We start from the raw sequence: 760342 nt of genomic DNA, 5'->3' as shown, positions 1-760342 counted from the left end.
GAACGTAGATACCGCAGGTAAAGCACTATCTTCTTTGGCTCTCTTTACCCACTTGCGAACGAGATTGGCGTTGACGCCGTGCTCCAGAGCTAGACGCGAAACCGAAACGCCGGGCTCTAAACACGCTGCGACAAGCCGATCTCGGGAGGCAGGGTCATATCGACGGCGGCCGTCGCGGCCAACAAGCCGCACCTGCAGTTTAGGAGTATCGTCCATGATTTGGTGTCCACCTCTTTTTGGTGGACACTTCATGCATCAGAGCACTGCGCTTCAGAAGGTGCACAGAAATTCGCGCTTACTGTTGAACGAGGCCTCCTACTACGTCTCAGACAAGGATCTGTATCGGGGAAATGTGATAGGATTGCCAGTATTTGGCGGTACCGTTCGTATGCAAAGTGGCGGGATCGGATTGGTATTCAAGGAGCCCAAAGATGGGCCATCCGCCAAAGACCTTGTTGGCTTTATGCGCAGAATGGAAGGTGTAGAGTTACTCGGGAAGAGTAATAGCATTGATCTGCGTACGCTCATCCTGAAGGACCTTTTGAGTGGTGCCTCATTTATTGAGGGTCATCCCTTCACCAACGCGGGGATTTCGATACGCACGTTCGATCTGGCGAATGTCACGATCGGAACGGATAATATAGCGCGTGTTTCTCTCAATATGACGGGTTATTCGCCGAATGAAGCGCAGCCTGCGGGATCTCAGTACAGCACTCCGACGGAGGTACTGAGGTCTGCACCCCCGGAAAGCCAGCTCGGCCCTAAGATCAATGATCGGTTCGAGGAAAATGTATATTCGGGACCCATTATCACGGAGGTGTCGGATGACGAGGAGGTCAGCTATGCTGACGTAATAGATCCTCTGTTGCACTCTCCTGGCATTTCGGAGGATTCCGATAGGGCAGTTGTATCGTTTGATGATGTCTCCCAGGCATCCGCCACGCCCTCGGAGTCATTGTTGATGCCGTGGGCCCTTCTGGGTTCGCTTTTTGGGCCAGACGCCTTTGCCTCTAATCCGCAGATCGGCGAGCTGGCGGCCGCACTCGCCCCGGGTGGCAGGCTATATGGTCAACGACTGCAGGAAGTTCTCAAGCATGATGCGTTCAAGCGTATCGCTCTTCGGGAAAAGGAACTTCGCGATGACTTGGGGAAGCTCATCAAAGAGTCGCGCACAACGGAGGCGGACAAAAAGCTCAAGAAGCTGGAAGCTAAAGAGGACAAAAAGCTCAAGAAGCTGGAAGCTAAAGAGCCTGCAGTGCAATCGTCAGAGCAGCAACTTCAGGTTGTGAAGTCGAAAACCAAGCAGGGATTGGCCTCCAGGATACGTCGCACTTTCAGTGGTCAGGTTAAAATTAGTAAGGACGCCACCAACTGAATGCTGCCGAGCTGGGCGCGATATCGCCCAGTTCTGCGTGACCAGACCAGAATTTCCTCAGGCTGTGCCGCCCTTGCATTCGGTCGGCGCGGCTTTTTTGTTACTGGTTTCGGACCAAACTTCGTCCGGTCAATTCAACCCGTCCGGGCCGGAACGCGTTATGTACCAAAAATGACAGTTACGATCTCAGTGGCCGTATACCCTAAACTATCAACGTTTGAAAAGTTTGCGCAGACGGAGCGGTGAGGGGCATACAATGGCAGAAGAACACAAGCTGGTCGAAGAGCTTATTCAATCTGCCCTGCCTGAGGCGTTCGCCGCCAAACAAGTCGAAAAGGTCGAGGATGCATGGAAGATCCTGATCGGTGACCACCTCCTGACCGTCGAGGTTGAGGACCGTGTCCAGCGAATATGCCTATCCGTCCAGTCAATGCATGATGTGGGGGAGCTGACGCGGGATCGGCTGATCCTGCTGATGCAGTACTCTTCCCTGTGGCGCATGACAGATGGGGTTTACTTCGCCCTTGATGAAAACGAGCAGCCGATCATGATGTCATATTTCAACTTCGTTGAATTGAATCAGCCATCAGTCAGAAGCATCATTTTCAATTTACTCGATAAATTCAGCATTTGGTCGGATGTAATCAATTCATAAAGCAAACAATTTTTAGGGGTGGTGCTGTGTCCGGTTCAATCATCAACAAAGCCTTCGGCGTCCGCAGCGGTGATCCAGCAGATTTCTGGAACAAGGCTGCTCAGTTCGCCGATCACGAACACGGCAATCTTCTTGATCTGATTGATGGTCCGAACGGTCAGCTCATCATCACCTACAGGAAAAACGACCGCACCTGCTGGAGTCGCGTCAGGGATTTCGCGCACTGCCCCAAGAAGTCCATCGTCGAGACCAGGCTGCGGGTGACCGATCGCATCCGCGAGCGTCTGGATGAACTTCGACAGGAGACCGGTTACGTCCTGCCGCGGAAGGCTCACTCAAAGCTCTTTGGCTCGCGGAAATACCGGGACGTGACCGTTGGAGACATGCAGGACCTGGTCAGGACCATCAAAGACAACGTCAAGCTCCAGCCTGATGGCGTTGGAGCTGCCGCCTTCTCACGCGATCAATGGTCGAGGATCGTCGAAGCGACCCGGGTAATCGTCAAGGAATCCATATCCATAGCCGGCGCCCAAGAGCCGAGTGCGATGGAGAAGGTGCGGACGCACTTGAGGGGCCATCTTCCGGGATGGATGGCCAACCGGCTGATTGCCGTCCTGAACAAACTGGCCAGTTGTTCGTCATTCTTCAAGAACCCTGGCCTTCACGCTGCGGTGCTGCTGGTCAGTGTCTTTGGCATCGGAGCAAGCGCCGGAGTAGGGATAGCCGTGGTAACCGCTGTCACATCGCTCGGTCTCTATGCTGCATTTCACGTCTACCAGGCTGCCAGGCAGACCCCCGAAATGCAGGAAGCGAACTTTGTCCAGAATCTCGCCAAGGCGTGGGGCAATGAGTTCAACGAGGGGCGCATTCACCAACCCGGCGACTGCAACTGGAACCTGATGCTACTGTCGAATGGCGAGCGCTTCATCTCCGACATTCTGAGCTCCGTCTACAACCACGGTCAGCGGACGAACCGGGACGAACTGCGCAGTTACTTCCGTCTGGCCTTCAGGCAAGCCGCCGATGACTGCCGGCCGGTCAAACTCATTCATCGTGAATCCCGAGTCGCGGATCTCAAGCTGGAGCTTGGCCGCACCAAGTACAGGGAAGGCAAGAAGTATGTGGAAGACGCGGGTCACCGGACGGTGGATGGCGTGCTGTGGAGGACGTTTTCGCGGGAGACGAACAAGGATCGCAAGATCGTCGTGCGGGAATTCATCGCTCTCAGCAATGACCCGATCGAACTTCGCCTGCAGAACAACCGGGTGTGGGACAGGATCAGTTTTCTCCAGGAGACCAAGGCTCGGGGCGAGGAAGCCAAGCTTGAAACCAAGCTCAATCAATCGCTGACGGGCTACATTGGCGCGGTCAAACTGCCAAACGGCTCCGTTGCCGAAATTTATCGGGATGACAGTCGCCTGCTCAAGCTTTCGGATGTTCACCGGTGGGTTGATTGGCTGGGCGCAAATCCGAAGGTGAAGCATTTCAAATACGCGGCAGAGATCAGGGACCTTCTGGTGAGAGAGGAGGCTCAACTGAGAAACAACCTCGTCCAGACGATCGGGATCCCGGAGGAGCTCCTGACCCATGATGCGTTTCGGGTCGGCAAGCAGGGGCAGGTGCTGTTCAATCTGAGTCTGGTTGAAGAATGGGCTTCCAACACGGATTCAAAACGCCAGCTTTCAGGCCTCAACTCGAAGCGATCGTCAATGTTCAGCGATGGCTCTTTTGCCTCCACCTCGCGTGCGACGTTCGACAGCGGATATACGGGTTCAGTGCTGACGTCGTCCTCCACCACGTCCAGCAGTTCAGCGACTACCGCCGTCACGCCGACGGACGTGGATGCCAAGATGGAAGAGAAGTTGCGGAAGAAGCTTGCGGACCTGCTGAACACCAGACCCAAGGGTGACGTTCCAGAAGCGACCTTGACCAGCGCATCATCCGAGGCCGCAACCGCGGTAGCCGAGAAGACCGGCAAGAAGCGAATGTCCTTCTTCGGGAAGTCGAACCGCGCTGACGACAAGCCGGGGCAGGTCAAGGCCGACAAGGGAAGCAGGGCGGTAGATCGCACAGGCTATTTCAACCCCACAGAAGAAGCAGCGTGGTTCATCCAGACCGGCGGCAAGTTAAACAAGCCGGTCTAGATCCGGTGCAGGCGGTGAGGGGCCTTGCTCTATCTCGCAGATTCCGGATTGACAGACCAAAAGCACTGCCATTAATGTCGCCGCCATGACAACGAACATTCTTCTCGTGGTGGGTAGGCACATGGGCAAGGCGGCGTAGCCGCCAGGCATCAGCCGCTCATGTGCAAACAAAGGCTCCTTCGGGGGCCTTTTTTATTGTCGATTTGCCAGAAATGGCAGTATTAGGTCCGTGGATCAAATGGGGCAGGAAAGCAGATGAATGCACAAGCGCCAGCGCCCAAGTGGCAGGAGACAAAAATGCAAGAGATGACGGGCGCCGAGATGGTGGTACAGGCGCTGAGGGACAACGGTGTAAAGCACATTTTCGGCTACCCCGGTGGCGCCGTCCTCCCGATCTATGACGAGCTGTTTCAGCAGGAAGACATCGAGCACATCCTTGTTCGTCACGAGCAGGGCGCTGGCCATGCTGCCGAGGGTTACGCCCGGTCTACCGGAAACGTCGGCGTGATGCTCGTCACCTCCGGCCCTGGCGCCACCAATGCCGTCACGCCCCTGCAGGACGCGCTGATGGACTCCATCCCGCTCGTCTGCATCACCGGCCAGGTTCCGACTACGCTGATCGGCTCGGACGCATTCCAGGAATGCGACACCGTCGGCATCACGCGTCCCTGCACCAAGCACAACTGGCTGGTTCGCGACGTCAACGAGCTGGCGGCCATCCTGCACGAAGCTTTCCACGTTGCCAGAACGGGGCGTCCGGGACCTGTCGTCGTCGACATCCCGAAGGACATCCAGTTCTCTACGGGGACCTATACGCCGCCGCAGACCGCACCCCGCACCAGCTACCATCCGCGCGTCCATGGCGATGCGGAAGCCATCAAGGCTGCGATCGAGCTGATGAAGACGGCCAAGCGCCCGGTCATCTATTCCGGCGGTGGCGTCGTCAACGCGGGTACTGAAGCCTCGTTGCTGCTGCGCGAGCTGGTCAACCTGACGGGCTTCCCGATCACGTCTACGCTGATGGGCCTCGGCGCCTATCCGGCCTCCGGTGAGAACTGGCTCGGCATGCTGGGTATGCATGGTACTTACGAAGCCAATATGGTCATGCACGACTGCGACGTGATGCTCTGCATCGGCGCGCGGTTCGACGACCGTATCACCGGTCGTATCGACGCGTTCTCACCCAACTCGAAGAAGATCCACATCGACGTCGATCCGTCCTCGATCAACAAGAACGTCCGCGTCGATATCCCGATCATCGGCGATGCCGGCACGGTGCTCGAGGACATGGTTCGCCTTTGGCGGGCGACGGCAAAGGCCGACAAGGATGGCCTGAAACCCTGGTGGGATCAGATCAACCGGTGGCGCAGCCGCAATTCGCTGGCCTACAAGCACAGCGACGACGTGATCATGCCGCAGTACGCGATCCAGCGTCTCTACGAGCTGACCAAGGACCGCAAGACCTACATCACGACGGAAGTCGGCCAGCATCAGATGTGGGCGGCGCAGCACTTCGGCTTCGAGGAGCCGAACCGCTGGATGACTTCCGGAGGTCTCGGCACGATGGGTTACGGCCTGCCGGCGGCACTTGGCGTTCAGATAGCCCATCCGGACGCGCTGGTCATCGACGTTGCCGGTGACGCATCTGTCCAGATGACGATCCAGGAGATGAGCTCGGCCGTTCAGTACAACGCGGCTATCAAGATCTTCATCCTGAACAACCAGTACATGGGCATGGTGCGCCAGTGGCAGCAGCTGCTCCATGGCAACCGCCTGTCGCACTCCTACACGGAAGCGATGCCGGACTTCGTGAAGCTGGCTGAAGCCTACGGCTGCCATGGCATCCGTTGTGACAAGCCGAGCGAGCTCGACGCCGCCATCAAGGAGATGATCGAGACGCCGGGACCGGTGATCTTCGATTGCCGCGTGGCGAACCTCGCCAACTGCTTCCCGATGATCCCGTCGGGCAAGGCGCATAACGAGATGCTGCTGCCGGACGAGGCAACGGACGAAGCCGTCGCCAACGCCATCGACGAAAAGGGCCGGATGCTGGTTTAACATCCAGGGACCAATGGTGTCGGCCAGCGATATACCGAGGGCCGACGCCGAACGTGACACGGGGAGCGCCTGCCGCCTATCAAGCGAGCAGGGCACTCCAGGGGCAAAAGCTTTTCCGAGAGAGTAATATGAGCGCTCACCTACAACCGACCGGCTCCGCCTACTTCATTACCAAGGAAACTTCCAAGGCAGAGAAGCGTACGCTGGCCGTGCTGGTCGACAATGAGCCTGGCGTGCTTGCGCGCGTCATCGGCCTGTTCTCCGGCCGCGGCTACAACATCGACAGCCTGACTGTTTCCGAAACCGAGCACGAGCAGCACCTGTCGCGCATCACCATCGTGACGCATGGCACGCCGAACGTCATCGAGCAGATCAAGCATCAGCTCGAGCGCATCGTTCCCGTGCATCGCGTTGTGGACCTCTCCGAAGTTGCGCAGGAGCGCAATCAGGACAATCCGCTCGAGCGCGAACTTGCGATGATCAAGGTGAAAGGCAAGGGCGACGCCCGTGTGGAGGCACTGCGCCTCGCTGATGCTTTCAGGGCGCATGTCATCGACGCCAACACCGAGCACTTCATCTTCGAGATCACGGGACGAGTTTCCAAGATCGAGCAGTTCATCGCGATCATGAAGCCGCTCGGCCTCGTGGAAGTGTGCCGCACCGGTGTGGCCGCCATGAATCGCGGTCCGGAAGGCCTCTAAAGCAACAGTAGTTCCGGCGGCGACATATTCCTGCCGGAACTATTCTACATCTTCAGCGCGAACCTTCCCTCCGGGGAAGGGGAGCGTCACTAGATCATCGTTTTAACGCAATTCCGGACGGAAAACCGGCCCCACTTTTCCTGGAATTGCTCTAGTTCCAACCTGAAATTTCCCAAGGTTCCCCGTTGCAGTCCGAGACTTTCGCAGCATTGCTGGTCTTTTCGTTCGTCTCGTCGATAACGCCGGGACCGAACAACTTCATGCTGCTCGCTTCGGGAGTGAATTTCGGGTTCAAGCGCAGTATCCCGCACATGCTGGGCATCGGCATTGGCTTTGCCTCACTGCTGCTGGGGGTGGGTTTCGGGCTTGGCGCATTGCTCACCGCCTATCCAAGCATGCACTTTGGATTGAAGGTCGCCGGTGGTGCCTACCTTCTTTACCTCGCCTGGCGGATCGCCATGTCCCGCTCCATGGGCTCCGGCAAGCAAGAGAAGCAGCGGCCGATGCGCTTCATCGAAGCTGCCGCATTCCAGTGGATCAATCCGAAGGCCTGGGTGATGGCCGTCACCGCGATGGCGCTCTATACGGACCCGCAGACGCCCTTCGTGTCCGTGCTACTGGTGACGCTAGCGTTTGCACTCGTCAACCTGCCCTGCGTCTCCAGCTGGACTGCCTTCGGCATGGCGCTCCGAGGCTTCCTCTCCGATCCGGTACGTCTCAAGTGGTTCAACATCGTGATGGGTGTTTTGCTGGCGCTGACGCTCTGGCCGATGCTGGCTTAAGCGATAGCAAGTTCTTCAAAAGCAAAGCGCCGCCGTGAGGGACACGGGCGGCGCGGAAATCAGCAAATACGAGAGTAGATCAGTCGGGTACGCTGGTCTGAAGCGCAAGGGCGTGCAGTGCCCCGCCCATGTTGCCCTTCAGCGCCTCATAGATCATTTGATGCTGCTGTACCCGGCTCTTTCCACGGAAGCTCTCCGCGACGACTTCGGCGGCGTAGTGGTCACCATCGCCGGCAAGGTCGCGAATCGTCACCTTGGCATCCGGGATGCTCTCCTTGATGAGGCGTTCGATCTCTTTAGCGTCCATTGCCACCAGAAAATACTCCTTCTTTCAACGAGTCGGAGAATGCCGCGAATGGCAGGGAAAAGCAAACCAATGCAGCGGTGATTTCCCCACAGCAAAGGCGTGGGGGAGCCGTTGGATCTCAGCCTTCGCGCCAATGAAAAACGGCGGGACAGAGCCCGCCGTCGATCGAGATTTTATAAGCTGCTCGGCTAGTGCGAAGCACCATCCATGAAGGCCGGGAACCAGCCATCGTGCGAGCTCTTGAGCGCTGCAACGGAGACCGCCTTTGCGTCGCCAAGCTTCACATCCGTGCCACCGGTGACACCGATTACCTGAACGCCGACGCCATCGGTCGCGAGCTTCGCTGCCGTACCCTTCGGGGCGGTCAGGACGTAACGGCCCTGATCCTCACCGAAGAAGGCTGCGATCGGAGAGGCGTTCTGCGGCTGGTCGATCGTTGCACCGATGCCGGAGGCGATCGCCATCTCGGCAACGGCAACAGCAAGGCCACCATCGGAGATGTCGTGCGATGCCGTCACAATGCCATCAGCGATCAGCTTGCGGACGAAGTCGCCGGTCTTGCGCTCGTGCGCGAGGTCAACCTTCGGGGCAGGGCCGATCTTCTTGCCATGCAGCTCGCGCAGATAGGCAGACTGACCAAGGTGTGTGCCCCATTCCTCGGATGCGCCGACGAGCAGGATTTCTTCGCCTTCGGCGGCGAAGCGAACGCGTGCCATGCGCGACCAGTCTTTGATCAGGCCAACGCCACCGATGGTGGGCGTCGGCAGGATGCCCTGACCAAGCGTCTCGTTGTAGAGTGAGACGTTGCCGGAGACGATCGGGAAGTCGAGCGCGCGGCAGGCTTCGCCGATGCCTTTGATGGCGAAGACGAACTGGCCCATGATCTCAGGACGCTCAGGATTGCCGAAGTTCAGGTTGTCGGTCGATGCGAGCGGCAGCGCGCCGCTGGCCGTCAGATTGCGCCAGCACTCGGCCACAGCCTGCTTGCCGCCTTCGTACGGATCGGCTTCGCAGTAGAACGGGTTCACGTCGGAGGAGAAGGCCAGCGCCTTCTTCTCGCTGCCCTCGACACGGACAACACCGGCGTCGGCACCCGGAAGCTGCAGCGAGTTGCCCTGGATGAGCGTGTCGTACTGCTCCCAGACCCAGCGGCGGGACGAGAGGTTCGGCGAACCCAGTAGCTTCACCAGAGCGTCAGCCACGTCGGCCTGCGGGATGTCTGCATCGGTCAAGGCCGCGGCTGGCTTCGGCTCGACCCATGGACGGTCGTATTCCGGAGCCTCGTCGCCGAGTTCCTTGATCGGGAGGTTGGCAACTTCCTCGCCCTGATGGAAGACGCGGAAGCGCAGGTCGTCGGTGGTCTCGCCAACGATGGCGAAGTCCAGACCCCACTTGCGGAAGATGGCTTCGGCTTCTTCCTCCTGCTCCGGACGCAGCACCATGAGCATGCGCTCCTGGCTCTCCGAGAGCATCATCTCGTAGGCGGTCATGCGCTCTTCGCGTACCGGAACCTTGTCGAGGTCGAGGCGGATACCGAGGTCGCCCTTGGCGCCCATTTCCACGGCCGAGCAGGTGAGACCGGCTGCACCCATGTCCTGGATGGCGATGACGGCGCCGGAGGCCATCAGTTCAAGGCAGGCTTCCAGCAGGCACTTCTCGGTGAAGGGGTCACCAACCTGAACAGTCGGGCGCTTCTCCTCGATGGTCTCGTCGAACTCTGCCGATGCCATGGTTGCGCCGCCGACACCGTCGCGGCCGGTCTTGGCACCGAGGTAGACGACGGGGAGGCCAACGCCTTCCGCCTTGGAGTAGAAGATCTTGTCCGCGTCAGCGAGGCCTGCAGCGAAGGCATTGACGAGGATGTTGCCGTTGTAGCGCTCGTCGAACTGCACTTCACCGCCAACGGTCGGAACGCCGAAGGAATTGCCATAGCCGCCAACGCCTGCAACGACGCCGGAAACAAGGTGCCTGGTCTTTGGATGGTCAGGCTCACCAAAACGCAGCGCATTCATGGCAGCGATCGGACGCGCGCCCATGGTGAAGACGTCGCGCAGAATGCCGCCCACGCCCGTCGCCGCACCCTGATAGGGCTCGATGAAGGACGGATGGTTGTGGCTTTCCATCTTGAAGATGACCGTCTGGCCGTCACCGATATCAACGACGCCCGCGTTTTCGCCCGGGCCCTGGATGACCTGCGGACCGGAGGTCGGAAGCGTGCGCAGCCACTTCTTCGAGCTCTTGTAGGAGCAATGCTCGTTCCACATGGCCGAGAAGATGCCGAGCTCGGTGAAAGTAGGCTCCCTGCCGATCAGGTCGAGAATACGCTGATATTCGTCAGGCTTCAGCCCATGCGCGGCCACCAGCTCCGGGGTGATGGGGATCGCGTTCGGGATGCTCATTACGCTTCAACCTTTCAAAGAAATAATTCGCGCTTTTCCTGCCGGTCAGGCGACGCATGCCTGTGAGCCCGTCGACCAACGCCGGATATCCTGCTCGATACGGCTGCCGACCGGACCCTGGGTCAGGGGACCATAGGTTTCAATTTTCGCCGGGCTGCCTTGAGCCTCTACGACGAGGACCGGCAAGCCATACTGGCTATTCTTCTTCAACAGCAGCAGGCGAGGGCGCCCGTATTGCGTATCCAGTTCCGGGATCAGCCGGAGACCCGCGAAAGCCGGGTCCTTGGACCGCATCCAGCAGGTCGCCGCCTTGCTGTTGATTGCCTGAAGCGTTGCGATCGCCGCTGCCTGTCCCGTCTGAGGGGCCTCTACGGGGCTCACCTTCTCATCCCGGCACCCGGCGACAGCCAGGGCAGCCAGAAGAACGGCGGCGCAGCCAAGCAGTCCGGCCCGAACGGGAAGAGGCGATCGGCTCACGCAGCTTTTCCCAGAACGCTCTCAAACAGGCCCCGACCGTCGGAACCACCATGGGCGGCTTCGATCAGGTTCTCGGGGTGCGGCATCAGGCCAAGCACGTTGCCGTTCTCGTTCATGACGCCAGCGATGTCGTTGATCGAACCGTTCGGATTCGTGCCGTCGGCGTAGCGGAACACCACCTGGCCGTTGCCTTCGATCCGCTCAAGCGTGGCGGCATCGGCAAAGTAGTTGCCGTCGTGATGGGCTACCGGGCAGCGGATGATCTGGTTCGGCTGATAGGCGTTGGTGAAGACGGTGTTCGCGTTGGCGATCTGCAGCTTCACTTCGCGGCAGACAAACTTGAGCGATGCATTGCGCATCAGAGCGCCGGGCAGAAGGCCAGCCTCAAGCAGGATCTGGAAGCCGTTGCAGACGCCGATGACCTTGACGCCCTTGGCAGCCTTTTCGGCCACGGCCCGCATCACGGGCATGCGTGCAGCGATCGCGCCGCAGCGCAGGTAGTCGCCATAGGAGAAGCCGCCGGGGATGACGATCAGATCGACATCGGGCAGGTCGGTGTCCGTCTGCCAGACGGTGACTGGAGCCTTGCCGGAAATCTTCGTAAGCGCGGCGATCATGTCGCGGTCGCGATTGAGGCCCGGGAGCTGGATGACTGCAGATTTCATGGCATTCGTTCCAGAGTGTTTTGGGGGAGCCGGGTGTCTGGCAATCAGCCGATGCTGATGCTGAAGTCTTCGATCACCGTGTTGGCGAGAAGCTGTTCGCACATCTTGCGAAGGGCTTCCTCAGCCTTGGCCGGATCGGTTTCCTCGAGCACGACATCGAACACCTTGCCCTGACGAACACCGGCAACACCGGCAAAGCCAAGCCCGCCGAGCGCGCTTTCGATCGCCTTGCCCTGAGGGTCCAGGACGCCATTCTTCAACGTAACAATAACACGGGCCTTGGTCACTATGCCTACTCCAAAGAAGATACCGAGGCGGCTCCGGCGGCCTTGAAGAAGGCGGCCGGAGCGGCAGTCATCAGATGCTTAGTGGCGCGTCTCGCCATCGTCCGGCTTGGACGTCACCAGAACCGGGCTTGCAGGCTTGCCGTTGTCGTTCTCGTTCATGATGCCGAGACGACGGGCAACTTCCTGATAGGCTTCGACGAGGCCACCCATGTCGCGACGGAAACGGTCCTTATCCAGCTTGTCCTTGGTCGCGACGTCCCAGAGGCGGCAGGAGTCCGGAGAGATCTCGTCGGCGAGAACGATGCGCATCATCTCGCCTTCCCAGAGGCGGCCGCACTCGATCTTGAAGTCGACGAGCTGGATGCCCGCGCCAAGGAAGAGGCCGGAGAGGAAGTCGTTGATGCGGATGGCGAGCGACATGATGTCGTCGAGTTCCGGCGGGGTCGCCCAGCCGAAGGCCGTGATGTGCTCTTCCGAGACCATCGGGTCGTTCAGGGCGTCGGCCTTGTAGTAGAACTCGATGATCGAGCGCGGCAGGACAGTGCCTTCTTCGAGACCAAGGCGCGTAGCGAGCGAGCCGGCAGCGATATTGCGGACCACGACCTCGAGCGGGATGATTTCCACTTCCTTGATCAGCTGCTCACGCATGTTGAGGCGGCGGATGAAGTGGGTCGGGATGCCGATCCGGTTCAGGTTTTCGAAGATGTGCTCGGAAATACGGTTGTTGAGAACACCCTTGCCGTCAATGACCTCGTGCTTTTGCGCGTTGAACGCAGTCGCGTCGTCCTTGAAAAACTGGATGAGGGTACCAGGCTCCGGGCCTTCATAAAGAATTTTGGCCTTGCCTTCATAGATGCGGCGGCGACGGGTCATAGCGTTAACTCTGGGTTTGGGTGCCGGTCTTCAAATGGTGATCATAGCCTGACTCGGCAAGATAAATACGGCCAGTGCGGCTCTGCGGGGCTCTTAGCGCAAATGCGGTCCCATCTCAATCACCATTTGCGTTAATCAACCGTCATGCGGCAAGATGCGTACTTCACTTGACCGAAAGAGCATCTTCGGCTTCGCTGTAACTGGGGCTAACGAGTTGAGGGATACTCCCATGACCACTCTCAAGGAACGTGAGGAAGCCTTTGAACGGAAGTTCGCGCATGATGAGGAGACAAAGTTCAAGATCATCTCGCGACGCAACAAGCTCCTAGGCCTCTGGGCCGCCGCGCTGCTTAACAAAGCTGACGCGGACGCCTATGCCAAGGAAGTCATTCTGGCAGAGTTCGAGGAGGCGGGGGACGAAGATGTCTTCCGCAAGCTGCGCGCTGATTTCGACGCCGCCGGTGTTTCCGTGTCGGATGAGGAGCTTCGCACCAAGATGGTGGATCTCCTGAGAGATGCAACCCTTCAGATCAATCCTCCGGTGTGATCCATGCAGAAGCTCGCTGAACGTCTCTTACGCGGTGAAAACATCATTACCGCCTGGTCTGGCATCGCCGATGCCTCCACGGTGGAAGCGGTCGCCACGCTCGGGTTCGATGCTGTGACACTCGACATGCAGCATGGCGCTCACCACGAGGGGAGCGTTCAGCAGGCGCTTCAGCCCATCATCGCCCAGCGCAAACCTGCGCTCGTGCGGATACCCGTCGGGCGGTTCGACATGGCAAGCCGCGCTCTCGACTTTGGTGCCGAGAGCGTCATCGCTCCGATGATCAACTCGATCGAGGATGCCCGAAGGTTTGCCGCCTCGATGAAATATCCGCCCGTGGGCGAACGCTCCTGGGGACCGCATCTCGCCATGCATCGGGTGGGAAGTTCCAGTGCGCAGGAATGGCTTGAGCAGGCGAACCGCAAGACCGTTGCCTTTGCGATGGTGGAGACGCGGGAAGCCTTTGCCATCGTCGATGACATCCTGGCGGTTGATGGCATTGATGGGGTGTTCGTCGGGCCGTCTGATTTTTCGATCGCCTGGTTCCGTGGCGCGCGCATCGATCCGTTGAGCGAAGACATCATGGAGGCAATCGCGACCATTGCGGAGCGTGCAACGGCGGCGGGCAAGTTCGCCGGGATATATGTCACGGATCCCCATACCGTCGGGCGCTTCCATGGTATGGGCTACCGGCTGTTTGCGATCGGCAATGAACACGTTTATATGGCGCAGGGCGCCAACAATCTTCTCTCTGCCGCGCGCGAAAGCCTGCCCAAGGCCTGAGCGAACAACCCTACGATCGTGAAATTCATGAATGCCAGCGTCATTGCGGTCGCGTCATCGCCGCGCCACAGCTTTACGAAGCCCGTCCAGCTTTTTATCAACCTTCTGGCGGGGCTAGGGGTGGAGAGTGACGCGCATGCCGGCGAGACCGTCATGCACCGCTACGCAAAGGCCAAGGACCCGACGAAGCCTAATCTGCGGCAGGTGCATCTTGTCCATCAGGAGTTGCTGGATGAGCTGAAAGCCACCGGCTTTGAAGTCTACCCTGGCGCGATAGGTGAAAACATTACGACGCAAGGCATCCCGCTTCTTGATCTGCCGACCGGCACGATCCTGCGGATCGGCCCGGAAGCCGTGGTAGAGGTCACCGGCCTGCGCAGCCCGTGCAAGCTTCTTGAAAATTTCCAGAAGGGGCTGATGTACGCGCTGATCGACAAGGCTGCTGACGGCCGCGTCATCCGCAAGAGCGGCGTGATGGGTGTCGTCCGTCAAAGCGGTGCGGTACGGTCGGGCGATGCAATTGTCGTGGAATTGCCACCGGAGCCGCACCGCCTGCTTGAGGTGGTGTGATCAAGAGGGGCCGAGCGCCCCTTATAGCTTCGCCATGAAGTGAGCGAAGGCGAGGCTTCCCTCCGGCCACGGACCGTAGCCCGCATCGGTGTTGATGTGGCCGGCTTCGCCGGCATCCATCAATAACGCGCCCCAGGCTTCGGCCAGTTCTTCCGCCACCTCGTATGCGCCGTAATGGTCGTTCCGGCTTGCAACGAGCATGGTCGGGAAGGGCAGGCGTTCGCGCGGGTAGGGGCCGAAGGTCATGAAGTGCTTCGGCCGGATATTCGGGTCTGCCACGTCAGGTGGAGCGACCAGGAAGGCTCCGGCAATCTTCGCGGTGATGTGCGGGACGGCGTGGATGATCGTCGGAACTGCGAGCGAATGGCCGACGAGTACGAGCGGCTTTTCGGCTGCATTGGCCTCAGCAACGACCGTGGCGACCCATTCTTCCAGGACAGGCTTCAGCCAGTCGCGCTGCTCAAGCCGGCGCGCGGACGGAATGCGGTTCTGCCAGCGCGTCTGCCAGTGTTCGGGTCCGGAATTGCCGTAACCCGGTACGATGAGAATGTCTGCGTCTCTTGCTTTCATGATTTCGGCTTTACCCACCTCTGCCCGGCGGTGCAACAGCGGTATCCACACTCATTGTTTCCGGATGATGAACACGTTGTTCCGGTTGGAGGTATTGCACAACAGGGTCGACACCGACAAATGACGGTGAGAAAATCAGACGAGCGTCGCTTATCAACATACGGCCCGCTCCATTTCGGCTGGAGGCCTTATCCAAATGACAAACCTGCCTTTTGCTGCGACCACCCCGGTCAGCATCGCTGGCGTGGGGCTGAAGGCCCGCGACGCAGACGCTCTTGCTTCCTATTATCGCGAGTTGCTGGGGCTGGAAGAACTTTCCCGCAGTGTTAGCGAAACTGTACTCGGCGCTGGCGACCAGAAGCTGCTGACGATCGAGGAAGACAAGGCCCTAAAGCCGGACAATCCGCGTGACGCGGGTCTCTTCCACACGGCCTTCCTGTTTCCGGAGCGCGCAGATCTCGCCCGCTGGGTGCAACGCGCGATCCAGAAACGCCTGCCGGTTGATGGCGCGTCCGATCATCTGGTCAGCGAGGCGATCTACCTGACCGACCCCGAGGGCAACGGCATCGAGATCTACTCCGACCGTCCGGCTGACCAGTGGCAATGGGTATCCAGGGAAGTGGAGATGAAGACGCTGCCGCTGGACATCCGCAACCTTATCGAGACGCCCGGCGGCGATCAGCCCTATGACAAGGCTCCAGCGGGTACGGTCGTAGGCCACGTCCACCTGCGCGTGGGCAATCCCGCCGAGGCAGAGCGTTGGTGGAATGAGACCATGGGTTTTGACACTACAGCCCACTACGGCGTGCAGGCCGTGTTCCTCTCAACGGGCGGCTACCACCACCACATCGGCGCCAACTCCTGGCAGAGCGCTGGCGCTGGACGGCGCGACAATGGCCGTAGCGGACTGTCCTGGGTTGCGCTGAAGGGACCAGCCGAGAAGGCGGGCGAGACGCTTGAAGATCCTTGGGGCACGGTCATCAGGACCGTGTAGCCCTCACTCAACTCCGGCTACAGGACCCTCATGCTGAGCTTGTCGAAGCACGAGGGTCTTGTTTCACTGCTCCCCCCCCCTTCGTGGTTCGACAAGCTCACCATGAAGGGGTGGGGGAGACGCAACTCAGTCTTATGCTTCGCCGAAGACGCGCTTGAAGATCGTGTCGACGTGCTTGGTGTGGTAGCCGAGGTCGAACTTCTCACGGATTTCCTCTTCCGAGAGAGCTGCACGGACGTCCTTGTCTGCAAGCAGTTCCTCAAGGAAATCAGCGCCCTGTTCCCAAACCTTCATGGCGTTTCTCTGCACCAGACGGTAGGAATCCTCGCGGCTGACACCAGCCTGGGTCAGCGCCAGCAGAACGCGCTGGGAATGGACGAGACCCCGGAACTTGTTGAGGTTCTTCTCCATGTTCTCAGGGTAGATCACCAGTTTGTCGATCATACCGGTGAGGCGTGCGAGCGCGAAGTCGAGCGTCACGGTGGCGTCTGGGCCGATCATGCGCTCGACCGAGGAGTGGGAGATGTCGCGCTCGTGCCAGAGGGCAACGTTCTCCATTGCGGGCAGGGCGTAGGCGCGGACCATGCGGGCGAGACCCGTCAGGTTTTCCGAAAGAACCGGATTGCGCTTGTGCGGCATCGCCGACGAGCCCTTCTGGCCCGGCGAGAAATACTCTTCGGCTTCCAGAACCTCGGTGCGCTGCAGGTGACGCACTTCGATCGCAAGGCGCTCGATCGACGAGGCGATAACGGCCAGCGTCGCGAAGAACATGGCGTGACGGTCGCGCGGGATGACCTGCGTGGAGACCGGCTCCGGCTTCAGGCCCATCTTCTCGGCAACGTGTGCTTCAACGCGCGGATCGATGTTGGCGAAGGTGCCAACAGCGCCGGAGATGGCGCAGGTGGCGATCTCTTCGCGGGCGCGCTCAAGACGCTCCCGACCACGCGCAAATTCAGCATAGGCCTGAGCCAGCTTGATGCCGAAGGTGACCGGCTCGGCGTGGATGCCGTGGCTGCGCCCGATGGTGACGGTGTCCTTGTGCTCGAAAGCGCGCTTCTTGATCGCAGCAAGCAGGGCGTCCATGTCCTTCAGAAGGATGTCGCTCGCACGCACAAGCTGGATGCTGAGGCAGGTGTCGAGCACGTCCGACGAGGTCATGCCCTGGTGGACGAAGCGGGCTTCCGGGCCAACGATTTCGGACAGATGCGTCAGGAAGGCGATGACGTCGTGCTTGGTCTCGCGCTCGATCTCATCGATGCGGTCGATGTCGAAGGTGGCGGGTCCACCCTTTTCCCAGATGACGCGGGCGGCTTCCTTCGGCACCACGCCAAGTTCTGCGAGCGCGTCAGTGGCGTGAGCTTCGATTTCGAACCAGATCCGGAACCTGGTCTCGGGCGACCAGATTGCGGCCATTTCAGGACGCGAGTAGCGCGGGATCATTGGCTTTCCTACCGTTTGTGAGGGGTTGGCAGGGGTTTAACAGACGGGGCTGCCCTGTCAACGCGCCGGGCCTCCTAACCACAGGGCAGAACCGCAATTTGAACTGCACGATGTGATCTAAGGCAGCTTTACCGTGAAACTAGTACTTTCCGGTGACCGCGATATAGCGATGATCCGGGCCCTCGAAGCCTCCGGCGCGCACCGCAAGGATCACCGCATAGACCGGGTTTCCGCCTTCCGGATAAAATGTCTGAACACCCGCCAGCTGGTAGCCCAGCGGACAGCCGCGGCTTGATGGAACCGACTTGTCGTCGTGGAGCAGCTGTGTCTCCGCGCCTGGTTCTGTGCCGATCCGCAGGAGGCGGAAGCCGACCCGAGGGCCGAACAGCTCGCAGTTTTCCGGCGCGTCCATCACCTTCTCTTCGAGGGTGAACGCAAGCGGTGCGTCGATCGGAGGGAAGACGGGACGAGGGTTGACCGTAATGCGGTGGGGATCTGTCGACAGTTCCGTTACCGGATTTAGGCCAACCGTATAACCCTGGTTCCGCCGCAGGATATCGTCTGAAATGATTGATTGCGCTTTAGTTTTCACCTCGTCGCGAACGGCATCGATGGTTGCCTGTTCGTCATCAAGCCTCACGCGGACCGGCGTGTCGGGCAGGAACTTGTCCGTCTGCGTATCGATGTAGAAGCGATTGGCGTAGGGGAAGCCGGAGCCATCCTGCACGCCATACTCTTCGAAGGCGAAGATCTTGCCGTCCTCGCTGAAGCCAAGGATTTCCAGCGTGGCCGTGTCGCCGCTTCTGGCTGGTGTGAGGGTGAGGGCGGTCAGGGCTACGGCAATGGCAAGGCGTGCAATAGACATGGAGAACTCTCCCGTAAGTTGATCAACCTTGCCACAGGTTTGCCGAGGGGGAAATATCGGTCTAGCGCTGCTGACGGCGCTCGCTCCAGGTGGGAACGAGATCGCGTTCCTCAGGCGTGGCATGGAAGACGCCACGTGCGATGGCGCGCGCCATTGTGGCGCCTGCCGCCGCGTAAAGCTCGATATAGTCCGCCTGATCCAGAACTTTTTCGGTCCGCCCGGTCGCTAGGCTGAAGACGAGGTCACCGTCGAGCGGTGTGTGTGCCGGCCAGATTGCGCGGGTGAAGCCGTCGTGGGCCGAGATTGCGAGGCGCTTGGCTTCCGCCTTGGTGAGCTTGGCATCCGTCGCGATGATGGCGATGGTCGTGTTGGCGATCGCAGGCGTTGCCTTGCTGCGCAAAGTCTGGGCGTTGGCAGGGATCGGAGCGGGCCAGCCGAGGCCACCGAACTCCTCGCCGATCTCGAAGGGTGCGGCCCAAAAATGGTCCGTATCGCCGACAGTCACGCTGCCCAACGCATTGACGGCTACCAGGGCCCCGATGGTGATGCCGTTTGGCAGCACCGTCGAGGCGGAGCCCAAGCCCCCTTTCATGCCGACGATAGTCGCGCCGGTTCCAGCACCAATAGTGCCGAGCGGGAAAGCGCCGGTGGCTGCATTGATGGCTGCCTCGTAGCCAAGCTCGCGATAGGGGGAATAGCGGCCCCAATCCTTGTCGCCGCCGTTGGGCAGGTCGAACAGGATGGCTCCGGGAACGATCGGGACATTGTAGCCTGCTACGGTGAAGCCTAGGCCTTGCTCGCGTAGTGCCGCCTGGACGCCCGAAGGAGCGTCGAGCCCGAAGGCTGAACCACCGGAGAGCGTGATGGCATTCACAGCCTGCACCAGCGTGTGAGGTTCAAGAAGATCCGTCTCGCGGGTGCCCGGCGCGCCGCCCAGCACCTGCACGCCTGCCACCGCCGGTTCCTCACATACGACGACGGAGACGCCCGACTTCAGGCGCTGGTCCTGCGCGTTGCCGACCTTCAGGCCTGCAACATCGGTGATGAGATTGAGCGGACCGGACTTGAACATCAATTTCCCCCCTCAATGAATTCGGTGCCGTCGTAGACATAGAGCTGATACGGGTTCACAGTCAGATCGCCATTGGCGTTGAAGCGTATCTGACCGATGGCCGTGTCGAAGCTGAAATTCCGCAATTGGTCTACGACCGGCTTGCCAGCTGCTTCCGCCGCGCGGATCGCGCCAGCCGCAACATCCACCGCAGCATGGCCCAGCATCGTATAGCCTTCCGGGACGATCCCAGCCTCCTTGTACTGGTTCAGGACCTCGGGAGACGCGAGGTTCTCCCAGAGCGGTGGCCCCACCATCAGCACGCCCTCCGGCAGATGAATGGAGTCTTCCTCCGAACGCAGCGCCTCACCTCCTGCCAGCACCACGTCGTAGTTCAGCTTGCGGGCATCGCGGGCGATGATCGCCATGTCATAACGGTCGCCGCCGACGAATACATGGGTGGCGCCGGACCGGCGCAGACGGCCGACGAGGCCGATCTGGTTGTCCATCTGGGGACGGAATGTATCAAAGAGAACCGGCTCAAGCCGGGCGAGCTCTGCTTCGGCGCGCAGGTTCTCGGCCAGTTCGCGGCCATAGATGGTGCCGTCATCGATGATGGCGAAGTGCTTGTTCCGCCAGGCCTGCACAAGAAGACGCGCAACCGCCCTGGGCTCGTCATCAAGGCGGGGTCCCAAGCGCCAGATCGGCCAGCCGGTGCGGACCCGCGCATCGGTGAGACGTGGCGTACGCAATGGTGTCAAAACCGGAAGGCCGATTTTCGTAAGCTCCGGCATCGCGGCTTCGATCGCAGGCGTGCAGAGGAAGCCGATGACCATGGAGACGTCGGCCTGCGCCATCACATGGGCGGCTTGTTCGCCGCCTTCCGCGGTGCAGCCGTCATCGACTTCGATCAGCTCGATGTCGCCGTCCTTCGCCGCCATGCGCGCGCCGTTGACGAACTGTTCGCCAAGAAGCTGGAACGAGCCGGAGAGTGGCGCCGCAAGCCCGATCCTGATCTCCTGCGCATGAGCGCCCGACACCATTGCTGAAAGCAATAGCGCTGACCCCGCCCAACGCAGCGAATGATGTATGAAACTCAGCACCGTGCCGCACCCACTTAACTCTGCCTCACTGGTAAAGGCTGTAAGGCTGCGGTGCAACAACCTAGCGCTTCCACTTTCCGGTGTAACCCGCGTGAGCAGCGAAACGTCCGGCCTAGGATTAGCCCACCCGATGTGCCACGCTCCTCCACCGGAACCACGGGCGCTTGCAACAAAGCTGGCCGCACCTATCTAGATTCCGAATGAGGATTGCCTTTGCTCAAGACCAACGAAATCTCTTCCCAGCACTACCGCGATGCGATGGCACATTTCGCGGGGGCTGTTCACATCGTCACCACCGATGGCGCGGCAGGAAAGCGGGGCGTGACGGCAATCGCAGCCTGTTCTGTGTCAGACCAACCGCCCACCATTCTCGTCTGCCTGAACAGGCTCAATCCGCATAACGAGCCATTTCTCGAGAACTGCGTGTTTGCGCTCAATACGCTTTCCGCCGGCCAGCGCGAACTCTCCGATGTGTACTCCGGAATGACGGGGGTGCCCAACGAACAGCGCTTCGAGCATGGCGAATGGGAGACGCTTTCGACGGGTTCGCCTGTGTTGAAGGGATCACTCGCGGTCCTCGACTGCGAGCTTGTGGAAGCGAAGGACATGGCCACGCACCGGATCTATTTCGGACGCGTGACAGGCATTCGCATAGGCGATAAGTTGCAGCCGCTCCTTTACCATGACCGCAAATACCGCGTTCTGGCAGAATGAGGATCAGGGGTCCGGATGACGACGACAGCGGCGCGAGTGCTACCACAAAGCATAGATGAAACCCTGGAGCTGCTGGCATCCGGCGGTTACGTAGGCGACCGGGCGTTGGCCACGGTTCTTTTCCTCAGCCTCAAGATGAAGCGGCCGCTCTTCCTCGAAGGTGAGGCGGGCGTCGGCAAGACCGAGATCGCCAAGGTTCTCTCCGAAACGCTCGGACGGCGGCTGATTCGGTTGCAGTGTTACGAAGGTCTCGACATTTCCTCGGCGGTCTACGAGTGGAACTATGCCGCGCAGATGATCGAGATCCGCATGGACGAGGCGTCGGGCATCGCCGACCGAGATGCGATGGAGAAGAACGTCTTCTCCGAAAAGTATCTGATCCGCCGTCCGGTGCTGGAAGCGTTGAGCGGCCTTCCGGGCGAAGCGCCTGTATTCCTCATCGATGAACTCGACCGCACGGATGAAGCCTTCGAGGCGTTCCTGCTCGAAATCCTGTCGGACTATCAGGTGACCGTGCCGGAGCTTGGCACCATCAAGGCTGCCGAACCGCCCATCGTCATCATCACCACCAACCGAACGCGCGAGATCCACGACGCACTGAAGCGCCGCTGCCTCTATCACTGGGTCGATTATCCCAATGCTGAGCGCGAGCTGGAAATCGTCTCGGGGAAGGTTCCGGATGCCAATGCGCAACTTTCGCGCGAGGTGGTCGCCTTCGTCCAGAAACTGCGCCAGATCGATCTTTTCAAGGTGCCGGGCGTGGCCGAATCCATCGACTGGGCAACGGCGCTGACGGAACTCGACAAGCTGGCGCTCGATCCGGAAGTCGTCTCGGACACACTGGGCGTGCTGCTCAAGTATCAGGATGACATCGCGCGCATCCAGTCGGGCGAGAGCGCACGTATTCTCTCCGAGGTGAAGGCCGAGCTGGCGGACGCGGGGTGATGGCGGCCGACCCGAACGGCAAACTTGCCGACAACATCGTCTATTTCGCGCGCGCCCTGCGCAAGGCGGGGCTGCGTGTCGGTCCCGGCAGTGTGGCCGATGCGGTTTCTGCCGTGCTGGCTGCGGGGATCAGCTCTAGAGAGGACTTTTACTGGACGCTTCACGCGGTTCTGGTGAACCGCCACGAGGACCATACGGTCTTTGATTCGGCCTTCCACATGTTCTGGAAATCGCGCGGGCTTGTCGAGAAACTGCTCGCCATGCTGTCTCCAGTCGCTCCGGCAACGAAGGAGAAGGAAAAGCCTGCGGCGGGCGAGAAGCGCGCGAGTGATGCGCTGATGGGGCAGGAGGAAAACGACCGATCGAAGTGGGAAGAGATCGAGATCGACGCCCGTTTCAGTCTCTCGGCCAATGAAGTTCTACGCTCCAAGGACTTTGCGCAGATGTCGGCGGACGAGATCATTGCCGCGCAGCGCGCGATGGCCGAGCTCGTGATGCCGCGCGATATGGTGAAGACTCGCCGGTTCCGCACCGATCCACGCGGGAGCCGCATCGATCCGCGCGCCATGATGAGGACGGGCCTCAGGACTGGCGGCGACATCATCCTGCCGCGCTTCCGCTCCACCCGCGAGATCCATCCGCCGCTCGTGATTCTCGCCGATATCTCGGGCTCCATGAGCCAGTACTCGCGTATCTTCCTGCACTTCCTGCATGCGCTGGCGGAAAAGCGGCGCAGGGTGCACAGCTTCGTGTTCGGCACGCGGCTGACCAATCTCACGCGCCAGCTTCGCCACCGCGATCCTGACGAAGCGCTGGCGGATTGTGCGGCAGCGGTGCAGGACTGGTCAGGCGGAACGCGCATCGGCGAAGCAATCGGGACGTTCAACCGGCTCTGGTCGCGCCGCGTATTGGGGCAGGGCGCTGTGGTGCTGCTCATCACCGACGGGCTTGAGCGCGACGATATCGAGACACTCTCCCGCGAGATGGAGCGACTGCACAAGTCCTGTCGCAGGCTCGTCTGGCTCAATCCGCTGCTGCGCTATTCAGAGTTCCAGCCGCGCGCGCGGGGCATGCAGGCCATGCTGCCGCATGTGGATGAGCTCCGTCCCGTGCACAGTCTCAACTCGCTTGCGGATCTATGCTCCGCGCTGGGGCAGGACGCGCCCAGACCGCGCACGGTAATGCAGCCCAAGGGGTTGGCAGTTGCACATGGTCGGCATCATATTGAACCATGATGACAATGCGTCGCCATCATGTTCTAGGTCATCAGCCTGAGCTGTTGACTCCATCCCACAAGGGAGCACGCACATGAATGATCCACTGACGATTGCAGAGGAATGGATGAAGGAGGGCCGCGACGTGGCCATCGCCACGGTCGTGGAGACGTGGGGTTCTGCGCCGCGTCCGGTCGGTAGTCACCTTGTCATCGATTCGGACGGCAATTTCGAAGGCTCAGTCTCCGGCGGGTGTGTCGAGGGCGCCGTGGTCGCGGAAGCCTCGGAAGTGATCGCGGAAGGCAAGCCGCGCATGATCGAGTTTGGCGTTGCCGATGAGACCGCCTGGCAGGTGGGCCTCTCCTGCGGCGGGCGCATCAGGGTTTATGTGGAACGGTTGGGCTGAGCCGGAATGGATCCGTATTCTCTCAAGAAACTGAATGAGTATCGCCGCACAAGGCGTGCTGCCACCCTGCTCACCGATCTGGAAGATGGGCGCGACCGCGTGGTGGCTGAAGGCGATCAGGTGGCTGGCGAACTGGGCGAGCATATTGCCAAGGCCTTCCGCTCCGGCAAGTCGGGCAGTGTGGAAGCGGATGGACACAGCTACTTTCTCAATGTGCATCTGCCGCCGCCGCGCCTCGTCATCATCGGGGCGGTCCATATCAGTCAGGCGCTGGCGCCGATGGCGAAGATCGCCGGATTCGACGTCCATATCATTGATCCGCGCACGGCCTTCGCTTCCGATGATCGATTCCCGGACGTGCGGCTCGATGCCGAATGGCCGGAAGTGGTGCTGAAGGACAATCCGCTTGATCCTTACTCAGCGGTGGCTGCCGTCACGCATGATCCGAAGATCGATGATTTTCCGCTAAAGGCAGCCCTTGAGTCGGGTTGCTTCTACGTGGGTGCGCTCGGCAGCCGGAAGACCCATGCCAAGCGCGTCGAGCGGCTGACCGAGGCCGGACTGACGCCTGAGGTAATCTCCCGCATCAACGCGCCGATCGGTCTCGATATTGGTGCGGCTAGCCCGCAGGAGATTGCAGTTGCGGTGCTGGCACAGGTGATCCAGGCGCTGCGCACGCGCGGGCTGGAATCCAAGAGGGGAGAAGTGGCTTGAAATTCGGACTCTTCAGAACAGAGGAGGCTGAAGGCGCTCTTCTCGCGCATGCGGTCAATACCGGGGAACGGCGCCTCTCCAAGGCCCATCGACTGACGGCTGAGGACATTGTCTACCTGCGTTCGGCGGGTATCGAGGAAGTCTCGGCCGCGCTGCTCGATGCAGATGATCTCGATGAAGACTCAGCCGCAGCGCGTATTGCATCGGCGCTGCTGTTTGAGAACGTGGAGAAACGTCCACCGGCGACTGGTCGCGTGAACCTGCATGCGACGGAGGCCGGGATTTTTACCGTCGACCGCCATCTCATCAATGCCATCAATGGCGTTGATCCGGCCATCACCATCGCCACGCTTGAGGCGAACGCGCAGGTGGATGCGGGCCGTATGGTTGCGACCGTCAAGATCATTCCCTTTGCCGTGCCCGAACATCTGGTGGCACAGGTCGAGACAATCTGCCGTGGCCGCGAGGCCTTTTCCGTAAAACCGTTCCGACCGCGCAAGGTAGGTCTCGTGCAGACGAAGCTGCCGACGCTCAAGCCCAGCGTGCTCGACAAGACCGCCCATGTGACGGAAGGGCGGCTCGCGCGCTCCAACAGCGTAATCGTTGGCGAGCTGCGAACCGCGCACGAGGCAAGCGCCGTCGCTGAAGCGATCCGCGAGCAGGCGAAGACCTCTGACATGGTGCTCGTCTTCGGCGCTTCGGCTGTCTGTGATGACGAGGATGTCATCCCGGCTGCAATCCGTCTTGCTGGAGGGCAGGTCTCGCGCGTTGGCATGCCGGTGGATCCGGGCAACCTGCTGGTGGTGGGCAACCTTGATGGCAAGCCGGTGCTCGGCGCTCCCGGTTGCGCCAGAAGCCCCAAGCTCAACGGTTTCGATTGGGTGCTCGACCGGATCATCGCGGATATTGACGTCACGCCCGATACAATCGCGGGCATGGGCGTGGGAGGACTTCTCATGGAAATTCCGACGCGTCCGCAGTTGCGCGAGGCGAGCCCAAAAAAGCACCCCGTTCAGGTTTGGGCGATGCTGCTCGCCGCTGGTCGGTCGCGCCGGATGGGCATCGGCAACAAGCTTCTCTCCGAGTTTGACGGCGAGCGTCTGGTGCGCCGCTCCGCAGCCCGCCTGATGGAGAGCAAGGCGGCAGGATCAGTCGCTGTCCTCGGTCACCAGGCGGATGAAATTTCACCATTGCTGGACGGATTGAACATCAAGCAGGTGCGCAATCCGGATTACGTGGAGGGGCTTTCGACCTCGCTCAAGGCTGGCATCCACGTGCTGCCGCCGTCTGCCTCGGGTGCGCTCATCATGCTGGCGGACATGCCGGGTGTGACAACCGAGGATCTCGACCGGATGATCGAGGCCTTCGTGAAGTCTGGTGGCACCGCGATCGTCCGCGCGACCCATTCGGGCAAGCGCGGCAATCCCGTCATCCTTCCGCGCTCGCTCTTCTCCGAAATCGATCTTCTGGAAGGCGATACGGGCGCACGGCAGATTGTTGAAACCGCACCGCTTGAAGTGATTGACGTGGAGCTTGGACCTGCCGCCAGCATCGATGTCGACACGCCGGAAGCGCTGGCGGCGGCCGGCGGAGTGCTGCGGCCTTGAGGGCGGTAGCGCTCGCGGTTATCGCTTCTGTTTTGATCGCCGCTCCTGCGGCAGCCCTTGAGCTGGCACCCTTCAAGGACAAGCTCTTTGCCTATCCAGGCATCCTCGCCGTGGCGGACAATGGCGCTCATGTCACTGTCGATTATCGCGAACTGCGCGACATCAACGAGCGCGATGAGGTGCCGGAGCGGCGCGTGCAGCGGAGCTATGTCGATCTTGCGCCGCGCCGTGTTCAGCGCGAAGCGGCGATCGAGACGCCCTTGGGCAAGCTGAACTACGTTGCTGTGGGCAGGGAGAAGGGCGCCCGGGTCATCACCATCTACCTGCACGGGAAGGGCGGCAACCGGCAACAGGGCGTCAACGACTATACGTTCGGCGGCAACTTCAACCGCATCAAGAACCTGATGGTCCGCAATGACGGGCTTTATCTATCGCCCGATGTCGTGGACTTCGAAGCGCGGGGGCGCGCGCAGATCTCCGCGCTGATCTCACACTACCGTTCGGCTTCACCCGGTGCTGCGGTCATCCTCGCCTGCGGTTCCATGGGTGGGGCGCTCTGCTGGCAGCTGGCAGGCCAGCCTGATGTGACGGCGGGACTTGCCGGTATGCTGTTCCTGGGATCGATGTGGAACAACGACTTCCGCAAGGTGGAGGCGATCAGGCGGCGCGTGCCGATCGTGCTGGCGCATGGCAGCCGCGACAAGGTATTTCCAGTCGAGGCGCAGGAGGATTTCTATCGCAAGGTGCGCAAGGCGATGCCGGGTTACCCGCTCCGCTTCGTGCGCTTCGAGACGGGCAGCCACGGTACGCCCATCCGGATGATCGACTGGCGCGACAGCATCAACTGGCTTCTGTCTTCACGCTAGTCAGGGTGCCTGCTCATAGTCGAGCACCGTGACCGGTTCGATCTCACCGTCATAGGACGGATCAACCTCATACTTCACCAGCGAGAATTGCCCCTGACGGAAGAGCCATGTGCCGATGGAGGATGCGTCGCCGAGCCCGCGCCACTTGGAATGTGAGATGATGCTCATCGTCTGCGGATCATAATCCGAGTTCACCAGCATGTTTTCAGTCTGATAGCCGACGATGCGGATGTCCGTTGCCGCCTTTTCGCTGTCATCATCTTCGTACTGGATGTCGAGCTCGGGCGAGGCGAATGTGAGGGGGCGGATGGTGCCAGTCGCTTCGTTCGTCATCAGGTAGACGTGGATCTCGTTGTAAGCGCCGCGATAGCAGAAGAAGCGGAAGAGATGGGCAACTTCATCCGGGCTGTCTTCGGAAGCGTAGGAAGGCCGCCAGGTGAGCTGATGATGCACCGGTGCTTCCTGTTCAGCTTCCGTTACCTCGCATTCCTTGCCGTAGATCGCGACAAAGGCTTCGCGCGCTTCCTGCATCAGAAGGGCGTCGGCCTCGCGTTCCGGCTCATCGTTGTTACAGCGGGTGGGCAGCACATCTTCGAGTTCGCCTTCTGCCGGGCGGAGTTCTCCTTCCTCGACGGTGAGCGGTGTGTAGGGCGTGGTCTGCGCCGTCGGGCTTGAGAGCTTCAGCGTGTAGCAGCCTGCAAACACCCTGGACTCGCCGCTCGTACTGGTGGAGCGGATCGCCACCGGAAGCGTGTAGTGGACTGTACCGGCTCCGGCATCTTCCGCAGGCAGGCCGGTCACCAGCTCTACGCTCTCCGTGTCGGCAAAGCCTTTTTCATAATCTTCGAAAGAGGGTGACGGGGGATTGCTGAAGTAGCTGAACGCGCGGCCATATTCGTGCCGGTTGATGGCGTTGTAGAGCGAACGGATCAGCTGCCGGGGATTGGAGCGGTCGTCGAGATAGGGGGGCGCTTCCTGAGCCAGTGCGGGCGCAAGCTGCATGGGAGCAAGCATGGCCGCGGCCGCGAGCAGGTAGATGGGCTTCATGGTGCCTCCTCGATCATCCGACTACTGACAGCGTGAGGATAGCACGGGATCGGAGAAAGAGAAGGCAACCGAAGCGCGGGGTTTATGCCCGCGTGGACTTGAGATGCCGGAGCCGATTGACCCAGCGGAAGTGCAGAAGTACGGCCACGACCAGAAGACCGACGCAGAGGCCTGTCCAGATGCCGGCGCCGCCGAGATCGAAATAGAAGCCGAGAACGAGGCTCAGCGTCAGCCCGATCACCCAGTAACCGAGGCCAGCGTAGATCATGGGCAGCGTCGTGTCGTGCAGACCGCGCAGCATGCCGGCAGTCACCGCCTGCGCGCCATCGGCGATCTGGAAGATTGCCGCGAACACCAGGAAGAGCGTTGCTGTAGTCACCACGGCCTGGTTCTCCGGCGCGTTGACGTTAAGGAAGAGGCCGATCAGCGTATGCGGCACGACCAGCATCAGCGTCGCCATGAAGGCCATGAAAAGGATGCTGAGGACCAGCGTGGCCCAGCCAGCCCGCTCCACGCCAACAATGTCGCCGCGTCCTATCGCGCGTCCGACGCGAACGGTCACCGCCTGTCCGAGCCCCATGGGGAACATGAAGCTGATGGAGGCAATGGAGATCGCGATGCTGTGGGCTGCCACGGTCGCTGTGTCGAAGCGGCCCATCAGCATGCCCGCGATGTTGAAGATCGAGACCTCGAACGCCATGATCGCCGAGATCGGCAGTCCCAGCCGCAGCATGGTCTTGAAGCGCGGCCAGTCTGGCCGCCAGAAGTTGCCGAACAGCTGGAAGCGGCGGAATTGACGGTCAAGGGTGACGACCAGAACGAGCCCAACGAACAGGAGCAGGCTCGACATGCTGGTGGCGAGGCCCGCGCCGTAAAGCCCAAGCTGCGGAAAACCGAACTTGCCGAAGATCAGTGTCCATGCAGCAAGCGCGTTGAAGGCAACCGCCGTCAGCGCAATGACCAGCGCCCAGCGTGGACGCTCGAGTGCGGCGATGAATGAGCGCAGGACGATGTAGCAGAAGAACGGCAGCATCGCCCATTGCAGCGTGCGCATATATTCGCTGGCTGCCTTGCTCAGCGGCGGATTGTTGGTGACCAGGAGCAGGATGTCCTCGGTCCACCAGAGAATTGTCCACATGATCATGCAGATGGCGACAGCCAGCCACAGCGCCTGACGCACGGTGCGGCGCACGTCGCGCACCATGCGATACTTGCCGCCAATCGCACGCGCCATCATCGGCGAGGACGCGAGCACAAGGCCCATCCCGCAGATGGTGAACATGAAATAGAGGTTGTGGCCGAGGGTACCGGCAGCGAGCGCTTCCGGCGAAAGGCGGCCAAGCAGCATGACGTCGGTCGCCGTCATCGCCGTTTGGGCAAGGTTGGTCAGCACCATGGGCCAGGCCAAAGCCAAGGTGGCCTTGATTTCCGCAAACCAAGGATTCTGACGCTGCAGCCGCGTTTCCGCTTCCAGCACACTCATCGCATTGTCTCAAAAAAATGAGCGGCTGCTCCCAGCCGCTTCATAAAACTCTATCGTTGGAGACACTCTTAGGAAATTATTGCCGCAAAGGCCATCCCCTGGTGTCAGTAGCCGGTCATGGCCGGCTCAAATGGAAAAACTCGTTCCGCAGCCGCAAGAGGCAACCGCGTTGGGGTTCTCGATGTGGAAGGACTGGCCAATCAGGTCATCGACAAAATCGACGACCGAACCGCCCATATAGATGAGGGAGATCTCGTCGATAAAGAGCTGGGCGCCGTCGCGCTCGAAGACGATATCATCGGCGTTTTTCGCGTCGGTAAGCTCTATGCGATAGGAAAAACCCGAGCAGCCACCGCCATCCACGGCAACGCGCAGCGCGATCTTGTCCGGTTCTTCCGCAATGATCTGTTTGATGCGCGCGGCGGCAGACTCCGTCAACGTCACACTCTTCATGTCGGACTTCGCATCAATGCCCATGGAGATCACCTTGCATTCGCCTATCTGCCATAGGTATGAACGCGAGGGCATCAAGTCAACAAGCGGCACAATGACCATTTCTTCTTCCCTCGACAGCATCGGCTTCGGATACCGTCCCCGTGCTGCCTACGCCTGCGATCCCGCGAAGACGCGGGGACGCCTGCATCCTGAACCGGCGAGCCCGACGAGAACGCCCTATCAGCGCGACCGGGACCGGATCATCCATTCCACTGCCTTCCGGCGCTTGAAGCACAAGACGCAGGTGTTCATCGCCCATGAAGGCGATCATTTCCGCGAGCGCCTCACCCATACGATCGAGGTGGCGCAGATCGCCCGTGCGCTGGCGCGCGCGCTCTGCTGCGACGAGGACCTGGCGGAGGCCATCGCCCTTGTGCACGATTTCGGCCACACGCCATTCGGCCATACGGGTGAAGACGCGCTCAACGCCAAGATGGCGGCCTGGGGCGGGTTCGACCACAACGCGCAGTCGCTGCGGATCGTGACGAAGCTGGAACAGCGCTACGCGGAGTTCGACGGGCTCAACCTGTCGTGGGAGACGCTGGAAGGTCTGGTCAAGCACAACGGGCCGCTGACGGATGCTTTCGGCAATGGCCTGAAGGGGCCGGTTCCGGGATCGATCCTCTCCTACAACGCCTTGAACGACCTGCAGCTTGCGAGCCACGCCAGCCTTGAGGCGCAATGTGCCGCGATCGCCGACGACATCGCCTATAATGCGCATGATATTGATGATGGGCTCAGGGCAGGGTTGCTGACGCTGCCGATGCTCGAAGGGGTGTCCTTGCCGGGACGAATCCTAGCCGCGGTTCGCAACCGTTACCCGGGCCTTGATGACTCGCGCACGACCCACGAGCTCGTACGCCGGCAAATCACCATGATGGTGGAGGACGTGATCGTCACGGCCAAGGCCAAGCTGGAGCGCATTGCGCCGCAGTCGGCGGATGCCGTGCGTCAGGCTGGGGAGACGATCGTTGCCTTTTCGGACGGGATGGCGGAAGAGGAGAGGGAACTGAAGAAGTTCCTCTACAAGAATCTCTACCGGCATCCGTCCGTGGTTATAGTGCGTGCCAAGGCGGACCAGGTGGTGCGCGACCTTTTCGACGCCTTTTTCCAGGACACGAGCCTTATGCCGGAGGATTGGTGCGCGGGGCTCGACGAGGCGGAAGAAGCGGAGAAGGCAATGGCTATCGCCGATTTTCTGGCGGGGATGACCGATACCTACGCGCTGAAGGAACATCAGCGTTTGTTTGACCATACACCAGAATTGCGATAGGGCGCTGCCTGCTACCGCGTGTCTTGCGCATTCCAAGGAACTGGACCAGTACCTATGAACATCTTCGCTGACTTCTCCGCTCGGGTAAAGAAGGCCATTGAAACACTTGGCTTGCAGCCGAAGGACGGCGGTATTCTTGACGTTACCCGCGTGACCGTGGAGCCTCCGCGCGATGCGAGCCATGGCGACCTTGCCACCAACGCAGCGATGGTTCTGGCGAAGGCCGTGGGTGAGAATCCGCGCGCGCTGGCAGAGAAGCTGGCAGCTGAACTCGCCAAGGATGCAGACGTTGCCGAGACCAGCGTTGCCGGTCCCGGATTCGTCAACCTGAGGCTCGCCCAGTCCTTCTGGCATGCCCGCCTCGGCGAGATTCTCGACAGCGGTACTGAATACGGCCGCTCGACGCTCGGCGGCGGCAAGAAGATCAACGTGGAATATGTGTCGGCGAATCCGACCGGTCCGATGCACGTCGGCCATTGCCGCGGCGCGGTCGTCGGCGATGCGCTGGCCAATCTGATGGCCTTTGCCGGATACGACGTCACACGCGAATATTACATCAATGACGCAGGTGCGCAGATCGACGTTCTGGGCCGCTCCGTGTTGCTGCGCTACCGCGAGGCGCTGGGCGAGAAGATCGACGAGATCCCGGCCGGTCTCTATCCGGGCGACTATCTGGTGCCGGTGGGGCAGGCGCTTGCCAAGGAATTCGGCACGAAGCTCCTCGAAATGCCGGAGCAGGAAGCGCTTTCCATCGTCAAGGATCGAGCAATCGATGCAATGATGGCTATGATCCGCGACGATCTTGCCGCGCTCAATGTGCATCATGACGTGTTCTTCTCCGAGCGCTCGCTGCATGCAGCAAACGGCGGCGCGATCCGTTCGGCGATCAACGACCTGACGCTGAAGGGCCATGTCTACAAGGGTACGCTGCCGCCTCCGAAGGGCCAGTTGCCCGAGGACTGGGAAGATCGTGAGCAGACGCTGTTCCGCTCGACTGACGTCGGTGACGACATCGACCGTCCGTTGATCAAGTCTGACGGCAGCTTCACCTATTTCGCCGCCGACGTGGCCTACATGAAGGACAAGTACGAGCGCGGCTTCGAGCACCTCATCTACATTCTTGGCGCTGACCACGGTGGCTATGTGAAGCGTCTCGAAGCGCTCGCCCGTGCGCTGTCCGGTGGTAAGCTCGAATTAACCGTATTGCTCTGCCAGCTGGTCAAGCTGTTCCGCGCCGGCGAGCCCGTACGCATGTCGAAGCGCTCCGGCGAGTTCGTCACGCTGCGCGACGTGATCGATGAAGTCGGTCGTGATCCGGTCCGTTTCATGATGCTTTACCGTAAGAGCGACGCGCCGCTGGACTTCGATTTCCAGAAGGTCACCGAGCAGTCGAAAGATAATCCGGTATTTTATGTCCAGTATGCGTCGGCCCGCTGCCACTCGGTCTTCCGGCAGGCTAAAGAGCAGTTTGGTGATCTCGACGTTGCCCGTGACGGCCTCAAGAAAAACGCGCATCTCCTTGTAGATGAAGGAGAATTGGCGTTGATCCGGAAGCTGGTCGAGTACCCGAGAATGGTCGAGGGTGCTGCCCAGGCGATGGAGCCACACCGCGTTGCATTCTACCTTTACGACCTTGCCAGCATGCTCCATGGTCAATGGAATAGAGGCACGGATACGGAAAGCTTACGTTTTCTTAAGGTTAACGACCGAGAGTTGACGACCGCCAGGCTGGGATTGGTGCAGGCCGTGTTGGATGTATTGTCATCCGGTCTTGCATTGATTGGGGCAGAAGCACCGGCAGAAATGCGCTAATGACTGTAGCATTTACTGTCACCTTTTGCCCACATTGCATTGCTAGTGGCGATAACAATTCTAACGAGCCGGTGACCGGTCGAGGGTGATATCCATGGCTGACAGCAATCATCTGAGCGCCAGGACGGAAGATCTTGTAGATGACGATCCGTTTGCGGAACTCACGCGTATCATGGGGCAGGGTTCGGTCGTCCGTCCTCGTTCGGAAGATGATAGCGCGCAATCATTCAGCCTGGATCTCGACCTGGAGAAGGAACTTCTGGGCGATCTCGGCAGTGAAGAGGAAACAACTCCCGGCTTCTCCGAGAAGGGCGGGTCGCAGTTCAATGTCGCCGAGGCTTTCGGCGAGAAGTCTGGTGACGACCTGTTCCAGGGTACGGGGCTTGAGGATTTCGAGAGCGATCTTGAGTCCGATCCCATCTTTGCACGGGAAGAAGAAGCCGCCTTCGATCTGGGTCCAAGTTCTGAAGATCTGGCGGGATCGATTGATTCCGCGCTTTCCGATGCAGACTGGAGCCTTTCCTCCAGCAGGCCAGAACCCTTGTTCGGCAGCAGCTTCGGTTCTGCAAAGACTGACGACGAGCCGTTCTCATTCGAGCCTGAGGCGCAGCCCGCTGCCGAGACAGACGCAGATGCGCTTGATCTTTCGGATTCGATGTTCGCGCCGCGTCAGGACGCCAATGTGCTTTCGCCGCGGGTAGACGATTTCCTGGGCGGCCACTTCAACGATGAATCAGCACCGTCTCACGAGCCTGAGCCGTCATTCGATGATCTCATGGATGACGTCGAGCTCGAGGCCGATCATGCTGAACCGGCGGTCCAGTCCGACCCCTTCGATGTGGCTCTCTCGTCCGAACTGTTTGCCAAGGCATTCCAGGATCATGCTCCGGCGAGCCAGCCTGCGGATGCCGGGCGGAGCATTGAGGATGAGCTCGCAAGCGCGCTCAACTTCGACTGGGGCAGCGAGCCGACAGCCCAGACTCCTGACAACCAACCGGCCTGGGCGGAAGCAGACTTCGTGCAGCCTCAGGAGCCGGTAGAACCCGAGTGGGAGTCGACGCCCGCTGCGGAGGAGCAGGACTGGACGGCGGAACTCTCCGACGATTTTGCGGCCGAACAGTCTGGTCAGGTCGATACGTCCTGGATGGACAGCCAGGAGAACTGGAACGAGCCTGCACCGTCGCATGACTGGACGATCGATCCGGCGAGCCTGCGCAACACGGAGCAAGCTGCGGCGGCTCCGGTACACAGCTATGCAGACTACGAACAGTCGCTGCCTCAGGGCAGTGTTCAGGACGAACAGTCCTGGTCGCAGCAGGACGAATCCTATCAGTGGGAAAGCAATGCCGCTGAAGGTGACAGCTTTGACGGCGCTCCGGACATCGAGACCATCGAGATCCCCGAGAAGGCTGTCGCCGTCACCGAGGACCTCGACCTTCCGCACGTCCCCTACCATGAGGACGTGAAGCCTGCGGCACAGCTCGACGACATCGAGGAGCTGCTGTCAGGTGCTTTCGGCAGCCTCGATCAGCCCTCTCAGGAAGAGGAGGAGTGGAGCAAGCCGGATAGCGCTCAGCCCGCGCAGGCTGATGAGGCGGACAATTCCGAGTTCGACGAGTTCTTTAGTGCCGACCTGGCTGCTGCCAGTGCGGCTGCACTTGCCCGCAATGGCTATGGCCAGACTCCCCAGCTCTCCAACGAGTGGGACAGCCCGCTCGGCTATGAGCAGGCAGCGCGTCCGATGCCAGGGACTCCGCCTCCGGCTCCGTCGCGCGAGGGGCTGTTCTCGCGCCGTGGTATCCGGATTGCAGCATTGCTGGCCGGTGTTGCGGTCATTGGCGTCGGCGGCGTGCTTGCCTATAACTTCATGGGCGACGGCAGCAGCGAAACCGTGCTGATCAAGGCCGATAACTCACCGTTGAAGGAGAAGCCGGAAAATCCAGGCGGGCCTACGATCCCGAACCAGGAAAGCCAGGTCTACCGTCAGGTGGCCGGCGAGACTTCCGGCACTCCCGCAGGCGAATCCCAGCTGATCTCGGGTGCCGAAGAGCCGGTTGAGCTGCCGAGCCCGAACGACGATGCCGGAGACGACATCGGCGAGATGCTGGCAGGCGAAGAGGGCGAGGAATTCTCGCAGGAACTCGCCGCTGGCGAGCAAGCCTCCGAGGCCGGTGAGACGGAAGCTGCGACCAAGAGCGAGGAACGTCTCGTCAGCAACGACCAGCAGGAGCAGATTGCATCGCCTGGTTTCGCAACGCTGACGCCGCGCAAGGTCCGCTCCTACATCGTCCGTCCTGACGGAACGATGGTTCCGCGTGAGGTTGAAGCGCCTGCAGCGAACAGTGCCGAACCGCTTCCGGGCGTCCCCAACGACCGGATTGAAGTGGCTGCGCGCACGCCTGCCCAGCAGGAAGAAGGCCTGGTTCCGGGGCAGGAGGTTCCGCCGCTCAATGCTGGGGCGGCCCCTGCCAATGCCCCGACGAACACGGACGCTGCTGCTGGCGCCCCGGCGACGACCATGCCTGCGTCCGCACCCATTCCGGCGGCGCGCCCTGCAAGTGCTCCACGCACCGCAGCCGCTCCGGCAGCTCAGCCAGCTGAAGCTCCTGCACCTGCTGCACCAACACAGGTCGCAGCGGCACAGCCGACGGCTCCGCAGCAGACGGCAGCCGCTTCAGGCTGGTCGGTGCAGATTGCATCGCAGCCCTCGCTTGAGGCTGCCCAGCAGTCCTACCAGAGCATGGCGCAGCGCTATGGCACCATGCTGCAGGGCAAGGGCGTGAATATCGTGAAAGCCGAGGTTCCGGGGAAGGGTACCTACTACCGTGTACGCATCCCGGCCGCTTCGAAGAACGATGCAGTCGCACTCTGCGAACGCCTGAAGTCTCAGGGCGGAACCTGCTTCGTTTCGCAGTAAGGGCTGACAATTCGAGATAAGGGGCCGGCGCTTCAGGGCGCCGGCTTTTTTGTATCGCAGCGGCAGCCGCGGCAATTCCGTGCGCTGCCCGACCGAACGGGATAGATTGAGCCATGACCGAATCAAAAGCGATGATCTTGGGGGCCACGGGCAAGTGCCTGACGGCCGAAGAACTGGACCTCTACCGCAGTGAGCGTCCATGGGGATTCATTCTCTTTGCGCGCAACATTGGCGAGCCCGAACAGATCCGGGATCTTGTCGCCTCCATGCGGGATGCCGTGGGCCGGCAGGACGCGCCTGTGTTCATCGATCAGGAGGGCGGGCGCGTACAGCGACTTCGACCACCACTCGCACCGAACTATCCCACCGGGGCAGCGCTCGGGCGGATCTTCGCCGCGAATCCGGAAGCTGGCCTGCGCGCGGCATGGCTCATGTCGCGTCTGCATGCATTCGATCTGTTGAACCTTGGCATTACGGCGGACTGCCTGCCTGTGCTCGACGTACCGGTGCCGGGCTCCCATGATGTGATTGGCGATCGAGCCTACGGGCATGATGCTGATATGGTCGCGCGCATGGGTCGTGCGGCTGCCGACGGTCTGCTCGCAGCCGGCGTGCTTCCCGTGATGAAGCATATCCCGGGGCATGGGCGCGCCTTCGCCGACAGCCACAAGGAATTGCCGCGCGTCGATGCGTCGATTGAAGAGCTCAGGAACCAGGACTTCCGTCCGTTCAGGATGCTCAACGATCTGCCCATGGCGATGACTGCGCATGTTGTCTACTCGGCGCTTGATCCGGAGTATCCGGCAACGACGTCGAAGCACGTCATTTCCGAGATCATCCGCGGCGAGATCGGCTTTGACGGCCTTCTGATGAGCGATGACGTCTCGATGCATGCACTTTCTGGGGATTTCGGCGATCGGGTGGACGCAATCCTTGCGGCGGGATGCGATGTCGTACTTCACTGCAATGGCGTGATGGATGAGATGCTGGCCGTCGCCAAGAGAACGCCGGAATTGTCGGGCAAGGCGCTTGAGAGAGCCGAGGCGGCTCTTTTGGGGCTGACCGCCGGCGATAGCGCGGATGAAGCTTCGATACGCGCGGAATTTGCCGAGCATTGCGCTCTGGTAGGGTGATTGAAAAGGACGGCTGAACGTGGCCGAACTGCCAAAGGAAGCAGCAGGTAAGGGTGCCCCAGCGCCCATGGAACAGCTTTGGGCTGGCGGCGAGGTCGTCGACCGGGGCGTGGCCGAGCCTGCGCTGACCGTGGACGTGGACGGTTTCGAAGGCCCGCTCGATCTGCTTCTGCACCTGGCGCGCGCCCAGAAGGTTGATCTGGCCAAGATCTCCGTGCTGGCCCTTGCCGAGCAGTACATCGCCTTCATCAATCGCGTGCGGAAGACCAGGCTGGAGCTCGCCGCTGACTACCTGGTCATGGCGGCGTGGCTCGCCTACCTTAAGTCGCGCCTGCTTTTGCCCAAGCCGCATAACGACGATCAGCCGAGCGGCGAAGAGATGGCTGCGATCCTGCAGTTCCGCCTGAAGCGCCTTGAGGCAATGCGCGATGCAGCCTCACGGCTGGTCAATCGCAACCGTCTTGGTCGCGAGGTCTTCCCGCGCGGCATGCCGGAACCGATCCTCGTTTCAAAGAAGAACGCGTTCGAGGCGAGCCTCTATGATTTGCTGACTGCCTATGCCGCGCAACGGCAGCGCCGGGCGATCACCAATGTGCAGATTGCCAAGCGGCATGTCTGGTCGCTAAAGCAGGCGCGCGAGATCCTGACGCGGCTTGTGGGCGCCTCCCTTGACTGGACTCCGCTCGACAGGTTCCTGATCGCCTATCTGACCACGGCGGAAGAGCGGGCGACGGCGCGTGCCAGTACTTTCGCCGCATCGCTGGAACTGGTGCGTGAGGGAGCGCTGGAAATTCGACAGGTTGAACCGTTCGGGGACATTTTCCTCCGCAGCGGACCCAAGGCCGCAGATCTAGTGCGCGGATAGGTTAGATGACTGAACAAACGCCGTTTGTTGACGATGCCGAAAGGCCGGAAGCCAGCCAGTCTGCCAACGGTATGGTTTTCGTTGAGGCAAAGCGTATGGCCGAGGCGCTGGTCTTTGCCAGTGCGACGCCGGTCTCCGAAAAGCTGCTTTCCGAACGGTTGCCCGACAAGGTCGACATACGTGCGGTTATGGAAGCGCTGAAGCAGGATTATGCGCGCCGGGGCGTCAACCTCATTCGTGTTGAGGACAGCTGGGCTTTTCGGACCGCTGGCGACCTTGCGTTCCTCCTCAATCGCGATGCGCTCCAGCAGCGCAAGCTTTCGCGCGCAGCACTCGAGGTGCTCGCCATCATCGCCTATCATCAGCCGGTGACGCGCGCCGAGATCGAAGAGATTCGCGGCGTCGAGACGTCGAAGGGTACGCTTGATCTTCTGCTTGAGACCGGCTGGGTGCGCATGCGTGGTCGCCGGCGGACGCCGGGCCGGCCCGTGACCTATGGCACGACGCTGGATTTCCTCGATCACTTCGGTCTGGAAGAGCTTGGCGACCTGCCGGGAATCGATGAGCTCAAGGGTGCGGGGCTCCTGTCGCCGCGCATGCCGACAAACTTCACCGTGCCGTTGCCGTTCGGGGATGCCGAAGGTCTCACCGACGAAGAAGATCCGTTGACGGATGTCGATCTGGAAGAGCTTGGCCTGTTCTCACCAAAGGTTGATGAAGACTAGGCTTTTTCAGGACCTTTGGTTGCTTTGTCGCACCCGTCCGAACGTGGCAACGCAAGGCTTCGCGCAGATTTCCCGCCACTGTTAACCGTGTCTTCCATGCGCATGAAATTACTGGACATTTTGCTGTGGTAGAAGCTGTCCAGTTTGCTATACCCTTGAGGAAACAATTTCAGGGGGAGAGCAAAATGTGCAATATTGCGGCCAGATGCAGGATGCGCCAGGTTATATGACCATCATACTGACGCACTAATGTTTGAAACCACGCAAGAAAGCGAATAATCAGGGAAAGTCCCTGAACAAGGTAGAGACAAGACATGGGTTCCTTTTCGATCTGGCACTGGCTTATCGTACTCGTAGTGGTTCTGCTGCTCTTCGGACGCGGCAAGATTCCTGAGCTGATGGGCGACATGGCCAAAGGCATCAAGAATTTCCGCAAAGGCATGAGCGATGAAGATGCCCAGACGGAAGAGACGAAGACGGTCGAGCACCAGGCTGATGAGCCCGTGCGCACCACGACTGTAAAGAAGACCAGCAAGAGCTAAGGTCTCGTTTCGATCTCTTTCAGGTAGAATTTAGATGTTTGATCTCGGCTGGTCCGAAATCCTCGTCATTGCCATCGTGATGATCGTCGTTGTCGGTCCAAAAGACCTTCCGCGCGTGCTGCGCAGCTTTGGACGGACGACTTCGAAACTCAGGGCCATGGCAGGCGACTTCCGTCGTCAGTTTGACGATGCCCTGAAAGAGGCTGAGCTCGACGACGTCAAGACGCTGGTGGATGACGTCCGCAAGCTCGACCCGCGCAACGAGATCCGCAAGCATTTCAGTCCGCTGGAACAGGCCGGAAAGGACATCAAGTCCGGTCTGGACGAGGCGTCGCGCACCATGCCGTCGCCGACGCCGTCAACGTCGACGCTGGCCCAGCCAGCCGAGCCGCTGAAGCCCGGCCCGGCAGACATGCCCGGTGAAGCGGCGCCAGCGCCTGAGCCAGCCGCCAGCCCCGCGACCGTGGCGGCAAGCCCGGCCGCAGCCGAAGCCGCCAAGGCGGAGGCGGCAAAACCCAAGACAGCGAAAAAGACTGCAGCGAAGAAGGAGCTTGCTGAAAGCGTGGCGGGGGCTTCTGAACCCAAGCCCAAGGCAGCACCGCGCAGCAGGAAGAAGACCGGGAGCGACGCGCAGTGAGCGCCACCAACGAAGAAGACGAAGTCGAAAAGTCCGCTGCTCCACTTCTAGAACATCTGATCGAGCTGCGTACCCGGTTGATGTGGGCGATCGGTGCGTTCTTCATCGCGTTTCTGGTCTGCTTTTTCTTTGCCAAGCAGATCTTCAACCTGCTTGTGATTCCCTTCCAGTGGGCGACCGAGTGGGCCGGACTTGCGACCGATAAGGTCGACCTGATCTACACGGCGCCGCAGGAATTCTTCTTCACGCAGATCAAGCTCGCCATGTTCGGCGGCATCGTGCTGGCGTTCCCGATGATCGCCACACAGATCTACAAGTTCGTAGCGCCGGGCCTCTACCGAAACGAGCGGATGGCGTTCCTGCCGTTCCTGATCGCTTCGCCGATCCTGTTCCTGATAGGCGCAGCACTCGTCTATTTCTTCTTCACCCCGATGGTGATGTGGTTCTTCCTGAGTATGCAGCAGGTTGGACCAGACGCTGAGGTTCAGATCTCGCTCCTGCCGCGCGTCTCCGAGTACCTCAGCCTGATCATGACGCTGATCCTGTCGTTCGGTCTTGTGTTCCAGTTGCCCGTCGTCACCACGCTGCTGGCGAAGACAGGTCTGCTGACGTCCGAGGCTCTGGCGGGCAAGCGCAAAGTCGCCATCGTCGTCGCCTTCGTGGTGGCTGCCGTGCTGACGCCACCGGACCCGGTAAGCCAGATCGGTCTTGCACTTCCCACCATCCTTCTCTACGAGATCGGCATCTGGTGCGCACGCATGGTGGAGCGCAAGCGAGCGGAAGAAGCTAAGACCGCCGAAGAGGCTTCCGACGAGGTCGACGACGGCGCAGCATCCTGATTAGGGGCCTTCCACGTTTGTTCACGGCGTGTCACCCTCGAAACATCTGGAAGCTGACCTATGCTCGATATCAAGTGGATACGCGAAAATCCTGAGGCTCTCGTACAGGCTCTCACGAACCGGGGGCAGTCCGAGAGCGATTCGCAGGCGCTCGTTGCTTCCATCATCTCGGGGGACGAGGAACGCCGCGCTCATCTGACCAAGTTGCAGGAAGCGCAGGAGCGCCGCAACGCCGCCTCCAAGGAGATCGGCAAGGCGATGGGCTCCGGTGACAAGGACCTAGCCGAGCGACTGAAGGCGGAAGTCGCTGAGCTCAAGTCCTTCGTCCAGAACGGCGAGACCAGGGAACGCGAGCTTGAGGAAGCCCTCAAGGGCGCTCTCGCCGGCATTCCAAATGTTCCACTCGCCGATGTTCCGCTGGGCGCGGACGAGAAGGACAATGTCGAAGTCCGTCGTATCGGCGAGCCGGTGACCCACGACTGGTCGCGCGAACACTTCGACCTCGGCGAAGCCCTTGGCTACATGGATTTCGAGCGGGCCGCCAAGCTTGCGGGCGCGCGTTTCACCGTTCTTTCCGGTCAGCTTGCCCGTCTTGAGCGCGCGCTCGGCCAGTTCATGCTCGACCTGCACACGCAGGAGCATGGCTATACGGAAGTGCAGCCGCCGCTGATGGTGCGCGACGAAGCGCTCTACGGCACCGGTCAGTTGCCCAAGTTTGCCGAAGACCTCTTCCGTACCACCGACGATCGGTGGCTGATCCCGACCGCGGAGGTGCCGCTCACCAACCTGGTCAACGGCGAAATCCTGGAGGGCGAAAAGCTTCCGTTGCGTTTGACGGCGCTGACACCATGCTTCCGATCGGAAGCTGGATCGGCTGGCCGCGACACGCGCGGCATGCTGCGCCAGCACCAGTTCAACAAGGTTGAGCTGGTCTCAATCACTGATGCCGATTCATCCATCGCAGAGCACGAGCGCATGACCGAGTGCGCGGAAACGGTTCTGAAGAAGCTCGAACTGCCTTTCCGCACGGTTGTGCTGTGCACGGGCGACATGGGCTTCGGTTCGCAGAAGACCTACGACATTGAAGTCTGGCTGCCGGGGCAGAAGATGTACCGCGAGATATCATCGTGCTCGGTGTGCGGCGATTTCCAGGCTCGCCGCATGAACACGCGCTATCGTTCTGCCGGCGAGAAGCAGACGCGCTTCGTCCACACGCTGAACGGTTCCGGCGTTGCTGTCGGCCGCGCGCTCATCGCCGTGATGGAAAACTACCAGAACGAGGACGGAAGCATTTCCATTCCCACCGTTCTGCAGCCCTACATGGGAGGGCTCACGCGGATCGAGCGCGTGTGAGCAACTCGACGTTTAAGTGGTTCTTTGAGAAGGCGGGAAAGGGCGAGCGTTGCGTATTCTTCTGACAAACGATGACGGAATACATGCCGAGGGCCTGAAGGTCCTTGAGCGCATCGCTCGTACCCTGACTGATGATGTGTGGGTGGTTGCGCCCGAGACGGACCAGTCCGGCTTTGCCCATTCGCTTTCGCTCTCCGAGCCATTGCGCATGCGCAAGATCGATGATCGTCATTACGCGCTGCGCGGCACGCCGACGGACTGCGTCATCATGGGTGTGCGCAAGGTGATGGATCGGGCGCCGGATCTCATTCTTTCCGGCGTCAACAATGGCTCCAACATGGCCGATGACGTGACCTATTCGGGCACGATCGCCGGCGCCATGGAAGGAACGCTCCTCGGCATCCGCTCGATCGCGCTCAGCCAGGCCTATGACTACACCAACGACATGCGCTACGTGCCGTGGGATACGGTTGAGACGCTCGCTCCGGACCTGCTGAAGCGGCTCATCGATCTTGATGTGCCCAAGGGCGTGTTCCTCAACGTCAATTTCCCGAAGCTTCCGGCTGACGAGGTCAAGGGCGTGCGGGTGACCACACAGGGGCGTCTCACCCACGGGCTCTGGATCGACGAGCGCAAGGACGGACGCGGCTTCCCCTATTACTGGCTGCGCTTCGGACGGGCCGAGGTTGAGCTGCGGGAAGGCAGCGATCAGGCAGCACTTCGCGACGGCTTTGTCTCCGTCACCCCGCTGCACCTCGATCTCACAGCGCATGCGGTCCGTGATCAGCTGGCCAAGGCGCTCGCATGAACGAACGGGTAGGGGAGCGAGAGGGATTTGCAGCGTTCATGCTTCGCATGCGCGCGCGGGGCGTGATCAACAACGCATTGTTTTCCGCCATGGAGGCTACGCCGCGCGGAAGCTTCGTTCCCGTTGAATGGCATGCCTGGACATGGTCGCACCGTTCCGTTCCCATTGATTGCGGTGAATCGATCGAGGGATGCGACCTGCAGGCGGTCGTTCTCGACGCACTGAACGTGGGATCAAATCACAAGGTGCTCGAAATCGGCACCGGTTCCGGATACACGGCGGCCGTCCTGTCGCGAATCTCTTCCAAAGTCGTATCGCTTGACCGCTTCAAGCGGCTGATCGAAGATGCGCGCGTGCGCCACGATGCGCTCGGGATCAAGAACGTCATGTGCCGTCAGGGCAATGGGCTCGACCCGGTCGAGGACAGCCCGTTTGACCGCATTGTCGCGTGGGCAGCCTTCGACGAACCGCCGCGGCGTTACGCGGAAATGCTGACCAGCGGCGGCGTTCTGGTGGCCCCTGTAGGACCTGCCGAAGACGTCCAGATGATCCAGAGATTCGTTAAGACCGGCAGCCGTTTTGAGCGCACCGATATCATGCCGGTGAGGCTGCAACCCCTTGCTAAAGGTATAGCTCAAGCCATCTGATACCGTATTCTTACCCCGTCTTAACCTGCCAGTAACTTTAATACGCTTTTATAACCAAATAGAAAAAAGCGGGACGAGTGCGGGTAAGTTCATGGGTTTCAGTATCTCAGCACAGTTCAAGAGTGGTCTGGCACGGGGCGTGGCAGTAGCCGTCATGTGTGGCGCAGTCGTTGGCTGCAGTCGTGGCATGGACGGGCTGACTGACGGCCTCTCCACCAACTCTGTGGTTAGACCCCAGGTTCCGGTTGGCGGTGGGTATGGCACAATTCAGGAGGCCGCACCGCAGCAGAACTATCAGGTTCCGCCTCCGTCTTCGGTCGCGGCAGCCCCGGTCTCTCCGGTCTATTCTTCACCGGTGTCTTCGCAGCCTCTGCCGCCACCGTCCAGCTCGGCCGCACTCCCGCCGCCCGCAGCTCCGGCTCCCCAGCAGATGGCCGCCGCTTCGAACAGCGTGATGACTGCACCGGCCCCGGCAGCACCTTCCGCGCCCAGGACCTCCAGCCAGGGCAGCGGCAGTTACGTGGTCGCTCCCGGTGACACGCTCTACGGCATTGCAAGGAAGACGGGTGCAAGCGCATCCGCGATCCAGAACGCCAACGGACTGTCGAGCCCGGATTCGATCCGTATCGGCCAGCGCCTGACCATCCCGGGCGGCAGCAGCGTTCCGACGACGACGGTTGCCGCAGCACCTGCACCCGCACCAGCGCCGGTCGCAACACCTGCGGTAGCTTCAGCTCCGCAGCCAAAGCCGATCAAGGTTGCAGCCCCCGTAGATGCTCCGAAGCCTGTGAAGGCATCGCAGCCTGAGACGGTCGCCTCCTACACGCCGCCGACTGCTCCGGCATCGCAGCCGAAGCCAGCTTCCTCGACGGTCAGCGACGTGGCTCAGAAGAGTGCCGAAGTGGCAGCCCTTCCGCCTGAGGCAACCGGTGTCGGTCGCCTGCGCTGGCCGGTTCAGGGACGCGTCATTTCCCAGTTCGGCAGCGGCGGTGGAAAGTCGAACGACGGCATCGATATCGCGGTACCGGAGGGCACCTCCGTCCGTGCAGCCGAGAATGGCGTCGTGATCTATGCCGGTGACGGCCTGAAGGGCTTTGGCAACACGGTGCTCGTCCGTCACGAAGATGGCCTCGTAACGGTCTACGGCCACGCCTCGCAGCTCAAGGTGAAGCGCGGCGACCAGGTGAAGCGCGGCCAGGAAGTCGCCGTCTCCGGCATGACCGGCGACGCGGACCGTCCGAAGCTGCACTTCGAAGTGCGCAAGGGTACGAGCCCGGTCAATCCGATGACCTATCTGAACTGAGCCGCAACGGCTCAGCCTCAGGCAACAAAAAGAAGGGAGCAACTCGCCGGTTGCTCCCTTCGCTGTTTCAAAGGCTGAAAATGTTCAGTCTCAGGCCGAACCTTTCAGAGGCTTGGCTGACCTGACCGGTAAAACCGTAATTTCGGCGAAACGCGCCCATTCTTCTTCGTGATCGAGGCGCTGCTCCACCTCCCGCAGGACACGCTCAAGCTCATCGACACGGCACTCGATCTGGTCAAGATTGCCTGCAAGATCCTTTAGATCGGCAACCAGACGTTCCTTCTCGCGCCTTGCACGACGTACAGATGATCCGGGGACCGGGAGGGGCAGGTCCCGACGCCGGGCCGTATCGATCCATTCGAGGATCGCCTGCTGGGTATTGGCCAGCGCCTCTTCCGCCGTTTCGCCGTCTGACATGCATCCGGGCAAGTCGGGTACGAGGCCAACGAAGCCTCCCCCATCTTCCTCGCTAAGGGGGGCAAGGATGATTGGATAGTCCATGCTCAGTCTCCCAAACTTGCCTGTCTTCGCAATTCCAAGTGTACGTCAATCATCATAACAAGGGAACGAATGTATGGCGTCTTGATCGGACGTGCAGCCGGAATGGTCAAATGGCCCGCTATATGGGGGCTAATCGCCTTGTAGTGACTGCCTCGCGATGGCGTTTCCAGTTCTATCTGATGTTCAGTACAAAGCCTTGCAATATCATCAATGGTCCAGTCCGCTCGCGGGTTGCGGCGCATCTGTTCCAGCAAAGGAACCTTGCCTGCCACGTTGCCCCCTCCGTCCCGACGTGGAGGATCTAGTGTGGATCAGTTGTGGAGGCGATGCAACCAGTGATAGCAAAACCCGATGCGGCCTTGCGCAAGAGATGTTGATCTAATCCGTTTCTTCCATGGCAAAGCAAAGTTCTGCGAAGTCTAACCCTTCAGCTTCTGGCCCAGGCGGCCGGCGAGGTCCTGGATGAACTGCCAGGCAACGCGACCTGATCGGCTGCCGCGGGTGGTCGACCATTCGAGCGCTTCGGCGCGGAGCGTCTCCGGGTCGATCTTCAGCTCGTGGTAGCGGACGTAGCCTTCCACCATCTGCAGGTATTCATCCTGGGAGCACTTGTGGAAGCCGAGCCAGAGGCCGAAACGGTCCGACAGTGAAACCTTTTCCTCGACCGCTTCCGAAGGGTTGATGGCAGTCGAACGCTCGTTCTCCATCATGTCGCGCGGAAGCAGGTGACGGCGGTTGGAGGTCGCGTAAAAGATGACGTTGTCGGGCCGGCCTTCGATGCCGCCTTCCAGCACGGCCTTGAGCGACTTGTAGGACGTGTCGTCGTGATCGAATGACAGGTCGTCGCAGAACAGGATGAACCGGTAGGGCGCGGCCTTGAGCAGGTTCATCAGCCGGGGGAGGGTATCGATGTCTTCGCGGTGGATCTCTACGAGCTTCAGGGGTGAGGCGTCGTCTGCACGGGTGCGGTTGACCTCAGCCTGAGCCGCCTTGACGAGCGACGACTTGCCCATGCCTCGAGCGCCCCAGAGGAGCACGTTGTTGGCCGGAAGCTCTGCGGCAAAGCGTCTGGTGTTGTCGAGAAGAATGTCGCGTACCCGGTCAACGCCGGCGATAAGGCCAATGTCGACGCGGTTGACGTGGGGTACAGGCTGCAGGGTGCTGGTATCGGCAATCCACACGAAGCAATCGGCGGCCGTGAAATCCGGCTCCGGCAACGGTTTCGGCGCCATCCGACCGATCAGCTCGATCAGGCTGTCGAGCTTCTTGTTCAATGTTTCGATTGCATCTTCGGCCATTGCGATCCCCTTGCAGTACAGTACCGTACGGTACGGAGAATTCCATTCTTACTCCCGCTATGGGTTCAAAGGCAAGCAAAGCTTGTGCGCTCAAGGTTTTGTGGGTCCGGGCGCTGTTGCATTGCGGCCCTGAGTATTTATATTCCGCGCAATCTTTAGTGCGCGGAATTCCGGATTCCCGCCGTAATCTCAGGAGCATTTCATGTTTGTAACGCCAGCCTATGCACAGTCAGCCGCCGGGGGTGCACCGGATGTACTGATGAGCATCCTTCCGTTCATCCTGATTTTCGCCGTGATGTACTTCCTTATCATCCGGCCTCAGAGGACTCAGATGAAGAAGCGGGCTGAGATGCTTGCAAACGTCCGCCGTGGTGACTCCGTTGTGACCGGTGGGGGCCTCGTCGGCAAGGTGACCAAGGTCATCAACGACGCGGAAGTGGAAGTCGACCTCGGCAATGGCGTCAAGGTCACTGCGCTACGCGCGATGCTGGCAGACGTTCGCGCCAAGGGTGAGCCCGTCCCGACGGAAGCATCCAAGTAAGCTGACAGACCGCAGATTGACTGGGGCAGCATAACCTAGGCCCGCAAAGGAAACACCGCATGTTATACTTCAAGCGCTGGCAGACGATCCTTATTTGGCTGGCGGTCGCACTCAGCGTCCTTTATGCAGCGCCCAACGTTCTTCCCCAGTCGGTTCTGAACTCCTTGCCAAGCTGGGGGCCAACGCGCCCTATGACGCTTGGCCTCGATCTCCAGGGCGGTTCGCACATCCTGATGCAGGTTGAGCGGCAGGACCTGATCAACGAACGCCTGACCGCGACCCGCGACGATGTTCGCCGCGTGTTGCGCGATGCGAAAGTGGGCTACACTGGTCTCACCATTTCCGGCGGCGCCGTGCAGCTGCGCGTACGTGACGAGGGTCAGCGCGAAGCAGCCCGCACCGCTCTGAACGAGCTCACCCAGCCGATCTCCTCCGGGCTGTTTGGTTCGGGCTCGGTGCGTGAGCTCGATATGAGCGAACCTGAGCCAGGCCTTCTGCGGCTCACGCTTTCGGAAGGGGGGATCAATTACCGTCTTTCCAATGCCGTCAGCCAATCAATCGAAGTCATCAGCCGTCGCGTCAACGAACTCGGCACGACCGAACCGATCATCCAGCGCCAGGGCCTCGATCGCGTCCTCGTGCAGGTGCCGGGACTTGAAGACCCACAGCGCCTGAAGGACATTCTTGGCCAGACCGCCAAGCTTACCTTCCAGATGGTCGACACGACCACCTCACCGCAGGAAGTGGTTGCCTCCGGTGGCCGTGCCCCTGCCGGCACGACCCTGATGTACTCGACCGACAATCCGCCGGTCCCATACGTGATCGAAGATCGCGTCATCGTTTCCGGCGAAAACCTGGTCGATGCACAGCCGGGCTTCGATCAGCGCACGAATGAGCCGATCGTCTCCTTCCGCTTCGATACGCGCGGTGCAACGCGCTTCGGTCAGGCGACGCAGGAAAACGTCGGCCGCCTCTTTGCCATCATCCTCGACAATCAGGTGATCTCCGCTCCGCAGATCCGCGAGCCGATCCTTGGCGGTTCGGGCCAGATCTCCGGCAATTTCACCGTCCAGAGCGCGAACGATCTCGCCGTGCTGCTGCGCGCCGGTGCGCTCCCCGCAACGCTGACGGTCGTTGAAGAACGCACGGTTGGTCCGGGCCTCGGTCAGGACTCGATCGATGCCGGTGTCATGGCTGCGATCATTGGTTCGGTGCTGGTCATAGTCTTCATGCTTGCGGCCTATGGCTTCCTTGGCGTGATTGCCAATGTCGCGCTGATCATCAACGTGGTGATGATCATCGCCATCCTGTCAGTGCTGGGGGCGACACTTACGCTGCCAGGTATCGCCGGTATCGTGCTGACAGTCGGCATGGCGGTGGACTCCAACGTTCTCATATATGAGCGCATACGCGAGGAGCGGCGGCTTGGGCGCACTGTGCTGAAGTCGTTCGATGCCGGCTTCGAGCGGGCTCTGGCAACGATCGTTGACTCCAACCTGACGACCCTGATCGCGGCGCTCGTCCTGTTCCTGGTCGGCACCGGTCCGGTCAAGGGCTTTGCCGTGACGCTCGCCATCGGTATCGGCACGACGCTCTTCACCGCCTTTACCTTTACGCGCTGGATCGTTGCGCTGTGGCTGCGCCGCTCGAAGCCTACGGAATTGCCGAAGGGCTACGTGCAGCTCGTGCCTGAGGTGACGCGGATTCCGTTTATGAAGGTCCGCCTCCATGTCTTTGTATTGTCGATCCTTCTTAGCGTCGCATCCATCGTACTCTTGTTCACGGTCAAGCCGAACTTCGGTATCGACTTCACCGGCGGTACGCTGATCGAAGTGCGGGCGAAGGGCGGCGACGCCGACCTTGGCGACATTCGTCAGAGGCTTGCCGGAGTTGGCATCCACGAAGTTCAGGTTCAGGGTTTTGGTGAGACGAGCGACGCGTTGATCCGTCTTGGCGCTGCCGAGGACGAGGCTGCGGGCAATGCCACCGTGCAGCAGGCACAGCAGATCCTCTCGGCCGATTATGACGTTCGACGCACGGAAGTCGTCGGGCCGACTGTCTCGAACGAGCTGATGTGGTCGGCTGTTCTGGGCGTTTTGGCCGCACTCGGCGGTATCATGCTCTACGTGTGGATACGCTTCGAGTGGCAGTTCGCCATCGGCGCCATCATGTCCACCATCAACGATATCTGTCTGACCCTGGGCTTCCTTGTGGTCACGCAGATCCAGGTGGACCTGACAACCGTGGCGGCATTGCTGACGATTGTCGGCTACTCGCTCAACGATACGGTGGTGATCTACGACCGCGTCCGCGAGAACCTGCGGCGGTTCAAGAAGATGCCGCTCGGACAGCTGCTTGATCTCTCCGATAACGAGATGTTGGCGCGTACGGTGATGACGTCGGTGACGACGTTGCTCGCTCTCGTAGCCCTCTATCTCTTCGGTGGCGAAGTCATCCGCTCCTTCGTGGCGTCCATGATCTTCGGTATCGTCATCGGAACGCTGTCCTCGATCTTCATCTCGGCACCGGCGCTCATCTTCTTCAACCTGCGTTCCACCAAGGGACCGGCGATTTCCGAAGATGAGATCCGCGCAGGCGAGGCCAAGGACCTGAAGACCATCTCGAAGGAGGTCTCGGCGACCTGATGTCGAACGGGATTGAAATACGCGCGGCTCACTTTCCGGGCCGCGCGCCCATCGAAGCCTACGGCAACGGCGGGTTCCGCTTTGCCGACATGTCGCACCGCGGATCGCTGCTCTGCATCCCTTCAGGCATCTACGGCTGGGATCCTGCCGTTTTCGCTGAAATCGACGGCCCGTCGCTTGAACGGGTGATCGCGGAAGCCGCTGAAGTCAGCCTTCTTCTGGTGGGAACCGGTGACAGGCTCCAGCCGTTGCCTGCAGCGTTGCGGGCCATGATCCGCGAAGCAGGGATTTCGGTCGAGGTCATGTCCACAGGAGCCGCAGTGCGCACATACAATGTTCTGCTCGCGGAGGAACGGGCGGTCGCCGCTGCGTTTATCGCAGTTGAGTGATCTCGCTTCCGTCGATCCGGCCGACGACCTGCCTGCTTTTGTCAGGCAAACCGACCCTGACCGCTACCTCTCCATACTCTACGCACCGCAGGAAAAGCGTGAAGCGCTGCTGACGCTGCTCGCCTTCAATGTGGAGATCGCTTCCGTCCGCGAACGCGTGAGCCAGCCCATCCCGGGCGAAATGCGGTTGCAATGGTGGCGCGACGTGCTCACCGCAGGCACTGCGGAAGCTGCTGGCGGTAGCCCGCTTGCCGTGAAGCTCGTGGAGACGGTTCGTACCCATGCCCTGCCGATCGAGCCATTCCTCAATATGCTCGATGCGCGGGTTTTTGATCTCTATGACGATCCGATGCCGGCGCGGAATGATCTCGAAGGCTATTGCGGCGAAACTGCCTCGGCGCTGATCCAGTTGCAGGCTCTGGTGCTCGATCCGAAGGCGGCTGTGGGAACAGGCGAAATGGCCGGCTATGCCGGCTGCGCGCAGGCGATTGCCGGGTTGCTCCGCTCCCTGCCGATCCATCGGACACGGGGGCAATGCTACGTGCCGCAGGATATCCTGCGTTCGGCGGGCATGACTCCGGAAAGCCTCATAGCAGGTGAGGACCGCGCCGGCATTGCGCGCGTTGTTTCCGCCATGGTGGCGCTCGGCCGGGATCATCTGACGAAGTTTGAAGCGCGGGCGAAGGGATTGCCGGCCAGGGTCAGAGCGGCGTTCCTGCCGGTATCGCTGACGAAAGCCTACCTCGACAGGATTGAGGCCAAGGCCGATCGGGTTGCAGACGAGATCGTCGACATTTCCCCGATCCGCAAGCAATGGGCGGTTTTCCGCCGCGCATCTCGCGGCTGGTAGAAATTCGTGATGGTCGCAAAAGTGAAGCCGGACCAATCAATGATCCGGCTTCTTTGTTTTCGGGCTTACTCAGCCGCAGCAGCCTGAGGCAGGCCGAGCCATGCCCTGCAATCGGCAAGCGCGCGGGCTGAGGTTGCCTGCTTCTTGGCAATCGTCTTTTCCTTGCCGCGTAGACGCTTGCCTTCCGTTCTCGGGATCTCGATCGGCGGAAACAGACCGAAGTTGATGTTCATCGGCTGGAACGAGCGCTTACCCGGCTCCTCATCCGTCAGGATGTGTCCCCCGGTGATGTGGTTGATCAGGGCGCCGAAGGCGGTCGTCACTGGCGGCGGCGTCAGGTCGATGCCAAGACGCTGGGCAGCGGCAAAACGGCCGGCCATAAGGCCCATGGCAGCACTCTCCACGTAGCCTTCGCAGCCGGTAATCTGGCCGGCAAAGCGCAGGCCCGGGCGAGACTTCAACTGCAGCGTTCCGTCGAGGAGCGCAGGCGAGTTGATATAGGTGTTGCGGTGCAGGCCGCCCAGGCGGGCAAACTCAGCATTTTCCAGCCCGGGGATCATCTTGAAGATGCGGGTCTGCTCGGCATACTTCAGCTTCGTCTGGAAGCCGACCATATTGTAGAGTGTGCCGAGCGCATTGTCCTGGCGGAGCTGGACGACGGCGTAGGGCTTCACGGTCGGGTTGTGCGCGTTGGTCAAGCCCATAGGCTTCATCGGCCCGTGACGCAGCGTCTCGTGGCCGCGTTCCGCCATGACCTCGATCGGCAGGCAGCCGTCGAAATAGGGCGTACCTTCCCATTCACGGAAACCGGTCTTGTCGCCTTCGATGAGCCCGTGGACGAAGGCGTCATACTGCTCCTTCGTCATCGGGCAGTTGATGTAGTCCTTGCCCGTTCCGCCGGGCCCGACCTTGTCGTAGCGGGACTGGAACCAGCAGATGTCCATGTCGATCGAGTCAAAATAAACGATCGGCGCAATGGCGTCGAAGAAGGCCAGCGCTTCCTCGCCAGTTTCGGCCCGGATTGCCTCGGCGAGCGACGGCGCCGTCAAGGGGCCGGTCGCGATAATGGCGAGATCCCAATCCTCAGGCGGCAGGCCGGTGATTTCCTCGCGCTCTATCGTGATCAGAGGATGCGCGGCAAGCGCGGCCGTGACTGCGTCGGAGAACCCTTCGCGGTCTACGGCGAGAGCGCCGCCTGCTGGTACCTGGTTCGCATCGCCGGAGCGCATGATGACCGATCCGGCAAGGCGCATCTCGGCGTGAAGCAGGCCCACGGCATTGTTGGCCGCGTCATCAGACCGGAAGGAGTTGGAGCAGACGAGTTCCGCCAGCTTCTCGGTCTTGTGTGCTTCGGTACCGCGTACCGGGCGCATTTCATGAACGATAACGGGGACGCCAGCCTGGGCAATCTGCCAGGCAGCTTCAGAGCCGGCGAGACCGCCGCCGATAACGTGAATGGGTTTGTGTGTCATGCGTTGGAAATAGGAGGAACTGCCCGCAAATGCAACGCAAACTGTAGCTTCCTCACCGCCGGATCATCGAAGATGATGATGCCGTAGAGGTGTCAGGACGAGAGGGGTTCCTGTGCCCATAAAAAACAGCACTCGCTGGGGGAGGAGGAGCCAGCGAGTGCCGTTTTTGATGACCGGCCCTTTTGGGAGGGGAGGAGGAGTGGGCCGGTCTTATCCGTCGAGTATGGGAGGAGGAGGAGAACTCGACGAAATCTATGTAATTCTTTGCGTTCTTAGAACGAGGCCTTACGGGCAACGTAAGGGATGTCGCTGCGTGCCAGGCCGAGATCGCTAAGCTCACGGTTCGAAAGACGGCTCAGCTCGTTGACGGTCTCGCGGTAACGGCGCCAATTGCGAATGTTCTGGATCAGGCTCATCGTCGTGCTCACTTGTTCATTTGTTCGTCGCTTTGTTGCCGCGTAAATAATCACGACCTGCTCATTTTTGAAGCAACAATGGTGCATGACAGCATTGCGTTTTGTGCATTGCAACATAAACGCCCCGCCTACGCAGCAAGGCTTGCTGATCCGGGAAGCTCCGGGAATCGTCACTAAAGGAGCATGCGCAAAAATCGGGCAGATCCATCAGTCTGCACGAATGGCGGCTGTTAGCCGGCAATGGCGAAGGATGATGATGAGCAGCTTTGAAGAAGAGCGGACAGCGCAAGAAGCCGCTCTAGCGGTGGACGGTGATGCAACCTTGTCCAATGAAAGTGGTGCGGGTGGAGGGACTTGAACCCCCACGCCTCTCGGCGCCAGAACCTAAATCTGGTGCGTCTGCCAATTTCGCCACACCCGCAACGCCGTCGTCCCTAAGATAAGTCTTGCGTGTTTGCAAGCTCTCATTTAACCACTCAACTCGTGTTTGAACATATGGTCGCGGTTCTGGAAAACCACGCCTAGGTTCTAGAAGGAGTGGCAAACCCCTTTGCAACATTAAGGGAAGCGGACTAGGTAGTATCGAATTTCTGGATCCATGGCGTGAGCCAGGGGATTCGGTCCCTTTATCCGCGAAAAGCCGCCCTGAGTGTTCTTCGGCAAGGCTGGACGGTAAGGTAGCCGTTAAGAGCGGCGCATGAAACATAAAAGGTTTGATTGATGCAGGTAAGCGAGATTCTCAATTCCGGCCTGAAGCGCGAGATCAAGGTGGTCGTGCCCGCTCAGGACATGGAAAACCGCCTGGTAGAGCGGCTGCAGGATGCTTCCACGAAGGTTCGCCTCAAGGGCTTCCGTCCGGGAAAGGTGCCGCTTCAGCACCTTCGCCGCATGTACGGCAAGTCCCTCATGGCCGAGATCGTGAACGAGATCCTGTCGAACTCGACGCGCGACATCATCACCGAGCGCGGTGAAAAGGCTGCCATGCAGCCTGAAGTCAAGATGACTGAGGACGAGCAGGAAGCCGAGAAGATTCTGGCCGGCGGCGCCGACTTTGAATTCTCTCTTTCCTACGAAGTCATCCCGGCCATCGAGCTGCAGGACTTCTCCAACATCAAGATCACCCGCCAGGTCTATGACGTGACGGATGAAGAAATCGACGAGCAGGTCAAGCGCGTTGCTGACTCCACCCGCACCTATGCCGAGAAGGATGGTGCTGCGGAGAACGGCGACAAGGTCACGCTCGACTACCTCGGCAAGCTCGACGGCGAGCCCTTCGAAGGCGGTGCTGCCGAAGATTCCGACGTGGTGATCGGCCATGGCCAGTTCATCCCCGGCTTTGAAGAGCAGCTCATTGGCCTCAAGGCCGGCGACAAGAAGACCTTCAAGATCACCTTCCCGGAGAGCTATGCGGCTACGCACCTTGCCGGCAAGGAAACCGAGTTCGACGTCACCGTGAAGAAGGTGTCGGCCGGCGAAGAGATCGAGATCAACGACGCTCTGGCCGAGAAGCTTGGCCTTGAGTCCGCTGAGAAGCTGCGCGAGATCATCCGCAGCCAGCTCGAAAACCAGTTTGGTTCGGTTACCCGCCAGAAGGCAAAGCGCCAGCTGCTCGACGCTCTCGACGCTGCCTACAAGTTCGAGGCTCCGTCCAAGCTCGTAGAGGCTGAGTTCAACAACATCTGGACCCAGGTCACCCGTGAGCTGGAGCAGGCTGGCCGTACCTTCGAAGACGAAGACACCACGGAAGAGGCTGCCCGCGAAGAGTACCAGGGTCTTGCTGAGCGCCGCGTCCGCCTCGGTCTCGTGCTCGCGCAGATCGGTGAGGAAGCCGGCGTGCAGATCTCTGAAGAAGAGATGCAGCGCGCTCTGTTCGACACGATCCGCCGCTTCCCGGCTGACCAGCAGCAGCAGGTCTTCGAGTTCTACCGTCAGAATCCGCAGGCTCTCGCAAGCGTTCGCGCACCGCTCTACGAGGAGAAGGTCGTTGACCATCTGCTCACGAAGATCGATGTCACCGACAACAAGGTGAGCCGCGAAGAGCTGCTGGCTGAGGACGAGGAAGAGACGACCGAAGCTGCTGCCAAGGAAAAGCCTGCAAAGAAGGCTCCGGCCAAGAAGAAGGCTTCCAAGAAGGCTGAGGAAAAGGCTGAAGAGAAGGCCTCCGAGGAGTAATCCTCCTTCCCATCTTTTCAAAAGGGCCGCTGGCATTCGCCGGCGGCTTTTTTGTTTAGGTCACTCGGAAACTAAAGAAGTTTGGCGAGTTGCCGTCCGGCCTGGATGAACTTCAGGGGATTGAGCGCTTCGCCATTGCGGCGCACTTCGTAGTGAAGATGTGGCCCGGTTGAGCGTCCGCTGTTGCCGGCACGGGCTATGGGTGCCGCGGTAACGACGCTGTCGCCGACGTCCACCAGGATCTCGTGGAGATGGGCATAACGGGTGGTGAGGCCACCACCGTGATCCACTTCGACCATGCGCCCATAGCCGCCGTACCAACCAGCCTTGATCACACGGCCCGCGCTGGTGGCGCGGATGAGGTCGCCCTTGCGGGCGCGGAAGTCTAGACCCGCGTGGTACGCCACCTGGTGCCTGAATGGATCTTTGCGGCTGCCGAAGCGGCTGGTGATCTTTGCGCCCGGCAAAGGATTGATGATCGGGATCCGCTGAACAAGCAGTTTGACTTCGTCAAGGCGATCAAGGGCTTCGTCCAGTTCCCGCAACCTGTCGTTGAAGCCTGCCGTTTCCGTAAATTCGACGAAGGGCCCGCCTTCGCTCAAAGTGTTCTTCCTGGTCACACCCGCAAGTTCAAGAACGTCCTCGATCGTCTCGGTCGTCAGATACACCTGATTGGTCAGGGTCTCGATCTGCGCCAGCTGACGGTTCTCGACCTCGAGTAACGAATGCTCGAGTGATGGATCCTTACCCGCATCGGGCATCTCTGGTTGATCCGGCGGTCCCAACCGGAGCTCTTGTGTGTCTGATTGGAGCGGCCACGGGATGTCCAGTCTGGAACTGGGTGCGTAAGCCGAGGCGCTGACCGGTTGCGACCGCGCGTCAGACGTCCGGATCTGGAGCCGGTCGGGCCGTGGCGTCGGCGTGGGTGGGCTCGGCTTTGCTGCTGCGGGCGGCTCAACCCGCCCTGATCTACCGAGGAGCGGCTCCAGCCGATCCTGGCGCTGCGCCAGAAGCTCCTGCTTTTCGATCAGCTCGGTTACCTTGCGATGGACATCCCGCTGTTCCATAGCCGCCTCAGTGCCGATCTCGGTGATCTGGGCGCGAAGCGAGGCAATCCGGTCTTCGAACGCATAGATGCTTGGCGCAGCGGCGGTGGTGAGAAGGCCGTCCCGCAGGGCCAGGTAGGTGGCGGAGCCGATGTGAGCCACGGTACCCACCGCCAGCACCACGGCCAGGCTGTAAGCTGCCAGTGGCCGCAGTCTGATGTGCCGAACCTTCTCACCCCTTGCGAGGATGATCAGCAGGGGAGGGTTTGTCCTCCTGGCACTGTGGTCGCGGGCATCGCTCACGGCTAAAAACCATCGTTCGGTCAATTAGCCGATTAAAAGCGATTATGGTTAACAATTGCTGTTCAGGCGGGCTGGACCAGCTTCTTCAAGGACTCCAGCACGGCGTCTACATGGCCGGGGATTTTTACCTTGACCCAGGCTTCTGCGATCACACCTTCGGCATCGATCAAGAACGTGCTGCGCTCGACACCCATGTATTTGCGGCCGTACATGCTCTTTTCGACCCAGAGACCATAGGCCTGGATAACCTCCTTCTCGGTGTCGGACAGAAGATCGATCGTCAGCTCATGCTTGCACTTGAACTTGTCGTGCTTCTTCACAGAATCCGGTGATACGCCGAGGATCGTCGCACCAAGCGCCTCGAAGTCGGGCTTCCTTGTGGAGAAGTCGACGGCCTCCACCGTGCAGCCGGATGTATCGTCCTTTGGATAGAAATAGAGGACGACCGGCTTGCCACGCAGGCTTGAAAGGCGGACGCTCCCACCACCGTCCCGCGGCAGTTCGAAATCCGGAGCGAGGGCGCCTTTCTCTGGTACTGCCATTTTCTTACCTCTCTTTCTTGAAATAGGCCTGTGCGGCTCCCGGACAGGCAAGACATTTGCTTTGTTTCTGTAGGATACTCATACCTATAATCAATGGGCGGATTCGTCCAACCACGTGGAAGAGGCATTGACGGTCGAGGAAGACGAAGAGAGCGCCACCGAACACCAGAAAGTTCGCTTTGGGCGTAAAGACCGTGCGTCTCTCGGACGTATGCCTTCGGCTGTTGGGTCACCCCCTGTAAGGTCCTGGCGCCGCCGCATCTGGCGCTCCTTGCTGGGCCTCGTATTCCTCCTGGTCTTCGTCACCACAGCAGCGCTCGTCGGCATCTATGTCGTGGGTATCGATGCGATCGGCAATGAGCGGTTGCGCCACCAGGCGGCACTTGTGCTGACCCGCATGGCGGGCGAACCCATCGACGTGGATCTCGGGCAGCTGAGCCTTGATCTAGGCACCACGAGCCTGTTTGCGCTGGAGGTCAAGAACGCTACCATCAACCGGGCGGCAGACGGCGCACCTTTGGCGCGTGCCGATGAACTCAGCTTCGGCATCCGGGCCATTCCGCTCTTCTGGGGAAAGCTGGAACTCAGCCAGGTGGCCATGGAGGATGCGGAACTGTCCGCCTCCGCGATCATGCCGTTCTTTCAGGGCAGCCAGCAGACCCGCACCATCGGCGCCAATGAGCTGAAGGCAGCGATTTTCGATGGTGTCCACAGCCTCTACGCCTCCGCAGGAAGCGCCGGGCTTACCCGTCTTTCGCTCAACAATGTTTCGCTGCTGAATGACCAGAGCGACCACCTGGTGCAGCTGAACAGTCTTGAACTGAGGATTTCCGGCGAGACCACGCTGCAGGCCGAGGGCGCGGTGACAATCGCGGGTTTCCCGATCCAGTTTGGTGCAGTCGCCGATCGGGACGCAGGCGAGGGTGCGATCAAAGGGTTGAACATCGATCTGTCGGTCGATGGAACGCAGAGAAGCGGTAGCGGGATTGGTGCTCTCCGGCAGCTGGGCAGCATCAGGGCTTCGCTCCAGGGAAACGAGACCGATCCCAAGGGCTCCTGGCTCCATCTGCAGACCCAGCTTAGTGATCTGAGAGTTGCGCTTCAAAAGGATGAGGTGGAAATCGAAGAGGCCGACGTGCAGGTAGGCATGCGTGGCACTGAAAAAGCCTTTTCGGTCAGCAACTCCTCAATCGCCGTAGGCAGCAGCCGTATCAATCTAGAGGGCGAGGTGTTGCCGGATGCGGAGAACGACGGCGCCTACAGCTTCAATCTCCTCCTGCCGCAGTCGCTTGTCGCACCCGTCGACACAGCCGAGCAGCCCCTCCAGTTCATGGCCCGCACAAGTGGCAGCGTCGATCTTGCCAAGATGGAGATCGTGGCTGACCGGATTGATCTGCGCACGCCAAACGGCGGCGCATCAGCCTGGGCTGCCGTGACCTTCAGCCCTGGGCAGGCACCGGGCATTTCGTTTGAACTGGATGTCGAGCAGATCCCGACGGCTGAAGCCAAGCAGTTATGGCCGTGGTTCTCGGCGCCAGGCGCACGCCGCTGGGTGATGGACAATCTGTTCGGCGGTACTGTCAGCGATAGTTCCCTGCGACTAATGATTCCGCCCGGGCGACTGGGGAACGGCGTGCCGTTGACCGGCAATGAGGTGAGTGGCCAGTTCACCGTCAAGGGGACACGCTTCGATCTGGTGGGCGACCTGCCGCCAGTCCGCGAAAGCGACGGATGGGTGGAATTCGAGGGTACCGACGTTTTCGTCGGGCTTACCAACGGCGTCGCGTATCTGCCGAGCGGACGGGTGGTGCGCACCGGCGGCGGGACCATGGAGCTGAAGGCAGCGCACTTGCGCCCGCGCATTGGCAAGCTTGCGATCGATGTGTCGGGCGAAGCGGCAGCGGTTGCGGAATTTGCCTCGCTCAAGCCGATCAGGGCTTCCTTCCTCGATCTGAAGCCGGATGATTTCTCCGGTCAGGTGTCAGGCCATATCGCGGCGGATGTGCCGTTGCACGAGGGCATTCCGGCCGAGACACTCAATTGGGATGTCGAGCTGGCCTACGACCAACTGGCACTTGCCCGACCCGTGGAAGGGCAGGAGATCAAGGCAGCGACGGGCACGATGTTGCTCAACAAGACACGGGCCCAGCTTTCCGGAGAAGCGGAACTGAACGGCGTATCCGCCAAGCTGGAGCTCCTGGAGCCGCTCGGGCAATCCAAGGCGGAACAACGCCAACGTCACATCGAGCTCGAAGTCACCGACGCCCAGCGCGAACGCCTGTTCCCGGGCCTGGGGACGCTCGTCTCAGGCCCGATGCAGGTCAAGTACGAACAGGGAAGCACGAAGGAACGTCGGATTTCCGTGGATCTCGGAAAGTCGCAGCTGAGCGTTCCCTGGATCGGATGGCAGAAAGGCTCCGGCATTCCGGCCAAGGCTTCGTTCATCCTTACCGAGAAGGATGGTCAGACAGAGCTCGCCGATTTCAAGCTGCAGGGCGAGAGTTTTGGCCTTGCCGGCAACATCGTGCTCGCCAAAGGTCGGCTGCAGCAGGCGAAGTTCAATCAGGTCCGGTTTAACCGGGATGACGAGCTTTCCGCCACCATCAAGTCCAAGGGTTCAGGCTACGACGTAACGGTCACCGGCAATTCCTTCGATGCGCGGTCGGTCATCAAGCTTGTCACCGGCAAGGAAGTTAAGACCACCCAGGGCGGAGAGAGCGATCCTATCACCGTCAACGCGACGCTCAACACCCTGATCGGTTTCCACGGAGTGAAGCTGGAGAAATTGGAGGTCGAGTATTCGGCAGGCAACGGGCCAGACAAACTCACTATCCGTGGTGCGACGCCTGTCTATGGTTCCGTCGCCTTCGACCGCTGGACGGACGATGGACAACGCAAACTGCGGCTGACGTCGGAGAATGCCGGCGAGGTGCTCCGGTTCCTCGATTTCTATCGCTACATGGAACGTGGAAAACTCGCGCTCACGCTCTCCGGGCCCAATGACAATGCACTGCGTGGCCGTATCACCATCGATGATTTCTGGGTCGTCAATGAGCCTCGTCTTGGATCGCTGGTTGCCGCAAGCTCGAAATCGGGCAAGACCGACAAGGTTGACGTAACGCGGGCCCAATTTGGTTCGGCATTCGCGGATCTCGGCAAGGGCGATCAGCGGATCGATATCGCCAACGGTATCATCCGTGGGCCGTCGCTCGGCTTTGCCTTCCAGGGAACACTGTTCGACAAGCAGAACAATACGAACATGACCGGCACCTTCATGCCGGCCTATGGTTTGAACCGCATTTTCGGCGAGATCCCGATCATCGGGCAGATCCTTGGCAACGGCCGCGACCGTGGGCTGATCGGCATTACATTCAAGGTCGTGGGGCCGTTCGATCAGCCCCGCCTCGAGCTGAACCCGATCTCGGCCATCGCGCCCGGCATCTTCCGCCAGATCTTCGAGTATAACTAAGGGTAGGTGCTCAACGCTCGCGCTTCAGACTTAAGATGATGCGTGCTGGATATGCAAAAGTGGCAAACGCACGGCTGAAGGAGCGTAGAAGGATCGTCTTCAGGTCGGCTCGCGGTTCATTCGCGAATAGCTTTTGCCAATGTTCGTTGGAAAACATAATGGCTTCCCCGGATCACTGCCCCCTCAAGCGCTTGAACAGTACCGTCTTTGGTCGATGCTGAAAAGGCGGGTGTTCAGACATAAAAAAGCGCCAGTGACCGGGCCACTGGCGCTTCTACTTTTCGGGTTGAGCCGAGGTGGTTACTCGGGCCGAACCAGAATGTGCTTCTTGCGGCCCAGAGAGAGCTTGATCACGCCATCGGCGGTAATGTCCTTGGAGCCTACGACGTACTTGTCGTCCTGGATCGCTGCATCGTTGATGCGTACCGCGCCACCCTGGACATGGCGGCGTGCTTCGCCGTTGGAAGCAGCAAGACCAGCGCGGACGAACATCGCCAGGAGGCCAACGCCAGCTTCCAGTTCAGCGGCCGGAACCGTGATCGTCGGCAGTGTCTCGGCGAGTGCGCCTTCCTCAAACGTCTTGCGGGCGGTCTCGGCAGCCTGGTCGGCGGCCTCGCGGCCGTGCAGCATGGCGGTCACTTCATTGGCGAGGATCTTCTTGGCCTCGTTCACTTCCGCGCCCTGAAGGGATTCGAGACGGGCGATCTCGTCCATCGGGAGCGTGGTGAAGAGTTTCAGGAAGCGGCCAACGTCGGCATCCTCGGTGTTGCGCCAGTACTGCCAGAAGTCATAGGGGCTCAGAAGCTCGGGGCTCAGCCATACCGCACCGGCAGCCGTCTTGCCCATCTTCTGGCCGGAGGCTGTGGTGAGCAGCGGCGAGGTCAGCGCATAAAGCTGCGGCTTGCCAAGACGATGGCCGAGATCGATACCGTTGACGATGTTGCCCCACTGGTCGGAGCCACCCATCTGCAGACGGCAGTTGTAGAGGTCGGAGAGGACCGTGAAGTCGTAGGCCTGCAGGATCATGTAGTTGAATTCGAGGAAGGACAGCGACTGCTCGCGGTCGAGGCGCAGCTTCACCGAATCGAACGAGAGCATGCGGTTGACCGAGAAGTGCCTGCCTACGTCGCGCAGGAACTCGATGTAGTTGATCTTCAGCAGCCAGTCGGCGTTGTTCGCCATGATGGCGTCGTTCGGGCCGTCACCAAAGCGGAGGTAACGGGAGAACGACTTCTTCATGTTGTCGAGGTTGGAGTTGATGATCTCAGGCGTCATCAGCTTTCGGGCCTCGTCCTTGAAGGACGGGTCACCGATCATGCCCGTGCCGCCGCCCATCAGCGCGATCGGGCGATGGCCCGTCTGCTGGAGCCAGTGCAGCATCATGATCTGGGTCAGGTGACCGACGTGCAGGCTGCTGGCTGTCGGGTCATAGCCGATATAGGCGGTGACGATCTCCTTGCTGAAAAGGTCGTCCAGTCCCCGGTCGTCGGAGGTCTGGTGGATAAAGCCGCGCTCGGACAAAATGCGCAGGAAATCTGATTTAAATTCGGGCATTTTCTGCAAATCCCGTTCAACAAGGATGTAAGGGTGAGTGCGGCCTTTACCACCGAACAAGCGTTGCGGACAAGCACAAGCAGCGCAGCGGGAAGGCGATTTTCGCCGCAGTGCGGAAGGAGACTTGAATGACCAAGGTGACAGCTCTCGGGCTGATGAGCGGCACGTCCATGGATGGGATCGACCTTGCCGTGATCCGTACCGACGGAGAAGGTGTGGTCGAGCGCGGGCCTTCCATGGCCGTTTCCCATGATGCATCCTTCCGCAAGCGGCTTGAGGAAGCGCTGCAGGTTGCAAAGCAGATCAAGGTTCGCAACGAGCGTCCAGGTCCGCTGGCGGAGATCGAGCAGGAGCTGACCACACTCCACGCTGATGCAGTGAAGCGCTTTCTCGACCAGCATGGTGATGGATGGCGACCGGACATTGTCGGATTTCACGGTCAGACGGTGCTCCACCGGCCGCATGAGGCTCTGACGGTGCAGATCGGTGATGGTGAAGCGCTGGCGCGGAGCATCGGCATCCGCGTCGCCTACGACATGCGTGCGGAAGACATGCGACACGGCGGGCAGGGAGCTCCACTCGTGCCGGTCTACCACGTGGCGCTGGCTGCCTCGCTGCCTGATGGCGAGAAGCGGTTGCCGCTCTGCTTCGTCAATATCGGCGGGATTTCCAACATCACCTTCATCCCGGAGCAGGGTGATCCGATCGCCTTCGACAGCGGCCCCGGCAATGCGCTCATCGATCAATGGGTGTTTCAGAAGGCCGGTGTGCCGTTCGACGAGGATGGTAAGATCGCGAGCGGGGGCCAGGTTGTCCGCAGTGTGGTGGACGCATATCTGGCGAATCCATTCTTTGAAAAACCTGGGCCAAAGTCACTCGACCGCCATGATTTTGATCTTCAGCCGGTGAAGGATCTTGGGCTGGAGGATGGTGCCCGCACCCTGGCTGCGGTTACGGCGGAGGCGATCATTCGCGCGCAAGAACACCTGCCGGAGACGCCGAAGCTCTGGATCGTCTGCGGCGGTGGCCAGAAGAATCGATTCATAATCAAGCACCTGAGCGAACTTGCTGAATCAAATCATGCACTTGTTAAACCAGCGGATGAGCTGGGGCTTGATGGTGATTCCATGGAAGCGGAGGCCTGGGCCTACCTCGCAGTACGCGCTTCCAAAGGTCTGCCGCTCACCTTCCCGACGACGACTGGATGTCGGGAGCCGGTGAGTGGTGGCGTGATCGCGGAACCCGCCTGAATCAAAAAGCCCGGTCGCAAGAACCGGGCTTCATGACGTCGGATAGGGTGAGAATTAGCGCAGACGCTTCGGGCGCGCTTCCGCCAGTTCACCACGCAGACGGGCGTCGAGATACTCGGCGCACTCCTCGATCAGCGTCTCGTGCATGTTCGAATAGAAGTGGTTGGCGCCAGGCAGCGTCTTCTGCGTGATCGTGATACCCTTCTGGGTGTGCAGCTTGTCGACAAGACCCTGTACGTCCTGCGGCGGCGCCACGCGGTCGTCGCTGCCGTGGATGATCAGGCCGGACGAGGGGCAGGGCGCCAGGAACGAGAAGTCGTAGAGGTTCGGCTGCGGCGAGATCGACATGAAGCCTTCGATCTCCGGACGGCGCATCAGAAGCTGCATGCCGATCCAGGCGCCGAAGGAGTAGCCGGCGACCCAGCAGTTCTTCGAGTCGGGGTGCAGCGACTGGATCCAGTCGAGTGCTGCTGCGGCATCGGACAGTTCGCCTGCGCCATGGTCAAAGGCGCCCTGGCTGCGGCCGATACCGCGGAAGTTGAACCTCAGGGTTGTGAAGCCACGCGACTGAAACAGGTAGAAAAGATCGTAGACGATCTTGTTGTTCATCGTGCCGCCGAACTGGGGGTGCGGATGCAGGATGATGGCGATCGGGGCGTTCTTTTCCGTGGACGGCTGATAGCGGCCTTCCAGACGACCGGCGGGACCATTAAAAATGACCTCGGGCATAGTGACTCCAGCTTGGGCGAAACCTCCCTGCGTGCGATGGCAGGGCTTGACGTGACGCCAGTGCCTCCAATAGAAGCTTGTTTAGAATTGTTCAAAAGTGGTGCAACTTTTATTGCACCCCGGTAAGACGCGTAAATAGGACGTCTTGCCTTCAAAATTCAAGGAAATTAAGCGCCGTGACGACGAGCTGCGGCGCCAGGCCATGGAAAGCATGACGAGACGGCGCATCTATCTCGATTATAACGCTACTGCGCCGCTGCTTCCCGCAGCGCGGCAGGCGATGCTTGATGCGCTCGATGCCGCCAATCCCTCGTCCGTGCATGCCGAAGGCCGCGCCTCCCGGCAGATCATCGATCAGGCGCGCCGCAACGTGGCTGCTCTCTTTGACGCCAAGCCGGAGCATGTCGTGTTCACCTCCGGCGCGACGGAAGCGGCGAACATGCTGCTGACGCCGAACTGGCAGATGGGACGTTCGCCGGTGCGCTATTCACGCGCCTATGTTTCGGCGGCCGATCACCCCTGTGTGCTCTCGGGCGGCCAGTTTGCTTCCGATGCGGTTCAGCAGATTGCGGTTCGTCCAGACGGTGTGCTCGATCTCGACGCGTTGCGTGCAGCACTTGCCGCTCATGATGCTTCGGCGGGCCTGCCGCTGGTGATGCTCCACAATGCGAACAATGAGACCGGCGTGCTACAGCCCGTGGAAGACATTGCCTCCATCGTGCGTGCCGCTGGGGGCCTGATCATCTATGATGCCGTACAGGCGGCTGGGAGAATTCCGCTGGATATTTCAGCCGGTTACGCGGATTTCTTCATCGTCTCCTCGCACAAGATCGGCGGGCCAAAGGGCGCCGGCGCCATCATTGGCGCTTCCGATCTCTTGATGCCCAGGCCGCTTATCAAGGGTGGCGGGCAGGAGAAGAGCCACCGCGCTGGCACGGAAAACATTCCGGGTATCGCAGGTTTCGGCGCGGCTGCCCGCGAGGCGTTGGCGCAGCTCGACGGGATCGAGGCCATCAAAAACAAGCGCGTACGAATCGAAGCGTTGATCCATCAGCACGCTCCCGGCGCGACGATCTATGGCGAGGGAGCCGGGCGGCTTCCAAACACGGTCTTCTTCTCGATGCCGGGCGTGAAGGCGGAGACGGCACAGATCGCTTTTGATCTTGCCGGCGTGGCGCTCTCGGCTGGGTCTGCGTGCTCATCCGGCAAGGTGGGTCCGAGCCATGTGCTCAAGGCCATGGGCCATGCCGATCAGGCAGGGGCCCTGCGCATATCGATTGGCAGCGGCACGACGGACAATGATATCGAGTTCTTCGGTACCGCCCTGGAAAAATTCGTCTCGGGACGCAGGCGCGCTAGCGCCGCCTGAGGGACAATATTCCGACGATCACAGACTGGTGAAAAATTGGAGTAAAAGACACATATTTTCGGTTTTGCGGGATGAATTTAGCGTCCGGAATGACTAGATAGGCTTCATCCCGCCAGAGTTTGCAAGTTTCCGGACCTTGAATCCGGCCTATGGAGAACGTTAATGGCTGCAGTACAAGAAACCATTGATACAGTCCGCACGCTTGATGTGGACCAGTACAAGTACGGTTTCGAAACTCTCATCGAGAGCGACAAGGCCCCGAAGGGGCTCAATGAAGATATCATTCGCTTCATTTCGGCCAAGAAGGACGAGCCCGAGTGGATGCTCGAATGGCGTCTCGGTGCCTATCGTCGCTGGCTGACGATGGAAGAGCCGACCTGGGCGCGCGTCGAATATCCGAAGATCGACTTCCAGGATCTGCACTATTTTGCAGCACCGAAGGGCATCACCGGACCGACGTCGCTTGACGAGGTGGATCCGGAACTCCTGAAGACCTATGAGAAGCTTGGCATTCCGCTCCGTGAGCAGGAAATCCTTGCTGGCGTGCAGAAGCCTGCAAGCGACGAGCCGAGCGACAACGTCTATGCATCTGGCCGCGTGGCCGTTGATGCCGTCTTCGACTCCGTTTCCGTCGTCACGACCTTCAGGGAAGAGCTTGCCAAGGCGGGCGTGATCTTCTGCTCGATCTCCGAGGCGATCCGCGAGTATCCGGAACTGGTGCAGAAGTACCTCGGCTCCGTGGTTCCTGTCTCGGACAACTACTATGCGACGTTGAACTCCGCCGTGTTCACGGACGGCTCGTTCGTGTTCGTGCCGAAGGGCGTTCGCTGCCCGATGGAGCTGTCCACCTATTTCCGTATCAACGAGAAGAACACGGGCCAGTTCGAGCGCACGCTGATCATCGCGGAAGAGGGTGCCTACGTCTCCTACCTGGAAGGCTGCACGGCGCCCCAGCGCGACGAAAACCAGCTGCATGCTGCCGTTGTCGAGCTGATCGCGCTCGATGATGCCGAGATCAAGTACTCGACGGTGCAGAACTGGTACCCGGGCGACGCTGAAGGCAAGGGCGGTATCTACAACTTCGTCACCAAGCGTGGCGACTGCCGTGGCAAGAACTCCAAGATCTCCTGGACGCAGGTCGAAACCGGTTCGGCGATCACCTGGAAGTACCCGTCCTGCATCCTGCGCGGTGACAATTCGGTTGGCGAGTTCTACTCGATCGCCGTTTCCAACGGCTACCAGCAGATCGACTCCGGAACGAAGATGATCCACCTGGGCAAGAACACGTCCAGCCGCATCATCTCCAAGGGTATCTCTGCCGGCAATTCGAACAACACCTATCGCGGTCAGGTTTCGATCCATCGCAAGGCAGAGGGTGCGCGTAACTTCACCAACTGTGACTCGCTGCTGATCGGCGACCAGTGCGGTGCGCACACGGTTCCCTATATCGAGGCAAAGAACGCTTCGGCCAAGGTTGAGCACGAGGCGACCACCTCGAAGATCTCCGAGGACCAGAAGTTCTACGTCATGCAGCGCGGCATCCCGGAAGAGGAAGCGATCGCGCTGATCGTGAACGGCTTCGTCAAGGACGTCATCCAGGAACTGCCGATGGAGTTTGCCGTAGAGGCACAGAAACTCATCAGCATCTCGCTTGAAGGCTCGGTTGGCTAACAGCTGCCCCCACAGGAATTTTTAGGAAATTACACAATGCTAGAGATCAAGAACCTTCACGCTCGCATCGCCGAAGACGGCACTGAAATCCTGCGCGGCGTCAACCTGACCGTGAAGCCGGGCGAAGTCGTCGCCATCATGGGCCCGAACGGCTCGGGCAAGTCCACCCTTTCTTACGTGCTTTCCGGCCGTGACGACTACGAAGTCACCGAAGGCGACATCCTGCTCAACGGCGAGTCCATCCTGGAGATGGATCCGGCCGAGCGCGCTTCCGCAGGTGTCTTCCTCGCGTTCCAGTATCCGATGGAAATACCGGGCGTTGCTACGATGGAGTTCCTGAAGGTTGCCATGAACTCGCAGCGCAAGGCGCGCGGCGAGGAAGAGCTGAAGGTGCCGGAATTCATCAAGCGCGTGCGCACGGCTGCCGAAGAGCTCAGCATGGACATGAACATGCTGAAGCGTCCGCTCAACGTGGGCTTCTCCGGTGGTGAGAAGAAGCGTGCGGAAATCCTGCAGATGAAGCTGCTTGAGCCGAACCTCTGCGTTCTCGACGAAACGGATTCGGGCCTCGACATCGATGCGCTGCGTATCGTTGCTGAAGGCGTGAACGCCCTGCGTTCGCCTGATCGCGCTATCGTCGTGATCACCCACTACCAGCGCCTGCTCGACTACATCGTTCCGGACACCGTCCACGTCCTCTACAAGGGCCGTGTGGTGAAGTCCGGTGGCAAGGAGCTCGCTCAGGAGCTTGAGAAGACTGGTTATGCCGAAATCATCGGCGAAGCTGCCTAGGATTGGTGATGAATATTCAAACGCAGATAAAGCGAACGGCTGCCGAAGAGCTTCTGCTGGATGCCTTCGCCGCCCATGGTGAAGCACTGCCGGGTGATTCATCGGTCAAAGCCCAGCGCAAGGCTGCTGCCGAACTAATCGGCCGTGGCCTGCCGACGCGCCGCGTCGAGTCCTGGCACTACACGGACCTGCGCCGTCTCCTGTCGAACGTCGCGGCCTTCACACAGGGCCAGGGCGCTGCGGCTGAGGCTGCACTTCTCGACGGTTCGACGGTCCTCTCCGTCGTTGGCGGCAAGGCTTCGGCTTCAGCGAATGTTGATGGCCTGACTGTTGCTTCGCTGGTTAATGGTCTTGCTGACGGCAAGCTTGCCGAGCGGCTGACGCTGGCCGGCACGGATGACACCGTTGGTGCGATCAACTCGGCCTTTGTGGCCGATGGTTATGCCGTCGATATCGCCGCTGGCGCCGAGATCGCCCATCCCGTAGAGCTGCAGAACGTTCATGCGGGCGGCCAGGTCCACACCCGCTTCGTCGTGAACGCGGGCGAGGGCGCCAAGGCTGTCATCGTCGAGCGTCAGACCGGTACCGGCAGCGCATTGGTGTCGTCGGTTTCCGAACTGGACGTTGGCGAGGGTGCCGAGATCCTCTGGATCATTGTGCAGGATCAACCCGTCGAGGCGGATCATCTCGCACAGTTCAAGGCGCGGATTACAGCCAATGCCAAGCTGACGCTCTTCGTCATGAACTCCGGTGCGAAGCTTGCGCGCCAGGAAGTTCGTGTACGTATGGAAGGGGAACACTCCCAGTTCCATCTGCGTGGCGTCAATCTTCTGGCGGGCGATGCGCACTCCGATATCACCATGGTGCTCGACCATCTCGCTCCCGACACCTATTCGACCGAGACGATCCGCAACATCGTGACGGGGCGGGCGGATGGTGTGTTCCAGGGCATGATCCGCGTTGCGCAGAAGGCGCAGAAGACCGACGCGAAGATGGCTTGCAACACCCTGTTGCTGACGGACGAAGGCAGCTTCTCCACCAAGCCGGAGCTGGAAATCTTCGCGGATGACGTGGTCTGCGGCCACGGTGCGACGGTTACCGAGATCGAGAAGGCTCACCTCTTCTACCTGATGGCACGCGGTATCGAGGAAAAGTCGGCCCGCGGGCTGCTGGTGAAGGCGTTCCTGGCCGAGGTGATCGAGGAACTCGAGAACGAACAAGCCATCGAAGTGCTTGAGGACAAGCTCAACCGCTGGTTCGAAGCACACGCCTAACTGCAATACGGCTCTACCCGCACAACGCGGGTGGAGCCTCTTGAATTTCCCAGGGCGGAGACCGGATGGATCAGAAAGTGGAAAACACAGCCTATGACGTAGAGGCGGTCCGCCGCGACTTTCCCATTCTGTCCCGGCAGGTCTACGGGAAGCCGCTGGTCTACCTGGACAATGGCGCTTCGGCCCAGAAGCCGCAGGTCATGATCGATGCGGTAACCCACGCCTATACCCAGGAATATGCCAACGTTCATCGTGGCCTGCATTTCCTGTCGAACGCGGCGACCGACGCCTACGAGAAGGCTCGCGAAACCGTGCGCCGCTTCATCGGCGCGAAGTCGGTCAACGAGATCATCTTCACCAGGTCTGCGACCGAGGCCATTAACCTGGTTGCCTATGGCTACGCGATGCCCCGCATCGGCGAGGGTGACGAGATCGTGCTCTCCATCATGGAGCACCATTCCAACATCGTTCCCTGGCACTTCATCCGCGAGCGTCAGGGGGCGAAGCTGGTCTTCGCGCCGGTGCACGACGATGGCAGCTTTCACATCGAAGACCTGGAGAAGTGCCTCACCGAACGCACGAAGCTGATCGCCATCACCCACATGTCGAACATGCTGGGCACGGTGACGCCGATCAAGGACATCGTGAAGCTCGCGCATGAGCGCGGCATCAAGGTGCTGGTGGATGGCAGCCAGGCTGCGGTGCATCTGCCCGTCGACGTTCAGGACCTCGGCAGCGATTTCTACATCTGCACCGGCCACAAGCTTTACGGACCGTCGGGCATCGGTTTCCTCTACGGCAGGGAAGAGCTGCTGATGGAAACGCGGCCCTTCATGGGCGGCGGCGAGATGATCGAGACGGTGACGGAGGAAAACGTCACCTACAACGAACCGCCGCATCGCTTTGAGGCTGGTACGCCGCCCATCGTGCAGGCGATTGGGCTTGGCGCTTCACTCGAATACATCGAGCGGATCGGACGCGAGAAGATCGCGGCGCATGAGGCTGACCTCGTGAAATATGCTCATGAGCGGCTGTCTGAGATTAATACGCTCCGCATCTTCGGCAATGCGCCGGGCAAGGGCGCCATCGTCTCCTTCGAGCTCGAAGGCATCCATTCCCACGACGTTTCCATGGTGATCGACCGTGCTGGCGTGGCGGTTCGTGCGGGAACCCATTGCGCGCAGCCGTTGTTGAAGCGTTTTGGTGTGACGTCGACATGCCGTGCCTCATTCGGCATGTATAATACGCGGGCCGAGGTTGATGCCCTGGCCGAGGCGCTCTTTGAAGCGCGCAAGTTCTTTGGATAAGCCAATGACAGAGACGAACGACACAATCGGCGAAACGGAAGCGAAGCCCGCCGCCACCGCGATTCCGCCGGAAGAGCTGGATCGGCTGACGGATGACATCATCGCCGCTCTGAAGACCGTCTATGACCCGGAAATTCCGGCCGACATCTATGAGCTGGGTCTGGTCTACCGCATCGACATCGAGGATGACCGCACCGTCAAGATCGACATGACGCTGACCGCGCCGGGCTGCCCGGTAGCCGGCGAGATGCCCGGTTGGGTGCAGAACGCCGTCAGCGCCGTCGAAGGCGTTGCGGACGTTCAGGTGCAGATGGTGTTCGATCCGCCGTGGACACCCGATCGCATGTCGGAAGAGGCGCAGGTGGCCGTTGGCTGGTACTAGCCAGGGTATTTGCCCTTGCAAATCAGTCCCACGCCGACCATGTTGATTGAGAATTGAACCTTTCCGCGAGCCTTAACCTCGCTGTGAACGGAGACTTAGATGGGTCGATTTCAGGTAATCACGATTACGGACGCCGCAGCTGACCGCGTGCGCCAGATCATGAAGACGCGCGAGAATGCCAAGGGCATTCGCCTTGGCATCAAGAAGGGCGGCTGCGCGGGCATGGAATATACGGTTGATGTCGTGACCGACCCGGATCCCAAGGATGATCACGTGGAGCGCGACGGTGCGCATGTCTACGTGGCGCCGGAAGCCGCGCTGTTCCTGTTCGGAACTGAAATGGACTTCGAGGTCACGCGCATCCGCTCGGGTTTCACCTTCCACAATCCGAACCAGAGCTCGGCCTGCGGCTGTGGTGAATCAGTGGAGCTGCAGCCTGCCGATCTCAAGGCGCTGGCAGAGGCTCGCGCTACCGCCGGATAGATTCTGCTGATCATGATCACATGGCTAAACCCGCCCTTGAGGCGGGTTTTTTTTGTGGACCGTGCGGGTGTTCGGAGCAGGAATCAAAAACCCCTGGCGGGCCAGGGGTTCAGAACTTGGTTCGGTCTCAGACCTTGCCAACAATCTTCATGAAGTCGGGGATGTCATCGCCGAAGCCGACCACAGCGGGCATATCGTCGTCGCGATCACGGTAGCGCGAACGGCGATCCTCATTGCCCGAGCGGATGTTGTCACGACGGTCCTTGCGCTCCGCAGGACGCGGGGCAGGGGCGGAACGGTGGCTCTCGACCGGCTGCGTAGCTTCAGCGGCCACAGGAGCTTCCGGCTGGGCTTCTGCCTTCGGAGGCCGTGCCTCGCGCTCGCGCTTCGGCTTGCGGTCCCTGTCGTTGCGCTTGGAGCCAGCCTTGCCACGGCTTGGCTTCTCCTCGTGCTCGTCCTCGGGACCAAGCGTCGAAAGATCGCCGTCGTACCAATCGACGTCCTCGCCGATCAGCTTCTCGATCGATTGCAGATACTTCTTGTCGCTCTTGGTGACGAGCGTGAAGGCCTTGCCGCTTCGTCCGGCACGGCCGGTACGGCCGATGCGGTGGACGTAGTCATCCGCATGGATCGGAATGTCGAAGTTGAAGACGTGGCTCACGTCCGGAATATCCAGACCCCGTGCGGCGACATCCGAGGCAACGAGCAGGCGAAGCTTGCCCTTGCGGAAGTTCTCCAGCATCGTCGTGCGTGAGCGCTGATCCATGTCGCCATGTAGCGCGCCGGCATCGAATTCGTGGCGCACCAGGGAGCGGAAAAGTGTAGCCACTTCCGTCTTGCGATTGCAGAAGATGATCGCGTTCTTCAGTTCGTCGCCTTCCGCGCGGATCAGCTGGCGCAGACGATCGCGCTTGTCCCAGGGCTTGGAGCCGGACTTTACAAGCTTCTGCGTGATGCTTGCGTTGGTCGTCGCGGGCTTTGCCACTTCGATGCGGACCGGAGCCTGCAGGAACTGCTCGGTAAGCTTGGTGATCTCCGGCGGCATGGTCGCCGAGAAGAACAGCGTCTGGCGCGTGAACGGGATCAGCTTGCAGATGCGCTCGATGTCGGGGATGAAGCCCATGTCGAGCATGCGGTCTGCTTCGTCGATGACGAGGATCTCAACGCCGGTGAGCAGCAGCTTGCCGCGCTCGAAATGGTCGAGAAGGCGACCCGGCGTAGCGATCAGCACGTCTGCACCGCGCTCGAGCTTCTTCAGCTGTTCGTCAAAGGAAACGCCGCCGATCAACAAGGAAATGTTGAGCCGATGGTTCTTGCCGTATTTGACGAAGTTTTCTTCAACCTGGGCGGCGAGTTCGCGCGTCGGCTCAAGGATCAGTGTGCGCGGCATGCGCGCCCGGGCGCGGCCCTTCTCAAGGCGGGTGATCATGGGCAGCACGAAGGCCGCCGTCTTGCCCGTTCCCGTCTGGGCGATACCCAGAACGTCCTTACCCTCCAGCGCATGCGGAATAGCGCCCGCCTGGATCGGTGTGGGTTGAGTGTAACCGGCGTCGATGACAGCGGAAAGGACCTTAGGCGAAAGGCCCAGTTCTTCGAAGGTCGTAACCTGCTGCGTGATTTCCTGAACGTCTGTATCTGACACGGAGTGGCGTCTTTGCTCTCTCTCTGCAGTGCTGCGCAACAATAACGCGGTCAAAGGGGCGCTGCGTCTCCACCCCGTGCCTGCGAGGTAAGACTTAGTGTTGCAGATGTCAACACTGAGTTGCAATTACCCGCCTATACTATCACTTCTGCTGCCGAACAAGAATGTCTAGCGTGGCAGATGCGTCACGAAAGCATTGTGGTGGGCTAATACCGGAACTGCTCGGCGACGATGCGTTCTTCCCAGGGATGGCTGGCATCGAAAAGCAGGGTGGCGGTGTGGTCGACAGAGGCATGCACGCGCACCGAGAGGACGGACTTTACTTCCCGATTGTCGGCAACCGCGTTGACTGGACGCTTGGCGGGCTCAAGGATGGTGAACTCGACCGACGAGCGGTTCGGGATGAGCGCACCGCGCCAGCGACGGGGGCGGAAGGGGCTTACCGGTGTCAGCGCCAGCAAGGGCGCGTCGAGCGGCAGGATCGGCCCGTGGGCTGACAGGTTATAGGCGGTGGAGCCGGCCGGCGTCGCCACCATGATACCGTCGCAGATCAGTTCATCCACGCGCGGCTTGCCATCGATGGTGATCCGGATCTTCGCCGCCTGGAAGGACTGACGGAAGAGTGAAACCTCGTTGATGGCCAGTGCTGTGACGACATTGCCATGCTCGTCCTCGGCAATCATCTCGAGCGGCTTGATCGTCTCGGGAATGGACTCGGCGATACGCCGGGGGAGATCTTCCTCATGGTACTCGTTCATGAGAAAGCCGATGGTGCCGCGGTTCATGCCGTAGAGCATCTTGCCGGAGCCCATGGTTTCGCGCAGCGTCTGCAGCATGAAACCATCGCCGCCCAGGACGACGATCACGTCGGCATCCGCAGGAGATCGGTTGCCGTACAAATCCGACAGACGCTCCTGGGCCTTCTGAGCGTCTTCCGTATCGGCTGACACGAATGCGAGCGAGGAGAATGTCTGCGTGTTCATACGATACCAGGGGGTTCATGCAATTCCGTTATCTCAACGGTTAGCATGCACGCGCCCTGGGGCCTAGCAATTTCATGTAATTGCTCGGGAAACTGCCATCCCGAAATACGCATTCCGAGATGGTGAAGTTGGCGGACGCGTGCTTATCTGTTGCGGCCGCCTAGATGACGCAAGATCAATTGTCGGCGTCGTTGTCGACCAGACCCTGATCAATGCAATCCTGCAGGGTGATGGACGAGATATCGAAGGCTGCCTCGCCCTGGCTGCTGTTGTCAGCGTTTGAGTTACCGGCGCCGTTGCTGGCGGCGGCATTGGAATCTGCGGAAGCTGCAGCGCCGCTGCCGGCAGCTGCGCCTGCTGCATCGCCGCTGCCAGCTCCTGCACTAGCGGAAGTGTTCCCGCTGGCGGTGCTGCCGTCGTTGCCAGGCTGGTTGGTCTGCCTTTCGGGCTGCGTGGTCTCCGGCTCGTTGCTGCCGGTCGTGCCCTGCTGCGCCTGAAGCTCCGAGCAGCGGTCCTTGACCGCGCTAAGCTGGCTCTCCGGGATTGAACTGGCGCCTCCGCTGTTGTCTTGCGCGAAGGCCGAAAAGGCCGAAGCAGTGAACACCATCAGCGGAAGGATCATTTTTGCGGATTTCATCATGTGACACCTCTCTTTGGGTGCCTAACCCGCCGATCGCGCTGGTGTTCCAGCTCTTTTCCCAAAGAGCAGCAACTTCGTAGAAGAGGCCGGAGAATTCGGAATGAAGTATAATGATGAAGAAGTTAAACGACCAGGGGGGGTGAGACTAAGGCTAGACAGTACAGGAAGCCTTAGTCTCCTGCTCCAGCTAGTTCTGGATGTTCAGTCGTCTTGATGAACTTGTGGAAGGGTTCTGTTTCAGGTGCTTCCAAGGCATGAGAACGAACGCGTAACTTCCTGTTCTGAATATGATGCGTTCCCGTGTTCTGACAGAAAACACAGGTTTCAGCTTCAGCCGTCCCACGAACGGCAGATATATAGACATATGAAGACCCCAAAGCCATTTTCGGCAGAGCGAATCCGCCGTTGGTTCCCACCCGGCGAGGCGTATAGGACAACTTTTACGCGTAAACAAGGGCGTATCTTATCGGAGGGTGGCAGTGGCTTGCCTGAGCGATGTCGACCCTGTGGGGAGGGCGGCAGGACACTGCCGCCCAAATATTTAGCACATTTTTTGCTTGGAAATCCCCCAGCATTTCGCGTTCTTCTGGGATGACCGAGCCTCAATTACCCATACGGGGCCTCTCCCTCAGGGGTTGCAGAGCTTCAGGGCGACGGCAGCGGCTTTTCGCGACCGGGAACGCCAACCCGCGTCTCTCTCCAGACGATGATGAAGTTGGAGATGACGACGATTGAACCGCCAATCCAGATGGGCAGGGTGGGCCAGTCGTTCCAGATGAACCAGCCGAAGGTCGTGGTCCAGATTATGCTGCTGTAGTTGAAGACTGTGATGATATTTGCCGGTGCGTTCTTGAAGGCGATCGACAGGGCCATCTGCATGAATACGCCGCAGAGGCCAATGCCGACGATGAGCGGCAGTTCATTCCAGCTTGGGGCGGTGAATACGAAGGGCAGGGGAATTGCGGTCAGTACGGCGCCGATGCCCAGGAAGTAGAAGGTCACTGTTTCGGGACGCTCTGTCCTGCCGAGCTTGCGAAGCAGGATCTGAAGGACTGCCTGGATCATGGCCGCGCCCAGTGCGAGGGACACGCCGACCGAATTTACCACGCCAGTCGGGCGCAGCATGATGAGCACGCCCAGGAAACCCAGGGCAATGGCAGACCAGCGGAAGGGGCCAACTCTTTCGCCGAGCACGAAGAAGCCGAGCGCGGGGATGAGGAGCGACGAGGTGAACAGGAATGCGGAGGTGTCCGCCATCGGCATCGCGGCGTAAGCTGCGAAGGTGAAGATCAGCGAAACTGATCCCAGAATGGAACGCAGGAAGATGTCCCTGCGATTTCCCCGGATCTTCAGGATGTCCCGCTTGCCCATGGCAAAGACCATGAACAGGAACGGCAGGAAGCCTATTAGATTGCGGTAGAAGCCGATTTCAATGACGTGATGATGCTCCGACAGAAGCTTGGCCAGTACGTTCATGGCCGCCATCGAGAGATAGGCGAGAAGGGCTGCTGCCATGCCAACGATATAGTTATCGGCATGGATAGGCGCTGACGCTTGCGGCGATACCGCCGGTTGGGCCTGCTCGTTCGTCGCGTCAGTCACAGAGTATCGCCTCGCACGCAGGGAGGGTCTGCGAAGAGACGCCGCCACAAGATTTCGGAGCACCATAGGGGACGAGCAAGCCGCACGGCAAGCTGCCTTACGAAGACCCCAAAAGGTTGTCGATGCAAGAACCGGACCAGAGGCAACACGCTAAAGCGGCTGACCTGATCCGCCCACGATGATGCAGCGGAAATCGTTGACATTGGTGAGCGTTGGGCCGGTGACGACCTGATCGCCGAGCCGCTCGAAAAACGTATGCCCGTCGTTGTTTTCCAGGAAAGCGCGCGGATCGATGCCGATTTCCTGTGCACGGGTGAGCGTATCCGGGGCAATCACGGCACCTGCCACTTCTTCCGCGCCGTCCACGCCATCGGTATCCCCGGCAATCGCATAGGTCTCTTCCAGCCCGTTCAGCTCCACGGCGAGCGCAAGCAGGAACTCGACGTTGCGTCCGCCCCGCCCATTGCCGCGCACCGTCACGGTTGTCTCGCCGCCGGAAATCAGGGCGCAGGGCGGAGCTGCGGTTTCGCCGGTTGCCTTCGTCCGTCGGGCGATTTCGGCCAGTTCGCGCGCAAGGTCACGGGACTCACCCTCCAGCGCATCGCCGAGGATGACCGGCGTGATGCCGTGCTCCTCCGCGACCCGCGCGGCTGCTTCCAGTGATGCCTGCGGGCGGGCGATGATCGTGTGCGCATTGTCCGCGTTAGACGGAGCGCGACCAGAGCTTTCCTTCGCTGCCTGCAGATGGCGGATCACTGACACTGGTTCGGTGATGCCGTACCGTTCGAGGATCTCAAGTGCCTTTGCTGGCGTGGAAGTGTCCGGAATCGTCGGCCCCGAGGCGATGGCGGACGGGTCGTCGCCCGGCACGTCGGAAATCAGCAGCGTCACCACGCGCGCCGGATAGGCAGCTTCAGCCAGCTTGCCGCCCTTGATTGCCGACAGCTGCTTGCGCACAATGTTCATTTCGCTGATTGCAGCACCAGAGCGGAGCAGGGCGCGTGTCACCGCCTGCTTGTCGTCAAGCGTCAGGCCTTCAGCCGGAACGGAGAGCAGGGAAGAACCGCCGCCGGAAATGAGGGCGATCACAAGGTCGTCTTCGGTGAGGCCGGACACCAGCTCCAGCATCCTCTTGCCGGCAGTAACAGAGCGCTCGTCAGGTACGGGATGCGAGGCGGACAAGACCTCGATCCGGTTGCAGGCAACCTCGTGGCCATCGCGGGTGACGATGCAGCCTGAGAGCTCATGCGGCCAGTTTTCCTCCAGTGCCCTCGCCATCGCTGCGGAAGCCTTGCCACCGCCGACGACAATGGTTCTGCCCTTCGGCTTCGAAGGCAGATGCTGGGGCAGCACCAGCGCGGGCTGGGCGGCCGCTATCGCCGCGTTGAACATTTCGCGCAGGACGGTGCGATAGAACCCGGCGTCAGGCTTGCTATTGGACGACATTGCGCGGCGTTCCCTTGTGGAAAAGTTCGATGTTCTCGATGAGCTGGTCAGCGAGGACCTGGATGGCCTCGCGGCTCGACCAGGCGATATGCGGCGTCAGGATGAAGTTCGGACGATCCATGAGCCGCGTGAACGGATGGTCCGCCGGAAGCGGTTCCTTCGTCACCACGTCGAATCCGGCGCCGGATATCTGTCCTCTCTCAAGCGCATCGCAGAGCGCGTTTTCATCTACCAGGCCACCGCGCGCGGTGTTGATGAGCAGAGGCCGGCGCTCCATCAGCGCGAATTCCTCGGCCGCGATCATGTTGCGCGTTGCTGGCTTCAGCGGGCAGTGGAGCGTTATCACGTCGCTCTGGCGCAGCACTTCCTCGAAGGGCGTATAGAGCGAACCCATGCCGGTGCGGCCCTTGTGCGCGGAAAAGAGGACGCGCATGCCGAAGGCTTCGCCGAGCTTCGCCACCGCCCGCCCGAGCGTGCCGTCGCCGATGACGCCGAGCGTGGCGCCCGCCAGATTGAAAACCGGATAGTCGAAATAGCAGAACTGGCCGGACTTCTGCCATTCCCCGCGCGCCACCGACTGGTGATAGGGAAGGATGCTCCGGCGCAGCGCCAGGATGAGCGCGAACGTATGCTCAGGCAGCGTGTTCCCCGCGTAGTTGCGGATGTTTGATACGGTGATCCCGCGCTCGGTGCAGGCTGCAAGGTCGACGTTGTCATAGCCGGTGGCGGCGACCGCGATCAACTTCAGCCGTTTCGCCTGACCGATGGCGTCGCCCCTTACCGGAACCTTGTTGGTGATGACGATGTCCGCATCGGCGATCCGCGCGGCCACCTGATCAGGCGCCGTCCTCCCGTAAAGGGTCAGATCATGCGGGAAGCTCAATCCCTTGAGGCAGGTCTCGGGCGGAAGCGTCTCCCGATCAAGGAAGACAATCTGCTGAGGTCTGTCTGCTTCCGCCATGATACTCGTCCGCTGTGCAAGTGGTGGCACAATGCAGGCGGATTCTTGAGCTGCGTCAAGGGCAAGTCACCTAAACTAATATAGGCGGTCTCCGAAGCCACGATCTGCCCTCAAAATTGCACACGGCTTACCAATTCGGTCGGCTCGCAAAGTAGTTAGAACTCGAGACCGGTCGTTTTCAACTACATGTTCAGAGGGCCTGATTGCTAACCGCGATATTTCTCGTGGCCTTCAGGGAAAATAAGGAAGCCTCGCGCATCAGTGTACGGTGCAATGGAAACCTGAGTGTCCGCTGCAATACGAAAGATCCGGTCAAAATCGTCCCAACCCAGGTTCAACCTTTGCTCTATGTTGTAGCGCCCGATTTTACCGACAATTTTACGAAACGGCTTTTCCTCTCTTTCTTCTCTGGCGTAATCGCTTTCTTTGGCAGGGACGGGATAGCGCCCTCCCCAATACAGCACGTGTTTTGCGAAGATAAGCCGACCCTGATCTTCACTCTTGAGTTTTGGCAATTTGGCGGTGTGCCAGAGCTGAGGCAGATCGTGGGTTTGTGGCGGGCGATCATCTTTAAGCTCTATCGTGCCGTTCACGAGCCGTTGAGCGATGACGCCTTTGATAGCGAGTTCGAGCGCCAATGAACCCTCGCGGAGGAATGCAGCGAATAGTCTCTGATTAGTTTTGTTTCCCTCCCAAAGATAACGCGCTGCTGCCCGGGCGTCCCACGCACGATTGATAAAATGCAGCGGTGCTCGGGCCCGCAGCTGAAATATACTTTCATGCAATTTTCACACCTCCGCTTCCCCACGTGAATGATGCTGGACGCGGTGGAAGCCGTCAATCCATGGTGCATCTATGTCGCGTGGAGTAGCCGAGTCTCTCATGAACCCCTTGGAACCAAGGGAATTCATTTACAATATGACGCCACATCGACCGCCCGCCAACGGCGGAAGTTGGATTTTAGTGCGATGCTTTACTGGGAAATTCATGGTGCCCCCGGACGGACTTGAACCGCCGACCCCCTGATTACAAATCAGGTGCTCTACCAACTGAGCTACAAGGGCAAGACCAAAGAACGCGCTGTAACTGAATGAGTTTTGCGAGACTGTCAAGAGGGTGCGCCCAGCCGCGAGGAAGCTCGGGCGCGCATAGGGCGCAAGGTTAAACCGGCACAGGTGTCGTTGGTCGCGCCGGTCTGTCGCGGGCGTCCGTGGAACCGTTTGCGATAGCCAGGCTTACATCATTCCCATTCACAGAACGGGCCAAAAGCCTATAACGTAGGGGCCCATGGGCCGTGGAACTGTCCACCAAGGAGGCAAAGGCAATTGCGTCGCAGCGTTCAGGATAACAGTTTCATGGTCATGGTCGTCCTGGTGACGATCGCCTTCATCTGGCTGCTCCTGCCGTTCTATGGGGCGGTGCTGTGGGCCGCCATCCTGGCGCTCCTGTTCAATCCGCTGCAGCGCTGGCTTGTGGTGAGGCTCAAGGGACGACGGAACCTAGCGGCGGCGCTCAGCCTCGTCGCCTGTGTCTGCATCGTCGTCATCCCGGGATCGCTGATCCTTGCCTCGCTCGCCCAGGAGGCAACGGCGCTTTACAACAGGCTCAGCCGCAGCCAGGTCGATCTCGTCACCATCGTCGAGCATATCCGCGATGCGTTGCCAACCTACGTGGTCGACATGCTCGGCAATTTCCAGCTCGACAGCATCGAGCAGGTTCAGGCCCGCATCACCTCCTTCGTGGCGCAGGCCGCGCAGATGGTCGCCTCGCGGGCGCTCAGCATCGGGCAGGGAACCGCGCAGCTCTTCGTCAGCCTCGGCGTGATGCTCTACGTGCTGTTCTTCCTGTTCCGCGACGGCTCGGTCATCGCGCGCATCATCCGCCGCGCGAGCCCGCTCAGCGATTTTCATACGGACTATGTGCTGCGGAAGTTCGCGACAGTGGTGAAGGCGACGGTGAAGGGCAATGTCATCATCGCCATTCTGCAGGGCACGATCGGCGGGCTTGCCTTCTGGTTCCTCGGCATAGAGGCGCCGCTGCTCTGGGGCGTGCTGATGGCCGTCCTGTCGCTGCTGCCGGCAATCGGTTCGTTCCTCGTCTGGGCCCCCGTTGCCTTCTATCTTCTGCTCACCGGCGAATATGTGCGCGGTGGCATCCTGCTTGCTGTCGGCGTCTTCGTCATCAGCCTGATCGACAATCTCCTGCGACCGCCGCTCGTCGGCAAGGATACGCGCCTGCCGGATTACGTGGTGCTGGTGTCGACGCTGGGCGGCATTTCGCTTCTCGGCATCAATGGGTTCGTCATCGGGCCGCTGATCGCAGCGCTATTCTTTGCCGTCTGGTCGCTGTTCGCCAGCCAGGAACGCCTGCGGGAGGCGAAGCAGGAGGAACGCCGGAAGATGGATCCCATCCCCATCGAGCCAAAGCAGGTTGAACGAACAGGCCCCTGACAGGACCCGAGTCACGTGCAAATATTGCTTACCGGCGGCAAAGATATGCGCCGGCAAAGTGGTTCTATATGGCAGTGATGGAACCTCTTTATACTGTCTGCGTTCTTCTGCATTGTTGTGGGAGTGCGTACCATGGCGCCACGAGCGACGTGGAAGGGTTATATAAAGCTGGCTGAGCTGGCTCTGCCGATCTCTCTTTATGCCGGGGCGACGACCTCGAAGAGGATCTCCTTTCACATTATCAATCGAAAGACAGGCAACCGGGTCAGCCGCGAGTATATCGACGAGGATACGTCCAAGGTCGTTGATCGCGAGCACCAGGTGAAAGGCTATGAGACTGGCGAGGGCCAGTACATCATCCTGCACCCGGACGAGATCGCCGCAGCTCTCCCCAACAACGACAAGACCATCACCATCGAAGGGTTTGTGCCGGCTGAGGATGTCGACACGGTCTTCTTCGACAAGCCGTATTATCTGGCTTCCTCCGGCGGCATTCTGGGCGAGACCTTTGCAGTGCTGTGCGAGGGCATGAAACGCCAGAAGGTGGCCGCCGTCGGCAAGGCCGTGCTCTTCAAGAAGGCGCGGACATTGATCCTGCGGCCCGAAGGCGAGGGGCTCGTCGCCAACACGCTCAACTACGATTATGAGGTACGGCTCGCCGAGGAGATCTTCAAGGAACTGCCTGAGATGAAGATCGAAGGCGAGATGCTCGATCTGGCGAAGCACATCATCGAAACGAAGATGGGCAGTTTCGATCCGCGCAGCTTCGATGACCGCTACGATCAGGCGCTGGCCGATCTCATCAAGGCGAAAGCCGAGGGCAAGGAGATCAAGGTGCCGCCGCGCAAGCGCGAGGCCAAGGTCGTCAATCTGCTCGATGCCCTGCGCGAGAGCGCGAAAGCCGCCAAGGCGGTGGAGGGCAAACGCGCGGCTTCAAACAGCAAGGCAGCGTCAACACGCCGGAAAGCGAGCTAAATGGCGCTCGAGACCTATCACAGCAAACGCAATTTTGGCTCCACGCCCGAACCACGCGGCGCTTCAACACGGCGGCGCAAGAAGGCTGCAGAGCTCAGCTTCGTCATACAGAAACATGCGGCGCGGCGGCTGCACTACGATCTGCGCCTCGAGATGGACGGTGTGCTGAAAAGCTGGGCCGTCACCAAGGGGCCGAGCCTCGTGCCGGGCGAAAAGCGGCTCGCCGTCCATGTGGAAGATCACCCGCTTGAATACGGCAGCTTTGAAGGGACGATCCCGAAGGGCGAATATGGCGGCGGCACCGTCATTGTCTGGGATCGTGGCACCTGGGAGCCGGTCGGCGACCTCAAGAAGGGCTATGCCAAGGGTCATATCGACTTCCGCCTCAAGGGCGAGAAGCTGTCTGGCGAGTGGCATCTCGTCCGGATGGGTCAGAAGAAGGGCGAAAAGGAAAACTGGCTGCTGATCAAGGCGACCGACGAATTCGCCCGTGCCGAAGGCGAGCCCGATATCCTTGAGGAGCGTCCGGAGTCCGTGAAGACCGGACGGGTTGTCGAGGAAGTGGCTGACGAGAAGCCCGGCTGGTCTTCCAAAAAGGGCAAGCTCAAGACGGAAGAGACCGCGCTTCCCATCCCAGCCAAGGCCAAAAAGGCAAAGTGGCCGGGCTTCATTGAGCCCGCGCTTGCCACGCTCGCCAAGACGCCGCCATCGGGCGCGAAATGGCTCCACGAGATCAAGTTCGATGGCTATCGTATCCAGGCGCATATCCAGAAGGGTAAGGTAAAACTCTTTACCCGGAGCGGGCTCGACTGGACGGAGCGGTTCGGCAAGGATCTGGCGAATGCGTTGAAGAAGTTGCCGGTGGATGAGGCGATCCTTGACGGCGAGGTTATCGTCGAAGGCGATGGCGCGGTTGCGAGCTTTTCCAGCCTGCAGGCAGATCTTTCGGAAGGGCGCACCGACCGAATGGTCTATTATGCGTTCGACCTGCTCCACCTTGATGGCATGGACCTGCGGGGTGCACCGCTGACTGAGCGGAAGCGCACGTTGCAGGTTCTGCTGCATTCGGCAGACCCGGTACTGCGCTTCAGCGAGCATTTCGAGGAGGACGGCCAGACGGTTCTCAACCATGCCTGCAAGCTCAGCCTCGAAGGGATCATCTCGAAGACTGCCGACGCAGCCTATGGCAGCGGTCGCTCGCGCAATTGGCTGAAGATCAAGTGTTCGAAGCGGCAGGAGTTCGTGATCATCGGCTATACGCCTTCGACCACGTCCAGCACTGCCATCGGGTCGCTGGCGCTTGGCTATTATGACAAGGGCGATCTCATCTATGCCGGACGCGTTGGCACGGGCTTCACCCAGAAAACGGCCAAGGAGCTGTTCGGCAAGCTGTCGAAACTGAAGGCTGCCAAAACTCCGACAAAGAAAAAATTGACAACGCTGGAAGCCAAGAACCTCCAGTTCGTGAAGCCGGAACTCGTGGCTGAAGTTGAGTTTCAGGTCTGGACCGCCGACAATATCATCCGCCATGCGGCGTTCCAGGGTCTTCGGGAGGACAAGAGCCCGCAGGAGATCGTCCGAGAATCGGAGGGAGGACCAGTGCAGGAACCAGTCGAACTGCCGGACGTCCGGCTTACCCATCCGGATAGGGTCTACTGGGAGGATGTAGGCGTCACCAAGCAGGGGCTTGCCGAGTATTACGTCCAGGTCTGGCCGCGGATGGAAAGCTTCGTCGTGAACCGGCCGCTGGCGCTGGTGCGCTGCCCGGACGGTGCAGCAGGGCAATGCTTCTTCCAGAAACATGCATGGAAGGGGCAATCGAAGGACATCATCCTCGCCAAGGATCCGGAGGATGATGAACCGGTCATTGCCATCAAGGACCTCAAGGGGCTGATCGGGCTCGTGCAGGGCGGGACGCTCGAAATCCACCCCTGGGGTGCGAATCTGAAGAACCTCGAAAAGCCCGACTGGATCAACATGGATCTCGATCCGGGTCCCGGCGTCGAGTGGCCGGAGGTGATCGAAGCGGCGATCGAGGTTCGCGAAAGGCTCGCAGCTTGCGGCCTCAAGAGCTTCGTGAAGACCTCGGGCGGAAAGGGTCTGCACGTGGTGGCGCCGCTCAAGCCCAAGGCCCCGTGGGAAGATGTGAAAGCCTTCGCCAAGGGGATTGCCGACTCAATGGCGGAGGACGATAGTTCTCGTTACGTGGCCACGGTTTCCAAGGCCAAGCGCAAGGGCAAGATCCTGATCGATTACCTACGCAACGGGCGGGGGGCAACCGCAGTTGCGCCGTATTCGACCCGTTCGCGAGATGGAGCTCCGGTCTCGATGCCGCTGGCCTGGGACGAGCTTTCCCCCGACATTGGCCCCGCCTATTTCACCGTCGAGAATGCAGTCCAACGGCTTGCCGTCGATGATCCATGGAAAGATTTCTGGAAGGCTGCGGTGGCCCTGCCGAAGCCTAAGAAGAAGTAAGCGGATGTTCTTTATGACATCGCAGTTGCAATAGGAAAACCGGTTCCCACTTCCTGGAACTGGCTTTTCTCGCGCAGTTCCGAACGGAAAACCAGTTCCCACTTTGCCTGGAACTGACTTTTCTCGCGCAGTTCCAGACGAAAAACCGGTTCCCACTTTTCCTGGAACTGCTTTAGCGCTTGCCCTTCTTTTCCTTGTCGATCGATCGTTTCAATGCATCCATGATGCTGACGACATTGTTGGGCGTTTCAATTTCATCATCGTCGTCCTTCTTCTTCTTGGATGGCTTCTTCTTCTGGTCCTTTTCCTTAGCTGCGATGATGTCCTTGAGCTTATCCTGCACAGGATCCTGCGCCAGTGAAGGCTCCCATTTGACCGTCTTGTCCTTGATCAGGGTCTGGATGAGGGAAACCATCTCCTTCTCGCCGGACTTCTGCGGCGCCTTGCCGTAGATTTCATCGGCCTCACGGACTTCATCACCGTATCGCAGCGTCCAGAGCACAATGCCCTTGTCGCGGGGCACAAGCATCACGGCGCGCTCACGACGGGCGAGCACCAGCCGTGAGATGCCGACCGTATCAGTTGCCTTCATGGCCTCGCGGATCACCGCGAAGGCTTCTTCGGCTACATCGTCTTCGGGCAGGAGGTAGTAGGGCGAATCGTACCAGATCCAGTCGATCGAATCGGCCGGCACGAATTGCTCGATGTTGATCGTGCGGGTGCTTTCGACGGCGGCCGCCTCAATTTCATCCTCTTCCAGGATGATTTGGCGGCCTTCCTCGATCTCGTAACCCTTGGCCTGATCCTTGTCGGATACGACCTTGCCGGTCTCGGCATCCACATAGCGGCTGCGCACCCGGTTGCCGGTCTCGCTGTTGATCGTGTGGAACCGGATCTTCTCGGAAGGGGAGGTGGCGGGCGTCAGCGAGACCGCGCAGGTCACAAGCGAGAGCTTGAGATAGCCTTTCCAGTAGCGAGGAGGCGCCATTGAGTTTTCTCCAGCCTTGCCCGGAGAACCGCCCGTTTCCCCGACAGCAACAGTCCGCCTTGCCTTCGCAGGGCGGAGGATTAGCCGGGAAAACGTTCAAAGGCGTGGTTTGGTTGCGTTCCGTCGGTTCAAGCGCCAGAAAGCGTGCGTCGGGCGACGTAGAGCGCCACGGCGGTTGCGTTGGAAACGTTGAGCGAGCGGATCGCTCCCGGCATATCCAACCGCGCAAGAGCCTTCACGGTCTCACGCGTCTTCTGGCGTAGGCCCTTGCCTTCAGAGCCCAGCACAAGCGCGATTCGCTCGCCCTGCAGCGTCTCTTCGAGAATCGCAGGGCCTTCCGAATCAAGACCGGCGGTGAAGAAGCCGAGGCCATGCAGCTCTTCGATGGCTGCCGCGAGGTTGCGGACCTCGATATGGTCGATGTGTTCCAGAGCGCCGGAGGCCGCCTTTGCCAGGACGCCTGATTCTTCCGGGCTGTGGCGGGCCGTCGTGATCAGCGCACCAGCGCCGAATGCCACGGCAGAGCGCATGATGGCGCCAACATTGTGCGGATCGGTCACCTGGTCGAGGACCAGCACCAGCGGCGTATCACCCAATGCCGCCAAGGATTTGGGGCGCAAGGGTTCTGCTTCGATCAGCACGCCCTGATGGACGGCGTCGGTGCCCGTCAGAAGGTCGATCGCCTTCGGCTCTACCATTTCCACGGGGAAGGGCAGGGCGGCCGGATCGCCAAGCTCCATGCGCTGCGCGGCGTTGCGCGTGATGAACATGGAGCGGATTTTCCGCTTCGGGTTGTCCATCGCCGCGCGAACCGTGTGCAGCCCATAAAGGCGGACGAGACCTTCCGGTGCGGCAGTTCCGGGCAGTGCCGGGCGGTTGCGGCGGCGGGGTTCGCCCTTCGACTGGTTGTCGCGGTGGGCGCGCCTCAGCCGTGCATAGTGGCTGTCCTTGGGGGTGGTGTATTTCTTTTCGTCACTCATGACCTCCCTATAGCGAAGCTATGGGGCTGCGCCTATGTGAAAAGCGAAGCCCCCTGTGAAAAGAAACCCGGCTGTTGCGATTTCTGCATCACCCCCCGTTGACAGGTGCGCTTTGGATCGCCATAACGCGGCCATTCCGGACGGCGACATTGCTTCGTAACGGCAAGGTTGTTTCCAGTTAAGTACTTGTTCCGGCAAGTGCTATGGAGGGTTGTCCGAGTGGTTAAAGGAGACGGACTGTAAATCCGTTGGCTCAGCCTACGCTGGTTCGAATCCAGCACCCTCCACCATCTTCCGGACGCGGGTATAGCTCAATGGTAGAGCAGCAGCCTTCCAAGCTGAATATGCGGGTTCGATTCCCGCTACCCGCTCCAGTCTTCGATCTCCCCAATTTCTCGTCGTCCCTCTATCACGCCTCGTAGCGGACGAGTTCACCGTAGCGATCTTCCCATAGGGAATCGTCTTCCAGGTAGACGGCCACCTGCTCGCGAATCGGGAGATTAAGCGAGAATCGGGCCTGCTCCAGCGCCTCGCCCAACGGCAGTTCTTCCGACTGATCCTGATCCGTGCGCAGCCGTACCCTCGCCATTCCGCTTGGAAGAACGTGCACGACGACAATGCTGTCATCGTCCCAATGCGACAGATCCGTAAACTGAACGTATTTGCGAACGCCCATGTTGGTCCCCACCACCGTTTGCGCCATGTTCAACCCAAATTCGGTGCATGGCAATATGGATAGTAGGGGTAGTGAGCGACGTTACACGTGGGCAGGCGGTCAGCTGCAACGCAGTAGAGCAGTTCAGAGAAACTCTGAACTGCTCTACGTCTTCGTTGTCTCGCAGTGCCGTACGGAAAACCGGTTCCCACTGTTCCAGGAACTGCTCTAGCGCTCGATCTCGGACCAGGTGATCTGGAACTCGATCTCCTCTTCGCCGCCACCGCGTTCGTACGCAATGTTGTAGTGGGCGCGGGCGGGAACGTTGATGCGTTCTCCGGCGATGTCGATTTGGAAGCGCTGCCCGTTCTCGAGTGCATCGGCGAGCCGCCTCAGTTTCTCGATGAATGCGGGTAGGGGATAGTCCTTCTCGATGTCGCGGGCGGGCTTGCCCTCCGGATTGTCTTTGGCGGGCAAGTATCCGGACGGGCGGTTTTCTTCAGGGCCTTCCCAGCGGGGAAACTGATCCGTCGTGCCGGGTTTGCCGTCTCGTGGTTCGTCGGGGGACATTCATTCCTCCACAGTTGACTGTTGTACACCCAACCCAACCCGGAGCGATGCGTTCCAACTTATCTGAAGGATGCGAAGGGTTATCCTCCATTCGAAGTATGTGGCTACGCTTATGGCGAATTCGCAACACCATCGAATAAACAAATTGGGCATGTCAGACAGCTGCTTGTATGACCAATAATAATGTGGATGATTAATCATATTAATTTTTGGTGATCTGTTGAGGGGGACATGAAGAGTTTTCTAAACGGCGCAGCTGTCTGCGCGATCGTGGCATTGAGCGCTACCGCTGCACAGGCATATCAAGCGGGTGCTGGGGCTAACGATGGGGGAAGTAACACCAACGTTGCGATTGGCGACGGTTGGACTAACATTGCTCCTGGCAATGAGTGGTCGACGGCAATTGGCTACGGGGCGGAAGTAGGTCCCAATTCTTCACAGAGCACTGCCCTCGGTTTTGATGCGAAAATCGGCCAGGGAACAGGATCTGCGCGAGACAGCACCGCAATCGGAACGCGGTCCAACATAGGCAGCGGTTCGTTCAGCAGCACCGCTGTCGGGAACACCGCAATTATTGGTGCCAATTCTCAGGAATCCACCGCGATCGGTCAGGCAGCCAGAATTGGTGACGGAGCCTCTGGTTCGCTCGCTGTTGGTCATCGTGCGTCGGTTACAGACGACACCACGAATGCGGCGGCTATCGGCAGGGATTCGGTCGCTAGCCACAATAATTCGGTGGCTCTTGGCTTCCAGTCCACGACAAAGCGGGGGGCTGAAAGCAACTATAACGGTTTTGGCCTCTCGGCCACCGAGTCGAGCGTTGGCGAAGTTGCCATAGGCACGGCGACAGGTAATCGCACCATCACGGGTGTCGCCTCTGGTACGCAGGACAATGATGCGGTCAACGTGAAGCAGCTAAGGGCGGTGAGTGACTCCGCGGTCAAGTACGACACCACGGGTGGCGCAGTTGATTACACGCAGATCACGCTCGGTCAGGGCGATGTGGGCGATGCTCCCGTGCTGATCCGTAACGTGCGCGCCGGAACTGTTGCAGCGAATTCCTATGACGCAGTGAATGGTTCGCAGGTCCATGCCATTTCCAGCAGCGTCGCGTCTGCCTTCGGTGGCGGATCGACCGTGCAGCTCGACGGCACGATCTCCGCGCCATCCTATCAAATCCAGGGCACAAGCTATGACAATGTCGGCTCTGCTTTCGGCGCGGTGGACGACAGGCTGTCGCAGCTGAGCGCGGAATTTAACGGTGGGCTCGCCAACTTGAGCTCCGAGATCAACAGCCAGGCGGGCAAGGCCGGCGCTGTCGGTCTGGCAGCCTCTTCCCTCCGCTTTGATGACCGTGCTGGCAAGCTCAGCATTGCCGCTGGCGGTGGCGTGTGGAACAACTATGGCGCCATGGCCTTCGGTGCGGGATACACTTCCATGGACCAGAGGATCCGCACCAACCTCACCGGTGTAACCACTGGCGACAAGTGGGGCGTTGCTGCAGGTGTAAGCTTCACGCTGAACTAGTTTGATGGGACTTTTCAGAAACACCTTCATTGCGGGGTTCTTGATGGCCGGGGCAGCGACCGCAGCTCCGGCCGGTCCGTCTTTCGTGGTCGTCCCATCGTCAGTGCAGCCGCCTCAGGGTGTGGAACTCGGAAGTTTCCGCAGATCAATCCAACCTTTCAGGAACTGGACGCTGATCTGTGACGAGGATCTGAAGAAGAAGCAGAGGATCTGCAATGTGCGGCAGGAGATCGCGATCGAGGGGGCCGGGACAATCTTTTCCTGGGCGATGGCTGCTTCCGACACCGGCGAGCCGAAGATGTTAGCGACCCTGCCAGCCGCTGTGGGCAAAGGCGGTGAGGTCGTTCTCACCTTCGACGGGGACGCCAAATTTTCCACAACAGCCGATTGTACTCAGCGCACCTGTTCAGCCCTAATTCCGGTTGGTCCGCAGATACGCAAACATATAACCGAGAAGCTTGAGATCCGAATCTCGTTCGATGCAGAACCGGTCGGACGTATAGAATTCGCAGCCCCGATGGAGGGCTTGGGTGACGCTCTGGAAGCTGTTGGCGAGAATATCAAACAGCAGGGTTCCAGGTAAATTGCGCAGACCGACAACAGCGGTCTGCTCTGCTCTGATATGTCACTGCCCAACGCGATAGGCGCTATTTGCCCTTCTGGCGGCTGCACTGCGCCAGGTGATGCGGAGCTTGCGGGCGCCCGTCTGCGGCTTCTCGAGTTCCGCAAGGTAGCCATGCGCATGTGCAAAGGCGATCAGGCCGCGGCGGGCGTCACTCGTATGGTCTGGATTGGCTAGCGCCGAAAAGCAGGCTTCCAGTGCACTCTCAAACAGCGGACCGTCGTGAGACTGACAGCCCAGGAGAAAATCAAAGCCTTCCTTGGCGGAATGAATGCTGGTTACGGACTGATTGGCGCAGCGAATATGAACCGGGGAACCGAATGGAATTGTCTGCATTGGTTAGTCTCCTGGAGAGTGCCCCAAACGCCCGGAAACCTCAATGGTTCCACCATATAGATGAAAAAGCCGCAGGTCGCGGCTTTTTCTTCGTTCGTCATCACGCGTGCGCGGGCGTTGGCTCAATGTCAAGAATGTCGCCGCTACCTGTGTTGTCGTAGACGGACTGGTCGAGGATGCCCGCCCGCTTCGATACGATCGTGGGGACCAGCGCCTGTCCGGCGACGTTCACTGCCGTGCGCCCCATGTCGAGAATCGGATCGACGGCGAGCAGGAGGCCGACGCCCTGTAGCGGAAGGCCAAGCGTCGAGAGCGTCAGCGTCAGCATGACGACCGCACCGGTCAGTCCCGCAGTTGCAGCAGAACCGATGACGGAGACGAAGGCGATGAGAAAATAGTCCTGCAGCGCCAGCGGCACGTTGTAGAACTCGGCGATGAAGATCGCCGCGATCGCCGGATAGATGGCGGCGCAGCCATCCATCTTGGTGGTTGCACCAAGCGGCACGGCGAAAGCTGCATATTCGCGTGGAACGCCCAGCTCACGCTCGGTCACAGCCTCGGTGACGGGGAGGGTGCCGATTGAGGAGCGCGATACAAAACCGAGCTGGATTGCAGGCCATGCTCCCGCAAAATAGCGGATCGGGTTCAGCCCGTTCGCGACGAGCAGCACCGGGTAGACCACAAAGAGCACTATCGCCAGACCAATGTAGACGGCGGCAGAGAACCAGCCGAGCTGGCCCAACGTATGCCACCCGTATTGGGCGACGGCATTGCCAAGGAGACCAACGGTGCCGATCGGCGTCAGCCGGATCACCCACCAGAGGATCTTGCGGACGATCGCCAGGAACGAGCGATTGAAGTCGAGGAAGGTCTGGGCTGCCGGCCCAACACGCAGCGCTGCAATGCCCACAACGATCGAGATGATCACGATCTGCAGCACATTGAAGTTGAGCGATGTGCTCGCCGACGCGTCCTTCAACTGTGTTTTCGCTTCCAGCCCGATCATGTTGACCGGTATCAGGCCCTTGAGGAAGTCGAGCCAGGACCCGGTTGAAGCGGGTGCGCGGGCAGCGGCCTCATCGATGAGCGCGCGGGTGCCGGGCTGGATAAGCAGGCCAAGGGTGATTCCAATCGCCACGGCAATCAGCGCGGTGATCGCAAACCAGAGCAGTGTCTGCCAGACGAGGGACGCCGCGTTCGACAGTTCACGCAGGTTGCTGATCGAAGCCACGATGGCGGTGAAGATCAATGGCGGGACGAGGGCGCGCAGCAACTGCACGAAGATCGAACCCACCGTTTGCAGGGTCTGGGCAAGCCAGTTGGGCGTGCCGTCAGGTCCCGCGCCCATTTCGCGAGCGATGAAACCCAGGACGAGGCCGAGCGCCATGGCCACAAGAACCTGAAACCCGAAAGAACGATAGAACGGCTTGGCCTCCCGAGGCCGGCCGTAGGCAGTTTGACTAGACATCTGATTACCTATTGCTAAGCGGCCACCAGGCTCGCGAGCAATGCGCCAGCTCGGGTGCCAGGCTCGCGTCAGCGCGCGAGACGTACATGCTGTATCTGTCCCCAGTTTACTGGACTGCCAGAGGCGAATAGAGGAATAATTTTCGCTGCTATTGGCAAATACTTAGCAGAAAGCGCCATGGTTTTTTATGCCTGAGCAAAAAATTGCTCATACTGGCATACAGGAGCGGTGCATTGAAAAAATCGGTCGCAGACAGGCTTTCACCTGCGCGCCCGGCGGATGGAACGAACCCCCGCATAAAGCCCAAAGGGGCTTGTATTTTACCGGCAATCCCGCTATCGCCGCCGAACTACAACCCTAATAATGTCGCCTGAGGAAGTATTCGCAAATGGCTAAAGGTAAATTTGAGCGCAATAAGCCGCATGTGAACATTGGCACGATTGGTCACGTTGACCACGGCAAGACGTCGCTGACGGCGGCAATCACGAAGTACTTCGGTGACTTCCGCGCGTACGACCAGATCGACAACGCGCCGGAAGAGAAGGCTCGTGGTATCACCATCAACACGTCGCACGTCGAGTACGAGACGGCCAACCGTCACTACGCACACGTCGACTGCCCCGGCCACGCCGACTACGTGAAGAACATGATCACCGGTGCTGCCCAGATGGACGGCGCGATCCTGGTGGTTTCGGCTGCTGACGGCCCGATGCCGCAGACCCGCGAGCACATCCTGCTCGCTCGCCAGGTTGGTGTTCCGGCGCTGGTCGTGTTCCTGAACAAGTGCGACCAGGTTGACGATGCCGAGCTGCTCGAGCTCGTTGAAATGGAAGTTCGTGAGCTTCTGTCGAAGTACGAATTCCCGGGCGACGACATTCCGGTCATCAAGGGTTCGGCTCTTGCTGCTCTCGAAGACTCCAACAAGGAGCTCGGTGAAGACGCAGTTCGCGCCCTGATGGACGCTGTCGACAGCTACATCCCGACGCCTGAGCGTCCGGTTGACCTGCCGTTCCTGATGCCGATCGAAGACGTGTTCTCGATCTCGGGCCGTGGTACGGTTGTCACGGGTCGTGTTGAGCGCGGCATCATCAAGGTCGGTGAAGAAGTCGAGATCGTCGGCATCCGCCCGACCGGCAAGACGACGGTTACCGGCGTTGAAATGTTCCGCAAGCTGCTCGACCAGGGCCAGGCTGGCGACAACATCGGTGCTCTGATCCGCGGTATCGGCCGTGAGGACGTTGAGCGCGGTCAGGTTCTGTGCAAGCCGGGTTCGGTCAAGCCGCACACGAAGTTCAAGGCTGAAGCCTACATCCTGACGAAGGAAGAGGGTGGCCGTCACACGCCGTTCTTCACCAACTACCGTCCGCAGTTCTACTTCCGCACGACGGACGTGACCGGCGTTTGCGAACTGCCGGAAGGCGTCGAGATGGTCATGCCTGGTGACAACATCACCATGGACGTGACGCTGATCGTGCCGATCGCGATGGAAGAGCGCCTGCGCTTCGCTATCCGCGAGGGTGGTCGCACCGTCGGTGCAGGCATCGTAGCTTCGATCTCCGAGTAATCGGTCCCAGCTGGACTGAATGGATCAGGGCAGCCTTCGCGGCTGCCCTTTTCTTTTGCGCGGGTCTGCTTCCATACCCATTGTTGTGCGCGGATTGCGCCTGAATCGCCTGGGGATAACTTTCGGACAAAAACGCCCAGAAGGTTGTTGCGCTCTGGGGTGAAAATGGCTACATACCGGCCCGCGCAGCGAGGTGTTCGGACACAGATTCTGATCCACCGAAACCGGTGCTAAAACAGCCAATAACTGAAGAATTGGCTTGCAGCATTTTCCGTCTCGCACTAGAAGCAGGCGGCGCAATCAAAGCGCATAGGGGTATAGCTCAGTTGGTAGAGCGGCGGTCTCCAAAACCGCAGGTCGCGGGTTCGAACCCTGCTGCCCCTGCCATCTTCCACTCTACAATTTATTTACAGGGGTTGCGTTCCACGGGAATCGGAACTATGTAGGCAATCGAGATGCGCGGTGCGTGGAGCGGTAATGTTGCTTTACGCGCCTTTCTCGTGTGTCTGGAACGGTGTGATTCGTGACTTCCTTTCGAAGTCCTGTATCCTGTGCCAGGTGAGACAGGGTGGTTCTGCCTGAAGCTATTCGGGCGCTATAATAAAGATTAAGAGCGGTATATGTCGTCCAAGACCACGAATCCTTTCACGTTTCTGCAGCAGGTGCGGTCTGAAACGGCGAAGGTGACATGGCCATCGCGCCGCGAGACAGCCATCTCGACGGTGATGGTCCTGATTTTCGCTGCGATGGCTGCGCTGTTCTTTTTTGCTGCGGATCAGCTCATGTCGTGGGTGATCAATCTGATTCTCGGAATCAGCATCTGAATCTGGCGGCGAAGGGAGAATTTTTTTCATGGCAATGCGTTGGTACATTGTCCACGCTTATTCGAATTTCGAAAAGAAAGTAGCCGAGTCGATTCTGGATCAAGCGAACCAGAAGGGGCTCGCCCACCAGATCGAGCAGGTCGTCGTTCCGACCGAGAAGGTTGTCGAAGTTCGTCGTGGTCGTAAGGTGGATGCCGAGCGGAAGTTCTTCCCCGGTTACGTCCTCGTGAAGGCTCATCTGACCGACGCTGTATTCAGCCTTATCAAGAACACGCCAAAGGTTACCGGGTTCCTCGGTGACTCCAAGCCTGTTCCGATCACTGAGTCCGAGGCCAACCGCATCCTTATGCAGGTTCAGGAAGGTGTCGAGCGGCCGAAAGCCTCGATTTCTTACGAAATCGGCGAGCAGGTCCGCGTTTCCGATGGACCGTTTGCTTCGTTTAACGGTTTCGTGCAGGAAGTGGACGAAGAGCGTTCGCGCCTGAAGGTCGAAGTGTCCATCTTCGGACGTGCCGTACCCGTTGATCTAGAATTTGGTCAGGTCGAAAAGACCTGATCAAGGTTCCGGCTCAAAGCCCGGAACAATCGCGGTGGAAGGGGCGCGTCGTTTAGCCGACGACATTGGCTCCGCACCACCAAACTGCAACCGCCGGCCGTAAGGCTGGCATAAAAACAGGCAGATGAGAAATGGCTAAGAAAGTTGCAGGCCAGCTCAAGCTTCAGGTTGCCGCGGGTTCGGCCACGCCGTCGCCCCCGATCGGTCCTGCGCTTGGTCAGCGCGGCATCAACATCATGGAGTTCTGTAAGGCGTTCAACGCACAGACCCAGGATCTCGAGAAGGGTTCGCCGATCCCCGTCGTGATCACGTACTACCAGGACAAGTCCTTTACGTTCGTGATGAAGACGCCTCCGGTGTCCTACTTCCTCAAGAAGGCTGCTGGCCTGAAGTCCGGTGGTTCCACCCCGGGCAAGTCCATTGCAGGCAAGATCACGCAGGCACAGGTTCGTGAAATCGCTGAAGCGAAGATGAAGGACCTGAACGCGGCTGACGTTGAAGCTGCGATGCGCATGGTCGAAGGTTCCGCCCGTTCGATGGGCCTTGAGGTTGCGGAGTAAGATCATGGCGAAGAAGACTTCCAAGCGCATGACCAAGGCCCGCGAGGGCATCGACGCAAACCGCCTCTATTCGATCGAGGAAGCAGTCAAGATCCTGAAGGAAAAGGCTGCCGTAAAGTTCGACGAGACCGTTGAAGTCGCGATGAACCTGAACGTCGATCCGCGTCATGCTGATCAGATGGTTCGTGGCGTTGTGAATCTGCCGAATGGCACGGGCCGTGACGTTCGCGTTGCTGTCTTTGCTCGTGGCGACAAGGCTGACGAAGCGAAGGCCGCCGGTGCAGACATCGTTGGTGCAGAAGAGCTCGTTGATGCCATCCAGAAGGGTGAGATCAACTTCGACCGCTGCATCGCGACCCCGGACCTGATGCCGCTCGTCGGCCGTCTCGGCAAGGTGCTCGGCCCGCGTGGCCTGATGCCGAACCCGAAGGTCGGCACCGTGACCACCGATGTTGCCGCTGCCGTCAAGGCATCCAAGGGCGGCGCCGTTGAGTTCCGCGTCGAGAAGGCCGGTATCGTTCACGGTGGCGTTGGCAAGGTTTCCTTCACCGAGGAGGCTATTGCTGCCAACATCCGCGCGTTTGCTGATGCAGTCATCAAGGCAAAGCCGGCAGGCGCCAAGGGTATCTACCTCAAGCGCGTTGCTCTTTCGTCGACCATGGGCCCGGGCCTGAAGATCGACCTCGGCGCGCTCGCTGCGCAGTAAGTTTCGTTGGGGGAGGCAACTCCCCTGGCATATTTCGGGGCAGAAATGCCCCGGAACCGGAGGGTAACCTCCGGAAGTCCTGTCCGAGATTGCGGGTGGTTCGCCTTAATTCACAAGATGAACCTGCATGAGACGGGTGAGACCGGACAAAAGCTGGACTTGATCCAGCGGTTGAAAGGTTCGAACCATGTAAGCCTTTTGTTGACCAGCCTTGCTGATCTGCGGAAGGGGGCAGGATCCTCGAGCGCCGTTCGGGTGATCAAACGAGAACCCGGCGGCACAAGGCAACCCGGCGGCATCATATTGGTGACGCCGTCAACTGGAGAAAGGCATGGACAGAGCGGAAAAACGCGAGTTCGTCGCTGAACTGAACCAGGTGTTTCAGAGCACCGGCTCAGTTGTCGTGGCGCACTACACCGGCCTGACCGTAGCGCAGATGACCGACCTTCGGTCGCGTATGCGCGAGGTAGGCGGTACCGTTAAAGTCGCGAAGAACCGTCTTGCCAAAATCGCTCTTCAGGGTACGCAGTCCGAAAGCATGCAGTCCCTCTTCGAGGGTCAGACTGTCATCGCTTATGCGGACGATCCGGTTGCAGCTCCGAAGGTCGCAAGTGAATTCGCCAAGACCAATGACAAGCTTGTCATTCTTGGCGGAGCCATGGGACAGACCGTGCTCGACGCAGAAGGTGTCAAGGCTCTCGCCACACTGCCTTCGCTCGACGAGCTCAGGGCAAAGCTGGTTGGTATGATCCAGACGCCAGCAACCCGGATCGCACAGGTCGTCAACGCACCGGCAGGTCAGCTTGCCCGCGTGTTTGGCGCCTACGCCCGAAAAGACGAAGCGGCATAAGACCGATCTTCTTCACCTAAACATGTGTTTGAACTTTTAAAGGAATAGAAAATGGCTGATCTTGCAAAGATCGTTGAGGACCTGTCGGCCCTGACCGTCCTTGAGGCTGCTGAGCTCTCCAAGATGCTCGAAGAGAAGTGGGGCGTTTCTGCTGCTGCTCCGGTTGCTGTTGCTGCTGCTGCTGGCGGCGCTGCTGCTCCGGCTGTTGAAGAGAAGACCGAGTTCGACGTCATCCTGGCTGACGCCGGCGCAAACAAGATCAACGTGATCAAGGAAGTACGCGCGATCACCGGTCTTGGCCTGAAGGAAGCTAAGGACCTCGTCGAGGGCGCTCCGAAGGCTGTCAAGGAAGGCATTGCCAAGGACGAAGCTGAGAAGCTTAAGGCACAGCTGGAAGGCGCAGGCGCCAAGGTTGAGCTGAAGTAATACTGTTGGCCCGCGGACCTTCGGGTCTGCGGGCCGCGGTTACAGGTTGAAAAAACCCTTTTCCTGAATGCCCCAAGAGGGCCTTCAGGAAACGGGTTTTCTACTCGTTTGAAATGGCCGTTTCCGTAAGCGGCCCATTTGGCAGGTAAGCGGCAGGCAAGGAGCGACGATGGCCCAGACCCAGACATTTAACGGTCGCAGGCGCGTACGCAAGTTCTTCGGAAATATTCCGGAAGTTGCGGAGATGCCGAACCTTATTGAGGTTCAGAAAGCATCCTATGATCAGTTCCTTATGGTTGAGGAGCCCGAGGGTGGGCGTCCTGACGAGGGACTCCAGGCTGTCTTCAAGTCAGTGTTTCCGATCCAGGACTTCGCTGGCACGGCGATGCTCGAATTCGTCAAGTACGAGTTCGAGGGGCCGAAGTTTGACGTTGATGAGTGCCGGCAGCGCGATCTGACCTTCTCCGCGCCTCTCAAGGTGACGTTGCGCCTTATCGTGTTCGATGTCGATGAAGACACCGGCGCGAAGTCCATCCGCGACATCAAGGAACAGGACGTCTACATGGGCGACATGCCGCTCATGACGGACAACGGCACCTTTATCGTGAACGGCACCGAGCGCGTTATCGTTTCGCAGATGCACCGTTCGCCGGGCGTGTTCTTCGACCACGACAAGGGCAAGTCGCACTCGTCGGGCAAGCTGCTGTTTGCCTCGCGCGTGATCCCGTACCGTGGCTCGTGGCTTGATATCGAGTTCGACGCGAAGGATGTAATCTTCGCGCGTATCGACCGTCGCCGCAAGCTGCCGGTCACGACGCTGCTCATGGCCCTTGGCATGGACAGCGAAGAGATCCTGTCGACGTTCTACAACAAGCTCACCTTCCTCCGTGACGGTGAGAACTGGCGTATTCCTTACTCCGCCGAGCGTTTCCGCGGTATGAAGGCAACCGCCGACATCATCGACGCCGACACCGGCGAAGTTGTTGTTGAGGCTGGCAAGAAGCTGACCGCGCGCCAGGCCCGTCAGCTGGCCGAGAAGGGCCTCAAGGCGATCCGTGCAACCGAGGAAGATCTGCTCGGCATGTACCTCGCTGAGGACGTCGTGAACTACGCCACCGGTGAGATCTATGTCGAGGCCGGTGACGAGATCGACGAGAAGACCCTCAAGGTTCTGCTCGACACGGGCGAGGACGAGGTCAACTTCCTCGACATCGACCATGTCAACATCGGCGCCTACATCCGCAACACGCTGGTGGCAGACAAGAACGAGAGCCGTCAGGACGCTCTGTTCGACATCTACCGCGTGATGCGCCCGGGTGAGCCGCCAACACTCGACACCGCTGAAGCGATGTTCAACTCGCTGTTCTTCGACGCAGAGCGCTACGACCTTTCGGCCGTTGGTCGCGTGAAGATGAACATGCGTCTTGAGCTGGACTGCCCGGACACCGTCCGCGTCCTGCGCAAGGAAGACATCGTTGCAGTCGTGCGCACCCTCGTGGACCTGCGCGACGGCAAGGGCGAGATCGACGACATCGACAACCTCGGCAACCGCCGTGTTCGTTCGGTCGGCGAGCTGATGGAGAACCAGTACCGCGTCGGTCTCTTGCGCATGGAGCGCGCGATCAAGGAGCGCATGTCGTCGATCGATATCGACACTGTCATGCCGCAGGACCTGATCAACGCGAAGCCTGCCGCTGCTGCCGTCCGTGAGTTCTTCGGTTCGTCGCAGCTGTCGCAGTTCATGGACCAGACCAACCCGCTGTCGGAGATCACCCACAAGCGCCGCCTCTCGGCACTTGGACCGGGCGGTCTTACCCGCGAGCGTGCCGGCTTCGAAGTCCGCGACGTGCATCCGACCCACTACGGCCGTATTTGCCCGATCGAGACGCCGGAAGGCCCGAACATCGGTCTGATCAACTCGCTCGCAACCTTCGCCCGCGTCAACAAGTATGGCTTCATCGAGACGCCGTACCGCAAGATCGTGGACCACAGGGTTACGCAGGAAGTTGTCTATCTCTCCGCCATGGAAGAGGCCAAGCACTATGTCGCTCAGGCCAATGCCACGCTGAATGATGACGGCAGCTTTGCCGACGAGTTCGTCGTCTGCCGCCATGCCGGCGAAGTGATGATGACGCCGCGTGAGAACGTGGACCTGATGGACGTGTCGCCGAAGCAGCTCGTTTCGGTCGCTGCGGCTCTGATCCCGTTCCTGGAAAACGACGACGCCAACCGCGCTCTGATGGGCTCTAACATGCAGCGTCAGGCCGTGCCGCTCGTCCGCGCCGAGGCTCCGTTCGTCGGAACCGGCATGGAGCCGATCGTTGCACGTGACTCCGGTGCTGCCATTGCCGCCCGCCGTACCGGTATCGTCGACCAGGTCGACGCGACCCGCGTGGTTATCCGCGCGACGGAAGGCGTCGATGCGTCCGAGTCTGGCGTGGACATCTATCGTCTGCAGAAGTTCCAGCGTTCGAACCAGAGCACCTGCATCAACCAGCGTCCGCTGGTTCGCGTAGGCGACCGCATCCAGAAGGGTGACATCATCGCTGACGGTCCGTCGACTGATCTCGGCGATCTGGCGCTCGGCCGGAACGTGCTCGTCGCGTTCATGCCCTGGAACGGCTACAACTACGAGGACTCCATCCTCCTGTCCGAACGCATCGTTGCCGATGACGTCTTCACCTCGATCCACATCGAGGAGTTCGAAGTCATGGCCCGCGATACGAAGCTTGGACCGGAAGAAATCACGCGCGACATTCCGAACGTCTCGGAAGAAGCTCTGCGGAACCTCGACGAAGCCGGTATCGTCTACATCGGTGCTGAAGTTCAGCCGGGCGACATCCTTGTCGGCAAGATCACGCCGAAGGGCGAAAGCCCGATGACGCCGGAAGAGAAGCTTCTGCGCGCGATCTTTGGCGAGAAGGCTTCGGACGTCCGTGACACCTCCATGCGTATGCCCCCCGGGACCTACGGCACGGTTGTGGAAGTGCGCGTCTTCAACCGCCACGGCGTGGAGAAGGACGAGCGCGCCATGGCTATCGAGCGCGAGGAAATCGAGCGTCTCGCCAAGGACCGCGACGACGAGCAGTCGATCCTCGACCGCAACGTCTACGCACGTCTGTCGGACATGCTGGCCGGCAAGGAAGCGATCGCCGGACCGAAGGGCTACAAGAAGGGCACGACCCTCTCTGCGGAACTTCTGACCGAGTACCCGCGTTCCCAGTGGTGGCAGTTCGCTGTCGAGGACGAGAAGCTTCAGAGCGAACTCGAAGCTCTCCGTGGCCAGTATGACGAGTCCAAGAAGGCGCTTGAACAGCGGTTCATGGACAAGGTCGAGAAGGTCCAGCGCGGCGACGAGATGCTTCCGGGCGTGATGAAGATGGTCAAGGTCTTCGTTGCGGTGAAGCGCAAGATGCAGCCGGGCGACAAGATGGCTGGCCGTCACGGAAACAAGGGTGTGGTCTCCCGCATTCTTGCTTGCGAGGACATGCCATTCCTCGAAGACGGTACGCATGTCGACATCGTGCTGAACCCGCTGGGCGTGCCTTCGCGCATGAACGTCGGTCAGATCCTTGAGACGCACCTTGGCTGGGCTTGCGCCGGTCTTGGCAAGCAGATCGGTGAGCTTCTCGATGCTTATCAGGCGGGCGGTCAGATTGATCCGCTGCGTGTGAAGATCGAGAACCTGATCCCGGACAACGATCGCAACGAGCCTGTTCGCAACTACGACGACGAGAGCGTCGTTCGCCTTGCAGAGCAGATGCGCCGCGGTGTTTCGATTGCGACCCCCGTCTTCGACGGTGCGCATGAGGCCGAGATCAACTCGCTCCTCGAGGAAGCAGGCCTCAACTCGAGTGGTCAGGTCACACTCTATGACGGACGTACGGGTGAGCCGTTCGACCGCCAGGTGACCGTCGGCTACATCTACATGCTGAAGCTGCATCACCTTGTCGACGACAAGATTCATGCACGCTCCATCGGACCTTACTCGCTTGTCACCCAGCAGCCGCTTGGTGGTAAGGCGCAGTTCGGTGGCCAGCGCTTCGGTGAGATGGAGGTGTGGGCGCTCGAAGCTTACGGTGCTGCCTACACGCTGCAGGAAATGCTGACGGTGAAGTCGGACGACGTGGCTGGCCGTACCAAGGTCTACGAAGCGATCGTTCGCGGCGACGACACGTTCGAGGCGGGTATCCCGGAGAGCTTCAACGTTCTCGTCAAGGAAATGCGGTCGCTCGGCCTCAATGTCGAGTTGCAGAACTCAAGGACGGATGGTCCGTCACAATTGCCAGAGGCCGCCGAGTAATCGGACTGGCCTGCGCGCCGCGGCAGATGTCGCGGCGTGCAAGGGCAGGGGATGGCAGAAGAGGTTGCCAGCGCCTGCTACGACCGCAAGAGTTTTTTGGGACTGACAAGGTCCCGCAAAGGAGATCGGCATGAACCAAGAGGTCATGAACCTGTTCAACCCTCAGGCGCCGGCCCAGACGTTTGATTCTATCCGGATTTCGATTGCGAGCCCGGAGAAGATCCTGTCCTGGTCCTACGGCGAGATCAAAAAGCCGGAGACGATCAACTACCGTACGTTCAAGCCCGAGCGTGACGGTCTTTTCTGCGCGCGTATCTTTGGCCCGATCAAGGACTACGAGTGCCTGTGCGGCAAGTACAAGCGCATGAAGTACAAGGGCGTCATCTGCGAAAAGTGCGGCGTTGAAGTCACGCTGTCGCGCGTTCGCCGTGAGCGCATGGGCCACATCGAGCTCGCCGCTCCGGTCGCCCACATCTGGTTCCTGAAGTCGCTGCCGTCCCGCATCGGTACGCTGATGGACATGACGCTCAAGGATATTGAGCGCGTCCTCTACTTCGAGAACTACATTGTTACCGAGCCGGGCCTGACCGCTCTGAAGCCGAACCAGCTGCTCTCCGAAGAAGAGTACATGATGGCGGTTGACGAGTACGGTGAGGATTCCTTCACCGCCATGATCGGCGCTGAAGCGATCCACCACATGCTCGCTTCGATGGAGCTGGAGAAGATCGCAGGCGACCTGCGTTCGGAACTAGCTTCCACCACGTCCGAGCTCAAGCAGAAGAAGCTGCTCAAGCGCCTCAAGGTGGTTGAGAACTTCCTCGATTCCGGCAACAAGCCGGAGTGGATGATCCTCAAGGTCGTTCCGGTTATCCCGCCAGATCTGCGTCCGCTGGTTCCGCTGGACGGCGGCCGTTTCGCGACGTCAGATCTGAACGATCTGTACCGCCGCGTGATCAACCGTAACAACCGTCTGAAGCGCCTCATCGAGCTGAAGGCCCCTGGGATCATCATCCGGAACGAGAAGCGCATGCTTCAGGAAGCCGTTGATGCCCTGTTCGACAACGGTCGTCGTGGCCGCGTCATCACCGGCGCCAACAAGCGTCCGCTGAAGTCTCTGTCCGACATGCTCAAGGGCAAGCAGGGCCGCTTCCGTCAGAACCTGCTCGGCAAGCGCGTCGACTACTCGGGCCGTTCGGTTATCGTGACGGGTCCTGAGCTCAAGCTGCACCAGTGCGGCCTGCCGAAGAAGATGGCTCTCGAGCTCTTCAAGCCGTTCATCTATGCCCGCCTCGACGCGAAGGGTTATTCCTCGACCGTCAAGCAGGCAAAGAAGCTCGTCGAGAAGGAGCGCCCCGAGGTTTGGGATATCCTGGACGAAGTGATCCGCGAGCATCCGGTTCTTCTGAACCGCGCTCCGACGCTGCACCGTCTTGGCATCCAGGCGTTCGAGCCGATCCTGATCGAAGGCAAGGCCATCCAGCTGCACCCGCTCGTCTGTACGGCATTCAACGCCGACTTCGACGGCGACCAGATGGCTGTCCACGTTCCGCTGTCGCTGGAAGCGCAGCTGGAAGCCCGCGTGCTGATGATGTCGACCAACAACATCCTGCACCCGGCCTCCGGCGCACCGATCATCGTTCCGTCGCAGGACATGGTTCTCGGCCTCTACTACCTCTCGATCATGAACGAGAACGAGCCGGGACAGGGCATGGCTTTCGCCGACATGGGCGAGCTGCACCATGCACTGGTCAACCAGGTCGTGACGCTGCACTCCAAGATCCGGGGCCGGTTTGTTTCGGTTGATGCCGAAGGCAACACGTACTCGAAGATCTACGAGACGACCCCAGGTCGCATGCTGATCGGCGAACTGCTGCCGCGTAACGGCGCCATCAAGTTCGACATCTGCAACCAGGAGATGACCAAGAAGAACATCTCCAAGATGATCGACACGGTCTATCGTCACTGCGGTCAGAAAGAGACGGTCATCTTCTGTGACCGCATCATGCAGCTCGGCTTTGCGCATGCCTGCCGCGCCGGCATCTCCTTCGGCAAGGATGACATGGTCATTCCGGATTCGAAGGCAAAGATCGTTGCCGAGACCGAGGCACTGACCAAGGAATACGAGCAGCAGTACAACGACGGTCTGATCACCCAGGGTGAGAAGTACAACAAGGTCGTTGACGCATGGGCAAAGTGCTCGGAGCGCGTTGCCGAAGAGATGATGAAGCGCATCAAGGCGGTTGAGTTCGACGATAACGGCCGTCAGAAGAAGATGAACTCCATCTACATGATGTCGCACTCGGGTGCCCGTGGTTCGCCGGCCCAGATGCGTCAGCTTGGTGGTATGCGCGGTCTGATGGCTCGTCCGGACGGTTCGATCATCGAGACGCCGATCATCTCGAACTTCAAGGAAGGCCTGACCGTGATGGAGTACTTCAACTCCACCCACGGTGCCCGTAAGGGTCTTGCCGATACCGCTCTGAAGACCGCCAACTCGGGTTACCTGACCCGTCGTCTGGTCGACGTTGCGCAGGATTGCATCGTCACCATCCCGGATTGCGGTACGACCAACGGTCTTACGATGCAGCCGATCGTCGATGCCGGTCAGGTTGTGGCGTCCATTGGTCAGCGCGTCCTGGGCCGTACGGCTCTCGATGATGTTGTTCATCCGCAGACTGGCGAGGTCATCGTTCAGGCTGGTCGCATGATCGACGAGCAGGACGTGGAGCTGATCGAGAAGGCCAACATCCAGACGGTCCGCATCCGTTCGGCTCTGACCTGCGACGTCCGCGTGGGTGTCTGCTCGGTCTGCTATGGACGCGATCTGGCACGCGGTACGCCGGTCAACATCGGTGAAGCTGTCGGCGTTATCGCCGCTCAGTCGATCGGTGAGCCGGGTACGCAGCTAACCATGCGTACGTTCCACATGGGTGGTACGGCGCAGGTGGTTGATACCTCGTTCCTCGAAGCATCCTATGAGGGCACGGTGAAGCTGCGTAACCGCAACGTGGTTCGCAACTCCGACGGCCACCTGGTGGTGATGGGCCGCAACATGGCCGTGGTCATCATCGACGAGAGTGGTGCTGAGCGTGCTGCTCACCGCGTCGCCTACGGTTCCCGCATCTACATCGATGAGGGTGATCAGGTGAAGCGCGGTCAGCGTATCGCAGAGTGGGATCCGTACACCCGTCCGATCCTCACCGAAGTCGAAGGTGTGGTTTCGTTCGAGGATCTGGTCGAAGGCGTGTCCGTTCAGGAAGCGACCGACGAGTCGACCGGTATCACCAAGCGCGAAGTTATCGACTGGCGTTCGACGCCACGCGGTAGCGACCTGCGTCCTGCGATCACCATCATGAACGCAGACGGCAAGATCGCAAAGCTTGCGCGTGGTGGTGATGCACGGTTCCTCCTCTCGGTGGAAACGATCCTGTCGGTTGAGCCTGGTGCTCGGGTTCATCCGGGTGACGTGCTTGCACGTATCCCGATGGAAAGCGCCAAGACCAAGGACATCACCGGTGGTCTTCCGCGCGTGGCAGAGCTCTTCGAGGCACGTCGTCCGAAGGATCACGCCATCATCGCAGAGGTTGCCGGTACGGTCCGCTTCGGGCGCGACTACAAGAACAAGCGCCGCATCATCATCGAGCCGCATGACTCCTCGCTCGAGCCGATCGAGTACCTCATCCCGAAGGGCAAGCCGTTCCATCTTCAGGACGGCGACGTCATCGAGAAGGGCGACTACATCCTCGACGGCAACCCGGCACCGCACGACATCCTGGCGATCAAGGGCGTGGAGGCTCTGGCTTCCTACCTCGTCAACGAAATCCAGGAAGTCTACCGATTGCAGGGCGTGATGATCAACGACAAGCACATCGAGGTGATCGTTCGCCAGATGCTGCAGAAGGTCGAGATCACGGCCGCTGGTGGCTCCACCTACATCCCCGGAGATCACGTGGATTCGGTCGAGCTGGCAGAGGTCAACGAGCGCCTGGTCGAGGAAGGCCGCGAGCCTGCAGAGGGCCTGCCGGTTCTGCTCGGTATCACCAAGGCATCGCTGCAGACGCCGTCCTTCATCTCCGCGGCTTCGTTCCAGGAGACGACGCGCGTTCTCACCGAAGCTGCAGTGGCCGGCAAGATCGACTCGCTGCAGGGCCTCAAGGAGAACGTCATCGTCGGTCGTCTTATCCCGGCCGGTACCGGTGGCTCCATGGCCCAGATCCGCAGGATCGCCCGCTCGCGTGACGAACTCATCCTTGATGAGCGCCGCAAGCAGTCCGGTGCCGAGATGGATCGCGCGCTGATCGGTGTGTCCGAGACGCCTGCCGCAGAGTAAGCTCTGAAGGCACAAAGAAACGGAAAAGGCCGCCGAGGTGATCGGCGGCCTTTTTCATTGGGTAAAAGGTGAGGCGGAGAGTGGGAGCCTTAAAACTGTGTCCGGCGCGGGTCGGGAATACGGAATTCCTGACGGCCCACCGGCTCCCGCTTTCTCTGCAATTGCTCTAGTCTTCGGCGTCGAAGCTCACGATGGCGATCTCGCCATCTACTGCACCCTGCCAGGCGGAGCGGTGCGGCTCTTCGTCCGGTGCACCTTCAAGCTCGCCGATCTGGTCGAGTTCAGCTTCCGCGTAGCCTTCTTCCGCCAGTGCCTCGAGAGCCATGGTGACTGCCGTGTCATCATCGGGTGCGACCAGGAGGACATGCACGTTTTCAGGAGTCGAATCTCCTTCACGCCATACACGGCCCGTGATGATCATTACCCGGGGTTCTTCACCATCCGTCATTATTTTGTTCCAATCAGACTAAATTCACTAAGGAGTAAGTGGCACTATCATGCCCCAATTAATAGGGGCGGGGTGGAATTTCGTCCGGGACAGCACCATATCGACGCAGCTAGCCGGTTTTTGGCTTGATGCGGCATTCGGCAACGCAGGAATGCAAGATTATTAACGGTTCGGACTTGACGGACTCACCGGTAATGCGTATTACCCCGCTGTCTGAGCCAAATGTGAGGCGCTCATTTCGAGACGACGCGTCCCGAAGCCAGGAGCCTCAAACAGGGTTCGTTTTAACGAGCGACAGACTTCCGGAGCACGAGGCACCAAAAGTGCTTCCTCTGCGATGAATCGGGCCGGACCGCTGCCAAGCGGTTTGACGCCCGAATTTGCGTTAAGGAAGGTTGATTCGAAAGAAACGGCTCTTCGCTCAAGATGCGAGATTGAACAAGGGAAGGTTTGATGCCGACCATTAGTCAGCTGATCCGCAAGCCGCGCCAAGCGCCGGTAAAGCGCAATAAAGTTCCTGCTATGCAGGCAAACCCGCAGAAGCGGGGTGTGTGCACGCGTGTTTACACGACGTCGCCAAAGAAGCCGAACTCCGCCATGCGTAAAGTGGCCAAGATTCGGCTTGCGAACGGTTTCGAGGTTATCGGCTACATTCCTGGTGAGGGTCACAACCTTCAGGAGCACTCTGTGGTCATGATCCGCGGCGGTCGCGTTAAGGATCTTCCGGGTGTCCGCTACCACATCATCCGTGGTGTGCTTGATACCCAGGGTGTGAAGAGCCGTAAGCAGCGTCGCTCGAAGTACGGCGCGAAGCGTCCGAAGTAAGGTTTTACGGCTTTGGTGTTTGCACGCCGGGCCTTGAAGGTGAGACAAAGAAGATGTCCAGACGTCACCGTGCAGAAAAGCGCGAGATCAATCCGGATCCAAAGTTTGGTGATCTTGTTATCAGCAAGTTCATGAACGCCGTCATGTTCGACGGAAAGAAGTCCGTGGCGGAAAGTATCGTCTATGGCGCGCTGGAGCGGGTCCGTGAAAAGACCAAGCAGGAACCAGTCGCTGTATTCCATTCGGCGCTTGATAACGTCGCTCCGCACCTCGAAGTGCGCTCTCGCCGTGTTGGTGGTGCGACCTACCAGGTTCCGGTGGATGTGCGTCCGGAGCGTCGTCAGGCGCTGGCTATCCGTTGGCTCATCAACGCTGCCCGTGGACGCAACGAGCAGACCATGATCGAGCGCCTTTCCGGCGAACTGCTCGATGCCGCCAGCAACCGCGGTACTGCTGTGAAGAAGCGTGAAGACACGCATCGCATGGCCGACGCAAACCGCGCATTCTCGCATTACCGCTGGTAAGGCGAGAGGGAATTAGAGGTAAAGACGATGGCCCGCGAATATAAGCTCGAAGATTATCGTAACTTCGGTATCATGGCTCACATTGATGCCGGTAAGACGACGACGACCGAGCGTATCCTTTATTACACCGGTAAGTCGCACAAGATCGGCGAAGTCCATGACGGCGCGGCCACGATGGACTGGATGGAGCAGGAGCAGGAGCGCGGGATCACGATCACGTCTGCTGCTACGACCACCTTCTGGCAGGGTCGTGACGGCAAGAAGCGCCGCTTCAACATCATCGACACGCCTGGACACGTTGACTTCACCATCGAAGTCGAGCGTTCGCTGCGCGTTCTCGACGGTGCGATTGCGCTGCTGGACTCCAACGCAGGTGTTGAGCCGCAGACGGAAACCGTTTGGCGTCAGGCAGAAAAGTATCATGTTCCGCGCATGATCTTCTGCAACAAGATGGACAAGACGGGCGCTGACTTCTACCGCTGCCTTGAGATGATCGGTTCGCGTCTTGGTGCGACGGGTGTTGCTATCCAGCTCCCGATCGGCGCCGAGAACGAGTTCAAGGGCGTCATCGACCTCATCGAAATGAACGCGCTGGTCTGGCGCGATGAGACCCTCGGTGCTCAGTGGGATGTCGTAGAGATCCCGGCTGACCTGAAGGACAAGGCTGAAGAATACCGCGAGAAGATGATCGAGGCTGCCGTCGAAATGGACGAAGCTGCTCTCGAAGCTTATCTCGAGGGTAACGTTCCGTCGAACGACGAACTTCGCCGCCTTATCCGCAAGGGCACCATCGAAGTTAAGTTCCACCCGGTTCTTTGCGGTACCGCGTTCAAGAACAAGGGCGTACAGCCTCTGCTCGACGCTGTTGTCGATTTCCTGCCTTCGCCGGTAGATGTCCCTGCAATCAAGGGTATCGACGCGAAGACCGAGGAAGAGACGACCCGTGCATCGTCCGACGAAGCACCGCTGTCCATGCTGGCGTTCAAGATCATGAACGATCCGTTCGTTGGTTCGCTGACGTTCGCCCGCATTTACTCCGGTGTCCTCAAGAAGGGCGTTTCGGTCGAAAACACCGTCAAGGGCAAGCGCGAGCGCATCGGCCGTATGCTGCAGATGCATTCGAACTCCCGTGAGGATATCGAAGAAGCATTCGCCGGCGACATCGTTGCTCTGGCTGGCCTCAAGGAAACGACCACGGGCGATACGCTTTGTGATCCGCTGCACCCGGTTATTCTGGAGCGCATGGAGTTCCCTGATCCGGTTATCCAGATCGCGATCGAGCCGAAGACCAAGGCCGACCAGGAAAAGATGGGCCTCGCGCTCAACCGTCTGGCTGCTGAGGATCCTTCCTTCCGCGTGAAGTCTGACGAGGAAACCGGCCAGACCATCATCGCCGGCATGGGCGAACTGCACCTCGACATCATCGTCGACCGTATGCGTCGCGAATTCAAGGTCGAGGCGACTGTTGGTGCTCCGCAGGTTGCTTACCGTGAGACGATTACCCGCCAGGCGGAAATCGACTACACGCACAAGAAGCAGACCGGTGGTTCGGGTCAGTTCGCTCGCGTCAAGATCGTGTTCGAGCCAAACCCGGACGGCGAAGATTTCGTCTTCGAGAGCAAGGTCGTTGGTGGTTCGGTTCCGAAGGAATACATCCCCGGCGTTCAGAAGGGTATCGAAAGCGTTCTGTCTTCCGGTCCGATCGCTGGCTTCCCGATGCTCGGCGTCAAGGCGACCCTCATCGACGGTGCCTATCACGATGTTGACTCGTCGGTTCTCGCGTTCGAAATCGCGGCCCGCGCTGCATTCCGTGAGGGTGCGCAGAAGGCCGGTGCTCAGCTGCTCGAGCCGATCATGAAGGTCGAAGTCGTCACTCCTGAGGACTACGTCGGCAACGTCATTGGCGACCTGAATTCTCGTCGCGGTCAGATCCAGGGTCAGGAGACCCGCGGTATCGCCGTGGTGGTGAATGCCATGGTTCCGCTGGCGAACATGTTCAAGTACGTGGACAATCTGCGCTCTATGTCGCAGGGCCGTGCACAGTACACCATGCTGTTCGATCATTATGAGCCTGTGCCGACCGCTGTGGCCCAGGAAATCCAGAAGAAGTTCGCGTGATTGCCCGTCAGGGCGCAACAGAAATAAAGTCCTGTACAGGCAAAAGCTAACGGAGAAGTCACATGGCTAAAGGTAAATTTGAGCGCAATAAGCCGCATGTGAACATTGGCACGATTGGTCACGTTGACCACGGCAAGACGTCGCTGACGGCGGCGATCACGAAGTACTTCGGTGACTTCCGCGCGTACGACCAGATCGACAACGCGCCGGAAGAGAAGGCTCGTGGTATCACCATCAACACGTCGCACGTCGAGTACGAGACGGCCAACCGTCACTACGCACACGTCGACTGCCCCGGCCACGCCGACTACGTGAAGAACATGATCACCGGTGCTGCCCAGATGGACGGCGCGATCCTGGTGGTTTCGGCTGCTGACGGCCCGATGCCGCAGACCCGCGAGCACATCCTGCTCGCTCGCCAGGTTGGTGTTCCGGCGCTGGTCGTGTTCCTGAACAAGTGCGACCAGGTTGACGATGCCGAGCTGCTCGAGCTCGTTGAAATGGAAGTTCGTGAGCTTCTGTCGAAGTACGAATTCCCGGGCGACGACATTCCGGTCATCAAGGGTTCGGCTCTGGCTGCTCTCGAAGACTCCAACAAGGAGCTCGGTGAAGACGCAGTTCGCGCCCTGATGGACGCTGTCGACAGCTACATCCCGACGCCTGAGCGTCCGGTTGACCTGCCGTTCCTGATGCCGATCGAAGACGTGTTCTCGATCTCGGGCCGTGGTACGGTTGTCACGGGTCGTGTTGAGCGCGGCATCATCAAGGTTGGTGAAGAAGTCGAGATCGTCGGCATCCGCCCGACCGGCAAGACGACGGTTACCGGCGTTGAAATGTTCCGCAAGCTGCTCGACCAGGGCCAGGCTGGCGACAACATCGGTGCTCTGATCCGCGGTATCGGCCGTGAGGACGTTGAGCGCGGTCAGGTTCTGTGCAAGCCGGGTTCGGTCAAGCCGCACACGAAGTTCAAGGCTGAAGCCTACATCCTGACGAAGGAAGAGGGTGGCCGTCACACGCCGTTCTTCACCAACTACCGTCCGCAGTTCTACTTCCGCACGACGGACGTGACCGGCGTTTGCGAACTGCCGGAAGGCGTCGAGATGGTCATGCCTGGTGACAACATCACCATGGACGTGACGCTGATCGTGCCGATCGCGATGGAAGAGCGCCTGCGCTTCGCTATCCGCGAAGGCGGCCGCACCGTCGGCGCCGGTATCGTGGCAAGCATTAGCGAGTAAAGAGGCTGGATCTCGGGTTGCGGCGCGGAAGTGTCCGCGCCGCGAGCTGGATAAGGAACGAAAAAATGAGCAGGCAAAAAATCCGTATCCGCCTCAAAGGAAACGACCATCGCGTACTCGATGCTTCGACGCGCGAAATCGTTTCTACTGCGAAGCGCACGGGCGCCCAGGTCCGGGGACCGATCCCTCTGCCGACCAACATCGGTAAGTTTACAGTCAACCGGTCCCCGCACGTTGATAAGAAGAGCCGTGAGCAGTTCGAGCGGCGCACGCACAAGCGTCTTCTCGACATCGTTGATCCGACTCCCCAGACGGTGGACGCGCTGATGAAGCTCGATCTCGCCGCTGGTGTGAATGTCGAGATTAAGCTTTAAGGCGGAAGATGTTAGGACCCGCCATTGGTGAATAGCCAGCGGGTAACCTGAAAGGAAACCGAACCGATGCGTTCAGGTGTTATCGCACAGAAGATCGGGATGACGCGCGTTTATAACGATGCGGGCGAGCACATCCCCGTCACGGTTCTGCGCATGGAAAATTGCCAGGTCGTGGCACACCGCACCCAGGAAAAGAACGGCTATACGGCTGTTCAGCTTGGCGTTGGTCTTGCCAAGGTAAAGAATACGTCGAAGGCTCTGCGTGGTCATTTCGCTGTAGCCTCCGTTGAGCCGAAGGCTAAGATTGCGGAGTTCCGGGTTTCTCCGGAAAACCTCATCGAGGTGGGCGCGGAAATTACTGCTGACCACTTTGTTGCAGGCCAGAAGGTGGATGTAACCGGCACGTCAGTCGGTAAGGGCTTCCAGGGTGTCATGAAGCGCCACAACTTCGGTGGCGGCCGTGCATCCCATGGTAACTCGGTCTCGCACCGTTCGCACGGTTCGACCGGTCAGCGTCAGGATCCGGGCAAGGTCTTCAAGAACAAGAAGATGGCTGGTCACATGGGTGCAACCCGCGTAACCACCCAGAACCTTGAAGTTGTCTCGACGGATATCGAGCGTGGCCTGATTTTCGTTCGCGGCGCAGTGCCGGGATCGAAGGGAGCCTGGATCATGGTCAGCGACGCCGTCAAGGTACCGCTGCCCAAGGATGCCCCGCTTCCTGGTGCAATCCGCGTTGCTGGCAACAATAACGCCAAGGCTGTTGAAGCCGCCGCCAGCGAAGGGGCTGAATAATGGATCTTAAGGTAACAACCCTTGCGGGTGAGGATGCCGGAAAGCTGACGGTCTCTGAGGAGATCTTCGGTCTGGATCCCCGCGAAGACATTCTCCACCGCGTCGTTCGCTGGCAGCTCGCAAAGCGCCAGCAGGGCACGCACGCTGCAAAGGGCCGTGCGGACATCGCTCGCACCGGCGCCAAGATGTACCGTCAGAAGGGTACGGGCCGCGCCCGTCACTCGTCTGCTCGTGCACCTCAGTTCCGCGGCGGTGGTAAGGCTCATGGACCGGTTGCCCGGAGCCACGAGCACGACCTGCCGAAGAAGGTGAGGGCGCTTGGTCTGCGTCATGCGCTTTCCGCCAAGGCCAAGGCTGCGAACCTGATTGTTGTCGACGACCTGCTGCTCCAGGATGCCAAGACGAAGGTTCTCGTTGAGAACCTCGCAAAGCTCGGCCTGGCCAATGCTCTGGTTATCGGCGGCACCGAGATCGACGCCGGCTTCCAGCGCGCTGCTGCCAACATCCCGAACATTGATGTGCTGCCAATCCAGGGCATCAACGTTTACGACATTCTTCGCCGCGGCACGCTGGTCCTTTCCAAGGCTGCTGTTGCAGCACTCGAGGAGCGGTTCAAATGACGGATCTTCGCCATTACGACGTGATCGTGAGCCCCGCGATCACCGAAAAGTCTACGATGGCCTCGGAATTCAACCAGGTCGTCTTCAATGTGGCCCGCAAGGCTTCCAAGCCGGAAATCAAGGCGGCCGTCGAAGCGCTGTTCAACGTCAAGGTTGCGAGCGTCAATACGTTGGTCCGGAAGGGCAAGGTGAAGCGGTTCCGCGGCACCATCGGCAAGCAGAGCGACGTCAAGAAGGCGATCGTTACGCTGGCTGAAGGCCATTCCATCGACGTTGCGACCGGTCTCTAAGGCGCGAGGAAGGGAATATGGCACTTAAGCATTATAAGCCGGTTACCCCCGGTCAGCGCCAGCTGGTCATCGTTGACCGCTCCGGCCTCTACAAGGGCAAGCCCGTCAAGGGCTTGACCGTCGGCCTGACGAGCAAGGGCGGCCGCAACAACTACGGCCGCGTTACCGCCCGTTTCCAGGGTGGTGGTCACAAGCGCAGCTATCGCCTTGTTGACTTTAAGCGCAACAAGTTCGATATGGCCGCCACTGTTGAACGCCTCGAGTACGATCCGAATCGTTCGGCATTCATCGCACTCGTTCGCTACGAGGACGGTGAGGTCAGCTACATCCTGGCTCCGCAGCGTCTGGCTGCTGGTGACCGCGTCGTTTCCTCCAGCAAGGGTGCGGACGTAAAGCCCGGCAATGCAATGCCGCTTGCGTCGATCCCGGTGGGCACGATCGTTCACAACGTCGAGCTGAAACCAGGCAAGGGCGGTCAGATCGCCCGTTCCGCAGGCGCCTACGCACAGCTCGTAGGTCGTGACGGCGGAATGGCAATCCTGCGCCTGAACTCGGGCGAGCAGCGCCTCGTACCCGGCGCCTGCCTGGCGACTGTTGGTGCCGTGTCCAACCCGGACCACGCCAACATCAAGCTCGGCAAGGCTGGTCGTCAGCGCTGGCTGGGTAAGCGTCCGCATAACCGCGGCGTTACCATGAACCCGGTCGACCATCCGCACGGCGGTGGTGAAGGTCGCACTTCTGGTGGCCGTCATCCCGTTACGCCTTGGGGCAAGCCCACGAAGGGCCGCAAGACCCGCTCCAATAAGGCGACCGATAAGTTCATCATGCGCTCGCGTCATCAGCGCAAGGCATAAAGAAAGGTAAGGGAACCGTGTCCCGTTCAGTCTGGAAAGGCCCCTTCGTCGACGGCTTCATGCTCAGCAAAGCCGAGAAGGCTCGCGAGAGCGGACGTAAGGACGTTATCAAGATCTGGAGCCGTCGCTCCACTATTCTGCCCCAGTTCGTCGGGCTGACTTTCGGCGTTTACAACGGCCAGAAGCACATCCCGGTCAACGTCTCGGAAGAGATGGTGGGCCACAAGTTCGGTGAATTCGCCCCGACCCGTACGTACTACGGCCACGGCGCGGACAAGAAGGCAAAGAGGAAGTAACCATGAGCAAGGCCAAAGCGCCACGCAGGCTCAAGGACAACGAGGCCCGTGCAGTACTGCGCACGATCCGCGTCAGCCCTCAGAAGCTGAACCTTGTCGCCGCGCTTATCCGTGGCAAGAAGGTGTCGAGCGCGCTCGCTGACCTGGAATTCTCGCGCAAGCGGATTGCAGGAACCGTAAAGAAGACGCTCGAGTCGGCAATTGCCAACGCAGAAAACAACCACAACCTTGATGTGGACGCGCTGGTGGTGGCTGAGGCCTATGTCGGCAAGTCGATTGTCATGAAGCGTTTCAACGCTCGCGGTCGTGGTCGTGCGAACCGCATCGAGAAGCCCTATTCGCATCTTACCATAGTGGTGCGCGAAGTTGAGGAGGCCGCCTGATGGGTCACAAAGTTAATCCAATCGGTCTGCGCCTCGGCATCAACCGTACGTGGGACTCTCGCTGGTACGCCAACAAGGGCGAGTATTCCAAGCTGCTTCATGAAGACCTGAAGATCCGCGAATACATCGAGCGTGAGCTCAAGCAGGCTGCGATCTCCAAGGTTGTCATCGAGCGCCCGCACAAGAACTGCCGCGTCACGATCCACGCTGCCCGTCCTGGCCTGATCATCGGCAAGAAGGGTGCGGACATCGAGAAGCTGCGCAAGAAGATCGGTTCGATGACCGAGAGCGAAGTGCACCTCAACATCGTTGAAGTGCGCAAGCCCGAAGTTGATGCCAAGCTGATCGCTCAGTCGATCACCCAGCAGCTCGAGCGTCGCGTCGCTTTCCGCCGTGCGATGAAGCGTGCAGTTCAGTCTGCAATGCGTCTCGGTGCCGAGGGCATCCGTATCAACTGCGCCGGTCGTCTTGGCGGCGCGGAAATCGCTCGTACCGAGTGGTACCGTGAAGGCCGCGTGCCGCTGCACACGCTGCGCGCTGACATTGACTACGGCACGGCTGAAGCTAACACAGCTTACGGCATCTGCGGTGTGAAGGTCTGGGTTTTCAAGGGCGAGATCCTTGAGCATGACCCGTTTGCATCCGAGCGTCGCAACAGTGAAAACGATGCGACCGGCAGTGGTGGTGGTCAGCGTCGTCGCGAGAACGCCTGAGCCGGGATTTGAGGTAGAAGAAAATGCTGCAACCAAAGCGCACGAAATTCCGTAAGCAGTTCAAGGGGCGCATTCATGGCGTCTCCAAGGGCGGCACGGATCTGAACTTCGGTTCATTTGGCCTCAAAGCCCTCGAGCCAGAGCGCGTAACGGCGCGACAGATTGAAGCGGCCCGTCGTGCAATTACCCGCCAGATGAAGCGCCAGGGAAGGGTCTGGATCCGCGTATTTCCTGATGTTCCGGTCACTTCGAAGCCTACCGAAGTCCGCATGGGTAAGGGAAAAGGATCTGTTGACTTTTGGGCGTGCCGCGTTAAGCCGGGCCGCATCATGTTTGAGATCGATGGCGTTGATTTGGAAATCGCACAGGAGGCCCTTCGCCTCGGTGCCGCGAAGCTTCCGATCAAGACGCGCTTTGTGCAGCGCATCGTAGAGTAGGAGAGGGCATTATGAAGGCCGCAGATATCAGGTCCCAGACCCCTGACCAGCTCGACGAACAGCTGGCGAACCTCAAGAAAGAGCAGTTCAACCTTCGTTTCCAGAAGGCTACTGGGCAGCTCGAAAAAACCGCGCGTGTGCGAGAGATTCGTCGTGACATTGCGCGCATTCGTACAATCCTGGCCGAGAAATCGGTCGGCAGCAAAGCCTGAGGATAAAAATGCCAAAGCGCGTTCTGCAGGGCACCGTGGTGAGCGACAAGAGCGACAAGACTGTTGTCGTTCGCGTCGAGCGTCGTTTCACGCACCCGTTGCTTAAGAAGACCGTGCGCCGTTCGAAGAAGTACAAGGCGCACGACGAAAACAACGCATGCAAGATCGGTGACATCGTCTCGATCCAGGAATCTCGTCCGATTTCGAAGGACAAGAACTGGGTGGTGATTGAGAACCAGACTCAGGCTACGGCCTGATTGGGTTTAAGTTGAAGGGAAGCAGCCTGACGTGCTGCTTCTCGCCATTATTATAAGAAGGCGGCCATCATGATTCAGATGCAAACAAACCTCGACGTGGCGGATAATTCCGGCGCCCGTCGTGTCATGTGCATCAAAGTGCTTGGCGGCTCGAAGCGGAAGTATGCTTCGGTCGGAGACATCATCGTCGTCTCCGTGAAGGAAGCCATTCCGCGCGGCCGCGTAAAGAAGGGTGACGTAATGAAGGCGGTAGTCGTTCGCACCGCCAAGGACATCCGTCGTCCGGACGGGAGCGTCATCCGCTTCGATACGAACGCTGCCGTTCTTGTCGACAACAAGAAAGAACCAATCGGCACCCGTATCTTCGGACCGGTTCCGCGTGAACTTCGCGCCAAGAACCACATGAAGATCATTTCCCTGGCGCCGGAAGTGCTGTAGGAGCCGGATGGATGCAAAAGATTAAGACAGGCGACAAGGTCGTCGTGCTCACCGGTCGCGATAAGGGCCGCACGGGCGAAATCGTTAAGATGATGCCGAAGGACGACAAGGCCGTCGTTCGTGGCGTGAACCTGGTGCGTCGTCACCAGAAGCAGAGCGCCCAGACCGAAGCTGGTATCATCACCAAGGAAGCGCCAATTCACGTCTCCAACCTGGCTCTGGTTGACCCGAAGGACGGCAAGCCGACCCGCGTTGGTTTCCGCGTTCTCGAGGACGGCAAGAAGGTACGTGTGGCCAAGCGCTCAGGAGAAGTGATCGATGGCTAACACCGAATACAAGGCCCGTCTGAAGGCCCACTACGAAGACGTTGTTCGCAAAGAGCTGACCGAGGCGTTCCAGTACAAGAACGTCATGGAGCTTCCTCGCCTCGACAAGATCGTGCTGAACATGGGCGTTGGTGAAGCAACCGGCGATTCCAAGAAGCCGGCCGTTGCTGCAGAAGACCTGTCGCTGATCGCCGGCCAGAAGGCCGTCGTTACTCGTGCGCGCACGTCGATTGCAGGCTTCAAGGTTCGTGAAGGCATGCCGATCGGTGCGAAGGTAACGCTTCGTCATGACCGCATGTACGAGTTCCTGGATCGTCTGGTGAACATCGCTCTGCCTCGGGTACGCGACTTCCGTGGTCTGAACCCGAAGAGCTTCGATGGCCGTGGCAACTATGCCTTCGGTATCAAGGAGCACATTATTTTTCCGGAGATCAACTACGACAAGGTTGATCAGATCTGGGGAATGGACGTCATCGTCTGTACGACTGCTAAGACCGACGACGAGGCTCGCGCCTTGTTGAAGGCCTTTAACTTCCCGTTCCGGCAGTAACGGCAGGCGAGTAGAAGGAACGCTATAAATGGCAAAGATTAGCGCAGTCGAGAAGAACAAGGCGCGCCGGAAGCTGGTAGGCCGTTACGCTGCAAAGCGTGCCGCGCTCAAGGCTATCATCATGGACAAGAGCAAGCCGATTGAAGAGCGCTTCAAGGCGCAGCTTCAGCTTGCTGCCCTTCCGCGCAACTCGTCGAAGACTCGCATCCGCAACCGCTGTGAGGTTACGGGTCGTCCGCGTGCTTACTACCGCGAGCTTGGGATGTCGCGTATCGCGCTTCGTGAGCTTGGTAACCGTGGCCTGATCCCAGGCCTTGTCAAGTCCAGCTGGTAGGGGAGGCATCCGATGTCTGTTAATGATCCAATCGGTGATATGCTGACCCGTATCCGCAACGCACTCGGCCGTAAGAAGTCCACGGTCACGACGCCGGCTTCCAAGCTGCGCGCTCGCGTTCTGGATGTTCTGAAGGCTGAAGGCTACATTCGGGATTACAGCCAGGTCGATTATGGTAACGGCAAGTCCGAGATCAACATCGAGCTGAAGTATTTCGAAGGTGCGTCCGTTATCCGCGAGATCGTCCGCGTTTCGAAGCCTGGCCGCCGCGTTTACGTGTCGGTAAAGACCATTCCGCACGTCGGCAACGGTCTCGGTATCGCCATCCTTTCGACGCCGAAGGGCGTTATGGCGGACCATGAGGCTCGTGAGAAGAACGTCGGTGGAGAGGTTCTCTGCAAGATTTTCTAATCTAGCGGAAACGTAGAAGGAACGAGGGCATAACATGTCTCGAATTGGCAAAAAGCCGGTTCCAGTGCCGGAGAGCGTGACCGCTTCCATCGATGGTCAGACCATCACGGCTAAGGGGCCGAAGGGCGAGCTAAAGTTCGTCTTTACCGAAGAAGTACTTGTAAAGCTTGAGAATGGTGGCGTGGTTGTTACGCCGCGTGACGAAACCAAGGATGCTCGTTCGAAGTGGGGTATGACCCGCACCCAGATCTCGAACATCCTCAACGGCGTCAAGACCGGTTTCGAGCGCAAGCTTGAGATCAGCGGCGTTGGTTATCGTGCAGCGATGCAGGGCAACACGCTTGCTCTGTCGCTGGGCTTCAGCCACGAAGTCAATTATGTTGCCCCTCAGGGCATCACGATTGCTACGCCGAAGCCAACGGAAATCGTGGTTACCGGTATCGACAAGCAGGTTGTCGGCCAGGTCGCTGCGGAAATCCGCGCTTACCGTGGTCCAGAGCCTTACAAGGGCAAGGGCGTGCGGTACTCGGACGAAGTAATCGTCCGTAAGGAAGGCAAGAAGAAGTAAGGATCTAGCCATGGTGTCGAAAGTATCCGTTACGCGACGCGCAGGGCGCGTCCGTCGTAAGCTGAAGTCGGTGGCCAATGGCCGCGTCCGTCTTTCGGTTTACCGTTCTTCGAAGAACATCTATGCCCAGCTCATCGACGATGTGAAGGGTCATACGCTCGCTGCCGCTTCCACTCTCGACAAGGATCTTCGCAGCTCGCTGAAGACCGGCGCCGACGTTGATGCAGCTGCTGCTGTCGGCAAGCTCCTCGCTGAGCGCGCCAAGCAGGCGGGCGTCAGCGAGGTCGTCTTCGACCGCGGTGCCTACCTGTACCACGGCCGCGTGAAGGCTCTTGCAGACGCAGCTCGCGAAGGCGGTCTGCAGTTCTAATTGAACTTTTCATTCCTCCCGCGTTGCTGTAAGCACCGCGGGAGTATGCTTTAACAACCCGTGCTTCCGGAAAAGAACAAGGAAAAGGGCAATGGCACAACAGCAAGGACGTAAGGACGATCGCCGTCCGCGCGAAGAGCGCGACAGCGAATTCGTTGACAAGCTGGTCCACATCAACCGTGTTGCCAAGGTGGTCAAGGGCGGCCGCCGTTTTGGTTTCGCGGCACTCGTCGTCGTCGGTGACCAGAAGGGTCGCGTCGGCTTCGGTCATGGCAAGGCACGTGAAGTGCCGGAAGCTATCCGCAAGGCGACGGAAGCTGCCAAGCGCGACATGATTTTCGTTCCGCTGCGTGAGGGACGTACGCTGCACCACGACGTTAACGGCGCACACGGCGCTGGTAAGGTTCTGCTGCGCACCGCCAAGGCTGGTACCGGTATCATCGCCGGTGGTCCTATGCGCGCAGTCTTCGAGGTTCTCGGGGTTCAGGACGTTGTTTCGAAGTCTCTCGGCTCCTCCAACCCCTACAACATGGTGCGTGCCACCTTCGACGCTCTGAAGCGTCAGGCGCATCCGAAGGATGTCGCTGCACAGCGTGGTATCAAGTACTCCGTACTGCAGGCGCGCCGCGGCGCTGCCGCTGGTTCGGAAGAGTAGGGCAATCCGTGCGGCGTTGCCCAAGGGCAACCTAGCCGCTGGTAGAGGATGACGAAAATGGCAGAGAACAAGAAGGGCAAGACGGTCACCGTCGAACAGATCGGCAGCCCCATTCGCCGCCCCAAGGAACAGCGTGCGACGCTGATCGGCCTGGGGCTGAACAAGATGCACCGCCGTTCCACCCTGGAAGACACTCCTTCCGTCCGTGGTATGATCGCCAGCGTGAGCCACCTGGTTCGCGTTGTCGACGAGGCCTGAGAGATCCGGGATTAAGACTATGAAGCTCAACGAACTCAGGGATTCTGAAGGCGCTACCAAGTCCCGCAAGCGCGTCGGCCGTGGTATCGGTTCCGGCAGCGGCAAGACCGGTGGTCGCGGCGTCAAGGGACAGTCGTCCCGCTCGGGTGTCGCCATCAACGGCTTCGAAGGTGGTCAGATGCCAATCTACCGCCGCCTGCCGAAGCGCGGTTTCGTGAACATTTTCCGCGGTGACTTCGTCGAAGTGACCGTGGAGCGTATCCAGGCCGCCATCGACGCCAAGAAGCTTGACGCCGGCAAGACGATCGACGCTGCTGCTCTCGTAGAGGCCGGCGTTATCCGCCGCGCCAAGGACGGCGTTCGCGTACTCGGCAACGGCGAGCTGACCGCTAAGGTTACGCTGGACGTTGCTTACGCCACGAAGTCGGCTCTCTCGAAGATCGAGAAGGCTGGTGGTTCCGTCAAGCTGCCGGTACAGGCAGCCTGATCTGAAAAAACTTGCAAGCGATGCCCACAGGCATCGCTTGCATCTTTGCCGCTCCGGTCCTATCTCGGCATTGGCTTGCGTCGTTGGAATCGGTTTCCCCCGGGCGAGTCGTGTGTAACTGAGGGGCGGGTATCCGGTTTTTGCGCAGGTTAACTCCGGCGTATAAGCTTTACCGGCGTCCAATTATTCATCGCCGCCGTAGAGCGTGCGTGATGAAGCGGAGAGAACTGCATGGCCTCTGCAGCCGAGCAACTAGCATCCAATCTCAATTTCTCTGCTTTTGCTAAGGCAGAAGACCTGAAAAAGCGCATCTGGTTCACGCTGGGCGCACTCCTGGTCTATCGTCTCGGAACCTACATTCCGATGCCTGGCATCAACCCTGACGCATTCGCGCAGGCGTTCCAGCAACAGTCCGGCGGCGTTCTAGGCATGTTCAACATGTTCGCCGGTGGTGCCGTTGAGCGCATGGCGATCTTCGCGCTGGGCATCATGCCTTATATTTCCGCCTCCATCATCATGCAGCTGCTGACGAGCGTCGTGCCGTCCCTGGAGCAGCTGAAGAAGGAAGGCGAGCAGGGCCGCAAGGTCATCAACCAGTACACCCGCTACGGTACAGTCATTCTCGCTCTCGTACAGGCCTATGGCATTGCAGTCGGGCTTGAGGGTGGACAGAACATCGTCAGCGATCCGGGCTGGTTCTTCCGTATTTCCGCCGTCATCACGCTGCTCGGCGGCACCATGTTCCTGATGTGGCTCGGTGAGCAGATTACTGCACGCGGCATCGGCAACGGCATTTCGCTCATCATCTTTGCCGGTATCGTGGCAGGGCTTCCGTCCGCCATCGGCGGTACTCTCGAGCTCGGCCGCACTGGTGCGATGTCGACCGGCCTGATCCTCGCGATCATCGTCATCTGCATCGCCTGCATCGGTGTCATCGTCTTCTTCGAGCGTGCGCAGCGCCGCCTTCTGATCCAGTATCCGAAGCGCCAGGTTGGCAACCGCATGTTCCAGGGCGACACGTCGCATCTGCCGCTGAAGCTGAACACCGCCGGCGTCATTCCTCCGATCTTTGCTTCGTCGCTGCTGCTGCTGCCTGCAACGCTTGCCGGTTTCGCCGACACGACGCAGCTGCCCGGTTGGGCTGCAACGATCCTTGCGACGCTCGGCCACGGTCAGCCGCTCTACATGTTCCTGTATGCGGCGATGATCATGTTCTTCGCGTTCTTCTACACCGCGATTGTTTTCAACCCGAAGGACACCGCTGACCAGCTGAAGAAGCATTCGGGGTTCATTCCAGGCTATCGTCCCGGCGAGCGCACTGCTGAATACATCGACTATGTGTTGACTCGCATCACTCTCATCGGGGCGATCTACCTGGTCCTGATCTGTCTCCTTCCGGAGTTCCTGATTTCTGCGACTGGTGTGCCGTTCTACCTCGGTGGTACGTCGTTGCTGATCGTTGTGAGTGTTACGCTCGACACGGTTGCTCAAGTTCAGGGACACCTGATCGCCCATCAGTATGAGGGCCTGATCAAGAAGTCCAAGCTCCGGGGAGGGAAGAGAGGCAGATGAGATTAATTCTTCTAGGACCGCCCGGCGCGGGCAAGGGCACGCAGTCGCAGATCCTTGTCGAGAGACTGGGCATTCCGCAGCTTTCAACCGGCGACATGCTTCGTGCCGCGGTGAAGGCCGAAACGGAAATCGGGAAGCGCGCAAAGGCCGTGATGGACGCCGGTGAGCTGGTGTCCGACGAGATCGTCAACGCGATCGTTGCCGAACGCATCGACCAGGCGGATTGCGCCAACGGTTTTATTCTCGACGGTTATCCACGCACGCTCGTGCAGGCTGACGCGGTCGAGACCATGCTCTCCGAGCGCGGTATCAAGCTCGATGCAGTCATCGAGCTGGTGGTGGATGACAAGGCTCTCGTTGGCCGCATCCTCAACCGTGCGGAGGAAGCCAAGGCTGCCGGACAGCCGGTCCGCAAGGACGACAATCCGGAAGTGTTCGAGGAACGTCTTCGCGAATACTACAAGAAGACGGCGCCGCTGATCGGCTACTACTATGCCAAGGGTCAGCTTCGCTCCGTTGATGGAATGGCCTCTGTCTCAGAGGTTACTGGCGCGATCGCAGGCATTCTCGGAAAGTAACGTCAGGGTTCGGGTGAGGGCGTGCGGCGCTCACCCTTAGGGTCGTAAGGCCTGAACCTGGGCATCTGCCGAAAGAGAATGGATCCGGGAGTTGACTTTTCCGGTAGAATCCGTCAAGACCACGCCAATTCGCTGGATTTTCATGGCGGTCGGCGTCGGTCTAAGTTGACCGGGCTGGGCGCTTTTGTCTTGTTCGGTTGGATGAAATAATCCGCTGTGACAGCGGTCAAAAGAACCAAGGAGATACGACGTGGCCCGTATTGCTGGCGTCAATATTCCAACTAACAAGCGCGTTGTTATTGCGCTTCAGTACATTCACGGCATTGGCCAGAAGTTCGCTCAGGAAATCATCGAGAAGGTGAACATTCCTGCGGAAAAGCGCGTTCATCAGCTCACCGACGCTGAAGTTCTTGCTATCCGCGAGACGATCGACCGCGATTACCAGGTTGAAGGTGATCTGCGTCGTGAGACCTCGATGAACATCAAGCGTCTGATGGACCTGGGCTGCTACCGCGGTCTGCGTCATCGCCGCAGCCTGCCGGTTCGTGGTCAGCGCACGCACACCAATGCGCGTACCCGCAAGGGTCCTGCCAAGGCAATCGCCGGCAAGAAGAAGTAATTGGTGAATAGGGAATGGTGAATTGTGAATAGCAGTCCGACTGAGGACCGTTCGCCATTTACCAGGTACCATTCACCAAAGGTGTAGCCGCTGGCGTTACGGCGGCGTAGAGATCGTTGAAAGGAATACCATGGCTAAGGAAGCCGCTCGCGTTCGTCGTAGAGAACGCAAGAACATTTCGTCGGGTGTTGCGCACGTTAACTCGACTTTTAACAACACGATGATCACCATCACCGACGCGCAGGGCAATGCGATTGCCTGGTCGTCTGCTGGTGCGCAGGGCTTCAAGGGTTCGCGCAAGTCGACCCCGTTCGCTGCTCAGATCGCAGCGGAAGATTGCGCCAAGAAGGCGCAGGAGCATGGTATGCGCACGCTCGAGGTTGAGGTCTGCGGTCCTGGTTCTGGCCGTGAGTCCGCCCTCCGTGCACTCCAGGCTGCTGGCTTCACGATCACGTCGATCCGCGACGTCACGCCCATTCCGCACAATGGTTGCCGTCCGCGTAAGAAGCGCCGCGTCTAATGCCTTTTCTGCTGATGGCGCCGTCAGGCGTCATCGGTGGTTCCAGAACGCCTGCCACGATTGGATGGTGGCAGGGTAACGGAAGGATAAATCCATGATCCAGAAAAACTGGCAGGAACTGATTAAGCCGAACAAGGTTGAGTTCAGCTCCAAGGGCCGTACTCAGACGGTTCTTGTTGCCGAGCCGCTCGAGCGCGGTTTTGGTCTGACGCTGGGCAATGCGCTCCGTCGCGTTCTGCTGTCGTCGCTGCGCGGTGCTGCTGTCACCGCAGTGCAGATCGACGGCGTTCTGCACGAGTTCTCCTCGATCCCTGGCGTTCGTGAAGATGTCACCGACATCATCCTGAACATCAAGGAAATCGCTATCAAGATGGAAGGCGACGGCCCGAAGCGGATGGTTGTCCGCAAGCAGGGTCCAGGCGTCGTTACCGCTGGTGACATTCAGACGGTAGGCGATGTCGAGGTTCTGAACCCGGATCACGTGCTCTGCACGCTGGACCAGAACGCCGAAATCCGCATGGAGTTCACGGTTAACACCGGCAAGGGCTACGTGCCTGCCGATCGCAACCGCGCTGAGGATGCTCCGATCGGACTGATCCCGGTCGACAGCCTGTATTCTCCGGTGAAGAAGGTGTCGTACAAGGTTGAGAACACCCGTGAGGGCCAGGTTCTTGACTATGACAAGCTGACGCTCACGATCGATACCGACGGTTCGATCAGCGGCGAGGATGCCGTTGCTTTCGCAGCACGCATTCTGCAGGACCAGCTGTCACTGTTCGTCAACTTCGAAGAGCCGCAGAAGGAACAGCCCGTCGAGCAGGTTACCGAACTCGCGTTCAACCCTGCGCTTCTCAAGAAGGTCGACGAGCTGGAACTCTCCGTACGCTCGGCGAACTGCCTGAAGAACGACAACATCGTCTACATCGGCGACCTGATCCAGAAGACGGAAGCAGAGATGCTCCGTACGCCAAACTTCGGACGCAAGTCGCTCAACGAAATCAAGGAAGTGCTGGCATCGATGGGTCTGCACCTGGGCATGGAAGTCCAGGATTGGCCGCCGGAAAACATCGAAGAGCTCGCCAAGCGCTACGAAGACCAATATTGACCCCCGGGCTAAGCCCGAAGGGAATATTAAGGAGACAGAGCCATGCGCCACGGAAATAGCGGACGCAAGCTGAACCGAACCTCTAGCCACCGTAAGGCCATGTTCGCCAATATGGCGGCCTCGCTCATAGAGCATGAGCAGATCGTCACCACCCTGCCGAAGGCGAAGGACCTGCGTCCGATCGTCGAGAAGCTCGTCACCCTCGGCAAGCGTGGCGACCTGCATGCCCGCCGTCAGGCAATCTCTGCCATCCGTGACGAGAAGGCCGTCCGCCGTCTGTTCGAGACGCTGGCACCGCGTTACGCTTCGCGTAATGGTGGCTACCTGCGCATCATGAAGGCGGGCTTCCGCTATGGCGACAACGCACCGCTGGCCGTGATCGAGTTCGTTGAGCGCGATCCTTCCGCCAAGGGCGCTGCTGACCGCGTGCGCGTCGAAGCAGAGCGCGCAGCTGAAGAAGAAGCAGCGTAAGCTTCAAGGCTCATTGCTGATACGAAAGGCCTCGGTTTTACCGGGGCCTTTTTCTTTTTTGAGATATGATCTTGAATGAAAGCGAGCGCTAACACCCGCATGCTGAGCCTGTCGCAGTATGTCGGCGAGAGGCTTACCCCAAAGGGCCCTTGAAGATGAAGAAGGCGCCGAGGCAGATGAGGGCGAAGCCGACGAGGTGATTTATCGTCAGCTGTTCGTTCAGGTAGAAGACTGAGAACACGGCGAAGACGGCGAGGGTGATCACCTCCTGGATCGTCTTCAGTTCCGCCGCCGAATAGACAGAGTGGCCTATGCGGTTTGCGGGCACGGCGAAGCAATATTCGATAAAAGCGATGCCCCAGCTGACGAGGATGACCACGATCAGCGGCTTGCTGCCGAACTTCAGGTGCCCGTACCAGGCGAAGGTCATGAAGATGTTTGAAATGGCGAGCAGGACTATTGGCGTAACGTAGCTAAGGGCCATGGATGACCTCGGTGCGCAATGCGGCTGGGCAGGGTTGGTGAGCGATTTCGCTGTGCCTTTTGGGAAAAATCGGGGCACAGAGTTTTCCTTTTCTTATACACATTCCTATGTGACACAAGCGTTCCCTCGATGGTGTAGTCGGTACGATTGAACCGGCGCGCGTCGCTGGGTAGCGCAAAGCGAAGATTTCGCTCTATGATCCTGATTTGTGTGCATTCGCGCGTGGTTGGTGAGGCAAAGGCATAATGAACAAGCGGTTTTTGAGTCTTGTAGTGGTTGCGGTTTTGACCTCCGGTACGGCTCTGGCGCAGAGTGACGGCAAGAGCCTGCGCGATACGTTGTCGGAGTTGCTGCGCGGAGGGCAGACAACGGAGCAGAACGTGCAGCGCAAGGTGCCGTTCAGCAACGAGCAGATCCAGCTTTCCTTCGCGCCCTTGGTTGCTGAAGTCTCGCCCGCGGTGGTGAATGTCTATGCCTCGACGCGTGTGCAGGCGCGCTCGCCGTTCCAGGGCGATCCATTTTTCGAACGCTTCTTCTCGTTCCCGCAGATGCCTCCGCGCGTGCAGTCTTCGCTGGGCTCAGGCGTATTCGTCGACCAGTCCGGTATCGTGGTTACGAACTACCACGTGATCGAGGGTGCGGATGAGGTCCGCGTCGCGCTCTCCGACGGTCGGGAATATGCAAGTGAGGTCGTGCTGCAGGATGAGGCGCTCGATCTCGCCGTGCTCAAGGTTGAAGCCAGCGAGACTTTCCCAGTCGCACCGCTGGGCGATTCAGAAGCGCTTCAGGTGGGGGATCTGGTGCTCGCCATCGGCAATCCCTTTGGTGTCGGGCAGACCACGACGAGCGGCATCATTTCGGCTGTCGCCCGCTCGCTCGGCGGCATCGGTGATTTCGGCTACTTCATCCAGACCGACGCTGCGATTAACCCGGGCAACTCGGGTGGCGCACTGGTCAACATGCAGGGCGAGGTGATCGGCATCAATACGGCAATCTACAGCCGATCGGGTGGTTCGATCGGCATTGGCTTCGCCATTCCCGCCAATCTAGTGCGAGCGGTCGTGGAATCGGCCAAGGAAGGGTCTGACCATTTCGAGCGGCCCTATGTCGGCGCCAACATGGAGCGGGTGACGCCGGACGTCGCCAATGCGCTTGGCATGACAAGGCCCGCAGGAGCCTTGGTGACGAATATTGCGGCTGACAGTCCTGCGGCAGAGGCAGGCATCGAGCCGGGCGATATCGTAATCTCGGTGGACGGAAAATCGGTCGATACACCGGAGAGCCTCGATTACCGTCTCGCGACGCTTCCACTGGGCTCGGCCGCCGAAGTTGAGGTCCTGCGCAACGGCAAGCCTACCAAGCTTTCGCTGACCATCCAGAAGGCGCCTGAGGGTTCCGGTGAAAAGCTGCAGATCGGAGGACGCGGTCCATTCGCGGGTGCGACCGTGGCGGACCTGACGCCTGCCGTTCTCCAGCGGATGCGGCTTCCGGTGACGGAGACCGGCGTGGTGGTAACGGATATCGCGCGCAATTCTCCGGCGGCCCGCATGGGGCTCAAGACCGGCGACATCGTGCGCGAACTCAATGGCGAGCCCATCAAGACCGCCGCGCAATTCAAGTCCCTTGCGGAAGAGGATACGCGCCTCTGGCGCTTCGCCATCAACCGCGACGGACGCATTCTGACGCAGATCCTTCGCTTCTAGACCATGGCCGATCTTTTTAACCAGAACCCGGATGCAAGCGCGGCTGCCCTGCCAGGCAAGCCGCTTGCCGATCGCCTTCGCCCAAAGAAGCTGGATGAGGTCGTGGGGCAGGAGCATCTCACCGGTCCCGATGGGGCGCTGACCCGCATGATCCGATCTGGAACGCTGGATTCGCTCATCTTCTGGGGACCGCCCGGAACAGGCAAAACCACCGTGGCGCGGCTGCTTGCAGGCGAGACATCACTCGCGTTCGAGCAGATTTCCGCGATCTTTTCAGGTGTGGCCGATCTCAAGAAGGTTTTTGATACGGCCCGCATGCGCAGGAGCCAGGGTCGTCAGACGCTGCTCTTCGTGGATGAGATCCATCGTTTCAATCGTGCCCAGCAAGATTCGTTTCTGCCGGTCATGGAGGACGGGACGATCATCCTGATAGGCGCGACAACGGAGAATCCGTCCTTCGAGCTCAATGCGGCTCTTCTGTCCCGGGCTCGCGTGCTGATCTTCAAGCCTCATGAGGCTGACAGCCTCGAGCGATTGCTGGCACGCGCCGAGACGGAGGAGGGCAAGCCTCTGCCTATTGACGAGGAGGCCCGCGCGGTGCTCATCCGCATGGCGGACGGCGACGGGCGCGCAATCCTGACGCTTGCGGAAGAGGTCTGGCGTTCGTCCGGCGAAGGCGAAGTGTTTGATGCCGAAGGCGTGCAGAACATCGTCCAGCGCCGCGCCCCAATCTATGACAAGGGCCAGGATGGTCACTACAATCTGATCTCGGCCCTGCATAAGTCCGTGCGTGGTTCCGACCCGGATGCAGCACTTTATTACATGTGCCGGATGCTCGATGCCGGCGAGGACCCGCTCTACGTCGGTCGCCGTCTGGTGCGCATGGCTGTCGAGGATATCGGGCTTGCCGACCCACAGGCAGTCGTCATCGCCAATGCCGCCAAGGATGCCTATGAGTATCTGGGCTCGCCCGAAGGTGAACTGGCGCTCGCGCAGGCCTGCGTCTATCTGGCGACCGCGCCGAAATCGAACGGCGTCTATGTGGCCTACAAGGCTGCGATGCGGGCGGCGAAGGAAAATGGATCGTTGCTGCCGCCCCGGCACATTCTCAATGCGCCGACTAAGCTCATGAAGGAAACGGGCTACGGCGACGGCTACCAGTATGACCACGACATGCCCGACGCCTTCTCCGGTCAAGACTATTTCCCTGAAGCCATGGGGCGTCAGCGCTATTACGATCCGCCGGAACGGGGTTTTGAGCGGGAGATCCGCAAGCGTCTCGACTATTGGGCGAAGCTGAGGCGCGAGCGCGCCGCCAAGGGCTGAACAAAGGGGAAGTGACCTGTATCATTTTATGCTGGTTTGTCTTGGCGGCGGCATCGGCGCGGGGCTGCGCCATCTCACCAATCTTGGGGCCGCGCGGCTGCTTGGCATTTCCTTTCCGTGGGGTACGTTCACGGTGAACCTCGTGGGCAGTCTTGCCATGGGGTTCATCACCGGCTGGATCGCCCAGCGCGTGAGCGGTTCGCAGGAGCTTCGCCTTTTTCTCGCCACCGGCATTTTGGGCGGCTTCACCACCTTTTCCGCGTTTTCGCTCGACACAGTGACGCTCTGGGAGCGGGGAGACGTGACGACTGCTGCGACTTATGTGCTCGCCAGCGTCATAGGCGCCATTCTTTGCCTCTTTGCCGGATTGTGGCTCGCAAGAAGCGTTTTCTAGTGGTATGCCCGCCCAAATGGTGACGATATGGCTGGCATAGAACAAATTAAAGTAGATGACGGCGAAGCGGGCATGCGCCTCGATCGCTGGTTCAAGGTACATTATCCAGGGCTTGCCTTCGGGCAATTGCAAAAGCTGCTGCGCACGGGCCAGGTTCGTGTCGATGGCGGTCGGGTCAAATCCGAAACCAGGGTTCAGCCGGGACAGATGGTTCGTGTCCCGCCCCTGGGTGGCGTTGACCACAAGAGCACGCTTCCCACGACGACGCGCACCATGCGCGGTCAGGGCGACAGCGAAGTGCTCTCGCAGATGTTGATCTATGAAGATGAAAAGGTCTACGTCTTCAACAAGCCTGCGGGCCTGGCGGTGCAGGGGGGCTCCGGCCTCAATCGTCACGTCGATGGCATGCTGGAAGCCTGGCGCAACAAGAAGGGCGAGAAGCCGCGTCTTGTGCATCGTCTCGACCGTGAGACGTCGGGCGTTCTGGTTGTCGCGCGGACGCGACTTGCAGCCATGAAGCTGACCGAAGCTTTCAGGCTGCGTGAGACGAAGAAGACCTATTGGGCGCTCGTCAAGGGTGTGCCGCGCAAGCGGGAAGGGCGGATCTCGACCTGGCTCGTGCGCGAGGCGACGCCGGATGGCGACAAGATGCGCGTCGCCAAGCATGGCGAGCTCGGCGCGGATCACGCCGTATCCAACTACCGCGTCGTCGAGCAGGCAGGGCAGGCGCTCTCCTGGCTGGAGCTTGAGCCTTATACCGGCCGCATGCATCAGCTGCGCGTCCATACCGCCTATATGGGCTGCCCAATCATTGGTGATCCGAAGTACTTCGAAGCCGATCAAAACTGGGAGTTTCCCGGCGGCATGCAGAACCGTATGCACCTCCATGCCCGGCGCATCGTCATTCCGCATCCGGACAAGGGCGTGGTGGATGTGACGGCCGACCTGCCGCCGCACATGAAGCAGAGCTGGAACCTACTTGGTTTCGACGAAGCCTCTGCCGAAGAAGACAACTAACGGGAAGGTGGCAGGTCCATCACCTGCCGCCTATATGAAGCATCATGCGTGACCTTCTGAACGATCTTGAACAGGGCCAGAAGCCCGATCCCATCCGCCAGGCGCAGGAAAAGATGCGCCGGCCGCTGCCGAAGCGCTTCTACAAGGACGTTTTCGTCGTCGGAGAAGAGGGCGCGTACAAGGTGAAGCTGGACGAGCGTGCCGTGCGTACGCCGGGCGGCGCCGAACTCGTCGTTCCAACCGAGGGCGCTGCCCAGCTGGTTGCCGGTGAATATGCGGCCCAAGGCGAACACATCGATCCGATGTCGATGCCTGTCACGCGTCTCGTGAACACGGCGATTGATGGCGTGGCCACCGATCCGCAGGTCGTTCTGGAAGATGTGCTGCGCTACGCGTCATCCGACCTGATCTTCTATCGAGCAGATTCCCCTGAGCGCCTGGTGCAGAATCAGCGCGACGCGTGGGACCCGGTCCTCGAATGGATGGAAACGACCATCGGCGCGCGTTTCATGCTCGCCGAAGGGGTCATGCACGTCCAGCAGCCGAAGGAGACTTTGGCGGCTCTCGGTTCCTATCTCGTGCAGCGTCGTGAAACCTTCCGCCTTTCCGCGCTCCATGTGATGACGACACTGATGGGCTCGGCCCTGCTGGCGCTTGGAGTCGAGTCCGGCTTCCTCGAAGCTGAGGCAGGGTGGAACGCTGCCCATGTGGACGAGAACTGGAACATCAGTCAGTGGGGCGAAGACTCTGAAGCTGCGGCACGCATGGCTGCGCGCAAACGCGATATGCTGGCAGCAGTTGAGTTACTCAAGGTTCTATAAGTATTAATCGCTTACGGTTGGTCGTTGAACCTACAGTAGAACGTTAAAGTCGTCTCGGGTGTACCCTCTAGCTCTACCGGGGATCATCGCATGTCGTTTGAACAGTGGCTCGCATTTGCAGCGGCTTCAGCCGTCGTGGTGGCAATCCCCGGTCCGACGATCCTCCTCGTCGTCTCCTACGCGCTCGGACATGGGCGGAAGATGGCGGGCGCCACGATCGCTGGCGTCACCCTTGGCGACTTCACCGCCATGACCGCGTCCATGCTGGGGCTCGGTGCCTTGCTTGCCGCTTCGGCTACGCTCTTCACCCTGCTCAAGTGGGCAGGTGCGGCTTATCTCATCTATCTCGGCATCAAGCTTTGGCGAGCTCCTACTCGCACTGGATCAGCAGAGATTGGTGATGCGTCCCCGGAAAAGCCGTTCCGCATCTTCCTGCATACGTACGCAGTGACGTCGCTCAACCCGAAGACCATCGTCTTCTTCGTGGCCTTCCTGCCGCAGTTCCTCGATGCCACACAGCCGGTGGTATTCCAGATGGTCGTCTTCGAAGTGACGTTCCTGGTGATCGGCACGATCAATGCCACGCTCTATGCGCTGTTGGCTTCAGCTGTTCGCTCGAAGATCGGCAAGCCTGCCGTGCAGCAGGTTATCAACCGGGCAGGGGGATCGATGATGATCGGTGCCGGCCTGCTCGCGCTCAGCTGGAAGAAGGCCGCCATCTGACGCCAGCCACCTCTATCCCTTGGACGCTGGCTGCTGGACCATCCGTTCATGCCTGCAACTCATCCAGCTGAGCGGGATGGAGGACAGATATACCACAGTGAAGATCACCAGCGACGCACGCGGATAGGTCGCCACCACCCCCAGCAGTCCCACTGCCACCGCTATCAACCCAGCCATCGACGGCGACTTGCTTATGTGCCACCGCTTGCCGGAAAAGGTGGGGATGGTCGAAACCATCAGGAACGCGATCAGCAGGGTGTAGAGCCCCAACCATTGCATCGTCTCCGAGGTCGGCTCGAACAGGGAAACCGGCAAGAGGACCGTCACAGCCGCACTCGGCGTGGGCATGCCGGTGAAATAGGCTTTCTGCCATTCCTCCTTTACAGTCCCGGCATCGGCGTTGAAACGGGCGAGGCGGCAGGCCGAGGCGACGGCGAATGCCATCAGGCAAAAACTGACGGCTGCCGTCATCGCTTCGCCAGCCCAGAAGAACAGCAGGACGATCGGCGCCAAACCGAAGCTGAGAAAGTCGGCCAGGCTGTCGAATTCCTCGCCAAAGAGTGACGTCGTCCCGAGCATCCGCGCCAGCCGTCCATCAAGGCCGTCGAGAATGGCGGAGGCGATAATCGCCACCAGCGCATAATCGAAATGGCCTTCGATCGAAAAGCGGATGGAAAGAAGGCCGGCGCATAGCGCCAAACCCGTCACGACATTCGGTGTCATCCAGGCGAGACGGGGAGGATGTTTCCGTTCGCTCGCAAAATCTATGTACCTCATGGTGCCCCCCTTGTTCAGTGCATGATGGATTCCTTGCATGTGCGGATGTCGCCGCACACCTCGCCGAAGTCTTCAGGTGTGGTGAACCGCGCCTGTGCGCCTTGGCGTAGTTGAAGACCTCGGTCATGAAACGGTCGGTAACGGAGAGGCTTCCACTGGGCTCCACGCCCTCGGGCGAACCCAGCGCATAGGGAAAGTGCCCGCCATTTTTGTTGGCATAGATGAGGACACGGTCTCCTCGCGCCAGCTCCTCGAGAACAATTCTGACGAGTTCGTCATCAAGCTCGTGCGGGCTGATAGCACGGCCGAGCTCATGGAAGTCGTCAACCAGCAGCGCCTCGCGCGGGCGTTATCAGGTTCTGCAGTTTCCCGTACACGTCTTGAAACGTCGGTTGGGCGTCGATGAATAGGGTACGGTAGCCTGCTTCCCTGGCGTAATCCCAGATGGTTGGGCTCGTATGAACCGTCTCCACCAGGTATCGTCGGTCTGCCATGAAGCGCAGCAGCGCGTTCGACAGGTAGGAACAGTTTCCGGCCGAGACTGCCGGACCGAAATTCACCCAATGGTCGCGCAGCGACGCCAATTCTGGAGAAACCGGATTGCCTTCTTCGAGCGAGATGAAGTCTGCGCGAATGCTTTCGTCGACAACAAGAACAATTGCACGTGAAAGCGGCGTGCCGGCTGTCATGGAAACTCGTTGGCGCTCCTTGAAGGTGCCTGCCTTGATCTTGTAGGCCGCCACAGCCGAGAGCGAAATCGGAGAAAACTGCATTGGAAGAGCCTGGGAGCCCTTGCCGTCCCTCATGACGACAACACCGGCGATCAGCAGAACGGGCAGGACAGGAAGCAGAGGTGACCAGTAACGTGCCTTGAGCGTGTGTCGCAACGTTCGTGACGAGGGCGGCATGACGATGGCAACCACGAACAGAACGAATATGAACGCCGCCGATCGGATTGCGTCGGAAAAGTAGTTATAGGCATTCCCGGCATCATCCGATGACACCCAGAAATTGAGGACATCGAAGATGGTGAACTCTGCGCCCTGAACGATATAGTACCCGTATCCGGCTGCGCTTGCGATGCCCAGGGGTATGGCCCAAAGCGCCCGGACGGCGATGCCCGGCAGGAAAGCGATCACGAGCAGGGTCGCGACGGAAATCATCCAGATGAAGATGAAAATCGCCAGAGACAGCAGGCGCTGATCGCTGACAAGAACTCGCAGCCTGTCCCCAAAACCCTGGTTTGTTATGAGAACTAGGAGTAGGAGCAGCCCACACTTCAGGGTCAGAAGAATTCCTCTCTTCATTAGCGGCCCCATCCAGCTTGATCCAAACCGAGCCGTCCCCCGCGGCTTAAAGCTTGGCCGCCGCAAAGATGAATGCGAATTTTCCGACCGTACACTTGTCCGAAAGGTGACTTGGAGAAGAGGGGATCAGCCGAATGGCTACCCGGTCCGGCCAAACGCCCTGATGAGGGCATGGGTCAGGTCACTGGTAGAACAGTACAAGCAGCCAGCTGCTCACAAGCGTCAGAAATGTAAGGAGAGTGGTGGCGCTGGCGGCGTCCTTCGCCTTCTTGGCCAGCACATGCTCTTCCTTCGTCACCAGATCTACGGCCGCTTCCACCGCTGTGTTGATGAGCTCCGAGGCGAGTAGCAGGAAGCCGCTGCCAATGATGATCATGATGCGCAGGCCGTCCGTCAGGAAAAGCAGCGCACAGATGTCGGACAGGAGGACGAGGGCGAGCCATTGCCGGAAACTTGGCTCGGTGAGCCAGGTTTCATGAATACCGTCAACGGAATAACGGAATTTGCTATAGATAAGCTTGATCATGCGCCCAGGCCCCACCGACGGCTCCTGAGGCGCAGAATCGTCCTTTTGGAAGCCCTGATCAAGCTAATAGAACGGATGATGGCAGGGGCCGCCGTGGCAAAACAAAAAAGGCCGGGCGAAACACCCGGCCTTCCTGAAACTTTTATCGAGCGCTTAGCGCTTGGCGAGCGGTACGTAGTCGCGCTGCGGAGCACCGGTGTAGAGCTGGCGCGGACGGCCGATCTTCTGTGCCGGATCCTCGATCATCTCGCTCCACTGGGCGATCCAGCCTACGGTACGGGCCAAGGCGAAGAGAACCGTGAACATCGTGGTCGGGAAGCCCAGCGCCTTCAGCGTGATGCCCGAGTAGAAGTCGATGTTCGGGTAGAGCTTCTTCTCGATGAAGTACGGATCGGTCAGCGCGATGCGCTCCAGCTCCAGAGCAACCTCGAGCAGTGGATCGTCCTTAATACCGAGCTCGTTCAGAACCTCATGGCAGGTCTTCTGCATGATCTTGGCGCGCGGATCGTAGTTCTTGTAGACGCGGTGGCCGAAGCCCATGAGACGGAACGGATCGTTCTTGTCCTTGGCGCGTGCAACGAACTCGGGAATGCGGTCCACCGAACCGATCTCGGCCAGCATGTTGAGCGCTGCTTCGTTCGCACCGCCGTGAGCAGGGCCCCAGAGGCAGGCGATGCCGGCCGCGATACATGCGAACGGGTTAGCACCCGACGAACCGGCGAGACGAACGGTCGAGGTCGAAGCGTTCTGCTCGTGGTCGGCGTGAAGAATGAAGATGCGGTCCATCGCGCGGGCGAGGATCGGGTTCACCTTGTATTCCTCGCACGGCACCGAGAAGCACATGTGCAGGAAGTTCGACGAGTAGTCGAGCTGGTTCTTCGGGTACATGAAGGGCTGGCCGACATGGTACTTGTAAGCAAGCGCAGCAATCGTCGGCATCTTGGCGATCATGCGGATCGAAGCGACCATGCGCTGATGTGGATCGGAGATGTCCGTCGAGTCGTGGTAGAAGGCCGACAGGGCGCCGACGATACCGCACATGACAGCCATCGGGTGCGCGTCGCGGCGGAAGCCGGTGAAGAACTTCAACATCTGCTCATGCAGCATCGTGTGATGCGTCACGCGGTAGTCGAAGTCTTCCTTCTGTGCCTTGGTCGGCAGTTCGCCGTAGAGAAGCAGGTAGCAGGTCTCGAGGAAATCGCCCTGCTCGGCCAGCTGCTCGATCGGATAACCGCGATAGAGCAGAACGCCTTCGTCACCGTCGATGTAGGTAATCTTCGATTCGCAGCTTGCGGTCGAAGTGAAGCCTGGATCGTAGGTGAATGCTCCGGTCTTTGCATAGAGCGAGGAGATGTCGACCACGTCCGGGCCGATAGTGCCTTTTCGAGTCGGGAACTCGCTGATTTTCCCGCCAAGCTCTAATTTGGCATTCTGATCGGACATGGTGTCACCTCTTAATTATTGGCTGAACGTGAACGAAATGGACCTCCCGGCGCGGCACTTAAAACGGTCGACCGGCGAGCTTTAGCTATCGCATTGCAAGGATGTTGCCAAGGAGTGCATCGCAAATAATGCGATGCAATATATCCATATTTGACATCCCTAGAGCTGGTCGCGGATGCGGCCGAGACTTTCGTCTCGTCCCAGCACGGCAAGCACGTCGAAGATGCCCGGGGACGTCGTGCGGCCACAGAGTGCTGCGCGCAGCGGCTGTGCCACCTTGCCCAGCTTACGGCCTGATTTTTCCGCATAGGCGCGTACCACGGCGTCGGTCGATTTCGCAGTCCATTCGGTGAGCGCCTCGAAATCAGCAACCAGCTCGGACAGGATTTCACGGGCTTCATCATTGAGGAGTGCTGCTGCCTTTTCGTCGAGGACAAGCGGGCGATCAGCAAACAGGAACTGAGAGCTGTCCAGCAGCTCGACCAGCGTCTTTGCACGCTCCTTCAGCCCCGGCATGGCAGCAACAAGCTGCTCGCGGCGCGTGTCGTCGAGCTTTGCGAGGAACGCGTTGCCGCCTTCCAGGTAGGGAAGCGTGTCGAGGAAGATCTTCGTCAGCTCGCGATCATCCATCTGGCGCATGTGGACGCCGTTCAGCGCTTCCAGCTTCTGGAAATCGAAACGGGCTGCACCCTTGTTGATGTCGGTCACCTCGAACCACTCGATCATCTGCTCGATGGACATGACCTCGTCGTCGCCATGGCTCCAGCCGAGGCGGACCAGGTAGTTGAGGAGGGCGGAAGGCAGGTAGCCCATCGCGCGGTAGGCGTCGACGCCAAGCGCGCCGTGACGCTTCGACAGCTTCGCGCCATCCGCACCATGGATCAGCGGCACGTGCGCCCAGATCGGCACATCCCAGCCCATGGCTTCGTAGATCACTGACTGGCGGGCAGCATTGGTGAGATGGTCGTCACCGCGGATCACATGCGTGACGCCCATGTCGTGATCATCGACCACAACGGCGTGCATGTAGGTGGGCGTGCCATCGGAACGCAGGATGATGAAATCGTCCAGATCCTTGTTGGGGAAGCGGATGTCGCCCTGCACCTGGTCGCGCACCAGCGTGTCGCCATCAAGCGGCGCCTTGATGCGGATGACGGGCTTCACACCCTCAGGGGCCTCGGACGGATCGCGGTCACGCCAGCGACCGTCGTAGCGCGGCGGCTTGCCGGCGGCGCGGGCCTCCTCACGCATCTGGTCCAGCTCTTCAGGTGACGCATAGCAATAGTAGGCCTTGCCCAGACGCACCAGCTCCTCGGCCACCTCACGGTGACGGCCAGCGCGCTCGAACTGCGAAATCGGCTCGCCTTCCCAGGTGAGGCCCAGCCACTGCAGACCCTCAATGATCGCGGCGGTTGCTTCCGGCGTGGAGCGCTGGCGGTCGGTGTCTTCGATGCGCAGCAGCATCTTGCCGCCCGTATGGTTGGCATAGAGCCAGTTGAACAGCGCGGTTCTCGCGCCTCCGATGTGAAGGAAGCCGGTGGGCGAGGGGGCAAATCGCGTAATGACGGTCTTTGACATGACTTCTTGCTGCTTTCGCAATTTCGCGCGGCCGCGATGGCGAGGCGCGAGGGTAGAAATTGTTGGCCCGTCATGTACCATAGGTATCAGAGGGTGCAAGCCTGTCGGGCCTTGGGGGGACCGAACATGAGCATAAACCTGTCCGGTCCGGCCGTCGATGAGCGCGCTCAGTTCGCGCAGGCCGAACTATCGGAACACGCCAGCGTCCTCGTTCCACGGGCTTCGCAGGGTGTCGACCTGCCTGCTACCCGCCCATCGGTTCAACTTCGCCCCTGGGCCATAGAACGGGCCGCCAGGACACACGCCTGGCTCAAGGAACAATGTGCGACGGAACTGGCGCGCGGCGCAGGCTTTCTTTGTCTGCCGGTATTTCTTGGCGCAGGGGCCGTGCTCTACTATGCGCTGCCGGAAGAGCCCGGCGCAATTGCGCTAGTCTCGACCGCCGCATGCCTTGGCATTCTGGTCTGGCTGGCGCGGCAGCGGTCACTACTCTTCTTCGTTCTTGCTGCACTCCTGACTGTCGTTCTCGGAAGCACATCCGCCAAGATGGAGGTCTGGCGCGCGTCGACGCCCATGCTTGGGTCGGATATTGCGACGCGCATCACAGGCCGCGTCGTTCGAATCGAGCATCAGGCTACCGGGCGTGTGCGGCTGACGCTCGACGTGATGAAGACGGAGCGTCCGACGCTTCGCTATGCGCCGGAGCGAGTCCGGATAACGGCGCGCAAGATCCCGGAGAATTTGCGATCCGGTGATGTGGTGGAAGGGTTTGCGCGCCTTTTGCAGCCATCGGGGCCGGTTCGTCCCGGCGGCTATGATTTTGCCTTCGGGAATTATTTCAGCGGGCTGGGTGCAACCGGGTTTTTTCTCACCGACGTTGTTCCAGTGGCGGATGATCAGCCGCCGACAATCTTGGAGCGGCCGATGCGCACGTTGGAGTCTATCCGGGAAGCGCTGGCTGACCGCATCAGGCAGCACGTGTCAGGACCCGAAGGGGAAGTCGCCGTCGCACTCATCACCGGCTATCGCGCAGGCATTCCGGAAGAGATGAACGAGGCGCTGCGGCGGTCCGGACTTGCGCATGTGCTCTCCATCTCCGGTCTGCACATGGCGCTCGTCGCCGGAACCGTCATGCTGATGATCCGCTTCGGCTGCGCCTTGTTTCCGGTGTTTTCTTCAAGCTTCCCGGTCAAGAAGTTTGCGTCGTTGGCCGCGCTTCTCTTCTGCACGCTTTATCTGTCTCTCTCCGGGGCTGATGTGGCTGCGCAGCGGAGCTATTTCATGCTGGCCGTCATGCTTGTTGCGACCCTCTTCGACCGGGCGGCAATCTCCATGCGCAACGTTGCCATTGCAGCGACGGTCATCCTGATCGTCGCGCCGCACGAGGTTATCGGACCAAGCTTCCAGATGTCTTTTGCGGCCACGGCGGCGCTGGTTGCAGGCTATGCCGCCTGGACCGAGTGGCGCAGCAGCCGACTAGCGAACCGTACACCCCCTTCTAGCCACGTCGCCGCGAAGCTTGCTCGCTATATGCTGGCGGCCGTGGGTGGGCTTGCGCTCACATCAATCATCGCGGGAACGGCGACGGCGATCTATGGCATCTGGCATTTCCAGCGCGCGACACCTTTATCCTTGCCAAGCAATCTGGTTGCGATGCCTGCGATTTCGGCGGTGGTCATGCCTTGTGCGGTGCTGGCCATTCTTGCGCTGCCTTTTGGGCTCGAAGGCTTCTTCCTGAAAACCATGCAATGGGGCATAAGCGTCATGGTGGATGTGGCGACCTGGTTTTCCGAGAGGACGCCCGTGGATGCGGTGGGCCTGCTCCCGCTAGGCGGGATGCTGTGGTTCACGGCCGCGTTGCTCGTGCTGGTCGGGTCGACGACGCGTCTGCGGCTCCTGGCATTGCCGCTTGCAGCCTTTGGATTTGCCGCGGTGATGGAACGTAGCTTCCCGGATGTGATGATCACGGAGGATGCGCGTCTGGTGGCCATCCGTGGGGAGGGCGGCACACTGGCGGTGAACCGCCCGCGACCATCGGGCATTGCTATCGATGACTGGAAGCGGGCGCTGGCCTCCGAAACAGTGGTCACCCCGCAGAAGGGTTCTGTGGATGCCACAACAGCTTCCGATCGCTTCATCTGCGAAGAGGGTGTCTGCCTTGCACGGCACGACACGGGAGCACTCATCGTGCAGGCGCAGAAGGCAGGCTCGGTGACGCCGTATTGCACCCAGGCGGCGATTATCGTCGTGGAGGATGCGACTGTCGAACATCCTTGCGGAGACAATCAGACAGCCGTGGTGCTGACGGGGCGAGATCTGGCGCGGAGAGGATCGGCTGCCATTTATCTTTCAGAGCGGGGCAGTGGCCCCCGGCTGGTGCAGGCGATCGATGAGCCGTGGCGACCGTGGCACGAATACAGGGCGTTTTCCCGCGCCTCACGCGGACTTCCGCCGCCTGAAAAGCGTTAGGTGTTAAAATCGCTTCCATATAATCGGTTTACCTCCGGCATCGCCTTTCCGGCGCATTGTGTTTTCTGGCTCGTAGGGTAAGAGAGGCGCAAATCTCCAACTTCTTCCAACCCGGAGGACACTACATGACTGCCATCGTCGATATCATCGGCCGTGAAATTCTCGACAGCCGCGGCAACCCGACCGTAGAAGTCGATGTCGTTCTGGAGGATGGTTCCTTCGGACGTGCAGCGGTTCCGTCGGGTGCGTCCACAGGCGCACACGAAGCTGTTGAGCTGCGCGATGGCGGTCCGCGCTATCTTGGCAAGGGCGTGCAGGGCGCTGTTGATGCCGTTAACGGCGAAATTTTTGAAGCGCTGGGCGGCATGGAAGCCGAGCAGCAGCTTCACATCGACGAGACGCTGATCGAGCTCGACGGTACGCCGAACAAGAGCCGCCTTGGCGCGAATGCGATCCTCGGCGTTTCGCTCGCGGTTGCAAAGGCTGCCGCCCAGTCCGCCGGCCTGCCGCTCTACCGCTACGTTGGCGGCGCTTCGGCCCACGTTCTGCCAGTTCCGATGATGAACATCCTGAACGGCGGCGCGCATGCCGACAACCCCATCGACTTCCAGGAATTCATGATCATGCCGGTCGGCGCTGAGAGCTTCAGCGAGTCCCTGCGTGTCGGTGCGGAAGTGTTCCACACGCTGAAGTCCGCACTCAAGGCTGCCGGCCACAACACAAACGTCGGTGACGAGGGCGGTTTCGCTCCGAACCTGAAGAGTGCTGAGGAAGCCCTGGACTTCATCATGAAGTCGGTCGAGAAGGCCGGGTTCAAGCCAGGCGAAGACGTCTACATCGCACTCGATTGCGCGTCGACGGAGTTCTTCAAGAACGGTGCGTACAATTATGAAGGTGAAGGCGTTTCCCGCGACGGCGCCGCTCAGGCAGAGTACCTCGCGAAGCTGGTGGACGGTTATCCGATCATCTCCATCGAAGACGGCATGGCCGAAGATGATTTCGACGGCTGGAAGCAGCTGACGGACCTCGTCGGCTCCAAGTGCCAGCTGGTTGGTGACGACCTGTTCGTGACGAACTCCGCGCGTCTGACCGACGGCATCCGCATGGGCATCGCCAACTCGATCCTCGTGAAGGTCAACCAGATCGGCACGCTGAGCGAGACGCTTGACGCCGTTTCCATCGCGCACCGCGCGTCCTACACGGCGGTCATGTCGCACCGTTCGGGCGAGACCGAAGATTCGACGATCGCCGATCTCGCGGTTGCGACGAACTGCGGACAGATCAAGACCGGCTCGCTGGCCCGTTCGGATCGGCTCGCCAAGTACAACCAGCTGCTGCGTATCGAGCAGGAACTCGGCCGTCAGGCCCGCTTCGCAGGACGCTCGATCCTGCGCGGCTAAGCTGCTCCTAGCATTCATAAAAACGGCCCTGCAGGCATTCGCTTGCAGGGCCGTTTTGCTTTAACAGTTCGCTGGCGTGTACTGGTTGTTCTCCAGCGCGTCCATGAAGGTGTTGAGCCACCAACGTGCATCCTTCTTGCGGATGCGATCGATGAGAGCCTGCTGGCGTTCCTGCCGCTCACCAAGCGGCATCGTCAACGCATGGCATAGCGTGCGAGCCATATCATCGCTATCATAAGGGTTTACGATCAAAGCTTCACGCAATTCTTCAGCAGCGCCGGCAAACTTGGACAGCACCAGAACCCCCGGATTGTCGATAGACTGAGCTGCGACGTACTCCTTAGCGACCAGGTTCATGCCGTCGCGCAGGGGCGTCACAAAGCCCACCTGGCTTGCGCGGAAGAGCGCTGCCAGCGCATCACGCGGGACGGTGCCGTACATGTAGCGCACAGGCGTCCAGTTGAAGTCTGCGAACCGACCGTTGATCGCGCCTGAAAGCGCCTCGAGCTCCTTGCGGATCTCGACATAGGCTTCCACCTCTTCGCGCGTTGGCGTCGCGATCTGCATGAGGGCGACGTTCTTGCGCAGCTCCGGAAAGAGCTCGAGCAGACGGCCGAAGGCGCGCAGGCGGTCCGGTAGGCCCTTGGTGTAGTCGAGCCGATCGACGCCAATGATCTGTTGACGGCCCAGAACGCGGCGACGGTGCATTTCGATCTGCACCTCCTCGTTGCCCTGCTGCGCCATCTGGTTGAAGGCGTCGACGTCAATGCCGATGGGGAAGCAGCCGGCGATGACCTCGCGATCGTCGATCTTTATGCGGTTGCCATTCATCTGGTAGCCGAGCTGGTCTTCCACGTAGTGCTGCAGATTGCCGAGGTCGGTGTTTGTCTGGAAGCCGATGACGTCGAAGTCGAGCAGGGATTCAACCAGCCAGCGATGCTTCGGAACGGCAGCCATGATCTCCGGTGGCGGGAAGGGGATGTGGAGGAAGAAGCCGATCCGCTGGGTGCAGCCGCGCTGGCGCAGCTCCGAGGCAAGCGGGATCAGATGATAATCGTGGATCCAGATGACGTCATCCGGCTGCAGGACGGTGAGCAGTGCATCGGCGAACTTGCCGTTCACACGGCGATAGCCATCGAGGAAATCGGATTTATAATCAACAAGATCGAGCCGGTAGTGAAAGAGCGGCCAGAGAACGCTGTTCGAGAACCCCAGATAAAATTCTTCGTAGTCCTGCTGGGTCAGCGGGATCGTTGCCTGTGTGACCGGACCGATTTTTCGGATACGCGGTTCTGGAGGCTCTTCATACTTCAGCGTCTGCCCATCCCAGCCGAGCCAGACGCCACCGCGCTGGCGCAAGGCATCGCCCACACCGACAGCCAGGCCACCGGCCTGCGCCGAGCTTGATAGATCCGCAACGCGGTTCGAGACGATCACTAGTCTGTTCATCGAACGATCTCCCTAGGATCAGCATGATCCGACAGCCGAAATGTCATGGATGACAACCTGTTCCATCGAGCGTGACGTTCTCTGCTCTTGCTCATGAATGTCGCTTGATCTCCTATGCTTCAGGTTTTGGAAAAGTCTGGGCGAGGGCGGTTAGCCACTCGGAAAGTTCTTCCGGGCCGGACGCGCGGTACATGGCTGCGGTGGCGCCTTCGCCGATGCGCACGGTCACCCCGCCCGATTGGCGGACAATGGGAAAAGCTTCCTCGTCCGTCACATCATCTCCGACAAAGAAGGGCTGCTTTCCGGCAAAGGGCGCTTCCTGCATGAAGGCGCGGATGGCCGCTCCCTTGGAGGCGCTGCCGGCCTTTACCTCAAGCACCATCTTGCCGGGGAGCACATGCAGGTCCGGGTAAGGAGCCGTGCTCGTTGCGACCTGAGCAACGCACTCGTCAGCCAGATCCGGGCGCTGGCGGAAGTGAAGCGCGATGGAGCCGCGCTTTGGCTCAAGGATGAGGCCGGGATTGCGGATCACGAATTGTGAGAGTTGCTCGGAGACGTCCTTCAACGCTTCTTCGTTGATTGGCACCCCGTGAATTACGCCATCGGCACTTCGTCTCTCCAGCCCATGGACACCAGCAACCGGAAGCTCCAGCGGAGAGAGGAAGCGGTCGATATCATCGATGCGTCGGCCCGTGACGATCGCCAATGCGCTGGTCTTCGCCAGGCTGGCAATGGCGTTCATGGTCTGAATGGGAACTGAAACGGCGTCCGGATGTTCAACAATCGGCGCGAGCGTACCGTCAAAATCGAGAAAAAATGCTGTTCGTTCTGGATGAAAGGTAGAAAAGTCGAGTGCTGAAATAGGTTGAACTGGATCTGACATCGCGCTCTGGTTGGAAGAACCTCTGGGGAGTTAGGAGCCTTTTCACAGGCCTAACGGATCATAATGCAGCATTCCGCGTTTGGTTCCCGAGCGCGGGGAATTTTGCGTGTGGAGGCGGAGAAATGCGTAAGTTTAAGGTTGGCGCGTTGGCGATGGCTGCGCTTGTGACAGGCATCTCAATGGCAGAGGCCCAGCAGGTGCGACGGCCGGATGTTCGCAGCATGACGTGCGACCAGGCCAAAATGCTGGTCGAGCAAGAGGGCGGAATCGTGCTGACCACTGGGCCGCATACTTACGACCGCTACGTGGCGGATCAGATGTATTGCCCGACCGGCCTCGATATCAAGGATGCATGGGTCGACACCGGGGATGGCCAGTCCTGCCGCATCGGCTACACGTGCGTGGCCGAGTCGCGTTTCGAGCGCTTCGACTCCATGCGCATCCTGAGAGATTGAGCGTCAGGTTTACCCTGACGCTCGGGATGCCTTACTCAGCGGCATCGGCGCGCCTTACATAGTTCTTTGCGAAACGGCGGATACGCTCCGCAGCCGTCTTGAGCAGGTGCTCCTCCTGGCACATGGAGAAGCGCAGGTGTCCCTGCGCGGCCTCGCCGAAGCTCGTTCCCGGCAGAGCTGCGATCTGCTCTGCATCGAGCAGCGCCCAGGCGAAGGTTTCCGCATCCGGCTCGATCGCTGATACGTCGAGCATCACATACATCGCGCCTTCCGAACCACGGATGACGATGTTTTCAGCACCCTCCAGCGCGTCCATGAAAATCTTGCGGCGCGCCTTGTAGCGGTCTGCAATCTCATCCACGCCATAGCGCTTCTCGACCGCTGCCACGGCAGCGTGCGAGATGAAATCGGCCATGCCGTAGCTCGACACGATGTTGAGGTTGATCAGCTTCAGGATGACTTCCGCAGGTGCGGTGAGCCAGCCGAGACGCCAGCCCGTCATGCCGTGGCTCTTCGACAGCGAGTTCACGACCAGCGTGCGCTCCTTCATGCCGGGCAGCGACCGTGGGGAGACGTGCTCGCGGCCTGCAGCCAGTGTCCAGTAGACTTCATCGGAGAGGAGCCACAGGTCGTGCCGGCGGCAGATGTCGGCAATGGCCTCGATCATTTCGCGTGAATAGACGGCGCCCGTCGGGTTGTTGGGCGAGTTGATCATCAGCAGACGCGTCTCGGGACGGATTGCTGCTTCGATGTCCTTCGGATCGGGAGCAAAGCCAAGCTCGGGCCGCGCGGTAACTTCCGTCAGCGTCGCGCCCGCTGCCCGTATTGTGCCCGGGTAGGTGGCGTAATAGGGCGCGACGACAATCGCGTGATCGCCCACGTCCAGCGTTGCCTGGCAGGCTGCGAACAGCGCGCCCTGGCCACCCTGGGTGACGATGATCTCCTCAGCCGCCGTCTCGGTGCGGGTGCATTCTTCCGTCATCTTCGCAAGCGCGCTGCGCAGACGCGGCAGGCCCGGAAGCTGGATATAGTGATGTTTCCCGGAGCGCAGCGCATCGATGCAGGCATCCACCGTTCCTTCCGGCGTGTCGAAGTCGTGGTCGCCAACGGAAAGCATCAGGATCGGCTCGCCCGCCTGCTTACGGGTGAGGGCCGCGAAGTGGACTTCCCATCCGTCCTTTCCGGAAGGCATGATGCCGGTGATACGATTGGAAAGCTTGGGCATGATCAGATGCTCTCTTAAAACTACGCTATCTGTTGATGGGTGGCCGATAGGGCAGGTCAATGTCAAGACAAAGGCTGCCTGCGCTTACGGAGTCGTTATGCGAACTGCCTGTTATCTTACACGATTGTAATGATCTGGCCACGTCTCGGTAATGTTCGGACCGCTACAAAGGTCACATAGGGACATGACAAGCCGAACCTCTCGGCGAGACTACTTGGAGAAAGACATGCTACGCAAAATCCTCTTGTCGGCTGTAGCCATTTCCGTTGTTGCCGGCCCGCTGGCGATGGCGCAGGAACAGACTGCCCCCGCGGAGAAGCACGCAGCTGCCCAGTCCCAGAAGAGCCGTGGTTTTGGCCGGATCGATGCAGACAAGGACGGGTTCATCACGCCTGAAGAATTCGGCAAGCGTCGCATCGATGCGCTGAAGACGGCCGACGCCAATGGTGACGGTGAGCTTTCCCAGGAAGAGCTTGTGGCCTTCATCCAGAAGCGCGAGTTCGAACGTCGTGCCCGTGCAATGTCCCGCCGTCTCGACGTGGATGGTGATGGCAAGGTGACCATTGCGGAGCTGGAACGCCAGAACGAGAAGCATCTCGCCCTGCTCGACACCAATGACGACGGCAAGGTGAGCCCGGAAGAGCTGCGTCGCGCCCACCGCGTCATGGGCAAGGGCATGGGACCGGGACATATGGGACCACGCCACATGGGCGCCGACCAGAAGCATGGACGTTGGGAGGGCCGTGGTGCTCCTCACTTCGGTCAGTTCCGCGATCACCGGATGGCGCCGGATCACGTTACGACGGATGCACCGGCCGCTGAAACACCGGCAGCGCAGTAAAGCTTGTTCGGAATACTCTCCCGCTTGATATGAGGGACAAATAAAACGGTCTTGCCGCCCTTCTCGGGGGCGGCAAATGCCTGCCCGCCAAGGCTTAGTGCCAAAAAAGTGATCATCCGGGCAGGATTTTCTTTTACGTGTTTATTGTCACAGCCCGGGATGCGCCTACAATTTCCTGCATGAGGTGGATAAGTCGCGCATTTCAAGCCGTAGTGCTGACTGGTGTTTTGCTGATGCCTTCCCTGGGACAGGCTCAGGAAGAGGTCGATGTAGAGATCATTCTGGCCGTCGACGTTTCCCTTTCCATGTCGCCCACCGAACTCGAGATCCAGCGTCGCGGCTATGCCGAGGCGCTTCAGCATGAAACCGTTCTGAAGGCGATCCACGACGGAGTCTACGGTCGCATCGCGCTTGCCTATTTCGAATGGGCCGGCAGTTTCTCCCAGCGTGTTGTAGTGCCCTGGACCTCCATCAGTTCGGCGGAGGATGCAAAGAAGGTGGCTGATCGCCTGTCGGTCGATCCGTCAAACAGCGCACGACGCACGTCTATCTCCGGTGCGCTGGACTTTGCAGGCGATCTGTTCGCCGAGAGCCCCTACAAGGGGTTACGCCGCGTTCTTGATATTTCAGGTGACGGTCCGAACAACCAGGGCCGACCTGTCGCAGATGCTCGGGACAAGCTGGTGAACAATGGCATCACCATCAATGGCCTGCCTCTCATGACGTCGTCCGGCTACAGCTCCAGCTATGATGTGGAAGAGCTCGACGTCTATTACAGCGAGTGTGTTGTGGGTGGCCCGGGGGCGTTCACCATTCCAGTCAATGACTGGTCGCAGTTCGCGGAAGCGGTGCGCCGGAAGCTCGTGATCGAGCTGGCGGACAATGGGATGGATCTTGGTGAGGCGAAGGTGATCAGGATTCAGGCCAGGGCGCCTTATGATTGCCTGGTGGGCGAGAAGCGCTGGCAGGGCCGCATGCTGCAGTGGCAGCAGTAGATCACTCTCAGTGGCACATGGAAAAACGGAGCGCTGGCGAGTAGCGCTCCGTATCAGTTTGTGAATTTACAGCGAGGTCGCATTCAATCACCCTAGCACTCGTTGGCACGAGATGAGGGTGAGGACCATCTGGAGCTGGTTGGCCAGCCGATGTCCTTTTGCAGTTCTGCAGGCAAGCTGCGCAGCATCCGTTCAGTCTGCCGCTGCCGCCACCGCAGCCTGTGTCTCTCCAGAAGGTTCGTAAGTGTCAGTAGTAACATCGTTCAACTCCATCCCTTGAGGTCTGCAGCTTGACTATGCAGGCAGTTTGACGTTCAATCAAACGCAATGAACTTATGTTATCGATCAATCTTATTGAAGGTTTGATCATGAATGCACCCTTCAACCATCCGATGCCGTTGCTCGAACTGGACGTGCTGCGTACGTTCGTTGCAATCGCTGAGACCGGAAGCTTCACCACCGCGGCCAATATGGTGTTCCGCACACCCTCGGCGGTTTCCATGCAGATCAAGAAGCTGGAGGAGATCGTGGGGCGATCGGTATTCTCGCGTGATGCCCGCTCCGTGACGCTGACCGCCGATGGCGAGATCCTGCTTACCTATGCCAGGCGGCTCTTGGCACTCAACCGGGAGGCGGTGTCGAAATTCGTGCTCTCCGATATCAGCGGCGTGGTGCGGTTGGGTTCGCCCGACGACTATGGCGAGCGGGTCCTGCCGAGCGTGCTGAAGCGCTTTTCGTTGTCGCATCCTTCGATTGCGGTTGATGTGGTGATCGACGTCAGCACAAACCTGCGCAGGCGTATTGCCAGCCGGCAGCTGGACATCACGCTTCTGACCTGCACCGACGTGGCCGCGGATCCAACGGCCGAAATTCTCTTGAGTGAGCCGATCGTGTGGGCAGGGGCCAAGGGAGGCTGCGCGCATCTGCGCGATCCTCTGCCGCTATCCCTTTGGGAAGAGGGCTGCGCCTGGCGCGCCTCGGCGCTGCAATCGCTGGCGGGCACCGACCGGAAGTTCCGGATTGCCTATATGAGCGCCTTTTCGGCGGGCCAGCGGGCGGCAATCCTCGCCGACCTTGCCGTGGCTCCGCTGCCGAAATCCTTCCTCGGACCGGACATGGTCGAGCTCACGACAGACGACGGCTTGCCAGACATGGGGAATTATCAGATCGGCATGCTGGTGGCGCCAGATGCATCGGCGCCGGTGCGCGCGGTGGCCGATCATATCCGCGCAACGTTCGAGATGTTTTCGGAGACCCAGAAGGTCCAAGCGTAAAGAGCGCCACCTGGCGCTCTTTCTCATTTCTCAGCTGAAAACCATACTGGCCATGACGCCGGCGGTGCCAAATACCAGCCCCAGCATCGTGACGGAGATGACGACGGTCAGGCTCGCGGCCACCAGAACAAGGCCATCACGCTCGGCGAGCGCCAGCCCGAAGAGCGCGCAGGCAAGTGCGGGAAACCAGTTCCCGAATGGGATCGGCAGGGTCACCACCGTTCCAAGCACCAGCGCCACAAGGCCGATCACGCGCTCAGCCGTCTTGGAGTTGCCGAAGGGCCAGTAACGCGGGCGAACGAGGCTCTCGAGCCATTGCAGGCGCGGCAGCATCTTCTCGGAAAGCTTGCGGAACTGCTCGGCGGTGAGCGACTTCGACAGCAGGAAATTTGGCAGCCACACCGCCTCGCGGCCACTCACCATCTGCATGGCGACCAGCATCAGCGGCAGGCCAAGGACCAGCGTCGTGCCGGGGGGCAGGGGCAGGAGGTTCAGGAGCGCGAAGAAGAGGAGCAGCGTCGCAAAGCTGCGCTCGCCGAGTGCGTCGCGGATCTCCTGTACGCTGACGCTGTGTCCAGCGCGGGCACATAGCTCCTCAACGATGCAGGACAGGCGACGTCTCGTGTGAAAGGCTGCAACCCGCGCAGGCAGTGCCAGACCCTCAGAACTTTCGTCTAGTTTCATTCACTCATTTTCGCTTGGGTTGATGCGGTGCCATGTTTAGCGCCGATCGCTTTCAGATGGTATCGGAACATGGCGGAATTCAAGAATATCGAGTTTTGATTCACGCGCAGGCAGTGGAAATTCGATGCGCCATTCAACCTCGCCGCTGCGGAAGGCATAGCCAACCTGGTCGGTTTCGGGACCAGAGCCATAGGGGGGGGGCTTGTCGCCAGCGACGTAGAACGAGCCGAGATAGGTGAGTCGCGTATCGCTGTCGGTGAAGAAGCGCCCCATCGTCCGCTGCGAACCAGTTTCCTTCGTTAACTTCCAGCCGGAACCATCGTCAGTGATCCGGCAACGGAACCAGTCATAGATGACGAGGGAAGCGAGGCCGCCGGCCTTGATGGTGCGGCATTGCCAGGAGCCGGAGAGGTCAAGGCCGGAGAAGGGCAGCTGCTCCCTCGAGAGGATCTGCTCAAGCGTGGCGACGTCTTCGGGGTTGCCGCCCGCCCGCGCTTCATCGAGGGCGGTGGCGCGTGCAGTCTCATACTGCTCGAGCCGCGCCTTGTCGGCTTCGGTGATCAGGCTCAGAATTTCTCCGTCGGCGGCAGCCGGAACGGGTGCGAGAAGCACCAACGCCGCAATGTAACCGGAACGCATGATATTGATCATTTCGTAGGCGGGCGAGGATTCCATCGCCGCATTTTTACGTGATTGCGTCCGGTGTTAAAGCGCGAAAACGACGCGAATAAGGTCGCGTGGAAAATTCCTCGCCAGAACGTTTCCCGCTGTTCCGGACGGAAAAACGGTTCCCACTTTTCTTTAGCAGGTGAACTATTTGAGAGTGCGCGCGTTTGGACGGTATCGCTTCAAACATTCGCCAGGAGAAATATGATGATCCAGCGCCTTCTCATGCTTGTGCTCGCTGCAGGACTGGCAGCCGGTTGCTCCAACACCATTCGTGGTGCCGGCCAGGATACGGCCAATGTCGTGAATGCAACGCAATCGGCAGGTCAGAACGTGGGTAACGCTGCGGCTTACTAATTCCGCACCACGCCACAAAGAGAAGAGGGCGAGGGGGGCAGACTGCCCCACTTCGCTTACTCATACATACTGACGCTGAACGCCGCACGGCTGATACGCTCTAAGAGCAAATCTTGCTCCGGTACGCGAGACCTTATCCGGAGCAGGTGGCTCAATCAGCCGCCGTGCTCTCATTTCTAAACGCGTTGCGTTACCATCTGGTTAGCGCCGCAGAAGCTTTTGGAAATTTTCTGAAGATTGCAAAGCCGCAGGCGATGAGGCGGATGCACGAGCATCGACGCGAGAGATGCGGCTGGAGAGTTGCAGGTCAACGCTGGGGGCAACTCATGGGAAGATATGCGCGCATTTCCGTTGGACGGGATGCGAACCTGTTACATGAAGCCGAATGGACCTGCGCATCCGGCCAGTAAGCAGCAACTGGGATCCGGCTATAGGCCGGGAACGAGCGTTGCCAAGGCCAACACAACAAAAGCCGCGGTCATGATCCAGAACGGCTGTACCGGAAGCACTGGCAGGATGGAAAAGACTGCGAGCAGCGCAACAACTGCCAGAACCAATGCAACTAGAAATATTATTTGTGTGGGTGCATTTAATTTCATGGCTGCCTCTCGGCCAAAGTTGAACGAGGGGCAATCTATGAGGCGCGCGGCATTATAGGCCAATAAAGGCGCGCAACGGGTTGTGTTCTTCCAGAAGCAGTTTGGCTGCCAGCAGGATGCACATGGTGACGAGCAGCGGCTTGATCACCTTCGCGCCGCCCTTCATGGCCAGTCCCGCGCCAAGACGCGCACCAGCAAATTGTGCTGCTCCCATCACCAGTCCGATCTTCCAATGCATCGCACCCACCAGCGTGAAGGTGATGAATGCGCCGATGTTGGACGCGAAATTGAGCGTCTTCGTGTGGGCAGTTGCCTTCAGCACGCCAAATCCCGCCAGTGAAACGAAAGCCAGCATGAAGAACGAGCCGGTGCCTGGCCCGAAGGCACCGTCATAGAACCCGATCAGTGGCACCAGCGTCATGCCGAACACAAAGGGCGTCATGCGTTGCGCGCGATCAACGTCGCTCATGTTGGGCTTCACGAGGAAGTAGATGGCGATGCCGATCAGCAGCAGCGGCAGCATGAAATCGAGAACGCTGCTCGGAAGGACGGTGGCGAGCAGGGCGCCCGCTACCGATGCGAACGCGGAAGCAAGCGCCGAGGGCCATTGCTTGCGCAGATCCACATGACCCTTCGAGGCATAGGAGATGACCGCCGAGCCGGAGCCGAACAGGCTCTGCAGCTTGTTGGTGCCCAGTGCGTCAACCGGCGGCAGTCCGGCAAGAAGCAATGCGGGCACGGTGATGAGCCCTCCGCCGCCGGCAATCGCATCGATGAATCCGGCCACAAATCCTGCCATGACGAGAAGCAGGACGACTTCGACGGAGATTTCAAACATGGGAGGCTGCCAGTGATGGAGAGGAAGCCCGTTCCATCACAAGCGGCGCGGAAGCGCAAGCGGTTCAAGTGAAACCGCACGCTTTGGGAGACGCCTGTTGCCGATCAGCGATCGAGACGCGCGATAAGTGAAGAGGTATCCCAGCGGTTGCCGCCCATGCCCTGCACGTCCTTGTAGAATTGGTCGACGATTTCCGTCACCGGCAGGTTTGCTCCATTGCGGCTGGCTTCGGCGAGGCAGATGGCAAGGTCCTTGCGCATCCAATCCACGGCAAAGCCGAAGTCGAACTTGCCTTCGGACATGGTCTTGTAGCGGTTCTGCAGCTGCCACGAGCCCGCAGCTCCACCGGCGATGACTTCCATCGCCTTGTCGATGTCGAGTCCGGCCTTCTTGGCGAAGTGAACACCTTCGGCAAGACCCTGCACGAGACCGGCGATGCAGATCTGGTTCACCATCTTGGTGAGCTGGCCGGAGCCCGATGGCCCGATCAGGCGCACCGTTCTGCCAAATGCCTCGATGACAGGCTTGGCGCGTTCGAACACCGCTTCGTCACCGCCGCACATGACCGACAGCACGCCGTTTTCTGCGCCTGACTGGCCGCCGGAGACAGGCGCATCGATAAACTCGAAGCCGCGGGCTTTCGCTTCCGCTGCAAGCTCACGCGCGATCTCGGCGGAGGCGGTGGTGTTGTCGATGAAGACCGAACCCGGTTTCATGGCATGAAAGGCGCCGTTTTCGCCGAGCGTGACCTCGCGCAGATCATTGTCGTTGCCGACGCATGAGAAGACGAAATCCTTGTCGGCAGCAGCTTCGCGCGGGGTAGCGGCCATCGCGCCGCCGTGCTCTTCCACCCACTTTGCTGCCTTGGCCTGGGTGCGGTTATAGACAGTGACGTCGTGTCCGCCGCGGTTCTTCAGATGCGCGGCCATCGGGTAGCCCATTACGCCCAATCCGATAAAAGCAACCTTTGCCATTGAAATAATGTCCGTCTTTAGCGTTGGTCTTGGTGGGGCTCTCAGGCCCGCCGAATATGCCGGGTGAGGCGCTGTTCGGCCTTTTCCGTGCCGATGCGCAGCAGCTCGACCAGAGCAAGATAGATGAGCGCCGCCCAGATGTAAGTCTGAAAATCGAACGAACGCGCATAGGCGCGGCGCGTCTCGCCCATCAGGTCGAAGACGGTGATGATGGCGACGATGGCCGACCCCTTGAGGAGCAGGATAAGCTCGTTCACGTAAGGCCTGAGCGCGACCAGCATCGCCTGGGGCGCGATCACCTTGCGGATGGTGATCCAGCGCGAAAGACCGAGTGCTGCGGCTGCCTCCCACTGTCCTCGCGGGACGCTGGCAATCGCGCCGCGCAGGATTTCGGCCTGATAGGCGGCGGTATTCAGCGTGAAGGCAAGGATCGCGCAGTACCAGGCGTCGCGGAAGAACCACCAGAGCCCGATGGCATCAAGCTGCGGGCGGAAGGAGCCGAGCCCGTAGTAGATCAGGAAGGTCTGGGCGAGGAGGGGTGTTCCCCGGAAGAAGTAGACGTAGCCGTAGCTCAAGCCGCGGGCGAGCGAATTTGCGGATTTCCGCCCCATTGCCACCGGGACGGAGAGGATGGCTCCTGCGATGAACGAGATGACCACCAGCTTCACGGTTACCCAGAGGCCGGATGCGTAGTTAGGGCCATAGCGCGCGACGAGCTCCGGGTTCCAGGATGAAACCAGGAAGTAGACGATGCCGAGGGCGCAAGCGGTCCAGATCGCCAGCAGGATGAGGCCCAACACCCGGGCCTTGCTCATCCGCGATTTTTGGGGCGCTGGCGCAGGTTGGGCCGCGATGCCGTTGAATGCGGTCGTCATCGTGTCATTCCCGGAGTTTCGACACGACGTTCGATACGCTGGAACACGAAGGAAGAGAGGATCGCGAGCACGAGATAGATGAGGCAGGCGAGAGCATAGAAAAGGAAGGTTTCCTTGCTCACCCGCGCAGCAATGCCCGTCTGGCGGATGATGTCGGCGAGGCCGATGACCGAGACGAGCGACGTATCCTTGAGCAGGATCAGCCAGAGGTTCGAAAGGCCGGGAAGCGCGACCCGGATCAGCTGCGGCAGGATGACGAGCCGCATCGTATGCCTGCGGTTGAAGCCGAGTGCGGCAGCTCCCTCATACTGGCCATTGGGAATGGCGCGGAAGGCGGAAACGAAGACCTCGCTCGCATAGGCCGCAAACACGACGCCGAGCGCTGCCATGCCGGCGACAAAGGCATTGATCTCGATGCCGCCCGTCTGACCGATGAGCCGCAGGAACTGCTGCAGCGCGATCTGCGCCCCGTAGTAGACGAGGAACAGCGTGAGAAGCTCGGGCAGGCCGCGAAAGATGGTGGTGAAAATATCGGCCGAAAGTTTCAGGAAACGGTCGCCGGAGAGCTTAGCAAGCGAGATCGCAAAGCCCAGCAGCAGTCCGAAGGGCAGGGTAGCCAGCGCCAGACAGACCGTGATCAAGACTCCCGCCGCAATCTCATCGCCCCAGCCATCAGGGCCGAAGCTGAGAAATGTCAGCATGCGCTCCATGGTCCGCTCGTTCCGCTAGCAGGTCGTTTCGGCACTTCAGGCACCCAGAAGATGCGTGGCCGACCCATCGATCGGCCACTCCATACGCCCAAAATCAGGCGACGTACACTCCCTCATTCTCCGTATACGTCGACGGAGAAGTATTCGTCATTGATCGCCTTGTACTTGCCATTGTCGCGAATGGCCTTGATCGCCACGTTGAACTTCTCGCGCAGCTCGTCATTGCCCTTCTGCACCGCGACACCGATGCCCTCGCCATAGATTTGTGCCGGTGCTGGCAGGGTATCCAGAAGCTGGCAGCACTCGCCATCATCCGTGTTGAGCCACTGGTCGAGCACGATCACGTCATCGATCACGGCGTCGAGGCGGCCGTTGACCATGTCGAGCTGGTATTCCTCTGCCGTGGGGTAGAGTTGGATGGTGCTGTCCGGAAAGATCGTTTCGGCATACTGGGCATGCGTGGTCGAAGCCTGGGCTCCGATGATCTTGCCTGCGAGGTCTTCCTTGGTCACCCCGGCAATGTCGGAATCCACCGGCACGGCAACTGCCGGAGGGGTGCTATAGTACTTGTCGGAGAAATCGACCTGCTGCTTGCGCTCATCCGTGATGGACATGGAGGCGATGATGGCGTCGAACTTGCCGGCCTGCAGCCCGGGGATCATGCCGTCCCAATCCTGGGTGACGAACTCGCAGTCGGCCTGCATCTCTTCGCAGAGGGCCTTGGCTATGTCGACGTCGAACCCCTTCAGCTGGCCGTCTGAAGTCATGTAGTTGAAGGGCGCATAGGTGCCTTCCACTGCGATCTTCAGCTGCATACGGTCCTGGGAATTCGCCATTCCAATATTCAACGCCATTGCCAGCGCTGTTAGTCCGGCTATCGCGTAGTATCTCGTGCCCATCGACAAACACCTCTTTGAAGAGCTCCCACCATCCCCCTCTGGAATGGTATCCTTGAACACAATGATACTCCCACCGTTGGTGCAGTAAATGCAAGCGCGGAAGCGTCAGCGGGCGTCGGAGTTAAGGTGGAGGAATTTCAGGATGAACGCGCCGATGCCTTCCACGTCGTCGATGTGGAACTGGGGCGGGGCTGATGCAGCCTCAGGCGCTTCTGTGGCGATGGCGACGATATTGGCGATCGTGCCGAGGAGCGGCGACCGGTCTCGTGCGCCAGCGCGCCGGCATTCGATCTTGGCATGGCTATCGTTCTTGTAGCCTTCCACAAGGACCAGATCAGCCGGGCTCAGCCGCTCAAGGATCTCTGAAAGGGGCGGTTCCTGCTCCGAGCGGAGTTGGTGCATCAGTGCCCAACGGTTGGCAGATACGATGGCGGTCTCCACGGCTCCGGCCTGCCGGTGGCGGAAGGAATCGGTGCCCTTTCTGTCGATGTCGAAGGAATGATGCGCATGCTTCACGGTGGCGACCCTGAAACCCTGCGCCGTGAAGAGTGCCACAAGACGTTCGGTCAGCGTCGTCTTGCCTGAATTCTTCCAGCCGGTGATGCCAAAGACTCGTTGGTTCAACGTTCCGTCCTCACGACATTGGCGGCGATCTCAAGATCCTCCGGCGTGTTGACGTTGAAGAAGGGATCGAGTTCGCCGGCATACGAAAAGTCGACAACGACTGCCCCGTGCTCGCGTTCCGCGAAGGCTCTGACCGAAGCTGCACCCTCTCTGGCGAGGAACTCCGTCAGATCCTGTCTGAGCGAGACCGGCCAGAGGCCGAACGTCGGATGAACCCTACCGCCAGAGGATGCCAGAGCGATCGTGCCCGTTCCGGCCTCGGCAGCGATGAGGCGCCTGGCCAGGGTGTCGGGGAAAAAGGGTGTGTCTGCCGCAACCGTCAGGATGTGCGAAAAGGCTTGAGGCTGCTCAGCTGCCCACAAGAGCCCCGCTTGGATGCCGCCGAGAGGTCCAAAATCGATGATAGAGTCAGCCACGACCGGAATTCGCCAAGGGGAAAAGCGCGAAGGATCGCCGTTGGCGTTCAGCAGAAGCCCGTCAACCTGCGGGCTCAATCGTGCGATCACATGGTCGAGCAGGGGACGGCCGTCGAGCTCGCGGAGGCTCTTGTCGCCTCCGCCCATTCGGGTGGATTGCCCTCCAGCCAGGATGACGCCTGCTACTTTCACTTCGCTGTTCTCAGATATCGCCTGCCTGCTTTGCCACGCGTATCACGTAGGCCGTGGCAAGCATAGCCATCACCAGGGCTCCCCCCATCACGATCAGCAGAGGATAGACGCCGGTCTTCTCCGAGATCAGCAGGCCCGCCAGAACGGCAAAGGTCGCACCGCCGGCAACCTGGATCGATCCTCCGAGGCCCGAAGCCGATCCGGCAAGGCGAGGGCGAACGCTCACCATGCCGGTGGCGGCATTTGGCTGCGTGAGGCCGCTTCCAACGCCGAGCAGCATCATCGGGGCAAAGAGCGAGAGCGGATGATTGTAGCCTGCCAGGAACAGGCTGATGCAGATCACCATGGAAAGCAGGCCAACGCAGTTTCCGAGCTGCATCATGTTGTTGATGCCGACCTTGCGGGTAAAGCGTGCCGAGAGGAAATTGCCTGCGGCGTAGCCGAGGCTGACGGTTCCGAAATAGATGCCGTATTGCGTCGGCGACATGCCGAGAATTTCGGTGGACACGAAAGGTCCGCCACCGATGAAGGCGAAGAAGGCTCCCGACGAGCATGCGGCTGTCAGCGAATAGCCCCAGAAGCGGCGTGACTTGATCACTTCCGGGTAGGACTTCATCTGCGCGAGCATGCTCGGGGACTTGTAGAGGTTGGTCTCGCCAAGATCCTTATAGGCGATGAAGATGGCGACCGCGCCGAAGACGGCCATCATGTAAAATGACGCCTGCCAGCCATAGATTTCATCAAGAAAGCCGCCGATCATCGGTCCGATCATCGGGGCTACGGTCATGCACATCATGACGTAGCCGAGCTTGGCGGCTGCGTCGGCCGGCTCTGCCGTGTCGCGCACGATCGCGCGGGCGAGCACGATGCCGCTTGCCGCAAAGGCCTGGAGCAAGCGACAGGCGAGAAGCACCTGAACATTGGGAGCCCACAGCGCTGCAATCGTGCTGATCAGAAAGACGGTGAAGCCGAAGATCATGACCGGACGCCGCCCGAAACGGTCGGAGGCGGGGCCGATTCCCAGTTGCAGTACCGCCTGCGCTACGAGATAGAGTGATACCGCCAGCTGGATGACGCTGTAATCGGTCTTGAAATAGGTCGCCATGCTGGGCAGCGATGGCAGGAAAAGATTGGTCGACAGTGCTGCCGTTGATGCCGCGACAACCAGCGTGAACATGTGTGGCGGCGTCGACCGGTCGAGAAACTTCACCGTCCTCAGGGCCGCGCTGCTTCCTGTCTGCTGAGGTTCGACCTTAGAGTCCATCTGGAGCCATTTCCGGGCTGGTGCTTTTGACGATGGGAAGAGATCTGCTGACCTTACGTTCCCGGTAGAGCGTATAAAGGCCTGAGGCGATAACAAGCGTAGAACCAAGAATGGTGAGCTGGTCCGGAACGTCCGCAAAGACCAGGTAGCCAAACAGGGTCGCCCAAAGGAGGCCGGTATAGCGGAACGGCGCCATGAAGGAGAGTTCGCCGATCCGGAGTGCAGAAAAGATGGCCTGGTAGCCGATCATCATCGCGACGGCCGCACCCAGCATATGGCCAAGATCAGACGTTTCCATCGGCTGCCAGCTGCCGGAGGGCGCGATCGCAATGGAAACAAGGCCGAAAATGGCGAGGGCAGTCGTGGTGGTCAGCGATACCGTGGACGCGTGGAGTTCCTTCGGCACCTTGCGGGTGACGAGGTCGCGCATGGCAGCCGAAAGTACGGCGCACAGTGCCGAGATCGACCAGACGTTGAACCCTTCCAGTCCGGGCCTGACGATGATGAGCACGCCGATGAAACCGACCGAAACCGCACACCAGCGCCGCCAGCCCACCTTCTCGGAAAAGAAGAAAGCTGCGCCGATGGTGATGATGAGCGGCAATGCCTGATGGATTGAGGTGGCAAAGGCCAGCGGCAGATGCATGAGGCCCATCAGGAAGAAGAAGGTCGTTGCGATTTCACCCGATATACGCGCGATGGCCGCAGGATGCAGCAGCAGGCGAAACTGTGTCGTTTTGAAAACGCGTCCGAACAGAATGACCAGGAGCGCGGCAGTCATCAGGCTTCGGATGAAGAGGATCTGTCCGAGCGGTAGCGACTGTAGTGCTACCTTCATGAAGATGTCGTTGATGGTGTAGCCAGCCGTGGCAACGCACAACAAGAGTGCGCCACGCAAATTGGGTGACAAAGCGATGCTCCGGACAAAGTATATTAAGTAATGCTTATAGTTAGGCGCTTTACTGGGCAAGGGCGCAAGCAAAATAGCGCGAAGGTGGTGACGCGCGTCGTCCATCCGGACACGTGCGGCAGGAATGCAACGGTTTTGACGCGAGATTGGGTGCTGACAGAGCGGGTCGAGGGTTGGCCGACTACGCGTTGCCCGATGTTTACGTGACGGCGCAGTGAGTCGCGCCGTCCGATATCAGAGTCCGTCGGGCGTCATGCTTTCGCCGGTGCTTTTCATCACTGGCATTGTCTTGCTGACGCGGCGCTCGCGGTAGAGCGTATAGAGACCCGACCCGATGACGAGCGCTGAACCCAGGATGGTGAGTTCGTCCGGAATATCTGCAAAGAGCAGGTAACCGATCAGGGTCGCCCACAGCAGGCCGGTATAGCGGAAGGGTGCGATGAAGGAGACTTCGCCCTCGCGCATGGCCATGATCAGGCAGTGGTAACCCACCACCAGCGCGGCTGCGGCAGTGGTCACGACCACTCCATCCTGCAGCGATATGGGCTGCCAGCCCCCCATTGGTTCGATGATCAGGCCGCCGAAGATGGCGACGGAAAATGCCGTGCTGATGGAAAGCGCTGCGCTGCTGATTTCCTTCGGGATACGCCGGGTGCTCAGGTCCCGCATGGCGGAGAAGACCACGGAAGAAAGGGTCATGAGCGACCAGGCGCTGAAACCTTCCAGTCCCGGCCGAACTATGATGAGAACGCCAATGAAGCCAACGCTTACAGCGGTCCAGCGGCGCCAGCCAACCGGTTCCATCAGGAAGAGCGCTGCTCCGGCGGTGATAAACAGCGGAAGCGCCTGGTTGATGGCGGTAACGAAGCCGATCGAAAGGTGGATGAGCGACGTGAGGTAAAGCATCGATGCCATGAGTTCCGCGACGATCCGGAGGATCGAGGCCGGGTGGCGCAGGAGCGGCAGCTGCTTCATGTCCAGCGAACGGTGGAAGAAAACCACCAGCAGCGTGGTCGCGATCAGTCCGCGGATAAAGATGATCTGTCCGAGAGTGAGTGTGTTCAGGGCCAGCTTAACGAGGCTGTCATTGAGTGCGAAACAAGCCATGGCAATGCACAGCAGGAGTGCGCCACGCATATTGGGTGACAAGGCTGAGGCTCCGAACAGTAAGAATATTCAATGCTTAACGCTCCGCGGCAACGTAAGCAAGGGCGCAGAGATTGGCCGCAGCGGATATGCGGCTACGTGCCAATTTTACTGTCCTGGATACAGCTTATCCGCCAGTGACGCTCATGTGGCGGGCGACTGACGGGCGCTTGGTCGCACGATCGATGACGAAGTCATGGCCCTTCGGCTTGCGGCCGATCGCTTCGTCAATTGCGGCCGAGACGAGCTCATTGCCTTCCGACTCGCGCAGCGGCGTGCGCAGGTCGGCGGCGTCCTCCTGGCCGAGGCACATGTAAAGGGTGCCGGTGCAGGTGAGTCGCACGCGGTTGCAGCTTTCGCAGAAATTGTGGGTGAGGGGAGTGATGAAACCGAGCCGTCCGTCCGTCTCCTCCACCTGCACATAGCGTGCCGGGCCGCCGGTCTTGTAGGGAATGTCCGTCAGCGTGTACTGGCGCGACAGATCCGCGCGAACCTTGGAGAGCGGCAGGTACTGGTCCGTCCGGTCGCCGTCGATGTCGCCCATCGGCATGGTTTCGATGATCGTCATGTCGAAGCCGCGGCCATGCGCCCAGCGCATCATCTCCGGCAGCTCGGCCTCGTTGAAGCCCTTCAGTGCGACAGCGTTGATCTTGATATCGATGCCGGCGCGGTCGGCGGCATCGATGCCGCGCATCACCTTGTCGAGATGGCCCCAGCGCGTGACGGCATGGAATTTCTCTGCGTCCAGTGTATCGAGCGAGACGTTGATGCGGCGAACGCCACATTCGGCGAGTTCGTCGGCGAAGCGCTCGAGCTGCGAGCCGTTGGTGGTGAGCGTCAACTCTTCCAGATCACCGGACTTGATGTGGCGCGAGAGCTGGCGGACGAGATGCATGATGTTCTTGCGTACCAGCGGCTCGCCGCCGGTCAGACGCAGCTTGCGGACACCCTTTTCAATGAAGACGTCGCAGAGGCGCTCCAGCTCTTCGAGGCTCAAGAGATCCTTCTTGGGCAGAAAGGTCATGTCCTCGGCCATGCAATAGACACAGCGAAAGTCACAGCGATCGGTCACGGAGACGCGCAGGTAGGTGATTGCGCGACCGAACGGATCGATCATGTTGGCCTTCGGATCTATCATGGATACGCCTCCTCCGTTGCTGGCTCCAATGTGGCCATTGCGTTCATTTTTTCAAGCAGTAAGTAATGTCCTATCACCAGCTGGTCCGGTTTCGGACAGGAGACTTGAAGGATTGTACGATTGTGAAAACGCCGAGTGAGTTGCGGGTATCGAAGGAGCGCGACGCGCTGACGGTGACCTTTCCGGGAAACGAGCCGGTGAGGCTGTCTGCGGAGATGCTGCGCGTTCTGTCGCCCTCGGCGGAGGTGCAGGGTCATTCGCCCGACCAGCGCGTTCTTGTCGTCGGCAAGGAAAACGTCACGATCTCCAATCTCGAGCCGATCGGCCACTATGCGGTGCGTATCGTTTTCAGCGATGGCCACTCGACAGGGCTCTTCACCTGGAGCTATCTGGAGGAGCTTGCGCAGAAGAGGAATCAGCTATGGGCTGATTACCTGCGCGAGCTGCAGGAGAAGGGGTACAACCGTAAAACGTGAATGAATTCACGATGATTTTACGGGAAAGCGGAGGCGTTGGGGAATGACGCTTACTGTTCATTCACCAAACCAATGTAGTTAACGGTTTGTGACGGAGCTGCTTCGCGCATGTTCCATGCCGATCGTGAGCGCCGCCGCATAGCTTTATTCATGGGACGCAGCAGGGGCGCATTCGATGGCTAACGTTTTTCATGCACGGAACGCTGTTTCCGCGGTGGCATTGGCTGTCACACTTGTCGGTTATTCATCATCGCAAGCCGATGCTCAGTATCTCTTCGACCGGCTGTTCGGCAATCGCGTGCCGCGCCAGCAGCAGCAGGTGGTGCCGCCAACGGCCGTGCCGCGTCCGCAGGAGCCTGTTGCGCAGGCAAAGCCCGCCGCGGTCAAGAAGGTCTCCGCTCCATCCTTCTATAATTACAAGGCCGAAGGCCTGGTAAGCATCAATCTTGCGGCGCTCAAGTCAGCCCTTGAAGCAAAGCCCGGTGCGACGACTGAAGGGCAGGAGTCTTTGTTCCGCGAGGCCGTAGCCGCTACGGCAGAGCTGGAGTTGAAGGTCGAAAAGGCAATCGCTGACGCCATTGTCGCCCATTATAGCGCCAGGCCCGAATTCATCTGGCTTGACGAGAACGGCACGACGCAACGTGCGCGTGGGGTCATGGGTGTGCTGAACGGCGCGGAATCCCACGGTCTGACCGGCAGCGACTATAGCGTCAACAGCCGTTTCTTCCCGGCAGCGACCAGTGAAGAGGCGAAGCTTCACCGCGCAAAGTCAATGTTGCGCTGGGAGCTGATGATGACAGCCCGGGCGCTGCGCTATGCACGCGATGCCAATATGGGCCGTGTCGATCCGAACAAGCTCTCGGGCTTCCACGACTTCGCCCGTGCAAAGCTGGACGAAAAGCTTGTTCTCAGCGTACTGGCTTCTTCCGATGCGCCGGACCGCTATCTTGAATCGCTTCATCCGCAGAACGATGCATACGCAGCGCTGAAGGATGAGCTTGCGAAGCTGCGCGCCGAGGCTGCTGCCGACGAGGAGGTGGTCCTTGATCCGCAGCTGCTCCTGAAGCCCGGCGGCACGCACCCTGATCTGCCGAAGATCCTCAAGATCATCGACCGCAAGGCCGATTCCAGCTTCCGAGAGCAGCACGGGACGGTTCTGGCAGCTTTCGCCGGCACGGACACCTATCTCGATGAACTGGTGCCGGTCATCAAGGCCGCGCAGCGCCAGCACGACCTGAACCCGGATGGCATCATCGGACGCCGTACGGTGGGCGTTCTTGCCGGTGAGACAAAGGCCGCCAAGATCGAAAAGATCCTGCTGGCGATGGAGCGCCTGCGCTGGCATCCCTCCCACTGGGGCAACACGCGCGTGGTGCTGAATGTCCCTTCGTTCACGGCAAGCTATGTCGAGAACGGTGTGGAAAAGCTCAACATGCGCACGGTGGTGGGCACGACGACCAACCAGACCTACTTCTTCCACGACGAGATCGAATACGTTGAATTCAATCCGTATTGGGGTGTTCCGAATTCGATCATGGTCAACGAGAAGCTGCCGCAGCTGAGGCGCGATCCGGGCCTCCTGGACCGCACGGGGTATGAGGTCTACGACCGCAACGGCCGTCAGGTTTCTTCCGCGTCGATCAACTGGAACAGCGTTGGCAACAATATTCCGTACAGCGTGCGCCAGAAGCCCGGCCCCAGCAACTCGCTGGGCGAGCTGAAGATCATGTTCCCGAACAAGCATGACATCTACATGCACGACACGCCCTCCCGGAACCTGTTCAGCCGTGACGTCCGGTCATTCAGCCACGGTTGCGTCCGGCTTGAGGATCCGCGCGCCATGGCCGCTGCGATGCTGGGTATCAGCAAGGAAGAAGTCGGCAAGCACATCGCCGGCGGCAAGAACAACCGCAAGACCGTTCCGGTGAAGATCCCGGTCTACGTAAGCTACTTCACCGCCTGGCCGGACCTCGCCGGCAATGTCTCGTATTATGACGACATCTACGGGCGGGACGCTCACCTGGCGAAGGCGCTGGGTCTTGTCGACAACGCTCGTTCAGCTGGCAGCTGATTGACACTATAAAGAATGGTTAAGGAAAGCGGTCGCCTGTTTCGGGTGGCCGCTTTTTTGCTGGGCAAAGCGCGAGCGGTTCGTGGGCTGTTACCGTACCGTCTGCAAGGAGAGGGGATGGTGGGGGATACTGGGATCGAACCAGTGACCTTTCGCGTGTGAAGCGGACGCTCTCCCGCTGAGCTAATCCCCCGGCGCCTTGGTTCCAGCTTATGAGGCGGGTGAACCCTGAGGCCTGATTAACCAAATCACCGATCAATCGGGACGCATATAGTGCCTCGCTTCAGGGCGAGTCAAGGCCGCAGACGACCTATGCCCAACTGTGTCTTTCGACACACAGCAAGCGCAAGAACTAAGTATATAACAGCACAATAATAGACACCAACTCAAGGTTAAGCTAACAAAAATGTCGGGCACTAAGTTGGGGGCGCGTCTAGGCATGTACAGAAAGCGGGGTCTTTTTGACCAGGCCGTAATGTATGCGATTGTGGGGCTTGTATGGGCGGGATTTGCCTCCGCCATTCTCTACTCGAGAGCGCATGCGAATATCGCGAGCGATGTCACCGTTACGGCGAGCGTCGCTGACACCGCGATTGCGGATACAGCAAGCACGACTCAGTGAATGCATGACCTGCCGGCCTCTGGGATTGTTTCAGTGTTTCAGAGGAACGCCGAAACGATCTAAGTCTCTGTTATAACGCAGCTCCGGACGCAACCCATTTTCACTCTTCCTGGCATCGCTCCAGGGCAGGGAGCAATGAACAGAGCACTCGCCGCAGCGTTTCGGGGAGGCTTTTCTTATCGCATCTCTCAATGTATGCGTTAAACGGTTTTGCATAACCACCCATTTTGCGGTCCATAAAGGAGAGGGAAGTCTATGCGTAGTGTTCTGATTGCAGCCGTTGCTGCACTTTCATTGTCTGCCTGCACGACCACCGAGAAGGACGTCAGCGTCGGTACGGCAACCGGTGCGGTTATCGGCGGTATCGTTGGCGGTGGCCGCGGTGCACTGATCGGCGCCGGTGCAGGTGCAGTCGGCGGTCTTCTGGTGCGCAACCTGCGCAACGGCTACTGCGAATATCGCGATCGCAACGGCCGCATCTACCAGGCACGTTGCAACTAAGCAGTTTCATATTGCAGCGCGGCTTCGGTTGAAGCTGCAGCCAGCAGGGCGGCGGATCACTTCCACCGCCCTTTTGTTTGTCCGCCCCATCCGCGTTGACTAAGCTCAGCTCGGTTTCCGGGTCCGTGAAGCGGGCTTTCGGTCATTTACCTATTCCTAACCATATGACTCGATTGAGGGTTTTCTGCCTGGTTCTTGGGCGGAATAGGTCTGGAAAAATTTAGCATAAATTGTAACTAACCCTCCATCGAACATCCAATGAGGGTTCCCGTGAAACTCGTAGTAATTTCCGCCGCCGCCGTGCTGGCTTCTTCCGCTGCATTCGCTGCAGACGCTGTTTACTCCTATGACTCCGTCCCGGCTGCTCCGGCCGTCCAGGCTCAGCAGATCGACTGGACCGGCGCATATGTTGGCGTGAACGCTGGTTACGCTGGTGGCAAGGCAAAGGCTTCTGCCGAAGGCGAAAACATTCTCGGCGTGACCGGAAGCGGCTTCGTTGGCGGTGCACAGGCTGGTTACAACTTCCAGTCCGGCCAGATGGTTTACGGTGTCGAGACCGACATCCAGTACTCCAACGTCAAGGCTGAGATCGACTTTGTTGGCACCGAAGTTGGCGCGAAGCAGCGCTGGGTTGGTACGACCCGTGCGCGCGTCGGCTACACTCCGGTCGAGAAGGTCATGACCTACGCAACCGGCGGTGTCGCTTACGGCAAGACCAAGGTTTACGCCGGCGATGATTCCATCTCCAAGACCAAGGTAGGCTGGGCTGCCGGCGCTGGCGCTGAATACGCCGTCGACAGCAACGTTTCGCTGAAGACCGAGTACCTCTACACGGATCTGGGCAAGGTCAACGTTGACGTTGTTGAAGGCGGAAACGTCAAGTTCAAGACGCACACCGTCCGCGCTGGTGTGAACTACAAGTTCTAATTCAGTTTCCAGACTGAACAGAAGAAAAGCCGCAGGTCATCGATCTGCGGCTTTTTTGTTTGCTACGTAAAGGCGCTTGGGCGGTGAGACGGTCGCCTGAAGCTATGCAGTCTGCGGAAAAGCTGATTGAATGAGGCGTTCAGCGAGCTCGACCGTCAACTCGTCGAAATGCGAGATCACCTTGGACGGCTCGTACATGTGCACGGGCTGGTCGGTGTAGCCGAAGTCTACGGCCACGACCGGGATGCCGGCATTCTTCGCCGTATCGATGTCGGTTCGTGAGTCACCGACCATCACGCAACGTTCCGGATCGCCGCCCGCCATTTCGATCGTGCCAAACAGATGGCTCGGATGTGGTTTGCGCTGCGCGAACGTATCGGCGCCGCAGATGGCGCTGAAGAGATGGTCGATACCCAGGCCCTCAAGCAGCCGGCGCGACAGGCCCTCAAGCTTGTTGGTGCAGACAGCCGTCTTGTATCCGGCCTCGTGGAAAGCCTTGATGGCGTCCAGGACACCGGGGAAGGGCTCGGACTTGCCGGGCATGTTGCCCTCATAGTGCTCGAGGAAGATCTGGTAAACCGTTTCCAGCTCATCCTGCTTCAGCGGGTGGCCGTGGGCGACGCAGGCCCGCTCAATCATGATACGGCCGCCGAAGCCCACGTAACGGCGGATCTCAGCCGGATCGACTACATCCAGGTTGAGATGGCGGAGGCAGTGATTGAGGCTTTCCAGCAGGTCTGGCGCTGTCTCGACAAGCGTTCCATCCAGATCGAAGACGATAATCGGGTCGGCCATGATCACTCCTTCTGCACATCTTTAGCTGTGGAAGGCGATAGCCCCGATGGGCGAATTGAGCAACAGCATGGCGAAGCCATTTGCCCGGAGCGATGAAAAAAGCTACTGATCCAGCCATAAAAAGGGAACGGAAAGCATGGCAGCAGATCCAAAGGCTATGAAAATCGAAGCAGCACGCGCCGCGCTCGGCCATGTCGAGGACGGCATGAAGCTGGGGCTCGGAACCGGTTCTACGGCGGATGAGTTCGTGCGTCTGCTGGCGGAAAAGGTTGCTGCGGGCATGAAGGTCGTCGGCGTTCCCACGTCGGTGCGCACTGAACAACTGGCGCGCGAACTGGGCATCCCGCTCGCGACGCTTGAGGAAGAGCCGGCACTTGATCTCACCATTGACGGCGCCGACGAGATTGGCCCGGGCCTGTCGCTGATCAAGGGCGGTGGCGGCGCGCTGCTGCGTGAGAAGATCGTTGCTGCAGCCTCGAAGAAGATGATCGTCATCGCCGACGAGAGCAAAGTCGTGGAGACCCTCGGTGCGTTCCCGCTGCCGATCGAGGTAAACCAGTTCGGCCTACGCGCGACCATGATCGCGATCGAAGAGGCCGGCCGACGTTCGGCCTTGACCGGCGAGATCAAGGTGCGCGAGAAGGACGGTAAGCCTTTTGTAACGGATGGTGGGCATTTGATCGTCGATGCATCATTTGGCCGTATTCCGGCGACAAAAGCATTCGCGGATGATTTGAACATGATCCCTGGCGTGGTGGAACATGGCTTGTTTATCGGACTAGCCAGTCTCGCGCTCGTCGCTACCCCAGGTGGCGTAAAGGTGATCGATGGGAAGCACTGATTTGAACCGAGGACATGGAGTAGGATCGAAGATGACACTGGCAAAACGCGCTCGCCTCGTTGCCATTGGCGCCGTGATGGGCTTGGCGGCGCTGTCGCTGCCCTCATATGCGCAGGAATTCTCCGAAGAACATCTGAAGGCTGCCCGTGCGACGGTCGCCGCGCTCGGCGCAACGGATGAATTCGACAATGTTTTGCCGATGGCTGCACAGCAGCTGAAGGCCGAGCTGATCCAGCAGAGCCCAAATTTGGTCAACGAGATCAACTCGACGGTTGATGCGAAGGCTCTGGAGCTGGCATCGCGCCGTGCCGACCTCGAGAAGGAGGTTGCCTCGATCTACGCCCAGGCGTTCTCGATCGAAGAGCTGAACGCCATCAACACGTTCTACTCGTCAGAGGCGGGCAAGGCACTCATCTCCAAGGGTCCGCTCGTGTCCCGCGAGATGCTGGCAGCTGCCGAGATCTGGCGCAACGGCGTCATGCGCGATCTCTCCTCGCAGGTCGTGGAAGTCATCAATACATCGCTGAAAGATCAGGCTGAGCAGAAGAAATAAATTCTACTGACAGCAGCATCGCGAAGCCCGGCCATTGCGCCGGGCTTTTTCGTTTGCGCCGCAGCTTTCCCGAAGGGGAAGCGGAGCGGGTACTCGAATATCAGCGAAGGAAGAACTAGATGTTTGGAGTCGCTACAGCATTGGACCTCTGCTAGGCAGGGTCCGAGATTCTTGAGGGCTGCCCCGGCAGCCATGGTTCCTTCCGCAAATGGGGCGCAGAATGGCCGAATTTGACTATGATCTCTTTGTGATTGGCGGAGGCTCGGGCGGTGTTCGTTCCGCGCGTGTCGCAGCCTCTCTTGGCAAGCGCGTTGCAATCGCTGAGGAGTACCGGTTTGGCGGAACCTGTGTCATCCGCGGCTGTGTTCCCAAGAAGCTCTATGTCTATGCCTCGCAGTTCCCCGAACATTTTGCCGATGCGGTAGGCTATGGGTGGACCGTAGGCGAGACATCCTTCGACTGGCCGACGCTCGTTGCCAACAAGGAAAAGGAAATCACCCGTCTGGAAGGTCTCTATCGCAAGGGGCTGGATAATGCCGGCGCGCGTCTCTACGAGGGCAGGGCGGTGCTGGTCGACCGGCACACGATCCAGGTCGGATCCGAGACGGTGACCGCCGAAAAGATCGTCATTGCCGTTGGCGCTCGTCCCAATATGCATCCGGACCTGCCGGGCAACGAATATTGCATTTCCTCGAACGAAGCATTCGATCTCGATGAACTGCCGCGCTCGATCGCCATCGAGGGCGGCGGCTATATCGCGGTTGAGTTCGCCAATATCTTCCATGGCCTCGGTGTCGAGACGACGCTGATCTATCGCGGCAAGGAGATCCTCGGGCGTTTCGATGGCGACATGCGCCGCGGCCTGCACGAAGCAATGGAAGCCAAGGGCATCCGGATCGTCTGCCAGGACGTGATCATGAAGGTCGAGAAGCGGGCGGACGGCCAGCTTGACGTGCTGCTGAAGTCCGGCGAGACCTGCGTCTTCAACAAGGTGATGCTGGCGATCGGCCGTGTGCCGAACACGGAGGGTCTGGGCCTTGATGCTGCCGGCGTGGAGACGGGGCCAAGGGGCGAGATCATCGTGGATGAATTCTCCCGCACCAACGTCGACAATATCTGGGCGCTGGGCGACGTGACGGATCGGGTGCAGCTGACGCCGGTCGCGATCCACGAGGCCATGTGCTTCATCGAGACCGAGTACAAGAACAATCCGACGCCGGTCGATCACCAGGACATTGCGACGGCTGTCTTCTCGCAGCCGGAAATCGGTACCGTCGGCCTCTCGGAAGAGGAAGCCTGCAAGCGCTTCGAGGAGCTCGAAATCTATCGCGCGAGCTTCCGCCCGATGCGCAATACGCTCGCTGGTCGGGATGACAAGATGATCATGAAGCTCGTGGTGGATGCAGCAACCCGCCGGGTGGTGGGTGCGCATATCCTCGGGCCTGACGCCGGTGAAATGGCGCAGCTTCTGGGCATCACCATCAAGGGCAAGCTCACGAAGGATGATTTCGACCGCACCATGGCCGTGCATCCTTCGGCGGCGGAAGAGCTGGTGACGATGTACCAGCCGAGCTACCGCATCAAGAATGGCGAGCGGGTGGGCTAGGGTGTAGAATAACTTCACCCTCTGCTTTACGCCCCCGCACGATAAGAACTGGAATATATTGTGGGGGTCGTGTAAAGAGCCCCTGCCGTGGGGAGAGCCCACAAGATTTTCGGGTGGTAGTTATGATGAAATGGTCGCCAAACTCCTGGAGAAACAAGCCAATCCAGCAAGTTCCGGCATATCCGGATCCGGCTGTTCTTGCAGACGTTGAAGGCCGCATGGCGACCTATCCCCCGCTGGTTTTTGCCGGTGAGGCCCGCAAGCTCAAGAAGCAGCTGGCCGCAGTGGCAAATGGCGAGGCGTTTCTTCTCCAGGGTGGTGACTGCGCGGAAAGCTTTGCCGAGCATGGCGCGGATAACATCCGCGACTTCTTCCGCGTCTTCCTGCAGATGGCGGTCGTTCTGACCTATGCCGGCGCGCAGCCCGTTGTGAAGATTGGCCGCATTGCCGGTCAGTTCGCCAAGCCGCGTTCGTCGGACACGGAGTCCAAGGACGGCGTGACGCTTCCGTCCTACCGTGGCGACATCATCAATGGCATCGATTTCACGGAAGCATCGCGTCTTCCGGATCCGAACCGTCAGGAAATGGCCTACCGCCAGTCGGCGGCAACGCTGAACCTGCTGCGCGCCTTCGCGCAGGGCGGCTACGCCAACCTTGAAAACGTGCACAAGTGGATGGTTGGCTTCCTCGCCGATAGCCCCCAGGCCGAGCGCTACCGCGCCATCGCCGACCGCATCAGCGAGACGATGGATTTCATGCGCGCCATCGGCATCAATGCCGAGAGCCATCCGTCGCTGCGTGAGACCGACTTCTACACGAGCCACGAAGCACTGCTGCTCGGCTACGAGGAGGCGCTGACCCGCATCGACTCCACGTCCGGCGATTGGTACGCCACCTCCGGCCACATGATCTGGATCGGCGACCGTACCCGCCAGCCGGACCATGCCCATGTTGAATACTGCCGTGGCGTGAAGAACCCGATTGGCCTCAAGTGCGGTCCGTCGCTTGATCCGGACACGCTGCTGACGCTGCTCGACATCCTGAACCCGCAGAACGAGGCCGGCCGCATCACCCTGATCGCCCGCTTCGGCGCCGAAAAGGTTGGTGAGCACCTGCCGAAGCTCGTTCGCGCCGTAGAGCGCGAAGGCCGCAAGGTTGTGTGGTCCTGTGATCCGATGCATGGCAACACGATCTCGCTCAACAGCTACAAGACGCGTCCGTTCGACCGGATCCTCTCGGAAGTTCAGAGCTTCTTCGACGTTCACCATGCGGAAGGCACCCATCCGGGCGGCATCCACATCGAGATGACCGGCAAGAACGTTACAGAATGCACCGGCGGTGCCCGCGCGATCTCGGCAGAAGACCTGCAGGACCGTTACCACACGCACTGCGATCCGCGTCTGAACGCGGACCAGGCGCTGGAACTGGCGTTCCTCGTCGCGGAACTCATGAAGAAGAGCTCCGCCGGCAAGCCTCGCCAGCAGGTTGCTGCTGCCCTCTGATCAGGACGGCTGATCGCTCCGATCAAAACTTTTCGTTCCAACTAAGAAGCTCGCTGTGGCAGACACGGCGGGCTTTTTTGTTTGTTCCTGGGGGAATGCGATGGATGAAATCAGACATGGCCGCTGCCTTTGCGGCAACGTGCAATTCAAGATCACGGGCGACGCAGGTGGCGTAACCTTCTGCCACTGCTCCATGTGCCGCCGCCAGACGGGGCACCATTACGCGACGATCAACGTCAAACGCGAGCAAATCGAGATCGAGGGAGAGGACTCCGTCAACTGGTACCAGTCGTCCGAAAGCTCCTACCGCGGCTTCTGCGGCCGGTGCGGATCAGCCCTATTCTGGAAAAGTGATCGCTGGCCCGGCATCGCCGTACAAGCCGGCAGTCTCGATGCACCGACGGGACTGAAGGGAAAGTTCCACATTTTCGTCGCCGACAAAGGCGATTACTACGAAATTGATGATGACCTGCCACAATTTGCGCAGTCGAGTTGAAAGCAACAATGCATGTCGGCGTGAAAATGAAGTCTTATTTATTAGAGCACAATCATTCGACGAGAAAGTTATGTGAAATATAAACTAAAGTTAATAAAACAATTGTTTTATATATGATAATATCGGTGTATGGAAAACGTAGTCACTTTAGCGATTTTATACAGGTGATATTATGAAAAGCATTTTAATGGCGTTTATTGTTCTCGCTGGTATTTCATCTGCCGGTGTCGCTCCCGCCTCCGCTTGCGAAATGGGAGGTGATTCTGCCATTGCTTGTGGCATCAAGTGCTATGATCAGCCGAGTTTCATTGAACAGGCTGTATGCGAAATAATGGCTCCAAATCCGGGAGCATAAGTGTTGCGGCGGCGCCCCCAGATGGAGGCGCTGCCCATCACCATCATGCATTCAATTGCATCGTTATTCCCTGTGCGTTAAAGGTTCAACGAGACACAGGTTCTAAACCTAGCACAGAGAATCCCATGCTTCGTATTGCCATCGCGCAGCTTAATCCGACCGTCGGCGACATCGTCGGTAACCTTAAGAAGGCGCGGGAGGCGCGCGCGAAGGCGGCTGAGCTTGGGGCGGATCTGGTGCTCTTCACCGAGCTTTTCATTGCTGGTTATCCTCCGGAAGACCTGGTTCTGAAGCCAGCGTTCCTCGCTGCCTGCGAGGAGGCGGTGACGGAGTTTGCCGCGGATACTGCTGATGGCGGTCCGGGTGTCATCATCGGTACGCCCCTGAAGCGACAGAGCGGCGTGCACAATGCCATCGTGGCGCTGGACGGCGGCAAGGTCATCGCCGAGCGCTACAAGGTCGATCTGCCGAACTATGGCGAGTTTGACGAGAAGCGCGTCTTCGTTGCTGGCCCCCAGATCGGCGGACCTATCAACTACCGTGGCGTGCGCATTGGAATCCCGATCTGCGAGGATATCTGGGGCGAACTTGGCGTCTGCGAGACGCTCGCCGAGGCAGGTGCCGAAATCCTGCTCGTGCCGAACGGTTCACCCTATCATCGCGGCAAGGTGGATCGTCGCCAGCAGGTGGTGATCCGCCAGGTCATCGAGACGGAACTTCCGATCGTCTACGCCAACATGGTGGGCGGCCAGGATGAGCTTGTCTTCGACGGTGCGTCTTTCGCGATACAGGCAGACAAGACGCCCGCCTTCCAGATGCCGGAGTTCTCCGAGGATATCGCGCTGACCGTGTGGCAGCGCGACGGCGGAACGTGGGTGTGTACCGAAGGCCCAATGGCCGCCATCCCTGAGAATGAGGAGGCCGATTACACCGCCTGTGTTCTGGGCTTGCGGGACTATGTGAACAAGAACGGTTTCCCGGGTGTGACGCTCGGCATGTCCGGTGGCGTTGACTCTGCGATCTGCTGCGCGATGGCCGTCGACGCACTCGGACCGGAGCGGGTGAGGGCGGTGATGCTGCCTTACCGCTACACCGCGCAAACCTCGGTCAAAGACGCGGAGGATTGCGCCCGCGCACTCGGCTGCAAGTACGATTATCTGCCGATCTTTGAGCCGGTCGAAGGCTTTCTGAAGGCACTCGCGCCGCTGTTCGAAGGCACGGAAGCTGGCGTGACGGAGGAAAACCTTCAGAGCCGCACGCGCGGCACGCTGCTCATGGCGCTGTCGAACAAGTTCGGCTCCATGGTGCTCACCACCGGCAACAAATCCGAGATGTCGGTCGGCTATGCAACGCTTTATGGCGATATGAACGGCGGCTTCAATCCCATCAAGGACCTATACAAGATGCAGGTCTACGGCCTCTGCCGCTGGCGCAATGCCAACGTTCCGGCAGGCAGCCTTGGCCCCTCAGGCGAGGTGATTCCGGTCTCGATCATCGACAAGGCTCCGTCGGCGGAACTGCGCGAAAACCAGACGGACCAGGATTCGCTTCCGCCCTATCCGGTGCTGGATGACATCCTCGAGTGCCTGGTCGAGAACGAGATGAGCGTCGATGATATTGTCGCACGTGGTCACGACCGCGATCTGGTGCACCGCGTCGAGCATCTGCTCTACATCGCCGAATACAAGCGCCGTCAGGCCGCTCCCGGCGTGAAGATCACGCGCAAGAACTTTGGCCGCGACCGGCGCTACCCGATCACCAACAAGTTCCGCGACCGTTCCTGATCGTCCGTTTTTCCCTTGCGCGTTCAGCTGGCAACAACCGTTGCCAGCTGAACGCGCACTTGCCAAGAATTGAAGCCTCGGCTACCTCATTGCCATGACCATTACCGTTCGCTTCGCGCCTTCTCCGACAGGGCAAATCCATATCGGAAACACACGCACCGCGCTGTTCAACTGGCTGTTCGCCCTCCAGAACAACGGCCGGTTCATCCTGCGCTTCGACGATACGGACCGCGAGCGCTCGAAAACCGAATACGCTGATCAGATTGAGACCGATCTGGCGTGGCTCGGCGTCAGCCCGCATTTTGTGTGTCGTCAGTCCGACCGCTTTGCGCTCTATGAGCAGGCGGTGGAGAAGCTGAAGGCTGCTGGCGTTCTTTATCCCTGCTATGACACCGCGGAAGAGCTGGAGCGCCGCCGCAAGATCCGCCTTACGCGCCGTCTGCCGCCGGTCTATGGCCGTGAGGCGCTGAAGCTGACCGAAGAGGAGCGCAACGCTCTGGAGGCTGAAGGCCGCAAGCCGCATTGGCGCTTCCTGTTGCCCAATTTCGACACGGATCCATTCAGCCCGCAACGCACGGAAGTCCATTGGGACGATATCGTTCGCGGCCCGCAGACCGTGGATCTTGCCTCCATGTCCGATCCGGTTCTGGTGCGCGAGGACGGAAGTTTCCTCTACACGCTGCCGTCAGTCGTCGATGATATCGATCTAGGCATCACCCACGTCATTCGCGGCGACGACCATGTAACCAACACGGGCGCGCAGATCGCGCTGTTTCGTGCTCTGGGCGCGGTGCCGCCGGAATTCGGCCATCACAATCTCCTCACCACGGTTTCGGGTGAGGGGCTTTCGAAGCGCACCGGCGCTCTGTCTGTCCGTAGCTTGCGCGAAGATGGCATCGAGCCGATGGCGGTCGCTTCGCTTGCTGTTCTGATTGGCACCTCAGCGTCGGTCGAAGCCTGCCGGACGATGAATGAGCTGGCAGCCCGCTTTGATCCTTCGACCAGCTCGAAGTCGTCGGCCAAGTTCGATCCGGCCGAGCTTCTGGTGCTGAGCCGCGCGATCGTTCAGGCAAAGTCATTTGACGAGGTATCCGCGCAGCTGAAGGAGCTTGGCATCGACGGTCCGAAGGCTGAAGCCTTCTGGAATGCGGTGCGCGGAAACATCGAGCGCCTTACCGATACGGCGGTCTGGTGGACAGTCGTCGAGCAGGGACCAGTCGAAGTGGAGCTTTCCGACGACGACAGGGCTTTTGTGAAGGCGGCAGCTGACCTGCTTCCGCCCGAGCCCTGGGATCACGGAACGTGGAAGGCCTGGACCGGTGCTGTGAAGACCGCGAGTGGCCGCAAGGGCAGGGAACTCTTCCACCCGCTGCGTCAGGCGCTGACGGGTCGCGATTCTGGGCCCGAACTGGCAGAACTTCTGCCGCTGATCGGCCGCGAAGGCGCTGTGAACAGGCTCACCAGAGCTTAAACGAACGGGGCTAGTTGCTGCCCCCTTCATCTGTCGCCTTCGTCCTGGTGGGCTTTGTCAGGTCCAGCATGTCTTCCGGATCCTGCAGGAATTTCGGACCAATCGCCCGTGGTCTTACCTCTGGCTGCGCCTTGGGCAGCCGGTCGTTTTTCAGCATCTTGCGGAGGGCCGGACGGAGTTCCGCGTTGATGCCCAGGTACTCCTCCAGAACGACGGTGCGGGAAAGTTCGGTTTCCAAAGGTTTTCCGCAGCCAAGTAAATTTGACTGAACAGCATCGCGCGCGGGTATACAGGTAGAGTAGTGTAGATGGATCAAGTTCGGAACAGGCCTTTCCTGCCGCTGCTCAATGTTCGTGGGCGAGTGATGCAGTCTGTGATCTGTAATGGCGTTCAGATTGATGATTATGCTGGCAATCAAATGTATCATCGCAATATACCATACGGAAAACAGGATAGAGACTAATCCAGCAATATTTAAGGATGAGTGCATAACCAGCTTGTTATGGTGCAGTATGCTGGTGGTTTATGCTGCGAATAGTTGCGTGTGTTGATCGGGTGTCCGGGGCAGACAGCAAGCCACCTAACGGTCAAAGAACGACATCCTCTAGAATTATGGTCGGTTGAAATGTTTCGTGCTTGACCTAGGTCACATTATGAAATTCGATGGGCATGCAAGCTTGGGAATGGGAGGATCGGCAGATCAGTCGGTCGTTCCATTGATGATGGGCAAGCCCTGAATGAAAACAATAAGGGGAAAGAGAATGAAGAACTTGGTCAAGACACTCCTTGGAGCATCAATCATTGCTCTGTCTGCAATGCCAGCGAGTGCCGCTACTTTGGACGACGTCAAGAAGGCTGGCACCCTGCGCTGCGGCGTAAACACCGGACTACCCGGATTCGGCTATCAGGGTGATGACGGCGAATGGCTAGGATTTGACGTCGACTACTGCCGTGCAGTTGCTGCCGCTGTTTTCGATGGTGATGGAACCAAGGTTCAGTTCACGCCTCTTTCCGCAGTTCAGCGCTTCCCGGCGCTGCAGAACAACGAAGTTGACCTGCTGGCCCGCAACACCACCTGGACGATGAACCGCGACACGGCGCTCGGCCTCAACTTCGTTGGCGTCAACTACTACGACGGCCAGGGCTTCATGGTCCGCAAGGATCTGGACGTGACCTCCGCGCTGCAGCTTTCCGGCGCAACCGTCTGCGTGCAGAGCGGCACCACCACCGAGCTTAACCTGACCGACTATTTCCGCTCCAACAACATGGAGTTCCAGCCGGTCGTTATCGAATCGCAGAACGACGTGAACACCGCCTATGAGCAGGGTCGCTGCGACGTGCTGACCACGGATGCCTCGGGCCTCTATGCAAGCCGTCTGGAGCTCGCCAATCCGGATGAGCACGTGGTTCTGCCAGAAATCATCTCCAAGGAGCCTTTGGGCCCGCTCGTTCGCCAGGGCGATGAGCAGTGGTTCGATATCGTCAAGTGGGTGCACTTCGGCCTCTTGAATGCTGAAGAGCTTGGCGTGAACCAAGACAACGTTGACGAAATGGTCAATTCGGAGAACCCGGATGTGCGCCGCCTGCTCGGCCAGGATGGCAACTTCGGCGCCGACGTCGGCCTGACCAATGACTGGATGGTGAAGGTCATCAAGGCCGTCGGCAACTACGGCGAGATCTTCGACCGCAACATCGGACCGGACACCCCACTCAAGATCCAGCGCGGCCTGAATGCGCTGTGGACCAAAGGCGGTCTGCAGTACGCTCCGCCGGTTCGCTGAGGGAACGTCTAATCTGAGCCGCGCCGAAAGCGCGGCTCTTGTGTTTGAACAGGCGGGGGCAGTCGCTTTCCGCAAGCGTTCTGCATCCGCCGTTAAACGGCAGATCCAATGACGGTCTATAGCCAAGCTATTGGGGAACCCAGGGAGCGCGTCTCCCTGATGCGGGATCCCAAAACGCGCGGTCTGATCATCCAGATCGTGCTTATCATCGCCATCACCGCTTTTGCGGCATGGCTGATCAGCAATACCATGCAGAACCTGACGCGCTCGAAGATCGCGTCCGGTTTTGGCTTCCTCAACTATCGCGCCGGTTTCGACATCGGTCAGGTGCCGATCGATTACACCGCCAATTCCTCCTATGGCCGGGCGCTCGTTGTCGGCATCGTCAACACGATCCTGGTCTCAGGCGCAGGCATTGCGCTCGCCACAATCGTTGGCTTCATCGTCGGCATCGCGCGGTTGTCACACAACTATCTGCTGCGCGGACTGGCAACGATCTATGTGGAGACGTTCCGCAACATCCCGCCGCTGTTGGTGATCCTGTTCTGGTATTTCGGTGTGCTGACAGTGCTGCCGTTGCCGAAGGACGCCATCGAGTTCCCGCTGAGCACTTATCTCAGCAACCGCGGTCTTCAGATGCCCGCGGCACGGTTCGATGCGATCGCGATCTGGAGCGTGTTGGCCCTCATCGCCGGCATCGTGGGCGCTTGGCTTCTGTCCCGGCGCGCCCGTGCCATGCAGCTCCAGACGGGGCAGCGGCCGTCGATCCTGTGGCCGGTGCTAGGTCTGCTTATCGGACTTCCGCTTGTGGTCTTCGCTGTCACCGGATTTCCGATGACCTTCGAAATTCCGAAGGCGACGCGTTTCAACCTCTCCGGTGGCTGGCACGTGCGGCCTGAATTCCTGGCGCTCTTCCTCGCTCTCTCGTTCTATACGGCAGCCTTCATTGCCGAGATCGTCCGGGCAGGGATCATCGCCGTGTCAAAGGGGCAGACGGAAGCGGCCTCGGCGCTTGGCCTGTCACGCAGGCTCACGTTGCGGCTGGTGGTCGTGCCTCAGGCCTTCCGTGTCATCATCCCGCCGCTCACAAGCCAGTATCTGAACCTGACGAAGAACTCTTCGCTGGGCCTGGCTGTGGGCTACCCGGAGCTGGTTGCCATCGGATCGACCGTCCTCAACCAGACCGGCCAGTCCGTCGAAGTCGTTGCGATCTGGATGCTGAGCTATCTGGGCCTCAGCCTCTCCGTTGCAGCCTTCATGAACTGGTTCAACGCGCGTGCAGCGCTGGTCGAGCGATAGGAGGCGAGAATGAGCGAACACGTTTCTGCCTACGTCTCACAACGTGAACTACCAAGGTTGCCAGCGCCTCGCAGTGAAGCCGGACTAATTGCCACGCTCCGCAAGAACCTGTTTGCGACGCCCTATGACAGTGTCGTGACCATCGTTCTTGGCATCTTTGTCGTCTGGCTCGCGTGGAACCTCATTGAGTGGGGCATTCTCACAGCCGTCTTCACAGGCGCCAACCGTGAAGCCTGCGTGCCGGCCGAAGGGCAGGTGATCGGCGCTTGCTGGGCTTTCGTCAACGCCAAGATGGGCCAGTTCATCTATGGGCTTTACCCGGTCGCCGAGCGGTGGCGCATCGATCTCGTCCATCTTCTGCTGGTCGTGTTCGCGGTGCCGCTGGCCATACCGTCAGTTCCGTGGAAGCGACTGAATGCGCTGCTTCTGTTTGCTGTCTATCCGATTGTCGCTCTGGTTCTCATGACCGGCGGCGATTTCGGAATCGGCGGCGGATGGATCTCGTTCCTGTTTGCCATCGCAGCCTTCGTCGCGATCGCAGTTGCTGGAACGAGTCTCCAGGTTTCCGAACGCTACGTGCGGATTGCGACCTGGCTTGCGACGGCGGCAATTATCGTCCTCTTTGCAAGCAACATCGTGCGGTCGGAATCCTTCAGGGTACTGGGTTTCGAGTTCACGGCTTTGTCTTTGGTGTCGACCCTTCTGGCCTTTGGATCAGTCGCGGCAAGCGTTGCGGCGAGCGTGACGAACAACCAGCGTCTGAAGGTGCTGGTCGCGCCGGTCGTTATGCTTGCAGTCATCCTCTTCCTCTCGGCGGATTTCGGACTGCGCGAGGTACCGACGCATCTGTGGGGCGGCCTTTCGCTCACACTTGTCGTTGCCATCACGGGCATTGCCGCATCGCTGCCGCTCGGTATCCTGCTGGCGCTCGGGCGGCGCTCGCATCTGCCGGCCATCAAGCTGCTCTCGATCATCTTCATCGAGTTCTGGCGTGGTGTGCCGCTGATCACCGTTCTGTTCATGTCCGCCTTCATGATCCCGCTGCTGCTGCCTGACGGGGTGACCTTCAACAACCTGCTGCGCGCGCTGATCGGCGTGGCGCTGTTCTCGGCTGCTTATCTGGCCGAGGTCATTCGCGGTGGCCTGCAGGCCATCCAGAAGGGACAGTTTGAAGGGGCACAGGCGCTTGGCCTCAGCTACTGGCAGATGATGCGCTTCATCATCATGCCGCAGGCGCTGAAGCTGGTAATCCCTGGAATCGTCAACTCCTTCATCAGCATGTTCAAGGACACGAGCCTCGTCTACATCATCGGCCTTGCGGACCTTCTGGGCACGGTGCGGCGCGGTTTTGCCGACCCCGCCTGGATCACGCCATCGACTGCCGCGACCGGTTTGGTGTTTGCGGGGTTTGTCTACTGGGTCTTCTGCTTCGGCATGTCGCGGTATTCGCAGTTCATCGAGCGCAGGCTCGAAACTGGCCACCGCCGCTAAAATTGGAGAAATAAATGGTTGCGAACATAAATCCGGCGCAGGTGCCTCAAACTCGCAAGCTTGCGGTCTCCGATACCGAAGTGGCGATCGAAATCATCAACATGAACAAGTGGTATGGTGATTTCCACGTTCTGCGTGACATCAACCTGAAGGTGATGAACGGCGAACGCATCGTCGTCTGCGGCCCGTCGGGTTCGGGCAAGTCCACCATGATCCGATGCATCAACCGTCTGGAGGAACATCAGACAGGCAGGATCATGGTTGACGGCAAGGAGCTCACCAACGACCTGAAGAAGATCGACGAGGTGCGCCGGGAAGTTGGCATGGTGTTCCAGCACTTCAACCTCTTCCCGCATCTGACGATCCTCGAGAATTGCACTCTTGCGCCGATCTGGGTGCGCAAGATGCCGCGCAAGGATGCGGAAGAGATCGCGATGCAATATCTGGCGCGCGTGCGCATTCCCGAGCAGGCCCACAAGTATCCGGGCCAGCTTTCGGGCGGTCAGCAGCAGCGCGTGGCGATCGCCCGGGCGCTGTGCATGAACCCGCGCATCATGCTTTTCGACGAGCCCACTTCGGCGCTCGATCCGGAGATGATCAAGGAAGTGCTGGAGACGATGGTGGATCTGGCGGAATCCGGCATGACGATGATCTGCGTGACCCACGAGATGGGCTTTGCCCGTCAGGTGGCTAACCGCGTCATCTTCATGGATCAGGGTCAGATCATCGAGCAGAACACGCCCGTCGAGTTCTTCGAGAACCCGCAGCACGAGCGCACGAAGCTCTTCCTGTCGCAGATCCTGCACTAAACCTGGTTTTCCGTTGAGGGAACGAGTTGCCTGCCTGATACTTGATGAGAGTCGAAGGCAGGTGAAGAGCGATGCGGTTTCTGATTGACGATCCTCAAGAAAACGGTGGCAGCCAAGCGGTTGCCACCGTTTTGCTTGCGCATGGGGCAGGGGCGGCAATGGATTCGCCCGGAATGACATCCATTGCCACAGCGCTCTGCGGGCAAGGGTTCAGGATCGTCCGCTTCGAGTTTGGCTACATGGCAGCCCGGCGCGAAGGTGCGCGAAAGCCGCCGCCGAAGGCAGAACTGTTGAAACCGGAATATCTGGAGGCCATCGAACAGCTCCAGGCTGGTTTCGATGGCCCGATCATCATCGGCGGCAAGTCCATGGGCGGCCGCGTTGCATCCATGGTTGCGGACGAGCTCTATACGCAGGGAAAGATCAACGGTCTCGTCTGCTTCGGCTATCCCTTCCATCCGCCGGAAAAGCCTGAACAGCTGCGGACGGCTCATCTTCTTGATCTGAAAATTCCGACGCTCATCTGCCAGGGGACGCGCGATCCGTTCGGTACGCGGGAGGAGGTGCCGGGCTATGCGCTCTCGGAGGCAATTGAAGTCCTCTGGCTGGAGGATGGCGATCACGACCTGAAGCCGCGCAAGAAGATCTCCGGCTTTTCCGCCGCCGACCATCTGCGCACCATGGCTGAAGCCGTGGCCAGCTTTGCGAAACGCGTCGCTTGAGAATGAAGATCGCGACATTCAACATCAACAACGTCAACAAGCGGCTCGCCAATCTGCTCGAATGGCTGGAGGAGTCAGAGCCGGACGTCGTCTGTCTTCAGGAGCTGAAAGCGGCACAGAACGCCTTTCCCGAGGATGCGATAAATCAGGCAGGCTACGATGCTGTCTGGGTCGGCCAGAAGACCTGGAACGGCGTGGCCATCCTGTCGCGCATTGGTGAGCCGCTCGTCACCTGCCGGCAATTGCCGGGAGACAGTACCGACACCCAGGCGCGCTATATCGAGGCGGCTGTGCAGGGCGTGCTGATCGCCTGTATCTATGCACCCAACGGTAATCCGCAGCCGGGGCCGAAGTTCGACTACAAGCTGCAATGGCTGGAACGGCTGCGAAAGAGGGCGACAGAGCTGCGCAAGATGGGCGCGCCAGTGGTGCTCGCGGGCGATTTCAACGTGGTGCCGACCGAGTTCGACATCTATCCCACGAAGTCATGGGACAAGGATGCACTGGTGCAACCGGAAGCCCGCGCGGCCTTCCGCAAGCTGGTCGGCCGCAGCTGGACCGACGCGTTGCGCGAACTTCACCCGGACGAACGCATCTACACGTTCTGGCACTACATGCGAAACCGCTGGGAGCGGGATGCCGGGCTCAGGATCGATCACCTTTTGCTGAGCCCGAACCTGCGCGACCGTCTGATGGCCGCTGGCGTTGATCGCGAGGTGCGCGGCAGGGAGAACGCCAGCGACCACGCACCCGTCTGGATCGAACTCAGCGAATGAGCATCACGGTTTAGACCAGCAAGTGCCTCATGCTGTCATCCGGAATGACGACGAGCGTGCTGCCGTCGCGCACATGATCATAGAGGTGGATGATGTCGTGGTTGATGAGCCGGATGCAACCGGAGGAGACAGACTTGCCGATCGTCCAGGCTTCCATGCTGCCGTGGATGCGGTAGATCGTGTCCTTGCCATCCTTGTGGATGTAGAGCGCGCGGGCCCCGAGCGGGTTCTTCAGGCCCGGCGCCATGCCGCCATTGGCGATGCTGTAGGGCTCCAGCTCGGGTTGGCGCGCGACCATCTCGTCAGGCGGCGTCCAGCGCGGCCACTTGCGCTTGTAGGCAACCTTCGCACGGCCAGCCCAGGCAAATCCGTCGCGCCCGACGCCGATGCCGTATCGCGTCGCACGGCCGCCGGCATGCACGTGATAGAGGTAGCGATTGGGTGTGTCGACGATGAGCGTGCCTGGCTTCTCGTCGGTGACATAGTCGACTTCCATGCGCCAGAACGCCGGATCGAAGCGGGCCATGTCGACGGCCGGCAACGGAAATTCTTCGTTCGGAAGCGCCTGATACATGGGCGGAACAGCGGGCGGGGGCGGGGCTACGTTCAGCACGGGCACAGGTTGGGTCGACACGCAGCCCGAAACGGCCATCGTACCCAGTCCCAGCAGAAAGGTTCTGCGAAGCATCGCTGCACCCTCCTTTTGTTCCGGTGAAACGGACTGGGCACTGCGATCGGGGCCGACCATGTCATTCCTATGCTGGTTGATCCGAACATCGGTCGTAATGCTTCGGCCAGGGGAGGCGGTCCGCGTCGGGCCGTGTCCGGAGACGTTTGAAGGGAGCTTTGTGGCGGAACTCTGCCAACAAAGGGTTCGATAACTGATTGTTTATCGATGACATAATGTCGGCATTGTGGCTCGGAGGGGGTGGCAAAACGTGCATGTGTCACATCATGCGCCCGTGTGGCCAAAAAGCGACACTTCCATCAACGAGCAGAAGCGTAATGTATACATGGGTCGCGATGTCGGCTGTAATGGCTGGGATGGGGTGAGAGGCATATCGGCAACAGACACTGTAAGAATGGTCCGTACGAGCTGCACCAAAGCTCTTGCTATTATGTATACACATAAGCATTATCATTCCTGGCGAGACTGCGGAGGATGCAGTCTTGAGGTACCAGCGCGTTGGGGGAGGTTCTGGCCGCCGAAGTTTCAGCAGCTTTGAGGAGAGTTGCAGCGGAGCGTCATCAGCGCGCGGGAATAACAGCATTCATTGTCTGATCAGGGAGGAGAGATCATGCAGAGGCGCACATTCGTTACGCTTGCGGTTTCCGCAGCGCTTTTGAGTTTCACCAGCGGATTTGCCTATGCGCAGGAGGTGGTGAAGATCGGCGCCAGCGCGCCCAAGACCGGTCCGCTGGCAGGCGGTGCTGCGGTCACCCATTGGCCGAACGTCAAGATGTGGGTTGATGAGGTCAATGCGCGCGGCGGTCTCAAGATCGGCGATACGCAGCAGAAGATCGAGCTCGTCGAATACGACGACCAGACCAACCCGGAAAACGCGATCCAGAACATCCAGCGTCTGGCGACCGTGGACAAGGTCGACTTCATCGTTACCCCGTACTCGACCGGCATCAATGTCGCGACCGCTCCGATGATCGCGCAGCACGGCTATCCGCATATCACCACGAGTGCGGCGACCGACGGTGTCGAGGAATTTGCCAAGCGCTGGAACAACTCGTTCTGGATGCTGGGCACAGCTACGCAGCTTGCAAAGGGTGCGGTCGAGACGCTGGTCAAACTGCGCGACAAGGGTGACATCGGCAACAAGGTAGCGCTCGTCAATGTAACGGACGCTTTCGGCATGGAGCTTCTTGGCGCGGCAAAGCCGGCGCTGACTGACGCCGGGTTCGAGCTCGTCTATGAAGCGTCGTTCCCGCTCGGCACGCAGGATCTGGCCCCGGTCATCTCCTCTGCCAAGGCGGCATCGCCAGATGCCTTCGTTGCCTTCTCCTATCCGGGTGAAACCTTCGCCCTGACCGAGCAGGCGCAGATCCAGGGCCTTGATGTCGGCGCCTTCTACGTGGGTGTCGGCACGGCATTCCCGTCCTTCGCGGCGCGTTTTGGCAAGGCTGCCGAAGGCATCATCGGCATTGGCGGAGTCAACACGGACGATCCGAAGGTCAAGGACTACATGGAGCGCCATCAGGCGTCGGCGGGGCAGGGACCAGACTTCTGGGCCAGCGCCACGACCTACGCCGGTTTGCAGGTCCTTGAGCAGGCGATCGAACAGGCAGGCACGAAGGATCGCGCTGCCGTGGTGCAGGCCATCAAGGATGGAACCTTTGACACGGTCATTGGGCAGGTCAAGTTCCAGAACAACGTCAATCCGAACGTCTGGACCGTCGGCCAGTGGCGCGATGGCGCCTTCGTGGCGGTGGCCGCTGACGGCATCGAGATCTCGCAGGAGCCTGTGAAGAAGCAGGGCTGGGAATAACATCCTCGATCAACACGCTGGCGCGGTTCCAAGCCGCGCCGGCAGCCTATCGGTAGACGTGTTCCATGCAGATTCTTGTTACCGGCATATTGCTGAGCGGTACCTATGCGCTGATCGCGCTCGGCCTCACGCTGCAGTACGGCGTCGCGCGCATCATGAACATCGCCAATGGTGAGACGCTCGTTGCCGGCTGTTTCATCGCGTTCTGGCTCTATGTTTCCTTCACGATCAACCCGATACTGGGGCTCTTCGTCATTGCGCCGCTCGCCTTTGTGTTGAACTGGCTGATCTATGAGGTTGCCCTGCGCCCCCTCGTCAGGCGTGCGAAGAACCGTGGCCAGCTGGAGGTGGATTCCATTCTGGCAACCTTCGGCCTGATGTTCCTGCTGCAGGGCCTGATGCTTCTGGCTTTTGGCGGCGAGTACGTAAACTACCAGTTTCTGGCCGAGCGCTTCATGCTGTTCGGCTCCGCCTATGGCCTGAACCGCGTTGTAGCCTTTTGTGCTGCGGTGGTGATCGCAGGCGCGCTCTACTTCTTCCTCTACCATACACGGCAGGGCACGGCAGTCCGCGCCGTCGCGGCTGATCCCGCGTCTGCGAACCTCGTGGCAATCGATGTGGCGAAGACCTCGGCCATGGCCTTTGCGCTGGGTGGCGCCCTGACGGCCTGCGGCGGAGCGCTGCTCTCGACCTTCTACACCTTCAATGCCGCCATGGGCATTGCCTTCACCATGAAGGCGCTGATCATCGTGATCATGGGAGGCGTCGGCGATGTGCGTGGCGCGGTGCTCGCCGCCCTCATGCTGGGCGTGGCTGAAACGGCGGTCGCAAGCCTGATCGATCCGGGGCTCACCATCGCCGCGACCTATGCGCTGTTCATACTGGTCCTGCTGGTCAGGCCGCAGGGTCTCTTTGGAAGGCGCACCACATGAGTCCATTGCCTTTCAACCTGACACAAGAGGAGCTTAGGGCCGGTGCCGTAGGGGCCGCGCTTGTGATCGTAGCGGCACTTCTCCCGGTGTTCGATCAGGCCTATTACTTGGCGCTTGGCGTCAACATCATGCTCTATGCGGCGCTATGCACCGCCTGGACGCTGTTTTCCGGCCCGACGCATTACATTTCCCTCGCGTCTGCCGCCTTCTTTGGGCTCGGCACTTATTCGGTGGGTCTGGGCATCGACCATCTGCCGTTCCCGCTGCTGGTGCTGATCGGCGCCGGCTGCGGCGCTGTCCTCGCAGGCATTGTCGGCGTGGCGACGCTCCGGCTTTCCGGCGTTTATTTCGTGATCTTCACCCTCGGTCTGGCTGAGCTGGTGCGCCAGCTGGTGAGCTGGGGCCAGTCGAAGATTACGACGCGCATGGGCCTCTATGTCTTCACGGATTTTACCGAGAAGCACATCTTCTGGATGCTGCTGGCGCTGACGGTGCTGGTCTTCATCACCGGCTGGCTCATCAACCGCTCGCGGCTGGGCTTTGCCATGCAGGTGATTGGCAACGACGAGACCGTGGCGCGCCATGTCGGGATCGATACGGCGCGGGCGAAGATCATCCTCTTCATGATCTCGGGCGCCTTCATCGGCATCGCGGGGGCAATCTGCGCACCGCGCTATGCGTATATCCAGCCGAACTCCGCCTTCAACCCGACCATCTCGTTTCTCGTCGTCATCATGGCGCTGCTCGGCGGAACCAAGCGGCTGTGGGGACCGCTGGTGGGCGTCATCCCGTTCACGATCCTTATGGACTTTGTGACGGCGAAATTTCCTAACCACACATCCATCGTGATGGGCATCGCCTTCCTTGCGATCGTCTACTTCATTCCGAACGGCGTGACGGGGCTGATCGAGCAGGCGCGGACGAAGCTGCGGAGCCGCATGGGTGCGCCCGCAGTCAAGCCCGGGGAGGTGCAGCCATGAGCATGCCTGCACTTTCCGTGCGCGTGGCGCGCAAGACTTTTGGGGGCTTGGTCGCCGTCAATGACGTATCCTTCGATGTGCGGCAGGGCGAGCTTTTGGGCCTGATCGGCCCGAATGGGTCGGGCAAGACGACGCTGCTCAACCTCATTTCCGGAGCGCTGAAACCTTCAGGCGGCGAGATCCTGTTGGGCGGGCAACCCATTGGGGGGCTCGCTGCGCATCACATCGCTCAAAAGGGCGTGGCGCGGACCTTCCAGCTTGTCCGCGTCCTACCGTCGCTCGATGCCGAACAGAACGTGATGGCTGGCGCGGTGTTCGGCCATCGGCGCACCTGGGGGGCTGAAGCGCGCGCGTTGGCGCGCGAGCTGCTCCACCGTGTGGGTCTTGGCGGCCGCGAGCACGTGCCGGTGTCGGCCATGACCTACATCGACCAGAAGCGGATCGAGCTCGCCCGGGCGCTGGCGTCCGATCCGCGCGTGCTGTTGCTGGACGAGTGGCTGGCTGGCCTCAATCCCACGGAGCTCCAGGTCGGCATCAGCCTGATTGATGAGCTGCGGCGCGAGGGGCGCACGATCATCATGGTCGAGCATGTCATGGATGCGATCCGTACGCTCTGCGACCGCTGCGTGGTGATGTCGAGCGGGGTGAAGATTGCCGAGGGCAGGGTGGAAGATGCCCTGTCCGAGCCGGAAGTAGTGCGCGCTTACCTGGGGGACGAGGATGCTTGAAGTCAGTGACCTCGCCGTAAGCTACGGCCGCCATCAGGCGCTCGACGGCGTCAACCTTCGGGTGGAGAAGGGCGAGATCTGCGTCATCCTCGGCGCGAACGGCGCGGGCAAGTCGACGCTGCTCAAGGCCATCGCCGGCATGGTGCGCGCCGGGCGCGGTTCTGTGGTGATGAATGGCCGCAACATTTCCGGCATGAAGGCGCACCGGATCGTGGAAGAAGGCATCGCACTGGTGCCGGAAGGCCGCGGCATTTTCGGTGAGCTGACGGTGGCCGAAAACCTGCAGCTTGGCTCCTATGCGGCGCGTGCGCGCTCTCACGAAGCTGCCATGTTGTCAGAGGTATACCGGCTCTTTCCCCGTCTTGCCGAACGCAAGCGTCAGGTGGTTCGCACCATGTCGGGCGGTGAGCAGCAGATGGTTGCCATCGGCCGCGCGCTGATGTCGAGGCCAGAGATCCTGATGCTGGACGAGCCGTCGCTCGGCCTCTCGCCCTTGCTGACGCAGGAGCTCTTTCGCGCGCTGAAGGAAGTGGCGGAGACGGGCGTCGGCATCCTTCTGGTTGAGCAGAACGCCCGCCAAAGCCTGAAGATTTCCGATCGGGGCTACCTGATCGAGAACGGCCATGTGACGGGTGAAAGTTCCGCCGAGGCCATGATGAACAATCCTGACGTCATCAACGCCTATCTGGGTGGCGTCGGATCGAAGGATGCGGGCAAGCCCAGGCCGCAGGGCTGGATTTCGGCCACGGTCCAGGAGGGGCTTGGCGCGTTTGAACGGGCAGTCGAACAGCTCGCCATACGGGCTGGCCGGATCCAGGCGCTGTTCATCCGTGCGCTTCGGCGTGAACGTCCTATTCCTTCCGCATTCGTCGGCCTCTATGATCCTTCGAAGGAGGAGCCGCCCATGAACATCGCCGTGGAAAGGCCTGTGCCGATTGTCTCGGCAGACGCCCGTGCGCTCAGCGCCCGCGCCGGAGAATTTGCCGACCGCGCATCGCGTCGGCTGGCGCTGCACATGGCGGCTTGTCGTGGAGGGCAAAGCGCTCCCGTATCGCCGGACGCGCGTGAGATCAGCAATCGCGCCAGCGATCTTGCCCAGCAGGCGGCGGAGCGTCTTTCCGCACACATGGCAAAGCAGCGGAAGCCAGAGCTGCAAGACGCGGAAGAGCAGGATAAGTTCGAAGACGAACTCTCCAATCCGCTCATCGGCCACAACAGCCGCTTTGCCGAAGAGGAGGATGAACCCGCAGCGGAAGAGCCGAAGCCGGTGCCCAACGGCCACTGGTCGGTTGCAGATGGCATCGGGGCTCTGGTGGCTGAGCTTTCGGCGAAGCAGTCGGAGCAATGGCAGGCGCGAACCCGCAACAAAACCGCCTGGCCGGTCAGCGATGGCATCGCATCGCTCGTCGCCGAGGCTGCGGGCCAGCAGAAGGTGTCGAATGCCCTGCGGGGGAAGGATCTGACGGCCTATTCGGTGAAATCCGGGAGCTGGCCTGTGACCGGCAACATCGTGATGTTGATCGAGCAGGCGACGCACGAGCAGTCTAGTCCCGCCAAGCAGGCGGACGATGCCAAATCGAAATGAAAATGTTTCTGTGTGAGTAGCACTAGGAGGAAAAATCATGGCCCGCGTATTCGAAGGCATGTACATCGGTGGCAGCTGGTCTGCCGCCAAGAAGACATTCAAGGATCTGAACCCCGCCGACGGATCCGTCTGGGCTGAAGTGCCGGATTCCGGCCGTGCGGAAACGGCTGCGGCCATCGAGGCTGCACAGGCGGCATTCCCCGAATGGTCGAAACTGCCGTTTTCAAAGCGCGCGCACTATCTCCACAAGGCGGCCGAGATCTGGGAGCGCCGTCGTATGGAGATCGTCGACGCCATTCAGGCGGAAGGCGGCGGCTGGTTCGGCAAGGGCATGTTCGAAACAGGCTATGTGGTGGAAGTCTTCCATGCCGCCGCTGCCTCGGTCTGGCAGTCGACAGGCGAGGTGCTGCCCTCGGAATATGGCAAGGTCTCCATGGCCGTCCGCCGCCCGATGGGCGTCGTCTCCGTCATCAGCCCGTGGAACTTCCCGTGCATTCTGTCCGCGCGCGGCTTCCTCTTCCCGCTTGCAGCCGGCAACACCATCGTGCTGAAGCCCTCGGAAGAGACACCCTACCTGGGGGGGCTGCTATTTGCAGAGATCTTCGAGGAGGCGGGGCTGCCCAAGGGCGTCTTCAACGTCGTTACCTGCTCGCGCGACAACGTGATGGAGGTGGGCGACGAGCTGATCGAGCATCCCTACGTGAAGGGTATCTCCTTCACCGGCTCGACGGCCGTCGGTCGCCAGATCGCCGCCAAGGCCGGCGCGCATCTGAAGAAGTGCTGCGTCGAGCTCGGCGGCAAGGATTCGCTGATCGTGCTGGATGATGCCGAGATGGAGCGCGCAACCCAGGCGGCGAACTTCGGCTCCTTCATGCATCAGGGTCAGATCTGCATGGCGGTCGAGAAGGTGCTCGTGCACGAGAATATCTTTGACGATTTCCTCAAGCGTTTTGTGGAGCGCGCAGCCAAGCTCAAGGTGGGCGATCCGACCAAGAGCAAGGACCATATCATTGGCCCGCTCATCAACAACAAGCAGGTGGGCAAGGTCAAGGAACAGCTGGAAGACGCGATCGCCAAGGGCGCCAAGGTGGTGCTCGGCGGCAAGATCGAGGGACGTTACGTCGAGCCGACGATCCTGACGGGTGTCACCCCCGCCATGAAGATCTACCAGGAAGAGACCTTTGGACCTGTCGTCCCGGTAATCCCATTCCGCACAGACGAGGAGGCCATCCAGATCTCCAACGATACTGAGTACGGTCTGTCCGCGGGTGTGTTCTCGCAGAACGAGGCGAGGGCGCTTGCCATCGTCAACCAGCTGGACACCGGCAATTGCCACGTGAACTGCTCGTCCGTGAACGACGAGCCGCACGTGCCTTTCGGCGGCATCAAGGCTTCCGGTCTGGGCAAGCACGGCGGGCGCTGGTCGCTGGAAACGTTCACGGAGACCCGCTGGATCACACTCGATCGCGGCGGACGTCCGTTCCCGCCTGTGTTCTAAACTGCTTGCTGCAAGCAAAGGGCCGGCGCTTGGCCGGCCCATTTCTAGAGCCGCTCAGGTCCTGCCATGCAGGTGAACAGCTTTATCTCCTGATCCAGCAGCGTATCAGACGTTAGACAGCCTCAAGTGCTGCATGCCTTCCTGTGAAGGCTACCGGCGGGACTTTTTTCCGGATTTCGCGACAGCCTCGCCGGGAAGTTCCTCCTCTCCCTCGAAGCTCGCGTAGAGGTGCTCGGGAACACCTTTGGGTGCATCATACGCCTTCATGCACCACGGACAGCGGCGGGCGGCGGAAGGACGGGGCCCTGCACACGAGTGACAGAACCTGGCTAACATAGAAACCTCCACATTCAGGCGTGCCGGGTCATGCCGGTCACGGAAGAACGATCAATATATGCCGCCGGTTAGACGGCGCTCCTCTTGCGTGTGGCTGTTGCGGGACTGGTAAACCCGTCGCTGGCACACACGCTATGCAAGTCGGCTAATAAAGTGGCGAAATGATGCCTGATTGGCATAGTTACTATGGACATAATGTCCCCGCTGCCGGTTATATACAGAAGCTGTAACCGTTAATCCGCGCTCGTATTCGCTTTCAGGCCCAAATGGGATGCCAGTTCGCGCACGGCTACACCGCCGGCACGGTTGGCGCCAATGGTCGAGGCGGAAGGTCCGTAGCCTACGAGGTGTATGCGCGGATCCTTGGCGACCTGGGTGGCAAGGCGACCGGTCATGGTGATTCCGCCGTCCTCGTTGCGCAGCTGCAGGGGCGCGAGATGATCGAGCGAGCTGCGGAAGCCGGTGCACCAGAGAATGACGTCGGCCTTCATCTCGGAGCCGTCTTCCCAGCGCACGCCATGTTCGGTGATCTCGGTGAACATTGGCAGGCGGCTGAGCACGCCGCGTTCGCGCATCGCGTCGATCGCCGGTGATTTGGGTATGCCCGTCACGGAAACAACGCTGCTTGGCGGCAGACCCTGCCGCACACGCTCTTCCACCTTGGCGACGGCGGCCCGACCCAGTTCCGGTGTGAAGGACTGGTCCAGAAACTGCGGTTCACGCCGCGTCACCCAGGTGGTGGTCGTAACCCGCGAAATCTCGTCCAGCAGCTGTATCGCGGAGACGCCACCGCCGACAATGACGACGTGCTTGCCTCTAAACGCATCGGCAGTGCGATAGTCCCTGGTGTGCAGTTGCAGCCCCTGGAAACGTTCAGCGCCTGCAACTTCCGGGATGTACGGCGTTTCCCACGTGCCGGTCGCGTTTATGATGCCGCGAGCGGAAAAAAGGCCCTTGTCAGATTCGACGCGGAGCCGTTCTCCCCGGTCGCAAACCACCTGCACGTGGGCGGGACGCAGCACGCGCAGGTCGAACTTCTTCTCATAGGCGGCAAAGTAGGCCGGGACGGCGCTCGATGCCTGAACATCGGTGGAGGTGACATCGATCGCTTCCGTGAGCCCCAGGCCCGGAAGGTCGTGGATCTTGTTCACCGTGGATAGCGTGAGCGACGGCCACCGGTGCTGCCAGGCGCCGCCCGGCTGTGGCGCGTGATCGAGGACCAGAAAATCGCGCCACGGCGAAAGACCGAGCCTGCGCAGATGATACGCCGCCGACAATCCAGCCTGTCCGGCGCCGATAACGACGATGCCGATCTTCAGGAGGGTGACGGGGGCGCTATTGCTCACCTGCCTAGCTCATTGCCTTACCACGCGGATTTTGGCGGGATCACTCGTGCTCGTCGAGCGTGTTCTCGACTGCTGCGATGTTGAGCTCGAGCTGAGCGATCCGCTCCAGGCGGTTTCCGGCCGGGATCTGGCCAAGGGCAGCGGCCTCTTCGAGCAGCTTGCGCTGCTCCTCACGCATGGCGTTGGCGACTGTTTCGAGTTTCTTCTGCATGGTCTTCTCTATCGCGAAAGGCGTTGGTGCACCCTTAGAACATTTTTCCGGCGAAGGGAAACCGTCAGCGGATATGAAAATATACGGTGGGTGTTCCCGATGACTATTGCAACATCGTGAAAGCTATCGCTGCCGAATACTTGTGCGGCTGCCTATTTTCTCATCGCTCAAACCAGATTGACAGTTTTTTGGCGCGGCGACACAGTTGAAGCGGGCTGATTGAATCAAGGAGAACTTGAATGCGTAGAGGGGTTACCGCAATTGCGCTGCTGATGGCGCTTTCCGTAAACGCGTCTGCAGGCGAAGTACGCGGCAATGTTACATTCAATGGCCCGCTGGAGCCTGAGGGATCGGCCCGCGCGACGATGCAGAACCTGGTATTCGACGTGGCTTCGGCCTGGGCCAATTGCGATCGCGACGCCATGAAGAACGCGATGGCTGATGATGTTGATTTTTCCTATCCGACAAGCCGGGTGCAGGGGCTCGATGCCGTACTGGCTGATCTCGATGCCTTCTGTAATGCCGCCAAGGATACGAGCATCTATTTCCCGGCTGATGCCTTCTTCATTGATGAGGCGGCCGGGCGAGTCGCTGCCGAAGTCCAGTTCCGCACTTTTCAGCGGGGCAACAGGCAGGTCGTAAATGACGTCTGGGTCGCGCACGTAGAGGACGGCAAGATCACGGTCATCAAGGAATATCTCGACGGCCGCGTGAAGGATCTTCAGGCGCTGGGCGTTCTGGAACTCGAAGAAGATCCGGAAATGCTGACGCCATGGCCGCCGCGCACGGCAGAATGGAAGGACTGCTTCCCGATCGTGAAGGCTGCGCCGACGAACAGCTGCCCGGCGAAATAGTGCACTGGAAGAGCAGGCAGGCCGCCTTATGGGGGCCGTCTTCCAACCGAAAAAGGGACCGAAAGCTGAAGCGCTCGGTCCCTTGATATTCTTGGGTCTTACTTTTCTTCGATCAGGATATTTTCGATCGCAGCGATGTTCAGTTCCAGATAGGCGATACGCTGGAGCGCATTTCCGGCAGGTATACGGCCGCTCTCTGCTGCGTCTTCCAGCAGCCTACGCTGCTCGTCACGCATCAATTGGGCGAGGTTTTCGAGTTTGTTCTGCATGACCATTACATTCGGGCTAGATATGCTGATATCTTAAGAGCGGCTTTTGGCCTCTTGAGCAAGCCCAAACTGCCAAGCATCTCGAATCTTTCGTCAGCTAACCGCGAAAGTCTTAAGATCTGGCTTCCAGCCGCGACATTGACTTGTCAAATCATGGTCTGGCGGATGGCAGTTGGACCACTGATGCGGCTGAAAAGCCCGGGGCAGAATCACTGATCTGCTTTGACATTGGCCTTCAGAGTAAATAGGAACAGCGCAACATTTGCTGCGCGCGTCGCAGCTTTCCGCACGCTGATGTGCGAACTCCGAAAGTGAAGTTTTATGACTGATACCCATGCCGCTGTTCCTGCGCTTGCGCGAGCGTTGGCAAAACGCGGCTACGATACGCTTACCCCAGTCCAGGAAGCGATGCTCGATCCCGCGCTGATCTATTCCGATGCACTGGTTTCCGCCCAGACAGGCTCCGGCAAGACGGTGGCCTTCGGCCTCGCCATGGCGCCGACGCTGCTTGAGGAGAGTGAAGTCTTCGGCCGGGCGGCGACGCCGGATGCCGTCATCATCGCTCCGACGCGCGAGCTGGCGCTGCAGGTGAAGCGCGAACTCGAATGGCTCTATGAAGAGACGGGCGCAGTGATCGCAAGCTGCGTCGGCGGCATGGACATCCGTACCGAACGCCGTACGCTGGAACGTGGGGCCCATATTGTTGTAGGCACGCCGGGGCGTCTCTGCGACCATATCCGCCGCAATGCGCTCGATATCTCTGCGCTGAAGGTCGTTGTGCTGGACGAAGCCGACGAGATGCTCGACCTGGGCTTCCGCGAGGATCTGGAGTTCATCCTGGAGGAAGCGCCGGTTGAACGGCGCACCCTGATGTTCTCGGCTACGGTGCCTGCTGCCATCGCCAAGCTCGCCAAGCAGTACCAGCGCGATGCCATCCGCATCAAGACTGAGTCCGAGCGCAAGCAGCACGTCGACATCGAATACCGTGCGTTGATGGTTGCCGGTTCGGATCGCGAGCACGCCATCTTCAACGTTCTGCGCTACTACGAAGCGCCGACGGCAATCGTCTTCTGCTCGACCCGCGCAGCGGTGAACCATCTCACGGCGCGCTTCAACAACCGCAATGTTGCCGTTGTGGCTCTTTCCGGCGAGCTGTCGCAGACCGAGCGCAACCACGCGCTGCAGGCCATGCGCGATGGCCGCGCCCGCGTCTGTATCGCCACCGACGTCGCGGCACGCGGCATCGACCTGCCTGGCCTCGATCTGGTCATCCATGCCGACCTGCCGACGAATTCGGAAACGCTGCTTCATCGCAGCGGCCGTACGGGCCGCGCAGGGCGCAAGGGCATCAGCACGCTGATCGTGCCGACCAGCCAGCGTCGCAAGGCTGAACGCCTGTTGGGTGGCGCAGGCATCACCGCTGTGTGGGCGCATCCGCCTTCAGCGGACGAAGTACTGCGCCGTGATGACGAGCGGCTGCTCGCCGATCCGATCCTGCAGGAGGAAACCCGCGAGGAAGAACAGGCGCTTATTCAGACGCTGGTTGAGACGCACGGGGCCGACAAGCTCGCGGCTGCCTTCATCCGGCTTTACCGCACGAAGCATTCGGCGCCTGAAGAGCTCATCGAGGTGTCGCTTGGCTATCCAGACCGCAAGGCGCGCGCCGAGGGCGAAGGTGCTGCCCGCCGCGCCCCCCGCGAAAGCTTCGGACCATCCGTCTGGTTTTCGGTGTCTGTCGGTCGCAAGCAGAATGCAGAGCCGCGTTGGCTGATCCCGATGCTCTGCCGCAACGGCAATCTTTCCAAGGCCGAGATTGGCGCAATCCGCATGCAGGCGGATGAGACATTCGTCGAAATCGCTGCCGATCACGTCGATACGTTCATGCAGGCGCTCGGCAAGAACATGACGCTGGAGCGCGGCATCACCGTGCGTCAGCTTGAGGGCCCGCCGGATCTCACGCGCCGGTCAGAACCAAAGCCCTACCGGAAAAAGTTCGATGATCGCCCGTCGGACGACCGCCCGCGCGGCGAGTATCGTGGACGCGAAGAAGGCCGTGACGAGCGTCCGAGCCGCGGCTATCGCGACGATCAGGGCTCCGCGAAGCCCCGCAAGCGCGCCAGCCATGCGGATGGCCCGGCTCGGGACGATGCCGCGGCGGCCAAACCCTTCCGCAAGAAGGAAAAGCCAGGAAAGCGCGAGCGGGATACCCGCCGATAAGCACTCCAGGAAAAGCCCGCGAAAATCATCGCGGGCTTTTTTGTATGAGTGACAGTATACGGTGTCAGGCAGTACAATCCTGCTATGTCACATTGAGCACAGGTATATTGCTGGCTTTGATCTAGTAGATATCCAATATTGCTATCATCGAATTGGATATCTTCATGGACGTTCTGAATATTCAAGGATATCGGGGGAACGGTTCTCTTTCCCTGAACGCTCTTGAGACGCTGCGTGAGAAGGCGGTGAAGGGCCAGGACATCGGTTTGTTCGAGAAACTGTGGGACAAGATCAAGGATCGCTTTCTGGGAACCCATATCGGGGAGGCCAAGTCGCTGCTCTTGTCTATCCTTTCAGACAACACACCCGGTCCCGAGCGGCTGACCAACTTCCGCAAGCTCCAGCGCCTTGAGCGCCCTTGCTCCAATCCGGCGCTGGTCGAACTGGCGCAGACTGATGGCGCGTCGATCCGGATCATGGCAAGCCGCGGCGGTCATGTTGAGGCACGGCGCTCGGTTTGTCTCTATGAGTGTTTCATCCCGCTGCCGATGCAAAAGCAGGCCCTGGATCTTGAATGGGACCAGGACGCAGGCGCCTTTGTTGGTACGGGCTTGCCATGGCTCGGCTCTGCGATGGAGGACGACACGCTCTCGTTGTTCGACGGGTCATCGCTTCCAGGCACCTGTCCGGGCGAAGTGGAGCTTGCATCAGATGTGCCCAGCGCAGAGGAATATGGACCGGAGCCGCTGCGCACAGAGCTCTGGATGTCCGCACCGAATACCTCTTTTTATCGACTGCTTGAGGTCTGACGGACGAAAGCATCCGCAGGTCGCAATTTCGCGCGTAAGTTGAGTAGGCTCGGTCTGGCGACCGGGCCTCTTTCATTTTGTGCCTGAGCTTGTTTTCAGCCTGTGCCGAGCTCCAGAAGTCATGCAGTGCAGCGTTGCTTTGAAGCTCGCGGGTGTCACTTGCGCGCCAACCGCCATAGGCAACCCTCAACAAATCGAAAGGGTTACGCCCTGCCTCACGGGCGAATCAGATGTTGCCTGCCTAGTCTATCGGCGTTGGAACCTTCTTCCACTCTTTTACTGTTCCTCGTGGCCTCTTCCTAGCCGGAAATCTGTCGCTCAGTTGGGGGGATACGAGGTGGACAACCTGCGCATCTACCACAACTGGGTGTTGTGATTATAGTTAATAACTGTAATCTCAATTAACTAGAGGGGCTGCGTGGGGAGTCTACGCATGGGAACGGTGGCAGGCTTGGCCGATGCCGCGCAGCGAACTGCTGCCGGTTTTATACGAAGAGTTCTCGCGCGCAGCACCGGAGGGCCAGGTGGCTTTCTCCATTCTCTCGGTTTCATTCCCCTTTTGGCGATCGCAATCGCCCTTTTTTTCGCCTTTTGCAGCTCTGAAGTGTTGGCAGATGATCCCCCGCCGGCTCCTTCAGCCACTTCCCAGGTGGGTGCGCAAGTCACCAATCCGATAACCAACACGGCAACGACGGTCGCGGCGCTGATCGTCGATCCGGTCGGAACGCCCACAGCGGGCAATACAGCCTTCGTCAGGACCGACGACGGTTACGTGTTCCTGGTCAAAACGGTTGGTGAGAAATTCTACAATAGCGACAATCCCCCGCTTGAATTTCAAATTACCGCGATTTCAAACGGCGATGCGATTGTCGCAAATGCGCTCGCCGCTGCACCGATTTCATTTGCGCTGGGCCAGACCACGGTCGAGTTCAACAACGGCTTTGCCGGCGCCGATACGCCAGGATCCGTCACACCGCCAGAGGAGGTGGTGGGCGCCGACGGGGTCAAGCAGGTTGTTTACGGCAACAACGGTAGCAACGGCCGGGATGGCGCGTTGGTGGTGCCGCCGAACTCTGGCGGTGATGGAGCCGCTGGTCCCCTAAACGAAAAAACACTGACGCAGAACGTCAATACCAGTACAAAAATCGGGTGGGAAATCGGCAGCGTTGGGGGCAACGGTGGTAGTGGTGGCGACTCCTATTTAAGCTTCTGGGACGGGCGTGATGGCGGCGACGGAGGGGCGGGTGGCCGCGTCATCGCCACTCAAGCACAGTCCAGCACTATTCAGACCACGGGTGACAACCATCACGGCGTTTTTGCCTATAGCCGCAGCGGCAAGGCAGGTAACGGCGGCAGCGGGTTTGCCGCGCCCGGAGGTGGTACCGGAGGCCATTCTTCGGATGGTGGCCGTGTTACGGTCAATCAATATGGCGGGATATTTACAAACGGCACCAATGCTCACGGCATATACGCACTCAGCGTAAGCAACAACGGCGGCAACGGCGGGTCACAGTGGGGACTCGTCGGGCAGGCGGGAAACGGCGGCTATGGTGGTAACGGCGGTCAGGTGGACGTCAATACGTTTGCCGGCGCAGGGATACTAACCGAAGGAAGATTTTCTCACGGCATCCTGGCACAATCGATCGGCGGTACGGGCGGTTCGGCCGGAACGAGCGGTAATCTGCTGGTCTCGCTCATTGGGGCGGCTGACAATGGCGGCAACGGTGGTGCAGTCAACGTTTCGCATGGCGGCGCCATCGAAACGCGTGGTTATGCATCGCGTGGCATTGTCGCGCAGTCGATCGGCGGCGGCGGCGGCGAAGGCGGAGCGGCTGCCGGGCTTGTTGCTCTGGCGATGGGTGGTGTTGGGTCGAACGGCGGATCCGGCGGTGCAGTATCAGTCCAGATTAGCGGCACAGGATCGATCGTTACCGGAGGCAAGTTTGGCGACGGCGTCCTGGCGCAGTCGATCGGCGGTTCCGGCGGTGAGGGGGCGCAGGCATCCGGTCTGATCAGCGTCGGCGGCAACGGTTCCAAAGGTGGCGATGGTTCGACCGTATCCGTCAGCAACTTCGGTTACATCGAAACGCGAGGCGAAGCAGCACGAGGCATCGTTGCTCAGTCGATTGGCGGTGGCGGAGGTGATGGCGGTAACACGGGCGGCATGGTCGCCGTGGGAGGTAGTGGCGCAGCTGGCGGCAAGGGCTCTACAGTCAACGTAACCAACGATGGTATCATAAGGACGCGCGGCAGCGATGCGATGGGCATTCTCGCGCAGTCGATTGGCGGTGGCGGCGGCAATGGCAGTTCCGCTGGAGCGGTTGGCGCCTTTGCCGGCGTTGCAATTGGCGGCACGGGCGGTGGGGGCGGAGCCGGTGGGACGGTCAACGTCACCCTGTCCGATACCGATACCAGTTACGCTTCCCTAATTGAAACCATTGGCGATCGCTCAACCGGGGTTTTCGCGCAATCGGTTGGCGGCGGCGGCGGCAATGGTGGCGGCGCCGTCAGTGTAGCCGCAGGCGCGTTTGGCGCTGCCTCGATATCAGTCGGCGGCGAAGCGGGAGATGGCGGCGCGGGCGGCACTGTCATCCTGACAGGCCAGGGCGATGCATCCGTCCAGACCGGCGGCGAAGATGCAGCAGGCATTCTTCTCCAGTCCATCGGCGGTGGCGGTGGTAATGGTGGGTACGCAATTTCCGCGGCCGCCTCGGCAGGACCTGTAAACGCATCATTGGCCGTTGGCGTCGGTGGTTCCGGCGGCAAGGGTGGCGTCGGTGGCGAAGTGCGCGTCGGCACGTTGGACGGGAACGGCAATCTCCTGGCGCCGGGCTTCTCCGGCGACGTTCTGACAACCGGTACCCGCTCTGCCGGCATGATCTTCCAGTCGGTCGGCGGCGGTGGTGGCAATGGCGGTCTGTCCGTTGCTGCTTCTGGTGGTGGGTCTGTCCTGTTCTCCGGCAATGTTTCCGTTGGCGTCGGCGGCTCTGGCGGCGACGGCGGTCAGGGTGGTCGTGTTCGCGTCTATACCGATGCCAATGTCACCACCACGGGCAGCCATTCCGTTGGCCTCCTGGCTCAATCCGTTGGCGGCGGCGGCGGTAACGGTGGCGGCAGCATTGCCGCCGGTTTCTCTGCAGCTGCTGGCAATGCAGTCAGCATCAATGTCGGCGTCGGCGGCAGCGGGGCGGCCGGGAGTGCTGGCGGCGCTGTCGATCTGATCGCGTCAGGCGATCTCATCCGTACCACGAACCAATTCTCTACAGGTATTATTGCGCAGTCCATCGGTGGTGGTGGTGGTAATGGCGGTTACACCGTTGCCGCCGGCGGTGCCGGTGGAGGGGTGAGCGCGGGGGCCGTCAATGTAGGCGTTGGTGGTAGCGCTGGCGGTGGCGGTGCTGGCGGAGCGGTCAACGCCCGAATAAACGCGGCCGTTCTCACGGAAAAGGATGACTCCGGCGCAATACTGATTCAGTCAGTGGGTGGCGGCGGCGGTAATGGCGGCTTCTCGGTAGCAGCCGGTGCAGCCGGCGGCGGCACAGGCGCGGGCGCTGTTTCGGTAGGGCTCGGCGGCTCTGGCGGCGCCGGCGGCGCCGGAGGCGCAGTCATTGCAGCGATCAACGGCGACGTGTTGACCAAAGGCGAGCGTTCCTCCGGTGTGGTTGTTCAATCGATTGGCGGCGGTGGCGGTAACGGCGGATTCTCCGTATCGGGCACGCTGACGGGCGCGGGCTCGGCAAGCGGGGCTGTTTCAGTCGGCCTTGGTGGCTCCGGCGGCACGGGCGGAGTTGGCGGGACGGTCCTTGCAACAGTCGACGGCGATGTGACAACCGAGAAATCCGATTCAACTGCCATCCTTGCGCAGTCGGTCGGCGGTGGCGGCGGTAACGGTGGGTTCAACGTCTCCGGGACAATTAGCGGATCGGGAGCGAGCAGCGGTGCAATTAGCGTCGGCCTTGGCGGCGGCGGCGGATTTGGAGGCGACGCGGGGACCGTGACGCTCACCAACAACGGTTCTGTTTCGACATCGGGCGCTCGCTCGTCGGGTGTCGTGGCACAGTCAATCGGCGGCGGTGGCGGCAATGGCGGCTTCAATGTCTCGGGAACCATCAGCGGATCGGGCGCCAGCGCCGGCAGCATCAGCGTCGGCCTTGGCGGCAGCGGAGCCGGAGGTGGCGACGCCGGAGCGGTGAATGCAATCTCGACGGGCCGGATCCTGACCACGGGGAATTCGTCCTCTGGTTTCGTCGCGCAGTCGATTGGCGGCGGTGGCGGCAACGGTGGTTTCGATGTCAGCGCGGCCCTGTCCTTCGGGGGTGCCGGATCGGGTTCGATCGGTGTAGGCCTGGGCGGCAGTGGTGCTGGCGGAGGTGACGGCTCAACCGTTACAGCCCGCACCGAGGCCTTTGTAGAGACCCGTGGCAACGCCTCGATCGGCATCCTTGCCCAGTCGGTTGGGGGCGGCGGCGGCAGTGGCGGTTTCAATGTCACCCCAACTGTCTCCGGATCGAGCGCTGGCGCCGGCGCCATTTCTGTCGGTCTTGGTGGAAGTGGTGCTGGTGGTGGCGACGGCGGTGCCGTCGACCTGACGGTCAAAAACAGCGTGGTGACCAGGGGTGCGCAATCGGCAGCTGTCGTGGCACAGTCAATTGGCGGCGGCGGCGGCAGTGGCGGTTTCAATGTTTCCGTCGCAGGTACTGGAGCAGGAGCAGGGTCCGGCGCGATCGGCGTGGGCATCGGCGGGCGGGGTGGAACCGGAGGCAATGGCGGGACGGTCACCAGCAACGTAGCCGGCAATCTTCTGACCATTGGCGCCGACTCAACCGGTCTCCTCGTGCAATCCGTCGGTGGTGGTGGCGGTAATGGCGGGATGAATGTCTCGGCAGCCGTAGCAATGTCACAAGCCGGAGCGTTCGGCGCTTCCGTGGGCCTCGGTGGCACGGGCGGCGGTGGCGGTGACGCCGGCGACGTAGAGTCCGAGCTCGTCGGCAATGTTGCAACGGTTGGCAAGGGTTCCTCCGGCGTTGTGGTGCAGTCGCTGGGCGGCGGTGGCGGCAATGGCGGTCTCAATGTTTCCGGCACGGTGACGGCTTCCACCACGAGTTCCGGCGGCGTCTCGGTCGGTATCGGCGGCAGCGGCGGTGACGGGGGTAACGCGGGAAAGGCTGAAAGCACCATCGAAGGCAACGTGCTGACCGTTAGCGACAATTCAGGCGGTGTTCTTGTCCAGTCGGCCGGCGGTGGGGGTGGAAACGGCGGTATCAGCGTTTCCGGCGCGGTGAACCTCAGCAGCAGCGGTGGCGGTGCAATTGCGGTCGGGCTTGGCGGAAGCGGCGGCGGTGGTGGCGACGCTTCCACGGCGGTCAGCCGGATGACTGGCAATGTCATGACGATAGGCGCCGATGCATCGGCATTCACGGTGCAGTCCGTTGGCGGAGGCGGCGGCAATGGCGGTCTCAACGTCAGCGGTGCGATCAGCCTTGCTGGAACCGGTTCTGCAGCGGTGGGCGTCGGCATTGGTGGATTCGGTGGCGATGGTGGCAATGCCGCAGACGTCGAAGGTATTTTAGCCGGTGATGTCCGCACCTTTGGCGACCGTTCGAGCGGCGTCGTCGTGCAATCGCTGGGCGGCGGCGGCGGCAATGGTGGCCTTAACGTTACCGGTACAATCAGCTTTGCGGGCGAGGGCAGCGGTTCCGTCGGCTTCGGCCTCGGCGGAATGGGTGGCTCGGGCGGCAATGCTGGAACCGCGTTTGGTGACGTCAAAGGCACCATTGCGACACGGGGCGAAGATGCAACCGCGGTCCTGGTCCAGTCACTGGGCGGTGGTGGCGGCAACGGCGGTCTCAATGTCACCGGCGCGGTCAGTTTTGGCGGAAAGAAGTCGGGTGCGGCCGCGATCGGCGTCGGTGGTTTTGGTGGTGACGGTGGCTATGCCAGCGATGTAACCGGTATCTTTGCCGGCGAAGTCCTGACCACGGGCGACCGTTCGGCCGGCGTTGTGGCGCAAAGCCTTGGCGGCGGCGGCGGCAACGGCGGGATCAACATCTCAGCCGGGCTGTCGGTCGCGAAGGATTACTCGGGTGCATTGGGCCTCGGCATCGGCGGCTTTGCAGGTGGCGGCGGTGTAGCCGGATCAGTTGATCATAAGGTTGCCGGCTATGTGCAGACCGAGGGGCACGAGTCCGTCGGCATCCTCACCCAAAGCCTTGGCGGTGGTGGTGGCAACGGTGGTCTTAACGTGACCGGCGTTGTGTCCCTGGAGCGCCACACGGGTGCGGCTGTGGGACTTGGTGTTGGCGGCTTCGGTGGAGATGGCGCTGATGCGGGCGCCCTGACTGCGTCCAACGTTACCGGGGGGGTCTTTACCTTCGGGAACCGGAGTTCGGCGATCGTTACGCAGAGCCTGGGTGGCGGCGGCGGCAATGGCGGCATCAACGTTTCCGGTGCCGTAAATCTTTCCCAGGAAAACGGTGGAGCTGCCACGCTCGGCCTTGGAGGCTTCGGCGGCGGTGGCGGCAACGGCGGGGCCGTCGAAAGCATCGTTCGTGTAGCAGACGACGACAGCATCACCACGCGCGGCGACCGAAGTATGGCGGTGCTTGCGCAATCGGTCGGCGGTGGCGGCGGCACAGGCGGAGTGAACGTCAGCGGTTCCGTCAATCTTACCGGAAAGGGCGGGGCAGCTGTCGCGCTGGGAGTCGGTGGCTTCGGCGGCGCGGGCGGCGATGCCAGTTCTGTGACGCTGGATGTGATCGGCTCGGTCAATACTTTCGGCGATCGGTCCCATGGCCTCATGGCCCAGAGCCTCGGCGGCGGCGGTGGCGTCGGCGGCACCAACATTTCAGGCGCGCTCGCACTGGAAAAGCCGAGTGGATCTGAATCGATCTTCTCAATCGCTGCAGGTGTGGGCGGTTTCGGCGGCGGCGGCGGCGATGCCGGTGCGGTCAGCGTCTCCTACAGCGGTACCCTGATCGCGTTGCCGCGCACCATCGACGGCGACGAGGTCACGATCAAGCAGACCAAGGGTGCAAACGGTCTCGTCGCCCAGTCGATCGGCGGCGGCGGCGGCGAGGGTGGGCTCAACGTCAGCGCCGGCCTTGCCATCAGCAGCAAGCCGGGCGCGGGTCAAACCGAATCCAAGTCCTACGGTGTTCTGGTGGGCGTCGGTGGTTTCGGCGGGGTTGGCGGCGATGCTTCGACCGTTGATGTAGACGTCGCTGAAGGGAGCTTCATTCGGGCGCATGGCACCGGACGCTCCGGCATTCTGGCGCAGTCGGTTGGCGGCGGCGGCGGCAATGGTGGCCTGAACGTCAGCGGTGGCCTGGTCTCAGACACATCGTTGATCGTCGGCGTTGGCGGCATGGGCGGCAATGCGGGGCGTGCGGGCGACGTGACCGTCACCGCGCGCGCCGACATTGAAGTAACCACAGATCCCGCGAATCTGGTGGCTCCTGATGATGAGGAGAGCTTCGAGGAGAAGCTGCGGGATATCTTTGGTGACGCCATCATCGATGACATGGAAGAGATGGTGGAATCGAAAGGCCTGAAGACGCTTCTTGTTGATCTCGGCATGTTCAAGAGCGAGGAGATGCCCGAGACCGAGGGTTCAGCTGGCGTGCTGGCACAATCCATCGGCGGCGGCGGCGGCAATGGCGGCCTGAACGTTTCCGGCGGCGTCGCGATCAACAAGGACGGCAAGGTTCCCTCGATCACCTTCGGTATCGGCGGCTTTGGCGGCGCGGGAAGTGTGTCCGGCGACGTCATGGTTGATCACGCCGGAACCATCGTTGTCGAAGGAAACTGGAAGCACGGCATCCTTGCCCAGTCGATTGCGGGGGGCGGCGGCAATGGCGCGCTGAACGTGACCGGGCAGTTCAACTGGGGCAGTTCTGAAAGCACCGGTGGCGCAACGGATCTCAGCGTTGTCGCAGGACTTGGTGGCCACGGCGGCGTGGGCGCAGACGCAGGAGACGTCGAGGTCATTTCCACTGGCGACATCTTCACGCGAGGTTATCACGCCCGTGGCATCTTCGCCCAGTCGGTGGGCGGAGGCGGTGGTACAGGCGGCATGAACATCGCGGCTGTGGGCACCAAGGACAGCACCCCCGTGGCGATTGGAATCGGCGGGTTCGGGGTGAGCGGCGGTGATGCCGGGAACGTGCGTGTCGTTCGCGGAACTGAGCTTCAGTCTGCTGGCATGATATATACTGACGGCATCGGCGCCCATGGCATTGAGGCCAGCAGTATCGGTGGCGGTGGCGGTGATGCCGGCATCAATGCCGCTATCGGCATCAGCAAGACAACAGGATCGGGTAGCAACGGCGGTTCAAAGGACGACCGCAAGGACGTGGTGCACGACGGCGTCGACGCCAAAGTGGGCAGCAACATAACCGACAAGGTCGACAGTGTTGATTCACCAGATGACGGTGGCAGTGGTGGCGGCGACAAGAAGACGGTGAATGGCGCGGTGATCGCCATTGGTGGTTCTGCCGGCAATGCTGGGAATGGCGGTGATGTAGACGTTGAGCACTTCGGCAACATCGTTACGGTTCAAGACGGCAGTTCCGGTGTCTTTGCACAGTCGGTTGGCGGTGGCGGCGGCAACGCCGTCCTCAGCCTCGGCCTGATAGCAGCTACCGGTGATTCATCCGACAACAAGGCCTTTGGCCTGGCCATCGGCGGCGGTACGGGAGACGGGGGCAACGGCGGCAAGGTCAATCTTGCCAATGTTGGAGACGTCGTCACCCTGGGCGACGACTCTCATGGTATATTCGCGCAGTCCATCGGCGGTGGCGGCGGGAATGCCGGCTACAACTTCCTGCGGACAGGCACTGACGGCGGCAACGTCAACATCAAGATCGGCCGGGTCGGCGGGATCGGCGGGAGTGCTGGCGATGTTTTCGCCAGCAGCAACGGCGATGTCATAACGAATGGGGCACGCTCCCACGGCCTCTTTGCGCAGTCGATCGGCAACGGCGGCGGCAACTCCTCCTTGGTATCAGTGTCGCTGACAGCTGCTGCAGAGGAAGAAGGAAAAGACGGAGATACCTACGCTGTAAAAGTAGGTCTTCAAGGTGGTGAAGGTGGTTCCGCCGGGAATGTTACGGCCGAGGCCGCGGGTCTTCTCTATACGCTTGGTGATGATTCCTATGGCGTCTTCGCGCAGTCGGTCGGCGGCGGCGGCGGCAATGCCGGGCGCGTTGGCGGGACGGCAGGCACGGGAACATCTTTCTCAGTAAACATTGGCGGTGAAGGCGGAACAGGCGGAACGTCGGGTGATGTCGAAGTCACAAGTGTGGCTCGTGTCGGGACGGAAGGCGCCCGTGCGATCGGAATCTTTGCGCAGTCCGTAGGCGGTGCAGGCGGCACCGGCAGCGTGATCAAGGGCGGCACCAGTGCCCTTGTCGGTACGGTGCAGACCATCAAGGGATCGGAAACAGGCACAACAACTGACATCAATATCGGCGGTTCCGGCGGTACCGGAATGACGTCAGGTGACGTCACGGTCCATAGCGGCGGTGAAGTATCCACCCTGGGAGACAACGCCCACGGCATCCTTGCCCAGTCCATCGGCGGTGGCGGCGGTATGAGCGGGGCAATCAAGAATGTTGTCGTCAACGTTCGGTCGACTGTTGCAAGCAATTCCACGATGTCGATCGGTGGTAGCGGCGGAGAGGGAGCCGCATCCGGCGACGTCAAGGTAACCAACGATAGCTGGGTCAGCACGGCAGGGAAGCAGGCGGCCGGCATCTATGCCCAGTCGGTTGGTGGTGGTGGCGGTGACGCCCAGCAGATTGCCAATATCATCAATGGTCGCACCGCAGACAACAGCGCCCGCAATGCGCTTATGATCGGCGGTTCTGGTGGAACGGGTGGAACCGCCGGCGCCGTGGAAGTCATCAATGGTGCTGATGCAGTCATATTCACCGAGGGCGAACAGAGCCATGGCATCTTTGCCCAATCAGTGGGTGGTGGTGGCGGCAGCGGGTCTGACATTGAATCGATCATGGCGATCAGTGGGGCTGACAGTCAGGCAAACACCAAGCGTAGCCTGCAACTTGGCCTCGGTGGCTCGGGCGGTACAGGCGGCACGGGCGGGACCGTCAAGGTTCAAAACGACGGTACCATCGTAACGTTGGGAGACCGGGCGCATGGGATCATAGCGCAATCGGTCGGCGGTGGTGGCGGCAATGGCGGCCAATCCATCTTTGGGTCCACCGGCTTGAGGAATGGTAACGGTTCCGATCCCACCATGGCACTAATGATCGGCGGCGAGGGCGGATCCGGCAATGCTGCGGGCAATGTGACCGTCACCAATACCGGTATTATCGATGTCAGCGGTGCCGGATCTTACGGCATATTGGCCCAATCCGTTGGTGGCGGCGGCGGCAATGGCGGAATGGCCGCATCACTTTCCCTTGCGGGGCTGGTCGAGCAGGCAAAGGGTACGTCCTATGCCAGGCTCGCGGTAGGTGGTGCAGGTGGCGATGGCTCCAATGGTGGAGATGTAACCGTCAATCACAGCGGCACAATCTATGTCCGCGGCGAAAATGCTTACGGCATCTTCGCTCAATCCGTGGGCGGTGGAGGTGGTAATGCCGGCCTATCGATCTCGACCCCCGCGGTGATGGCGGCGGATTACACGATTTCCACTTTGCTTGGAGCTCGTGAGGGTTCCAACGGAACGGCGGGAACCGTCGAGGTCAACAGCACTGGCGACATACTCGTCACGGGCGCCGGCAGCCAGGCAATCTTCAGCCAGTCGGTGAACGGTGGTGGCGGCAATGTGGAGACGTTCCTCGACTTTGCCGCGGTGACAGATGCCCCAGGATCCGAACCCAATCGCGGCATCATCCTCACCAGCATAATGCAGCTGGGCGGTGACGCCGTGAACGGCATGTTCGGCAGTGACATCCTGCAGCAGCACACAGGCGAGATCGCAACCACTTCCGACCGCTCTTCGGGAATGATGCTGCAGAGCATTGGCGGCGGCGGCGGCAATGCAACGACGATCGTGAAGGGCAATGGTGGAACGGCGTCCATTTCGGCAATGCTGGGGGCCATCAACACCAGCGATGCGGCGGGCGGCAATCTGGCCGCGAGCCGGACTGGCGCTGTAACGACGCTCGGCCATCTGTCGAGCGGAGGAACATTCCAGTCGATCGGCGGCGGCGGTGGCCGGCTCGTTGTCGTAGGCGACCCGGAGGCGGGTGGATATAGTACCGCCAGTATTACTCTCGGCGCTGATCCCTCCTTCTTGAACGCGGGCGGCAATGTAGAGCTGGAGCTCAGTGGTGACCTCAATACCGACGGAGACCATTCCAGTGGGCAGATCGTTCAATCCATCGGCGCCGGTGGAGGAGAAAGCTATATTGTAGGGTTGGATCAGGTGACTGTTACATTGGGCGCCACTGACGGGTCGTCGGGCGATGGTGGTCACATCGCCTTGTCGAACACGGGGAACACCGCGACAAGAGGAAGGCTGTCCCACGGGTTCGTGATCCAGAGCATTGGCGGCGGCGGTGGGCTCGTTGGCACGGATTTGGATGCCTCTGCCATCGATTTAATCCTGTCCACGGACAACGCCGGTGACGGCGGTGACATCGAGTTCACCAACGAAGGCTATGTCGTCGTGACCGGCGATGATGCCGTGGGCGTGTTGGTCCAGAGCCTCGGCGGTGGCGGCGGTTCAGTTGACGCCCTCTACCGCAACACGGCGGGCGGCGATGGACGCGGCGGCAGTATTGCCCTTAACCTGACGGGTAACATTCTGGCGGTCGGCAACCGCGGCATCGCCGTCATGGCACAATCCGCTGGCTCCGGTGGTGGCGACAACATCGATATAGCGCTCGATGGGGTGATCATCGGTGGTAGTGAGGATGAGGATGATCCCAATGGAGCCGGTGCTGCCGGCAGCACGGCGGGTCCCGCTGCCATCGTGATGGATGGTGGCGCCGACAACTCACTTTCACTCTCTGCTGACAGCTTCCTCATGGCGTTCAACAACCGCATCATAAGCGGCGGGAGTGGATCCGATCATGTGTTCCTGCATGGACGGGCAGTAGGCGACATTCACCTGGGCGGCGGCGTGAACGAGATGACTGTGTCGGAGGGCGCTGCCTTTTACGCACAGGATCAGGTGGACCTGGGAGCAGAGGGCCTGCTGCACATCGATGGGCACTTGTATCTGGGTGGTGTGGCTTACCTGGCAGACAGCAGTCTGACGAAAGAAACACAGGCGTCAGAGTTTCAGGTCACCAGCAATGTCAGCCAGACGACCATGCTGAACGGGTCGATCAGCTTTGGCAGCGCCGCGACCTACACGCCGGATGTCTACTTCCTCCAAAGCGGCGCCGCCGGTGGAGACAGCGACCTCATCATTGCAACGGAAGACGCGACGATATCCGGTACAGTACGTCCCGTGCTGCACAGGCTCGATCGGGCGCTGCCTCTGGTGTTGATCGATGCGGGCGGCCTGACTGCCGATCTTGGAACGCAGGTAATCGGTACGCCGGTCATGAGCTACTCGATCGGCCTCAATGGTCCGACCGGTGATGGCAGCACGATCGATCTGGTGCCTACGGCTGACTTCCAGATGTCGGGCATGAACCGAAACCAGACCCTGGCGGCACAGCACATCAACCGTGTTCTGACCGGCCAAGGGTCTAGCGCAATGGGACCAATGTTTGCGTTGATCGCCAATATGGAGAACAGTGAGCAGGTGGTTCATGCCGTCGACCAGCTGATGTCGGAGGACTATGCGGCCACTCAGGTGGATGCGCTTTATTCAGGCTATCGGTTCACACGCACCATGGCGGATTGCGGTTACAACAATTTCGCCGCTCTGGTCGAAGACAATAGAAGCTGTCTGTGGATCAATGGCGGCGTAAGCTCGGTCGAACGCCAACCATCCTTCGAGTATCGCAGCCTGGGCACCCGTGCCGTAGCCTTCACCGGTGGCGTCCGCATGCCGATCAACGACAATCTCTATGTCGGTTTCGGCGCTCGCGTTGAAGATTTCAAGCTGACCAGTGGCGATTATTTCTCTGCGGAAGGGAAGCGGTTTGGAATGGGCGTGTCGCTGACGAAATATCAGGGGCCATGGGAGGTTTATGGTATTCTCGATGGAAGCACGGCCCACTACGAAACGCAGCGCTTTATCGACATCGCCGGCAGGTTGCCTGGTGGAGACGCTGTTATCGGCGGTTTGGCCTATGCGAAGCAGCACGTCGGCCAAGCCAATCTCCGGCTGGGCACAGCCTACCGGTTCCAGTCAGAGGACAGCCCGGCCTATCTCAAGCCTTCGCTGTATTTCGACGCCAGCTATCTCTACTCCGGTGCGGGTTCCGAAAGGAACACTGCCTACGGTCTGGATCTGTACAGAACCCGTCAGTGGATTGTGACCGCCACACCATCGCTGGAACTGGGTATCGGGATGCAGCCGACGGAGACAATCGGGTTGCAGGCGTTTGTTCGCGGTGGGGTGAGCTTTGCCAGCAAGGATGATGTTTTTGTGAACGCGTCCTTTGTTGGTACGGATTCATCAGACGGCGTCTTCCGCAACTACAGTCAGATCGGCGATATAACCGGACGGCTGAATGCTGGTCTGACACTTTTTTCCAAGGATGACACCGCGCGTCTGACCTTGGGTTACGAAGGCCAGTGGACCAAGGATACAGTGGGCCACACGGCGACTGCTAATTTCAGTCTGCGCTTTTAGGGGGAAGTGTGAAGCATGAATGAAACGAGAATGAAAACTGCTCTGGGGCTGGTGCTTGCCATATCCATGTTCAGCGGCGTGAATGCACAAGCGCAGCAAGCTCCTGCAAATGCGAGTGAAACGCCGGCGCGCCCTTTGTGGCTCATGTCTTGCTCGAACGAGCAGAAGCCTGAAGAGTTGCTGTGCGAATTCTCCCAGAGCCTGGTCATGACACAGGGCAATCAGGGGCAGAGATTGGCGACCGCATCCTTCAATCGCGTAGCCGGCAAGGCCGAGACAAAAGCAGCGTTCACCGTGCCTTATGGGGTCAGCCTTCCGGATCCGGTGCGGGTCCTCGTCGACAATGTGGAGCTTGGAACTCTGACATGGCGCAGCTGTGACCTCGGTGGCTGCTACGCCGACGCGGCAGCCGCCGGAGCTTGGCTGGACGCGATGCGAAAGGGCAAGGAGTTGGTGGCCGCGTTGAAGACGCGCGATGGGCGCGACCTTGCCTTCACCTTCAGCCTGGATGGGTTTACCAAAGCCGAGCAGATGCTGCCGTAGCCACACCTTTAAGTGCGGGAATGCAACCACAGGGACAGTCAGGACACATGGATCGCTGCAGCGTTTTCACTGATCCGCTGAAACGATCCCTGTCTCTATTGTAACGCAATGGAGGGATGGAAAGCCGGTTTCCACTTTTCCTGGAGTCGTCCAGTGTCCAAGGGTGCTGGCCCTGTGGTTTTCAGTGCTCCCGGTTTACCGTTTTGCTCGGCTGTAAACCTGGAGCGTAGCATCAAGAGGCATCAGGAGGCATCAAGAGGCATCGAGAAGCTTTTGCATGGCTGAAGCCGTATCCGGCGTCGCTGGAAAGAATGTTTCGATCGTCACTTCAGAAAGGGTCACGTCAACGGCCGTGCCAAACACCGTCGTGGTGCTGATGAAGGAGAGGGAACCTTCATCGCTCTCAATGGTCAGGGGTACGGCGATCCCGTTCCCCACTGCCGGAGCAGGCCTGGATGATTGCGCGTGAGGCGGTATCGGATAGGCCTTCAGTTCTTCCAGCAATGCCGCAAGTCGAGGTGAAGCGGAGACATCGAGCTCATGGCTGAGGCGCGCAAGAACGTGAGCCCGCCACTCCCTGAAATTGAGAATGCGCCTTGCAAGACCGTCCGGGTGCAGGCTGAGACGCAACACGTTGACCTCGCCGGCGAGGAGATGGTCCGCCACGCCCTTCAGCAGAACGCCAACAGCCTTGTTGGCCATGATAAGCGTCCAGTTGCGATCCACGGCAAGCGCGGGGTTAAGCCCATGACCATGCAGGATCTGTTCCACCGCTGCCCTTGCTGAAGCCAGTTCCGGCGCGTCGAGACTTCGCTCCCGATAGATCGGCGCAAAGCCTGCCGCTGCAAGGATCGCGTTGCGGTCGCGAAGCGGGATCGTAAGCCGCTCGGCAAGGTGCAGGATCATATCCCTGCTCGGCTGTGAGCGACCGGACTCTACGAAACTCAGGTGGCGTTGAGAGATGTCAGCTTCCACCGCAAGCGCGAGCTGGCTCAGACGCCTGCGCTGCCGCCAGACGCGCAAAAGATCGCCAGCCGATTGAGTATGTTCGTTCAGCATGGCCCAAGGCTAACAGGCCGGAGCGCTGCCAACAATTACCTCTGACGTAATCGACGCTGCACATCCAGGCTGCAAGGATTGCCCCATCCTTTGGTTCCGAGTGACCGACAACCGATGAGGCAAACGATGAACAACAGGTATTCTCAACCGATCCGGACACTTCTCGCGCTGGATGCCGCATCCTGCGCTGTCATGGGTGCGGCGCTCCTTGTCGCATCGCGTCCGATCGCGGCTCTGACACTGATCCCCGAGGCGCTGCTGACCGTAGCGGGTGCAAGCCTCCTTCCGATCGCACTGTTCATGGCCGTCTGCGCGAGGGCTCGCCGTGTCCCCCGTTGGGCGGTCCAGCTGATCATCTGGGGCAATTTCCTCTGGTCGGCGGTCAGCATTCTCCTGCCGCTCAGCGCACTGATCGAACCTAACGCGACCGGTTGGACCCTCCTGGTGGGGCAGGCCGCCATGGTCTCCGCACTCGCTGTGCTGGAGGCGAGAGCGTCTGCCAGCCCATCCCTTCAATCGTAGTAACGGAGACTTATGATGACGACCTACGCTGTAGCTCACCTTCGCAATGTCCGGATGGGACCGGAAATCATTGACTATCTGCAGAGCATTGACGGGACGTTGGCGCCCTTCAACGGCTGTTTCATCATTCACGGCGGTGAAAAGCAGGAGCTTGAGGGCGCCTTCACCGATGATCTGATCGTGCTGGCGTTCCCGGATCGCCACTCGGCCAACGCCTGGTATCGGTCGGATCCCTATCAGGCGATCCTGCCGAAACGCTGCGCCAGTTCGGAAGGTGAGGTGTTCCTGATCGACGGCGTGGATGAGGATCACCGCGCGACGGATATCTTGGCGCGGGAGATGGCTACGGATAGTTGAACTGGAGACGTGAATTCCTGGAAGGGCAGCGCCGGCAGATATGCTTGCTCCCCTTACAGTAATAGATGCGCAAATAGATCTGCCTGAAGCAATCGTGTTATTCAGCTTCGTAAATGCATAAATAGTACTCAATATTATATAATATTGCGTTCAAGTGCTCGCTCATCTAATTTATTGGCATCAGGCGCCCAAGAGATGAGGCTGTCCATGTTGCGGCGGGAGTTTATCCAGTGGTCAGCTTTTTCGCTGGGCTTGCTTGGCTGCAGACGTGATGACTATATCGCACCGGGCGATGGCGTTCCCGTCATCGATATCCATTGTCACGTATTCAACGCACCCGATCTGGCGACCACCCGGTTCCTCAAGGAGGTCGTCCTTGAGAAGTTTCCGGAGCAAGCCGCACGTCTGATGGATGTTCGGGATCCCGATGTCACGGATCGTTTGTTGCAGCTTTTTCTCCTGCTTGTGGGCGCGAACAAGGCGCCTACGGCGGATCAGGAGATCACCTATCTGAGGGGCCGTGCACAGCCCGTAAAGTCCGCCATCTCGATTACTGCGGCACGCGAGTCAGCGATCGATGACACCGCTGCGTTTCTTTTGTCCCTCGACCAGAGAAGCGGGACCAGCGCCGTGCAGTCGGCGGCGAGGCAGGCCCAGGACGAAGGAGATCGCAAGTTTCTCACATACATGCTGGGTGAGACGACGATCAGGCGTTCCTCCTCCGGCCTGGACGCGCCGACGGCGCGCAATGCCAGTGTTCGCGCCTTCTCCGGATTGGGGATGATCTCCACGTATCTCAACTGGTTCGCGCTGTTTCGAACCTACCGACACGTTCTTGTCGAACAGTTGTCATCCGACCTGCGCCGGCAAGGTTTCGAGCCCGTCATGCTCTGCCCCGCGCTGGTGGACATGGATGAGTGGCTCTATGAAGACGTCAAATCGCCCCTGTCGCGACAGGCTGAGGTGATGGGGATCATTTCGGCCCGCATGGCGCGAAAGAACGGACCTGTCGTCCATGGCTATATCGGCGTTGACCCGCTGCGCGAGGTCATGCATCGCATCAAGGGCGGCCCCAGCTCGCTGCAGATTGCCCATGACGCGCTGACCCGCCACGGGTTCATGGGCGTGAAGCTCTATCCTCCTATGGGGTTCCGCGCCTCCGGGAATCGAGGGCCTTACCCGCGGCGGGTGGTGAATTCCCTGGGTTTCGACCCCAGCGAACGTCTCGACGCAGTCTTGCGCGATCTCTACGTCATGTGCGACGAGCTTGACGCACCCATCATCGCGCACGGCTATGCCTCCAACGAAGCTGGCCCGGACTACGCCTTGCGGGCAGACCCTGCATATTGGCTTCCTGTTTTCCGCGAGTTTCCGCGCTTGCGGATCTGTCTTGCCCATTTCGGCAGGTTCGACATCAAATCGGCGGGGCGTGCCGGACGAGACTTGCCTGAAGCAAGCTGGGAATGGGTTCTCGGCGAATACATCAAGGCCAATCCGCGGCAACGCATCTTCGTGGACATCAGCTACTTCTCTGAAGCTCTGAACGACTCCCGCGAAAGCCAGGCGAGGCTCGCCGCCACATTCAAGCGGTGGATCGCCGCGTTCGATCCGTCAGCCGAGCATGTCATGTTTGGCACCGACTGGATCATGCTTGGCAAGGAACAGGGCTACGAACAATACGTGACAAGGCTGCAGGCATTCCTGCGCGACCAATGCGGCCTTTCCGATGCGCAACTGGAACGCATCTTTCGCCGCAACGCCGAGTCTTTCCTGCCCCTGCAAGCCGGAAGCGCCGGCCGCCGCCGGTTGCAGAAATTTTACCAGGAGAATGGGCTGGATGACAGCCGCTTGCCGGTCAACGGAGGCTGGTTGCAGGGGTTGTTGAGGAGAGGGTGAGGTGACTGTTGTATGGGGAGGGGAAATTCCAGTGAATTCTACGTAGCGTCATTGCAAGGTCTACATGGGGGTGGGAGGCGGAACGGCGGGTTGGGGCGGTCTGCTGTAAGAGCGGACGTCGATGATCCGGCATAGACCGGGGCGCAAGTTTACCGTCCGGTTTCTGAGCGACCAGACTACGAAATGTGCGATTCAACTATCGATCCTATTGTGACCGTAACACATCGCTGCGATGAGTGCTAAAAGCAGACTTCGATCCCAAGAGGCTCCCGTGTCCGACGATCCCGCAATCCATGTCGCTTCGACCGCCGCTGTGGCAGCTCCCGCCTCCGACGTTGCAATTCCGCTCGAGGTCATAGCGGGCAAGCCCGGCGGCACGGTTACGATCCGTCCCGGTATCACCACCCTCGTCGGGCCCAACGGCAGCGGAAAGACGCGGGCGTTGCGGTCCATCCAGCGGGCGCTTCGAAGTCGCGGCGAGGAGGCCGCCCATGTCCGGTTTCTCCCCGCAGGTCGAACCGGACCAGTCGAGCGGTACCGAGCGGCCACCGATTCTCCTGGGGTGGGATCCAATCAAGGCGAGGCTTTTTACGGAGACATAAGTTATCGGTCCCAATGGCACGAAATCGAGAGCGTTGTAGGCGACGTGATTAATCTCGATCAGCGTTCTGATTTGCGGATCAAGGTCGAAACGAGGCTGCAACAGCTTTTTGGACGGGGAATCGACTTTCAGTGGAGTCAGAGGGGGCTCGCAATGTCCTTCACCGCCATGTCAGGCATGGCTCGCTATCACTCTGGGCTCGAAGCGAGCGGGATCACTCAACTCGTTTCGTTGCTCGCCGCGATTTACGACGACACAATACGAACTCTCATCGTCGACGAGCCCGAGATTTCGCTCCACCCACAGCTCCAGGCGTTCATCCTTGAGGAGATGGAAATGGTCGCGGGCGACTGGGCCGATCCTGGCAAAAAGCGTATTCTGATCTCGACCCACTCGCCGTCGTTCCTGCCCCTCCGTTCGCTCGCCGACCTTCCCGGCATCGTCTTCTTTGGCGGCGACATCGATTGCCGCCAAATCGATCCCGCCGACGGCCTGCTCCTATCGTCGAAGCTCGGAGATTTCGTGGCGCGCATTAGCCTGTCCCACCGGCAGGCGCTGTTCGCCGAGCGTATCCTACTTGTCGAAGGACCGAGCGACGAGATCGTCGCGGCACGCACCGCCCGGCTTCTCGGCCTCAAGATCGAGGCCCGAAACACCCAGATTCTCCCTGCGCTCGGCAAGGGAGAATTTCGCGAGGCGAGGAAGCTCTTCACCGAAATCGGCATGCGGGTGACAGTGCTTGCCGATCTCGATGCCCTCGCCGACGACAACCGCCTCGTGAATGACTTCAGCGGAGCGGACGGGGCGATTGCGATCGCAAACGCTATCGGCCATCCCTCGCTGATCGACCTCGACAGCAAACTGCGATCCGAACTTGCCGGGCTCATCACCGCGAACGCCGTAGCGATCGACGGAGTGGTGGGGTCCTATCCCTACTGGTCGGACAAGCAAGACCCCGATGTGAAGCGTCGTCGCTGCACACTAGCGCAGCTCCTAACCGATCCGTCTGCTTTTACTGGTGTGCTCGGGCGTGAAATGACAGCGCTAGCCACCCGCTACGGCGTGCTGCTCCACGGGCTCGAACAGCTCGGTTGCTTCTTTCTCCGCCGCGGCGCGATCGAGAACTACTATGCCGACACGTCAAGCGGCGCGGGCAAGCCCGCGCGGGCGAGCACCGAGGCGGATCGCCTCGCAGCGTTGACGCCCGTACAATTGTCCGCCGAGTATCCCGAACTCGTCCGCGCGCTGCGCTGCGCTTCACCCGGGCGCAACATCGACGAAAGCGTACTCCTCCGAGCCAGGCTGGCAGCGGCGCTGGGGGCCATTTTCCAGTCGATGGAACCCGGCTCTACCGACGAGCAGATCGAAGCGATGGCGATTTCGGTGCTGCCCGCAATCAAAGGACTTTTTAACTTTCACAATGCCACCAATGCCACCAATGCCAACGAGCCTGCGGTGCGCGTCGAACTTCGCTCGAAAATTTTTAACCTGACCGGATTTCCCTTGACCGTTGCGAGGAAGAACAACCTCAACGACGCGGTCGGCCAGATCCAACCTGCCTGATCGTCCGCTCAATGGCGCTGATTCTCCATATCGCGGCGATAGTTCGCTCCTACTCCAAGTTGCTTGCGACGTGATTGTTGGTTACCGGCGGAGGACGGATGAGACGGGAAAACCTGATTGCTGTTCACTCTGGGCCAAGTGAACGGAAGCTCTTGGGTAAAACGTAGTACCCACCTAAAGGATCGGAGATGGGACGCACTGGCTCACCCCGTGAGCGCTCATGCATGACAGCTATTAAGAAGTTTCGCGCACGGCGGGAACGAACGAAATGGGGTCGAAACCTGATGATGGGCAACCCTGCAATTTCAATGCTCTTGCCTTTGGCCGAGCAGCTCCCGCAGCGCTTGAAGACGGATTGCCTTAATCAGATACGCCTTAGTCGGGCGTGAAAAAAACGGCCCGCAATCGGGCCGTTTTTTTATGCCAATTCATTGGGTGACTGACATCACCTCAGCCAGCAGCAGCAGCAGCGGCGCTGCAGCTAATCAGCTGCAGCCGCTCGTTGCTCCACACGTGTCGCACTTTTCGCAGGTGCCGTTGCGGACCATCGTGAAGTTCTGGCACTCGGTGCACATGGAGCCGGTGTAGCCCTGCATGATCGCCTGCTGGCGGCGCTGGGTTTCCTTCTTCTTGGCTTCAGCGGCTTCTTCCGCTGCCTTGTCCGTGAAGAGGGCGTTCACGCCTTCGCTGGCCGCGGCCTGGTAGGGGGCCGGTTCCTCGTTGAGGCTGGACACGTTCTTCAGCGCCGTCACGGTCGCGCCGCCGGCAAAGGCGTGCACGTTCGAGGCGGAAGCAGCACTCGCCGGAGCAGCCGTTGCCTCGCCCTTCGGATCGGACTTGCCGCTCACCACCTTGAAGGTGGCGCCGCGCATCAGGCCCTTGGAGAAGGGGATCGCCTTGCCTTCGTTGATGCCGCGGCCAAGCGACGTGTTGGAGAAGTCCGACATGTCGACATGGGCCAGATCGTTGCGGCCGAGGTAGGAGACCGCGAGCTCGCGGAACACGTAGTCGAGGATCGACGTCGCGTTCTTGATCGCGTCATTGCCGATGACGATGCCGGCCGGCTCGAAGCGCGTGAAGGTGAAGGCCTCCACATATTCTTCCAACGGCACGCCATACTGGAGGCCGAGCGAGATGGCGATGGCGAAGTTGTTCATCATCGCGCGGAAGGCGGCGCCTTCCTTGTGCATGTCGATGAAGATCTCGCCGATGCGGCCATCGTCGAACTCCCCCGTGCGCAGGTATACCTTGTGGCCACCGATGACAGCCTTCTGCGTGTAACCCTTGCGGCGGTTCGGCAGCTTTTCGCGCTCACGCACCACACGCTCGACAACGCGCTCGACGATCTTCTCGGTCACCTGAACGGCGCGGGCTGCGGCCGGCTGGGCGACCAGCGCCTCGACGGCTTCATCCTCATCGTCCTCGTCGGCGATCAGCGACGAGTTCAGCGGCTGCGAGAGCTTGGAGCCATCGCGGTAGAGGGCGTTCGCCTTCAGAGCCAGCTTCCACGACAGCATGTAGGCGTTCTTGCAGTCCTCCACCGTCGCATCGTTGGGCATGTTGATCGTCTTGGAGATCGCGCCGGAGATGAACGGCTGGGCAGCCGCCAGCATGCGGATGTGGCTCTCAACCGAGAGGTAGCGCTTGCCGATCTTGCCGCACGGGTTGGCGCAATCGAAGACGGGCAGGTGCTCTTCCTTGAGGTAGGGCGCGCCTTCAAGCGTCATCGCACCGCAGACGTGGATGTTGGCAGCCTCGATCTCCTTGCGGGTGAAGCCCAGTGCCGGCAGCATCTCGAACGACATGTCGTTCAGCTGCTCGTCGGTGAAGCCAAGCACCTCCTTGCAGAAGTCTTCGCCGAGCGACCACTTGTTGAAGACGAACTTGATGTCGAAGGCGCTTTTCAGCGATTCGTTCAGCGTTGCGATCTTCTCGTCGGTAAAACCCTTGGCCTTGAGCGTCGTCGGGTTGATGCCCGGCGCCTGGTTCAGGTTGCCGTGGCCGACAGCGTAAGCCTCCATCTCCGCGATCTCAGCTTCGGAGTAGCCGAGCGTGCGCAGCGCTTCAGGAACAGCGCGGTTGATGATCTTGAAGTAGCCGCCGCCGGCGAGCTTCTTGAACTTCACCAGCGCGAAGTCGGGCTCGATGCCGGTCGTGTCGCAGTCCATGACGAGGCCGATCGTGCCGGTCGGCGCGATGACGGTGGCCTGCGCGTTGCGGTAGCCGTGCTTCTCGCCGAGCTCGAGCGCCTTGTCCCAAGCTGCGCGGGCATGGGCGATCAGGTCTTCGGATGGGCAGTCCTCAGCCTGGAGCGGCACCGGGTTGACGGCCAGCTTCTCGTAGCCTTCCGTCTCGCCATGGGCGGCCCGGCGGTGGTTGCGGATGACGCGCAGCATGTGCTGCGAGTTACGCTCGTAATCGGCAAAGGCGCCGAGTTCCGAGGCCATCTCGGCCGAGGTCGCGTAGGCGACACCGGTCATGATCGCGGTCAGGGCACCACAGATCGCGCGGCCTTCCTTCGAGTCATAGGGAATGCCCGAGGTCATCAGCAGGCCGCCGATGTTGGCGTAGCCAAGGCCGAGCGTGCGGTACTGGTAGGAGAGGCGGGCGATTTCCTTGGACGGGAACTGCGCCATCATCACGGAGATTTCGAGCACCACGGTCCACAGGCGCACGGAATGCTCATAGCCCTCGATGTCGAAGTGACCATCCGCATTGCGATAGGCCAGCAGGTTGATCGAGGCGAGGTTGCAGGCCGTGTCGTCCAGGAACATGTATTCCGAGCACGGGTTGGAGGCGCGGATCGGACCGGCCGCTGGCGACGTGTGCCAGTCGTTCATGGTCGTGTTGAAGTGCAGGCCCGGATCAGCGGATGCCCAGGCGGCATAGCCGATCTTGTCCCATAGCTCGCGTGCCTTCACCGTCTTGGCCGGCTTGCCATCGGTGCGGCGGATGAGGTTCCAGTCGCCGTCATTCTCGACCGCGCGCAGGAAATCGTCCCTGAGCGAGATGGAATTGTTCGAGTTCTGGCCGGAAACCGTCAGGTAGGCCTCGGAATCCCAGTCCGTGTCATAGGTGCGGAAGTCGAGCGAGGTGTATCCCTGACGCGCGAACTGGATCACGCGCTGGACGTAGTTCTCCGGCACCGCGTTCTTCTTGGCAGCCTTGATCTCGCGCTTCAGCGCCGGGTTCTTGGCCGGGTCGTAGCAATCGTTGTTGTCGGCCTCGCAGTTGACGCAGGCGCGCATGATCGCTTCGAGGTGCTTCTTGACGATCTTGGAGCCGGTGACGAGAGAGGCAACCTTCTGCTCTTCCTGCACCTTCCAGTCGATGAAAGCTTCGACATCCGGATGGTCGATGTCGACGATGACCATCTTGGCGGCGCGGCGGGTGGTGCCGCCCGACTTGATGGCGCCAGCCGCGCGGTCACCGATCTTGAGGAAGGACATGAGGCCGGAAGACTTGCCGCCGCCCGAAAGCCGTTCGCCTTCGCCGCGAAGCTGCGAGAAGTTCGAGCCGGTGCCCGAACCGTACTTGAAGAGGCGCGCTTCGCGGACCCAAAGATCCATGATGCCTCCTTCGTTCACCAGGTCGTCGGAGACGGACTGGATGAAGCAGGCATGCGGCTGCGGATGCTCATAGGCCGAGTTGGACTTGGTGAGCTTGCCGGTGAACGGATCAACGTAATAGTGGCCCTGGCCGGGACCATCGATGCCATAGGCCCAGTGCAGGCCGGTGTTGAACCACTGCGGGCTGTTCGGCGCGACGCGCTGCGTGGCGAGCATGTAGCAGAGCTCGTCCATGAAGGTCTGGGCGTCTGCTTCGGATGCGAAATAGCCGCCCTTCCAGCCCCAGTAGGTCCAGGTGCCGGCAAGACGGGTGAAGACCTGGCGGGCGTCGGTCTCGGAGCCGTAGCGCTGATCCTCGGGGAGGGCGGCGAGCGCCTTCTCGTCGGCCACGGAGCGCCAGAGGAAGGAAGGAACTTTGTTTTCCTCAACCTTCTTCAGCCTGGCCGGGACGCCTGCCTTGCGGAAGTACTTCTGTGCCAGGATGTCGGACGCGACCTGGCTGTACTGCTCAGGTACGTCGATGTCAGCCAGGCGGAACACGATGGAGCCGTCCGGATTGCGGATCTCGCTGGTCGCCTTGCGGAACGGGATCTCCGCATATGGTGACTGGCCTTCTTTCGTGAACCGTCGTTCGAAGCGCATCTTCGTCCCTTCCGCCTTCTAGTGTCTCGATGGGGCCTCGTGCCCCGTTGTTTCCGTCAGCACAGGAACGCCGTTTGCTCGGCTGCTCCGGTACGGGTTGTTCAAAACCCTTTCCCGATCAGGGAAAGGTAGGGTGTTTCAGACGCCTGCAAAGCAGCATTGCTTACTGATGCATAATCCATGGAATCGGAAGCGTACCTGCGAGCACTAAATATAGTGTTAAACGCTGCCTTTGTCACTAGATTTAGCGCCCCGCATCGCATCCGCGTGCCAAAACACCCGAACGTATTACGCCGGGTACGGGCCAGGGGGCCCGCGAATGATGACTCGCGAAACTGAAAAAGATTTGACGTCGGCAGAACGACTGAAACGACGCATCGCCGATGGGGATATAAAAGCGCGTCTAGGACAATAACGCAAGCTGTCGATTATTATTTAGTTCAACAGACTACATCTTGTGGCTATGCGGTGTGGATTGTGTGGAAACGGCAATTCGGGGGTTGATGTTTGGGAACCCCCGAAAACGTTGGCTTCCGGGGCCCTGGAAGCCCGCCCGCTCAGCTGACGAAGGTGAGTACGTAGAAGATGGCCGCCGAAAGTGCCGCCGATACGGGCACTGTGGTGACCCAGGCAGCCACAATGGTTTGTACATGGGCGCGGCGGACGAGCTTTCGGCGGATGATCTCTTCAGCCGTGACGCGCTTTTCGACCTTTTCCGCTTCTTTCAGCTGCCCGCCATTCTTCCGCGCAAGGTAGGCCTTACGGCGCTTTGAATTCGCGGTGTACCACTCACGGAAGAAACCGACGCCGAAGATCGCGCCGACGGCCGTGTGGGTCGAGCTGATCGGGAGCCCGAACCAGGATGCGATGATGACGGTGACGGCGGCCGAAAGCGCCACGCAGAAGGCGCGCATCGGGTTGAGCTTGGTGATCTGGTCGCCCACCATCTGAATGAGCTTCGGACCGAAGAGTAGGAGGCCGAGCGAAATGCCGATCGCGCCGATGAGCATCACCCAGAGCGGAATATCAACATGAGAGGCTACGCTGTCGGACTGGGCGGTAGAAACAATGGCCGCCAGGGGGCCAACCGCATTGGCGACGTCATTGGCGCCGTGGGCAAAGGAGAGCAGGGCGGCCGAGATGACGAGCGGCAGGTTGAACAGCTTGCGCAGCGACTGATTGCGGTTTTCCATGCCTTCCGACTGCTTGCGGATATGCACATGGGAAAGTGCCCAGACGATAAAGAAGCTTGCGACAGCGACAGCCAGCAGGGTCATGCCGCTGAGACTGATGATGTGCGTTAGCCCCTTGGTAACGAGATAGGTGGTGAATGCAGCCGCCATGAAGGCGATCAGCAGCGGCAGCCAACGGCGGGCCGAGGCAATCTTGTCGTCCTGGTAGACGATCGTCGTTTTGATGAAGAGCAGCACCAGGGCTGCAGCCACACCGCCGATCGCGGGCGAAATCACCCAACTAAGCGCGATGTTGCCCATCATCGGCCAGTTTACTGCGGAAAAGCCAGCGGCAGCGATGCCGGCGCCAACCACGCCGCCCACCACGGCATGGGTGGTAGAAACCGGAGCACCAATCCAGGTCGCGAGGTTCACCCAGAGGGCGGAAGAAAGCAGCGCCGCCATCATGGCGAGAACGAAGTGGGTAGGATCTCCGACCGCTTCCGGTGCGATGATGCCCTTCGATATGGTGTCGACCACGTCGCCGCCCGCCAGAAGCGCGCCTGCGCTCTCGAAAATGGCTGCGATAACGAGTGCGCCACCCATAGTGAGCGCCTTGGCGCCCACGGCAGGTCCAACGTTGTTCGCGACGTCATTGGCGCCGATGTTTAGCGCCATGTAGGCGCCGATCGCGGCGGCTGCGATGATGATGACTGCGTTCCCACCGGCACCCACATAGAAGGAGGACCAGATGCCTGCGAAGGCGAGGAAGAGAAGGCCAAGCCCTGGCGCAATGAGGTTGCGCGAGAGAACACTCGCTGCCTCCTCGACGTGAACGATCTTGTCGAGGTCCTTGTCGAGAGTCTGTTTACGGGTGACCGGAGCTGTCTTGTTCATCGGGATTAGCTAAGCTTCATAATCGGACGCATCTGGGACGCGAGCGTTGGAGCGTGGAAATGGTCCAAGGACATTGACGCAGATCAACGTGGCTGTGGGCACTTCGGTTCAAGTCGGATTAGCGCTAGGGGGTGTTGGCCCGCGACACAAGACCGAAAATCGTGCAGTGCCTCACAATTGCAGGATCAGGATGCACTTTCTTTTGGATTACCAAAGCTCTCAATGAGCCGGGCAAGCTCGCGCTCCTCCACCAGCCTGGCCGCTTCAGGCGCCGGCAGCCAGCGCTTCTTGCGCACCTTTCTCTCCGGCCATTTCTTGACTTCTTCGAGGACCTCGAGCGGAATGACAGTAACTTCAAAGCGATGCGGCGTGCTCTTCGAGCGCTTCTTTTGGTACTGATAGCGCCCTAACTCGCTCGAAGCGGCATGACCCCGCACCCCTGCTTCTTCGAAGGCTTCCCGTTCGGCGGCGCTTGAAGGACTTTCTTCTTTCTTCACCCAACCCTTGGGCAGGATCCAGCGGCCGCGGCGGCGGCTGGTGATCAGCAGAACTTCGATCTGGCCATCCTCGGTCTTGCGCCAAGGCAGGGCCGCTACCTGCGTACGCGGCGGATTTCCACCGATCCAGCGGCGGAAATGCTCCAGCAGGCGGTAAACGATCTGGCGTTCGGGCATCGAAGTTGCATCTCTTCGACTCAGGAGGGTCAGAAGGATACTAACAGCTTCGCCGCAGATAGGATCAATCGCCGTCCGAACAATAATCGAAGATAATTGGTCAATCCGCTCGTCCGGATAGCAAAAAGGCCCCGGATGGGGCCTCAGCTGACACAAACGAAAGGAGGACTACTCCTTGTCCTTCTCCGCGATCGGGCGCTGGTAGGAGAAGCCCATGTCCCAGGGGAAGTAGATCCAGGTGTCCTGCGAGACCTCGGTGACGAAGGTATCGACCAGCGGGCGGCCCTTCGGCTTCGCATACATGGTGGCGAAATGGGCCTTGGGCACCATGGCGCGCACGATCGCAGCCGTCTTGCCGGTGTCGGTCAGGTCGTCGACGATGAGGATGTCCTTGCCCTCGTCGACGAGCAGTGCGGGGTTGATCTCCTTCAGGATCTGCAGCTCACCCTGTGAGTTATAGTCGTGGTAGGAGGCAACGCAGACCGTCTCGATCAGGCGAACGCCGAGCTCGCGGGCGATGACGGCGGCAGGCACCAGACCGCCACGCGTGATGCAGACGATGGCCTTCCAGTTGTTGTTGGTTCCGGCAAGACGCCAGGCGAGCGCCCGGGCGTCGCGATGAAATTGATCCCAGGTGACGGGAAAGGCTTTATCGGGGAGGGACATTCTGCATGCTCCAGAAGGGGGTGGCTCATAGCGCCGGAAGATGCGGGGGCAATTAGCCGAATTTGGCCGGGTCAGGCAATAGACTCGGCCAAAAATGCGGTTCAAACCGCTGAAGTAGTCTGAAAAATGTGGCTAGCGCGACATCAGGGTCGGCACTGTTATCGACTGCAACACGCTGCGCGTCATTCCGCCGAAGACGAATTCCGCCAGCCGCGAACGCCCGAATGCGCCCATGACAAGCAGGTCGGCGCCAGACTCCATGATCGCCGCATTTAGGATGTCGGCCTCGGCCATCTTGCCCGATTGCCGGGCCATGATGGTGACATCCAGGCCATGTCGGGCAAGGGCGGTTGCTATCGCTGTGCCGTCCTTTCCGCCACTGCCGCCGCCATCCGGTGCGTCAATGGTCAGGATCTCAACGCTTCCGGCCTCCTTCAGGAGCGGCAGTGCGTCGAAGGCGGCACGGGCGGATTCCTTGCTGCCGTTCCAGGCAATCACCACCTTCTGGAAGGTCGCACCGTTGCGCGTGTAGGCGTGGGGCACGAACAGCACCGGCCGCCCGCTGTGGAAGAGCAGTGTCTCCAGGTCGGCAGCGGCAATGCCTTTGGGATCATTCTGGAGTACAACCACGAGGTCGGCACTGCGGGCGCTGTCGATGCCGGAAACGGCAGAGTCGCCGGAGATGCTGTCGAAGCCGCGCCATTCCAGCGAAACACCTTCCACCCGCGCGCGCTCCTCCACCATGTCGCGCAGCCGTGCGTGGCGTTCAGCCGCTTCGTGTTCCATGTCGTTGGTGACGGCGAGGAACGGGCCTTCCATCGGCGTCGCCAGAACGACGGGGAGGGCTTCAGCATGGAGGCCGATCAGGTGGCTCTGGTGCCGGCTGGCAAAGGGCAGGGCGAAGTCCAGCAGACGGGGCGCATCACCTTCGCTATGGAAAATTGCCAAGAGAGTCCGAATGTCCACTGCAGCCTCCTCCGGTTGCTTCAATTCTGCTCAAGGGCAATCGCCTTGTGCGCAGCGTCATCCGCCATTGCCAAGACTGTCAAGCATTTCCTTGACGGCGGCAAGAGCCGCATCCCGCTGCTCGGCCGAGCGCGAGCGCACCACGATCTCGGTGTAGGGACCGGAAGTCTCGAACCTCGGATAGGAGCCGATGATCGTCTCCGGGAAAGCCTTCTGGATCTCGCCGAGCGGACCGCCAATCGTGCCTTCACCCAAAGTACAAATGAGCGAGCCCGAAAGCAGCTTGGCGCCGGTGCGCAGGGTCGGAATGACGTTATCCAGCATCGCCTGGAAAACAGACGGGATGCCGGCCATCACATAGACATTGCCGATATTGAAGCCTGGCGCGACGGAAACCGGATTGTCGATGAGGCTCGCGCCTTGCGGCGTGCGCGCCATCCGCTTTCGGGCCTCGGTGAACTCGATGCCGCGCGCCGCGTAGTGCGCTTCCAGCAGCGGGTAGGCATCCGGGTGATAGTCGCATGGGACGCCAAAGGCTGCCGCGATCGTATCCGCCGTGATGTCGTCATGGGTTGGTCCGATGCCACCGGTCGTGAACACATAGTCGAAGCGGGCGCGCAGTGCATTCACCGCCTCAACGATATCGGCCTGCTCGTCCGGCACGATTCGCACCTGCTTCAGGTCAATGCCAACGGCGGTGAGCATGTCGGCCAGGTGGCCGACGTTCTTGTCCTTGGTGCGGCCTGACAGGATCTCGTCGCCGATTACCACCATGCCCGCAGTAACAATGTCACTCATTCAAATGCCTTCCCATAGCGGATCCTGGACGCGCCAGAATACCAGCGTCGCCTGACAATGGGGCAATTATCCGCCCCGGTTGCTGTACGCATCTTCAACGCTGCCCGCGGAGTTGAGGGCTGCGTCCATAGTCTCCCGCAGATAGCTCTTCAGCCGGGCAATTTCATCTTCATTCCAGCCTGTGGGTTCGGTGACCGCCCGCCAGGCTTCGACGTAGTGCTCTGGGGCATAGAGATGCCCGAAGCCAAGCGGCGTCGTGGTGGCGAAGGCCATGTCCACAAGTAGCTGCAGCATGGTGACCACCGGATACCAGCGCAGCTCCGGCGAAATATCCGGCCCGCGGGGCTGATGCATCCAGGTCGGTTGGCGGAAGAAGCCGAGCGGGCTGAAGAAGGTGACGGAGTCGCTTGCATATTGAAGATAGAGAAGCCGGATCGGCCCCCATGGAGCGAATTCGGCACCCTCTGGATAGCCGTCCTGGTTCATGAAGCGGATGGTCGAGCCATCGCGATATTGCGGCAGCCACGCAGGCGAACCCTGGTTGCGCTCGGTCGTCACTGACCGCCAGAGGGAATTGGCGAAGGGTGGCCCGCTCCACACCGCCCCGTTGATCGGATCGCCAACGATCTTGAAGAGATCGAGCGACGCTTCCGAGTTGAGGGCTCCGAGGCTCAGGCCATGGAGATAGAGGCGAGGGCGGTTCTCCCTGGGCAGCCTTGTCCAATGGTCGTAAATGACCGTCAGGATAGCGTTCGCCGCTTCTGCTCCCCGATCCGGCTCGACGATGAGCGAGAGCGGGCTGTTGAGATAGGAGTACTGGAGCGCCACGGTCGCCACGTCGCCATGGTGGAGGTACTCCAGCGAATCCATTGCCGCCGGATCAAGCCACCCCGTTCCAGTGGGTACCGCGACCACCAGCACGGAACGGTCGAAGGCGCCGACCCGCTGCAGCTCGGCCAGCGCCAGTTTGGCCCTCTCCATCGCCGGCCTTTGGTCCTGAAGACCAACATAGACGCGGATGGGCTCCTGAGCTGGCTTGCCGGTAAACAGGCTGATCGTCTCCGCCGACGGGCCGGATGCAATGAACTCACGCCCGGCACGGCCGATGCTCTTCCAACCGATGAGCGAGGCGGCACTTCCTGTCTTGTTCGGGTCTTTCGGCTGCGGGCTTGCGGGCTCGATCAGCGCATCGAACTCGCGGAAAGAAGCATCAATGGCGTTGAAGCCGAACCGCCAGAAAACGTCCGTGGCCAACAGCCAGAAGACCACCACGGCAATCGCCACGCCGAGAACATTGGCGACCCGGCGAGGGATGTAGCGGGCGCCATAGCGGGATGAGCGGACGGCCAGAAACTTGAACCCCCGTCCGATGCACAGAAGCACGACGAAGGTCACGATGGCGATGAGCGACAGCAGGAGCGGATGGCCAGAGTCGAGCGGCTCCATGTCCATGAGCAGACGGATGGAATTCTGCCATTCGGTCGCCTGCCAGAGAAACCAGAGCGCAACCAGGATGGAAGCCGTGATCGCGACCGTATTCAGACGCCGCCGCGTGTGCTCGTTGACGGCCGGCAGTTCCAGATAGAGCCAGATCCAGCGGATGAAGACGCCGATAAGATAGCCAGAGGCGAATGCGGCACCGGCAAGGATGCCCTGGATGACGTAAGTTCTAGGAACGAGCGTGGGGGTCAGCGCTGCTGCGAAGAAGAGCACGCCAAGCACGAGGCCAATGCCGGAAAGAGACCGCATGAACCGTTCTGCGAGATCTCGCGCCATCCGCCACCTGTCTGCTCAAGTTCGAGAATATTCCACCGCCACAGGCTTACATGTTTCGGCGGCGCGGGCAAAGGTGGGCCCCGGTCCTATCCGGCAGACTATATCGCCTGCCTGACCTTGGCGACAAACTCTTCGGAACGAACGGTCATGAACTTGATCGTGCCCGTGTCGTGCTCGAACTCCAATGTTTCGGAGGCGACGCCCTTCGACGTGGTGATATTGCGGATGTTGGCCAGTGGGAACTTCCAATCAATGCCCGGGTTGCGGGCCGACTTTATCATGCGCGTCTGCGTGAACTGGATGCTGTCGGCGAGCAGTTTCAATTCTCCGCTGACCCATACGCCCTTGTTGCGCTTCAGCATCAGTGCCGTGGCTGGCAGAAGCACCCAGCGCCAGATGGGGATCTTGTAGCCTTCCGGTATGGGCTGCAGCCAGGCGACCGGATGCTTGGCGAGGATTTCCGGGGTGGTTACTGGCGACTCGTTTGACACAACAACTCCTGCTTTCCTGCGCGCTTCCGCCGAGACCTTGATCGTGGCCCTTCGCGTTTCTAGCAGAAGCAGCCTGAAAACCCATGCGGGCCGCGCTGAAAATCCATGCGGCCCGCGATATTCCGAATTACTTGGAGGTAGCTTCTTCCGGAGCTTGCGCCGGCAGTGCCTCAACGAAGGCCGAGACGACCGCAGCCGAGTTCTTGGATGCCAGGCCGAAGAAGGTGCCCATTTCGTTTTCGCCTTCACCGCCGCCGGCAAGGTCGGACAGCGAGCGGAAGGCGATGAAGGGCACGCCATTCACGTCCGCAACATGGGCGACCGCAGCCGACTCCATGTCAAGAACGGACGCTTCGAAGGTGTTGAAGGTGTAGTCCCGGAACTCGGCATTATCCATGAAGGCCTGGCCGGATACGCCGTTGCCGCCGACATGGATCTCCGGTGCATGGGTGAGGCACTTGTTCTCCTCGACGCAGTTCAGGAGATTGAGCTCGCCGGCAACCTTTTCGGCCACCTTCAGCAGCTCCGGATCGGTCTCGAACCAGAACTTTTCCTCGATCTGGCCGCCGGGACGGGCGATGTCCACCGCACGGGGGAAGATCATGCCATAGTTCGCCCACTCCGGCTTTACCCAGCTCGGGGGCACGAACTTGCCGTCAACTTCGCGTGCGAACACGGCTTCCAGATACTGACCCCAGCGGGCCGGAACGACCACATCGCCGATGTGGTAGGACGGGTTCACACCACCGGCGATGCCGGAGAAGACGATGGCGCTGATGTTGAAATTGTCGAGCGCGAGCTGCGTCGACATGGCCGCATTGACCATGCTGACGCCCGACATGAAGAGCACGACGTCCTTGCCTTCGAGTTCGCCCAGCAGGAACTTGATGCCGTTGATCTCGACTTCGTTCGTATCGGTCAGTTTTCCCTGCATCGCCGTCCATTCAGGCGCGAAGGCGGTCATCACCGCGATGCGGGTCTCGTCACCGGCGAAAGCCGCGGTGCTGATGCTGAGGCTGAGTGTGGCAAGGGCGAGAAGAGACTTCATGGGCGTGCTTTTTCATGATTGATAGGAATTAGCACGTCGTATCATTGTCATGTTGCGGTGCGCAAGCAACAGCGACGCCATTGTCCGGAAGGAACTCGGAGCTTCAAAGGCCCCACAGGAGATGAGGGACCTTTGCATAAATTAGAGGAGTGGATCAGACCTTCGCCGCGAGTTTCGGCGCCAGTGCAAAGGCGATCTTGCTGGTGAACTGGGTGAGGATGAAGGCGATCGGCCAGGCGATGATGAACTGTATCGGCCATACCGACAGCCACTGCTTGGTGGGGCCGAGTGCAATGAGGCTCATGATGCCGGACATCAGCAGGGCCATCATGAATGTCATCAGGATCTGTGCAATCAGAAGGATTTTCTTGTTCATCGTGTCTATCGCAAAGTTATGGGACGGCGAAAGACGGGATGAACCGCCAGGCACCGTCCAGGAAAAAGGAAGGTGCCGCGGGTTCGCGTGAAGCGACTTCATCCCCTTGGAGAAGGGGGGCTGGAATAACCACACCAGCCTGAAATCTTTTCGGCTTGCGATAAATACGGAGCGGTCGGACCTGGGTCAAGAATTACGTCGCGCCATGAAACCGCATGTGTTACCAGCGGTCGCGACCGCATTCAGAACAGGCTAGGTTGTTCGGGTAGCGCGGGCGGGAGCATTGTGAGAAGGCAATCGGGCAGCGTCCTTTGCAGGGTCCGCGCTTCGTCCCATGGTGCGCGAAGCCAGGTTTCGACTTCTGCGGGATCGGTAAGGATCACCGGCATCGCCTTCGGGTGGACGGCGCCGACGAGCGCGTTGGGTGCAGTGGTCAGGAACGCAAAAAGCTCATGCTTGGCAGGATCTTCGCGCGCCATCCGTTTTCCCGTCCACTGCGTCCAGAGCCCGGCGAAGAAGAAAAGCCCGCCATCCGGACGCGCAAACCACGCATCCGGCACGCGCTCCCCCGGACGCTTGCTGGCTGGGTCCGGCTCGGCAAACTTGACGAGCGGAACCAGACACCTGTGCTCGGGAGAGAGCCATCCACGCCAATGCGGAGAAGAGGTGTTGCGGATGTTCGTTACGCCATAGTCATAAGCCTTGCCTTCGAGCACCGACGGCGGCGAGGGCATGCCCCATCGGGCGCGCACCAGTTCCTGACCGTTCTCAGTGATCCTCACGATTGGCCCGAAACGGTTCGGATAGACGTCGAAGGTCTCTTCGTTCGACTGAAAGCGATCAACCAGCTCGCTCAGATAGCGCGAGAACTGGCGCATCGCCTCAGCATTGGTCGTTGAAGTGTAAAGGTTGCACACGCCAGCCGATCCTTGTTGCGCAGGCAAGAGTGGCAGGTTTTCCGTTGCGCTGACAAGATCTGAAGTAGAAGGCTTGGCCTGTTCGACGAGCGCTACCGTAGTACAAGATAGAGCTAACCGGCAAAACGTAGGGCTTTCCAGGTTAACGTGGCACAATCCTTGTCACAGTATGCCAAATATACCCGCAAATCGCGAGCGCTTTGCGCGTCCCGCTCCACGTGGTTTGCGGGTAAGTCGCTATTTATACTCAAAAAAATGAATGGTGCGGACGGCGGGGGTCGAACCCGCACGGGCAAAGCCCGAGGGATTTTAAGTCCCTTGCGTCTACCAATTTCGCCACGTCCGCGCCGGTTTTCTTTTCCCCTGCCTGCGTCGTTGCGTCAATCTGGAGGGGGCGGAATTCTGCGTTCTTCCAGCAGAAATTGACGAAGATGCAAGGAAGAGCAACAGAACCCAAGCTGTATCGTGGAGATGGCCGATCAACTGTGCCAGCCATTCTTCAGTGAAGCTTGGGCAGGCAACCTGCCCGCCAAAGAACCTCAATACCGCCGGATGAGACCCACCAGCTTGCCCTGAACCTTCACGCGGTGAGGCGGGAAGATGCGGGTTTCATAGGCGGGGTTAGCGGCTTCAAGCGCGATCGATGCGCCCTTGCGGCGGAAGCGCTTCAGCGTCGCCTCCTGGTCGTCCACCAGTGCCACCACGATCTCGCCAGGGTTAGCCGTCTGCATCTGGCGGATGATCACCGTGTCACCGTCAAAGATGCCGGCCTCGATCATCGAGTCACCCTTGACTTCCAGCGCGTAATGCTCGCCTCCGGAAATCATGTCTGGCGGAACGCTGATGCTGTGCGTGGCGTGCTGGATTGCGTCGATCGGAACACCGGCGGCGATCCGGCCCATGACGGGAATGGAGATGGCGCTGGAGTCGTTCGCGCTGCCCAGCGACGAGGCGGCAGGGGCGGGCGCCGGCTCCGGCATGCTCTGGCCGCCTTGAATGACCGACGGCGAGAACCCTTTCGCGCGGGGGAGGCCCGGCGCGATCGAGTCGGGAAGCCGTATGACTTCCAGAGCGCGGGCGCGGTTGGGCAGGCGGCGGATGAAGCCGCGTTCCTCGAGCGCGCTGATCAGGCGATGGATGCCGGATTTCGAAGCGAGGTCGAGCGCCTCCTTCATTTCATCGAACGAAGGGGGGATACCCGTCTCCTTGAGGCAGGCATGTATGAACAGCAGCAGTTCATGCTGTTTACGGGTCAGCATCGGCACCAAGCCCCTGAATCAAAGTAAAAACAAATGCAGAACAGAACGTAGACGTTCAGTGTGTGTTCTGCAACCGTAAAGTTGCGGCGGGAAGGTTGAGAAGGTGTTAACGCAGCATCAAAACCTGGCAGCGGTCGCCGATCTCGGCCGCGGGGGCGTTCGGTGCGCGAATAATGAGCGCGTTTGCTGCGGCCAGCACGCTGAGCATGGACGAATCCTGCAGCGGAAACGGCGTTGCAACCAGGCCGCGAGGACCGAGCGCCACGCTGGCGCGGACATAGTCGCGACGCGAGTCGTTTGCCGGCAGGGCGGCGCCGAGTTCCGCCGGGCGGAGGTCGGGCGCATGGATTCGGCCGGCGAGACGCCGCACGAGTGGGCTCAGGAACACGTGAGCGCAGACCATGCTGGAAACAGGATTGCCGGGGAGGCCGAGCACGGAGGTTCCGTTGAACCGCCCGAAGATCAGCGGTTTGCCGGGCCGCATCGCGATCTTCCAGAACGAGAGCGTCATGCCTTCGGCGGCAAGAACATCGCGCGTGATGTCGCGGTCGCCAACCGAAGCGCCGCCAAGCGTCACCAGAATATCCGCGCCTGCCTCGCGCGCGCGGCGGACCGCGCTGGCGAAGGCTTCGCGGTCGTCCGGCACGATGCCGAGGTCCAGTATTCGTGCGCCATCCCGCTGAGCAAGTGCTGCGATGCCGAAGTTGTTTGAGGCGACGATCTGGTTGGGGCCGGGTGCTACGCCGGGCGGGACCAGTTCATCACCGGTCGAGATGATGGCGATGAGCGGGCTGCGTACCACAGGGAGCGTCGCGTGGCCGGCGGCTGCCGCAAGCGAAAGCGCGGCAGGATCGAGGATGCGGCCCTGTTCAAGGACGATGTTGCCTTCGGCGAAATCCAGTCCCGCCCGACGGATGTGACGGCCAGCGTCTACCGCCTGCAAGGCTTCGATGCTGTCGCCATCGATGACACGGGCATTCTCCTGGATCAGGATCGTGTCAGCACCCTTGGGCAGCGGTGCGCCAGTGAAAATGCGCACGGCAGTCTGTGGGAGGACTTCGCCCTCAAAACTGCCGCCGGCCGCAGAAGTGCCGATTACACGGAGCGAGGCGGGCGCTTCCGCGATATCAGCCGCGCGGACCGCGTAACCGTCCATGGCAGAAGCATGGAAGGGCGGATGCGTCCGCAGTGCAGCGAGAGGCGAGGCGAGCACCCGGTCAGCGGCTTGCCGGAGGGGAACTGTCTCGGCGGGCAAGGGCTGTACGCCTTCCAGGATACGCTCAAGCGCCTCATCGACTGCAAGCAACGACATTATGTCTGTCCTTCGCGACTCCAGTGACCGGACTTGCCGCCCACTTTTTCAACCAGGCAGATATCGCCGATGACCATGCCCTTATCGAGCGCCTTGGCCATATCGTAGATGGTGAGGCAGGCGACGGAAACGGCCGTCAACGCCTCCATCTCGACGCCAGTCTTGCCGACGAGCCGTGCAAGCGCGCGCACGCGCAGGCCGGGAAGCGTCTCGTCCGGTTCGATATCGACGGAAACCTTGGTGAGCGCCAGTGGATGACAGAGCGGAATGAGATCGCTCGTCTTCTTGGCGGCCATGATGCCGGCGACGCGGGCGACGCCAATCACGTCTCCCTTCTTCGCATTGCCGGCAATGATGGCGGCAAGCGTTTCCGGCGCCATGCGGACGGTGCCTTCGGCAATGGCCGTGCGTTCTGTGTCTGCCTTGGCGCCGACGTCGACCATGTCGGCTTTGCCGTCAGCATCGATATGGGTGAGACGCGAATGATCGTCAGCCATGGCGTGCCGTCCTCAGGCTGCCGCGGAGAGGCCGAGCAGACTGCGCGTCGCCTCGGCCACGTTCTGCTGACGCATCAGGCTTTCGCCGACGAGGAAGCTGCGGATGCCAACCTTCTCCAGCCGCTTGCAGTCTTCATTGGTGAAGATGCCGCTTTCGCCCACGATCATGCGGTCTGAAGGCACCATCGGAGCGAGCCGTTCGGATGTGGCAAGCGTCGTCTCGAAGGTGCGCAGATTGCGGTTATTGATGCCGATCATGGGCGAGGAGAGTTTCAGCGCCCGCTCGAGCTCCTCTTCGTCGTGCACTTCGATGAGTGCATCCATGCCGAGTTCGAGGGCAGCATCTTCCAGCACCCTGGCGGTTTCATCATCGACGCTCGCCATGATGATGAGGATGGCATCGGCACCCAGATGACGAGCCTCCAGCACCTGATACGTATCGAGCATGAAATCCTTGCGGATTGCAGGCAGCGCGCAGGCTGCACGTGCCTGAACCAGGAACTCCGGAGCGCCCTGGAATGAGGGACCGTCGGTCAGCACGGAAAGGCACGCCGCGCCGCCTGCTTCATACTCTTTCGCGAGCGTAGGCGGATTGAAATCCTCGCGGATCAGGCCCTTGGAGGGACTTGCCTTCTTGATCTCAGCGATCAGGCCGAACTTGCCGTCGGCTTCCTTGGCACGAAGTGCCTTCAGGAAACCGCGCACGGGCGAAGCGTCGCGGATGCGCGCCTTCAGTTCGGATTCGGGCAGGGCAGATTTGGCGGCAGCGATCTCCTCGCGCTTGTAAGCTTCGATCTTGCGCAGAATATCCGCCATGAAAAATGCTCCTACAATTCCAATGGTGCCGCGATCTCAGGCCTTGCGGTTCGACACTTCGACGAGCTTGTCGAGCGTGGCGAGAGCTGCACCCGACGAAAGCGACTTTGCCGCAAGTGCGATGCCTTCCTCAATGGTCGCGGCCTTGTCCGCGACCACCAGTGCGCCGGCAGCGTTAAGGACGCTGATGTCGCGATATGGGTTCTGGGCGCCTTCGAGAACGGCCCGAAGCGCCTTGGCGTTTTCGACGCCGTCGCCGCCCTTGAGGGAGGCCATCTCGGCGCGGGCAAGGCCCACTGCTTCCGGCGTCAGTTCGAAGGTCGTCACTTCGCCCTTGTCGAGGCTGGCAACGAGCGTCGAACCTGTAATGGTCATCTCGTCGAGACCGTCGCCGTGGACAACCCAGGCCTTCTCCGCGCCGAGGTTCTTCAGCACGTGTGCCAGCGGCTCGACCCACTGAGGGGCAAAGACGCCGAGCAGCTGACGCTTGGCGCCCGCCGGGTTTGCGAGAGGGCCAAGCAGGTTGAAGATTGTGCGCGTGCCGAGCTCGATGCGGGTCGGGCCCACATGACGCATGGCCGAGTGATGCATGGGGGCGAACATGAAACCGATACCGGCTTCTGCGACACAGGCTGCAATCTCGTGCGGGCCAAGCTCGATATTGACGCCGAGGGCGGCAAGGGAATCCGCTGCGCCCGACTTGGAGGAGAGGGCGCGGTTGCCGTGTTTTGCCACCGGCACACCGCAGCCTGCCACGATGAAGGCCGCGCAGGTGGACACATTGTAGGAGCCGGAAGCGTCGCCGCCGGTTCCAACGATGTCGACGGCATTGTCGGGGGCCGTGACGCGCAGCATCTTCGAGCGCATCGTCTCGACGGCGCCGGTGATCTCGTCCACCGTTTCGCCGCGCACGCGGAGCGCCATCAGGAAGGCTCCCATCTGGCTCGGCGTCGCGTCACCCGACATGATGATGTCGAAGGCCTGACGGGATTCCTCGTGGCTGAGCGGGGTACCCGCTGCAACCTTCGCGATATGCGCCTTCAAGTCAGCCATGACGTACCTCAGAACAGAGTAAGTGCCTGCTGCATCGCATTGCGGTTGACGGTAACCTCAAGGTCCGACTGCAGACGGGCTGCGAGCTGGATCAGCAGGTCCTGCGTGAGCGTGTCGCCGATGGACTTGGCGACATCTGCGGGCACGGCATCCGAGGTCGCCGCTGCAGGCTGGAAGACTTCCGTCACCTGGAACAGGAACTCGCCATCGCCTGCCGGGTTCGGGAAGGAGCCAACGCCGCCCTTCTGGACCGCAAAGACAGCTCCGACACCGCCGCGTCCGAGATCCGGATCGTTCGACTCGCGCTTCAGACCGCGCTTGGTCGTCTTCTCCTGGGAGATTTCCTCGGCAACCTGGTCTAGCGTCCTGGTGCCATCGCGTACAGCCTTGGCGAATTCCTCGGCCTTGGCTTTGAGACGCTTGCTCACCTCAGCGCGCGTCCAGTCGGCGACAACGCGGTCACGAACCTCATCAAGCGTGCGCTCACGGGCCGGGATGATTTCCTCGACTTCGTAGAAGAGGTAGCCACTTGAGCCGAAGTTGAGCGGAGCGTTCTCGACGCCTTCGTCCGTTTCAAAGGCTGCGGAGAGAAGCTGCGTGGAGTTCGGCAGGGTGACCTGCTTGCCTTCCTGATCCTCACCCTTGGCGGAAACAGCCTGAATCGTCTGCACAGTTAGGCCGAGGCTATCGGCTGCTTCCTTCAGCGTCGCGCCGCCGGCACGGGCATCCTCATAGGCGTCGTAGGCGTCCTGGATCTGCCGGGTAGCATCGGCAACCGCCAGCTGCTGGCGAATCTCCTTCTCCACCTCGGCGAGCGGGGTAACCTTTTCAGGTTCGATCTTGGTGACGCGCAGGATCACCGGGCCAAAGGTGCCCTCAACCACTTCGCTAACCTGGTTCTCAGGAAGCGAGAAGGCAGCTTCCGCGATCTTCTCGTCGGCGAGCTGGGTGCGGGGCAGGTGGCCCAGATTGACGTCCTCGAGCTTCTTGCCCTGCAGCTGGACGAGATCCTCGAAGGTCACACCGGAACGCAGGCTCTCCTGCGCAGCTTGGGCAGCTTCCTCGCTGTCGAAATTGATCTGCTCGATGGTACGACGCTCGGCCACGGTGTAATTCGCACGGCCCTGCTCGTAGGCGCGCTCAATGTCTTCCTGCGCAACCGCCTCAGGCTCGGCGATGTCTTCCGGCTCAAGCTTCACATAGCTGATCGTGCGGAATTCCGGGGCGGCGTAGGCAGTCTTGTTCGCGTCGAAATAGGCCTGCAGATCCTCTGCCTTCGGCTCCTCGATCGGTTCGACGAGAGAACGGGGCAGGACGACATAGTCCACGGTGCGATCTTCGCCGCGGTACTGTGCGATGCTCTGGAGCAGCGTTGCCGGGGCGTCCACGCCTGTCGCAACCGCGTCAACGATCTGCTGGCGGCGCGCCACCTGCGTCTGGTTGCGCAGGTAGGCATCACGGGTCATGCCGATCTGCTGGAGAATGTAATCGAAGCGGGCAACGTCAAAGCGGCCGTCGAAGCCCTGGAAGGTCGGATCCTTGGCTGCGAGCTCCGCAATGCTTTCGCGCGAAACGCCAAGGCCCATCTTGCGGGAGGTCTCATCCAGGAGCGCGCCGACGGTGACTTCCGACAGGACCTGCTCCTGAACGCCGAAGGCTTCCGCCTGGGCGCGCGTCAGCTGGGTGCCGAACTGGCGGGAGAGTTCCGCCACGCGGCGGTCGAAGGCCAGCCGGTAGTCCATCACCGAGACCTCGGTCTTGCCAGCGGTCACGACAGACAGGGCAGATGGATCCGTCAGCATCTGGCCGGAGATGCCCCAGATGCCGAAGCTGAGAACCAGGATGCCAAGGAGCAGTTTTGCAACCCAGGTGTTGGCGGCTTTGCGAAGACTATCGAGCATGGTGGTTTCTTGCCAGCTTTCAGTTTTATAGATCAATTGTTGGGAATAGCGTCCTTGATCGAGACTGTCGATTGCTTTGTGGCACCTTTTTGGTAGTGAACGCTTCCTATCCCGCTTACAGATCAGGAGTGACCGCCAATGACCCCCGGAATTCGCCCGCTCATCGCCGGAAACTGGAAGATGAATGGCACGAGTGACTCGCTCGGTGAATTGCAGGCTATCGCTGCTGGGTTCGCCGATGCTTCCGGAAACGAGGCGGATGGCCTGATCTGTGTCCCTGCCACGCTCCTTGATCGCGCTGCGAAGGCTATGGCCGGTTCTCCGGTTGCATCCGGCGGTCAGGACTGCCACGCCAAGGAGAGCGGAGCCCACACCGGCGACATTTCGGCTGCCATGCTCAAGGATTGCGGCGCATCCCATGTGATCGTCGGTCACTCCGAGCGCCGCGCCGACCATGGCGAGAGCGACGCGGTCGTTGCAGCCAAGGCCAAGGCTGCGTGGCAGGCAGGACTCGTTGCTGTCATCTGCATTGGCGAGACGCGCGAAGAACGCGTGTCAGGCAAGACCCTGTCGGTTCTCTCCACGCAGATTGCGGGCTCAGTTCCGGCTGAAGCGACTGCCGCAAACACCGTGGTCGCCTACGAGCCCGTATGGGCGATCGGCACCGGTCTGATCCCGACGCTTCCGGATGTGGAAGAAGCCCATGCCCATATCCGTGCCGAGTTGAAGAGGCTGATCGGTGCAGAAGCGGACGGTGTGCGCATTCTCTATGGCGGCTCGATGAAGCCCGACAACGCGGGCGAGCTACTCTCCATCAACAACGTAGACGGTGGCCTGATCGGCGGTGCGAGCCTGAAGGCGAAGGACTTCCTGGCTATCGCAAACGCGGTCAAAGGAAAGTAAGCGCTCCTCTGCCTCAGCGCCTTGTAATGAGGTCAAGGATAGTTATGTTTTGCGCGGGACTTGGAAAAGCCTTGAAACGCGTGTATTGAGCCGCGTCCGCTTGAGGCACGTGTCCGCGACCGCCGGAAGGAACCATGCAGAATATCATCATCGTCATTCACCTCATCATTGTTGTCGCGCTCGTAGGCGCAGTTCTGCTGCAGCGCTCTGAGGGCGGCGGTCTGGGAATCGGTGGTGGTTCGGGCTTCATGACGGCCCGGGGCGCGGCCAACACGCTGACGCGCACGACTGCAATCCTTGCGGCGCTGTTCTTCATGACCTCGCTGGGGCTTTCGATCTACGCCCGTTACCAGGAGCGTCCGGCTGACATCTTCGATCAGCTGCAGCGGAATCAGCCTGCTGGCTCGCAGCAGGGCGGCAATGGCATTCTTGACCAGCTCGGCGGTCCTGCCACGCAGCCGGCAGCACCGGCCGGTGAGTCGGCTCCGAGCGACGTTCCGGCACCCGCTGAAGGTGCTGCGCCGGCAGAACCTCAGGTTCCGTCGGGACAGTAAGTCTCGCACGACCTTGATGGTTGACCGGGCGTTTAGCCCGGCCCGAGCTGGGGGGGGCTCGGTCAAAGGAGGATCGATGCTGACGGTGCAAACCGTTATGCGCAGGAAAAAGGCCAGAGCGACAATTTTGTTCTGGCCAAATTGAATCTGTCCAGATAAGCGATAACTCCCATGGCGCGATATGTTTTCATCACTGGCGGCGTGGTTTCCTCCCTTGGTAAGGGTATAGCAGCGGCAGCGCTTGGTGCGCTTCTGCAGGCGCGCGGATACCGTGTTCGCATCCGTAAGCTCGATCCCTACCTCAATGTCGATCCGGGCACGATGTCACCTTACCAGCACGGTGAGGTCTTCGTGACTGACGACGGGGCGGAGACCGACCTTGATCTTGGTCACTACGAACGTTTCACAGGACGCTCGGCCAACAAGTCGGACAACATCACCACCGGCAGGATCTACCAGAACATCATCGAGAAGGAGCGCCGTGGCGACTACCTCGGTGCGACTGTTCAGGTGATTCCGCACGTGACGGACGAGATCAAGAATTTCGTCCTCTCGGGCAACGATGAGTACGATTTCGTACTTATCGAGATCGGTGGCACGGTTGGCGACATCGAGGCGATGCCGTTCCTGGAAGCCATCCGCCAGCTCGGCAACGAGCTGCCGCGAGGTGGTGCAATCTACGTTCACCTGACGCTCATGCCGTACATTCCGGCAGCCGGCGAGCTCAAGACGAAGCCGACGCAGCACTCCGTCAAGGAGCTGCAGTCGATCGGTATTGCTCCCGACATTCTGCTGGTGCGTGCCGACCGTCCGATCCCGAGCGAGGAGCGCCGCAAGCTGTCGCTCTTCTGTAACGTGCGTGAGACGGCCGTTATCCAGGCGCTTGACGTCAAGCACATCTATGACGTGCCGATGGCCTACCACAGGGAAGGCCTGGACTCGGAAGTTCTGGCTGCCTTCGGCATTGACCCTGCACCGAAGCCGCGCCTTGACCGCTGGAAAGAGGTCGCTGACCGGATCCATAATCCGGAAGGTGAGGTCACCATTGCCGTCGTTGGCAAGTACACCGGTCTCAAGGACGCCTACAAGTCGCTGATCGAGGCGCTGTCCCATGGCGGTCTGGCCAACCGGGTGCGCGTCAACCTTGAATGGATCGAATCGGAAGTCTTCGAGAAGGAAGATCCGGCTCCGTATCTCGAGAAGGTCCACGGCATTCTCGTGCCGGGCGGCTTTGGCGAGCGCGGTTCGGAAGGCAAGATCCATGCGGCGAAGTTCGCCCGTGAGCGCAAGGTGCCTTATTTCGGCATCTGCTTCGGCATGCAGATGGCCTGCATCGAGGCTGCCCGCAACCTGGCGGATCTTCCGAAGGCATCATCGACCGAATTTGGCCCGACGTCCGAGCCGGTTGTCGGTCTGATGACCGAATGGCTGCGCGGCAACATGCTGGAGAAGCGTGCGGCTTCCGGCGATCTGGGCGGTACCATGCGTCTCGGTGCCTATGAAGCTGCGCTCACCGAAGGTTCGCGCATCGCGCAGATCTACGGCTCGACCACGATCCACGAGCGTCACCGTCACCGCTACGAGGTGAACGTTGAGTACCGCGAGCGCCTTGAATCTGCTGGCCTGGTCTTTGCAGGACTTTCGCCTGACGGCGTTCTACCAGAGACGGTGGAATATGCGGACCATCCGTGGTTCATCGGCGTTCAGTACCATCCGGAACTAAAAAGCCGGCCGTTTGAGCCGCATCCGCTGTTCGCATCGTTCATCGCTGCGGCAGTCGAGCAGTCCCGGCTGGTCTAACCACAGATGATGATCTGGCGTCAGCGCCCGATCATTGCCATATGAGCATCTTACTGGTCCAACTTGCCGGTTGGACCAGTTTTCATTTCAGCAGTTCTCAAGTTGCAGGAGATCAGGCATGCCCCCGAATTCCCGAGTTGAAGTGGGAAAAGCAGTTTTCGCCAACGATGCGCCGCTTGCCCTGATCGCCGGTCCGTGCCAGCTCGAAAGCCGCCAGCATGCCTTTGACATGGCAGGCAGCCTGAAGGAACTGACGGAAAAGCTCGGGATCGGGTTCGTCTTCAAGACCAGCTTCGACAAGGCCAACCGGACGTCGCTTTCCGGCAAGCGCGGAGCAGGGCTTGAGGCCGCGCTTCCGGTCTTCGCGGACTTGCGCAAGGAACTCGGCGTTCCGGTGCTGACCGATGTTCACACCGAGGAACAGTGCGGGATCGTGGCCGATGTGGTCGACATCCTGCAGATCCCCGCCTTCCTCTGCCGGCAGACCGACCTCTTGATCGCCGCAGCCGGGACCGGCCGCATCGTCAACGTGAAGAAGGGCCAATTTCTTGCTCCCTGGGACATGAAGAACGTGGTCGCGAAGGTCGTCGGTTCCGGCAATGCCAACGTGCTTGTCACCGAGCGCGGGACGAGCTTCGGCTACAACACGCTGGTCAACGACATGCGCGCGCTTCCGATCATGGCGGAGCAGGGCGCTCCGGTGATCTTCGACGCGACCCATTCGGTGCAGCAGCCGGGCGGACGTGGTGAGTCGAGCGGCGGCGAACGCCGATTCGTTGAGACCGTTGCCCGTGCAGCCGTGGCAGTTGGCGTCGCCGGTGTCTTCATCGAGACGCACGAGGACCCGGACAACGCACCTTCCGACGGACCGAACATGGTTCCGCTCGACAGGATGGAAGCGCTGCTTGAACGCCTCATGCGTCTGGACCAGGTGGCCAAGGGCCTTTGATTGTAGCGAGCAGAAGCTTCCCACCTCATGGTGAGCTTGTCGAACCACGAGGTGGGTAGGACATCACTGCGCACTGGACCCTCGTGCTTCGACAAGCTCAGCATGCGGGCTCTGTCGGGTAAGCTGTGACGTTCACCAGACGCGGCTCGACCTTCGTGCCTGAACGCGGCACAATCTGATTCCAAAGTGATGGGTGAAGAAGTTCATGGCAAGCGAACGTCCTCCGCGTGATCCGATCAAGCGCGCAGCGATGATGCAGGGTGAAGCGCCGGTTCCGCCGTCCGTGCCGGTGCGACGCTTCATCCACCTTCGCGTGCACTCGGCCTATTCGCTACTGGAAGGAGCGCTGCATGTGGGCAAGGTCATCGCCCATGCGCTCGCCGACAACGCCCCCGCCATCTGCATCGCCGACACCAACAACCTGTTTGGCGCACTGGAATTTTCCCAGAAAGCCTCGAAGGATGGCATTCAGCCGATTATCGGCTGCCAGCTTTCGATAGCCTTCAGCGACAGCTTCACCGAAGCGCGCAAGGGCAATCGCAAGAACGCCACGCTGGAGTATGACAGTCTCGTCCTGATCGCCTCCACTCAGGTTGGATATGACAATCTGGTGCGCCTCGTCAGTCGCGCCTACCTGGATCATGAGGCCGGAACGCCGCCCCACATCACGCAGGAATGGCTGAAGGAACTGGGCGAGGGCATCATCTGCCTCACAGGCGGGCCGAAGGGTGCCATAGGCGTTGCCTTGCAGGCTGGCCGCAAGGAGATCGCCGAACAGCGCCTCCTGTTCCTGAAGGAGGTTTTCTGCGACCGGCTCTATGTGGAGCTCGAACGCCTGCAGGATTACGACCGGGCGCTTGAGGCTGCGACCGTGGATCTTGCCTATACGCACGATCTGCCGCTGGTCGCCACTAACGAAGCTTTCTTCAAGAGCCGCGACGATTACGAGGCCCACGACGCGCTGATCGCCATTGCCGAAGGTGCGGTCGTCGCCATGGATGATCGGCGCCGTCTGACGCCGGACAATTACTTAAAGACCCAGGCGGAAATGTCTGTCTTGTTTGCAGATCTGCCTGAGGCACTCGACAATACGGTCGAGATTGCACAGCGCTGCTCATACTACGCGAAGACGAGAAATCCCATCCTGCCGCGCTTCACCGGCGACGATGCAGCAGGCGAGGAAGCCGCTCTCAAGGCAGAGGCCGACGAGCTTCGCCGACAGGCGCGTGAGGGTCTGGAGCGCCGCCTGGAGGCGCATGGGCCTTCCGCCGGTCACACTGTTGAGGAGTATCAGGAACGTCTCGACTACGAGCTCGGCATCATCGAGCGCATGAAGTTTCCGGGCTATTTCCTTATCGTTGCTGACTTTATCAAATGGGGTAAGTCGCAAGGAATTCCCGTAGGACCCGGTCGTGGATCGGGTGCAGGATCGTTGGTCGCTTACGCGCTCACCATCACCGACATCGACCCGCTTCGCTTCTCATTGCTGTTCGAACGCTTCCTCAACCCGGAACGCGTCTCGATGCCCGACTTTGACATCGATTTCTGCCAGGATCGCCGCGAAGAGGTGATCCGCTATGTCCAGCAGAAGTATGGGCGCGAGCAGGTGGGCCAGATCATCACCTTCGGTTCGCTGCAGGCCCGCGCGGTGCTGCGCGACGTCGGCCGCGTGCTGCAGATGCCCTATGGTCAGGTGGACCGTCTCTGCAAACTTGTGCCGTCAAACCCGGCCAATCCGGTGCCGCTGAAAAAGGCCGTCGAGGAAGAGCCCAAGTTCGCCGAAGAGGTCGAGAAGGAGCCCATCGTCGCGACATTGCTTGAAAACGCAATGAAGCTCGAAGGGCTCTACCGTCACGCGTCGACCCACGCTGCCGGTATCGTGATCGGTGACCGACCGCTGCACGAACTGGTGCCGATGTACCGCGATCCGCGCTCCGATATGCCGGTGACGCAGTACAACATGAAGTGGGTCGAGCAGGCGGGTCTGGTGAAGTTCGACTTCCTCGGCCTGAAGACGCTTACCGTGCTGCAGACGGCGGTGAACCTCATCAAGCGCCGCGGCATCGAGATCGATCTGTCGAAGATCCCGCTCGACGACCAGAAAACCTACCAGATGCTGTCGCGCGGCGAGACCGTCGGCGTGTTCCAGGTTGAAAGTGCCGGCATGCGCAAGGCGCTGATCGGCATGAAACCCGACTGCATCGAGGATATCATTGCGCTTGTGGCGCTCTACCGACCCGGTCCGATGGAGAACATCCCGGTCTACAATGCGCGCAAGCATGGCGAGGAAGAGATTGCCTCGATCCATCCGAAGATCGACCACCTGGTGAAGGAAACGCAGGGCGTTATCGTTTACCAGGAGCAGGTGATGCAGATCGCCCAGGAGCTCTCGGGCTACTCGCTCGGTGAAGCAGACTTGCTGCGCCGCGCCATGGGTAAGAAGATCCGCGAGGAGATGGACAAGCAGCGTGTCCGTTTCGTCGATGGCGCCAAGAAGCAGGGCGTGACCGTGACGCAGGCCAACACGATCTTCGACCTGCTTGCCAAGTTTGCCGACTACGGCTTCAACAAATCGCACGCTGCCGCCTATGCGGTTGTCTCCTACCAGACGGCCTATCTGAAGGCGCATTATCCGGTCGAGTTCCTTGCCGCGTCCATGACATATGACATGGCCAACACGGACAAGCTGAACGAATACCGCCGCGACGCGACGCGGCTCGGCATCGAGGTCGTGCCACCTTCAGTCATGACGAGCTATCGCCTGTTCGAAGTGGGCGAAAACCGCATCTACTATTCGCTGGCAGCCATCAAGGGCGTGGGCGACCATGCGGTCGAGCACATCGTCGCCAAGCGCCAGGAGAAGCCCTTCGACAGTATCGAGGATTTCTGCACCCGTGTTGACCCGCGTATCGTCGGCAAGCGTGTGCTGGAAAGCCTGATCTGCGCCGGAGCGTTCGACTGCTTCGGCCATGACCGCGCGGCTCTCTTCCAGGGCATTGATCGCCTCATGGGCCTCTCCGCACGTGCGGCTGAAGACGCGGCACTGGGGCAGGGCGATATCTTCGGCTCGGCCGCTCTGGAGCTGCAGAAGCTGCATCTGCCTGTGAGCGAACCATGGCTTCCGGCTGAACGGCTTCACCGCGAGTTCGTCGCCGTGGGCTGCTATCTCTCCGCCCATCCGCTCGATGACTATCGCGATGCGCTGGAGAAACTGCGCGTCCAGAACTGGATCGACTTCCAGGCTGCCGTGAAGCGTGGTGCGACGGCCGGTCGTCTTGCTGGCACGATCACGACCAAGCAGGAGCGCAAGACCAAGACCGGCAACAAGATGGGCATCGTCCAGTTCTCCGATTCCAGCGGCCAGTACGAGGCCGTGCTGTTCTCGGAAGCGCTGAACCACTACCGCGACATCCTTGAGCCCGGTAAATCCGTAGTGATCACGGTTCAGGCGGAGGATCGGCCCGAGGGCGTCAACCTTCGCATTCAGACTGTGCAGTCACTCGATGAAGAGGCGAGCCGCATGCAGAAGGCGCTGCGCGTCTATCTGCGCGATCCGAAGCCGCTCTCGATGATCACGTCACAGCTTACGACCCGCGGCGAGGGTCAGGTCAGCCTGATCGTCATCAAGGATGGCGGACAGGGCGAGGTCGAAGTGAGCCTTCCGGACAGATATCGCCTTTCGCCGCAGATCGCTTCAGCTATGCGTTCGGTGCCGGGCGTGGTGGAAGTGGAGCTCGTGTAGAACTTTAGCTGCTTCCATCAAAGACTTAGAAACAGCCGCTAAGTCGTTGTATTACTTTCTTTGATGGCCGAACGTATAACCCGTCTCCACGGCTGATTGACCGAATTTGTCGCGCAGGCGGTCAATCGCGCCTTCGGCCAGTGCGCGCTTCCGCGCTTGCGTATCAACCAGGTCCGGTGGATCGGCACGAGTGGGGTCGCTGAGATCACTGACGCCGATGCCGAGCAGCCGGAAATGCGTTCCGTCTACCTCGCGTCGAAGAAGGTCCAGCCCCGTCTGAAAAATGCGGTCGGCGAGCTGTGTCGGATCGGCAAGCTGCCGGTTACGCGTGCGGCTTCGGAAATCCTTCGTCTTTAGCTTGAGGACGACCGTACGTCCGGCAAGCCCAGCCTTCTTCAATCGTGCGGAGACCTTCTCGCTCTGTCGACGCAGGATCGGCACTAACTCCTCAAAGGAGGCTATGTCTTCGTTGAACGTCGTCTCAGACGAAACGCTCTTTGCCTCTCCATGCGGCTCCACCCGCCGGTCATCTTCTCCACGGGCGAGGTGATAGAGCCTGACGCCCATGGTGCCGTAGCGGCGCATGAGGTCGTTCTTTTCCATGCGCTGCAACTGGCCGATTATTTTGATTCCATCGTGCGCCAGTGTCTCGGCAAAGGCCTTGCCGACGCCCCAGATGGTTGTGACGGGCTTAGGGCCAAGAAATTCCTGCGCTTCCTCCCGTCCGATCACCGAAAACCCGCGCGGCTTGTCGAGATCCGAGGCAACCTTCGCGAGGAACTTGCAATATGAAAGCCCGACCGAAACCGTAATGCCGATGTCGCGCTCAATCTCCTTCGCAAAGCGCGCCAGGATGTGGGCGGGCGAGGCGCCGTGCAGCCGCTCCGTGCCGGTAAGATCGAGAAAGGCTTCGTCGATGGAGATCGGCTCCACCAGCGGCGTGAGCCGCAGCATCCGCTCGCGCACCTCACGTCCGACTTGCGCGTACTTCTCCATGTCCGGCTTGATGACCACCGCCTGCGGGCAGGCTTCCAGCGCCTTGAACATCGGCATGGCAGAACGCACGCCATGGATGCGCGCGATATAGCAGGCGGTGGAAACGACACCCCGCTTGCCGCCGCCAATGATCAGCGGCTTGTCGACAAGCTCCGGATTGTCCCGCTTCTCCACAGCCGCATAGAACGCATCGCAATCGATATGGGCGATGGAAAGCTGACCCAGTTCCGCATGTGCAACAAGGCGAGGGCTGCCGCAGGCGCGACAACGCCGTCCACTGTCCCTCAGGGCAGTGAAGCAGTCGCGGCAAAATCCTTGGCTACGGAGCTTGTCATTCATCTTGGTTTGTGAGAACGTAACAGGAACAGATGGTATGACAACGAAGGACGTCGCACAAGCTGGACGTGCGTCTATGCACTGGAGAATGCTGACATCCCCGGCCAAGGCGCATGGAGGCGCTTACGGCTGGTAGTCCCACTGCTCGTCGCCAAACGGCAGGCTTCGCGCGGCGGCGCTCACCATGTTCGGTCGCAGATCGGCCGCGCTGCAGAAGTCGAGGAGGGTAGGCTCATGCGCGAGAATGAACTGCAGGACGCCGGCAAGGAACCCGGGCGATTGGGCCGCCTGGCGGATCTCCGAGGCGCTTATCCCTGAAATGCCCAGGAACCGGGGCAGGAGCTCTTCGCTTCCCGCGATGTACGCCAGCGCGCTGATGGCGATGTTTTCTGCCTGTTCCCGATCCATGTCGACCACCAGATTTCTGTGATTGGAAAGGATTTGATAGGCATATGTCCTGAAAACCACAAGATCCGCCTGCATTCTCCGGCAGTGGTTCGGAACGTTGTCCGTTTGTTAACGGTGGATGCGCCATGGCATTATCGGGGGTGACAGCGTAGATGCCAATGCGTCGATACCTGTAGCCAGTGGTTCCACTTGATCTGCGTGGGACGCCGACGGGGAGTGCAATGCCCAAGAAGGTTATGATTGTCGAGGACAACGAGCTCAACATGAAGCTCTTCCGCGACCTGATTGAAGCTAACGGATACGAGACCGTTCGTACGCGCAACGGGTTGAAGGCGCTTGATCTTGCTCGGGAACACATGCCCGACCTGATCCTGATGGATATTCAGCTGCCGGAGGTGTCCGGTCTGGAAGTCACCAAATGGCTGAAAGAAGACGAGACATTGCGGTCAATTCCGGTTATCGCTGTAACCGCCTTCGCCATGAAGGGCGATGAAGAACGCATCCGTCAGGGTGGATGCGAGGCGTATATCTCGAAACCGATATCTGTCACGACTTTCATACAGACCATCAAATCCTACTTAGGAGATGCCTGATCAGCGGCATTGGTGGGCAAGCACCGGGGGGGCTTGGGAGGAATGACCGCTCGTATACTTGTGGTCGATGACGTCGCGGCCAACGTCAAGCTTCTGGAAGCGCGGCTTTCAGCAGAATACTACGATGTCGTCACGGCGCGTTCGGGTCCGGAAGCCATCGAAATCTGCGAGGACGGCAAGATCGATCTCGTTCTGCTGGACATCATGATGCCCGGCATGGACGGTTTTGAAGTGTGCCGCATCCTGAAAGGCAATCCGAAGACCGAGCATGTGCCTGTCGTCATGGTCACAGCCCTGGACCAGACAGAGCATCGCGTCATGGGCCTAGAGGCTGGCGCCGACGATTTTCTGGTGAAGCCCGTGAATGACGTGCAACTGCTGACCCGTGTGCGAACACTGACGCGTCTGAAGGCTTTGACGGACGAGCTGCGCCTGCGCGCCGAAACGACCAATGACATGGACATTGCCGAGCTGTTGCACGCCAGGAGCTCCGGCACCCAGGACAGCCCGCCGATCCTGCTGGTCGACGCCAATCAGCCCTCTCGCGATGCGGTACTCGGCATGCTGTCGGGCGAGTTCGTGGTCGATATCGCGGTGGAGGCACAGGACGCGTTGCTGCGGGCGATCGAAGGCGGCTATGAATGCATTCTGGTCGCGACCGGCAGCAGCGAATTCGATCCGCTGCGCCTTTGCGCGCAGCTCCATGCGCTTGAGCGGACGCGTTCGATACCGATCATCCTGATCGCCAGCCCGGGTGAAGAGCGTTACGTGCTGCGCGGCCTGGAACTTGCCGCCCACGACTATGTGCTGCGGCCCGTCGTGCAGATGGAGCTCATTGCGCGCATCCGCACCCAGATCCGGCGCAAGAGCTACAATGACCGGTTGCGGTCGAGCGTTGCGCGCACAGTCGAAATGGCGATCACGGACCCGCTCACGGGCGTCTACAACCGGCGATATCTCGACAGTCACCTGCAGAGCCAGTTCCATCGCGCGCAGGCCCGCAAGCGGCCGCTTTCGCTCATGATCATCGACGTAGACCGCTTCAAGTGGATCAACGATCAGCTCGGCCATGCGGCTGGCGATCAGGTGCTTCAGGAGCTGGCCCTGAGACTGCAGCGCAATCTGCGCGGCAAGGATCTGATCTGCCGTTTCGGCGGCGAGGAATTCATCGTGGTCATGCCCGATACGGAGCTCGCCGACGCTTTCAAGGTGGGCGAGCGCATCCGCGGCCAGATCGCCGACAGGCCTTTCTCGCTTGATGGCGGCAAGAGCCTGCAGGTGACCGCCAGCGTCGGTATTTCGGGCGTGAAACCCTTCGAGGACAGCCCCGAAGAGATGTTGAAACGCGCTGATGTCGCGCTCTACAAGGCAAAGGCGCAGGGCCGCAATCGGGTGGTCGCCCCTGCAGCGTGACTGGCGCGGGGCGGCAACAGCTCGGTGTTCGATTGTTTTCAGTCGGTTTGCCTTGAGCCCGTTTAACACCGGCGAAGAGGCGTTGCATCATCGTCTAGGTAACATCCGCAGGCTTGCGTGAAGATTGCGTGTGGAACCGCGCGAATTTCCGAGACTGCTTCGGACGCAGGGTACTCGATGCCCGAGTGAAGACTTTCATTCCTCGATCACAAGGAGGCGAGGGGCCCCAGCACTACGGTGCTTCAGACCTGCAGCAAAGAGCTCCGCCGCAACAAATTCCTTGTCCGCCGATTCTTCCTATTGATCTCAGGCGAGCTATGATGCATTATACAACCAGTAGTAGAAATAGCTTACGCAAGGTTGTGCGAACACCCTTCTACTCAGGTTGCCGCATCTCCTGAGCTGTTGGGGTAGGCCGGTCGGCTCTGGCGTTAAAGTGGATTCCTCGTGCCACTGCCAGAATGCCGTCCGGCCATTTTCTTGCCCTGCGTGCCAATTCCACAGTCCAGCCTCGTCCGTTTCAGCCATGGGAGGGATCGCGCGTAGGGCGCGCATCGCCTGCTGAGCGCAGCGTCTAGCTATTCGCATGCTCTGTTGGAGTGGGGAACTGAAATCCGGCGGTGCAATCCAGTGTCTGTCGCGTGCGCCGCGCAACGATGAGTGCACTGCCGTTCTCGGCCAGACTGGCACGGCTGCGGAGGCTGGTGGGCGCATAATGCTCGCGCCGCAGGCAGAATGGCGGCTTGGCATTTCCCGTTTCCGGCACCGCCACAAGGAGCCCTCGATTGGCCGCATCGCGATCACTGACGGCGTATAACGGTCAGGGCAGGTGAGGCTTCGTTGGCTTCAGCCACGACAAGACGGCAACTGGATATCGGCAGATGGCAGTTAGTTGGAGCGAGCCCGAGGCAGTGAACGCTACACCTGCCTCTCGGGGTTGCGCGTGGTGTACGACTTCGGAGGCCTGAGGCGCATGGTGCTGGCACAGGCGCAAGAATGCCGGCTTGTTACTTCCCGTTTCCGGCCACAAGGAAGCCCGCCTCGCATCTGCGGGGGAGCGCCTCACGGCCAGCGCAAGCGTGGCGTCGTTGGCTTCAGCCACGACGAGACGGCAGCTGGATGTCGGCAGATGGCAGGTAGTTGGAGCTAGCCCGAGGTAGTGAACGCTACACCGGCCTCTCGGGGTTGCGCGTGGTGTACGACTGCGGAGGCTTGGTGGGCGTATAGTGCTGGCACCAGGGCCAGAATGCGGGAGGTTAGTTCGACGTCAAGACCACGGTCCCATTCGGTTAGAGGGACGGCTGCTGATAGCTGAGCGGGCAGAGAGCGCTGGTGCGTGTCTTGCGGCTACCAGAGACGCACTGCCGTTCGATCTGTTAAGAGGCTTCGAAGTAAGAATGTTTGGGGTGTCGGCCCGGGCAACACCCACATATGTCGGCTCGCGGACGGAGCGGCAGTAGGTGGACGGAAGACCCGGTTCTCTCTTCCTCGAGTTACTCAGACCTCAGCCACGCGAGAGGCTCAGCCGCCCATCCAAGCCATTGTTTTACGCAATTGCGGAGGGAAAACCGCTTCCCACTTTTCCTGGAGTTGCTCTAACGAAAAACGGCGCCTCAAGGGCGCCGCATCCAAGAAGCAAAGCGAAGATCTTACTTGATCTTGGCTTCCTTGAAATCAACGTGCTTGCGAGCGACCGGATCGTACTTACGAACCGTCATCTTCTCGGTCATCGTGCGGCTGTTCTTCTTGGTGACGTAGAAATAGCCGGTGTCGGCCGTCGACAGAAGCTTGATCTTGATGGTCGTGGCCTTCGCCATATCATTCGTCCATATGTTCTATTGATAACGATGGGCCGGCTGGGAAAACCCAAGGCGCCGAAATTGTTGGCAGAGACATAACGATCACCGGGAAAAAGTCAAGCGATTGTCGGCGGGTTCGCATGTTCTGCGTAAGGTTGTGGCTAAAGTTCAGACAAGCTCGCGTTTAAAGCGGTTGTTGCGCATGTAATAGAAGGGGACGGGCAGTGCTCCCGGCCGCAGTTCCGGGTCAATCGCGAGTCTCTCTTCGAGGTCCGTCAGAATCGTGCGGGTGATAGGCGGGATTTCAAGCTGCTTGGCATCCTCGATGGGTAGCCAGACCTGCTCTTCAAGCTCATCGGTAGGAGGACCGTCGGGCGCGGCCATGGCCACAGCCTCCCGCCAGACGGCAAAGAAGCGGGTGTCGAAGCGGCGAACGCGTCCGGTGGGCGTGATCGCGCGGCCGACGTAACGCAGCGCGTCGAGCGCTGGCTGTACGCCATTCTCAGCAAATCCCTGCCAGCTCGGGTTTGGCGCGTTGAAGGCGCCTTTGTGGCCAATCAGCAGGCCGGCTTCCTCGTAGGTCTCTCGCACGGCTGACATTGCGACTGCGCGAACGCGTGATTCGGTCATCCGACCGACCTGCAGCTTCTTGAACTCGGCGGGATGAAGGGGGGCGGCCACCGGTATCCGTCCATCGGTTGGATCGGTCCTGCCGCCTGGAAAGACAAAGCGACCGGCCATGAACACATGCTTGCTGTGCCGGCGTCCCATCAGGACCTTGATCCTGTCAACGTTCCGGTCGAGGAGGATGAGCGTGGCGGCATCGCGCGGTCGAAGGACAGTGGCCTTGGCGAGGTCCTTCCTCTCGGTTTCGTCAAGCTGCGCCCGCGTCATGCCTTCCATATTCGCCCTCCCTGCCGATTCTTTTTTAGGCTCGTAGAGCCCCAATGTTAGCGGGGCTACTGATCCCCGTAAGCCTTCTCGAATTCTTCATGCCTGTCGCCGAAACCATGCATGCGCAGCGCCCATTGGAGGCCGACGACAGAGCCCTTGATCGGATTGATCAGTGCTATTGCCATCAGGATTGTTATCGGGATCCAGATCGCCAGATGGGTCCAGGACGACCAGTTCGTCATCCGTTCGAAGCTCAGCACCCCGCCGACGGCTATATGACCCACGATGACGATCACCAGATAGGCCGGCAGGTCGTCGGCGCGATGGTGGTGATATTCCTCACCGCACGCGGCGCAGTGATCATTGACCTTCAGAAAGGCCCGGAACAGCTTGCCCTTGCCGCAATGTGGGCAGCGGCCCAGAAAACCGCGCTTCATTGCCTCGAAAATGGGCCGTGCCGGTAGCTTGGACGACTTGGCAGCACCGCCAAAGACGTGTTCTTCCATTATTTTCTCCTGCCCCTGCGTTCGGGCATCTTGCCCCGGCGTGCGGCGCGTCCAACGTCGCGCTTCGCCTTGTGCAGGGATTTCGACGATCCTGGCAGGCCGATCGGCTCGCTCAGCATCTCAAATCGCATGGCGCCGGCAAGTGGCTGGACCTCAACGAGGCGAACCTGCACGGTGTTGCCGAGCTGAAAGCCGCGTCCTGTCCGCTGGCCAACGAGCGCGTGACGCGCTTCGTCGAAGATATAATAGTCCTCGCCCAAAGTTGAAACCGGAATGAAGCCATCTGCGCCAAAATCAGGCAGCTGGACGAAGATTCCGGCTTTGGCGATGCCGGAAATCTTTGCCGTGAACTCTTCGCCGGTGCGGCTGGAAAGATGCTCGGCGATGAGACGGTCGACGGTCTCGCGTTCAGCCGCCATGGCGCGGCGCTCGGCTGCCGAGATGAGAGCTGCCGTTTCCTCCATGCGCGCCTCGTCGTCGCGACTGAGGCCGTAGGGCCCAAGCTCCCTGGCAGTCACAAGCGCACGATGCACGATCAGATCCGCATAACGGCGGATAGGCGAGGTGAAGTGAGCGTAGCGGCGCAGATGCAGGCCGAAATGCCCGAAATTGTCGGTCGAATAGACGGCCTGGCTCTGCGACCGCAGAACAACCTCGTTCACCAGTTGCTCGTGTTCCGTGCCGGAAACGCGCGAAAGGATGTGGTTGAACTGCGAAGGCCGCAGCGCCGCGCCATGCGCCAGCGAAATGCCGAGCGAAGCGAGGAACTCGCGCAGCGATTCCTGCTTGGCGAGCGACGGTTCGTCGTGCACGCGGTAAATCAATGGCTGGCGGGCAGCTTCCAGCGTTTCGGCGGCCGCCACGTTGGCCTGGATCATGAACTCTTCGATGAGCTTGTGCGCATCAAGCCGCGGCGGGACGAAGACCCGGTCGACGGTCCCATCCTCCTTCAGCACGATCTTGCGCTCCGGCAGGTCGAGCTCCAGCGGCTCGCGCGCCTCGCGGCCCCGCTTAAGAACCGCATAGGCGGCCCAGAGCGGCTTCAGGATGGGTTCAAGGATCGGGCCGGTCTTGTCGTGCGGCTTTCCGTCGATCGCCTCCTGCGCCTCCGTGTAGGAGAGGCGTGCCGCAGACCGCATCATCACGCGATGGAACGTGTGTGAGAGCTTACGACCGTCAGAGGCAAAGCGCATGCGCACGGCAAGGGCAGGGCGGTTCTCGCCTTCACGCAGCGAGCAAAGATTGTTGGAGATGCGCTCGGGCAGCATAGGCACGACGCGGTCCGGGAAATAGACCGAGTTGCCGCGCTTCAGCGCCTCACGGTCCAATGCTGAACCGGGATGGACGTAATAGGCCACGTCGGCAATCGCCACAGTGACGATCACGCCCCCGGGATTTTTTTCCTGGTCCGGATCCGGCTCGGCATAGACCGCATCGTCGTGATCCTTGGCGTCGGCTGGATCGATGGTGATGAGCGGAAGCTTACGCCAGTCCTCACGGCCTTCCTTGAGCTGGGCGGGTTCGGCAGCTTCGGCTTCCGCCAGAACGTCTTCAGGGAAGATGTGCGGGATCTCGTGGGCATGGATGGCGATCATCGAGACCGCCTTTTCCGAGGTTAGCGATCCAACGACCTCAACGACCTTGGCTTTCGGCAATCCATAGCGGCCAACGCGGAGCGGAATGACTTCCACAAGATCGCCGTTCTTGGCACCGTTCGCATAGTCGCGATCAACGGTCAGTTCTTCCTGTCGGCGATCGACGGGTTCGATGCGCAAGGTGCCGTCGCGTCGTTCGCGCAACACGCCGAGAACCGCCTTCTTGCGCTTCTCGAACACCTTCATGATGCGGCCGACATAGGCAGGTCCGCTGTCGCCCTCGTTCAGGTGCACGCGGGCGAGCACGCGGTCGCCGACGCCGGCGGTTGCGCGCGCGCCTTTCTGGACACGGATGGAAACGAGAGGAACAGGCCCCTCCAGTTCCTCGTCCTCTTCGGACGGGCGCGCGATGAGCGCACCTTCCGCATCGCGCGAGAAGATGTCGAGCATGACAACGGGCGGAAGGTGACCGGCGCGGATGTTCTTCTTGCCGCGCACGCTGATTGCGCCTTCCGACTTGAGTTCGGCAAGAATGTCCTTCAGCCAGATGCGGTGTTCGCCCTTGATGTTGAAGGCCTTGGCGAGCTCACGCTTACCGGAACGGTCGGGGTTTTCGGTGATGTAGCGCAGGACGTCCTCTTTCGAGGGGAGGTACGCTCCGTCCGCACCCGGCGTGGCTGCCTTCTTCGCGGAGCGCTTCGTAACCCTGCTGACCAAAGACCTAACTCCCTGTCTTCTTCGATTTCGTGGCGGCAGCCTTCGTCTTGGTAGCTGTCGTCTTGGTAGCTGTAGTCTTGGCCGCAGCCTTCTTGGCTGGAGCCTTCTTTGCTGCGGCCTTCTTGGGCGCAGACTTTGAGCTGCCAGCCTTGGCGTTGATCAGCTCGATTGCCTGTTCCAGTGTCAGGCTCTGCGGATCCGTGCCCTTGGGTAGCGTCGCATTGACCTTGCCGTGGTTCACGTAAGGACCAAAGCGGCCGTCGCGTACTGTAATGGCGCCGCCGTCCGGATGTTCCCCGAGCTCCTTCAGCGCTGCAGGCTTGGAGCGTGCACCCGGGCCTCGGCTCTTCTTCTCAGCGATGACGGTGACGGCGCGGTTGATGCCCACCGTGAAAACTTCCTCGACGCTTTCCAGATTGGCGTAGCCGCCATCGTGGAGCAGGAAGGGGCCGTAGCGGCCAATGCCGGCCGAGATCATCTTGCCGGTTTCGGGATGGATGCCCACGTCGCGGGGGAGCGACAGCAGCGATAGCGCCTTCTCCAGGTCGATCGAGTCGGGCGTCCAGCCCTTGGGCAGGCCCGCGCGCTTGGCTTCCTTGCCTTCACCACGCTGGATGTAGGGACCAAAGCGACCGCTGCGCAGCGTGATTTCCTCGCCGGTCTGCGGATCGGTGCCGAGCACCTTGTTGCCGTCGGCAAGCGCGTCCGAGCCGTTGGCTTCACCCGTTTCACCGAACTGCCGTGTAAAGCCGCACTCCGGGTAGTTGGAGCAGCCGACAAAAGCGCCGTAACGGCCGAGCTTCAGCGACAGGTTGCCGGTGCCGCACTTCGGGCAGATGCGCGGGTCGCCGCCATCCTCGCGCGCCGGGAAGATGAGGGGCGCGAGTTCGTTGTTCATCACGTCGATGACATCGGTGACACGCAGTTCCTTGATGTCGTCAACTGCACCCGAAAAATCGCGCCAGAAGTCGCGCAGCACGTCCTTCCAGGAAAGCTTGCCGTCCGAAATCTGGTCGAGCTTTTCTTCGAGACCGGCGGTGAAATCGTACTCGACGTAGCGGCGGAAGAAGTTCTCGAGGAATGTCGTGACAATGCGTCCGCGCGCCTGCGGGATGAGCCGGCGGCGTTCGTTGGTGATGTAGTCGCGGTCTTCCAGCGTCTTCAGGATCGCCGCATAGGTGGACGGCCGGCCGATGCCGAGCTCTTCAAGCTTCTTGATGAGGCTTGCTTCCGTGTAACGCGGCGGCGGTTCGGTCGTGTGTGCAGTGACCTGGATCGACTCGCGCTGAACCTGCTCGTTGGCGTTGATGACTGGCAGGCGGCGATCGTCGTCATCCTCCGCGTCGTCATCCTTCACTTCCGCATAGGCAGCGAGGAAGCCGTCAAACCGGACGACCGAGCCAATGGCACGCAGGCCTGCAACGCGACCGCCACCCTTTGCCTCGATCTCGACGGTGGTGCGTTCGATCTCGGCGGGTTCCATCTGGCTCGAAATCGCACGCTTCCAGATCATCTCGTAGAGGCGTGCCTGATCGGCGTCGAGGTACTTGCGGACCTCGGCAGGTGTGCGGGAAAAGTCGGTCGGGCGAACGGCTTCGTGGGCTTCCTGGGCGTTCTTGGCCTTGGTGGAATAGAAGCGCGGCTTTTCCGGCAGGTACTTGTCACCAAAGGTCTTGGCGATAGCCGATCGTGCCTGCTCGATCGCCTCGGGCGCCATCTGCACGCCGTCGGTACGCATATAGGTGATGAGACCGGTCGTCTCGCCGCCAATGTCCACGCCTTCGTAGAGCTTCTGCGCGACCTGCATGGTGCGCGAGGCCCCGAATCCGAGCCGCGAAGATGCCGCCTGCTGCAGCGTCGAGGTGGTGAACGGTGGCCACGGATTGCGGCGGGTAGGCTTGGCCTCGACCGACAGCACGCGATAGGACGCGCCATCGAGCATGGACTTGATGTCTTCGGCCTGCTCGGCGCTCTTGATGTCGAGCTTCTGCAGCTTGCGGCCTTCGAACTCCGTCAGGCGAGCCTCGAAACTGTCGTTGCGCGGCGTCTGCAGCGTGGCGGCGATCTGCCAGTAATCTTCGCGGACAAAGCGCTCGATCTCAGCTTCGCGATCCGAGACGAGTCGCAGCGCCACCGATTGCACGCGGCCTGCCGAACGCGCGCCGGGAAGCTTGCGCCACAGAACGGGCGAAAGATTGAAGCCGACGAGATAGTCCAGCGCGCGGCGGGCGAGGTAGGCGTCCACCAGCGGTACGTCGATGTCACGCGGATTGGCCATCGCGTCGAGCACGGCCTTCTTGGTGATGGCGTTGAAGACGACGCGGCTGACCTTCTTGTCCTTCAGGACCCGCTTTTGCTTCAGCACGTCGAGCACGTGCCAGGAAATGGCTTCACCTTCGCGATCCGGGTCGGTTGCGAGAATGACGCCGTCGGCGTCCTTCACGGCCTTGGCGATGTCGGCGAGCCGCTTCGCAGACGCGCCGTCGACCTCCCAGGACATGGAGAAGTCTTCATCCGGCCTCACGGATCCGTCTTTGGCGGGAAGGTCGCGGACATGGCCGAAGGAGGCCAGGACCTTGTAGCCCGATCCAAGATATTTGTTGATTGTTTTCGCCTTGGCAGGCGATTCGACGATGACAACATCCATTGACGGACAATACCTTCTCCGGTGCCGTGGTGTTGGCACCGCCAATTTCGAAGCGAGCGAAAGCTCTGGTGACTAGGTCAAATGGCTGTGCTTTTGATCGCGGTCAAGACCCGCGATGTTTTTCACAATGCAGACGATGATGTTTCTCTAAGCCGAGCCGGCAAAATATTCGGCATTATTGGCTTATATTTCCGGCGGCTTCTAGTCCTTGCTGATCAGCTGGCGAAAGCGTCGAGATCCAAGGTTGTGATTGTCGCGCATTCGCCTCGGTGCGAGGGATAGGGGATGCCAAAGTCAAAGGATGGGAACGCCTCGCCGCCTGGGCGAGGTACGGAGACTCTCGACTATATCTGCGCGATGCTACGAGAACTGAGAGTGCTGGCGCACGGCGACCGGGCGGATATGCTCTCCTATCTCATCGAGATGGCCTATGTGGAGGCGAGCGACCTGATGCGGGAACAGGCCCAGGGCGAAAATAGCGTTCAGACGTCGAGCAGGAGTGAGACGAAGCCGCCCGAATGACGTTCGATGCGGCCAGCGAGGTCGAGTTCAAGCAGGACGAGGGCCACCTGCGAGGCCTGCAGGCCCGTGTGGCGGATGATATCATCGATCAGAACGGGGGTTGAGCCAAGCGCGTCAATCACCAGGCTGCGCTCGGTATCGTCCGGCATCGGAGCGGATGCAAGGTCTGCCGGCTCCTCAACGCTAGACACACTTATTGTTCGGCCGAGCAGGGGCGAGATCGCCTCGATGATGTCTTCCGCCTTTGTGACGAGTGTTGCGCCTTCCTTGAGGAGGCGGTTGGTGCCGCCCGCGCGCGGATCGAGGGGGAAGCCGGGCACGGCGAATACGAGGCGGCCCATCTCGTTGGCGAGGCGGGCGCTGATCAGCGAGCCGGACCGCTCCGCGGCCTCGACCACCAGCAGCCCGTAGCAAATGCCCGCGACGATGCGGTTGCGACGTGGAAAATCGATCGCGCGGGGCACCCAGCCGAACGGCATCTCGGTGAGTACAACGCCGCGGACCGCGATCTCTTCATAAAGAGAGTGATTTTCCGGTGGATAGGGTTGATCCAAGCCGCCGGCCAACACTGCTACGGTGCCGTTCTCCAGGCTGCCCCGATGGGCTGCTGTATCTATACCGCGTGCGAGACCGGACACGATGAGGAGGCCTGCGCCTGAGAGCTCCCGCGCCATTTTCTGGGCAAATTTCACGCCCGTGATAGAGGCGTTGCGGGCGCCGACAATAGCGCAGGCGGGCGTTTGCAACAGTTCAGCCCGACCCCTGATCGCGATCAGAGGCGGGGGATTGTCGATGCGCGCGAGGAGGGGTGGATAGTCGGCTTCACCGATGGCGATGAACCGCGCGCGCATGCGTTCGGCCACTTCCAGTTCGGCATCGATCTCGTTCCAGGACGCCAGCTGCACCTTGTCGCGGCCACCGCGGGCGGCGAGTTCCGGCAATGCTTCAAGGGCGGCGTCAGCGCTGCCGTAGCGGTTGATCAGCGAGCGGAAACTTGCCGGCCCGACATTGTCGGTTCGCAGAAGACGAAGCCAGCTGCGTTTCTGGCGTTCGGACAGGAGGCTCCGGCTTTGCGTCTGCGCCTCCATGCCCGGTTCTCCTAGCCTTTGGCGCCGATCCGCGTCTCTGTCCCCGCGAGGAGACGCGATATATTGGCGCGATGCTTGATGAAGATCATGATGCTGAGGGCAGCAAACAGCAGTGCCGGCAGCTTGAGCCCCAGCGCCAGGAGCGCGAGCGGTACGCAGACAGCAGCCACCAGCGCTGAGAGCGAGGAAAAGCGCGTGATGAAGGCCGTCGCGAGCCAGGCAAGAGCAAACACCAGAGCACCCTGCCAGGCAGCAGCGAGCAGGATGCCGAGGTAGGTTGCGACACCCTTGCCGCCCCTGAAGCCCAGCCACACCGGAGCGATGTGGCCGAGGAAGGCGCCGAGTCCGGCGATCAGGCCGTACTGCTCACCGAATCGACCGGCGATCAGAACGGCAGCCGTGCCCTTCAGCGCATCCAGCAGGAGCGTCAGCGCCGCGAGCTTCTTGTTGCCCGTGCGCAGGACGTTTGTCGCACCGATATTGCCCGAGCCGATCTTGCGCACGTCGCCCAGGCCGGCCATCCGCGTCAGGATGAGCCCGAAGGGTATCGACCCGATCAGGTAGCCGCACAGCAGTGCGGCTGCCATGAACGGCAGCGAAGCTTCCCAGCCTGCTGTCTCAATCATGATTTCCCTCGCCCCTAAGCTGAATACACAATGGATCCTGCAACCATAGTTTGCAAGACCCGTCCCTGCATTCGCGCATCCTCAAACGTCGTGTTCTTCGAAAGCGAGCGAATATCGCCCTTGCGGACGAGCCATGGCGCATCAAGATCCACCAAAATGAGGTCGGCAACTGCCCCGGGCTTCAGCGTTCCGCCAGGAAGACCGAAAATCTTGGCCGGGTTGGTGGAGAGCACCTCTACCAGACGCAGCAGCGGCACGTCGCCGGAGTGATACAGGCGAAGGGCGGCAGCCAACATGGTCTCAAGGCCGATTGCACCCACGGCAGCTTCCGAGAAGGGCTGACGCTTGGTGTCCACGTCCTGCGGGTCATGCGAGGAGACGATGATGTCGAGCGTACCGTTCTTCAGCGCCTCGACCATAGCAACCCGATCATCCTCGGATCGGAGTGGCGGCGAGAGACGGAAGAAGGTGCGGTATTCGCCAACATCATTCTCGTTTAGGCAGAGATTATTGATGCTGATACCGGCAGTTACAGCCAGACCCTCATCCTTCGCGCGAGCAATGGCGTCGGCTGACATTCCATTCGAAAGCTCTGCCGCGTGATAGCGGGAGCGGGTGAGGCGGGCGAGCATCAGGTCGCGCATCAGCGGAATGGCTTCCGCTTCGCGCGGGATGCCCGGCAGGCCGAGCCAGCTTGCGAGCAAGCCCTCGTTCATGACGCCGGAGCCAAGCTCCTTGTCCTGCGTGGAGTGGGAGATCACGAGCCCCATGTCGCGCGCATAGGTGAGCGCGCGGCGCATCACCGTGTTGCTGGCGATCGTGTGGCGACCTTCCGTCAGCATCACGGCTCCCGCATCGCGCAGCAGGCCGAATTCGCTGAGTTCTGCCCCTTCAAGGCCCTTGGTGATCGCAGCGGCCGGGAAAACGTTGACGCAGGCGGTCGCCGTCGCGGTGCGTCGGACAAATTCGACCAGCGCCACATCATCAATGACCGGGTGCGTATCGGGCATCATGATGAAGGACGTCACGCCGCCTGCAGCAGCCGCACGACTTGCCGAAGCGATGGTTTCGCGGTGCTCGGCGCCCGGCTCGCCGCTGAAGACGCGGGCGTCGACGAGGCCGGGCAGGATGACCTTGCCGGTCGCATCGATGACTTCCGCGCCGGCAGGCGTGCCCTGGTTGAGCGCTTCGGGACCGGCCGCGAGGATGACGCCGTTCTCGACGATCACCGTGCCGACGGCATCCAGCTGACGGGACGGATCGACGATCCGTGCATTGGTAAAGACTGTAGCCGTCATGCGGTCTCTCCTGCCTGACGGGGATCGAGCAGTGCTTCCAGCACCGCCATGCGGACGGCGACACCCATCTCAACCTGTTCCTGGATAACGCTCTGCGGACCGTCGGCCACGTCGGAGGCGATCTCTACGCCACGGTTCATCGGACCCGGGTGCATGACCAGCGCGTCTTCCTTGGCGAGCTTCAGTCGTTCGGAGTCGAGGCCGAAGAAGCGGAAGTATTCGCGCACGGACGGCACGTAGCTGCCCGACATTCTCTCGCGCTGAAGTCGGAGCATCATCACGACGTCAGCGCCTTTGAGGCCCTCTTCCATCGAGGTGAAGGGCTCGACGCTCATCTGACTGACGCCGGAAGGCATCAGCGTCGAGGGCGCAATCACGCGGACGCGTGCGCCGAGCGCATTCAGCAGGATGATGTTGGAGCGGGCGACGCGGGAGTGCAGCACGTCACCGCAGATCGCGACGGTCAGGCCGGCGATGGCGCCCTTCGCGCGGCGGATCGTCAGCGCGTCCAGCAGCGCCTGCGTCGGATGCTCGTGCGCTCCGTCGCCGGCGTTGACCACCGAGCAGCCAACCTTCTGCGCGAGCAGGGCTGCGGCACCGGCGGCGGAATGGCGGATCACCAGAATATCCGGTCGCATGGCGTTCAGCGTCGTCGCCGTGTCGAGCAGCGTCTCGCCCTTCTTGGTGGAGGAGCTGGCGACCGACATGTTCATCACGTCTGCACCCAAACGCTTGCCGGCCAGTTCGAAGGACGACTGCGTGCGGGTGGAGGCTTCGAAGAACAGGTTGATCTGGGTGCGTCCGCGCAACACGGAGCGCTTCTTTTCCGACTGACGCGACAGCGAAACCGCCGCGTCGGCGCGATCGAGGAGGGTCTCGATGTCAGAAGGCAAAAGGCCTTTGATGCCAAGCAGGTGGCGATGGGGGAAAACGGGGAAGGGGTCGGTGTTTGTCATCACGCGGCGGTATATTCCCGGGTTAACGCATCCGCAAGCATTGTGGGGCGCTTGCTTCAGGTTCTAGGCGGATAAATATGTGCTTCGGCGCAGCCCTTTACCGGCTGTTCAATTTGCGATTGTGGTCTTATGTGCTGTGCATCGTATCACGCGCGGGATATGACTGCCCACCGCTGCATTGCCCTTCCAGATCCCACGAATTTTCGTGGATGGAAGCGAAAGTGCTACAGCTGGCGTTTATAACAAAAAAACCAATATGCGAGAGTGTCTCCGCAAGGGAATCATAAAGGACAATCGAGTGGATCACGAGGTTAGCAATCAGACGCCGCCAATGGGGGCAGCGAACGCCTGGCGTGCGGATCCTCTATTGAATCAACTCGCCGACGATTTTTCGGAGCCTGTACGCAGCGAACTTGAGTCTCTGGCGCGTTTTACCCGTACGCACGAGGCGCAGGAACTGGCGCGGCTGGCAAATTCCGAGGGGCCGGTGCTGAGGACGCATGATCGTCACGGACGGCGTGCTGACATCGTCGAGTTTCACCCGTCCTACCACGCGCTGATGCGGCGCTCGATCGGAATGGGCATCCATTCCTCGATCTGGGAGGAGAGTGCAGCCGAGACCGGCAAGCGCCACCAGGTGCGCGCGGCCCGCTTCTATCTGCTGTCGCAGCTCGAGCTCGGGCATCTCTGTCCGCTGACCATGACGAGCGCTTCGCTGGCGGCCCTGATGGCTTCGCCTCAGCTCTTCCGTGACTGGGCGCCGCGCATCATTGCCCGCAAATACGATCACACCAACAAGCCCGCTTCGCAGAAGCAGGGTGTCACGATCGGCATGGGGCTGACCGAGAAGCAGGGCGGTACCGACATCCGGACGAACCAGACCAAGGCTGATCCGGCCGGTCGCGGGCTTTATCGCCTGAACGGGCACAAGTGGTTCATGTCGGCTCCCATGAGCGACGCGTTCCTGGTGGTGGCGCAGGCGAAGGAGGGTCTTTCCTGCTTCCTCGCGCCGCGCCTTCGCGACGACGGAAACGCTAACGGTTTCCATTTCCAGCGGTTGAAGGACAAGCTCGGCAATCGCTCGAATGCGTCGGCCGAGGTGGAGTTCAAGGACACGCTGGCGTTCCCGGTAGGCGATCCCGGCAACGGCATCCGCACGATCATGGACATGGTGACGCTGACGCGGCTCGACTGCGCACTGGGCTCTGCGGGCCTGATGCGGGCGGCACTCTCCGAGGCTGTTCATCACGCGCGTCACCGCACCGTCGCGGGCAACAAGCTGATCGACCAGCCGGTGATGATCCGCGTTCTGGCGGACCTCGCCCTCGACGTCACCGCTGCCGCAGCTCTATCGTTCCGGCTGGCGCGCTCCTTCGATGAAGCCGCCAACACGCGGGCCGATGCGGCCTTTGCCCGGGTGATGACGCCGGTGGTGAAATACTGGGTGACCAAGATCGCGCCGGCCATCACCTATGAGGCGATGGAATGCCTTGGCGGCAATGGCTACGTGGAAGATTTCCCGCTAGCCCGTTTCTATCGTGAAGCTCCGGTCAACGCGATCTGGGAGGGTTCCGGCAACGTGATGGCGCTCGACGTTGTCCGTGTTCTGACGCGCAATCCGAGCCTGCTCGACGAAGTGCTGTCGATGATCCACGACGATCTGGGCGAGGCGGGACCGGGCACCGTTAAGGTGCTCTCGGCCGCCATTCAACTGTGCAAGCAGGATGAGGCTGCGGCGCGTCTGCTGACGGAACAGCTGGCGCTCGCCGCCGCTGCTGCCGAGCTGCGCCGCCTGGGTTCAGGCCGCATCGCCGATGCCTTCATCGAAACGCGGCTCGCCGGTCAGTGGCGCACGACCTACGGCATGCTGGACATGCGCCACGACGCCAAAGGCATCGTGGATGTGCTCTTTCCGCCGGTCTAAAGGCGCTGTGGGTTGCGCAGGCCGCGCAGGCGGTCGAGCGCTCCCTGCAGGATGAACGAGGCGGCGGCCGAATCAATGCGGGTCGCCCGCTTGGCGCGCGAAACGTCCATCTCGAGCAGCGCACGCTCGGCTGCCACCGTGGAAAGACGCTCGTCCCAGAAAACTATGGGCAGTTCCGTCAGCGGCATCAGGTTGCGGACAAAGGCGCGGGTGGCCTGTACGCGCGGGCCGGCGCTGCCGTCCATGTTCACGGGCAGGCCGACGATCAGAGCAGCCGCGCCGTCCCTGGCGAGCAGCGAGAGCAGCGCTTCCGCATCGACGCCAAACTTCTTGCGCATGATGACCGGGCGCGGGGAGGCGAGGCTGAGGGAGGGATCGGAGACCGCGACGCCAATGGTTTTCGTGCCGAGATCGATGCCGGCGACCACGGAGCGTGGCGGCAGGGTTTCGGCCAATTCTTCAATGGTCACTACGGGCATCGCACCTTCCTTTTGACTTCGCTGGTGCTCGTCTTATCTTGCGACAACAAAACAGGCGAGAGGAACTGATTGATGAAAGTTACCTGGTATGGTCATTCGGCGTTTCGTGTCGAGGTAGAAGGGGCTGTCATTCTCATTGACCCGTTCCTGAGCGGGAACCCAACCTGGCAGGGCGGATGGGAAGGCCCGGCGGAAGGCGTCACGCACGTTCTTCTGACGCATGGCCATGGCGACCACATCGGCGACACGGCTGCGATTCTGAAGAAGACGGGCGCCACGCTCGTCGCCTGCGCCGAGATCTGCACCTACATGTCGAAGCAGGACATCGGCGAGGCCAAGACCAGCCCCGGCAACACGGGCGGCACGATCGACTGTGGCGCCTTCACCGTCACTTTCGTCAACGCACTTCACTCCTCGTCCCTGTCCGCCCCGGACGGAACGCCGATCTATCTCGGCAATCCACTGGGTCTCGTGCTGCACTTCCCGAATGACAAGACGCTCTATCATATGGGCGACACGGACATTTTCGGCGACATGGGCCTGATCAACGAACTGCATCAGCCGGAGATCGGCATCGTGCCGATTGGTGACCGCTATACCATGGGCGGCGCGGTCGCGGCTCTGGCCTGCAAGCGCTATTTCAACTTCGAGACTGTCATTCCCTGCCACTATGGTACATTCCCGGCGATCGATGCGACGGCCGAGAAGTTCATTGCCGGGCTCGACGGCGCAGGCCCGAAGGTACTGGAGCCCACCCGTGGCGAGGCGGTGGAGCTCTAAATCGTCGGTCTTGCAGGGCGCGGCACTTTTCAGCGTTGCGCCCGGGGCCTCGCATGATTATAGCGCGAGCAGCATCTCACGGCATCAATCCGGCTATCCGGAGCAGGATGCTGTAACTCTAATAGATTGAGGCTTCCTGGTTCGCGAACCGGATCAGGCGGCTTCAGACACCAACGGAAGCGAAACGATGTCCGTCGATACCGATACGGTAAAACGCGTGGCGAAACTCGCCCGAATTGCAATCGATGAAGAAGCGGCAAACCGGATGACCGGGGAGCTCAACGCCATCCTCGGCTTTGTCGAGCAATTGAATGAAGTTGACGTGACGGGTGTGGAGCCGTTGACGTCCGTGATCCCCGTGGCGATGCGCCTGCGCGTCGACGAGGTGACGGATGGTAACAAGGCTGCGGACATTGTTGCCAATGCGCCCGCACAGGCAGACAGCTTTTTCATGGTGCCCAAGGTCGTCGAATAGGCGGAGCTTCAGGCCCGGCCATTCCAACCTTGCCCTTCATTGCTGCCGGTAATCCGGCTGCCGCCGCGAACGGATGATCATGACGGAACTCACCAAACTGACCATAGCCCAGATCCGAGCCGGACTTTCGGCCAAGGATTTTACCGCTGTCGAACTCACCGACGCCTATCTTGGCGCGATCGATGCAGCGAACGGGAAGCTCAATGCCTATGTGGCCGTGACCGCCGACAAGGCGCGTGAGATGGCCAAGGCCTCCGATCAACGCATCGCGGCCGGCGAGGCTCGCGCGCTTGAAGGCGTTCCGGTCGGCGTGAAGGACCTGTTCGCCACGGAAGGCGTCCACACGCAGGCCTGCAGCCACATCCTCGACGGTTTCAAGCCGCGCTATGAATCGACCGTCACGGCGAACCTCTGGAACGACGGCGCCGTCATGCTGGGCAAGCTCAACATGGACGAGTTCGCCATGGGCTCGTCCAACGAGACGTCCTACTACGGTCCTGTGATCAACCCGTGGCGTGCCAAGGATAGCGAACGCGATCTGGTTCCCGGCGGTTCGTCCGGTGGTTCCGCTGCCGCCGTGGCCGCCTGGCTCTGCGCCGGTGCGACCGCGACGGATACCGGTGGTTCGATCCGCCAGCCTGCAGCCTTCACCGCGACCGTTGGCATCAAGCCGACCTACGGCCGTTGCTCTCGCTGGGGCACCGTGGCCTTCGCCTCGTCGCTTGATCAGGCTGGTCCGATCACCCGCGACGTGCGCGATGCGGCCATCATGCTGAAGTCCATGGCTTCCGTTGACCTCAAGGACACGACCTCCGTCGATGTGCCCGTGCCGGACTATGAGGCCGCACTCGGCCAGTCCATCAAGGGCCTGAAGATCGGTATTCCGAAAGAGTACCGCGTCGACGGCATGCCCGCCGAAATCGAGGCGCTCTGGCAGAAGGGCATCGACTGGATGCGCGATGCCGGTGCCGAGATCGTCGACATCTCGCTGCCGCACACGAAATACGCGCTGGCGACGTACTACATCGTTGCTCCGGCTGAGGCTTCGTCCAACCTCGCGCGATACGACGGCGTTCGCTACGGCCTGCGCGTTCCGGGCAAGGACATCACCGAGATGTACGAAAACACCCGCGCCGAAGGTTTCGGCCGCGAGGTGCAGCGCCGCATCATGATCGGCACCTACGTTCTCTCGGCTGGTTACTACGACGCCTATTACCTGCGCGCCCAGAAGGTCCGTTCGCTCATCAAGCGCGACTTCGACCTTGCGTTTGAAGCTGGTGTCGATGCGATCCTGACGCCTGCAACGCCTTCGGCTGCCTTTGGCATCGCGGATGAGAACCTCGCCAACGATCCGGTCAAGATGTACCTGAACGACATCTTCACGGTCACCGTGAACATGGCCGGTTTGCCGGGCATGACCGTTCCGGCCGGTCTCGACTCCAACGGCCTGCCGCTCGGTCTGCAGCTCATCGGTCGTCCGTTTGACGAGGAGACGCTGTTCCGCGCGGCTCATGTGATTGAACAGTCGGCAGGACGCTTTGAACCTTCGCGCTGGTGGTAACACCACCAGCTTCGGGGGGAGCTGATGTTTCACTACGCCTCGGCCATCTTCTGGGGCCTCCTGCAGCCGGTCAACCTGGTTGGCCTGCTGCTTCTGGCCTCGGTGGTTGCCGGGGCTTTTCGTTGGCGCATCACCGCGCTGCTGGCGTCTTCCGCCGGTCTGCTCGTCCTGGCGCTCGCCGCCTGGACCACGTTCGGCGCACTTCTCCTTCAACCACTTGAGAACCGGTTTTCCCGTCCCGATCCGCTGCCGGACGACGTAACCGGTATCATTGTGCTTGGCGGTGGGTTTGAAGGTGCGATCAATCTCGCTCGGGGCGGCTACGAGCTCAACGACAGTGGCGACCGCTTTGTCGAAGCCGCCATTCTCGCTCGCCGTTTTCCGAATGCGCGGCTGATCATCTCCGGTGGGAATGGGTCCGTCATGCTTGCAGGCGAGGGGGACGCGGATACCGCGCCGCGCCTGCTGGAAGCGCTTGGCGTCGAGCGCGGCCGCATCGAGCTTGAGGGTCAGTCCCGCGATACCTACGAAAATGCCGTGATGACTCGGCGTCTGGTGGAGCCCCGACCGGGCGACAACTGGCTGTTGGTTACCTCTGCCTTCCACATGCCGCGCTCGGTGAATCTCTTCCGCAAGGTTGGCTTCGATGTCATTCCCTGGCCGGTCGATTACAAGACTGCAGGCACGGAAAACGTTGGACTTGCCGAAGACAATGTCATCGACAACCTGAGCAACACAACCCGCGGCATCCGCGAGTGGATCGGGCTCGTGGCTTACTGGATGACAGGGCGAACCGACACGATCCTGCCGCCTGTCGACCCCATTGAGTAGGGCTGGTTATCGCCACGATCGCGCCCATCATGTTACCAACTGGTTAATTAGTTTTGCGCCATAACCACTTGATTTTAAATAAACGCATTTTCATTTCTTTACCTAGATTAGCTATCTCCGACACAATCTTGCCGCCTTGAGGCTTGCTTCCCCAAGTGAAAAGGGCTATCCGGAGTGCACTGCACCATCGGAGGTAGGGAGGTTGGTGCGGAGTGAAACAACTTCATAGGACCCAAATGGACGGATCCATTCAGAAATCCTGCTGGGGCGTTACCGCCAAGGCAGCGATTGGTTTCGCCGGCATTATTCTCCTTGCTTGGCTGTTCGTCGGAACGCACTAGATCATTTTCAGAATGATCTAAGTCTAGGTTCCATAGCAGTTTCGAACCGAAAATCGGTTTCCGCTTTTCCAGGAACTGCTGCAGTACCCGGCGCGCCCCGTTAGGCGCAAACTGCTCTACATACTGGACCTCTGGAACGCGGCTTTACAAACGGCGGCGGTCTGCTGTTTTGCTTCCAAGCCCAGCGCGGGTACAGGCCCGCTCCTTCAATTGCAAAGCGCAGCCTTCGGGTTGCGCTTTGCCGTTTCTGGCGCATGGAGGCGGGGCACAATTTCGACAGCATTGTCGCCGACATGCTATGTAGGCTGAAGCTTTGTCGCAAAGAGGTGTTGTCCTTGTTCCTTTCGGTTTTTGATCTCTTCAAGATCGGCATCGGTCCGTCGAGTTCCCACACCATGGGGCCGATGGTGGCTGCCCGACGTTTTCTCGATGAGGTAAAATCCGGCGACTGGCCGCGACCCGCAGGCACAGAAGTGGCACGCATATCGGTAAGCCTTCATGGCTCCCTTGCTTTTACCGGCACTGGGCATGCAACCGACCGGGCTGTGATCCTCGGTCTGCAGAGCTTTTCACCGGAGACCATCGATCCGGACGAGATCGAACCTGCGCTTCAGGCGATCGCTGCGCGCAAGATGGTCGCGCCGGCAGGGCATCCTCCATACAGGTTTGATCCGCAGACGGATCTCGTCTTCGACCGGAAGCACCCTTTGCCGGGTCATGCCAACGGAATGCAGTTCTGCGCTTACGACGCCGAAGACAGACTTCTCCTGCGTCGCGTCTATTATTCCATCGGTGGCGGTTTCGTGGTCTCGGAGGAAGAGCTGCAGGGCCGGAAGAGCGGTTCCGGCCAGCAGGACTTGCTCGCCGTGCCTTACCCCTTTGCCAGTGCGCGCGAGATGCTAGACATGGCGACGGCCTCAAACCTTTCAATCGCCGAGATGAAACGGGCCAATGAGCTAGCAACCCGCAGCGAGGAAGAGCTCGATACAGGGATCGAACACATCTGGCAGGCGATGAAAGCCTGTGTGGCGCGCGGTCTCTCCCAGGATGGGGAGCTGCCGGGTGGGCTCAAGGTCCAGCGCCGGGCGCGTCGGCTGTTCGAGAAGATGGAAGACGACTGGGTGAGCAACCGGCCCAATCCGCTTGCGGCCAATGACTGGCTTTCCGTCTATGCCATGGCGGTGAATGAAGAGAACGCGGCTGGTGGTCGGGTCGTCACCGCTCCCACCAATGGAGCGGCGGGCGTCATTCCGGCGGTGCTGCACTACTGGATACGATTTTATCCGGAAGCCGAAGAACGGCAGATCCACGATTTCTTCCTGACGGCGGCTGCCGTCGGCGGGCTCATCAAGCATAATGCCTCGATCTCAGGTGCTGAGATGGGGTGCCAGGGCGAGGTGGGTTCCGCTTCGGCCATGGCGGCTGCAGGTCTCGCAGCGCTCATGGGCGGAACGCCAATGCAGGTGGAAAATGCGGCTGAAATCGCGCTCGAGCATCATCTTGGCATGACCTGTGATCCTGTGGGCGGACTGGTGCAGGTGCCCTGTATCGAGCGCAACGCCTTGGGCGCGGTCAAGGCTGTCACGGCCGCCTCGCTGGCGCTGAAGGGGGACGGCAGGCATCTCGTTTCGCTCGACGCAGCAGTCGAAACCATGCGCCAGACGGGCGTCGACATGAACGAGCGCTACAAGGAAACGAGCCTCGGTGGGCTCGCGGTCAATGTGATCGAGTGTTAACTCATGACGCATTGACCTGCGGGCACATTTGCGCGAAACCGCAGCCATGGCCCTGAACATCTTAAAGCTTTGTGTCGGTTGCAGCTCGCCGGAAGAACTCGAAGCGTGGATCGATTTCACGCTGGAGGACAAGAAGCGGCGAGGGGCGCCAGCTGAACAGTATCACACCACACGCATGATCCCGAAGCGCGTGGAGGAGCTGACCGATGGTGGTTCGCTCTACTGGGTGATGAAGGGCGGTATCACATGCCGTCAGCGCCTGCTCGACGTTCGGCCCTTCCGCGACTCCGAAGGCGTCAACCGCTGCCATCTGGTTCTCGATCCTGTCGTGGTGCGCACGGAGTGGGTACCGCGCCGCCCGTTCCAGGGCTGGCGCTATCTGTCGCCTGAAGATGTCCCTGCTGACGTCGGTGCATCGGGCACGGGCGAGCTGCCGGACAGCCTGCGCCGGGAACTGGCCGAGCTGGGTCTGCTTTAAACTCACCTGAAAAACCTCTCCGCCTGACGATCAGGGCTTGTCAGGGCGATTGCTGGCCCACATCTTCAAGGCATGAGCAACAAGCAGACGCCCGTAAAGAGCAATCCTGGCGATGTCGCGGCCGCGCGATCCGACAGCAAGGCAATCGATGCCTTTGTGCGGCAGGCGCGGGCACTTGCGCCACAGGGCGGGAGTGCGGGACGGCTGATCCTCGCGCTCGATGCCACCATGAGCCGCCAACCCACCTGGGATCTCGCCTGCGAAATCCAGGCACACATGTTCGATGCTGTGGCCAAGGCGGGCGGGCTGCAGGTTCAGCTCGTCTACTACCGTGGCCTGGATGAATGCCGCGCCTCGCGCTTCGTGAGCGATACAAACGCGCTCAAAAACCTCATGACCAAGATCGACTGCCGCGGCGGGTACACGCAGATCCGCAAGGTTCTTGCCCATGCTCTCAAGGAACATGCCACAACCAAGGTCAATGCGGTCGTCTTCATTGGTGACGCAATGGAGGAGAACGTCGACGACCTCGCGGCCAAGGCTGGAGAACTCGGGCTGAAGGGCGTTCCGGTCTTCGTCTTCCAGGAAGGTAACGATCCGGTGGCAACCGGCGCATTCAAGGAGATCGCCAGGCTGTCGCGCGGCGCATGGTTCCGCTTCGACAGCTCAGCTGCTGACCATCTGGCAAAGCTGCTTTCGGCTGTCGCGGTCTACGCCACGGGTGGCCTTAAGGCGCTTGCGGCACGCGGCAAGCCCGAAGATCAACTCATGCTCGAGCATTTGAGCGGCAGGAAACCATGACCATAGCGGTACCCATTGTCCTGGCCCTGCTTCTTGCGGGCGCTTCCGTCTACGCATTCCTGCGGGCCAGTCCGGCGGCGATAGCAACGGTTCTGCGCTGGGCCGGACCCATTGTTCTGGGACTTTTCGGCCTGCTACTGTTGCTTTTTGGAAGAGCAGGCCTTGGCGGCATGCTGATTTCAGGTGCTCTGGGATGGGCAGGACGCAACCGCTACACGGCGAGGGCAAAGCCGACCCCCGGGCAGCGCTCGAGGGTTCAGTCGTCAATGCTTGAGATGGAGCTTGATCACGACAGCGGGGAGCTGGAGGGCCGGGTGCTCGCCGGACATTTTCAGGGAAGGCAACTCGCTGACCTGTCCCTCGATGATCTCATCGCCCTTCATGGTGAATGTCGGGGCGATGAGGACAGCGTTCGTCTCCTAGAGACGTATCTTGATGGCCGTTTTGCCGGATGGCGAGACCGCGTTGATGCGAACGGAAGTGCGGGGCAGGGAAGCCCGGGCCGTTCTGGCGGCATGACAGAGCAGGAGGCCTACGAGATTCTTGGTCTTGAAGCTGGTGCTTCTGCGACGCAGATCAGAGAGGCTCATCGCCGCCTTATGCAGCGAGTACATCCCGATGTTGGGGGCTCGTCTTTTCTTGCTGCTCGTATCAATGAAGCCAAGGACGTCCTCTTGTCCAAACACGGCTAGTCTCCCCAAAACGCAACGTTACCTACTATCTCGTCACTCTGCTGATCTCCGCTTCAAATCCTGGCTGGAGATCACCCGGTTCCCTGGGCCAACCCCAGGCCCGTGGTTCCGGAAACGGGGCCGACGGAACGGCCCCGCGAAGTTCTTAGTTCGCAACCACGGCGAAGCACTGGATCTTCTGCTTCTTCAGCGTCTCGCAGGCGTTCCAGGCGGAAACCTTGTCGTCGAAGCCGCCGAAGCGTGCACGGTGATACGTGCGGCCCTTGTGCTCGAAGGTCTCGGTGAACGCAGACGCCTTGGAGAGCGGGGAGCCGACCTTTTCCTTCATGTTCTCAAGGAAGCGGAGCGCTTCGGTCTTAGACGGCATGGAGGCAACCTGGATGACCCAGCCGCTCGACGGCGTAGCGGATGCGGTGTGAACCGGATCGACTTCCATGTGGGCGCTCTCGGCTACGATGCGGGCCAACGGGTCACGCTCGGAGGAGCTCTTTTCCTGGGCGTAAGCGGTGATCGGCAGGGCATCGGACGGACGCTCAACCGGAATGGGAGCGCTCGACGGAAGGATCGATGCCACGACCGCTGCCTTGGCAACATTGTCGTTCGCGGCAATCTGCTGCTGCCTGGGCTGAACGACGACCGGACCACGGGCGATCAGCTGCTGGTCGCGACCGGTTGAAGCATTCGGGAGGTAGCGCTTGATGAGGGCTGCCATCTGGTTGTCACGGGCACGGCCGCTGGAGCCACCCATCACCACCGCGACGATGCTGCGACCGTCTGCCTGAACCGACGAAACGAGGTTGTAACCTGAGGCCCGGGTGTAGCCGGTCTTGATGCCGTCAACGCCATTCACAACACCAAGCAGGTTGTTGTGGTTGCGGATCTGCTGCTTCCCGAACGCGAAGGAACGCGTCGAGAAGTACTTGTAGTGGTGCGGGAAATGCTCACGCAGCGCAATGCCGAGCTTCGCCATGTCACGTGCCGTGGTCTTCTGGGCGTCGTTCGGAAGGCCATTGGCATTGCGGAACACGGTGCGACCCATGCCAAGCTGACGAGCCTTCGTGGTCATCATGGCCGCAAAGTTCTTTTCCGAGCCGCCCAGCAGTTCGCCCAAAGCCGTGGCCGCGTCATTGGCCGACTTGGTGACCAGGCTCAGGATTGCCTGTTCGACGGTGATGCTGTTGCCTGCGCCGATGCCGAGCTTGGTAGGCGGCTCGGCGGCTGCATGCTTGGAGAAGGTAACACGCGTGCTTTTCGAGATCTTGCCCGCATCCAACGCTTCGAACGTCAGATAGAGAGTCATCATCTTCGTAAGAGACGCCGGGAAACGCGGAGCGTCCGCATTTTCCTCGTAAAGAACCTTGCCGGTCTTGGCGTCAACCACGATACCCGCGTACTTTGGATTTGCGATGGCCGGAGAGGCCAGCCCCAACATCACGGCCGCAATAATGGCAACCTTGCCGCGGCCTCGTGAGATGTTTTGAACAAAGTTACTGATACCCAACAACGCCTGACGCACCGTCACACCCACTGCTTTTTTCTGGAGTAGAGGTCATCAACCCCTTGTCTCCGACACTAGTGCGAGCAGCGTTACCAATTGGTTTATGGCAGTTATGATATTTACGGAAAATTACCGTTGTGGAGTGGCGCGTGAGCATGTCGACGCGTTGTCCGCAGGCAATGTCTCCCGCCTACCTGCGCTCAACGGGGAACGCTAGCTCGCACGGCTTTGGGGTCCCTGATGCGGGACGGATTTGTGATGATTATGGCAAAGTCGTAATTAAGTTGAACTCTGCGACAGTTCGCCCAAAGCCAACGGCGGCTCCTTCGGCTCGTTCCATCCCAGGTAGTTGTAAAGAGTGTAACGCCAGATATCGAAATGCTCCTGGAAGCCCACTTCAGCGGCAAGAAAATTGAGCCCGGTGGCGGACATGTTCGTGTGTGACGTTGTCAGGTAGGCAGCGGCCATGGGTTCAGCGATCACGCCGAAGTGTTCCAGATAGAGCAGGCTGCGCTTCATCATCGGCGCGCTCTGCAGAAGAACCACCCGTTTCGGCTTCAGGCTGTGCAGGATCTCACCAACGTGCCGGCTGCTTTCCCAGGTGTTCAGGCTCTCTTCCTCGCGAATGATCGCCTGAGTGGGGATGCCTGCCTTGATGAGGGCGCGGGCGCTCACTTCGGCTTCCGAGATGCCGTTGCCGGCGATGTCTGCACCCGCAGTGATGAAGGTGCACTTCAGCTGTCCCTGGGCGCATTGATGGTACATGTCAACGGCTGCCATCAGTGGTCCGTAGGCGAAGGCGAGGGGCTCCACATAGGTCCGATCATCGGCCGCGATCTTTTTGCGTGCCCATTCCAAATACCACGAAGGCAGTATCGTCCGTGACGGGCGATTGGAGTCGCGGGGAATAGGGCGTCTGTAGGCGCTCCATCAGGTATTCCGGGAGGGCTGAGGAAGCGATGGACAGATAACCAAGAACCGAGACCAACAACGATAGTGTCGCGATCTTGTTCAATCTGAGCGAAAGGGAAAAAATTCCGACTATGAACAATGCGAAAATCAAATTTAAAAGCATGACGATTTCTTGAAAAGGATTATTTCTATTAGCCAGATAATAAGACACGAAGCGTTTCTGGCGCGCAAGTTTCTTTGCGGATTGGGGGAGATGTGCAGTCAAGTGAACCATTTTCCGCCGACCGCGTTCAGCTTCGCGTGCCACAGCCGATCAACGTCTGATGTGGCCGGTCAGAGTGCTCGCGAAAGGTTGAGCAACGGCTTCCATCCACCCATTGCGGTCTGGCGGCAATTGTTTCAACCAATGTATTGTGTGCTGAACAGAAGGGCTTAAAATCGGTTCCGCAGCACCCTACATGTCGTGCTCAGAGTGAGCGCGACGGTTGGACAGGAAGTTGAAGATCGCGAGATGAGAATGCCAGGGGACACGTTACGGATGACGAGTGGGGATGAGGGCGGCAATGGTGTCGGCCGCAGCACCGCGGTCATTACAAAAACGCGGACGAAGACCAAGAAGCCTAGCCTCTATCGCGTATTGCTCTTGAACGACGATTACACACCAATGGAATTCGTCGTGCACGTCCTGGAGAGATTTTTCCATAAAGATCGTGAGACGGCCACAAAGATCATGTGGCATGTTCATAATCACGGCGTTGGTGAATGTGGTATCTATACGTTTGAGGTGGCTGAAACCAAGGTCTCGCAGGTCATGGATTTTGCCCGTCAGCATCAACATCCGCTTCAGTGCGTGATGGAGAAGAAATGAGGTTTTGAATGCCCGCTTTCTCACAAGGGCTGGAACGCGCGTTGCACCAGGCGCTGACCTATGCCAACGAACGCCATCATGAGTACGCCACTCTGGAGCACCTGCTGCTGGCGTTGATCGACGATCAGGACGCAGCTGCTGTCATGCGTGCCTGCAACGTTGATCTGGAAGCCCTGAGACGCAACATTGTTGAATATATCGACGGTGAGCTGGACAACCTTGTCACCGGCTATGACGAGGATTCCAAGCCGACGGCGGGTTTTCAACGTGTGATCCAGCGGGCGGTCATCCACGTGCAGTCGTCTGGCCGTGAGGAGGTTTCGGGCGCCAATGTGCTGGTGGCGATCTTCGCCGAGCGCGAAAGCCATGCCGCCTACTTCCTGCAGGAACAGCAGATGACCCGCTATGACGCGGTCAACTACATCAGCCATGGCATCGCCAAGCGTCCGGGCTCGGCCGAAACGCGCACGCCGCGTGGGGCCGACGAGGACCAGGCAAGTGCAGCCGAGGCGGATGAGGGTTCGAAGAAGAAGCAGCAGCAGGATGCGCTGACCGCCTATTGCGTGAACCTCAACCAGAAGGCACGCCAGGGCAAGATCGATCCGCTGGTTGGCCGCGAGGCCGAGATCAACCGCACGATCCAGATCCTCTGCCGCCGTTCCAAGAATAACCCGCTCTATGTGGGCGATCCCGGCGTGGGCAAGACCGCCATCGCGGAGGGGCTCGCCAAGCGCATCGTTGAAGGCGATGTGCCGGAAGTGCTGCTCGATGCCACGATCTTCGCGCTGGACATGGGCACGCTGCTCGCCGGCACCCGTTATCGCGGTGACTTCGAGGAGCGTCTGAAGCAGGTCGTCAAGGAGCTGGAAGACTATCCCGGCGCGGTTCTGTTCATTGATGAGATCCATACGGTGATCGGTGCAGGCGCGACCTCCGGAGGCGCCATGGATGCCTCGAACCTTCTGAAGCCCGCACTGTCGTCAGGTGCAATTCGTTGCATCGGATCAACGACTTACAAGGAGTTCCGCCAGTTCTTCGAGAAGGACCGGGCACTCGTCCGTCGCTTCCAGAAGATCGACGTGAACGAGCCGAGCGTGCCTGACGCGATCGAGATCATGCAGGGCCTGCGTCCGTATTTCGAGGACTTCCACAAGGTCAAGTACACCAACGACGCCATCAAGGCGGCTGTTGAGCTCTCGGCCCGCTACATCAATGACCGCAAGCTGCCTGACAAGGCGATCGACGTCATCGATGAGACCGGTGCGTCGCAGATGCTGCTGCCGGAGACCAAGCGGCGCAAGACCATAACGGTCAAGGAGATCGAGGCGACGATTGCCACCATGGCACGCATCCCGCCGAAGACCGTCTCGGCCGATGACGAGAAGGTTCTGGCAAACCTTGAGGCCGAGCTGAAGCGGGTCGTCTATGGTCAGGATCGTGCGATCGAGGCGCTTGCCTCATCGATCAAGCTGGCGCGTGCCGGCCTGCGCGAACCTGAGAAGCCGATCGGCAGCTACCTGTTCTCCGGTCCTACGGGCGTCGGCAAGACGGAAGTGGCCAAGCAGCTGGCGGCCTCGCTGGGCGTGGAACTGCTCCGCTTCGACATGTCGGAGTACATGGAGCGTCACACGGTCTCCCGCCTGATCGGTGCGCCTCCCGGCTATGTCGGCTTCGACCAGGGTGGTCTGCTCACCGACGGCGTCGACCAGCATCCGCATTGCGTGCTGCTGCTTGATGAGATCGAGAAGGCGCATCCGGACCTGTTCAACATCCTGCTGCAGGTCATGGACCACGGCAAGCTGACGGACCACAACGGCAAGAAGATCGACTTCCGCAATGTCGTCCTGATCATGACGACGAACGCGGGTGCTTCGGACATGGCCAAGCCTGCCATCGGCTTTGGTTCGTCGAAGCGGGAAGGCGATGACATGGAGGCCATCAACAGGCTCTTCACGCCGGAGTTCCGCAACAGGCTTGACGCAATCATCCCGTTCGGCGCCCTGCCTACGCCGGTTGTCCATCAGGTGGTGCAGAAGTTCGTCATGCAGCTGGAAGCTCAGCTTGCCGAGCGGAATGTCACCTTCGACCTTTCGGAAGACGCCATCGCCTGGCTCGCCGAGAAGGGTTACGACGAACGAATGGGGGCTCGCCCGCTCGGTCGCGTGATCCAGGAGCACATCAAGAAGCCGCTGGCCGAAGAGGTGCTTTTCGGCAAGCTCAAGAAGGGCGGCACCGTCAAGGTAACGGTCGAGGACAAGGAGGACGGCGCGAAGGGTCTGAAGCTCGAGTCGATTCCGGACGAAGTTCCGGTGCGGCCAAAGCGTGAGACCCCGGCCAAGCCCAAGAAGGCGACGGCTCGCAAAGCCAAGCCGAAAGCTGCTGCGGCCAAGCCGAAGGATGGGCCGGCCAAGGAGCCCCGAAAGCGGAGCCTTGTCCCGCAGCTGCCTCGCAAGAACTAACCACAAGAAAAAGAGCGTCCGGTGAAAATCGGACGCTCTTTTGCTACAGTCTCACATTATCGATTCAAGCCGTGCCTATTGAAAAATGAAACGTGGACGCAGGTTTTTCTTACCGGTGTCCCTTTCTGAGCGAGCTGGAGATCGAATGAGCGACCGTAATATTTCGTTAGAACTTGTAGACACGGTCGTACCTCCTCATAACGAACTTTCTGACCAGAGCACACGCCATCAGGGAAGGCTGTTCAGGACCCTTCTGCTGCGGCGGCACGTCGACCCCATTCTGCTGTCCGCCGGAATGGCCGCCTTTGCCGTCAAGCTCCACCTGGACATGATCGTCTTTGCCTACTTCATTGGGACTGGCGTCTATTTCCTGGCCTTCCGGCATCGTATCAGCCAGTGTGTCGATCCCGACTATCGCTTCTGGTGCCTGATCTACGTGGGTTATGCAGTGGCAGTCGGCCTGCTTCTGCATGGCAACCTGCCAAAGGAAATCCGATGGATCGGCTACCCGGTCTATCTCCTCTCCGGCATGCTGCTGATGGTGGGCTTTGCACTGGTCAAGGATCCACTTCGCCAGATCGTGCTGGGTGCGAGAATCGCGACCGTCATTGCCTTGCCGCTTGCCATCGTCGAGCTTCTGACCGGTGATATGCGGATCGGTTTTGGCGGAAACGAAGCCAATACAGCCTTCGTTCTGATCGTGATCTCTCTCCTGGCGCGCCACCGCGTTGACGCGGCGCCGAAATATCTGCCGGACAGCAGCCTCTGGTTCTACCTGGGCGCAATAGTGGTGTTCATGACCGGGACGCGTTCCGTCCTGCCGGTGGTTCTGATGGCAATCGCCTTCGACATCTTTCGGATCTTGCTAGCGCGGAAGAAGGGCCAGACGCTCCTCACCCGGCAGCACAGAAGTGCCATCATTGCCAGCGGGATCGCATTGGTGGTGGTCGGAACCATAGCTGGAGCAAAGATGAGCTCGAGCCTTGCCGACCGATTCGACTACACGGTTCTCGAGATCCAGGATGCAATGGGTGAGGTTCCCGAACAGCAGCCGATGACCGGGTTAGGGGTGCGGCTGCGGCTCTGGAAGAATGCGCTCGCAACCATTGCGGAACATCCGCTCGCGGGAGTCGGTGGTGTCGAGAGCATGCGGCAGGTCAAGTCGATGATCCCACCGCAATTCAGCGATACTTTCTCACACTTCGTCCACGTCCACAATTTCGTGCTCGATGAACTGCGCCAGCGCGGTCTCGTTGGTTTGATCCTGATGCTGGCCTTCTTCGTCGTCGTGAGCCGCAAGATCTGGAAGGGCGGCGACGCTTCCGTGCGCGAAACGCTGACGCTGATGCTGCTGTCGCTCATCTGCTACGGCTCGCTGCACGGCCTGATGCTGAGTGACAGGAACGTGCTGCTGATCTCGATCGTGCTGGCGGCCTTGCTGCTGGAGGCGCACCGGCACGGAAAGATCGGCGTTCGGACGAGGTTGATCAACCCTTGAGGGCGTAGACCGTGCGCGACAGGTAATCGACGCCGCGGAAGAAGGCGGTTGGTATGCGCAGGATGCGGGGAAACTTGGTCCCGGCATAGCTGCCGATTGTGGAGACTGCGATCTGCGCAGGGCGGATGACCGGTTCACGGGTGAGGTAGATCCGCACTCCGCCCTTCCAGCCGCGTTCAAGTGCGACGTCATAGGGCAGGAACATCGGGAGCAGGGTATCAAGTAGCCGCTGCGCTCCGTCGCGCGTCACCAGATACCCCATGGACGAGCCGAGCGGCCCGTGGATGCAGCGGCCGAGCTCGTCGCCCTCAGACGTCTTGGCCTTGGTGACAAACCCCTTGGTCCGGTGATTGAAAAGCTTCACGACATCGAACCCGAGGCCACTGTCAATGATCGCCTGCAGGCGCTTCATCGCGTCTTGTGGGATGCCGGCGTCATCCTCAAGAATGACGGCATACGGGATGTTCTGGTCAACAATCCTTTGCAGGGCATGAATATGGCTCATGTAACAGCCATATTCCGCGCCAATCGGCCGGCGCCCATGGCAGAGGTAAAATTTCCTGCGGTCGAAATTGACCCACTCTGTGTCGGGTATCGCGTTTCCGTCGACGGCCGGCACCCGCTCAAGCTGAATACCGGCTGCTTTGGCCTGGTTCTCAATGCTCTTCCATCGATCGCGACTGCGATCGAGGTTGATGACCAGGAATGGTAATTCACACGTCAAGTAGTCTGCTCCAAAGCCGCCCGCAGCTTCTCGGCGTGGCTGGCCAGCAGGTCCTTGTCGGCCATCTGTCCCGCGTGCGGACGAAGCGCCACGCCCTCGTAGCGAGGGAGGACGTGGAAATGCAGGTGGAAGACGGTCTGGCCCGACGGCGCTTCATTGTACTGGTCGATCTGCAGACCATCCGCATCAAAAGCCTTCATCGCAGCGCGACCCACCTTCTGGACCGTTGCAATCACCCTGGCGAGCGTTTCAGGCTCTGCGTCGAGAAGATTGCGTGAGGGATTCCTGGGAATGACGAGGCAATGCCCGTCAGTGCGCGGCATGATATCCATGAATGCGACCGTATCGTGGTCTTCGTAGACTTTGTAAGCGGGCAGTTCACCGCGCAGGATCATCGCGAAAGGGTTCTTGTCGTCATAAACGGGTGAGCTCATGCTACGTTCCTTCAGGCAACTGAATTCGGGCAAAGGCGATGGCAGAATCAGATCGACGCCGATGACGCCATGATAGTCATTAGCCGCTCTTGCGATACGGGGAATACTCGTTAAGCGCTTCCTCCATCAGATCAACCTCACGACGTTCGGCGTCAAGGAAATCGGCCACCGCGCTTCGGAGACCCGGATGCTCGATGTGATGGGCTGAATAGGTGGTGACGGGCAAATAGCCGCGTGCAAGCTTGTGCTCGCCCTGCGCGCCGGCTTCAACCTTGGCGAGGCCCCGCTCTATCGCGAAATCGATGGCCTGGTGGTAACAGACCTCGAAATGCAGGAACGGGTGGTGCTCGATCGCACCCCAGTTGCGGCCAAAGAGCGTATCCGATCCAATGAAGTTGATCGCGCCGGCAATGTAGCGACCGTCGCGCCGGGCCATGACCAGAAGGATGTCATCGGCCATGCGTTCGCCGATGAGCGAGAAGAAGGTGCGGTTCAGATAGGGCCGACCCCACTTGCGCGAGCCCGTGTCCATGTAGAAGGCGAAGAAGTCGTCCCAGTGGGCCTCGGTGATATCCTTGCCGGTGAGCCGCTCGATCTCGATTCCTGGCGCGACGGCCTCCCGCCTTTCCTTGCGCAGCGCCTTGCGCTTGCGGGAGGCGAGGGTATCGAGGAAATCCTCGTAGCTGCCGTAGTCTTCGTTGAAGAAGTGGAACTGGGTGTCCGTGCGAAGCAGGAAGTCTTCGCTTTCCAGCGCTGGAATGTCATCAGGCTGGGCGAAGGTCACGTGAACGGATGAAACGTCGAGTTTTCCGGCCAGCGTCTTCAGCCCCTGTGCGAGTGCCTGCCGGACTGCAGCGGCGTCAGAGCCTTCCCGGACGAGGAGGCGAGGGCCGGTCGCCGGCGTAAAGGGCACCGAGACCTGGAGCTTTGGATAGTAGCGACCGCCGGCGCGTTCGTAGGCGTCCGCCCAGCCATGGTCGAAGACATATTCTCCCTGGCTGTGCGACTTCAGATAGCAGGGTACGGCGCCGAGCAGGCTTCCATCTTCCGTCGTAAGAGCAAGGTGCTGGGCAAGCCAGCCGGTCCGGCCGATGGCACATCTGCTTTCTTCAAGTGAAAGCAGAAAATCATATGAAAGGAATGGGTTGTAAGATGATGATGAACCTTTGTGTGAGGTTCCGACCAGGTGCTCCCATTCCTCCCGGTCGAATTCCGAGAAGCTTGCGAGGACACGCAGGGTCAACGTGAGGTCATTGCTCATTGGCCATACCCGACTTGAGCGAAGGCATGAAACCTTCAAAGGTCATCTGGTCAGCGTGCTCAAAGGTGCGCCTTACATCGGCCTCATCGCGTACCGTCCAGGTGATGACCGGCATCGAAAGCTCGTTGCGGACGTGCCTGACGAAGGCATTCGGAAGGTCGGCGATGGAATAGGAGACAAACGAGATCCCGTGCCCGAGCATATGGAAATGCTGCTTGTGCTCTTCCAGCCCGCGACTCTCGGCGGTCAGGCCATAGGGAATCACTCCGGCATGGCGCTCCAGATCGCGGATGAGCTCATGCTCGAAGGACATGAGCGCCACGGGGCCAGGGTAGGCGGCAAGGCGGTGCACGACTTCTTCCACGAGGCCCTCGGCGCGCGATCCCTTCAACTCAATGACAATCGGCACGCGGCCATCAACAAGCGCAAGCATCTCTTCCAGCGTCGGGATGTGTTCCTCCGTACCGCCAATCCGCAGCGCCTGAAGCTCGGAGGCGGTTCGCTCCCAGATGCATCCGCCGGTTCCCGTGAGGCGGTCCAGTCTCTCGTCATGGAACAACATAGGCACTCGATCAGCGGAAAGGTGCACGTCGCATTCGATCGCATAGCCTTGATCGATCGCAGCCGAGAAAGCGGCGAGCGTATTTTCCCAGCGCGTGCGGTTCAGGTCGTGAAGACCCCTGTGGGCGATCGGCCTGGCGGTGAGCCATGAGAGATCAGGCATTATGGCCGTTTACTCGACTTCTAAGACGGCTTCGATTTCGACCGGAGCATTCATTGGCAGAACAGCGACTCCGACCGCGGACCGGGCATGTTCGCCGCGTTCTCCGAGCGCTGCAACCAGAAAATCGGAAGCGCCATTGGCTACCAGATGCTGCTCCGTGTACTCCTGTGTGGATGCGACAAAGACGGTGATCTTGACGATCCGCCGCAGCTGATCGAACCCACCCAACGAATTGCGTATTGCAGCGAGCACATTAACGGCGCACCATTTGGCGGCGAGCTTGCCTGCTTCCGTGCCGAGTTCACGCCCGAGCACACCCATTGCCATCAGCTTGCCGTCCTTGAATGGTAGCTGACCCGCCGTGAAGATGAACTGGCCAGCCCGCATGGTCGGCACGTAATTGGCAAGAGCTTTAGCGGGCGGGGGCAATTCCACACCAAGTTCAAGCAGGCGCTTCTCAATGGATTCTGACATGGATCACTCCTGTTGCTCCAATCATGGTTGCAGAATCAGTCCGCATTCTTCAGGACTTCGGGTCTACCGGCCGGGGGCGTCATTCATGATCAACCGTTCCAAAGCGGAGTTCTCAATGCGCGTGACGCGTCATAGCCTTCTTGCCGCCACATTGACTGTGGTGACTCTTTGTGGCGCCGTAAGGGCTGAGGCTCTGACACTATTACCACATAGGGCGGTCTATGACGTCAGTTTAGCCTCCGTCAGCGACACGTCCGACATCGAGGGGCTGTCCGGACGCTGGGTCTTCGATTTTTCCGGTTCCGCATGTCAGGGCTACACCGCTGAATCCCGGCTGGTGATGAAGTTCGAGACAAGTGAGGGGCCGCGCCTGCTCGACCGGCGGGTTCAAAGCTTCGAGACGGCTGACGGCCAGAGCTTCAAGTTCAAGAGCCAGTCCTATTCGGACCAGGAGCTTGAGGAAGAGGTGGAAGGATCGGCGGAGCGCGCCGCCGACGGCATTCAGGTGGCATACACCAAGCCTGAGAAGGCGGAGATGACGTTCGGTCCGGGCGCCATGTTCCCGAGCGGCCAGGTTTTCGAGATTCTCGAAAATGCGCGCGAAGGCTTGCGCTTCTATGAGAGCTCCGTGTTCGACGGAACCGAATTCGTTGATGACGCCACCACCGTCTCTGTCGTTATCGGCAAGGCGAAGCCGCTCAAGGCCGCAGAAACCAGAACACTCCTCGGCGATATCGGCGACGACAACTTTCTGCCGGTCACGATGGCCTATTTCGAGCCGGACACTGACCAGGAAGGCGAGCGCGTCAGCGACTATGACGTGACCTTCCAGATGCACGAGACTGGCGTCCAGACGAACATCGTGATCCGCTACGAGGAATACTCCATGGCGGCCAGCCTCGTCGAATTCACGAAGAACGACGTCGATCAGGATTGCACCAAGCAATAGCGGTCGTCCGAACGGAGAAGCGCCAGCGGCAAGCGAAAATGGCCGAAGCCGGCCTCCGGCACTTGCCTTGTCCGGTTTTACCCGATATATGCGCGCCCATCCCACACGCGGGCTTTTGGTATTTGGCAGGGAGAAATCCTGTCAACACCACCGGTGGCAACGAGAGTTGCCTTGCAGTCCGCGGAGGTTCAACCGGAAAGGAAGATAAAAGATGGCACTGCCTGATTTCAACATGCGTCAGCTGCTCGAAGCCGGCGTACACTTCGGTCACCAGACGCACCGCTGGAACCCGAAGATGAACTCGTACATCTTCGGTTCGCGCAACAACATCCACATCATCGACCTCAGCCAGACCGTGCCGCTGCTGCACCAGGCTCTCAAGGTCGTTTCCGACACCGTTGCCCGTGGTGGCCGCGTTCTGTTCGTCGGCACCAAGCGCCAGGCATCGGACATCGTTGCTGATTCCGCTCGTCGCTCCGCTCAGTACTACGTGAACTCCCGCTGGCTCGGCGGCATGCTGACCAACTGGAAGACGATCTCCAACTCGATCCAGCGTCTGCGTCGCCTTGACGACCTCCTGGCTGGCGATGCTCAGGGCTTCACCAAGAAGGAGCGTCTGAACCTCGAGCGTGAGCGTGAAAAGCTTGACCGCGCCCTTGGCGGTATCCGCGACATGGGCTCCACGCCGGACCTGATGTTCGTCGTCGACACCAACAAGGAAGCAATCGCCGTTCAGGAAGCTCGTCGTCTTGGCATTCCGGTCGTTGCAATCGTTGACTCGAACTGCGACCCAGACGTTGTTGACTTCCCGATCCCGGGTAACGACGACGCAGCGCGCGCCATTCAGCTGTACTGCGATCTGATCGCTCGCGCAGCCATCGACGGCATCGAGCGTCAGCAGGGTTCGCTCGGCTTCGACATCGGCGCTTCGGAAGAGGCTCCGATCGAGACGACGCTCGCTGACGCGCCGGCCGACGAAGCCAACGCCTGAGACCCAGCTTGTATCGGGAGGAGCAATCCTCCCGCCTAGAATTCAGGCCATGGTTCCGGGATGAAACCTCTCGGAACCATGACTAGTTTAAACAAATAGATAAAAGAGGCGATGATGAGCGTTTCAGCTGCACTAGTTAAAGAACTGCGCGAAATGACGGGCGCCGGCATGATGGACTGCAAGAACGCGCTGACGGAAACGGGCGGCGATCTTGAAGCTGCGGCCGACTGGCTGCGCAAGAAGGGCATCTCCAAGGCCGAGAAGAAGTCGGGCCGTACCGCTGCCGACGGTCTGGTTGCTGTTGCTAGCGATGCAACGAGCGCGGTTCTGGTTGAGGTCAACTCCGAGACCGACTTCGTTGCTCGCAACGGAGCCTTCCAGGAACTCGTCACCAACGTTGCACGCGTTGCTCTTACGACCGATGGCAGCCGTGATGCCGTTGCTGCTGCAGCCTACCCGGGCAGCGAGAAGAGCGTCGAGCAGTCCATCAAGGACGCCGTTGCTACGATCGGCGAGAACATGACGCTCCGCCGCTCCGCCAAGCTGTCGGTCGAGAAGGGCGCCGTTGCATCCTACGTGCACAATGTCGTTGTCGAAGGCCTCGGCAAGATCGGCGTTCTCGTTGCAGTTGAGACCGAAGGCAATGCCGACGCAGCCCGCGCATTCGGCCGCCAGGTTGCAATGCACGTTGCCGCAACGAACCCGGCCGCTCTGACCGACGCTGACGTCGATCCGGCTCTGGTTGCCCGCGAGAAGGAAATCTTCGCGGATCAGGCCCGCCAGTCGGGCAAGCCGGAAAACATCATCGAGAAGATGGTGGAAGGCCGTATGCGCAAGTTCTTCGAGGAAGTCGTTCTGCTCAAGCAGAACTTCGTTCTCAACCCGGATCTGACCGTTGAGGCTGCCCTCAAGGAAGCCGAAAAGGAAATCGGCGCTCCGGCCAAGATCGTAGCCTTCCTGCGCTACGCACTCGGCGAAGGCATCGAAAAGGAAACGACGGACTTCGCCGCTGAAGTGGCTGCCGCCGTCAAGAGCTAAGCACAGCTTTTTCCAGTTACTAAAGAAGGGCACTGCGTGACAACGCGGTGCCCTTCGTGTAGGCGACAGTAGGAAGACGGATCTCTCATGGTTCTGCACGTGGTGCGGCGCCTTGGAGCAGTTCCTGGAAAATGGGAACCGGTTTCCGGCCGGTCTGGTGCGCTGCGGGGAATTTACCTGCGAATGTTCTGATGCGTTTCCTGGTCCCGACGTATTCCGCTGTGACAGCCCAATGCTCAAAGAGGTCAGCATGGAACAAAAACCCCGATACCGCCGCGTTCTCCTAAAAGCCTCCGGCGAGGCACTGATGGGGCAGCAGGGCTTCGGCATCGATGTGAATGTCGTGGACCAGATCGCCCGTGACATTGCCGCAGCAAGGGAACTTGGGGTTGAGGTCGGTGTGGTGATCGGCGGCGGAAACATCTTCCGCGGCGTGGCCGTAGCCTCGCGCGGCGGCGACCGCGTGACCGGCGACCACATGGGAATGCTCGCCACCGTCATCAACTCGCTCGCGCTGCGCACCTCGCTCGTCAAGCTCGGCGTCGACGCGGTGGTTCTATCCGCCATCGCCATGCCTGAATTGTGCGAGAGCTTTTCCCAGCGTCAGGCTACGGCCTACATGAATGAGGGAAAGGTTGTGATCTTCGCCGGCGGAACCGGAAACCCGTTCTTCACGACGGACTCTGCTGCAGCGCTGCGCGCGGCCGAGATCGGCGCGGACGCCCTGTTCAAGGGGACGCAGGTTGACGGCATCTATTCGGCCGACCCGCGCAAGGATCCCAATGCGGTTCGCTACGAGCGCCTCAGCCACGAGCGCGTCATGCGCGAGAACCTCGCGATCATGGACGCGGCTGCGATTGCGCTTGCGCGCGAGAACAACATTCCGATAATCGTCTTCTCGATTCACGAAGAGGGTGGGTTCAAGGATATTCTCCTCGGTGCAGGTCACTGTACCATCGTCGAGAACGAACCTGCCTCAGGCAAGGCTTAATTGTAAGGAGAGGTTGGCATGGCCGACGGTATTGATTTCAAGGATCTCAGCCGACGCATGGAAGGCGCGATCTCTGCCTTTAAACAAGATCTGGCGGCGCTGCGCACCGGCCGCGCCTCTGCCAACCTGCTGGACCCGGTTGTCGTGCAGGCCTATGGCGCACCAATGCCGCTCAATCAGGTGGCCAGCGTTTCCGTGCCTGAACCGCGCATGCTTTCGGTCTCCATCTGGGACCAGACGCTGGTTGGCGCCGTCGACCGCGCGATCCGCGAGTCCAACCTGGGCTTCAATCCGATCGTCGAGGGTACGACGCTGCGCATTCCGCTGCCGGAGCTCAACGAAGAGCGCCGCAAGGAACTCGTCAAGCTCGCGCACCAGTATTCGGAATCCGCTCGCATCGCGGCCCGCCATGTTCGTCGTGACGGCATGGATGGCCTGAAGAAAGCCGAGAAGGACGGTGTCATCACCCAGGACGAATCGCGAGTGCAGTCCGACAAGGTCCAGAAGATCACCGATGAGACGATCGCGACGATCGACAAGCTTCTGAGCGAGAAAGAAGCAGAAATCATGCAGGTCTGAGGTGCGGGCGAACGGTCTGGCAACAAAGGGACTTCGTCCGTGAAGCCTTCACACGTGGCAATCATTATGGATGGTAACGGCCGCTGGGCGAAAGCCCGCGGCTTGCCCCGAACCGCTGGCCACAAGGCCGGTGTGGATGCATTGCGCCGGACCATTCGAGCTGCTGCCGATCTGCAGATCCCGTGGCTCACGCTCTATGCCTTTTCTTCGGAGAACTGGTCGCGGCCGCGCTCCGAAGTCGCTGACCTCATGGGTCTCCTTCGCCTCTTCATCCGGCGCGATCTGGCCGACCTGCACCGGAGTGGTGTGCGCGTCCAGATCATCGGCAGCCGGGAAGGGCTGGAGCCGGATATTGCCGGCTTGCTAGCCGAGGCTCAGGCACTGACAGCCAACAACAAGGCGATGAACCTTGTCATTGCCTTCAACTATGGTGCACGTGACGAGATCACCCGCGCTGTTCAGGCCATGGCCTGCAAGGTGCGCGACGGCGCGCTGTCTCCCGATGACATTACTGCCGAGCTGATCGGGAATCATCTGGACACCCGCGGTATTCCGGATCCCGATGTGATCATCCGCACGAGCGGCGAACAGCGCCTCTCCAATTTCCTGCTCTGGCAGGCGGCTTACTCCGAGTTTGTCTTCCTGCCTTGCCATTGGCCCGACTTCGGCAAGGAGCAGCTGATCGAGGCAATTGCCGAGTTCGGCAGCCGGACCCGTCGCTTTGGCGGTGTCGAGACCAAGGAAGCGGTGTGACACCGATGGCGGGGGGAACAAAGCCGCGCAGCAATCTGCAACTGCGCATCATTTCCGGGGTGATCCTGGCCGCTGCCGTGCTGGTGCTGACCTGGTGGGGCGGTTTTCCGTTCAGGCTGTTCGCTGCCGCCATGGCAGCAGCGATGTTCCACGAATGGATGACCATTCGCGGCGAGAACCACAAGGTTCACCTCGCGATCTCTCGTTTTGCCCTTGCCGCAGCCCTTGCGCTGATGCTGGTGGGCTTTGCCCCGGCCTTCGTTTTTGCCGGCCTTTTCGTTGCCGCCGCAGTGGCTGCAATCTCCGGCTTGGCGACGGGCAGGGGCCTCTGGGCTGGCTGGGGCGTCCTCTATGCGGGTCTGCCGGCAGCAACACTGATCTTCCTTCGTGGCAACGCGCCTGAAGGCCTGTGGACGATTGTTTTCCTCTTTGCCGTCGTCTGGGGCACCGACACGATTGCCTATTTCACCGGCCGCGCTTTGGGCGGGCCGAAGCTTGCACCTTCCATTTCGCCGGGAAAGACCTGGAGCGGAGCGATCGGCGGCGCCATAGGCGGCGTCATCGCGAGCCTGATCGTCGCCTATTTCGCCTGGGACAGCGTGAACCTGCTGATGGTCGCAATCGTTGCGATCCTGCTCTCGATCGCATCGCAGGCGGGCGACCTTTTCGAGTCAGCCGTCAAGCGCCGCCACGGGGTCAAGGACTCGGGAAATCTCATTCCGGGACATGGTGGTGTGATGGATCGTGTCGACGGTCTGGTGGCTGCTTCCGTGCTGCTTTTCGTGCTCTGGATCCCGTTCCTCGCCGGGATGGAATGACAGTTCCCACACTTCCTGAGTCATGCTAGAGGAAGGTCATTGATCCGCCCATTTTGGCAATTCTGCTGAGATGGCTTTGTTGATTCGTGGATGACCTGACGTGACCGACATTTCTGCCATAATCCCCGGTCTCGGAAGCTTCCTCTTCGGTACCCTCGTACCCTTCTTTTTTGTGCTGCTGGTGGTCGTCTTCGTGCATGAGATGGGCCATTTCATTGCCGGCAGACTGTGCGGCATCGGCGTACAGGCGTTCTCCATCGGTTTCGGTCCGGAAATTTTTGGCTACACGGCGAAGAACGGCACGCGCTGGCGTTTGGCGGCCATCCCGCTTGGCGGTTACGTCAAGTTCGTGGGGGACATGTCCGCAACTAGCGCCTCGGTGGATGAGCAGGCGTTGAGCAAGCTGAGCGAGGCCGAGCGGCGCGTGGCGTTCCATACGCAGCCGCTGTGGAAGCGTGCCATTACCGTCTTTGCCGGTCCCTTTGCGAATTTCGTGCTTGGTGCTGCGGTCTTTGCCGCCATGTTCGCGATCTACGGCCAGTATGTGTACCAGCCGACCGTTGCCGAGGTGCGTCCCAACAGTCCGGCCGCTGAGGCAGGCATTCTGCCCGGCGACACGTTCATCTCCGTTGATGGTGTGCGGGTTGCAAGCTTTGCCGACGTTCAGCGCATCGTCACCGGCAGGGCAGGCGATCCGCTGAAGATCGTTCTGGAGCGTGACGGCCGTGAGATCGAGACGGTGGCAACGCCGGAGGTGTCCGAGCAGCCGACGGCCTTGGGTCAGAAGGTGCGCATCGGGCTTATCGGTGTGGTCACCAACGAAGCTGTGGGTAAGCGGGATCGCATCGAGTACGGGCCGCTGCAGGCGGTTGTGGCCGGCATCCAGGAAACCGGCGACGTGATTGCCCGCACGGGCCAGTTCATGAAGCGTTTCGTTGCTGGGCGTGAAGACCGGTGTCAGCTGGGCGGACCTGTCCGGATTGCCGACATGGCGGGCCGGGCTGCGGGTCTAGGCTTTGAGTGGCTGGTGCAGCTGGTGGCGTTGCTTTCGGTGGGAATCGGTATTCTCAACCTGCTGCCGATACCACCTCTCGATGGCGGCCACCTTATGCTATATGCAGCAGAGGCTATCGTCCGCAGACCGATTCCTGCTCAGGTAACTGAAGCAGTTTACCGTGTCGGCATGTTGATGGTGCTTGCGTTCATGATGTTTGTGTTCTGGAATGACTTGTTCGGGTGCTGAAGCTGTGGAAGAAATTGCTCCACAGCCGCGACATTTCATGACGGAATAGATCGGGAGAGGGGCGATCTGGGATAATGTGGTTTGTTCAGTGTGTGTTTACCACGCCGACAAAATACCGTGACGGGAAAGCCACGTGGTCCCAAGTTCGTAAATTCAAATTTACCAGAAGCCTTGCGTGTAGAGAAAATCTGGCTATTACGGTAAGCAGCCGGTTGAACGGATTGCCGCAAGTCCGGGTTTCTCGCGTGGGGACAACGGGGATAGAAGGTTTAAAGGCCCAATGAAGGCAGCTTCAAGATTTAGGTCCGCTGTTTCGGCGGTAGCGATCACCACCAGCTTTGTTATTGCTGGAGCGACCACCGCACAGATGACGATGGTCGGTCAGGCCGAAGCCGCTTCGGTGAGCCGCATCGAGGTGAGGGGGAACCGCCGTGTCGACGCCGACTCAGTGCGCGGACAGCTTGGCATTCGCCCTGGCCAGAACTTCAACCAGTCGGATCTTGATGATGCGGTAAAGCGCCTGATCGCGACCGGTCTCTTCGCCGACGTTTCCGTCCGGCAGTCCGGCAGCACCCTGGTTGTGACGGTGATCGAAAATACGATCGTCAACCAGGTCCTGTTCCAGGGCAACAAGAAGATCAAGGACGCAAACCTCGCGCAGGCTGTCCAGCTTGCTCCGCGCAGCGCCTTCTCGCGTGAAGCGATGGATGCTGATGCCGAGGCAATCCGCGAAGCCTATCGCCGGATCGGTCGCGACGATGCGACCGTCAGCGCCAGCGTGCAGGAGCTTGAAGGTGGACGCGTAAACGTCGTCTACACCGTTCAGGAAGGCGACCGCACCAAGATCGCGGACATCAACTTCGAAGGCAACCAGGCGTTCAGCGACCGCCGTCTGCGTGAAGTTATCAACACGAAGGAATCGAACATCCTTTCGTGGCTGTCCCGCAACGACGTCTATGACGAGAATCGCATTCGCGCCGACGAGGAAGCGCTCCGCCGCTTCTACTTCAACCAGGGCTATGCGGACTTCCGCGTGCTTGATGCCTCGGCCACGCTCGTCGACAACAAGTACACGATCGTCTTCACCGTTGATGAAGGCCAGCGCTACACGTTCTCTGACGTCAGCATCGAATCGTCCGTTCCGGGCCTCGATATCAGCGCGCTCAACTCCTCGCTGAAGACGCGCTCCGGCAGCACCTACCGCGCCAAGGATGTTGAGGCGTCTGTCATCGGTCTGACCGAGCGTCTTGCTGGCAGCGGCTATGCCTTTGCCGAAGTGACGCCACGCGGCAACCGCGACTTCGAGAACCGCACGATCTCCGTCGTCTACTCGGTGGACGAGGGCGTTCGCGCCTACATCGAGCGCATCGAGATCCGCGGCAACAACCGTACGCGTGACTATGTCATTCGTCGTGAGTTTGACGTGAGCGAAGGCGATGCCTTCAACCAGGTCATGGTTTCGCGCGCCAAGCGCCGCCTGGATGCCCTCGGCTTCTTCCAGACCATCAACATCTCCACCGTGCCGGGCTCGCAGCCTGATCAGGTGGTGCTGGTTGTTGATGTCGTCGAGCAGTCTACGGGTGAGTTCTCGATCGGCGCCGGCTACTCCACCGGCCAGACGTCGAGCAGTGGCGGCGGCTTCTCGCTGGAAGGCTCGATCAGCGAGCGCAACTTCCTCGGTCGTGGTCAGGCCATCCGCTTGTCCGCATCGGGCGGGAAGGACTCGCGTGACTTCATGCTGTCCTTCACGGAGCCGTATTTCCTTGGCTACCGCGTCGCAGCCGGGTTCGACATCTATCGCAACACGCGAAAGGTGAACAACTCGAACAACGACCACATCTTCGATCGCGAGACGACGGGTGGTACGGTTCGCTTCGGTCTGCCGATCACGGAAGACCTGACGGCGCAGTTCGCCTACAACTACTCGCAGGAAAAGTACGAGCAGGTTGCTGCCGATGCCAATCTGTCCAGCGCGGTCAGACAGGCGCTCGAGCAGGGCACCTGGACCCGTTCGTCGATTTCCACAGGTCTCGTCTACAACACGATCGACGACACGAAGAACCCGCGTGACGGTATCTACGCGACGGCCTCGGTCGAGTTTGCCGGTCTGGGCGGCGACGCGAAGTACGTGAAGGTCACTGGCCGCGGCAACTACTACAAGACGCTGTCGGAAGATCTGGATGTCGTCGGTTTGGTCACGGTTGGTGGCGGTCACGTCTCCGCCTGGGGTGATGAGCCGCTGCGCATCTTCGACCACTTCAACAGCAACGACCGCATCATCCGCGGCTTCAAGTACAACGGTATCGGACCTTTCGAAACTGTTGACGGTACCAACAACCGCGATTACCTCGGTGGCAAGACCTACTTCCACGGCACGGTTGAGGCTCAGTTCCCGATCCCGGTTCTGCCTGAAAGCATCGGCCTGCGCGGTGCAGTCTTTGCCGATGCAGCAACGCTCTACGGCAACGACTACACTAGCAATCTAGTTGATGGCACCGGTATGAAATGGCGCGCATCGGTTGGCGCCAGCTTGATCTGGGCTTCGCCCTTCGGTCCGCTGCGCGTTGACTATGCCGAGCCGGTCGTCAAGGAAGATACCGACCGCATCCAGCATTGGAACTTCGGTATCTCGACCCGGTTCTAGAGCTGAATTAACCCTCCGGGCCTTATGGCCCGGACGGTTCGGATGATTGGCACCATGACGGAACCCAAGTTCTTTGTTCCCTCGCGACGCCTTGAACTGGGCGAAATCGCGACGCTGACAGGTGCCAGGCTGCTGGACGAGTCGAAGAGCGGATTGCCGATCCATCGACTCGCGGCTGCTTCCGAGGGAGGGGAAGACTCCCTCGTTTTCGTTGATGGCAAGCGCAACGCTTCCCTGCTGAGCACGGTTCGTGCGGCAGCCGTCATTTGTGATCCCGATAGCGTCAAGGACGTTCCGAAAGGGGTGGCCGTTCTGGTTTCAGAACGTCCGCAGCATGCGTTTGCTCAGATTGCGCGCCTGCTGTTTCCGAGTGGCACGCGCCCGCAGCCTATCACGGGTGAGACGGGCGTTTCTCCACGCGCCGTCATCTGCGAGGGTGTAACCCTCGAAGATGGCGTGATCATCGAGGCCGGCGCTGTTATCGGCAGGAACGTTACCATAGGGCAGGGCACCGTCATTGGACCGAATGCAGTCATTGCCGATGGCTGTACCATCGGCCGCGACTGCTTCATCGGCTCCCAGTGCACCATCCAGTTCGCCATGCTGGGGGATCGGGTGATCATTCATCCCGGCGCACAGATCGGCCAGGATGGTTTTGGCTTCCTACCGGGTCCGACAGGGCTTATGAAGAACCCGCAGATCGGCCGTGTGGTTATCCAGAACGACGTCGAGATCGGCGCGAACACGACCATCGATCGCGGTGCGTTGACGGACACCGTCATTGGTGAAGGCAGCAAGATCGACAATCTTGTGCAGGTCGCTCACAACGTAAAGATCGGCCGCTCTGTGGTCATCGCAGGCCATTGCGGTATCTCCGGTTCAGTGACCGTGGGCGATATGGTGATGATGGGTGGGCGCGTCGGTATTGCCGACCACATCACCATTGGTGACAAGGCGCAGCTCGCAGCAGGCAGCGGCGTCATGAACGACATTCCCGCTGGAGAGCGTTGGGCAGGTTTGCCGGCCCAACCCATGCGGCAGGCATTTCGCGAGATCGCAGCATTGCGCAGCCTCGTCGAAAGAAATCGGAAAGGAAAATAGAAGCGATGGTAGAGGAAGCGCCCAAGGCGTTGGACAGTGTCGATATTGCCAAGTTGTTGCGGTTGCTGCCGCACCGCTACCCGTTTCTGCTGGTTGATAAGATCATCGAGATCGATGGTGACAACTCGGCCATCGGCATTAAGAATGTGACGATCAACGAGCCGCACTTCCAGGGCCATTTTCCCGAGAAGCCTGTGATGCCTGGCGTGCTCATCATCGAGGCCATGGCGCAGACGGCAGGTGCGATCTGCATCAACAATGCCGGCGCGAACACCCCTTCGGTCGTGTATTTCATGACCATCGATGGCGCCAAGTTCCGCAAGCCGGTGCTGCCGGGTGACCGGCTCGAGCTGCACGTGAAGAAGCTCAAGCAGCGCAGCGGTATCTGGAAATTTGAATGTGAAGCGATAGTTGATGGCGCCAAGGTTGCCGAAGCGGTAATCTCGGCACTGATGACACCGAAAGAAGAGCCAGAAACGGCAGCTGCATGACCCTTATTCATCCCAGTGCAATTGTAGACAAGGGCGCGGAGCTTGGCAGCGGTGTGCGTATCGGACCGTTCTGCCATGTTACGGCGGATGTGGTTCTGGGGGATGATGTCGAGCTCATCGGTCATGTGACGATTCTTGATGGCACGCGTCTCGGCGCCGGATCCCAGGTCTACCCGAATGCCGTGCTTGGCGGCGCGCCGCAGAACTTCAAGCACAAGGGCGGACGCACGACGCTGGAGATCGGCAGCGGCAACATCATCCGCGAGGGCGTGACGATGCATTGCGGCACTGACACGAGCCGCGGCAAGACCACCATCGGCAACAATTGCCTGTTCATGGTGCAGACCCATGTCGCGCATGACTGCGACATTGGCGACAATGTCACCATGGCGAACAACTCCGTGCTGGGCGGGCATGTCGAAGTTGGCAACGGCGCGATCGTTTCGGGTGCTGCAGCGGTGCATCAATTCGTGCGTATCGGCCACCATGCATTTATTGGCGGCTGCGCGGCTGTTGCAGGAGACGTTATTCCCTTCGGCATGGCGCAGGGCGACAGAGCCCGGCTGCGCGGCCTGAATGTCGTCGGCATGAAGCGTTCAGGCATGGCGCGGGCGCAGATTTTCGCGATCCGCAAGGCCTACAAGATGCTGTTCGACCCGCAACGTCCGTTGGCGGAGAACATCCCTATCGTGCGTGAGGCCTTTTCAGAAGCCCCGGAAGTGATGGATATCGTCAATTTTCTGGCGGCGCGTGAGCATCGGCTGTTTACAGTGCCCAAGCGCGGCTCCAGCGGGATAAATGGGGATGACGGCGTCGACGAATAAGGCGTCGTTTCATCATCTGGGGCCTGAGGCCAAGGTCGCCATCATCGCCGGTAGCGGCATGCTTCCGCACAGTGTTGTCGATGCCTTGCAGGCAAGCGCCAGGCGGCCGCTCGTGGTGGCGATCGAGGGTGAAGCCACGTTCGATCCCGCACCTGATCGCTACGATCTGCTCCCGGTGAAACTTGAGCATGTCGGGCTGCTGATGCCGAGGCTGAAGCGCGAGGGCGTTACGCATCTCGTGATGGCCGGTGGCATTCGCCGCAGACCACCGCTTACCAGTCTGCGGATCCGCCCGAAGGTGCTCTTGTTTCTGCCGAAGCTTCTGTGGGCTTACGCGCGCGGTGACGACGACCTGCTGTCCACGTTGATCGGCTGGGTGGAATCGCACGGCATCATCGTCGTGGGCGCCCATGAGGTTGCGCCGGAACTGCTGGCCCCCGACCAGGTGATGACACGCGCCAAGCCTACCGCTGCGGACGAAAAGGATATTTCGGCCGCGCTGGAAGCTGCACGCGCCATCGGTCGTCTCGACATCGGACAGGCCGCCATTGCCGTTGGCGGCAGAGTGGTTGCTCTTGAAGGAATCGAGGGAACGGACGGTCTCCTCGAGCGAATGAAGGACCTTCGCTCACATGGAAGGCTCGCAGGGAAGAAGCGTGGCGTTCTGGTAAAATGCGCCAAGCCGGGGCAGGAATCGCGTGCGGACCTGCCTTCGATCGGACGGCGAACCGTGGTTGACGCTCACGCCGCCGGTCTCGCGGGTATTGCAGTGGAGGCCGGACGCAGCTTTATCTTGGAGACTGGCGAAACAGTTCGACTCGCCAATGAACTTGGTCTCTTTTTACTTGGGTATGAGGAAGGTCGCGAGCGATGAGCCAGATGCCGCCACTGCGTGTGGCTATCGTTTCGGGTGAGGAGTCAGGCGATATTCTGGCCGCCGACCTGGTGCGGGCGCTTGCGCGCCAATCGGGCCGGCAGGTGGAGCTGATCGGCGTCGGCGGCCGCAGATTGGAAGAAATGGGCCTGCGCTCGCTGTTTGATGCCTCCCAAATCGCCATCATGGGTTTCTCTGCCGTGCTGCGCGACCTGCCGCGTCTTATGTGGCGCATCCGCAAGACGGCGAAGACGATCGCAGCAGAAAAGCCCGACTGTCTCATCACCGTCGACAGCCCGGACTTCGGTTTGCGCGTCGCCAAGAAGGTGAGGGCGCTTGCGCCCGACATCCCGACGATCCACTACGTGTGCCCAAGCGTGTGGGCGTGGCGGTCGGGCCGGGCCATCGACATGCGGCCCTATGTCGACCACATCCTGTGCCTTCTGCCGTTCGAACCGACCGAGCTCGATCGGCTTGGCGGACCCGAGGGAACGTTCGTCGGCCATCGCCTCGCGAACGATCCATCGATCCGGGAATCGGCGCTCAGCCAGCTCGGCGGCGCGCGCCGGGGCGAGGTGAAGCGCCTGCTGCTGCTGCCGGGTTCGCGACGCGGAGAGGTGACCCGCCTGATGCCCGTCTTCGGGGAAACCGTGAAGCGCCTCAAGTCTGCCGGTCACAAGTTCGAACTTTTGCTCCCCACCGTTCCGCATGTGGAGGGCCTGGTGCGCGAGGCCACGGCGAACTGGCCAATTCAGCCGGAAATCATTCTTGGCGAAGAGGCAAAGTGGAAGGCATTTGCCTCTGCCGATGCAGCCCTTGCCTGTTCCGGCACGGTCGCGCTTGAACTCGCGCTTGCGCGCGTGCCCTTCATCTCGGTCTACAAGGTGGATTTCCTGGTGCGCATGCTGGCGCCTTACCTGCTCAAGGTCTGGACTGCGTCGCTGCCCAATCTCATCGCTGGTTGGCCTGTGGTTCCGGAATATTTCAACCAGTACATCAACCCGGAAATGCTGGCCCGTCTGCTGCCCCGGCTGTGGAACGAGACGCCGACGCGTTTGAGCCAGCGTCAGGGATTTTCGCATGTAGCCGACGCGCTTTCGACGCCCGTGCCATCAGGCGATCTTGCCGCCCGCGTCGTGCTGAACAAGATCCAGATCGCTCTCATGACAAAGACTGCATGAAGGCCTGCGCCGCCTGCGGCGCGCGCACCTTGCCTTCGTGTATGAAATAGACAAACACGTCGCGCGGCACGGCTTCGACCTTTGCGGCTTCGTCGGCGAGCGGAAGATCCTTCGGCACGCCACCCTTGGCCCAGGTCGCCGCGCGGTCGGCCCATTCGGCTATCTCGGCGGAAGGATAGGCCGTGGGGATGTCGTCATTCCCGCGCTGCAGGCGCGCGTAGACGAAATCCGCCGTCACGTCGGCGATCTCCGGATAGACCTCGTGATGGGCATAGCAGATCGCCGTGCCATACTTGCGGGCCAATGCCGCGAAATCGGGTGCGACGAAGCTGGCGTGACGCACCTCAAGCACCTGGCGCAGCTTCACACCCGCCCAGCGGGTGGGCAGGAGTTTGAGGAAAGCCTCGAAATCTTCCGGCTCGAACTTCTTTGTGGGTGCAAACTGCCATACGATGGGCCCGAGCTTTGGCCCCAGCTCCGTGACGCCAGTGGAGAAGAAGCGCTCCATGGACTCGCCTGCCTCGCCCAGGATCTTGCGATTGGTGACGAAGCGGTTGCCCTTTACCGAGAACACGAAGCCTTCCGGGGCCGCTGCCGCCCATTGGGCGAAGGTTTCCGGCTTCTGGCCGCGATAGTAGGTCCCGTTGATCTCTATGGTGGGAAGTTGACGGGACGCATATTCCAGCTGGCGCTTCTTCGGGAGATCGTCCGGATAGAAGGTGCCTTCCCAGGGCTCGAAGGTCCATCCGCCGATACCGGCCCGGATTGTGCCCGCTGCTGCCATGTCTGCACCTCCTCAATGCTTTGGAACCTCACCCGCACTCCCACGGGGGCGTCATCCTGTGAAGCCGGGCGATCACCGCCCAGCTTCATCCCTGATGCCGCTTAGGGCAGCTCCTCCCTGGAACACTACAGCCTTACGTCACAACGCTGAAATGCTCCTGGCCGTCGCTATTGCCGTCCCGTGTCCGCCGGTTCGCGGATACCCGGCAATTGCTGTAGCAGCGGGACGGAACTACTCCGCCGCGTCTTGCATCCTCCGGCTCACGGGCCGACGGTCCAGCAGCTCCTTCAGGAACTGGCCCGTATAGCTGCGCGGCTCGGCCATCACCTCCTCGATGGAGCCTGCGACGACCAGCTCACCACCGCCATCGCCACCTTCCGGTCCAAGGTCCAGGACCCAGTCCGATGTCTTGATGACCTCAAGGTTATGCTCGATCACGACCACCGTATTTCCCTGATCCACAAGTTCATGCAGAACTTCAAGAAGCTTGGCTACATCATGGAAATGCAGGCCAGTCGTGGGCTCATCGAGGATGTAGAGCGTTCGTCCGGTCGCCCTGCGCGACAGCTCCTTGGCGAGTTTCACGCGCTGCGCCTCGCCGCCGGAAAGCGTCGTCGCCTGCTGGCCGATCTTGATATAACCGAGACCAACGCGCGACAGCGTCACGAGCTTGTCGCGGACGGAGGGAACGGCGGAGAAGAAATCCACGCCTTCCTCGACCGTCATCTCCAGCACATCTGCGATGGACTTGCCCTTGAAGGTAACTTCCAGCGTCTCGCGGTTGTAGCGCTTGCCCTTGCAGACGTCGCAGGTGACGTAAACGTCGGGCAGGAAGTGCATCTCGATCTTGATGACGCCATCGCCCTGGCATGCTTCGCACCGTCCGCCCTTGATATTGAACGAGAAGCGGCCGGGCTGATACCCGCGCGCCTTGGCTTCCGGCAGTCCGGCAAACCAATCGCGGATGGGCGTAAAGGCCCCCGTGTAGGTCGCCGGGTTCGATCGCGGTGTGCGCCCGATCGGCGACTGATCGATGTCGATGACCTTGTCGATGAACTCCAGTCCTTCGATGCGGTCATGTTCGGCAGGATGGTCGCGCGAGCCCATGATGCGGCGCGAGGCGGCCTTGAACAGTGTCTCGATCAGGAAGGTCGACTTGCCGCCGCCAGAGACGCCCGTCACACTGGTGAAAGTGCCGAGCGGGATATCAGCGGTGACGTTTTTCAGGTTGTTGCCACGAGCGCCGACCACGCGAATCCGCCGCTTCGGCGAAATCTCGCGGCGTTCCTTCGGCATGGGAATGGCCAGTTCGCCAGTCAGATACTTGCCGGTGATCGAGTTGGGGTTGGCCATGATTTCGGCAGGGGTGCCCTTTGCCATGACCTGGCCACCGTGAATGCCAGCCGCTGGGCCGATGTCCACCACATAATCCGCCGTGGCAACCGCATCCTCATCGTGCTCGACGACGATGACCGTATTGCCAAGATCGCGCAGGTGACGCAGCGTCGCGAGCAGCCGCTCGTTGTCGCGCTGATGGAGGCCGATCGAGGGTTCGTCCAGCACATAGAGCACGCCGGTGAGGCCCGAACCGATCTGCGAGGCGAGGCGGATACGCTGGCTCTCGCCGCCGGACAGCGTGCCGGACCCGCGCGACAGGGTGAGGTAATCGAGACCCACATCAACCAGGAACGAAAGACGCTCGCGGATCTCCTTCAGGATGCGAACAGCTATCTCGTTCTGCTTGTCATTGAGCTTGGCGGGCAGCGCGGAAAACCAGTCGCTCGCCTTGCGGATCGACATCTCCGTCACTTCGCTGATGTGCAGCATGTCAATCTTGACGGCAAGCGCTTCGGGCTTCAGGCGGTAACCCTTACAGGTGGGGCAGGGGTAGGCCGACATGTAACGCTCGATCTCCTCGCGCGCCCAGGCCGAATCCGTTTCCTTCCAGCGGCGCTGGAGGTTGTTCACCACGCCTTCGAACGGTTTGGTGGCACGGTAGCTCCGCACACCATCGTCATAGTCGAAGGCGATCTGCTTGGCGCCAGTTCCGTAGAGGATTGCCTTCTGCGCGTTCTCCGGAAGCTCCTTCCAGCGGTTGCTGACCTTGAAGCCATATTCGCGGCCGAGCGCTTCCAGCGTCTGCAGGTAATAAGGCGAGGTCGATTTGGCCCATGGCGCAATCGCGCCTTCGCGCAGGATGGCGTTCTCGTCCGGAACGATGAGGTCCGGATTGATCGCGCTCTGGCTGCCGAGGCCATCGCAGGTGGGGCAGGCGCCGGCGGGATTGTTGAAGGAGAAGAGCCGCGGCTCGATCTCGGGAATGGTGAAGCCGGAGACCGGGCAGGCGAACTTTTCCGAGAAGATCAGCCGCTCGTGCGTCTCGTTCTTCGAGCGGTTTGGCTGCGCAAGCACCTCCGCCGGGAGCGGGCGATCGGCATATTCCGCCGCGCAGAGACCATCGGTGAGCCTCAGCGCCGTCTCGACGGAGTCCGCAAGGCGCGTCGCAATGTCGGGCCGCACGACGATGCGGTCCACGACCACGTCGATATAATGCGACAGCTTCTTGTCGAGCGTGGGCACATCGGCGATCTCGTAGAACTGCCCGTCCACCTTGACGCGCTGGAAACCCTTCTTCTGCAGCTCGGCGAATTCCTTGCGGTACTCGCCTTTGCGACCGATCACGATAGGCGCGACGATATAGAGGCGCGTGCCTTCTTCGAGCGCCAGGATGCGATCGACCATCTGGCTGACCGTCTGGCTCTCGATCGGCAGGCCCGTGGCCGGCGAATAGGGCACACCCACGCGCGCGAATAAAAGGCGCATGTAGTCGTAGATTTCCGTGACGGTGCCGACCGTCGAGCGCGGGTTCTTCGACGTCGTCTTCTGCTCGATCGAAATGGCGGGGGACAGGCCGTCAATCTGGTCGACGTCCGGCTTCTGCATCATCTCCAGGAACTGGCGCGCATAGGCCGACAGGCTTTCCACGTACCGCCGCTGCCCCTCGGCATAGATGGTGTCGAAGGCCAGCGAAGACTTGCCCGAACCGGACAGTCCCGTCATCACGATCAGCTTTTCCCGTGGCAGGTCAAGATCGATATTCTTCAGGTTGTGTTCGCGGGCGCCACGTATGGAAATGAATTTATGTTCGGGCATGCTTCTAGGGCCGCTCTACTCTAATCGGTGACAGTCAGTGTCCGTGCAGAAAGCCGCGTTCGAGCGACATCAGCGTCATGTAGGAACTCGACGCGAAATGTCGACGCCCGGCGGCAGCTGGCCGCACCCTAATCCAGGTTGCGCTTATCTTTTGGTGCCTTTTTCCTGCCAGCGCAAGCAAAAAGAACAAAGAACGAACGCTCTCCTGACATTTGCGACATTAGGGGGTTGACGGCGGCGGCCAATGGACGCAGAATCAATCCACCATAGTTCAGTTCAATCTGAGCGAATGGTTAGGAGCAACGAACACGGAGGGAGGCATGAATCCACCCGACCAATCGTCCGGCTCCACCGAAGAGTGGAGCCACAGCCGGTAAACGGGCTGAATTGCTCTTCTGCTGCCACGGTTAACCGAGGCAGGGGCGAAGTTGCAAAGGTGCATCTGCACCACGACCAGCAACGGGCCGGTTGATCACCTACATCGCTGGAAAATATGCTGGGCAAGCTTCAGGCTGCCCTTTAGAGATCCGAACTCGAATTCGGAAGATTCATCGTGAAATGTCGTAGCGGCCCCGTTTGCCATTGATGGCAACGGGGCGTTCGATTGTGAGCAGCAAGAAGAGGGGCTCATTTCGCGCCCTCAGGCATCACCGGGGTCGGCAAAACCAGCCGAGCACGGCGCTTACCTCATTCCTGTTCGACGACGAGCAGGCGACGGTATCGATACGTGGGAGTACATGGACGAGACGTCCGGGGCCCGCATGGCTCCGAATTGGCCATCGGAATTCGCGCCGGGTGGCACTCCCAAGCTGGTCCCCGCCAGTGCAGGTATGCCCGCGCATTGCCTGGGTGGGCCCAGCTGCATCCTCTCAACAGCAGAAACTGTGACTACACAAGGGAAAATTTCAACGGACAGTTGAACAGGATCAAAAATTGCATTAGAACAAATGAAGAACCAAATGAACTGTGGACGGCTCGGCGGATTGCCGGTTGAGGCGCGCAAGTTTCGTGCTGTTCAAATAGAATGGGCACATGAATGAGACGGGTGGCTGCGGATCGTTATCCTTGCAGCTGTCTCTCGCCAACGTAGTTGAATGGAGTTTTGCCATGGCGGGCAGCGTGAACAAGGTTATTCTGGTCGGCAACCTGGGTGCGGACCCGGAGGTACGCCGTTTGAATTCGGGTGAGCCGGTGGTGAACCTGCGGATTGCGACGTCGGAAAGCTGGCGCGACCGTAGCTCGGGTGAGCGCCGTGACCGGACGGAATGGCACTCGGTCGTCATCTTCAACGAGAACCTGGCAAAGGTTGCCGAGCAGTACCTGAAGAAGGGCGCCAAGGTCTACGTCGAAGGTCAGCTGCAGACGCGCAAGTGGCAGGACCAGAACGGCAACGACCGCTACACGACGGAAATCGTGCTGCAGAAATTCCGTGGCGAACTGCAGATGCTCGATTCGCGCGGTGAGGGCGGCGGCGGCCAGGTCGGCTACGGTGGTGGCAGCAACCGCGGCTCCGACTTCGGCCAGTCAGCCCCAATGGACAACATGGGTGGCGGCGGCGGCGGTGGCGGTTTCGGCCGCGACATGGACGACGAGATCCCGTTCTAAGGCTGAAGATTTGCGCGAATATCTTCTGGAAAGGCGCTGGTTCTACGGCGCCTTTTTTCTTCTCGAACGTTCTTGTTCGGTGTGGGGACAACATCTTCGGCTGGGCGAGCAATAGGGAGCCTGCGGGCCGCATCAATCCCGTAACTCGCACTGGATGGGATCAGCCGAACGAAATGCTTTAGATCCGGCGCCTTTTGTGATGGCGATCAGGTTTAGCGCTGATTCATCCAACCTGGGCGAGCCGCGCCATCCCGACATTGCCGCATTCGGCCGGTAAGGTGGCCAAATCTTCAGTTGCCAGTGTTTGGACGGGACGCTTGATGAGAATACTGCTTGCCGGGATCGCCTCGGTTGTTCTGGTGACTTCCGCCATCGCAGATGATGTCCCTGCAAGTACCATAGAGCATCAGCAGGTCCCGAATGGACCAACTGCCAAAGATGAGCAACCGTCGCCATCAGTGGAAGAGTTGCTCGAACTCCCGCCGGCCACTGAGGAGCCGCAGGTCGCTCCACCAGTCGCAGTTGAAGAAGATGCGACGACAATCTTCCCGGATCCACCGTCGCCATCAAGCGAAGAGTTTCTCGAACTCCCACCGGGCACTGAGGAGCCACAGGTCGCTCCGCCCGTTACAGTTGAGGAAGATCCGACCACAATCTTCCCGGATCCACCGTCGCCGTTTCCCGATCCCCCGGCCGAGCAGAGCGGTCCGCTCAGTTCCATGGTCCAGCAACTCTCGAGCGCTGCACGCACCGCTTGCGCGGGACGGGACGACTGTCTGCGGACGGCTGGAAACTTTGCGCGGTTCCTCTGGAACAACCGGGACAAGGCCGACATGCAGACCCGGGCAGCCAGCTGTCTCGGTCAATCCGCCATCAAGCGTGGCTATGTCCAGGCACCAATGGATGCGATCCGCAACGCTTCGACTGCCGAAATGATGGATCTGTCGGTTGAGGTCTGCGAGTGCGTTATCGGCTTTCTCGGCAAATTCGGCCTCTGCCGACCGGCTCTCGTTCAGGGCAAGCTCGCGCCATTGATGAGCCTGTTCAACAGGCGATAGCGCCTATGTTTTGAGAGTTGCCAAAGTGGCGGAGGGAGTGGGATTCGAACCCACGGTGACATCACTGCCACGCCGGTTTTCAAGACCGGTGCCTTAAACCGCTCGGCCATCCCTCCAGTCAGTCGGTTCGATTACCACGACTCTTGTGACGTGGGCCGTAACCGCTGCAAGTGGAGTCGGCTTATAGCAGGCTGCGATGCGGCGTCAACGTCCCACAGCACGCGTAACGTCCGGCTGCAGTGATCACTCCCGCGTAAGCGCAAGGGTGCTCGGGGTGATCCGCAACATCCATAATGCACATCAGTCAAAACAACCATAAGTTGCGCATAAGCCAAGACGGGACCTATAATACACCCCGGATGGCTGTACTTGGGGCTTGATGTTGGGTAGTGCCATCATGTCTTCGGCGCAGGATACCGCTAATTGTGCAGTTGGGAGCCGTCGCGACAACAATCATTTTGGTTGCCGTGGAACGTTTTACGCCTAGTTCAGTTTTGTGGTGTGCGATTGAGGTGAGGGCCTTGTGACTGACCAGAATGACTTTCCTTTGGCGGCTGTTGCAGACGCGCGGCTGTCGGCTATCGTTGACTCCTCCTTTGACGCCATCGTCAGCAAGGACCTGAACGGCATAATCCGCACCTGGAACGCGGCTGCCGAGCAGCTTTTCGGCTATTCCGCCGAGGAAGCTATCGGCAAGCCGGTGCTCATGCTGATCCCGCCGAACCGCTATGATGAGGAAGCCAACATCCTCGCGCGGATCAAGCTTGGCGAGCGTGTCGAGACCTTCCAGACCGTGCGCGTGCGCAAGGATGGGAGCCTTGTGCCGGTATCCCTCACCATTTCGCCGATCAAGGATGTGAGCGGCAAGATCGTCGGCGCCTCCAAGATCGCGCGCGACATTTCTGCGGCTCAGGAGAACGAGCAGCGCATCCGCATGCTGTTGCGCGAGGTGAACCATCGCGTGAAGAACCAATACGCGGTGATCCTCTCGATCATCAACGAGACCTCGCGGCGGACCGGCTCTACCCAGGAGTTTGCACAGAAGGTGCGGCAGCGGGTTATGGCGCTTGCCAGCTCCCATGATCTTCTGGTGGCCGCTGACTGGCATGGCGCCAGCGTTGCAGACCTGCTGATGGCGCAGCTGAACGTCGTCTCGCACGAAGACCTGGTGAGCATTTCCGGTCCGCTGGTGACGGTCGTTCCGGCAGCCGTCCAGCATCTCGGCATCGCGCTCCACGAGCTCACCACGAACTCGGTGAAGTATGGCGTCCTTGGTGCGGCCCGAGGCCATATCAATGTGCAATGGGGTGTCGAGAATATCGAGCCTTACGGACAGAGCTTTGTGCTTCGGTGGGAAGAAAATTCCGCAGGCATCGCAGCCGAACCGGACTCGTCGCATCTTTCCGGCGGCTTCGGCACCGTTGTGCTGACGCGACTGTCGTCGGAGATCTTTGGCGGGACGGCGACTTTCCAGACTACGGAGGCTGGCGTGATCTGGTCGCTCGTGGCCCCCGTTGCAAGTGTGCTCGCCAATCCAAATCTTGTGGTGCCGCCGCCCTCCCGGATGGAATCCGAGGCGTGAGATAAGCTGGCCGGAGGCGGGGTTCCGGCCAACATTTGCTGCAATTCCGGCCTATGCCGCTTGCAACGGGGCTTGGGAGCATCGGCGGAAGCACGGCTCCCGCTCTGGCGGAGCCGGAATGCACGAAGATTCCAGCAGAATGGCAAGTGTCGCCGCGGCGCCAGCCTCGTGGCGGCAGAGTGCTACGCTCGCCGCCCTTGGCGTCGTCTACGGGGACATCGGAACAAGCCCCATCTACGCCTTCAGGCAGGCGCTGCATGCGAGCGGAAGTTCTCTTCCGACAATAGCTCGCGAGGATGTGCCAGGCATCCTGTCGCTCATCGTCTGGGCATTGTTCATCACTGTCTCGATCAAATACGTCTGCTTCGTGCTGCGCGCCGATAACCGGGGCGAGGGCGGGATCCTGTCGCTGATGGCGCTGTCTCGGCGCATGAACCAGAAATATTCGACGGCTATTCTGGGCCTCGGAATGGTGGGGGTAGGTCTCTTCTTCGGCGACGCCATGATCACGCCGGCGATCTCTGTTCTCTCCGCCGTCGAAGGTCTGTCGATAGCGGCCCCCGGCGTCGAGCCATGGGTAGTGCCCATCACGGTGGTCATTCTGCTCGCTCTGTTCATGGGGCAGCGGTTCGGCACCCACAGGGTCGCCGCCGTCTTTGCTCCCGTGATGTTCGTCTGGTTCCTGGCGCTCGGTCTTTCGGGGCTCGTGCATATCTGGGACGACCCGCATGTGCTTTTTGCGGTGGATCCATTCCACGCAATCGGGTTTTTCGTCCGCGCGCCGGTGACAGGTTTCGTCACGCTTGGCGCCGTATTCCTGGCGGTGACGGGTGCGGAGGCGCTCTATGCTGATCTCGGCCATTTTGGCCGCAGGCCGATCATCCGCGCGTGGTTCTGGATCGTATTTCCCTGCCTGCTTGCCAATTATTTCGGGCAGGGCGCCTATGTGCTGGCCCATGACGGTAGGATCGACAATCCGTTTTTCGAAATGAATGCGGGCTGGGCATTGCTGCCATTCACGCTACTCGCGACGATTGCGACCATTATCGCGAGCCAGGCCGTGATCACCGGCGCTTTCTCGGCTGCCCGTCAGGCGGTTCAGCTCAACCTGCTGCCGCGAACGGAAATCCGACATACTTCAGAGACACAGGAGGGACAGATCTATCTGCCTGTTGCCAACTGGATCATCGCCACGGGCGTGCTGCTGCTTGTCGTCTGGTTTGGCGATTCCACGCGACTTGCCTCCGCCTACGGCATCTCGGTCACGGGCGCCATGCTGGTAACCTCGGTCCTGATGGTTGTTGTGGCCCGGCGCATTTGGCGCTGGAATCTTGCCCTTGCACTCCTGCTCTTCGGCTTCTTCGGCCTGATCGAGACAGCCTTCCTGTCTGCCAATGTCCTGAAGGTCGTGCATGGGGGATGGGTCTCGCTCGCCATCGCGGCAGTGGTCATTCTTCTCATGGTCACCTGGGTGAGGGGATCGCGCACGCTTTACGAGAAGACGAGGCGAACCGAGGTGCCGATGCAGGAGATCGTTGACCGGCTGAACAGAAACCCTCCGCCTCTGGTGCCGGGACAGGCGGTCTTCATGTCGAGCGATCCGGAAAGCACGCCGACAGCGCTGCTGCACAGCCTGAAGCACTACAAGGTGCTGCACGAGCGTAACCTGATCCTGACCGTGAAGACCATGCCAGAACCCTATGTACGAGACGATCAGCGCGTGTCCATGGAGGTGCTGAACCCGCTTTTCCGTCAGGCGATCATCCGCTTCGGCTACATGGAGAAACCGAACGTTCCCCTGGCGCTTGCCCGGCACGAGGAAGAAGGCTGGAGTTTCGAGATCATGGAAACGTCCTTCTTCCTTTCGCGTCGCACGCTCCGCCGGTCGCGGATCTCCACACTGCCCCGGATACAGGAGAAGATCTTCATCGCCATGTCAGCTTTCGCCACCAACGCAAGTGCCTATTACGCCATACCGGCAGACCGGGTCGTCGATATCGGTACACAGGTTGGTATATAGATGTTCCTGTTTTGTTTACGTGCAGTAGAGCGGAAGAAGCGATCACGACGGTGACACAATCCGCCAAATTCACAGTATGGTTAACGATCAGCCTGGCGAGCGACACTGTTGATCCGGCCAGAATAAACGTATGGAAATACTGGGGTTTAAGTAGGAAATACGTCGCCTGAAGCGCTGCTCGTGCGGTTGCTAACCAACATTTCCATCCTGTTAAAAAAGCTTATTAGGCAAAAGCTCACATTTCTGACACCTTGCGGTCACAAAGGGTTTACACCCTGATAACGAATATATGTGACTGGGGTCGTTCTTACTGCCCATTTCCACGCGCCACTACGGCTGGCTTGGACCGGGCGGGAATATTGGAGCAGATTGTTGAGGGAAGTGATAATGGGGAACGCAAAACGGCGGAATAGAGCGCTGCTGCACGCCAAACTCATCGGCACCGCACTGATCGTCGCTTCACTCTCCGCCTGTTCCGGCAGTTCCACCAAGACCAGCAGCACCCGCAGCAAGGAATATTTCCCGGAGTCAAAGTATGGCGTGAAGGCTAGTCCGCGCGTCAGCACGGCCAAAGCGAACCTTCCGCGAGGAGGGGGGCGCTATCAGGTCGGCAAGGCCTACAAGGTCAAGGGAAACTGGTTCCATCCGAAGGAAGACCCGAATTACGCGGCTGTCGGCGCGGCGTCCTGGTACGGCGATGCATTTCACGGTCGTCTCACCGCCAACGGTGAAGTCTACGACATGACGCATCTGACGGCTGCGCATCCGACGCTGCCGCTGCCGAGCTACGCCCGCGTCACCAATCTTGCCAACAACAGCTCCGTGATCGTGCGCATCAATGACCGCGGGCCGTTCGAGCGCAGCCGCCTCATCGATCTTTCGAAGCGGGCGGCTGAACTGCTCGACTATCAGCACGCCGGCACAGCCAAGGTGAAGGTTGAGTATGTCGGCCCGGCACCGCTGCATGGGCAGGACGACGCCTTCCTGATGGCATCCTACCAGCCAGGCGGTCGTGCGCCGGATCCGTCCGACGGTCTGCCAACGGGTGTTATGCTGGCGATGAATGGCCCGACACCCACGCAGGCGAATTCGCACGGCGAGGTGGATACCATCACGGCCGCGATTGCCGCCGCCTACACGGCGCCTGCGCCGAATGGCGCCGTGCAACCGTCTGATGTCGGCAGCGTCGCACTACCGTCCTTCGCACCCATCCCGGCAAGCCGTCCGGGCGAAATGTTTGCTGCGCTATCCTATGCGCCGCAGGACACGAATGCCGCAGCCGAGGTGTTCAACACGGTGCTGAACCCAGAAGCTGGTGCGCCAGGCGGTTCCGTGGTGAACCTCGGCGTCTGGCCGTCGATCAAGGCTGCTGAAGCCGTCACCCGGACATTGTCCGGCCACGGACAGATCCGCATCGAGCAGGCCGGCAGCGGACAGGTTGCCCTGTCGCTTGTGGCGCCGGAAGAGAGTGTAAATGATGCGCTTCTGGCGGCATGGGACGCCGGCGCAACAGACGCGTTCATTGTGCGGGACTGATCGCACGACTTGTTGTGCACCCTGACCTTTAGGCGTAGAATATGCGCCTTAGCCGGGCTTGGGGAGGCATGCAGTTGTACCGCATCGGCGCAGTCGTCACGGCATTCTTCATCGCATCATTTGGGGCGATCTCTGCAGGATCCGCTGCAGACCTGATCGAGACCAAAGCCAAACGCATCCATCTCCTGGATGCGGACACTGGTTTTGTGCTGCTTTCGCGTGAGGCCGACACGCCATTCCCTCCAGGATCACTTGCCAAGCTGATGACCGCCGAGGTCATGTTCCATGCCCTTGGGAAGGGGCAGGTCACGCCTGAGACGGAGTACTTCGTCTCGGAACATGCGTGGCGCACCGGCGGCGCTCCATCGCGTGCGGCAACCATGTTCGCCAAGGTGAAATCGACGGTTTCGGTGGCTGATCTTCTGCAGGGTCTGACCGTGCAGATGGCGAACGACGCGGCAATTGTCATGGCGGAGGGCATGCGCGGCTCTGAGGAGAGCTTTGCCCAGTTGATGAACGAGCGCGCCAAGGAGATTGGCCTCAAGGATTCGCACTTCGCCAATCCCACGGGATTTCCGGATGACACGCAGAAGGTGACGGCGCGCGACATGACCGCGCTCGCCACCCATCTCTGGCGCACCTATCCGGAGCAATATGCGCTGTTCTCCCAGCCGGCCTTCGAGTGGAACAAGATCTTCCAGCGCAACAAGAATCCGCTTCTGAACCTGAACATCGGTGCGGACGGGTTGATGACCGGCCTAGCGGAAGGCCATGGGCTCTCCATCGTCGCATCGGCCAGTAATGGCAGCAGGCGCGTTTTCGCGACGCTCGGGGGCTTTGAGACCGATCAGGAACGTGTCGAGGAAACCCGCAAGCTCCTGCAATGGGGTCTTGACGGCTTCGCGATGAAGGATCTCTTCGCCTCAAAAGAAGTGGTCGGGGAGGCCACGGTCTATGGCGGCACCGCGTCGATGCTTCCGCTGCGCGTGGAAGAGAAGGTCAGTGTTCTCGCACCAGTCGCAAACCCCGAAGCACTGCACGCCCGCATCGTCTACGAACGGCCGCTGCCCGCGCCGATCCGGGAAGGCGACAGGGTGGGCGAGCTGCAGATCTGGGTCAACGATACGCTGAGCCGGAAGGTCGAGCTCCACGCGGCCGAGACGGTGGAGAGCGGCACCCTTCGTCAGCGCGCCTTTGGCGCCGTGGCTGAATTGCTGGTCGGCTGGCTGCGCCAGTTCTCCTGGGCGGGGTAAAGAACCTCCGGTTGCCAAAAGTGTCCGAGCAGGACGCGCGGCAAAAATACCGCGCCTTTCGATAGACGCACGTTGCTTCAATGGGTTAAGAAGGTGCGCAATCAGGAAACCGGAAGGCGAGCTTGCGGGGATTCTTCATCACATTCGAAGGCGGCGAGGGGGCTGGTAAGTCGACCCAGATCCGTCTTCTCGAGCAGTATCTGCGAGGCCGGGGCCACACGGTTGTCGTCACGCGCGAACCGGGCGGTTCGGCAGGCGCTGAGGCCGTTCGCCACGTTCTGCTGTCCGGCGCTGCCGAGCCCTTTGGCCCCGAAATGGAAGCGGTTCTTTTCGCTGCCGCGCGCCTCGACCATGTCGAGCAGCTGATCCGGCCAGCCCTTGAAAGCGGCGCTGTCGTACTCTGCGACCGGTTCATTGATTCCACCCGCGCCTATCAGGGCACGGTGAAGGGCCTGACCAAAGCCTTCCTCAGCTCACTCGAGAAGGCGGCCGTTGGCGAAACCCGGCCCGACCTGACCATCATTCTGGATATCGATGCCGAGGTGGGCCTGCAGCGGGCTTCGGCAAGAAGAGGCGAGGGGAGCATCGACCGCTTCGAAAAGGACACGATTGCGGTTCACCAGAAGCGTCGGGATGCCTTTCTGGCAATTGCTGCGGCAGAGCCGAACCGTTGCGTGGTGATCGACGCCGACCGCGATGTCGAAGCGGTTTTTTCTTCGATCAAGGCTGCGGTTGACGCTGCCATGGAACGACGTGAATTCAAGGAGGGGCAGGCGAACAGTTTCCAGAGGGAATTGCATTGATGTTCGAACGCCTTGCACCGGAACAATACGATACGCTGACGGACATTCCCGAGCCGGTCGAGAACACGTTCCTGGCTGGTCATGAGGAAGCGCTTGATATGGTGGCGAGCGCCTATCGGGCGGGCAAGCTGCATCACGCGCTGATGGTCACCGGCCCGCGTGGCAGCGGCAAGGCCACCTTCGCCTTCCGCATCGCGCATCACCTGTTCCGCTATCCCGATCCGAAGCAGTCGCCAGAGCAAATTGCAGAGATCGACCCTGAGAACCAGGCGTATCGTCTGGCGATCCGCGGCGCGCATCCGGGCCTTCTGCATCTGACGCGGCCTTACATCGAGCGCGACAAGAAGTTCCGCAACGCCATCACCGTGGACGAGGTGAGGCGCGTCGGAAAGTTCCTTTCCATGACGCCGCCCGACGGCGGATGGCGCGTGGTGATCGTCGACAGCGCCGACGACATGAACAACAATGCCGCGAACGCGCTCCTGAAGAACCTGGAAGAGCCGCCGGCGCGCACGCTCTTCGTTCTGATCGCCCATTCGCCGGGAAGACTGCTGCCAACCATCCGCTCGCGCTGCCATGTGGTCCGCCTGAAGCCGCTCGATGGCGGCCAGCTGGAGACGGTGCTGGAACGGCTCGGCGCACCGGCGCCCGACGAACCGGAAGCCCGCCAGTTCCTGATCGAGCAGGCGGAGGGCAGCGTGCGCAATGCCATTCTGCTGACGCAATTCGGCGGTCTTGAAATAGCGACCGCAATGCAGAAGATCCTGAACTCCGACCGCTTCGACATCACGGCAACCCACAAGCTTGCCGAGGCGGTCACGGGCCGTGATGCGCAGGTTCAGTACGACCTCTTCAACCAGATGATTCTGGACCGGGCTGCCGGAATTGCCCAGCAGGCTGGAGAGACGAACAGGGTCGTTCTTGCCGAGCGGTTCGCAAAGCTTTGGGAAGAGCTCGCCCAGCGGATACGGGACACCGACACCTTCAACCTCGACCGCAAGCAGCATTCCATCAATGTGCTGAGACAGCTCCACGAGGCAATGCGCGAGCTAAAGCAGCCGGAAACCGCCTGAAACGGCTGCATGGACGCATGGCATTCTTGATCACAATGCGCTATCTGGGCGCTAAGAGTTTTATTGGACGTATTCTATGACGCGCGACTCCTTCTATCTCACCACGCCAATCTTCTATCCCAACGGCAAGCCGCACATCGGCCACGCCTACACCGTGATCGCCAGCGATACGCTGAGCCGGTTCCAGCGCCTGAACGGCAAGGAAGTCTTCTTCCTGTCCGGAACAGACGAACACGGACTGAAGATGCAGCAGACGGCGGACAAGGAGGGGATTACGCCCAAGGAGCTGGCTGACCGCAACAGCGCCGTGTTCCGCGACATGATCGAGATGCTCGGCGGCTCCAACGACGACTTCATCCGCACGACGGAAGAGCGTCACCACAAGGCCTGCCAGGAGATCTGGCGCCGCATGGCGGCCAATGGCGACATCTATCTGTCACGCTACAGTGGCTGGTATTCGGTCCGCCAGGAAGCCTATTTCGATGAGAGCGAGACGACCGTCGGTGAAGACGGCGTGCGCCGCGAGCCGCTTGGCTCGCCGGTAGAGTGGAACGAGGAGGAGAGCTACTTCTTCCGTCTTTCCGCCTATCAGGACAAGCTCATCGAGCTCTACGAGAAGAACCCGGAATTCGTCGGACCTTCCGAGCGCCGCAACGAGGTCATGAGCTTCGTGAAATCCGGCCTCAAGGACCTGTCGATCTCGCGCACCACCTTCAACTGGGGTGTGCCGGTGCCGGGCGACGAGAAGCACGTCATGTATGTGTGGGTCGACGCGCTCACCAACTACCTCACGGCTGCCGGCTTCCCCGATGAGAACGCCGAGCGCTGGAAGTTCTGGCCGGCGAATGTTCACGTCATCGGCAAGGACATCGTTCGTTTCCACGCCGTCTACTGGCCGGCCTTCCTGATGTCCGCCGGTATCGAACTGCCGAAGCGCGTGTTCGCACACGGCTTCCTGTTCAACCGCGGCGAGAAGATGTCGAAGTCGGTGGGCAACGTGGTCGATCCATTCCAGATGGTCGAGCACTACGGCCTTGATCAGGTGCGCTACTTCTTCATGCGCGAAGTGTCCTTCGGCCAGGACGGCAGCTACAGTCACGAGTCGATCGTCAACCGCATCAACGCGGATCTGGCGAACGATATCGGCAATCTGGCGCAGCGCTCGCTGTCGATGATTGCCAAGAACTGCGAGGCCAAGGTTCCCGCCTATGGCGCGTTCTCCGATGCCGACAAGGCTATCCTCGATCAGGCGGAATCTGCTCTTGCCACGGCTCGCGAGGCGATGGACCGTCAGGCGATCAACGTGGCGCTTGGCGCGATTTTCGACGTCGTCTCCGAAGCCAACCGCTATTTCGCGGGGCAGGAGCCCTGGGCGCTGCGCAAGACCGATGCGGAGCGCATGGGCACGGTGCTGTTCACCACAGCGGAAGTGTTGCGCCGCGTCGGCATCATGTGCCAGCCGTTCATCCCGGGCGCTGCCGCCAAACTGCTCGACATCCTTGCGGTGCCGGCAGACAAGCGCACCTTTGCCGAGATCGCGGGCGACCGCATGCTCGTTCCGGGAACGGATCTGCCTGCGCCGCAGCCGATCTTCCCGCGCTACGTTGAAGCCGAAGCTCCGGCTGCGGGAGCTTGAGGAACGATGCTGGTCGACAGCCATTGCCATCTGGATTTTCCGGACTTTGAGGCGGAACGGGACGCGGTCATCGACCGCGCCCGTGAAGCCGGCGTCGGGCTGATGGTCACGATCTCGACCCGCGTGCGCCAGTTCGAGCGCATCCGGGCGATCGCCGAAGCTTACGGGAACGTCTACTGCACCATCGGAACGCATCCGCATAACGCCGACGAAGAGGCTGGGATTCCGGCCGAAGAGCTGGTGAAGATTGCTGCGCATCCGAAGGTCGTGGGCATCGGCGAAGCAGGGCTCGACTACCATTACGACAAGGCGCCGCGCGATCTTCAGGCGCAGGGTTTGCGCGTCCACATTGCCGCCGCGCGCGAAACGCAGCTGCCACTTGTGATCCATGCCCGTCAGGCTGACGAGGATATGGCCGCGATCCTCGAAGACGAGATGGGGAAGGGGGCCTTCCCCTTCATCCTGCACTGCTTCTCTTCCGGTCCGGAGCTTGCCCGCAAGGGTGTGGAGCTCGGCGGCTATGTGTCGTTCTCGGGCATCCTGACCTTCAAGAACTCGCAGGAGATCCGCGACATCGCGAAGACCGTCCCGCAGGACCGGCTGCTGGTGGAGACCGACGCGCCCTATCTTGCGCCGATCCCTTACCGGGGCAAGCGCAACGAGCCGGCCTTTGTGGCCAACACGGCCGCCGTTCTGGCGGAAACGATCGGCGTTACGCAGGAAGAGATTGCGCGGATCACCACCGAAAATTTCTTCCGGCTCTTCACCAAGGTGCCGCGCGAGGCGATGAAGGAAATCTGAGACATGGCTGATCGTCTGCGGCTCACCATCCTCGGGTGCGGGTCTTCTCCCGGCGTGCCGCGCATCATGGGCGACTGGGGTGCATGTGATCCGAACAACCCGCGCAACCGGCGCCTGCGAGCGTCCGCGCTGGTGGAGCGCATCCGTGAGGATGGCGCGCGCACGCGTGTCGTTATCGACACCGGGCCGGACTTCCGCGAGCAGATGATCAGCAATGGCGTGAATACGCTTGATGCGGTGGTCTACACACATCCGCATGCCGATCATATCCATGGCATCGACGATCTGCGCGGCTATGTGCTGGTGCAGAAGAAGCGCATGGACATCTATGCCGACGACGCCACCATGGAGCGTCTACGCGACGGGTTTCTCTATTGCTTCGAGACGCCGGAAGGAAGCGACTATCCGCCGATCCTGACGCCGCACCGGATCGAGCACTATGAGCCGCTCACGATCGAGGGAGCAGGGGGCCCATTGACCTTCCTGCCCCTGCCGCAGCAGCACGGCCTGATCCACTCCCTGGCCTTCCGCGTCGGGCCGTTCGCCTATTGCTCCGACGTCAGTGAATTCTATCCGCAGTCGCTGCCGCATCTCGAAAACCTCGAGCTTCTGGTCATTGACGCGCTCCAGTACAGAACGCACCCGAACCATCTGTCGCTTGGCGAAGCGCTGGAGTGGATCGAGCGGCTGAAGCCGGAACGCGCCGTGCTGACCCACATGCATAATCCGCTCGACTACGAAGCTGTGCAGAATGAGACACCGGCGCATGTAGAACCGGCTTATGACGGCATGGTGCTGGAAACGACCATTTCGTCGGACTGACACCTGGGGGGAACCATGTCGAAGAGCATCAATCGCGTCATTGCCGCTGCCAACGCTGCGGGTCTTCCGATCGAAGTAAAGCGCATGGGCGAATCCACGCGCACGGCCGAGGAAGCTGCCCAACAATGCGGCTGTTCGGTCGACCAGATCGTGAAGTCGCTGATCTTTGCGGGCGAACAGTCCGGCAAGCTCTACCTGTTCCTTGTTCCGGGCTCCAAGAAGCTTGACCTCGACAAGGCGCAGGCGCTCGTGGGCGAACCTCTGTCGCGCGCCGATCCGCGCAAGGTCCGAGAAGAAACCGGCTTTGCGATCGGTGGTGTTTCACCGCTCGGCCATCCCGAGACCGTGAAGCGGTACGCGGATAATGGGCTGGCGAATTTCGCAAGTGTTTGGGCGGCTGCTGGCGCTCATGATGCCGTCTTTGAGGCAGAACCCGGTGCACTCATTGCGGCGGCTAATGCCGTCGTTGCTGACCTTTCATCATCATAATTATCGTAACTGGCTGAACTTTCATGAAAGCTTTGGAACTGCTGATCGAGCGGATCATCCTGTCTGCTCGCTGGATCCTGGTGGTGTTTTACATCGGCCTGGCGATTGCGCTCGGCATCTACGGCTTGTCGTTTCTTTTCAAGCTCGCAAAGGTCGCCATGCACTTTTCCGAGTACGACGATGCGGGCATGATCCTGGCGATGCTTGGCCTCATTGATGCGGCATTGGTGGCGAGCCTGATCGTCATGGTGATGATCTCGGGCTACGAAAACTTTGTCAGCCGGTTCGATGGCGCACAAGGCGATGAGATTTCGTGGCTTGGCAAACTTGATTCCGGAAGCCTCAAGATCAAGGTTGCATCATCGATCGTAGCGATTTCATCGATCCATCTGCTGCAGATCTTTCTGAACTTTCAGACCTTCACCGGTGAGCAGCTAATGTGGGCAACACTTATGCATCTTGCATTCGTGCTATCCGCGTTGATGCTTGGGTTCCTGGAAAAGGTCATGAAGGTGAAGCACTGAATCTTACTCGGGGTTGGTTTGATCCTTGGGTCAAACCGGCCTGCCATTTCGGGGGGGCACGATTCCAAACCAGATGCGCTGAGGAGTAGACGTCATGTACGGTGAACAAACCTATGCGTGGGAAGGACACTCATCCGGCTGGCCGCTCTCCATCATCTTTCTATTGCTCTTGGCGTACCTGATTGCCAGCTTCTTCATTCTCTTCTGGCCGTTTGCGAGAATATTGAAGCGCATGGGCTTTTCACCAGCTTGGGCTCTCCTGGGACTGGTTTTTCCGCTCTGGTTAATTGGTGCCTGGATTCTTGCTTATGTTCGTTGGCCGAACGACGACAACGAGCAATCGTAGCGCACCAAATCCGGTTACCTTACATCAATTAGTTCCATAATCTTCCTTATGCGATCGCCGTTTGTGACCAACCGTGCGGCCCTTTAGCTTCTCTTGCCTTGTGGTGCTCGAAGCTTCTAACTGGGAAGCAGCCCACTATTGGCTTCAGGAGGATTGGAATGCTGGAGCTTCGACCCGGTTGTGAATGTTGCGACCGTGATCTGCCGCCGGACAGCATGGAAGCACGGATCTGTACGTTCGAGTGCACGTTCTGCGCCATATGTGCAGAAGACGTTCTCCAGAACGTCTGCCCGAATTGCGGTGGCGAGCTCGTGAGACGTCCGATCCGTCCAGCCATGGCGCTGGCCAAACATCCGGCATCCAAAGTGCGCGTCTTCAAGCCGTCAGGCTGTGCCGAACGCTTTCGCCAAACCTGATAGGCTGGTCAGCCACGCCGCGCTGCATCGATCGCGGCCACGTCGATCTTGCGCATCGTCATCATGGCCTCGAACGCGCGCTTGGCTTCATCGCCGCCAGCGGTGATAGCCTCGATCAGCGTGCGTGGCATGATCTGCCACGAGATACCCCATTTGTCCTTGCACCAGCCGCAGGCGCTTTCCTGGCCGCCGTTCTGCACGATGGCATTCCAGTAGCGGTCGGTTTCTTCCTGGTCTTCTGTGGAGATCTGGAAGGAGAAAGCTTCGTTATGCTTGAAAGCCGTTCCGCCGTTAAGGCCGATGCAGGGTATCCCGGCGACAACGAAATTGACCGTCAGGACGTCGCCTGCCCTGCCCGATGGAAAATCGCTGGGCGCCCGGTGAACTGCAAGGACGCGGCTGTCCGGAAAGGTTTCCTCGTAGAAGCAGGCCGCTTCCTCCGCATCCTTGTTGAACCAAAGGCAGATGGTGTTCTTTGCAACAGCCATGGATCGATCCTTTCGCTGTTTGCCGTCTGGCGTCCGAGACATCCACTCAACGCTCGACGGATGCGTGTGATGAGCGTCCGGAGAGCATTTCCAATGCTGCTGAAGCCTATTAGATACCCTTGCGCTCAGGCTGGCAATAAGCGGCTGATCACATCAGTTTGCACAATAGGTACACCGTTTGGGGTACACTACCACTGCGAAACGGCGCTATGGCAACGTTTATGGGTGCAGGATAAAGAATATTCATAACGCGTGAAACAAATACTCGTCTGCGTACTTAGGGTAATGGAGTATACAGGGAGAGTATTATGACGAAACGATTACAGGCTCTGTTGCTGGGTGCGTGTTTATTTGTTCCAGCCACAATTCAGGCCCAAGCTCAAGTAGGTGTTTCTGTCGGCGGTAGTGATGGCATCAGCGTGGGGGTCGACGTGGATACGAGCGACGGCCTCGGGGTTGGTGTCGATGCATCTGTCGGCGGCTCACAGGGCGTAAACGCGAATGCTGACGTGGGTGTCGGCGGAAGCAGAGGCGTGGACGCCGATGTGGACGCCACCGTAGGTGGTTCAAACGGCATAGCGGCAAACGCCGATGCAAATGTCGGCAGTGAAGGCATAAACGCTGACGTTGACGCATCCATAGGCGGACCCAACGGTGTCAACGCAAACGTGGACGCTGCCATCGGTGGTGGCAATGGTATAGACGCCGGAGTTACAGCCGGTATCGGTGGCTCGGGCGGCGTAAATGCCGATGTCGGCCTTGGTATAGGCGGCGGCAATGGCGTTGATGTCGGCGTCGATGTTGGCATCGGCAACGGTGCAGGCAACAATCCGGGCGGCAATACCGGAGGCGGTCCGGGCGGAAATCCTGGCGGCGGTGGCACACCCCTCACCCCCGGCCAACAAGCTGTTCTCGATAACATGTCCGATAGCGAGCGCCAGCAGATGCTACGCCGTTGCGGCTCCATTGATGCAGCAAGCTATGACGCTGCACTCGTCAACCTCTGCAAGCTTCTGCAGGTCGCTGGCTCCCAATAATCCTGCGCCAAATCAGCACGGAAACGATCGGGACGGTGCATATCGTTGGCCGGGAGGTGACAAGCCGTCGCCTCTCGGCTAATATTTAACAGTCGTGGGCTTCGGCCCGCCTGTTTGCGGGAGAGAGCAGCATCGCTGCCGCCGAAGGGGAAGAGCCCGGAAATCTCTCAGGCAAATGAACCGTATACAGGTTAGACACTCTGGAAAGTCGGAGCTCGCCTCCGCGCCGAAGGTGTAAGAATCGACCTTTCCACCGGTCGATTCGAGTCTCTCAGGCTTCCGACAGAGGGGCACTCAACGTGTCGTCAATCTTGACGCCATGGGTGTAACTTTGGAGGCCTGATGAGCAACGTCGAACCGGGGCGGCATTTGCCCCTGGAATCCTTGCATGAATCCGCTGGTGCGCGCTTCGGCGCCTTTGCCGGCTGGAACATGCCCCTCACCTATCCCGCTGGCGTGATGAAGGAGCATCTTCACACGCGTGAGAAAGCCGGGCTTTTCGATATCTCCCACATGCAGCTCTTTGCCGTCGAGGGTGACGAGGCCGCAGCGTTCCTGTCCCATGCATGCCCGCTCGACGCGGCCGCCATCGGCATGGGAAAGTCCAAGTACACGGTTCTCCTGAATGAGAAGGCCGGCATCATTGATGACCTGATCATCACGCAGCTGTCCGCCACCCGATTCATGGTCGTGGCGAATGCTGGCAACGCGGCCAAGGACGAGGCCCATTTCCGCGCCCTCGCCGCAAACTTCTCCGTGTCGCTGGAAGCGCTTCCCCGCGTTCTGATCGCGCTGCAGGGTCCGGAGGCAGAATCGGTCCTGACCAATGCTGGACTCGACCTTTCCGCCCTCACCTTCATGACGGCGACAGAGCCGAAGCCAAACTGGTTCGCCTCGCGTTCCGGCTACACCGGCGAGGACGGCTTCGAAGTCGCGATGCCCGTCACGGAAGCTCAGGCCTTCGTAGAAAAGCTGCTGGCCGATGAACGCGTCATGTGGATCGGCCTTGCCGCCCGCGACAGCTTGCGTCTCGAAGCCGGCCTCTGCCTCCATGGCCAGGACATCGACGAAACCACCGATCCGCAGAGCGCCGGCATTCTTTGGGCCATTCCGAAGCGCGTCCGCGAAGAAGGCACGTTCGTTGGCGCCGAAGCACTGCGTGCGATCCACGCCAAGGGTTCCGACCAGAAACGCGTCGGCCTGAAGCCTGAAGGCCGCCAGCCCGTACGTGCCGGAGCTCCTGTTATCGATGCCGACGGCACTGTCGTTGGCCGCGTCACTTCCGGTGGCTTCGGTCCCTCTGCGGGTCACCCGATCGCCATGGGCTATGTCGCAAAAAATCTGGCCGAGCCCGGCACCCAGCTTTTCACCGAAGTACGCGGGAACCGCCTCGAGCTTCGCGTTGCCACCCTCCCCTTCACGCCACACCGCTACCGCAAAGGATAAACGAGCATGACCAAGACCCTCTTCACTTCCGACCATGAATGGCTTCGTATGGAAGGTGATGCGGCCGTGGTTGGCATCACCGACTACGCCCAGGAACAGCTTGGCGATCTGGTCTTCGTCGAACTGCCGGAAGTCGGCCGTCAGGTGACCAAGGGCGAGACCGTCGTTGTCGTTGAGTCCGTCAAGGCCGCATCCGACGTGTACGTCCCGGTCGATGGCGAAATCGTTGCGGTGAACGATGCGCTGTCCAGCGATCCGGCCCTCGTGAACAACGCCGCCATGGGTGATGGCTGGCTGTTCAAGATCAAGCTCAGCAACCCGTCCCAGCTCGACGAGCTGATGGATGAGGACGCCTACAAGGCCACCATTTGATTGCATCTGGTTTGCTGCGTCCGGCCAAGATACCGGGCGCAACGCAGGCCAGTGTCAGCATGGAAACAGATATGACCAATGCTTCCCTTCCCTTTAGTGCGCGTCACATCGGTCCCCGCGACGCGGACGTAAAGGCTATGCTTGCCGCCCTCGGCGTTCCTTCCATGGAAACGCTGATCTCGCAGGCTGTTCCGAAATCCATCCGCTTCGAAGGCCTTCTCGACCTTCCGGCGCCCGTGAGCGAGTCCGAGGCTTTGGCCGAGCTCGCAGCCCACATGAACAAGAACACGGTGCTGAAGAGCTTCATCGGCGCGGGCTACCACGGTTGCCATGTGCCTCCGGTGATCCAGCGCAACATGTTCGAGAACCCGGCCTGGTACACGGCCTATACGCCTTACCAGTCGGAAATCAGCCAGGGCCGCCTGGAGATGCTCTTCCACTTCCAGACGCTGGTGAGCGAGCTGACGGGCCTGCCTGTCGCCTCCGCCTCGCTGCTGGACGAAGGCACCGCCGCTGCCGAAGCCGTTGGTATCGCCTGGCGTCACCACCGCTCGAAGCGCAACCGCGTTGTTCTCGCCGGTGAACTGCACCCCCAGACCCGCGACGTGATCGACACGCGCGCCGAACCGCTCGGCATCACGATCGAGACGGGCGCGGTCGATGACGACACGTTCGCGCTCGTCGTTCCGTGGCCAGACACCTATGGCGTATTCCGCGACTATGGCGAGGTGATCGCTGCGGCAAAGGCAAAGGATGCAGTTGTCGTCTTCGTTGCCGATCCGCTCGGCCTGCTCCTGTCCGACACACCGGCGGAGCTTGGCGCAGAGGTCGCTGTTGGCTCCATGCAGCGCTACGGCGTTCCGATGGGCTTCGGTGGACCGCACGCCGCTTACTGCGCGGTTTCCGATCGTCTCACCCGTCTGATGCCGGGTCGCCTCGTCGGTCAGTCGACGGATGCTCATGGCCGCCCCGCCTACCGTCTGGCGCTGCAAACCCGCGAACAGCACATTCGCCGCGACAAGGCCACCTCCAACATCTGCACCGCACAGGCGCTGCTCGCCAACATGGCGACGGCATACGCCATCTGGCACGGACCGGAAGGCCTGACCCAGATTGCTGAGCGCGTCCACCAGCTGGCCCTGCGCCTGCAGGCTGGCGCCAAGGCAGGCGGTCTGAAGGTTGCCGGTGAAAAGATCTTCGACACCGTAACCATCACTTTCGAAACCGGCGCTAACGCACTGATCAAAAAGGCAAAGGAGCAGGGTTTCCTGCTGCGCAAGCTTGATGACAATACCGTTGGCATCAACCTTGATGAGACGACCACGGAAGCCGATCTTCAGGCCCTCGCGTCGCTCCTCGGCATCACCCTACCCGAAAGCGTGGAAGCCAATGTCACGAAGCGCGACCAGCACTTCCTGACCCAGCCGGCGTTCCACGAGAACCGCTCGGAAACGCAGATGATGCGTTTCCTGCGCAGCCTTGCTGACAAGGATCTGGCGCTCGACCGCGCGATGATCCCGCTCGGCTCCTGCACCATGAAGCTCAACGCAGCGGCCGAAATGATGCCTGTAAGCTGGCCGACCGTCGCAAACCTGCACCCGTTCGCTGCAGCTGAACACACGATCGGCTACGCCAAGCTGACGGCGGATCTGGAAGAGTGGCTGTCGACTATCACCGGCTTCGATGGTGTCTCGCTGCAGCCGAACGCGGGCAGCCAGGGCGAATACGCGGGCCTTCTCGCTATACGCGGCTATCACCGCTCGCGCGGTGAGGCTGAGCGCGACATCTGCCTGATCCCCTCCTCCGCACATGGCACCAACCCGGCGTCGGCTGCGATGGCAGGGATGCGCGTTGTCGTCGTCCGCTGCACTGAGCACGGCGACATCGACCTCGATGATCTGAAGGCCAAGGCAGAGCAGTACAGCGCCAACCTCGCAGCCCTCATGATCACCTACCCGTCTACCCACGGGGTATTCGAGGAAGGTCTGCGTGATGTCTGCGCGCTGGTGCATGCGCATGGCGGCCAGGTCTATTTCGATGGTGCTAACCTCAACGCGCTGGTGGGTCTTGCCCGTCCGGGCGAGATCGGCGCAGATGTCTGCCACATGAACCTGCACAAGACCTTCTGCATCCCGCATGGCGGCGGTGGCCCAGGCGTTGGCCCTATCGGCGTCAAGGCACACCTGAAGCCGTTCCTCCCCGGCCATGTGGCATGGGAGTCGGGCAAGGCGGTTGCGGCAGCCCCCTATGGCAGCGCCTCCATCCTCCCCATCACCTGGATGTACATCCGCATGATGGGCGGCGCTGGACTGAAGCGCGCGACGGAAATGGCGATCCTCAACGCCAACTACATCGCCGAGAAGCTGAAGGATGCTTATCCCGTGCTGTTCCGTGGCCGCAACGGCCGCGTTGCGCACGAGTGCATTCTCGACACGCGCGTGCTCAAGGAAAGCGCAGGTATTTCGGTCGAAGACATCGCCAAGCGTCTGGTCGATTTCGGCTTCCACGCGCCGACCATGTCCTGGCCGGTAGCCGGAACGCTGATGGTCGAGCCGACCGAATCCGAGCCGAAGCAGGAGCTTGATCGCTTCTGCGAAGCCATGATCGCAATCGCCCATGAGGCAGAGCGCGTGGCAAAGGGTGAGTGGAGCCGCGAGGATAATCCGCTGGTCAACGCACCGCACACCGCCGCCGAACTGATGGCCGACAAGTGGGACCACGCCTACACCCGCAACGAGGCTGCCTTCCCAGCCGGCGGAATGGTCTGGACCAACAAGTACTGGCCTCCCGTCTCCCGCGTCGACAATGTCGCCGGCGACCGAAACCTCGTCTGCGCCTGCCCGCCGGTGGAAGTGCTGGCGAGCTAAGACAGCCTGAATGACGAATGACGAGATGGCGGGCCCGAAAGGTCCGCCATTTTCATATCGGACACACCGTTTACGCCGCGACTAGCCATCCAGCCGACAACGGGCTATGCCTTGGGAAGAGTTTGGGAGGACTCAGATGCTGCAGACTGCAAGCGTGCCGGTGGATCATCGCGTTCCGGATGGCGTTCATTCATGGATTCGGTTGGCGATATGCATGCTGATCGGCACCATCGCCAATGTTGGCTTGTGGTCCATGGTGGTGGTGCTGCCAGCCGTCCAGGAGGATTTCGGCGTTCTGCGCGCTGACGTTTCTCTAGCCTTTACGCTCAACATGATTGGCTTTGGCGTCGGCAATCTCGTGATCGGCCGCTATCTCGACAAGCTTGGCATCACCCTGCCCCTGATCCTCGCCAGCCTCGTCCTCGGCAGCGGCTATATCCTTTCGTCGTTCACCCAATCCATTCTGGTCTTCTCGATCCTGCAGACGCTGGTCGGCATGGGCGCGTCCTGCTCGTTCGGGCCTGTCTTGGCCGATATCTCGCACTGGTTCGAGCGACGTCGCGGCATCGCGATCGCGTCGGTCGCAGCTGCGAACTATCTCGCCGGAGCCGTCTGGCCGAGCATCATCTCCGCTATCGTATCGGCCTACGACTGGCGCACGGCATTTCAGGTGATTGGTATCATCTGCATCCTGCTGGTCGGGCCACTCGCGATGCTGCTGCGGGCAAAGCCGCCAGCAACCCGAAGCGCTAATCTGGATCAGCCTCGCATGGTGAGCAGCCTTTCACCGCGCGCGCTGCAGACCGTCCTTGTGATCGCCGGCGTTGCCTGCTGCGTCGCCATGGCAATGCCGCAGCTTCACATCGTCGCCTATTGCGTTGACCTGGGGTTCGGCGCGGGCATCGGCGCAGAAATGCTCTCGCTGATGCTGGTGGGCGGGCTGATCAGCCGCCTCGGCTTCGGCTTGCTGGCGGACCGAATCGGGGGCGTGAAGACCGTGCTCATCAGTTCGGGACTGCAGTGCCTCTCGCTGATCCTCTACATCCCGTATGACGGACTAGTGTCGCTCTATGTCGTGTCGCTGATCTTCGGCCTGTCGCAGGGCGGGATTGTTTCGACCTACGCCATCATCGTGCGTGAATACCTGCCCGCGAAGGAAGCGGGACAACGCGTCGGTATCGTGGTGCTGGCGACCGTTGTCGGCATGGCCTTCGGCGGCTGGATGTCGGGCTGGATCTACGATCTCACCGGATCCTACCAGACCGCCTTCCTGAACGGCATCGCCTGGAACCTGGTGAACATCGCCATGATGCTGCTTATCTACTTCCGCAGCGGCAGAGCCGCACCCCAAGTCGCAGCGGCCTGAGTTCAGAGCAGGCCAAACCACCAGGTGGCAAGGCCAAGGAAGGCGAAGAAACCGACCACGTCCGTAACGGTGGTCAGAAACACCGCGGAGGCAACCGCCGGGTCTGCGCCGAACCGGTCGAGCAGCATCGGGATAAGGATGCCGGCGAGCGCCGCCGTAAACATGTTGACCACCATGGCGCAGGCAATGATGCCGCCGATGGTCGGGCTCTGGAACCACACACCCGCCACCGTGCCGATCAGTGCGGCAAAGATGACGCCATTGATCAAGCCGACGCCGATCTCACGGCGAATGACGCGAGACGCGTTGTGGAGGCCAAGGCTGCCGGTCGCTAGCGCGCGCACAGTCACGGTCATGGTCTGCGAACCGGCATTGCCGCCCATACCGGCTACGATCGGCATGAGGACGGCGAGCGCGACTACCGTTTCAATCGTATGGTCGAACAGGCTGATGATCGAAGCGGCAAAGAAAGCCGTCACCAGGTTGATGAGCAGCCAGGGAACGCGCGAACGGCTGGTGGCGAGCACGGAGTCCGACAGTTCTTCGTCACCCACACCGCCGAGACGCATCAGATCTTCCTCGGCCTCCTGCGTGATGACGTCCACCACGTCATCGATGGTGAGCACGCCGACAAGTCGCTCGTTCTCGTCTACGACGGCGGCGGACAGAAGGTCGTACTGCTCGAAGATCTGCGCCGCCTCTTCCTGGTCCATGGTGGCCGGAATGGCGTGACGCGTCTCGCGCATGATCTCTTCTATCTTCACCGCACGCTGCGTGCGCAGGATGCGGTCGAGGTCAACGGTGCCTACGAGGCGGAAGGTTGGATCAATGACGAAGATCTGGGCGAAGCTGTCGGGAAGCTCCCTCGCCTCGCGCATATAGTCGATGGTCTGGCCGACGGTCCAGAACGGCGGCACCGCCACGAACTCCGTCTGCATGCGACGGCCGGCCGTCTCTTCCGGATAGCTCAGTGACCGACGAAGGCGCACCCGTTCCGTGAACGGCAACTGGGCCAGAATCTCGTTCTGGTCCGCAGGATCGAGGTCTTCCAGAATGTAGACCGCGTCATCGGAATCGAGCTGCTGGACCGCCTGCGCGATCTGCTCGTTCGGCATCGCCTCGACGATGTCGCGGCGGATAGAGTCGTCAACCTCGGTGAGCGCGGTAAAGTCGAACGTCGCGCCCATCAGGTTCACGAGGTCGCGGCGCTGCTCCGGCTGCAGGGCCTCGAGAAGGTCACCTATTTCCGACTGGTGTAGATGACTTACATCCCTGAGCAGGGTTTCCGTGTCGCCTTCCGCAATTGCATTGGCAATATGAGACAGGAACGAGGCGTCGACAGACCCTTCCTCGTTGTAGATACCCTCAGGGGCCACCTGCCCCGCCATTGTCGTCTCATCTGCCTGCTCATGCGGATCACTCAATGGCACTCTCCCCGCTGGATGTTGGTTAGGCAGGCATTTCCCAGAAACCGCTTTTGTTAGGATGCGTACCGCCCGCTCGCATGGAGGCAGAACGCTTACTTGTTTGGCTGGTTGCAGTTACCGGACGGACAACCTTCTCGCAAGACTGGTCTAACCCGCGATCGATTTGAGATCAAAGGCGAAACGCCGCCTGCGAGAGGTCATTCACAGTCTCGTCCGGCAGAACTGACATTCCAGTTCCAAAAAAGATAGCGCCGGATCGCCCGGCGCCACCTTTGCATCCGAAGGTCAGCGCAGCTTTGCGCCGTCCAGTTATTCGACCGTCACCGACTTCGCAAGGTTGCGCGGCTGGTCAACGTCCGTACCCATGGCAACAGCCGTGTGGTAGGCGAGCAGCTGGATCGGCAGCGCGTAAACGATCGGCGTCACGAACTCAGGCACCTTCGGCATGATGATCGTTTCAATATCGCCGAGCGAAGCGCGGCTCGCGCCCTCCTCGTCGGTGATCAGGATGATCTGACCGCCGCGAGCAGCCACTTCCTGCATGTTCGACACGGTCTTCTCAAAGATGCGGTCATAGGGCGCAATTACGATGACGGGCATGTGCTTGTCGATGAGCGCGATCGGGCCGTGCTTCAGCTCGCCTGCAGCGTAGCCTTCGGCGTGGATGTAGGAAATTTCCTTGAGCTTGAGCGCACCTTCCATGGCCAGCGGATAGCTCGTATCGCGGCCGAGGTAGAGCACATGGCGAACCTCTGAGAGCTTGCGGGCGATCTTCTCGATCTTGTCTTCAAGCTTGGAAGCTTCGCGGACAAGACGCGGCACTTCGGACAGCTCGCGGATGAGCGTGCTCGCCTGGTCCTTCGTCAGCGTGCCACGATCCAGACCGGCGCGGACCGCGAGCGAAGCAAAGATCGAGAGCTGACAGGTGAATGCCTTGGTCGAGGCCACGCCAATTTCCGGGCCGGCAAGTGTCGGGAAAATGCCGTTGCTCTCGCGGGCGATGGTCGAGTCGCGCACGTTGACAATCGACGCGATCGGAACACCTTCGTTCTTGCAGTAGCGAAGCGAAGCAAGCGTGTCGGCCGTCTCACCGGACTGCGAAACGAACATTGCCGCGCTGTTCTTCGAGATCGGCATTTCGCGGTAGCGGAATTCAGACGCGATATCGATGTCGACCGGTAGACGCGCATAGCGCTCGAACCAGTACTTGCCGATCAGGCCAGCAAGATAGGCTGTGCCGCAAGCGGAGATCGAAAGACGGTCGATCCTGGCAAAGTCGATCGGCGACTCGAAGTTCTTGACGGTGACATTGGCGAAATCAACGTAGTGCGCCAGCGTGTGCGAGATGACCTCCGGCTGCTCATGGATTTCCTTTTCCATGAAGTGCCGGTGGTTGCCCTTGTCGACCATGAACGCGGTAGCTGACGACTGCTGCATCTTCCGCTCAACAGGCTTGCCATCCATGTTGAAGATGCTGACGCCGGAGCGGCGCAATACGACCCAGTCGCCGTCTTCCAGATAAGTGATGGAGTCCGTGAACGGCGCGAGCGCAATCGCGTCCGAGCCCAGGTACATTTCGCCGGTGCCATGGCCGACGGCGAGCGGCGGGCCGTTGCGTGCGCCAACAATCAGGTTGTCGTCGTTGCGGAACATGATTGCGAGTGCGAACGCACCCTGCAGACGCTTGAGGGCCGCAAAGGCAGCCTTCTCAGGCTCAAGACCATTCTTCAGCTCGCGGGCGACCAGGTGAGCGACAACTTCCGTGTCCGTCTGGGAATAGAAGGCATAGCCATCAGCGGCGAGCTCGTCGCGCAGCTCAACGAAGTTCTCGATGATGCCGTTGTGGACCACGGCAACGTCGCCGGAGAAATGCGGATGCGCATTGGTTTCGTTCGGCACGCCGTGGGTTGCCCAGCGCGTGTGGCCGATACCGATCTTGCCTGGAAGTGGCGATGCCTGGATGCAATGTTCCAGGTTCACCAGCTTGCCCTCGGCGCGGCGACGGTCGAGCCGTCCGCCTTCGATCGTAGCAACACCGGCGGAGTCGTAACCGCGATATTCAAGCCGTTTCAGCGCATCAACGATAAGAGGCGCTACGGGCTTTTGACCTACGATTCCAACGATGCCGCACATGTTCAAAAATTCCCCGTGTTGTGGTGATGCCTCTGCATATTGCAGTGCACGCCTTAGCATCACCTGAACAAGCTGACTATTCCCGCGAAATCACGAAGCGTTAGCCCCTGTCGTCAAGACTGAAACCGGCTCAATCGATGTCAGCAACCTGGCCACCGCCGCCATGTACACGCTGAGAAAGTGACGCTTTCATGAAATCATCGAGATCGCCATCGAGCACGTCCGACGGGCTCGGGCTTTCGACACCAGTGCGCAGGTCCTTCACCATCTGGTACGGCTGCAGGACGTAGGAGCGGATCTGGTGACCCCAGCCGATCTCCCCCTTCGTCGCTTCTGTTGCGTTGGCGGCGTCTTCGCGCTTCTTCAGCTCCAGCTCATAGAGACGCGAACGCAGCATCTCCCATGCCTTGGCGCGGTTCTTGTGCTGCGAGCGTTCCTGCTGGCAGGCAACCGCGATGCCGGTCGGAATGTGCGTGATGCGCACGGCCGAGTCCGTCGTGTTGACGTGCTGACCACCGGCGCCCGACGAACGGTACGTATCGATACGCACATCCGACTCAGGGATGTTGATCTCGATGCTGTCATCAATAACCGGATAAACCCAGACGCTGGCGAACGAGGTGTGACGGCGCGCGTTGCTGTCATAGGGCGAAATGCGGACCAGACGGTGCACACCAGATTCGGTCTTCAGCCAGCCATAGGCGGCATGTCCCTTGACGAGCAGCGTAGCGGACTTGATTCCTGCCTCTTCGCCGTCGTGCATTTCCAGAGTTTCGACCTTCATACCGCGGCGCTCCGCCCAGCGGATGTACATGCGCAGCAGCATCGACGCCCAGTCCTGGCTCTCCGTACCGCCGGCACCGGCATGGATTTCGACGTAGGTGTCATTGCCGTCGGCTTCGCCGGAGAGCAGCGTCTCTATCTGGCGGTCGGCAATCTGCTGACGCAGCGCCCGAATAGCTTCTTCCGCCTCACGGACGATGCTGTCGTCGCCCTCAGCTTCGCCCATCTCGATCAGCTCTACATTGTCGCTGAGAGCCTGGGCAAAGCCGTTGATGGCGTTGATGTTGTCCTCGAGCGTCTGGCGCTCGCGCATCAATTTCTGGGCTTCCTGGGGATCGTTCCAGAGGTCGCTGCCCTCGGCACGGGCATTGAGGTACTGAAGCCGCTTTACCGCTTCATCCCAGTCAAAGAAACCCCCTCAGCAGGTCGATCGCCTGCTTGATTTCTTCGACCAGATTCGCCGTTTCATTGCGCATCGTATGATCTTCTTTCCAGAGTTTCGTCTTGGCGCCCGGGGCGCTCGACGGAACAGAGTCTTCTTGAATCGGGCCGGAACATAAGTGCCGATACCGCTACTGTAAAGCAACGGATCGGCTTCTGTTTATGGCGGCGGAGAACGTTTCAGTCGGGCCAGCGCCAGGTCAGGACGGTCAGAAGAGACCGCCCGCGCCACGGTTGATGGCTTCACCGGCCTGCGGCGAGAGTTCACGCGCCCGCTCGCTGACCTGGTAGTCGCCGATGACCCAGTAGGTGTCGGCAGGGCCCGTACCCGGCTTGAAGGCTTCCATGATCACGCCCTGCTGGCCGGCTCTTGCCTGCATGCCGGTCTTGCGGTCGATGGCAATGACGTTCATGCCTTCCGGCACGCGGAAATCGACCGGGTCCTTGTCCTTCAGAACCTCAGCCATGAAGTCCTTGAAGACCGGTGCGGTGAGGCCGCTACCCGTAGCGCCCTTGCCCATAGGCTTCGGCTGATCGAAACCCATGAAGACGCCAACAACCAGATCAGGCGTGTAGCCAATGAACCAGGCGTCCTTCTCCTCGTTGGTCGTACCGGTCTTGCCTGCGATCGGATGACCGAGATCGGCGAGGATCGAGGCGGTACCGCGCTGGACCACACCTTCCATCATGGAGGTGATCTGGTAGGCCGTCATCGGATCGAGCACCTGGTCGCGCTCGTCGATCAGTTCCGGCTCTTCCTGGTTCTGCCAGACTTCCGCGTTGCAGCCGACGCACTGACGTGTGTCGTGCTTGTAGACGGTCTTGCCGTAGCGGTCCTGGATACGGTCGATGAGGGACGGTTCGATGTACTTGCCGCCGTTTGCCATCACCGAATAGGCTGAAACCATGCGCATGACGGTCGTTTCGCCGGAACCGAGCGACATGGCGAGATGGCGGGGCATCTTGTCATAGACACCGAAGCGTTCGGCGTATTCGGCAACCGTGTCCATGCCCATGTCCTGGGCAAGGCGCACCGTCATCAGGTTACGCGAGCGTTCGATACCTTCGCGCAGCGTGGACGGGCCACCAAAGCCGCCGCCGTAGTTCTTCGGCTCCCAGACCTGGTTGCCGATCGTGACCGTCAGCGGGCCGTCCATGACCACGGACGCGGGCGTATAGCCGTTGTCCAGCGCGGCAGCATAGACGATCGGCTTGAACGACGAACCGGGCTGACGCATCGCCTGAGTGGCGCGGTTGAACTGCGACTGAGCGAAGGAGAAGCCGCCGACCATCGCAAGAACGCGGCCGGTGTGCGGGTCCATCGCGACCATGGCGCCGCCGATCTTGGGCACCTGGCGAAGACGCCATTCGGTACCATCCTTCTCCTTGCGCTCGACGAAGACAACATCGCCAGGCTTCAGGACCTCGGCCGGAGAGTTGGCCTTGACCATCTTGCCGTTGACGGAATGGCGCAGCGCCCAGTCCATGTCGGCAGTCTTCACCGAGCCCTTCTGGCGCTCTTCGGAAAGCTTGCCGGCAATGTCACGGTCCGGACGGATGCCGACCGTCAAGCCGCTCTTGTCGCCGTCGAGAACCACCGCAAGCTTCCACTCGGGCACGTCGCTCAGATCAGCAACCTTGTTCAGCGCCTCGCCCCAGTCACCCGATATGTCGATCTGCGCCACAGGGCCATGGAAGCCGCGAAGCGTGTCGTACTTGATCAGGCCCTTCTGAAGGGCGGTACGCGCCTGGAGCTGCAGCTCGGGATCAAGGGTGGTGCGGACCGAGAGGCCGCCTTCATAGAGCGCATCTTCGCCATAACGCGAAATGATCTCGCGGCGGACTTCCTCGGTGAAATAGTCAGCGGCAAACAGGTAAGGTCCGCGGCCACGCGGATTGACGCCAAGCGGCTGCGACTTGGCTTGGCCCGCCTCCTCAGCCGTGATGAAGCCATTCTCGGCCATCTGGTCGATAACCCAGTTGCGGCGCTCGACAGCTCGCTCCTCGTGCCGGAACGGGTGGTAGTTCGACGGGCCCTTCGGCAGAGCGGCGAGATAGGCTGCCTCGGCGATCGTCAGGTCGTTCACCGACTTGTCGAAATAGGTCAGCGCCGCACCGGCGACACCGAAAGCTCCCAGACCAAGCCAGATCTCATTGAGATAAAGCTCAAGAATGCGATCCTTGGAGTAGGCCTGCTCGATGCGGAATGAGAGGATCATTTCCTTGAGCTTACGCTCATAGGTCTGGTCGGAGGTCAGCAGGAAGTTCTTCGCCACCTGCTGGGTAATCGTGGACGCACCCACGGGACGGCGACCGCTACCGAGGTTCTGCGCATTGGTAAGAACCGCGCGGATCAAGCCCGTAACGTCGATGCCCGGGTGATTGTAGAAGTTCTTGTCCTCAGCCGAGAGGAAGGCTGCCTTGACGCGATCCGGGATCGCCTGGATCGGCAGATAAAGGCGGCGCTCGCGAGCAAACTCGGCCATCAGCTCGCCTTCCGACGAGTGAACGCGGGTCGTGACCGGAGGCTCATAGCGGGCCAGCTTTTCGTAGTCCGGCAGATCCTGGGAGACATGGCCGATATAGAGGCCAACGCCGGCAGCTACCAAGAGCGCCAGGACTATGCCCAAGCTGAAGAAATATCCCAGTATACGTACCATGCCCACTCCAGCGTTACCGCTTCTCCGGCCCAAATGATTTCTGTTCGTTGGACCGGCCTGCTCCGCACTGGGGCATACGCCATTCCAACACCAACAACCCCAGCCCGTTGCCGAGGCTTGAGGCTACTTCAACATGATCTACTGCGCAGCCACATATAATGCGCTCGCGCAGTTGCAAACGAGAATCTGTTAGCATTTGCACTATCTAACTTACATGTGAGCAAAATACGGCACTTACCTCTTTTGAAGAGGGGAAAGTCACCAAACTGTGACCCACGTGCTTTTTATGCCACATCATGCCGACCGCAGTCGTTTTTCGAATGCCACGATCAGTTGCTCGCCCTGGCGTGGGCCGTCGCAAAGATGTCGATCGCACGCGAAATGTCACGCGCAGCACGCTCTCGCCATTTCGGATCCTTCAGCTGGTTCTCGTCTTCTGTGTTCGAGAGATAACCAAGCTCAAGCAGCACCGACGGTACGTCGTGCGCGCGCAGCACCCTGAAACCTGCCGCGCGCAGCGGATTGTTGACGAACTGGATCGTGTTCGATGTCTCGTCCACCAGGGTGCGTGCGAACTGGATCGAAAAGGAGTGCGTTTCCCGGCGCATCAGGTCTGCCAGGATGTCTGCCACATCGTTGCGCACATCGTCGGATGCTTCCAGACCGGCGAGTTCGTCGGACAGGTTTTCGCGCGCTGCGGTTGCAGCAGCTTCCGCATCTGATGCCCGCTCCGACAGTGTATAGATGGTCGAGCCCCGGAAATTCTTGATCCTGATGGCGTCTGCGTGAACGGATATCAGAAGGTTGGCCCCCTTCTCCCGCGCTACCCGTACGCGCTCGTCCAGGCGCAGGAACACGTCGCTGTCGCGGGTGAGAACGACGCGGTACTTCCCGTTCGCCTCGAGGAGCCGCTTCAGTTCCTGGCTGAATGCCAGCGTGATGTCCTTTTCCTGTGTGCCGGAAACGCCCTTGGCGCCTCCATCAATGCCGCCATGGCCGGGATCCAGCGCTATGGTGAAGCGCTGGTCCTGCGACGAATCGGCAGTGTCCGTCGCGGCTGCCTTTGCGCCTTCCGTGGCCTTGGCGGCCGCCTCCATGCGTTCGCGAATGACCTTGTCGAATTCGGCTTCCGAGGCCGCCACCAGATCGACCACCAGACGGGAACCAAGTCCGCCTCCGTTCTCTACCAGCGTCACATCTTCGATCTTGAACGGACCCTTTGCGGAGAAGATCATCCGCGACTGGGTCTCCGCCATGTTGCCGTAGCGCAGATCGGTGACCAGGCCGCGGCGCGTAACGGTATCGTCATCAATGCCGAAGTCGGTCCTGGGAAGGTCCAGCACGAGACGATGGGGCGATCGCAGGAGGAACCACGAGTAATCTGGCTTGGTGTCAAAATGCAGGATGATCCGCACCCGGCTATCGTCGCCGGCGATAAGGTACTCGCTCAGCACCACGCCCGACGCAGCTGCACCGTCCGCCCCGGCCGTGGTCGCAACAGAATCAGCGTCCTCCTCCGCGAGGACAGCGACAGGCAGGCTGCAGGAGATCAGCAGCGCTGCAGCGACGGGTATGATTTGGCGAAACCAGGGCCATCGCATTCCGGACACTTGCCTCGCTGATTTCACCATTTGTACTTTTCGCCCCATGATCCTTACATACTCACTGTCGCGCTAACCAGGCCATTAGGCTTCTTCATGGCAATTCACAGGAAATCTGCCCGAAAGCAAAATCGCGCAATTCGCGAATTTGGGTTGCCATCACGTGAGCTGCGTCATAAAAGCAGCTTGAGTTATCGTGACACCCTGCATTTGCAGATGCTTGCCCGGATTGTCCAGTAGGCTAGCGCGTTCTGTGGAACTCGGAAGTGTCGCTGGGTGATGACTCAAGGAATTTCTTCCAGGCGTCGGACCGTGTGGTCAAGGTGCCTGAGTGCGAGGAAAACGGCTGGCACCGCGGTGCATAGCTGGCTCACATGAGCATTGAAGCGGGATCGGCGTGCCGGTCCTTAGTAGCAACGGTACTGCCAGGCGGTGCAATGGCTAAGAGAGTGGTAGGAACCCCTACAATAGGCCGCAACGCAGTCGCGGCGGCTGTGTTTCCCACTGCATCCAAGCTCCTGCCGGCATACTTTCAATCATCCGGTCCATCTTTCTTGAACCGCACGGCTGTGAGGCGAAGCGCCCCTGCCCGGCGGTTGGGCTGTACCGGTAGGAACCAATTTTATGCCCAACAAAATGCTAATAGACGCCTCCCATCCGGAGGAGACCCGCGTTGTCGTCGTTCGGGGTAATAGGGTCGAAGAATTCGATTTTGAATCCCAGGACAAGAAGCAGCTCAGAGGAAACATTTATCTTGCGCGCGTAACGCGCGTCGAACCGTCGCTTCAGGCCGCGTTCGTCGAGTACGGCGGCAACAGGCATGGTTTCCTTGCGTTCAGCGAAATCCACCCGGACTACTACCAGATCCCAGTCGCCGACCGTCAGGCCCTGCTGAAGGCTGAGGCCGAGGAAAACTGGAGCGATGACGAGGACGAAAACGGCTCGAAGGCTGCTTCCTCGAACCGCAAGCGTCGCCGCAACAGCAACAAGAAGGACGGCGCTGCCGCCAAGAGTGCGGAGGCTTCCGAGGAAGCCGCTGTTGCCGAAGGCGTGGATGCCGAGGCTCCTGCTGACAATGCTGACACTGACGCAGCATCCGATCACGGCTCGGATGAGGGTACGGACAACGATGCCGACGAAAACGACGGCAACGGCGGCCCCAGCATGGCTGCGGTCATCGAAGGCGAAGTCGTTTCCGAGGACCTTTCGGTCCTGAACGACCACTCTGACGACAAGCACGATGAGGCTTCCGAAGTCGAGTCCGTCGGCGCCGGCGATGCCCTTGAGGAAATGCACGTGCGCCGCCGTCCGGTGCGTCGTCAGTACAAGATCCAGGAAGTCATCAAACGCCGCCAGATCCTTCTGGTGCAGGTGGTCAAGGAAGAGCGCGGCAACAAGGGCGCAGCTCTCACCACCTATCTGTCGCTTGCCGGTCGCTACTCTGTCCTGATGCCCAACACGGCGCGTGGCGGCGGTATTTCGCGCAAGATCACCAACCCGCAGGACCGCAAGCGTCTCAAGGACGTCGTGAAGAGCCTCGACGTGCCGGAAGGCATGGGCGTCATCCTGCGCACGGCCGGTGAGAACCGCACGAAGCCTGAGATCAAGCGCGACTACGACTACCTGATGCGCCTCTGGGAGAGCGTGCGTACGCTGACGCTGAAGTCGATCGCCCCAGCCCTCGTCTATGAGGAAGGTAGCCTGATCAAGCGTGCGGTTCGCGACCTTTATAACAAGGACATCGACCAGATCCTGGTGGCAGGCGAAGACGCATACCGCGAAGCAAAAGACTTCATGCGGATGCTGATGCCGAGCCATGCCAAGGTCGTACAACCTTATCGCGATCCGCAGCCGCTCTTTGCCAAGAACGGCATCGAGACGCAGCTCGACAAGATCCTGCAGCCGCAGGTGACGCTGAAGTCCGGCGGTTACATCATCATCAACCAGACAGAAGCCCTGGTCGCCATCGACGTGAACTCCGGTCGCTCCACCAAGGAGCACTCGATCGAAGACACGGCGCTGCAGACCAATCTCGAGGCAGCTGAAGAAGTTGCCCGCCAGCTTCGTCTGCGCGACCTTGCCGGCCTTATCGTCATCGATTTCATCGATATGGAAGAGAGCCGCAACAACCGTGCGGTGGAGAAGCGTCTCAAGGATTGCCTGAAGAACGACCGCGCCCGCATCCAGGTGGGCCGCATCTCGCACTTCGGCCTTCTGGAAATGTCGCGTCAGCGCATCCGCTCGAGCGTTCTCGAGAGCACGATGCAGCCCTGCCCGCACTGCCATGGCACCGGCCAGATCCGCTCGGATTCCTCGCTTGCGCTGCTCGTCATGCGCTCCATCGAGGATTACCTCCTCAAGGACAACCGCAACGACATCACGGTGAAGACGCCGACCTCCACGGCTCTCTATCTGCTCAACCAGAAGCGTCAGAGCCTGATCGAGCTGGAGAACCGCTTCGGTGTCACGATCACGCTCGAGACCGACGAGCATCTCGGTCATCAGCACTATGCGATCGTGAAGGGTGAGCCGTCGTCGCGTCCGGCTACCATCGCCATCCAGCCGAACCAGGTCGAGGAAGTCGAAGAGCCCGACGTTGCGGAAGAGGTCGAGGACGAGAGTGATGCTGTCGAAGCAGTTGCTCAGCCGGCCGAGGTCCAGACCCAGGCAGCTCCCGCCAATGGCGAGGAAGGTGGCAATGGCCGCAAGCGCCGGCGCAAGCGCCGCAGGCGCGGTGGCCGCGACCGCAACGGCAACAATGCTCAGGCTGGCGACGCAAACCAGTCGGATGAGCAGGGCCAGGGCGACTTTGAGGCTGACGGTGAAGGTGAAGACTCTGCCGATGAGACGGTAGAAATCGCAGCCCCTGCGATTGAAGAAGCTGTGGCACCGGAAGCTGTCGAAGCTGCAGAACCTGCCGCCGTCGAAGTTGCAGCCGCGGCCGAGGAAGCGCCTCAGGCGGAAGCTGCCGAGCGTCCGAAGCGTCAGCGTGGCAAGCGCGGTGGTCGTCGCAATCGCGCCGAGACGGAAGCAGAAGCCGTTAACGCTGAAGAGACGGTCGCCGAGGCAGCTCCAGCTGCTGAGGTTGCTGCCGAGCCAGTTGCTGAGGCTCCGGTCGAAGCACCGCAGGCCGAGGCCACTCAGGAAACACCTGTTGCGGCAGAAGCTGCCGAGGCTGCTGCAGCTCCAGAGTCTGAAGAGAAGCCGAAGCCCAAGACCCGCCGCCGTCCTCGCGTGAAGAAGGAAGCCGTCGCTGCATCCACTTCCGCCGAGGTGGTAGAGAGCAACACCCCTGAGGAGGCTCCGGCCCCCGCACCGGTGGCAGAAGCTCCAGCTGAAGCGCAGCCTGTTGCGGTCGAAACGCCCGCCCCCGCCGAAGAGCCTGCACCAGCAGAACCTGCCCAGGCAGAGGTTGAAGCCGAAGAAGCCAAGCCTGCGCGTCGTCGCCGGTCGGCGGAACCGGAGACGCCGAGTGAACCGGTTGTCTCTTCCTCCGAACCAGCCGCGGAAGCACCGCGCAAGACCGGTTGGTGGCAGCGCAAGAGCTTCTTCTAAGCTCGTCAGATGAACTCAACGAAATGGCCGGATCTGTTCCGGCCATTTTTCATATCCGGACTTGTGCTCGCCGCGGTTGGCCAAATGCAGACAAAATCACGGTTCCCAATAGCGCCTGAGTTGCACTAAGCTGCCTTTTCGTTGCCACGAAGCGTCGGTACGGATTCGGCTCATGTTGTTCCCGCAATTGCTCAAGTCGCGCCTTTCGCGTCTTGCCACTTCATTTGTTGTGACTTTTTCGCTGCTTTCGGCATCCCCTGCGCACGCGCAGCGGGTGAATGTCGTTCGTGACGCCGAAATTGAAGCACTTGTGGCTGACTATGTTCGGCCGATCCTGAAGGTGGCGGGGCTGAACCGCTCAGGCATCGAGGTCGTTCTCGTCAACGACAACAGTTTCAACGCCTTCGTCGCAGGACGCCGCATCTTCGTTCATGCCGGTGCACTGCTCCAGTCCGAAAGCCCCAACGAAATCATTGGCGTGCTCGCGCATGAGGTTGCTCACCTTGCCGGCGGCCATCAGCACCGGCTGCGGGAACAGCTGGCCCGTGCGCAGACAATGGCCGTCGTTGCCATGCTGGTCGGTGTGGGCGCTGGCGTTGCGGGAGCGGCAACCGGATCCGAAGGTTTTGGCCGCGCGGCTACCGGCCTCGCCATGGGTGGCACCGAAATGGCCCGTCGCTCTCTCCTCGGCTATCAACGGACCGAAGAGATCACCGCTGATCGCGCGGCGGTCGACTATCTCAACAAGACCAAACAGTCCGGCCGCGGCATGCTGAAGACCTTCGACCGCATGGGCCGCGATCTTGCGCTGGCGGGTGTGCGTATCGATCCCTACCAGGTGAGCCACCCGATGCCGCGCGACCGTATCGCCAACCTCGAAGAACTGGTACGCAAGAGCCCCTATTTCGAGACAAAGGATCCGGCCGGTCTGCAGCTGCGCCACGACCTGATGCGTGGGAAGCTCGCCGCCTATACGGCTGGCCCGGCAGCGGCACGACGCATCTTCAAGGATCCCTCCAGTATCGGCATGCAATACGCTGATGCGATCTCAACCTATCTTAGCGGCAATCCGCGCGACGCGCTGGCGAAGATTGATCGTCTGATCGCCAGCCAGCCGAAGAACCCCTACTTCCACGAGATGCGCGGGGAAATCCTGATCAAGGCGAACCGTCCGCAGGATGCAGCCAAGGCGTTCGGCCAGGCCGTAAAGCTTGCGCCCTCCTCCGGCCTGCTTCAGGTTGGCTACGGGCAGGCGCTGCTCGCCACCGGCGATGAAGCGCAGATCAGCAAGGCTGTCTCGGAGCTTAGCGCGGGGCTTACCCGCGAGCGCGAATACGTAAACGGCTATCGCTTCCTTGCGCAGGCCCACGGCCGTCTTGGCAACATCGGCGCGGCCGAGTTGGCTTCGGCCGAGGAACGCTACTATTCCGGCAACTACCAGGAAGCCCGTGTTTTCGCGGCGCGTGCCCAGACGAAGCTCAAGAGAGGTTCGCCTGAGTGGGTTCGTGCCCAGGACATCATCAATTCTAAACCACAGGGGCGATAGATTGCTCGCCACGTCAATCAGGATGCGGAAGGTACCGATGAAGAATACACTTCGAGCGGGAATTGCAGCAGCGATACTCGCCGCCACGAGCCTCAACTTCTCGGCCGCACTGGCAAATGATGAAAAGTCCAATTTCTCACGCGCCGAGATCGAGACGATCGTGCGGGAATATCTGATCAAGAACCCTGAGGTCATGCTGGAAGTACAGGCGTCCCTGCAGGCAAAGCAGCAGGAAGCCCAGAAGAAGGCTGCGCAGGAAGCAATTGCGCTTGTGGGTGATGAGATCTTCAACAGCGAAGCGGATGGCATCATCGGGAATCCAGAGGGCGATGTGACCATCGTGGAGTTCTTCGATTACAACTGTGGCTTCTGCAAGCGCGCCATCTCCGACATGGATAACCTAGTCAAGCAGGACCCGAACCTGCGCTTCGTTCTGAAGGAGTTCCCGATCCTGTCGGAAGATTCCCATAAGGCTGCGACCGTGTCCATGGCGGTCCACATGATCGCGCCGGACAAGTACGCCGAATTCCATCGCACGCTGTTGGGAGCCCAGGAGCGGGCAACGGAGGAGAGCGCGGTCAAGGTTGCGCTTAACCTTGGCATCGACGAGACCGCCCTGCGCAACAAGATGCAGGACCCGACGATCAATGACAGGTTCCGCAGCACCTATGCGCTTGCCGAGCAGCTGCAGATCACCGGCACCCCCGGTTATGTCGTCGGTCAGGAGATCGTTTCCGGCGCGATGGGTGAGCAGGTTCTGCGCGAGAAAATCGCCGCAGCTCGAAAGTAAATGGAATACCCACGTCCACCACTTGTGGACAGCGCCCGGAACGCGTATGCGCCCTTTTCGATGGCAGGCAAGCCGTTTATATAGGGCGCGTCTTCACTTGGAGTCGTAATGGCAAAGCTGATTTACATTCTGAACGGTCCGAACCTCAATCTGCTCGGCCAGCGTGAACCCGGTATCTACGGAACCGACACGCTTGAGACGATTGAACAGAAGTGTCGCGATCGCGCCAGCGCTCTGGGTATCGAGATCCAGTTTCGCCAGACCAATATCGAAGGCGTTCTCGTAGACTGGATCCACGAAGCGGGAGCTGCAAAGGCAGGCATCGTGATCAACCCCGGCGCTTATGGTCATACATCCATCGCGATGCATGATGCGATCAAGGGTGTCGGTGCGCCTGTCGTCGAAGTACATCTCTCGAACATTCATGCACGCGAGCCATTCCGTCATAAATCGATGATAGCCCCTGCGGCCGTCGGTATGATATGCGGATTTGGCCCCCATGGTTATGAGCTGGCTATCGAAGCGCTGGCGGCACGCCTGTAAGCGAAGGCGCGGCATCGTACAAAGAAAGACACGGTAATGAAGAAATCCGGTATTGATCAGCAGCTTATTCGCGATCTTGCAGCGATCCTCGATGAGACCAAGCTCACCGAGATCGAGGTTGAGGAAGGCGATCTGAAGATCCGCGTCGCCCGCCAGGTTCAGGCTGTACAGGCAACCGTGGCAGCTCCTGTTGCAGCAGCTGCAGCACCTGCCCCGGCGGCCGCGCCTGCTGCACCGGCTGAAGCGAAGGTTGACCTCTCCAAGAACGCCGTTCCCTCCCCTATGGTCGGCACCGCTTACCGCTCCGCTTCTCCGGGCGCTCCGGCGTTCATCGAAGTCGGTCAGTCCGTGGCCAAGGGTCAGACGTTGCTCATCATCGAAGCAATGAAGACCATGAACCAGATACCTGCACCGCGCGCGGGCGTTGTCACCGCGATCCTTGTGGAGGATGCCCAGCCTGTTGAGTTTGGCGAGCCTCTCGTCGTTATCGAATAATCTGGGACGCTGCGCACATGTTTCAAAAGATCCTCATCGCCAACCGCGGCGAGATCGCACTGCGTATCCTGCGCGCCTGCAAAGAGCTGGGCATTCGCACGGTAGCAGTGCATTCGACCGCCGATGCCGACGCCATGCATGTGCGCCTAGCAGACGAAAGCGTCTGCATTGGTCCGCCCGCGTCGCGCGACAGCTACCTCAACATGCACCAGATCGTGGCCGCCTGTGAAATCACCGGCGCCGACGCGATCCATCCGGGCTACGGCTTCCTGTCGGAAAACGCCAAGTTCGCGGATATCCTGGCTGCACACAACATCACCTTCATCGGACCTTCGGGCGATCACATCCGCCTGATGGGCGACAAGATCGAGGCTAAGCGCACCGCCAAGCGCCTTGGCATCCCTGTCGTTCCCGGTTCCGACGGCGCTGTCAGCGACGAGAAGGAAGCAAAGCGCATTGCCGCTGAAATCGGCTATCCGGTGCTGATCAAGGCCTCCGCTGGCGGTGGCGGCCGCGGCATGAAGGTTGCCCGTTCGGAGGATGAGCTGTTCGAAGCGCTGACGACCGCGCGCACCGAAGCCGGTGCAGCCTTCGGTGACGATGCCGTCTACATCGAGAAGTATCTCGAGAAGCCGCGTCACATCGAGGTGCAGCTGATGGGCGACGGTATGGGTCAGGCCATCCACCTCGGCGAACGCGACTGCTCGCTCCAGCGCCGTCACCAGAAGGTCTGGGAAGAGGCTCTCTCTCCGGCGCTCAACGCTGACCAGCGCCAGAAGATCGGTTCGATCGTCGCAAATGCCATGGCCGAGCTCGGCTACTCCGGCGCTGGCACGGTGGAGTTCCTCTACGAGAACGGCGAGTTTTACTTCATCGAGATGAACACCCGCCTTCAGGTGGAGCATCCAGTGACGGAAGCCATCACCGGCATCGACCTGGTGCACGAGCAGATCCGCGTTGCCTCCGGCGGTGGTCTCTCCCACACCCAGTCGGAGATCCGCTTCCAGGGTCACGCGATCGAGTGCCGTATCAACGCCGAGGACCCGCGCACCTTCGTGCCCTCCCCCGGCACGATCACCCATTTCCACACGCCAGGCGGTTTGGGTATTCGCGTCGATTCCGGCGTCTATTCCGGCTACAAGATCCCGCCGTACTACGACAGCCTGATCGGCAAGCTCATCGTCCATGGCCGCAACCGCGTCGAGTGCATGATGCGTCTGCGACGTGCCCTTGACGAGTTTGTGGTTGATGGCATCAATACGACATTGCCCCTGTTCAGAGATCTGGTCGGCAATGTGGACATTGCAAATGGCGACTACGACATCCATTGGCTGGAGAAGTTCCTGGCGCGCGAAGCGCAGCAGGATTGATCCGGTCTGGAAAGAGTACCTCCCCATTTCTATCTCTTCAGGTGAGATGAATTCCCGCGTCCGGCTTTCCGCTTCTGGCGGAAAGCCCAAGCCCGGTGCGCAACAGGAACGATGCGATGCAACCGTTCTCACCTCCTCTGGAAATTGATCCGGACCTTCTGCTGCGCGCCTATGCGACCGGCATCTTTCCGATGGCCGAGCACGAGGACGATCCGGAGGTTTTCTGGGTTCGACCCGAGAAGCGCGGCGTCATTCCGCTCGATACGTTCCATGTCCCCCGCAGCCTGCAGAAGTTCATGCGGCAATGTCCGTTCGACATCCGTTTTGACCATGACTTTGACGGGGTAATCGACGGTTGCGCCGAACGCACGCCGGAGCGCACCGAAACCTGGATCAATGCGCCGATCCGCGAGGCTTACACGCGACTCTTCGAGCTCGGTCATTGCCACACGGTAGAAGCATGGCGGGACGGCAAGCTCGTCGGAGGGCTCTATGGCGTCAGCCTCGGCCGCGCCTTCTTTGGCGAGAGCATGTTTTCGCGGGAGACCAACGCTTCAAAGGTGTGCCTTGTGCATCTGGTAGAGCGCCTGCGGGAAACGGGATTCGTCCTTCTCGACACCCAGTTCACCACAGAGCATCTCAAGCGCTTCGGCGCCATCGATGTCGCGCGCAAGCGTTACGAGACAATGCTCGCTATCGCGCTGGATGGCACCGCGCATTTCTAGAATACCGATTTTGGAAAATCAGTTCCCGCTTGGTGCGGGAACGTCAGATGCGTTCTTGCAGTCCTTGAGCCAGACGTCGAACACGGCGTGTTCCACGGCATTGAGGCCGGGGCTCTCGGCGAACATCCAGCCGGAGAAGACGCGGCGGATCTTGCGGTCGAGCGTGATCTCGTCGACCTCGACGAACGAATCGGTCTTGGGCTCTTCGCCCTCCTCCGACGTGTAGCAGACGCGTGGGGTAACCTGCAGCGAGCCGAACTGAACGGTTTCGTCCATGTAGACGTCAAAGTTGAAGATTCGCCCGGTGATCTTGTCGATGCCGGCGAACTCCGCGACAGGGTTCTTCACGCGTGCCTCGGCGGTCGGAACCAATCCAGCCGTACCGACAAGGGCAAGTGCAAATGCGGCTGGCAAGCAACGAAGGGACGAAATCACTTTGAGCTGAACTCCCCGACAGGATCCTTTGCCAGTCCTTCTAAGAGGCGAATGTGGCAGAAACAATCAGTTCGGCGTCCAGGCGTCGTAGTCGCCGGTCACCCGCGGACGATCTTCACCGGTCATGATCGAACCCTGCGGACGATAGGCGTCGGGCGTTCCGGTCATGTTGGGACGGTGCGGCTTCTGCCACTCGCGCGCCTGATAGGCTTCCTGTGTTGGCGGTACATCCACCTTGTGATGTATCCAGCCATGCCAGCCAGGAGGAATGGTGCTGGCTTCCGAATAGCCATTGTACATCACCCAGCGACGGGTGCGTCCTTCCGAATCCGTTCCGCCCTGATAGTAGACGTTGCCGAACTCGTCCTCACCCACCTTGGTGCCCTTGCGCCAGGTGTGGAAACGGGTGTTCAGCGTGGTGCCGTTCCACCAGGTAAAGAATTGAATCAGAAACTTCTTCATGGCCTATTCCAGATCCATTGTTGCCAGCGACCGGACCCGCCGCATGGACTGCTTATGATGCAACCGCTTCCAAGGCAAGGGTCAAGTTGCCAAGACGAGGCATGCCACGTCTATGCTCACAGGTCCCACGTTTCCAGCGATTTTTCCATTATCAACTTCGGCTCGTCGCAGTTGGCCGCGCCCCAATCCGTGCCGCGTCCCACTGCAACATAGCCCTTGCGGTTGAAGAAGGAGACGGCTTCCGTCTGCCGCTCCACCACATCAAGCCGCATCACCTGCACGCCCGGAAACGCCATCTCCACTTCGGCAAGAAGCATGGTGCCGAGCCCCTGAACCTGCTCCGTGGGTCGCACGAAAAGGTCTGAGAGCGTCGCCACGCTGTCATCGGTCTGACTTGCGAAAGCCATCCCGAGGAGCGTGCCGTCGCCGCTGTCGGCGACGACGAATTCAGAATACGGTCGCTTCAACTTCTCGCGCAGGCTGCTGATGGAGAACTGAGTCTCGATCACGGACGCAACCGTGCCCTCACCCATGACGCTGTCAAAGGTGGAATGCCAGGTCTCAGCCAGCAGGGCGTGCACCGCCTGCAGGTCTTCCTCGCGGGCGGTGCGAACCCACACTATTCTTCGATCCCGAGCTTGGCCTTGACGAGCGCGTTAACCGCCTGCGGGTTTGCCTTGCCGCCGGTTGCCTTCATCACCTGACCGACAAACCAGCCGGCAAGCGTCGGCTTCGCCTTTGCCTGTTCGGCCTTGTCCGGGTTGGCAGCAATCACGTCTTCGATGGCCTTCTCAATCGCGCCGGTGTCGGTGACCTGCTTCATGCCACGCGACTCAACGATTTCGCGCGGATCACCGCCCTCGTTCCAGACGATCTCGAAGAGGTCCTTGCCGATCTTGCCGGAGATCGTGTTCTCCTTGATCAGGTCGATAATGGCGCCGAGCTGATCGGGGCTGACCGGTGATTCCTCGATCGCCTTGCCCGCCTTGTTGAGCGCACCGAGGAGATCGTTGATCACCCAGTTTGCGGCAGCCTTGCCGTCACGGCCCTGGGCGACCTTCTCGAAGAAGTCGGCGGTCGCCTTCTCGGCCACGAGCACCGAAGCGTCGTACTCGGAAAGGCCCATGTCCTTGATGAAACGCACGCGCTTGTCGTCCGGCAGCTCCGGCAGGTCAGCCTTCAGGGCTTCCACATAGGCGTCATCGAATTCGAGCGGCAGCAGATCCGGATCGGGGAAGTAGCGATAGTCGTGCGCCTCTTCCTTGGAGCGCATGGAGCGCGTCTCGCCCTTGTTCGGATCGAACAGGCGCGTCTCCTGGTCCACCACGCCACCGTCCTCAAGGAGAGCGATCTGGCGACGGGCTTCATATTCGATGGCCTGACCGACGAAGCGGATCGAGTTGACGTTCTTGATCTCGCAACGCGTTCCGAACGGCTCGCCCGGACGGCGCACCGACACGTTCACGTCGGCGCGCATGGAGCCTTCGTCCATGTTGCCGTCACAGGTGCCGAGGTAGCGCAGGATCGACCGCAGCTTGGTCAGGAACGCCTTGGCCTCGTCGGACGAGCGGATGTCCGGCTTGGAGACGATCTCCATCAGCGCGACGCCCGATCGGTTGAGGTCCACATAGGACATGGTCGGATGCTGGTCATGCATCGACTTGCCGGCGTCCTGCTCGAGGTGAAGGCGCTCGATGCCGACGGTGATCTCCTCGAACGAGCCGTCCTTGGCGGGGCCTACGGTGACAATCACCTCGCCCTCGCCGACGATCGGCTGCTTGTACTGGGAGATCTGATAGCCCTGCGGCAGGTCCGGGTAGAAGTAGTTCTTGCGGTCGAAGACCGAGCGGTTGTTGATCTGGGCCTTGAGGCCGAGACCGGTGCGGATCGCCTGCTTGACGCATTCCTCGTTGATGACTGGCAGCATGCCGGGCATGGCAGCATCGACGAGGCTGACATTCGCATTCGGTTCGGCGCCGAACTGGGTCGAAGCGCCGGAGAACAGCTTCGAGTTGGACGTGACCTGGGCATGGATTTCCATGCCAATGATTACTTCCCAGTCGCCGGTTGCACCGGGGATCAGGCGCTTGGGATCGGGCGTACGCGTGTCAATGATCGTCATGGGCCGTCAGGATTTCCAAAACCGAATTGAAACAGAACTTGGTCTCTTCGCTAGACCAAACCTGCCCAACAGGCAAGCACACGTGCGGCTTAGACCGCACATGTGCGACATGAAGTTACCGATATCGGCAGGCAGTCGCCGTGGACGATCCCGCTGGCCAGTCACTGCTAGGCTGTTGCGATGTAGGTGCGGATTTCCTCCGCCTCGCGTTCAACCTCTTCCATGCGCCATTTCACGACGTCACCGATCGAGACGAGTCCGACGAGCTTGCCGTCCTTCGCTACCGGAAGGTGGCGGAAACGACCCTGCGTCATCACCTGCATGACCTCGTTCACCGTGGCAGACTCGTTGCAGACCTGAACCTTGGAGGTCATGAAGGCCGAGATTGGCTTTTCGAGCGCCGAGGAACCTTCCGCCGCAATCGCGCGGACAATGTCACGCTCTGAGAGAATGCCTAGAACGCCCTGCTCCGCGTTTACGAGCACAACCGCGCCAATCCGATTCTCGGACAACTGCCTGGCCGCATCGGCCAGCGTCTGTTCCGGCGCGACCGTCACTACGTCGCGGCCCTTGCGCTCCAGAATGGATCTAACAGTCATGGACAGACCTCCTCATCGCCACGTTGCCCTCCTCCACAAGAGGATGTTGCCCTGCCCCGAAACCGTTTGCAAGCTATTGGATCAATAGGGATTGCGCGCAACAGGCCTGTCAAAGAAGCGAATGAGGAAGAAGCCAGCGAGAAAGCCGCCGATGTGCGCCTCCCAGGCGATACGGGGGGCATCGGGCGTTGCGCCGAAGCCCAGACCAACCACAAGGTTGATCACAAACCAGACGACGAGGAAGGTCACCGTTATGCGCGAGCGGAAGACTTCGCCCAGCGGAAGCACCGGCCCGATGAAATAGGGTTGGCCGGAAAGACGTGCCGATCGGAAGGCGAATCGGGCTGCGGCACCCATCATACCAGAGATCGCGCCAGAGGCTCCAACCAGCGGCGCCGGGTCATAAGGGTGAAGGGCGAAGTGCAGAAGTGCGGCCGCGACGCTGGCAACAAGCCACAGAGCCAAGAAGCGCACTGCACCCAATCGATTGGCCAGCGGCGAGCCGAAGGCCGCAAGCCAGATCATGTTGACCACGAGATGCGCGGCGCCGCCGTGGAGAAAAGCATAGGTGACGGAGCTTACCAGCGCGTAGGCATCAAGCGGATAGTCGCTCGTAAATCTCAGCGGCATGAAGCCGAACTGAAGCACCACCATGAGATCCGCCGAAGGGGCGAGCAGGAAGGTGCGCGCCAAATGGATGATCACACATAGTCCAATGAGCGCGACCACAACCATCGGCATGTTGAACATCGGCTCGCGTGCGGCTCGGCCGGATCGTCCTTCGTCGGGGAGTGTGTCGCGCATGGGGCTCCTGAACTCGGAAGAGATTTGATTCCACCCTAGAGCATTTCAGCTTCCCGTTGAAACGCTGAAATCTCCCCGGCCTTGTCCGGAACCCCCGCGCGGTAGGCCTGTTCCAGTTGATCCTTAAAAACTCACCGTGGTGCCACGCAGATATAGAAAAACCGTCCAGAGTTTCCCCTGAACGGTTTTGGAGCCCCCACCCCGGTCCCAACGAAACGTTAGAATTTGTGATCTGCTGTGATCATTGCCATTAAACAGCCTGGAGATCAAGAGCCAAGACATTGTTAAACCTATTGAATTCTTCGGCATCCGAGAGGCGGAAACGGTTGGCACTATACATGCTTGCAGGTGGCAAAGGGGCACCCATAGCTGCGAAGTGTTCAATTCTGCAACACGCAATGCCGTGGGGTTATCAAAACAGTTCTAAATGCGAACAATTGCCCGATCGAGATCTAACAGCGGCACACTGCCTGGGGATGCAGCTTTGAGGTAACAAAGACACAAGAAAAACAATTAATCTGTTATTCTTTCCTGCGACCTGTGGATATCCACGATGAACCGCACGCTCCGCGGCTTCCACTCCGGGTTGTAAATCCCTTGAACAATCAAAATAATCTGTAGCGCGGCTCCACTTTGGCTGGCATGAAAGCAGATGCAAGGGGTAACGGACATGGAAGCTACAAAAGAGCGTAATGTCCTTGAAACGGTTGCCGGCGACTTTCAACGGGTGCCGGTGTCTGTCCAAGGGAGATATATGCTGGAGGATATGTCGGAACATCGCTGCCGGGTGACAGCTATGTCGCCGGGTGACGCAGTGCTGACCGCCGGCCATCCTGGTTCCCTTGGTGAACAGATAATCGCTTACATCGACCACATCGGTCGCGTCGAAGGCATGGTCCTTTCCGTAGACGCTGACAGTTTCGTGATGAGCATCAACGCTTCGGAGCGCAAGCGTGACAAGCTCGCCGCCCAGCTCACCTGGCTCGCCAACCGTCACGAACTTGATCTGGCCGATGACCGTCGGCACGATCGTCTTGTGCCGGCAAATCCTCACAGCTTCTTCGTCACGAGCGATGGCGCGCGACATCCCTGCTATATCATCGACGTCTCGGTCAGCGGTGCTGCACTCCGGTGCGAGGTCAGGCCGGATATCGGTACGGATGTTTCGCTCTCCAGCATCCCTGCTCGTGTCGCACGCCACATCCCGGAAGGTGTGGCCGTATCCTTCCTTACCCTTCAGGACCTGGCCGTAATCAACGCCGTATTCCTTCAGTAGCCGCGCACAGTTGCCAGCGTTACCAGAACGTAACCGCAGCTCTTAAGATTCTAGTGCTTCCGTTTGCGGTATCTCAAAACGCCTGTGGCATCGTCTCTTCAAAAGACGGGGAGAGACAAACTTGAGGAACAGGGCGTCACAGATTTGCCTGGCACTGGCTGTGCTCTTGGGCCACCCCATAGGCAATGCCCATGCTGCGGATTTCTTGCAGGTGGGCGGAAGGACATCACAGCCGGTCGGACACTACGAATTCTGCCTGCGTATGCCAGCCGAGTGCATGCTCCAGGAGCACGCACAATCACCCCTCCAAATGACCCGAGACCTCTGGGCACTCATCAACAGCGTCAACGACGCCGTAAACGAGGAAGTGCTGCCCCTTTCGGATCAGGAACTTTGGGGCGTGCCTGAGGTTTGGTCGTTTCCGCAGAGTTTCGGCGACTGCGAGGATTATGTGCTGGAGAAGCGCCGCCGCCTGATCGAGGCCGGCCTACCCGCAGGCTCGCTGCTGATCACGGTGGTGCGCCAGCCAAATGGAGAGGGCCACGCTGTACTCACCATCCCGACGGACAGAGGTGATTTGGTGCTCGATAACCTTGAGGGGAATATTTTACCCTGGTCCAGTACGAAATACGAATTTCTAAAGCGCCAATCGCCTAAACATGCAGGTATGTGGAATAAAATTGTTGGTGGACGGCGCACGGCTCCGGTACAAGAAGTAGCATCGACCCATTTGGAGCAAAACCGATGGTAATGGCTGACACAGTTGGAATACGTCAGCTGTCGCCACAAACGGTAAATTAACTCCGCAAGCTTCTAATGAGGCGCATAGAAATACCCGGTCGTACCCCCCCCCCCCGATCCCAACGGCCGGGTTAGGGGCCGGTCCCTCCCCAAAGGGTCCGGCCCCGCTTCACATTCAGAAGCACCTCTGATCACATCAGCCTTCCGAGGCGTCCTTCAGCCCAGCGCGAAAACGGCGCGCGTTGCGGACATACCGCTCCGCCGAACCCCTGAGTTGCTCGATTGCAGCCTCATCAAGCTGTCGCACAACCTTTGCCGGAGAGCCGACGATCAGCGATCCGTCCGGAAACACCTTGCCCTCAGTTACAAGCGCCCCTGCTCCGACCAGACAGTTCTTGCCGATCACCGCGCGGTTCAGGATGATCGCGCCCATGCCGATCAGCGAATTGTCGCCAATGGTGCAGCCATGCAGAAGGGCGCGATGGCCGATCGTGCAGCCCTCTCCCACCGTGACCGGGCAACCTGGATCAGTGTGAACGACAACATGTTCCTGCAGGTTGGAGCGATCGCCGATGGTGATCGGCTCGTTGTCCCCACGCAGCACTGCGCCGAACCAGATCCCGACATCCTTGCCAAGCGATACCTTGCCAATGACAGACGCGTCCGGCGCAATCCAACCGCTCTCCTCGTCCGCCAGCTCCGGCTTGTGGCCATCAAGTGAATAGACAGGCATTCCGATCTCCCGATTTCGATTGAGCAAGACTGTTAAGTTTACGCCTATGACGCGTAAGGCTTGCTTGCAATCCCGAACAATCCTGATTGGCGCCCAAATGCAGGTGTAAACGGCAAAGGTCTGAGTTCGGTAGCCGTGTGGTCCCAAAGCGCGATCCCAGATGCAGAAAACGCAGCTCACCGACGTCGTCCTCGCAAAAATCGGATCACGACCCGCTCTTCCAAAGGCAAGGCTTGCGGGCATTGTCATCCTGGCGCTGCTCGTTTTCGCCGGAATGAGATTCTACGGGCACCTGGCGATCGAGATCATCGCAAACCGCCACAGCTCAAGCACCGCACCGATACGCATTTCTTTAGACGGGCATCAATTGCTCGTGCCGAAGAACCTGATCAGCGACAAGCACCAGCGGCGCGGCGGAGAGTTTGCCGAACTCGACCTCTACATGCGCTGGCCGGCGCTATCCGGGTTCAGCTACGAGCATAGCGTGGACTTCAATACGCTGAACAACATCGTCCTGGTGTCCGTACGCTCGTACGCCGCGCAACTGGAACAATCGCGTTATCTGCTGCTGACGGAGCCCGGAGAGATCGGGCCTTCGGGGCTGGAGCTTCGCCCGTTCACTCGGGGCAAGGGCTTTGACGAGGAGGTTCTCGCAGTCGGCCACAGCCGGGCGTCAGATCCCGATGCGGCCGAATATCAGGAGACAGAGCCATTCGTCGCCCGGTGCTTCAGAAACGAAATGGCAGGTGCCTTGTCTGCTCCATGCGAGCGGCACCTGCCATTTGTAGGGAATCTCGTCCTCGTCTACCGTTTCCCGGCTCGATTGCTGAAGGAATGGCGGGTTCTGGACGAGAAAATTGGTGAGCGAGCCCAAGGGCTGCTTCAGGATGGCTGATCAGTCGAGGTCGATATCGAGGATGGCCATGGAGAAGTTATAGGAGAGTTCACCGTCTTCATCGTCGCGGAAGATGATGCCCAAAAATTCTTCACCTACATAGAGCTCACAGGAATCCTTCTTCTGAGGCCGCGCGCGAACCTGCAAGGTTGGATTTTGAAACGTACGCTTGAAATAGGCCTCAAGCTTCCTGATTTCTTCCGGCTTCAAAAGCTTTCTCCACTGTTGGTGAACGGGCTTGCTTCTGACACGAGCCCGTCCGCACTGTAAAGCCTTGCCAGGCGATATGAACCGAAACGCGGGGTAAACTTACGTTTCGTTGAAGAGCTGATCCATTGACCTTGACGGCTCAGCGCAACCTGCTTCGCCGACAATACGAGCCGGGACGCCGGCAACCGTCTTCTTGGGCGGCATGGAGTGGAGCACCACGGAGCCAGCCGCGATCTTCGTGCAATGGCCGATCTCGATATTGCCGAGAATCTTGGCGCCGGCGCCGATCAGAACGCCGTGACGGATCTTCGGATGGCGATCGCCCGATTCCTTGCCGGTGCCGCCGAGCGTTACGCTATGCAGGATCGAGACGTCGTCTTCGATGACCGCAGTCTCGCCAACCACGAGCCCGGTGGCGTGGTCGATGAAGATGCCCTTGCCGATCCTGGCGGCTGGATTGATATCGGTCTGGAAGATCGAGGAGGAGCGGCTCTGCAGATAGAGCGCAAAATCCTTGCGCCCCTGCCGCCAAAGCCAATTGGCCAGACGATGCGTCTGCAGCGCGTGGAACCCCTTGAAGTAGAGCACCGGCATGATGTGACGGTCGCAAGCAGGATCGCGATCGAAATAGGCCTGGACATCCACCCTGACAACTTCGCTCCAGGATGGCTCGCTCTCCCACATAGCAATGAACGTTTGCCGCAGCAGGTCTGCACCAAGATCGTTATGCTCCAGGCGCTGAGACACACGATGAATGACGGCTTCCTCAAGCGTGTCATGGTTGAGGATCGACGCGTACATGAAAGCGGCGAGCAGCGGATCGTTCTGAACGGCGGCCTCCGCCTGCATTCTTACAGCAGACCAGATCGGATCGAGCTGGTCGGAAGCGTCGCTGCGGAACGCATGTCGGACTGTCATCGGGTACTCCAGGCTCAGTGTCTTTACGTGGTCCCTATTCTAGGGTGAAGGCGATAGGTTGGGAATTCATTTTTATAAAACCTTTCATCAAGGGCACTGTTCCCTTGACTTGCCGTATTGCGGCATCTCGGTTTTCTTAAGAAATCACCTTGAAAACAGGCCGTTAGGAGCCTGAACTACAAAGAACATTCAAGCTGGTGCTCACCACGCAATGCGTGAACAGAAAAGATCTACAGAGGATGCCGGGAGAGGAACTCAACCACCTTTGCCTTGAAGGTTTTGTCGCCCACGGAAAGCATATGATCGCGACCCTCAATGGTGAAACCCTCGCCTTTGGGGATCATGCGGGCAAGGCTGTGCGCGTCGCCGCCGATGTCGTCCCGGTCCCCGACGGCAACCAGTACAGGATTTTGGATGGTAGTCATCTGTTCAGGCGTAAGCAGTTCCCGCGTCCTCGAAATGCAGGCAGCCAGCGCCTGGCGATCGCTCCCGGTCCGGTCAGCGAAGGTGCGGAACATCTTTCCACGCGCATGGGTGACACTCGCCGGATCCTCGGCAAGCAGCGCCTCAGCGATGATGACCCATTCGCCCACGCCTTCCACCATGCCGGATCCAAGCCCGCCCAGCACGACGCTGCCAACGCGTTCCGGATGCCGGATCACGGTCACGGCACTGATCCGCGCGCCCATCGAAAAGCCCATGAGGTGGGCGCGTTCGATCCCTAGATGGTCAAGCAGCGCGATCACGTCCGCTGACATCTTGTCCAGCCGATAGTCTTCCGGGTTGTGGCTCTTGGTGGACTGGCCATGGCCCCGGTTGTCGAAAGCGATGACGCGGTAGCCCGCTTCAGTCAGCGTCTTGACCCAGCCTGGAGCAACCCAGTTGACGATATGGGTGGAGGCAAAGCCGTGGATCAGGACAATCGGATCGCCCTCGCCTTCATCGATATATGCGAGATCGAACCCATCGTGAGAAAAACGCTGCATTCCGAAACCTGTCACCCGACACCATCAGATTTTCTTAATCGCAGTCCCGGACGGAAAACCGGTTCCCACTTTTCCTGGAGCTGCTCTTTTTTCCCTCGCAGTCCCGGACGTAGAACCGGTTCCCACTTTTCCTGGAACTGCTCTTTTTTTCACCGCAGTTCCGGACGGAAAACCGGTTCCCACTTTTCCTGGAACTGCTCTTTTTTCCCTCGCAGTTCCGGACGGAAAACCGGTTCCCACTTTTCCTGGAACTGCTATTGCTTCGGGATCAGAGGATGGCGGAGCTGGTTGCCTTCCTCGATTCCGAGCTTTTCCGATGTACCAGCCTTCAACTCCAGAACAAAGAGCGAGTTGACGGGCGGACCGATCGGCGCCTCCGAGAACGGTTCTCCGGGCTGGATCGACCGCACCTTGCCGTCTTCGCCGATGAAGAGAAGATCGAGCGGCATCGGCGTGTTCTTCATCCAGAACGAGCGCAGGCCGGTGCTTGGAAACACGAAGAGCATGCCGCGATTGTCCGGCATCTCGGTCCGGAACATGAGGCCTCGGGCATGCTCGTCGGGCTTGGTGGCGACTTCGATGAAGATCTGCCGGTCGCCCGCCTTCGTCTCGATAACCAGCGGCGCGGGATGAACCGGAAGCAGCATGGGCTGTTGAGCCCATGCCGCGACAGCAAGGAAAGGAATGATGAGGACTGCGAATGCAGCTACGACACAGTTACGCATTCACATCTCCGGAAGGTTAGTGAGATACTGGCAACGTCCCAATATCCGGATGAACTTCGGCGGCCATAAGGCCTTTGTCACCACGACCAAAACGAACCAGAACCACCTGACCAGGACGCAACTCAGTCACGCCAAAGCGGCGCAGGGTCTCCATATGAACGAAGATGTCCTCCGTCCCCTCCCCGCGTGTCAGGAAGCCGAAGCCCTTCGTGCGGTTGAACCATTTCACGATGGCGCGCTCCAGGCCACTCTCCGGCGCAACGACCACATGGGTACGCTGGGTCTGGTCTTCCGCCGGATGAACAGCCGTGGAATTGTCCATGGAGAGAATCTTGAAAGCCTGCATGCCCTTTTCGCCCTGGCGGATCAGGCAAACCACTCGCGCACCCGTCAGCGCGGTCTGATGACCGTCGCGCCGCAGACATGACACATGCAGGAGAATGTCTCCCGCCTCCGGATCGTCCGGAATGATGAAGCCGAAACCCTTGGCTACATCGAACCACTTGATGGAACCGGAAATCTCTACAAGATCACCGGTGTCCTCGTTGCTGCCCGCACTTCGGGCTTCAACACCAACTGCAAGCCCCCTTGAGTTCGAGGAGATATCCTCCATCCGCTTGCCTTCCCTCACTGCCATGGGAATGATTCTGTAGTACAAAGATAGCACTATCGACTCCCCCGTTAGCAACCCCCGAGGAGCCTTTTCAACAACAGTGAACGCAAGTTTTTCCAACGACTTAGCTAAGTATAACCTGCCCTGTTAAGTGTATTTCCGGACCATTCCGGCAAAGGTCAGGGAAATCAATTAGAAGACAAAGAAGAGAGAGGATAAATAAATGCGTTATTTGCATACTATGGTTCGCGTCAGCGACCTGGAACAGGCCCTGGACTTCTACTGCAATAAGCTTGGGCTGGTGGAAACTCGTCGTATCGAGAACGAAGGCGGACGTTTCACGCTCGTCTTTCTGGCCGCGCCCGACGATCTGGAGCACGCAAAGGTGAATCAGGCACCCCTGATCGAGCTCACCTACAACTGGGATCCGGAGGTCTACACGGGCGGTCGCAACTTCGGCCACCTGGCCTTCCAGGTGGATGACATCTACGATCTTTGCGACCGCCTGATGAAGAGCGGCGTGACGATCAACCGCCCGCCCCGTGACGGACACATGGCGTTCGTGCGCTCCCCTGACGGGATTTCAATCGAGCTCCTGCAGAAGGGTGAGTCGAAGCCGAAGGCCGAGCCGTGGGCTTCCATGGAGAACACCGGCAGCTGGTAAGCACCGCCGAGCCTGGAGGCCGGCATTCGGCCCTCAGGCTCTTTGCCTATCATGGCGACACCTGATTTCTGTTGCTCAAGGGCACAACCAAGTCTGCCCTGCTCAACAATCGGCGATTGACTTTTGCAATGATGCGGTGTGGTTTGCGCGCGCAAATGTCAGTGGGAGTGGAAGGACCTGATACATGGCGAGGACCGATATTGCGAGAAGGGTCTATAACCACACCTGGAAGCTGGACCCAATCGTCCGCAGCCTCCTGGATACAGACTTCTACAAGCTCCTGATGCTGCAGATGATCAGGGGCCTCTACCCTGATGTGCAGGTCACCTTTTCGCTCGTCAACCGGAACAAGGGCGTGCGCCTTGCCGAGGAAATCGACGTTGGCGAGCTGAAGGAACAGCTCGACCATGCCCGTACCCTGCGCTTCTCCAAGAAGGAAATGATCTGGCTGGCGGGTAACACGTTCTATGGGCGCAAGCAGATCTTCCAGCCGGACTTCCTCCAGTGGCTCGCGAACTTCCAGTTGCCGGAATACGAGCTGCAACAGAAGGACGGGCAGCTCGAGCTTCACTTCCACGGCTCCTGGATGGAAGCCACCATGTGGGAGATCCCGGCGCTCGCCATCATCAACGAATTGCGCTCGCGCGCCGCGATGCGGCACCTCGGTCCTTTCGCGCTCGACGTTCTCTATGCCCGCGCAAAGGCGAAGGTCTGGTCGAAGGTGGAACGCCTGCGCAAATACCCCGACCTCAGGATCTCCGACTTCGGCACGCGCCGCCGCCACTCGTTCCTGTGGCAGAGATGGTGCGTGGAAGCATTGAAGGAAGGGATCGGCAGTTCCTTCACCGGCACCTCCAACGTTCTGCTCGCCATGGACACCGACCTCGAAGCGCTTGGTACCAATGCGCACGAGCTGCCGATGGTTCTTGCGGCACTCACCAACAATGACGAAGAACTGAAGGCCTCGCCCTATCGCGTGCTGCAGGACTGGCAGCGCTACTATGGCGGAAACCTGCTGATCGTTCTGCCGGATACGTTTGGCACCGAATCCTTCCTGCGTGACGCGCCTGCCTGGGTTGCCGACTGGACCGGTTTCCGTCCCGATTCCGCGCCTCCCATCCCGGGCGGTGAGCGTATCATCTCGTTCTGGAAGGAACATGGTAAAGACCCGCACGAAAAGCTGCTGATCTTCTCGGACGGTCTCGACGTCGAAACGATCGAAGAGACCTACAATCACTTCAAGGGACGGGTCCGCATGTCGTTTGGCTGGGGCACCAACCTTACCAACGACTTCGAGGATTGCGCACCGAAGGAGATCAAGAGCCTCAAGGCCATCTCCATGGTCTGCAAGGTGAGCGAAGTGAACGGCCGGCCGGCCGTAAAGCTTTCGGACAATCCGGAGAAGGCGACAGGAACACCGGACGCGCTCCAGCACTATCTCGACATCTTCGGCAACGAAAACCGGGTGAGCAAGGTACTGTCGGTTTAGCCCTGTTCTGAGGCTCTGGCAGGGAAGTTGAGGAACCGGAGCGCCTCGCCTGCGTTGGCGCGGCATGGAGACTTTCGCACAACAGTTCTGGCACGAAACCTGGGTGCCATTCCCCGTCATCGTCGGGCGGCTGCTGCTTGCCGCCGTCCTCGGGGCTCTTGTCGGCCTTGAGCGGGAATGGCGCAGACGGCCTGCAGGTCTGCGCACCCATATCCTGATCTGTCTGTCGACCACCACGATCGCCATCCTCGCCATCGAGATCACCCATATCGACGATTTCGGCGGCGAAGAGATCCGCATCGATCCCTTGCGCCTGATCGAGGCAACCACCGCTGGCGTCGCCTTCCTTGCCGCTGGACTCATCTTCTTCGCCAAAGGCGATGTGCAGGGACTGACGACTGGCGCGGGAATGTGGCTTGCAGGGACCATGGGGCTCGCTGTCGGCCTCGGCTTCTGGCAGATCGCCGTGGTTCTGACGCTAGCGGCTGTGGTGGTCCTGGGAGCACTCCAGATGGTGCAGCAGAAAATCCGACCGCAGCTGCCAGAGGACAAGGAAACGGACAGCTCAAGCGACCCAGGCTGAGGCTTGATCCTCTTGTGCAATGCACAAAATGCAGAACTGGTTTGCACTTTTATGCATGGAAAGACTCCGCCGGCGAAGGTAGAAGAAACGCGTTGACTGTTTTTCCTCCTCCCAAACAGTCAACGACATAGATGCAGTGACCTCCTCCTCCTAATCACTGCATTTCAGATCAAGCCCGCCAACCTCCTCCCTGGCGGGCTTTTTCTTTGCCCCAAATTTGCCCGTTCCCTTCACCTTCAACCATCATCGCACTGTGCAAGGGGTGCGACAATTGTGCGCTGCACCAAATGCAATCCTGCAATGCAGTTTCAGCGCTGGTGCATCCCGGCCCGCGGCACTAGGTAGTGCGTGTTGACGGTTTTTCCTCCTCCCAAACCGTCAACGACATAGATGCAGCGAACTCCTCCTCCTAAATCGCTGCATTTCAGATCAAGCCCGCCAACCTCCTCCCTGGCGGGCTTTTTCTTTGCCCGAATTTCCTCCTGCACCCTGACGCTCGTCCACTCCGGTTGAAGCGACGTGCGACATCTTGTGCGCTGCACAAAAATGCAATCCTGCGATGCAGTTTCGGCGCTGGTGAATCGCGGCACACGGCACTAGGTAATGCGTGTTGACGGTTTTTCCTCCTCCCAAACCGTCGACGACATAGATGCAGCGAACTCCTCCTCCCAAATCGCTGCATTTCAGATCAAGCCCGCCATCCTCCTCCCTGGCGGGCTTTTTCTTTGCCTGAACTTCTGTAGCCCTCCGTCAACGATAACGCGATTGTTGTTCGCTTATCGCGAACAGGGTGTACATTGGTTGCAAGCTTTACCGTCCGTGCTGCCGCTCCGATATTGGCAGCAACGCTCAATGAGGAATAAAGCCATGCAACTCACCGGCATCCATCATCTGACGGCGATCACCGCCGATGCCCCTGGCAACAAGCATTTCTATACGGAAACCCTTGGAATGCGGCTCGTGAAGAAGACCGTCAACCAGGATGATACCAGCGCTTACCATCTGTTTTACGCGGACGGAAAGGCCACGCCGGGCACGGACCTGACCTTCTTCGACTGGCCCGTTCAGCCCGAACGCCGGGGTACCCATTCGATCAGCCGTACGGGCCTGCGCGTCGCTGGCGAAACCGCGCTCGAGTTCTGGGCCGGCCATCTGCGTGACAAGGCGCGCGTCGTGAGCGACATCCAGACGGTCGACGGTCGCGCGAGCATCGACTTCGAGGATCCGGAGGGGCAGCGCTTCCGGCTGATCGATGACGGCAGTCAGGGATCGTCCAACCCGTGGGAAAAGAGCCCGATCGCCGCAGAGCATCAGGTGCGTGGCCTTGGCCCGATCACCATCTCCGTGCCCAAGAAGGGTCCGACGGACAAGGTTCTGACCGAGCTCATGAACATGACCGAGGTCCGCGAATATCCGTCGCCAGATGGCGAGGGTACCGTCCATGTCTATCAGATGGGAGAAGGTGGACCGTCGGCTGAACTTCACGTTGCGGTCCAACCCGGCCTGCCCTTCGCGCGCCAGGGCGCAGGCGCGGTGCATCACGTCGCCTTCCGCACACCTGATCCGGCGGGCCTCTCCGCTTGGACCGAGCGGGTGTCACAGTTCCGCGTGCCGAGCTCAGGCGAAGTGGAGCGCTATTACTTCCGCTCGCTCTATTTCCGCGAGCCTGGCGGCAATCTGTTCGAGATCGCGACGGATGGGCCAGGCTTTGCCGTGGACGAGCCACTCGACACGCTCGGCGAACGGCTGGCGCTGCCGCCGTTCCTTGAAGGGCGTCGCGCTTCCATTGAAGCGGGCCTGAAGCCGCTGGACTAGGAAATCCCGCAATGAAAAAGGCGGAGGAGCGCCCTGCTCCTCCGCCTAAGAACTGCTCAAGCTTCTGATACTGAATTTCGGACTAGCCGAACCAGAGGTCGGCGATCAGCTCGAACGACCGCAGCCGCTTTCCGTGCTCGTACACGTCGGAGACGATGATCAGCTCGTCGGCACCGGTTTCCTCCACCAGCGCCTGCATGCCCGCCTTTACCGTCGCCGGTGAGCCGACGATGGCGCGCGCAAGCATCCGCTGCACCTGCGCCTTCTCCATGTCCGTCCAATATGTCTCGATGTCGTCGATCGGTGGCTGGCTCAATCCGCGCGCGCCGCGGAAGATGCTGGTGAACGACATCTGCTGGGTGGTGAAAAGTCGCTTCGCTTCTTCATCCGTATCGGCGACAACAATGTTGACGCCCACCATGGCATAGGGGCGCGGCAGCTGTTCGGATGGCTTGAAGCGGTTGCGATAGATGGAAAGCGCCGGCAACAGCATCTCGGGCGCGAAATGCGAGGCAAAGCCGTAGGGCAGCCCAAGTTCCGCCGCGAGCATTGCACCGAAATTGCTGGAGCCGAGGATCCAGAGGGGCACGTTGGTGCCAGCCGCAGGGATGGCCTGGATCCGCTGACCCGGCTCCGCCTCGGCGAAATAGGCCTGCAACTCCAGCACGTCCTGCGGGAACGTATCGCTGGCCTGCGGCGAGCGGCGCAATGCACGAAGCGTCAGCTGGTCGGTTCCGGGCGCACGGCCAAGGCCAAGATCGATGCGGCCGGGATAGAGCTGCGCCAGTGTGCCGAACTGCTCGGCGATCACATAGGGCGCGTGGTTGGGCAGCATGATGCCCCCTGCTCCGACGCGGATGGTGCTCGTGCCGGCCGCGACGTGCTGGATGGCGAGCGACGTCGCCGAACTGGCGATACCAGCCATGTTGTGGTGCTCGGCCAACCAGATGCGATTGTAGCCCCAGCGTTCGGCATGGGCGGCAACATCACGGGCATTGTCGAGAGCCTCCTTCGCGTTGGAGCCTTCGCGTATCCGCGCAAGATCGAGGATCGACAATGGAATCATGGGAGCTCTCCGCCTGGCTGATGACTAAGCCCAAATATGTATTTGCCGATAACAATACAATGGACTTGGATGGCGAGGACGACGGACCTTATCGAGCATCATCGCTCGACAGGGCTTCAGTACCGATAATATCTGGCAACAGGCAGAGGTGACATGAGCACATCTTCCCGATTTGAGGCGATCCGCGAGCCCATGGGCCTCTGGTGCATCTGGGACATTGATCGGGACGTGGTCGCCGATTTCGCAGACCACCCGTTGGTCGGCTTGGCGGATGACGAGGCAAAGTCGGCGATCCTGCTCCTGACCAACCTACCGGAGCGGTCGTCAGCACCGCGAATATTGGGAAAATCTGTGTAGCCGGGAGCGATAATCTCTTTGATACAACATCATACAGCGTTTACCCAGTATCACTATCCTGACACAATCAGATCAAGTTAACGCCTAAAAACTATCGTCTATTACTTCTTTATTGTAATATTATTGCGTGTAGATATGAGTATTTTATTGAACAAGTCTGCAATCGTTGCCGCTATCTTGATCGGCGGTGGAACATTGGTTGGGTGTAGCACCATAACGCCCCAGCAGCAGCTGATGATCGACAAGGTTCATTGCCAGGATATCGGCTTTCCGGATCGATCCGTTCCCATGGCTGAATGCGTGCAACGCTACGAGCTCGATCGCAGGGCCGATAGCCGCGCCCGTCAAGCTGCTCTGGACCGGATGCTTGATCGTCCGCGGTGGCGTGATTGGCCCCACTACCGGACCGGCTACGGCTACAGGCACCGCTCCTGGTAAGGGTGCCTGATTGTAAATGGATGGGCCGGACCGTCACGATGTGCGTGGAACCGTCAGGGTCCGGCCCCAACGTTCTCTAAAAGAACTTTGGTAGGCAACTTCGCCAAGTCCATGCCGAATCTTTGACCGTCTATCTTTAGACGCAAAGGCCAAGTTTTATGCTTGGGTTTTTAGTCAAAGATTCGAGTAAAAATGTTCATTTCAGTGAATAAAGCTGCACTTATACTACTATCATTGTTTGGATCCGCCATACTTTCCGGCTGTGCAGCTTCAGAATCCTCCAGATCCAATGTTGCGCCAAGACCCAACCCTCATTGCGGCCCGTTTGGCTTCCCCGAAGGTTCAATGGGAATGGCGAGATGCAATGGGCACCATGAGGTCGAGCGCCTGCTCCACGAGCGTTACTTCCGCACCGATCGCTAGACCAGTTCCGGAAGGGAAAACGGTCACACCCTTTCTGGAAGAGCCCACAGCGGCTGAACTTCAGAAAACCGTGGAGGCAGCACCTGTTGGACGCTGCCTTCCGTCCTTGGTCAGAAGCGGTAGCCGATGCGTACGCCCGAGGCCTCGGCGCCATTGTTCGGATCGCAAATATTTCCGTTGGAAAAATGATCCGTATAGGCCTGGATCGTGAAGTTCTCCGTCACGTCGTAGCCGATAGCAGCGCCGAGGTGGAAAGAGAGCCGACAGCCGAGCGCCTTGTAGGCAGTGGGATTCTTCAGGTTTTCGGCTGAGTTGATCGCGCCGCCCACACTGCCGGACAGATAGAACTTGTCCGTCAGCCTGAAGTCCCAGTTCAACCCGCCATAGACAAAGTGAACCGGGTCATCAGCGATCGTCGCGTCAAATCCCAGATAGGGTCGCGGCGCACCAAAGGGTTTCAGTGCCTCCGGCGCGGCAAATACCATCTCGCCATTGACGACGACACCGCTAAATACGTCGTTCGAAAACAAGCCCCGGTCATAGGCCATGACGCCAAAACGGACTTCATTGAAGTCGGCATGAACGCCTGGCCGCAAAAATTCTCCGTCCAACAAGGATTCAGCAGCCGCCGCGTTGCAACCAATGATCAGCGCAGCACTGAAGGCTATGAAAAACTTCCCCCCCAAGGACGCCTCCACATTCAAAACTTTATCGAATACCACTTTGATTCTCAACATAATCTATAGTTAACGAAAATAGAATGGAACAATAAATTGTATCAAAAGTTCTGCGAGTGGCCGATGTAACTATCTCTGCCTGGCCTCATGTCGTGCAGTGAAATCCGTTGGCCAGGAAGAGAGTGTGAATGTCAGGAACTGCACGTCAGCCAGCCACTGAAGTGAATTTATCCCGCATGGAACGAAAAGCGAAGGCGACCGACGAAGCTTTTCGTACGATCGTCGACAGCGAGGCCGCATTGCGCGACAAGAAGACCGAACGCTTGCGGACGCTGCGGCTGCAGAAGGAAGCAGCCGAGCGCGCTCAGAAGGCAACAAGTTCCGGAACGAAGAAAAAGAAGTAGCGGCGACCATTGGCGATCAGCCTCCTGACTGCCTGATGAATTCCAGAAGCGCAGGATCTTTCGCGACCAGTTCGCTCTCCTTGGCCATCGTAGCCTCGAAGGATGGCCGGTCGACTACGCGCTTCAGATACTCTTCGAAGACAGCGAGACGCGGCAGCGCCCCCAGCACATTCATCGTGTAATTGATGCCTGTACCCCAGATAACGTCGGCTAATGTGAACCGGTCACCCGCCGCGAAGGGGCGTTCGGTGAAAACCCGTTCCACATGGGCAAGCATGTCCTCGAACGTGCCGAACGGATAGTCGTTGCTGACATACTGCAGCTTGTGTGCCCGGGCGCAGATCGCCGGATCAAAGACGGAGTCGTGATAGACGAGCTGGGTGATGTAAGCCGCACGGTCGCTGTCGCCCGGTGCCGGGGCCAGCCCCTTCTCGTTGAACGTCTCGCCCAGGTAGAGTGTGATTGCGGCCCGCTCGGTGACCACCTTGCCATCATGGACGATGGCGGGCACCTTCTTGCTCGGCTGGATGGCCCGATAATCATCCGGAACGGTCCCGCGGATGTTCACGATCTCCATCTCGTAGGGAACACCCAGCTCTTCCAGCAACCAGAAAATGGCGAAAGAACGCGACCAGGGCGAGTGGTAAAACTTGAGCATAAGCACCTCCGTTGCTTCATGCCCAATATAGCAAAGAGCTACTGACAACTGATTGTCAGTAGCCTCTGAGTTACGGTGTTATCACGGTATGAGAATGGTAGTGCCCGACGTACGCCGCTGAGCCAGGTCATCCTGCGCCTTGCCCGCATCCGCCAGTTTATACTGCTGGTTGACCACAACCTTGACGATGCCCTTCCCGACCACGTCGAACAGCTCGCCTGCAGCCGTATCCAGGGCTTCGCGATCTGCGATGTAGTGGAACAGTACCGGGCGAGTTACAAAGAGGGAGCCCTTCTGCTGCAACAGGCTGACACTGAAGGGTGGCACCACGCCGGAAGACTGGCCGAAGCTCACGAACATGCCGAGCGGGCGCAAGCAATCGAGCGATCCGGGGAACGTGTCCTTGCCGACGGAATCGTAGACCACGTTGCACATCTTGCCACCGGTGATCTCGCGCACTCGCTCGACGAAGTTCTCTTCGCGGTAGTTGATCACGTGGTGGAAGCCATGGGCTTTGGCGAGCTCCATCTTCTCCGGCGAACCGGCCGTTCCAATGACCGTCGCGCCCAGATGATTGGCCCACTGGCCAAAGAGAAGCCCGACACCGCCTGCGGCCGCGTGATAGAGGATCGTGTCGCCCGGCTGGACGCGATAGGTGCGACGGAGCAGGAACCACGCCGTCAATCCCTTGAGGATCATCGCGGCAGCCTGTTCGAAGGAAATGTTGTCGGGGACGTGGACTACCTTGCCGGCATTGATCACGCGTTGCTCGGAATAGGCGCCGCCATTGCCCGCGCAATAAGCCACCCGGTCACCCGGCTTGAAGATCTCGACGCCCTCGCCCACTTCCAGCACCACGCCAGCGCCTTCACTGCCCGGCGTGAACGGCAGGTTTACCGGGTAAAGACCCGACCGCATGTAGATGTCGATGAAGTTGAGGCCGATCGCCTTCTGCTCAATCAGCACCTCCCCCGGACCCGGCTTCTGCTGTTCCACCTCAACCAGCTGCAGAACCTCCGGTCCACCGGTCTCCGTCATGCGGATTGCCTTCACCATGCTTAACTCCTCCTCCGTCCAAGTTGAGGCAGGGCTTGCAGCACCCCGCCAATGCAGAACAAGTAAATGCCCGTCGCGCCGATCCCGTAGCGCACCCAATCGTCCGCGTTCATGCCTTGAAGCAGCGCCATAATACCGAAACAGCACCAGGCGAAGAACACAGCGAGGTTGAGCGGGCGCAGCCGCACGACGCGCACAGGATGCAGGAAGTGGATCGGCAGGAACGTGAAGACCGCCGCAATCAGCACGACCGCAAAGGCTGTGTATTCACCCACGCCAATCACAAACAGGGTGAAGACCACCATGTTCCAGACGACGGGGAATCCCTTGAAGAAGTTCTCCTTGGTCTTCATGCCCGTGTCGGCATAGTAGATCGCGCTGGTCACGACAATGATGGCGGCCGACAGAAACGACAGCCCCTCTCCCATAAACCCGCTCTGATAGAGCGCAAAGGCTGGAATGAGCACGTAGGTCACGTAGTCGACGATGTTGTCGAGGAGTTCGCCGGACCAGTTCGGCAATACCTCCTTGACCTCGAGCTTACGGGCGATCGGCCCGTCAATGCCATCAACGAACAGCGCGAGCCCCAGCCACCACCACATGGCAGTCCACTGCATCTCGCTCGCCGCCACGAGCGAGGCGAAGGCCAGAAACGAGCCAGAGGCCGTCAGAAGGTGGACCGAAAAGGCCTTGGCCTGGGGAGCGGTTACCTTTTTCCTTTTCATCGGGACGCCGTTGCGATCTCTGTGCATGTTGCCTTGCGTTCTAGTCGGTACGTCTTACTCATGCCTGAATCTTCCGGCGCCATCTCTGCAGTCGCTCCGTCCATAGCATGCACTCTTGTCCCGGTCAGCCTTAGGTTCATGTGAATAAGTCTTTCCGGTGTTAATCCGCGCCCTTCCGTGCGGCTTTGACGCGTGGCTAATGTTTGAACACTGTCAACAGATTGCTATATCAGCAGTCTGAGACAATACGGGTCATATCGTGAGCGCATCAGAACACAGCACAATCGTCATTGTCGGCACAGGCCCCGCAGGCCTTGCAGCGGCACTTGCCGTAAGCCAGCTTGGACAGGCCGTCACCCTCGTCGGGCCCGAGCCCCGCCAGGATGATCGCCGGACAACGGCGCTCATGCGGCCGGCCATCGAGTTCCTGGACCGCCTCGGCGTTGGTGAAGAATTGCGCGCGATCTCCGCACCGCTCACCACAATGCGGATCGTGGACGCCACGACGCGGCTGATCCGCAGCCCCACCGTTTCCTTCCGCGCGAGCGAGATTGACGAAGAGTTCTTTGGCCTCAACATCCCGAACGCATCGCTGAATTCAATCCTCGGGGCAGATGTTGCTTCCTCGCCGCTCGTCACCTGGCACAAGCAGATGGTGAGCGACTGGAGCACCCATCCGAATCGCGTCGAGATCAGGCTCAACGACGACCGCGAAATTACCGCCGATTTTGCCGTCGCTGCCGACGGACGCAATTCGCTCGCCCGTGATGCGGCCGGCATTTCAGTGCGCACCAAGAGCCTGCCACAGAGCGCGCTGGTGCTGAACTTCGGCCATGTACGCCACCATGGTTTCGTTTCCACCGAGCTCCACACAGAAATGGGCCCCTGCACGCAGGTTCCGCTTCCGGGCGGTTACCGCTCCAGTCTTGTCTGGGTGATGCGACCAGAGGAAGCCGAGCCGCTGGCCGCACTCGATGACGAGACCCTTTCGCGGCGCCTTGAAGAGCGCCAGCAATCCTATCTCGGCAAGGTGACCGTCGAACCCGGCCGGCAGGTCTATCCGCTTACCTTCATCCAGCCGACCGCCTTTGCAGCGCGCCGCATCGCGCTTATCGGGGAGGCTGCACACGTCTTCCCGCCAATCACCGCACAGGGCCTCAACCTCGGCATGCGCGATGTGAAGGACCTGGTCGACGTCATCTCGAAATACGCGCAGGACCCAGGCAGCGACGCTGCGCTCAGCGCCTTCAACGCCAAGCGCAGACCCGACATTGTTGCTCGCTCAAGCGCCGTCAACATCGTCAACACATCGCTTCTGTCGTCTTTCCTGCCGTTGCAGCTGATGCGCAGCGCGGGACTAACCATGCTCGATTCCGTTCCGATGCTGCGGGCCTTCTTCATGCGCGAAGGTATGAGCCCCGGCAGCGGCTTTTCTGCATTTCTGCCCACCAGACTGCGCCGTGTGGTATCGTAAGTGGAGGGAATCTGGTCCGGAGTATTGTTGCTTGAGCAGTTCTAGGAAACCTGGGAAGCCTTTTTTCGTTAGATCTGTGGAATATCAAAGAAATAGATCGTTTCCTTCAACGAGGACGGAAGGGATCTGATCAAGGCTGGAACAATGAAAAACATCAAGACAGCTAAATTTTCGATCGGCGAGATTGTCCGGCACCGCATCCTGCCGTTCAGGGGGGTCATCTTCGATGTGGACCCCGAGTTCAACAACACCGAGGAGTGGTATCAGGCCATCCCGCCAGAATCTCGCCCTGCGAAGAACCAGCCCTTCTACCATCTGCTCGCGGAAAACGAAGAGACGGAGTACATCGCCTATGTCTCCGAGCAAAACCTGTTGAGTGACGATTCCGACGTTCCGCTTCGTCATCCGCAATTGTCAGAAATATTCGTCCAGACCGACGACGGCCGCTACAAGCAGCATCCGCGCCTGCGGCACTGAGCCAGCGGTCAAGCCCAAACAGTTTCGCAAAGAACTGGACATACGAAAAAGGGCCCTCGCGGGCCCTTCGATATTTTGTCTGAAGCCACCGACGCTCTTTACTGAGCCTTGGCGCGTTCCTGAGCCTGCTTCAGCTTCTGAGCGAACTCTTCGTTGTTCTTGCTCACGAACTCTTCCAGCTTCTGCTGGCGCTCGTTCAGGTCGTCCTGACGGAGCGGCTCGCCGTCATAAGCAGCGGTAAAGCCGGACAGCGTGATCTTGATCGGGTTCGGCTGATTCTGGAAATTCACGGACGTCAGCGTGAGTTCCGAGCCCTTCTTGAGCTGGGTAACCAGTTCATCCGTCAGCTGGGTTTCGGCCAGGCAGCGATCCGGCAGGCAGATCGCGTAGTCGATCTTCTTGGCCGCACCGCCGTTGATCTGCATGCCGATGCCGGGCGGAATCAGGCGGCTGGTCGGAACAACGATCTGCACCAGGCGGCGATTGACCTTGCCCTTCACCTCGATGAGGTTGACCGCGGAAAGAAGCTGGCCGGTATCCGCACGCGCCATGTACTGCACGTTGCAGATGTCAACGTCATCCTGCTTGGTGCAGGCCTTGAACCAGCCGTCCGGAAGCTGTGGTTGCTGTTGCTGTGCAACGGCCGTACCGGATCCAGCTACGGCGGCGCCAAACACGCCGAGGAGCACCATCGCCGTGCGGCGGGCATTCGTTTTCAGGCTCATCATTTCCAATCCTGTCCTACCCCAATTTCAGCCAGCAAGGCCGCGAATTGTTGCTCACTGTCTTCTGAATGCGGCGACAGCAAGGCTTAAGGCCGTTTACAATGCCTGCTGTGGCAAATCCAGTGCTCATTTGAAAAGAGCCCCGCTCTCTGTACCGAAAGCCACAAAAACACTTGCAGACGTGCTGTATTGTGGGTGAGCCTCACCCGAATCGCGTAGATGAAAGAGATAGTTAACATGCTCCGAACCGGCCTTCTGTCACTGTTGATTTCAGCGGCTGTCATTGCGCCTGTTGCAGCCGAACCCAGCCATGGCATTGCGATGAACGGGGCGCCGGAACTGCCTGCAAATTTCGATCACTTTCCCTATGCCAACCCCGATGCGCGCAAGGGCGGCGACATCAGCTATTGCGTCGTGGGCACCTTCGACAACCTGAACCCGTTCATCCTGCGCAGCATGCGCACGACCGCGCGCGGAATCATCGATACGATCTTCGGCAATCTCGTTTTTGAAACGCTGATGCGGCGCAATCAGGCCGAACCCTTCTCGCTCTACGGACATCTTGCCGCGAGCATCGACATCGATGATGACCGCACCTTCGCCGAGTTCAAGTTGAACCCGGACGCGAAATGGTCGGATGGCAAGCCGGTGACGCCTGAAGACGTGATCTTCAGTTTCGAGACTTTCGCGGCCAAGGGCCGTCCGCCCTACTCTGCCCGCATGAGCCGGATCGAGAAGATCGAGAAGACGGGCGACCGTAGCGTCCGCTTCACGTTCAATGACGATGCGGACCGGGAATTTCCGCTCATTGTCGCGCTGACGCCGATCATCCCGGCGCATGCCTTCGATGTGGAGACCTTCGATCAGACGACGCTGAAGCCCGTGGTGGGCAGCGGTCCCTATGTGATCGAAAGCGTCGATCCGGGCCGCAAGATCGTGTTCAGGAAGAACGAAAACTATTGGGGCGCGGACCTGCCTTCGATGCGCGGCTTCCATAACTATGACCGCATCACGATCGAATATTTCCTCAACGTCAACTCGCAGTTCGAGGCCTTCAAGAAGGGTCTCTGCGCCGTGCAGCTTGACCTTGACCCAGTCATGGTGGAGCGTGATTTCGACTTCCCGGCAGCCAATGACGGTCGCATCACCGTCAAGGCGTTCGAAGAACGCATTCCGCCGGCCGTCTCCGGTTTCTTCTTCAACACGCGTCGCGAAAAATTCGCCGATCCGCGCGTCCGCCGCGCCATTTCGAAGCTCTACGACTTCGCCTGGGTGAACAAGAACGTCTATGGCGGCGATTACCGCCGCACGCTGAGCTACTGGCAGGGCTCCGACCTCTCAGCCCTCGGCCGCCCGGCCGATGAGGAGGAGAAGAAGCTTCTTGCGCCCTATGCGGACCGTGTGACGCCTGACGTCATGGACGGCACGTATGGCAAGGACGAGCTGGAGGGCAAGCCGGTCGATCGCGACGACATGCGCGAGGCAATGGCGCTCCTGCAGGAAGCGGGCTTCACACTCGACGGCCAGACGCTGCTGGACCCCAAGGGCAATCCCTTCACCATGGAAGTGCTGATCGCAAGCGGAGAACAGGAACGTGTTGCGACGGCCCTGCAGCGGATGCTCGGCAGGCTCGGCATCGGTCTGCAGATCCGCCTGCTCGATGACGCGCAGCTGCAGCAGCGCAAGCAGACCTTCGATTTCGACATGATCATTGCTGCCGTCGGCTTCACCGGCACCCTGTCACCGGGCATGGAGCAGGTCTACCGCTGGGGTTCGGAGTCCGCGAAGGCTGAGGGCTCTTTCAATCTCGCTGGCGTCGCTGACCCCGCCGTGGACGCAATGATCGAGACCATGCTCAACGCCCGCGACAAGGAGAAATACGACGCAGCTGTGCGCGCCCTTGATCGCCTGCTCATTTCGGGCGCATATGTGATCCCGACGCAGTACAATCCGAAGAAGTGGGTGGCCTACTGGAGCTATGTGGAGCACCCGGAGCAGGCCCCGCTCAACGCGTATGACCTTTCGACCTGGTGGCGGAAGCAGTAACCCGGCTGACGCAGAGGATTAGGAAGCGGTCCTAGCGCACTAAAAAAAATATCGACTGTGACAAGTCGTACCCGTAAGGATGGATCATGACCACAACAACAGTTACAGTCGATGTCGTTTCCGATGTCGTATGTCCCTGGTGCTATCTGGGGATGCGCAACCTGCTTCAAGCCTGGAGCAAACTGGGCCAGGACGCCATCAGCCTTTACTGGCGGCCCTTCCAGCTTGATCCTACCGTGCCGGCAGCTGGCCTCGACCGCCAGGAATACATGCTGGGCAAGTTTGGCAGCGTGGATCGGATCAATTCCGCTCATGATCGCCTGAAGGAACTCGGCAAGGCCGTGGGCATCGCCTTCAACTTCGACGCCATCAAGATTGCGCCGAACACGCTCGACGCCCACCGGATAATCTACTGGGCCGGTACGTTGAGCCCCGAGACGCAGACCCGGCTCGTCGCCGCCCTCTTCCGCGGCTATTTCGAGGAAGGCCGCAACATCGGTGACCACGAAGTGCTGCTCGCAATCGCCAGCGAGATCGGCATGAACACGGCCCACGCCCGCGAGCTGCTGCGTACCGATACGAACCGCAAGGAAGTGCTGGAAGCCATCACCGCTGCGCAGCGCATGGGCATCTCTGGGGTACCGTGCTTCCTGATTGAGAACCGCTACGTGATCTCCGGCGCCCAGCCTCCGGAAGTATTGGAAAATGCGATCCGGCAGGTTGCGGAAGCCAAGGCAAATGGCGAGCTCGACAACGGTCAGTAGACGCCAACGATATTAAACGAGACCAGAGACCACCTGCCATCGGCAGGTGGTTTTTATTTAAGCGCAGATACTTACGCGGCTTTCTTGTCGATCAGCTTTACCAGCTGCGTCATGATCGTAGCGGAGCCGTTAAGCCGCTTTTCCGGTGTCGCCCAATCGCGAATGAAGACGATGCTCTGGTCCGGACGGATCTTGGCGGCCGGTCCCTGCTGGCCGATGAATCCGACCAGTGCGGCGGGATCGGCAAAGCTCTTGTTGCGGAACTGTATGACCACGCCTTTCGGGCCGGCGTCCAGCTTCTCGACATTGGCCTTGCGGCAAAGCGCCTTGATGAAGACGATCTTGAGCAAGTGCTCCACTTCGGTCGGCAGCGGGCCGAAGCGGTCGATGAGTTCCGCGCCAAAGCCATCGATCTCCTGCGGCGTCTCCAGTTCGCCAAGTCGGCGGTAGAGCGCGAGGCGCAGCTGCAGGTCCGGAACATAGTTCTCCGGGATCATGACGGCCGTGCCGACAGTGATCTGCGGCGACCAGCCCGTCTCAATCGCCTCGCCGGAACCGCGCAGTTCGGCAACTGCCTCTTCCAGCATCTGCTGGTAAAGCTCGAAGCCCACTTCCTTGATGTGTCCGGACTGCTCGTCACCAAGCAGGTTGCCCGCGCCACGAATATCGAGGTCGTGGCTCGCCAGCTGGAAGCCGGCACCAAGCGCCTCAAGTGACTGCAGCACCTTCAGCCGGCGCTCGGCCATGGCGGTGAGCTTGCGCTTCGCGGGCAGCGTGAAGAGCGCATAAGCGCGCACCTTCGAGCGTCCGACACGTCCACGGATCTGGTAGAGCTGCGACAGGCCGAACATATCCGCCCGATGCACGATCATCGTGTTGGCAGTCGGGATGTCGAGGCCGGATTCGATGATCGTGGTCGAGAGCAGCACGTCATACTTACCTTCATAGAAGGCATTCATGATGTCATCGAGTTCGCCGCCTGGCATCTGACCGTGGGCCGTCGCAACCTTCAGTTCCGGTACGTGTTCGGCGAGGAACCTTCGCACCTCGTCGAGGTCTGAAATGCGCGGCACGACATAGAAGCTTTGACCGCCGCGATAACGTTCGCGCAGCAGCATTTCACGGATGACCAGCGGATCGAACGGCGAAATGAAGGTGCGCACCGCCATGCGGTCGACCGGCGGCGTTGCGATAAGCGAAAGCTCGCGAACGCCGGTAAGCGCAAGCTGTAGCGTGCGCGGGATAGGTGTCGCGGAAAGCGTCAGCACGTGGACGTCTGACTTCAGCTCCTTCAGCCGCTCCTTGTGCTTCACGCCAAAGTGCTGCTCCTCGTCGATGATCAGCAATCCGATGTTCTTGAAGGTGATGGACGAACCCAGCAACGCGTGGGTACCAACAACGATGTCGACCGTACCGTCCGCAAGGCCCTTCTTGGTCTCCGCCAGTTCCTTGGCGGGCACCAGTCGCGAGGCGTGGCGAACCGTGAGGGGAAGCCCGGCAAAGCGCGTGCTGAAGGTCTTGAAGTGCTGGCGTGCGAGAAGCGTCGTCGGCACCACAACAGCCACCTGAAAGCCTTCCATGGCGGCAAGGAACGCAGCGCGCAGCGCCACTTCGGTCTTGCCGAAGCCCACGTCACCGCAGATTAGGCGATCCATCGGCGTGCCCGTGCCAAGATCTTCGATCACAGCATCAATGGCGTTCTGCTGATCCTCCGTCTCCTCATAGGGGAAGCGGGCAGCGAACTCGCCGTAGAGACCGGGCGCCGGCAGGATCTTCGGTGCAGGCCGCATCGCGCGCTCGGCAGCGATCTTAATAAGGTGGCCTGCCATATCCAGCAGGCGCTTCTTGAGCTTGGCCTTTCGGCTCTGCCACGCGCCGCCGCCCAACTTGTCGAGAACGACATCGTTGCCTTCCGAGCCGTAGCGCGACAGAAGATCGATGTTTTCGACCGGCAGGAACAGGCGATCATCGCCCGCATAGTGAATCTCGAGGCATTCGTGCGGCGCGCCGGCAGCGGTGATGGTCTTCAGGCCAATGAAGCGGCCGATGCCATGATCAGAGTGAACGACGATATCGCCCGCTGCAAGCGCACTCGCTTCTGCAATGAAATCAGAGGCTTTCCGCTTCTTCTTAGAGCGGCGCACGAGGCGATCACCCAGGATATCCTGCTCGGAAATGACAGCCATCTCAGCTGTCTCGAAGCCTGCTTCAAGTGGCAGGATGCCGACACCCGCCTGCCCCTTGCCCAGCTTCTGCAGTGCGTCCAGCGTCTCTACGCGCACGAGATTGCCAAGCTTGTGCTCGGTCAGGATCTGGACGAGACGGTCAGTCGAGCCCTCGCTCCAGCCCGCCACCAACACCTTCTTGCCGTCAGCCCGCAACTGCCCGATGTGCTTGACCGCCACTTCGAAGACGTTGACTTCGGGCTTCGCGCGTTCCTCGGCGAAATTCCGGCCTGCGGTCGCGCCAGCATGGATCATCTGGAGCCCGGCATCGGGAGCCGCGAACGGCGTAAAGCGAAGGAATATCCGCTCTTTAACAGAATTTTCTACTTCTTCAGGTGAAAGGTAGAGGCTTGCAGGCGGTACCGGTTTATACGGCACGGAGTCAGCGCCAGTGGACCCGCTGTGACGCTTGCGCGCCTCGTAGTGGTCCACGATTTGGTCGTGACGCTCGGAAATCGACTCCTGCGTCAGGTGATCGAAGACGAATGGCGCTTCCGGGAGATATTCGAAGATGGTCTCCAGCCGCTCATGGAACATCGGCAGCCAGTGCTCCATGCCAGCGAAGCGGCGACCCTCGGTGATGGAGGCGTAGAGCGCATCGTCGCGCGACGGCGCGCCGAACGCTTCGATATAGTTGCGGCGGAAGCGGCTGATCGTTTCGGGCGTGAGCGTCACCTCGCTCATCGCCTGCAGCCGGATTTCCTTCTGCTGGGTCGTGGTGCGCTGGGTGTCGACATCGAACGCACGGATGGAGTCGAGCGTATCGCCGAAGAAGTCGAGGCGCATCGCCTCGTCCCATCCCGGAGCGAAGAGATCGAGAATGCCGCCGCGTACGGCATATTGGCCGACGTCGCGTACCGTCGGTACGCGCTCGAACCCACCCATTTCCAGGTGCTGGATCAGGCTTTCCATGTCCACCTGGTTGCCGGGCTTGGCACGGAAGCCCTGCATGGCGATCTGGGACGCGGGCGGCATCCGCTGCAGAAGCGCGTTGGCCGAAACGAGGATGACCGCGCGGTGCGGCTTCTTCTGAAGCGATGCGATGGCTGAAAGCGCGTCGAGCCGGCGGGCCGCAGCATCCGTGCCGGGCGAAACGCGATCGTAAGGAAGGCAGTCCCAGGCTGGCAGTTCGAGTACGGGCAGGCCCGGATCGATGAACCGCAGCGCGTCCGCCACGGTGGGTAGCCGCTGACCGTCGCGCAGGACGAAGACTACAGGCCCGTTGGGCGCCAGTTCCCCGGCAAGACGGGTGAGAGCGAAGGCTTCATAGCCGTCGGTCACACCATCCACCAGCACGGGGCCGGAAATGTCGGCGCGCTGGCCGAGTAGCTTCGTTGGCTTGGTCATGGGAAATCGTATCAGCTTGCGAAGACGGTGTTGGAGTCGCGAATGCGGGCGAACAGTTCCGTATCGTACTCGGCCGGAATGGGCTCAGCCCCGGTGATCCAGTTCATGAGCGTGATGTCGTTGACGGTCAGCAGCTCTTCGTAGGTGTCCAGTTCGGCTTCGGTGAGGCTTGCGATATGGGCGTCGGCAAATCCGCCGAGCACCAGGTCCATCTCGCGGATGCCGCGCCGCCAGGAGCGAATGAGATTACGGCGTCGGCGCTGGTCGAGATCTGCGCTGGAGCGCGTTGTTCCGGTCATCTTCTTACCTTTCCTGGTGATAGCGCGCATATAGCGCGTGAATTCAGCAATGTCAGCCTCGTGGAAGCATTTCGTCCACGCGAGGACGAGGGTAGGATCGATGCATGCGACCAACCATTCTTGATCCACTCTTTGCACCCGTGACCAGCCTGGAAGGCGTCGGCAGCAAGATTTCATTGCTGCTGGCCAATGTCGTGCCGGCGGATCTTTCCGGAAGACCGGTACGCGTGGGCGACCTTATATTCACATTGCCGCATTCGCTGATCGACCGCTCCAACCGGCCGGAAATCGCCTATGCGCCGCAGGGCGCGATCGTGACCCTGCAGGTGACCATATCGCGGCATGAAGCCCCGCCGCGTGGAAACAGGAAGGTGCCCTACCGGGTCTATGGATTCGATGACACGGGCGAGATAGCGCTGACCTTCTTCCACGCGCAGACCGCCTATCTGGAGCGGCAGTTGCCGGTGGGCGCTGAAGTGCTCGTTTCGGGCAAGATGGATTGGTTCAACGGTCGCGCTTCCATGGTTCACCCGGACCACATGGTGCCGGTGGCCGAGGCCGACAACCTGCCGCCGTTCGAGCCGGTCTATCCGCTGACGGCGGGTCTTTCGCCGAAGCTTCTGCGCCGTTCGATCCAGCAGGCGCTGACCCGCCTTCCGGAACTGCCCGAGTGGCAGGACAAGAGCGTGTTGGCAAAACTGTCCTTCCCGGCATTTCGGAAGGCGTTTGAGACCATCCACAATCCGATGACGCCTGCGGATATCTCGCCTGAAGGTCCCGCATGGCGGCGGCTTGCCTACGACGAGCTGCTTGCAAGCCAGCTGGCGCTCGCCCTCGTCCGCGCCAAGACACGGCGTCTGTCGGGACGTCCGTTGCAGGGTGACGGCAGGATTACCGCGAAGATCCGCGAGGCCCTGCCCTATGCGCTGACGCCATCGCAGGAACGCGCGGTCAAGGAGATCCACGAGGATCTGGCGAAGCCTGAGCGCATGTTGCGGCTCCTGCAGGGTGATGTCGGCGCGGGCAAGACGGTCGTCGCCTTGCTCGCCATGGCGCGTGCAGCCGAGGCCGGAGGTCAGGCCGCAATAATGGCGCCAACTGAGCTCTTGGCACGACAGCATCTGGCAAACATCGCCCCGCTCGCCGAAAAAGCGGGCCTGAAGGCCGCAATCCTCACTGGTCGTGAAAAAGGCAGGGAGCGTCAGGCCGTGCTGGATGGTCTGGCATCGGGCGAGATTTCCTTCGTCGTCGGCACCCACGCGCTGTTCCAGGAGACGGTGGCATTCAAGGATCTCGTGCTGACGATCGTCGACGAGCAGCACCGGTTCGGCGTGCACCAGCGCCTTGCCATCAACTCCAAGGGCGACACGCCGGACATGCTGGTCATGACCGCCACACCTATCCCGCGCACGCTCGTGCTCTCGGCATTTGGCGATATGGATGTCTCGCGTCTGACGGAAAAGCCTGCCGGCCGCAAACCGATCCGCACCGTCACCATGTCTACGGACCGACTGGGCGAGTTGGTGGAACGGATGCGGAAAGCACTTGGCGAAGGCCAGAAAGCCTATTGGATCTGCCCGTTGGTGGAAGAATCCGAAGAACTTGAGCTTACTTCGGCCGAGGATCGCTTCGCCTCCCTCCAACGCGTCTTTGGCGACAAGGTTGGGCTGGTCCATGGCCGCATGGCAGCGAAGGACAAGGACGCCGCAATGCAGGCGTTCCGCTCCGGCGAGACGCGGCTGCTGGTCGGCACCACCGTGGTGGAGGTTGGCGTCGATGTTCCGGACGCGTCCATCATCGTCATCGAGCATGCCGAGCGCTTCGGCCTTGCGCAGCTGCACCAGCTGCGCGGCCGCGTCGGTCGTGGCGACACGCCTTCCTCCTGCGTTCTGCTCTACAAGCCGCCGCTTGGCGAAACCGCGCAGCGCAGGCTCGCCATCATGCGCGAGACGGAAGACGGCTTCGTCATTGCCGAGGAAGACCTGAAGCTTCGTGGCGAAGGCGATCTGCTGGGCACGCGTCAGTCGGGTACGCCGGGCTTCATGGTGGCCCGCATCGAGTTTCATCAGGACCTGCTGGAAGTCGCCCGCAACGACGCGCGGATGATCCTTCATACCGACCCGGACCTGCAATCCGAACGCGGCAAGGCGCTGCGCACCCTGCTCTATCTGTTCGGCAAGGACGACGCGATCCGGCTGTTGAGGGCCGGATGACGGATCGCAAAAGCGTCCGAGCGGAAGTCCAGAACCTCCGCTTCCAGCTGGTTCAGGAAGCGCAATTGCCGCTCCAGTTCCTCCAGCCGCCGCTCGCCCTGAAGAAGCGTTTCCGACAGGGATCGAATGCGCGTTTCCATTTCAACGCTGTTTTCGTAGTCGAGGGCTTCGAAAGCAAAGGAAGCAGAGCAGCGGGCCGCCTCGCAGCGGGCGCGCAGTCCGGCGCTCTCCTTCTCAACCCCGGCGATTTCCTTGCGGATTGCGCGGAGAATTGCCTCGAACCGAAATTCGTCCGTCGTCTCGTCCCTTTCGGGACTTCTGATCCGGAAGCTGAATCGCATGACGAACCTCCCCCTTACGGATTTCATAATACTGCCCCGCATCAGGGTCATCATTCGGCAATTGGGATGATCAGGGTACGGGCCCCTTCACACTTTCGGATGCTGCTTGGCCCTCCTGCATTGCGCCTTCGTTGAGCTTTTCCTGGAGAAGCGCCAGAAGTGCCGCGTCCTGATCATCCAGAGCGCGTTGAAACTCCACGATCCTGGCCCTGATCCCAGCCTCGTGGACGATCCGCTCCCTCTTCAGGCGCTGGAACTGCTGGATCAGGTCAGCGATCGCGAAGGTTTCAACGTTGCCGCAGAATTCCTCCAGCCCGACGGCCTTCATCACCGCAGTATTCTTGCCGGAATATTCGAGCGAGATGGCGGGCCTGCCCATCTTCAGGGCGCAGACGATGTTGTGGTAACGGGTCGCCACGACCAGATCGGTCAAGGCAATCTCATTCATCAGGTCGTGGAGCGACGAACCAGGTACCCAGATCAGCTGCCGGGCTGCCTGCTCGCCTGCCCGTTCTCCAATGATCCGGACAACATCAAGCGCTGCTTGTTCGTCCGTGTTCTGGCCGGTCAAAATGCGGATCCTGTTTCCGGTGCTGATCAGATAGACCGCGAAGTCGGCCAGCTTATCGATATAGGTGCGATAGGTCTTCTCTCGGTGACCAGTCCAGCCATGATAGTCCATCACGCCGAGGCCGACGGTGACAGTCGCCTCCTGCGGCTTACTGATCGACGGCGTGGGCAGGTTGAAGACCACGTCCGGCATGATCGGATCATGGCGCGTGTCGATGCCAAAGCGAGCCAGGTATCCCCGCGAAAGACCGTCCCTGAAGGATCGGTAGTGCGCCATTCTTGCAGCGGTGAGCATCAGGAACCGGCTGAGCCGATTGTTGATCGGCCCCGCGCCCACGCTCACATAAGCGATCCGCGTGCCGACAATCCGGGCGCTGAGGCACCAGAGGAAGATGTTGAGGGGCATCTGGTGGGGCCGTTCGGAGAAATCGTCCAGAATGCCAGTTCCCGGGATGATCATCATGTCGACGCCATGGAGCGTCAGGATCGCGTGAACGAGATCAACCGCCCGTCCCGGCAGCGTCAGGAACAGCTTGTCGAGGAAGCGCAGAAGCTTTGGTGCCCTTGAGGCAATCCTGATCCGCGTCGTGTTGATCGAATAGCGTTGGCGGATACCCTCGGCGTCATAACAGACGCACAGAAGGTCAGCGCCTGGCACCTTGCGCCGGAGCGATGACAGCACCGTTTCGAGCGAGCCGTCGTTGCCGAAATTGCCCGAGCCAAAGAGGCCAAAGAGCACGATGCGCGGGGTGCGGATGCCTTTGTCGCGGCTCATGTCCCGCCCCCCGTGGTCAGATGCAGCAGCCAGTCACCATCACCTGCACCATTCTCGCCAGGAGGCGTAATCGTTCGGCGCAGGGGCTTGAAGGGACTGCCCTGCACCTCACGCGACGTACCAGTGGTGGGGTCGATCCATTTCGCCTGCACCATCGGGCCATCGAACACATCCGGATTTAGCTGAAGCGGCTCCGGCCATCTGAAATAAAGCAGAGCCGCCGAACCATCATCTGTCAGTGCAACCGAGACATCCTCGTGGGGTGGAGCCAGCCTGTTGGAGGTATCAGGCTGCAGCCTCCACCATTCGAGGCCGCTCACGATCTTCTGCATCACCTGCATGCTGCGGGCGCCAGGACTGTCCAGTGCATCCTGCCAGCTGATCTCGATCGGGAAAATTCCCGGACCGTCGAAGTGCCAGATGGGATTGTTACCGTAGAGGTGACCGGCCGCGCCACCCAGCAACGCCTCGTAGGCCTGCACGCGCACACCGTACGCACCGGTTTCGTGCTCGTTTTCGTACTTCCCCTCGATCAGGATGAACGGCAGCGTTCCGCGCAGCTTGCGCTCAACGAGCGTCACCTGTTTCACAGAATCGTAGGTGTAGACGGTGTTGATGGTTAGCCAGCGCGCGCCTTCCCAATAGCTTTTCGCTGAAGTGCCGGGCGCCCCGTGCGCCGTGTGGACGGCATTTTCGTCGTACTCATTGATCCCCTGCACCATGGCGACGACCAGCCCGCGGTTAGGCGGATCGTAGTCGCCACCGTGCACCCAGATGATGTTGTCGAGCCCGCCATAGCGCCTGCCAAGATACTCGCCGTAGCTGCGCATGGCATCCCGCCCCGCCAGCTCCATCGACTGATACCAGCCCTCCCCGCCGCCACCGTAGCCCGCATAGGAAGGAGCAAGCAGAACCAGCATGCCCAGATCGCAGGCAAGCTTCAGCACCCGGTCGGCATGGGCGAAATAGCGTTCGTTGGGCCTGGTGTAGTCACCGCCTTCAAGAAAAGGCTTGTCTCCGGCCAGATTGGCGGGCGCCCGTGAGGCAAAGCGATGCTCCAGCAAATTGACGAGGATTGCATTGAAGCCGCGCGCCTTGCGGTCACGCAGATAGAGTTCCGCATCCTCGTAGCTGAGTTGTGCGATCAGCGACCATGCCGTATCACCGTGCAGGAAGAACGGCTTGCCCTCCGCATCCACGAGATGCAGTGCTTCCGGGGCTGACCTAATCGGGAAGCTCAGTTTATTCGGGAGATTGTCCGGGCCACCATGACCCGGACCGTTGATCTCACAGGAACCCGCGATGGCATCCTGGGAACCCACCAAAAGGAGCAGGAATGCAGCCCCGGTAATTCCGCCATGCCAGTTGCGACCCATGCCACACTCCCAGCATCGTTTCAGTCCGCACGCGTTTATTTTGCTTCTGCTACGTCTGCTTTCTCAAACAGAGACGCATGTCTGGCCTCGAACTCGCTTGAGCGGATGATCCCGTCGATGACGTTTTCGCGGCTCAGGACATCGGCGTTCAGCTGTTTGACGTAAGTGGTGAGCCCGTAGCGGTCCGGCTCTCTAAGGAGCAACACCTGGAAGACGAACCCCACAAACGCGGTGTTGCTCATCCGATGCGTCCCGTTTCGGGCGTTGAACTCGCCCGACGTGGCCAACTGCCAGAGCAGATCGTAGACGTCCATATCGTTGCTCGTCAGCCGGCGCTTCCAGCTGGCGGCGCCATGTCCATCCGGCCAGCGACCGAGCACGAGGCAATAGGAATATTCGATCTGGTGATCGATGAGCTCGCCTTCATAGGTCTTCTTGAGCTCGCAGTTGCGCGTGATCGTTGGCCTTCCCGCGGCACCCCGGATGAAGGTGCGGACCGTCTGGTAGGCTTCCTTCGGTGCACCGGTGGCCCAGCCACCGTGAACGTTGACCAGCTTTACCAGCCCCATCACACCTTCGAAGCCACCCCAGTAGGGCTCGTCGAGAAGCTCGTAGATGTGTGCGGCCTCAACCTTGTATTTCTTGCTGAGCTCCCGGATCTTGGTCATCATGTCATCAAGATCCTTGGCCTGAACCTCTTCGCCTTTCTCGCTTCCAAGCGGCGTGTTCAGTTCGGTGATCCAGATCGGCTTGCCGTAATCCTGGATGATGTCCAGAGCCCATTCGGGATCTTCGCCATAGACGTGCCAGACCGAAATATCCCAGTCGAGATTGTCGGCCTTCATCCGCTCGAAGGCGCCGACATGGCCCCAGCCCGCGGTACCAACCGCGCGCTTGATCGCCGGATTGACCGAGTGGATGCCCTCCGACATGCCTTTGAGCGCGGCGCTCACCTTGGCCCAACGTGGTCCATGATATTCAAGCGGTCCGACACCGCCGGCAGGTCCCCACTCACAGGGATACTGCGTACCGTCGTCCCGCGTCTCGCAGGGCTGGATGATGGCGAAATTCTCCATCTCGTTGCCGAGTTCGAAGACGCTGACGTCGTTGCCGAAGCGCTTGGCCATCTCAGCGGCAAAATCGAAGGCGCGCTTGTAGAGTTCGTCGGCGCTCATCTGTTCCAGATCGAGCTCGCCAGGTGTCAGGACCGGCAGGATCTCCACGCCATGTGCCTTTGCCACCTCCACGATCCTTGCCAGGTGTTCGGCCGTGTCCAGGTAGGAAATGTTCACGCGATATGACTTCATTCCGAGATCCGCCACGTAGCCGATCTGCTCCTCGATCGTGATGCCCGGATAGGCGGTAATCGGATGCCCGTTGATGCCCCAGGTGATGTCAGCCATCGCATGGGTGGTCATTCCTGCCAGCAGAACAAGCGCGTACTTCAGATGAGATTTCATGACAGCCCCCTTTTTCCGGTACCTGAAGCCGGATTCTCAAATCGAGCCTATGCGCTGAGCGGTGCCGTCGTAAGTTCTCCAATAGCGCTCCATTTTCCGTCCGCTCCTACCTCTTTCGACGGTCGACTGAGCAATTTGTCGAACCTGACAAGCAGTGCGAATTCATCGAAACAGGAGGCGGGCGACGTTTTTGGCGCAACCGAATTTTTGCTCGGGCTGCGCAATATCTATGGGGTGCTTCCGTGGAAGGGGTTCGATTTGCGCTGCTGCTCAGCACTGCGGAGCGTTATGTTGCGCTGCTGACAAATTTCATTTGTATCGTTGTTGTTTCGCGGTTGATGACGCCGGATGAAGTCGGCGTCTCGGTTGTCGGCATGGCCGTCATGGTACTTGCCCTCTCCGCCCGCGAATTTGTCAGCACGAATTACCTCATCCAGGCAAGGACCATCACCAAAGAGGATGTGCAGACCGCCTTCACCATGATGACCGTCTTCACGCTGGTGATGTCGTTCATCATCTATTTCTCGGCGCCGACCATTGCCGTCATCTATGAGAACGCAGGGCTCGTGAGCTACCTTCGGATCGTCACGCTGGCCTTTGCGATCGAAGTTTTTTCCGCGCCGGTCATGAGCCTGTTCCGGCGAGAGATGGCCTTCGGAAAGATCGCCACCATCAACATCACCAGCAATGCCGTCTCCACGGTCCTGGTCATCATTCTTGCCGAGTTCGGCTTCAGCTACATGAGTTTCGCGTGGGGATGGTTCGCAACCGCCACCCTCACCTGCGTTCTCTCACTCATCATCAGTCCACGTTTGTGGGTGTTCACGCCCTGCCTGTCGCGCTGGCGGATGATGCTCACTTTCGGCGGATACAACGGCGCGATAACCGTGATGCACCGCCTTTCCGAGCAGCTACCGTTCCTGCTGCTTGGGCGGCTGCTATCGCTCCACCACGTGGCCATCTACAGCCGTAGCCTTCTGGTCTGCCAGCTCCCAGACCGGGTGATCCTCGGGGGCGCCGGCGCCGTCATTCTACCGGCCTTTGCAGCAGAGGTGCGCAAGGGCCGCGACCTGAAAGCGCCTTATCTCATGGCACTTGAGATCGTCAGCGGCATTCTCTGGCCGGCGCTCTGCCTGCTAGCAATCCTGGCGGAGCCGGTAGTCATCATCGTGCTTGGAAATCAATGGCTGGAAGCGGTGCCGCTGGTGCGCATCATCGCCTTCGCGCTGATCTTCTCGCTTGGCTTCGACCTCAACTATCCGATCCTGGTGTCGCTCGGTGCCGTGCGCGACATGTTCCTGAGGACGCTGATCGTCGCCCCGATATCGGTGTTGATCACCTTCATGGCCGCGTTCATCGGGCTGAAAGCGGTTGCCTACAGTCTCTTCATCATCATGCCCTTCCAGGCGCTGGTCTCACTCTATTTCATCCGCAAGCACATTAACGTGCCGTGGAACGAATTGGCGAAATCGCTTCAGCCAAGCCTCGTCGTGGCGCTCTGCGGTGCTTCGGCAGCCTTCGCGATGACGCTCGCCGTGCCGCTCAATGGCATTGCAATTCTTCCGATCTTCCTCTGCATCAGCTCCGGACTGGCGGGATGGCTGTTCGGCCTTTGGCTGACGGCGCATCCGCTGACAGAGGAAATTCGTCACATTCTGGGCTGGCTTCAGCTCGCGCGCAGCAAGCAATCGGTGAGATAGAGCTTACTGGGTGGGGCTCCTACCGGGCTCCGCCCTCTCGCAGGATCTGAATCAGACGCTCCAGAGGATGGTTCATGCTGAAGAGCCAGTCGAGTGGCGGGACGAGACCTGCCAGCCCCCGACGCTTACGCGCGTATCTCATGAGTTCCGCCGCGACATCCTTGTGTCCCCGATAGTAGTGCGACAGTGATGACCAGTAGGCGTGCTTGCCGAGTTGGGTCAGGACCTGATGCTTCAGCTTTGACCGGTTCGGGAAGGCTTCGCCCTCATGAGCGAAGAAGCTCATGAAGGCTGCCTCCCGTTCATGAAAATCGCGCTGCAGCTGGGTCCGGTATTGTTGCGAGTGCTGGCCGGTGTGAATGCGGCGCAGCGCCTGGATCTCGCCCGTGTTGGCCACGTCGCCAAGCATCGCGAGCCGCAGCCAGAGTTCGAGATCATCATAATAGTGCAGCGTATCGCGGTAGTGGCCGGCAGCTTTTTGAGCACTCGTTCTGCGAACGACCGTGTTCGGCCCGACGATATCGATCGGGATCCGGCAAAGTTCCTCAATGAATTGGCGTCCCGACGAGATCGTCCAGCTTGCGTCTTCCGTGTCGCTCAAGGGTTTGGTGACAATTCCATCCGGACAATGCAACTCGATACCGTAGGTGAACACCACCTCAGGTTTCTGTTCCATGATGCGGAGGGCGCGACGCAGCGCTCCCGGCGCCAGCATGTCGTCAGCGTCCAGCAGCAGGAAATAGTCCGCCTCCGCCCAGTCGATCCCCTCGTTATAGCTAGCAGTCGCGCCTAGGTTTGTTTCATGAACAGAGACCTGGATCTCCGCATGCCGCTCCGCAAGCCCACAGGCGATCTCAGCGCTGCCATCGGTCGAGGCGTTGTCGATGATGAGGATGCGTAGCTCGTCGACACCCTGAGAGAGTACGCTTTCCACGGCGTCCGGGAGGAAATGCGCGTAGTTGTAGCAGGGAATGGCAACATCGACGCTGGGCATGGCAACAGATCCACTCTCAGTCGCTGTTATGCTCTGAAACGTGGTCGGCCGCATCCACCATCGACATCAGTTGCAGGTAGCGTTTCGCAACGCCGGCCCATGTGTATCGGCTGGCCTGTTTCCTGGCATCCTCCGACAGGCCGGCTCGCATCTTCGGCTGCGCGATCAGCATCCGCAGCGCTGCAATCCATTCGCCCGGGCTGTCGACCCCGCCATAGACCACCGCATTCTCACAGATTTCAGGGATGGCTGCGGCCCGCGATGCGATCACCGGGCACCCGTGCATCATCGCCTCCAGTGCCGGCAGGCCAAAACCTTCGATCCGCGACGGGAAAAGGAAGCAGAACGCCTTGCTGTAGGCTCTGGCGAGATCGTCGTCGCTCACGCGCCCGAGCAGGCGCAGGTTGTCGGGTACCTCGCCCAGCTTCTCGCGGATGTAATCCTCATCAATGTCACCGGCAATAGCGAGGTCAAGCCCCAGTTCTTCAAGCTCCGGCAGCAGCGCCAGCGCCAGTTGAAGGTTCTTGTAGGGCTGCGGTTGCCCCAGGCAGAGCACGTAGGGTCGACCGGTAAGACGAAGCGTGGAGGCCTCTGGCCGCCAGCGCCGGACATGGTCGCAGCCGTTGTAGACGACGCTCAGATTCTCCGGATGTGCGACGCGATAGTCCAGGATGCTTTCGCGGGAGTAACGCGAGACGGTCGCGATCCTGCGCGCCCGCCGCCCGAGGATCGGCAGCACCAGCCGGTGCGTCCAGCGGAACCCGCGCCCGTAGCTTTCCGGCATGATATAGGTGTGGAGATCATGGATACAGACGATCTGCCGCGCGATGGAAACGGGCGCGAGGTTGCACAAGCTCAAGAGCCCGCCCTCCACATGGAAGGGGAGCTGACATTGGACCCAGAACTGCGGCAACCGAGGACGTGAATATTCCGGGACAACCTTTTGAGTTATCGCGCTTAAACGGAAGTCGTCGTCCGGTTCGCAAGGGGAAACGAGTGTGAGGCTCAGGCCCTGCGTCAGCGGATGCTGCTCCCGGACGAGCTGATCCAGAGCCAGCACTGTTTCGCGAGCGTGCCGCGCCACGCCGTTCGGCTTGGAGCGCAGGAAATCGCCATTGATGGTCCAGCGGCGCTGAACATTGCCGCGCTGTCCTATCTCCGGCTGAACGGTTTCCCGGTTGATTGCAGCCGCTCCCGCCCCTGCCATCCTGCGCAGCATTGCCGTCGCGTTCATACCCCATCCTCCCCACGGGTGTGTAACAATTGACTCCAGCGCAACAGGAAGCGGTCGAACGTGAGCATATCGATCTGCCGTCGTATCTGCGCCAGACGCTGCTCGCGCTCGCTCTCCTCCATCGTGACCAGTTTCACCATCCCCTCTGAAATGGATGAAACCGAGAGCGGGTCGACAGGAACCGCCCCTTCGCCTACCGCTTCTGTCAGCGCGCTGGACTGGCTGACGAGCGGCACAAGACCGTAGGCTCCGGCCTCAAGCGCCGGCAGACCAAATCCCTCAAGCAGGCTCGGCAGCACGAAGCCCGCAGCATTCCGGTAGAGCCAGCGCAGTTCCGCATCCGGCAGATAACCGAGCAGCTGCACGCCGGGTGTTGCGTTCACGAGCTCGGTGATCTCTTTCGTTGCATTGCCGCGCGGTCCGCACAGAATGTAGGAATAGCCCTGTTCCCTGAGCCCTGACTCTACGAACGCTTCAATCGAGCGCTCAAGGTTCTTTCGGGTTTCGAGCGCAGCCACGGTCAGCAGGAAAGGCCTGTTCACGTCCTGGGGCCGGGCGTCCTCCCCGATACCCAGGTCCTTGCGCACATAAAGCGGAATGACGCGCATGAAGCGGAAGCCGCGGCCATAGAGCCGGACGAACTCCAGGAGTGAGGCATAGGACACGAAGACCATGCCGGGTCTCGCCTGCCGGATCTTGGCATAGGCGCTCTTGTAGAGGGCAACGGTGCCCGGCTCGTAGAGTTCGGGATGGGTGATCGGTCCGACGTCATGACATAGCACCACATCCGACCACTTGAGATCGTTCCCGAGCACGTAGAGCGGGTCAAGGTAGACCGTTGGGTCTTTTCCCGAATGCAATCCCCTCTTCCGCCAGCGCTCGCCCTCAGCCAGCCTGCGCAGGTCCATCAGCATTGCACGGCCAAGCAGCTTGCGAACAATCCCGTCCGGTTCGGACCTGCGGAAAAACCGCCAATAGCGGATGGCGGAGAAGTGATCGGGCAGACCACGGACGAGATCCCGGCACACGTAATACGCGCCAGTCCGGTTGATGAGCGCCAGCGAAAAATCCGCGACGTACCCGTCTGTCATGGTCCCCCCATGGTCCAGCCAAACCGGATTCCCATGCGCTCTGCGAGGGCACGGGAGACGTTGACCTGAAGTTCATCGCGAGCCGAGGGATTGATCCCATCTGGCAGAGCGATGTCCGGTATGGTGAGGGAATGCTATGGTTACGGTGCACCCGTGCCTAGAAACCAGTTGGCAGTAGGAGCCCGGCAAAGGCGTTCATGCAATAGGGGTAATACCTACCTCACATGGATAGCACATCACCACTGCGCCTGACGGCGGGCGCAGACGCCATCACCCATTGTTGCGGTGCCGCTAAATGCTTGTCTCAGCTACGCTCTTGCAAAACGGGGGATTGGGCATGCCGACAGAATGGACCATCAACGGGCGTTTCCTGAGCCAGACACTGACGGGCGTTCAGCGCTATGCGCGTGAGATCCTCATGGCGATGGATGAGCAACTCAGCGGAAGCCAGATGCTGCGCCAGCGGGTGAAGGTCGAGCTTCTGCTGCCGCCTGATGCCAAGGCGCCGCCCCTCAGATCCATCCGGGTGAAAACTGTCGGACCGCTGACAGGCCATGCGTGGGAGCAGCTGATCCTGCCGATCCACGCGCGCGGTGGGCTCATCAGCCTGTGCAACACCGGTCCGGTGCTGAAGTCGCGTCAGGTGGTCTGCGTCCATGATCTCAATACGCGAATGTTCCCCCAAAGCTATTCCCGCGCGTTCCGCCTGCTCTACCGGGTAATGACGCCACTGCTGGTGGGACGGGTCGCGCAGGTGGTCACGGTTTCCCGCTTTTCCGCCTCGCTGATGGAAACGTACGGTCTCAGGCCGCGAAAGGCTATCGCCGTCATCCCCAACGGACACGAGCACACAACTCGATGGACACCCGAACACACGGTTGCAACGGCTTCAGCCTGCGGGCCGGACACGATCGTGCTTCTGGGCAGCAACGCCCCGCACAAGAATGTCGGCCTGATCCTTGGCATGGCCGACCAACTGGCGGAAGAAGGGTTTCGCGTCGCCCTAGTCGGCTCCTGCGATCCGCGCGTATTCGCGAACAGCAGTCAGCGCGCCCTGCCCAGCAATGTCATGACGCTTGGACGGCTGTCGGATGATGCGCTCGCCGCCCTTCTTCAAAACAGCCTCTGTCTCGCCTTCCCCTCCTTCGTAGAGGGTTTCGGCCTGCCGCCGCTGGAAGCCATGAGTCTGGGCTGCCCGGTCGTTACTTCGGACAGGACGAGCTTGCCGGAAGTCTGTGGCCCGGCTGCTCTCTATTCAGATCCCGAAGATCCGGATGCGTGGATGGCTTGTTTCCGCCGACTTCGCCGCGAGGAAGGCCTGCGCCGGTCGCTGATTGCGGCGGGTCGTGAACAGGCTCTGCGCTTCAGCTGGAAGGCTTCGGCGCTTGACTACCTTGAACTGATGGCGGCGATGGATTCCGCCTCGGTCATGGCACGTCCTGCCGTGCCCGCAAAGGTCGCCTGAACCGTACGCACCGCCGCCCGTATGCCTTCATCGAAGGCTTCTTCAGAAAAGCGCTCCGCGTTCATCCGGCAGGCTTCCGGGCGGATCGCGTGGCCGCTCCGTTCAAAGTCGCCTACCGCCCGGATGATTGCTTCCTCAGTCTGATGCGCGAAGAGAACGCCGGTCGGATTGGGTTCTGAGCCAAGCGGCCGGACGATATCCACTGCGCCACCGCGCCCAAAGGCTATGAGTGGCGTTCCGCTTGCCTGGGCTTCGGCGAGCGCGATGCCGAAGTCTTCGCAGCCTGCGAACACCATGGCCTTCGCGCCTGCGATCGTATTCACGTATTCGTCACGCGCGAGGTAGCCGGTGAACTGGATGTTCGGCGCCTGCAGTTCCTTCAGCTGCGCCAGCTGCTGGCCTTCGCCAACGACAACCAACTTCAGATGCGGCATGGCGCGGAACGCCTTGATGACCAGATCCGTGCGCTTGTAAGGCGCAAGGAAGGAGGCCGTCACATAATAGTCGTCCTTCACCGGGCGGAATGGCATTTCATCCACGGCGACGGGTGGAAAGACCACGTCCGCATCGCGGCCATAGATTCGGCCGATGCGCCGGCGCACATAGTTGGAATTGGCGAGCATCAGGTCTGGGCCATGCGCAGTACGGGCATCCCACATGCGCAACCGGTGCAGCATCCAGCGCACCAGCAGCCCCTTCGGCCCAAGACCCAGCTTCGCCTGATCGAGATAGGAAAACTGCTCGTCCCACGCATAGCGCACCGGGCTATGGACGTAACTGATGTGGGGCTGGTCCGGACGGGTGAGCACGCCGCGGGAAAACGCGGCCGAGGACGAGATTACCAGGTCATAACGCGTCACATCGAACTGCTCGATCAGGAACGGGCAGAAGTGGAAAAGGTGGCGATAGTATCTGCGCACGCCCGGCAGCCGGTTGGCGACAGACGTCTCGAACCGCACGCCTGGAAAATGCTCCGCCTTGATCTCGGGCTTCAGGAAGTCGAACAGCGTAAAGACATCGGCACCCGGAAAGAGCTTGCAGAGTCTGGCGAGCACCCGCTCGCCGCCCCGGAAATCGGGGCACCAGTCATGCACGATCGCAACCCGCTTGTTCGGATCGATGACGCAGCCTGCGGCCGGTTCATGCGGATGGATTTCGGCTGCCACGCGAACAGCTTGCTGCATCAATTCCCCCCTCAAGCCATTTGCCACGCATGCCGTCGAAAAAAGAGCGTTGCCTGAGGCGGAGAGGTTCGGCTTTCGGGCCATCTAATTGCAAGCAGGCCTTGGGGCGTAGCTGCGGGGAAGCAATTGGTCGACATGCAGTCCAATGGTTGAAGGGCCTATCCCTTGGTGGAACACGGGCACCCTGGCTCCCACTAATGCGCAGGGTGAACTTGGCCAGTGACACTCCTAAAGTACCCGACAACAAATCATTCAACGACATCGGGCGGGGGCTCGTCATGAGACTGGCAGTGATCATCGCCACACTGGGGCGCAGGGAAATTGCGGGACGTTTGCTGGAGGAACTTGCCCAGCAGGACCGTCTCCCGGATCTGGTCGTTTTATCCGTTCCAGATCCATCCCATCTGCCGGATCCGAACCCATCACTGCCCTTCCCTGTCGATCATGTGATCGGACCACGTGGGTCGTCGGCGCAACGCAATGCCGGCATCGAGCACGTGCTTGGGCACTGTGACATCGTCACCTTCCTCGACGATGACTTCATCCCGGCCCGGGACTATCTCGATCTGGTCGAGGAAGCGTTCCGGAAGATGACCAACTGGGTCGTCGTCATGGGCCACGTCGTGGAAGATGGCGCCCGCAACGAGGGGCTGAGCTGGGACCAGGGCATGGCCATCGTCAACCAGCTGTCGCGTCACCTGCTTGAAGAGGGCCGGGTGAAGCGACACGTCGGCGCCTATGGATGCAACATGTCCATTCGGGCGAGCGCCATCGGTACCCTGCGCTTCGACGAGCGTCTCGTGCTCTATGGCTGGCAGGAAGATATCGATTTCACCAGCCAGCTCAGGATGCGCGGCGATGTGGTTGGCGTCGACATCATCCGCGGCGTTCATCTGGGCATCAAGGCGGGTCGCGTGAGCGGCACGCGCTTCGGCTATTCGCAGGTGATCAACCCGGTTTACCTGGTGCGCAAGGGCACCGTGCCGGCAAGGTTCCTTCTGCCGTTGATGCTGCGCAATCTTGCGGCAAACCTGCTGCACAGCATCCGCCCGGAACCCTACATCGACCGGCGCGGGAGGCTTCGGGGCAACCTGCTTGCGCTTACGCATCTGCTACGGGGGCGCATCGAGCCCGAATATGTGATCCATCTTTGAGGAGTGAACGCATGACCGTCAAACGGACGAACAGGTCTTATGCATCACTCGCAAGGACCGGGATTTCAGCACTCATCTTCGCACTCGCTTCGACCACGGCCCTCAGGGCAGAGGCCGACGATTACAGGCTCGGTCCCCAGGACAAGGTGCGCATCAAGATCTTCGAGTGGCGCGCGACGCGTGACGAAATTTTCGAATGGAAGGCGCTGAACGACGTGTTCGTCGTGGGGGCGAACGGCAACCTCTCCCTGCCCTTTGCCGGCGAAGTAACGGCAGCCGGGCAGACACCCACGGAGATTTCCGAGCAGATCGGTGACCGTCTTATGGAGCGGATGGGGCTCGGCCGCCGGCCGGATGCCTCCGTCGAGGTGGTGGAGTTCCGTCCCTTCTTCATCCTGGGCGAAATCACCCAGCCAGGCGCATTTCCGTATCGGCCTGACCTGACGATCCTGCAGGCGGTGAGCCTTGCCGGGGGGCTCAGGCGAGAGGCCGACCGTTTCATGCGCCTCGAGCGCGAGCGCATCCAGAGCCGTGGCGAGATCAGCCTCATCGGCCTGGAAAGGCTCACCCTGCTCGCCCGCCGAGCGCGACTGGAAGCGGAGATCAATGGTGCCGAGAAGATCAGCTTTCCCGAGGATCTGACGGGACTTGGCGATGATGTCGTCGCCATGCAGTCGATGACGCAGGAACGCTTCATCTTCGAGTCGCGACAGCGAGCTATCCAGACGCAGATCCAGGCGCTTGACGACCTGAACAACTTCCTCGAGGCCGAGTTGGTGGCCCTCGAAAAGCAGCTTGGCTTCCTCGACACGCAGATCGCTTCCATCGAGAAGGAACTGGCCAACGTGACCTCGCTGGTCGCCAGAGGCATCGCACCGGCCCCCCGGCAGATGGAGCTGGAACGAGCGCTGGCTGGCATGCGGAGCCAGCGGCTGACGGCGGAAACGAGCCTGTTGCGGGCCCGCCAGGAGATCAGCCGGACCGAACTGCAAAAGGTGCAACTGCGCACCAGTCACGCCAACGAAGTGGCGACCAGCCTGCGGGAAACGGAGGCTTCGCTTGCGGCTACAAACCGGAAGGCGGATACCGCACTCCATCTCCTGCACGAAAGCGAGCTTCTCGCCCCTGTCCCGTCGGAACAGGTCAAGTACACGATCCTCAGAACGGACGAGAGCGGCAATCCGGTCGTCATTCTGGCCAACGAGTCCACGCCGGTACTTCCGGGCGACACGATCAAGGTCGAGGTACTCGTCTCCATGAAGCAGGCTGCCACGACCAATGCCGACACTGTTTCGATCACCTCCTCAGTCAGGAGATGATCGGAAGGGTCTGCTGAACTCCTTTATTTCATGCAGCTCGATATGAATCAGGCCGGATAATGCCTGATGCCTGCCGTCATGACTCCGCGCTGGTCAGCATATCGCGCCTGAACGCAGGTGCTTACTGCAAGGCTCACGAAGAAGAGGATGCCCGGATCTGGCGTACCGCTGACCATCGAACTTGCGACAAGGCCTCCCAAAACGGCTGCTCGCGTTGCGGCAACGACAGCCTGGGTCTCAGGATCCGCGTTAAGGCGAAAGGCCCTGGTCTCTCGCGTGAGCATGAATACCGCCAAGGCCATCAGCATCGAACCGGCTATGCCCAGCTGGGAAACCACTGCGATCGGCCAGCTGGATGCACGCGAACTGCCGAAACCTACCCCGAGCCCGCGCGTATCGATCATCGATTGCAGGCTCTTGATGTTCCAGTACATGCGTTCCTGGCCTGAGGAGCTTTGCATCTTGTTGGTCACACTGGTGTCGAAGAGGGTCAGAAACGGATCAAAGAATCTTGGGTACGTCACCAGGATCAGGAGCACCGCGAAGAACCCCATGGCGAACAAGGCAAGGATGAGAACATCCGCAGAGGAAAGCCACTGGCGGCCGATCGAGCGCAGAAGCGACAGCATCACCGGAATGCTGAGAATAGCGAGCCCAACATATCCGGTGGACGAGGTTGAGAAGATGACGAGGATCAGAAGCACGAGCCCGAGCCGCAAAGCCAGCCGCGACCCGGTCCGACGCCAATAGACATAACAGAACGGCAGACATGCCAGCGATACGCCGGCGAACCCAGACGCCTCGGCCTGCGCACCCGCGATGCGCCAGAAACCGGACATCTGCGCCTCGGTCAGCATGGCATAGCTGGCGGTGCGGATCGGCTCAAGGATATCCCCCAGCCCAGCCATCTTGCCGGCAAGGTCGAGTACACCCATTGCGGTGTGACAGAACACCCAGGCGAAGAAGCCCTTGCGAACATCATCAATTGAAACGCCTCGCATCAACAGCAGCGAGACGGCCATGAAGGTGATGCCGCCCAGGACGAAGTAGCCGGTTTGCGAAATGTTGCCCGACACAGGCGCAAGGGCTAGCTCACTTACGCCGAGCTTGGTCGGCACGAATACACTGGTCTGCCCAGCGAAGATGCGTGGAAAGAAAACGCAGCTGATGACAGCATAGACCATCAGCAACGTTACCAGCCAGAAGGCGGGATAGTTGGTGAAGGCCCTGCCCAGGTCCTGCAGCGCAGTGCGGTGCCATACGACGCTGAGCACCAGAAGGCCGCAGAAGACCGTGTAGATCAGCGGGGAAGAACCACCGAGGCTCGGCAATGACGCGATGGCGGTTGATCCAAATGCTAGTGACGCCATGAGGGCAACCAGGATGGAGCTGCGGAAGAGCTTCGCTCCGCAGAAAAGCGCCACGCAAACGACGAACCCCATTACCGACGGTTGCATCAGGTATTCCCCCCGCATCCCTGCGTGTTGACGGCGGGACCCTCAAAGTCCACTTCACAAGCTGCCAATTCTCTGCTTTTGTCTGCGGCGCAGACTATCTGCTGCATTATCCAGTCACGACGAAGGGACTCTGCGTTGCTCCTAGGCCTAGCTGCCGCTGTCGCTATCCTTGGCTTCATGGTCGGCTTTCGCTTTCGTGCGCCGGCACTCCTGGCCCTCACACTGGTGATCGTGGTGGGAACCTTTGCCTGCGTCTGGCTGGTGGACATGACGCCAAGCGCCCTTCTCACCCGGGGCCTTCTTCTCCTCATCGCGGAACATGCCGGATACCTGGCAGGACTTGCCGCATCGGCAGCGCTGGAGCGCAGGAAGTAGGGCTGAAAGAGGAGCGGACGCCGGCGTTCCATCCTGAACTGCACTTCAGACAATTCGGCGGGCTCAGGCCGCCTCCCGGAAATTGGCGACGACCACGACAGTCTTGGCGAGAATGTAGAGGTCCTGCACCAGCGACCAGTTCTGCCAGTAGGAAACGTCGAAGGCGACGCGCCGGGCATAGTCGACGCAGCTGCGACCACTCGTCTGCCAGAGACCGGTCATGCCAGGCCGCATCGCAAGGTAGACGGCTGCCGCACTGCCATAGCGCTCCAGCTCTTCCGTCACGATCGGCCTCGGCCCCACACAGCTCATCTCGCCCTTCAGCACGTTGAAGAGCTGGGGCAGTTCGTCGATGCTCGACTTGCGCAACATCAGGCCAACGAAGGTGATGCGGGGATCCCTGCGCAGCTTGCGCGTTTCCTCCCATTCCTTCCTGGCTTCCGGATTGTCGCGCAGATAGGCCTCGAGAACCTCGTTGCCGTTGGTCACCATGGTCCGGAACTTGTAGCAGTAGAAGGGCTTACCATCGAAGCCCACGCGCCTGTGCTTGAAGAACACCGGCCCGCCCATCGTCGCCTTGATCATGGCCATGGCAATCAGCATGATCGGCAGCGAGAGAAAGAGCGCCAGAATGGCGACGAAGAGGTCAAGCATGCGCTTTCGTGCGCCGCCCATGGGCGCAGGGCGCGAGTCGCCCGACCGGTATCCGTACCCATGCAACGATGTCTGATCATTGCCTGCGACGAGCACAGTTACATCCTCCCCCGCAAATACACTCATGTTGGTCGAACCACCCAGTTCGCCACCGGCGCATGCACGTACATTCTGCTTCCGGTCCTCTGGCCGAGATATGCCGCCAAAGTCCTTCAACCCCGAGCGTTGGATATGTCTGCTCATTTTACCCACCCATGGCAGTGCTGAATCGCATTGCATCCCAGGGACAGTTTTCAATTGCAGGGGCTTTGCATCAAGGAAGGCAAAGGAGGTAGCCGCCTAGGGTGCATTGGTGAGGGATACGCCTATCAGCTACCCCGCTTACACCTACATGCAGTGGCCACTCCTACCCCTCCAAAACTCCCCTCAAAAAGAGGTGCCCGGATCATAGAGAAAGACCCACCTGCAGCCGGCAGATGGGTCTTTTCAAAACGATCGTTACAGTCAGAAATTCCTCAGCGGGCCCACCAGAACAGCCGCTTGCGGTAGCGCAGCGAAGATAGACTGCGAACCTTGGTCATGATCACGCCCGGCATAGAGACCTTGGCAGAACGCAACTCATCAACAAGCTCCGTCAGCATTTCGACGGGTGTCCTCGCCCACTCGGCAACGATCACCACCGCATCCACAAGCCCCGCCGCCTCGACAAAGGGTACATCCGAGGTAAGCGGTGGCAGGTTCACGATGATGCATTGGTAGTCCTTGCAGGAAGTCAGAGCATGCGAGCCGCCCATGATGAGCTCGTGCACCTGGATGGACGAGCTTGGCAGGAACGAGAAGCCACCCGTTTCCTGACGGCGCGCATCCTTGCCGAAATAGCGGCTCAGAACCGGCTTGTCGGAATCTGCATCAATGAGCAGAGTTCGCTTGCCGGCGCCCGCCGATATGGCCGCGAGGTTGCAGGCAACAGTGCTCTTGCCATCGGTCGGCAGTGCAGAGACGACACCAATCACCCGCACGCTGCCGGTAGGATCAGCGACCATGATCGTCCGCATCGCCTCTCGCAGGCTCCGCGTGAAGGTCGAATGCGGCTTTCTCTGCACCTCAAGGAACCGGCCGAAGCCGTGGCCGCGCAGCCGGACGACGGGCAGCTCGGCAATGGCGTCGAGCCCGAGTTCGTCCTGCACCTGCCTATGGGTGCGCAGGCTGCGGTCCGTCAGCTGTCGCGCGATCGCCAGTCCGAGACCGATCAGCAGACCCGCCGTGACGCCAAAGGCCATGGTCAGCGTCTTGCGCGGATGACTTTGCACGAGAGGCCTGGTCGCCTCGCTGATCACGCGGGCGTCGGCGATGAGATACGGCTGCTGGTTCACCGAACTGGTGAAGGCCGCCAGCAGACTTTCATACATCTTGCGGTAGGTTTCAGCCGTCACTTCCAGTTCTTCAAGGGTAGGTCCCTCCTGGGACTGCGGATCCCTGATGCTGAAGTCGTGGCGGGCGCGGAATTCCTGCGCCATCTTGGTGGCATGGTTCATCTGACCGCGAACTTCCTGGATGCGCGACTCGAGCCAGCGCAGACCTTCACTCGCGGCTTCGGTGCGTGTCTCAAGCTGTTCGCGCACGAACGCCCCGGCGGTCGCGTTGGCAATCCTGGCTGCAAGTTCAGGATCACGCGCCTGAAACCAGATGTCGATCGCATAGGACACGCCAGCGCGTGATACCGAAAGCCCGTCTTCAAAATTCCAGACGACCTCGCGGCGCTTCTCAAACTCTGGGTCAATCTCACCGTCTTTGATGACCGGCCGTTCCCCCTGCTCGCTTCCGGCCCGCAGTCTTCGCTCCCGGGCGGCACGGCGTGCCGCTTCCATTGCCTCGGTCGACCTGGTCGGCGTACTGCTCAGCCCAAGGAGGTACCAAAGCCGTTCGAAGCGCACGCTCAGTGGTGCTCCGGAGAGCGGGGTGAACCTCGAATTGTTCATGAGGTCCAGTTCATCGATCACCATGTTGGCGATCTTCTCCGAACGGAGAACGGCGATCTGGGTCTCCACCTGGGACGTATCGAGCGAGAGGTTGATCTCGGACTGCTGGTTCAGGAGCTGCGGAATCTTGGGCTCGATCAGGATCTGGGTTCGAGCCGTATAGATCGGGTCGCCGGTCACGATGTAGAACAGGCCTAGCGCCCCGCCGATTGCGGCGCAGCTGAAGATGAACGGCGCGAACCGCCACAGAAACTGCTTGATGTCTGAAAACTTGATGTAGTCCCGGTCCCGGCTGTCAGAGAAGAACCTCTGGCCCGGAATGACCTGCACCTGACTGCGCTCAAGCATTGGTAGCCTCCCCCATCAGGGTGAAGCTGTGTGATGCCTCCGGATTCAGCCAATCAACAGGAATGCCCTGCCCCGCCTTGCCGGATCGCATCGTCAGCGTCGTGCCTGACCTGATCATGACGATTCAATCCGATTGAATTCCATACCCAGGTAGAAACTACCCCTCGCCCGCCTGGCGCTGAACTTCGTCAATAGTGGTAGCGCCCACGCCCTAAAGCCGACGCGCAATTGCACGCCACTCCGCTACACTGCGGCCTGATTTGGGGCGGAGGTGCAGGATGCGGGCGCAATCCATCAGCCTTGCTATGTCCAATGGGCTCAATCGCAGGGCACACGAAATCATTCCAGGCGGAGCACACACCTATGCCAAGGGGGACGACCAGTATCCCGTCCTGGCGCCTGCCTTCATTGCGCGCGGCTCCGGCTGCCACGTCTGGGATGCGGACGGCAACGAATACATCGAGTACGGAATGGGCAACCGCGCGGTTGGCCTCGGTCACGCTTATCCGCCGGTCCTGAGGGCGGTACGCGAGGCGCTGGAACTTGGCTCCAACTTCACTCGGCCCGCTTCGATCGAGGTGGAATGTGCTGAAACCTTCCTGGATCTCTTTCCCAATGCGGAGATGGTGAAGTTCTGCAAGGACGGGTCGGATGCGACCTCGGCCGCAGTCCGTCTCTCCCGCGCCTATACGGGACGTGACCTGATCGCCATCTGCGCCGATCATCCGTTCTTCTCGACGGACGACTGGTTCATCGGGACGACGCCGATGAATGCCGGCATACCTGAGGCGATCCGGCAGCTGACCGTCACCTTCCGCTACAACGACATCCAAAGCGTGCGTGACCTCTTCCGCAAGCACCCCGGCCAGATCGCAGCCATGATCATGGAGCCGGCGCGCATGGACGAGCCGCGCGACAATTTTCTCGCGGAGGCAAGACGCATCTGTCACGAGAACGGTGCGCTCTTCATCTTCGACGAGATGATCACCGGATTCCGCTGGCACCGCCACGGTGCGCAGCACGTCTATGCCGTCGATCCGGATCTCGCCTGTTTCGGCAAGGCGATGGCAAACGGCTTTTCCGTCTCCGCGCTTGCCGGAAAGCGTGAATTCATGCGGCTCGGCGGCCTGGAGCACACGGACCGGCCGCGCGTCTTCCTGCTTTCCACCACGCACGGTGGCGAGACACATGGGCTGGCTGCGGCAATTGCCACCATGCGTATTTACCGGGACGAGCCCGTCATTGATCACCTCTATCAACAGGGTGACCTGTTGCGCGAGGGCATCGAGCAAGCGGCCCGCCGTCACGGGCTTGAGGGGCACATAAAGGTGTCCGGCCGCTCGTGCTGCATGGTCTATTCAACGCTCGACCAGGACCTGCGTCCATCCCAGGCATTCCGCTCGCTGATCCTGCAGGAGACGATCCGCCGGGGCGTGCTGATGCCTTCGCTGGTCGTGAGCTACACCCATACGGATGAGGATATCGAACGCACCATCGAGGCGGTGGATGGCGCGATGGCCGTCTACGCCCGGGCACTCGCGGACGGTGTCGAGCATCATCTTGTCGGACGTCCGTCCGACACGGTCTACCGCCGGTTCAACAAGGCAACGGAACCGGAACCTGCCCTGGAACGGCAGGCATAGAATAACTTCAGAGGGGAGCGCGACTGCAATGAAAGTGATGGTGACTGGCCATCGTGGCTACATCGGTTCGGTAATGGTCAAGATGCTGCAGGCCGAGGGCCACGAGGTCTGCGGTTATGACAGTGCCCTGTACCGTCGCTGCCTGTTCGCGCCCGGGGGGACGCCGTCGGGGATCCCGGAGTTCCGCAAGGACGTCAGGGACGCCAGGGCGAAGGATTTCGAAGGGATCGACGCGGTCATTCACCTCGCCGCCCTCTCCAACGATCCGCTCGGCAACCTCGATCCGGACCGGACCTATGACATCAACTATCGCGGCAGCGTCCATGTGGCCGCAATGGCGCGACAGGCTGGTGTGGGTCGATTCCTGTTTGCCTCGTCCTGCAGCAACTACGGTCAGGCAGGCGACGACATGGTGGACGAGGACAGCCCGCTGCAGCCAGTGACGGCCTATGGCTGGTCCAAGGTCTATGCGGAACGCGATATCGCGGAACTTGCGACGAGCTCCTTCTGTCCGGTGTTCTTCCGCCCAGCGACCGCCTACGGTCTTTCGCCGATGATCCGCTTTGACATCGTGCTCAACAATCTCGTGGCATGGGCCGTCACGGAAGGCGTGATCCTGCTCAAATCCGACGGCACGCCATGGCGTCCGATCGTACATATCGAGGATATTTCGCGTGCCTTCATGGCAGGCCTCACGGCCCCGCAGGATCAGGTGTCCAACCAGGCCTTCAATGTCGGCAAGACGGAACACAACTACCGCATCCGCGAGATTGCGGAAATCGTGGCAGATGTGGTTCCCGGTTGCCGGCTTGAATTTGCCGACGATGCAGGTCCCGACAAGCGTTCCTACCGCGTGAGCTTCGAGAAGATCAAACGCGTCCTCGGGTTCAACTCCAACTGGGATGCGCGCATGGGCGCCGAGCAGCTCTACAAGGCCTATGCGAGCTCCGGCCTCTCCAAGGACGAGTTTGAAGGTCCGCGCTACCAGCGCATCGGCCACATCCGAAAGCTGATGGCCGAAGGGCTGCTGGGGACTGACCTTCGCGTGCGGGAAGAACAGCCCCAGCACGGCTCAGTTGCTGCAACGGCCTGATAGCGCTCCATCATGAACGCTCATCCGATGGCTGAACGTCGTTTCAGAAGCAAAAGCGATACCGACGCCGCGGGCGCAAAAATCTATGCTCTCGCGGCCGAGATCTACCCGATTTGCAGGAGCATCACCGGCGATGGCGTGCGCCAGACGCTTGATATCCTGAAACGTCAGATACCGCTCGAGACCGTGGAGGTCCCGACCGGCACCCAGCTGTTCGACTGGACAGCACCGCAGGAATGGTCGATCCGCGAGGCGTGGATCAAGAACGACCAGGGCATCAAGGTCGTCGACTTCGCCGTCCATAACCTGCACATCGTCAACTACAGCATGCCGGCGCACCGGTTCATGGAGTTCGAGGAGCTCGCGGGCCACATCCACACCCTGCCCGAGCAGCCGGATCTGATCCCCTACCGCACGATCTACTATGCAGAAAACTGGGGTTTTTGCATGCGTCACCAGGATTTCGAGCAGCTGAAGCCCGGCACCTACGAGGTGTTCATCGATGCCGAGCGTTTTCCCGGCAGCCTCACCTATGGCGAGTATGTCATCAAGGGCACGACGGATCGCGAGTTTCTGCTATCGGCTCACCTGTGTCATCCGTCGCTTGCCAATGACAATTGTTCCGGCATGGCGCTTCTGACCTACCTCGCCCGCCAGATGACCGCCGGTGCTCCTCCGCGACATACCTATCGCTTCATCTTCGCGCCAGGTACCATTGGCTCGCTCGCCTGGCTGTCACGCAACGAAAGCCGGCTTGACCAGATCGACCATGGACTTGTCGTCTCCTGTATGGGTGATGGCGGCGGACCGACCTACAAGCGTAGCCGGAACGGGAAAGCCTTCATCGATCGCGCCATGGCCATCGCGCTTCGCGATCTGGCTCCGGAGGCGACGATCCTCGATTTCTCCCCCTACGGCTATGACGAGCGGCAATATTGTTCGCCGGGCTTCAACCTGCCGGTGGGGCTCTTCCAGCGGAGCCTGTTCGGCACTTTTCCCGAGTACCATACCTCGGCGGACAATCTGGATTTCATAAGACCGAAGCATCTGGCCTTGTCCTGGGAGATCATCCGCTACGTCATCGATATCGTGGAGAACGACTGGACGCCGCTCAACCTTTCACCAAAGGGCGAACCACAACTTGGACGCCGCGGGCTCTATGGTGCCATGGGTGGAGACAAGCGCACGGCTGAACAGGCAATGGCGCTGTTGTGGGTGCTGAACCTTTCCGACGGCAAGCACTCGCTCCTCGATATGGCCGAGCGTTCCGGCACTTCGTTCCAGGATATAGCGGATGCCTCCAGGCGACTCAAAGGTGCGGGCCTGCTGGTGGATGCAAGGGCGCTTGCACCGCTAGACGCGTGAGAACCATGGTGCATCTTCCGTTGGCTATCCGATCGTATGCTCTTCCGGTCCGCTCATACTCCTTTGGATAGGGGGGTGATCCGATCTGCCAAATCGGCAAGCGGTAACCGGCGCGCTAGCCTAGCCCCAATGAAGCATCTGGGGCCAATCCGCCGCCGAACCCGATCCTGGTCCGGCCGGCAAGGTGGGAGAGCGGGAATGAACTTTCAGGCTGTCGATTCCAGCAACAGTACCCGTGCGACAGTTCCACAGGCGACTTGCAGGCTCTGTGGAACCAGTCTCAAGCACACTTTCGTCGATCTGGGTATGTCGCCGCCCTGCGAGCTGTTCCTCGAGGCGCATCAGCTCGATCAGATGGAGGCCTACTATCCCCTCCATGTCCTGGTCTGCGACAGCTGCTTCCTCGTCCAGCTCAAGGAATATGTGACCCCCGAGGAGATCTTCACCGAATACGCCTATTTCTCCTCCTATTCGACAAGCTGGGTCGAGCACGCCCGCCGCTATTGCGAGATGATCCGCGACAGGCTCTCGCTCGACAGCAACAGCCTGGTCGTGGAGCTTGCCAGCAACGACGGATACCTCTTGCAGCACTTCCTGCCGATGGGGATCCCGATCCTCGGCATCGAGCCCGCGGCAAACGTTGCCATGGCAGCGGAAGACAAGGGCGTACCGACGCGCGTCGACTTCTTCGGCGTCCGCCTGGCTTATGAGCTGGTCGACAGTGGAAAGAAGGCCGATCTCATCATCGGCAACAATGTGCTGGCGCAGGTGCCGGACCTCAACGACTTCGTGGGCGGCATGGCCGTGCTGCTGAAGCACCAGGGTGTCGTGACACTGGAATTCCCGCATATCGAGAAGCTGATCGACGAAAACCAGTTCGACACGATCTATCACGAGCATTTCTCCTATTTCTCGCTCATCACGATCGAGAAACTCGCCGCGCGCCATGGCCTGAAGGTCATCGACGTGGAGGAACTGCCAACGCATGGCGGCTCGCTCCGCGTCTATCTCGCGCTGAAAGCGAGCGCGCACCAGCGCGCAGCACGCGTAGACGCTCTGCTTGAGCGTGAGATCGCAGGCGGGCTTGATCGTATCGAGACTTACCTGTCCTTCGGCGAGAAGTCGAAGAAGGTGAAGCGGGATATCCTCGCCTTCCTCATCCAAGCCAAGAATGAAGGCAAGAAGATCTGCGGCTACGGCGCACCCGGCAAGGGCAATACGCTTCTCAACTATTGCGCCATCGGCCCGGACTTCCTCGATTTCACCGTGGACCGGAATCCCTACAAGCATGGGCGTTTCACGCCGGGGCAGCACATCCCGATCCATCCCGTCGAGGCATTGGACGAGGCAAAGCCCGACTACGTCTTCATCCTGCCCTGGAACCTGAAGGACGAGATCATCCGCCAGATGAGCCATGTGGGCTCCTGGGGCGCAAAGTTCGTCATAGCGATACCGACTGTCACGATTATCGATCCCAAGGAGATGGCATCATGAAGGTCGTTCTCTTCTGCGGTGGTCTTGGAACCCGTATCCGAGAATATTCCGAAGCCGTGCCGAAGCCCATGATACCGCTCGGCCACCAGCCGATCCTACGGCACGTGATGCAGTGGTACAGTGACTACGGCCATACGGATTTCGTCCTCTGCCTCGGCTACAAGGCCAATGTCATCAAGGACTTCTTCCTCAACTATCGCCCGCATACCTTCGCCGATTGCGTCGTCACGGGCGGCGGCAAGGACGTCGAGATCCTCAATGATGACGCCCAGGCGGACATCGACTGGCGGATCACGCTGCTTGATACGGGCATCTGGCGCAACATCGGCGAGCGCCTGTGGGCTGCGCGCCATCATCTCAAAAACGAGAAGATGTTCCTCGCCAACTACAGCGACGGGCTGACGGACGTCGATTTGAACGACATGATCCAGAAGTTTGAAGCAAGCGGCAAGCTCGCCTGCTTCCTCGCGGTGCGCCCGCCCCTCACCTACCATCTGGCCGATATTGCGTCCGACGGTGATGTGAAGCGCTTCGTCACCTCCGACAGGTCGGAAATCTGGATCAATGGCGGCTATTTCATCATGCGGCCCGAGATCTTCGACTACATGCGCGAAGGCGAAGAGCTGGTCATCGAACCCTTCAGCCGCCTTATAGCCGACGGCCAGCTGATGGCCTACAAGCACGAGGGCTTCTGGCGCTCGATGGACACGCTGCGTGACTGGCAGACGCTGGAAGACATGGTCGAAAAGGGCGACATGCCGTGGGATGCCCGTACGCGGGCCGAGAGGGAGCGGCGTTCCGTCGTTCTCGCCGCGTCATGATCACACTCGACCTGAAGGACGGACAGCCGCTGTCCGTCCTCTGCCTCGGCGCCCATTCGGACGACATCGAGATCGGCGCAGGCGGGACGCTGCTGACGCTCATCGGCCAGGATCGAAAGCTCAGCATCGACTGGTGCGTGTTCAGCGCCTGCGGCAAGCGGGAGGATGAGGCCCACAATTCGGCGCGCTCGTTCCTTGCGGATGTGCCTGCGTCGAACATTCATCTCGGCCGCTTCAAGGACAGCGACTTTCCATCCCAGCGCGAGGCGATCAAGGAGTGGCTGCTTGAAATACGGGCGAATACCAAGCCGGACATCGTCTTCACCCATACGCGGCTCGACGCGCACCAGGACCACCGCGAGATCAACCAGCTGACCTGGAATCTTTTCCGCGACAGCCTGATCCTCGAATACGAGATCCCCAAGTGGGATGGCGATCTAGGCGGGCCAAACGCCTATGTAACGTTGTCGGAAGAAGCTCTCACACGGAAAATCGAGCTGCTCGACATGCATTTCGGCAGCCAGCGCTCCAAGGACTGGTTCGATGCCGAGACCTTTCGCGGCCTTGCCCGTCTGCGCGGCATGGAATGCCGTGCTCCCGAGCGCTACGCAGAAGCGTTCTACGTGCGGAAGGTGAGACTGTTCTAGCGGGTCGACGGTCTCGCAACCTCGCTTCTATATCGGCCGAAGCACGCGCATGGTGAGCTAGTGGCCGCATGAAATTGGGCCACTTCCGGTCCCACTTTTCCTGAAATTGCTCTAAAGCTGAGAGGCTACCCGCCGGCCGAGGAAAGGCCAGCGGGGGCGTTGTGACGACACCCTACTTGCTTCCCTTGAGGTAGAGCGTGAACGCTGTGATGAGGTGGTAGAAGATCGAGGCCGGAACTTCGGTCGCGATCGCCATGCCCTTTTCATCATAGCGGTCGATCCAGAGGCCTTTGGGTGCCGGGTCTATATGCCAGCGGAAGAGATGCGCCATGCGCTCCTCGATCTCTGGCTTCATATCCGGACCGGGCGTGCCGTCGAGCGCGATTGCCGCCTTCACCGCTTCCGTCTGCGGCCAGCTGCGCGAGGCCTGGTCGAGCGGTAATCCGCTTCTTGAAACAGCACCGAAGGCCAGGCCGGTCAGCCGGTTAAGGCCGTTGGCGATGGCCGAGGCGTAGAGCTTCCGTGCATAGGTGAAAAGTTCCGTGTCGCCGGTTCGATGGGCGTAGTCGACAAGCAGCGATGCCCATTCGAAATGGTGGCCGGGCTCCGTCCAGTCGCCTGCGGCATTCCTCGGTCGCGCCCAATTGTCATCGAAAAATTCGCCGAGCGTCCAGGATTCCGCTTCGAAGAAGTGCAACCGAAAAAGATCCGTAATGCCCCTCGCACGTTTCAGGTAGCATCGCTCGCCCGTGGCTTCATGCCAGGCAAGAAAAGCTTCCAGGAAGTGCATATGCGGGTTGGCGCGCCTCGGCTCGCCGCCCTCCGGGGTTTCGAGGAACCCGGCGCCGTAGGGATCGGCCAGATGTTCATCGATGAAATCAAACGTCTCACGGCCGAGCTGCAGGGCATCCGGATTGCCGGCGCGATGGGCGTGCGCCAACGCCAGGAGAACGCATGCGTGATCATAGGCATCCTCCGTTGGATCCGCCACGCTACCGTCCGGGTTCAGAACACGCACCCAACCGCCGTTCCGGGTACGCCCACGCTGAAGGAAATCGATGCCTTCAGCGATGCAGCGATCGGCTTCGTCGTGCCAGCCGTGGATGCTTGCCATGGAAAACGCGTAGATCTGGCGCGCCATGGTGCGCATGCGTTTCGGCTTCTGCAGACTGTTACCGTCGAATGCCAACGCTTCGTGAAACCCGCCATGGTCGCGGTCGATCCCCTTGTCCATCCATAGGGGCAGCGCCGCCTCGCGCAGCCATTCGACGATCCTAGATCGCCACAGCCCATCATCGAACTGCCAAGGTTCCTGAACGTCTGCACGGGTCAGAAGCGCGCCGTGCCAGACGGCAGGTGCTGCAACCCGTTGCGAGGCGTTTTCAATGACAATCGAACCCATAATACCTCCCCCAAGAATGGTATTACTGCGCGCAATGATCCAATCATGGCTCCCGTACGTACAGGAACCATGCTCGACAGGAAGGGAGGCCGCAATGCTCCCTTCATCCTCGCTAGATATTCGTTGCCCTAGTTCGGGAACATCTCACTGAGCTTATAGGCCACCTCGGTGCGATTGGTTGCCTTGAGCTTCTTCATGATGTTTCGGATATGAACCTTAACCGTGCTTTCGCGGAGGTTCAATTCGTAGGCGATGATTTTGTTTGCCTTGCCTCGCCGTAGCGCCATGATCACTTCCTGCTGACGCTGAGTGAACATGCCTGATAGAGGCGCAGGCTCGCTCTCACCGCCCTGCACGATCGCTTTCTTCATCGAAAGGATGCTCGTGGCCGGGACATAGACCCCGCCGGCCATCGCCAGATTGATCGCTTCGGCGCAGACGCTGATACGGGTGGATTCAGGGATGTATCCCTTTGCGCCGCATTCCAGAGCCTTCACCACATAGACAAGCTCTTCACTCTCGGCCAGGACCAGAACCGGGATCGGTGCAAACTCCTGTACCAGTGCTGTGAGTTCTCCCACGACAGCCGGTTCCGTGGTCTTACGGTTGCCGAGGCCATATAGGATGACGTTCTTGCGTGAAGTATCCAGTTTGAGACTGCGCAGCTCGCTTGCTGTGCTGCACGGGACGGTTTCCATTTCCAGCCCGTGTGCGACGAGACATTCGATGAGACATTCCCGCTGCAATGCCCGACTATCCAGAAGAAGTAATACGCCAGTTTCAGCATCAAGTGACTTGCTCGCCTGATCCTGGCTTTCCTTGGACAGATAGCCAAGGACTGGTGCAAAATTCTCTCTGGAATCTTTCCTCCATGTTCCCGAATGCATAACTAAGTTCCCCGTTTGAACCATCCGTTATGGCGGGATCCCAGCTGAGCGCTGTACTATTTGATAGGGAGACTTGACCCAACTTCCCCTACCGCATCTGCGGCTCATAACCCCCGCCTTACAAATATATAGTACACGCCCACTTTTTACTTCGCTTTAATGTGGATTAGTGAAAAATGAATATGATTAGCAACGAAACTAATACAAAGTGGTAACTTCACAATATACAGTGTTAGAAACTGCGAGGTCGCTTGTAAGTACTGCTTATTATTTATCTACTCTCAAAGTGGTATTTTCAAATAGTCCGGTTCGAATCCCGCCAGTCGTTCCAGCCCCACCCTATCCAGGAACCGAACCGTTTTCTGGCGGAAATCAATGAGTTCGCGCTCGCGAAGTTCGCGCAGCATGCGATTGACGTGGATGGCGGTGAGCCCCAGTGCATCGGCAAGTTCATACTGGGTGAGAGGACACCGGAAACCGTCCCGGCTTGCCGCTCCGGCAATTTCCAGGCGCTGTCCGAGTTCAAGCAGAAGATGCGCCACGCGCTCCAGCGCCTTTCGGCGTCCCAGACTGTTCAGATGCTGAACGAGTATGGATTTCTGGCGAAGCGCTGCAGCCAGGAGAAGCGACATAAGCCTCGGGTGATTGGCAACGCCCGAAATCACATTGCGCGCCGGCCCCTGCCAGATCATGAGCTCGGTCAAAGACGAAAAAGTTTCATCAACCCCGTTTTCGGAAGAGCGGCTCAGGAGGAAAAGGTCACCTGCCAGAGGGAAATCAAGTATCTGGCGATCACCGTCAGGAACATTGCTGTATAGACAGCCCCAGCCGGAATGAACAACTACGAACATGTCGTCATGCTCGGCTGTCACCGTGGTGTCGTGTGCGTAATACTTGTAAACGAAACCAAGCCTGTCGAGCTGCGCCTTGTCGTCTTCACTAAGGTTGCCGTTCTTGAAAAGCCCGGTCTCGCGCAGACTATGTGGCGCTTGCGGCATCATTCATACCATCCCCCATTCGAGTGATCTCTCACCCTTGATCCCTGTCCGGCAAATGCACGAATTGACCCCAAAATTCGCGCGCCGCCTTAATCCTCCAAACACATTCCTCTGTTAATCAGTTCCCAGGGCGGCCAGCCCAGATCCTTGTCAGAGACTTGCGTAACCGGCATAGGCCACTCCACACCCAGCGCCGGATCATCGTAGCGAATCCCGGAGGAATAGCCCGGCGCGTAAAACTCACTAATTAGATAGTTAACTGTTACATCATCTGTCAAAGCTTCAAAACCGTGTGCCATGCCTTTCGGGATGTAAAGCTGCCTGCCGTTAGCCGCTGTGAGTTCAACGCTGAAGGACTGGCGGTATGAAGGAGAGCCCGGACGCATGTCGAAGATGACGTCGAAGATGGCGCCGGAGACGCAGGAAACGAGCTTTACCTCTTCATGCGGTGCGGTCTGGAAATGCATCCCGCGCAGAGTACCGGCGCGCTTCGAGAAGGAGCGGCTATGCTGGACGAAACGGGTTTCGAGACCGTATTCGGCAAATTCGTGCTCGCAGAAGGAACGAGCAAACCAGCCCCGTTCGTCCAGATGGGGCTCAGCGTCTATCAGCCAAGCACCGTGCAATGGCGTCCGATGAAACAACATCCCCCATCCACCCCTGCAGACATTCCGAACAAGTAGTTAACCCAGATCAGCACCAACGAAACAGCCCTCCATAGGAGGTAGCATAGCCGCAAAACCACACCCGGCAAGAGAATTATCCACTTAGCACGTTAGGAGTATCATGCCGTCCATGAATTAATTAGCCGGCTTCTATTTCAATTGTGAAATTCGGCAAGACGTTTTAAATCCTGCACACTTCCAATTCTTTCCGAACGACTTTTTCAGCACTATGATCGCGCTGCATTCGCGCCGAACACACCGGGCTCACGAAAATTTTATCCATCGCGGCTCATCCCGCGGCGCAATATACAGATCTATACTTCACAACCTAATAAACATATTGCCGCCTGAAATCTAACGTTACCGGGACCATATAGAAGAGAAATAGTCCGCCTCTATATCGTCTAAATACGACAGTCACATGACAGCTCTCTGAGAGAGTGAGCTACTGGATCGCTGACAAGTGAGGCCCTCATGAGAATTGTATTTCCTGCAATCGCCTTCAGTGCCGCCTTCACGCTTCCCGCATACGCTTATCTGGATCCGGGTACTGGAAGCATGGTGCTGCAGGCAATCATAGGAGCCATTGCCGTTGGTGGCGCGGCGGTGTCCGTCTACTGGAACAAGTTCAAGTCGCTGTTCACGACCCGCAAGAAGTAATCTCACAAACGTAGCTGCAAGCTGAGGAGGAGCACAGCCCTGACCGCACCTGTTCGCCTGCCCGGTTCTTTCCGCGATCCTGCCGGCCACATCTATTCGCTTCGCGACAGGGTGTTCCGGAGCGTCTCTCATTCGGCAGCAGAGGCCTACGAGGCAGCGCGGCCGGCCTTGCGCGAACTGGCCAACGAAGGCCGTCTGGTCGAATTCCGGGAAGTTACAGCCGAGGAAGTAGGCCTCGACGAGTCGATCGCCTATGTGCTTGAGCACCCAAGGCTCAGCCCCTGGACTTACCCCTACGAGTGGTCGTTCTCGTTACTCAAGGCAGCCGCCCTGTTCCATCTGGAACTTCATCTGGATCTGCTGGACAAAGGGCTGACCCTATCGGATGCCTCGGCCTACAACGTGCAGTTTCAGGGCCCGAAACCCATCTTCATCGATCATCTGTCAGTACGGCCCTATCGCGACGGCGAGTTCTGGCTGGGTCACCGGCAGTTCTGCGAGCAATTCCTCAATCCGCTCCTCCTGCGGGCTCATCTCGATATCGCGCACAATGCCTGGTATCGGGGCAATCTCGAAGGCATCATGACGAGCGATCTCGCCCGCCTGCTGCCTATCCGCAGCCGCCTTGGCTGGCGCGTTCTCTCCAACGTCGTCCTGCCCGCCTATTTCCAGAAGAACTCGACCAGCGATCGGGAAGTGAGCTTCACGACAGAGGGAAGAAAGCTTCCTCTGGCGGGTCTCCAATCCATGCTCCGGCAGCTGCACGGCTGGATTTCATCGCTGCAGCCCGCCAACAAGGCCTCCACCACATGGGCGAACTACGCCTCGACCACCACCTATGACGACCAGGAGACAACCCGCAAGAAAGAGTTTGTCGCCGATTTTGTTCGCTCCAGCGGTGCAAGGCGCGTGATCGATCTCGGCTGCAATACCGGCGACTACAGCAAGATCTGTCTCGAAATCGGTGCTGTGGCGGTGACAGGCTTCGATTTCGATCAACAGTCTCTGGACAAGGCCTACGCCCGCGCTGTCGCAGAGAACCTGAATTTCCTTCCCCTCTTCCTCGACGCGCGCAATCCCTCACCCGCTCAGGGCTGGATGCAGGCCGAAAGGGGTGGCTTCAACGAGCGCTTCAGCGCCGATGCCATACTTGCGCTGGCGTTCGAACATCACCTGGCAATCGCCCACAACGTACCGTTGGCTCAGGTTGTCAAGTGGATCACTGCCATGGCGCCGGCCGGTGTGATCGAGTTCGTACCGAAGTCAGATCCGACCGTACGCAAGATGCTCGCGCTGCGAGAGGATATCTTCCCCGACTATACCGAGGAAGCCTTCGCTACGGCGCTAGCGCGCAGCGGCAGGATTTCCAACAGACTGCAAGTCACCGAAAGCGGTCGGACGCTGTTTTCCTACGTGAGAGAGTAGCGGTCTTAGCTTGACGTCTCGCTCCGAGCTGACCACCAATAGGAAGGTCACGAAAGCCTGGCAGTGGCTGATCTATGGGTAGGTGGGTGCCGCAGCATGAACAAGGTCCAGCGTGGCTATTCCTATTCGATCGTGAATGACGATCACTATGGTTCGGCGGGTAGTACCGAACTGGTCTTCCCCTACTGGAGCTTTTCCAAAACCGCGATCGCGCTTTGCGCGTTAAAACTTCACGAGCGGGGCGAGGTCGATCTTGATCGCCCGCTGTCAGGGCGTCGCTACAATCTTCGCCAGCTTCTGCAGCACACGGCCGGCCTCCCGGATTACGGCGGCCTGAAAGACTATCATGCAGCCGTAGCATGCGATGAAGAGCCATGGCCCGAGGAGCAGCTCATGACTGCTGCGCACGCAGACGAGTTGTTGTTCGAGCCCGGCAAGGGCTGGGCCTACTCGAACATCGGCTACATGCTGGCACGAAGGCACATCGAAGACCAAACAAACAAGAGTTTCAGCTCGCTTCTCGCTGAGCTGATCGCCCTGCCCCTTCATCTTCATTCAATCGAACTTGCAACTGCGCGTCAGCAGTTTTTGCGGGTCCATTGGCAGGCGGCGCAGCACTATCATCCCGGCTGGGTCTATCACGGTTGTCTGACCGGTACGCCTCAGGATGCGGCCCGCCTGCTCCACGCGCTTGTCACCGGCAAGCTGATCCAGGCGGAAACCTTGAGGCAAATGCTGAATGCCCGTCCACTCGGCGACCGAATCGAAGGCCGCCCCTGGATGGAATGCGGCTATGGTCTGGGCCTCATAATCGGGCGCATGGAAGGCGTCGGGCGCGTAATCGGACACTCGGGCGGCGGACCGTTTTCCGTCAACGCCATCTACCACTTTCCCGATCTCGATCAGCCGGTGACCGTCGCCGCCTTCACAGAAGGCACAAACGGCGGCGATGCTGAGTTTGAAGCGGTGAAAACAGCGCGAGAAATCGCGACCGATACTGCGTAGCTTCAATCACTTGGGATTGTGCTTACGCAGGTGAAAACTCTTGGATCTACGGGATCTTGTCCGTCGTTGGTGCGGTCGAGAAGACTCGAACTTCCACGGGTTGCCCCACAGCGACCTCAACGCTGCGCGTCTACCAATTCCGCCACGACCGCCCGCGACGCATGCCGGTAATCACCGGCAGAGCGGCATGTAGCAAATCACCTGGGGGAGCACAAGCGACATTCGAAGCTGAATGTGTGATGTTAGAAGAAATTCGTGGAGGAGTAAAAAAGACGCGCCAAACAGCAGGAAAACCTGCGTTCAGAAGCACTATGTTGTGTGAAGAAAGGGAAGGTTTTCGCGTCTGAGAGAGCGTTGGTGCGGTCGAGAAGACTCGAACTTCCACGGGTTGCCCCACAGCGACCTCAACGCTGCGCGTCTACCAATTCCGCCACGACCGCCCGCGACGCATGCCGGTAATCACCGGCAGGGCGGCATGTAGCAAATCGATTTCTGGCGCACAAGCCACCCGTCACAAAAAAGTCGAGCCTACCGCACAAGCCTGTGCAAACCCGCACTGGACCCAGCGTTTGCGGGGATGCATAAGAGGGAAACGCACACTGCCCCGCGCCTTGCGACCAAGCTTCACGAGAGCCGAAAGCGACAGCGGCAGAGGAATTCGGGTGATTCACGATTCGAGTTGGGTCGGGGTCGCCGCAGGAAAGAAGACATGACCGAGAGCCTTACAGAATCGATCCAGTTCCGCGCCGCCGAAGGCTCAAGGCCAGTCGAGTGGCGAATCGCGCCCGGCATCACCCCTTACGACCAGGCGCTGACCTTCATGGAGGAACGGGCGGCAGCGATTCGGGAAGGCACGGCGGGCGAGATGATCTGGCTGGTCGAGCATCCGCCGCTCTATACGGCCGGAACGAGCGCCAAGCCGTCAGACCTCATCGATCCGGAGCGGTTCCCCGTGTTCAACGCAGGCCGCGGCGGCGAATACACCTATCATGGCCCGGGCCAGCGTGTGGCCTATGTGATGCTCGACCTGAAGACGCGGCGCGAGGACGTGCGTGCCTTCGTGTCCGCGCTGGAAGAATGGATCATCCGCACCCTCGCCTCCTTCAATGTGAAGGGCGAGCGGCGGGACGGCCGCGTCGGGGTCTGGGTGGCCCGGCCGGACAAGCCCGCGCTTCCCGATGGCAGCCCGATGGAAGACAAGATCGCGGCCATCGGCGTGCGTCTGCGCAAGTGGGTGAGCTTTCACGGCATTGCCATCAATGTTGAGCCGGAGCTCGAGCATTTCGACGGCATCGTGCCCTGCGGCATCGCCAATTATGGCGTCACCAGCCTTGTCGATCTCGGCCTGCCCGTGACGATGAACGATGTCGACGTGGCGCTGAAGAACGCCTTTGTCGAGGTGTTCGGACCGGCCGAGGCTTCATCCTCTTAAGAATTTTGTCGGCTATCCTGTCGCGGACCATTCCATTGCCGAACTGCGTTCCTATGTGCAACGCTGGTCCCCTGGGTTGAATCGAACCCGTTCAAGCAGAGGAATACGATTTGCCGCTCACCACCATCGCAGATGAAGCGCGCATAGCCCTCGATACGGTTGCCGACCGGGCGACCGGTCTGCTTTCCCCATCGCTGCGGGTTGGTGTCACCGGCCTGTCGCGCGCCGGCAAGACGGTGTTCATCTCAGCACTGGTGCATAATCTGGTGCATGGTGGACGCCTGCCGATGTTCGAGGCGCAGTCTTCGGGCCGCATCTCCCGCGCCTTCCTGGAGCACCAGCCGGACGATGCCGTGCCGCGCTTCCAGTACGAGGACCATATCTCGGCCTTGATCGACCAGCGCATCTGGCCCGATTCCACCCGCGCAATCTCCGAACTGAGGCTCACCATAGAGTATGAATCGGCCTCTGCATGGGGACGCATGTTCTCGCGCGGCAAGCTCGCGCTCGATATTGTTGATTATCCGGGCGAATGGCTGCTTGACCTGCCGCTGATCGGCAAGGACTTTGCCACTTTCTCGCAGGAAGCATTGGAGCTCTCCAAGCTGCCGGGCCGGCAGGATGTCGCTCACGACTGGATCAGCCTTGCGCAAAGCATCGATCCCAATCAGGATGCCGACGAAGTGCTGGCGCGACGCCTGTTCGAGACCTTTGCCGCCTACCTCAAGGCGTGCAAGGAAGAGACGCGGGCACTCTCAACGCTGCCGCCCGGCCGCTTCCTGATGCCCGGCGATCTTGACGGCTCCCCTGCCCTCACCTTCGGTCCGCTGATCAATCTCACGGAAGGCAAGGTCCGCGCAGGCTCCATGCAGGCCATGATGGAACGCCGCTTCGAGGCGTACAAGACGCACGTCATAAAACCGTTCTTCCGCGAGCATATTGCGCGGCTCGATCGTCAGATCGTGCTGGTCGACGCTATGCAGGCGATCAACGCCGGGCCGGAAGCGGTGGCGGATCTTGAGCGCGCGCTGACCGAGATCCTCGAGTGCTTCCGTCCGGGCCGCACCAACTTCCTCACGAGCTTCTTCACGCGCAAGATCGACCGGATCCTCATCGCTGCGACGAAGGCCGATCACATCCACCACGAAAGCCATGACCGGCTGCAGGCGATCGTCCGCCGCCTGACGGAACGGGCTATTTCTCGCGCCGACTTCTCTGGCGCGATGGTGGACGTGGTCGCCATGGCGGCCGTCCGCGCGACCCGCGAAGGTTCTGTGACACGCGGACGCGAGACGCTGCCCGTGATCATCGGCACTCCGATGGAGGGTGAAACGATCGGCACGGACACGTTTGACGGCAAGACCGAAACGGCGATCTTCCCGGGCGATCTGCCAGAGACGCCAGCGGCGCTCTTCCGCAAGGGAGATGAAAAGCCGGAGAACGAACCGAATATCCGCTTTGTCCGCTTCCGTCCTCCGGCTCTGGAGCGCACGGCCGAGGGGGTCACGCTTTCGCTTCCGCATATCCGGCTTGATCGGGCGCTGCAGTTCCTCATGGGAGACCAGCTCGCATGAGCGACAAGCGCCGTCCCTCTTCCTTTCCGATCGAGCCTTCCGGCATCCAACAGGCCACGCACGAAAAGCAGCCGCAGGCGGTGCGCTCGCCCCGCGCCATACGTCTGGACGACAGCGTCGTCGTCGCTTCGGAGCAGATAGACGTCTTTGACGAGCAAGCGCTCGCAAACGAGTTGCCGCCTCCCATTCAGGTGAGAAAAAAGAAGTCACGCCTCGGCACGATCTTCGCCACGGCGTTCGGCCTGCTCGTGTCGCTCGGCATCGGCCTCTGGACGGACCGCCTGATCCGCGATCTTTTCACGCGCGCCGATTGGCTCGGCTGGCTGGCGCTGGCACTTGCTGGCATCGCGCTCGCTGCCTTCGTGGCGATCGTGATGCGAGAGCTCATCGCCGTTTCGAGGCTCGCGTCAGTCGAAAAGATGCGCGCGCGCGCGGACGACGCCTATGCGCGCGACGACGCGAAGCTGGCGCAAACGGTCGTCTCGGAAGTGAAGGCGCTGCTCGCAAGCCATCCGGACACGGCAGCCGGCCGCAAGAAGCTGTCAGAGCTTGAAGGCGATATCATCGACGGGCGCGATCTGCTTAACATTGCCGAACGCGAACTTCTGGCGTCGCTCGACCGCCGCGCACAGAAGATGGTTCTGGATGCTGCAAAGCGCGTATCGCTGGTGACGGCGGTGAGCCCCCGCGCGCTGGTCGACATCGGCTATGTGATCTTCGAGAACGTGCGGCTCCTGCGCCGCCTGTCGGAGCTCTACTGCGGCAGGCCGGGATTCTTCGGCTTCCTGCGTCTGGTGCGCAGCGTCATGGCGCACCTGGCCGTCACTGGCTCGATTGCGGTAGGCGACGGGCTGGTGCAGCAGATTGTGGGTTACGGCCTCGCTGCGCGACTCTCGGCCAAGCTTGGCGAAGGCGTGGTAAACGGCATGATGACGGCCCGCATCGGACTGGCGGCCATGTCGGCCATCCGCCCCCTCTCCTTCAATGCAGTGCAGCGGCCCGGCGTCGGTGATTTCATGAAGGCTCTGACCCAGTTCGCCAGCAAACAGGAGAAGGCTGGCGATGCAAAATAGCAACAATGTACGGATTGCCTTGGGCGGCGAAATCCCACATTGTTATGCTTAACAGATTACGATGATGTCGCGCTTAGAATCTGTTAACCAAAACACTTCATTCTATAGCGGTTGGCTCCAGCCTGTCAGGTCGTATCCCATGTTCCGAAACGTAGCCGTTATCTCCCTGTCTGCTTTCATGGTCCTCGGATCAGCGTCGTTGGCTGCATCGTCGGATGAGAAATTCTTCCGCCAGGTGTCCGGTCAATGGACAGGCCCCGGCGAGATCGTGGCCGGCAAGTACAAGGGCACGAAGTTTATCTGCAACTTCGCGGGCGAAAACCCGGATGGCAAGGTCGGCATGTCGCTCGACGGCGGCTGCCGCGTGGGCATGCTCACCCAGGAGATGTCGGCGAAGGTGCAGCGCTCGGGCAAGACCTATGTGGGTTCGTTCCTCGACGGCGCGGCCGGTCAGGGCCTCGATGTGGTGGGCGGCAGCGTCCGCAACAACAAGGCCGTGTTCAAGATCCTGCGCAACAAGCTCTCCGGCGCCATGAGCGCTCACATGGTGAGCCAGGACAAGATGAACGTCACGATCTCTGTTCAGGTCGAAGACGAGCTCGTGCCCGTCATCGGCATGACGCTCAAGAAGGTCAATCCCAAGCTCGCCAGCCAGTAAGCTAGCTCAGGTACCAAGGTCCGGCGGTTACAACTTTCTCCACGCCATCGGTACCGATTGCGGCCAGAAGTTCTGCGCCGCGCTTCCCATCGACCGTAATCTCCGGCGCTATTTCCAGAAGCGGGACGAGCACGAAGGCGCGTTCCGCTATGCGCGGATGCGGGATTTCCAGGTCGTCTGTCTGAACCTTCTCCTCGCCATAGACCAATACATCAATGTCGATGAGACGCGGCCCCCAACGCTCGCGTCGTTCGCGCTTCAGCTGATGCTCGACGGAAAGACAGGTTTCGAGCAGTTCATGGGGACTAAGGCTCGTCCGCACGCTGGCAACGCAGTTGAGGAAATCGGGTTGATCCACCTTGCCCCACGGTTTGGTGCGGTAAAGCGAGGAAACCTCCTCGACGGAGATGCTCGTGTTCTCACCCAGCAATTTCAGCGCGGCTGACATCGTGGAAGCGGGATCGCCGAGATTGCCGCCAAGGCCAAGATAGGCGCGTGTGGACAGGTGGTCAGGCTGTTGTTCCGGCAAAGCAATCTCCTCACATCCTCGCTTACACAATCTACAGTATTATGGGTCGACCGCTTTGTCAGATGAAACCATTCCGCCTATATGGAGCGATCACTTTGCCTTTGCGATGACCGAGCAGCAAAGTCGAGCATGGAGCCGTCATGAATCGCTTTGTCGTTGCCTTACTGTTGCTGCCCGCGCTGACCCTTCCGAGCGCCGCTGCGTCGCTCAACCGGAACTACAAGTACTACACCGTGCGCGGAACGTCGCTCGAGGAGATCGAGCGGCAGTTTCACACCAAAGGTCCGCAGATCGACAATTCGCGTGATCGCCATCCCGGCGCGACGACCATGGAGTTCACCTCCCGTGTGCGCTACCGCGAAACCGACGGCCGCTGTTCGATCGATGACGTGCATGTCCGCGTCGACGTCGAAGTCGTCCTCCCCCGCTGGAGAGACCGCAAACGGGCCGGACGCAGCCTTCAAATGATCTGGGACACGCTTTCAGGCGACATCAAACGCCATGAGGAAAGCCACATCGGCATCGCCAAGAACCATGCGCGGATGCTCGAGGACCGCATCCGCGCCCTGCCCCGGACGCGCTCCTGCGAAGCCCTGGCGGAAGCCGTGCAGGCAGCAACCGATCGCGTTCTCATCCAGCACGATGCCGAACAGGATGAATTCGACCGGATCGAGTACATCAATTTCGAGCGACGGATGGAGCGCCTGCTCGACTATCGCCTGGAGCAGATCGAATCCGGCAGGCTGAGGTATTGAGCATGGGCTGAAGCCGGCGGCCCGCTACTCGCAAAATACGAAGTATTGAACCCCTTTACTCTCTTAGATATGCCTTGGATGGGATGGGGGAGCAGTATGAGCGACCAGACTTCAACACCATCGAGTGCAGCAACCCGCGATGATCAGGCAGAGCTGCTGGAGGTAAGAAAGCAGCGCCATGTCACCCAACTCTTGCTTCAACGGGAGCAGGAAAGGACCAAAGCCTGGGCCAACTATGTCACGGCTATGGCCGCTGCGATCTTTACAGCCGCCGTCGCTACTCCGATCATCGGGCTCTTCCTCCAGAAAGAAAAGGATTGGGGCCTTACGGTTCTGATCGGGTTGATTGCTTTCGCGTTCGTAGCGATCATATATTATTGGATCGAGTATAAGATCGATGCCGCTTATGGCGGAAAGGATGTCGGCCACAATGGTGGGCTATGAACTGGTGCTGCTCGAAGTTGCGCTCCTGGCGGGCGCCGCGGCCTTCATCTATCTGACAGGACGCCGCCGCGCCTTGAAGGTCAACGCAATTTACGCGAAGTTGGCTGCACTCGATGATAAGGAGGAGAAACTCCTCATGCAAATCGATACCAAGAAGGCTTGCCGGGAGGCAGTGCGCCGCGAGAACGCAGCATCAGCGCTGGACAAGACCCTCAGGAAACTAGAGGAAGAGTTGCAGGCCAAAGAGCAGCGTTCTTCAAAGCCTCAAGCAAGATCCTGACCAGCACAGATACGGTTCAGCCCTGGCGCTCGGGTACATGGACGACGAGGCCGTCGAGTTCGTCCCGCACGCGGATCTGGCAGGAAAGGCGCGAGGTCGGACGCACATCGTAGGCGAAGTCGAGCATGTCCTCTTCCATGACTTCCGGCGAGCCGACGATTTCCGCCCACTCATCATCCACATAGATGTGGCAGGTCGCGCAGGAACAAGCGCCGCCGCACTCCGCCTCGATCCCCGGCACGTCATTGCGGATCGCGTTTTCCATCACAGTGGTGCCGTTCGCCGCCTCGACAACGAACTCTTCGCCATTGGGGCTGATAAAAGTAATCTTGGTCATCGATAGTCCTGGAAGCCGGGGCCGCCCGGATGGGCTGCCTCCCGAGAGATGAGTTGATCAATTATCAGCCGAGATAACGACTGACGCGCCCAAGTCAACCTTTTGCACGTTCTTCCGACGTTATGAGATGGACGAGATGCGGAATGAGCGAGTCGATCTGAGCCCGCATCCTGGCAAGAATCTCCGTGTCCTGCGGATCGTTGCTTACCGCCTCCACGGTCAGAGCGAGCGAGAAGGCGCCCACGGCGCGCGCCGCACCCACCAGCCGATGCGCCAAATCGCGCCGCTGGTCGCTGTTCATCGATAAAACAGCACTTCTGGCCTCCAGAAGTTGTTGATGAAACAGCGCAAGCACTTCGTTTTGAAGCGCTATGTCGTACAGTGTCTGTCCAGCAAGATGGTCGAGATCTATCAAGGGACCTTGCGCTTCATCTTGTTGGGTGGACTGGGAAACAAGGCGTTCTCCAGTTGGGTACCGTTCGAGTTTGTCTGGCATCTCTTTTTTGTGGCTGACGCGTTCGCGTTAACTTTATCTTTAAACTTTTGTAGAGCCAGCGCAAAACGTATTTCCAACATACTTCTCAAACAGTACGGTATAGTTGTCGCGTAATGGATACGGGCCGGCTCGCGTTGCGTTTCGGTACGGCCCAGGTAGAGGGACGGCGTATGGCAAGAAACAGAAAAAGAATCAGCCAGCAGGATGAGGCCTTTGATCAGCTCGAGGATGCACTGACCCTCGACACTGACGAGCTTCTCGACGCCGAGCTTGAAGACGACGTTTCCAGTTCCATCGAGGACCTGGAGGCCCAGATCTCCCTCGCCGCAGAGGAACTTGCGCGTGAAAGCCGCGAAGCCTCAGACGATCCATCTGACATGCAGGGGCCCAAAGCCGCGGGCGGCAAACGCACCGCAGACGAGGATTTCGCGATGGTTTTCGAAAGCGACATGGCGCAAGCCAAGCAGGTGGACGTCGAGACCCTGACCCCCGCCCCGGTCAAGGAACCCGTAGCCAAACGCAAGGCAGCGGCAGCGACGCCCTCGCCGAAGCCCCTGCTCGCACCTGCCAACGACGACCAGCAGCGCACCGATCGCGGACGCAGCGCCGGTGAAGTGCGCGCACCGCGCACAATCTATTGGGCGACGACAGCTCTCTCCACCATCTGGGTCGGCGGCACCCTCTTCGTCGGCCAGAGGCTCTTCGGCTCAGAACTCTTCGACACATCCGCCGTCCTTGACCTGGCAAACAAGCCTCAGCTTTTCGGCACCTGGCTCGCATCGCTGCTTCCCGTGATCCCCTTCTGGGGATTTGCCGTTATGATGCGCCGGGCGCAGGAAATGCGCGCGACCAGCCAGCAGATGGCCGAAGCGGCCCAGCGCCTGCTGGAGCCTGACAATATTGCGCATGAGCGCATCATGAACGTTGGCCAGGCCGTCCGCCGTGAAGTCCAGGCGATGGGTGAAGGCATTGAGCGCACGCTCGCCCGCGCCATCGAGCTGGAGACGCTGGTTCAGACGGAGGTCAACGAGCTCGAACGCGCCTACACCGAAAACGAATCCCGCATTCGCCTGCTGGTGGATAGCCTCGGCAGCGAGCGTGAAGGCATTATCAGCCATGCCGAGCGCGTGCGCGCGTCCATCTCCGATGCTCACGCTCTTCTCAAGGTTGAGATCGACTCCGCCGGCGACCAGATCCGCAGCAGCGTCGATTCCGCCTCCAAGCAGCTCAATTCTTCGCTTGGCAAGTCTGGCGAGCTGATCGTCGGCCGGATCAATCAGACCGGCGTCAACATCCAGGCAGCGCTTGAAGGAAAGGCGACTGCGTTCAGCGACCACCTGGCAAGCTCGACCACGAGCCTCGCCGAGCTGCTCGACGGCCGCATCTCCAATCTTTCCGAAACGGTCTCAGGCTTCCTCGGCAAGATCGAAGATTTCAGCGGCTCGATTGCAGGTTCCGTCTCCTCGAGCGGCGAGCATCTGCTGGCACGCCTCAGCGCCACGACGCAGGATCTCTCCGGCTCGATCCAGGGGCGTCTCGAAGAACTCAACACCACCGCGGAAAGCTTCGCCCAGCGTATCAACCAGGCAGGCGGTGCGGCTGCGCTCACCATCAACGAGAGCGGCGAACAGCTACTCACCCGCCTCACCTCCTCCAGCAGCAACCTTGCCGAGCTGCTCGATTCCCGCATCGCGGACATCGGCGACAATGCCGATACGTTCCTCGCCCGCCTGGATGCGGCCGCAAGCGATCTGTCGCGTTCGTTCCAGGATCGCACCTCGTCGCTTGCCGACGGACTGTTGTCGTCCGGCGAATCCGTTGCCAAGCTGCTCGACAGCCGCATCGCCGCGATGGACGAGCGTGCGGAAGGCTTCCTCAGCAAGGTCGACGCATCGACCGGCAACCTCGCCAGCGCCCTCGAGCAGAGAGCAACCGCGATCGAAGAGCGCCTTGCCGAATCCGGCGCCAACGTCGCGAGCGTTCTCTCGTCCAGTCTCTCCTCGTTCGACGAAACCACGAGCAACTTCGTCCGCCGCATCGAGACCTCGACCAGCACTGTCGCCGCCGTTCTCGACGACCGCACCGAAGCCGTCGAGAAGCGTCTCACTGCAACTGGCGAAAACGTATCCAACCTGCTGCGCGAGAGCTTTGCGACGCTCGACGAGCAATCTTCGCAGCTTGTCAGCCGCATCGACTCTGCTGCCGCCAACGTCACGACGGCGCTCGACCAGCGGACCGGCACCATCGAGAAGAAGCTTGCCGCTTCCGGCATCGGCCTTGCCCGCGCGCTCGAAACCGGAATCGCGACTCTCGACCAGCGCACCGAAGGCTTCATGGAGCGGGTCAACACCACGACCAGCGAACTCGCGGCAGCCCTCGAGAACAGCTCGAAGCAGGCCGAAGAGCGTCTTGCCAATGCAGGCACGGGCGTGGTTCGCACGATCGAAAGCGGTCTTGCGTCCATCGACGATCGTGCTGCGGGCTTTGCAAGCCGCGTAGCCTCGGCCACGACGGAACTCACCTCGACGCTCGATCAACACACGAAGGAAGTCGAAGATCGTCTGTCCAACTCCAGCACCGGCGTTGTCCGCGCTCTGGAATCCGGCCTTGCCTCGATCGACGAACGCACCGAAGGCTTTGTCAGCCGCGTAGCTGCTTCCACCGGCGAACTCACCACAGCGCTCGACCAGCACACCAAGGCCGTCGAAGATCGCCTGTCCGAATCCGGCAAGGGCGTCGCCCGCGTCCTCGAAAGCGGCCTGGCCTCGCTCGACGAGCGCACCGAGGGCTTTGTCAGCCGCGTTGCCGCTTCCACGACGGACCTGGCTGCCGCACTCGACCAGCACACGCACCAGGTTGAACAGCGTCTGTCCGCGACCGGATCCGGCGTGGTCAATGCGCTCGAACAGGGGCTGTCCTCGCTCACCGAACGGTCCGATCTCATCATCGATCGCGTATCGTCCACGGCAAATTCGCTCACGGCTGCCCTCGACGAACGCAGCGATGCAATCGCACAGCATTTGAGCAGCACCGGCTCTGGCGTCGTCAATGCGCTGGAAAAGAGCCTTTCGTCTCTCGCCGAGCGGTCGGATCTCATCATCGATCGCGTGTCGGCAACGGCGGATTCGCTCACCTCCGCGATCGACCAGCGCACGGATGCGATTGCAGATCGTCTCAACGCGTCCGGCTCGGGCCTCGTCAATGCACTCGACAAAGGTCTTTCGTCCCTCACCGAGCGGTCGGATCTCATCATTGATCGCGTTTCGGCAACGGCGCATTCGCTTACCTCGGCCATCGACGAGCGGACCGATGCGATTGCAGAGCGTCTGAACAGCTCCGGGTCGGGCATCGTCAACGCACTGGATCAGGGCCTTTCCTCCCTTACCCAGCGCTCCAGCATCATCATCGACCGCGTATCGGCCACGGCGGATACGCTTGCCGCCGCACTGGACGAGCGCACGGATGCGATCGCAGAGCGCCTCGCTGCCTCCGGCCAGCAGGTCACCTCGCAGTTTGATGAGCGCATCGCCACGATCAGCGCGCAGACGACCCAGATGGCAAGCCGTCTGGGCGATACCGCCGAAGCCGTCACGCGCGCCCTGCAGGAGCGTGCAGAGCACATGGCCAAGGGAATCGCGGTTTCCGGCCACGCCGTCACGCGCCTCATCGACGAGCGGCTGCAGGCGATCAACGCCAATGCGGACGATTTCGTCCAGCGCGTTGAAAGCACGACCGAGACGTCCGCCCGTGTACTGCAGGAGCGTACCCAGGAGCTGGCAGATAACCTGTCGACCGCTGGTTCGGTTGTGGCAGATATCATGGACAGCCGCATCAACGCGCTCACCAGCCAGGTGGACGACGCAACCCGCGTTCTGGACGACGTGTTCACGTCGCGCAGCGCATCGCTGGTCTCGTCGCTCGGTCAGACCGCCGACGACCTCACAAACCAGATCGATAGCCGGATCGGCGAAATCGACACGCGCATCACTGCCCGTGGCAGCGAATTGCTGGATGGCCTCAGCGCCCGCGCCGAGGCTCTGGACACCGGCATGCAGCGTCTCGACAGCGTGCTCGAAGCCCGCGCCCGCAGCATCACGGAATCGCTTGCAGCGCGCGCCCGCGACGTTGCCGCAACCTTCGAGAAGGGCCAGGAGGAGTTCAGCCAGGTCATCGAATCCGGCAAGGATGTCATCAGCCACGATCTGGCAAAGATCGTTGCGGCCACCGGCACCCTGCTCGACAACAAGGCAGAGGACTTCGTCCGCGCCATCGAAGAAGGCCACATCCGTCTTGGTTCCCGCCTGGAGCAGGATCTCGAGAGGTTCACGGCCGTCCACTCGCATGTGGAAGGTTCGGTCAACGAGCAGCTCAACGCCTTCGGGGAAACGCAGCGCCGCCTCTCGCAGGAGATCGACGCAGGCCTCAACCGCTTCGGCGAAATGCGTGCTTCCGTTGAAGACCGCCTTATGGAAGAAGCCGAGCGCCTGGGCAGTGCCGGCGTAGAACTGCGCGCCGCCATCGACCAGGACATCGAACGTCTCGAAGCGGAGAAGGCCCGTCTTGCTGACACCATCCGCAGCGAGATCGAGCAGGTCAACGCGACCTTCACCGACCAGATCGGTGCGATCGAGGAGCGGACCCGCACCCTCGATGGCGCACTCGCCGTCGGCGTCGACCGCGTTCGCCAGACACTGGAGAACGGCGCCGTTGCCGCTGCCGGTGCACTGCGTGAGAAGATGGTCGAGGCGACCAGCACACTCAGCCAGGAAGCTGCCCGCATGGTCGAGGTTGTCGACCAGCGCTTCGCAGCTTCGGTCGACGCCTCCTCCGTCAAGCTTGGCGAAAAGGTCGGCGAGCTGGATCAGGTTCTCAACGCAGCCGCCATGCGCGTTGCCGAGCGGACCGACGAGTTCGGCCAGCACTTCAATGACATCGACCGCCGCATCATCGAGCGCGTAGCACAGGCTGCCGAGGCTATCGAGAACCGCAGCGAGGCGATCGCGCAGGTCTTCACCAATGTCGATCAGGGCATCCGCGCTCGCACAAGCGAGACGGCCTCCCTGCTCAACTCGCAGGTCGAAGGCTTCGAACGCGCGTTCAACGAAATGGATGAGCGCATCATCGAGCGTGCCCGCCTCACCACGAGCGAACTCGATGCTCAGGCAGAAACCTCCTTCGAGCGTTTCTCGCAGCTTGAGGATCGCGTCCGCACAACGGCAGGTGCTGCATCGAGTGCGCTGGTTCATGCAACCTTCGAGGCCGAAAAGCATCTCGGCGAAACGCTCAACCGCACCACAGCTCTGATCCGGGAAGGCCTCGGCGAAACCGAGCAGCAGCTCAAGGCAACTGCGGAGCAGGCCTCAAGCATGGTCGGCGAGCAGCTCGCCCGCAGCCAGACCAACCTTATCTCCGCTGCCGACACGATCAGCCAGACCTTCATGGCGGTCAACGAGCACATCTCGAGCCGTACGGGTGAAGCCGTCCGCACTCTCGAGGAGCGCACCCACGACCTCAACATGGTTCTGGCAAATCGCAGCCTTGAAATCACGCGCATCCTCGACGAAACCGCGCGGCCTCTGGTCGAGCGCTTCGAAGCCGGCGGCGCCGAGTTCAAGCAGGCGATCGAGGAAGTCACGGAGCGCAGTGCGGAACGTCTGCAGCAGCAGAATAGCCTGCTGATCTCCGCGCTGTCCGACCGTACCGCCGACACGCTCCATGCCGTCGAACGGGCCCGCGCAAGCATTACCGGCGACGTCGAGTCGCTGCTTGAGAACCTCAGCTTCTCCAGCGGCAAGCTCAGCGATCTGGTTCAGTCCGCAACGCGCAACATGGTCGAGGTGGACGAGAAGCTGGCGGGAACGGCCATCAACTTCGCCGAAAACGCGAAGAAGGCTGCCGAGACGTTCTCCAGCTCTGCCGATCTCCTCAACACCAACTCCGGCCGTCTCACGGATTTCTCGGAGCACACCCTCTCGGCGCTAGCCGGCATCGCAAGCCGCTTCGAGAACCACAGCCGCATCCTGGAGAGCGCGTCGCAGCTGCTCGACAAGGCGCAGCAGGGCATGGCCGCCAACATCGAAGGTCGCCAGGACGCTCTGCAGGCGCTTGCCGATGGGCTGGTCGAGAAGTCGGAGCAGATCTCAAAGGTCATCAGCTCGTTCGACGGCCTTCTCGAAGGCATGGTCGAGCGCACCGAGCTTCGTTCGCGCAAGTCGGCCGAGACGATGCGCAACGCGATCGAAGAAGTGCTTGAGAACGCCACCACCCGCTTTGCCGGCGCTACGGAAGAAATCCGCCGCACCGCAACGGAGGTCCGCGAGGAGCTGGAGAAGACCCGCGCCGACGTCAAGCGTGGCATTGTCGAGCTTCCCGAGGAAGCCAAGCAGTCGACCACGGCAATGCGCCGCGCCATCACCGAGCAGATCAGCGCGCTGAAGGAGCTCTCCAGCATCGTGGCCAAGACGGGCCGCGTGCAGGAGACCGCGCCGGATCCGGTTCCGGTCATGCCTCGCGCCAGCACCCCGCCGCTCGCACCGGCGACCAAGGTGATGGAACGGCCGGCAGTCCGTCCGACCCGTTCCGTCGAGGCTCCGGCAGCACCAGCGCAGGCTCCCTCTCAGAACGGCGGCTGGATCCGCGACCTGCTGCGCAGCGCCTCGCAGGATGAGGTGCTCCCCTCGCCGCTCTCCGCGCCGAAGCCGGCAGCACCCCGGGCCGAGCCCCGCATCGGCGATGCTCTGACCTCGCTATCGCAGGAGATCGCCCGTTCGATCGATGCTGAAGCGGCTGCAGAGCTCTGGGACCGTTACCGCCGTGGCGAGCGCAACGTCTTCACGCGCAGGCTATACACGCTGAAGGGTCAGCAGACCTTCGACAGCATCCAGCAGAAGTATCGCCTCGACGGCTCCTTCCGCGGTGCGGTCGACCAGTTCTGCCGTGACTTCGAGCGCCTGCTGGCCGATGTTGGCCGGGAGGACAAGGATCACAGCGTCACGCAGACCTATCTCGCCTCCGATACGGGCAAGGTCTATACGATGCTGGCTCACGCAAGCGGTCGCCTGCGGTAAGGCTTGCGAATAGCAAAAATGACAAAGGGCGGGATCAAACCCGCCCTTTTCTTTTGAACACCGGTGTTTGAGCAGCTCAGTTCGTCAGCGTCCGGCGCACCGCGTCGTGCCAACCCGCAAGCTTTCTCGCGCGAAGGTCGCCATCCATCTGAGGCTCGAACCTTCGTTCAAGCGCCCAACTCTGCGAAAATTCTTCCCGCCCCGGCCAGACGCCCGCGTAGGAGGCGGCGAGCCAGGCAGCACCTAATGCCGTGGTCTCCAGAACCGTTGGCCGATCCACCGGGCTCGCCAGCATGTCGGCGATGCACTGCATCGTCCAGTCGCTCGCGACCATGCCGCCGTCGACGCGAAGGACCGTTTCCTCTGCCGGAGCCGAGCCTTGCCCGCCCCAGTCCCGGTGCATGGCTGTGACGAGATCATGCGTCTGGTAGGCCACCGCCTCCAGCGCAGCCTTGGCGATTTCGGCGGGGCCTGTATTGCGGACGAGGCCGAAGATCGCGCCTCTTGCCTCCGCGTCCCAGTGCGGCGCCCCCAGTCCGACGAAGGCCGGAACAAGGTAGATGTGCTGGGTGTCATCGGCCCTTGCCGCAAGCCTGCCCGACTCGGCCGCATTGGAGAGGATCTTCATTCCGTCGCGAAGCCATTGCACCGCTGCGCCCGCGATGAAAATCGAGCCCTCAAGCGCATAGGTGGTCTCGCCGTTCAGCCGATAGGCAATCGTGGAAAGCAGCCGGTGCTCTGAACGGACGAGCGTGTTCCCGGTGTTCAAAACCGCAAAGGCGCCCGTACCATAGGTGCATTTCATCATGCCCGGTGTGAAGCACGCCTGCCCTACGGTGGCGGCCTGCTGGTCTCCCGCCACGCCACGGATCGGGATTTCCGCGCCGAACAGCGAGCGGCTGGTGACGCCGAAATCGTCCGCACTGTCGAGCACCTTCGGCATCATCGCGAGCGGGATGTTCAGGATCGCCGCCAGCTCCTCGTCCCAACGGTTTCTGGCGATGTCATAGAGCAGTGTGCGCGCAGCATTGGTTGCGTCTGTCGCGTGAACCTTGCCGCCGGTCAGATGCCAGATGAGAAAGGTATCGATCGTGCCGGCGAGCAGCTTGCCCGCCTCGGCGCGGCCGCGCGCGCCTTCCACATGATCGAGGATCCAGGCGATCTTGGTGCCCGAGAAATAGGGGTCGAGCAACAAACCGGTACGCTCGGAGAAAAGCGGCTCCAGGCCTTCACTGCGCAGCCGCTCACACATGTCCCCGGTCCGGCGGTCCTGCCAGACGATTGCCGGATGGATTGGCGTGCCATCCTCGCGATCCCAGATGATCACCGTTTCCCGCTGGTTGGCGATACCGATGGCAGCCAGATCGCTCGACGCGACGCCAGCGCTCGCCATGGCCCCGCGCATGGTCGACACAGTCGTCTTCCAGATGTCTTCCGGATCATGTTCGACCCAGCCGGACTGCGGATAGGACTGCGGGAACTCCTGCTGGCCAAGCCCCACCACGCGCATGGTGCCATCAAAGATGATCGAACGCGTCGACGTGGTGCCCTGGTCGATTGCCATCACAAATTTCGTCATTCCCACTCCCATGCACTTCCTGACCCGTGCATTCCTGTGATTGCCTAATGCGGCGTGGCCACCTTCCGCCTGACGCCCTGCTTTTTCGATTTTTCACTCGGCGGCTTCAGCGGCGGGGTGCTGTTGCGGGCATGCATGAACTTCGCCACCTCGGCGCGCTCAGCCTCTGACAGATGCAGGCCAAGCTTCGTCCGCCGCCACAAGACGTCCTCGCCAGAACGCGCCCACTCCTGCGCGGCGAGATAGCAAAGCTCGCATTCGTAGAGATCCGCTCCAAAATGCCGGCCAAGATCCGCGACAGAAGACGCCGTTCCCAGAACGTCATGGGCCAACGTTCCGTAGAGCCGCACGAGCCTGCGTGCATGGGGACGATCCAGGAACGGAAATGCGCGTAGCAGGCACATGACCTTTCGGTCGTATTCCGCTGCAGGAAAATCGCCGCCAGGCAGCGGTGCATCCGCCGTCCATTCACGTCCGCGCTGCCCGATCTCGCCCGCGATCATCCCAAGGGCTGCTTCGGCAAGTCGCCGGTAAGTCGTGATCTTGCCGCCGAAGACGTTCAGCACGCGGAGCGCGCCGTGACGGTCGACCTTCAGCACATAGTCGCGCGTCGCATCCTGAGCCCGTGCCGCGCCGTCATCATAGAGCGGACGCACGCCCGCGTAGGACCAGACCACCTCTTCCAGCGTCACCGGCTCTTCGAAATAGGCACTGGCTGCCTCGCAGAGGTAACGCGTCTCGGCCTCGCTGATGGTCGCCTCGCCCGGATCTCCGGCAAAATCTTCGTCCGTGGTGCCGATCAGCGTGAAATCCTGCTCATAGGGAATGGCGAAGATGATGCGACCGTCGCGGTTCTGGAAGATGTAGGCGCGTGGGTCATCAAACTTGCGGGGAATGACGATGTGGCTGCCCTTGACCAGCCGCAGGTGATGGTCGGCCGCGTGGGCGCCAAGCAACGGAAGCATTTCGTCTGCCCAGGGTCCCGCCGCATTGACGATCATGCGCGCCCGCACGAATTCCCGCCGCCCATTGTCCATGTCCTGCAGGGTGATCGCCCAATGATCGCCCTCCTCCTCGGCGCGGATCACCTTCGTGTGCGTGCGGATCGAAGCGCCGCGCTTGGCGGCATCCATTGCATTGAAGACCACAAGCCGCGCGTCGTCGACGATACAGTCGGAATATTCGAATGCCTTGCGAAGATGCTTCTTGAGCGGCTTTCCGGCCGGATCCTTGCGAAGGTCGAGCGGGCGCGTGCGGCCGAGGGTGCTGAAACCCCCGAGCGTGTCATAGAGCAGAAGGCCAATACGGATCAGCCATGCGCTGCTCAACCCTTCGACCACGGGCAGGATGAACCGCCCGGGCCGGATGATGTGCGGCGCGTTGCGCCACAGAACCTCGCGTTCGCGCAGCGCTTCTCGCACGAGCCGAAACTCGGACTGCTTGAGATAGCGCAATCCGCCGTGCACGAGTTTGGTCGAGGCCGATGAGGTGCCGCTTGCGAGGTCACCCATTTCGGCCAATACGACGGAATAGCCGCGCCCCACGGCATCCCGCGCGATGCCGCACCCATTCACGCCACCCCCAACGATCAACAGATCGAACACGTCCTCGGTCATGAGCGCTCCGGTTGACATCAAGCAACGAACACACCGGACCAGACCGATCGTGCCCCCTCTGCGTCACATGTGCAGCTCAGACTATAATAACAAAAGCGAATTCGTACATAGTCATACCATGTACGGTTACGCGGGTGCGGACGTAGGGGGAGGAGGACGGGGCTATCAGCCCCAAGCCAAAGGGCTAAAGCGCGGGAATATCTCCGCGTTCCCAGCCTTCCTGGATCTCGGCGGAGCGGTCGGCGAAGCGTCCGGCCTCGATAGCCGTGCGGATATCCTGCATCAGGCTCTGGTAATAGGCGAGATTGTTCCACGTTAACAGCATGGCGCCGAGGAGCTCGTTCGACTTCACCAGGTGGTGGAGATAGGCGCGGCTGTAGTCGCGCGTCGCCGGGCACTCGCTCTCCTCGTCCAGCGGACGATGATCGTCCGCGTGGCGGGCGTTCTTCAGATTGATCTTGCCGTAGCGGGTGAAGGCGAGACCGTGCCGCCCTGCCCGCGTCGGCATCACGCAGTCGAACATGTCGATGCCACGCGCGACACTCTTCAGGATGTCGTCGGGCGTCCCCACGCCCATAAGGTAGCGCGGCTTGCACTCGGGCAGAACCGGACACGTGGCTTCCAGCATTTCGAGCATCACATGCTGCGGCTCACCCACGGCAAGACCGCCCACCGCGTAACCCTTGAGATCAAGCGCCTTCAGTGCTTCTGCAGAGCGCAGCCGCAGGTTGACGTTATCGCCTCCCTGCACGATCCCGAACATGGCCTTGCCCGGCTGGTCGCCGAAGGCAACCTTGCAGCGCTCGGCCCAGCGGATGGAGAGCTCCATGGCCTTTTCGATTTCCTTCAGCGTCGCCGGCAGCTTCACGCATTCGTCAAGCTGAATCTGGATGTCGGAGTCGAGTAACCCCTGGATCTCGATTGAACGTTCCGGGCTCATCTCGAAGACGCGGCCGTCCACATGCGAACGGAACTTTACGCCCTGCTCCGTGATTTTGCGCAGTCCAGAAAGCGACATGACCTGAAAGCCGCCCGAGTCTGTCAGGATCGGCCCGGACCAACGCGAAAAAGTGTGCAGGCCGCCGAGCCTCGCCACACGCTCCGCACCGGGACGCAGCATCAGGTGGTAGGTGTTGCCGAGGATGATGTCGGCGCCAAGCCCGCGCACTTGGCCCATATACATGGCCTTGACCGTACCACCCGTACCGACCGGCATGAAGGCAGGCGTGCGGATGGTGCCGCGCGGCATGGAAATTTCACCCCGGCGGGCATTGCCATCGGTGGCAAGAACGCGAAATTGGAATGTCTCAGTCACTGGTCGTTCCGGAATAAAAGCGAGGCGTCGCCGTAGGAATAGAAACGGTATTCGTTGCGGATGGCATGTTCATAGGCCGCCCTCATCCGTTCCAGCCCGCAGAAGGCCGAAACGAGCATGAAGAGCGTTGAACGCGGCAGATGAAAGTTCGTCATCAGCACGTCGACCGCGCGGAACTTGTAGCCTGGTGTAATAAAGATATCCGTCGCGCCTGACCATGCGGCGATCTCGCCCGTTTCCGCAGCCGCACTTTCGAGAAGGCGTAGCGACGTGGTGCCGACGGATACGATGCGACCACCGCGCTTGCGCACATTGTTGAGCGCCTCGGCGGTCTCGGCAGTCACGACGCCAATTTCGGAATGCATCTTGTGTTCGCTGGTCTCATCCGCCTTGACCGGCAGGAACGTTCCGGCGCCCACATGAAGCGTCACAAAATGCCGCTCGATGCCCGCGGCGTCGAGCCTTTCGAAAAGCTCGGGCGTGAAGTGCAGACCTGCCGTAGGCGCCGCGACGGCACCCTCTTCCTTGGCGTAAATCGTCTGGTAGTCGACGCGATCCTGATCGTCCTCCTCACGCTTCGACGCGATATAGGGCGGCAGCGGAATGTGACCGAGCGAAGCGATGGCCTCATCAAGGATAGGTCCGTGGAAATCGAACACCAGCAGCGCCTCGCCGCCGTCGCCTTTTTCCGCAACCGTTGCGGAGAGTGTGCCGAGCAGGCAGACGCGGCCTTCGTGCCCGAACTGGATCCGCTCGCCGACGTTCACGCGCTTGGCAGGCTTCAGGAAAGCCTTCCAGCGGTCGGGTCCGACGCGCATATGCAGCGTCGCCTCAATGGTCGCGACGGCCTCACCGCGCGTCCGCTTGCCGGATAGCCGCGCCGGAATGACCTTCGTGTCATTGAAGACGAGCGCATCTCCGAAACGCAAAAATTCCGGAAGATCCCGCACATGCCGATCCTCGAACCGGTCACCATCCACCACGAGCAGACGCGCACTGTCGCGCGGGTTTGCAGGCCGCAACGCAATGCGTTCCTCGGGCAGATCAAAGTCGAAAAGATCGACGCGCACTTAAACCTCGTTCAGCAATAGACCGGAGGGCCCAGGGGCAGGTTCAACCCGGACCGGAGCACTGGAGATAGAGCGGTTCAGGATTTCTTGCAAATCGGAACGGCTCAGGGTCCGACACAGACGAGCGGATATGCACCCACTCCGGGTACTTTCAATGTGCCAGCCAGCACATATTCATCGTTTTCGAGTGCGGAAAGAAGACGCACCTCGGCAATCACGCGCTCGACATTGGGGTCGGTGAAGTCAACCAGCCACTGGTCACCGGTCTGGAAAGCCTGCCCGGCGATGATGGCTTTGTCGCCTTCCATGCTGATAGCCCATTTCTGGTCACCCACGGATATATGGGCGCCGACTACGGCAAGGACCGGAAGCGAGCCCACTGTCAATTCGACCGAGGCTCGCCCCTGAGGATCGCTGCACTCAATGGCTCCGGTAGCGCCTGCGCTGCCGGAAGCCATCGCCAACAGAAACGTCGCTGCAGCGATCCTGTAGTTCATTACGCTACGTCGGCGGCAACGCGCATGGAAACGATCGAGTCCGGGTCACGCACCGGCTCGCCGCGCTTGATCTTGTCGATGTTGTCCATGCCTTCGATGACCTGACCCCAGACGGAGTACTGCTTGTCGAGCCACGGAGCCTTGTCGAAGCAGATGAAGAACTGCGAATTGGCCGAGTTCGGGTTCATCGAACGGGCCATCGAGCAGGTGCCGCGCTCATGCGAGGTGGCGGAGAACTCTGCCTTGAGGTCCGGCAGCTCCGAACCGCCCATGCCGGTGCCGGTCGGGTCGCCGGTCTGCGCCATGAAACCCTCGATCACGCGATGGAACACGATGCCGTCATAGAAGCCCTCGCGGGAAAGCGTCTTGATGCGCTCCACATGAGCAGGCGCTACATCCGGGAACAGCTGGATAACCACCTGGCCCTTGGTGGTCTCCATGATGATCGTGTTTTCCGGGTCCTTGATTTCCGCCATGGGAACATCCTTCCTGAACTGGGGCATGAAGCCCGACTGGTTACTGTCTTACTTGTCGCCCGCGATGCGAACACGAACCATCCGGTCCGGGTTGCTGACCGAGCCGTTCGGCCCGTCACCGCGCTTGATCTTGTCCACGTTCTCCATGCCTTGCTCGACCTCGCCCACGACCGTGTACTGGCCATTGAGGCTTGGATAAGAGGTGAACATGATGAAGAACTGGGAGTTTGCCGAGTTCGGGTTCTGCGCGCGTGCCATGCCGACCACGCCACGCTCGAACTTCACGTCGGAGAATTCGGCGGGAAGATCGGGCAGCGACGAACCGCCCATACCAGCCCTGCTCGGTTCAAAGCCATCTTCCATGTCGCCGAACTGGACGTCTCCCGTCTGCGCCATGAAGCCTTCGATCACGCGGTGGAACGCTACATTGTCATAGGCGCCGTCGCGCACGAGGGTCTTGATCTGCTCCACGTGCTTTGGCGCGAGGTCCGGCCGGAGCGCGATCGTGACTTCACCGCCGCTCGAAAGCTCGATGATCATCGTGTTTTCCGGATCCGCCGCGTTTGCAGCGAGGCTCGACACGGAAAGGGCTGCTGCAAGGCAGGCAGATGCGAGGAAGCTCGAAAATTTCATGCTTGAAGGTCTCCCAAATTTGTCCCTCAGCCGGCGACGCGTGATTTCAGCGCCGCGGCAACATTTTTCGCGACGAAGGGTGTAATGTCACCACCCATCGCAGCGATCTGCCGTACCAATGTGGCGGTAATCATACGCACACCCGGACTTGCGGGGAGAAAAATTGTCTGAATATCCGGCGCCATGGTCTGGTTCATGCCCGCCATTTGCATCTCATAGTCGAGGTCAGTGCCGTCGCGCAGACCGCGAATCATGATGGAAGCGCCGTTCTCGCGCGCCGCATTGATCACCAGGCCTCCGAAGGCCACCACCGAGATCTTCGCAGCACCCTCGCCCAGTTCCGCAGCCGCGGCCTGGGTAATCAGCTCAACGCGCTCATCAAACGTGAAGAGCGGCTTCTTGCCCGGGTGGATGCCGATACCAACAACGATGCGGTCCGCGAGCGCGAGCGCACCCTTCAACACGTCCATATGGCCGTTGGTGATTGGATCAAACGATCCCGAGTAGAAGGCAATGCGCTGAGTCATGGCAGATTAGTAGCTTCCGTGTCTTGAGAACGCAATTGTTGGCCAGAGACGTTTGGCTGCTGTCTTACTGTAAACGCCATCGGCGTCAAGAAAATCACTGTTCGGAGAACAACAAGACCAGCTCCAGAATGCAACCTTTGCGAGCATAGTTCAATACCGCGCGAAGCTTGGCAATTTTCAAATAAGGAGCTGAGCGGCTATTCTGAAACTCGCTCGAAGTGATGAACACAAGCTGAACGGGAAATTCAGCCTACGTTGCAGACGCCATGCGATAGTTCCAGCACTTAGTTCGGCACTGGGTGATGAAACCAAGTCTGGTCTCGTCCGTTAGTGTGCAAAAGGAGGCGTACCAATGCTCATATTCACCCTGGCCATGGCGATGACGATGGCGATGCTGGTAGCAACGTTCTTCCACCTCGGAACCGAAACGCGCCAGGTCAAAGTCAAGAACCGCTGGAACGAAAACCCCCGTACCCCGCGCAAATACTACTAGGCAATTCAGGACCAGGAACAGGATTTCCGTCCAAAACTGCTAGAAAAATTGACCAGACCCATGTTGATGAAACGAAAAACGGGCGGCCTCTGATCGAGAGCCGCCCATTCCATTTCTAGATCATCTCAGTGGAAGACCCTACTCCTCACCGCCACCATTTTCGGCCGCAGGCTCGGATCCAGCTTCGCCGGAAGCAGCCTCATCACCATTGGCGTTCTGGGGCTCCGATATCGGCTCGACCGAGACCACGCGTTCGCCGTCGGCCGTGTTGAAGATCTTCACGCCCTTGGTGGCGCGGCTTGCAATGCGGATGCCGCTGACCGGTACGCGGATGACCTGGCCGCCGTTGGAGACGAGCATGATCTGGTCGTCGTGTCCGATCGGGAATGCCGCAACCAGTGACCCGATTTCCGACTGCTTGGACACATCCGTCGCACGGATACCCTTGCCGCCACGGCCGATGACGCGGAAGTCGTAGGACGAGGAACGCTTGCCGTAGCCGAATTCGCTGACCGTGAGCACGAACTGCTCCTTGGCCTTCAGCTCTTCATAGCGTTCCGGCGGCAGGTCTGTGTCTTCACCCACCTCTTCATTGGTGAGCGAAATTTCATCCGCCTCTTCCGAGGAACCAGCACGCAGCTCGGCGATCGCCTGCTTCAGATAGGCAGCGCGCTCACCCGGCGTGGCTTCCACATGGGCAAGGATTGCCATGGAGATGACCTTGTCGCCCGCGGCCAGATTGATGCCGCGCACACCGATGGAGTTTCTGCCAGCGAACACGCGAACATCCGTCACAGGGAAGCGGATGCACTGTCCGCCTGCGGCGGTCAGCAATACGTCGTCGTCTTCGGTACAGGTCGAAACCGCAAGGATTTCATCGCCTTCGTCGTCGAACTTCATGGCAATCTTGCCATTGCGGTTGACCTGGACGAAGTCGGAAAGCTTGTTGCGGCGGACCGTGCCGCGCGTCGTGGCGAACATCACGTCGAGCTCGCCCCAGGTGCTTTCGTCTTCCGGCAGCGGCATGATCGTGGTGATCCGCTCGCCATCCGTCAGCGGCAGCATGTTGCGCAGGAACTTGCCGACGGACTGCGGCGTACCTTGCGGCAGACGCCAGACCTTCTCCTTGTAGACGATACCGCGCGAGGAGAAGAACAGGATCGGCGTGTGCGTGCTCGCCACGAACAGCTGCGTGACGAAATCTTCATCCTTCGTGGACATCCCGGAACGGCCTTTGCCGCCGCGAGCCTGCGCACGATAGATGGAGAGCGGCACGCGCTTGATGTAGCCCTTGTGCGTGACGGTAACGACCATGTCCTCGCGCTGGATAAGGTCCTCATCATCCATGTCGCCGAGGCCTTCGACGATTTCGGTGCGCCGTGGCGTGCCGAACTCATCTCGAACCGCGCTGAGCTCATCCTTGACGATCTGAAGCACGCGCGGACGCGACGACAGGATGTCAAGGAACTCGCTGATCTCGGCGCCAATCTTGTTCAACTCGTCGGCGATTTCATCGCGGCCGAGCGCTGTCAGTCGCTGCAGGCGCAACTCGAGGATCGCACGGGCCTGTTCTTCGGACAGGTTGTACGTGCCGTCGTCGTTGATCGTGTGACGCGGGTCGGCGATCAGCACGATGAGGGATTCCACATCCTTTGCCGGCCAACGGCGCTCCATCAACTGCTCGCGCGCTGTCTGCGGATCGGGTGCGCGGCGGATCAGGGCGATGACTTCGTCGATGTTGGCGACGGCAATAGCTAGACCGACCAACACATGCGCGCGATCGCGTGCCTTGCGCAGCAGGTACTTCGTGCGCCGGGTGACCACTTCCTCACGGAAGGTGACGAAGGCGCGCAGCATGTCGAGCAGGCTCATCTGCTCCGGCTTGCCGCCGTTCAGCGCCACGACGTTCGCACCGAACGAGGTCTGCAGCGGCGTGAAGCGGTAAAGCTGGTTCATCACCACTTCTGCGTTGGCGTCGCGCTTCAGCTCGATGACAACGCGGTAACCCTGCTGATCACTTTCGTCGCGGATATCGGAGATGCCCTCGACGCGCTTTTCGCGCACGAGTTCGGCCATCTTCTCGATCATCTGCGCCTTGTTCACCTGGTACGGGACCTCGGTGATTACAATCGCCTCACGCTCACCCCGCACGGTCTCGACGGAGGTCTTGCCGCGCATCATGATGGAGCCGCGGCCCGTTTCATAAGCGCTGCGGATGCCCGCACGTCCGAGGATCAGGCCACCGGTCGGAAAGTCCGGACCCGGGATGTACTGCATCATCTCGATGAGATCGATCGCCGGATTGTCGATCAGCGCCAGACAGCCGTTGATCACTTCGCTCAGGTTATGCGGCGGAATATTGGTCGCCATACCGACCGCGATACCACCCGATCCGTTCACCAAGAGGTTCGGATAGCGGGCGGGCAGAACCTTAGGTTCGCTGCCGGAGGAGTCGTAGGTCTCCTGCCAGTCGACAGTTTCCTTGTCGATGTCTTCCAGAAGCTCATGCGCAACGCGCGTCAGACGCGCTTCCGTATAACGCATGGCCGCCGGCGGATCGCCGTCGATCGATCCGAAGTTGCCCTGCCCGTCGACCAGCGGCAGACGCATGGACCAATCCTGCGCCATACGCACCAAAGCGTCATAGATCGCGGCGTCACCATGCGGGTGATACTTACCCATGACGTCAGCGACCGGACGGGCCGACTTCACATACTTGCGGTTCCAGTGATAGCCGCTCTCGTGCGACGCGTAGAGGATGCGCCGATGGACGGGCTTCAAGCCATCACGAACATCAGGCAGCGCACGACTGACGATCACGCTCATCGCGTAATCGAGGTATGAGCGCTGCATTTCCTCAATAATGGAAATGGGCTCGATGTCGTCGGGCTCGCCTGGGCCTCGAGGTGTGGTTTGATTGGTCAATGCGGGATCACACTTGGTTCAACAGAATCATATCCCCTTATATAGGAGTTCAGGGGGAAACTCCAAACCGAGCAACCAAGATTCACCGGTAAAAACGCAATTACTTTCAATATGATATGGTTTGGAGACTGGCTGCGACGATTGTTCTTTCATGGGGATATCGTTTTCACCTTCTGTCTTCGAACAAAGACAAACGTGACGAGCCCTGTAACTGTGACAATTCCTCCCCAAATGCAGTAGTAAAGAACCGCATTATCGTTGGGAAAAACAGTCGGCGACAGGAAGATCAATACACCGGCAGCACTGTTGAGCATGACGCTTGCTGATCGCACGCGGCCGATTTCTTCCGTCCTTGCGAGTGCGAGCAGCCGCCCGTCGCAGAGCGCCTTACCGAGCGCGAAGAACCCACCCAGAAGCGCATAGATGAGGATGAGCAGTGGCACGCTGCGGCTCATGGCGAACGCAATCATCAAAATGCCGATCACTGTAAGAGCCAGGAATTCCAGCCTTTCGCGCGCAAGGAAGTGCCTGAGTGAAACGATGGTCAGCAATGCCGCGCCACCGGCCGACCAGGCGGATTCCAGCAGTCCGTAGAGATCGCTCTCCCCGTCGAGCGTGTCCTTCACGAAGACTGGCACCAGCAGATTGGTAAGCTGCGCGACCGATACGAGCAGCGATCCCACCAGGATGGACGCCGCAAGGTTCACGTCGCGGAAGGCGGAACGAACACCGTCGAGCCAGAACCGCAGCGCGCCGCCCTGCCCGTACCGGACCGGTCCATCGGCGTATCGCGATAGCGACGTCTCGAAAAGCACGATCTGAAGCCCCAGCGTGACAAGCAGGAGCAGGCTCGGCGTCAACGCACCGAAGGCATGCAACAAAAATCCACCGCCCCCCATGCCGCAGATGAGGCCCGCCTGCCGAACAATTTCGAGGCGCATGGAGAGATGAACGCGCCGCGCGAGCGGAATGGCATTCTGGAACGCGCTGTCCATCGCTGAGGCGCCGAGCGCATTGCTGAGGGCCGTCGTGATGGAAAAGGCAAACAGGCCTGGAACGAGCAGTTCATGTTCGAACAAGCCCGCAAGGAAGAGGCTCAGACCCGAAAATCGGACCATCCAGCCCCAGCGGATGAGCGAGATGCGGCTGCGCTGATCCGACAGAACGCCTGTGATGGCGGATATGCCGAGCGTCGTGATGCTGCCCGCGAGAAACAGCTGGCCGACGAGCTGCATGGAGCCCGCCACCGCTCCAAGCCACGTCATCACGACAAAGCCGACGCCGACGGAAAAGAGCGACAGGAACCGGCTGGCGGCAATGACGGGAACGATCACCCCGCCGTTGACGGTTTCGATCGTCGAAGTAGCGCGTCTCAACATCTTGCCACGACCGGCCCGCAGGCGGACACAGCGCGGATGAAGGATCGCGTGTACTTGCAGCCTTCAATTGGTTTTTCCAGCATGTCGCGCGCATGGAAACCGCAGGTGTTGCGGGCGAAGACCAGCCTGCGCTGGCGTTGCGGAATGCAGTAGCGAACCGGATTGAGCGAAATGGACTGGCCCATCTCGGCGACGAGTTGGTCGATCTCTTCGCCGTTGAAGCGCTGGCGGCCCAATACCCTGCCGTTGAAGAAGACCACCGGATGGTTCTCCCCTACCCGGCTGAAGATCGGCACATCCACACTACGCGGACGCAGAAGGGTCGTTTCCTTCATGTTGGAATAGACCGTAGGCGTAAGCTCCACCCGGTAGGGCACCGCCCATCCGAAACGATCGGCGAAAGCGTCAAAATCCTCCCAGAGGGAAAACGGCACCCAGTAGAGATTGCCCGGCTTCTGATAGTTGATCAGCAGGTTGTAGAGAGAGATGAACTCCGGAACGCTGATGGTCGTCTCGTCGATGCTGCCATCGGTGTGGAAACCTACCTTCTCGCCCGAGGCGAAATAGTGGAGGCCTGCCTTCAAGAGCCGCTGCTCGTTTTCTGGCGATGCATTGTAGACGGTGAACGGCGTGTGAGAGGCAGGATCATAGATCGGCTCGAAAATGCTGCCCATGAGCGATGCGGCAATCGTGGCCGCGAAGAAGGCATCCTTGTTCGGATTAGGATCTATGCCTTCAGGAATGTCGATCGTGAAGATGCCCAGGGTCGGATCGTAGAGCGCCTCACGCGCCGCTCCCTCGAACGTATCCAGCAGGCCCTGACACAGATCCTTGCACTTGCTGTATGCGGCAGGGTCCCGGAGGAAGGACAAGCTTCGTATTGCCCCCATCTCCCGAACCAGCAATTCCGCAAACAGTACGCATTGGTCAAGCGGCAGCTCGACCGTAGGAACTGGCAAAAAACGCGGCATATGGCAAAACTCCCCCGTGCACGGCCTTGCGTGCAACGACCGGTGCAATTCCAGACAGCCGATACCTCCTGCCCGCCTGGAATCGCACGAACATCAAAAAACTGGTTTATCCGTTGCCTGGCGCCGTCCCGTGGAAGACGGAACGGTAGCGCCTCAGCTCTCGTTCGGAGGCGAGGTGTGATCTGTGCATTCGGGTGACTGCATGCATGCTGGGATATCGCCCAGCACCTCATCCAGATCGATGTGCGGATTTGCCGGGGAAAGCAATGCAACTTCCAACTCTGACTGCATAAAGGGAATATACATACTGAAATACCTCGTAAAAAATGCCATCGTAGATTCGAAAACGTTTCGAATTCAATATTTTAAAATAAACATTATGCGATATAAATCGCAAATAGACCGGATAGAGCGTTATGCCGAGTTTTGACCACCTCCTCAATGCTTTTGTTACTTTGCTGGTAACACTGGACCCCCCCGGCCTTGCACCGGTATTCCTGGCGCTCACCGTCGGCATGTCCCGGCATGAGCGCAATCAGGTCGCTGCGCGGGCCAGCGTCATTGCTTTTTTCATCCTCGTTCTCTTTGCCCTTTTCGGGAAGACGGTGCTGACAGCGCTCGGAATTTCCATCTCGGCTTTCCGCGTCGCCGGCGGCCTGCTCCTCTTCTTCATCGCCTTCGACATGATCTTCGAGCGTCGGACAGAGCGGAAGGAGAAGAGCGCGGAGGTCGCGATCACCAAGGACATGATCCACAATATCGCAGCATTTCCGCTGGCGATCCCGCTCATTGCCGGACCGGGAGCGATTTCAGCTACGCTGCTTCTGTCAGGCAGGATGCCCGGCGTGGCGGGGCTCACCACACTTTGCCTCATTCTCCTGTCGCTCTGCGTCATCACCTATCTGGTGTTCATGCTGGCAGACAGGATCGACCATTTTCTCGGCGAGACAGGCCGCTCCATCCTGAGCCGACTGCTCGGATTGATCCTCGCCGCCCTTGCGGTTCAGTTCGTGGCGGATGGCATCATTGAAATGTGGGCAGCGATCGATTGATCAAATGGAGGTGGCTTGAGGCTCTTATCCGAGAGCCTCAGGCCTATTTCTTTTCCTCGAGCATTTCCTTGACGGTCGTCGCCAGTTGCTTGAGGGAAAACGGCTTCGGAAGGAAGCCGAAGACGGCATCCGCCGGAAGGTTCTTGGCAAACGCATCCTCGGCATAACCCGACACGAAGATGAAGCGGATGTCCGGCTGGATCTTGCGCAGTTCGCGCAGCAGCGACGGGCCGTCCATTTCAGGCATGACGACGTCGGACACGACGATATCCACCTGCCCATCCAGCTCGCGGAAGATCTCCAGCGCCTCGACGCCGGAGGTCGCCTCATGAACCTCGTAGCCGCGCGACATCAGGGCTCGCACGCTGCCCATGCGGACCGCATCCTCGTCTTCCACCACCAGCACGCGGGCAGAACCGGAGAGATCCCGGTTGACGGGCTTGCCGGCATCCTTCGGATGAGTTTCCTGCGGTGCGGCTTCCACCTCGACCGGCACGTGGCGCGGCAGGAAGATGCGGAACGTCGTGCCGCGGCCCACTTCGGACTCGCAGTGGATCGAGCCGCCGGTCTGCTTGACGATGCCATAGACCATGGAGAGGCCGAGGCCGGTGCCCTTGCCCACTTCCTTGGTGGTGAAGAAGGGCTCGAAGATCTTCTTCATGGTCTCCGGGTCAATACCGGTGCCGGTATCCTCCACCTCGACCATCACATAGTCGCCAGCGGCCAGATCGCGATAGTTGAAGCTTGGCACTTCGTCGGCAGGAACATTGCGGGTGCGCACGGTCAGCTTGCCGCCTTCCGGCATCGCATCCCGCGCGTTGACGGCAAGGTTCACCACCACCTGCTCGAACTGGCCAAGGTCTGCCTTGATCGGCCATAGGTCGCGGCCATGCTCGATCTTGAGCTCGGCGCTGTTGTTCATCAGCCGCTGCAGCAGCATGCGCAGGTCGGCCAGCACGTCCGTGAGGTTCAACACTTCCGGACGCAGCGTCTGACGGCGCGAGAAGGCAAGCAGCTGGCGCACCAGCGAAGCGGCGCGGTTGGCGTTCTGCTTGATGTTCATGATGTCCGGGAAGGACGGATCGGACGGCCGATGGTTGGTGAGCAGCAGATCGGACGCCATGATGATGGCCGTCAGCACGTTGTTAAAGTCGTGCGCGATGCCGCCGGCAAGCTGGCCCACCGCCTGCATCTTCTGGCTCTGCGCCATCTGGCTTTCGAGCGCCTTCTGCTCGGTGGTCTCGACGGCATAGACGATCGCCGCCTCCTCGACGCCTTCCGCCTGATCCGCCACCGCGTTCACATAGAAGCGCATATGGCGCTCCTCGTTGTCCGGCAGAACGGTATCGATCGGCGAAATGGAAGCCTGACGCTGCTTTGCCTTTTCAAGCGCGGTTTCGAACGCCTCGCGATCGCGCTCGTGGATGACCGTGTCGAAGCGGATACGCTGGTCGAGGGAATCATTGTCGACGACGCTTGCAAAGAGCGACAGGAACGGCGCGTTGGTGCGAAGGATCCGGCCTTCGCGGTCCACGCTGGCGATTGCCATCGGCGTGGAGTTGAAGAAGCGGGTAAAGCGTACTTCCGCCGCGCGCAGATCTGCCGATGCGTCCTCCCCGATCTGGCGGTTGATGACGATCGTGCGGCTCGTTCCGCGTCGTCCATCCCGCGCAGCCGACACACGGTGCATGAAGCGGACGGGCACCGCTTCGCCGTTGACGGTGCTGAGATCGAGATCGATGACTGCGGTGCGGATTGTGCCGGGTTCCGGCTTGATCGAATGGATGAGCGCCATTCCATCGCCGGCGACGAATTCGGACAGCGAATAGGTACCCGGCACGAAGCTCGCCAGATCGATGCCCAGCCAGTCGGCAAGCGTGGCGTTGATATAGGTAAGGCGCCCTTCCGAATCCGAGGCGAAGAATCCTGCAGGCGCGTGATCCAGATGGTCGATCGCCTTCTGGAGATCGAGGAAGAAGCGCTCCTGTTCGGCGCGCTCGTCGGATATGTCGGTCAGCAGCCAGGCTGAGACCGGCCTGCGCAGCGCCGGCACCTTGAAGACGCGTGCGCATGCGCGATACCAGCGCGCGCCCGGCTCATCGCCGGCGCGAATGGGTCGCGACAGGCGGAATTCACCGTCAGCCGTGCGGCCATCGCGCACCGAGGCCACCAACCGCTCGACAACGGGAGCAGCTTCCGGATTGTCTGACAGCAATGCGTCGAGTGTCTTCACGTCGGTGGAAGTCGTAGCGCCCGTCAGGTTCGCATAGGCGCGATTGGCGTAAAGGATACGCCCCTTGGCGTCCGTCACCAGCAAGCCTTCATTCATGCTGTCAATGTAGGCGCGGGAGAGTTCCTCGCCCGTTGCACGCGGTGCAATCTGCACGAAGCCGATGGTGAGCGCGAAGAGGAAGCCGACGCCGATCATGGCGAGGATTGCGAGCACGATCAGAAGGTAGGTCTCGCCAAGGGCTTCCTGGAACACCGCGAACAGCAGCGCTGCAACGGTCAGCACCACAACGAAGATGGTTAGCCGGAACACGACACCCGTGCGGGCGGTCTGATCCACGACCGGTGACATCTCGATCTCGCCGCCACTATTCTTGGCCATATGTTCCCCGCCTGTCGCGGCCCAATCGCTGAAGCCTGATTTCGGCATATATCAAGGAGTTGCGCAGACGCAAGACGCCTGAACACTGGTCGAATGACTTGGGGCGCTCCCCCGAGTCACGTCTACACCATGGATACTATCTGGACCGCGGCATTGGTAGCCCTTCAGCGATAGCGAGAGGCTTGGAACACATTCGGCCTTCGGGCAGTGTCCTGAACAACACTTCTTCGGCCTGGTACTGGCCATTACCTCTGCCGCGAGCATTTGAGCTTGCCGCAAGACAGTTAGCCTCCTACCTTAATGTTCCACTTCGAACATTGATCCTGACCGGCGCTATCACAGATATGCCTGAGTTGGATTCGAAGGGGTAGTCGGGGGCGACGAGCCGTAGCGAAAGCTACTTTGCATTTCGAGGAGTGCATGCATGAGCACCTGGCTGGAAACATTCGGCCCCAATAATTCCTCAGCCATCATGTGGATCGTGCTGGTCCTCCTGGTACTGGTGGTCCTGCTTGTCGTGCTGCGCCTCGTGAGGAATATGCGGGGCGGCACCTTCATCGCAGGCGGCCGCAACCGGGCACCACGACTGGCCGTGGTCGATGCTGCCGCCGTGGACGCGCAGCGGCGTCTGGTTCTCGTGCGGCGAGACAATGTCGAGCACCTGATCCTGATCGGCGGGCCCACGGATGTGGTGATCGAGCCTGGCATCCAGACAGGCGATCTGGAGCGCGCGCTGCGAGAGCGCCAGATGAGAGCCGCCGCCGAAGCCAGGCCCAAGCGACCACCGGCAGCACCCAAGGTCGAACCAGTGCCAGCGCCGGTGCAGGCTCCGGCAGTTCCTCCTGAGCCAGTTCACCCGAGACGCCACGCGGTTGCAGTCACGCCGCCCGAGGCAGAGGTAGTTCCTGAAGCTCCGGAACCAGTCACACCCCCGGCCGCGGTGCCAGCTCAGCCGCAGCGCGTCGAGCCAGAAATGGAGCCTCACGTCGCGCCCACGCCGCAGGCGGCGGAGATGCCGGCAGACACGCTCGATGTGGCGCCGAGCAAGAAACCGTCGGCACAGACGCCAGAAGCCGCACTTGAAACCTCGCTTGAGGAAGAGATGGGGCGCCTGCTATCGGACATTTCGGTGGACGACGCGAGACAGCGCTAAGCCTGCCACGCAGAAAAGAATAGTCTGACGGGGAGAAAAGGCACTCGCCTTGCTCCACGCAACTTCATTGGACTTTGACATGACCCCTTCCAAGGACATCTCCCGCCTGATCGAAATCATGGCCGCTCTCCGCGATAAGGAGACGGGGTGTCCATGGGATGTGGAGCAGAATTTTGCATCCATAACGCCCTATACGATCGAGGAAGCCTATGAGGTCCGGGACGCTATCGAGCGTAACGACATGCACGACCTTCGCGAGGAGCTTGGCGACCTTCTCCTCCAGGTGGTTTTCCATTCTCGCATGGCCGAGGAAATTGGTGAGTTCAGCTTCGGCGACGTCGTGGAGGCCGTCACGACCAAGATGATACGTCGCCACCCGCATGTCTTCGGTGACGATGAGGCGCGCAGCGCCGGCATGGCCAAGGGCATGTGGGAGCGCATCAAGGCGGAAGAAAAGGCAGAGCGCCGCGCCGCGCGCGGGGTCGATGACGAGCCCAAGGGTTTCCTGGACGACATCGCGCTCGCCCTGCCCGCGCTCACGCGTGCGCTGAAGCTGCAGAACAAGGCCGCACAGGTGGGCTTCGACTGGGGCGAGCCCGCTCCCATCCTCGACAAGATCGAGGAGGAAATCGCCGAGCTTCGCGAGGAGATGAACAAGGGCAATACCGACAAGATCACAGACGAATTCGGCGACCTGCTCTTTGCCGTGGTCAATCTCGGGAGGCACCTGAATGTGGATCCGGAAGAGGCGCTGATCCGCACCAACCGCAAATTCACTACCCGCTTCCATGCGATTGAGAAGACGCTGGCGAACGACAACCGATCGCTCGACTCCGCAAGTCTCGATGAAATGGAAGCGCTCTGGCAGAAGGCCAAGGAGACTGAGCGGAGCTAACAGTCACCTGGCAGGTTCCGGTGCCCTCATGGTCAGATGCACCAGACCGCCTGAACCGACTAAAGCTTAGTTTAGCCGCCGCTCGAACTCGGTGCGGGCGGCTTCAGTGGCGCGAACGTGGATTGTCACGCTGCCGTCCTCGTGATCCTCGCGCGAGGTTACCTGCCCGTTCTTGTAGATCCAGGCGAGGAGCGCCATCTTTTCAGGCGCGATCGTCAGCTTCACGTCCTCGAGCGAGCCGGAAATGCGCTCCTCGATGATGCGCAGCAGATCCTTTATTCCCTCGCCCGTGATGGCCGAGACGGCCACCGGCGGAGTCTGATTTGCCTCGTCGCGAAGCAGGCGTTCCCGGTCGGATGGATCGAGAAGATCGATCTTGTTCCAGACTTCAAGCACGTGCCGGGTATCGGCCGGATCAACGCCGAGGCTCTGCAGAACCTCCTTCACCTCATGCGCGTGCGCCGCGGTGTCGGGATTGGCGATGTCGCGCAGGTGGAGGATGAGGTCAGCCTCGACCACCTCTTCCAGCGTCGCACGGAAGGCTGCGACCAGATGCGTAGGCAGGTCGGAGATGAAGCCCACGGTATCAGAGAGGATCGCCAGCGTACCATGCGGCAGCACCAGGCGGCGTAGCGTCGGGTCGAGGGTTGCGAACAGCATGTCCTCGGCCATCACTTCTGCACCGGTCAGGTGGTTGAAGAGCGTTGACTTACCCGCGTTGGTGTAGCCGACCAGCGCCACGATCGGGAACGGCACCTTGCGTCGCTTGGCGCGATGGAGGTCGCGGGTGCGCCGGACAGTTTCCAGCTCGCGCTTGATGCGGATGATCCGTTCCTGCAGCAGTCGCCGATCCGCCTCGATCTGCGTTTCACCCGGACCACCCATAAAGCCGCCACCACCGCGCTGACGCTCAAGGTGGGTCCAGCTGCGCACAAGGCGTCCGCGCTGATATTCGAGATGCGCGAGATCGACCTGCAGCCGGCCCTCCTTGGTGCGCGCCCGGCGGCCGAAGATTTCAAGGATGAGCCCGGTGCGATCCAGAACCTTGGCCTTGAGCTCGCGCTCAAGATTGCGCTGCTGAACCGGCGTAAGCTGATGGTCGACGACGACGAGCTCCGCCTCGTTCTCCTGGATGATCTCGGCAAGCTCGGAAAGCTTGCCCGTACCGATCAGGGTCGCAGGCCGGGGCGTAGACAGGTTGAAAACGTCGCGATGTACGATATCGAGGTCAATGGCTTCCGCAAGGCCAACGGCTTCCTCGAGCCGGGCCTGCGGCGATAATGTCGAATGAGGTGTACCCGCCTCCTCCGTCTGGCGCCGCTCTCTGGACGTCAAAACGGGTACAACGACTACGGCTTTCGTCGCCTCAGGGGCCACGGTGCCGTTACTCATGCTGAGGGCCTTGCGGCCCTTGCCTTCTTTTTCCAATCAGACTTCCTGACCGCCTTCTTCAGCGTCATACAACTGCACAGGCTGGCTGGGCATGATGGTGGAAATTGCATGCTTGTAAACAAGCTGCGAATGCCCGTCCCGCCGTAGCAACACACAGAAGTTGTCAAACGACGTCACTACGCCAGTCAGCTTCACGCCGTTGATCAAAAAAATTGTAAGAGGATTCTTGCTCTTGCGAACGGTGTTCAGGAATAGGTCCTGCAAATTCTGCGTGCGCTCCGCCATTTTTTCTTTTTACCATCCCCTGTATTGCGAGCAGCAATGCAATCTATTCACCTAAACGTAGCGGCTGCCCTTCAGCTACGTACAGCCTCCTCCTTGAACCTGCTTTAACGTCGTTAACAGGCACTAACCTTTTCCGCAATGTCAAAAAATTCACGGCGCAACGCAAGAGCGGTTGTACCGGGATGACCATTGGCCACCGGCTCATCATCAATCTCTACTACAGGCATCACTATCGTGGTGGCCGCCGTAATGAAAGCCTCCTTGGCCGCCTTCGCTTCTTCCACTGTGAATGGCCGTTCCTCAACCTCGAGACCGAGCTTGTTGGCGAGCTCGATCAACGTCGTACGGGTGACGCCACGCAGAATGCCAGAATCGGCCGGACGGGTGACGAGCTTGCCATCCCACGTCACGATCCAGGCGTTGGTGGAAGAACCTTCCTTCACCGTGCCATCGGGATCGACGAACCAGGCTTCACTTGCGCCGAATTCCTTCGCCTTCTGCTTGGCGAGAACGTTGGGAAGCAGGCCCGTCGATTTGATGTCGACCCGCTCCCAACGGTTTTCAGGCACAGTGATCACGCGTATACCCTCAGCTGCCCGCTCCTCGCCTATGGCCGGGTCAAGCCGCTTGACCGTCACCACCAGCGAGGGCCGTGTGGAAGGATGCGGGAATACGTGGTCGCGGGGCGCAACGCCGCGTGTGACCTGGATGTAGATCATGCCATCGGTGATGCGATTGCGGCGGACCATCTCGCGCAGAACGAGTTCCAGCACATTGCGGTGGACAGGCCAGTCGATCCGCAGTTCGGAGAGTGAACGGCCCAACCGGTCCAGATGCCGGGTCTGGTCGACGATGAAACCACGCGCCACCTCGCAGACATCATAGACGCCATCGGCAAACTGGTAGCCGCGGTCCTCGATATGCACAACCGCGTCCGTATGCCGAACATAGCGGCCATTTACATAGGCATAACGTGCCATTTTATCTTCCTGCGTGTCGTTCTGCGCCGCGTGGCGCGTTCAAAGTCTCTGCTATATCGCAATTCCGAACGGAAAACCGGTTCCCCCTTTTCCCGGAATTGCTCTGCTCGAGGGCAATTTAGTGGCCGCCCCCTTAAGCCGAAACCCATATTTGTGAATGGCTCCCACGCAATTTGCGGGAGCCGGTGGTTCAGACAAAGAATTCCAGGCTGACGCGGAATAGCTGTTCGACCTGTTTCAGGGAATCGCGCAGCGCGAAGATCACCACGCGATCCTTCGGCTTGATGCGCAGCGACCCGCTCGGCGTGAGTGCCTGCCCGTCGCGATAAACAGCACCAATCCTCATGCCCTTCGGCAAATCCAGCTCCTTCAGCGTCGCGCCAACCAGGGGCGAGGTTTCCAGCGCATCAGCTTCCAGAATCTCGGCCTGCCCGTTCTGGATGTTGTGCACGGCGCGGATGCGCCCACGGCGCACATGCTGCAGCACCTTGGAGACGGTGACCGCGCGCGGGTTCATCTGCGCATCGATGCCGAGCGTGCTGGCAAAGTCGTGGTAGGTCGGGCTGTTGAGCAGAACCAGATTGGCCTTGCAGCCCAGGCGCTTGGCAATGACGCCCGACAGAATGTTCACCTGATCGTCGTTGGTCACGGAAACGATCAGGTCCGCTTGGTCGATATCAGCCTCATGCAACAGCTTCTGGTCGAGAGCGCTGCCGTTGAGAACGACCGTACTCTTTAGTTCGTCGGCGATGTCGATCGCACGCTCACGGTTGTGCTCGATGAGCTTTACCTTCGTAGAGCTGCCGCGTTTCTCCAGCGCCTGCGCAACATAGAGGCCGATGTTGCCGCCGCCCGCGATAACGATGCGGCTGGCTTCCTTCTTCTCATGGCCGAAGAGGCCAAGGGTTCGGCGCACCTGGTCCTTGGTCGTCACCACATAGGCAAGGTCGCCCGCATAGAGCTGGTCGGCCGAATGCGGAATGAAGAGCTTATTGTTGCGGTTGATACCGACGACGATGGACGGCAGGTTCGGAAAGAGCTCGGTCAACTGCGCCAGCGGCGTGTTGATGACCGGGCATTCCTCCTGGCACTCGATGGCGAGCATCATGATCTTGCCGTCCGAGAACGGCACGACATCCGTCGCCCCGGGCACGGCGATGCGGCGCAGCACCATCTCGCCCACTTCCACTTCCGGCGAGATGATCACGTCGATCGGCAGATGGTCGCGCGAGAACAGGTCCATGTAGTGCGGCTGCAAATACATCTGGGAACGAATGCGGGCGATCTTGGTCGGCACTTCGAAGAGCGAATGGGCGACCTGACAGGCGACCATGTTGATCTCGTCGTGGAGCGTGACCGCGATGATCATGTCGGCTTCGTTCGCACCGGCCTCGGCCAGCACTTCCGGGTAGGCGCCGTGGCCAACGATACCGCGCACGTCCAACGTATCACGGATCGAGCGGATCAGATCCGCCCGGACATCGATGACACAGACGTCGTTCTGCTCGGCCGCGAGCCTCTCGGCAATACCGAAGCCAACCTGGCCCGCGCCGCAAATGATCACTTTCATCTTTCGCTTCGCCTCATGAACCCTCCATCCAGGAGGTGAGTCGCAATCTTAGCGCCAGAACCTGGCGCATCTCGGACAATTCGATGACCTAGACTCCGAGCGACTTCAGCTTCCGGTGCAGAGCCGAGCGTTCCATACCAATGAACTCCGCCGTGCGCGAGATATTGCCGCCGAAGCGGTTGATCTGCGCCAGCAGATATTCCTTCTCGAACATTTCGCGGGCTTCGCGCAGTGGCAGTGCCATGATGTGCTGGTCCGACTGGGTCGGCACCTTGGGCATCACGTCGCCAATCTCGGACGGCAGCAGATCGGCCGTAATCGGTGTATCGGCATTGTCGTCGCGCGTGAGGATCAGGAGGCGCTCGATGTTGTTGCGCAGCTGCCGGATGTTGCCCGGCCAGTTGTGCGCCTGGAACACCGCCATCGCGTCCTCGCCAAGCTTGCGCGGACGGATGCCCGTCTGCTCGCTGATCGTCTTCATGAAATGGTCGACGAGGATCGGGATATCCTCGCGCCGGCTCGATAGCGGGGGCACATTGACCGGCACGACTGCCAGCCGATGGTAGAGATCCTCGCGGAATTCGCCTCTCGCGATCAGTTCCTGCAGGTCTGCCGCCGTGGACGAAATGATACGCACATCGACCTTGACGCGCTTGGTGCCGCCGACGCGTTCAAACTGCTGGTCGACCAGCACGCGCAGGATCTTGCTCTGCGTCTCGCGCGGCATGTCTGCCACTTCGTCAAGGAAGAGCGTGCCGCGATGCGCCTCCTCGAGGGCGCCCACCTTGCGCGTTCCGTCCTCGCTCGTTTCCGTACCGAAGAGCTCGATCTCCATGCGGTCCGGCGTAATGGAGGCCGCGTTGACCGAGACGAAAGGCCCTTCGCGACGGGCAGAGCGTGCGTGGATAGCGCGGGCCGCCAGCTCCTTGCCGGAGCCCGACGGGCCGATCAGCATCACCCGGCTGTTGGTGGCCGCAACACGGTCGATCGCCTGATGAAGCTGATTGATCGCATGGGACTTGCCAACAAGATCAAAGCTGTGGCCGCTTCTCTTCTTGAGGTCCAACACCTCGCGCTTCAGCTTCGAGGTTTCCAGTGCCCGCTCGCAAATGAGCAGCAGCCGGTCGGCCTTGAAGGGCTTTTCGATGAAATCGTAAGCGCCGCGCCGGATGGCGCTCACCGCCGTTTCGATATTGCCGTGGCCGGAGATCATGATCACCGGCAGCTCCGGATGCATGGTCTTCACCTTATCGAGGAGAGCCAGGCCGTCGAGCTTTGAACCCTGAAGCCAGATGTCCAGGAGAAGGAGGCGCGGAACACGTTCGGCGATCGCCGCCAGTGCGGAGTCGCTGTCGCCAGCAGTACGCGTCTCATGGCCTTCGTCACTCAGGATACCTGCGACCAGTTCGCGGATATCAGCTTCATCATCAACAACAAGAATATCAGACGCCATTTTGGACCTTTTCCGTCCTTTCTTCTTCCTGTGCCTCCCCGGCCTCAAGGGCCGGGAAAACCATGCGGATCATGGCTCCGCCACCCCCATGGAAATCTTCTGGCGCATCATGCAGCTCCAGCCTCCCACCATGGTCTTCGATAATTTTCTTCACAATTGCCAAACCGAGCCCGGTTCCCTTCTCACGGGTGGTCATATAGGGCTCAAGCAGGCGTTGTCTGTTCTCTTTCGGCAATCCCTTGCCGGTATCGATCACCAGAACCTCGATCTGGGGCCCGAGCCTGCGAGCCGCAATCCGGATGACTTTCTCCCGATCTTGTTCTGATTGTCCCTCAATCGCTTCCGACGCATTCTTGATGATATTTCCGAAGGCCTGGCTGAGCAGGCGCGGGTCGAACCTTCCCATTAAAGGCTCACTCCCCAGCAAGCGTTCCAAACGAATGTCGGGCCGGCTCACTTCGATCAGGAAGGAAGCTTCGCGCAACGGCTCGCGAATGTCGAGCATTTGCATCTCCGGCTTCGGCATGCGCGCGAAGGACGAGAATTCGTCCACCATGCGTCCGATATCGCCTACCTGCCGGATGATCGTTTCCGTGCACTGGTCGAAAACCTCGCGATCCTCGGTGATGACCTTGCCATAGCGGCGGCGAATGCGCTCGGCGGAAAGCTGGATGGGCGTCAGCGGGTTCTTGATCTCGTGAGCGATGCGGCGGGCTACATCCGCCCAGGCCGACGAGCGCTGAGCCTGGACCAGATCCGTAATGTCATCGACCGTAACGACGTAGGATCTCTGCTCGCGGCGCCCTGCCCGTTCCTCGGACGTCAGCTGGATGTTGAACGTGCGCTCGGCACCCGCCCTGTAGAAGGTGACCTGCTCGCGGTGAACGCGACGGCCGGACGTGCGCCCCTCCTCGAACACCTGCGCCAGATGCGGAAGAATATCACCCAAGGGCTTGCCGACACTCTCCGTCGCGCGGATCGCGAGCATCGTTTCTGCCGATCGGTTGACGATGGTGATCACGCCCTGCGCGTCCACGCCGATCACGCCAGCCGTGACACCGGCCAGAACCGCTTCGGAGAACCGGCGGCGCTCATCGATCGTGTCACGGGCGGAAATCAGCTGATCGCGCTGGCTCTTCAGCTGGGACGTCATCTTGTTGAACGTATCGCCAAGTGCTGCCACGTCACCGTCGGACGCACGCACAGGAACCTCGACGTCGAGATCACCCTGCGACACGGCGGCAGCCGCGCCAATCAACTGGCGGATCGGCCGCACGATCCGGTCCGCCACCGCGATGCCTGTCCAGATGGCCGCCAGCACGATCGCAAGCGTCACCACGAGATAAAGGAGCGCGAAGGCAACCTGCGTGTTCATGCGGTTGTCTTCAAGCGACCGGTACTCGTCGGTGTTCGAAGCAACAATGCGCTGCGCGCGCAGAACCTGCGGATCGAGCAGACGGAGCGTGTAGAGGTAGGCGTCCGGGATTTCGCGCAGCTTGAAGATCGCGCCGATGACGTTGCTCGGCGCAAGGTCGAACAGTACGGGCCGGCCTTCGGAAGCCTTCTCGATTGCGCCTGCCGGCGGGACCGGAATCTCCAACGGTTCCGGCACGTCGGCAGCCATGATAACCGACTGGTCGTCACGGATCAGCACGGCATGCGCAAGACCGCGCCCGATCGTCTGCTGGGTCAGGAGCTGGCGGAAGGCGTTTCGGTCGAGGCTATAGACCGAGCGGAAACGGTCGAGGTCGACCGCCATGGAAACCGTCGTGCCCTGCAGCGTTCCGGCATTTTCGCGGACATAGGCCTCGGCAATCGACAGCGACGATTGCACGATGACGCGGGTACGCAGCTCAAACCAACGGTCGAGACCCAGATCGAGGGTGATCGAAGCGATGATCGCCACAAGAATGGCGGGGATCGCCGCCACCAGCGAGAACATCATCACGATGCGTACGTGGAGCCGCGCCGCCGCCTTCCCGCCCTGGCGGGCGGCATAGATGCGGTGGGCCTCGCGCACGATCAGGCCAATCAGCAGCAGGATGAAGGCTGCATTGATGCTGATGAGCGTTATCGTCGTGGGAGCGTCAGGGGTAAGCGGCGTCAGGCCCAGCAGCACGGTGAAGGATACCATTGCCGTGAGCAGAGCTCCGACCACGCCCAGAATACCGGGCAAGGCCAGCAGCCGGCGCCCGTCGGGCCGAGCTGGCTTTTCCGCAGGCGTGGTGTTAGCCGATGACGCTTCTAGACTCATTATAGACTCAACCATAACTGCGTTGCACATCTGCAACGCAATGTGGCAACTTTACAACGCTTTGTGCACTAGACGCAAAAACAATACGCCCAGGAAGCCTGAATGGCGACGGCTTCCACAAAAAGCGGCTAATTCTGCCGGGTTGAATGGGCCAAAGGATCAGCTCGAGAACGGCGCCTCCATCTTGCTGACGCGATAGACGTCGATGCCAAGTTCGCGGATCTTCTTGCGCAGTGTATTGCGGTTGAGGCCCAAAAGCTCTGCCGCACGGATCTGGTTGCCGCGGCAAGCCGCCAGCACCTGAAGGATCAGCGGGTACTCCACCTCCATCAGGATCCGGTCATAGAGCCCGGGCGGCGGTAGTTCACCGCCGAGCTTCGAGAAGTACTGGTGCAGATACTGCTCCACCAGCTGCGAGAGGGTCATGCCTTCAGCAGGTGTAGCGCCCGGCTGCGGGATCTCGTTGCGATAGGTGTCGGAAAGTTCGTGGCGGATGATTTCGGCCGAAAGCTCATCCTGCGGATAGAGTGCTGCCAGCCGGCGCACGAGGTTTTCCAGTTCGCGCACGTTGCCAGGCCAAGGGTAGTTCACCATCACGTCCATGCCAGCCTTGGTGATGCGCTTGGCCTGCAACCCTTCCTTCTCCACCTGAGCGAAGAAGTGGCGGACGAGATCCGGAATGTCTTCTGCGCGCTCCCTGAGCGGCGGCAGGCGCAGCGGCACCACGTTGATGCGGTAGAACAGGTCTTCGCGGAACAGGCCCTGGTTGATCAGGCTGCGCAGCTCCTTGTTGGTCGCCGCGATGATGCGCACATCCGTCTTGATAGGCGTGCGCCCGCCGACAGTGGTGTACTCGCCCTGCTGCAGCACGCGCAGCAGACGTGTCTGCGCCTCCATCGGCATATCGCCAATTTCGTCGAGAAACAGCGTGCCGCCTTCCGCCTGCTCGAAGCGGCCTGTCGACCGCTGTTGTGCACCGGTGAACGCGCCCTTCTCATGGCCGAAGAGCTCGGACTCGATCAGATCTCGCGGAATGGCCGCCATGTTGATGGGAACAAACGGACCTTTGCGGCGACGGCCGAATTCATGAAGCGCACGCGCAACCAGCTCCTTGCCGGTACCGGACTCGCCTGTGATCATCACGGTCAGGTCCGTCTGCATCAGGCGGGCAAGTGTGCGGTAGATGTCCTGCATCGCTGCGGAGCGACCGATGAGCGGCATCGATTCAGACTGCTCCGCCTCCGCTTCCTGGTTGCCCTTGCCGCGCGGCTCAGCCAGCGCGCGGCCGACGATCTGCAGAAGCTCGTTCAGGTCGAAGGGCTTCGGCAGGTATTCATAGGCCCCGGCTTCCGAAGCACGGATAGCCGTCATGAACGTATTCTGCGCGCTCATCACGACGATGGGCAGCTCCGGACGAGCCTTCCGGATGCGCGGCAGCAGGTTGAAGATGTTCTCGTCGGGCATCACCACATCAGTGATGACGAGATCGCCTTCACCAGCAGAAACCCAGCGCCACAGCGTGGCGACGTTGGAGGTAACCCGAACCTGATGGCCAGCCCGCGACAATGCCTGATTGAGAACCGTGCGGATCGCGGCATCGTCATCGGCTACAAGAATATTTGCCTGCTGTGTCATATGCTTAAACCTGTTTCTTGTAGCTTTTAATCATCATTGCCCTTGCGCCATGCCGGCATCAGCACACGGAAGGTTGTTCCCCTCGAGGAGGTATCGCACTCGACAATGCCGCCGTGGGCACCGACGATCTTGGCCACGAGCGGGAGGCCGAGGCCGGAACCGTTCGTCTTGGTGGTGATGAACGGATCGAAGATGATTTGCTGGATGTCATCCGGCACTCCGGGACCGTTATCATGAACGCAAAATTCCAGCGGAAGAGACACGCGTTCGGTTGTACCCGGAACGGAGAGACGGATGCCCGGGCGGAAGGCGGTCGACAACCGTATTTCGCCTTTGTCATTGTTTCCAATGGCTTCCGCTGCATTTTTAATCAGGTTCAGGAAGACCTGCACGATCTGATCCCGGTTGGCGTAGATGGGCGGCAGCGAAGGATCGTAGTCCTCGGTGATCGTGATGTGCTTGGCAAAGCCGTTCTTGGCGATCACCTTCACGTGGTCCAGCACGACGTGGATGTTGACGGGCTCGCGGTCGACGGGACGATCGTCCGAGAAGACCTCCATTCGATCAACCAGTTTGACGATCCGGTCCGTCTCCTGCGTGATGAGCTGAGTAAGTGCGCGGTCCTCGTCGGAGACGACATCTTCCAGCAACTGGGCAGCGCCTCGGATACCTGACAGCGGGTTCTTGATCTCGTGGCCCAGCATGGCGGCGAGCCCGGAGACTGAACGCGCCGCACCGCGGTGGGTCATCTGGCGGTCAATCTTCTCCGCCATCGAGCGCTCCTGAAACATCACAACAGCAGAGTCGCTGCCGCCGCCAATGGTGCCCACATAGACATCGACGATCTTGTCTGGCCCTAGCCGCGGCGACGAGATGTCGATCTTGTACTCGTTCATCGGCGCATGGCGCGCGTGGACCTGCTCGACCAGCGCCAGCAGCGGGCTTCCGAACGGCACGAAGTCCTTCAGCTTGTTGCGCGCCAGCATCGCGGCACTCAGGCGGAAGAAATCCTCGGCCTGCGCATTGGCGAAGGTAATGTACCCTTCCTTGTCGACCACGATTATGGGATGCCCGATGGCATCGATCACCTGCTGCGCAATGTTGCTGTCTTGTGAAATGAGCGAGGCAATCATGCTGCTTTTCTTTCCGTAGGCGAGGTGCTGAAGACGCGGGGCAGCATGGCCAGAACCCTCGTGTGGTCGGTCTCTGCCATCAGAGCGTCGCGCCAGGACAGGGCCTCACCGCCCCATGTTTCGAGGTACCAGCCGAGATGCTTGCGGGCATGGCGAAGGCCCTGCCCGACCCCGTAATGCGAGAGCATGTCTTCGTAATGCGCGGCCACGTACTGGCCCATGGCCGCCGCATCTTGCGGCACACCTGGCGCAAGCGTGCCTGCAGCATGATGGGCCAACGCGCCAGCCTTCCAAGGCGCGCCATAATGAGCACGGCCAATCATGATGGCATCTGCGCCGGATTGTGCGAGCATCGCTTCAGCTTCTTCCGCTCCATCGCCATCACCGTTGGCAACAAGCGGAATGGAGATCCGCTCGCGGACGGCGCGGATCGCCTTCCAGTCGGCATGATCCTTGTAGAACTGGCAGCGGGTGCGTCCATGGACGGTGATCATCGCCACGCCAGCAGCTTCAGCGCGGGCGGCAATGTCGGGAGCGTTCAGGCTGTCATGGTCCCAGCCAAGCCGCATCTTGACTGTCACCGGAACGGAAACCGCTTTTACGACCGCCTCAATCAGCGCCAACGCGTGGTCGGGCTCGCGCATCAGGGCAGATCCGCAGGCGCCGCCAACCACCTTCTTGGCCGGACAACCCATGTTGATGTCGATGATGTCGGCCCAGCCCTCGCCCACAGCGATGCGCGCAGCCTCAGCCATCCAGTGGGCATCACGTCCGGCAAGCTGCACCATGTGGACATCGATATCCGGACGGCGCACCCGGCGCTCACTTTCCTGCCGACCTTTGGCGAGCTCGCCGCTGGCGATCATCTCGGAGACGACGAGTCCAGCGCCATGGTCATAGGCGCGCATCCGGAAGGGCGTGTCGGTGACACCCGACATGGGAGCAAGAATGACGCGGTTGCGCAGAACGACTCCACGGACGTTCAGCGGTTGCGCCAGCTGTTGTATAAGTGGACTGCCCAAGAATGGTGCACCTGATTTGTGATGCCTATTTAGTAGACAACGGCAATGTTTTGCGCAATGCCTGAATCGCGATCAACAACAAATTCATTGGCTTTTCAGGTGCACATGCTAGTGGGAGCGGCATGGAAAACACATCACACACCCCTGTGAACGCCCGCGTAACGGCGGTTCTGGTGGCTGCAGGTCGCGGCGAGCGCGCCGGCCAGAGCGTTGAAGGCCCGAAGCAATACCGAACCATTGGCGGCGCGCCGGTCATAGCGCACACCATCAAGGCGTTCTTGAGCCATCCGCAAATCGCTTCGGTTGTCGTTGCCATTCACCCCGATGATGAAGAACTGTTCAGCCGCGCGGCACCCCGTGCCGAAAAGCTGCGCATTGTCTTCGGTGGCGCAACCCGTCAGGAATCAGTGCGACTGGCGCTAGAAGCAGCCGGTGAGGATAGGCCCGAGATCGTCCTGATCCACGACGCCGTACGCCCCTTTGTCGATGATCAGCTCATCGGTCGCGTGATTGCCACCGCGCAGGAAGGCAGCGGCGCGCTTCCGGCGCTTGCGGTCTCCGACACGCTGAAGCGCGGTTCGAACGGCATTGTGGAAGGCACGGTCTCGCGCGATGGTCTTTATGCGGCGCAGACGCCGCAAGGTTTTCCTTACCAGCCGATCCTGGAGGCCCACCGCGCGGCGGCAGACGCTGGCCGCTCCGATTTCACCGATGACGCGGCCATCGCCGAATGGGCTGGCCTCACCGTCCGCCTCGTTGAAGGGTCCCCCGACAACGTCAAGATTACCTGGGCACGCGACATCGCGATCGCCGATCAGAGGATGCGAATGATGAGCACCACATTCCCCGACGTGCGCACCGGCAACGGCTATGATGTTCACAGCTTTGGTGAAGGCGATCACGTAACCCTTTGTGGAATAAAGATTCCTTCTAACAAGGGGCTCTCCGGCCACTCGGATGCAGACGTTGGTCTGCACGCCCTCACCGATGCTCTTCTGGCAACCAAGGGCCTCGGCGATATCGGCACGCATTTTCCCCCATCGGACCAGCAATGGAGAGGTGCAGCCTCCCGCATCTTCGTGGAACATGCGGCGAAGCTCGTCCGCGAGCATGGCGGGCGTATCGCCAATGTCGATATCACGCTGATCTGCGAGGCACCGAAGGTCGGTCCCCACCGCGACGCCATGACGGCCGAGCTTTGCGACATGCTTGGCATTTCGCCCGATCGCGTGTCTATTAAGGCGACGACCAACGAGAAGCTTGGCTTCCTCGGCCGTGGCGAAGGCATCGCTGCCATCGCGACGGCGAGCGTCGTCTATCCGGGGTCCCTGCCTGAGTGAGCGCCATGAGCGAGATCGAAGACGCCGCCAATCTGGTCCTGAACCTTTGTCTTGAGCGCAAGCTGAAGGTCGCGACAGCCGAATCCTGCACCGGTGGCCTGATCGCGGCAGCGCTCACGGAAATCGCAGGCAGCTCGGCCGTCTTCGACCGTAGCTTCGTTACCTATTCCAACGAAGCCAAGATGGATCTCCTGGGCGTCGAGGAAGCCACGCTGCAGGCCTATGGTGCCGTCTCTGAGGAAACCGCGCGTGAGATGGCGGAAGGCGCGGTAGCGCACTCGCTGGCCGATCTTGCGGTATCGGTCACCGGCATCGCAGGTCCGACGGGTGCAACTCCCGGCAAGCCCGTGGGGCTCGTCTGGTTCGGTCTTGCGACGAAGGGGGCAGCGACAAAGACGCTCCACCACGTGTTTGAAGGGGACCGAGCATCCGTTCGGCGGAGCGCCCTGCGAACGGCTCTCTCACTTCTGGCTGAGGGCGCCAACCAGCCGTGAAAACTCGTCCATCTCGCGATAGGACTTCAGCATCACGACGGGCTTGCCGGAGGCGTGGTTCTGGATATCAGCCAGCACTCTGGGCCTTACCTCCCTGTTCCACGTCCAGACGTAGCGCAGGAACTCAAGGTCGATCTTTTCAGGACAACCGGGCGTCATCTCCGGCCTTGTACGGCCAAGGTTTGCCACCCAGCGCCTGAGGATGCCCGCTACACAGGCAAAGCGCGGGAGGTCTGGCCAGATGATCAGTTCGGTTCGAGGCAGACGCAAGTGCAGCGTGGATGAGCCGGTGCCATCCATGATCCAGCGGTCCCAGGCAATCAGCTCTTCCGTCAGCCTCTTCTGCTCCGGCCGGTCGCGCAGGATCCAGCCAGGCAACCAGAGAACATCCCGGTCAATTGAAATATACGGCAGATCAAGGAGCGCAGCTGCCTTCTGAGCAAGCGTTGATTTCCCGCTACCGGAACAGCCGATCACGATCATCCGGTCCGCTTGCCGGGCTAGTTCTGCCGCTTCCGCGAGGCCGACAAAGCGTATGGGTTCCATTTGAGCCCCATCCCGAGGCTGACTTCCGCTCTCAGGCAGCCTTGCCATAGATTGCATCGGCGCGGGTCTCAAAAGCTTCGGCGAACATCCTGAAGGCCCGGTCGAACATTGCGCCCATCAGCATGCCCAGCATCCGGCTCTTGAATTCATAGTCGATGAAGAAGTGGATGTCCGTCTGCCCCTCACCCACCGCATCGAAGCGCCAGCGGTTCGTCAGGTACTTGAACGGTCCGTCGATGTAGCGGACATCGATGACGTTTTCCTGCGGCCTGAGCACCACCTGACTGGTGAACGTCTCACGCAGCGCCTTGTAGCCGACGGTCATGTCGGCCACGAGGATCGTCACGCCGTCGCGCTCCTTGCGCGAGCGCACGGTCAGCGCCTCGCACCACGGCAGGAACTCAGGGTATGTTTCCACCGCCGCAACAAGATCAAACATCTGCTCCGGCGCGTGATTTACCCGGCGGACTGTTTCGTGCTTGGGCATGGGATCTCAGGCGAGCTCGCGGACAGCCAGCTTGGCAGCACGCGCGGCACGAAGCCGTTCGAAATCTTCACCGGCATGGTGGGACGAGCGCGTCAGCGGGCTAGACGAGACCATCAGGAAGCCCTTGGTGTAGGCGATCGTCTCGTAGGACTTGAATTCGTCCGGCGTCACAAAGCGCTTGACCGGATGGTGCTTGCGGGTCGGCTGCAGGTACTGCCCGATCGTCAGGAAGTCCACGTCAGCCGTACGGAGGTCGTCCATGAGCTGAAGCACTTCATTACGCTCCTCACCCAGGCCAACCATGATGCCCGACTTGGTGAAGATTGTCGGGTCCAGCTCCTTCACCCGCTGCAGCAGGCGGATAGAGTGGAAATAGCGCGCGCCCGGACGGACCGTCAGGTAGTTCGAGGGCACGGTTTCAAGATTGTGATTGAACACGTCGGGACGTGCGGCAACAACCTTCTCCAGTGCGCCTTCCTTGCGCAGGAAGTCCGGCGTCAGGATCTCGATCGTCGTGTTCGGCGAGGTTGCACGCAACGCCTGGATGACTTCGACGAAGTGCTGTGCACCGCCATCGGCAAGGTCGTCGCGGTCGACCGACGTGATTACGACGTGGCTCAAGCCCATTTCGCGCACGGCACGCGCCACGCTTTCCGGTTCGTTCGGATCAAGTGCGGTCGGAATACCAGTCGCCACGTTGCAGAAGGCGCAGGCGCGGGTGCAGATCTCGCCCATGATCATGAAGGTGGCGTGCTTCTTTTCCCAGCACTCACCGATGTTCGGGCAGCCCGCTTCTTCGCAGACAGTCACGAGTTTGTTGCTCTTGACGATCTCGCGGGTCTCCATATAGCCGCGCGACGTGGGCGCCTTGACGCGGATCCACTCCGGCTTGCGCAGCACTTCCTGATCAGGCCGGTGAGCCTTCTCCGGGTGACGCGGGCGTTGCTTGGCGACGGTGTCGAGAACGGTGACCATCTATTCCTCTGTCTTTCATGATGAGCATGACCTCATTGTCCGATGGTCATGCCCCTGCGCGGAGGCTTCTTATCCTATCCCGCGCGTTTCGTAAAATCCGCCGGCTGCGACAATGACGTGTTATGCGTTGAGGGCGCGGCCATAGGCGTCGAGCACGCTTTCCTTCATCATTTCCGACAATGTAGGATGCGGGAAGACCGTGTGCATCAGCTCCTCCTCGGTCGTCTCCAGGTTCATGGCGACGACAAAGCCCTGGATCAGCTCGGTGACTTCCGCGCCGACCATGTGTGCGCCCAGAAGCTCACCCGTCTTCTTGTCGAAGATCGTCTTGATGAAGCCCTGGTCCTCGCCAAGCGCGATGGCCTTGCCATTGGCGGCGAACTGGAAGCGGCCAACGCGGATGTCGCGGCCTGCAGCCTTCGCCTTTTCTTCCGTGAGACCAACAGAGGCCACTTGCGGCGTGCAATAGGTGCAGCCCGGAATCTTGCCCTTGTCGAGCGCATGGACGTTGGGGAGACCGGCGATCTTTTCGACGCAGATCACGCCCTCATGCTCGGCCTTGTGTGCCAGCATCGGCGCACCGGCCACGTCGCCAATGGCATAGATGCCCTCAACATTCGTGCGGCCGTAGCCATCCACCTGCACTGTGCCACGCTCAACCTTCACGCCAACAGCTTCCAGCCCGAGGTTCTCGACATTGCCCTGCACGCCAACGGCGGAGATCAGGCGGTCAGCGGTGATCTTCTCCACCTTGCCGTCCTTGAGCTCGACATGCGCGGTGACGCTCGAAGCCCCCTTCTCCACCTTCGCCACCTTGGCTTCGGTAAGGATGCGCATGCCCTGCTTTTCAAGCTGCTTGCGGGCAAACTTGGAAACCTCGGCGTCTTCCACCGGCATGATCTGCGGCAGAAGTTCGACAACTGTCACCTCTGCGCCCAGCGTGCGGTAGAAGCTGGCGAACTCGATGCCGATCGCACCCGAACCCATGACGATCAGCGACTTCGGCATTTCCTTCGGGATCATCGCTTCGAAATAGGTCCAGATCAGCTTGCCGTCCGGCTCGATGCCCGGCAGCACGCGCGGGCGCGCGCCCGTGGCGACGATGATGTGCTTGGCCTTGTATGTGCCTTCGCCCAGCGTGCCCTTGGGCGTCGGATGCTGCGGCTCCATCGGCTTCTTGGCCGTCTTGCAGACGACGATTTCGCCAGGCGTGGCGCCCTTTGGAGCCTTGGAGAGCTTTGCCTCGCCCCAGACGACGTCTACCTTGTTCTTCTTCATCAGGAAGCCGACGCCGCCATTGAGGCGTGCGGAGACCTGACGGGAGCGGTTCACCACCGCGCCAATGTCGGCGCTGACAGCACCATCGATCTTGAGGCCATAGTTCTGCGGGTGCTGAGCATAGTGCAGCACTTCAGCCGAGCGCAGCAGCGCCTTGGTGGGGATGCAGCCCCAGTTGAGGCAGATGCCGCCCAGGTGCTCGCGCTCGACAATAGCCGTCTTCAGCCCGAGCTGTGCAGCGCGAACCGCCGTGACATAGCCGCCGGGGCCTGAGCCGATGATGATGACGTCGTATGTGTCAGCCACGGGTGAGTTTCTCCTTGGATCTTATGCGGATGGGCCAGCCAGGTGACCCATCCGGTAAATTTGGCCGCTAGAGCCGGCGCAGGCTGCGAAGCCCGAACGCCACCAGCAGCATGAAGAAGCCGTTCGACAGAAGCTCGATCGCCAGCAGGATGCCGAGGATCGAGGTCGCGGACATCGGCAGGTCCGCAAGGATCATGATGCCCAGAACGAGTGAGATGATGCCCGACAGCAGCACCCAGCCCCATCCCTGGAGCGGGCGCATGCCGAAGGCATAGAGAAGCTTCGCGATGCCCAGCACGATGAACATGATCGCGACGAGCACCGTGAGCGAGATGATGCCCTCGAGCGGGCGGAAGATGAGCGAGATGCCAAGCGCGATCATCAGCACGCTGATGAGCAGGTTCCAGAGGAAGAGCGCGCCACGATCGGATGCGCGGAACGTCTGGACGAGCGACAGGATGCCGAAAATGAGGAAGGTCCATGCGGCGAGCATGGCGGCCGTCAGCGTAGCGGCGAAGGGGTTGATCAGTGCCAGAATGCCGCCGATGACGGAAATGACGCCCAGAAAGGCGAGCCATCCCCAGCCGTATCCGAGATCCGAAGTTCTTGTGGCCATTGCATTTTCCTCCAAAAACCAACAGACGGATCTATAACCCGAGCATCGAACGCACGCCAGCGACGAGCCCTTCGCCTATCGAGCGCGTGTTTGCGGCGTCGAGGTGCACACCGTCCGTCGGATCGGCCCTTGCCACCGTTCCGGCATCGAAGAAGCCGCAGCCCATCCGCTCTGCCACCTGCGCGTAGAGCGCAGAGAGTTTCAGCGACTGCCCGATGCCGTCCTCGAAGACACCTGCAAAGTCCACATTGGGCGTCTCGCAAAGTGCCGGCGGCGAGACAATCAGGATTTGCGGCGCCGCTACGTCGAAGGGATAGTCATGTCCCCGCACGATATCGATCAGCCGCTCCATGCCCTGCCTTGAACCGTGGGCGCGGCCGCAGATGGCCGGCTTCAGGTCGTTCGTTCCGAGCATGATGATGATCAGATCCAACGGCGAATGGGTGGAAAGGATCGTCGGCAACGTGCGCGCACCGTTGCGGTCCGCGCCCGATGCATAGTCGTCGAAGATCGTCGTCCGGCCATTCAGGCCTTCAGCGATGACGCGGACGCCATCGCCGAGACCCGCCTGAAGTGCCGAAGGCCAGCGGTCTTCATACGCGTGACGCGAAAGCGTCTGCGCATTGTAGCCCCAGGTGAGAGAGTCGCCGTAACACAGAACTGTTTTCATGGCTCAATTCCACGCGGGACTACGGTTGTCGATCAGACCAGCATCGACAGCGGCTGCTCGATGTAGCGCTTGAACGCCGAGAGAAGCTCTGCGCCAAGCGCTCCGTCTACCGCGCGGTGATCGGTCGAAAGCGTGACCGACATCACCGTGGCCGCAACGATCTGGCCGTTCTTCACCACCGCACGCTGCTCGCCCGCACCAACAGCCAGGATGGTCGCATGGGGCGGATTGATGACGGCAGCGAAGTCCTTGATCCCGTACATGCCGAGGTTGGACACCGCGCCCGATCCGCCCTGATACTCTTCCGGCTTCAGCTTACGATTGCGGGCACGCGAGGCGAGGTCTTTCATCTCGTTGGTGATGACCGACAGGGTTTTTTCTTCCGCCTTGCGGATGATCGGCGTGATCAGACCGCCCGGGATGGAGACGGCAACACCCACATCGGCGTGGCTGTGCTTGACCATCGCGGCTTCGGTCCAGGACACGTTTGCATCCGGCACCGCCTTGAGCGCCATCGCGTAGGCCTTGATGACGAAATCGTTGACCGAGAGCTTGAAGGCCGGAGCCTCGCCCTTCTCCGTCTTCACCTTCGGCGCGGAATCGTTGATGCGCTGGCGCATCTCCAGAAGCGCGTCGATCTCGCAATCCAAAGTCAGGTAGAAATGCGGAACGGTGGACTTCGCCTCGACAAGACGGCGCGCAATCGTGCGGCGCATGTTGTCGTGCGGGATAAGCTCGTAGGAGCCTTCCTCGAAGAGCTTCAGAACCGCATCGTCGCTCATAGGCTTGACCGGCTGGGCCTCTGCTGCCGGAGCTGCGGACCCAGCCGCCTTCGGCGCAACGCCACCGGAAGCGGCGGCTTCCACATCGGCCTTGACGACCCTGCCGCGCGGGCCGGAGCCCGAAACAGCGGAAAGATCAATGCCAGCCTCACGGGCAAGACGACGCGCCAGCGGCGATGCAAACACGCGCTCGCCTTCGGCCTTCGCAGGCTGCTCCTGCTTTGCTGCGGGAGCCGGAGCGGCTTCTGCTGCCTTCGGTGCGGGTGCAGCTTCCTGCTTCGGCTCAGCCTTTTCCTCAGCCTTGGGCGCTTCGGCCTTGGCTGCGGGAGCGGAACCTGCGCCGCTTGCCGCAGCGCTGACGTCTTCACCTTCTGCGGCCAGGATCGCAATGACAGAATTGACCTTCACGCCCTGCGTCCCCTCGGGCACGACGATCTTTGCGACCGTACCCTCGTCGACGGCCTCGACTTCCATCGTGGCCTTGTCGGTTTCGATCTCGGCGATGACATCGCCGGAGGAAATGGTGTCGCCCTCCTTCACCAGCCACTTGGCGAGGTTACCCTCCTCCATGGTTGGCGACAGGGCCGGCATCGTGATCTGTATCGGCATGATTCCCTCCCTACCTATTTGTAGGTGACGGTTTTCACCGCCTCAACAACCTCGGCGACGCTCGGCAGCGCCAGCTTCTCGAGATTTGCCGCGTAAGGCATGGGAACATCCTTGCCGGTAATCGTGATGATCGGCGCGTCGAGGTAGTCGAAGGCGCGCTGCATCACCTTGCTGGCGATATGATCGCCAACGGACGACTGCGGGAAGCCCTCTTCCACCGTGACGAGGCGGTTGGTCTTCTTAACCGACTCGATGACCGTATCGAGATCCATCGGACGGATCGTGCGCAGGTCGATGACCTCCACGTCGATGCCGCTTTCAGCCAGCTCCTCGGCTGCCTTGATGGCATAGGTCATGCCGATACCGAAGGAAACGATCGTCGCGTCCTTGCCCGGCTTGTGGATGCGGGCCTTGCCGATCGGCAGGACGAAATCGTCGATCTTCGGCACGTCGAAGGTCTGGCCGTAGAGGATTTCGTTCTCAAGGAAGATGATCGGGTTCGGATCGCGGATGGCAGCCTTGAGCAGGCCCTTGGCGTCGGCAGCCGTGTAGGGCACCACCACCTTGAGGCCTGGAATGTGGCCGTACCACGCGGCATAGTCCTGGCTGTGCTGGGCGGCGACGCGCGCAGCAGCACCGTTCGGGCCGCGGAACACGATCGGCGCACCCATCTGGCCGCCAGCCATGTAGAGCGTCTTCGCGGCCGAGTTCACGATCTGGTCGATCGCCTGCATGGCGAAGTTGAAGGTCATGAACTCCACGACCGGCTTCAGCCCGGCGAATGCCGCGCCAACGCCAACACCGGCAAAGCCATGCTCGGTGATCGGCGTATCGATCACGCGGCGATCGCCGAATTCCTGAAGCAGACCCTGGGTCACCTTGTAGGCGCCCTGATACTCGGCCACCTCTTCACCCATGACGAAAACGTCCGGGTCGCGGCGCATCTCTTCGGCCATCGCATCGCGAAGCGCTTCGCGCACCGTCATCTTCACCATCTCGGTGCCTTCCGGAATGTCCGGATCGGACGGCATCGGCTGAGCCTCGGCCTTGGCTACAACGGCAGGCGCGGGAAGCTCTTCCGTCTTCTGGTCGGCGTGTTCCTCGGCGGGAGCCTCCGCCTTGGCGGGCGGCGGCGTGGAGGCTTCCGCCTTCAGGTCGTCGACGGATTCACCTTCGCCAAGCAGCAGCGCGATCGGCGTGTTGACGCGGACGCCCTGAGCGCCCTCCTCGACCAGGATCTTCCCGATCGTGCCTTCGTCAACAGCTTCCACTTCCATGGTGGCCTTGTCGGTTTCGATCTCGGCGATCACGTCGCCCGGGGCAACGGACTCCCCTTCCTTCTTCAGCCACTTGGTGAGGTTACCCTCTTCCATCGTAGGGGAAAGGGCTGGCATCAAAATCTGGATCGGCATGTGAGCTGGTTCCCCCTCAGAGCAGAATGTCAGTGTAAAGCTCGGACACGTCCGGCTCTGGATCAGACTGGGCGAAATCGGCGGCGTCAGCGACAATGTCACGGACATCCTTGTCCACCGCCTTCAGCTCATCCTCGCTCGCCCACTTCTTGTCCAGTAAGCGCTGACGCACCTGCTCGATCGGGTCATGCTCGGAGCGCATCTTCTGCACTTCGTCCTTGCTGCGGTACTTCGCGGGATCCGACATGGAGTGGCCACGATAGCGATAGGTCAGCATCTCGAGGATGATCGGTCCCTTGCCGGAACGGCACCATTCGACCGCCATTTCGCCGGCAGCAGCAACGGCGCGCACATCCATGCCATCGACCTGGATGCCGGGGATCTTGAAGGAGATACCGCGGTGGGAGAAATTGGTCTCGGCGGAAGAACGCGTAACAGCCGTGCCCATGGCGTAGCGGTTGTTCTCGATGATGAACACGACCGGCAGCTTCCACAGCGAAGCCATGTTGAAGCTTTCGTAGACCTGGCCCTGGTTGGCCGCGCCATCGCCGAAATAGGTCAGCGACACGTTGTCATTGCCGCGATAGCGGTTGGCGAAGGCAAGCCCGGTGCCGAGCGGCACCTGCGCACCAACGATGCCGTGGCCGCCATAGAAATTCTTCTCCTTGGAGAACATGTGCATGGAGCCGCCCTTGCCCTTGGAGTAACCTCCACGGCGGCCGGTGAGCTCGGCCATGACGCCGCGCGCTTCCATGCCAGTGGCCAGCATGTGGCCGTGGTCACGATAGCCGGTAATGACCTGATCACCTTCCTTGAGGTTCATCTGCATACCGACGACGACAGCTTCCTGTCCGATGTAAAGATGGCAGAAGCCGCCAATGAAGCCCATCCCATAGAGCTGGCCGGCCTTCTCTTCAAAGCGGCGGATAAGCAGCATCTCACGGAATGCCGAAAGCTCCTGCTCCTTGCTGAAATCCAGCGGCTCAGGAGCCTTGGGCATGACGAGGCCCGTCTCGCTCAGGGCACTCGAACGTGATGAGGATCTTGTGCGTTGTTTCGCCACCGATGGTTTCGATGCGCTTTTCTTGGCGGTTGTCGCCATATATCGCTCCCTAGACTGCAGAATGATTGGGACTGCATTGCCCCCATAAGAGCCGAGACGCGAAGGAGTTTCTTCCTCCCGTCACAAAACTCCAGTCTCGGAAATGCTACCATGCGACAAAATGTTTGGCCATGCGCATTTACGCATAGGTGCCATGCCGGTGCCCTAAAAATACTTACACCAACCATATGAAATTAAACAATAAACTAGAATTAACCGGAATTCGGTTAATTCTAACGTTTTATGTACACCACCAGCTCATTGGGTGCAGCGTAGTTGAGGGACCGGCGCACGTATTCGTCAAGCATGTCCTTCTCGAGGCTCGCATTGTTGAGAAGGCTCGTGCGCTCCTCCAGCTTCTTGCGAGCGTCGGTAAGCAGCGCCAGCTCAGCCTCAAGGCTTTCGATGCGCTCCTGGTATCGGACCTTGGCATTGATGCCGTAGTCGCCATTATAGGCGTGAAAGACAAAGTATGACAGGACCACTACCGTGATTGCGGGAACAATCAGTCGTCCGGTGTTGCGACGCTTATGATGACGTGTCCACATGCTGCGAAAATCCCTTTCGCACCATATGCTCACAGTTTGCTTAATGGAGAGTTAGCTTCAGGTCTTGGAGCCTGACGCTGAGCCCATCGAAGCGTGGGAGGAACGATCAGGAATCCTTCTTCTTCGGCAGCTTCTTGCGCTTGGTGGCGGCAAGCTCCTCCAGCTGATCCTCGTTCATGGATTTTTCCATGGATTTGGATGCGCCCTTGAGTTCCTTCTTCGGCATATCGCCACGCTTGGCCGCAAGGGCCGCTCCGGCTGCCTTCTGCTGCGCCTGGGATTTGGCTGGCATGATCAACTCCCTTGGTTGTCTCCATTGATAATGTTCGTTGCTCGCGCAATGTTCCGGAACAGAGCGACAGGCTCGGTGTTCGGTCCCCAGACACCATTCAAAGGAGCGATTCATGGGCGACAACACCCCACCGCCTCAGCATCAGGACAAGCAGCCTGGCGATGAGCACAAGATGCATCCGGAGCCGGACTACGCGCCACGGTTCCCGGGCTCCGGACGTCTCGACGGCAAGGTAGCCGTCATCACCGGCGGCGATTCAGGAATTGGACGCGCCACCGCAGTGCTCTTCGCCCGCGAAGGCGCCAAGGTCGCCTTCCTCTACAAGGACGAGGACAAGGATGCGCGTGACACCGAAGAGCTCATACGCCAGGAAGGCAGCGAAGCCTTCTCCATGGCAGGTGACGTGGGCGAGACTTCTGTTGCCGAGAAGTTCATCAGCGCCGTCATCGAACGATGGGGCCAGATCGACGTCGTGGTCAACAATGCGGCCGAACAGCATTATCAGGAGGAACTGACCGATATCTCCGACGAGCAGCTGGAGAGAACATTCCGCACCAACATCTTCGGCATCTTCGCCGTTACGCGGGCTGCTCTTCCGCATCTCAAGAAGGGGTCCGCCATCATCTGCACCACCTCTGTCACCGCGTACAAGGGCCAGCAGGTGCTGATGGACTACGCCTCGACCAAGGGCGCGATTCTCGCCTTCGTCCGGGCGCTATCGGGAAATCTGGCCGAGAAGGGTATCCGCGTGAATGGCGTCGCGCCGGGACCAATCTGGACGCCGCTCATCCCGGCATCCTTTCCAGAGGAAAAGGTAGCCAAGTTTGGTGGAGACGTCCCGCTCGGCCGACCCGGACAGCCGAACGAGGTCGCTTCGTGCATGCTGTTCCTGGCCTGCGAGGATTCGTCCTACATGACAGGTCAGGTGCTCCACCCCAACGGCGGAACCTTGGTTGGAGGTTGAATATCCTCGACCATGTCGTTGAAGTAACGAGCCCCTGAGTTCTGCTCAGAGGCCCGGTCATTCGTGTTGGCTGTTCAAAATCAGCGCATGCGGACGTTGATGAAGCGCGATTCTCCGCTCGGCGAGACAATCAACAGATAGGCGTTGCGCCTGCCCTGCTCCTTCAGACCGTTGACCAGATCCAGCACCTCGCTTGGATTGGCGACCGACTGCTGGTCCACCTCGGCGATCACATCGCCTGGCTTGATGCCCTGTTCGAAGGCGGATGAGTTCTGCTCGACTTCAGCGATCACGACGCCCGTCACCCCTTCGGCTAGACCGAACTCTGCGCGGCTTTCCTCATCGATCTCGCGGATCGCCATGCCGAGAACGCTGGCCGACGTCAGCTGCTGCTCATCCTTCTGCTCGTCGTCATTGGAAAAGTCCGCCTTGGCTTCACTTTCTTCCAGACGCCCGAGCTTGATCTTGACGTTCTGGCGCTCGCCATCGCGCAGGACCTCAACATCAACCTCTTCGCCAACGGGACTATCCGCCACGACACGGCTCAGCTCGCGAACGTCGGCAATCTCCTCGCCGTTGAAGGTGATGATGATGTCGCCCGCCTTCAGCTCGCCGCCCTCAGCCGGGCCACCCTTCTCGATGCCACTGATCAGCGCACCCGCGGCCTTGTCCAGACCCAAGCTCTCGGCGATTTCGTCCGTCACAGGCTGAATGCGAACGCCGAGCCAGCCGCGACGGGTTTCGCCGAACTCACGCAGTTGCCGGACAACATGCATCGCGAGCTTCGACGGGATGGCGAAGCCAATACCGATCGAGCCGCCGCTCGGAGAAATGATGGCCGTATTGATGCCGATCACTTCGCCCTTCATGTTGAAGAGCGGACCGCCGGAGTTGCCGCGATTGATGGCGGCGTCCGTCTGGATGTAGTCGTCATAGGGGCCGGAACCGATCTGGCGATTCTGGGCGGAGACGATACCGATCGAAACCGAGCCGCCGAAGCCGAACGGGTTGCCGATCGCCATGACCCAGTCACCGATCTTCATCTCAGCTGAATCTCCGAACGGCACCTGCACCAGCTCCTTGCCGGTCGGATCAACCTTCAGCACAGCGAGATCAGTCTTGGTGTCGACGCCGATCAGCTCGGCGTTGCGCTTGGATCCGTCAGCGAAATTGACGACGATCTCGTCAGAGTCAGCAATGACGTGGTTGTTGGTGACGACAATGCCTTCTCCGGCATCGATGATGAAGCCGGAACCAAGCGAGGACCCCGGGCTCGGCACGCGCGGCTGGCGGTTGGAGTCACCAAAGAACTCGCCGAAATATTCCTCGAACGGAGAGCCCTGAGGCAGGCGTGGCATGGGCACACGGCCCTGCCCGCGCTGCTGCGCCTTCTGCGTGGTGGAGATGTTCACCACCGCATCCAGCAGCCGTTCCGCCAGACTGGAAACTGAAGCCGGGCCGGCCGGCGCGATCGCCTGTTCCGCGTTCGGAGCTGCCGCCGTCTGTGCCAGGAGCGTCCCCGGGACCGTCGCCATCGACAGCGACAGTATTGCCACGACACTCTTGCTGGAAAGCAGCTTGGAAACTTTAGGCAGGTGCATGTGGCAACTCCGTTAGGGCGAGCATCATCCGCAGAGACTCAAACCTTTTTAGGGCCTGATTGGCTCCAACGCAAAAGCGATCCCAAGAAAATAGAGCGTGCATCGTTCCCATACCAGTCGGAAACCAGAACGCGACGCCTGCCAAAGATACTTACAATTGAAATGTGATCGATCGTGATCTGCAGTTCATGAAAACTGGAGCTTCCCGGCATCGGGAGATCTGGAAGGTCGGGGCCGAAACGCTTAGCCCCGGACCAGCCATACGATGAAGACGCCGAACGCCATCACCATGAGGCCAATGACACGCATCACGCCCTCGGGAACATGCATGATGTCGGCGGCCATTCGTTTTACCAGTCCCGGAAGGCCGCCATAGAGCAAGCCTTCCAGAACCAGCATCAAACCCAACGCGGACAGAAAATCGTTCAATGCCTACCGTCCGCGTCTTGCTGGATTACGCAATGCCATCCAGCCTATTTCTTACTGCGCCTGTGCGGGGGCAGTGCCCCGCACTGGAGCACTGCCTGCGGCAGGAGCCGCATTGCCGCTGGTGTCTGCGCCACCCGTCGGGCTGTTGAAGAACCGGAAGAATTCCGTGTTCGGGTTCAACAGCATGGTGGTGCCCTGCGGGTCGAGTGCCTGGCGGTAAGCTGCCATCGAGCGATAGAACTCGAAGAAGTCCGGGTCGCGTTCGAAAGCTTCGGCGAAGATCGCGTTCCGCTGGGCTTCACCCTGACCACGGATGATCTCGGATTCGCGCTGCGCGGCAGCCAGAATCTCAACCACCTCACGGTCGGCACGGGCACGGATACGGGCAGCGGCTTCACGGCCACGTGCACGCAGACGCTCGGCCTCGGCCAGACGTTCAGCCTTCATGCGCTCGTAGGTCTGCTGCGAGACTTCAGCGGTGAGATCCGTGCGGCGAATGCGAACGTCGACGATCCGAAGACCCAGCGTTGCCGCATCGGGACGCAGCTGCTCGGCAACTTCACGCATCATCGAAGCGCGCTCTTCGGAAAGAGCAGCCTCGAAGCCGCGCAGACCGTAGACCCGGCGCAGAGCCGCATCAAGACGGGTACGCAGGCGCTGTTCGGCAAGCTGCAGGCTACCGGACACGGTCTGACGGAACAGGCGGGGATTTTCGATGGCATAGGCTACGAATGCATCAACTTCGTAGAACTTGCCGCCGGAAACCTGAACGCGGATGTCATCCAGATCGAAGCGAACGATACGGTTCTCGATGATCTGGACGTTATCTGCGCCGGCAAAGGAGAACGGCAGCTTGAAGTAGATGCCAGGCTCACGCTCGACGCGCACGATCTCACCGAAACGAAGCACCAGCGCCTGCTGGCGTTCGTTGATGACGAAGATGGACGACCAAGCCAGGAACAGGACCAGACCAATGGCGATCACAATTGCAGGAAGACGATTTGCCATCAGTTGTTACCCCCCTGAGTGTTCTGCGCTCCGGTGGTTTGGCCATTCACGCGCGGCTGTGCGGGCGCGTTGCGCCGCAGTTCCGGCAACGGGAGATACGGGACGACGCCCTGCCCGCCTTCGTTGACGATCACCTTGTTGGAACCATTCAGCACCTGCTCCATCGTCTCAAGGAAGAGACGCTTGCGGGTGACTTCAGGTGACTTGGCGTATTCGTCGAAGACCGAGATGAAGCGCTGCGCCTCACCCTGGGCTTCCAGGACGACCCGGCTCTGGTATGCGGCAGCCGCTTCGCGGATCTGCGCAGCTTCACCACGGGCCTGACCAAGCTTCTGGTTGGAGTACTGGTTGGATTCCTCGACGAAGCGATCCTCGTCCTGCTCGGCGCGCTGAACTTCATCGAACGCGTCAGCCACTTCACGCGGCGGAGCAGCATCCTCGATCGAGATCGCGTTGACGTTGAGGCCCGCGCCGTAGTCGTTCAGAGCACTCTGGACGGTGGCGCGGACAGCCTCGGCAATGCCCTGGCGGTCATCACGGAAGATGTCCTGTGCCGGACGGCGACCGACAACTTCACGCATGGCGCTCTCGGAGACCTGCCGCAGCATGCCGTCCGGATCATCGACGTTAAAGAGATAGGCGATCGGATCCTGCACCTGGTAGGCGATGGAGAACTTGACCGCAACCAGGTTCTGGTCACCTGTCAGCATCAGGCCGGAGGAAGAACCGCCGCGTGCCTCACCGATCTCGATCAGACGCTCGGCGATGGTTGCTTCTTCCACCGTCTCGATTGGCCACCAATGGAAGTGCAGGCCAGGCTCGGAGAGTTCGGCCTTGGGCTTACCAAAGCGCATTTCGACAGCGATGCGATCTGGCTGAACGGTGTAAATAGCCTGGAACAGCCACAGCACGACCAGTGCCAGCGCGATCAGGCCAAGCATGGCAGGATTGGATCCGCCACCGCCCGGCAACGCGCGCTTCAGCCTGTCCTGGCCGCGTCGAATGATTTCCTCCAGGTCCGGAGGCGTACCCTGGGGGCCAGAAGGGCCGCGCGGCCCCTGGTCCCACGGACCTCCTCCACCACTACCGCCGCCCCATGGGCCGCCACTCTGATTATTCCAAGGCATTCAGAATCCTTCTTGGTCAGGGCAGACCGCCCTCCCGACAATGAGCATGTCGCCTTTATAGGAAGCCGTTCACGTGCTTTCAACGCAACGATGCGGCGGAATTCCGTTTAAGGACAAGATTCTATACACAAATCCGTCATGCCGGATCACGAACAGGCTCCCGCCGGCGGTAAATCACGTAGCGTGTCGGAAAATCATCCTTGTCACCTGCAGGAATGTGCTCTTCATGGTCTGCGCACCATTCGTCACCGATGGGCGGGAATGACGTATCGCCTTCCACTTCCGTCTCCACATGGGTCACATGCAGAATATCGGCGAGCGGCATGGCCTGACGGTAGATCTGGCCACCGCCCACGATGAACACTTGCCCCTCGCCTGCGCTCTCCCGCGCCGCCGCAATGGCCTCTTTCAGCGAAGTTACAACCGTCGCGCCCGGAGCTTCGAAGCCCTCCCGCGAAGAGATGACGATATTTTCACGGCCCGGAAGCGGCCGCCCGATGCTTTCCCAGGTCTTGCGCCCCATGATGATGGGCCGGCCCATGGTGATGGCCTTGAAGCGCTTGAGGTCAGACGAAAGCCGCCAGGGCATGTCGCCATCGCGTCCGATGACGCCATTTCGCGCAGCGGCGACGACAATCGCAATATCCATGATGCTCCTCGGTCGGTGATCTGACTGCATAGCAGTCACGGATGCCACAAACCGGACGCGGCGTCCAATCGCGGGGAGCCCGAACATCCCTCGGCAGCACCAAGCACACAACAAAAGCGCTGCACCTGAAGCCGAGCTTGACATTTCGTTAGGTACCATACATATTTGTTTGGTACCTAACGAAATGAGGGTAGCCAAATGAGCGGGACAGAGGTCTCATCCGTCTCTGGATGGGCAAAGCGTTGCTTTTTTGCCGGGCGAGCGCTGATGGACAAGACGTTGCGTCCCCATGACCTTGGCTCGACGCAATGGTACGTGCTCTGGCAGCTGGCCACCAATGGACCGACTGCTCAACGCGACCTGGTGCGCATTCTCGATCTGGAAAGAGCAACGTTGAGCGGCGTTGTCGCGACACTGGTCCGTAAGGGATTGGTGGACCAGTCTGCGAGCGGCAAAGACCAGCGTCAGCGTACGTTGCAGCTGACCGAGGCCGGAAAGAAGCTCTGGAGCGAACTCCCCGACCTTCATTTCATTCAGGATGCTGCCTTCAGCGGCATCGATCCAGCCGATCTCGCAATCGCAATCCGTGTCCTTCAGACCGCGACCGGAAGATTGCAGGATCTTCTCGGGAAAGGAACCGAATAATGACGATCCTAGTCACTGGAGCAACAGGACTTGTTGGCGAACGCCTGGTGCCCCGCCTGGTCGAAGCAGGCTTCAAGTGCCGCGTTCTCCTGCGGGCCGGCAAGCAAGTGCCTGCGAATGTCGAGGGTGTCACCGGCGATATTCTCAATGTTTCGACGCTCGATCAGGCAACGCAAGGCGTGTCGGCTGTCGTGCATCTGGCCTCGGTCTTCCGCACTCAGGATATGGACCTGATCTGGAAGAGCAATCTCGACGGAACCCGCAACCTCATTGCTGCAGTGAAAAGCAATTCGCCGGATGCGCCTTTCATCATGGCGAGCACGGCGCACGTCTACCCTGCCGACAATCCTCATCCAGGGCGGGAGGACGACGTTGTCGACCCGCAGCACGCATATCCAGCGAGCAAGGTGGCCGCGGAACGGGAGCTCAGTGCAAGTGGCCTGAACTGGGCTGTTCTCCGGTTCCCGTTCATCTACGGCGATGGAGACGGTCACCTTGAAGCGCTGCCGCAGCATGTTGGCTCGTGGCATCCGGCCCAGAGGATGAGCACGATCCACCACCGAGACATAGCATCCGCGATGCTGATGGCGCTGAACGGCGCGATGGATGGGCGCATCGTCAATATAGCGGACGATGCAGCCCTGTCTGTGTCCGAGCTTGTGGGTGCGACGGGGGCCAAGGTCCCCTCTTCCTCGGAACCGCTGGCGAACCCGTGGTACCTGACAATGGATGTCTCACGTGCCCGCAGCCTCGGTTTCAGGCCAACGGTCAGTACAGTCCTAGAAGCTCAGCGAAACGGACTGCTGTAGGACTCGCTCGGATGTAGACGCCTACACCGCGACCGGCGCTTCAATGGGCGGATGAGGATCGTACCCCGTGACCTCGAAATCCTCGATCCTGTATCCGTCGATTGAGTCTGGACGCCTGGTAAGGCGCAGTTTCGGAAACGGCCTTGGTTCACGGCTGAGAAGGGTTTGAGCCATCTCAAGATGGTTCAGGTACAAATGAGTATCGCCACCGACCCAGATGAGTTCGCCTGGTGTCATGTCCACCTGCTGGGCCACCATATGCACCAATGCCGCTTCCTGGGCGATGTTGAAGGGATTTCCGAGCCCCAGGTCACAGGATCTCTGCCCCACCATAAGGCTGAGCCTTGGCTTGGAATTCCCGCTCTTCACCTCCGGATCATCCAGGCCGCTGACGTGGAATTGATATGTCATGTGGCAAGGGCTTAGCGCCATCTGATCCAGCTCACCGACGTTCCAGGCGTGGAAAAGCATTCGACGGCTGGAGGGGTTCGTCTTCAGCGTGTTCATCACGCCTGCGAGCTGGTCGTGTTCATTCCCGTTCGCGTCAACCCACCTGCGCCACTGCTTTCCATAGACTGGCCCGAGGTCACCCCACTGGCGCGCGAAATCATCATCGGCCAGGATGCGCTCTTCGAAATCTTCCTGTGTGATCTGTTCGCCGGTCGTCTTGCGGTACTTGTCCAACGGCCAATCGGTCCAGATCCGCACATTCTCCCGCAGCAACGACTGGATGTTGGTCTGCCCGGTGAGAAACCACAGCATCTCCTTCACCGCGGTTTTCCAGTAGACGCGCTTCGTGGTGTAGACCGGGAAGGTACCGTCAGAGAGATCAAACCGGAGCATTGCGCCAAATACAGACAAGGTACCAACGCCCGTCCGATCGATGCGTCTGTCCCCCTTCTCCAGAACATACGCGATGAGATCGAGATATTGGTACTCTGGGTGGCGGAACATTGTGGCGAACCCCTAAACTCTTGGACCAGTGTGACTATGGTTGGCGCAGGGCTCAATAAGCCGATCCACTGGAAATGCAAATGCACCTCTGGGAGTTGGCACCAGTGTTGTCCAGATCGTTTCAGCATTTTGCTGAAACGCTGAACGATCTAAGCTTTTGTTTTCTCGCAGTTCCGCACGGAAAACCGGTTCCCACTTTTCCCGGAACTGCTCAAGGATTCAGAAATCTTGCTGCCTTTGCGGCCAGCGAAAGCAGCGGCCTGCCCGTCAGCGGACGGCCACTGCGTCATGCGAAATGCATGGGTCCCGATACGGGGACTCCTGTGGATACTCAGGCGAGAGCTTTGAGCTTACCCAGTTCCTTGGCCACCAGATAGTAGAAGGTGACCCGGTCCTTGGTGTTGTCGCTGGACATGGCCTGGCAGACTTTCTCGATAGCTGCGTCGGCAGCGGCATCGTCGGCTACGCCCAGCTTCTTCTTGCACCAGCTTTCACGCACCCGCTTCAGCTCTTCCGGGTCGGAGCATGACACAAGCGACGAATCACGGTTACGCAGCGCAATGCCAAGATGCTTCACGATATTCCCAACCACGGCCTCGTCCGCGGAAGTGTCGTATTTCTGCACGTCTGCAAGATAATTTGCCATTTTCAGCCTCTCCTCGTTACCTGCAGGATGCCGCTCCGTCTAAGAGGAGCCAGGCGCAAGACCAGCGTTCTTCATCATACCAGCCAAGTCAAAGGAAAAATGGCGTTATCCAACGCCCTTGCCTCTTCCATTACAGCGATCTGATCCCTATATTCGCGCCGTCAGCCTCGTGCTGACTATGGCGATAAACGGACGGTGTAATAAGCCATTCGGACCCGGGGGCGGTACCCGGCGCCTCCACCAGAAACCGCCGGCTGTGGGCGAAGTGCTCATGAGGACGGCTTCTGATGGGGGCGAAATAGGATCGACGAGGGTGTAAAGATCGTACTTTCGCTCGGCATGGTACCACCGATATCGGACCAAACTAGTAGTTGCAAACGACAACTATGCGGAAGCACGTCTCGCTGCTTAATGCAGTGCGATAGCTTCAAATCAAGCCCTAGGGGTTCGCACTTCTAGGCGGGGTTCGGAGGTACCTGGCAACAGAAACCTCCACTTTCTTCCTTCCCATTCTTCCCCTTCAGAATTCCATGCAACGCGCGCAGCCTTTGGCTGTTTGCGGTGCTTGCCGTTGGCCATTCTTCACCCATGAGGCCGCCATGAAACGCACTGCTGCAGACCGGCTCATTCTCCTCACCGGCGGGCCGGGTTCCGGAAAGACGACATTGCTCGATGCGCTTGCGTCAGAGGGTTACCGCGTCGCTCCCGAGGCGGGACGCGCGATCATTCGTGATCAACTGGCGATCGGTGGGCAGGCACTTCCGTGGAAGGACGCTGCCCTCTTTGCGGAACAGATGCTGCAGTGGGACCTGCGATCCCACGCTGAGGCGTGCGCGGTCGAAGCATATACTTTCTTCGACCGGGGCGTGCCTGATATCGTCGGATATCTTCGTCTCAGCGGGCTTCCCATGCCGGAGCATGTCACCAGGGCCGCAGAGCGTTGCCGGTACTGGCAGAAGGCCTTCATCCTCCCGCCGTGGCCGGAGATCTTCACGCAGGATGCGGAACGCAGGCAGGATCTTGAGGAGGCTATGCGCACCAACGACGCAATGGTCACTGCCTATTCAGATCTGGGATATGAGCTTGTTGAAGTGCCGCGCGCCTCGATCGAGGAACGCGCGGCATTCGTGCTTCGCGGATCGGCCTCTCGTTCGGCTAGCCAATCCGCAGCGCGTCGTCGTCCAGCTCAGCCCCGCCCCTGACCTTGCGGAACATCTCCACCAGATCATCGACCTTCATCGTGTGACGGCGGTCGCCCGCGATATCGAGCACCACCTGGCCCTCGTGCAGCATCACCGTACGCGTTCCATGATCGAGCGCCTGACGCATGGAGTGCGTCACCATCAGCGTCGTCAGGCCGTGCTGCTTGACCAGCTTTTCAGTCAGGTTGGCCACAAATTCTGCCATGCCCGGGTCGAGAGCTGCCGTGTGCTCATCGAGAAGCAGGACCTTGGCTTCGGCGAGGGTCGCCATGACGAGCGACAGCGCCTGGCGCTGGCCGCCTGACAGGAGCCCCATGCGGTCGCCCATGCGGTTTTCCAGCCCCAGCCCGAGCTCTGCCACGCGGTCGCGGAACTTCGCACGGCGGGAGGCCTGAAGCGCCAGCCCAAAGCCACGGCGCGAGCCACGCGCGGCTGCCAGCGCGAGATTCTCCTCGATCGAAAGATCCGCGCAGGATCCTGCGAGCGGGTCCTGGAACACGCGCGCCACACGCTTGGCGCGGGCCGACGGCTTTTCGCGCGTTACATCGTCTGCGCCGACGCGGATGACACCTTTCTGGGGCGTCACGTCGCCGGCGATCGCGCCCAGGAGTGTAGACTTGCCCGCGCCGTTCGAGCCGATGACCGTGACGAACTCACCGTCGTGAAGGGTGACGTTGATGCCGCGCAGCGCCTTGCGCTCAAGCGGCGTGCCGGGGTTGAAGGTAACGTGAAGGTTTTCAGCGGCGATCATTATGCAGCCCTCCGGCGTGCCTTGAGCTTCGGCAGGATGAGCGCAAGCGTCACCAGCACGGCAGTTACGAGATTGAGATCCGACGCCTTGAGGAAGAGAAAGTCGGCGGAGAGCGCCAGCTGCACTGCCACGCGATAGACGACGGAGCCTATCACGCAGGCAAAGAGCGCGACCAGCATCGAACGCGACCGGAAGAGCGTTTCGCCGACGATCACCGAGGCAAGGCCAACCACGATGGTGCCAACGCCGGAGGTGACGTCCGCGAAGCCGGCGATCTGGGCGAACAGCGCGCCGGCGAGACCCGTCAGGCCGTTCGAGAGCACCATGCCGACATAAATCTGGCCGCCAACATTGACGCCATTTGCCTGCGCCATGCGCGCATTGGCGCCCGCCGCTCGCATGGCAAGGCCGAAGTCACTGGCGAGGAAGCGCGCCAGAAGCAGCACGGCAATGACGACCAGCACGAAGAGCACGAGCGGCCGGACGATGTGGTCGGGAATTCCGAGATCGTAAAAGGGTGAGATGATCGTGTCGCGGTTCAACAGCGACATGTTCGGACGTCCCATGACGCGCAGGTTGACCGAGAACAGCGCGATCATCGTCAGGATAGAGGCGAGCAGGTTCAGAATGCCAAAGCGCACGTTCAGGAAGGCTGTAACAAGGCCGCAGGCAGCGCCGCAGATGGCGGCAATGATGAGCGAGGTCCACGGGTCCACACCAGCACTGATGGCGACGGCAGCAACCGCTGCGCCGAGAGGAAAGGAGCCGTCAACGGTCAGATCGGGGAAGTCCAGCACCCGGAAAGCCAGGTAGACGCCCAGCGCGACGAAACCGAAGATCAAGCCTAATTCGACTGCTCCCCAAAGGGCGATGGCTGACATAAGAACAATGCTCCAGATAGCTGCGCGTTCGGCTGTTGCGTGGCCCGAAGCAGGAGGCAAACGCAAGTAGAAAATTCAGTAATCGGCAGGAAAAGGTGAGAAAAAGTGCCGCTCCGCCGGGGCGGAGCGGCCAAAATACTATTCAATGACCTTGCTTGCGCGCTCAACGACGGCGTCCGGCAGAGTCACGCCCTGAGCTTCTGCTGCCTTCTTGTTGACGACAAGGTCGGAACCGCTGGCGAAGGTGACGGGGATCTCGCCCGCCTTCTCGCCTTTCAGAACGCGCAGGACCACGTCAGCAGTCTGCAGGCCAACCTGGTAATAGTCGAAGCCTACGGCTGCGATAGCGCCACGGCCAACCGAATCCGTGTCTCCGGAGATCAGCGGCAGGTCGTTCTCATCGGCAACGCCGACGATGGCTTCGAATGCCGAAACGACGGTGTTGTCGGTCGGGACATACATGGCCTGAGCCTTGCCTACCAGGCTGCGGGCGGCGTTCTGCACGTCAGCCGTACGGTTCGCCATGGCTTCCACGACGGTGAGCCCCTGCTCCTCGGCTGCCTTCTTGAACATGTCGAGAAGCGCGACGGAGTTTGCCTCACCCGGGTTGTAGACGAAGCCGACGGCCTTCACGTCCGGAACGATCTCCTTGATGAGCGCGATGTGGTCGGCAACAGGCGTCAGATCGGAGACGCCGGTGACGTTTGCGCCAGGCGCTTCGTTCGTTGCAACGAGGCCAGCGGCGACCGGGTCGGTCACGGCGGAGAAGACGATCGGAATGGTGCGCGTCGCACCGGCTGCGGCCTGTGCGGACGGAGTAGCAATCGGCACGATCACATCCGGCGAGCTTCCCGCGAATTCGCGCGCGATCTGGGCAGCCGTGGCCGGGTTGCCCTGTGCGGATTCGTAGATGAACTCAAGGTTTTCCCCCACCTTGTAGCCGGCCTTCTCCAGGCCATCGCGAACGCCATCGCGAACGGCGTCGAGCGAAGGATGTTCAACGATGGCGGTCACGGCTACCTTTGCCGAATGCGCGATCGCGCTGCCGGACATGAGAAGGCTGGCCGCTGCGAGAACGAGAAGCTTACGCATGTAATATACTCCGATGACAATTTGCCCTAGCAAGGCTCCCCCGGGCAGCCGGAAGACTGCCGGCATTTCAGGAAATCCTCCCCTCGGCGCAATGTTTTCGATAGCCCTTTGGATGTCAATGGCGCGGGGCGTTGGAGCTGTTGAGCATTGCCCAGTGGTCTCAAAGATCGGGCAAACCAGGAGCGCTATCCCAGGCGTCTGACGAGGTTCACCAGCTTGCCCGACTGATCGGGTGACTTGGAAGGTATCGCGAGAACTGCTCGAAATGGTCTCAGGTGGTGAGCCGCAGCCCGAAATTTTCTGGGTTCAATGATGATCCGCTAGAGCTCGCCACCCCGGATTAGCCGAAGACATGAATTGGTCCTAGGGGCCGCTTCTGGTCCAGCTTTGGAGAACGACGCGCCTTGCCACACGGGGTATCAATGTTCCCGAGGAAATGATGCAGACCAGGCAGCTTGTTCAAAGAAGAAATACTGGCGGGGGAAGATTGCCCAAATAAAAACCCGGTGAAGCCATGCCTCACCGGGCTAATTATTGTCAGGAATTTCCGCTATTCGTCGCGGTAGACTTTTTCACGGCGCTCGTGGCGCTCTTGTGCCTCGATTGAAAGCGTCGCGATCGGACGCGCATCGAGACGTTTCAGCGAGATAGGTTCGCCGGTTTCTTCACAATAGCCATAGGTCCCCTCCTCCAACCGTTGCAATGCAGCATCGATTTTCGCAATGAGCTTTCTTTGGCGGTCACGTGCTCTGAGTTCAATAGCGCGATCGGTCTCCGAAGAAGCCCTATCGGCAAGATCAGGATGGTTGGCGCTTTCTTTTTGAAGCACCTCTAGCGTCTCACGCGCTTCTTTAAGGATGTCGTCCTTCCACTTTATGAGCTTCCGGCGGAAATAGGCCCGCTGGCGCTCATTCATGAAGGGTTCGTCCTCAGAGGGCACGTAGTCAGCGTCGACGAGATCGGACATAAACAACCCCACTGCTTCACGGCGGGTGCTATATATTCTGGCAATACGGCGGGTACAAGCCCAATCCGCCTTAATGCCCTGTAATTATGATTCTCCTTTACGTGTAAAGGAGATCACGATGGTTCCAATGACCCAAATTCGCGCCTGAGCTCGCGAATCACTCGCATCAGCATGAGCCATTGCCCCGTCAATGCGACTCAACGGTGCAGTCTGGAACGCTCCATGGCAGCGTTCAGCGCGGAGCACGCCCAGCCTCGCGCAATCCGTCGCCCGCCTTTGTCGCCTGCTAGACGTAGATCCAACAGCACAGCCATCTGCCCCGAAATGACCTTCAGTCAGTTTTCCGTGATTAGCTGAGGATCATTCCCTGTTCATCAGGAACGTCCTCCAGCATCCGGGCCGTAACGCTTCCGCAGCCGTGTGCGACAGCAGCTCATGCCTGAGCAGGCTCACACCTCGGCAGGCTGACGCTTATGATCTCACTCTTCAAAGAGCACATGCTTCGACAGCTCACGCTTCGACTGCTCATGCTTCGACAAGCTCTGCGTGAGCGAGGGGCTGCCCTTCATCCAGAAGCACGTCTCAACCGAGACGACGGGGCTCCCACCCCGCCCGACCAGCAGCATCCGCTCATTTCCAACGGAATTCGCATGCACCAAAAAATCGGAGTTCGATCAGTGAAAAATGCTGATCCAGGACGTCGCAGCAATAACAAACGAGCTCACAGCAAGCAGCGAAGCCAGGTCACGAACAAAGTCAGTCATCGGGTTCCTCCTAAGAACTATGTGCTGATCTCTATATGGACATCGTATGTTCTGATTTTGTTCACGTCAACACGAAAGTGGAAGATCCGATTCTCGCGGGCTTCAACCTGGATCAATGATTAAGAAAACCTTAGCGCGATAAATCTCGAGGGAGCTCATGCTCCGCGATGTGGGCCTGCTCGGACAGACAGGCGCTGCCCGTACAGCAGCGGGCCGCGTAGCACATCATGAGGGGTAACGAGACCTGAGGCGAAGGGTGGTGCGGCCCGATGCGAGCACGCCCGTCGCCCAGGCAACGCGGGCGAACGGGTCGTTGGAAACCGGGTAAAATCGGCCCAGATCATTTCAGCGTTGCCAGAAACGCCGAAAGGATCCAGGTCTCTGTTTGAGCGCAATTCCGGACGGAAGCCCGTACGCTAGCGAGATGACTTGGCGAGCGTCGCGTCGAGATCGACGATCTTGCCGTCGCGCAGAGTGACGCGGCGGTCCATGCGGGCTGCCAGCTCTGCGTTATGGGTTGCGATCAGGGCTGCGAGGCCGGAATGGCGCACCAGCGCTTCCAGTGCGTCGAAGACGTAGTGCGCGGTGCCTGGATCGAGGTTACCGGTCGGCTCGTCCGCCAGCAGCACCAGCGGGGCGTTCGCCACGGCGCGCGCAATGGCGACACGCTGCTGTTCACCGCCGGAAAGCTCGGCGGGGCGGTGTTCGGCCCGCTTGCCCACCTTCATGTAGTTGAGGAGCTGCTCCGCCCGCTCTTTCGCCTCGGCGGGTGCGAGGCCGGAGATCAGCTGCGGCATCATCACGTTTTCGAGCGCGGTGAATTCCGGCAGGAGGTGATGGAACTGGTAGACGAAGCCGATGTCGCGGCGGCGGATTTCCGTGCGGCGGTCATCCGAGAGGCCGGCGCAGGGCTGTCCGTTGATGATCACGTCCCCGCCGTCGGGATACTCGAGCAGGCCAGCGATGTGCAGCATCGTCGACTTGCCGGTGCCGGATGGAGCCACAAGTGCCACCATCTCGCCGCGCTTCAACGTGAAGTTCGCGTTGTTCAGGATGACGAGCTCTTTCGACCCCTGCACATAGCGCCGGTTGATCGACTTCAGTTCGAGGATGCCTTCAGCCATGATTATTCGTATCTCAGAGCATCAACGGGATCGAGACGTGCAGCGCGCCAGGCGGGGAACAGCGTCGCCAGGAACGACAGAGCGAGCGCGATAAGCACGACCGCAATGGTTTCGCCCGATTCCATGTCGGCCGGAAGCTTGCTGAGGAAGTAGATCTCCGGATTGAAGATGGTGGTGCCCGATACCCACGAGAAGAACTGACGGATCGATTCCACGTTGAGACAGAGGAGCGTGCCGAGGATCAGGCCGGCGAAGGTGCCCGCCACGCCGATCGACGCGCCCGCCATCATGAAGATGCGCATGATCGCCCCGCTCGTCGCGCCCATGGTACGCAGGATGGCTATGTCGTGCCCCTTGTCCTTCACCAGCATGATCATGCCGGAAATGATGTTCAGCGCGGCGACGAGCACGATCATCGTCAGGATCATGAACATCACGTTGCGCTCCACTTCCAGCGCGGAGAAGAACACCTGATTGCGCTGGCGCCAGTCGGTGAGCTGTACCGGGCGCTGCGCGGCATCTTCGATCAGCGGATAGAAGCTGGCGATATTGTCTGGATTGTCGACGAAGACCTCGATCTGCTGCGCCAACCCCTCGACATTGAAGAAGAGCTGGGCCTCGCTGATCGCCATGAAGACGAAGCTTGCATCGTATTCGGAAATGCCAACCTCGAAGACGCCCTTGATCGGATAGGCCTTGACGCGCGGCGTCACACCGAAGGGGGTGATGTCGCCCTCCGGCGAGAAGAGCGTGACGTTGTCGCCAATGCTCACGCCCAAGCGCTGGGCCATGCGAGAACCGATCAGGATCCCCTCGCCCGTGTCGAAGTTTTCGAGCGACCCCTGGCGAATGTTCTGGCCCATGGAGAGCTTGGCGATGTCCTCGGCACGCAGGCCGCGAACAATGGCGCCGGAACCCGCGCCGCGAGGCCCGGAAGCCAGCACCTGTCCCTGCACCATGGGAACGGCGAGGCGAACGCCCGGCACGCCGCTCAGTCGCGTCGACAGTACTTCATAGTCGTTCAGCGGCATGTCGATGGGCATCACGGACATGTGCCCCTCGATGCCCAGCATGCGTGTCAGGAGCTCAGTCCGAAATCCATTCATGACGGCCATCACCACGATCAGCGTCGCGACGCCGAGCATGATGCCGATGAATGAGATTGCAGAGATTACGGAGACCGCAGCCTCCTTGCGGCGTGAGCGCAGGTAACGCCATGCCACAAGACGCTCGAAATACGAGAAAGGTCCCGCCCCCGCCGCCCTGGCTCCTTTTTCACTCATGAGTTGGTGCCGAACCTTTCCAGAACGTCCTTCAGTGCCAAGTTTTCGCGCTCGCCGGTGGCGCGGTTCTTGAGCTCGACCTCACCGGCAGCGATGCCGCGCGGACCGACGATGATCTGCCAGGGCAGACCGATGAGATCGGCGGTCGCGAACTTCGCGCCGGCGCGCTGGTCGGTGTCGTCGTAGAGAACCTCGACGCCAGCAGCCCAGAGTTTGCTGTAGAGCTCTTCGCAGGCGGCATCGCAGGCAGCGTCGCCAGCCTTCATGTTGATAAGGGCCACATGGAACGGCGCGACAGCCTCCGGCCAGATGATGCCGTTATCGTCATGGCTCGCCTCGATGATCGCAGCGATCAGACGAGACGGACCGATGCCGTAGGAGCCCATGGAAACGAGCTGTTCCTTGCCGTCCGGTCCCGTCACAGCAGCCTTCATGGGCGCGGAATACTTGGTGCCGAAGTGGAAAATATGGCCAACCTCGATGCCACGGGCGGAAAGGCGGCTGTCCTCCGGCACGGAAGACCAGTCGTCCTCCTGGTGCATTTCTTCGGTGGCCGCGTAGGGCGTCGTCCATTCCGTAACAATGCCGGCGATCTCGGCATCGTTGTTGAAGTCGACGTCCGCCGAAGGCACGGGAAGATCAAGGAACTTCTTCTCGCAGAACACAGCGCTTTCGCCGGTGGAAGCGAGGATGATGAACTCATGGCTCAGGTCGCCGCCGATGGGGCCCGTGTCAGCGCGCATCGGGATCGCCTTCAGGCCCATGCGGGTGAAGGTGCGCAAGTAAGCCACGAACATGCGGTTGTAGGCCGCCCTGGCGCCCTCGTAATCGAGGTCGAACGAATAGGCGTCCTTCATGAGGAATTCGCGCGAGCGCATCACGCCGAAGCGAGGACGCACTTCATCGCGGAACTTCCACTGGATGTGGTAGAGGTTCAGCGGCAGATCGCGATAGGACTTAACGTACGACCGGAAAATGTCGGTGACCATTTCCTCGTTGGTCGGACCGTAAAGCATGTCGCGCTCGTGACGGTCCTTGATGCGGAGCATCTCCTTGCCGTAGTCGTCGTAACGGCCGCTTTCGCGCCACAGATCAGCCGACTGGATGGTCGGCATCAGGATTTCCTGAGCGCCGGCGCGGTTCTGCTCCTCGCGGATGATCTGGCAGACCTTGTCCAGCACTCGCTTGCCCAGCGGAAGCCAGGTGAAGCTGCCCGCAGCCTGCTGGCGCAGCATGCCAGCACGGAGCATCATGCGGTGAGACACGATCTCCGCTTCACGGGGATTTTCCTTCAATATGGGCAAAAAGTAGCGCGACAGTCGCATTTGTCAGTCCAGCACGAGAGGAAGCGCGGAATCATCTCCGCGACTATTGGATTTGCATTGCTTCTTAGCCATTTCGTGACCGCTTGAAAACCCGCGGCTTCAAGGGCGGATGAATTGCCCCAAGGCTGTTGCCCGCCGTTCACGGCTGTATTTTGTCAAAGTCGCCGGACGCGAAAATTTATCGTGACATTGCACGAAAACTTGGTCTAAAGTGCATGCCACATAACAAGAACATGGAGTAACAATCCAGTTCATTTACGCGGTCAAAAGTCTTGGGAGGATATGGTCCTGGCGCGATGACCCGCTGCCGCCGTCGGGAGACGGAGTAAGGATCGGACGCGTTAAGTTGCAAGGCTTCATGCCTTGCTTTTTTTTTGCGCAAAATGAAATCGCCTGGTTGAAGCCAGACGAAGTGTTTGGGGTCTCAGGATTATGGGGTTGCAGAGCTTAAGCTCGTGCCCACAAGCTAATGCTTTCACAAGCTTGGCATGAGAGCAGAGGCCTGGACCAGTTCAGACTCGCACAGAAACTCTAGTGGTGGCCGCCGCCTATTGCGCCAAATACGGGGATCAGGCGCGGGATATCGTCGAAGGAATAGCCCAGAACGCGCGTCACGATCAGCATCACGGTCATGACGACGGCCGAAAACACCGTCGTCAGAATGACCACCTTCAGCATGTGCTTGCCCGCAGGCGCGCTGGAAGTCGTTCCGAGGATGACATCCTTCTCATCGTCCTGTGTGCGCAGCCCGATCGGCAGCGCCACAAACAGCATGATCCACCAAAGGATGAAGTAGACTGCGGCGAGCGATACCCAGGTCATGTGCACTCCAAACGATATTCAGGCTGACAGCCATGGTGATCCTGAGGAACGACCCTGTCAGGGATTGCTTAAAGGCGGACCAGCTTCCAACGCCTGTTACGCCATCCCGCCGGGGAATGAAAGCCCAGGCAGGAGCGGTTCCCTGTCACAGCGGCGTAATCCAGGGCAGCGTCAGATCTGCTCCAGTTCCACCAACGTGCCGTTGAAATCCTTCGGGTGAAGGAAGAGCACCGGCTTGCCGTGGGCGCCAGTCTTGGGTTCGCCGTCGCCCAGTACGCGGGCGCCCTTCGCCTTCAGCTGGTCGCGAGCAGCAAGAATGTCCTCGACCTCGTAGCAGACGTGGTGCAATCCACCCGAGGGGTTCTTCTCCAGGAAAGCAGCGATGGGAGAGCCCTCGCCCAGCGGCTCCAGAAGCTCGATCTTGGTGTTATCGAGCTCTACGAACACGACGGTGACGCCGTGCTCCGGCAATGCCTGAGGCTCCGACACCCTGGCACCCAGCGTGTCGCGATAGTTCGCGGTTGCGGATTCCAGATCGGTAACAGCGATTGCCACATGGTTGAGCCTCTTCAGCATCATTCCCCCTAATGTTACTGCGTCACAAACACGGTCACGATCGGCTTCTTGCCCCAGACTTCGTTGGCAGAAGACCGAACCGAGCGGCGTACAGCCTCGGCAACCAGATCGAGGTTGCGCCTGCCCTTGCGCGGAATGCTCTGGATCGCACCGATGGCTGCGTCAAGCATCACCTGTTCAATCAGGCGGCCACTTGCGTCCTTTTCGGCCACGCCGACTGCGACAAGATCCGGATCGCCAGCCAGTTCGTACTGGTCATCGAGCACGACGTTGACGGCCACATGGCCGGCGAAGGCGAGCTTGCGGCGATCTCGCACTCCTACTTCAACATCGTTGCCTATCACCTTGCCATCCTTGTAGATTCTGCCGAACGGCACGCGCTCGATCAGCTCTACCGGTCCCGGTGCGAGGCGAAGCATCTCGCCGTCACGGACCTGGGCAACTTCAGGGATGCCGCTCATGGCGCCGAGCGAGCCGTGGGCTGCCAGATGGGCAGCTTCACCGTGCACGGGCACCAGAACCTGCGGCCTCACCCATTCATACATCCTGCGCAGCTCATTGCGGCGTGGATGGCCCGACACATGGACGAGCGCATCCGTGTCTTCGATGATCTTCACGCCCTGCTCGATGAGCTGGTTCTTGATCGTGATGATGGCCTTCTCGTTGCCCGGGATCACGCGAGAGGAGAAAACGACCGTATCACCGGGAGCGAGGCGGACATTACGCATTTCCTGACGGGCAAGCTTGGCAAGGGCGGCGCGCGCCTCGCCCTGGCTGCCGGTGCAGAGCACCACCACGTTCTCGCGCGGAATATGATCAAACTGATCTTCCGGTACGAAGGGTGGCAAGCCGTCCAGGTAGCCAAGCTCGGAACTCACTTCAATGACGCGCTGAAGCGAACGGCCAAGGACGAGCACTGAACGACCGGCATCGCGCGCAGCTTCAGCGATGGCCCGGATACGACCCACGTTTGAGGAAAAGGTGGTGACCGCGACGCGACCCGACGCCTGCTCGATCACTTCACGCAGACCGTTGCCGACGGCGCGTTCGGACGGAGAGTCCCCTTCACGCATCGCGTTGGTGGAGTCACAGACGAGCGCCAGAATACCCTCGTCGCCGAGCGCACGGAAGCGAGCCTCATCGATGCTCGGTCCAAGAACAGGTTCCGGATCAATCTTCCAGTCACCGGTATGAATGACCTTGCCGAGCGGCGTGGTGATCGCCAGCGAAACCGGCTCTGGAATGGAGTGGCTGACCGCCACGGCCTCGATCGTGAACGGCCCTATCTGGAAGGTCTGGCCGGCGCGGAAGATGTTCACCGGGATCTCCGGCGCGTTCCACTCGCCTTCACGCTTTGCTTCAAGCAGACCGGCGGTGAACGGCGTTGCCCAGACCGGCGCCTTCAGCATCGGCCAGATGTCCAGAAGACCGCCGTAGTGGTCCTCGTGGGCATGGGTGATGACAATGCCCTTCAGGTTCGGCAGCTGCTCCTGAACGAAGCGGATGTCCGGCAGGACGAGATCGACGCCCGGAAGGTCTGGTCCCGGGAAGGTCACACCGCAATCGACCAGAAGCCAGCTACGGTTGGCCGCCGGGCCATATCCGTAAAGGGCCAGATTCATGCCGATTTCGCCGACACCCCCCAAAGGACAAAATACCAACTCCTCGCGCCCTACTGCCACGTCGCGTTTCCTCTCGCTAAAATAGTTAGCAGATTATTGAATCTCTCGATCAATAACTACTCTTAACTCGTTGTTCTCAAACCCTCTCGGGATTTTCTACTCGCGGACCGATGCCACGGCACCGAAATGCACGTCACCAGCTGCAATGTGCACCAGACTGTTGTCGTCCTCGCGAATGACAAAGCGGCAGGCATCATCAATGGTTTCAAATATGCCCGAAGCGACCCGTCCGTCTACCCTTATGGTGACACGAGTGCCAAGACCAGCGGCGCGAGCAAGCCAGCGTTCGCGGATGCGCGGAAGCCCCCGGCCTTCATCCCACAGCCGCATGTTGTCGATCCACGCGTCGCTCAGAGCAAAAAACAAGCCTTCCGCGTCGACCTTGCTGCCGAGGGCGGCAAGTGACGTTGCCGGATAGGGAAGATCGGTTGGATGGGCGACGATGTTGACACCGATGCCCACGGCAACCGCGAGCCGCCCGTCTGAAAAGACGGTCGATTCAAGCAGGATGCCGGAAAGCTTTGCTCCATCGGCCAGAACATCGTTCGGCCACTTGAGCTCGAAACGGTGATTGCCAGCAGTCGCAACCAGTGCATCAGAAAGCGAAAGCCCGGCCACGAAGCCGAGCGTTGCAGCAGTAGCCGGGGGAATACTGGCAACCACGAGGGTGGTCGCAGCCAGATTTCCGGAAGGTGTGTCCCAGACACGCCCTCGCCTGCCACGGCCGCCGGACTGGTGCTTCGAGACGATCCAGAGATTTCCCGGATCGCCCTCAAGCGCCCGCTCCAGCGCGAGCGCGTTTGTCGACGTCACAGTGTCGTGTGCCTCGAGCCGGTAGCCGGTTGAATGTGCTGTCGGCGCGAGGGCAAACATTGCTTAGAAGAAGCTATGGGCAGCAGCTTCCGCGAGCTGGCCGACCGTACCGGCGAAAAGCACGTAGAAGGTGATGAACAGGCCGCTCAGACCCAGAACCAGGCGCAGTTCGCCAGCCATAGGCTGGAACCCACCGGCGGATTCATCGAACCACATGATCTTGATGACGCGCAGGTAGTAGTAGGCCGAGATGACCGAAGCCAGCATGCCGATAACGGCAAGTGTGAAGAGGCCAGACTGCATTGCAGCCAGGAATACGTACCACTTGGCAAAGAAGCCGCCGAGGAACGGGATGCCTGCCAGCGAGAACATGAGCAGCGTCAGGATCACCGCCATGACCGGGTTGGTCTTGGAGAGACCAGCCAGATCATCGATCTGCTCGACATTCTCGTCATTGCGGCGCATCGCCAGGATGAAGGCGAAGGTGCCGAGCGTCATGACCAGGTAGATCAGCATGTAGATCGCAACGCCGCGAACGCCTGCTTCCGAGTTGGCGGCAAGACCAACGAGTGCGAAGCCGACGTGACCGATGGACGAGTAAGCCATCAGGCGCTTGAAGTTGCGCTGGCCAATCGCGGCGAACGCGCCGAGCAGCATCGAGGCAATGGAGATGAACACCACGATCTGCTGCCAGTCGGAGGCAACCGGACGGAACGTGTCCATCGTCACGCGGACGAGCATTGCCATGGCCGCCATCTTCGGCGCAGCGGCAAAGAAGGCGGTGACCGGCGTCGGCGCACCTTCGTAGACGTCCGGCGTCCACATGTGGAACGGCACGGCGGAGATCTTGAAGGCAATGCCTGCGAGGATGAAGACCAGACCGAAGATCAGGCCGAGCGGACGCTGGCCGTCAGCAAGTGCTGCAGCGATACCGTCAAAGCCTACCTGGCCGGTGAAGCCGTAGACGAGCGAGATACCGTAGAGCAGCATGCCCGAAGCCAGCGAGCCCAGCACGAAGTACTTGAGGCCAGCTTCCGTCGCACGAACGCTGTCGCGGTTGATGGCGGCAACGACGTAGAGGGCAAGCGAAGAGAGTTCGAGGCCGAGGTACAGCGTCAGCATGTTGTTCGCCGACACCATCAGCATCATGCCAACGGTCGAGAGGATGATCAGGACCGGGTACTCGAACTTGTCGAAGCGCTCTGCCCGTGCAAAGCCAACCGACATGACAAGCGTAATCGCAGAACCAGCAAGCGTCAGCAGCTTCATGAAGCGGGCGAAGCCGTCGTTCACGAAAGCGCCGCCGAAGGCCTCGCCTTCCGTCGGGAAGACGAAAATCCAGGCGATGGCCGCAAAGAGCAGCGCCACGGCCAGACCGGTCACAGTGTTGTTGGCCCGCTCGCCGGAGAATACGCCGACCATGAGGAGCACCATCGCGCCTACGGCGAGTGCTACCTCCGGCAGTGTAAGAGCCAAGCTCGAAGTGAGATCAAACGTCATGGAATCCACTCTTCCGTTCAATTGGCTCCGGCCACCTGGGCCGCGTCGAGCGAGGCACTCAGATGATCGATCAGCGATCCGACTGAGGCCGTCGTCACATCAATAAGGGCGTTCGGATACACACCGAAGAAGATCACCAGCGCAACCAGCGGGTACAGGATCGCCTTCTCACGCACGGAGAGATCCGTCAGCACCTTCAGGCTTTCCTTCGTCAGCGCACCGAAGATCACCCGGCGGTAGAGCCAAAGTGCGTAGGCTGCCGAGAGGATCATGCCCGTGGCCGCGAAGAACGCGATCCAGGTGTTCACCTGATAGACGGCCAGAAGCGTCAGGAACTCACCGACGAAGCCGCTGGTGCCCGGAAGGCCGACGTTCGCCATGGTGAAGATCATGAACACGACCGCGTATTTCGGCATGTTGTTCACGAGGCCGCCGTAGGCTGCAATATCACGGGTGTGCATGCGATCGTAGATCACGCCCACGCAGAGGAACAGCGCACCAGAGACCAGACCGTGCGACAGCATCTGGAAGATGGCGCCCTGGATGCCCTGCTCGTTCATCGCGAAGATGCCCATGGTCACGAAGCCCATGTGAGCAACGGACGAGTAGGCGATCAGCTTCTTGATGTCAGTCTGCATCAGCGCCACGAGCGAGGTGTAAATCACCGCCACAACGGAGAGCGTGAAGACCACAGGAGCAAGATCGGCGGACGCGATCGGGAACATCGGCAGCGAGAAGCGCAGGAAGCCGTAGCCGCCCATCTTCAGCAGGATGGCCGCCAGGATCACGGAGCCGGCCGTCGGTGCTTCCACGTGTGCGTCCGGCAGCCAGGTGTGCACCGGCCACATCGGCATCTTCACCGCGAAGGAAGCAAAGAAGGCTACCCACAACCAGTACTGCATGTGTGCCGGGAAAGCGTGCGTCAGCAGCGTCGGGATGTCGGTCGTACCAGCCTGCCAGTACATCGCCATCATGGCGAGCAGCATCAGCACGGAGCCAGCCAGCGTGTAGAGGAAGAACTTGAAGCTTGCATAGACGCGGCGCTTGCCACCCCAGACGCCGATGATGATGAACATCGGCAGAAGGCTCGCTTCAAAGAAGACGTAGAACAGAACCACATCCAGCGCGCAGAACACGCCGATCATGAACGTTTCCAGGATCAGGAACGCGATCATGTATTCCTTGACGCGGTGCTGAACCGACTCCCAGCTCGCCAGGATGCAGAAAGGCATCAGGAACGTGCTGAGGATCACGAACAGCATCGAGATGCCGTCCACACCCATGTGGTAGGAGATGTTGGCGTCGAACCACTCGTGCTTCTCGACCATCTGGAAGCCCGGCACCGAATAGTCGAAGCCGGCCCAGATGAAGATCGAGAGAACGAAGGTGAAGACCGTCGTCAGCAGCGCAACATTGCGGATGTTGCGGCCGGCGCTCTGGCCATCATCCCTGATCAGCAGGATGAGAAATGCACCTACCAGTGGCAGGAAGGTGACCGTGGAAAGAATGGGCCAATCGGTCATGGTTTAGAACGAGCTCCCGAGCATCATCCAGGTCACAAGGGCTGCGACGCCAATCAGCATCGCAAAGGCATAGTGGTAGAGGTAACCGGTCTGCATCTTCACAACGCGGTTGGTGATGTCCACGACGCGGGCCGAGATGCCATCCGGGCCGAAGCCGTCGATGACCATGCCGTCGCCCTTCTTCCAGAGGAACTGGCCGAGGCGCATCGCGGGACGGACGAACAGGAAGTCATAGAGCTCGTCGAAGTACCACTTGTTGAGAAGGAAGGCGTAGAGGCCCCGGTTGCGGGCAGCAAGCTGCTTCGGGCTCTCCGGCGAACGGATGTAGAAGTGCCAGGAGACCAGCAGACCGATCAGCATCGCGGCGAACGGCGACCACTTCACCCATACCGGCACGCTGTGGAAGTCGTGCAGGATGTGGTTGTCCTCGAGCACGAAGAGAGCGCCCTTCCAGAAGTCGGTGAAGTGATGACCGATGAAGTATTCGCTGAAGACAACGCCCGCGAAGACCGCACCGAATGCAAGAATGTAGAGCGGAGCCAGCATGACCAGCGGCGATTCATGAACGTGGTGCATGACGTCGGCGGAAGCACGTGCCTTGCCGTGGAACGTCATGAAGATCAGGCGCCATGAATAGAAGCTGGTGAAGACGGCTGCGATTACGAGCAGCACGAAGGCGAACTGGCCAGCAGCCGTGTGAGCCGCAAACGCACCCTCGATCACCGCATCCTTGGAGAAGAAGCCGGCCATACCGATGAGCGTCCCCGGGATACCGACGCCGGTGAGCGCCAGGGTGCCGATGACCATCATCCAGTAGGTCTGCGGGATCAGCTTACGCAGGCCACCCATCTTGCGCATGTCCTGCTCGTCGGAAACGGCGTGGATCACCGAACCGGCACCGAGGAACAGCAGGGCCTTGAAGAAGGCGTGCGTGAAGAGATGGAAGACTGCAGCACCGTAGAAGCCGCTGCCAAGCGCCACGAACATGTAGCCCAGCTGAGAACAGGTCGAATAGGCGATGACGCGCTTGATGTCGTTCTGGACCAGACCGACGGTCGCCGCAAAGAACGCGGTGAAAGCGCCGACGAGGGTCACGATCATCAGAGCGGTCGGCGCCAGTTCGAAGATCGGCGACAGACGAGCGACCATGAAGACACCGGCGGTCACCATCGTAGCGGCGTGGATCAGAGCCGACACAGGGGTCGGGCCTTCCATGGCGTCCGGCAGCCAGGTGTGAAGCGGAACCTGCGCCGACTTGCCCATGGCGCCGACGAAGAGCAGCAGGCAGACGATGGTCAGCGCCGCGTGCGTCGTCAGCGAGTAGCCGAGGAAGGTCAGAACCGGTTCGGCGGATTCAGGCGTGCCCGGCAGGTAATTCTGGGTGTTGGCGAAGATGGTGTCGAAGCTCACCGAGCCGAACAGCATGAAGACGCCAAAGATGCCGAGGATGAAGCCGAAGTCACCAACGCGGTTGACGATGAAGGCCTTCATCGAAGCGGCATTGGCGGAGGGCTTCTTGTACCAGAAACCGATCAGCAGGTAGGACGCCAGACCCACGCCTTCCCAGCCGAAGAACATCTGGACCAGGTTGTCGGCGGTTACGAGCATCAGCATCGCAAAGGTGAACAGCGACAGGTACGCGAAGAAGCGCGGACGCTGCGGATCGTGATGCATGTAGCCGATTGAGTAGATGTGAACCAGCGAGGACACCGTGTTCACGACGACCAGCATCACGGCCGTCAGCGTATCGATGCGGAGCGCCCAGTTCACGTCGAGGTTTCCCGACGAGATAAACTGCAGCAGCGGTACGGTGAAGCCTTCCTGATCGCCAAGGGCTACGGAAAAGAATGCAATCCAGGAGAGCACGGCCGAAACGACCAGCAGTCCGGAAGTGATGAGTTCCGATCCCCTCGCCCCGATGGCGCGGCCAAAGAGACCGGCAATGAGAAAGCCCGCGAGAGGAAGGAATACGATCGCCTGATACATGAAAGTCCCCTCTTCAGCCCTTCATCGTGTTGATGTCTTCGACAGCGATGGAACCGCGGTTCCGGAAGAAGACCACCAGGATTGCAAGGCCGATCGCGGCCTCGGCCGCGGCGACTGTGAGTACAAAAAGTGCGAAGATCTGACCGACCAGGTCACCCAAGGCCGAAGAGAACGCGACAAAGTTGATGTTCACCGCGAGCAGGATGAGCTCGATCGACATCAGGATGATGATGACGTTCTTCCTGTTCAGAAAGATGCCGAAGACACCGAGCGTGAACAGCACCGCCGAGACAGTGAGAAAATGTGCAATCCCGACTTCCATGATTATATTCCCTCGCCGGTTTCCACTTTGCGGATCTCAATGGCGGTTGCGGGGGTGCGAGCCACCTGTTCCGCAATGTTCTGGCGCTTGACGCGTGGCTTGTGGCGGAGCGTCAGGACGATGGCGCCGATCATCGCTACGAGGAGGACCAGACCCGCGATCTGAAAGAAAAAGACGTAGTTGGTGTAGAGGACGTCACCCAGAGCCGCCGTGTTGTGGCGGTCGGCAACAGCCGGGACCGGCTGGCTGATGTTGGAAGCAACCTCAGGAGCGAAAGCATAGCCGCCGAGAACGATGATCAGTTCGGCCGCAAGGATCAGACCGACCATCGCGCCGATCGGCGCGTACTGCAGCGCTCCCTGCTTCAGCTCGGCGAAGTCCACATCCAGCATCATCACCACGAAGAGGAACAACACTGCCACTGCGCCGACATAAACAATCAGCAGGATCAGTGAGAGGAACTCTGCTCCCGACAGCAGGAACAGACCCGCCGCATTGAAGAAGGTGAGAATGAGAAAGAGCACCGAATGCACCGGGTTACGCGCGGATATGACCATGAACGCCGCCGCGACCGCAACGAAGGCGAATAGGTAGAAGAAGATCGCCCCTAGTCCTGTCAGCATCGATTCCCTCGATTCTTTCCCGGCGCAGCCATTTTGACCGAGCCGTTGCCGTCCGCATGACGGCTTTGCCTGTGTCATAGCGACGGAGCGCCTCAGCGCCCCATCCGTTTTACATTACAAGTACGCCTGCCCGGTTAGCGGTAAGGCGCATCCAAAGCGATATTGCGGGCCAGCTCACGCTCCCAGCGGTCGCCGTTCGCGAGAAGCCGTTCCTTGTTATAGTAGAGTTCCTCGCGGGTCTCGGTCGCGAACTCGAAGTTCGGACCTTCCACGATTGCATCGACCGGGCATGCCTCCTGGCAGAAACCGCAGTAGATGCACTTCACCATATCGATGTCGTAGCGGACCGTGCGGCGCGTGCCGTCATTGCGGCGCGGACCAGCCTCGATCGTGATCGCCTGAGCCGGGCAGATCGCTTCGCAGAGCTTGCAGGCGATGCAACGCTCTTCGCCGTTCGGATAACGGCGCAGCGCATGCTCGCCACGGAAGCGCGGCGAGATCGGGCCCTTCTCGTAAGGGTAGTTCAACGTCGCCTTCGGCGCGAAGAACTGCTTCATCGACAGAACGATGGCGCCCCAGAACTCCTGGAGGAGCAAGGATTTGGCGGCCTGTGCAAGAGCAGACATCGTCATTCCCCTACGAAAACAATAGCTTGTGAAAGGACGTTCACATTCATGTTCATGCCATTCCCGTGATCTTGAGGAACGCCGCCGTGGCGATGACCATGAAGAGCGAGATCGGCAGGAACACCTTCCAGCCCAGACGCATCAGCTGGTCGTAGCGGTAGCGCGGCACGAATGCCTTCACCAGTGCGAACATGAAGAATACGAACACAACCTTCAGCACGAACCACACCACACCCGGCACCCAGGTGAAGGGCGCGAAGTCGAACGGCGGCAGCCATCCACCCAGGAAGAGGATGGTGGTGAGCGCGCACATCAGAACGATCGCAACGTACTCGCCAAGGAAGAAGAGCAGGAACGGCGTCGAGGAGTACTCGATCATGTGACCGGCAACGAGCTCGGACTCTGCTTCAACCAGATCGAAGGGCGGGCGGTTCGTCTCGGCCAGAGCCGAGATGAAGAAGATGATGAACATCGGGAAGAGCGCCAGCCAATGCCAGTCGAGGAACGAGTTGGGCAAGCCGACCATGGTTCCGAGGCCCGTCTGCTGTGCAAGCACGATGTCGGTCAGGTTGAGCGAACCGACCACCAGCAGCACGGTGACGATGACGAAGCCGATGGAGACTTCGTAAGAGACCATCTGTGCGGCAGAGCGAAGTGCACCAAGGAACGGGTACTTCGAGTTCGAAGCCCAGCCACCCATGATCACGCCGTAGACCTCAAGCGAGGAGATCGCGAGCACGAAAAGGATACCGACGTTAATGTCGGCGATGGACCAGCCAAGGTTCACCGGAACAACTGCCCAGGCCGACATGGCGAGGACGGCGGAGACCAGCGGCGCGAGCAGGAACACGGCCTTGTTCGCACCCGACGGAATGATCGGCTCCTTGAAGGCGAACTTCAGAAGATCGGCGAACGACTGCAGAAGGCCCCAGGGACCAACGACGTTCGGGCCGCGACGCAGCTGCACGGCAGCCCAGATCTTGCGGTCCGCATAGAGAAGGTATGCCAGGCCAACCAGAAGGATGACGAGGAACAGTACCGACTGAAGCAGGATGATCAGCCCCGGAACCACATAATCAGTAAGGAAGGCTTCCATGTTTGACCTACTCAGCCGCCTGTTTGATTTCGCCGCGCGCCAGTGCAGAGCATTCAGCCATGACTGCCGATGCGCGAGCTATCGCATTGGTTAGGTAGAAGTCCGAGATCGTCGAGACGAAAGCGGTGCTGTCGAGCGCTCCGGCATAAGCCGCAAGGCCCTGCACTTCCGCAGCCGCGCCCGGCGCAATCGCGTCGAGAGCCGCAAAGTGCGGGTAGTCCGCATAGAGCTTCGCGCGCAGCTGGGCAAGCGAGTCGAACGGCAGCTTCTGACCCAGAACTTCGGACAGCGCACGGATGATAGCCCAATCCTCGCGAGCGTCGCCCGGAGCGAAGCCTGCGCGGTTGCCCATCTGAACGCGGCCTTCCGTGTTCACATAGGTGCCCGACTTCTCGGTGTAGGCTGCACCCGGCAGGATGACGTCGGCGCGGTGAGCACCGTTGTCGCCGTGCGAACCGATGTAGACCGTGAAGGCGTTGCCGATGCGGTCCATGTTGAGCTCGTCGGCGCCGAGCAGGAAGAGCACGTCAAGGTTGCCCATCATGCCGGCAACATCCTTGCCGCCCTCGCCCGGTACGAAGCCGAGGTCGAGACCGCCGACGCGGGAAGCCGCCGTGTGGAGGACAGCGAAGCCGTTCCACTCGTCAGAAACAGCACCTACGGCAGAGGCGAGCTTGGCTGCGTTGCCGAGAACCGACAGACCGTCTGCACGGGTGAGAGCGCCCTGCCCGATGATGATCATCGGACGCTGCGCGGTCTTCAGCACGTTCAGGAAGTCGCTGCGGCCATCGATCAGCGCCTGGAGCGAATCCGCGCCTGCACCGAGGTTCGTGTATTCGTAGCGCAGCTCGGTCGCCTCGCCGATCACACCGATCGGGAACGGACCTGCGCGCCAGCGCTTGCGGATACGGGCGTTGAGCACCGCAGCCTCGATACGCGGATTTGCGCCGATGATCAGCAGCGCGTCAGCGTCTTCAATGCCTTCGATGGTCGGGTTGAAGATGTAGCTTGCGCGGCCGAGTGACGGGTGAAGCTTGGTGCCATCCTGACGGCAGTCGATGTTCACTGAGCCCAGCGAGAACATCAGCTTCATCAGGGCGTACATTTCCTCGACGCTTGCGAGGTCGCCAGCAATCGCGCCAATGCGGTCGCCCGAGGTCTGCTTCACGGCGCCGGCGATGGTTGCGAAAGCCTCGTTCCAGGTTGCCGGCTGCAGGCGGCCGTCACGGCGAACGTACGGACGGTCAAGGCGCTGCGTGCGCAGGCCGTCCCAGATGAAGCGGGTCTTGTCGGAGATCCACTCCTCGTTCACCGCCTCGTTGGTGATCGGCATGATGCGCATGACTTCACGGCCACGCGTATCAACGCGGATCGCCGAGCCAACCGCATCCATCACGTCGATGGACTGGGTCTTGCCGAGCTCCCACGGACGAGCCTGGAAGGCATAGGGACGCGAGGTCAGAGCACCGACCGGGCAAAGATCGATCACGTTGCCCTGCAGCTCGGACGTCATTGCGTTTTCGAGATACGTGGTGATCTCGGCGTCCTCGCCACGGCCGATCAGGCCAAGCTCGGAGATACCGGCAACCTCGGTCGTGAAGCGAACGCACCGCGTGCAGTGAATGCAGCGGTTCATGATCGTCTTGACGAGCGGTCCGATGTACTTGTCTTCGACTGCGCGCTTATTCTCGTGGAAGCGCGAGGAGTCGACGCCATAGGCCATGGCCTGGTCCTGCAGGTCGCACTCACCGCCCTGGTCGCAGATCGGGCAATCCAGCGGGTGGTTGATGAGCAGGAACTCCATCACGCCTTCGCGGGCCTTCTTGACCATCGGCGTCTTGGTGAAGACTTCCGGAAGCTCGCCGTTCGGGCCGGGACGCAGGTCGCGAACACCCATGGCGCAGGAAGCCTGCGGCTTGGGTGGTCCACCCTTCACCTCGACAAGGCACATGCGGCAGTTGCCCGCGATGGACAGCCGTTCATGGAAGCAGAAACGAGGCACTTCCGCGCCGGCTTCTTCCGCAGCCTGCAGCAGCGTGTAGTGATCGGGAACTTCGATCTCTAAACCGTCGACCTTCAACCTTGCCATTATCGCCGTCCGCTAACTGCTTGCTTTATAGCCATAATTCTACTTACTCCGCCGCGACCATGACCGGCTCGACGCGGTGCGCATTGCGCGAGAACTCGTCGATCCGGCGCTCGATCTCCGGACGGAAATTCCGGATCAGGCCCTGGATCGGCCAAGCCGCAGCATCACCCAGAGCGCAGATCGTGTGACCCTCGATCTGCTTGGTGACGTCGAGCAGCATGTCGATCTCGTGCTTCTGAGCCTCGCCACGAACGAGACGCTCCATCACGCGCCACATCCAGCCTGTGCCTTCACGGCACGGCGTGCATTGGCCGCAGCTCTCGTGCTTGAAGAACTGCGACAGGCGGGCGATCGCCTTGATGATGTCGGTGGACTTGTCCATGACGATCACGGCAGCCGTACCGAACGACGACTTCACGCCGCGAAGGCCGTCGAAGTCCATCGGGCAGTCGATGATGTCGGCTGCCGGAACGACCGGACAGGATGCGCCGCCGGGGATCACAGCCAGGAGGTTGTCCCAGCCGCCGCGGATGCCGCCTGCATGGGTCTCGATCAGTTCACGGAAGGTGATGCCCATGGTCTCTTCAACGGTGCACGGCGTATTGACGTGACCGGAGACCATGAACAGCTTCGTGCCCTTGTTGTTGTCGCGGCCGAAGGACGAGAACCAGGAAGCGCCGCGACGCAGGATGGTCGGGGCAACGGCGATGGATTCAACGTTGTTGACCGTCGTCGGGCAGCCGTAGAGACCCATGTTCGCCGGGAACGGCGGCTTCAGGCGGGGCTGGCCCTTCTTGCCTTCAAGGCTCTCGATCAGGGCCGTCTCTTCGCCGCAGATGTAAGCGCCGGCGCCGTGATGAACGACGATGTCGAAATCGTAGCCGTGCTTGTTGTTCTTGCCGAGAAGTCCGGCGTCGTAGCACTCGTCGATCGCGGCCTGCAGCGCCTCGCGCTCACGGATGAACTCACCGCGAACGTAGATGAACGCATGATGCGCGCCCATGGCGAAACCGGCGATGAGGCAACCCTCGATCAGCGTGTGCGGATCGTGACGGAGAATGTCGCGGTCCTTGCAGGTGCCCGGCTCGGATTCGTCGGCGTTGACGACCAGGTAGTGCGGGCGTCCGTCGCTCTGCTTGGGCATGAACGACCACTTGAGGCCGGTCGGGAAGCCAGCGCCGCCACGTCCGCGAAGGCCGGAAGCCTTCATCTCCTCGATGATCCAGTCCCTGCCCTTTTCCAGAATGGCCTTGGTGCCATCCCAGTGTCCGCGCATCATCGCGCCGCGCAGCGAACGGTCGAAGCGGCCGTAGATATTGGTAAAGATGCGGTCCTTGTCCTGAAGCATCTCTCTCTCCTAGCGCGGCTTCTTGCCGAACACCCGCTCGTACTCGGCTTCGCCGCCACGTGCCAGTGCTTCAGCCTGCTTCACCCAGTCCTCACGCTCGATGCGACCGCTGAAGCGCAGATGATGGTCAACCCAGGCCCGTTCCTTCGGGCCCCAGGCTGCGATTTGCATGTAGGTGTAGATGCCAAGCTCATTCAGGATGGCCTCGGACTTCGGTCCAATGCCGGAAATGAGCTGAAGATTGTCAGGCTGAGCCGGACGAGCAATCGCAACCGGGCGGTCGTCGTCGTTGCGCGCGGCGATCTCGGCAACCTCGTCCTTGCTGAGTTCAGCTGCACGGAGCTCCGGCTGTTCCGTCACCGGCGCTTCGCTGTGCGCGCGAGTGCGAACGGAGCCTTCCACTTCCTCGGAAACGCGATCGGCCTGAACCGGATTTTCGGCAGGAGCATCGACACTGGCAGCAGCTTCCGTCGCGCCGTTCACCTTCACCGGAGACGGTGACTTGATGGCCGGATTGGTCTCGATCGCGTCGGTGCGCGGACGGCCCGCCTCGCTGGCGCTGATCGGTGCCGCAGCACGCGCGCTGGAACGCGAAGCACCGAGGCTGACGTTCTGGACCTTAATCACGTCGGCTTCATTGGCGAGCGCGGTGACTTTGCCCGCAGGCGCCGAGGTGAAGCGGTCGATCTGCGGTCCCGGGGTGATCGTGTCACCCTTGCCAGCCTCGAACGCATCGATGATCTCTTCGAGACGCTCGGGCGTCAGATCCTCGTAGGTATCCTTGAAGATCATGATCATGGGTGCGTTGACGCAGGCGCCAAGGCACTCGACTTCTTCCCAGGAGAGCGTGCCTTCCTCGTTGAGGTGGAACGGCTCGGGATGGATCTTGTGCTGGCAGACCTCCATCAGATCCCGTGCTCCGCGCAGCATGCAGGGCGTGGTGCCGCAAACCTGCACGTGGGCGCGGGTGCCAACCGGAGCCAGCTGGAACTGAGTATAGAAGGTCGCGACTTCAAGAACGCGGATCAGCGGCATGCCAAGCATCTGTGCGATGTGCTCGATGGCCGCCCGTGTGACCCAGCCTTCCTGCTCCTGTGCACGCATCAGAAGCGGGATAACGGCCGACTGCTCGCGCCCTTCCGGGTACTTCGCAATCGTACGCTGGGCCCATTCCAGGTTTTCCTGGTTGAAGGCGAAGGCTGCGGGCTGAACAGCTTCGTCGGCTAGACGGCGGACTGACATTACCTGTCTACCTCACCAAACACGATATCGAGGGAACCGAGCACAGCAGTAACGTCGGCAAGGAGATGATGACGGCAAAGGAAGTCCATTGCCTGCAGGTGCGCAAAGCCCGGAGCACGGAGCTTGACGCGGTAAGGCTTGTTGGTGCCGTCCGAGACCAGGTAGACGCCGAACTCGCCCTTTGGCGCTTCAACCGCCGCGTAGACCTCACCGGCCGGAACGCGGAAGCCTTCGGTGTAGAGCTTGAAGTGATGGATCAGCGATTCCATCGAACGCTTCATCGCACCACGCTTCGGCGGAACAACCTTGCCGTCCACGGCCGAAACCGGACCGGTGCGCTCGGTGCCGAGCAAACGTTCGACGCACTGGCGCATGATCCTGGCCGACTGACGCATCTCTTCCATGCGGATCAGATAGCGGTCGTAGCAGTCGCCGTTCTTGCCGACCGGGATGTCGAAATCCATCTCGGAGTAGCACTCGTAGGGCTGGCTCTTGCGCAGATCCCAGGGAGCGCCAGAACCACGGACCATCACGCCCGAGAAGCCCCAGGCCCAGCAATCCTCAAGGCTGACGACGCCGATGTCGGCGTTACGCTGCTTGAAGATGCGGTTTTCGGTGAGCAGAGAGTCCAGATTGTCAACCGTCTTCATGAACGGATCGATCCAGTTGCCGATGTCCTCGACCAGCTTCTCCGGAAGGTCCTGATGGACGCCACCGGGGCGGAAGTAGGCAGCGTGCATACGGGCGCCGGAAGCGCGCTCGTAGAACACCATCAGCTTCTCACGTTCCTCGAAGCCCCAGAGCGGCGGCGTGAGCGCGCCAACGTCCATGGCCTGCGTGGTGATGTTGAGGAGGTGGTTCAGGATGCGGCCGATTTCGGAATAAAGGACGCGGATCAGCTGGCCGCGCTTGGGAACCTCAAGACCGATCAGACGCTCGATCGCCAGGCACCATGCGTGCTCCTGGTTCATCGGAGCCACATAGTCGAGACGGTCGAGGTAAGGCAGCGCCTGCAGATAGGTCTTGTATTCCATCAGCTTCTCGGTGCCGCGGTGCAGCAGACCGATATGCGGATCGACGCGCTCTACAACCTCGCCGTCGAGCTCCAGCACGAGACGCAGAACGCCGTGCGCAGCCGGATGCTGAGGGCCGAAGTTGATATTGAAATTGCGGACAGAGGTTTCAGCCATGGGTCCAGCCTGTGCGGCAAGAGTGAATGGTGAATGGTGAATGGTGAATGGTCAAAGTGTCCCCCGCTCCTGCTCCAGTGAGCGAACGAACGTAACCAGCCGCTTGCCCAACGTCGTGCAGCGCGCTTCCAAAGGTAGCGACTGATCTTCCGCTATTAAGCCGATCCTCGTGCAGAGTACTACGTGTGTCTCCAGCTCTTTGAGGGAGCCCTGCGCGATTCTCAGAAATTGTATGAAGCTCCGCCTTTGAGCACGCCCAAAACCTTCCGCGATATTGGCCGGGATCGAAACCGCACACCGGCGCATCTGCGACGTCATACCGAATAGTTCCTCGCGCGGAAAGGCGCGGGTCAATAGATAGACGTGCTCGGCGATGTCCATCGCCTCTTTCCAGACGATGAGATCGCGATAGTCGCGGATCGCTCCAGGCATCTGGTCCATTCACCATTCACCATTCACCATTCACTGCTTCGCTTTCTCATCACCCGGGAGCACATAGTCCGTGCCTTCCCATGGCGAGAGAAAATCAAAATTACGGAACTCCTGGCGGAGGTTCACCGGCTTGTAGACCACGCGCTTTGCTTCTTCGTCGTAATGGACTTCAGCAAAGCCGGTCAGCGGGAAATCCTTGCGGAGCGGATGGCCTTCAAAGCCATAGTCGGTCAGGATGCGGCGAAGGTCCGGATGATCGGAGAAGAGAACGCCGTAGAAGTCGTAGACTTCGCGCTCAAACCAGTTGGCAGCCGGGAAAACCTCAACAGCGGAAGGAACCGGAGTGTCCTCGTCCGTGGAGAGCTTCACGCGGATGCGCATGTTCTGGCGCGGCGACAGGAGGTGATAAACAACCTCGAACCGCTTGTCGCGCGACGGGTAGTCCGCACCGCAGATGTCGATGAAGCAGATGAACTGGCACTGCACATCGTTCTTCAGGAACGTCAGGACCTCGACGATATCGGCGGGCTCCACGACCAGCGTGAGCTCGCCGTATGCGACGATGCTCTCCTGCACACGGCCAGCAAGCTTTTCCTGGATATAGGATCCAAGGTCTTTAAGCGCTTCGCTCATCATTACTCCTAGCGCTCGATGGTGCCTGAACGGCGGATCTTCTTCTGGAGAAGAAGCACACCGTAGAGCAGAGCTTCGGCGGTTGGCGGGCAGCCAGGCACGTAGATGTCGACAGGAACGACACGATCGCAACCACGTACGACTGCGTACGAGTAGTGGTAGTAGCCGCCGCCGTTGGCGCAGGAACCCATCGAGATCACGTAACGCGGCTCCGGCATCTGGTCATAGACCTTGCGGAGCGCCGGCGCCATCTTGTTGGTCAGGGTGCCCGCAACAATCATCACGTCGGACTGGCGCGGAGAAGCGCGGGGTGCAAAGCCGAATCGCTCGCCGTCGTAACGGGGCATCGACATATGCATCATCTCGACGGCGCAGCAGGCGAGACCGAAGGTCATCCACATCAGCGAACCGGTACGCGCCCAGGTGATGAGCGCCTCAGACGACGTGACGAGGAAGCCCTTGTCGGTCAGTTCCTCATTGATGGAGCCAAAGAAGGCGTCATTCTCACCCACAGGCTTGCCCGTGTTCGGATCAATGATTCCCTTGGGCTGCTGAGCAACCAGAGTGTTGCTGTTCAATCCCATTCGAGAGCCCCCTTCTTCCATTCGTAAATGAACCCGACGGTCAGGACGCCGAGGAAGATCATCATGGCCCAGAAGCCGAACATGCCGATGGAGCCGAAAGATACGGCCCACGGGAACAGAAACACCACCTCAAGATCGAAGATGATGAACAGGATGGCGACCAGGTAGAACCGCACATCGAACTTCATGCGGGCGTCATCAAAGGCGTTGAAACCGCACTCGTACGCCGACAGCTTCTCCGGATCCGGATTGCGATAGGCAATCAGGAATGGAGCTACCAGCAGTGCGCAGCCGATGAGGAGCGACACTCCGATGAAAATCACGATGGGTAAATATGAACTCAGGAGCTCGTTCATTGTCCGACTTTCCGTTACCTGCCCGGCAGGTTCCGTACAGGGCACGTCGCTCGCCAGCACGAAATGCCAGATGGAGCCAAGCCCATGTTGCAACGCGGCGACGGTTAGCGCAGGCAGTTCGAGGAAGCAAGTCCAACATTATCAAGTCGACTAGATACTTCGCCTACCGGCACCCCGTCTCACAGGATTGATTTTCGGCCCTTCCCCTGCTGGGGAGAACGCTCCCTTGGCCGAAAGTAACGATGAATCAGTGGGTTATTACGTTCTTGTTATTTTTTGGGAGCGGCATGAGGTTATGCACCGCATATATAGATCATAACGGAGCATTTCCAGGGTCTGAATTACCATGCCATAAATTGGGGGCAAAAGCAGTGGGAGAGTCGCGCTTGACGATCGACACCATCGGTTTGCCACAGGCCCGGAGGATCGCTCTGGCCGCGCAGGGATTTGCGGAGCGGCGACCGGGATCCGTCAGCCGCCAGCACCTCCCCCGCGTGCTGCGGCGGCTCGGTCTGTTCCAGATCGATTCGGTGAATGTGGTCACCCGCGCCCACTACATGCCCATGTTCTCGCGAACCGGCCCCTACCCAACAGAACTCCTTGACCGGGCATTGTCGCGTGCGCCACGCCTCGGCTTCGAATATTGGGCGCACGAGGCCTCGCTCCTTCCGGTCGAGGTACAGCCATTGTTGCGCTGGCGCATGGCCGAAGCCCGCGAGGGCCGCGGCATCTATCGGAGGCTCGCGACGTTCGGGACAGAAAAGCGCGACTTCATCAACAAGGTGCTGGCCGAGGTGGAGCGGAGAGGCCCCCTCACCGCTTCCGATATCGACGGCCATCGCGGAGCGTCAGGCTGGTGGGAGTGGAGCGACGCCAAGCATGCGCTCGAATGGCTGTTCTGGGCTGGCCTGATCACCACGCACTCGCGTGGGCCAAACTTCGAGCGGCGCTACGACATTCCGGACCGCGTCTTCCCCGCCGCTGTACTCCATACGCCGACTCCGGAGCCGCATGAGGCCCATCGGCAACTCCTGGAGATCGCCGCACGCGCCATGGGCGTCGCCACGCGCAGCGACCTGCGCGACTATTTTCGCCTGAGCCCTGCCGTTGCCTATTCACGCATCGACGAGTTGGTAGAGGACGGTGTGCTGATGCCGGTGAAGGTGGAGGGCTGGCCGCAACCGGGGCTACTCCACCGCGATGCCCGCATGCCGCGCCGGGTGAATGCTTCCGCCCTGCTCGCCCCGTTCGATCCGCTGATCTGGGAGAGGTCCCGCGTCGAGCGGCTGTTTGGTTTCCGCTATCGGCTCGAGATCTACACACCGGCCGAAAAACGCGAGCACGGCTATTATGTGTTTCCGTTCCTGCTCGGCGACCGGCTGGTCGCCCGCGTCGACCTCAAGGCGGACCGGAAGGCTCGTGTCCTGCGCGTACAAGGTGTCTCGAATGAAGATGTTGCTCCGGAGGAGACTGCGGATCGCCTTGCTGAAGCACTCAACAGAATGGCCAGCTGGCTCGGCCTCGATGAGGTTTTCGTCCAGGCGAATGGAAATGACTTCTCTCGAAGACTGACAGCCTCTATCGAAAACACGGCTGTGTCGAAGTAGACGGGTGACTTTCCTCGCGTTCGGTGCCATGAGCAATCCATGCAGAAGCTCAGAAGCATAAGGCAGGATCGTTTGATGGCGTGGCTGCTAGCCGCGTTGATCTCCTATATGCTACTTCTGCAAGGTGCAGTGTCGGCCTACGCCAAGAGCTCGATGGCAGCTCATGAGCTGGGGCCCACTTTCATCATCTGCGCACCCAGTGGCGAAGACTATTCTGACATTGCGCATCCGCTCGCTGGGTTTGCCCACGACTGCTGCTCGTCGCTCTGCCAGCTTGCCTGTGCCGCTGGTCCCGCAGATCTCCCCGAGGCTGCCGCACTTCCAGCCACCTTGCAGCAGACCGTTTTCTTGTGGGCGGCAATCGCAGCAGATCTTGCCGCACCCAGCGATCTCGGCCTTGCTGGCGAAGCGCGCGCGCCGCCTGCCCTCTCCGCCTAAGTTCCACACATGCCGTGCCTAGCGCACATACTGGAATTACGGAGATTAACATGAAATTTGCAGCTCTGGCCCTTGCCGCCGCTACGTTCTTTGCCAGCCACACAGCCTTCGCCCACGAATACAAGGTGGGCGAGATCGAAATCGGCCATCCATGGTCCCGCGCCACCCTGCCTGCCGCGAAGGTCGGCGGCGGCTACCTCAAGCTCACCAATGAAGGAACGGCGGACGACCGGCTTGTGGCGGTCGCGTCGCCGATTGCCGATCGGGTCGAGGTTCATGCGATGGAAATGAAGGACGGCGTGATGATGATGCGCCCGCTCGCCGACGGGATCGAGATCAAGGCTGGCGAGACGGTCGAACTCGCACCCGGCGGTTTCCACCTGATGCTGATCGATCTCAAGCAGCCCATGACTGAGGGCGAGCGCGTTCCGCTGACGCTGACCTTCGAGAAGGCTGGTTCGATTGATGTGGAACTGGCGGTCGAGGCCGCCCGCGCTCCGGCAGCAGCCGCGCCTCAACATTCCCATCACTAGACTAGAACAGTTCAAAGCCTTCCATGGTTGACTGAACCATGGAAGGCCGCCCTCCGCCTCTTACTTCAACAGTCCAGCGCGTATATGCCCCGCCACGAGGTACCTGTTGCGATCCGCAACGGCAGCCGAGGCATGCAGCGCGGTGCTGTATGTGTCGATCGCCTCCTTAGTCATGCGCACCGCAAGGGGTGGCAGGTTCGTCACCTTCTCGGCCCAGCGTTGGGCAACAATATGAGACTCGCCGGCGGGCGCGATTTCATCGGCTAGCCCCCATTTCTCGCAGATCGTCGCACTCAGGAATTCTCCGAACAGGATCATCTGCTTGGTACGGGACGGTCCCGCCAGCTCAACGAGGCGCGGGATGGCGCCCCATCCCAGGATCATCCCGTTTGGCACCTCGGGGAAGAAGAACTCTACGCCTTCGCCCATGATCCTGAAGTCGCAGGCGACCGAAAGGACGCTCGCCGCACCTCTGCAGCGTCCGTCGATGGCAGCGATCGTGATTGCCTCGATCTTGCTCCAGGCCTCCGCCATGTCGGCGCCTGGCATGACGTCGTGTCGCCGCTCCAACATCGTTTCCGGGCTGAAGCGCAGTTTGAAAGCTTTGGGGTCGCTTCCAAACGAGAACACATCGCTGCGCCCGCAAAGCAGGACCACGTTGATGTCGATGTTGCGGTGAAGGAGGACGCCTAGCTGCCGCAGTTCATCAATCACCGACGCGTCGAAGTCATTGCGCTCGAAACCCTTGGTGTCGAGCTGCACAGTCAGAATCTTGTTGTCGAGCGACAGATTGAAGTGCTGCCACCCCTGATTTAGAATTTCGTCGATTTTCACCGCACCACCTCTTCGATCCGTTACCGGCGCATCCTGCGTCTTTGAAGGCTGGCTCATGATATCCGGACGCCCGCCTCGAGCAACAGACGTACTCCAAACGCGGAACGCTGTTTCATCCTTCGAAACGAATGAGAAGAACACGATGCTGGCAAACGGCAAATCGTTAGGCTTCACATGTGATTGAATCGCGCTTCTACGCATCCGGAGTTGGTTCAGCCTGCGGGCGCGCGATGTGAGGACAACTAGGGAGGAGCCTGTGTCCGAATATTCTTTCCTGCGTAAAGTTTCGATGACCCTGGCGATCGCGGGTGCGGTAGCCGTAGCGGGGCCGGCAGCCGCAGCCGAGTGGAAGTGCTACACATACCAGGCGGCCCCGGCGAGCCCTGTCAACGCCGGCCTGAAGAAGATGGCCGAGAAGCTCAAGGAAATCACCAACGGCGAAGTCAACATGACCTGCAACGTCGGCGGGTCCCTGCCGATCGATGCCAACTCGATCGCTCCCGCCATCAGCGACGGCGTTCTGGATTTCGGTTCGAGTTCGACGGTCTCTGGCTACGTTCCGCTCGCTTCGGTCGGCATCCTGCCCGGCATGTTCTCCAGCAACGCGGATTACGACGAAAACGGCTGGCCTTTCCTGAAGCCGATGATCGAGGCGGAGTTCGACAAGCGCAATATCAAGGTCTTCGGTGTGTACCATTATCCGCCGCAGGTCATTCTCGGCTCGAAGAAGGCTCCGCCGCTGAACTCGTTCTCGGACCTGAAGGGCCGGACGATCCGCGTCAGCAATCCTGAGGTGGCTGAACTTGCTAAGGCAATCGGGGCGATCCCCGTTACCCTGCCCACACCCGACGTGTCGGCGGCGCTGCAGCGCGGAACTGTAGAATATGTCGTGACCGCCTATGCGGCCGGCGGAAGGCTCTGGCGAGACTTCTTCGGCTCCGGCACCCAGGACGCCGTCTATGTGACGGTGAGCTACATCCTCATGAACAAGGACCGGTGGGAAAGCCTGACATCGGAACAGCAGAGCCAGTTCCAGGAGTTCGTTGACGAGACCCGCAAATGGATCATCAGCTCCCAGGAGGAGGATAACTCGGTCGCCATGAACGAATTCCAGGAGAAGGACGGCTGGGTCATCTCGCCGGCAAATCCTGACTCGCTCGCCCAGATCAGGGAAATCATGTCCCCCGTCTGGGATCAATGGGCGAAAGAGCGCGGTCCTGAAGCCGAGGATATCCTTCAGAAACTGAAGGCGCACCTCGGGCACAAGTAGGCGCATAGCCGTCAAGTGCCGCGGCGTCCCTGCCGCGGCCATTTCCGCACGTAATTCTGAGAAAAGGAAGCCATATGCGCGCGCTTAATGCTGCCCTGGACTGGCTGGTCCTATTCTGCGCGATACTCGCCTGCGTGGCGATCGCGGGCATGAGCGTTCTGATCGTCATTGAGGTCATTCTTCGATCCGTGTTCTCGTCCACGCTCTATCTCATCGAAGAATTTTCCGGGTACATGGTGCTGGCGATCATGGCACTCGGCCTGCCTTACTGCCGCGAGAAGAATGCACTGCTCACGGTCGATTTCTTCATTTCACGCATGGGTCCTCACCTCCGCCGGAGGGTGGAGTTCGTCTACGGCCTCGTCTCGATCGCCTATTGCATCCTGATCGACTGGTACGTGATCCAGCTGCTGATGAAATCGATCCAGCGGGACCTGACGGCAGCGAGCGTCATGAGGACCCCGCTCTGGATCCCCCAGATGCTCCTGCCGATAGGCATAACCCTTCTTTGCCTGGTCATGATCAGAAAACTGATCATTCCGGATCCGATCAAGGTCCCAGATCCTGGCGCAGAACTCGCCATCCGCGAAGTGGAGTAAAGCCGCATGTACGAAATCATTACGGTTTCGCTTGGAATGATCGTCTCGATCTCTCTGCTTCTCGCCGGGATGCCGATTGCCGTTTCAGTGGGGCTCGCAGGTGTTCTGACGCTCCTCCTCAATGAGGGCTTCAACTCGCTGAATGCGGTGACCTTCATCATCTGGGGAAGCATCAACAACGCATCTCTCAGCTCCCTCCCCCTGTTCGTCCTGATGGCAGAGTTCATGCTGCGCTCGGGGATGAGCGACTCCTATTATGCCGGCATGTCTCAGTTCATCCGCAAGGCGCCCGGGGGTCTGCTGCAGACCAATATCGCGAGCTGCGCGCTCTTTGCTGCCATCAGCGGATCGAGCGTGGCGACGGCAGCCGCCATCGGCGGCGTTGCTATCCCGCGCCAGCGCAAGGATGGCTACGACCTCTCCATGGCCTGTGGATCGATCGCTGCAGGCGGGACACTGGGAATTCTGATCCCACCGTCGATCGTCATGATCATCTATGCCACCTTCTCGGAGCTTTCGGTCGCCAGGCTTTTTGCGGCGGGCATGGTTCCAGGGCTTCTGCTTACCGGCATGTTCATGGCCTACATCGCCATACGCTGCATGATCAATCCAAGCCTTGCACCCAAGATGCCGCCGGCGGAGAAGGGATGGTTCTGGATCGGATTGAAGAACGTTTCTCCGATGCTGGGCCTCATGGTCGTCATTCTAGGGGCGATCTTCATGGGAATTGCAACGCCTACCGAAGCTGCAGGCGTCGGCGCTTTCCTCGCCGCGGTCATTGCATGGTTTGTCGGCCGCCCACCCTTGCGCGCCTTCGGTCAGGCGTTGATGAACACCATCCTCATCAGCTCTTCGATCCTCTTCATCGTCATCGGCGCGTTCATCTTCAACTACGCCATCCAGACGGCCGGCATCACCCAGCAGCTGACGCAGTGGGTCATCTCGCTTGATCTGAACGTCATCGCCTTCCTGGTGGCGATGCTGCTCTTCTACATCGTCCTCGGATGTCTGGTGGATTCGATCGGCATGATCGTGATGACGGTGCCGCTGCTGCTGCCTATCCTCAACGCATACAACATCGATCTCATCTGGTTCGGTGTCGTTCTGGTAGTAGCGGTCGAACTGGGACAGGTAACACCACCTGTCGGGATCAACCTCTATGTGGTGGACCAGATCTCGAAGGCAGGCATCGCAACGGTTATTCGTGGCGTCGCCCCCTATTTCGGCATCATCATCCTGCTTCTCGTCCTGCTGACGATGTTCCCATCGATCGCGACGTGGCTTCCGTCGACGATGTGACAGTCTCAACGCAGCTGATGATGTAAAAAGCAAAAAAGCGGGCCAGTGTGCCCGCTTTCCTTCGCTACCGAGACGCTATCTCCGCTGCCAGTACATCCGTGGTCAGCATCGCATCGATCGGTACAAATGCGCCCGCTCCAGCGACGAACCCCACAATCTATCTGAAAGGACCTTCGCCGCTCCCGCGAGCACTATCCGGCATATGGTGGCGGGACGGCAACTTTACAAGGTTCATTCCGGAAAGCGGGGCATCGGACGCTTGATCCGGTTGACCTTGACGCCGCCGCGCGCTCATCTCCGCCCAAACACGGTGAGTCCAACGGAGAGCAAGATGGTACAGTCATGGCAGTTCTGGGCGCTTCTATCGGCCGCCTTCGCCGCGTTGACGGCCATCTTCGCCAAGGTCGGTGTCTCCGGCATCAATTCGGACATGGCGACGTTCATCCGCACTGCAATCATCCTGCCGATGACGCTCATCATCGTGCTTGCCTTCGGCAACTGGCAGAACCCCGCCAACATTCCAGGCAAGACCTGGCAGTTTCTGACGCTTTCGGCACTCGCCACCGGCGCCTCCTGGCTCTGCTATTTCCGGGCGCTGAAGCTTGGCGATGCCGGACAGGTCGCTCCGATCGACAAGCTGAGCGTCGTGCTGGTTGCAATCTTCGCCGCCATCTTCCTCGGCGAGCGCCTCTCGATCCAGGGCTGGGCCGGCGTCTCACTCATCGCCGCAGGTGCCGTTCTGGTCGCCACCGCCTGATTTTTCCTTGAGCTGGCAAAGTTTTTTGGCCGCGCGCGCCAACCCCGCTTCCGCACTGCTCCGCAATTGAATAATGCTTTGCCATCGCATTTGATGGGAGGAGATTTCAGTGCGAAGCTCAGCAAAACTTGCGGCCATTGGCCTTGCCTTCATAGCATCGACCGCCACCGCCTTTGCGCTGGAGGCGGTGACCGTCACACCCCTTGCAACCAAGACCGAGACTGCTTCCGGGCAGCCCATCACCCTGCCCCAGAAGAACGTCCGGGTGGTATTCTCCACCTTCGAGATCGCGCCGCAGGCGGGCCTGCCCGTCCACAAACATCCATTCGCCCGCTACGCGTGGGTCCAGTCCGGCTCGTTGCAGGTGACCAACGCCGAGACCAACGAGAGCAACGTCTACAAGACCGGTGACTTCGTCATCGAAATGATCGACCAGTGGCACCACGCCAAGAACGTTGGCGACGACGTGGTGAAGCTGCTCGTGATCGACCAGATGGAAGGCGACGTAGAAAACACGCTGCTTCGGGCGAAGTAATTCGAGGTTCACAGCGAGCGGGTGTCATAGGCCCAATGGAGCAGTGCCTGGCGCTGGCGCGGGCGGCACCATGGGTCGCCCGGCTCGCAGTTCTGGCGAATCTGGGCGATGTGCCGGCGCATGGCTCGCCACCGGCCGATCTGCCGCTGGTCTTCGCCGGGGATGCGGCGGCCCATGTAGTAGCGGCAATACCACTGGAACCATCCGCGCGGATCGTCCGGATGGATCCAGCCCTTGGCCCGCCAGACGCTCAGCGGCTGGCTTGCATCAACGCCAAAGTAGTTCAGGCTCGGATCTCGCCGTGCGGGCGACAGGCGAGCATCGGCAAACCAGCTTTCCGGAAATTCAGTACGACAGTCGGTCATGTACTTGCCGCCGAAGACGCCGAGAGCCAGCATTTCGGCCGGCGACAGCTGCGGTTCGAAGCCTGATTCAAATTCGGAGCCAATCGGCGCAACCAGCTGATATCTATAGCCCTGCTGCATCCGGTCATGGACTTCGACCCATTGCTGTTTCATCGGATGAGCTCTCGAATATGTCATTCCACCGTCACCACCAGCGCCTTGCAGGCTTCGATTCCAACGCGCTGGTAGTGATGCGGTTCACTTGAATCGAAGGCCATCGCGTCTCCCTCTTCCAGCTTGACCTTCTTGCTTGCGATCGTCACCTGCAGCGTTCCGGCAAGGATGTAGACCAGCTCTTCCGTGCCGTGCTGGTGCGGTTCGGAGGGAACGGAGTTTTCCGGAAACTCTGCGACGAAGGCCTCCATCTTCCGGTCTGTCAGTGGATAGTTGAGGCTCTCGAAAAGGTAGGCCAGCGATTTTGGTTCGGCTCCCTCTATCGGAAGCTGGACACGCTCCTCCTTCTTCGCCACCGCAATCTTCGGCCCCTTCTGGTCGAAGAAATGATCCAGCCCCACACCGAACACGAGCGCGATGCGCATCAGCGTCGGCAATGTCGGGAAGAGCTGGCCGCGTTCGATCTTCGACAGCATGGCAGTCGACAGGCCCGTATGCTGGCCCAGCTGTGCCAATCCCATCTGCTTGGCCAAGCGCAGGGCCTTGATGCGAGGTCCGATTCGATAGCGGTCGAGCTCCATCGTCAGCGTATCGGACAGCATTTCCACTCTCCTTTTTCCCTGCAGGACAAACCTGCGTCGGCATTTTTCGCCACAGGAGAAACGTCATAGCGCATGGAGATTTTTATTGGCAATAAAAACTTTTTGCACCACATGAAACTCATCCGCTCTTTTAACGCGGGCAATTTCGGAACTCATGGAGTTAATGAGATGGGAATGAAGCACGTATTCGCAGCCGCCATCATCGGGCTTGCAGCCGCTCTACCGGCTCATGCAGCAGACAAGGACATCGTGGACACGGCCGTCGCAGCTGGCGACTTCAAGACGCTCGCGGCCGCTCTGGAAGCAGCTGATCTGGTCGGTACGCTGAAGGGTGAAGGTCCATTCACCGTCTTCGCCCCCACGGACGCAGCGTTTGAGAAGCTGCCTGCGGGCACGGTCGAGACCCTTCTCAAGCCTGAGAACAAGCAGAAGCTCGTTGATGTGCTCACCTATCACGTCGTGCCGGGCAAGGTGATGGCTGCCGATGTCGTCGGACTTGACGAAGCAAAGACCGTCAACGGCAAGGCGATCGACATCACGGTCGAAGGCAATGCGGTGAAGGTCAATGAAGCTAATGTAACGGCCACGGATATCGAGGCCCGCAACGGCGTCATCCACGTCATCGACGCGGTTATCCTCCCGCCGGAAGGCTAATCCCGAAGCATTCGGGCGGCCGTGCCGCTCTGCCGCCCGACCATTCGATCTGACCACATAGGCTCGCGACACCCTGTATTCCGGGCTCGCAAGGAGACAATAATGAAGACTATCAACCTCATCACGCTGGCGTTGATCATCGTCGGCGGTCTCAACTGGGGCCTCGTGGGCCTCTTCAGCTTCGACCTGGTCGCCGCGATCTTCGGCGAAGGCTCCGCCCTTTCGAGGCTGGTCTACATCCTCGTCGGCGTGTCAGCCGTCTGGCAGCTGGTACCACTGTTCTCGGCATTCAGTACGAACGAAACCTATGCCCAAAGGCGTGGTTAAGTCTGGCTTGTTCTTCCCGTCTTGCCAGTCTTAAACGGAAGGGCGTGCCACCGGCGCGCCCTTTCAACGAGAAAGCAAATAGCTTCCTCGATTTGCTTCGCGCCATTGGGCGATATAGTCTCTCGCCTCCGCCAGAGCTTCAGCGCGGATCTTCTCGTCGTTCTCCGCGACCGTTGCCTCGTAGAATTCAGTCATTTGCGCCGCAGTATCGCAGAGTGAACTATCCCCCGTCATGTCGCAGAGCCCGCGAGCAAGATGCGCGGCACGATGCTGTCCGTAGTCGGCATGAGAAGGCATCTCGACCATATACGAGAAATAGCGTCTCTCATAAGTCTGCTGAGGCAGGTAATGTCGCATCGTGTCTATTGATGCCTCAACGACTTCGTCGAATTCGGAACTGCCGGTGAGGCTCTTGTGCTTCAAGAATGCCAGCATTGCGTGAATGTGGCCGTTGTACACTCTGGCGCGCCACCAACCGTCGTCGCCTTTTTCAAATCCGAGATGAGCGAATAGAGGCTCATCTTTCTCAGGCATCTGAAAAACATACTCATTCAGCCAGAAATACCCGTTGCTGTCTACCGAGTGCAGCTTGACCTCTCGTGTCTCGCAGAATGCTGTCGACCTTAGGAGCCTCTCCGCAGTCGCAAGGTAATCAGCGTTCTTCGTTGCATCGTATAAATGCAGATAGCCGTATGCGGTAACGTTGTTCATGAAGGCGCCGCGAAACCCATAATCAAACTTCGACCACAGATATCCGTACTCAAACTCGTTGGTGACGTAATAGCACCCTTCATTTTCGATTATGTAGTTCTTGGCAACGAAGTCGAGGTATGCGGCCATGCGCGCAAACAAGCGCTCGTCTCCACCTTGTCGGAGCCGCTGCACAATGGCTGCACTATTACGAGCGAACGTGTAGCTGTTGTACGGTTGAGCAAAGCGCTCAATATAGCTTTCAGGCCAGGGGTAAGCGATATCCAGAAAAGTCTTTGGCTCCCACGTCGATGGCGCCGAGGGAACCAGGGTCATCACTTGATCCACAATGGCCAAGTCCAGCTTTGGCTTTTCAGCCGCCTGTACACCCCCTACAGGGACCAACCAAGTTGCAGCAATGATCAACCAATACAACATCTAGCGATGCTAACAGATGGTTATACTGTTATGCAACTGCGGACGAGCCGATCAGGCATCCTTACGCATGAGGATCGGCCATCGATGATGCGGGAATTTCAGGGGGCGAGCGCGATTGGCTCGTGGTGCAGGTCAGCGGCTGCCTGTACTTCGGGAACTGACAGGCTCTCGCGTATTTTGGCGACCCCGACAGGATTCGAACCTGTGACATTCAGCTTAGAAGGCTGACGCTCTATCCACCTGAGCTACGGGGCCAACACCGAATGTCAGTGTGTCCAAGGCATCTTTCGATCATAGCGGAAATTTTCCGCATACGAAACCTGGCGGCGCTTCGGCTTCTTTTCGGGCTCAACGCGGAAGGCAATACCGTTCTTCTGAGCGTAGGCGACAGCCTCTTCCATGGTCGGGAAGGTGAGCCGAACCTGACGGCGCATATCTGACGAAGACGTGTAGCCCATCAATGGCTCGATCGTCAGGGGCTTCTCCGGCTCGAATTCCAGGACCCAATGGCCTGTCTTTGCTTTCCCGGATTGCATCGCTGTCCTTGCTGGGCTGTAAATGCGCGCGGACATGAATGACGACCTCGCTAATGCCTGAGCTGCCATTCGCATGGCACTTTGAACTTTGGTCGGAGCGGCAGGATTCGAACCTGCGACCCTCTGGTCCCAAACCAGATGCGCTACCAGACTGCGCTACGCTCCGAATGGTTGTTCCTCTAGAGAGTCGAGTGATTCAACGCAAGGGGTAAATCGCCGAAAAGTGTAACATGACCGTCTAACATGGGCATAACATTCATTCCGACACATCTCAGACTGAGCTCCCGTAACGGGTAACGCTACGCGCAGCCCCATCTTCATAAGCTGCCCGTTGCTTGTCCCCTCCTCCCATATGTGGTTCACTCCTCCGACTGCTGCAACAGTGTGGGAGACACTGCATGGCCGAGGAAAAGGCAGCTAGCGGGGCCAAACTCCTTTCAGGCGGCAATCCGCAGATCCCCAAGGGCTATGGGGAAGAGCCTGTGCAGGCGTACATCGACGCCATGCCCGGATGGAAGCGCGCCGCAGGCGAGCAGCTCGACAGGCTAATCGTCAAGACCGTCCCCAATGTCGCCAAGGCGGTCAAATGGAACTCGCCCTTCTATGGAATGGAGAAGGACAGCTGGTTCCTCAGCTTCCACTGCTTCGACAAGTACATCAAGGTCGCGTTCTTTCGCGGTTCTTCGCTCAATCCCTTGCCACCGGTCAGCTCAAAGCATCCCGAGGTCCGCTATCTGCACATCCATGAGGACCAACAGCTGGACGAGAGCCAGTTCTTCGACTGGGTGAAGCAGGCCAGCCACTTGCCCGGCGAGAAGATGTAGCTGTGACCTTCGGCACAACGCTGCTGCGCGTGGATCGCATACTGGCCAGGTAGTTCATACGTGGGCCAGAAACATGCATTATTCTGTTGGACAACTATCGCCCGGAGGAAGATCGTACGGAAGCTACTTCGCGCCGAGCATTCCCTACCTCAATATTCTCAAGCAATGGCGCCCAGACAACTTTACAGACCCCCAGACGCTGAGCACGCTTGACCTGAAGGCTCCCGTAAGCCAGCCCTACAGGTTCATCGTGCATACCGCCACGATGGCAGATCTCGTCTGGCGGAACGGCGTTTTCTCTTCTGACGTCGATTGCGAAATCGCCGGGCGTGACGCGATGTGTGCGAGCCTGATCAGCCACCTGAAGCCGTTCACCTTCCGTGAGGTCGGCGTGATCCTGCAGGTTCCCCATCAGAATATCCTGTGCGCGTTCCACCGTGACATCAACAGCAACCTCCAGGCCGGTTTGCCCGGCACGAAAGTGGCGGGGCCAGCGGAAGCGCGAGCAAAGTACCAGGCGTATCTGAACAAGGTGCCGCCGAGCAAACGCACTGGCATGCTGAAAGAGAATGTCCTCAAGCATGCCTCCTTTCTTCAAACCCCTGAGGATGTCTTGAACAACACCTTTCAGCGTCACAATGAGATCATCGTCGTGACTCGGCCCGGCGTAAACGTACATCCGGGAATGCCTGCCACAAGCTCGATCAAGGTCACCGGCTACTTCATGATCGATAATGACGCCTCATCCGGTTCGGATCAGGTTCAAAGCCCCAGACAACCTAGGACCAGGGAAGAAAAAGATTACTTTTTTCGAGCGTATGTCGTGCCGCTCGCCATACATCATGGTGTGCCCGCACTGCGCATCGCCGGGGCGGCAAGCCGAATTTTCGACTAACGCTGCTCCCGGCAAGGATCGAGCCTAAACTGCTCCCCCCGGTTCAGCGTTCGCGAGTTTCGTCTCAGGTGAGACGATCTCGCCACGGACGAGCGGACGGCGGCGGCGCAGGCGTATCTGCGAGGGAAGTCTGACGGGCGCTTCGTCAGCCAACGCGTGCTGTACCGATTCGATCATCGTCGACGAGACAAAGTCGGCGTTCATGCGATTGGCGATTTCCTCAGGCTTGAAACCGTCAAGGGCGTCGCTATCCCAGAGGATGATTCCGACGCGCAGCCGCGGCGACGCCCGCTTCAGTCGGCGGACCAGATATCGGCCATGCCCGATCGAGTTCGGGTTGAGGAAGGCGATGACCGCCGTGTCGAAGCCGCGCACCGCAAGTTCGCGCAGGTTGCGGGGCTGGATCTGCACATGGGTGGCGACCTCCGTGTCTGCGCCCTGTACCTCCAGCACCTGCGCAAACATGGCGGCTGTGACATCATCCAGTTCGGTGCGGCCGCCGATGCAGAGGATGCGCCTGCCCTCACCGTCCGGGAGCTCAACTTCGGCCTCATCCGGCTCTGTCTCGCTCGCTTCCGCGACGTCTTCCGTGGCGGTCACGTCCTCCTCTTCGGATTCTTCCTCCGCGATCTCTTCAAGGTTCCGGAGTAGCGTCGAGGCGCTGGCAGCCACCTGCTGCATCTGCTCTTCAGAAAGAACGCCCCTCGCCCGATCATGCTCGCCGAGCAGGAGTGCCGGAATGGCCACCTTGCCGTAGAAGTCGACCAGATAGTCCTCTTCCAGCATTTCCTCCGCATTATCCGTTGCCTCATCCGGGTCGGACGCGAGCAGGCGCTGATAGAGCCGTTCCTTGGGGTCAAGCACCGGCTCATTGCCAAGCATCACCTGCAGGAACTCGAATTGCGGCACGTGGCGTCCCAGCACTACGAGGCACACGGTGAGCGGCGTCGACAGAACGAGGCCGATAGGACCCCACAGCCAGGTCCAGAAGATCGCAGCGGCAATGATGGCAAGCGGCGACAACCCCGTGCGCGAGCCATAAAGGAGCGGCTCGACCACGTTGTTGCTGATGAGCTCCATGGTGAGGAACAGGCCTGCCGTCCAGAGGACCAGCGACCATCCCGGCGCCACCGCCAGCGCAAGCGTGAGCGGCAGCACGGCCGCAATAAACGGGCCTATATAGGGCAAGAAGCGCAGGATCGTGGCGAGCAGACCCCATAACAGGGCGTTGGGAACGCCGATCAGCCAAAGGCCGATGCCGATTGGCACACCGTAGGTGACGTTCACCACCAGCTGCATCAGGAGATATTGGCTCACGCGGCGGCCAGCATCCTGAATGGCCTCGGTGGTGCGATGAAGATCGTTGTATCCCACCAATCGAATGAAGCGATCACGCAGCTCCTCGCGGTCGAGAAGCATAAAGATGACGACGACGATGACCAGGCCGGTAGTCGCCAGCGGTTCGATCAGGGGCGCGATCAGGCCTGTCAGCATCTCGATCGGACGCTGGGGCGAAAAGATTTCGACGAGAATTGGATCCCGCTCATCCGTCCCCGTAGTGGGAGCGGAATCGGAATTCAACTCGCTCAGCTCCGAGCCAACGCGTTCGACCACGCCGCTCAGGCGTTCGATGCTGCTGTTGCCCGCCCCCATTTCCTTGAGCGAGCGGATCTTTGAGATGATGTTCGTCTGGTAGGTCGGCAGCTCACGCGCCAGTTCATTCAGCTGCAGCACCACCACCAGGGTGACCGACAGCAGGATCATGAAGGCGATGAGAACGCTGACGCTTACCGCCAGAATTCGCGGCATGCGCCAACGGCGGAACCGGCTGACCAGCGGTTGCAAGGCAAATGAGAGCAGAACGGCAATGGCAAAGGGAAGAATAACTTCGCTGGCGAAATAGAGCGCAACCACTGCGACGAAGATGAGGATCAATGGCTGATAGGACTGGTTTCCCGGAAGGGAAGTTGGAGAAAACCGTATCGGCCCCTTCGTCGCGTCCGCCATTCTCATGCCCTCCCAACCATTACAGTGGATCTACAACGCTGGAAGGGCCGCTCTCGTTGCAAAGCCGCGTGAAAATGTCCGGCCGCCGACGCGACCGGACTATTAGAGGATCAATGCAGGCCGCTTAGTTGCTGTGCTGCTTCAGGATATCGGTCAGCTTTGCGTCCGGCGTGGAACGGCAGTCCGTCAGCACCATTTCGACAGGAATCTGATAGAAGCCTTCCGCGCTGAACTGGCCCGAACCGCTGCCACTGACACCTGCAGTCACGGTCGGATCGACGGTGGAGCCGGCGCTCTCGCCCTGAGCCATGTCAGATTGGCCGGCCTGTCCAGCCTGACCGGACTGGTCCGGGGTGGCCGGGCTCCCTGCCATGTCCTGACTCGAATGGCTGGACTGGCCCGCGTCGCTGGAGCCCTGCTCTGCTCCTGGTAGCGGATTTGCTGCCATATCCTGGCTGGGGGCCGCTGCCTGGCCCTGATCGCCCGGCAGGTTTCCGGCTGCAGTATTATTGCCCTGGGACGGCGAGACGGAGTCGCCTCTCGGCGGTGTCGCGGCTGCCATATCGCTCGGTGAGGCAGACGAGCCGCTTGCCGATCCAGCCGCATCGCCAGAGGCTGCGCCCGGCATCGTGGATGCGGCGGTGTCCTGCGTTACGTCAGGGTCGGTCGAGTCGCTGTTCGCATTGCGCATGGCTGCAGCGCTGTCTTGCGACATGCGGCTTGCGTTCTGGCCCTGCTGCAAGCCCGCCAGGAAATAGAGTGCGCGTTCGGCTTCCTGCGGCTCCAGATTGGCCACGTCGGCGCAGGTCATGTCCATGCCGGTCATGGAAGCGGAAGTGGAAGCCTTCTCACCTTCCGCCATCGCGATTCCAGCACCTGCAAGCAGTGCGACCGCGCCGGCAGTGGTCTTCAGCAATACGTTCATGCGTCTTCTCCCGTGTTCGTTTCGTGCTTATCGTTGCACGTCCGCCAAACATCGGGGTGGACCGCATGTTCCCTATCAAATCATGTTTACAGGTTTGTCAGGAGCGCTTAGCGCCCTGCTCCAGGATGGTAACGGCTTCGGCGGCGATGGCGCGGGTGATCTTTGTCTTCCGCTCCATTGCCATCTGGTCGATCATCCGCACCAGCTCGCGCATCGAGGAAAGCGAACGCTCCGTCCGGCGCACGAGGAACTGCACAACGTGCGGCTCGACCACCACCTGGCGGTCGGCAAAGAGCTTTACGATGACGCCTGCCAGCAGCATGTCGTCCGGCTCATAGATTTCCACCGTTGTGGCTGCCCGCAGGCGCGAGGCCAGATCGGGAAGATCCACGCCCCAGGCGCCGGAGAAGGTCCGCGCCGTCAGAAGCAGCTGCGTTCCCGCGCTCTTCACCACATTGATCAGGTGGAACAGTCCCGTCTGGTCCAGTCCCGGAGCATCGGCGTTTTCCACAAGCACCGGGCCCTCGGAGGCAGCGTCGATTGCTTCCTGCCCGATATGGCTCCGGCTCACCTTCACGGCATTCGCCTCGGTGCACCAGATTTCCGCCAGATGCGTCTTGCCGGATCCGGGAGGACCGGCAAGGATGACCACAGGCGCAGACCAGTTGGGCCAGCTGTCGATCAGTGCGACAGCCTGCTCATTCGACTTTGTAACAACCAGGTCATCGCGGGTCCTACCCTCACCATGCTCAAGAGCAAGGGGCAGTTGCCGCGGTAGAATTTCGTCATTCATTGGTGTTCCAAATCTCCGGCACGCTGGGCTTGGCCACTATAGAGCGGTGACTCCAGATAGCGGCCAATGGCGAAACGCACTAGCACAGCAACGGCTGCCGCAGCCGGTACAGCAATCAACAATCCCACAAATCCAAAGAGATATCCAAAGGCAAAAAGTGCGAACATAAGCCACACGGGATGAAGGCCGACGCTCTTGCCCACCAGTTTCGGCTGGAGGATGTTGCCTTCGATGAACTGGCCGCTGAAAAAGACGGCCATTACGGCCACGACCCAGAACCAATCCGGCCAGAACTGAACGATGGCGACGCTGACGGCAAGTCCAAGGCCCACAAGGGATCCCACATAGGGAATGAAGCTGATCAGACCGGCAAAGAGGCCGATCAGCAGGCCGAAGTTGAGGCCGACAAGCGTCAGCCCCGTTGCGTAGTAGATGCCAAGGATGAGGCAGAGGGTGCCCTGCCCCCGCACGAATCCTGCAGTCGCCAGATTGATGTCGCGGGCGATCTGACGAACGTCATTCAGGTGATTCCGTGGCACGAGACTATCCACATGCGCCACCATGCGATCCCAGTCGAGCAGCAGGTAGAAGGCGACGACCGGCGTCACGACAAAAAGGCTGACGAGGTTGACGATCGCCAGGCCTGAACTCCACAGCGATGCGAATAGTCCAGTGATGAAACCAGTGCCCTGCGAGAGCAGTGAAGCGACGCCATCCTGCAGGGTGCCTGGTTTGACCCCCAGCTCGCGCTCGAACCATTCGGGATCGAAGCTGATGATCCGTGCGTGAAGCTGTGCGAGGTATTCCGGCAGTCGCGCTGCGAAATCAACGAGCTGGTTGGTGAGAACCGGGATCAGGACCATCAGGGCCACGATCAGGGCCAGGACACAGACGATCAGGATGAAGATGGTGGCGAGAAGGCGCGACATGCCGAGCTTCTCCAGGCGGTCGGCGATTGGATCGAGGAAATACGCCAGTGCCATGCCGGCCAGGAACGGCAGAAGGACCGAGCTGAAAACATAAAGGAAGAGGATCAGCCCGCCGCCAGCGACCAGCCAGAAGCCAGCGGTGCGCAACAGGTGGGCGCGACGCAGCTCACTTTCAGAACTAGTCATCCGAGGCGGTACTTGCGTCGACATATCCACCCATATGTTTGATCCAGCTAACGAGATAGGCCGCGCCCGAAGCGATGGTCAAGAGGCCGCTCAGGTAGACGAAGCCCTGGAGGAACAAACCGAGGGAAAAATGGAGCGCAAGGCTGGCAAGAACCAGTGACGCAAGGATGAGCTGGACCGTTGTGTTCGCCTTGGAGACGAAGATCGGCTTCATCGGGACCGGGTTGCCCATGACGGTGGAGAGGATCACCCCGCCAACGATCAGCGCGTCCCGCGATACGACCGCTATGACCAGCCAGAGCGGCAGATGGCCCATGTAGCCCAGCACGACGAAGACGCTGACCAGAAGCACCTTGTCGGCCACGGGGTCGAGATAGGCGCCAAGCGCGCTTCGCTGGTTGAAGTGACGGGCGATAAAGCCGTCCAGACCGTCCGATACCGCAGCGGCCAAAAACCCGCTGAAGGCCCAGCCCCACTTGCCGTCCAGCAGCGACAGCACCACCAGCGGCACAAGCAGAAACCGAAACAGGGTAATAATGTTAGGGATGGTCAATCAAACGGCTCCAGGTCAAGCTATGCTGATGCATATGAAGGTGATGCAAAGCGGCTTCAAGAGGCGGTGCGATTTCCGGCCCTGAACAAACGGTGGAGCGTTCACCTTCCTCCCACTTTTGTCTAAAGTCCCCTCTATGGCTGTTGCCTGTGCGTGGTGCCCGCTTGCGCTTGAGTTGCAGGCCGCTGCGTGCCAATAGAGCGCATGGTTCGCGGGCTTGTCCAGCGAGGCCATAGATGAGTGGTCCGCCTCGTCAGAACTGCTACCGGGACGGAACCTGAGCCAGTGAATTGCGCGGAGAGGTCTCCAATATGAGCAGCAACCAGGAAAAGGGACTGAGCTACGCCGATGCGGGCGTCGATATCGACGCGGGCAATGCGCTGGTGGACAAGATCAAGCCGCTCGTCCGTTCGACGCGCCGTCCTGGCGCTGACGGTGAGATCGGCGGCTTCGGCGGCCTGTTCGACCTGAAGGCCGCAGGCTTCAACGATCCAATCCTCGTTGCTGCCAATGATGGTGTCGGAACCAAGCTCAAGATCGCGATCGAGTCGGGCAAGCACGACACCGTCGGCATCGACCTCGTCGCCATGTGCGTCAACGATCTCGTGGTCCAGGGCGCTGAACCCCTGCTCTTCCTCGACTATTTCGCCACGGGGAAGCTCGATCCGGACCAGGGCGCTTCCATCGTTGCCGGCATTGCCGAAGGTTGCCGCCAGGCCGGCTGCGCGCTGATCGGCGGCGAGACCGCCGAGATGCCCGGCATGTACAGCGATGGCGACTATGACCTCGCGGGATTCGCCGTGGGTGCTGCCGAGCGCGGAACGCTGCTGCCCACCAATGACGTCGTCGAAGGCGACGTGCTGCTGGGCCTCTCTTCTTCTGGCGTGCATTCGAACGGCTTCTCGCTGGTGCGCAAGATCGTCGAGAAGACTGGCCTCAAGTGGACCGATCCGGCACCCTTCGCGCCGGAAAAGACGCTTGCCGATGCGCTGCTCGAGCCAACCCGCATCTATGTGAAGTCCATCCTCGCGGCGATCCGCGAAACGCATGGCATCAAGGCGCTTGCCCACATCACCGGCGGCGGCTTCACCGAAAACATTCCGCGGGTCCTGCCCAAGGACTATGCTGCCGAAATCGATCTCGACACCGTCGATGCACCGGCGGTGTTCTCCTGGCTGGCAGCCGAAGGCGGCGTGGCACAGGAAGAGATGCTGCGCACGTTCAACTGTGGCATCGGCATGGTGATTGTCGTCGCTTCCGGACAGGCTGCACAGGTTGCCGCCGTACTGCAGAAGGCCGGTGAGCACGTCACCCCGCTCGGCCGCATCTGCCCGCGCCGTGACGCAGGCGTCGTTTACCAGGGGAGCCTTGAGCTATGAGCCCACGTAACCGCGTCGGAGTTCTGATTTCAGGGCGCGGCTCGAACATGACCGCGCTGATCCGGGCCGCTGCCGAAGCCGATTTTCCGGCTGAGATCGTCTGCGTGATCAGCGATCAACCCGAGGCGCAGGGCCTGGCCGTCGCAGCGTCGTCCGGTATTCCTACCTTTGTCGCGCCTCGCGCCGGTCATCCGAACAAGGCTGCGCATGAAGGCGAGATCCAGCGCATTCTTGACGAAGCTGGGGTCGAGATCATCTGCCTCGCCGGCTTCATGCGGATCCTCAGCGCCGACTTCACGAACCGCTGGGTCGGACGGCTCATCAACATCCATCCGTCGCTGCTGCCGCTGTTCCCGGGGCTTACGACGCACGCTCGCGTGATCCAGCAGGGCATGCGCATCCATGGCTGCACGGTTCACTTCGTGACAGCCGAAATGGATGCCGGACCTATCATCGCGCAGGCTGCCGTGCCCGTACTGCCGACCGACACGGAAGGTGAGCTTGCCGTTCGCGTGCTCAACATGGAGCACAAGATCTATCCGCTGGCGCTTTCGATGGTGGCATCCGGCAAGGCGCGCATGGAAAACAACCGGACCGTTTACGCCCACGGCCTCGAAATCGGCTGGGGTGCAAACACCAGCCTCATGGTGCCCTCCTCCGTCGAGGAGATCGTCAACCTCGAGGATCTGGCACGCCGGACGCCTTGATTGGCTGTAAGCGAAGATGAATTGAAAAGGGCGCGAATTCCGCGCCCTTTTGCTTTTCAGGAGTTTGGTGGACTAAAGCGGCTTGGATCTCGTTTCGGTGAAAGCTTCACTTGCGTCGGTTTCCGTCGGCCCCTTCACCGTGGCGTTGTTCTCCGACGCTAAATCTCTCGAAGCCCCAGTGCCAACACCCGATACTGGCTGCGTCGCAGCAAGGCTGCTCGGCGAGCGCGTCGGCGAGGACGAAGTGGCGGACGAAGTACTTGTATCTTCCTCCTTCGCACTATCCAGCTTTTCAGTGGCCTCGTCGTAAACCTTGGAAGCTACGTTGCGGACTTCATCCATGCCCTGCTGCGCCATCTCGCGCACCGACTGGCCTGCCTTCTCGGCGTAAGGGCTCAGGTACTCTTCCTCGACGCGGGTGCGCGGCATCATCGCGCCGATGGCAGCACCCACAGCAAGACCGATTGCGCCGAGGATCAGCGGCTCCTTGTCCAGCGTGTCGGAGATCATCCGCTGGCCACGGCTCTGGACGTCTGAAAGGCTGTCACCGACATAGCGGGGTGAGCGCCGCATGCCGCGCCATGCGCGTGACGTGCTGTCAGAAACGCTGCCCGCCGCCTGCGATGCACTATCGGTGATCGCCTCAGCAGCCGAACTCACAGTGCTCTTGGCGCTGTCATAGGCGGAGCTCATGCGCTCCGTCACCGACGGGCCGCTGTCGCTTTCGCCACCGACGGTTCCTTCGCCCATGCGGCGCATTGAATCGGCCGGGATGGGACGATCCACAACGTCATCTTCCCAGTGACCTTCCGGATAGTCACCCTGGTAGCGACCGAAGTCGGTGCGATCGAAGCTGCCGCGCCTCGAAGCCCTCAGACTGGCAGCGGATGGGCCACCTCCCATGAAGAGCCAGGCGAGCCCAGCTCCGACCAGCACCAGCGGCAGCGGGTTATCGCGGACCTGTGCGCTCAGATTATCGAGTGCAACGCGACCGTCGGAGTTCTTGAAGTAGGTCGTCACTTCATCGACAAGCTGCCCTGGCGAGAGCTTGCGCTGCAGTGTGTCGGCAGTTTCGGACATCTGGGCGCGGACGGCCTCGGCCTCCCGCTCCAGCTCGGCAGAACTTTTCTCACTCATCTCATCTGCTCCTTAACTGCGCGTGCATCCTGCGACAGCTGATTTTGGGTCCGGTCCGGGGTGAGGTTCGCCGCGCTCATGTTGGACGATCCGGCCTTCACCATGATGTAGCCCAGCACTGCGAGCACCACGCCAACCAGAAGCGAAGCCCAGCCGCCGCCAAGGCCCATCTCGGCCAGCGCTATGATCAGCGCCTGCACCAGGACCATGAGGGCCACGAGCAGGCAGATTGCGCCGGCGATCACCTCGATGGCGCCGTTCTTCACCTGATCGAACTTTTCGGACATTTCGGTCCGCAGGAGGCGGAACTCGGTGCGGACCAGCGTTGAAGCCTGATCGGCGAGATCGGACACCAACCCCATCACGCCACGGCCTTCGTCGTTCCCGTTCATGGCTTGCTCCAGTCCTTGGTGTCGGTATTCGTCGTGGTCGAGCTCGCGGATGTCGTCGCTGAGGGATAGGACGATGCGTAGTTCCGGTTGCCGCTATATTCGGCCGCACGCCTTTCGCCTGAGTTGTTGGACGTTCCGGAAGCCGCGGCTGTCTGGGCGAACCTGCCAAGCGCTACGCCCAGCAATGCAGAGCCCAGAATGAACGCACCGGGATGCTGGCGGCCGAAGCTACGGACGTCATTGACGATTTCGCCAATGCCCTTTTGCCCCAACGCTCTCGACATCTCGTCTAGGCTACCGGCGGCCTGCGCCAGAACCTGGGCCACGGGGCCCTGGTCGTTCTCCTTCAGCTCGTCGCCAGCCTTGCGGATCGCCTCAGCAAAGCTGTGCATGCTTTCGGATGCCTTGGCCTGCGCATTGCGCACACCTTCAACCGCACCTTCCGTCACCTGGGAGCCAATTTTGGTGGCCGCTTCCGACAGTGCGGGGGCATCGCCACCAGTGGACGTGGACGTTCCACGCAGATCGTCATGGTTGGACATTTGTCATTCCTCCTAAGCAAGACCGAGGAATGACAGGATCGCCAGAACGACGACGATCAAGCCTATGATGTAGATAATTGAGTTCATGGAACACTCCTCGTGTTGTGAGAACCCAACTTCCAAGAAGCAGCCAGGTTCCTCGGGAAAAGCGTTTTCATCCAATGGGATGACTTTCCGGCCCCTGATCGGCAACGAAGGCGCCGCGCTCGCCCGGCGGCAGCTCAGGGCCGGTCGTGGAGTCGCGCGCGGTCTGGCGCTCCATCTCGGCATTCAGTTCAGCCCCGACGATGACGACGATGGTGGAGATCCACATCCACATCATCAGGCCGATCACGGCTCCGAGAGCGCCATAGGTGGCGTTGTAGTCAGCAAAATTCTGAAGGTAGAACGAGAAGCCCCAGGCGACGATGAACCAGCAGACTGTGGCGAAGACCGCGCCGACGCTTACCCAACGCCATTTGGCGGGCGAACGGCTGGGTCCGTAGCGGTAGAGCAGCGATATGGCGAAAAGCGCAACGGCGGCCAGCAGCACCCAGCGCAGCACATGCACGAGAATTTCCACCACGGGCCCGAAGCCCATGTAGGCGAGCACGGCCGGTACCACGCCGAGCACCGCGATGAACACGATCGCCAGCACCACCGCGCCGAGCGTGAAGCCAAAGGCTGTCAGGTTCAGCCAAATGAAGCTGCGCTTCTCGTCCTCCTCGTAGGCGACGTTCATGGCGTCGAAAAGCGCCTTGATGCCACCATTGGCGCTCCAGAACGCCACGGCAAGGCCGATAATGAAGCTGATGCCAAGCGCATCGTTGCTCTGCTGGGCGAGCGAACGAAGCTGCGTTGAGATGATCTCGACGCCTGCCTGGGGCATCACGCCCTGCATCTGGTCCATGTAGCCGGAAATATCGGAGGGATCGGCAAGGAGGCCGTAGATGGAGACGAAGGCCGCCAGAGCCGGGAACATCGCGAGCAGCAGGTAAAAGGTCACGCCGCCCGCGATCATCAGTACACGGTCTTCGCTGATTTCGCGGAAGACGCGCATGAAGATCGCCTTCCAGCCGGACCAGGAAAGCTCGCCGGGTGAACGGGCGTTCTCGCCGTTCAGTTCAGTATCAATTCTACGGGTGCTTGATCGAGCGGCCATTGATCCCTCCAGCTGAGGGATCAAATCCTTGAAGGCCCGGTTCGTTCCTGTTCGTAAAAGTTAGACCGCCCGGACCCACACCTTTGTGTCGTGGAAGCCGACGCCGCCGTAGGGTGCAACGGCATCCGCGCCGGTAAGCACGTTGATGCCCTCGCCCCGCTCGTGCGCATCGTTCGGCCAGATGCCTTCAGCGACAACCACGCCGCGGCGGACGCCGTCGAAGATCTTTGCGTGCAGAACCAACTCGCCGCGCTGGTTCCCCAGCTCGACCCGCGCGCCTTCCATGATCCCCAGGGCCTCCGCATCCAGCGGATGGAGCATGAGCTCAGGCCTGCCTTCACGCTTGCGGGAGTCCGGCGTTTCGCTGAAGGTCGAATTGAGGAAGTTGCGCGCCGGCGACGTTGCCAGCCGGAACGGATGCTCAGGATCGGCTTCCTCGATCAGGTGCACGTGATCCGGAAATTCGGGAAGAGCGGGGTAGTTGCCGCGGATGCCCATCCTCTCCGACGGCCGACCAGGCGCAGGCGTCGTGGTCCATTGCGGCCGGAAACGGAACTTGCCATCGGGGAAGCCAAAGCCGTTGAGGAAATGCGCGGTTTCAAAGTCCGGCTGCACGTCCGCCCAGCGCTGCTCCTTGAATGTGTCAAACGTTCCTAGGCCACGGCGTTCCAGCATCAGGTCGATGTGCTGGCGGGCGGTCATGCCGAAGCCGGGCTTGTCCGCAACACCTAGACGCTTTGCCAGCTCCTCGATGACGAAGATGTTCGGCATCGCCTCGCCCGGAGCGTCGACCAGCTTCGGGCCGAGGTGAATGAACTGGTTGCCACCCCCACGGTAGATGTCGTCATGCTCCATGAACATGGTCGCAGGCAGCACGACGTCGGCAAGCTTGGCCGTGTCGGTCATGAACTGTTCGTGCACGCAGACGAAGAGATCGTCGCGCATGAAACCCTGCTTCACCAGCCGCTGCTCCGGCGCGACATTGGCCGGGTTGGTGTTCTGGATCAGCATGGCGGCGACGGGTGGTCCCCCGTAAAGCGCGTCCGGATCGTTGGTCAGCACGCGGCCGATCTGCGACTGGTCGAGCGAGCGGATAGTGCGGTCGCGATAGGCGTGCCCCTCGATCATCGACTTGTCGAGGCCGAAGATATCGGAATTCGAGTGGAAGGCGCCGCCGCCCTCATATTGCCAAGCCCCAGTCACTGCAGCGATGCTGAGCGCGGCATGCATATTCACCGACCCGTTGCGGTTGCGAGTGAAGCCATAGCCGAGGCGGAAGTAAGTCTTCTTCGTCGTGCCGAACAGATGAGCGAGCCGCACGATCTCATCGGCAGGGACGCCGCAGATCGCCTCGGCCCATTCGGGCGTGCGGCTCTGCAGGTGCTGTTCAAGCCCACGCGGATCGTCGGTATATTTTTCGAGATACGCCCAATCGGCCATGCCATCGCGGAAGAGCACGTGCATGATGCCGCAAGCAAGTGCCGCATCCGTGCCCGGCCGAACGAGCACAGCGATGTCCGCCTGCTTCATGGTCGCGTTGTCGTAGACGTCGATCGCGACGATCTTGGCGCCGCGCTCCTTGCGGGCACGGATCGCGTGGCTCATGACATTGACCTGTGTGGCGACCGCATTGGTGCCCCAGATCACGACGCAATCGGAATTCGCCATCTCGCGCGGGTCAGGACCGCGCAAGGTGCCTGCACCCATTACCCAGCCCGTCCAGGCAGGATTGGTGCAGATGGAATCATATTGCAGCGAATAGCGCTTGGCGTGGCGCAGACGATGGATCGAATCGCGCTGCACGAGACCCATGGTGCCAGCATACTGATAGGGCCACACAGCCTCGCTGCCGTATTTCTCTTCCGCTCGCAAAAATTCTTCCGCCACGCAATCAAGGGCAGCTTCCCAGCTCGCCTCGGCCCAGCGGCCCTCGCCCTTGCCACCAACGCGGACGAGCGGCTTCAGCAGACGGCCCGGATGGTGGATGCGCTCGGCATAGCGGGCGACCTTCGCGCAGATCACGCCTGCCGTATAGGAATTGTCCTTCGCCCCATGCACGCGACCGATCCGGCCATCGACAATCTGGATGTCGAGCGCGCAGGTCGAGGGGCAGTCATGCGGACACGCAGAGTGCCCGATCGTCATGTTCGGCTGAATGTTCATGGGTGGAACCTAGCGGATTTTGCCCATATCGAGTAGAGCCTCGGACAGAAAAACAAGCGCCCTTCAACCGCCATCCACCGATGGCCGGAGCTGCCATGAACTATCGCCACGCCTATCACGCGGGAAACTTCGCTGACGTCCTCAAGCACACGGTGCTGACGCTGCTGATCGAGTATCTGAAGCGCAAGGAGAAGCCGTTCCGCGTCATCGACACCCATGCGGGCATTGGGCTCTACGACCTCTCCTCTGACGAGGCGCAGCGGACCGGCGAATGGCTTGGCGGCATCGGCGCGCTGCGCGATGCCAAGCTGAACGAGCAAGAAGCAAGCATTGTCAGCCACTTATTCGGCGCAGTTGAATCAGTTAACACGGAAGATGAACTCAAGTTCTACCCCGGCTCGCCAGTCGTCACACGTCATCTTCTGCGCAAGCAGGACCGGCTCACCGCCATCGAGTTGCACCCGGAAGATGTCGAGACGCTGCGCGGTCAATTCGAAGGCGATTTCCAGACGCGGGTCATCGAACTCGACGGCTGGCTGGCGCTCGGTGCGCATCTGCCGCCCAAGGAAAAGCGCGGCATCGTGCTGGTAGATCCGCCGTTCGAGAAGGAAGGCGAATTCGACCGGCTGCTCTCCGGATTGCATAAGGCGCACAAGCGCTGGCCGGGCGGGATCTATGCGCTTTGGTATCCGATCAAGAACCTGAAGGAAGTGGCCGCGTTCCGGAAAGGCCTCATGGAAAGCGGCATTCCAGACATCCTGGATGTGACCCTTGAAGTGTCGCCAGTGCTGCCTGACACGAAGCTCAGCGCAACGGGTATGATTGTTGTCAATCCGCCCTATGTCCTGCAAGAACAGCTGAAGCTGATTCTGCCTGCCTTCGCGCGGATTCTCGGAGAGGCCGGCAAAGGGCGTTATTCGATCCTGAAGCTCGCAGAGGAACGGCGTACAGCATCTTGACCGAAGTCAAAGCCTGACAGAAACTAGTGATAATTTTTACACGGGGACACTGATGTCACGCATATCCAACGTTCTGGCAGGTTTAGCTGCCGCCGTCGCTGCATTCACCGCGATCCCGTCCGCCCATGCGGCAGATATGCTCGGGCAATATCAGGCTTATGGCGTGGATGATCCGATCTGCGGACATTCGAGCGTTCGCGGCATTATCGCGAACCGCTTCCGCCATCAGGTCACCCATGTGCCGAACCTGCCGAACGTGAGCATCGTCAGCTTCCATGACGCACGCCTCACTCGCGTCGAGCCGTCTACGCCCGATAGTCCGATCGAGCGCCGCTACTGCAATGCGAGCGTTTCGCTCTCCGACGGCTACACCCGCCCGATCTGGTACCTGATCGAATACGGCCAGGGCTTTGCCTCCATCGGCGATAATGTTGAATTCTGCGTCTCCGGCTTCGACCGCTGGAACGTCTACAACGCGAACTGCAGCGTTCTTCGATGATCAAGGCAGCGGGCGCGGCTCTGGCCGCGCTCTTCCTGTTCAGCACACCGTTGCTCACGCCGGCTGACGCGCAGCAGCGCCGTCATGTTGCCGGTGAGTTCGATCACTACGTTCTGTCTCTCAGCTGGTCGCCCAGCTATTGCGCGACCGAAGGCGCTGGCCAACGCTCGATCCAGTGTTCGCGTCCCTATGCCTTCATGGTCCACGGTCTCTGGCCGCAATATGTGCGCGGTTACCCGGAATTCTGCCGCACGCGTGAATCGGATCGCGTACCGGATCGCCTGGCGCAGCAATATCTCGACATCATCCCCTCGCCCGGCCTGATCGGCCATCAATGGCGCAAGCATGGCTCCTGCACCGGCCTTAGTCAGGCCGAATATCTCTCGGTTGCGCGTGAAGCCTTCAACGAGGTGAAGATCCCGCAGGAGTTCGTTCTGCCCACCGGGCCCATCATGATCTCGCCGCGCGAGGTCGAGCAGAAGTTCATGGCAGCGAACAAGGGGCTGAAGCCCGATGCGATCGCCGTTTCATGCGACAGGCGCTATCTGCGGGAAGTCCGCATCTGCTTCTCGAAGGATCTCAAGTTCACCCGCTGCGAAGAGGTGGACCGCAACAGCTGCCGGCTCGACCGCACGCTGATGCCGCCTGTGCGATAGGCCATCCAATCCGAAATTCTGCATACAAAAAAGCCGGGCTCGAGGCCCGGCCTTTCTGCAATTCAAGGCTTGTCAGCCTTAGAACTTCATACCAACGCCGACCAGAACCTTGTGGCTGGTGGAGCCGACATCGCCGCCGACGCCGCCAAGGTCAAAGGTCTCGTCGCCGAGATCGGTGTAGCGGTACTCAAGGCGGCCGAAGGCCTGCTCCGTGAACTTCACGTCGGTACCGACGCCAGCCGTCCAGCCCCAGAGGGTCTGCGTGTCGGATGCGCCAGTTACAGTGTCGGTAACTTCTACGCGGCTGCCAGCACCACCAGCGGTAGCGTAGAGCAGAACGTTGTCGGTCGCAGCAACACCGAGACGTGCACGCAGACTGCCGTCAACGCCGTGCTCGACGTTGTAGCCGAAGTTGTCGCCTTCCATGCCGTTGTAGCCGACATCACCTTCGATACCGTACACGAACGAACCCGACTGCCAGTTCCAGCCGCCGAAGACGTTACCAACGAAGCCGTCGGTGTCTACAGTGCCGAGGCCTGCGAGGTCTGCCTCACCGGAGAAGCCGTAGCCGAGGGAGAGACCGGCATAGCCACCTTCCCAGGTGCTGATCGGCTCGGAGATAACCGGAGCAGGAGGAGCAGGAGGAGCCTCGAACACTGCGTCAGCGGCCTGAGAGATAGCAGTTGCTGCAAACAGAGCTGCAACAGCAGCACCGAGCTTAAGACTTGTCTTGGTCATACGTGTGACTCCTTAGCCAACAGAATTCAATATTGGGTCATCCGAGATTGGTGGCCCCGGCGCCCCACCCGCGTCGCTCAAACATGTGAGCTGTTGTGCGGTTCCGCCTGACGCCAGAAAAAGTCGCCAAACGTGGCATCAAAATGGCCCAAGTTTGAATTAGTTGCCCTATTTACTATCACTCCCCATAGCTGTTGCCGATAAGGCACAGGTTATGGTTTCAGAAGGGTAAATGCGTTAACAAGCGGTATATAAGTCACTGCAAAATCGTCTTCCCTGGCGCCGCCGACGTATTGGGGAGAATTGAGTCGAAGCAGCTGAATGCTGTGCAGCATCATCGAACTTCTATGGCTTCATAGCCTGCTGGCAAGTGATGCTATGAAAGCCGCCACAGTGCTCATATATACGCGGTGATGCGAAGATAGACGGGGTTGAGATGCTAGAGTCGGGAATTGGTGCGCTGATCACCGGTGGGGCAAAGCGCATTGGTCGATCGATTTCACTCGACCTGGCCGCCCACGGATTCCCGGTCGCCATCCACTCCAACGACTCGGTCGAAGAGGCCGAGACGCTGGCTCAGGTGATCAACCGGGATGGCGGGTTCGCGCGGGTGGTGCAGGCAAACCTCACCGACAGCGTATCCACCTCCTCGCTGGTGGATCGCGCGGTGGAGGCCATCGGGCCGATCGGCATTGTCGTCAACAATGCTTCGATCTTCGAGAACGACTCGCTCACCGACTTCAATCCGCAGGTCTGGGACGGCCATTTCGCCATTCACGTGAAGGCCCCGTCGCTCATCGCCCAGGCGTTCGCCCGCTACGTGGGAACGGACGCGGAGGGTTTGATCGTGAACATGATCGACCAGCGAGTCTGGCGGCCCAACCCGCGGTTCTACAGTTACACGCTCTCCAAGGCTGCGCTCTGGATGGCAACGCAGACCATGGCTCAGGCGCTTGCGCCGAACATTCGGGTCAACGCCATTGGGCCGGGTCCCACGCTTGCCAACGAGCGGCAGAGCCCTGAAGATTTCGAAAAACAGGTCGAGGGCCTTATCCTGCGTCGCGGCCCAGACTTGCCCCACTTTGGCGCTACTGTTCGCTATCTCTGGGAAACACCATCTATAACGGGCCAGATGATCGCGCTTGACGGCGGCCAGCATCTGGCTTGGGAAACGCCTGACATCATTGGAATGGCTGAATGACTTCGATTGCGCATGACGAAACGATTGCCTGGGACAGCGCCGGACGCGACTCTGCGGCCGTCGGTGTCGAGGTGATTCAGGAGATCGTGAAGCGTCTCCCGAATGCGCCGGGCGTCTATCGCATGATGAATGCCGAGGGCGACGTGCTTTACGTCGGCAAGGCGCGTAGCCTCAAGAAGCGCGTCAGCAACTATGCGCAGGGGCGAGGCCATTCGAATCGCATCGAGCGCATGATCCGCGAGACTGCCTCGATGGAGTTCGTGATCACGCGGACCGAGACCGAAGCGCTGCTGCTCGAGGCTAATCTCATCAAGCGGTTGCGCCCGCGCTTCAACGTGCTGCTGCGTGACGACAAGTCGTTCCCCTATATCATGCTGTCGAGCGATCACCCTGCCCCCGGCATCTTCAAGCATCGCGGCGCGCGCTCCCGCAAGGCTGATTATTTCGGGCCATTCGCTTCCGCCGGTGCCGTCGGCAGGACGATCAATTCGCTCCAGCGTGCGTTCCTGATCCGCACCTGCACCGACTCCGTGTTCGAAAGCCGGACGCGGCCCTGCCTGCTCTACCAGATCAAGCGCTGCTCCGGCCCCTGCACCGGCGAGATCAGCCGGGAGGATTATGCGGAGCTCGTCAAGGAGGCGAAGGATTTTCTCTCAGGCCGCTCCAGCAATGTGAAGGCGGAGATCGCCACCGCCATGCAGCAGGCTTCGGAACAGCTCGATTTCGAACGCGCCGCCATCTACCGCGACCGCCTCTCAGCGCTGTCTCATGTCCAGGCACATCAGGGCATCAATCCGCAATCGGTCGAGGAAGCGGACGTATTCGCCATCCATCAGGAAGGCGGGCAGAACTGCATTCAGGTCTTCTTCTTCCGTACCGGCCAGAACTGGGGTAACCGGGCCTATTTCCCGAAGGCCGACCCGGCACTGGAGGCTGGCGAGGTGCTCAGCTCCTTCATTGCACAGTTCTATGACGACAAGCCGGTGCCGCGCATGGTGCTCCTGTCGCACGAAGTGGCGGATCAGGAAGTGCTTGCCGAGGCGCTTTCGGCGCGGGCCGAACGCAGGGTCAGCGTTTCCGTGCCCCAGCGCGGCGAGAAGAAGGATCTGACCGATCACGCGCTGCAGAATGCGCGCGAGGCGCTGGGACGCAGGCTTGCGGAAACATCGACGCAGGCTCGCCTGCTCGAAGGCTTTGCCGAGACGTTCGGGCTCGACCGTGCGCCGCGCCGGATCGAGGTCTACGACAACTCTCACATCATGGGCACCAATGCCGTGGGCGGGATGATCGTGGCGGGACCCGAAGGCTTCGTGAAGAACCAGTACCGCAAGTTCAACATCCGCTCGACCGACATCACGCCAGGCGACGACTTCGGCATGATGCGCGAAGTCATGCAGCGGCGCTTCTCCCGTCTTCTGAAGGAGGAAGGTCTGCGCGAAGAGGCTCCCGTGACGAACGAGAATGAAGCCTTCCCCGCCTGGCCGGACGTGATCCTCATCGACGGCGGACAGGGCCAGCTTTCAGCGGTCCGGAAGATTCTGGAAGAACTCGGTATCACTGATGAGATAACCGCCATTGGCATCGCCAAGGGTGTTGATCGCGATGCAGGGCGAGAACGCTTCTTCATCCCCGGCAAGGAGCCATTCACCCTACCCGTGCGCGACCCCGTGCTCTACTTTGTTCAACGCATGCGTGACGAAGCGCATCGGTTCGCCATCGGCTCGCACCGCGCCCGCCGGAAGAAGGAAATGGTGAAGAACCCACTCGACGAAATTTCGGGGATCGGCCCCGGCCGCAAGCGGGCGCTGCTGCATCACTTCGGCACCGCCAAGGCCGTCAGCCGTGCGGGCGTTGAAGACCTGATGGCCGTTGAAGGCATCTCCGAGTCGATGGCGAGGCAAATCCATAACCATTTTCACGAAAGGGCATAATAAGGCTGGAATAGCATCGCTAACTATGCTCCACGATTGCCGTACCTGTTTCATGTTGAAGGGCTGATATGAGCCAACCGTCCATCCAGCAGCAGCGCACCGCGTTCAATCTTCCCAACCTACTTACCTATGCCCGCATTCTGGCAGTGCCGATGATCGTGCTCTGCTTCTTCCTTGAGGGCCGACTTCAGTCGAGCGACTTCGCACGCTGGTCGGCGCTCGGCATCTTCATCGCCGCCAGCGTGACAGATTATCTGGACGGGTATCTCGCCCGCACCTGGAAGCAGACCTCCAACATCGGCCGGATGCTGGATCCGATCGCCGACAAGCTGCTGGTCTCGACCTGCCTGCTGCTGCTCGCCGCCGACAGCGATCGCACGATCGCCGGCTGGACGCTCTGGGCGGCCATCATCATTCTCTGCCGTGAAATCCTGGTTTCAGGCCTGCGCGAGTACCTGGCGGCGCTGAAGGTGAGCGTGCCGGTGACGCAGCTTGCAAAATGGAAGACCGCTATCCAGATGGTGGCCATAGCCACGCTTCTGGTTGGTCCTGCGGGCGACAAGATCGTGCCCTACATGACCCAGCTCGGGATCACCCTGCTCTGGATCTCGGCCATCGTGACGCTCTACACGGGCTACGACTATTTCCGCGCCGGCCTGAAGCACATCATCGAGGAATAGGAATGAAGCTGGTCTACTTCGCCTGGGTTCGCGAGCGCATCGGCAGGGGATCGGAGACGATCGACAAGCCCGACTCCGTTGTGACTGTCGCTGACCTGCTCGCATGGCTTGCCGAGCGCGGCGAAGGCTATGCGGCTGCACTCGTTCGCCCGGAGGTCATTCGCGTCGCAATCGACCACGAGCATGTCGAACACGACACGCCCCTCCCCGACGATTGCGAGGTCGCGCTTTTCCCGCCCATGACGGGGGGCTGACATGGCAATCACGCCCCGCATTTCCGTCCAGGAGCAGGATTTCGATACGGCTGCCGAGATCGAGCGGATTTCCGATGGCCGCAAGGACATTGGCGCCGTCGTCACCTTTTCGGGCAAGTGCCGCGACGAACAGGGCACGCTTGTTGCGCTTGAGCTTGAGCATTATCCGGGCATGGCAGAAGCCGAAATCGGTCGCATCGCGGCTGAGGCAGCGGAGCGCTGGGAACTGCTCGGGCTCACCGTCATCCATCGCTACGGCAAGATCCCGGTCGGTGAAAACATCGTGCTCGTGGTGGCGGCTTCGAAGAGCCGTGCGGCTTCATTCGAGGCTGCAAACTTCCTCATGGATTATCTCAAATCCCGCGCACCCTTCTGGAAGAAGGAGCATCGCGTCGACGGTCAGGACGGCGGCTGGGTGGAAGCCAAGCAGAGCGACGAAGACGCGCTCGCCGTCTGGCAGAAGCAATCCTGACGGGGAACCGATTGGGCGGGCAGACGGACATTGCGGAACGGAGGCGTGATGCGCACGACGCCTGATCGTATCCGCCACGCGCTCAGTTTCGAGATCATCGGGCTCCTGCTTTCCACGCCGCTGGCGGCATGGGTGTTCAACCATGGGATCTTCGAGATCGGCGTGGTGGGCGCCGTTACCTCCGTCGTGGCGACGGTCTGGAACTATCTCTACAACCTGATGTTCGACCACGCGATGCAGCGGCGGCGGGGAACAACACAGAAGACGCCCCTGATCCGGGTCCTGCATAGCGTGCTGTTCGAGCTCGGGCTGCTGGTGATGCTGCTCCCCTTCATCTCCTGGTATCTCGGCACCGACCTGATCTCGGCCTTCGTGATGGATATCTCCTATTCCATCTTCTACGTCTGCTACGCCTTCGTCTTCAACTGGGCCTACGACCGGGCTTTCCCGCTGCCCGAGTGGGAGATGGAAGCCTCCAAAACGAAAAAAGCCGAGGCGTGAGCCCCGGCTCAGGCAAGATCACTATCCGCTTCTCCCGCGTTTAACTCGATGCCATAGTCGCCATCGGTAGCACAAACTTTCGATGGGGGGCTTATGGCTAAGTGGTTAGTGCAGAAAGCGTTGTTGGATGGGGATGGTCCGGAGAAGTTTCATACCACGGCCCAACGCTATGCGAATTCAACATGGTTTTGGATAATTACGGCTGTTGCCGTGTGGTATTTCTTCGGTTGGGGATGGGCGATTTTGCCTGCGGCACTGGCCCTTGCTGCAACCGGATCTTCAATTCTTGCAACGAGGGTTGCCTACAAGCTTGAGGAACTGAAAGAACCCAAGGAGCAATTCGCTGGCGCGCAAATTGAGAATATAGTGAGAACCTACGGGCAGTTCTTAGAAAGCTCTGCCCCACTTCCAGGGTGCGTAGCTGATGTGACCAAGCTCCCGTTCCCCAAGGAAGACATAAAGACAGCACTTAAAGCGGCAATGCATCTGAGTAACCCAAGTGAGCGAACTGCTTTGGCGACCGGATATGTGTCATTGGCGTCTTGGCAGGAAGGAGTTGGGCCTGACGATATGGGCTTGGATATCAGCAAGCTGTCGGACCAGATTGCCCCCCAAAAGCAAGCTCAGATGGTGCTAGACATGGTCGAGAGCAGTCATGTTTTTATGGACCAGGTAAAGGCAGAAGAGGCGTCACTCTGGCAAGAATTGACTGATAGTGGTTTAATCTAGGTGCCCAACGAGAAAACCCCGAAAGCTGCACCAGCTTCCGGGGTTAAGTTCAATATGTTCTCAGATGCAGGCGCGTTAGCCGACGATCTCGGTGTCGGAGAACCAGTAGCGGATCTCCTGGGCAGCCGTCTCAGGAGCGTCCGAACCGTGAACCGAGTTCTCACCGATGGAGAGAGCGTGTGTCTTGCGGATGGTGCCTTCAGCAGCAGCTTCCGGGTTGGTCGCGCCCATGATCTCGCGGTTCTTGAGGATGGCGTTCTCGCCTTCCAGAACCTGAACAACCGTCGGACCAGAGGTCATGGTGTCGACCAGCTCGCCGAAGAAGGGGCGGTCCTTGTGAACTGCGTAGAAGCCTTCAGCTTCACGGCGGCTCATCCAGACGCGCTTGGAAGCGACGACGCGAAGGCCGGCATCCTCCAGCATCTTGGTGATGGCGCCGGTCAGGTTGCGCTTGGTAGCGTCCGGCTTGATCATGGAAAAGGTGCGTTCGATTGCCATTTCTGGTCCTTCACAAATCAGGAAAATGCGGGATGGGCGTCTATAGCGTCACCGGAGCTTTCTGTGAAGGGCCACCGGCATTCCATATCCGTCATATATCGATGACATCAGAAATATGCATCGTTCCGGCGCTATTTCATTCTCCCGGCGAAGAACAATCAGGAGTATCTAGTCGGGAAACCGTGATTGGGGGATTGCAATGAACAAGCAGTATTTTTCAATGATGGCCGCCTACAATCAATGGGCAAATAGCAATCTCTATGATGCAGCCGCGGAACTGACGGCGGAGGAATTCAAGCGGGACGTCTTGGCGTTCTTCCGGTCGATGATGGGGACGCTGAACCATCTCGTGGTGACCGACAGGATCTGGATGAAGCGTTTCAGCGGGACAGGGGAAGCGCCGAGCGAGCTCAACGCCATCCTGCACGAGAGTTTTCACGAGCTGCGCACCGCCCGGGAGGCAGAGGACAAGCGCATCATCGACTGGGTCGAAAGCCAGAGTGATGAAGTGTTCCGCGGCACGTTCACCTATACGCCCGTCACCAAGCCGCAGCCGGTGACGCAGCGGCTCGCCCCTGCCCTCGTGCACCTCTTCAACCATCAGACGCACCACCGTGGCCAGGCCCACATGATCCTTTCCGTCATGGGCAAGAATCCTCCGTCGATGGACCTGATCTACTATCAGCGGACGAGTGAGGGATCGCGCTTCGCCTGAGGCGCAGTTCAAGACTTCAATGATCTGCCGCGATTCACCCTTGCAAGCGCGCGGCGGCTCAGCCAAAACGCGCTCATGCTAGTTATCAATGATCTTTCACTGCGCATTGCGGGCCGTCTGCTGATCGAGCACGCCTCTGTCACCCTTCCTTCGGGCACGAAGGCGGGTCTTGTCGGCCGCAATGGCACGGGCAAGACCACGCTGTTCCGCGCCATCATGGGAGATCTTGCGTCGGAGACTGGCTCCATCAGCCTGCCCAAGGGCCTGCGCATCGGACAGGTCGCGCAGGAAGCCCCGGGCACCGAAGAGCCGCTGATCGACATCGTGCTGCGCGCCGACGTGGAGCGCGAGCGGCTGCTCGCCGAGGCTGAGGTCGCCACTGACCCGCATCGCATCGCTGAGATCCAGACGCGGCTCGCCGATATCGGCGCGCATTCGGCGGAAGCGCGGGCGGCAGCGATCCTCTCCGGCCTCGGGTTCGATGCAGAAGCCCAGAAGCGGCCGGCCTCGTCCTTCTCGGGCGGCTGGCGCATGCGCGTGGCGCTCGCGGCCGTGCTGTTCTCCGAGCCCGACCTGCTGCTGCTCGACGAGCCGACCAACTATCTCGACCTCGAAGGCACGCTCTGGCTTGAGAACTACCTGTCGAAGTATCCGCACACGGTGCTGCTGATCAGCCACGACCGCGACCTGCTGAACAATGCGGTCAACTCCATCGTGCATCTGGAAAACCGCAAGCTCACGCTCTGGCGCGGCGGCTACGACCAGTTCGCGCGGCAATATGCCGAGAAGGCCGAGCTGCAGGAGAAGGCGCGCGTCAAGGTGGAGGCGCAGCGCAAGCACATGGAAGCCTTCGTCGAGCGCTTTCGCTACAAGGCTTCCAAGGCACGGCAGGCGCAATCCCGCCTGAAGGCGATTGCCAAGTTGCCGCCCATCGCGGCCATGGAAAGCGAAAGCGTCATTCCGTTCCGCTTCCCCAATCCGGAGAAGCAGGTCGCTTCACCGATCATCGCCATCAATGGCGGTTCGGTTGGCTATGAGCCCGGCAAACCGATCCTGAAGAACCTGTCGCTGCGCATCGACCAGGACGACCGGATCGCGCTGTTGGGATCGAACGGTAACGGCAAGTCCACCTTCGCCAAGCTCATCGCGGGACGCCTTGGCCTTGAGGCCGGTACGCTGACGATTGCACCGGGGCTCAAGGTTTCGATCTTCGCACAGCATCAGCTGGATGACCTTCGCCCGAACGAGACGCCGGTGGAGCATGTGCGCCGCCTGATGCCGGACGCCCCTGAAGCCAAGGTGCGTGCGCGCGTTGCGCAATTCGGTCTGGCGCGTGAGAAGATGGACACCGCTGCCCGAGATCTGTCCGGTGGCGAGAAGGCGCGTCTGCTGATGGGGCTTTCGGCCTTCGACGCTCCCCACCTCTTCATCCTCGACGAGCCGACCAACCACCTCGACATCGACAGCCGTCAGGCGTTGATCGAAGCGCTCAACAGCTTCGATGGCGCGGTCATTCTCATCAGCCACGACCGCTACCTGATCGATGCCTGCGCCGACCGCCTGTGGCTGGTCGACAAGGGCACCGTAAAACCCTTCGACGGCGATATGGATGAATATCGGTCGATTGCGATCGGGCGGACGTCAGATAGTGCGCAGAGCAAGGACGACAGTGACAGCAAGGTCTCGAAGGCTGACCGCCGCAAGGAAAATGCCAAAAAGCGCGCAGCCCTTGAGCCGCTCGCCAAGCAAATCAAAACGATCGAGAACGGTCTTGAGAAGGCACGAAAGCGCCTCGAGTTGATCGACAGCGCCATGGCTGACCCCGACCTCTACACGCGGGATCCCGCCAAGGCGACAGCGCTCGCCAAGGAACGCGCGACGATCGTCGACCTTATCGACGAGAACGAGGAGAAGTGGCTTCTCCTCTCATCCGAATACGAGGAAGCTCTGGCCGAGCCCTCAAACTGAGGGCTCGGTCTTCACAGCTGCCGTCTCTGTGGGTTCAGCCTCGACAGGCGTTGGCTCGATGACTGCAGGCTCCGTCTCGGGAACCTTCACCTCCTGCACATCCACGTCTTCGGGCTCTACTTCCACTTCATGATGCGGGAAGAGCAGCTCCCAACCTTGATCGGGCTCGAAGCGGGCGCCGTGCTTAGCTTCAAGCTCGAGCAGTCGCGCGCGGATATTGGCAACGCCACGCTTGCGCGCATAGTGAAGCGGGCCACCCCGGAATGGCGCGAAGCCGGTGCCGAAGATCATGGCCCCATCAGCCGTGTCCGCGTCGGCGATGATGCCCTCACGAAGGCAGCGCACGAGCGTGTTCAGCATCGGCAGGATCATCCGGTCTGCCAGATCCTCTTCCCGATACTGGACGTCAATATCCTCGGATAGCTTGGCGTCTTCCTTCTTCTTCTTGCCCTTCTCGTCATAGGCATAGAAGCCCTTGTTCGCCTTGCGGCCGGTCTCGCCCGCCTGCACCTTGCGGGTGAGCCACTCGGGGATCGCAGGCTGCTTGTCGGGCAGTCGCTCGGAAAGCATTCGGGCGACTTCAAGGCAGATGTCGAGGCCAACCTGATCGGCGAGTTCCAGCGGCCCCATGGGCATGCCGAACTCGCGCGCGGCCTTGTCGATCAGTTGCTTCGAGATGCCCTCATCAAACATCAGGAAGGCTTCGCCCATGTATGGCATCAGCGCACGATTGACGAGGAAGCCTGGCGCGCTCTTCACCGGTACGGGCAGACGCGAAATGTTTCCGCAGAAGGCCTGCAGCCGATCGAGCGTCTCGCGGCTTGCTCCGTCGTGCGACACCACCTCCACCAGTTCCATCTTCGTCACCGGGTTGAAGAAGTGGAGGCCCGCGAAACGTTCCGGCGAAGCAAGGCCGCTACGGAGCGTTTCGAGCGGGATGCTCGACGTGTTGGTGGCAAGGATCGCGTCAGGCTTCATACGAGCAGCAACATCCTCGAAGGCCTTGCGCTTGATCTCCTCACGCTCGGCCACCGCCTCGATCACCAGATCCGCCCTGGCGATACCGTAGCCTTCAAAGTCTGGTGTCAGACGATCCAGCGCGTCGCGTCGCTCGATTGAGGAATACAGGCGCTCCTCAAAGAAACGGCTGGCGCGGCCAATGGCTTTTGCCAACGCCTGCTGGTTGAGATCGGACAGCGTGACGTGCAGCCCCCGCGCCGCGCACCAAGCGGCGATGTCCGCACCCATGGTGCCGGCGCCGATCACATGCACATGGTGGATGCCGCTCTCGCCCTTGGCCAGACCCTTCAGCTTTTCGCGCAGGAAGAAGACGCGCACCAGGTTCTGCGCGGTGTCACCGGTGATGAGTTCGGCGAAGGAATGGATTTCGGCCTTCTGCATCGTCTGGGCATTGCTGCCATGCTCTTCCCAGAGATCGACCAGCCGCCATGGCGCGGGATAGTGCTTGCGTGGTGCGCGCTTCTCAAGCTCCGCACGCATGCGCTTTGCGGCAAAGGTTCTCGCGGGCTCGAAGCCGAAGACGCCAGCCTTGAGGCCACGTCGCGCGGACTTGAACTCGCCGCGGATCGCCGCACGGATGGCTTCGCGCAGGTGACGTTCGTCCACGATCGCGTCGACAAGACCGAGAGCCTTGGCCTTCTTCGTGTGAACGGTCTTGCCGGTCAGCATCATCGTCATGGCTTCGACGGGATCGATCAGCTTGGTCAGTCGGAAAGTACCGCCGAGCCCCGGATGCAGCCCCAGCAGAACTTCCGGGAAGCCGAAGCTTGCGCCGGTGATAGCGATGCGATGCTTGCAGGCAAGCGCCAGTTCAAGCCCGCCACCCAGGCAGAAGCCGTTGATGACGGCGATTGTCGGCATCGGCAGCCCCGCCAGACGATCAAGGATGGCGTGACCCTGACGGAGCACTTCCTCGACCTTGGCCGTCTCGCGCATGCCGGTGAACTCGCGGATATCCGCGCCGGCGATGAAACCGCTCGACTTGGCGGAGCGGATCACGAGCGCGCGCGCGCCGCTCGCATGGACTTCGCCAATGATGCGGTCGAGTTCGGCCAGAACTTCCGCAGAAAGTGTGTTGGCGCTTTCGCCTGCACGATCGAGGATCAGCCAGACGATGCCTTCCTCGTCCTTGGCCCAGCGCCAGTGCGTGAGCATAGTCCACGCGCCGCCTTCAGGCCCCAGCGCCTTGTTGCGGTCCTTCAGCAGTTTCCAGACCTGACTTGAGACCGTCATCTTACGCTACCTCCAGCAGCATCGCGCCGCCCTGCCCGCCACCGATGCATTCCGTGGCGATACCTCGCTTCAATCCTCGTGCCTTCAACGCATTGGCCAGATGGAGGACGATGCGGTTGCCGCTCGACCCCACCGGATGCCCAAGGCTGATGGCGCCGCCATCGACATTGAGACGGTCACGCGCAACCTGCCCGAACGGAGAATTGAGCCCAAGAACCTCGCGGCAATATTCCTCGTCCTGCCAGGCGGCAAGACAAGCCAGAACCTGCGCTGCAAAGGCCTCGTTGATCTCCCAGAGATCGATCTCCTCACGCGAAAGGCCCAGACGCTCAGTGAGCGCGGTGGAGCAGATCGTGGGTCCCAGTCCCATGACGGAGGGATCGAGTGCTGCCCATTCGCTGTCGACGATGCGGGCGAGCGGCGTCAGGCCGTATTCCTCCACGGCTTCTTCCGAAGCGAGGATGACCCAGCTCGCGCCATCGGTGATCTGCGACGAGTTACCGGCAGTGACGCGGCCATAGGGCTTCTCGAAGACCGGTTTCAATTTCGCCAGATGCTCCATGCTGCTATCCGGGCGCACACCATCGTCCTTCTCGAAAAGCTCGCCTTTACGAGACACGGCAGGGATCACCTCGCCCTTGAACGTGCCATCTTCCTGCGCCCGCGCAAGGCGCTGATGGCTTTCAAGAGCATAGGCATCCGCCTGCTCACGGGTCACGCCAAAGGCGTGGCCGATGATTTCAGCCGTGCGGCCCATGCTCAAATCGGTGATCGGGTCGGTCAGACCGCGCTCAAGACCCACCACAGGTTTCGCCATGCCCGGACGGAAGCCGCCGAGCGCCGCGATCCGCTGGAATGGCGACTTTGCCGTCGCGAACCTGCCGAACCAGGCAGAGGCATTCTGCGATAGGACGAGCGGCGAATGTGAAAGTGCCTCGGCGCCGCCCGCCAGAATTAAGTCAGCCTGTCCGCCTTCGATCAGCCGGTAGGCCGTATCGATCGACTGCATGCCCGAGCCGCAATTGATCTGCACCGTGAAAGCGCGCATCGCCTCGCCCATGCCCAAGCGCAGGGCTGCTACGCGTGCGGGGTTCATCTCATCAGCGATGACGTTCACGCAGCCTAAAATGACATAGTCGAACGATTCCGGCGAAAACGGCTGGCGCTGCAGCAGCGGCCGTCCGCACTGGACGGCAAGATCGACAGGCGTGAAGGGACCGGGCGCTGCCTTGGCCCGCAGGAACGGGGTGCGTGCGCCATCAACGACATAGACTCGGGTACCAGACTTCTGATGGTGGTGAATGCCTGGGCCTGCAGCGGTCGCGGGTCGGGAGATCGGGGTTCTGCGTGCACTGACCCGGCGTCGTGCGGGAATTGTGGGATGGGGTGCCTGTGCCATTTCGTCCGATCCGTTGATGAATGGAAGCGATTGAAACATAAGGAGATTGAGGCTCAAAAAGATTCAGAGGCAACGATTGTCAATGATGTTCGTTCCGGGACCAACGTTCCGGATGGTGGGTCGATTGATGTCATTGCTCTCTGTGCGCCTCAGCGAATTCGATGGTCGCGTAAATCACGCGCTTATATTGCATCGGAATAAAAGTTTGCGTCACGAAGATGGCCATTTGTGTAACAAGCAAATTGAACATGTGTGCCACGCCAGCTATCCCCGTCTGCCCTGCCCAAATGCATACTTTTTTAGCCAAACTTTCAGCTTATTTCTGCCTGGCATTGCATTGGCAAATGTTTGTGGTCAGGTTTAAAGCTCGTCCAGGTGCGTCCTGGGCCTCCAACACGATGAAATACAGGCGAATCGACCTGACGGGTGCAGCCATTGCCTAACGGAATTCTCAGAGCCGGATTGTTCAAGTATCTCGTTGCCGCCTCTGTGCCGGCGATCCTGCTGCCTATGGCCACGCCCGCCGAGGCATTCCAGATCTTCGGCCTCAAGCTTTTCGAGGGAAAGCAGGATCAGGCTGCTGAAGATGTCATCGGTACACCGCAACCTTATGAGGTTGAGGTCGTCGTCAGCGGCGGCGATTCGGACGTCGAGGATCGTATCCGGTCCGCATCGTCCCTCTGGAACAATCGTGAGAAACCGGCTTCCGGAGCCGCCGGGCTTATCGCCAGCGCGCGTGGCGATTATCGCCGTCTGCTCGACACGAGCTATGCGCTTGGCCGCTATGGACCCTCGATATCCATCACCATCAACGGCAAGGAAGCTGCAGGACTTCTGCCGGACGAGGAGTTCGGCGGTATGGCCCGCGTGGTCATCACGGTTGATCCGGGTCCGCAATTCGCCTTCTCCAACGCGCAGGTGGTCAACCGGGCTCCAACGCCGACCAACCGCCGCGACCGCGTGGAGGACGCATTCAAGAAGGAGTTCCTTCCCGGGCAGCCGGCGCGCAGTGGTGTCATCCTCGGCACGGCCCGTACCGCCGTCGAGGAATGGCGGCAACAGGGCTATCCCAAGGCGACCATCTCAGAACAGCGCGTCGTTGCGGCTCACGACACCGATACGGTCGATGCCGCGTTGGTGGTCGATCCAGGCCCCTACGCGGTGTTCGGGCCGGTCAGCGTAACCGGTACTGAACGCATGAACCCGGAGTTCGTCGCGTGGATGACGGGGATCAAGCCCGGCCAGGAATATGATCCGGACGAAATCCAGGCGGCGCGCGACCGTCTCGCACGACTTGGCGTCTTCCGCGCCTCGCGCATCGAGGAAGCTGAGACTGTCGGCGCTGACGGCATGCTGCCGCTGACACTCTTCGTGCAGGAGCGCGCGCGGCGGCGGTTCAGCGTCGGTGCAACCTACTCCACCGTGGACGGTCTCGGTCTCGAAGCCTCATGGCTTCACCGCAATCTCTTTGGCCGCGCCGAAAGCATCCGCTTCGAAGGCAAGGTCGCGGGTATCGGTGAAACGATCGACCCGAAGAAGTTCACCTACCGCGCAGGTGCAACCTTCACCATGCCCGGCCTCTATACGCCGGACACAGACTTCGTTGCCTCGCTTTATGGCGACCGCGAGGTGCTGGAGCGCTATACGCGCACCGGCGTCACCGGTCAGGCAGGATTCACGCACCAGTTCGACAAACAGCTTTCGGGACGGCTGTTTGCAGTCGGCACTTATAACAAGTTCGAGGATGACGTCTTCGGCACGCGCGACTTCGTCACGGCAGGCTTCCTTGGAGGTCTCACCTATGATTCACGCGACAACAAGACAGATGCTACCGAAGGCATCTACGCCGACCTAACACTCGAGCCCTATTACGAGTTCAACTACGGAAATGCTGCCGCCAAGGTGGTGGGCGAAGTGCGAGGCTATTACAGCGTCGATGACAACAGCCGCTTTGTCGTCGCGGGACGCGCGAAGATTGGGGCGATCTTCGATCCGCCGATTTCCGAGACGCCGCCAGACAAGCTGTTCTTTGCCGGTGGCGGCGGTTCGGTGCGCGGTTATGCCTATCGTAACATCGGCGTCGATACGCCAGCAGGCGTTGCCGGTGGCCGCTCGCTGATCGAAGGTTCGGCGGAAGTGCGCGTTCGCGTCACGCCGACGATCGGTGTCGTGGCCTTTGCCGATGCGGGCTATGTCGGCGAGGATTCGATCCCCGACTTTTCGGAAGATCTTCGTATTGGCGTCGGTGGCGGCCTGCGCTACCTGACAGGTTTCGGGCCAATCCGGCTCGACGTGGCAACACCGCTGGACCGCCGTTCGGGTGATCCATCTGTCGCAATCTACGTGGGAATAGGTCAGGCGTTTTGATCCGGATCGTACTCATCTCTGTTGTCGGAATTACCGCTGGAATCGCGCTGGCGCAGGACACTGCAACCCAGACGCCGGAAGAAGAACGCTCGTTCTTCACCTCGCTGCTTGAGGACCAACTGTCGACGCCGAACCGGATCATCCGGATCAGCGGCATTCAGGGTGTGCTCTCGTCCGAAGCGACCATTGGCCAGATCACCATCGCGGATCGCCAGGGCGTGTGGCTGCGCATCAACAACGCCACAATCGACTGGAGCCGCACCACGCTGCTGCTGCGCCAGCGGCTGGAAGTCTCCAGGCTTGCCGCCGAGTCGATCGAGGTGGTCCGCAAGCCCTTGCCCGACGAGAACGCCCTGCCCTCGCCGGAAGCCACTTCGTTCTCGGTTCCCGAATTGCCGATTGCAGTGAACCTCGGTGCACTTGAAGTGCCGAGCCTTTCCTTCGGCGAGACTGTTTTCGGACTGGCGTCCCAGGTCTCGCTCACCGGACGCCTGCAGCTTGAGGAAGGTGCACTCGACACCGCACTCGATGTAACGCGCACCGACGGCCCGGGCGGCGAGCTGTCGCTTGCGGCGAAGTACGCGAATTCTACCTCTGAACTCGCGCTGAACCTCAGCCTCTCCGAACCGGCAGACGGCATTCTCGCCAACGCCCTCAATATCGAGGGACGCCCGCCGCTCGCCCTCACCGTTCAGGGCGAAGGTCCACTTCAGAACCTCGACGTGCAACTGGCGCTGGACGCCGACGGTCAGCGCACGCTGGCAGGCTCTGCACAGCTGCGGGGCCAGCCGGAAGGGCTTGGCTTCAACGTCAATCTCGGCGGCCCGATCAGCACGCTTATTCCCGCGCAGTATCGCGGCTTCTTTGGCGCCGATACCCGCCTGCAGGCTGCGGGCGTTTCGCGCGACGCTGGCGGGCTGCTGCTGTCATCGCTCACGCTTTCGAGTGCTGCCCTTCAGCTTGAAGCGGCAGCCGAGACAGCTGCTGACGGGTTCCTCACCAATCTCTCGCTTGATGCGACCATTGCCGATCCCTCGAACCAGGCGGTCCTCCTGCCGGTTGCGGGCGGTGACACAACACTGCAATCGGCCAAGCTCACCGCCACCTATGGCGAGGCTGGCAGCGAGGCATGGCGCGTCGATCTCGATGTTGCCGACCTGCGCACGAGCAGTTTTGCCGCGCGTGACACAAGCCTCGAGATCAACGGACAGGCGCGGAACCTTCAGGACCCCGCCAACCGGCAGATCACCTATGCGCTTTCAGGCGGCCTTACCGGCATTACCGCCGAGGACGAAGCAATCCAGGAATTGCTTGGCGACAGCATCAATCTCAGCAGCCGTGGCGGATGGAAATCGGGCCAGCCGCTGTCGCTTGGCCAGCTGGAGCTTGCCGCTCACAGCTTCGTAGCCCGCCTTTCCGGCGATGTTCAGGACCTTGCCTTTAACGGCAAGATTGCACTTGAAGCAGCTGATATTGCTCCGTTTTCCGAACTTGCCGGCCGCGATGTAAGCGGTGGCCTGACGCTTGCTGCGGATGGCGAGCTTCGCCCGATCAGCGGTGCGTTCAACCTGGTGCTGGATGGCACTGGATCGGAACTGCGCATCGGTGAGCCTGCCGCCGACAACCTGCTTGAAGGTACGACGCGGCTTACCGGTCGCGTCGCACGCACAACGCAAGGCTTCGAAGCGGAAAATTTCCGCATCGCTAACGAACAGCTCGAACTCGATGCAAACGGCACCTTCTCCACGGAAGCTGCCGACTTCCAGTTCGATGCAGCGGTCTCCGATCTTGCCCTCCTCTCGGAGCGTGCAAGCGGTCGTCTGACGGCGACCGGAACGGCCAAAGGCAGCGCCAGCGATCTCAAGATCGACTTTGTGGCAGAAGCGCCGCAGGGCAAGCTGCTGGACCGCAACCTGACGCAGGCGCGTCTCGGCTTCGACGGTCGCATGCAACAGGGTAACCTCAACGGCCGCGTCTCGGGTGATGCGTTCCTCGACGGCACGCGCACCAGCTTGCAGGCAGACGTTGCTTTAGCTGACGGCGCCAAGAGCCTGAACGGAATCGATTTTTCGGCTGGCGGCGCGCGGCTGACGGGCGGCGTCCGCCAAGATGCTGCGGGTTTGCTCACCGGCAATCTGGCTGTCGACGCCGCTGACATTTCTACTGCTGCAGCCCTCTTCCTGACGGAAGCGCGCGGTTCGATCAAGGCCAACATAGACCTTGAGCCCCGCAACAACGAACAGCAAGCAACGATCAACGGCACCGTTCGGGGCCTTGAGCTTGAAGCCGTTTCGCTCAAGAGCGCCGACATCGAAGCGACGGCGTCTGACCTGTTCGGCGTTCCGGCGATCCAGGGAGTGCTCAGCGCGGAAGGTTTGAACGCCGGCGGTATCGACGTTGCGCGCCTTGCCGCCAACGCAACGTCAAACGGCAGTGATACGGCGTTCAACGCGACCGCGTCACTCACCAACGGCACCGACGTCGCCGCGAAGGGCAACCTTGCGCCGGTTCAGGACGGTTTCCGCCTCGGCCTCGATGAACTGTCTCTGCGCCAGAACCAGATCGCGGCGCGACTGCTGCGGCCGGTCACCGGGACGATGGCGAACGAGAATGTCTCCTTCACGCCGCTCGAGCTCGATATTGCGGGTGGCCGCTTGACGGCGGAAGGCTCTGCCGGAGAGACGCTCAACGTCGCCCTTTCCATGGCAGGCGTTCCGCTTTCGATCGCCAATTCGATCAAGCCTGATCTCGGGCTCGGTGGTACTCTCGACGGCAATGCCACGGTTGGCGGTACGCGTGCTGCACCGCAGATCGGCTTCAACGTGCGCGGCAGCGACATCCGCGCGGCGGCCCTCGCCAATGCTGGTATTTCCTCGCTAGCCGTAAGAGCAGATGGCACGACCGACGGGACGCTCCTCAATGTGAACACCGAAGTATCAAGTCCCGACGGCCTGCGCGCCAATGTGAACGGCAATGTGCCGCTCAATGGCGGCGAACTCGGGCTGGATGTTAACCTGCAGTCGTTCCCGCTTGCACTCCTCAACCGTCAGGTGCCGAACCAGAACCTCGGCGGAACGCTGACTGGCACGGCGAAGGTTGCAGGCAGGCTGGAAGATCCGAACGTTCAGTTCAACATCCAGGGCAGCGGCCTCACCGCGCTGCAGCTCAACGAATTTGGCGCCTCGCCGCTGTCGCTCGATGTTGCAGGCTCCTTCGCCAAGAATACGGTCCAGCTTTCATCCCTGACGGCTAACGGACCTTCCGGGCTGACGCTGACGGCCAATGGCAGCATTCCGATCGAAGGTGCTGGCCTTGCTGTGACCGCGCGCGGCTCGATACCGCTTGCGCTTGGAAATCGCCTGCTGATCGATCGTGGAACGCAGCTTTCCGGCACGGCCACAGCCGACATCCAGGCATCGGGCAGCATCAGCAATCCGGTGGTAAACGGCACAATTTCCACCAGCGGCGCGTCCGTGGTCGATCCGCTTACCAACCTGCGCCTCAACGACCTGCGTGTTGACGCAGCGCTGGCTGGCGATCGGGTTGAGCTGCGGACGGCAACGGCTGCCTTCTCACGCGGCGGCAGGATCAACGTCAACGGTTCCATTTCGACGGACGCGGCTGCGGGCTTCCCGGCCGATCTTTCGATCCGCCTCAACCAGGCGCGCTATACCGACGGCGAGCTCGTAACGGCTACAGTCGAGGGCGCCATGAACATTTCCGGCGCTCTCACGCGGGACCCGCTGCTCTCGGGCAACGTGCGCATCGAGCGCGCTGAGATCGTCGTGCCGGAAAGCCTCGGTGGTGGCGCAGCAGGCATCGACGTCAGGCACATCGATGCACCTGCCAGTGTGATCCAGACGCTGGAGCGGGCGCGCGCCAATGATGGCACGCCCGTTCCCGGCAGTCGCCCGAGCGTAATGCGGCTGGACCTGACCGTCGACGCCCCTGCCCGCATCTTCATCCGCGGCCGCGGCCTTGATGCCGAAGTCGGCGGATCGGTGCGCCTGACGGGTCCGGTGACGTCGGTGGAGCCTGTCGGTGGTTTCCGCCTGATCCGTGGTCGTCTTGCCATCCTTGGCCAGCGCATCGTGCTGAGCGAAGGTACGGTGACGCTGACGGGCGACCTTGATCCTGACCTCAACTTCACCGCCACGTCGGAAGCGAACGACATCAACATCATTCTGACCGTCCGGGGCCGCGTTTCAGATCCCAAGGTTGGCTTCTCGTCCGACCCGACGCTGCCCGAGGACGAAGTGCTTTCGCAGCTGATCTTCAACCGCAGCATCGACGAACTGTCGCCGCTGCAGCTGGCGCAGCTTGCCGTTGCCGCATCGGAACTTGCTGGGGGAAGCAACACGTCGCTCCTTGGATCGCTGCGCAACGCAACCGGGCTGGATGAGCTCGACGTGGTAACCGACAAGGAAGGTAATCTCGGCGTGCGGGCCGGCCGCTACATCCAGGAGAATATCTATCTCGGCGTCGAAACGGGTGCGAGCGGCAATGCCAAGGCCACGATCAACCTGGATCTGACGGAGCACCTGCGTTTGAAGGGTTCGGCTGGTACCGATGGCGACACCGGCGGCGGTATCTTCTACGAAAAGGATTATTGAGGCTCCTCAGCCCTCAGTGCAGAAACCTCAAAATGCCGTCGCCATGCTCTGGCGGCGGCATTTTTGTTTGACGCAACTCACGGAAACCCAGGCAAAAAAAATGCCGGCTGAGCCGGCAAACGGTACGCAATTGTGGGGTTGGGGGGCGGGGAAGTGCGTACCGTCGGGAGAGAAATCATCTACGCGGAAAAAGGTTCCGGACTTTTTTCAATTTTTTTCAGCGATCGATGATGAAGCCGTAATTTCTCGTCAGTCGTACCACTTGCCGAGGATGACGTTCGTCTCCGGTGCGGCTTCCTTCACCTTGGCGGCGAAGGCCTCAACGTCGCTGCCCTGATAGTGGTACGGGTAGACATTGGCCGGCTTGAACTCAGCCACAGCCGAACTCGCCTGATCGATGTCCATCGTGTAAGGCACGTTCATCGGCAGGAAGGCAATGTCGATATCCTTCAATGCGCGCATCTCCGGAATGTCTTCCGTGTCGCCAGCGATGTAGACGCGGCGGCCGTCGACGGTCAGCACATAGCCGTTGTCCCTGCCCTGCGGATGGTACTTCTTGCGATCCTCCGTCGTGTTGTAGGCGGGGATGGCCTCGATCTTCAGATCGCCGATATCCGTCGCCTCGCCGTTGGCGAGAGCAGACGCCTTGGCCTTCAGATCTTCCGGCAGCTTTTCGAGGACGGCCGGGTTGGTGATAAGCTTTGTCTGCTCGCCCATCACCGCACTCAGCGTCTCGGGATGGAAATGATCGCCATGCTCATGCGTGATGAGGATCAGGTCTGCCGGCGGCAGGCCATTGTAGGCATCCGCTCCGCCGGTCGGATCCGCGTAGATCACCAGACCGGGAACGGCCAGCACCACTGACGCATGCCCTACCGGATAGACGGTGATTTCGCCATTGTCGGTCTCATAGCGGTCGCCAGTGCGCTCCTGCGCAAAGGCTGATCGCATCACTCCGTTCATGCCCAGGAGCGCTGCTGCGCCAAGGCCGAGTTTCACTGTGGTTCTTCGGGTGAGCCTCATCCATTTACCTCCAGATCAATGGGTGTCTATGACCAGACTGCGGCATCCGAAAGCGCCCGTCCACTCATTGACGCGCCGGCAAAGAGAATTCCGTGCACGTTTATGTGAGCGCGACGCGAGCCCACCGCCGCTCTGACCTTGATCAATTTGCTTCAGGCCATTACATCGGCACTATAACTTGTTTGCGGATGCCACCCCTGCTCCGCCCTTCTGGTACTCACTGGAACACGTTTCTTGAATATGTCTGGACCTGGCCACTTGCTGGCGGAACCAATTGAAGCCGTTCTCTTCGACATGGACGGCACGCTGATCGATTCGGAATCCGTGTTCCGGACCGCGCTGTTCAACGCCTGTGCGGATCTCGGCTTCGAGATGACTGCGGACATCCACACCAGCATCATCGGCGGTACGGCGGAAAACACGCGGCGCGTGTTGTTCGACGCGTTCGGCGAGGCGTTTCCCTTCCCGCACTTCTATGACACGTGCACGATGCACATTCAGGCAGAGCTTGAACGCAATCCCATGCGCGCCAAGCGCGGGGCGGAAGACCTGCTCCAGTTCCTGGACAACACCGGCATTCCGATGGCTGTTGCCACCAGCTCACGCCATGTCCATGCGAACGGCCACCTTGCAAAGGTGGGGCTGCTGCCATTCTTCCGCACGGTCGTGACGCGCGACGATGTCACGAACCCGAAGCCTCATCCCGAACCATATCTCACCGCTGCGAAGCGGCTCGATATTCATCCCTCGCGCTGCATCGTCATCGAAGACACGCCGACTGGCGTGCTTGCCGCGACGTCTGCCGGCATGCGGACCATACTCGTGCCCGACATGCAGAAGCCTCCGCCTGAGATCGTCGCACTCTGCTCGCTGGTCCTCGATGATCTCACCCACGCGCACGATCATCTGGCGAAGGTGCTCGGCGAATTCGCCTGAGCCAATCAGTTATGGGTGGGACCGGCAAATCGTCACACCCGATTGACCCTTAGCACGCTTATTACCTACATGGGACATCGATCGGAGATATCCGGCAGCAAGCGTAAGGAAGGAAGTACCGATGTCCGAACAGCAGGAATGGCCGAAGCTTTCGCCAATGCAGGTCGGTCTTCGCGGGCGTTGTCCGCGCTGTGGTGAAGGAAGGCTGTTCAAGGGTTTCCTGACGCTTGCCGACCGTTGCGATGTCTGCGGTCTCGACTACTCCTTTGCCGACCCGGCTGATGGTCCCGCCTTCTTCGTCATGATCTTCGCGGTGATCCCGAGTGCAGCACTCGCCGTCTGGCTGGAAGTGCAGTATTCCGCACCGATCTGGGTGCACCTCCTCCTCACCCTACCCTTCATGTTGTTGACGTGCGTGCCAACGCTACGACCATTGAAGGGGTGGCTCGTGGCGAGCCAGTATTTCTACAAGGCCGAACAGGGCAAGCTCCACAGCCACGAGTAGCTTCCGCAGACATTCGAAGACAAGAAAAGCCCGATAGCGTTGAGCCGTCGGGCTTCTTTGTATTGGTGGTGATGTCAGTCGGCGATGAAGTGCGGCAGGAAACGCGAGGTGTTGCGCGTAATCGGCCCCTTGTCCTCACGGATACCAATCCCGCACGCCCGTCCAGCGATGATCCAGGAGCCGATGACTGCCCAGTCGTCGCCGAACTGCGGCAGCATGTGAAGCTGCTGGCGAATGAACCCTTCCGCACCATAGGCGCCGCCGACGCTGAAGCGACCTTCGGGCAGGCTCGGATCGATGATCGCGACGTTCGCTCCCTCGCGCGACAGCAAGGGCTTGCGCACATAGCTGTTGCCGAGGGAGTCAGCGGCCGGGCTTCCTTCGAAATAGGCGGGCAGAAGGTTCGGGTGGCCCGGGAACATCTCCCAGAGAACGGGTAACAGACCCTTGTTGGAGAGGACGAGCTTCCAGAGCGGCTCCACGACCCGCGTCGGCGTTCCGATCAGGTATTGGCCAAACTCCTCGCGGACCATGTCCTCGAGCGGATAGAGCTTGAACAGAGTGTCGATCCGATAGTCGTTGGTATCGGTAAACCAGCCTTCGGCATCGACGCCGATCTCGCTTATGTCGATCAGTGACGTCTCGATACCCGCCTGAACCGCGCAATCGGCAAGGTATTCGACGGTTCCCCTATCCTCGTCGCTCTGCAGAACAGCGGCAAAGTGCATGCGCCGGCTCGGACCAGCAATGAAAGGCAGAGACTCCACCAGCCGCTCGTGGATGCTGTTGAACTGGTCGGCATCGGGCGGAAGCAGGCCCTCCTCCTTCAACTGCTCCAACCAGCGCCACTGGAAGACGGCGGTTTCGAAAAGGCTCGTGGGAGTGTCGGCGTTGAATTCGAGAAGCTTGGCAGGCGACTGGCCGTCATAGGCGAAGTCGAACCGGCCGTAGAGGTCAAAATCCTTGCGCGTCCAGGAATCGCGGGCGGGCTGGTGGAACTCCTCTGGGATCGCCATGCGCTCCATCAAGGCGTCGTCACCGAGGATGCGGTCCACCGCCTGATAGCAAAGCGAAAGAAGCTCCTGCGTCGGGTCCTCGAGCTCCGTCTCGATCTCTGCGAGGGAGAAACGATAGGCGTGCGTCTCGTCCCAATAGGCTTCGCCATCAATCGTGTGAAAGGCGAAGCCGCAACGCTCCGCATCGTCCCGCCAGTCGGGACGTTCGTCAAAAGCTATGCGCTCCAATGCAGCGTTCCTTGTGCAGGCAGGTTAAGCTGATACGCCCATGGACCGGCTGCCAAAGCCGCCGCGGGCCATCGTGCGCGTCGTTGCTGCAGGTGTCTTTGCTACGGGCGAACTGGTCGAAACCTTCACTGGCCCGGTCGTGCGAGCCACCGTGTTGCCGCCAGCGTTGACGTAGGCGCCGGTGCCAGCCTGACGATAAACGGGCTGCGCGGGGACGGCTGCGGCTGGACCGCCAAGCGTCCTGCCGATCATGTATCCTGCCAGGATCGGCAGGAACGGGAAGCCGCCGGAAGCGTGCTGCTCTGTCGGCTGGGTGCACTGGTTAGCGCCGAACTCTGCTTCACAGTCTTCCTTCGACTGGAATGCAGGCGCTACCTTTTCGTGCATGGTGACCGCAGTCCTGAAGTCGGTCTCGCACTTCTCGGCCGTGTAGATCTTGCCGGCGATACATTCATCCACGGATGAATAAACCGCGGAATCCACGGCTTCGTCCTGGCAAGCCGCAAGCGAGGCTGCACCCATGATGACCAGCGAAACAGCAACAGAACGTTTCAAGAAGACCTCCAAAAGAACTTCAAACAGATATGGACATCCAGATCATCACAGTCAACCAACGACCGGGCAGAAAGGTCCATAACTCAGGCGGCCTGATCCTTGGTCGCGGTCGGTTTAGCCTGGCGGAACCTCTGCCTCATATCTCTCACCTTGAAGATGACATCGGCCGAGAGGCGGCTAACCCCGCTTTCCCAACGGTCAAGCTCGCCTTCCATGGTGACTATTCTCCCCGCCTTGCCCACCAAACCAGCCTTGAACTGGCGCAGGCCCGGTTCGTCCGCTATTCCGCCGAGGTCATACCAGGGATAGCCGTTTTCGTGCAGCCACCGGACAACCTCCCATTGGAGAGCGTAGCCCGCGCGGAGCGGCAGGGCCTCGGATGATGTGGCTCCAAACAGGTAGTAGGCAGCGTCTCCGAAAATCCCCAAGAGGGCACCAGCGACGAGCTTGCCTTCGTGAGTGGCGATGAAGAGCTTTGGCTTCAGGTCAGGCGGCAGGTTCGTCATCAGCTCGGTCGCCAGATGGATCGGTCCTGCCTCGACAAACTTCTTCCGCTCGGTCATGGACGCGTGAAGGGCCTTGAACGCCTCGACGTCTGCGCGGTCTTCACTGAGACGTACGTCCAGCTCGTTCTTCTGTGCCTGCCTCAGGTTATAGCGCCACTTCTGCGCAAGGCTCTTCAACTGCGCCTCTGCATCCAGGCTGGTGTTGACCACGAAGCGGTCCGCATCGTGATAAGGACGGCGGTTCTCGAAGCCAAGCTCGCGTAGCCACGCACATTCCTGCGCATGATAGTCGGGATGCGGCCGGGGCAGGATCGTCAGGCAATGCCCGCGCTTGACGCAGTATTCCTCGTGCAGGGCCGCGATCATCCGGCGGTAGATAGCCGGATCGACCGGCTGGCCCTTCCTGCGCCAGAAGGGACCAAAGCGCAGGTAAGCCGTTCCCCGACCAACGAGTGGCAGCTTGAAGATCGCGACACGAGCACCAGCTACCGGCTCACCATCGCGCCGCAGGAGAATATGACTGTCCCTGCCCTTCCAGTGGCCGCTGGAAAAGGCTGCGACCTGCTCGCCGCTCAGATCCAGAAAGTCGCAGCAGATGTCATCCCACGCGTCATTTGGGATGGTATCGACTTCTATCGTATACTGTTCACTCATTGCCCCTCCTGAGTAAACCGCTGATCCTGATCGTCACGCGATCAGCCTGCCCACCGCGAAGTGCAGCAGAAGCGTTTCCAGCGCGATGGAAGCAGTGGTTGCTGCTGCGGCGCCCATGGCGCCAAAATCGGTGATGAAGGTCATGCAGAGCAGCAGGTTGACGACGAGCGCCACGCAATAGATCGCGGCGCATACCCGCTGACGGCCCATCATGTTCAGAACCTGCTCGCCCGGGCCGATGGCCGCGCGCAGTACAAGGCCAGCGGTAATCACCAGGACGAGGCTGTAGCCGGACATGAATTCCTCGCCGAACAGCCAGAGGAGCGGTCGGCCAAGGACGATGATGACTCCGCTCACCAGCAGGGTGGGCCAAAAGGTCCACTTGATGGAGTTGCGATAGAAAGCCCGAAGCCCCTGCCGGTCGCCAGCCGCGTTCAGAGCGGCAAAACGGTAGGCGACGGAAGCCGCAACGGAGAAATAGACCATGGAGATGATCGCGGTGAGCTTCGTCGCCGTGTAGAAGACAGCGATGTCTTCCGGCGTGCTGTAAACCTGCAGCAGCAACACACCCACGTAGCTCAGCATGAACTGAAACAGGCTTGCGAGCAGGATCGGGAACGAGGACACGACCCAATCGCGGCGCTCGTAGCTCGAGGGACCGGGTTCGATCCGCTTGCGGACGCGCGTCTCGAAGACGGCAATCTGGCCTACGGCCGTCAGCCAGGTGGAAAGAACACCCGCCCACATGGCGTAGGTTGCGTCGATCTCGAAGCCCAGGGCGACGAAGAGAATAAGGATCGCAAGGAGAAGCAGCGGACGGATGATGTAGCCCGGCACCAGAGCCAGGTTGATCCACCCGAACGCGCGCGAGGCGCCATCCTGTGCATAGGTAATGCCGTAAGGCGGCAGCACCATGCAGGCAAGCAGCAGCGGCGCCACCAGATACGCGTCCAGCCAGTCGCCCACCAGCCAGATTACCAGCGCTGCGGCAAGGGAAAGCGCGCTGATGCAGATGCCCGGCATCCACCGGCTCGATTGGATGAAGCCGCGAACCAGGTCGTGCTGCTTGCGCTGCAGATAGGCGGGAATGACGCGCTGTGCCGTTATCGCGAAACCCAGATCAGACACTACACCCACGATCAGTACCCAGGTCCAGACATAAACGAATATGCCGAACTCGTAGGCGCCCATCCAGCGGGCCATGATGATATGGGTAATATAGGTGATGGCAGCGTTGGTAATGCGAATAGAGAAGGCCGAACCTGCCGCGAGCTTCACGCTGCGGTCGGATCCCCCCAGCAACATTCGCAGCATGCGCACCCCCCCGGCATCCGCACCCTGGCTTGCTTCATCCGTCATATTTTCCCGCCCCATTGACCAGAGTCACGACGCCCGAACGCCAGAAATGCTCCATCAGGCTACCGAGCGCCCCTGATCCGTATGACCAGCCAATGTTCTAGCGGCAAAAAGTTAGCTTTCTGTGCCCGACGTGGCTCTAGCACTGCTCGCTCGGCCTTTGCAACTGCAGCGCGTTGCATAGCTGCTAAAGTTGGCGCTTGGGGATTGATTTGTTGGCGGTTAGCGGCAAACTCGCCAAAGTCATCGTCTCTCAGGGGGAGCGGCCTGGCCGTATCCGTTTATGCCGCATCTTGTCGTTGAATACAGCCGTTCCGTCGAAAATACATATGACGTGAAAGTGATCATGGACGTCGTCTTCGAAGCCGGTGTCAGCTCCGGTATCATGAAGGCCGAAGACATCAAGGTTCGCGCCCTTGCCTATGATCACTACCGGCTCGGGGGCGGGCTGACATCCTTCCTCCATCTGGGGGCCTATCTCCTGACCGGCCGCACGCCCGAGCAGAAGGAACATTTTTCCACGCTCATGCGCAGCCGCCTGGCCGATCACTTCCCTGAGATCGAGAGCATCAGCATCGACGTCCGCGACATGGATCCGGTCGCCTACAAGAAACGCCTTCTGTCGGACGAATAAGTCTCCCGCTCAGAACCAACATCGCAACCTCCGGGGGAGACCGCAAAGAGCACTCCTGCGGTACACGCTGCCTTTTCATGATCGCCGGTTCATCAGCCTGCCTCAGCGCCTGCAAACCGGGCCGGAGGCAGCACCAATTATTGTTATCGCGTGAACCATTATGTTAGTAATCGCGTTCTGGTGACCGGTCGGCACTGAGCATTGTCTCAGGGCCTTGGGGCTCAGGATGCGAGAGCGCATGAAAATTGCAGTGATAACGGCAGCCAACCCGAGAAATTCGGGTATGTACAGCGTTGACCTGGCAGCAAAGGAATTCTTCTCGCAACTCGGCGTCGATTTCACCATCTTCGTAGCCCAGGCCAAGAAGAAGAACATCTCCCGCATCCTGCCCGGCCTTCAAGCCTACAGGTTGCAATTTGGACAGCTGCGGCATTCACTGCTTCGCTCGATCGATGAACTCAATAGCTTCAGCCATATAGTCTATTGGGGCGACTTCCTGAACAATCCGCGTTACGGGCGGGCCGATTTTGCCCCACGCGATGTATCGTGCGGACTCGCAAAGTCGGAGGAAGAAGCCTGGCTTCGCTGGGGCCGGCTTTTCGCACTGACCGATGGCGCACCATCCGGCCGCGTCATGTCCGTCGGCGGCAACTTCCAACACCCGCTCGATGCGGCAGAAGCAGAGACACTACGCACGTTTCTGAGCAAAGCCGACTGCGTTCTCCCCCGTGACCCCTATTCACTGAAAAACATTGCACCACTTGCCTCACCCAGCACCAAGCTTGCTGGAGGTATCGACTGCGCGTTCCTGCTCTCGAACCACGACCAGTTTGTGGAAGAGGGAAAATATTTCTGCTACGAGTTCGGCCGTTCCGCGCTCCCCGACACCGAAGCGCTTGTCCGTTCGGTTGAGGCGGCAACGGGGTTGAACGGCATCAGGCTGGCCGACTGGCTGAACCTCAGGTACAAATCAGCGGATGCGGTGTTCTGGCGGCAGAAAGCCGTGATCTCTTCCGCGCAGTTCATCCTTACGGACATCTACCATCTATCGATCAACGCTCTGAACAGCGGTGTGCCGGTCTTCTGCCTGGGCGAACCGTCCGGGGCGCAGACCGGCACGCTTGGCGACTTCAAGAAGAAGGTGTTGTTCGAGATGCTAACCCTTGATGATCATTACTACGAGATCGAAGGAAACGCTGAAGCCCCTTACGCGCATGTGCTGGAGGCGATAAAGGACCGCCCAGGGCGCGCCTCCGCGCAATGGAAAGAACGCGTGGCGCACATTCAACAGCTCAAGAACAGCTTCCGCTCGGATCTGATTGCCGCCCTCTAACGCGTGAATACTCTGCAGCTGAATAACGGCGGCAAGCAAATTCTATCGGTTGACCGCCAGCAAGCGTCGCGCCACACGACAGAAGCGGAGTTGGTCTTCGCTGAAGCCGGTGCTTTGGCGAGATAGACGTGGCGATGCCGCCGATGGTAATGTTGCATGAAGGCAGGGAATGAGTGGTGGGTGATACAGGGATCGAACCTGTGACCCGCTGATTAAGAGTCAGCTGCTCTACCAACTGAGCTAATCACCCGGAGCATCGTGTCTCGGTGGTGTGGTCACCGCCGCCGTCGATGTGGGGCTGACTTAACCTGTAAATTTTAAGATTGCAAGGGCCGTGAAAACTTAATCACAAGCGAGAAAATATTATCCGCAACAGACATCCCGGATATGGGAAATCAGCGTCAGGACTTGAATTTCTTGGAGAAAGTGGTGGGTGATACAGGGATCGAACCTGTGACCCGCTGATTAAGAGTCAGCTGCTCTACCAACTGAGCTAATCACCCGGAGCATCGTTATTCGGCGGTGTAGGTCACCGCCGCCGTCGATGTGGCGCTGAATTAGCCTGTAGATTCTGAGATTGCAAGTGCCCTTCCGAAAGAAAGTTTGCGCATCCGATCAAACCTCACGTTCTGCGCGGATTATTTGGCGCTTAAGCCGTCCGGGCCGGTGGAAATCACACAAACAGCGTCCCCTCGACGACCTTCACAGCCCCTCCTCCGATCCGTGCGCCCCGAATCCTGCCTCCTTCCACCTCCACTTCGAGTCGGATTCGTGAAGGACGTCCCATCTCCATTCCCTGTTCGATCCAGTAGCAATGGATGCCGTCGAGCGGCTCGTCACTCTCGACCACGGCTCCTGCAAAGGCTGCGGCCGCCGAACCGGTTGCCGGATCTTCGGAAATGCCGAGACCCTGCGCGAACATGCGCACATGGAAGGCGCTATCGTGGAGAATCGATTCGCGACAGTAGATGTAGGCGTTTGGCTGGATGCCATTCACATCCGGCACAAGCTCGCGCCACATCTGGGGATCGAGCCTGGCCTTCGCGGCGGCCCTCAGATTTGCGATCGGCACGCAGACGAACGGCACGCCAGCTGACCAGACCGCCACCGTGTGATTCTCGAAACCCACCTCATGGGGCGAAAGACCAAGCGCTGCGGCTGCCAGCTCCGGCAGAACCTCGATGTCGATTCGCTCCGGCAGACGCGGCAGATCGAATTCGCAGAAGCTTCCCCTGGCAGCGCTGGAAACCGCGCAACGTACCGGACCAATGGTTTCTTCAAGCAGGATCAGCGCCGGGCGAGACTGCTCGCCGTCGGCCTTTGCGAGCTCCGCCAGCGCAATCGCCGTTCCGACTGTGGGATGACCTGCAAAGGGCAGCTCATGCTGCGGGGTGAAGATCCGGACGCGCCTGGTGTGGACGGGATTTTCCGCCGGTGTCAGAAACACCGTTTCCGACAGGTTGAACTCGCCGGCGATGCGCTGCATCTGCGCGGCGTCCAGCCCCTCCCCGTCAAGAACAATTGCCAGCGGATTGCCCGCGAGCGGCGTGTCGGTGAAAACGTCATAGATCAGATAAGGGCGTGCTCTCATTTCCCTTCAGCCCACATCAATGCTTCCCTCGCCCATGTTTAGAGCAGATCGAGCGTCACCGCCACCGGGCAATGATCCGATGCCTTGGGCCGGTCCCATCCGGTGCGCGGGAAGCGGTCGACCTCCTGCCCCGGCGGGAAGATGGCGCGCCACGGCTGGCCATTGCGGATGATGTCGGGCACAGCCTGACTGTTACGCTCTGCGAGCGCCGGAGAGAGCAGCAGATAGTCGAGCTGGCAGAGGTGGCGCTCATCGGGTCCGCGCGTGTGAAACAGCGTCCAGCGGTCGAGCTCAGGTCTGCGCGAGACAATATTTTCGGCGAAGCCATCGGCGAGCAGCAGATCGAGTGAGGACATCTCCTCCTTGACCGGCTCAAACTCATAGCCCGTGACCTCGTCGCCGTGGATCAGCACACGCTCGTAATAGTCGTTGCAGTCGCCGCAGATGAGCCAACGCCTGCGGGCGGCCTTGTCCGCACCAAAGCGCGTCTCGATGATCCGGCGCACGGCAGCCGCCTCCGCCATGCGGACGGGCATGGTTGCATCGCGGCCGTTGAGGCCGTTGCGCCCGGGGCCCATGGACTTGAAGTGGACGAGATAAATCGTCAGCGCCTTGCCGCCTACCTTGAGATCCACCTCCAGGCAGTCGCGGCGGAAGATGCGATCATTCGGATGAATGTTGAGGGGCTCCAGCGCAGGATCGTAGAGCCCGAAGTCATCGAAGGTCACATGCGCGTGCGAGGTGACGCGGACGAGCTCGATCGGATCGCCGTCACGCGTTTCCGTCCGCATCATGATGGCGACGTCAATGCCGCGGGAATCGTTTCCGGTCGACGTGTAGGATTCGCGATAGCCGCTGCCGATCATCTTGAAGAGATAGCCGTATTCAAAGGCCCTCAGAGCGGCCGCGTTGTCCACCTCCTGCAGGCAGAGAATATCGGCGCGCGTGGCGGCAATTGCCAGCGCCGTCAGCTGTCGCGTGTCGTCGGCGTGTGCGATGGCGCGGGCGCGCTCGAGCAGACGGTATTCCTCTTCGTCCTTGATCGAAAACAGCGCGAGGGCGCGGTCCTGATGCAAGCCGTTGCGGAAACCGGAATAATCGAACCGGTTCATCAGGTTCTCGATATTGAAGGTGGCGATGCGAACGGACATTGAACAGTTGTGGGATCAAGCGCGACCGTTGGCAAGAAAAAAGCGAAGGAGTATTCGGCGGACGCTGATTATTCATGCAGCGTTCATTTCAGAAGTATAACTATTTCACGGAGGGCGGATATTGTTTGTGGAGTGTTGTTTATGCGTAAATATCCATCCCCCATTTTGATCAGCAGTATTGCCGCCATTGGACTGAGCCTCTTTTCTCTGTCTGCCCACGCAGCCATGACCGGGCAGCTTTCGGGTAAGCCCTCAGGAACCTCGGGTTCTAACCTGGTCAAGGTTCAAAGCTACATCTATGAATCCGCTCCATACGGTTACAGACACGGCACGAGGTCTCACTACCGGCCGTATCACCACACCGTACCGCGCGTTGTTCCAGCACCCACCCACGGCCACACCTTTACATACGAACTGAAGGTCCGCCCGATTCAACGACCGGATCCTGTCTACGCCGTTCCGCCGACATACGCTGCCCCGCAGCCTGTGGCGCCAGTGTACTCCGCGCCTGTCTATGCAGCACCGCAGGCCGTACAGCCCGGATATTCCATGCCTCCCTCGCATGTGAACTGGTGCGCGACGCGCTACCGGACCTACACGGCCTACGACAACACCTATCAGCCGAGCCGCGGTGTGCGGAGCCAGTGCATATCCCCCTTCTGGCGCTAACGCGAAAACACGCGGCCAGCGCCCGACGCCAAAGGCGGCGTTACCCGACGCCGCCCTCTCGGGGGGCTTTTTTCCTTATGGAGCATTTCATGCGTAGATGGATTTCACTCGCGCTTTTGATCAGCAGCATTTCAATTGCGGGCGGATTGCAGCCCCTGCCCGCGCAGGCCGGTATGGCCAAGGGGATCGCAACAAGGTCAATCCAGACGACCAACCCCAACCTGATCAAGGTTCAGGATTATATTGGTCAGGAGTACCATTACAAATATCCGCAGAGGGCACAGCGCCTCACCTATGAAGAGGCGATGCAGCGAGCAACCCCTCTTGCCCGTACGCCCACTCCCCGGCCATCGCCGCAACACGACCTGTTTGTCGTCGAGCCGTACGTCGTTGAGCCACCCGTCACCCGCCAGAGGGTGAACGTGAAGCACCCGTGCGCTGCACATCCATCTGGTCATTGCGGAACCTCTGTCTACAAGTAAGTGCTGCGTTCCAGCAGCCCCACATAAAAAAGGCGGCGTCCGAAGACGCCGCCCTTTCTTTCAGGTCTGTGAGCCGAATTAGTTGCGGTCCTTGTCGACCAGCTTGTTCTTGGAAATCCACGGCATCATGCCGCGCAGCTTTGCGCCGACTTCCTCGATCTGGTGGGAGTCGTTCAGGCGGCGGGTCGCCTTGAAGCGAGCTGCACCGGAATGCCACTCCTGCATCCACTCGGCGGTGAAACGGCCGGTCTGGATGTCCTTCAGGACGCGCTTCATCTCGGCCTTGGTCTCTTCCGTGATGATGCGCGGGCCGGTGACGTACTCGCCCCACTCAGCGGTGTTGGAGATCGAGTAGTTCATGTTGGCGATGCCGCCTTCGTAGATCAGGTCCACGATCAGCTTCACTTCGTGCAGGCACTCGAAGTATGCCATCTCCGGAGCGTAACCGCCTTCGACCAGCGTCTCGAAGCCAGCGCGGATGAGCTCGACCAGACCGCCGCAGAGAACAGCCTGCTCACCGAACAGGTCGGTTTCGCACTCTTCACGGAAGGTGGTCTCGATGATGCCCGAACGGCCACCGCCAACGCCACAGGCGTAGGAGAGAGCGAGGTCAAGCGCGTTGCCAGAAGCGTCGTGGTGAACTGCAACCAGGCAGGGAACGCCGCCGCCCTTCTGGTACTCGCCGCGAACCGTGTGGCCCGGGCCCTTCGGCGCGATCATGACAACGTCGACAGTCTTCTTCGGCTCGATGAGGCCGAAGTGAACGTTCAGGCCGTGTGCGAAAGCAATCGCTGCGCCGTCACGGATGTTCGGAGCGATCTCGCTGTTGTAGATGCCAGCCTGCAGCTCGTCAGGCGTAGCCATCATCAGGAGGTCAGCCCAGGCAGCAGCCTCGGCAACGGTCATGACCTTCAGGCCATCAGCTTCGACCTTCTTGGCGGTCGAGGAACCGGGGCGGAGCGCAACAGCGAGTTCCTTGGCGCCGGAATCCTTCAGGTTCAGCGCATGGGCGCGGCCCTGGCTGCCGTAGCCGACGATGGCAACCTTCTTGCCCTTGATGAGGTTCAAATCCGCATCGCGATCGTAATAGACACGCATTTCGATTTCCTTCCTTGGTGGTGTTCTGGACAGACCGCTCAGACGCGCCCTGCCGTCTCCTTCTCCCGCACTCCAAAAAGCGCGAAAAACTGTTGAATGGCGTGTTCCGCCTGCGCTTCGAGCGATCGCGGCTTGAACAAACCGGCTTCTCCCAAAAGCATTCTCACGTGCAAGTCACGGACGATAAGCCCATAAAGGGTGCGATAGGCATCGTCCAGATCGTCATAGTGGATATGACCACAGCGCTTGCCCGCCTCGAGCAAGCGCGTTGCAGCCTGATCGATCCTGCGCCGGCCCTGCGCAACCAGCAGCGCGCCGAGGCGGTTGCCCTCGCGGCTCGCCTGCCCGATCGCCAGACGGTTGAGCGCCAACGAAACTTCGCCGGACAGTACGCGCAGAAGATCTTCGGCAAAGCCCGTCAGGTGCATCTCGAAAGCATCACGGGAGAGCGTCGCGCCAGTGTCGGTGAAACCGCGCACCTTGCTCGCCTGATGGGCAATGATTGCGGCGAGCAGGCCATCCCGATCGCCGAACCACTTGTAGAGGCTTTCCTTGGAGCAATTGGCGGCCCGCGCAAGTCCCGCCGTCGTCAGCGCCTTTTCGCCGCCAGCCACAAGCAGCTCCAGCGCGCGTTCCAGCACATCCTGCTGACGCGGTGTTAGCTCTTCCTTGGACTGACGCTCAGGCAACTGAAATTCTCCGTACCGTACGGTACGGTTCTCTCACAATGGAGCCCGTTGCGCAAGCGGTATGTTGGATTGGGGAAGAACAGGAACATCAAGATCATCACCACCAGATACACAAAACCCCGCCGAAGCGGGGTCTTGGGACATCTGTTACAAGGCGATCCGACGGCTTGTCATCGCCTTAATGAATCGCCTGCCTAGTAATCTAGGTCTTAAAGCCCGACGACCGGGTTACCAGGCAAATATAGCCTCGCTGACGGCTTCATTCAATGCCCTTGTCCAGCCCCAAACCGCAGAGAACTGACCATCGAACAGCTTTCAAATCTTGAGGCGTCAAGTTGGCCGACGCATATTGTCGGCGCCCAATCTTGAAGGTCTCCAATCTTTCCAAGCTGATATTCACCAGCATGTCGCATTTTGCCCAACTTGGAAGGTCATCCGGTTCAAGGGGATGATAATTCTTGGACAAGCGGCAACAATACGGCATCCCGTGTCGGGGCTCGGTCAGGCTGATCGGTACTATAGCGGCCAATTGCGATCGGTATGGCAGCCGCGGTGACACAACAATAACAGGTCGCTTCTTGACCATCTCTGGTGGTTTGAAGCCTGAGAAATCACAAAGCAGGACTTGCCCTGCCCTCGGAAAGAACTGCAACGCCATAAACCGCCCCACCCAACGGAACGCTGCTCAAGCAAACCGAACAATCGCCGCTTCCAGCACGCTAATCAAGGTACAGTTTTGGAGAGAGAGCAACGAACGAGGCATTTTGCCTTGCGTCGGCTTGAAGACAAGGTCAGCTGCCAGCACTATAAGCGCAACCCCGTAAACGAACGAGAGAGTCAGCTATGGCCAAGGCAGTTCATTCGATGATCCGCGTCCTCGATGAGGAGCGTTCCGTCAACTTCTACAAGGACGTTTTCGGCCTAGAGGTCGCAGAGCGCTTCGAGTTCGACAGCTTCACGCTGGTGTACCTGCGCAATGCCGAGTCGGAGTTCGAGCTGGAGCTCACGATCAACAAGGGTCGCCTCGATCCCTACGATCTTGGCGAAGGCTACGGGCACCTCGCGTTTACGGTTGAGGATATCGAAGCTGAGCACACGCGCCTTCGTGAAGCCGGCTACCAGCCGCGCGATATCGTCGAACTAACGAAGGATGACGTGCCCCTCGCCCGCTTCTTCTTCGTCTCCGATCCTGACGGATACAAGATCGAGGTGATCCAGCGCGAAGGGCGCTACGTTTGATCGTTGGCGATGTTTGGCTGGTAGGTGTTACCAGCCAAGCGCCTTGTTGTAACGGCGGACGGTTTCGGAAATGCCGTGAACCAGCGCATCGGCCGTCAGAGCATGGCCGATGGAAACTTCGGCCAACATTGGCAGGTGCGTTACCAGGTCCGGCAGATTTTCGACTGTCAGATCGTGGCCGGCATTGATCTCCAGGCCGAGGCTCTCCGCGCGCAAACCGGTTTCGCGGAGCTTTTCAAGCTCCACCTTCGCCATCGCCGCATCATCGTGGCAGGCGCCATATGGGCCGGTGTAGAGCTCGACACGGTCGGCGCCCAGCTCCCTGGCGATCTTCAGTTCCTCGAGGCTCGCATCCGGATCGGCAAAGCAGGAAACACGGAAGCCCCCCTTCTTCAGACGTCCGATCACCCTCGCCAGCAGCTCACGGTTCTGGCTGAATGACCAGCCGTGGTCGGACGTGTTCTGCTCAGGACTGTCAGGCACGAGCGTGACCTGTTCCGGCTCTGTATCCTCGACCAGCTTCAGGAACTCCTCGCTCGGATAGCCTTCGATGTTGAACTCCCGATCAGGGAATTCGTCATCGATCAGGTTGCGGATCTCCGGCAGGTCAGAGAAGCGGATGTGGCGCTGGTCCGGGCGGGGGTGAACGGTCAGGCCGCGAGCGCCCGCCTGCAGCGCCAGACGCCCAATTCCCGTGACACTCGGCCATGGCAGGTTGCGGCGGTTGCGCAGCATCGCAACGGCGTTGAGGTTTACAGAGAGCTTTGCCGGCATGACAGAATCCCGTGCGAGGACGTTTTAGCCAACCGCTATACTCCATCAAAGCGGAACTGACAGGGGGAAATTGCCGTTTCAATGCGATAGCGAAGGACAGGTGACGGATGCTGAACAACGAAACACCGCCAAGAGTAAAGCGAATTGAGACCGATCGGGACGATGTTTTCGCATTTGAGGTGACCGGCGAAATCGTCGCCGCCGACATCGAGAACCTTTATGGCCTCATCGAAGGTGCTTCTCTGCTTCACGAGCTCATCGATATCATCGTGATCGTCCACGACTATGACGGGCTCGACTGGAGCACCTTGTTTCGAGGCGAAACTTATTCGGGCAAGGCCGAAGCCTTCAAGCATATCCGCAGGATCGCGCTTGTTGGCGCCGAAGGCTGGATCAGGACCGGCATTACGGTCGCCAAGCCGTTCACATCCATCGAGATCAAGGAATTCGATCTCGATGAAGCGGACGAGGCCTGGGCGTGGATCGGCGCCAGCCCCCTTCCCGTCTAGCTAGCGCACGATGGTAAGGCGCTCTGCCGCGCGCGTTATGGCCGTGTACAGCCAACGCGCGCGCGTATCACGGAAGGCAAAGCTTTCGTCGAACAGCACCACTTCATTCCACTGCGAACCCTGCGCCTTATGGACGGTCAGCGCATAGCCATAGTCGAAATCATCGTAGCGCTTCTTTGTCTGCCACGGAATTTCGGCGTCCGGCTCATCGAAGGCAGCCTTCAGGAGCTTGATCTTGGCAACGCCACGATCGGGATCGTCTTCTTCCGGCGTCACCAGAAGATTGATGCCGGGCTTCACTGTCTCACGCGACGATGTCATTACCTTCCAGAGCGAGCCGTTCAGCAGGCCCTTGGCCGGATCGTTGCGCAGGCAGACAAGCTTGTCTCCAGCCTGCGGGTAGAGCGCGTCGAAGCCGCGCAGATCGCGCAGGCGCTGATTGTAGCGGCGGCGGGTGCGATTGGTGCCGACCAGAACCTGATCCGCCGAGGTGACGATGTCGCTGTTGATCTCGTTGCGGGAGATCACGCGCGCCTCCCCATATTCGCCGTAGTCCACCTCGCGGCCTTCGCGCACATCAAGCGCCAGCCGGAGGATGGGATTATCACGCGCCTGACGGTGGATTTCCGTCAGCAGGAAATCGGGATCATGGTCGGTGAAGAAGCCACCACCCGAAATCGGCGGAAGCTGCCCCGGATCACCAAGCACAAGGATCGGTGTGCCGAAGGACATCAGGTCGCGGCCCAAAGCCTCATCCACCATGGAGCACTCATCGATGATGATGAGCTTCGCCTTGGCAATCGGGCTCTGGCGGTTGAGCGAGAAGGTCGGCGAGATCATCGTCTTGCCGGTTGTCTCGTCCTCCACGGCCTCCTCGCCCTTGGGGCGATAGATCAGCGAGTGGATCGTACGGGCGTTGCTCGCGCCCTTGGAGCGCAGCACCTGGGCGGCCTTGCCTGTGAAGGCTGCGAACTGGACGTCGCCATCAACGTGCTCGGCGAAATAACGCGCGAGCGTCGTCTTGCCCGTTCCGGCATAGCCGAACAAACGGAAAACCTGCTTGCGCCCGCCGGCCAGCCATTTTGCCACGGCCTGCAGGGCTTCATCTTGTTGCGGTGAGAATTTCATGGCCTCCAGAAACCAGATTCTGGCGCATCTGAACAGCCCGCACGCCCAGCATTTGCCTGAGCCAATCGTTTCACCCTTCCCTTTCGGCCCATTATATTATCTTCCGACACAGGGCTTAGACATTGCACAGTGATGGATCCTGCAATAGATAAGCCTTGATTGTTTTGGGGTTCCGGGCCTTGAACCCGGAAATGAAAGGACTGGGCCGATGACAGGCATCAACGAATTCATCGACAACGAGGTCAAGTCGAACGACGTCGTGCTCTTTATGAAGGGCGTCCCGGACATGCCGCAGTGCGGTTTCTCGGGTCAGGTCGTGCAGATCCTCGATTACCTCGGCGTCAACTACAAGGGCATCAATGTCCTCGCCTCAAATGAAATTCGCCAGGGCATCAAGGACTATTCCAGCTGGCCGACCATCCCGCAGCTTTATGTGAAGGGTGAATTCGTCGGCGGTTGCGACATTGTCCGCGAAATGTTCCAGGCCGGTGAATTGCAGCAGTTCCTGAGCGACAAGGGAGTAGCCGTCCGGGCTGCTTGACCCCGTCAGCTCGCCGGGCGACCGGCAGATAATTCGGATACTGCGATGCGCCGGCGATTCGTCGGCGCATCTGTTTCAAGAAATTGAAAACTGCCGTTCCGGCAGTGCTACCACATTCCAACGCCCATGGCGTTTTGAGTTTTTGGCCAGGAGCCAATCATGGACAAATCTATTGTGAAAGAGCCGCAACCCGGCTCTGCATCTTCTATTGGAGCTCAACCGAGCTACGACCCCGCTTCGCTCATCGGCAAGAAGGAGTTCGTTGCACTTGCGGCCGCGATCATGTCGATCAACGCGCTTGGCATCGATGTCGTACTGCCCGCCCTTCAGCAGATGGGTTCAGCCCTTAACGTCGACGACGAGAACAGCCGCCAGCTGGTGATCACCGCCTATGTGATGGGCCTCGGCCTCGGGCAGATCTTCTATGGCCCATTCGCCGACCGTTTCGGTCGTCGCGGGCCGCTCTTCTTCGGACTTGGCATCTTCATCATCGGCTCGATCATCTCCGCCTTCGTTCCAAGCTTTGCATTGATGCTCGTGCTGCGCGCGCTGCAGGGCTTCGGTGCGGCATCGACGCGTGTCATCGCCGTCTCGGCAGTGCGCGACATGTACGGCGGCCGCCGGATGGCAGAAGTCATGTCGATCATCATGATGATCTTCATGGTCGTGCCGATCTTCGCTCCCACACTCGGACGCATCTTCATGTCGCTCGGCGGATGGCCGATGATCTACGTGCTGACGGCCACCGTGACGGCTGGCATCGCCGTGTGGGCATGGATCCGCCTGCCGGAGACGCTTGCCCCGGAAAACCGTCGGTCGATCGCGGTAAGCTCCATCCTTCAGGGCTTCCGGATCGTGATCACCAACCGCCTTGCCGCCTGCTACATGCTGGCGACCACGGCGATCATGGGTGCGCTGTTCGGGTTCATCAATTCGGCTCAGCAGATCTACATCGACATCTACGACATGGAGGACGTGTTTACCTACATGTTCGCGCTCGGCGGCTCGCTGATGGCTATCTCGTCCTACAGCAACTCCCGCCTGGTCGGACGTGTCGGCATGCGCCGGCTGTCGCATGGAGCGCTTATCGGCTTCATCGGCATCTCCGGCATCTGGCTGATCATCACGCTGTTGGGTCCGGTGCCGTTCTGGCTGTTCTTCCTGCTCTTCTCGCTCGCGATGTTCCAGTTCGGCTGGGTGGCCGGCAATTTCAACGCCATTGCCATGGAGCCGCTCGGCCATGTTGCAGGCACTGCGGCTTCGGTGCAGGGCTTCGTCAGCACCATCGGTTCGGGCCTGTTCGGAGCCTTGATCGGCATCAGCTTTGATGGATCGCTGACGCCAATCGCTGCCGGCTACTTCATCCTCGGTCTGCTGTCGCTCGTCCTGGTCCTGATCGCGGAACGCGGAAAACTGTTCCAGCAGATCAGTCCAGCGGTTAAGCACTAACAAGAAAAAAGGGGCTCCAAACGGGGCCCCTTTTTCGTTGTAGCGACTATCAAAACAGCGGTTCAGCTGGTCCCGGGCGAGGCTTGCCGTCCGGTTCCAGCCCGGCGAAATCAAACAGCTTCATGTCGAGGAGATGCGAGGGGCGGATATTGCCCAGCGCGCGGATCATCGTGTCCTTGCGGCCCGGCATGCGCTTCTCGATATCGGTCAGCATCGCCTTCATGGCGTTACGCTGCAGGCCGTCCTGGCTGCCGCAGAGATTGCAGGGGATGATCGGGAACTTCATGGCGTCGGAGAATTTCTGCAGGTCCGTCTCAGCGCAATAGGCGAGCGGGCGGAGCACCATCAAATCACCCTCGTCATTGACCAGCTTCGGCGGCATGGAGGCCAGACGTCCGCCGTGGAAGAGATTCATGAAGAAGGTCTCGAGGATGTCCTCGCGATGGTGGCCCAGCACCAGCGCACTGCATCCCTCCTCCCGCGCGACACGGTAGAGATGGCCGCGGCGCAGCCGCGAGCAGAGCGAACAGTAAGTCCGATTTTCCGGGATCTTTTCGGTGACGACCGAGTAGGTATCCTGGTACTCGATGCGGTAGCGGACGCCGATGCGATCAAGGAATTCCGGCAGGATGTGTTTCGGGAAGCCGGGCTGTCCCTGGTCGAGATTGCAGGCGATGAGCTCTACCGGAAGAAGCCCGCGCCACTTCAGGTCCATCAGCGCCGCCAGAAGCCCGTAGGAATCCTTGCCGCCGGAAAGCGCCACCAGCCAGCGGTCTCCGGGCCGGGCCATCGAGAAAGCCTCGATCGACTCTCGCACCTGTCTCAGCAGCCGCTTGCGCAGCTTGTTGAACTCAACCGACGATGGCGCATCGCGGTAGATGGGCAGGCTCTCCGCGAAGCTTGTATCTTCGTGCTGAACGTGACTATCGTCCCGCGTGTCCGATGGTGAAATGCCGAGATCAAGTTCCATGCTGCATCCGTCCTGTTCGTGACGACAGCTCTAATGCATTTTGCTTATCAATGGAAAAGCTTTGATCGGACAAATACCCGCCAAATGCATGGTATAGGCCAGTTTTTAGGTAGAAGCTCCTGATCTCGCCTCTTGCGGCGACGCGTAGGACGCAATACCCCTGTGTGACAAAAGTAATGGGATTCAAGCGACTAGCCGTGGCCAACAAAGCAAAGCAACTCGACGTCATCGTTCCGTTCCTGAATGAAGCGGAGTCGGCTATCCACTTCGCGCGGATGGCAGTCGAACTTGCAGATGCGGTGCGGGAGCGGTTTGGCCTCACGACCCGCTTCATTCTCGTGGACGACGGTAGCACGGACAATAGCGTGGCGCTGTTCGAGACCCATATGAATGGCGACTGGAAGCTTCTGTCTCTCTCGCGCAATTTCGGCAAGGAGACGGCAATCCTTGCAGGCCTCGACCATTCCGAGGGCGATTACGTGTTGCTGATGGATGCCGACCTGCAGCACACGACCGACGTGGCGCTCGATATGATTTCGCGGATCCTGAAGGACCCGGAGCTCGACATGGTCTATGCGGTCCGCGCCAACCGCGAGGACGACCGGCTGCTCACGCGCTGGTTTGCGGGCACGTTCTACAAGATCATGAACATGGGCCAGCGCTACGAGATCCCGGAAAATGCCGGCGATTTCCGCGTCATGACCAAGCGTTTCGCCGCCGCCATGCGGCAGCTCAGGGATCGCAAGCGCTTTAACAAGGGGCTTTATGCCTGGACCGGCTTCCGGCAGGAGCGGATCGAGTACATGCCGGCGGCGCGCAAGGCGGGCGCGACCAAGTGGTCGAAGCGGAAGCTCATCGCCTTTTCCGTCGAGGGCTTTACCTCGTTCTCGGTGGTACCGCTGCGGATTCTGTCGGTCTTTGGCGCCTTCGTCGCGATCCTGGGCTTCCTCTATGGAATCAAGATCATTCTGGAAGTGCTGTTCAGCGGCGTGGCCGTTCCCGGCTATCCGAGCCTCATGGTCGCAGTGCTGGTCATCGGCGGGCTCAACCTGGCGCTCGTCGGGCTCGTCGGGGAATATGTCTGGGCGGCCCTAAGCGAGGCGAAGCATCGTCCGATCTACATCCTGAAATCCGTGTCGGGACCGGCGGTCCAGCAGACAGCCGTCTCGCAAGAGATGCCTCGAACGACTGAAGCATGAAGCCGCGCTCCTTCCGCCTTGTCGCCGATGACTATGGATTCTCCCCGGGCGTCTCCCAAGGGATTCGCGCGCTCATCGAACAGGGGCGGCTGTCGGGCACCGGATGCATGACGCTGTTTCCGGACTGGGCGGAACATGTGCGTGATCTCAGACCAGTCGAGCACAATGCCGAAATCGGTCTCCACCTCACCCTCACCGATTTCATGGGGCTCACTGGCGAGAAGCTTCCGCCCCTCAAGAAGGTCATCCTGGGCGTGACAAGCGGCGCGATGCGGCCCGAAAAGATCTTTCGCGAGCTCGACGCGCAGCTCGACCGCTTCACCTCCGAGATCGGCAGGCTTCCGGCCTATGTGGACGGGCACCAGCACGTCCATTTCCTTCAGCCTGTGCGCCAGTGGATCACCGATCGGTTCGCCGGTGTGGCTGACGATCATAAGCCATGGGTGCGCGGAGCGCCGACGCTCAAGGGTGCGCCAGCCAACATCTGGCCAAAGATCTCCTTCGTGAAGGGACTGGCCGCAGGGTTCGAGCGGCAGATCACGGATGCGGGCCTAACGGTGCATGGACCGCTTGCAGGCTTTTATCCGTGGAAGCAGACCGGACTCTTCGAGAAGACGCTCTCAGCACTCTCCTCCGCCCTCCCCGAGGGTGCCGTCATCATGTGCCATCCGGGCTTCGTGGATGACGTGCTGCGCTCACGGGACGCGTTCACCGATGCGCGCGAGGAGGAGCTGCGCTTTCTCGCCAGCGATGCCTTTGCCGCGCTGCTGGCTTCGACCGGTACAGAACTCGCGCGGCCGCGCTCGTGATGGAGACAGCTCACCCACGACGCTTGAGCTCCAAGGCGATCCGCTTCGCAGCCGTCGGCATCGCCAATTCGGGAATCGATTTCCTCGTCTTCACGGCCTTGGCGTGGGCCGGGCTCCCTGCCCTCGTCGCAAATGTTCTCGCCTGGGCCGTGGCCGTGACCTTCTCCTACGCGGTCAATTCGCGCTGGACCTTTGACGCAGCGGAAACGCTCGGCAAGCAGAAATCCTTCCTCCGCTTTGCTTTATCAGGTGCAGCCATTTCGCTTGGTTCGTCCAGCCTGGCGCTGGTGCTGCTGACGCCGCTTGTCGGGCTGCTGCCGGCCAAGCTCATCGGTATCGTTGTGGGCGCCGTGCTCAACTTCTTCGCCGCCCGCTGGTCAATCGAGGACAAGGTGGTCTGAGCTTACCCGTTTTCGGGCAACGCGAAGTGCAGCTTCACGGTCCACTCCTTGCCAGTCGCATCCAGAACGGAAACCGTCTCGGTTTCGCTGAACTCGACCGGAAACGACTCCAGGCTCTGCTCACAGACGGCTTGGTCTGCAAGGCAGGCAATTGCCATCCCGTGCCGGGCGATATCCTCCGGCTTGATCCAGGGCGTCTTCGCGAAAGAGTTGTCGATGAACGAATAAGGCTTTGATTTTCCGTAGAAGCTGGCGCCGCTCGACAGCACCTTGTCGCCTGCGACATACATCAGCGGCGCATTCGTATGGCGGCTCCATGCGACTTCAAGCGCATCCGCCGCAGCCTCTACGGGCACATGGCTGTAGTGCTTCTCTTCAGATACCCCGAGATAAAGAACGAACGGAGTTGCGGCGATCAACGCACTGCAGAAAATGGCAACAATGACTGGAATAACGTCTCGCCTTGCCTCAAGTGCACCTCCAGGGATGGCTGCCAGAAGGAAAATTGGCACCGCGAAGAACATCGGCAGGCCCCACACGGAGCTGAGCCGCGTGCCAAGCACAATCCCGATAATCAGCGTCACGATGATCGAGCCGAAAGTCGTCCAGGCAAGCGCACGTCCTGCAACGGTATCGCGGAACAACTGCAGGCCGGACCGGTCAACGAACCGCTTACCGCCCACGCGATTTCGCAGAAACGCAATATAGAGAATGAGCACCATCGGCAGCGCGTAGAGGATGAGCGCGCCGAGGAAGCGGATGCCGGAGGTTACGCCGTCCAGCACGTGCCCGTCGCCCTGCGAAGCAGCATAGGTTATCGGCAGGAAGTCCATTTCCACCAGCCAGCCGAAATGCGGCACGAGAGCCACGAGGAAGATCGCCGCCGCGATCCATGTCGTGGGTGTCCGCAGAAGCGAGCGTGCCTCGCGGTCGAACAGAATGTGGAGGACGATCGGCAGCAGCAGCACAGCGGTGAAATACTTGGTCAGCATCCCGATGGCAGCGGCAACGCCCAGGATCAGCGCGTCACTCAGCTTCCGGTTTTCAAGGAAGCGCAGGTAGAAGAGCACGATCAGTGGCCAGAGCGGCAGAAGTGCCGAATTGGCATTAAACTTCGTTGCGAGGAACGTCGTCGGCGGAAGGAAGAAGAAGAGTGCAGCGGCGAGCAGAGAGCGCCATGGATCGAGGAACCGCAGCGCGATCCGCCAGCTCAGGAAGACGGCGAGCGCTGCATTCACTGCAGACAGAAGATAGTAGGCCCAGTCGGCGCGCGGAAAGACTTCGAACCAGGCGGCGGTGGTCCAGGCGAAGAACGGCGGATGCTTGAAATAGCCCCACTGCCAGCCAATGCCCCAGGCGAAATTTTCGAGCATGTCGCCATAGGGGTCGAGGTTGAGGCGCGTCATGACGGGATAGACTGTCCACAGGACCACGAAAACCGCCAGGAGTGCCAGCATCTGCCACCACTGACCCGCCGTGTTCTGCCCGATTCCGGCTGAATGCGCTCTGGTCTCGCGCGCTATAGACAATGCCCCGCTCCTCGTTCATCTCATAAAAAAAGCGCCCGACAGCATGACCTGCCGGACGCCTTGTCGCAACCCGAATGGGGTATATCAGCGCGAGTAGAACTCGACCACCAGGTTCGGTTCCATCTGTACCGCGTAGGGTACATCGCCCAGAACCGGGGTACGAACGTACTTGGCCGTCATCTTGTTGTGGTCGACTTCAACGTAGTCAGGAACGTCACGCTCAGCGGACTGTGCGGCCTCGAGGACCAGAGCCAGCTGCTTGGACTTTTCCTTGACTTCGATGACGTCGCCCGGACGGACGCGGAAGGACGGGATGTTGACCCGGCGACCGTTGACCAGAACGTGACCGTGGTTGACGAACTGACGAGCAGCAAACGGGGTCGGAACGAACTTGGCGCGGTAGACGATTGCGTCCAGACGCGACTCGAGCAGGCCGATCAGGTTTTCGCTGGTGTCGCCCTTACGACGGTTGGCTTCCTCGTAGATCTTGCGGAATTGCTTCTCGGAAAGATCGCCGTAGTAGCCCTTGAGCTTCTGCTTGGCGCGGAGCTGCTGACCGTAGTCGGTCATCTTGCCCTTGCGGCGCTGGCCGTGCTGGCCCGGGCCGTATTCACGCTTGTTGACCGGGGACTTCGGACGTCCCCAAATGTTTTCGCCAAGACGACGGTCAATCTTGTACTTGGCTGAGTGGCGCTTGCTCACCGCATTCCCTTTCAAATAACTGCACCCGCAACGACATGTTACGGGCAAAGGAACGCGCCCTCCTCTGACCCCTTTATCTGAGGCCTGACAGGAACCCAGCGCACGCTACGCCGGATTTCCACGGGACACGTTGGAGTGCCCAGAGACCCAGAAGAGCCTCTGTGCGGGGGTTCCTCTAGGTTACTTCGCGGCGGGAGTCAACGCTTCCGGCACGTTTCGTGCAATCTGACGCAGCGAATTGGGCAGGACAGCTTCTGCCACAAGCAGCTTCTCCGTGCTCGTCACAAAGCCGAAGCCGCGCATCAGCCTGCGCAGGCTCGCGGGCGGTTCGCCTGAGGTAAAGTACGCGTAGTCAACGTGGTCCATCACCTCGCCTGCAGGCGGCGTCACGAGCGCCATGGCCCTTCGCGCGATGGCTTCCGCGGGGTCAATCCAGTCCACCGGCCAGGGAGCGACCTTGCGCATCCGGTTGACAAGGAAGGGATAATGCGTGCAGGCCAGCACCACGATGTCCGTGTGGCGGCCATCCATATCGATGAAGCACGGCGCGATCTCCTCGCGCACCTGTTTCTCGTCGACGAAGCCTTCACGCATGTATTGCTCGGCCAGAGCAGCAAGGTTCTGGCTACCCACCAGCCGCACGTGGCACTGGCTGCCATAGGTGCTGATGAGGTCGCGGGTATACTGGCGCTCGACCGTGCCCGGGGTGGCAAGCACCGAGACAATGCCCGAGCGAGTGCGCTCGGCCGCTGGCTTGATCGCCGGAACCGTGCCGACGAAGAGCTGGCCGGGGTATGCGGCGCGCAGCTCGGCAATAGCGAGCGTGGAGGCTGTGTTGCAGGCGATGACGATCACAGCCGGATCGAAGCGGTCGATGAGCCTGCCGAACAGCCCTACCAGGCGTTCACGCAGCGCGTCCTCTTCCCAGCCGCCATAGGGAAAGGCCGCATCATCGGCCACGTAGACATAAGGGTGCTCGGGCAGCAGCACCCGCGCTTCCTTGACTACCGAAAGTCCCCCAATCCCCGAGTCGAAGAAAAGGATCGGCCTCGTTCCCATTATTTATTCCTCGTCCGGGCTCCCGGAGCCCTTGGGCCGTTTTGGAGAGTATTTTTCCAGCGAACCAAGTACCCCTCGCAACGCTGTAAGCTCCTCGGCAGTAAAGGCCGGCCGCGTAAACAACGCCCTTAAGTTGTCGATCATTTTGGGCTTTTTGTCGGCGGTGCGGAAATAGCCGCGTTCCGAAAGAACGCGATCGAGGTAGTCCATCAGGCTATTAAGGCTATCTTTGCTCGCAGGAATCCTCTCAGCCATCTGTGGACGAACGGCTTCATCTGGCTGCGTCTTCATCCACTCGTAGGACATCAGCAGGACGGCCTGCGCGATGTTGAGCGATGCAAAAGCCGGATTTACCGGAAAGGTGACGATCTCATCAGCCAGCGCCACTTCTTCATTGGTGAGGCCCCAGCGCTCGCGGCCGAAGAATATGCCAACGCGCTCGCCGCGGTTATGGCGCGCGCGCAGGTCGACCGTCGCCTCCACCGGTCCACGAACAGGCTTGAACCCGTCACGCGGACGGGCAGTCGTGGCAAAGATGAAGTTCAGATCCGCGATCGCGTCCTCAAGGCGGTCGAAGACCCTCGCCCCGTCGATCACGTGGTCTGCCTTGCTGGCAGCTGCCCTCGCCTTTTCGTTCGGCCAGCCATCGCGCGGATTGACCAGGCGCAGTTCAGCCAGACCAAAATTGGCCATGGCGCGCGCCACCATGCCGATGTTCTCGCCAAGCTGCGGTTCCACAAGGATGATTGCCGGTCCGTCGGCAATCATTGCCTGCTGTTTGTCTGTTCCAGCCATGAATACCTGTCAGAGCATTTCCGATCGGGCAAAGGTCGCCGCGTTCGGAGAAATGCGGGATGTTGGAGCCAAAATGCCCTTGTTCTGTCGCATCACGCTCTACCGCCTTCTCCAACCATCGTAAAGCGCCGCTTTCCATGGTTTTTCGTCGCGCCAAGAGCTTTGCCTGCGGGAATTGCGATGCTATAGGGTCGCACGCTCAAAGCGATGCCTTTGGGGGCGGAAGGTCCGCGATTGTCGAGAAGAGGTTAAGAATGGCGAAAATCAAAGTAGCAAATCCCGTCGTGGAACTCGACGGCGATGAAATGACCCGCATCATCTGGCAGCTTATCAAAGACAAGCTGATCCACCCCTACCTCGACATCGATCTGGAATACTACGACCTTTCGATCGAAAATCGCGACGCGACCGACGATCAGGTCACTATCGACGCCGCCAATGCAATCAAGAAGCACGGCGTTGGCGTCAAGTGCGCGACCATCACCCCGGACGAGCAGCGCGTCGAGGAGTTCAACCTCAAGAAGATGTGGAAGTCGCCCAACGGCACGATCCGCAACATCCTCGGCGGCGTGATCTTCCGTGCTCCGATCATCTGCCAGAACGTTCCGCGCCTCGTTCCGGGCTGGACGAAGCCGGTTATCGTCGGCCGTCACGCCTTCGGCGACCAGTACCGCGCAACCGACTTCAAGTTCCCCGGCAAGGGCAAGCTCACCATCAAGTTCGTCGGTGAAGACGGCCAGGTCATCGAGCACGAAGTGTTCGACGCGCCGGGCTCCGGCATCGCCATGGCAATGTACAACCTGGACGATTCGATCCGCGACTTCGCACGCGCTTCGCTGAACTACGGCCTGCAGATGGGCTACCCGGTCTATCTCTCCACGAAGAACACGATCCTCAAGGCCTATGACGGCCGCTTCAAGGATATCTTCCAGGAGATCTACGAGGCCGAGTTCGCCGACAAGTTCAAGGAAGCCAAGATCACCTACGAGCATCGCCTGATCGATGACATGGTGGCTTCGAGCCTCAAGTGGTCCGGCGGCTACGTCTGGGCCTGCAAGAACTACGACGGCGACGTCCAGTCCGACACGGTTGCACAGGGCTACGGCTCGCTCGGCCTGATGACCTCCGTGCTGATGACGCCGGATGGCCAGACCGTCGAGGCTGAAGCTGCACACGGCACGGTTACCCGCCACTATCGCCAGCATCAGCGCGGCGAAGAAACCTCGACCAACTCGATCGCTTCGATCTTCGCCTGGACCCGTGGCCTCGCCCACCGCGCGAAGCTCGACGGGAACGAAGAGCTGGCAAAGTTTGCCACGACGCTTGAAACCGTCTGCATCGATACGGTTGAAGCTGGTCACATGACCAAGGACCTGGCGCTGCTCATCGGCCCGGATCAGCCGTGGCTCTCCACCACGGGCTTCCTCGACAAGGTCGACGAAAACCTCCAGAAGGCAATGGCCTAAGGATTTCAGGAAGGGGCTGGCATCGACCAGCCCTTTTCTTTTGTTGCCAAAGCAACCTTCGCATCCATACCCAGACAAGAAAACTATTCACATCGCATAAGTGAATACGTCCTCTTTTCCCAATCGCTATACTGTAGCATTAACCGTTAGAACACGGTACAGTCAGCGCTAATATAGCATAGCACTATTTTCGCCGCCCGAATCAGCCTGTACTTTTCCGGCAATAATTTATTGCTGGAGGGTTTGCTATGAAGAAATTGTTCGCTGAGTTTTTCGGAACATTCTGGCTTGTCTTCGGCGGATGCGGCAGTGCCGTCCTGGCTGCAGGCTATCCCGAGGTTGGCATTGGGCTACTGGGCGTATCCCTCGCATTCGGCCTCACGGTGCTCACCATGGCCTATGCGGTGGGCCGCATCTCGGGTGGTCACTTCAACCCGGCCGTTTCCGTCGGCATGGTCATTGGCGGCCGCCTGCCGGTGCATGACCTTTCCGGATACGTCATCGTCCAGGTGCTGGGCGCGACCGCCGCCGCTGCTGTTCTCTATTTCATTGCAACCGGCAGCGGCAGTTTCGTAGCCGGAGGTTTTGCCTCCAACGGGTACGACGAACTCTCCCCAGGCGGCTACTCCATGCCTGCAGCGATCTCCATGGAAGTGGTGATGACCGCCTTCTTTGTCTTCATCATCCTGGCGTCCACGGCCAAAAAGTCTTCCGCCGGATTCGCGCCGATTGCCATCGGCATGACGCTCACCGTCATCCATCTGGTTTCGATTCCGGTGACGAACACGTCCGTCAACCCGGCCAGGTCGACGGGTGTGGCGATCTTCGCAGACACCGCCGCCCTCACCCAGCTCTGGGTCTTCTGGGTTGCTCCGCTTGCGGGCGCCGTCGTGGGAGCGCTGGTGTGGCGGGCGATCTACAAGGACAGCGACTGAGCTCCTGCGTCGCGCTCAGGCCCGGAATCAAAAATGCCATCGCTCAGCGAGCGATGGCATTTCGCATTGTGTCAGGGTCTGATCGAGGATCAGGCCTCGTAGTCGACGTCCTTGGTCTCGGATCCGAGCAGCAGCGAGATCAGCGTCAGGACGGCGGATCCAGCGAGATACATGCCGACCCAGAACGGGCTGCCGCCACCATACTGCCATAGGGCGACCGCGATGAAGGGAGCAACGGCTGCACCGATGATCGAAGACACGTTGTAGGAGATTCCCGAGCCTGTGTAGCGGACGTTGGCCGGGAACAGTTCCGGCAGCAGCGCGCCCATCGGGCCGAAGGTCATACCCATCAGTGAAAAGCCAAGCACCAGCCAGATCAGCGGTCCCCAGCTGCCCAGCTGGAGTAGCGGAACCCAGCTTAGTCCGTAGACCAGGATGAGCGCCGTGACGACGATCAGGAAACCACGACGGCCCCACTTTTCCGCCCAAGGTCCCGACAGCAGCGTGAAGATGCCGAAGAAGACCGCACCCAGCACCATCATCCAAACGAAGTTCGTGTAGTCATAGCCGAGACCGGGCAATGCCGCGTCCATCTTGGCCGTGCCGTAGCTCAGCGAAAAAGCCGTGATGAGGTAGAACAGCACGTAGGTGCTCAGCATGTAGAAGGTGCCGAGGATAAGCTCCTTGGGAAAATCCTTGATGACACTGGTCAGCGGAAGCTTGACCACCTTCTTCTCTTTCACGACCTTGTTGAAGGCCGTGCTCTCGACCAGATGCAGGCGAACCCAGAGGCCGACGATGACCATGACGGCCGAGAAAAGGAAGGGAATGCGCCATCCCCAGGTCAGGAACTCATCCGACGGGCGGTTGGCATGTTCCGATGGCAGCATCGCCGCAATCAGCAGGAACAGCGAATTGGCCACGATGAAGCCCAGCGGGGCTCCGAGCTGCGGGAATGTGCCGAATATGGCGCGCTTACCAGCAGGCGCATTTTCCGTCGCCACAAGAGCGGCACCACTCCATTCACCGCCCAGGGCAAAGCCCTGCGCCAGGCGAAGGACGACGAGGAACAGCGGCGCAAACCAGCCTGCCATTTCATAGGTGGGCAGAACGCCGATCAGAAACGTCGCAATACCCATGGTCAGCAGCGCGCCCACAAGCGTGAACTTGCGGCCGCGCTTGTCGCCCAGATGACCAAAATAGATGGCGCCCAGAGGACGCGCGATCATAGCCGCGCCAAAGATAGCGAAGGATGCAAGCAAGGCCGTAGTGGGGTTGCCAGCCGGGAAAAACAGCAGGGGGAACACAAGCACCGCTGCGGTGGCGTAGACGTAGAAGTCGTAAAACTCGACGGTGGTGCCTATAAGGCTCGCCACCAGCACTCGCGATGGCGAATTCGCCGGAGCAGCCTGACTCAACGGCTCGCCTCCCGCGACCAATTCTTCAGAAACCATTAAAACTCACCTTGGTGAAGCTATTTGTGGCTGGACTGTTAGATCCAAACGCAAATCGGTACGCTAATTAAAATCAATTTATTAACATGAAAATTATCAAAACTGTCCTGCGGACATCTATAAGGTTAGCATAAAATTTCGCTCAGGACATAGGCGCGTGTTCTTTCTTTTCCATGGTTCACAACGTTCTTCCTGTTTATTGCTGGGCCGAGCAGCCGGAGACGTTTATCCACAGAAATCGCGGATAAGCCTGCGTGACGGTGACCTCTACGCGGACAGCAGGAGGCCAAAAGAAAGGGCGAAACCCCTGCAGGTTCCGCCCCGAAACTCACGTCAGTCCGATTTGCTAGATCAACCAGCCAGCATTGCCTTCACCGCATCGATGGCTGCGGCCGCCTTGGAACCGTCCGGTCCGCCAGCCTGCGCCATGTCAGGACGACCGCCGCCACCCTTGCCGCCAATTGCTTCCGAGGCAGCGCGGACGAGATCGACGGCGCTGAAGCGTCCCGTCAGATCTTCCGTGATGCCGACGACGACGCTTGCCTTGCCGTCTTCAGAAGTGCCGACGAAAACAACGACGCCGGAGCCCAATGCACGCTTGCCATCATCGGCGAGCGGCTTCAGGTCCTTCGGTGCAATGCCTTCGACCACGCGGCCCATGAAGGACACGCCGTTCACCGTCTCCTGACCGTCCGATGCGGAACCAGCTGTACCGCCACCAAGGGCGAGCTTGCGGCGGGCATCAGCCAGCTCGCGTTCCAGCTTCTTGCGCTCTTCGACCAGAGCCTCAAGACGCGAAACAACGTCAGCGGGCGCGACCTTCAGAACTGCAGCAGCCTGCTTCAGGCGGTTTTCCTGCTCTTCCAGGTACTCACGGGCGGCTGCACCGGTCAGCGCCTCGATGCGGCGTACGCCGGCGGCAACAGCGCCTTCGGTCACCACATGGACAAGCCCGATATCACCGGTGGAACGGGCATGGGTACCGCCGCAGAGTTCCAGCGAAAAAGTCTTGCCAGCCTTCTCGCCGCGGACCGCCGTGCCCATGGAGACAACGCGCACCTCTTCCCCGTACTTCTCACCGAAAAGAGCCATTGCACCTTCGGCGATTGCGTCATCGACGGACATCAGACGCGTGTTGATTGGCGCGTTCTGCAGAACAATCTCGTTTGCACGCTCCTCGATCTCGGCCAGTTCCGCTTCGGAAATCGGCTTCGGATGCGAGAAGTCGAAGCGCAGGCGCTCCGGTGCGACGAGCGAACCCTTCTGGGCAACATGGGTGCCCAGAACCTCGCGTAACGCCTCGTGCAGCAGGTGGGTGGCCGAGTGGTTGGCGCGGATTTGCGTACGACGTTCGTGATCGACCTTCAGCGCGACCGCCTGGCCGACCTTTGCCGTGCCCTTCACAACCTTGCCGGAGTGAACGAAGAGGCCCTCGCCACGCTTCTGCGTGTTCTCGACCGCGATGGTGAAGCCCTCACCTTCCATGGTGCCGGTGTCGCCGACCTGGCCACCCGACTCCGCGTAGAATGGCGTCTGGTTGGTGACGACGGCCACTGCCTCGCCTTCGGCAGCCGCATCAACCATTGCACCATCACGGACAAGTGCCGCAATCACACCCTCGGCCTCTTCGGTCTCGTAGCCGAGGAACTCAGTGGAGCCGACCTTATCCTTGACGGAGAACCAGATGGCTTCGGTTGCCGCTTCGCCCGAGCCTGACCAGCTTGCGCGCGCTTCCGCCTTCTGGCGTTCCATCGCGGCATTAAACGTCTCGATGTCGACTGAAATACCGCGCTGGCGCAGTGCATCCTGCGTCAGATCGAGCGGGAAGCCGTAGGTGTCGTAGAGCTTGAACGCGGTCTCGCCATCGAGACGGTCGCCTTCAACCAGCGAGGACGTCGCGTCGGACAGAAGGTTCAGGCCGCGCGACAGCGTCTTGCGGAAACGGGTCTCCTCAAGCTTCAGCGTCTCAGTAATCAGAGCCTCGCCGCGCACCAGCTCAGGATAGGCCTGGCCCATCTCGCGCACGAGTGCCGGCACCAGACGCCACATCAGCGGCTCTTCGGCCCCCAGAAGCTGGGCGTGACGCATGGCGCGACGCATGATGCGGCGCAGAACATAGCCGCGGCCCTCGTTCGACGGCAGCACGCCATCGGCAATCAGGAAGCTTGCGGAGCGCAGATGATCGGCGATGACCTTGTGGCTTGCGGCTTGCTTGCCTTCCGCCTTGACGCCGGTTGCCTCGACAGAAGCGCGGATCAGCGCGCGGAAAAGGTCGATGTCGTAGTTGTCATGGACGCCCTGCAGAACGGCTGCGACGCGCTCGAGGCCCATGCCGGTGTCGATGGACGGACGCGGCAGGTTCACGCGCTCTTCCGGCGTCAGCTGCTCGAACTGCATGAACACGAGGTTCCAGATCTCGATGAAGCGGTCGCCATCCTCATCCGGGCTTCCGGGAGGGCCACCGGCAATGTGGTCGCCGTGATCGTAGAAGATTTCGGAGCACGGGCCGCAGGGGCCGGTATCGCCCATGGCCCAGAAATTGTCGCTGGTTGGAATGCGGATGATGCGGTCATCGCTCAGGCCGGCAATCTTCTTCCAGAAATTCGCAGCGTCATCGTCGGTGTGGTAGACAGTGACGAGAAGGCGCTTGGCGTCGAGGCCGAATTCCTTGGTGACGAGGTTCCAGGCGAGCTCGATCGCCGTCTCCTTGAAATAGTCACCGAAGGAGAAATTGCCGAGCATCTCGAAGAAGGTGTGGTGGCGCGCCGTGTAGCCGACGTTGTCCAGGTCGTTGTGCTTGCCGCCAGCACGAACGCACTTCTGCGCCGTTGTGGCGCGGCTATAAGGACGCGTCTCGAGACCAGTGAAGACGTTCTTGAACTGCACCATTCCGGCATTGGTGAACATGAGCGTCGGATCGTTCTTCGGGACGAGCGAACTCGATGAAACGATCTCGTGGCCATTCTTCCGGAAATAGTCGAGAAAAGTCGACCGGATGTCGTTGACGCTACTCATGCTCTGCCTTTGCGAGAAACCCGCCTCTCACAGCGGAATATAAGACCGCAGCCTTGTAGCGCCACCCGAACTGTCTGTCCAGAAATCAGCGCACGACTGGGTCAATCTGTTGTGGCCATGGAGACGCATGGCCTGCTTTGACGCGCCTCCCCAACCCGCGACGTCAGAAGGACCAAAAACACGAAACGCCGCGACCAAGATCGCGACGTTTCAAAATCATGCTTCAATGTGTTGCGTAAGAGCCGGATGCAAAGCTGCCCCAACCCGCTCACACATCAACCTGCGGCAGCGTCGTCGAAATCCTCGCCGCGGGCGTCATCCAGGAACTGTTCGGCGATCAGGCCGGCATTCTGGCGCAGCGTCGTTTCAATCTCGTTTGCCACTTCCGGATTGTCGCGCAGGAACTGCTTGGAATTTTCCCGGCCCTGACCAAGGCGCTGCGAGTTATAGGAGAACCAGGCCCCCGACTTCTCGACCACACCGGCCTTTACGCCGAGATCGATGAGCTCGCCCGTCTTCGACACGCCTTCGCCGTACATGATGTCGAACTCGACCTGCTTGAAGGGGGGAGCAAGCTTGTTCTTGACGACCTTGACGCGGGTCTGGTTGCCCACGGCCTCGTCCCTGTCCTTCACCGAGCCAATGCGGCGGATGTCGAGACGCACCGAGGCATAGAACTTGAGCGCGTTGCCGCCCGTGGTCGTCTCGGGTGAACCGAACATCACGCCGATCTTCATGCGGATCTGGTTGATGAAGATCACCATGGTCTTCGAGCGCGAGATCGACGCGGTGAGCTTGCGCAGCGCCTGGCTCATGAGACGCGCCTGCAGGCCTGGCAGGCTGTCGCCCATGTCGCCTTCGATTTCAGCGCGCGGCGTCAGGGCAGCGACCGAGTCCACGACAATGACGTCGAGCGCGCCGGAGCGCACCAGCGTGTCGCAGATTTCCAACGCCTGCTCGCCCGTGTCCGGCTGCGAGATCAGCAGGTTCTCAAGGTCAACGCCAAGCTTGCGGGCATAGACCGGGTCCAGCGCATGCTCGGCATCGATGAAGCCGCAGATGCCGCCCTTCTTCTGTGCCTCAGCGATGGTGTGAAGCGCCATGGTGGTCTTGCCGGAGCTTTCCGGACCATAGATCTCAATGATGCGGCCGCGAGGAAGTCCGCCCACACCCAATGCAATATCAAGCCCCAGAGAGCCGGTTGAGATCGTTTCGATCTCAACAATCTTTTCGTTCCCGGCGAGGCGCATGATTGAACCTTTGCCGAAAGCTCTCTCGATCTGCGAAAGAGCAGCGTCCAATGCCTTGGATTTGTCCACTGCCTGATCCTCTACAAGCCTCAAAGTATTTTGAGCCATGATACAACACCCTTCTAAGGTCAATGGGCGCGATGCCTAAATGCTTTCAACTTTCCTTTCTGTACACTTTTTGTTCTCTGTGCGCAATCGGCTTTATCCGATTGGTATCAAAATAGATTCCGGACCGTTGCCAATATGTTCTACAGCTTCATTTTTCTCGCCTTCTGTGGTCTGCCGGTCGACGTGACGCACCCCGAAAACAACGATGCGCACAACCATAGGCTGTGCGCATCGTAAGTCTCTTTTCTGCGAAAACTAGCGCAGCGGCGTCAGGCGAATCTCGACGCGGCGGTTCTGGGCGCGGCCTTCCGGCGTCGCATTGGATGCAATCGGCTGGTCGGGACCCATGCCGAAGATCTGGAAGCGGCGCGGGTCGGTGCCCTGCGCGGTCAGGTAATCCGCGACGGAGCTGGCACGGCGCTGCGACAGCTGCATGTTGTGCTGGTAGCCGCCGGTGGAATCCGTGTGGCCATAAACGTCGACAAGCGTCTGGTTGAAGCGCTTGATGACGAGCGCGACCGAGTTCAGCGTGTTGTAGAAGCCCGGCTGGATCGATGCCGAATCCGTCGAGAAGGTGATGTTCGACGGCATGTTGAGGATGATGTAATCACCCTGACGCGTGACGCTGACGCCCGTACCCTGCAGCTGCGCGCGCAGTTCGGCTTCCTGGCGGTCCATGTAACCGCCGATCGCGCCGCCGGCGAGCGCGCCAACACCTGCACCGATCAGCGCGTTACGGCGATCGTCGCCACCGGCCAGAAGGCCAAGGCCCGCACCAGCCAGCGCGCCAAGCGCGGCACCGCCCGCGGTGTTCGAGATCTTCTGGTCCCCCGTGTAAGGATCAGTGCTACAGCCAGCAAGCAGGCCACCGACCATCGTCGCGATTATAACTTTCTTGAGCATGAATAGTCCTCTCCGAATATGTTCTGCATGTGCCGCATGACTGAGCCGAATCTTGCAGCAGGCGTCCCTCATCCTCCTATTAACATAAATGTGGCGAACTGCGGAAAGTACGGGCATTTTTGCCGGGATAATGAGTCGCGACGTCAAACACGCAGCTGAGGCCCTCTTCAATGGTCATTGAGACATCCCCTCCCCGCCGGAGAATCGAGCTGGTCGACTGCGCGCGTGGTCTCGCCCTGGTCGCCATGGCGATCTATCACTTTACCTGGGACCTCGACTTCTTCGGCTATATCGAACCGGGAAGCTCGGTCACTGGCGGCTGGCGCATCTTTGCGCGCTCGATCGCGATCTCTTTCCTCTTCATTGTCGGCTTCAGCCTGTTTCTGGCGAATGGAAACGGGTTCAAGCGCGGACCGTTCTTCAAGCGGCTCGCCCTCATCGTCGCGGCAGCGGTGGCAATCACGGCCGTCACCATGCTTGCAACGCCGGAAGCCTTCATCTTCTTCGGCATCCTGCATCATATCGCCCTGGCAAGCGTGCTGGGCCTGGCGTTTCTGCGGCTGCACTGGGCGCTGGTCATCCTTTCGGGCGCAATCGCGATCGCGCTGCCGCAGTTCATCGAAGGCGGGATCTTCAACCACGAGGCGCTCTGGTGGACAGGCTTTTCCACTAATGTCGGGCCATCGACAGACTATGTGCCGCTTTTCCCGCTGTTCGGCGTGGTGCTCTTTGGCATCGCGGCTGCGCAAATCGGGCAACAGACTGGCCTCAATGTGCGCATGGCGGCACTCCGCTGGCCGGACCGGGTGCCGGTGCTTGGCTTCATCGGCAAGCACAGCCTCGCCTTCTATCTGCTGCACCAGCCGGTTCTGGTGTCGCTCGTCTGGCTTTTCGCGCAGGTTTCCCCTCCACCTGAGCCGGACCAGGGCGCGCTTTTTCTCAATTCCTGCAACGCACAATGCGTAGCTTTCCGTGACGAAACCTTCTGCAACGCCTATTGCGGCTGCCTCCTCGACAAGGCGCAATCCAACAACCTGATGGACCAGTTGTTTGCGGCGGATGAACAGTCCACTCGCCGCCTGCAGGATCTTGCCAATATCTGCCTTATGGAGAACACTGGCCCGCAAGATCAAACGCCGGTGCAGTAACCCGCGGGAGGAAAACGGGTTCGCATCGGCTGTCACGGGAGGAACCGATGACGACGCGTCCATTCGACCAGAACAAGGCAAACCGGGCATCTGATCCGTTCCATGCACCGACAGCCTTCCCCTGGCCGCCGCTGCTTTATCTCGGGGCACTTGCGATTGCAGTGCTGCTGCAGATCTTCCTCCCGGCGCCATGGTTCGGACGACCACTGTCCGACATTCTCTTTGCCGTCGGATGCCTCTTAATCGTTGGTGTAGCAGCGCTCTACATCAGTGCGATAAGTGCCTTGCGACGGGCAAAGACGACCATTCGGCCGCACGCTGGCGCCACCCATCTCGTCACCAGCGGTCCATTCGCGATCAGCCGCAACCCGCTATACCTAGGCAATTCGGTTCTGATGTTCGCCGTCGGCTTCGTTTTCGGCAATGCCTGGTTCCTGCTCCTCGGCGTTCTCGCCTCCATTGCCACGAACAAACTGGCCGTGGAGCCGGAAGAGCGACACCTTGAGGCCCGCTTCGGCAAGGCCTATCGCGATTACAAGAAGAAGGTGCGGCGCTGGATTTAGCAGGGTCGAACGGAAGTTCGGCCAGCTCTCTCCTTCGTGGTCCGACAAGCTCACCATAAAGGGAGAGAGGAAAGCCAGCCTCAGGTTTTTACACCAAGTTCTGCGAGGCGTTCGACGCAGAGTTCTTCCGCCTCATCGAGCTCCTGCAAAAGCTCCTCCAGATCGCGGCGCTTCTGGCGCAGCTCCTGACGGGTACGGTCGATCTCGTTCAGCATGCCGCCCAGTTCGCCCAGGTGCTCGGGCAGCGGACGGTAGATCGCCAGCAGCTTGCCCACCTCTTCCACCGAGAACCCCACCTTGCGAGCGCGCAGGATGCGGCGCAACATCTGACGATCGGCATGGGAATAGAGACGCGTGCGCCCTCGCCGCGTTGGCTTGATCAGTCCTTCGTCCTCGTAGAAGCGCAGCGTACGCGTCGTGATCCCGAACTCCTTGGTGAGCTCGGTGATGGAATAGTACTCATGGATCATTATTGGCACCTTTCGGCGCGACAATTCAGCTGCTTTACGTAAAAGTCAATCTTCCGGTAGTAGGATGAAAGCTCGTCGCCGGGTCAGCAATGGCATCGGCAATTGTGGAAATTCCGCTGGTCCCGGTGTCGGCAGCGGCGCCATAAGGGAACTGAGCGTTTCCCATGAGCAGAAAATACATTAAGAGAGCGCCTAACGCCCGGTCAGCATGGCCGCAGAATGCGCAAGTTCCTGTTCAAGACGACGAACGGAACCGGAACACGTTTAGCTTTGCCCGAGAATTCGTGGCAACATCAGCGGTGATTCGCGAGGCAGTAATAGTTTATGGACGATAGCAACGACCTTTTCACCGGCCTGCCGATTTCCGGGGGCGTAAAGCAAGCTACAATTCCTGCGACCGAGCGTCAGCCAGCTGCCGCCCGCGCCACCACCGTGCGCGACGCAACCGACAGCTATAGCGCAGCCGATATCGAAGTCCTGGAAGGCCTCGAGCCAGTGCGTCGCCGCCCGGGCATGTATATCGGCGGCACGGATGAAAAGGCGCTGCACCATCTGTTCGCGGAAGTCATCGACAACTCGATGGACGAGGCCGTTGCCGGCCACGCTACCTTCATCGAAGTCGAGCTCGATACGGAAGGGTTCCTGACGGTCACCGACAACGGTCGCGGCATCCCGGTCGATCCGCATCCGAAATTCAAGGACAAGTCGGCGCTTGAAGTCATCATGACGACGCTGCATGCCGGCGGCAAGTTCGACTCCAAGGTCTATGAGACCTCGGGTGGTCTGCACGGCGTCGGTGTTTCGGTGGTGAACGCGCTTTCGGAGCTTCTGGAAGTCGAAGTTGCGCGCGGCCGCAAACTCTACCGCCAGAGCTTCTCGCGCGGCAAGCCGCTGGGCGGCATCGAGCAGGCTGGAGACATCCATAACCGGCGCGGCACACGCATCCGGTTCAAGCCTGATGCCGAGATCTTCGGCTCCCACGCCAAGTTCGATCCCGCCACAATCTACCGCATGGCTCGCTCGAAGGCTTATCTGTTTGGCGGCGTCGAGGTTCGCTGGAGCTGCGATCCGTCTCTCCTCGGTGAAAAGAGCAAGGTTCCGGAAAAGGCAAGCTTCCACTTCCCCGGCGGCTTGAGAGACTTCCTCGAGGCTTCGCTTGATGGCGCTTTCCAGGTCACCAAGGAAATCTTCTCCGGCCGCACGGAAAAGCAGAGCGGTCACGGCGCGGTGGAATGGGCGATTACCTGGTACGGCGGCGATCCGTTCCTCAATTCCTACTGTAACACCATCCCGACGCCGGAAGGCGGCACGCACGAGATGGGCCTGCGCGTGGCACTCCTGAAGGGCCTGCGCAATTACGCGGAAATGACGCAGAACAAGCGCGCATCGATCATCACGGCGGAAGACGTGATGATTTCGGCGGCCGGCATGCTCTCGGTCTTTGTGCGCGAGCCCGAATTTGTTGGCCAGACCAAGGACAAGCTCGCTACCGCGGCCGCAACGCGTATCGTGGAAAACGCGCTGCGCGATCCATTCGACCATTGGCTCACCAGCAATCCGGCGGAAGCAAACAAGCTGCTGGACTGGGTGATTGCGCGCGCGGACGAGCGCCTGCGCCGCCGCCAGGAAAAGGAAGTCAGCCGCAAGACGGCGGTGCAGAAGCTCCGCCTCCCCGGCAAGCTGGCCGACTGCTCGGCGACCGCTGCAGCTGGTGCTGAAATCTTCATCGTCGAGGGTGACTCGGCAGGTGGTTCAGCCAAGCAGGCGCGCAACCGCGTCAATCAGGCGGTGTTGCCGCTGCGCGGCAAGATCCTGAACGTCGCCAGCGCCGGTTCGGGCAAGATGGCCGGAAGCCAGACCATCACCGATCTCATCCAGGCGCTCGGCTGCGGTACGCGCAACAAGTATCGCGAGGAAGACCTGCGCTACGAACGCGTGATCATCATGACCGACGCGGACGTGGACGGCGCGCACATTGCATCGCTGCTTATCACCTTCTTCTACCAGGAGATGCCGCAGCTTATCCAGAACGGGCACCTGTTCCTCGCCGTCCCGCCACTCTACCGCATCAGCCAGGGCGGCAAGACTATGTATGCCCGCGACGATGCCCACAAGGACGAGTTGCTGCGCACCGAGTTCACGGGTCGCGCCAAGATCGAGATCGGACGTTTCAAGGGTCTGGGTGAAATGATGCCGGCCCAGCTCAAGGAGACGACCATGGATCCGAAGCACCGCACAATCCTGCGGGTGGAGGTGATCGAGTCGCCCGACGCGACCAAGGATGCAGTGGAAGCGCTGATGGGCACCAAGGCCGACGCCCGCTTCCGCTTCATCCAGGAAAACGCCGAGTTCGTTGAAGAGCTCGACATCTAAGTTTCCAAGTGCCCCGCTGGTCGGGGCACTTTTTTATGCTCGGCTCTGACTATTTTTGAACACGGCAAGCTGTGCGGCGAAGGCCCGTTGGTAGGCGGGACGCGCCGTTCCTCGCGCGACGTATGCTGCGAGGTTCGGGAATCGTTCCACGATGCCGTCGCCGTCCAGACGCCGCAGGACCATCACCATCATCAGATCACCGGCGGTGAACTCGTCCTCCAGCCATTCACGGTCGCCGAGCCAGACCGAGAGTGACTTGAGACGCCGCACGATGGCGCGTTCCATGAGAGGAATACGCTCCTCGTGCCAGCTCCTGTCCCGCTCCATGAGTGACGTCTGCTCGTATTCAACGATGGGCGGTTCGACCGTGTTCAGCGCGGCGAACATCCACATGATCGCCCTCGCCCGTCCATTGGGATCTGGCGGCAGGAGCCCGCCGAAGCGTTCCGCGATGTGGAGGATGATCGCACCCGACTCGAACAGCTTGAGGTCGCCCTCCTCAAACGTAGGAATCTGGCCGAAGGGGTTGCGCTCCCGGTGCGCCGGTTCCTTCAGTGCAGCAAAGGACATCAGGCGGACATCATAAGGCTGCCCCACCTCCTCCAGCGCCCAGCGCACACGCATGTCGCGCGCAAGGCCCTGCCCCTCGTCGGGCGAGGCCTCAAATGCGGTGATGGTGATTGTCATCGTCACTCTCCCTTGGCTTGTCCTTCTTAGGACGTTTTCCACAGGAGATCGCCGACATTAAGCGGCAGCGAGCGCCCAGGCCTCACTGCGCGCGTTGCGGCGGAGTTCCTCAAGGAAGATGCGGCGCAACAGAGACGCCAGCGCGATGCGCTCCTGCTCGCCACCTTCGGTGCTCTTCTCAAGCGTCGCAAGCATGGAGCGGGCGATCTCCTGCGGTCCGTGCAGGCAGCGGCCAGCTTCCACATCGCGACAGATCTTCAGCGCCGTCAGGATCGGCTCGTGTGTAACCGCCCGCAAGCCAGCCTGGCGGAAGACCGAAAGCAGCGAGCGAGCGCTGCCCTTCTGCAGGAGCGCATTCATCTTGGCTTCTGGAGTACCGGTGACGGAGGACAGGGCCGCCGCCAGAAAGCCGGTCTTGCCATAGGCCACCGCACGCACCAGCAACGAGGATGTCAACTCGCCTGCCTCACGCATGCGGGCAACGAGTTGCGCATGGTCCGTCGGCTTTGCATGATCAACAAGGGCGAGCGAGGCATCGCTGCGGGCGTTTGATACAACGGCCCTGGCGCCTTGCGCTCCAAGGATCTTTGCCACAAAGGGTGACGCGCTCAGCGCCTCGCTCGCACGCTGCAACAGCAGGTGCCGGCAATGGGCTGGCAGGCCTTCACGCTTCAGCAGGAGCGAGCGTAAATGACAATCGTCCCCGTGACGCTCGATCATCCGACGCAGGCTTTCGGCTGGAATGTGGACGCTGTTCTTGCTGACAAGCACAGCGCAGGCGCGGGCACAGGCCACGTCCGCGAGTGTGGCGATGACACGTTGCGAGAGCCCTGCCCTAGAAGCCACCGCCGCCTGAATTTCGGACTGTGCCGTGTTGGTCAGGATGTTGATCAGATCGCTGTCGGTCAGAAGCGGCGAATGCAGGATGACGGGAGCCGCCACCTCGTGCTGGTCGCCTGCAAGCGCCGTCACGACTTCAAGCGGCGCCCTGGTGCTCGTGCAGAGCGCTTCGCTCATGGCGATCCGGACCTTGGGCGAAGGATCATCCAGCAGAAGCGTGAGTGCTGCCTGGGCAGCCATGCGCTGTTCGAGGGTCAGATCGCGTTGAATATAGGCGCGCGACAGGGCTGCAGCCGCAGCTATCCGTTCCGGCACACGTGCCGTCTCTCTCCACCTGAGGAAGTTCGCAATTACGCTCACGATAGTCCAAGCCCCACTAACAGGAAGGCAGAATAGGACCAAATCGTATAGGAAGAGTTTACCTTAATGGGTGGTTACCCAGCACCATGAAGAGGTGCGGCGCACGAATAAGTCCGCGCGCCGAGTTCGAAGTCGATCAGCTCTCAGACCAAGGGCCCGAATATTCGCTCACCAGGCCAGCAACGTCCGGTCGCGGGCGGTCCGGCGTGTTGCGCGGATGGCTGCCGATGTGGACGAAGCCGATCACGCGTTCGTGGGGCGCGAGGCCAAGGATGCGGCGCCCCTCCTCCTTGTCGGAGTACCAGTTGGTGATCATGTTCGTGCCGAAACCAAGTGCGTTGGCCGCATGCATGAGGTTCAGCGCCACCATCGCGCCCGAGAGGAACATCTCCCACTCAGGGAACTTGATGCTTTCCTTCGGGCTTGAGACGACGCCGATCACCAGAGGTGCACGGGAAAAGCGGGTCAGCTCCTGCTGCCGCCTTGCGTCGCTCAGCGGTCCCTCCAGCTTTTCGGCCAGTTCCGCCAGCTTCTCGCCAACCTCGACGCGGCTCTCGCCCCTATAGAGGATGAAGCGCCAGGGCGTCAGCATCCCGTGGTCGGGGACGCGCGTTGCCACGCGGAGAATCGTTTCGATCTCCTCCGCATTGGGGCCGGGTTCGGAGAGTTCTTGGATGGGAGCAGAACGACGCGCAAGCAGGAAGTCTAAGACGGGCTTATCCACCTTGTACCTTTCACTTCATGGACGGAAAATGAGCCTTGAATTTGCCACCACCTTGCGGTTCAAAGCAAGCATGAGGATTTCATCGCGATTTGTCATTGCAGCGTGTTGTGCGGCGTTCGTCGGGATGAATCCCGGGCTCGTTGCCGCCCAGGAAGAACCTGCGCCAAATACCTTTGCGCCGCCCGCTAACGGCTATGCGCCGGTGTTCCCGCTGGCGCAGGAACCGATCCGCGGCAATCTCACGCTTTCAGCGAAGCTCAGCGAGGACGCCGAAGCTGTCGTGCCCTCAGGCCTCGTCTGGCGGGTCTTTGCTCCGGAACCTGATGAAAGCGGCAAGCTGCCGCTGCTGGCTTCTGCCGAGGGTGGCACGAGCACATTCGATCTCGAGCCCGGTGTCTATCTCGTGCATGCCGCCTATGGACGTGCAGGCGCGACCAAGCGCATCCGCGTGGGCTATGATTCCAAGGAAGAGCAGTTCGTGCTGGATGCCGGGGGGCTGAAGCTCGACGCCGTGCTTTCAGGCGGCGGACGCATTTCGCCCGATCTGCTGCGCTTCTCCATCTACGATGGAAGCGGCGAAAGCGGTGGCGATCGATCGCTGATCATCCCGAACGTCGAGCCGAACAAGATCGTCCGCCTGAAGGCCGGCACTTATCATATCGTCTCAACGTACGGGAACGTGAATGCCGTGGTGCGCTCCGACATCCGCGTCGAGGCCAACGAACTGACCGAAGCGTCCGTGGAGCACCGCGCGGCGCAGCTCACCATGAAGCTGGTGCGTGAACCCGGCGGCGAGGCCATCGCGGATACCGCATGGTCAGTGCTGAACGAAAGCGGCGAGATGGTGCGTGAGACGGTCGGCGCCTTTGGCTCCATGGTGCTCGCCGAAGGCCAGTACACGGTGATCGCCAAGAACCGAGATCGCCTCTACCAGAAAGACCTGACCGTCATTCCCGGCAGCAACCAGGATGTCGAACTCCTGCCGCAGGATCTGCTTAACCCGAACAATGAAGACGAAGACGACGTCGACTACGACTACATAGATTAGGTCGATTGAGGCAGCTTTCCTGAGCTCATGAAAAAGGCCGGTGCGAGACCGGCCTTTCGTATTCTTGATCAGGCGTCCTGCGCCCGAGCCCGGCGGATATCGGGCGGGGTCGCTTCATCCTTCAGCAGCGACAGCGCTTCGTCGAGCGACATCGACGTCTGGTCACGGCTGCCAAGACGGCGGACGTTTACCGAGCTTTCCTCAGCCTCACGCTTGCCGCAAACGAGAATGACCGGAACCTTGGCCAGCGAGTGCTCGCGGACCTTGTAGTTGATCTTCTCGTTGCGCAGGTCTGCCTCAGCGGCAAGCCCAGCCGCCTTGAGTTTCGCCACGACGGACTTCGCGTAATCGTCCGCATCTGACGTGATCGTCGCGACCACAACCTGCAGAGGCGCCAGCCAGAGCGGGAAATGACCGGAGAAGTTCTCGATCAGGATGCCGAGGAAACGCTCCATCGAACCGCAGATCGCGCGGTGGACCATCACCGGCTGACGCTTCTCGGAGTTCGCATCAATGTAGAAGGCGCCAAAACGCTCCGGCAGGTTAAAGTCCACCTGCGTCGTGCCGCACTGCCATTCACGGCCGATCGCATCACGCAGGGTGTACTCGAACTTCGGACCGTAGAACGCGCCCTCACCCGGCAGAATGCCGGTCTTGATGCGGCCGCCAGACTGTTCCTCGATCTGCTTGAGAACACGCATCATGATCTCTTCGGCGTGATCCCAGTTCTCGTCGGAGCCGACGCGCTTCTCGGGACGCGTCGAGAGCTTCACGACGATCTCCTCAAAGCCGAAGTCCTCGTAGACAGAGAGGATCAGGTCGTTGATCTTCAGGCATTCCTCGGCGAGCTGCTCTTCCGTGCAGAAGATGTGCGCGTCATCCTGCGTGAAGCCGCGAACGCGCATCAGGCCATGGAGAGCGCCCGAAGGCTCGTAGCGGTGAACGGTGCCAAATTCTGCAAGGCGAATCGGCAGTTCGCGGTAAGACTTCAGGCCGTGCTTGAAGATCTGCACGTGTCCGGGGCAGTTCATCGGCTTCAGGGCGAAGATGCGCTTGTCCTCGGCATCATCACCGGCCGACTGCACGGCAAACATGTTCTCCTTGTACCAACCCCAGTGACCGGACGTCTCCCACAGGCCGTGGTCGAGCACCTGCGGTGCGTTGACCTCTTCGTAGTCGTCGGCCAGGCGGCGGCGCATGTAGGACACCAGCGTCTGGAACATCTTCCAGCCCTTGGAGTGCCAGAACACGACGCCCGGGCCTTCTTCCTGGAAGTGGAACAGGTCCATTTCGCGGCCGAGGCGGCGGTGGTCGCGCTTCTCTGCTTCCTCAAGCTGGTGCAGGTAAGCGTCCAGCTGCTCCTGCGTCGCCCAAGCCGTACCATAGATACGCGTCAGCATCGGATTGTTGGAGTCGCCGCGCCAGTAGGCGCCGGCCACCTTCATCAGCTTGAAGGCCTTACCAACCTGGCCGGTCGAGGCCATGTGCGGGCCACGGCAGAGATCGAACCAGTCGCCCTGGTAGTAGATCTTGACGTCCTGATCTTCAGGAATGGCGTCAACCAGCTCGACCTTGTAGGCCTCGCCCTTCTCGGCAAAGACCTGCTTGGCCTTGTCGCGGGACCACACTTCCCTGGTGAACGGCTTGTTGCGGTCGATGATCTCGCGCATCTTCTTCTCGATAGCGGCGAAATCTTCGGGCGTGAACGGCTCGTTGCGGGCAAAGTCGTAGTAGAAGCCGTTGGCGATGACCGGTCCGATGGTCACCTGCGTTCCCGGCCACAGTTCCTGCACGGCCTCTGCCAGCACGTGGGCGCAATCGTGGCGGATCAGCTCGAGCGCACGCGGATCGTCGCGCGTGATGATCTCGAGCCTGCCATCGGAGCCAACCGGCTCGGCAAGATCGCGCACCTCACCGTCGAGCGCATAGGCGACGGACTTCTTGGCAAGCGACTTGGAAATGGATTCGGCGATAGCGGCGCCGGTGATCGCGGCGTCGTAGCTGCGAACGGAACCATCGGGAAATGTAAGGGAAACGGCTTCAGCCATGGAATATGCTCCTTTATCCAGTCCCGCCAACGAGCGCGGGTGGTCAAGTTTCAAATGAAGCCAGCCATGTAGCCCCTGAAACCGGCTTCGTAAAGATCAGGGTTTCAAGGTTTTTGCTTGGGTTCCGGCTTCCAGAACCGCCACGGCATCCACCAATGGTGCCGTTCGCTTAAGGTCGGCGGCACCGGATCGAGGCCATGCGTTCCGCCCGGGCCGCAGCGCATGACGCGGAAGAGCGCCATCCAACCACCGGACCAGAGGCCATACCGGGCAATTGATTCATAGGCATATTCAGAGCAGGTGGGGAAATGCCGGCAGTGATTTCCCACAAAGCCGGAGAGCGTCAGCTGGTAGAGACGCACGAAGCCCGTGCCGAAGAGACGCCCCGGCGTCTTTGGCCAGGGACCCTGCCAGTTGCGCGATCGGCGGGTGATGCTCATCACGTCAGGCGGCTTCGCCCGCCGCCCTCTTCTTCTCGATCTGGTCGATGCAATCGACAACCGCATCGAAGGTCAGCATGGTGGAGGCGTGGCGGGCCTTGTAGTCGCGCACCGGCTCCAGATACTTCAGGTCCTCGAAGCGGCCTTTGGGCGGCTCTCCGTTCTCCTTCAGCATGCGCAGCATGGTTTCGCGAACTTCGCGCAGTTCCTCAGCGGTTGCGCCGACAACGTGCTGCGCCATGACGGAGGACGAGGCCTGGCCTAGCGCACAGGCGCGAACTTCGTGAGCGAAGTCCGTCACCACGCCATCTTCCATCTTGAGGTCGACAGTCACGGTCGACCCACATAATTTTGAATGAGCGGTTGCCGTCGCGTCAGGCGCTTCCAGCCTTCCCGTTCTGCCGATATTGCCGGCAAAGGCGAGAATTTTCGCGTTATAGACTTCATTGATCATCTTAGTTCTGCCTGACGCAGGATGCGAACAATGCATCCTTTCAATTGCTTCTCGGTCACCTTATATAGGAACTATAACTGACCGAGAGCAAGAAGGTGACCGCTCTTGGTGCCACCACACGCCACTTGGGGCTGGACTAAGGTCTGTTCCTTGAATTCCGAGAGGCCGTGTACCGTTCAACTCGTCCCAGCTCCGACTGGGACTACGGGAGCGCCTTGCCATGGACGCGATTATCAAAAGCTTCCCTCAACGTCCTGAGGAAAATTCGGCTGCGGATGTGTCAGCTCACCACCCTAAGCCGACCGTCGAGCGTCCGAGCCGAGAGGAAGCGGAAGCCGCCGTTCGCACGCTGCTGCGCTGGATCGGCGACGATCCGGAGCGCGAAGGCCTGCTCGACACGCCCAAGCGCGTCGCCAAGGCCTATGAAGAGATTTTCGGCGGATACAGCGCCGACCCGGTGGAAGAGCTTGGCCGCACCTTCGAGGAAGTGGCGGGCTATGACGACCTCGTTCTGATCAAGGACATTCCGTTCCATTCGCACTGCGAACACCACATGGTGCCGATCATCGGCAAGGCGCATGTTGCCTATCTGCCGGACGGCAAGGTCGTTGGCCTGTCCAAGATCGCCCGCGTGGTCGATATCTTTGCCCGCCGCCTGCAGACGCAGGAAGCGCTGACCGCGCAGATCGCCGGAACGATCCAGAGCGTGCTGAACCCGCTGGGCGTCGCCGTAATGATCGAAGCCGAGCACATGTGCATGTCCATGCGCGGCATCCGCAAGCATGGTTCGACGACCATCACGACGACCTTTACCAAGGCGTTCAAGATGAATACGGAGGAGCAGACCCGCTTCTTCAACCTCGTCAACAACGGCCGTCGCAGTTAAGCATGACAGACACGCTCTTTCCCCCTCCTCCGGCAGACAAGCACGCGCTCGAGGAGGGTTCTCTCTTCACGCCCAAGTTCGACGACAAGGGGCTGATCACGGCCGTCGTGACAGATGCGGATGACCGCACCCTGCTCATGGTCGCGCATATGAACGAAGAGGCGCTATCGCTGACGCTCAAGACGGGCATCGCGCACTACTGGTCGCGCTCGCGCAAGCAGCTCTGGAAGAAGGGCGAGACCTCAGGCAACGTGCAGCATGTGGTGCGTATCAGCACCGACTGCGATCAGGACGCCATCGAGCTTTCCGTGCGCGTGGCTGGCGACAATGCCACCTGCCACACCGGCCGCCGCTCCTGTTTCTACCGCAACGTCGTGCTTGAAGGCGACAAGGCAGTTCTTGTGTTGCAAGACTGATTGCCTGTTGGCGTTAATGCCTCCACACTTTTGACATCCCGGCGGAGCGATACTTCCACCGGGTGTCGAGGAGAGGATGAATGCCGAAATGGACGTCGCCGCTAGGCAGCAACTGGAAAAGCATTCGCATCGGTTCGCAGGAACCACCTCCATCCGAGACCATCGAGCGAACGACACCGGGCATTGCCCTGGCTCTTGGCGGCGGAGCGGCGCGCGGCTGGGCCCACATCGGCATCCTCAAGGCCTTCGACGAAGCTGAAATTCCCATCGACATGATTGCCGGCACCTCGATTGGTGCGTTGGTTGGCGGCTGCTATCTGGCCGGTAAGTTGCCGGAACTCGAAGAATTTGCGCTGTCGCTCACCAAGCGTCGCATCTTCGGACTGCTGGACTTCAATTTCTCAGGCAGCGGCCTTCTGGCTGGCATGAGGCTCAGCAACCGGATGCGCGAGCATCTGGAAGGTCTGAAGATCGAGGACCTGCCCAAGCCCTTCGTGTGTGTCGCAGCAGAGCTGCGCACCGGCCACGAAATCTGGCTCCACAGCGGTTCGCTCGTCACTGCCATCCGGGCCTCCTATGCCCTGCCCGGCGTGTTCTCTCCGGTCGTCTGCAACGGCCGCGTTCTGGTCGATGGAGCGCTGGTCAATCCGGTGCCGGTTTCCGTGTGCCGCGCCTATGAGCAGCAGGTGGTGGTGGCGGTGAACCTCAGCAACCACATCTTCGGGCGCGCGGCGGTCATCCGCCATGCCGCTGACCTCGAAGAACTGCCGGAAACGCCGGAGGGTGAGACAGCCGCGCCCCCTCATCCGCTGGTTGTGCACCGGGGTTCGCACCTGCCGGACAAGCCCATCGGCCTCCTGGGCGTGATGATCGAATCCTTCAACATCATTCAGGATCGCATCTCGCGGGCACGGCTCGCGGGGGATCCTCCGGACCTGACGCTGCAGCTGAAGCTCGGCAATCTGGGTCTTGCGGAGTTTCACCGGGCGGCAGAGGCTATTGAAGTCGGCTACCAGGCGGGCAAAGCACACGCCACCGAGATCAAGGATATGCTCCAGCTGCTGAAAGATTAGCGGCTTGCCGCAGCGTCCGTGATCTTGAACTGGATCGACTTCGAACCATTCCAGAAGTTTGACGACAGCCCGCCGGCCACGTGGATCTCACGGCCCCGATTGGCCATCAGGAACTGGCCCAGATCTGACTCGGCAGCGCGGAAGGCCATGCCCTGAAGTCGTGCGCCTGTCATGCTGCGCAGCTCGGCGCGGATATGGCCGTTCCCCACCACCTTGGCGTCGGCAAGCTTGTGGCGTGGCAGGACCAACATGGGCGATGCATGGCCCGAGCCGTAGGGGCCGGCAGCCTCCAGTGCATCGAGCAGACTGAAGTTCGCACCATCAGCGGAAAGGGCAGCATCGATCTTCAGGCTTTCGCTGCTGCGGAGGTTACGAACTTCCACGCCAGCGCGTTCTTCAAAAAAGCCACGGAGTTCACCGAGCTTGGCGCGTTCTACGGTGATGCCGGCAGCCATCGCGTGGCCACCGCCCTTGACCAGAAGCCCCTGGTCCACCGCAGCCCGCACCATGCGACCGAGGTCGAAGCCCGGAATCGAACGCCCAGAACCGGTGCCGACGCCATTCACATCGAAGTGGATAGCGAAGGCCGGACGGCGGGCATGCTCCTTCAGCCGCGCGGCGATGAGGCCGACGATGCCTGGATGCCATCTGTCGCTCGCGGTGACGAGCACGGCGGGACCTTCGCCCCTCAGTAGCTCGGCATCGGCTTCGGCGCGGGCCTGCGCGAGCATCTCTGCTTCCATCGCCTGCCGTTCAAGGTTCAGCCGGTCGAGCGTCTCTGCGATCGTATCCGCTTCTTCGGGCGCAGTTGCCGCAAGCAGAGTGCTGCCCAGCGCGGCGTTGCCAATGCGACCGCCCGCATTGATGCGCGGTCCAAGCAGAAAGCCCAGGTGGTAGCAATTGAGCGGCTCGCCGATGCGCGAAACACGGGCCAGTGCAGCCAATCCCGGCCGCCGCATCTGGCGGGCGGCCATCAAGCCCTTCACGACGAAGGCTCGGTTCACGCCGATCAATGGCACGACGTCACAGACCGTGGCGAGCGCCACCAGATCGAGCATCGAGAGAAGATCGGGCTGCGGGGTTCCCGGCAGACGCTGGCGAAGGACACGCGCGACCTGAACAAGCGTCAGGAAGACGACGCCCGCCGCGCAGAGATGCCCCTGCCCTGAAAGATCATCCTCGCGGTTCGGATTGACGACCGGCACGTCGGGAAGCGGTCCACCCACCTGATGGTGATCGAGCACAACCACATCGGCGCCCGCTTCGCGCCCGGCAGCAATCGAGGGAGCGCTGTTGGTGCCGCAGTCCGCCGTGATGATGAGCCTGGCGCCGCGTTGTACAAGCTCGCGCATGGCAGCGGGGTTCGGGCCGTAGCCTTCGAAGATGCGGTCTGGAATGTAGACGTCAGCCTCGACGCCATAGTGGCGGAGGAAAATCTTCAGGAGAGCCGAGGAAACAGCGCCGTCGACGTCATAGTCACCGAAGACTGCGACTCGCTCCTTGCGCAGAATCGCCTGCACAATGCGGTCGCCCGCAGCTTCCATGTCGGTGAGTGTCAGGGGATCGGGCAGAAGGTCCCGGATGGTCGGGTCGAGGAAGCGCTTTGCTTCTTCCAGTTCAATGCCGCGGCCAGCCAGGACACGGGCCACGATGTCAGGCATCCCATAGCTTTGCGCTATGGCCAGAGCCGTGTTTTCCCCGCGCAGGCTGAGCCTGTGCTCCCACGCCATTCCCCGTGCAGATTTCCGTACATCGAGAAAGTAGCGCTTTTCGCCGTCCAAGTTTTGTCTCGCTTCTATCATCCGATCCCTTGAAGGACCGGATGATAGAAGTTTGCAAGCCTGGAAGGAAAAGAAATCAGAACTTTTCCAGATCCTGGTGACGTGCCTTGATCTCGCGGACCGTTTTGGAGGACGAACGCATGACGATCGTGTGGGTCTCGATGTAGTCGCGCGCGAACTTCACGCCCGAGAGCATGTTGCCGTCGGTCACTCCGGTTGCGGCAAAGAGCACGTCGCCCTGCGCCATCTCTTCCATGGTGTAGATCTTCTTGGGATCGTTGATGCCCATCTTGGCTGCACGGGCGATCTTCTCTTCCGTGTTCAGCTCAAGACGGCCCTGCATCTGGCCGCCGATGCAGCGCAGAGCCGCAGCCGCCAGAACGCCCTCGGGCGCACCGCCGATGCCCATGTAGATGTCGATGCCGGTGTTGTCCGGGTCGGTCGTGTGGATCACGCCGGCAACGTCGCCGTCGCCGATGAGGCGGATGGAGGCACCGGTCGCACGCACTTCCTCGATCAGGCGGGCATGGCGCGGTCGGTCGAGGATGCAGGCGGTGATTTCGGAAACCGGCACGCCCTTGGCCTTGGCCAGGTTGTTGATGTTTTCCGCAGCTGGCGCATCAAGGCTCACGATGCCAGCCGGATAGCCCGGGCCGACCGCGATCTTCTCCATGTAGACGTCCGGTGCGTAGAGCAGGCTGCCGCGCTCAGCAATGGCGATCACGGCCAGCGAATTCGGCAGGTTCTTCGCGCAGATGGTGGTGCCTTCGAGCGGATCAAGCGCGATGTCCACTTCCGGCCCCTCGCCCAGACCAACCTCTTCACCGATGTAAAGCATCGGGGCTTCATCGCGCTCGCCCTCGCCGATCACCACAGTGCCGCGGATCGGCAGGCAGTTCAGTTCCGAACGCATCGCATCGACGGCAGCCTGGTCGGCGTCGTTCTCGTTGCCGCGTCCGCGCAGCCTTGCTGCAGCCACGGCGGCCCTCTCGGTCACGCGAACCAGTTCAAGCGTGAGGATACGGTCGAGCCCGGCGGTCGGCGCCTTCGGCATAATGGTCATCTTCGTCTCCACTGTATGGATTTTCCAGCTTTCTGCTGGATTTACCCTCTTCTGGCAGCGTTAATGTGACAGGGCAAGGGGTGCCAGACCGGGATTAACTGACTGAATCGATTGAATAGATTCGAACCGATTTGATCCTTCAAGAGGTGCTGGCAAGCCGCACCTGTCAGGTGCGCTCGCGCATGAATGCGCCTGAGAGACAAGGGTTCCTGACTGCAACAACAAACACGGTGCCAGAGCGCAGGTGTTCCGAGCGAGAGAGGCCAGACGACGTTCAGGAAACTGTCGTAGAACAGCTGGTAACTACTTGATTTTAAGGAAAATATCTTGGTACGCCCAAGGGGAATCGAACCCCTGTCTGCGCCGTGAAAGGGCGCTGTCCTAACCGCTAGACGATGGGCGCGTTCAAGATGTGGCGCTTATAGGTGGCTTGTTTTGAGTCGGCAAGCCCCCGCCAAGCCGGAAACATCATCTTCCACGATTTGGACAATGTGTCGCTTGACGACGTGCTGAGGTAGCTTGCACAGAACCGACAAGTCTGTCTTGAACTGCATACCGATGATTTCTGGGGGAAAAATCTTGGTACGCCCAAGGGGAATCGAACCCCTGTCTGCGCCGTGAAAGGGCGCTGTCCTAACCGCTAGACGATGGGCGCGCTCAAGATGTGGCGCTTATAGGTGGCTTGTTTTCAGTCGGCAAGCCCGTTTTTGCCGTCTGCCAATTTTTTTTGTTAAGTTACCTTCGGCAGCGCCAATTCCAGTCTCGTTCGGCGCCGACATCCACATGCACCGAAGCCGTGTGGCAGTAGGTTCCCACTCCACCACGACCCGGCAGTGAGCGGGCAAATCGCGCCAGTTCCCAACGGCTTACGCCCGCAACCTGAATATCCGCTGCAGCACAATCCATGTGCGCGGACTTGCGTGCACCGCGGACCCGGCGGTTGTGTGCAGGGCTGCGATAGCCCGAGGTTACGAGGACCGGTTTGCCGTAGTGGCGCTCAATCGTCTTGAGAATGCGGACGAGCCCGGGCTTGAAGCAGGAGGTATTAACATCCGGCCGCTGCCTCAGCAGACCGTGAGGCGCCAGGCGGGCAAGACCAGTGGCCGAGGCAACCTGATAGCTGCCCTCCTCCTCATAGAGATCCACGTCGCTGTCATCCGATCCACCGGATTTGCGGACGATGTCGAAGAGCTCGCTGCTGGCGCGCACGCCCGGCAGTGCGTTTGCCGTGTAGGCGCTCGCCACCGATGACGAATCGATGATGATCTTCTTCTCGACCGGAGCCGGTGATTCAAAGCTGAAAGACGTGAGCTTGACCGGCTGGGCTACCGGCTGCTCAGCAGGTTTGGCGGCCAGTCTGGGCTCGCTTTTCTCTTGAGACTTGGGCTCAGCGTCTGCGTTGTCTGTCGAATCGCTCTTCGGCTCGTCAGATCGGCCAAACAGCGAGGCGAAGAACCCCCGCTTCTGTTCTGGATTTGCTTCTGTCTCTGCGGCTACTGGAGATTCGCTCGGACGATCCTCAGCCGCAGCGACAGCTGCTTCCACTGCAGGAGCTGCCACTGGCGCTTCGGCGGCTTCCGGAATTCGTGCCTCGGGTCGCACGGGCGGTTCGGCAACGGCCACGACCTCAGGGGCAGCAGATTGAGTGGACGTGGCTGCGACAGCTTCTCCCGCCGGAGCGCGGGCAGCATCCGTCCCACCATCTGTATTCTGATCGGCACGGACAGCGCGGGCGAGTTCAGTGAAACCCATGGCCGTCCCGAAATCAGATGCTGTCGAACAGGAAGCGGTCAGACCACAAGCAAAGACAACGCTCAAGACGCGCCGGGAAACCTGCTTGCTATTGTTCCGTTGGCCGGCACGTGCCGGTTCATCCAAAAACAATAATCATACCCCTCGGAAACCGTAGGCAGCAGGAAAAACCTCTGCCGCAAACAAACGGAAATACAACTGCCCAAATCAAGCAATCAAGAACTGGTACCCAAAAGCCGCTTATTTGGCAATTGGTTATGATATGATCAATTATATTCCAGTGTTTCCGAAGGCTCAGTCGCGCGCCAGAACATAGGTTCCGGGTGCATCTCCGAGATAGGTTTTGTGCGGATCCAAAGTCCGCGCAGCTACTCTTTCCTCATCTTGAGCAGCGAGCCAGGACTGCCAGTGCGGCCACCACGAACCAGGCGTCACATTGGCGGTCGCGCGCCATTGCTCGAAGGTCTCCCCTCCCGTCACGCCACCTGTGCGGAACTCATACTTGTTGGCGTGGGGTGGGTTGATGATGCCGGCGATATGGCCGGAGCCGCCCATGACAAACTCCACGGGACCGCCGAAGAGCCGGGCACCTTCGAAGACGGACCTTGCAGGCGAGATGTGATCTTCCGCGGCCGAGATCAGATAGACGGGCAGCTTGATGTCGGCGAGCGACAGGCGCTTGCCGCGCAACGTCGCCCTGCCCTCGGCCAGATCGTTGTTCAGGTAGAAGGTGCGCAGATAATAGACATGGTTCGCAGGCGTCATCCGCGTGGAATCGGAATTCCAGTAGAGCAGATCGAACGGCATCGGCTCCTTCCCGCGCATATAATTGTTGACCACATAGGGCCAGATCAGATCGCGCGAGCGCAGCATGTTGAAGACGTTCGCCATGGTCAGGCCGTCGAGGTAACCTCTCGCCTGCATCGCGCTCTCAAGGGCTGCAATCTGCTGTTCGGTGGCGAAGTGCTTGAGGTCGCCTGAATATTTGAAGTCGACCTGGCTCGCCATGAACGTCGCCGAGGCAACGCGGTCATCACCTTCCTGCGCCATGGCTGCAAGACTTGCTGTAAGAAGCGTTCCGCCGATGCAGTAGCCCACGACATTGGCCTTCCGCTCGCCAGTGCACTCCTCAACCGTCTTCAGCGCGAAGTCGATGCCCTTGCTGGCATAGTCTTCCCAGCCGTGCTCGGCGTGGCTTTCGTTCGGATTGACCCAGGAAACGACGAAAACCGTGTGGCCATGCTCCAGCGCCCAGCGGACGAATGAGCGCTCCGGGCTCAGATCGAGCACATAGAACTTGTTGATCCATGGCGGCACGATAAGTAGCGGCCGCTTATAGACCGTGGGCGTCAGCGGCTCGTACTGGATGATCTCGGCCAGGTCGTTGCGCGCCACCACCTTGCCGCGCGTCGCGGCTATGTTCTTGCCGACGGTAAACCTGGTGGCATCGGTCTGGCGCAGCCTGAGCTGCCCCCTGCCCGCAGCGAGATCCTCAGCCAGCATGCGCATGCCGCGGACGAGATTCTCGCCATTCGATGCAAGCGTTTCCCGCACCACTACCGGATTGGTAAGGAGAAAGTTCGATGGAGAGACGGCGTCCATCACCAGACGGACATAGAAGCGGGCCTTCTGCCTCAGCTCCTCGTCCACATTGTCGGGCTGCTCGACCATTTCCTCCGCCCACTGGGCGGTCGCGAGATAGACCTGCTTCAGGAAGCGGAAGAAGGGATGACGCTCCCAGTCGGGATCGTTGAAGCGCTTGTCGCCGCGCGCCGGTTCGAAGCGGACAGGATTCTCTTCGTCCTCGCCTCCCAGCTGCTTGATGGAATTCGTCCAGATGTCGAGGAAGGTGGAGACCAGGCGGGTCTGTGCCTCGATTGCGCGGGTCTGGTCGGCGCGCCAGTATTCGGAAACCTGTAGAAAGGTATTGAGCAGATCGGAGATCGGGCCAGAAACAGGAGCGTCCGGTTCAGCGTCTTCGCGGGCACGCGCCCAGGTTCCGGCGACCTTGCCAACCTCTTCGAGCATATAGGCGAAGTTGATGGCGAGCTTGTTCGGATCTTTCACCTGAAAAGGGTCCAGCGATGTATGCTGAGGGTCTTTCCCGCTTTCGCTACCTCGTGCGCCTTCCATACTTCGCTCAACGTCCTTTTTGTGTCACTCTAGACCCAACTGCGGGGCTATGAACAGAGATGAATATATGAAGAACTCCACCGGGATACGACAGTTTTCACTGATTTCCCTTATAACTGCTTCACTTTGCCCGATGCTGGCGGCGTGCTCCAGCATGAATATGGAGGACGCGGCGCCTCGATCCCAGACGGTCAGCACATCATCTGCCCCGCAAACCCAGCAAACGCAGGGCGTGCGGGACTATCCGAACCTCAATGTGGCTATCCAGCCGGCAGCGGATCAGATAAGCGCGGACGAGCGCAAGCAGCTCATCGACGAGCTTTCCGCCAAGCGCGGGGTGGCGTCTGGCCCGCGGGCCGCATCGGTGTCGGAGGCCGACCGGCTTCGACGGCTTGCCCGGGAGAGCCAGGAGCAGACGCTGAGCACGATCGAATCAGGGCAATAACTCTTTATGAGTTGATCTCTTTGAGCGTTTCTGGCTATCGACCACCCGTGCGAACAGGTGTATGACCTCCCGGCAATCCACTAAATCTGGAAAACCACCATGGAAGAATATTACAAGATCCGTCGGCTACCGCCATATGTCTTCGAGCAGGTCAACAAGCTCAAGGCGGCGGCGCGAGCGCGTGGCGCCGACATCATCGATCTTGGCATGGGTAATCCGGATTTGCCGACGCCCACCAGCATCGTTGACAAGCTGTGTGAAGTCGTACGCGACCCGCGCACCCATCGCTATTCCGCCTCTCGCGGTATTGCCGGTCTGCGCAAGGCTCAGGCCAACTATTATGCGCGCCGTTTTGGCGTGAAGCTCAACCCGGATACGCAGGTCGTCGCGACTCTCGGTTCCAAGGAAGGCTTCGCCAACATGGCGCAGGCGATCACCGCTCCCGGTGACGTCGTGCTTTGCCCGAACCCGACCTATCCGATCCATTCGTTCGGCTTCATCATGTCGGGCGGCGTCGTGCGCTCGATCCCGGTTGAGCCGGATGACAAGTTCATCCCGGCACTGGAGCGTGCGGTCCAGCATTCGATCCCGAAGCCGGTGGCGATGATCCTCAGCTATCCGTCGAACCCGACGGCGTGCCTCGCAAGCCTCGACTTCTACAAGGACGTCGTGGCGTTTGCCCGCAAGCATGAGATCATCATCCTGTCAGACCTCGCCTACGCCGAGATCTACTTCGATGACACACCGCCCCCGTCGGTGCTCCAGGTCCCGGGCGCGATGGATGTGACCGTCGAGTTCACCTCCATGTCGAAGACCTTCTCGATGCCGGGCTGGCGCATGGGCTTTGCGGTCGGCAACGAGCGCCTGATCGCGGCACTGGCCCGCGTGAAGTCGTACCTCGACTACGGCGCATTCACGCCGATCCAGGTTGCGGCCACCTCCGCGCTCAACTCGAACGGTGGCGAGATCGAGGAAGTTCGCGAGATCTACAAGCGTCGCCGCAATGTGCTCGTCGACTCCTTCAGCCGCGCCGGATGGGACGTTCCGCCTCCGCCCGCGACCATGTTCGCGTGGAGCCCGATCCCGGAGAAGTTCCGCCACCTCGGCTCGCTCGAGTTCTCGAAGCTGCTTCTGGAAAAGGCGGATGTTGCCGTCGCTCCAGGTGTAGGCTTCGGTGAGCATGGCGACGAATATGTGCGTATCGCACTCGTCGAAAACGAACACCGGATCCGTCAGGCTGCCCGCAATATCAAGCGGTTCCTGGCCTCGGATCCCAGCGAAGGCAACGTCGTTCCGCTCGCTGCAAGCCGCTGATCGCACCAGGTCACGCAACCAGTAAAGCAAGTCATGGCTCCGGCCGTGACTTGTTCAACAAGGAAGATTTGAGCAGATTTCTGACGCATCGACGGACAGGAACTGCTCCAGAAAGGTCTAGGGAAGTATGGCCGCCGCACCATTGCGCATTGGAATTGCCGGTCTCGGAACAGTAGGCACCAGCGTAGTCAGAATGCTCGCCGACAAGAAGAGCGAGCTCGAGAGGCAATGCGGCCGTCCCATTACTACCATCCTTGTCAGTGCCCGCGATCGCACGCGCGATCGCGGCATTGATCTCAGCCAGATCCAGTGGGTCGACGATCCGGTCGAACTCGCCCGTTCGCCCGAGATCGACGTGTTCGTCGAGCTTATCGGCGGCGACAACGGTCCGGCAATGGCTTCGGTGAAGGCTGCGTTAGAGTCCGGCAAGCATGTCGTGACCGCCAACAAGGCGCTGCTTTCCAAGCACGGCGTCGAGCTCGCTCAGATCGCCGAAGAAAACGGCCTGCTGCTCAACTACGAAGCGGCGGTGGCCGGTGGCATCCCGGTTATCAAGACGCTGCGCGAGGCGCTTGCCGGAAACCAGGTCAGCCGCGTCTTCGGCATCCTGAACGGCACCTGCAACTACATCCTGACCCGGATGGAAGCAGAAGGCATGAGCTTCCAGGAGTGTCTTGCCGACGCACAGCGCCTTGGCTACGCGGAAGCCGATCCGACCTTCGACATCGAGGGTCACGACACGGCCCACAAGCTGTCAATCCTGACAAGCCTTGCCTTCGGCTGCCAGATCTCCGCGCAGGACATCTATCTCGAAGGCATCTCCAACATCACGCCCGCCGACATCAAGGCGGCCGCGAACCTCGGCTACCGCATCAAGCTCCTGGGCGTTGCCCAGCGCACGGAGACCGGCATCGAGCAGCGCGTCCATCCGACGATGGTACCCACCTCCTCGGTGATCGCGCAGGTTCATGGTGTGACCAATGCGGTTGCCATCGAGACCGACATGCTGGGTGAGCTGCTGCTCTCCGGTCCGGGCGCCGGTGGCAATGCCACGGCTTCCGCCGTGATCGGCGACCTGGCTGATATCGCGAAAAGCCGGCCGGGCTTCCAGCATGGTCCGGTGTTCGGTCGTCCCGCCAGGGAGCTTGCACCCTACCAGCGCGCGCGCATGCGCTCGCACGAGGGCGGCTACTTCATCCGCCTCACCGTGCATGACCGTCTTGGCGTCTTCGCCTCGATTGCCAGCCGTATGGCCGAGAACGAGATCTCGCTCGAATCCATTGTCCAGCATGGGGATGCGGCGGAGTACAAGACCGTCATCATGGTCACCCATGAGACCACGGAACTTGCCGTGCGCAATGCGGTCGAGCGCATCACCAATGACGGACTGCTTGCCGACAAGCCTCAGGTCATCCGCATAGAGCGGGCCGCCTGAGTTCAAAGGCATGAAGTTTCCATCTCCACTGGTCGAAGCACGGCTGATCCGCCGCTACAAGCGCTTTCTGGCAGATGTGCTTTTTCCAGACGGTACTGAAATGACGGTGTCGGTCCCGAATACGGGATCGATGCTGGGGCTGACCGAGCCGGGATCTCGCGTTTTGCTCGTCCATTCGCCGAGCGCCACACGCAAGTACGCCTACTCGCTGGAGATGGTCGAAGCCGACGGCGGATGGGTCGGCATCAACGCCAACCTGCCCAACAGGCTTGCCGCTGAAGCCATTCGTGCAGGGCTTGTCGATGATCTTGGCGAGTATCCGACGATCAAGCCCGAGCAGCGCTACGGCACCAGGTCGCGCATCGACTTTCTGCTGGAGCACCCGGAACGGCCGCCTGCCTATGTGGAGGTGAAGAACGTCCACTTCATGCGCACGCCGGGTCTGGCGGAATTTCCCGACACGGTAACCGAGCGTGGCGCACGACATCTGGATGAGCTGGCAGCCGTCCGAGAGGCGGGATGCCGTGCGATCATGCTCTATATTGTACAGCGGACCGATTGCACCCGCTTTAGCCTCTGCTCGGATCTTGATCCGGCATATTGTGCGGCTTTCGAGCGCGCAAGACGTGCAGGGGTTGAAGCTTTTGTGCTAGGTTGCCACATCAGTGCTGACGAGATCGTTCCCGATCGTCTAATCGAAATGGAATTCTAATGGTCACCTATCTCGACGCCGATACTGCCCCGTTGCGCAACCTCGGACAGATCCGGCTCTACAAGCAGAGCGATTTCGAGGGTATGCGCAAGGCAAGCCAGCTTACGGCACGCTGCCTCGATGAGCTCGTGGATATCGTGAAGCCCGGCGTCACCACCAACGAAATCGACCGTTTCGTGTTCGAGTTCGGGATGGACAATGGCGCCCTCCCCGCGACGCTCAATTATCGCGGCTACACCAAATCCACCTGCACCTCGATCAATCACGTGGTCTGCCACGGCATTCCGGATGACAAGCCGCTGCGCGAAGGCGACATCGTCAACATCGATGTGACCTATGTGCTGGACGGCTGGTACGGCGATTCAAGCCGCATGTATCCCGTGGGCAAGATCAAGCGGGCTGCCGAGCGACTGCTCGAAGTCACGCACAAGTGCCTGATGCTTGGTATTGCCGAGGTGAAGCCCGGCGCCCGCATTGGGGCAATCGGTGCGGCCATTCAGTCTTATGCAGAAGCCGAGCGCTGCTCCGTTGTGCGCGACTTCTGCGGCCATGGCGTCGGACGGATCTTCCACGACGCGCCGAATATCCTGCACTATGGCAAGCGGGACGAAGGTCCGGAAATGCGTCCGGGCATGATCTTCACCATCGAGCCGATGATCAATCTCGGCAAGCCGCACGTGAAGGTGTTGGCGGACGGCTGGACTGCCGTAACGCGTGACCGCTCGCTCACCGCCCAGTACGAGCATGCCGTGGGCGTGACCGAGACCGGATGCGAGATCTTCACACTGTCGCCAGCCGGGCTTGACCGTCCGGGACTGCCGCCTCTCGAAGGCTAATCAGAGGCGGCTTCACGGGTTGGTGAAGCCGCTTTTTCTTTACAAGAAAATACAACCATAGGCTGTTATTCTTCGTGTGCGTATGCTTTAAATTGCATGTGTGGCTGAGGGGGTACAGCTATGTCAGACGGAGACGACGAACGGCACTTCTTCGCTGAAGCAACGATGCAACCACTCGGCCAGCCGGCTGACAAGGTTGTGCGGGGGGTACGGAGAAAATCCAGTTCCGCAGGCAGGAAGCTTCACGAAGGGCACCGACAACGGCTGCGCACGCGTTTTGCCGAAGCGGGCGCCGATTCCCTGTCGGATTATGAGCTTCTGGAAATGCTCCTCTTCAGGTCGATCCCCAGAGCTGACACGAAATCACTCGCCAAGCTGTTGCTGACGACGCTTGGCTCGCTGGCCGAAGTGGTCGGCGCATCGCCGCAGCGGTTGGTGGAAATATCTGGCGTTGGCGAGGCGGTCGCTCAGGATATCAAGCTCGTCGCGGCTATCGCCCAGCGCATGCTGCGCAACGAACTGCGCGGAAAGCAGGTGCTTTCCTCCTGGTCGCAGGTGCTGGATTATTGCAAGGCGGCCATGGCATTCGAGGAGCGCGAGCAGTTCCGCATCCTGTTCCTCGACAAGAAGAACTGCCTGATCCGCGACGAATGCCAGCAGGTGGGCACCGTCGACCATACGCCGGTCTATCCGCGCGAGGTGATGCGGCGGGCGCTGGAGCTATCGGCAAGCGCGCTGATCCTGGTCCATAACCACCCCACTACCCCCCTTTCGATCACGCTGGATCACGCACAAGCACATTGAAACACTGACAAAATTGCAATTTTTGGGGATTGCGTAGTGGGGACGGTTTTGGCAAATTGGGGGCTGTAAAAGGGGTAGATAACGGCCTTCCGCTCCCAGCTAGCGATCCCTGCTTCTCCTCGACCGATCCCAGTTCCGGAAAGGAGGAAACGCTATGCCAGCCCTGACCGACACCGCGATCCGACATGCGCTGAAGCGCGTCGAGATCAGTCGTAAGCAGGAGAACCTCGCCGATGGCGAAGGGCGCGGCACCGGCCGTCTCGTCCTCGTTCTCAAGCCCATGCCGAAGCGTGTCACTGCTGATTGGATGGCTCAGCAATGGCGGGATGGCAAACGCACCAAGAAGAAGATAGGCGCCTATCCCTCAATGTCGCTCGCGCAGGCCCGCGAAATCTACAAGCGCGACTTTGCGGACGTCATCCAGAAGGGGCGCAGCATCAAGATCGCCACCGACACCCGCCCCGGCACCGTCGCTGATCTGTTCGAGGGCTATGTCGCTGCGCTCAAGGATGCGGGCAAGCCATCCTGGAAGGAAACGGAAAAGGGCCTCAACAAGATCGCTGATACGCTCGGACGCAACCGCCTCGCCCGCGAGATCGAGGCCGAGGAAATCATCGAGCTGATCCGTCCGATCTACGAGCGCGGCGCAAAGTCGATGGCCGACCATGTTCGCTCCTACCTCCATGCCGCCTTTAGCTGGGGCATGAAGTCCGACAACGACTATCGGCAGCAGTCCTCTCGTCGCTTCCGACTTCCCTTCAATCCGGCGACGGGCATTCCCACCGAACCGAAGGTCCAGGGCACGCGCTGGCTCGACGAAGACGAGTTCGTGCAGCTCTATCGCTGGCTGGAGCGCCCCGATACGCCGGTTCATCCCTCCTATCCACGCGCCGTGCAGCTCATCATGCTGACCGGCCAGCGCGTCGAAGAGATCGCGCGACTCCATGTCGATCAGTGGGACGCCAAGGAGCGAATCATCGACTGGTCCAAGACCAAGAACGAACAGCCTCACGCCGTCCCCGTGCCCTTGCTCGCCGCCGAGTTGATCGAGTCGATCAAGCCGAATGAATATGGCTGGTTCTTCCCCTCAGCCAAAGACCCGAAGAAGCCCGTCAGCCACGGTACGCTCTATAGCTTCGTCTGGCGTCAGCGGGACCGTGGCGTAATTCCTTATGCGACGAACCGCGATCTTCGCCGCACCTTCAAAACACTCGCCGGCAAGGCGGGCGTGCCGAAGGAAATCCGCGATCGCCTCCAGAACCATGCGCTGCAAGACGTCAGCTCCAAGCACTACGACCGCTGGCACTACATGGTCGAGAAGCGCGCCGGCATGGCGAAATGGGACAAGTTCGTCCGCACCATGCTGGCTAAAAAGCGCTTGAAGGCGGCCGCATGACCTCACAGCCGCCGAGGCCCCCTCGCCGCACAAGGACACCCGATTCCGCCAGCGAAATCGACGCACAGAGTTACACCGCTTTCGTCGGTGATCTGAAACAGAAGATCGCCGCGGCACGTCACCGGGCTAGCTTGTCGATCAATCGCGAGCTGGTGGTCCTCTACTGGACCATCGGCCGCGATATCCTAGACCGACAGGAGCGTGAGGGTTGGGGCGCCAGGGTGATCGACCGCCTGGCTGGCGATCTTCGCCTGGCCTTTCCAGAAATGACGGGACTCTCAGCCCGAAACCTGAAATATATGCGGGCCTTCGCCGAAGCCTGGCCCGACGGCGAATTCGTGCAACAGGTTGTTGCACTTTTGCCTTGGGGCCATAACGTCCGCCTTCTCGACGCCCTCAAAACAAGCGAGGAACGCACCTGGTACGCTAGGCAGGCTATCGAACACGGGTGGAGTCGTAACGTCCTCGTCCACCAGATCGACAGCAACCTTTTCGCCCGGCAAGGCAGTGCACTCACCAATTTCTCGCGGACCCTGCCGGCCGAGCAATCCGAGCTTGCGCAGCAGATCCTCAAAGACCCCTATACATTCGACTTCCTCTCGCTTGGCCCAGAGATGCTAGAACGTGATCTCGAACGCGGCCTGATCGAGCATCTACGCTCTCTCATCCTGGAACTCGGCAAGGGCTTCGCATTCGTCGGCAGCCAATATCACCTCGAAGTCGGCGGGCAGGATTATTACCTCGATCTCCTATTCTATCATCTGCGCCTTCGCTGCTTCGTGGTGATCGAACTGAAGATCGAGGACTTCAAACCTGAGTTCGCAGGAAAGATGAACTTTTACCTGTCGGCCGTGGACGAGCAATTGCGCCATCCTGACGACAAACCGACCATCGGCATCATCCTGTGCAAGGGGCGCAACGAGGTGATCGTCGAATACGCCCTGCGAGACTCCAGTAAGCCGATGGGGGTGGCCCAGTATCAGCTCTCCGCCGCGCTCCCGCCCCAGCTCGAGGAAGACCTCCCGACGGTAGCGGAGTTTGCCAGAGAGTTCCCGTTGATGTCTGTGGTCAAGCTACGTATCGAAATCGAGCGCGCGGTGCGCGACCTCGCCGAGAAGAGAGGCGTCGTCTTCGACCGGCCCGTCGGCATCATGAACATGCTGCGCGACCTACGCCGACACGGGGCGGTGCCGGCCAGCACTGAGCAGATGCTCGGCGCGCTGCAAACCATGAACGCAGCCTCGCACGGCGTGGACGTCGACTCGGAGGCGGCGAAACGGGCCGTGGACATCGGCACGGTGTTCCTTGCCGAACTCAAGGCACTGAACGCCGACGGATGAAACACCAACGCGCACCCATCTGCCGCGATTCTCATAGAAGCATAGGACCTACCTCGTGGAAGACAGTTGGCCGACCTGGCTCAAGATTATGGAAAACGGTGCCGTCGGCGAAGCACGCACGCGCTCCTTCCTCATAGACCGATTTTGGGTCCTTGAGCGGAGCGTTGACACCGACGGCGCCGACTTCCTCATACAACGCCGCACCACCACACAAAGATTCACTGACAAGGTTCCGCCTCGCGTCGGCGTAATCCAAGCCAAATACTTCCAAGATCGGCGCACGACACACCACATCCCCAAGAGCTATGTCGTTGACGCCGGCGGAGCTCCGCTTGAGGGATTTTTCGCACTTCTCCACGTCGGAAAAGAGGACGATGGAGAAATGTATCTCCTATCGGCGCGACAGATAGTCGATACGCTATCGATCAGCACCAGCCATTCACCCGAAAGCTACATCGCCGGCACTACCGCGCTCCAGGAGGCCTTTCGCGTTAAAGCACGCAAACTCGCGCTCGATCAGATCGAACATAGCTTGAAAAGCCAGACCTACTACCAGTCGGCCGCCTTCTTAGACCAGCTCAACATTCCGTACCGGCGTTTCAGCGAAGACGACATCGAATTTCCTGGACACTTCCACTCCCAAACCCCATCGGCGAAATCCCGAAGATGTTCGTGGAGCAAAAGGAAGAGCTAAGAAAGATCGTCTTCGATATGGAGGAAGTGTTGGGAGCCATCGACGCGGTCCTGACCGAGAAGGATCCGCGGCGCGCCCTCGAGTTGATGGATGACCTGCGCGATCATGTTGATGGCTACGGGAAAATCACCTTCGGGGGGAGAGCAGACTTCCATTGGGGCGACTTTCCGACCGCGCTCGACACACACGATCGTTGGCGCCAGGGCCTGCAGGCGGACGGCCTCCTAGAACCTTACATCGCCATGGGAGACAAACTGCAGAAGGCCCTTCTCGCGCATACGACGGCTCATCCGCTGACCGAGAAAGGCGATTTCCTGCAGGCAACTCTCGAATACGATCCGACCACGCTCAACGTCACCAATCTCTCCGTCAAATCGGGCAAGCCCCCCGAGAGGGAGACAGAGATCAAGGCTTCCGGGCACGTTCGGATGGCAAGAAGCCTTGACGAGTGGGTACCGCGTAAAATGAACCCGACGGACTACACGATCGAGAACGTTTGGTGGAACATCATGCGCTATGTGATCGAAGAGCGGTATCCAGACCCAGACTTCGACTAACCCCGCGCGCTGGACCGAGAGCGAAACCAAGGCCCGCGGCTTCGCCGTCGATCCGATGGTCGCGGAGGGAATGCTCGAACTCGTCGATCTCTCCCTCTCCGAATCCTAGCCTAGCGGCGGTCTAGCCGGCGGTAGAAGCGCTTCTGGTTGTTGCTCGGATCGACATAGGTGAAGCAGTCCGCCAGGCCATCGATGCTCTGCAGCACGCCCAGCAAGGCATAAGCGTTGAAGGGCGTCCCCGCGCCTGTCTCGTAGTGGCTGACGAAATTGCCGACAATCGATGGCACGTGATGGTTTTGGAGATCGGTGATCTGCTGAGGGGTCAGCACACACCGATTGGCCGCATGATAGAGCTTCACTGCCTCGCCGATCGCGTCGATGTAGGTCGAGAGCGTCCGCTTGTCGCCACGGGTGGCATAGTCAGGCGGGACCGGGACCTCCAGCTTGGCGATGATCTGCCCGAGCTTGTATTCGAGATACTGCCGCAGAAACGGCGCACCGATATCGATCTGGCCGGCATTCAGGTGCTGCAGCGCCTGCGCCTTGAGACGATCAGCCTCCTGGGCCGATACCATGAGCCGCCCCTTTGGCGGCATGCCCTGCAGCTTCTGGTGATGCCAATCCGCGGTGCCGTTCAGCTTGTCGAAGTATTTCTCCAGGCTGGTGTCATGGCTCAGGAAAATGAACTGCAGCCCGTCCGGCACAGCGCCATAGCGCAGCAGCGTTCGCACAGCGTCCATCAGCGCGAACTGGTGACCAGCGTCAAAGCTGGACGTCACGTCATCGAGCACCATGAAGCGCGGAACGCCGCTGTGCTTGGTCGCAGCCGCCAGGAAAATCGCCGCGGCCACAGCGTTTCGATAGCTTTCCGAGAGGAGAGCCCGGGCGCTAAGATCCTGAAGGCCGAAGAAGTCCGCGAGCTTCAGATCAACGTTCTCGCTGTTCTGCGCCCGGCTGAGCGTCGGCTTCACGTCAGGGCCGCCGCGCACAAACCGACCAAACAGGTCCTGGCAGGCGGTCTGAATCTCGGCAATTCGCTCGTTGGCCAGCGCGGCCTCGGCGTCCGCGAAGCTCTGGCCGGCGCGCGTGATGAACGTCTTCCAACGATTCAGAACCTTGAGCTTGTCCTGTTTCGCCTTGAGCGCTGGCGCCCCGGTCTCGTATTCCAGGACGGCATCGCGGAACTGCTTTGCAAAGCTGAGGATACGGGTCACCTGCACCAATGACGGAGGTAACCGCGCCTGTAACGCGTCAGCCTCGCCCTGCAACCGCGTAAGAGTCTGACCGCGCTGCGTTTCAAGAACCCCGAGACGCGCCTTGATGCTCTCCAGGTCGGGCGTCGTCACATCCCCCTTCTTGGCCGCCAAGTCGAACGCGACGTGCAACCGATCGCCTGTCGCGATCGCCATGGCGGCCGCCTCTTCAAGCTGGCGGAGCTTCCCGATCCCGGGTGCCGTGGCGACATCCTTGACGAGTTCGGCGCCTAGCTGGGCGGCGGCATTGTATTTGGCGATCTTGCTTTCCAGCCGCGGCTTTAGCGGGTCACCACCTTTCGCCTCACAGACCGGACATTCACTCGGATCGTGCCAATCGGTGCCGGACACCACAGACAGCGCATCGCGCAAGAGGGCGTGCAATGCTTCCGCGCCGACGCTGCGCACCGCCTCGTCTCTCCTTCCGGCCAGCTCGAGCAGCCGATCGAGATCAGCGAGTTCCTCCGCCGTGACCTCCAGCCCCGATAGCGACGTGACCGAGTTGGTCAGCGCATCCAGTGTCTTTCGCGCTTCCCCGCCTTCCTCCTTCTCGATCGCCAGCTCCGCGGCGTCGAAATCCAGATCCATGACCGAGCCCTCGCCCACTAATGGCTTGAGCAAGGCGATGGCGGACAAGGCGGCCGTCACCGCTGCCTTCAGATCGGAAAGCTTATCGACGGCAGCGCCTCCCGCCCCGGCAACCTCGTCGTGGGCGGTGATGACACGCCGCTCGATCGCACTCAACGCGCGCGCCTCTGTGGTCACCTCAGCATCGAGCGCGGAGAGCCCCAGATCACTGTTGACGTTTTGCGTTCGCTTGGCGCCGTCGAAGGCCTGGCGCAGGCGCGAATATCGGCTCAGTCCCACGAGCGATGCGAAGGAACGCCCGCGCTCCAGGGCGGAGATGTCGATCAGCTTCGCGAACCGGTTATAGTCGACGAGGACGAAATCCTCCTGCAGACTTGCCAGAAATTGCTGCGGATCGGCGTGACCGCTGGGGGAAGTCACAAAGCGCGCGCCGTTGGCGGACCGCACCACCTTGATCGCCACATCCGGCGACCCGTCGTCGCTGGCGAATATCAGGTCGACCGTCGCCTGCTGCCCGGGATGGAAGCGGTTGACGATATAGCTGTCGCCCTGCTCGGCTTCCTGGAGCGCCTTCAGGCGTGGAACGATGCCGTGGATCGCGAAACAGACGGCTTCGAATATTGAACTTTTACCGACCCCGTTCGGCGCATGGACCGAGTTAACGGCGTCGGGTTTGAATTTGAGGACGAGCGGGTCGCCGTCATTGTTGATCCCGCGAAAGCCCTCGATCGACAAGCTGCCCAGGAAATACCGCGTCATGCCTTGCCCTCGCCCGTTGGGTTGGACAGACCATTGAGTGCAGCCAGTACCGCCTTGTGAAACTCGCCGATCGTTGCTCGGCTTGGCGCGGTATCACCTCCCGAATCCAGGAGATGCATATTGTCGAAGAGGATCTTCGCACAGTCAGGATCGATTTGCTCGGCCTCAGCCTGAAACAAGGCGAGATTTTCCTCGAAAGTATTTTCCAGCTTAAACTTCATATGCCCCCCGGCTTCCGCCAAATGCACTTTTATTCGATTTCAGCGCGCGCCCAACAGCTCGATGATCAAACGATTGCTTCTCATTATGAAGGCGTCGCCAACTCCTTGTCGCCCTTCCGAAGCTTGCGCCACGCCGGAAGGATGAACGGCTGCCCGTGATCGATCGGCACACGCATGGTGGTCTCGCCATATTCACCCGGCGGCCCCAGCGCCACGACCTGACGGCTTTGATACGAGCAAGGCTCGTCTGCCGGCGCGACAGTGTATCGCTCCGGCAATCTCCTCAAGACAGAGGTCTGATAGATCCAGATGTCGTTGCCCTTGAGAAGAACGATGAGCTGTCGGATACGCCGGCGAACCGCGATCTCCGTAGCTGGGGGAATCTCCACGAGAATATCGCGTTGCGACCAGGACAGGCCGACGAGGATATCGAACAGCTCCTGCGCATAGGCACCCGTCTCCTCATCAAGCGTCGTCTCGATGATGCAGGCCACGTCGTGTGAGCGAGCTGCCTCCGTATAGAGCGCGCCTTCATCCGTGGTCGCACTGGCGATGTCATAGTCGTTGCGGGGTATGAGCCGGTCTTCATCCTCCATCAGCGCGGAGAAGACATCCGGCGCGCTTCCCGTCGGCGCCATCTCCAAAGGCTCCGAGACGAGGATGATCCGCTCGCGATGAACTTGCAGCGCTTTGGCCAGCCGATCAGCCGTCGATACTGCAATCGGCGCATTCTCATTTTCGATCATGCGAAGCATCCGAACGCTGACCCCGATTTCATTCGCCATTTCCTTTTGGGTCGACAGTATCTCGAGTTGCTCCCTCAAGGCTTTCACGACCTTCCCGTTCGGCACGACCTTCTTCATCTCAACCTCATTCCGCGTTTTCGATGATCCAAATCTACACGGAGAAGCCACGCAGCGTGAGGCAGCCGACCGGAATCGGAGCGGCACACGAGCGGCAAACCGGCAGACTGAGCGATTCAACGTGCGGCGCCCTTGACTAGGCATTTATGACCGGCCATTTATACCCGGTCAAGGAGGCCCTATCATGCTTCGCTACAATCCGGAGAAATTCGCTTCGCTGTCGGAGTCCGACATCGGTCAGCGCATTTGGTCGTTTCTTACGCGGCCTGCCACTATCGCTCGCCTGGAGACGGCCTCAGAGCTCGGAAAGCCCGCCGTCGAAGGTATTGAAGAACAACTTCTGGAGGAGTTTCGCGAAGACGTCCTGATTGACCGCGTTAAGCAGATGGTCGGCCACATGGTCAGGCAGATACTAGAGCAGCGCGATTGGGTTCTCGACCAAAGCGACGTGAAGGTTCAGTCGGTGCCCTTCAGCAAGGCCGCACGCTACAGGCGGCCCGACTGGATTACCTTCCATGCCTTTCGCAATACGAAGGACCCCCGCGATGTCGTCATCACCGACCGACGGCAGAACGCGCCACTGCCGCAGGACGCTCGCTGGACCTTCTACGCGACCTTTGCGAGCCCCCTGAAGGCGGCCGTCGCGTTCGGCGTCAACGATACCCCCAAGCTTCGCCGACAAGTGCAGACCCACGGTTTTCACCGCGTCCACATCCCGCGAATGCTGCGCCGCGCGTAATCGAGAAGGTATGAGCGATGGTGCAATTCAACGACTGGTGTGACGCAGCCGATACTCCACTCGGCAACCACCACCTCCACATCAAGACCGGTCGCGCCGTCGATCGCCCGACCGGCGTCCAGCTGACCGCCGCCGCGGTGCCTGGTCACTATGCGGCCGAAGAGCGAATCGCCCGAGCATTGCGTCGCCTCGGCAAGCCGGGGGCTGCCGACCTGGTCACAGGGTTGTTACCTCAGACAAAGCAGATCCGTTCCGGCGATCTCGGTGAAATCTACGCGACCGAATGGATTGAAGCGCACAGCGGCTATCGCGCTCCGATCAAGCGTCTGCGATGGAAAGATCATCGCAACATGGCAATGCGCGGTGACGATGTGATCGGCATGGTCCTCGACCAGGCCACACAACGACTTCGCTTCCTCAAGACTGAGGCAAAGAGTCGGGCCTCTCTTCGCGCGCAGACTCTCACGGAGGCGCGTGCTGGCCTTGATAAGGACAATGGACGGCCTTCATCGCACGCGCTGTCGTTCATATCCGCGCGCCTTCTCGAACTTGCGAACGAACCCTTGGCAGACGCAATCGACGATGCGCTGGTGCGTCATGGCATCCCGTTGGCCAGTGTGCAGCATCTGTTGTTCACGTTCTCGGGCAACGCGCCGCGAGCATTGTTGACGCAGTCACTTCAAGCTTACCCGGGGCAAATCAATCAGTGGGGCGTCGCTCTCCACGTCGATGGCCATGCAGCCTTTGTCGGCGCCATTTATGATCGTGTGATCGCCAATGCCAACCAACCCTGACACCATCTCGGCCGCCATCACCGAAGCAGCGGCAGTCGGCTTTCGCGGTAGACTCATCGCGCAAGGGCAGGCCCGTGCCATGATATGGCGAGGCGGCGTTCTACCATCCGACGCGCCACAGTTCTCGCCGCAGCTCAGCTTCGATCTTCATAGCTACGCCTACGGTCTCCTGGGTCTTGGCCTACGCATGCTTGAGATGGGTGGTGATGCCGATCAGGCTCGGGTCGCCTTCGTGCAGGCTGCGACCGCCCTTGAATCGGTGATGGCCAAGGGTGATCGCGGCGAAGCGGATCGGGACTTCCATTTCGTCATGGCGGCCGCCAGCTATCATCTCGCGCAGCTTTCCGCCCGAGCCTACTCGCTTCTCGCGATCGTCATAAACGAAGAAAACTTCTCGCCACTTGAGCGCGCTTTAGCGCAGCTGATGCGCCGGGATATCAATGGTCTCCGCGCACGGGTCCATAATTATCGCCTCGATGGAGAAGGCTCCGACGCGCGAATCTCAGGCCTATTTCAAGAGCGGCTCGCGCTCGAACCCATTCAACCAGATGACGAAGCAGCTCCCGACCGCGACGGCCATGACTTCCTCTGGGAAGGGCTGGACATCGCGCTCACCGACAACTTTTTCGGCGCCATCTCCATTTTCCTCTTAGCACTCGACCGCGGTGAGCGGGCTTTAGTCGAGCAAGCAATCGCGCGACTTCGGAACAGCCTTTCCATCTGTGCCGAGCTCAACCTCCTCCCGCAATGGTGGGCGCACAGAGTCGCCATTCATCTTCTGTCCGACCTCTGGTCCAACACTTTTCATGAGAGGGTCCCTCTAGCTCCCACGGGCGGTGCGGCAGCTGACTGGCTACGTTTGCGATCGATCTTGATTGCATCGCTCGCCTGCCGCTCAAGGGCGGAAATAGATCTGTGGCCGTCGCAGATCGAGGCGGCGGCTCGTGCCGTCGATCAATCCGATAATCTCGTCGTCTCACTGCCGACCAGCGCCGGCAAAACCCGTGTTGCGGAGCTATGCATTCTCCGATGTCTTGCAGGCGGCCGGAGGGTCATGTTCGTCACACCGCTAAGGGCTCTCTCAGCCCAGACGGAAGCGAACCTCCAACGTACCTTTGGACCACTCGGAAAGACGATTTCGGCTCTTTATGGGAGCATCGGCGTCTCCGGGTTCGATGAAGACGCTATTCGCGAACGCGACATCGTCGTCGCTACACCGGAGAAGATCGATTTCGCGCTTCGCAACGACCCTTCTCTGCTCGACGACGTGGGTCTGTTGATTTTCGACGAAGGCCATATGATCGGCCCAGGCGAACGTGAAGTTCGTTACGAAGTTCAAATTCAGCGCTTGCTTCGCCGACCTGACGCCCATCAGCGCCGGATCGTGTGCCTCTCCGCAATCCTCCCCGATGGAGATCAGCTGGAGGATTTCTCCGCATGGCTACGCCGCGATCAAGCTGGTGGACCTGTCAAAAACGATTGGCGCCCAACCCGCCTCCGGTTCGGAGAAGTCGGCTGGAATAGCCCGAACGCGCGCCTCAACCTCCGTGTCGATGACGAACGCCCCTTCGTGCCCCGGTTCTTTACCGGTTTCGTTCCGCAGCTTTTCATCAAGCCCAAGAGAAAACGGACGAAGATCTTCCCCTGCGACCAACGAGAGCTTTGTCTCGCCACGGCTTGGCGCCTGGTCGAAGATGGTCAAACGGTCCTTATCTATTGCCCGCAACGACGGAGCGTAGAGCCATACGCCGAGGTCATCGTCGATTTACACGAACGCGGCGCGCTGCCTTCGCTCCTAGCAGTGGACCCTGTGGCGCTCCAGACGGCCATCGCTTTGGGAGAGGAATGGCTAGGCCCAAATAGCGATATTCTGAAATGCCTTCGGCTCGGCGTTGCGCTCCATCACGGTGCTCTGCCTACGGCCTACCGGAAGGAAGTCGAACGTCTTCTCCGCGACGGCGTCCTCAAAGTCACAATCTCGTCGCCGACCCTTGCCCAGGGCCTGAACCTGTCGGCCACCGCTGTCGTCATGCACTCGCTTTATCGCAACGGCGAGATGATCAAGGTCTCCGAGTTCAAAAACGTCATAGGTCGCGCCGGCCGCGCCTACATCGACGTCGAAGGCCTTGTCCTTTTCCCGATCTTCGAGGATCGAAGGAGCAAAAAGCACAACGAATGGGTCCAGCTGATTGGAGACCCGGGCGCCCGCGAGATGGAAAGCGGCCTGATCCAATTGCTCACGGCCCTTTTGCTCCGCATGCACAAGATCGTCGGCGGCGATCTCAATCGCCTGACGGAGTATGTCGTCAACAACGCGGCCGCCTGGGACTTTCCAGAGGTGCCGGGCGAAAAGCCCAAAGACCGGGATGACGCACGGAAGCAATGGGAAACGCACCTCGCGACGCTCGACACCGCGATCCTCAGCCTCATTGGCGAAGAAGATGTCCCAGATGCCGACATCGAGGCAACGCTCGATGCGATCTTGCAATCATCTTTGTGGCAGCGTCGGCTTCTGCGAAAATCGAACGAAGCTCGCATCGTTTTTAAGTCAACGTTGCTGATCCGGAGTCGGCACATCTGGGCCAACTCTACCCCGGCTAGGCGCAAGGGATACTTCCTTGCGGGTCTCGGCCTCGAAGCTGGTCAAGCGTTGGATGCCGTCGCAGCGGATGGCAATCAGTTGCTGGTCGACGCGAACGGCGCTTTGCTGATCGGAGACGACGAAGCCGCAATCGCTGCAATCACCGGTATTGCCGAACGGGTATTCCCCTTTCATCCTTTTTCCCCGGACCCGCTACCTGACAACTGGCGAGATATCCTGCGCGTCTGGCTCCTCGGACAGCCACTGGCGGCATTGGTCGCCAACGGTGACGGTGACGGCTTGCGATTTATCGAAGACGGCCTCGTCTATCGCCTGCCTTGGGCAATGGAGGCTTTACGCGTTCGAGCGTCCGCGAATGGTGATGTCGTAGGCGCCCCCGGCTCCGCGGCCGCTTTGGAAGATCATGAGCTTGGCCTGGCGTTGTCGGCGGTGGAAACCGGCACAATGAACCGCTCCGCCTCGATCCTCATGCAAGCTGGGTTCAACTCGCGCCTTGCCGCCATCAAGGCCGTCAATGATACGGGGGCCACATTCGAGACTGGGCACGACTTGAGAATTTGGCTCCGGTCACCTGAAGTGGCTGCCTTTGCCGACCAACCGGACTGGCCAACACTCGAAACGCGAAGCCTTTGGCTCGATTTCGCGCAGGAATTCGCACCAACTGCCAGCCAGACTTGGTCAGAGCGCACCTACTTGGCGAACGTAAACTGGACCACCGTGCCGCCTCCTCCAGGATCACCGGTTTCCCTGCATCACTGGAATGGCCAGCCTCTCGTGCTGTCACCCGAAGGATTGTCGCATGGCGTCCTCCCCTACGCGTTGAACGCAGGTCGTCGTGGGCTTCTACGGGCCACAGTCGCAGCTCAAGGTGGGCAACTCGATCTCGTCTATCTCGGCCCCGACGACCTCTGGAACGTGTAGGAGGAGGGGTGACGAAGCACCGCTCCGAACCTCAGAAGGACCTTTACTGAATGGCGAGTGTCCCCTCGGATCGCACAATTGTTTTGCACCTGCTTCGCGGCGCTGTCCCTGAGCGTGCCGACGATCTCTCCCGCTTGTGGCGTGAGCACGGCCACGAGGTCGAGATTGCCCCAAGCGCCCACGGCTCGACGATGAACGCCACCAGCAAGCGGATCAAGTTCGATACAAAGACGATCGACTTCTTCTGGTTGCTCGGCTTCAGCGCATGGCGCGCGATCGAAGTTTACGCCCCGGCTCTGACCCTTGCGACGGCGACGGGCATCACGCTGGAGGCGGCACTCAATATCGATAATGAGCGCGGTCAGTTCGAGCAGGATTACAAGCACCGTATCTCGAGCGCCAAATCTCTCCTCAACGCCGCTGCGACATTCGAGATCGAGTGGCCCGAAGACATACCGCAGCCGACCGCCGACCGGGAGAGCCTCAGTAACGGTCAGGATAAGGCGGTTTTCGATCTGGTTGCCCTTGCGCTGGCTTTCGCGCTCCTCCACGAGTTCAAGCACGTCCAGGCCCGAGCCGTAGAAGCCGCTGAGCAAACGCCCGAGGACGATCGGCAGGCGGCGGCTGAAGAAGAGATGGCCTGCGACACCTGGGCGCGAAACTTCATGACGACCGGCATCGACGCCTACGCCCAATCCCATGACCACACCTATGGGCAGGTCGAGCAGAAGCGCGCGATGGGGATTGCACTCGCAGCCGTCATTATCCATGCGATGACACCGCTCCACGCGCACTGGGGAAGCGATGATTATCCGCCGATCGGGGACCGGCTCGAAGCGATGATCGGCGGCTACAATTTGCCTGACGCGTCCGCGTTTTGGGTCTTTACCGCCTGCCTTCTAATCGCTCTCATGCGCCAGGACGGCCGCAGGCTCGACTACACCGGTTCGTCATTCCGGGAGTTCGTCATGACCCTTCTCGCGGAACTTCGTTGATCGCGGGAGACCTCAAAGCATGCCGGTCTACTTCCTGGGCGAAGACGAAAACGGTTGCTCCCCGATCAAGATCGGGGTCGCGAAGAATATCGAGGTACGCAAGCGCAACCTTCAGACCGGCAATCCACTCGAACTGCGCCTCCTGGGCTGGATCGACGCGGAGGACGTTTTTCAAATCGAACGTCGGCTGCATCGACAGTTCGGCGCTACGCACGTGCGTGGTGAGTGGTTCGCGATTGAGCCTGCCGACATCCTGCCTGTACTCATGCGCGAAGGCCGCCGTGGCTTCGTTGCGAAGAACGCCGACGCCTTCGAGATCGTCGGCTACGACCGAGACGCGGTCCCCGAATACCTGGGCGTCTGGGAGTGGGGCGATCTCGAAATCGACGAATGCTGCCCCTTCTGCGGATGCCTGTGCGGCATGCATTTCCAGGAAGCCTCACAGATGTACCACTGCATCCAGTGCGACACGCTCACCGATTTCTCGGAACTGTCCCCGGATGACCGCGATCGGCCCGACGACTGACCGGCCGCGCGACCATTAATAAACCAAGGTAACAAGATGAGCATGCAATGGTTGTTGGCGAAAGCGCCAGGATTTCAGTCGCTACCCGAGGCGGATCGCGCCGCGATCTTCAACTTCACCTTCCTATGGAGCCTGTTCGAAGCCCAGGTCATGGGCAACTTCGCGCGCGCCGACCTGATCTGCACGAAGGTCGACGAGTGGCGCAATGCTGGAACGCTCGACGCTGACCAGTACGCCCCCGAGCTTACCTATTTCCGGCAGCGCTATTTCGCCAACGGCGCCTTCACCCACCACTTTCCGCACCTGCATCTACGCCCTGCCGATCAACCTGGTGTCGTCCAGTCGGTGCTCGACGGCAGCAACAACGATCCGCGTGATAGGCTTCTCACAGTGTTGATGATCGTCTGGCGCTTCCGCAACAACCTCTTCCACGGCGAGAAATGGGCGTACCAGCTCCATGGGCAGCTCTTGAATTTCACCCACGCCAACGTCGTCCTGATGCGGCTACTCGAAAAACACGGACAGCTAGCAGCCTAATTGAAACGCCCTTCTGCGTTCTTCCTTGACTCCCGGCGTTGAAAGTAAGAACAAATAGGGAACATGAAAGCGAACCCGCCCCAGGAGGTCAAGAACGAACTTGCGGCCCGAGCCCGCCATAGAGTCTTTGCGTGCGCAGATCGAACGGATCGAAGGCAAGAGCCGGCGCGCGAAATCGGTGCTCCCCTTCGGGATCGCCGAGATGGACTCGCGACTCCCCGGCGCAGGCTTGGCGCGGGGCGCTCTTCATGAAGTTGCTGGCGGCGGAAACGGCGCGGTCGACGGCGCAGCCGCCGCTTTGTTCTCCGCCGGCATAGCGGCAAGAACCACCGGCAAGGTTCTGTGGTGCATTACCCGCCCTGATCTCTTTGCGCCCGCGCTCGCTCAGGCAGGTCTTTCGTCCGATCGGGTCGTTTATCTGGAGGCAGGCGACGACAAGACCATCCTCGCCTGCATGGAGGAAGGGCTTCGCCACGGCGGCCTTGGCGCAGTCGTTGCCGAGATCGCACGTCTGTCAATGACGGCATCGCGCCGGCTTCAGCTTGCCGCCGAGGGGTCCGGAACGATCGCCATTGCGCTCCGGCGCTGGCGACGACACACAGAAGCGGCGGATTTTGGCCAGCCGACCGCGGCGGTGACGCGGTGGCGCGTATCCATGCTGCCATCCGAACCGCTTCCGGTGCCGGGCGTCGGCCGACACCGTTGGCTCGTTGAGTTGATCCGTGCTCGCGCGGGCGAAAGTGCTGATTTCGAGTTGGAGGCCTGCGATGACACGGGTTGTCTCGCTCTTCCTGCCGACCTGGTCCACCGACCGGCTTCGGCGGAAGGCTGGCGACGCCGCGCCTCCGTCTGAGGCGCCGCTCGTCCTGATCGGCCGGGAAGGAAGCAGGCGGCTGGTGGTAGCGGCGGATGCCGCGGCGCAGGCCGCCGGGATCTTTGTGGGCATGCCTGCCGCCAAGGCGCAGGTTCTGGTGCCCGGCCTGATCATCAAGGACGCGGAGCCCGCCGAAGATGAAGCGGCCCTTGAGCGCTTGGCGCTCTGGGTGCTGCAACGCTTCGCGCCGATCGTCGCGCCGGACTCCCCCGATGGGATCGTCCTTGACACGACCGGCGCCGATCATCTTCATGGCGGCGAGCAGGCGATGCTGGATGCGCTGATCGGCCGCCTCATCATGTCCGGCGTGACGGCTCGCGCAGCGATCGCCGACAGCTGGGGTGCTGCGCATGCGCTCGCGCGTTTCGCCGGGGCTGCCACCTATGTCGCCCCACCGGGCCATGGTGCATCCGTGCTGGAAGTATTACCGCTGGAAGCATTGCGACTGCCGCGCACCATGTCGGCCGATCTGAGGGTGCTCGGATTTGAACGCATCGGCGATCTCCTCGCGCAACCCCGCGCGCCGCTGACGCTGCGCTTCGGGCCGCAGCTTGGCCGGCATATCGATCAGGCTCTCGGTGTCCTGGCGGAGCCGATCGAGCCTGTGCGGCCGCCAGATCTGATCTCGATGCGCCGCGCGTTTCCTGAACCGATCGGCGCGGCCGAAACAATCGCCCGTTATATCGGCAAGCTGACCGTCCGGCTCTGTGACGCCCTCGAAGAAAAGGGCCTCGGCGCGCGTCGGCTCGATCTCCTCTGTCATCGCGTGGACAACCGCCTCGCGGCCGTGCGGGTCGGCATGGCGCAGCCGGTGCGAGACCCAAAGCGCCTCACCCGGTTGTTGTGCGACAAGATCGAAACGATCGATCCCGGCTTTGGGATCGAGGTCATGACACTGACCGCGACGATCGCCGAGCCGCTTGAGCGGAGGCAGATGGCGAGCAGTCTGATCGAGCTCGCCGCCCCTGATATTTCCGACCTGATCGACACGCTCGCCAACCGCGTGGGCGAACGCGCGATCTATCGCATGGCGCCCGTCGCGAGCGACGTGCCGGAACGCTCGGTATGCCGGATTTCCGCCATGGCCCCCGAGAGCGGCGCAGCCTGGCCCAACCACTGGCCTCGTCCGGCACGCCTTCTCGCTCGTCCCGAAATGATCGAGACCGTCGCGCTTTTGCCAGACCATCCGCCAGTCTCCTTCACCTGGCGCGGCATTCGGCGCCGGGTAAAGCGCGCCGACGGTCCCGAGCGCGTTTTCGGCGAATGGTGGATGCGCGATGCGGAGCTCGCCGCAGTCAGGGACTATTTCAGGGTCGAGGACGACGTCGGCGAGCGCTACTGGATCTACCGTGCCGGCGACGGCGAGGACGCGGCCACCGGCTCCCATCGATGGTTTCTTCATGGGGTGTTCGGATGAGCACTCGCTACGTCGAGCTCCAGGTCACAAGCCATTTCAGCTTCCTTCGAGGCGCCTCCTCGGCCGACGAGCTGTTTGCGCGTGCCGCCAGCCTCGGCATCGAGGCGCTCGCCGTCGTCGATCGCAATTCCCTTGCCGGCATCGTGCGCGCCCGTGAGGCCGCCAAGGCAACCGGCGTGCGTCTGATCGTCGGGTGCCGCCTGGACCTGAGCGACGGCGTGTCCGTCCTCGTCTATCCGACCGATCGGCCTGCCTACTCCCGGCTCTGCCGCCTGCTGACACTCGGCAAGGGCCGCGCCGGCAAGGGAAAGTGCCTTCTCCACTGGGACGATCTCGTCGCCTATGGCGAGGGGCTGATCGCCATTCTCCTTCCCGAAGTGGCCGACGCCGAATGCGGCCTACAATTGCGCCGGCTGCGGGAGGCGTTCGGCGATCGCGCCTACATGGCGCTGACCCTGCGACGCAGGCCAAATGATCAGCTCCGCCTGCACGAGCTGTCAAATCTCGCGGCGCAGATGCGTGTCCCGACCGTTGTGACGAACGACGTCCTGTTCCACGAGCCATCGCGCCGCATCCTGCAGGACGTGGTGACCGCGATCCGCCACAACGTCACGATCGACGCGCTCGGCCATCAGCGCGAACGCCATGCGGATCGCTATCTGAAGCCGCCCGAGGAAATGCACCGGCTCTTCGGCCGCTATCCCGACGCACTTGCCCGAACGCTCACAATTGCCGAGCGTTGCCGCTTCAGCCTCGATGAGCTCGCCTATCAATATCCCGAGGAGCGAGACGATCCCTCGCTGACCCCGCAGCAGACGCTCGAGAAACTGACCTGGGAGGGCGCCGAGCGCCGCTACCCGGAGGGGCTTCCCGACAGCGTCCGCGCGACGTTGCTGCACGAGCTGCGACTGATCGCAAAGCTCGACTACGCGCCCTATTTTTTGACCGTGAACGCGATCGTCCGGTTCGCGCGGTCACAGGATATTCTCTGCCAGGGTCGCGGTTCGGCGGCCAACTCCGCAGTCTGCTTCGTGTTGGGCATCACCTCGATCGACCCGAGCCGAAACGATCTCCTGTTTGAGCGTTTCGTCAGCGAGGAGCGCGCCGAGCCTCCCGACATCGATGTCGATTTCGAACACGCCCGGCGGGAGATCGTCATGCAGTGGGTCTTCAACACCTACGGCCGTGACCACGCAGCGTTATGCTCGACGGTCACGCGCTACAGGACGAAGGGCGCGCTGCGGGATGTAGGCAAGGCGCTCGGCCTGCCTGAGGATCTGATCAAGACGCTCTCGGGCCAGGTCTGGGGCTGGTCCAACGAAGGCGTGACCGAGGGACAGGTGGAGCAACTCAATCTCAATGCCGCCGATCGCCGGTTGCGGCTTACTCTGGAGCTTGCCCGTCAGCTCCAGGGCGCGCCGCGCCACTTGTCGCAGCACCCAGGCGGTTTCGTCCTCACCAACGACCGGCTGGACGATCTGGTGCCAATCGAGCCCGCCGCCATGGAGGACCGACAGGTCATCGAGTGGGACAAGGACGATATCGACGCGCTCCGCTTCATGAAAGTCGACGTTTTGGCGCTGGGGATGTTGACCTGCATGAAGTTCGGCCTCGACCTCCTGGCCGAACACAAGGGCATTGCTCTCGATCTTGCTTCCATCCCTGCAGAAGATCCGCGCACCTACTCCATGATCCGCAAGGCAGACACGCTCGGCACCTTCCAGATCGAGAGCCGGGCACAGATGTCGATGCTGCCGCGGCTGAAGCCTCGTACGTTCTACGATCTCGTTGTCCAGGTCGCGATCGTCAGGCCGGGACCAATCCAGGGCGATATGGTGCATCCATATCTGCGTCGCCGCGAAGGCCTGGAGCCGGTCCACTACCCGAAGCCCGAACTGGAAAAGGTGCTCGGCAAGACCCTTGGCGTGCCGCTCTTTCAGGAACAGGCCATGCGGGTCGCGATCGAATGCGCCGGCTTCACGCCCGGAGAGGCCGACATGCTGCGCAAATCGATGGCGACCTTCAAGCACACCGGCGGTGTCTCCTCCTTCAAGGCGAAGCTCATCAACGGCATGGTCGCGAACGGTTATGCGGCAGACTTCGCAGAGCAGACCTTCAAACAGCTCGAAGGCTTTGGGAGCTATGGGTTTCCGGAATCACACGCCGCATCCTTCGCCCTCATTGCCTATGCCTCCGCCTGGCTAAAATGCTGGCATCCCGACGTCTTCTGCTGCGCGCTGCTCAACGCACAGCCGATGGGCTTCTACGCGCCCGCGCAGATCGTCCGTGATGCGGCCGCCCATGGTGTGGAAATCCGGCCCGTATGCGTCCGCGCTTCACGCTGGGACTGCACGCTCGAGGCGACCGACGACGAGAGCCGGTTCGCCGTGCGCCTTGGCCTCTGCCTGGTCAAGGGGCTCGCCAATGCCCACGGCGCAGCTATCGTGGCAGCCCGCGGCAATGAGGCGTTCGCCTCAGTCGACGACCTGTGGCAGCGGGCCGGCGTTCCCCAGGCGGCGCTGGTTCAACTCGCAGAAGCGGACGCCTTCCGGCCGGCTTTCGGCCTGGCGCGACGCGAAGCGCTCTGGGCGATCCGCGCTCTTCGTGATGAACCCCTCCCCCTCTTCGCCGCCGCTTCAGCACGTGAGACGAAGATCGTGCCGGAAGTTTCAGAGCAACCCGTTTCTCTGAGGCCTATGACTGCCGGCGGCGAAGTCGTTCAGGACTACGGCCATGTCGGCCTGTCGCTGCGCGCGCACCCTGTCTCGTTTCTGCGCGAGGATCTCCGACGCCGCCGCATCGTGACGTGCGCAGAGGCGATGGGAGCTCGCGATGGCCGCTGGCTGGAAGCCGCCGGCGTCGTTCTGGTGCGTCAGCGCCCCGGCAGCGCCAAGGGCGTCCTCTTTGTCACACTCGAAGACGAGACAGGCATCGCCAATCTCGTGATCTGGGCGAAAGTCTTTGAGGCGAACCGGCGTGCCATCCTTTCAACGTCCATGATGGCCGTGCGCGGTCGCATCCAGCGTGAAGGCGAAGTCGTGCATCTCGTCGTGCAGAAGGTGACGGATCTTTCCGCCGACCTCGCAAGCGTGGGAACGCGCGACGCTGCATTCCCGCTCCCGCATGGTCGCGGCGATCAAGCCCGGCACGGAGGCGGTCCCGATCCGCGCGAGCTGCCACCCAACGGATTGCGGGCACGCAACTTCGCCGATCCCTACGGCCACATCCGCGAACTGAAGATGAAGACGCGGGATTTCCATTGACGGACCAGGCGAAAGTCGCTGAAAGCTTAGTTGTGTCTTGCCAAAACGGCGTGCAAACAGGCTTGATAACAAGAATGCCGTCGATTTCGGCAAATCTCGATACCTAAAATTGTCGAATCGAAAGTAAAAGTGGCCCTCATCAGGGCGGGAGGGAACATGGCAGGCGAGGAACACGTCTCTGTTGCAGTTAGAGATGATTTTTGGCGCGGCAGACCAAAGCGAAGCCCGTCCCTGCCCTTGCGGAGTTGTTGTGGAATAGCCTCGATGGCGACGCCACCGATGTCTCGGTGGAATTCGTTCATAACGACCTGGCCGGCGGAATGTCCAAGATCGTCGTCTACGACAATGGTGACGGGTTTTCACGCACAGAGGCACGTGCGCTCTTCGGCAATCTCGGCGGGTCTTGGAAGCGTCATATTCGTCAGACGAAGCGCAATCATCGCATGATCCACGGCCAGGAAGGGCGCGGGCGCTACAAGGCATTTGCCCTCGGCCAGTCCGCCGCCTGGAAAGTTTGCTACGACGGCGCATCAGGCCGAAAGGCTTTTGAGGTCAGGCTCCTGGAAGCCGATCTCACGGATGTCACCATCACAGAGGAAGTGCCCGCGCCTGATCGCTCGACCGGTGTCATCGTCGAGATCAACGACCTTCGGCGGGATTTCAAAACCTTCGAGAGCGACGAAGGCATTCAGGACCTGAACGAGATTTTCGCGCTCTACCTCATGAACTATCGTGGGGTCTCTATCTCTGTCGCTGGCCAGAGGCTCGATCCGGAGAAGGTGATCGCCAGCCACCATAAAGTTCCGCTTCCGCCGATCGAGACGGCGGAAGGCCGCCAGCACAGCGTCGAGCTGGAGGTCATCGAATGGCGAACGGACGCGCGCCGCGCGTTGTATCTATGCTCCGGCGCCGGATTTCCGTTCGATCAGGTCGAGACGCGTTTTCACATTCCCGGCTTTTCTTTCTCCGCATATCTGAAATCGACCTACGTCGAGGAACTCCACAACGAAGAACGCGTCGCGCTCTCGGAATTGGATCCGCTGCTTGGCGTGGCGGTAGAAAATGCGCGGTCCGCGATCAAGGACTATTTCCGCGACAAGGCCGCAGAAAAGGCTCGGTCCCTCGTCGATGAATGGATCGCCGAAGATGTCTACCCATATCGAGGCGCACCACAGAACGCCGTTGAGAAGGTCGAACGGCAGGTCTTTGATATCGTGGCGGTCCAGGTTCAAGAGCTCGCGCCGGACCTCGGGGTCAGCTCGGCGAAGGCGAAGGCGCTACACCTTCGGATGCTTCGTAACGCGATCGAGCGCGGACCAGAGGAATTACAGCTGATATTGAAGGAGGTACTGGACCTTCCGGCTCGCAAGCAGAAGGAACTCGCTACCCTTCTCCAGGAGACCACGCTGTCCGCAATCATTACTGCGGCCAAGACGGTCGCCGATCGGCTCAAGTTCATTTCGGCCTGGAGTCGATTGTCTTCGATCCTGAGACGAAAGGGCGTCTGAAGGAGCGGACCCAGCTTCACAAGATACTCGCTGAAAACACGTGGATTTTCGGCGGAGAGTATAACCTATGGGTCAGCGACAAGGATCTTCGTCGTGTCCTCGAGAAGCATCGCGAATATCTTGATCCGGACATCTCGATCGACGAGCCCGTCAAGGTGATCGGCAAGGCGCGTGGGATCATCGATCTGATGTTCTCGCGCTCCACCCGACGGCACCGTGCCAACGACATCGAGCACATGATCGTCGAACTGAAGGCTCCCAAGGTGAAGATCGGCGCCAAGGAAATCACGCAAGCAAAGCAGTATGCGATTGCGGTCACATCCGATGAGCGATTTTCGACTGTCGATGGAGTCCGCTGGCATTTCTGGCTCGTTTCCAACGCCTACGACGATTTTGCCAAGCACGAGATTGAAAGTGGACCAGATCGCGAGCGGCGTCTTATCGCGAAAGGGCCGAGACACATCGTCGGAATCAAGACGTGGGGAGGGCTTATCGAGGAAAACCGCGCTCGCCTTCAGTTCTTCCAGGAGCATCTGCAGCATTCCGCTGACGAAGGTACCGCAATAAAATATCTTCAGGAGAAGCACAGTCGGTTTCTTGAGGGCGTGATTGTCGAGGAAGCTACTGAAACCAGCGATGATCACCCGATTACTCCTGCCGCGGAAGATTCTATTCCTGCTTGATGTCCTATAGAATCTAAAGCATCAAGCCAGACCGCTCACAACGACAGGAGGGGCGCGACGCCTCCCTTTGACCTGGACTGTTTCCCATGCCTGAAGAGTATTCACGTTCATCGGAGTGGATCGCCTGGATGCGCGACTACGTGAACGCAGCGCGGCGCTTTACTGCCGAGGATCCCGTCGACGTGTCGTCAGAGGATGAACGCGAGCTCGTCGCGATAAAAGCTGCTCTCTATGCCCGGGCGCTAACGCTGTTCGAGGGAACCCTGCTCCTGCTCGAAAACGACCGGCAGCTCGACTTTCGCATTCAGTCACGCGGCGTCATCGAAGCCGCGATGTACCTCATCGCCCTGGACCGAAACCCCGCCTTTGTCACGCGGATGAAGGATGACGACATCAAGAGCCGGCAAGCGCGCGCGGCCCTGCATCTCGGCGCGAAGACGTTCAATGGCACGGCAGACGTGAGGCAGCAGGTCGCGGAATTTGTGGCACAAGGACTCCAAGGCGCAAAGGCGATCCAGATCGGCACCCTCCTTGAGGGCAGCGATTTCGATCGCCTTTACCGCAGCTACCGAGACATTTCCGGGGACGCCGCGCATGTCAGCCTGACGGCGCTAAACCGGCACTATGTCAAGAACCCGACTAACGGCCTGGCGATGTTGATCATCAACCCCGAGCTCGACGAGATCGATTTTCATGTAACCGTGACAGAGCTCGGCATCTCCATGACGATCGCGACGCTTCTCATGATGAAGATCAAGGAAAAGACCGACATCTGGGACGAATTTCAAGCGCTGTTGCAGCGATACAGGGCCTTGGCACGCGATGCACGTCCGAACGATGCCCCCAGTCCGTAGCAAGCCGGACTATCCCTAAACACGGTCTATTCTCTGATCGCGTACACTTGGCGCGTTCCTGAGACATTGCCGTCCGTGTCCAGATACCCGTCGCTGGCGTACCGAACTTCGTCTTGCAGAAACGCATCGAAAACGTCGGCGATCTCCTCAGGTGTGAAATGAAAGAGCTGCGTTTTGCTCTGCGTATCTGAGGCAACCAGCAACCCATCCGGCAAATACACACTTCCGGAGAGGACCCCGATGACGCGCGCGTGCAGCATTTTGTCGGAGATCACTTTTGGCGTTCGGCTCTCGCGTCGCCGCGCCGTCAGATCATAGTTGTTGAAGACTTCGCTCGCGGTGCTGCTGACGAACGGTTCACGCCATTCGACATCTTTTTTGACTCCGATCTCGTGTACGTCCAACGGCGTCTTGCGAAATCGATCCGTCACGAGACGGCATTCGATCAGCCGCCTCATGCATACAGCAGCCACTCCAATCGCCCGTTCCAGCATGTGATAGGAGTTATGCTCCGTCTCCTTCTCCGACAGCACTTCGTCCAAATGCAGAACAATTCGGCGGCGCTGCTCCGCGAGCTCGTTCTTCCACGTATACGATTGCCAGTCGGAAGAGCCTACGCTTCCCAGTTTGCGAGATTCCTCGATTCTAGCCTGTATCTCTTCTTCCGACCTCACGCCTTCTGTCTCCTCAGCCATCGTGGAATCATCCTACCTGTTCCACCTGGAGCGTGCCTGCAGCCAACGGATGGATGAGCGATTGCGCCGGCACGGAGGGATCGAGCCAGTCCGCCCACGCTTCGCGCCCGAGAATGACGATCTGTCGATCGTGGTACGGAATAATGTCGGGGCCGGGCTCCATTGTCAGCATCGTAAAGGCTTCGCCGACGTCCTTCGTCTCCCGCCAGATGCCGGCGATGCAGAAGATCGGCTCACGGTGCTTGGTGAAGAGCCATTTGTCCTTGCGCTTCTTTCCCTTCTCGGTCGGGTCGGTGAACTCGTAGAAGCCGTCGGCGACGATCAGGCAGCGGTTCGAGGTGAACTCCCGCCCCTCTGAGCGGAAATTGTACACCGGCCGCTTGTTCGGGCCCGGCCAGCTCCAACGGCGCTGGACCATCTCACCTTCGCCGCGCGCGCCTTCGACCGTCCGGATGATCGGACCCACATCGGTGATCTTTATGTCTTCGCGCGCCTGGATATTCGGCGCACCTTCGCCAAAGCGGATCTTGATCTTGAGATCGGCGAAGTCCTCAACGATCGAGGCGACATCGACCATCAGCCGGTAGTCATTGCACATCGGTCCTCCAGTTGATCGCTATTGCCTCGCGATCCTGTTCTTATTATGTTCTCATGATCATGAGCGCGAAGGTCTTCGATTCCGACGCACCGCTCGATGAACGCCGCGTCATCATACGGCGCTATGGCGGCGATGTTGAGATGGTGGAACTGCCTTGGGGACTGCAGCCCCGGGAGCCTGGCGGTCGACCCTTCACCGTGGTGCGCGGGGAAGACCGCAAATTCCCGAGCCATCGCTGCCTCGTACCTGCTTCCGAATTTCGCCATCGCAGCCAGGGCAAGCGCTACAATTTCGGGCTTACCAACGGCGACTGGTTCTATTTCGCCGGCATCTGGCGCCCAGCATCGCGGGATTGGCCAGAGGCCTATGCGATCCTTACGACCGCAGCCAATGAAGACGTCGCGCCCTACCATGATCGGCAGATGGCGGTGCTGCGCCGCGACCAGCGTATGGCATGGCTCGATCTGACGTGTCCGGAAGAAGAGCTGCTCCGTCCGCTGCCGGCGGGGAGCTTCCGGGTTTCCCGCCCGTGTGAGGCGCACACCCTCGCCCAGGCTTCGCTCGCATTCTGAAAGACTGAAAACCGCAATTGCGGAAATACGGATTTGAGGGGAAAGCCTTCCCCTGCGACCGAGCCACGGTCTCGGCCGACCCCTTCTGCGGGGAGACCCCGCAACGCCCCCTAGAGTGAGAGTGCGGATCGGCTTTGCCGTGACGGGTTGAGGGCTGGGAGAGAGGCTCCCGGCGCCCGTCGCGGAGATCCGCGATGTCCAGAAAGACCGCACCCGCTCGCGCCGGCCAGGATCGGGCGAGCCTCTATGACGAAATCACCGGCAAGATCATCGCCCAGCTGGAGGCCGGCCGCGTGCCCTGGGTTCAGCCGTGGGGAACGACGGCAGCGAAGGCGCCACTCGCCATGCCGAGAAACGCCGCCACCGGTCGCCAGTATTCCGGGATCAATGTGCTGATCCTCTGGGGCGCTGTGATCGAGCATGGCTTCCCCGGCCAGAGTTGGCTCACCTTCCGCCAGGCGCTCGCGCTCGGCGGCAATGTGCGCAAGAGCGAACGCGGCACGACCGTCGTTTATGCCGACCGCTTCGTGCCCGATGACGAGAAGCGCCGCGCCCGCGAGGCTGGCGAGGAAGCCCAGGCGATCCCGTTCCTGAAGCGCTTCACCGTCTTCAATACGGCGCAGTGCGAAAACCTGCCGGAGGGCATTGCGGCAGCCGCGCCCCCTCACCTACCCGGGCTGATTGAACCGCGTGTCGAGGCCCTGATCCGCGCGACCGGGGTGGACTTTCGCATCGGTCGCGACCGGGCCTTCTATGTCCCGGCGCTCGACTACGTGCAGGTCCCGCCGCCACAGGCCTATTTCGAGCCGATCAATTGGCATCGCACGGCGCTGCACGAGCTCGGCCACGCCACAGGCCACCCTTCTCGCCTCGGCCGCGACCTGAGCGGCAGCTTCGGTACGAAGAAGTACGCATTCGAGGAGCTTGTGGCCGAGATGAACGCCGCCTTCTGCTGCGCCTCGCTCGGCATCGTGCCGACCGTCAGGCATGCAGACTACCTCGGCTCATGGCTCGAGGTGCTGCGCGAGGACAACCGCGCCATCGTCCGCGCCGCGTCACAGGCCAGCAAGGCGGCGGACTGGTTGCTCGCGTTCGTCCCGTCCGACGGCTATGAACTTCACGCGGAGTATTCGCTCGGTGGCGTCCCGAAGTCAGTGACTTACCAGACGACATCTGCCCGTTTGCCGCTCGGCCAGCACCGCTCCGTTGACGCAAGCAGCCCTAGATAATATCACATCCCCATGGTCGAAAAGGATACCCACGTAGTTTCCCGGTTCGCCGGCATCCCAGAAGGCGGGATGCCGGGAAGTCGACCGCTCTAGTACCGACAGCGGAACGATACCTAGGCCTCGCCCCTCGTGGACGAGGCTTTCCGCATAACCTGTGCCTCGTCCCATCAATGTCGATGGAATCCAAATGGCACAAGATCACCCCACAAGTCCGACAGCTTTTCTGGCTCTCGCCAAACTTCCAAGCGAGTTCAGGGTGCCACCTGCGCTCCTGAATCCTGGCAACGCCCAGGCATCTTCCGAACTAGCGCACACGATCTACCGTCGCCGTCTGTGTTGCGAACGGCGAAAGTGTCGCCGGCGCCCTGACAATTCAGGGACTACTACGCACTCCCGTTCCATACCCAGCTAATTCACCCAGGCCCTATCATGCACATCCAGGGTATCTCTTTATTTGCCATCGCATTTCTCGTGGGAGCAGACGAGCTGTTGCTCGGCCCCATTTTGACACCTATCGGAAACGATTTCTCAGTGAAGCCCGAAAGTGTCACCTTATTTGTCACGGCATACAGTCTGGGCAATGCAGTTTGCGCGTTCTTTTTTGGAGCTTTGTCGGATCGATATGGCCGCATGCAAGTCCTTATTCCGGCATCGATTGTCTTTGCCGGTGCCTCTGTCGCGACGGCACTCACCGAGTGTTTTTCGTGTGCGCTGTTTTTCCGGGTAGTGACCGGCGCGGCAAGCGCGGGGATGCTCCCGATCGCCTTTGCGATAGCCGCTGACACGGGCACGAGCCGAGCAATTCGGAGCGTGGCTTTCGTTCAGGCAGGATTGACTCTGGGAATGGTCACAAGTCCTAGCCTCGGGGCCTTACTGACGGAGTTGTTCTCCTGGCGCATAGCATTTGCGGCCCTCGGAATCGCAGCCCTGCCGTTCGCTCTAATGGCCATGCTTATCAGGACCGCCCCAATTCCTGCCGAGAGCATCAGCCAGCCGGTGAGTCGAGCCCGGCTGCTCGTACCTGGCTCAGTTGGTGCACTCATCGCGATGGGCTTCGGTCTCGGCGGAGGAACTGCCATCTTCACGCTGATCGGCGAACGACTGCGGGATATCGCTGGCCTCGGAACTGGAACCATCGGCGGAGTATATGCTCTTCTTGGCATTGTCAGCGTCATTGGCAACGTTGCAATGCCTAGAATATCGGCTCGTTTCGGCGACGGTCGGCATATCATGCGCTGCGCGTTGGTCGTTTGTTTGACAATGAACGCAGTGGTGTTTGTCACGCCAGCTGGATGGCCCTTAGCGTTCGCCCTGCCCCTGTGGGCGCTCGCCGCAGGAATTGGCTCGCCCGCACTCATGAATTACATTGCCGAACTGGCGACGGCTCGGCGAGGAGCGCTGATGGCGCTTGGCATGACGGCGATGCACGGAGGGCTGGCTGTTACTTCCGGCTTAGCGGGCATGACATATACGATGGGGCCCGAGTGGACGGCTGCACTCGGTACGCTGCTTTTCGCACTTGCGATACTCGCTCTTCGCCCTGCGAAAGGACCTGCCGAGAGCGAGACGAGGCATCGAACTGTGGACCCGTGAAACAGGCCGAAACCTGACTTGCCACTTCGCAGACGCGGATACGCCGTTCAGCTCACGAGCTGCATCCGAGAGGCACCCCGCGTTCACGGTCTTTCTCACAATTTGAGCCCCCGGAGGGGCGAAAAAAGGAGAGTGAGAGGGGGGATCGAAGTTCCGTGACGGGTAGGAGGTCGAGAGAGAGGCTTTCGGTCGCCCGTCGCGGAGTACATCACCATGGCTACTGCTGCGAAGAAGATCACGTTGTCGCCCTCGCGCGACATTCCGTTCAACAAACTTGTGCTCAGCCAGTCGAACGTCCGGCGTCTGAAGGCCGGGGTGTCGATCGAGGAACTGGCCGAGGACATTGCCCGTCGCGGCCTGCTTCAAGGCCTTAGCGTCCGCGCGGTTGTCAACGAAGCGGGTGTCGAGACCGGCATGTTCGAGATTCCGGCTGGTGGCCGGCGCTATCGAGCACTCGAATTGCTCGTGAAGCAGAAGCGCCTAACCAAGACTGCGCCCGTGCCCTGTGTCGTGCGCGAAGACGGCATTGCCGAAGAGGATTCGCTCGCCGAGAACGTCCAGCGTGCGCCACTGCATCCGCTCGACCAGTTTCGCGCCTTCCTCTCGCTCAGGGAGAAGGGTCAATCCGAAGAGGAGATCGCCGCCTCGTTCTTCGTATCGGTCAATGTTGTCAAACAGCGGCTAAAACTCGCCTCCGTCTCGCCGAAGGTGCTCGAAGCCTATGCCGAGGACAGCATGACGCTCGATCAGCTCATGGCTTTCACGGTCTCAGGGGACCACGAACGCCAGGAACAGGTGTTCGAGCGGCTCCAGCATTCCTACGACAAGCAGCCCTATGTCATCCGCCGCATGCTAACCGAGGGCGCCGTGCGCGCGTCGGACAAGAGGGCGCAGTTCATCGGCATCGACGCCTATGTCGAGGCCGGCGGCACCGTGCTGCGCGATCTGTTCGAGGGAGACGACGGCGGCTGGCTGCAAGACGTCGCACTGGTTGAACTGATGGTCGCCGAGAAGCTGAAGGAAGAAGCGGCGACCACCGAGGCAGAAGGCTGGAAGTGGATCGAGGTCGCGCCCGACTTCGCTTACGGTCATAGCTTCGGCCTGCGCCAGCTTCGCGGCGAACCCATGCCGTTGACGCCGGCGGGGGAAGCGGCGCGCAATGCCCTGCAAGCCGAGTTCGACCGCCTGTCCGAACAGCACCAGGATGCCGACGAGCTGCCCAAAGAGGTCGATGAGCGTCTCGGCGAACTCGAAACTGCCCTCGACGCTCTCGATGCACGGCCGCTCGTCTTCGACCCCGCAGAGGTCGCGCGCGCCGGGGCCTTCGTCAGTATTGCCTATGACGGCCATCTCCGCGTCGAGCGAGGCCTCATCCGGCCAGAGGACGAGCTCGCTATGGAGCCAGAAAAAGACCTTGCCGGAGAGGAGGATGAGCGTGAGGTCGCGGCCAGCGATGATGGCGAGAACGCTACGATTGCCGGGCTTGACGCACCCGCCAATGAACGGGACGAGGATGATGGGCTGACGCCGATCTCGGATCGGCTCATGACTGAGTTGACGGCCTATCGGACGGTCGGTCTGCGCCAGGCTCTCGGCGAGCAGCCGGACATGGCGTTCATAGCAGCGCTGCATGCCCTGACGCTCAAAGTCTTCTATCACTATGGCACGGACAGCTGCCTCGAACTCGACTTGAAGGGCGTCAGCTTTGGCATCCAGGCGCCTGGACTCAGCGACAGCGCTGCTGCAGAGGCGATCCGCGCTCGGCACGACGATTGGGCGAAGGCATTGCCTAAAGACCCGGATGGCCTCTGGGACGCACTCCAAGCCTGGGACAGCAATAGCCGGTCCGCCCTCTTCGCCCACGTCGTCAGCCTGTCTGTCAACGCGGTGCATGAGGCTTGGAATCGCCGGCCCCGCGCGCTCGCCCATGCCGACCGACTGGCGCAAGCCGTCGCGCTCGATATGACAGCGGCAGGCTGGCGACCCACTGTCGACGCATTCCTCGGCCGAGTTACCAAGGCCCGAATCCTCCGGGCTGTCGCCGAGGCCAAGGGGCAGCGTGCCGCTGACAGGATCGCGCACCTCAAGAAGGGCGACATGGCCGCAGAGGCGGAAACGCTGCTGGCTTGCACGGCTGGTTGCCGGAGCCGCTCCGCACGCAAGGCAGCACCTCCGCTGACGTGACTACACTGGACAGCAGCGAGACCGATGCCGACGTCGGAGGATTGGCGGCCGTGGGCGGCACAACGGCCATGGTCAATGTGGAGCCTTCGGAGAAGAATACGCCCGCCGACGACGCTCCCCACGCGATCGCGGCAGAGTAGAACGTCACCAACTTGCACAACTGGGCTCGCCGGCGACGGCGGGCCTTTCTCATGAAGGAGGCCATCATGACGGAGAGGCCGCATGATCTAGCGCGTCGTTTGGCCGATCGAGCCGAGACGGTCTGCCGCAGCTACCTCTCGAACGGTCGGCGCCAGGGCAACTACTGGCTGGTGGGCGATGTGCGCAACACCCCCGGCCGCTCAATGTATATTCGCTTGAAGGATTCGCCGAAGGGCGCAGCTGGCAAATGGACTGACGCCGCCACCGGGGAACACGGCGATCTCCTCGATGTCATCCGGGAAAGCTGCGGCCTGACCGACTTCAAGGACGTCGTTGACGAGGCGCAAACCTTCCTCAGCCTTCCGCCGTCCGAGCCGACATCGGCGGCTATACGCCAGGCGCCGCCTCCGCACGGCTCGCCCGAAGCCGCCCGTCGCCTGGTCGCGATGACCCGGCCTATTCCCGGAACGCCCGTGCAATCGTATCTGCGCAAACGCGGAATCACAGATTTCCGCGGAACCGGAAATCTGCGCTTCCATCCGCGCTGCTACTATCGCCGCGACGAGCATTCTCCGACGGAAAGCTGGCCCGCCATGGTCGCAGCCGTCACTGACCTGACCGGAAGGATCACCGGAGCACATCGCACCTGGCTCGATCCGCAACGCAGCGACAAGGCCCCTCTCGACACACCTCGCCGGGCGATGGGCGATCTCCTCGGCAACGCAGTCCGCTTTGGCGTCTGCGGAGAAGTGATGGCAGCAGGCGAAGGCATCGAAACAGTTCTGTCGATCCGACAAGTTCTGCCAGACATGCCGATGCTGGCGGCGCTCTCGGCTGCCCATCTCGCCGCCATCGTGTTCCCGGATACGCTGCGCCGGCTCTACATCCTGCACGACGACGATCTAGCTGGTCATCGTGCCCGAGACACTCTGGTAGAACGGGCGAACGCAGCCGGCGTCGAGGCGATCGTCATCTCGCCCCAGCTTGGGGACTTCAACGAGGATCTCCGCACGCTCGGCATCGACGCCCTTCGAGCTGAGACGCGGATGCAAGTCGCGCCCCCAGACGCGGCTCGATTCATGGCGCAGGCGGCGTAGTGGCAGGACAATGACTGCGAAATGCGACCGTGCTCGTACCGTATCCTGGAAGGGACCGCGCATCGGTCGTGTCCTCTGAGCAAATCAGGCACTCCTTTCCTGCGTACCCGCGAGGCGGCATCCTGTTGCTATCCGTATGCCTTGACGATCGTACCGGTCCCGCTTCCCTCCACGCAATCGACGTAGGCAGCAATAAGGCTATCCATTGCTACGGGCTTCATCCCAGGAAACAACTCGCCGAATTCTTCTGCCGAGTCAGCGACCATAGTAGGGCTCACCGCATTGATGCGCAGGCCTCGAGGCAACTCGATTGCCGCCGACAGAACGAAGCTATGCAGACCGCCGCTGATAACGGCCCCGCCCGTAACTCTTGGCCAGGCTTCATCGGCAAATATCCCGCTGGTCAGCGTGAACGAACCATTGTTCGCAAGATAGCGTTGACCGATCAGAACGAGGTTGATCTGGCCAAAGAGCTTGCCCCGCATGTTCTTGAGCAAGGCAGCTTCCGTAAGGTCGGCGAAATGGTCGAGTGCGCCTGATGCGGCGACGCAGATGCAGGCATCAACATGCCCCACCCTCCTGTACATCTGCTCTATGCTTTCAGCCTCAGTAACGTCGACCGCAACGTCTCGACCTGAGCGGCCGGCTGCAATCACTTCATGACGCGTTGCGAGTTCCGCACAAAGCGGGCGGCCGATTGTTCCCGACGCGCCGACAACCAGAATTCTCATCGAACCTTCCTCCGTGTTGACGTGAGGCGACAATCGCCCGCTGGGTTTGCGAAGGGAATGCGGTATTATAAACTATGGCTTTGAAGGAAATCATCCATAATGCGGGGCAGCGAGTTTGCCGATCTTAAGGCGTTCGTAACCATAGCCGAGCGCGGCAGTTTCTCTGGTGCGGCGAAGATGCTCGCGATTTCGCCATCTGCGTTAAGCCAGCGAATGCGGGAATTCGAAGCCCGGTTGGGCGTAAGGCTGCTCAATCGGACAACCAGGAGCGTCGCTGTCACCGAGCAGGGACAGGCACTGCTCAACAAGATTGTTCCCCTGTTTGGCGCTTTCGATCAAGCCATGGCAGAGTTGATCGCCCCAGAGGCCGAGGTGGCTGGTTCGCTGCGGCTCAATCTCTCGCGCGTGGCCGCATTGTACCTTCTCGCACCGCACTTGCGGGCGTTTCACCACGCTTATCCGGCGGTGACGCTCGACATCACTATCGATGACAGGTTCTCGGATATTGTCGCCGGTCGGTTCGATGCTGGCATCCGTCTTGGGGAAGCGCTTGAAAGAGACATGGTGGCAGTCCGGCTGGGCGGCCAGCGGGAGTCCATGGTCGTCGCCAGCCCTGATCTTCTCGCGCGATTAGGCGAGCCGGAAAGCCCCCGCGACTTGCATCGATTTCCTTGCATTCGCTTCCGATGGCCAGGTGCCATGAACATCTATCGCTGGGAGTTCGAGAGAGATGGTGAGGTGGTCGAAGCCGACATTAGCGGCCCCCTGATCGCCAATGACACAGCTATGATGCTGACTGCTGCAGAACAGGGATTGGGTCTCGCCTATCTGTTGGATATTGAGGCAGCGGCTCACATCAAGGCTGGCCGGCTCATGCGACTACTGTCCGATTGGACGCCTCCTTTCGCTGGCTTCTATCTGTACCACCCGAATGCCAGGCAGATGCCGAAGCAACTCAGGGCATTCATCGATTTTCTTGGCGGCCGACTAAAGAGTTAGCTTCGACGAGCAGCATCTCTCATCTGACACCGACGGGCTCCTGACCTATGTCATCCGACCGGAGTTGCGATGGGAGATGATGAAAACAAGAACGACATCTGCGGGTTCGCGCAGTTCGCGGCAGTATCCCGGCACAGTCAGGAACCGTTGCTTGCAACTGGAGCACTTTCCGGATAAAAACGCCGCATGCGCGAAAGCCCCGCTTTGATTGTTGCCCGGCTGGCCTGCATCCCAAGAGGCGGGATGCAGGAAACTCGGTTGCGCTCCTAAGAGGAGCGTCGCGCGGTTCCTTGGCCCTGCCGGAAACGGACGGGGCCTTTTATTTGTCTGCGCTCCGTCGTCCGGCCCTAATCGGAGACAGACATGGCTCAAAATATCTACGACACTGCAGAATTCTACGAAGGTTACAGCACCCTGCCCCGCTCGGTGCATGGTTTGAGTGGCGCACCAGAGTGGCCATCCGTTAGAGAATTGCTGCCTGATATCAATGGAAAACGTATTGTCGATCTTGGCTGCGGTTTCGGGTGGTTCGCGCAGTGGGCGGCGGCCCAGGGCGCAGCGTCCGTCCTCGGCCTCGACTTGTCGGAAAACATGCTGGCGAAAGCGCGGGCGGAGACAACCCATGCCGGAGTACGATACGAGCGCGCCGACCTGGACACATTGACGTTGCCGACCGCGGCGTTCGACTTCGCCTATTCGTCCCTCGCATTTCACTACGTGCAGGACTTCCGCCGGCTTGCGGACACGATCTATCGCTCCCTCGTTCCCGGGTCGCATTTCGTCTTCACGATCGAGCATCCGATTTACATGGCCTCCACCTCACCGGGCTGGCTGGCCCGTCAAGATGGAACCCGTACGTGGCCGGTCGATCATTACGCAGTGGAAGGCGAGCGGAAAACGGACTGGTTCGCAAAGGGAGTCGTCAAATATCACCGTCGCCTCGCCACGACAGTGAACGCACTCCTCGACGCAGGATTTTCCGTCCGCCACCTAAACGAATGGTCTCCGACCAGCGCTCAATTGGAAGAGCAGCCGGCGCTTGTAGATGAGATGGAGAGACCGATGATGCTGATCGTCGCGGCTCAGACCTAGGCACGCCGTCGGTGTCGCCGGCCACGAAAGAGCCCCGTCGTCGGCGGCCCCCAACAAGGTCGCACCTTCTCTGGCGACCCGTTCTGTTCCGGATAGCGTGAGCCGGCTCCATACTTGTGCAACTGCGATCCGCCGGCAACCATCCGGGATTACTTCATCGAAGGACCAAAGCAATCGTTATTGACGCATTCCCCATATCGCGCGGCTCGACGACGTCGACAAGGATTTCAACATGCTCCCGCGATGCGCAACGAAGCGAGGCCAGATGCGGCTCGGCCCTGGGACGTTGAATGCTTCATGGTACTGAAGACGTAGCCGACAAGGGGCACCTGCCAGCGGTTCCGCCATGCTCGTGTGTATGCATGCTCTTGTCTGAGAGGACGCCTCGGCCTTCTAGAGGCGATCGGCCCACAAGCCGTCCGACCCGGCAATGGCGGCGGCCGACTATTTTCCGGCGCGGCCTGAGGGCCGCTTTCCATCGCGAGGCAAAATAGCCGGCCTTTGCCCTCGAGCCCTGCGCTTGCGCTCCGGGTGCCCGGCCGCCCCGCCCGTGGGCGTCGTCGCCATGAAGGCCGCGGCGGTCGCGGTCCAACCGACGGAGCATCCCATGCGCGAACACGACAACTACGAACCGCACCACGGATCCTCACCCACCGACCATGTCCTCAACGAACTTAAGCTCCATGGCTACCGTCCCTTCGCCGACGAGCCCGACCAACGGCTTCTGCCCGACGGCAACCAAGTCGCGGGGGCCGTAGCAGATATCTTCGACGCGCTGATCAGCACCCTGGAGGACACGCGCCTCGAGCCCGACCTCGACGATCTCCTCTGGTCGACCGTCAACGTCTTCCATCGTGCCACCGACCGGATCGGCCGGGTACTGGACGACAACGAGCAGGCCCAGAAACGGGCGCAGCGCGAACAGGACGGCAGCGAGGTGAAGTCCGTCGAACTGGAGCGCCTGATCGCCGAGGGCATCACGCTGATCGAGCGCCAGAACGCCTTCGAGCTGATGCGCGATCAGGCCGCCGAACACTACGAGCGCCATGTTGGCAAACCATGGCTTCCGCGCACCGGATCCAAAGTCAACCATCGGAATCTCACCTCGGCGATGATCGACAGCCGCGATTTCCTCATGGCGAAGAAGCGGGCCGAGCAAGAGATTCTTCTGCCTCCGGGCCCAAAGATCGTCGTCACTGGCGGCCTCGACTTTGACGATCACCAACTGATCTGGGCCAAGCTCGACCGGGTACGCGCCAAGCACCCGGACATGGTGCTCATTCACGGCAAGTCTCCGAAGGGCGCCGAGAGAATCGCCTCGCTCTGGGCGAAGAACCGTAACGTGCCACAGGTCGGCTTCGCGCCCGACTGGACGAAGCATGGTCGGGCAGCGCCCTTCAAGCGCAACGACCAGATACTGGAGATCGTGCCGAAGGGCGTGATGCACTTTCCCGGTACGGGCATCAACGACAATCTTGCCGATAAGGCCACGAAGCTCGGCATTCCGGTCTGGAAGTTCGGCGGCGCGTGAGCGCCGCCCGCCATCGCGCAACGACGGCGCGCAAATCTAGTGAAGCAAGGTGGCAGTTTCACATGGCTCGTATTGCTGTTGCGATGTAGTATCGGAGCGATGACAAAAGGACGGTTCAAGGTAGCCCGCTGCCGGATCAATGGCGTGGATGCGGTTTCGGCCGATACTTCTCATGCGTTCGGTCGGCATACCCATGACCAATTCGGGATCGGCGTCATCCTGCGCGGTGCGCAGAAATCTATGAGCGGTCGCGGTATGGTAGAGGCGGAAGCTGGTGATGTGATAACGGTTAATCCGGGTGAAGTGCATGACGGCACACCGCTGGGCGCAAGCAGCCGCGCTTGGCGAATGCTCTATTTCGATCCGGCAGCGCTGGCTGGTCCGATCTTCGCGCTGACGAACGGCGACACCGATAGCGCCGAGCTTTCACACCCGGCGATGCGGGATGCGATTACGGCCACGTATTTCCTGTCGCTCTTCCGCGCGATAACCGATCTGCACGGCGGCCATACCGAAATCGAGGCCCGGGAAAATCTGCTCCTAATGCTGGCGCGACTTATCGAACGCCGGAATCGGGAGCGGTCTGGAGCACCCAAGTCGATAGAACAGGCACGCGCGCGCATCGACGACGACCCCTCCGCACCGCTGTCGCTGGCCGAATTGGCCGCAATCGGCGGTGTCAGTCAATTCCAGCTTCTGCGAGGCTTCTCAAAGATGACTGGCCTCACGCCACACGCCTATCTTGTCCAGCGTAGGCTTCAGCGGGCGCGACAGATGATTGCGGGTGGCACTACGCTCGCCGATGCGGCGCAGGCTGCTGGTTTCGCGGATCAAAGCCACATGACCCGCCTTTTCGTCCGCTTTTACGGAATGTCACCCCGCGTCTATGCCGCCGCGATGAACTGATCCGCAATTTCCTTCAAGACGGGGCGAGTGGTCATACCGCATATTGGTTCGAAACAATCGAGCCAAGAGTATGCCCATACAGTTTCGCTACACCCCTGAAATCCGATCCCGCTTTCCGCAACTTCGTTCCCGCACCCTTTTTGTCGATGGCATCGGCGCGAACGTCGATGCCTCCATCCAGATTGCCCGACTGGTCACGACTGCCGATGACCGGCTTGCCGCCGCAAGTGAAGGCGCGTTCCCCGAGATACAGGCTTGGCGGGGCGCCTTTTCCACGATGGGCCTCAAGCCGACGCAATACCGATGCGCCTCCGAAGCTCTGCTGAGGCGCTATCGCAAGGAAGGATCGCTTCCCGCGCTTCATCCGCTGATCGACCTGTGCAACGCGACCTCGCTGGCTTTCGCTATTCCGGTCGCGGTATTCGATACTAGCAAGATCACCGGCACGATGACCGTGCGGCTCGCCCACGGCGATGAAACCTATGAGACTTTCGCTGGGCAGATCGAGCATCCCGAACCCGGCGAAGTCATCTTCGCTGATGATACCGGACGCGCTCATGCGCGCCGCTGGACCAATCGTCAAAGCGGTTGGTCCGCCGTTCGCGCCGATACCACACAAGTCCTGATCGTGGTCGAAGCCCTGCATGAATTTGCCGAAAACGATGTCGCGGCTCTGATGACGTCACTCTCCAAGGCGCTGGCCGCGATCTGGCGAGGGTCTGGGGTGGCAGAGATGGAACCGCTATGACATTGGAATTTTTCCTCACCACTCTGGTCATCGTCGCGTCACCCGGCACAGGCGCAATCTACACGGTGGCTGCCGGTCTTTCGGGCGGCGCTCGCGCCAGCTCCATCGCGGCCTTCGGCTGCACGCTCGGCATCGTCCCGCATATGCTGGCGGCGATCAGCGGGCTTGCAGCACTGCTGCACGCGAGCGCGTTGGCTTTCCATATTCTGAAATATCTCGGCGTTGCCTATCTGCTCTACATGGCGTGGGTGATGTACCGTGATCGCGGAATATTAAGCCTAAACAGTGAGACAAGCGATAAGAGCATTCGGCAGGTGATCGTCTCAGCGATCCTCATCAACCTGCTGAACCCCAAGCTCTCGATCTTCTTCTTCGCCTTCCTGCCGCAGTTCGTGAGGCCGGGCGATGCGGCCCCTGTCAACAGGATGCTGGAACTGAGCCTTGTGTTCATGGCTCTGACCTTCGTGATCTTCGCCGCCTATGGTGCCTTCGCTGCCGCCGTCCGGCGGCATGTGATCTCCAACGCCTCGGTCCAGATGTGGATGCGGCGTGGCTTCGCCGCCGCTTTCGCTGGGCTCGCGGTGCAACTTGCACTTGCTCAACGATAAGGCAGGGCATGGAGGGGTGACGCACTGCTGGATATCGGATTTCTGCTCCGAGCACGCGCGCTCTTGCGCTACCCTTCACCCGCGCCGTTAGGTGGTGGTGGAAGGCGCGACCGTCAGCCCCTTTATTTGCGGAGGCCACCACCATGATCATCCTTGCAATACTTGCATCTCTCGCAGCGATCAGCCTGCTTTGCTGGCTGCTGTTCATGCTGGCCGTCTTCGCACTACCGGCGTTCCTCGGGGTGACGGCGGGCGCCTGGGCGCACGGCACGGGCGCTGGTATCCCGGGCGCCATATTAGTCGGCGCCGTCGCGGCGGCGATCACGTTCGCCGCAGGACATCTGCTCATCACCTTCGTACGGCCCATGTGGTTGAAGCTGATCGTGGCCGCAGCCTTCGTAGCGCCGGCGGCGATCGCCGGTTTCCACGCCACTCATGGCATCGTGAAGAACCTCATGCCGTCCGACGCGTGGCAGATCACGTTCTCCGTCCTCGGTGCGATCGCGGTCGGCATCACCGCCTTCGTGCGGGTCGCTGGAATGGCGGCGGCGCCGGGCCCTTCCGGCCGGGATCTAGCGCGGGCTTGATCTTCGTCATCGCCGTCAGGAGGATCAGGGCAGCCGTGACCGTGGTTGCTCCCGTCGTCTCATATCGGAACGATGGGCGTGTACGACGCGGATCGACGCTGGTCCGGAATGGCGGTCTTCGTTGGAGCCCTGAGGGAGCAGAGCCGTGTCTTGGCGCGCACCGGACATCGGGCGCGGCGATCCCCGTGTTAGAGATGGGAGGCCCGGGTGCGGCAGCGTCGGCCTGCCGGTAGGAGACGAAAGCCGGTGAGCCTGCCATGACGCCGGTTTGCCGATGCGGGACGGCCGCCATCTTCTCCGTTACCTGACCGTGCCTCGACCGCTCCAAACGGCCTCTTCAATGGCCTGATCTGGCCGAAGGCCGGCTGCGCCTCAATCGCCTATGGCGCAACAGCCGCGTCAAATTTTCTTCCCCTGCCGGCTCAAGCCGTCATTCCTCGCGGGACAAGAAAGCCCTCCTTAGCTGTCAGGCCCCTTCGGGGTGCGCCGTCGATCGCCTCCGGCCAGTCGATCGCCATCGAGGCCGCAATGGTGCGGGCTCGGGAACGGAAAACGGAGACTTACAATGGCGACCATCGGCATCTTCAAGAAGACCGGCTCGAACGAGTTCACCGGCGAAATCGTCACCCTCAGCGTCCAGGCCAAGAACGTGCGCATCGTCCCCGACCAGCGCGCCACCGGCGAGAACGCCCCCAGCCACCGGGTTCTGGTCGGCCGCGCCGAGATCGGCGCCGCCTGGTCCAAACGCTCCAACGAGGGCCGCGACTATCTGGGCCTCAAGCTGGACGATCCGAGCTTCAACGCCCCGATCTACGCCAACCTCTTCGACGACGAGGAAGGCGACACCTTCTCGCTGATCTGGTCCCGTCCCAACGGCCGGCGCAGCGACTGAGACCATCCGCGAAGCCCCGGCCCTCAGGCCGGGGCCTTCCTCCCATTCAAGGAAGACGACCGAATCAGTTTCCCGTCCCCAGCAGTTGTGAGCGGCGGATTCAGTAGCTTCCGACTGGTAGCGGCCTCCAAGAGCGACTATAATAGTCGTAGTTTTGGCGTGCGCGTAGGTCCGTGTGGGAGGTGATCATGCATGATCACCGCCCGACAATCGCGGGCCGCGCGCGCGTTGCTGGGTTGGACGCAGGAGACGCTCGCTGACAAGGCCCGGGTATCGCTGACCGCTCTCAAGCGCCTCGAATCCGAAAACGGTCTCGAGGTGTATGAAAGCACGCGCGACGAGGTCAGACGTGCCTTTGAGCGGAACGGGATTGTCTTCCTGACCTCCGACCAAAGCGTGGGAGTGATGCTTGTTCATGGAAAGGCCGAATAATGGTCGCGCTATCACACTGACTTCACGGGTGCTCGCGACCCCAGCTTGCGCCCTTCATTCGGGCGAGTTGCCGTTAACAAACCCTTCCAGAACGGATAATTTTAGCCGTCAGGGAATGCCATGACCAAAAGCGATTTTCTGGATCAGCCGCCGAGCGGCGCCGCACTGACGGCCTACGACCAGGCGCACATCAAGCTATACCTTCGCCTTCTCGACGCCGATGCGGAAGGAGCCGATTGGAAGGAGGTCGTCGAAGTTCTCTTCGGTATCGATGCTCGGGCCGAAACCGACCGGGCGCTCCGGGTTTATACTGCCCATCTCAAGCGAGCGAAATGGATCCGTGACAACGGGTTTCGTGAGCTCAGCGATCGCCAGCAGCACTAGGTGATGCATTTCCCGCATCACGTTGATCTAACTTCGTTCTTCCCCAGCACTGCTCAACTTGGAATCGTCGTGGCCTGACAATTCGCGTTGAACCAATCGCGGGCGGAGGTTGGAGTATGTCCCAGGATGACAGTTGGCGGTCTGGCACCGCTTACGACTACGTTGACGCGTTGACCCCAAGCCAGCTTGCTTGGGAATTCCTGCGCCGCAATCCGGAATACAAGAAGGCCTTTCAGAAGCTCGTGTCCAGCGGCCGCATATCGCCCCAGGACGCCGTCGACTTCACCAAGCAATGGGGGTTGCGATTTCCCGGCAGAGCCGCGGCTGACCGCGATCGCCCAGCCGATCTTCTGGACCCCCGAAACCGACCCGGGCGCGATCCTGCTCCAGCCCGGGTCCGCCTCGCTCGAACAGTTTCATCTCACGGCTGACCGGCTTCAGCGGAACGCGACCGCCTCGCAGCGCGATGCGGATCTTCACGTCGTGCTGAATGGAGAGTATTTCGACGCCAGCCTCGCGAATCCCGGCTTCGCCGGACCACTCGCGGCCGTGGTGCTGCTCGATGACGACACGCCGGACCGGCTGGCCATGGTCGAACGGCTGTGGGCGGCGGCGCGTGGCCGGCGTGTGCCGCCGGACATGCGCCTGACCGGCCAACGGCGGCGACGTGCGAAAGAGATGCTGCGTGTTGTTGATGCCCGCGAGGCAGGCCTGACCTATCTCGCCATCGCCGAGGTAATGTTTCCTCAGCACAAACCTGACTCCGCGTCCTGGGTTGGAAGCCCGATCCGAGAGACGACCATCCGTCTTGCCCGTGACGGTTTGAAACTCGTTCGCGGAGGATACCGGCTGTTGCTCCGCCGCCCTCGCCGGAATCGCTGACACCGCTGGTGTCGAAATTGACATTCTTACTTCGACATCGTCCGAGACACCGTCTTCGCGCCACCGTGCTCGCAACCCGCCGCTCACCCGAAGCGACCTTCCGCGAGACCACGGAGGTTCTATCATGGCCGAAAAAACCGCCAATCTACCGCAACGCTATCTGAGAACGCAGGAGGCGGCCCGCTTCCTCGGCCTGTCCGAACGCACCCTTGAGAAGCACCGCACCTACGGCACCGGGCCGATCTATCGCAAGCTCGGCGGCCGTGTCGTCTACTCCGTAGAGGATCTGCACAGCTGGGCGGATCGCGGCCTCGTCACCTCGACCTCCGACCCGCGCGGCGGCTCTGTGCTGCCGGCAAAGCGCCAGCCGTTATCCGCCACGGCCGGCGGCCGCGTTCCGCGCTGAGGTGACCGACCATGTCGTTCCGCCACCATCATCGCGATGAGCGCGCGCAGCTCGATCTGTTCCGGGCGCTGCCCGGCGATCTGGCGCCCCGCGATGCACAGGACCTCATGGCCTACCCCTTTTTCTCGCTCGCAAAATCGAAACGCCTCGCGCCGATCGACTTCAAGGCTGGTGCCGTGAAGATCCGCGTCGAGGGAGTGCCCGAGCACGGCATGGCCACAATATGGGACGCCGACGTCCTGATCTGGGCCGCGTCGCAGATCGTCGAGGCGCGCGACCTCGGCCTGCGGCCGTCGCGCCTCATGGCGACGACGCCCTATGAAATCCTCAACTTCATCGGTCGAGGCGTCAGCTTGCGCGACTACGACCGCCTGAAGGCCGCGCTCGACCGGCTTCAGTCGACCACAGTGGCGACCTCCATCCGCCAGCCGACCGAGCGTCGGATGCACCGCTTCTCCTGGATCAACGAATGGAAGGAGCGCGCCGATCATCGTGGCCGCCCGCTCGGACTCGAGCTGATCGTCCCCGACTGGTTCTACGGCGCCGTCCTCGACGACGCGCTCGTGCTGACGATCGATCGCAACTATTTCGGCCTGACCGGCGGGCTTGAACGCTGGCTCTACCGCCTGGTGCGCAAGCACGGCGGCCGTCAGGAGTTCGGCTGGAGCTTCGACTTCCCGCATCTCCATTCGAAGTCCGGCAGCCTCTCGCCGCTCAAGCACTTCGCCTACGACCTCCGTAACATCGTCAAACGCCAGCCGCTTCCCGGCTATCGCCTAACCATCGAGCAGTGCTTCGGCGGGCCGGAAATCCTCTCCTTCGTGCCGACCGATCCGGATGCCCTCGGCATCCCGCGCCGTCGTCGCCGGACCAAACCTCACCCTGGGGGTAAGCTGTGAATCGTCTCGTGCTATCAGGGACCGGCACTATCGTGCCATCGAGGACCGGACTCTCGTGCTATCAGGGACCGGAATTGTCGATTCCTCGCGCTCAATCAGCAGCTTGCGAGCTCCGTAACTTATCTAACCTAGATTCCTACGGAATCTTTCTAACGCGACTGCCGTTTTCGGCCGCTGTGGACAAGTCCCCGACCGCCGGGAGACCGTCATGATCGTCGCGCTGCTCAACCAGAAAGGCGGCGTCGGGAAGACGACGCTCGCCCTTCACCTCGCTGGCGAATGGGCTCGCCGTGGACAGCGCGTCACGCTGATCGACGCCGATCCGCAGGGCTCGGCGCTCGACTGGTCCCAGCAGCGCAGCCGGGAGGGGTTGGAGCGGTTGTTTGGTGTCGTCGGCCTGGCCCGCGACACGCTTCACCGTGAAGCGCCGGAGCTAGCCCACGACGCCGACCATGTCGTGATCGACGGCCCGCCCCGTGTCGCCGGGTTGATGCGCTCGGCGCTGCTCGCGGCCGATCTCGCGCTGATCCCGGTGCAGCCGTCGCCGCTCGATGGCTGGGCTTCCGCCGAAATGCTGGCGCTGCTCGGCGAGGCGCGCATCTATCGCCCGCAGCTCGCCGCGCGCTTCGTGCTGAACCGCTGCGCGGCTCGCACGGTCCTGGCGCGCGAGACCGCCGAGACACTGGCGGATCATGACCCGCCCGTGCTCTCCACCACGATCGGCCAGCGCATCATCTTCGCCAACGTCGTGCAGACCGGCCGGCTCGCCGCCGAGCAGGACGAGGATTGCCCTGGCGCGCGCGAGATCGCCGCGCTCGCGGCGGAAGTCGCGAGGATCAGCACATGAGCGAGCGGTCCTCGAAGCGCAGCTTTGCGGCGCGTCCCGCCGATCCCGAAAGCTGGATCAAGGCGCCCGATCGCCACGCACCCCGCGGCCAGGCCGCCGAGGACTTCTCTGCCCGGCTGACGATCGACGTCACCGCCGACATGCGCGGCCGCATCAAAATCACCGCCTTCCAGCGCGGCCAGACCGTCGCCGACATGCTGCGCGCGCTGTTCGAGCGCGAATTCCCACCCCCGTCAGGAGAAGGATAATGACCGGCCTTGTCGCCGCGCCAATGCGCGTCGGCCGTGCTGCCGCCGAGGCGCCGCCCGAAGCTTTCACCCAGGTCGAACTCGTCTGGATCGAGAAGCAAACTGAGCACTGGATTCGCTTCGGTCGCGAGCGGCGCGAGCAGATCCTCGACCGCCGCCGCCGCGTCCTCTTTTTTCCTCCCGGCAGCGTTCTTGCGCTGGTGCGCTGGGCGGCGAACGAGCACGGCACCGTGCTCTCGCGCCTCGACATCCTGCGCACGGTCGAGTGCGACGCGCCGTGTCAGACCGTCCCGACGGTGACGCCCGGCGCAGAGGTCCTGCTGCATGTCGATGGCTGGGCGAAGGTGGAGCGCATGCTCCAGCTCATCGACGCCATCGAGGCGCGCGGCATCGACCCGATCGAGGTCTCGCCGGACCACTGGCGCCACGTCCACAACCGAATGACCGTCGGCGAAACACCGCGCGCCTATGGCCCGCGCCAGCATCGCGCCTTTCTTCTGCGCCGGGAGATCGGCGCATGACACGGCTCTTCTACGCCGTCATCACGACGGCGGCCGTGTCGCTTCTCGGCGTCGCCTCGATCGCTTCGTTCGCGCCGCGGCTGATCTGGAACGCGTCCGCCAGCACGCCGGTCGGCTTCTACACGATCGGCGATGTGGGCAACCTCGATGTAACCGATCTGGTGGCCGTCGACGCGCCCGAGCCGCTCGCAACCTTCCTGTCCGACGGCGGCTATCTGCCCCGCGGCGTGCCGCTGCTGAAGCGCGTCGCCGCGCTATCGGGACAGCGGGTCTGCCGGACCGGACCCGCCATCACTGTCGACGGCGTGCCGATGGGCAACGCTCTCGGTCGCGATCATCGGGGTCGCCCGCTCCCCGTGTGGCAGGGCTGCCGGTTGGTCGCGAACGGCGAGCTGTTCCTGATGAACTGGCAAGTCCGCAGCAGCCTCGACGGTCGCTATTTCGGCCCGCTTCCCGCGTCCGCCGTGATCGGGCGGGCCATCCCTCTCTACACCGACGAGGACGGCAACGGCCGCTTCGTCTGGCGCGCGCCGACGCGGTGACGGCGCGCCCATTTCCTTGCCCACCGCAATCTGAAGGAGACGACCATGCCCGTGATCGGTCAATTCACGCGCGAGAACGATGGCTTCATCGGCCACCTGACGACGCTGTCCGTGCATCAGGACATCATCATCGTCGCGGCCGAGCCTTCCGACGCGGAGAACGCACCGGACTTCCGCGTCCATGTTCTCGACACCATGAGCAATGAGACCGGCGCGGAGATTGGGGCGGGCTGGAAGCGCACCGGCGAGAAGGCCGGTGACTACGTCTCGCTGCAACTCGACGATCCGACCTTCGACCATCCGATCCGCGCCAACCTGTTCCAGTCGGCCGAAGACAAGTCCGCCTGGGGTCTGCACTGGAATCGCCCGCCGAAGCGCGGCGAGCGGGACTGAACGATGCCCGCCGCGCGCCATCAGCCTGCCGTCGGAGGGAGGATCTCTCTCCGACGTGCAGCCCTCCTTCTCCTTTCAGGCCTGATCCTCGCCGCACCGGGGGCAAGCCCGGCCAGCGCACAGCAGGCTCCGATCGAGCGGCCGTCGCGCAATGATCCCTATGGCGCTTTCATCGCCGAGGCCGCGCACAGGTTCGGCGTTCCAGAAGCATGGATACGCGCCGTCATGCGCGTCGAAAGCGCCGGCGATGTGCGTGCCATCTCGTCAGCCGGCGCGATGGGCCTGATGCAGGTCATGCCCGCCACCTGGGCCGAACTGCGCGTCCGTCATCGGCTCGGCGGCAATCCCTACGATCCGCGCGACAACATTCTGGCCGGCGCTGCGTATCTGCGCGAGATGCACGATCGCTACGGATCGCCCGGCTTCCTAGCGGCCTACAACGCGGGTCCGGGCCGCTACGAAGAATATCTCGCGGGCCGCCCATTGCCGGCTGAAACGCGCGCCTATGTCGCGACGCTTGCTCCCATTGTCGGCGGCGGTGAACTCACCGGCCGCGTCACGGTGGCGGCCGCCGATCCCCTCGCCTGGACTCGGGCGCCGCTCTTCGTCGTGCAGTCCGCCGGCAGAGGGTCTGCCGTGCCGTTGCAGTCTGAAAGCGAGCCAGACGCCACCACGGCGGCGGCCCCGGAGCGCGGTCAAGGCCCGGCGGCTTCGCGCACCGATGGCCTTTTCGTTGCCCGCAGAGTCTCTGGTGGCCCGCGATGATCGCGTCCGCACCCGCTCGCATTGTGGCGTGTTCTGGCGGACGAAGGGCGGTTTGGAGAGGAGGAGCCGACAGCACAACCGCACGATGGCGAGATAAAAGCGCGCGAGGTGCGGCTTGGTGCGGTCGTGTGTTTTCAGTGACTTATAAATCATTTGCGCGAGGTGCGCCTGATCGGCGCAGCCTGCGCAATTGCGATTTTGTCAGGGATTTTCTCGGCTTTGCGCGATGTGCGGAGTGGCGGCCATGAGCGCCGAGGACGATTTCCGCATCCGGCCTGGCCGCATCCGCTCTACCCGGGCGCAGCAGGCACGGCCCTTCATCGCCCAGGCGCTCGCAGCCGCACAACGGGCCGGTGGACGCGTCTCGCGCTCCGGCCAAATCAGCAAGGGTAATCGCTCGCGGTTCGGACGCGGACAGCGCGCGACCGTGCAGGCCAATCGTCTTCTGACGAGCCGATCGCGCAACACGGTCATCAAGACGCGCGTCGTCCGTCATAGCGCGCGGGCCGCGCCGCTTGCAACGCACCTCAGCTATCTCCGCCGCGAGGGCGTCACCCGGGATGGAGAGAAAGCGCGCCTGTTCGGTCCCGAGACCGAGGACGCCGATTCCAAGGCTTTCACCGAGCGCACCCAGGACGACCGGCACCACTTCCGGTTCATCGTCTCGCCTGAGGACGCGACGGAGATGAGCGACCTCAAGAGCTTCGCCCGCGAGCTGATGGGTCAGATGGAGAAGGACCTCGGCACCAAGCTCGACTGGCTCGGCGTCGACCACTGGAACACCGATAATCCACACGTTCACATCATCCTGCGCGGGCGAACCGACGACGGCCAGGACCTCGTCATCTCACGCGATTACATCAAGGAGGGCATGCGCGCTCGAGCGCAGGATCTCGTCACGCAGGAGCTGGGGCCGCGCAGCGAGCAGGAGATCCGCCGCAACCTCGAACGGCAGATCGGAGCGGAGCGCTGGACCGATCTCGATCGCCAGATCGCCCGTGACAGCTATCGCACGGGCGTGGCCGATCTCGCCCCACATCCCGATCGCCAGCCCGACGAGTTCCACGCGCTCAAGGTCGGTCGGCTGCGCAAGCTGGAGACACTCGGCCTCGCCGATCAGGTCGGTCCCGGCCAGTGGATGGTATCGGAGACCGCGGAGAAGACGCTCCGCGCACTCGGCGAGCGCGGCGACATCATCAAGCGCATCCACCTCGGCCTGACGGAACGAGGCATCGAGCGCGGCGCCGCGAGCTATGTGCTCGCCGGCGAGAGCATCGACGATCCGGTCATCGGCCGGCTGGTCGATCGCGGTCTCGATGACGAGCTGAAGGGTACGGCCTACGCCGTGGTCGACGGCACCGACGGTCGCACCCACCATATCAAGCTCGCCGATCTCGATGCCGCCGGCGACAGCGCGCCGGGTTCGATCGTCGAGTTGCGCAAGTTCGACGATGCGCAGGGCCGCCGTCGTGTCGCGCTCGCGGTTCGCTCCGATCTCGATATCTCCGCCCAGGTGCATGCGACCGGCGCCACCTGGCTCGACCGGCAGGCCATCGCCCGCGAGCCGGTGTCACTCGGCGGCGGCGGCTTCGGCGCGGAGGTGCGCCAGGCGATGGACCGGCGGGCCGAGCACCTCATCAGCCAAGGCCTCGCCGAGCGGCAAACGCGCGGCGTCAGCTTCTCGCCGGGGTTGATCGAAACCTTGCGCCGGCGCGAGGTCGAAGCGCTCGGGAAGCAGCTTGCGACCGAGACCGGTCGGCCATTCACCAAGGCCGGAACGGGCGAGTATGTGGCAGGCACCTATCGGCAGCGCTTCGCGCTCGCCTCGGGCCGCTACGCAATGATCGATGACGGCCTCGGCTTCCAGCTCGTGCCTTGGTCGCCCGCCCTCGAACGTCAGCTCGGCCAGCATGTCTCCGGCGTCTCGCGCGGAGGCAGCGGCGTCGACTGGAGCTTCGGCCGCAGTCGCGGCCTCGGCATGTAGCCCAACCAAGAAAGGAGTGCCCCGCCATGTCGGCGACGAAAATCCTCTGGGGTCAGATTCTCACCGTCTTCCTGATCGTGTTGATGACGACCTGGGGCGCGACACAATGGACGGCCTATCGTCTCGGCTTCCAGCCTCAGCTCGGACTGCCCTGGTTCGAACTCGCGGGCTGGCCGATCTACTATCCGCCCGCCTTCTTCTGGTGGTGGTATTTCTACGACGCCTACGCGCCGCCGATCTTCGTCGAGGGCGCCTATATTTCCGCGTCGGGCGGCTTCATCTCCATCGCAGTCGCGATCGGCATGTCGGTGTGGCGGGCACGCGAAGCAAAGAATGTCGAGACCTATGGCTCGGCCCGCTGGGCGCGCCCTGACGAGGTGAAGGCCGCGGGCCTGCTCGGTCCGGATGGCGTCGTGCTCGGCAAACATGACCGCGACTATCTTCGACATGACGGCCCCGAGCATGTGCTGTGCTTCGCGCCGACCCGCTCGGGCAAGGGCGTGGGTCTGGTTGTGCCGTCGCTCTTGACCTGGCGGGGCTCGGCAATCGTCCACGACATCAAGGGCGAGAACTGGACTCTCACCGCTGGCTACCGCGCCCGCCACGGCCGCGTCCTGCTGTTCGATCCGACGAACGCGAAGTCGGCGGCCTACAATCCGCTGCTTGAGGTGCGCCGCGGTGAATGGGAAATCCGCGACGTGCAGAACATCGCCGACATTTTGGTCGATCCGGAAGGCTCGCTCGAGAAGCGGAACCACTGGGAGAAGACGTCGCATGCGCTTTTGGTCGGCGCGATCCTGCACGTCCTCTATGCCGAGGCCGACAAGACTTTGGCGGGCGTCGCCGCCTTCCTCTCCGATCCGAAGCGCCCGATCGAGTCGACCCTCGCGGCGATGATGAAGACCGCCCATCTGGGTGAGGCCGGCCCGCATCCGGTGATCGCCAGCGCGGCGCGCGAGCTGCTCAACAAATCCGACAACGAGCGATCCGGCGTGCTGTCGACCGCGATGTCGTTCCTCGGCTTATATCGTGACCCCGTCGTCGCCGAGGTCACCCGCCGCTGCGACTGGCGCATCGCCGACTTGGTCGGCGGAAGGCATCCGACCACGCTCTACCTCGTGGTGCCACCGTCGGACATCAATCGGACCAAGCCGCTGATCCGACTGATCCTCAATCAGGTCGGGCGGCGGTTGACCGAGGAGTTGCAGGCCAAGGGCAACCGCCATCGGCTCCTGCTCATGCTCGACGAGTTTCCGGCGCTGGGACGCCTGGACTTCTTCGAGAGCGCGCTCGCGTTCATGGCGGGTTACGGCCTGAAGGCCTTTCTCATCGCCCAATCGTTGAACCAGATTGAGAAGGCCTATGGCCCGAACAATTCGATCCTCGACAACTGCCACGTCCGGGTCAGCTTCGCGACCAATGACGAGCGGACCGCCAAACGCGTTTCGGATGCGCTCGGCACCGCCACCGAGATGAAGGCGATGAAGAACTATGCCGGCCACCGCCTCTCGCCCTGGCTCGGCCACATGATGGTGTCGCGCTCGGAGACCGCCCGGCAATTGCTGACGCCGGGCGAGATCATGCAGCTCCCGCCGTCCGACGAGATCGTCATGGTCGCCGGCATCCCACCGATCCGTGCGAAGAAGGCCCGCTACTACGAGGATCGGCGATTTCAGGAACGCATCCTCACGCCCCCCGGCCTGACCAAACCGGCGAGCGCAAGGGCAGACGATTGGAGCACGCTGGCTTTGCCCGAACGGCTGGTGCTGAACACGCCCGTCGCCGTAGATGATGTGGCCGATGACGATCCGACGCAGTCCGAGCGCCGGCATCAGCCCGAACTGAGCCGAACCAAAACCGTTGAGCGAAAGCCGGTCATCGAAAACGAATTCGAGATCGATCCCCGTGATGACGTGGAGGAGGATGCCGCCCGCCTTGGCCGCATGACGCAGACGATGCGCCAGGTAGCCCGACAGGCCTCGCTCGATCCCGGCGACGGCATCGAATTGTAGGAGGCGCCAGTGCCCAAGCCTCCCAAGAAACAAAGGCTGTCCGTCTATCTCGACCCGGATGTCATGAAGGCGCTCGCCGAGCATGCCGCGCGGCGCAACCTGTCCCTGTCCCTGGTCGCCGAGGCTGGCATCGCGTCATTCCTCTCGCCAGACGCCGCGGAACGGCAGGAAGCGGCGACGACGAAGCGGCTCGATCAGATTGACCGCCGCATGGCGCGCATGGAGCGCGATCTCGGTATATCGGTCGAGACGCTCGCCGTGTTCATCCGCTTCTGGCTGACCTCCAACCCGCCGCTCCCGGAGCCGGCGCAGGTCGCGGCACGCGCCAAGGCGGCAGAGCGCTACGAGGCGTTCGTGACCGCGCTCGGACGACGACTCGCGCAGGGACCGAAACTGAGGCAGGAGATTTCAGAGGAGCTTGAGCCTCTATCCGATCGCAGTTCCACCTAAGATGGTGTGCGTGGATGGTGGGAAGCGAGCCCGGCCCTAGTCGATGATATCGGTACCCTGCGCCCTCAAACGGGCGAGGCCGTCCCTCATCTCTTGCAATCGTTCAGTCGGGTGTCCGTGCCACTTAGTCACTTCGGCAATGACGCGCAGCGGCTCGGGAGAGCGATAGGACAGCGTAGGATTACCAGGAAACCTTTTGTCCGTCAGGTTGGGATCGTCCTCGACCGCGCCGGTTGCTTCCACCACGTAGATCCGTTCCCGCTCACTACCCGCGGCCAACTCAGCGCCCCAGATCGCCGCATCCAGCGTACCTGCAAAGTACACCCACGATAGTGGTTTGCCTTCGATAAAGTTGGACTGGTGGCCGGGGACGATCATGTCTCCTGGTGCAAGATCAGCCTTGGTTCCGTGGAAGAACGACTTGGAAAACATGGTGGCAGTGGCTGACAATTCTCGTCACTCCTCTGATGGCTTCAACGACTGGATTCTCGACACCAACTTCCATTGTGGCAGCCAGCGTGAAAACGATCGACCGTCCGCGAATGGTTCGCGCCAACGTATGCAGGATCTCCGGCACACTGCCGTTGCATCATTCGCCTCTCGTGATCGGGCCCAAGGCGGTCATCGCCGGTTCGATCAGGGCCGTGAGCTGCTCGCGAGTAGAGCCATCGCGCGCCTGGAACGATATTGCCTGCATGATCCCGTTATAGAAGTCAGCCAGGCGCTCAACGTCCGTGTCGGGCGGAAGGTCTCCCTCATGGACCCCGCGCTCAAGGCGTTCGCGCAACATCGCCACCGTCTTGTGGCGGGCGGCAAGAAGATGAGCTCGTGCGGCCTCGTTTTCCGGCAGGCAGTTGACGAGGCCGAGGATGAGAAAGCACCCGCCCGACTTCGATGAAAGCGCGACATTGATGCTTTCCTCCAATGAGGCGCGAATTCCTTGCCTTGCCGTTGCCGCTTCTTCCAGCACGCGCCTGGGTCCCGCGCCCACCGTCGCCAGGTACAGATCAACCGCTTCATGGAAAGCCGCTTCCTTGGAGCCGAAGGCCGCATAGAAACTGGGCGGTGTGATGCCGATCGCGGCAACGAGGTCATTGAGCTGCGCGCCTTCATACCCCTTTGCCCAGAAAACCTCCATCACACGGGCAAGCGCGTCATCGCGATCAAAGCTGCGGGGCCGGCCTCTGGTGGTCATGAGCATCCTTTCTGTAGTTGAATTTATATAATTTGCTTGACCGACCCGAGCAAGGCCGCTAGCCATTTCTATAGTCATAATTATAGAAATGATGTGTGCCATGGCCAGTGCCGAACCGCTCGACGATTCCCCTTCACCCGCAGACGACAATCACATCCGCTCCTCAAGGATGCCCCTGGCGATATATCTCCTGGGTGCGGCCGTATTTGCCGTCACGACGTCGGAGTTCATGGTCGCCGGTATCATGCCGTCTCTTTCGTTCGCCTTGGGCGTTTCCGTGGGCGAGATCGGCTATCTGATTTCGTATTTTGCTCTCGGCATGACGATCGGGGGTCCATTGGCGACCGCCCTCCTCCTGGCTCTCAAGGTCCCCAACAAGGCAGCGTTTCTCTGGCTGCTTGGCCTTTTCGTCATCGGCAGCATCGTAACCGCTATCGCGCCCAACTATGGCGTCATGGCGCTCGGCCGCATCATTCAGGGCATATCCAGCGGCGGGTGCTTCGGCATCGCGCTAACAATCTGCGCCAGCCTTGTGTCGCCGGATCTTCGTGGGCGAGCAGTCTCTGTCGTTCTTGCCGGACTGATGCTCTCACCTGTCGTCGGTGTGCCCGCCACGGCAATGATCGATCAGGCGTTGGGATGGCGAGCGAGCTTCTGGAGTATCGTCGTCCTGGCGGCGCTCTCCACTACAGTTGTTGCTATCGGAGTTCCTGCGTCGAAGCAGGATGTATCCGCCGACCTTCGAACCAGTCTCAAAGCTCTCAGAAACGGGCGGCTTTGGGCAGCCTATCTGACCAGCAGCCTTATCATCGGCGCGACGTTTGCCGCGTTCAGCTATTTCTCGCCCATTTTCACTCAGCTTACGGGTTTGTCCGAGGGCGCCATTCCAATATTGCTCGCGATCTATGGGGTCGCCAACGTTGCGGGTAACCTTGTCGTTGGCCGCTTCGCCGACCGCTTCACGATTCCCATCTTGATCGGCGGGTTGACGATTCTTGCTTTCGCCCTAGCCACCTTCGCCCTTTTCGCCACCATTCCGGTGGTCGCAATCACCGCCTTCATAGCGATTGGCCTCTTCGGGGTAACCATGAACCCGGCCATGGCCGCGCGGGTGATGCGTGCTGCTCACCCCGACCCGATGGTGAACGCGCTTCATTCCTCGGTCATCACGACCGGGCTTGCAGTCGGCACCTGGGCGGGAGGACTGGGCATCGATGCCGGATATGGGCTCACAGCACCGCTCTGGGTCGGATTGGCGTTGGCGCTCCTCGGGCTCCTGAGCCTTGCTCCGCGGGCCGCAAGGAAAATAGCAAGCTAATGGGGCGATAGCTGGCAGTGTGGGGACAAGGGCCGGCCTAGTCGCCCTTGAACCAGGCGCGCAACTTGTCCGGATTGCGCATGGCCCAGATGTTGTGGATCACCCCGTTCCGCACGGAAGTCGAGATCACCGAGATGATCTGGTCGGCGGCCATGCCGATCAAGCCAGGCTCACCATTGACTGTCGCGATCTCGACCTGAAGATCGGGCTGACGTGCGAATATTCCAGCGAAGAATTCGGCAATTGCATGAGACCCTATCAATGGCTCGGTTGCCGCCGCGGTTTTGCCGCCGCCGTCCGTAATGGCCTCGGCGTCGCCATCCAAGAGGGCGACCAGCGCTGTGACATTTCCCGTCTGCCAGGCGGCTCTGAACGCTTCATTGAGTCTTGCATGCTCTTTCCATGTCGATTGCCTTCGCGCCCGGCTGCCCAAGCGCTTGCGCGCCGAGAACGCCAATTGCCGGCACGCCTGCGGGGTGCGTCCGATGATTTCGGCTATCTCTTCGAAGGTGTACTGGAAAACGTCGTGCAGGATGAAGCTGACCCGCTCAGGTGGGGTCATCTTGTCGAGCACGATCATCAGCGCCATTGAAATGGACTCGCTGACGCTCTCTGAGGTTCCCACTCCTGCATTCGCTGCGGGATTGGAGGCGAGACCCCAGAACTCACCGCCTTGGACCGGTTCGGGCAACCATTCGCCGACATAGACCTCCCGCTTGTATTGAGAGGATTTGAGACGGTCAAAGCAGATGCGGGTCAGCGTCGTCCGTTTCCAGGCCAGTGGAACACAAATGCCCTGTCGCTCCTCGCGACCGAGCGAATACCAACGCACATAGGTTTCCTGCACTGCGTCTTGTGCATCGGCGACGGTTCCGAGCAGCCGGTACCCCAACGCCATCAGCGCGGCTTCATCTTTTCGGAACTCGGGATCATCGCTTGGATGCCCGATGAGCTTGCGATTGGTCGGCGTCACGGTTTCTGCCTTATCAATTCGGACCCGGCCCTGGCGGCCACCATTTAAGCCTATGACGATTCAGGCAGCTCAAATGTCAGCGGGGAAACTTTGCGCATGCCTGCCGCCTCGACTGACATTTCCCTGCTCGCACTCGTCATGGGTGTGGGCTCGATTGGTAGCCCGGCTTTTAACTGGCGCGCTCCATGCCGCGCCATAAAGATGGAGACCAAAATTATGTCGAACGGTGAAGTGACCTTCGTCAACATCCTTGAGGTTGAGGAAGGAAAGCAGGCCGAGGTTGCGAAAATTCTTCAGGACGCCACCGATACGGTGATCAGCAAGCGCCCGGGCTTTGTCTCGGTGACGCTTCTGGCCAGCAAAGATGGCAAGCGCATCGTTAACGTCGCCAAATGGGCGAGCGCGGCGGACGTTCAAGCCACGCAGAACGATCCGGCTGCCGCCGAGTTCGGCAAAAAGCTGGCCGGGTTGGCCAAGCCGGCTCCGGGCCTGTACGATATCGTCGGTGAATATAGCGCCTAGGAAATACGGACGAATTTCTCGAGGTGGTTGGCGCGTGCCGGAGTGCGCCAACCCCATTTGAAATGGCAACCTGGAAATCAAGGACATCAAGATGGACGATGAGATCGCCTGGAAAACCGAGGAACGCTTGTGGCTCGATGGCATCGCCGCCTACGATGAACTGCTTGATCCCTCCTGCCTGATGGCCTTCCCCGGCATGGGTGTGCTGGGCGTTTCCGCGATCATCCAAGGGCTCAAGGGCGCGCCGCGCTGGGCGGATGTGAAGATGAGCGATCGCGTGGTTCGCCGAGCCGGTGATGCCGTCATTGTCCTGGGGTATACAGCGGAAGGCCGGCGCGAGAACGCGCATCCTTACCGCTGTTTCTGCACGTCGACCTATCGAGCAGAGGGACAGAGCTGGAAGCTCGTGCAGCACCAGCAAACTCTCGCAAAATAAACGCCCTAGACTTCATCTAAAGCACAGGGGTTGGGCTAGGTAAGCTCCGCTCAGACGGCTTTCGCGCGGATGTTAACGAAGCGGACGATTTCAAACGCGGTGTTCCAGACTCTTGGTTCCGGCGGCGTCATGGTGAAGCCTAGCGACGAAGTGGAAGGCACCACCACCCGATTTACACATGCCCCGACGCGAAGCTGGAATAATGCTTCTTGCCGGCGAGACTCGCATTTCCAGGTCCCCTCCGGAACGGCCGGAGCTACCTTGCGAGGAGGTCGGCGATCGCCTGCTCAATGAACCTTGTGTCGTCGTCGTTCATCCCCTCACCAGCGACATGACCCCATTGAGAATTGAGAACGCGCAATTCCGCCTTGGGGATTTGCATCGCCTCTTCGGCGGCGTCTTCTACAGGAAAGTACAGGTCGCTCGTGGAGGGCATGACGATGGTCTCGGCCTGAATTGATGCAAGCGCCTTGCCGAGCTCGCCGCGGTAAAGGTCGTTGTTGCTGATGTCGGCGTGTTGTCCGGTCCAGAGTTGCGCCAAAAGATTGTTGGCGTCGCGCCTCACGAACCAACCTTCCCAGAAGTCGATAAGGAAGTCTTCGATCGAGGCGTAGCCAAGGGCGCTTTGATCCAGCCGCTCGCGGAAGAAGGCTTGAGAGAAACCCCATGCCGCATAGATGCGAGCGGCGACTCGCAAGCCGCGTTGAGGCTGTTCCACATAAAAGCCCTCCCGAAAGTTGACATCGAGTTCGATCGCCGCGCGTACGCTGTCGAAAAAGACATAGAAATGGCGGGAGGTGCGTGCCGCACTTTGAAAGGCGAACAGGCGCTCCACCTTCTCGGGGAAGGCAGCAGCCCATTCGAACGCCTGTGCGCCGCCCAAGGACCAGCCCATTGCGAGCCGGATTGTCTCGATCCCGAACCTCTCGGTCAGCAAGCGATGTTGCTGCACAACATTGTCGTGAATGGTGACGTGCGGAAATCGGTTGCCGTCATGGGGCGGTGGTGTGTTGCTCGGAGAACTTGAGAGACCGTTGCCGAAGGCATCGGGAACGATGATGAAGTATTTTTCGGGGTCGAGCACGCGGCCTGGCCCGATCAGCCACGCCGCATCGTCGTGGGTGGCAGCAAAGGATGTTGGATAGACAATTGCGTTGTTCTTCGCCGCGTTGAGGGTACCATAGGTTTTGTAAGCGAGCTTGGCATTTCGAATGCAACGCTTCGACTGCAATTGAACGTCACCGAGATTGAAAATCTCATAAGTCATGTTGATCCTCCTTATCGACTGGTGGCGGGTGCTGCAGTAGGCCGGTTGGCGATCGACGCAGCGTGTCTGTGGATTGCCACTGCGAACAGCAGGCCAAGCGCGGGTAAGACTGCCGCTGACAGCAGGTTGGTCGGTAGATCAAAGCGGTCGACGATCTGCCCACCCGCGAGCGAACCCAGCGCGATGCCGATATTGAAGGTTGAGACAAAAAGAGCCGTGGCGACCTCGATTGCCGAGGGTGCTGCTTTCATCATCCAGGTCTGCAGGCCGACGGAGACACCGCCGTAAGCGATTCCCCATAGGACCAGGATAAGGGTACCGCCCATGGGCGTGTCACCGAGTAAAGCAAATCCGGAAATCGTCGTGGTGAGTGCGACAGCGATGGCGATCAGCGCGCCGCCAGTATGTCGCGATACGACATTCCCGCACAAAAAGTTCCCCGCAATTCCTGCGACGCCATAGGCAAAGAGAAGAACGCCGATCCATTCGACGCCGATGCCTGACGTGTTTTGCAGCAGCGGGCGGACGAAGGTGTAGGCCATGAAGTGGCCGGCGACGAAAAGAAAAGTGGTGACCAAGCCAAGCTGGATTGGCAGCCGAACAATCTGATCTCGGAACTGGCGAACCCGCACCGACGCACTGACCGGGAGCTCTGGCAGAGTCCCAAGGTTAACGACCAGAACCAGAGCGCTAAAAACAGCCATTGCCCCAAAAGCTGCGCGCCAGCCGGCGAAATCACCAATAGCCGCGCCAATCGGTACGCCGAGCACGGAAGCCGCGGCGACCCCCCCGAAGATGATCGCCGTTGCCAGGCCTATTGATCTTTCGGACACAAGCCTTGGCGCAAGACCTCCGGCAATGGCCCAAATGCCCCCCATGCAAAATCCGACGATGACACGCGCGGCCAAAAGCCAGCCCATGGTGGGTGCTAGCGCAGAAGTCACATTGGCGATGGTCAGCAGCAGGAGAAGTCCGGCCAAAATACACCGCCTGTCCATGCCGCCAGCAGCAAGGACGGCAATGGGCGCGAAGAGTGCAGCGAGAATGGCGGGTACGGAAAGCGTCAACCCTGCGACACCGACAGATGTTCCCAGTGCCTCCGCCATGGGGGTCATCAGTCCAACCGGCAACATTTCGGTGGTCACGACGGAGAATGTGGAAAGGGCTACCGCGTAAACGCGCACCCAACTCTGGTTGCGGTCCAAACCCCGTCGCTGATGCGCTTGCTGCTCCACATCTTCCATCTACTCGTCCATTCTGATGTTAGGGACGCAAGCGAGGAGTGTGGCGCACCCCTTATAGGTCGAACTGCCTGCATCGCTCATTTGCAGCGCCTTCCGCTGTTTACTGTATCTGCAGAAGCGATAAAGTGAGCCGCCGTGGGAACAGTGGGGACAAATCGTGCCCAATGGTGAGTCATGGGACTGAATCGTATCGGCGATGTACTGGCATTCGTGCGTGTAGCGGACAGCCAGAGCTTTACGGTCGCCGCCGAACGCCTCGGTCTGTCTCGATCCTCTGTCGGCAAGTGCATCGCGCGACTTGAGGAGAGCCTTTCAACGCGCCTGATTCACCGCACGACGCGCAGTGTCACCCTCACGGAAGAGGGTCGCATATTCTACGAACATGCGATGCGAATCCTCGGTGAGGCAAATGACGCCGAGGCCGCCTTGGCGCAACGAAACGAAGTCCCTCGGGGCCGGCTACGCCTCGATCTTCCGATCGCCATCGGCCGGTTGCATGTCCTGCCAGTGCTCCAGAACTTTCTCGCAAAATGGCCCGACCTTGAAGCGGACGTATCGTTCTCGGACGACTACCGCGATCTCGTTGCAGAAGGGATCGATATCGCAATCCGTATCGGGGGGCCGTCCGATAGTCGGCTGATCCGGAAGGTTCTGGCACCTCATCGGTACATCACCTGCGCCGCCCCGAGCTTTTTTGAGAAGAATGGAACTCCGAGCTCACTCGAGGATATCCAGCACTACGACAAGATCGTCTTCACCCACGGCAACAGCGTTACGCCCTGGCATTACAAGGTGAATGGAGAAGACCGAGAAGTCAGCGTTCGGGGGCGTTTACGTCTTGGCAACACCGAGGCCATGCGGGATGCTGCTTTGGCCGGTCTCGGCCTTGTCCAGCTCAGTGCATTTTTGGTCGGTGAGGACATCAAGCACGGTCGACTTATCTCGGTCCTAACCGAGTTTGCACGCGACGAGCCACCAATCTGCGCCGTTTATCCGACACGGCGGCATTTGTCCCCGAAGGTGCGGATGTTCATCGAAGAAATTCGCCAGAAATGGAGAGCTGGGCCGCCCTGGCAGTGAGGTGCCGCCCAATCTCCTGATTGGGCGTCGCGCAAATTGGCATACGCCAGCTTTCAGCCCAATTCCGGTGAGTCTTCGCGATCGATGGCGGTCCCCTGCGTTTCCACTTTGGGATGGAAAGCGGAGCGGGTTGTGGGCAGGAAGAGGGTAGAAGCGGCCTTGTATTCTCACAAATAGGCTTCGCGCAAGGCGGACTTTCACCCCTGACGTTTGCGACGGAAACTCACTTGGAATTCAACGACGGCGACTGTGTCGTCGGACTCAGGAGTCGCGCGACGACCGTGGCTTTACTGCCAGTAGAGGTTCTAGTGCGTCTAGCAACGGATCGGGTGACACCGGATCGCCGCCCGGCTCCCAAGCGTTCTGAAATTCAGCAATCTCTATGCCGACAAATGGATACTCCGCGACCACTTCGCAGCAATCGCGAAGGTCATCGAGCGAGAGGCCACCGTCATGCTCGTAATCTGTGGGGACGATCCCCGGATTGAGCACATCGCAATCGAGATGCACATAGATCGGGCGGCCTGCTATCGCGGCGCGAAGTTCTCCCGCGAGATCGCCTCGCGGCTTAACATGCGGGATGCCGTGTCGGTCGATCAGGTCTTGCTCGTACGGGTCCAGATCGCGTTGGCCTACCAGCACGATCTGGTCCAAACTTAAGCCAGCTCCAAGGCCGGATTCCCAAAGCCCTGCGGGCCCGGCGAATGCCAGCCCTCCCAAATAGCCTGTTGTCGTGACTTCCGGGGTATTCAGGTCGGCATGGGAATCGAACCATACGACGCAGGCCGAAGGATGGTATTTCGCGACAACAGGCAGAGTTGCCAGAGCGACAGCGCAGCGGCTTGTCGCAGCAATCGAAACAGCGCCGCTCGCAAGCACATCATCAAAACGTGCCTGAATCTGCCGGAGCGCCGGCAACGCCGCGTCCAGTTCTTCGCGCCAGCCGGTGTTCAGCGGGGGTTCCGGGGTGCCGATCACGACAGGAGCAACGCCGAGGCGTCGAGCAAGCGCCTCTCCAATGGCCTTGGCCCCCGGCATCGCAAGTTCGTTGTGATCGCCCGCGCGACCCCGAAAAACTGTAAGATTTACCTTCCTCAAATTTTGTTCCCATTCGTTTTGAATGTCGCAAAAACTCCAAACCTGGGGCACGTTTCGTCTGTCGTTCTATGCCCAATTTGCGATGCCACGATCAAGCCTTCGAACGACTTACATGGGGTCGACTCCTGCATGGCCGTGTTTTGTACAAGATCCTCGATCGCCATCTGCCAAAACCCAAAGTTCCGACATTCCGCCGTCTCCCTGTATTTGTACGCCACAGTACGACGACCACATGATGGTTGTTGTCAGGCCATGATTTCTGCCTCTTCTACTCATCCCCGATCCAGGGCCGCGCTTGGCGGACCCGCAAGAGAACGGGGACGACGTGGCGGCAACTCATCAGAAATCGGAAGCGATCCTTCGCGGTGCGCGCATGCTCCGCACAGCCTTGGGGCCGGCGATCGCCCAGTTTCTGGAGGACCCCGCGATCGTCGAGGTGATGCTCAATCCCGATGGGCGGCTCTGGATCGACCGGCTGCCCGAAGGCCTCTCCGATACGGCTGAACGCCTCTCGCCGGCCGACGGCGAGCGTATCGTCCGCCTCGTCGCGCACCATGTCGGCGCCGAGGTACATCCAGGCGCACCGCGTGTCTCGGCCGAGCTGCCGGAAACGGGTGAGCGGTTCGAGGGGCTGCTGCCGCCGGTCGTCGCCGCTCCGGCTTTCGCAATCCGCAAGCCGGCGGTCGCTGTGTTCACCTTGGATGACTATATCGCCACCGGGATCATGTCCGGCGAGCAGGCGGAGGCCCTGCGCACCGCCGTCGCCGAGCGGCACAACATTCTCGTCGCGGGTGGCACCTCGACCGGCAAGACCACGCTGACCAATGCGCTGCTTGCGGAGATGTCCAAGACCTCCGATCGCATCGTGCTGATCGAGGACACGCGCGAGCTGCAATGCGCCGCGCCGAACCTTGTCGCCATGCGCACGAAGGACGGCGTCGCCACGCTCTCCGACCTAGTGCGTTCGTCGCTACGTCTGCGCCCCGACCGCATTCCGATCGGCGAGGTGCGCGGCGCCGAGGCGCTCGATTTGCTGAAAGCCTGGGGCACCGGACATCCCGGCGGCGTCGGCACGATCCACGCCGGCACCGCGATCGGCGCGCTGCGCCGCCTCGAGCAGCTCATCCAGGAAGCCGTCGTCACCGTTCCGCGCGCGCTAATCGCCGAGACCATCGACCTTGTCGCCGTCCTCTCAGGCCGCGGCGCCTCCCGCCGGCTCGCGGAGCTTGCCTGCGTCGAGGGTCTCGGCGCCGACGGCGACTACCGCATCGTCCCCCCTCCTCCGCCCCTCACAGGAGATCCGTTATGATCCGCAAGGCTCTGCGCATTCGCCATCACGCCGCGACGGCGGCCTCTCTAGGCTTCCTCTCGCTCCTGGTCGCCCCGGCCGCCCATGCCTCCGGCTCGTCCATGCCCTGGGAGGCGCCGCTGCAATCCATCCTAGAGTCGATCGAAGGTCCCGTCGCCAAGATCATCGCGGTGATCATCATCATCGTCACCGGCCTGACGCTCGCCTTTGGTGACACGAGCGGGGGCTTCCGCCGCCTCATCCAGATCGTCTTCGGCCTGTCGATCGCTTTCGCCGCGTCGAGCTTCTTCTTGTCTTTCTTCTCGTTCGGCGGCGGAGCGCTGGTCTGATGGCGCTCGGCGTTGACCTTACCGGCGAGGTGCCGGGCTTCTCGGTTCCGGTGCATCGGGCGCTGACTGAGCACATTCTACTCGGCGGCGCCCCGCGCTCGATCGCGATCATGAACGGAACGCTGGCGGGCACGGTGGGACTTGGCCTCCGCCTCTGGCTGGTCGGCCTGGCGCTCTGGGCCGTCGGCCACTTCGCCGCAGTCTGGGCAGCCAAGCGTGATCCGCAATTCGTCGAGGTCGGGCGGCGGCATCTGCGTATTCCGGCCTTCCTGTCGGTCTGAGGGCGCGCGGCCATGATGAACCTCGCTGAATATCGCAATCGCAACGCCCGTCTCGCCGACTTCCTGCCATGGGTTGCGCTCACGGGAGAAGGTGTCATCCTCAACAAGGACGGCAGCTATCAGCGCACCGCCCGCTTCCGCGGCCCCGATCTCGACAGCGCGGTGCCGGCCGAACTGGTGGCGGTCGCGGGACGCCTGAACAATGCCTTTCGCCGCCTCGGCTCCGGCTGGGCGATCTTCGTCGAAGCGCAGCGCCACGAGGCTGCGACCTATCCGGCGAGCCGGTTCCCGGACCCGGCGTCGGCGCTGGTCGACGCCGAGCGCAAGGCGGATTTCGAGGAAGCGGGCGCGCACTTCGAGTCGAGCTATTTCCTCACCTTCCTCTATCTGCCCCCGGCCGAGAACGCCGCGCGGGCGGAGAGCTGGCTCTATGAGGGTCGCGACCGCGCCGGTGTCGATGCGCACGAAATCCTGCGCGGCTTTGTCGATCGAACCGACCGCATACTGCAGCTCATCGAAGCCTTCATGCCGGAATGCGTCTGGCTCGATGATGCCGAGACGCTGACCTACTTGCATTCGACGGTCTCGACGAAGCGCCACCGCGTCCGCGTTCCCGAGACACCCATGTATCTCGACGCGCTGCTCGCCGATCAGCCGCTCGCCGGCGGGCTCGAGCCGAGCCTCGGCGATATGCATCTGCGTGTCCTTACCATCGTCGGCTTCCCGACCGCCACCACGCCCGGCATCCTCGACGAACTCAACCGGCTCGCCTTTCCCTATCGCTGGTCTACCAGAGCGATCCTGCTCGACAAGACCGATGCGACCAAGCTGCTCACCAGAATCCGGCGACAATGGTTCGCTAAGCGCAAATCGATCGCCGCCATCCTCAAGGAGGTGATGACCAACGAGGCCTCAGTGCTGGTCGACACCGACGCCGCCAACAAGGCCGCCGATGCGGATCTCGCCTTGCAGGAACTCGGCGCCGACTATGCTGGCCAGGCTTATGTCACCGCCACCATCACGGTGTGGGACGCCGATCCGCGCATCGCCGCAGAGAAGCTCCGCCTCGCCGAGAAGGTGATCCAGGGCCGCGACTTCACGGCGATGCCCGAGACGATCAACGCCGTGGATGCCTGGCTCGGCAGCCTTCCGGGCCACGTCTACGCCAACGTCCGGCAGCCGCCGATCTCCACACTCAACCTGGCTCACATGATTCCCCTGTCGGCCGTTTGGGCCGGCCCGGAACGGGACGAGCATTTCGCAGCACCCCCACTGCTCTTCGGCAAGACCGAAGGCTCGACCCCGTTCCGGCTTTCCATCCATGTCGGCGATGTCGGCCATACGCTGATCGTCGGCCCGACCGGCGCTGGCAAATCTGTGTTGCTGGCGCTGATGGCGCTGCAGTTCCGCCGCTATCTTCGCTCCCAGGTCTTCACCTTCGATTTCGGCGGCTCGATCCGCGCCGCGTCGCTCGCCATGGGCGGCGACTGGCATGATCTCGGCGGCGGACTCACCGACGGCACAGAGGAAAGCGTCGCCCTCCAGCCGCTCGCCCGGATCGATGATGTCGCTGAACGGTCATGGGCCGCCGACTGGCTGATCGCGATCCTTGGCCGCGAAAGCGTCACCATCACGCCGGAGGTGAAGGAGCATGTCTGGTCGGCGCTGACCTCGCTCGCCTCTGCGCCGGTCGGCGAACGGACGCTTACCGGTCTATCGGTCCTGCTGCAGTCGAACGACCTCAAGCAGGCCCTGCGGCCCTACTGCGTCGGCGGCCCCTATGGCCGGCTGCTCGATGCCGAGGCCGAGCATCTGGGCGAAGCCACGGTACAGGCCTTCGAGACGGAAGGCCTGATCGGCACGGATGCGGCGGCGGCCGTGCTCGCCTATCTTTTCCACCGCATCGAGGATCGCCTCGACGGCCATCCGACACTCATCATCATCGACGAGGGCTGGCTGGCGCTCGACGACGAGGGCTTCGCGGGACAGCTCCGCGAATGGCTGAAGACGCTGCGCAAGAAGAACGCCAGCGTCATCTTCGCCACCCAGTCACTCTCCGACATCGACGGTTCGGCCATCGCGCCCGCCATCATCGAGAGCTGCCCGACGCGCATCCTGTTGCCGAACGAGCGCGCGATCGAGCCGCAGATCACCGCTATCTATCGGCGCTTCGGCCTCAACGACCGGCAGATCGAGATCCTCGCGCGCGCCGTGCCGCGGCGCGATTATTACTGCCAGTCCCGCCGCGGCAACCGGCTGTTCGAGCTCGGCCTCTCCCACGTGGCGCATGCGCTCTGCGCGGCCTCGTCGAAGACCGATCAGGCCGCCATCGCCGGCGCCATCGCCGAGCATGGCCGAGGCGACTTTCTGGCCGCCTGGCTCCGTCATCGCGGCGTCGACTGGGCGGCCGACCTCATCCCCAACCTCAACAACCTGGAGATATCCTCATGATCTCGCGCCGTTCGCGCGCAGCGCGGCTCGCGGCCTCGCTGCTTACCACCTCCGCCCTTGCAGCTCCGTTCATTGCAGCGCCGGCTCAGGCGCAATGGATCGTCTACGATCCCACAAATTACGCGCAGAACTTGCTCTCGGCGACGCGCGCGCTGCAGCAGATCAACAACCAGATCACCTCGCTGCAGAATGAGGCGACGATGCTGATCAACCAGGCGCGCAACCTCGCGAGCCTGCCTTACTCCTCGCTCCAGCAGCTTCAGCAGTCGGTGCAGCGCACCCAGCAACTGCTCGGTGAGGCCCAGCGCATCACCTATAACGTCCAGAACATCGATGAGGCGTTCCGCACCACCTACGGCAACGCGTCGATGTCGGCCTCCGACCAGCAACTCGTCGCCGATGCCCGCGAGCGCTGGCAGAACACGGTGGGCGGGCTGCAGGATGCCATGCGCGTCCAGGCCGGCGTTGTCAGCAACATCGACACCAACCGCGCCCAGATGTCGGCGCTGGTCGGCCAGAGCCAGGGCGCCACCGGCGCGCTTCAGGCGACGCAGGCCGGTAATCAGCTTCTCGCCCTGCAGGCCCAGCAGCTCGCGGATCTGACTGCCGTCGTCGCCGCCAATGGCCGCGCCCAGGCGCTCACCGAAGCCGAACGGGCCGCCGCCGCCGAACAGGGACGCGAGCAGCGCCGGCGATTCCTAGCGCCCCGCCAGGACTATCAGCCGGGCAATGCCCAGATGTTCCCCGGCAGCGAGAACTGAGGACGCGGCCATGGACGGAAAGATGCTCGCCCGCCTCGGCGCCATCACCTTCATCTCGGTCGCGATCACCGCGACCGCAATCGAGATAAGCCGGGATGAGGAGCCGGCGGAGAGCTGGGCCGCCGCTCGGCCAGCCACGACCCCGTCCGATCCGCTGCAGGCTGAGCTCATCCGCTGCCAGTGGCTCGGCGAAGCAGGTGCGCGCGATGCCGCCTGCCTGCAGGCGTGGGCGGAGAGCCGCCGGCGCTTCCTTCAGCCCGGCACATCCTCGGCCGAGCCGCTTCGGAACACCCAGCCGGCGCCTCCGGCGATGCCCGCGCCTATGCCGTCCTATCCGGCGGAGGCCGAATAGCTCATGAACAACACCGGCGTCATCGACCATTTCCTCGAGGTCTTCACCCGCTACATCGATGGCGGGTTCGGCCTCCTGGGCGGCGAGGTGGCGTTCATCGCGACGACCTTGATCGTCATTGACGTCACGCTGGCCGCGCTGTTCTGGTCGTGGGGCGCCGACGACGACATCATCGCGCGGCTCGTGAAAAAGACGCTGTTCGTCGGCGTATTCGCCTACATCATCGGAAACTGGAACAACCTCGCCCGCATCGTCTTCGAGAGCTTCGCCGGCCTCGGTCTGAAGGCGTCCGGTACTGGCTTCTCGGTCGCGGACCTGCTGCGACCCGGCAAGGTGGCTCAGACTGGCCTCGACGCCGGCCGGCCGCTGCTTGAATCCATCTCCGGACTGATGGGCTGGATCTCTTTCTTCGAGAACTTCATCCAGATCGCCTGCCTGCTCTTCGCCTGGGCGCTGATCCTGCTCGCCTTCTTCATCCTCGCTATCCAGCTCTTCGTCACCCTGATCGAGTTCAAGCTGACAACGCTGGCTGGCTTCGTGCTCATCCCCTTCGGCCTGTTCGGCAAATCCGCCTTCATGGCCGAGCGCGTGCTCGGCAACGTTATCTCCTCCGGCATCAAGGTCCTGGTGCTCGCCGTCATCATCGGCATCGGCTCGACGCTTTTTTCCGAGTTCACCCAGGGGTTCGGCGGCGCAACGCCGTCGATCGACGACGCCATGGCCATCGTGCTGGCGGCGCTCTCGCTTCTCGGCCTCGGCATCTTCGGCCCCGGGATCGCCTCGGGCATCGTCTCCGGAGGCCCACAGCTTAGCGCCGGTGCGACCGTAGGCACCGGCCTTGCCGCCGGCGGCATGGTCGGCCTCGGCGCAGGTGCGGTCGGTGCGGCTGCGACGGGCGGTGCGTCTCTCGCGGGAGGTGCAGCGGCGGCGGTTCGGCGTGGTGCAGCGCTCGCCGGTGGCGCCTCGACCGCTTACAGTCTCGGCGCGGCGGGCCGGTCGGGAGCCGCGGGCGTCGCCTCCGGTCTCGGCGGCGTAGCTCGCGCCGCCGGAAGCGCTGCGGCCTCGCCGCTGCGCCGTGCCGCGACACGCACGGCCGAGAGCATGCGCTCAAGCTTTGATGCCGGCGGACGCGCTGTCCTGGAAACTACCGGCGGGTCCTCAACAGGTGGAACGATCGGCGGCGATGCCGGTGAACCCGCGCCGGCCGCGGAGACCGACGGTCCGCCCGCTTGGGCCCAGCGTATGCGCCGTTATCAGCAGATGACGCAGGCCGCTCAAGCGACCGCACAGGCTGTCCGCTCCGGCGAAGGCCATGGCGGCGGCTCTTCCGTCAATCTCTCCGAAAGCGATCGCTGATGTTCAAACGACCTTCCACCCACTACGGCAAGTCCCCCGAACCCGAGACGCCCTATCAGCGCGCCGCGCAGGTCTGGGACGAGCGCATCGGCTCCGCCCGCGTGCAAGCCCGCAACTGGCGCCTGATGGCGTTCGGTTCGATCTTCCTGTCGGCTGGGTTCGCCGCAGCGCTGGTCTGGCAATCGGCGCGCGGCACTATCGTGCCCTGGGTTGTGCAGGTCGACCAGCTCGGCCAGGCGCAGGCGGTAGCGCCCGCTGACACCGCCTATCAGCCGACCGATCCGCAGATAGCCTTCCATCTCGCCCGCTTCATCGAGCAGGTCCGGTCAATCCCCGCCGATGCCATCATCGTGAGGCAGAATTGGCTGCGCGCCTATGAATTCACTACCGATCGCGGCGCCGCAGCGCTCAACGACTACGCCCGCGCCAACGATCCCTTTACGAGAGTAGGACGACAGCAGGTCGCGATCGAAGTCTCGAGCGTGATCCGCGCGTCTCCCGACAGCTTCCGCATCGCCTGGACGGAGCGTCGCTACGAGAACGGCCAGCTCGCCGCCACCGAGCGTTGGACGGCGATCCTGACCATCGTGGTGCAGTCGCCGCGCAACGCCGAGCGACTACGGGCGAACCCGCTCGGGATCTACGTCAATGCCATCAACTGGTCGCGGGAGATGGGCCAATGAACCGGCAGATTTTCCGTAGAGCCGGCAAGCCACCTTTCCGCAAAGCTGCGTTTGCGGCAATCCTGCTTTCCGCCACGGCGCTCGCCGGTTGCGTGACGGTGCCGAAGCCGCCGCAGATCAGCTACGACGCCGATGTTCCACCCTTGCCGCCGGTTCCTGCCGCCGTTTCGGACGAGCGACCCCGCCCACTCCATATTCCCCCAGCCTGGACGCCAGCGAGAGGTGGAACCGCTGCTACCACGCCAACGGGCCGTGTGCAGAACGCCAATGCGGCCGCGCGGGTCGAGCCACGCCGCGAGGGCTACTACAACTCGATCCAGATCTATCCCTGGAGCGAAGGAGCCCTCTATCAGATCTATGCAGCGCCCGGACAGATCACCAGCATCGCGCTCGAGCCCGGCGAGAGCCTGACCGGCGCTGGTCCGATCGCTGCCGGCGACACGGCGCGCTGGATCATCGGCGACACCGAAAGCGGCAGTGGCGCCACCCGTCGTGTGCATGTGCTGGTAAAGCCAACCCGGCCGGATCTCTCAACCAATCTCGTGATCACCACCGACCGGCGCATCTACATGATTGAGCTGCGCTCGGGCGAGCGACCCTACATGCCGGCGGTTGCCTGGGCCTATCCGCAGCCACCTGCCTCACAGCGGCAGAGCGTGCCCGCGACTCCCGTCATCCCCGTGATGTCAGCGCGCAACTATCGCTATGGGATGACCGGTGACACGCCGCCGTGGCGGCCGATCTCCGTCTATGACGATGGGCGGCACGTCTATGTCGAATTTCCGCGCGGCATTATCCAAGGCGAGATGCCGCCACTCTTCGCCGTCGGCTCCGATGGCGAAGCCCAGATCGTCAACAGCCGCATCTACAAGAACATCCTTATTGTCGACCGACTATTCGGCGCAGCCGAGCTGCGTCTTGGCAGCGGAGACCGCCAGCAGATCGTCCGGATCGTCCGCACCGATGGGAGGCCCTCGTCATGAGCGAGAACGAAGCCAAAACCGAGGGCGACCTCCCCCTGACAGGATCCCAGACACCATCGACGGCATCAATGCGGCTCCGCGCAGAGCCACCACGCGTAACACGACTCTCGCGAAAGGTCCTGGCGGGATTGGCATTGGTCGCGCCCATCGGCATCGGTGGCGCGCTTATCTATGCGCTCCAGACCCGAGACGCCGGCAGGAGCGGTGAAGAACTCTATTCGACCGAGAATCGGCCCACCGCGGACGGGCTGGCGGGCCTGCCAAGCGATTATACCGGCCCTGTTCTTGGTCCGCCTCTTCCGGGTGATCTAGGGCGTCCAATTCTCGCTGCGCAGAACCGCGGTCAACCCGTCGTTCCGCCCCCGGTCGCCACACCGACGGTGGACCCAGAGGAACAGCGCAGGCTGGCCGAGGAGGAAGCGGCGCGGACATCGCGCGTGTTCTTCCAGACCGAAACGCGAGCGGCAGCCGCGTCGAGAACGTATGGTGACGGCGCTCCCCTTCCGGGTCTGCCCGGTCTCGGACTGGCGGGACAATCCAGCCCGACCGCCCAGGAGCGGCAAGCGGCTTTCCTCAACGCCAGCGTCGATCGCCGCACGGTCGCGGTCGACCGCGTGATGCCGCCTGCGTCACCATACGTGCTGCAGGCCGGCGCGGTGATTCCGGCGGCCCTGATCACCGGCATCCGCTCCGATCTGCCGGGTCAGATCACGGCGCAGGTCACCGAGAGTATCTATGACAGCCCGACAGGCCGCCTCCTGCTCGTCCCGCAAGGCACCCGCATCATCGGCGAGTACAGCAACGATGTCGGCTTCGGTCAGCGCCGCATCCTGCTCGTCTGGAACCGGTTGATATTCCCGAACGGACGTTCGATCGTGCTGGAGCGCCAACCGGGCGCCGACACCCAAGGCTATGCCGGCCTTGAGGACGGGGTGGACTACCACTGGTGGGATCTCGCCAAGTCGGCGGGTTTCTCGACGTTGCTGAGCATCGGCGCCGAACTCGCCACCGACGATGAGGACCGGCTCGTCCAAGCTATTCGCGATGGTGGCCAGGACACCATCAATGACGCGGGACAACAGATCATCCGTCGCCAACTCAATGTAGCGCCGACCCTCACAATCCGACCGGGATTTCCGGTGCGTGTGATCGTAACACGCGATCTCGTCCTTGAACCATATGGAGGGTGATCATGACGAAACTGAAACTCGGCCGGATTCCAGATGAGAAACCGGTAAAGGTGACGATTGAACTTCCAGCGGGGCTTCATGGTGATCTCGTCGCCTATGCCGAAGTCCTGGCCCGCGAGACCAGCCAGGAAATCAAAGATCCATTGAAGCTGATTGGACCAATGCTTGCCCGGTTCATGCAGACAGATCGCGGCTTCGCTAGGGCGCGAAAAATCCGCCGTACGCCGGGGGCGAATTCGCCAGATGTGGACTGATACACAGGGAATATGGCGCCGGACGTTCGCTCACCGGCTCCTGCCTGGAGCCGGTTCAGGCACTCGTCGCGACGTCCACCTCAAAGACCCTCAAGTGACAGTCGTTTGGCGAGCAGGTCTACGAAAGCGCGCACCTTAGCCGGCGGAAATTTGTTCTCTTGCCAAAGCACGTGGATGGGGACCGGCTCCGGCTCATAGTCTTCGAGAACGATCTGCACGTCACCGTTGTCGATCATGTGCTTGATTTGCCAAAGCGGCGAGTAGCCCAATCCAAGCCCGCACCGTACGGCGCTGTATATGCCCTCCATCGAGTTGCATCGGAACGAGCCGTTTACGCTGAATTTTCGTGGCCGCCCCCCTGCCCTGAAGGTCCACTGCCCGGGCTGCCTGTCGACCGTTCGGACGACGCAGCAATGGTCACGCAGTTCTCCTGGATGCTTCGGTATCCCGCGATCCTTCAGATAGGAAGGTGCCCCGAACACCACTCTGCGCAAGGCTCCCAGTCTCTTTCCTTGAAGTCCCGAGTCCGGCAGCTGCGCGATGCGTACGACCAGATCAAACCCTTCGGCCGCCAGGTCAACAAACGTGTCTGTCAATTGCAGATCGACCTCGATCTGCGGATAGCTGCGCATGAACTCAGCGATGATCGGAACAAGGAAATCCGGCCCGAAGAGCGTCGGGGCTCCAATTTTCAGAAGGCCCCTCGGTTCTAGCCGCCGGTCGGAAATCTCCGATCGTGCCTCGATGATATCGGTCAACGCGGGCTTGACGCGCTGGTAGAAAGCTTGCCCCGCCTCGTTGGGTCTGCATTGGCGCGTCGTCCGATGAATGAGTTCGATGCCGACGTCATTTTCGAGCGCGCCAAGAGATCGGCTGACGGCCTGCAATGACCGGCCCAGCTTTCTTGCAGCGCCCGTCAGACTGCCAGCATCAATGATCGCGACAAATGTCTCTAGATCCTCTATCCGGCTCATCGATAATCTCGAACTTGTTGATTAAGACTCACACGTTGTACGCGTTGTCTCGCTTATCGAAATAATTAATTTGACGCCTCGATCAACGAACGAAGGCGAATGCGATGACAAAAGGAGTTCAGACGGTTCTTGCGGTGGGTGCGACGGGCAAGTTCGCGGGATATGTTGTCCCCGAGCTCGTCAAGCGAGGTGCCAAGGTGCGAGCCCTGGTCCGTGATCCGGCGCAAGCAGATGCGGCGAAAGCCGCCGGCGCGACGGAAGTGGCCATCGGCGATCTCAGGGATTCCACGAGCGTGGCGAACGCCGTGGCCGGGGTGAACGGTGTCTTTCACATTGGGCCGGCATTCGCCCCGGACGAGGCAACGATGGGCGTCGCGTTGGTTGACGCCGCGCAGCGCGCAGGGGTGTCGAAGTTCGTATTCTCATCGGTCATCCAGCCGACCAACACACGCCTGAAAAATCACGCAAGCAAGATCCCGGTGGAAGAAGCGCTGTATTCGTCCCGGCTCGAATATACCATCCTGCACCCCGCGAACCTCATGCAGAACATCGGCTTCGCATGGCCGTCCATTCTGCAAACCGGTCAGTTCTCGGAGCCGTTCCCCAGAGACGTCAGCATTGCGCGAGTAGACTATCGCGATGTGGCGGAGGTTGCAGCGATCGCCCTCACCGGGCCGACCCTTACCTACGCCACCCTCGAGCTCGCTGCCGGCATGCACAGCCGGTCCGAGGTCGCTGCGATCATGACAGAGGAACTCTCCCGGCCGATCAGCGCCGAGGAGTCGACATTCGGCGATTGGGTTGCGGCGTCCAGGCTTCCTTACGACGACAGCCAGTTGCAGCTTCTTTCGAAGGTTCACGAGCACTACGCGAAATACGGACTCGGCGGGAACAGTCTCACCCTGCGGGCCGCCTTGGGACGAGAGCCAAGATCGCTGCGCCAATACATCCGTCAACTCGCGCTGCAGACATCGATTTCCTCCAACAGGACGACACGAAACCAATGACTATGCCGAACACGCAATCTCGAGCCGCTCGCCGGAAGCTCTCTCCAAAATACGGATGGGTCGTCATGCCGCTCGTACTCTCCATATTGATGTCCGCCGTGGTGTCGGCGGTATCGACGGCCATGACCGTCGGTGCCATCGCGCAGTTCGGGTCTCGCTGGCCAAATGCCTGGCTGGTGTCGTGGGTGGTGGGCTTCCCAACCCTCATCATGGTGCTGCCCGTCGTGCGGCGGATCGTGGCGGCCCTCGTCGAGCAACCGAGATGAACAAGAAACCGCGCCATCTCCTCACCTCGCGCGAGCCGACCTGCCCCCAGGACCGCACTCCAGACGCGTGACATGCAAGATGGCGCTCGTCCGCCTGAAGCGGACGGGCGTCTTTCCTACAGACGAGGCGGTTCAACCCCTCACTGAGGACCTCCTCAACCGCACCGAGATGAGGAATGCAACCGCCGGCGCGATCGCCACGACAAGGAATAGCCAGAACGCCGCGTTCGAGAAATTGACCTCTCCTGCGGTGCCGCTTGCTGCCACATTGACCGTGAGGCCCGCTATAGCTCCTCCGAAAGCAGTCGCACAAAGCTGTACCGTCATGATCCCGGATGCAGCGGTGTCCTCTTCACCTGGGGGCGAATTTTTCAACACCCGCGCTGCCAGGTGCGGATAGGCCAGGCCAACGCCGGCGCCCGCCAGGATCAGGATCCCAGCCAGCAAGATGAGGCTGAGGACTCCTCCGTTAACAGAAGAGGCTGCGACCAAGGGGGCGAGTACCAACACCGCCGCCACGGAAAGTGCGGGCCCGGCGGCAAGAGCGCGACCTTGCCCCTGTGGGCTCAATCCAGAACTGAATATCGCAGCTATCGTCCACCCGGCCGACATGACGGCAGCGAGAAGCCCCGCACCGAGCGGCGAATACCCGTGCAGCTCTTGCAGAAACAACGGCAGGAAAATCTCAACGCATGTGACGGTGACTGCGAGCAGCCCCGATGCTGCGTAGAGCGAACCCAAGCGAGACCCGATCGAGAAGGTCCCGCTTGGCAGAAGCCTTTTACTGACGCGACCCTCGCGCACGACAAGCACAAGGATGAGCAACAGCGTGATGATCATGCTTGTCACGGTCGCAATCGGGCCAAGTCCCAGGCTGCTCCAGGAAGCGGCGAGAACTGCAACGCCAAGCAGCGCCAGCTGAGCGATTGGAACTCGCGCGTTGGCTTCTCGTCGGTCGAGCGCCTTGGGAAGCACCAGCGCGGCGGCGACGGAGAGCAGGAACGACGCCGGAACGAGTGCCCAGAACGCGCCGCGCCACAAGCTGAACTCTGCGAAGACACCACCGACTAGAGGTCCCAGCAGCGTCGCGATGCCCCACATGCTCGAGAAGAGCGCCATGGCACGCGCCCAAAGGTGTTCGGCAAAATACCCTGCGGATAATGGCGTAGGGCAAAGCCAGCAGTAGACCACCACCGATGCCCTGAACGAGTCGCCCAAGGAGCATCACGTTCATCGATGGGGCCAAGGCGCAAACCGTTGCGCCACATGCAAAGCACGCGGCCGCCGCAATGTACCCCGCTCTGGGTCCGATCCGGGCGAGAAAAGGAGCCGAAAGAGAAGCGCCGATGATGGACGCTATGACGAAAAGCGTCGTGTTCCAGGCATAGAATTCCAAGCCCCCGATCTCGCTCACGGCCGACGGGAGGATGGTCGTCGAGATGTATACGTTGATGGCGTGAAGTGCGATCCCGCCACTCAGTGCAAGCGACCTGACGAGATTTCCCCCGGATAGCAGTTCGAGCCAGCTTGCCGGAGCGGCCGCGTCAGCCGCGGAATTCCTGATTGCCTCGCTCATTGAAGTGCTACCTTCATATGATCGAGGCGGGAAAGCTTCTCCGGATTGCGCGTGATGTAGATGCCAGAAATGCTGCCCCCGTCGTCGTACGCGAAACTGACGGACGCCGCTATTCGGCCCTCCTCCAGCAACAGCGCGCCCAACGCCCCGTTGATGGCCGTGGGACGCCAATCGTATGCCGCCCAGTAGCCGGAAAGCTGGTCCCTGATGAACGTCAGGACGCCGCTGCCCCCGAAAATGGGAGCGGCCTGCGTGGGCACCCTGCCGCCTCCGTCCGCGCGAAGTTCAATGTCACCGGACATAAGGGCCGCCAGTTGCTCGGTCCGCCCCGTCGAAACGGCGGAACGGAACGCGTCCAAGAGCTCGCGCTGGCGCTCTCGCGGCACGCGGTTGCGTGGTTTTTCCCGGCCAATGTTCGTTCGTGCGCGTGAGACAAGCTTACGGCAGGCCGCTTCCTCGATGCCCAGGTGGGCGGCAACGTCAGCATACGGCTGGTCGAATATCTCATGCAGGAGGTAGGCGGCGCGCTCTTTCGGAGCGAGCCGTTCGAGCACGAGAAGGAATGCGACGGAAAGCGACGATGAAAGCTCCAGGCCAGCTTCCGGATTGTCGTCGCTCGTCAACTGGACGGGTTCCGGCAACCAGCTTCCGAAATACTGGACACGGGTATGCTGCGCCGATTGCAGGATGTCGATGCAGCGGCGCGTGCAGGTTGCGGTGAGCCATCCGGGGGGATTGAGAATCTTCGTCCGATCCGCCTGGTGCCATTTGACGAAGGTGTCCTGCACGGCATCCTCGGCATCGGCGAACGTCCCGAGGATGCGATATGCGAGGCCGATCAGGAAAGTTCGGTGGGCCTCGAACTGCGAGGTAAGATCATGCTCCTCCATTTTCAGTGCGCCGAGATCTGGATGCGGTTCCAGAGGTTGATCATGGCGACCGTGGCGACGAGCGCACTGATCTGCGCGTCGCTGAAATGCCTTCTCAGTTCAGCACGAACGTCGCCATAGTCAGTGTCGGGATTTACCTTCGTCAGCGCCTCGGTCAGGGAAAGAGCGGCACGTTCTTGAGGTGAAAAGTCCTGAACGTGACGCCACACGACCAGGCGGTCGAGCCGCTCGTTCGTTTCTCCGTCGTCGCGTGCTTCCCTGGTATGCATCTTTACGCAGTACGCGCATCCGTTGATTTGCGAGGCCCGCAATTGCACAAGATGATGGATCGCCCGATCGAGGCCGTGGGTATCGATGGCGGTGTGGACACTCTCAAGCGCGCTGAATACGCCGGGAATCGATTTGTAGTGGTTGATCGGGTTCGTCGACATTTGATGACCTCATGTGTTCGTCGATTGATGGTCACATGACGGTCAAGCACTGTGGTTTGTGACGTGTTCTACCGAATTATTGTCTTGATTTTATCGACTAAGCGGAATGCGACTCGAGCAGCCGAAGAAAACGGCATAGGACCGGCTGGAGTCGTCGCTCGGCTCGCCAGACCGCGTTGTAAATGAGCGGCTCGATTTCCTCCCGAAAGGGAAGAAACGCAACGCCAGGCCGATCCAGCATGGCTGCTGACTGCGGTACGACCGTCATGCCCATGCCACTGGCAATTAGCGCAAGAAGGTTCTCTTGGCTGATCGAGTGCCGGACGATCCTGAGTTTACCGCCCCACTTCGAAGAGTTTCGGATCACATAGGATTCTATTTCCTTCCCAGCGGGATCATCCGTCAGCATCAACGTCTCCGAAGCGAGCTGCTCCCACTTCATACCTTCACACTTCGCAAGCCTGTGCTCGTTCGGAAGCGCCAGCAGTGGGAACTCATTCAAGATCCTTTTGCAGCGATACCCTTTCCGGGTCACCTCACCGAACACGAACGCGATATCGAGGTGACCAGAGGCAACCGCATAGAGGTGGGCCTCCGCGGCGGCTTCCTTCACATGGACATGCACGTTCGGCAGGCACTGGCGAAAGGGGCGAAAAATCCGCCGAAAAAATTCCGCCGGAAATGCATGCGGTATGCCGACACTCAATACGCCCGCAGAATCTCGTTCGACTAGCCGGATATCATCGATTGCGCGATGCATCTGCTGCGCACCTAGTTCCGCCCGCTCAAGGAAACGCGAGCCAGCAGGTGTCAGCGTCGTGCCGTTGGCTGTCCTAACGAAGAGCGACGCGCCAATGCGATGTTCAAGCTGTTGAAGGCGGCGGCTTATAGTGGATTGCGCCAGATTGAGCTCATCGGCCGCTCGGCGAATGCTTCCGACGTCGGCGACGCACTTTGCGTATCTGAGATTTCGCAGATCAAAGGACAAATCCGTCATCCGACCTGCCAAAAAACGCAGTGGGGCGCTTCTGAATACCGTTGGTCCCAAGACTTTTCGTTGTGCGCACTCTCATCTAAGCCCCCAATGGCGCGAGAACGTTCGCGGCGTCCCTCGATTGGCCCTAAATCGGATCGATCCCGGTCATCAGCAGAGCTGACAGATTTTCGATAGCGCTTGCCTGCGTCATCCGCCCCCGCGTCATGTCGAGGGACAGCGCCTCAGCCGCTCCGACGATACCGACACAACGCTGTTGAAGGGCTTTACGCGATAGATTTGAGAATGGCGCTAAGGCATCCGCGAAAATCCCGACGCAATTGTCGACCAGTTCCTGCTGGACCGCCCCCATCTGCGGGTCACCCATCAGTGCCGCGGAAATCGCATGTCCTTCAGGTCCGGACGCCGAATGGCAGGTCATGTAAGCGCGTGCGATCAGTCGCGCCGTGTCCTGAAGCTGACGGCCGTCCTTGGAAAGACTTTTCTGCAGCGCTTTGACCTGCTGCTGGTCGATGCGCCGGTACAGGGCAATGAGGAGCCCCGACCTGGTCTCGAAGTGCTCGTAGGTGATCGGTTTGCTCACGCCAGCCCGTTCCGCGAGGAAGCCGAGCGTCAGCGCGTCGGCTCCGTGCTCTCGGACAATCTCGAGCGCGGTTTCGATGAGCTGTTCCCGGCGCGCCTCCTTGGTGAGCCGACGCTTGCCCTCGGTCTTCTCGCTTACCGACATTCCCAATCATCCATTCGCTTTTGTCCCTTGACGGAGCCCATGCACGTCACCATAACTTACCCTCAGTAGGTTACGTGCAGTAGCTTACCAAGAGTAATAATTGGTTGCAAGCGCATTCGAAAAGGACAGCACGCATGCCACGCACAACGCTCCCTGTACTCATTATTGGGGGGTCCGGCATTGTCGGGTCCCAAGCCGCCCACGAACTCAGGCGCCGGTATCCTGAACTGCCCATTGTTATTGGTGGTCGCGACCTTGGTCGGGCGCAAAAGACGGCTGACGAACTCGGGAATGCCACTGCCACGATCGTGGACCTGTCACGTCCGGACCTCGGCCTACCGGAGCCCGCCTACAGCGCGATCGCATTGTTCGTGAAGGATCACAGCCTCAACTCCCTGCGCTATGCGCTCGACAACAGGATTGCCTACGTCGACATCTCGACGGGAACCTTCGAGATCGGTCCGGAAGCGGCGCTGTTCATCCATCACCCCGACCGCGCCCCCGTCCTCCTGGCCAGCCAGTGGCTGGCGGGCGCGGCGGTGTTTCCAACGCTTCAGGCCGCATCTCGATACGAAAAGGTCGACTCCATTCGCATCGGCGTCGTTCTCGACGAACAGGATATAGGCGGACCGGCCGCGGCGGATGATTTCGACCGGCTGACGTCGGTCGCTCCGGCTTCTTTGACCGTTCAGGCAGGAGAGGATGTCTGGGTCACCGCGGATGAAGGCAAGGGCACAGTGACAAGCGTGGACGGCACCGCCCTGCCCTCCCAGGTGTACTCGCCGTTCGACGTCCTCAGCCTTGCAACCTCCACCCGAGCCGCATCGATCCGCTTCGATCTGGCATACGGGGAGTCGGCCAGCCGCCGCCGTGGCGAGAGCTACTCGACCGAAACAATCATCGACATCACGGGTCGCTCCAAGGACGGCGCCGCGACGTCGTCGCACATCGAGGTCGTGCACCCTAAGGGGCAGGCACCACTCACGGCTCTCGGCGTCGCGCTGGGGCTGGAGGCACTGCTGGGCCTGCGTGGCAAGGCCCCTGCTGCAGGCCTCTATCTACCCGAACTGCTGATCGATCCCGCCTACTTCGTCGATGAGATGAAGGCGATCGGCGCCCGCTTCGATATCCGCCAATAAGGGAACCCTTCACATGACCACTACAGCAAACCACCCCGTCTTGGTCCTCGGCGGCACCGGGAGCCTTGGCTCCCGCACGACGAGGATGCTGCGCAAGCTCCACCCGGAACTGCCGATCACGATCGGCGCCCGCGACATGGAAAAGGCCACGACGCTCGCGGCCGAGGTCGGCAATGCCACGACCGTCAAAGTGGACATCAAATCGCCCGACCTTGGCCTTGATCCCGGCGCCCGGTTCAGTGTCGTTGCAACCGCGCTCAGGGATCACTCGCTCAACACATTGCGCTATGCCCAGGCGCTGGGTGTCCCGTACATCGCCCTCTCCGACGGCGTGTTCGAGCTCGGACCGATCGTTGCACACTATGCCCATCATCCGAAGGCTTCACCGATCCTGCTGCTCGGTCACAGCAATGGTGGCTCCCCAACCCTCGCCGCCCTGCACTTTGCGCAGGAATTCGACACCGTCGAGGCAATCGAAGTCGGTATCCTTTTCGACCCCGGCGATCCATTCGGCGCTGTTTCGGGCAAGGATCTCGAGCGCATCGCGAAGATCGGCCCACTGCCGCTCGTGAAGGAAGGCGGACGCTGGCAATGGGCGCGCGAACCGCTCTCCAAGCGGACGATCACAACCGTCGACGGCAGCCAGCACGAAGGGCACGCCGCAGGCTTGCAGGATGTTCTCAGTCTTGGCTCGGCCACCCGTGCGGCGCGCGTGCGGATCGACCTGGCGGCAGGATTGGTCGCCTCGACCAAGCAAGGGCAAGGTCCCTCCAACGAGGTAATCATCGAGATCACCGGAAAGCGCAAGAGTGGAGAGTCCGCTCGGTTCCGGTATGAGCTTGTTGATCCAGAGGGCTATGCCGCTATGAGCGCACGCGGCGCGGCCGTCGCCATCGAGACCCTGCTCGGTCTTGCGGGCCGCAGCAGCCCCGAAATGGGCCTATTCCTTCCCGAAACGCTGATCGAGCCGGCGCATCTGATAAGGCGTTTGGAGACCTTCGGCGTTACCGTTCGCGCCGCGTGACCAACTAACCCCGATCGCGGCACTGGTTGCGGTCGGACCCACAATTTCTGGTAGCAATGAACAGCGAGGTTCCTCCTATGTCCGATTTTGTTCTCGTCCATTGCGCGCAGGGTGGTGGCTGGGCCTGGAAGTTTGTTGCGGGTGAGCTTCGTGCGAGAGGACATGGCGTCTGGGCGCCCTCGCTAACCGGCCTTGGAGATCGAAAGCATCTCGCGCGGCCGGATGTGAATCTCGACACCCATATCGAGGACATCGTTCAACTGATTCAGCACGAGGATCTGACGAACGTTGTCCTCGTGGGCTGGAGCTATGGAGGCATCGTCGTCACCGGCGTGGCCGACCAGCTACCGAACCGCCTGTCACACGTCATTTACCTCGATGCAGAGGTTCCCGAGCACGGCCACTCCCTCTTTGACATCGCCGGTGAGGATTTTCGCCGACACATGCAAGCCTCTGCAGAACGCGATGGAGACGGCTGGCGTGCATCCTTCGGCAGTCGCGAAAGTCTCGACGCGGAAGAACGTCTCTGGATCCCTGATGCGAAGCTGCGGGGCTGGTATTTGGACCGGCTCGTTGCAAGTCCACAACCAGTTGAGACCTACAGACAGCCGATCCACTTGACGAACCATGAAAAGGGCTCGGTGGCACGAACCTTCATCCGCTGTACTGCGGATGGTAGTTCGCTCGACGCAATCCTGGGTCCGATCGCCGGTCGCTTCAAGCAGCATCCTATTTGGCGCTATCGCGAAATCGACACCAATCACTGTGGGCCGTTGGTAGCGCCACAACTAGTGGCCAATGCGCTCGTGGCGGCGAGCAGCTGACTGACGCCACTTGCCAATCAACGCCCCAAACGACCGAGGAGACATCTATTATGACGACGCAAACACATACAATTCCGCCGCAGAGCGGGCGAGGCTTTCACCTCAAGGCAGGAGAGACGATCAAGATCATTGACCCGGAAGGTCAGCAGGTCTCGGATATGTGGGCGATCGTCCCAGATGATCCGATTGACTGGCTCAGCGTATCCCAGACCCGAGACATCAATGAGCGGCTTTTTCCAGCTGTGGGCGAGAGCTTTTTTAGCGTTCGCGGCCAAAAGATTCTGACCCTGGTGGAAGATCAATCACCAGGACCTCACGACATGCTATTTCCCGCGTGCAATCGCGCACTTTATGAACGGGAAGGCCTGCACGACCACCCGAACTGCCATGACAATTTCATGAGCGTACTGGACAGCGAAGGTATAGAGATCCCGTCGGTACCCGACCCCGTCAACTTCTTCCAGAACTCGACCCCACAGCCCGATGGTCGGCTTGAGGTGCTTGCCTCTCGTAACCCTCCGGGAGGCTACGTGGTTCTGCGCGCCGAGACTGACCTTCTGATCGTGCTGACGGCGTGCTCGGTCGACTTTCATCCCACCAACGGTTCGCAATGCACCGCGATAGAGGTGCAACTGCTCTGATCGTGAGCGGATGCGGCGGCAATGCTTGCGGCATACTAGATGTGCAGGGTTCCTCGCATGACGACTATTCCCGTGCCCGATAGCTCGGGGTCGGGTGAAAGTCTGATGCTGAGGATGCTGCGCCGCCCCATCTTCGTACCTTGCTCGATGGCAAGCGTTCCAGAGGTGATAACTCCTTCGGATGACAAATAGGCGGCCAACGGTCCCGCCGCTGTACCGGTCGCAGCATCTTCCCAGAGGCCCACTGTGGGATTGAAGAACCGTGCGTAAGCTCTTGCCGGCGCGTTCGCGTCGATGGCATAGACATAGCAACCTTCAGCCCCCGCTTCGCGCAGAACGGCAAGCAGCGATGCTTGGGACGGGGTGGTTTGATCGACCGCGACTTTGTCGCTGACCCGCACCATGAGGTGCGCAGCGCCGGTATCGGCCGGGCGAGGCGGCGGCGAGGTCAGGATCATGCTTGTCTCAAGCCCTAGAGCCGCAGCGAGCGGCGCCACATCGCCGATAGCTGGCAACAGCTTTAGCGGAGCCTGCCGCATGCGCCCATGAATACGACCTTCGGCACGTGTCAGCGTGATCGGCAACACGTCAGCACCGATTTCCTGGTGGAATATAGGTTCATCATCGATCGCGCCGAGCGCGCCTTTTTCGGCCAGCCAAAGCCAGGCACCCAAGGCATTGTGACCGGCACCGAAAACCTCTGAGCCGTTCGCGGTGAAGGAGCGCAGCTTCCGATCCGCGCGAGAACTCTTCAGAATGAACGTGGTTTCCGCCTGATTGAACTCACCAGCGATCCGCTTCATCTCGTCGTCACTCAATCCGTCGCCATCCTCCACAACCGCGAGGGGATTTCCGGTCAGTGGTTCATCAGCGAATACGTCGATCAATCCGGCAATGAGTTCGCGCATCCGCCAGCCTCTCTTGATGAATAATGCTCATCTTCATAGTTTCGATCATTTGGATTTGATCTTGTGTTTTCCATCGTGTCAAAGTCGAACTTTTCACGGTTAAGATGAACCATGATCATCATGAAACGTCCATATCTTCCACCATTGCCATCACTGCGCGCGTTTGAAGCGGCCGCCCGCCTTTCAAGCTTCAAGGATGCCGCAGCGGAACTGTCCGTTACGCCAACCGCAATCAGCCATCAGATCCGACAGTTGGAGACTTTCCTCGGCCGACGTGTCCTGAACCGGAGCCCGCGTTCCGTAAAGCTCACGCCGGAGGGATTGCTCCTGTTCGACGTGGTAGGCACCAGTCTCGATCAGATTGCCGCTGTCACAAGGCGCGTCATCGAACAGGGAGAACCCTCCGCTCTCACCGTGTCATCAACAAGCGCATTTCTGAACCATTGGCTCGTACCCCGCCTCGCAGAGCTCTGGGATAGCCAGCCCGATCTGGAGCTACGACTCCATGTATCCGACCAGATCGCGGTTCTACGCGCAGGCGAGGTTGATATCGCAATTCGTTACGGGAGCGGCCCGTATGCTGATCCCAGCGTGCCACTTTGCAAGGATGTCTTTCTGCCCGTCTGCAGCCCAAGCCTCTCCATTGCCACCCTCAGCGACTTGCAAAACGCACCGCTGCTCCATGTCGACGGTCGGCTCCGCCCCGCCCCTTCACCAGGATGGGATCGCTGGTTTCGCGAAGCGGGCCTAGATACGGTCAGCGCACGCGCTGGTCAGCATTTTCCCGATAGCACGCTTGCGGTGCAGGCCGCTCTTGCCGGCCGTGGAGTCGCGTTGCTGAGCCGCGTACTGGTTGCGGATGCGCTCGAATCCGGGCTCCTCGTGGCGCCGTTCTCGAATTTGCTACCGGGCGACAGCTACCATTTCGTCTGCGCGAAAACGCTCGCAGAGCGCCCGGACGTCGTTAGGCTGCGGAATTGGTTCCAGGCAGCACTTGCTGACGGGACCAGTCCCAGCTGATCTCAGCACCTTCAGTATCGCGCAGCGCTGTTCGACTGGCCACCCATCGATCCTCTCACTGTCAAGAATTGAGCCTTCCGATATCTCGCCGTTGAGGAAAGCAACGGCCCCATGATCAATCCGCTCCACCAATGATACGCCGCACCCGATGAGGATGCTGTTCGACGGTTTGCGCGTCGTCATCCGCAACCCCGCGAAGCCGGCCGATGTCCGGAAGCTTGAATGCATCTTGTCCAGCCGCGGGTCGCATCAGGATTTCCCTTGTGGGTTTGCTGCTGCTCATCGCTTGGGATTCTGCTGCAGATACCGCTCCCGCGCAGCATCCAGGGCTGGAAAGTTCTCTTCAGCCCAACGATCCAATACACTCAGTGTCGATGTTAGCGATTGTCCTAATCCGCTGAGCCGGTATTCGACGTTTGGCGGGACCGTCCCTCGATCGTCTCGCACAACCAGGCCGTTGCTTTCGAGTTCGCGAAGGGTTTGCGTCAGCATCTTCTGCGAGATTCCGCCTACGCGGCGCATCAATTCGCCATTGCGCATCGGGCTTTCTCCGAGCGCCGACATGATGAGGATCGCCCACTTGCCTGAAATTATCTCAAGCGCGTGACGCGCCGAACAAGTCGCATCGAAGACGCTGGGTTCTGAATCGGTCATTCGCATAGGAACCAAAAGGTGTGTACTTGCCTTGAAGAACCTATACGGCCACCTTAAGCACTCCACAAGTTAGGAGGCGCACATGCAGGCACTTGTTCTCAGTTCGAGCCCGCGAAGAGACGGCAATTCATCCGCGCTCGCTGTCGCCGCGGTGGAAGGTCTCAAAGCCGCAGGGCACCAAGCCGAGATGGTGTACGCTGACGATGTGGTCACGGATTTTCTACGCGATTGCAGGAGATGCAGGCGCGCAGACGGGGAATGCTCAATAGACGATGGGTACCATGAGATGTTCACCCGTCATTTTTTACCGGCCCACGGCTTTATCGCGGCCACTCCGATCTACTGGTACGGGATGTCCGCGCAGCTAAAGTCGTTTTTTGACCGGATGTTCTGCTACGTCGCAGCCTCGCACCCAAGATCGACCTCGACGAAAACATCGATGTTGAACAAGCGGATTGGTCTCTTGATCAGCTCGGAAGAGACCTTCCCCACCAATTCGGCGGGAATCGTGCATCAGGTACAGGAATTTTGCCGCTACACGCGTTCGACATTTATCGGAGTCGTGCACGGGCGCGGCAATGCTCGTGGCGACATTTCGCGCGATCCAACTGACCCTGTCGCGGCGGCACGGTCTTTCGGCCGGACGTTCTTCTCGGCGCATGCAAGCGATTACTGCCTTGATGACGAACGTCCGGCGCGGATGTGGCGGCGATGAAGAGGCATTTGGAAACGCCGTCCGCGGTGCTTCGTGGCAAGGGCGCGACTAAGCTATGACGGATCAACCGCAGACAGCTTTGATCAGTGGCGCCGGAATTGCCGGTCTCGTGTTGGGTTGGTGGCTTAGACGGAGCGGCGTTAAGCCTACCATCGTAGAACTCGCACCTGAGATCCGAAAGGGCGGTCATCCGGTCGATCTGTGGGGGTCCGCAGTCGAGGTCGTCGATCGAATGGGGCTGCTGCCAGAGCTACAGGCGGCGGGTACACACAACGACCGCGGCGTAATGATAACGCCGGGACGCCCTCCCCTGCACATGGACCTGCGACGGCTCGAGATCGGCTTCGCAGATCGTCACCTTGAAATTATGCGAGGCGAACTGGTCAACGCGCTATACCGCGCCGTCGCTGGTGACGTCGAGTTCATGTTTGGCAATTCCATTTCGAAACTCGAGGAGCGCGAGGACAAGGTGCAGGTAGAATTCACGAGCGGGACCGATCGTGAGTTTTCGTTCGTCGTCGGCGCAGATGGACAGCATTCCAACACGCGTCATCTCGCCTTTGGCAAAGAAGCGGAATTTACCAACTACATCGGTGGTTACATCTGCGGCTATACCATCCCGAATACGATGGGACTGAAGAATGCCATCCATCGCTATGTGGTGCCGGACAAAACGGTCGCCGTCTTCCCGATACGTCAGTCCAACGAGCTTGGCGTAGGCTTCCTCTTCCGCAGCCGAGATCCGATCAATCTTCATCACCGCGACACAGACGGGCACAAGCGCCTGGTTCGCGATCGCTTCAAGGAGGACGAGTGGCTGGTGCCGCAGCTGCTGGCCGGGATGGATGGGGCCCAGGACTTTTATTTCGAGCCCTTCAGTCAAATCCTGATGGGCGGTTGGGTGAAATCGCGAATTGCTCTCGTGGGAGACGCCGGATTCGGCCCCTCGCCCGCTGTCGGTGGCGGAACTAGTCTGGCGGTTGTCAGCGCGTATATGCTCGCCCGACAGATCGCCAATGCTGCAGACGATCCGGCTCATGCCTTGACTGCCTACGAGCGTGATGTTCTTCCGATCGTCGAGAAAAGTCGACAGATCGGCCCGGTCCTGGTGAAGTCCTTGATCCCGACGTCGAGGCTGTCCATCGCCCTGAGTTTTTTGTCCGCACCAATTCTGATGGCGCTTCCCAGGGCAATACGAGGCCGTCTGCCGCTCTTGCCAGGGAAGGCTGTCGTCGGGATGCGTGCAATAGCTGAGGCTCCGCTCGACCCGCCTCATGTTCGGGAATGATGGATGGAAAGGAACGCGATGAACCTTCTCAAGGCGGCTATAATGGCCCTGGCAGCAGTGCCAATGCTGACGGGCGCCATGGACGTCATCCTCGGTGCGTCGATTTTCTCAATCAGCGGGTCTGCTCTAGGGGAGGCGGCTTCCAAAGATCCGGTCGTCGATAGCCAGGTGAGGTTTTGGGGCGCAATCTGGTTCTCATTTGGAATCATGCTTTTCATCGCGGCGCGGGATCTTCGAGCGCACGCTTTGTGGTTCCGCATCCTATGCGCTGGGCTGTTTCTCGGTGGCGTCGGGCGGCTCATATCCGCCTTTGCGGCGGGGCTTCCTCCGGCACCGCTTATGATCGCCACTCTCGTGGAACTCGTTGTCATGCCTCTGATCGCGCTCTGGCACTCTAAAACTCTAGTACGCCGCCAAACTGAACTGAGGTAACGTTGATGAAGAAACCGGATATCGATGATGCCGATATCGCCAAGTTTCTATCGGATATTTTCACCGACATCCGTCGGACTACTCCGGTCTTTGAGGGGATGGAATCGAAGGCACTCGCGTTTCGCGACGGCCATGATGACTATGTCTTGCGTATCAACCGCGGGAACGAAGGCTTTCTAAAGGACGCTTACGCGCACACGCACTTCGCGTCCGAGCATCTTCCCATACCGGAGGTTATCCGCATCGGCGAGTTCGACAAGGGTTTTGCGTATTGCATTTCCCGACGAGCGCCGGGGCGTACCTTGCAAGATTTCCCGGAGGAAGAGCTTTCGCGGTTGGTGCAGCCCGTCGCGGCGACAATGCGTCAGATCGCAAACGCGGACATCTCGAACATGCGCGGCTACGGACCATTCGGCTCGGACGGTGTCGGCCGGTATGAAAGTTGGCGAGCGTTTCTCGTAGGAATTGCCGATCCTTCGCATCGTGACTGGAGCAAATTCGATGGGGCAATCGATCGGCAACGCCTGAGTACCTACCTACGCCTCCTTCTCCGTTGGGCCGAACACTGCCCGGAAACCCGTAGCCTCGTTCACGCGGATTTTGGCTCGAACAATGTGCTGGCCGCCAAGGGAGAGATAACAGCAGTAATCGACTGGAGCGAGGCGATGATCGGCGATCCATTATACGACGTGGCCAACATCTTCTTTTGGCGTTCATGGCTTCCGTGCATGGAGCACCAGGCGAACTACCTTCAACAGCAATCGCGCGCTTTGGCTAGTTCGACCGCTTTGCGATGCTATCAACTACACATCGGTCTTCATCATCTGCACGAATGCCTGGTGGCAGGCTTGACCGACGACGTCGCTTGGACAATCGCGCGGTGTGAACAGTTGGTGCAAGAAGCCGATTAGACCCGCAGTTTGTGTGAAGAATGAAGCTATCTCGCGCGTACGCCGAAGCTATCACTACCACGGGTCAGCAGTTTCTCTATTCTCGCCTGCCGGCAGTTGTCCGAAGCAGCAGCACAACGGCCAAACCAGCTCCGAGTAAAGTGATGCCGCCCCCAATCATTGGTAACGACAACAATCCCCACTTCTGCTCGATCAATGATCCACCCAGCCAAGCGGCAGTCGCGGCCGCGATCTGAAACGTGGATGCGTTCAACGCTACGCCGAGCGCCGGGGCCCCTTGGGCTGCCATCAACACCGCAGTTTGCATCCCCGGAATCACAGAGAATGCCAGTGCTCCAGTAACGCCGACAAGAAAAACAGCAGCCAACTGATTACCAGCCGCGAGCGAAAAAGTCCCCAAGACCGCAGCCAACAGGATAAGCAGGCCGATTAGCGAGGGAAACAACGCTCTATCCGATAGACGCCCCCCAACAATGTTGCCGATCGCGGCACCGAGGCCGTAGGCCATCAGGAGGATTGGAACGGCTGCCGGTGTGAAACCGCTTTCTGTGACCAATATGGGGGCCAGATAGACGAAGAACATGAGTGCGCCGGCATTCCCAATTGCAGTCAAAAGCACAGCGAGCTGAAAGTCTGGCAACTTTACGACCCGAAGCTCCTTTAGGACTGGTCCCGTCGCAGGCGGCACCGAAATCCGGACAAGCCATATCAGCAGCAATGCCCCCACAATTGCCATCGAAGCGATCGCAACAAATGTTATTCGCCAACCAAACTGCTGGCCTAGGAGGGTTCCCAGCGGCGCGCCGAGGATCATCGCGAGGTTGAAGCCAAGGGCAACTTGGGCAATCGCCGAGGCCTGCTTGCCAACGGCAGCAAGCGACGCTGCGGCTACTATGGCAAGCGCGAAAAAGGTTGCGACGGCCAAACCAGAAAGAAACCTGGCTCCAAGCAAAACAAGATAGTTTGGCGAGAGAGCAGCCAAGCAATTTCCAGCGATGAAGACCGCGGGCAAGCCGACCATAAGGCGCTTGCGATCCAGTCGGGCAGTAAGGATCGTGAGAACCGGTCCTCCTAAAATCATACCGATTGCGTATGCGGTCACAAGTTGCCCAGCAGACGAGATTGTAACGCCGAGATCTTGTGCCACTTCAGGCAAAATGCCAGAGATGACAAACTCAGCAGTCGTCACTGCGAATGCACAGAACGCGAGAACTGCGATTGGCAACGTGTTGCTAGCTTTCTCTTGATCCAGTGCTTGCGCCTGCTTTTCCATGAGGGCTCTCCTTCATGCGCAAGGTACTAGACGTGTCACAACGTGGCAGATATGACATTAACCCCTCATTTTCTGCCACAGCCCCTGCGCGGGCGGGAGGTCGCTTTGTCGCGAACCATCGCTTTTGTGCTGTTCGATCAAGCATTGGGATTGAATCTGTCAGGCCCGGCGGAGGTGTTCAGCCTTGCGAACCGTCATTTGGCCGCGAGCCAGCTCGGCTATGAGCTCCTTTTCCTGTCTGAAACGGGCGGCTTAGTACGGAGCAGTTCGGGTCTTGCCCTCGACACCGATCCACTGACGGCAATCGAGTCGACGAGTTTGGACACTCTTATCGTCGTCGGTGGCGCCGGGGCATCGGCAATCGGTTCAGACTCGCCGCTAGTCCGATGGATCAGAGCGGCGGCCGCTAACGTTCGGCGCACCTGTAGCATCTGTAACGGCGCGTTCTTACTCGCTGCTGCCGGGCTTCTCAACGGCCGGCGTGTCGCCACCCACTGGTGTGAGGTCGACGTTCTAAAATCGATGTATCCGCAAGTCGCAGTTGAATTGGACCCAATCTACCTCCGCGACGGCACCATTTGGACCTCCGCAGGAATGACGGCGGGAATCGACCTCGCTCTGGCGCTCATTGAGGAGGACTACGGGAGACAAATTAGCCTTTCCGTTGCCAGGGAACTCGTCGTTTTCCTGCATCGGCCGGGCGGACAGGCCCAGTTCAGCAACCTGCTCGATGCCCAAACCCGTCTCGGGCTCAGTCCAGGCGCCGACACCCGACTTTCTCGTTTACCAGCCTGGATAATGGACAACCTCTCCGCCGATTTAAGTGTTGAGCGTCTCGCTGACGCCGTCGGCATGTCGCCAAGGACATTCGCACGACGGTTCTCCCAAGTTCATGCGGGAACCCCCGCGAGATTTGTCGAGGACTTGCGGCTTGAAGCGGCCCGGCGGCAACTCGAGGAGACCGATATGCCTATCAAGCGGTTGGCAAGTCTTTGCGGTTTCGGCGACGAAGAGCGAATGCGGCGCGCCTTCATCCGGCGCTTTGGCGTGCCGCCGATTGCAATCAGAGATCGGTTTGGCATTGATGCTCGGAAGCCGACTATTCCGGCCTCGGCTTAACGGAGGCACAGGTTGTCACGGCGCAACCCCGCCTTTGTGCCGCCCCCACTATCCGTTCGCCCCACGACGACCTGAGGTGTCTTCCGCCGAAGCGAATTCTGCAGCATTCAAGCCAGTGCAGAAGCGTGAGGCGGCGGGTTTGTCCGGCTACATTGGTGATCGAATGGAAGTCCCGTCGCTCGTCACCCGATCTCAACTCACGACTTGTTAGTGCCGACGGAGGCGGAAATGTCAGCAAGCAAATTCCTTACCCCGGAAGAGGTCGCAGATCGTTACCGCGGAGGGGTCTCCCTTGGAACGCTCCGCAATTGGCGCGCCTTGCGCCTTGGCCCTTCCTTTGTCAAAATTGGCAAGGCGGTTCTCTATCCGATAGAAGAACTCGACGCTTGGGATCAGGCGAACAAAGTGCAGTGCCGTGCTTCGAAATGGGCCGCCGAACACGAGGGGGACCTGCCGTGATTGTCACGCTCGCGCAAACTCTACCACCCCCAATACCCGGCCCCAACTTCTGGGATCGCCTGAAATTAAAAACCATTATCAACACCTTACAAAAATGGCAGGCGTGGTCCACAACCATCCGTCCGGTGATCCAACGCCTTCGCGCGCAGATATCGAGATGACCAAGCTGATCATCACTACGGCCGAGCCGCTCGGGATCACCGTGCATGATCACATCATCATCGGGAAGAACGGGCACGCGAGCATGAAAGGGTTGCGGCTGATCTGACATCAGCATGCTTCCCGCTGGAACGGTTCCCGGAAAAGCGGGAACCGGTTTCTCCTCTAAGTGCTCTAAAACAATTCTGCCGGCTGAGGTGCGGTCAAACCCTCAGCCGGCAGTTGGTCAAGCTCTCGCTTTTCGAGAAGGATGTCGCTCGACACGCTCACGCGGCACCGCAATCATCCCGCGCCGATTTTTTTTGGCGCAACTTGCAGGGTCCCCTCTGGATCCATCTCTATCAATGCAAGAGCTGTGCCAGTTTGTTGAAAGGCGGGAAATCGGTCGCGAGGCCGCAAGATACGGGTGCAAAGCCAGGTGTTCCCGGCTGATGGGTACGACCATAAAAAATGAGCGCCAACTGGTCGTCCGCAGTTCAGCGTCGCGCCAGCCGCAAATTTGAGCTTTTGATGCCCAATTGATGGGCAACTTAACAAATGACTATAAACTAGGCGTAGAAGCTGCCGTCATCCGCGCCGGGGCTTGTTTCAACCCGCTCCACCGCAGAGAGTACCGACTTCTCGCCCAGTTCCGCCAAAAGCCGCACCCTCGCACGGTTCAGCCGGCTCTTGATGGTGCCCATGGCGCAGTTGCAGATGTCGGCGGCTTCTTCGTAGCTCATGCCCAGGACGCCAATCAGCATCATCACCTCGCGTTGCTGTTCGGGCAGTGCCTGGATGGCGTTGTGGATCTCGAGACCTCGGGCCGACCACTCCTGCGTGGCGCCAATGGTTGGCTTGGCCGACACACAGTCGGCGGCTCCGGGCGCCTCGCGTTTGGCGATCTTCACCTTCGTGTAGAAGGTGTTGCGCATGATAGTAAAAAGCCAGGACTTCATACTGGTCCCGGCTTCAAACTGATGCATGTGAGCCAAACCCTTCATCAGCGTCTCCTGCACGAGATCGTCTGCATCGTTGACGTCTCTGTAGAACGTGCGGGCGAACGCACGGAGCGCGGGGATAAGCTCCACGATCTCGGAATTTGGGGGCTTTGGCGCGCTGTCTCTCACGTCACGGGACGGTGCCATTCCGAAATCCCTTTATGATTGGAAAGATATGCTGGTCCGCAAGTAATGCCCCATGTCGGCGGTGGTTCCCAAAGTCACTTATGATGCTCAAGAAAACCGAAACACACGCAGGAAGCCGACAGCAAAAAGCCGGCGGAGCGGTCCACCGGCTTGCGTAACATGTTTCCAGAACGGCAGTCGGCCTGCCCTGCGGAACAGGATGGAGGCCTAGGCCGCCGCCTGCATCAGCGCGTGGGGAAGCAGGGCGTCTTTCAGTTCAACGTCGGAGAACTTGGTCGCATCAAGCTTGATCCAACCGACGGTCTCGCCATCATGGAAGCTCAGGTGAGCGTTGAACTTGCGGGCCAGCGCCTTCATCCGGTCATTCTGCGGGTGCGTCGTGACGCTCAGCTGGGTATACCCGAGCAGGAGCGCGTGTGCGAGAAGGCGGCGGAAGAGTTCGCTGCCAAGGCCGCGATGCTGGAGCTCCCGCTCCACGCTGAAAGCGATCTCGCCAGTCGGCACGGCAAACTCCGGCTGCTCATGCAGCTCTGCCGCGGCAAGAACGCGGCCGTTCTCCACATAACCCAGAACAGTGGCGCCTTCGGCAAAGCACCGCTGCGCATAGTCGATCAGGAACCCGTCACCAATGGCGCTGTTGAAACGGTCGCGGCGGCTCTCATGGTCGAGACGCAAAAGATGCTCGCGGTAAAGCTTCAACTCGGACGGCCGCAGCCTCCGAATCACACCCGATAGCTCCTTGTTTGCCAATTGCTCGTTCATGGTTCCACGTCTTCCCGGCAGCGGGTGAAAGACCCGCTTCTGCCTGTAACGTATATTGTGCAGCGCAGCATACTTAACAAGAGGCAAGATGGCACTAGAGCGTTGCGTCAGGTGCATGGCTGTAAGAGAACATGAACGCCTGGGTCATATTTGATCGCCCGACATCTGGAATTATTCTAAAGAATGGTCCATATTGCCGGCACCAAAGCCCGAGAGGATTTCATGAGACTCACCCGTCAAACCAATTACGCCATCCGCATTCTTATGTATTGCGCGGCGAATGATGGGAAGTTGAGCCGTATCCCGGCCATCGCCGAAGCATACGCACTTTCCGACCTCTTTCTCTTCAAGATCCTGCAGCCGCTCGTTCAGGCGGGCTTCGTGGAGACCGTGCGCGGCCGCAACGGCGGCATTCGCCTGGCCAAGCCCGCGTCAGAGATCACACTCTTCGACGTCGTTCGCGTCACGGAAGAGAATTTTACGATGGCCGAGTGTTTCGAGGGTGGCGGCACCGACTGCCCACTCGTCAACGAGTGCAGCCTGAACGAAGCCCTGCGCAAGGCGCTGGGAGCGTTCTTCGAGGTTCTGGCCGGCTACTCGATCGAGGATCTTGTCCAATCTCAGCCCAATACGCGGAGCCTGCTGGGAATTGATCTGCCTGACGTCGCGCTGGCGGTTTAGGCCCGAGCAGTCAGATCAACTTAGACCAATTTCCCAAGGGAGACGCGCATGTACTTTGCAATGAACCGCTTCAAGGTCGTTGCAGGTTCCGAGGACGAGTTTGAAACCGTCTGGAAGAACCGGGATTCCCGCCTTCACGAAAACCCCGGCTTCGTTCAATTCCGCCTTTTGCGCGGCGCGACCAACGAGGCGGAGGGATACACAGCCTACATCTCACACTCCATGTGGGAGAGCGAAGAGCATTTCATCGCCTGGACGCGTTCGGAAAGCTTCCGCCACGCCCACAAAAACGCGGGGCAAAGCAAGGTGCTCTACAAGGGCCCACCCGTTTTTGAAGGTTACGCGACCGTCATCGGCGACTGAACTGATCTCTTTTCTAGACCGTGAGCTGATCTCTTTTCTAGATGGAAGCACCGGATGCAGATCGCGCCCGGTGCTTTTTCTTTTCAGGCGGAGGCGAGCAAGCTTGCGTTCCCGCCTGCAGCCGTCGTGTCGACGCAGATAGCCCGCTCGTGCACATAGGCAGCCGGATAGGAAAGCTCGGTCACGAGCGGGATGATCGGACCAGTCCTGCGGGCCAGCGCTCGGCGCAGCGACCTGAGCCAGCGCTCGTCACCCGTCGCTGCGACGAGATCAACGTCTAGTGTTTCCAGAGCCACAGGATCGATCGATCCATCCAGTACAAAGAGTGGGATGTCGGCTTTCACTAGCGGCTGGAGAAGTTTCTGAGCCCCCTCACCTACAGCCGTGACGCTGTTGCCTGCGGCCAGCGCCGAGATCACCTGATCAACCAGCGCGTCGCTGCCAGCGCCGAGGCAAAGAACGGAGCCTTTCGGCGTCAGCTCATAGGTGTTCGACTCGCCTGTCGGGCCCGGGAGATCAACCGGGCCATGGTCGAGTGCAGCCGCTTTCGCCAGCTGATCGGCGAACCTGCCGCGCAGCAGCCTGCGCAGGATGGCGATGCGATCGGGACGCACGGCCCAGTCGCTTGAGAATGAAGCGAGCTTGTTCTGCACCGACAATGCTGCGCCAACAGGCTGCGCTGAGGCTTTGGCCGTAGAGCAACGGAAGCGACGGAGATAGAGGGGTCCGCCTGCCTTGGGGCCAGTGCCAGAAAGCCTCTGTCCCCCGAACGGGTGGGAGCCCACCACCGCGCCGATCTGATTGCGGTTGATGTAAATGTTGCCTGCCTCGATCTCGTCGACGATGTCCTGCACCCGCGCATCGACGCGCGTGTGAAGCCCGAAGGTGAGGCCGTAATCTTTTGCGTTGATTGTCGAAATGACCTTGCCAAGATTCTCCGGCTCGAAGGTCGCAACATGGAGCACTGGCCCGAATACTTCGCGCTCCATCTCCTCGATACCAGAGACTGACACGGCCGTGGGCGGAATGAAGAGACCGCCTTTCGGTGCTTCGATCTGAGCGATCAGGCGGCCTTTGCCCGCCATCTCGGCGCAATATTGTGAGATATCGCGGTGCGCGTCCTGATCGATTACGGGACCGATGTCAGTCGCAAGTTCCCAGGGGTCCCCCATTGAAAGGGCATCCATCGCGCCCTTCAGCATCTTCACGACCTTCGCCTCGACGTCCTTCTGGACATAGAGGATGCGGAGCGTCGAGCAGCGCTGGCCTGCGCTCTGGAAGGCTGAGGCGACGATGTCGCGCACTGCCTGTTCGGGAAGCGCGGTGGAATCGACGATCATGGCGTTGAGGCCGCCTGTCTCGGCGATCAGCATTGCATCAGGACGTGCAGTTTCGGCCAGCTGGCGCTCGATGATGCGCGCAACTTCGGTCGATCCGGTGAAGCAGACGCCAGCGATCTGCGGATGCGCGGTCAGCGGGCCACCCACGGATGGGCCGTCACCCGGCAGCAGGTGAAGAACATCCTGCGGAACGCCTGCCTCGTGCATCAGCTGCACGGCGCGGATGGCAATCAGGCTCGTCTGCTCGGCGGGCTTGGCGACGACGGCGTTGCCGGTCATGAGGGCGGCTGCGATCTGGCCAGTAAAGATTGCCAACGGGAAATTCCAGGGCGAGATGCAGGCGATGACGCCACGCGCTTCCGTACCGGTCTCGGCCTTCGACGCCTCACCGGAATAGTAGTAGAGGAAATCGACCGCTTCACGCAGTTCTGCGATGCAGTCCGGCAGCGACTTTCCGGCCTCGCGCGCCGCCAGCGCGAAGAACTCGCCAGCATTTGCTTCATAAAGCTCAGCAATCTTGCGTAGAATTTCGGCACGCCGCGAGACCGAGACGGCGGCCCAGGCGGGCTGCGCCGCCGCAGCGATCTTAACGGCCTCAGCTACCGTCTCGGCATTCGCATCGACAACCTCGCCGACAATTTCATCCATGCGTGCGGGATTGCGCACGGTACGGGTTTCACCCCTCGCCTTCGCCGCGGTCACCGGCTCCAGACGCCACTGGTGAGGGGCAGCAAAGGGAGCACGGATGCGATCTATCCCGGCCAACGTGTCAAGATCAGTCAGGTCCCAGCCTTTGGAATTGCTTCGCTGCGGCGCGAAGATTTCGGCAGGCCGGGGAATGGCCGGATTGACGATCGGCTGGCCGCTGAAGGCGACGTCGAACGGGTCGCTTGCGATTTCCTCGGGGCTGACGTTGTCATCCAGAATCTGGTGGACGAACGAGGAGTTCGCGCCATTCTCCAGCAGGCGGCGGACGAGATAGGCGAGCAGGTCCTCATGTGCACCAACAGGCGCGTAGATCCGGCAGCGCGTCCCATTGCGGCGGTGAACGATGTCGTGCAGCGCCTCGCCCATGCCATGCAGGCGCTGGAACTCGAATTTTGAGCGGTCATCGCCGGCAAGCGAAAGGATGGCCGCAACCGTGTGGGCGTTATGGGTGGCGAACTGCGGATAGATCCGGTCCGTCTTCGAGAGCAGCTTGCGGGCACAGGCTATGTAAGAGACGTCGGTGTTCACCTTGCGGGTGTAGACGGGGTAGTCATCCAGCCCCAGCACCTGCGCGCGCTTGATCTCCGTATCCCAATAGGCGCCCTTGACCAGCCGCACCATGATCTTCCGGTTCAGCTTCTCGGCGAGCGCGTGCAACCAGTCAATGACGAAGGGCGCACGTCGACCATAGGCCTGCACGACAACGCCAAAGCCATCCCAGCCGGCGAGCGACGGATCGACCAGAACGCGTTCGATCACGTCGAGCGAGAGGTCCAGGCGATCAGCTTCCTCGGCATCAATGTTGAGGCCCATGCGTGCGTTCTTGGCGAGCTGCGCCAACTCCAGAAGGCGCTCGCACATGCAAGGCAGCATGGCCTCCTTCTGTGCCACCTCGTAGCGCGGATGGATGGCCGAGAGCTTCACCGAGATGCCGGGGTTCAGGCGGATGTCGTCGCTTTTCGCTTCGGAGGCGAGCGAAATGATCGCGTCCTTGTAGGCAGCGAAGTAGCGAAGAGCGTCGGCGTGGGTCCGCGCCGCCTCGCCCAGCATGTCGTAGGAATAGGTGTAGCCGTTGCGCGTCATCGAGCGGCCGTTCTTTACCGCTTCCGCTATGTTGCGGCCGAGCACGAACTGCTCGCCCATCTCGCGCATGGCAGCAGAGACAGCCGTGCGGATCACGGGCTCGCCAAGGCGGCGCACCATGGAACGGAGCGTCGAAGCGATGCCAGTCCCCTCCTCCTCCAGCACGCGGCCGGTCAGCGCCAGCGCCCAGGTAGAAGCATTGACGAAGATCGAGGCCGAACCTCCCGAATGGGCAGACCAGTCGTGCGGTGCGATCTTGTCGCGGATCAGTTCGTCTACGGTCTCCTCATCGGGCACCCGCAGGAGAGCTTCCGCCAGGCACATCAGCGCCACACCTTCCTGCGTGGAAAGGCCATATTCGGCGAGGAAGGACTCCATCAGGTAGCGCCCACCCGATGTGCGAACGGCGCGGACGAGTTCAGCAGCATGGGCGGAGATCGAGTGACGGCGCTCGTCCGTCAAGCTCGCCACAGAGCGCAGGCGCTCAAGCGCGGCTGCCTCATCAACCAGATAGTTGTCGCGGATGGATCTGCGGAGAGCATTCAGGTCTGGGCCCGTCATCTTGACCTCATCGGTGGATACGTACTTACCTGATTAGCACGGCACGAAGATCAAGATCGGTCTGAAATATGATGCAATGAAGACCGAATGAACTATAATATCGCAGTAAACTCTTTGATATGATCTACAGAATCCATGACAGCAGGCCAACTGGACCGTTTCGACCGCAGCATCCTTCACGCCCTGTCGCAGAACGGCAGGCTCTCCACGGCTGAACTCGCCCAACGCGTTGGACTCACCAAGACGCCGGTGCAGGCGCGGGTGAAGCGGCTGGAAAGCGAAGGCTACATTCGCGGCTATATGGCTATCATTGACCATGAGCGGATGGGCGAAGGCCATGTCGCCTTCGTGCAGGTGACGCTGTCGGATACGCGGTCCGCCGCACTCGACGCGTTCAATCGCGAAGTTTTGAAGCATCCGGAAATCGAGGAGTGCCACATGATCGCGGCGAGCTTCGACTATCTTCTCAAGGTGCGTACGAAGGACATACAGTCCTACCGCCGCGTGCTCGGCGAAAAGATTTCCAGCCTGCCCCACGTCTCCCACACGTCCACATTCGTTGCCATGGAGACGGTGAAGGACCGCTAGATCTTTTCTCACTGTAACTTCATTCTGTTCCCCCCTATATCAGTTCTGATGAAATACAGATCTGGACTACTGCACGCGGCCCTGGCGATCCTGCTCTTCCTTCCGGTCCCTGCGATGGCCACGGAGGCCGGATGGGCGTTGCTGCGGGAGGGCGGACAGGTTGTCCTCGTGAACGAAGCCTATTCGCTGGCGACCGGGCGACATGCGTCGGAAGACATCGAGAACTGCCGGACGCAGCAGACGCTGTCCGATCGGGGACGCCAGCAGGCGGGCAAGATGGGCGCACTCTTCTACGCGCGCTCGGCTCCCGTCGAACTGGTTCTCACCAGCAAGCATTGCCGCGCTCAGGAAACCGCTTCCATCGCCTTCCGCGACAGCAAGATTGAAGTGTTCGAACCCTTGAACGAACTTTCGGCGGACGAGGAACTGCAGGCGCATCAGATCGAGGCCACGATTAGCCGTATTCAGGAGTATGGCGGGTCCGGTAACCTGATCATGGTGTCGCATCCCTCCAATATCGCAGCGCTTACGGGTGTAACGCCGAGACCCGGTGAAGCCATCGTCGTTATGCCCGCAGACAATAAGCTTACCATTGCGGCACGCATAACCTTTAACTAGATCAAAGGGATCTGGGGCCGGCCTTCAGCGGCCGTCAATCTCCCGTTATTTGACGGCAGATTTCAAGATGTTTAGGCCACGGCCCTTTTCCTGACCAGAAAAAGCGATTAGACACGCCTCTAACGAATCCAAGTGAGATACTGCAGTGACGAGCACATTTGACAGGGTCGCCGACATCATCGCTGAGACCAGCGAGATCGATCGCGAGAAGATTACGCCTGAGAGCCACACCATTGACGATCTCGGCATCGACAGCCTGGACTTCCTGGATATCGTATTCGCGATTGACAAGGAATTCGGCATCAAGGTCCCGCTCGAAAAGTGGACCCAGGAAGTGAACGAGGGCAAGGTCGGCACCGAGGAATACTTCGTCATGAAGAACCTCTGCGCCAAGATCGACGAACTCGTAGCCGCCAAGGCTGCCTAAGCAAGTACAGGATTGCGAGGGGATATGAGCCCTAACGACGTTGTCATCACCGGCATCGGTATCGTCTCCTCGCTAGGCCTCGGTGCCGATGTGCACTGGCAGGCGCTCACTGCGCCTGAGCCAAAGCCTGTGGTCGATAGCGAGCGCTTCTCGCCATTCACCGTGCACCCGCTGCCGGAAATCGACTGGAGCCAGCAGATCCCAAAGCGCGGTGACCAGCGCCAGATGGAAACGTGGCAGCGGCTCGGCACCTATACGGCCGGTCTTGCGTTGCAGGACGCAGGCATCAAGGAAGACGAAGCGCTCTGCACATCGATGGACATGATTGTCGCCGCTGGCGGTGGCGAGCGTGATGTCGATGTCGACCAGGCCATCCTGGACGCTTCCCTCTCCCGCGAAGATCACGGCATTCTGCTCAACGAGAAGCTGACAACCGAGCTGCGGCCGACGCTGTTCCTCGCGCAGCTTTCGAACCTGCTCGCAGGCAACATCTCCATCGTCCACAAAGTCACTGGCTCCTCCCGCACGTTCATGGGCGAGGAAGGTGCAGGCATCGCGGCCATCGAGACCGCCGCTGCGCGCATCCGCTCCGGCCAGTCGAGCCATGTACTGGTAGGTGCTGCCTTCCAGACCGAGCATCCGGACATGCTGCTTGCATACGAGCTTGGCGGCTATCTGCAGCGCGACGGATGGTCCTCCGTCTGGGATCGCCAGGGCAAGCAGGGCGGCGGTGTCATCACCGGATCGGGCGCAGCTTTCCTGGTGCTGGAATCGCGCGAGCATGCGGAAAAGCGCGGCCGCAAGGCTTATGCTACCATTTCGAAGATCGTTTCGGATCGCAGCCGCCGTCGTGAAGACAGCCTGCGCGAAACGCTCGGCCAGATGCTGGCCAAGCTCGACGTTTCGGAGCCGACGCTCGCCATCAGCGGCGCTTCCGGCGCGCAGATGCCGACGACCGTCGAAAAGACCGTGCTTGAAGCCAATGAGAACCTGGCCGTCCGTGGCTTTGGGTCGCTCACCGGTCACCTCAAGGAAGCGCAGTTCCCCTTCGCCGTGGCGCTTGCAGCGCTGGCGATCCACAATGGTCAGTCCTATCCCGCCTTTGATGCGGCAAACGAGCGTCCGCTCGAACAGGCGCCAGAGGCGGTCGTGGCAACAGCGGTGGGCTACAGCTGCTTTGAGGGCGTAGGGCTCATCACCAAGGCTTGAAGCACTCGCTCGGACTTGCGGGCAGCGCAACACTATTGAAGCGGCGCATCCTGCCCCTCAAAGGCAGCGGAATTCGCTCCGGGGCGATGCGGTAAGGAAGGAAGAAATGGCCGTGAAGACAACCGACAGCTTCGGCAGACCGCTGGTCGCAGTCACCGGCATGGGCCTTGTCACGTCGTTGGGCCAGGGCAAGAAGGACAACTGGGCGGCGCTCACCAGCGGACGCTCGGGCATCCACCGGATCACCCGTTTCCCGACCGACCATCTTGCAGCGACCATTGCCGGAACGGTGGACTTCCTGCCGCAGAGCAGCCAGGGCGCAAGCGCCCTCACCTACGCATTGGCGGACCTCGCAGCCGAAGAGGCAATCGCCGAGTCCGGCTTCTCGGTCACCGATTTCGGCGGACCGCTCTTCCTGGCCGCTCCTCCGGTCGAGCTCGACTGGCACCACAGGCTTCGCCTGTTCGCCCAGTCTGACCGCGAGCGCGGATGGCGCAGCCTGCTCGATGCAGCGCGCGACGCCAACGAGCGCGAGCGCTTCGATGAGTGCCAGTTCGCAACCATCGCCGACCGTCTCTCCGACAAGTACGGCACGCGCGGCATGCCGATCACGCTTTCGACGGCCTGCGCTTCGGGTGCGACCGCGATCCAGCTCGGTGTCGAAGCCATCCGCCGCGGCGAATGCGAGCGCGCGCTCGCCATCGGCTCCGACGGTTCGGCAACCGCCGAAGCGCTGATCCGCTTCTCGCTATTGTCGGCGCTTACGACGCAGAACGAAGTTCCCGAGAAGGCATCGAAGCCGTTCTCGAAAGATCGCAGCGGCTTCGTGCTGGCCGAAGGTGCGGCTGCACTTGTGCTGGAGCCGCTGGAGGCCGCCCTTGCGCGTGGCGCCGACGTGCTCGGCATCATGCTCGGCTGCGGTGAAAAGGCTGACGATTTCCACCGTACCCGTTCGAAGCCGGACGGCTCGCCGGCGATTGGCGCTGTCCGCGCCGCGATTGCCGATGCAGGCATTTCCGTGGAAGAGGTGGACTACGTCAACGCGCACGGCACCTCCACGCCCGAGAACGACAAGATGGAGCATCTGTCGCTTTCGACCGTCTTCGGCGAGCGCATCCGCAACATTCCGGTCTCCTCCAACAAGTCGATGATCGGCCACACGCTGTCCGCCGCTGGCGCGATCGAGGCCGTTGTATCGTTCCTCACGATGCGCGAGGGCGTCATCCCGCCGACCATCAATTACGAGATCCCAGATCCCGCGATCGAGCTCGACGTGGTGCCGAACGTGAAGCGTGAGGCGGATGTAAAGGTCGTCCTTTCCAACTCCTTCGGCTTCGGCGGGCAGAACACCTGCCTTGTCATGGCGCGCGAAGCGCGTTAACTCGCGCTCTAAGCAGTTCACGACCGGGCGCGCCCTTGAACGCGCCACACATTGATCTGGACCGGACGCCGTGACGTTTTCCGCTCCAGCCAGAATACGGAGTTCCCATGCGCGCCTTGCAACTGGTCGCCGATCGCAAGCTCGAAGTTGTTGATCTTCCGCCTCCCCCGGCTCCCGGTCAGGGTGAAGTGACGTTGCGGATCGCGGCCGTTGCACTCAACCACATCGACGTGTGGGGCTGGCGCGGCATGGCTTTCGCCAAGCGCAAGATGCCGCTGGTCGTCGGTGCTGAAGCATCCGGCTATGTCGAGTCGGTTGGCCCCGGGGTTTCAAACCTGCTCCCCGGCCAGCTCGTGTCGATCTATGGTGCGCGCACCTGCGGCCTCTGCCGCCATTGCCGTGAGGGTCGCGACAATCTCTGCGAGCATGTCGGTGGCGTCCATGGCTTCCACCTCGACGGTTTTTCGCAGGAGAAGGTGAACCTCCCTGCCCGCCTGCTGGTGCCTGCACCTCCCGGCGTGGACGCTATTGGTGCAGCGGTTGCGCCAGTTACTTTCGGCACGGTCGAGCACATGCTGTTCGACAATGCCAAGCTGCAGCCGGGCGAGACGATCCTGGTGCACGCAGGCGGGTCCGGCATCGGCACGGCAGCCATCCAGCTTGCCAAGCGCATGGGCTGCACGGTCATCACCACCGTCGGCTCCGACGACAAGGCCGAGCGCGCGAAGGCGCTGGGTGCCGATCATGTCATCAACTACCGCAAGGACCGCTTTGAGGGCGTCGTTCGCAAGATTACCAAAAAGCGCGGTGTCGACGTCGTTTTCGAGCATGTCGGCAAAGACACGTTTGCCGGTTCCATGCTGTGCCTGAAGCGCGGCGGGCGGCTCGTCACCTGTGGTTCGACGTCTGGCGTTTCGACAGAAATCAACCTGATGCAACTCTTCCAGCAGCAGCTGAAGCTCATGGGCTCGTTCGGCTGCCGCATGGAGAACATGGCCGACGCCATGCAGAAGATGGCTAGCGGCATCGTGCATCCCGTCATCGACACGATCGTCGGCTTTGATGACCTGGAGCCTGCGCTGAAGCGCATGGAAAGCCGCGACGTCTTCGGCAAGATCATCCTCAAGCTGGAGCAGTAACGTCCGCCAATGGCTCGTATGTCCCGCAAGCTGGGCCATTTCCTTAAGAAGGCTGAACACTGGCTGACGGCGCAGGTATCGCTGGCCGCGCTGTCGCTGCTGCGCCGCCTCCCGGCGGACAAGGCTCTCGGCTTTGCTGAGAAAGTAGCGCGAACAATCGGTCCCCGCGTCAGCCGCCACAAGCTTGCGGTCGACAACCTGCGTCGCGCCTATCCGGAAAAGTCTCCTGCCGAGATCGAAGAGATCGCCCTCGACATGTGGGGCAACATGGCGCGGCTTGCAGTCGAATACGTCTTTATCGACAAGCTCTTCGACTTCGATCCTGAGCGCCCGGATGAAGGACGCGTTGAGGTCGACGGCATCGAGACGTTCCTGCGCATCAGGGAAGAGCAGCGCCCGCACATCTTCTTCACCGGACACATCGGCAATTTCGAGTTCCTGCCGGTCGCAGCCGCCACGTTCGGCCTCGACGTGCATGTGCTCTTCCGCGCGCCGAACAACCCGTACATCGCCGACTACATCAACGAGACGCGCAAGTCGGTCATGGGCGGCCTCGTGCCGTCACGCGCCGGTGCAGCGCTACAGCTTGCCCGCATTCTCGATGATGGCGGCAATGTCGGCGCGCTGGTGGACCAGAAGTTCCGCAATGGTGTGCGCACGACCTTCTTCGGACGGGAGTGCCTGACCAGTCCGCTCATCCCCAAGCTCACCCGGCAGTACGAGTGCGACGTCTATCCGGCGCACTGCATTCGCCTCCCCGGCGGCCGCTACAAGCTGGAAATTGGTGACAAGCTGGTGCTGCCGCGCGACGAGAACGGCTCAGTCGATGTGCCGCGCATGGCGCAGCAGCTGAACGACATCACCGAACAGTGGGTCAGAAAAAATCCCGGCCAGTGGATGTGGTTTCATCGGCGCTGGGGTTGACCGCGGCAGAAGAGCTCCATGTTCACGATCAGCCGCGTCGAGACCTTCAGCCAGGACATCAAGAAAAGTCGTTTTGTGGCAATAGCCGCGCCCGTCTCGACCGAACAGGCGGCGAAGGACTTCCTGCGCGAACACTCCGACCCCACTGCCAACCACAATTGCTGGGCATGGCGCATGGGGCAAAACTACCGGTTCAACGATGATGGCGAGCCTTCGGGGACGGCCGGCAAGCCAATTCTGCAGGCGATCGACGGTCAGCAGATCGACAATGTGGTGGTTCTGGTGATCCGGTGGTTCGGCGGCATCCTGCTGGGCAGCGGCGGTCTGATCCGGGCCTATGGTGGGACAGCGGCAAGCTGCCTGCGTGAGGCGGAAAAGACCGAGGTCTTCGACCTCATCGGGTTCTCGCTCGATTGCGATTTCTCCGACCACGCATTGCTGAAGGCGCGGCTCAGCGCCGTGGAGAACCTGTCTCTCACACGCGAAGAGTTCCTGGCAGATCATGTTGCAATGAGCGGCATGATGCCGGTGGAGGCGAGAGACAGGCTCGCCCAGCTCGTGACCGACATCACGCGCGGCAAGCGCGCCATCAAGTTCGACGAGTGAGCCAAACAAAAACGCCGCCCCTGCGGACGGCGTCGGAATAGTCGCTGGCTTCAGTCGGGATGTCAGCTGACGGGATAGGCTCCCCTGGTGCCGCGCCAATGCGCAGCCGCAAAGGCGAGCACAACCAGAGCAACGCCCTGATGCACCAGCGCCCAGTCGATCGGCACGACCAGCAGCAGCGTCGTGATGCCGATGGCGGCCTGTACGAGAACCAGCCCCAGGAAGACAACCGCGCGGCGCGCGTGGGTCGTTCCCGCTTCATTGCGGAAGGCCGCAACCACCTGCCAGATCGCCAGCGCCAGCACCGTATAGGCACCAATGCGGTGCACGAACTGGACCGTCTTCGGATTCTCGAAGAAATTTACCCAAGCGGGCGCCTGCGAGAACAGTCCGCCCGGAATGAGCGCTCCGTCCATCAGCGGCCAGGTGTTGTAGGTAAGGCCCGCGTTGAGGCCGGCTACGAGACCGCCCAGATAGATCTGCACCAGCACGGCGACAACCATCCAGCCGGCAAGGCGGCGGGTCAGTGTTCCGGCGGGCCGCTCATGGTGTGGAGCATGTCCACGTGCGACGACCATGACTGCTGTGAAGATGATGCAGGCGAGCGTCAGGTGTGCGGCAAGGCGGTACTGGCTCACGTCCGTACGTTCTGAAAGGCCGGAGGCAACCATCCACCAACCCAACGCGCCCTGCATGCCACCCAGGAAGAAGAGGCCAAGCACCTTCGGCTTGGTGGCGGATTCGAGCCGTCCCGTCGCCCAGAAGAAGATCATCGGCAGCGCAAAGATGACGCCAACGCCACGCGCCAGCAGGCGATGCGCCCACTCCCACCAGAAGATCACCTTGAACTCGTCAAGGGACATGCCCTTGTTGATCTCGTGATATTGCGGGATCTGCTGGTACTTGGCGAATTCCTCCTGCCACTCGGCTTCACCAATCGGCGGGATCACACCGTGGATCGGCTTCCATTCGGTGATCGACAGTCCGGATTCCGTAAGTCTCGTCGCTCCGCCAACCAGCACCAGCGCAAAGAGCGTCGCAACGACGACGTAGAGCCAGATGCGGACCCAACGGCGGTTTTCGGCTACGTTTGCGGGTATGGCGGGAGATTGGAAACTGGTCATTGTGCTCATGATCTATCAATCCGCTCTGCATCACCTCGAGGATCCGGAACTTTCCGGGTTCCATATGCAGGCTTAACACTTGTGCCCTGCTTCCGTCCTGGAGAATGGGCCAGCCTGTAGGTGACGCAAACCCGCCCGCCTTGCAAGTCATCGGGCGGCGACATGGGGTCGCGTCTTCACGAAAGATTAAGGAATGACGCGGCTTGCGTTTCGGGCTAAAGCTCTCTCGCGGAGAATGACATGAACCCAAGATACAAGAAACTCATTGCGACCGTCGTACTGGTGCTTCTCGTCGCCATCTACGCGATCGTCTCGACCGCTCTTGCTGTTTCGCAGCTGGCTGACAAGAGCCCATGGGTTCACCTGCTCTATTATCTGGTCGGCGGCGTGCTCTGGGTGGTGCCCGCAATGTTCCTGATCCGCTGGGCTGAGCGCAAGCCTCGTTAAGTCCATACAGGTGACACTGCCGAGGCGAGCCTCTATCATCGCCCGATCAGGCAGTATTCCTTCGGTCGGGGGGACCATTGAACAAGATCGATACCATTGCAGGCGGAAAGCCCCTGCATTCCGGTCATGACGTTCCGCAGACCGGTGTCTTCAGCCGAGTTCTTTCCGGCTCCGACGCGTTCCAGTCCTATTCCCGCTTCTGCAAGGATGCTCTCTATGCCGGAGCGCAGCAACCGCTCTGGGTCGAAAGCTGGCTCGGAGACAAGAGCCCCGAAGAGCGCCTGATCGCTCTCACCTTCAAGAACGGCAAGCCCGTCATGGCTCTTGCGCTTGAAGTGCGTCGAATGGGACCCCTCTCCGTTGCCTGCTTTGCAGGCGGTTCTCACGCGCACAGCAACTTTCCCCCGATCGCTGGCGAGCGGCTGGCGATGGGCGACCTCTACGCCGTGCTGCATGATATCCGCACCGCCCGGCCCGATATCGATGCGCTGATCCTGACACGCATGCGCAAGGAGTTCATGGGCGAGCCCAACCCCCTGCTCCACCTCTGGCACATCGAAAGCGCCAATCTTGCCTTCGCCAAGTCGCTGGAGCGGGCGCGGCAGGCCAAGGCGATCGCAAGCACGAGCAGGATGAGCCGCCACCGCAAGATCCAGCGCAAGCTGAAGCCATTCGGTGACGTCAGGGTCTTCCAGGCGCAGACGCGCCAGGAGGTCGATCGGCTATTCGACCACTTCCTGCAATGGAAAGGCGAGCAGCTCGAGCAGCGCGGCATTGCCAATTCGTTTGGTCCGGAGGAGGTGCAGGCCAATTACCGCAGACTCTTCTATGCGGCGCTCGACGAAGAGGTGCCGTCCTACCTTCTCTATGGTCTGGAGGTAGCTGGCGAATTGCGGGCGGTCAACGGCTACAGCCGCACGGCAGAAGGGCTATTGTGCGACTTTCTCGCTTACCGGAACGACGAACTGGCACAGTTCGCCCTCGGGGAATATCTGACCTATGAAGTCGTGTCGCTTGCCATGCAGGCAACCGACGCGGTTTACGATCTGGGCGTAGGCGAAGCGCGCTACAAGCGCTCCTGGTGTGATCTGGAGCGCCAGCAGTTCGAGGTGCACGTTGGCCTCAGCTTCCGGGGCAAGATGCTGACGCTCATCACCATGGCGGCGGAACGTGCGAAGCGCTTCATCAAGCGCAACAAGAATGCAAATGCATTCGTGCACAAGGCCCGGGAAGTACTTGCCCGAGCCAAATCCGAGTGATCAAGCCGCGTCGCGATCCGTGGGATGGGCGGGCGGGTCATACCTGACCGGCGAATGCACCAGCATCGGGGTAACGCCCTCGCCTTCAAGCTCTGCCAGAACTTCCGCAACACTCTCATCATTGCGATTGATGATGCTGACCACCACGTCGGTCTTGTCTTCCATCAGGCGTGCGATGCTGCCTGCGGTTGTCGGGCCGCACTCGATCATCAGCACGTCATAGGCAGCCGAAAGAGAGCCAAGAATGATGGGCAGACGGTCGATGTTTTCCATCGCCTGCTCCGGATCAGCGGTGCCCACCGGGATGACATGGCTGGAGGAATAAAGGTCCGAGTGGATCGCATCGGCGAACTGGGCCTCCGACGTCAGAAGATCCGTGATGCCGTAGAAGGAGCGTGATTCCAGCATCGGCAGTGACGCGGCACCCGAAATCGTCAGATCGAGCAGCAGGACCCGCATGCCAGCGTCTGCCAGCTCACGGGCGATACCAACGGAGACAGCAGCAGCCTCGTCCCCTTCGGGAGAGAGATAGACCACGCGTTCCACGCCGGACGACATCAGCGCACCGGCTGCGGCCTGAACGTCCATTTCGCTCGACGCTGCCGCTGGCAACTCCGCCGGCTCATCGATCGCTTCGCTGACGATCTCGCGAACGCGCTGCTCCGGCTCCACCCGAGCGATCTCGGGCAGCGGCGCCCTGACCTGCTGGCGGCCACCAGGCGCCGGCTTCAGGGCTCGACCGCTGAAGAGCTCCTGCAGCAGGATCAGCACGGACATCAGCAGCAGGGTGCCGGCGAATGCGGCAAGCGCCATGGGTGCAGGCTTCGGATAGTAAGGCAGCGATGGCGCCAGCGCGCGCTGGAAGATGCGCGCATCGACCGGCAGATAGTTGCGATCGAGACGGGCTGCAGCTTCGCGGAAGCGGGTTGCGTAGGATTCGAGCAGTTCACGCTCGGAGGCGGCTTCCCGCTCCAGCGCGCGCAGTTCCACCTGCGCTTCCTCGGTCTTGGCGACCTCTTCCTTCTGGCGGTCGAGGCTCGCGCTCAGCTCCTGCTCGCGCTGACGAGCCGATTCGGCTTCGGCCTCCAAAGCGCCGAGGATGCGGCGGGCTTCCTGGTTGATCTCGGAGTTGAGGTCTGCCAGCTGAGACTGCAGCGCGCGAATGCGCGGGTGACCGCTCATCAGCGAGGTGGAGAGTTCTGCAATCTGAGCCCGGAGCTCGACCTGCCGTTCACGCAGGCGCTGGATCAGCGGCGACGCCTGCACCTCGGCGAGAGTCTCGACGGCGGCACCGTTCTGAACGGCAAGGCGCACCGTGCGCGCCCTCGCCTCGGCCGCCGAACGGCTGGCGCGGACGCGCGACAGTTCGCTTGAAAGCTCCGAAAGCTGCTGGGCGGCCAGTACGGTGTTGTTCTGGCCGAGCAGAAGGTTGGAACTGGCGCGGAACTCAGCCACCTTCCCTTCCGCCTGCCTGACGCGTTCGCGCAGATCCTCGATCTCCGGTGCCAGCCAGCCGGTAGCGCTCTCGCTGGATTCGAGCTTGGCGGCGCGTTGGCTCGACACATAGGCGTCAGCTATGGCGTTGGGCACGCTAGCGGAAAGCTCGGGGTCTTCCGACGAGAAGCTTATGACGATTACACGTGAGTTTTCAATACGATAAACCTCGAGCTTCTCACGCAGGTTGATCAGGACGGCCTCTTCCGGCGGGATTACGCCGGGGTCACGGGCAAGACCCAGGAACACCAGAGCCCGGTTCACGGCAGACGGCTTGTCCTGAAATTCCTCAAGCGAGGCGAGGTCCAGCTGCCTTGCCACATCAAGCAGTATCTGGGCGGAGGAAATGACTTCGGCCTGGCTCGCCACGCCCTCGCTGTCCAGCAGAACTTCCGGGCCTGCGTTGCCCGTCGGACGGGTGAACACGGATTCGCGCGGCTCGATGAGCAAACGTGCTTCGGCCCGGTAAAGGGGCGTAGACTTGGAAGCAAGCGCATAGGCGCCCGCGCCAACGGCAAGGGAAACGCCCAGCACCAACCACCATTTGCGTGTCAGACTTCTGACAAGGTGGCCAATGTCGATGTCGACGTCACTGGCCGCTATGCTACTGCCCATTCCCTACTCCACGACTACGCCGCCGGCTGCCGTTGATCGATCTCAGCTCGCCTCGGGTAGATCCAACAAGTGGAAGCGTCCCAAAGAATCTCCGCGCTTCTAGGGCACAGAGTAAATTTGTGTGGTAACCAGCGGGTTAATCTTGTCACTTCTATGGCTTTAATAATCTTTGGCTTAACTCGCCATTAACCCTGTTCCCTCGATAAGTGCCAGAAGGAACCCGGGTCAGACATCCAGGACGAAAGACAAGCGTAAGCTCCGATGAAAAAGCGTGTGTCGATGTTGGTAACGCTTGCCGCAGCGGCAGTAGTCCTGGCTGGCTGCACCGGCTATCGCACGCCGCCGCCAGCGTTCCATGCCGTGCTGACCCAGCCCTACAGGCTCGATTCGGGCGACCGGGTGCGTGTGATCGTCTACGAGCAGCCGGATCTTTCCAACACCTACAGCGTGGACCAGGCGGGCTATATCTCCTTCCCACTCGTGGGCGCAATCGCCGCCCGCGGATCGACGGCCAAGCAGCTTGAAAAGAAACTGGCCGAGAAGCTGCGCCAGGGTTACCTGCGCGAGCCAGACGTCAGCGTCGAGGTGGATCAGTATCGCCCGGTCTTCATCATGGGCGAAGTCGGAGCGCCGGGGCAATATTCCTACGTGCCTTCCATGACGGTCCAGCAGGCTGTTGCGGTTGCCGGCGGTTATACGCCTCGCGCAAACCAGTCGCTGGTGGACATCACCCGCCAGATCGACGGCCATGTCATGACAGGCCGGGTAACGACCTCCGATCCGCTTATGCCGGGCGACACGGTTTACATTCGCGAACGTCTTTTCTGAGGCCATTGGCCTCGATAACACGTGACCTGGATGCCACTTGTCTGCGGCATCAGTGTTTCCGCATGTAATGGCTCTTGCGCGAACATCCTCAGGGTCATATTTGGAGGCTACAGCTTCTAAATAGGTTTAAACCTCTTGTTTTCCGGGCTGTGGGGCTAAGGTTGGGGCGTTTCGCTATCAAGCAAAGCGGTCTGTTTCAGAACGGCTAGTATCATGCGCATAGTGCATTGTTTTCGCGCGCCCGTGGGCGGCGTGTTCCGGCATGTCCGTGATCTGTGCGACGCGCAGATCGCCGAAGGGCATGAACTGGGCATTGTCTGCGATTCCACGACGGGCGGACCGCATGAAGACCGTCTGCTGGCCGAGATTGCCCCAAAACTCTCGCTGGGATTGATCCGTACACCGATGCAGCGTCAGGTGGGCCCTGGAGATATCGCAAGCTCGTGGCGCACTCTGCGGGCGCTTCGTGCCATGCGTCCGGATATCCTGCACGGCCATGGGGCCAAGGGCGGCGTCTACGCCCGCACGTTCGGAACCGTGATGCGGCTCACCGGCCGGCCGGTCGCGCGCCTTTATTCGCCGCATGGCGGCACCCTCCACCACAGCGTCGATACATTTGCCGGAAAGGTTTACTTCGGCATAGAGCGCTCGCTGGAGAGGATCACCGATCACCTGATCTTCGTCTCGGAGTACGAGAGCCGCACCTACAATTCCAAGATCGGAACCCCGCGCTGCCCGGTGAGCATCGTTTATAACGGGTTACGCGCTGGCGAGTTCGAGCCTGTGACAGCAGACCCGGATGCCACCGACTTCCTCTATATCGGCACCATGCGTGACCTGAAGGGACCGGACCTGTTTATCGCTGCGCTGAAGCAGGTTGAAGAGACGGCTCAGCGGCCGGTCACGGCAACGCTCGTCGGCGATGGCGAAGATCTCGCCAAGTATATCGCTCAGGCAGAGGCGCTCGACTTCGGCGAGCGCGTGCGGTTTCTGCCGGCCATGCCTGCGCGCGATGCCTTCAGGCTTGGACGCCTGATGGTCGTGCCCTCGCGTGCGGAAGCCATGCCCTACATTGTGCTTGAGGCTCTCGCAGCCGGAAAGCCACTGATTGCAACGCGTGTCGGCGGGATCCCGGAGATCTTCGGCGCCCGGTCCGAGGCTCTTTGCGATCCCTCGGCAGCCTCCCTTGCCTCGACCATGGCCCGGGCCTTCGAAGATGAGACCAGCTGGAAAAACCTGATGCCCGGCGGGCAAAATCTCAAAGAGAAATTCAGCATAGAGGCAATGGCTGGAAAAATATCCGGCATCTACAAGCAAAGTTTATCACCTTGAGCTGGTGTTAACCGCGTTTGGTAACGCCCAAGACTCTTTCTGGTTGTAAACGACTATAGCCGAACTCTCACTGGTAATGGCTCATGAACACGATCGATCCTCATCCCCGGTTCGACAAGGCAGTGGAAAGCGCCCAGCAAGGCATCGGCCCCTCCAAGGGCGAGGCTGCTGGTCTGAGTCCACTTGCCCTTGAGATCGCCAAGCAGTTCCGGAACGATACGATGTCGCCCGTTCTGGTCGCAGGTGTTGTGCGGATCGTGGAGCTTCTGCTGCTGATCGTTGCGGGCTTCACGATCTATCTCCTGCATGTCGGCCATGAGCCGGAGCTCGGTCTGCAGTATCCGATCGTGATCATCGGCCTCCCGTTGCTGACGGTGATCCTGCTCGAGTTCTCCCAATGTTACCAGATGCCCGCCCTGCGGAACCCGCTCCCGAAGCTGGGACGGATCCTGCTCATCTGGTCGGGCGCGCTTGCCTTTGCCACCGTCGCACTGTTCTTCCTCAAGGTTTCGTCCGAGTTCTCGCGCCTTTGGCTCGCCTCCTGGTATGTCGGCGGCTTTGCTCTGATGCTCCTGCTCCGCGTGGGGGTAGCCCAGCTGACACGCCGCTGGGTACGCAATGGACGCATGGAACGTCGCGCGGTGATCGTAGGCGGCGGAGCGCCCGCGGAAGCCCTGATCCGCGAGATCGAGCAGCAGCCCTACAACGACATCCGCATCTGCGGCATCTTCGATGACCGCGACGATACCCGTTCGCCTCGCGTTGTGGCCGGATACAACAAGCTCGGCAATACGGACGAGCTGATCGAGTTTGCCCGCGTGGCCCGTGTCGACCTGATGATCGTGACGCTTCCCATCACTGCGGAAGCCCGGGTGCTGCAGATGCTGCGCAAACTCTGGGTGCTGCCGATCGATATTCGGCTTTCCGCCCACGTCAACCAGCTACGGTTTCGGCCGAGGACCTATTCCTACATCGGCTCGGTGCCGATGCTGGACCTGTTCGACCGCCCAATCAACGATTGGGACAAGGTCGCCAAGCGCACCTTCGACATCGTGTTCAGCCTCATCGGCATCATCCTCTTCTCACCGGTCATGCTGGCGACCGCCCTTGCCATCAAGCTCGACAGTCCGGGCCCGGTGATCTTCAGGCAGCAGCGCTACGGGTTCAACAACGAGCTCATCAAGGTCTGGAAGTTCCGTTCGATGTATACGGATCAGTGCGACCCGGCCGCCCGCAAGCTCGTCACCAAGGGTGATCCGCGCGTGACCCGCGTCGGCCGGTTCATCCGCAAGACCTCGATCGACGAGCTGCCGCAGTTCTTCAATGCGCTGATGGGAACGCTGTCACTCGTGGGCCCTCGCCCGCACGCCGTCTCGGCACTTGCCAACAACCAGCTCTACAATGAAGTGGTGGACGGCTATTTCGCCCGCCATCGAGTCAAGCCCGGGGTGACCGGCTGGGCGCAGATCAACGGTTGGCGCGGTGAAACGGACAGCGAAGAAAAGATCCTCAAGCGTACCGAATTCGACCTCTACTATATCGAGAACTGGTCGCTCGCATTCGACCTGAAGATCCTGCTGCTGACGCCGATCCGCCTCATCTCGAAGACGGAGAACGCCTACTGATCATGAAGGGCGTTGGGGGGACTGCAAGTTTCGACCGGGCAGCAAATGCCCTCCTCATCACGCTGATGAGGACGGTGGCAATTGCACTCGCGGTCCTGCTCTCCGGCTTTGTGCTGAGCGAACCCGCGCCGTACGAACTGTGGCTCGCCGGGCTTATCCCTATCTGGGCACTGTTCGGGCTTCGACTTTCCCGACACATCGCGCCGCTGGTGGTGCTGCTCGTGCTCTTCAACATCGGCGGCATGATCGCCATGACCCAGATGGCCGATCTGGGCAAGGCTCCGCTCTACATCGCCGTTTCGCTGTTCCTGGCGATCACCTCGATCTTCTATGCTGCCGTTGTGGAGTCGGATCCCAAGCTCATCAGCGTCATGTTCAAGGCGTGGATCTTCACGGCTGTCGGTACCGCGGCGCTCGGCATTCTCGGCTACTTCAATGCCGTGCCCGGAGCCTCGCTCTTCACCCGCTACGGACGCGCGACAGGAGGCTTCGAGGACCCGAACGTGTTCGGGCCGTTTCTGTGCCTGCCGGCGCTCTTCCTGTTGCACCGCGTGATGACCGCCGGATCAAGGGTAGCGCTGCTCGCCGTCCCGCCCCTCTTCATCATCGTCTTCGGAATTTTTCTTTCGTTCTCGCGGGGCGCCTGGGGGCTTTTCGTGTTCGGGGCTGCGATCGTGACGCTTGCCCTCTTCATCCAGCACCGGAGCGGCGCGACACGGCTCAGGATCATCCTGATGTGTATTGCCGCCATCACAGCGCTTGCCGTCGGCATCATCATCGCCCTCCAGATCCCCGCCATCGCAACGCTGCTCGAACAACGCGCGCAGCTGGTGCAGGACTATGACGGAAACCGGGTGGGTCGTTTCGCGCGCTTTGCCCTGGGCTTCCAACTGGCGATGGAAAAGCCCTTCGGCATCGGCCCGCTCGTCTTCGGACCGATGTTTGGTGAGGATACGCACAACATCTGGCTCAAGACGCTGATGGATTATTCGTGGCTGGGATTTGCGAGCTATCTGATCCTGACCGTCTGGACTATCGTTGCCGGTTTCCGGATCCTGCTACGCGAACGCGAATGGCAGCCCTATCTGCTTTGCGCCTACGCAGCCTTCCTGGGCCACGTGGCGCTCGGCAGCATCATCGATACAGACCACTGGCGGCATTTCTACCTGATCCTTGGCCTGGTCTGGGGCATGATGGCGCTGGAACAGCGCCATCAGACCGCTTCAAAGGTTAGCGGCCGTTTAGCTATGCAGCCGATCAATAGTATGGCGAACGGCATTCCCGACGCGGGCCATTATACGGCTGGAATGAATTGTCTGCCGGACGATAGGAACGGTACTTCTGCGAACACCACTGCACGTGTGCAGCAGGCAAGCTTACTGCAGGACCGCCACGATAAACTGGCGCCGGCGGGTTCGCACTGCGCGAGATAGCATTGCCAATGATTGCACCAGCAATGAAGGCTGCCGGCGGGAACCATGCATCATTGTGGCGACGCCAGCCTTCACGCGGGCGGAACGATCCGCGGTGACCATTGTAGTAGACGTCCCGACCGCTTCGATAGTAGCCGCGCGTTGGGCCGACGATGCGTCTACGGTCAGGATTCTGAACCTGGATCAGATTTGAGCCGACCTCGGCTTTCGCAGAACCGGCGACGGGCATTGCCATCGCGCTGGTTGCCGCGCCTGACACTGCTATCGCAGCAGCGCATACCATAGATAACATGCGTTTCATGTAACTCTCCCGATTGTTGCCTGCCAGCATCCACTGGCTTCGACTATCCGGAGCCCAACGCCGTAGATCACCCGTAGTTCCACCTGATCGCGCAACAAAACCCGTGGAACAAGGCCAGCCCTTCCACGTTTGCAGACAGAACCAGCCTGCAGGTCCCTCGCCTCCGCGGCACTTTAAGGGTCAGGCTGCAGCCTGCTCAAGTTCATCTACAAGGAGATAAAAATGACCGCTTCAGATCCGGAAAAGGCATGGAAAATCGCGGAAAACACCCGGGCCTGCTTCTTCAGCGTGAGCGGCCATCAGATGCCCATGTCGGCCATCGTTCGCAAGGATGAAGGAGCCATCTACTTCCTCACCGACGCAAACAGCGAAAAGGTTGGCGAGATCCAGGATGACCACACCGTACAGCTGAGCTTTGCCGATCACTCGGCCAACGACTATCTGGTCGTCGAAGGACAGGCGCAGGTTTCGAACGACCGCGAGAAGATCCGCGAGCTCTGGAGCACGTTTGCGCAGGCCTGGTGGGATTCGCCGGAAGACCCGAACATCCGCCTGATCTCCGTTTCGCCAAACAGCGCCGAATTCTGGGACGGCCCCGGTTCCATCACCGCTTCTGCCAAGATGCTCTTCGCCGCCGTCACTGGCGGGCGTCCGGACATGGGCGAGAAGAAGCATACGGGGATGTAAGATCGCCTCTCGGGACGTTGTTGCCGCTCAAAGGACACGGATGTGGCGGCAACTGCGTCTTCGTGCGCGTTTCATCAGCCTTCGTCACGGAACACGCCCACGGCACGACCAAGCAACGTTGGCAAAGGATCTCGGTCCATCTGGCCGGCCTGATTCAAAGGCTCCACGGACGCTGCTTTCCAGTTCCGTTCGCTTTCCAGCATCAAGCCCGGCGACATACATGCCCAACGGTCCTTCACCCGCGGATATGGGTGCCCAGAAGTCATTAAAATCCAGGTAATTCATCCTGATCGTGAATTCCGTTTCAATGACATCCTCAAGGCCGACGCTAATAAAGGTCTGCTTGAGCTCCCCCGGTTGGACCATCGGTTGGAAAGCGTAGCGGCTGCGAAGCTGTCGGCCCGCCTCATCTATGGCCGCTGCAGCATCAATGACCATTCGCATTCCAGGCATCCCACCGTAGTGATCCCATACAGCAGCGGCAACGGTACCACCGGGCCGAACGACCCGGCGCATCTCGCGGACCGCTTGGGGGGCTTCCGGTATAAAGTGCAGGACAAGGAGCGCCAGGGCACGATCGAAACTGCCATCTGTGAACGGCAGACTACAGGCATCAGCCTGCTGAATTGAAATCCTGCGATCCGTATTGCGCTCTGATGCTGCCGCCACGAACACTGGCGAGAGATCAACAGCCGCGATCGCCTTGATTCGGAGGTTTTCGGCCATTGCGAAAGTCAGGCTGCCTGTTCCGCAGCCGACATCAAGAACTGTTTCGCCATCGGTTACGCCAGCGAACTCGATGAAAGGCGTTGCAAGCTGCCGACTCCACCGGCCCATGAGCTGTTCATAGCCAGCGGCTTTCTGGACGTTGAAGCTAGAAGTCATTCTATCCTCCATACGCCTCACCCGTCCTGCACAGATTATCCGCCTCTGCGCACTGAAGAACAAGTCGTTCTTCAAAGCCGCCATCCGGGGCCGCAAAAAACCGCGAAGGAATACTCGCTCACCACGAACTCCAGCTGCCCAACGGCTATTCCGCCCGTCGCATAGACGAGAAGACGTTCTTCCGGCAGGAAGCCGAGCCTGCCACGGGCGGTGCCAGCCCAATCCATCTCGACGCTACTACTATAGTGACCAATCTTCATTGGCGAATACTGGACATCCGTCTCGATGCCAAAGACCGTAGAACCAAAGCGCCAGTTGTATCCGGTCTGCACGCCAGCGACGAGATTTTCTCCGAGGATACTAAGGGTCACGTCAAATTCGGAATAGGTGAAATGCTTGTATTTATTTCTGCTAATGCCGTAGGCATAGCCGGCATTGACACCTAGATAGGCGCCACTACACGAATGCACCGCACTTTCATTCGGATCGACCAGAACTGCGCTGCCGGCGGTTGCTCCAGTTGAAAGCAGTCCGGTAGTGAGTGTTGCAATGACGAATTTCACAGGAGCCCCTCCAAAGCTGTTTGAGAGGGTCAACTAGCATCCTGGTCGAACTGTCATGTCATATTCAGCACAGTTCGACCGCCCCACGACATCGGAGCCATTTCCCATCAGCTCGCTACATGTCTGGCTCGACCAGACTTCCGGCCAACAAAAAACGCCGCGGAGGTACCCGCGGCGTCTTATCGGAAACAACTGCTTCGGCTTAGAACTTGTAGTTCAGACCGGCGCGAATCGTGTGGAAGTTGAAGGACATCTCGTTGCGGTCCCAGTCAGATTCGGTGACCGTCCACTTGCCCAGATCGGTGTAGAGATACTCGGTCTTCAGTGACCAGTTGTTGTCCAGCGCGTATTCCACGCCAGCGCCGACCGTCCAGCCAATCTGGGTCTTCGAAATATCGAAGAGCCAGGTGTCGAGGCGCAGCTTACCGTAGGCCACACCGCCCGTGGCGTAAGCCAGAACACGGTCAGCCGGTGCGTAGCCTACACGCGCCCGCGTGGTGCCGAACCAGTCGATCTTAGCTGCACCTTCATATTCTTCCTTGGCCTTGATGTCAGCGTACTGGAGATCGGTCTCCAGACCATAAACAACCGAGCCAGACTGCCAGTTGTAGCCGGCTTGCACGCCACCCAAGAAGCCCTTGCCGTTGAGGCTGCTGTTCTCGCTGTATTCCGGATCTTCAAAATCCGTGTAGTAGCCCTTGGCCTTTCCGAAGCCATAGCCGGCGTTGACGCCAACATAAGCACCGCTCCAGGCATAGGCGGGAGCCTGAGCGACTGCAGCCGGAACCGGATCAGAGGCGAAAACAGCGTCAGCGGCAAACGCAGAGGTGGAAAGCAATGCGACAACCGCCGTGGCAATAATGAACTTCACAGGCACTACTCCAAATGGGTTAGATAACGGGAGCTCCTGTATCACGGCTAAACGTGTGCACTATGATAATTATGTCACACACGTAACGCGTTAGCTGACTAATTAACGGATATTAGATTGGAAGGATCAGACCTGCTGGAACTGCTATTCAGGCCACGAGCCCGTGCTGGGACCGAAATGGGCAGTGCCTCTGCAATACATAGTCTCAACGAAAAACGCCGCGGAGTAAGCCCCGCGGCGTTTTTACAGGAATGGAAGCTTCGGCTTAGAACTTGAAGTTCAGGCCGGCGCGAACCGTGTGGAACTTGAAGTCAACGTCGGCAGCAATTCCCTCATCAACTGCGATATCCCAGCTACCGAGATCGGTGTAGAGGTATTCCGTCTTGAGGGACCACTTGTCGTCGATGGCGTATTCCACGCCGGCACCAACAGTCCAGCCAACGCGGGTGTCTGAAAGATCTGCAAGGTCAACGGAGTACTTGCCGTAGGCTACACCGCCGGTCGCGTAAACCAGGAAGCGATCGGTCGGAAGGAAGCCGGCGCGAAGACGGGTCGAACCGAACCAGTCAATCTCGATGATATCAAAGTCAGCAATCTCGACGGAGACATCCGAGTACTGGATATCCGTTTCGATACCATAGACGGCCGAACCGGACTGCCAGTTGTAACCAGCCTGAACACCACCGACGAAACCGTTGCCGGTTGCGCTGATGCCAATTTCACCGTCGGTTGCCTCAGCCTTGCCGCCAGCATAGCCGGCGTTGAGGCCGATATACGCACCGCTCCAGAGATAGGCAGGAACCTGAGCCGCAGGGATAGGATCGTTGACGAAAACAGCGTCGGCAGCAAACGCGGACGTGGACAGCAGTACTGCTGCTGCAGTGGAAATGATAAACTTCATCAGAGAAGCCCCTCCGTTACATTTCGATGAGGGGATGTTTATCACCCATGAACGAATTTACTATGACATATATGTCACATAACAGATTTTGTTGAATGTTAAGCAGTGATCGATGTTTGACGGTCACGGCAATGCCGCAGTCTTCCTGAGATGTGGCAACGATATGATTTCTGCAGAGGCACTTCGGGAGAAAAATGCTTTCGCTTTTTGCGCGAGGTCGTGGAAGCAATTATCGAGCTGCTGCAACTATCCTGCCGCCAGGGATGGTCTTGTTCCAGAAATATTCTCCGGTGAGTCGGAAACATATTGGATTGCCATGCGGATCAGCTCCGGCAGGTTCCTGGCTCCGAGCTTTTCCTTCAACAGAGAGCAGCTGTTGGCGACGGTCTTGTAGCTTACACTAAGGCTATCGGCGATTTCGCCATAGGTCTTGCCGTCCGCCAGAAGGGTGAGCATCTGCAGCTCACGCGGCGAAAGGTTGCCGTAGGGGCCACCGTCGCGCCGGGATCCCAGCATCGCAATCTGAACAGCTATTTCGTGGTTCAGGTAGGGCTTGCCCGCGCGAACAGACTGGAAGGCAGCCAGCAAATCGCGCGGTCCCGCCTCCTTCAGCACATATCCCGTGGCTCCGGATTCCAGCGCCCGGCTGACAATGTGCGGGTCCGTGTGCATGCTCAGCACAAGAATAGGTACACGGGCATCATGCCGGCGCATCCGGCGAATCAGGTCCAGCCCGCCAAGGCGATTGCCGTTCAGGGCCAGGTCGACGATTACCGTCTCCGGACGGCTGCGAAGAAAGGTGCGATAGCCGCTGGTGGCGCTGCTCGCCTCCAGCACTTCCGCTACCCCCGCATCCTCCAGGATACGGCGGCAGCCCTGCAGCACGATCGGGTGATCATCGACAAGCAGTACGCGGCTCATTGCTGTCTGCTCCCTGTTTCACTGTGGTCGGCAAACGCGACTTGCCGGCGATTGTCGTCCAGCGGGATGGCGACTTCAAGCCTGGTCCCGCCCTCAGCGCGTTCCACGATCCTCAGCGTACCTCCAAGCGCGCGCACGCGCTCATCCATTCCCGTCAGGCCGAACCCCCATGGCTTGCCAGGCGGGAAGCCGCTGCCATCATCCTCCACCGTGATTTTCAGAGCGAAGGCCCCCTGCTCGGCATCGTCGGGGCCGCTTCTGTTGACCAGCTGCTCCGCCAGCCGAACGTTGATCGCCTGGGCCTCGCTATGGCGTTTTGCGTTGGTGATTCCTTCCTGAATGCAGCGGTAGACGGTCAGATCGATGCTGTCGCCGTAGCTTGGTGCAACAGATCCTACAGACAATGAAATCCGCGGGTGCGCATCGACGCGCTCGAAATCGGCAACCAATCCAGACACCAGCTCAGCCAAAGGCACATGCCCCAGCGCCATGGGCCGGATGCGACTCAACAGCCGGCGGTTCAGCATCTGGATCTGGTCGGAAATGTCGCCGAGTGCTGCAATCCGGTCGCGCATCCTGTCGGCGGAGGGATGTGCCCGCTGGTCGACAAGCTGTTCCAGCGAGGCGATGTTTGCCTTGAGGCCAAAAAGGCATGGGCCTATCTCGTCGTGCAGTTCGTTGGCGATGTGGCGACGCTCATCGTCCTGAACGGTGATCAGACGGCGGGTCAGCCTTTCATTGTCCGCTTTGGCGCCGGCCAGCCGTTCGGCAAGCGCGTTGAAGCGCCCGGCAATATCCGCCAGCTCCGGAACACCCGGCCTGACGAGCCTGTGCTGAAACTGCCCCCTCTCCAGTTCCTGCAATCCCTTGGCCAGGCTGGTCAACGGCTGGAGAACCCGCCCTAGCGCGAAATAAAGAATGGCAGCCACTGCAATATTGAACGCAAGCGCGATGCCCGCCAGGTTCTTGCTCTCCTCCCAGACCTCTGCGAGCTCGTCACCGGCATAGCCAAGCAGGATGACGGAGCCGATCTGGCGGCTGCCCATGCCGATCCTCAACTCACGCCGGATGTCCTCCACCTGAACGAGCTTTGAGAACCAGGCGGGCACCTGTCGCGTATCGTTGAGGTGAGCCGCATCCGCCATGGGCAGAACCGAGAACCTGCCACCGCCGAGAGTGGTGGTGATAACGCGGACGTGACGCAGTTCCCCCAGTTCCTTGGCAAGCGCTTCGAGCACGGCCGCTCCGTTTGCCTCCTGCGGGGTGCGAGCCATGGTTTCCAGGACGAAGCGCTCCGCAAGCCGCATCGATGACATGATCTCCAACTGCGCCGAACGGCGTGCGTCGTAGATGGTCACGATCGTCGCGACGATCCCCGCGACGGAGGTGGCGAAAACGAAGGCGGCAAAAATCTGCCAGCGAAGCGGTATCCTGTTCCACCACCTGACACGGGATTTGGGCTGCAAAGAAGATGCAGCGGAACTGGCATGGACCGGGAAGTGATCGTGTCGGCCATGGGGTCCACTGGGTTGCTCGGCAGCAATTCCGGTCATTCATCCTCCCCCGTGAAAGCTCCTCCGCAGGTCCGCAGACACTTCAGTCAATCTGGAATTATGCTCGCCTGCAAGCGCATAGTTGGCAACGGGATCGGGAACTTTTGCCAATCAACTCGCGGATGAGTTCCGTAGCGAAAACTTTGGGATCACCCTACGATACAGTCAGCATTTGGCCCCAGCCACTTGCGCACACGCTAGCAAAGGCGTCCGGATCAACCCCGTCTCCCCGTTGCGCGGCTTCCGGACGCCTTGTGTTTGTTTCTGGCGTCCTTGGCTTGCGCCAGGAACCAGGCGGAATCCACTTTTCCTGCCTGCTAAGTGTCTTAACGCCCCCTTGTTTCCCATCGTCGGATTAGCGCGAAATACTGCGACGGCCGGATGCCCAGTGTCCCGCCCATGGCAGTGACGGGTATGCTCTGCGCCAGGTTCTTCAGGACGCGCTCAAGCTGCCACTTCCCTTCCGTCTCGTGCGCAATTGTCAACGCCGTCGGCCTTGCTGGGCCTCGGGCATCGACGGTCGAATCCCCCCCTCGGTCACAAAATGCGATAAGACCTGAATTGTAGTATACATGGATGAGAAAGCAGCGTTATATTGGTTGAGGCACCGACTGAACAAACTATCGAGCGGGGGCGATTCTTTGCAACAGGAGGACGCTCAATGTTTTTACCTTCGATATTACAGCTTTCGGCAGCGACATTGCTTAGCGCAGCACTGATCCAACCATTGGCCGCACAGACGACGGCCAACCCCGCCTCTGACTTCACTCAGCTTGAAGAAGCTCTCCGCGCCCCTGTCGAGCGCGGCGACGTTCCAATGGCCGTAGCCGGCGTTACCGATGCCAACGATACCGTCTTCATCGGCGCATTCGGAGTTCGTGAACTCGGCGGCAACGATGGCGTTAACGAGGAAAGCGTTTTCAACATCGCCTCGATGACAAAGGCTGTCACCGCCGCCGCCGCAATGCAGCTGGTGGAGCAAGGAAAGCTCGACCTGGATTCGCCGATCTCCAAATGGCTACCGATGGCCGACAAGCTCATGGTGCTCGAGGATTTTGACGCTGAGGGCAAGCCGGTACTCCGGAAGCCGAACAAGCCGGTTACACTTCGCCACCTGATGACCCATTCCTCAGGCCTCGGATATGTCCAATGGTCGGACAAGCTCAAGCGCTACACCGAGACTCAGGGCGAGTTGCCACCGCTAACGTATGACCAGGAGGAGACCTGGCTGAGGCCACTGCTGTTCGATCCGGGCGAAGACTGGATCTATGGCGAATCCATCGACTGGATCGGTTACCTGGTGCGTGAAGCCAGCGGGCAGCCACTGGCCGACTACGTCAAGGCCAACATAACGGACCCGCTCGACATGAACGACACGAGCTGGGGGCTTTCCGACGCGATGGAAAGTCGCCGGGTAACGAGCCATCAGCGCAACGAAAAGGGTGAACTCGAGGCTACCGACTATATCGCCGACCAGAACCCTCCGCGTGATTATGGTGGCGGCGGCCTGTACAGCACCGTACCCGACTACCTTAAGTTCGTCCGCATGATCCTGAACGAAGGCACCGTCGACGGAAAGACGATCCTGAAGGCTGAGACCGTCCAGGAGATGGCAAAGAACCAGATGGGCGACGTGCGGGTGAAGATGATCTACACAACCGACCCGGCACGCTCGGAAGACGCCGAGTTCTTCCCCGGTGTTGAGAAGACCTGGGGCTTGAGCTTCATGATCAATGAAGAGGACGCACCTACGGGAAGGCCCGCTGGCAGCCTCGCATGGGCAGGACTGCGGAACACCTTCTTCTGGATTGACCCGAAGAACAAAGTGGGCGGGGTCTATATGACCCAGTTGCTGCCGTTTGTAGACCAGAAAGCTCTCCAGGCCTTCTATGACTTCGAGACAGCATTCTACAAATCGCACAATGCCGACAGCACGATGACTGGCTCCACCAAGTAAGGAACCGCTTCATCGAACCTATAGCCCCGAAGTGGTCTGCGATCGCTTCGGGGTGTGCATTCGTCAGCAGGCGAAGGCTCGAGATGGAAAGGGTTTTCGAACAGCAACGCAAAAGCCTTTGCCGGCTATCATTAGCTGCTGCCGCTGCATCAAGGAAATGGATGATGAAAAATGGTCGGAGCGGCGGGATTCGAACCCACGACCCCTTGACCCCCAGTCGCGTAGTTTCTGAACAGAATCAACGGCATGTGGGTAAACTCGGACCAAGCCCACCCAAGCAAACATTGGCGTTCCGAGGTTCGGTGTAAACGAAACGAATCACCAAAATGTGGCTCATTCTTCCCGCCAGACCGGCACGCGAAGAAGCTTGATTGCCACCAAGCGGCGGATCTTGAGACCGATTGCGTCAGAGCCCACTGGTTGGAAAAAATCCACGCTTAGAGCTGAGTTGCGTCGGCACTGTTCACACTTCATCCGGCGATGAAGACTGTTCACATCGGCATCGCCGAAGATCTGTATCAGGTCCTCGGGCCGGTAATGGTGCAGCGTCTTGCAAGTGTGGCAACGAACGCGCAGAATCAAGCGATGCTGGATCAGCTTGGAAACTGGGTAGGCGTATCCGGGCGCGGCTGTATTGACCATGCGAACAAAATGAGAACATTGTACGCAGAGTCAACTGAGATTTTGTCTCACCCCCGAGCGGTGCATGCACTCGCCTTCACGAACTCTCTGTACGAAGGCTTCGTATGAAACGGTGACGCCGTTGCCCACCACCTCAGGTTCCTGCATAGATGTACGATGCCGTAATGGCCGCATTGAGCGAAGCAGAAAACAAAGTTCGATGCGACGGTCGTGGAACGCTTTTTAGAAGACAATCAATTCCGTCCAACGCTCCCGACTGACGAAAGATTTGAGACTGCCAATATTGCGCTACGCCGGGCATCTGAAAGCCAGCCAGCCACAGCGCGATGCGGATCATTCTTATCCGGGAGCAGCATCACCACGCGATTGTTTCACTGAACGCTGATCATTGATTTGCCGGCAGCCAAGAGCGCGATATCTACTTACAAGCAGATTGGCCGCTCACTTGCATGGAGGACGCCATGGACCCTGCCTTGGTGGAGTCGCTCATTGAGCAAGGCATGATTGCGGATCGGCTGGAAAGCGACATCGAAACCATCCTGACCAAGAAGGATCTAAACCTCAGGCAAGCGATGGCGATTTACACCGCACTGACAGAAGCCGAGGCCACCTGTCGAGCCACCATCCAATTGATATTGGAAGAAGGTGATGTCGATGAAGACCTTCAGATGCTCATCGACAATCTCAATGCTCTTTGGGACGATCTTTCAGCTGCATGCGCGAACAAGCTATGTGAGATCCAAGGAATTGCCCAGTTCGAGCCTGATCAGCAGCGGAAACAGTGACGGTAGAAGTGCCCGTGCGCATCTAACATCTTACCAAATTAACTCTCTGATGTTAGTTGGCTATTGGCAGTGGTCAGCACGCCCCCCCCCCATGATGCGTCAAGCATCTAAGCTGGCCACTGCTACAGTTCTACCGTCGCAGCTACACTTCCTCTATGGGAACCATTGCAGTCCTCAGACGTTCGCGGGCCGGGACGAGTTGTAGTGGAGAACTGGGGCGTGCCAAGAAGTGTTCTAATCGTCGAAGACGAATTGTTCGTCGCGATGGATCTAACCCATGTGTTTGAGGATCATGGTTGGATCGTTTTGGGACCGGCTCCAAGTGTCCACCGCGCCCTGCAGATCCTCGAAGAAGAACTCCCGACAGTCGCGATCCTTGATGTCAATCTTCGTGATGAGCTGGTAACGCCGGTTGCAGCGGCGTTGAAAGACCGGAGCATTCCTTTCGTGATCGCCACCGCGGTAGGAGACCCACGGCAACTATGTGGCCAGATTATCAGCGGCGCGCCCATTCTAGGAAAGCCTACCGATGAAGTTCAGCTGCTAGCCGTCGTTGACCAACTTGCATCGCGCATTCCTGCAAGATCTGGTGGTGTTTTGTAGTGGAATTGTGTGTTTACACGAGTTGATTTGGCGGATGTAATATGCTTGTTTCCAACCCGGTTGGGGGAGGCAAGATGAGAGTCCTGATAGCTGTTGATTTATCTCTTCAGGAAGCAGCAGCGTTGAAGCGATATGGTGATAAGAACGGACTGCCCTCCCTTGAATTGGCGGCCGCCCACATTTTGCAGGAGCATATCAAAGGCTCCCAAAATATTATCTTGAAAGCCTTAAAGAACGTCGAGATCGCGGGATCTGCCTAGACCCAACAAGGCTCTTATGACGCCGCTGAGCTGGCTCTCTGAACGCGTAGTCAAGGAAAAGTTGCCTTCACAGTTCCTTCTCTTTCGCCAGTTCATGAAAGCTCTATGGCTAAACTGGTTGCAAACTAAGCGCCACACGAAGAGTGCGCGGGAGCGGTACCGGTGACTGTCAGGGCAGCTCACCCCGACCGGTGGATACCCTTCACCCGCACGAACTCCCTGATCTGCCCAAGGATCTGCACAGAGGTTTCGTCGTGGTTCTTGATCGTCTCAAGGGTGCGGTTAAGATTTGCCTGGTTGTTCTCGATCCGGCCTAGCATGCGGTTGATGCTTTCCAACTCGCCAACCGACTTTTGTTGATGGCTGCTGATCGTCTCCATCGTGCGCTTGGTATCGTGGAGCACTCTCACCGCTGCCTGGAGCTCGTTCTCTATGTTCTTCAGCCCGTTGGTGTACTGGTTGACCATTGCCGGGAGTGTCGGGGCCGGTGCTTGCTCTGTCGGCTTAACTTGCCCCCCTGATGCCCTGTAGATGCCAAAGAGAGCAGCGATGACTGCGCCGATGGCGGCGATTGCTGTTGTCAATGAATCAAGGTTCATGCTGCGCGGCTGCCATTTTGTCTTTGAGCTTACCCTTGAGGTGAGCAAAGTAGGCATCCGCCGCGCTGCGGTAACATGATGCCAGATCGAATGCGGCAAGTGTCCAGTAGACGGGCAGTCCGGTGGACCATATGCCCGTCCGGAAGCCGCTGATGACGAGCTGCAAGCCGACATGGCTCCAGATGACAACGCCCCCAGCGGCGCAGATACATCGGAACACTGGCGTTCGTCGGTAGCGGCCATTCACCCATAGAGCGCAGAGCCAAACCAGGCCGAACAAGCCTAGGATGATGGCCAGCTGGATTTCGGTCCAGCCGCGGCTGATCATCGGTGCGAAGGCTACGCTTGAGGTAACGCTGTTATCGCTCGTGGCGATCAGCAGCCCTGCCCAGCCCACCATGATCGTGGCCGAGAGGTATTCAACACGGCGGTTGATCATCGTCGGCTCGCCTCGCAGTAAGCGCTACGCCTTGCGTTGTTTTCTCGCGCCTCTTCGATCGTCTGCTCGCTGTCCTGGCTGGCCGAGTACGTGACCGGCTTCCAGATCAGGCAAACGTCAGCCGTTGTCCCTGTTGAATGGGTCGTCGTGCACGCTCCCAGAAGGCCGGGCATCAGCAGCCCGCTTGATGCGATCAAGATCCTTTTCGCGTTGCCTTGCATGCTCCGCTTCCTTCTTCGCCTTGCCTAAGTTTTCCGCTTTGACCCACAGGCCGCCCAAACCCAGGACAGCCAGCACGGCTCCAACGATGTAAGGGATGAGGTCCATCATAGGTCAGACCGGCGCCGACGCAGGTATTCGGTGAGGACGCCGGATAGGAACACATAGGCCGGCAGGTAGGCCGCCGGGATGTAGTTCGCGAAAAGCATGGGGTCGATCACAGCCACGGTGGCGACGATTGCCGCCCCAAGCATCTGGAGGCGAGCCCAGAAGATTGTCTCCGAGTCGCGGAAGAATTCACGTATACGCTGCCACATGGGTCAGTCTCCTGTGATGCCGAAGAAGATTCCGGCCGCTGCTGCAATTGCCGCGACGATGAGGCCAATGAGCCCGCCCTTGCCAGTGTTCTTTTGGGTGGTTGCCGGGAGGTCCGTTTTTGAAGTGGGAAGCTTGGGAATGCTGGGCTCACGGGTGGTGCTCTCTTCGCCGTAGCCGTCCACCTTGAGCAGCGAGTCGTACTCATGGGCCAGAACTGCAATCTCCTGCGCCTTGTCCATGCCGTTGACGATACGGCGCGCGTTGACGAAGTCGGAGCGCTGCAGGATGATGTAGTCGGACAGCTTCTTCCCGGTGAACCAGCCACCCATCATGCCGCGAACGAGAATTTCCGAGGCATGCGCAGGCTCAAGCAGAAGCTTGGGGTTCCCTACGAAGTCGACACCAAGGATCTGGGAGGCTTTCCGATAGTTCGCCTCCCAAGTCAGCTGCACGTAACCCATCCCGACGAACGGATAGTAGGGCTTGCTCTGAAGGTACTTCTCGCCGCCGTATTCGCGCACCGGCTTCATGGTACGGGCAGTTTCCCAATGTGCAGTTGCGAGCACGTACGCCGCTTGATTGCGCAGCAGCCCATGCTTGCGGCACACGCTAATGATCAGGCGCGTGTCGCCCTTCACCAGGTCGACCATCGTTATGTTTCCTTTTAAACACTAGATTTGATATCGAGGATGTGCGTACCGGGATGAGGAGCCCGAAGATGTGGGACCGGCTACGGAATTGGGCGCGTGCAATAAAGCGCGATGTGCTTGCTCTTTGGCTTGCCGCCCGCGATCCTCGCACACCGCTGATTGCGAAGGTCGTTGCCGCTGCAGTAGCTGCTTACGCGCTATCCCCGATCGATCTCATTCCGGACTTCATCCCGGTTCTTGGCTATCTCGATGACGTGCTGATCCTGCCGATCGGCATCCTTCTGGCAGTCCGTCTCATCCCAGCTGGTCTCATGGAAGAGTTTCGCGCAATGGCTGCAGAGCGATTGGAGCGGCCATCAAGCACAGTCGGGCTCATCATTGTCGTCGCTCTGTGGTTTGTCGCGGTAGCTCTTCTCCTCTGGTGGCTTTGGCCATCAGGCCTGAACTGAACTAAAGGTCGGCACACACGGTCAGATCGCCGCACCGCTGTAGTTTAAGGTGGTCAGACGAGGCTATTTTTCCTAGGTACCGGGCCGTCGGCCGTCTCCTCCTCCTAGATGAACCGCCGACACGAATGCAGCACACCCTCCTCCCGTGCTGCATCTTAGATAAGCCCGCCCATCCTCCTCCCGGGCGGGCTTTTTCATGCGCACCAAATTCGATTAACCTTCCACCGAACGGATAGATTGCTGAGCAGATCAAGACCGAGGAAGATAAACTTCCGGGGTGGTGGCAGGTCGGCAGAGTGGGCGAACCGATTTTGCTCCCACTCTGTCGGTCGACTGCATTGAACCACCGTCTTCCGCATGTGATATTCCATGCTAAATTGCCGTCGGCAGCAGCTCGGCCTCCCCCCCCCGCTGCTGCCACTCATCCACTCTCATGCGTTGGTCATTGCCCGCACAAGCGACAGTGATCGCGGGAAGTTTGCTTCCATCGGTCTGGTCCTTCTGAATTGTTGTGCTAGGTATGAACGTTGGTTTTGAGGGAGTGTTGGATGAGGGTACTTTTTTTTTGCGTTGCGCTGTTTACGCTATCGGGATGCCAGAATGGGGGCATAGGACGGGCTGAATCACCAGCCTGGTATATGACAGCAACCCAAGAGCATCAGCTCGCCTATTTCAGTAAGCGATGCGCTTCATATGGATTTCAGCCCGGAACAAACGAGATGGCCACGTGCATAATGACAGAATCCAGATCTTCCCGTGGGCAAGCCCGGGCATCCATGGATGCTGCAAGTCAAAGCATGGCCACTCATGCGGCGGCCTCTCAGCGCAGAACGGTGACAACCAACTGTAATCGCTTCGGCAACAGCGTAAATTGCACCAGCTATTAGCTCACGGGCAGCGGTCAGCCACCCCTTCGTAAGGGCAGCGATTCCCGTCGTGGCTGGCCGCTGCAGCTGGTCATTGACCATTTTAGAAGAGCGCAGACGGCGGGTATCCATGCACTTCGTTAGCGGGGACTTCTGTATCAAAGAACAGGATCGGGTTATGACGCGACAGACGCGATGCGAGTTCGACACGACTGAGATTAACGGGCATCTGAGTGCAACGCTCTTGCCGGAGGGCGGCGTTCAGAAGGATGACTTGTTCTACACATACCTGTTGAAGGGCGGGCAGGTTCTCCAGCGAAGTGCTACCTGGACAACTGAGAACGATTTTTCATGGGAGCTAACGGAAAGCGGTCTTTACTCGATCCAGGGACACATCAAGAGAGGCGGGGTCAATACGATGTCGTTCTCTCACCCGATACTGTTCCTCAATCGATCCGATGCCGATGGCTTTAACGCATTCATAAACGGCTCCGTTCCGGAACCAGTTTTTGAAGATGTGTTTCATGCTTCGTATCCATATGCCGACTTCCTGCTCATCAGCGGCGGCATACAATCTAAAGAGCAACTTGAACTTTTTGCAGCTGACCAGCGCCTCGAGACACACATTCTCGACGATGGATCCTGCATAATGGCCAATACCGGGGTATTCACGGAAGGCTCAAACTGTTCATTCGTGTTTTCAGGATCGTGCTTCCACAAACGAAGATTATTGTTCGGACTTCACGATGTGAATGAACTTACAGACATTCTCCGAGATGAGCCGACAGGGAATTACACTTATCTTGCTACAGATCCTTCGACGTCAACCGTTGTGTGCGGCAGTGACTATTTTGGCATAGCGAAATTATACTACCTTGAGATGAATGGGACGGCTCTAGTCTCGAATAGCTACCACTTGCTGCTCCTGCTCGCATCCTCCTTAGGCGTTAAACTTAGCTTGGACCCTGCCAGATATGAAGCAACGTTTGCGTTCGCTACCATGCAGGCATTCCACCAGAACTTCACCCATCAAATGGAAGTAAGCCCAGTCCGTCTGCTACCGGTTGATAAGCGCATTCACGTCAAAAATGGAAAAATCCAGCTTCATGATACCAGCCTAAGAGCAGCACTCGAAAACCAGGCCCCCTTTGATCCGCTCCGGTATGAGGAACTACTCCTTGAGGCAAAAGACGAAATTCTCGCGAACGTCAGGTCCGTCTTAGAGCATCCTTCCTTCAACCATGTGGTCACGGATCTGTCTGGCGGGCTTGACAGCAGACTGGTGTTCAGCGCCGTCACTAATTTCCCCGATTGCTCAGAAAGAGTCCGGATCAACAGCCACTACTCTGCCGCCGAACCTAATGATCTCAAGGTCGCCCAAGAGGTATCATCCCTCTACTCCTACAAATTCGATGCTCTCCCGCGCGAAAAGGTGCCGCTTGCAGATGGCATTCTTGGTGGAAGTCATTGGAGCTACAATCTTGGGTCATACTATTCGTATCGGCCGGTGACACTCGCCAATCGCCTTCTGAAGACCGCGCGCCTCAACGGTTTCTACGGTGAGATATGCGCGCGGCCTTACTATTCCCGCACGCTATTTGGTACTGAGCTTGATATCCCAAGCGTCGACGAGTTCTGCAAAGCCTATTTCGATCGACATCGAAAATCTGCACTCACCCCGTCAAAGGCTGCTCTTGATCGTTTGCACAAGCTTTTCTCTGATGAACTCAAATCCATCCCAGGGCGTAGCGCTTTGGAAAAAATGGAGAACCATTATCTCTTCTTCCGAAACGGCCTTCATTGCTCCGATAGATTCAGAAGCAACATCAGTTGCCCAGAGTTTGGGCCGATTCAATCTAAAGCTCTCTTCGCCGCGAAAAGGATGGGCTATGACGTTTTCCGGAGCGCCAAAACACAGCTTGATATCATCAATCTGACCAACCCAGTTCTTGCATCACTGCGTTATGAAAGCCCCCGTGACAATGCTGAACGGGAACAACTCCTGCAAGAACACGGATTACTTGGTGAACCATGGTCTAGCGGATTAATGATAGAACCCAGAAACGTTGAAGCTGAGTGGCGCGAGGCAAAGGACCAAATCACGGAAATCGTTCCAGACACACAGCAGCGACAGTTTAGATCGTTCGCTCTTAGGTATCGCACGTTCGAATCGGACAGCGTCGACCTGGCGTTAGCATGCCTAAGTAGGCTTCACCATGCCGGCATCCTAAACGACCTAGATACAGTGAGGTCGCTATGGCTGCATCTCACGGGAGAGTTTGGAAGTGCGATTCGTTGGAACGTGATCAATCGGGTAGTTTCCCTATACATCCAAGCGAAGATTTGTCGTACGAGTGAAGGTGACGTCGTCCTCTCTCCACATTTAACCTAGCCGCGTAATTTTGATGTAGTCGATGGTGACGCTGTCGGCCGAGTTGCCGAGCAGCGCGCGCACTTGGATCGCCCTGTCGGTAGATACGTCCACCGTCCGGGGCGCTGCGGTAGCGGTGAAGGAGGCCGCCGCATGGGTGAACAGCTCGGTGTGCACCAGCTGTGAGTTGACGCCACGTGGGATGATCACCGCTCGGATGACGAACACGTTGGGCGAGTTCGTCGGCGAGTTCACCTGCGACAGGTTCCCGGTGCTACCTTCCAGCGCGATGTAGAGCGTAGTGGCGGTAGCGCCGGAGCCCCACTTGCCACGGATCTCCACCTCTATGGCCCTACCGGGATTGCTGAGCTCCAAGGCCTCAATGGATGGCCCCTGCCACAACGTGGCTAGCGTCGTAGAGCCTGTGTGAACAAGCTCGGCGGTATTGATGAAGCTGTTCTCGGACACCGCCGAGGATTGGGCGAGGAACCGCCCGCCCGACAGGCGCCTGCGGCGTACGGTAACGCCGGTGCCGTAGGTGACACCGTCATCGTACATTTCACCACCGCGATCAGCTTGGCAGGCAACCGGGGCGTTGGTGATCGTGGCGTTTACGATGTGGAGCCGGCCGTTCGCCGCGTTAGCTGCGATGCCGCAGCCGTTAGACGTGAAGTCATCGGCGCGCGCGTTGCTGTTCTCGCGGATGTAGATGCCGGCAGCCGTAGCGTTGTTGAACTGCGCCGCTGTGTTGTACCGGGTGTCCTTGCGGATCGAGCCGGTCGACTGCGAGTAGATGCGCACGCCGTACTTGCCGCCATTGTATATGCCGCCGAGGATGTACAGGCGCGATCGGTCTTCCGCGTTAGCTTGCGCTTCAGTCGACCCAGAGCTGTGGCAGTTGTAAAGGTTCATCATGCTGGCGTTGTGCGCCACGAAGCCGTAGGCGGAGTAGTTCTGCGCCTTGATGTCGAACACGTTGAAGTTGATGTAGGGCCCTGCGTAGATGCCGAAGCTTCGGGCGCCTGAACCGCCGTCCAAAATCACGGTAGGCACGCCCCCCGAGACATCGGGGCCCTTGATGTTGACCGCGTTGGCGGAGCGAAGGCCGGTGGTGACCTCTTCCGCGTACGTGCCGGCCGCGACCTGGAGCGTCCACGAACCGTTGAGCACCGGGCCGTAGCTCTCCATCGCGTTGAGCCCGCCCTGCATCGTATTGATAGGTTGAGACGCGGAGAGCCCGTCGTTGTTGGCGTTACCGGTCGTGGCCACGTAAATAATGTTGCTGTTGCTTTTGCCGGGCTCGACATAAAACAAAGCGCTGCCGCGCTTTACTGAGCCGGAACCGCGATGGCGGACGTTGTGCAAGTTCGTAATGCTGGCGGTAGTCAGGTACTGACCAGACGGCCAGTACATATCCAAACCCCTTGAGTAGGCAAAAGCCACGGCAGCAGAAACGGCGGCCTGATCGTTTGTGGTTGCATCGCCTTTAGCCCCAAACATACGCACGTTTGGCACAACCTCATCAATCTCCCACCACGCACCATCGGCCGACTGGAATTTACCAGCGTGGGACGGCTCAGACGATACGCGCTTATAGAGCGCACCACCACCATCACCGGGGGCGGCAAAGCCAGCAGTACGAACCCAATTCACATCAGGCTTGAAAGACTGCCCCTCGGCCGCGGTTCTGCTGTCCTGCTCCTGCACGAAATTCGCATCGTGTCCAGACACCAGTCTCAGTGTCGACGCTGTACTCCTTGATACGATAGCCGATCGAAAGGCCGTCGATGTCGCCTTCCTTGAGAAGCGCATAAGCCTCGCGGCCACGCTGAACACCCATGTTCAACTTTCCGGCCATCAGCAGGCCGTGATCGTCTTCCTTGGCTTCAAGCCATTTGCCGATCGGCTCCTGCGAATTGTGCTGCCAAAAGAGCTTTGGCATGGTGCCTTTGGCCTTATGTTCAGCAAGGCTTTCGGTGTAAGCGCCGGGAGCGATGACATCGCCGTAAGCGTCTGGCTCACCGCCGAAAGTCGAACCGTAGCCCTCGAACTCGCCGCTCTCCTTGAGCGACTTGATCTCAAGAACCGGAGCCGTCTTCTTTTCCATTTCGATCTCCGTTGATGGCGTCAGCAAGCGGGATGTCCTGCATTTGCACGGTCACCACATCACCGCCCTCGATCGGGGGTAGGTTTTCCAGGGCCCGGCACTCGTTACGGGTGGCAATGCCCATCCGAATTGCCTTTTCGTAGGCTTCGTATCGGCTGGCTGTGTCTCCGCGCAGCAGGCCTTCGAAGTTGAATTCGATGGTGATGCCCTGAGCCCGGCGCTCCGCCAGAGGAACGAGCTGCTTCAGAAGGGCTTGCTCGATACGCTTCAGGCGCTTGCGCAGTGTGAATTTCTGGAAGCCGAGAACATCAACTTCCTTGCCAGTGCCCCAATTGGACGCCTTGTCTCCGAACCCCACCATGGCAGGCGGGACGCCGAATATTCTGCAGATCTGCTCGCCGCTGAACTTGCGGCTCTCAAGCATCTGTGCGTCTTCCGGATTGATCGAAAGCTGCTGCCACTTCAGCCCGTTATCGAGCAGCATGGGAACGCCTCGACGAAGAGACCCTTGGTATTTCTCGATCAGCAGTTGCTCGAGTTCCTTGCGCTGCTCAGGCGTGAGCCTCGTCGCGTCCTGAGTGGAAAGGATGCCGCTTGGGTTCACTCCATTCCTGAAGACAGCGCTCGCCGCGTTTTCCGCCGACATGGCGTCATCAAAGACGTTACGACAGATCGAGAGGGTAGATGCTCCCGAGAGCGCATCACCAAGCGGCCCGCGAATATGCAGCACGTCACTATCGCGCTTGACGTTCCGACGGCCATTCTCGGTCCACTCGTACTCGAGGTCGCCGCTTTCCGTGCGGCGGACAGTGACGATATCGGGCCGGATTGGATGCAGAGCGTTGATGACCCCATCGCTTCGACGTTCAATCAGAGCAAAAGCATTGCCATGAAGCTCTATGCTGGCGGAAATAACCTCCCAAAAATCTACTGCTGTCTGGTCGAAATTTGGGCTGTCATGCAGGACGAAGTAAAGCGGGTGATCCTTTGCAACTCGCCGAATGCCTGTGCTGTCTGTGCGATAGATCATCAACGGCAGTGATGCGATAGTGCCGGCAATCAGCTGCACGCATGCCCAGGTGGCCGAGAGACCGACAGCTGCTGCCGGCTGGCTGAAACGAGAGTCGCGATAGTCCGCAACACTCACCTGATTGGTGACGAAATTGTTCCCGTTCTCCGTCGAAACCTGACCGCCGCGCCACGGCTCAATGTCTTTGGCCCCGCCGAGCCGGAGCAATCTTGTGAGCCAATTCATGCGTAACTCGCTATCCAGGCGTTGACATCGAACGCTTTCGCTTCCGGGTTGCGGCTCATAATGGTGACGGCATCAAACATCGCCATCACGGGGTCGATCTTGGCATCGCCCGCGTTCTGCTTGGTCGCCCGGATGGCCGTGGCCGTGGGTTCAATCTTCAGGTTGCCGACGCACCAGGCCATGAGAGCCGACCCGTCATGCTTCATCGTGCCGTTCGCGAGCTTGCGCTCGGCAGTCTTGATGGCATTCATCATGGCGTAGCCTTGAGGAGCGCCGATCAGGTTGCCAGCCTCTTGCGTGACCCCGATCTCGTCCAGGGCCTCAATCATTTCGCCCAGGCCGGCCGGATCCACCGCGACCGACGCGAGCAGACCGCGTTGCTTGATGTCGTCGATGATCTCGATGATCTGCGAGATGTCGCCTAGCTCATCCTTGACGATGGTCAGATCGCCGTCGCGCTCGAAATCGCGCAGCTTGCTAGCGACAGACTTGCGCCGTTCGAGAACGCCTTCGTGGCACCAGGCGTGTGACCAGACCAGCCAGTCGCGCGTCTCGCGGTGCCGGCCAATGATAGACAGCCCGAACAGGTCGTCGAGGCCGCCGCCGTCGATACCGACGACGCACACCTCGGAGACCGAAAGCAAATGCTCCAGCGTCAAGCCCTCAAGCTTCCGCTTCGGCCAGAAATCAGCACCGGGCCAGCGGTTGGCCATCAGGTTTTGGCCGATCTCGATGTTCAGATGCTTGGCAAGGAAGACGTTGCGCGTTTCCGGCCCGCTCGCCAGTTCCTTTTTCAGTTCGGCCTCAAGCCAGTCTTGCCGCACCGAGCGTCCAAGATTCGGGTTGCTCACGTAGAAATTGGCCGGGTCCAGATGCTCATCCCTGTCGACCATCTTCCGCGGGAATTCATAGATCACCGGGAGAAACCGATTGTCCTCCACCCGCCCATCCCGGACGTCACGCGCGTAATCCAGCTTGGCCTTGAAAACCCCGGAAGGAGGCTGATCGCTCTGTGTCGATAGGTAAATGACAAAGCCCTCGGGCCTCGATACCAGGCCGCCTGTTGCTTCGCGCAGCATTGCGTCGGCATTCGGCCTCTTACCAAACACCCACAGCTCATCAATCAGAATGCGCCCGGACTTCTTGCCTGAGACCGTATCGGTATCCGCCGCCACCACCTTCAGCGCCGCTTTCGTCACGCGATGGGTAATGGTCCTGCGATGATCCTGGACGTGCAGAAGTTCGGATAGCTCATCGTCCACGCGCACCATTGCGGCCGCTGGCTTGTAGCTGTTCTGTGCCACTTCGATTGTGGGCGCCAGGATCAGCAGTTCCTCTTCATGCCTCCAGTTGATGATAAGAGCCGTGAGCATGATGCCCGCTGCAATCGTCGACTTGGTGTTCTTCTTGCTGATGAGCAGGAAGAACTCAGAGATAAGCTGATTGCCGGTCTCCGGATCATTGGCACCGAAAATCGCCGCGACGAAATCGAAGACCCACGGCTCGCACACCTCACCGAACGTGGGCTGACCCGGCAGGTCAACAACGCGGAGAGATTTGAAGACGGCTAGCGCGTGCTCGGCTTCGTCAGGGAACAGCGGGGAGAAGGGTATCAAGCTCCGCTGGGCAACGATCCGGCGCTCCCAATCGCGGCACGCCGTACTCCACTTCGGCTGCACTACTTGATCACCGCCAGACGTGGGCCAGAACGAGGCTGAAACCTGCCCTGCTGAGCGATCTGCTCCGCATTAGCTTGCCGCTGAGCCTTCTTGCCTTCAGGAGCCGACGCCTCGTTGACGGTCTTCAAAGTTGCGCTGATGTCCTTCAGCGTTTTCGCACGCTCGCTTAGTGAAATGACCTTCATCAGAGCCTGGCGCCGGCGCGGGTCGCTTTCCTCCTCGAAGATGATCGCCTCGAGTTCATCCTGGCGCGACGTCATCGTGTCCAACTCTTCCATCATGCGGCCTGCCAGCGCGCGCGCTTTGCCTACAAGGTCATGCGGATCATTCGGCAGCGGCGGGATATCCACCTTCACGATGGCGCTTCGCTCGATATGTCCGGGGTTCGCACTGCGCACCCAACCGGCTTGCTTGGCCTTCTTGCGGATTGCGGCCTCTGAAAGACCGTACCACCGGGCTATTTCCCGCACGCTCATGCGGCCTGCAGCGTAATCGCTCTCTATGCCTTTCCAGTCGATCGGCTTGTCAGATTTGCTCATGGGTACGCATCAGGTTCGCGGTTGCGAACTCCCGTGGAGGAAAAAATCTCTGAATGTGTGGGCCGCGGGTCTAGGAGCGAAGAGGGTCTCAGACTTTTGACCCACCCCCGGCCCGTGTCGCGTGGCGTGAGGCTGGAGCATCATGCAACTTGGCGAAGCCGTCCCACATCAAACCAGAAACGCCGCCGAACATTTCTTGAGGCCGATCACCTACTCCCAAGAGCGGCCGTATCTCTTGGAGGCCGACGGTGGGTTCGGTGTAGCGATGCGTGACGAGCCATCTACGGCCGCTTGCGTCTTGGTAGATTTCGCCTGGCTTGGCGTCCCACATGGTTGCTCACCTGTCTCTTGTCTACACGCGTCGCATCAGGTTAGGTATCTGTCTGAAAAACCTGGGGGGGAGGTAAGCGTGGACATTGCTGGATCGATAGCGGCTGTCAGCTCGGCGTTGACGATTGTTAAGGAGATCAAGGAAATCGATGCCCAGCTCGATCAAGCGTCTCTTAAGTTGAAAATTGCAGAACTGACGGAAGCGTTAGCTGAAGCCAAACTGGGGTTGGTCGATGTCCTCGAAGACCTTAGAATGAAAGATCAAGAGATATCACGACTGAACGATCAGCTGAGGTATAGAGCTGAGAACTTGATCGACTACAATGGGTTTCGCTATCAGAACGTGGAAGGGAGTCCTAAAGGGCGGCCATATTGTCCAGCATGCGAAGCCAAGGGACTCTATATCATGGTCGCCCAGGATCGAAATACTCCCGGCCATCCATACAAGTGCCCTAGCTGCCGAGCGGATTTCGGCTACAGCGGTGTGTATAAAGCATAGCGCCGGGCTATCGACGCTTCTAGAAGATGCCGACAGCAAGATGAGCCCACACCGCTGCTACGGCCACGATCATGGCAACGACTGACAGCACGCGCATCACTCCGGGGGGAACCAGCGAGAACACACACCAAAGACCGACTGCTGCAATCGACAGGAGCAGCAGCGCAGCAGCCACATCTTCAATGCCCCAGTTCATGGTGATCCTTCGTGCTTTGGTATCAATGCCGGCCTAACGCCGACGCTCTGCCTGCTGTTTCACTGCGTTGTGACAGTGTGCGCACAATGTCTGGAAAGGACCAGCCCAGAAGGCATCCTCGTTTCCGTGGTGCTGCTCTACGTGGTCGCAGTGGAGACCGCCCTTGCTCGCGTCTACCTTGCCGCACATCTTGCAGGTGAAGTTGTCGCGTACCAGAACCGACCACCGTAGCTTCTGCCATCGTGCGGTCTTGTACCAAGCGCGCCATTCCTGTGTCTGATCACGAAAGCGGCTGCGCTGTTGCTCGTTGCCTGACTGGTAGCCGAGGCGTGGGGCCATCTTGCCGACCAGTGGCTTCAGCGTACGGAGCTTAGCCAAGGTTGCCGCCACCGCATCCTTCGATGTGCTTGCGTTCCTGCATGGTCAGCTTGTCTGCTAGTTGCTCTTAAGGTGGCTAGGCCTTGACATTCTCCCGATGTTAAGCACAAACGTCCCCCATTCACGGGGGATGAATATGATCGGTAGAAACGCTTTGGTGGTGTTAGGTGTGCTACTGGCCACTAGCGCTTGCACAACCACACAGCAGGCAAACGAGGCGCTTGAAACAAAGTTCATCGGGCAAAGCACCGACAACTTTTTCCTGCAGTATGGGCCGCCATCTAGCTCCTATCAAATGAACGATGGACGGATGATGTACCAATGGTCAGAACGACCACGCCATTACGCTATGCCTAGCACCTCTACCGTCAACGTTTATGGAAACACGGCTTTCGTGAATACCACGCCTGGAGGCACCATGACTGTCCAGTGCGAGGTCCGAATCGTCTCTCGGAATGGGAAGATTGAGCAAATCTTGGCTTCAAGCGACTCTTGGGGGATGTGGGAAACAAGTCGCTGTCACGAAGTTTTTGGCAAGTAGACGACGCATCTGCTTCCTGCGCCGCTGATGAACACCGCCTCAATCTCGCTGCACTGCTATAGCACACTAATGCCGTACTCACAGGAGAAGTATAGGCAATGAAGTGCCCGATAGACGACGCCGAGCTTGTAATGTCCGACCGGCAAGGCATTGAAATCGACTACTGCCCGAAGTGCCGCGGCGTGTGGCTCGATCGTGGCGAACTGGACAAGATCATTGAACGGTCTGCTGTAGAGCAGCGGGCACCACAGCCAGTCAGAGAACAAGGCTACCGCGAGGACACCCGCTACCGCGATGACAAAGATCGGTACGATCGTCCGTACAAGAAGCGGAAATCGTTCCTGGGTGATATATTCGACTTCTAAAGATGGTGCGCTGTTAGGCGGCTTGGTTCGCTCCTGAATCAAAAAGGCCGCCTCTCAGCAGCCCTTCGAACACAAATCACCAACGTATGCTGTATGTAGCGCAATGGGTTCCAACCGTCAACATTCGGGTTCTGAACATCACCAACCCTTGTTTATAGGATTCTTGGTCGTGGCTTTCTGATGCGCTGTTGGCCAGACGAGTCACCACGTGTGAAACTTTTCTGGTCGATGAGCTTCCGCCCCTCCAAGATGCACTTGTGAACATCCGGCCACACCTCGTGCCAGCTCCATATCAGCTCGGCGCGGGTCCTCTTGTTGGTTAAGCAGTAGCTTGTCGTCCCGCCAACCGTTAACGCCGTGCACCGCCAACCGTCCGAAGCCGGAAAAGCCGGGACACTTACCTTCCGCAAAGTGAAGTAGGCATCGGACATATTCATCTCGTCCTTTGTCCAAGGCGACGGATCTATTGCGTACTTTGACATCTTTCTTCCGTCGTTGGAAGCGGAACGGACATCCAAGTTTATCCAGCCTTTCGCCAGACGCGGATCGGCGGCTTGAAGTAGCCCCATTCGACAGCAAGAGCATCCAGGCACCCTTTTAGGATCTTCCCTGCTTCCCACTGGCGTCGTTTCGTCGGAGCTAGGTCCTTGAGCCATATGCAGTCGCCACAGACGCTTTGAACGAGGCTGTACCCCGAAGGGCCTAGCACGTTGTATGCTTTCTTCAGCTTGTCGGTGGAGGCCATCTTCCTGTCAGTCAGCACGTCGCCGGGTGCGCTGCCGTCTACAGGCTCTTTCATGTAGTCCATTGCCTTGAGATCGGCCGCGCCGGCGGTCTCATAATGCCTGCGGAACTCACTGGCTGCCTCTGCCTGATGCTTCTCCAGTTGACCATGCGCGAGCATCCAGACGATCGGGCTCTCGCGGCAGTTGACTGCAGCGCGTATTTCCTTCGGGAAGCCTGGCACTTTGTCCAGATCATATCGCCACGCCGGGTTGGGAACGTCCATTGTGACAATCTCGATGTTGCCGATCATCTTTGTCCGCACCTTCTTGATCTTCCTGCTGCGCTTTGCCTTCAATGGATTGTCCCGCCTTTTGAGAATGTTGGGCTGCTATTTGTGGAGGATGCTCACGAACGGCATGGACGGTTCGCGGTCCTTACGCGCGGCGACGATACCCAGTTCTTGCCCCACTGCCGATCGAAGCGGCCACACGGTCAACTGCGGCTTCTGCTTCGAGGGCATCCGGTTCGAGGGCATCCGGATAGTGTTCCTGTTCGCTGGCACTGCCGGGATAGCCTTCGCACTCCGTGCAATAACACGGCGCACACTCTCCACCGCAGACATGACAGCGGCTGTGGAGATCCCAAATTCGGCTGATACCTCCTGAAACGACGCGCCGACGAAGATTGCCCTTGCGATGGCTACGCGTTCTTCCCGGCTTAGTTTGACATGTGCGTTCATGGCCTAGTTCCTGCTCTTCCCAATTTCCCCAATCGCCTGTTGCGATGGCCCAAAGCTCAGGGGTCCATTCCAGGTCTGACATCTCGGCGGCATCACTTATCCTCCCATCGACTTCTTCTCTGCCTGCTGGCGCTCCCATTCGATCAGGAACGCCGTCTTATGCTGCGCGCGCATTGGCACCACGTTTGAGGCTTGAGGCACTTGTTGCGCTATCCTGCGGGCTGCAGCTTGGGCCTTGGCGAAGTCGTAGTTCTCCCACCGCCGCTGGTTTATGAAGGTCTCCATCTGGCAGTAGAACTCTGGCCGGTCCTTCCTGACGCCGTACTCGTTGCGGATGCCGTATAGGATCTCTTCTACGCTGACCGGCTTCTCACGCATCTGACGGCAGTACTTCAGAAGAGCTGGCTTCTTTGGATCGCCGGGGCGCTTGGTGAACTTCTTGCGCTCGTTCCAAATGGTCTCGAAGTCTGAGAGTTCTTTCGGCGTCGGCTTGATTTCCTCCCGCTTTTTTTGCTTGAGGCGGCCCGCCAGCGCTTTCAATTCCTCTGGATTTAGCCTGTCGGCTAATGCTGCAATCATCTCTGCGTCAGTCATGCCACTCTCCCCTTGTCTCTTGCGGCAGCGCGGCGGAACCATTGAGCGCCTTCTTCCAGGCACTCCATTTCCTCGCGCTTGTGCTCAATCTCATGGTCTGGGCGCTTGTTGCGGCCCTCGGAAAATGTCTCTAGCCACACGCGTTTGGCGCGGGCTTGTGCTTCGAAGCTTTCAGCTAGTGTTCCAAAGGAGCGGCTCATGCAGCTCTCCGGCTGACAGCTGGTGCAAGTTTCTCGACATGCTGAATGCGCTGGCCGATCCAACGCATGACGTTTACAGCCATGCTGTTGCCAAGCGCCTTGTAGCGCGGCCCGTCAGCAGTCGGCTTTCCGTTGGGCTTGATATCGGTGAACCCGTCAGGGAACCCCTGTAGGCGCTCGCATTCGGTAGGCGTGAGGCGACGAACCGCCCAACCGCCAGTTGCGATGGCTACACTTGTGCAGTCGGTATCCAGCGTGTAGCTAGTCCCGTCCTCTAGGTAGCTCTTGCCAATGGTCTTGTTGCCGCCTGCCTTCGGATTGAAGGCGACTGCAACGTCGCCGGTTGAGGCGATTAGCCCGCCATCTAGGTCGAAATCGGTGCCAAGTCCGCCACCGCCTGTAGGGCGCGCGCTAATTGTGGGGGCAACTGCTTTCCCCGCTTGTCGGCTCGGCGCAGGATGCCCGTGCATGCCTTGGGGCTCAAGAAGTACCGCTGCGGCACGTCGCCAGTCTCCAAGATATCCGACAACGAACACACGCCGTCGTCGCTGGGGAACTGCTCTGGCAAAGCCGTCCACTCTGACATACTGAGCGTCAAGCACTCGCCAGGCCGCATGATACCCGCATTCTTCCAACCCTCGGATAAAGGCTGCAAAGTCCCGTCCTCTGTTGGAAGACAGGACGCCGGGGACGTTCTCCCAGACCAGCCAACGGGACTGATAGCGTCGAGCGATTGCAAGATAGGTGAGCATGAGGTTGCCGCGTGGGTCATCAAGTCCTTTGCGAAGTCCCGCGACACTGAACGACTGGCAGGGGGTTCCGCCAACGAGAAGATCGACATCTGCATTGGGCCACTCCTGAAACTTGGTCATGTCTCCCCAGTTGGGGACACTCGGATAATGGTGGGCGAGAACCTGTGAGGGGAATTTCTCGATCTCGGAGAAGGCGACCGGCTCCCACCCGAGTGGGTGCCAAGCCATCGTCGCGGCCTCGATGCCGGAGCAGACTGACAGATATCTCACGACTTCACGACCTCCACTTCGATGCCGAGGAACGCGCGCATAAGCTTGCGCTTCATCTTGAAAACAGGCGTCTCGACGCCCTTTACGTCGACCACCCGAAAACGGCCCTCGGCGTGATCCCAGAAGGCGAAATCGGCGCGATACGTGGTGATAAGCTCGCCCTTCGGGCCGAGGATCTTGAAGGCCCTCTGGCGCTCGATGCCTCCGACAAGACCGGACTTTTCCAACAGCAGCAGCTGCTCGCCGTAGACCATCTCCGCATGGCTGTCGTAGGTGCGGTCGCCTACGGTCACGCGCTTGGCGTTGTACTTGTTCTTGCGCTTTGGCTTTGCAGCTTGGGCGCGGTATTCTGCTGCTGACATTGCTGTCATGACGCCTCCGCGAAGAGCTCGCCTTGGCGCGCGTCCTTACGATCGAGCATGCGCAGGACGGTTTCACCCGCGTGCGCTCGATCCCAGACGAACCAAGCATTGAGCATTGGCGGCGCGCCCTGACCGGTGAAGTCGATCTTCCACCGCATGAGATAGACCCGGGCCGGGGGATACTTGGCCCAGAAAGGCGCCAGCCCTCCTGCTCCCGGCCAAGACCAATTGAGCAGCAACGCCATGTATTCGACCTTGAGGCTATCGAGCGCATGGCAGAGCCATCGAGCGCGACCATTGCCCCACCCGCATTCCTGAAATGGTGGGTTGGTCACGATTGCTGCAGCCGGGGCCACGGGGAAGTCATAGAAGGACCGGATATCAGCTTCGCATCCCCGATCGACAAGGTCGGACGCCCTGACGGCAAGGCCGAGCGATTCCATCTCTCGAATCATCGCGCCGTCGCCGGCTGCCGGTTCCCAGATGGTGCCGAAGTCACGGAGGCGGTCTATCTCGGCGTGAAGGAATGCTCGCGTCGGTTCTGGGGGCGTCGGGTAAAAGTCATCCTTCTCGCGCGTCAGGGAATCGCTTTCGATGATCTCCCCATCGACTAAGAGGCGGACAGGCTTTGGTTTGTTGCCTGTGGCCCTAAAGAGGCCGCGGGCAGAAGGTGCTCTCACTTCACTCATCCGATCGCTTCCTTCTTCGCCAGCAGGCGAGAACGCAGTTCTTCAGCCTCGCTTTCCAGATCCGTAAAATCATCATGAGGGTGTCGGGCCTTCTCAATCGCGAGTTCATGTTGCAGCTTGGCCAGCTCTCGCTCGCATAGGTCCAGGTACGCGGACCGAATGCGCGAGAACAAACCAGCCTCGACTGTTTTCGCCCTGCCTGTACGGAGGTTGTTTAGAGACCAGAATGGAATGCTGTAGCGTCTCTCAAGACGAGACATAGCATTGCGCTGGTCGCCCCAACCTCTCGTTTCTTTTTCAATCATGCGGCGCACATAATCAGATGCCGCGGTCGCGCTACTCATTACTTTGCGCTCCTGATGCTGAATTTCTCTGCACGTCATGCTTGCTTCTCCATGCCAGATTAAGGGCATGGACGAAGGGAGACAGAACTACATGGAAGACTTGGGCGCTGCTGCTGCTAGACTTTTGCGGGTTCTTGAGGAGCGGACGCGCCGGAACGGACAGGCTGAGAATACGAATGCGCGACTGTCCCTCGCGCTTAGGGAAGCGGATCGAGATACGCTGCGCGGTCTGCTTCCCGCAAATTCCAATGAGCGAGGTCATAGCAAACGACCCTCAAACTCGGTGTGAGTGTTGTTCGCTACATCGCGAGCAATGGTGATGCGCTTGAGTACCTTCGCTTCGCTGATGCCGAGCCGCAGGGAAATCTCGTGCGTGTCGTAGCCAAGCAGGAATAGGCTGTAGGCACTCATGTCTTTGCCCGTGTTCCGGGGAGCCGGGTAAAGGGACGCTAGGGTGGGCCGGGGGGAACAGCCCACCCTAGCTGTACTCGCGAGCCGGGAGGAGGAAGCCCGCGAATTGGTCATGGCAGCAAACTCCACAGAACTGCAGCAACAGCGGCCCAAGAGCCAATCATGGCGGCTACGAAGGGCCAGCATCCATATGGGCGGACGAGCGCGTGTTCATGCCAGTCAATGAGATCGTCGTTGTCGATGGGAGGGAGAGAGTGGGTCATGCTGCCCTACCCTTCTTCGGGAGAGACTTTTCGCGGTCTGCCATCGCGGCCAGAAGAGCGCGCGCTGGACCACTAGGTGGCGACACGTTTTCCCAGCGCCATACTGTCGAAAGGTTCACGCCCATTTCGGAGGCTAGCTCCCTCTGGGTGAGCCCGCATGCCTTCCGGATTTCTCTGACATCAAGGTTCTTCATCGCGCTAATATGCATAACGCATATCAAGCCGTCAAGTCGAAATGCATACCGTTAAGGTGCAAAATGCATAGTATGAACTTTGATGACCGCCCAGATTTCGCCAAGCGACTTGAACAGGCCCGGAAGAGCCGAGGGTTTAGCACCCCCAAGGAGGCCGCCGAACGCTTTGGCTGGGTGTATGAGACTTACATCCAGCACGAGCAGGGCATTCGAGGGATATCCCGCCAATCAAAGAAATACGCTGATGCTTTCAAAGTTTCGGAAGCGTGGCTACTGACTGGCGAAGGCGACAGCTCGAGAAGGGTTAGTAGCCAGGACGACATCTTGTCCTTGCTCAAGCAGATAGATGGGTTGGCAGAGCAGGACATCGAGATCGTTCTTCGGATAATTATGAATTCGATCCGCGCTAACGCAATCGAACCAGAACAAAGCCAGCCTCGTGATCAATCTGGATCGACCACTCTCCCCCGTGCAGAGAAGCCATTGCGTCAGCGATAGCTCGCGCATCACGTTCGATCTCCTCCGGAAGCATTGACAGGTCGCTGACGGTGCGCTCCATCAACCGCGCCACCACCCTCTCCCGTGGTGACTTGCTCGGCTCCGTTCTGATCACGAAGCATCCTAGCCGGTATACTCTTTCTGCAGTCGCTGCCATGAGGCCCCCGTTGCCAAAGCCTATTGACTCAGATGAATGTTTTAATCAAGAACAAAACATGAACAGAAGTGATTGCGGGGATTGTGTTGAAAAGCACGTGCTAACGAGTAGAGTGACAGGTTGGCATTTCAGAGGGGTTGGCGATGAGTCGGGCGATGTTGGGGCTGGTCCGCCATCTCGGAGAGGAGCGCGCTGCACTAGCGGATTGGGCGCTTGACCAACTAGATCAGCATTATGCTGAAGAGATATTTGCGTCGACTGAGACAGAGCGGACACTTTGGGCGACATTCGCCCTATGCGCTTTAGGGATAGGGGCGTTGATCTTCTCCTTGAACCAGGAGAGTGGGTGACAACAACGCGTTGCCATTGGGCACCTCCATTTCTGAACGTGCCACTTGCAGTCTCAGGCGAACAGGTGTATAGACTAGCCATACATAGCGTATCGTCGTCGCTCTCGGATAGCACTGACACGCCCGAGAGACGCTGACAAATCCAAGGCTCGATGTTCCACCATCGGGCCTTTTCTTTTGTCAGGCACTGCAACAGATTCAATCTACCAAAGACTCAGGCTTTTAGCAAGTCTCTGATATCGCAGATTGCATTTAGTTGCATTTTCTTAGGAAAATGCTAGTCTCTCGATATCATGAGCAACGAGACCCGCGAATTTACCCTGCAAAGATTGAAGGCCCTCACAGATGAGGTCGCCCTCATAAGCAGCGATATTATTAATAAACTACAGAGGGTTAGCCATATAACCGCAGAGCTCGAGGATCTACATGTCGCTCTGCGAGGGATCCTCTCGGAGCCTACGAAGGCGGACTCGATTATGGTTAACCGAGTCCTAACCGATCAGAAATCCACAGGATCCTACTTCCAAAACGGCGTCAAAATTCGAAGGGGAACGATCAAAGACTTCGTTGTTCAGGTTTTGTCTGATTCCCCAAACGGCATGGTGGCAATGGATATTTTGGCCGCTATAAACGAGCAGTTCCAGAAGAACTATGACCGTCCGAGCTTGAGCCCTCAACTAAGCAGGCTGCGTCAGGATGGAGTTTTGGGCCTCCGAGGACCGGTCTGGTACCTCAAGAGAAATGATTTATTCGAGGACCTTTTGGGGTGACGCCCTGCCCCGCTCCGACAGGTCTCTGCAGCGGGCCCGAAATTCCCGTGCTCCCCTGTGTGTATAATCTTCCTCTGTAGAGCCTATCTTCCAAGTCCCTGAAGGATGGTGAGGGAAGGGTTCCAGCCAAAGATTCCCCCTACCCCATGACCCGTAGATCATAAGGCGGGGGAACCCGTGGCATTGTCCTGAAGGCCGGAGCCGGGAATGGGACACTCGCCAGGACGCCTCTCAGCTAATCCGTCCTCTGTTTCAGGTGGCACCGTAGGACTTTCGATTCCCGCACCTGCTGCTCAACCTGCCCTCGGGATTGCACCGGGGTCGCAGCTTCATGCCATCGGCATCACTCGAGCTATGGTCGGAACTGGGTGACGGGGCCGATCAGGCGGCGTGTTGATCTGGCGTCGTCGTGACGGCAACGCCGTCGGCGAATTTGATGCCTTCGACGACCATTGGCAACTGATTTTCGCCCTTCA

The 760342-nt window shown here is 60.3% G+C and carries 720 protein-coding genes, 16 tRNA genes, 1 other RNA gene, 5 pseudogenes and 1 riboswitch; of the genes and pseudogenes, 404 read left to right on the top strand and 338 right to left on the bottom strand.

Features of this window, described 5'->3' with window-relative positions; all coding sequences use genetic code 11:
- On the bottom strand, positions 1–216 hold a 216-nt coding region (locus IEX27_RS21645), incomplete at its 3' end, for a transposase (RefSeq protein WP_373869854.1).
- Between the two features lie 34 nt (positions 217–250).
- Here IEX27_RS21645 and IEX27_RS03675 point away from each other — a divergent pair.
- The 6 genes from IEX27_RS03675 to IEX27_RS03650 all read left to right on the top strand — a co-directional run bounded on the left by IEX27_RS03675 (position 251) and on the right by IEX27_RS03650 (position 7715).
- Positions 251–1375 carry a hypothetical protein gene (locus IEX27_RS03675; protein ID WP_188719553.1) on the top strand — a complete coding sequence of 375 codons (1125 nt, stop codon included), beginning with the start codon at positions 251–253 and terminating at the stop codon, positions 1373–1375.
- A 256-nt stretch (positions 1376–1631) separates the two neighbouring features.
- Entirely contained in the window at positions 1632–2030 is a 399-nt protein-coding gene (locus IEX27_RS03670) for a type III secretion system chaperone (protein ID WP_188719552.1), read from the top strand.
- 26 nt (positions 2031–2056) lie between these two features.
- Positions 2057–4174, top strand: coding sequence for a hypothetical protein (locus IEX27_RS03665; RefSeq protein WP_188719551.1), 2118 nt, complete (start codon positions 2057–2059; stop codon positions 4172–4174).
- Between the two features lie 255 nt (positions 4175–4429).
- Positions 4430–6232, top strand: coding sequence for an acetolactate synthase 3 large subunit (locus IEX27_RS03660; RefSeq protein WP_188719550.1), 1803 nt, complete (start codon positions 4430–4432; stop codon positions 6230–6232).
- 128 nt (positions 6233–6360) lie between these two features.
- Positions 6361–6933, top strand: a complete 573-nt coding sequence (gene ilvN, locus IEX27_RS03655; protein ID WP_188719549.1) for an acetolactate synthase small subunit — start codon at positions 6361–6363, stop codon at positions 6931–6933.
- A gap of 185 nt (positions 6934–7118) precedes the next feature.
- Positions 7119–7715: a LysE family translocator gene (locus tag IEX27_RS03650; protein ID WP_188719548.1), complete on the top strand. Its 597-nt coding sequence runs from the start codon at positions 7119–7121 to the stop codon at positions 7713–7715.
- Between the two features lie 79 nt (positions 7716–7794).
- Here the strand turns inward: IEX27_RS03650 and IEX27_RS03645 are convergent, their stop codons facing one another.
- From IEX27_RS03645 to purC, 6 genes are all read right to left on the bottom strand, one after another.
- On the bottom strand, positions 7795–8028 hold the full coding sequence (locus tag IEX27_RS03645) for a BolA/IbaG family iron-sulfur metabolism protein (RefSeq protein WP_188719547.1): 234 nt from the start codon (positions 8026–8028) through the stop codon (positions 7795–7797).
- 182 nt (positions 8029–8210) lie between these two features.
- Positions 8211–10421, bottom strand: a complete 2211-nt coding sequence (gene purL / locus IEX27_RS03640) for a phosphoribosylformylglycinamidine synthase subunit PurL (protein ID WP_188719546.1) — start codon at positions 10419–10421, stop codon at positions 8211–8213.
- 45 nt (positions 10422–10466) lie between these two features.
- Positions 10467–10898 (bottom strand): hypothetical protein, encoded by a 432-nt coding sequence (locus IEX27_RS03635; RefSeq protein WP_244630199.1) that lies wholly within the window; start codon positions 10896–10898, stop codon positions 10467–10469.
- Entirely contained in the window at positions 10895–11563 is a 669-nt protein-coding gene (gene purQ, locus IEX27_RS03630) for a phosphoribosylformylglycinamidine synthase subunit PurQ (RefSeq protein ID WP_188719545.1), read from the bottom strand. Before purQ ends, IEX27_RS03635 begins: the two co-directional genes overlap by 4 nt.
- A 44-nt stretch (positions 11564–11607) precedes the next feature.
- Positions 11608–11850, bottom strand: coding sequence for a phosphoribosylformylglycinamidine synthase subunit PurS (purS, locus tag IEX27_RS03625; RefSeq protein WP_188719544.1), 243 nt, complete (start codon positions 11848–11850; stop codon positions 11608–11610).
- Positions 11851–11928: 78 nt separating this feature from the next.
- Complete coding sequence (purC, locus tag IEX27_RS03620) at positions 11929–12723, bottom strand: phosphoribosylaminoimidazolesuccinocarboxamide synthase (RefSeq protein ID WP_188719543.1); 795 nt, start codon at positions 12721–12723, stop codon at positions 11929–11931.
- Positions 12724–12952: 229 nt separating this feature from the next.
- On the opposite strand from purC, the gene IEX27_RS03615 reads away from it, so the two are divergent.
- Genes IEX27_RS03615 through IEX27_RS03605 form a run of 3 tightly spaced genes read left to right on the top strand, consistent with a single transcriptional unit; the run spans position 12953 to position 14623 of the window.
- Positions 12953–13270, top strand: coding sequence for a DUF1476 domain-containing protein (locus IEX27_RS03615; RefSeq protein WP_188719542.1), 318 nt, complete (start codon positions 12953–12955; stop codon positions 13268–13270).
- Positions 13271–13273: 3 nt separating this feature from the next.
- Positions 13274–14053 carry an HpcH/HpaI aldolase family protein gene (locus tag IEX27_RS03610; RefSeq protein ID WP_188719541.1) on the top strand — a complete coding sequence of 260 codons (780 nt, stop codon included), beginning with the start codon at positions 13274–13276 and terminating at the stop codon, positions 14051–14053.
- A gap of 27 nt (positions 14054–14080) precedes the next feature.
- Positions 14081–14623 (top strand): MOSC domain-containing protein, encoded by a 543-nt coding sequence (locus tag IEX27_RS03605; RefSeq protein WP_188719540.1) that lies wholly within the window; start codon positions 14081–14083, stop codon positions 14621–14623.
- A 21-nt stretch (positions 14624–14644) separates the two neighbouring features.
- Here IEX27_RS03605 and IEX27_RS03600 read toward each other — a convergent pair whose 3' ends face one another.
- Positions 14645–15193 (bottom strand): RBBP9/YdeN family alpha/beta hydrolase, encoded by a 549-nt coding sequence (locus tag IEX27_RS03600; RefSeq protein WP_188719539.1) that lies wholly within the window; start codon positions 15191–15193, stop codon positions 14645–14647.
- A 196-nt stretch (positions 15194–15389) separates the two neighbouring features.
- Between IEX27_RS03600 and IEX27_RS03595 the strand changes: the two genes are divergently transcribed.
- Positions 15390–16187: a VOC family protein gene (locus IEX27_RS03595; RefSeq protein WP_188719538.1), complete on the top strand. Its 798-nt coding sequence runs from the start codon at positions 15390–15392 to the stop codon at positions 16185–16187.
- 132 nt (positions 16188–16319) lie between these two features.
- Here IEX27_RS03595 and purB read toward each other — a convergent pair whose 3' ends face one another.
- The 4 genes from purB to IEX27_RS03575 all read right to left on the bottom strand — a co-directional run bounded on the left by purB (position 16320) and on the right by IEX27_RS03575 (position 20646).
- Entirely contained in the window at positions 16320–17627 is a 1308-nt protein-coding gene (purB, locus tag IEX27_RS03590) for an adenylosuccinate lyase (protein WP_188719537.1), read from the bottom strand.
- A 139-nt stretch (positions 17628–17766) separates the two neighbouring features.
- Entirely contained in the window at positions 17767–18492 is a 726-nt protein-coding gene (locus IEX27_RS03585) for a DUF2259 domain-containing protein (RefSeq protein ID WP_188719536.1), read from the bottom strand.
- Positions 18493–18553: 61 nt separating this feature from the next.
- Positions 18554–19564 (bottom strand): P1 family peptidase, encoded by a 1011-nt coding sequence (locus IEX27_RS03580; protein ID WP_188719535.1) that lies wholly within the window; start codon positions 19562–19564, stop codon positions 18554–18556.
- Positions 19564–20646: a branched-chain amino acid ABC transporter substrate-binding protein gene (locus IEX27_RS03575; RefSeq protein ID WP_244630198.1), complete on the bottom strand. Its 1083-nt coding sequence runs from the start codon at positions 20644–20646 to the stop codon at positions 19564–19566. Before IEX27_RS03575 ends, IEX27_RS03580 begins: the two co-directional genes overlap by 1 nt.
- 213 nt (positions 20647–20859) lie before the next feature.
- Between IEX27_RS03575 and IEX27_RS03570 the strand changes: the two genes are divergently transcribed.
- The 7 genes from IEX27_RS03570 to IEX27_RS03540 all read left to right on the top strand — a co-directional run bounded on the left by IEX27_RS03570 (position 20860) and on the right by IEX27_RS03540 (position 27112).
- The gene (locus IEX27_RS03570) at positions 20860–21360 is read left to right on the top strand and encodes a flavin reductase (protein ID WP_188719534.1); all 501 of its coding nucleotides are present in this window, start codon (positions 20860–20862) and stop codon (positions 21358–21360) included.
- A gap of 15 nt (positions 21361–21375) precedes the next feature.
- Entirely contained in the window at positions 21376–22305 is a 930-nt protein-coding gene (locus IEX27_RS03565; protein ID WP_188719533.1) for an AAA family ATPase, read from the top strand.
- Entirely contained in the window at positions 22305–23540 is a 1236-nt protein-coding gene (locus IEX27_RS03560; protein WP_188719532.1) for a vWA domain-containing protein, read from the top strand. The genes IEX27_RS03565 and IEX27_RS03560 overlap by 1 nt, the downstream gene beginning before the upstream one ends.
- Before the next feature lie 73 nt (positions 23541–23613).
- On the top strand, positions 23614–23925 hold the full coding sequence (locus tag IEX27_RS03555; protein ID WP_188719531.1) for an XdhC family protein: 312 nt from the start codon (positions 23614–23616) through the stop codon (positions 23923–23925).
- Between the two features lie 6 nt (positions 23926–23931).
- Positions 23932–24639: an XdhC family protein gene (locus tag IEX27_RS03550; RefSeq protein WP_188719530.1), complete on the top strand. Its 708-nt coding sequence runs from the start codon at positions 23932–23934 to the stop codon at positions 24637–24639.
- Positions 24636–26246 (top strand): NTP transferase domain-containing protein, encoded by a 1611-nt coding sequence (locus tag IEX27_RS03545; RefSeq protein ID WP_188719529.1) that lies wholly within the window; start codon positions 24636–24638, stop codon positions 26244–26246. The genes IEX27_RS03550 and IEX27_RS03545 overlap by 4 nt, the downstream gene beginning before the upstream one ends.
- Complete coding sequence (locus IEX27_RS03540; protein ID WP_188719528.1) at positions 26243–27112, top strand: dienelactone hydrolase family protein; 870 nt, start codon at positions 26243–26245, stop codon at positions 27110–27112. The genes IEX27_RS03545 and IEX27_RS03540 overlap by 4 nt, the downstream gene beginning before the upstream one ends.
- Here IEX27_RS03540 and IEX27_RS03535 read toward each other — a convergent pair whose 3' ends face one another.
- The 3 genes from IEX27_RS03535 to erpA all read right to left on the bottom strand — a co-directional run bounded on the left by IEX27_RS03535 (position 27113) and on the right by erpA (position 30119).
- Positions 27113–28159, bottom strand: coding sequence for a DUF1176 domain-containing protein (locus tag IEX27_RS03535; protein ID WP_188719527.1), 1047 nt, complete (start codon positions 28157–28159; stop codon positions 27113–27115).
- An 82-nt stretch (positions 28160–28241) separates the two neighbouring features.
- Positions 28242–29642 (bottom strand): MATE family efflux transporter, encoded by a 1401-nt coding sequence (locus IEX27_RS03530; protein ID WP_188719526.1) that lies wholly within the window; start codon positions 29640–29642, stop codon positions 28242–28244.
- 126 nt (positions 29643–29768) lie between these two features.
- The gene (gene erpA / locus IEX27_RS03525) at positions 29769–30119 is read right to left on the bottom strand and encodes an iron-sulfur cluster insertion protein ErpA (RefSeq protein ID WP_188719591.1); all 351 of its coding nucleotides are present in this window, start codon (positions 30117–30119) and stop codon (positions 29769–29771) included.
- A gap of 70 nt (positions 30120–30189) precedes the next feature.
- On the opposite strand from erpA, the gene IEX27_RS03520 reads away from it, so the two are divergent.
- From IEX27_RS03520 to IEX27_RS03460, 13 genes are all read left to right on the top strand, one after another.
- Entirely contained in the window at positions 30190–31410 is a 1221-nt protein-coding gene (locus IEX27_RS03520) for a deoxyguanosinetriphosphate triphosphohydrolase (RefSeq protein ID WP_373869853.1), read from the top strand.
- Between the two features lie 54 nt (positions 31411–31464).
- A complete protein-coding gene (gene argS / locus IEX27_RS03515) occupies positions 31465–33222 on the top strand; it encodes an arginine--tRNA ligase (RefSeq protein WP_188719525.1) in 1758 nt (585 codons plus the stop codon).
- 94 nt (positions 33223–33316) lie between these two features.
- Complete coding sequence (locus tag IEX27_RS03510) at positions 33317–36139, top strand: SPOR domain-containing protein (protein ID WP_188719524.1); 2823 nt, start codon at positions 33317–33319, stop codon at positions 36137–36139.
- 113 nt (positions 36140–36252) lie between these two features.
- Positions 36253–37272, top strand: a complete 1020-nt coding sequence (nagZ, locus tag IEX27_RS03505; RefSeq protein WP_188719523.1) for a beta-N-acetylhexosaminidase — start codon at positions 36253–36255, stop codon at positions 37270–37272.
- A gap of 67 nt (positions 37273–37339) precedes the next feature.
- The gene (locus tag IEX27_RS03500) at positions 37340–38137 is read left to right on the top strand and encodes a segregation and condensation protein A (RefSeq protein WP_188719589.1); all 798 of its coding nucleotides are present in this window, start codon (positions 37340–37342) and stop codon (positions 38135–38137) included.
- Positions 38138–38142: 5 nt separating this feature from the next.
- Entirely contained in the window at positions 38143–38862 is a 720-nt protein-coding gene (scpB, locus tag IEX27_RS03495; protein ID WP_188719522.1) for an SMC-Scp complex subunit ScpB, read from the top strand.
- Between the two features lie 314 nt (positions 38863–39176).
- Complete coding sequence (locus IEX27_RS03490; protein ID WP_188719521.1) at positions 39177–39404, top strand: twin-arginine translocase TatA/TatE family subunit; 228 nt, start codon at positions 39177–39179, stop codon at positions 39402–39404.
- 34 nt (positions 39405–39438) lie between these two features.
- Positions 39439–40041, top strand: coding sequence for a Sec-independent protein translocase protein TatB (tatB, locus tag IEX27_RS03485; RefSeq protein WP_188719520.1), 603 nt, complete (start codon positions 39439–39441; stop codon positions 40039–40041).
- Positions 40038–40880, top strand: a complete 843-nt coding sequence (gene tatC, locus IEX27_RS03480) for a twin-arginine translocase subunit TatC (RefSeq protein ID WP_188719519.1) — start codon at positions 40038–40040, stop codon at positions 40878–40880. Before tatB ends, tatC begins: the two co-directional genes overlap by 4 nt.
- A 60-nt stretch (positions 40881–40940) precedes the next feature.
- Complete coding sequence (serS, locus tag IEX27_RS03475; protein WP_188719518.1) at positions 40941–42233, top strand: serine--tRNA ligase; 1293 nt, start codon at positions 40941–40943, stop codon at positions 42231–42233.
- Positions 42234–42282: 49 nt separating this feature from the next.
- Complete coding sequence (gene surE / locus IEX27_RS03470) at positions 42283–43041, top strand: 5'/3'-nucleotidase SurE (protein ID WP_188719517.1); 759 nt, start codon at positions 42283–42285, stop codon at positions 43039–43041.
- A complete protein-coding gene (locus IEX27_RS03465) occupies positions 43038–43688 on the top strand; it encodes a protein-L-isoaspartate(D-aspartate) O-methyltransferase (protein ID WP_188719516.1) in 651 nt (216 codons plus the stop codon). Before surE ends, IEX27_RS03465 begins: the two co-directional genes overlap by 4 nt.
- A gap of 91 nt (positions 43689–43779) precedes the next feature.
- Entirely contained in the window at positions 43780–44991 is a 1212-nt protein-coding gene (locus IEX27_RS03460; protein WP_188719515.1) for a M23 family metallopeptidase, read from the top strand.
- A gap of 90 nt (positions 44992–45081) precedes the next feature.
- Here IEX27_RS03460 and IEX27_RS21540 read toward each other — a convergent pair whose 3' ends face one another.
- The 3 genes from IEX27_RS21540 to IEX27_RS03445 form a co-directional block, all read right to left on the bottom strand.
- The gene (locus tag IEX27_RS21540; RefSeq protein ID WP_188719514.1) at positions 45082–45492 is read right to left on the bottom strand and encodes a type II toxin-antitoxin system HicB family antitoxin; all 411 of its coding nucleotides are present in this window, start codon (positions 45490–45492) and stop codon (positions 45082–45084) included.
- A gap of 2 nt (positions 45493–45494) precedes the next feature.
- Positions 45495–45764 carry a type II toxin-antitoxin system HicA family toxin gene (locus IEX27_RS03450; RefSeq protein WP_244630197.1) on the bottom strand — a complete coding sequence of 90 codons (270 nt, stop codon included), beginning with the start codon at positions 45762–45764 and terminating at the stop codon, positions 45495–45497.
- Between the two features lie 147 nt (positions 45765–45911).
- Positions 45912–46790 carry an ATP-binding protein gene (locus tag IEX27_RS03445; RefSeq protein ID WP_188719513.1) on the bottom strand — a complete coding sequence of 293 codons (879 nt, stop codon included), beginning with the start codon at positions 46788–46790 and terminating at the stop codon, positions 45912–45914.
- A gap of 202 nt (positions 46791–46992) precedes the next feature.
- Between IEX27_RS03445 and yajC the strand changes: the two genes are divergently transcribed.
- From yajC to IEX27_RS03425, 4 genes are read left to right on the top strand one after another with little or no spacing between them, the layout of a single operon-like run.
- Positions 46993–47331 (top strand): preprotein translocase subunit YajC, encoded by a 339-nt coding sequence (yajC, locus tag IEX27_RS03440; RefSeq protein WP_188719512.1) that lies wholly within the window; start codon positions 46993–46995, stop codon positions 47329–47331.
- Positions 47332–47390: 59 nt separating this feature from the next.
- Positions 47391–49976 carry a protein translocase subunit SecDF gene (gene secDF, locus IEX27_RS03435; RefSeq protein ID WP_188719511.1) on the top strand — a complete coding sequence of 862 codons (2586 nt, stop codon included), beginning with the start codon at positions 47391–47393 and terminating at the stop codon, positions 49974–49976.
- Positions 49976–50365 carry an Mth938-like domain-containing protein gene (locus IEX27_RS03430; RefSeq protein WP_188719510.1) on the top strand — a complete coding sequence of 130 codons (390 nt, stop codon included), beginning with the start codon at positions 49976–49978 and terminating at the stop codon, positions 50363–50365. The genes secDF and IEX27_RS03430 overlap by 1 nt, the downstream gene beginning before the upstream one ends.
- A complete protein-coding gene (locus IEX27_RS03425) occupies positions 50358–51215 on the top strand; it encodes a phytoene/squalene synthase family protein (RefSeq protein ID WP_244630196.1) in 858 nt (285 codons plus the stop codon). Before IEX27_RS03430 ends, IEX27_RS03425 begins: the two co-directional genes overlap by 8 nt.
- 65 nt (positions 51216–51280) lie before the next feature.
- Here IEX27_RS03425 and trmFO read toward each other — a convergent pair whose 3' ends face one another.
- Positions 51281–52687: a methylenetetrahydrofolate--tRNA-(uracil(54)-C(5))-methyltransferase (FADH(2)-oxidizing) TrmFO gene (trmFO, locus tag IEX27_RS03420; RefSeq protein WP_188719508.1), complete on the bottom strand. Its 1407-nt coding sequence runs from the start codon at positions 52685–52687 to the stop codon at positions 51281–51283.
- Positions 52688–52959: 272 nt separating this feature from the next.
- Complete coding sequence (locus tag IEX27_RS03415) at positions 52960–53103, bottom strand: DUF1127 domain-containing protein (protein ID WP_188719507.1); 144 nt, start codon at positions 53101–53103, stop codon at positions 52960–52962.
- A gap of 85 nt (positions 53104–53188) precedes the next feature.
- Here IEX27_RS03415 and IEX27_RS03410 point away from each other — a divergent pair, with 85 nt between their 5' ends.
- Positions 53189–53461 carry a hypothetical protein gene (locus tag IEX27_RS03410; protein ID WP_188719506.1) on the top strand — a complete coding sequence of 91 codons (273 nt, stop codon included), beginning with the start codon at positions 53189–53191 and terminating at the stop codon, positions 53459–53461.
- Here the strand turns inward: IEX27_RS03410 and IEX27_RS03405 are convergent.
- Positions 53440–53524: transfer RNA gene (locus tag IEX27_RS03405), tRNA-Leu, on the bottom strand. The two genes, IEX27_RS03410 and IEX27_RS03405, sit on opposite strands and share 22 nt — an antisense overlap.
- 299 nt (positions 53525–53823) lie before the next feature.
- Between IEX27_RS03405 and tig the strand changes: the two genes are divergently transcribed.
- Positions 53824–55275, top strand: a complete 1452-nt coding sequence (gene tig / locus IEX27_RS03400; protein ID WP_188719505.1) for a trigger factor — start codon at positions 53824–53826, stop codon at positions 55273–55275.
- 71 nt (positions 55276–55346) lie between these two features.
- On the opposite strand, the gene IEX27_RS03395 is transcribed toward tig, so the two are convergent.
- Complete coding sequence (locus tag IEX27_RS03395) at positions 55347–56624, bottom strand: M23 family metallopeptidase (RefSeq protein WP_188719504.1); 1278 nt, start codon at positions 56622–56624, stop codon at positions 55347–55349.
- 62 nt (positions 56625–56686) lie between these two features.
- Positions 56687–57166, bottom strand: a complete 480-nt coding sequence (locus IEX27_RS03390; protein WP_188719503.1) for a peroxiredoxin — start codon at positions 57164–57166, stop codon at positions 56687–56689.
- A 127-nt stretch (positions 57167–57293) separates the two neighbouring features.
- Between IEX27_RS03390 and IEX27_RS03385 the strand changes: the two genes are divergently transcribed.
- Positions 57294–60635 (top strand): hypothetical protein, encoded by a 3342-nt coding sequence (locus IEX27_RS03385; RefSeq protein WP_188719502.1) that lies wholly within the window; start codon positions 57294–57296, stop codon positions 60633–60635.
- Positions 60636–60935: 300 nt separating this feature from the next.
- Here IEX27_RS03385 and tyrS read toward each other — a convergent pair whose 3' ends face one another.
- Complete coding sequence (tyrS, locus tag IEX27_RS03380) at positions 60936–62189, bottom strand: tyrosine--tRNA ligase (protein WP_188719501.1); 1254 nt, start codon at positions 62187–62189, stop codon at positions 60936–60938.
- 128 nt (positions 62190–62317) lie between these two features.
- Between tyrS and IEX27_RS03375 the strand changes: the two genes are divergently transcribed.
- On the top strand, positions 62318–63439 hold the full coding sequence (locus tag IEX27_RS03375) for an anhydro-N-acetylmuramic acid kinase (RefSeq protein WP_188719500.1): 1122 nt from the start codon (positions 62318–62320) through the stop codon (positions 63437–63439).
- Between the two features lie 54 nt (positions 63440–63493).
- On the opposite strand, the gene IEX27_RS03370 is transcribed toward IEX27_RS03375, so the two are convergent.
- Positions 63494–64168, bottom strand: coding sequence for an alpha/beta hydrolase (locus tag IEX27_RS03370; protein ID WP_188719499.1), 675 nt, complete (start codon positions 64166–64168; stop codon positions 63494–63496).
- Between the two features lie 211 nt (positions 64169–64379).
- Here IEX27_RS03370 and IEX27_RS03365 point away from each other — a divergent pair, with 211 nt between their 5' ends.
- The 7 genes from IEX27_RS03365 to sufA all read left to right on the top strand — a co-directional run bounded on the left by IEX27_RS03365 (position 64380) and on the right by sufA (position 71446).
- Positions 64380–65537 carry a cysteine desulfurase family protein gene (locus tag IEX27_RS03365; RefSeq protein ID WP_188719587.1) on the top strand — a complete coding sequence of 386 codons (1158 nt, stop codon included), beginning with the start codon at positions 64380–64382 and terminating at the stop codon, positions 65535–65537.
- 162 nt (positions 65538–65699) lie between these two features.
- Positions 65700–67208, top strand: a complete 1509-nt coding sequence (gene sufB / locus IEX27_RS03360; RefSeq protein ID WP_188719498.1) for a Fe-S cluster assembly protein SufB — start codon at positions 65700–65702, stop codon at positions 67206–67208.
- A 36-nt stretch (positions 67209–67244) separates the two neighbouring features.
- Complete coding sequence (sufC, locus tag IEX27_RS03355; RefSeq protein ID WP_188719497.1) at positions 67245–68000, top strand: Fe-S cluster assembly ATPase SufC; 756 nt, start codon at positions 67245–67247, stop codon at positions 67998–68000.
- A gap of 8 nt (positions 68001–68008) precedes the next feature.
- Entirely contained in the window at positions 68009–69274 is a 1266-nt protein-coding gene (gene sufD / locus IEX27_RS03350; protein ID WP_188719496.1) for a Fe-S cluster assembly protein SufD, read from the top strand.
- Positions 69275–69339: 65 nt separating this feature from the next.
- Positions 69340–70581 (top strand): cysteine desulfurase, encoded by a 1242-nt coding sequence (locus IEX27_RS03345; RefSeq protein ID WP_188719495.1) that lies wholly within the window; start codon positions 69340–69342, stop codon positions 70579–70581.
- Between the two features lie 4 nt (positions 70582–70585).
- Positions 70586–70963, top strand: a complete 378-nt coding sequence (locus IEX27_RS03340; protein WP_188719494.1) for an SUF system Fe-S cluster assembly protein — start codon at positions 70586–70588, stop codon at positions 70961–70963.
- A gap of 99 nt (positions 70964–71062) precedes the next feature.
- The gene (sufA, locus tag IEX27_RS03335) at positions 71063–71446 is read left to right on the top strand and encodes a Fe-S cluster assembly scaffold SufA (protein WP_188719493.1); all 384 of its coding nucleotides are present in this window, start codon (positions 71063–71065) and stop codon (positions 71444–71446) included.
- Between the two features lie 127 nt (positions 71447–71573).
- Here sufA and IEX27_RS03330 read toward each other — a convergent pair whose 3' ends face one another.
- The 8 genes from IEX27_RS03330 to IEX27_RS03295 form a co-directional block, all read right to left on the bottom strand.
- Positions 71574–73064: a DEAD/DEAH box helicase gene (locus IEX27_RS03330; RefSeq protein ID WP_188719586.1), complete on the bottom strand. Its 1491-nt coding sequence runs from the start codon at positions 73062–73064 to the stop codon at positions 71574–71576.
- 230 nt (positions 73065–73294) lie between these two features.
- Positions 73295–74071 carry an NAD kinase gene (locus IEX27_RS03325; RefSeq protein WP_188719492.1) on the bottom strand — a complete coding sequence of 259 codons (777 nt, stop codon included), beginning with the start codon at positions 74069–74071 and terminating at the stop codon, positions 73295–73297.
- A gap of 175 nt (positions 74072–74246) precedes the next feature.
- Entirely contained in the window at positions 74247–74708 is a 462-nt protein-coding gene (locus IEX27_RS03320; RefSeq protein ID WP_188719491.1) for a hypothetical protein, read from the bottom strand.
- Between the two features lie 648 nt (positions 74709–75356).
- Positions 75357–76313 carry a DMT family transporter gene (locus tag IEX27_RS03315; RefSeq protein ID WP_188719490.1) on the bottom strand — a complete coding sequence of 319 codons (957 nt, stop codon included), beginning with the start codon at positions 76311–76313 and terminating at the stop codon, positions 75357–75359.
- A 150-nt stretch (positions 76314–76463) separates the two neighbouring features.
- On the bottom strand, positions 76464–77759 hold the full coding sequence (locus tag IEX27_RS03310) for a glycerate kinase type-2 family protein (protein WP_210315491.1): 1296 nt from the start codon (positions 77757–77759) through the stop codon (positions 76464–76466).
- Positions 77746–78720, bottom strand: coding sequence for a D-2-hydroxyacid dehydrogenase (locus IEX27_RS03305; RefSeq protein WP_188719489.1), 975 nt, complete (start codon positions 78718–78720; stop codon positions 77746–77748). Before IEX27_RS03305 ends, IEX27_RS03310 begins: the two co-directional genes overlap by 14 nt.
- A gap of 206 nt (positions 78721–78926) precedes the next feature.
- Positions 78927–79358: a hypothetical protein gene (locus tag IEX27_RS03300; RefSeq protein ID WP_244630195.1), complete on the bottom strand. Its 432-nt coding sequence runs from the start codon at positions 79356–79358 to the stop codon at positions 78927–78929.
- A 350-nt stretch (positions 79359–79708) separates the two neighbouring features.
- Positions 79709–79784: transfer RNA gene (locus tag IEX27_RS03295), tRNA-Thr, on the bottom strand.
- 291 nt (positions 79785–80075) lie between these two features.
- Between IEX27_RS03295 and IEX27_RS03290 the strand changes: the two genes are divergently transcribed.
- The 3 genes from IEX27_RS03290 to ligD all read left to right on the top strand — a co-directional run bounded on the left by IEX27_RS03290 (position 80076) and on the right by ligD (position 84620).
- On the top strand, positions 80076–81170 hold the full coding sequence (locus IEX27_RS03290) for an AI-2E family transporter (RefSeq protein ID WP_188719487.1): 1095 nt from the start codon (positions 80076–80078) through the stop codon (positions 81168–81170).
- 132 nt (positions 81171–81302) lie between these two features.
- Entirely contained in the window at positions 81303–82145 is an 843-nt protein-coding gene (gene ku / locus IEX27_RS03285; protein ID WP_188719486.1) for a non-homologous end joining protein Ku, read from the top strand.
- Positions 82146–84620 (top strand): DNA ligase D, encoded by a 2475-nt coding sequence (gene ligD / locus IEX27_RS03280; RefSeq protein ID WP_188719485.1) that lies wholly within the window; start codon positions 82146–82148, stop codon positions 84618–84620.
- 172 nt (positions 84621–84792) lie between these two features.
- On the opposite strand, the gene ku (IEX27_RS03275) is transcribed toward ligD, so the two are convergent.
- Both ku (IEX27_RS03275) and IEX27_RS03270 read right to left on the bottom strand, forming a co-directional pair.
- Positions 84793–85608 (bottom strand): non-homologous end joining protein Ku, encoded by an 816-nt coding sequence (gene ku / locus IEX27_RS03275; RefSeq protein ID WP_188719484.1) that lies wholly within the window; start codon positions 85606–85608, stop codon positions 84793–84795.
- Positions 85609–85736: 128 nt separating this feature from the next.
- Positions 85737–86588 carry a TrmH family RNA methyltransferase gene (locus IEX27_RS03270; protein ID WP_188719483.1) on the bottom strand — a complete coding sequence of 284 codons (852 nt, stop codon included), beginning with the start codon at positions 86586–86588 and terminating at the stop codon, positions 85737–85739.
- A gap of 205 nt (positions 86589–86793) precedes the next feature.
- Here IEX27_RS03270 and IEX27_RS03265 point away from each other — a divergent pair.
- A tRNA-Tyr gene (locus IEX27_RS03265) sits at positions 86794–86878 on the top strand.
- Between the two features lie 10 nt (positions 86879–86888).
- Positions 86889–86962, top strand: a tRNA-Gly gene (locus tag IEX27_RS03260).
- A gap of 35 nt (positions 86963–86997) precedes the next feature.
- On the opposite strand, the gene IEX27_RS03255 is transcribed toward IEX27_RS03260, so the two are convergent.
- Positions 86998–87291, bottom strand: a complete 294-nt coding sequence (locus IEX27_RS03255) for a hypothetical protein (RefSeq protein ID WP_188719482.1) — start codon at positions 87289–87291, stop codon at positions 86998–87000.
- A gap of 180 nt (positions 87292–87471) precedes the next feature.
- Positions 87472–87720, bottom strand: coding sequence for an amphi-Trp domain-containing protein (locus IEX27_RS03250; RefSeq protein WP_244630209.1), 249 nt, complete (start codon positions 87718–87720; stop codon positions 87472–87474).
- A 324-nt stretch (positions 87721–88044) separates the two neighbouring features.
- On the opposite strand from IEX27_RS03250, the gene IEX27_RS03245 reads away from it, so the two are divergent.
- Positions 88045–89340, top strand: coding sequence for a YadA-like family protein (locus IEX27_RS03245; RefSeq protein WP_188719480.1), 1296 nt, complete (start codon positions 88045–88047; stop codon positions 89338–89340).
- 43 nt (positions 89341–89383) lie between these two features.
- Positions 89384–89923 (top strand): invasion associated locus B family protein, encoded by a 540-nt coding sequence (locus IEX27_RS03240; RefSeq protein ID WP_188719479.1) that lies wholly within the window; start codon positions 89384–89386, stop codon positions 89921–89923.
- Positions 89924–89965: 42 nt separating this feature from the next.
- Here the strand turns inward: IEX27_RS03240 and IEX27_RS03235 are convergent, their stop codons facing one another.
- Both IEX27_RS03235 and IEX27_RS03230 read right to left on the bottom strand, forming a co-directional pair.
- The gene (locus IEX27_RS03235; protein WP_188719478.1) at positions 89966–90298 is read right to left on the bottom strand and encodes a DUF982 domain-containing protein; all 333 of its coding nucleotides are present in this window, start codon (positions 90296–90298) and stop codon (positions 89966–89968) included.
- Positions 90299–90398: 100 nt separating this feature from the next.
- Positions 90399–91766, bottom strand: a complete 1368-nt coding sequence (locus IEX27_RS03230; protein ID WP_188719477.1) for a dicarboxylate/amino acid:cation symporter — start codon at positions 91764–91766, stop codon at positions 90399–90401.
- A gap of 388 nt (positions 91767–92154) precedes the next feature.
- Here IEX27_RS03230 and tuf (IEX27_RS03225) point away from each other — a divergent pair, with 388 nt between their 5' ends.
- The 10 genes from tuf (IEX27_RS03225) (at position 92155) to rpoC (ending at position 105885) form a co-directional block, all read left to right on the top strand.
- On the top strand, positions 92155–93330 hold the full coding sequence (gene tuf, locus IEX27_RS03225; protein WP_188719464.1) for an elongation factor Tu: 1176 nt from the start codon (positions 92155–92157) through the stop codon (positions 93328–93330).
- A 311-nt stretch (positions 93331–93641) separates the two neighbouring features.
- Positions 93642–93717, top strand: a tRNA-Trp gene (locus tag IEX27_RS03220).
- Positions 93718–93950: 233 nt separating this feature from the next.
- Positions 93951–94154: a preprotein translocase subunit SecE gene (secE, locus tag IEX27_RS03215; RefSeq protein ID WP_188719476.1), complete on the top strand. Its 204-nt coding sequence runs from the start codon at positions 93951–93953 to the stop codon at positions 94152–94154.
- Between the two features lie 28 nt (positions 94155–94182).
- Positions 94183–94710, top strand: coding sequence for a transcription termination/antitermination protein NusG (gene nusG, locus IEX27_RS03210; protein WP_188719475.1), 528 nt, complete (start codon positions 94183–94185; stop codon positions 94708–94710).
- A gap of 131 nt (positions 94711–94841) precedes the next feature.
- Positions 94842–95270 carry a 50S ribosomal protein L11 gene (gene rplK, locus IEX27_RS03205; protein ID WP_188719474.1) on the top strand — a complete coding sequence of 143 codons (429 nt, stop codon included), beginning with the start codon at positions 94842–94844 and terminating at the stop codon, positions 95268–95270.
- A gap of 4 nt (positions 95271–95274) precedes the next feature.
- Positions 95275–95976 (top strand): 50S ribosomal protein L1, encoded by a 702-nt coding sequence (gene rplA / locus IEX27_RS03200; RefSeq protein WP_188719473.1) that lies wholly within the window; start codon positions 95275–95277, stop codon positions 95974–95976.
- A gap of 331 nt (positions 95977–96307) precedes the next feature.
- Complete coding sequence (gene rplJ, locus IEX27_RS03195; protein WP_188719472.1) at positions 96308–96826, top strand: 50S ribosomal protein L10; 519 nt, start codon at positions 96308–96310, stop codon at positions 96824–96826.
- A 51-nt stretch (positions 96827–96877) separates the two neighbouring features.
- Positions 96878–97252 carry a 50S ribosomal protein L7/L12 gene (gene rplL / locus IEX27_RS03190; RefSeq protein ID WP_188719471.1) on the top strand — a complete coding sequence of 125 codons (375 nt, stop codon included), beginning with the start codon at positions 96878–96880 and terminating at the stop codon, positions 97250–97252.
- A 169-nt stretch (positions 97253–97421) separates the two neighbouring features.
- Entirely contained in the window at positions 97422–101555 is a 4134-nt protein-coding gene (gene rpoB, locus IEX27_RS03185) for a DNA-directed RNA polymerase subunit beta (protein ID WP_188719470.1), read from the top strand.
- 130 nt (positions 101556–101685) lie between these two features.
- The gene (rpoC, locus tag IEX27_RS03180; protein ID WP_188719469.1) at positions 101686–105885 is read left to right on the top strand and encodes a DNA-directed RNA polymerase subunit beta'; all 4200 of its coding nucleotides are present in this window, start codon (positions 101686–101688) and stop codon (positions 105883–105885) included.
- A gap of 166 nt (positions 105886–106051) precedes the next feature.
- Here rpoC and IEX27_RS03175 read toward each other — a convergent pair whose 3' ends face one another.
- Complete coding sequence (locus IEX27_RS03175) at positions 106052–106333, bottom strand: transcriptional regulator (RefSeq protein WP_188719468.1); 282 nt, start codon at positions 106331–106333, stop codon at positions 106052–106054.
- 453 nt (positions 106334–106786) lie between these two features.
- Between IEX27_RS03175 and rpsL the strand changes: the two genes are divergently transcribed.
- The 31 genes from rpsL to rplQ all read left to right on the top strand — a co-directional run bounded on the left by rpsL (position 106787) and on the right by rplQ (position 125531).
- Positions 106787–107158, top strand: coding sequence for a 30S ribosomal protein S12 (gene rpsL / locus IEX27_RS03170; RefSeq protein ID WP_188719467.1), 372 nt, complete (start codon positions 106787–106789; stop codon positions 107156–107158).
- A 53-nt stretch (positions 107159–107211) separates the two neighbouring features.
- Entirely contained in the window at positions 107212–107682 is a 471-nt protein-coding gene (rpsG, locus tag IEX27_RS03165) for a 30S ribosomal protein S7 (RefSeq protein WP_188719466.1), read from the top strand.
- Between the two features lie 27 nt (positions 107683–107709).
- Positions 107710–109800, top strand: coding sequence for an elongation factor G (gene fusA / locus IEX27_RS03160; protein WP_188719465.1), 2091 nt, complete (start codon positions 107710–107712; stop codon positions 109798–109800).
- 62 nt (positions 109801–109862) lie between these two features.
- A complete protein-coding gene (tuf, locus tag IEX27_RS03155; protein WP_188719464.1) occupies positions 109863–111038 on the top strand; it encodes an elongation factor Tu in 1176 nt (391 codons plus the stop codon).
- 65 nt (positions 111039–111103) lie between these two features.
- Entirely contained in the window at positions 111104–111412 is a 309-nt protein-coding gene (rpsJ, locus tag IEX27_RS03150; protein ID WP_188719463.1) for a 30S ribosomal protein S10, read from the top strand.
- 66 nt (positions 111413–111478) lie between these two features.
- Entirely contained in the window at positions 111479–112207 is a 729-nt protein-coding gene (gene rplC / locus IEX27_RS03145; protein ID WP_188719462.1) for a 50S ribosomal protein L3, read from the top strand.
- Positions 112207–112827, top strand: coding sequence for a 50S ribosomal protein L4 (gene rplD / locus IEX27_RS03140; RefSeq protein WP_188719461.1), 621 nt, complete (start codon positions 112207–112209; stop codon positions 112825–112827). The genes rplC and rplD overlap by 1 nt, the downstream gene beginning before the upstream one ends.
- On the top strand, positions 112824–113117 hold the full coding sequence (locus tag IEX27_RS03135; protein WP_188719460.1) for a 50S ribosomal protein L23: 294 nt from the start codon (positions 112824–112826) through the stop codon (positions 113115–113117). Before rplD ends, IEX27_RS03135 begins: the two co-directional genes overlap by 4 nt.
- A gap of 17 nt (positions 113118–113134) precedes the next feature.
- Positions 113135–113971 (top strand): 50S ribosomal protein L2, encoded by an 837-nt coding sequence (gene rplB, locus IEX27_RS03130; RefSeq protein WP_188719459.1) that lies wholly within the window; start codon positions 113135–113137, stop codon positions 113969–113971.
- Between the two features lie 17 nt (positions 113972–113988).
- Positions 113989–114267 carry a 30S ribosomal protein S19 gene (gene rpsS / locus IEX27_RS03125; RefSeq protein ID WP_188719458.1) on the top strand — a complete coding sequence of 93 codons (279 nt, stop codon included), beginning with the start codon at positions 113989–113991 and terminating at the stop codon, positions 114265–114267.
- A gap of 2 nt (positions 114268–114269) precedes the next feature.
- The gene (gene rplV, locus IEX27_RS03120) at positions 114270–114650 is read left to right on the top strand and encodes a 50S ribosomal protein L22 (RefSeq protein WP_188719457.1); all 381 of its coding nucleotides are present in this window, start codon (positions 114270–114272) and stop codon (positions 114648–114650) included.
- Positions 114650–115363 carry a 30S ribosomal protein S3 gene (rpsC, locus tag IEX27_RS03115; RefSeq protein ID WP_188719456.1) on the top strand — a complete coding sequence of 238 codons (714 nt, stop codon included), beginning with the start codon at positions 114650–114652 and terminating at the stop codon, positions 115361–115363. Before rplV ends, rpsC begins: the two co-directional genes overlap by 1 nt.
- 23 nt (positions 115364–115386) lie before the next feature.
- On the top strand, positions 115387–115800 hold the full coding sequence (gene rplP / locus IEX27_RS03110) for a 50S ribosomal protein L16 (protein WP_188719455.1): 414 nt from the start codon (positions 115387–115389) through the stop codon (positions 115798–115800).
- An 11-nt stretch (positions 115801–115811) separates the two neighbouring features.
- On the top strand, positions 115812–116012 hold the full coding sequence (gene rpmC, locus IEX27_RS03105) for a 50S ribosomal protein L29 (protein WP_188719454.1): 201 nt from the start codon (positions 115812–115814) through the stop codon (positions 116010–116012).
- Positions 116013–116020: 8 nt separating this feature from the next.
- Entirely contained in the window at positions 116021–116269 is a 249-nt protein-coding gene (gene rpsQ, locus IEX27_RS03100) for a 30S ribosomal protein S17 (protein WP_188719453.1), read from the top strand.
- Positions 116270–116338: 69 nt separating this feature from the next.
- On the top strand, positions 116339–116707 hold the full coding sequence (rplN, locus tag IEX27_RS03095) for a 50S ribosomal protein L14 (protein WP_188719452.1): 369 nt from the start codon (positions 116339–116341) through the stop codon (positions 116705–116707).
- 11 nt (positions 116708–116718) lie between these two features.
- Positions 116719–117033, top strand: a complete 315-nt coding sequence (rplX, locus tag IEX27_RS03090) for a 50S ribosomal protein L24 (RefSeq protein ID WP_188719451.1) — start codon at positions 116719–116721, stop codon at positions 117031–117033.
- Positions 117026–117583: a 50S ribosomal protein L5 gene (gene rplE, locus IEX27_RS03085; RefSeq protein WP_188719450.1), complete on the top strand. Its 558-nt coding sequence runs from the start codon at positions 117026–117028 to the stop codon at positions 117581–117583. The genes rplX and rplE overlap by 8 nt, the downstream gene beginning before the upstream one ends.
- Positions 117584–117611: 28 nt before the next feature.
- Positions 117612–117917 (top strand): 30S ribosomal protein S14, encoded by a 306-nt coding sequence (gene rpsN, locus IEX27_RS03080; RefSeq protein WP_188719449.1) that lies wholly within the window; start codon positions 117612–117614, stop codon positions 117915–117917.
- Positions 117918–117929: 12 nt separating this feature from the next.
- Positions 117930–118328: a 30S ribosomal protein S8 gene (rpsH, locus tag IEX27_RS03075; RefSeq protein ID WP_188719448.1), complete on the top strand. Its 399-nt coding sequence runs from the start codon at positions 117930–117932 to the stop codon at positions 118326–118328.
- A 34-nt stretch (positions 118329–118362) separates the two neighbouring features.
- A complete protein-coding gene (rplF, locus tag IEX27_RS03070; protein ID WP_188719447.1) occupies positions 118363–118896 on the top strand; it encodes a 50S ribosomal protein L6 in 534 nt (177 codons plus the stop codon).
- 10 nt (positions 118897–118906) lie between these two features.
- Positions 118907–119266: a 50S ribosomal protein L18 gene (gene rplR / locus IEX27_RS03065; RefSeq protein ID WP_188719446.1), complete on the top strand. Its 360-nt coding sequence runs from the start codon at positions 118907–118909 to the stop codon at positions 119264–119266.
- A gap of 91 nt (positions 119267–119357) precedes the next feature.
- Positions 119358–119921: a 30S ribosomal protein S5 gene (rpsE, locus tag IEX27_RS03060; RefSeq protein WP_188719445.1), complete on the top strand. Its 564-nt coding sequence runs from the start codon at positions 119358–119360 to the stop codon at positions 119919–119921.
- Positions 119922–119978: 57 nt separating this feature from the next.
- Entirely contained in the window at positions 119979–120179 is a 201-nt protein-coding gene (rpmD, locus tag IEX27_RS03055) for a 50S ribosomal protein L30 (protein ID WP_188719444.1), read from the top strand.
- A 19-nt stretch (positions 120180–120198) separates the two neighbouring features.
- Complete coding sequence (gene rplO, locus IEX27_RS03050) at positions 120199–120666, top strand: 50S ribosomal protein L15 (protein WP_188719443.1); 468 nt, start codon at positions 120199–120201, stop codon at positions 120664–120666.
- 231 nt (positions 120667–120897) lie between these two features.
- Positions 120898–122238, top strand: a complete 1341-nt coding sequence (gene secY, locus IEX27_RS03045; protein WP_188719442.1) for a preprotein translocase subunit SecY — start codon at positions 120898–120900, stop codon at positions 122236–122238.
- Complete coding sequence (locus IEX27_RS03040; RefSeq protein ID WP_188719441.1) at positions 122235–122816, top strand: adenylate kinase; 582 nt, start codon at positions 122235–122237, stop codon at positions 122814–122816. The genes secY and IEX27_RS03040 overlap by 4 nt, the downstream gene beginning before the upstream one ends.
- A gap of 250 nt (positions 122817–123066) precedes the next feature.
- Positions 123067–123435, top strand: coding sequence for a 30S ribosomal protein S13 (gene rpsM / locus IEX27_RS03035; RefSeq protein WP_188719440.1), 369 nt, complete (start codon positions 123067–123069; stop codon positions 123433–123435).
- A gap of 130 nt (positions 123436–123565) precedes the next feature.
- A complete protein-coding gene (rpsK, locus tag IEX27_RS03030) occupies positions 123566–123955 on the top strand; it encodes a 30S ribosomal protein S11 (RefSeq protein ID WP_188719439.1) in 390 nt (129 codons plus the stop codon).
- Between the two features lie 94 nt (positions 123956–124049).
- The gene (locus IEX27_RS03025; RefSeq protein WP_188719438.1) at positions 124050–125060 is read left to right on the top strand and encodes a DNA-directed RNA polymerase subunit alpha; all 1011 of its coding nucleotides are present in this window, start codon (positions 124050–124052) and stop codon (positions 125058–125060) included.
- A gap of 42 nt (positions 125061–125102) precedes the next feature.
- Positions 125103–125531 carry a 50S ribosomal protein L17 gene (rplQ, locus tag IEX27_RS03020; protein WP_188719437.1) on the top strand — a complete coding sequence of 143 codons (429 nt, stop codon included), beginning with the start codon at positions 125103–125105 and terminating at the stop codon, positions 125529–125531.
- 133 nt (positions 125532–125664) lie between these two features.
- Here rplQ and IEX27_RS03015 read toward each other — a convergent pair whose 3' ends face one another.
- Positions 125665–126015 (bottom strand): DMT family protein, encoded by a 351-nt coding sequence (locus IEX27_RS03015; protein WP_188719436.1) that lies wholly within the window; start codon positions 126013–126015, stop codon positions 125665–125667.
- Between the two features lie 245 nt (positions 126016–126260).
- Here IEX27_RS03015 and IEX27_RS03010 point away from each other — a divergent pair, with 245 nt between their 5' ends.
- From IEX27_RS03010 to IEX27_RS02985, 6 genes are all read left to right on the top strand, one after another.
- On the top strand, positions 126261–127718 hold the full coding sequence (locus tag IEX27_RS03010) for a DegQ family serine endoprotease (protein WP_188719435.1): 1458 nt from the start codon (positions 126261–126263) through the stop codon (positions 127716–127718).
- A gap of 3 nt (positions 127719–127721) precedes the next feature.
- Complete coding sequence (locus IEX27_RS03005) at positions 127722–129044, top strand: replication-associated recombination protein A (RefSeq protein ID WP_188719434.1); 1323 nt, start codon at positions 127722–127724, stop codon at positions 129042–129044.
- A 28-nt stretch (positions 129045–129072) separates the two neighbouring features.
- On the top strand, positions 129073–129438 hold the full coding sequence (crcB, locus tag IEX27_RS03000) for a fluoride efflux transporter CrcB (protein ID WP_373869852.1): 366 nt from the start codon (positions 129073–129075) through the stop codon (positions 129436–129438).
- Positions 129439–129465: 27 nt separating this feature from the next.
- Complete coding sequence (locus IEX27_RS02995; RefSeq protein WP_188719433.1) at positions 129466–130455, top strand: RluA family pseudouridine synthase; 990 nt, start codon at positions 129466–129468, stop codon at positions 130453–130455.
- A 44-nt stretch (positions 130456–130499) separates the two neighbouring features.
- Entirely contained in the window at positions 130500–131276 is a 777-nt protein-coding gene (locus IEX27_RS02990) for an ATP12 family chaperone protein (protein WP_188719432.1), read from the top strand.
- 90 nt (positions 131277–131366) lie between these two features.
- Positions 131367–131999: a LysE family translocator gene (locus IEX27_RS02985; protein ID WP_188719431.1), complete on the top strand. Its 633-nt coding sequence runs from the start codon at positions 131367–131369 to the stop codon at positions 131997–131999.
- A 12-nt stretch (positions 132000–132011) separates the two neighbouring features.
- On the opposite strand, the gene pssA is transcribed toward IEX27_RS02985, so the two are convergent.
- The 5 genes from pssA to gltX (IEX27_RS02960) all read right to left on the bottom strand — a co-directional run bounded on the left by pssA (position 132012) and on the right by gltX (IEX27_RS02960) (position 137630).
- A complete protein-coding gene (gene pssA, locus IEX27_RS02980) occupies positions 132012–132722 on the bottom strand; it encodes a CDP-diacylglycerol--serine O-phosphatidyltransferase (protein WP_280516450.1) in 711 nt (236 codons plus the stop codon).
- Positions 132723–133099: 377 nt separating this feature from the next.
- Positions 133100–134083 (bottom strand): sulfatase-like hydrolase/transferase, encoded by a 984-nt coding sequence (locus IEX27_RS02975; RefSeq protein WP_188719429.1) that lies wholly within the window; start codon positions 134081–134083, stop codon positions 133100–133102.
- A 181-nt stretch (positions 134084–134264) separates the two neighbouring features.
- Positions 134265–134609, bottom strand: a complete 345-nt coding sequence (locus IEX27_RS02970; RefSeq protein WP_188719428.1) for a diacylglycerol kinase — start codon at positions 134607–134609, stop codon at positions 134265–134267.
- A gap of 153 nt (positions 134610–134762) precedes the next feature.
- On the bottom strand, positions 134763–136052 hold the full coding sequence (gltA, locus tag IEX27_RS02965) for a citrate synthase (RefSeq protein ID WP_188719427.1): 1290 nt from the start codon (positions 136050–136052) through the stop codon (positions 134763–134765).
- Between the two features lie 159 nt (positions 136053–136211).
- The gene (gltX, locus tag IEX27_RS02960; RefSeq protein ID WP_188719426.1) at positions 136212–137630 is read right to left on the bottom strand and encodes a glutamate--tRNA ligase; all 1419 of its coding nucleotides are present in this window, start codon (positions 137628–137630) and stop codon (positions 136212–136214) included.
- 126 nt (positions 137631–137756) lie between these two features.
- On the opposite strand from gltX (IEX27_RS02960), the gene IEX27_RS02955 reads away from it, so the two are divergent.
- Both IEX27_RS02955 and eno read left to right on the top strand, forming a co-directional pair.
- Entirely contained in the window at positions 137757–140099 is a 2343-nt protein-coding gene (locus IEX27_RS02955; RefSeq protein ID WP_188719425.1) for a ComEC/Rec2 family competence protein, read from the top strand.
- Positions 140100–140224: 125 nt separating this feature from the next.
- On the top strand, positions 140225–141499 hold the full coding sequence (gene eno, locus IEX27_RS02950; RefSeq protein WP_188719424.1) for a phosphopyruvate hydratase: 1275 nt from the start codon (positions 140225–140227) through the stop codon (positions 141497–141499).
- A 60-nt stretch (positions 141500–141559) separates the two neighbouring features.
- Here the strand turns inward: eno and otsA are convergent, their stop codons facing one another.
- Together otsA and otsB are read right to left on the bottom strand one after the other, a co-directional pair.
- On the bottom strand, positions 141560–142948 hold the full coding sequence (otsA, locus tag IEX27_RS02945; protein WP_188719423.1) for an alpha,alpha-trehalose-phosphate synthase (UDP-forming): 1389 nt from the start codon (positions 142946–142948) through the stop codon (positions 141560–141562).
- 112 nt (positions 142949–143060) lie between these two features.
- A complete protein-coding gene (otsB, locus tag IEX27_RS02940) occupies positions 143061–143831 on the bottom strand; it encodes a trehalose-phosphatase (protein WP_188719422.1) in 771 nt (256 codons plus the stop codon).
- Between the two features lie 122 nt (positions 143832–143953).
- Here otsB and IEX27_RS02935 point away from each other — a divergent pair, with 122 nt between their 5' ends.
- A complete protein-coding gene (locus IEX27_RS02935; protein WP_188719421.1) occupies positions 143954–144286 on the top strand; it encodes a hypothetical protein in 333 nt (110 codons plus the stop codon).
- A gap of 31 nt (positions 144287–144317) precedes the next feature.
- On the opposite strand, the gene IEX27_RS02930 is transcribed toward IEX27_RS02935, so the two are convergent.
- A complete protein-coding gene (locus IEX27_RS02930; protein ID WP_188719420.1) occupies positions 144318–145511 on the bottom strand; it encodes a pyridoxal phosphate-dependent aminotransferase in 1194 nt (397 codons plus the stop codon).
- A gap of 226 nt (positions 145512–145737) precedes the next feature.
- Between IEX27_RS02930 and IEX27_RS02925 the strand changes: the two genes are divergently transcribed.
- From IEX27_RS02925 to IEX27_RS02915, 3 genes are all read left to right on the top strand, one after another.
- Positions 145738–146352 (top strand): EF-hand domain-containing protein, encoded by a 615-nt coding sequence (locus IEX27_RS02925; protein WP_188719419.1) that lies wholly within the window; start codon positions 145738–145740, stop codon positions 146350–146352.
- 233 nt (positions 146353–146585) lie between these two features.
- Positions 146586–147347, top strand: coding sequence for a DUF1194 domain-containing protein (locus IEX27_RS02920; protein ID WP_308642597.1), 762 nt, complete (start codon positions 146586–146588; stop codon positions 147345–147347).
- Between the two features lie 368 nt (positions 147348–147715).
- A complete protein-coding gene (locus IEX27_RS02915) occupies positions 147716–148621 on the top strand; it encodes a LysR family transcriptional regulator (protein WP_188719417.1) in 906 nt (301 codons plus the stop codon).
- A 30-nt stretch (positions 148622–148651) separates the two neighbouring features.
- Here the strand turns inward: IEX27_RS02915 and IEX27_RS02910 are convergent, their stop codons facing one another.
- Positions 148652–149305 carry an exopolysaccharide biosynthesis protein gene (locus IEX27_RS02910; RefSeq protein ID WP_188719416.1) on the bottom strand — a complete coding sequence of 218 codons (654 nt, stop codon included), beginning with the start codon at positions 149303–149305 and terminating at the stop codon, positions 148652–148654.
- Between the two features lie 36 nt (positions 149306–149341).
- The gene (locus tag IEX27_RS02905; RefSeq protein WP_373869851.1) at positions 149342–149980 is read right to left on the bottom strand and encodes a DUF4893 domain-containing protein; all 639 of its coding nucleotides are present in this window, start codon (positions 149978–149980) and stop codon (positions 149342–149344) included.
- Between the two features lie 216 nt (positions 149981–150196).
- Here IEX27_RS02905 and IEX27_RS02900 point away from each other — a divergent pair, with 216 nt between their 5' ends.
- On the top strand, positions 150197–150328 hold the full coding sequence (locus IEX27_RS02900) for an entericidin domain-containing protein (RefSeq protein WP_373869857.1): 132 nt from the start codon (positions 150197–150199) through the stop codon (positions 150326–150328).
- A gap of 651 nt (positions 150329–150979) precedes the next feature.
- On the opposite strand, the gene IEX27_RS02895 is transcribed toward IEX27_RS02900, so the two are convergent.
- From IEX27_RS02895 to moaA, 11 genes are all read right to left on the bottom strand, one after another.
- Entirely contained in the window at positions 150980–151765 is a 786-nt protein-coding gene (locus tag IEX27_RS02895; RefSeq protein WP_188719414.1) for a TSUP family transporter, read from the bottom strand.
- 104 nt (positions 151766–151869) lie between these two features.
- A complete protein-coding gene (locus IEX27_RS02890; protein WP_188719413.1) occupies positions 151870–152739 on the bottom strand; it encodes an NAD(P)-dependent oxidoreductase in 870 nt (289 codons plus the stop codon).
- Between the two features lie 41 nt (positions 152740–152780).
- Positions 152781–153614, bottom strand: a complete 834-nt coding sequence (locus IEX27_RS02885) for an ABC transporter permease (protein WP_188719412.1) — start codon at positions 153612–153614, stop codon at positions 152781–152783.
- A complete protein-coding gene (locus IEX27_RS02880; protein WP_188719411.1) occupies positions 153611–154324 on the bottom strand; it encodes an ABC transporter permease in 714 nt (237 codons plus the stop codon). The genes IEX27_RS02885 and IEX27_RS02880 overlap by 4 nt, the downstream gene beginning before the upstream one ends.
- 113 nt (positions 154325–154437) lie before the next feature.
- Positions 154438–155160 carry an ABC transporter substrate-binding protein gene (locus tag IEX27_RS02875; RefSeq protein WP_244630194.1) on the bottom strand — a complete coding sequence of 241 codons (723 nt, stop codon included), beginning with the start codon at positions 155158–155160 and terminating at the stop codon, positions 154438–154440.
- Between the two features lie 168 nt (positions 155161–155328).
- Positions 155329–155847 carry a molybdopterin-guanine dinucleotide biosynthesis protein B gene (gene mobB, locus IEX27_RS02870; RefSeq protein ID WP_188719410.1) on the bottom strand — a complete coding sequence of 173 codons (519 nt, stop codon included), beginning with the start codon at positions 155845–155847 and terminating at the stop codon, positions 155329–155331.
- A complete protein-coding gene (gene mobA, locus IEX27_RS02865; protein ID WP_188719409.1) occupies positions 155844–156455 on the bottom strand; it encodes a molybdenum cofactor guanylyltransferase MobA in 612 nt (203 codons plus the stop codon). The genes mobB and mobA overlap by 4 nt, the downstream gene beginning before the upstream one ends.
- A 10-nt stretch (positions 156456–156465) precedes the next feature.
- Positions 156466–157719, bottom strand: a complete 1254-nt coding sequence (locus tag IEX27_RS02860) for a multidrug effflux MFS transporter (RefSeq protein WP_188719408.1) — start codon at positions 157717–157719, stop codon at positions 156466–156468.
- Positions 157709–158629, bottom strand: a complete 921-nt coding sequence (locus IEX27_RS02855; protein ID WP_188719407.1) for a DMT family transporter — start codon at positions 158627–158629, stop codon at positions 157709–157711. The genes IEX27_RS02860 and IEX27_RS02855 overlap by 11 nt, the downstream gene beginning before the upstream one ends.
- 234 nt (positions 158630–158863) lie before the next feature.
- A complete protein-coding gene (locus tag IEX27_RS02850; protein WP_188719406.1) occupies positions 158864–159778 on the bottom strand; it encodes a DMT family transporter in 915 nt (304 codons plus the stop codon).
- A 124-nt stretch (positions 159779–159902) separates the two neighbouring features.
- The gene (moaA, locus tag IEX27_RS02845; RefSeq protein ID WP_244630193.1) at positions 159903–160913 is read right to left on the bottom strand and encodes a GTP 3',8-cyclase MoaA; all 1011 of its coding nucleotides are present in this window, start codon (positions 160911–160913) and stop codon (positions 159903–159905) included.
- 122 nt (positions 160914–161035) lie between these two features.
- On the opposite strand from moaA, the gene IEX27_RS02840 reads away from it, so the two are divergent.
- Together IEX27_RS02840 and IEX27_RS02835 are read left to right on the top strand one after the other, a co-directional pair.
- Positions 161036–161389: a gamma-butyrobetaine hydroxylase family protein gene (locus IEX27_RS02840; RefSeq protein ID WP_188719405.1), complete on the top strand. Its 354-nt coding sequence runs from the start codon at positions 161036–161038 to the stop codon at positions 161387–161389.
- A 175-nt stretch (positions 161390–161564) separates the two neighbouring features.
- Positions 161565–163460, top strand: coding sequence for a L,D-transpeptidase family protein (locus IEX27_RS02835; protein ID WP_188719404.1), 1896 nt, complete (start codon positions 161565–161567; stop codon positions 163458–163460).
- A 118-nt stretch (positions 163461–163578) separates the two neighbouring features.
- On the opposite strand, the gene IEX27_RS02830 is transcribed toward IEX27_RS02835, so the two are convergent.
- Positions 163579–163653 (bottom strand) — tRNA-Val (locus IEX27_RS02830).
- Between the two features lie 684 nt (positions 163654–164337).
- On the opposite strand from IEX27_RS02830, the gene IEX27_RS02825 reads away from it, so the two are divergent.
- The gene (locus IEX27_RS02825; RefSeq protein ID WP_188719403.1) at positions 164338–164583 is read left to right on the top strand and encodes a YMGG-like glycine zipper-containing protein; all 246 of its coding nucleotides are present in this window, start codon (positions 164338–164340) and stop codon (positions 164581–164583) included.
- A 270-nt stretch (positions 164584–164853) separates the two neighbouring features.
- The gene (locus tag IEX27_RS02820) at positions 164854–165510 is read left to right on the top strand and encodes an outer membrane protein (RefSeq protein ID WP_188719402.1); all 657 of its coding nucleotides are present in this window, start codon (positions 164854–164856) and stop codon (positions 165508–165510) included.
- A 102-nt stretch (positions 165511–165612) separates the two neighbouring features.
- Here IEX27_RS02820 and IEX27_RS02815 read toward each other — a convergent pair whose 3' ends face one another.
- Positions 165613–166305, bottom strand: a complete 693-nt coding sequence (locus tag IEX27_RS02815) for an HAD family hydrolase (RefSeq protein WP_188719401.1) — start codon at positions 166303–166305, stop codon at positions 165613–165615.
- 136 nt (positions 166306–166441) lie between these two features.
- Here IEX27_RS02815 and rpiA point away from each other — a divergent pair, with 136 nt between their 5' ends.
- The 7 genes from rpiA (at position 166442) to gltX (IEX27_RS02780) (ending at position 174913) form a co-directional block, all read left to right on the top strand.
- A complete protein-coding gene (gene rpiA, locus IEX27_RS02810; RefSeq protein WP_188719400.1) occupies positions 166442–167146 on the top strand; it encodes a ribose-5-phosphate isomerase RpiA in 705 nt (234 codons plus the stop codon).
- 31 nt (positions 167147–167177) lie between these two features.
- A complete protein-coding gene (locus tag IEX27_RS02805; RefSeq protein WP_188719399.1) occupies positions 167178–167699 on the top strand; it encodes a DUF2059 domain-containing protein in 522 nt (173 codons plus the stop codon).
- A gap of 220 nt (positions 167700–167919) precedes the next feature.
- Entirely contained in the window at positions 167920–169305 is a 1386-nt protein-coding gene (gene gor, locus IEX27_RS02800; RefSeq protein WP_188719398.1) for a glutathione-disulfide reductase, read from the top strand.
- 122 nt (positions 169306–169427) lie between these two features.
- Positions 169428–170807, top strand: a complete 1380-nt coding sequence (locus tag IEX27_RS02795) for a class II 3-deoxy-7-phosphoheptulonate synthase (RefSeq protein ID WP_188719397.1) — start codon at positions 169428–169430, stop codon at positions 170805–170807.
- A 100-nt stretch (positions 170808–170907) separates the two neighbouring features.
- Complete coding sequence (locus IEX27_RS02790; protein WP_188719396.1) at positions 170908–171303, top strand: GFA family protein; 396 nt, start codon at positions 170908–170910, stop codon at positions 171301–171303.
- A gap of 480 nt (positions 171304–171783) precedes the next feature.
- Positions 171784–173442, top strand: coding sequence for an NAD+ synthase (locus tag IEX27_RS02785; protein WP_188719395.1), 1659 nt, complete (start codon positions 171784–171786; stop codon positions 173440–173442).
- 94 nt (positions 173443–173536) lie between these two features.
- Positions 173537–174913, top strand: a complete 1377-nt coding sequence (gene gltX / locus IEX27_RS02780; RefSeq protein ID WP_188719394.1) for a glutamate--tRNA ligase — start codon at positions 173537–173539, stop codon at positions 174911–174913.
- A 10-nt stretch (positions 174914–174923) separates the two neighbouring features.
- On the opposite strand, the gene IEX27_RS02775 is transcribed toward gltX (IEX27_RS02780), so the two are convergent.
- Entirely contained in the window at positions 174924–175151 is a 228-nt protein-coding gene (locus IEX27_RS02775) for a hypothetical protein (protein WP_188719393.1), read from the bottom strand.
- Positions 175152–175674: 523 nt separating this feature from the next.
- Here IEX27_RS02775 and IEX27_RS02770 point away from each other — a divergent pair.
- From IEX27_RS02770 to xth, 6 genes are all read left to right on the top strand, one after another.
- Positions 175675–176694, top strand: a complete 1020-nt coding sequence (locus IEX27_RS02770) for an amino acid ABC transporter substrate-binding protein (RefSeq protein WP_188719392.1) — start codon at positions 175675–175677, stop codon at positions 176692–176694.
- A gap of 108 nt (positions 176695–176802) precedes the next feature.
- Positions 176803–177993 (top strand): amino acid ABC transporter permease, encoded by a 1191-nt coding sequence (locus tag IEX27_RS02765; RefSeq protein ID WP_188719391.1) that lies wholly within the window; start codon positions 176803–176805, stop codon positions 177991–177993.
- A gap of 9 nt (positions 177994–178002) precedes the next feature.
- Positions 178003–179484 carry an amino acid ABC transporter permease gene (locus tag IEX27_RS02760; RefSeq protein ID WP_188719390.1) on the top strand — a complete coding sequence of 494 codons (1482 nt, stop codon included), beginning with the start codon at positions 178003–178005 and terminating at the stop codon, positions 179482–179484.
- 14 nt (positions 179485–179498) lie between these two features.
- Entirely contained in the window at positions 179499–180293 is a 795-nt protein-coding gene (locus tag IEX27_RS02755; RefSeq protein ID WP_188719389.1) for an amino acid ABC transporter ATP-binding protein, read from the top strand.
- 71 nt (positions 180294–180364) lie between these two features.
- The gene (locus IEX27_RS02750) at positions 180365–181015 is read left to right on the top strand and encodes an alpha/beta hydrolase family protein (protein ID WP_188719388.1); all 651 of its coding nucleotides are present in this window, start codon (positions 180365–180367) and stop codon (positions 181013–181015) included.
- A 2-nt stretch (positions 181016–181017) separates the two neighbouring features.
- Positions 181018–181791, top strand: a complete 774-nt coding sequence (gene xth / locus IEX27_RS02745) for an exodeoxyribonuclease III (RefSeq protein ID WP_188719387.1) — start codon at positions 181018–181020, stop codon at positions 181789–181791.
- Positions 181792–181801: 10 nt separating this feature from the next.
- On the opposite strand, the gene IEX27_RS02740 is transcribed toward xth, so the two are convergent.
- Positions 181802–182479 carry a L,D-transpeptidase gene (locus tag IEX27_RS02740; RefSeq protein ID WP_244630192.1) on the bottom strand — a complete coding sequence of 226 codons (678 nt, stop codon included), beginning with the start codon at positions 182477–182479 and terminating at the stop codon, positions 181802–181804.
- A 610-nt stretch (positions 182480–183089) separates the two neighbouring features.
- Here IEX27_RS02740 and IEX27_RS02735 point away from each other — a divergent pair.
- The 6 genes from IEX27_RS02735 to IEX27_RS02710 all read left to right on the top strand — a co-directional run bounded on the left by IEX27_RS02735 (position 183090) and on the right by IEX27_RS02710 (position 190012).
- A complete protein-coding gene (locus IEX27_RS02735; protein ID WP_188719386.1) occupies positions 183090–184289 on the top strand; it encodes an amino acid ABC transporter substrate-binding protein in 1200 nt (399 codons plus the stop codon).
- 65 nt (positions 184290–184354) lie between these two features.
- Positions 184355–185221 (top strand): branched-chain amino acid ABC transporter permease, encoded by an 867-nt coding sequence (locus IEX27_RS02730; protein ID WP_188719385.1) that lies wholly within the window; start codon positions 184355–184357, stop codon positions 185219–185221.
- Complete coding sequence (locus tag IEX27_RS02725) at positions 185218–186201, top strand: branched-chain amino acid ABC transporter permease (protein WP_188719384.1); 984 nt, start codon at positions 185218–185220, stop codon at positions 186199–186201. Before IEX27_RS02730 ends, IEX27_RS02725 begins: the two co-directional genes overlap by 4 nt.
- Positions 186198–186929, top strand: coding sequence for an ABC transporter ATP-binding protein (locus tag IEX27_RS02720; protein WP_188719383.1), 732 nt, complete (start codon positions 186198–186200; stop codon positions 186927–186929). Before IEX27_RS02725 ends, IEX27_RS02720 begins: the two co-directional genes overlap by 4 nt.
- Positions 186922–188514, top strand: a complete 1593-nt coding sequence (locus tag IEX27_RS21600) for an ABC transporter ATP-binding protein (protein ID WP_188719382.1) — start codon at positions 186922–186924, stop codon at positions 188512–188514. Before IEX27_RS02720 ends, IEX27_RS21600 begins: the two co-directional genes overlap by 8 nt.
- A gap of 37 nt (positions 188515–188551) precedes the next feature.
- A complete protein-coding gene (locus IEX27_RS02710) occupies positions 188552–190012 on the top strand; it encodes an aldehyde dehydrogenase family protein (RefSeq protein ID WP_188719381.1) in 1461 nt (486 codons plus the stop codon).
- Positions 190013–190581: 569 nt separating this feature from the next.
- On the opposite strand, the gene IEX27_RS02705 is transcribed toward IEX27_RS02710, so the two are convergent.
- A complete protein-coding gene (locus tag IEX27_RS02705) occupies positions 190582–191694 on the bottom strand; it encodes an NAD(P)-binding domain-containing protein (RefSeq protein WP_188719380.1) in 1113 nt (370 codons plus the stop codon).
- A gap of 40 nt (positions 191695–191734) precedes the next feature.
- Positions 191735–191905, bottom strand: a complete 171-nt coding sequence (locus IEX27_RS02700) for a hypothetical protein (RefSeq protein ID WP_188719595.1) — start codon at positions 191903–191905, stop codon at positions 191735–191737.
- Positions 191906–192144: 239 nt separating this feature from the next.
- On the opposite strand from IEX27_RS02700, the gene IEX27_RS02695 reads away from it, so the two are divergent.
- On the top strand, positions 192145–192759 hold the full coding sequence (locus IEX27_RS02695) for a nuclear transport factor 2 family protein (RefSeq protein ID WP_188719379.1): 615 nt from the start codon (positions 192145–192147) through the stop codon (positions 192757–192759).
- Positions 192760–192857: 98 nt separating this feature from the next.
- Here the strand turns inward: IEX27_RS02695 and IEX27_RS02690 are convergent, their stop codons facing one another.
- The gene (locus IEX27_RS02690) at positions 192858–193028 is read right to left on the bottom strand and encodes a hypothetical protein (RefSeq protein ID WP_188719378.1); all 171 of its coding nucleotides are present in this window, start codon (positions 193026–193028) and stop codon (positions 192858–192860) included.
- Between the two features lie 321 nt (positions 193029–193349).
- Here IEX27_RS02690 and IEX27_RS02685 point away from each other — a divergent pair, with 321 nt between their 5' ends.
- The 4 genes from IEX27_RS02685 to IEX27_RS02670 all read left to right on the top strand — a co-directional run bounded on the left by IEX27_RS02685 (position 193350) and on the right by IEX27_RS02670 (position 210320).
- On the top strand, positions 193350–195245 hold the full coding sequence (locus IEX27_RS02685; RefSeq protein WP_188719377.1) for a DEAD/DEAH box helicase: 1896 nt from the start codon (positions 193350–193352) through the stop codon (positions 195243–195245).
- A gap of 164 nt (positions 195246–195409) precedes the next feature.
- The gene (locus IEX27_RS02680; protein ID WP_188719376.1) at positions 195410–196054 is read left to right on the top strand and encodes a hypothetical protein; all 645 of its coding nucleotides are present in this window, start codon (positions 195410–195412) and stop codon (positions 196052–196054) included.
- Between the two features lie 607 nt (positions 196055–196661).
- Positions 196662–209777 carry a hypothetical protein gene (locus IEX27_RS02675; RefSeq protein ID WP_188719375.1) on the top strand — a complete coding sequence of 4372 codons (13116 nt, stop codon included), beginning with the start codon at positions 196662–196664 and terminating at the stop codon, positions 209775–209777.
- Between the two features lie 30 nt (positions 209778–209807).
- A complete protein-coding gene (locus tag IEX27_RS02670; protein WP_188719374.1) occupies positions 209808–210320 on the top strand; it encodes an invasion associated locus B family protein in 513 nt (170 codons plus the stop codon).
- Positions 210321–210572: 252 nt separating this feature from the next.
- Here the strand turns inward: IEX27_RS02670 and IEX27_RS02665 are convergent, their stop codons facing one another.
- Positions 210573–211376 (bottom strand): helix-turn-helix domain-containing protein, encoded by an 804-nt coding sequence (locus tag IEX27_RS02665; protein WP_188719579.1) that lies wholly within the window; start codon positions 211374–211376, stop codon positions 210573–210575.
- Between the two features lie 129 nt (positions 211377–211505).
- Here IEX27_RS02665 and IEX27_RS02660 point away from each other — a divergent pair, with 129 nt between their 5' ends.
- The 4 genes from IEX27_RS02660 to IEX27_RS02645 all read left to right on the top strand — a co-directional run bounded on the left by IEX27_RS02660 (position 211506) and on the right by IEX27_RS02645 (position 216318).
- On the top strand, positions 211506–211901 hold the full coding sequence (locus tag IEX27_RS02660; RefSeq protein WP_188719373.1) for a hypothetical protein: 396 nt from the start codon (positions 211506–211508) through the stop codon (positions 211899–211901).
- 15 nt (positions 211902–211916) lie between these two features.
- Positions 211917–212258, top strand: a complete 342-nt coding sequence (locus tag IEX27_RS02655; RefSeq protein ID WP_188719372.1) for a DUF1330 domain-containing protein — start codon at positions 211917–211919, stop codon at positions 212256–212258.
- Between the two features lie 207 nt (positions 212259–212465).
- Positions 212466–214154 carry an amidohydrolase family protein gene (locus tag IEX27_RS02650; protein ID WP_188719371.1) on the top strand — a complete coding sequence of 563 codons (1689 nt, stop codon included), beginning with the start codon at positions 212466–212468 and terminating at the stop codon, positions 214152–214154.
- A gap of 271 nt (positions 214155–214425) precedes the next feature.
- Entirely contained in the window at positions 214426–216318 is a 1893-nt protein-coding gene (locus IEX27_RS02645) for an ATP-dependent nuclease (protein ID WP_188719370.1), read from the top strand.
- Positions 216319–216803: 485 nt separating this feature from the next.
- On the opposite strand, the gene IEX27_RS02640 is transcribed toward IEX27_RS02645, so the two are convergent.
- From IEX27_RS02640 to IEX27_RS02555, 18 genes are all read right to left on the bottom strand, one after another.
- On the bottom strand, positions 216804–220529 hold the full coding sequence (locus IEX27_RS02640) for a vitamin B12-dependent ribonucleotide reductase (protein ID WP_188719369.1): 3726 nt from the start codon (positions 220527–220529) through the stop codon (positions 216804–216806).
- 557 nt (positions 220530–221086) lie between these two features.
- The gene (locus IEX27_RS02635; RefSeq protein ID WP_188719368.1) at positions 221087–222598 is read right to left on the bottom strand and encodes an inorganic phosphate transporter; all 1512 of its coding nucleotides are present in this window, start codon (positions 222596–222598) and stop codon (positions 221087–221089) included.
- Positions 222599–222783: 185 nt separating this feature from the next.
- On the bottom strand, positions 222784–223272 hold the full coding sequence (locus IEX27_RS02630; RefSeq protein WP_188719367.1) for an NUDIX hydrolase: 489 nt from the start codon (positions 223270–223272) through the stop codon (positions 222784–222786).
- 168 nt (positions 223273–223440) lie between these two features.
- Positions 223441–223938, bottom strand: coding sequence for a xanthine phosphoribosyltransferase (gene gpt, locus IEX27_RS02625; protein ID WP_188719366.1), 498 nt, complete (start codon positions 223936–223938; stop codon positions 223441–223443).
- A gap of 132 nt (positions 223939–224070) precedes the next feature.
- The gene (locus tag IEX27_RS02620; protein ID WP_188719365.1) at positions 224071–224904 is read right to left on the bottom strand and encodes a universal stress protein; all 834 of its coding nucleotides are present in this window, start codon (positions 224902–224904) and stop codon (positions 224071–224073) included.
- A gap of 57 nt (positions 224905–224961) precedes the next feature.
- Positions 224962–225702: a competence/damage-inducible protein A gene (locus IEX27_RS02615; RefSeq protein ID WP_188719364.1), complete on the bottom strand. Its 741-nt coding sequence runs from the start codon at positions 225700–225702 to the stop codon at positions 224962–224964.
- 66 nt (positions 225703–225768) lie between these two features.
- A complete protein-coding gene (locus IEX27_RS02610) occupies positions 225769–227451 on the bottom strand; it encodes an alpha/beta hydrolase (protein WP_244630191.1) in 1683 nt (560 codons plus the stop codon).
- A gap of 125 nt (positions 227452–227576) precedes the next feature.
- On the bottom strand, positions 227577–227969 hold the full coding sequence (locus IEX27_RS02605; protein WP_188719362.1) for a hypothetical protein: 393 nt from the start codon (positions 227967–227969) through the stop codon (positions 227577–227579).
- A 127-nt stretch (positions 227970–228096) separates the two neighbouring features.
- Entirely contained in the window at positions 228097–229017 is a 921-nt protein-coding gene (locus IEX27_RS02600; protein WP_188719361.1) for a 5'-methylthioadenosine/S-adenosylhomocysteine nucleosidase, read from the bottom strand.
- A 154-nt stretch (positions 229018–229171) separates the two neighbouring features.
- Positions 229172–229393: a DUF2798 domain-containing protein gene (locus IEX27_RS02595; RefSeq protein WP_188719360.1), complete on the bottom strand. Its 222-nt coding sequence runs from the start codon at positions 229391–229393 to the stop codon at positions 229172–229174.
- 242 nt (positions 229394–229635) lie between these two features.
- On the bottom strand, positions 229636–230310 hold the full coding sequence (locus tag IEX27_RS02590; RefSeq protein ID WP_188719359.1) for an SOS response-associated peptidase: 675 nt from the start codon (positions 230308–230310) through the stop codon (positions 229636–229638).
- 260 nt (positions 230311–230570) lie between these two features.
- A tRNA-Leu gene (locus IEX27_RS02585) sits at positions 230571–230656 on the bottom strand.
- A gap of 193 nt (positions 230657–230849) precedes the next feature.
- The gene (gene lexA / locus IEX27_RS02580) at positions 230850–231569 is read right to left on the bottom strand and encodes a transcriptional repressor LexA (RefSeq protein ID WP_188719358.1); all 720 of its coding nucleotides are present in this window, start codon (positions 231567–231569) and stop codon (positions 230850–230852) included.
- A gap of 106 nt (positions 231570–231675) precedes the next feature.
- Positions 231676–232881, bottom strand: coding sequence for a molybdopterin molybdotransferase MoeA (locus IEX27_RS02575; protein ID WP_188719357.1), 1206 nt, complete (start codon positions 232879–232881; stop codon positions 231676–231678).
- A complete protein-coding gene (gene moaC / locus IEX27_RS02570) occupies positions 232881–233378 on the bottom strand; it encodes a cyclic pyranopterin monophosphate synthase MoaC (protein ID WP_188719356.1) in 498 nt (165 codons plus the stop codon). The genes IEX27_RS02575 and moaC overlap by 1 nt, the downstream gene beginning before the upstream one ends.
- 12 nt (positions 233379–233390) lie before the next feature.
- Positions 233391–234194, bottom strand: coding sequence for an indole-3-glycerol phosphate synthase TrpC (gene trpC, locus IEX27_RS02565; RefSeq protein ID WP_188719355.1), 804 nt, complete (start codon positions 234192–234194; stop codon positions 233391–233393).
- Between the two features lie 36 nt (positions 234195–234230).
- Positions 234231–235247: an anthranilate phosphoribosyltransferase gene (trpD, locus tag IEX27_RS02560; protein WP_188719354.1), complete on the bottom strand. Its 1017-nt coding sequence runs from the start codon at positions 235245–235247 to the stop codon at positions 234231–234233.
- Between the two features lie 8 nt (positions 235248–235255).
- Positions 235256–237148 (bottom strand): SurA N-terminal domain-containing protein, encoded by a 1893-nt coding sequence (locus IEX27_RS02555; RefSeq protein ID WP_188719353.1) that lies wholly within the window; start codon positions 237146–237148, stop codon positions 235256–235258.
- A 138-nt stretch (positions 237149–237286) separates the two neighbouring features.
- On the opposite strand from IEX27_RS02555, the gene tpiA reads away from it, so the two are divergent.
- The 5 genes from tpiA to dnaE all read left to right on the top strand — a co-directional run bounded on the left by tpiA (position 237287) and on the right by dnaE (position 245096).
- Positions 237287–238051, top strand: coding sequence for a triose-phosphate isomerase (gene tpiA / locus IEX27_RS02550; protein WP_188719352.1), 765 nt, complete (start codon positions 237287–237289; stop codon positions 238049–238051).
- 134 nt (positions 238052–238185) lie between these two features.
- On the top strand, positions 238186–238605 hold the full coding sequence (secG, locus tag IEX27_RS02545; RefSeq protein WP_188719351.1) for a preprotein translocase subunit SecG: 420 nt from the start codon (positions 238186–238188) through the stop codon (positions 238603–238605).
- A gap of 171 nt (positions 238606–238776) precedes the next feature.
- On the top strand, positions 238777–240405 hold the full coding sequence (pyrG, locus tag IEX27_RS02540; protein WP_188719350.1) for a CTP synthase: 1629 nt from the start codon (positions 238777–238779) through the stop codon (positions 240403–240405).
- 118 nt (positions 240406–240523) lie between these two features.
- Positions 240524–241354, top strand: a complete 831-nt coding sequence (gene kdsA, locus IEX27_RS02535) for a 3-deoxy-8-phosphooctulonate synthase (RefSeq protein ID WP_188719349.1) — start codon at positions 240524–240526, stop codon at positions 241352–241354.
- A 250-nt stretch (positions 241355–241604) separates the two neighbouring features.
- A complete protein-coding gene (gene dnaE, locus IEX27_RS02530) occupies positions 241605–245096 on the top strand; it encodes a DNA polymerase III subunit alpha (protein ID WP_244630207.1) in 3492 nt (1163 codons plus the stop codon).
- 51 nt (positions 245097–245147) lie between these two features.
- Here dnaE and IEX27_RS02525 read toward each other — a convergent pair whose 3' ends face one another.
- Entirely contained in the window at positions 245148–246431 is a 1284-nt protein-coding gene (locus IEX27_RS02525; RefSeq protein WP_188719347.1) for a DNA polymerase IV, read from the bottom strand.
- A 120-nt stretch (positions 246432–246551) separates the two neighbouring features.
- Entirely contained in the window at positions 246552–246836 is a 285-nt protein-coding gene (locus tag IEX27_RS02520) for a DUF3572 domain-containing protein (protein WP_188719346.1), read from the bottom strand.
- 221 nt (positions 246837–247057) lie between these two features.
- Here IEX27_RS02520 and IEX27_RS02515 point away from each other — a divergent pair, with 221 nt between their 5' ends.
- From IEX27_RS02515 to IEX27_RS02505, 3 genes are all read left to right on the top strand, one after another.
- Positions 247058–247429, top strand: a complete 372-nt coding sequence (locus IEX27_RS02515; RefSeq protein ID WP_188719345.1) for a response regulator — start codon at positions 247058–247060, stop codon at positions 247427–247429.
- A 42-nt stretch (positions 247430–247471) separates the two neighbouring features.
- Positions 247472–248842, top strand: coding sequence for a PleD family two-component system response regulator (locus IEX27_RS02510; protein ID WP_188719344.1), 1371 nt, complete (start codon positions 247472–247474; stop codon positions 248840–248842).
- Between the two features lie 586 nt (positions 248843–249428).
- Positions 249429–249659: a hypothetical protein gene (locus IEX27_RS02505; protein ID WP_188719343.1), complete on the top strand. Its 231-nt coding sequence runs from the start codon at positions 249429–249431 to the stop codon at positions 249657–249659.
- An 832-nt stretch (positions 249660–250491) separates the two neighbouring features.
- Here IEX27_RS02505 and rpmG read toward each other — a convergent pair.
- From rpmG to topA, 5 genes are all read right to left on the bottom strand, one after another.
- On the bottom strand, positions 250492–250659 hold the full coding sequence (gene rpmG, locus IEX27_RS02500; RefSeq protein WP_188719342.1) for a 50S ribosomal protein L33: 168 nt from the start codon (positions 250657–250659) through the stop codon (positions 250492–250494).
- 150 nt (positions 250660–250809) lie between these two features.
- Positions 250810–251544 carry an NUDIX hydrolase gene (locus tag IEX27_RS02495; RefSeq protein WP_188719341.1) on the bottom strand — a complete coding sequence of 245 codons (735 nt, stop codon included), beginning with the start codon at positions 251542–251544 and terminating at the stop codon, positions 250810–250812.
- 56 nt (positions 251545–251600) lie between these two features.
- A complete protein-coding gene (locus IEX27_RS02490; RefSeq protein WP_188719340.1) occupies positions 251601–252041 on the bottom strand; it encodes a DUF983 domain-containing protein in 441 nt (146 codons plus the stop codon).
- Positions 252041–254353 carry a ribonuclease R gene (gene rnr / locus IEX27_RS02485; protein WP_188719339.1) on the bottom strand — a complete coding sequence of 771 codons (2313 nt, stop codon included), beginning with the start codon at positions 254351–254353 and terminating at the stop codon, positions 252041–252043. Before rnr ends, IEX27_RS02490 begins: the two co-directional genes overlap by 1 nt.
- Before the next feature lie 4 nt (positions 254354–254357).
- Positions 254358–257000, bottom strand: a complete 2643-nt coding sequence (gene topA / locus IEX27_RS02480) for a type I DNA topoisomerase (protein WP_188719338.1) — start codon at positions 256998–257000, stop codon at positions 254358–254360.
- Between the two features lie 285 nt (positions 257001–257285).
- Between topA and IEX27_RS02475 the strand changes: the two genes are divergently transcribed.
- Complete coding sequence (locus IEX27_RS02475; protein WP_188719337.1) at positions 257286–257522, top strand: hypothetical protein; 237 nt, start codon at positions 257286–257288, stop codon at positions 257520–257522.
- Here the strand turns inward: IEX27_RS02475 and dprA are convergent.
- Genes dprA through IEX27_RS02455 form a run of 4 tightly spaced genes read right to left on the bottom strand, consistent with a single transcriptional unit; the run spans position 257483 to position 261490 of the window.
- Complete coding sequence (dprA, locus tag IEX27_RS02470) at positions 257483–258610, bottom strand: DNA-processing protein DprA (RefSeq protein WP_188719336.1); 1128 nt, start codon at positions 258608–258610, stop codon at positions 257483–257485. The two genes, IEX27_RS02475 and dprA, sit on opposite strands and share 40 nt — an antisense overlap.
- Before the next feature lie 11 nt (positions 258611–258621).
- Positions 258622–259236, bottom strand: coding sequence for a glycerol-3-phosphate 1-O-acyltransferase PlsY (gene plsY / locus IEX27_RS02465; protein ID WP_244630190.1), 615 nt, complete (start codon positions 259234–259236; stop codon positions 258622–258624).
- A 14-nt stretch (positions 259237–259250) separates the two neighbouring features.
- Entirely contained in the window at positions 259251–260534 is a 1284-nt protein-coding gene (locus IEX27_RS02460) for a dihydroorotase (protein ID WP_188719335.1), read from the bottom strand.
- Positions 260531–261490 carry an aspartate carbamoyltransferase catalytic subunit gene (locus IEX27_RS02455; protein WP_188719334.1) on the bottom strand — a complete coding sequence of 320 codons (960 nt, stop codon included), beginning with the start codon at positions 261488–261490 and terminating at the stop codon, positions 260531–260533. Before IEX27_RS02455 ends, IEX27_RS02460 begins: the two co-directional genes overlap by 4 nt.
- A gap of 256 nt (positions 261491–261746) precedes the next feature.
- Here IEX27_RS02455 and IEX27_RS02450 point away from each other — a divergent pair, with 256 nt between their 5' ends.
- On the top strand, positions 261747–263414 hold the full coding sequence (locus IEX27_RS02450; protein WP_444980165.1) for an acyl-CoA dehydrogenase family protein: 1668 nt from the start codon (positions 261747–261749) through the stop codon (positions 263412–263414).
- Here IEX27_RS02450 and ruvX read toward each other — a convergent pair.
- Positions 263411–263893: a Holliday junction resolvase RuvX gene (gene ruvX, locus IEX27_RS02445; RefSeq protein ID WP_188719332.1), complete on the bottom strand. Its 483-nt coding sequence runs from the start codon at positions 263891–263893 to the stop codon at positions 263411–263413. The two genes, IEX27_RS02450 and ruvX, sit on opposite strands and share 4 nt — an antisense overlap.
- Positions 263894–263965: 72 nt before the next feature.
- Between ruvX and IEX27_RS02440 the strand changes: the two genes are divergently transcribed.
- The 8 genes from IEX27_RS02440 to IEX27_RS02405 all read left to right on the top strand — a co-directional run bounded on the left by IEX27_RS02440 (position 263966) and on the right by IEX27_RS02405 (position 271588).
- Positions 263966–264673: a metal-dependent hydrolase gene (locus tag IEX27_RS02440; RefSeq protein ID WP_188719331.1), complete on the top strand. Its 708-nt coding sequence runs from the start codon at positions 263966–263968 to the stop codon at positions 264671–264673.
- Positions 264674–264860: 187 nt separating this feature from the next.
- The gene (gatC, locus tag IEX27_RS02435) at positions 264861–265148 is read left to right on the top strand and encodes an Asp-tRNA(Asn)/Glu-tRNA(Gln) amidotransferase subunit GatC (RefSeq protein ID WP_188719330.1); all 288 of its coding nucleotides are present in this window, start codon (positions 264861–264863) and stop codon (positions 265146–265148) included.
- A gap of 79 nt (positions 265149–265227) precedes the next feature.
- On the top strand, positions 265228–266709 hold the full coding sequence (gatA, locus tag IEX27_RS02430) for an Asp-tRNA(Asn)/Glu-tRNA(Gln) amidotransferase subunit GatA (RefSeq protein WP_188719329.1): 1482 nt from the start codon (positions 265228–265230) through the stop codon (positions 266707–266709).
- A gap of 24 nt (positions 266710–266733) precedes the next feature.
- A complete protein-coding gene (locus IEX27_RS02425; RefSeq protein ID WP_188719328.1) occupies positions 266734–267540 on the top strand; it encodes a YdcF family protein in 807 nt (268 codons plus the stop codon).
- Between the two features lie 676 nt (positions 267541–268216).
- Entirely contained in the window at positions 268217–269617 is a 1401-nt protein-coding gene (locus IEX27_RS02420) for an L-serine ammonia-lyase (RefSeq protein ID WP_188719327.1), read from the top strand.
- 46 nt (positions 269618–269663) lie between these two features.
- Entirely contained in the window at positions 269664–270095 is a 432-nt protein-coding gene (locus IEX27_RS02415; RefSeq protein WP_188719326.1) for a DUF1489 family protein, read from the top strand.
- A 72-nt stretch (positions 270096–270167) separates the two neighbouring features.
- Positions 270168–270896 (top strand): vWA domain-containing protein, encoded by a 729-nt coding sequence (locus IEX27_RS02410; protein WP_188719325.1) that lies wholly within the window; start codon positions 270168–270170, stop codon positions 270894–270896.
- Positions 270893–271588 carry a DnaJ domain-containing protein gene (locus IEX27_RS02405; RefSeq protein ID WP_188719324.1) on the top strand — a complete coding sequence of 232 codons (696 nt, stop codon included), beginning with the start codon at positions 270893–270895 and terminating at the stop codon, positions 271586–271588. The genes IEX27_RS02410 and IEX27_RS02405 overlap by 4 nt, the downstream gene beginning before the upstream one ends.
- Positions 271589–271733: 145 nt before the next feature.
- Here IEX27_RS02405 and IEX27_RS02400 read toward each other — a convergent pair whose 3' ends face one another.
- The 3 genes from IEX27_RS02400 to IEX27_RS02390 form a co-directional block, all read right to left on the bottom strand.
- Complete coding sequence (locus tag IEX27_RS02400) at positions 271734–273020, bottom strand: D-alanyl-D-alanine carboxypeptidase (RefSeq protein ID WP_188719323.1); 1287 nt, start codon at positions 273018–273020, stop codon at positions 271734–271736.
- Positions 273021–273365: 345 nt separating this feature from the next.
- Positions 273366–273866 carry a YdcF family protein gene (locus IEX27_RS02395; RefSeq protein WP_188719322.1) on the bottom strand — a complete coding sequence of 167 codons (501 nt, stop codon included), beginning with the start codon at positions 273864–273866 and terminating at the stop codon, positions 273366–273368.
- 43 nt (positions 273867–273909) lie between these two features.
- Positions 273910–274263, bottom strand: a complete 354-nt coding sequence (locus IEX27_RS02390; RefSeq protein ID WP_188719321.1) for a hypothetical protein — start codon at positions 274261–274263, stop codon at positions 273910–273912.
- A gap of 273 nt (positions 274264–274536) precedes the next feature.
- On the opposite strand from IEX27_RS02390, the gene clpS reads away from it, so the two are divergent.
- The 3 genes from clpS to IEX27_RS02375 all read left to right on the top strand — a co-directional run bounded on the left by clpS (position 274537) and on the right by IEX27_RS02375 (position 278823).
- Positions 274537–274866, top strand: a complete 330-nt coding sequence (gene clpS, locus IEX27_RS02385; protein WP_188719577.1) for an ATP-dependent Clp protease adapter ClpS — start codon at positions 274537–274539, stop codon at positions 274864–274866.
- 8 nt (positions 274867–274874) lie between these two features.
- Entirely contained in the window at positions 274875–277325 is a 2451-nt protein-coding gene (clpA, locus tag IEX27_RS02380) for an ATP-dependent Clp protease ATP-binding subunit ClpA (RefSeq protein ID WP_188719320.1), read from the top strand.
- Positions 277326–277470: 145 nt separating this feature from the next.
- Positions 277471–278823, top strand: a complete 1353-nt coding sequence (locus IEX27_RS02375) for an O-antigen ligase family protein (RefSeq protein WP_188719319.1) — start codon at positions 277471–277473, stop codon at positions 278821–278823.
- Here the strand turns inward: IEX27_RS02375 and IEX27_RS02370 are convergent.
- The 5 genes from IEX27_RS02370 to IEX27_RS02350 form a co-directional block, all read right to left on the bottom strand.
- Entirely contained in the window at positions 278813–279547 is a 735-nt protein-coding gene (locus IEX27_RS02370) for a glycosyltransferase family 25 protein (protein WP_188719318.1), read from the bottom strand. The two genes, IEX27_RS02375 and IEX27_RS02370, sit on opposite strands and share 11 nt — an antisense overlap.
- Positions 279544–279981 (bottom strand): HIT family protein, encoded by a 438-nt coding sequence (locus IEX27_RS02365; protein ID WP_188719317.1) that lies wholly within the window; start codon positions 279979–279981, stop codon positions 279544–279546. The genes IEX27_RS02370 and IEX27_RS02365 overlap by 4 nt, the downstream gene beginning before the upstream one ends.
- Before the next feature lie 79 nt (positions 279982–280060).
- Entirely contained in the window at positions 280061–281242 is a 1182-nt protein-coding gene (locus IEX27_RS02360) for a GNAT family N-acetyltransferase (protein WP_188719316.1), read from the bottom strand.
- Positions 281232–281966, bottom strand: a complete 735-nt coding sequence (locus IEX27_RS02355; RefSeq protein WP_188719315.1) for a glycerophosphodiester phosphodiesterase — start codon at positions 281964–281966, stop codon at positions 281232–281234. Before IEX27_RS02355 ends, IEX27_RS02360 begins: the two co-directional genes overlap by 11 nt.
- Positions 281967–281975: 9 nt before the next feature.
- On the bottom strand, positions 281976–282440 hold the full coding sequence (locus IEX27_RS02350; protein WP_188719314.1) for a RidA family protein: 465 nt from the start codon (positions 282438–282440) through the stop codon (positions 281976–281978).
- Between the two features lie 115 nt (positions 282441–282555).
- On the opposite strand from IEX27_RS02350, the gene IEX27_RS02345 reads away from it, so the two are divergent.
- The 14 genes from IEX27_RS02345 (at position 282556) to lpxB (ending at position 296917) form a co-directional block, all read left to right on the top strand.
- Entirely contained in the window at positions 282556–283389 is an 834-nt protein-coding gene (locus IEX27_RS02345; RefSeq protein WP_188719313.1) for an EipB family protein, read from the top strand.
- Positions 283390–283600: 211 nt separating this feature from the next.
- On the top strand, positions 283601–284380 hold the full coding sequence (gene rpsB, locus IEX27_RS02340; RefSeq protein ID WP_188719312.1) for a 30S ribosomal protein S2: 780 nt from the start codon (positions 283601–283603) through the stop codon (positions 284378–284380).
- 114 nt (positions 284381–284494) lie between these two features.
- Positions 284495–285418: a translation elongation factor Ts gene (gene tsf / locus IEX27_RS02335; protein WP_188719311.1), complete on the top strand. Its 924-nt coding sequence runs from the start codon at positions 284495–284497 to the stop codon at positions 285416–285418.
- Between the two features lie 250 nt (positions 285419–285668).
- Complete coding sequence (gene pyrH / locus IEX27_RS02330) at positions 285669–286409, top strand: UMP kinase (protein WP_188719310.1); 741 nt, start codon at positions 285669–285671, stop codon at positions 286407–286409.
- Between the two features lie 18 nt (positions 286410–286427).
- Positions 286428–286988: a ribosome recycling factor gene (gene frr, locus IEX27_RS02325; RefSeq protein ID WP_188719309.1), complete on the top strand. Its 561-nt coding sequence runs from the start codon at positions 286428–286430 to the stop codon at positions 286986–286988.
- A gap of 66 nt (positions 286989–287054) precedes the next feature.
- A complete protein-coding gene (locus IEX27_RS02320; RefSeq protein ID WP_244630206.1) occupies positions 287055–287741 on the top strand; it encodes an isoprenyl transferase in 687 nt (228 codons plus the stop codon).
- 5 nt (positions 287742–287746) lie between these two features.
- Positions 287747–288559, top strand: a complete 813-nt coding sequence (locus IEX27_RS02315; RefSeq protein ID WP_188719307.1) for a phosphatidate cytidylyltransferase — start codon at positions 287747–287749, stop codon at positions 288557–288559.
- Between the two features lie 100 nt (positions 288560–288659).
- Positions 288660–289802: an RIP metalloprotease RseP gene (gene rseP / locus IEX27_RS02310; protein ID WP_188719306.1), complete on the top strand. Its 1143-nt coding sequence runs from the start codon at positions 288660–288662 to the stop codon at positions 289800–289802.
- A gap of 280 nt (positions 289803–290082) precedes the next feature.
- On the top strand, positions 290083–292446 hold the full coding sequence (gene bamA, locus IEX27_RS02305) for an outer membrane protein assembly factor BamA (RefSeq protein WP_188719305.1): 2364 nt from the start codon (positions 290083–290085) through the stop codon (positions 292444–292446).
- Positions 292447–292500: 54 nt separating this feature from the next.
- The gene (gene lpxD, locus IEX27_RS02300) at positions 292501–293547 is read left to right on the top strand and encodes a UDP-3-O-(3-hydroxymyristoyl)glucosamine N-acyltransferase (RefSeq protein ID WP_188719304.1); all 1047 of its coding nucleotides are present in this window, start codon (positions 292501–292503) and stop codon (positions 293545–293547) included.
- A gap of 5 nt (positions 293548–293552) precedes the next feature.
- Positions 293553–294038, top strand: a complete 486-nt coding sequence (gene fabZ / locus IEX27_RS02295; RefSeq protein ID WP_188719303.1) for a 3-hydroxyacyl-ACP dehydratase FabZ — start codon at positions 293553–293555, stop codon at positions 294036–294038.
- Complete coding sequence (gene lpxA / locus IEX27_RS02290) at positions 294035–294862, top strand: acyl-ACP--UDP-N-acetylglucosamine O-acyltransferase (RefSeq protein WP_188719302.1); 828 nt, start codon at positions 294035–294037, stop codon at positions 294860–294862. Before fabZ ends, lpxA begins: the two co-directional genes overlap by 4 nt.
- Positions 294843–295736 (top strand): LpxI family protein, encoded by an 894-nt coding sequence (locus tag IEX27_RS02285; protein ID WP_188719301.1) that lies wholly within the window; start codon positions 294843–294845, stop codon positions 295734–295736. The genes lpxA and IEX27_RS02285 overlap by 20 nt, the downstream gene beginning before the upstream one ends.
- Positions 295733–296917 (top strand): lipid-A-disaccharide synthase, encoded by a 1185-nt coding sequence (gene lpxB, locus IEX27_RS02280; RefSeq protein ID WP_188719300.1) that lies wholly within the window; start codon positions 295733–295735, stop codon positions 296915–296917. Before IEX27_RS02285 ends, lpxB begins: the two co-directional genes overlap by 4 nt.
- On the opposite strand, the gene IEX27_RS02275 is transcribed toward lpxB, so the two are convergent.
- Entirely contained in the window at positions 296898–297701 is an 804-nt protein-coding gene (locus IEX27_RS02275; RefSeq protein ID WP_188719299.1) for a DUF72 domain-containing protein, read from the bottom strand. The two genes, lpxB and IEX27_RS02275, sit on opposite strands and share 20 nt — an antisense overlap.
- Before the next feature lie 231 nt (positions 297702–297932).
- Entirely contained in the window at positions 297933–300854 is a 2922-nt protein-coding gene (gene uvrA, locus IEX27_RS02270) for an excinuclease ABC subunit UvrA (protein WP_188719298.1), read from the bottom strand.
- 1107 nt (positions 300855–301961) lie between these two features.
- Here uvrA and IEX27_RS02265 point away from each other — a divergent pair.
- A complete protein-coding gene (locus tag IEX27_RS02265; protein WP_188719297.1) occupies positions 301962–302459 on the top strand; it encodes a single-stranded DNA-binding protein in 498 nt (165 codons plus the stop codon).
- Between the two features lie 320 nt (positions 302460–302779).
- On the top strand, positions 302780–303517 hold the full coding sequence (locus IEX27_RS02260; RefSeq protein ID WP_188719296.1) for a hypothetical protein: 738 nt from the start codon (positions 302780–302782) through the stop codon (positions 303515–303517).
- Positions 303518–303543: 26 nt separating this feature from the next.
- On the opposite strand, the gene IEX27_RS02255 is transcribed toward IEX27_RS02260, so the two are convergent.
- Positions 303544–303633 (bottom strand) — tRNA-Ser (locus IEX27_RS02255).
- Between the two features lie 407 nt (positions 303634–304040).
- Here IEX27_RS02255 and IEX27_RS02250 point away from each other — a divergent pair.
- From IEX27_RS02250 to IEX27_RS02190, 13 genes are all read left to right on the top strand, one after another.
- Entirely contained in the window at positions 304041–305099 is a 1059-nt protein-coding gene (locus IEX27_RS02250; protein WP_188719295.1) for a sensor histidine kinase, read from the top strand.
- A gap of 139 nt (positions 305100–305238) precedes the next feature.
- Positions 305239–307119, top strand: coding sequence for a potassium transporter Kup (locus IEX27_RS02245; protein ID WP_244630189.1), 1881 nt, complete (start codon positions 305239–305241; stop codon positions 307117–307119).
- Between the two features lie 387 nt (positions 307120–307506).
- Positions 307507–308655, top strand: a complete 1149-nt coding sequence (locus tag IEX27_RS21535) for a septal ring lytic transglycosylase RlpA family protein (RefSeq protein WP_188719293.1) — start codon at positions 307507–307509, stop codon at positions 308653–308655.
- Positions 308656–308723: 68 nt separating this feature from the next.
- Positions 308724–309908, top strand: coding sequence for a D-alanyl-D-alanine carboxypeptidase family protein (locus tag IEX27_RS02235; protein WP_188719292.1), 1185 nt, complete (start codon positions 308724–308726; stop codon positions 309906–309908).
- 122 nt (positions 309909–310030) lie between these two features.
- The gene (gene tmk / locus IEX27_RS02230) at positions 310031–310711 is read left to right on the top strand and encodes a dTMP kinase (protein WP_188719291.1); all 681 of its coding nucleotides are present in this window, start codon (positions 310031–310033) and stop codon (positions 310709–310711) included.
- Complete coding sequence (locus tag IEX27_RS02225) at positions 310711–311784, top strand: DNA polymerase III subunit delta' (RefSeq protein WP_188719290.1); 1074 nt, start codon at positions 310711–310713, stop codon at positions 311782–311784. Before tmk ends, IEX27_RS02225 begins: the two co-directional genes overlap by 1 nt.
- Positions 311785–311860: 76 nt before the next feature.
- Complete coding sequence (gene metG / locus IEX27_RS02220) at positions 311861–313420, top strand: methionine--tRNA ligase (RefSeq protein ID WP_188719289.1); 1560 nt, start codon at positions 311861–311863, stop codon at positions 313418–313420.
- A 6-nt stretch (positions 313421–313426) separates the two neighbouring features.
- On the top strand, positions 313427–314221 hold the full coding sequence (locus IEX27_RS02215; protein ID WP_188719288.1) for a TatD family hydrolase: 795 nt from the start codon (positions 313427–313429) through the stop codon (positions 314219–314221).
- Between the two features lie 3 nt (positions 314222–314224).
- Complete coding sequence (locus IEX27_RS02210) at positions 314225–315043, top strand: MBL fold metallo-hydrolase (protein ID WP_188719287.1); 819 nt, start codon at positions 314225–314227, stop codon at positions 315041–315043.
- Between the two features lie 15 nt (positions 315044–315058).
- Complete coding sequence (locus IEX27_RS02205; RefSeq protein ID WP_188719286.1) at positions 315059–315532, top strand: YbaK/EbsC family protein; 474 nt, start codon at positions 315059–315061, stop codon at positions 315530–315532.
- 23 nt (positions 315533–315555) lie between these two features.
- A complete protein-coding gene (locus IEX27_RS02200; RefSeq protein ID WP_188719285.1) occupies positions 315556–316056 on the top strand; it encodes a TIGR00645 family protein in 501 nt (166 codons plus the stop codon).
- Positions 316057–316150: 94 nt separating this feature from the next.
- On the top strand, positions 316151–316402 hold the full coding sequence (locus IEX27_RS02195; protein ID WP_188719284.1) for a hypothetical protein: 252 nt from the start codon (positions 316151–316153) through the stop codon (positions 316400–316402).
- Between the two features lie 158 nt (positions 316403–316560).
- Positions 316561–316818, top strand: coding sequence for a DUF1272 domain-containing protein (locus IEX27_RS02190; RefSeq protein ID WP_188719283.1), 258 nt, complete (start codon positions 316561–316563; stop codon positions 316816–316818).
- Positions 316819–316826: 8 nt separating this feature from the next.
- On the opposite strand, the gene IEX27_RS02185 is transcribed toward IEX27_RS02190, so the two are convergent.
- Positions 316827–317306 (bottom strand): VOC family protein, encoded by a 480-nt coding sequence (locus IEX27_RS02185; RefSeq protein WP_188719282.1) that lies wholly within the window; start codon positions 317304–317306, stop codon positions 316827–316829.
- Positions 317307–317737: 431 nt separating this feature from the next.
- Here IEX27_RS02185 and IEX27_RS02180 point away from each other — a divergent pair, with 431 nt between their 5' ends.
- The 5 genes from IEX27_RS02180 to IEX27_RS02160 all read left to right on the top strand — a co-directional run bounded on the left by IEX27_RS02180 (position 317738) and on the right by IEX27_RS02160 (position 324394).
- Positions 317738–318343, top strand: coding sequence for a hypothetical protein (locus IEX27_RS02180; protein WP_244630188.1), 606 nt, complete (start codon positions 317738–317740; stop codon positions 318341–318343).
- A 107-nt stretch (positions 318344–318450) separates the two neighbouring features.
- A riboswitch (glycine riboswitch) is annotated at positions 318451–318536 on the top strand.
- A gap of 149 nt (positions 318537–318685) precedes the next feature.
- Positions 318686–319789, top strand: coding sequence for a glycine cleavage system aminomethyltransferase GcvT (gene gcvT / locus IEX27_RS02175; RefSeq protein WP_188719280.1), 1104 nt, complete (start codon positions 318686–318688; stop codon positions 319787–319789).
- A gap of 6 nt (positions 319790–319795) precedes the next feature.
- A complete protein-coding gene (gene gcvH / locus IEX27_RS02170; RefSeq protein ID WP_188719279.1) occupies positions 319796–320161 on the top strand; it encodes a glycine cleavage system protein GcvH in 366 nt (121 codons plus the stop codon).
- A 71-nt stretch (positions 320162–320232) separates the two neighbouring features.
- Positions 320233–323028, top strand: coding sequence for an aminomethyl-transferring glycine dehydrogenase (gene gcvP, locus IEX27_RS02165; protein ID WP_188719278.1), 2796 nt, complete (start codon positions 320233–320235; stop codon positions 323026–323028).
- A 136-nt stretch (positions 323029–323164) separates the two neighbouring features.
- Positions 323165–324394 carry an MFS transporter gene (locus IEX27_RS02160; RefSeq protein ID WP_188719277.1) on the top strand — a complete coding sequence of 410 codons (1230 nt, stop codon included), beginning with the start codon at positions 323165–323167 and terminating at the stop codon, positions 324392–324394.
- A 2-nt stretch (positions 324395–324396) separates the two neighbouring features.
- Here IEX27_RS02160 and mgtE read toward each other — a convergent pair whose 3' ends face one another.
- The 5 genes from mgtE to IEX27_RS02135 form a co-directional block, all read right to left on the bottom strand.
- Entirely contained in the window at positions 324397–325782 is a 1386-nt protein-coding gene (mgtE, locus tag IEX27_RS02155; protein ID WP_188719576.1) for a magnesium transporter, read from the bottom strand.
- Between the two features lie 348 nt (positions 325783–326130).
- Complete coding sequence (glmS, locus tag IEX27_RS02150; protein ID WP_188719276.1) at positions 326131–327954, bottom strand: glutamine--fructose-6-phosphate transaminase (isomerizing); 1824 nt, start codon at positions 327952–327954, stop codon at positions 326131–326133.
- A 130-nt stretch (positions 327955–328084) separates the two neighbouring features.
- A protein-coding gene (gene prfB, locus IEX27_RS02145; RefSeq protein ID WP_188719275.1) for a peptide chain release factor 2 occupies positions 328085–329213 on the bottom strand; the annotation gives its coding sequence in 2 pieces (ribosomal slippage) (positions 328085–329152 and positions 329154–329213; 1128 coding nt in all).
- A 174-nt stretch (positions 329214–329387) separates the two neighbouring features.
- Positions 329388–331838: a penicillin-binding protein 1A gene (locus IEX27_RS02140; RefSeq protein ID WP_188719274.1), complete on the bottom strand. Its 2451-nt coding sequence runs from the start codon at positions 331836–331838 to the stop codon at positions 329388–329390.
- Positions 331839–332167: 329 nt separating this feature from the next.
- Positions 332168–333439: an N-acetylmuramoyl-L-alanine amidase gene (locus IEX27_RS02135; protein WP_188719273.1), complete on the bottom strand. Its 1272-nt coding sequence runs from the start codon at positions 333437–333439 to the stop codon at positions 332168–332170.
- Positions 333440–334063: 624 nt separating this feature from the next.
- Here IEX27_RS02135 and IEX27_RS02130 point away from each other — a divergent pair.
- From IEX27_RS02130 to aat, 7 genes are all read left to right on the top strand, one after another.
- Positions 334064–336994, top strand: a complete 2931-nt coding sequence (locus IEX27_RS02130; RefSeq protein WP_188719272.1) for an Rne/Rng family ribonuclease — start codon at positions 334064–334066, stop codon at positions 336992–336994.
- A 115-nt stretch (positions 336995–337109) separates the two neighbouring features.
- The gene (locus IEX27_RS02125) at positions 337110–338540 is read left to right on the top strand and encodes a M48 family metalloprotease (RefSeq protein ID WP_373869856.1); all 1431 of its coding nucleotides are present in this window, start codon (positions 337110–337112) and stop codon (positions 338538–338540) included.
- A 37-nt stretch (positions 338541–338577) separates the two neighbouring features.
- Positions 338578–339330: a DsbA family protein gene (locus IEX27_RS02120; RefSeq protein ID WP_188719270.1), complete on the top strand. Its 753-nt coding sequence runs from the start codon at positions 338578–338580 to the stop codon at positions 339328–339330.
- 108 nt (positions 339331–339438) lie between these two features.
- Entirely contained in the window at positions 339439–339873 is a 435-nt protein-coding gene (aroQ, locus tag IEX27_RS02115) for a type II 3-dehydroquinate dehydratase (RefSeq protein ID WP_188719269.1), read from the top strand.
- Between the two features lie 36 nt (positions 339874–339909).
- Positions 339910–340368, top strand: coding sequence for an acetyl-CoA carboxylase biotin carboxyl carrier protein (gene accB / locus IEX27_RS02110; protein WP_188719268.1), 459 nt, complete (start codon positions 339910–339912; stop codon positions 340366–340368).
- Between the two features lie 17 nt (positions 340369–340385).
- Complete coding sequence (gene accC / locus IEX27_RS02105; protein ID WP_188719267.1) at positions 340386–341738, top strand: acetyl-CoA carboxylase biotin carboxylase subunit; 1353 nt, start codon at positions 340386–340388, stop codon at positions 341736–341738.
- Between the two features lie 116 nt (positions 341739–341854).
- Positions 341855–342463, top strand: a complete 609-nt coding sequence (gene aat / locus IEX27_RS02100; RefSeq protein ID WP_188719266.1) for a leucyl/phenylalanyl-tRNA--protein transferase — start codon at positions 341855–341857, stop codon at positions 342461–342463.
- An 18-nt stretch (positions 342464–342481) separates the two neighbouring features.
- Here aat and IEX27_RS02095 read toward each other — a convergent pair whose 3' ends face one another.
- The 6 genes from IEX27_RS02095 to IEX27_RS02070 form a co-directional block, all read right to left on the bottom strand.
- The gene (locus tag IEX27_RS02095) at positions 342482–342898 is read right to left on the bottom strand and encodes a DUF2155 domain-containing protein (RefSeq protein ID WP_188719265.1); all 417 of its coding nucleotides are present in this window, start codon (positions 342896–342898) and stop codon (positions 342482–342484) included.
- A gap of 66 nt (positions 342899–342964) precedes the next feature.
- Positions 342965–343360, bottom strand: coding sequence for an NADH:ubiquinone oxidoreductase subunit NDUFA12 (locus tag IEX27_RS02090; protein WP_188719264.1), 396 nt, complete (start codon positions 343358–343360; stop codon positions 342965–342967).
- 116 nt (positions 343361–343476) lie between these two features.
- On the bottom strand, positions 343477–343980 hold the full coding sequence (locus tag IEX27_RS02085) for a GNAT family N-acetyltransferase (RefSeq protein WP_188719263.1): 504 nt from the start codon (positions 343978–343980) through the stop codon (positions 343477–343479).
- A complete protein-coding gene (gene gatB, locus IEX27_RS02080) occupies positions 343980–345482 on the bottom strand; it encodes an Asp-tRNA(Asn)/Glu-tRNA(Gln) amidotransferase subunit GatB (RefSeq protein WP_188719262.1) in 1503 nt (500 codons plus the stop codon). The genes IEX27_RS02085 and gatB overlap by 1 nt, the downstream gene beginning before the upstream one ends.
- 167 nt (positions 345483–345649) lie before the next feature.
- Positions 345650–346081 carry a CBS domain-containing protein gene (locus IEX27_RS02075; RefSeq protein WP_188719261.1) on the bottom strand — a complete coding sequence of 144 codons (432 nt, stop codon included), beginning with the start codon at positions 346079–346081 and terminating at the stop codon, positions 345650–345652.
- Between the two features lie 81 nt (positions 346082–346162).
- The gene (locus tag IEX27_RS02070; RefSeq protein WP_188719260.1) at positions 346163–346885 is read right to left on the bottom strand and encodes a rhomboid family intramembrane serine protease; all 723 of its coding nucleotides are present in this window, start codon (positions 346883–346885) and stop codon (positions 346163–346165) included.
- Between the two features lie 670 nt (positions 346886–347555).
- Here IEX27_RS02070 and IEX27_RS02065 point away from each other — a divergent pair.
- Both IEX27_RS02065 and IEX27_RS02060 read left to right on the top strand, forming a co-directional pair.
- Positions 347556–348161 carry a PilZ domain-containing protein gene (locus IEX27_RS02065; RefSeq protein WP_188719259.1) on the top strand — a complete coding sequence of 202 codons (606 nt, stop codon included), beginning with the start codon at positions 347556–347558 and terminating at the stop codon, positions 348159–348161.
- Between the two features lie 121 nt (positions 348162–348282).
- Complete coding sequence (locus IEX27_RS02060; RefSeq protein ID WP_188719258.1) at positions 348283–348912, top strand: transglutaminase-like cysteine peptidase; 630 nt, start codon at positions 348283–348285, stop codon at positions 348910–348912.
- 186 nt (positions 348913–349098) lie between these two features.
- Here the strand turns inward: IEX27_RS02060 and IEX27_RS02055 are convergent, their stop codons facing one another.
- Positions 349099–349635 (bottom strand): gamma carbonic anhydrase family protein, encoded by a 537-nt coding sequence (locus IEX27_RS02055; RefSeq protein ID WP_188719257.1) that lies wholly within the window; start codon positions 349633–349635, stop codon positions 349099–349101.
- Between the two features lie 160 nt (positions 349636–349795).
- Here IEX27_RS02055 and IEX27_RS02050 point away from each other — a divergent pair, with 160 nt between their 5' ends.
- Positions 349796–350530 (top strand): hypothetical protein, encoded by a 735-nt coding sequence (locus IEX27_RS02050; RefSeq protein WP_188719256.1) that lies wholly within the window; start codon positions 349796–349798, stop codon positions 350528–350530.
- Here the strand turns inward: IEX27_RS02050 and IEX27_RS02045 are convergent, their stop codons facing one another.
- From IEX27_RS02045 to IEX27_RS02025, 5 genes are all read right to left on the bottom strand, one after another.
- The gene (locus tag IEX27_RS02045) at positions 350531–350740 is read right to left on the bottom strand and encodes a DUF3126 family protein (RefSeq protein WP_188719255.1); all 210 of its coding nucleotides are present in this window, start codon (positions 350738–350740) and stop codon (positions 350531–350533) included. It abuts the gene before it with no gap.
- 99 nt (positions 350741–350839) lie between these two features.
- Positions 350840–351658, bottom strand: coding sequence for a serine O-acetyltransferase (cysE, locus tag IEX27_RS02040; protein WP_188719254.1), 819 nt, complete (start codon positions 351656–351658; stop codon positions 350840–350842).
- Positions 351659–351888: 230 nt separating this feature from the next.
- Positions 351889–352644 carry an alpha/beta fold hydrolase gene (locus tag IEX27_RS02035; protein ID WP_188719253.1) on the bottom strand — a complete coding sequence of 252 codons (756 nt, stop codon included), beginning with the start codon at positions 352642–352644 and terminating at the stop codon, positions 351889–351891.
- Between the two features lie 254 nt (positions 352645–352898).
- Positions 352899–353369 (bottom strand): DUF192 domain-containing protein, encoded by a 471-nt coding sequence (locus IEX27_RS02030; protein ID WP_188719252.1) that lies wholly within the window; start codon positions 353367–353369, stop codon positions 352899–352901.
- Positions 353370–353385: 16 nt separating this feature from the next.
- Positions 353386–353982 carry a cold-shock protein gene (locus tag IEX27_RS02025; protein ID WP_188719575.1) on the bottom strand — a complete coding sequence of 199 codons (597 nt, stop codon included), beginning with the start codon at positions 353980–353982 and terminating at the stop codon, positions 353386–353388.
- Positions 353983–354205: 223 nt separating this feature from the next.
- On the opposite strand from IEX27_RS02025, the gene IEX27_RS02020 reads away from it, so the two are divergent.
- The 4 genes from IEX27_RS02020 (at position 354206) to IEX27_RS02005 (ending at position 358533) form a co-directional block, all read left to right on the top strand.
- Positions 354206–354646, top strand: a complete 441-nt coding sequence (locus tag IEX27_RS02020; protein ID WP_188719251.1) for a VOC family protein — start codon at positions 354206–354208, stop codon at positions 354644–354646.
- Between the two features lie 184 nt (positions 354647–354830).
- Complete coding sequence (pncB, locus tag IEX27_RS02015; RefSeq protein WP_188719250.1) at positions 354831–356135, top strand: nicotinate phosphoribosyltransferase; 1305 nt, start codon at positions 354831–354833, stop codon at positions 356133–356135.
- 64 nt (positions 356136–356199) lie between these two features.
- Positions 356200–356718, top strand: a complete 519-nt coding sequence (locus tag IEX27_RS02010) for an MgtC/SapB family protein (protein ID WP_188719249.1) — start codon at positions 356200–356202, stop codon at positions 356716–356718.
- A gap of 867 nt (positions 356719–357585) precedes the next feature.
- A complete protein-coding gene (locus tag IEX27_RS02005; protein WP_188719248.1) occupies positions 357586–358533 on the top strand; it encodes a ring-cleaving dioxygenase in 948 nt (315 codons plus the stop codon).
- An 82-nt stretch (positions 358534–358615) separates the two neighbouring features.
- Here IEX27_RS02005 and IEX27_RS02000 read toward each other — a convergent pair whose 3' ends face one another.
- Positions 358616–359599 carry an LLM class flavin-dependent oxidoreductase gene (locus tag IEX27_RS02000; protein WP_188719247.1) on the bottom strand — a complete coding sequence of 328 codons (984 nt, stop codon included), beginning with the start codon at positions 359597–359599 and terminating at the stop codon, positions 358616–358618.
- Positions 359600–359752: 153 nt separating this feature from the next.
- Here IEX27_RS02000 and IEX27_RS01995 point away from each other — a divergent pair, with 153 nt between their 5' ends.
- Positions 359753–359956 (top strand): hypothetical protein, encoded by a 204-nt coding sequence (locus IEX27_RS01995; protein WP_188719246.1) that lies wholly within the window; start codon positions 359753–359755, stop codon positions 359954–359956.
- 234 nt (positions 359957–360190) lie between these two features.
- Complete coding sequence (locus tag IEX27_RS01990; RefSeq protein WP_188719245.1) at positions 360191–360394, top strand: hypothetical protein; 204 nt, start codon at positions 360191–360193, stop codon at positions 360392–360394.
- A 533-nt stretch (positions 360395–360927) separates the two neighbouring features.
- On the opposite strand, the gene IEX27_RS01985 is transcribed toward IEX27_RS01990, so the two are convergent.
- Positions 360928–361554: an acyloxyacyl hydrolase gene (locus tag IEX27_RS01985; protein ID WP_188719244.1), complete on the bottom strand. Its 627-nt coding sequence runs from the start codon at positions 361552–361554 to the stop codon at positions 360928–360930.
- 176 nt (positions 361555–361730) lie between these two features.
- Here IEX27_RS01985 and IEX27_RS01980 point away from each other — a divergent pair, with 176 nt between their 5' ends.
- Positions 361731–361898, top strand: coding sequence for a hypothetical protein (locus IEX27_RS01980; RefSeq protein WP_244630186.1), 168 nt, complete (start codon positions 361731–361733; stop codon positions 361896–361898).
- Positions 361899–361914: 16 nt separating this feature from the next.
- Here IEX27_RS01980 and IEX27_RS01975 read toward each other — a convergent pair whose 3' ends face one another.
- The 3 genes from IEX27_RS01975 to pcsA form a co-directional block, all read right to left on the bottom strand.
- Entirely contained in the window at positions 361915–362556 is a 642-nt protein-coding gene (locus IEX27_RS01975; protein ID WP_188719242.1) for a glutathione S-transferase family protein, read from the bottom strand.
- A gap of 81 nt (positions 362557–362637) precedes the next feature.
- Positions 362638–363612 carry a quinone oxidoreductase family protein gene (locus tag IEX27_RS01970; RefSeq protein WP_188719241.1) on the bottom strand — a complete coding sequence of 325 codons (975 nt, stop codon included), beginning with the start codon at positions 363610–363612 and terminating at the stop codon, positions 362638–362640.
- A gap of 2 nt (positions 363613–363614) precedes the next feature.
- Complete coding sequence (gene pcsA, locus IEX27_RS01965; protein WP_188719240.1) at positions 363615–364337, bottom strand: phosphatidylcholine synthase; 723 nt, start codon at positions 364335–364337, stop codon at positions 363615–363617.
- Positions 364338–364596: 259 nt separating this feature from the next.
- On the opposite strand from pcsA, the gene IEX27_RS01960 reads away from it, so the two are divergent.
- Positions 364597–365811 (top strand): UbiH/UbiF family hydroxylase, encoded by a 1215-nt coding sequence (locus IEX27_RS01960; RefSeq protein WP_188719239.1) that lies wholly within the window; start codon positions 364597–364599, stop codon positions 365809–365811.
- A 153-nt stretch (positions 365812–365964) separates the two neighbouring features.
- Positions 365965–366288, top strand: a complete 324-nt coding sequence (gene hspQ, locus IEX27_RS01955; protein WP_244630204.1) for a heat shock protein HspQ — start codon at positions 365965–365967, stop codon at positions 366286–366288.
- A gap of 98 nt (positions 366289–366386) precedes the next feature.
- On the opposite strand, the gene IEX27_RS01950 is transcribed toward hspQ, so the two are convergent.
- Positions 366387–367016 (bottom strand): invasion associated locus B family protein, encoded by a 630-nt coding sequence (locus tag IEX27_RS01950; protein ID WP_188719237.1) that lies wholly within the window; start codon positions 367014–367016, stop codon positions 366387–366389.
- A gap of 234 nt (positions 367017–367250) precedes the next feature.
- On the opposite strand from IEX27_RS01950, the gene IEX27_RS01945 reads away from it, so the two are divergent.
- Together IEX27_RS01945 and IEX27_RS01940 are read left to right on the top strand one after the other, a co-directional pair.
- Positions 367251–369059: an extracellular solute-binding protein gene (locus IEX27_RS01945; RefSeq protein ID WP_244630185.1), complete on the top strand. Its 1809-nt coding sequence runs from the start codon at positions 367251–367253 to the stop codon at positions 369057–369059.
- A gap of 86 nt (positions 369060–369145) precedes the next feature.
- The gene (locus tag IEX27_RS01940; RefSeq protein WP_188719235.1) at positions 369146–369823 is read left to right on the top strand and encodes a DsbA family oxidoreductase; all 678 of its coding nucleotides are present in this window, start codon (positions 369146–369148) and stop codon (positions 369821–369823) included.
- A 71-nt stretch (positions 369824–369894) separates the two neighbouring features.
- Here the strand turns inward: IEX27_RS01940 and mfd are convergent, their stop codons facing one another.
- Together mfd and IEX27_RS01930 are read right to left on the bottom strand one after the other, a co-directional pair.
- Entirely contained in the window at positions 369895–373395 is a 3501-nt protein-coding gene (mfd, locus tag IEX27_RS01935; RefSeq protein WP_188719234.1) for a transcription-repair coupling factor, read from the bottom strand.
- An 11-nt stretch (positions 373396–373406) separates the two neighbouring features.
- Positions 373407–373694 (bottom strand): FAD assembly factor SdhE, encoded by a 288-nt coding sequence (locus IEX27_RS01930; protein WP_188719233.1) that lies wholly within the window; start codon positions 373692–373694, stop codon positions 373407–373409.
- Positions 373695–373798: 104 nt separating this feature from the next.
- On the opposite strand from IEX27_RS01930, the gene recG reads away from it, so the two are divergent.
- The gene (gene recG, locus IEX27_RS01925; protein ID WP_188719232.1) at positions 373799–375907 is read left to right on the top strand and encodes an ATP-dependent DNA helicase RecG; all 2109 of its coding nucleotides are present in this window, start codon (positions 373799–373801) and stop codon (positions 375905–375907) included.
- Here the strand turns inward: recG and IEX27_RS01920 are convergent.
- The 4 genes from IEX27_RS01920 to IEX27_RS01905 form a co-directional block, all read right to left on the bottom strand.
- On the bottom strand, positions 375859–376248 hold the full coding sequence (locus IEX27_RS01920) for a hypothetical protein (protein ID WP_188719231.1): 390 nt from the start codon (positions 376246–376248) through the stop codon (positions 375859–375861). The genes recG and IEX27_RS01920 overlap by 49 nt on opposite strands.
- Before the next feature lie 70 nt (positions 376249–376318).
- Positions 376319–377593 (bottom strand): polysaccharide pyruvyl transferase family protein, encoded by a 1275-nt coding sequence (locus IEX27_RS01915; protein ID WP_188719230.1) that lies wholly within the window; start codon positions 377591–377593, stop codon positions 376319–376321.
- On the bottom strand, positions 377590–378969 hold the full coding sequence (locus IEX27_RS01910) for a glycoside hydrolase family 140 protein (RefSeq protein ID WP_188719229.1): 1380 nt from the start codon (positions 378967–378969) through the stop codon (positions 377590–377592). Before IEX27_RS01910 ends, IEX27_RS01915 begins: the two co-directional genes overlap by 4 nt.
- 35 nt (positions 378970–379004) lie before the next feature.
- Positions 379005–380429: a DUF4214 domain-containing protein gene (locus IEX27_RS01905; RefSeq protein ID WP_188719228.1), complete on the bottom strand. Its 1425-nt coding sequence runs from the start codon at positions 380427–380429 to the stop codon at positions 379005–379007.
- A 242-nt stretch (positions 380430–380671) separates the two neighbouring features.
- Between IEX27_RS01905 and IEX27_RS01900 the strand changes: the two genes are divergently transcribed.
- A complete protein-coding gene (locus IEX27_RS01900) occupies positions 380672–382129 on the top strand; it encodes an oligosaccharide flippase family protein (protein ID WP_188719227.1) in 1458 nt (485 codons plus the stop codon).
- A 19-nt stretch (positions 382130–382148) separates the two neighbouring features.
- On the opposite strand, the gene IEX27_RS01895 is transcribed toward IEX27_RS01900, so the two are convergent.
- Genes IEX27_RS01895 through IEX27_RS01885 form a run of 3 tightly spaced genes read right to left on the bottom strand, consistent with a single transcriptional unit; the run spans position 382149 to position 385448 of the window.
- Entirely contained in the window at positions 382149–383123 is a 975-nt protein-coding gene (locus IEX27_RS01895) for a glycosyltransferase family 2 protein (protein WP_188719226.1), read from the bottom strand.
- A gap of 16 nt (positions 383124–383139) precedes the next feature.
- Complete coding sequence (locus tag IEX27_RS01890; RefSeq protein WP_188719225.1) at positions 383140–384357, bottom strand: glycosyltransferase family 4 protein; 1218 nt, start codon at positions 384355–384357, stop codon at positions 383140–383142.
- Complete coding sequence (locus IEX27_RS01885) at positions 384354–385448, bottom strand: glycosyltransferase family 4 protein (protein WP_188719224.1); 1095 nt, start codon at positions 385446–385448, stop codon at positions 384354–384356. Before IEX27_RS01885 ends, IEX27_RS01890 begins: the two co-directional genes overlap by 4 nt.
- Positions 385449–385785: 337 nt before the next feature.
- On the opposite strand from IEX27_RS01885, the gene IEX27_RS01880 reads away from it, so the two are divergent.
- Positions 385786–386913: a glycosyltransferase family 4 protein gene (locus IEX27_RS01880; RefSeq protein WP_188719223.1), complete on the top strand. Its 1128-nt coding sequence runs from the start codon at positions 385786–385788 to the stop codon at positions 386911–386913.
- Here IEX27_RS01880 and IEX27_RS01875 read toward each other — a convergent pair.
- Entirely contained in the window at positions 386838–388097 is a 1260-nt protein-coding gene (locus IEX27_RS01875) for a glycosyltransferase (RefSeq protein WP_188719222.1), read from the bottom strand. The two genes, IEX27_RS01880 and IEX27_RS01875, sit on opposite strands and share 76 nt — an antisense overlap.
- Before the next feature lie 278 nt (positions 388098–388375).
- On the opposite strand from IEX27_RS01875, the gene IEX27_RS01870 reads away from it, so the two are divergent.
- Positions 388376–389251, top strand: coding sequence for a glycosyltransferase family 2 protein (locus tag IEX27_RS01870; RefSeq protein ID WP_188719221.1), 876 nt, complete (start codon positions 388376–388378; stop codon positions 389249–389251).
- A gap of 11 nt (positions 389252–389262) precedes the next feature.
- Complete coding sequence (locus tag IEX27_RS01865; RefSeq protein WP_188719220.1) at positions 389263–390570, top strand: polysaccharide biosynthesis/export family protein; 1308 nt, start codon at positions 389263–389265, stop codon at positions 390568–390570.
- 47 nt (positions 390571–390617) lie between these two features.
- Here the strand turns inward: IEX27_RS01865 and IEX27_RS01860 are convergent, their stop codons facing one another.
- Positions 390618–392027 (bottom strand): hypothetical protein, encoded by a 1410-nt coding sequence (locus tag IEX27_RS01860; protein WP_188719219.1) that lies wholly within the window; start codon positions 392025–392027, stop codon positions 390618–390620.
- Between the two features lie 135 nt (positions 392028–392162).
- Between IEX27_RS01860 and IEX27_RS01855 the strand changes: the two genes are divergently transcribed.
- On the top strand, positions 392163–392402 hold the full coding sequence (locus IEX27_RS01855; protein ID WP_188719218.1) for a hypothetical protein: 240 nt from the start codon (positions 392163–392165) through the stop codon (positions 392400–392402).
- A 63-nt stretch (positions 392403–392465) separates the two neighbouring features.
- Here IEX27_RS01855 and IEX27_RS01850 read toward each other — a convergent pair whose 3' ends face one another.
- The 3 genes from IEX27_RS01850 to IEX27_RS21530 form a co-directional block, all read right to left on the bottom strand.
- The gene (locus tag IEX27_RS01850) at positions 392466–393299 is read right to left on the bottom strand and encodes a sugar transferase (RefSeq protein WP_244630184.1); all 834 of its coding nucleotides are present in this window, start codon (positions 393297–393299) and stop codon (positions 392466–392468) included.
- A 272-nt stretch (positions 393300–393571) separates the two neighbouring features.
- Entirely contained in the window at positions 393572–395383 is a 1812-nt protein-coding gene (locus tag IEX27_RS01845) for a Wzz/FepE/Etk N-terminal domain-containing protein (protein ID WP_188719217.1), read from the bottom strand.
- A complete protein-coding gene (locus tag IEX27_RS21530) occupies positions 395376–395501 on the bottom strand; it encodes a hypothetical protein (RefSeq protein WP_280516437.1) in 126 nt (41 codons plus the stop codon). The genes IEX27_RS01845 and IEX27_RS21530 overlap by 8 nt, the downstream gene beginning before the upstream one ends.
- Positions 395502–395661: 160 nt before the next feature.
- Between IEX27_RS21530 and IEX27_RS01840 the strand changes: the two genes are divergently transcribed.
- The 6 genes from IEX27_RS01840 (at position 395662) to IEX27_RS01815 (ending at position 402446) form a co-directional block, all read left to right on the top strand.
- A complete protein-coding gene (locus tag IEX27_RS01840; protein ID WP_188719216.1) occupies positions 395662–397026 on the top strand; it encodes a glutamate-1-semialdehyde 2,1-aminomutase in 1365 nt (454 codons plus the stop codon).
- Positions 397027–397054: 28 nt separating this feature from the next.
- Positions 397055–398119 carry an NAD-dependent epimerase/dehydratase family protein gene (locus tag IEX27_RS01835; RefSeq protein ID WP_188719215.1) on the top strand — a complete coding sequence of 355 codons (1065 nt, stop codon included), beginning with the start codon at positions 397055–397057 and terminating at the stop codon, positions 398117–398119.
- 27 nt (positions 398120–398146) lie between these two features.
- On the top strand, positions 398147–399484 hold the full coding sequence (locus tag IEX27_RS01830) for a DUF4910 domain-containing protein (RefSeq protein WP_188719214.1): 1338 nt from the start codon (positions 398147–398149) through the stop codon (positions 399482–399484).
- Positions 399485–399682: 198 nt separating this feature from the next.
- Entirely contained in the window at positions 399683–400978 is a 1296-nt protein-coding gene (locus tag IEX27_RS01825) for a class I SAM-dependent methyltransferase (RefSeq protein ID WP_188719213.1), read from the top strand.
- On the top strand, positions 400975–401799 hold the full coding sequence (locus IEX27_RS01820; protein WP_188719212.1) for a glucose-1-phosphate cytidylyltransferase: 825 nt from the start codon (positions 400975–400977) through the stop codon (positions 401797–401799). The genes IEX27_RS01825 and IEX27_RS01820 overlap by 4 nt, the downstream gene beginning before the upstream one ends.
- Positions 401796–402446, top strand: coding sequence for a PIG-L deacetylase family protein (locus IEX27_RS01815; RefSeq protein ID WP_188719211.1), 651 nt, complete (start codon positions 401796–401798; stop codon positions 402444–402446). The genes IEX27_RS01820 and IEX27_RS01815 overlap by 4 nt, the downstream gene beginning before the upstream one ends.
- Before the next feature lie 172 nt (positions 402447–402618).
- On the opposite strand, the pseudogene IEX27_RS01810 reads toward IEX27_RS01815, so the two are convergent.
- The 4 genes and pseudogenes from IEX27_RS01810 to rfbC form a co-directional block, all read right to left on the bottom strand.
- Positions 402619–403737 (bottom strand): annotated as a pseudogene (locus tag IEX27_RS01810) (AGE family epimerase/isomerase); the annotation flags it as partial.
- Positions 403738–403976: 239 nt separating this feature from the next.
- A complete protein-coding gene (locus tag IEX27_RS01805) occupies positions 403977–404735 on the bottom strand; it encodes a response regulator transcription factor (protein ID WP_188719573.1) in 759 nt (252 codons plus the stop codon).
- Positions 404736–405016: 281 nt separating this feature from the next.
- Positions 405017–405736, bottom strand: a complete 720-nt coding sequence (locus IEX27_RS01800; RefSeq protein WP_188719209.1) for a Crp/Fnr family transcriptional regulator — start codon at positions 405734–405736, stop codon at positions 405017–405019.
- Between the two features lie 86 nt (positions 405737–405822).
- On the bottom strand, positions 405823–406380 hold the full coding sequence (gene rfbC, locus IEX27_RS01795) for a dTDP-4-dehydrorhamnose 3,5-epimerase (protein WP_188719208.1): 558 nt from the start codon (positions 406378–406380) through the stop codon (positions 405823–405825).
- 492 nt (positions 406381–406872) lie between these two features.
- Here rfbC and IEX27_RS01790 point away from each other — a divergent pair, with 492 nt between their 5' ends.
- The 3 genes from IEX27_RS01790 to IEX27_RS01780 all read left to right on the top strand — a co-directional run bounded on the left by IEX27_RS01790 (position 406873) and on the right by IEX27_RS01780 (position 409488).
- Entirely contained in the window at positions 406873–407058 is a 186-nt protein-coding gene (locus tag IEX27_RS01790; RefSeq protein ID WP_188719207.1) for a hypothetical protein, read from the top strand.
- Positions 407059–407079: 21 nt separating this feature from the next.
- Positions 407080–408483 carry a class I SAM-dependent methyltransferase gene (locus IEX27_RS01785; protein WP_188719572.1) on the top strand — a complete coding sequence of 468 codons (1404 nt, stop codon included), beginning with the start codon at positions 407080–407082 and terminating at the stop codon, positions 408481–408483.
- A gap of 96 nt (positions 408484–408579) precedes the next feature.
- Positions 408580–409488, top strand: coding sequence for a serine hydrolase domain-containing protein (locus IEX27_RS01780; RefSeq protein ID WP_188719206.1), 909 nt, complete (start codon positions 408580–408582; stop codon positions 409486–409488).
- A gap of 67 nt (positions 409489–409555) precedes the next feature.
- On the opposite strand, the gene IEX27_RS01775 is transcribed toward IEX27_RS01780, so the two are convergent.
- A tRNA-Leu gene (locus IEX27_RS01775) sits at positions 409556–409640 on the bottom strand.
- 203 nt (positions 409641–409843) lie between these two features.
- Positions 409844–409928 (bottom strand) — tRNA-Leu (locus IEX27_RS01770).
- A gap of 269 nt (positions 409929–410197) precedes the next feature.
- Here IEX27_RS01770 and lipB point away from each other — a divergent pair.
- The 4 genes from lipB to IEX27_RS01750 all read left to right on the top strand — a co-directional run bounded on the left by lipB (position 410198) and on the right by IEX27_RS01750 (position 414225).
- Positions 410198–410920, top strand: coding sequence for a lipoyl(octanoyl) transferase LipB (gene lipB, locus IEX27_RS01765; protein WP_188719205.1), 723 nt, complete (start codon positions 410198–410200; stop codon positions 410918–410920).
- 110 nt (positions 410921–411030) lie between these two features.
- The gene (locus tag IEX27_RS01760) at positions 411031–412494 is read left to right on the top strand and encodes a YcjX family GTP-binding protein (RefSeq protein ID WP_188719204.1); all 1464 of its coding nucleotides are present in this window, start codon (positions 411031–411033) and stop codon (positions 412492–412494) included.
- A complete protein-coding gene (locus IEX27_RS01755) occupies positions 412491–413567 on the top strand; it encodes a YcjF family protein (RefSeq protein ID WP_188719203.1) in 1077 nt (358 codons plus the stop codon). The genes IEX27_RS01760 and IEX27_RS01755 overlap by 4 nt, the downstream gene beginning before the upstream one ends.
- Before the next feature lie 139 nt (positions 413568–413706).
- Positions 413707–414225 carry a hypothetical protein gene (locus IEX27_RS01750; protein WP_188719202.1) on the top strand — a complete coding sequence of 173 codons (519 nt, stop codon included), beginning with the start codon at positions 413707–413709 and terminating at the stop codon, positions 414223–414225.
- A gap of 1 nt (position 414226) precedes the next feature.
- Here the strand turns inward: IEX27_RS01750 and folK are convergent, their stop codons facing one another.
- Entirely contained in the window at positions 414227–414754 is a 528-nt protein-coding gene (folK, locus tag IEX27_RS01745; protein WP_280516436.1) for a 2-amino-4-hydroxy-6-hydroxymethyldihydropteridine diphosphokinase, read from the bottom strand.
- 140 nt (positions 414755–414894) lie between these two features.
- On the opposite strand from folK, the gene IEX27_RS01740 reads away from it, so the two are divergent.
- The 3 genes from IEX27_RS01740 to IEX27_RS01730 all read left to right on the top strand — a co-directional run bounded on the left by IEX27_RS01740 (position 414895) and on the right by IEX27_RS01730 (position 416233).
- Positions 414895–415509: a DUF922 domain-containing Zn-dependent protease gene (locus IEX27_RS01740; protein WP_188719201.1), complete on the top strand. Its 615-nt coding sequence runs from the start codon at positions 414895–414897 to the stop codon at positions 415507–415509.
- A gap of 96 nt (positions 415510–415605) precedes the next feature.
- Positions 415606–415953, top strand: coding sequence for a hypothetical protein (locus tag IEX27_RS01735; protein WP_188719200.1), 348 nt, complete (start codon positions 415606–415608; stop codon positions 415951–415953).
- A complete protein-coding gene (locus IEX27_RS01730; RefSeq protein WP_188719199.1) occupies positions 415940–416233 on the top strand; it encodes a hypothetical protein in 294 nt (97 codons plus the stop codon). Before IEX27_RS01735 ends, IEX27_RS01730 begins: the two co-directional genes overlap by 14 nt.
- A gap of 16 nt (positions 416234–416249) precedes the next feature.
- On the opposite strand, the gene IEX27_RS01725 is transcribed toward IEX27_RS01730, so the two are convergent.
- Positions 416250–416570 carry a 2Fe-2S iron-sulfur cluster-binding protein gene (locus IEX27_RS01725; RefSeq protein ID WP_188719198.1) on the bottom strand — a complete coding sequence of 107 codons (321 nt, stop codon included), beginning with the start codon at positions 416568–416570 and terminating at the stop codon, positions 416250–416252.
- Between the two features lie 94 nt (positions 416571–416664).
- A complete protein-coding gene (locus tag IEX27_RS01720) occupies positions 416665–417066 on the bottom strand; it encodes a histidine kinase (protein ID WP_188719197.1) in 402 nt (133 codons plus the stop codon).
- A 170-nt stretch (positions 417067–417236) separates the two neighbouring features.
- On the opposite strand from IEX27_RS01720, the gene IEX27_RS01715 reads away from it, so the two are divergent.
- Positions 417237–424133: an apolipoprotein A-IV repeat region-like domain-containing protein gene (locus IEX27_RS01715; protein ID WP_188719196.1), complete on the top strand. Its 6897-nt coding sequence runs from the start codon at positions 417237–417239 to the stop codon at positions 424131–424133.
- 76 nt (positions 424134–424209) lie between these two features.
- Here IEX27_RS01715 and glpK read toward each other — a convergent pair whose 3' ends face one another.
- The 8 genes from glpK to coaD form a co-directional block, all read right to left on the bottom strand.
- The gene (gene glpK, locus IEX27_RS01710; protein WP_188719195.1) at positions 424210–425712 is read right to left on the bottom strand and encodes a glycerol kinase GlpK; all 1503 of its coding nucleotides are present in this window, start codon (positions 425710–425712) and stop codon (positions 424210–424212) included.
- 44 nt (positions 425713–425756) lie between these two features.
- Positions 425757–427328: a glycerol-3-phosphate dehydrogenase gene (gene glpD / locus IEX27_RS01705; protein ID WP_244630182.1), complete on the bottom strand. Its 1572-nt coding sequence runs from the start codon at positions 427326–427328 to the stop codon at positions 425757–425759.
- 184 nt (positions 427329–427512) lie between these two features.
- Entirely contained in the window at positions 427513–428643 is a 1131-nt protein-coding gene (gene tgt, locus IEX27_RS01700; protein ID WP_188719193.1) for a tRNA guanosine(34) transglycosylase Tgt, read from the bottom strand.
- Entirely contained in the window at positions 428640–429713 is a 1074-nt protein-coding gene (gene queA, locus IEX27_RS01695; protein WP_188719192.1) for a tRNA preQ1(34) S-adenosylmethionine ribosyltransferase-isomerase QueA, read from the bottom strand. Before queA ends, tgt begins: the two co-directional genes overlap by 4 nt.
- A 104-nt stretch (positions 429714–429817) precedes the next feature.
- Positions 429818–430210 carry a hypothetical protein gene (locus IEX27_RS01690; protein ID WP_188719191.1) on the bottom strand — a complete coding sequence of 131 codons (393 nt, stop codon included), beginning with the start codon at positions 430208–430210 and terminating at the stop codon, positions 429818–429820.
- Entirely contained in the window at positions 430210–430686 is a 477-nt protein-coding gene (locus IEX27_RS01685; RefSeq protein ID WP_188719190.1) for a peptidylprolyl isomerase, read from the bottom strand. The genes IEX27_RS01690 and IEX27_RS01685 overlap by 1 nt, the downstream gene beginning before the upstream one ends.
- Positions 430687–430734: 48 nt before the next feature.
- Positions 430735–431226 carry a peptidylprolyl isomerase gene (locus IEX27_RS01680; protein ID WP_373869855.1) on the bottom strand — a complete coding sequence of 164 codons (492 nt, stop codon included), beginning with the start codon at positions 431224–431226 and terminating at the stop codon, positions 430735–430737.
- Positions 431227–431345: 119 nt separating this feature from the next.
- Entirely contained in the window at positions 431346–431846 is a 501-nt protein-coding gene (gene coaD / locus IEX27_RS01675) for a pantetheine-phosphate adenylyltransferase (protein WP_188719188.1), read from the bottom strand.
- Between the two features lie 352 nt (positions 431847–432198).
- On the opposite strand from coaD, the gene IEX27_RS01670 reads away from it, so the two are divergent.
- Positions 432199–432339: a hypothetical protein gene (locus tag IEX27_RS01670; protein ID WP_188719187.1), complete on the top strand. Its 141-nt coding sequence runs from the start codon at positions 432199–432201 to the stop codon at positions 432337–432339.
- 138 nt (positions 432340–432477) lie between these two features.
- Here the strand turns inward: IEX27_RS01670 and gyrA are convergent, their stop codons facing one another.
- The 3 genes from gyrA to IEX27_RS01655 form a co-directional block, all read right to left on the bottom strand.
- On the bottom strand, positions 432478–435264 hold the full coding sequence (gene gyrA / locus IEX27_RS01665; RefSeq protein WP_188719186.1) for a DNA gyrase subunit A: 2787 nt from the start codon (positions 435262–435264) through the stop codon (positions 432478–432480).
- Between the two features lie 149 nt (positions 435265–435413).
- Entirely contained in the window at positions 435414–436643 is a 1230-nt protein-coding gene (locus tag IEX27_RS01660; RefSeq protein WP_188719185.1) for an MFS transporter, read from the bottom strand.
- Positions 436637–437614, bottom strand: coding sequence for a hypothetical protein (locus IEX27_RS01655; RefSeq protein ID WP_188719184.1), 978 nt, complete (start codon positions 437612–437614; stop codon positions 436637–436639). The genes IEX27_RS01660 and IEX27_RS01655 overlap by 7 nt, the downstream gene beginning before the upstream one ends.
- Positions 437615–438030: 416 nt before the next feature.
- On the opposite strand from IEX27_RS01655, the gene IEX27_RS01650 reads away from it, so the two are divergent.
- Entirely contained in the window at positions 438031–438666 is a 636-nt protein-coding gene (locus IEX27_RS01650) for a MarC family protein (protein WP_188719183.1), read from the top strand.
- Positions 438667–438709: 43 nt separating this feature from the next.
- Here the strand turns inward: IEX27_RS01650 and cckA are convergent, their stop codons facing one another.
- Positions 438710–441277: a cell cycle histidine kinase CckA gene (gene cckA, locus IEX27_RS01645; RefSeq protein WP_188719182.1), complete on the bottom strand. Its 2568-nt coding sequence runs from the start codon at positions 441275–441277 to the stop codon at positions 438710–438712.
- Positions 441278–441701: 424 nt separating this feature from the next.
- On the opposite strand from cckA, the gene IEX27_RS01640 reads away from it, so the two are divergent.
- Both IEX27_RS01640 and mazG read left to right on the top strand, forming a co-directional pair.
- Positions 441702–442430: a flagellar biosynthetic protein FliO gene (locus IEX27_RS01640; RefSeq protein ID WP_188719181.1), complete on the top strand. Its 729-nt coding sequence runs from the start codon at positions 441702–441704 to the stop codon at positions 442428–442430.
- 79 nt (positions 442431–442509) lie between these two features.
- Positions 442510–443325, top strand: a complete 816-nt coding sequence (mazG, locus tag IEX27_RS01635; RefSeq protein WP_188719180.1) for a nucleoside triphosphate pyrophosphohydrolase — start codon at positions 442510–442512, stop codon at positions 443323–443325.
- 66 nt (positions 443326–443391) lie between these two features.
- Here mazG and hflX read toward each other — a convergent pair whose 3' ends face one another.
- From hflX to dusB, 9 genes are all read right to left on the bottom strand, one after another.
- On the bottom strand, positions 443392–444717 hold the full coding sequence (hflX, locus tag IEX27_RS01630; RefSeq protein WP_188719570.1) for a GTPase HflX: 1326 nt from the start codon (positions 444715–444717) through the stop codon (positions 443392–443394).
- Between the two features lie 36 nt (positions 444718–444753).
- Positions 444754–445002, bottom strand: a complete 249-nt coding sequence (gene hfq, locus IEX27_RS01625; RefSeq protein WP_188719179.1) for an RNA chaperone Hfq — start codon at positions 445000–445002, stop codon at positions 444754–444756.
- A gap of 113 nt (positions 445003–445115) precedes the next feature.
- Positions 445116–445982, bottom strand: coding sequence for a D-amino-acid transaminase (locus tag IEX27_RS01620; RefSeq protein WP_188719178.1), 867 nt, complete (start codon positions 445980–445982; stop codon positions 445116–445118).
- Between the two features lie 190 nt (positions 445983–446172).
- On the bottom strand, positions 446173–447552 hold the full coding sequence (gene trkA / locus IEX27_RS01615; protein WP_188719177.1) for a Trk system potassium transporter TrkA: 1380 nt from the start codon (positions 447550–447552) through the stop codon (positions 446173–446175).
- Positions 447553–447640: 88 nt separating this feature from the next.
- Entirely contained in the window at positions 447641–449005 is a 1365-nt protein-coding gene (gene ntrX, locus IEX27_RS01610; RefSeq protein ID WP_188719176.1) for a nitrogen assimilation response regulator NtrX, read from the bottom strand.
- Positions 448995–451259 carry a sensor histidine kinase NtrY-like gene (locus IEX27_RS01605; protein ID WP_188719175.1) on the bottom strand — a complete coding sequence of 755 codons (2265 nt, stop codon included), beginning with the start codon at positions 451257–451259 and terminating at the stop codon, positions 448995–448997. Before IEX27_RS01605 ends, ntrX begins: the two co-directional genes overlap by 11 nt.
- A 159-nt stretch (positions 451260–451418) precedes the next feature.
- Positions 451419–452894, bottom strand: coding sequence for a nitrogen regulation protein NR(I) (gene ntrC / locus IEX27_RS01600; protein WP_188719174.1), 1476 nt, complete (start codon positions 452892–452894; stop codon positions 451419–451421).
- Between the two features lie 26 nt (positions 452895–452920).
- Positions 452921–454027 (bottom strand): two-component system sensor histidine kinase NtrB, encoded by a 1107-nt coding sequence (locus IEX27_RS01595; protein WP_188719173.1) that lies wholly within the window; start codon positions 454025–454027, stop codon positions 452921–452923.
- Positions 454024–455049, bottom strand: a complete 1026-nt coding sequence (gene dusB / locus IEX27_RS01590) for a tRNA dihydrouridine synthase DusB (protein WP_188719172.1) — start codon at positions 455047–455049, stop codon at positions 454024–454026. The genes IEX27_RS01595 and dusB overlap by 4 nt, the downstream gene beginning before the upstream one ends.
- A 122-nt stretch (positions 455050–455171) precedes the next feature.
- On the opposite strand from dusB, the gene IEX27_RS01585 reads away from it, so the two are divergent.
- Complete coding sequence (locus IEX27_RS01585) at positions 455172–456389, top strand: bifunctional 2-C-methyl-D-erythritol 4-phosphate cytidylyltransferase/2-C-methyl-D-erythritol 2,4-cyclodiphosphate synthase (protein ID WP_188719171.1); 1218 nt, start codon at positions 455172–455174, stop codon at positions 456387–456389.
- A gap of 5 nt (positions 456390–456394) precedes the next feature.
- Entirely contained in the window at positions 456395–456883 is a 489-nt protein-coding gene (locus tag IEX27_RS01580) for a CinA family protein (protein WP_188719170.1), read from the top strand.
- On the opposite strand, the gene IEX27_RS01575 is transcribed toward IEX27_RS01580, so the two are convergent.
- The 11 genes from IEX27_RS01575 to IEX27_RS01525 form a co-directional block, all read right to left on the bottom strand.
- The gene (locus IEX27_RS01575; RefSeq protein ID WP_188719169.1) at positions 456851–457429 is read right to left on the bottom strand and encodes a P-loop NTPase family protein; all 579 of its coding nucleotides are present in this window, start codon (positions 457427–457429) and stop codon (positions 456851–456853) included. The genes IEX27_RS01580 and IEX27_RS01575 overlap by 33 nt on opposite strands.
- A gap of 31 nt (positions 457430–457460) precedes the next feature.
- Entirely contained in the window at positions 457461–457916 is a 456-nt protein-coding gene (locus IEX27_RS01570) for a type II toxin-antitoxin system RatA family toxin (protein ID WP_188719168.1), read from the bottom strand.
- A 6-nt stretch (positions 457917–457922) separates the two neighbouring features.
- Positions 457923–458891, bottom strand: coding sequence for a lipoyl synthase (gene lipA / locus IEX27_RS01565; RefSeq protein WP_188719167.1), 969 nt, complete (start codon positions 458889–458891; stop codon positions 457923–457925).
- Between the two features lie 120 nt (positions 458892–459011).
- Positions 459012–460475 carry a dihydrolipoyl dehydrogenase gene (lpdA, locus tag IEX27_RS01560; RefSeq protein ID WP_188719166.1) on the bottom strand — a complete coding sequence of 488 codons (1464 nt, stop codon included), beginning with the start codon at positions 460473–460475 and terminating at the stop codon, positions 459012–459014.
- A 67-nt stretch (positions 460476–460542) separates the two neighbouring features.
- Positions 460543–461091: an HdeD family acid-resistance protein gene (locus IEX27_RS01555; protein ID WP_188719165.1), complete on the bottom strand. Its 549-nt coding sequence runs from the start codon at positions 461089–461091 to the stop codon at positions 460543–460545.
- Between the two features lie 31 nt (positions 461092–461122).
- Positions 461123–461761, bottom strand: coding sequence for an SGNH/GDSL hydrolase family protein (locus tag IEX27_RS01550; RefSeq protein ID WP_188719164.1), 639 nt, complete (start codon positions 461759–461761; stop codon positions 461123–461125).
- 32 nt (positions 461762–461793) lie between these two features.
- Positions 461794–463152: a pyruvate dehydrogenase complex dihydrolipoamide acetyltransferase gene (locus IEX27_RS01545; protein WP_188719163.1), complete on the bottom strand. Its 1359-nt coding sequence runs from the start codon at positions 463150–463152 to the stop codon at positions 461794–461796.
- Between the two features lie 14 nt (positions 463153–463166).
- The gene (locus IEX27_RS01540) at positions 463167–464564 is read right to left on the bottom strand and encodes a pyruvate dehydrogenase complex E1 component subunit beta (RefSeq protein ID WP_188719162.1); all 1398 of its coding nucleotides are present in this window, start codon (positions 464562–464564) and stop codon (positions 463167–463169) included.
- A 16-nt stretch (positions 464565–464580) separates the two neighbouring features.
- On the bottom strand, positions 464581–465564 hold the full coding sequence (pdhA, locus tag IEX27_RS01535; RefSeq protein ID WP_188719569.1) for a pyruvate dehydrogenase (acetyl-transferring) E1 component subunit alpha: 984 nt from the start codon (positions 465562–465564) through the stop codon (positions 464581–464583).
- Between the two features lie 335 nt (positions 465565–465899).
- Complete coding sequence (locus IEX27_RS01530; RefSeq protein ID WP_188719161.1) at positions 465900–466214, bottom strand: FtsB family cell division protein; 315 nt, start codon at positions 466212–466214, stop codon at positions 465900–465902.
- 106 nt (positions 466215–466320) lie between these two features.
- Positions 466321–466506 carry a DUF3008 family protein gene (locus IEX27_RS01525; RefSeq protein ID WP_188719160.1) on the bottom strand — a complete coding sequence of 62 codons (186 nt, stop codon included), beginning with the start codon at positions 466504–466506 and terminating at the stop codon, positions 466321–466323.
- Between the two features lie 112 nt (positions 466507–466618).
- Between IEX27_RS01525 and IEX27_RS01520 the strand changes: the two genes are divergently transcribed.
- Positions 466619–467470: an SDR family oxidoreductase gene (locus IEX27_RS01520; protein WP_188719159.1), complete on the top strand. Its 852-nt coding sequence runs from the start codon at positions 466619–466621 to the stop codon at positions 467468–467470.
- A gap of 80 nt (positions 467471–467550) precedes the next feature.
- Here the strand turns inward: IEX27_RS01520 and IEX27_RS01515 are convergent, their stop codons facing one another.
- From IEX27_RS01515 to IEX27_RS01495, 5 genes are all read right to left on the bottom strand, one after another.
- A complete protein-coding gene (locus IEX27_RS01515; protein WP_188719158.1) occupies positions 467551–469071 on the bottom strand; it encodes a DegQ family serine endoprotease in 1521 nt (506 codons plus the stop codon).
- A 243-nt stretch (positions 469072–469314) separates the two neighbouring features.
- A complete protein-coding gene (locus IEX27_RS01510) occupies positions 469315–469500 on the bottom strand; it encodes a DUF2065 family protein (protein WP_188719157.1) in 186 nt (61 codons plus the stop codon).
- 51 nt (positions 469501–469551) lie between these two features.
- Positions 469552–470508 carry a protease modulator HflC gene (gene hflC / locus IEX27_RS01505; protein ID WP_188719156.1) on the bottom strand — a complete coding sequence of 319 codons (957 nt, stop codon included), beginning with the start codon at positions 470506–470508 and terminating at the stop codon, positions 469552–469554.
- A complete protein-coding gene (hflK, locus tag IEX27_RS01500) occupies positions 470508–471635 on the bottom strand; it encodes an FtsH protease activity modulator HflK (protein ID WP_188719155.1) in 1128 nt (375 codons plus the stop codon). Before hflK ends, hflC begins: the two co-directional genes overlap by 1 nt.
- A gap of 136 nt (positions 471636–471771) precedes the next feature.
- The gene (locus tag IEX27_RS01495) at positions 471772–472284 is read right to left on the bottom strand and encodes a dihydrofolate reductase (protein WP_188719154.1); all 513 of its coding nucleotides are present in this window, start codon (positions 472282–472284) and stop codon (positions 471772–471774) included.
- A 267-nt stretch (positions 472285–472551) separates the two neighbouring features.
- Between IEX27_RS01495 and IEX27_RS01490 the strand changes: the two genes are divergently transcribed.
- Positions 472552–472929, top strand: a complete 378-nt coding sequence (locus IEX27_RS01490; RefSeq protein ID WP_210315489.1) for a MarR family winged helix-turn-helix transcriptional regulator — start codon at positions 472552–472554, stop codon at positions 472927–472929.
- Positions 472929–473738: an NAD-dependent epimerase/dehydratase family protein gene (locus IEX27_RS01485; protein ID WP_188719152.1), complete on the top strand. Its 810-nt coding sequence runs from the start codon at positions 472929–472931 to the stop codon at positions 473736–473738. The genes IEX27_RS01490 and IEX27_RS01485 overlap by 1 nt, the downstream gene beginning before the upstream one ends.
- A 21-nt stretch (positions 473739–473759) precedes the next feature.
- On the opposite strand, the gene thyA is transcribed toward IEX27_RS01485, so the two are convergent.
- Complete coding sequence (gene thyA, locus IEX27_RS01480; protein ID WP_188719151.1) at positions 473760–474692, bottom strand: thymidylate synthase; 933 nt, start codon at positions 474690–474692, stop codon at positions 473760–473762.
- Between the two features lie 331 nt (positions 474693–475023).
- Positions 475024–475338 (bottom strand): DUF2853 family protein, encoded by a 315-nt coding sequence (locus tag IEX27_RS01475; RefSeq protein ID WP_188719150.1) that lies wholly within the window; start codon positions 475336–475338, stop codon positions 475024–475026.
- Between the two features lie 121 nt (positions 475339–475459).
- Here IEX27_RS01475 and ssrA point away from each other — a divergent pair.
- Positions 475460–475835, top strand: a transfer-messenger RNA (tmRNA) gene (gene ssrA, locus IEX27_RS01470).
- Positions 475836–475937: 102 nt separating this feature from the next.
- Entirely contained in the window at positions 475938–476540 is a 603-nt protein-coding gene (locus IEX27_RS01465; protein ID WP_188719149.1) for an AAA family ATPase, read from the top strand.
- On the opposite strand, the gene IEX27_RS01460 is transcribed toward IEX27_RS01465, so the two are convergent.
- The 27 genes from IEX27_RS01460 to IEX27_RS01330 form a co-directional block, all read right to left on the bottom strand.
- Positions 476494–477291: an ABC transporter ATP-binding protein gene (locus IEX27_RS01460; protein WP_188719148.1), complete on the bottom strand. Its 798-nt coding sequence runs from the start codon at positions 477289–477291 to the stop codon at positions 476494–476496. The genes IEX27_RS01465 and IEX27_RS01460 overlap by 47 nt on opposite strands.
- A complete protein-coding gene (locus IEX27_RS01455) occupies positions 477291–478172 on the bottom strand; it encodes an ABC transporter permease (RefSeq protein WP_188719147.1) in 882 nt (293 codons plus the stop codon). Before IEX27_RS01455 ends, IEX27_RS01460 begins: the two co-directional genes overlap by 1 nt.
- A gap of 138 nt (positions 478173–478310) precedes the next feature.
- Positions 478311–479264, bottom strand: coding sequence for an ABC transporter substrate-binding protein (locus IEX27_RS01450; protein WP_188719146.1), 954 nt, complete (start codon positions 479262–479264; stop codon positions 478311–478313).
- A 550-nt stretch (positions 479265–479814) separates the two neighbouring features.
- Positions 479815–480231 (bottom strand): RNA polymerase-binding protein DksA, encoded by a 417-nt coding sequence (gene dksA, locus IEX27_RS01445; protein ID WP_188719145.1) that lies wholly within the window; start codon positions 480229–480231, stop codon positions 479815–479817.
- Between the two features lie 479 nt (positions 480232–480710).
- Positions 480711–480857, bottom strand: a complete 147-nt coding sequence (locus tag IEX27_RS01440) for a hypothetical protein (protein WP_188719144.1) — start codon at positions 480855–480857, stop codon at positions 480711–480713.
- 554 nt (positions 480858–481411) lie between these two features.
- The gene (locus IEX27_RS01435) at positions 481412–482119 is read right to left on the bottom strand and encodes an ABC transporter ATP-binding protein (protein ID WP_188719143.1); all 708 of its coding nucleotides are present in this window, start codon (positions 482117–482119) and stop codon (positions 481412–481414) included.
- Positions 482120–482121: 2 nt separating this feature from the next.
- A complete protein-coding gene (locus IEX27_RS01430; protein ID WP_188719142.1) occupies positions 482122–483402 on the bottom strand; it encodes a lipoprotein-releasing ABC transporter permease subunit in 1281 nt (426 codons plus the stop codon).
- On the bottom strand, positions 483399–484727 hold the full coding sequence (gene proS, locus IEX27_RS01425) for a proline--tRNA ligase (protein WP_188719141.1): 1329 nt from the start codon (positions 484725–484727) through the stop codon (positions 483399–483401). Before proS ends, IEX27_RS01430 begins: the two co-directional genes overlap by 4 nt.
- 531 nt (positions 484728–485258) lie before the next feature.
- On the bottom strand, positions 485259–485549 hold the full coding sequence (locus tag IEX27_RS01420; protein WP_188719140.1) for a DUF1467 family protein: 291 nt from the start codon (positions 485547–485549) through the stop codon (positions 485259–485261).
- A gap of 171 nt (positions 485550–485720) precedes the next feature.
- Complete coding sequence (gene mce, locus IEX27_RS01415; protein ID WP_188719139.1) at positions 485721–486125, bottom strand: methylmalonyl-CoA epimerase; 405 nt, start codon at positions 486123–486125, stop codon at positions 485721–485723.
- Between the two features lie 14 nt (positions 486126–486139).
- Positions 486140–487747 carry a ribonuclease J gene (locus IEX27_RS01410; RefSeq protein WP_188719138.1) on the bottom strand — a complete coding sequence of 536 codons (1608 nt, stop codon included), beginning with the start codon at positions 487745–487747 and terminating at the stop codon, positions 486140–486142.
- Positions 487748–487903: 156 nt separating this feature from the next.
- On the bottom strand, positions 487904–488680 hold the full coding sequence (locus IEX27_RS01405) for a biotin--[acetyl-CoA-carboxylase] ligase (protein WP_188719137.1): 777 nt from the start codon (positions 488678–488680) through the stop codon (positions 487904–487906).
- Positions 488681–488683: 3 nt separating this feature from the next.
- The gene (gene nuoN, locus IEX27_RS01400; RefSeq protein WP_188719136.1) at positions 488684–490120 is read right to left on the bottom strand and encodes an NADH-quinone oxidoreductase subunit NuoN; all 1437 of its coding nucleotides are present in this window, start codon (positions 490118–490120) and stop codon (positions 488684–488686) included.
- Positions 490121–490137: 17 nt separating this feature from the next.
- Positions 490138–491643 carry an NADH-quinone oxidoreductase subunit M gene (locus IEX27_RS01395; protein WP_188719135.1) on the bottom strand — a complete coding sequence of 502 codons (1506 nt, stop codon included), beginning with the start codon at positions 491641–491643 and terminating at the stop codon, positions 490138–490140.
- Positions 491644–491646: 3 nt separating this feature from the next.
- Positions 491647–493629, bottom strand: a complete 1983-nt coding sequence (gene nuoL / locus IEX27_RS01390; protein ID WP_188719134.1) for an NADH-quinone oxidoreductase subunit L — start codon at positions 493627–493629, stop codon at positions 491647–491649.
- A gap of 13 nt (positions 493630–493642) precedes the next feature.
- Positions 493643–493951: an NADH-quinone oxidoreductase subunit NuoK gene (nuoK, locus tag IEX27_RS01385; RefSeq protein WP_188719133.1), complete on the bottom strand. Its 309-nt coding sequence runs from the start codon at positions 493949–493951 to the stop codon at positions 493643–493645.
- A 2-nt stretch (positions 493952–493953) separates the two neighbouring features.
- The gene (locus IEX27_RS01380; protein WP_188719132.1) at positions 493954–494574 is read right to left on the bottom strand and encodes an NADH-quinone oxidoreductase subunit J; all 621 of its coding nucleotides are present in this window, start codon (positions 494572–494574) and stop codon (positions 493954–493956) included.
- 134 nt (positions 494575–494708) lie between these two features.
- Positions 494709–495200: an NADH-quinone oxidoreductase subunit NuoI gene (gene nuoI / locus IEX27_RS01375; RefSeq protein ID WP_188719131.1), complete on the bottom strand. Its 492-nt coding sequence runs from the start codon at positions 495198–495200 to the stop codon at positions 494709–494711.
- A gap of 52 nt (positions 495201–495252) precedes the next feature.
- On the bottom strand, positions 495253–496296 hold the full coding sequence (nuoH, locus tag IEX27_RS01370; RefSeq protein ID WP_188719130.1) for an NADH-quinone oxidoreductase subunit NuoH: 1044 nt from the start codon (positions 496294–496296) through the stop codon (positions 495253–495255).
- 7 nt (positions 496297–496303) lie between these two features.
- Complete coding sequence (nuoG, locus tag IEX27_RS01365) at positions 496304–498385, bottom strand: NADH-quinone oxidoreductase subunit NuoG (RefSeq protein WP_188719129.1); 2082 nt, start codon at positions 498383–498385, stop codon at positions 496304–496306.
- 43 nt (positions 498386–498428) lie between these two features.
- Positions 498429–499733 (bottom strand): NADH-quinone oxidoreductase subunit NuoF, encoded by a 1305-nt coding sequence (nuoF, locus tag IEX27_RS01360; RefSeq protein ID WP_188719128.1) that lies wholly within the window; start codon positions 499731–499733, stop codon positions 498429–498431.
- Between the two features lie 9 nt (positions 499734–499742).
- Positions 499743–500975 carry an NADH-quinone oxidoreductase subunit E gene (locus tag IEX27_RS01355; protein ID WP_188719127.1) on the bottom strand — a complete coding sequence of 411 codons (1233 nt, stop codon included), beginning with the start codon at positions 500973–500975 and terminating at the stop codon, positions 499743–499745.
- Positions 500975–502165, bottom strand: coding sequence for an NADH-quinone oxidoreductase subunit D (locus IEX27_RS01350; RefSeq protein WP_188719126.1), 1191 nt, complete (start codon positions 502163–502165; stop codon positions 500975–500977). The genes IEX27_RS01355 and IEX27_RS01350 overlap by 1 nt, the downstream gene beginning before the upstream one ends.
- Positions 502166–502216: 51 nt before the next feature.
- Positions 502217–502606, bottom strand: coding sequence for a four helix bundle protein (locus IEX27_RS01345; protein ID WP_188719125.1), 390 nt, complete (start codon positions 502604–502606; stop codon positions 502217–502219).
- Positions 502607–502627: 21 nt separating this feature from the next.
- Entirely contained in the window at positions 502628–503230 is a 603-nt protein-coding gene (locus IEX27_RS01340; protein WP_188719124.1) for an NADH-quinone oxidoreductase subunit C, read from the bottom strand.
- An 8-nt stretch (positions 503231–503238) separates the two neighbouring features.
- Positions 503239–503814: a NuoB/complex I 20 kDa subunit family protein gene (locus tag IEX27_RS01335; protein WP_188719123.1), complete on the bottom strand. Its 576-nt coding sequence runs from the start codon at positions 503812–503814 to the stop codon at positions 503239–503241.
- The gene (locus IEX27_RS01330; protein WP_188719122.1) at positions 503805–504170 is read right to left on the bottom strand and encodes an NADH-quinone oxidoreductase subunit A; all 366 of its coding nucleotides are present in this window, start codon (positions 504168–504170) and stop codon (positions 503805–503807) included. Before IEX27_RS01330 ends, IEX27_RS01335 begins: the two co-directional genes overlap by 10 nt.
- Positions 504171–504556: 386 nt before the next feature.
- On the opposite strand from IEX27_RS01330, the gene IEX27_RS01325 reads away from it, so the two are divergent.
- From IEX27_RS01325 to IEX27_RS01315, 3 genes are all read left to right on the top strand, one after another.
- Positions 504557–505777: a winged helix-turn-helix domain-containing protein gene (locus tag IEX27_RS01325; RefSeq protein WP_244630181.1), complete on the top strand. Its 1221-nt coding sequence runs from the start codon at positions 504557–504559 to the stop codon at positions 505775–505777.
- Between the two features lie 75 nt (positions 505778–505852).
- Complete coding sequence (locus IEX27_RS01320) at positions 505853–506215, top strand: hypothetical protein (RefSeq protein WP_188719120.1); 363 nt, start codon at positions 505853–505855, stop codon at positions 506213–506215.
- Between the two features lie 50 nt (positions 506216–506265).
- Positions 506266–506748 (top strand): copper chaperone PCu(A)C, encoded by a 483-nt coding sequence (locus IEX27_RS01315; RefSeq protein WP_188719119.1) that lies wholly within the window; start codon positions 506266–506268, stop codon positions 506746–506748.
- A 60-nt stretch (positions 506749–506808) separates the two neighbouring features.
- Here the strand turns inward: IEX27_RS01315 and IEX27_RS01310 are convergent, their stop codons facing one another.
- Positions 506809–507639, bottom strand: coding sequence for an enoyl-CoA hydratase/isomerase family protein (locus tag IEX27_RS01310; protein WP_188719118.1), 831 nt, complete (start codon positions 507637–507639; stop codon positions 506809–506811).
- Between the two features lie 199 nt (positions 507640–507838).
- Here IEX27_RS01310 and IEX27_RS01305 point away from each other — a divergent pair, with 199 nt between their 5' ends.
- From IEX27_RS01305 to IEX27_RS01285, 5 genes are all read left to right on the top strand, one after another.
- On the top strand, positions 507839–508852 hold the full coding sequence (locus IEX27_RS01305; protein WP_188719117.1) for a TRAP transporter substrate-binding protein: 1014 nt from the start codon (positions 507839–507841) through the stop codon (positions 508850–508852).
- Positions 508853–508926: 74 nt separating this feature from the next.
- The gene (locus tag IEX27_RS01300; protein ID WP_188719116.1) at positions 508927–509451 is read left to right on the top strand and encodes a TRAP transporter small permease; all 525 of its coding nucleotides are present in this window, start codon (positions 508927–508929) and stop codon (positions 509449–509451) included.
- A gap of 6 nt (positions 509452–509457) precedes the next feature.
- Positions 509458–510750, top strand: a complete 1293-nt coding sequence (locus tag IEX27_RS01295; RefSeq protein ID WP_188719115.1) for a TRAP transporter large permease — start codon at positions 509458–509460, stop codon at positions 510748–510750.
- Between the two features lie 331 nt (positions 510751–511081).
- Complete coding sequence (locus IEX27_RS01290; protein ID WP_188719114.1) at positions 511082–511507, top strand: EamA family transporter; 426 nt, start codon at positions 511082–511084, stop codon at positions 511505–511507.
- A gap of 109 nt (positions 511508–511616) precedes the next feature.
- Positions 511617–512042, top strand: a complete 426-nt coding sequence (locus IEX27_RS01285) for a cupin domain-containing protein (RefSeq protein ID WP_188719113.1) — start codon at positions 511617–511619, stop codon at positions 512040–512042.
- 8 nt (positions 512043–512050) lie between these two features.
- Here IEX27_RS01285 and IEX27_RS01280 read toward each other — a convergent pair whose 3' ends face one another.
- Both IEX27_RS01280 and IEX27_RS01275 read right to left on the bottom strand, forming a co-directional pair.
- On the bottom strand, positions 512051–512560 hold the full coding sequence (locus IEX27_RS01280) for a hypothetical protein (RefSeq protein ID WP_188719112.1): 510 nt from the start codon (positions 512558–512560) through the stop codon (positions 512051–512053).
- Between the two features lie 20 nt (positions 512561–512580).
- Entirely contained in the window at positions 512581–513162 is a 582-nt protein-coding gene (locus tag IEX27_RS01275; protein ID WP_188719111.1) for a helix-turn-helix domain-containing protein, read from the bottom strand.
- Positions 513163–513330: 168 nt separating this feature from the next.
- On the opposite strand from IEX27_RS01275, the gene IEX27_RS01270 reads away from it, so the two are divergent.
- Both IEX27_RS01270 and IEX27_RS01265 read left to right on the top strand, forming a co-directional pair.
- Positions 513331–513816: a fasciclin domain-containing protein gene (locus tag IEX27_RS01270; RefSeq protein WP_188719110.1), complete on the top strand. Its 486-nt coding sequence runs from the start codon at positions 513331–513333 to the stop codon at positions 513814–513816.
- A 102-nt stretch (positions 513817–513918) separates the two neighbouring features.
- Positions 513919–514143, top strand: a complete 225-nt coding sequence (locus IEX27_RS01265; protein ID WP_188719109.1) for a DUF378 domain-containing protein — start codon at positions 513919–513921, stop codon at positions 514141–514143.
- A gap of 63 nt (positions 514144–514206) precedes the next feature.
- Here the strand turns inward: IEX27_RS01265 and IEX27_RS01260 are convergent, their stop codons facing one another.
- From IEX27_RS01260 to IEX27_RS01245, 4 genes are all read right to left on the bottom strand, one after another.
- Positions 514207–515271: a hypothetical protein gene (locus IEX27_RS01260; protein ID WP_188719108.1), complete on the bottom strand. Its 1065-nt coding sequence runs from the start codon at positions 515269–515271 to the stop codon at positions 514207–514209.
- A 178-nt stretch (positions 515272–515449) separates the two neighbouring features.
- Positions 515450–515526 (bottom strand) — tRNA-Arg (locus IEX27_RS01255).
- An 11-nt stretch (positions 515527–515537) separates the two neighbouring features.
- Positions 515538–515843 carry an ETC complex I subunit gene (locus IEX27_RS01250; protein WP_280516435.1) on the bottom strand — a complete coding sequence of 102 codons (306 nt, stop codon included), beginning with the start codon at positions 515841–515843 and terminating at the stop codon, positions 515538–515540.
- Positions 515844–515896: 53 nt separating this feature from the next.
- Positions 515897–515973, bottom strand: a tRNA-Pro gene (locus tag IEX27_RS01245).
- Positions 515974–516205: 232 nt separating this feature from the next.
- Here IEX27_RS01245 and IEX27_RS01240 point away from each other — a divergent pair.
- Together IEX27_RS01240 and IEX27_RS01235 are read left to right on the top strand one after the other, a co-directional pair.
- A complete protein-coding gene (locus tag IEX27_RS01240) occupies positions 516206–516631 on the top strand; it encodes a DUF1801 domain-containing protein (protein ID WP_188719106.1) in 426 nt (141 codons plus the stop codon).
- Between the two features lie 73 nt (positions 516632–516704).
- Positions 516705–517526 (top strand): hypothetical protein, encoded by an 822-nt coding sequence (locus IEX27_RS01235; RefSeq protein ID WP_188719105.1) that lies wholly within the window; start codon positions 516705–516707, stop codon positions 517524–517526.
- A 24-nt stretch (positions 517527–517550) separates the two neighbouring features.
- Here IEX27_RS01235 and IEX27_RS01230 read toward each other — a convergent pair whose 3' ends face one another.
- From IEX27_RS01230 to IEX27_RS01210, 5 genes are all read right to left on the bottom strand, one after another.
- Complete coding sequence (locus IEX27_RS01230) at positions 517551–519533, bottom strand: AI-2E family transporter (protein ID WP_244630180.1); 1983 nt, start codon at positions 519531–519533, stop codon at positions 517551–517553.
- Between the two features lie 124 nt (positions 519534–519657).
- On the bottom strand, positions 519658–520458 hold the full coding sequence (locus IEX27_RS01225) for an HdeA/HdeB family chaperone (protein WP_188719103.1): 801 nt from the start codon (positions 520456–520458) through the stop codon (positions 519658–519660).
- 97 nt (positions 520459–520555) lie between these two features.
- Positions 520556–521251: a DnaA regulatory inactivator HdaA gene (gene hdaA, locus IEX27_RS01220; RefSeq protein WP_188719102.1), complete on the bottom strand. Its 696-nt coding sequence runs from the start codon at positions 521249–521251 to the stop codon at positions 520556–520558.
- Positions 521248–522366, bottom strand: a complete 1119-nt coding sequence (locus tag IEX27_RS01215) for an AI-2E family transporter (RefSeq protein WP_244630179.1) — start codon at positions 522364–522366, stop codon at positions 521248–521250. Before IEX27_RS01215 ends, hdaA begins: the two co-directional genes overlap by 4 nt.
- Positions 522359–522919 carry a CDP-alcohol phosphatidyltransferase family protein gene (locus IEX27_RS01210; RefSeq protein ID WP_188719100.1) on the bottom strand — a complete coding sequence of 187 codons (561 nt, stop codon included), beginning with the start codon at positions 522917–522919 and terminating at the stop codon, positions 522359–522361. Before IEX27_RS01210 ends, IEX27_RS01215 begins: the two co-directional genes overlap by 8 nt.
- A gap of 311 nt (positions 522920–523230) precedes the next feature.
- Here IEX27_RS01210 and purM point away from each other — a divergent pair, with 311 nt between their 5' ends.
- Together purM and purN are read left to right on the top strand one after the other, a co-directional pair.
- Positions 523231–524298: a phosphoribosylformylglycinamidine cyclo-ligase gene (purM, locus tag IEX27_RS01205; RefSeq protein WP_188719099.1), complete on the top strand. Its 1068-nt coding sequence runs from the start codon at positions 523231–523233 to the stop codon at positions 524296–524298.
- Positions 524295–525005, top strand: coding sequence for a phosphoribosylglycinamide formyltransferase (purN, locus tag IEX27_RS01200; RefSeq protein ID WP_188719098.1), 711 nt, complete (start codon positions 524295–524297; stop codon positions 525003–525005). Before purM ends, purN begins: the two co-directional genes overlap by 4 nt.
- Before the next feature lie 72 nt (positions 525006–525077).
- On the opposite strand, the gene IEX27_RS01195 is transcribed toward purN, so the two are convergent.
- The 5 genes from IEX27_RS01195 to IEX27_RS01175 all read right to left on the bottom strand — a co-directional run bounded on the left by IEX27_RS01195 (position 525078) and on the right by IEX27_RS01175 (position 530380).
- Positions 525078–526142, bottom strand: a complete 1065-nt coding sequence (locus tag IEX27_RS01195) for a DUF3618 domain-containing protein (protein WP_188719097.1) — start codon at positions 526140–526142, stop codon at positions 525078–525080.
- The gene (locus IEX27_RS01190) at positions 526139–526534 is read right to left on the bottom strand and encodes a phage holin family protein (protein WP_188719096.1); all 396 of its coding nucleotides are present in this window, start codon (positions 526532–526534) and stop codon (positions 526139–526141) included. Before IEX27_RS01190 ends, IEX27_RS01195 begins: the two co-directional genes overlap by 4 nt.
- Positions 526531–527076, bottom strand: a complete 546-nt coding sequence (locus tag IEX27_RS01185; protein ID WP_188719095.1) for a hypothetical protein — start codon at positions 527074–527076, stop codon at positions 526531–526533. The genes IEX27_RS01190 and IEX27_RS01185 overlap by 4 nt, the downstream gene beginning before the upstream one ends.
- Positions 527077–527230: 154 nt before the next feature.
- Positions 527231–528217 (bottom strand): YihY/virulence factor BrkB family protein, encoded by a 987-nt coding sequence (locus IEX27_RS01180; RefSeq protein ID WP_188719094.1) that lies wholly within the window; start codon positions 528215–528217, stop codon positions 527231–527233.
- A gap of 60 nt (positions 528218–528277) precedes the next feature.
- On the bottom strand, positions 528278–530380 hold the full coding sequence (locus IEX27_RS01175; RefSeq protein ID WP_188719093.1) for a molybdopterin-containing oxidoreductase family protein: 2103 nt from the start codon (positions 530378–530380) through the stop codon (positions 528278–528280).
- Positions 530381–530475: 95 nt separating this feature from the next.
- On the opposite strand from IEX27_RS01175, the gene IEX27_RS01170 reads away from it, so the two are divergent.
- From IEX27_RS01170 to IEX27_RS01160, 3 genes are read left to right on the top strand one after another with little or no spacing between them, the layout of a single operon-like run.
- Positions 530476–531339 (top strand): 23S rRNA (adenine(2030)-N(6))-methyltransferase RlmJ, encoded by an 864-nt coding sequence (locus tag IEX27_RS01170; protein ID WP_188719092.1) that lies wholly within the window; start codon positions 530476–530478, stop codon positions 531337–531339.
- A gap of 52 nt (positions 531340–531391) precedes the next feature.
- Positions 531392–531838, top strand: a complete 447-nt coding sequence (locus tag IEX27_RS01165; protein WP_188719091.1) for a hypothetical protein — start codon at positions 531392–531394, stop codon at positions 531836–531838.
- Positions 531835–532494, top strand: coding sequence for a ribonuclease T2 family protein (locus tag IEX27_RS01160; RefSeq protein ID WP_188719090.1), 660 nt, complete (start codon positions 531835–531837; stop codon positions 532492–532494). The genes IEX27_RS01165 and IEX27_RS01160 overlap by 4 nt, the downstream gene beginning before the upstream one ends.
- A gap of 78 nt (positions 532495–532572) precedes the next feature.
- Here IEX27_RS01160 and IEX27_RS01155 read toward each other — a convergent pair whose 3' ends face one another.
- Entirely contained in the window at positions 532573–533232 is a 660-nt protein-coding gene (locus IEX27_RS01155) for an outer membrane protein (protein ID WP_188719089.1), read from the bottom strand.
- Positions 533233–533668: 436 nt separating this feature from the next.
- On the opposite strand from IEX27_RS01155, the gene IEX27_RS01150 reads away from it, so the two are divergent.
- The 7 genes from IEX27_RS01150 to IEX27_RS01120 all read left to right on the top strand — a co-directional run bounded on the left by IEX27_RS01150 (position 533669) and on the right by IEX27_RS01120 (position 539000).
- Positions 533669–534433, top strand: a complete 765-nt coding sequence (locus IEX27_RS01150; protein WP_188719088.1) for an SDR family oxidoreductase — start codon at positions 533669–533671, stop codon at positions 534431–534433.
- Positions 534430–536364 carry an excinuclease ABC subunit UvrC gene (uvrC, locus tag IEX27_RS01145; RefSeq protein ID WP_188719087.1) on the top strand — a complete coding sequence of 645 codons (1935 nt, stop codon included), beginning with the start codon at positions 534430–534432 and terminating at the stop codon, positions 536362–536364. The genes IEX27_RS01150 and uvrC overlap by 4 nt, the downstream gene beginning before the upstream one ends.
- Before the next feature lie 68 nt (positions 536365–536432).
- Positions 536433–537044 (top strand): CDP-diacylglycerol--glycerol-3-phosphate 3-phosphatidyltransferase, encoded by a 612-nt coding sequence (gene pgsA / locus IEX27_RS01140; protein ID WP_188719086.1) that lies wholly within the window; start codon positions 536433–536435, stop codon positions 537042–537044.
- Positions 537045–537046: 2 nt separating this feature from the next.
- Positions 537047–537298, top strand: a complete 252-nt coding sequence (gene moaD / locus IEX27_RS01135; RefSeq protein ID WP_188719085.1) for a molybdopterin converting factor subunit 1 — start codon at positions 537047–537049, stop codon at positions 537296–537298.
- A gap of 1 nt (position 537299) precedes the next feature.
- Positions 537300–537770: a molybdenum cofactor biosynthesis protein MoaE gene (locus tag IEX27_RS01130; RefSeq protein ID WP_188719084.1), complete on the top strand. Its 471-nt coding sequence runs from the start codon at positions 537300–537302 to the stop codon at positions 537768–537770.
- 48 nt (positions 537771–537818) lie between these two features.
- Positions 537819–538271 (top strand): PACE efflux transporter, encoded by a 453-nt coding sequence (locus IEX27_RS01125; RefSeq protein WP_188719083.1) that lies wholly within the window; start codon positions 537819–537821, stop codon positions 538269–538271.
- A gap of 93 nt (positions 538272–538364) precedes the next feature.
- The gene (locus tag IEX27_RS01120; protein ID WP_188719082.1) at positions 538365–539000 is read left to right on the top strand and encodes a hypothetical protein; all 636 of its coding nucleotides are present in this window, start codon (positions 538365–538367) and stop codon (positions 538998–539000) included.
- Positions 539001–539075: 75 nt separating this feature from the next.
- On the opposite strand, the gene ndk is transcribed toward IEX27_RS01120, so the two are convergent.
- A complete protein-coding gene (ndk, locus tag IEX27_RS01115) occupies positions 539076–539498 on the bottom strand; it encodes a nucleoside-diphosphate kinase (protein WP_188719081.1) in 423 nt (140 codons plus the stop codon).
- A gap of 199 nt (positions 539499–539697) precedes the next feature.
- Here ndk and IEX27_RS01110 point away from each other — a divergent pair, with 199 nt between their 5' ends.
- On the top strand, positions 539698–540213 hold the full coding sequence (locus IEX27_RS01110) for a DinB family protein (RefSeq protein WP_188719080.1): 516 nt from the start codon (positions 539698–539700) through the stop codon (positions 540211–540213).
- A gap of 75 nt (positions 540214–540288) precedes the next feature.
- Entirely contained in the window at positions 540289–542181 is a 1893-nt protein-coding gene (locus IEX27_RS01105; protein WP_188719079.1) for an ABC-F family ATP-binding cassette domain-containing protein, read from the top strand.
- On the opposite strand, the gene IEX27_RS01100 is transcribed toward IEX27_RS01105, so the two are convergent.
- On the bottom strand, positions 542173–544434 hold the full coding sequence (locus IEX27_RS01100; protein ID WP_188719078.1) for a 3-hydroxyacyl-CoA dehydrogenase NAD-binding domain-containing protein: 2262 nt from the start codon (positions 544432–544434) through the stop codon (positions 542173–542175). The genes IEX27_RS01105 and IEX27_RS01100 overlap by 9 nt on opposite strands.
- 1 nt (position 544435) lies before the next feature.
- A complete protein-coding gene (locus tag IEX27_RS01095) occupies positions 544436–545833 on the bottom strand; it encodes an acetyl-CoA C-acetyltransferase (protein WP_188719077.1) in 1398 nt (465 codons plus the stop codon).
- Between the two features lie 510 nt (positions 545834–546343).
- On the opposite strand from IEX27_RS01095, the gene IEX27_RS01090 reads away from it, so the two are divergent.
- Complete coding sequence (locus IEX27_RS01090; protein ID WP_188719568.1) at positions 546344–548200, top strand: autotransporter assembly complex protein TamA; 1857 nt, start codon at positions 546344–546346, stop codon at positions 548198–548200.
- The gene (locus IEX27_RS01085; RefSeq protein ID WP_188719076.1) at positions 548197–552813 is read left to right on the top strand and encodes a translocation/assembly module TamB domain-containing protein; all 4617 of its coding nucleotides are present in this window, start codon (positions 548197–548199) and stop codon (positions 552811–552813) included. Before IEX27_RS01090 ends, IEX27_RS01085 begins: the two co-directional genes overlap by 4 nt.
- A gap of 249 nt (positions 552814–553062) precedes the next feature.
- Here IEX27_RS01085 and IEX27_RS01080 read toward each other — a convergent pair whose 3' ends face one another.
- Positions 553063–553836, bottom strand: a complete 774-nt coding sequence (locus IEX27_RS01080; protein WP_188719075.1) for an MBL fold metallo-hydrolase — start codon at positions 553834–553836, stop codon at positions 553063–553065.
- A 258-nt stretch (positions 553837–554094) separates the two neighbouring features.
- On the opposite strand from IEX27_RS01080, the gene IEX27_RS01075 reads away from it, so the two are divergent.
- Positions 554095–554772 (top strand): HAD family hydrolase, encoded by a 678-nt coding sequence (locus IEX27_RS01075; protein ID WP_188719074.1) that lies wholly within the window; start codon positions 554095–554097, stop codon positions 554770–554772.
- Between the two features lie 121 nt (positions 554773–554893).
- The gene (locus IEX27_RS01070; protein WP_188719073.1) at positions 554894–555277 is read left to right on the top strand and encodes a DUF983 domain-containing protein; all 384 of its coding nucleotides are present in this window, start codon (positions 554894–554896) and stop codon (positions 555275–555277) included.
- A gap of 74 nt (positions 555278–555351) precedes the next feature.
- Here IEX27_RS01070 and IEX27_RS01065 read toward each other — a convergent pair whose 3' ends face one another.
- The 4 genes from IEX27_RS01065 to IEX27_RS01050 all read right to left on the bottom strand — a co-directional run bounded on the left by IEX27_RS01065 (position 555352) and on the right by IEX27_RS01050 (position 559595).
- Positions 555352–556521 carry a glutathionylspermidine synthase family protein gene (locus IEX27_RS01065; protein WP_188719072.1) on the bottom strand — a complete coding sequence of 390 codons (1170 nt, stop codon included), beginning with the start codon at positions 556519–556521 and terminating at the stop codon, positions 555352–555354.
- Between the two features lie 24 nt (positions 556522–556545).
- On the bottom strand, positions 556546–557076 hold the full coding sequence (locus IEX27_RS01060; protein WP_188719071.1) for a DUF1190 domain-containing protein: 531 nt from the start codon (positions 557074–557076) through the stop codon (positions 556546–556548).
- Positions 557077–557159: 83 nt separating this feature from the next.
- Positions 557160–558236 carry a lipid II:glycine glycyltransferase FemX gene (locus IEX27_RS01055; RefSeq protein WP_188719070.1) on the bottom strand — a complete coding sequence of 359 codons (1077 nt, stop codon included), beginning with the start codon at positions 558234–558236 and terminating at the stop codon, positions 557160–557162.
- A gap of 33 nt (positions 558237–558269) precedes the next feature.
- Entirely contained in the window at positions 558270–559595 is a 1326-nt protein-coding gene (locus IEX27_RS01050; RefSeq protein ID WP_188719069.1) for a lipopolysaccharide biosynthesis protein, read from the bottom strand.
- Between the two features lie 280 nt (positions 559596–559875).
- Here IEX27_RS01050 and IEX27_RS01045 point away from each other — a divergent pair, with 280 nt between their 5' ends.
- The gene (locus IEX27_RS01045) at positions 559876–560226 is read left to right on the top strand and encodes a 5-carboxymethyl-2-hydroxymuconate Delta-isomerase (protein WP_188719068.1); all 351 of its coding nucleotides are present in this window, start codon (positions 559876–559878) and stop codon (positions 560224–560226) included.
- A 283-nt stretch (positions 560227–560509) separates the two neighbouring features.
- Complete coding sequence (locus tag IEX27_RS01040; protein WP_188719067.1) at positions 560510–561559, top strand: polysaccharide pyruvyl transferase family protein; 1050 nt, start codon at positions 560510–560512, stop codon at positions 561557–561559.
- Positions 561560–561733: 174 nt separating this feature from the next.
- Here the strand turns inward: IEX27_RS01040 and IEX27_RS01035 are convergent.
- From IEX27_RS01035 to IEX27_RS01020, 4 genes are all read right to left on the bottom strand, one after another.
- Positions 561734–561809 (bottom strand) — tRNA-Lys (locus IEX27_RS01035).
- Between the two features lie 177 nt (positions 561810–561986).
- Positions 561987–562062, bottom strand: a tRNA-Lys gene (locus tag IEX27_RS01030).
- Between the two features lie 170 nt (positions 562063–562232).
- A complete protein-coding gene (locus IEX27_RS01025) occupies positions 562233–563150 on the bottom strand; it encodes a PhzF family phenazine biosynthesis protein (protein WP_188719066.1) in 918 nt (305 codons plus the stop codon).
- A 38-nt stretch (positions 563151–563188) separates the two neighbouring features.
- On the bottom strand, positions 563189–564301 hold the full coding sequence (locus tag IEX27_RS01020) for an endonuclease/exonuclease/phosphatase family protein (protein ID WP_188719065.1): 1113 nt from the start codon (positions 564299–564301) through the stop codon (positions 563189–563191).
- Positions 564302–564442: 141 nt separating this feature from the next.
- On the opposite strand from IEX27_RS01020, the gene IEX27_RS01015 reads away from it, so the two are divergent.
- Complete coding sequence (locus IEX27_RS01015) at positions 564443–564970, top strand: BA14K family protein (protein ID WP_244630177.1); 528 nt, start codon at positions 564443–564445, stop codon at positions 564968–564970.
- 89 nt (positions 564971–565059) lie between these two features.
- Positions 565060–565452, top strand: coding sequence for a hypothetical protein (locus tag IEX27_RS01010; protein WP_188719064.1), 393 nt, complete (start codon positions 565060–565062; stop codon positions 565450–565452).
- 78 nt (positions 565453–565530) lie between these two features.
- On the opposite strand, the gene ilvC is transcribed toward IEX27_RS01010, so the two are convergent.
- From ilvC to IEX27_RS00995, 3 genes are all read right to left on the bottom strand, one after another.
- Entirely contained in the window at positions 565531–566550 is a 1020-nt protein-coding gene (ilvC, locus tag IEX27_RS01005) for a ketol-acid reductoisomerase (protein WP_188719063.1), read from the bottom strand.
- A gap of 38 nt (positions 566551–566588) precedes the next feature.
- Complete coding sequence (locus IEX27_RS01000) at positions 566589–567239, bottom strand: TetR/AcrR family transcriptional regulator (RefSeq protein WP_188719062.1); 651 nt, start codon at positions 567237–567239, stop codon at positions 566589–566591.
- A gap of 259 nt (positions 567240–567498) precedes the next feature.
- Positions 567499–567897, bottom strand: coding sequence for a type II toxin-antitoxin system PemK/MazF family toxin (locus IEX27_RS00995; protein WP_188719061.1), 399 nt, complete (start codon positions 567895–567897; stop codon positions 567499–567501).
- Between the two features lie 185 nt (positions 567898–568082).
- On the opposite strand from IEX27_RS00995, the gene IEX27_RS00990 reads away from it, so the two are divergent.
- A complete protein-coding gene (locus tag IEX27_RS00990; protein WP_188719060.1) occupies positions 568083–568478 on the top strand; it encodes a VOC family protein in 396 nt (131 codons plus the stop codon).
- A 27-nt stretch (positions 568479–568505) separates the two neighbouring features.
- Here IEX27_RS00990 and IEX27_RS00985 read toward each other — a convergent pair whose 3' ends face one another.
- Positions 568506–569252: a pyridoxine 5'-phosphate synthase gene (locus IEX27_RS00985; RefSeq protein WP_188719059.1), complete on the bottom strand. Its 747-nt coding sequence runs from the start codon at positions 569250–569252 to the stop codon at positions 568506–568508.
- 107 nt (positions 569253–569359) lie between these two features.
- On the opposite strand from IEX27_RS00985, the gene IEX27_RS00980 reads away from it, so the two are divergent.
- Positions 569360–569761 carry a SpoIIAA family protein gene (locus IEX27_RS00980; RefSeq protein ID WP_188719058.1) on the top strand — a complete coding sequence of 134 codons (402 nt, stop codon included), beginning with the start codon at positions 569360–569362 and terminating at the stop codon, positions 569759–569761.
- Here the strand turns inward: IEX27_RS00980 and IEX27_RS00975 are convergent, their stop codons facing one another.
- Positions 569762–570889, bottom strand: a complete 1128-nt coding sequence (locus IEX27_RS00975) for an ATP-dependent DNA helicase (protein WP_188719057.1) — start codon at positions 570887–570889, stop codon at positions 569762–569764.
- Positions 570890–571097: 208 nt separating this feature from the next.
- Between IEX27_RS00975 and grxD the strand changes: the two genes are divergently transcribed.
- A complete protein-coding gene (gene grxD / locus IEX27_RS00970) occupies positions 571098–571430 on the top strand; it encodes a Grx4 family monothiol glutaredoxin (protein WP_188719056.1) in 333 nt (110 codons plus the stop codon).
- Between the two features lie 159 nt (positions 571431–571589).
- Positions 571590–572879, top strand: a complete 1290-nt coding sequence (locus tag IEX27_RS00965) for a multidrug effflux MFS transporter (protein ID WP_188719055.1) — start codon at positions 571590–571592, stop codon at positions 572877–572879.
- A 49-nt stretch (positions 572880–572928) separates the two neighbouring features.
- Here IEX27_RS00965 and ttcA read toward each other — a convergent pair whose 3' ends face one another.
- Positions 572929–573849: a tRNA 2-thiocytidine(32) synthetase TtcA gene (gene ttcA / locus IEX27_RS00960; protein ID WP_188719054.1), complete on the bottom strand. Its 921-nt coding sequence runs from the start codon at positions 573847–573849 to the stop codon at positions 572929–572931.
- A gap of 197 nt (positions 573850–574046) precedes the next feature.
- Between ttcA and IEX27_RS00955 the strand changes: the two genes are divergently transcribed.
- From IEX27_RS00955 to IEX27_RS00945, 3 genes are read left to right on the top strand one after another with little or no spacing between them, the layout of a single operon-like run.
- The gene (locus tag IEX27_RS00955; RefSeq protein ID WP_244630176.1) at positions 574047–575048 is read left to right on the top strand and encodes a glycosyltransferase family 2 protein; all 1002 of its coding nucleotides are present in this window, start codon (positions 574047–574049) and stop codon (positions 575046–575048) included.
- Positions 575045–575857 (top strand): ChbG/HpnK family deacetylase, encoded by an 813-nt coding sequence (locus tag IEX27_RS00950; protein WP_188719052.1) that lies wholly within the window; start codon positions 575045–575047, stop codon positions 575855–575857. The genes IEX27_RS00955 and IEX27_RS00950 overlap by 4 nt, the downstream gene beginning before the upstream one ends.
- On the top strand, positions 575857–576258 hold the full coding sequence (locus IEX27_RS00945; RefSeq protein WP_188719566.1) for a GtrA family protein: 402 nt from the start codon (positions 575857–575859) through the stop codon (positions 576256–576258). Before IEX27_RS00950 ends, IEX27_RS00945 begins: the two co-directional genes overlap by 1 nt.
- A 2-nt stretch (positions 576259–576260) precedes the next feature.
- Here IEX27_RS00945 and IEX27_RS00940 read toward each other — a convergent pair whose 3' ends face one another.
- From IEX27_RS00940 to IEX27_RS00925, 4 genes are all read right to left on the bottom strand, one after another.
- Positions 576261–577787, bottom strand: coding sequence for a glycosyltransferase family 39 protein (locus IEX27_RS00940; RefSeq protein ID WP_244630175.1), 1527 nt, complete (start codon positions 577785–577787; stop codon positions 576261–576263).
- A gap of 84 nt (positions 577788–577871) precedes the next feature.
- Positions 577872–578489, bottom strand: a complete 618-nt coding sequence (gene rpsD / locus IEX27_RS00935; RefSeq protein WP_188719051.1) for a 30S ribosomal protein S4 — start codon at positions 578487–578489, stop codon at positions 577872–577874.
- A gap of 180 nt (positions 578490–578669) precedes the next feature.
- On the bottom strand, positions 578670–579548 hold the full coding sequence (gene murI, locus IEX27_RS00930; protein WP_188719050.1) for a glutamate racemase: 879 nt from the start codon (positions 579546–579548) through the stop codon (positions 578670–578672).
- A 3-nt stretch (positions 579549–579551) separates the two neighbouring features.
- A complete protein-coding gene (locus tag IEX27_RS00925; protein WP_188719049.1) occupies positions 579552–580343 on the bottom strand; it encodes an RNA methyltransferase in 792 nt (263 codons plus the stop codon).
- A gap of 254 nt (positions 580344–580597) precedes the next feature.
- On the opposite strand from IEX27_RS00925, the gene IEX27_RS00920 reads away from it, so the two are divergent.
- Together IEX27_RS00920 and aqpZ are read left to right on the top strand one after the other, a co-directional pair.
- The gene (locus IEX27_RS00920; protein ID WP_188719048.1) at positions 580598–581809 is read left to right on the top strand and encodes an NADP-dependent isocitrate dehydrogenase; all 1212 of its coding nucleotides are present in this window, start codon (positions 580598–580600) and stop codon (positions 581807–581809) included.
- Between the two features lie 248 nt (positions 581810–582057).
- Complete coding sequence (gene aqpZ / locus IEX27_RS00915; RefSeq protein WP_188719047.1) at positions 582058–582744, top strand: aquaporin Z; 687 nt, start codon at positions 582058–582060, stop codon at positions 582742–582744.
- Positions 582745–582833: 89 nt separating this feature from the next.
- Here the strand turns inward: aqpZ and IEX27_RS00910 are convergent, their stop codons facing one another.
- The 4 genes from IEX27_RS00910 to IEX27_RS00895 all read right to left on the bottom strand — a co-directional run bounded on the left by IEX27_RS00910 (position 582834) and on the right by IEX27_RS00895 (position 589474).
- Complete coding sequence (locus IEX27_RS00910; RefSeq protein ID WP_188719046.1) at positions 582834–584198, bottom strand: MFS transporter; 1365 nt, start codon at positions 584196–584198, stop codon at positions 582834–582836.
- A 351-nt stretch (positions 584199–584549) separates the two neighbouring features.
- On the bottom strand, positions 584550–587213 hold the full coding sequence (gene alaS / locus IEX27_RS00905) for an alanine--tRNA ligase (RefSeq protein ID WP_188719045.1): 2664 nt from the start codon (positions 587211–587213) through the stop codon (positions 584550–584552).
- 275 nt (positions 587214–587488) lie between these two features.
- Entirely contained in the window at positions 587489–588571 is a 1083-nt protein-coding gene (gene recA / locus IEX27_RS00900; RefSeq protein ID WP_188719044.1) for a recombinase RecA, read from the bottom strand.
- Between the two features lie 255 nt (positions 588572–588826).
- A complete protein-coding gene (locus tag IEX27_RS00895; protein ID WP_188719043.1) occupies positions 588827–589474 on the bottom strand; it encodes a YiaD family glycine zipper/OmpA-like lipoprotein in 648 nt (215 codons plus the stop codon).
- Positions 589475–589644: 170 nt separating this feature from the next.
- On the opposite strand from IEX27_RS00895, the gene IEX27_RS00890 reads away from it, so the two are divergent.
- Together IEX27_RS00890 and IEX27_RS00885 are read left to right on the top strand one after the other, a co-directional pair.
- Positions 589645–590622 (top strand): heparan-alpha-glucosaminide N-acetyltransferase, encoded by a 978-nt coding sequence (locus IEX27_RS00890; RefSeq protein ID WP_188719042.1) that lies wholly within the window; start codon positions 589645–589647, stop codon positions 590620–590622.
- A 47-nt stretch (positions 590623–590669) separates the two neighbouring features.
- Entirely contained in the window at positions 590670–591185 is a 516-nt protein-coding gene (locus tag IEX27_RS00885) for a methyltransferase family protein (protein ID WP_188719041.1), read from the top strand.
- Between the two features lie 80 nt (positions 591186–591265).
- On the opposite strand, the gene IEX27_RS00880 is transcribed toward IEX27_RS00885, so the two are convergent.
- Complete coding sequence (locus IEX27_RS00880; RefSeq protein WP_188719564.1) at positions 591266–591652, bottom strand: MerR family transcriptional regulator; 387 nt, start codon at positions 591650–591652, stop codon at positions 591266–591268.
- 327 nt (positions 591653–591979) lie between these two features.
- Here IEX27_RS00880 and parE point away from each other — a divergent pair, with 327 nt between their 5' ends.
- Complete coding sequence (gene parE / locus IEX27_RS00875) at positions 591980–594028, top strand: DNA topoisomerase IV subunit B (protein WP_188719040.1); 2049 nt, start codon at positions 591980–591982, stop codon at positions 594026–594028.
- Between the two features lie 33 nt (positions 594029–594061).
- Here parE and IEX27_RS00870 read toward each other — a convergent pair whose 3' ends face one another.
- From IEX27_RS00870 to IEX27_RS00860, 3 genes are all read right to left on the bottom strand, one after another.
- On the bottom strand, positions 594062–594715 hold the full coding sequence (locus IEX27_RS00870) for a glutathione S-transferase family protein (protein WP_188719039.1): 654 nt from the start codon (positions 594713–594715) through the stop codon (positions 594062–594064).
- A 57-nt stretch (positions 594716–594772) separates the two neighbouring features.
- Entirely contained in the window at positions 594773–595915 is a 1143-nt protein-coding gene (locus IEX27_RS00865; protein WP_188719038.1) for a DUF2336 domain-containing protein, read from the bottom strand.
- Between the two features lie 136 nt (positions 595916–596051).
- The gene (locus IEX27_RS00860) at positions 596052–596639 is read right to left on the bottom strand and encodes a nitroreductase family protein (protein ID WP_188719037.1); all 588 of its coding nucleotides are present in this window, start codon (positions 596637–596639) and stop codon (positions 596052–596054) included.
- A 28-nt stretch (positions 596640–596667) separates the two neighbouring features.
- On the opposite strand from IEX27_RS00860, the gene IEX27_RS00855 reads away from it, so the two are divergent.
- A complete protein-coding gene (locus IEX27_RS00855; protein WP_188719036.1) occupies positions 596668–597687 on the top strand; it encodes an RgsD C-terminal domain-containing protein in 1020 nt (339 codons plus the stop codon).
- 68 nt (positions 597688–597755) lie between these two features.
- Here IEX27_RS00855 and thrS read toward each other — a convergent pair whose 3' ends face one another.
- The 3 genes from thrS to IEX27_RS00840 form a co-directional block, all read right to left on the bottom strand.
- Positions 597756–599735, bottom strand: a complete 1980-nt coding sequence (gene thrS / locus IEX27_RS00850) for a threonine--tRNA ligase (RefSeq protein ID WP_188719035.1) — start codon at positions 599733–599735, stop codon at positions 597756–597758.
- A 104-nt stretch (positions 599736–599839) separates the two neighbouring features.
- Positions 599840–600175, bottom strand: coding sequence for a membrane protein insertion efficiency factor YidD (gene yidD, locus IEX27_RS00845; RefSeq protein ID WP_244630173.1), 336 nt, complete (start codon positions 600173–600175; stop codon positions 599840–599842).
- Positions 600176–600179: 4 nt separating this feature from the next.
- On the bottom strand, positions 600180–600629 hold the full coding sequence (locus tag IEX27_RS00840; protein ID WP_188719033.1) for an iron-sulfur cluster assembly scaffold protein: 450 nt from the start codon (positions 600627–600629) through the stop codon (positions 600180–600182).
- Positions 600630–600849: 220 nt separating this feature from the next.
- Here IEX27_RS00840 and folE point away from each other — a divergent pair, with 220 nt between their 5' ends.
- From folE to IEX27_RS00825, 3 genes are all read left to right on the top strand, one after another.
- Positions 600850–601515, top strand: a complete 666-nt coding sequence (gene folE / locus IEX27_RS00835; RefSeq protein WP_188719032.1) for a GTP cyclohydrolase I FolE — start codon at positions 600850–600852, stop codon at positions 601513–601515.
- Between the two features lie 2 nt (positions 601516–601517).
- Positions 601518–601931: a phosphoribosyl-AMP cyclohydrolase gene (hisI, locus tag IEX27_RS00830; protein ID WP_188719031.1), complete on the top strand. Its 414-nt coding sequence runs from the start codon at positions 601518–601520 to the stop codon at positions 601929–601931.
- 80 nt (positions 601932–602011) lie between these two features.
- Positions 602012–603004 carry a patatin family protein gene (locus IEX27_RS00825; protein WP_188719030.1) on the top strand — a complete coding sequence of 331 codons (993 nt, stop codon included), beginning with the start codon at positions 602012–602014 and terminating at the stop codon, positions 603002–603004.
- Here IEX27_RS00825 and recJ read toward each other — a convergent pair.
- From recJ to IEX27_RS00795, 6 genes are all read right to left on the bottom strand, one after another.
- Positions 603001–604806, bottom strand: a complete 1806-nt coding sequence (gene recJ, locus IEX27_RS00820; protein ID WP_244630172.1) for a single-stranded-DNA-specific exonuclease RecJ — start codon at positions 604804–604806, stop codon at positions 603001–603003. The genes IEX27_RS00825 and recJ overlap by 4 nt on opposite strands.
- Positions 604807–604861: 55 nt before the next feature.
- Positions 604862–605839, bottom strand: coding sequence for a class II fructose-bisphosphatase (gene glpX / locus IEX27_RS00815; RefSeq protein ID WP_188719563.1), 978 nt, complete (start codon positions 605837–605839; stop codon positions 604862–604864).
- Positions 605840–606176: 337 nt separating this feature from the next.
- Positions 606177–606251: transfer RNA gene (locus tag IEX27_RS00810), tRNA-Glu, on the bottom strand.
- 177 nt (positions 606252–606428) lie between these two features.
- Positions 606429–606503 (bottom strand) — tRNA-Glu (locus tag IEX27_RS00805).
- Positions 606504–606583: 80 nt separating this feature from the next.
- Positions 606584–607600, bottom strand: coding sequence for a D-Ala-D-Ala carboxypeptidase family metallohydrolase (locus IEX27_RS00800; protein ID WP_188719028.1), 1017 nt, complete (start codon positions 607598–607600; stop codon positions 606584–606586).
- A gap of 294 nt (positions 607601–607894) precedes the next feature.
- On the bottom strand, positions 607895–609733 hold the full coding sequence (locus IEX27_RS00795; RefSeq protein WP_188719027.1) for a PHA/PHB synthase family protein: 1839 nt from the start codon (positions 609731–609733) through the stop codon (positions 607895–607897).
- A 67-nt stretch (positions 609734–609800) separates the two neighbouring features.
- On the opposite strand from IEX27_RS00795, the gene IEX27_RS00790 reads away from it, so the two are divergent.
- The 10 genes from IEX27_RS00790 to IEX27_RS21265 all read left to right on the top strand — a co-directional run bounded on the left by IEX27_RS00790 (position 609801) and on the right by IEX27_RS21265 (position 619266).
- Positions 609801–610178, top strand: a complete 378-nt coding sequence (locus IEX27_RS00790; protein WP_188719026.1) for a hypothetical protein — start codon at positions 609801–609803, stop codon at positions 610176–610178.
- A gap of 99 nt (positions 610179–610277) precedes the next feature.
- Positions 610278–611492 carry an LL-diaminopimelate aminotransferase gene (locus IEX27_RS00785; RefSeq protein ID WP_188719025.1) on the top strand — a complete coding sequence of 405 codons (1215 nt, stop codon included), beginning with the start codon at positions 610278–610280 and terminating at the stop codon, positions 611490–611492.
- Between the two features lie 127 nt (positions 611493–611619).
- Positions 611620–612927, top strand: coding sequence for a homoserine dehydrogenase (locus IEX27_RS00780; RefSeq protein ID WP_188719024.1), 1308 nt, complete (start codon positions 611620–611622; stop codon positions 612925–612927).
- Positions 612928–612937: 10 nt separating this feature from the next.
- Positions 612938–613639: a DNA/RNA nuclease SfsA gene (sfsA, locus tag IEX27_RS00775; protein WP_188719023.1), complete on the top strand. Its 702-nt coding sequence runs from the start codon at positions 612938–612940 to the stop codon at positions 613637–613639.
- Entirely contained in the window at positions 613639–614475 is an 837-nt protein-coding gene (gene map, locus IEX27_RS00770) for a type I methionyl aminopeptidase (protein ID WP_188719022.1), read from the top strand. The genes sfsA and map overlap by 1 nt, the downstream gene beginning before the upstream one ends.
- A gap of 120 nt (positions 614476–614595) precedes the next feature.
- A complete protein-coding gene (locus tag IEX27_RS00765) occupies positions 614596–615279 on the top strand; it encodes a JAB domain-containing protein (protein ID WP_244630171.1) in 684 nt (227 codons plus the stop codon).
- A gap of 154 nt (positions 615280–615433) precedes the next feature.
- Entirely contained in the window at positions 615434–616675 is a 1242-nt protein-coding gene (locus tag IEX27_RS00760; protein WP_151576299.1) for a tyrosine-type recombinase/integrase, read from the top strand.
- Positions 616672–618015 (top strand): PDDEXK nuclease domain-containing protein, encoded by a 1344-nt coding sequence (locus IEX27_RS00755; protein WP_188719021.1) that lies wholly within the window; start codon positions 616672–616674, stop codon positions 618013–618015. Before IEX27_RS00760 ends, IEX27_RS00755 begins: the two co-directional genes overlap by 4 nt.
- A gap of 55 nt (positions 618016–618070) precedes the next feature.
- Positions 618071–618709 (top strand): hypothetical protein, encoded by a 639-nt coding sequence (locus IEX27_RS21270; RefSeq protein WP_244630170.1) that lies wholly within the window; start codon positions 618071–618073, stop codon positions 618707–618709.
- A complete protein-coding gene (locus IEX27_RS21265) occupies positions 618682–619266 on the top strand; it encodes a hypothetical protein (RefSeq protein ID WP_244630169.1) in 585 nt (194 codons plus the stop codon). Before IEX27_RS21270 ends, IEX27_RS21265 begins: the two co-directional genes overlap by 28 nt.
- Positions 619267–619376: 110 nt before the next feature.
- On the opposite strand, the gene IEX27_RS00745 is transcribed toward IEX27_RS21265, so the two are convergent.
- From IEX27_RS00745 to IEX27_RS00735, 3 genes are all read right to left on the bottom strand, one after another.
- The gene (locus tag IEX27_RS00745; protein WP_188719020.1) at positions 619377–621866 is read right to left on the bottom strand and encodes an AAA family ATPase; all 2490 of its coding nucleotides are present in this window, start codon (positions 621864–621866) and stop codon (positions 619377–619379) included.
- Positions 621863–622087 carry a hypothetical protein gene (locus tag IEX27_RS00740; protein ID WP_151576295.1) on the bottom strand — a complete coding sequence of 75 codons (225 nt, stop codon included), beginning with the start codon at positions 622085–622087 and terminating at the stop codon, positions 621863–621865. Before IEX27_RS00740 ends, IEX27_RS00745 begins: the two co-directional genes overlap by 4 nt.
- A gap of 83 nt (positions 622088–622170) precedes the next feature.
- Positions 622171–622950 carry a helix-turn-helix domain-containing protein gene (locus IEX27_RS00735; RefSeq protein WP_188719019.1) on the bottom strand — a complete coding sequence of 260 codons (780 nt, stop codon included), beginning with the start codon at positions 622948–622950 and terminating at the stop codon, positions 622171–622173.
- A 184-nt stretch (positions 622951–623134) separates the two neighbouring features.
- On the opposite strand from IEX27_RS00735, the gene IEX27_RS00730 reads away from it, so the two are divergent.
- The 12 genes from IEX27_RS00730 (at position 623135) to IEX27_RS00680 (ending at position 638663) form a co-directional block, all read left to right on the top strand.
- The gene (locus IEX27_RS00730; protein WP_188719018.1) at positions 623135–623689 is read left to right on the top strand and encodes a hypothetical protein; all 555 of its coding nucleotides are present in this window, start codon (positions 623135–623137) and stop codon (positions 623687–623689) included.
- Between the two features lie 17 nt (positions 623690–623706).
- Positions 623707–624483, top strand: coding sequence for a Hachiman antiphage defense system protein HamA (locus IEX27_RS00725; RefSeq protein ID WP_188719017.1), 777 nt, complete (start codon positions 623707–623709; stop codon positions 624481–624483).
- Entirely contained in the window at positions 624467–628006 is a 3540-nt protein-coding gene (locus tag IEX27_RS00720; protein WP_188719016.1) for a DEAD/DEAH box helicase, read from the top strand. Before IEX27_RS00725 ends, IEX27_RS00720 begins: the two co-directional genes overlap by 17 nt.
- Before the next feature lie 50 nt (positions 628007–628056).
- Positions 628057–629001, top strand: coding sequence for a phage exclusion protein Lit family protein (locus tag IEX27_RS00715; protein ID WP_188719015.1), 945 nt, complete (start codon positions 628057–628059; stop codon positions 628999–629001).
- 19 nt (positions 629002–629020) lie between these two features.
- On the top strand, positions 629021–629527 hold the full coding sequence (locus IEX27_RS00710; RefSeq protein WP_188719014.1) for a GIY-YIG nuclease family protein: 507 nt from the start codon (positions 629021–629023) through the stop codon (positions 629525–629527).
- Between the two features lie 36 nt (positions 629528–629563).
- Complete coding sequence (locus IEX27_RS00705; protein WP_235924371.1) at positions 629564–630064, top strand: hypothetical protein; 501 nt, start codon at positions 629564–629566, stop codon at positions 630062–630064.
- 100 nt (positions 630065–630164) lie between these two features.
- Positions 630165–630917 carry an ImuA family protein gene (locus IEX27_RS00700; protein WP_188719013.1) on the top strand — a complete coding sequence of 251 codons (753 nt, stop codon included), beginning with the start codon at positions 630165–630167 and terminating at the stop codon, positions 630915–630917.
- The gene (locus IEX27_RS00695) at positions 630832–632355 is read left to right on the top strand and encodes a DUF6504 family protein (RefSeq protein ID WP_188719012.1); all 1524 of its coding nucleotides are present in this window, start codon (positions 630832–630834) and stop codon (positions 632353–632355) included. Before IEX27_RS00700 ends, IEX27_RS00695 begins: the two co-directional genes overlap by 86 nt.
- Positions 632352–635618, top strand: a complete 3267-nt coding sequence (locus IEX27_RS00690; RefSeq protein ID WP_188719011.1) for an error-prone DNA polymerase — start codon at positions 632352–632354, stop codon at positions 635616–635618. The genes IEX27_RS00695 and IEX27_RS00690 overlap by 4 nt, the downstream gene beginning before the upstream one ends.
- Positions 635619–635818: 200 nt before the next feature.
- Positions 635819–637126 carry an ATP-binding protein gene (locus tag IEX27_RS21200; protein ID WP_210315488.1) on the top strand — a complete coding sequence of 436 codons (1308 nt, stop codon included), beginning with the start codon at positions 635819–635821 and terminating at the stop codon, positions 637124–637126.
- Complete coding sequence (locus IEX27_RS21195; protein WP_308642599.1) at positions 637084–637809, top strand: type I restriction enzyme HsdR N-terminal domain-containing protein; 726 nt, start codon at positions 637084–637086, stop codon at positions 637807–637809. The genes IEX27_RS21200 and IEX27_RS21195 overlap by 43 nt, the downstream gene beginning before the upstream one ends.
- A 128-nt stretch (positions 637810–637937) precedes the next feature.
- Entirely contained in the window at positions 637938–638663 is a 726-nt protein-coding gene (locus IEX27_RS00680) for a DUF5677 domain-containing protein (RefSeq protein WP_244630168.1), read from the top strand.
- Positions 638664–638689: 26 nt separating this feature from the next.
- On the opposite strand, the gene IEX27_RS00675 is transcribed toward IEX27_RS00680, so the two are convergent.
- Both IEX27_RS00675 and IEX27_RS00670 read right to left on the bottom strand, forming a co-directional pair.
- A complete protein-coding gene (locus IEX27_RS00675; protein ID WP_188719009.1) occupies positions 638690–639358 on the bottom strand; it encodes a hypothetical protein in 669 nt (222 codons plus the stop codon).
- 7 nt (positions 639359–639365) lie between these two features.
- A complete protein-coding gene (locus IEX27_RS00670; protein WP_188719008.1) occupies positions 639366–639956 on the bottom strand; it encodes an SOS response-associated peptidase in 591 nt (196 codons plus the stop codon).
- A 56-nt stretch (positions 639957–640012) separates the two neighbouring features.
- Between IEX27_RS00670 and IEX27_RS00665 the strand changes: the two genes are divergently transcribed.
- From IEX27_RS00665 to IEX27_RS00645, 5 genes and pseudogenes are all read left to right on the top strand, one after another.
- On the top strand, positions 640013–640528 hold the full coding sequence (locus IEX27_RS00665) for an SOS response-associated peptidase family protein (RefSeq protein ID WP_210315494.1): 516 nt from the start codon (positions 640013–640015) through the stop codon (positions 640526–640528).
- A gap of 194 nt (positions 640529–640722) precedes the next feature.
- Positions 640723–641757, top strand: coding sequence for an ArdC family protein (locus tag IEX27_RS00660; protein ID WP_188719006.1), 1035 nt, complete (start codon positions 640723–640725; stop codon positions 641755–641757).
- A gap of 429 nt (positions 641758–642186) precedes the next feature.
- Positions 642187–643350 carry an MFS transporter gene (locus tag IEX27_RS00655; protein WP_188719005.1) on the top strand — a complete coding sequence of 388 codons (1164 nt, stop codon included), beginning with the start codon at positions 642187–642189 and terminating at the stop codon, positions 643348–643350.
- Positions 643351–643563: 213 nt separating this feature from the next.
- A pseudogene (locus IEX27_RS00650) lies at positions 643564–645674 on the top strand (ParB/RepB/Spo0J family partition protein).
- A gap of 66 nt (positions 645675–645740) precedes the next feature.
- Positions 645741–646772 carry a DUF7146 domain-containing protein gene (locus IEX27_RS00645; protein WP_188719004.1) on the top strand — a complete coding sequence of 344 codons (1032 nt, stop codon included), beginning with the start codon at positions 645741–645743 and terminating at the stop codon, positions 646770–646772.
- Between the two features lie 128 nt (positions 646773–646900).
- Here the strand turns inward: IEX27_RS00645 and IEX27_RS00640 are convergent, their stop codons facing one another.
- Entirely contained in the window at positions 646901–647503 is a 603-nt protein-coding gene (locus tag IEX27_RS00640) for a short chain dehydrogenase (protein WP_188719003.1), read from the bottom strand.
- 99 nt (positions 647504–647602) lie between these two features.
- Here IEX27_RS00640 and IEX27_RS00635 point away from each other — a divergent pair, with 99 nt between their 5' ends.
- The 23 genes from IEX27_RS00635 (at position 647603) to IEX27_RS00530 (ending at position 665631) form a co-directional block, all read left to right on the top strand.
- Positions 647603–648502 (top strand): LysR family transcriptional regulator, encoded by a 900-nt coding sequence (locus IEX27_RS00635; RefSeq protein WP_188719002.1) that lies wholly within the window; start codon positions 647603–647605, stop codon positions 648500–648502.
- A gap of 363 nt (positions 648503–648865) precedes the next feature.
- Positions 648866–649594 carry a class I SAM-dependent methyltransferase gene (locus IEX27_RS00630; protein ID WP_188719001.1) on the top strand — a complete coding sequence of 243 codons (729 nt, stop codon included), beginning with the start codon at positions 648866–648868 and terminating at the stop codon, positions 649592–649594.
- Between the two features lie 607 nt (positions 649595–650201).
- Entirely contained in the window at positions 650202–651125 is a 924-nt protein-coding gene (locus IEX27_RS00625; protein ID WP_188719000.1) for a DUF2493 domain-containing protein, read from the top strand.
- Positions 651126–651224: 99 nt separating this feature from the next.
- On the top strand, positions 651225–652031 hold the full coding sequence (locus tag IEX27_RS00620) for an AraC family transcriptional regulator (protein ID WP_188718999.1): 807 nt from the start codon (positions 651225–651227) through the stop codon (positions 652029–652031).
- Between the two features lie 76 nt (positions 652032–652107).
- Complete coding sequence (locus IEX27_RS00615; protein ID WP_188719561.1) at positions 652108–652779, top strand: B3/B4 domain-containing protein; 672 nt, start codon at positions 652108–652110, stop codon at positions 652777–652779.
- Positions 652776–653387, top strand: coding sequence for a LysE family translocator (locus tag IEX27_RS00610; protein WP_188718998.1), 612 nt, complete (start codon positions 652776–652778; stop codon positions 653385–653387). The genes IEX27_RS00615 and IEX27_RS00610 overlap by 4 nt, the downstream gene beginning before the upstream one ends.
- 143 nt (positions 653388–653530) lie before the next feature.
- On the top strand, positions 653531–653974 hold the full coding sequence (locus IEX27_RS00605; protein WP_188718997.1) for a hypothetical protein: 444 nt from the start codon (positions 653531–653533) through the stop codon (positions 653972–653974).
- Positions 653975–654539: 565 nt separating this feature from the next.
- Positions 654540–654866: a DUF736 domain-containing protein gene (locus IEX27_RS00600; protein WP_188718996.1), complete on the top strand. Its 327-nt coding sequence runs from the start codon at positions 654540–654542 to the stop codon at positions 654864–654866.
- A gap of 192 nt (positions 654867–655058) precedes the next feature.
- Entirely contained in the window at positions 655059–655298 is a 240-nt protein-coding gene (locus IEX27_RS00595; RefSeq protein WP_188718995.1) for a helix-turn-helix domain-containing protein, read from the top strand.
- Between the two features lie 120 nt (positions 655299–655418).
- The gene (locus IEX27_RS00590) at positions 655419–655682 is read left to right on the top strand and encodes a DNA -binding domain-containing protein (RefSeq protein WP_188718994.1); all 264 of its coding nucleotides are present in this window, start codon (positions 655419–655421) and stop codon (positions 655680–655682) included.
- Positions 655683–655798: 116 nt separating this feature from the next.
- Entirely contained in the window at positions 655799–656113 is a 315-nt protein-coding gene (locus tag IEX27_RS21640; protein ID WP_373869850.1) for a transcriptional regulator domain-containing protein, read from the top strand.
- A gap of 157 nt (positions 656114–656270) precedes the next feature.
- Positions 656271–656564, top strand: coding sequence for a DUF2285 domain-containing protein (locus IEX27_RS21250; protein ID WP_244630201.1), 294 nt, complete (start codon positions 656271–656273; stop codon positions 656562–656564).
- A gap of 124 nt (positions 656565–656688) precedes the next feature.
- On the top strand, positions 656689–656970 hold the full coding sequence (locus tag IEX27_RS00580; RefSeq protein ID WP_188718993.1) for a helix-turn-helix transcriptional regulator: 282 nt from the start codon (positions 656689–656691) through the stop codon (positions 656968–656970).
- Between the two features lie 11 nt (positions 656971–656981).
- Complete coding sequence (locus tag IEX27_RS00575; protein WP_188718992.1) at positions 656982–657869, top strand: replication initiator protein A; 888 nt, start codon at positions 656982–656984, stop codon at positions 657867–657869.
- 208 nt (positions 657870–658077) lie between these two features.
- Positions 658078–658716 carry a ParA family partition ATPase gene (parA, locus tag IEX27_RS00570; RefSeq protein WP_188718991.1) on the top strand — a complete coding sequence of 213 codons (639 nt, stop codon included), beginning with the start codon at positions 658078–658080 and terminating at the stop codon, positions 658714–658716.
- Positions 658713–658964 (top strand): hypothetical protein, encoded by a 252-nt coding sequence (locus IEX27_RS00565; protein WP_188718990.1) that lies wholly within the window; start codon positions 658713–658715, stop codon positions 658962–658964. Before parA ends, IEX27_RS00565 begins: the two co-directional genes overlap by 4 nt.
- Positions 658964–659485: a DUF2840 domain-containing protein gene (locus IEX27_RS00560; protein WP_188718989.1), complete on the top strand. Its 522-nt coding sequence runs from the start codon at positions 658964–658966 to the stop codon at positions 659483–659485. Before IEX27_RS00565 ends, IEX27_RS00560 begins: the two co-directional genes overlap by 1 nt.
- Positions 659482–660027, top strand: coding sequence for a S26 family signal peptidase (locus tag IEX27_RS00555; protein ID WP_188718988.1), 546 nt, complete (start codon positions 659482–659484; stop codon positions 660025–660027). The genes IEX27_RS00560 and IEX27_RS00555 overlap by 4 nt, the downstream gene beginning before the upstream one ends.
- Before the next feature lie 45 nt (positions 660028–660072).
- Positions 660073–660420 (top strand): DUF736 domain-containing protein, encoded by a 348-nt coding sequence (locus tag IEX27_RS00550; protein WP_188718987.1) that lies wholly within the window; start codon positions 660073–660075, stop codon positions 660418–660420.
- Positions 660421–660423: 3 nt separating this feature from the next.
- Positions 660424–661185 (top strand): lytic transglycosylase domain-containing protein, encoded by a 762-nt coding sequence (locus IEX27_RS00545; protein ID WP_188718986.1) that lies wholly within the window; start codon positions 660424–660426, stop codon positions 661183–661185.
- A 244-nt stretch (positions 661186–661429) separates the two neighbouring features.
- Positions 661430–663169: a relaxase/mobilization nuclease domain-containing protein gene (locus IEX27_RS00540; RefSeq protein ID WP_188718985.1), complete on the top strand. Its 1740-nt coding sequence runs from the start codon at positions 661430–661432 to the stop codon at positions 663167–663169.
- Between the two features lie 26 nt (positions 663170–663195).
- On the top strand, positions 663196–665181 hold the full coding sequence (locus IEX27_RS00535; RefSeq protein WP_188718984.1) for a conjugal transfer protein TraG: 1986 nt from the start codon (positions 663196–663198) through the stop codon (positions 665179–665181).
- A gap of 9 nt (positions 665182–665190) precedes the next feature.
- Positions 665191–665631 (top strand): apurinic/apyrimidinic endonuclease family protein, encoded by a 441-nt coding sequence (locus IEX27_RS00530; RefSeq protein WP_188718983.1) that lies wholly within the window; start codon positions 665191–665193, stop codon positions 665629–665631.
- A 36-nt stretch (positions 665632–665667) separates the two neighbouring features.
- Here the strand turns inward: IEX27_RS00530 and arr are convergent, their stop codons facing one another.
- The gene (arr, locus tag IEX27_RS00525; RefSeq protein WP_188718982.1) at positions 665668–666081 is read right to left on the bottom strand and encodes an NAD(+)--rifampin ADP-ribosyltransferase; all 414 of its coding nucleotides are present in this window, start codon (positions 666079–666081) and stop codon (positions 665668–665670) included.
- Between the two features lie 139 nt (positions 666082–666220).
- Complete coding sequence (locus IEX27_RS00520; protein ID WP_188718981.1) at positions 666221–666826, bottom strand: TetR/AcrR family transcriptional regulator; 606 nt, start codon at positions 666824–666826, stop codon at positions 666221–666223.
- A gap of 100 nt (positions 666827–666926) precedes the next feature.
- On the opposite strand from IEX27_RS00520, the gene IEX27_RS00515 reads away from it, so the two are divergent.
- A complete protein-coding gene (locus tag IEX27_RS00515) occupies positions 666927–668144 on the top strand; it encodes an MFS transporter (RefSeq protein WP_244630166.1) in 1218 nt (405 codons plus the stop codon).
- A 37-nt stretch (positions 668145–668181) separates the two neighbouring features.
- Here IEX27_RS00515 and sigJ (IEX27_RS00510) read toward each other — a convergent pair whose 3' ends face one another.
- Positions 668182–669117: an RNA polymerase sigma factor SigJ gene (sigJ, locus tag IEX27_RS00510; RefSeq protein WP_210315486.1), complete on the bottom strand. Its 936-nt coding sequence runs from the start codon at positions 669115–669117 to the stop codon at positions 668182–668184.
- A gap of 96 nt (positions 669118–669213) precedes the next feature.
- On the opposite strand from sigJ (IEX27_RS00510), the gene IEX27_RS00505 reads away from it, so the two are divergent.
- Complete coding sequence (locus IEX27_RS00505) at positions 669214–669639, top strand: antibiotic biosynthesis monooxygenase family protein (protein WP_210315485.1); 426 nt, start codon at positions 669214–669216, stop codon at positions 669637–669639.
- Positions 669640–669730: 91 nt separating this feature from the next.
- Positions 669731–670075: a nuclear transport factor 2 family protein gene (locus IEX27_RS00500; protein WP_188718980.1), complete on the top strand. Its 345-nt coding sequence runs from the start codon at positions 669731–669733 to the stop codon at positions 670073–670075.
- A gap of 256 nt (positions 670076–670331) precedes the next feature.
- Here IEX27_RS00500 and IEX27_RS00495 read toward each other — a convergent pair whose 3' ends face one another.
- Positions 670332–671342 carry an alpha/beta fold hydrolase gene (locus tag IEX27_RS00495; RefSeq protein ID WP_188718979.1) on the bottom strand — a complete coding sequence of 337 codons (1011 nt, stop codon included), beginning with the start codon at positions 671340–671342 and terminating at the stop codon, positions 670332–670334.
- A gap of 11 nt (positions 671343–671353) precedes the next feature.
- Entirely contained in the window at positions 671354–672586 is a 1233-nt protein-coding gene (locus IEX27_RS00490) for an MFS transporter (protein ID WP_188718978.1), read from the bottom strand.
- Positions 672587–672760: 174 nt separating this feature from the next.
- On the opposite strand from IEX27_RS00490, the gene IEX27_RS00485 reads away from it, so the two are divergent.
- The gene (locus IEX27_RS00485) at positions 672761–673666 is read left to right on the top strand and encodes a LysR family transcriptional regulator (protein ID WP_188718977.1); all 906 of its coding nucleotides are present in this window, start codon (positions 672761–672763) and stop codon (positions 673664–673666) included.
- Positions 673667–673927: 261 nt separating this feature from the next.
- On the opposite strand, the gene IEX27_RS00480 is transcribed toward IEX27_RS00485, so the two are convergent.
- Entirely contained in the window at positions 673928–674704 is a 777-nt protein-coding gene (locus IEX27_RS00480; RefSeq protein ID WP_188718976.1) for an arginase family protein, read from the bottom strand.
- A 433-nt stretch (positions 674705–675137) separates the two neighbouring features.
- Between IEX27_RS00480 and trbB the strand changes: the two genes are divergently transcribed.
- Genes trbB through IEX27_RS00425 form a run of 11 tightly spaced genes read left to right on the top strand, consistent with a single transcriptional unit; the run spans position 675138 to position 684713 of the window.
- On the top strand, positions 675138–676073 hold the full coding sequence (trbB, locus tag IEX27_RS00475) for a P-type conjugative transfer ATPase TrbB (RefSeq protein WP_444980167.1): 936 nt from the start codon (positions 675138–675140) through the stop codon (positions 676071–676073).
- Positions 676070–676402, top strand: coding sequence for a TrbC/VirB2 family type IV secretion system protein (locus tag IEX27_RS00470; RefSeq protein ID WP_188718975.1), 333 nt, complete (start codon positions 676070–676072; stop codon positions 676400–676402). The genes trbB and IEX27_RS00470 overlap by 4 nt, the downstream gene beginning before the upstream one ends.
- Positions 676402–676683 carry a VirB3 family type IV secretion system protein gene (locus tag IEX27_RS00465; RefSeq protein WP_188718974.1) on the top strand — a complete coding sequence of 94 codons (282 nt, stop codon included), beginning with the start codon at positions 676402–676404 and terminating at the stop codon, positions 676681–676683. Before IEX27_RS00470 ends, IEX27_RS00465 begins: the two co-directional genes overlap by 1 nt.
- Before the next feature lie 12 nt (positions 676684–676695).
- Positions 676696–679134 (top strand): conjugal transfer protein TrbE, encoded by a 2439-nt coding sequence (gene trbE, locus IEX27_RS00460; protein WP_188718973.1) that lies wholly within the window; start codon positions 676696–676698, stop codon positions 679132–679134.
- Positions 679131–679895 (top strand): P-type conjugative transfer protein TrbJ, encoded by a 765-nt coding sequence (gene trbJ / locus IEX27_RS00455; protein ID WP_188718972.1) that lies wholly within the window; start codon positions 679131–679133, stop codon positions 679893–679895. The genes trbE and trbJ overlap by 4 nt, the downstream gene beginning before the upstream one ends.
- A gap of 10 nt (positions 679896–679905) precedes the next feature.
- Positions 679906–680247, top strand: coding sequence for a putative entry exclusion protein TrbK-alt (gene trbK-alt / locus IEX27_RS00450; RefSeq protein WP_188718971.1), 342 nt, complete (start codon positions 679906–679908; stop codon positions 680245–680247).
- Positions 680248–680250: 3 nt separating this feature from the next.
- Positions 680251–681603 carry a P-type conjugative transfer protein TrbL gene (gene trbL, locus IEX27_RS00445; RefSeq protein ID WP_188718970.1) on the top strand — a complete coding sequence of 451 codons (1353 nt, stop codon included), beginning with the start codon at positions 680251–680253 and terminating at the stop codon, positions 681601–681603.
- Positions 681603–682286: a conjugal transfer protein TrbF gene (gene trbF, locus IEX27_RS00440; protein ID WP_188718969.1), complete on the top strand. Its 684-nt coding sequence runs from the start codon at positions 681603–681605 to the stop codon at positions 682284–682286. The genes trbL and trbF overlap by 1 nt, the downstream gene beginning before the upstream one ends.
- Complete coding sequence (trbG, locus tag IEX27_RS00435; protein ID WP_188718968.1) at positions 682283–683269, top strand: P-type conjugative transfer protein TrbG; 987 nt, start codon at positions 682283–682285, stop codon at positions 683267–683269. The genes trbF and trbG overlap by 4 nt, the downstream gene beginning before the upstream one ends.
- Complete coding sequence (locus tag IEX27_RS00430; RefSeq protein WP_188718967.1) at positions 683266–684459, top strand: TraB/TrbI/VirB10 family type IV secretion system protein; 1194 nt, start codon at positions 683266–683268, stop codon at positions 684457–684459. Before trbG ends, IEX27_RS00430 begins: the two co-directional genes overlap by 4 nt.
- A gap of 2 nt (positions 684460–684461) precedes the next feature.
- A complete protein-coding gene (locus IEX27_RS00425) occupies positions 684462–684713 on the top strand; it encodes a DUF2274 domain-containing protein (protein WP_188718966.1) in 252 nt (83 codons plus the stop codon).
- Between the two features lie 80 nt (positions 684714–684793).
- On the opposite strand, the gene IEX27_RS00420 is transcribed toward IEX27_RS00425, so the two are convergent.
- Complete coding sequence (locus IEX27_RS00420; RefSeq protein WP_188718965.1) at positions 684794–685687, bottom strand: LysR family transcriptional regulator; 894 nt, start codon at positions 685685–685687, stop codon at positions 684794–684796.
- A gap of 104 nt (positions 685688–685791) precedes the next feature.
- Here IEX27_RS00420 and IEX27_RS00415 point away from each other — a divergent pair, with 104 nt between their 5' ends.
- The gene (locus IEX27_RS00415) at positions 685792–686694 is read left to right on the top strand and encodes an NmrA family NAD(P)-binding protein (RefSeq protein WP_188718964.1); all 903 of its coding nucleotides are present in this window, start codon (positions 685792–685794) and stop codon (positions 686692–686694) included.
- 2 nt (positions 686695–686696) lie between these two features.
- Positions 686697–686960, top strand: coding sequence for a DUF2798 domain-containing protein (locus IEX27_RS00410; protein WP_188718963.1), 264 nt, complete (start codon positions 686697–686699; stop codon positions 686958–686960).
- 132 nt (positions 686961–687092) lie between these two features.
- Here the strand turns inward: IEX27_RS00410 and IEX27_RS21245 are convergent, their stop codons facing one another.
- The 6 genes and pseudogenes from IEX27_RS21245 to IEX27_RS00385 form a co-directional block, all read right to left on the bottom strand.
- A complete protein-coding gene (locus IEX27_RS21245) occupies positions 687093–688151 on the bottom strand; it encodes an MFS transporter (protein WP_280516447.1) in 1059 nt (352 codons plus the stop codon).
- A pseudogene (locus IEX27_RS21635) lies at positions 688138–688536 on the bottom strand (MFS transporter); the annotation flags it as partial. The gene IEX27_RS21245 and the pseudogene IEX27_RS21635, both read right to left, overlap by 14 nt.
- The gene (sigJ, locus tag IEX27_RS00400) at positions 688533–689426 is read right to left on the bottom strand and encodes an RNA polymerase sigma factor SigJ (protein WP_188718962.1); all 894 of its coding nucleotides are present in this window, start codon (positions 689424–689426) and stop codon (positions 688533–688535) included. The gene sigJ (IEX27_RS00400) and the pseudogene IEX27_RS21635, both read right to left, overlap by 4 nt.
- A gap of 2 nt (positions 689427–689428) precedes the next feature.
- On the bottom strand, positions 689429–689857 hold the full coding sequence (locus IEX27_RS00395) for a carboxymuconolactone decarboxylase family protein (protein ID WP_188718961.1): 429 nt from the start codon (positions 689855–689857) through the stop codon (positions 689429–689431).
- A gap of 97 nt (positions 689858–689954) precedes the next feature.
- Positions 689955–690845, bottom strand: coding sequence for a LysR family transcriptional regulator (locus tag IEX27_RS00390; RefSeq protein WP_188718960.1), 891 nt, complete (start codon positions 690843–690845; stop codon positions 689955–689957).
- Between the two features lie 133 nt (positions 690846–690978).
- Positions 690979–691578, bottom strand: a complete 600-nt coding sequence (locus IEX27_RS00385; protein ID WP_188718959.1) for a TetR/AcrR family transcriptional regulator — start codon at positions 691576–691578, stop codon at positions 690979–690981.
- A gap of 134 nt (positions 691579–691712) precedes the next feature.
- Between IEX27_RS00385 and IEX27_RS00380 the strand changes: the two genes are divergently transcribed.
- The 4 genes from IEX27_RS00380 to IEX27_RS00365 all read left to right on the top strand — a co-directional run bounded on the left by IEX27_RS00380 (position 691713) and on the right by IEX27_RS00365 (position 695206).
- Positions 691713–692717, top strand: a complete 1005-nt coding sequence (locus tag IEX27_RS00380) for a Rossmann-fold NAD(P)-binding domain-containing protein (RefSeq protein WP_188718958.1) — start codon at positions 691713–691715, stop codon at positions 692715–692717.
- Between the two features lie 13 nt (positions 692718–692730).
- The gene (locus IEX27_RS00375; protein WP_188718957.1) at positions 692731–693741 is read left to right on the top strand and encodes a saccharopine dehydrogenase family protein; all 1011 of its coding nucleotides are present in this window, start codon (positions 692731–692733) and stop codon (positions 693739–693741) included.
- 77 nt (positions 693742–693818) lie between these two features.
- The gene (locus IEX27_RS00370; protein ID WP_188718956.1) at positions 693819–694565 is read left to right on the top strand and encodes an alpha/beta fold hydrolase; all 747 of its coding nucleotides are present in this window, start codon (positions 693819–693821) and stop codon (positions 694563–694565) included.
- Between the two features lie 50 nt (positions 694566–694615).
- A complete protein-coding gene (locus IEX27_RS00365) occupies positions 694616–695206 on the top strand; it encodes a DUF1989 domain-containing protein (RefSeq protein ID WP_188718955.1) in 591 nt (196 codons plus the stop codon).
- A gap of 35 nt (positions 695207–695241) precedes the next feature.
- Here the strand turns inward: IEX27_RS00365 and IEX27_RS00360 are convergent, their stop codons facing one another.
- Positions 695242–696114: a PhzF family phenazine biosynthesis protein gene (locus IEX27_RS00360; RefSeq protein WP_188718954.1), complete on the bottom strand. Its 873-nt coding sequence runs from the start codon at positions 696112–696114 to the stop codon at positions 695242–695244.
- 111 nt (positions 696115–696225) lie between these two features.
- Between IEX27_RS00360 and IEX27_RS00355 the strand changes: the two genes are divergently transcribed.
- On the top strand, positions 696226–697134 hold the full coding sequence (locus tag IEX27_RS00355; protein ID WP_244630165.1) for a LysR substrate-binding domain-containing protein: 909 nt from the start codon (positions 696226–696228) through the stop codon (positions 697132–697134).
- Positions 697135–697413: 279 nt separating this feature from the next.
- On the opposite strand, the gene IEX27_RS00350 is transcribed toward IEX27_RS00355, so the two are convergent.
- Positions 697414–697788, bottom strand: a complete 375-nt coding sequence (locus IEX27_RS00350) for a winged helix-turn-helix transcriptional regulator (protein ID WP_188718953.1) — start codon at positions 697786–697788, stop codon at positions 697414–697416.
- An 82-nt stretch (positions 697789–697870) separates the two neighbouring features.
- On the opposite strand from IEX27_RS00350, the gene IEX27_RS00345 reads away from it, so the two are divergent.
- Genes IEX27_RS00345 through IEX27_RS00330 form a run of 4 tightly spaced genes read left to right on the top strand, consistent with a single transcriptional unit; the run spans position 697871 to position 701134 of the window.
- Positions 697871–698503, top strand: coding sequence for a flavodoxin family protein (locus IEX27_RS00345; protein WP_188718952.1), 633 nt, complete (start codon positions 697871–697873; stop codon positions 698501–698503).
- Between the two features lie 55 nt (positions 698504–698558).
- Positions 698559–699791, top strand: coding sequence for an FAD-dependent monooxygenase (locus IEX27_RS00340; RefSeq protein ID WP_188718951.1), 1233 nt, complete (start codon positions 698559–698561; stop codon positions 699789–699791).
- Between the two features lie 18 nt (positions 699792–699809).
- Positions 699810–700223: a DUF4345 domain-containing protein gene (locus IEX27_RS00335; RefSeq protein ID WP_188718950.1), complete on the top strand. Its 414-nt coding sequence runs from the start codon at positions 699810–699812 to the stop codon at positions 700221–700223.
- 5 nt (positions 700224–700228) lie between these two features.
- On the top strand, positions 700229–701134 hold the full coding sequence (locus tag IEX27_RS00330; protein WP_188718949.1) for a phosphotransferase family protein: 906 nt from the start codon (positions 700229–700231) through the stop codon (positions 701132–701134).
- A gap of 76 nt (positions 701135–701210) precedes the next feature.
- Here IEX27_RS00330 and IEX27_RS00325 read toward each other — a convergent pair whose 3' ends face one another.
- Positions 701211–702407, bottom strand: coding sequence for an MFS transporter (locus IEX27_RS00325; RefSeq protein ID WP_188718948.1), 1197 nt, complete (start codon positions 702405–702407; stop codon positions 701211–701213).
- A 51-nt stretch (positions 702408–702458) separates the two neighbouring features.
- Between IEX27_RS00325 and IEX27_RS00320 the strand changes: the two genes are divergently transcribed.
- The 3 genes and pseudogenes from IEX27_RS00320 to IEX27_RS00310 form a co-directional block, all read left to right on the top strand.
- Positions 702459–703526, top strand: a complete 1068-nt coding sequence (locus IEX27_RS00320) for a GlxA family transcriptional regulator (RefSeq protein WP_210315482.1) — start codon at positions 702459–702461, stop codon at positions 703524–703526.
- Between the two features lie 228 nt (positions 703527–703754).
- A complete protein-coding gene (locus IEX27_RS00315; RefSeq protein ID WP_188718946.1) occupies positions 703755–703985 on the top strand; it encodes a helix-turn-helix transcriptional regulator in 231 nt (76 codons plus the stop codon).
- 103 nt (positions 703986–704088) lie between these two features.
- Positions 704089–704253: pseudogene (locus IEX27_RS00310) on the top strand (JAB domain-containing protein); the annotation flags it as partial.
- A gap of 439 nt (positions 704254–704692) precedes the next feature.
- On the opposite strand, the gene IEX27_RS00305 reads toward IEX27_RS00310, so the two are convergent.
- Complete coding sequence (locus IEX27_RS00305) at positions 704693–705271, bottom strand: sigma-70 family RNA polymerase sigma factor (RefSeq protein WP_188718945.1); 579 nt, start codon at positions 705269–705271, stop codon at positions 704693–704695.
- Positions 705272–705478: 207 nt separating this feature from the next.
- Positions 705479–706033 carry a GNAT family N-acetyltransferase gene (locus IEX27_RS00300; protein ID WP_188718944.1) on the bottom strand — a complete coding sequence of 185 codons (555 nt, stop codon included), beginning with the start codon at positions 706031–706033 and terminating at the stop codon, positions 705479–705481.
- Between the two features lie 222 nt (positions 706034–706255).
- Between IEX27_RS00300 and rirA the strand changes: the two genes are divergently transcribed.
- Complete coding sequence (gene rirA, locus IEX27_RS00295; RefSeq protein WP_188718943.1) at positions 706256–706714, top strand: iron-responsive transcriptional regulator RirA; 459 nt, start codon at positions 706256–706258, stop codon at positions 706712–706714.
- Between the two features lie 48 nt (positions 706715–706762).
- Positions 706763–707077: a heme-degrading protein HmuQ gene (gene hmuQ / locus IEX27_RS00290; protein ID WP_188718942.1), complete on the top strand. Its 315-nt coding sequence runs from the start codon at positions 706763–706765 to the stop codon at positions 707075–707077.
- Positions 707078–707160: 83 nt separating this feature from the next.
- On the opposite strand, the gene putA is transcribed toward hmuQ, so the two are convergent.
- Positions 707161–710769, bottom strand: coding sequence for a bifunctional proline dehydrogenase/L-glutamate gamma-semialdehyde dehydrogenase PutA (gene putA / locus IEX27_RS00285; RefSeq protein ID WP_188718941.1), 3609 nt, complete (start codon positions 710767–710769; stop codon positions 707161–707163).
- Positions 710770–710904: 135 nt separating this feature from the next.
- Between putA and IEX27_RS00280 the strand changes: the two genes are divergently transcribed.
- From IEX27_RS00280 to IEX27_RS00245, 8 genes are all read left to right on the top strand, one after another.
- Entirely contained in the window at positions 710905–711357 is a 453-nt protein-coding gene (locus IEX27_RS00280) for an Lrp/AsnC family transcriptional regulator (RefSeq protein ID WP_188718940.1), read from the top strand.
- Between the two features lie 48 nt (positions 711358–711405).
- On the top strand, positions 711406–711975 hold the full coding sequence (locus IEX27_RS00275; protein ID WP_188718939.1) for a histidine phosphatase family protein: 570 nt from the start codon (positions 711406–711408) through the stop codon (positions 711973–711975).
- Between the two features lie 145 nt (positions 711976–712120).
- Positions 712121–712402, top strand: coding sequence for an acyl carrier protein (locus IEX27_RS00270; RefSeq protein ID WP_188718938.1), 282 nt, complete (start codon positions 712121–712123; stop codon positions 712400–712402).
- A 24-nt stretch (positions 712403–712426) separates the two neighbouring features.
- A complete protein-coding gene (locus IEX27_RS00265; RefSeq protein WP_188718937.1) occupies positions 712427–713611 on the top strand; it encodes a beta-ketoacyl-ACP synthase in 1185 nt (394 codons plus the stop codon).
- A gap of 106 nt (positions 713612–713717) precedes the next feature.
- Positions 713718–714992: a beta-ketoacyl-ACP synthase gene (locus IEX27_RS00260; RefSeq protein WP_188718936.1), complete on the top strand. Its 1275-nt coding sequence runs from the start codon at positions 713718–713720 to the stop codon at positions 714990–714992.
- A gap of 107 nt (positions 714993–715099) precedes the next feature.
- Positions 715100–716131 carry a zinc-binding dehydrogenase gene (locus IEX27_RS00255; RefSeq protein ID WP_188718935.1) on the top strand — a complete coding sequence of 344 codons (1032 nt, stop codon included), beginning with the start codon at positions 715100–715102 and terminating at the stop codon, positions 716129–716131.
- A gap of 9 nt (positions 716132–716140) precedes the next feature.
- Complete coding sequence (locus IEX27_RS00250) at positions 716141–717055, top strand: lipid A biosynthesis lauroyl acyltransferase (protein WP_188718934.1); 915 nt, start codon at positions 716141–716143, stop codon at positions 717053–717055.
- A gap of 18 nt (positions 717056–717073) precedes the next feature.
- A complete protein-coding gene (locus IEX27_RS00245; protein ID WP_188718933.1) occupies positions 717074–717661 on the top strand; it encodes an IMPACT family protein in 588 nt (195 codons plus the stop codon).
- A 62-nt stretch (positions 717662–717723) separates the two neighbouring features.
- Here IEX27_RS00245 and IEX27_RS00240 read toward each other — a convergent pair whose 3' ends face one another.
- Positions 717724–718794, bottom strand: coding sequence for a COX15/CtaA family protein (locus IEX27_RS00240; protein WP_188718932.1), 1071 nt, complete (start codon positions 718792–718794; stop codon positions 717724–717726).
- Positions 718795–719025: 231 nt separating this feature from the next.
- On the opposite strand from IEX27_RS00240, the gene IEX27_RS00235 reads away from it, so the two are divergent.
- Together IEX27_RS00235 and IEX27_RS00230 are read left to right on the top strand one after the other, a co-directional pair.
- Positions 719026–719232 (top strand): DUF2842 domain-containing protein, encoded by a 207-nt coding sequence (locus IEX27_RS00235; RefSeq protein ID WP_188718931.1) that lies wholly within the window; start codon positions 719026–719028, stop codon positions 719230–719232.
- Positions 719233–719309: 77 nt separating this feature from the next.
- Positions 719310–720491 carry a GNAT family N-acetyltransferase gene (locus IEX27_RS00230; protein ID WP_188718930.1) on the top strand — a complete coding sequence of 394 codons (1182 nt, stop codon included), beginning with the start codon at positions 719310–719312 and terminating at the stop codon, positions 720489–720491.
- Here IEX27_RS00230 and IEX27_RS00225 read toward each other — a convergent pair whose 3' ends face one another.
- Positions 720492–722600 (bottom strand): GumC family protein, encoded by a 2109-nt coding sequence (locus tag IEX27_RS00225; RefSeq protein WP_188718929.1) that lies wholly within the window; start codon positions 722598–722600, stop codon positions 720492–720494. It lies immediately after the preceding gene.
- Between the two features lie 261 nt (positions 722601–722861).
- On the opposite strand from IEX27_RS00225, the gene IEX27_RS00220 reads away from it, so the two are divergent.
- The 4 genes from IEX27_RS00220 to IEX27_RS00205 all read left to right on the top strand — a co-directional run bounded on the left by IEX27_RS00220 (position 722862) and on the right by IEX27_RS00205 (position 727818).
- Positions 722862–723428, top strand: coding sequence for a polysaccharide biosynthesis/export family protein (locus tag IEX27_RS00220; protein WP_188718928.1), 567 nt, complete (start codon positions 722862–722864; stop codon positions 723426–723428).
- A 213-nt stretch (positions 723429–723641) separates the two neighbouring features.
- Complete coding sequence (locus IEX27_RS00215) at positions 723642–724760, top strand: glycosyltransferase family 4 protein (RefSeq protein ID WP_188718927.1); 1119 nt, start codon at positions 723642–723644, stop codon at positions 724758–724760.
- An 83-nt stretch (positions 724761–724843) separates the two neighbouring features.
- Positions 724844–726385: an undecaprenyl-phosphate glucose phosphotransferase gene (locus IEX27_RS00210; protein ID WP_188718926.1), complete on the top strand. Its 1542-nt coding sequence runs from the start codon at positions 724844–724846 to the stop codon at positions 726383–726385.
- A gap of 2 nt (positions 726386–726387) precedes the next feature.
- A complete protein-coding gene (locus IEX27_RS00205; RefSeq protein ID WP_244630163.1) occupies positions 726388–727818 on the top strand; it encodes an O-antigen ligase family protein in 1431 nt (476 codons plus the stop codon).
- Here IEX27_RS00205 and IEX27_RS00200 read toward each other — a convergent pair.
- Positions 727700–728047 (bottom strand): annotated as a pseudogene (locus IEX27_RS00200) (BA14K family protein); the annotation flags it as partial. The gene IEX27_RS00205 and the pseudogene IEX27_RS00200 overlap by 119 nt on opposite strands.
- A gap of 294 nt (positions 728048–728341) precedes the next feature.
- Here IEX27_RS00200 and IEX27_RS00195 point away from each other — a divergent pair.
- Positions 728342–728806 carry a pyridoxamine 5'-phosphate oxidase family protein gene (locus IEX27_RS00195; protein ID WP_188718924.1) on the top strand — a complete coding sequence of 155 codons (465 nt, stop codon included), beginning with the start codon at positions 728342–728344 and terminating at the stop codon, positions 728804–728806.
- A gap of 84 nt (positions 728807–728890) precedes the next feature.
- On the opposite strand, the gene IEX27_RS00190 is transcribed toward IEX27_RS00195, so the two are convergent.
- From IEX27_RS00190 to IEX27_RS00165, 6 genes are all read right to left on the bottom strand, one after another.
- The gene (locus tag IEX27_RS00190) at positions 728891–729691 is read right to left on the bottom strand and encodes a class I SAM-dependent methyltransferase (protein ID WP_188718923.1); all 801 of its coding nucleotides are present in this window, start codon (positions 729689–729691) and stop codon (positions 728891–728893) included.
- 71 nt (positions 729692–729762) lie between these two features.
- Complete coding sequence (locus IEX27_RS00185) at positions 729763–730254, bottom strand: outer membrane protein (RefSeq protein ID WP_188718922.1); 492 nt, start codon at positions 730252–730254, stop codon at positions 729763–729765.
- A gap of 202 nt (positions 730255–730456) precedes the next feature.
- Positions 730457–731125, bottom strand: coding sequence for an outer membrane protein (locus tag IEX27_RS00180; RefSeq protein ID WP_188718921.1), 669 nt, complete (start codon positions 731123–731125; stop codon positions 730457–730459).
- Between the two features lie 265 nt (positions 731126–731390).
- Positions 731391–732026 carry an outer membrane protein gene (locus IEX27_RS00175; protein WP_188718920.1) on the bottom strand — a complete coding sequence of 212 codons (636 nt, stop codon included), beginning with the start codon at positions 732024–732026 and terminating at the stop codon, positions 731391–731393.
- A gap of 246 nt (positions 732027–732272) precedes the next feature.
- A complete protein-coding gene (locus tag IEX27_RS00170) occupies positions 732273–732947 on the bottom strand; it encodes a response regulator (RefSeq protein WP_188718919.1) in 675 nt (224 codons plus the stop codon).
- Positions 732944–734500: an ATP-binding protein gene (locus IEX27_RS00165; protein ID WP_188718918.1), complete on the bottom strand. Its 1557-nt coding sequence runs from the start codon at positions 734498–734500 to the stop codon at positions 732944–732946. The genes IEX27_RS00170 and IEX27_RS00165 overlap by 4 nt, the downstream gene beginning before the upstream one ends.
- Before the next feature lie 661 nt (positions 734501–735161).
- Between IEX27_RS00165 and IEX27_RS00160 the strand changes: the two genes are divergently transcribed.
- Positions 735162–736457, top strand: coding sequence for a serine hydrolase domain-containing protein (locus IEX27_RS00160; protein ID WP_188718917.1), 1296 nt, complete (start codon positions 735162–735164; stop codon positions 736455–736457).
- A 333-nt stretch (positions 736458–736790) separates the two neighbouring features.
- Here IEX27_RS00160 and IEX27_RS00155 read toward each other — a convergent pair whose 3' ends face one another.
- Positions 736791–737099, bottom strand: a complete 309-nt coding sequence (locus IEX27_RS00155) for a hypothetical protein (protein ID WP_188718916.1) — start codon at positions 737097–737099, stop codon at positions 736791–736793.
- A 461-nt stretch (positions 737100–737560) separates the two neighbouring features.
- Here IEX27_RS00155 and IEX27_RS00150 point away from each other — a divergent pair, with 461 nt between their 5' ends.
- The 3 genes from IEX27_RS00150 to IEX27_RS00140 all read left to right on the top strand — a co-directional run bounded on the left by IEX27_RS00150 (position 737561) and on the right by IEX27_RS00140 (position 738747).
- On the top strand, positions 737561–737884 hold the full coding sequence (locus IEX27_RS00150) for a hypothetical protein (protein ID WP_188718915.1): 324 nt from the start codon (positions 737561–737563) through the stop codon (positions 737882–737884).
- Between the two features lie 219 nt (positions 737885–738103).
- A complete protein-coding gene (locus IEX27_RS00145; RefSeq protein WP_188718914.1) occupies positions 738104–738487 on the top strand; it encodes a response regulator in 384 nt (127 codons plus the stop codon).
- A gap of 74 nt (positions 738488–738561) precedes the next feature.
- Complete coding sequence (locus IEX27_RS00140) at positions 738562–738747, top strand: hypothetical protein (protein ID WP_188718913.1); 186 nt, start codon at positions 738562–738564, stop codon at positions 738745–738747.
- 179 nt (positions 738748–738926) lie between these two features.
- Here the strand turns inward: IEX27_RS00140 and IEX27_RS00135 are convergent, their stop codons facing one another.
- From IEX27_RS00135 to IEX27_RS00115, 5 genes are all read right to left on the bottom strand, one after another.
- Positions 738927–739346 (bottom strand): hypothetical protein, encoded by a 420-nt coding sequence (locus IEX27_RS00135; RefSeq protein ID WP_188718912.1) that lies wholly within the window; start codon positions 739344–739346, stop codon positions 738927–738929.
- Positions 739336–739785 carry a hypothetical protein gene (locus tag IEX27_RS00130; protein WP_188718911.1) on the bottom strand — a complete coding sequence of 150 codons (450 nt, stop codon included), beginning with the start codon at positions 739783–739785 and terminating at the stop codon, positions 739336–739338. The genes IEX27_RS00135 and IEX27_RS00130 overlap by 11 nt, the downstream gene beginning before the upstream one ends.
- A gap of 117 nt (positions 739786–739902) precedes the next feature.
- Positions 739903–740115, bottom strand: a complete 213-nt coding sequence (locus tag IEX27_RS00125; protein WP_188718910.1) for a hypothetical protein — start codon at positions 740113–740115, stop codon at positions 739903–739905.
- Positions 740112–740321, bottom strand: a complete 210-nt coding sequence (locus IEX27_RS00120; RefSeq protein WP_188718909.1) for a hypothetical protein — start codon at positions 740319–740321, stop codon at positions 740112–740114. The genes IEX27_RS00125 and IEX27_RS00120 overlap by 4 nt, the downstream gene beginning before the upstream one ends.
- A 3-nt stretch (positions 740322–740324) precedes the next feature.
- Positions 740325–740972: a carboxypeptidase gene (locus tag IEX27_RS00115; RefSeq protein WP_188718908.1), complete on the bottom strand. Its 648-nt coding sequence runs from the start codon at positions 740970–740972 to the stop codon at positions 740325–740327.
- A 68-nt stretch (positions 740973–741040) separates the two neighbouring features.
- Between IEX27_RS00115 and IEX27_RS00110 the strand changes: the two genes are divergently transcribed.
- Positions 741041–741421 (top strand): YkvA family protein, encoded by a 381-nt coding sequence (locus IEX27_RS00110; RefSeq protein ID WP_188718907.1) that lies wholly within the window; start codon positions 741041–741043, stop codon positions 741419–741421.
- 1044 nt (positions 741422–742465) lie between these two features.
- Positions 742466–744679 carry a hypothetical protein gene (locus tag IEX27_RS00105; RefSeq protein ID WP_188718906.1) on the top strand — a complete coding sequence of 738 codons (2214 nt, stop codon included), beginning with the start codon at positions 742466–742468 and terminating at the stop codon, positions 744677–744679.
- Here IEX27_RS00105 and IEX27_RS00100 read toward each other — a convergent pair.
- From IEX27_RS00100 to IEX27_RS00080, 5 genes are all read right to left on the bottom strand, one after another.
- Positions 744671–746071: a hypothetical protein gene (locus IEX27_RS00100; RefSeq protein WP_188718905.1), complete on the bottom strand. Its 1401-nt coding sequence runs from the start codon at positions 746069–746071 to the stop codon at positions 744671–744673. The genes IEX27_RS00105 and IEX27_RS00100 overlap by 9 nt on opposite strands.
- Positions 746072–746312: 241 nt before the next feature.
- Positions 746313–746765 (bottom strand): HK97 family phage prohead protease, encoded by a 453-nt coding sequence (locus IEX27_RS00095; RefSeq protein WP_244630162.1) that lies wholly within the window; start codon positions 746763–746765, stop codon positions 746313–746315.
- Positions 746737–748020: a phage portal protein gene (locus IEX27_RS00090; protein WP_188718904.1), complete on the bottom strand. Its 1284-nt coding sequence runs from the start codon at positions 748018–748020 to the stop codon at positions 746737–746739. Before IEX27_RS00090 ends, IEX27_RS00095 begins: the two co-directional genes overlap by 29 nt.
- Positions 748017–749699: a terminase large subunit gene (locus tag IEX27_RS00085; protein ID WP_210315481.1), complete on the bottom strand. Its 1683-nt coding sequence runs from the start codon at positions 749697–749699 to the stop codon at positions 748017–748019. Before IEX27_RS00085 ends, IEX27_RS00090 begins: the two co-directional genes overlap by 4 nt.
- Complete coding sequence (locus tag IEX27_RS00080) at positions 749699–750238, bottom strand: hypothetical protein (RefSeq protein ID WP_188718903.1); 540 nt, start codon at positions 750236–750238, stop codon at positions 749699–749701. The genes IEX27_RS00085 and IEX27_RS00080 overlap by 1 nt, the downstream gene beginning before the upstream one ends.
- 409 nt (positions 750239–750647) lie before the next feature.
- Between IEX27_RS00080 and IEX27_RS00075 the strand changes: the two genes are divergently transcribed.
- Positions 750648–751067 carry a hypothetical protein gene (locus tag IEX27_RS00075; RefSeq protein ID WP_188718902.1) on the top strand — a complete coding sequence of 140 codons (420 nt, stop codon included), beginning with the start codon at positions 750648–750650 and terminating at the stop codon, positions 751065–751067.
- Between the two features lie 19 nt (positions 751068–751086).
- Here the strand turns inward: IEX27_RS00075 and IEX27_RS00070 are convergent, their stop codons facing one another.
- The gene (locus tag IEX27_RS00070) at positions 751087–751263 is read right to left on the bottom strand and encodes a hypothetical protein (protein WP_188718901.1); all 177 of its coding nucleotides are present in this window, start codon (positions 751261–751263) and stop codon (positions 751087–751089) included.
- A 33-nt stretch (positions 751264–751296) separates the two neighbouring features.
- Entirely contained in the window at positions 751297–751641 is a 345-nt protein-coding gene (locus IEX27_RS00065; RefSeq protein ID WP_188718900.1) for an HNH endonuclease, read from the bottom strand.
- Positions 751642–752280: 639 nt separating this feature from the next.
- Here IEX27_RS00065 and IEX27_RS00060 point away from each other — a divergent pair.
- Entirely contained in the window at positions 752281–752547 is a 267-nt protein-coding gene (locus IEX27_RS00060; protein WP_188718899.1) for a TFIIB-type zinc ribbon-containing protein, read from the top strand.
- A 520-nt stretch (positions 752548–753067) separates the two neighbouring features.
- Here IEX27_RS00060 and IEX27_RS00055 read toward each other — a convergent pair.
- The 10 genes from IEX27_RS00055 to IEX27_RS21630 all read right to left on the bottom strand — a co-directional run bounded on the left by IEX27_RS00055 (position 753068) and on the right by IEX27_RS21630 (position 758091).
- A complete protein-coding gene (locus IEX27_RS00055) occupies positions 753068–753583 on the bottom strand; it encodes a DUF6456 domain-containing protein (protein ID WP_188718898.1) in 516 nt (171 codons plus the stop codon).
- Positions 753584–753661: 78 nt separating this feature from the next.
- The gene (locus tag IEX27_RS00050; protein ID WP_188718897.1) at positions 753662–754012 is read right to left on the bottom strand and encodes a hypothetical protein; all 351 of its coding nucleotides are present in this window, start codon (positions 754010–754012) and stop codon (positions 753662–753664) included.
- A 96-nt stretch (positions 754013–754108) separates the two neighbouring features.
- Positions 754109–754606, bottom strand: coding sequence for a hypothetical protein (locus tag IEX27_RS00045; protein WP_188718896.1), 498 nt, complete (start codon positions 754604–754606; stop codon positions 754109–754111).
- On the bottom strand, positions 754603–754806 hold the full coding sequence (locus IEX27_RS00040) for a hypothetical protein (protein WP_188718895.1): 204 nt from the start codon (positions 754804–754806) through the stop codon (positions 754603–754605). Before IEX27_RS00040 ends, IEX27_RS00045 begins: the two co-directional genes overlap by 4 nt.
- Positions 754803–755828 (bottom strand): DNA cytosine methyltransferase, encoded by a 1026-nt coding sequence (locus IEX27_RS00035; protein WP_280516428.1) that lies wholly within the window; start codon positions 755826–755828, stop codon positions 754803–754805. The genes IEX27_RS00040 and IEX27_RS00035 overlap by 4 nt, the downstream gene beginning before the upstream one ends.
- The gene (locus tag IEX27_RS21180) at positions 755825–756199 is read right to left on the bottom strand and encodes a DUF1064 domain-containing protein (protein ID WP_210315480.1); all 375 of its coding nucleotides are present in this window, start codon (positions 756197–756199) and stop codon (positions 755825–755827) included. The genes IEX27_RS00035 and IEX27_RS21180 overlap by 4 nt, the downstream gene beginning before the upstream one ends.
- The gene (locus tag IEX27_RS00030) at positions 756196–756879 is read right to left on the bottom strand and encodes a hypothetical protein (protein ID WP_188718893.1); all 684 of its coding nucleotides are present in this window, start codon (positions 756877–756879) and stop codon (positions 756196–756198) included. Before IEX27_RS00030 ends, IEX27_RS21180 begins: the two co-directional genes overlap by 4 nt.
- Positions 756876–757223 (bottom strand): hypothetical protein, encoded by a 348-nt coding sequence (locus IEX27_RS00025; protein WP_244630161.1) that lies wholly within the window; start codon positions 757221–757223, stop codon positions 756876–756878. Before IEX27_RS00025 ends, IEX27_RS00030 begins: the two co-directional genes overlap by 4 nt.
- Before the next feature lie 258 nt (positions 757224–757481).
- Positions 757482–757634 (bottom strand): hypothetical protein, encoded by a 153-nt coding sequence (locus IEX27_RS00020; protein ID WP_188718891.1) that lies wholly within the window; start codon positions 757632–757634, stop codon positions 757482–757484.
- Positions 757635–757893: 259 nt separating this feature from the next.
- Positions 757894–758091, bottom strand: a complete 198-nt coding sequence (locus tag IEX27_RS21630; protein WP_188718890.1) for a helix-turn-helix domain-containing protein — start codon at positions 758089–758091, stop codon at positions 757894–757896.
- Between the two features lie 72 nt (positions 758092–758163).
- Between IEX27_RS21630 and IEX27_RS00010 the strand changes: the two genes are divergently transcribed.
- Entirely contained in the window at positions 758164–758589 is a 426-nt protein-coding gene (locus IEX27_RS00010) for a helix-turn-helix domain-containing protein (RefSeq protein ID WP_188718889.1), read from the top strand.
- Between the two features lie 800 nt (positions 758590–759389).
- Positions 759390–759866 carry a hypothetical protein gene (locus IEX27_RS00005; protein WP_188718888.1) on the top strand — a complete coding sequence of 159 codons (477 nt, stop codon included), beginning with the start codon at positions 759390–759392 and terminating at the stop codon, positions 759864–759866.
- The last annotated feature ends 476 nt before the right edge of the window (positions 759867–760342 follow it).

Source organism: Nitratireductor aestuarii (assembly GCF_014641695.1).
Classification (GTDB): Bacteria; Pseudomonadota; Alphaproteobacteria; order Rhizobiales; family Rhizobiaceae; genus Chelativorans; species Chelativorans aestuarii.
The sequence above is the reverse complement of the archived record's forward strand: the minus strand, read 5'-3'. Positions and strand labels throughout refer to the sequence as shown.

What these genes read in the sequence shown, in the direction of transcription:
- lipA (WP_188719167.1), bottom strand. Translation starts at nt 458,891, where the DNA reads ATGGTCACCGTTCTCGACACCGTCGCCAAGCAACGCCCGCGTCACCCG.
- IEX27_RS02815 (WP_188719401.1), bottom strand. Translation starts at nt 166,305, where the DNA reads ATGGCCGACCCGATTATCGTCTTCGATCTGGATGGAACGCTTGTCGAG.
- alaS (WP_188719045.1), bottom strand. Translation starts at nt 587,213, where the DNA reads ATGAGTAGCGTCAACGACATCCGGTCGACTTTTCTCGACTATTTCCGG.
- IEX27_RS03270 (WP_188719483.1), bottom strand. Translation starts at nt 86,588, where the DNA reads ATGAGTGACGAAAAGAAATACACCACCCCCAAGGACAGCCACTATGCA.
- IEX27_RS02205 (WP_188719286.1), top strand. Translation starts at nt 315,059, where the DNA reads ATGTCGAAGAGCATCAATCGCGTCATTGCCGCTGCCAACGCTGCGGGT.
- tsf (WP_188719311.1), top strand. Translation starts at nt 284,495, where the DNA reads ATGAGCGTTTCAGCTGCACTAGTTAAAGAACTGCGCGAAATGACGGGC.
- pdhA (WP_188719569.1), bottom strand. Translation starts at nt 465,564, where the DNA reads ATGCCCAAGGCTCCTGAGCCGCTGGATTTCAGCAAGGAGCAGGAGCTT.
- clpS (WP_188719577.1), top strand. Translation starts at nt 274,537, where the DNA reads ATGACGAGTGGGGATGAGGGCGGCAATGGTGTCGGCCGCAGCACCGCG.
- IEX27_RS02070 (WP_188719260.1), bottom strand. Translation starts at nt 346,885, where the DNA reads ATGCGCGACACACTCCCCGACGAAGGACGATCCGGCCGAGCCGCACGC.
- IEX27_RS00120 (WP_188718909.1), bottom strand. Translation starts at nt 740,321, where the DNA reads ATGTGGCAGCGTATACGTGAATTCTTCCGCGACTCGGAGACAATCTTC.
- IEX27_RS00355 (WP_244630165.1), top strand. Translation starts at nt 696,226, where the DNA reads ATGATCATCATGAAACGTCCATATCTTCCACCATTGCCATCACTGCGC.
- IEX27_RS01930 (WP_188719233.1), bottom strand. Translation starts at nt 373,694, where the DNA reads ATGACCGGAACAACGCGCTCCAGCGCAGATCTCGACCAGCGCCGACGC.
- secDF (WP_188719511.1), top strand. Translation starts at nt 47,391, where the DNA reads ATGTTATACTTCAAGCGCTGGCAGACGATCCTTATTTGGCTGGCGGTC.
- IEX27_RS00150 (WP_188718915.1), top strand. Translation starts at nt 737,561, where the DNA reads ATGGACCCTGCCTTGGTGGAGTCGCTCATTGAGCAAGGCATGATTGCG.
- IEX27_RS03585 (WP_188719536.1), bottom strand. Translation starts at nt 18,492, where the DNA reads ATGTCTATTGCACGCCTTGCCATTGCCGTAGCCCTGACCGCCCTCACC.
- IEX27_RS01850 (WP_244630184.1), bottom strand. Translation starts at nt 393,299, where the DNA reads ATGAGCAGACATATCCAACGCTCGGGGTTGAAGGACTTTGGCGGCATA.
- IEX27_RS00125 (WP_188718910.1), bottom strand. Translation starts at nt 740,115, where the DNA reads ATGATGGACCTCATCCCTTACATCGTTGGAGCCGTGCTGGCTGTCCTG.
- IEX27_RS01845 (WP_188719217.1), bottom strand. Translation starts at nt 395,383, where the DNA reads ATGCTTGAGCGCAGTCAGGTGCAGGTCATTCCGGGCCAGAGGTTCTTC.
- IEX27_RS00605 (WP_188718997.1), top strand. Translation starts at nt 653,531, where the DNA reads ATGATCATCCTTGCAATACTTGCATCTCTCGCAGCGATCAGCCTGCTT.
- erpA (WP_188719591.1), bottom strand. Translation starts at nt 30,119, where the DNA reads ATGGGCATTGATGCGAAGTCCGACATGAAGAGTGTGACGTTGACGGAG.
- IEX27_RS21540 (WP_188719514.1), bottom strand. Translation starts at nt 45,492, where the DNA reads ATGGACTATCCAATCATCCTTGCCCCCCTTAGCGAGGAAGATGGGGGA.
- IEX27_RS03415 (WP_188719507.1), bottom strand. Translation starts at nt 53,103, where the DNA reads ATGAGCCTGATCCAGAACATTCGCAATTGGCGCCGTTACCGCGAGACC.
- IEX27_RS02315 (WP_188719307.1), top strand. Translation starts at nt 287,747, where the DNA reads ATGGCGGGGGGAACAAAGCCGCGCAGCAATCTGCAACTGCGCATCATT.
- IEX27_RS01020 (WP_188719065.1), bottom strand. Translation starts at nt 564,301, where the DNA reads ATGTCCGTTCGCATCGCCACCTTCAATATCGAGAACCTGATGAACCGG.
- IEX27_RS01840 (WP_188719216.1), top strand. Translation starts at nt 395,662, where the DNA reads ATGCGGGCGCAATCCATCAGCCTTGCTATGTCCAATGGGCTCAATCGC.
- IEX27_RS00020 (WP_188718891.1), bottom strand. Translation starts at nt 757,634, where the DNA reads ATGAGTGCCTACAGCCTATTCCTGCTTGGCTACGACACGCACGAGATT.
- IEX27_RS02690 (WP_188719378.1), bottom strand. Translation starts at nt 193,028, where the DNA reads ATGCAGAACAAACTCGAAAACCTCGCCCAATTGATGCGTGACGAGCAG.
- IEX27_RS01980 (WP_244630186.1), top strand. Translation starts at nt 361,731, where the DNA reads ATGGAACGAAAAGCGAAGGCGACCGACGAAGCTTTTCGTACGATCGTC.
- IEX27_RS01340 (WP_188719124.1), bottom strand. Translation starts at nt 503,230, where the DNA reads ATGAGCGAAGCGCTTAAAGACCTTGGATCCTATATCCAGGAAAAGCTT.
- IEX27_RS00540 (WP_188718985.1), top strand. Translation starts at nt 661,430, where the DNA reads ATGAGCGCCGAGGACGATTTCCGCATCCGGCCTGGCCGCATCCGCTCT.
- nagZ (WP_188719523.1), top strand. Translation starts at nt 36,253, where the DNA reads ATGACCGAATCAAAAGCGATGATCTTGGGGGCCACGGGCAAGTGCCTG.
- eno (WP_188719424.1), top strand. Translation starts at nt 140,225, where the DNA reads ATGACTGCCATCGTCGATATCATCGGCCGTGAAATTCTCGACAGCCGC.
- IEX27_RS02090 (WP_188719264.1), bottom strand. Translation starts at nt 343,360, where the DNA reads ATGAAGAAGTTTCTGATTCAATTCTTTACCTGGTGGAACGGCACCACG.
- IEX27_RS00985 (WP_188719059.1), bottom strand. Translation starts at nt 569,252, where the DNA reads ATGCCGGCAAAGCTCTCTGTAAACCTCAACGCCGTTGCGATGCTGCGC.
- IEX27_RS00260 (WP_188718936.1), top strand. Translation starts at nt 713,718, where the DNA reads ATGGCCGTGAAGACAACCGACAGCTTCGGCAGACCGCTGGTCGCAGTC.
- IEX27_RS01640 (WP_188719181.1), top strand. Translation starts at nt 441,702, where the DNA reads ATGAGCACCTGGCTGGAAACATTCGGCCCCAATAATTCCTCAGCCATC.
- IEX27_RS03610 (WP_188719541.1), top strand. Translation starts at nt 13,274, where the DNA reads ATGCAGAAGCTCGCTGAACGTCTCTTACGCGGTGAAAACATCATTACC.
- IEX27_RS02030 (WP_188719252.1), bottom strand. Translation starts at nt 353,369, where the DNA reads ATGCGTAACTGTGTCGTAGCTGCATTCGCAGTCCTCATCATTCCTTTC.
- IEX27_RS00980 (WP_188719058.1), top strand. Translation starts at nt 569,360, where the DNA reads ATGCTGAACAACGAAACACCGCCAAGAGTAAAGCGAATTGAGACCGAT.
- ilvN (WP_188719549.1), top strand. Translation starts at nt 6,361, where the DNA reads ATGAGCGCTCACCTACAACCGACCGGCTCCGCCTACTTCATTACCAAG.
- IEX27_RS21265 (WP_244630169.1), top strand. Translation starts at nt 618,682, where the DNA reads ATGTTCGTGGAGCAAAAGGAAGAGCTAAGAAAGATCGTCTTCGATATG.
- IEX27_RS03310 (WP_210315491.1), bottom strand. Translation starts at nt 77,759, where the DNA reads ATGTCGTCCAATAGCAAGCCTGACGCCGGGTTCTATCGCACCGTCCTG.
- IEX27_RS03660 (WP_188719550.1), top strand. Translation starts at nt 4,430, where the DNA reads ATGAATGCACAAGCGCCAGCGCCCAAGTGGCAGGAGACAAAAATGCAA.
- IEX27_RS00395 (WP_188718961.1), bottom strand. Translation starts at nt 689,857, where the DNA reads ATGTCGACGAACCCGATCAACCACTACAAATCGATTCCCGGCGTATTC.
- rpsC (WP_188719456.1), top strand. Translation starts at nt 114,650, where the DNA reads ATGGGTCACAAAGTTAATCCAATCGGTCTGCGCCTCGGCATCAACCGT.
- IEX27_RS01830 (WP_188719214.1), top strand. Translation starts at nt 398,147, where the DNA reads ATGGCTGAACGTCGTTTCAGAAGCAAAAGCGATACCGACGCCGCGGGC.
- purC (WP_188719543.1), bottom strand. Translation starts at nt 12,723, where the DNA reads ATGACCCGTCGCCGCCGCATCTATGAAGGCAAGGCCAAAATTCTTTAT.
- grxD (WP_188719056.1), top strand. Translation starts at nt 571,098, where the DNA reads ATGACAGGCATCAACGAATTCATCGACAACGAGGTCAAGTCGAACGAC.
- IEX27_RS00635 (WP_188719002.1), top strand. Translation starts at nt 647,603, where the DNA reads ATGCGGGGCAGCGAGTTTGCCGATCTTAAGGCGTTCGTAACCATAGCC.
- IEX27_RS02765 (WP_188719391.1), top strand. Translation starts at nt 176,803, where the DNA reads ATGACGGTCTATAGCCAAGCTATTGGGGAACCCAGGGAGCGCGTCTCC.
- yidD (WP_244630173.1), bottom strand. Translation starts at nt 600,175, where the DNA reads ATGAGCATCACCCGCCGATCGCGCAACTGGCAGGGTCCCTGGCCAAAG.
- IEX27_RS00670 (WP_188719008.1), bottom strand. Translation starts at nt 639,956, where the DNA reads ATGTGCAATGACTACCGGCTGATGGTCGATGTCGCCTCGATCGTTGAG.
- IEX27_RS00745 (WP_188719020.1), bottom strand. Translation starts at nt 621,866, where the DNA reads ATGACGCGGTATTTCCTGGGCAGCTTGTCGATCGAGGGCTTTCGCGGG.
- IEX27_RS02525 (WP_188719347.1), bottom strand. Translation starts at nt 246,431, where the DNA reads ATGAATGACAAGCTCCGTAGCCAAGGATTTTGCCGCGACTGCTTCACT.
- IEX27_RS00690 (WP_188719011.1), top strand. Translation starts at nt 632,352, where the DNA reads ATGAGCACTCGCTACGTCGAGCTCCAGGTCACAAGCCATTTCAGCTTC.
- IEX27_RS01685 (WP_188719190.1), bottom strand. Translation starts at nt 430,686, where the DNA reads ATGGCGGAAATCAAGGACCCGGAAAACACGATCATCATGGAGACCACC.
- IEX27_RS02460 (WP_188719335.1), bottom strand. Translation starts at nt 260,534, where the DNA reads ATGACGGCTACAGTCTTTACCAATGCACGGATCGTCGATCCGTCCCGT.
- IEX27_RS01570 (WP_188719168.1), bottom strand. Translation starts at nt 457,916, where the DNA reads ATGCCCAAGCACGAAACAGTCCGCCGGGTAAATCACGCGCCGGAGCAG.
- IEX27_RS01915 (WP_188719230.1), bottom strand. Translation starts at nt 377,593, where the DNA reads ATGAGCCGCGACAAAGGCATCCGCACCCCGCGCATCGTGCTCTTTGGC.
- glpD (WP_244630182.1), bottom strand. Translation starts at nt 427,328, where the DNA reads ATGACCGAGGACGTGTTCGATCTGTTGATCGTTGGGGGTGGCGTGAAT.
- IEX27_RS02995 (WP_188719433.1), top strand. Translation starts at nt 129,466, where the DNA reads ATGGCTGGCATAGAACAAATTAAAGTAGATGACGGCGAAGCGGGCATG.
- IEX27_RS03530 (WP_188719526.1), bottom strand. Translation starts at nt 29,642, where the DNA reads ATGAGTGTGCTGGAAGCGGAAACGCGGCTGCAGCGTCAGAATCCTTGG.
- IEX27_RS01985 (WP_188719244.1), bottom strand. Translation starts at nt 361,554, where the DNA reads ATGTTGAGAATCAAAGTGGTATTCGATAAAGTTTTGAATGTGGAGGCG.
- IEX27_RS00735 (WP_188719019.1), bottom strand. Translation starts at nt 622,950, where the DNA reads ATGAAGAAGGTCGTGCCGAACGGGAAGGTCGTGAAAGCCTTGAGGGAG.
- IEX27_RS01070 (WP_188719073.1), top strand. Translation starts at nt 554,894, where the DNA reads ATGTCCGAACAGCAGGAATGGCCGAAGCTTTCGCCAATGCAGGTCGGT.
- IEX27_RS00190 (WP_188718923.1), bottom strand. Translation starts at nt 729,691, where the DNA reads ATGACTTCTAGCTTCAACGTCCAGAAAGCCGCTGGCTATGAACAGCTC.
- lexA (WP_188719358.1), bottom strand. Translation starts at nt 231,569, where the DNA reads ATGCTGACCCGTAAACAGCATGAACTGCTGCTGTTCATACATGCCTGC.
- IEX27_RS01950 (WP_188719237.1), bottom strand. Translation starts at nt 367,016, where the DNA reads ATGATGAGCCTGAAAACGAATGCCCGCCGCACGGCGATGGTGCTCCTC.
- IEX27_RS00280 (WP_188718940.1), top strand. Translation starts at nt 710,905, where the DNA reads ATGACAGCAGGCCAACTGGACCGTTTCGACCGCAGCATCCTTCACGCC.
- IEX27_RS01120 (WP_188719082.1), top strand. Translation starts at nt 538,365, where the DNA reads ATGGCTAAGTGGTTAGTGCAGAAAGCGTTGTTGGATGGGGATGGTCCG.
- IEX27_RS02000 (WP_188719247.1), bottom strand. Translation starts at nt 359,599, where the DNA reads ATGATTCCATTGTCGATCCTCGATCTTGCGCGGATACGCGAAGGCTCC.
- nuoH (WP_188719130.1), bottom strand. Translation starts at nt 496,296, where the DNA reads ATGGAAGCCTTCCTTACTGATTATGTGGTTCCGGGGCTGATCATCCTG.
- ntrC (WP_188719174.1), bottom strand. Translation starts at nt 452,894, where the DNA reads ATGACACAGCAGGCAAATATTCTTGTAGCCGATGACGATGCCGCGATC.
- IEX27_RS01755 (WP_188719203.1), top strand. Translation starts at nt 412,491, where the DNA reads ATGAGCGACAAGCGCCGTCCCTCTTCCTTTCCGATCGAGCCTTCCGGC.
- gcvH (WP_188719279.1), top strand. Translation starts at nt 319,796, where the DNA reads ATGACCAAGACCCTCTTCACTTCCGACCATGAATGGCTTCGTATGGAA.
- IEX27_RS01105 (WP_188719079.1), top strand. Translation starts at nt 540,289, where the DNA reads ATGCTAGTTATCAATGATCTTTCACTGCGCATTGCGGGCCGTCTGCTG.
- IEX27_RS00660 (WP_188719006.1), top strand. Translation starts at nt 640,723, where the DNA reads ATGTCCAGAAAGACCGCACCCGCTCGCGCCGGCCAGGATCGGGCGAGC.
- IEX27_RS02755 (WP_188719389.1), top strand. Translation starts at nt 179,499, where the DNA reads ATGGTTGCGAACATAAATCCGGCGCAGGTGCCTCAAACTCGCAAGCTT.
- IEX27_RS00520 (WP_188718981.1), bottom strand. Translation starts at nt 666,826, where the DNA reads ATGACCACCAGAGGCCGGCCCCGCAGCTTTGATCGCGATGACGCGCTT.
- IEX27_RS02925 (WP_188719419.1), top strand. Translation starts at nt 145,738, where the DNA reads ATGCTACGCAAAATCCTCTTGTCGGCTGTAGCCATTTCCGTTGTTGCC.
- sfsA (WP_188719023.1), top strand. Translation starts at nt 612,938, where the DNA reads ATGAAGTTTCCATCTCCACTGGTCGAAGCACGGCTGATCCGCCGCTAC.
- IEX27_RS03560 (WP_188719532.1), top strand. Translation starts at nt 22,305, where the DNA reads ATGGCGGCCGACCCGAACGGCAAACTTGCCGACAACATCGTCTATTTC.
- nuoN (WP_188719136.1), bottom strand. Translation starts at nt 490,120, where the DNA reads ATGACGTTTGATCTCACTTCGAGCTTGGCTCTTACACTGCCGGAGGTA.
- IEX27_RS02140 (WP_188719274.1), bottom strand. Translation starts at nt 331,838, where the DNA reads ATGGTACGTATACTGGGATATTTCTTCAGCTTGGGCATAGTCCTGGCG.
- IEX27_RS02680 (WP_188719376.1), top strand. Translation starts at nt 195,410, where the DNA reads ATGGACGTTCTGAATATTCAAGGATATCGGGGGAACGGTTCTCTTTCC.
- mazG (WP_188719180.1), top strand. Translation starts at nt 442,510, where the DNA reads ATGACCCCTTCCAAGGACATCTCCCGCCTGATCGAAATCATGGCCGCT.
- IEX27_RS21600 (WP_188719382.1), top strand. Translation starts at nt 186,922, where the DNA reads ATGCTTGAAGTCAGTGACCTCGCCGTAAGCTACGGCCGCCATCAGGCG.
- IEX27_RS02910 (WP_188719416.1), bottom strand. Translation starts at nt 149,305, where the DNA reads ATGAAACTAGACGAAAGTTCTGAGGGTCTGGCACTGCCTGCGCGGGTT.
- IEX27_RS01725 (WP_188719198.1), bottom strand. Translation starts at nt 416,570, where the DNA reads ATGACCAAGATTACTTTTATCAGCCCCAATGGCGAAGAGTTCGTTGTC.
- rpsL (WP_188719467.1), top strand. Translation starts at nt 106,787, where the DNA reads ATGCCGACCATTAGTCAGCTGATCCGCAAGCCGCGCCAAGCGCCGGTA.
- IEX27_RS00220 (WP_188718928.1), top strand. Translation starts at nt 722,862, where the DNA reads ATGAAAAAGCGTGTGTCGATGTTGGTAACGCTTGCCGCAGCGGCAGTA.
- IEX27_RS00565 (WP_188718990.1), top strand. Translation starts at nt 658,713, where the DNA reads ATGAGCGAGCGGTCCTCGAAGCGCAGCTTTGCGGCGCGTCCCGCCGAT.
- IEX27_RS01970 (WP_188719241.1), bottom strand. Translation starts at nt 363,612, where the DNA reads ATGGTGAAGGCAATCCGCATGACGGAGACCGGTGGACCGGAGGTTCTG.
- ttcA (WP_188719054.1), bottom strand. Translation starts at nt 573,849, where the DNA reads ATGGAACTTGATCTCGGCATTTCACCATCGGACACGCGGGACGATAGT.
- IEX27_RS02450 (WP_444980165.1), top strand. Translation starts at nt 261,747, where the DNA reads ATGCGAGAGTGTCTCCGCAAGGGAATCATAAAGGACAATCGAGTGGAT.
- aroQ (WP_188719269.1), top strand. Translation starts at nt 339,439, where the DNA reads ATGGCAAAGCTGATTTACATTCTGAACGGTCCGAACCTCAATCTGCTC.
- ku (WP_188719484.1), bottom strand. Translation starts at nt 85,608, where the DNA reads ATGGCGCCTCCTCGCTACTGGAAAGGCTATCTCAAGCTCTCGCTTGTG.
- IEX27_RS00195 (WP_188718924.1), top strand. Translation starts at nt 728,342, where the DNA reads ATGACCGCTTCAGATCCGGAAAAGGCATGGAAAATCGCGGAAAACACC.
- IEX27_RS00300 (WP_188718944.1), bottom strand. Translation starts at nt 706,033, where the DNA reads ATGAACGAGCAATTGGCAAACAAGGAGCTATCGGGTGTGATTCGGAGG.
- IEX27_RS02875 (WP_244630194.1), bottom strand. Translation starts at nt 155,160, where the DNA reads ATGGCGAATTCCCAGGACCGTATGCAGCTGAAGATCGCAGTGGAAGGC.
- IEX27_RS01690 (WP_188719191.1), bottom strand. Translation starts at nt 430,210, where the DNA reads ATGAACTACAGGATCGCTGCAGCGACGTTTCTGTTGGCGATGGCTTCC.
- IEX27_RS01215 (WP_244630179.1), bottom strand. Translation starts at nt 522,366, where the DNA reads ATGACTAGTTCTGAAAGTGAGCTGCGTCGCGCCCACCTGTTGCGCACC.
- IEX27_RS02195 (WP_188719284.1), top strand. Translation starts at nt 316,151, where the DNA reads ATGTACGGTGAACAAACCTATGCGTGGGAAGGACACTCATCCGGCTGG.
- hisI (WP_188719031.1), top strand. Translation starts at nt 601,518, where the DNA reads ATGACAGACACGCTCTTTCCCCCTCCTCCGGCAGACAAGCACGCGCTC.
- fusA (WP_188719465.1), top strand. Translation starts at nt 107,710, where the DNA reads ATGGCCCGCGAATATAAGCTCGAAGATTATCGTAACTTCGGTATCATG.
- purN (WP_188719098.1), top strand. Translation starts at nt 524,295, where the DNA reads ATGAGCCCACGTAACCGCGTCGGAGTTCTGATTTCAGGGCGCGGCTCG.
- IEX27_RS00335 (WP_188718950.1), top strand. Translation starts at nt 699,810, where the DNA reads ATGAACCTTCTCAAGGCGGCTATAATGGCCCTGGCAGCAGTGCCAATG.
- IEX27_RS03230 (WP_188719477.1), bottom strand. Translation starts at nt 91,766, where the DNA reads ATGTCTAGTCAAACTGCCTACGGCCGGCCTCGGGAGGCCAAGCCGTTC.
- gcvT (WP_188719280.1), top strand. Translation starts at nt 318,686, where the DNA reads ATGAGCAACGTCGAACCGGGGCGGCATTTGCCCCTGGAATCCTTGCAT.
- IEX27_RS00730 (WP_188719018.1), top strand. Translation starts at nt 623,135, where the DNA reads ATGCTTCGCTACAATCCGGAGAAATTCGCTTCGCTGTCGGAGTCCGAC.
- IEX27_RS02320 (WP_244630206.1), top strand. Translation starts at nt 287,055, where the DNA reads ATGGATGGTAACGGCCGCTGGGCGAAAGCCCGCGGCTTGCCCCGAACC.
- rplX (WP_188719451.1), top strand. Translation starts at nt 116,719, where the DNA reads ATGCAAAAGATTAAGACAGGCGACAAGGTCGTCGTGCTCACCGGTCGC.
- IEX27_RS01540 (WP_188719162.1), bottom strand. Translation starts at nt 464,564, where the DNA reads ATGCCGATCCAGATTTTGATGCCAGCCCTTTCCCCTACGATGGAAGAG.
- IEX27_RS01660 (WP_188719185.1), bottom strand. Translation starts at nt 436,643, where the DNA reads ATGTTGAGACGCGCTACTTCGACGATCGAAACCGTCAACGGCGGGGTG.
- IEX27_RS01095 (WP_188719077.1), bottom strand. Translation starts at nt 545,833, where the DNA reads ATGGCACAGGCACCCCATCCCACAATTCCCGCACGACGCCGGGTCAGT.
- IEX27_RS02355 (WP_188719315.1), bottom strand. Translation starts at nt 281,966, where the DNA reads ATGCCTGATCTCTCATGGCTCACCGCCAGGCCGATCGCCCACAGGGGT.
- uvrC (WP_188719087.1), top strand. Translation starts at nt 534,430, where the DNA reads ATGACTTCGATTGCGCATGACGAAACGATTGCCTGGGACAGCGCCGGA.
- IEX27_RS01160 (WP_188719090.1), top strand. Translation starts at nt 531,835, where the DNA reads ATGATCAAGGCAGCGGGCGCGGCTCTGGCCGCGCTCTTCCTGTTCAGC.
- IEX27_RS02515 (WP_188719345.1), top strand. Translation starts at nt 247,058, where the DNA reads ATGCCCAAGAAGGTTATGATTGTCGAGGACAACGAGCTCAACATGAAG.
- IEX27_RS00420 (WP_188718965.1), bottom strand. Translation starts at nt 685,687, where the DNA reads ATGAGCCGGATAGAGGATCTAGAGACATTTGTCGCGATCATTGATGCT.
- IEX27_RS03240 (WP_188719479.1), top strand. Translation starts at nt 89,384, where the DNA reads ATGGCCGGGGCAGCGACCGCAGCTCCGGCCGGTCCGTCTTTCGTGGTC.
- rpsN (WP_188719449.1), top strand. Translation starts at nt 117,612, where the DNA reads ATGGCAAAGATTAGCGCAGTCGAGAAGAACAAGGCGCGCCGGAAGCTG.
- IEX27_RS00800 (WP_188719028.1), bottom strand. Translation starts at nt 607,600, where the DNA reads ATGGGTTTCACTGAACTCGCCCGCGCTGTCCGTGCCGATCAGAATACA.
- IEX27_RS00235 (WP_188718931.1), top strand. Translation starts at nt 719,026, where the DNA reads ATGAACCCAAGATACAAGAAACTCATTGCGACCGTCGTACTGGTGCTT.
- aqpZ (WP_188719047.1), top strand. Translation starts at nt 582,058, where the DNA reads ATGAAGAAATTGTTCGCTGAGTTTTTCGGAACATTCTGGCTTGTCTTC.
- trbE (WP_188718973.1), top strand. Translation starts at nt 676,696, where the DNA reads ATGATGAACCTCGCTGAATATCGCAATCGCAACGCCCGTCTCGCCGAC.
- IEX27_RS00950 (WP_188719052.1), top strand. Translation starts at nt 575,045, where the DNA reads ATGAAGCCGCGCTCCTTCCGCCTTGTCGCCGATGACTATGGATTCTCC.
- IEX27_RS00870 (WP_188719039.1), bottom strand. Translation starts at nt 594,715, where the DNA reads ATGACAATCACCATCACCGCATTTGAGGCCTCGCCCGACGAGGGGCAG.
- IEX27_RS02825 (WP_188719403.1), top strand. Translation starts at nt 164,338, where the DNA reads ATGCGTAGTGTTCTGATTGCAGCCGTTGCTGCACTTTCATTGTCTGCC.
- rplV (WP_188719457.1), top strand. Translation starts at nt 114,270, where the DNA reads ATGAGCAAGGCCAAAGCGCCACGCAGGCTCAAGGACAACGAGGCCCGT.
- IEX27_RS02010 (WP_188719249.1), top strand. Translation starts at nt 356,200, where the DNA reads ATGGAGACTTTCGCACAACAGTTCTGGCACGAAACCTGGGTGCCATTC.
- rpmG (WP_188719342.1), bottom strand. Translation starts at nt 250,659, where the DNA reads ATGGCGAAGGCCACGACCATCAAGATCAAGCTTCTGTCGACGGCCGAC.
- IEX27_RS02555 (WP_188719353.1), bottom strand. Translation starts at nt 237,148, where the DNA reads ATGCTCGATAGTCTTCGCAAAGCCGCCAACACCTGGGTTGCAAAACTG.
- IEX27_RS03025 (WP_188719438.1), top strand. Translation starts at nt 124,050, where the DNA reads ATGATCCAGAAAAACTGGCAGGAACTGATTAAGCCGAACAAGGTTGAG.
- IEX27_RS00465 (WP_188718974.1), top strand. Translation starts at nt 676,402, where the DNA reads ATGGCGCTCGGCGTTGACCTTACCGGCGAGGTGCCGGGCTTCTCGGTT.
- IEX27_RS02885 (WP_188719412.1), bottom strand. Translation starts at nt 153,614, where the DNA reads ATGACGACCGCATTCAACGGCATCGCGGCCCAACCTGCGCCAGCGCCC.
- recA (WP_188719044.1), bottom strand. Translation starts at nt 588,571, where the DNA reads ATGGCTCAAAATACTTTGAGGCTTGTAGAGGATCAGGCAGTGGACAAA.
- trbB (WP_444980167.1), top strand. Translation starts at nt 675,138, where the DNA reads ATGCTCCGCACAGCCTTGGGGCCGGCGATCGCCCAGTTTCTGGAGGAC.
- IEX27_RS00215 (WP_188718927.1), top strand. Translation starts at nt 723,642, where the DNA reads ATGCGCATAGTGCATTGTTTTCGCGCGCCCGTGGGCGGCGTGTTCCGG.
- IEX27_RS00265 (WP_188718937.1), top strand. Translation starts at nt 712,427, where the DNA reads ATGAGCCCTAACGACGTTGTCATCACCGGCATCGGTATCGTCTCCTCG.
- IEX27_RS03370 (WP_188719499.1), bottom strand. Translation starts at nt 64,168, where the DNA reads ATGCCCGAGGTCATTTTTAATGGTCCCGCCGGTCGTCTGGAAGGCCGC.
- rplK (WP_188719474.1), top strand. Translation starts at nt 94,842, where the DNA reads ATGGCTAAGAAAGTTGCAGGCCAGCTCAAGCTTCAGGTTGCCGCGGGT.
- IEX27_RS01165 (WP_188719091.1), top strand. Translation starts at nt 531,392, where the DNA reads ATGTCACGCATATCCAACGTTCTGGCAGGTTTAGCTGCCGCCGTCGCT.
- IEX27_RS02025 (WP_188719575.1), bottom strand. Translation starts at nt 353,982, where the DNA reads ATGGAGGATATCTCCTCGAACTCAAGGGGGCTTGCAGTTGGTGTTGAA.
- IEX27_RS03550 (WP_188719530.1), top strand. Translation starts at nt 23,932, where the DNA reads ATGGATCCGTATTCTCTCAAGAAACTGAATGAGTATCGCCGCACAAGG.
- IEX27_RS01750 (WP_188719202.1), top strand. Translation starts at nt 413,707, where the DNA reads ATGTTCCGAAACGTAGCCGTTATCTCCCTGTCTGCTTTCATGGTCCTC.
- IEX27_RS01410 (WP_188719138.1), bottom strand. Translation starts at nt 487,747, where the DNA reads ATGAATCTGGCCCTTTACGGATATGGCCCGGCGGCCAACCGTAGCTGG.
- IEX27_RS01605 (WP_188719175.1), bottom strand. Translation starts at nt 451,259, where the DNA reads ATGAGTCTAGAAGCGTCATCGGCTAACACCACGCCTGCGGAAAAGCCA.
- IEX27_RS02835 (WP_188719404.1), top strand. Translation starts at nt 161,565, where the DNA reads ATGGCTAACGTTTTTCATGCACGGAACGCTGTTTCCGCGGTGGCATTG.
- ku (WP_188719486.1), top strand. Translation starts at nt 81,303, where the DNA reads ATGGCGCCACGAGCGACGTGGAAGGGTTATATAAAGCTGGCTGAGCTG.
- IEX27_RS01380 (WP_188719132.1), bottom strand. Translation starts at nt 494,574, where the DNA reads ATGCTGACAGGACTAGGGGCGATCTTCTTCTACCTATTCGCCTTCGTT.
- IEX27_RS01780 (WP_188719206.1), top strand. Translation starts at nt 408,580, where the DNA reads ATGAACAAGGTCCAGCGTGGCTATTCCTATTCGATCGTGAATGACGAT.
- IEX27_RS00080 (WP_188718903.1), bottom strand. Translation starts at nt 750,238, where the DNA reads ATGAGCAAATCTGACAAGCCGATCGACTGGAAAGGCATAGAGAGCGAT.
- rpsK (WP_188719439.1), top strand. Translation starts at nt 123,566, where the DNA reads ATGGCTAAGGAAGCCGCTCGCGTTCGTCGTAGAGAACGCAAGAACATT.
- IEX27_RS02915 (WP_188719417.1), top strand. Translation starts at nt 147,716, where the DNA reads ATGAATGCACCCTTCAACCATCCGATGCCGTTGCTCGAACTGGACGTG.
- mgtE (WP_188719576.1), bottom strand. Translation starts at nt 325,782, where the DNA reads ATGGCGGGGCAGGTGGCCCCTGAGGGTATCTACAACGAGGAAGGGTCT.
- IEX27_RS00045 (WP_188718896.1), bottom strand. Translation starts at nt 754,606, where the DNA reads ATGACTGACGCAGAGATGATTGCAGCATTAGCCGACAGGCTAAATCCA.
- rpsE (WP_188719445.1), top strand. Translation starts at nt 119,358, where the DNA reads ATGGCACAACAGCAAGGACGTAAGGACGATCGCCGTCCGCGCGAAGAG.
- yajC (WP_188719512.1), top strand. Translation starts at nt 46,993, where the DNA reads ATGTTTGTAACGCCAGCCTATGCACAGTCAGCCGCCGGGGGTGCACCG.
- IEX27_RS01730 (WP_188719199.1), top strand. Translation starts at nt 415,940, where the DNA reads ATGGTGGGCTATGAACTGGTGCTGCTCGAAGTTGCGCTCCTGGCGGGC.
- IEX27_RS03600 (WP_188719539.1), bottom strand. Translation starts at nt 15,193, where the DNA reads ATGAAAGCAAGAGACGCAGACATTCTCATCGTACCGGGTTACGGCAAT.
- IEX27_RS21640 (WP_373869850.1), top strand. Translation starts at nt 655,799, where the DNA reads ATGTCCCAGGATGACAGTTGGCGGTCTGGCACCGCTTACGACTACGTT.
- IEX27_RS01230 (WP_244630180.1), bottom strand. Translation starts at nt 519,533, where the DNA reads ATGGCGGACGCGACGAAGGGGCCGATACGGTTTTCTCCAACTTCCCTT.
- IEX27_RS01330 (WP_188719122.1), bottom strand. Translation starts at nt 504,170, where the DNA reads ATGAACGAGCTCCTGAGTTCATATTTACCCATCGTGATTTTCATCGGA.
- IEX27_RS01820 (WP_188719212.1), top strand. Translation starts at nt 400,975, where the DNA reads ATGAAGGTCGTTCTCTTCTGCGGTGGTCTTGGAACCCGTATCCGAGAA.
- IEX27_RS00840 (WP_188719033.1), bottom strand. Translation starts at nt 600,629, where the DNA reads ATGATCAATGAAGTCTATAACGCGAAAATTCTCGCCTTTGCCGGCAAT.
- IEX27_RS00755 (WP_188719021.1), top strand. Translation starts at nt 616,672, where the DNA reads ATGACCTCACAGCCGCCGAGGCCCCCTCGCCGCACAAGGACACCCGAT.
- IEX27_RS01805 (WP_188719573.1), bottom strand. Translation starts at nt 404,735, where the DNA reads ATGCATTCGGGAACATGGAGGAAAGATTCCAGAGAGAATTTTGCACCA.
- IEX27_RS01655 (WP_188719184.1), bottom strand. Translation starts at nt 437,614, where the DNA reads ATGCCGCGTTTTTTGCCAGTTCCTACGGTCGAGCTGCCGCTTGACCAA.
- IEX27_RS01450 (WP_188719146.1), bottom strand. Translation starts at nt 479,264, where the DNA reads ATGCGTAAGCTTCTCGTTCTCGCAGCGGCCAGCCTTCTCATGTCCGGC.
- IEX27_RS03010 (WP_188719435.1), top strand. Translation starts at nt 126,261, where the DNA reads ATGAACAAGCGGTTTTTGAGTCTTGTAGTGGTTGCGGTTTTGACCTCC.
- IEX27_RS02410 (WP_188719325.1), top strand. Translation starts at nt 270,168, where the DNA reads ATGAGCAACAAGCAGACGCCCGTAAAGAGCAATCCTGGCGATGTCGCG.
- IEX27_RS02600 (WP_188719361.1), bottom strand. Translation starts at nt 229,017, where the DNA reads ATGAAGTCTCTTCTCGCCCTTGCCACACTCAGCCTCAGCATCAGCACC.
- IEX27_RS02075 (WP_188719261.1), bottom strand. Translation starts at nt 346,081, where the DNA reads ATGACTGTTAGATCCATTCTGGAGCGCAAGGGCCGCGACGTAGTGACG.
- IEX27_RS00920 (WP_188719048.1), top strand. Translation starts at nt 580,598, where the DNA reads ATGGCGAAAATCAAAGTAGCAAATCCCGTCGTGGAACTCGACGGCGAT.
- IEX27_RS01280 (WP_188719112.1), bottom strand. Translation starts at nt 512,560, where the DNA reads ATGAAACAGCAATGGGTCGAAGTCCATGACCGGATGCAGCAGGGCTAT.
- IEX27_RS03175 (WP_188719468.1), bottom strand. Translation starts at nt 106,333, where the DNA reads ATGACGGATGGTGAAGAACCCCGGGTAATGATCATCACGGGCCGTGTA.
- IEX27_RS00140 (WP_188718913.1), top strand. Translation starts at nt 738,562, where the DNA reads ATGAGAGTCCTGATAGCTGTTGATTTATCTCTTCAGGAAGCAGCAGCG.
- IEX27_RS02415 (WP_188719326.1), top strand. Translation starts at nt 269,664, where the DNA reads ATGGCCCTGAACATCTTAAAGCTTTGTGTCGGTTGCAGCTCGCCGGAA.
- rirA (WP_188718943.1), top strand. Translation starts at nt 706,256, where the DNA reads ATGAGACTCACCCGTCAAACCAATTACGCCATCCGCATTCTTATGTAT.
- IEX27_RS03555 (WP_188719531.1), top strand. Translation starts at nt 23,614, where the DNA reads ATGAATGATCCACTGACGATTGCAGAGGAATGGATGAAGGAGGGCCGC.
- IEX27_RS01320 (WP_188719120.1), top strand. Translation starts at nt 505,853, where the DNA reads ATGGCGTGGCTGCTAGCCGCGTTGATCTCCTATATGCTACTTCTGCAA.
- IEX27_RS00325 (WP_188718948.1), bottom strand. Translation starts at nt 702,407, where the DNA reads ATGGAAAAGCAGGCGCAAGCACTGGATCAAGAGAAAGCTAGCAACACG.
- IEX27_RS01080 (WP_188719075.1), bottom strand. Translation starts at nt 553,836, where the DNA reads ATGAGGCTCACCCGAAGAACCACAGTGAAACTCGGCCTTGGCGCAGCA.
- IEX27_RS21250 (WP_244630201.1), top strand. Translation starts at nt 656,271, where the DNA reads ATGGTCGAACGGCTGTGGGCGGCGGCGCGTGGCCGGCGTGTGCCGCCG.
- IEX27_RS00790 (WP_188719026.1), top strand. Translation starts at nt 609,801, where the DNA reads ATGAAGAACTCCACCGGGATACGACAGTTTTCACTGATTTCCCTTATA.
- glmS (WP_188719276.1), bottom strand. Translation starts at nt 327,954, where the DNA reads ATGTGCGGCATCGTTGGAATCGTAGGTCAAAAGCCCGTAGCGCCTCTT.
- IEX27_RS02350 (WP_188719314.1), bottom strand. Translation starts at nt 282,440, where the DNA reads ATGTCAGAATCCATTGAGAAGCGCCTGCTTGAACTTGGTGTGGAATTG.
- IEX27_RS00155 (WP_188718916.1), bottom strand. Translation starts at nt 737,099, where the DNA reads ATGGTCAATACAGCCGCGCCCGGATACGCCTACCCAGTTTCCAAGCTG.
- IEX27_RS01910 (WP_188719229.1), bottom strand. Translation starts at nt 378,969, where the DNA reads ATGGGTCGCAACTGGCATGGCGGAATTACCGGGGCTGCATTCCTGCTC.
- sufB (WP_188719498.1), top strand. Translation starts at nt 65,700, where the DNA reads ATGGCTGCAGTACAAGAAACCATTGATACAGTCCGCACGCTTGATGTG.
- IEX27_RS01225 (WP_188719103.1), bottom strand. Translation starts at nt 520,458, where the DNA reads ATGAACGTATTGCTGAAGACCACTGCCGGCGCGGTCGCACTGCTTGCA.
- rplC (WP_188719462.1), top strand. Translation starts at nt 111,479, where the DNA reads ATGCGTTCAGGTGTTATCGCACAGAAGATCGGGATGACGCGCGTTTAT.
- moaD (WP_188719085.1), top strand. Translation starts at nt 537,047, where the DNA reads ATGAAGCTGGTCTACTTCGCCTGGGTTCGCGAGCGCATCGGCAGGGGA.
- IEX27_RS02135 (WP_188719273.1), bottom strand. Translation starts at nt 333,439, where the DNA reads ATGCGATGGCCCTGGTTTCGCCAAATCATACCCGTCGCTGCAGCGCTG.
- IEX27_RS00500 (WP_188718980.1), top strand. Translation starts at nt 669,731, where the DNA reads ATGGACGATGAGATCGCCTGGAAAACCGAGGAACGCTTGTGGCTCGAT.
- IEX27_RS02235 (WP_188719292.1), top strand. Translation starts at nt 308,724, where the DNA reads ATGCAGTTGTACCGCATCGGCGCAGTCGTCACGGCATTCTTCATCGCA.
- coaD (WP_188719188.1), bottom strand. Translation starts at nt 431,846, where the DNA reads ATGACTCAGCGCATTGCCTTCTACTCGGGATCGTTTGATCCAATCACC.
- gatC (WP_188719330.1), top strand. Translation starts at nt 264,861, where the DNA reads ATGTCCGTCGATACCGATACGGTAAAACGCGTGGCGAAACTCGCCCGA.
- IEX27_RS01595 (WP_188719173.1), bottom strand. Translation starts at nt 454,027, where the DNA reads ATGATTGCCTCGCTCATTTCACAAGACAGCAACATTGCGCAGCAGGTG.
- IEX27_RS02955 (WP_188719425.1), top strand. Translation starts at nt 137,757, where the DNA reads ATGAGCATAAACCTGTCCGGTCCGGCCGTCGATGAGCGCGCTCAGTTC.
- nuoL (WP_188719134.1), bottom strand. Translation starts at nt 493,629, where the DNA reads ATGTATCAGGCGATCGTATTCCTTCCTCTCGCGGGCTTTCTCATTGCC.
- metG (WP_188719289.1), top strand. Translation starts at nt 311,861, where the DNA reads ATGACGCGCGACTCCTTCTATCTCACCACGCCAATCTTCTATCCCAAC.
- IEX27_RS02575 (WP_188719357.1), bottom strand. Translation starts at nt 232,881, where the DNA reads ATGTCGTTGCTTGCAGTCGATGAGGCGCTTGAGCGTATCCTGGAAGGC.
- IEX27_RS00165 (WP_188718918.1), bottom strand. Translation starts at nt 734,500, where the DNA reads ATGACCGGAATTGCTGCCGAGCAACCCAGTGGACCCCATGGCCGACAC.
- IEX27_RS02655 (WP_188719372.1), top strand. Translation starts at nt 211,917, where the DNA reads ATGACGACCTACGCTGTAGCTCACCTTCGCAATGTCCGGATGGGACCG.
- IEX27_RS02805 (WP_188719399.1), top strand. Translation starts at nt 167,178, where the DNA reads ATGACACTGGCAAAACGCGCTCGCCTCGTTGCCATTGGCGCCGTGATG.
- rplA (WP_188719473.1), top strand. Translation starts at nt 95,275, where the DNA reads ATGGCGAAGAAGACTTCCAAGCGCATGACCAAGGCCCGCGAGGGCATC.
- IEX27_RS00545 (WP_188718986.1), top strand. Translation starts at nt 660,424, where the DNA reads ATGCCCGCCGCGCGCCATCAGCCTGCCGTCGGAGGGAGGATCTCTCTC.
- IEX27_RS02905 (WP_373869851.1), bottom strand. Translation starts at nt 149,980, where the DNA reads ATGGAATCCTCGCCCGCCTACGAAATGATCAATATCATGCGTTCCGGT.
- IEX27_RS03135 (WP_188719460.1), top strand. Translation starts at nt 112,824, where the DNA reads ATGACGGATCTTCGCCATTACGACGTGATCGTGAGCCCCGCGATCACC.
- gltX (WP_188719394.1), top strand. Translation starts at nt 173,537, where the DNA reads ATGACCATTACCGTTCGCTTCGCGCCTTCTCCGACAGGGCAAATCCAT.
- nuoK (WP_188719133.1), bottom strand. Translation starts at nt 493,951, where the DNA reads ATGGAAGTCGGGATTGCACATTTTCTCACTGTCTCGGCGGTGCTGTTC.
- rfbC (WP_188719208.1), bottom strand. Translation starts at nt 406,380, where the DNA reads ATGTTGTTTCATCGGACGCCATTGCACGGTGCTTGGCTGATAGACGCT.
- IEX27_RS01015 (WP_244630177.1), top strand. Translation starts at nt 564,443, where the DNA reads ATGCGTAAATATCCATCCCCCATTTTGATCAGCAGTATTGCCGCCATT.
- lpxA (WP_188719302.1), top strand. Translation starts at nt 294,035, where the DNA reads ATGACCCTTATTCATCCCAGTGCAATTGTAGACAAGGGCGCGGAGCTT.
- IEX27_RS00990 (WP_188719060.1), top strand. Translation starts at nt 568,083, where the DNA reads ATGGCCAAGGCAGTTCATTCGATGATCCGCGTCCTCGATGAGGAGCGT.
- IEX27_RS02065 (WP_188719259.1), top strand. Translation starts at nt 347,556, where the DNA reads ATGGAAGCTACAAAAGAGCGTAATGTCCTTGAAACGGTTGCCGGCGAC.
- pgsA (WP_188719086.1), top strand. Translation starts at nt 536,433, where the DNA reads ATGAGCCAACCGTCCATCCAGCAGCAGCGCACCGCGTTCAATCTTCCC.
- IEX27_RS01310 (WP_188719118.1), bottom strand. Translation starts at nt 507,639, where the DNA reads ATGAGCCAGCCTTCAAAGACGCAGGATGCGCCGGTAACGGATCGAAGA.
- IEX27_RS01895 (WP_188719226.1), bottom strand. Translation starts at nt 383,123, where the DNA reads ATGCCCAGCGTCGATGTTGCCATTCCCTGCTACAACTACGCGCATTTC.
- IEX27_RS00175 (WP_188718920.1), bottom strand. Translation starts at nt 732,026, where the DNA reads ATGAAGTTTATCATTTCCACTGCAGCAGCAGTACTGCTGTCCACGTCC.
- IEX27_RS03490 (WP_188719521.1), top strand. Translation starts at nt 39,177, where the DNA reads ATGGGTTCCTTTTCGATCTGGCACTGGCTTATCGTACTCGTAGTGGTT.
- ndk (WP_188719081.1), bottom strand. Translation starts at nt 539,498, where the DNA reads ATGGCAATCGAACGCACCTTTTCCATGATCAAGCCGGACGCTACCAAG.
- rplD (WP_188719461.1), top strand. Translation starts at nt 112,207, where the DNA reads ATGGATCTTAAGGTAACAACCCTTGCGGGTGAGGATGCCGGAAAGCTG.
- IEX27_RS02120 (WP_188719270.1), top strand. Translation starts at nt 338,578, where the DNA reads ATGAAGAATACACTTCGAGCGGGAATTGCAGCAGCGATACTCGCCGCC.
- IEX27_RS02740 (WP_244630192.1), bottom strand. Translation starts at nt 182,479, where the DNA reads ATGCTTCGCAGAACCTTTCTGCTGGGACTGGGTACGATGGCCGTTTCG.
- nuoF (WP_188719128.1), bottom strand. Translation starts at nt 499,733, where the DNA reads ATGCTTCAGGACAAGGACCGCATCTTTACCAATATCTACGGCCGCTTC.
- purB (WP_188719537.1), bottom strand. Translation starts at nt 17,627, where the DNA reads ATGATCCCGCGCTACTCGCGTCCTGAAATGGCCGCAATCTGGTCGCCC.
- IEX27_RS03535 (WP_188719527.1), bottom strand. Translation starts at nt 28,159, where the DNA reads ATGAAGCCCATCTACCTGCTCGCGGCCGCGGCCATGCTTGCTCCCATG.
- IEX27_RS02615 (WP_188719364.1), bottom strand. Translation starts at nt 225,702, where the DNA reads ATGAGTGACATTGTTACTGCGGGCATGGTGGTAATCGGCGACGAGATC.
- IEX27_RS01865 (WP_188719220.1), top strand. Translation starts at nt 389,263, where the DNA reads ATGACCGTCAAACGGACGAACAGGTCTTATGCATCACTCGCAAGGACC.
- trbK-alt (WP_188718971.1), top strand. Translation starts at nt 679,906, where the DNA reads ATGGACGGAAAGATGCTCGCCCGCCTCGGCGCCATCACCTTCATCTCG.
- hdaA (WP_188719102.1), bottom strand. Translation starts at nt 521,251, where the DNA reads ATGAATGACGAAATTCTACCGCGGCAACTGCCCCTTGCTCTTGAGCAT.
- parA (WP_188718991.1), top strand. Translation starts at nt 658,078, where the DNA reads ATGATCGTCGCGCTGCTCAACCAGAAAGGCGGCGTCGGGAAGACGACG.
- IEX27_RS01250 (WP_280516435.1), bottom strand. Translation starts at nt 515,843, where the DNA reads ATGTCCGCGCGCATTTACAGCCCAGCAAGGACAGCGATGCAATCCGGG.
- IEX27_RS01420 (WP_188719140.1), bottom strand. Translation starts at nt 485,549, where the DNA reads ATGACCTGGGTATCGCTCGCCGCAGTCTACTTCATCCTTTGGTGGATC.
- IEX27_RS00785 (WP_188719025.1), top strand. Translation starts at nt 610,278, where the DNA reads ATGGAAGAATATTACAAGATCCGTCGGCTACCGCCATATGTCTTCGAG.
- IEX27_RS00410 (WP_188718963.1), top strand. Translation starts at nt 686,697, where the DNA reads ATGCCGAACACGCAATCTCGAGCCGCTCGCCGGAAGCTCTCTCCAAAA.
- IEX27_RS00095 (WP_244630162.1), bottom strand. Translation starts at nt 746,765, where the DNA reads ATGGAAAAGAAGACGGCTCCGGTTCTTGAGATCAAGTCGCTCAAGGAG.
- IEX27_RS02345 (WP_188719313.1), top strand. Translation starts at nt 282,556, where the DNA reads ATGCGCGTGACGCGTCATAGCCTTCTTGCCGCCACATTGACTGTGGTG.
- IEX27_RS01990 (WP_188719245.1), top strand. Translation starts at nt 360,191, where the DNA reads ATGATCGACAAGGTTCATTGCCAGGATATCGGCTTTCCGGATCGATCC.
- IEX27_RS00245 (WP_188718933.1), top strand. Translation starts at nt 717,074, where the DNA reads ATGTTCACGATCAGCCGCGTCGAGACCTTCAGCCAGGACATCAAGAAA.
- IEX27_RS01260 (WP_188719108.1), bottom strand. Translation starts at nt 515,271, where the DNA reads ATGTTGTATTGGTTGATCATTGCTGCAACTTGGTTGGTCCCTGTAGGG.
- gpt (WP_188719366.1), bottom strand. Translation starts at nt 223,938, where the DNA reads ATGTCCCTCCCCGATAAAGCCTTTCCCGTCACCTGGGATCAATTTCAT.
- proS (WP_188719141.1), bottom strand. Translation starts at nt 484,727, where the DNA reads ATGCGACTGTCGCGCTACTTTTTGCCCATATTGAAGGAAAATCCCCGT.
- IEX27_RS02130 (WP_188719272.1), top strand. Translation starts at nt 334,064, where the DNA reads ATGCCCAACAAAATGCTAATAGACGCCTCCCATCCGGAGGAGACCCGC.
- IEX27_RS02785 (WP_188719395.1), top strand. Translation starts at nt 171,784, where the DNA reads ATGCTTCGTATTGCCATCGCGCAGCTTAATCCGACCGTCGGCGACATC.
- rpmD (WP_188719444.1), top strand. Translation starts at nt 119,979, where the DNA reads ATGGCAGAGAACAAGAAGGGCAAGACGGTCACCGTCGAACAGATCGGC.
- IEX27_RS00890 (WP_188719042.1), top strand. Translation starts at nt 589,645, where the DNA reads ATGGTCATTGAGACATCCCCTCCCCGCCGGAGAATCGAGCTGGTCGAC.
- IEX27_RS00855 (WP_188719036.1), top strand. Translation starts at nt 596,668, where the DNA reads ATGAGCCTTGAATTTGCCACCACCTTGCGGTTCAAAGCAAGCATGAGG.
- otsA (WP_188719423.1), bottom strand. Translation starts at nt 142,948, where the DNA reads ATGAACAGACTAGTGATCGTCTCGAACCGCGTTGCGGATCTATCAAGC.
- IEX27_RS00910 (WP_188719046.1), bottom strand. Translation starts at nt 584,198, where the DNA reads ATGGTTTCTGAAGAATTGGTCGCGGGAGGCGAGCCGTTGAGTCAGGCT.
- IEX27_RS01825 (WP_188719213.1), top strand. Translation starts at nt 399,683, where the DNA reads ATGAACTTTCAGGCTGTCGATTCCAGCAACAGTACCCGTGCGACAGTT.
- IEX27_RS02375 (WP_188719319.1), top strand. Translation starts at nt 277,471, where the DNA reads ATGAGCGACCGTAATATTTCGTTAGAACTTGTAGACACGGTCGTACCT.
- IEX27_RS00110 (WP_188718907.1), top strand. Translation starts at nt 741,041, where the DNA reads ATGTGGGACCGGCTACGGAATTGGGCGCGTGCAATAAAGCGCGATGTG.
- IEX27_RS01740 (WP_188719201.1), top strand. Translation starts at nt 414,895, where the DNA reads ATGAATCGCTTTGTCGTTGCCTTACTGTTGCTGCCCGCGCTGACCCTT.
- IEX27_RS01110 (WP_188719080.1), top strand. Translation starts at nt 539,698, where the DNA reads ATGAACAAGCAGTATTTTTCAATGATGGCCGCCTACAATCAATGGGCA.
- IEX27_RS03430 (WP_188719510.1), top strand. Translation starts at nt 49,976, where the DNA reads ATGTCGAACGGGATTGAAATACGCGCGGCTCACTTTCCGGGCCGCGCG.
- IEX27_RS01735 (WP_188719200.1), top strand. Translation starts at nt 415,606, where the DNA reads ATGAGCGACCAGACTTCAACACCATCGAGTGCAGCAACCCGCGATGAT.
- ntrX (WP_188719176.1), bottom strand. Translation starts at nt 449,005, where the DNA reads ATGGCGTCTGATATTCTTGTTGTTGATGATGAAGCTGATATCCGCGAA.
- IEX27_RS01090 (WP_188719568.1), top strand. Translation starts at nt 546,344, where the DNA reads ATGGCCACGCCCGCCGAGGCATTCCAGATCTTCGGCCTCAAGCTTTTC.
- ilvC (WP_188719063.1), bottom strand. Translation starts at nt 566,550, where the DNA reads ATGCGTGTCTATTACGATCGCGATGCGGATTTGAACCTCATCAAGGGC.
- clpA (WP_188719320.1), top strand. Translation starts at nt 274,875, where the DNA reads ATGCCCGCTTTCTCACAAGGGCTGGAACGCGCGTTGCACCAGGCGCTG.
- IEX27_RS01265 (WP_188719109.1), top strand. Translation starts at nt 513,919, where the DNA reads ATGAAGACTATCAACCTCATCACGCTGGCGTTGATCATCGTCGGCGGT.
- IEX27_RS02405 (WP_188719324.1), top strand. Translation starts at nt 270,893, where the DNA reads ATGACCATAGCGGTACCCATTGTCCTGGCCCTGCTTCTTGCGGGCGCT.
- IEX27_RS00470 (WP_188718975.1), top strand. Translation starts at nt 676,070, where the DNA reads ATGATCCGCAAGGCTCTGCGCATTCGCCATCACGCCGCGACGGCGGCC.
- IEX27_RS01885 (WP_188719224.1), bottom strand. Translation starts at nt 385,448, where the DNA reads ATGACAGACGGGTACGTCGCGGATTTTTCGCTGGCGCTCATCAACCGG.
- rpsG (WP_188719466.1), top strand. Translation starts at nt 107,212, where the DNA reads ATGTCCAGACGTCACCGTGCAGAAAAGCGCGAGATCAATCCGGATCCA.
- IEX27_RS02425 (WP_188719328.1), top strand. Translation starts at nt 266,734, where the DNA reads ATGTTTCACTACGCCTCGGCCATCTTCTGGGGCCTCCTGCAGCCGGTC.
- IEX27_RS02650 (WP_188719371.1), top strand. Translation starts at nt 212,466, where the DNA reads ATGTTGCGGCGGGAGTTTATCCAGTGGTCAGCTTTTTCGCTGGGCTTG.
- IEX27_RS00240 (WP_188718932.1), bottom strand. Translation starts at nt 718,794, where the DNA reads ATGAGCACAATGACCAGTTTCCAATCTCCCGCCATACCCGCAAACGTA.
- IEX27_RS02495 (WP_188719341.1), bottom strand. Translation starts at nt 251,544, where the DNA reads ATGGAAGGCATGACGCGGGCGCAGCTTGACGAAACCGAGAGGAAGGAC.
- folE (WP_188719032.1), top strand. Translation starts at nt 600,850, where the DNA reads ATGGACGCGATTATCAAAAGCTTCCCTCAACGTCCTGAGGAAAATTCG.
- IEX27_RS02720 (WP_188719383.1), top strand. Translation starts at nt 186,198, where the DNA reads ATGAGCATGCCTGCACTTTCCGTGCGCGTGGCGCGCAAGACTTTTGGG.
- IEX27_RS01010 (WP_188719064.1), top strand. Translation starts at nt 565,060, where the DNA reads ATGCGTAGATGGATTTCACTCGCGCTTTTGATCAGCAGCATTTCAATT.
- IEX27_RS00425 (WP_188718966.1), top strand. Translation starts at nt 684,462, where the DNA reads ATGACGAAACTGAAACTCGGCCGGATTCCAGATGAGAAACCGGTAAAG.
- IEX27_RS01485 (WP_188719152.1), top strand. Translation starts at nt 472,929, where the DNA reads ATGACGATCCTAGTCACTGGAGCAACAGGACTTGTTGGCGAACGCCTG.
- pncB (WP_188719250.1), top strand. Translation starts at nt 354,831, where the DNA reads ATGGCGAGGACCGATATTGCGAGAAGGGTCTATAACCACACCTGGAAG.
- IEX27_RS00250 (WP_188718934.1), top strand. Translation starts at nt 716,141, where the DNA reads ATGGCTCGTATGTCCCGCAAGCTGGGCCATTTCCTTAAGAAGGCTGAA.
- tuf (WP_188719464.1), top strand. Translation starts at nt 109,863, where the DNA reads ATGGCTAAAGGTAAATTTGAGCGCAATAAGCCGCATGTGAACATTGGC.
- rpsJ (WP_188719463.1), top strand. Translation starts at nt 111,104, where the DNA reads ATGAGCAGGCAAAAAATCCGTATCCGCCTCAAAGGAAACGACCATCGC.
- IEX27_RS00480 (WP_188718976.1), bottom strand. Translation starts at nt 674,704, where the DNA reads ATGCCGGGGGCCAAGGCCATTGGAGAGGCGCTTGCTCGACGCCTCGGC.
- IEX27_RS00105 (WP_188718906.1), top strand. Translation starts at nt 742,466, where the DNA reads ATGACGCGACAGACGCGATGCGAGTTCGACACGACTGAGATTAACGGG.
- sufA (WP_188719493.1), top strand. Translation starts at nt 71,063, where the DNA reads ATGGGTCGATTTCAGGTAATCACGATTACGGACGCCGCAGCTGACCGC.
- IEX27_RS00600 (WP_188718996.1), top strand. Translation starts at nt 654,540, where the DNA reads ATGGCGACCATCGGCATCTTCAAGAAGACCGGCTCGAACGAGTTCACC.
- hflX (WP_188719570.1), bottom strand. Translation starts at nt 444,717, where the DNA reads ATGAGTAACGGCACCGTGGCCCCTGAGGCGACGAAAGCCGTAGTCGTT.
- IEX27_RS00070 (WP_188718901.1), bottom strand. Translation starts at nt 751,263, where the DNA reads ATGAACTGGGGCATTGAAGATGTGGCTGCTGCGCTGCTGCTCCTGTCG.
- IEX27_RS01800 (WP_188719209.1), bottom strand. Translation starts at nt 405,736, where the DNA reads ATGATGCCGCAAGCGCCACATAGTCTGCGCGAGACCGGGCTTTTCAAG.
- IEX27_RS00060 (WP_188718899.1), top strand. Translation starts at nt 752,281, where the DNA reads ATGAAGTGCCCGATAGACGACGCCGAGCTTGTAATGTCCGACCGGCAA.
- IEX27_RS00225 (WP_188718929.1), bottom strand. Translation starts at nt 722,600, where the DNA reads ATGGGCAGTAGCATAGCGGCCAGTGACGTCGACATCGACATTGGCCAC.
- IEX27_RS01190 (WP_188719096.1), bottom strand. Translation starts at nt 526,534, where the DNA reads ATGAACGGGAACGACGAAGGCCGTGGCGTGATGGGGTTGGTGTCCGAT.
- xth (WP_188719387.1), top strand. Translation starts at nt 181,018, where the DNA reads ATGAAGATCGCGACATTCAACATCAACAACGTCAACAAGCGGCTCGCC.
- dnaE (WP_244630207.1), top strand. Translation starts at nt 241,605, where the DNA reads ATGATGCAGGGTGAAGCGCCGGTTCCGCCGTCCGTGCCGGTGCGACGC.
- IEX27_RS00965 (WP_188719055.1), top strand. Translation starts at nt 571,590, where the DNA reads ATGGACAAATCTATTGTGAAAGAGCCGCAACCCGGCTCTGCATCTTCT.
- pssA (WP_280516450.1), bottom strand. Translation starts at nt 132,722, where the DNA reads ATGACACCGAATGTCGTGACGGGTTTGGCGCTATGCGCCGGCCTTCTT.
- IEX27_RS00170 (WP_188718919.1), bottom strand. Translation starts at nt 732,947, where the DNA reads ATGAGCCGCGTACTGCTTGTCGATGATCACCCGATCGTGCTGCAGGGC.
- IEX27_RS01185 (WP_188719095.1), bottom strand. Translation starts at nt 527,076, where the DNA reads ATGTCCAACCATGACGATCTGCGTGGAACGTCCACGTCCACTGGTGGC.
- rplE (WP_188719450.1), top strand. Translation starts at nt 117,026, where the DNA reads ATGGCTAACACCGAATACAAGGCCCGTCTGAAGGCCCACTACGAAGAC.
- cysE (WP_188719254.1), bottom strand. Translation starts at nt 351,658, where the DNA reads ATGACAGTCCGACATGCGTTCCGCAGCGACGCTTCCGACCAGCTCGAT.
- IEX27_RS02595 (WP_188719360.1), bottom strand. Translation starts at nt 229,393, where the DNA reads ATGAACAAGAAAATCCTTCTGATTGCACAGATCCTGATGACATTCATG.
- IEX27_RS03325 (WP_188719492.1), bottom strand. Translation starts at nt 74,071, where the DNA reads ATGAACACGCAGACATTCTCCTCGCTCGCATTCGTGTCAGCCGATACG.
- IEX27_RS01880 (WP_188719223.1), top strand. Translation starts at nt 385,786, where the DNA reads ATGCCGACAGAATGGACCATCAACGGGCGTTTCCTGAGCCAGACACTG.
- IEX27_RS02685 (WP_188719377.1), top strand. Translation starts at nt 193,350, where the DNA reads ATGACTGATACCCATGCCGCTGTTCCTGCGCTTGCGCGAGCGTTGGCA.
- IEX27_RS02185 (WP_188719282.1), bottom strand. Translation starts at nt 317,306, where the DNA reads ATGGCTGTTGCAAAGAACACCATCTGCCTTTGGTTCAACAAGGATGCG.
- cckA (WP_188719182.1), bottom strand. Translation starts at nt 441,277, where the DNA reads ATGGCCAAGAATAGTGGCGGCGAGATCGAGATGTCACCGGTCGTGGAT.
- bamA (WP_188719305.1), top strand. Translation starts at nt 290,083, where the DNA reads ATGAAGGCAGCTTCAAGATTTAGGTCCGCTGTTTCGGCGGTAGCGATC.
- IEX27_RS00740 (WP_151576295.1), bottom strand. Translation starts at nt 622,087, where the DNA reads ATGAAGTTTAAGCTGGAAAATACTTTCGAGGAAAATCTCGCCTTGTTT.
- IEX27_RS01455 (WP_188719147.1), bottom strand. Translation starts at nt 478,172, where the DNA reads ATGTCAGCCATCGCCCTTTGGGGAGCAGTCGAATTAGGCTTGATCTTC.
- IEX27_RS00340 (WP_188718951.1), top strand. Translation starts at nt 698,559, where the DNA reads ATGACGGATCAACCGCAGACAGCTTTGATCAGTGGCGCCGGAATTGCC.
- rpsB (WP_188719312.1), top strand. Translation starts at nt 283,601, where the DNA reads ATGGCACTGCCTGATTTCAACATGCGTCAGCTGCTCGAAGCCGGCGTA.
- IEX27_RS03320 (WP_188719491.1), bottom strand. Translation starts at nt 74,708, where the DNA reads ATGAAATCCGCAAAAATGATCCTTCCGCTGATGGTGTTCACTGCTTCG.
- IEX27_RS01530 (WP_188719161.1), bottom strand. Translation starts at nt 466,214, where the DNA reads ATGTGGACACGTCATCATAAGCGTCGCAACACCGGACGACTGATTGTT.
- IEX27_RS01435 (WP_188719143.1), bottom strand. Translation starts at nt 482,119, where the DNA reads ATGGCTGAAGGCATCCTCGAACTGAAGTCGATCAACCGGCGCTATGTG.
- IEX27_RS01475 (WP_188719150.1), bottom strand. Translation starts at nt 475,338, where the DNA reads ATGGCAAATTATCTTGCAGACGTGCAGAAATACGACACTTCCGCGGAC.
- IEX27_RS02640 (WP_188719369.1), bottom strand. Translation starts at nt 220,529, where the DNA reads ATGCGCTTCGAACGACGGTTCACGAAAGAAGGCCAGTCACCATATGCG.
- IEX27_RS01025 (WP_188719066.1), bottom strand. Translation starts at nt 563,150, where the DNA reads ATGAGAGCACGCCCTTATCTGATCTATGACGTTTTCACCGACACGCCG.
- IEX27_RS21180 (WP_210315480.1), bottom strand. Translation starts at nt 756,199, where the DNA reads ATGACAGCAATGTCAGCAGCAGAATACCGCGCCCAAGCTGCAAAGCCA.
- IEX27_RS00160 (WP_188718917.1), top strand. Translation starts at nt 735,162, where the DNA reads ATGTTTTTACCTTCGATATTACAGCTTTCGGCAGCGACATTGCTTAGC.
- IEX27_RS01555 (WP_188719165.1), bottom strand. Translation starts at nt 461,091, where the DNA reads ATGGCCACAAGAACTTCGGATCTCGGATACGGCTGGGGATGGCTCGCC.
- nuoG (WP_188719129.1), bottom strand. Translation starts at nt 498,385, where the DNA reads ATGGCAAGGTTGAAGGTCGACGGTTTAGAGATCGAAGTTCCCGATCAC.
- IEX27_RS00375 (WP_188718957.1), top strand. Translation starts at nt 692,731, where the DNA reads ATGACCACTACAGCAAACCACCCCGTCTTGGTCCTCGGCGGCACCGGG.
- IEX27_RS00760 (WP_151576299.1), top strand. Translation starts at nt 615,434, where the DNA reads ATGCCAGCCCTGACCGACACCGCGATCCGACATGCGCTGAAGCGCGTC.
- hfq (WP_188719179.1), bottom strand. Translation starts at nt 445,002, where the DNA reads ATGGCGGAGCGCACGCAGAATTTGCAGGACCTATTCCTGAACACCGTT.
- accC (WP_188719267.1), top strand. Translation starts at nt 340,386, where the DNA reads ATGTTTCAAAAGATCCTCATCGCCAACCGCGGCGAGATCGCACTGCGT.
- IEX27_RS03365 (WP_188719587.1), top strand. Translation starts at nt 64,380, where the DNA reads ATGACGAGACGGCGCATCTATCTCGATTATAACGCTACTGCGCCGCTG.
- trpC (WP_188719355.1), bottom strand. Translation starts at nt 234,194, where the DNA reads ATGGCGGATATTCTGCGCAAGATCGAAGCTTACAAGCGCGAGGAGATC.
- IEX27_RS02930 (WP_188719420.1), bottom strand. Translation starts at nt 145,511, where the DNA reads ATGCCCAAGCTTTCCAATCGTATCACCGGCATCATGCCTTCCGGAAAG.
- IEX27_RS02260 (WP_188719296.1), top strand. Translation starts at nt 302,780, where the DNA reads ATGAGAATACTGCTTGCCGGGATCGCCTCGGTTGTTCTGGTGACTTCC.
- tatB (WP_188719520.1), top strand. Translation starts at nt 39,439, where the DNA reads ATGTTTGATCTCGGCTGGTCCGAAATCCTCGTCATTGCCATCGTGATG.
- trmFO (WP_188719508.1), bottom strand. Translation starts at nt 52,687, where the DNA reads ATGACACACAAACCCATTCACGTTATCGGCGGCGGTCTCGCCGGCTCT.
- IEX27_RS00550 (WP_188718987.1), top strand. Translation starts at nt 660,073, where the DNA reads ATGCCCGTGATCGGTCAATTCACGCGCGAGAACGATGGCTTCATCGGC.
- rpiA (WP_188719400.1), top strand. Translation starts at nt 166,442, where the DNA reads ATGGCAGCAGATCCAAAGGCTATGAAAATCGAAGCAGCACGCGCCGCG.
- IEX27_RS02190 (WP_188719283.1), top strand. Translation starts at nt 316,561, where the DNA reads ATGCTGGAGCTTCGACCCGGTTGTGAATGTTGCGACCGTGATCTGCCG.
- IEX27_RS00705 (WP_235924371.1), top strand. Translation starts at nt 629,564, where the DNA reads ATGAGCATGCAATGGTTGTTGGCGAAAGCGCCAGGATTTCAGTCGCTA.
- IEX27_RS00725 (WP_188719017.1), top strand. Translation starts at nt 623,707, where the DNA reads ATGGTGCAATTCAACGACTGGTGTGACGCAGCCGATACTCCACTCGGC.
- IEX27_RS01170 (WP_188719092.1), top strand. Translation starts at nt 530,476, where the DNA reads ATGAACTATCGCCACGCCTATCACGCGGGAAACTTCGCTGACGTCCTC.
- IEX27_RS01440 (WP_188719144.1), bottom strand. Translation starts at nt 480,857, where the DNA reads ATGCTGCTGGTCGGGCGGGGTGGGAGCCCCGTCGTCTCGGTTGAGACG.
- IEX27_RS00490 (WP_188718978.1), bottom strand. Translation starts at nt 672,586, where the DNA reads ATGGAAGATGTGGAGCAGCAAGCGCATCAGCGACGGGGTTTGGACCGC.
- IEX27_RS02760 (WP_188719390.1), top strand. Translation starts at nt 178,003, where the DNA reads ATGAGCGAACACGTTTCTGCCTACGTCTCACAACGTGAACTACCAAGG.
- IEX27_RS02890 (WP_188719413.1), bottom strand. Translation starts at nt 152,739, where the DNA reads ATGGCAAAGGTTGCTTTTATCGGATTGGGCGTAATGGGCTACCCGATG.
- rplO (WP_188719443.1), top strand. Translation starts at nt 120,199, where the DNA reads ATGAAGCTCAACGAACTCAGGGATTCTGAAGGCGCTACCAAGTCCCGC.
- IEX27_RS00710 (WP_188719014.1), top strand. Translation starts at nt 629,021, where the DNA reads ATGCCGGTCTACTTCCTGGGCGAAGACGAAAACGGTTGCTCCCCGATC.
- rpmC (WP_188719454.1), top strand. Translation starts at nt 115,812, where the DNA reads ATGAAGGCCGCAGATATCAGGTCCCAGACCCCTGACCAGCTCGACGAA.
- IEX27_RS01490 (WP_210315489.1), top strand. Translation starts at nt 472,552, where the DNA reads ATGGACAAGACGTTGCGTCCCCATGACCTTGGCTCGACGCAATGGTAC.
- IEX27_RS00275 (WP_188718939.1), top strand. Translation starts at nt 711,406, where the DNA reads ATGAAATACAGATCTGGACTACTGCACGCGGCCCTGGCGATCCTGCTC.
- glpX (WP_188719563.1), bottom strand. Translation starts at nt 605,839, where the DNA reads ATGCCGAAGGCGCCGACCGCCGGGCTCGACCGTATCCTCACGCTTGAA.
- IEX27_RS01545 (WP_188719163.1), bottom strand. Translation starts at nt 463,152, where the DNA reads ATGCCGATACAGATCACGATGCCGGCCCTGTCGCCAACCATGGAGGAG.
- rplN (WP_188719452.1), top strand. Translation starts at nt 116,339, where the DNA reads ATGATTCAGATGCAAACAAACCTCGACGTGGCGGATAATTCCGGCGCC.
- IEX27_RS21535 (WP_188719293.1), top strand. Translation starts at nt 307,507, where the DNA reads ATGGGGAACGCAAAACGGCGGAATAGAGCGCTGCTGCACGCCAAACTC.
- IEX27_RS00765 (WP_244630171.1), top strand. Translation starts at nt 614,596, where the DNA reads ATGTCAGACGGAGACGACGAACGGCACTTCTTCGCTGAAGCAACGATG.
- IEX27_RS00495 (WP_188718979.1), bottom strand. Translation starts at nt 671,342, where the DNA reads ATGACTTATGAGATTTTCAATCTCGGTGACGTTCAATTGCAGTCGAAG.
- lpxB (WP_188719300.1), top strand. Translation starts at nt 295,733, where the DNA reads ATGAGCCAGATGCCGCCACTGCGTGTGGCTATCGTTTCGGGTGAGGAG.
- secE (WP_188719476.1), top strand. Translation starts at nt 93,951, where the DNA reads ATGTCGTCCAAGACCACGAATCCTTTCACGTTTCTGCAGCAGGTGCGG.
- IEX27_RS02895 (WP_188719414.1), bottom strand. Translation starts at nt 151,765, where the DNA reads ATGTTTGAAATCTCCGTCGAAGTCGTCCTGCTTCTCGTCATGGCAGGA.
- IEX27_RS01905 (WP_188719228.1), bottom strand. Translation starts at nt 380,429, where the DNA reads ATGAAATCTCATCTGAAGTACGCGCTTGTTCTGCTGGCAGGAATGACC.
- IEX27_RS01270 (WP_188719110.1), top strand. Translation starts at nt 513,331, where the DNA reads ATGGGAATGAAGCACGTATTCGCAGCCGCCATCATCGGGCTTGCAGCC.
- IEX27_RS00640 (WP_188719003.1), bottom strand. Translation starts at nt 647,503, where the DNA reads ATGAGAATTCTGGTTGTCGGCGCGTCGGGAACAATCGGCCGCCCGCTT.
- IEX27_RS01460 (WP_188719148.1), bottom strand. Translation starts at nt 477,291, where the DNA reads ATGATCGCCGCTGAAAACCTTCACGTTACCTTCAACCCCGGCACGCCG.
- IEX27_RS01045 (WP_188719068.1), top strand. Translation starts at nt 559,876, where the DNA reads ATGCCGCATCTTGTCGTTGAATACAGCCGTTCCGTCGAAAATACATAT.
- trkA (WP_188719177.1), bottom strand. Translation starts at nt 447,552, where the DNA reads ATGAAAGTGATCATTTGCGGCGCGGGCCAGGTTGGCTTCGGTATTGCC.
- IEX27_RS01155 (WP_188719089.1), bottom strand. Translation starts at nt 533,232, where the DNA reads ATGACCAAGACAAGTCTTAAGCTCGGTGCTGCTGTTGCAGCTCTGTTT.
- IEX27_RS03605 (WP_188719540.1), top strand. Translation starts at nt 14,081, where the DNA reads ATGAATGCCAGCGTCATTGCGGTCGCGTCATCGCCGCGCCACAGCTTT.
- IEX27_RS00555 (WP_188718988.1), top strand. Translation starts at nt 659,482, where the DNA reads ATGACACGGCTCTTCTACGCCGTCATCACGACGGCGGCCGTGTCGCTT.
- IEX27_RS02505 (WP_188719343.1), top strand. Translation starts at nt 249,429, where the DNA reads ATGCTCTGTTGGAGTGGGGAACTGAAATCCGGCGGTGCAATCCAGTGT.
- IEX27_RS02635 (WP_188719368.1), bottom strand. Translation starts at nt 222,598, where the DNA reads ATGAACAAGACAGCTCCGGTCACCCGTAAACAGACTCTCGACAAGGAC.
- lipB (WP_188719205.1), top strand. Translation starts at nt 410,198, where the DNA reads ATGACCGAGAGCCTTACAGAATCGATCCAGTTCCGCGCCGCCGAAGGC.
- gatB (WP_188719262.1), bottom strand. Translation starts at nt 345,482, where the DNA reads ATGACGATCATTGACACGCGTACGCCCGATCCCAAGCGCCTGATCCCC.
- IEX27_RS02630 (WP_188719367.1), bottom strand. Translation starts at nt 223,272, where the DNA reads ATGCCCGAACGCCAGATCGTTTACCGCCTGCTGGAGCATTTCCGCCGC.
- IEX27_RS01835 (WP_188719215.1), top strand. Translation starts at nt 397,055, where the DNA reads ATGAAAGTGATGGTGACTGGCCATCGTGGCTACATCGGTTCGGTAATG.
- tig (WP_188719505.1), top strand. Translation starts at nt 53,824, where the DNA reads ATGCAGGTAAGCGAGATTCTCAATTCCGGCCTGAAGCGCGAGATCAAG.
- IEX27_RS03390 (WP_188719503.1), bottom strand. Translation starts at nt 57,166, where the DNA reads ATGGCAGTACCAGAGAAAGGCGCCCTCGCTCCGGATTTCGAACTGCCG.
- IEX27_RS00825 (WP_188719030.1), top strand. Translation starts at nt 602,012, where the DNA reads ATGCCGAAATGGACGTCGCCGCTAGGCAGCAACTGGAAAAGCATTCGC.
- IEX27_RS02265 (WP_188719297.1), top strand. Translation starts at nt 301,962, where the DNA reads ATGGCGGGCAGCGTGAACAAGGTTATTCTGGTCGGCAACCTGGGTGCG.
- IEX27_RS00515 (WP_244630166.1), top strand. Translation starts at nt 666,927, where the DNA reads ATGGCCAGTGCCGAACCGCTCGACGATTCCCCTTCACCCGCAGACGAC.
- kdsA (WP_188719349.1), top strand. Translation starts at nt 240,524, where the DNA reads ATGCCCCCGAATTCCCGAGTTGAAGTGGGAAAAGCAGTTTTCGCCAAC.
- IEX27_RS00780 (WP_188719024.1), top strand. Translation starts at nt 611,620, where the DNA reads ATGGCCGCCGCACCATTGCGCATTGGAATTGCCGGTCTCGGAACAGTA.
- IEX27_RS01180 (WP_188719094.1), bottom strand. Translation starts at nt 528,217, where the DNA reads ATGGCCGCTCGATCAAGCACCCGTAGAATTGATACTGAACTGAACGGC.
- IEX27_RS02880 (WP_188719411.1), bottom strand. Translation starts at nt 154,324, where the DNA reads ATGGAGCGCATGCTGACATTTCTCAGCTTCGGCCCTGATGGCTGGGGC.
- otsB (WP_188719422.1), bottom strand. Translation starts at nt 143,831, where the DNA reads ATGTCAGATCCAGTTCAACCTATTTCAGCACTCGACTTTTCTACCTTT.
- IEX27_RS01940 (WP_188719235.1), top strand. Translation starts at nt 369,146, where the DNA reads ATGACCACAACAACAGTTACAGTCGATGTCGTTTCCGATGTCGTATGT.
- IEX27_RS01875 (WP_188719222.1), bottom strand. Translation starts at nt 388,097, where the DNA reads ATGCAGCAAGCTGTTCGCGTGGCAGCCGAAATCCATCCGCATGAACCG.
- IEX27_RS02360 (WP_188719316.1), bottom strand. Translation starts at nt 281,242, where the DNA reads ATGAGCAATGACCTCACGTTGACCCTGCGTGTCCTCGCAAGCTTCTCG.
- IEX27_RS02215 (WP_188719288.1), top strand. Translation starts at nt 313,427, where the DNA reads ATGCTGGTCGACAGCCATTGCCATCTGGATTTTCCGGACTTTGAGGCG.
- dksA (WP_188719145.1), bottom strand. Translation starts at nt 480,231, where the DNA reads ATGTCCGATCTCGTCGACGCTGACTACGTGCCCTCTGAGGACGAACCC.
- IEX27_RS00315 (WP_188718946.1), top strand. Translation starts at nt 703,755, where the DNA reads ATGTCAGCAAGCAAATTCCTTACCCCGGAAGAGGTCGCAGATCGTTAC.
- trbJ (WP_188718972.1), top strand. Translation starts at nt 679,131, where the DNA reads ATGATCTCGCGCCGTTCGCGCGCAGCGCGGCTCGCGGCCTCGCTGCTT.
- IEX27_RS00090 (WP_188718904.1), bottom strand. Translation starts at nt 748,020, where the DNA reads ATGAATTGGCTCACAAGATTGCTCCGGCTCGGCGGGGCCAAAGACATT.
- IEX27_RS00350 (WP_188718953.1), bottom strand. Translation starts at nt 697,788, where the DNA reads ATGACCGATTCAGAACCCAGCGTCTTCGATGCGACTTGTTCGGCGCGT.
- IEX27_RS03005 (WP_188719434.1), top strand. Translation starts at nt 127,722, where the DNA reads ATGGCCGATCTTTTTAACCAGAACCCGGATGCAAGCGCGGCTGCCCTG.
- IEX27_RS03345 (WP_188719495.1), top strand. Translation starts at nt 69,340, where the DNA reads ATGGATCAGAAAGTGGAAAACACAGCCTATGACGTAGAGGCGGTCCGC.
- IEX27_RS03595 (WP_188719538.1), top strand. Translation starts at nt 15,390, where the DNA reads ATGACAAACCTGCCTTTTGCTGCGACCACCCCGGTCAGCATCGCTGGC.
- IEX27_RS00610 (WP_188718998.1), top strand. Translation starts at nt 652,776, where the DNA reads ATGACATTGGAATTTTTCCTCACCACTCTGGTCATCGTCGCGTCACCC.
- IEX27_RS02670 (WP_188719374.1), top strand. Translation starts at nt 209,808, where the DNA reads ATGAAAACTGCTCTGGGGCTGGTGCTTGCCATATCCATGTTCAGCGGC.
- moaC (WP_188719356.1), bottom strand. Translation starts at nt 233,378, where the DNA reads ATGGCTGACGATCATTCGCGTCTCACCCATATCGATGCTGACGGCAAA.
- rplF (WP_188719447.1), top strand. Translation starts at nt 118,363, where the DNA reads ATGTCTCGAATTGGCAAAAAGCCGGTTCCAGTGCCGGAGAGCGTGACC.
- IEX27_RS21530 (WP_280516437.1), bottom strand. Translation starts at nt 395,501, where the DNA reads ATGATCAGGTCAGGCACGACGCTGACGATGCGATCCGGCAAGGCGGGG.
- IEX27_RS00030 (WP_188718893.1), bottom strand. Translation starts at nt 756,879, where the DNA reads ATGAGTGAAGTGAGAGCACCTTCTGCCCGCGGCCTCTTTAGGGCCACA.
- IEX27_RS01945 (WP_244630185.1), top strand. Translation starts at nt 367,251, where the DNA reads ATGCTCCGAACCGGCCTTCTGTCACTGTTGATTTCAGCGGCTGTCATT.
- IEX27_RS01890 (WP_188719225.1), bottom strand. Translation starts at nt 384,357, where the DNA reads ATGAACGCGACGGCAATGCTGCGCAGGATGGCAGGGGCGGGAGCGGCT.
- ligD (WP_188719485.1), top strand. Translation starts at nt 82,146, where the DNA reads ATGGCGCTCGAGACCTATCACAGCAAACGCAATTTTGGCTCCACGCCC.
- IEX27_RS02160 (WP_188719277.1), top strand. Translation starts at nt 323,165, where the DNA reads ATGCTGCAGACTGCAAGCGTGCCGGTGGATCATCGCGTTCCGGATGGC.
- IEX27_RS01650 (WP_188719183.1), top strand. Translation starts at nt 438,031, where the DNA reads ATGCCGAGTTTTGACCACCTCCTCAATGCTTTTGTTACTTTGCTGGTA.
- rplQ (WP_188719437.1), top strand. Translation starts at nt 125,103, where the DNA reads ATGCGCCACGGAAATAGCGGACGCAAGCTGAACCGAACCTCTAGCCAC.
- IEX27_RS02455 (WP_188719334.1), bottom strand. Translation starts at nt 261,490, where the DNA reads ATGACAAACACCGACCCCTTCCCCGTTTTCCCCCATCGCCACCTGCTT.
- IEX27_RS00055 (WP_188718898.1), bottom strand. Translation starts at nt 753,583, where the DNA reads ATGATCGGCAACATCGAGATTGTCACAATGGACGTTCCCAACCCGGCG.
- IEX27_RS01300 (WP_188719116.1), top strand. Translation starts at nt 508,927, where the DNA reads ATGCGCGCGCTTAATGCTGCCCTGGACTGGCTGGTCCTATTCTGCGCG.
- IEX27_RS01290 (WP_188719114.1), top strand. Translation starts at nt 511,082, where the DNA reads ATGGTACAGTCATGGCAGTTCTGGGCGCTTCTATCGGCCGCCTTCGCC.
- IEX27_RS02275 (WP_188719299.1), bottom strand. Translation starts at nt 297,701, where the DNA reads ATGGCAGCAGCGGGCACAATCCGGGCCGGTATCGGCGGATGGACCTTC.
- IEX27_RS00580 (WP_188718993.1), top strand. Translation starts at nt 656,689, where the DNA reads ATGGCCGAAAAAACCGCCAATCTACCGCAACGCTATCTGAGAACGCAG.
- rpsQ (WP_188719453.1), top strand. Translation starts at nt 116,021, where the DNA reads ATGCCAAAGCGCGTTCTGCAGGGCACCGTGGTGAGCGACAAGAGCGAC.
- murI (WP_188719050.1), bottom strand. Translation starts at nt 579,548, where the DNA reads ATGGGAACGAGGCCGATCCTTTTCTTCGACTCGGGGATTGGGGGACTT.
- IEX27_RS01975 (WP_188719242.1), bottom strand. Translation starts at nt 362,556, where the DNA reads ATGCTCAAGTTTTACCACTCGCCCTGGTCGCGTTCTTTCGCCATTTTC.
- IEX27_RS00575 (WP_188718992.1), top strand. Translation starts at nt 656,982, where the DNA reads ATGTCGTTCCGCCACCATCATCGCGATGAGCGCGCGCAGCTCGATCTG.
- IEX27_RS00645 (WP_188719004.1), top strand. Translation starts at nt 645,741, where the DNA reads ATGACGGAGAGGCCGCATGATCTAGCGCGTCGTTTGGCCGATCGAGCC.
- scpB (WP_188719522.1), top strand. Translation starts at nt 38,143, where the DNA reads ATGACTGAACAAACGCCGTTTGTTGACGATGCCGAAAGGCCGGAAGCC.
- uvrA (WP_188719298.1), bottom strand. Translation starts at nt 300,854, where the DNA reads ATGCCCGAACATAAATTCATTTCCATACGTGGCGCCCGCGAACACAAC.
- IEX27_RS00005 (WP_188718888.1), top strand. Translation starts at nt 759,390, where the DNA reads ATGAGCAACGAGACCCGCGAATTTACCCTGCAAAGATTGAAGGCCCTC.
- IEX27_RS03305 (WP_188719489.1), bottom strand. Translation starts at nt 78,720, where the DNA reads ATGGCGGAAGCAGACAGACCTCAGCAGATTGTCTTCCTTGATCGGGAG.
- IEX27_RS00115 (WP_188718908.1), bottom strand. Translation starts at nt 740,972, where the DNA reads ATGGTCGACCTGGTGAAGGGCGACACGCGCCTGATCATTAGCGTGTGC.
- IEX27_RS02005 (WP_188719248.1), top strand. Translation starts at nt 357,586, where the DNA reads ATGCAACTCACCGGCATCCATCATCTGACGGCGATCACCGCCGATGCC.
- IEX27_RS01815 (WP_188719211.1), top strand. Translation starts at nt 401,796, where the DNA reads ATGATCACACTCGACCTGAAGGACGGACAGCCGCTGTCCGTCCTCTGC.
- IEX27_RS00560 (WP_188718989.1), top strand. Translation starts at nt 658,964, where the DNA reads ATGACCGGCCTTGTCGCCGCGCCAATGCGCGTCGGCCGTGCTGCCGCC.
- rpoC (WP_188719469.1), top strand. Translation starts at nt 101,686, where the DNA reads ATGAACCAAGAGGTCATGAACCTGTTCAACCCTCAGGCGCCGGCCCAG.
- IEX27_RS01335 (WP_188719123.1), bottom strand. Translation starts at nt 503,814, where the DNA reads ATGGGATTGAACAGCAACACTCTGGTTGCTCAGCAGCCCAAGGGAATC.
- IEX27_RS01195 (WP_188719097.1), bottom strand. Translation starts at nt 526,142, where the DNA reads ATGAGTGAGAAAAGTTCTGCCGAGCTGGAGCGGGAGGCCGAGGCCGTC.
- parE (WP_188719040.1), top strand. Translation starts at nt 591,980, where the DNA reads ATGGACGATAGCAACGACCTTTTCACCGGCCTGCCGATTTCCGGGGGC.
- IEX27_RS01040 (WP_188719067.1), top strand. Translation starts at nt 560,510, where the DNA reads ATGTACAGCGTTGACCTGGCAGCAAAGGAATTCTTCTCGCAACTCGGC.
- IEX27_RS03520 (WP_373869853.1), top strand. Translation starts at nt 30,190, where the DNA reads ATGACCATTTCTTCTTCCCTCGACAGCATCGGCTTCGGATACCGTCCC.
- nusG (WP_188719475.1), top strand. Translation starts at nt 94,183, where the DNA reads ATGGCAATGCGTTGGTACATTGTCCACGCTTATTCGAATTTCGAAAAG.
- IEX27_RS02395 (WP_188719322.1), bottom strand. Translation starts at nt 273,866, where the DNA reads ATGGCAGCCGTTGACATGTACCATCAATGCGCCCAGGGACAGCTGAAG.
- IEX27_RS00590 (WP_188718994.1), top strand. Translation starts at nt 655,419, where the DNA reads ATGACCAAAAGCGATTTTCTGGATCAGCCGCCGAGCGGCGCCGCACTG.
- IEX27_RS00135 (WP_188718912.1), bottom strand. Translation starts at nt 739,346, where the DNA reads ATGAACCTTGATTCATTGACAACAGCAATCGCCGCCATCGGCGCAGTC.
- IEX27_RS03670 (WP_188719552.1), top strand. Translation starts at nt 1,632, where the DNA reads ATGGCAGAAGAACACAAGCTGGTCGAAGAGCTTATTCAATCTGCCCTG.
- IEX27_RS01790 (WP_188719207.1), top strand. Translation starts at nt 406,873, where the DNA reads ATGAGAATTGTATTTCCTGCAATCGCCTTCAGTGCCGCCTTCACGCTT.
- IEX27_RS01465 (WP_188719149.1), top strand. Translation starts at nt 475,938, where the DNA reads ATGAAACGCACTGCTGCAGACCGGCTCATTCTCCTCACCGGCGGGCCG.
- purL (WP_188719546.1), bottom strand. Translation starts at nt 10,421, where the DNA reads ATGAGCATCCCGAACGCGATCCCCATCACCCCGGAGCTGGTGGCCGCG.
- IEX27_RS02285 (WP_188719301.1), top strand. Translation starts at nt 294,843, where the DNA reads ATGACGGCGTCGACGAATAAGGCGTCGTTTCATCATCTGGGGCCTGAG.
- IEX27_RS00255 (WP_188718935.1), top strand. Translation starts at nt 715,100, where the DNA reads ATGCGCGCCTTGCAACTGGTCGCCGATCGCAAGCTCGAAGTTGTTGAT.
- IEX27_RS01125 (WP_188719083.1), top strand. Translation starts at nt 537,819, where the DNA reads ATGCGCACGACGCCTGATCGTATCCGCCACGCGCTCAGTTTCGAGATC.
- IEX27_RS02770 (WP_188719392.1), top strand. Translation starts at nt 175,675, where the DNA reads ATGAAGAACTTGGTCAAGACACTCCTTGGAGCATCAATCATTGCTCTG.
- IEX27_RS01515 (WP_188719158.1), bottom strand. Translation starts at nt 469,071, where the DNA reads ATGCACCTGCCTAAAGTTTCCAAGCTGCTTTCCAGCAAGAGTGTCGTG.
- IEX27_RS01920 (WP_188719231.1), bottom strand. Translation starts at nt 376,248, where the DNA reads ATGCGATTCAGCTTCCGGATCAGAAGTCCCGAAAGGGACGAGACGACG.
- IEX27_RS02400 (WP_188719323.1), bottom strand. Translation starts at nt 273,020, where the DNA reads ATGTTGGGGCTGGCCTCTCCGGCCATCGCAAATCCAAAGTACGCGGGT.
- IEX27_RS03340 (WP_188719494.1), top strand. Translation starts at nt 70,586, where the DNA reads ATGACAGAGACGAACGACACAATCGGCGAAACGGAAGCGAAGCCCGCC.
- frr (WP_188719309.1), top strand. Translation starts at nt 286,428, where the DNA reads ATGGCCGACGGTATTGATTTCAAGGATCTCAGCCGACGCATGGAAGGC.
- IEX27_RS01995 (WP_188719246.1), top strand. Translation starts at nt 359,753, where the DNA reads ATGAGCACATCTTCCCGATTTGAGGCGATCCGCGAGCCCATGGGCCTC.
- hflK (WP_188719155.1), bottom strand. Translation starts at nt 471,635, where the DNA reads ATGCCTTGGAATAATCAGAGTGGCGGCCCATGGGGCGGCGGTAGTGGT.
- IEX27_RS00330 (WP_188718949.1), top strand. Translation starts at nt 700,229, where the DNA reads ATGAAGAAACCGGATATCGATGATGCCGATATCGCCAAGTTTCTATCG.
- IEX27_RS01345 (WP_188719125.1), bottom strand. Translation starts at nt 502,606, where the DNA reads ATGGACCAGATGCCTGGAGCGATCCGCGACTATCGCGATCTCATCGTC.
- IEX27_RS01550 (WP_188719164.1), bottom strand. Translation starts at nt 461,761, where the DNA reads ATGAAAACAGTTCTGTGTTACGGCGACTCTCTCACCTGGGGCTACAAT.
- IEX27_RS01350 (WP_188719126.1), bottom strand. Translation starts at nt 502,165, where the DNA reads ATGGCTGAAACCTCTGTCCGCAATTTCAATATCAACTTCGGCCCTCAG.
- IEX27_RS01715 (WP_188719196.1), top strand. Translation starts at nt 417,237, where the DNA reads ATGGCAAGAAACAGAAAAAGAATCAGCCAGCAGGATGAGGCCTTTGAT.
- IEX27_RS01495 (WP_188719154.1), bottom strand. Translation starts at nt 472,284, where the DNA reads ATGGATATTGCGATTGTCGTCGCCGCTGCGCGAAATGGCGTCATCGGA.
- topA (WP_188719338.1), bottom strand. Translation starts at nt 257,000, where the DNA reads ATGGATGTTGTCATCGTCGAATCGCCTGCCAAGGCGAAAACAATCAAC.
- plsY (WP_244630190.1), bottom strand. Translation starts at nt 259,236, where the DNA reads ATGATTGAGACAGCAGGCTGGGAAGCTTCGCTGCCGTTCATGGCAGCC.
- IEX27_RS00345 (WP_188718952.1), top strand. Translation starts at nt 697,871, where the DNA reads ATGCAGGCACTTGTTCTCAGTTCGAGCCCGCGAAGAGACGGCAATTCA.
- IEX27_RS03465 (WP_188719516.1), top strand. Translation starts at nt 43,038, where the DNA reads ATGAACGAACGGGTAGGGGAGCGAGAGGGATTTGCAGCGTTCATGCTT.
- IEX27_RS02750 (WP_188719388.1), top strand. Translation starts at nt 180,365, where the DNA reads ATGCGGTTTCTGATTGACGATCCTCAAGAAAACGGTGGCAGCCAAGCG.
- IEX27_RS02210 (WP_188719287.1), top strand. Translation starts at nt 314,225, where the DNA reads ATGGCTGATCGTCTGCGGCTCACCATCCTCGGGTGCGGGTCTTCTCCC.
- gor (WP_188719398.1), top strand. Translation starts at nt 167,920, where the DNA reads ATGGCCGAATTTGACTATGATCTCTTTGTGATTGGCGGAGGCTCGGGC.
- moaA (WP_244630193.1), bottom strand. Translation starts at nt 160,913, where the DNA reads ATGATAGATCCGAAGGCCAACATGATCGATCCGTTCGGTCGCGCAATC.
- IEX27_RS00630 (WP_188719001.1), top strand. Translation starts at nt 648,866, where the DNA reads ATGGCTCAAAATATCTACGACACTGCAGAATTCTACGAAGGTTACAGC.
- IEX27_RS03040 (WP_188719441.1), top strand. Translation starts at nt 122,235, where the DNA reads ATGAGATTAATTCTTCTAGGACCGCCCGGCGCGGGCAAGGGCACGCAG.
- IEX27_RS00130 (WP_188718911.1), bottom strand. Translation starts at nt 739,785, where the DNA reads ATGATCAACCGCCGTGTTGAATACCTCTCGGCCACGATCATGGTGGGC.
- IEX27_RS01150 (WP_188719088.1), top strand. Translation starts at nt 533,669, where the DNA reads ATGCTAGAGTCGGGAATTGGTGCGCTGATCACCGGTGGGGCAAAGCGC.
- IEX27_RS01240 (WP_188719106.1), top strand. Translation starts at nt 516,206, where the DNA reads ATGGCCGAGGAAAAGGCAGCTAGCGGGGCCAAACTCCTTTCAGGCGGC.
- pyrG (WP_188719350.1), top strand. Translation starts at nt 238,777, where the DNA reads ATGGCGCGATATGTTTTCATCACTGGCGGCGTGGTTTCCTCCCTTGGT.
- gatA (WP_188719329.1), top strand. Translation starts at nt 265,228, where the DNA reads ATGACGGAACTCACCAAACTGACCATAGCCCAGATCCGAGCCGGACTT.
- glpK (WP_188719195.1), bottom strand. Translation starts at nt 425,712, where the DNA reads ATGACGAAATTTGTGATGGCAATCGACCAGGGCACCACGTCGACGCGT.
- IEX27_RS00925 (WP_188719049.1), bottom strand. Translation starts at nt 580,343, where the DNA reads ATGGCTGGAACAGACAAACAGCAGGCAATGATTGCCGACGGACCGGCA.
- IEX27_RS02245 (WP_244630189.1), top strand. Translation starts at nt 305,239, where the DNA reads ATGGCAAGTGTCGCCGCGGCGCCAGCCTCGTGGCGGCAGAGTGCTACG.
- pyrH (WP_188719310.1), top strand. Translation starts at nt 285,669, where the DNA reads ATGGAACAAAAACCCCGATACCGCCGCGTTCTCCTAAAAGCCTCCGGC.
- rplL (WP_188719471.1), top strand. Translation starts at nt 96,878, where the DNA reads ATGGCTGATCTTGCAAAGATCGTTGAGGACCTGTCGGCCCTGACCGTC.
- IEX27_RS01525 (WP_188719160.1), bottom strand. Translation starts at nt 466,506, where the DNA reads ATGCCAGCCAAATCCCAGGCGCAGCAGAAGGCAGCCGGAGCGGCCCTT.
- IEX27_RS03290 (WP_188719487.1), top strand. Translation starts at nt 80,076, where the DNA reads ATGGTCATGGTCGTCCTGGTGACGATCGCCTTCATCTGGCTGCTCCTG.
- crcB (WP_373869852.1), top strand. Translation starts at nt 129,073, where the DNA reads ATGCTGGTTTGTCTTGGCGGCGGCATCGGCGCGGGGCTGCGCCATCTC.
- IEX27_RS02490 (WP_188719340.1), bottom strand. Translation starts at nt 252,041, where the DNA reads ATGGAAGAACACGTCTTTGGCGGTGCTGCCAAGTCGTCCAAGCTACCG.
- IEX27_RS00100 (WP_188718905.1), bottom strand. Translation starts at nt 746,071, where the DNA reads ATGTACTGGCCGTCTGGTCAGTACCTGACTACCGCCAGCATTACGAAC.
- serS (WP_188719518.1), top strand. Translation starts at nt 40,941, where the DNA reads ATGCTCGATATCAAGTGGATACGCGAAAATCCTGAGGCTCTCGTACAG.
- trbF (WP_188718969.1), top strand. Translation starts at nt 681,603, where the DNA reads ATGTTCAAACGACCTTCCACCCACTACGGCAAGTCCCCCGAACCCGAG.
- IEX27_RS00380 (WP_188718958.1), top strand. Translation starts at nt 691,713, where the DNA reads ATGCCACGCACAACGCTCCCTGTACTCATTATTGGGGGGTCCGGCATT.
- IEX27_RS00655 (WP_188719005.1), top strand. Translation starts at nt 642,187, where the DNA reads ATGCACATCCAGGGTATCTCTTTATTTGCCATCGCATTTCTCGTGGGA.
- IEX27_RS00505 (WP_210315485.1), top strand. Translation starts at nt 669,214, where the DNA reads ATGCCTGCCGCCTCGACTGACATTTCCCTGCTCGCACTCGTCATGGGT.
- rplP (WP_188719455.1), top strand. Translation starts at nt 115,387, where the DNA reads ATGCTGCAACCAAAGCGCACGAAATTCCGTAAGCAGTTCAAGGGGCGC.
- IEX27_RS01580 (WP_188719170.1), top strand. Translation starts at nt 456,395, where the DNA reads ATGAGCGAGATCGAAGACGCCGCCAATCTGGTCCTGAACCTTTGTCTT.
- IEX27_RS00365 (WP_188718955.1), top strand. Translation starts at nt 694,616, where the DNA reads ATGACGACGCAAACACATACAATTCCGCCGCAGAGCGGGCGAGGCTTT.
- IEX27_RS01275 (WP_188719111.1), bottom strand. Translation starts at nt 513,162, where the DNA reads ATGCTGTCCGATACGCTGACGATGGAGCTCGACCGCTATCGAATCGGA.
- argS (WP_188719525.1), top strand. Translation starts at nt 31,465, where the DNA reads ATGAACATCTTCGCTGACTTCTCCGCTCGGGTAAAGAAGGCCATTGAA.
- rplJ (WP_188719472.1), top strand. Translation starts at nt 96,308, where the DNA reads ATGGACAGAGCGGAAAAACGCGAGTTCGTCGCTGAACTGAACCAGGTG.
- IEX27_RS00945 (WP_188719566.1), top strand. Translation starts at nt 575,857, where the DNA reads ATGGAGACAGCTCACCCACGACGCTTGAGCTCCAAGGCGATCCGCTTC.
- IEX27_RS00620 (WP_188718999.1), top strand. Translation starts at nt 651,225, where the DNA reads ATGACAAAAGGACGGTTCAAGGTAGCCCGCTGCCGGATCAATGGCGTG.
- IEX27_RS01620 (WP_188719178.1), bottom strand. Translation starts at nt 445,982, where the DNA reads ATGGCACGTTATGCCTATGTAAATGGCCGCTATGTTCGGCATACGGAC.
- sufD (WP_188719496.1), top strand. Translation starts at nt 68,009, where the DNA reads ATGAATATTCAAACGCAGATAAAGCGAACGGCTGCCGAAGAGCTTCTG.
- IEX27_RS01175 (WP_188719093.1), bottom strand. Translation starts at nt 530,380, where the DNA reads ATGAACATTCAGCCGAACATGACGATCGGGCACTCTGCGTGTCCGCAT.
- IEX27_RS02510 (WP_188719344.1), top strand. Translation starts at nt 247,472, where the DNA reads ATGACCGCTCGTATACTTGTGGTCGATGACGTCGCGGCCAACGTCAAG.
- IEX27_RS00995 (WP_188719061.1), bottom strand. Translation starts at nt 567,897, where the DNA reads ATGGCGTTGCAGTTCTTTCCGAGGGCAGGGCAAGTCCTGCTTTGTGAT.
- IEX27_RS21630 (WP_188718890.1), bottom strand. Translation starts at nt 758,091, where the DNA reads ATGAAGAACCTTGATGTCAGAGAAATCCGGAAGGCATGCGGGCTCACC.
- gcvP (WP_188719278.1), top strand. Translation starts at nt 320,233, where the DNA reads ATGACCAATGCTTCCCTTCCCTTTAGTGCGCGTCACATCGGTCCCCGC.
- lpxD (WP_188719304.1), top strand. Translation starts at nt 292,501, where the DNA reads ATGACGGAACCCAAGTTCTTTGTTCCCTCGCGACGCCTTGAACTGGGC.
- IEX27_RS02520 (WP_188719346.1), bottom strand. Translation starts at nt 246,836, where the DNA reads ATGGATCGGGAACAGGCAGAAAACATCGCCATCAGCGCGCTGGCGTAC.
- recJ (WP_244630172.1), bottom strand. Translation starts at nt 604,806, where the DNA reads ATGATAGAAGCGAGACAAAACTTGGACGGCGAAAAGCGCTACTTTCTC.
- IEX27_RS03245 (WP_188719480.1), top strand. Translation starts at nt 88,045, where the DNA reads ATGAAGAGTTTTCTAAACGGCGCAGCTGTCTGCGCGATCGTGGCATTG.
- IEX27_RS02790 (WP_188719396.1), top strand. Translation starts at nt 170,908, where the DNA reads ATGGATGAAATCAGACATGGCCGCTGCCTTTGCGGCAACGTGCAATTC.
- IEX27_RS01315 (WP_188719119.1), top strand. Translation starts at nt 506,266, where the DNA reads ATGAAATTTGCAGCTCTGGCCCTTGCCGCCGCTACGTTCTTTGCCAGC.
- secG (WP_188719351.1), top strand. Translation starts at nt 238,186, where the DNA reads ATGCAGAATATCATCATCGTCATTCACCTCATCATTGTTGTCGCGCTC.
- IEX27_RS00895 (WP_188719043.1), bottom strand. Translation starts at nt 589,474, where the DNA reads ATGCTCAAGAAAGTTATAATCGCGACGATGGTCGGTGGCCTGCTTGCT.
- IEX27_RS00050 (WP_188718897.1), bottom strand. Translation starts at nt 754,012, where the DNA reads ATGAACGCACATGTCAAACTAAGCCGGGAAGAACGCGTAGCCATCGCA.
- IEX27_RS02475 (WP_188719337.1), top strand. Translation starts at nt 257,286, where the DNA reads ATGCCAAAGTCAAAGGATGGGAACGCCTCGCCGCCTGGGCGAGGTACG.
- IEX27_RS01680 (WP_373869855.1), bottom strand. Translation starts at nt 431,226, where the DNA reads ATGATCATCGAGCTTTCGAGCGGCGGTGAAGTCACGATCGCGCTCCGG.
- purM (WP_188719099.1), top strand. Translation starts at nt 523,231, where the DNA reads ATGAGCAGCAACCAGGAAAAGGGACTGAGCTACGCCGATGCGGGCGTC.
- IEX27_RS00040 (WP_188718895.1), bottom strand. Translation starts at nt 754,806, where the DNA reads ATGAGCCGCTCCTTTGGAACACTAGCTGAAAGCTTCGAAGCACAAGCC.
- IEX27_RS03375 (WP_188719500.1), top strand. Translation starts at nt 62,318, where the DNA reads ATGACCAAGGTGACAGCTCTCGGGCTGATGAGCGGCACGTCCATGGAT.
- IEX27_RS00715 (WP_188719015.1), top strand. Translation starts at nt 628,057, where the DNA reads ATGGCGAGTGTCCCCTCGGATCGCACAATTGTTTTGCACCTGCTTCGC.
- IEX27_RS02700 (WP_188719595.1), bottom strand. Translation starts at nt 191,905, where the DNA reads ATGCAGAAGAAACTCGAAACAGTCGCCAACGCCATGCGTGAGGAGCAG.
- IEX27_RS01870 (WP_188719221.1), top strand. Translation starts at nt 388,376, where the DNA reads ATGAGACTGGCAGTGATCATCGCCACACTGGGGCGCAGGGAAATTGCG.
- IEX27_RS01520 (WP_188719159.1), top strand. Translation starts at nt 466,619, where the DNA reads ATGGGCGACAACACCCCACCGCCTCAGCATCAGGACAAGCAGCCTGGC.
- IEX27_RS01355 (WP_188719127.1), bottom strand. Translation starts at nt 500,975, where the DNA reads ATGTCAGTCCGCCGTCTAGCCGACGAAGCTGTTCAGCCCGCAGCCTTC.
- IEX27_RS02730 (WP_188719385.1), top strand. Translation starts at nt 184,355, where the DNA reads ATGCAGATTCTTGTTACCGGCATATTGCTGAGCGGTACCTATGCGCTG.
- IEX27_RS01575 (WP_188719169.1), bottom strand. Translation starts at nt 457,429, where the DNA reads ATGGAACCCATACGCTTTGTCGGCCTCGCGGAAGCGGCAGAACTAGCC.
- IEX27_RS03510 (WP_188719524.1), top strand. Translation starts at nt 33,317, where the DNA reads ATGGCTGACAGCAATCATCTGAGCGCCAGGACGGAAGATCTTGTAGAT.
- IEX27_RS03565 (WP_188719533.1), top strand. Translation starts at nt 21,376, where the DNA reads ATGACGACGACAGCGGCGCGAGTGCTACCACAAAGCATAGATGAAACC.
- IEX27_RS02365 (WP_188719317.1), bottom strand. Translation starts at nt 279,981, where the DNA reads ATGAGCTCACCCGTTTATGACGACAAGAACCCTTTCGCGATGATCCTG.
- IEX27_RS00675 (WP_188719009.1), bottom strand. Translation starts at nt 639,358, where the DNA reads ATGGCTGAGGAGACAGAAGGCGTGAGGTCGGAAGAAGAGATACAGGCT.
- IEX27_RS03500 (WP_188719589.1), top strand. Translation starts at nt 37,340, where the DNA reads ATGGAACAGCTTTGGGCTGGCGGCGAGGTCGTCGACCGGGGCGTGGCC.
- accB (WP_188719268.1), top strand. Translation starts at nt 339,910, where the DNA reads ATGAAGAAATCCGGTATTGATCAGCAGCTTATTCGCGATCTTGCAGCG.
- pcsA (WP_188719240.1), bottom strand. Translation starts at nt 364,337, where the DNA reads ATGAAAAGGAAAAAGGTAACCGCTCCCCAGGCCAAGGCCTTTTCGGTC.
- map (WP_188719022.1), top strand. Translation starts at nt 613,639, where the DNA reads ATGGTCACCTATCTCGACGCCGATACTGCCCCGTTGCGCAACCTCGGA.
- IEX27_RS00320 (WP_210315482.1), top strand. Translation starts at nt 702,459, where the DNA reads ATGACATTAACCCCTCATTTTCTGCCACAGCCCCTGCGCGGGCGGGAG.
- IEX27_RS01670 (WP_188719187.1), top strand. Translation starts at nt 432,199, where the DNA reads ATGCTCATATTCACCCTGGCCATGGCGATGACGATGGCGATGCTGGTA.
- IEX27_RS01100 (WP_188719078.1), bottom strand. Translation starts at nt 544,434, where the DNA reads ATGACGGTCTCAAGTCAGGTCTGGAAACTGCTGAAGGACCGCAACAAG.
- IEX27_RS02020 (WP_188719251.1), top strand. Translation starts at nt 354,206, where the DNA reads ATGCGTTATTTGCATACTATGGTTCGCGTCAGCGACCTGGAACAGGCC.
- IEX27_RS00305 (WP_188718945.1), bottom strand. Translation starts at nt 705,271, where the DNA reads ATGGCACCGTCCCGTGACGTGAGAGACAGCGCGCCAAAGCCCCCAAAT.
- rplR (WP_188719446.1), top strand. Translation starts at nt 118,907, where the DNA reads ATGGTGTCGAAAGTATCCGTTACGCGACGCGCAGGGCGCGTCCGTCGT.
- IEX27_RS00025 (WP_244630161.1), bottom strand. Translation starts at nt 757,223, where the DNA reads ATGAGTAGCGCGACCGCGGCATCTGATTATGTGCGCCGCATGATTGAA.
- IEX27_RS00415 (WP_188718964.1), top strand. Translation starts at nt 685,792, where the DNA reads ATGACAAAAGGAGTTCAGACGGTTCTTGCGGTGGGTGCGACGGGCAAG.
- IEX27_RS02860 (WP_188719408.1), bottom strand. Translation starts at nt 157,719, where the DNA reads ATGGACTCTAAGGTCGAACCTCAGCAGACAGGAAGCAGCGCGGCCCTG.
- ruvX (WP_188719332.1), bottom strand. Translation starts at nt 263,893, where the DNA reads ATGCCCGTAGTGACCATTGAAGAATTGGCCGAAACCCTGCCGCCACGC.
- IEX27_RS02985 (WP_188719431.1), top strand. Translation starts at nt 131,367, where the DNA reads ATGTCGTTTGAACAGTGGCTCGCATTTGCAGCGGCTTCAGCCGTCGTG.
- hflC (WP_188719156.1), bottom strand. Translation starts at nt 470,508, where the DNA reads ATGGCAAATCGTCTTCCTGCAATTGTGATCGCCATTGGTCTGGTCCTG.
- recG (WP_188719232.1), top strand. Translation starts at nt 373,799, where the DNA reads ATGCGACCAACCATTCTTGATCCACTCTTTGCACCCGTGACCAGCCTG.
- IEX27_RS00695 (WP_188719012.1), top strand. Translation starts at nt 630,832, where the DNA reads ATGACACGGGTTGTCTCGCTCTTCCTGCCGACCTGGTCCACCGACCGG.
- hmuQ (WP_188718942.1), top strand. Translation starts at nt 706,763, where the DNA reads ATGTACTTTGCAATGAACCGCTTCAAGGTCGTTGCAGGTTCCGAGGAC.
- IEX27_RS00485 (WP_188718977.1), top strand. Translation starts at nt 672,761, where the DNA reads ATGGGACTGAATCGTATCGGCGATGTACTGGCATTCGTGCGTGTAGCG.
- IEX27_RS00010 (WP_188718889.1), top strand. Translation starts at nt 758,164, where the DNA reads ATGAACTTTGATGACCGCCCAGATTTCGCCAAGCGACTTGAACAGGCC.
- purQ (WP_188719545.1), bottom strand. Translation starts at nt 11,563, where the DNA reads ATGAAATCTGCAGTCATCCAGCTCCCGGGCCTCAATCGCGACCGCGAC.
- IEX27_RS02710 (WP_188719381.1), top strand. Translation starts at nt 188,552, where the DNA reads ATGGCCCGCGTATTCGAAGGCATGTACATCGGTGGCAGCTGGTCTGCC.
- IEX27_RS00210 (WP_188718926.1), top strand. Translation starts at nt 724,844, where the DNA reads ATGAACACGATCGATCCTCATCCCCGGTTCGACAAGGCAGTGGAAAGC.
- thyA (WP_188719151.1), bottom strand. Translation starts at nt 474,692, where the DNA reads ATGTTCCGCCACCCAGAGTACCAATATCTCGATCTCATCGCGTATGTT.
- IEX27_RS01405 (WP_188719137.1), bottom strand. Translation starts at nt 488,680, where the DNA reads ATGTTTGCCCTCGCGCCGACAGCACATTCAACCGGCTACCGGCTCGAG.
- IEX27_RS03460 (WP_188719515.1), top strand. Translation starts at nt 43,780, where the DNA reads ATGGGTTTCAGTATCTCAGCACAGTTCAAGAGTGGTCTGGCACGGGGC.
- gltX (WP_188719426.1), bottom strand. Translation starts at nt 137,630, where the DNA reads ATGTCAAAGACCGTCATTACGCGATTTGCCCCCTCGCCCACCGGCTTC.
- IEX27_RS00430 (WP_188718967.1), top strand. Translation starts at nt 683,266, where the DNA reads ATGAGCGAGAACGAAGCCAAAACCGAGGGCGACCTCCCCCTGACAGGA.
- IEX27_RS00370 (WP_188718956.1), top strand. Translation starts at nt 693,819, where the DNA reads ATGTCCGATTTTGTTCTCGTCCATTGCGCGCAGGGTGGTGGCTGGGCC.
- IEX27_RS02725 (WP_188719384.1), top strand. Translation starts at nt 185,218, where the DNA reads ATGAGTCCATTGCCTTTCAACCTGACACAAGAGGAGCTTAGGGCCGGT.
- IEX27_RS01130 (WP_188719084.1), top strand. Translation starts at nt 537,300, where the DNA reads ATGGCAATCACGCCCCGCATTTCCGTCCAGGAGCAGGATTTCGATACG.
- tpiA (WP_188719352.1), top strand. Translation starts at nt 237,287, where the DNA reads ATGACCCCCGGAATTCGCCCGCTCATCGCCGGAAACTGGAAGATGAAT.
- IEX27_RS00795 (WP_188719027.1), bottom strand. Translation starts at nt 609,733, where the DNA reads ATGGAAGGCGCACGAGGTAGCGAAAGCGGGAAAGACCCTCAGCATACA.
- IEX27_RS02795 (WP_188719397.1), top strand. Translation starts at nt 169,428, where the DNA reads ATGATGAAATGGTCGCCAAACTCCTGGAGAAACAAGCCAATCCAGCAA.
- IEX27_RS00885 (WP_188719041.1), top strand. Translation starts at nt 590,670, where the DNA reads ATGACGACGCGTCCATTCGACCAGAACAAGGCAAACCGGGCATCTGAT.
- rpsH (WP_188719448.1), top strand. Translation starts at nt 117,930, where the DNA reads ATGTCTGTTAATGATCCAATCGGTGATATGCTGACCCGTATCCGCAAC.
- tuf (WP_188719464.1), top strand. Translation starts at nt 92,155, where the DNA reads ATGGCTAAAGGTAAATTTGAGCGCAATAAGCCGCATGTGAACATTGGC.
- dprA (WP_188719336.1), bottom strand. Translation starts at nt 258,610, where the DNA reads ATGGAGGCGCAGACGCAAAGCCGGAGCCTCCTGTCCGAACGCCAGAAA.
- IEX27_RS00205 (WP_244630163.1), top strand. Translation starts at nt 726,388, where the DNA reads ATGAAGGGCGTTGGGGGGACTGCAAGTTTCGACCGGGCAGCAAATGCC.
- IEX27_RS02920 (WP_308642597.1), top strand. Translation starts at nt 146,586, where the DNA reads ATGCCTTCCCTGGGACAGGCTCAGGAAGAGGTCGATGTAGAGATCATT.
- IEX27_RS00975 (WP_188719057.1), bottom strand. Translation starts at nt 570,889, where the DNA reads ATGAAATTCTCACCGCAACAAGATGAAGCCCTGCAGGCCGTGGCAAAA.
- IEX27_RS01050 (WP_188719069.1), bottom strand. Translation starts at nt 559,595, where the DNA reads ATGACGGATGAAGCAAGCCAGGGTGCGGATGCCGGGGGGGTGCGCATG.
- IEX27_RS02200 (WP_188719285.1), top strand. Translation starts at nt 315,556, where the DNA reads ATGAAAGCTTTGGAACTGCTGATCGAGCGGATCATCCTGTCTGCTCGC.
- IEX27_RS01585 (WP_188719171.1), top strand. Translation starts at nt 455,172, where the DNA reads ATGGAAAACACATCACACACCCCTGTGAACGCCCGCGTAACGGCGGTT.
- IEX27_RS02970 (WP_188719428.1), bottom strand. Translation starts at nt 134,609, where the DNA reads ATGATCAAGCTTATCTATAGCAAATTCCGTTATTCCGTTGACGGTATT.
- rplB (WP_188719459.1), top strand. Translation starts at nt 113,135, where the DNA reads ATGGCACTTAAGCATTATAAGCCGGTTACCCCCGGTCAGCGCCAGCTG.
- mce (WP_188719139.1), bottom strand. Translation starts at nt 486,125, where the DNA reads ATGCTGAAGAGGCTCAACCATGTGGCAATCGCTGTTACCGATCTGGAA.
- IEX27_RS01860 (WP_188719219.1), bottom strand. Translation starts at nt 392,027, where the DNA reads ATGCAACCGTCGGTAATGGGGTTCGTCGTTTGCGTGGCGCTTTTCTGC.
- IEX27_RS00680 (WP_244630168.1), top strand. Translation starts at nt 637,938, where the DNA reads ATGCGCGACTACGTGAACGCAGCGCGGCGCTTTACTGCCGAGGATCCC.
- IEX27_RS02050 (WP_188719256.1), top strand. Translation starts at nt 349,796, where the DNA reads ATGCAGAAAACGCAGCTCACCGACGTCGTCCTCGCAAAAATCGGATCA.
- IEX27_RS00360 (WP_188718954.1), bottom strand. Translation starts at nt 696,114, where the DNA reads ATGCGCGAACTCATTGCCGGATTGATCGACGTATTCGCTGATGAACCA.
- rpoB (WP_188719470.1), top strand. Translation starts at nt 97,422, where the DNA reads ATGGCCCAGACCCAGACATTTAACGGTCGCAGGCGCGTACGCAAGTTC.
- IEX27_RS02660 (WP_188719373.1), top strand. Translation starts at nt 211,506, where the DNA reads ATGAACAACAGGTATTCTCAACCGATCCGGACACTTCTCGCGCTGGAT.
- thrS (WP_188719035.1), bottom strand. Translation starts at nt 599,735, where the DNA reads ATGGCTGAAGCCGTTTCCCTTACATTTCCCGATGGTTCCGTTCGCAGC.
- aat (WP_188719266.1), top strand. Translation starts at nt 341,855, where the DNA reads ATGCAACCGTTCTCACCTCCTCTGGAAATTGATCCGGACCTTCTGCTG.
- sufC (WP_188719497.1), top strand. Translation starts at nt 67,245, where the DNA reads ATGCTAGAGATCAAGAACCTTCACGCTCGCATCGCCGAAGACGGCACT.
- fabZ (WP_188719303.1), top strand. Translation starts at nt 293,553, where the DNA reads ATGGTAGAGGAAGCGCCCAAGGCGTTGGACAGTGTCGATATTGCCAAG.
- trbG (WP_188718968.1), top strand. Translation starts at nt 682,283, where the DNA reads ATGAACCGGCAGATTTTCCGTAGAGCCGGCAAGCCACCTTTCCGCAAA.
- IEX27_RS00595 (WP_188718995.1), top strand. Translation starts at nt 655,059, where the DNA reads ATGATCACCGCCCGACAATCGCGGGCCGCGCGCGCGTTGCTGGGTTGG.
- IEX27_RS01395 (WP_188719135.1), bottom strand. Translation starts at nt 491,643, where the DNA reads ATGACCGATTGGCCCATTCTTTCCACGGTCACCTTCCTGCCACTGGTA.
- IEX27_RS01430 (WP_188719142.1), bottom strand. Translation starts at nt 483,402, where the DNA reads ATGAGTGAAAAAGGAGCCAGGGCGGCGGGGGCGGGACCTTTCTCGTAT.
- IEX27_RS01235 (WP_188719105.1), top strand. Translation starts at nt 516,705, where the DNA reads ATGCATTATTCTGTTGGACAACTATCGCCCGGAGGAAGATCGTACGGA.
- putA (WP_188718941.1), bottom strand. Translation starts at nt 710,769, where the DNA reads ATGACGGGCCCAGACCTGAATGCTCTCCGCAGATCCATCCGCGACAAC.
- IEX27_RS02055 (WP_188719257.1), bottom strand. Translation starts at nt 349,635, where the DNA reads ATGCCTGTCTATTCACTTGATGGCCACAAGCCGGAGCTGGCGGACGAG.
- secY (WP_188719442.1), top strand. Translation starts at nt 120,898, where the DNA reads ATGGCCTCTGCAGCCGAGCAACTAGCATCCAATCTCAATTTCTCTGCT.
- IEX27_RS03255 (WP_188719482.1), bottom strand. Translation starts at nt 87,291, where the DNA reads ATGGCGCAAACGGTGGTGGGGACCAACATGGGCGTTCGCAAATACGTT.
- IEX27_RS02225 (WP_188719290.1), top strand. Translation starts at nt 310,711, where the DNA reads ATGTTCGAACGCCTTGCACCGGAACAATACGATACGCTGACGGACATT.
- IEX27_RS02900 (WP_373869857.1), top strand. Translation starts at nt 150,197, where the DNA reads ATGCTTGTGCTCGCTGCAGGACTGGCAGCCGGTTGCTCCAACACCATT.
- IEX27_RS01295 (WP_188719115.1), top strand. Translation starts at nt 509,458, where the DNA reads ATGTACGAAATCATTACGGTTTCGCTTGGAATGATCGTCTCGATCTCT.
- IEX27_RS02035 (WP_188719253.1), bottom strand. Translation starts at nt 352,644, where the DNA reads ATGCAGCGTTTTTCTCACGATGGGTTCGATCTCGCATATATCGATGAA.
- IEX27_RS03015 (WP_188719436.1), bottom strand. Translation starts at nt 126,015, where the DNA reads ATGGCCCTTAGCTACGTTACGCCAATAGTCCTGCTCGCCATTTCAAAC.
- IEX27_RS01720 (WP_188719197.1), bottom strand. Translation starts at nt 417,066, where the DNA reads ATGCCAGACAAACTCGAACGGTACCCAACTGGAGAACGCCTTGTTTCC.
- IEX27_RS02440 (WP_188719331.1), top strand. Translation starts at nt 263,966, where the DNA reads ATGAAAGTTACCTGGTATGGTCATTCGGCGTTTCGTGTCGAGGTAGAA.
- IEX27_RS03445 (WP_188719513.1), bottom strand. Translation starts at nt 46,790, where the DNA reads ATGGCCGAAGATGCAATCGAAACATTGAACAAGAAGCTCGACAGCCTG.
- nuoI (WP_188719131.1), bottom strand. Translation starts at nt 495,200, where the DNA reads ATGTCTGCTCTTGCACAGGCCGCCAAATCCTTGCTCCTCCAGGAGTTC.
- IEX27_RS03675 (WP_188719553.1), top strand. Translation starts at nt 251, where the DNA reads ATGCATCAGAGCACTGCGCTTCAGAAGGTGCACAGAAATTCGCGCTTA.
- trpD (WP_188719354.1), bottom strand. Translation starts at nt 235,247, where the DNA reads ATGGCTGACTTGAAGGCGCATATCGCGAAGGTTGCAGCGGGTACCCCG.
- IEX27_RS02610 (WP_244630191.1), bottom strand. Translation starts at nt 227,451, where the DNA reads ATGCGGTCTCTTTCCGGCATTGGCCTCGTGCTTGGCGTGCTCTTCTTC.
- tyrS (WP_188719501.1), bottom strand. Translation starts at nt 62,189, where the DNA reads ATGCCCGAATTTAAATCAGATTTCCTGCGCATTTTGTCCGAGCGCGGC.
- trbL (WP_188718970.1), top strand. Translation starts at nt 680,251, where the DNA reads ATGAACAACACCGGCGTCATCGACCATTTCCTCGAGGTCTTCACCCGC.
- IEX27_RS03580 (WP_188719535.1), bottom strand. Translation starts at nt 19,564, where the DNA reads ATGTTCAAGTCCGGTCCGCTCAATCTCATCACCGATGTTGCAGGCCTG.
- IEX27_RS02990 (WP_188719432.1), top strand. Translation starts at nt 130,500, where the DNA reads ATGCGTGACCTTCTGAACGATCTTGAACAGGGCCAGAAGCCCGATCCC.
- IEX27_RS01055 (WP_188719070.1), bottom strand. Translation starts at nt 558,236, where the DNA reads ATGAGTGAACAGTATACGATAGAAGTCGATACCATCCCAAATGACGCG.
- IEX27_RS03410 (WP_188719506.1), top strand. Translation starts at nt 53,189, where the DNA reads ATGACAGCATTGCGTTTTGTGCATTGCAACATAAACGCCCCGCCTACG.
- sigJ (WP_188718962.1), bottom strand. Translation starts at nt 689,426, where the DNA reads ATGGAGGAGCATGATCTTACCTCGCAGTTCGAGGCCCACCGAACTTTC.
- mfd (WP_188719234.1), bottom strand. Translation starts at nt 373,395, where the DNA reads ATGACCAAGCCAACGAAGCTACTCGGCCAGCGCGCCGACATTTCCGGC.
- IEX27_RS03235 (WP_188719478.1), bottom strand. Translation starts at nt 90,298, where the DNA reads ATGCAGACAATTCCATTCGGTTCCCCGGTTCATATTCGCTGCGCCAAT.
- IEX27_RS02735 (WP_188719386.1), top strand. Translation starts at nt 183,090, where the DNA reads ATGCAGAGGCGCACATTCGTTACGCTTGCGGTTTCCGCAGCGCTTTTG.
- IEX27_RS02975 (WP_188719429.1), bottom strand. Translation starts at nt 134,083, where the DNA reads ATGAAGAGAGGAATTCTTCTGACCCTGAAGTGTGGGCTGCTCCTACTC.
- gltA (WP_188719427.1), bottom strand. Translation starts at nt 136,052, where the DNA reads ATGTCCGATCAGAATGCCAAATTAGAGCTTGGCGGGAAAATCAGCGAG.
- IEX27_RS02935 (WP_188719421.1), top strand. Translation starts at nt 143,954, where the DNA reads ATGCGTAAGTTTAAGGTTGGCGCGTTGGCGATGGCTGCGCTTGTGACA.
- IEX27_RS00535 (WP_188718984.1), top strand. Translation starts at nt 663,196, where the DNA reads ATGTCGGCGACGAAAATCCTCTGGGGTCAGATTCTCACCGTCTTCCTG.
- IEX27_RS00625 (WP_188719000.1), top strand. Translation starts at nt 650,202, where the DNA reads ATGCGCGAACACGACAACTACGAACCGCACCACGGATCCTCACCCACC.
- IEX27_RS02695 (WP_188719379.1), top strand. Translation starts at nt 192,145, where the DNA reads ATGCGTAGAGGGGTTACCGCAATTGCGCTGCTGATGGCGCTTTCCGTA.
- IEX27_RS00385 (WP_188718959.1), bottom strand. Translation starts at nt 691,578, where the DNA reads ATGTCGGTAAGCGAGAAGACCGAGGGCAAGCGTCGGCTCACCAAGGAG.
- IEX27_RS03615 (WP_188719542.1), top strand. Translation starts at nt 12,953, where the DNA reads ATGACCACTCTCAAGGAACGTGAGGAAGCCTTTGAACGGAAGTTCGCG.
- IEX27_RS00720 (WP_188719016.1), top strand. Translation starts at nt 624,467, where the DNA reads ATGCCAACCAACCCTGACACCATCTCGGCCGCCATCACCGAAGCAGCG.